851 protein-coding genes, 5 tRNA genes, 18 pseudogenes and 2 riboswitches (1 of these 876 only partly in view) are annotated in these 922,746 nt (G+C 54.4%); of the genes and pseudogenes, 340 read left to right on the forward strand and 534 right to left on the reverse strand.

The window, feature by feature from the left end; genetic code table 11:
- Positions 1–14 precede the first annotated feature (14 nt).
- Complete coding sequence (locus MRBBS_RS11735) at positions 15–1,685, reverse strand: glutamine--tRNA ligase/YqeY domain fusion protein (RefSeq protein WP_014871733.1); 1,671 nt, start codon at positions 1,683–1,685, stop codon at positions 15–17.
- 148 nt (positions 1,686–1,833) lie between these two features.
- Between MRBBS_RS11735 and MRBBS_RS11740 the strand changes: the two genes are divergently transcribed.
- Together MRBBS_RS11740 and lpxH are read left to right on the forward strand one after the other, a co-directional pair.
- The gene (locus MRBBS_RS11740) at positions 1,834–2,343 is read left to right on the forward strand and encodes a peptidylprolyl isomerase (RefSeq protein WP_014871734.1); all 510 of its coding nucleotides are present in this window, start codon (positions 1,834–1,836) and stop codon (positions 2,341–2,343) included.
- Positions 2,340–3,065, forward strand: coding sequence for a UDP-2,3-diacylglucosamine diphosphatase (gene lpxH / locus MRBBS_RS11745; protein ID WP_014871735.1), 726 nt, complete (start codon positions 2,340–2,342; stop codon positions 3,063–3,065). The genes MRBBS_RS11740 and lpxH overlap by 4 nt, the downstream gene beginning before the upstream one ends.
- A 1-nt stretch (position 3,066) precedes the next feature.
- On the opposite strand, the gene MRBBS_RS11750 is transcribed toward lpxH, so the two are convergent.
- On the reverse strand, positions 3,067–3,498 hold the full coding sequence (locus tag MRBBS_RS11750) for a MaoC family dehydratase (RefSeq protein WP_014871736.1): 432 nt from the start codon (positions 3,496–3,498) through the stop codon (positions 3,067–3,069).
- A gap of 252 nt (positions 3,499–3,750) precedes the next feature.
- Here MRBBS_RS11750 and phbB point away from each other — a divergent pair, with 252 nt between their 5' ends.
- Positions 3,751–4,500 (forward strand): acetoacetyl-CoA reductase, encoded by a 750-nt coding sequence (gene phbB / locus MRBBS_RS11755; RefSeq protein ID WP_014871737.1) that lies wholly within the window; start codon positions 3,751–3,753, stop codon positions 4,498–4,500.
- Positions 4,501–4,602: 102 nt separating this feature from the next.
- Here phbB and MRBBS_RS11760 read toward each other — a convergent pair whose 3' ends face one another.
- The 4 genes from MRBBS_RS11760 to MRBBS_RS11775 form a co-directional block, all read right to left on the reverse strand.
- Positions 4,603–5,499: a hypothetical protein gene (locus MRBBS_RS11760; RefSeq protein ID WP_014871738.1), complete on the reverse strand. Its 897-nt coding sequence runs from the start codon at positions 5,497–5,499 to the stop codon at positions 4,603–4,605.
- Between the two features lie 69 nt (positions 5,500–5,568).
- A complete protein-coding gene (yghU, locus tag MRBBS_RS11765; protein ID WP_014871739.1) occupies positions 5,569–6,447 on the reverse strand; it encodes a glutathione-dependent disulfide-bond oxidoreductase in 879 nt (292 codons plus the stop codon).
- A gap of 77 nt (positions 6,448–6,524) precedes the next feature.
- Positions 6,525–7,295: a ferredoxin--NADP reductase gene (locus MRBBS_RS11770; protein WP_014871740.1), complete on the reverse strand. Its 771-nt coding sequence runs from the start codon at positions 7,293–7,295 to the stop codon at positions 6,525–6,527.
- Between the two features lie 57 nt (positions 7,296–7,352).
- Positions 7,353–8,066 carry a tRNA-(ms[2]io[6]A)-hydroxylase gene (locus MRBBS_RS11775; protein ID WP_014871741.1) on the reverse strand — a complete coding sequence of 238 codons (714 nt, stop codon included), beginning with the start codon at positions 8,064–8,066 and terminating at the stop codon, positions 7,353–7,355.
- Positions 8,067–8,262: 196 nt separating this feature from the next.
- Here MRBBS_RS11775 and MRBBS_RS11780 point away from each other — a divergent pair, with 196 nt between their 5' ends.
- Positions 8,263–10,866: a bifunctional aconitate hydratase 2/2-methylisocitrate dehydratase gene (locus MRBBS_RS11780; RefSeq protein ID WP_014871742.1), complete on the forward strand. Its 2,604-nt coding sequence runs from the start codon at positions 8,263–8,265 to the stop codon at positions 10,864–10,866.
- Positions 10,867–11,066: 200 nt separating this feature from the next.
- Here the strand turns inward: MRBBS_RS11780 and putP are convergent, their stop codons facing one another.
- From putP to MRBBS_RS11840, 12 genes are all read right to left on the reverse strand, one after another.
- On the reverse strand, positions 11,067–12,557 hold the full coding sequence (putP, locus tag MRBBS_RS11785; protein WP_014871743.1) for a sodium/proline symporter PutP: 1,491 nt from the start codon (positions 12,555–12,557) through the stop codon (positions 11,067–11,069).
- 238 nt (positions 12,558–12,795) lie between these two features.
- Positions 12,796–15,975 carry a bifunctional proline dehydrogenase/L-glutamate gamma-semialdehyde dehydrogenase PutA gene (gene putA, locus MRBBS_RS11790; RefSeq protein ID WP_014871744.1) on the reverse strand — a complete coding sequence of 1,060 codons (3,180 nt, stop codon included), beginning with the start codon at positions 15,973–15,975 and terminating at the stop codon, positions 12,796–12,798.
- Between the two features lie 245 nt (positions 15,976–16,220).
- Positions 16,221–16,994, reverse strand: coding sequence for an AraC family transcriptional regulator (locus MRBBS_RS11795; RefSeq protein ID WP_014871745.1), 774 nt, complete (start codon positions 16,992–16,994; stop codon positions 16,221–16,223).
- A gap of 99 nt (positions 16,995–17,093) precedes the next feature.
- Positions 17,094–17,723 carry a dTMP kinase gene (gene tmk, locus MRBBS_RS11800; RefSeq protein ID WP_014871746.1) on the reverse strand — a complete coding sequence of 210 codons (630 nt, stop codon included), beginning with the start codon at positions 17,721–17,723 and terminating at the stop codon, positions 17,094–17,096.
- Positions 17,720–18,838, reverse strand: a complete 1,119-nt coding sequence (gene mltG / locus MRBBS_RS11805) for an endolytic transglycosylase MltG (RefSeq protein ID WP_014871747.1) — start codon at positions 18,836–18,838, stop codon at positions 17,720–17,722. Before mltG ends, tmk begins: the two co-directional genes overlap by 4 nt.
- Before the next feature lie 5 nt (positions 18,839–18,843).
- Positions 18,844–19,704, reverse strand: a complete 861-nt coding sequence (locus tag MRBBS_RS11810) for an aminotransferase class IV (protein WP_014871748.1) — start codon at positions 19,702–19,704, stop codon at positions 18,844–18,846.
- Between the two features lie 128 nt (positions 19,705–19,832).
- Entirely contained in the window at positions 19,833–20,066 is a 234-nt protein-coding gene (gene acpP / locus MRBBS_RS11815) for an acyl carrier protein (RefSeq protein WP_014871749.1), read from the reverse strand.
- A 133-nt stretch (positions 20,067–20,199) separates the two neighbouring features.
- The gene (gene fabG / locus MRBBS_RS11820; protein WP_014871750.1) at positions 20,200–20,943 is read right to left on the reverse strand and encodes a 3-oxoacyl-ACP reductase FabG; all 744 of its coding nucleotides are present in this window, start codon (positions 20,941–20,943) and stop codon (positions 20,200–20,202) included.
- Between the two features lie 57 nt (positions 20,944–21,000).
- Positions 21,001–21,942 (reverse strand): ACP S-malonyltransferase, encoded by a 942-nt coding sequence (gene fabD, locus MRBBS_RS11825; RefSeq protein ID WP_014871751.1) that lies wholly within the window; start codon positions 21,940–21,942, stop codon positions 21,001–21,003.
- A 162-nt stretch (positions 21,943–22,104) separates the two neighbouring features.
- Positions 22,105–23,136: a phosphate acyltransferase PlsX gene (plsX, locus tag MRBBS_RS11830; RefSeq protein WP_014871752.1), complete on the reverse strand. Its 1,032-nt coding sequence runs from the start codon at positions 23,134–23,136 to the stop codon at positions 22,105–22,107.
- A 25-nt stretch (positions 23,137–23,161) separates the two neighbouring features.
- Positions 23,162–23,341, reverse strand: coding sequence for a 50S ribosomal protein L32 (gene rpmF / locus MRBBS_RS11835; RefSeq protein ID WP_007351786.1), 180 nt, complete (start codon positions 23,339–23,341; stop codon positions 23,162–23,164).
- 135 nt (positions 23,342–23,476) lie between these two features.
- Positions 23,477–24,031: a YceD family protein gene (locus tag MRBBS_RS11840; RefSeq protein ID WP_014871753.1), complete on the reverse strand. Its 555-nt coding sequence runs from the start codon at positions 24,029–24,031 to the stop codon at positions 23,477–23,479.
- Positions 24,032–24,122: 91 nt separating this feature from the next.
- On the opposite strand from MRBBS_RS11840, the gene MRBBS_RS11845 reads away from it, so the two are divergent.
- Positions 24,123–24,776, forward strand: coding sequence for a Maf family protein (locus MRBBS_RS11845; RefSeq protein WP_014871754.1), 654 nt, complete (start codon positions 24,123–24,125; stop codon positions 24,774–24,776).
- A 60-nt stretch (positions 24,777–24,836) separates the two neighbouring features.
- Here the strand turns inward: MRBBS_RS11845 and MRBBS_RS11850 are convergent, their stop codons facing one another.
- Genes MRBBS_RS11850 through rluC form a run of 3 tightly spaced genes read right to left on the reverse strand, consistent with a single transcriptional unit; the run spans position 24,837 to position 27,532 of the window.
- Positions 24,837–25,862 carry a S49 family peptidase gene (locus MRBBS_RS11850; protein ID WP_014871755.1) on the reverse strand — a complete coding sequence of 342 codons (1,026 nt, stop codon included), beginning with the start codon at positions 25,860–25,862 and terminating at the stop codon, positions 24,837–24,839.
- Positions 25,863–25,892: 30 nt separating this feature from the next.
- Positions 25,893–26,540, reverse strand: coding sequence for an HAD family hydrolase (locus MRBBS_RS11855; protein WP_014871756.1), 648 nt, complete (start codon positions 26,538–26,540; stop codon positions 25,893–25,895).
- On the reverse strand, positions 26,537–27,532 hold the full coding sequence (gene rluC / locus MRBBS_RS11860) for a 23S rRNA pseudouridine(955/2504/2580) synthase RluC (protein WP_014871757.1): 996 nt from the start codon (positions 27,530–27,532) through the stop codon (positions 26,537–26,539). Before rluC ends, MRBBS_RS11855 begins: the two co-directional genes overlap by 4 nt.
- A gap of 613 nt (positions 27,533–28,145) precedes the next feature.
- Here rluC and rne point away from each other — a divergent pair.
- Both rne and MRBBS_RS11870 read left to right on the forward strand, forming a co-directional pair.
- Positions 28,146–31,412, forward strand: a complete 3,267-nt coding sequence (gene rne / locus MRBBS_RS11865; protein WP_014871758.1) for a ribonuclease E — start codon at positions 28,146–28,148, stop codon at positions 31,410–31,412.
- 2 nt (positions 31,413–31,414) lie between these two features.
- Entirely contained in the window at positions 31,415–31,957 is a 543-nt protein-coding gene (locus MRBBS_RS11870) for a YecA family protein (protein ID WP_014871759.1), read from the forward strand.
- A gap of 23 nt (positions 31,958–31,980) precedes the next feature.
- Here MRBBS_RS11870 and MRBBS_RS11875 read toward each other — a convergent pair whose 3' ends face one another.
- A complete protein-coding gene (locus MRBBS_RS11875; RefSeq protein WP_201764319.1) occupies positions 31,981–32,892 on the reverse strand; it encodes a PHP domain-containing protein in 912 nt (303 codons plus the stop codon).
- A gap of 117 nt (positions 32,893–33,009) precedes the next feature.
- On the opposite strand from MRBBS_RS11875, the gene MRBBS_RS11880 reads away from it, so the two are divergent.
- The 3 genes from MRBBS_RS11880 (at position 33,010) to MRBBS_RS11890 (ending at position 34,415) form a co-directional block, all read left to right on the forward strand.
- Positions 33,010–33,309 (forward strand): YciI family protein, encoded by a 300-nt coding sequence (locus tag MRBBS_RS11880; protein ID WP_014871761.1) that lies wholly within the window; start codon positions 33,010–33,012, stop codon positions 33,307–33,309.
- Positions 33,310–33,447: 138 nt separating this feature from the next.
- Entirely contained in the window at positions 33,448–34,119 is a 672-nt protein-coding gene (locus MRBBS_RS11885) for a TIGR04211 family SH3 domain-containing protein (protein WP_014871762.1), read from the forward strand.
- 5 nt (positions 34,120–34,124) lie between these two features.
- Positions 34,125–34,415 carry a PilZ domain-containing protein gene (locus tag MRBBS_RS11890; RefSeq protein ID WP_041635613.1) on the forward strand — a complete coding sequence of 97 codons (291 nt, stop codon included), beginning with the start codon at positions 34,125–34,127 and terminating at the stop codon, positions 34,413–34,415.
- Between the two features lie 48 nt (positions 34,416–34,463).
- On the opposite strand, the gene rraA is transcribed toward MRBBS_RS11890, so the two are convergent.
- Both rraA and ppsA read right to left on the reverse strand, forming a co-directional pair.
- Positions 34,464–34,940 (reverse strand): ribonuclease E activity regulator RraA, encoded by a 477-nt coding sequence (rraA, locus tag MRBBS_RS11895; RefSeq protein ID WP_187290809.1) that lies wholly within the window; start codon positions 34,938–34,940, stop codon positions 34,464–34,466.
- Positions 34,941–35,101: 161 nt separating this feature from the next.
- On the reverse strand, positions 35,102–37,477 hold the full coding sequence (gene ppsA, locus MRBBS_RS11900; RefSeq protein WP_041635275.1) for a phosphoenolpyruvate synthase: 2,376 nt from the start codon (positions 37,475–37,477) through the stop codon (positions 35,102–35,104).
- 134 nt (positions 37,478–37,611) lie between these two features.
- Between ppsA and MRBBS_RS11905 the strand changes: the two genes are divergently transcribed.
- A complete protein-coding gene (locus MRBBS_RS11905) occupies positions 37,612–38,427 on the forward strand; it encodes a pyruvate, water dikinase regulatory protein (protein ID WP_014871767.1) in 816 nt (271 codons plus the stop codon).
- Between the two features lie 30 nt (positions 38,428–38,457).
- Here MRBBS_RS11905 and MRBBS_RS11910 read toward each other — a convergent pair whose 3' ends face one another.
- A complete protein-coding gene (locus MRBBS_RS11910) occupies positions 38,458–41,382 on the reverse strand; it encodes an insulinase family protein (protein WP_014871768.1) in 2,925 nt (974 codons plus the stop codon).
- Positions 41,383–41,597: 215 nt separating this feature from the next.
- On the opposite strand from MRBBS_RS11910, the gene MRBBS_RS11915 reads away from it, so the two are divergent.
- Both MRBBS_RS11915 and MRBBS_RS11920 read left to right on the forward strand, forming a co-directional pair.
- Positions 41,598–42,230, forward strand: a complete 633-nt coding sequence (locus tag MRBBS_RS11915; RefSeq protein ID WP_227497511.1) for a hypothetical protein — start codon at positions 41,598–41,600, stop codon at positions 42,228–42,230.
- Positions 42,227–43,078, forward strand: coding sequence for a 6-carboxytetrahydropterin synthase (locus MRBBS_RS11920; protein ID WP_014871770.1), 852 nt, complete (start codon positions 42,227–42,229; stop codon positions 43,076–43,078). The genes MRBBS_RS11915 and MRBBS_RS11920 overlap by 4 nt, the downstream gene beginning before the upstream one ends.
- Positions 43,079–43,195: 117 nt before the next feature.
- On the opposite strand, the gene MRBBS_RS11925 is transcribed toward MRBBS_RS11920, so the two are convergent.
- The 3 genes from MRBBS_RS11925 to gltX form a co-directional block, all read right to left on the reverse strand.
- Positions 43,196–43,271: transfer RNA gene (locus MRBBS_RS11925), tRNA-Glu, on the reverse strand.
- Positions 43,272–43,282: 11 nt separating this feature from the next.
- Positions 43,283–43,358 (reverse strand) — tRNA-Ala (locus tag MRBBS_RS11930).
- A gap of 143 nt (positions 43,359–43,501) precedes the next feature.
- Entirely contained in the window at positions 43,502–44,989 is a 1,488-nt protein-coding gene (gltX, locus tag MRBBS_RS11935; protein ID WP_014871771.1) for a glutamate--tRNA ligase, read from the reverse strand.
- 266 nt (positions 44,990–45,255) lie between these two features.
- On the opposite strand from gltX, the gene MRBBS_RS11940 reads away from it, so the two are divergent.
- Positions 45,256–46,338, forward strand: a complete 1,083-nt coding sequence (locus tag MRBBS_RS11940; RefSeq protein ID WP_014871772.1) for a zinc ABC transporter substrate-binding protein — start codon at positions 45,256–45,258, stop codon at positions 46,336–46,338.
- A 127-nt stretch (positions 46,339–46,465) separates the two neighbouring features.
- Positions 46,466–47,659: a trans-sulfuration enzyme family protein gene (locus MRBBS_RS11945; RefSeq protein ID WP_014871773.1), complete on the forward strand. Its 1,194-nt coding sequence runs from the start codon at positions 46,466–46,468 to the stop codon at positions 47,657–47,659.
- Positions 47,660–47,848: 189 nt separating this feature from the next.
- Here the strand turns inward: MRBBS_RS11945 and MRBBS_RS11950 are convergent, their stop codons facing one another.
- Positions 47,849–48,124, reverse strand: coding sequence for a helix-turn-helix domain-containing protein (locus tag MRBBS_RS11950; RefSeq protein ID WP_014871774.1), 276 nt, complete (start codon positions 48,122–48,124; stop codon positions 47,849–47,851).
- A 279-nt stretch (positions 48,125–48,403) separates the two neighbouring features.
- On the opposite strand from MRBBS_RS11950, the pseudogene MRBBS_RS19065 reads away from it, so the two are divergent.
- From MRBBS_RS19065 to MRBBS_RS11965, 4 genes and pseudogenes are all read left to right on the forward strand, one after another.
- Positions 48,404–48,526 (forward strand): annotated as a pseudogene (locus MRBBS_RS19065) (PLP-dependent transferase); the annotation flags it as partial.
- Between the two features lie 481 nt (positions 48,527–49,007).
- Positions 49,008–52,277: a hypothetical protein gene (locus MRBBS_RS11955; protein WP_014871777.1), complete on the forward strand. Its 3,270-nt coding sequence runs from the start codon at positions 49,008–49,010 to the stop codon at positions 52,275–52,277.
- A gap of 86 nt (positions 52,278–52,363) precedes the next feature.
- Positions 52,364–54,106, forward strand: coding sequence for a type I secretion system permease/ATPase (locus MRBBS_RS11960; protein WP_014871778.1), 1,743 nt, complete (start codon positions 52,364–52,366; stop codon positions 54,104–54,106).
- Positions 54,106–55,443 carry an HlyD family type I secretion periplasmic adaptor subunit gene (locus MRBBS_RS11965; protein WP_014871779.1) on the forward strand — a complete coding sequence of 446 codons (1,338 nt, stop codon included), beginning with the start codon at positions 54,106–54,108 and terminating at the stop codon, positions 55,441–55,443. The genes MRBBS_RS11960 and MRBBS_RS11965 overlap by 1 nt, the downstream gene beginning before the upstream one ends.
- Before the next feature lie 74 nt (positions 55,444–55,517).
- On the opposite strand, the gene MRBBS_RS11970 is transcribed toward MRBBS_RS11965, so the two are convergent.
- The 24 genes and pseudogenes from MRBBS_RS11970 to MRBBS_RS12095 form a co-directional block, all read right to left on the reverse strand.
- On the reverse strand, positions 55,518–57,023 hold the full coding sequence (locus MRBBS_RS11970; RefSeq protein ID WP_014871780.1) for an MBL fold metallo-hydrolase RNA specificity domain-containing protein: 1,506 nt from the start codon (positions 57,021–57,023) through the stop codon (positions 55,518–55,520).
- A gap of 68 nt (positions 57,024–57,091) precedes the next feature.
- Entirely contained in the window at positions 57,092–59,044 is a 1,953-nt protein-coding gene (locus MRBBS_RS11975) for a polysaccharide biosynthesis protein (RefSeq protein WP_041635616.1), read from the reverse strand.
- Complete coding sequence (locus tag MRBBS_RS11980; protein WP_041635276.1) at positions 59,037–60,221, reverse strand: DegT/DnrJ/EryC1/StrS family aminotransferase; 1,185 nt, start codon at positions 60,219–60,221, stop codon at positions 59,037–59,039. Before MRBBS_RS11980 ends, MRBBS_RS11975 begins: the two co-directional genes overlap by 8 nt.
- Before the next feature lie 41 nt (positions 60,222–60,262).
- A complete protein-coding gene (locus MRBBS_RS11985) occupies positions 60,263–60,916 on the reverse strand; it encodes an acetyltransferase (RefSeq protein ID WP_014871784.1) in 654 nt (217 codons plus the stop codon).
- 1 nt (position 60,917) lies between these two features.
- Positions 60,918–61,526, reverse strand: coding sequence for a sugar transferase (locus tag MRBBS_RS11990; protein ID WP_014871785.1), 609 nt, complete (start codon positions 61,524–61,526; stop codon positions 60,918–60,920).
- Positions 61,527–61,551: 25 nt separating this feature from the next.
- Entirely contained in the window at positions 61,552–62,700 is a 1,149-nt protein-coding gene (locus MRBBS_RS11995) for a glycosyltransferase (protein ID WP_014871786.1), read from the reverse strand.
- A gap of 15 nt (positions 62,701–62,715) precedes the next feature.
- Entirely contained in the window at positions 62,716–63,846 is a 1,131-nt protein-coding gene (gene wecB, locus MRBBS_RS12000; RefSeq protein ID WP_014871787.1) for a non-hydrolyzing UDP-N-acetylglucosamine 2-epimerase, read from the reverse strand.
- Positions 63,847–63,850: 4 nt separating this feature from the next.
- Entirely contained in the window at positions 63,851–64,981 is a 1,131-nt protein-coding gene (gene wbjC / locus MRBBS_RS12005; RefSeq protein ID WP_014871788.1) for a UDP-2-acetamido-2,6-beta-L-arabino-hexul-4-ose reductase, read from the reverse strand.
- Positions 64,982–64,984: 3 nt separating this feature from the next.
- Positions 64,985–66,022 carry a polysaccharide biosynthesis protein gene (locus tag MRBBS_RS12010; RefSeq protein ID WP_014871789.1) on the reverse strand — a complete coding sequence of 346 codons (1,038 nt, stop codon included), beginning with the start codon at positions 66,020–66,022 and terminating at the stop codon, positions 64,985–64,987.
- On the reverse strand, positions 66,019–67,161 hold the full coding sequence (locus tag MRBBS_RS12015) for a hypothetical protein (RefSeq protein WP_014871790.1): 1,143 nt from the start codon (positions 67,159–67,161) through the stop codon (positions 66,019–66,021). Before MRBBS_RS12015 ends, MRBBS_RS12010 begins: the two co-directional genes overlap by 4 nt.
- Positions 67,158–67,928 carry a glycosyltransferase family 2 protein gene (locus MRBBS_RS12020; RefSeq protein ID WP_083847051.1) on the reverse strand — a complete coding sequence of 257 codons (771 nt, stop codon included), beginning with the start codon at positions 67,926–67,928 and terminating at the stop codon, positions 67,158–67,160. Before MRBBS_RS12020 ends, MRBBS_RS12015 begins: the two co-directional genes overlap by 4 nt.
- Positions 67,929–68,048: 120 nt before the next feature.
- Positions 68,049–68,740: pseudogene (locus MRBBS_RS12025) on the reverse strand (IS30 family transposase); the annotation flags it as partial.
- Between the two features lie 223 nt (positions 68,741–68,963).
- Positions 68,964–70,072, reverse strand: a pseudogene (locus MRBBS_RS19070) (IS3 family transposase).
- 210 nt (positions 70,073–70,282) lie between these two features.
- Positions 70,283–71,254, reverse strand: coding sequence for a glycosyltransferase family 2 protein (locus MRBBS_RS12045; RefSeq protein WP_014871797.1), 972 nt, complete (start codon positions 71,252–71,254; stop codon positions 70,283–70,285).
- On the reverse strand, positions 71,251–72,462 hold the full coding sequence (locus tag MRBBS_RS12050) for a polysaccharide pyruvyl transferase family protein (RefSeq protein ID WP_014871798.1): 1,212 nt from the start codon (positions 72,460–72,462) through the stop codon (positions 71,251–71,253). The genes MRBBS_RS12045 and MRBBS_RS12050 overlap by 4 nt, the downstream gene beginning before the upstream one ends.
- Positions 72,459–73,769: a lipopolysaccharide biosynthesis protein gene (locus MRBBS_RS12055; RefSeq protein ID WP_014871799.1), complete on the reverse strand. Its 1,311-nt coding sequence runs from the start codon at positions 73,767–73,769 to the stop codon at positions 72,459–72,461. Before MRBBS_RS12055 ends, MRBBS_RS12050 begins: the two co-directional genes overlap by 4 nt.
- A 6-nt stretch (positions 73,770–73,775) precedes the next feature.
- Positions 73,776–74,321, reverse strand: a complete 546-nt coding sequence (gene rfbC, locus MRBBS_RS12060; protein WP_014871800.1) for a dTDP-4-dehydrorhamnose 3,5-epimerase — start codon at positions 74,319–74,321, stop codon at positions 73,776–73,778.
- A 9-nt stretch (positions 74,322–74,330) separates the two neighbouring features.
- Positions 74,331–75,203, reverse strand: coding sequence for a glucose-1-phosphate thymidylyltransferase RfbA (gene rfbA / locus MRBBS_RS12065; protein ID WP_014871801.1), 873 nt, complete (start codon positions 75,201–75,203; stop codon positions 74,331–74,333).
- Positions 75,204–76,052, reverse strand: a complete 849-nt coding sequence (gene rfbD / locus MRBBS_RS12070) for a dTDP-4-dehydrorhamnose reductase (RefSeq protein WP_014871802.1) — start codon at positions 76,050–76,052, stop codon at positions 75,204–75,206.
- On the reverse strand, positions 76,049–77,113 hold the full coding sequence (gene rfbB / locus MRBBS_RS12075) for a dTDP-glucose 4,6-dehydratase (protein ID WP_014871803.1): 1,065 nt from the start codon (positions 77,111–77,113) through the stop codon (positions 76,049–76,051). Before rfbB ends, rfbD begins: the two co-directional genes overlap by 4 nt.
- Positions 77,114–77,183: 70 nt before the next feature.
- Positions 77,184–77,969, reverse strand: a complete 786-nt coding sequence (locus MRBBS_RS12080) for a Wzz/FepE/Etk N-terminal domain-containing protein (RefSeq protein ID WP_014871804.1) — start codon at positions 77,967–77,969, stop codon at positions 77,184–77,186.
- 132 nt (positions 77,970–78,101) lie between these two features.
- The gene (locus tag MRBBS_RS12085; protein ID WP_014871805.1) at positions 78,102–79,037 is read right to left on the reverse strand and encodes a Wzz/FepE/Etk N-terminal domain-containing protein; all 936 of its coding nucleotides are present in this window, start codon (positions 79,035–79,037) and stop codon (positions 78,102–78,104) included.
- Complete coding sequence (locus tag MRBBS_RS12090) at positions 79,037–81,553, reverse strand: SLBB domain-containing protein (protein WP_014871806.1); 2,517 nt, start codon at positions 81,551–81,553, stop codon at positions 79,037–79,039. Before MRBBS_RS12090 ends, MRBBS_RS12085 begins: the two co-directional genes overlap by 1 nt.
- A 57-nt stretch (positions 81,554–81,610) precedes the next feature.
- Entirely contained in the window at positions 81,611–83,101 is a 1,491-nt protein-coding gene (locus MRBBS_RS12095) for a capsule assembly Wzi family protein (protein WP_041635618.1), read from the reverse strand.
- A 226-nt stretch (positions 83,102–83,327) separates the two neighbouring features.
- On the opposite strand from MRBBS_RS12095, the pseudogene MRBBS_RS20490 reads away from it, so the two are divergent.
- From MRBBS_RS20490 to MRBBS_RS12110, 4 genes and pseudogenes are all read left to right on the forward strand, one after another.
- A pseudogene (locus tag MRBBS_RS20490) lies at positions 83,328–83,571 on the forward strand (hypothetical protein); the annotation flags it as partial.
- A gap of 92 nt (positions 83,572–83,663) precedes the next feature.
- Positions 83,664–83,945 (forward strand): HipA domain-containing protein, encoded by a 282-nt coding sequence (locus MRBBS_RS20050; RefSeq protein WP_014871807.1) that lies wholly within the window; start codon positions 83,664–83,666, stop codon positions 83,943–83,945.
- Between the two features lie 381 nt (positions 83,946–84,326).
- Positions 84,327–84,971, forward strand: a complete 645-nt coding sequence (locus MRBBS_RS12105) for a transposase (protein ID WP_144012714.1) — start codon at positions 84,327–84,329, stop codon at positions 84,969–84,971.
- Between the two features lie 39 nt (positions 84,972–85,010).
- Entirely contained in the window at positions 85,011–85,310 is a 300-nt protein-coding gene (locus MRBBS_RS12110; protein ID WP_187290758.1) for a HigA family addiction module antitoxin, read from the forward strand.
- A 23-nt stretch (positions 85,311–85,333) separates the two neighbouring features.
- Here MRBBS_RS12110 and MRBBS_RS12115 read toward each other — a convergent pair whose 3' ends face one another.
- The 18 genes from MRBBS_RS12115 to MRBBS_RS12200 form a co-directional block, all read right to left on the reverse strand.
- Entirely contained in the window at positions 85,334–85,684 is a 351-nt protein-coding gene (locus MRBBS_RS12115; RefSeq protein ID WP_041635277.1) for a MerR family transcriptional regulator, read from the reverse strand.
- A 105-nt stretch (positions 85,685–85,789) separates the two neighbouring features.
- Complete coding sequence (gene ihfA / locus MRBBS_RS12120) at positions 85,790–86,092, reverse strand: integration host factor subunit alpha (RefSeq protein WP_014871812.1); 303 nt, start codon at positions 86,090–86,092, stop codon at positions 85,790–85,792.
- A gap of 3 nt (positions 86,093–86,095) precedes the next feature.
- On the reverse strand, positions 86,096–88,480 hold the full coding sequence (gene pheT / locus MRBBS_RS12125; RefSeq protein WP_014871813.1) for a phenylalanine--tRNA ligase subunit beta: 2,385 nt from the start codon (positions 88,478–88,480) through the stop codon (positions 86,096–86,098).
- A 90-nt stretch (positions 88,481–88,570) separates the two neighbouring features.
- A complete protein-coding gene (pheS, locus tag MRBBS_RS12130) occupies positions 88,571–89,569 on the reverse strand; it encodes a phenylalanine--tRNA ligase subunit alpha (RefSeq protein WP_014871814.1) in 999 nt (332 codons plus the stop codon).
- 200 nt (positions 89,570–89,769) lie between these two features.
- Positions 89,770–90,123 (reverse strand): 50S ribosomal protein L20, encoded by a 354-nt coding sequence (gene rplT / locus MRBBS_RS12135; protein WP_007351562.1) that lies wholly within the window; start codon positions 90,121–90,123, stop codon positions 89,770–89,772.
- A 43-nt stretch (positions 90,124–90,166) separates the two neighbouring features.
- On the reverse strand, positions 90,167–90,358 hold the full coding sequence (gene rpmI, locus MRBBS_RS12140; RefSeq protein WP_014871815.1) for a 50S ribosomal protein L35: 192 nt from the start codon (positions 90,356–90,358) through the stop codon (positions 90,167–90,169).
- Between the two features lie 97 nt (positions 90,359–90,455).
- Entirely contained in the window at positions 90,456–90,995 is a 540-nt protein-coding gene (gene infC / locus MRBBS_RS12145; RefSeq protein ID WP_083847052.1) for a translation initiation factor IF-3, read from the reverse strand.
- A 2-nt stretch (positions 90,996–90,997) separates the two neighbouring features.
- Positions 90,998–92,923 (reverse strand): threonine--tRNA ligase, encoded by a 1,926-nt coding sequence (gene thrS, locus MRBBS_RS12150; protein WP_014871817.1) that lies wholly within the window; start codon positions 92,921–92,923, stop codon positions 90,998–91,000.
- 195 nt (positions 92,924–93,118) lie between these two features.
- Positions 93,119–94,102 (reverse strand): TAXI family TRAP transporter solute-binding subunit, encoded by a 984-nt coding sequence (locus MRBBS_RS12155; RefSeq protein WP_014871818.1) that lies wholly within the window; start codon positions 94,100–94,102, stop codon positions 93,119–93,121.
- A gap of 192 nt (positions 94,103–94,294) precedes the next feature.
- Positions 94,295–96,694, reverse strand: coding sequence for an efflux RND transporter permease subunit (locus MRBBS_RS12160; protein ID WP_014871819.1), 2,400 nt, complete (start codon positions 96,692–96,694; stop codon positions 94,295–94,297).
- Entirely contained in the window at positions 96,691–97,875 is a 1,185-nt protein-coding gene (locus MRBBS_RS12165; protein WP_014871820.1) for a WD40/YVTN/BNR-like repeat-containing protein, read from the reverse strand. Before MRBBS_RS12165 ends, MRBBS_RS12160 begins: the two co-directional genes overlap by 4 nt.
- Positions 97,876–98,104: 229 nt before the next feature.
- Entirely contained in the window at positions 98,105–100,765 is a 2,661-nt protein-coding gene (gene pepN / locus MRBBS_RS12170) for an aminopeptidase N (RefSeq protein WP_014871821.1), read from the reverse strand.
- The gene (locus tag MRBBS_RS12175) at positions 100,758–101,639 is read right to left on the reverse strand and encodes a DUF2797 domain-containing protein (RefSeq protein ID WP_014871822.1); all 882 of its coding nucleotides are present in this window, start codon (positions 101,637–101,639) and stop codon (positions 100,758–100,760) included. Before MRBBS_RS12175 ends, pepN begins: the two co-directional genes overlap by 8 nt.
- Positions 101,636–101,974 (reverse strand): YeaC family protein, encoded by a 339-nt coding sequence (locus tag MRBBS_RS12180; RefSeq protein ID WP_014871823.1) that lies wholly within the window; start codon positions 101,972–101,974, stop codon positions 101,636–101,638. Before MRBBS_RS12180 ends, MRBBS_RS12175 begins: the two co-directional genes overlap by 4 nt.
- A 178-nt stretch (positions 101,975–102,152) precedes the next feature.
- Positions 102,153–102,833 (reverse strand): rhomboid family intramembrane serine protease, encoded by a 681-nt coding sequence (locus tag MRBBS_RS12185; protein ID WP_014871824.1) that lies wholly within the window; start codon positions 102,831–102,833, stop codon positions 102,153–102,155.
- Complete coding sequence (locus MRBBS_RS12190) at positions 102,833–103,855, reverse strand: metallophosphoesterase (protein WP_014871825.1); 1,023 nt, start codon at positions 103,853–103,855, stop codon at positions 102,833–102,835. Before MRBBS_RS12190 ends, MRBBS_RS12185 begins: the two co-directional genes overlap by 1 nt.
- A 2-nt stretch (positions 103,856–103,857) precedes the next feature.
- Complete coding sequence (locus MRBBS_RS12195) at positions 103,858–104,742, reverse strand: NAD(+) kinase (protein WP_014871826.1); 885 nt, start codon at positions 104,740–104,742, stop codon at positions 103,858–103,860.
- Between the two features lie 188 nt (positions 104,743–104,930).
- A complete protein-coding gene (locus tag MRBBS_RS12200; protein WP_014871827.1) occupies positions 104,931–107,024 on the reverse strand; it encodes an NADPH-dependent 2,4-dienoyl-CoA reductase in 2,094 nt (697 codons plus the stop codon).
- A 204-nt stretch (positions 107,025–107,228) separates the two neighbouring features.
- Here MRBBS_RS12200 and MRBBS_RS12205 point away from each other — a divergent pair, with 204 nt between their 5' ends.
- A complete protein-coding gene (locus MRBBS_RS12205; protein ID WP_041635278.1) occupies positions 107,229–108,314 on the forward strand; it encodes an AraC family transcriptional regulator in 1,086 nt (361 codons plus the stop codon).
- A 44-nt stretch (positions 108,315–108,358) separates the two neighbouring features.
- Here MRBBS_RS12205 and MRBBS_RS12210 read toward each other — a convergent pair whose 3' ends face one another.
- The 13 genes from MRBBS_RS12210 to MRBBS_RS12270 form a co-directional block, all read right to left on the reverse strand.
- Positions 108,359–109,105 (reverse strand): amino acid ABC transporter ATP-binding protein, encoded by a 747-nt coding sequence (locus MRBBS_RS12210; RefSeq protein ID WP_014871829.1) that lies wholly within the window; start codon positions 109,103–109,105, stop codon positions 108,359–108,361.
- The gene (locus tag MRBBS_RS12215; RefSeq protein WP_014871830.1) at positions 109,102–109,776 is read right to left on the reverse strand and encodes an amino acid ABC transporter permease; all 675 of its coding nucleotides are present in this window, start codon (positions 109,774–109,776) and stop codon (positions 109,102–109,104) included. The genes MRBBS_RS12210 and MRBBS_RS12215 overlap by 4 nt, the downstream gene beginning before the upstream one ends.
- Before the next feature lie 25 nt (positions 109,777–109,801).
- The gene (locus MRBBS_RS12220; protein ID WP_014871831.1) at positions 109,802–110,557 is read right to left on the reverse strand and encodes an amino acid ABC transporter substrate-binding protein; all 756 of its coding nucleotides are present in this window, start codon (positions 110,555–110,557) and stop codon (positions 109,802–109,804) included.
- An 810-nt stretch (positions 110,558–111,367) separates the two neighbouring features.
- Positions 111,368–111,823: a DUF2339 domain-containing protein gene (locus tag MRBBS_RS12225; RefSeq protein WP_264640661.1), complete on the reverse strand. Its 456-nt coding sequence runs from the start codon at positions 111,821–111,823 to the stop codon at positions 111,368–111,370.
- A complete protein-coding gene (locus MRBBS_RS20495) occupies positions 111,774–112,046 on the reverse strand; it encodes a hypothetical protein (RefSeq protein WP_413540179.1) in 273 nt (90 codons plus the stop codon). The genes MRBBS_RS12225 and MRBBS_RS20495 overlap by 50 nt, the downstream gene beginning before the upstream one ends.
- Positions 111,991–112,404, reverse strand: a complete 414-nt coding sequence (locus MRBBS_RS12235; RefSeq protein ID WP_014871835.1) for a contractile injection system protein, VgrG/Pvc8 family — start codon at positions 112,402–112,404, stop codon at positions 111,991–111,993. Before MRBBS_RS12235 ends, MRBBS_RS20495 begins: the two co-directional genes overlap by 56 nt.
- A 173-nt stretch (positions 112,405–112,577) precedes the next feature.
- A tRNA-Asp gene (locus MRBBS_RS12240) sits at positions 112,578–112,654 on the reverse strand.
- A 148-nt stretch (positions 112,655–112,802) separates the two neighbouring features.
- On the reverse strand, positions 112,803–114,362 hold the full coding sequence (locus MRBBS_RS12245; protein WP_014871837.1) for a response regulator: 1,560 nt from the start codon (positions 114,360–114,362) through the stop codon (positions 112,803–112,805).
- Positions 114,363–114,407: 45 nt separating this feature from the next.
- Positions 114,408–115,034 carry a response regulator FixJ gene (fixJ, locus tag MRBBS_RS12250; RefSeq protein WP_014871838.1) on the reverse strand — a complete coding sequence of 209 codons (627 nt, stop codon included), beginning with the start codon at positions 115,032–115,034 and terminating at the stop codon, positions 114,408–114,410.
- Positions 115,035–115,069: 35 nt separating this feature from the next.
- Positions 115,070–117,478: a Lon protease family protein gene (locus MRBBS_RS12255; RefSeq protein WP_014871839.1), complete on the reverse strand. Its 2,409-nt coding sequence runs from the start codon at positions 117,476–117,478 to the stop codon at positions 115,070–115,072.
- A gap of 116 nt (positions 117,479–117,594) precedes the next feature.
- A complete protein-coding gene (locus MRBBS_RS12260; protein ID WP_014871840.1) occupies positions 117,595–118,125 on the reverse strand; it encodes a flavodoxin family protein in 531 nt (176 codons plus the stop codon).
- 65 nt (positions 118,126–118,190) lie between these two features.
- Positions 118,191–119,306, reverse strand: a complete 1,116-nt coding sequence (gene recA / locus MRBBS_RS12265; RefSeq protein WP_014871841.1) for a recombinase RecA — start codon at positions 119,304–119,306, stop codon at positions 118,191–118,193.
- Positions 119,307–119,493: 187 nt separating this feature from the next.
- Positions 119,494–119,997: a nicotinamide-nucleotide amidohydrolase family protein gene (locus MRBBS_RS12270; protein ID WP_041635622.1), complete on the reverse strand. Its 504-nt coding sequence runs from the start codon at positions 119,995–119,997 to the stop codon at positions 119,494–119,496.
- Between the two features lie 91 nt (positions 119,998–120,088).
- Between MRBBS_RS12270 and mutS the strand changes: the two genes are divergently transcribed.
- Together mutS and fdxA are read left to right on the forward strand one after the other, a co-directional pair.
- A complete protein-coding gene (gene mutS / locus MRBBS_RS12275) occupies positions 120,089–122,716 on the forward strand; it encodes a DNA mismatch repair protein MutS (protein ID WP_014871843.1) in 2,628 nt (875 codons plus the stop codon).
- Between the two features lie 164 nt (positions 122,717–122,880).
- Positions 122,881–123,204, forward strand: a complete 324-nt coding sequence (fdxA, locus tag MRBBS_RS12280) for a ferredoxin FdxA (protein ID WP_041635279.1) — start codon at positions 122,881–122,883, stop codon at positions 123,202–123,204.
- 179 nt (positions 123,205–123,383) lie between these two features.
- Here fdxA and MRBBS_RS12285 read toward each other — a convergent pair.
- Positions 123,384–124,447, reverse strand: a pseudogene (locus MRBBS_RS12285) (hypothetical protein).
- A 107-nt stretch (positions 124,448–124,554) separates the two neighbouring features.
- Positions 124,555–126,183 (reverse strand): acyl-CoA synthetase, encoded by a 1,629-nt coding sequence (locus MRBBS_RS12290; protein ID WP_014871845.1) that lies wholly within the window; start codon positions 126,181–126,183, stop codon positions 124,555–124,557.
- 182 nt (positions 126,184–126,365) lie between these two features.
- On the opposite strand from MRBBS_RS12290, the gene MRBBS_RS12295 reads away from it, so the two are divergent.
- Positions 126,366–127,895, forward strand: coding sequence for a sensor histidine kinase (locus MRBBS_RS12295; protein ID WP_050996642.1), 1,530 nt, complete (start codon positions 126,366–126,368; stop codon positions 127,893–127,895).
- Positions 127,892–128,545 carry a response regulator transcription factor gene (locus MRBBS_RS12300; protein WP_041635280.1) on the forward strand — a complete coding sequence of 218 codons (654 nt, stop codon included), beginning with the start codon at positions 127,892–127,894 and terminating at the stop codon, positions 128,543–128,545. Before MRBBS_RS12295 ends, MRBBS_RS12300 begins: the two co-directional genes overlap by 4 nt.
- A gap of 15 nt (positions 128,546–128,560) precedes the next feature.
- On the opposite strand, the gene MRBBS_RS12305 is transcribed toward MRBBS_RS12300, so the two are convergent.
- Entirely contained in the window at positions 128,561–129,976 is a 1,416-nt protein-coding gene (locus tag MRBBS_RS12305) for a PLP-dependent aminotransferase family protein (RefSeq protein WP_014871848.1), read from the reverse strand.
- A 91-nt stretch (positions 129,977–130,067) separates the two neighbouring features.
- Between MRBBS_RS12305 and MRBBS_RS12310 the strand changes: the two genes are divergently transcribed.
- From MRBBS_RS12310 to MRBBS_RS12320, 3 genes are read left to right on the forward strand one after another with little or no spacing between them, the layout of a single operon-like run.
- Positions 130,068–130,481, forward strand: a complete 414-nt coding sequence (locus MRBBS_RS12310) for a hypothetical protein (protein WP_041635281.1) — start codon at positions 130,068–130,070, stop codon at positions 130,479–130,481.
- On the forward strand, positions 130,478–131,287 hold the full coding sequence (locus MRBBS_RS12315) for a PhzF family phenazine biosynthesis protein (RefSeq protein ID WP_014871851.1): 810 nt from the start codon (positions 130,478–130,480) through the stop codon (positions 131,285–131,287). Before MRBBS_RS12310 ends, MRBBS_RS12315 begins: the two co-directional genes overlap by 4 nt.
- Before the next feature lie 42 nt (positions 131,288–131,329).
- Positions 131,330–132,565 (forward strand): NAD(P)/FAD-dependent oxidoreductase, encoded by a 1,236-nt coding sequence (locus MRBBS_RS12320; protein WP_014871852.1) that lies wholly within the window; start codon positions 131,330–131,332, stop codon positions 132,563–132,565.
- 89 nt (positions 132,566–132,654) lie between these two features.
- Here the strand turns inward: MRBBS_RS12320 and MRBBS_RS12325 are convergent, their stop codons facing one another.
- A complete protein-coding gene (locus tag MRBBS_RS12325) occupies positions 132,655–133,608 on the reverse strand; it encodes a universal stress protein (protein WP_014871853.1) in 954 nt (317 codons plus the stop codon).
- Between the two features lies 1 nt (position 133,609).
- Positions 133,610–135,097 carry a SulP family inorganic anion transporter gene (locus MRBBS_RS12330; protein ID WP_014871854.1) on the reverse strand — a complete coding sequence of 496 codons (1,488 nt, stop codon included), beginning with the start codon at positions 135,095–135,097 and terminating at the stop codon, positions 133,610–133,612.
- Between the two features lie 427 nt (positions 135,098–135,524).
- Between MRBBS_RS12330 and djlA the strand changes: the two genes are divergently transcribed.
- Positions 135,525–136,304, forward strand: a complete 780-nt coding sequence (djlA, locus tag MRBBS_RS12335; protein ID WP_014871855.1) for a co-chaperone DjlA — start codon at positions 135,525–135,527, stop codon at positions 136,302–136,304.
- Between the two features lie 122 nt (positions 136,305–136,426).
- Here the strand turns inward: djlA and MRBBS_RS12340 are convergent, their stop codons facing one another.
- Together MRBBS_RS12340 and MRBBS_RS12345 are read right to left on the reverse strand one after the other, a co-directional pair.
- Complete coding sequence (locus tag MRBBS_RS12340) at positions 136,427–139,492, reverse strand: efflux RND transporter permease subunit (protein ID WP_014871856.1); 3,066 nt, start codon at positions 139,490–139,492, stop codon at positions 136,427–136,429.
- A 3-nt stretch (positions 139,493–139,495) separates the two neighbouring features.
- A complete protein-coding gene (locus tag MRBBS_RS12345; RefSeq protein WP_014871857.1) occupies positions 139,496–140,578 on the reverse strand; it encodes an efflux RND transporter periplasmic adaptor subunit in 1,083 nt (360 codons plus the stop codon).
- 337 nt (positions 140,579–140,915) lie between these two features.
- On the opposite strand from MRBBS_RS12345, the gene ilvG reads away from it, so the two are divergent.
- Together ilvG and MRBBS_RS12355 are read left to right on the forward strand one after the other, a co-directional pair.
- Positions 140,916–142,661: an acetolactate synthase 2 catalytic subunit gene (ilvG, locus tag MRBBS_RS12350; RefSeq protein ID WP_014871858.1), complete on the forward strand. Its 1,746-nt coding sequence runs from the start codon at positions 140,916–140,918 to the stop codon at positions 142,659–142,661.
- A complete protein-coding gene (locus tag MRBBS_RS12355) occupies positions 142,658–142,939 on the forward strand; it encodes an ACT domain-containing protein (protein WP_014871859.1) in 282 nt (93 codons plus the stop codon). Before ilvG ends, MRBBS_RS12355 begins: the two co-directional genes overlap by 4 nt.
- 96 nt (positions 142,940–143,035) lie before the next feature.
- On the opposite strand, the gene MRBBS_RS12360 is transcribed toward MRBBS_RS12355, so the two are convergent.
- Genes MRBBS_RS12360 through MRBBS_RS12370 form a run of 3 tightly spaced genes read right to left on the reverse strand, consistent with a single transcriptional unit; the run spans position 143,036 to position 146,233 of the window.
- Positions 143,036–144,229, reverse strand: a complete 1,194-nt coding sequence (locus tag MRBBS_RS12360) for an acetyl-CoA C-acyltransferase (protein ID WP_014871860.1) — start codon at positions 144,227–144,229, stop codon at positions 143,036–143,038.
- Positions 144,230–144,282: 53 nt separating this feature from the next.
- Positions 144,283–145,434, reverse strand: a complete 1,152-nt coding sequence (locus MRBBS_RS12365) for an acyl-CoA dehydrogenase family protein (RefSeq protein ID WP_014871861.1) — start codon at positions 145,432–145,434, stop codon at positions 144,283–144,285.
- Between the two features lie 37 nt (positions 145,435–145,471).
- Entirely contained in the window at positions 145,472–146,233 is a 762-nt protein-coding gene (locus tag MRBBS_RS12370; protein WP_014871862.1) for an SDR family NAD(P)-dependent oxidoreductase, read from the reverse strand.
- Between the two features lie 91 nt (positions 146,234–146,324).
- On the opposite strand from MRBBS_RS12370, the gene MRBBS_RS12375 reads away from it, so the two are divergent.
- The 11 genes and pseudogenes from MRBBS_RS12375 to MRBBS_RS12425 all read left to right on the forward strand — a co-directional run.
- Positions 146,325–146,738: a MerR family transcriptional regulator gene (locus MRBBS_RS12375; protein ID WP_014871863.1), complete on the forward strand. Its 414-nt coding sequence runs from the start codon at positions 146,325–146,327 to the stop codon at positions 146,736–146,738.
- 24 nt (positions 146,739–146,762) lie between these two features.
- Positions 146,763–147,929: an isovaleryl-CoA dehydrogenase gene (locus MRBBS_RS12380; protein ID WP_014871864.1), complete on the forward strand. Its 1,167-nt coding sequence runs from the start codon at positions 146,763–146,765 to the stop codon at positions 147,927–147,929.
- 138 nt (positions 147,930–148,067) lie between these two features.
- Complete coding sequence (locus MRBBS_RS12385; RefSeq protein WP_014871865.1) at positions 148,068–149,675, forward strand: carboxyl transferase domain-containing protein; 1,608 nt, start codon at positions 148,068–148,070, stop codon at positions 149,673–149,675.
- A 13-nt stretch (positions 149,676–149,688) separates the two neighbouring features.
- Positions 149,689–150,546, forward strand: a complete 858-nt coding sequence (locus tag MRBBS_RS12390) for an enoyl-CoA hydratase-related protein (protein WP_014871866.1) — start codon at positions 149,689–149,691, stop codon at positions 150,544–150,546.
- Entirely contained in the window at positions 150,546–152,552 is a 2,007-nt protein-coding gene (locus tag MRBBS_RS12395) for an acetyl/propionyl/methylcrotonyl-CoA carboxylase subunit alpha (protein WP_014871867.1), read from the forward strand. The genes MRBBS_RS12390 and MRBBS_RS12395 overlap by 1 nt, the downstream gene beginning before the upstream one ends.
- Positions 152,552–153,463 carry a hydroxymethylglutaryl-CoA lyase gene (locus tag MRBBS_RS12400; RefSeq protein WP_014871868.1) on the forward strand — a complete coding sequence of 304 codons (912 nt, stop codon included), beginning with the start codon at positions 152,552–152,554 and terminating at the stop codon, positions 153,461–153,463. Before MRBBS_RS12395 ends, MRBBS_RS12400 begins: the two co-directional genes overlap by 1 nt.
- A gap of 31 nt (positions 153,464–153,494) precedes the next feature.
- Positions 153,495–154,073, forward strand: a complete 579-nt coding sequence (locus MRBBS_RS12405; RefSeq protein ID WP_014871869.1) for a peroxidase-related enzyme — start codon at positions 153,495–153,497, stop codon at positions 154,071–154,073.
- 50 nt (positions 154,074–154,123) lie between these two features.
- Entirely contained in the window at positions 154,124–155,827 is a 1,704-nt protein-coding gene (locus MRBBS_RS12410; protein WP_083847054.1) for an AMP-binding protein, read from the forward strand.
- 5 nt (positions 155,828–155,832) lie between these two features.
- Positions 155,833–157,476, forward strand: a complete 1,644-nt coding sequence (locus tag MRBBS_RS12415; RefSeq protein WP_014871871.1) for a phytoene desaturase family protein — start codon at positions 155,833–155,835, stop codon at positions 157,474–157,476.
- Between the two features lie 74 nt (positions 157,477–157,550).
- The gene (locus MRBBS_RS12420; RefSeq protein WP_014871872.1) at positions 157,551–158,240 is read left to right on the forward strand and encodes an aspartate/glutamate racemase family protein; all 690 of its coding nucleotides are present in this window, start codon (positions 157,551–157,553) and stop codon (positions 158,238–158,240) included.
- A 163-nt stretch (positions 158,241–158,403) separates the two neighbouring features.
- A pseudogene (locus MRBBS_RS12425) lies at positions 158,404–158,754 on the forward strand (spermidine/putrescine ABC transporter permease); the annotation flags it as partial.
- Between the two features lie 89 nt (positions 158,755–158,843).
- Here MRBBS_RS12425 and MRBBS_RS12430 read toward each other — a convergent pair.
- The 8 genes from MRBBS_RS12430 to MRBBS_RS12465 form a co-directional block, all read right to left on the reverse strand.
- A complete protein-coding gene (locus MRBBS_RS12430) occupies positions 158,844–159,839 on the reverse strand; it encodes a branched-chain amino acid ABC transporter permease (RefSeq protein WP_014871874.1) in 996 nt (331 codons plus the stop codon).
- A gap of 2 nt (positions 159,840–159,841) precedes the next feature.
- Positions 159,842–160,729: a branched-chain amino acid ABC transporter permease gene (locus MRBBS_RS12435; RefSeq protein ID WP_014871875.1), complete on the reverse strand. Its 888-nt coding sequence runs from the start codon at positions 160,727–160,729 to the stop codon at positions 159,842–159,844.
- A gap of 107 nt (positions 160,730–160,836) precedes the next feature.
- Positions 160,837–162,051: an ABC transporter substrate-binding protein gene (locus MRBBS_RS12440; RefSeq protein WP_014871876.1), complete on the reverse strand. Its 1,215-nt coding sequence runs from the start codon at positions 162,049–162,051 to the stop codon at positions 160,837–160,839.
- Positions 162,052–162,155: 104 nt separating this feature from the next.
- Positions 162,156–162,893 (reverse strand): ABC transporter ATP-binding protein, encoded by a 738-nt coding sequence (locus MRBBS_RS12445; protein ID WP_014871877.1) that lies wholly within the window; start codon positions 162,891–162,893, stop codon positions 162,156–162,158.
- Positions 162,890–163,675, reverse strand: a complete 786-nt coding sequence (locus MRBBS_RS12450) for an ABC transporter ATP-binding protein (protein ID WP_014871878.1) — start codon at positions 163,673–163,675, stop codon at positions 162,890–162,892. Before MRBBS_RS12450 ends, MRBBS_RS12445 begins: the two co-directional genes overlap by 4 nt.
- Positions 163,676–163,819: 144 nt before the next feature.
- Positions 163,820–164,236 carry a PaaI family thioesterase gene (locus tag MRBBS_RS12455; RefSeq protein WP_014871879.1) on the reverse strand — a complete coding sequence of 139 codons (417 nt, stop codon included), beginning with the start codon at positions 164,234–164,236 and terminating at the stop codon, positions 163,820–163,822.
- A complete protein-coding gene (locus MRBBS_RS12460; protein WP_014871880.1) occupies positions 164,233–165,882 on the reverse strand; it encodes an AMP-binding protein in 1,650 nt (549 codons plus the stop codon). Before MRBBS_RS12460 ends, MRBBS_RS12455 begins: the two co-directional genes overlap by 4 nt.
- A gap of 356 nt (positions 165,883–166,238) precedes the next feature.
- Entirely contained in the window at positions 166,239–168,188 is a 1,950-nt protein-coding gene (locus MRBBS_RS12465) for a sigma-54-dependent Fis family transcriptional regulator (protein WP_014871881.1), read from the reverse strand.
- 417 nt (positions 168,189–168,605) lie between these two features.
- Here MRBBS_RS12465 and MRBBS_RS12470 point away from each other — a divergent pair, with 417 nt between their 5' ends.
- Positions 168,606–170,408 carry a flavin-containing monooxygenase gene (locus tag MRBBS_RS12470; protein ID WP_014871882.1) on the forward strand — a complete coding sequence of 601 codons (1,803 nt, stop codon included), beginning with the start codon at positions 168,606–168,608 and terminating at the stop codon, positions 170,406–170,408.
- A gap of 92 nt (positions 170,409–170,500) precedes the next feature.
- Here MRBBS_RS12470 and mmsB read toward each other — a convergent pair whose 3' ends face one another.
- The 5 genes from mmsB to MRBBS_RS12495 all read right to left on the reverse strand — a co-directional run bounded on the left by mmsB (position 170,501) and on the right by MRBBS_RS12495 (position 176,139).
- Positions 170,501–171,388, reverse strand: coding sequence for a 3-hydroxyisobutyrate dehydrogenase (gene mmsB, locus MRBBS_RS12475; protein WP_014871883.1), 888 nt, complete (start codon positions 171,386–171,388; stop codon positions 170,501–170,503).
- Between the two features lie 80 nt (positions 171,389–171,468).
- Positions 171,469–172,539 (reverse strand): enoyl-CoA hydratase/isomerase family protein, encoded by a 1,071-nt coding sequence (locus tag MRBBS_RS12480; protein WP_014871884.1) that lies wholly within the window; start codon positions 172,537–172,539, stop codon positions 171,469–171,471.
- A gap of 33 nt (positions 172,540–172,572) precedes the next feature.
- Positions 172,573–173,373, reverse strand: coding sequence for an enoyl-CoA hydratase (locus tag MRBBS_RS12485; protein ID WP_014871885.1), 801 nt, complete (start codon positions 173,371–173,373; stop codon positions 172,573–172,575).
- A gap of 34 nt (positions 173,374–173,407) precedes the next feature.
- A complete protein-coding gene (locus tag MRBBS_RS12490) occupies positions 173,408–174,574 on the reverse strand; it encodes an acyl-CoA dehydrogenase family protein (RefSeq protein WP_014871886.1) in 1,167 nt (388 codons plus the stop codon).
- Positions 174,575–174,645: 71 nt separating this feature from the next.
- Positions 174,646–176,139, reverse strand: coding sequence for a CoA-acylating methylmalonate-semialdehyde dehydrogenase (locus MRBBS_RS12495; RefSeq protein WP_014871887.1), 1,494 nt, complete (start codon positions 176,137–176,139; stop codon positions 174,646–174,648).
- A 185-nt stretch (positions 176,140–176,324) separates the two neighbouring features.
- Here MRBBS_RS12495 and MRBBS_RS12500 point away from each other — a divergent pair, with 185 nt between their 5' ends.
- From MRBBS_RS12500 to MRBBS_RS12510, 3 genes are all read left to right on the forward strand, one after another.
- Positions 176,325–177,200, forward strand: a complete 876-nt coding sequence (locus MRBBS_RS12500) for an AraC family transcriptional regulator (protein ID WP_014871888.1) — start codon at positions 176,325–176,327, stop codon at positions 177,198–177,200.
- A 132-nt stretch (positions 177,201–177,332) separates the two neighbouring features.
- Positions 177,333–178,133 (forward strand): MBL fold metallo-hydrolase, encoded by an 801-nt coding sequence (locus MRBBS_RS12505; RefSeq protein WP_014871889.1) that lies wholly within the window; start codon positions 177,333–177,335, stop codon positions 178,131–178,133.
- A gap of 201 nt (positions 178,134–178,334) precedes the next feature.
- A complete protein-coding gene (locus MRBBS_RS12510; protein ID WP_014871890.1) occupies positions 178,335–179,069 on the forward strand; it encodes a YebC/PmpR family DNA-binding transcriptional regulator in 735 nt (244 codons plus the stop codon).
- 267 nt (positions 179,070–179,336) lie between these two features.
- Here the strand turns inward: MRBBS_RS12510 and MRBBS_RS12515 are convergent, their stop codons facing one another.
- Positions 179,337–179,990: a class I SAM-dependent methyltransferase gene (locus MRBBS_RS12515; RefSeq protein WP_014871891.1), complete on the reverse strand. Its 654-nt coding sequence runs from the start codon at positions 179,988–179,990 to the stop codon at positions 179,337–179,339.
- Positions 179,991–180,172: 182 nt separating this feature from the next.
- Here MRBBS_RS12515 and rluF point away from each other — a divergent pair, with 182 nt between their 5' ends.
- Positions 180,173–181,126, forward strand: coding sequence for a 23S rRNA pseudouridine(2604) synthase RluF (rluF, locus tag MRBBS_RS12520; RefSeq protein ID WP_014871892.1), 954 nt, complete (start codon positions 180,173–180,175; stop codon positions 181,124–181,126).
- Between the two features lie 79 nt (positions 181,127–181,205).
- Here the strand turns inward: rluF and MRBBS_RS12525 are convergent, their stop codons facing one another.
- The gene (locus MRBBS_RS12525; protein ID WP_014871893.1) at positions 181,206–181,904 is read right to left on the reverse strand and encodes an SDR family oxidoreductase; all 699 of its coding nucleotides are present in this window, start codon (positions 181,902–181,904) and stop codon (positions 181,206–181,208) included.
- Positions 181,905–182,063: 159 nt separating this feature from the next.
- On the opposite strand from MRBBS_RS12525, the gene MRBBS_RS12530 reads away from it, so the two are divergent.
- Complete coding sequence (locus tag MRBBS_RS12530; protein ID WP_014871894.1) at positions 182,064–183,149, forward strand: alpha/beta hydrolase; 1,086 nt, start codon at positions 182,064–182,066, stop codon at positions 183,147–183,149.
- On the opposite strand, the gene arfB is transcribed toward MRBBS_RS12530, so the two are convergent.
- Together arfB and MRBBS_RS12540 are read right to left on the reverse strand one after the other, a co-directional pair.
- Positions 183,146–183,559, reverse strand: a complete 414-nt coding sequence (gene arfB, locus MRBBS_RS12535) for an alternative ribosome rescue aminoacyl-tRNA hydrolase ArfB (protein WP_041635283.1) — start codon at positions 183,557–183,559, stop codon at positions 183,146–183,148. The genes MRBBS_RS12530 and arfB overlap by 4 nt on opposite strands.
- A gap of 28 nt (positions 183,560–183,587) precedes the next feature.
- Positions 183,588–184,454 (reverse strand): cation transporter, encoded by an 867-nt coding sequence (locus MRBBS_RS12540; RefSeq protein WP_014871895.1) that lies wholly within the window; start codon positions 184,452–184,454, stop codon positions 183,588–183,590.
- Positions 184,455–184,608: 154 nt separating this feature from the next.
- On the opposite strand from MRBBS_RS12540, the gene MRBBS_RS12545 reads away from it, so the two are divergent.
- A complete protein-coding gene (locus MRBBS_RS12545) occupies positions 184,609–185,493 on the forward strand; it encodes a LysR family transcriptional regulator (RefSeq protein WP_014871896.1) in 885 nt (294 codons plus the stop codon).
- 57 nt (positions 185,494–185,550) lie between these two features.
- Here the strand turns inward: MRBBS_RS12545 and MRBBS_RS12550 are convergent, their stop codons facing one another.
- The 6 genes from MRBBS_RS12550 to MRBBS_RS12575 form a co-directional block, all read right to left on the reverse strand.
- On the reverse strand, positions 185,551–186,024 hold the full coding sequence (locus MRBBS_RS12550; protein WP_014871897.1) for a DUF4442 domain-containing protein: 474 nt from the start codon (positions 186,022–186,024) through the stop codon (positions 185,551–185,553).
- Positions 186,025–186,116: 92 nt separating this feature from the next.
- Complete coding sequence (locus MRBBS_RS12555; RefSeq protein ID WP_014871898.1) at positions 186,117–186,725, reverse strand: LysE/ArgO family amino acid transporter; 609 nt, start codon at positions 186,723–186,725, stop codon at positions 186,117–186,119.
- Between the two features lie 71 nt (positions 186,726–186,796).
- On the reverse strand, positions 186,797–187,381 hold the full coding sequence (locus MRBBS_RS12560) for a copper chaperone PCu(A)C (protein WP_014871899.1): 585 nt from the start codon (positions 187,379–187,381) through the stop codon (positions 186,797–186,799).
- Positions 187,382–187,490: 109 nt separating this feature from the next.
- A complete protein-coding gene (locus tag MRBBS_RS12565; protein WP_014871900.1) occupies positions 187,491–189,743 on the reverse strand; it encodes an EAL domain-containing protein in 2,253 nt (750 codons plus the stop codon).
- 146 nt (positions 189,744–189,889) lie between these two features.
- Positions 189,890–190,228, reverse strand: a complete 339-nt coding sequence (locus MRBBS_RS12570) for a zinc ribbon domain-containing protein YjdM (protein WP_014871901.1) — start codon at positions 190,226–190,228, stop codon at positions 189,890–189,892.
- Positions 190,229–190,633: 405 nt separating this feature from the next.
- A complete protein-coding gene (locus MRBBS_RS12575; protein ID WP_041635284.1) occupies positions 190,634–191,050 on the reverse strand; it encodes a GFA family protein in 417 nt (138 codons plus the stop codon).
- Positions 191,051–191,281: 231 nt separating this feature from the next.
- Here MRBBS_RS12575 and dacB point away from each other — a divergent pair, with 231 nt between their 5' ends.
- The gene (gene dacB, locus MRBBS_RS12580; RefSeq protein WP_014871904.1) at positions 191,282–192,853 is read left to right on the forward strand and encodes a D-alanyl-D-alanine carboxypeptidase/D-alanyl-D-alanine-endopeptidase; all 1,572 of its coding nucleotides are present in this window, start codon (positions 191,282–191,284) and stop codon (positions 192,851–192,853) included.
- Between the two features lie 55 nt (positions 192,854–192,908).
- On the opposite strand, the gene MRBBS_RS12585 is transcribed toward dacB, so the two are convergent.
- Positions 192,909–193,181 (reverse strand): DUF2798 domain-containing protein, encoded by a 273-nt coding sequence (locus MRBBS_RS12585; RefSeq protein WP_041635285.1) that lies wholly within the window; start codon positions 193,179–193,181, stop codon positions 192,909–192,911.
- A gap of 108 nt (positions 193,182–193,289) precedes the next feature.
- Here MRBBS_RS12585 and MRBBS_RS12590 point away from each other — a divergent pair, with 108 nt between their 5' ends.
- The gene (locus MRBBS_RS12590; protein WP_014871906.1) at positions 193,290–194,186 is read left to right on the forward strand and encodes a DUF6279 family lipoprotein; all 897 of its coding nucleotides are present in this window, start codon (positions 193,290–193,292) and stop codon (positions 194,184–194,186) included.
- 21 nt (positions 194,187–194,207) lie between these two features.
- Here MRBBS_RS12590 and MRBBS_RS12595 read toward each other — a convergent pair whose 3' ends face one another.
- The 5 genes from MRBBS_RS12595 to MRBBS_RS12615 all read right to left on the reverse strand — a co-directional run bounded on the left by MRBBS_RS12595 (position 194,208) and on the right by MRBBS_RS12615 (position 199,052).
- Positions 194,208–194,975 carry an SDR family oxidoreductase gene (locus tag MRBBS_RS12595; RefSeq protein ID WP_014871907.1) on the reverse strand — a complete coding sequence of 256 codons (768 nt, stop codon included), beginning with the start codon at positions 194,973–194,975 and terminating at the stop codon, positions 194,208–194,210.
- Positions 194,976–195,013: 38 nt separating this feature from the next.
- Entirely contained in the window at positions 195,014–195,733 is a 720-nt protein-coding gene (locus tag MRBBS_RS12600; protein ID WP_014871908.1) for a histidine phosphatase family protein, read from the reverse strand.
- Positions 195,733–196,797, reverse strand: coding sequence for a phosphotransferase family protein (locus MRBBS_RS12605; protein ID WP_014871909.1), 1,065 nt, complete (start codon positions 196,795–196,797; stop codon positions 195,733–195,735). Before MRBBS_RS12605 ends, MRBBS_RS12600 begins: the two co-directional genes overlap by 1 nt.
- A gap of 42 nt (positions 196,798–196,839) precedes the next feature.
- Positions 196,840–197,661 (reverse strand): SDR family oxidoreductase, encoded by an 822-nt coding sequence (locus MRBBS_RS12610; RefSeq protein WP_014871910.1) that lies wholly within the window; start codon positions 197,659–197,661, stop codon positions 196,840–196,842.
- Between the two features lie 182 nt (positions 197,662–197,843).
- Positions 197,844–199,052, reverse strand: a complete 1,209-nt coding sequence (locus MRBBS_RS12615; protein ID WP_014871911.1) for an acyl-CoA dehydrogenase family protein — start codon at positions 199,050–199,052, stop codon at positions 197,844–197,846.
- 153 nt (positions 199,053–199,205) lie between these two features.
- Here MRBBS_RS12615 and MRBBS_RS12620 point away from each other — a divergent pair, with 153 nt between their 5' ends.
- Entirely contained in the window at positions 199,206–200,138 is a 933-nt protein-coding gene (locus MRBBS_RS12620; protein ID WP_014871912.1) for a LysR family transcriptional regulator, read from the forward strand.
- On the opposite strand, the gene MRBBS_RS12625 is transcribed toward MRBBS_RS12620, so the two are convergent.
- The gene (locus MRBBS_RS12625) at positions 200,132–200,488 is read right to left on the reverse strand and encodes a hypothetical protein (RefSeq protein WP_014871913.1); all 357 of its coding nucleotides are present in this window, start codon (positions 200,486–200,488) and stop codon (positions 200,132–200,134) included. The two genes, MRBBS_RS12620 and MRBBS_RS12625, sit on opposite strands and share 7 nt — an antisense overlap.
- A gap of 48 nt (positions 200,489–200,536) precedes the next feature.
- Positions 200,537–200,761: an EAL domain-containing protein gene (locus tag MRBBS_RS20055; RefSeq protein ID WP_014871914.1), complete on the reverse strand. Its 225-nt coding sequence runs from the start codon at positions 200,759–200,761 to the stop codon at positions 200,537–200,539.
- 322 nt (positions 200,762–201,083) lie between these two features.
- Between MRBBS_RS20055 and MRBBS_RS12635 the strand changes: the two genes are divergently transcribed.
- Entirely contained in the window at positions 201,084–202,238 is a 1,155-nt protein-coding gene (locus MRBBS_RS12635) for an isocitrate/isopropylmalate dehydrogenase family protein (RefSeq protein WP_014871915.1), read from the forward strand.
- 23 nt (positions 202,239–202,261) lie between these two features.
- Here the strand turns inward: MRBBS_RS12635 and MRBBS_RS12640 are convergent, their stop codons facing one another.
- Together MRBBS_RS12640 and MRBBS_RS12645 are read right to left on the reverse strand one after the other, a co-directional pair.
- The gene (locus tag MRBBS_RS12640) at positions 202,262–202,831 is read right to left on the reverse strand and encodes a DUF1439 domain-containing protein (protein ID WP_014871916.1); all 570 of its coding nucleotides are present in this window, start codon (positions 202,829–202,831) and stop codon (positions 202,262–202,264) included.
- 96 nt (positions 202,832–202,927) lie between these two features.
- Entirely contained in the window at positions 202,928–204,154 is a 1,227-nt protein-coding gene (locus MRBBS_RS12645; RefSeq protein WP_014871917.1) for a pyridoxal phosphate-dependent aminotransferase, read from the reverse strand.
- Between the two features lie 183 nt (positions 204,155–204,337).
- On the opposite strand from MRBBS_RS12645, the gene MRBBS_RS12650 reads away from it, so the two are divergent.
- Positions 204,338–205,321 (forward strand): D-2-hydroxyacid dehydrogenase, encoded by a 984-nt coding sequence (locus MRBBS_RS12650; RefSeq protein ID WP_041635286.1) that lies wholly within the window; start codon positions 204,338–204,340, stop codon positions 205,319–205,321.
- An 84-nt stretch (positions 205,322–205,405) separates the two neighbouring features.
- On the opposite strand, the gene MRBBS_RS12655 is transcribed toward MRBBS_RS12650, so the two are convergent.
- The 4 genes from MRBBS_RS12655 to nudC form a co-directional block, all read right to left on the reverse strand.
- Positions 205,406–206,071 carry a LuxR C-terminal-related transcriptional regulator gene (locus tag MRBBS_RS12655; RefSeq protein ID WP_014871918.1) on the reverse strand — a complete coding sequence of 222 codons (666 nt, stop codon included), beginning with the start codon at positions 206,069–206,071 and terminating at the stop codon, positions 205,406–205,408.
- Between the two features lie 55 nt (positions 206,072–206,126).
- On the reverse strand, positions 206,127–208,073 hold the full coding sequence (acs, locus tag MRBBS_RS12660; RefSeq protein WP_014871919.1) for an acetate--CoA ligase: 1,947 nt from the start codon (positions 208,071–208,073) through the stop codon (positions 206,127–206,129).
- Between the two features lie 215 nt (positions 208,074–208,288).
- Positions 208,289–209,128, reverse strand: a complete 840-nt coding sequence (gene murI, locus MRBBS_RS12665) for a glutamate racemase (protein WP_014871920.1) — start codon at positions 209,126–209,128, stop codon at positions 208,289–208,291.
- A complete protein-coding gene (nudC, locus tag MRBBS_RS12670; protein WP_014871921.1) occupies positions 209,125–209,994 on the reverse strand; it encodes an NAD(+) diphosphatase in 870 nt (289 codons plus the stop codon). The genes murI and nudC overlap by 4 nt, the downstream gene beginning before the upstream one ends.
- A 199-nt stretch (positions 209,995–210,193) precedes the next feature.
- Here nudC and plsB point away from each other — a divergent pair, with 199 nt between their 5' ends.
- The gene (gene plsB / locus MRBBS_RS12675; RefSeq protein ID WP_014871923.1) at positions 210,194–212,668 is read left to right on the forward strand and encodes a glycerol-3-phosphate 1-O-acyltransferase PlsB; all 2,475 of its coding nucleotides are present in this window, start codon (positions 210,194–210,196) and stop codon (positions 212,666–212,668) included.
- A gap of 10 nt (positions 212,669–212,678) precedes the next feature.
- Here the strand turns inward: plsB and MRBBS_RS12680 are convergent, their stop codons facing one another.
- The 3 genes from MRBBS_RS12680 to adk are packed head-to-tail and all read right to left on the reverse strand — an operon-like array spanning position 212,679 to position 214,898.
- A complete protein-coding gene (locus MRBBS_RS12680) occupies positions 212,679–213,482 on the reverse strand; it encodes a class I SAM-dependent methyltransferase (protein ID WP_014871924.1) in 804 nt (267 codons plus the stop codon).
- Entirely contained in the window at positions 213,482–214,240 is a 759-nt protein-coding gene (gene tsaB / locus MRBBS_RS12685; RefSeq protein ID WP_014871925.1) for a tRNA (adenosine(37)-N6)-threonylcarbamoyltransferase complex dimerization subunit type 1 TsaB, read from the reverse strand. The genes MRBBS_RS12680 and tsaB overlap by 1 nt, the downstream gene beginning before the upstream one ends.
- A gap of 4 nt (positions 214,241–214,244) precedes the next feature.
- Positions 214,245–214,898 carry an adenylate kinase gene (gene adk, locus MRBBS_RS12690; protein ID WP_014871926.1) on the reverse strand — a complete coding sequence of 218 codons (654 nt, stop codon included), beginning with the start codon at positions 214,896–214,898 and terminating at the stop codon, positions 214,245–214,247.
- A 39-nt stretch (positions 214,899–214,937) separates the two neighbouring features.
- Between adk and MRBBS_RS19425 the strand changes: the two genes are divergently transcribed.
- Positions 214,938–215,156 (forward strand): hypothetical protein, encoded by a 219-nt coding sequence (locus MRBBS_RS19425; protein WP_144012715.1) that lies wholly within the window; start codon positions 214,938–214,940, stop codon positions 215,154–215,156.
- A gap of 36 nt (positions 215,157–215,192) precedes the next feature.
- On the opposite strand, the gene MRBBS_RS12695 is transcribed toward MRBBS_RS19425, so the two are convergent.
- From MRBBS_RS12695 to cysM, 6 genes are all read right to left on the reverse strand, one after another.
- Complete coding sequence (locus MRBBS_RS12695) at positions 215,193–216,557, reverse strand: HDOD domain-containing protein (protein ID WP_014871927.1); 1,365 nt, start codon at positions 216,555–216,557, stop codon at positions 215,193–215,195.
- Between the two features lie 52 nt (positions 216,558–216,609).
- Entirely contained in the window at positions 216,610–219,279 is a 2,670-nt protein-coding gene (gene ppc / locus MRBBS_RS12700) for a phosphoenolpyruvate carboxylase (RefSeq protein WP_014871928.1), read from the reverse strand.
- A gap of 95 nt (positions 219,280–219,374) precedes the next feature.
- Positions 219,375–220,223, reverse strand: a complete 849-nt coding sequence (mazG, locus tag MRBBS_RS12705; RefSeq protein ID WP_014871929.1) for a nucleoside triphosphate pyrophosphohydrolase — start codon at positions 220,221–220,223, stop codon at positions 219,375–219,377.
- On the reverse strand, positions 220,223–222,454 hold the full coding sequence (relA, locus tag MRBBS_RS12710) for a GTP diphosphokinase (RefSeq protein ID WP_014871930.1): 2,232 nt from the start codon (positions 222,452–222,454) through the stop codon (positions 220,223–220,225). The genes mazG and relA overlap by 1 nt, the downstream gene beginning before the upstream one ends.
- Before the next feature lie 33 nt (positions 222,455–222,487).
- Complete coding sequence (rlmD, locus tag MRBBS_RS12715) at positions 222,488–223,834, reverse strand: 23S rRNA (uracil(1939)-C(5))-methyltransferase RlmD (protein WP_083847056.1); 1,347 nt, start codon at positions 223,832–223,834, stop codon at positions 222,488–222,490.
- A gap of 25 nt (positions 223,835–223,859) precedes the next feature.
- Complete coding sequence (gene cysM, locus MRBBS_RS12720; RefSeq protein WP_014871932.1) at positions 223,860–224,753, reverse strand: cysteine synthase CysM; 894 nt, start codon at positions 224,751–224,753, stop codon at positions 223,860–223,862.
- Between the two features lie 210 nt (positions 224,754–224,963).
- Between cysM and MRBBS_RS12725 the strand changes: the two genes are divergently transcribed.
- Positions 224,964–227,873: an ATP-binding protein gene (locus MRBBS_RS12725; RefSeq protein WP_014871933.1), complete on the forward strand. Its 2,910-nt coding sequence runs from the start codon at positions 224,964–224,966 to the stop codon at positions 227,871–227,873.
- A 13-nt stretch (positions 227,874–227,886) separates the two neighbouring features.
- Here the strand turns inward: MRBBS_RS12725 and pdxJ are convergent, their stop codons facing one another.
- The 12 genes from pdxJ to rpoE form a co-directional block, all read right to left on the reverse strand.
- Positions 227,887–228,621 carry a pyridoxine 5'-phosphate synthase gene (pdxJ, locus tag MRBBS_RS12730; protein WP_014871934.1) on the reverse strand — a complete coding sequence of 245 codons (735 nt, stop codon included), beginning with the start codon at positions 228,619–228,621 and terminating at the stop codon, positions 227,887–227,889.
- Positions 228,618–229,337 carry a DNA repair protein RecO gene (gene recO / locus MRBBS_RS12735; protein WP_014871935.1) on the reverse strand — a complete coding sequence of 240 codons (720 nt, stop codon included), beginning with the start codon at positions 229,335–229,337 and terminating at the stop codon, positions 228,618–228,620. The genes pdxJ and recO overlap by 4 nt, the downstream gene beginning before the upstream one ends.
- Positions 229,338–229,367: 30 nt before the next feature.
- Complete coding sequence (gene era, locus MRBBS_RS12740; protein ID WP_014871936.1) at positions 229,368–230,285, reverse strand: GTPase Era; 918 nt, start codon at positions 230,283–230,285, stop codon at positions 229,368–229,370.
- Entirely contained in the window at positions 230,285–230,974 is a 690-nt protein-coding gene (rnc, locus tag MRBBS_RS12745; protein ID WP_014871937.1) for a ribonuclease III, read from the reverse strand. Before rnc ends, era begins: the two co-directional genes overlap by 1 nt.
- Positions 230,971–231,357 carry a DUF4845 domain-containing protein gene (locus tag MRBBS_RS12750; RefSeq protein WP_014871938.1) on the reverse strand — a complete coding sequence of 129 codons (387 nt, stop codon included), beginning with the start codon at positions 231,355–231,357 and terminating at the stop codon, positions 230,971–230,973. Before MRBBS_RS12750 ends, rnc begins: the two co-directional genes overlap by 4 nt.
- A 26-nt stretch (positions 231,358–231,383) precedes the next feature.
- Complete coding sequence (lepB, locus tag MRBBS_RS12755; RefSeq protein WP_014871939.1) at positions 231,384–232,163, reverse strand: signal peptidase I; 780 nt, start codon at positions 232,161–232,163, stop codon at positions 231,384–231,386.
- Positions 232,164–232,233: 70 nt separating this feature from the next.
- The gene (lepA, locus tag MRBBS_RS12760) at positions 232,234–234,036 is read right to left on the reverse strand and encodes a translation elongation factor 4 (protein WP_014871940.1); all 1,803 of its coding nucleotides are present in this window, start codon (positions 234,034–234,036) and stop codon (positions 232,234–232,236) included.
- A 131-nt stretch (positions 234,037–234,167) separates the two neighbouring features.
- Positions 234,168–235,640 carry a DegQ family serine endoprotease gene (locus MRBBS_RS12765; protein WP_014871941.1) on the reverse strand — a complete coding sequence of 491 codons (1,473 nt, stop codon included), beginning with the start codon at positions 235,638–235,640 and terminating at the stop codon, positions 234,168–234,170.
- Between the two features lie 113 nt (positions 235,641–235,753).
- Positions 235,754–236,203, reverse strand: a complete 450-nt coding sequence (locus MRBBS_RS12770; protein ID WP_014871942.1) for a SoxR reducing system RseC family protein — start codon at positions 236,201–236,203, stop codon at positions 235,754–235,756.
- The gene (locus MRBBS_RS12775) at positions 236,200–237,285 is read right to left on the reverse strand and encodes a MucB/RseB C-terminal domain-containing protein (protein WP_014871943.1); all 1,086 of its coding nucleotides are present in this window, start codon (positions 237,283–237,285) and stop codon (positions 236,200–236,202) included. The genes MRBBS_RS12770 and MRBBS_RS12775 overlap by 4 nt, the downstream gene beginning before the upstream one ends.
- Positions 237,286–237,315: 30 nt before the next feature.
- Entirely contained in the window at positions 237,316–237,876 is a 561-nt protein-coding gene (locus tag MRBBS_RS12780; RefSeq protein ID WP_014871944.1) for a sigma-E factor negative regulatory protein, read from the reverse strand.
- Positions 237,877–237,887: 11 nt separating this feature from the next.
- Entirely contained in the window at positions 237,888–238,574 is a 687-nt protein-coding gene (gene rpoE, locus MRBBS_RS12785; RefSeq protein ID WP_014871945.1) for an RNA polymerase sigma factor RpoE, read from the reverse strand.
- 141 nt (positions 238,575–238,715) lie between these two features.
- Between rpoE and nadB the strand changes: the two genes are divergently transcribed.
- From nadB to MRBBS_RS12810, 5 genes are all read left to right on the forward strand, one after another.
- Positions 238,716–240,320 (forward strand): L-aspartate oxidase, encoded by a 1,605-nt coding sequence (gene nadB / locus MRBBS_RS12790; RefSeq protein WP_014871946.1) that lies wholly within the window; start codon positions 238,716–238,718, stop codon positions 240,318–240,320.
- Positions 240,321–240,375: 55 nt separating this feature from the next.
- Complete coding sequence (locus MRBBS_RS12795) at positions 240,376–240,648, forward strand: succinate dehydrogenase assembly factor 2 (protein ID WP_014871947.1); 273 nt, start codon at positions 240,376–240,378, stop codon at positions 240,646–240,648.
- The gene (locus tag MRBBS_RS12800) at positions 240,632–241,090 is read left to right on the forward strand and encodes a hypothetical protein (RefSeq protein ID WP_041635290.1); all 459 of its coding nucleotides are present in this window, start codon (positions 240,632–240,634) and stop codon (positions 241,088–241,090) included. The genes MRBBS_RS12795 and MRBBS_RS12800 overlap by 17 nt, the downstream gene beginning before the upstream one ends.
- 31 nt (positions 241,091–241,121) lie before the next feature.
- Positions 241,122–242,162 carry a YgfZ/GcvT domain-containing protein gene (locus MRBBS_RS12805; RefSeq protein WP_014871949.1) on the forward strand — a complete coding sequence of 347 codons (1,041 nt, stop codon included), beginning with the start codon at positions 241,122–241,124 and terminating at the stop codon, positions 242,160–242,162.
- Positions 242,163–242,267: 105 nt separating this feature from the next.
- Positions 242,268–243,095 (forward strand): HDOD domain-containing protein, encoded by an 828-nt coding sequence (locus MRBBS_RS12810; RefSeq protein ID WP_014871950.1) that lies wholly within the window; start codon positions 242,268–242,270, stop codon positions 243,093–243,095.
- Between the two features lie 15 nt (positions 243,096–243,110).
- Here MRBBS_RS12810 and ung read toward each other — a convergent pair whose 3' ends face one another.
- The 3 genes from ung to prfB form a co-directional block, all read right to left on the reverse strand.
- A complete protein-coding gene (gene ung, locus MRBBS_RS12815) occupies positions 243,111–243,833 on the reverse strand; it encodes a uracil-DNA glycosylase (RefSeq protein ID WP_014871951.1) in 723 nt (240 codons plus the stop codon).
- Positions 243,834–243,836: 3 nt separating this feature from the next.
- Complete coding sequence (gene lysS / locus MRBBS_RS12820) at positions 243,837–245,369, reverse strand: lysine--tRNA ligase (protein ID WP_014871952.1); 1,533 nt, start codon at positions 245,367–245,369, stop codon at positions 243,837–243,839.
- Positions 245,370–245,426: 57 nt separating this feature from the next.
- A protein-coding gene (gene prfB, locus MRBBS_RS12825; protein WP_144012716.1) for a peptide chain release factor 2 occupies positions 245,427–246,522 on the reverse strand; the annotation gives its coding sequence in 2 pieces (ribosomal slippage) (positions 245,427–246,449 and positions 246,451–246,522; 1,095 coding nt in all).
- Between the two features lie 270 nt (positions 246,523–246,792).
- Between prfB and MRBBS_RS12830 the strand changes: the two genes are divergently transcribed.
- Positions 246,793–248,793 (forward strand): tetratricopeptide repeat protein, encoded by a 2,001-nt coding sequence (locus MRBBS_RS12830; RefSeq protein ID WP_014871955.1) that lies wholly within the window; start codon positions 246,793–246,795, stop codon positions 248,791–248,793.
- Positions 248,794–248,862: 69 nt separating this feature from the next.
- Here the strand turns inward: MRBBS_RS12830 and sbcB are convergent, their stop codons facing one another.
- Complete coding sequence (gene sbcB, locus MRBBS_RS12835) at positions 248,863–250,386, reverse strand: exodeoxyribonuclease I (RefSeq protein WP_014871956.1); 1,524 nt, start codon at positions 250,384–250,386, stop codon at positions 248,863–248,865.
- Between the two features lie 120 nt (positions 250,387–250,506).
- Between sbcB and MRBBS_RS12840 the strand changes: the two genes are divergently transcribed.
- Positions 250,507–251,544, forward strand: coding sequence for a response regulator (locus tag MRBBS_RS12840; protein ID WP_014871957.1), 1,038 nt, complete (start codon positions 250,507–250,509; stop codon positions 251,542–251,544).
- 3 nt (positions 251,545–251,547) lie between these two features.
- Entirely contained in the window at positions 251,548–252,507 is a 960-nt protein-coding gene (locus MRBBS_RS12845) for a sensor domain-containing diguanylate cyclase (RefSeq protein WP_014871958.1), read from the forward strand.
- A 146-nt stretch (positions 252,508–252,653) separates the two neighbouring features.
- Here the strand turns inward: MRBBS_RS12845 and MRBBS_RS12850 are convergent, their stop codons facing one another.
- From MRBBS_RS12850 to MRBBS_RS19685, 3 genes are all read right to left on the reverse strand, one after another.
- Positions 252,654–253,022, reverse strand: a complete 369-nt coding sequence (locus tag MRBBS_RS12850) for a histone-like nucleoid-structuring protein, MvaT/MvaU family (protein WP_014871959.1) — start codon at positions 253,020–253,022, stop codon at positions 252,654–252,656.
- 202 nt (positions 253,023–253,224) lie between these two features.
- Complete coding sequence (rfaH, locus tag MRBBS_RS12855; RefSeq protein ID WP_083847109.1) at positions 253,225–253,707, reverse strand: transcription/translation regulatory transformer protein RfaH; 483 nt, start codon at positions 253,705–253,707, stop codon at positions 253,225–253,227.
- Between the two features lie 262 nt (positions 253,708–253,969).
- Positions 253,970–254,344, reverse strand: coding sequence for a hypothetical protein (locus tag MRBBS_RS19685; protein ID WP_014871961.1), 375 nt, complete (start codon positions 254,342–254,344; stop codon positions 253,970–253,972).
- Positions 254,345–255,042: 698 nt separating this feature from the next.
- Here MRBBS_RS19685 and MRBBS_RS12865 point away from each other — a divergent pair.
- Positions 255,043–255,336 carry a ComEA family DNA-binding protein gene (locus tag MRBBS_RS12865; RefSeq protein ID WP_014871962.1) on the forward strand — a complete coding sequence of 98 codons (294 nt, stop codon included), beginning with the start codon at positions 255,043–255,045 and terminating at the stop codon, positions 255,334–255,336.
- Between the two features lie 65 nt (positions 255,337–255,401).
- On the opposite strand, the pseudogene MRBBS_RS12870 reads toward MRBBS_RS12865, so the two are convergent.
- Both MRBBS_RS12870 and zapE (MRBBS_RS12875) read right to left on the reverse strand, forming a co-directional pair.
- Positions 255,402–256,590, reverse strand: a pseudogene (locus MRBBS_RS12870) (thiolase family protein).
- 95 nt (positions 256,591–256,685) lie between these two features.
- Positions 256,686–257,789, reverse strand: coding sequence for a cell division protein ZapE (gene zapE / locus MRBBS_RS12875; RefSeq protein ID WP_227497669.1), 1,104 nt, complete (start codon positions 257,787–257,789; stop codon positions 256,686–256,688).
- Between the two features lie 227 nt (positions 257,790–258,016).
- Here zapE (MRBBS_RS12875) and MRBBS_RS12880 point away from each other — a divergent pair, with 227 nt between their 5' ends.
- Positions 258,017–258,451 (forward strand): YhcB family protein, encoded by a 435-nt coding sequence (locus MRBBS_RS12880; protein WP_014871966.1) that lies wholly within the window; start codon positions 258,017–258,019, stop codon positions 258,449–258,451.
- Between the two features lie 18 nt (positions 258,452–258,469).
- Here the strand turns inward: MRBBS_RS12880 and MRBBS_RS12885 are convergent, their stop codons facing one another.
- The 11 genes from MRBBS_RS12885 to MRBBS_RS12935 all read right to left on the reverse strand — a co-directional run bounded on the left by MRBBS_RS12885 (position 258,470) and on the right by MRBBS_RS12935 (position 267,363).
- Positions 258,470–259,213: a Nif3-like dinuclear metal center hexameric protein gene (locus MRBBS_RS12885; RefSeq protein WP_014871967.1), complete on the reverse strand. Its 744-nt coding sequence runs from the start codon at positions 259,211–259,213 to the stop codon at positions 258,470–258,472.
- A gap of 21 nt (positions 259,214–259,234) precedes the next feature.
- A complete protein-coding gene (hisC, locus tag MRBBS_RS12890; protein WP_014871968.1) occupies positions 259,235–260,299 on the reverse strand; it encodes a histidinol-phosphate transaminase in 1,065 nt (354 codons plus the stop codon).
- Between the two features lie 39 nt (positions 260,300–260,338).
- The gene (hisD, locus tag MRBBS_RS12895; RefSeq protein WP_014871969.1) at positions 260,339–261,646 is read right to left on the reverse strand and encodes a histidinol dehydrogenase; all 1,308 of its coding nucleotides are present in this window, start codon (positions 261,644–261,646) and stop codon (positions 260,339–260,341) included.
- A 279-nt stretch (positions 261,647–261,925) separates the two neighbouring features.
- Positions 261,926–262,564: an ATP phosphoribosyltransferase gene (gene hisG, locus MRBBS_RS12900; protein ID WP_007352404.1), complete on the reverse strand. Its 639-nt coding sequence runs from the start codon at positions 262,562–262,564 to the stop codon at positions 261,926–261,928.
- 41 nt (positions 262,565–262,605) lie between these two features.
- The gene (murA, locus tag MRBBS_RS12905; protein WP_014871970.1) at positions 262,606–263,868 is read right to left on the reverse strand and encodes a UDP-N-acetylglucosamine 1-carboxyvinyltransferase; all 1,263 of its coding nucleotides are present in this window, start codon (positions 263,866–263,868) and stop codon (positions 262,606–262,608) included.
- 29 nt (positions 263,869–263,897) lie between these two features.
- On the reverse strand, positions 263,898–264,140 hold the full coding sequence (locus tag MRBBS_RS12910) for a BolA family protein (RefSeq protein ID WP_007352402.1): 243 nt from the start codon (positions 264,138–264,140) through the stop codon (positions 263,898–263,900).
- 118 nt (positions 264,141–264,258) lie between these two features.
- A complete protein-coding gene (locus tag MRBBS_RS12915; protein WP_014871971.1) occupies positions 264,259–264,600 on the reverse strand; it encodes an STAS domain-containing protein in 342 nt (113 codons plus the stop codon).
- Entirely contained in the window at positions 264,600–265,262 is a 663-nt protein-coding gene (locus tag MRBBS_RS12920) for a phospholipid-binding protein MlaC (RefSeq protein WP_014871972.1), read from the reverse strand. The genes MRBBS_RS12915 and MRBBS_RS12920 overlap by 1 nt, the downstream gene beginning before the upstream one ends.
- Positions 265,263–265,297: 35 nt before the next feature.
- Positions 265,298–265,747, reverse strand: a complete 450-nt coding sequence (mlaD, locus tag MRBBS_RS12925; protein ID WP_014871973.1) for an outer membrane lipid asymmetry maintenance protein MlaD — start codon at positions 265,745–265,747, stop codon at positions 265,298–265,300.
- Between the two features lie 27 nt (positions 265,748–265,774).
- On the reverse strand, positions 265,775–266,557 hold the full coding sequence (mlaE, locus tag MRBBS_RS12930) for a lipid asymmetry maintenance ABC transporter permease subunit MlaE (protein ID WP_014871974.1): 783 nt from the start codon (positions 266,555–266,557) through the stop codon (positions 265,775–265,777).
- Entirely contained in the window at positions 266,554–267,363 is an 810-nt protein-coding gene (locus MRBBS_RS12935; protein WP_014871975.1) for an ABC transporter ATP-binding protein, read from the reverse strand. Before MRBBS_RS12935 ends, mlaE begins: the two co-directional genes overlap by 4 nt.
- Before the next feature lie 235 nt (positions 267,364–267,598).
- Here MRBBS_RS12935 and MRBBS_RS12940 point away from each other — a divergent pair, with 235 nt between their 5' ends.
- From MRBBS_RS12940 to yjgA, 12 genes are all read left to right on the forward strand, one after another.
- The gene (locus MRBBS_RS12940; protein WP_014871976.1) at positions 267,599–268,579 is read left to right on the forward strand and encodes a KpsF/GutQ family sugar-phosphate isomerase; all 981 of its coding nucleotides are present in this window, start codon (positions 267,599–267,601) and stop codon (positions 268,577–268,579) included.
- Complete coding sequence (locus MRBBS_RS12945) at positions 268,579–269,187, forward strand: KdsC family phosphatase (protein ID WP_014871977.1); 609 nt, start codon at positions 268,579–268,581, stop codon at positions 269,185–269,187. Before MRBBS_RS12940 ends, MRBBS_RS12945 begins: the two co-directional genes overlap by 1 nt.
- Positions 269,184–269,801: an LPS export ABC transporter periplasmic protein LptC gene (lptC, locus tag MRBBS_RS12950; protein ID WP_083847058.1), complete on the forward strand. Its 618-nt coding sequence runs from the start codon at positions 269,184–269,186 to the stop codon at positions 269,799–269,801. The genes MRBBS_RS12945 and lptC overlap by 4 nt, the downstream gene beginning before the upstream one ends.
- On the forward strand, positions 269,785–270,372 hold the full coding sequence (gene lptA / locus MRBBS_RS12955) for a lipopolysaccharide transport periplasmic protein LptA (RefSeq protein WP_041635291.1): 588 nt from the start codon (positions 269,785–269,787) through the stop codon (positions 270,370–270,372). The genes lptC and lptA overlap by 17 nt, the downstream gene beginning before the upstream one ends.
- Entirely contained in the window at positions 270,350–271,075 is a 726-nt protein-coding gene (lptB, locus tag MRBBS_RS12960; protein ID WP_014871980.1) for an LPS export ABC transporter ATP-binding protein, read from the forward strand. The genes lptA and lptB overlap by 23 nt, the downstream gene beginning before the upstream one ends.
- A gap of 169 nt (positions 271,076–271,244) precedes the next feature.
- Positions 271,245–272,837 (forward strand): RNA polymerase factor sigma-54, encoded by a 1,593-nt coding sequence (locus MRBBS_RS12965; RefSeq protein ID WP_014871981.1) that lies wholly within the window; start codon positions 271,245–271,247, stop codon positions 272,835–272,837.
- 43 nt (positions 272,838–272,880) lie between these two features.
- Complete coding sequence (hpf, locus tag MRBBS_RS12970; RefSeq protein ID WP_041635292.1) at positions 272,881–273,180, forward strand: ribosome hibernation promoting factor; 300 nt, start codon at positions 272,881–272,883, stop codon at positions 273,178–273,180.
- An 85-nt stretch (positions 273,181–273,265) separates the two neighbouring features.
- On the forward strand, positions 273,266–273,733 hold the full coding sequence (gene ptsN, locus MRBBS_RS12975) for a PTS IIA-like nitrogen regulatory protein PtsN (RefSeq protein WP_014871982.1): 468 nt from the start codon (positions 273,266–273,268) through the stop codon (positions 273,731–273,733).
- Positions 273,734–273,785: 52 nt separating this feature from the next.
- Positions 273,786–274,670, forward strand: coding sequence for an RNase adapter RapZ (gene rapZ, locus MRBBS_RS12980; RefSeq protein ID WP_014871983.1), 885 nt, complete (start codon positions 273,786–273,788; stop codon positions 274,668–274,670).
- Positions 274,671–274,677: 7 nt separating this feature from the next.
- Positions 274,678–274,947, forward strand: a complete 270-nt coding sequence (locus tag MRBBS_RS12985; protein WP_014871984.1) for an HPr family phosphocarrier protein — start codon at positions 274,678–274,680, stop codon at positions 274,945–274,947.
- Between the two features lie 61 nt (positions 274,948–275,008).
- The gene (mgtE, locus tag MRBBS_RS12990; protein WP_014871985.1) at positions 275,009–276,370 is read left to right on the forward strand and encodes a magnesium transporter; all 1,362 of its coding nucleotides are present in this window, start codon (positions 275,009–275,011) and stop codon (positions 276,368–276,370) included.
- Between the two features lie 83 nt (positions 276,371–276,453).
- Complete coding sequence (gene yjgA, locus MRBBS_RS12995; protein ID WP_014871986.1) at positions 276,454–276,978, forward strand: ribosome biogenesis factor YjgA; 525 nt, start codon at positions 276,454–276,456, stop codon at positions 276,976–276,978.
- A gap of 40 nt (positions 276,979–277,018) precedes the next feature.
- Here yjgA and MRBBS_RS13000 read toward each other — a convergent pair whose 3' ends face one another.
- From MRBBS_RS13000 to MRBBS_RS13030, 7 genes are all read right to left on the reverse strand, one after another.
- Positions 277,019–277,861, reverse strand: coding sequence for a carbon-nitrogen hydrolase family protein (locus MRBBS_RS13000; protein WP_014871987.1), 843 nt, complete (start codon positions 277,859–277,861; stop codon positions 277,019–277,021).
- A 107-nt stretch (positions 277,862–277,968) separates the two neighbouring features.
- Positions 277,969–281,628 carry a YhdP family protein gene (locus MRBBS_RS13005; RefSeq protein WP_227497516.1) on the reverse strand — a complete coding sequence of 1,220 codons (3,660 nt, stop codon included), beginning with the start codon at positions 281,626–281,628 and terminating at the stop codon, positions 277,969–277,971.
- Between the two features lie 100 nt (positions 281,629–281,728).
- On the reverse strand, positions 281,729–283,219 hold the full coding sequence (rng, locus tag MRBBS_RS13010; protein WP_014871989.1) for a ribonuclease G: 1,491 nt from the start codon (positions 283,217–283,219) through the stop codon (positions 281,729–281,731).
- On the reverse strand, positions 283,216–283,821 hold the full coding sequence (locus MRBBS_RS13015; protein ID WP_014871990.1) for a Maf family protein: 606 nt from the start codon (positions 283,819–283,821) through the stop codon (positions 283,216–283,218). The genes rng and MRBBS_RS13015 overlap by 4 nt, the downstream gene beginning before the upstream one ends.
- A 20-nt stretch (positions 283,822–283,841) precedes the next feature.
- A complete protein-coding gene (gene mreD, locus MRBBS_RS13020) occupies positions 283,842–284,318 on the reverse strand; it encodes a rod shape-determining protein MreD (protein WP_014871991.1) in 477 nt (158 codons plus the stop codon).
- On the reverse strand, positions 284,318–285,208 hold the full coding sequence (mreC, locus tag MRBBS_RS13025; protein ID WP_083847060.1) for a rod shape-determining protein MreC: 891 nt from the start codon (positions 285,206–285,208) through the stop codon (positions 284,318–284,320). The genes mreD and mreC overlap by 1 nt, the downstream gene beginning before the upstream one ends.
- Positions 285,209–285,243: 35 nt before the next feature.
- A complete protein-coding gene (locus MRBBS_RS13030; protein ID WP_041635632.1) occupies positions 285,244–286,284 on the reverse strand; it encodes a rod shape-determining protein in 1,041 nt (346 codons plus the stop codon).
- Between the two features lie 658 nt (positions 286,285–286,942).
- Here MRBBS_RS13030 and gatC point away from each other — a divergent pair.
- Genes gatC through gatB form a run of 3 tightly spaced genes read left to right on the forward strand, consistent with a single transcriptional unit; the run spans position 286,943 to position 290,232 of the window.
- Positions 286,943–287,230 carry an Asp-tRNA(Asn)/Glu-tRNA(Gln) amidotransferase subunit GatC gene (gatC, locus tag MRBBS_RS13040; protein ID WP_014871994.1) on the forward strand — a complete coding sequence of 96 codons (288 nt, stop codon included), beginning with the start codon at positions 286,943–286,945 and terminating at the stop codon, positions 287,228–287,230.
- A gap of 47 nt (positions 287,231–287,277) precedes the next feature.
- The gene (gene gatA / locus MRBBS_RS13045) at positions 287,278–288,735 is read left to right on the forward strand and encodes an Asp-tRNA(Asn)/Glu-tRNA(Gln) amidotransferase subunit GatA (protein WP_014871995.1); all 1,458 of its coding nucleotides are present in this window, start codon (positions 287,278–287,280) and stop codon (positions 288,733–288,735) included.
- Between the two features lie 21 nt (positions 288,736–288,756).
- Positions 288,757–290,232, forward strand: coding sequence for an Asp-tRNA(Asn)/Glu-tRNA(Gln) amidotransferase subunit GatB (gatB, locus tag MRBBS_RS13050; protein WP_014871996.1), 1,476 nt, complete (start codon positions 288,757–288,759; stop codon positions 290,230–290,232).
- Between the two features lie 19 nt (positions 290,233–290,251).
- On the opposite strand, the gene MRBBS_RS13055 is transcribed toward gatB, so the two are convergent.
- Positions 290,252–291,202 carry a LysR family transcriptional regulator gene (locus MRBBS_RS13055; protein ID WP_014871997.1) on the reverse strand — a complete coding sequence of 317 codons (951 nt, stop codon included), beginning with the start codon at positions 291,200–291,202 and terminating at the stop codon, positions 290,252–290,254.
- Between the two features lie 155 nt (positions 291,203–291,357).
- Here MRBBS_RS13055 and MRBBS_RS13060 point away from each other — a divergent pair, with 155 nt between their 5' ends.
- On the forward strand, positions 291,358–292,773 hold the full coding sequence (locus tag MRBBS_RS13060) for an acetyl-CoA carboxylase biotin carboxylase subunit (protein ID WP_014871998.1): 1,416 nt from the start codon (positions 291,358–291,360) through the stop codon (positions 292,771–292,773).
- A gap of 19 nt (positions 292,774–292,792) precedes the next feature.
- Positions 292,793–294,598: a sodium-extruding oxaloacetate decarboxylase subunit alpha gene (gene oadA, locus MRBBS_RS13065; protein WP_014871999.1), complete on the forward strand. Its 1,806-nt coding sequence runs from the start codon at positions 292,793–292,795 to the stop codon at positions 294,596–294,598.
- A gap of 78 nt (positions 294,599–294,676) precedes the next feature.
- Here the strand turns inward: oadA and rimO are convergent, their stop codons facing one another.
- Complete coding sequence (gene rimO, locus MRBBS_RS13070; protein WP_014872000.1) at positions 294,677–296,020, reverse strand: 30S ribosomal protein S12 methylthiotransferase RimO; 1,344 nt, start codon at positions 296,018–296,020, stop codon at positions 294,677–294,679.
- A 236-nt stretch (positions 296,021–296,256) separates the two neighbouring features.
- On the opposite strand from rimO, the gene MRBBS_RS13075 reads away from it, so the two are divergent.
- From MRBBS_RS13075 to lnt, 9 genes are all read left to right on the forward strand, one after another.
- Positions 296,257–296,664 carry a PilZ domain-containing protein gene (locus MRBBS_RS13075; protein ID WP_083847062.1) on the forward strand — a complete coding sequence of 136 codons (408 nt, stop codon included), beginning with the start codon at positions 296,257–296,259 and terminating at the stop codon, positions 296,662–296,664.
- Positions 296,665–296,763: 99 nt separating this feature from the next.
- Positions 296,764–297,807, forward strand: coding sequence for a nucleoid-associated protein (locus MRBBS_RS13080; protein ID WP_014872002.1), 1,044 nt, complete (start codon positions 296,764–296,766; stop codon positions 297,805–297,807).
- A 274-nt stretch (positions 297,808–298,081) separates the two neighbouring features.
- Complete coding sequence (locus MRBBS_RS13085) at positions 298,082–298,360, forward strand: hypothetical protein (RefSeq protein ID WP_014872004.1); 279 nt, start codon at positions 298,082–298,084, stop codon at positions 298,358–298,360.
- Positions 298,357–299,973 carry an NAD(P)/FAD-dependent oxidoreductase gene (locus tag MRBBS_RS13090; RefSeq protein WP_014872005.1) on the forward strand — a complete coding sequence of 539 codons (1,617 nt, stop codon included), beginning with the start codon at positions 298,357–298,359 and terminating at the stop codon, positions 299,971–299,973. The genes MRBBS_RS13085 and MRBBS_RS13090 overlap by 4 nt, the downstream gene beginning before the upstream one ends.
- A gap of 170 nt (positions 299,974–300,143) precedes the next feature.
- Positions 300,144–301,490, forward strand: a complete 1,347-nt coding sequence (miaB, locus tag MRBBS_RS13095) for a tRNA (N6-isopentenyl adenosine(37)-C2)-methylthiotransferase MiaB (RefSeq protein ID WP_014872006.1) — start codon at positions 300,144–300,146, stop codon at positions 301,488–301,490.
- A 78-nt stretch (positions 301,491–301,568) separates the two neighbouring features.
- Positions 301,569–302,564 (forward strand): PhoH family protein, encoded by a 996-nt coding sequence (locus MRBBS_RS13100; RefSeq protein WP_014872007.1) that lies wholly within the window; start codon positions 301,569–301,571, stop codon positions 302,562–302,564.
- On the forward strand, positions 302,561–303,037 hold the full coding sequence (ybeY, locus tag MRBBS_RS13105; RefSeq protein WP_014872008.1) for an rRNA maturation RNase YbeY: 477 nt from the start codon (positions 302,561–302,563) through the stop codon (positions 303,035–303,037). The genes MRBBS_RS13100 and ybeY overlap by 4 nt, the downstream gene beginning before the upstream one ends.
- Positions 303,034–303,885: an HlyC/CorC family transporter gene (locus MRBBS_RS13110; protein WP_014872009.1), complete on the forward strand. Its 852-nt coding sequence runs from the start codon at positions 303,034–303,036 to the stop codon at positions 303,883–303,885. Before ybeY ends, MRBBS_RS13110 begins: the two co-directional genes overlap by 4 nt.
- Positions 303,886–305,448, forward strand: coding sequence for an apolipoprotein N-acyltransferase (gene lnt / locus MRBBS_RS13115; protein WP_014872010.1), 1,563 nt, complete (start codon positions 303,886–303,888; stop codon positions 305,446–305,448).
- Between the two features lie 11 nt (positions 305,449–305,459).
- Here the strand turns inward: lnt and MRBBS_RS13120 are convergent, their stop codons facing one another.
- Positions 305,460–306,008 carry a zinc ribbon-containing protein gene (locus MRBBS_RS13120; protein WP_014872011.1) on the reverse strand — a complete coding sequence of 183 codons (549 nt, stop codon included), beginning with the start codon at positions 306,006–306,008 and terminating at the stop codon, positions 305,460–305,462.
- Between the two features lie 299 nt (positions 306,009–306,307).
- Between MRBBS_RS13120 and leuS the strand changes: the two genes are divergently transcribed.
- The 4 genes from leuS to MRBBS_RS13140 all read left to right on the forward strand — a co-directional run bounded on the left by leuS (position 306,308) and on the right by MRBBS_RS13140 (position 310,910).
- Positions 306,308–308,896 (forward strand): leucine--tRNA ligase, encoded by a 2,589-nt coding sequence (leuS, locus tag MRBBS_RS13125; protein ID WP_041635634.1) that lies wholly within the window; start codon positions 306,308–306,310, stop codon positions 308,894–308,896.
- A 1-nt stretch (position 308,897) separates the two neighbouring features.
- The gene (gene lptE / locus MRBBS_RS13130; RefSeq protein WP_014872013.1) at positions 308,898–309,536 is read left to right on the forward strand and encodes an LPS assembly lipoprotein LptE; all 639 of its coding nucleotides are present in this window, start codon (positions 308,898–308,900) and stop codon (positions 309,534–309,536) included.
- A complete protein-coding gene (holA, locus tag MRBBS_RS13135; protein ID WP_014872014.1) occupies positions 309,533–310,537 on the forward strand; it encodes a DNA polymerase III subunit delta in 1,005 nt (334 codons plus the stop codon). The genes lptE and holA overlap by 4 nt, the downstream gene beginning before the upstream one ends.
- A gap of 109 nt (positions 310,538–310,646) precedes the next feature.
- A complete protein-coding gene (locus tag MRBBS_RS13140; protein WP_014872015.1) occupies positions 310,647–310,910 on the forward strand; it encodes a hypothetical protein in 264 nt (87 codons plus the stop codon).
- Between the two features lie 84 nt (positions 310,911–310,994).
- Here MRBBS_RS13140 and MRBBS_RS13145 read toward each other — a convergent pair whose 3' ends face one another.
- The 9 genes from MRBBS_RS13145 to bioB form a co-directional block, all read right to left on the reverse strand.
- Positions 310,995–312,791: an acyl-CoA dehydrogenase C-terminal domain-containing protein gene (locus MRBBS_RS13145; protein ID WP_014872016.1), complete on the reverse strand. Its 1,797-nt coding sequence runs from the start codon at positions 312,789–312,791 to the stop codon at positions 310,995–310,997.
- A 210-nt stretch (positions 312,792–313,001) separates the two neighbouring features.
- Positions 313,002–314,801, reverse strand: coding sequence for an acyl-CoA dehydrogenase C-terminal domain-containing protein (locus MRBBS_RS13150; protein ID WP_041635635.1), 1,800 nt, complete (start codon positions 314,799–314,801; stop codon positions 313,002–313,004).
- A 314-nt stretch (positions 314,802–315,115) separates the two neighbouring features.
- A complete protein-coding gene (locus tag MRBBS_RS13155) occupies positions 315,116–315,643 on the reverse strand; it encodes a putative metalloprotease CJM1_0395 family protein (protein ID WP_014872018.1) in 528 nt (175 codons plus the stop codon).
- Between the two features lie 38 nt (positions 315,644–315,681).
- Positions 315,682–315,942, reverse strand: coding sequence for a hypothetical protein (locus MRBBS_RS13160; protein ID WP_014872019.1), 261 nt, complete (start codon positions 315,940–315,942; stop codon positions 315,682–315,684).
- A 50-nt stretch (positions 315,943–315,992) separates the two neighbouring features.
- Positions 315,993–316,685 carry a dethiobiotin synthase gene (gene bioD / locus MRBBS_RS13165; RefSeq protein WP_014872020.1) on the reverse strand — a complete coding sequence of 231 codons (693 nt, stop codon included), beginning with the start codon at positions 316,683–316,685 and terminating at the stop codon, positions 315,993–315,995.
- A gap of 26 nt (positions 316,686–316,711) precedes the next feature.
- Complete coding sequence (bioC, locus tag MRBBS_RS13170; protein ID WP_014872021.1) at positions 316,712–317,548, reverse strand: malonyl-ACP O-methyltransferase BioC; 837 nt, start codon at positions 317,546–317,548, stop codon at positions 316,712–316,714.
- Between the two features lie 86 nt (positions 317,549–317,634).
- On the reverse strand, positions 317,635–318,276 hold the full coding sequence (locus MRBBS_RS13175; RefSeq protein WP_227497517.1) for an alpha/beta fold hydrolase: 642 nt from the start codon (positions 318,274–318,276) through the stop codon (positions 317,635–317,637).
- Positions 318,276–319,472 (reverse strand): 8-amino-7-oxononanoate synthase, encoded by a 1,197-nt coding sequence (gene bioF / locus MRBBS_RS13180; protein WP_014872024.1) that lies wholly within the window; start codon positions 319,470–319,472, stop codon positions 318,276–318,278. The genes MRBBS_RS13175 and bioF overlap by 1 nt, the downstream gene beginning before the upstream one ends.
- 17 nt (positions 319,473–319,489) lie before the next feature.
- The gene (gene bioB, locus MRBBS_RS13185) at positions 319,490–320,554 is read right to left on the reverse strand and encodes a biotin synthase BioB (RefSeq protein WP_014872025.1); all 1,065 of its coding nucleotides are present in this window, start codon (positions 320,552–320,554) and stop codon (positions 319,490–319,492) included.
- Positions 320,555–320,603: 49 nt separating this feature from the next.
- Between bioB and MRBBS_RS13190 the strand changes: the two genes are divergently transcribed.
- Positions 320,604–321,362 carry a ComF family protein gene (locus MRBBS_RS13190; RefSeq protein WP_014872026.1) on the forward strand — a complete coding sequence of 253 codons (759 nt, stop codon included), beginning with the start codon at positions 320,604–320,606 and terminating at the stop codon, positions 321,360–321,362.
- On the opposite strand, the gene MRBBS_RS13195 is transcribed toward MRBBS_RS13190, so the two are convergent.
- Positions 321,359–322,480: an NAD(P)/FAD-dependent oxidoreductase gene (locus MRBBS_RS13195; protein ID WP_014872027.1), complete on the reverse strand. Its 1,122-nt coding sequence runs from the start codon at positions 322,478–322,480 to the stop codon at positions 321,359–321,361. The genes MRBBS_RS13190 and MRBBS_RS13195 overlap by 4 nt on opposite strands.
- A 141-nt stretch (positions 322,481–322,621) precedes the next feature.
- Between MRBBS_RS13195 and MRBBS_RS13200 the strand changes: the two genes are divergently transcribed.
- The 4 genes from MRBBS_RS13200 to cmoB are packed head-to-tail and all read left to right on the forward strand — an operon-like array spanning position 322,622 to position 325,822.
- A complete protein-coding gene (locus MRBBS_RS13200) occupies positions 322,622–323,647 on the forward strand; it encodes a serine/threonine protein kinase (RefSeq protein WP_227497518.1) in 1,026 nt (341 codons plus the stop codon).
- A gap of 54 nt (positions 323,648–323,701) precedes the next feature.
- The gene (locus MRBBS_RS13205) at positions 323,702–324,082 is read left to right on the forward strand and encodes a hypothetical protein (RefSeq protein ID WP_014872029.1); all 381 of its coding nucleotides are present in this window, start codon (positions 323,702–323,704) and stop codon (positions 324,080–324,082) included.
- Positions 324,075–324,830, forward strand: a complete 756-nt coding sequence (gene cmoA, locus MRBBS_RS13210) for a carboxy-S-adenosyl-L-methionine synthase CmoA (protein ID WP_014872030.1) — start codon at positions 324,075–324,077, stop codon at positions 324,828–324,830. Before MRBBS_RS13205 ends, cmoA begins: the two co-directional genes overlap by 8 nt.
- Entirely contained in the window at positions 324,827–325,822 is a 996-nt protein-coding gene (gene cmoB, locus MRBBS_RS13215) for a tRNA 5-methoxyuridine(34)/uridine 5-oxyacetic acid(34) synthase CmoB (RefSeq protein ID WP_014872031.1), read from the forward strand. Before cmoA ends, cmoB begins: the two co-directional genes overlap by 4 nt.
- Before the next feature lie 43 nt (positions 325,823–325,865).
- Here the strand turns inward: cmoB and MRBBS_RS13220 are convergent, their stop codons facing one another.
- The 11 genes from MRBBS_RS13220 to MRBBS_RS13270 all read right to left on the reverse strand — a co-directional run bounded on the left by MRBBS_RS13220 (position 325,866) and on the right by MRBBS_RS13270 (position 338,916).
- Positions 325,866–327,161, reverse strand: a complete 1,296-nt coding sequence (locus tag MRBBS_RS13220) for an adenylosuccinate synthase (protein WP_014872032.1) — start codon at positions 327,159–327,161, stop codon at positions 325,866–325,868.
- Positions 327,162–327,247: 86 nt separating this feature from the next.
- A complete protein-coding gene (locus MRBBS_RS13225; RefSeq protein ID WP_014872033.1) occupies positions 327,248–328,429 on the reverse strand; it encodes an ATP phosphoribosyltransferase regulatory subunit in 1,182 nt (393 codons plus the stop codon).
- A gap of 131 nt (positions 328,430–328,560) precedes the next feature.
- On the reverse strand, positions 328,561–329,436 hold the full coding sequence (gene hflC / locus MRBBS_RS13230) for a protease modulator HflC (protein ID WP_014872034.1): 876 nt from the start codon (positions 329,434–329,436) through the stop codon (positions 328,561–328,563).
- A gap of 2 nt (positions 329,437–329,438) precedes the next feature.
- On the reverse strand, positions 329,439–330,626 hold the full coding sequence (hflK, locus tag MRBBS_RS13235) for an FtsH protease activity modulator HflK (RefSeq protein ID WP_014872035.1): 1,188 nt from the start codon (positions 330,624–330,626) through the stop codon (positions 329,439–329,441).
- A 78-nt stretch (positions 330,627–330,704) separates the two neighbouring features.
- Entirely contained in the window at positions 330,705–332,003 is a 1,299-nt protein-coding gene (hflX, locus tag MRBBS_RS13240) for a ribosome rescue GTPase HflX (protein WP_014872036.1), read from the reverse strand.
- Between the two features lie 131 nt (positions 332,004–332,134).
- Positions 332,135–332,404, reverse strand: coding sequence for an RNA chaperone Hfq (hfq, locus tag MRBBS_RS13245; protein WP_014872037.1), 270 nt, complete (start codon positions 332,402–332,404; stop codon positions 332,135–332,137).
- A 36-nt stretch (positions 332,405–332,440) separates the two neighbouring features.
- Positions 332,441–333,499: a tRNA (adenosine(37)-N6)-dimethylallyltransferase MiaA gene (gene miaA, locus MRBBS_RS13250; RefSeq protein WP_014872038.1), complete on the reverse strand. Its 1,059-nt coding sequence runs from the start codon at positions 333,497–333,499 to the stop codon at positions 332,441–332,443.
- The gene (mutL, locus tag MRBBS_RS13255) at positions 333,499–335,400 is read right to left on the reverse strand and encodes a DNA mismatch repair endonuclease MutL (protein WP_014872039.1); all 1,902 of its coding nucleotides are present in this window, start codon (positions 335,398–335,400) and stop codon (positions 333,499–333,501) included. The genes miaA and mutL overlap by 1 nt, the downstream gene beginning before the upstream one ends.
- Positions 335,401–335,444: 44 nt before the next feature.
- Positions 335,445–336,815: an N-acetylmuramoyl-L-alanine amidase gene (locus tag MRBBS_RS13260; RefSeq protein ID WP_014872040.1), complete on the reverse strand. Its 1,371-nt coding sequence runs from the start codon at positions 336,813–336,815 to the stop codon at positions 335,445–335,447.
- 14 nt (positions 336,816–336,829) lie between these two features.
- A complete protein-coding gene (tsaE, locus tag MRBBS_RS13265) occupies positions 336,830–337,345 on the reverse strand; it encodes a tRNA (adenosine(37)-N6)-threonylcarbamoyltransferase complex ATPase subunit type 1 TsaE (protein ID WP_014872041.1) in 516 nt (171 codons plus the stop codon).
- 59 nt (positions 337,346–337,404) lie between these two features.
- Complete coding sequence (locus tag MRBBS_RS13270; RefSeq protein WP_014872042.1) at positions 337,405–338,916, reverse strand: NAD(P)H-hydrate dehydratase; 1,512 nt, start codon at positions 338,914–338,916, stop codon at positions 337,405–337,407.
- Between the two features lie 249 nt (positions 338,917–339,165).
- On the opposite strand from MRBBS_RS13270, the gene queG reads away from it, so the two are divergent.
- Complete coding sequence (gene queG / locus MRBBS_RS13275; RefSeq protein ID WP_041635295.1) at positions 339,166–340,272, forward strand: tRNA epoxyqueuosine(34) reductase QueG; 1,107 nt, start codon at positions 339,166–339,168, stop codon at positions 340,270–340,272.
- A 60-nt stretch (positions 340,273–340,332) separates the two neighbouring features.
- Here the strand turns inward: queG and orn are convergent, their stop codons facing one another.
- The gene (orn, locus tag MRBBS_RS13280; RefSeq protein ID WP_014872045.1) at positions 340,333–340,875 is read right to left on the reverse strand and encodes an oligoribonuclease; all 543 of its coding nucleotides are present in this window, start codon (positions 340,873–340,875) and stop codon (positions 340,333–340,335) included.
- Between the two features lie 162 nt (positions 340,876–341,037).
- Here orn and rsgA point away from each other — a divergent pair, with 162 nt between their 5' ends.
- Both rsgA and asd read left to right on the forward strand, forming a co-directional pair.
- Positions 341,038–342,108 carry a small ribosomal subunit biogenesis GTPase RsgA gene (gene rsgA / locus MRBBS_RS13285; RefSeq protein ID WP_014872046.1) on the forward strand — a complete coding sequence of 357 codons (1,071 nt, stop codon included), beginning with the start codon at positions 341,038–341,040 and terminating at the stop codon, positions 342,106–342,108.
- Between the two features lie 91 nt (positions 342,109–342,199).
- Positions 342,200–343,069, forward strand: a complete 870-nt coding sequence (gene asd / locus MRBBS_RS13290; protein ID WP_014872047.1) for an archaetidylserine decarboxylase — start codon at positions 342,200–342,202, stop codon at positions 343,067–343,069.
- A 32-nt stretch (positions 343,070–343,101) separates the two neighbouring features.
- Here the strand turns inward: asd and epmA are convergent, their stop codons facing one another.
- Together epmA and efp are read right to left on the reverse strand one after the other, a co-directional pair.
- A complete protein-coding gene (gene epmA / locus MRBBS_RS13295) occupies positions 343,102–344,070 on the reverse strand; it encodes an EF-P lysine aminoacylase EpmA (protein WP_014872048.1) in 969 nt (322 codons plus the stop codon).
- A 7-nt stretch (positions 344,071–344,077) separates the two neighbouring features.
- On the reverse strand, positions 344,078–344,650 hold the full coding sequence (gene efp / locus MRBBS_RS13300) for an elongation factor P (RefSeq protein WP_014872049.1): 573 nt from the start codon (positions 344,648–344,650) through the stop codon (positions 344,078–344,080).
- Between the two features lie 45 nt (positions 344,651–344,695).
- On the opposite strand from efp, the gene epmB reads away from it, so the two are divergent.
- The 3 genes from epmB (at position 344,696) to MRBBS_RS13315 (ending at position 349,927) form a co-directional block, all read left to right on the forward strand.
- A complete protein-coding gene (gene epmB, locus MRBBS_RS13305) occupies positions 344,696–345,748 on the forward strand; it encodes an EF-P beta-lysylation protein EpmB (protein WP_014872050.1) in 1,053 nt (350 codons plus the stop codon).
- A 125-nt stretch (positions 345,749–345,873) separates the two neighbouring features.
- Positions 345,874–347,664 carry a hypothetical protein gene (locus tag MRBBS_RS13310; protein ID WP_014872051.1) on the forward strand — a complete coding sequence of 597 codons (1,791 nt, stop codon included), beginning with the start codon at positions 345,874–345,876 and terminating at the stop codon, positions 347,662–347,664.
- Positions 347,665–347,842: 178 nt separating this feature from the next.
- Complete coding sequence (locus tag MRBBS_RS13315) at positions 347,843–349,927, forward strand: EAL domain-containing protein (protein WP_014872052.1); 2,085 nt, start codon at positions 347,843–347,845, stop codon at positions 349,925–349,927.
- Between the two features lie 38 nt (positions 349,928–349,965).
- Here MRBBS_RS13315 and serB read toward each other — a convergent pair whose 3' ends face one another.
- Positions 349,966–351,213: a phosphoserine phosphatase SerB gene (gene serB, locus MRBBS_RS13320; protein ID WP_014872053.1), complete on the reverse strand. Its 1,248-nt coding sequence runs from the start codon at positions 351,211–351,213 to the stop codon at positions 349,966–349,968.
- Positions 351,206–353,524 (reverse strand): DNA topoisomerase IV subunit A, encoded by a 2,319-nt coding sequence (parC, locus tag MRBBS_RS13325; RefSeq protein WP_014872054.1) that lies wholly within the window; start codon positions 353,522–353,524, stop codon positions 351,206–351,208. The genes serB and parC overlap by 8 nt, the downstream gene beginning before the upstream one ends.
- 351 nt (positions 353,525–353,875) lie before the next feature.
- On the opposite strand from parC, the gene MRBBS_RS20060 reads away from it, so the two are divergent.
- From MRBBS_RS20060 to MRBBS_RS13340, 4 genes are all read left to right on the forward strand, one after another.
- Entirely contained in the window at positions 353,876–354,385 is a 510-nt protein-coding gene (locus MRBBS_RS20060; protein ID WP_264641585.1) for a hypothetical protein, read from the forward strand.
- Entirely contained in the window at positions 354,277–355,125 is an 849-nt protein-coding gene (locus MRBBS_RS20065) for a methyl-accepting chemotaxis protein (protein ID WP_227497520.1), read from the forward strand. The genes MRBBS_RS20060 and MRBBS_RS20065 overlap by 109 nt, the downstream gene beginning before the upstream one ends.
- Before the next feature lie 73 nt (positions 355,126–355,198).
- Positions 355,199–355,390 carry a hypothetical protein gene (locus MRBBS_RS20070; protein WP_014872058.1) on the forward strand — a complete coding sequence of 64 codons (192 nt, stop codon included), beginning with the start codon at positions 355,199–355,201 and terminating at the stop codon, positions 355,388–355,390.
- Between the two features lie 121 nt (positions 355,391–355,511).
- Positions 355,512–355,742, forward strand: a complete 231-nt coding sequence (locus MRBBS_RS13340; RefSeq protein ID WP_014872059.1) for a hypothetical protein — start codon at positions 355,512–355,514, stop codon at positions 355,740–355,742.
- A 91-nt stretch (positions 355,743–355,833) separates the two neighbouring features.
- On the opposite strand, the gene MRBBS_RS13345 is transcribed toward MRBBS_RS13340, so the two are convergent.
- The 4 genes from MRBBS_RS13345 to MRBBS_RS13360 all read right to left on the reverse strand — a co-directional run bounded on the left by MRBBS_RS13345 (position 355,834) and on the right by MRBBS_RS13360 (position 360,291).
- Positions 355,834–356,415: a YceI family protein gene (locus tag MRBBS_RS13345; RefSeq protein ID WP_014872061.1), complete on the reverse strand. Its 582-nt coding sequence runs from the start codon at positions 356,413–356,415 to the stop codon at positions 355,834–355,836.
- 40 nt (positions 356,416–356,455) lie between these two features.
- Positions 356,456–357,001, reverse strand: a complete 546-nt coding sequence (locus tag MRBBS_RS13350; protein ID WP_014872062.1) for a cytochrome b — start codon at positions 356,999–357,001, stop codon at positions 356,456–356,458.
- A gap of 311 nt (positions 357,002–357,312) precedes the next feature.
- A complete protein-coding gene (gene parE, locus MRBBS_RS13355) occupies positions 357,313–359,208 on the reverse strand; it encodes a DNA topoisomerase IV subunit B (protein ID WP_014872063.1) in 1,896 nt (631 codons plus the stop codon).
- A 102-nt stretch (positions 359,209–359,310) separates the two neighbouring features.
- On the reverse strand, positions 359,311–360,291 hold the full coding sequence (locus MRBBS_RS13360; protein WP_014872064.1) for an NADPH:quinone oxidoreductase family protein: 981 nt from the start codon (positions 360,289–360,291) through the stop codon (positions 359,311–359,313).
- A gap of 520 nt (positions 360,292–360,811) precedes the next feature.
- On the opposite strand from MRBBS_RS13360, the gene MRBBS_RS13365 reads away from it, so the two are divergent.
- From MRBBS_RS13365 to MRBBS_RS13380, 4 genes are all read left to right on the forward strand, one after another.
- The gene (locus MRBBS_RS13365) at positions 360,812–362,110 is read left to right on the forward strand and encodes an NCS2 family permease (protein WP_014872065.1); all 1,299 of its coding nucleotides are present in this window, start codon (positions 360,812–360,814) and stop codon (positions 362,108–362,110) included.
- A gap of 29 nt (positions 362,111–362,139) precedes the next feature.
- Positions 362,140–362,682 carry an adenine phosphoribosyltransferase gene (locus MRBBS_RS13370; RefSeq protein WP_014872066.1) on the forward strand — a complete coding sequence of 181 codons (543 nt, stop codon included), beginning with the start codon at positions 362,140–362,142 and terminating at the stop codon, positions 362,680–362,682.
- Between the two features lie 24 nt (positions 362,683–362,706).
- A complete protein-coding gene (locus MRBBS_RS13375) occupies positions 362,707–363,366 on the forward strand; it encodes a fumarylacetoacetate hydrolase family protein (protein WP_014872067.1) in 660 nt (219 codons plus the stop codon).
- 128 nt (positions 363,367–363,494) lie between these two features.
- Positions 363,495–364,805: an ABC1 kinase family protein gene (locus MRBBS_RS13380; RefSeq protein ID WP_014872068.1), complete on the forward strand. Its 1,311-nt coding sequence runs from the start codon at positions 363,495–363,497 to the stop codon at positions 364,803–364,805.
- Between the two features lie 55 nt (positions 364,806–364,860).
- Here the strand turns inward: MRBBS_RS13380 and MRBBS_RS13385 are convergent, their stop codons facing one another.
- Both MRBBS_RS13385 and MRBBS_RS13390 read right to left on the reverse strand, forming a co-directional pair.
- Entirely contained in the window at positions 364,861–365,544 is a 684-nt protein-coding gene (locus MRBBS_RS13385; protein ID WP_014872069.1) for an SIR2 family NAD-dependent protein deacylase, read from the reverse strand.
- 19 nt (positions 365,545–365,563) lie between these two features.
- Positions 365,564–366,967 carry an FAD-binding oxidoreductase gene (locus tag MRBBS_RS13390; protein ID WP_014872070.1) on the reverse strand — a complete coding sequence of 468 codons (1,404 nt, stop codon included), beginning with the start codon at positions 366,965–366,967 and terminating at the stop codon, positions 365,564–365,566.
- Positions 366,968–367,193: 226 nt separating this feature from the next.
- Between MRBBS_RS13390 and serA the strand changes: the two genes are divergently transcribed.
- Positions 367,194–368,423 (forward strand): phosphoglycerate dehydrogenase, encoded by a 1,230-nt coding sequence (serA, locus tag MRBBS_RS13395; RefSeq protein ID WP_041635297.1) that lies wholly within the window; start codon positions 367,194–367,196, stop codon positions 368,421–368,423.
- 160 nt (positions 368,424–368,583) lie between these two features.
- Here the strand turns inward: serA and MRBBS_RS13400 are convergent, their stop codons facing one another.
- The 10 genes from MRBBS_RS13400 to trpB all read right to left on the reverse strand — a co-directional run bounded on the left by MRBBS_RS13400 (position 368,584) and on the right by trpB (position 378,706).
- Positions 368,584–369,549 (reverse strand): Brp/Blh family beta-carotene 15,15'-dioxygenase, encoded by a 966-nt coding sequence (locus MRBBS_RS13400; protein ID WP_014872072.1) that lies wholly within the window; start codon positions 369,547–369,549, stop codon positions 368,584–368,586.
- Positions 369,543–370,760: a lycopene cyclase family protein gene (locus MRBBS_RS13405; RefSeq protein WP_083847063.1), complete on the reverse strand. Its 1,218-nt coding sequence runs from the start codon at positions 370,758–370,760 to the stop codon at positions 369,543–369,545. Before MRBBS_RS13405 ends, MRBBS_RS13400 begins: the two co-directional genes overlap by 7 nt.
- Positions 370,757–371,728 (reverse strand): phytoene/squalene synthase family protein, encoded by a 972-nt coding sequence (locus tag MRBBS_RS13410; protein ID WP_014872074.1) that lies wholly within the window; start codon positions 371,726–371,728, stop codon positions 370,757–370,759. The genes MRBBS_RS13405 and MRBBS_RS13410 overlap by 4 nt, the downstream gene beginning before the upstream one ends.
- Positions 371,725–373,287: a phytoene desaturase family protein gene (gene crtI / locus MRBBS_RS13415; protein WP_050996644.1), complete on the reverse strand. Its 1,563-nt coding sequence runs from the start codon at positions 373,285–373,287 to the stop codon at positions 371,725–371,727. The genes MRBBS_RS13410 and crtI overlap by 4 nt, the downstream gene beginning before the upstream one ends.
- Entirely contained in the window at positions 373,262–374,296 is a 1,035-nt protein-coding gene (locus tag MRBBS_RS13420) for a polyprenyl synthetase family protein (protein ID WP_014872076.1), read from the reverse strand. Before MRBBS_RS13420 ends, crtI begins: the two co-directional genes overlap by 26 nt.
- Positions 374,297–374,455: 159 nt before the next feature.
- On the reverse strand, positions 374,456–375,280 hold the full coding sequence (locus tag MRBBS_RS13425; RefSeq protein WP_041635298.1) for a bacteriorhodopsin-like: 825 nt from the start codon (positions 375,278–375,280) through the stop codon (positions 374,456–374,458).
- Between the two features lie 265 nt (positions 375,281–375,545).
- Complete coding sequence (locus MRBBS_RS20075) at positions 375,546–375,974, reverse strand: MOSC domain-containing protein (protein ID WP_014872077.1); 429 nt, start codon at positions 375,972–375,974, stop codon at positions 375,546–375,548.
- Positions 375,975–376,028: 54 nt separating this feature from the next.
- Complete coding sequence (locus tag MRBBS_RS20080; RefSeq protein WP_014872078.1) at positions 376,029–376,454, reverse strand: MOSC N-terminal beta barrel domain-containing protein; 426 nt, start codon at positions 376,452–376,454, stop codon at positions 376,029–376,031.
- A gap of 166 nt (positions 376,455–376,620) precedes the next feature.
- Positions 376,621–377,451, reverse strand: coding sequence for a tryptophan synthase subunit alpha (trpA, locus tag MRBBS_RS13435; protein ID WP_014872079.1), 831 nt, complete (start codon positions 377,449–377,451; stop codon positions 376,621–376,623).
- A 1-nt stretch (position 377,452) separates the two neighbouring features.
- Positions 377,453–378,706, reverse strand: coding sequence for a tryptophan synthase subunit beta (gene trpB / locus MRBBS_RS13440; protein WP_014872080.1), 1,254 nt, complete (start codon positions 378,704–378,706; stop codon positions 377,453–377,455).
- A gap of 114 nt (positions 378,707–378,820) precedes the next feature.
- On the opposite strand from trpB, the gene MRBBS_RS13445 reads away from it, so the two are divergent.
- A complete protein-coding gene (locus MRBBS_RS13445; protein WP_014872081.1) occupies positions 378,821–379,708 on the forward strand; it encodes a LysR family transcriptional regulator in 888 nt (295 codons plus the stop codon).
- A gap of 10 nt (positions 379,709–379,718) precedes the next feature.
- Here MRBBS_RS13445 and MRBBS_RS13450 read toward each other — a convergent pair whose 3' ends face one another.
- From MRBBS_RS13450 to MRBBS_RS13465, 4 genes are all read right to left on the reverse strand, one after another.
- Positions 379,719–380,375 (reverse strand): OmpA family protein, encoded by a 657-nt coding sequence (locus tag MRBBS_RS13450; protein WP_014872082.1) that lies wholly within the window; start codon positions 380,373–380,375, stop codon positions 379,719–379,721.
- Positions 380,376–380,413: 38 nt separating this feature from the next.
- Positions 380,414–381,409 carry an alpha/beta hydrolase gene (locus tag MRBBS_RS13455; RefSeq protein ID WP_014872083.1) on the reverse strand — a complete coding sequence of 332 codons (996 nt, stop codon included), beginning with the start codon at positions 381,407–381,409 and terminating at the stop codon, positions 380,414–380,416.
- Between the two features lie 76 nt (positions 381,410–381,485).
- On the reverse strand, positions 381,486–381,770 hold the full coding sequence (locus MRBBS_RS13460) for a GIY-YIG nuclease family protein (protein ID WP_041635299.1): 285 nt from the start codon (positions 381,768–381,770) through the stop codon (positions 381,486–381,488).
- Complete coding sequence (locus tag MRBBS_RS13465) at positions 381,760–382,680, reverse strand: DMT family transporter (RefSeq protein ID WP_014872084.1); 921 nt, start codon at positions 382,678–382,680, stop codon at positions 381,760–381,762. Before MRBBS_RS13465 ends, MRBBS_RS13460 begins: the two co-directional genes overlap by 11 nt.
- A gap of 151 nt (positions 382,681–382,831) precedes the next feature.
- On the opposite strand from MRBBS_RS13465, the gene MRBBS_RS13470 reads away from it, so the two are divergent.
- Complete coding sequence (locus MRBBS_RS13470; protein WP_014872085.1) at positions 382,832–383,233, forward strand: DUF4168 domain-containing protein; 402 nt, start codon at positions 382,832–382,834, stop codon at positions 383,231–383,233.
- Positions 383,234–383,479: 246 nt separating this feature from the next.
- On the opposite strand, the gene MRBBS_RS13475 is transcribed toward MRBBS_RS13470, so the two are convergent.
- Positions 383,480–384,316 carry a 23S rRNA (adenine(2030)-N(6))-methyltransferase RlmJ gene (locus tag MRBBS_RS13475; RefSeq protein WP_014872086.1) on the reverse strand — a complete coding sequence of 279 codons (837 nt, stop codon included), beginning with the start codon at positions 384,314–384,316 and terminating at the stop codon, positions 383,480–383,482.
- A gap of 290 nt (positions 384,317–384,606) precedes the next feature.
- On the opposite strand from MRBBS_RS13475, the gene MRBBS_RS13480 reads away from it, so the two are divergent.
- Positions 384,607–385,926: an MFS transporter gene (locus tag MRBBS_RS13480; RefSeq protein ID WP_014872088.1), complete on the forward strand. Its 1,320-nt coding sequence runs from the start codon at positions 384,607–384,609 to the stop codon at positions 385,924–385,926.
- Between the two features lie 40 nt (positions 385,927–385,966).
- On the opposite strand, the gene MRBBS_RS13485 is transcribed toward MRBBS_RS13480, so the two are convergent.
- The 3 genes from MRBBS_RS13485 to MRBBS_RS13495 all read right to left on the reverse strand — a co-directional run bounded on the left by MRBBS_RS13485 (position 385,967) and on the right by MRBBS_RS13495 (position 390,063).
- Complete coding sequence (locus tag MRBBS_RS13485) at positions 385,967–387,616, reverse strand: methyl-accepting chemotaxis protein (protein ID WP_014872089.1); 1,650 nt, start codon at positions 387,614–387,616, stop codon at positions 385,967–385,969.
- Between the two features lie 247 nt (positions 387,617–387,863).
- Complete coding sequence (locus tag MRBBS_RS13490) at positions 387,864–388,157, reverse strand: hypothetical protein (RefSeq protein ID WP_041635637.1); 294 nt, start codon at positions 388,155–388,157, stop codon at positions 387,864–387,866.
- Positions 388,158–388,260: 103 nt separating this feature from the next.
- The gene (locus MRBBS_RS13495) at positions 388,261–390,063 is read right to left on the reverse strand and encodes an acyl-CoA dehydrogenase (RefSeq protein WP_014872091.1); all 1,803 of its coding nucleotides are present in this window, start codon (positions 390,061–390,063) and stop codon (positions 388,261–388,263) included.
- A 411-nt stretch (positions 390,064–390,474) separates the two neighbouring features.
- Between MRBBS_RS13495 and MRBBS_RS13500 the strand changes: the two genes are divergently transcribed.
- The 8 genes from MRBBS_RS13500 to MRBBS_RS13535 all read left to right on the forward strand — a co-directional run bounded on the left by MRBBS_RS13500 (position 390,475) and on the right by MRBBS_RS13535 (position 398,429).
- Entirely contained in the window at positions 390,475–393,321 is a 2,847-nt protein-coding gene (locus MRBBS_RS13500; protein ID WP_014872093.1) for a monovalent cation/H+ antiporter subunit A, read from the forward strand.
- Positions 393,321–393,689: a Na+/H+ antiporter subunit C gene (locus MRBBS_RS13505; RefSeq protein ID WP_014872094.1), complete on the forward strand. Its 369-nt coding sequence runs from the start codon at positions 393,321–393,323 to the stop codon at positions 393,687–393,689. Before MRBBS_RS13500 ends, MRBBS_RS13505 begins: the two co-directional genes overlap by 1 nt.
- Positions 393,686–395,203 (forward strand): monovalent cation/H+ antiporter subunit D, encoded by a 1,518-nt coding sequence (locus tag MRBBS_RS13510; RefSeq protein WP_014872095.1) that lies wholly within the window; start codon positions 393,686–393,688, stop codon positions 395,201–395,203. The genes MRBBS_RS13505 and MRBBS_RS13510 overlap by 4 nt, the downstream gene beginning before the upstream one ends.
- The gene (locus MRBBS_RS13515; RefSeq protein ID WP_014872096.1) at positions 395,203–395,691 is read left to right on the forward strand and encodes a Na+/H+ antiporter subunit E; all 489 of its coding nucleotides are present in this window, start codon (positions 395,203–395,205) and stop codon (positions 395,689–395,691) included. The genes MRBBS_RS13510 and MRBBS_RS13515 overlap by 1 nt, the downstream gene beginning before the upstream one ends.
- On the forward strand, positions 395,688–395,957 hold the full coding sequence (locus MRBBS_RS13520) for a K+/H+ antiporter subunit F (RefSeq protein ID WP_014872097.1): 270 nt from the start codon (positions 395,688–395,690) through the stop codon (positions 395,955–395,957). The genes MRBBS_RS13515 and MRBBS_RS13520 overlap by 4 nt, the downstream gene beginning before the upstream one ends.
- A 51-nt stretch (positions 395,958–396,008) precedes the next feature.
- A complete protein-coding gene (locus MRBBS_RS13525; RefSeq protein WP_014872098.1) occupies positions 396,009–396,341 on the forward strand; it encodes a Na+/H+ antiporter subunit G in 333 nt (110 codons plus the stop codon).
- Positions 396,342–396,466: 125 nt separating this feature from the next.
- Complete coding sequence (locus MRBBS_RS13530; protein WP_014872099.1) at positions 396,467–396,748, forward strand: pyrimidine/purine nucleoside phosphorylase; 282 nt, start codon at positions 396,467–396,469, stop codon at positions 396,746–396,748.
- Between the two features lie 37 nt (positions 396,749–396,785).
- Positions 396,786–398,429, forward strand: a complete 1,644-nt coding sequence (locus MRBBS_RS13535; RefSeq protein WP_014872100.1) for a fatty acid--CoA ligase — start codon at positions 396,786–396,788, stop codon at positions 398,427–398,429.
- A 6-nt stretch (positions 398,430–398,435) separates the two neighbouring features.
- Here MRBBS_RS13535 and MRBBS_RS13540 read toward each other — a convergent pair whose 3' ends face one another.
- The 6 genes from MRBBS_RS13540 to MRBBS_RS13565 form a co-directional block, all read right to left on the reverse strand.
- Positions 398,436–399,698: a D-amino acid dehydrogenase gene (locus MRBBS_RS13540; protein ID WP_014872101.1), complete on the reverse strand. Its 1,263-nt coding sequence runs from the start codon at positions 399,696–399,698 to the stop codon at positions 398,436–398,438.
- 96 nt (positions 399,699–399,794) lie between these two features.
- Positions 399,795–400,151 (reverse strand): translation initiation factor Sui1, encoded by a 357-nt coding sequence (locus tag MRBBS_RS13545; protein WP_041635300.1) that lies wholly within the window; start codon positions 400,149–400,151, stop codon positions 399,795–399,797.
- Positions 400,152–400,679, reverse strand: a complete 528-nt coding sequence (locus MRBBS_RS13550; protein ID WP_014872103.1) for a DUF4136 domain-containing protein — start codon at positions 400,677–400,679, stop codon at positions 400,152–400,154. It abuts the gene before it with no gap.
- A 59-nt stretch (positions 400,680–400,738) separates the two neighbouring features.
- A complete protein-coding gene (locus MRBBS_RS13555; RefSeq protein ID WP_014872104.1) occupies positions 400,739–401,344 on the reverse strand; it encodes a YigZ family protein in 606 nt (201 codons plus the stop codon).
- A 92-nt stretch (positions 401,345–401,436) separates the two neighbouring features.
- Positions 401,437–402,822 (reverse strand): sensor histidine kinase, encoded by a 1,386-nt coding sequence (locus MRBBS_RS13560; protein WP_014872105.1) that lies wholly within the window; start codon positions 402,820–402,822, stop codon positions 401,437–401,439.
- Positions 402,819–403,505 (reverse strand): response regulator transcription factor, encoded by a 687-nt coding sequence (locus MRBBS_RS13565; protein ID WP_014872106.1) that lies wholly within the window; start codon positions 403,503–403,505, stop codon positions 402,819–402,821. Before MRBBS_RS13565 ends, MRBBS_RS13560 begins: the two co-directional genes overlap by 4 nt.
- A 207-nt stretch (positions 403,506–403,712) precedes the next feature.
- Between MRBBS_RS13565 and MRBBS_RS13570 the strand changes: the two genes are divergently transcribed.
- Together MRBBS_RS13570 and MRBBS_RS13575 are read left to right on the forward strand one after the other, a co-directional pair.
- A complete protein-coding gene (locus tag MRBBS_RS13570; protein WP_014872107.1) occupies positions 403,713–404,048 on the forward strand; it encodes a hypothetical protein in 336 nt (111 codons plus the stop codon).
- Between the two features lie 81 nt (positions 404,049–404,129).
- On the forward strand, positions 404,130–405,350 hold the full coding sequence (locus MRBBS_RS13575) for a GNAT family N-acetyltransferase (RefSeq protein ID WP_014872108.1): 1,221 nt from the start codon (positions 404,130–404,132) through the stop codon (positions 405,348–405,350).
- A gap of 52 nt (positions 405,351–405,402) precedes the next feature.
- Here the strand turns inward: MRBBS_RS13575 and MRBBS_RS13580 are convergent, their stop codons facing one another.
- The 4 genes from MRBBS_RS13580 to MRBBS_RS13595 form a co-directional block, all read right to left on the reverse strand.
- Positions 405,403–405,618, reverse strand: a complete 216-nt coding sequence (locus tag MRBBS_RS13580) for a dodecin (RefSeq protein ID WP_014872109.1) — start codon at positions 405,616–405,618, stop codon at positions 405,403–405,405.
- Between the two features lie 104 nt (positions 405,619–405,722).
- Positions 405,723–406,625: an NAD-dependent protein deacetylase gene (locus MRBBS_RS13585; protein ID WP_014872110.1), complete on the reverse strand. Its 903-nt coding sequence runs from the start codon at positions 406,623–406,625 to the stop codon at positions 405,723–405,725.
- Positions 406,626–406,636: 11 nt separating this feature from the next.
- A complete protein-coding gene (locus MRBBS_RS13590; RefSeq protein WP_014872111.1) occupies positions 406,637–407,188 on the reverse strand; it encodes a DUF1415 domain-containing protein in 552 nt (183 codons plus the stop codon).
- 42 nt (positions 407,189–407,230) lie between these two features.
- Positions 407,231–408,817, reverse strand: coding sequence for an ABC-F family ATPase (locus tag MRBBS_RS13595; RefSeq protein ID WP_041635639.1), 1,587 nt, complete (start codon positions 408,815–408,817; stop codon positions 407,231–407,233).
- A gap of 206 nt (positions 408,818–409,023) precedes the next feature.
- On the opposite strand from MRBBS_RS13595, the gene MRBBS_RS13600 reads away from it, so the two are divergent.
- The gene (locus MRBBS_RS13600; RefSeq protein ID WP_014872114.1) at positions 409,024–409,302 is read left to right on the forward strand and encodes a peptidylprolyl isomerase; all 279 of its coding nucleotides are present in this window, start codon (positions 409,024–409,026) and stop codon (positions 409,300–409,302) included.
- Between the two features lie 69 nt (positions 409,303–409,371).
- Here MRBBS_RS13600 and MRBBS_RS13605 read toward each other — a convergent pair whose 3' ends face one another.
- Entirely contained in the window at positions 409,372–410,235 is an 864-nt protein-coding gene (locus MRBBS_RS13605; protein ID WP_014872115.1) for a DUF2059 domain-containing protein, read from the reverse strand.
- A 129-nt stretch (positions 410,236–410,364) separates the two neighbouring features.
- Positions 410,365–411,264 (reverse strand): LysR family transcriptional regulator, encoded by a 900-nt coding sequence (locus MRBBS_RS13610; protein WP_014872116.1) that lies wholly within the window; start codon positions 411,262–411,264, stop codon positions 410,365–410,367.
- 136 nt (positions 411,265–411,400) lie between these two features.
- Here MRBBS_RS13610 and MRBBS_RS13615 point away from each other — a divergent pair, with 136 nt between their 5' ends.
- Positions 411,401–411,595 carry a hypothetical protein gene (locus MRBBS_RS13615; RefSeq protein WP_014872117.1) on the forward strand — a complete coding sequence of 65 codons (195 nt, stop codon included), beginning with the start codon at positions 411,401–411,403 and terminating at the stop codon, positions 411,593–411,595.
- A 467-nt stretch (positions 411,596–412,062) separates the two neighbouring features.
- Here MRBBS_RS13615 and rarD read toward each other — a convergent pair whose 3' ends face one another.
- Together rarD and MRBBS_RS13625 are read right to left on the reverse strand one after the other, a co-directional pair.
- Positions 412,063–412,944: an EamA family transporter RarD gene (gene rarD, locus MRBBS_RS13620; protein ID WP_014872119.1), complete on the reverse strand. Its 882-nt coding sequence runs from the start codon at positions 412,942–412,944 to the stop codon at positions 412,063–412,065.
- 105 nt (positions 412,945–413,049) lie between these two features.
- Positions 413,050–413,289: a TIGR02647 family protein gene (locus MRBBS_RS13625; RefSeq protein WP_014872120.1), complete on the reverse strand. Its 240-nt coding sequence runs from the start codon at positions 413,287–413,289 to the stop codon at positions 413,050–413,052.
- A 68-nt stretch (positions 413,290–413,357) separates the two neighbouring features.
- On the opposite strand from MRBBS_RS13625, the gene MRBBS_RS13630 reads away from it, so the two are divergent.
- Both MRBBS_RS13630 and MRBBS_RS13635 read left to right on the forward strand, forming a co-directional pair.
- Entirely contained in the window at positions 413,358–414,065 is a 708-nt protein-coding gene (locus tag MRBBS_RS13630) for a pseudouridine synthase (protein ID WP_014872121.1), read from the forward strand.
- 36 nt (positions 414,066–414,101) lie between these two features.
- Positions 414,102–414,800 (forward strand): lytic transglycosylase domain-containing protein, encoded by a 699-nt coding sequence (locus MRBBS_RS13635; RefSeq protein ID WP_014872122.1) that lies wholly within the window; start codon positions 414,102–414,104, stop codon positions 414,798–414,800.
- 37 nt (positions 414,801–414,837) lie between these two features.
- On the opposite strand, the gene MRBBS_RS13640 is transcribed toward MRBBS_RS13635, so the two are convergent.
- The 5 genes from MRBBS_RS13640 to MRBBS_RS13660 all read right to left on the reverse strand — a co-directional run bounded on the left by MRBBS_RS13640 (position 414,838) and on the right by MRBBS_RS13660 (position 419,416).
- Positions 414,838–415,467 carry a LysE family translocator gene (locus MRBBS_RS13640; protein WP_014872123.1) on the reverse strand — a complete coding sequence of 210 codons (630 nt, stop codon included), beginning with the start codon at positions 415,465–415,467 and terminating at the stop codon, positions 414,838–414,840.
- Positions 415,468–415,523: 56 nt separating this feature from the next.
- Positions 415,524–416,348 carry a sulfite exporter TauE/SafE family protein gene (locus tag MRBBS_RS13645; protein ID WP_041635640.1) on the reverse strand — a complete coding sequence of 275 codons (825 nt, stop codon included), beginning with the start codon at positions 416,346–416,348 and terminating at the stop codon, positions 415,524–415,526.
- A gap of 118 nt (positions 416,349–416,466) precedes the next feature.
- A complete protein-coding gene (locus tag MRBBS_RS13650) occupies positions 416,467–417,993 on the reverse strand; it encodes a tripartite tricarboxylate transporter permease (protein WP_041635301.1) in 1,527 nt (508 codons plus the stop codon).
- Between the two features lie 2 nt (positions 417,994–417,995).
- Positions 417,996–418,442 carry a tripartite tricarboxylate transporter TctB family protein gene (locus MRBBS_RS13655; RefSeq protein WP_014872125.1) on the reverse strand — a complete coding sequence of 149 codons (447 nt, stop codon included), beginning with the start codon at positions 418,440–418,442 and terminating at the stop codon, positions 417,996–417,998.
- A complete protein-coding gene (locus MRBBS_RS13660; protein WP_014872126.1) occupies positions 418,439–419,416 on the reverse strand; it encodes a Bug family tripartite tricarboxylate transporter substrate binding protein in 978 nt (325 codons plus the stop codon). The genes MRBBS_RS13655 and MRBBS_RS13660 overlap by 4 nt, the downstream gene beginning before the upstream one ends.
- Positions 419,417–419,608: 192 nt before the next feature.
- Here MRBBS_RS13660 and MRBBS_RS13665 point away from each other — a divergent pair, with 192 nt between their 5' ends.
- Both MRBBS_RS13665 and MRBBS_RS13670 read left to right on the forward strand, forming a co-directional pair.
- Positions 419,609–421,255 carry a sensor histidine kinase gene (locus MRBBS_RS13665; protein ID WP_014872127.1) on the forward strand — a complete coding sequence of 549 codons (1,647 nt, stop codon included), beginning with the start codon at positions 419,609–419,611 and terminating at the stop codon, positions 421,253–421,255.
- Positions 421,234–421,929 carry a response regulator gene (locus MRBBS_RS13670; RefSeq protein ID WP_014872128.1) on the forward strand — a complete coding sequence of 232 codons (696 nt, stop codon included), beginning with the start codon at positions 421,234–421,236 and terminating at the stop codon, positions 421,927–421,929. The genes MRBBS_RS13665 and MRBBS_RS13670 overlap by 22 nt, the downstream gene beginning before the upstream one ends.
- Before the next feature lie 65 nt (positions 421,930–421,994).
- Here MRBBS_RS13670 and MRBBS_RS13675 read toward each other — a convergent pair whose 3' ends face one another.
- The 5 genes from MRBBS_RS13675 to yeiP all read right to left on the reverse strand — a co-directional run bounded on the left by MRBBS_RS13675 (position 421,995) and on the right by yeiP (position 426,889).
- Positions 421,995–423,587, reverse strand: coding sequence for a BCCT family transporter (locus MRBBS_RS13675; RefSeq protein ID WP_014872129.1), 1,593 nt, complete (start codon positions 423,585–423,587; stop codon positions 421,995–421,997).
- Between the two features lie 81 nt (positions 423,588–423,668).
- Positions 423,669–424,208 carry a GDYXXLXY domain-containing protein gene (locus MRBBS_RS13680; protein WP_014872130.1) on the reverse strand — a complete coding sequence of 180 codons (540 nt, stop codon included), beginning with the start codon at positions 424,206–424,208 and terminating at the stop codon, positions 423,669–423,671.
- Positions 424,205–425,275: a DUF4401 domain-containing protein gene (locus tag MRBBS_RS13685; RefSeq protein ID WP_014872131.1), complete on the reverse strand. Its 1,071-nt coding sequence runs from the start codon at positions 425,273–425,275 to the stop codon at positions 424,205–424,207. Before MRBBS_RS13685 ends, MRBBS_RS13680 begins: the two co-directional genes overlap by 4 nt.
- The gene (locus tag MRBBS_RS13690) at positions 425,272–426,270 is read right to left on the reverse strand and encodes a DUF2157 domain-containing protein (RefSeq protein WP_014872132.1); all 999 of its coding nucleotides are present in this window, start codon (positions 426,268–426,270) and stop codon (positions 425,272–425,274) included. Before MRBBS_RS13690 ends, MRBBS_RS13685 begins: the two co-directional genes overlap by 4 nt.
- 43 nt (positions 426,271–426,313) lie before the next feature.
- Complete coding sequence (yeiP, locus tag MRBBS_RS13695) at positions 426,314–426,889, reverse strand: elongation factor P-like protein YeiP (RefSeq protein ID WP_014872133.1); 576 nt, start codon at positions 426,887–426,889, stop codon at positions 426,314–426,316.
- Between the two features lie 153 nt (positions 426,890–427,042).
- Here yeiP and MRBBS_RS13700 point away from each other — a divergent pair, with 153 nt between their 5' ends.
- Positions 427,043–427,900, forward strand: a complete 858-nt coding sequence (locus tag MRBBS_RS13700) for a PA4780 family RIO1-like protein kinase (protein WP_014872135.1) — start codon at positions 427,043–427,045, stop codon at positions 427,898–427,900.
- A gap of 144 nt (positions 427,901–428,044) precedes the next feature.
- On the opposite strand, the gene MRBBS_RS13705 is transcribed toward MRBBS_RS13700, so the two are convergent.
- Positions 428,045–428,713, reverse strand: coding sequence for an SDR family oxidoreductase (locus tag MRBBS_RS13705; RefSeq protein ID WP_014872136.1), 669 nt, complete (start codon positions 428,711–428,713; stop codon positions 428,045–428,047).
- A 123-nt stretch (positions 428,714–428,836) separates the two neighbouring features.
- A complete protein-coding gene (locus MRBBS_RS13710; RefSeq protein WP_014872137.1) occupies positions 428,837–430,060 on the reverse strand; it encodes a dicarboxylate/amino acid:cation symporter in 1,224 nt (407 codons plus the stop codon).
- Between the two features lie 356 nt (positions 430,061–430,416).
- Here MRBBS_RS13710 and MRBBS_RS19100 point away from each other — a divergent pair, with 356 nt between their 5' ends.
- On the forward strand, positions 430,417–430,593 hold the full coding sequence (locus MRBBS_RS19100) for a DUF2897 family protein (protein ID WP_014872138.1): 177 nt from the start codon (positions 430,417–430,419) through the stop codon (positions 430,591–430,593).
- Between the two features lie 11 nt (positions 430,594–430,604).
- Here MRBBS_RS19100 and trxC read toward each other — a convergent pair whose 3' ends face one another.
- Entirely contained in the window at positions 430,605–431,045 is a 441-nt protein-coding gene (gene trxC / locus MRBBS_RS13715; RefSeq protein WP_014872139.1) for a thioredoxin TrxC, read from the reverse strand.
- A gap of 235 nt (positions 431,046–431,280) precedes the next feature.
- On the opposite strand from trxC, the gene MRBBS_RS13720 reads away from it, so the two are divergent.
- From MRBBS_RS13720 to MRBBS_RS13755, 8 genes and pseudogenes are all read left to right on the forward strand, one after another.
- Positions 431,281–432,495 carry a thiamine pyrophosphate-dependent dehydrogenase E1 component subunit alpha gene (locus MRBBS_RS13720; RefSeq protein WP_014872140.1) on the forward strand — a complete coding sequence of 405 codons (1,215 nt, stop codon included), beginning with the start codon at positions 431,281–431,283 and terminating at the stop codon, positions 432,493–432,495.
- Position 432,496: 1 nt separating this feature from the next.
- Positions 432,497–433,474 carry an alpha-ketoacid dehydrogenase subunit beta gene (locus MRBBS_RS13725; protein ID WP_014872141.1) on the forward strand — a complete coding sequence of 326 codons (978 nt, stop codon included), beginning with the start codon at positions 432,497–432,499 and terminating at the stop codon, positions 433,472–433,474.
- Between the two features lie 26 nt (positions 433,475–433,500).
- On the forward strand, positions 433,501–434,799 hold the full coding sequence (locus MRBBS_RS13730; protein ID WP_014872142.1) for a 2-oxo acid dehydrogenase subunit E2: 1,299 nt from the start codon (positions 433,501–433,503) through the stop codon (positions 434,797–434,799).
- Between the two features lie 5 nt (positions 434,800–434,804).
- Positions 434,805–436,682 (forward strand): protein kinase domain-containing protein, encoded by a 1,878-nt coding sequence (locus MRBBS_RS13735; RefSeq protein ID WP_014872143.1) that lies wholly within the window; start codon positions 434,805–434,807, stop codon positions 436,680–436,682.
- An 89-nt stretch (positions 436,683–436,771) separates the two neighbouring features.
- Entirely contained in the window at positions 436,772–437,515 is a 744-nt protein-coding gene (locus tag MRBBS_RS13740; RefSeq protein WP_014872144.1) for a class I SAM-dependent DNA methyltransferase, read from the forward strand.
- A gap of 71 nt (positions 437,516–437,586) precedes the next feature.
- Positions 437,587–438,949 (forward strand): annotated as a pseudogene (locus tag MRBBS_RS19105) (type VI secretion system Vgr family protein); the annotation flags it as partial.
- Positions 438,950–439,207: 258 nt separating this feature from the next.
- A complete protein-coding gene (locus MRBBS_RS13750; RefSeq protein WP_014872148.1) occupies positions 439,208–440,053 on the forward strand; it encodes a DUF72 domain-containing protein in 846 nt (281 codons plus the stop codon).
- A complete protein-coding gene (locus MRBBS_RS13755) occupies positions 440,053–440,676 on the forward strand; it encodes a DNA-3-methyladenine glycosylase family protein (protein ID WP_014872149.1) in 624 nt (207 codons plus the stop codon). Before MRBBS_RS13750 ends, MRBBS_RS13755 begins: the two co-directional genes overlap by 1 nt.
- Before the next feature lie 239 nt (positions 440,677–440,915).
- Here MRBBS_RS13755 and nei read toward each other — a convergent pair whose 3' ends face one another.
- Entirely contained in the window at positions 440,916–441,752 is an 837-nt protein-coding gene (nei, locus tag MRBBS_RS13760) for an endonuclease VIII (RefSeq protein WP_014872150.1), read from the reverse strand.
- A 75-nt stretch (positions 441,753–441,827) separates the two neighbouring features.
- Positions 441,828–442,466 (reverse strand): SDR family oxidoreductase, encoded by a 639-nt coding sequence (locus tag MRBBS_RS13765; protein ID WP_014872151.1) that lies wholly within the window; start codon positions 442,464–442,466, stop codon positions 441,828–441,830.
- A 121-nt stretch (positions 442,467–442,587) separates the two neighbouring features.
- Here MRBBS_RS13765 and MRBBS_RS13770 point away from each other — a divergent pair, with 121 nt between their 5' ends.
- The 3 genes from MRBBS_RS13770 (at position 442,588) to MRBBS_RS13780 (ending at position 445,279) form a co-directional block, all read left to right on the forward strand.
- Positions 442,588–443,682, forward strand: coding sequence for a hypothetical protein (locus MRBBS_RS13770; protein ID WP_014872152.1), 1,095 nt, complete (start codon positions 442,588–442,590; stop codon positions 443,680–443,682).
- Positions 443,683–443,792: 110 nt separating this feature from the next.
- Complete coding sequence (locus MRBBS_RS19450) at positions 443,793–444,107, forward strand: hypothetical protein (protein WP_014872153.1); 315 nt, start codon at positions 443,793–443,795, stop codon at positions 444,105–444,107.
- A gap of 221 nt (positions 444,108–444,328) precedes the next feature.
- Positions 444,329–445,279, forward strand: coding sequence for a DMT family transporter (locus tag MRBBS_RS13780; RefSeq protein WP_014872155.1), 951 nt, complete (start codon positions 444,329–444,331; stop codon positions 445,277–445,279).
- A gap of 30 nt (positions 445,280–445,309) precedes the next feature.
- On the opposite strand, the gene gloA is transcribed toward MRBBS_RS13780, so the two are convergent.
- The 3 genes from gloA to MRBBS_RS13795 all read right to left on the reverse strand — a co-directional run bounded on the left by gloA (position 445,310) and on the right by MRBBS_RS13795 (position 447,987).
- Positions 445,310–445,855, reverse strand: coding sequence for a lactoylglutathione lyase (gene gloA / locus MRBBS_RS13785; protein WP_041635643.1), 546 nt, complete (start codon positions 445,853–445,855; stop codon positions 445,310–445,312).
- A 242-nt stretch (positions 445,856–446,097) separates the two neighbouring features.
- Positions 446,098–447,105, reverse strand: a complete 1,008-nt coding sequence (locus tag MRBBS_RS13790; protein ID WP_014872157.1) for a rhodanese-related sulfurtransferase — start codon at positions 447,103–447,105, stop codon at positions 446,098–446,100.
- A gap of 153 nt (positions 447,106–447,258) precedes the next feature.
- Positions 447,259–447,987 carry a DsbA family protein gene (locus MRBBS_RS13795; protein WP_014872158.1) on the reverse strand — a complete coding sequence of 243 codons (729 nt, stop codon included), beginning with the start codon at positions 447,985–447,987 and terminating at the stop codon, positions 447,259–447,261.
- Between the two features lie 124 nt (positions 447,988–448,111).
- On the opposite strand from MRBBS_RS13795, the gene MRBBS_RS19455 reads away from it, so the two are divergent.
- Complete coding sequence (locus tag MRBBS_RS19455; protein WP_014872159.1) at positions 448,112–448,285, forward strand: DUF6435 family protein; 174 nt, start codon at positions 448,112–448,114, stop codon at positions 448,283–448,285.
- 54 nt (positions 448,286–448,339) lie between these two features.
- On the opposite strand, the gene MRBBS_RS13800 is transcribed toward MRBBS_RS19455, so the two are convergent.
- Both MRBBS_RS13800 and MRBBS_RS13805 read right to left on the reverse strand, forming a co-directional pair.
- Positions 448,340–448,684, reverse strand: coding sequence for a chaperone modulator CbpM (locus tag MRBBS_RS13800; protein WP_014872160.1), 345 nt, complete (start codon positions 448,682–448,684; stop codon positions 448,340–448,342).
- 13 nt (positions 448,685–448,697) lie between these two features.
- Positions 448,698–449,651 (reverse strand): DnaJ C-terminal domain-containing protein, encoded by a 954-nt coding sequence (locus MRBBS_RS13805; protein WP_014872161.1) that lies wholly within the window; start codon positions 449,649–449,651, stop codon positions 448,698–448,700.
- A 185-nt stretch (positions 449,652–449,836) separates the two neighbouring features.
- Between MRBBS_RS13805 and MRBBS_RS13810 the strand changes: the two genes are divergently transcribed.
- Positions 449,837–450,280 carry a YtoQ family protein gene (locus MRBBS_RS13810; protein WP_014872162.1) on the forward strand — a complete coding sequence of 148 codons (444 nt, stop codon included), beginning with the start codon at positions 449,837–449,839 and terminating at the stop codon, positions 450,278–450,280.
- Positions 450,281–450,349: 69 nt separating this feature from the next.
- Here MRBBS_RS13810 and MRBBS_RS13815 read toward each other — a convergent pair whose 3' ends face one another.
- The 4 genes from MRBBS_RS13815 to MRBBS_RS13830 are packed head-to-tail and all read right to left on the reverse strand — an operon-like array spanning position 450,350 to position 452,532.
- Positions 450,350–450,733: a DUF2750 domain-containing protein gene (locus MRBBS_RS13815; protein WP_014872163.1), complete on the reverse strand. Its 384-nt coding sequence runs from the start codon at positions 450,731–450,733 to the stop codon at positions 450,350–450,352.
- Between the two features lie 43 nt (positions 450,734–450,776).
- Complete coding sequence (locus MRBBS_RS13820; protein ID WP_014872164.1) at positions 450,777–451,688, reverse strand: homocysteine S-methyltransferase family protein; 912 nt, start codon at positions 451,686–451,688, stop codon at positions 450,777–450,779.
- Between the two features lie 51 nt (positions 451,689–451,739).
- A complete protein-coding gene (locus tag MRBBS_RS13825; RefSeq protein ID WP_014872165.1) occupies positions 451,740–452,171 on the reverse strand; it encodes a DUF3010 family protein in 432 nt (143 codons plus the stop codon).
- A gap of 16 nt (positions 452,172–452,187) precedes the next feature.
- Entirely contained in the window at positions 452,188–452,532 is a 345-nt protein-coding gene (locus MRBBS_RS13830) for a PBPRA1643 family SWIM/SEC-C metal-binding motif protein (RefSeq protein WP_014872166.1), read from the reverse strand.
- 266 nt (positions 452,533–452,798) lie between these two features.
- Between MRBBS_RS13830 and MRBBS_RS13835 the strand changes: the two genes are divergently transcribed.
- Complete coding sequence (locus tag MRBBS_RS13835; protein WP_014872168.1) at positions 452,799–453,806, forward strand: zinc-dependent alcohol dehydrogenase family protein; 1,008 nt, start codon at positions 452,799–452,801, stop codon at positions 453,804–453,806.
- Positions 453,807–453,893: 87 nt separating this feature from the next.
- Positions 453,894–454,514, forward strand: coding sequence for a flavin reductase family protein (locus MRBBS_RS13840; RefSeq protein ID WP_014872169.1), 621 nt, complete (start codon positions 453,894–453,896; stop codon positions 454,512–454,514).
- A gap of 133 nt (positions 454,515–454,647) precedes the next feature.
- Here the strand turns inward: MRBBS_RS13840 and MRBBS_RS19115 are convergent, their stop codons facing one another.
- Positions 454,648–454,824 carry a CCGSCS motif protein gene (locus MRBBS_RS19115; protein ID WP_014872170.1) on the reverse strand — a complete coding sequence of 59 codons (177 nt, stop codon included), beginning with the start codon at positions 454,822–454,824 and terminating at the stop codon, positions 454,648–454,650.
- 257 nt (positions 454,825–455,081) lie between these two features.
- On the opposite strand from MRBBS_RS19115, the gene MRBBS_RS13845 reads away from it, so the two are divergent.
- Together MRBBS_RS13845 and MRBBS_RS13850 are read left to right on the forward strand one after the other, a co-directional pair.
- The gene (locus MRBBS_RS13845; protein WP_014872171.1) at positions 455,082–456,254 is read left to right on the forward strand and encodes an MFS transporter; all 1,173 of its coding nucleotides are present in this window, start codon (positions 455,082–455,084) and stop codon (positions 456,252–456,254) included.
- Between the two features lie 231 nt (positions 456,255–456,485).
- Positions 456,486–457,703: a polyhydroxyalkanoate depolymerase gene (locus tag MRBBS_RS13850; RefSeq protein ID WP_014872172.1), complete on the forward strand. Its 1,218-nt coding sequence runs from the start codon at positions 456,486–456,488 to the stop codon at positions 457,701–457,703.
- Between the two features lie 170 nt (positions 457,704–457,873).
- Here MRBBS_RS13850 and MRBBS_RS13855 read toward each other — a convergent pair whose 3' ends face one another.
- Both MRBBS_RS13855 and MRBBS_RS13860 read right to left on the reverse strand, forming a co-directional pair.
- A complete protein-coding gene (locus MRBBS_RS13855) occupies positions 457,874–458,932 on the reverse strand; it encodes a 2,3-butanediol dehydrogenase (RefSeq protein WP_014872173.1) in 1,059 nt (352 codons plus the stop codon).
- Between the two features lie 33 nt (positions 458,933–458,965).
- Positions 458,966–459,961, reverse strand: coding sequence for an NADP-dependent oxidoreductase (locus MRBBS_RS13860; protein WP_014872174.1), 996 nt, complete (start codon positions 459,959–459,961; stop codon positions 458,966–458,968).
- Between the two features lie 421 nt (positions 459,962–460,382).
- Here MRBBS_RS13860 and MRBBS_RS13865 point away from each other — a divergent pair, with 421 nt between their 5' ends.
- Positions 460,383–462,404, forward strand: a complete 2,022-nt coding sequence (locus MRBBS_RS13865; protein WP_014872176.1) for an oleate hydratase — start codon at positions 460,383–460,385, stop codon at positions 462,402–462,404.
- Positions 462,405–462,456: 52 nt separating this feature from the next.
- On the opposite strand, the gene MRBBS_RS13870 is transcribed toward MRBBS_RS13865, so the two are convergent.
- Both MRBBS_RS13870 and MRBBS_RS13875 read right to left on the reverse strand, forming a co-directional pair.
- The gene (locus MRBBS_RS13870; protein WP_014872177.1) at positions 462,457–464,343 is read right to left on the reverse strand and encodes a monovalent cation:proton antiporter-2 (CPA2) family protein; all 1,887 of its coding nucleotides are present in this window, start codon (positions 464,341–464,343) and stop codon (positions 462,457–462,459) included.
- Positions 464,344–464,512: 169 nt separating this feature from the next.
- Positions 464,513–464,971, reverse strand: coding sequence for a fasciclin domain-containing protein (locus MRBBS_RS13875; RefSeq protein ID WP_413540187.1), 459 nt, complete (start codon positions 464,969–464,971; stop codon positions 464,513–464,515).
- 617 nt (positions 464,972–465,588) lie between these two features.
- Between MRBBS_RS13875 and codB the strand changes: the two genes are divergently transcribed.
- The 3 genes from codB to codA are packed head-to-tail and all read left to right on the forward strand — an operon-like array spanning position 465,589 to position 468,784.
- Positions 465,589–466,872 (forward strand): cytosine permease, encoded by a 1,284-nt coding sequence (codB, locus tag MRBBS_RS13880; RefSeq protein WP_014872180.1) that lies wholly within the window; start codon positions 465,589–465,591, stop codon positions 466,870–466,872.
- On the forward strand, positions 466,873–467,496 hold the full coding sequence (locus MRBBS_RS13885) for a PucR family transcriptional regulator (protein WP_014872181.1): 624 nt from the start codon (positions 466,873–466,875) through the stop codon (positions 467,494–467,496). It abuts the gene before it with no gap.
- Between the two features lie 28 nt (positions 467,497–467,524).
- Positions 467,525–468,784: a cytosine deaminase gene (codA, locus tag MRBBS_RS13890; RefSeq protein ID WP_014872182.1), complete on the forward strand. Its 1,260-nt coding sequence runs from the start codon at positions 467,525–467,527 to the stop codon at positions 468,782–468,784.
- 37 nt (positions 468,785–468,821) lie between these two features.
- Here the strand turns inward: codA and mtgA are convergent, their stop codons facing one another.
- A complete protein-coding gene (mtgA, locus tag MRBBS_RS13895) occupies positions 468,822–469,523 on the reverse strand; it encodes a monofunctional biosynthetic peptidoglycan transglycosylase (protein WP_014872183.1) in 702 nt (233 codons plus the stop codon).
- A 63-nt stretch (positions 469,524–469,586) separates the two neighbouring features.
- On the opposite strand from mtgA, the gene MRBBS_RS13900 reads away from it, so the two are divergent.
- The gene (locus tag MRBBS_RS13900) at positions 469,587–470,234 is read left to right on the forward strand and encodes a DsbA family oxidoreductase (protein ID WP_014872184.1); all 648 of its coding nucleotides are present in this window, start codon (positions 469,587–469,589) and stop codon (positions 470,232–470,234) included.
- Positions 470,235–470,296: 62 nt separating this feature from the next.
- Here the strand turns inward: MRBBS_RS13900 and putA (MRBBS_RS13905) are convergent, their stop codons facing one another.
- On the reverse strand, positions 470,297–473,926 hold the full coding sequence (gene putA, locus MRBBS_RS13905) for a bifunctional proline dehydrogenase/L-glutamate gamma-semialdehyde dehydrogenase PutA (RefSeq protein ID WP_014872185.1): 3,630 nt from the start codon (positions 473,924–473,926) through the stop codon (positions 470,297–470,299).
- Between the two features lie 370 nt (positions 473,927–474,296).
- Between putA (MRBBS_RS13905) and MRBBS_RS13910 the strand changes: the two genes are divergently transcribed.
- From MRBBS_RS13910 to mnhG, 8 genes are all read left to right on the forward strand, one after another.
- Positions 474,297–474,752 (forward strand): Lrp/AsnC family transcriptional regulator, encoded by a 456-nt coding sequence (locus tag MRBBS_RS13910; protein WP_014872187.1) that lies wholly within the window; start codon positions 474,297–474,299, stop codon positions 474,750–474,752.
- Between the two features lie 182 nt (positions 474,753–474,934).
- Positions 474,935–477,241: a putative monovalent cation/H+ antiporter subunit A gene (locus MRBBS_RS13915; RefSeq protein ID WP_014872188.1), complete on the forward strand. Its 2,307-nt coding sequence runs from the start codon at positions 474,935–474,937 to the stop codon at positions 477,239–477,241.
- Positions 477,238–477,663, forward strand: coding sequence for a Na+/H+ antiporter subunit B (locus MRBBS_RS13920; RefSeq protein WP_014872189.1), 426 nt, complete (start codon positions 477,238–477,240; stop codon positions 477,661–477,663). The genes MRBBS_RS13915 and MRBBS_RS13920 overlap by 4 nt, the downstream gene beginning before the upstream one ends.
- Positions 477,664–477,715: 52 nt before the next feature.
- Positions 477,716–478,063 carry a Na+/H+ antiporter subunit C gene (locus tag MRBBS_RS13925; RefSeq protein WP_014872190.1) on the forward strand — a complete coding sequence of 116 codons (348 nt, stop codon included), beginning with the start codon at positions 477,716–477,718 and terminating at the stop codon, positions 478,061–478,063.
- Positions 478,060–479,571, forward strand: coding sequence for a Na+/H+ antiporter subunit D (locus MRBBS_RS13930; protein ID WP_014872191.1), 1,512 nt, complete (start codon positions 478,060–478,062; stop codon positions 479,569–479,571). Before MRBBS_RS13925 ends, MRBBS_RS13930 begins: the two co-directional genes overlap by 4 nt.
- Positions 479,568–480,041 carry a Na+/H+ antiporter subunit E gene (locus MRBBS_RS13935; RefSeq protein ID WP_041635303.1) on the forward strand — a complete coding sequence of 158 codons (474 nt, stop codon included), beginning with the start codon at positions 479,568–479,570 and terminating at the stop codon, positions 480,039–480,041. Before MRBBS_RS13930 ends, MRBBS_RS13935 begins: the two co-directional genes overlap by 4 nt.
- Before the next feature lie 11 nt (positions 480,042–480,052).
- On the forward strand, positions 480,053–480,319 hold the full coding sequence (locus MRBBS_RS13940) for a monovalent cation/H+ antiporter complex subunit F (protein ID WP_007350768.1): 267 nt from the start codon (positions 480,053–480,055) through the stop codon (positions 480,317–480,319).
- The gene (gene mnhG / locus MRBBS_RS13945) at positions 480,316–480,729 is read left to right on the forward strand and encodes a monovalent cation/H(+) antiporter subunit G (protein ID WP_014872193.1); all 414 of its coding nucleotides are present in this window, start codon (positions 480,316–480,318) and stop codon (positions 480,727–480,729) included. The genes MRBBS_RS13940 and mnhG overlap by 4 nt, the downstream gene beginning before the upstream one ends.
- A 176-nt stretch (positions 480,730–480,905) precedes the next feature.
- Here the strand turns inward: mnhG and MRBBS_RS13950 are convergent, their stop codons facing one another.
- From MRBBS_RS13950 to MRBBS_RS13970, 5 genes are all read right to left on the reverse strand, one after another.
- Entirely contained in the window at positions 480,906–481,628 is a 723-nt protein-coding gene (locus MRBBS_RS13950; protein ID WP_014872194.1) for an amino acid ABC transporter ATP-binding protein, read from the reverse strand.
- Positions 481,625–482,278 (reverse strand): amino acid ABC transporter permease, encoded by a 654-nt coding sequence (locus MRBBS_RS13955; protein WP_014872195.1) that lies wholly within the window; start codon positions 482,276–482,278, stop codon positions 481,625–481,627. The genes MRBBS_RS13950 and MRBBS_RS13955 overlap by 4 nt, the downstream gene beginning before the upstream one ends.
- Positions 482,278–482,943, reverse strand: coding sequence for an amino acid ABC transporter permease (locus tag MRBBS_RS13960; RefSeq protein WP_014872196.1), 666 nt, complete (start codon positions 482,941–482,943; stop codon positions 482,278–482,280). Before MRBBS_RS13960 ends, MRBBS_RS13955 begins: the two co-directional genes overlap by 1 nt.
- A 153-nt stretch (positions 482,944–483,096) precedes the next feature.
- Entirely contained in the window at positions 483,097–483,918 is an 822-nt protein-coding gene (locus MRBBS_RS13965; protein WP_014872197.1) for a transporter substrate-binding domain-containing protein, read from the reverse strand.
- A 576-nt stretch (positions 483,919–484,494) separates the two neighbouring features.
- A complete protein-coding gene (locus MRBBS_RS13970) occupies positions 484,495–485,628 on the reverse strand; it encodes a glycerate kinase (RefSeq protein WP_014872198.1) in 1,134 nt (377 codons plus the stop codon).
- A gap of 175 nt (positions 485,629–485,803) precedes the next feature.
- On the opposite strand from MRBBS_RS13970, the gene MRBBS_RS13975 reads away from it, so the two are divergent.
- Positions 485,804–486,163, forward strand: a complete 360-nt coding sequence (locus MRBBS_RS13975; protein ID WP_014872199.1) for a hypothetical protein — start codon at positions 485,804–485,806, stop codon at positions 486,161–486,163.
- A gap of 179 nt (positions 486,164–486,342) precedes the next feature.
- Here the strand turns inward: MRBBS_RS13975 and MRBBS_RS13980 are convergent, their stop codons facing one another.
- The 11 genes from MRBBS_RS13980 to ppk2 all read right to left on the reverse strand — a co-directional run bounded on the left by MRBBS_RS13980 (position 486,343) and on the right by ppk2 (position 499,143).
- A complete protein-coding gene (locus tag MRBBS_RS13980; protein ID WP_014872200.1) occupies positions 486,343–487,266 on the reverse strand; it encodes a LysR family transcriptional regulator in 924 nt (307 codons plus the stop codon).
- A gap of 107 nt (positions 487,267–487,373) precedes the next feature.
- Complete coding sequence (locus MRBBS_RS13985) at positions 487,374–487,802, reverse strand: universal stress protein (protein ID WP_014872201.1); 429 nt, start codon at positions 487,800–487,802, stop codon at positions 487,374–487,376.
- A gap of 11 nt (positions 487,803–487,813) precedes the next feature.
- Positions 487,814–490,408, reverse strand: a complete 2,595-nt coding sequence (locus MRBBS_RS13990) for a TRAP transporter permease (RefSeq protein ID WP_014872202.1) — start codon at positions 490,406–490,408, stop codon at positions 487,814–487,816.
- A 151-nt stretch (positions 490,409–490,559) separates the two neighbouring features.
- On the reverse strand, positions 490,560–491,537 hold the full coding sequence (locus MRBBS_RS13995; protein WP_014872203.1) for a TAXI family TRAP transporter solute-binding subunit: 978 nt from the start codon (positions 491,535–491,537) through the stop codon (positions 490,560–490,562).
- Positions 491,538–491,735: 198 nt separating this feature from the next.
- Positions 491,736–493,724, reverse strand: a complete 1,989-nt coding sequence (locus tag MRBBS_RS14000; RefSeq protein WP_014872204.1) for a hypothetical protein — start codon at positions 493,722–493,724, stop codon at positions 491,736–491,738.
- A gap of 84 nt (positions 493,725–493,808) precedes the next feature.
- Positions 493,809–495,134, reverse strand: a complete 1,326-nt coding sequence (locus MRBBS_RS14005) for a PQQ-dependent sugar dehydrogenase (protein ID WP_041635645.1) — start codon at positions 495,132–495,134, stop codon at positions 493,809–493,811.
- Between the two features lie 207 nt (positions 495,135–495,341).
- Positions 495,342–495,761 (reverse strand): hypothetical protein, encoded by a 420-nt coding sequence (locus MRBBS_RS14010; protein ID WP_014872205.1) that lies wholly within the window; start codon positions 495,759–495,761, stop codon positions 495,342–495,344.
- Positions 495,762–495,955: 194 nt separating this feature from the next.
- A complete protein-coding gene (locus MRBBS_RS14015; protein ID WP_014872206.1) occupies positions 495,956–496,903 on the reverse strand; it encodes a sodium-dependent bicarbonate transport family permease in 948 nt (315 codons plus the stop codon).
- 176 nt (positions 496,904–497,079) lie between these two features.
- Positions 497,080–497,634, reverse strand: coding sequence for a YgjV family protein (locus tag MRBBS_RS14020; RefSeq protein WP_041635646.1), 555 nt, complete (start codon positions 497,632–497,634; stop codon positions 497,080–497,082).
- A gap of 94 nt (positions 497,635–497,728) precedes the next feature.
- Positions 497,729–498,181 carry a GatB/YqeY domain-containing protein gene (locus MRBBS_RS14025; protein ID WP_014872208.1) on the reverse strand — a complete coding sequence of 151 codons (453 nt, stop codon included), beginning with the start codon at positions 498,179–498,181 and terminating at the stop codon, positions 497,729–497,731.
- Positions 498,182–498,312: 131 nt separating this feature from the next.
- The gene (ppk2, locus tag MRBBS_RS14030; RefSeq protein ID WP_041635304.1) at positions 498,313–499,143 is read right to left on the reverse strand and encodes a polyphosphate kinase 2; all 831 of its coding nucleotides are present in this window, start codon (positions 499,141–499,143) and stop codon (positions 498,313–498,315) included.
- Positions 499,144–499,306: 163 nt separating this feature from the next.
- On the opposite strand from ppk2, the gene MRBBS_RS14035 reads away from it, so the two are divergent.
- Both MRBBS_RS14035 and MRBBS_RS14040 read left to right on the forward strand, forming a co-directional pair.
- On the forward strand, positions 499,307–501,115 hold the full coding sequence (locus MRBBS_RS14035; RefSeq protein ID WP_014872209.1) for a Na/Pi cotransporter family protein: 1,809 nt from the start codon (positions 499,307–499,309) through the stop codon (positions 501,113–501,115).
- Positions 501,116–501,177: 62 nt separating this feature from the next.
- Positions 501,178–501,423 carry a hypothetical protein gene (locus MRBBS_RS14040; protein WP_014872210.1) on the forward strand — a complete coding sequence of 82 codons (246 nt, stop codon included), beginning with the start codon at positions 501,178–501,180 and terminating at the stop codon, positions 501,421–501,423.
- A 34-nt stretch (positions 501,424–501,457) separates the two neighbouring features.
- Here MRBBS_RS14040 and MRBBS_RS14045 read toward each other — a convergent pair whose 3' ends face one another.
- Together MRBBS_RS14045 and MRBBS_RS20500 are read right to left on the reverse strand one after the other, a co-directional pair.
- Entirely contained in the window at positions 501,458–502,468 is a 1,011-nt protein-coding gene (locus tag MRBBS_RS14045; protein ID WP_014872211.1) for a GGDEF domain-containing protein, read from the reverse strand.
- 184 nt (positions 502,469–502,652) lie between these two features.
- A complete protein-coding gene (locus MRBBS_RS20500) occupies positions 502,653–502,799 on the reverse strand; it encodes a hypothetical protein (RefSeq protein WP_144012773.1) in 147 nt (48 codons plus the stop codon).
- A gap of 239 nt (positions 502,800–503,038) precedes the next feature.
- Here MRBBS_RS20500 and MRBBS_RS14050 point away from each other — a divergent pair, with 239 nt between their 5' ends.
- Positions 503,039–503,485, forward strand: a complete 447-nt coding sequence (locus MRBBS_RS14050) for a cytochrome b (protein ID WP_014872212.1) — start codon at positions 503,039–503,041, stop codon at positions 503,483–503,485.
- Positions 503,448–503,597, forward strand: a complete 150-nt coding sequence (locus tag MRBBS_RS20280; RefSeq protein WP_014872213.1) for a cytochrome b/b6 domain-containing protein — start codon at positions 503,448–503,450, stop codon at positions 503,595–503,597. Before MRBBS_RS14050 ends, MRBBS_RS20280 begins: the two co-directional genes overlap by 38 nt.
- 134 nt (positions 503,598–503,731) lie before the next feature.
- Here the strand turns inward: MRBBS_RS20280 and MRBBS_RS14055 are convergent, their stop codons facing one another.
- Positions 503,732–504,556: a substrate-binding periplasmic protein gene (locus MRBBS_RS14055; RefSeq protein ID WP_014872214.1), complete on the reverse strand. Its 825-nt coding sequence runs from the start codon at positions 504,554–504,556 to the stop codon at positions 503,732–503,734.
- A gap of 298 nt (positions 504,557–504,854) precedes the next feature.
- Here MRBBS_RS14055 and MRBBS_RS14060 point away from each other — a divergent pair, with 298 nt between their 5' ends.
- Positions 504,855–505,412, forward strand: a complete 558-nt coding sequence (locus tag MRBBS_RS14060; protein WP_014872217.1) for a cytochrome b — start codon at positions 504,855–504,857, stop codon at positions 505,410–505,412.
- A gap of 59 nt (positions 505,413–505,471) precedes the next feature.
- Here the strand turns inward: MRBBS_RS14060 and MRBBS_RS14065 are convergent, their stop codons facing one another.
- Positions 505,472–505,735, reverse strand: a complete 264-nt coding sequence (locus tag MRBBS_RS14065; RefSeq protein ID WP_014872218.1) for a hypothetical protein — start codon at positions 505,733–505,735, stop codon at positions 505,472–505,474.
- 226 nt (positions 505,736–505,961) lie between these two features.
- On the opposite strand from MRBBS_RS14065, the gene MRBBS_RS14070 reads away from it, so the two are divergent.
- From MRBBS_RS14070 to MRBBS_RS14085, 4 genes are all read left to right on the forward strand, one after another.
- Positions 505,962–506,924 carry a DUF6635 family protein gene (locus MRBBS_RS14070; protein WP_014872219.1) on the forward strand — a complete coding sequence of 321 codons (963 nt, stop codon included), beginning with the start codon at positions 505,962–505,964 and terminating at the stop codon, positions 506,922–506,924.
- A 493-nt stretch (positions 506,925–507,417) separates the two neighbouring features.
- A complete protein-coding gene (locus MRBBS_RS14075; RefSeq protein ID WP_014872220.1) occupies positions 507,418–507,720 on the forward strand; it encodes a 2OG-Fe(II) oxygenase in 303 nt (100 codons plus the stop codon).
- A gap of 16 nt (positions 507,721–507,736) precedes the next feature.
- Positions 507,737–508,705, forward strand: coding sequence for a ribonuclease Z (locus tag MRBBS_RS14080; RefSeq protein WP_014872221.1), 969 nt, complete (start codon positions 507,737–507,739; stop codon positions 508,703–508,705).
- Between the two features lie 115 nt (positions 508,706–508,820).
- Positions 508,821–509,687: a crotonase/enoyl-CoA hydratase family protein gene (locus tag MRBBS_RS14085; RefSeq protein WP_014872222.1), complete on the forward strand. Its 867-nt coding sequence runs from the start codon at positions 508,821–508,823 to the stop codon at positions 509,685–509,687.
- Positions 509,688–509,756: 69 nt separating this feature from the next.
- Here the strand turns inward: MRBBS_RS14085 and MRBBS_RS14090 are convergent, their stop codons facing one another.
- Positions 509,757–511,553, reverse strand: a complete 1,797-nt coding sequence (locus tag MRBBS_RS14090) for a DEAD/DEAH box helicase (protein ID WP_014872223.1) — start codon at positions 511,551–511,553, stop codon at positions 509,757–509,759.
- A 495-nt stretch (positions 511,554–512,048) separates the two neighbouring features.
- On the opposite strand from MRBBS_RS14090, the gene MRBBS_RS14095 reads away from it, so the two are divergent.
- From MRBBS_RS14095 to MRBBS_RS14105, 3 genes are all read left to right on the forward strand, one after another.
- Positions 512,049–512,615 carry a TetR/AcrR family transcriptional regulator gene (locus MRBBS_RS14095; protein ID WP_227497674.1) on the forward strand — a complete coding sequence of 189 codons (567 nt, stop codon included), beginning with the start codon at positions 512,049–512,051 and terminating at the stop codon, positions 512,613–512,615.
- Between the two features lie 84 nt (positions 512,616–512,699).
- Entirely contained in the window at positions 512,700–513,833 is a 1,134-nt protein-coding gene (locus tag MRBBS_RS14100) for a zinc-dependent alcohol dehydrogenase family protein (RefSeq protein WP_014872225.1), read from the forward strand.
- Positions 513,826–514,287 (forward strand): acyl-CoA thioesterase, encoded by a 462-nt coding sequence (locus MRBBS_RS14105; protein ID WP_041635306.1) that lies wholly within the window; start codon positions 513,826–513,828, stop codon positions 514,285–514,287. The genes MRBBS_RS14100 and MRBBS_RS14105 overlap by 8 nt, the downstream gene beginning before the upstream one ends.
- Positions 514,288–514,336: 49 nt before the next feature.
- Here the strand turns inward: MRBBS_RS14105 and MRBBS_RS14110 are convergent, their stop codons facing one another.
- Positions 514,337–515,044: an SDR family NAD(P)-dependent oxidoreductase gene (locus MRBBS_RS14110; RefSeq protein WP_014872227.1), complete on the reverse strand. Its 708-nt coding sequence runs from the start codon at positions 515,042–515,044 to the stop codon at positions 514,337–514,339.
- A 122-nt stretch (positions 515,045–515,166) separates the two neighbouring features.
- Here MRBBS_RS14110 and MRBBS_RS14115 point away from each other — a divergent pair, with 122 nt between their 5' ends.
- The 3 genes from MRBBS_RS14115 (at position 515,167) to MRBBS_RS14125 (ending at position 517,420) form a co-directional block, all read left to right on the forward strand.
- Positions 515,167–515,946 (forward strand): cobalamin-binding protein, encoded by a 780-nt coding sequence (locus tag MRBBS_RS14115; protein ID WP_014872228.1) that lies wholly within the window; start codon positions 515,167–515,169, stop codon positions 515,944–515,946.
- Between the two features lie 112 nt (positions 515,947–516,058).
- Positions 516,059–516,355: an ArsR/SmtB family transcription factor gene (locus MRBBS_RS14120; RefSeq protein WP_014872229.1), complete on the forward strand. Its 297-nt coding sequence runs from the start codon at positions 516,059–516,061 to the stop codon at positions 516,353–516,355.
- 54 nt (positions 516,356–516,409) lie between these two features.
- Positions 516,410–517,420 carry a zinc-dependent alcohol dehydrogenase family protein gene (locus MRBBS_RS14125; protein WP_014872230.1) on the forward strand — a complete coding sequence of 337 codons (1,011 nt, stop codon included), beginning with the start codon at positions 516,410–516,412 and terminating at the stop codon, positions 517,418–517,420.
- 64 nt (positions 517,421–517,484) lie between these two features.
- Here the strand turns inward: MRBBS_RS14125 and MRBBS_RS14130 are convergent, their stop codons facing one another.
- From MRBBS_RS14130 to MRBBS_RS14205, 17 genes and pseudogenes are all read right to left on the reverse strand, one after another.
- Positions 517,485–518,045: a type IV pilin protein gene (locus MRBBS_RS14130; protein WP_319795900.1), complete on the reverse strand. Its 561-nt coding sequence runs from the start codon at positions 518,043–518,045 to the stop codon at positions 517,485–517,487.
- Complete coding sequence (locus MRBBS_RS14135) at positions 518,021–519,064, reverse strand: beta strand repeat-containing protein (protein WP_014872232.1); 1,044 nt, start codon at positions 519,062–519,064, stop codon at positions 518,021–518,023. The genes MRBBS_RS14130 and MRBBS_RS14135 overlap by 25 nt, the downstream gene beginning before the upstream one ends.
- A 212-nt stretch (positions 519,065–519,276) precedes the next feature.
- Positions 519,277–520,029, reverse strand: coding sequence for a hypothetical protein (locus MRBBS_RS14140; RefSeq protein ID WP_014872233.1), 753 nt, complete (start codon positions 520,027–520,029; stop codon positions 519,277–519,279).
- Entirely contained in the window at positions 520,026–521,132 is a 1,107-nt protein-coding gene (locus MRBBS_RS14145) for a PilW family protein (protein WP_041635308.1), read from the reverse strand. The genes MRBBS_RS14140 and MRBBS_RS14145 overlap by 4 nt, the downstream gene beginning before the upstream one ends.
- Positions 521,129–521,692 (reverse strand): type IV pilus modification protein PilV, encoded by a 564-nt coding sequence (gene pilV / locus MRBBS_RS14150; RefSeq protein ID WP_014872235.1) that lies wholly within the window; start codon positions 521,690–521,692, stop codon positions 521,129–521,131. Before pilV ends, MRBBS_RS14145 begins: the two co-directional genes overlap by 4 nt.
- Positions 521,693–521,718: 26 nt before the next feature.
- The gene (locus MRBBS_RS14155; protein WP_041635309.1) at positions 521,719–522,294 is read right to left on the reverse strand and encodes a GspH/FimT family pseudopilin; all 576 of its coding nucleotides are present in this window, start codon (positions 522,292–522,294) and stop codon (positions 521,719–521,721) included.
- A gap of 145 nt (positions 522,295–522,439) precedes the next feature.
- Positions 522,440–522,556 (reverse strand): annotated as a pseudogene (locus MRBBS_RS19465) (transposase domain-containing protein); the annotation flags it as partial.
- A 221-nt stretch (positions 522,557–522,777) separates the two neighbouring features.
- A complete protein-coding gene (locus tag MRBBS_RS14160) occupies positions 522,778–523,506 on the reverse strand; it encodes an amino acid ABC transporter ATP-binding protein (protein WP_014872237.1) in 729 nt (242 codons plus the stop codon).
- Positions 523,493–524,143, reverse strand: a complete 651-nt coding sequence (locus MRBBS_RS14165; RefSeq protein WP_014872238.1) for an amino acid ABC transporter permease — start codon at positions 524,141–524,143, stop codon at positions 523,493–523,495. The genes MRBBS_RS14160 and MRBBS_RS14165 overlap by 14 nt, the downstream gene beginning before the upstream one ends.
- Positions 524,140–524,826 carry an amino acid ABC transporter permease gene (locus MRBBS_RS14170; protein WP_014872239.1) on the reverse strand — a complete coding sequence of 229 codons (687 nt, stop codon included), beginning with the start codon at positions 524,824–524,826 and terminating at the stop codon, positions 524,140–524,142. Before MRBBS_RS14170 ends, MRBBS_RS14165 begins: the two co-directional genes overlap by 4 nt.
- Positions 524,827–524,884: 58 nt before the next feature.
- Positions 524,885–525,709 carry a transporter substrate-binding domain-containing protein gene (locus MRBBS_RS14175; RefSeq protein WP_014872240.1) on the reverse strand — a complete coding sequence of 275 codons (825 nt, stop codon included), beginning with the start codon at positions 525,707–525,709 and terminating at the stop codon, positions 524,885–524,887.
- A 40-nt stretch (positions 525,710–525,749) separates the two neighbouring features.
- Positions 525,750–526,421 (reverse strand): FadR/GntR family transcriptional regulator, encoded by a 672-nt coding sequence (locus tag MRBBS_RS14180; protein WP_041635310.1) that lies wholly within the window; start codon positions 526,419–526,421, stop codon positions 525,750–525,752.
- Positions 526,422–526,821: 400 nt separating this feature from the next.
- Positions 526,822–528,393 carry a gamma-glutamyltransferase family protein gene (locus tag MRBBS_RS14185; protein ID WP_014872242.1) on the reverse strand — a complete coding sequence of 524 codons (1,572 nt, stop codon included), beginning with the start codon at positions 528,391–528,393 and terminating at the stop codon, positions 526,822–526,824.
- A gap of 84 nt (positions 528,394–528,477) precedes the next feature.
- Positions 528,478–529,716 (reverse strand): amidohydrolase family protein, encoded by a 1,239-nt coding sequence (locus MRBBS_RS14190; RefSeq protein WP_014872243.1) that lies wholly within the window; start codon positions 529,714–529,716, stop codon positions 528,478–528,480.
- A complete protein-coding gene (locus MRBBS_RS20505; RefSeq protein WP_014872244.1) occupies positions 529,713–532,220 on the reverse strand; it encodes an ATP-binding cassette domain-containing protein in 2,508 nt (835 codons plus the stop codon). The genes MRBBS_RS14190 and MRBBS_RS20505 overlap by 4 nt, the downstream gene beginning before the upstream one ends.
- Complete coding sequence (locus tag MRBBS_RS14200) at positions 532,217–533,086, reverse strand: branched-chain amino acid ABC transporter permease (protein WP_014872245.1); 870 nt, start codon at positions 533,084–533,086, stop codon at positions 532,217–532,219. Before MRBBS_RS14200 ends, MRBBS_RS20505 begins: the two co-directional genes overlap by 4 nt.
- A gap of 84 nt (positions 533,087–533,170) precedes the next feature.
- Positions 533,171–534,349, reverse strand: coding sequence for an ABC transporter substrate-binding protein (locus MRBBS_RS14205; protein ID WP_014872246.1), 1,179 nt, complete (start codon positions 534,347–534,349; stop codon positions 533,171–533,173).
- Between the two features lie 183 nt (positions 534,350–534,532).
- Between MRBBS_RS14205 and MRBBS_RS14210 the strand changes: the two genes are divergently transcribed.
- Positions 534,533–534,934: a nuclear transport factor 2 family protein gene (locus tag MRBBS_RS14210; protein ID WP_014872247.1), complete on the forward strand. Its 402-nt coding sequence runs from the start codon at positions 534,533–534,535 to the stop codon at positions 534,932–534,934.
- A gap of 85 nt (positions 534,935–535,019) precedes the next feature.
- Here the strand turns inward: MRBBS_RS14210 and MRBBS_RS14215 are convergent, their stop codons facing one another.
- The 4 genes from MRBBS_RS14215 to MRBBS_RS19470 all read right to left on the reverse strand — a co-directional run bounded on the left by MRBBS_RS14215 (position 535,020) and on the right by MRBBS_RS19470 (position 538,104).
- Entirely contained in the window at positions 535,020–536,000 is a 981-nt protein-coding gene (locus MRBBS_RS14215; protein ID WP_014872248.1) for an isopenicillin N synthase family dioxygenase, read from the reverse strand.
- Between the two features lie 28 nt (positions 536,001–536,028).
- Positions 536,029–536,739, reverse strand: coding sequence for an SDR family oxidoreductase (locus MRBBS_RS14220; RefSeq protein WP_041635311.1), 711 nt, complete (start codon positions 536,737–536,739; stop codon positions 536,029–536,031).
- 108 nt (positions 536,740–536,847) lie between these two features.
- Positions 536,848–537,543, reverse strand: coding sequence for a GntR family transcriptional regulator (locus MRBBS_RS14225; protein ID WP_014872250.1), 696 nt, complete (start codon positions 537,541–537,543; stop codon positions 536,848–536,850).
- Positions 537,544–537,936: 393 nt separating this feature from the next.
- Complete coding sequence (locus MRBBS_RS19470; RefSeq protein WP_014872251.1) at positions 537,937–538,104, reverse strand: nuclease-related domain-containing protein; 168 nt, start codon at positions 538,102–538,104, stop codon at positions 537,937–537,939.
- Positions 538,105–538,725: 621 nt separating this feature from the next.
- Between MRBBS_RS19470 and MRBBS_RS14235 the strand changes: the two genes are divergently transcribed.
- Entirely contained in the window at positions 538,726–539,256 is a 531-nt protein-coding gene (locus MRBBS_RS14235) for a hypothetical protein (RefSeq protein WP_014872253.1), read from the forward strand.
- Between the two features lie 121 nt (positions 539,257–539,377).
- On the opposite strand, the gene MRBBS_RS14240 is transcribed toward MRBBS_RS14235, so the two are convergent.
- A complete protein-coding gene (locus tag MRBBS_RS14240) occupies positions 539,378–539,701 on the reverse strand; it encodes a methyl-accepting chemotaxis protein (protein WP_227497524.1) in 324 nt (107 codons plus the stop codon).
- 457 nt (positions 539,702–540,158) lie between these two features.
- On the opposite strand from MRBBS_RS14240, the gene MRBBS_RS14245 reads away from it, so the two are divergent.
- Complete coding sequence (locus MRBBS_RS14245; RefSeq protein ID WP_014872255.1) at positions 540,159–541,013, forward strand: ATP-grasp domain-containing protein; 855 nt, start codon at positions 540,159–540,161, stop codon at positions 541,011–541,013.
- 187 nt (positions 541,014–541,200) lie between these two features.
- Here MRBBS_RS14245 and MRBBS_RS14250 read toward each other — a convergent pair whose 3' ends face one another.
- The 6 genes from MRBBS_RS14250 to MRBBS_RS14275 form a co-directional block, all read right to left on the reverse strand.
- A complete protein-coding gene (locus MRBBS_RS14250; RefSeq protein WP_014872256.1) occupies positions 541,201–542,259 on the reverse strand; it encodes a nuclease-related domain-containing protein in 1,059 nt (352 codons plus the stop codon).
- A 43-nt stretch (positions 542,260–542,302) separates the two neighbouring features.
- Positions 542,303–542,848 (reverse strand): PIN domain-containing protein, encoded by a 546-nt coding sequence (locus MRBBS_RS14255; RefSeq protein WP_014872257.1) that lies wholly within the window; start codon positions 542,846–542,848, stop codon positions 542,303–542,305.
- Between the two features lie 214 nt (positions 542,849–543,062).
- On the reverse strand, positions 543,063–543,506 hold the full coding sequence (cynS, locus tag MRBBS_RS14260) for a cyanase (protein ID WP_014872258.1): 444 nt from the start codon (positions 543,504–543,506) through the stop codon (positions 543,063–543,065).
- Between the two features lie 27 nt (positions 543,507–543,533).
- Positions 543,534–544,424: an ABC transporter ATP-binding protein gene (locus tag MRBBS_RS14265; RefSeq protein WP_014872259.1), complete on the reverse strand. Its 891-nt coding sequence runs from the start codon at positions 544,422–544,424 to the stop codon at positions 543,534–543,536.
- Between the two features lie 54 nt (positions 544,425–544,478).
- A complete protein-coding gene (gene ntrB / locus MRBBS_RS14270) occupies positions 544,479–545,306 on the reverse strand; it encodes a nitrate ABC transporter permease (RefSeq protein WP_014872260.1) in 828 nt (275 codons plus the stop codon).
- Positions 545,307–545,308: 2 nt separating this feature from the next.
- Entirely contained in the window at positions 545,309–546,736 is a 1,428-nt protein-coding gene (locus MRBBS_RS14275; protein ID WP_041635314.1) for an ABC transporter substrate-binding protein, read from the reverse strand.
- Between the two features lie 377 nt (positions 546,737–547,113).
- Here MRBBS_RS14275 and MRBBS_RS14285 point away from each other — a divergent pair, with 377 nt between their 5' ends.
- A complete protein-coding gene (locus MRBBS_RS14285) occupies positions 547,114–549,054 on the forward strand; it encodes a sigma 54-interacting transcriptional regulator (RefSeq protein ID WP_014872263.1) in 1,941 nt (646 codons plus the stop codon).
- A 97-nt stretch (positions 549,055–549,151) separates the two neighbouring features.
- Here the strand turns inward: MRBBS_RS14285 and MRBBS_RS20285 are convergent, their stop codons facing one another.
- From MRBBS_RS20285 to MRBBS_RS20295, 9 genes are all read right to left on the reverse strand, one after another.
- Positions 549,152–549,286: a hypothetical protein gene (locus tag MRBBS_RS20285; protein ID WP_014872264.1), complete on the reverse strand. Its 135-nt coding sequence runs from the start codon at positions 549,284–549,286 to the stop codon at positions 549,152–549,154.
- 12 nt (positions 549,287–549,298) lie between these two features.
- On the reverse strand, positions 549,299–549,778 hold the full coding sequence (locus MRBBS_RS14290) for an FKBP-type peptidyl-prolyl cis-trans isomerase (protein ID WP_014872265.1): 480 nt from the start codon (positions 549,776–549,778) through the stop codon (positions 549,299–549,301).
- Positions 549,779–550,019: 241 nt separating this feature from the next.
- Positions 550,020–550,799, reverse strand: a complete 780-nt coding sequence (locus MRBBS_RS18700; protein WP_050996649.1) for a hypothetical protein — start codon at positions 550,797–550,799, stop codon at positions 550,020–550,022.
- A 200-nt stretch (positions 550,800–550,999) separates the two neighbouring features.
- Entirely contained in the window at positions 551,000–551,194 is a 195-nt protein-coding gene (locus MRBBS_RS14300; protein WP_014872268.1) for a hypothetical protein, read from the reverse strand.
- 15 nt (positions 551,195–551,209) lie between these two features.
- A complete protein-coding gene (locus tag MRBBS_RS19130) occupies positions 551,210–551,338 on the reverse strand; it encodes a type II toxin-antitoxin system RelE/ParE family toxin (protein ID WP_144012777.1) in 129 nt (42 codons plus the stop codon).
- 63 nt (positions 551,339–551,401) lie between these two features.
- Positions 551,402–551,581 (reverse strand): hypothetical protein, encoded by a 180-nt coding sequence (locus MRBBS_RS20105; protein WP_014872269.1) that lies wholly within the window; start codon positions 551,579–551,581, stop codon positions 551,402–551,404.
- 67 nt (positions 551,582–551,648) lie between these two features.
- Positions 551,649–551,957 carry a c-type cytochrome gene (locus MRBBS_RS14310; protein ID WP_041635315.1) on the reverse strand — a complete coding sequence of 103 codons (309 nt, stop codon included), beginning with the start codon at positions 551,955–551,957 and terminating at the stop codon, positions 551,649–551,651.
- A gap of 63 nt (positions 551,958–552,020) precedes the next feature.
- On the reverse strand, positions 552,021–552,704 hold the full coding sequence (locus MRBBS_RS20290; protein ID WP_014872270.1) for a PQQ-dependent sugar dehydrogenase: 684 nt from the start codon (positions 552,702–552,704) through the stop codon (positions 552,021–552,023).
- Complete coding sequence (locus MRBBS_RS20295) at positions 552,685–553,146, reverse strand: PQQ-dependent sugar dehydrogenase (RefSeq protein WP_014872271.1); 462 nt, start codon at positions 553,144–553,146, stop codon at positions 552,685–552,687. Before MRBBS_RS20295 ends, MRBBS_RS20290 begins: the two co-directional genes overlap by 20 nt.
- A gap of 593 nt (positions 553,147–553,739) precedes the next feature.
- Between MRBBS_RS20295 and MRBBS_RS19480 the strand changes: the two genes are divergently transcribed.
- On the forward strand, positions 553,740–555,407 hold the full coding sequence (locus MRBBS_RS19480) for a PAS domain S-box protein (protein ID WP_014872273.1): 1,668 nt from the start codon (positions 553,740–553,742) through the stop codon (positions 555,405–555,407).
- On the forward strand, positions 555,370–556,320 hold the full coding sequence (locus tag MRBBS_RS20115; RefSeq protein ID WP_014872274.1) for a putative bifunctional diguanylate cyclase/phosphodiesterase: 951 nt from the start codon (positions 555,370–555,372) through the stop codon (positions 556,318–556,320). The genes MRBBS_RS19480 and MRBBS_RS20115 overlap by 38 nt, the downstream gene beginning before the upstream one ends.
- 222 nt (positions 556,321–556,542) lie before the next feature.
- Here the strand turns inward: MRBBS_RS20115 and MRBBS_RS14325 are convergent, their stop codons facing one another.
- Entirely contained in the window at positions 556,543–557,235 is a 693-nt protein-coding gene (locus tag MRBBS_RS14325) for a VTT domain-containing protein (protein ID WP_014872275.1), read from the reverse strand.
- A 168-nt stretch (positions 557,236–557,403) separates the two neighbouring features.
- Here MRBBS_RS14325 and MRBBS_RS14330 point away from each other — a divergent pair, with 168 nt between their 5' ends.
- The gene (locus MRBBS_RS14330; protein WP_014872276.1) at positions 557,404–558,207 is read left to right on the forward strand and encodes a DUF3750 domain-containing protein; all 804 of its coding nucleotides are present in this window, start codon (positions 557,404–557,406) and stop codon (positions 558,205–558,207) included.
- A 201-nt stretch (positions 558,208–558,408) separates the two neighbouring features.
- Complete coding sequence (locus MRBBS_RS14335) at positions 558,409–558,699, forward strand: helix-turn-helix domain-containing protein (protein WP_014872278.1); 291 nt, start codon at positions 558,409–558,411, stop codon at positions 558,697–558,699.
- A gap of 29 nt (positions 558,700–558,728) precedes the next feature.
- Here the strand turns inward: MRBBS_RS14335 and MRBBS_RS14340 are convergent, their stop codons facing one another.
- Together MRBBS_RS14340 and MRBBS_RS20355 are read right to left on the reverse strand one after the other, a co-directional pair.
- Positions 558,729–558,884, reverse strand: a complete 156-nt coding sequence (locus tag MRBBS_RS14340; RefSeq protein ID WP_014872279.1) for a hypothetical protein — start codon at positions 558,882–558,884, stop codon at positions 558,729–558,731.
- 87 nt (positions 558,885–558,971) lie between these two features.
- Entirely contained in the window at positions 558,972–559,130 is a 159-nt protein-coding gene (locus MRBBS_RS20355) for a hypothetical protein (RefSeq protein ID WP_319795909.1), read from the reverse strand.
- Between MRBBS_RS20355 and MRBBS_RS20360 the strand changes: the two genes are divergently transcribed.
- The 4 genes from MRBBS_RS20360 to MRBBS_RS20120 all read left to right on the forward strand — a co-directional run bounded on the left by MRBBS_RS20360 (position 559,083) and on the right by MRBBS_RS20120 (position 561,328).
- Positions 559,083–559,271 (forward strand): hypothetical protein, encoded by a 189-nt coding sequence (locus tag MRBBS_RS20360; RefSeq protein WP_319795908.1) that lies wholly within the window; start codon positions 559,083–559,085, stop codon positions 559,269–559,271. The two genes, MRBBS_RS20355 and MRBBS_RS20360, sit on opposite strands and share 48 nt — an antisense overlap.
- A 12-nt stretch (positions 559,272–559,283) precedes the next feature.
- A complete protein-coding gene (locus tag MRBBS_RS14350) occupies positions 559,284–560,033 on the forward strand; it encodes an SDR family NAD(P)-dependent oxidoreductase (protein ID WP_014872281.1) in 750 nt (249 codons plus the stop codon).
- A gap of 186 nt (positions 560,034–560,219) precedes the next feature.
- Positions 560,220–561,143: an NAD-dependent epimerase/dehydratase family protein gene (locus MRBBS_RS14355; protein WP_014872282.1), complete on the forward strand. Its 924-nt coding sequence runs from the start codon at positions 560,220–560,222 to the stop codon at positions 561,141–561,143.
- An 8-nt stretch (positions 561,144–561,151) separates the two neighbouring features.
- Positions 561,152–561,328 (forward strand): hypothetical protein, encoded by a 177-nt coding sequence (locus tag MRBBS_RS20120; RefSeq protein WP_014872283.1) that lies wholly within the window; start codon positions 561,152–561,154, stop codon positions 561,326–561,328.
- A 149-nt stretch (positions 561,329–561,477) separates the two neighbouring features.
- On the opposite strand, the gene MRBBS_RS19150 is transcribed toward MRBBS_RS20120, so the two are convergent.
- Positions 561,478–561,732, reverse strand: a complete 255-nt coding sequence (locus MRBBS_RS19150; RefSeq protein WP_014872284.1) for a transcription termination factor Rho — start codon at positions 561,730–561,732, stop codon at positions 561,478–561,480.
- On the opposite strand from MRBBS_RS19150, the gene MRBBS_RS20510 reads away from it, so the two are divergent.
- Entirely contained in the window at positions 561,718–562,161 is a 444-nt protein-coding gene (locus MRBBS_RS20510) for an integrase core domain-containing protein (RefSeq protein WP_014872285.1), read from the forward strand. The genes MRBBS_RS19150 and MRBBS_RS20510 overlap by 15 nt on opposite strands.
- A 225-nt stretch (positions 562,162–562,386) precedes the next feature.
- Here MRBBS_RS20510 and MRBBS_RS14365 read toward each other — a convergent pair whose 3' ends face one another.
- From MRBBS_RS14365 to rho, 7 genes and pseudogenes are all read right to left on the reverse strand, one after another.
- The gene (locus tag MRBBS_RS14365) at positions 562,387–562,785 is read right to left on the reverse strand and encodes a hypothetical protein (protein ID WP_014872286.1); all 399 of its coding nucleotides are present in this window, start codon (positions 562,783–562,785) and stop codon (positions 562,387–562,389) included.
- Positions 562,786–562,938: 153 nt separating this feature from the next.
- The gene (locus MRBBS_RS19495; RefSeq protein ID WP_144012719.1) at positions 562,939–563,334 is read right to left on the reverse strand and encodes a hypothetical protein; all 396 of its coding nucleotides are present in this window, start codon (positions 563,332–563,334) and stop codon (positions 562,939–562,941) included.
- An 86-nt stretch (positions 563,335–563,420) separates the two neighbouring features.
- Positions 563,421–563,843, reverse strand: a complete 423-nt coding sequence (locus MRBBS_RS19160) for a GCN5 family acetyltransferase (protein WP_144012720.1) — start codon at positions 563,841–563,843, stop codon at positions 563,421–563,423.
- Between the two features lie 82 nt (positions 563,844–563,925).
- Positions 563,926–564,246, reverse strand: coding sequence for a hypothetical protein (locus tag MRBBS_RS14370; protein WP_014872287.1), 321 nt, complete (start codon positions 564,244–564,246; stop codon positions 563,926–563,928).
- A 173-nt stretch (positions 564,247–564,419) separates the two neighbouring features.
- Positions 564,420–564,995: pseudogene (locus tag MRBBS_RS14375) on the reverse strand (HupE/UreJ family protein).
- Between the two features lie 59 nt (positions 564,996–565,054).
- Positions 565,055–565,546: pseudogene (locus tag MRBBS_RS14380) on the reverse strand (GTP-binding protein).
- A 168-nt stretch (positions 565,547–565,714) separates the two neighbouring features.
- Positions 565,715–566,686, reverse strand: a complete 972-nt coding sequence (rho, locus tag MRBBS_RS14385; protein WP_050996651.1) for a transcription termination factor Rho — start codon at positions 566,684–566,686, stop codon at positions 565,715–565,717.
- Between the two features lie 303 nt (positions 566,687–566,989).
- Here rho and MRBBS_RS14395 point away from each other — a divergent pair, with 303 nt between their 5' ends.
- On the forward strand, positions 566,990–567,421 hold the full coding sequence (locus tag MRBBS_RS14395) for a tautomerase family protein (RefSeq protein ID WP_014872294.1): 432 nt from the start codon (positions 566,990–566,992) through the stop codon (positions 567,419–567,421).
- Between the two features lie 212 nt (positions 567,422–567,633).
- Here MRBBS_RS14395 and MRBBS_RS14400 read toward each other — a convergent pair whose 3' ends face one another.
- The 34 genes and pseudogenes from MRBBS_RS14400 to MRBBS_RS14570 all read right to left on the reverse strand — a co-directional run bounded on the left by MRBBS_RS14400 (position 567,634) and on the right by MRBBS_RS14570 (position 599,757).
- Positions 567,634–568,227: a hypothetical protein gene (locus tag MRBBS_RS14400; protein ID WP_041635317.1), complete on the reverse strand. Its 594-nt coding sequence runs from the start codon at positions 568,225–568,227 to the stop codon at positions 567,634–567,636.
- Between the two features lie 98 nt (positions 568,228–568,325).
- Positions 568,326–569,066: an SHOCT domain-containing protein gene (locus MRBBS_RS19500; RefSeq protein ID WP_014872296.1), complete on the reverse strand. Its 741-nt coding sequence runs from the start codon at positions 569,064–569,066 to the stop codon at positions 568,326–568,328.
- A 131-nt stretch (positions 569,067–569,197) separates the two neighbouring features.
- Positions 569,198–571,801, reverse strand: a complete 2,604-nt coding sequence (locus tag MRBBS_RS14410) for an AAA family ATPase (RefSeq protein ID WP_014872297.1) — start codon at positions 571,799–571,801, stop codon at positions 569,198–569,200.
- A gap of 124 nt (positions 571,802–571,925) precedes the next feature.
- Positions 571,926–572,429, reverse strand: coding sequence for a hypothetical protein (locus tag MRBBS_RS14415; RefSeq protein WP_041635319.1), 504 nt, complete (start codon positions 572,427–572,429; stop codon positions 571,926–571,928).
- Positions 572,430–572,524: 95 nt separating this feature from the next.
- Positions 572,525–572,839, reverse strand: coding sequence for a hypothetical protein (locus MRBBS_RS14420; protein ID WP_014872299.1), 315 nt, complete (start codon positions 572,837–572,839; stop codon positions 572,525–572,527).
- 170 nt (positions 572,840–573,009) lie between these two features.
- Positions 573,010–573,477: pseudogene (locus MRBBS_RS19505) on the reverse strand (HupE/UreJ family protein).
- A gap of 48 nt (positions 573,478–573,525) precedes the next feature.
- Complete coding sequence (locus MRBBS_RS14435; RefSeq protein ID WP_227497525.1) at positions 573,526–574,143, reverse strand: NAD(P)-dependent oxidoreductase; 618 nt, start codon at positions 574,141–574,143, stop codon at positions 573,526–573,528.
- A gap of 456 nt (positions 574,144–574,599) precedes the next feature.
- Positions 574,600–574,779 (reverse strand): DUF6732 family protein, encoded by a 180-nt coding sequence (locus MRBBS_RS14440; protein WP_014872303.1) that lies wholly within the window; start codon positions 574,777–574,779, stop codon positions 574,600–574,602.
- A 43-nt stretch (positions 574,780–574,822) separates the two neighbouring features.
- On the reverse strand, positions 574,823–575,461 hold the full coding sequence (gene ureG, locus MRBBS_RS14445) for an urease accessory protein UreG (RefSeq protein WP_014872304.1): 639 nt from the start codon (positions 575,459–575,461) through the stop codon (positions 574,823–574,825).
- A gap of 52 nt (positions 575,462–575,513) precedes the next feature.
- Positions 575,514–576,209, reverse strand: a complete 696-nt coding sequence (locus tag MRBBS_RS14450; RefSeq protein ID WP_014872305.1) for an urease accessory protein UreF — start codon at positions 576,207–576,209, stop codon at positions 575,514–575,516.
- Positions 576,210–576,214: 5 nt separating this feature from the next.
- Positions 576,215–576,676: an urease accessory protein UreE gene (gene ureE, locus MRBBS_RS14455; RefSeq protein ID WP_014872306.1), complete on the reverse strand. Its 462-nt coding sequence runs from the start codon at positions 576,674–576,676 to the stop codon at positions 576,215–576,217.
- 19 nt (positions 576,677–576,695) lie between these two features.
- Positions 576,696–578,399 (reverse strand): urease subunit alpha, encoded by a 1,704-nt coding sequence (ureC, locus tag MRBBS_RS14460; RefSeq protein ID WP_014872307.1) that lies wholly within the window; start codon positions 578,397–578,399, stop codon positions 576,696–576,698.
- On the reverse strand, positions 578,396–578,713 hold the full coding sequence (locus MRBBS_RS14465; protein WP_014872308.1) for an urease subunit beta: 318 nt from the start codon (positions 578,711–578,713) through the stop codon (positions 578,396–578,398). The genes ureC and MRBBS_RS14465 overlap by 4 nt, the downstream gene beginning before the upstream one ends.
- A 10-nt stretch (positions 578,714–578,723) precedes the next feature.
- Positions 578,724–579,026 (reverse strand): urease subunit gamma, encoded by a 303-nt coding sequence (ureA, locus tag MRBBS_RS14470; RefSeq protein WP_007352270.1) that lies wholly within the window; start codon positions 579,024–579,026, stop codon positions 578,724–578,726.
- Between the two features lie 18 nt (positions 579,027–579,044).
- A complete protein-coding gene (locus MRBBS_RS14475; protein ID WP_014872309.1) occupies positions 579,045–579,977 on the reverse strand; it encodes an urease accessory protein UreD in 933 nt (310 codons plus the stop codon).
- Complete coding sequence (gene urtE, locus MRBBS_RS14480; protein ID WP_041635655.1) at positions 579,974–580,672, reverse strand: urea ABC transporter ATP-binding subunit UrtE; 699 nt, start codon at positions 580,670–580,672, stop codon at positions 579,974–579,976. Before urtE ends, MRBBS_RS14475 begins: the two co-directional genes overlap by 4 nt.
- 53 nt (positions 580,673–580,725) lie before the next feature.
- A complete protein-coding gene (urtD, locus tag MRBBS_RS14485) occupies positions 580,726–581,550 on the reverse strand; it encodes an urea ABC transporter ATP-binding protein UrtD (protein ID WP_014872311.1) in 825 nt (274 codons plus the stop codon).
- The gene (gene urtC, locus MRBBS_RS14490) at positions 581,547–582,671 is read right to left on the reverse strand and encodes an urea ABC transporter permease subunit UrtC (protein WP_041635320.1); all 1,125 of its coding nucleotides are present in this window, start codon (positions 582,669–582,671) and stop codon (positions 581,547–581,549) included. Before urtC ends, urtD begins: the two co-directional genes overlap by 4 nt.
- Positions 582,672–582,675: 4 nt before the next feature.
- The gene (gene urtB / locus MRBBS_RS14495; protein WP_014872313.1) at positions 582,676–584,280 is read right to left on the reverse strand and encodes an urea ABC transporter permease subunit UrtB; all 1,605 of its coding nucleotides are present in this window, start codon (positions 584,278–584,280) and stop codon (positions 582,676–582,678) included.
- Positions 584,281–584,387: 107 nt separating this feature from the next.
- Positions 584,388–585,686, reverse strand: a complete 1,299-nt coding sequence (urtA, locus tag MRBBS_RS14500) for an urea ABC transporter substrate-binding protein (RefSeq protein ID WP_041635656.1) — start codon at positions 585,684–585,686, stop codon at positions 584,388–584,390.
- Between the two features lie 251 nt (positions 585,687–585,937).
- On the reverse strand, positions 585,938–587,491 hold the full coding sequence (locus MRBBS_RS14505) for a sensor domain-containing diguanylate cyclase (RefSeq protein ID WP_014872315.1): 1,554 nt from the start codon (positions 587,489–587,491) through the stop codon (positions 585,938–585,940).
- A 165-nt stretch (positions 587,492–587,656) separates the two neighbouring features.
- On the reverse strand, positions 587,657–588,514 hold the full coding sequence (locus tag MRBBS_RS14510) for an ABC transporter permease (RefSeq protein ID WP_014872316.1): 858 nt from the start codon (positions 588,512–588,514) through the stop codon (positions 587,657–587,659).
- The gene (locus MRBBS_RS14515) at positions 588,511–589,392 is read right to left on the reverse strand and encodes an ABC transporter permease (RefSeq protein ID WP_014872317.1); all 882 of its coding nucleotides are present in this window, start codon (positions 589,390–589,392) and stop codon (positions 588,511–588,513) included. Before MRBBS_RS14515 ends, MRBBS_RS14510 begins: the two co-directional genes overlap by 4 nt.
- Complete coding sequence (locus MRBBS_RS14520; RefSeq protein WP_014872318.1) at positions 589,389–590,540, reverse strand: ABC transporter ATP-binding protein; 1,152 nt, start codon at positions 590,538–590,540, stop codon at positions 589,389–589,391. Before MRBBS_RS14520 ends, MRBBS_RS14515 begins: the two co-directional genes overlap by 4 nt.
- A gap of 21 nt (positions 590,541–590,561) precedes the next feature.
- Positions 590,562–591,635, reverse strand: coding sequence for an extracellular solute-binding protein (locus tag MRBBS_RS14525; RefSeq protein WP_014872319.1), 1,074 nt, complete (start codon positions 591,633–591,635; stop codon positions 590,562–590,564).
- Between the two features lie 116 nt (positions 591,636–591,751).
- Positions 591,752–592,885, reverse strand: a complete 1,134-nt coding sequence (gene zapE / locus MRBBS_RS14530; RefSeq protein ID WP_014872320.1) for a cell division protein ZapE — start codon at positions 592,883–592,885, stop codon at positions 591,752–591,754.
- Between the two features lie 15 nt (positions 592,886–592,900).
- Positions 592,901–593,566, reverse strand: a complete 666-nt coding sequence (locus MRBBS_RS14535; RefSeq protein WP_014872321.1) for a hypothetical protein — start codon at positions 593,564–593,566, stop codon at positions 592,901–592,903.
- A gap of 197 nt (positions 593,567–593,763) precedes the next feature.
- The gene (locus MRBBS_RS14540; protein ID WP_014872322.1) at positions 593,764–594,075 is read right to left on the reverse strand and encodes an AzlD family protein; all 312 of its coding nucleotides are present in this window, start codon (positions 594,073–594,075) and stop codon (positions 593,764–593,766) included.
- Positions 594,072–594,752 carry an AzlC family ABC transporter permease gene (locus MRBBS_RS14545; protein ID WP_014872323.1) on the reverse strand — a complete coding sequence of 227 codons (681 nt, stop codon included), beginning with the start codon at positions 594,750–594,752 and terminating at the stop codon, positions 594,072–594,074. Before MRBBS_RS14545 ends, MRBBS_RS14540 begins: the two co-directional genes overlap by 4 nt.
- A 161-nt stretch (positions 594,753–594,913) precedes the next feature.
- Positions 594,914–596,221 carry a short-chain fatty acid transporter gene (locus MRBBS_RS14550; protein ID WP_014872324.1) on the reverse strand — a complete coding sequence of 436 codons (1,308 nt, stop codon included), beginning with the start codon at positions 596,219–596,221 and terminating at the stop codon, positions 594,914–594,916.
- 206 nt (positions 596,222–596,427) lie between these two features.
- The gene (locus MRBBS_RS14555; protein WP_227497679.1) at positions 596,428–597,171 is read right to left on the reverse strand and encodes an ABC transporter substrate-binding protein; all 744 of its coding nucleotides are present in this window, start codon (positions 597,169–597,171) and stop codon (positions 596,428–596,430) included.
- A 389-nt stretch (positions 597,172–597,560) separates the two neighbouring features.
- Positions 597,561–597,952, reverse strand: a pseudogene (locus tag MRBBS_RS14560) (hypothetical protein).
- Between the two features lie 280 nt (positions 597,953–598,232).
- The gene (locus tag MRBBS_RS14565; protein WP_014872329.1) at positions 598,233–599,117 is read right to left on the reverse strand and encodes a ZIP family metal transporter; all 885 of its coding nucleotides are present in this window, start codon (positions 599,115–599,117) and stop codon (positions 598,233–598,235) included.
- A 169-nt stretch (positions 599,118–599,286) separates the two neighbouring features.
- Complete coding sequence (locus tag MRBBS_RS14570) at positions 599,287–599,757, reverse strand: winged helix-turn-helix transcriptional regulator (RefSeq protein WP_014872330.1); 471 nt, start codon at positions 599,755–599,757, stop codon at positions 599,287–599,289.
- Positions 599,758–599,896: 139 nt separating this feature from the next.
- On the opposite strand from MRBBS_RS14570, the gene MRBBS_RS14575 reads away from it, so the two are divergent.
- The gene (locus MRBBS_RS14575) at positions 599,897–601,009 is read left to right on the forward strand and encodes an NADH:flavin oxidoreductase (RefSeq protein WP_041635323.1); all 1,113 of its coding nucleotides are present in this window, start codon (positions 599,897–599,899) and stop codon (positions 601,007–601,009) included.
- A 46-nt stretch (positions 601,010–601,055) separates the two neighbouring features.
- Here MRBBS_RS14575 and pntB read toward each other — a convergent pair whose 3' ends face one another.
- Both pntB and MRBBS_RS14585 read right to left on the reverse strand, forming a co-directional pair.
- Entirely contained in the window at positions 601,056–602,450 is a 1,395-nt protein-coding gene (gene pntB / locus MRBBS_RS14580) for a Re/Si-specific NAD(P)(+) transhydrogenase subunit beta (protein WP_041635324.1), read from the reverse strand.
- Between the two features lie 12 nt (positions 602,451–602,462).
- Positions 602,463–604,040, reverse strand: coding sequence for a Re/Si-specific NAD(P)(+) transhydrogenase subunit alpha (locus tag MRBBS_RS14585; RefSeq protein WP_014872332.1), 1,578 nt, complete (start codon positions 604,038–604,040; stop codon positions 602,463–602,465).
- A gap of 266 nt (positions 604,041–604,306) precedes the next feature.
- Between MRBBS_RS14585 and MRBBS_RS19170 the strand changes: the two are divergent.
- Positions 604,307–604,414, forward strand: a pseudogene (locus MRBBS_RS19170) (SDR family oxidoreductase); the annotation flags it as partial.
- Between the two features lie 121 nt (positions 604,415–604,535).
- On the opposite strand, the gene MRBBS_RS14595 reads toward MRBBS_RS19170, so the two are convergent.
- Positions 604,536–606,416: a methyl-accepting chemotaxis protein gene (locus tag MRBBS_RS14595; RefSeq protein WP_014872334.1), complete on the reverse strand. Its 1,881-nt coding sequence runs from the start codon at positions 606,414–606,416 to the stop codon at positions 604,536–604,538.
- A 497-nt stretch (positions 606,417–606,913) separates the two neighbouring features.
- On the opposite strand from MRBBS_RS14595, the gene MRBBS_RS14600 reads away from it, so the two are divergent.
- From MRBBS_RS14600 to MRBBS_RS14610, 3 genes are read left to right on the forward strand one after another with little or no spacing between them, the layout of a single operon-like run.
- Positions 606,914–608,284 (forward strand): NAD(P)-binding domain-containing protein, encoded by a 1,371-nt coding sequence (locus MRBBS_RS14600; protein WP_014872335.1) that lies wholly within the window; start codon positions 606,914–606,916, stop codon positions 608,282–608,284.
- Positions 608,281–609,372, forward strand: a complete 1,092-nt coding sequence (locus tag MRBBS_RS14605; RefSeq protein WP_014872336.1) for a DMT family transporter — start codon at positions 608,281–608,283, stop codon at positions 609,370–609,372. Before MRBBS_RS14600 ends, MRBBS_RS14605 begins: the two co-directional genes overlap by 4 nt.
- Positions 609,373–609,387: 15 nt before the next feature.
- The gene (locus MRBBS_RS14610; protein ID WP_014872337.1) at positions 609,388–609,681 is read left to right on the forward strand and encodes a hypothetical protein; all 294 of its coding nucleotides are present in this window, start codon (positions 609,388–609,390) and stop codon (positions 609,679–609,681) included.
- Between the two features lie 195 nt (positions 609,682–609,876).
- Here the strand turns inward: MRBBS_RS14610 and MRBBS_RS14615 are convergent, their stop codons facing one another.
- The 3 genes from MRBBS_RS14615 to MRBBS_RS14625 all read right to left on the reverse strand — a co-directional run bounded on the left by MRBBS_RS14615 (position 609,877) and on the right by MRBBS_RS14625 (position 611,696).
- Positions 609,877–610,116, reverse strand: coding sequence for a VF530 family DNA-binding protein (locus tag MRBBS_RS14615; RefSeq protein WP_014872338.1), 240 nt, complete (start codon positions 610,114–610,116; stop codon positions 609,877–609,879).
- A 55-nt stretch (positions 610,117–610,171) separates the two neighbouring features.
- On the reverse strand, positions 610,172–610,678 hold the full coding sequence (locus tag MRBBS_RS14620) for a C40 family peptidase (RefSeq protein ID WP_014872339.1): 507 nt from the start codon (positions 610,676–610,678) through the stop codon (positions 610,172–610,174).
- 124 nt (positions 610,679–610,802) lie between these two features.
- The gene (locus MRBBS_RS14625) at positions 610,803–611,696 is read right to left on the reverse strand and encodes a DMT family transporter (RefSeq protein WP_014872340.1); all 894 of its coding nucleotides are present in this window, start codon (positions 611,694–611,696) and stop codon (positions 610,803–610,805) included.
- 419 nt (positions 611,697–612,115) lie between these two features.
- Here MRBBS_RS14625 and MRBBS_RS14635 point away from each other — a divergent pair, with 419 nt between their 5' ends.
- A complete protein-coding gene (locus MRBBS_RS14635; protein ID WP_014872341.1) occupies positions 612,116–613,216 on the forward strand; it encodes a Leu/Phe/Val dehydrogenase in 1,101 nt (366 codons plus the stop codon).
- Between the two features lie 51 nt (positions 613,217–613,267).
- Positions 613,268–614,677 carry a sodium-dependent transporter gene (locus MRBBS_RS14640; RefSeq protein WP_014872342.1) on the forward strand — a complete coding sequence of 470 codons (1,410 nt, stop codon included), beginning with the start codon at positions 613,268–613,270 and terminating at the stop codon, positions 614,675–614,677.
- 64 nt (positions 614,678–614,741) lie between these two features.
- Here MRBBS_RS14640 and MRBBS_RS14645 read toward each other — a convergent pair whose 3' ends face one another.
- From MRBBS_RS14645 to MRBBS_RS14685, 9 genes are all read right to left on the reverse strand, one after another.
- On the reverse strand, positions 614,742–615,164 hold the full coding sequence (locus MRBBS_RS14645; protein ID WP_014872343.1) for a tetratricopeptide repeat protein: 423 nt from the start codon (positions 615,162–615,164) through the stop codon (positions 614,742–614,744).
- Between the two features lie 213 nt (positions 615,165–615,377).
- A complete protein-coding gene (betA, locus tag MRBBS_RS14650) occupies positions 615,378–617,063 on the reverse strand; it encodes a choline dehydrogenase (RefSeq protein ID WP_014872344.1) in 1,686 nt (561 codons plus the stop codon).
- A 26-nt stretch (positions 617,064–617,089) separates the two neighbouring features.
- Entirely contained in the window at positions 617,090–618,559 is a 1,470-nt protein-coding gene (betB, locus tag MRBBS_RS14655) for a betaine-aldehyde dehydrogenase (RefSeq protein ID WP_014872345.1), read from the reverse strand.
- Positions 618,560–618,573: 14 nt separating this feature from the next.
- Positions 618,574–619,227, reverse strand: a complete 654-nt coding sequence (gene betI / locus MRBBS_RS14660) for a transcriptional regulator BetI (protein ID WP_014872346.1) — start codon at positions 619,225–619,227, stop codon at positions 618,574–618,576.
- A 207-nt stretch (positions 619,228–619,434) separates the two neighbouring features.
- On the reverse strand, positions 619,435–619,740 hold the full coding sequence (locus tag MRBBS_RS14665; protein ID WP_014872347.1) for a hypothetical protein: 306 nt from the start codon (positions 619,738–619,740) through the stop codon (positions 619,435–619,437).
- Positions 619,741–619,852: 112 nt separating this feature from the next.
- Positions 619,853–620,890, reverse strand: coding sequence for a proline racemase family protein (locus MRBBS_RS14670; RefSeq protein ID WP_014872348.1), 1,038 nt, complete (start codon positions 620,888–620,890; stop codon positions 619,853–619,855).
- A complete protein-coding gene (locus MRBBS_RS14675; RefSeq protein ID WP_014872349.1) occupies positions 620,890–622,032 on the reverse strand; it encodes a zinc-binding dehydrogenase in 1,143 nt (380 codons plus the stop codon). The genes MRBBS_RS14670 and MRBBS_RS14675 overlap by 1 nt, the downstream gene beginning before the upstream one ends.
- 67 nt (positions 622,033–622,099) lie before the next feature.
- Positions 622,100–622,543, reverse strand: coding sequence for a YHS domain-containing (seleno)protein (locus tag MRBBS_RS14680; protein ID WP_014872350.1), 444 nt, complete (start codon positions 622,541–622,543; stop codon positions 622,100–622,102).
- Between the two features lie 191 nt (positions 622,544–622,734).
- Positions 622,735–623,118, reverse strand: a complete 384-nt coding sequence (locus MRBBS_RS14685; protein WP_014872351.1) for a PAS domain-containing protein — start codon at positions 623,116–623,118, stop codon at positions 622,735–622,737.
- A 598-nt stretch (positions 623,119–623,716) separates the two neighbouring features.
- Between MRBBS_RS14685 and MRBBS_RS14690 the strand changes: the two genes are divergently transcribed.
- The 5 genes from MRBBS_RS14690 to MRBBS_RS14710 all read left to right on the forward strand — a co-directional run bounded on the left by MRBBS_RS14690 (position 623,717) and on the right by MRBBS_RS14710 (position 630,422).
- Positions 623,717–624,646 (forward strand): ABC transporter substrate-binding protein, encoded by a 930-nt coding sequence (locus MRBBS_RS14690; protein ID WP_014872353.1) that lies wholly within the window; start codon positions 623,717–623,719, stop codon positions 624,644–624,646.
- A gap of 203 nt (positions 624,647–624,849) precedes the next feature.
- Entirely contained in the window at positions 624,850–625,902 is a 1,053-nt protein-coding gene (locus tag MRBBS_RS14695; RefSeq protein ID WP_014872354.1) for a quaternary amine ABC transporter ATP-binding protein, read from the forward strand.
- A gap of 17 nt (positions 625,903–625,919) precedes the next feature.
- Positions 625,920–627,980: an ABC transporter permease gene (locus MRBBS_RS14700; RefSeq protein ID WP_014872355.1), complete on the forward strand. Its 2,061-nt coding sequence runs from the start codon at positions 625,920–625,922 to the stop codon at positions 627,978–627,980.
- 314 nt (positions 627,981–628,294) lie between these two features.
- Positions 628,295–629,905: a putative bifunctional diguanylate cyclase/phosphodiesterase gene (locus MRBBS_RS14705; RefSeq protein ID WP_014872356.1), complete on the forward strand. Its 1,611-nt coding sequence runs from the start codon at positions 628,295–628,297 to the stop codon at positions 629,903–629,905.
- 211 nt (positions 629,906–630,116) lie between these two features.
- The gene (locus MRBBS_RS14710) at positions 630,117–630,422 is read left to right on the forward strand and encodes a hypothetical protein (protein ID WP_014872357.1); all 306 of its coding nucleotides are present in this window, start codon (positions 630,117–630,119) and stop codon (positions 630,420–630,422) included.
- A gap of 67 nt (positions 630,423–630,489) precedes the next feature.
- Here the strand turns inward: MRBBS_RS14710 and MRBBS_RS14715 are convergent, their stop codons facing one another.
- Positions 630,490–631,704: a serine hydrolase domain-containing protein gene (locus MRBBS_RS14715; RefSeq protein WP_014872358.1), complete on the reverse strand. Its 1,215-nt coding sequence runs from the start codon at positions 631,702–631,704 to the stop codon at positions 630,490–630,492.
- Positions 631,705–631,817: 113 nt separating this feature from the next.
- The gene (locus MRBBS_RS14720; protein ID WP_014872359.1) at positions 631,818–632,888 is read right to left on the reverse strand and encodes a mechanosensitive ion channel family protein; all 1,071 of its coding nucleotides are present in this window, start codon (positions 632,886–632,888) and stop codon (positions 631,818–631,820) included.
- A gap of 147 nt (positions 632,889–633,035) precedes the next feature.
- On the opposite strand from MRBBS_RS14720, the gene MRBBS_RS14725 reads away from it, so the two are divergent.
- Positions 633,036–634,469: an aldehyde dehydrogenase family protein gene (locus MRBBS_RS14725; protein WP_014872360.1), complete on the forward strand. Its 1,434-nt coding sequence runs from the start codon at positions 633,036–633,038 to the stop codon at positions 634,467–634,469.
- Here MRBBS_RS14725 and MRBBS_RS14730 read toward each other — a convergent pair whose 3' ends face one another.
- On the reverse strand, positions 634,470–634,781 hold the full coding sequence (locus tag MRBBS_RS14730; RefSeq protein WP_014872361.1) for an antibiotic biosynthesis monooxygenase family protein: 312 nt from the start codon (positions 634,779–634,781) through the stop codon (positions 634,470–634,472).
- A 213-nt stretch (positions 634,782–634,994) separates the two neighbouring features.
- On the opposite strand from MRBBS_RS14730, the gene MRBBS_RS14735 reads away from it, so the two are divergent.
- The 3 genes from MRBBS_RS14735 (at position 634,995) to MRBBS_RS14745 (ending at position 638,350) form a co-directional block, all read left to right on the forward strand.
- The gene (locus tag MRBBS_RS14735; protein WP_014872362.1) at positions 634,995–635,195 is read left to right on the forward strand and encodes a PLDc N-terminal domain-containing protein; all 201 of its coding nucleotides are present in this window, start codon (positions 634,995–634,997) and stop codon (positions 635,193–635,195) included.
- A 79-nt stretch (positions 635,196–635,274) separates the two neighbouring features.
- On the forward strand, positions 635,275–637,560 hold the full coding sequence (locus tag MRBBS_RS14740) for an FdhF/YdeP family oxidoreductase (RefSeq protein WP_014872363.1): 2,286 nt from the start codon (positions 635,275–635,277) through the stop codon (positions 637,558–637,560).
- Between the two features lie 121 nt (positions 637,561–637,681).
- On the forward strand, positions 637,682–638,350 hold the full coding sequence (locus MRBBS_RS14745; RefSeq protein WP_014872364.1) for a glutathione S-transferase family protein: 669 nt from the start codon (positions 637,682–637,684) through the stop codon (positions 638,348–638,350).
- Positions 638,351–638,394: 44 nt separating this feature from the next.
- On the opposite strand, the gene MRBBS_RS14750 is transcribed toward MRBBS_RS14745, so the two are convergent.
- Positions 638,395–638,775, reverse strand: coding sequence for a DUF2237 family protein (locus MRBBS_RS14750; protein WP_014872365.1), 381 nt, complete (start codon positions 638,773–638,775; stop codon positions 638,395–638,397).
- Between the two features lie 360 nt (positions 638,776–639,135).
- Between MRBBS_RS14750 and MRBBS_RS14755 the strand changes: the two genes are divergently transcribed.
- The 3 genes from MRBBS_RS14755 to MRBBS_RS14765 all read left to right on the forward strand — a co-directional run bounded on the left by MRBBS_RS14755 (position 639,136) and on the right by MRBBS_RS14765 (position 642,307).
- The gene (locus MRBBS_RS14755) at positions 639,136–640,104 is read left to right on the forward strand and encodes an ABC transporter substrate-binding protein (protein WP_014872366.1); all 969 of its coding nucleotides are present in this window, start codon (positions 639,136–639,138) and stop codon (positions 640,102–640,104) included.
- A gap of 101 nt (positions 640,105–640,205) precedes the next feature.
- Positions 640,206–641,237, forward strand: coding sequence for an ABC transporter permease (locus tag MRBBS_RS14760; protein ID WP_014872367.1), 1,032 nt, complete (start codon positions 640,206–640,208; stop codon positions 641,235–641,237).
- An 11-nt stretch (positions 641,238–641,248) separates the two neighbouring features.
- Complete coding sequence (locus MRBBS_RS14765) at positions 641,249–642,307, forward strand: betaine/proline/choline family ABC transporter ATP-binding protein (protein ID WP_014872368.1); 1,059 nt, start codon at positions 641,249–641,251, stop codon at positions 642,305–642,307.
- Between the two features lie 95 nt (positions 642,308–642,402).
- Here the strand turns inward: MRBBS_RS14765 and MRBBS_RS14770 are convergent, their stop codons facing one another.
- From MRBBS_RS14770 to tkt, 12 genes are all read right to left on the reverse strand, one after another.
- Complete coding sequence (locus MRBBS_RS14770; protein ID WP_227497527.1) at positions 642,403–643,464, reverse strand: alcohol dehydrogenase family protein; 1,062 nt, start codon at positions 643,462–643,464, stop codon at positions 642,403–642,405.
- A gap of 115 nt (positions 643,465–643,579) precedes the next feature.
- Positions 643,580–644,065: an acyl-CoA thioesterase gene (locus MRBBS_RS14775; protein ID WP_014872370.1), complete on the reverse strand. Its 486-nt coding sequence runs from the start codon at positions 644,063–644,065 to the stop codon at positions 643,580–643,582.
- Positions 644,066–644,125: 60 nt separating this feature from the next.
- Positions 644,126–644,374 (reverse strand): DUF3297 family protein, encoded by a 249-nt coding sequence (locus MRBBS_RS14780; RefSeq protein WP_014872371.1) that lies wholly within the window; start codon positions 644,372–644,374, stop codon positions 644,126–644,128.
- Positions 644,375–644,767: 393 nt separating this feature from the next.
- Positions 644,768–645,868, reverse strand: coding sequence for a mandelate racemase/muconate lactonizing enzyme family protein (locus tag MRBBS_RS14790; RefSeq protein ID WP_014872372.1), 1,101 nt, complete (start codon positions 645,866–645,868; stop codon positions 644,768–644,770).
- Positions 645,869–646,290: 422 nt separating this feature from the next.
- Positions 646,291–646,704, reverse strand: a complete 414-nt coding sequence (locus MRBBS_RS20365) for an excalibur calcium-binding domain-containing protein (protein WP_083847066.1) — start codon at positions 646,702–646,704, stop codon at positions 646,291–646,293.
- Positions 646,705–647,094: 390 nt separating this feature from the next.
- The gene (locus MRBBS_RS18705; protein ID WP_050996654.1) at positions 647,095–647,727 is read right to left on the reverse strand and encodes a cysteine hydrolase family protein; all 633 of its coding nucleotides are present in this window, start codon (positions 647,725–647,727) and stop codon (positions 647,095–647,097) included.
- Positions 647,720–648,352: a cysteine hydrolase family protein gene (locus tag MRBBS_RS14800; RefSeq protein WP_014872373.1), complete on the reverse strand. Its 633-nt coding sequence runs from the start codon at positions 648,350–648,352 to the stop codon at positions 647,720–647,722. The genes MRBBS_RS18705 and MRBBS_RS14800 overlap by 8 nt, the downstream gene beginning before the upstream one ends.
- 145 nt (positions 648,353–648,497) lie before the next feature.
- Positions 648,498–649,229 (reverse strand): lysophospholipid acyltransferase family protein, encoded by a 732-nt coding sequence (locus tag MRBBS_RS14805; protein ID WP_014872374.1) that lies wholly within the window; start codon positions 649,227–649,229, stop codon positions 648,498–648,500.
- Positions 649,230–649,725: 496 nt separating this feature from the next.
- Positions 649,726–650,790: a class II fructose-bisphosphate aldolase gene (gene fba, locus MRBBS_RS14810; protein WP_014872375.1), complete on the reverse strand. Its 1,065-nt coding sequence runs from the start codon at positions 650,788–650,790 to the stop codon at positions 649,726–649,728.
- A 42-nt stretch (positions 650,791–650,832) separates the two neighbouring features.
- Positions 650,833–651,999, reverse strand: a complete 1,167-nt coding sequence (locus MRBBS_RS14815; RefSeq protein ID WP_014872376.1) for a phosphoglycerate kinase — start codon at positions 651,997–651,999, stop codon at positions 650,833–650,835.
- A gap of 64 nt (positions 652,000–652,063) precedes the next feature.
- A complete protein-coding gene (locus MRBBS_RS14820) occupies positions 652,064–653,095 on the reverse strand; it encodes a type I glyceraldehyde-3-phosphate dehydrogenase (RefSeq protein WP_014872377.1) in 1,032 nt (343 codons plus the stop codon).
- Entirely contained in the window at positions 653,095–655,095 is a 2,001-nt protein-coding gene (tkt, locus tag MRBBS_RS14825; RefSeq protein ID WP_041635659.1) for a transketolase, read from the reverse strand. Before tkt ends, MRBBS_RS14820 begins: the two co-directional genes overlap by 1 nt.
- A 225-nt stretch (positions 655,096–655,320) precedes the next feature.
- On the opposite strand from tkt, the gene MRBBS_RS14830 reads away from it, so the two are divergent.
- From MRBBS_RS14830 to MRBBS_RS14860, 7 genes are all read left to right on the forward strand, one after another.
- On the forward strand, positions 655,321–656,322 hold the full coding sequence (locus MRBBS_RS14830) for a metalloregulator ArsR/SmtB family transcription factor (protein WP_014872379.1): 1,002 nt from the start codon (positions 655,321–655,323) through the stop codon (positions 656,320–656,322).
- Positions 656,323–656,477: 155 nt separating this feature from the next.
- The gene (gene metK, locus MRBBS_RS14835; RefSeq protein ID WP_014872380.1) at positions 656,478–657,668 is read left to right on the forward strand and encodes a methionine adenosyltransferase; all 1,191 of its coding nucleotides are present in this window, start codon (positions 656,478–656,480) and stop codon (positions 657,666–657,668) included.
- 26 nt (positions 657,669–657,694) lie between these two features.
- The gene (gene ahcY / locus MRBBS_RS14840; RefSeq protein ID WP_014872381.1) at positions 657,695–659,089 is read left to right on the forward strand and encodes an adenosylhomocysteinase; all 1,395 of its coding nucleotides are present in this window, start codon (positions 657,695–657,697) and stop codon (positions 659,087–659,089) included.
- Between the two features lie 110 nt (positions 659,090–659,199).
- A complete protein-coding gene (gene metF / locus MRBBS_RS14845) occupies positions 659,200–660,069 on the forward strand; it encodes a methylenetetrahydrofolate reductase [NAD(P)H] (protein WP_041635660.1) in 870 nt (289 codons plus the stop codon).
- Positions 660,070–660,375: 306 nt separating this feature from the next.
- Positions 660,376–661,134 (forward strand): transporter substrate-binding domain-containing protein, encoded by a 759-nt coding sequence (locus MRBBS_RS14850; protein ID WP_014872383.1) that lies wholly within the window; start codon positions 660,376–660,378, stop codon positions 661,132–661,134.
- 85 nt (positions 661,135–661,219) lie between these two features.
- A complete protein-coding gene (locus MRBBS_RS14855; RefSeq protein ID WP_007349565.1) occupies positions 661,220–661,891 on the forward strand; it encodes an amino acid ABC transporter permease in 672 nt (223 codons plus the stop codon).
- Positions 661,892–661,904: 13 nt separating this feature from the next.
- The gene (locus MRBBS_RS14860; RefSeq protein ID WP_014872384.1) at positions 661,905–662,651 is read left to right on the forward strand and encodes an amino acid ABC transporter ATP-binding protein; all 747 of its coding nucleotides are present in this window, start codon (positions 661,905–661,907) and stop codon (positions 662,649–662,651) included.
- 121 nt (positions 662,652–662,772) lie between these two features.
- Here MRBBS_RS14860 and MRBBS_RS19180 read toward each other — a convergent pair whose 3' ends face one another.
- From MRBBS_RS19180 to MRBBS_RS14880, 4 genes are all read right to left on the reverse strand, one after another.
- Positions 662,773–662,976 carry a PAAR domain-containing protein gene (locus MRBBS_RS19180; RefSeq protein ID WP_014872385.1) on the reverse strand — a complete coding sequence of 68 codons (204 nt, stop codon included), beginning with the start codon at positions 662,974–662,976 and terminating at the stop codon, positions 662,773–662,775.
- A 243-nt stretch (positions 662,977–663,219) separates the two neighbouring features.
- Positions 663,220–663,606 (reverse strand): DUF6632 domain-containing protein, encoded by a 387-nt coding sequence (locus MRBBS_RS14870; RefSeq protein WP_014872386.1) that lies wholly within the window; start codon positions 663,604–663,606, stop codon positions 663,220–663,222.
- Entirely contained in the window at positions 663,599–664,168 is a 570-nt protein-coding gene (locus MRBBS_RS14875) for an OsmC family protein (RefSeq protein WP_014872387.1), read from the reverse strand. Before MRBBS_RS14875 ends, MRBBS_RS14870 begins: the two co-directional genes overlap by 8 nt.
- A 129-nt stretch (positions 664,169–664,297) precedes the next feature.
- Complete coding sequence (locus MRBBS_RS14880; RefSeq protein ID WP_227497528.1) at positions 664,298–665,368, reverse strand: alpha/beta fold hydrolase; 1,071 nt, start codon at positions 665,366–665,368, stop codon at positions 664,298–664,300.
- 215 nt (positions 665,369–665,583) lie between these two features.
- Here MRBBS_RS14880 and MRBBS_RS14885 point away from each other — a divergent pair, with 215 nt between their 5' ends.
- From MRBBS_RS14885 to MRBBS_RS14900, 4 genes are all read left to right on the forward strand, one after another.
- Complete coding sequence (locus tag MRBBS_RS14885; RefSeq protein WP_014872389.1) at positions 665,584–666,933, forward strand: adenosylmethionine--8-amino-7-oxononanoate transaminase; 1,350 nt, start codon at positions 665,584–665,586, stop codon at positions 666,931–666,933.
- A 24-nt stretch (positions 666,934–666,957) separates the two neighbouring features.
- Positions 666,958–667,692, forward strand: coding sequence for a 16S rRNA (uracil(1498)-N(3))-methyltransferase (locus tag MRBBS_RS14890; RefSeq protein ID WP_014872390.1), 735 nt, complete (start codon positions 666,958–666,960; stop codon positions 667,690–667,692).
- 63 nt (positions 667,693–667,755) lie between these two features.
- Positions 667,756–668,985 (forward strand): DUF445 domain-containing protein, encoded by a 1,230-nt coding sequence (locus MRBBS_RS14895; RefSeq protein WP_014872391.1) that lies wholly within the window; start codon positions 667,756–667,758, stop codon positions 668,983–668,985.
- A gap of 125 nt (positions 668,986–669,110) precedes the next feature.
- Entirely contained in the window at positions 669,111–670,163 is a 1,053-nt protein-coding gene (locus tag MRBBS_RS14900; RefSeq protein ID WP_014872392.1) for an HDOD domain-containing protein, read from the forward strand.
- Positions 670,164–670,180: 17 nt separating this feature from the next.
- On the opposite strand, the gene MRBBS_RS14905 is transcribed toward MRBBS_RS14900, so the two are convergent.
- The 4 genes from MRBBS_RS14905 to MRBBS_RS14920 form a co-directional block, all read right to left on the reverse strand.
- Positions 670,181–671,485: a YihY/virulence factor BrkB family protein gene (locus tag MRBBS_RS14905; RefSeq protein ID WP_014872393.1), complete on the reverse strand. Its 1,305-nt coding sequence runs from the start codon at positions 671,483–671,485 to the stop codon at positions 670,181–670,183.
- Positions 671,486–671,621: 136 nt separating this feature from the next.
- The gene (gene lpoB / locus MRBBS_RS14910; RefSeq protein ID WP_014872394.1) at positions 671,622–672,224 is read right to left on the reverse strand and encodes a penicillin-binding protein activator LpoB; all 603 of its coding nucleotides are present in this window, start codon (positions 672,222–672,224) and stop codon (positions 671,622–671,624) included.
- Positions 672,225–672,233: 9 nt separating this feature from the next.
- Positions 672,234–672,638, reverse strand: a complete 405-nt coding sequence (locus MRBBS_RS14915; protein ID WP_227497529.1) for a YcfL family protein — start codon at positions 672,636–672,638, stop codon at positions 672,234–672,236.
- A gap of 49 nt (positions 672,639–672,687) precedes the next feature.
- Positions 672,688–674,187: a COG3014 family protein gene (locus MRBBS_RS14920; protein WP_014872396.1), complete on the reverse strand. Its 1,500-nt coding sequence runs from the start codon at positions 674,185–674,187 to the stop codon at positions 672,688–672,690.
- Positions 674,188–674,318: 131 nt separating this feature from the next.
- Here MRBBS_RS14920 and tmpT point away from each other — a divergent pair, with 131 nt between their 5' ends.
- The 5 genes from tmpT (at position 674,319) to MRBBS_RS14945 (ending at position 681,854) form a co-directional block, all read left to right on the forward strand.
- On the forward strand, positions 674,319–674,978 hold the full coding sequence (gene tmpT, locus MRBBS_RS14925; protein WP_014872397.1) for a thiopurine S-methyltransferase: 660 nt from the start codon (positions 674,319–674,321) through the stop codon (positions 674,976–674,978).
- Between the two features lie 230 nt (positions 674,979–675,208).
- Entirely contained in the window at positions 675,209–677,131 is a 1,923-nt protein-coding gene (locus MRBBS_RS14930; RefSeq protein ID WP_014872398.1) for a PrkA family serine protein kinase, read from the forward strand.
- A gap of 46 nt (positions 677,132–677,177) precedes the next feature.
- Entirely contained in the window at positions 677,178–678,473 is a 1,296-nt protein-coding gene (locus MRBBS_RS14935) for a YeaH/YhbH family protein (protein WP_014872399.1), read from the forward strand.
- Positions 678,470–680,041 carry a SpoVR family protein gene (locus MRBBS_RS14940; RefSeq protein ID WP_014872400.1) on the forward strand — a complete coding sequence of 524 codons (1,572 nt, stop codon included), beginning with the start codon at positions 678,470–678,472 and terminating at the stop codon, positions 680,039–680,041. Before MRBBS_RS14935 ends, MRBBS_RS14940 begins: the two co-directional genes overlap by 4 nt.
- 343 nt (positions 680,042–680,384) lie before the next feature.
- Positions 680,385–681,854: a WS/DGAT/MGAT family O-acyltransferase gene (locus MRBBS_RS14945; protein ID WP_014872402.1), complete on the forward strand. Its 1,470-nt coding sequence runs from the start codon at positions 680,385–680,387 to the stop codon at positions 681,852–681,854.
- On the opposite strand, the gene MRBBS_RS14950 is transcribed toward MRBBS_RS14945, so the two are convergent.
- Both MRBBS_RS14950 and MRBBS_RS14955 read right to left on the reverse strand, forming a co-directional pair.
- Positions 681,847–682,284, reverse strand: coding sequence for an RrF2 family transcriptional regulator (locus MRBBS_RS14950; protein ID WP_014872403.1), 438 nt, complete (start codon positions 682,282–682,284; stop codon positions 681,847–681,849). The two genes, MRBBS_RS14945 and MRBBS_RS14950, sit on opposite strands and share 8 nt — an antisense overlap.
- Before the next feature lie 29 nt (positions 682,285–682,313).
- Positions 682,314–682,682, reverse strand: coding sequence for a YbaN family protein (locus MRBBS_RS14955; RefSeq protein WP_041635328.1), 369 nt, complete (start codon positions 682,680–682,682; stop codon positions 682,314–682,316).
- A gap of 328 nt (positions 682,683–683,010) precedes the next feature.
- Between MRBBS_RS14955 and moaA the strand changes: the two genes are divergently transcribed.
- Together moaA and MRBBS_RS14965 are read left to right on the forward strand one after the other, a co-directional pair.
- A complete protein-coding gene (moaA, locus tag MRBBS_RS14960) occupies positions 683,011–684,003 on the forward strand; it encodes a GTP 3',8-cyclase MoaA (protein WP_014872405.1) in 993 nt (330 codons plus the stop codon).
- 407 nt (positions 684,004–684,410) lie between these two features.
- Positions 684,411–686,144, forward strand: a complete 1,734-nt coding sequence (locus tag MRBBS_RS14965; protein WP_041635661.1) for a thiamine pyrophosphate-binding protein — start codon at positions 684,411–684,413, stop codon at positions 686,142–686,144.
- A gap of 45 nt (positions 686,145–686,189) precedes the next feature.
- Here the strand turns inward: MRBBS_RS14965 and MRBBS_RS14970 are convergent, their stop codons facing one another.
- From MRBBS_RS14970 to MRBBS_RS15035, 14 genes are all read right to left on the reverse strand, one after another.
- Positions 686,190–686,747: a nitrous oxide reductase accessory protein NosL gene (locus MRBBS_RS14970; protein WP_014872407.1), complete on the reverse strand. Its 558-nt coding sequence runs from the start codon at positions 686,745–686,747 to the stop codon at positions 686,190–686,192.
- 65 nt (positions 686,748–686,812) lie between these two features.
- Positions 686,813–687,643: an ABC transporter permease gene (locus MRBBS_RS14975; RefSeq protein WP_041635329.1), complete on the reverse strand. Its 831-nt coding sequence runs from the start codon at positions 687,641–687,643 to the stop codon at positions 686,813–686,815.
- Positions 687,640–688,572, reverse strand: coding sequence for an ABC transporter ATP-binding protein (locus tag MRBBS_RS14980; protein ID WP_014872408.1), 933 nt, complete (start codon positions 688,570–688,572; stop codon positions 687,640–687,642). Before MRBBS_RS14980 ends, MRBBS_RS14975 begins: the two co-directional genes overlap by 4 nt.
- Positions 688,569–689,885, reverse strand: a complete 1,317-nt coding sequence (locus MRBBS_RS14985) for a nitrous oxide reductase family maturation protein NosD (protein ID WP_014872409.1) — start codon at positions 689,883–689,885, stop codon at positions 688,569–688,571. Before MRBBS_RS14985 ends, MRBBS_RS14980 begins: the two co-directional genes overlap by 4 nt.
- 77 nt (positions 689,886–689,962) lie before the next feature.
- On the reverse strand, positions 689,963–691,861 hold the full coding sequence (gene nosZ / locus MRBBS_RS14990; RefSeq protein WP_014872410.1) for a TAT-dependent nitrous-oxide reductase: 1,899 nt from the start codon (positions 691,859–691,861) through the stop codon (positions 689,963–689,965).
- Positions 691,862–691,954: 93 nt separating this feature from the next.
- Complete coding sequence (gene nosR, locus MRBBS_RS14995) at positions 691,955–694,120, reverse strand: transcriptional regulator NosR (protein ID WP_014872411.1); 2,166 nt, start codon at positions 694,118–694,120, stop codon at positions 691,955–691,957.
- A 111-nt stretch (positions 694,121–694,231) separates the two neighbouring features.
- Positions 694,232–694,633 (reverse strand): hypothetical protein, encoded by a 402-nt coding sequence (locus MRBBS_RS15000; protein ID WP_014872412.1) that lies wholly within the window; start codon positions 694,631–694,633, stop codon positions 694,232–694,234.
- A gap of 22 nt (positions 694,634–694,655) precedes the next feature.
- A complete protein-coding gene (locus MRBBS_RS15005) occupies positions 694,656–695,423 on the reverse strand; it encodes a Crp/Fnr family transcriptional regulator (RefSeq protein WP_041635664.1) in 768 nt (255 codons plus the stop codon).
- Positions 695,424–695,587: 164 nt separating this feature from the next.
- Positions 695,588–696,394, reverse strand: coding sequence for a peptidylprolyl isomerase (locus MRBBS_RS15010; RefSeq protein ID WP_014872414.1), 807 nt, complete (start codon positions 696,392–696,394; stop codon positions 695,588–695,590).
- A gap of 24 nt (positions 696,395–696,418) precedes the next feature.
- Positions 696,419–697,096: a respiratory nitrate reductase subunit gamma gene (narI, locus tag MRBBS_RS15015; RefSeq protein WP_014872415.1), complete on the reverse strand. Its 678-nt coding sequence runs from the start codon at positions 697,094–697,096 to the stop codon at positions 696,419–696,421.
- A 20-nt stretch (positions 697,097–697,116) separates the two neighbouring features.
- Positions 697,117–697,869, reverse strand: a complete 753-nt coding sequence (gene narJ, locus MRBBS_RS15020) for a nitrate reductase molybdenum cofactor assembly chaperone (protein ID WP_014872416.1) — start codon at positions 697,867–697,869, stop codon at positions 697,117–697,119.
- A 10-nt stretch (positions 697,870–697,879) separates the two neighbouring features.
- Positions 697,880–699,439 carry a nitrate reductase subunit beta gene (gene narH, locus MRBBS_RS15025; RefSeq protein WP_014872417.1) on the reverse strand — a complete coding sequence of 520 codons (1,560 nt, stop codon included), beginning with the start codon at positions 699,437–699,439 and terminating at the stop codon, positions 697,880–697,882.
- Positions 699,436–703,179, reverse strand: coding sequence for a nitrate reductase subunit alpha (locus tag MRBBS_RS15030; RefSeq protein WP_014872418.1), 3,744 nt, complete (start codon positions 703,177–703,179; stop codon positions 699,436–699,438). Before MRBBS_RS15030 ends, narH begins: the two co-directional genes overlap by 4 nt.
- Before the next feature lie 140 nt (positions 703,180–703,319).
- Entirely contained in the window at positions 703,320–704,615 is a 1,296-nt protein-coding gene (locus MRBBS_RS15035; protein ID WP_014872419.1) for an MFS transporter, read from the reverse strand.
- Between the two features lie 155 nt (positions 704,616–704,770).
- On the opposite strand from MRBBS_RS15035, the gene MRBBS_RS15040 reads away from it, so the two are divergent.
- From MRBBS_RS15040 to ubiT, 3 genes are all read left to right on the forward strand, one after another.
- A complete protein-coding gene (locus tag MRBBS_RS15040) occupies positions 704,771–706,657 on the forward strand; it encodes a histidine kinase (protein WP_041635665.1) in 1,887 nt (628 codons plus the stop codon).
- Between the two features lie 26 nt (positions 706,658–706,683).
- Positions 706,684–707,343 (forward strand): two-component system response regulator NarL, encoded by a 660-nt coding sequence (gene narL / locus MRBBS_RS15045; RefSeq protein ID WP_014872421.1) that lies wholly within the window; start codon positions 706,684–706,686, stop codon positions 707,341–707,343.
- A gap of 92 nt (positions 707,344–707,435) precedes the next feature.
- A complete protein-coding gene (gene ubiT / locus MRBBS_RS15050) occupies positions 707,436–707,984 on the forward strand; it encodes a ubiquinone anaerobic biosynthesis accessory factor UbiT (RefSeq protein ID WP_014872423.1) in 549 nt (182 codons plus the stop codon).
- On the opposite strand, the gene MRBBS_RS15055 is transcribed toward ubiT, so the two are convergent.
- From MRBBS_RS15055 to hemN, 3 genes are all read right to left on the reverse strand, one after another.
- Positions 707,981–708,871, reverse strand: coding sequence for a U32 family peptidase (locus tag MRBBS_RS15055; RefSeq protein ID WP_014872424.1), 891 nt, complete (start codon positions 708,869–708,871; stop codon positions 707,981–707,983). The genes ubiT and MRBBS_RS15055 overlap by 4 nt on opposite strands.
- Positions 708,872–708,884: 13 nt before the next feature.
- Positions 708,885–709,880, reverse strand: a complete 996-nt coding sequence (gene ubiU / locus MRBBS_RS15060; RefSeq protein WP_014872425.1) for a ubiquinone anaerobic biosynthesis protein UbiU — start codon at positions 709,878–709,880, stop codon at positions 708,885–708,887.
- A gap of 187 nt (positions 709,881–710,067) precedes the next feature.
- A complete protein-coding gene (gene hemN, locus MRBBS_RS15065; RefSeq protein ID WP_413540188.1) occupies positions 710,068–711,450 on the reverse strand; it encodes an oxygen-independent coproporphyrinogen III oxidase in 1,383 nt (460 codons plus the stop codon).
- Positions 711,451–711,685: 235 nt separating this feature from the next.
- Between hemN and MRBBS_RS15070 the strand changes: the two genes are divergently transcribed.
- The 8 genes from MRBBS_RS15070 (at position 711,686) to MRBBS_RS15105 (ending at position 719,292) form a co-directional block, all read left to right on the forward strand.
- Positions 711,686–713,218 carry a cryptochrome/photolyase family protein gene (locus tag MRBBS_RS15070; protein ID WP_014872427.1) on the forward strand — a complete coding sequence of 511 codons (1,533 nt, stop codon included), beginning with the start codon at positions 711,686–711,688 and terminating at the stop codon, positions 713,216–713,218.
- A gap of 39 nt (positions 713,219–713,257) precedes the next feature.
- Complete coding sequence (locus tag MRBBS_RS15075) at positions 713,258–713,722, forward strand: Cd(II)/Pb(II)-responsive transcriptional regulator (protein ID WP_014872428.1); 465 nt, start codon at positions 713,258–713,260, stop codon at positions 713,720–713,722.
- Positions 713,723–713,839: 117 nt separating this feature from the next.
- Positions 713,840–714,487, forward strand: a complete 648-nt coding sequence (locus MRBBS_RS15080; RefSeq protein ID WP_014872429.1) for a cation diffusion facilitator family transporter — start codon at positions 713,840–713,842, stop codon at positions 714,485–714,487.
- Positions 714,488–714,646: 159 nt separating this feature from the next.
- Positions 714,647–715,096: a c-type cytochrome gene (locus tag MRBBS_RS15085; RefSeq protein ID WP_014872430.1), complete on the forward strand. Its 450-nt coding sequence runs from the start codon at positions 714,647–714,649 to the stop codon at positions 715,094–715,096.
- A 9-nt stretch (positions 715,097–715,105) separates the two neighbouring features.
- A complete protein-coding gene (locus MRBBS_RS15090; protein WP_014872431.1) occupies positions 715,106–716,521 on the forward strand; it encodes a cbb3-type cytochrome c oxidase subunit I in 1,416 nt (471 codons plus the stop codon).
- 109 nt (positions 716,522–716,630) lie between these two features.
- Positions 716,631–718,454: a nitric oxide reductase activation protein NorD gene (locus MRBBS_RS15095; RefSeq protein WP_014872432.1), complete on the forward strand. Its 1,824-nt coding sequence runs from the start codon at positions 716,631–716,633 to the stop codon at positions 718,452–718,454.
- A 1-nt stretch (position 718,455) separates the two neighbouring features.
- Positions 718,456–719,040: a cytochrome c oxidase subunit 3 gene (locus tag MRBBS_RS15100; protein WP_014872433.1), complete on the forward strand. Its 585-nt coding sequence runs from the start codon at positions 718,456–718,458 to the stop codon at positions 719,038–719,040.
- 12 nt (positions 719,041–719,052) lie between these two features.
- Complete coding sequence (locus tag MRBBS_RS15105) at positions 719,053–719,292, forward strand: cytochrome C oxidase subunit IV family protein (RefSeq protein ID WP_014872434.1); 240 nt, start codon at positions 719,053–719,055, stop codon at positions 719,290–719,292.
- Positions 719,293–719,360: 68 nt separating this feature from the next.
- Here the strand turns inward: MRBBS_RS15105 and MRBBS_RS15110 are convergent, their stop codons facing one another.
- Entirely contained in the window at positions 719,361–719,735 is a 375-nt protein-coding gene (locus tag MRBBS_RS15110; protein WP_014872435.1) for a hypothetical protein, read from the reverse strand.
- The gene (locus MRBBS_RS15115) at positions 719,701–720,489 is read right to left on the reverse strand and encodes a CbbQ/NirQ/NorQ/GpvN family protein (RefSeq protein ID WP_014872436.1); all 789 of its coding nucleotides are present in this window, start codon (positions 720,487–720,489) and stop codon (positions 719,701–719,703) included. Before MRBBS_RS15115 ends, MRBBS_RS15110 begins: the two co-directional genes overlap by 35 nt.
- A 206-nt stretch (positions 720,490–720,695) precedes the next feature.
- On the opposite strand from MRBBS_RS15115, the gene MRBBS_RS15120 reads away from it, so the two are divergent.
- Entirely contained in the window at positions 720,696–721,550 is an 855-nt protein-coding gene (locus MRBBS_RS15120; protein ID WP_014872437.1) for a cytochrome c oxidase assembly protein, read from the forward strand.
- A 15-nt stretch (positions 721,551–721,565) separates the two neighbouring features.
- Positions 721,566–722,183, forward strand: a complete 618-nt coding sequence (locus tag MRBBS_RS15125; RefSeq protein WP_014872438.1) for an SCO family protein — start codon at positions 721,566–721,568, stop codon at positions 722,181–722,183.
- A gap of 33 nt (positions 722,184–722,216) precedes the next feature.
- Here MRBBS_RS15125 and MRBBS_RS15130 read toward each other — a convergent pair whose 3' ends face one another.
- The 3 genes from MRBBS_RS15130 to MRBBS_RS15140 all read right to left on the reverse strand — a co-directional run bounded on the left by MRBBS_RS15130 (position 722,217) and on the right by MRBBS_RS15140 (position 725,352).
- Positions 722,217–722,705: a universal stress protein gene (locus MRBBS_RS15130; protein ID WP_014872439.1), complete on the reverse strand. Its 489-nt coding sequence runs from the start codon at positions 722,703–722,705 to the stop codon at positions 722,217–722,219.
- Complete coding sequence (locus MRBBS_RS15135) at positions 722,695–724,296, reverse strand: BCCT family transporter (RefSeq protein WP_014872440.1); 1,602 nt, start codon at positions 724,294–724,296, stop codon at positions 722,695–722,697. The genes MRBBS_RS15130 and MRBBS_RS15135 overlap by 11 nt, the downstream gene beginning before the upstream one ends.
- A gap of 138 nt (positions 724,297–724,434) precedes the next feature.
- A complete protein-coding gene (locus MRBBS_RS15140; RefSeq protein ID WP_014872441.1) occupies positions 724,435–725,352 on the reverse strand; it encodes an AEC family transporter in 918 nt (305 codons plus the stop codon).
- Between the two features lie 228 nt (positions 725,353–725,580).
- Here MRBBS_RS15140 and MRBBS_RS15145 point away from each other — a divergent pair, with 228 nt between their 5' ends.
- A complete protein-coding gene (locus tag MRBBS_RS15145) occupies positions 725,581–726,294 on the forward strand; it encodes a Crp/Fnr family transcriptional regulator (protein ID WP_014872442.1) in 714 nt (237 codons plus the stop codon).
- 19 nt (positions 726,295–726,313) lie between these two features.
- On the opposite strand, the gene MRBBS_RS15150 is transcribed toward MRBBS_RS15145, so the two are convergent.
- Positions 726,314–727,276, reverse strand: a complete 963-nt coding sequence (locus tag MRBBS_RS15150; RefSeq protein WP_014872443.1) for a 2-hydroxyacid dehydrogenase — start codon at positions 727,274–727,276, stop codon at positions 726,314–726,316.
- Positions 727,277–727,442: 166 nt separating this feature from the next.
- On the opposite strand from MRBBS_RS15150, the gene MRBBS_RS15155 reads away from it, so the two are divergent.
- Positions 727,443–728,597, forward strand: a complete 1,155-nt coding sequence (locus tag MRBBS_RS15155) for an NnrS family protein (protein ID WP_014872444.1) — start codon at positions 727,443–727,445, stop codon at positions 728,595–728,597.
- A gap of 229 nt (positions 728,598–728,826) precedes the next feature.
- Positions 728,827–730,419 carry an antiporter gene (locus tag MRBBS_RS15160; RefSeq protein ID WP_014872445.1) on the forward strand — a complete coding sequence of 531 codons (1,593 nt, stop codon included), beginning with the start codon at positions 728,827–728,829 and terminating at the stop codon, positions 730,417–730,419.
- A 157-nt stretch (positions 730,420–730,576) separates the two neighbouring features.
- Here the strand turns inward: MRBBS_RS15160 and MRBBS_RS15165 are convergent, their stop codons facing one another.
- The 6 genes from MRBBS_RS15165 to MRBBS_RS15190 all read right to left on the reverse strand — a co-directional run bounded on the left by MRBBS_RS15165 (position 730,577) and on the right by MRBBS_RS15190 (position 739,565).
- Complete coding sequence (locus MRBBS_RS15165; RefSeq protein WP_014872446.1) at positions 730,577–731,557, reverse strand: NAD(P)H-dependent flavin oxidoreductase; 981 nt, start codon at positions 731,555–731,557, stop codon at positions 730,577–730,579.
- Positions 731,558–731,689: 132 nt separating this feature from the next.
- Entirely contained in the window at positions 731,690–733,492 is a 1,803-nt protein-coding gene (locus MRBBS_RS15170; RefSeq protein WP_014872447.1) for an acyl-CoA dehydrogenase, read from the reverse strand.
- Between the two features lie 60 nt (positions 733,493–733,552).
- Complete coding sequence (locus tag MRBBS_RS15175; RefSeq protein WP_014872448.1) at positions 733,553–734,737, reverse strand: acetyl-CoA C-acyltransferase; 1,185 nt, start codon at positions 734,735–734,737, stop codon at positions 733,553–733,555.
- Between the two features lie 123 nt (positions 734,738–734,860).
- Positions 734,861–736,954 (reverse strand): 3-hydroxyacyl-CoA dehydrogenase NAD-binding domain-containing protein, encoded by a 2,094-nt coding sequence (locus MRBBS_RS15180; RefSeq protein WP_014872449.1) that lies wholly within the window; start codon positions 736,952–736,954, stop codon positions 734,861–734,863.
- A 181-nt stretch (positions 736,955–737,135) separates the two neighbouring features.
- Entirely contained in the window at positions 737,136–737,963 is an 828-nt protein-coding gene (locus MRBBS_RS15185) for an IclR family transcriptional regulator (protein ID WP_014872450.1), read from the reverse strand.
- Positions 737,964–738,203: 240 nt separating this feature from the next.
- Complete coding sequence (locus MRBBS_RS15190; RefSeq protein ID WP_014872451.1) at positions 738,204–739,565, reverse strand: hypothetical protein; 1,362 nt, start codon at positions 739,563–739,565, stop codon at positions 738,204–738,206.
- 209 nt (positions 739,566–739,774) lie between these two features.
- Between MRBBS_RS15190 and MRBBS_RS15195 the strand changes: the two genes are divergently transcribed.
- Both MRBBS_RS15195 and MRBBS_RS15200 read left to right on the forward strand, forming a co-directional pair.
- Positions 739,775–740,980 carry a 3-oxoadipyl-CoA thiolase gene (locus MRBBS_RS15195; protein ID WP_014872452.1) on the forward strand — a complete coding sequence of 402 codons (1,206 nt, stop codon included), beginning with the start codon at positions 739,775–739,777 and terminating at the stop codon, positions 740,978–740,980.
- A gap of 21 nt (positions 740,981–741,001) precedes the next feature.
- Positions 741,002–742,168: an acyl-CoA dehydrogenase gene (locus MRBBS_RS15200; protein ID WP_014872453.1), complete on the forward strand. Its 1,167-nt coding sequence runs from the start codon at positions 741,002–741,004 to the stop codon at positions 742,166–742,168.
- Between the two features lie 81 nt (positions 742,169–742,249).
- On the opposite strand, the gene MRBBS_RS15205 is transcribed toward MRBBS_RS15200, so the two are convergent.
- Entirely contained in the window at positions 742,250–744,235 is a 1,986-nt protein-coding gene (locus MRBBS_RS15205; protein ID WP_014872454.1) for a TRAP transporter permease, read from the reverse strand.
- A 96-nt stretch (positions 744,236–744,331) separates the two neighbouring features.
- On the reverse strand, positions 744,332–745,501 hold the full coding sequence (locus tag MRBBS_RS15210; RefSeq protein WP_014872455.1) for a TAXI family TRAP transporter solute-binding subunit: 1,170 nt from the start codon (positions 745,499–745,501) through the stop codon (positions 744,332–744,334).
- Positions 745,502–745,783: 282 nt separating this feature from the next.
- On the opposite strand from MRBBS_RS15210, the gene MRBBS_RS15215 reads away from it, so the two are divergent.
- The 4 genes from MRBBS_RS15215 to MRBBS_RS15230 all read left to right on the forward strand — a co-directional run bounded on the left by MRBBS_RS15215 (position 745,784) and on the right by MRBBS_RS15230 (position 749,471).
- Complete coding sequence (locus MRBBS_RS15215; protein WP_014872456.1) at positions 745,784–746,980, forward strand: acyl-CoA dehydrogenase family protein; 1,197 nt, start codon at positions 745,784–745,786, stop codon at positions 746,978–746,980.
- A gap of 10 nt (positions 746,981–746,990) precedes the next feature.
- Positions 746,991–748,133 (forward strand): acyl-CoA dehydrogenase family protein, encoded by a 1,143-nt coding sequence (locus tag MRBBS_RS15220; RefSeq protein ID WP_014872457.1) that lies wholly within the window; start codon positions 746,991–746,993, stop codon positions 748,131–748,133.
- A 109-nt stretch (positions 748,134–748,242) separates the two neighbouring features.
- Positions 748,243–749,004, forward strand: coding sequence for a class II aldolase/adducin family protein (locus tag MRBBS_RS15225; protein ID WP_041635330.1), 762 nt, complete (start codon positions 748,243–748,245; stop codon positions 749,002–749,004).
- 11 nt (positions 749,005–749,015) lie between these two features.
- Entirely contained in the window at positions 749,016–749,471 is a 456-nt protein-coding gene (locus tag MRBBS_RS15230) for a MaoC family dehydratase (RefSeq protein WP_041635331.1), read from the forward strand.
- Between the two features lie 76 nt (positions 749,472–749,547).
- On the opposite strand, the gene MRBBS_RS15235 is transcribed toward MRBBS_RS15230, so the two are convergent.
- From MRBBS_RS15235 to MRBBS_RS15270, 8 genes are all read right to left on the reverse strand, one after another.
- Complete coding sequence (locus MRBBS_RS15235) at positions 749,548–750,483, reverse strand: ketopantoate reductase family protein (RefSeq protein WP_014872461.1); 936 nt, start codon at positions 750,481–750,483, stop codon at positions 749,548–749,550.
- Positions 750,476–752,146 carry a long-chain fatty acid--CoA ligase gene (locus MRBBS_RS15240; protein WP_014872462.1) on the reverse strand — a complete coding sequence of 557 codons (1,671 nt, stop codon included), beginning with the start codon at positions 752,144–752,146 and terminating at the stop codon, positions 750,476–750,478. Before MRBBS_RS15240 ends, MRBBS_RS15235 begins: the two co-directional genes overlap by 8 nt.
- A gap of 25 nt (positions 752,147–752,171) precedes the next feature.
- The gene (surE, locus tag MRBBS_RS15245) at positions 752,172–752,951 is read right to left on the reverse strand and encodes a 5'/3'-nucleotidase SurE (protein ID WP_014872463.1); all 780 of its coding nucleotides are present in this window, start codon (positions 752,949–752,951) and stop codon (positions 752,172–752,174) included.
- Positions 752,948–754,012 (reverse strand): phosphotransferase, encoded by a 1,065-nt coding sequence (locus tag MRBBS_RS15250; RefSeq protein ID WP_014872464.1) that lies wholly within the window; start codon positions 754,010–754,012, stop codon positions 752,948–752,950. Before MRBBS_RS15250 ends, surE begins: the two co-directional genes overlap by 4 nt.
- Before the next feature lie 165 nt (positions 754,013–754,177).
- Entirely contained in the window at positions 754,178–754,945 is a 768-nt protein-coding gene (locus MRBBS_RS15255) for an SDR family NAD(P)-dependent oxidoreductase (protein ID WP_014872465.1), read from the reverse strand.
- Positions 754,946–755,012: 67 nt separating this feature from the next.
- Positions 755,013–756,215, reverse strand: a complete 1,203-nt coding sequence (locus MRBBS_RS15260) for an acyl-CoA dehydrogenase family protein (protein ID WP_014872466.1) — start codon at positions 756,213–756,215, stop codon at positions 755,013–755,015.
- A gap of 75 nt (positions 756,216–756,290) precedes the next feature.
- Positions 756,291–756,761, reverse strand: coding sequence for a PaaI family thioesterase (locus MRBBS_RS15265; protein WP_014872467.1), 471 nt, complete (start codon positions 756,759–756,761; stop codon positions 756,291–756,293).
- A complete protein-coding gene (locus MRBBS_RS15270; protein WP_014872468.1) occupies positions 756,761–757,555 on the reverse strand; it encodes an SDR family NAD(P)-dependent oxidoreductase in 795 nt (264 codons plus the stop codon). The genes MRBBS_RS15265 and MRBBS_RS15270 overlap by 1 nt, the downstream gene beginning before the upstream one ends.
- Positions 757,556–757,699: 144 nt before the next feature.
- Here MRBBS_RS15270 and MRBBS_RS15275 point away from each other — a divergent pair, with 144 nt between their 5' ends.
- A complete protein-coding gene (locus MRBBS_RS15275) occupies positions 757,700–759,301 on the forward strand; it encodes a class I adenylate-forming enzyme family protein (RefSeq protein ID WP_014872469.1) in 1,602 nt (533 codons plus the stop codon).
- A gap of 6 nt (positions 759,302–759,307) precedes the next feature.
- On the opposite strand, the gene MRBBS_RS15280 is transcribed toward MRBBS_RS15275, so the two are convergent.
- On the reverse strand, positions 759,308–760,048 hold the full coding sequence (locus MRBBS_RS15280) for an enoyl-CoA hydratase/isomerase family protein (protein ID WP_014872470.1): 741 nt from the start codon (positions 760,046–760,048) through the stop codon (positions 759,308–759,310).
- Between the two features lie 169 nt (positions 760,049–760,217).
- On the opposite strand from MRBBS_RS15280, the gene dctP reads away from it, so the two are divergent.
- From dctP to cysQ, 6 genes are all read left to right on the forward strand, one after another.
- Positions 760,218–761,264, forward strand: a complete 1,047-nt coding sequence (dctP, locus tag MRBBS_RS15285; protein WP_014872471.1) for a TRAP transporter substrate-binding protein DctP — start codon at positions 760,218–760,220, stop codon at positions 761,262–761,264.
- A gap of 90 nt (positions 761,265–761,354) precedes the next feature.
- A complete protein-coding gene (locus tag MRBBS_RS15290; RefSeq protein ID WP_014872472.1) occupies positions 761,355–761,900 on the forward strand; it encodes a TRAP transporter small permease subunit in 546 nt (181 codons plus the stop codon).
- Complete coding sequence (locus MRBBS_RS15295) at positions 761,897–763,207, forward strand: TRAP transporter large permease (protein ID WP_014872473.1); 1,311 nt, start codon at positions 761,897–761,899, stop codon at positions 763,205–763,207. Before MRBBS_RS15290 ends, MRBBS_RS15295 begins: the two co-directional genes overlap by 4 nt.
- Before the next feature lie 128 nt (positions 763,208–763,335).
- Positions 763,336–764,025 carry a nitroreductase gene (locus tag MRBBS_RS15300; RefSeq protein ID WP_014872474.1) on the forward strand — a complete coding sequence of 230 codons (690 nt, stop codon included), beginning with the start codon at positions 763,336–763,338 and terminating at the stop codon, positions 764,023–764,025.
- Positions 764,026–764,152: 127 nt separating this feature from the next.
- Entirely contained in the window at positions 764,153–765,463 is a 1,311-nt protein-coding gene (locus MRBBS_RS15305; protein ID WP_014872475.1) for a DUF3422 domain-containing protein, read from the forward strand.
- On the forward strand, positions 765,460–766,227 hold the full coding sequence (gene cysQ, locus MRBBS_RS15310) for a 3'(2'),5'-bisphosphate nucleotidase CysQ (protein WP_014872476.1): 768 nt from the start codon (positions 765,460–765,462) through the stop codon (positions 766,225–766,227). The genes MRBBS_RS15305 and cysQ overlap by 4 nt, the downstream gene beginning before the upstream one ends.
- 90 nt (positions 766,228–766,317) lie before the next feature.
- Here the strand turns inward: cysQ and MRBBS_RS15315 are convergent, their stop codons facing one another.
- Together MRBBS_RS15315 and MRBBS_RS15320 are read right to left on the reverse strand one after the other, a co-directional pair.
- Positions 766,318–767,817, reverse strand: coding sequence for an MFS transporter (locus MRBBS_RS15315; RefSeq protein WP_014872477.1), 1,500 nt, complete (start codon positions 767,815–767,817; stop codon positions 766,318–766,320).
- A gap of 52 nt (positions 767,818–767,869) precedes the next feature.
- The gene (locus tag MRBBS_RS15320; protein ID WP_014872478.1) at positions 767,870–768,331 is read right to left on the reverse strand and encodes a universal stress protein; all 462 of its coding nucleotides are present in this window, start codon (positions 768,329–768,331) and stop codon (positions 767,870–767,872) included.
- A 281-nt stretch (positions 768,332–768,612) separates the two neighbouring features.
- Here MRBBS_RS15320 and MRBBS_RS15325 point away from each other — a divergent pair, with 281 nt between their 5' ends.
- Positions 768,613–769,611: an MFS transporter gene (locus tag MRBBS_RS15325; protein WP_014872479.1), complete on the forward strand. Its 999-nt coding sequence runs from the start codon at positions 768,613–768,615 to the stop codon at positions 769,609–769,611.
- 14 nt (positions 769,612–769,625) lie between these two features.
- On the opposite strand, the gene MRBBS_RS15330 is transcribed toward MRBBS_RS15325, so the two are convergent.
- Positions 769,626–769,994: a SirB2 family protein gene (locus tag MRBBS_RS15330; protein ID WP_187290812.1), complete on the reverse strand. Its 369-nt coding sequence runs from the start codon at positions 769,992–769,994 to the stop codon at positions 769,626–769,628.
- A 197-nt stretch (positions 769,995–770,191) separates the two neighbouring features.
- Here MRBBS_RS15330 and MRBBS_RS15335 point away from each other — a divergent pair, with 197 nt between their 5' ends.
- The 3 genes from MRBBS_RS15335 to MRBBS_RS15345 all read left to right on the forward strand — a co-directional run bounded on the left by MRBBS_RS15335 (position 770,192) and on the right by MRBBS_RS15345 (position 773,220).
- Positions 770,192–771,370, forward strand: coding sequence for an NnrS family protein (locus MRBBS_RS15335; protein ID WP_014872482.1), 1,179 nt, complete (start codon positions 770,192–770,194; stop codon positions 771,368–771,370).
- A gap of 102 nt (positions 771,371–771,472) precedes the next feature.
- Positions 771,473–771,997 carry a bifunctional 3-hydroxydecanoyl-ACP dehydratase/trans-2-decenoyl-ACP isomerase gene (fabA, locus tag MRBBS_RS15340; RefSeq protein WP_014872483.1) on the forward strand — a complete coding sequence of 175 codons (525 nt, stop codon included), beginning with the start codon at positions 771,473–771,475 and terminating at the stop codon, positions 771,995–771,997.
- A gap of 11 nt (positions 771,998–772,008) precedes the next feature.
- Entirely contained in the window at positions 772,009–773,220 is a 1,212-nt protein-coding gene (locus MRBBS_RS15345) for a beta-ketoacyl synthase N-terminal-like domain-containing protein (RefSeq protein ID WP_014872484.1), read from the forward strand.
- 7 nt (positions 773,221–773,227) lie between these two features.
- Here the strand turns inward: MRBBS_RS15345 and MRBBS_RS15350 are convergent, their stop codons facing one another.
- Complete coding sequence (locus MRBBS_RS15350; RefSeq protein WP_014872485.1) at positions 773,228–773,581, reverse strand: helix-turn-helix transcriptional regulator; 354 nt, start codon at positions 773,579–773,581, stop codon at positions 773,228–773,230.
- Positions 773,582–773,797: 216 nt separating this feature from the next.
- Here MRBBS_RS15350 and yegQ point away from each other — a divergent pair, with 216 nt between their 5' ends.
- From yegQ to MRBBS_RS15390, 8 genes are all read left to right on the forward strand, one after another.
- Positions 773,798–775,138: a tRNA 5-hydroxyuridine modification protein YegQ gene (gene yegQ, locus MRBBS_RS15355; protein ID WP_014872486.1), complete on the forward strand. Its 1,341-nt coding sequence runs from the start codon at positions 773,798–773,800 to the stop codon at positions 775,136–775,138.
- Positions 775,139–775,362: 224 nt separating this feature from the next.
- Complete coding sequence (gene sufB / locus MRBBS_RS15360; protein ID WP_014872487.1) at positions 775,363–776,811, forward strand: Fe-S cluster assembly protein SufB; 1,449 nt, start codon at positions 775,363–775,365, stop codon at positions 776,809–776,811.
- Between the two features lie 63 nt (positions 776,812–776,874).
- Positions 776,875–777,639 carry a Fe-S cluster assembly ATPase SufC gene (gene sufC / locus MRBBS_RS15365; RefSeq protein WP_014872488.1) on the forward strand — a complete coding sequence of 255 codons (765 nt, stop codon included), beginning with the start codon at positions 776,875–776,877 and terminating at the stop codon, positions 777,637–777,639.
- A gap of 15 nt (positions 777,640–777,654) precedes the next feature.
- Positions 777,655–778,956, forward strand: coding sequence for a Fe-S cluster assembly protein SufD (gene sufD / locus MRBBS_RS15370; protein WP_014872489.1), 1,302 nt, complete (start codon positions 777,655–777,657; stop codon positions 778,954–778,956).
- 6 nt (positions 778,957–778,962) lie between these two features.
- Positions 778,963–780,216: an aminotransferase class V-fold PLP-dependent enzyme gene (locus tag MRBBS_RS15375; protein ID WP_014872490.1), complete on the forward strand. Its 1,254-nt coding sequence runs from the start codon at positions 778,963–778,965 to the stop codon at positions 780,214–780,216.
- A 13-nt stretch (positions 780,217–780,229) separates the two neighbouring features.
- Positions 780,230–780,589: a HesB/IscA family protein gene (locus MRBBS_RS15380; protein ID WP_014872491.1), complete on the forward strand. Its 360-nt coding sequence runs from the start codon at positions 780,230–780,232 to the stop codon at positions 780,587–780,589.
- A gap of 11 nt (positions 780,590–780,600) precedes the next feature.
- Positions 780,601–781,143 carry a putative Fe-S cluster assembly protein SufT gene (sufT, locus tag MRBBS_RS15385; RefSeq protein ID WP_014872492.1) on the forward strand — a complete coding sequence of 181 codons (543 nt, stop codon included), beginning with the start codon at positions 780,601–780,603 and terminating at the stop codon, positions 781,141–781,143.
- Positions 781,143–781,601, forward strand: coding sequence for a SufE family protein (locus tag MRBBS_RS15390; protein ID WP_014872493.1), 459 nt, complete (start codon positions 781,143–781,145; stop codon positions 781,599–781,601). The genes sufT and MRBBS_RS15390 overlap by 1 nt, the downstream gene beginning before the upstream one ends.
- 85 nt (positions 781,602–781,686) lie before the next feature.
- On the opposite strand, the gene MRBBS_RS15395 is transcribed toward MRBBS_RS15390, so the two are convergent.
- On the reverse strand, positions 781,687–782,916 hold the full coding sequence (locus MRBBS_RS15395) for a flagellar assembly protein FlgT (protein WP_014872494.1): 1,230 nt from the start codon (positions 782,914–782,916) through the stop codon (positions 781,687–781,689).
- A 3-nt stretch (positions 782,917–782,919) separates the two neighbouring features.
- Positions 782,920–783,453 carry an LPP20 family lipoprotein gene (locus MRBBS_RS15400; protein ID WP_014872495.1) on the reverse strand — a complete coding sequence of 178 codons (534 nt, stop codon included), beginning with the start codon at positions 783,451–783,453 and terminating at the stop codon, positions 782,920–782,922.
- A 214-nt stretch (positions 783,454–783,667) separates the two neighbouring features.
- Between MRBBS_RS15400 and MRBBS_RS15405 the strand changes: the two genes are divergently transcribed.
- The 3 genes from MRBBS_RS15405 to trmL all read left to right on the forward strand — a co-directional run bounded on the left by MRBBS_RS15405 (position 783,668) and on the right by trmL (position 786,652).
- Entirely contained in the window at positions 783,668–784,816 is a 1,149-nt protein-coding gene (locus MRBBS_RS15405) for a tRNA nucleotidyltransferase (protein WP_041635667.1), read from the forward strand.
- Positions 784,817–784,927: 111 nt separating this feature from the next.
- Entirely contained in the window at positions 784,928–786,106 is a 1,179-nt protein-coding gene (locus tag MRBBS_RS15410) for an acetyl-CoA C-acetyltransferase (RefSeq protein WP_014872497.1), read from the forward strand.
- Positions 786,107–786,187: 81 nt separating this feature from the next.
- A complete protein-coding gene (gene trmL / locus MRBBS_RS15415) occupies positions 786,188–786,652 on the forward strand; it encodes a tRNA (uridine(34)/cytosine(34)/5-carboxymethylaminomethyluridine(34)-2'-O)-methyltransferase TrmL (RefSeq protein ID WP_014872498.1) in 465 nt (154 codons plus the stop codon).
- A gap of 42 nt (positions 786,653–786,694) precedes the next feature.
- On the opposite strand, the gene secB is transcribed toward trmL, so the two are convergent.
- On the reverse strand, positions 786,695–787,201 hold the full coding sequence (gene secB, locus MRBBS_RS15420; RefSeq protein ID WP_014872499.1) for a protein-export chaperone SecB: 507 nt from the start codon (positions 787,199–787,201) through the stop codon (positions 786,695–786,697).
- An 86-nt stretch (positions 787,202–787,287) separates the two neighbouring features.
- Positions 787,288–787,704 carry a rhodanese-like domain-containing protein gene (locus MRBBS_RS15425; protein ID WP_014872500.1) on the reverse strand — a complete coding sequence of 139 codons (417 nt, stop codon included), beginning with the start codon at positions 787,702–787,704 and terminating at the stop codon, positions 787,288–787,290.
- A 151-nt stretch (positions 787,705–787,855) separates the two neighbouring features.
- On the opposite strand from MRBBS_RS15425, the gene gpmI reads away from it, so the two are divergent.
- The 4 genes from gpmI (at position 787,856) to MRBBS_RS15445 (ending at position 792,988) form a co-directional block, all read left to right on the forward strand.
- The gene (gene gpmI / locus MRBBS_RS15430) at positions 787,856–789,403 is read left to right on the forward strand and encodes a 2,3-bisphosphoglycerate-independent phosphoglycerate mutase (protein WP_014872501.1); all 1,548 of its coding nucleotides are present in this window, start codon (positions 787,856–787,858) and stop codon (positions 789,401–789,403) included.
- A gap of 20 nt (positions 789,404–789,423) precedes the next feature.
- Complete coding sequence (locus MRBBS_RS15435; protein WP_014872502.1) at positions 789,424–790,611, forward strand: murein hydrolase activator EnvC family protein; 1,188 nt, start codon at positions 789,424–789,426, stop codon at positions 790,609–790,611.
- Between the two features lie 78 nt (positions 790,612–790,689).
- Positions 790,690–792,078 (forward strand): S41 family peptidase, encoded by a 1,389-nt coding sequence (locus tag MRBBS_RS15440; RefSeq protein WP_014872503.1) that lies wholly within the window; start codon positions 790,690–790,692, stop codon positions 792,076–792,078.
- Positions 792,079–792,142: 64 nt separating this feature from the next.
- Positions 792,143–792,988, forward strand: coding sequence for a divergent polysaccharide deacetylase family protein (locus tag MRBBS_RS15445; RefSeq protein WP_014872504.1), 846 nt, complete (start codon positions 792,143–792,145; stop codon positions 792,986–792,988).
- 12 nt (positions 792,989–793,000) lie between these two features.
- On the opposite strand, the gene hisF is transcribed toward MRBBS_RS15445, so the two are convergent.
- The 5 genes from hisF to MRBBS_RS15470 all read right to left on the reverse strand — a co-directional run bounded on the left by hisF (position 793,001) and on the right by MRBBS_RS15470 (position 796,628).
- Complete coding sequence (hisF, locus tag MRBBS_RS15450) at positions 793,001–793,774, reverse strand: imidazole glycerol phosphate synthase subunit HisF (RefSeq protein ID WP_014872505.1); 774 nt, start codon at positions 793,772–793,774, stop codon at positions 793,001–793,003.
- 87 nt (positions 793,775–793,861) lie between these two features.
- Entirely contained in the window at positions 793,862–794,599 is a 738-nt protein-coding gene (gene hisA / locus MRBBS_RS15455; protein ID WP_014872506.1) for a 1-(5-phosphoribosyl)-5-[(5-phosphoribosylamino)methylideneamino]imidazole-4-carboxamide isomerase, read from the reverse strand.
- Positions 794,600–794,747: 148 nt separating this feature from the next.
- A complete protein-coding gene (gene hisH, locus MRBBS_RS15460; protein ID WP_014872507.1) occupies positions 794,748–795,386 on the reverse strand; it encodes an imidazole glycerol phosphate synthase subunit HisH in 639 nt (212 codons plus the stop codon).
- A gap of 45 nt (positions 795,387–795,431) precedes the next feature.
- On the reverse strand, positions 795,432–796,025 hold the full coding sequence (gene hisB, locus MRBBS_RS15465) for an imidazoleglycerol-phosphate dehydratase HisB (RefSeq protein ID WP_014872508.1): 594 nt from the start codon (positions 796,023–796,025) through the stop codon (positions 795,432–795,434).
- A 138-nt stretch (positions 796,026–796,163) separates the two neighbouring features.
- Positions 796,164–796,628: an SRPBCC family protein gene (locus MRBBS_RS15470; RefSeq protein WP_014872509.1), complete on the reverse strand. Its 465-nt coding sequence runs from the start codon at positions 796,626–796,628 to the stop codon at positions 796,164–796,166.
- A 187-nt stretch (positions 796,629–796,815) separates the two neighbouring features.
- Here MRBBS_RS15470 and MRBBS_RS15475 point away from each other — a divergent pair, with 187 nt between their 5' ends.
- The 5 genes from MRBBS_RS15475 to MRBBS_RS15495 all read left to right on the forward strand — a co-directional run bounded on the left by MRBBS_RS15475 (position 796,816) and on the right by MRBBS_RS15495 (position 801,096).
- Complete coding sequence (locus MRBBS_RS15475) at positions 796,816–798,990, forward strand: AsmA family protein (RefSeq protein ID WP_014872510.1); 2,175 nt, start codon at positions 796,816–796,818, stop codon at positions 798,988–798,990.
- Entirely contained in the window at positions 798,990–800,051 is a 1,062-nt protein-coding gene (gene mutY / locus MRBBS_RS15480) for an A/G-specific adenine glycosylase (RefSeq protein WP_014872511.1), read from the forward strand. The genes MRBBS_RS15475 and mutY overlap by 1 nt, the downstream gene beginning before the upstream one ends.
- Before the next feature lie 81 nt (positions 800,052–800,132).
- A complete protein-coding gene (locus tag MRBBS_RS15485) occupies positions 800,133–800,405 on the forward strand; it encodes an oxidative damage protection protein (protein WP_014872512.1) in 273 nt (90 codons plus the stop codon).
- A 118-nt stretch (positions 800,406–800,523) separates the two neighbouring features.
- Positions 800,524–800,599: transfer RNA gene (locus MRBBS_RS15490), tRNA-Phe, on the forward strand.
- Between the two features lie 230 nt (positions 800,600–800,829).
- Positions 800,830–801,096 carry a hypothetical protein gene (locus tag MRBBS_RS15495; RefSeq protein WP_227497531.1) on the forward strand — a complete coding sequence of 89 codons (267 nt, stop codon included), beginning with the start codon at positions 800,830–800,832 and terminating at the stop codon, positions 801,094–801,096.
- A 302-nt stretch (positions 801,097–801,398) separates the two neighbouring features.
- On the opposite strand, the gene MRBBS_RS15500 is transcribed toward MRBBS_RS15495, so the two are convergent.
- Complete coding sequence (locus tag MRBBS_RS15500; RefSeq protein WP_014872514.1) at positions 801,399–802,262, reverse strand: class I SAM-dependent methyltransferase; 864 nt, start codon at positions 802,260–802,262, stop codon at positions 801,399–801,401.
- 70 nt (positions 802,263–802,332) lie between these two features.
- On the reverse strand, positions 802,333–802,695 hold the full coding sequence (locus MRBBS_RS15505; RefSeq protein ID WP_014872515.1) for a DsrE family protein: 363 nt from the start codon (positions 802,693–802,695) through the stop codon (positions 802,333–802,335).
- Positions 802,696–803,165: 470 nt separating this feature from the next.
- Here MRBBS_RS15505 and MRBBS_RS19185 point away from each other — a divergent pair, with 470 nt between their 5' ends.
- On the forward strand, positions 803,166–803,531 hold the full coding sequence (locus MRBBS_RS19185; protein WP_083847068.1) for a transposase: 366 nt from the start codon (positions 803,166–803,168) through the stop codon (positions 803,529–803,531).
- A 697-nt stretch (positions 803,532–804,228) separates the two neighbouring features.
- Here the strand turns inward: MRBBS_RS19185 and MRBBS_RS15515 are convergent.
- The gene (locus tag MRBBS_RS15515) at positions 804,229–804,675 is read right to left on the reverse strand and encodes a MarR family winged helix-turn-helix transcriptional regulator (RefSeq protein ID WP_083847070.1); all 447 of its coding nucleotides are present in this window, start codon (positions 804,673–804,675) and stop codon (positions 804,229–804,231) included.
- Positions 804,676–804,878: 203 nt separating this feature from the next.
- On the opposite strand from MRBBS_RS15515, the gene MRBBS_RS15520 reads away from it, so the two are divergent.
- The 6 genes and pseudogenes from MRBBS_RS15520 (at position 804,879) to MRBBS_RS15545 (ending at position 812,753) form a co-directional block, all read left to right on the forward strand.
- Positions 804,879–805,286: a cupin domain-containing protein gene (locus MRBBS_RS15520; RefSeq protein ID WP_227497684.1), complete on the forward strand. Its 408-nt coding sequence runs from the start codon at positions 804,879–804,881 to the stop codon at positions 805,284–805,286.
- 434 nt (positions 805,287–805,720) lie between these two features.
- A riboswitch (guanidine-I (ykkC/yxkD leader) is annotated at positions 805,721–805,826 on the forward strand.
- Positions 805,827–805,883: 57 nt separating this feature from the next.
- Positions 805,884–806,612, forward strand: a complete 729-nt coding sequence (locus MRBBS_RS15525; RefSeq protein WP_041635332.1) for an urea amidolyase associated protein UAAP1 — start codon at positions 805,884–805,886, stop codon at positions 806,610–806,612.
- Positions 806,613–806,629: 17 nt separating this feature from the next.
- Positions 806,630–807,268: an urea amidolyase associated protein UAAP2 gene (locus tag MRBBS_RS15530; RefSeq protein WP_014872520.1), complete on the forward strand. Its 639-nt coding sequence runs from the start codon at positions 806,630–806,632 to the stop codon at positions 807,266–807,268.
- On the forward strand, positions 807,259–810,885 hold the full coding sequence (gene uca / locus MRBBS_RS15535) for an urea carboxylase (protein WP_014872521.1): 3,627 nt from the start codon (positions 807,259–807,261) through the stop codon (positions 810,883–810,885). Before MRBBS_RS15530 ends, uca begins: the two co-directional genes overlap by 10 nt.
- Positions 810,886–810,966: 81 nt before the next feature.
- A pseudogene (locus MRBBS_RS15540) lies at positions 810,967–812,033 on the forward strand (putative urea ABC transporter substrate-binding protein).
- Positions 812,034–812,141: 108 nt separating this feature from the next.
- Complete coding sequence (locus tag MRBBS_RS15545) at positions 812,142–812,753, forward strand: TetR family transcriptional regulator (RefSeq protein ID WP_014872524.1); 612 nt, start codon at positions 812,142–812,144, stop codon at positions 812,751–812,753.
- 3 nt (positions 812,754–812,756) lie between these two features.
- Here MRBBS_RS15545 and glnT read toward each other — a convergent pair whose 3' ends face one another.
- Positions 812,757–814,115, reverse strand: coding sequence for a type III glutamate--ammonia ligase (glnT, locus tag MRBBS_RS15550; RefSeq protein ID WP_014872525.1), 1,359 nt, complete (start codon positions 814,113–814,115; stop codon positions 812,757–812,759).
- Between the two features lie 158 nt (positions 814,116–814,273).
- Between glnT and MRBBS_RS15555 the strand changes: the two genes are divergently transcribed.
- The 4 genes from MRBBS_RS15555 (at position 814,274) to atzF (ending at position 819,092) form a co-directional block, all read left to right on the forward strand.
- Positions 814,274–815,305: an alpha/beta fold hydrolase gene (locus tag MRBBS_RS15555; RefSeq protein ID WP_014872526.1), complete on the forward strand. Its 1,032-nt coding sequence runs from the start codon at positions 814,274–814,276 to the stop codon at positions 815,303–815,305.
- A 206-nt stretch (positions 815,306–815,511) separates the two neighbouring features.
- Positions 815,512–815,625, forward strand: a riboswitch (guanidine-I (ykkC/yxkD leader).
- Between the two features lie 65 nt (positions 815,626–815,690).
- On the forward strand, positions 815,691–816,506 hold the full coding sequence (locus MRBBS_RS15560) for an ABC transporter permease (protein WP_014872528.1): 816 nt from the start codon (positions 815,691–815,693) through the stop codon (positions 816,504–816,506).
- Positions 816,506–817,291: an ABC transporter ATP-binding protein gene (locus tag MRBBS_RS15565; protein ID WP_014872529.1), complete on the forward strand. Its 786-nt coding sequence runs from the start codon at positions 816,506–816,508 to the stop codon at positions 817,289–817,291. The genes MRBBS_RS15560 and MRBBS_RS15565 overlap by 1 nt, the downstream gene beginning before the upstream one ends.
- 7 nt (positions 817,292–817,298) lie before the next feature.
- Positions 817,299–819,092: an allophanate hydrolase gene (gene atzF / locus MRBBS_RS15570; protein WP_014872530.1), complete on the forward strand. Its 1,794-nt coding sequence runs from the start codon at positions 817,299–817,301 to the stop codon at positions 819,090–819,092.
- A gap of 1,277 nt (positions 819,093–820,369) precedes the next feature.
- Here the strand turns inward: atzF and MRBBS_RS15575 are convergent.
- The 5 genes from MRBBS_RS15575 to MRBBS_RS15595 all read right to left on the reverse strand — a co-directional run bounded on the left by MRBBS_RS15575 (position 820,370) and on the right by MRBBS_RS15595 (position 825,066).
- A complete protein-coding gene (locus MRBBS_RS15575) occupies positions 820,370–821,179 on the reverse strand; it encodes an ABC transporter ATP-binding protein (RefSeq protein ID WP_014872533.1) in 810 nt (269 codons plus the stop codon).
- Positions 821,176–822,126, reverse strand: coding sequence for an ABC transporter substrate-binding protein (locus tag MRBBS_RS15580; protein WP_014872534.1), 951 nt, complete (start codon positions 822,124–822,126; stop codon positions 821,176–821,178). The genes MRBBS_RS15575 and MRBBS_RS15580 overlap by 4 nt, the downstream gene beginning before the upstream one ends.
- Positions 822,127–822,287: 161 nt before the next feature.
- On the reverse strand, positions 822,288–823,103 hold the full coding sequence (locus MRBBS_RS15585; RefSeq protein WP_201764322.1) for an ABC transporter permease: 816 nt from the start codon (positions 823,101–823,103) through the stop codon (positions 822,288–822,290).
- Between the two features lie 43 nt (positions 823,104–823,146).
- On the reverse strand, positions 823,147–824,160 hold the full coding sequence (locus MRBBS_RS15590; RefSeq protein ID WP_014872536.1) for a fatty acid desaturase: 1,014 nt from the start codon (positions 824,158–824,160) through the stop codon (positions 823,147–823,149).
- Between the two features lie 57 nt (positions 824,161–824,217).
- Entirely contained in the window at positions 824,218–825,066 is an 849-nt protein-coding gene (locus tag MRBBS_RS15595) for a sugar phosphate isomerase/epimerase family protein (RefSeq protein WP_014872537.1), read from the reverse strand.
- Between the two features lie 865 nt (positions 825,067–825,931).
- Between MRBBS_RS15595 and MRBBS_RS19195 the strand changes: the two are divergent.
- Positions 825,932–826,334: pseudogene (locus MRBBS_RS19195) on the forward strand (IS3 family transposase); the annotation flags it as partial.
- A 277-nt stretch (positions 826,335–826,611) separates the two neighbouring features.
- On the opposite strand, the gene MRBBS_RS15600 reads toward MRBBS_RS19195, so the two are convergent.
- From MRBBS_RS15600 to MRBBS_RS15635, 8 genes are read right to left on the reverse strand one after another with little or no spacing between them, the layout of a single operon-like run.
- On the reverse strand, positions 826,612–826,848 hold the full coding sequence (locus MRBBS_RS15600) for a hypothetical protein (protein ID WP_041635333.1): 237 nt from the start codon (positions 826,846–826,848) through the stop codon (positions 826,612–826,614).
- 35 nt (positions 826,849–826,883) lie between these two features.
- Positions 826,884–828,245 (reverse strand): amidase family protein, encoded by a 1,362-nt coding sequence (locus MRBBS_RS15605; protein WP_014872541.1) that lies wholly within the window; start codon positions 828,243–828,245, stop codon positions 826,884–826,886.
- 44 nt (positions 828,246–828,289) lie between these two features.
- Positions 828,290–829,297, reverse strand: coding sequence for an ABC transporter substrate-binding protein (locus MRBBS_RS15610; RefSeq protein WP_014872542.1), 1,008 nt, complete (start codon positions 829,295–829,297; stop codon positions 828,290–828,292).
- 30 nt (positions 829,298–829,327) lie between these two features.
- Positions 829,328–830,194 carry an ABC transporter permease gene (locus tag MRBBS_RS15615; RefSeq protein WP_014872543.1) on the reverse strand — a complete coding sequence of 289 codons (867 nt, stop codon included), beginning with the start codon at positions 830,192–830,194 and terminating at the stop codon, positions 829,328–829,330.
- 9 nt (positions 830,195–830,203) lie between these two features.
- A complete protein-coding gene (locus MRBBS_RS15620; protein WP_014872544.1) occupies positions 830,204–831,493 on the reverse strand; it encodes a M20 family metallopeptidase in 1,290 nt (429 codons plus the stop codon).
- 16 nt (positions 831,494–831,509) lie between these two features.
- The gene (locus MRBBS_RS15625; protein WP_014872545.1) at positions 831,510–832,271 is read right to left on the reverse strand and encodes a TSUP family transporter; all 762 of its coding nucleotides are present in this window, start codon (positions 832,269–832,271) and stop codon (positions 831,510–831,512) included.
- Positions 832,272–832,279: 8 nt separating this feature from the next.
- Positions 832,280–833,095: an ABC transporter ATP-binding protein gene (locus MRBBS_RS15630; RefSeq protein WP_014872546.1), complete on the reverse strand. Its 816-nt coding sequence runs from the start codon at positions 833,093–833,095 to the stop codon at positions 832,280–832,282.
- A gap of 21 nt (positions 833,096–833,116) precedes the next feature.
- The gene (locus tag MRBBS_RS15635) at positions 833,117–833,869 is read right to left on the reverse strand and encodes a GntR family transcriptional regulator (protein ID WP_014872547.1); all 753 of its coding nucleotides are present in this window, start codon (positions 833,867–833,869) and stop codon (positions 833,117–833,119) included.
- Positions 833,870–834,323: 454 nt separating this feature from the next.
- Between MRBBS_RS15635 and sstT the strand changes: the two genes are divergently transcribed.
- The gene (gene sstT, locus MRBBS_RS15640; protein WP_014872549.1) at positions 834,324–835,550 is read left to right on the forward strand and encodes a serine/threonine transporter SstT; all 1,227 of its coding nucleotides are present in this window, start codon (positions 834,324–834,326) and stop codon (positions 835,548–835,550) included.
- 48 nt (positions 835,551–835,598) lie between these two features.
- On the forward strand, positions 835,599–836,135 hold the full coding sequence (locus MRBBS_RS15645; RefSeq protein WP_014872550.1) for a shikimate kinase: 537 nt from the start codon (positions 835,599–835,601) through the stop codon (positions 836,133–836,135).
- Positions 836,136–836,145: 10 nt separating this feature from the next.
- On the opposite strand, the gene MRBBS_RS15650 is transcribed toward MRBBS_RS15645, so the two are convergent.
- The 6 genes from MRBBS_RS15650 to MRBBS_RS19700 form a co-directional block, all read right to left on the reverse strand.
- On the reverse strand, positions 836,146–836,775 hold the full coding sequence (locus MRBBS_RS15650; RefSeq protein WP_041635334.1) for a hypothetical protein: 630 nt from the start codon (positions 836,773–836,775) through the stop codon (positions 836,146–836,148).
- 83 nt (positions 836,776–836,858) lie between these two features.
- Positions 836,859–838,553, reverse strand: a complete 1,695-nt coding sequence (locus MRBBS_RS15655) for a methyl-accepting chemotaxis protein (protein WP_014872552.1) — start codon at positions 838,551–838,553, stop codon at positions 836,859–836,861.
- Positions 838,554–838,721: 168 nt separating this feature from the next.
- A complete protein-coding gene (locus tag MRBBS_RS15660; RefSeq protein ID WP_014872553.1) occupies positions 838,722–839,150 on the reverse strand; it encodes a PAS domain-containing protein in 429 nt (142 codons plus the stop codon).
- Positions 839,151–839,234: 84 nt separating this feature from the next.
- Positions 839,235–840,440, reverse strand: a complete 1,206-nt coding sequence (gene chrA / locus MRBBS_RS15665; protein ID WP_041635335.1) for a chromate efflux transporter — start codon at positions 840,438–840,440, stop codon at positions 839,235–839,237.
- Positions 840,441–840,502: 62 nt separating this feature from the next.
- Complete coding sequence (locus tag MRBBS_RS15670) at positions 840,503–842,050, reverse strand: FAD-binding domain-containing protein (RefSeq protein WP_014872555.1); 1,548 nt, start codon at positions 842,048–842,050, stop codon at positions 840,503–840,505.
- A gap of 113 nt (positions 842,051–842,163) precedes the next feature.
- On the reverse strand, positions 842,164–842,319 hold the full coding sequence (locus MRBBS_RS19700; protein ID WP_007349376.1) for a hypothetical protein: 156 nt from the start codon (positions 842,317–842,319) through the stop codon (positions 842,164–842,166).
- 203 nt (positions 842,320–842,522) lie between these two features.
- On the opposite strand from MRBBS_RS19700, the gene MRBBS_RS15675 reads away from it, so the two are divergent.
- Positions 842,523–843,725 carry a M24 family metallopeptidase gene (locus tag MRBBS_RS15675; RefSeq protein WP_014872556.1) on the forward strand — a complete coding sequence of 401 codons (1,203 nt, stop codon included), beginning with the start codon at positions 842,523–842,525 and terminating at the stop codon, positions 843,723–843,725.
- 153 nt (positions 843,726–843,878) lie between these two features.
- A complete protein-coding gene (locus tag MRBBS_RS15680; RefSeq protein WP_014872557.1) occupies positions 843,879–844,136 on the forward strand; it encodes a YdcH family protein in 258 nt (85 codons plus the stop codon).
- 98 nt (positions 844,137–844,234) lie between these two features.
- Here the strand turns inward: MRBBS_RS15680 and MRBBS_RS15685 are convergent, their stop codons facing one another.
- The gene (locus MRBBS_RS15685; protein WP_014872558.1) at positions 844,235–845,473 is read right to left on the reverse strand and encodes a multidrug effflux MFS transporter; all 1,239 of its coding nucleotides are present in this window, start codon (positions 845,471–845,473) and stop codon (positions 844,235–844,237) included.
- 283 nt (positions 845,474–845,756) lie between these two features.
- Between MRBBS_RS15685 and MRBBS_RS15690 the strand changes: the two genes are divergently transcribed.
- The 5 genes from MRBBS_RS15690 (at position 845,757) to astE (ending at position 849,971) form a co-directional block, all read left to right on the forward strand.
- Positions 845,757–846,530: an ABC transporter ATP-binding protein gene (locus MRBBS_RS15690; protein WP_014872559.1), complete on the forward strand. Its 774-nt coding sequence runs from the start codon at positions 845,757–845,759 to the stop codon at positions 846,528–846,530.
- A gap of 126 nt (positions 846,531–846,656) precedes the next feature.
- Complete coding sequence (locus MRBBS_RS15695; protein ID WP_014872560.1) at positions 846,657–847,406, forward strand: transporter substrate-binding domain-containing protein; 750 nt, start codon at positions 846,657–846,659, stop codon at positions 847,404–847,406.
- Positions 847,407–847,457: 51 nt separating this feature from the next.
- Positions 847,458–848,162, forward strand: coding sequence for an ABC transporter permease (locus tag MRBBS_RS15700; RefSeq protein WP_014872561.1), 705 nt, complete (start codon positions 847,458–847,460; stop codon positions 848,160–848,162).
- A 3-nt stretch (positions 848,163–848,165) separates the two neighbouring features.
- Positions 848,166–848,888: an ABC transporter permease gene (locus MRBBS_RS15705; protein WP_014872562.1), complete on the forward strand. Its 723-nt coding sequence runs from the start codon at positions 848,166–848,168 to the stop codon at positions 848,886–848,888.
- A gap of 27 nt (positions 848,889–848,915) precedes the next feature.
- A complete protein-coding gene (astE, locus tag MRBBS_RS15710) occupies positions 848,916–849,971 on the forward strand; it encodes a succinylglutamate desuccinylase (RefSeq protein ID WP_014872563.1) in 1,056 nt (351 codons plus the stop codon).
- Positions 849,972–850,008: 37 nt separating this feature from the next.
- Here astE and MRBBS_RS15715 read toward each other — a convergent pair whose 3' ends face one another.
- The 9 genes from MRBBS_RS15715 to MRBBS_RS15755 form a co-directional block, all read right to left on the reverse strand.
- Entirely contained in the window at positions 850,009–852,996 is a 2,988-nt protein-coding gene (locus MRBBS_RS15715) for an efflux RND transporter permease subunit (RefSeq protein ID WP_050996745.1), read from the reverse strand.
- Positions 852,997–853,045: 49 nt separating this feature from the next.
- Complete coding sequence (locus MRBBS_RS15720; RefSeq protein ID WP_050996661.1) at positions 853,046–854,242, reverse strand: efflux RND transporter periplasmic adaptor subunit; 1,197 nt, start codon at positions 854,240–854,242, stop codon at positions 853,046–853,048.
- A gap of 8 nt (positions 854,243–854,250) precedes the next feature.
- A complete protein-coding gene (gene astB / locus MRBBS_RS15725; RefSeq protein WP_014872566.1) occupies positions 854,251–855,594 on the reverse strand; it encodes an N-succinylarginine dihydrolase in 1,344 nt (447 codons plus the stop codon).
- Between the two features lie 64 nt (positions 855,595–855,658).
- A complete protein-coding gene (gene astD, locus MRBBS_RS15730) occupies positions 855,659–857,134 on the reverse strand; it encodes a succinylglutamate-semialdehyde dehydrogenase (protein ID WP_014872567.1) in 1,476 nt (491 codons plus the stop codon).
- Positions 857,135–857,167: 33 nt separating this feature from the next.
- Positions 857,168–858,241, reverse strand: a complete 1,074-nt coding sequence (gene astA / locus MRBBS_RS15735; protein WP_014872568.1) for an arginine N-succinyltransferase — start codon at positions 858,239–858,241, stop codon at positions 857,168–857,170.
- 65 nt (positions 858,242–858,306) lie between these two features.
- A complete protein-coding gene (locus MRBBS_RS15740; protein WP_014872569.1) occupies positions 858,307–859,323 on the reverse strand; it encodes an arginine N-succinyltransferase in 1,017 nt (338 codons plus the stop codon).
- A 13-nt stretch (positions 859,324–859,336) separates the two neighbouring features.
- A complete protein-coding gene (locus tag MRBBS_RS15745; protein WP_014872570.1) occupies positions 859,337–860,557 on the reverse strand; it encodes an aspartate aminotransferase family protein in 1,221 nt (406 codons plus the stop codon).
- A 77-nt stretch (positions 860,558–860,634) separates the two neighbouring features.
- Positions 860,635–862,086 (reverse strand): exonuclease domain-containing protein, encoded by a 1,452-nt coding sequence (locus MRBBS_RS15750; RefSeq protein ID WP_014872571.1) that lies wholly within the window; start codon positions 862,084–862,086, stop codon positions 860,635–860,637.
- Positions 862,087–862,109: 23 nt separating this feature from the next.
- Positions 862,110–862,700 carry a phenylacetic acid degradation protein PaaY gene (locus tag MRBBS_RS15755; protein ID WP_014872572.1) on the reverse strand — a complete coding sequence of 197 codons (591 nt, stop codon included), beginning with the start codon at positions 862,698–862,700 and terminating at the stop codon, positions 862,110–862,112.
- Between the two features lie 351 nt (positions 862,701–863,051).
- On the opposite strand from MRBBS_RS15755, the gene paaF reads away from it, so the two are divergent.
- The 15 genes from paaF (at position 863,052) to MRBBS_RS15830 (ending at position 878,289) form a co-directional block, all read left to right on the forward strand.
- Positions 863,052–863,825, forward strand: coding sequence for a 2,3-dehydroadipyl-CoA hydratase PaaF (gene paaF / locus MRBBS_RS15760; protein ID WP_014872573.1), 774 nt, complete (start codon positions 863,052–863,054; stop codon positions 863,823–863,825).
- 78 nt (positions 863,826–863,903) lie between these two features.
- The gene (gene paaG, locus MRBBS_RS15765) at positions 863,904–864,695 is read left to right on the forward strand and encodes a 2-(1,2-epoxy-1,2-dihydrophenyl)acetyl-CoA isomerase PaaG (protein ID WP_014872574.1); all 792 of its coding nucleotides are present in this window, start codon (positions 863,904–863,906) and stop codon (positions 864,693–864,695) included.
- A gap of 3 nt (positions 864,696–864,698) precedes the next feature.
- On the forward strand, positions 864,699–866,219 hold the full coding sequence (gene paaH, locus MRBBS_RS15770) for a 3-hydroxyacyl-CoA dehydrogenase PaaH (protein WP_014872575.1): 1,521 nt from the start codon (positions 864,699–864,701) through the stop codon (positions 866,217–866,219).
- The gene (paaI, locus tag MRBBS_RS15775; RefSeq protein WP_014872576.1) at positions 866,216–866,674 is read left to right on the forward strand and encodes a hydroxyphenylacetyl-CoA thioesterase PaaI; all 459 of its coding nucleotides are present in this window, start codon (positions 866,216–866,218) and stop codon (positions 866,672–866,674) included. Before paaH ends, paaI begins: the two co-directional genes overlap by 4 nt.
- Positions 866,671–867,918, forward strand: coding sequence for a 3-oxoadipyl-CoA thiolase (gene pcaF / locus MRBBS_RS15780; RefSeq protein WP_014872577.1), 1,248 nt, complete (start codon positions 866,671–866,673; stop codon positions 867,916–867,918). Before paaI ends, pcaF begins: the two co-directional genes overlap by 4 nt.
- A gap of 89 nt (positions 867,919–868,007) precedes the next feature.
- Positions 868,008–869,315, forward strand: coding sequence for a phenylacetate--CoA ligase PaaK (paaK, locus tag MRBBS_RS15785; RefSeq protein WP_014872578.1), 1,308 nt, complete (start codon positions 868,008–868,010; stop codon positions 869,313–869,315).
- Between the two features lie 256 nt (positions 869,316–869,571).
- Positions 869,572–870,561, forward strand: a complete 990-nt coding sequence (gene paaA, locus MRBBS_RS15790) for a 1,2-phenylacetyl-CoA epoxidase subunit PaaA (protein ID WP_014872579.1) — start codon at positions 869,572–869,574, stop codon at positions 870,559–870,561.
- 26 nt (positions 870,562–870,587) lie between these two features.
- Positions 870,588–870,869 carry a 1,2-phenylacetyl-CoA epoxidase subunit PaaB gene (gene paaB, locus MRBBS_RS15795; protein WP_014872580.1) on the forward strand — a complete coding sequence of 94 codons (282 nt, stop codon included), beginning with the start codon at positions 870,588–870,590 and terminating at the stop codon, positions 870,867–870,869.
- 10 nt (positions 870,870–870,879) lie between these two features.
- On the forward strand, positions 870,880–871,644 hold the full coding sequence (gene paaC / locus MRBBS_RS15800; protein ID WP_014872581.1) for a 1,2-phenylacetyl-CoA epoxidase subunit PaaC: 765 nt from the start codon (positions 870,880–870,882) through the stop codon (positions 871,642–871,644).
- Positions 871,645–871,671: 27 nt separating this feature from the next.
- Positions 871,672–872,229, forward strand: a complete 558-nt coding sequence (gene paaD, locus MRBBS_RS15805) for a 1,2-phenylacetyl-CoA epoxidase subunit PaaD (protein WP_014872582.1) — start codon at positions 871,672–871,674, stop codon at positions 872,227–872,229.
- Between the two features lie 12 nt (positions 872,230–872,241).
- The gene (paaE, locus tag MRBBS_RS15810; RefSeq protein WP_014872583.1) at positions 872,242–873,321 is read left to right on the forward strand and encodes a 1,2-phenylacetyl-CoA epoxidase subunit PaaE; all 1,080 of its coding nucleotides are present in this window, start codon (positions 872,242–872,244) and stop codon (positions 873,319–873,321) included.
- Positions 873,322–873,338: 17 nt separating this feature from the next.
- Positions 873,339–875,384, forward strand: a complete 2,046-nt coding sequence (gene paaZ, locus MRBBS_RS15815) for a phenylacetic acid degradation bifunctional protein PaaZ (protein WP_014872584.1) — start codon at positions 873,339–873,341, stop codon at positions 875,382–875,384.
- Positions 875,385–875,515: 131 nt separating this feature from the next.
- Positions 875,516–876,511 carry a TRAP transporter substrate-binding protein gene (locus tag MRBBS_RS15820; protein ID WP_014872585.1) on the forward strand — a complete coding sequence of 332 codons (996 nt, stop codon included), beginning with the start codon at positions 875,516–875,518 and terminating at the stop codon, positions 876,509–876,511.
- Positions 876,512–877,030: a TRAP transporter small permease gene (locus MRBBS_RS15825; RefSeq protein WP_014872586.1), complete on the forward strand. Its 519-nt coding sequence runs from the start codon at positions 876,512–876,514 to the stop codon at positions 877,028–877,030.
- On the forward strand, positions 877,027–878,289 hold the full coding sequence (locus MRBBS_RS15830; RefSeq protein ID WP_014872587.1) for a TRAP transporter large permease: 1,263 nt from the start codon (positions 877,027–877,029) through the stop codon (positions 878,287–878,289). The genes MRBBS_RS15825 and MRBBS_RS15830 overlap by 4 nt, the downstream gene beginning before the upstream one ends.
- Positions 878,290–878,404: 115 nt before the next feature.
- Here the strand turns inward: MRBBS_RS15830 and MRBBS_RS20130 are convergent, their stop codons facing one another.
- From MRBBS_RS20130 to MRBBS_RS15855, 6 genes and pseudogenes are all read right to left on the reverse strand, one after another.
- Entirely contained in the window at positions 878,405–879,109 is a 705-nt protein-coding gene (locus MRBBS_RS20130; RefSeq protein WP_041635677.1) for an ABC transporter ATP-binding protein, read from the reverse strand.
- A gap of 210 nt (positions 879,110–879,319) precedes the next feature.
- Positions 879,320–879,775, reverse strand: a pseudogene (locus tag MRBBS_RS20135) (hemerythrin domain-containing protein); the annotation flags it as partial.
- 15 nt (positions 879,776–879,790) lie between these two features.
- Positions 879,791–880,549, reverse strand: coding sequence for an ABC transporter ATP-binding protein (locus tag MRBBS_RS15840; RefSeq protein WP_014872589.1), 759 nt, complete (start codon positions 880,547–880,549; stop codon positions 879,791–879,793).
- Positions 880,546–881,553 carry a branched-chain amino acid ABC transporter permease gene (locus MRBBS_RS15845; protein ID WP_014872590.1) on the reverse strand — a complete coding sequence of 336 codons (1,008 nt, stop codon included), beginning with the start codon at positions 881,551–881,553 and terminating at the stop codon, positions 880,546–880,548. The genes MRBBS_RS15840 and MRBBS_RS15845 overlap by 4 nt, the downstream gene beginning before the upstream one ends.
- The gene (locus MRBBS_RS15850; protein ID WP_014872591.1) at positions 881,553–882,428 is read right to left on the reverse strand and encodes a branched-chain amino acid ABC transporter permease; all 876 of its coding nucleotides are present in this window, start codon (positions 882,426–882,428) and stop codon (positions 881,553–881,555) included. The genes MRBBS_RS15845 and MRBBS_RS15850 overlap by 1 nt, the downstream gene beginning before the upstream one ends.
- A gap of 76 nt (positions 882,429–882,504) precedes the next feature.
- Entirely contained in the window at positions 882,505–883,665 is a 1,161-nt protein-coding gene (locus MRBBS_RS15855) for an ABC transporter substrate-binding protein (protein WP_014872592.1), read from the reverse strand.
- Positions 883,666–884,108: 443 nt separating this feature from the next.
- On the opposite strand from MRBBS_RS15855, the gene paaX reads away from it, so the two are divergent.
- Positions 884,109–885,035, forward strand: a complete 927-nt coding sequence (gene paaX, locus MRBBS_RS15860) for a phenylacetic acid degradation operon negative regulatory protein PaaX (RefSeq protein ID WP_014872593.1) — start codon at positions 884,109–884,111, stop codon at positions 885,033–885,035.
- A gap of 187 nt (positions 885,036–885,222) precedes the next feature.
- Entirely contained in the window at positions 885,223–886,437 is a 1,215-nt protein-coding gene (locus tag MRBBS_RS15865) for a DcaP family trimeric outer membrane transporter (protein WP_014872594.1), read from the forward strand.
- Positions 886,438–886,496: 59 nt separating this feature from the next.
- Here MRBBS_RS15865 and MRBBS_RS15870 read toward each other — a convergent pair whose 3' ends face one another.
- The 4 genes from MRBBS_RS15870 to MRBBS_RS15885 form a co-directional block, all read right to left on the reverse strand.
- A complete protein-coding gene (locus tag MRBBS_RS15870) occupies positions 886,497–887,015 on the reverse strand; it encodes a DUF2478 domain-containing protein (RefSeq protein ID WP_014872595.1) in 519 nt (172 codons plus the stop codon).
- A gap of 171 nt (positions 887,016–887,186) precedes the next feature.
- Entirely contained in the window at positions 887,187–888,872 is a 1,686-nt protein-coding gene (locus tag MRBBS_RS15875) for a dihydrolipoyllysine-residue acetyltransferase (protein ID WP_014872596.1), read from the reverse strand.
- 10 nt (positions 888,873–888,882) lie between these two features.
- Positions 888,883–891,549, reverse strand: a complete 2,667-nt coding sequence (aceE, locus tag MRBBS_RS15880) for a pyruvate dehydrogenase (acetyl-transferring), homodimeric type (protein WP_014872597.1) — start codon at positions 891,547–891,549, stop codon at positions 888,883–888,885.
- Positions 891,550–892,004: 455 nt separating this feature from the next.
- Positions 892,005–892,868, reverse strand: coding sequence for a thioredoxin family protein (locus MRBBS_RS15885; RefSeq protein ID WP_014872599.1), 864 nt, complete (start codon positions 892,866–892,868; stop codon positions 892,005–892,007).
- A gap of 192 nt (positions 892,869–893,060) precedes the next feature.
- Between MRBBS_RS15885 and lon the strand changes: the two genes are divergently transcribed.
- Positions 893,061–895,511 carry an endopeptidase La gene (lon, locus tag MRBBS_RS15890; protein ID WP_014872601.1) on the forward strand — a complete coding sequence of 817 codons (2,451 nt, stop codon included), beginning with the start codon at positions 893,061–893,063 and terminating at the stop codon, positions 895,509–895,511.
- Positions 895,512–895,586: 75 nt separating this feature from the next.
- Here the strand turns inward: lon and MRBBS_RS15895 are convergent.
- Positions 895,587–896,065 (reverse strand): annotated as a pseudogene (locus MRBBS_RS15895) (MarR family winged helix-turn-helix transcriptional regulator).
- A gap of 240 nt (positions 896,066–896,305) precedes the next feature.
- Here MRBBS_RS15895 and MRBBS_RS15900 point away from each other — a divergent pair.
- The 9 genes from MRBBS_RS15900 to MRBBS_RS15940 all read left to right on the forward strand — a co-directional run bounded on the left by MRBBS_RS15900 (position 896,306) and on the right by MRBBS_RS15940 (position 905,604).
- Entirely contained in the window at positions 896,306–897,421 is a 1,116-nt protein-coding gene (locus MRBBS_RS15900) for a branched-chain amino acid ABC transporter substrate-binding protein (protein WP_014872604.1), read from the forward strand.
- 194 nt (positions 897,422–897,615) lie between these two features.
- Positions 897,616–898,539 (forward strand): high-affinity branched-chain amino acid ABC transporter permease LivH, encoded by a 924-nt coding sequence (livH, locus tag MRBBS_RS15905; protein ID WP_014872605.1) that lies wholly within the window; start codon positions 897,616–897,618, stop codon positions 898,537–898,539.
- Entirely contained in the window at positions 898,539–899,810 is a 1,272-nt protein-coding gene (livM, locus tag MRBBS_RS15910; RefSeq protein ID WP_014872606.1) for a high-affinity branched-chain amino acid ABC transporter permease LivM, read from the forward strand. Before livH ends, livM begins: the two co-directional genes overlap by 1 nt.
- Positions 899,811–899,816: 6 nt before the next feature.
- On the forward strand, positions 899,817–900,572 hold the full coding sequence (gene livG / locus MRBBS_RS15915) for a high-affinity branched-chain amino acid ABC transporter ATP-binding protein LivG (protein ID WP_014872607.1): 756 nt from the start codon (positions 899,817–899,819) through the stop codon (positions 900,570–900,572).
- 9 nt (positions 900,573–900,581) lie between these two features.
- Positions 900,582–901,283, forward strand: coding sequence for an ABC transporter ATP-binding protein (locus MRBBS_RS15920; RefSeq protein WP_014872608.1), 702 nt, complete (start codon positions 900,582–900,584; stop codon positions 901,281–901,283).
- A gap of 291 nt (positions 901,284–901,574) precedes the next feature.
- Positions 901,575–902,015, forward strand: a complete 441-nt coding sequence (locus tag MRBBS_RS15925; protein WP_014872609.1) for a hypothetical protein — start codon at positions 901,575–901,577, stop codon at positions 902,013–902,015.
- Positions 902,016–902,307: 292 nt separating this feature from the next.
- Complete coding sequence (locus MRBBS_RS15930) at positions 902,308–902,772, forward strand: DUF3015 domain-containing protein (protein WP_014872610.1); 465 nt, start codon at positions 902,308–902,310, stop codon at positions 902,770–902,772.
- 85 nt (positions 902,773–902,857) lie between these two features.
- Positions 902,858–904,735: a DUF4105 domain-containing protein gene (locus tag MRBBS_RS15935; RefSeq protein ID WP_014872611.1), complete on the forward strand. Its 1,878-nt coding sequence runs from the start codon at positions 902,858–902,860 to the stop codon at positions 904,733–904,735.
- Positions 904,705–905,604, forward strand: coding sequence for an alpha/beta hydrolase (locus MRBBS_RS15940; protein ID WP_014872612.1), 900 nt, complete (start codon positions 904,705–904,707; stop codon positions 905,602–905,604). Before MRBBS_RS15935 ends, MRBBS_RS15940 begins: the two co-directional genes overlap by 31 nt.
- Positions 905,605–905,831: 227 nt before the next feature.
- Here the strand turns inward: MRBBS_RS15940 and pnp are convergent, their stop codons facing one another.
- The 13 genes from pnp to ftsH all read right to left on the reverse strand — a co-directional run bounded on the left by pnp (position 905,832) and on the right by ftsH (position 920,343).
- Positions 905,832–907,952, reverse strand: coding sequence for a polyribonucleotide nucleotidyltransferase (pnp, locus tag MRBBS_RS15945; RefSeq protein WP_014872613.1), 2,121 nt, complete (start codon positions 907,950–907,952; stop codon positions 905,832–905,834).
- A gap of 173 nt (positions 907,953–908,125) precedes the next feature.
- The gene (gene rpsO, locus MRBBS_RS15950; protein WP_014872614.1) at positions 908,126–908,395 is read right to left on the reverse strand and encodes a 30S ribosomal protein S15; all 270 of its coding nucleotides are present in this window, start codon (positions 908,393–908,395) and stop codon (positions 908,126–908,128) included.
- 76 nt (positions 908,396–908,471) lie between these two features.
- Positions 908,472–909,401 (reverse strand): tRNA pseudouridine(55) synthase TruB, encoded by a 930-nt coding sequence (truB, locus tag MRBBS_RS15955; RefSeq protein WP_014872615.1) that lies wholly within the window; start codon positions 909,399–909,401, stop codon positions 908,472–908,474.
- Positions 909,398–909,856: a 30S ribosome-binding factor RbfA gene (rbfA, locus tag MRBBS_RS15960; protein ID WP_014872616.1), complete on the reverse strand. Its 459-nt coding sequence runs from the start codon at positions 909,854–909,856 to the stop codon at positions 909,398–909,400. Before rbfA ends, truB begins: the two co-directional genes overlap by 4 nt.
- Entirely contained in the window at positions 909,856–912,381 is a 2,526-nt protein-coding gene (gene infB, locus MRBBS_RS15965; protein WP_014872617.1) for a translation initiation factor IF-2, read from the reverse strand. Before infB ends, rbfA begins: the two co-directional genes overlap by 1 nt.
- Before the next feature lie 18 nt (positions 912,382–912,399).
- Positions 912,400–913,893, reverse strand: coding sequence for a transcription termination factor NusA (nusA, locus tag MRBBS_RS15970; RefSeq protein WP_014872618.1), 1,494 nt, complete (start codon positions 913,891–913,893; stop codon positions 912,400–912,402).
- 103 nt (positions 913,894–913,996) lie between these two features.
- Complete coding sequence (gene rimP / locus MRBBS_RS15975; RefSeq protein WP_014872619.1) at positions 913,997–914,458, reverse strand: ribosome maturation factor RimP; 462 nt, start codon at positions 914,456–914,458, stop codon at positions 913,997–913,999.
- Between the two features lie 318 nt (positions 914,459–914,776).
- Positions 914,777–914,861, reverse strand: a tRNA-Leu gene (locus MRBBS_RS15980).
- A 7-nt stretch (positions 914,862–914,868) separates the two neighbouring features.
- Positions 914,869–915,222, reverse strand: coding sequence for a preprotein translocase subunit SecG (gene secG, locus MRBBS_RS15985; protein WP_014872620.1), 354 nt, complete (start codon positions 915,220–915,222; stop codon positions 914,869–914,871).
- Between the two features lie 18 nt (positions 915,223–915,240).
- Positions 915,241–915,999: a triose-phosphate isomerase gene (tpiA, locus tag MRBBS_RS15990; RefSeq protein ID WP_014872621.1), complete on the reverse strand. Its 759-nt coding sequence runs from the start codon at positions 915,997–915,999 to the stop codon at positions 915,241–915,243.
- A gap of 105 nt (positions 916,000–916,104) precedes the next feature.
- On the reverse strand, positions 916,105–917,448 hold the full coding sequence (glmM, locus tag MRBBS_RS15995; RefSeq protein ID WP_014872623.1) for a phosphoglucosamine mutase: 1,344 nt from the start codon (positions 917,446–917,448) through the stop codon (positions 916,105–916,107).
- A complete protein-coding gene (gene folP / locus MRBBS_RS16000; protein WP_041635336.1) occupies positions 917,448–918,278 on the reverse strand; it encodes a dihydropteroate synthase in 831 nt (276 codons plus the stop codon). Before folP ends, glmM begins: the two co-directional genes overlap by 1 nt.
- Before the next feature lie 100 nt (positions 918,279–918,378).
- The gene (gene ftsH, locus MRBBS_RS16005) at positions 918,379–920,343 is read right to left on the reverse strand and encodes an ATP-dependent zinc metalloprotease FtsH (RefSeq protein WP_014872625.1); all 1,965 of its coding nucleotides are present in this window, start codon (positions 920,341–920,343) and stop codon (positions 918,379–918,381) included.
- Between the two features lie 374 nt (positions 920,344–920,717).
- Here ftsH and yhbY point away from each other — a divergent pair, with 374 nt between their 5' ends.
- Entirely contained in the window at positions 920,718–921,029 is a 312-nt protein-coding gene (gene yhbY / locus MRBBS_RS16010; protein ID WP_014872626.1) for a ribosome assembly RNA-binding protein YhbY, read from the forward strand.
- 85 nt (positions 921,030–921,114) lie between these two features.
- Here the strand turns inward: yhbY and greA are convergent, their stop codons facing one another.
- Positions 921,115–921,594 (reverse strand): transcription elongation factor GreA, encoded by a 480-nt coding sequence (gene greA / locus MRBBS_RS16015; protein WP_083847074.1) that lies wholly within the window; start codon positions 921,592–921,594, stop codon positions 921,115–921,117.
- 4 nt (positions 921,595–921,598) lie between these two features.
- On the reverse strand, positions 921,599–922,746 hold the 3' portion of the coding sequence (gene carB / locus MRBBS_RS16020; RefSeq protein WP_014872628.1) for a carbamoyl-phosphate synthase large subunit. 2,071 nt of this gene lie beyond the right edge of the window; the window shows 1,148 of its 3,219 coding nt (coding positions 2,072–3,219); its start codon lies beyond the right edge, outside the window; its stop codon occupies positions 921,599–921,601.

Raw genomic sequence — 922,746 nt, forward strand, 5'->3', positions numbered from 1 at the left:
CGGCTCGTGGTCGATTATTTACCCCAGGAATCGCGGAGGGTGACGGTGCGATTGAACACCGGCTTGCCAGCATTTTCCGTCAGCTTCTGGTCGAAGAAAAAATACCCTTCGCGCTCGAACTGATACGGCAGGTCGCTTGCCGGCAACGCCAGATTGCGTTCGGCGCGGGCGCCTTTCAAAACTACCAAAGATTGCGGGTTCAGGTGATCCAGCATATCGCCTTCTTTATCGCTGTCTGGCGTTTCCGCGTTGAACAGGCGGTCGTACACGTTGATGTCGCACTCCACGCTGTCCGTTGCAGATACCCAGTGAATCACACCGTTGGGCTTGTAGCCTTCAGGGTTCACACCCAGAGTGTTTTCGTCGTATTCGCACTTCAGCTCGATAATCTCGCCACTCTGGTCGCGGATAATTTCGCGGCAAGTCATCACATAACCACCGCGCATGCGCACGGCCTGATCCGGGGCCAGTCGCTTCCATTTGCGTGGCGCTTCCAGGGCGAAATCTTCGCGATCAATAAACAGGGTTTGGCTCCAGGTCACTTCGCGACTGCCCATGTCCGGATTTTGCGGATGCACCGGCAGCACCAGGGTTTCGGTTTTGTCAGCTGGGTAGTTGGTCAGAGTTACCTTTAACGGACGCATCACGCACATAGCGCGGGGCGAACGTATGTTCAAATCTTCGCGAATGGCGAACTCCAGCATGCCCACGTCTACGGTACCGCCAGCTTTGTTCACGCCGATCATGTCGCAGAAGGTGCGCAAAGACTCAGGCGTGTAACCGCGGCGGCGCAACCCTGAAATGGTGGGCATGCGCGGGTCGTCCCAACCGTCAACGACGTGCTCGTCCACTAAACGTTTGAGTTTGCGTTTGCTGGTAATAGTGTAGTTCAGGTTCAACCGCGCAAATTCAATCTGGCGCGGGTGACAAGGTACGCTGATGTTGTCCAGCACCCAGTCATACAGTGGACGATGGTCTTCAAATTCCAGCGTACACAGGGAATGGGTAATGCCTTCCAGCGCGTCTGAAATCGGATGGGTGTAGTCGTACATCGGGTAGATGCACCATTTATTGCCGGTCTGGTGGTGCTCAGCGTAGCGGATACGGTACAGAATCGGGTCACGCATGTTGATGTTGGGCGACGCCATATCAATCTTCGCCCGCAGCACCATTTCGCCGTTTTGGAAATCGCCGTCGCGCATCTGGCGGAACAGTTTCAGGTTTTCTTCCACCGCGCGCTCGCGATATGGGCTGTTGCGGCCAGGCTCTTTAAGGCTGCCGCGGAAGTCCGCCATTTCGTCGGCGCTGAGGGCACACACGTAAGCATGGCCGCGCTCAATCAGCTCTTCCGCAAAGTTGTACAGGGCATCAAAGTAGTCAGAGGCAAAGTGCACTTTGCCTTGCCATTGATAACCAAGCCACTCCACATCCGCTTTTATCGCGTTGATGTATTCCTGGCTTTCTTTTTCCGGGTTGGTGTCGTCAAAGCGCAGATTGCATTCGCCGCCAAAGGTATTGGCAATGCCAAAATTCAGGCAAATGGCTTTGGCGTGCCCAACGTGCAGATATCCGTTGGGCTCCGGCGGGAAACGGGTCACTACCGTGCCTGTGTGCGCGCCTTTGACGACAGCGTCTTCAATCAGGCTTTGAATAAAGTTATGGGCTTTCTTGGGCTCGGCGCTCATACAATCTCTGCAAAAAGGAGGTGGATCTGAGCGAGCTATTATACGCATAAAAACACAGCAGACTCATGCGCCACACCAAAGTCTTGCGTACAATGGCAGACAACGCGCGCAGTGCGCGCAAACTTACCCCAAAAAACAGGAAAACCCGATGATTCTACTGACAACCAACCACGGCCCTATCAAGCTGGAGCTGGATTATGACAAAGCACCGGAAACCGCTAAAAACTTCGAAAAGTATGTGCGCGAGGGCTTTTTTGATGGCCTGATATTTCACCGGATAATCAGCAACTTCATGGTTCAGGGCGGCGGCTTCGAGCCGGACATGAGCCCGCGCAAAACCCACGCGCCTATCCAGAACGAAGCGGATAACGGCCTAAACAACATGGCCGGCACCGTTGCAATGGCCCGCACCATGGACCCGCACTCCGCAACCGCGCAGTTTTTCATTAACGTTGAAAACAACGGTTTTCTGGACCATTCCGCCAAAACTGCGGAAGGCTGGGGTTATTGCGTTTTTGCTAAGGTGGCCGAAGGCATGGACGTAGTCGACAAAATTCGCGCAGTGCGGACCACGATGAAAGCCGGCCACCAGGATGTTCCTGCTGACGACGTGATCATCGAAAAAGCCGAAGTGCTTGAGGACGGAGACGCAGCGTGACCACGTTGTTCATTTCCGATCTGCATTTGGAAGAGTCACGCCCGGACATTACCCGGGCGTTTCTTGCCTTCTTACACGATCGCGCGGTGAGTGCTCACACGCTGTACATTCTGGGCGATTTCTTTGAAGCCTGGATTGGCGACGATGAGCACACGCCCTTACAGGAAGAGATTGCTGCCGCATTGAAGCAGGTCAGCGACGGCGGCACCGCTGTGTATGTGATGCATGGCAACCGAGACTTTTTGCTGGGCCAGGATTATTGCCAGCGGCTTGGGGCAACCCTGCTGGACGACCCAACTGTGATTGATCTTTACGGCACCCCCACGCTGCTGATGCACGGCGACAGCCTGTGCACCGCCGATGTGGAATATCAGAAATTCCGCGCCAACATGCGTAACCCGAAAACCCAGCAAATGCTGCTGGCTCGCCCGCTGAAAGACCGCCAGCTGATGGCTCGCCAACTGCGCGAACTGAGTATGGCCAAGAACAAGGGCAAGACCCAAGCCATTATGGATGTGACACCAGAAGAAGCAGTGCGGGTGATGGAACAGCATCATGTGCCGCAGTTGATTCACGGCCACACCCATCGCCCGGCCCGGCATCCGTTGCAGGTGAATGATCACCACGCTGAGCGGATTGTCCTAGGGGATTGGGATAGCCACGTTTGGTGGCTGGAAGCCGCAGCGGACCAGCCGCTGCAGCTGAACAAACAGGCGCTTTAACTCAGACCGGGCGGCTATCGACCATATTGGTGGCGTAACCCTCGGCAACCACTTTGCCATCGACCGTACACACGGTTTTTAGCTTGACCCGGCGCCGTCTCAAATCAATTTCCTGTACTTCCGCACTCGCCACAACGGCGTCACCAATAAACACCGGCGCCTTAAAGCGCAGCTGCTGGTCAATGTAGATCGCACCCGGCCCAGGTAACCTCGTGCCAAGCACCGCCGAGATCAGCGCTGCGCTGAACATACCGTGAACAACGCGGGCTTTGAACGGAGTGGTTTTGGCGTAATCGTCGTTCAGGTGAACCGGGTTGTTATCGCCGCTTAACTCAGCAAACTGCACAACGTCTGCGTCGGTGATAATTTTGGTTACGCTGGCTGTCATGCCTACTTCCAAATCTTCCAGATAATAACCGTGTAACTCGTCCATCGTGATCTCTTTTTTGGTCAGAAAAATCCGGGGAAACCGCACACCGGCGCAAACACACACGTAAAGCGTTCCAACAACAGAACGGGTATGCAACTAAAGCCCAACAGAACTTTTATATTGCCCTGCTACACTGAAAATGTAACCTGATTTTCATCGTTGAAACAGACTACTAAAAAATACCAACCGGCAGACACACAAATTATTGCTGGGCTGAATTAACGGAATATGAAATAAAATCCAAGGGAGAATCATATGCCAAATCGTGTCGCCATTGTAACGGGTGCAATCGGAGCCCTAGGCACTGCAATGTGCAAACAGCTGACCGATCAGGATCGTACCGTTATCGCCACTCACCGCCCAGGCGACGAGCCGCGCAAAAAAGCTGAACAGTGGCAAAAAATCATGGCCGAAGCAGGCTACACCGTTAACATTATGCCGGTGGACGTTGCCGACTATGACAGCTGCAAAGTCTTTATGGAAAGCGTGGAAAAAGAGTTCGGACCCGTCGATGTGCTGGTCAATAATGCCGGCATCACCAACGATGCACCGTTGAAAAGAATGGGGGCAGATCAGTGGACCCAGGTGATCAATGTTAACCTGAACTCCATGTTTAACATGTGCCGCCACGCGTTCGAGGGCATGTGCAACCGTGGCTTTGGCCGCATTGTAAACATATCTTCTATTAACGGTGGCAAAGGCCAGTTCGGGCAGAGCAACTACGCTGCTGCCAAGGCCGGCGTTTACGGCTTCACCAAATCGATCGCACTGGAAGGCGCCCGTAAAGGCGTGACCGTAAACTCGATTTCGCCGGGCTACATCGATTCCCCGATGGTGCGCGCAGTGCCTGACAAAGTACTGGAAAGTATTGTTGCGGACATTCCGGTGGGCCGCCTTGGGCAGCCAGACGACATCGCCCGCGCGGTGGCCTTTTTGACCGCCGACGACGCTGGCTTTGTGACTGGCGCAGACCTCGTGGTCAACGGCGGCCAGTTCATGGGCTAACGCCAAACCCTGAAAAGCCTAAAGTGAAAAAGCCAGAGTGTATGAACTCCGGCTTTTTTAATGACTAGATTTTAAAAGTGCATCCAGCTGGCTGGCTGGCGATTATGATTCCGGCAATGCCATTACGTCCGGCTCGCGATAGGTGTTCAGTCGCTTGCGCCAGCCGGGCAACCACTGCTCGCGTTCGCGCGCCTGAGTCGCTAGCTCAGCGCGGCGGGTTAACACTTTATCGGCCGCTTCGCGGAACTGTTGCAACACCGGATCGGCAGATTGCTCCGGCATGGTTTGAAGAACCTGCAGCAAGCCCCAGCCCTCACCTTGATAACGCTCAGACACTGCTAACCCTTCGCCCTTAAAGTTCACATAATCCACCAACGCATAAACTCCGCCCGGTGTTTGGCTCAGCTGCGCCAGGTTATTGCTTACCGCAAGCTGCCGGGCCAATGGTGCCGCCTCAACAACGGTCTTCATGGATGCTTGCGCGCGACGAAATATGAATTCGGCCTGAACACCCTGAGTGCTCGCCAAAAACTCTCTCAGTTGTGCGACCTGGGGTGAATTCTCCACCGCATCAAAGGCAGCCTGGTCTTCCCAAGGTGCATCAAACGGCTTCAGGTCCCGCAGCCAGTCCGGAATAGACCGCTGGCGCTGGGCCATGTAATTGATCAGTGTAGGAAAGCTCTCGACAAATCCAGCTTCAACGTCTTTTGGGTACCAGATAAAATGGCCGATACCAAGTGACGGAAACGCCTCGCCGTCGTTCCAGTGCACCAGGCAGCGGAACTGTCCTGCACATTCGTTGTGGAAAATCTGCTGCCCAATCCAATCAAGCTGCGCGGGCTTCAACACCAGAGAAATGTCGCTAACGCCCCCGCCGTCTGTCTGCGGCTGATTCGCACTCAGGGTCTCGGGCGCTGGATTTGCGCTCTGCCCGACCAGCCCGATATCAGCGTTTTTTCCGCAACCATAAAGCAATGCCGCCAGAGCACCCACCAGCATCAAGGCTAAAGGTGCAGACGCTCGACTGCGAACCGTGCACCACCTGCGAAGACTATTTTGGCCCAACGTTCAGGCGCCCCCGCCAGGTTTTATTTTGTCTTCTGTGCGCAGTTCGAAATCGCTGGCGTGGTGGCGCTCGCGGAGCTGTTTGTGAGGCTCGCCGGTCACTTTATTCACCATACGGCCACGCTGTACCGCCGGGCGCTTTGCCACTTCTGCGGCCCAGCGCAGCACGTGGGTATAGCTTTGCGCGTCCAGAAATTCTGCTGCTTCGTAAACCAGATTGTTTACCAGTGCTCCGTACCAGGGCCAAATCGCAATGTCTGCGATGGTGTAGGTGTCACCCGCAATGTAGCGATTGTGCGCCAGCTGCTTATCCAGCACATCTAGTTGGCGCTTTACTTCCATCGCGTAGCGGTCAATCGGGTACTCGTATTTTTCGGGTGCGTAGGCGTAGAAGTGGCCGAAACCTCCGCCCAACATCGGCGTGCTGGCCATCTGCCAAAATAGCCAGTTCAGGGTTTCGGTGCGGCCAGCGGCGTCTTCAGGCAACAGTGCGCCAAATTTCTCGGCCAAGTACAACAGCATGGAGCCTGACTCAAACAACCGCTGCGGCGGTTGCGCAGAGTGGTCCAGCAGCGCCGGAATTTTGGAGTTGGGATTTATCTCGACAAAACCACTGCCAAACTGATCCCCCTCGCCAATGTTGATCAGCCAGGCGTCGTATTCGGCATCCACAAAACCCAGTTCCAGCAGTTCCTCCAACATCACGGTTACTTTTACGCCGTTGGGCGTCGCCAGTGAATACAACTGAAACGGATGTTTGCCTATCGGCAGCGTCTTATCGTGGGTAGCACCGGCAACCGGCCTGTTAATGTTGGCGAAAGCACCGCCGTTGGCTTTATCCCAAGTCCATACCTTTGGCGGTGTGTAAATGTTGTCTGACATTATTTACCATCCGAATTGCGAAGTGAATGTGTGGAGCTGGCCGACGCAATCGGCGGGCATAAAACCTTAAGAGAACCTTACTGCTCCACAAACGCCCGTTCGACAACGTAATGCCCCATATCTCCCCCACGAGCTTCTTTGAAGCCCATGCTGTTGAGTATGGTGCAGGTGTCTTTGAGCATACTGGGGCTGCCGCAAATCATGAAGCGATCATTCTCGACATCAAGCTCTGACAAGCCCAAATCCTGGGTGATTTTGCCGCTTTCCATAGCGTGTGTCAGCCGCCCGGTGTGGCGAAAAGGTTCGCGAGTTACCGTCGGGTAATACAGCAGTTTGCCTTCCACCATTTCACCAAAGAACTCGTTTTGTGGCAGGGCCTCGATTTCATGCTGGTATGCCAATTCGGTAACGTAGCGAACACCGTGAGTTATAATCACTTTATCAAAGGCTTCGTAAACGTCCGGATCTTTTATGATGCTCATAAAGGGCGCAAGACCGGTGCCGGTGGCAATCAACCACAGATTTTTTCCTGGCAGCAGGTTGTCTAGAATTAGCGTACCGGTAGGCTTACGACTAATAAGAATTTCATCACCTACTTTTATTTTCTGTAGTCTGGACGTCAGCGGGCCGTCTTGCACTTTGATGGAGAGAAACTCGAGCTCTTCTTCATAATTTGCGCTGGCGATACTGTAGGCGCGCATCAGCGGTTTTCCTTCCGTTTCCAGACCAATCATCACAAAGTGGCCGTTCTTGAAACGAAAGCTGGGATCGCGACTGGTTTTGAAGCTGAACAGAGTATCGTTCCAATGATGCACACTGGTGACGGTTTCTTTAATCAAATTGCTCATTTCACCCTCTTGTGTCAATTCGCGTTAGATAGGAATAGCGTATTTGTTAGCGAGCGGCTACCTCAGCGGACCGCTGTGAAAACGAAACTCGGAATCTGGCTGTTCAATCAACTCTTGTTCGATGGCCAAAAATACCGCAACTCTGTCATCAACCGCGCCTCTATTGGCCTGTACGGCCAAAGCCAGGTAGTCGCGATAGTGGCGGGCTTCAGATTTCAGAAGTCCGTTATAAAAATTTGAGAGTTCAATATCAAGATACGGTGCAAGGGTCGCAAAGCGCTCACAAGAACGTGCCTCAATGATGGCGCCTATCACCAGCAAATCGACCAGACGCCCAGGGTCATTGCTGCGCACTGCGGCTCGCAGCCCTGCGGCATAACGCGCAGGAGTTAAATGACAATAGCTGATTCCGCGCACCGTCATCAGAGCCAGAACCTGCTCAAAGTGCCTTAACTCTTCCCGTGCCAATCGCGACATTTTGTGCAGCAGATCGGCGTTATCCACATAACGGTACATCAGGCTAAGCGCTGTGGAAGCTGCTTTTTTCTCGCAGTGGGCGTGGTCAATCAGCAGCAAGTCCTGATTCGCCAAAGCATTATCAATCCAGGCCTGAGGCGTCCGACACAACAAAAAGTCGTTAATACTATCATGAGCACCCTTGTGAATACGTTCGTTAGTGCTGTCGATATTAGTCTCGATAGTACTATCGATATTGCTGTTGATAGTGCTGTTGATAGCGCCGTAAATAGTGCTCTGCAGGGCGTCGTTCATGGCATCCCGAATATTGGATTAAAATTGATGCGCCAGTATAGCGCAGCCAACAAATCTCTCCGACCTCTGTCCAATTTAACTTTATAAGGGCTTTCCTATACACTGCAACGCCAGTTTAAAGCCTTTTTACCATAACATTTCCGCCAGGCGCCTTGCGCCAACCAAGCGGAACACTTCAACCGATGAGGGTCAAACCGTGTTAGAAGCTTACCGTGAACACGTTGCCGAGCGTGCAGCTCTGGGTATTCCACCCAAGCCTCTGAACGCCGAACAAACCGCCGCACTGGTGGAACTGCTGAAAAAGCCGTCCGCCCCTGAAAACGAAGACGAAAACGTACTGATTGACCTGTTGGAAAACCGTGTTCCGCCCGGGGTGGATGAAGCCGCCTATGTAAAAGCCGCGTTCCTGACCGCCCTTGTGAAAGGCGAAGCCAGTTCCCCAGCGATTAACAACGGCAAAGCAATTCAGTTGCTTGGAATGATGCAGGGCGGCTATAACATTACCACCCTGGTAGACCTGTTAGACGATCCCGCACTGGCCGAACCCGCCGGCATTCAGCTCAAACACACTTTGTTGATGTTCGACGCTTTCAACGACGTGAAAGTAAAAATGGACGCTGGCAACGCCGTCGCCAAAGACGTGATTGAATCGTGGGCTAACGCTGAATGGTTCACCAAGCGTAACAAAGTTGCCGACAGCATCAAAATGGTGGTGTTTAAAGTCACCGGCGAAACCAACACCGACGACCTGTCACCAGCACCCGATGCCTGGTCACGTCCTGACATTCCGTTGCATTCCCGCGCTGCTTATAAAATGACCCGCGATGGCCTGAGCCCCGAAGAACACGGTGTTACCGGCCCCATGAGCCAGATTGCCGACATCAGCGCCAAAGGCCTGCCCGTTGCTTTCGTAGGCGACGTTGTAGGTACCGGCTCTTCCCGTAAATCCGCCACCAACTCGGTGCTGTGGTTCTTCGGTGACGACATCCCTGGCGTGCCGAACAAGCGCGGCGGCGGTGTGTGTATCGGCAACAAAGTTGCCCCTATCTTCTTCAACACCATGGAAGACGCGGGCGCGCTGGTATTCGAAGCGCCGGTTGACGACATGAACATGGGCGACGTAATTGATATCCGCCCGTACGAAGGCAAAATTCTGAACGAAAACGGCGATGTGATCGCTGAATTCGGTTTCAAGTCTGACGTGATTCTGGACGAAGTTCAGGCTGGCGGCCGTATTCCGCTGATCATCGGCCGCGGCCTGACCACCAAGGCCCGTGAAACACTGGGCCTGGGCGCTACCGACATCTTCCGCCTGCCAGACGACCCTGAAGTTGGCACCAAGGGTTTCACCCTGGCGCAAAAAATGGTCGGCAAAGCCTGCGGACTGGAAGAAGGCCAAGGCGTTCGCCCCGGCACCTACTGCGAGCCGAAAATGACCACCGTGGGTTCCCAAGACACCACCGGCCCGATGACCCGTGACGAATTGAAAGATCTGGCGTGCCTGGGCTTCCAGGCCGACCTGGTCATGCAGTCATTCTGCCACACAGCCGCTTACCCCAAGCCGATTGACGTGGAAATGCAGCACACCATGCCAGACTTCATGCGTACCCGCGGCGGTGTTTCTCTGCGCCCGGGCGACGGCATCATCCACTCGTGGCTGAACCGCATGCTGCTGCCCGACACTGTAGGCACCGGTGGTGATTCCCACACCCGTTTTCCTATGGGCATTTCCTTCCCGGCCGGTTCTGGCTTGGTCGCGTTTGCCGCTGCCACCGGCGTTATGCCGCTGGACATGCCGGAATCAATACTGGTGCGTTTCAAAGGCGAACTGCAGCCCGGCATTACCCTGCGTGACCTGGTGCACGCCATTCCCCTTTATGGCATCAAGCAAGGCATGCTGACCGTTGAGAAGAAAGGCAAGATCAACGAATTCTCTGGCCGCGTGCTGGAAATCGAGGGTCTAGAGCACCTGACTGCAGAGCAGGCGTTCGAGCTGTCTGACGCGTCTGCCGAGCGCTCCGCTGCGGGCTGCACCATCAACTTGTCAGAAGAGTCGGTGGCCGAGTATCTGCGCTCCAACATCACCATGCTGCGCTGGATGATTGCCGAAGGTTATGGCGACGCGCGAACTCTGGAGCGTCGTGCCCAGGGTATGGAAGCCTGGCTGGCCAAGCCTGGCCTGATGCGCGCCGATTCCGATGCCGAGTACGCTCACACCATCGAAATTGATCTGGCCGATATCAAAGAGCCGATCGTGTGCTGCCCGAACGATCCGGACGACGCCCGCATTCTGTCCGATGTCGCCGGCGACAAGGTCGACGAAGTGTTCATCGGTTCGTGCATGACCAACATCGGTCACTTCCGCGCCGCCGGTAAACTGCTGGAGCAGAACAAAGAACCCCTGAAAGTGCGCCTCTGGATGTCTCCGCCCACCAAGATGGACGAGTCCCAGCTGATGGAAGAAGGCTACTTCAAAATCTACAGCGAAGCCGGTGTGCGTACCGAGATGCCGGGCTGTTCGCTGTGCATGGGTAACCAGGCGCGGGTAGGCGCTGGCACCACCGTATTGTCTACTTCCACCCGTAACTTTCCCAACCGTTTGGGCGATGGTGCAAACGTGTATCTGACTTCAGCGGAACTGGCGTCAGTAGGTGCGATTCTGGGCAAACTGCCAACACCGGCTGAGTACATGGAGTACGCCAAAAACCTGAACAGCATGTCGAAAGAGATCTACAACTACCTGAGCTTTGACAAGATGGACAACTACACCAGCAAAGCTGCAGAAGCCGATATCGCTTAAGCCTTTGTAAGGATTAAACCGGGGATCAAGCCGGAGACCAAGCCAAACCGGGGACAGATTTGAAATCTGTCCCCTATTTTGAGAACGCCAGCCTGAGAGCTGGCGTTTTTTATGCCCAGACACAAAAAAAGAGACCCCCGAAGGAGCCCCTTTTATCAACAATCGGGGACAGATTTGAAATCTGCCCCTATCCTCTTCGTTTACCGCTCGATGTGCTGATATTCACCGGTATCAGCCGTCATGCTACTAACAGCCATGATCGCAATCCAGGAAGCGACAAAGCCAGGAATGATCGCGTAAACACCCGGACCACCCATGAACTCGCCGCCCCAGCCCAGTGAAATCCAGACCATAACAGTAACCGCACCCACAACCAGACCAGCAATGGCACCGGTACCGTTAGTGCGCGGCCACATCAGCGACAGCAGAATCAGCGGACCGAACGCTGCACCAAAGCCTGCCCAGGCGTTACTGACCAGCCCCAAAACCTGAGAGTCGGGATCAGATGCAATAAACGCAGCAACCAGTCCAACCAGAACCACACAAACACGACCAATGTTCACACACTCGCGATCAGTTGCTTCTTTGCGCAGGAACAGGCGATAGAAGTCTTCAGTCAAAGAAGACGAGGACACCAGAAGCTGGCTGGAAATGGTACTCATAACCGCAGCCAACAGCGCAGCATAAAGGAAACCCGTAATCAGCGGGTGGAACAGCAGGTCAGACAAGATGATAAAGAGCGTTTCCGGATCATCGATCTCTATACCATTGCGCACTGCATAAGCCCGGCCAAAGACACCCAGAGAAATGGCACCGATCAGCGAAATAGCCATCCAGCCCATACCGATGTTACGGGCAATCGGAACATCTTTAAGGGTACGAATAGCCATAAAGCGCACGATGATATGAGGCTGACCAAAATAACCCAAGCCCCAGGTAACCGCAGAAAGCCATCCAACAAAGGTCAGCCCTTCTGTCCAGGACAGAAGCGTGGGGTCGATTTCATTCAAGGTCTGAGCTGCTTGCGTATAACCGCCGCCGCCTTCACCAAAGAGCACAACCGCCGGCATAAGAACCAGCGCCAGCATCATGATGACGCCCTGAACAAAGTCGGTCATGCTCACTGCCAGGAATCCACCGATAACCGTGTACACCAGCACCACGCCCAGTGTAATGATAATACCCACGGCGTAGTCGTTCAGACCACCGAAGTTGAAAATGCCGGAAAACGCACTTTCAAACAGCTTACCGCCAGCAACCAGGCCAGACGCGGTGTAAACGGCGAAGAAGATAACGATGACGATTGCCGACACCGTGCGCAATGACAGCGCCTGAGTCGGGAACCGATTTGCCAGAAAGGATGGAATGGTAATGGCATTACCATAATGAACCGTTTGTTCGCGCAGTCGGGGCGCAACAAGCGTCCAGTTTACGAACGCGCCCACAAACAGGCCAATACCGATCCAAGCTGAGGCCAAACCAGATACGTACAACGCACCCGGAAGACCCAGAAGTAACCATCCGCTCATGTCCGAGGCGCCAGCCGAAAGGGCCGCCACCTTTGGACTGAGCGATCGCCCGCCCAACATGTAATCTTCGGATGAGGACGTAGATGTGCGCATCGCATAAATGCCGATAGCAATCATGAGCGCAAAATAACCAATTAGACTGATCCAAACGCCAATAGCCATGAAACTCCTCCAGTTCAAATAGGACGGAATCAACTCCGACCGTTCGGCGCATTCACCCGGTAAATTCAGATGGTCGCACCGTTTGTTTTTTTACTTTCTTTGTTTTCGCCTGATAAAGCTCGACTACCTACAACGTATGCCTCGACATCACAACACTTACTGCCTCCCTACCGTTTCATTTCATTTTTTTCATTTCGTGCTGTTTCCATTCCCTACTGATTTAAGAGCATCTCACCCCTCAAACCTGTTCAATACCCAGCGACAACAACGATGCGTTACCGCCTACCGCTGTGGTGTTAATCGTGCGAGTACGTTCGGTAGCGAAACGTAACACGTAGTGTGGACCACCCGCTTTCGGGCCAGTGCCAGACAACCCCCGCCCACCAAATGGTTGCACCCCAACCACCGCACCAATTTGGTTACGGTTGACGTAGCAATTGCCCACTTTTACCCGGCGTTCGATGTAGGCGGCGGTGGATTCGCTACGGCTGTGAATGCCCAGGGTAAGGCCGTAACCGGTGGTGTTGATTTCGTCGATGACGTTGTCGAGCTGTTCTGCCTCGTAACGTATTACGTGCAAAATGGGACCGAAATGCTCGCCGTCCAGATCGTTAATGCTGTTAATACCGTAGGCAGACGGAACTACAAAATAGCCTGCAGAACAATCACTTGGCAACTCTTTGCGCCCAATCAACCGAGCGTTGGCTTCAAGATTGACCAAGTGTTTCTCAAGATTCTCTTTGGCTTTCTGGTCGATCACCGGGCCCACGTCAGTGCTGTGGCTTTGTGGGTTACCGACCACCAGCTCATTCATAGCGCCCGCCAAAAGGGTTTCCATGCGATCGGCTACGTCTTGCTGAACGTAGAGGACCCGCAGTGCTGAACAGCGTTGACCTGCACTGGCGAACGCAGACTGCACCACGTCGCGCACAACCTGTTCAGGTAAGGCGCTGCTGTCAACAATCATCGCGTTCTGGCCGCCGGTTTCGGCGATCAGCGGCACAATAGCACCGCTGCGCTGCGCCAGCGTGCGGTTCAAAAAATGTGCAACTAGGGTCGAACCGGTAAAGCAGACGCCGGCAATGCGTGAATCTGGCGTCAGCACCTTACCGAGTTTGGCGCCGTCGCCCGGCAAGAACTGCAGCACATTGGCCGGGAAACCGGCTTCCAGCATCAGCTCCATTCCACGCATGGCCACTAGACTGGTCTGCTCTGCGGGTTTTGCAATCACGGTATTGCCCGCTACCAGAGCCGCCATAATTTGGCCCGTGTAAATAGCCAGCGGGAAGTTCCAGGGACTGATGCACAGGAAAACGCCGCGGCCTTCCATGTACAGCTCGTTGCTTTCCCCGGTGGGCCCTGGCAGTGCGATGGCCTTGGCAAAGCGGGCACGGCCATCGTTGGCGTAGTAGCGGCAGAAATCGACGGCTTCACGCACTTCGTCAATACCGTCCTGCATGGTTTTTCCAGCTTCCTGGCAGCACAGAGCCATCAGCTCTTCCATGTGCTTTTCCATCAGGTTCGCAAACTTTTCAAGACACAGAGCGCGCTCTTCAACCGGGCGTTCATTCCATTTGCGGAAGCCGGCAAAGGCCACTTTTAAGGCGTCTTCCGCGTGTTTTTCATTAGCCCAAACGACGTCGCCTACCCGTTTGCTTCGGTCATAAGGCGCGCGCACTTCGGTTTTATCGCCGTCGCTGCGGCGCTCGCCGTTAATGACCGGGCAAGCGTGCCAACGGGCGCTGTTCCACTTCTGCAGATTGTTTATTAACGGCTCTAGCTGGGATGCCACGTGAATATTAATGCCGCGGGAATTACGGCGCTGCTCGCCAAAAATATCCATAGGCCGAGGAATGCGACTGTTCGCCAGCGAGTCGTATTTCTGCAGTTCCTGCACCGGGTTTTGCACCAGGTGTTCAATCGGGGTACTGGCATCTACCAAGCGATGTACAAATGAGGAGTTGGCGCCATTTTCCAGCAACCGGCGAACCAGATACGGCAGTAGATCTTTATGGGCACCCACCGGGGCATAGATACGAACCGGAATGTCGTGTTCTTGGAGAATGCTGTTGTACAGAGCGTCACCCATACCGTGCAGGCGCTGGAACTCAATTTTGCGATTGCGCTTCTTGGCCATAGCCAGAACCGCCGCAACGGTGTGTGCGTTATGACTCGCAAGCTGCGGGTACAGAGCACCCTGAGTGTAATCACTCAACAAAAACCGCAGGCACGCCAGATAGGACGTATCGGTGGCTTCTTTGCGAGTGAATACCGGATAGCTTTCAATGCCCATTTGCTGGCACATCTTGATTTCAGTGTCCCAGTAGGCGCCTTTCACCAAGCGAATGGGAATTTCGTCACCGGTTTCCTTCGCCAGCTTGGTCAGCCAACACAGCGCCGGCAGAGCGCGCTTTGAGTAGGCCTGAATAACCAAGCCGAAACCGCCCCAGCCGGATGCAGCCGGTGACGTCAGGATTTTCTCAAACAGCTTCAGTGACAACTCCAGCCGGTCCATTTCTTCAGCGTCTATGGTGATAGACACGTCTCTGTCACGGGCGAACTGCACAAGGTCGCACACGGTACGGTATAGTTCGGTGAGCACCCGGTGTTCCTGGGAAACTTCATAACGTGGATGCAGGGCTGACAGCTTGATGGAAATCGACAGCCGCGGAGCGTTATTTTGCGGATCAGGATCGTTGCCCACCGCCTCAATCGCCTGTAAATACTCTTTGAGGTAGAGATCAGCATCGTCTTGCGCCATCGCGGCTTCGCCGAGCATGTCGAAGGAATAGCTGTAACCCATCTTGCGGTCATCACGGGCCTGTTTCAGAGCTTCGGTGATGTCACGGCCCAATACAAACTGCTTGCCCATAATGGCCATGGCTTGGTTCATAGCGCCGCGAATCACTGGCTCGCCGCTGCGTTTAACCAAGCGGTTCCAGACGTTCGACGGTGAACCATCGAGGCGTTTGTCCATCTTCACCACACGACCGGTCAGCATCAAACCCCAAGTGGAGGCGTTAACCAGCGTCGATTCACTGCGCCCAACGTGTTTTTTCCAGTCAGCGCTCAACATTTTGTCTCTGATCAGCGCATCAGCCGTGTGCTTGTCCGGAATACGCATCAACGCTTCTGCCAAACACATCAACAGGATACCTTCCTCGGTATCCAGGCTGTATTCCTGAAGCAGCGCGTCAATCATGTGCACAGCGCCGTCTTGCGCGCGCACTTTCCCAATCAGCGAACTGGCGGTATCGGTTATCGCCTTGTGCTCGGAGGCGTCACTCTGTGCAAGCGGTATCAGCTCTTTCAGATAGGCAGCTTCGTCCACCTGATAGTTTTCCGTTAATCCCTGCCAGAAGAAGGAACGCGGCTGCTCTTGAAACGCCGGCTCCAGAACCTTACTCGCACGAAACATAAAGACACCTCTGCCAAAAACGGATACCCCGGGAGCAAGTTTGTCTCCAATTCAGGCACACCAAAAAAATTGATAGGCTGTTTATCAATACCAATAGTCATACATTAGTATTACTACGGATCTCGATCTTGCAAATTTCTACTGTTTATTTACAAAATCCTGCGGAAATTGACTTCGCTCGCTAAAAACCCGAAAAATCAGACGCCATTGGGGGAAATTGAAGGAAAACGGAAGGAAAACGGAGCTTAACGCCGCGCGCGCAGAGCACTCGCGGTCGTTCCGCGGTACTTTTTCAGCGCGTTAGCCAATGCGCTTTGAGAAGAAAATCCAGTGCGGTGGCTAATTTCAGACACAGACAGTGACGTTCTCTCAAGCAGTTTCGAGGCTTGATCGAGTCGGATTTGCAACAGAAATTGGTGCGGTGTGGTGCCGGTACTCTGACGGAACAGATCGTGAAAGCGGCTGGCACTCAGACAAGAAACAGCAGCCATGTCCCGAACGCCGATGTCACGATGCAGATTTTCAAGCAAAAAACGGCGCACCATGTCCGGGTTCACAGCGTTGCGCAGCGGCGCAGGTTGGCGTGGCGTTTCTGCCAGGCGCTGAGCCAGGCAATGCAGAATCGTTCCCGCGAAGTGCTGGTGCAGTGAGCTGTTTTCCGGAGCCCGGTCAAACTCGTCTGCAGCAAACTGCACCAGGCCCTGAAGGCGGTTGTCCAGGCTCAGGGTGCTGGGTTGCCAGAACAGAGGCTTCAGGCGTTGATAGTGGCTGTGAGCATTACTGCCAACGCTGGGCATATAAGGATCGACATCGATCACCAGTACATGATTACGCTGGTCGCCGCTGTAATCATGACGCGCATCTGTGGGAACCAGGCACGCTCGCCAGGCATCAATGTGGGACGCATTGCCGTCAACGAACAGATCAGCTTCCCCCTGCACACCCACAACCACCTGATGATGTTCGTGGCGATGCTGGTGCGAAGCGGTAGGCAGTTTCAACAGCTTTGCGGTCAGCATAAGTTCCGCTCTTTGACGCGGATTAGCGCCTTTCAGGATTCACTCGTGTGCACGGAGTATCCACGTGCCCCTAAAGTAAAGCAGTCATCGCGCCAATATTCAAAGACTGACTATGTCTTGAAACAAGCGTTTCACATCGGCACTGACCCGCGCCAGCGGTTGGCCTGCGTCAACAATGTGATAACGCTGAGGTTCGCGACGGGCACGCTGCAAATAGGTCGCGCGAATGCGGTCGAAGAATTCAACGGTTTCCTGTTCAAAGCGGTCCAACTCTCCACGCTTGCGGGCGCGAGCCATACCGGTTTCCACTGGCGCATCGAGCAGCACAATATGGTCAGGGCGAAGCTCGCCCTGCACCAGCGTTTCCAGCAATCCGATACGCTCGGCAGGCGTGCCGCGGCCACCGCCCTGGTAAGCGAAGGTTGCATCGGTAAAACGGTCACACAGCACCCACTGCCCGGCGGTTAGCGCCGGCAGTATAAGTGTATGCAGGTGCTGGGCACGAGCGGCGAACATCAGTAGCAACTCGGTCAGCTCATGCACCGGTTCATCCCGCGGCGCCAGAAGCAGCTCACGAATCGCCTCGGCCATCGGTGTACCGCCGGGCTCGCGAGTGACCAGAACATTTATACCCGCAGCGCGCAAGCTGGCCGCAGCAGTGGCCAACTGGGTGGACTTCCCCATCCCTTCGGTGCCTTCAAAAGTTATAAAACGGCCCCGCTGACTCATGGCTGTTTTTCCTGTACTTCCTGTTGTGTGGAGCTGCTCTCGGTGGCGTCCTCCCCGGGAGCAACGGGCGCCGGAGACGACCGGTAATCACTACGCCGGTTCAGCTGGAACTGCCGAACTGCCCGCTGGTGTTGAGCCAGAGTATGGGAAAACGTGTGCGTGCCATCACCGCGAGCCACGAAAAACAGCGCTTTACCATCAGCGGGCTGCAGAGCTGCGTGAATAGCTTCGCGACCGGCCAGGGCAATGGGCGTGGGCGGCAGGCCGTCAATTCGGTAAGTGTTGTAAGGCGTGTGCGTCTGCAGATCTTTACGAGTAATACGGCCTTTATACTGGTCACCCATGCCATAAATCACCGTTGGGTCGGTTTGCAGGCGCATGCCCTTATGCATGCGCCGCACAAACACGCCAGCTACCTGCTTACGCTCGTGCGCTGCGCCGGTTTCACGCTCGACAATAGACGCCATAATCAGAGCTTCATAAGGCGTTTTGTAGGGCAAATCCGCGGCCCGCGCAGCCCACTCCTCCGCCAGCACGCTCTGCATACGGTCGAACGAGCGCTGCAGCACATCAAGGTCAGAGTTGCTGCTGATAAACAAATAGGTATCGGGGAAAAACCAACCTTCGGGATGCTCGCCTTCGGCACCTACAGCCGTCATGATTTCAGCGTTGCTCCAGTCTGCTGTTTTTTGTTGCAGGCGCGGAGCCGCGGCCAGCGCCTTGCGCGCATCGGCAAAGGTCCAACCTTCGATAAATTGCAGCGCCCAGTGCTTGGTGTCGCCGTCAATCATCATTTGCAGCATGTTTTTCGGGCTTTGGCCGTCTATAAATTCATACTCACCGGCCTTAACCAAGGTTTGCTGCGGATGCAGCTTGCCGTATACCCGCAACCACAGGCTATCGGGCACCAGGTTCTGTTGCTCCAATTGCCGCGCCACCTGACTAAAAGCGGTACCTTGGGGTACGGCGAACAATTGCGGCTGTTCCAGTTGGCTTGGCAGATCCAGAGTTTCCAGGCCTTGGGACACCCACAGCGCCGTCCCGGCCGCTGTCAGCATCGCCGCGCCTAGCATCATTAGAATTAATTTATTCAACAAGGACAGTTTTTTAAACAAGGAATCTATTCCAGAGTGGTCAGCAGGTCACAGATTGTCGCAAGTCCGCCGGTGACAGGCAAATGAGCATCAGCCAATTGATAAACTGGCACCACACCCAGCACGCTACTGAGCAAATACAGACCTTCGCAGGCGGGCACCCTAAGGTCAGCCAGCCCGAGCGAACGCTCCAATACCGGTTCACCGCGGCGGCGCAGGCAATCCAGCACCCACTGGCGCATCACACCGTCTACCGCCAGAGCCGTTGCCGGCGGCGTTATCCATCCGGCAGTGGTCTTTACCAGTAGATTGGTTCTTGTGCCCTCTACCAGACAATCGTTGTGATCACGCATGATCAACTCGAAAACCCCATCGGTCAGTTCACGAGCCGCCATCACCTGCTCCAGGCGATTCAGGGTTTTCATACCAGCCAACTGTGGGTTAACCGTTAATCTTTGCCGTGCAATATCCGCGACCACGCCCGTTGCGGGCGGCAGTGGCGGCAACGGCCCGGCGCTGATCAGCAACTGCGGGCGGCTGTTACTGTCTGGGCGATAGCCGCGCCCGCCCGGGCCACGGCTAAGAATCAGCTTCAGCACCCAGCCACCTTGCCCGAGCCAACCGTCTGTCCCGGAATGAGCGTCAGATTTTTCACCAAAACCCGGAGCATAGCGTTCCGCCGCCAATTGGCAGGCGCGGCTCAGGGCATCGTGGGTAACCGTAATACCCAGGCGTTCGGCATCGACTAGCAGTCGGCGCTGGTGGCGGCCCAGCAGTGCACCACGCTGGCCCTGCATGCGAATGGTTTCGAACAGTCCGTCACCGTAGGCCAGCCCGCGGTCATTTGCCGCCAGCCCGCCCTCTTCCGCCCAAACAACATTCACCATCTGCCAGCTCTCACTTTTGATTCTTTCTCTTTTTATGCTTCCGCTTTCGAGCCGATTTTGGCCAATAAAAAAGCCGCACCTTGAATTACCAAGAGCGGCTTTTTTACTGCCTATCGAACGTCAGCGTATCAGGTGTGCGATACGATGTAGTCGATGGCATTCTGAACGCTGGCCAGTTTTTCGGCTTCTTCGTCAGGAATTTCAGTTTCGAATTCCTCTTCCAACGCCATAACCAGCTCAACGGTGTCCAGTGAGTCAGCGCCCAGATCTTCAACAAAAGAAGATGAGTTTTGAACTTCGGACTCTTTAACGCCCAACTGCTCACAAACAATCTTCTTAACGCGCTCTTCAACTGTACTCATAATGTCCTCACTTTGTGTGTCAACCAAGCAACCAATTGCTGCCAGTTTAGTGTAAAGCCTAACTGCAAACAAGCAGCGGCTGTTGGTAACCAATTGTGCGCCAAGGGTTTACCGCACATGCCCGACTGCGGGCTTAACCCATGTACATACCGCCATTTACGTGAATGGTTTCACCCGTCACATAGGCAGCTGCATTTGATGCCAGAAACGCGACAACTGCCGCGACTTCTTCCGGCTCACCCAAACGACCCGCAGGAATAACGTTCAGCATAGCGTCACGCTGACCGTCGTCCAGTTTACGGGTCATATCAGTATCAATAAACCCGGGAGCCACACAGTTGGCCGTAATTCCACGGGCAGACATTTCTTTTGCCAGGCTTCTGGTAAACCCCTCAACACCGGCCTTGGCCGCGCAGTAGTTACCTTGACCCGCATTGCCCATACTGGCAACGACCGAGCTGATATTAATCACCCGGCCCCAGCGCGCTTTTGCCATGCCACGCAGTACCGCTTTACTGGTGCGGTATACGCTGGTCAAGTTGGTTTCCAGCACATCGGCCCAGTCATCATCTTTTAAACGTAATAAAAGATTATCACGGGTAATACCGGCGTTATTGACCAGAATCAGCGGAGCGCCGGATTTTTCGGCGATCGTTTTCAGGCCGTCTTCAATGCTCTTCAAGTCGGCAACGTTCATCACCAAACCGTAGCCTTTGAAGCCACCGGCCTGCAATTCGGCGCTGATCGATTCAGCACCTGCGGTGGTTGTGGCGGTACCGATTACTTCGGCACCCTGCTCTGCCAAAGCCCGGGCCACGGCTTTACCAATTCCCCGGGTAGCACCGGTAACCAGTGCAACTTTGCCTTCCAGAGACATGCAATGCTTCCTTATTCAGAACGAATTTAGAGTTGAATAATCAACAGATTCAGCCTGCTATCCGGCTTTAGGAAACGCCGCCAGTGCTTTTTTCAAGTTGGCTTCGTCTTCAATATGGTATACCGCCAAATCACGATCTATGCGTTTGATCAGCCCTGCCAGTACTTTTCCACTGCCGCATTCAACGGCCACTTCTACACTATTATCAACCAGAGTGCGCACCGAATCGGTCCAGAGTACTGGCGAATAGAGCTGTTGCAAAAGGTTTGACTTAAGCTTGGCGGAATCAGTCTCGGCCGCGGCGTTAACATTTTGTATAACAGGTACACGGGCGTCGCTGAACCTTACCGCGTCTAGGGCTTCTGCCAGTTCTTCAGCCGCGCCTTTCATCAGCGCGCAATGTGATGGCACACTGACCGGAAGCACCATCGCCTTGCGCGCGCCTTTCTCTTTACAGGCTTCAATCGCGCGATCGACAGCGGCGGTATTACCGGCAATAACCACTTGACCCGGAGCGTTAAAATTCACCGCCGATACCACATGCCCTTGAGCCGCACTGGCACACGCCGCAATTACGTCGGCGGGTTCCAGACCAAGAATAGCGGCCATTTTACCTTCACCGGCGGGCACCGCTTCTTGCATAAGTTCGCCGCGCAGCCGCACCAGCTTAACGGCTTCCACAAAATCCAGGCTCTCGGCTGCGACCAAAGCGCTGTATTCACCCAGGCTGTGACCGGCGAAAAAATCCGGCACAACACCACCTTCAACACACCACTGACGCCACAGAGCCACGCTCGCGGTCAGTAATGCAGGCTGGGTAATCATGGTCTGATTCAGCTCTTCAACCGGGCCTTTCTGGCACAACTGCCATAAGTCATAACCCAACACGTTCGACGCATCGTCAAAGGTTTTGTTAATAATGGGCCAAGTCTCGGCGGCTGCAGACAACATGCCGATAGACTGAGAACCCTGGCCGGGGAAAATAAAGGCTGATTTCATAGGGCGAATCTTATCGTCTTTAGAGGTTTGCGGAAGTTAGCCATTAGTGCAAGCCAAGTCGTACACGCCAGAGTGGCTATGCGTGCTTGGCCAGTACCGGGCAAAATCAATTTAGCCGCAGTGTAGCCTATGCGCCAGGCCGACGCAGATTCTGCGCCTTGATTATAACAGGATTTCATCAAGCCGTTCGTTAATGCGCCGGGGTACCTCGCACTCAACCTCACGCACTGCCAGGCGAACCGCTGCCAGCACAGCACGCTCATTGGCATTACCGTGGCTTTTAACCACTACCCCCTGCAAGCCAAGCAAACTGGCTCCGTTGTGACGCGACGGATCAATTAGCCGCAACAGTTTCCGCAGCAGCGGCTTAGCCAGCAAGCCCACGAAACGCCCATACAACGAGCGCGTGAACGCCTGCTCTAACAGCTCAATTAACAGCCCGGCCACACCTTCGCCGGTTTTCAGGGCGATATTACCGACAAAACCGTCGCACACCACGACATCGGCAACATCACGGAACAGATCGCTGCCCTCCACGTAGCCAATGTAGTTAATGGTATCGCTCTGGGCCAGTAAGTGGGATGCAAGACGCACCTGTTCATTGCCTTTGATCTCTTCTTCACCCACGTTCAAAAGCGCCACACGGGGTTCAGACTTGCCGGCGACAGCGGAGGCCAACAAAGACCCCATAAGCGCGTGCTGGTAAAGGTTTTCAGCGCTGGCGTCTACGTTGGCGCCGAGGTCTAGCACGTAGCAGCGACCCCTTAACGACGGTATCAGTTTCGCGATCGCGGGGCGCTCGATACCCGAATACATGCCAATGATACTGCGCCCAAAACCCATCAGAGCTCCGGTGTTGCCGGCACTAACGCAACCGCCGGCTTTACCCTCGGCAACCAGGCGCACAGCCACTGCCATCGAAGAGTTTCGCCTGTGGCGCAGGGCGAACGATGGGCGGTCATTCATTCGCACTACGTCAGCCGCTTCCTCAACACGGATACGACTGTGACCCTGTGGCGCACTCTTTAACAACAAAGCCTCGAGCTCGCTCTGGATTCCCACCAGAATGATGCTCAAGGCTTTATTTTCGTGCACTGCCTGAACCGCCGCCGAAACAGTCACCGCAGGCCCGCGATCACCGCTCATGGCGTCAATCGCAATTGTGACAGGCCTCACCGTGTGTGTTTCAAGCATAGATCAAAGCCATTCCGTAACGGAATTACTCGTCGCGCGCTTCAATTACCTGCTTACCACGGTAGAAGCCATCAGGCGACACGTGGTGGCGGCGATGTACTTCACCAGTAGTAACGTCGGTAGACAGCGCAGTGGCGCTCAACGCGTCGTGTGAACGACGCATGCCACGCCTGGAACGGGTTTTACGACTCTTCTGTACAGCCATGATTCAACTCCTGACCTGTAAACGCAATCCTGAGCTAAAACGCTGCAGGTCATGCGTATGGTTAATAATGAAAATGAAATGCACTGAAAACCGATTTTGAAACAATGGTGCGAAAATATCGTTCAAAAAAAGCTTTCAATGCTTCGTGTTCTTCAGACCCGCCAGCACACTGAACGGATTCTCGGCGGATTTTCTGGCCGGCTTTCCTGCATTGCCGCCAGGCTCCAAGGCTTCAAGATCTTCCCGCGCCGGGCACTCGTCGCGTTCATGGAGCGGGAACGGCGGCAGCACCAACAACAGTTCGTCTTCAACCATGAACCAGAGGTTCGCGTTGAAGTCGTTTGTCAAAAACGGTTCGAGGCTCTGCGGTAGCCGTTGCGCCTGCTCGTCGCTGGTTACTAGTCCCAACTCAAAGTGTGAACGCAACGTTACCTGCATTGGCCCCATGCAACGCTGACACTGCAGCTGTGCCGGAGCCGCCAGCTCTCCACTTACGACACGGCGACGTTCAGGGTCCATCCGAAAGGACAGACGAACGCTGCAAACAGCGTTGTCATCCAGGCCCATAACGGCCTCACGGAAACGCAATAGTGCCCCGGTAGGCACTTCGCCTTCCAGAACCGTATGCTGTTCCGCCAACTTGTATGGATCGACGGATTTGGGTAGCTTGGGATTTATCGCATTTGACATAGGCGCGCAATTCTAGGGGCGACATGGCCCCGTGTCAAAGACTTCGTCGGCTTTTGGCCGGGTTTTACAGATAGCCCAACAAGGATACACCATGGTAAACGAATCTTTACCCCACAGCGACCACGCAAAGCAAACCGACAATGACGCTAAGCCCACCCTGGTGCTGGCGTCGTCTTCGCCTTGGCGGCGGGAGCTGCTTCAGCGCCTGGGCCTGAATTTCGACTGTGCCAGCCCAAATATTGATGAAAGCCCGGCCAACGACGAAGTACCGCAAGAACTGGCTTTACGCCTGGCCCGGCAAAAAGCCGAAGCCCTGGCTGAACGCTACCCGCACCACTGGATTATCGGCTCGGACCAGGTCGCCTGCCTGGCCAATGGCGAACTTCTCGACAAACCCGGAACACACAGCAACGCCGTGAGCCAGCTCATCCGCAGCAGCGGGCAACAGGTGTCCTTTTATACCAGCCTGTATTTATTAGACAGCTCTAACGGTGCCAGTCAGCAGCATTGCGAGCCATTCAGCGTGCAGTTCCGCTCCCTGAGCCTGGCGGAAATAGAAGCCTACTTGCGCCGCGAGCAACCCTACCAGTGCGCTGGCGCCTTTATGATGGAAGGCCTCGGCATCACTTTGTTCGATAGCCTGCAGGGGCAAGACCCGAACGCGCTGATTGGCTTGCCCCTGATTGCTCTCAACCGAATGCTCATTAACTGGCACTGCAACCCGCTGCTGCAAAACACCCGCTAACGCGTGAGTGCCAGCGTATTAACGCAGGCTTTCAAACTCAACACTCATTAACGCAGCTCTTTACCGCAATTCCAGGCGCTGCTCGCTGACGTATTGCGCCACACCATGGCCCACCGAAACGCCAAGCTGATCCACCAGATTCCGAAGCGGCGAGCGCGTACGGCTGTAATCAACCAGATTCTCATGGCCGACAATCTGCCGTGCCACATAGGAGGCACTGCCAAGGCCATCAATCAGACCAAGTTCCAACGCCTGTTCACCACTCCAGATCAGGCCACTGAACACTCTTGGATCGTCTGCGAGGCGATCACCTCGACCTTCCTGCACGGCCGCAATAAACTGCCCGTGCGTGTTTTCCAGAACGCTTTGCCAGAACGCCACCTCTTCTGGCTTCTCGGCAGAAAACGGATCTAGAAAACCCTTACTCTCGCCGGCGGTGTACAGCCTGCGCTCTACCCCCAGTTTCCCCATCACTTCGGTAAAACCAAACCCGCCAGCAACCACGCCAATGGAACCTACCAAACTGGCGCGATTGGCGTAAATTTCATCGGCCGCGGACGCAATGTAGTAAGCACCCGAGGCACCGATGTCGGAAATGACCGCGTACACTTTCTTATCGGGATGCTCAGCCCGCAAGCGCTTAATTTCGTCATACACGTATCCGGATTGCACCGGGCTGCCACCTGGGCTATTGATGCGCAAAATCACCGCAGCGGCGTCAGGCTCTTTAAACGCCGCGCGCAACGAACTGACAATATTATCGGCGCTGGCCAACTCATCGGCAGCAATGGGCCCATCTACGCCTATTACTGCGGTGTGCATGCCACCGGTCGCACTTTCGAGCCCTTGCCCCAGCGGAAACTTGAACAGCAATACGATTCCGAACAAATATGCAAAAGTCAAAAACTTGAAGAAGATGCCCCAACGCCGGCTTCGGCGCTGCTCCACCTGCATCGACATGACCAGTTTATCAATCAGTTTGCGGTCCTGACGGCTCTGCTTTCCTTCGCTTACGTCGGCTACTGCCGCTGGCTGATCATTCCAGCCTGGTTTGCCGTCGTTTTTGCCTGAATCCCATTCGCTCATTACATACCCTCTATGATGACTGCCTTATTTTTACAAACCCAAAACCTGACGCAAATCTGTGACCGTTTCAACAATGGCGTGGGGCGAATACTGGCCCAGCACATCACGCTTGTGCACCCCCCACTCCACGCCGATGGATGGCATACCAATGCGTTGCGCCATGTCCAGATCGTAGCGAGTATCACCGATCATCACCGCCTGTTCAGGCTTGACACCATAAAACTCCAAAATCCGCGCCAACATCGCTGGATCTGGCTTTGAGCGGGTTTCATCGGCGCACTGGGTGATGCCAAAATGCGGGCCCAAACCGCTGGTGCTAAGCGCGGAATCCAGCCCACTCCGATTTTTACCGGTGGCTACGGCACAATGACGCCCAGCACCGCGCAAATCCGTCAGGGTATCGGCAATACCGGCAAACACATTTTGCGGGGTTGTGGTTTTTTTGAAAAAATACTCACGATAGCTCTCACGCATACCCGCGATGCTTGCAGCGCTAATGCCGGGGTATAACTTTTGCAGTGCCTCTTCAATGCCAAGGCCGATAATGTCCCGGTAAGCCTCGCGCTCCAGCGCCGGAAAACCCAAGGCGGTCGAGGCCAGGTGCAAACTCTCGGCAATGTGCTCTACCGAGTCCACTAAGGTCCCGTCCCAATCGAAAATAACCACTTTCACGTTCATGAATTGCGTCCTGTACGGGCTGCAAGTTTCTTTAAGGCCGCCGCGAAGGCGTTGTCATAAGGCGCTTCCAACTTCAGCGCAGGGCTTTCGCCTTCGCTGTCAGGCGGCAAGCTCAACTCCAACGCCCGTGCGTGCAGCATCAGACGCGCCCCCCCCAATGCGCGAAATGCCTTCAAACTGGCATCGTCCATATATTTGTCGTCACCGGCAATAGGGTGGCCGGCAAAGGCGGCGTGCACGCGAATCTGATGAGTACGGCCGGTGACCGGTGACGCCTCCACCAGGCTGTAACCGGGATAGCGCTCGATGCAGCGAAACAACGTCAGCGATTCTTTGCCGGAACTGTCCACTTTTACCCGGCGTTCGCCGTTAGGCATCTCATAACGCAGCAACGGTTGAGCCACTTTGCCCACCCCTGCCGACCAATCGCCAGAGACAAGGGCGTGGTAGTGCTTACGAATGTGCCTGTGCCGCAGTTCATCTTGCAGGTAACGCAGCGCCGAGCGTTTCTTCGCCACCATCACCAATCCCGAGGTATCCCGGTCAAGCCTGTGCACCAATTCCAGAAATCGCGCCTGTGGTCGCCCGGCCCTCAGCACCTCTATCAGTCCGAAGCTCAAGCCGCTGCCGCCATGAACCGCAATACCCGACGGTTTATTGACCACCAGCAGCTGTTCATTCTCAAACACGACAGCCGCCTCTATCAACGCCTGCACCCTATCGCCGGGCGCGACCTGAGGCACTTTTTCTTTGCGTACCACCGGAGGAATGCGCACTTGATCGCCGGTTTTTACCCGAGTATCAGGCTTTACGCGGCCCTTGTTAATTCGAACTTCGCCCTTGCGAACGATGCGGTAGATGATACTTTTAGGAACACCCCGCAGTTGCGCCATCAGGAAATTATCCAGACGCTGGCCGTCATTGTCTTCATCTACGGTTACCCACAACACAGCTGGGCGTGGAGTCTCCAGAGACGGATTTTTCTGCGACATGAAATTCCTTTAAAATGAAGCGGGCAGCGTTGCTTAGCCCGGGAAATACTGCTATATTCCGATGTGCTTCGCCGTTTGTTTACGGCCTGACAGGTTTCAGTCAGAAGCCGGAGCGGTTGTAGTATACCGACACTACTTGCGAGTTTGAATTGCAGTGGCTTGGAAGTTTGAGATGAAGTAGCTCTTTAGATTGAAGTGCAATAGCAATGCCGGGCTCTTAAATTGTTACAGCCTGGGCAACGAAAGACTCCCCACACCCCGGTGCAGATCCAACATTGGCTGCCAACTGGCACGGGAGCCGAAACAAACCTTGCGGAACACCGCCGGGGACGACATAACGAAGATTCATTGCCATGCAAGGCCGGGCCGTCCAGTTTACGAATACGACGTAAGACCAAGCACTTGTGTGAACCTGAAAACGGATAACATGCGCCTACAGACAATCACCTTAACCGATCCTTTCCTGCCTGCGGGCACCGGAACCATCGGTGGTGGTCTAGAACCAACAGAGTTGAGCCCCGTAAGGGCTTGATTCGTCTGGCAGCCTCCACTTCGCTAATGCCTTTCTCGATGGTTTTCTGTTTAAATCAAACGACAGGAATTCATCCTTTCCATGAAAAGAATGCTTATAAATGCAACTCATCCCGAAGAGTTGCGCGTCGCCCTGGTTGACGGCCAGCGTCTGTTTGACCTCGATATCGAATCCAGCTCGCGCGAGCAAAAAAAGGCGAATATCTACAAGGGTAAAATTACCCGCGTAGAGCCCAGCCTTGAAGCCGCATTTGTGGATTTTGGTGCTGATCGTCACGGTTTTCTGCCGTTAAAAGAAATTTCCAAGGAATACTTCAAAAAATCTCCCGGCCAGATCGAAGGCAAGGTCAACATCAAAGAGGTGATCGCCGAAGGCCAGGAAGTTATTGTTCAGGTAGATAAAGAAGAACGCGGCAACAAAGGCGCAGCGCTGACCACTTATATCTCGCTGGCTGGCCGTTACCTGGTGCTGATGCCCAACAATGCCCGTGCTGGTGGCATTTCCCGCCGAATTGAAGGCGAAGAACGGGCCCAGCTTAAAGAAGCCATGAATCAGGTTCAGGTACCCAAGGCCATGGGCATCATTGTTCGCACCGCGGGCATTGGCCGCAACAGCGAAGAGCTGCAATGGGACTTGGATTACCTAGTTCAGTTTTGGGAAGCCATTACCCAGGCCGCAGGCGAGCGTAAAGCACCTTTCCTGATTCATCAGGAAAGCAACGTAATTATCCGCGCCGTGCGGGATTACCTGCGCCAAGACATCGGCGAAGTGCTGATTGACGCTCCCGCCGTGCACGAAGACGTGTTGAATTTTGTGCGCGCTGTTATGCCTACCTTTGAAAACAAAATCAAACTGTACAGCGACGAAATCCCGCTGTTCAGCCGCTACCAGATCGAAGGCCAAATCGAAACCGCCTTCCAGCGTGAAGTAAAACTGCCGTCTGGCGGCTCTATCGTGATTGACCCGACCGAAGCGCTGGTGTCTATCGACATCAACTCCTCGCGGGCCACAAAAGGCCACGACATCGAAGAAACGGCGCTGCAAACCAACCTGGAAGCCGCCGAAGAAATTGGCCGCCAGCTACGTCTGCGGGATATGGGCGGCTTGATTGTTATCGACTTCATCGATATGACCCCGGCCCGTAACCAGCGCGAAGTAGAAAACAAAATGCGCGAAGCCCTGGAAATCGACCGCGCCCGTGTTCAGGTCGGCAAGATTTCCCGCTTTGGCTTGCTGGAAATGTCGCGCCAGCGTCTGCGCCCGTCACTGGGTGAAACCCGCAGCGAGGTTTGCCCGCGCTGTGAAGGCCAGGGCACCATTCGTGGTATCGAATCCTTGGCGCTGAGCATCATGCGCCTGATTTACGAAGAGTCTTCCAAAGACAAAACCGGCGAAGTACGTGCCGTTGTGCCGGTATCCGTGGCTACCTTCCTGCTGAACGAAAAGCGCAAGCAGCTGGCGACAATTGAAGCCAATCAGGAAGTATCGATTGTTATCGTGCCGGTTCCGCAAATGGAAACCCCGCACTTTGAAATCATCCGCATGCGCGACGACGAAGCCGGCTCCGAGCACGTATCCAGCCACCAGGTGGCTCAGGAATACAGCGAGCGCGAAGAGGAAGTCGCTGACGTGACCGTGCAAGAAAAACCCGTGCGCGAACAGGCCGCCGTAAAATCTGTGCGCCCCGCCTCGCCTGCGCCTGCGCCTGCGACAACACCGGCAGCAAAACCCGCTAAAGCCGCCGCAGAGAAAACCCGTGACGAAGGCATGTTCAGCCGTTTAGGGCGTAAAATTGCGATCTTTTTCAACGGTGAAGAAGAAAGCCAGCCTGCTGTTGCTAGCAGCAGTAGCCGCAATGCCAAACAGGCAGGCGGCGACGACCGCTCCAGGCAGCGCCCCGCGTCAAGCCGCAATGATCGCCCGGAACGTCGCAAAACACGCGTCGCCCGTGACGACCAGCAAGACAACCGAAGCCGTGGCGAACGCAGCAGTAGCAACAGTAGCTCCGGGTCCAGCAATCTTGGCGACGATAACCGAAGCAATCGCACCGACGACAGCCGCAGCCGCAACAACCGCGGACGAACTCGCAGTGAAGGTCGCAGCGAAGACAAAACCAACGCTGGCAGCCAGAACAGCAATGTTCAAAGCAGCAGCGGCCAGAACAGCAGCGCCCAGAACAGCAGCGCCCAGAACAATAATGCACAGAACGGCAACACCCAAAGCAGCGGCAACGACACTCGCCGCGATGGTCGCCGCGACAACCAGAATCGTAGCCGCTCCAATCGCGATTCAAGTCGTGACACAAGTCGCGATGGCAATAAGCCAAATGCTGAACAGGCAGATCAGAAGCCGGCTATAGAGCAGAAATCTGCAGAACTCCGCAGTTCAAGCCCGAGCCCGAGCTATAACGACCAGAACGATGCGCAAAGCCCAGCAGTCGCAGGCAAAGCCGGCGGTGACGAAAAACGCCGCAGCAAGCCTCGCCGCAGCCGTGGCCGTGATGGTTCACCGGCGGAGAAACCGGTATCAAACCCGGCTGAGCGTAAGGCAGCTCGCAGTGAGATTCATCAGCAAGACACGCAGCCGGAAACCCGTGACGCAGAAGACCGCGCCAAAGCGAAGGCCAAGACCGCTGATAAGCCCGCAGAGTCGCAGGTACAGCCTTCAGCCATGGCAGTACCTGCCGAGCAAGCAGCGCCGCAGGTTGCACAAGCCCCGGCCGATGCATCGCCTGAAACAACCAGCGAGCAGCCCGTTGCAGTCAAGCCAGTAGAACAATCGCCAGAGCCAGAGGTAAGCAAACCCGCTGCGCCTGCATCCGAAGTGCCTGTTGAGGCAGCCGAGGAAAGCGCAGATGTTTCTGCTGCCGAAGCCGCACCTTCCCGGATAGATGCCTACAATGGCGGCACCCGAAAGGCTGCAGAAAAGGCCGAAAAAGCCGACGCACTTGAAGTAGACAGCTCGGACACAGATAGCGCACCGGTCGAGGCTGAAGCCCCCAACGCCGAGACTCATACCTCTGAGGCTGCACCAGCCGACGCAGAGGACGAAAGCGCGGATAGGCCAACCAAGCCAACCCGCAAACGCACCCCGGCTCGCAAAGCCAAAGCGGCGAAAACAGAACCCGCTGATGAGCAAGAGGTGCAGCTCGCAAACACTGGCGTCAGCGACAACGATGCAACTGCAGCCGACGTTGCCGTAGCGCCGCCAGCAGCAGCACCGGTTGCCGACGCAGCATCCGAAACCCCGGCAGCACCAGTAGCACCAGGCCGCGCTTATAACGACCCACGTGAAGTACGTATGCGCCAGCGTGCAGCGGACGCTGCCAAAAATGGCGGGAGCGAGTAATTATGCTGAACGACGCTGACATTGAAGCCCTGGAAGAAATTCTGTTTGCAGAGCCCTGGGGTGAAGACGCAGTAGACTTCTTCGGCTTCCACGGTTTGGTGTGTGCCAGCGTTGTAGGACCGGTGGACTTCTCGGTAGACGAGTTGTTTCTGCTGGCCACAGGCGTTGACGCCCTTCCTGACGGCAAGGTGCCAGACGTGTTCAGTCGCTGTGTGCAGAAACTGAGCGGTGCCATGGCCAACGCGCTGGATATGGGCCTGGCTCTGGAGCTGCCCGAGCCTGAAGACGATGACCCCATGAACGCACTGGAAAACTGGTGCGCCGGATTCATTGAAACCTTTATGGAACGGGAAGACGCCTGGATGGAAGCCGCCAGCGAAGAAGAAGTGGGCGATTTGATTCTGCCCATGCTGGCGCTGTCGGGCTTATTCGAAGATGAAGACTTCCAGAACGTGCGCGACAGCGAAACCCTGTCGACACAGATGGCAGAAGCGATCCCCGATTCGCTTACCGACCTGTACTTGCTGTTCCACGCGCCGGACTGATTTGGCGCGTTAATCGGCCAGAATTAAAGCGCGATGGGTTGGTTGAAATGATGCCAGACGGGTGAAAGCCCTTCTGGCATTTTTTGTATGCGCCCCAGCTCTGCCCAAGGCGCCTTAGGCGTGTGAAAGTCACTGCCCTGAGATGCCCACAATCCCTCGCTTTGGCAAAGCTGCGCCAGAAAGTTCACATCAGACGCCGTTTGGCCCGGGCTACACACCTCCATACCACGGCCAGCTGCACGGCGAAAATCCGCCACCAAGGCCCGCAGTTTGGTCGCGCTCAAGTCGTACTTACGCGGGTGCGCCAGCACTGCTATACCGCCAGCGTCGTTTACCCAGCGCACCACTTCTTCCAACTCCGGCCAATACGCTTTTACATCTCCCGGCTTGCCTGCGCCCAAGTGACGCTTGAAAGCTTGTGCGATATTATTTACCACACCGGCATCCACTAACGCCTGGGCAAAATGTGGGCGCCCTGGCACATCACCACCGGCGTGTTTGGTCGCGTGTTCGAGCAGATTATCAACCTTCAACCTGGTCAAACGCTCGACAATCAAGCCGGCACGGGCGTGACGATTGGCATTCTGCTGCTGCAATCGCGCAAGAAACTGCGGATTGTCTTCGGTAAAGTCCAAACCTACAATGTGAATGGTATGGCTTCTCCAGACGCAAGACAGTTCAACGCCGGAAATCAGCTCAATGTTGTAATCCTGAGCGGCAAGGCGCGCCGACCCCAAGCCGTTAAGGGTATCGTGATCGGTTAATGCTAGATGGCTAACGCCCTTCTCATGTGCTCGGGCCAGCAAATCAGCGGGGCTTAGAGCGCCGTCTGAGGCAGTACTGTGGCAATGCAGGTCGATGCACAACGGTGATTGTTGCGGTATAGTCGCGTCATGCTGCTGAGTTGGCTGTTGCTGCATAATAGTCACAAGCATTCCTGATTACGGGGAAGGGTAAAAAACGAAAAGCAACCCACTATAACAGCCATCGCCGGTACGACCGAGCTTAAACACCGAACCTAAACGCCGAATCTAAACGAAGAGCGCCCCCTTATGTACTACGCTATTATCAGTGAAGACATCAATGACAGCCTGGCACTTCGCCAAAGCGCCCGCTCGGCTCACCTGGAGCGTTTGCAGGCCTTGGCCAATGAAGGCCGCTTATTGGTCGCTGGCCCGCACCCGGCCATAGACACCAATGACCCGGGCAATGCCGGCTTCAGTGGCAGCTTGGTAATCGCCGAGTTTGAATCACTTGAACACGCGCAAAGCTGGGCGGACGCAGACCCTTACGTCAGCGCCGGGGTTTACCAGCAGGTAAAGGTCAAACCGTTCAAACGGGTATTGCCCTAGTGCTCTGCAACAAATGCCGAGTAATTGTCGCCATGAGCGTTTGGTAATGAATACACGCTTGATCGACAAAGCCAGTGTGCCAAAATTACGTTCTTATCCATTTTTTGTTCAAACAGAAACTTTCAGGAACCCCGCCCAGTGACCCCTTTTCGTTTGCTTGTTGTCCTCTTTTTTGTATTCTCGTCCATTGCCACGGCCCAAGCCAGAACTGTGTGGGTAGACGACAAAATCTACCTGCCGGTGCGCTCTGGCGCAGGCAGCCAGTTCCGGATTATTGAAAACGCCGTTCCCAGTGGCACCGCTATGGAGCTGTTAGAATCCGACCAAAATGGCTACAGCAAAGTACGCACCACCAAAGGCACCGAGGGCTGGGTTTCCAGCCAGTATCTGAGTTCGACACCGATTGCCGCAACACAGCTCAAAAAAGCGCGACAGGATCTGGAAGCCGCACAGGCGGAAGTACGCCAGGTGCAGGACATACTGGCAAGCGTGACCGGTGAACGCGACAGTCTGCAAAATTCTGAAAGCAGCCTGGCTGACCGCTCGTCCGAACTGATGGCTGAACTCAAACGTATCAAGGATATTGCCGCTAATTCGATTAATCTTGAGCGCCGCAATGGCGAGTTGCTGGAAGAAAATCAAAAAATCCACAATGAACTGGAAATACTGACAGCTGAAAACGAACGCATGGAAGCCGGTAAAGAATCAGATTTCATGCTGCTCGGTGCCGGCTTGGTGCTAGGCGGTGTATTGTTGGCACTTCTGGTACCGATGCTAAAACCCACCCGTAAAAGCGACAATTGGGCCTGACTGCTATGAGGGAATATTCAGAAAAGCGTGATTTTCATCGAATGCAGGTGAACACGGATATTGAGATTATAGACAGTAACGGGAATACCTTTGCCGGCGTGTGCCGTGACCTGAGCGCTTCGGGAATGCAGATTCTGGTCGCTCAGCGAATGACTGTAGGCTCTGAGCTGCGCACGACCCTTCATCCCACAAGCGACAAGTTTCCGCCACTGGAAACCCTGTGCGAGGTTCTGCGCTGCGAACCCGAAGGTGATGGTTTTTTGTTAGGTGTGAACATTGCCGAAGTGACTGACTAGCGAATCAGGGACAGATTTGAAACCTGTCCCTGATTCGTAGTTTGCCAATCAGAACAGCGCTTTTTCCGACACAATAATGCCGTTGTTATCGGCGTACAAAAAATGCCCCGGGTGGAAGGTAACGCCACCGAAAGTCACGGCAATGTTCAAATCGCCAACGTCACGCTTTTCAGTTTTGCGCGGGTGGGTGCCCAAAGCCTGTACGCCAAGAGGGGTTTTAGCAATCACATCGGCATCACGGATACAGCCATAAATAATCAGCCCGGCCCAACCGTTACTGGCCGCTTTTTCCGCCAGTATATCCCCCAGCAGCGCATTACGCTTTGACCCACCACCGTCGACGACCATTACCCGGCCATGGCCCGGTAAGCCTACCTGCTGCTTCACCACTGAGTTATCTTCAAAACACTTCACGGTAACAATCTCGCCGCCAAAGTTGTCGATGGCGCCAAAATTACGAAACCCCGGTTCAACCACCTGTACTTCAGGAAATTCGTCGCACAGATCGGGGGTTGTAACGGCTATAACCGTTGCAGTGGCCACGCGGCCAACATCAGACACATTCTCAGACACGATTTGTTCACTCCTTTTATCAGTGTGGGGCCGCTCTAACGTATCGTGATAGAACCAAACACGCCGCCTGCATCGATTGCGGTTGCAATGAATGCGGTGCAGGCGGCGCCTACTCATAAGTCTGGTTTCTGATCTGCCAGAAAGAACCAGGTATCCAGCACCGAATCCGGGTTTAAAGACACACTGTCGATGCCCTGTTCCATCAGCCACTTGGCCAGGTCCGGATGGTCAGACGGGCCCTGCCCACAAATACCAATGTACTTGCCGGCTTTCCGGCAAGCCTGAATGGCGCTCGACAGGAGCACTTTTACCGCGTCGTTACGCTCATCAAAGAGGTGGGCAATAATGCCGGAATCCCGATCCAGGCCCAAAGTAAGCTGGGTAAGATCGTTAGAACCAATAGAAAAGCCGTCGAAGTGCTCGAGGAACTGATCCGCCAGCAGAGCGTTGCTGGGCAGCTCGCACATCATGATCACCCGCAGGCCATTCTCGCCCCGCTTCAGACCGTTCTCCGCCAACAAGTCCATAACCTGGGCCGCTTCGCCTACGGTGCGTACAAACGGAATCATCACTTCTACGTTGGTGAAGCCCATGTCGTTACGCACCCGCTTCATGGCACGGCATTCCAGCTCGAAACAGTCGCGGAAGGTTTCAGAGATGTAGCGCGATGCACCGCGGAACCCCAACATCGGGTTTTCTTCATCCGGCTCGTAAAGCGCGCCGCCGATCAGGTTGGCGTACTCGTTAGACTTAAAGTCTGACATGCGCACAATCACTTTCTTGGGCGCAAACGCCCCTGCCAGGGTCGAAATACCCTCCACCAGCTTGTCAACGTAAAAATCCACCGGCGAGGCGTAACCGGAAATACGTTTGTTGACCGTCTGCTGAATATCCCGCGGCAGAGTGTCGTAGTTCAACAGCGCTTTGGGGTGAACACCAATCATCCGATTGATGATAAATTCCAGACGGGCCAGGCCAACGCCTTCGTTTGGCAGCGCCTGGAAATCGAAGGCGCGATCCGGGTTGCCCACATTCATCATAATCTTGAACGGAATATTTGGCATGGATTCTATGGTGTTTTCGCGCAGCTCAAAGTCCAGCGCACCCTCATAAATAAAACCGGTGTCGCCTTCAGCGCAGGAAACCGTCACTTCCTGGCCATTTTTCAGTAAGTCGGTGGCATCGCCACAGCCAACCACCGCAGGAATACCCAGTTCACGGGCAATAATGGCCGCGTGGCAGGTACGGCCGCCACGGTCAGTAACGATGGCGGAAGCGCGCTTCATCACCGGTTCCCAATCTGGGTCGGTCATGTCGGTAACCAACACATCGCCGTCTTGCACTTTGTCCATTTCATTGATGCTGGTGATGATTTTCACCGGGCCGGCACCAATCTTGTGGCCAATGCTGCGGCCTTCCACCAGCACCTTGCCGGTCTCTTTCAGCAAGTAGCGCTCCATCACGTTGGCAGAAGCACGGCTTTTCACGGTTTCAGGGCGCGCTTGAACAATGTAAATCCGGCCATCGTCGCCGTCTTTGGCCCATTCGATGTCCATCGGACGCTGGTAGTGATTTTCAATAATCATCGCCTGCTTGGCCAATTCTTCCACTTCCGCATCGGTAATGCAGAAGCGGCCACGTTCGGCGGCATCTACCTTCACGGTTTCCACAAACTCACCTTCGGTCGGGTTTGTGTGATAGATCATTTTGATGGCTTTGCTGCCCAGGTTGCGGCGCAGCACCGCAGGGCGGCCAGCGGTCAGCGTGGACTTGTGCACGTAGAATTCGTCAGGGTTCACTGCGCCCTGCACCACGGTTTCGCCCAGCCCATAAGAGCCGGTGATAAACACCACACCGCGGAAACCCGATTCGGTGTCCAGAGTAAACATAACGCCGCTGGAGGCGGTCTCACTGCGCACCATTTTCTGGATGCCTGCCGACAGAGCGACCAGTTTGTGGTCGAAGCCATGGTGAACACGGTAGGAAATCGCGCGGTCGTTAAACAAAGAGGCAAAAACTTCTTTCACCGACGTGCGAATCTTGTCCAAACCCACCACGTTCAGGAAGGTTTCCTGCTGACCCGCAAAAGAGGCGTCTGGCAGGTCTTCCGCGGTGGCGGAGGAACGCACCGCCACGGCCATTTTAGAGTTGCCGTTCTGCAGTTGGGCATAGGCTTCAGCCAGTGCATTATCCAGCACTGCGGGGAAAGGCGTATCAATCACCCATTGGCGGATCTTCGCGCCAACGCGGGCAAGTTCGTTAACGTCGTTAACGTCCAGCGCGTCCAGGGTTTCATCAATTTTGTCTTTCAGGCCATTGGTCGCCAGAAACTCACGGTAGGCATGAGAGGTAGTCGCGAACCCACCCGGCACAGTCACGCCAGCATTGGCGAGATTACTGATCATTTCACCGAGGGAAGCGTTCTTTCCGCCTACCCGGTCCACATCAGACATTCCCAGGTGTTCAAACCAAATGATGTAATCGTGCAAAATGCATCTCCCTTGAGTCGGTTTTGCGGAGTGTCGAATTTGGGGTGTCGAATTTGGAGCGTACAATGTGGTGCGTTTAATTTGGAGTGTATAATACTGGAAATTGTGGCAATTACCTAGGGAACCGCTCCAACATGAAACGCACCGCATTCTTTCTGTCAGACGGAACAGGCCTGACTGCCGAAGGGCTAGGACACGCGCTGCTTGCTCAGTTCGAGAAGATCGACTTTGAACGCATCACCGTTCCTTATATTGATGACGAAACCAAAGCCCACGAAATTGTGGAGCGCATCAACCTTGCCGCTGAAAACGACGATGCCCGCCCCTTGGTATTTGACACCATTGTTAACAGCGATATCCGCAGCATTGTGTCTACCGCAAACGGTTTTATGGTGGATATATTCGGAACGTTTTTAAACCCGCTGGAACAGGAATTGCAGTCTGCATCGTCCTACACCGTGGGCAAATCACACTCCATTGTGAACGGCGACAATTACGAACGCCGTATAAACGCAGTGAACTTTGCACTGGATAACGACGACGGCGCGCGCATTCGCCATTACGACGAAGCCGACCTGATTCTGGTGGGCGCATCCCGCAGCGGCAAAACACCAACGTGTTTGTATCTGGCCCTGCAATACGGCGTGAAAGCGGCCAATTACCCGATTACCGAAGAAGACCTGACAGACCAGCAGCTACCAAAAGCACTGCGGCCCCACAAACAGAAAGTGTTCGGCCTGACCATCGATCCAGAACGGCTAGCCACCATTCGCAACGAACGCAAGCCAAACTCCCGCTACGCGTCCATCAGCCAATGCATGCATGAAATTGAGGAAATAGAGCTTATCTACCGCCGCGAGCGCGTTCCGTATCTGAACACCACGGCTTACTCGGTGGAAGAAATATCGACCCGCATTATGGTATCGACCGGGCTCAAACGAAATCGCTGAGCCCGGGCTACTTGTTTGCCAAAGCCCGCCTTACAGCTCCTGAACAGCCAGGCCTAACTGTTCTACCAGCGCGCGATTGTCGGCGCTGGTGACCACCGCAGTGCTGGCTTTTTCTGGCGCCAACCAAGCTGCAGCCACCCGTTTCAGGTCGTCAATTGTGGTCGCAAGAACGCGCTCGCGGAAACGTCCACGCTGCTCGGCGCTGCGGCCAAACAACGCACTGTGAAACGCATGGCGCGCTGCGCCGGCCGGCGAGTGGGGTTTGTCCAGCTGGCCGATCACGCCCAGAATAGACTCTTCCAAATCCTGATAGCTGTGATCGGTTTCAACCAACCACTCCAGAGCCTTGTCAAAATCCGCCAGGGTATCGGCCAGGCGCGGGTCGCGGTAAGAGAAAAACTTGAACGTACCGTTCACGCTGTCCTGCGCTGCACCGCCGCCGTAAGCACCGCCTTTTTCGCGAATGGCACGGTGTAAATAACCGTTACGCAAGAATCCGCCCAGCACCGTCAGCGCGGCCGCATCCGGGTGATCGATCGCCACCGTGGGATAGGCCTTGGCGCAGAAGTTCACCTGGGTTGACGTCAGCCAGGCTTCATTGGTGATGTAATTCACCGGCTCCATGCGCCACGGGGTATCTGGCGCAAACTCCGCGTTTTGCCACAGGCTTTTCACGTCGTCCAACATCGGCTGCAGTTGCTCGTCTTCACCAATCAACAGGAACTGGCGGCTTTGCTTACCCACCTTCTGATGCAAATCCGCCAGCTTTTGGCAAAACGCCTTCAGTTCGGACGGCTCTTTCAAGGATTTATCTAATGATTTGGTGCGGCGAATGGCTTCCAGCCCGCCCAGACGGAAACTCAACCAAGCGCCCGAGCTCATGCCCTGGGCCGCAGCGCTCATGGCCAAAGCATGACCACTGCCAGTAACGGCTTGCTCACGACGGGAACGAATCTGAGCAATAATTTCCGCAATACGGCCGGTTTCATCAAAACGGGCGTTGCTGTAAACGTCTTTCAGCAAACGCGCCAATGCGTCACTGTTGCGCGCCAGAGCCTTGCCGCTGAACACCAGATAGCCAGACATATCCTGCACGTCGTCAATCTTGCCCTTGCTGACAAAGCTGGCCGAAATGCCACCGGTCTCTGCGGAGATGCGGTCCTGCATCTGCAGGTAATCCAGCTCACCACAGCCCACTTCTGAAATCAGCGTGGTGTAATAAGGCATCAGCGCCAGCTCTTCTTCATTCAAAGACGGCAGTGGCAACACCACCTGTTGATAAACCAATCCGTTGGTACCGCGGGCATAGACCGTGGCCGACAGGTCACCATCAAAACGACCTTCTGGCTCCGGCATCTGCAGGGGCACATCGGTCAAATCCACTTTTGGCAGAATGGAATCGTCGTCTTTGCGGGTTTGGCGGCTTTCGAGGGCTTGGGCACGCTCAACGATCTGAGCTGTTTCTTCGTCGCTCAGCTTGGCCTTGCGCTGCGCCAGGGCCGCACGAATAGACTCGGTACGCAGGCCTTCCAGCTTGTCGTCTGGGCGCAGGGTCAAAGTTACGCGATGCGGGTTGTCCAGCAACTTGCGACGAATCAAGTTCGGCACAAACTGTGGGTCCTGAATTTTCTCCCGCAGACGAGCCAGAACCGGCTCCAGATCAAGCAGATCCACCGGGTCACCGCCGTGCACCATTGGCGAAATGGCGGACATAATCAGCTGCAGACCGTAGGGGAAACCGTCACCGGAAATTTCGCGCTGGTGCAATTCCAACTGGTGCAAAATCGCTTCCAATCGTTCACTGCTAACGCCGTCTTCAACAACCTTCTTCAGGGTGTCTTCAATCAGCTGCTCAAGCGCTTGTTGCTGCTCGGGCTCGCTGCCTTCTATACCGCACACGAACGTCATTTCACGGTTGGAATCTTCCAGCCCGCACAAAGGCGAAGGCGCCTGGCCCAGCTCGGTGGTCTCCAAAGCGCGCATCAGCGGTGACGCGCTGTTGTCCAGTAACACCGAAGACAACAGCTGGCCTTCCAGGTTTTCTTCCAAGTCAAAACTGTGGCCTAACAGCCAGCCCATCACAATGTGGGTCTTAGCCTCTGTTGGTTCGCCCTCGTTCACCGCATAAGCCTGCTCAACCCGCAGCGGCGCGAACATGCGCTTTTCATCGTAAACCGGCAGTTTTACATCCAGCTTGTCAAAACGCTTGAGCACCAGCTCTTCGAAGCGCTCCTGATGCTCAACGGCCGGAATATTGCCGTAGGTCGCAAAAATCGCGTTACTGGGGTGGTAATGATGCTTGTAGAACGCCAACAGGTCGTCATAGGACAAATCGGTAATGTGATCCGGCTCGCCACCGCTGTTGTAATGGTAGGTCGTGGTGGGAAACAGATGACTGGACAGATTCTGCCATAGTTGAGACGTGGCCGAACTCATAGCGCCCTTCATCTCGTTGTAAACCACACCGCGATAGACCAAATCGCTGGTCGGATCCTCCGGCTTGTCGAACTCCAGGCGGTGGCCTTCCTGGGCAAAATCCAGTTTATCCAGCTTGGAAAAAAACACCGAGTCCAGATACACGTCCAGCAGGTTGTCAAAATCCTTGCGGTTCATGCTGGCAAACGGGTACGCGGTCCAGTCGCTGCTGGTGAAGGCGTTCATAAAGGTATTCAGCGATCGGCGAATCATCATAAAGAACGGATCGCGTACCGGATAACGCTCGCTGCCGCACAGTGCGGTATGCTCGAGGATGTGAGCCACGCCGGATGAGTCCATCGGGAACGTGCGCAAAGCCACAAAGAACACGTTTTCGTCGTTATCTGCAGCCATGTGCAGGTGGCGCGCGCCCGTCTTGATATGGCGATATTCTTCAACATCCAGATTCAGGGTGCCGATGTGGTGGGAACGGATTTTTTCAAACGCCGGGTGCATTGCGTTATCAGATGTTGCAGCCATTCAAACTGTCCTGTTGTTGACTCTATAGTTGACTCGAGAGACGAATCGAGAGATGAACCAATTATGGGTTGCGCGGTAAAATCGTTACACGCTGACGCTGTTCCAAGGTGGTACGTTATGAACAGATACGATGTAAGAAGCGCAAAGGTACAGCGTAACACGGGTTATCCGTTATCATGCAGCACACCCGGTGCAACAAGGTTATTGCTATCACTATGAGCCCAATAGAAAATACCCTCGGCAACCCCGCAGACTCACAAACACCAAAACCGTCCCTGGCATTAAGCACCAGCCAGGCGCCTGGCGACCCAGTTCCGGCCCGTGAAGTCGCCGCTTACTGGGATGAGCGCAGACGCTACCTGAAAAGCATCCGCAAGACACCGGCTGTGCGCCATCACTACTGGCGAGCCATGACGGTTTATCTGTTGCGGCGGGTATTGTGGTCATTCGGGTTTTTTCCGGTGTTTTTCGCCTTCTGGATTCCGCTGGTGCTGGCCCAATTTAATCCGGTTGTACTGGCCAATGATATGATTGCGCTACTGCAGGACTTCATCGGCAGCAATCCGGAACTTCAAGCCAACACCCTCAGTACCTTGGTGATTGCCTGGGCGTCTATCGGCTGCTTCTTTTTGATCTTTGATTTTGTTCTGTCGCCGTTCCACTCGCCTTATGAATACGAAGCCGACGTCTACATGCGCGCCTGGGAGCACCAATACAGCACAGCCGACGCGGCACTCAGCACGTCGCCAAACACATCACCAAACACACCACCAAACGCACTTACCAGTAGCACGGCATCGAATAGCCTATTATCTAAAACACCCTCCAACACTGCGGAAGCTCCATGAATCACCTGTTTGTAGACAACCTCACCGTCATCGACTTCGCCTACCTGGACGCAACCCGCGGCTTAGTGGGTGAAAGCTGGATTGCCGATATTGTTCTGGGCGGCGAGCTGGACGAACAGGGCATGGTGTTCGATTTTTCACACGTCAAACGGGTGATCAAGCAGGTGATCGACGCCCAGGTAGACCACCGCCTGGTCGTACCAAAAGGCCACCCGGGATTGCTGCGGAATGACCAAACACCCCAGCACTTTGTATGGCCGCTCACCAACGGTGAACAGATCGCCCACACTGGCCCGGATGAAGCCGTGCTCTGGCTGGCAGGCGATACCGTCACCAAAGCGGCTGTTGCCACGCTGCTGGAACACGAACTGAAAGCCGTACTGCCAAAAAACGTGATCTCCGTAGACGTACACCTGCGCGAAGAAGTGCTTGAAGGGCCTTATTACCATTACGTGCACGGCCTGAAAAAGCACCTGGGCAACTGCCAGCGCATCGCCCACGGCCATCGCTCGCCCATTTGCATCCATCGCAACGAACAGCGAGACACAGCTCTGGAAGCGCTCTGGGCCAAACTCTGGAAAGACATCTACGTGGGCACCGAAGAAGACGTCAGCCGCCGCTTTGTAGACGACCATGGCACCGAATACATCCACTTCGAATACGAAGCCAACCAGGGCGAGTTCGCCTTAACCCTTCCCGCCAGCCGCGTGTACATGATGGACACAGACACCACGGTGGAACTGATCGCCGGGCACATCGCCGATCAGCTGAAGCAGGAGTTTCCTGAAGATTCGATTCGGGTGAGGGCCTATGAGGGTGTTGGGAAAGGGGGCATGGCGTCGCGATGAGCCAGTCAGGGACGGATTTGAAATCCGTCCCTTTGACCTTATATTACAGGCACAAAAAAACCACCCGAAGGTGGTTTTTTTGATGGCTTGCCGGTGGACTAAACCTGCAAGCCGTATTGGCGTCCCCTAGGGGGTTCGAACCCCTGTTGCCGCCGTGAAAGGGCGGAGTCCTAGGCCGCTAGACGAAGGGGACTAGAAAAAAATTGGTGGAGCCAGACGGGATCGAACCGTCGACCTCAACACTGCCAGTGTTGCGCTCTCCCAGCTGAGCTATGGCCCCCAACGGATGCGTATATTAAGGATCGACCCCTGGGCCGTCAACCCTTTTCTGTCACTTTTTTCAGGTCTGTCGAAATCCGCCGGCATCCCTGCCGCTCGCGTTTAATAATTAACCAGATAGCGCTTACCGATTGAACAGATTGATTATTCCGCACTCAACGCAGCGTATTCTTTCTCTACCTTTTTGGTTTCCTTCTTGGAAAAACCACCCAAAACTTCCAACCCATGGCGCAAACGCGCACGGGTCATGTCTGGCCCCAACTGTTCCATAGAGTCCATCACCGACCAGGAATTCGGCGTACCGGCAATCGCCACGAACACAGCGAACATAAAATCGCCCATTTTCAGGTCCATCGCCTTAGCCAGAAACTTCACATCGGCAAATATGTTGTCTTTACTCCAGTGGCGCTGAGCCTCCAGTTGCCACAACGTAAACTGCAGGACCCGCTTCACCTGCCCTTCTTCCAATTTATTGTGGGCGAAGCTCTCTGGCGTCAACGGCAACATGCCGCTGAACATAAACTGGGCCATGGGTGCCACATCCGAGAACACGTCGGCACGGCCCTTCACAAACGGCACCAGCGCCGCCAAATCGTTCTGATTGAACCACCATTGACTCATACGCTGCAGAAACTGCTCATCGCTGAGCTCTTCCCGCAGCCACAGGCCGTTCAGCCAGCGCAGTTTCTCGACATCAAACACCGGGCCACCCAGCGACACTCGCTGAATATCAAAATCACTGATCATCTCGTCCAGAGTGAACTTCTCGCGCTCATCCGGCATCGACCAGCCCATGCGGCCCAGGTAATTGGTCACCGCTTCCGGCAGAAAGCCCATACGCTCATAAAAATTGATGCTGGTAGGATTCTTGCGCTTCGACAGTTTGCTCTTGTCCGGGTTACGCAGCAGCGGCAAGTGACACAGCACCGGCATGTCCCAGCCGAAATACTCATACAGCAGCTTGTGCTTGGGCGCCGAGTTAATCCATTCCTCACCGCGCAGCACGTGGGTGATTTCCATCAGGTGGTCGTCCACCACGTTCGCCAAGTGGTACGTGGGCATGCCGTCAGACTTCAGCAAAATCTGGCAGTCTACTTGGGCCCAGTCGATCTCGATGATACCGCGCAGCATGTCGGCAATTTCGCACACGCCATCATCGGGCACTTTCATGCGAATGACATAGGGGTCGCCCGCTTCCCGGCGACGATGCACCTCTTCCTGTGACAGCTCTAGATTGCCCTTAATGCCCGGGTTCAGCCCCGCGGCCTTGCGCTCTTCACGAATCACATCCAGCTCTTCCGGCGTACGAAAGCAATAGAACGCGTGGCCGGCCGTAACCAGGTCTTCAGCGTACTGGGCGTAAGAATCCTTGCGCTCCGATTGGCGATAAGGGCCGTGGGGGCCGCCCACATCGGGGCCTTCATCCCAGTTCAAACCAAGCCAGCGCAGCGCAGTCAAAATTTCCTGTTCGGATTCCGGTGTACTGCGGGCCTGGTCGGTGTCTTCAATGCGCAAAATAAACTGGCCACCGTGCTGGCGCGCGAAACACAGGTTGAACAAGGCCACGTAAGCGGTGCCAACGTGCGGATCGCCAGTGGGCGACGGGGCAATTCGAGTACGGACTAAAGTCATGAATGGTTCCTGAAATAAATTCCCGAGAATAGCCTGGGAATAAGAGCATTAGAGAATAAAGTGAGAGCCTGAAAGACTGGAAAGTGGCCGTTAATCGTCAATTAGTCCTTCATTATAACGACCAAACCGGCAAACCGCATTGCCACCAACGCTTTCGCTTAAGACTGCATTTGCGCCGCACCTCGTTAATGTAATATTATAACATTCTTAAAGCACTCGGCGGCCACCGCCGCCTACCCTGATAAATCTGAATGGAACACCAAGCCATGAACACCCAACTGCGCCTGCCCCATGCCGTTTTTATGACCGGCCTGATAACACTCGCCGCTGCCCTACCCGCAGCCGCCGACACACAGATAGTCACATCCATCAAACCGCTGGAACTACTGGTACGCGCCGTGGCCACCGATGACGTCACTGTTACCAGCCTCGTCGCCCCGGGCGGCAGCCCGCACAACTACACCCTGCGCCCGTCCCAGCGCCGCGCTCTGGAGCAGGCCGACGCCATCTTCTGGGTAGGGCCAGAGGTGGAAAGCTTCCTTACCCGCCTACTGGCCAATAACGAATTCAGCGGCAGAACCCATCAACTGATGGGCCAAACTGACAACCGTAACGAAGAAGCCCCCCACGCCGACGATGATCAAAGCCGTGAGCACAATGACCATCAACAACACCAGGCTGACGAAGAAAAACACAATGATCACAGTGACGAAGAAAACCACAATGGTCACAGTGACGAAGACGAACACAATAATCACACTGGCAAAAAAGAAGAACACAGCGACCACGGCGACGAGCACACCCAGCCCAATGATGAACACAATCACGACCACGGCACGGGTGACGACCCACACATTTGGGTAGACCCACAACAGGCCCTTGAAATGGCCCACGCCATTGCACAAACACTGTCAAAGCTGGACAGCACCAACGCCCAGGCCATTCAGCAAAATCTGGAAGCGTTTGAACAACGCCTGAATGCCCGCGAAGCCAGCATCCGCGAGCAACTCGAACCGCTGCAAAACCGGACACTGTTCTCCTACCACAGCGCCTTCACCCGCTTCGCCGAACACTACGGCCTGCAACTGCAAGGCGTACTCACACTGAACCCGGCACTCAGCCCCGGCGCCAAGCACATCGCCGAAGTACAAAACCAGCTACAACAGGCCGGCAGCGCCTGCCTGCTCACCGAACCCCAATTCAACACTCAATGGTGGACAAGCATTACAGAGGGCCTAGACATCACCTTCAGCACCTGGGACCCACTGGCCACCGACATACCCGCAACGCCCGAAGGCTATGAGCAGTTCCAACAAAGCATCGCCGATGCCGTGCTGAACTGCCGCTAGTGAGGGGGGCCAGGGGACGGATTTCAAATCCGTCCCCTCTTTGGCTTTCGTCCTTCGGGACAGATTTCAAATCTGTCCCGAAAGTAAGCTTTATGAGAAACTGCTCCCCCAAAAAGGAGCTTCAGCCATGCCCGAGCACAGCCCATCACCCAATCACCACCCCGCCACCCGCATCATTCACAACCGGCGCCATCGGGACCAGCAAGGCAGCCCTTACTCGCCGATTTACAACACCACCACCTACCGCTTCGACACCGCCGCCGAACAGCTGGCCGTGGTAAAAGGTGAAAACGACGGCAACCTGTACACCCGCTGGGGCACCAATCCCACCATTAAAGAGTTGGAACAAGGTCTGGCGCAGCTGGAATCAGCGCAAGCCGGATTAGCGTTTGCCTCCGGCATGGCGGCCATCTCTGCCACCCTGTTTGCCCATGGCCGCAACGGCATAGTGTGCGCAGGCGACCTGTACGGCGGCACCCAAGAACTGCTGGTGAATCATTTTGAACCCCTGGGCATTGCCGTCATATTTCTGCTGAACCAACAGCTGGATGAGCTGGAACAGCATCTGACCAAACCCGGTATGCTGGTGTACTGCGAAACCCCAGCCAACCCAACCATGGCCATACTCGACATCGCCGACCTGGCCCGCCGCGCCCACGCCAAGGGCGCCTTATTGGCCGTTGATAACACCTTCGCCAGCCCCATCAACCAGCGCCCGCTGGAACTTGGCGCGGACCTGGTCATGCACAGCGCCACAAAATACCTGGCCGGCCACAGCGACTTAACCGCCGGCGCCTTTATGTCCAGCGCAGAACTCGCCAAACCCGTCGTCGCCTGGCGTAAAAGCCTGGGCCAGATACTGGCACCGGAAATCGCCGCGCTTCTGTCGCGCAGCCTACGAACCCTGCACGTACGAGTCCGCCAGCACAACGAAAACGCCATGGCCGTCGCCATCGCCATGGAAAAACACCCGAAAGTCAGCCGCGTACTCTACCCCGGCCTGCCAGATTTCCCCGGCCACCAACTCGCCAAACAACAAATGCACGGTTTCGGAGGCATGCTTAGTATTGATATTGTAGGCGGCGGCAAAGCCGCAGAATGTGTGGAAGACCACCTGCAAATCTTCCTGCTGGCCACCAGCCTGGGTGGCGTAGAGAGCTTGGTCAGCCAGCCAATCGCCACCAGCCACTACCGCCTGACACCCGAAGACCGAGCACAAAGGGGAATCAGTGATGGCTTACTGCGATTGTCGGTGGGGCTTGAAGATGCGGGGGATTTGATTGCAGATTTGGAGCAGGCGCTGGATAGCCCGGCGGACTAGCTGGGTTCTAAGCTGTCTTGTTTGGTGCTCACAACCCACCTTTCCGGTCACTATTTTGGTTTTAAGCTAGATAACGGAGCAACAAAGACAAAATAGTGATTTTGAGGGGTGAAAAAAACACAATACTGACCATAAATTGTTAAATGACTTTTAAATCAGTTTGTTGACGGAAACCGAGACTTAAAAACCTTAAGCAGCGATCGTCACTGGGTGCAGGTTTACCCGCGCAGCCATCGATACCAAAGCATCAATAGAGAACACGCTGACATGGCCTCTGGCAACATCACCAATTCTTGAGCGCTGCACACCCATTAAATCCGCTGCTTGCTGTTGAGTTAAGCCATGCGAGGCAATGTAATTACGAATGCAATCCAGCAGCGCCGCCTTAACCTTCAGCACTTCCGCTGCCGCAGCGTCCTCTTCGATAGCATCGAATACCGAGCCCTTAGTGATTTCAATTGTCATGACAACCTCTCTTTCGCTTCGCGATAACGTTCAACAATTACATCTTTATCGCTCAGGTCGGTCTAACTTGACCCGACCCATACAACATCGTTGAGCATAGATTTCCTATTACTTTTGACTTCACAAATTTAAAGTACAATATTTTGTACACAAGGGCAAGCGGCTCGATTTAAGCACCTGATCGGAATGGCAGTAATTAATTACATGTCGAAAATAAAGCCAGCCGCGTTGTAATGCATCACTTAGCAAGTGATCACCCTCGAACTCACCGGCCGCCTGACACCCGAAGACCGGGCACAAAGGGGCATCTCTGACGGCTTATTGCGATTGTCGGTAGGATTGGAACACGCGGAGAATCTGATGGCGGATTTAGAGCAGGCACTGAATGCACTAGTTCAATGATTCCGGACACCAACGTAGGTGGCAATATCGTCATGAAGTACATGGAGTTAGCCCATTTTATCTATCCTAAGAGCCATCGATTAATCAGAAATATGAAGAATACTTGCACAGCCCAACAAAACGCCCACAAAAAAAACTGTCGTTGGCAAAGCGAGCCATTGCTAGCTTATAAAAAGCCTGTAAATAGGGCCCGGCAGATCTGCCACGCATCCCGTTGATATTTATAACTATACCTGACTTTTTTAGGCCATCTGATTTTCGACAACCCGCCAGAGTAAGCGGGCTGAAGTTAGTGAGCTACGTAAAAAATGCAAAAACTCCAGTACTGCTTTATGTAGCCTCTATTAACGTGTATATTTTGTAACGTTAAATTATTTTAGGGTCAAGCAGTCCGTGTCGTGTGTCCGCGTTAAAAACCTTAGTAATGTCGGCAAGTTAGATTGCAGTAGAGATAAAACCAAAAACTATAGGGACTTAGAAAATGAGTGTGATTGAACAGGATGGTAACGCATCATTATTGCTCATCGATGGTGTATATAAGATCTCTACGAATTCAGATTTGCTCACCCTAAAGCGGAGTGATGGTTCGGAATATGGTGAAAGTAACTTTTATAGTTACACCCATGTCGAGCCTTCGGGGGATGGCTACGTGGCCGTTCTGGAATTTGCCGATGGTCGCATCGACCTGCGCTGGTTTGATGGAATGGGCACGCTGCAGACCTACACCGATGCGGATACCGTTGAAAGCTACGTCGAGCGCGAAGCCGAAATCGGCATTGACCTCAATGGCGATGGCGTTCTGTCTGGGTCGGGAGTCAACGAAGGTGTCGTAAAGCAGATTGATGGGGCATCGCTTCAATGGACGGCGTCAGGTTATACGGTAACCATTAATGGTGTGACAACGTCTGTTCTGGATGGCAGTGGAAGCCAGGTCGTGCTTTCTGACACGTTTGAAATGGTTAACCTGGTTCGTCAGGATTCGGGCTCCGATAAAACTGAGTACCTGGCGATTGGCCGCGATGCCGTTTCTGGCGACTATCAGGTGTTCATTTATGACCAGTTTGCCAGCCAGATAGAACTTATTGGCCCGCTACCGGAAAGTGTGCTTCAGGCTTATGAAATCCTGGACGGCATCGATTTCAATGCTGATGGCCTTATTGGCCGAGGCCTTGATGCGCGCGAAGGAGTTACCTCGGATTTATCAGGTCATTGGGGTAACGAAGGCGCAATTTATGGAACCGCTGGCGCAGACGACATTGTGATTCCGGATGTTCTGCCGGAAGGTACCAACAGCTCAAACTCCGGGGTAGATATTTTCGGGGGCGCTGGTGATGACATCATTGTGGGTGGTAACGGTGAGAACTATTTCATCGGTGGTGCGGGTGATGACACCTTGATGGGCCAGGAAGATTCTGACAGTAATCAGGACCAGGAAGCCTATTACGATGCGCGAGGTAATGGCGCAACCCAGGCACCGGATATTCGCACTGAACAGAACGGCGATGTGGTGATCTTTGATGATACAGGCGATCTCTACCGACTGAATCTGACCGGCAGCGACTTCAACTGGGTTGAAGATCTCTCCCTTGCCGATGGTCTCGATGAAGGGCGCGACACCCTGGTAAATGTCGACGTTGTTTTCGTTTTGAACGGCCAGGGTGAGTTTGGTATTACGTATAACCAGGAAACCGGTGAGTACTTCTACAAGTCGCCCCACGAGTTGTTTGTAGAGGTTGAGGACGAAGACTGGGGCAAAGAGGCCGAAGTTGCTGGCACCACGGCCAGTGAAATCATTGACGTCGAAACCATTCCTCAGTTAGCGGACTTCACCGAGAGCAACTGGATTGATGTTGAAGGCGGAAATGGCGACGATACTCTGTTTGGCCATGCTGGTGGTAATTACATGGAAGGGGGCCGCGGCGACGACACTCTGGATGGTCGCGGGGGCTATGATACCGCTGCGTTCAGCCTTTTCGACCTCGAGAATTATACTCCGTTTCTGAATTTCGAAGACCTTGGTGATGGCAAGCTGACCATTACCAAGGATGGAACAGCAGTCATGACCGTTGAGTTGAATGCCGATGGCACGGGAACAGTGACGGATCTTCGCCCCGGCACCGAAAACCTCGGTACTGATACCTTGATAGGGATTCAGGTTGTTAAAATTGAAGGTACTGTGGATTGGCTTAAGATCTCGATCACAGATGAAGGAGGCTATCAGGTATCCGGCACCACGATTGCGGAAATAAGCACAGCGCCCGAAAATGGTTATATGGATGGTACGCAGTCTGCCGACACTTTAATTGTAAGCGAAGAGAATGGCTTCGATCCGCAGGTATTTGACGAAAACTCCGACATCTGGCTCTGGGGCGGTGGCGGAGACGACACGCTGGTGGGGCATGTTGGCAGCAATTGGTTTGAGGGCGGTGCTGGCGATGACTTTATTGACGGTGTGGCGGATTCACAATGGGATTCAGCCTATTACGGTTCAGCCACTCCTTCTGCGTTCGATCAATTTTGGGATGCCGAAGGTAGCACTTATGTCTTTGATTACAGGATTGAAGATAACGGCTCCATCACTGTCTTCGTTAACAATCAGGACCTTTACAACCTGAGCCTTGAAGGCGTGGGTTGGGTAAATGATTTGTGGGCTGCTGACGGTGATAATGGCCGGGATACCGTTGTTAATGTGAACCATGTCAGTATTGATGGTCCCTTTGGGGCGCAAATGCAAGTCGAGTTTGATGCTGAGCGGGGCTACGACGTTTGGGGAAGCAATGTTCCCAGTGATATTTACGCAGAATCAGATGATTTTGGCTTTGACGCAGTGTTTGGCACAAACGATGCTGACTTTATCAATGTTGCTGACTTCGCAGCGGATATCGATGTTTCCGATACGTCAACCGTTTGGGTTGAGGGCAGAGGTGGTGACGATTGGCTCGTGGGTCACGCTGGCGCCAATTATTTATTCGGGGGTGCTGGTAACGACATGATGGATGGCGCCGGTGGTGACGACACTGCCGTGTACCAAACTCGATACTACGATGGCCCGGTTACGGCCCCAGAAGTTAATGTCTTTGTAAACGGTTCGACGGTAACGATCGGAACGACTTTCTATGGGGATCTTTACAACATCATTCTAAACGATGTGATTTCTTTGGATGGTGTTGGCGACAATCCGCAGGAAGCCTCGGATGCACTAACGGCCGGTAATGCTGTGAGCTCTGCATTTGAATCCAATTACGACGTTGATACGTTCGCCGTTGCGGTTGATGCGGGGCAGACCTACGTTATTCGTGGTCAGGGTGACGATTCAACTGGCCAGGGAGCTGATCCTATTGTTAGAGGCATTACGGGCGAGTTTGATGGTTACGTCGGTGACTGGTTCAACAAGGTTGATAATGCAGGTGAGTATATTGAGTTTACTCCGAACGTTACGGGTACGGTCTATGTAAGCGTGGAAAGCTATTTTGCGATGACAGGTGACTATACGCTGGAGGTATTGCCACAGGGTGTGGCAGCGCCCGCGAAAACTGTCGAGGTGCCGCGGGACTACATCTCTGCCGTAACCGTCCAGGACGTTGGTTATGACGATATCTGGGAGGGCACTGACGCGGTGATCAATACCGAGTTCTTTGAGTTCAGTATCGATAACGGCTCTGGTGAAGCGAATGTTTCCATTGATCGGACCGACACTGGCTATGACATCATGGTGAATGGTGCCAAACAAGACGACGTCATGTTCGCGTAACACCCCTTAACAACCTTCGGGTTGTGTCAACAACGACCCCGGCTATCATGCCGGGGTCGTTTTTTCTGCTTTTCTTCTGGATTCCTATGCAAGACAAAAACCAGGTCAACCTGATTCGGGAAGTGTTTGCGCTGTGTAAACGTTCGTTCTGGTTTGTGGTGGTGTTCAGTTTTTGTATTAACCTGCTGATGATTGTGCCCGCCATTTATATGTTGCAGGTGTACGACAGGGTTATTACCAGTGGCAGCTACAACACTTTATTGGTGCTGACACTGATTATGGCCTTTTTGATGATTTCCATGGGTGGCCTGGAGTGGGTTCGCTCCCGGGTGTTGATTCACCTGGGTGAGCGTATTGATGCTTTGTTGGCTACCCGGCTGTTCAACGCCGGTTTTGTGAACAAGCTGCGGGCGGCGCCGAACAGTGGCTCCCAAGGCCTGCAGGATCTGTTCGGTTTGAAGAATTTCATCACCGGCAATGGCCTGTTCGCGTTTCTGGACTTTCCCTGGTTGCCGGTGTACCTCGCCATCATGTTTGTGTTTCACCCCCTTTATGGCTGGATGGGGGTGGGAGCAGCACTGGTGTTGCTGGCACTGGCATTCACTAACGAGTACCTCACCAACCCGCTGTTGCAGGATGCCAGCAAAAAATCGGTTGGCGTGCATCAGCTGCTTACCCGCAATTTCCAGAATGCTGAGGCAGTGCATGCCATGGGCATGCTGGGCAGCGTGCGCGGTAAATGGCAGCCCATGCATCAGGAAGTTCAGGCGTTGCAGGCGCAAGCCAGCAAGCGCTCGGCGGCGTTAACCAGTGCTTCCCGGAATCTTCGTATGCTGGTGCAGTCGCTGATTCTGGGGCTGGGTGGTTACTTGGTGCTGGAGCAGCAGATTTCACCCGGGGTGATGATTGCCGGTTCTATTTTGTTGGGCCGTGCGCTGTCGCCGATTGACCAACTGATTGGTGCTTGGCGGGGATTCAGTGCGGCGCGCAGTCAGTACCAGCGGGTTACCGATTTGCTGAACGAAGTGCCAGAACAGCCGCCCCGCATGAATTTGCCGGAACCGGTTGGCAAACTGGCGTTTGAGCAGGCGTTTGTGGTGCCGCCGGGCTCGGAAGTGCCGGTGTTGAAAAACCTGTCGTTTGCGATTAATGCCGGTGAGGTGGTGGCGGTGATTGGCCCCAGTGCCTCTGGCAAATCCAGCCTGGCCCGTGCGGCGCTGGGAGTATGGCCTGCCGCCAAAGGGTGTGTACGGCTCGACAGCGCCGATATAACCCAGTGGGACCGGGAGCAGCTTGGCCCGTTTGTGGGTTATGTACCGCAGGATGTTGAGCTGTTTGATGGTTTCGTGAAAGACAACATTGCCCGCTTTGGCGATGTAGATGCCGATGCCGTGGTGGAGGCCGCCAAACTGGCGGGTGTGCATGAGCTGATTCTGCGTTTGCCCCAGGGCTACGATACGGTAATCGGCCAGAGCGGCGGCGTGCTGTCTGGTGGCCAACGCCAGCGTATTGCGCTAGCTCGGGCTTTGTACAAATTCCCTAAACTGGTGGTACTGGATGAACCTAATTCCAATCTGGACGATGCCGGTGAACGGGATCTGGCGCGGGCGATTGCTGAACTCAAACGCAGGGGTATTACCGTGCTGGTGATTACTCACCGGATGTCGCTGGTAAGTGCGGTCGATAAAATATTGGTGTTGGTGGACGGCCAGGTTCGTGATTTTGATGAGCGTGCCAAGGTGCTGGAAGCCATGAACCAGGCCGCCAGGCCGGCACCGGTGCCGGTGCGCAAGATTGCCCGTAATCCGGTTCCGGGAGCTTCACAATAATGGCCGGGCCATCGTTGAGTAGTTTTAGTGGTAAGGGCTCGGCTGGCACAGCGGCCGGTGCTTCTGGTGATCGCCGGGTGTTGTTGTTTGGGTCGGCCATTGTGGTGCTAGTGTTTTTGGTGTTTGGTGTGTGGTCGGCTTTGGCCCCTTTAGAGTCTGCGGCGATGGCGCAAGGCATTGTGAAGGTAGAGGGCAATCGCAAGCGGGTTCAGCACTACGAAGGCGGTATTGTTGAAACCATTCTGGTGCAAGAGGGGCAGTCTGTTCAGCAAGCGGATTTGTTGATGCGCCTGGACGACACCCAGGCCCGGGCTGAGCGGCAGATTCTGACCGGTCAGCTGATGGCCGCGAAGGCAGAAGACGCGCGGTTTATGGCGGAGTTGACCGGTGCAGATGAGCCAGAGTTCGCGGATATTCTGCAGCAGGATGGCCGCGGGGCCGAAGCCCGGAAAGCGTCCTATGAGCTTTTTGTGGCTCGGCGTGAGGCTCGTCTGGGGGAGGTGGCGATGCTGGAGCAGCAGATCGAGCAGTTGAAACTGCAGGCTCAGGGGCTGCAGGAGATGATTGGGGCCAAAACCCGCATGGTGACGTCTTACAATGAAGAAATTGCTCAGTACGATGCGCTTTTTGCCAAGGGGCTTTCCAATAACCTTCGGATTCGTGAGCTGCAACGCCAGCGTGATGAGTACATGGGTGAAATTGCCGAACACAAATCCGAAATAGCCAGCACCAATGTGCGGGTAACCGAAGCAGGGCTGAAGATTATTCAGGTTGAGCGCAACGCTAAAACCGAAGCAGCCAATGAGCTTTCAGGCATCAAATCCGAGATTTATGACCTGGAAGAGCGTTTGTATGTGGTGGAGGACCGTATTCGTAAAGCGGACGTTCGGGCGCCGGTGGATGGCATGGTGATGGGGCTTGCGGTGCACACGATAGGTGGGGTAATTCGTCAGGGCGATGTGCTGATGGAAGTGGTGCCTAGTGATGCCAAACTGGTGATGGAAGCCAGGATTGCTCCTTCGGATATTGATTCGGTAGCGCTGGGTATGCTGGCTGACCTGCGTTTCCCCGGCTTCAATACGGCGAACACGCCGATCGTGCAGGGTCAGCTGGTTGATCTTTCAGCCGACAGCTTCGTGAATGAAGAAGATGGCAGCGCCTATTATATTGGCAAGCTGGTGGCAGACCCGAAATCGTTGGAACAGCAGCTGGGTAAGTTCCGGTTGGTGCCGGGCATGCCGGTTGAAGTAGTCATCAAAACCGGTTCCCGAACGTTGTTCCAATACCTGATGAAGCCAGCGCTGAATGTGCTGAACACGTCGTTACTTGAACATTGATAAAGGGCTGCAATGATCCGGTTGAGTGCGGCCCCCCTAAAAATGGGGGAATTACCCTGGCAACTATGGATGCATCACTCAGCAATCATCACCCTCGAACTCACCGCCGCCGCCAGCACCTGCTTAAACGCCACCTTGGCGTCATCATCCCCATGCACAATTCGAATTTCCATGGGTGCCTCAGGAATACCTAACACAAAATTCAGCAAGTCACTCTGCCCAGCATGGGCTGAATAACCACCAACCTGATGAATACGGGCGCAGATGGGGTAACGTTTATCATCAAGCTCCACCCAGCCAGCCTGATCCGGAGTTCGCACACCCGCGTTGCTGCCGTATTTTAAAATATCCCGACCTGGTGTGCCCGCGGCTTGATAGCCCACAAACAACACATCATTACGGGCGTCGCCCAGCATCGCTTTCAGATAGTTCACCACCCGGCCACCAGCGCACATACCTGAACCCGCCAACACCACCGCCGGGCGCTTGAAACTGGCCAAATACTCAACCGCCTCAAGATGACTCGCATGACTGTTAATCAGCGTAAGCTGGTCGAAACCCAGCGGGTGCCGGCCTTGGCTCAGCACTTCCTGAGCTTCCGCATCCCACATGGGTTTTAACTGGCGATAAATACGGGTGAACTCTGCCGCCAAGGGCGAATCCACCACAATTTCCAGATCTTGCCACTGCACACCCGGCGCCACAGGCTCAGCGCCGAATTCATGAATCAAGCTTTCAATTTCGTACAGCAAATCCTGAGTTCGGCCAATACTGAACGCCGGTACAATGACCGTACCGCCGTCGGCCAGCGCGCTCTGCAACACCTGTTTTAACCGCAAACGTCGTGTAGTGCGATCTTCGTGATCTTTATCGCCGTAGGTGCTCTCAATCACCAACCGATCAGCTCGTTCCGGCGACACCGGTGCCGTCAGCAACGGCGCGTAGGAAGCACCTAAATCACCACTGAAGACTATGCGCTCATTAACCAGCTCGCCCTGTTCCCCTACACGCTCGCCTTCGCCTTCTCCACCGTGCGCTCCCTCTTGCCCTACTGCGGTAACATCACATTCCACATAGGCCGAGCCCAAAATGTGACCTGCCGGCTGAAAACGAACATCCAAAGAACCACCGGATTCGTCATCCGCCACAAACACCGAATGCCATTGCCCATAAGGCACCGGAACCAGGCGATCGCGAATTAATCCCAGCACCCTCTCAATGAGCGCCCTATCCCGGGTGAAGCCAATTTTCAGGGCGTCTTCCAGAATCTCAGGCAACATAATGGCTGAAGCCTCAGTGCAGATAATCGGGCCTTCAAACCCCGCCGCCAGCAAATACGGAATACGGCCAACGTGGTCTATGTGCACGTGGGTAACCACCAGCGCACAAATGTGATCAAGGGGGAAATCAATAGAAAGGTCAGCGACCGACGACTTGCCAGCAGCGTCTGCGCCCTGGAACAGGCCGCAGTCAATCAGGATACCCGCCGCAGGATGCGACGAACCAGGCGGAGTAATGCTTAGCTCGTGACAAGAGCCAGTAACGCCAGAAACGGCGCCGTGATGGGATATATTGATCATAACAACCTCCTTGTTGCTAAAAAGTGAACCAACTCCTGAACGTTAGACGTCAACCTACAGGGGACAACTCACTTTTCATTTCCAGCCCTCGACACAGCTTCGAAATCTGTGTCGAGGGTTCTGGGTATGACCGGCTGCGGATTCAGATTCCACACCAAATCCCCAACGCCCTCATTAGGCGCAAAACCCGTCGGCGCCGCTTTAAGAATAGACAGCACTTCCTCACAATCAAACGCATGGCTGGCGTGTTGCAGTTGTTTCACCGTATCCGCTACCTCTGGCCAGGACATACACACTTCACGGGCCATCATGATCCGTGGATGGGCGGTGCCTTGGGGATCGTCACCTATCAACAGCTCTTCAAATAATTTCTCACCGGGGCGCAGGCCACTGAACACCAGCTCTATTTCGCCATCTGGCTGTTCGGCGGTTCTTTCGCGGCGGCCCATCAAATGCATCATTTTACGAGCCAAATCGGCAATTTTGACCGGCTCGCCCATGTCCAGCACAAACACCTCACCACCCTGGCCCATACTACCGGCCTGCAACACCAGCTGACTGGCTTCGGGGATGGTCATGAAATAGCGAATAATGTCCGGATGGGTAACCGTAACCGGGCCACCGCTGCTGATCTGATCCCGGAACAAAGGCACCACAGACCCAGACGAGCCCAGCACGTTACCAAAACGCACCATAGAGAAAACCGTGTCGCTCTGGCGCTGCGCCAGCCCCTGCAACACCAACTCCGCCATGCGCTTACTGGCGCCCATCACGTTGGTGGGCCTTACCGCTTTATCAGTAGAAATCAGCACAAACAACTCAACACCCGCCGCAACTGCCGCCTCGGCTGTGTGCAACGTGCCAAACACGTTGTTCTGCACACCTTCAATCACATTGTGCTCTACCAGCGGCACATGCTTGTAAGCCGCCGCGTGGTAAACCGTTTGCACCCCAAACGAGCGCATCACCGTTTCACAGCGGCGACGATGCACCACACTGCCCAACAGCGGGTGTACACACACATTCAAACCTTCCGCAGCGTTAATCTGCTGAAGCTCGCGCTCGATGGCGTATAACGCAAATTCGGACTGTTCAAACAGCACCAGACATTTTGGCTGGTGGCTGATAATCTGCCGGCACAATTCGGAACCAATCGAACCACCGGCACCGGTCACCATCACCGAACGCCCAAACAGCGACGACGCTACCTGGGCGTTGTCTGACCGCACCGGATCGCGCCCCAGCAAGTCTTCAATTTCAAGATCGCGAATATCGTTAATGCGCGCCTGGCCGGCAATCACTTCACTGAACGACGGAACGGTTTGTACCGGCAAATTCAACTTTTCCAGCTGCGTTAACAATTCACGACGATTGACATCTATATCCGCATCCACCGCCAACAACAGGCGCTGAACGCCGTGGCTTCGCACCGCCTCTTCCAAATGGCTCAACGCAAACGCCGGCAAACCCACAACCAGGGTTTTATGATTGGCCGGTATCAAGCTGATGAACATGACAGGGTGATGCTCATCACCCTGTTGCAGAGCTTTAGCCAGCTGCACAGCGGTTTTACCAGCGCCCACAATGGCTACGCGCTCTTTGTCGCGCCCAGACGAGTATTGAACCAGCATGCGCATGCTCATGCGGCTACCGCCAACAAAAATGAACGCCAGCGCGGCGTAAATCAGCGGAACAGAACGGGGGACAAACACATTCAAACCGTAGCTAAGCACCACCAGCAACAAAGCAGAAGCGGCAACGCCGGTGATGATGGTTATGAAGGCCCGGTCACTCATGTAACGAATAACCGCGCGGTATAAGCCAAGGCGAACAAAAACGCCCAGCGTAAACACCACCGTAAGCAGCGAAATCAGCGCCTGGTCCTTATTTGGCTGCCACAGACCCACATCCAGGCGAAGGGCAAAAGAAGCCCAAAGCGCAAAAGAAAGCGCGACAAAATCCACCGTTAAGGAAATTACGCGCTTTTTAAGACGGGACAATTTAAGGAATGCGTTAAACATGGTCATTCACGGCTTGCTTCATGACTGACGTTAACACGCGACACGTTTTCTCGATTTCATCCGCTGTCAAAGTTGGATGCACCAAAAACATCAGGCTGGTCTCTCCGAGCTCGCGGGCAACAGATAAAGGCACTTCGGGGCGCCAACCGGTATTGTCGAACGCCTTTTCGAGATAAACCTCCGAGCAGGAACCAGAAAAGCAGGGAACGCTTGCTTCTACAATAGCATTGATAATCCGATCTCGGTTCCAGCCTCCAGCCAATCTGCCAGACTCGACAAACACATAGCACTTATAAGCCGCGTGCTCTACATCCTGCGGAACTTGGGGAACCCGCAATCCGGGCAAACGGCTGGCCGTTTGCCAAATTACTTTCGCATTCGCTTGTCGGGTGCTGCGCCAATCGTCCATTCGTTTAAGTTGGATGCGGCCCAGAACACCCTGTATTTCGGTCATTCGCCAATTCGTGCCAAAGCTTTCATGCAGCCAACGAAACCCTGGTGCGTGTTCGCGCTCATAGATGGCGTTCCAGCTTTTACCGTGATCCTTAAACGACCACATCCGCGACCACAGATCCCGATCTTGGCAAGTCACTATGCCCCCCTCACCCCCGGTGGTCATAATCTTGTCCTGGCAAAACGACCAACACCCCACATCACCTATGGAGCCCACAGCACGCCCCTTATACTCAGCTCCATGAGCCTGAGCGCAATCCTCAATCACGAACAAACCGCGCTCTTTAGCCAGGGCCATCATCGGATCCATGTCGCAGGGCCAGCCGGCCAAGTGCACACAAATCACTGCGCGGGTGCGCTCAGTGAGCACCGCGCGCACGGTTTCCGCTGTAATATTCTGGGAATCCGCATCCACCTCTGCAAATACGGGTACCGCACCGGCCGTTACAATACTGGAGACAGAGGCCAAAAAGGTGCGCGGCGTAACCACTACCTCATCACCGGGGCCAATGCCCAATCCCTTCAGGGCCAAATCCAGCGCGAGAGTGCCGTTGGCCAGCGCAATAGCGTATTTGGAGTCGGCAAACTCGGCAAACTCAAGCTCAAACTCACGGCATTGCTGGCCGGTCCAGTAATTGACCTTATTGGACAGCAGAACATCGGAAACAGCGCGGGCCTCTTCTTCGGTGAAGGAGGGCCAGGGGGAGAAAGGTCCGTTTAGCATGGTTACTCTGTTTTGTGTCGGGTTTGAATGGAGTGGGTATTCTAATCTCGGGACTCAAAAACCTTCGCCGGGTTACCAACCACTGTCACACCAGGTGGCACATCCTTGGTCACAACAGCTCCCATACCAACAATTGCACCTCTACCAATCACCAACGGCTTATCAGGCGAGCCTTGCTTAATAACTGCGCCAGTACCGATATAGGCATGATCTTCGATAACAACGTTGCCGTTGCAACGCACAGCGGGAGCGAACGTTACATAATCGCCAATAACACAATCATGGGCAACATAACTGTAGATGTTTGCGTGAAAGTACTTGCCAATTCGAATGTTGGACGTAAGCTGCGTAAAATGGCAGAGAATCGCGCCTTCGCCGATTGAAACCTCATCTAATACCACCGCATTTTCAGCCACCAAAGTAAGCGCCGGAATACTATCGGCCGCACACCTCAGAGCCAGCTTTTCCCTTATCACACTGTTAGCGATTGCGAAAACAACCTGCTTTTCCGAAGCCTCGTCAGCCAAAAACTGCTGATAACCAAGAATTCTGTATCCGTTCATCGAAAGGCCAATATCGCCATCATCAATAAACACAAATTCCGCGTTAACCGCCTTTAATTGCTCTCGCACCAAAGGTAAAACCTCCCGCCCGAAACCACTTGCGCCATATATACCTATAAGAGTTCTAGCCATATCAATCAGCTTCCTTTTGATCACTTCCGGTAAATCTGGACATAGTAACCTCGCCCTCACCACTAATTCCATCTCGAACCAATACCTTCTTAACCGTCAGCAGCAGAATTTTCAAATCTAGCCAAAATGAGCGGTTATCGACATACCAAACATCCAGCTTGAACTTCTCCTCCCAAGAAATCGCATTACGGCCGTTAACCTGTGCCCAGCCGGTCACGCCCGGGCGAACGTCGTGGCGACGATACTGTTCATTTGAATACAGTGGCAGGTATTCCATCAACAATGGGCGCGGGCCCACAAGGCTCAGCTCGCCTGTCAAAACGTTCCAGAGTCCGGGCAGCTCGTCCAGACTACTGGAACGCAGGAACTGACCGAATGGAGTCATCCGTTCTGAATCCGGTAAAGGACTACCTTGGGAGTCCAACACATCCAGCATGGTGCGGAGCTTAATCATCTGGAAGGGTTTGCCATGCAGGCCGGGGCGAGTTTGGCGGAAGAACACTGGAGAGCCAAGCTTGTGCTTTACCTGCCAGGCTACGATCAGAATAACCGGGGCCAGGATTAGCAAACCAAAAGCGGCAGCGAAAGCATCAAACAGCCTTTTTAACATAAGTACTTAACCCTTGGTATACGGCTCAAAAAAACACAATATCCTGCAATCTTTGTGCAAAATAAGAAATCTGAAGCCGCTCTCTAATCTCATCCACAACAGTGAAACTCTCGCCCTCTCTCTGCTCAAGCAAAAAAAAGCAGTTAACCAAGGCATCGTGATCTGCATCACACACCACTCCAACCTTAAGCTTCTGTACCCACCGGGCTACGCTGGTTTGCGCTCCGCAAACAGCTATTACACCAGAACCAGATAGCGCATAGCCGGAGGATTTACTGGGAAAGGCGTATTTGGTTACTTCATCATCAATCGGCAGCAGCGCCCAGCGGTGATTGTTAACAAGTTCGGCGGCCTCTGTTGCGGGGATGAAACCGAGGTAGTCCACTTGTTCGTGTGCATCAGCCAGAGCCTTCACATCCTGAGCGTATACACCACCTCCGGCAAAAGTAAACCAAAGGTTGCCACCCTTCTGCAAATACTCGCGTATTGCCGTCATCAACAGCGGAATCCGCTGAAGGCGGCCAGCATTTCCACAAAACACGATATCTTTGGTGCGTTGCGCCATGGGCACTGGAGTAACTTCGAACGAGGGATTGTCCAATAAATAAATAGGACTACGGGTATCGCTGCGCTGCTGGATATACGCCTTCATATCCTCAGAGAGAGTGATGATGACCTTGGCGTGGCGCAGGGTGTAGTTGTCAATGCCTTTAAGCATTCGCAACACCAAACCGTTCAACGGCACCACAATGTTGGCGGCCTCCGGGTGAATATCCTGCAAGTGGTAAACATAATTGGCGTTGAACAACCGACAATACACCGCCACGATGAAGGGCACCACCACAGGGGGATTGGTGGAGACGTACACATTGGCAGGCTTTGCCCGAACAAGACTGATGAACGTCCACAGCATGAAGAACACCGCTTCTGCCATACGCTTGATCAACCCACTGGCAGATGTGGTGTAGGCTTTGCAGACGCGAACTTGTACCCCCTGCCCTCTGCCTTTGCTGGCCAGAAGCTCCCCCAAATCACCCTCTTCCTGAGTGATCACACATACAGAATGTTGTTTCGCGGCCAACTCGGCAAACTGCAGCAGACCTTCACCAATCACTTGGCTTTTAGGCCAGAAACTGCGATTCACAATTGCGATATCCGTTTTTTTAGGTCCCATGTTAACGCTACTTCCTTAGTACTGCTTCCAAACCGTCTGCATTACATAATCACGATAACTATGAATAATACGCACAACCTTATCCGCTACATTCGGCATACTGTAATCTGCCACCAAGCTAAGGGTGCGCTCATAGCCACGACCCTGGGTTTCCAGAATAGCCAGGCCCTGCAGCACTCGCTCTTTGCTCAGGCCCACCATCATAGCCGCAGTTTCTTCCATGCCTTCGGGTCGTTCGTGTGCTTCACGAATGTTCAGCGCCGGGAAGTTGAGAATCGAGGCTTCTTCGTTGATAGTGCCGCTGTCAGACAACACGGCTTTAGCGCTCAACTGCAGCTTGTTGTAGTCCTTGAAGCCCAGCGGTTTTAGCAGGCGCACGTTCTCATGGAACTGCACACCCATGACATCAACCCGTTTCTGAGTTCTGGGGTGGGTGGAGACAATCACCGGGTAACCGTACTGCTGCGCCACGGCGTTCAGGGTGTCGACCAGGGCCTGAAAGTTCTTGTCAGAGTCCACATTTTCTTCCCGGTGGGCACTAACCACAAAGAACTGCCCTTCCGTTAGGCCCAGGCGTTCCAGAACATCAGAATTGTCAATGCCCTTGCGGAAGTGGTTTAGTACTTCAAACATTGGACTACCGGTTTTGATTACCCGATCTGGTGGCAGGCCTTCGCGTAGCAAGTAATCCCGCGCAATCGAACTGTAGGTGAGGTTGATATCAGCGGTGTGGTCCACAATGCGGCGATTAATTTCTTCCGGCACCCTCATATCAAAACAGCGATTGCCAGCTTCCATGTGGAAGGTCGGAATCTTGCGGCGCTTCGCGGAGATAACCGCCATGCAGCTGTTGGTATCGCCCAGCACCAGCAACGCTTCTGGCTGCACTTCGGCCAGCACCCTATCAACGGCTATAATTACGTTGCCGATGGTTTCAGCACCGCTAGCACCGGCCGCACTCAGAAAATAGTCAGGTTTGCGAATACCCAAGTCCTGAAAGAAGATTTCATTCAGCTCAAAATCGTAGTTCTGGCCGGTGTGTACCAAAATGTGCTCACAGTGCTCATCCAGTCTGGGAATTACTCGCGACAGACGAATAATCTCCGGCCGGGTGCCAACCACGGTCATTACTTTCAGTTTTTTCATAAAGTCACTCTGCAGTTCCTACTGGGCAGGCAAAAGTATCCGGCCGCTCGCGATCAAAAATCTCGTTGGCCCAAAGCATGCACACCAGCTCGCTGTCACCTACATTGGTAATGTCGTGGGTCCAGCCTGGAACGGTTTCCACAATCTCCGATTTGTTGCCGGAGGTGTGCAGTTCGTAGAACTCGCCGGTTAGCATGTGGCGGAAACGGAAACAGGCCTCACCTTTGATCACCAGGAACTTTTCAGTCTTAGAATGATGGTAATGGCCCCCACGGGTAATGCCGGGGTGGGCGGTAAAAAAGGAGAACTGGCCCGCATCCGTGGTTTTCATCATCTCCACAAACACACCGCGTTCATCCCCATGTTGGGGAACGGTGTAGGTAAAGCTTTCCGGTGGTAGGTAGCTCACATACGTAGAATATAAGGCGCGGGTCAATCCGGTGCCAACCGGCTCGGTAATCAGGTTATCCCGGGTCGCTTTGAAGCGTTGTAATTGCGCCGACAGCTCACCCACGGTAATTTGATAAATCGGTTCTACCTCGGCGAAGGGTGTGGGCTGTTCCACGCCGCCCAGCAAGCCGACAAAGCTGGCGACCACATCGTCAATGTAAACCAGCTGGATCACCGCATCCGGATCATTAATCTGTACCGGCAACTCCCGGGCGATGTTGTGGCAGAAGGTAGCCACCGCCGAGTTGTAATTGGGCCGCGCCCATTTACCAAATACATTGGGCAAGCGGTAGATGTAAACTGGACAATCTGTAGATTGGTGTAGTTCCAGCAGTGCGTCTTCCGCAGCACGTTTGCTGGTGCCGTAGTCGTTATCCCAATCTACCTGACTAGAGGAGGTATAAACCACAGGACTCTTGCAGCCGCTTTCCTTTATCGCTTTACACAGCGCCTGGGTAAGCCCGGCATTGCCGGTCACGAACTCTGATGGGTCTTCCGGGCGATTAATGCCAGCCAGGTGAAACACCCAGTCCACACCTTTCAGCAGGCCGAGCAAATCCGATTCCGTGTGCTCACGGGTGAATGGCACAATCTCGACATCACTCTCCGCACCACCCAGCTCGCGCAAATGCATTTGCAAATTTTTGCCGATAAAACCGTTAGCACCGGTTACCAATACACGCATGGTTCACTCCTCCGTGTTGAGGTATTCGCCCCGTTCCAGGGCTCGAATGAAATCCAGCTTACGTAACAAGGTTTGCATACCGGCTACATCCAGGCGCTCGGTGTTGTGGGAGTTGTAATCTACAGTGTGAGAAATTTTCTCCTCGCCCTGCTCTACAAACTTGCCGTAGTTCAAATCCCGCAGGTCGGGTGGCACCTGGTAATAGCCGCCCAAGTCCTGCGCGCAGGCCATTTCCTCACGACTCAAAAGAGCTTCGAACAACTTTTCGCCATGACGGGTGCCAATCACGTTAATAGGATGATTCGGCTTTCCCATCAAATCGGTCAGCGCCCGCGCCAGAGTTTCGATTGTCGCCGCAGGGGCTTTTTGTACAAACAGGTCACCGTTGGAGCCGTGCTCAAAGGCATAAAGCACCAAGTCCACCGCATCCGCCAGGGTCATCATGAAGCGGGTCATATTCGGATCAGTAATGGTCAAGGCTTGATCCGCACGAATCTGATCCACGAACAGGGGAATAACGGAACCACGAGACGCCATCACGTTGCCGTAACGGGTACCGCAGATCATGGTTTTGTCCGGATCCACATTACGGGACTTGGCCACCATCACCTTTTCCATCATAGCCTTGGAAATACCCATGGCATTAATGGGATAAACCGCCTTGTCTGTGCTCAGGCAAACAACACGCTTCACTTCATTTTGAATAGCGGCCTCCAATACATTCTCAGTACCGAGAATGTTGGTTTTCACTGCTTCCATAGGGTGGAATTCACAGGAAGGCACCTGTTTAAGCGCGGCTGCATGGAAGATGAAATCCACGCCACGGGTGGCATTCAGAATGCTTTGGTAATCGCGCACATCGCCAATGTAGAACTTGAGTTTGGGATTGGCGTAGCGCTTACGCATGTCGTCCTGTTTTTTCTCATCCCGGCTGAAGATGCGGATTTCTTCTATGTCGGTGTCCAGAAATCGTTTGAGTACGGCGTTGCCGAAGGAGCCGGTGCCGCCGGTGATTAATAGCGTTCTATTGTCAAAACTCATGTTTCACGAATCCATCTAATTTTTGCCGATTTTACTCGTTGTCCATAATTAACAAATATAAAAATAAATATCACAAAGAAAAAAGCGTTCGGACTGAACAAGAGCCCTTTTGCGTTAAGTATAAGCCCGGCTCCAAACCAAGCCACACTTAGCCAACTTTTTCCAAATGCCGAAAAACATAAAAAAGCCAAAAACAAAACATATAAAACTGTAAAAAAAACACCCCCATAATTATAAATGTGGACCCAACCAACATCGGAATAGTGATCAAGCTCACCTAAAAAAACATAGATCCCTTCGCCAAACAAGTGCCCCCAGACGCTATTGTTCAGATAAAAAAGATGGTCCTCAAAAAGCACCTTAACTGTTCTAGATTGACCAGATCCAAATTCTGCAAAGAGCCTAGGGAAAAATTCTTCACCAAAAAGATAGAGAAAATATGTTGCAAGAAAAAATAAACAACCTACTAACAGTTTTCTTAAGTTAGATATCTTCGAAAATAAAAGACCGATAACAACTGCAAAGACCACCAAGTTTGAGTTAACCAGTTGAGTCAAAGATGTCGATAAACTAATCACATTTCTTCTTAAAAGCAAAAGACAAACCAAAACAGATACAAATGGAGATGTGAAATTTATCTCATTTGAAATACCAAACCCTCGAACCTCCAAGTTATGACTCTTGAGATTAACAGAGTTTTCCCCACCCCCCATAAGCTTAACAAAATAGACTTTCAAAGTGGGATCAAAATAAGTAATAACCCAAAAACATAACTGAATCCAAAAAGAAACTGCAACAGTATCCAGAACAGAATCATAGTCATACTTCAGAAGATAGACCACAACGAAGAATGCTGGAACTGCTGAAATGAAAAAAATTGAAATTGCCCTAACAAAAAAACTATTAAAAAAATTATTCAGCAACGCACCTGTCACCATATCCACAGCTAATGAAAAGACCACTATTGCCAGAAAAACACAAATAACCTTCAGGCCGATAGAACAAAAAAAGGCTTTACTGTACTTTATTACAAAAAACAATCCAAAAAAAGAAACAAAGATAGAAAGGTAAAGCTTAGGACTTATTATAGATATCTTATAAAATGTAACAAAAAACACGAAAATCGCCAGAACTTTCATTTTCGCACCAGATTTTTCAAATATGGGTAAAAAAGAAAAAAAGTCAAAACATATCTTGCCAACCTAAGAGGGTGGAGTCTTTTGTAGTTTTTCAGCACAAATTGAAACTTTGCTTTCATTTGTTTTCTAGGATTCTTTGTAATTCTCTCACCGTCATGTTGAATAACATCAACAAAAACATCGGATAAAACATAGGCATCCGTCAACTCTGACGCTCTCAAGAGAATATCAGTATCTTGGCCAGCAACTAAATCAGCATCCCACCCCCCAATCTTTTCAAAAAGGGAAAAGCTAAACAAAACGCAAGACGTATTCACCTCATTACCATATCGAGAAAACCTTGAAAACAATTTATCACCGACAGGTATACAAACTCTGTTGCTATCTCCTTTGATAAAATTAGCTGACAGGAAAAGCATTTTTTGCTTGTCGCCAACTTCTTTAATTACTCTTAAAACAGCTCTTATATCTTTTGAAGCAACAGAATCATCATCATCTAAAAACCACATCCATTTTGAGAGAGAAACTTCTGCCCCTTTATTTCTCGCGCCTGCCCCTCCAGTATTCTCACTTAAAAATACGAATTTTATGAGCGGGTACTCATAGGACAATTCCTTTAACTTACCCACTTCACTAGCGATGCTACAGTCATCTACAACAATTACCTCAATATCCGACTCACCGGCAACAGAGCCCATATTTCTCAAGAGGGCTTCAACCAAGAAAGGTCTATTAAAAGTTGGAATTACAATACTTAATAATCTCAAAACGAACTCACAATAGTTATATTGTTAAACATGAAATCTCCAAAACCATTAAGATTCTAAAAACACCTAAAATCATTATTCATAAAGTGCGAGCCTCCAACTCCAGGTGCAACACTCAGTTCAATGAACGCCTGATGGCGCTTCTTGGGTCCGGCTGATCCGATCCATAAACACTTCCAGCGGTGGTTTGAAGCCTAACCGCTTTCGAGGCCGAGTGTTGAGCTGGAAGGCAAAAGCGTCCAGCTCATCCTGGCTGAACACAGACCGGTCTGTTCCCTTCGGCATGTACTGCCGCAACAAGCCATTAGTGTTCTCGTTAATAGCACGCGGCCCTGGTCGTAAGTGAAAGTCTGGCGCATCTCCAGCGGTACCCGATTCAACGCAGCACTGAAGCCCTGAACGGCCGCTGTGGCGGTGGCACCGTCCATCTTGGCCAGGAACACCAGACCACTGACACGCTCCACCAGGGTGCCAACGGCTGAGCGATTGAAGGCACCCTTGATCAAGTCGCCTTCCCAGTGCCCAGGCAGCAGCTGTTCTTCGACTTCCGGCGGTCGCAAATGGATGCTGACCAAATCCGGGATTTGTTGGCGACGATCAACCCCGCCGGCACGGGGGCGGCGCTTGGTGTGACCCTGACGCAGGCAGGCAATCAGCTCCTTGCGCAGCTCGCCGTGAGGCTGGGCATAAATGGCTTTGTACACGGTCTCATGTGAGACTTGAAGCTCAGGACGACGAGGAAACATGGCCTTCAGTGTGCCGCTGATTTGCTGAGGAGACCACTTTTTTCGCAGCATGTCGACGACTACCTCGTGAATGTCAAGGGTACTATGTTAAACATTACTAAGCTGAAAACAGGGCGATCTCCAACTCCAAGTGCAACACCCGGTTAATGAACCCCGGCTGGGGCGCTCTGGGTGCGTTTGAGCAGATCCATAAAAACTTCCAGCGGTGCCTTGAAACCGAGCCGCTTTCGAGGCCGGATGTTGAGCTTCGTCGTCTGTCAAGGTAGTTGGCACCTGATTCATTTAGGCTCTAATGAGCCACGTATTGCTCTTTAACATCTTGCTCTTCTGGTAGTGAATTCAGCCACACGGGTCCGATTGGTTCACAGTTACGGACATCGGTTGACCAACGGCCAGGATTCTTTTCTTTGGCCCTGAGTAGCGTCATTTTGCGCCTTGCCAGTATGTCAGCATCCTTACCTTCATGACGGTCTGCCGGCGTCACATAGCGGATCGCGCTGTGACGGTGCTCTTCGTTATACCAGGTGATGAACTTCATCACCCAGTCACGCGCCAGCTCAAGGCTCTCAAAGCCTTCTGGCGTGTATTCCGGGCGCTGTTTGGTGGTGCCGAACAGCGATTCGATGTAGGGGTTGTCGTTAGACACACATGGCCGACTGTAGGACGGTGTCACGCCCAACTGCTCGAACGTGGCCGGTAACGTACGTGCCGCCTTTCATGGCGCTGCCGTTGACAGAATGCACCACCGGGGGCTTGTTCACGCAGCCTTGCCGGAGTAGCGCTTTGCGCAGCACAATTTCGTTGTTGACCGCGTTTTCCGCATCGAACACTTCGGCTCCCACGATTTTGCGACTGTAGATGTCGAACATGAAGTACAGATAAAAAAATCGACCCCGGACGGTCGTTTTGAGATATGTAACGTCCCAACACCAGACCTGATTCGGCCTGGTCGCTTCGTGACGGCGTGGCGGGCCGACTCGACCGGAGTGTCGACTACCCCTGCGATGATTCTCATTGTGCTCTGTCAGAACGCGGTAGAAGGAGAATTCCGAGGCGATGTACCAGCCGCTCATCTCGTTCATTGGCAGTTTCACAGCTCTGTCACCAACGGCGGACCTGTTCCGGGTAGATGCCGCGTTTGCGACAATACTCGCCCAATTCGGATTCATTCAGTGCCGCTGCCTCAGGTACCGCATTGAACTTATCGCGGGAACTCCAGCCTTCTGGATCCGAACCGTGATCTGGCAACAACTGTCCTGATTTTCTGGCCTCGTTACGCCAGTTGTACAAGGTCGCATCGGAGATACCTTCTTCCTGCGCCACTTCGGTAACCGGTCAATTATTGGGTGGCAGCAACTTGCGCAGGATGGCTTCGCGACGTTCCGGTGAATATTTCATAAAGACCTCTGTCTCGCCCCACTTTACTGATAGAGTCTAACATCGGGTGGGGTTCCAACTACCTTGACAGAGGGGGGAAAGCCAGCCCCTGTAGGCAGACTTCGGAGGGTCGGTTCCTCCATCATTTCAACAGCTTCTCATGCTGCACATATGACTCCTGTCTTACTGTGCGCATTGCTGTGGCACACACAACTGGGTTGAAAACCGTCTCTAACCCAATATATCCCGAATAAACCAACGAACCCCTTTTGCGCTGTTATACCCGCCACGCATCAACAAACTGCTGGCAGCCACGATTCTTGCAAAAAACGGTTTCTCGACGACTACCAAGCGTTGTTCGGTAGTGTCTGCATGCTCCCGATAGCGTTTCTCCAGTGCAGCCAGTTCCGTTTTGTAATGCTCTGGTGCCTTTTTCTCGGCATCACGAACACCATCAGCGAATATTTGGAGCTGTTGCAAACCAGCCCTCACCTGCTCTACCGCGTTTTGGTTCAATACAGTCTTGATTGCGTTCAATCGTGCCTGGGTGCGAGTCACTTTAGTGGTTCTGTTCGCTATGAACTGGGAAACATTCGACTCGTGTCGTCGGTAGTACTGCAGTACTGTTTCATCCACTAGCTTGGCGTTTAGGCCATCCGCGAATTGCACTAGCCAGTTGTCGTGGCCCTTTACTCCAGCGCGTATGGGCATGCACAGATCCAGCAGTTCCCGGCGAACAGCGCAACAACAGCCCATCACGAAGCTGTCCATACTAAAGCCGGCAGACCGGATTTGTCCCACCTTGGTCAACCCCAATTCATTTAGCCGACCGTCTGTTAACGCGGCATCGTTCATCACCACCAACGCTTCGGGATTTCGCTCGGCAACGCCCACCATGTGCTCGATCTTATCCGGAAACCAAACGTCGTCCTGGTCGCATAGAAAAACCAGGTCTCCAGAAGTTTTCATCAGCGCTGCGTTGAAGTTACCGCAGTAGCCCATGTTCTTTTCGTTGCGGAAGAACTCGACTTTGAAAGGCGCTTTTCTGGCGAACTCACGGACGATGGCTTCTGTTTCGTCAGTTGAACAGTCGTCGGTGATGATCAGCTCGTCGGGTTGGAGAGTTTGGTCGACGAGGCTTTGTAGTTGGGCTTTGAGGTATTTGGCACCGTTGTATGTGGCCATGGCAATTGAAACTTTCATGCTGGCGCCTTCTGATTGTCCAAACCTAAAGCTTGAACCAATCGGTGGTTATTCTTCAGTCCAAGCTCTATCAGATGCTCAGAGTGAGCACAAAAATGTGCTTTGTTGACGTTCACCACTGACTCAAAAATATCGGGTATTTCTAGAACGGAGTAGCACCTTGCTGAAGGACCGAGACTCCAATCTGCCAGAAACCTGTCCAACTTCGCTACCCTTCGATTAACACCAACATGTGGTATTGAAAACGATAAGGCAGTGATTACACCATGAAGACTCGTTCCGATAAAAGCTTTCGAGTATCGGATTACAGACATAATCTCCCACACATTTAAATCGTCAAGAATTTCAAACTCACCAGCAGAAAGTTTTCCAACTTCCCGCAAAAATTCGATATCATCATGTCCGCTTGCATAACCAATCGGACACAATATAACCTTCAATCCATACTGTTCTGACAGTGATCTCAATACTTCTTTACATTCATAATATGAAGCACCTACTTTCTCAGGAGCAGCCTGAAAACAAATATAATCTTCATTCTTGAGTTCATTTATACGAGCGCCACTTTCTTTTTCTAAAAACTCGTCGTTGACAAAGTGCGCCATTACTATTGCGGAATCGGGAAACACCTCCGGCGAACAGAAAGTTTTAAGTGACCCTTCTGTTCTTTTATCTCTCACAGACAAGTAATCTGCCTCAGAAAGTCGTGCTCGGACAGAATGAATATAGGGCTCTAAAGCATTTCGTGAGACCCCTCCCCCGACCGTATTAAAACCAACCTTAATATGGGGCTCCAGTTTCTGGGGAATATAAGGATATTCCCATGGGAGCTTATAAAACTTTTTGCAAACAATATCCGCCAAGAACGAAAATCTCTTCCACTTCAGAAGCTTAACAAATTTTACGAACCTCTTGGAATGATTCATGTGGAAGAAAAGCCCACTGGAAGAAGCACAGAGCACCTCGCCGCCAATGCTAATGACTGCCTGGATATCATCGAGCCGCCCGTCGAAAACCTTCGACATCGCTACCGTTTTTTTTGCCCGATACTTAGATAAATCCGAATCAGTGAGGGCAGAAAACTCCAAGTGGTAGCTATTAAAAAAACCAGGATAATATTCTCTCAGAAAAAACTCAAAGAGAATTGGCATCAGATTATCGCCATAATTGTAGCGATCAAATGCACCAAGGATCACTACTTTTTTCATGAATTTGACGCCTCTAACTTTGATAGTTTCAACTTATCCGAACTCCTGATCACCTGAACGACTTTAATTATCAAAAAACACTGACAAACCACTCCAAAAAGGGAAAACATAGCAACAGAAGCCACATCAGATTCAAACAAAAGCGCGCCCAGATAAAAGCCAACAAGACTCAAAACCATGTTTAACAGACCATTTCGAAACAAAAAACCATCCAAGCCATAAACTGATACTGCTGCTGCAGCTGCTTTATTCAAGAAATTAAAAGCGAACCAAATTGCCATCCACGCGGCATATATCCCTGAAGTCTTCCACTCCCCACCAAACAAAAATTCAAATATGTACCCACCAGCGAAGAACACAATAATCAATGGAAAGACAGAAAGCGCCGCCAAACCAAGTGTAACTTTAATCACAAACTGAAGATTAGCCTGCCCTTCGTTGTAACGCTGCGCAATCTTTGGGTATGACGCATCGTAGACTGCCTTTCCAATCAACGTGACCGGAGCCCCCAAGACAGTTCTCGTCAACGCAAAAAAACCCGCATATTTAGCGCCATAAAAAGCGGTTAACAAAAAAATAGGAGCCGTCTGACTAACCACAGCCATCATTGCGTGAGGTGTTCTATAGAGAGGAAACCTTATGTACTTTTTAGCAACAGCCAAATGCCTTTTTTTTACAGCCAAAATATCAGTGAGTTTGACGCCCGCTCTTAAATTAACCGAAAAAACAACAACATTAACAATAAGAATAAAAACCGAGATCGAAATCAGGGTTACCGCACTCGGATAGTAGTATCCAAAAATCACCTTCGCAGAACCTGCGCCAAGAGCGGTCAGGATAGTCACTAGTGCAACCAGGCGAAATCGTCCATATTTAATAGCCCACTGCGTATAAGCCATTACGCAGAACGACAGGAACATCCCGATGGGCACAAAAAAATAGCTGCCATTAAAAGGAACAATGCGATCAAAAAAGAGCTCTATCAGAAAGAGACCCACTCCCGTTACAAAACTCATAACAAGAGCAAGTTTTAATGACAGATCAAATATGACTTTTGCTTCACTCCTTCGTTTCGGTAAAACCAACGCCAATGGGTAACAAAATGCGGCCAAGGGAGTGAGAAATCCGAGTAATGAGGAGAAATACCCCAAACCACCAAACGCTTCCGGGCCGTATAGACGAGTAATGAGCGGTAGAAAAAGGAGGCTTGCAGCCTGGGCAATGGCTGTTCCCGACACCAGCGTCACTACATTGCGCAGGAACTTTCCCTTACACCAGTTCGGAAGAAAGCTTTGAATATTACCCATGAATACTCAGTAGTAATCAGCAGATGAAAATGGTGTGCCTGCACTGTCTTTTCCAGAAACGAGCGGTTCTTCCGTTGTTCCCAGAGGCCATGTGATACCCAACGATAAATCGGCCCAATGAATTGATCTCTCATACTCCGGCGCATAGAAATCCGTGCACTTGTATTGAAAATCTGCCATTTCACTGGTCACCAGAAACCCGTGAGCGAACCCCGGCGGCACCCACAGCATGCGGTTGTTTTCTTCCGAGAGATACTCTCCTACCCACTGACCAAAGGTGGGTGAGGCTGTACGCAGGTCTACGGCTACATCAAACACTTCGCCGCGGGTTACCCTTACCAGTTTCCCCTGAGGATGTTTGATCTGGTAGTGCAGCCCGCGCAGGGTGTTTTTTACCGAGCGGCTGTGGTTATCCTGCACAAAGGAGGCGTCAATGCCCGCTTCCCGGAAGGCCTTTTCGTTCCAGGTTTCCATGAAAAAGCCGCGGTCATCTCCGAATACGTTAGGTTCGATGAGTTTAACGTCAGGAATTCTGGTTTCGGTAATTTTCATAGAGTTCGCTTACTTGCCTGTTTTGACCAGTTTTTTCAGGTATTCGCCATAGCTGTTCTTCTTCAGCGCTTCAGCTTCGGCCAATAGTTGTTCCTTGCCGATAAAACCCATGCGGTAAGCAATCTCTTCCAGGCAGGCGATCTTCAGGCCCTGGCGCTTCTCCAGGGTTTCGATAAAGCCTGATGCTTCGTGTAGCGAATCGAAGGTGCCGGTGTCCAGCCAAGCAAAACCTCGACCCAACAGTTCTACGTTGAGATCGCCCCGCTCCAGATATGCCTGGTTAACACTGGTAATTTCCAACTCGCCACGGGCGGAGGGTTTAACCTGTTTGGCGATGTTGACTACATCGTTGTCGTAGAAATAGAGGCCGGTCACTGCGTAGTCGGACTTCGGATTGACTGGCTTTTCTTCGATGGAGATGGCGCGGTGGTTGTCGTCAAACTCGACCACACCGAAGCGCTCCGGATCGGTCACCTGATAACCGAATACGGTCGCGCCTTTGCCTCTGGTTGCAGCGGTTTGCAGCATTTTGCTCAGGCCCTGGCCGTAGTAGATGTTATCGCCGAGCACCAGGCACACACTGTCCTGACCGATGAAATCTTCGCCGATGATAAAAGCTTGGGCGAGGCCGTCCGGACTTGGCTGAGTCGCATAAGTCAGGTTAATACCCCATTGGTTACCGTCGCCGAGCAGGCGCTTGAAGCCATCCTGGTCTTCTCGCGTGGTAATAACGAGGACATCCCGAATACCCGCCAGCATGAGAACCGACAGTGGGTAGTAAATCATGGGTTTGTCGTACACTGGGAGGAGCTGTTTGGAAATGCCCCTTGTGATTGGGTATAGACGGCTGCCGGAGCCTCCGGCGAGGATAATGCCTTTCATTTACTGCTCCAGGTATTCGCTCAGCGTCAGTTCCAGCTGGCTTTGCCATGCTGGGAGCCGGACCTTGAGGGCTTGTTCTAGTTTGGTGACGTCCATCCGTGAATTCAGCGGCCGGGTTGCGGATGTTGGGTAATCGCTGGTGGGGATGGGGTTTGCTTTAGTATTTTTGCCGGCCAAGCGGAAGATCTCTTTGGCGAAGCCTTGCCAGCTGGTTTCGGCGGTTGGGGCCAGGTGGTAGACCCCTGTTTCTAGCTTGCTGTGGATAGCCAGTGCGGTTACCTGGGCGATGAGCCTTGCCGGGGTGGGTGTGCCGATTTGATCTGCCACTATATTGAGTGCGGCTTTGCTTTCGGCCAAGCGCAGCATGGTTTTCATAAAGTTATTGCCGCGCGCGCTGTAAACCCAGCTGGTGCGGAAGATGAAGTGGTCTGCACCGCTTTTTTCGACGGCCTGGTCACCTTTGAGTTTGGTTTTACCGTAGTGGCTTAGGGGGCCGGTGGGGCTGGTTTCCTGCCACGGGGTTGTACCATTGCCCGGGTAAACATAATCGCTGCTGTAGTGAACTAGTCGGCCTTTATTAGTGGCTGCATATTCGGCCAGCTGTTTGGGCAGATCGGTGTTTAGGCGCTCTGCTTCCACCTGATGGGCTTCTGCAGAGTCTACGGCTGTCCAGGCGGCGGCGTTTACAATCAGGTTTGGCCGGTGTTGGTCCAGGTAACTGGCTACCGCCTGTTCTTTCGTCAAGTCAAGGTCTTCTCTGCCCGGGGCGGTGATGGCGCCGAGGGTGGCGAGGGTTCTGTGTAGCTCGAAGCCTACCTGGCCAGTTTTGCCTAGGAGTAAAATGTTCATTCCCCTCCCCCTAAACGCTCGCGCTGATAGCTACCGTCTTGTACTCGCTGGCACCAGTCGAGGTTGTCGAGATACCACTGCACGGTTTTTCTTAAGCCCGTTTCGAAGGTTTCTTCTGGTACCCAACCCAATTCTTTCTGGATTTTGCTGGCATCTATGGCATAGCGAAGATCATGGCCGGGGCGATCTGTTACGTAGGTAATCAAATCAGAGTAATGCAGAACGTTCATTGGTTTTTCGGGGGCTAGCTCTTCGAGCAGCTTACAGATCGCGTGCACCACTTCAATGTTCTGTTTCTCGTTGTGGCCACCGATGTTGTAGGTTTCCCCTACTTTACCTTCAATGACTACTTTACAAAGTGCACGTGCGTGATCTTCAACGTATAACCAGTCCCGAACCTGTTCACCTTTACCGTAAACCGGCAGGGGCTTGCCCTCTAAAGCATTCAGAATCATCAAGGGAATCAGCTTTTCCGGGAAGTGATACGGGCCGTAATTGTTGGAACAGTTGGTGACCACAACAGGCAGGCTGTAGGTTCTGTACCAGGCCCGTACCAGGTGATCTGAACTGGCTTTGCTGGCTGAGTAAGGGCTACTGGGAGCGTAAGATGTGGCTTCTGTGAACAGATCCGTAGTGCCTTCCAGGTCGCCATACACCTCATCGGTGCTGATGTGATGGAAGCGAAAACTGGTTTTCTGCTCAGCCGCCAACGAGTTCCAATAACTGCGTGTTGCTTCAAGCAGCGTGTAAGTACCAACAATATTGGTTTCAATAAAATCGGCTGGGCCGTCAATAGAGCGGTCAACGTGGCTTTCGGCAGCCAAATGCATGATAGCGTCTGGCCGGTGCTGAATCAGGGCTCTGTCAACAGCCACACGGTCACAAATGTCAACTTGTTCAAAACAGTAACGCCCGCTGCTACTCACGTCGGCAAGGCTTTCCAGATTGCCTGCATAGGTGAGCTTGTCCAGGTTAACAACATCGTGATTCGTATTCTGGATAACATGGCGAATAACGGCTGAACCGATAAAACCGGCACCGCCGGTGATCAGAAGTTTCATGATTTCTTGGTACCACTGTTTTTTAAGGCAGCCAAAGCTATTGCCTAGGCTCAAACTATTTAAGCAAACTTCACCGGCCGTCAGTAACCGCCAACTGTTTTTTTACACTCGCACCAAACTCGGCCATAAACGCGACAAAAATTCCCAGCATAAGGCCCAAAACCACGGCCAATGCAACAATCAGGCTTCGCTTCGGTCCGGTTTTTTCAATACTTTGACGGGCGCTAACAATGACTTCTAAGTTACCCAGGCTTTGCAATGCGTTCTCAAGTGCTGATTTTCTCTGAATTGCGGCAGAAAGCGCTGACCCATCACCATCTGTTGCCTTCCCTGCCATAGAATCTATAACAGTGCTTAATGATTTAATTTGCGCATTGATGCTAGCTTCTTCAATTCTTATAAGGTTTTCCTGATGCTGGCTCAGCTTTGCAATCAATGCAGCGTGAACTTCTTCAACTTGCTGTTTCTGTTTGACGGTCGTGCCGGTTGTAAAACGAATCAGCGCGGTGTCTTTCGTATTTTGAAACGACACGCCAAATGGCAGTTTGCTTTCGTTTTCAGCGTAATAAAGCACTTGCTGTTCGGGCAGCCATCGCGCTTCAAGGGTCGCGATAACGGTTTCCGGTGTCTGAATTAACGTCTCACTGTCTTTTTCCGCTAGCTGTACAAGGCTGACGTAATCGAACTTTTCGGGTGTGAGCAAAGCATAAGCCAAGCCCCCTAGCGTGCATAATAGAAACACGGCATAAAACACCCTGCGCCGGCGAATAAACGTCGCGGCCAAATCTACCAGGCTGATTTCGTCTGAATACTCAGGTTGGTACGTGTTATTCGGTTGATTACGTCTCTCTTCCATTCCACTCTTCCCTGTAGCTGCTTTTCGCGCTTGGGCACGCTACCGCCCTGCCGATGGTGATCAGCATAGCGGTTAAAGATGCCTATACTACAGGGTTTGGCCCGCCGTTTATGCTACCAGAAATTAGCGTTTTCAATTTTTCTTTATAAAGGCGCGTACAAACACAACGAACACGCCCAGCATGCCACCTAGCATCACCGCCAAAACAGCGATTAACGCCCGTTTTGGTTCACTTTTCTCTTGTGGGGCAACGGCTGGGTCTACGGTTTTAAACACGTATTCCGGTTGGGCGTTGGCCAGCATAACGGTGCGGGTTTCACTTTCGATCAGTTGATAAAACACTTGCTGCATACCGGCGATGTTGGTTTCGCTGAGTTTGCTTTCCAGGTAGGTTATGCGGGCCTCTGAGGTGCCCACATCTTCCCGGCGCATGTGCTCATTAATGTCGGCGATGAGTTGGGTTGCCCACTCTTTTGCCGCAGTCGGCGACAGGCTTTTGATACTGAGGGTGAGCATTCCTGTGTCTTTACTCTCGCTTACGCTCAAATGGTTTTCTCTGAATGCTTTTACCAGGTCCCAGTCGGTAGGCGCTTTGCTTTCACCATCGTCATTTAGCTGCCATTCGCCAGTGCCTGGGTTATAGAGTTCTCGGTCGTAATGCCACTGCTGGCTATTCATATCCCAACCAATCGTCGCTTTAAGCGGAACTGCTAATTTGTGCTTGCGGATAAAGTTGCTCAGAAAAGCTCGAGATTGCAGCACTTCCTTGGCGATGACGATTTGATTGGAGCCGCCCGAACCCAAGTTTATACCTGCGAGGCTGGCAAGGCCGCCGAGTTGACCGCTCAGGCCTTGCGTTCCGCCCTCTTCGTTGGCGGGTGCCACTAAAACATTAGCCTGGTAAATGTCTGGCTTCGATAACGCAAAAGCCACACCACCAGCTGCAAACACTATGGTAAAAGCGATGATTAGCCATTTTCCGGCCCACAGCGTTGCGAACAACTGGCGCAGGTCTATTTCGTCATCGGCGTACTGATTGGGTTGCTCAATGTGTGCATACTGATTCATTACAGATTCCCCACGGCAGCAGCGCCCAGGGCCATCTGATACACAATTTGGCTGACGTTGGTCCACAGCTCCAGCTGGTTCAGGCGGTCTACATCAATAGGCATGATAACGGTATCACCCGGGTGCAACTGCTGACTGCGACCACCAAACCAGGCGCTTTTTTCAGGCAGCATGACTGAGCCATCGGCTTTGACCACGTAAACGCGGTTTTCGTCCGCTTGACGGGTTGGGCCGCCGGAACGTTCCAGATAGTCGTCTACTGTTAATCCGGCTAGGTGCAGATGACTGGTGGGAAACTGAACTTCGCCGAATACGCTAACGGCTTGCGGAATGGTGGGTACAGTTAGCGTGTCGCCGTCTTGCAGGCGGATAGACTGGTAATCGCTGTTTGACAATACGGCCTGCAAATCGATGACCATGCGGCCAACGGGGCGACTGCTCTGTACATCGTCAAGAAGGCCTTTTACCTCATCCACGCGTTGAGCGTTCTGGCCGCCAAAGCTATCTCCTTCTAGCTTCCCACCCAGCAGGTCGCCCTGCAGGCGCTGTTCTGCCTCGCGCAGGCGCTGTGCTTCTAATTGGCGCAATTTTTCACGGGTGAATACAGAACCACGGGGAAAGGCGTTGTTGGTAAGCCCACCGGCACGCTGAAGCACCGCGCTTAAAGTCTCGCCATCGCTGAAGGTGTATTCGCCCGGGTAGACCACTTCGCCTTCAAGCGAGATGGTGTGCGTAGCGCCAAACAACGGTATGGATTTGACCATCAAGCGGTCACGGCTTTGCAGAGCTACGTTTCCCTGGCCGTTCATGGCGCTAGCCAGGTCAACGGTTTGAAGGCGGGTTTGCTCCACGCCATTGGCATTGAGGGTGCGGCGGGCCAGTTCTGCTCCCAGCATTAGGGCCGAATCTTTTAAACCACCGGCCATTACGATGGCGTCTTTTACTTTCCCGCTGGCAGGTAATGGGTACTCGCCGGGGTATCGTACCGGGCCGCTAATGGTCATTGTTTGCTGCGGCGCTTGCGGTGTGGCTTGTGTTTTTAAGCGTTTTACAACCTTGTTGAACAAAGCCTCACGGCTGAAGCGTTGGGCACCTTCTTCACCGCCTTGCTCGAAGTTGCTTTTGCCGTTATCTGCAAACAGCAGTAGTTGATCTTTTTCCTGAAGAATCAGGTCAGCCGCTCTGCCCGGGTGGGCAATGGCGTTTTTCAGTTCCAGGCTCAGCACTGAAATCTGCTGGGTTTCAGGGTTGGTTCTAACGATGGCGGCGAAGTTAGTGTCGGCTATGGGCAATAAGTCGGCATCACTATTACGTATGATCGAACTTACGCGCATGCCCGGAACCCAGGCAAACTTGCCTGTGCGCGTAGCTGCGCCGGAGATCTCAATGTATTGGCCAGTTACGTTTGCAATGGATGCCACAGACACCCTGTCACCGGCTTTCACTCGCGCCTGTTTACCCGCCGCTTTGGTCAGGTCTGCTTCCGCGATGATTCGCAAGAACTCCAGATTTGTTCGTTCTATGCGCGTAATTTGTGGGTAGGCCTGGGCCGTTAAGCCTCCAGCGAGATTAACCAGATCTTGCAAACTGGTGGCGCCATCAAGTTCATACAGTGCTGGTCGGTATACTTCACCGTCTATACCCACTCGCGGCCCAACGGCGGGGATGAAAATAGCGTCGCCCGCTTGCAGGCGCGCATCGCCGCTGGTGTCGCCTTTCAACAGGAGCTCGTAAAGATCAAGGGTGTGAACAACTTTGCCATTGCGCTTCAGCTGAATATTACGCAGCGAACCGGTATGACGAATGCCGCCCGACACATACAGAGCGGTTGTAATGGTAGACAACGAGCTGACACTGAACGAACCAGGCGTGCGGGTTTCACCTAACACAAACACGCGCACGCTGCGCAACTCGCCCAGCGACACGGCGGCTTTTACGCCGATGTACTGTTCAGACACCAGCCTGCTAATTTCATCACGCGCCTGCTGAAAGCTCAGCCCTGCCACGTTAATAGGCCCACGCTCTGGCATGTCGATGGTGCCATCGCGGGAGACCGTGAGTGACCATTGGCGGTTCTCATTGCCCCAAAGCTGCACTTTTATTTCATCGCCGGGCCCTAGTGTGTAGTTGGCGGGCACGGGCACTTCCGTAACAGGTGCAAAGGTGCTGGGCTTGCCTTCGAACAGCTCGTAGCCAAAGGGCTGTAGGCCGTTGTTCTTTTCGGCGAACGCCTGCTCTTCTTTTGTTGGCTTACGATCGCCTCCGTTTTCCGTGTTATCGCTTTGGAGCGGTTCAACAACCGATATCGCTTGGCGAACTGTCGATCCATTGGAGCCCGAAGGGCCTTGAACCTGATCGAGATCCACACCGTATTGCCGCGCAAGTGCTTCTTGCTGCGCTTTTGGCAATGACTTGAATTGCTGCATTTGCGCAGCTGATATGGATTGCGCGGAAACACACAATGGTGCTAACAGCGACACCAGAGATAACGAGAGTAAAAGGTACTTTAGGTTCACAAAGGGTATCCGGTGAGTGTTAAATAAAAATTTGACGTTTTATGTACTAAAAAGACGTTAGAACCGGTAGCGCCAGCTAGCGCCAACAGACCATTGCCCGCTTTCATTTTCGGCAGGGTTGACCAGCTGGAGCTTTTTATCGGCGAACTGGGCGCTTAGGTCTAGCCAGCCATTGAGCAATTCGGTGCCATAGCCAACTTTTGCGATCACTTGTTTGGCGTTTTCTGCGGGAACCATCAGCTTGATATTTTCATTAATGACCGGCGTTCGACTTATTCCATCTTTGTTAAATTCGACAAAGTTCAAGCTGGCCGATAGGTTGCGGCCGTCGTCGAAGAAGTGGAAGCCACCTAATGTGATCGCTTCGGCATCGCCGCTGAAGCTGGCACCCATGGTGCGGCCATAGTAACGATAGCCACTGCTATAGCGGGAGTGATCGTAGGTGATGTTAGGTCGGGCGTCGCCCAGAAAGTCATCGGCCAGGGTGTTGGCATACTCGATAAACCACTGCTGGTCGCCGTTGAATAATTGTGCGGTCCAGTCGCTACCCAATAGCCAGGATTTGCGCGCCGGGAAGGCGCCGGCTTCGTCTTCGCCCATCATCTGGCCGTACAGACCCATAGCCTGACGGCCCAGGGAAAAGCCATAACGAGCGTCTATGCCGGCAAGTTGATTACCCGGGTCGTTCTCTTCCAGCTGGCCGTTGTCTTTACCGATCAGCGCATTCCAGACGGTAGAGGGGCCTTCGGGCCGGCCTTCGCCACCGAACATGATGGCGCGGGAAAAGCCGACTTCCAGGCCGTCCAGCGGGCGCAGGTTCAAGCGCATACCAATCAGCTTGGCTTCAGGTACGGCGCGTTGTTTTTCGTATTGACCGGCCAGAACCGTGAGCTGCCACGGGCCAATCCAGCTTAACCAAGAGGTTTCAGGCGCGGACGGGTCTTTACGATTGAACCACACTGAGGGCATGGGCCGGGCGTTGTTAGAGAAAATCAGGCTGGACTGCCAGCCCGGCCCCCACCATCGGTCGATGGCGCCTGCACCAAACACCCAGTTACCAGCGGTTGCGGCTAAATAGGACCCATCGAAACGAGCGTTTTCGTCATCGTCTGGATTGAGCGCATACGTAGGGCTTAAGCCCAGTGCGAATCGCTCACCTTGCCATTGCACATTCAGCGTCGCTGAGCCTTGCGCCATAGGGCCGCGTTCAAACCCCTGCACCATGGCCACTTCGTTGGTTGCCGATAGTTCAAACTGTGCGCGAATTCCAGTGGATGCTTGCTGTTCCTGCTCAAACTCAAGATATGCGCGAGCCATGCCCGTTACCTCGGAGCTTTTATCAGCAGATTCGACCAAGGCGCTGTCTACAGATGCCCACATGATGGGCCAGCTGGTCACCGGGCGATTAAATTGCCCTTGATCCGCCAGTTTTTGTATTGCGAATCGGGCCCGGGCATCACCTGGCGCTATCCACGGCGCCGCCGCTGCAGAAATCGTGTTCAGGCACGCTACCGCCCCACATACCAAGACTAAGTGTTTTAAGGTCATGAACTTCATGTTTTTAAATGCAGGGATACAACTGGCTTTATAAGGAGAGAAACCGAGCTATCCCTGACCGATTTTGGCGCAAGCGCCGGAAAGCGAGGATGATACGCGTCAAAGAAATATACACAAGTGGTTAGCAAGCTTGCTAGCGTAAAAAAGCGTTAAGAATTGTAACGTTACGTGAAATACCTTGGGGTCAGACCCCCAATTCAGCTGAGAAATTGCCGGCGCCCTGACGTTTTTAGAACAACTGCGGGTGAATTTCTTGCCCTATGCGATAGCCGTTATGTTTGCGGCGTCGGCGTCTTTTATCACGCCCCTTGGTTACCAGACCAATCTAATGGTCTATGGTCTAGGGCACTATGAGTTTGCTGGTGGGGTCTGTGGCAATCGGGTTAATCCCGTTGGTTTGGTCGTTCCACGGATCGTTCTTCGCACGAAAGCATGGAGGTGATGGTCGAAGAAAAAGTTGAGTGGGGGGTAGGGAAACTGCTAAAACCTCATTATGGATATCCTTGTATCTATTTTGCTATGAATGTCCATGTAATGGATATGGAGGTATCTAATGATTAGTCTTGTATCGGGGCGAGATGTTCAGGCCGCATTGGCGGGCTACGTGCAGCAGCGCCGTGAGGCGGTTTACTTGTCGCTGGCAGAGCGAGCGGGCTTGCAGCCTCCCCGTTGGCAGTTGCTTGCCGCCCCGGGGGAATCCGGTGCCAGGGCCTGGCTTGCGGTTGAGCGGTTTGACCGGGTATGGCGCGCCGATGATGTGTCGGGCTGTGTGCATCTGCACAGCGCCTGTGGCTTGCTGGATGCTGATTCGCGCGCGCCCAGTCTGGATTATTAGGATTTAATCAAAGCCAGCGGCCAGTTGTGTCGTGGCGCTAAGGCTGCACAATTACAGTTCTTGCGGGCGGTGTTTAATCTATTTGCCTTGAATCAGGATGATCACAGCAAAAACTGGCCGCTGAAGCGGGTTGTGCCAATTGGCCGCAGGCTCGCCAGGAAATACAGCACGTGGTGGGTGCACTAGCCGGGTTTTCAGCGGTCGCAACAGAGCTTGGGGTGGGCGCCGAGACCACCCGGTTAATACAGCAGCAGCTCGATCAAACGTATCAGCAGAACAGTGGGATTCTGTAGAATGTCTTGGGGTCTGACCCCTACTTGAGTTTTTTGATCTGCTGAGGCAGATTACCAATACTAAAGATAAGTTCACAAGGAATGTGAAATGCCCCGCCGACTACGGATTTGTCCCACCGGGATGCCCCAGCATGTGATTCAGCGGGGCAATAACCGGCAGATTTGTTTTCAGGATTTGGCCGATCGAGCCACTTACGCCATGTATCTTTCGCGCTACCAGCGCAAGTTCGAGGTAGATGTTCACGCCTGGGTGCTGATGAACAATCACACACACCTACTGGTTACGCCGAACTCTGACACCGCACTCTCTGACTTCATGAAGGCCGTGGGCCAGAACTATGCCCAGTATTACAACCACAAGCATGAGCGCTCCGGGACTCTGTGGGAGGGCCGATTCAAGTCTTGCCTGGTGGATACCGAACAGTATTTTCTTCAGTGCCAGCGCTATATCGAGCTGAATCCGGTGAAGGCAGGGCTGGTGGCTTATGCCGGCGACTATCAATGGTCCAGTTACAACTGCCACGCTTATGGCATGCACTCCAAACTGCACACACCGCACAAGTGTTACCTGAATTTTCAGCCGGATCCCGACAAGCGCTTCATGAGTTACCGGTCGTTTGTCGCCAGTCCCGCGCCTGAGGGCATGGCCGATCAGATTCACCAAGCGGCGATTTCCGGGAAGGCGCTGGGGTCGGAGGAGTTCCAAGCGCGTGTGGCCGCCCGGTTTCGATAAGCTGGGGTCTGACCCCACTTTCACTAAGGAGAATACGCCATGACTTCTAACGGTATGCGCCCAATCCACCCTGGGGAAATACTTCGGGAAGAGTATCTAAAGCCACTGGAAATGAGCGTAAATGCACTTTCCAAGGCACTGCATGTTCCGACAACCCGGATGAATGAAACTGTCCGAGAAAACCGAGGTATCACAGCAGACACAGCGATGCGTCTTGCCCGTTACTTCGGAACCAGTGAGCGCTTCTGGCTAAATTTGCAAACTGAGTATGAGCTTCGCAAGGCACAGATCAACAAGGCGGAGCAAGTGGCGCGAGAGGTTCAGCCTCATGCGGCGTGATCATTTTGGGGTCTGACCCCAATTTAGAAAACGGCCAGTACCTCTTCCAGCTCTTGAATCATTTGCCGTATAAGTTGTTTGTACTGGGAAATATCGTCTTTCGCTTCCACGCTGGACAGTTGCTGCTTCGCGCCGCCGATGGTGTAGCCCTGATCGTACAATAAGCTACGGATCTGGCGGATGGTGATGACGTCGGCGCGTTGATAGTAGCGGCGATTGCCGCGGCGCTTTACCGGGGACAATTGGGGGAATTCCTGTTCCCAGTAGCGCAATACGTGAGCTTTTACAGCGCACAGCTCTGCTACCTCGCCAATGGCAAAATAGCGTTTGCCCGGGATGACCGGCAGTTCGTTGTTATTGCTGGGTTCCAACATACTTATTGCCCGATTCCAATCTGGCTGAACTAGGGACGGGCTTCAAGCAGGGACAGACTTGAATTCTGTCCCTGCTTAAAGCCCGTCCCCATCTGTAAAGTCTGGTTATTGCTTAGGTTCAACGTAGGCTTCGACTTTTGCCTTGAGCTTCTGGCCGGGGCGGAAGGTGACCACACGGCGGGCGCAGATGGGGATTTCTTCACCGGTTTTTGGATTGCGGCCGGGGCGCTCTTTTTTATCGCGCAGGTCAAAATTGCCGAATCCTGACAATTTCACCTGTTCGTTATGGCTGAGTGCGCCGCGAACTTCGTCGAAAAAGGCCTCTACCATTTCCTTGGCTTCACGTTTGTTCAGGCCAAGTTCGTCGTATAGGCGCTCGGCCATTTCCGCTTTTGTCAAAGCCGTCATCCGTTAACTCCTTAGTGTTGCCCCCAATTCAGCTTTCAGGGCTTCTATTACGCCGTTAAACAGCCCGTGCACTTCGTCTTCGGTCAGTGTGCGCTGCGGGTGTTGCCAGAACAAGCTGAGTGCCAAGCTACGATTGCCTTCGCTCTCGCCTTTACCGAGGCTTTCGCCCTGGTATACATCGAATGCACGAAGTGCGTTTAGGTGCTCGCCGGCGTGGGATGTTGCCACACGCTCGACGTCCGCAAATTTCACGTCGCTTCCGATAATAATAGCCAAATCTCGACGAACTTCTGGGAATTTTGAAACATCTTTGAAATTAGGCACATAACCGGTAACGATTGGGTTCAAGAATAGCTCAAACATTATAACTGTGCCATTAAGTTCCATATTTTTCTGCACCTGCGGGTGCAAGGTGCCCAACCACCCTACTGGCTGCCCGTCGCGCAGCAATTCGGCGGTCTGACCGGGGTGCAACGCCGGGTGTTTTCCGGCGCGAAACTCCACTGTAATGCCTAGCAAGCGGAACAGACTTTCCAATTCTCCTTTTACATCAAAGAAGTCGGTGTTTCTGCGACCGTTTACCCAGTTTTCAGGATTTTGGTTGCCGGTGACGACGCCTGCCAGCATGGGCTGTTGAAGAATGCGTTCGCCATCTTTCACAAACCGCAGGCCACTTTCAAACAGGCGAATGCGTGGCTGCTGCCGGTTCTGGTTGTGGACCACGGTTTTTAGCAGGCCGCTCCACAGGGTAGTGCGCATGACGGACAGCTCTACAGAGATCGGATTGGCCAAAGCGATGCCTTCGTTCTGCGGATCTAACTGTTCCTGCACTTTCGGGTCCACGAAGCTATAGGTAATGGCTTCCTGGTAACCATTGGCGACAAAATAGTTGCGGATGGCGCTCAGAGGGCGGGTGTCTTCGGCTTTGGGACGCAGGCCCAGTGAACCTGTGGGTTCGGTGACCGGCAAGTTATTATAGCCGTAGATGCGCCCTACTTCTTCGATCAGGTCTTCTTCGATGGTGATGTCCGGGCGGAAGCTGGGAGCGCTGACTTTCCAGCCGTTGTCTAACCTCTCTTCTACCGCCAGGCCCAGGCGGGTAAGGATATCTTCCACTTTGGCGTTTGCGATGGCCAAGCCCAGTACGTCAGCCAGGCGCTTTTCGCGCAATACGATGGAGATCGGCGTTGGCAGATGTTCGGTGCTGGTGACGTCCACAATCTCACCGGGCTCACCACCGACGATACTAACCAACAGCTCGGTGGCGCGTTCCATGGCGTCGCGGGCCAAGTTGTAGTCTACGCCACGCTCGAAACGGTGACTGGCATCTGTGTGCAAGCCGTAATGACGGGCTTTTCCGGCCAGGGTGATCGGGTCGAAATAGGCCGATTCCAGCACCAGGTCACGAGTTTTTGGGCTCACACCGGAGTGTTCGCCGCCCATTACGCCGGCAATGGCGATGGGCTTGCTGTGGTCTGCTATTACCAGAGTCTGTTCGCTCAGGGTGACTTCCAGGCCGTCCAGCAGTACCAGCTTTTCTTCAGGCTTGGCCATGCGCACCACAATGCCACCGTCAATTTCGGCGCGATCAAAGGCGTGCATGGGCTGGCCTTGCTCCAGCAGAATGTAGTTGGTGACGTCTACTGCAGCGTCTATAGAACGGACGCCGGAGCGACGCAGTTTTTCCTTCAACCACAGTGGGCTTTTCGCGGTTAAGTCCACATTGCGCAGAATGCGGCCCAGGTAGCGCGGGCAGCCGGCGGGGGCTTCTACGCGCACATCGGGCACCTCGCTGTGGGTGGCGGCTACCTTCCGGATAGAAGGCGCGTTCAGCGGCAGGCTGTTAAGTACGCCTACTTCCCGGGCCAGGCCTTTGATGGAGAGGCAATCAGCGCGGTTTGGGGTTAGATCTACATCGATAGCAATGTCGTTCAATTGCAGGTAATCGGCAAAAGACGTGCCCACAGGGGCGTCGGCCGGCAACTCCAAGATGCCATCGTGGTCATCAGACAGACCCAGTTCGGCGCCCGAACACAGCATGCCGACAGAGGGCTGGCCGCGGAGTTTGGCTTTTTTAATTTTGAAATCGCCGGGCAATACAGCGCCCAGTTCGGCGAAGGGTACTTTGATGCCGGCACGCACATTAGGAGCGCCGCAGACCACTTGCACTTGGGTGCTGCCGTTGCTGACCTGGCACACTCGCAGTTTGTCTGCATCTGGGTGAGCGTCTACGCTGAGGACTTCGCCAACGATTATGCCGGAAAATTTGCCCGCCACCGATTCGAAGCCGTCGACTTCCAGGCCGGCCATGGTGATTTGGTCCATCAACTGCTGGGAGTCCAGAGCCGGGTTAACCCATTCGCGCAGCCACTGTTCACTGAATTTCATGGTAATCGCCTTAATCTATTGCGGTGTCGCCTGTTGACTGAAATGCCGTGCCGTTTTTGGCTGGCGTGCCGTCCCGGTTCAAAAGGGTATTTAACGGAACTGGCGCAGAAAGCGCAGATCGTTCTCGAAGAACATGCGCAGGTCGTTGACGCCGTAGCGCAGCATGGCCAGGCGTTCTACGCCCATGCCAAAGGCAAAGCCACGGTATTCTTCGGCGTCTATGCCGCAGTGCTCGAACACTTTCGGGTGCACCATGCCGCAGCCCATGACTTCCAGCCACTTGATGCTGCCATCGGCTTCACGGCCCCACTCGATGTCTACTTCCGCCGAGGGCTCGGTAAACGGGAAGTAAGACGGGCGGAAACGTACTTTCAGGTCGCGCTCGAAGAACACCCGCAAAAACGCTTCCACGGTGCTTTTCAGGTCGGCGAAGCTGACGTTCTTTTCAATCAACAGTCCTTCCACCTGATGGAACATGGGGGTGTGGGTCATGTCGGAATCGCAGCGGTACACGCGGCCTGGGCAGATCATGCGGAACGGCGGTTTACCGGCTTCCATGGTGCGGATCTGTACTGGCGAGGTGTGAGTGCGCAGCAGGGTGCCAGGATCAAAATAAAAGGTGTCGTGCATGGCACGGGCCGGGTGGTGGCCGGGAATATTTAGGGCTTCGAAGTTATGGTAGTCGTCTTCGATTTCCGGGCCTTGTTCCACGCTGTAACCGGCACTGGCAAAAAAGTCTTCAATGCGCTGCAGGGTGCGGGTAACCGGGTGTAAACCACCGAGTTCCTGGCCGCGGCCTGGTAGGGTTACGTCAATGGATTCGCTGGCCAGTTTGGCTTCAATGGCGATGCGTTCAAGGTCGCTGCGGCGGGCGTTGATGGCCTGCTCTACCTGGCTTTTGGCGTCGTTGATTTTCTGACCCGCAGCGGGGCGTTCCTCGCTAGAGAGCTTGCCCAGTGTTTTAGCCTGCTGGGTAATCGCCCCTTTTTTGCCCAGGTATTCCACACGAATGTAATCAAGCGCCTGCAGGTTGTCGGCGTTTGCAACCCCCGCTAATCCGTCCTGAACCAGCTGCTTCAGGTTTTCCATTGACCCTGCTCCAAACCAGAAATGAAGACGTCACCCTTTACGTTCATAAACGGGTGAAATCTATAAAAAGTGAAGTCTATAAACAAACGAAATCCGGAAACAAAAATAGGGGAAGAGCGTGCCCTTCCCCTATTAAACGCTGCCAGGCCGTTAATGCTTGGCAGCGGATCGATTCGTGATCGATGATAGAGCTTACGCGATCACAAGGATGCTTTGGCTTTCTCAACAACCGCAGCAAACGTTTGCTGCTCGTTCATGGCCAGGTCGGCCAGAACTTTACGGTCGATTTCCACGTTGGCCTTTTTCAGGCCAGCGATCAAACGGCTGTAAGACAAGCCATTGGCACGGGCACCGGCGTTAATACGCGCAATCCACAGTGCGCGGAAGGCGCGCTTGCGGTTACGACGGTCACGGTACGCATACTGACCTGCTTTAATAACCGCTTGCTTGGCAACGCGGTACACACGACTACGGGCACCGTAGTAACCTTTAGCCTGCTTTAGAATCTTCTTGTGACGACGGCGTGCAACCACACCACGTTTAACACGAGCCATACTATAATCCTTCTACCTTAAAAACCGTTGAGGTGCGTGTGCTCTAAACTCCGAGCATGCGCTTTACGGAAGCCACATCAGACTTTGCGATAAGCTTGGTTCCACGCAGCTGACGCTTACGCTTCGGGCTTTTCTTGGTCAGGATGTGACTGGTGAAGGACGACTTGTGTTTGAAGCCGGTGGCAGTTTTCTTAAACCGCTTGGCTGCTCCACTTTTCGTTTTCATTTTCGGCATTTTTTAAAACTCCGCATTCTGTTTTTTTGATACATCGAGTGTAAACCTGAAACGCAAACCCCCCACATTTGGCAGGGGATGAGCAACAACGACAGGCTTACTTCTTTTTGCGGGGGGCGATAATCATGGTCATCTGGCGGCCTTCCATTTTCGGACGCATCTCTACAGTTGCCATTTCTTCCATGTCTACTTCAATGCGTTCCATGAGTTTCATACCAATTTCTTGGTGTGCCATCTCACGGCCACGGAAGCGAACAGTGATTTTGCCGCGGTCCCCGGCTTCAAGGAAACGTATCAGGTTGCGTAGTTTTACCTGATAATCCCCTTCTTCAGTTCCTGGACGGAACTTAAGCTCTTTGACTTGCGTCTGTCTTTGTTTCTTCTTGGCAACGGCCTTCGCTTTTTTCTCGTCGAAGATCTTCTTGCCATAATCCATTATTTTACAGACGATCGGATCGGAATCTGTCACTTGCACCAGATCCAGAGTCGCCTCTTCTGCCATCCTGAGGGCTTCTGCGATTGAAACCACACCTACTTGCTCGCCATCGGCGTCAATCAGACGGACTTCAGTTGCATCAATGTTCTCATTGATTGGCGCCTTTGGTGTACGCGCACCCCGATTCGTTCTCTGTTTAATAATTAATTCTCCAACTTGGTTCTGCTCTTGCGCCCAACATCTTCTTGCAGAAGTTGTTCGAACGCTTCGAGCGATAGTGTTCCCAAATCTTCACCTTTGCGGGTTCTCACCGCAACGGTGTTGTTCTCGACTTCTTTATCGCCGACAACCACAAGAAAGGGAACCTTGTTAATTGTGTGCTCGCGGATTTTAAAGCCGATCTTCTCGTTTCTCAAGTCAGCATTCACCCTAAAGCCCAAAGAATCCCACTTTTTCGCAAGATTCTCGCAATATTCCCGCTGATTATCGGTGATATTGAGAATGGCAACCTGTGTTGGGGCTAGCCAACTGGGGAATGCGCCTTCGTATTCTTCAATCAGAATACCGATGAAACGCTCAAACGACCCAAGTACCGCACGGTGCAGCATAACCGGCGTTTTGCGTTCGGAGTTATCCGACACATATTGTGCGCCTAAACGGCCCGGCATGCTGAAGTCTACCTGAATGGTCCCGCATTGCCATACCCGGCCGATGCAGTCTTTCAGGGAAAACTCAATTTTCGGGCCATAAAACGCGCCTTCGCCTGGCAACAGTTCCCATTTCACGCCTTCGCGGTTCAAAGCCTGTTCCAGTGCGGCTTCGGATTTGTCCCAGACTTCGTCAGAACCCACGCGCTTTTCCGGGCGGGTCGACAGTTTATATAGAATCTCGGTGAAGCCGAAGTCTTTGTAAACTTCGTGCAACAGGTCGATGAATTTCGACACTTCGTTCTGGATGTCGCTTTCTTCACAGAAGATGTGGGCATCGTCTTGGGTAAAGCCGCGCACGCGCATCAGACCGTGCAATGCACCGGACGCTTCGTTGCGGTGGCAGGAGCCGAATTCCGCCAGGCGCAGGGGCAAATCTTTGTGGCTTTTCAGGCCTTGGTTGAACACCTGGATGTGGCATGGGCAGTTCATAGGCTTGATAGCAAAGTCGTGTTTTTCCGACTCGGTGGTAAACATGCCCTCTTTAAACTTGTCCCAGTGGCCGGACTTTTCCCACAGCGAGCGGGACACAATCTGGGGTGTTTTGATTTCCTGATAACCGTGGCGGCGCAGGATATCGCGCATGTACTGTTCCATTTTCTGATAAATGGTCCAGCCGTCCGGATGCCAGAACACCATACCCGGGGCTTCTTCTTGCATGTGGAACAGGTTCAGCTTTTTGCCAACTTTGCGGTGGTCGCGCTTTTCGGCTTCTTCGATACGATGCACGTAAGCTTTCAGGTCTTTCTTATTGGCCCAGGCGGTGCCGTAGACACGCTGCAACTGTTCGTTGTTAGTATCACCACGCCAGAACGCACCGGATACCTTTGTCAGCTTGAAGGCTTTCATTTTGCCGGTGCTGGGCACGTGGGGGCCGCGGCACAGGTCGATGAAATCACCCTGGCGGTAAAATGACAGGTCTTCTGCGCCGGGAATGTCTTCAATGATGCGAACTTTGTACTCTTCGCCCATGCTGCTGAACAGCTCTACGGCTTCGCTGCGAGACATAACCGAGCGGGAAACCGGCAGGTCTTGCTTGGCCAGTTCTGCCATGCGTTTTTCAATACGGGCCAGGTCTTCGTTGGTGAAGGGGCGATCGTATTTGAAATCGTAGTAAAAACCGTCGTCAATCACTGGGCCGATGGTGACCTGGGCTTCCGGGAACAGCTCTTTAACCGCCATAGCCAGCAGGTGGGCGGTGGAGTGACGGATAACATCAAGGCCGTCTTCGTCACGCTCGGTGATAATAGCCAGCTGTGCGTCGTGTTTAATCAGGTAGCTGGTGTCGACAAGCGTTCCGTCGACTTTACCGGCCAGTGCGGCCTTGGCTAGGCCGGCGCCAATGTCGGCGGCCACGTCGTGCACGGTGACGGCTTCGGAAAAACTTCGGTGACTGCCGTCAGGCAAGGTTACTACGGGCATGGTGTGCTCCTGAGAGTGCTCAGCGGTGATCTATACCAGAGATCACTTGTTTGGATGGCCGCCACGATACAAACCGCGGTGCCGAGATTGGTGCGGAGTCTAACAGAAAAGAACCCGGCGGGTTAATGGCGGGTTCTGCTTAGGTCGCAGAGCGGGGGCGGATTTTAAATCCGTCCCCTACTTGAAGGATTGTGCTTACTGCATCAGGCCGGCTTCTTTGTAGTATCTGACGGCACCCGGATGCAGGGGGGCACTTAAGGCATCTGACACCATTTCTTCTTTGTTCAGGTTATGAAAGGCAGGATGCAGGCGTTTGAAGCTGTCAAAGTTTTCAAACACGGCGCGTACCACTTGGTAAACCACATCGTCTGGCACGTCTGTAGACGATACAAAAGTGGCTGCAACGCCGAAGGTGGTTACGTCTGCATCGCTACCGCGGTACATGCCACCGGGAATGATGGCTTTGCGGTAGTAGGGATAGTTGTTGATCAGTTTTTTGGTGGCGCTGTTGTCAACGCTGACTATAACGCTGTTGCAGGAAGTGGTGGCATCTTTTATCGCGCCTGATGGATGGCCTACGGTGTAGAAGAACGCGTCGATATTGCCATTGCACAGGGCCTGGGACTGATCGGCCGCTTTCAGCTCGGCCGCCAAAGCGAATTTGTCCATTTTCCAGCCCATTTCTTTCATCAGCGTTTCGGCGGTGGCACGCTGCCCGGACTCCGGGTCGCCAACCGCGACTCGCTTGCCTTTCAGATCTTCAAAGGTGGTGATTCCCGAGCTTTTGCTGGCAACAACGGTGAACGGCTCCGGGTGCATGGAGAAAACCGCGCGCAGTTTTTTGTTGGCACCGTCGCCCTCAAACTGGCTGCTGCCGTTGTAAGCGTGAAACTGCCAGTCAGATTGGACGACGGCCAAGTCCAGCTCACCTTGGGCTATGGCGTTCAAGTTGAAGACAGAACCACCGGTGCTTTTAACTGAGCAGCGAATGCCATGGTCTTTACGGTCCATATTGACCAGGCGGCAAATAGCTCCACCGGCCGGGTAATACACACCGGTAACGCCACCAGTACCGATTGTAATGAACCGCTGCTCTTGAGCAGAAACCGTGGCAAAGGCTCCGCCGAGACTCAGTGCCGCGGTAATCGCCAACACAGAGACTTTCAGTTTCACCGCCATCTTGGTTGTCCTTTTTACTGTCATGACCCTTAGAGCCCCGCGAACGAGAAAATCCAGCTTTTGGCGAGCTATTAAAACATAGACCCACCAGCCGGATAAATGAATCTGGCCATTTAAGCCAGAAGGGACACCAGACGCCTGAGTAAAAAGAAAAAACCGCCCTGTCATGACCTGCCAGGGCGGTTTCCACGGCTAGCTTTTAGCGCTTGCCAGACGGGCTTTCTCGCGCATCTGTTCCGGCTTCAGCAGGAAGTGCGCCAGCGCCGGCAACAGCCAGATAGAGCCAATCATGTTCCAGATGAACATAAAGAACAGCAGCAAGCCCATATCGGCCTGGAATTTGATGGGGGAGAAAATCCAGGTAACCACACCAAGGCCTAGGGTAATGCCGGTGAATATCACCGCCTTACCGGTGGAGCGCAGGGTTTCAAAGTAAGCTTCCTGCAAGGATTTACCTTCCAGCAGAAATTTCTCCAGCTTGCTGTAAATGTAGATACCGTAGTCCACACCTATGCCCACACCTAGTGCTATCACCGGCAAGGTGGCCACTTTGATGCCAATGCCGCTCATGGCCATGATGGCTTCCGCCAGCACAGAGGTAAGCCCCAGCGGAACCACAATGCAAAGCACTGCCCGCCAGGAACGGAAGGTGGCAAAGCACAGCAGGCTGACCACACCATAGACGAACACCAGCATCCAGTCTTTGGCTTTCGCGATGACGTCGTTGGTGGCCGCTTCTACCCCGGCGTTACCCGCCGCCAGCAGGAAAGTATGGTCTTCGTTACTGTTGTTGGCAGCGAAAACTTCCACCGCGTTCACCACAGTTTTCAGGGTTTCGGCTTTGTGATCTTCCAGAAACACCAACGTGGGCGTAAGGCTGCAATCGGTGTTGATCAACCCGGATGGCGCGTCACGAATCGAAGCGTTAATGATGGTTTGGTTGCGGGAAATGGCATACCAGTTCCAGTTACCTTCGTTCAGCGCTTTGGTGACGACCTTCGACACGTCCGCCAGCGAGACGGTGGATTGCACACCCGGGGTGTTTTGTAACTCCCACTGCAAGGTGTCCATGGCTCGCAACACGTTGTACTGGGTGCACTGTTCGACCGGGGTTTTCACCATAACCACCAGCACGTCAGCACTGGTGGAATAGTTATCGATAATGAAAGCGTTGTCTGTGTTGTAGCGAGAATCGGCACGCAATTCCGGGGCGCCTTGGTCTAAATCCCCTACTTTCAGGTCTTGCTTGAGGTAGACACCAACGCCCAGGCCCAACAGTGCAATCAGCACGGATATAGGCGCGGCTTTTGGGCTGGCAAACGCTGACAGGCGACGCCATTTTCGATCGGTTTCTTCACCCTGTTTTTGCACGTGGCGAATACCACCGGCGGTAATGCCAATGTACGACATAAGCAGCGGGTGCAGAACCAGGTTAGTGATGATCACGATAGCCACGCCCAAGCCTGCGGCTACGGCCAGGTCTTTGATGACGTCGATATCGATAAACAGCAGCGTTAAGAAGCCGAAGGCGTCGGAAATCAGCGCCAGCATGCCGGGAATGTAAAGACCCCGAAACGCCAGGCGAGCGGCGTTGAGCGGATCAAAACCGCGGGCGGCTTCTACCGCCATGGCGTTCACCAGCTGCACCCCGTGGCTTATGCCAATGGCAAACACCAGAAACGGCACCAGCACCGAATACGGGTCTAACCCGTAACCCAGTATTTTTAGCGCCCCTAACTGCCAGAATACCGCCACAATGGACGTCAGCACCGGCACCAGAGTGCCGGCGATGCAGCGGGAGTACCAGAACAGCAACAGCGTGGTCAAAGCAATGGTGATGCCGGCAAACCAGGCAATCGCACCAATACCTTCAATCAGGTCGCCGACTTTTTTGGCGAAGCCGACGATGTGAATACTGACGTTCGGATTCTGAGCCTGATACTTGTCCCGAATCTTCTCTTCTAGCTCGCGGGAAAAAGCAGCGTAGTTCAGCGGTTCACCGGTTTGCGGGTCGTTTTCGTAAAGCGGTGCGTACACGATGGTAGAGCGGAAGTTGTCGGATATCAGGCGCCCCACTTCACTTGAACGCAATACGTTCTGGCGCAACTGCTCCAGGCTTTCAGCAGAGCTGCCGTCGTAATTGTCCGGAATTATGGTGCCGCCCTGGAAGCCCTGCTCGGTGACTTCTACCCAGCGCACGTTGGGGGTCCATAGGGATTTCAGACCGCTGCGATCAACACCGCTGAGATAGAACACTTCGTCGGTGATCTGGCGCAGAGTTTCCATATACTCTTCGGTAAAAATATCACTGCCGTCTTTTGTAGCCACGGCAATGCGCACGAAGTTACCCAGGTTCTCTAAATCATCCCGGTGTTCCAGCATGTTCACGATGTACGGATGTTCTAGGGGAATCATCCGCTCGAAGCTGGCATCGGGCTGAATTTTAACCGCGTTGTAGCCCAGAAATGCGGTCAGCACCGCGAACAGAACCAGTATAGTGACGCGATTGTTGAAAATCAGCCGTTCCAGAAAGGGCTCGGCTTTGGGTGTAGTGAGGTAGTGTTCGCCTCTGGCATGCTTTGGATTTGTCATTCAACCGCCCCTTGTTCTTCCATACCTGCGTCGCCTTCCACTAGAACTACGCCGCCCTCACCCACCAGCAGCAGGCTCTGCGTGCCATTCACCACAACACCCATCAAGCCCAGGCGATCGGCTCGCAGGGTTTCCCTGAACTCGTCATTGGCGCTGTCGCGAATCACCAAGGTGCCGTTGTTCCCCACCAACACCAGGCGTTCGCCAGCGCTGGCGCCATCATTCAAGGTGGTGCTGGAGCCAGTTTGTAAGCGTTCCCAACTTAAGCCGTTATCGGTTGTGTGCATCACTGTGCCACGCAAGCCAAAGGCAAGAGCTTCACCGCTATTGCCAGTACCTGTCACGCCAAACAGCGAGCCTTCGTAGCCGCTATCGCGGCGTTCCCAGGTAATGCCGTTGTCTTCAGACACGTGAATTTGCCCGGCTTCGCCAGCAATCACCAGCGCGCCACCACTAATTTTGGTGATGGCATTGAGGTGAAATTTGTCGGCATTGTCCAGTTTTCGCGCCCAGTCCTGCCATTGATTGCCACCATCATCGGTGTGAAAAATCATGCCATAGGCGCCAATCACAAAGCCGTGGTCTGCATCTTCAAACCACACGTCCAGAAACGGGTTCACCGGCCCTACCGACAAATCTGCCTGCATGTTTTCGAGGCCAAACACCAGGTCGTCCAGTGCCCATTCCAGATCGCCGACGTCGTCTTCGGCCGCAGTTTCAAGGCGCTGTTCCGTAGCCTCGATTTCCTGCTGTATACCGGCAATGGCCAGATTGGCGGCCTGAATGCCGGTCATCTGCAGGGTCCAGTTAGACCCGCTGTCGCTGCTGTGCAGCACCGCGCCACTGTGCCCCACGGCCCAGCCGTGACTGGCCGAGCCAAAATCGACCCCGGTAAGGGTGACCGACACCGGCACGCTGGCTTGGGTCCATTTTGCGCCGCCGTCATCGGAGTAAATGATGTGACCGCGTTCGCCGACGGCTACCAAACGCTCGCTGCCGCCTGCACGCGCAACATCGTTGAGCAAACTGACCGTGGCCAGTTCGGTGCTGCGAGCGGGTGTTTCCAGTAAGTCAGCGACGGCGAATGCCGTTGAGGGGGTTAAAACACAAAGCGCAGCCAAGCTGATGGCTGCAGCAAATCCCGGGCAGGCGCAGATGGAACGCCTGTTGCGTATGGCCATTCGATTTCCTATTGCTGATGTTGTTGTAATTGATGTGCGCAAAGCGCCGCAATAGGTTGAGTGTAGTGCATTTCTAGCGAGTTGCTATCGCCCGAAAGTGCGATTTTTATGGTGAAGCGGGGGATTTGAGGGAAACAGTGGAGACGGACTTGTAAAGCGGGGACATAAAAATGGGGACGGATTTGAAATCCGTCCCCTGGGTGAAATCTATTCCCTTGTGCTAGAACAATTAGTCCGCCAGGCTTTTGTACACTACTTCGTACAAATCCCCGGACAGGTTTTCTTTGTCGCGAATCTGCATTAGCGCTGCTTGCATCTGCTGGCTGTACTCGGGGGCAAATTTGCGCCAGCGGGTCAGCGGGCTCACGAGCCGCGCGGCAATTTGCGGGTTGCTATCGTCTAGTTTGCAGACTTGGTCGGCCAGGAACTGGTAGCCAGAACCGTCCGGATTGTGGAAGTTCACCAGGTTCTGGCCAGCGAAGGCGCCGATCACCGCGCGGATTTTGTTGGGGTTTTTCCAATCAAACGCCGGGTGTTCCAGCAACGCGTGAATGTGTGACAGCTGCCCGGTCCGACGGCTAGCCGCCTGCACCGAGAACCACTGTTCCACTACTTGGGGGTCGTGCTGAAAGGTCTGGTAAAAATCGTTCAAGCTAGCCGCACGATCGTCGTCGTAACCGGAGTTCACAAACGCCTTCAGGGCGCCCATGCGGTCGGTCATGTTGTCGGCGTCGCGATACTGACCTAAACCGAGGGAGCGGCCTTCTTCGTCATTAATAAGCAGCAGCCAGGCCAGCGCGGTGTTGCGCAGGCTGCGACGGGCAACGGCTTCGGGGCCAAGTTGGTAAGGGCCGCTGTCGATGTTGCGGCGGTAGCAGGCCACAAGTTCGTCGCGCAAGGCAATCGCCAGATGCTTCAACACCCGGCGGCGGGCCCGGTGAATAGCAGGCACGTCGGCGCCATCCGTCAGTTCGGCCAGATAAGCCACCGTCGGCAGCACCAGCATTTTTGCCACCAACGCCTGATCCAGGTCGGCATCGCTGATCAGGTGGCGGAAAGCGCCTACCAGGCGAGCATCTACGGTGACGTCTTTTGGCGCGCCAATCATCTGCTGGATAACGTCTATGGCCAGGCGCTGGCCCGCGTCCCAGCGGTTGAAGCCGTCTGAGTCGTGGTTCATCAGGAACAGCAGTTGTTCGCGGGTCCACGGATAGCTCACCCGCACCGGTGCTGAAAAATGCCGCAGCAGGGATGGCACCGGGCGTTCGCTGAGGCCGTGAAATTCAAAACTGTGGCTGGCTTCAGTGAGTTCCAGCACGCGCTCTTGCGGGGCGTCGGCTTTGGCCAATTCCTCGGCACTTAACGCCAGCGCCAAAGCTTCACCGCGGCTACCTAACAGGCCCAGAGCAAAAGGAATGTGCTGAGGCTGTTTGTCGGTTTGGCCCGGGGTGTCTGGCAGGGTTTGTTTGATGTGCAGGTGATAAACGCCGGCGCTTTCATCGTATTCGTCACTGATCGCCAACTGCGGCGTACCGGCTTGCTCGTACCACAAGCGGAACTGGCCAAGATCGCGACCTGAAGCGTCTTCCATGGCTTTTACAAAGTCATCTGTGGTGACGGCCTGGCCGTCGTGGCGTTCAAAGTACAGATCACTGCCTTTGCGGAACAGATCCGGCCCTAGCAGGGTGTGAATCATCCGCACCACTTCGGCGCCCTTTACATAAATGGTCAGGGTGTAGAAGTTGGTAATTTCCATATAAGACGCCGGGCGCACCGAGTGAGCCATGGGGCCTGCGTCTTCGGCAAACTGGGCGGTACGCAGCACAGTGGCACTTTCAATACGTTTGACCGTGGCCGAGCCCATGTCCCCAGAGAACTGAGTGTCGCGGAACACGGTAAAGCCTTCTTTCAAGCTGAGCTGGAACCAGTCACGGCAGGTAACCCGGTTGCCGGACCAGTTGTGAAAATATTCATGGGCGACAATGGATTCAATGCGCTCGAAAGCCATATCCGTCGCTGTTTCCTGGCTGGCCAGAACGCACGAGGAGTTGAATATATTCAAGCCCTTATTTTCCATGGCGCCCATGTTGAAATCATCAACTGCAACGATCATGAAAATGTCGAGGTCGTACTCGCGGCCATAGGTTTGTTCGTCCCAAGCCATGGCGCGCTTCAGGGAGTCCAGCGCGTACTCGCATTTTTCAGAGTTGCGCGGCTCTACGTACATGCGCAGGTCTACCTTGCGGCCGCTCATGGTGGTAAAGCTATCCTGCTTTTCCAACAGGTCACCGGCGACCAGAGCAAACAAATAGGCTGGTTTCGGGAACGGATCTTCCCAGGTCACGAAGTGGCGGCCATCGCTCAGGTCGCCCTGCTCGACGGGGTTGCCGTTCGACAACAGCACCGGATAGGCGGTTTTGTCCGCTTCGATGCGGGTACTGAAGCGGGCCATCACGTCTGGACGGTCCGGGAAATAAGTGATGCAGCGGAAACCTTCAGCTTCGCACTGGGTACAGAACATGGCAGCGGATTTGTACAGGCCTTCCAGACGGGTGTTGTTCTGCGGCTCTATCCAGGTGACTACTTGCAGAGTGAAGTGTTGCGGCACCTGGTTAACAGTCAACAGCTCGTCGCTGACGCTGTAGTTGCTCGTGGCCACAGCCTCGCCGTTCAATACCAGACTTTCCAATTTCAGGCTGTCGCCGTGAAGTTGCAGGGGCGCGCCAGTTTCCTGGCTTTCCTGGCAATCGGGGTTACGGCGAAAAGCCAAGGTGCTGTGTACCCGTGCGCCGTCTTCAAACAGTTCAAACCGCAGGTCGGCGGTGTCCACCAGATAGGCGGGCACCTTGTAATCGCTCAGGTAAATGGTTTGCGGCTGATTGCTAGGCATTGCTGTCTCCCGTGTTCGCCGGTGCGCAGAAGCGGACTTGATAACCGGTGTATTTGCGAATGTTGATCACGCCCGTGTCCAGAATCAGGTACTGGCCTTTTACGCCTTGCAGTACGCCCGACACGCGGGGTGTTTTGTCCAGATTGTGCGATGTTACTTTTTGTGGCCAAACGTCTACCGGGTAGCTTAAACCCAGAGACGGTTCCTGCACCGCGCGGATGCTGTCTGCGCCGTGTTCTGCGCGCAGGGCGTCCAGTTCTTCGGCCACCAGGGCCAGCAGTTTGTCGCGTTCTGCAGCCAGGTTTAGCTCGGTGGTTTCGCCTTTCAACATGGTACGCCAATTGGTGCGATCTGCCACGTGGGCTTTGCAGGCTACTTCCACAAAACCGGACAACTGACGGGTGGCAACGCGCAACATGGGAATGGCGTCTACTGCGCCTTGGTCAATCCAGCGAGTAGGCACTTGGGTGCCGCGGGTAATGCCGACTTTTAAACCCGACGAGTTGGCCAGGTAGACCACGTGCTCGACCATGCAGTTGGCTTGACCCCACTCGGGTTCGCGGCACGTGCCCAGGTGAAAATGACACTTTTCCGGGCTCATGATGCAGCTGTCGCAGGATGCCAGCTTGCGCATGCAGGGAAAACAGAAACCTTGGCTGAAGCTTTTTTTGGTGACGCGGTCGCAGTTCATGCAGCGGATAATGCCGTTAAACTCAATACTGATGGGCTGGCCAATCAGTTCGTTCAGTGCGACATGCTCATCACCCAGGCGCAGTTCGTATTGCACTGGATTGCCGATAGAGTGCCCAGCACTGGCGGGCATTTTGCGCAGGCGGCCGCTAACGTCCACCGGATTTACGGGTGCTTGGTTCAAACCTTTACCTCGGTGTATTGCTCGGAGCCGTCGCTGCTCTCATCTAAAGAACCATTTGCAGCGTCATTTTTAACAGCGTTTTTAGCGGCTTTTTTCTGCATGCGCACAGTGGGGTCGCAATCGGTACCGGCTTTGGCACCGCGGTCAATGTAACCCGTGCGCTCTTCTTCCGGCATGTTGTGGGTGTTTTCGTAGTGAATCACCGCTTCCAGGCTGATGGAGCGTTGCTCTCGGCTAACTATGCGGCCATCGGGCCATTTACCCAGTTCAATAGACTGACGCAGGCTGCGGTAGACGTTCGGATCTAACCGTTCAATTAATTCTTCGTATGTCATGACACAGACCTCCTGAAACAAGCTTTAAAAAAGACTATCAATAACCTTTGACATATGCGAACGATAACGATTATTATTTATTCACCAAATGGCATCAAGCAACACGGTCGTTCATTTGGCGTCTCTCTCATCAGAGCTATAACGCTCTCTTAATGCCCCACCTTTTGGTGGGGTTTTTTTATGCTTTTCGCCTGCCCGGCGGTGACAAAACTACAGCGACTATTAAACCTGCCACAAAACCACCCAGGTGGGCTTCGTTGGCCATGTTGCCCATGCCCAGCATATTGGGCAGCGGGGTAAAGCCGAGGACCATCCACGCCAAGGCGAAGGTGATCAGCGCCGGCGGGAACTGGAATCTGGGCAGCCGCCGCTGGCTTAGCCAGCAATAGCCCATAATGGCGTAGACCACCCCCGACAAACCGCCAAACAGCGGGCCGGTAACCAGATATTGCAGGCCATTCGACAGCAAGCTGGCCACCAACGCCAACACCAGCAGCCGGGTGCGGCCGTCTATAAATTCGACCTGACTACCCAGAAACCACAACATCACCGAATTGAAGATGATGTGGGGCCAGCTAAAGTGCAGGAAATCTGGCGTAATCAGGCGCCACACCTGCCCTTTCGACAGGGTATCCAGTAACGCGTTCAGACGGTCAGCCAGACTGAACCATTCGTACTGGCGCGGGTCGATGACCATCAAGCCGGTAGCCAATTCATTGCGGCTCATGGAGGTTAGCCACACCGTAACCACCGCAATCACGATGAGGCTGATTACCACCGGTGCATGACCGGGGGACGGTTGCCAGCGGCCGTTGACGATGGGAGAACGGCGGCCGAGTTTTATCTGTTGATCGTCCATTAGCGTGTCAAACTGTCTTCGCTGGTGGGGTAATTGCGCTGGTCTATGTTGCTAGGCCATTGCACATCTACCCATACGAATTTATCCGGCGACAAGACTCTTTCGCCGTCCATACGATAAGCCGCCAGCTTGCCGTATTTCACCGCGCTGTAGTCAACGCAGGCCACATTGGACTTTAGCTGTGACGGTTTACCGTCCATCCAATAATGGCCCACAAACACCGCGGGCGCATCCAGCGGATAGCTTAATAGCTGGCGGTGTTCATCCGGCGTCAGCACATGCACGGCCACGTCTGCGGGCAAGGGGTCGGGCTGGAACACCACGTCGGCGTAGGTGTGTGGATCGTCTGCCCAGAACTTGGTGCGGAAAAACTTGCGTACAAATCCGTCACTGCCGGTAATTGCGACACCTTCCGGCAAGCGCAAATCGGTGCCGCGCAGCAGGGTGTCCATCACTTCGCCGGGGAAAGAATCATTCACCGACGAGGCGTGCAGAAAATCTTCGGTAATGCAGCCGTCAGGGTGTTCCTGGCGGAATCGGCTAATCAGGCCATCGTCCCAGCAGGCGTGCACGGCGCGGAAATGTTCGTCTTCTATAAACAGCGGGATGGTGTAAAACCACGCCAGGAAGTCTTTCCACTCGCCGGGGTGCGCCTCGAACTGCTCCAGAGTCTCTTTGATCAGGCGGTTGTGGCGGGGTATGTGCTCACGCAGGTAAGTATTGCCGCTGCCTGGGCGGGCACGGGTACAGTAACCCAGGGCGTTGTATTCGTGGTTACCCATCACAATGCGGGCTGAGCCACGCTCAACCATGTCGCGCACCAGGTGCAGCGCTTCGCGGATACGCGGGCCACGGTCGATAATGTCGCCGATAAAGATGGCCTGTCGGCGTTTGTGCTCGTACACGCCTTTCACCTTGGCATAACCCATCCGTTGCAAAAGGCTTTCCAAGGTAAGCGAACAGCCGTGAATATCGCCAATAATGTCGTAGCCGCGGCAGGGATTGCTGGACGGTGTGGCCATGTTCAACTCGCTGTTGTGTTGCTAGCCCAGCCAAGTTTATCTCGGCAGGTGGCGTAAAAGTTGTGATCGGTTGGGTGAATCAGACGAATTTTGAACGGTTTTTTACTGATCCGAATGATGTCACCCGGCGCGCAGGCAATGTTCATCTGGCCGTCAAAACTGACCTGCGGGTAGGCTTCGTTTGTTTCGCCAATCACCAGTTTTATTTCGCTGCGACCGTCCACCACGATGGGGCGGCTGCTGAGCGTGTGCGGAAACATAGGCACCAGCACAATGGCATCCAGCTTGGGATGCATAATGGGGCCACCGGCGGACAAGGAATAAGCTGTGGAGCCGGTAGGCGTGGCGACAATAAGGCCATCGGAGCGCTGGGCGTACACGAAGTGGCCATCAATAAACAGGTCAAAGGCGATCATGCGGGTGGATTTGCCCGGGTGCAGTACCACATCGTTCAGCGCCGTGCCAAAGCCCAGGGGTTTACCGTTGCGCTCTACGTGGCCGTCCAACAGAAAGCGGTGCTCAACAATGTATTCGCCCTTAAGCACTTTGCTCAGGCGCTCTTCCAGATCGCTGGGGGAGATATCGGTCAAAAAACCCAGGCGGCCGCGATTGACGCCCAACAAGGGTATTTTGGACTTGGCCAGTTCACGGGCAGCACCCAGCAAGCTGCCGTCGCCGCCGACAACAATCACCAAATCGCAAATTTCACCCAGCAGCTTTTTACTGGCGACCTGCTGGCCGTGGCCGGGAAGTATGCTGGCCGTGTCTTCTTCCAAAATTACCTGATAATTATTGGCGACCAGATATTGTTTGAGCTGGCGCAGGGTTTCAACCACCTTGACGCTGCCCATGCGGCCAATAACACCAATGTTGCGGAATTGCTCCATGGAATTTCCTGTTGTTCTGCCGGGTTGCCATTCTAAAGCTGGCAACCCGCTAGTACCAGCTTGCAAACTGGCGTTTCGGTATTGGCAGTTTGAGCGTGCCAGTTTGAGAATGCCAGTTTGAAAATACACGACAATAAAAAACGGGCGCCAAGCGCCCGTTAAAAACTTCTGATGCTGAGGCTGGGCCTTTACAGCTCGGCGGCTAAGTAGCAGCCCTGGTTGATGGCGCGTTTGGCGTCTAGCTCCGCTGCCACGTCGGCACCTCCAATCAGATGCGTTGAAACATTGGCAGCTTCCAGTTCTGCCTGAAGCTCGCGCATTGGGTCTTGGCCTGTGCAGATGATGATGGTGTCCACCGGCAACAGCTTGTCTTCGCCCTTCTCCGCATGCTTGGCAGTAACGGTGATGTGCAGACCTTCGTCGTCAATCTTGCGATAGGTGACGCCTGGGATCATCTGTACTTCACGATGTTTGAGTGATGTACGGTGAATCCAGCCCGTTGTCTTACCCAGGTTCTTACCAATTTTCGAGGTTTTGCGCTGTAGCAGATACACCTGGCGCGCCGGCTCTGGCAGCTGGGCTTTTACGCCCTTCACACCACCACGATGCTGGCCACTGAAATCTACACCCCACTCTTTCATGAATTCGTCAGTATCCAGCGCGGCGGAAGCGCCCTGATGGGTAATGAACTCGGACACGTCAAAACCGATTCCGCCAGCGCCGATCACCGCAACCCGCTTGCCTACGGGCTTGCGATTTTTCAACGCATCCAGATAGCTGATAACACTGGGGTGTTCAATGCCCTCGATGTCTGGCATGCGCGGCTGAACGCCGGTGGCCAGTATGACTTCATCATAACCGCCAGCAATCAGGTCCTTGGCGCTAACGCGGGTGTTCAGGCGCACGTCTGCATTGTGTTTTTTCAACATGACGCCGTAATAGCGCAAGGTTTCGTAGAACTCTTCCTTGCCGGGAATCAGTTTGGCAATATTGAACTGACCGCCAATTTCCTCAGCCGAGTCAAACAAGGTGACCCTATGGCCACGCTCGGCAGCCACTGACGCGGCCGCCATACCTGCCGGGCCCGCGCCTACCACCGCGATGTTTTTTGGGTTGGCAGTTTTCACGTAATTCAGTTCAGTTTCGTGACAAGCCCTTGGGTTAACCAGGCAACTGGTCAGCTTGTTGCTGAAGGTATGATCCAGACAGGCCTGATTGCAGCCGATGCAGGTGTTGATTTCCTGAGAGCGATCTTCGGCGGCTTTTTGTACCAGTTCGGCATCGGCCAGGAAGGGCCGCGCCATGGACACCATGTCGGCGTCGCCTTCAGCCAGAATTTTTTCAGCCACTTCCGGCATGTTGATGCGGTTGGTGGTAATCAGCGGAATGCTGACTTCGCTCTTCAGCCGCGCAGTGACTTTGGAAAAGGCGCCACGGGGCACAGATGTCGCAATCGTGGGTATGCGCGCTTCGTGCCAGCCAATGCCAGTGTTGATCAGGGTAGCGCCGGCTTTTTCGATCTCTTTCGCCAACTGCACCACTTCTTCCCAGGTGCTGCCGTCTTCAATCAGGTCCAACATCGACAGGCGATAAATCAAAATGAAGTTCGGCCCTACCCGTTCGCGCACACGGCGCACAATTTCGACAGGCAGGCGAATGCGGTTTTCGTAGCTACCGCCCCATTGATCCGTGCGCTGGTTGGTGTGAGCCACAATAAACTGATTGATGAAGTAGCCTTCAGAACCCATGATTTCGACGCCGTCGTAGCCGGCTTTTTGGGCCAGCTGCGCGCACACAGCGTAGTCTTCGATCTGTTTTTCAATACCGGCTTCGTCCAGCTCTTTGGGAGTAAACGGATTAATAGGCGCCTGAATGGCAGACGGCCCCACCAACGCCGGTGAGTATGCGTAACGACCGGCGTGCAGGATCTGCATGCAGATTTTACCATCGGCCTGGTGCACGGCATCGGTGATAACCTGGTGTTGTTTAACTTCGTCGTCGGTGGTCATTTTTGCAGCGTGCTGGAATACGCCGCCTTCTTCGTTGGGCGCAATACCGCCGGTGACAATCAGAGCCACGCCGCCACGGGCGCGCTCAGAGTAAAACACGGCCAGGCGTTCAAAGCCGTTTTTGGCCTCTTCGAGGCCGGTATGCATAGAGCCCATCAACGCGCGGTTGCGCAGCTTGGTAAAACCCAGGTCCAATGGTTCTAACAAGTGGGGGTATTTGCTCAGCCCCGGCGTAGCCGCTGCGTTAGGATTGGTGGCGGTCGTCATAGTCATGCATCTTCCTCGTCATCAGGCTTATGTTTTTTGTATAAGCTACCCTTGTGTTCGCAGTTCAACAATATCCTAAGGGTACAATTTGCTATCCTTGAATGACTTTAAGAAGACCACTGTGTGGCTCTTTGAAAAGCGCGCTAAGCGACACTCGACAAAATCGGTTAAGTAGATCTCTAAACACTCTCTTTTTAATAGCTTGAACCAATGCTGACAACAAAGACTACCAAGCCCAAACCAGCTTACGCCCTAGGTGACATAAGCGTGCTCTACGCTGCGGTGCTGTTGCGTGCCGCCGCTGCAGAAGGCGCAGACGCCGCGGGGCTGGCGCATCGATTTCGGCTAGACGCACAAACCCTGGAGTCGGCCGAGGCACGTATCAGCATTCCCCACTACATGCGCTTGGGCCATGCCACCATTACCGAAACCGGCAACCGCGCTCTGGGTTTACGTATGGGGGCGCTGTCAAGACCTGTAGATGCAGGTTTGGCGGGGTTGGCTGGCGAGTGCGCAGCCAGCGCCGGTGTCGGTCTGAGCACACTGATTCGCTATGCACTGCTCACCAGCCAAAACAGCCGCGGTTTACCCGAGGTACAAAGTGCAGCTCGCAAGGCGGTGTTCTATTCCATTCGCCCCTATAACGACTACAACTGCTTTGTTGTGGATTCGGTTCTGGCGGCCTGGACCCAGTTTTTACGAACCCTGACCGGCGATTATGGCGTGCTGGAAAAAGTGCAGATTGAGTACCCGTCTCAGGGGATGGACGAGCTGTATGAAAGCTGGTTCCGCTGCCCGGTGCAGTTCGACGCCGCTGAAAACAGCTTGGTGGTAAAAGCCGACACATGGCAACAAGCCCCGCGCCAAGCCCAACCGGCCATGCACGGCGCAATGGTTCGGCAATGTGAGCAGCAATTACAGCAAGTGCAACGGGGCTGGACGCTTCAACAACAAGTGCAATACTGCTTAACACCGCTGTTTCAGGGCGAAACCCCGGCTTTGGGCACCGTCGCCGCAAAACTGGGCCTGACGCCATGGACCCTGCAAAGGCGACTGGCCGCCGAAGGCATAAAGTATAAAGATTTAGTCGACAACACCCGCCAGCAACTTGCCGCGGACTACCTGCGCGAAACCCGCCTGTCGCTGGCTGAGGTGTCGTGGCTGCTGGGCTTTGCGAATCCAGCGGCTTTTCATAAGGCTTACAAGCGCTGGTTTTTGGTGAGTCCCGGAGAACACCGAAAGTGGCTGACTGGCCGGGGGCAAGCAAGTCGGGGGCCAGACCGGGGACAGATTTGAAATCTGTCCCCATTAAATCCGCCCCTGTGCTTCCCCGTTCGTTATCAGTCTGGATTGGTCGCCAGAATCTTTTTCAGAAAGTCCTGTGTGCGGGGGTCTTGCGGGTTCGAGAAGATCTCGCTGGGTGGCCCCTGTTCCACAATTCTGCCGCCATCGATAAAAATCACCCGGTCAGCGACATCTCGGGCAAAGGACATTTCGTGGGTGACCACCATCATGGTCTGGCGCTCCGATGCCAGTTGTTTCATGAGCCCCAGCACTTCTTCCACCCATTCTGGATCAAGAGATGAGGTGGGCTCGTCAAACAGGATGACGTCAGCTCCGGTGGCCATGGCACGGCCAATACCCACCCGTTGCTGCTGGCCACCGGACATCGAGGCAGGGTAGGCATCTGCTTTGTCCGCCAGGCCGATACGTTCGAGAATCTCCCGCGCGCGCTGGTAAGCCTTTTGTTTTGGCCACTTGTCGACCACCACCAACCGTTCAGCAACGTTTTCCAGTGCGGTTTTGTTAGCAAACAAAGCGTAATTTTGAAACACAAAAGCCGTTCGACGGCGTAGTGAGAGGATCTCCGCCCGGCTTGCCCGGTTCACATCCACCGTAAGGTCGCCGACGGTGATTTCCCCCGCCGTGGGGTGTTCCAGAAAATTAACACAGCGCAGAAGCGTGGATTTACCCGTTCCCGATGGACCAATAATGACAATGATCTCGCCCTTCTTGATGGTCAGATCAATACCGTCGAGAACAACATTCTTGCCGAAGTGTTTACTGAGAGATTTAAGTTCAATCATCGGCTGTAGGCCTTATTCAGGCGAATTTCCAGGTACTTTTGCAATTGTGAGAGTATCTCGACCACGATCCAGTACATAACAGCGGCGACGATGAATGCCTCAAAATACAGAAAACTGCCAGAGGCTTCTTTCTGGGTCGCCCCCATCAGTTCGGTGACCCCGAGGGTAAACGCCAACGAAGTAGCCTTGATCATATCGATGAAGTAGTTCATCAGTGTGGGCAGGGCAACCCGGGTGGCCTGAGGCAGGATAATGCGCCGCATCAGCTGACTATTGGTCATGCCAATCGAGAGCGCGGCCTCGGTCTGGCTGCGATCCACCCCGATGATGGCGGCGCGGATCGATTCCGCCATGTACGCTGAAAAGTGCAGAGTCAGGCCCATGATGGTCGCGGTGACGCCGTCTATCACGGTTAACACACTGAACAATTGTGGCAGCCCGTAATAGAACAAAAACAACTGGACCAGCAGCGGCGTGCCCCGGAAAAACGAGATGAACACGATGGTCAATTGATTGAGTACCGGGATGCCCAGCACCCGCACAACTGCGAACACACAGGCAAGAATCAATGCCATTACCATCGCAGCCCCCGCCAGTTGCAGGGTAAGGGGCAGATAGCCAAGCAGAACAGGTACCAGCCCGAGCATGTACTCTACGTTCAGAACGTCCATAGGGTGTCAGGCCTTGTGGTGCCTATCATGGCTGGGTGATGTCAGTGCCAAACCATTTTTTGGAAATGGATGCCAGGGTGCCGTCTTCCCGCAGCTTTTTCAGGGCCTGATTGACCTCGTCTCGCAGAGCTCGCCCTGTTTCTGTGTCTTGGAACGGATAGGCATTGGTGATTTGTGAGAAGGCTTTACCGGCCAGTGCCAGCGGCAGGGGTTTGTCTTTGATGATCTGGCTGGCGCTGACTCGATCCATCACAAAGGCATCCACCCGGCCCAGGGCGGTGTCGCGCTCAATATTGCTCTCGTAGGTTTTGATGTTGATCTGATCGGCGTAAGGCAGTTCACGCAACAGTGATTCGAAATTAGAGCCGAGGTTCACCGCGACCGTTTTGCCTTTGAGGTCCTCGACACCCTGAACCTCGGTGTTGCCTTGCTTGACCACCACTTGGGCACCGTCGTAAACGTAGGGTTCACTGAAAATATACGCCTGTTGCCGTTCTTCGGTGATGGTGATCTGATTGGCGACGGTGTCGATACGTCCGGTCCCCAGCAGACCAAACAGCCCCGAGAAATTCGCAGTCTGGAAGATAATCTCCCGCCCCATCTCTTTGCCCAGGGCGTTCATGATATCTACCTCAAAGCCTTTGAGTTCGTCTTGCTCCACGAAGGTAAACGGAAAGTATTGCCCGGACATGCCCACTTTGATTGGGTTTTCTTGGGCCAGCAACTGGGGGCTGACAGCGAGCGATAAAACCATGAGTGTGTTGATTAGCAAAAATTTCATAGTGTCTCCTGAGCGTTTGTGAGCTTTTAGGAAAATGACCAACCGGGCCTGAGCTTAATTTGAGTGCCTGGGATCATTTGTCTCTATTTCTGATCACTCATTTTAGAATATTGGGTAAATTATGAAGGTCCGCCAAATCCAAGAGCCAGGGAGAGTGAACTCGATACCTGGATTGAAAGACGTTTTGTGGGACAAACTATACGTTGAATGATCGCTCAAAAATAGACGTAGTTAGGTTGCTGAGCAATCCAGACCTCTTCTTGATGGTCTGGTCAAAGCTTTCGGCATGATTACAGGGCCACACGCGGTCACGGCTGAATCCCAGCAGGTGCGTGAAGCTTTTGAAAAAATTACAGGAACTGGTGCTGGCAAACAGTTTCGATAAGGATGAGACTGCGGTGTTGTAGCAAGCGATAGACGTGGAGATGTCAACTCGAGACAGATTTGAAATCTGTCCCCTGGTGCCCCGCTCGATCGGCAGCTAAAGCGTTAGGGAGTCTTTGTAAATACCATCAACAATGCGTTTGAGAGATTCGATGAGGAGATACCTTCCGGGGCCTCAGCTGAGCAGTCAAAACCTGGTGCCACATCGACACCCAAGAGCGCCAACACAGGTTAGTTTTGACAACCGCAATTACAACTCTACCGCATCATTCACGCCTTCATCGTCGTCGTATTCTTCCGCGCGGATTTCAAGCAGTTCTTCTTGGTAGTCGTTCATTTTTATGCTCCATTCTCTGTTTTTTACAGCATGGGGCGTGATTATTACCGGCTGATGACAACAAACGGGAGTCAGATTATTGATATGGCTCAGAGCGCAGCAGACTCATCGCTTTGCGCTTTTCGGTAAATACATGCCAGGCCCAATAACGACAACCCCAATCCCATAAACGCCGCCACCCGCCAGAAACCTTCAAGACCTGACATGTCTATGAGGAAAATTTTCCCGATCACCACACCCAGCAACGCTATACCGGTTTTATAAACCAGCGCCTGATGACTCTGCGCCGAACTGCGTGTGGAATAGATAATAGCGGCGATCGCGTACAGCATGCCGACCACCGAATAAGTGTACAGCTCGCCCTCGCTGATTCCAGACCACAGGACCATATCGCTGCCCTGCCAGAGCTGCCGGATTTCCAAAGCGGTGAACACAAGAAAGCCCGCCGCAGCGGCGCACAACGACCATAACCTGGGCGCAGTACTTGGAAACCGGCTAATAACCAAGGCCAGAAGCACCGGGCCACCGAAGGCTGGGAGCAGCATATTGAAAATAGGCGTAGCGCTGATAATCCTGGCGTTGGTTTGCGAGGGCCGCGTGGTGTTCGTGCAACATGGCGTAAGCTGGTTTTTTGAAGGTGTAGTCTTTCATCACCACGGCCGAGGCTTTTACGCGTTCTTCGGAGCGCAAGCGAAATACGGCAGGTTGCCGGCTACTGCCGCCCGCTTTGGAGCTGTATTCCGCGTTCTTGCAAAAGCGCGCTGGCAATGGACTCTGTGGTCTGGCCCTGAAAAATACGACTGTTGTACATCAATTCAAAGCGCCACAGAGGCGACTGCAGCACGATTTCATAACGGGTTCGGTGATGGCCGTTGTCACCAATGACAAATTCGCTGACTACGCCGGTAACGCGCCGCAAAGGCTCGTTATGCTGCCATATCACCAGGTCAACCGATTGTTCAAGAACACTGCCGGGGTCAATATCAGAATCGGTGCTGGCCAACTGCCGACGACCGAAAAATAGCTGTGACAGGCTTTCTGTTAGCTCAAAGCCAACAACGGAGAATGTTTCTGAGGGAAACTCACCAACTTGTGAGGTGAACTTCAATCCATTTGCCTTAGGCATATCTTCAGTCCTTGAAGGTATGTGTTTGGGAAATGATGCTCTATCTTCGCCATGCTGCGCTGCGTGTCGCAAATTGTGCAGATGGGGACGGATTTGAAATCCGTCCCTGGGAAACGACGTCTGTCCTTTAACGAAAAAATCCCAGATTGTTTCCAATCTGGGATTTTTAAATTTGGCGGAGCGGACGGGACTCGAACCCGCGACCCCCGGCGTGACAGGCCGGTATTCTAACCAACTGAACTACCGCTCCAAGCTGAAACCGTGTGTGCAATCTTTTCGGATTGCTCGGTGACAACGAGGGCGAATTATAGAGACACCCCACTTTATGTCAACGGTTTTTATGAATATTTTTTATTTTTTGGCATCTAAGCTTCTGGCAACGCTGCCACAAAGCCTGCTCAATCAGCTTCGGGCCGGGCAACAACCGCTACCGGCAGCGTGAAGTAAAAACGGGTGCCACCGTCTATCGGACGCTCAAAACCAATCTCACCACCTTGGGCGTGAATCAGCGATTGACAGGTGGTCAAGCCGATGCCCATGCCTTCACTTTTGGTGGTGTAGAACGGCAGGAACAGCTTTTCCTCGGCGTCATCTTGCAGACCAATGCCATGGTCACGCACCTCGATGCGCACGAAGCCCTGTGCGGTGAGTGTTGCGCTCACCTCCACCGGTACCGCGGAATCAACACTGCGGGTAGCCTCCAGGCCGTTACGGATCAGATTAAGGGCTACCTGCTGAACCTGAATCGGATCTGCCAGCACATCGGGCAGGTTTGGGGCCAGAGTCAGCTCTATTCCGCCCTCGTTATTACGCATGTCGACTTCCGCGAACTGGCGGGTATCTTCAAGCAAAGCGGCGATAGCGACAATTTCTTTGCCGGTGGCTGGCTTTTTCATAAACCGGCGGATACGACGAATGATCTCACTGGCTCGGTGCGACTGTGCCTCTACTTTGTCCATGGTCTGCTGCAGCAGCACTAAATCCGGCTCTGCTTTGCCCACCAGGCGTTTGGCCACGCGGGCGTAATTGGTAATAGCGGTCAGCGGCTGGTTCACTTCGTGGGCAAAACCTGCGGCCATTTCGCCCATGGTGGTCATGCGCGAGGTATGAGCAAGCTGGTCGCGCTGGTCCTGCACCGTGGCACGGGCTTCTTCCAGCGCCTGTTCGTTAGCCAATTCTTCGGTAATGTCGCGGAACACTACAACAGCGCCGTGCAACTCGTCAGCATCCTGCTTGGGCGAGGACCGATATTTTGCGCGAAATGCCGACCGGTCTACGCGCAACATCTGAATATCGCGCTGTGCTTCTGCAATGCCGTGGCGACAGGTGGCCTGAACCGGCAGGGGGTCCTCGCTATCGCCCATCGCTGCAAAATGCAGATCAAAAAAACATTGGCCAATCAGCTCTGCCACCGGAGCGTTCATAATCTGGCCGGCGGCGGGATTAGCAAATTCAATGATGCCGTTTTCGTCGAGGCCGTAAATGCCCTCGCTGATGGCGTTAAGAATACGGGACTGATCGCTTTGTAATTCACGGTTGCGCGCTTGAAGTTCGCGCTCGAGGCGAATAACCCGGGCGTGGGTTTTTACCCTCGCAATCACTTCTTGTGACTGAAACGGTTTGGAAATGTAGTCGGCGCCACCCAGCGAAAAACCTCTTACCTTAGCGCTCAGGTCATCAAGGGCTGACAAGAAAACCACCGCACAATCGGCGGTGGCCGGGTCAGTTTTCAAGCGACGGCAAACTTCATAGCCATCCATTTCCGGCATCATGATGTCCAGCAGAATGACTTCTGGCTGATGACAATGGGCCAGTTCCAGCGCTTTCCCGCCTCCGTTGGCGATCAGCAGCCGATAGCCTTTGTCTTTCAAAGTCTCATACAGCACTTTCAGGTTCTGGGGATTGTCATCCACTAGCAGAACCGTTACCTCACGGTTGTCGATGACGGTATCAGTCATATGCAAGAAGCCGGTTACCAAAGTAACCGTATGATGCCGTTCGGATCATCGTGGGTCGATAAGGTTCTTTACTGACAGCACCATGCGGACCAAATGTGCCAGCGAGTGGGTGCCCATCTTGTGCATCACTCGGGAGCGGTGAATTTCTACCGTGCGCTGACTGATTTCCAGCTCTATGGCAATCACCTTGTTGGCCTGACCAGCAATCATGCGGTCCATAATTTCGTGTTCGCGAGGGGTCAAGCTTTTTACACGGCGCACAATTTCCTGCTTTTCACCCAGGCTTTTGCGCTGCTGGCGGTCTTGCACCAGAGCGGCTTCGATCTTTTCCAACAGGGCTTCTTCGCGGTAGGGCTTCTGAATGAAGTCTATAGCGCCCTCTTTCATGGCATCTACCGCCATGGGAACGTCGCCGTGCCCTGTTACAAAGATAATTGGCAGAATCGAGTGTTTGTCGTTAAGTTTTTTCTGTAGCTCCATGCCATCCATACCCGGCATGCGAATATCCAGAACTATGCAGCCCGCCATGGCGTCAGAATAGCTTTTCAGAAACGCGGTAGCGCTGTCGTAGGTTTTTACCGGTTTGTCGTCTGACTGCAGCAGCAGCTCCAGTGAATCGCGCACCGCTTCGTCGTCTTCAACCACGTATACCGTTTGTTGGATGTCCGTCATGGCGCTGTAATCTCCTGTCCGTTTTATAGTGCTGGTCAGTGAATGGACGGATCTTTGTTTTCATCCCGACTATGTTCCTGACGCTCGTGTTCACGCATTTTTTCAAACCGTTGCTGGATAATGCCAAAAACGGTGCCTTTAGGGTACCTGCCTTTGCTATCGGGCGTACCCGCTGGCGTACCCATCAGCATGGCTACAGCTTCCTCCACGTGGCTGACAGCGTAAACATGGAAGTCGCCGGCTTTCACCGCAGCAACCACTTCGCTGTCTAGCATCAGGTTTTGTACGTTGCTGGCCGGCATAATGACGCCTTGGTTGCCACTAAGACCACCCTTGAGCTGGCATGTCGTGAAAAAACCCTCTATTTTCTCGTTTACCCCACCAATCGGCTGCACTTCGCCAAACTGGTTAATGGAACCGGTAATGGCCAAATCCTGCCTGACCGGCAGCTGAGATATAGAAGATACCAAAGCGCACAGCTCTGCTAAAGAGGCACTGTCGCCGTCTACTTCGCCATAATTTTGCTCAAATGTAAGGCTGGCCGACAGGTGCATCGGGTCGTCTACGGCAAACCGTGACGCCAGCCACGATGTCAGAATCATCACACCTTTCGAGTGAATGCTGCCACCCAATTTTACGTCGCGTTCAATATCAATGACGTCGCCATCACCATAATAACTGCTAGCGGTAATGCGGTTTGACAAACCAAATTCGAAACCGCCGGTAGAAAGCACTGAAAGCGCGTTGACCTGGCCAACACAGCTGCCGCTCGTAGTCACCAAGGTGGTGCCATCGCGAATGGCGTCGTAAAAATGATCGCGAATACGGCTGTTGCGGTAACGGGCGCTAACCAAAGCACGCTCTACGTGCACATCCTGAATCTGTTTGGCCTCGGCTTGGCGCGCCCAGTAGTCTGACTCGCGCAGCAGGTTTGCGATGTCTGCGGCGTGCAACGACAGGCGGTTCTGGTGCTCAGCCATGCGGGCACTTTGCTCAATCACTCGCGCCACGGCTTTATGGGTGCAGTGCAGCAGTTTTTTCTCGACCACCAGGCTGGCAATAAACTTGGCGTACGCCAGCTGGCTGTGGTCATTACGATACATTTCGTCTTCGAAATCTGCGGTCACGCGGAACAGTTCTGAAAACTCGGGATCGTATTCCTGCAGCAGCATCCAGGTTTCACGGTCGCCGAACAGTACGATTTTCACGTCCAGTGGCACCGGCTCGGGCTCAATGGAGATGGTGCCAGACAGGGTCAGTTCGCGCTCCAGGGAGTTAATCTGGATACAATGAGACTGCAACGCACGCTTGAGGGCATCCCAAGCGAACGGCTGCTCCAATACTTTTGTGGCGTCCATCAATAGATAACCGCCGTTGGCGCGGTGCAAGCTGCCCGGGCGAATCAGCGAAAAGTCGGTAAACACCGTGCCTTTATAGGTAACGTTTTCGACGTAACCGAACAGGTTGTGATAAGTCGGGTTGTCTTCCACCTCTACCGGAATCTCTTTGGTTTTCTGATGTACCAGCAGATTCACCAAATAGCGCCGCGGCATTTTCTTATCCAGTGACGCGTAGGCAATCGTGGCCTGCTCATCATCGTCATCCAGAAAAATCTCCAGATTCTCGGACAAATCTTTACGCACGGCTTCAATAAAACCGGCCACTTCTGGCAGGTCTTTGTAACGTTCTTTTAACTCATCAATCTGGTGACCGGTAACGCCTTCCAGGGTTTCCTGGTTTAGCGCTTGCTGTTTGTCAGCGTATTCCTGCTCCCAGTCGGCTAGTTTGCGCAAGGCGCGGCGCAGACGTTTTTCCAGATTATTGACAATCTCTTCGAACTTTTCGCGTTGAGCGTCCGTCAGGGCCTTAAAAGACTCGGCGGTATGAGCCTCATCACCACTCATAGCCACTAGCCGATAACCGCCCGGGGTGCTTATGGTCAAGCTGACTTTTTGACGCTTGGCCTGCTTCGCGACTTTTTCCAGCTCGCCATCCTGAAGCGCGGTGTAATCGCTTTTCAACTTTTCAGCACGTTCCAAAAAGCCATCGCTATCGAAGGTTTGCGGAATCACCTTCACTAGCCGGCTCATCAGCTTTTCCATATCGCGCTTTAGCTGCGTGCCCTGACCGGCCGGCAGTTTCAGCAGCTTTGGCACCCGCGGCTCTTCAAAGTCGGCCACGTAGCACCAATCGTGGGACCGCAAATTGGTGTCTTTATGGTGTTCCAGGTACCGCAGCATCATGGTGCGCTTACCCAGGCCATTGATACCGACCGCATACACGTTGTAACCACCGTGCGGCATAGCCAGCGCAAAGCGCACCGCTTCCTGAGCACGATTCTGGCCCACAATTTCAGCCAGGGGCTCTAGCTGGCGGGTGCTTTTAAATGGCAAATCTTTCAGAACACAGGCTTTATAGAGCTGATGCGAAGGCAATGACTTCAAGGTTTAATCCTGTAACAGTCGGAATACAAAGATGACTTACTGCACACGGCGGCAAGTCTGATTAACTAATCGAACTATTGTACATTTTTTAGCGGCGAGGGGCTGTTGCAAGCCGTTTAGATCAGACCGTTATCGAGACTGGCCGCAATGTACAACCCCAACTCTTCGCACTGCTGTTCAAACTCATCGGCGTAATTGCCGCGGCACAGCAGAGGCTCTTGCACCAGCTTCCAGCGCAGGCCGATGGTAATGCTATCGATCGCACGGCGGGTGCCAGTACCGTCATGGCCGGCCCTTATATAAAAGGTAAATGGCAGGCCCTGGGTTTTTTCCAAGCACGGATAATAACAGCGATCGAAAAAATCTTTCAACGCGCCGCTCATGTAACCCAGATTTTCGGTGGTGCCGAGAATAATAGCGTCGCAAGCCAGAACATCTTCGGGGCCTGCATCCAGCGGAGCAAGAACCGTCACATTAACGTTTTCAATATCGTTATGGTTAGCACCAGCGGCGACTGCGTTGCGCAATTTGAGGGTATTTGGCGAGGGAGCGTGGGCAACAATTAATAGCTTTTTGGCGCTGGGCTTTCCGACTTCTGACGTTTCAGAGTCTGAACCTTTAGAGTCTGACCTTTTAGAGCCTGGCATAGCCGGCCTCACATTTAGTGCTTGCCAGCGCACTGCATCAACAGTGCGCTGGCAAGCTAACAGTCTTACAGTAGTTCGTCGCTAGCTTCTGCAGGCGCCACTGCAGCAGCTTTTCCTGCATTTTTCCCTGCATTCTTTCCTGCGTCTTTCCCCGCATCTTTCCCTGCATCTTTTGCCGCGTCTTTTTTCTCTGGTTTGGGCATCAGCTTGTCGCGCACTTTGGTTTCAATTTCTTTCGCCATTTCCAGGTTTTCTTCCAGAAATTTGCAAGCATTGGCTTTGCCTTGGCCAATTTTATCACCGTTGTAGGCGTACCAGGCGCCAGCCTTATCTACAAAGCCTTCCTTTACACCCATGTCCACCACTTCGGCCATGCGGTAAATGCCCTTGCCGTACAAAATCTGGAATTCGGCCTGGCGGAACGGCGGTGCCACTTTGTTTTTAACCACTTTCACCCGGGTTTCGTTACCGGTGACTTCGTCGCCGTCTTTCACTGCGCCAATGCGACGGATATCCAGACGCACAGAGGCATAGAATTTCAACGCGTTGCCGCCGGTAGTGGTTTCGGGGCTGCCGAACATCACACCTATTTTCATGCGGATCTGGTTGATGAAAATCAGCAGGACGTTGGCATTCTTGACGTTGCCATTCAGTTTGCGCAGAGCCTGTGACATCAGGCGGGCCTGAAGACCAACATGAGAGTCACCCATTTCGCCTTCAATTTCAGCTTTTGGCGTCAATGCGGCAACGGAGTCCACAATGATGACATCCACCGCGTTGGAGCGCACCAGCATGTCGCAGATTTCTAACGCCTGCTCACCGGTATCGGGCTGGGAAACCAGCAACTCATCAACGTTCACGCCCAGCTTTTCAGCATATTGAGGATCAAGGGCGTGCTCAGCATCAACAAAAGCACACGTCTTGCCCTGCTTCTGGGCTTCGGCAATAACCTGCAAAGTCAGCGTAGTTTTACCAGAGCTTTCAGGGCCGTAGATTTCACAAACCCGGCCATAAGGCAGGCCACCAATGCCAAGAGCAACGTCCAGACCAAGAGAACCGGTAGAGACGGACGGGATTGCCTCACGGGGGTGGTCGCCCATCTTCATGATGGCGCCTTTACCAAACTGGCGTTCAATCTGGGTCAGAGCGGCGGATAAAGCTTTCTTGCGGTTGTCATCCATAGGTACGAACCTTCTTCAAAATGGTACGTTAGAATAATAGGCTGATAAGGTGCGCCGGTAATATGATGCGCCAAACTAAACTTGGGAACTGGTTGCCCCGGAAAATCACTGTATATTTAACCAGCATTAAACCACATTAGACAAAGCAGACCAACCCTTGTGTGGGGGATTTTTTAACCATTGCGGGTCAGATATCACTCGATAAGAAACGGCGCACACTTTCAATCGCAAAGATCACAGCCTGGCGCCGCACCTGGTCGCGATCGCCGTCAAAATGCTTCAAACCGGTGCTGATATTTTCAGCGCTGCCCCAGGCGAACCACACCGCTCCTACCGGCTTGGCGTCGCTGCCACCGCCCGGTCCGGCAACGCCGCTTATTGAAATGGCGACGCTTGCACCCGACGCTCGCAGCGCTCCGGCGACCATCTGCCGCACCACCGGCTCGCTCACCGCGCCGTGTTCCGCCAGCGTCTGCTCACTGACACCCAGCAACGCGTGTTTAGCGTGGTTGCTGTAGGTAACCAGCCCACCCGTGACATAAGCCGAAGATCCAGCTTGGTCGGTCATGGCCTTTGCCACCCAGCCGCCGGTGCAGCTTTCTGCAGTCACCAGCATGGCGCCGGCGCGGGTTAATACACTGCCCAGTTCTACCGCCTGCTGGCGGATGTCTTCATCAGTGATCTCGGGCATGGTGACCTCATTGATAATCAACGTTTCATCCTGCGGTGTAATTTTCTACAATCCACCGCCCGTTCCTCAAAACAGCCATCGCGGATGTCCCATGCCAGCAGCGCACACCGAAAGTCCAAAAATCACGCCCATGATGCAGCAATACCTGAAAATAAAGGGCCAGCATCCCAACGAGCTGGTGTTCTACCGCATGGGGGATTTTTACGAGCTGTTTTATGACGACGCCAAAAAAGCCTCGGAACTGATGGATATCACCCTGACCGCCCGCGGCCAATCGGGGGGCAATCCAATTCCCATGGCGGGCATTCCGTACCATGCGGCTGAGGGTTACATTGCCCGCCTGGTGCGCGCAGGTCAATCTATTGCAATTTGCGAGCAGATGGGTGACCCGGCCACCAGCAAAGGCCCTGTCGATCGCCAAGTGGTGCGCATTGTCACCCCCGGCACCCTGAGCGACGACGCTTACTTGGAAGACCGCCGTGACAACCTGCTGGTGGCGATTTATCACCATAAACAGCACTTCGGTTTTTCCTCTCTGGATATTTCCAGTGGCCGCTTCGCAGTGTCAGAACTGAACAGCCCTGAAGCCCTGCAAGGCGAACTGCAACGGCTGAGTCCGGCAGAGATTTTGATCAGCGAAGACTTTCCTTTTGCCGATTTACTGGAAGGCTTTACCGGCATTCGTCGCCAGGGGCCCTGGCTGTTCGAACCCGATACCGCGCGACGGGTGATTACCCAGCAATTGCAGGTGCGCGACCTTACCGGTTTTGGCTGTGAAGATATGCACTTAGCCGTGTGCGCCGCCGGCTGCCTGCTGCAATACGCACGGGAGACCCAGCGCACCGCCCTGCCCCACATTCGCAAACTCAGCCGCGAGCGCCGCGAAGACGCGGTCATTATGGACGCTGCCAGCCGTCGCAACCTGGAAATTGACACCAACCTGATGGGAGGCACCCAGTACACTTTGGCCTGGGTGATGGACCGCACTGCCACTGCCATGGGCGGGCGGCAGCTGAGGCGTTGGTTGAACCGTCCGCTACGCGATGTGGCGGTGGTACGTCAGCGCCAGCAAGCGGTCAGTGCACTATTGAAAGATTTCGACTGTGAACCTATCCACGACCAACTGAAATCCATCGGCGATATAGAACGCATTCTGGCGCGCGTGGCGCTGCGTTCGGCACGGCCCCGTGATATTGCACGGCTGCGGGATGCGTTTGCCGTGTTGCCCGATTTGCAAAAAAGCCTGGCTATGGTTGATTCCACCCACGTCGGCCAGCTTGCCACGACGATTGGCGAATATCCGCAGTTAGCGGATTTGCTGGGCCGGGCAATTATTGATAACCCACCGGTAGTGATTCGCGAAGGCGGGGTAATTGCAGACGGGTTTGACGCTGAACTGGACGACTTGCGTAACATCAGCGAGAACGCTGGCCAATATCTGTTGGACGTAGAAACACGCGAAAAACAACGTACTGGCATCAGTACCCTAAAAGTGGGCTACAACCGGGTACATGGCTATTACATTGAAATCAGCCGCTTACAATCGGCCCAGGCGCCTGCGGATTATATTCGCCGGCAAACCCTGAAAAACGCTGAGCGTTTTATTACCCCTGAACTAAAAGAGTTTGAAGACAAGGCCCTAAGCGCCAAAAGTCGTGCCCTTGCTCGGGAAAAAGCCCTGTGGGATGAGGTTCTGGAGACGGTCGCGGCAGAACTTGCACCGCTGCAAGATGCCGCTCAAGCGCTGGCCGAGCTGGACGTGCTAAGCAACTTTGCCGAGCGCGCCTCCAGTTTGCGCCTTTGTGCACCGCAGTTCAGCGATGAACCCGGCCTGCAGATTGAGGAAGGCCGGCACCCGGTGGTCGAGCAGCTATTAGACGATCCGTTCGTGCCTAACAATCTGCTGATAGACGCCAAACGCCGCATGCTGGTGATTACCGGCCCCAACATGGGCGGTAAATCCACCTATATGCGCCAGGTAGCACTGATCGCTTTACTGGCTTACACCGGCAGTTTTGTGCCTGCCGACAGCGCGGTGCTTGGGCCGGTAGACCGAATATTCACCCGCATGGGGTCGTCTGACGACATTGCCGGCGGGCGCTCCACGTTTATGGTGGAGATGACCGAAACCGCCAATATTCTGCACAACGCCACCAAACACAGCTTGGTGCTGATGGATGAAGTAGGCCGCGGCACCAGCACCTTTGATGGTTTGTCATTGGCCTGGGCCACGGCCGAATATTTAGCGCGGGACATTCTTTGCTACACGCTATTTGCCACCCACTATTTTGAGCTGACCCAGCTCGCGGATGAACTGGAGCACGCCGTTAACGTTCACCTGACAGCGACCGAGCACGATGACAGTATTGTGTTTCTGCACAACGTTCACGAAGGCCCCGCCAGCCAGAGCTACGGTTTGCAGGTGGCCAAACTGGCCGGCGTGCCGCTAGAGGTTATCCGCAATGCCAAAGCTCAGCTGGCGAATCTGGAAGGCGCCAGTGCAACGCTCGATGCAAAACGCCCAACCAACGGGTTGCCGCACAAAGTGACGCGACGGGCGACGGCTATTGCGGAGTCAACTGCGTTTCAGGGGGATATGTTCGCCAAGCTAGAGCCCAGCGCGTTAGAGCTGGCGGTGAGCGCGCTCAACCTGGATGACATGACTCCGCGCCAGGCGCTCGAGCATCTGTATCAGCTGAAACAGCAACTTGAAACGTAGTGGCAGAAAAAGTACGAATAAATTGATCTAAGTATAACGTTATAGAATACGGGTGCTTGCGACCGGAGTAGTGGCTCCCTACAATATCGCGCATCAAACTATAATCTCGGGAGCCTGCAATCTAAGCTCCTGATGAGACAGACCTGCTAACCAGGAATATGAACATGACGTTTATCGTTACTGATAACTGCATCAAGTGCAAACACACCGACTGTGTGGAAGTTTGCCCGGTAGATTGCTTCTACGAGGGCCCGAACTTTTTGGTTATTGACCCTGACGAGTGCATTGACTGCGCCCTGTGCGAGCCTGAATGCCCGGTTGAGGCTATTTTCTCGGAAGACGAGCTGCCTGACAACCAGAAAGTGTTTATCGAACTGAACGCAGATCTGGCCGGAAAATGGCCTAACATCACAGAGAAAAAAGAGGCAATGGTTGACGCTGAACAATGGGACGGCGTGCCAGACAAGCTGCAGTATCTGGAAAAGTAACTATTCATAAATAGTAAAACCGTTAACGTGTGCGAGATAGCAAAGAGCCGGCTGACTGCCGGCTTTTTTGTGTCTGGTGATCGTGTTTTTCCAGACACAAAAAAGGGAGGCACTAAGGCCTCCCAAGGACACACATCGTTTTGCCGCCGGGGCCTTGTGACCCCGGTCGGCAGAGTTCTTTAGCTTTTTGGTATGGTTTCCGGCTGAACGATCACGTCATCGGCACCCGGGGAGTCCGGATCCGGCGTGAAGCCCAGCAGCTTTGTGCGCTCAATCAGGAAGTAGAGCACCGCGCCGTGGCCAAGCCCCAGCCCGCGCCATATACCGCAAGAACCACACCCATGGTGCAGGCCATGGTGTTAGTAACAGCGGTCCAGATCGGGCCGGCCAAACCGGGGGAAGGGGCGAAGAAAGCGTGACCACCGTTACGGATAGCGGTGACCAGATGGACGCGGTCGATGCTGTTGTCGATGTCTTCGTCACGACGCAGGTGATCAACACGATTCATAAGTGACTGACCCACAACAATGTCACCAAAGGCAATGACGTAGGCAATCACCGCGGTCGGTATGGCGTACATAAATACGCTGGCATCCGGGAAACCGACGCTGAATGGAAGGTAGTTCCACAGCTCACCAAAATTGGGTGTGGTAATGCCCCACTTTACGTCCGGAACAGCATATTCGCCGGTGGCAAAGCCCACCAGAATCGCCACAATCATGCCCGGCACCATGCCGTAGTTGGCAATTTTGCGCGCAAACGAGTTGGTTTCAACAAAGCCTTTAAACGACACCGAAAACATCAGGTACAGACACACCAGTCCGCCTACAATCAGCGAAATAGGTGTGGTTGCCAAACGGCCACCGGCTTCGATCTCGCCCATCAGAGCAGCAATACCCGCACCGATAATAATGCCGCCTTTCATGGAACGCGGTATGAGGTCGACGAGTTTGCTGCCAAGACGTGTCACGCCCAGAAACAGGAAGATGATAAACACCAGGAACTGCAGGGCGAACAACGCCTGAATGGCTTCAGGGCCGGGCTCATAATCGCTCAAGAACAGCAGCACCACGGGAATACCTGGTGTGATCCAGCCTGGAATCATGGCCAAGCTGACTACGAACATAATCAGCGCTTGCGCCATTTCCACGAATTCCCAGCGGTAATGCACAAACGGCATGCGAATCTTGAAGGGGCCCGCCGGCCAGTAGGGTTGTTCTTCGCCGTTCTTGCGATGGAACATTTACATCTAACGTTTTCTCCGAATACCCGGCGAACCGGGTGTTAATGTTGTTTTTGTGTAAGATCTTCTGTGAGCTCTTGTATAAGTCCCCGCAAGGCGCTTTCCAGCTACTCGATTTCCTTAGCCTGGTCGCGCAGCAGGAATTTCTGGACTTTACCGGTCGAGGTTTTCGGCAGGTCCGAAAACACCACGGTTTTTGGAACCTTAAAGCGAGCCATGTGCTTACGGCAGAAGTCGATTATTTCTGCTTCGGTCACGTTGCCGGCGTCGGGCTTTAGGGTCACAAAGGCGCAGGGCGTTTCGCCCCACTTTTCATCCGGACGGGCGACAACGGCCGCTTCCATAACCGCTGGGTGACGATAAAGAACGTTTTCAATTTCAATGGTGGAAATGTTCTCGCCGCCGGAAATAATGATGTCTTTCAGGCGATCCTTGATTTCCATGTAACCGTCTTCGTGCCAAACAGCCAGGTCGCCGGTATGGAACCAGCCGCCGCGGAAGGCTTCTTCGGTCGCTTTCGGGTTTTTCAGGTAGCCCTTCATCACGGTGTTACCGCGCAGAAAGATTTCACCAATGGTTTTGCCGTCTTTCGGCGTCGGCTTCATGGTGCCCGGATCTGCGATCATGGTGCCGCCCAGAGTGTGGTAGCGAACGCCCTGGCGGGATTTGATGGCAGCGCGCTCTTCCAGCGGCAGATCGTTCCAACGATCTTTCCAGGCACAGACGGTCACCGGGCCGTATACTTCGGTCAGGCCGTAGGTGTGGGTCAACGCGATGCCCATTTCTTCAACTGCACCAATAACCTGGGCCGGAGGCGGAGCACCGGCAACCATAGCCTTCACAACGTGATCAATACCGGCCTTGGATGCAGGTGGCACGTTCAACAACGCGTTCAGCACAATCGGGGCGCCGCACATGTGGGTAACACGATGCTCGCGGATCAGCTGCAGAATTTTTTCCGGATCAACCCGGCGCAGGCACACGTGGGTGCCGGCCATGGCGGTGATGGTCCAGGGGAAACACCAGCCGTTACAATGGAACATCGGCAGGGTCCACAGGTACACCGGATGCATGGCCATAGACCATACCGCGGTATTACCCAATGAATTCAAGTAAGCCCCACGGTGGTGATACACCACACCTTTGGGGTTGCCGGTGGTGCCGGAGGTGTAGTTCAGGGAAATGGCGTCCCATTCATCCGTCGGCATATCCCACTGGTATTCGGGGTCGCCTTCTTGCAAAAAGGCTTCATAATCCAGATCGCTGACCTTAACGCCTTCACCGTATTCAGGGTCGTCTACATCAATTATCAGCGGCTTTTTGTCCAGGCGGCTGACGGCGTCCAGAATGACTTCGCCAAATTCGCGATCCACCAGGATGACTTTGGCTTCTGCGTGTTCAAGCATGAAAGCAATCACTTCGGCATCGAGCCGAACGTTCAAGGCGTTCATTACCGCGCCGGTCATGGGCACACCAAAATGACACTCGACCATGGCAGGAATATTGGGCAGCATGACGGCGACGGTATCGCCTTTTTTGATGCCGCGGCCGACCAGCGCCGACGCCAGGCGCAAACAGCGCTCGTGAGTCTCGGCCCAGGTTCGGCGAATGGCACCGTGAATAATCGCAGGATAATCCGGATAAACACTGGCGGTGCGAGTAATAAAATCGATAGGGGTTTGAACGGCGTAATTGGCGTCAACGGGCGTAAGGCCCTGGTCGTAGATTGAAGTCATACTGTGTGGTCCTATAGGTAGGCATAAACGCTGTCTTTATTGGTATATTCTGACGAATTACCAAATTATTTATAATTTTCGGCTGAACAAATAGTATTAAATAGAAGTTTTACTATAAATTACACCAATGTATTATAGTATAAATACTATAAAATTGACCGAATATTGAAGATCTCCTTGCCATGAACACAAATTGCTTTGACTTATCAATGGGCTTTGCCGCCACCGATCCGCAACCACTGCTGATTGTTGACCACAAAAGTCGCACGCTGAGTATGAATCCGGCCATGAAAAACCTGGCCGAAGCGGATGACGAGTCGCCCAATGCAGCTGACCACTCCGGCCCGATAGCTGATCCTCGACGTTTTTTGCCGGTGAACGTGGAGGAACTGGTGCGAGCCTGCCTGAATCAACAACGCCCTGTGGACAACGCGGAAGCGCGTCACAAGGGCCAAATTTACCTTTGGGCGCTGGTTCCTGACATTGTTCAAAATCAGGTGTTGTTAAAGGGCCGGGATGCAACCCGAGAGCTGGAACTGCAAGAACAGGCGGTACGCTCCAACCGTTTATATCGGCTGATCACCGAGAACACCACCGACCTGATTTCCCGCCACGCGCCGGATGGCCGTTTTATTGACGCTACGCCGGCGTCGTGGCGGCTGCTGGGCTACTGGCCGGAAGACCTGCGCGGACGCCTGCTGGAAGACCTGTTTCCCAGTGGCCAGCCACAAAAGCACCTAGTAGAAGCCCGCAACCGGCTGAGCGAAGATGGCTACGCTATTGTAACCGCGCAAATTATGCACCGTGACGGCACCCCACGCTGGTTTGAAATTGCCAGCCGCGCCATTCGTGAAACCTACACAGGCGCGGTAGTAGAGGTAATCAGTGTATCTCGAGACATAAGCGCGCGGGTGACGTCGGAAGAAAATAACCGCCGCCTGGCGAACGAACTAGCCCATACCGCACGGCTGGCCACGCTTGGTGAACTGGCCAGCAGCATTGCCCACGAAATGAATCAGCCGCTGGCGTCTATTGTAAATTTTGCCAGCGCCAGCCAGCGCTTTCTGAAAACCGCAGACACCCAGCCCGCTAACTTGACCCGGGTAGGCGACGGCCTGACGAAAGTGATTCACCACGCCAATCGCGCCTCGGAAGTCATTCGCCGGCTGCGGGCGTTTTTGCGCAAGGGCCGCAAACGTTCAGAACTGCTGGTGCTGAATCAGTTGGCCAGCAACGTTGCCCTTCTGTGCCAGTGGGAAGCCGACAAGCATCGAGTATCGGTCGTGTGCCGGCTGCCAGAAAGCAGCCCTAACCTGACCGCTGACCCGGTACTGCTAGAACAGGTACTCATCAACCTGGTGCGTAACGCCATCGAAGCCAATGTGGAGGCCCGCGTTGATGCCAGCTCCGCATCGGCCATTACCCTGACCATTCGAGTGAACGATCTGGGCGAGACCCTGGTCGAAGTGATGGATCAAGGTCCGGGTTTGAACGCCGATGGCATCCGCCAGATGTTTCAGCCATTTTACACCAGCAAGCCTGAAGGCCTGGGGCTTGGACTGTCCATGAGCCGTTCTATTGTTGAAGGTTTCGGCGGTTTTCTGGATGCTTACCCGGCGCCAACCGGCGGTTTAACGCTGGTTTGTCGGTTTCCACCACCGGCCTGTCAAAAATCTATTATGAGTCCACGGGAGGCACCCAATTGCCAATGACTGACCAGCCCACAGCCCAAACAACCTTGGTGTATGTCGTGGACGACGACGCCGGCATGCTGGAGTCCACGCAATGGCTGCTGGAATCGGTGGGCCTGGCCGTGGAAGCCTACAGCGACGGCCGTAAATTTCTGGATTCCATGACCGCACAAAGCAACGGCTGCGTTGTGCTTGATATCCGCATGCCCGGGCTCGGAGGCCTGAACGTGCAGGAAGAACTGCAAAAGCGTGGGTTGGCGTTGCCCATTATCTTTGTATCTGGCCACGCCGATGTGCCCATTGTGGTGCGCGCGTTCAAATCCGGCGCCTTTGATTTTATTGAGAAGCCCTTTAACGAACAGCTACTGCTAGACAGCGTGCAACAGGCACTGCAGGAGCGGCAACAGACCAGCCATCAACAGCAGGACAGCAGCCAGACCCCTGCACTACTAGACACCCTCACCCGTCGCGAGCGGGATGTATTTTTGCCTTTAGCAAAAGGCTACACCAGCCGTGAAATTGCCGAACAGTTGGGGGTAGGCGTAAAAACCATCGACCTTTATCGTGCGCGGGTGATGAAACGGCTAGGGGCAGACAGGCTGCCAGACGTCACGGGCATCGCTCTTGCCGCAGGTTTGATTGACGCGCTGGATTTGCGCAACAAACGCTAACTGGCAATATAATCGCTAAATCGACCGCGCCTGTACTTCGTGGGCAAGCGCGCCAAGCCTTACAACAGCGTGGTCGATTCGGTCACTCCATGGGTTGCCACAGTTTATTCGCAGGCAAGATTCAAACTTGTTTGAGATAGAGAACATCAAGCCCGGTGCAACATTGATGTTCTCTGCCCTGGCAAGCTGATAGACCAGTGTGCCGGAAACTCCAGCCGGCAGTTGAACCCAAAGCACAAAGCCGCCTTGGGGCCGGCTTATGGCTGTACCTTCGGGAAATGATCGAGCAACCGCTGTACGCATTCGTTCCGTAGCTTGGCGATAATTCTGTCGCGCAAAACGCAGATAACGATCATAACCGCCCTGTTCAAGAAAATGCGCAACGGCCATTTGTGGGATAGAAGACGTCGCCAGATTCGAGAAATATTTGTGTTGCCTGGCGCTCGCCATATAACGCCCGGGCAACATCCAGCCCACTCTCAGTCCTGGCGAAATGGTTTTTGATACGGAGCTGCAATAAATTACATTACCTGTGTGGTCAAAGGCCTTCGCGGGTTTCGGTCTTTCACCGGAATGGTACAAGTCGCCATAAATGTCATCTTCAATCAACGGTACGCCCGCAACAGCAAGCATTAAAACCAGCTGTTGTTTGCGCTCATCCGACATTCTGGCGCCCATTGGATTGCTGTGATTACACACCACCACACAAGCTTTGACAGGCCACTGCTCCAGGGCCAACTCCAAACCCTCAAGACTGAGGCCTTCCGCGGTATGAGTAGGGATCTCCAGCGCTCTCAAACCAACAACTTCTAGCGCTTGAAGAATTCCGGGAAACGACGGTGACTCAACCGCGACGATGTCTCCGGGTTGGGTCACCGCCCTAAGACCAAGAATGATTGCTTCCTGCGCTCCGTTGGTAACGAGCACGTCCTCAGGAGTGATCGGCACGCCTATCGTCGCCATACGCTGAGCAATTTGTCGGCGTAATGGTTCCTTGCCAGGAAAAGCATATTCCAGTGTTTCAATGCCACGTCGCGCCGCCCAGAGTGCGCTTTGCTGAATCTGGCGAAAGGGCAGAAAATCCGCATGAGGAATGGCTCCAGAAAGGGGCACCATGCGTTTTTGCTCGTCAGCGCACAATTCCACGGTCATTTCCCGTGCATTAACAGGAACGGGACGGCTCCGATCGGTTTGCATGACGGGTTCCGGAGCATCCCACAGCGGCAAGCGTGCAAAGTAGCCGCTGCGCTCGCGAGCCTGAACATAACCGCGGGCCTCAAGCGTCTGGTGCGCGTGCAATATCGTCGAAACGCTGACGCCAAACTGCCGGCTTAGTGCCCTGACACCGGGCAGCCGATCGCCATCCCGAAAGACCCCATCCTGAACCTGAGCCTGAAGCCTGTCTGCTACCTCGTTATAAAGAGCGCCCATCCTGTTTGCCTCGTTAAACCAAAAAGATTATAGCCTTTAAGCAGACGTTGGCTTTATTTCAACAGACCGGCGGCAAAACAGAACATCACAGATGCCACTGAAAATTGCAGTACAGAAAACCGAAAATACAATCTGTACCGGTTCAAAACCAGGTTATCTGATTCTGTTTTGGAATTTGGTATGGGCGGAAAATAGCAATACCGTAACGAGAAGAAGGAATTTGATCATGGGTATAACCAACAATCCTGCGTTCAGCGCAAGTCAAAATAACCTTTTTGGTTTCAGGCCGCCATCTGTGAAACTTGCCGCAAAACATCCTGATCAAACCCGTAAGGATTTGGCAATACTAGGTCTATCTGTTTGCCAGTGCGAGTCAAAACACTGGATGGTAACGCATCGCGCTACCCTGCCCGAGCTGCACTTTTACAGTGAGTGGGAATTAACGCAGTTTGCCAACCACAAGGCACACCAATACGCCAATCAACCATTAACGGAGAACACATGACACGCTATCCCATTTATCAGGTAGACGCGTTTACCAGCGAAATTTTCAAAGGTAACCCGGCCGCGGTCATGCCCTTAAAGGCGTGGCTTCCCGACGGGGTTCTTCAGGCCCTTGCCGCCGAGAACAACTTGTCAGAAACGGCCTTTTTTGTTCCTGAGCCAGAGGCTAGTGAAGCAGACTTCCATATTCGCTGGTTCACGCCAGAAATCGAAGTTCCGCTGTGCGGTCACGCTACGCTGGCAAGCGCCTGGGTTATTTTTAACAAACTGGGTTGGACTTCAGACCAGATTCGCCTGCGCTCTAAAAGCGGTCCGCTTGGTGTGCACAAGCAATCCGACGGTTGGCTGGTTTTGGACTTCCCAAACCTTGCGGTTACCGAACAATCTACACCCAGCATCATACTTGAAGCTTTGGCGGATGCGCCGACTACGATTTTTTACGTCGCCAAAGACACCAACTACATGCTGGTGTTAGAAAATGAAGCTGCGGTAAAAGCAACACAACCCGACATGCAGAAAATTAAACAGCTTAAGAGTTTGGGGTTGATAGTCACCGCGCCCGGAACTGATTCGGACTTTGTTAGTCGTTACTTTGTGCCGTGCGCCGGTATTAACGAAGACCCTGTGACCGGTTCTATACACAGTGCGCTGGTACCGTATTGGGCAGAGAAATTGGGCAAGAAAGTTCTGGAAGCGCGTCAGCTGTCTGCACGTGGTGGTCTGCTGCGCTGCGAATTGAAGGGAGAACGGGTAGCCATTGCCGGCCAAGCGGCGTTTTACATGGAAGGCACCGTATACCTTCAATAGGGCTGGTATACTCTTTGCCCACATTTTTAGCGGCAGACGGTAATGACAACGCTTTCCAGTAACCAGAACGCCAGCAATCAGCACGCTAATGATCATCGCGGCAGCCATTACGATGTCGTCATCGTCGGTGCCGGCGCGGCCGGGCTGATGTGCGCCGCTACCGCTGGTTATCGCGGCCGTAAAGTGCTGGTACTGGACCATGCTAACAAGGCCGGCAAGAAAATTCTGATGAGCGGCGGCGGGCGTTGTAATTTTACTAATCTGAACAGCACCACCGCGAACTTTCTGTCAGACAATCCGCATTACTGCATTTCGGCGCTGAAACGCTACACCCCTCAGCATTTTCTGGAGCTGGTGGAACGGCACGGTGTGGAATACGAGGAAAAGACACCGGGCCAGTTATTCTGCCAACACAGTGCTAAAGACATTCTGAACATGCTGCTAACCGAATGTGAATGGGCCGGCGCTGAAGTGCGCCTGAAAACCGGCGTAACGCAGGTGGCCAGAACGCCCAAAGGTTATTGCCTGACGGCGGGTGGCGAAGCATTAACCTGTGAGTCTTTGGTCGTTGCCTGTGGCGGGCTGTCTATCCCCACCCTGGGGGCTTCCGGCTTCGGCTACGACCTGGCCCGCCAATTCGGGCTGGAAATACTACCCACCCGCGCCGGGTTGGTGCCCTTTACCCTACACCCCGAGCTGAAGATGACACTGGCGCCGTTGGCTGGTATCAGCTGCCCGGTAAGCGCGGAGTGCAATCATGAACAGTTCCAGGAACCGATGCTGGTTACCCATCGCGGTTTAAGTGGCCCCAGCATGCTGCAAATTTCCAGCTTCTGGCAGCCCGGTGACGAACTGTACATCAACCTGCTACCGCAGCAGCAGGTTGAGCAAGATCTGCTAAGCCTGCGCAAGCTCAAACCGCAAAGCACGCTCGAACACTATCTGAATGCGCACCTGCCAAAACGCTTCGCGCAAGCCTTCAATGAGCTGCAGCGCTGGGCCGGTCCGCTTCAAAGCTACCGCAACCCGGATATCGAACACATCAGCCGCACGCTGCAGCAGTGGACCATAAAGCCCGCAGGCACCGAAGGCTACCGCACTGCGGAGGTGACCCTGGGCGGCGTAGATACCCACCAGCTGTCCTCAAAAACCATGGCGGTTCTGGAACAGCCGGATTTGTACTTTATCGGTGAAGTGGTAGACGTAACTGGCCACCTGGGTGGCCATAACTTTCAGTGGGCCTGGGCATCGGGGGTGGCGGCCGGGCAGGCCGCATGAGTATGCAAAAACCGCAAACCGTAAAGCGGGGACAGGTTTCAGTGCAAGCCGGGGACAGATTTCAAATCTGTCCCCTAGTCCGTATTTTCTCAGCGCAGAATAACCAAAGGTTTTTTGGCGGATTTCAGCATGTTGGTGGTGGTACTACCGAGCAGGAACCTGCGGATTTTTGAGTGACCGTAGGCGCCCATCACCAGCAGGTCGATGTTGTGCTCGTCTTGGTACCGGTGCAGCACTGGCTCTACCTCACCACTGCGAATGGCCAGGGTTATTTCGGCGTCCAGCGGCGCCAGCATGGCCTCGGCTTTGCGCAATTGCACCATGGCCTCTGGGCTTTCCTCGCCCACCATCACCAAGTGCAGCGGCATGCCTCTCAAAACCTGGCTGGCGGCTAAGTGCTCTACTCCACGGAACGCGGTAGCACTGCCGTCAAAGGCCAACATCGAGCTTTTCGGCGCAGAAAAGTTGTTAGGCACTAGCAGAATTGGGCGACTCATGCTGCGAATGACCGTCTCCAGCTGACTGCCAATGTTCACATTGCGGTCGGAGCTGCCTTCGCCATAAAGGCCTATCACCAGCAAGCGCGTCTGTTCCTGAAGCGCCAGTAGGGATTCGGTCAGGTCGCCGTGGCGCTGACGCTTTTTGACATCACTAATGCCCGCCTGCTTCACTCGCTGCTCGGCGTTTTCCAGCATGTGATTGCCGTGCTCCAACGCGAGTTTAGAGCGTTTTCGATCCAGTTCGGCCAGTTCGTCCAGCAAATGCTCCCGGCTGCCAAGACCAATGTTGCCGGCTAGGTCCGGCTCTGACGGGTAGCGCTCTTCGTCCAGCACGTGCAGCAGGGTCAGCGGCGAGTCCATGTATTTGCTCGCCCAGGCAGCGTAGTCACACACCGCCGGCGCAGCGCGTGAACCGTCAATGCAGGCCACCACGTGCAAGGTGTCTTGCGGCGCGTTTTGCGGCATCTCTTGTGACGTTTTTTGCGACGTTTGTTGTGACGTTTGTTGTAAAGAGTGCTTGGCGTTCGGTGTGGTATTTTGCATATTAATGGCCTATCAGCTGGTCAACGCCTTCCGGCTTGTCGTGCACACCAAAGCGGTCAACGATGGTGGCACTGGCTTCGTTCATGCCAATAACTTCTACCTCGGCGCCTTCGCGGCGGAACTTGATAACAACCTTGTCTAGCGCTCCCACGGCGGTAATGTCCCAGAAGTGGGCGCGACTCACATCTACGACTACCTTATCGACCACTTCACGGAAGTCAAAGGCGGCTATAAACTTTTCCGACGAACTGAAGAATACTTGCCCGGTAACCTTGTAGGTACGGGTACTGTCGGCCTCGTTCAAAATACTGTCCACGCCCATGTAATGGCCAATTTTGTTGGCAAAGAACAGCGCAGCTAACAGCACACCGGCAAATACGCCCAGTGCCAGGTTGTGAGTGAACACCACCACCACCACCGTCACCAGCATCACGATGTTGGACGACAACGGATGGGTTTTCAGGTTGCGGATAGACTCCCAGGAGAAGGTGCCGATGGACACCATGATCATCACCGCTACCAACGCGGCCATGGGAATGCGCACTAGAAAGTCGTCCAGCACCAGAATCAACACCATCAGGAAAACACCTGCGGTAAGCGTTGACAGACGGCCACGGCCACCGGATTTGATATTAATGATCGACTGGCCAATCATCGCGCAGCCAGCCATACCACCGAGCAAACCAGAGCCAATATTGGCAATACCCTGCCCTTTACATTCACGGTTACGATCGCTTTCGGTATCGGTTAGGTCGTCCACGATGGTGGCGGTCATCATCGATTCCAGCAGGCCCACCGCCGCCAACGGTATGGCGTAAGGCAAAATAATCATCAGGGTTTCAAGATTCAGCGGCACATCTGGCCATAGGAAAATCGGCAGTGTATCCGGCAGGTCGCCCATATCACCGACGGTGCGCACGTCGATATCAAACAGGAACGCAACAACCGTCAGCCCCACAATGCAAACCAACGGCGACGGCAGCACCTTGCCCAGTTTCGGTATATAAGGAAACAAATAGATGATGCCCAGCCCAGCTGCCGTCAGCGCGTATACGTGCCAGGTAACGTTGGTCAGTTCCGGCAGCTGGGCCATGAAGATCAGGATAGCCAGGGCGTTGACAAAGCCGGTCACCACCGAGCGCGACACAAAACGCATTAGGCTGCCAAGCTTTAAGTAGCCGGCTACGAGCTGAATCAGACCGGTCAGCAAGGTAGCTGCCATCAGGTATTCCAGGCCGTGTTCTTTTACCAGGGTAACCATGAGCAGCGCCATGGCGCCAGTGGCCGCGGAGACCATGCCTGGCCGGCCGCCGACAAAGGCAATGATCACGGCGATGCAGAATGACGCGTACAGCCCTACTTTCGGGTCTACGCCGGCAATAATGGAAAAGGCAATGGCTTCGGGAATCAGCGCCAGCGCCACCACCACGCCAGCGAGTAAATCGCCGCGCACATTCGACAGCCATTGATGTTTAAGGGTGTTCACCATATCGGGTTCCGTTTTTACTTAAGAGTTACTTAAGAGTTTTTCAAGGGTTACTCAGGTCGAGTCATTGCGACAGCCGCTACGTCTACAACCGTCTGCGGTTGTGGTAATGGGTTGTAAGCGTAAAAATAGCTGTAAAAAGGCGATAGAGTTTAGCAGATTGTGTTGCCTGGCAAAAACCGCTGTGCAGGACCGTTATTACCATGGGCGACGTAACCGCTGATTTTTAGCCAGTAATCAACCCACTATCTATTTAGCCATTGCTTTGTGGCTGGTGGCCAGTTTACTGACGGCATTATTAAAGGCGCCTTAAACTTGAACGAGAAGCCGAGAATTGTGCGAAAAATACCGTTATAACGCGCTATTCATGTATTAAGTGGCAAAAACCCGTATATTTCCACGGTCTAAATATTTTACAAAGGATACCTTAATGCTGTTTGCAATCATTCTGGGTGGCCTGATTGGCTCAGCCTTTGGCGGCTTCGTCGGCTTCATTATTGGCGGCGCGATTGGTGGATTTTTACTGAACCGAATAAAAAGCCGGTTAATTGGGAAGCTGCAAAATATTCAAAGCGGTTTTGTTGAGTCTGTGTTTGCGGTCATGGGCGCGGTGTGCAAAGCCGACGGCGTGGTTTCACAAAATGAAATCGCCGTGGCGGAAGCTATGTTTACCCGCTTTCGCCTGAACGAAAGCCAAAAAACCAACGCCCGCGCCGCGTTCAACCGCGGCAAAGCAAGGGAGTTTGATCTGGACGCCGAACTGCAACGCTTTATGCGCGTCAGCGGCGGCCAGCCGGCTTTGTTGCAGATGTTTCTGCAAGTACAGGTATCTGCCGTAGCCGCCGATGGTGTGGTGCACCCGGCCGAGCACGACATGCTGGTTAAAATTGCCCGCGGCCTGGGGTTGCCAGAAAGCCAGGTTGACCAGCTGGAAGCCATGCTGCGTGGTGCCCATTATAGCCAGACGGGCGGCGGCCAGCGCTCCAGCGGCCAACAGACTGACGACGCTTACAAAGTGCTGGGCGTGTCGCCGCAAGACAGCGATGACAACATCAAAAAGGTGTACCGCAAGCTGATGAGCGAAAACCATCCGGACAAACTGGCCGGCCGCGGCTTACCGGAAAGCATGCGCGAGATGGCCGAAGAGCGCACCGGCGAAATCACCCATGCTTACGATGTAATCAAAAACGCCCGCAGTGCAAATGGGTAGTGAAATAGGTAGTGCAAACAGAGAGTGCAAACAAAGAGTGCAAACGGATGGCTCTAATGCTTACCTCGACTCCCGGGGACGGATTTCAAATCCGGCCCCTAACTCCGAGCTTGCCCCTTAGCTCAGAGCAACTTTTTCACTTTCTGCCCGGTTTGTTCGCCCAATACCAGCAGCGCCGGTGTTAGCAGCAGCGTAAGCAGGGTTGCGAACGTCAGTCCGCCGGCAATGGCGCTGGACATCTGGGTCCACCATTGGGTAGATGGCGCGTTTAGCCCTAGTGACGGCGTAATCAAATCCACGTTTATGCCCAGTACCATCGGCATCAGGCCCAGTACTGTGGTAATGGCAGTTAGCAACACCGGACGCAAGCGCAAACAGCCGGTTTCCAGTGCCGCTGCCGCCGGTTCCATGCCGTCGGCCCGCATCTGGTTGTAAGTATCAATCAGAATGATGTTGTTGTTCACCACAATACCGGCCAACGCAATGGTGCCCATACCCACCATCACAATGCCAAACGGCTGACTGTTCAGTAACAGGCCCAGCAGCACGCCGGCGGTGGACAACACAATGGCCGACAAAATCAGAAAGCTTTGGTACAGCGAGTTGAACTGGGTCACCAGAATCAGCAGCATCAGCCCTATGGCCACCATAAATGCGTTAATCAGGAAGTTGGCCGCTTGTTGCTGATCTTCACTTTCGCCACCTTCAAGCACGGTTATGCCGTCCGGCAACTCGGGCATAGTGGCGCGCAGCTCTCGCAGCGCCTCCTCCACCTGCCGGCCGGGTTGCAGATCAGCTTTGATGGTGATGGTACGGCGGCCATCCACCCGCACGATGTTGCCGGTTTTATCACCGGGTTCTAAACTGACAAACTGCGACAGCGGTACCTGGCCCCGTGAGGTGTTCAGGGTTTGCCGTTCCAGCTGATCCAGTTCACGCCAGTTGTTAGGCACGCGCACCACAATGTCCACTTCGTCACGCACGTCTTCAGGGCGGTAACTGGCCAGTACCAAGCCGTTGGTAACCAGCCGCACGGCGTTGCCGATGCTGGCCACGTCGGTACCGAAACGGGCAGCCGCTTCGCGATTCACCTCCAGGCGCCATTCAATGCCGTCAAGGCTGCGGTCGTCTTCGGTGTCGGCATACGCACCCTGCTCCAGCATTTGCGCACGAATCGCGCTGACCGCAGTTTCCAGCTTGTCGGGATTACTGCTGCTAACCAGTAACTCAATCGGTTTGCCACCGGCCGGGCCATCTTCCTGCTTACGAAACTCTAACTCCACACCCGGAATGTCTGCGGTGCGCTGGCGAAAATCCTCCAGAATAATATCGGCGGCACGCCGGGTGTACCAATCGTTGAACTGAAACTGCAACACACCAATAACGTCCGGCGCCATCTGCTGGCTGCCGCCGATCATCGAACGGCTGTACAAGGCACGTACTTCGGGCATGCCCTGTAAACGGCCGGCCACGGTCTGCACAATGGCGTCGCGCTCCCAGATGGACAAATCGCCGCGGGCGCGCACCTGAACCTGGGCCGACTCCGGTTCTACGCTGGGGAAAAATTCCACGCCGTGGTTTAAACGGCCATAAATGGCGTAAACCACGCCAATCACCAGAATCACCGCTAGTAGCGTCAGTCCGGGGCGGCGCAATATGGCAGCCAGGGTGTTGCGGTAGACGCCCATCAGGTGATTGTCTGTTTGCACCGCCCGCGCCCGGCGACCGCCGCCAATACCACCAAGCACCGGCAAAAACACCAGTGCCATCGCTAAAGACGCCAGCAGGCAGATAATCACCGTGATAGGCAAAAACTTCATGAATTCGCCGACTAAACCGGGCCAGAACAGCAAAGGCACAAACACTGCCAAGGTGGTCGCAGTGGATGCAATAATGGGCCAGGCCATGCGGCTGGCGGCTTCGCCCCAGGCGCTGTTAACGTTCAGGCCGTCCGACAGATTCCGGTCTGCCAGCTCCGATACCACAATGGCGCCGTCTACCAGCATGCCGGTCACCAGAATCAGGGAGAACAGCACAATAATGTTAAGGGTCATTCCTATAGACCAGATCACCAGAATTGCCGTCAGGAAGGCGCCCGGAATGGTCAGGCCGACTAAGATTGCCGCACGGGGGCCCATGGTCGCGATGATCACGATGGTAACCAGCACAATGGCGGTCAGCACGTTGTTCAGCAGGTCGATCAGCATATCCTGCACCTCGCCCGACTGGTCCATGATGTAACGGATATCCAGCTCGTCAGGCAGGCGTTCTTGCGCCGCCACGATCAATGCGCGCACCTGAGTACTGGTCGCGATGATATTGGCTCCGGAACGCTTGGACACTTCTAGCACCAGCGCCCGTTCACCGTTAATACGGGCAAAGCCCTGGGGGTCTTTGTAACTGCGCTGCAACATGGCCACATCACCAAAGGTGATCACCGTGTCGCCATCTACCTTGACCGGTATCGACATCACATCTTCGACGTTTTCAATCACGCCTGGCACTTTCAACGTCATCCGTCCGTTGCCGGTGTCAATAGAGCCAGCCGCCACCAGCTGATTGTTACGCGACACCAGTGTGCCTAACTGGTTGAAGTCCAAGCCGTAGCTTTCCAGCACCTGGGGATCGACCACAATTTCCAGCAGATCTTCGCGATCGCCGGCAATGTCGACTTCAAGAACTTCCGGAATGGCCTCGATGGCGTCTTTCAAGCCGCGGGCGATAGAGATCAGTTCACGCTCGGCCAGCGGCCCGGAGAGGCCAATGGACATCACCGGAAACAGTGCAATATTTACTTCATTCACCCGCGGCTCGTCGGCTTCCTCTGGCAGATTGCTGCGTGCCGTATCCACCTGTTCGCGTACGTCTTGCAGGGCTTTGTCGGCGTCGAAACCGGCGTCAAATTCCAGCATGACGGAAGCGTGGCCTTCGGAGGCGTTGCCGCGCATTTCCTTAACGCCTTCCAGCGAGCGCAACTCCTGCTCCATCGGCCGCACTAACAAACGCTCGGCGTCTTCCGGACTGACGCCTTCGAGGCTCATGGATACATAAATCATCGGAATGGCGATGTCAGGATTGGCTTCTTTGGGAATGGCCATGTAGGCGGCGTAACCGCCAACCACCAGAAATAGAAGTAACAGCAGCGTGGTGCGGCTGCGGTCTATGGCTGCAAATATAAGAGAGCGCATGGATTAGCCCTCGCCGTTGTTTGCGGCAACAGCGGTGACTTCCTCACCCACGCTGACAAATCCAGCGCCGCGGGTAATCAAGCGCAGGTTGTCCGGCAAACCATCGACCCAGGCACCATCGGTTTTCACGCTGAGCAGGCGAACCCGGGAAAACACCACTTTGTTGTCGTCGCTGACGTGTTTTACGCCAGGCTTACCGTTGTTATCCAACGCCAAAAATGCAGGCGACAGGTGGTGGGCGCTGACCTCTGGCAAGGCAATGGCCAGGTTGGCGCTGCCACCGGCGATGCGCCTTTGCTGCGGGTTGTCCACCTCCACTTCGATCGCAAAGCTGCGGGTACCAGTGTCGGCGGCGCTGGCGACAAACCGGATGCGTCCGTTTAATTCATCTCCATCCAGCAACCGCACACTAACCAACTGACCTTCGGCAACTTGGTGCACCGCCTGTTGGGGTATCTGGGCCGTGGCTTTTAGCCGGTCTACCTGAACCACGCGCATTAATGCCGAGCCTGGCTGTACCAGGTCGCCTGCGTCGATGGACTTCTGATTGACCACGCCATCAAAGGGCGCTTTGGGCGCTAAATCGGCAATTGCCTGATTGGCCATTTCCAGTTCGGCTTTGGCCTCCGCCAGTTCGCTTTCCAGGCCCAGCAACTCCGACTCAGACGCCAGATTGCGACTGCGCAAACTCTGGGCCGCGTTCAAATCCGCGTTCAGTTTGCGCACCCGTGCCAGCCAGCGACTGCGTTCAGCGCTGCGGCCGTCGTCGGTGAGGGTGAGTAATGTTTGCCCCTGGCTGACGGTGTCACCCAGTTCCACTGCCAGTGATTTCACCGTTGAGGACACCCGTGCCGACACCATAACGGATCGCCACGGTAAGACCTGCCCTTGTACCAACAATTCGGGATGATAATTAAGAGCGTTCAGGGTTGTGACCTCTACCCGGCTCCACTCAGTGTTCTGCTTTACCGATAGTTCCGGCGCTTTGGTTTCTGTCTGTTTGATTTCGCCGCTGGCCATCCAGACTAGCAACGCCAAAATTAACAATACAGACAGGCCGACAGAACTCCATTTGAATTTTTTCATACTGCTCTCATTGAAAAAACCGGTTGTTGCGAACACGACTGAAAAAACGGGTTGCCACGCGCATAAAAATCAGGTTAGATTCTACACACGTTGGATAAATGAATTTCAAAGAGACACGTATTAAATGAACTTTAACGTTGTGGTTGTCCTAGTGAAGCTAGTCCTGGTGGTGATGGTATCCCCCGGGGGCTTTTGCGTGGATACACAGTTGAGGCGAGATTTCTAAACCGACACTGCAAACACCAAAGCCCCCGGCACCGAAAGGTCCCGGGGGCTTTTTTTTGGCCTTTTTGGAAACACTTGAAACGGTAAACCAACACTCAAAAGGACTCAGACCATGAACGGCGCGCAACACATACTTCAGGCTTTCCAGCAGCACAGTATTACTACGGTATTTGGCTACCCTGGCGGTTGCATCATGCCGCTATACGATGCTCTGGTGGGTGATGCGAGTGTGGAACATGTGCTGTGTCGCCATGAGCAAGGCTGCGCCCTGGCCGCTGACGGCTACGCCCGCGCAAGCGGCAACTTGGGCGTGTGCATTGCCACGTCCGGCCCGGGCGCTACCAACCTGATTACCGGAGTGGCTAATGCGTTTCAGGATTCGGTGCCGCTGCTGGTCATCACCGGCCAGGTGCCTTCGGAGCTGATTGGCACCGATGCGTTTCAAGAGACCGATGTACTGGGCATGACTTTGGGCATTGTTAAGCACAGCTATCTGGTGGATGACGCCGACAGCCTGCCCGACATTCTTATTGAAGCGATTGCATTGGCGCAAAGCGGTCGGCCAGGACCGGTATGGATCGATATTCCCAAAGATATTCTGCTGACTCAGGTAAACCCGGAAGCAGCTGATCAGAAGGAACGCGAGGGTTGTGACAGCGCAGAGCCACGAACTGATTCGGCCACACATAACGGCGCTATTGATAAAGGCATCAACGAGACTCTGCGGCTGCTGCGCGCGGCCCGTAAGCCATTATTGTACAGCGGCGGGGGCATTACGTTAGCCAGCGCTGAGGACAGCTTTCGCGAGTTTGCTGAACAATCTGCCCTGCCCGGTGTTGTCACTCTAAAAGGCATTGGTAATCCGGGCCGGCACAACCCAAACCACTTGGGCATGCTCGGCATGCACGGCTGTCGTGCCGCCAATCGCGCTGTAGACGAGTGTGATCTGCTTCTGGTGTTCGGCGCCCGCCTGGACGACCGCGCGACCGGCAAGCCGGAAACCTTTGCTCCCAACGCAAAGATTATTCACATCGATGCCGACAGCGCCGAGTTTCATAAGATCAAAGCGGCGGTATTAACCATCAGTGCCGATCTTAATGACGTATTGCACGCTCTTACCTGCGGGGTGAAAGCGCAGCCGCTGAATATCGAAGCCTGGCAGAAGCAATGCCGCACGTGGCTCACTACCGGTGGATTTCAGGCGGCAGATAACGAGGAAGCCCTGGCCCCCATTACCGGCCCGGCGTTTGTACGCCAGCTGTCTCGCATTGCCAGTGACGACACGATTATTTCCTGCGACGTAGGCCAGCACCAGATGTGGGTAGCCCAGTATTACCAGTTCAACCATCCGCGCCAGCACCTGACCAGCGGCGGTCTGGGCACCATGGGCTTCGGCCTGCCCGCTGCCATTGGTGCACAGTTCGCCCAGCGCGACGCCACAATCATAAACGTGACCGGTGACGGTTCGTTCATGATGAACGCCCAGGAGCTGGCGACTATTCGCCGTTATCGCCTGCCGCTGAAAATAATCATTCTGGATAACCAGTGCCTGGGCATGGTGCGCCAGCAGCAGGAGCTGTTTTACGAAAACCGCGAAAGCCACATAAACCTGGACGACAACCCGGACTTTGTCGCTATGGCGCGGGCCTTTGATATTCCAGCGTTGCACATCAACCGCACCGATCAGGTTCGCCGTAGCATTGAGACTATTTTGGCTTATAAGGGCCCGATGCTGTTGCACGTGGCCATTGCTCGCGAGGAGAACGTTTGGCCGACGGTAAAACCCGGCGGTAGCAACCGCGAGATGATTGAAAACACCAAATCAGCGAAGAAGAAAACCGAGGAGAGTGCAGCATGAATCAGGTCATCCCATCCAGCACGACCACGTCCAACCGGCATGTTTTGCATTGTCGTATGCAGTCGGAGCCCGCTGGCCTTGAACGCCTGTGCCGCGTGGTGCGGGTTCGGGGTTTTCGGATTGCCGGTATGTCGGTTGAGAGCAGCGGGGAGCATTTTGATATTGCTCTGACTCTGGAGGGTAGCCGGTCGATTTCTATGCTTCAATCGCAGTTGTTGAAGCTGCATACGGTGGGTGAGGTTGTTCTGGGTGCTCAGCAGGCTCGTTCTGTTGCGTGAGCATTTACACTCGGTAGCCTTTTGATTTGGTGGCGGGTACCCCCCGCCTCGCTGCTCTCCCCCATGTCAAAACACAGAAGGAAGAACCACCAAAAGTCAGATCAACTCAATAGCCACTGCCGTGGCCTCACCACCGCCGATGCACAGTGCCGCAACGCCGCGTTTCAGGCCTTTTTGCTTCAATGCGTTAATCAGAGTGACCAAGATTCTTGAGCCGGAGGAGCCAATGGGGTGGCCGAGGGCGCAGGCGCCGCCGTACACGTTTACTTTATTGGCATCCAGGCCCAGTTCGTTGATGGCCAAAAGGGAGACCACCGCGAAGGCTTCGTTGATTTCGTAAAGGTCTACGTCGTCTTTGCCCCAGCCGGCTTTTTTCAGGACTTTGTCGATGGCGCCGATGGGGGCCAGGGTGAACTCAGCGGGTAACTGGGCGTGGGTGGCGTGGGCAATGATTTTTGCCTGTGGGTGCAGGCCACGAGCTTTGGCTTCTTTTGCAGAAGCCAGCACCAGTGCTGAGGCGCCGTCGCTGATGGAGCTGGCATTGGCAGCGGTTACCGTTCCGTCTTTCTTGAACGCGGGTTTCAGCGTGGGGATCTTGTCCGGGCGGGCATTGCCGGGCTGCTCGTCGGTATCTACCACTGTGTCGCCACCACGACCGGCGATGCTGACCGCGCAGATTTCGGGCGCGAACCAGCCGTTATCGATGGCTGCGTTAGCACGGTTAAGGGACTCGATGGCAAAGTTATCCATTTGCTCACGGGTGATTTTGTAGTCATCGGCGCTTTTTTGTGCAAACACGCCCATCAGGCCTCCTTCGTAGGCGTCTTCCAGGCCGTCGAGGAACATGCTGTCCATCACCTGGCCATGGCCCATGCGCATTCCGCCGCGGGCTTTGGGCAAAATGTAAGGTGCCTGGCTCATGTTTTCCATGCCACCAGCAATCATGATGTTGTTGGTGCCGGCTTTGATCTGATCGTGGGCGATCATGACCGCCTGCATGCCCGATCCACACATTTTGTTAACGGTGGTGCAGCCGGAGCTGTCTGGTATGCCGGCGCCGCGGGAGGCCTGGCGCGCGGGTGCCTGGCCTAAGCCGGCCGGTAATACGCAACCCATGATGACTTCATCAATGTCAGCAGGCTTCAGGCCCGAACGCTCGATAGCGGCTTTTATCGCAACCGCGCCCAACTGTGGCGAAGGTACGCTGCTTAGCGAGCCCATCATGCCGCCCATGGGCGTGCGGGCGGCGCCGGCTATTACTACAAAATGATCATTAGAGGTGTCAGTCATCGTTGCTTGTCCCCGTTTTATTGAAAGGTTTAGTTGTTATTGGCAATCGTTAATCAGGCGCGCCCGAAAATTGAGCGAGCAATAATTTCCTTCATAATTTCCGACGTACCGCCGTAAATGCGCTGCACGCGGGCATCAGCAAAGGCCCGTGAAATCGGGTACTCACTGGTATAGCCGTAACCGCCAAACAATTGCAGGCAGCCATCCGTCACCCGGCACTGCATTTCAGTCGCGCTGTATTTGGCCATAGAGGCCGTCGCAGCATCCAGAGTGCCGGCGACGTATTCGTTGATGCACTGATCTACAAAAGCCTTGTTGATGCGGTATTCGGTTTCCATGCGGGCCATTTCGAAACGGGTGTTCTGCAACTGGGCCAACTTCTGGCCAAAAAGCACCCGCTCCTGACAGTAAGCAACGGTCAGGTCCAGCGCACCGCGGGCAGCCGCAACGCCCAACGCACCAATCACCAGGCGTTCACGCGCCAGTTCCTGCATCAAATAAACAAAGCCTTTGCCGGCCTCGCCCAATAACGCCGACGCCGGCACCCGCATATCCGCAAAGAACAACTCGGAGGTATCACCGGCATGCTGGCCAATCTTGTCCAGATTGCGACCAACGCCATAACCTTCCAGCGTGGTGTCCACCAGAAACAGGCTGACGCCCTTGGCACCGGCGGAAGGATCGGTTTTGGCGGCCACGATCACCATATCCGCGTGCTGGCCATTGGTAATGAACGTTTTGGAGCCGTTCAGAATGTAGTCGTCACCCTCTTTTACGGCACTGGTGCGCATCGCCTGCAAATCACTGCCAGCGCCGGGTTCGGTCATGGCGATGGCGCCCACGGCTTCACCGGAAACCATTTTTGGTAGCCACTGCTGTTTTTGCTCGTCGTTGCCCAAGTGGCTCAGGTAAGGCGCGACAATATCGGAGTGCACCATCACATTGGTGGACAGCGCACCAAAACCCATCCGCGCCAGCTCCTCACCCACCACCACCGAATACTGAAAGGGTGCGCCGCAACCGCCACAGTCCTCGGGCACGTCTACGCACAGCATGCCGGCATCGCCCAGAGTGTTCCAAAGCTTGCGCGGGGCAATGCCGTCTTTTTCCCACTGCTCGTAGTGGGGTTTGATTTCTTTTTCCAGTGCCTTGATTACCGACCCACGGAATAACGTCAATTCTTCTTGATCGACAGTCGCAGTCATACCAACTCCTGCTTGTGATAAATTGCTGAAGGGCCGCTTATCTCGGGGCCATACGCAAAGCGCTATCAAGACGGATGACTTCGCCATTCAGCACCGGGTTACGCACCATCTGGTCTACCATCATGCCAAACTCTTCCGGCTTACCCAGGCGTTTGGGAAACAGCAAAGTTGCCGCCAGGCTGTCTTGTACTTCCTGCGGCATGCCGGCAATCATGGGCGTCATAAACAACCCAGGGGCAATGGTGTTCACCCGAATACCCTCACGCGCCAGCTCACGGGCAGCCTGCAGAGTTAAGGCAACAACGCCGCCCTTGGACGCACTGTAGGCCGCCTGACCAACCTGTCCTTCATAGGCTGCAATAGACGCAGTGTTGATGATAACGCCCCGTTCACCGTCGGCATTGGGTTCACGCTGGGCCATTTCCGCCGCTGCCAGTCGCAGAATGTTAAAAGTTCCGATCAGATTGACTTGCACCACCTTACTGAAATTTTCCAGTGGCAGCACACCCTCGCGCCCTAGAATTTTACCAGCGGTGGCGACGCCTGCGCAGTTTACGGCAACGCCACAAAAACCATGCGCTTCGTTGGCTTTGGCGAAAGCCGCTTCGGCACTTGCGGCGGAACTGACGTCGCACTCAACAAAGATCCCCCCCAACTCTTTTGCAACGGCTTCACCGCGTTCCTTCTGCAAATCGAAGATCGCTACCTTGCAACCAGCTGCCGCCAGCGCCCGCGCTGCGCCTTCGCCAAGGCCAGATGCGCCGCCTGTCACAATGGCTGCTACGTTCTGAAATTCCATCGGATACTCCCGTTGCTGTGGATAACAATACAATCAAATGCTTTACGTTTACGTAAACTTTAACTAACCTGACAAAAAAAGGAAACACTCAATGGCTGCAAAGAAAACATACAGCATCAGCGAACTGGCTCAGGAGTTTGACGTAACGACCCGTAGCGTTCGCTTTTACGAAGATCAGGGCTTGCTAAAGCCCAGCCGTAAGGGCCAAACCCGCATCTTCAGTTCCAAAGACCGGGTGCGGCTGAAATTAATCCTGCGCGGTAAACGCATGGGACTGTCGCTGGCCGAGACCAAAGAGTTGTTTGACCTGTGGGACGAAACCAACAGTGGTAATGAAAAACAGCTGTTGCTGATGCTGCAAACTATAAAACGCCGCCGTGAGGCACTCGCTCAGCAGAAAGAAGACATCGCGATCGTTGAGATGGAAATGGAAAACGCCGAGGCCCGCTGTCTCGAAGCATTGAGCGAACTGCAAATAAAAAAGCAGACGGCAACACAGCACTAACGACCCAACAACAAGGTGACCATCATGAAATCGCAATACTCGGAACTGAACTTCGGCCTTGGCGAAACCCTGGACATGCTGCGTGAGCAAATCAACGGTTTCGCCACCCGCGAAATTGCACCGCGTGCGGCGGACATTGACCGGTCCAACGAGTTCCCCATGGATTTGTGGAAGAAGTTTGGCGACATGGGCCTGCTCGGCATCACCGTCGACGAAGCCTACGGCGGTTCCGGCATGGGCTACCTGGCCCACGTAATTGCGATGGAAGAAATCAGCCGCGCCTCCGCATCGGTAGGTTTGTCTTACGGCGCTCACTCTAATTTGTGTGTGAACCAGATTCACAGCAACGGCACCGAAGAGCAGAAACAGCAATATCTACCCAAGCTGCTCAGCGGCGAACACATAGGCGCTTTGGCCATGTCTGAACCCAACTCTGGTTCCGACGTCATCTCCATGAAACTGAGCGCCAAAGACGCCGGTGACCACTACGTGCTGAACGGCAATAAAATGTGGATCACCAACGGCCCTGACGCCCACGTTTACGTGATCTACGCCAAAACTGACGTGAAAGCCGGCTCGAAAGGCATCACCGCCTTCATCGTAGAACGCGACGCGCCTGGCTTCAGTCGCCACCAGAAACTCGACAAGCTGGGCATGCGCGGCTCCAACACCTGCGAACTGGTGTTTCAAGATTGCCAAGTACCCAAAGAAAACATCCTTGGCCAACTCGGTGGCGGTGCCCGAGTACTGATGAGCGGCCTCGACTACGAACGCCTGGTACTCGCAGGTGGCCCGTTGGGCATTATGCAAGCCGCCATGGACGTGGTTGTGCCCTACATCCGCGAACGCAAACAGTTCGGCCAGGCGATCGGCGAATTCGAACTGGTACAAGGCAAAGTGGCCGACATGTACACCTACATGAACACTGCCAAATCCTATGTCTACATGGTCGCCCAGTCTGCCGACCGCGGTGAAACCACCCGCAAAGACGCCGCCGGTGCAATCCTCTACTCCGCCGAAATGGGGACAAAACTGGCCCTGGACGCGATCCAGCTGCTGGGCGGCAACGGCTACGTCAACGACTACCCCACCGGCCGCCTGCTGCGCGACGCCAAGCTTTACGAAATCGGTGCTGGCACGTCGGAAATACGGCGCATGTTGATTGGACGAGAGCTGTTTCTGAATAAATAGCGGCAATAGGGACAGATTTAAAACCTGTCCCTGCGGTAAGGGCGATGGGGACAGATTTCAAATCTGTCCCCGCGGTAGAAGTTCGCCCGGCAACCAATCTACAACTGCACCGAAACCCGATGCACGGAAACCAAGGCTATGACAATACTCCAAAGCAAAATCAACTCCAGATCTGAAGAATTTCAGGCCAAACACCAATCCATGGCCGACGCCGTAGCCGACCTGCGGGAAAAAGTTGCCACTATCCAGCAAGGCGGCGGCCCCAGCTACCAGGAACGCCACATTGCCCGTGGCAAATTGCTGCCCCGGGAACGTATTAACCGCTTGCTGGACGACGGCTCGCCGTTCCTCGAAATCGGCCAGTTCGCTGCCTATGACGTCTATGAAGACAACATACCCGCCGCCGGTCTGATTGCCGGTATCGGCCGCGTTAACGGCACCGAATGCATGATCATCGCGAACGACGCCACCGTAAAAGGCGGCACCTACTACCCGCTGACCGTTAAGAAACACCTGCGGGCCCAGGAAATCGCCCTAGCCAACCGCCTGCCCTGCATCTACCTGGTAGACTCCGGCGGCGCCTACCTGCCGCGCCAGGATGAAGTATTCCCTGATCGTGATCACTTCGGCCGCATATTTTACAACCAGGCCCGCATGTCCGCCGAAGACATCCCACAGATTGCCGTGGTGATGGGTTTGTGCACCGCCGGCGGCGCTTACGTTCCGGCCATGGCAGACGAATCCATCATCGTGCGCAACCAGGGCACCATCTTTCTGGCCGGCCCGCCACTGGTCAAAGCCGCCACCGGTGAAGTGGTCAGCGCCGAAGATCTGGGCGGTGCCGACGTACACTGCAAAGTGTCCGGTGTGGCCGACCATTACGCCGAAAACGACGCCCACGCCTTAGACATCGCGCGCCGCTGCGTGTCTAACCTCAACCGCCGTAAACCCGCAGACGTGCAAATTCGCAAACCCAAGGCGCCCCTGTTCGACGCCAGCGAAATTTACGGCATTGTCGGCACCGACCTGCGCAAACAGTTTGACGTGCGCGACGTCATCGCCCGCGTTGTCGACGGTTCAGAATTCGACGAATTCAAACGCTATTACGGTCAGACCCTGGTCACCGGCTTTGCCCATGTGCACGGCTATCCGGTAGGCATTATTGCCAACAACGGCATACTGTTCAGCGAATCCGCCCAAAAAGGCGCGCACTTCATAGAGCTTTGCTGCCAGCGCAATATTCCGCTGCTGTTCCTGCAAAATGTGACCGGCTTTATGGTGGGCCAGAAGCACGAGGCCGAAGGCATTGCCAAACACGGCGCCAAAATGGTGATGGCCGTCGCCTGCGCCAACGTGCCAAAAATTACCGTACTGATCGGCGGCAGCTTCGGCGCAGGAAACTACGGCATGTGCGGCCGCGCCTACAGCCCTGATTTCCTGTGGATGTGGCCTAACGCCCGCATTTCCGTAATGGGTGGCGAACAGGCTGCCGGTGTACTCGCACAGGTTCGCCGCGACGGCATGGAACGCAATGGCGAAACCTGGAGCCAGGACGACGAAGCCGCCTTTAAACAACCCATTATTGACACCTACGAACACCAGGGCCACCCCTACTTCGCCAGTGCCCGCCTGTGGGACGACGGCGTGATAGATCCAGCCCAAACCCGCGAAGTATTGGCTCTTAGTCTATCAGCCACACTCAACCGCCCCGCCCAGCCAACACGCTTCGGCGTGTTCCGCATGTAACGGGGAAATGACCATGACCGAACCAAATTCTGTTCCAACTTCTGCTCCAAACCCGGCCCCTGACTCTGCCCAAAATCTGGCCGTTGTGATTAACACCCGCAGCCCCGGCGTAACCGAGGTGGTGTTGAACCGCCCCAAAAAACGCAACGCCTTTGACGACGTGATCATCAGCCAACTGATTGCCGCGTTCGAACAGATCGGGCAAGACAGCAGCACGAACGTGGTGGTACTGCGCTCCGAAGGCAAACATTTTTCCGCCGGAGCCGACCTGGGCTGGATGCGGCGCATGGCCGACAACAGCCAACAGGAAAACCTGAACGATTCGCGGCAGCTCGCGCGCCTTATGTCGGTGCTGAACAGCCTGCCACAGCCCGTGATCGGACTGGTTCAGGGCGCCGCTTTTGGCGGTGCCGTGGGCCTTGCAGCCTGCTGCGATATGGTGATCGCAACCGAACAAAGCACGTTCTGCTTGAGCGAAGTGAAGCTGGGGCTGATTCCAGCCGTGATCAGCCCTTACGTGGTGCGTGCCATCGGCGAACGCCAGGCGCGGCGCTATTTTCTGACGGCGGAGGTATTCGACGCCCATCAGGCCTGCGAGTTTGGGCTGGTCCACATTGTTGCGAGCGACAACGACGACCTGCAAACCCGCTGCGACCACATGCTGCAGCAGCTTGCCGGCAATGGCCCGCAAGCCATGGGCGCAGCCAAAGCGCTCATTTTTGCCGTCAGCCAACAGCCACTAAGTGCAGATGTGATTGAAGACACGGCCCGGCGCATTGCCGATATCCGCGTGGGACAAGAAGGCCAGGAAGGCCTTGCCGCTTTTCTTGAAAAACGTGCCGCCAGCTGGGTTCCGGAGGACCAACACTGATGTTTACAAAAATACTGATCGCCAACCGCGGCGAAATCGCCTGCCGGATCATAGAAACCGCACACGCCATGGGTATCCGCTGTGTGGCTGTCTATTCCGATGCCGACGCCAACGCCCGCCACGTGGCCATGGCCGACGAGGCCTTTCGCATCGGCCCCGCTGCCAGCTCTGAAAGTTATTTACGCGGTGACATCATTATTGAGGTCGCGCTGAAAAGCGGCGCCCAGGCCATTCACCCCGGTTACGGATTTTTGTCCGAAAACACTGGCTTTGCCGAGTCCTGCGAGACTCATAATCTGGTATTTATTGGCCCGCCCTCCTCGGCCATCGCCGCCATGGGTTCCAAATCCGCCGCCAAGGAGATTATGGGCAAAGCCGGCGTGCCGTTGGTGCCTGGCTACCATGGTGCCGACCAGGCACTGAAAACCCTGCGCGCCGAAGCCGAAAAATGCGGTTTCCCACTGCTACTGAAAGCCGTCGCCGGCGGCGGCGGCAAAGGTATGCGAGTAGTGACTCACATAGGCGAGTTTGATGAAGCCCTGGCCGCCGCCCAGCGTGAGTCTAAAAACGCGTTCGGCAACCCGGATATGCTGATCGAGCGCTATCTGACCCAGCCCCGCCACGTGGAAATCCAGGTGTTTTGCGACCAGCACGGAAACGGCGTTTATCTGGCCGAGCGCGACTGCTCGGTACAACGGCGCCATCAGAAAGTGCTGGAAGAAGCCCCCGCACCTGGTCTGAGTGATGAAACCCGCAAGGCCATGGGTGAAGCCGCTGTAACCGCCGCCAAAGCGATACATTACGTTGGCGCCGGCACCGTTGAATTTCTCTACGACGTCGACGGCTCGTTCTTCTTTATGGAAATGAACACCCGGTTGCAAGTAGAGCACCCGGTCACCGAAATGGTCACCGGCCAGGATTTGGTGGAATGGCAATTGAAAGTAGCCTGGGGCGACCTGCTGCCACTGGCTCAAGACGACGTAAAAACCCGTGGTCACGCACTGGAAGCGCGGATTTACGCCGAAGACCCGGATCAGGACTTTCTGCCCGCCACCGGCACCCTGCGCTATTTGACCACGCCCGATGAAAACGCACACGTACGGGTAGACACCGGCGTGACCGAAGGCGACGAGATCAGCATTCATTACGACCCGATGATTGCCAAACTGATTGTCTGGGATGAAACCCGGGAACAAGCCATCAACCGCATGGTGCAGGCGCTGGAGAGCTACCGCATCGCAGGGGTGAAAACCAACATCCGCTTTTTGCACGCTCTGGCCGACGCCCAGCCCTTCCGCGAGGCCAAGCTAACCACCGGTTTCATCGACGACCACCACGATTTGCTGTTCCCGAAATCACGGCTAGACACTCAAAAAGCCCTGGTACTGGCCGCTGGCTTTGTACTAGAGCAGCGTAAAGCCGGCGAAGTAAACGCCCAGGATCCCTGGTCGCCATTCGGCCGCCAGAACAGCTGGCGCATGAACTCGGAATACGCTCAACCATTGCAGTTCAAAGTGGGCGACGACATCCACGAGCTGAAGGTGTTGGAGCAAGACGACGGTTATCAGGTAACGGTAAACGGCAACCTTTACAACTTGAATGCCCGGCTCGACGATGATCACCTACAAGCGGTGGTTAACGGCCACCGCCTGAGCGTGCACGGCAACCTGCATAACGATCAACTGGTTTTGTTCCATCAAGGGCAGACCTTCCCGTGTGTGGTTTATCGTGAAACCTACGGCTTTGAAGAAATGGCCAGCGAAGGCAGCTTGGCCGCACCCATGAACGGCGCAGTAGTGGCGATTCAGGCCAAAGTAGGCGATAAAGTAGTCAGCGGCCAAACTCTGGTGATTATGGAAGCCATGAAAATGGAGCACGCCATTAAGGCGCCATCAGACGGCGTAGTAACCGACATCTTCTACGCCGAGGGTGACCAGGTGGCGGAAGGCGCAGAATTGATTGCAGTGCAAGTAGACACTGAGAGCGAGCAACAGGAGGCAGGCTAATGGCCTTTCCCAAGCGTGTAAGACTGGTAGAAATGAGCCCCCGCGATGGCTTGCAGAACGAGCCCGGCCCGGTGATTCCTACCGCAGTAAAAGCTCGGCTGATCAAGCGTTTGGTAGAGTGCGGGCTTACCCATGTGGAAGCTGCCAGCTTTGTATCACCACGCTGGGTGCCGCAAATGGCTGACGCCAGCGACGTGATGGCACTGATCGAGCGCAAGCCCGGTGTGTGCTATGCAGCGCTAACACCCAACCTGCGTGGTTTTGAAGGCGCTCTGGCCGCGGGTGCTGGAGAAGTGGCCGTGTTTGGCGCGGCCTCAGAATCGTTCAGCCAGAAAAACATCAACTGCTCCATCGCCGAAAGCCTTGAGCGCTTTGCTCCAGTCATGGAAGCCGCAAAGCACAACGGTATTCCCGTGCGTGGTTACGTGTCCACCGTGCTGGGCTGCCCTTACGAAGGCGAGATTGCCCCGGCCAAAGTGGCTGAAGTGGCCAAAGCCCTGTTTGACATGGGCTGCCATGAAATTTCACTCGGCGACACCATTGGCACCGGCACCCCGGCCAAGGCCAAGCGTATGCTCGAAGCCGTTGCCCGTCATGTACCGGTTGAACACCTGGCGGCACACTTTCACGACACCTACGGCCAGGCCCTGGCCAATCTGTACGCGGTGTTAGAAGAAGGCGTGGCGGTGATAGATGCCTCCGTGGCTGGCCTGGGTGGCTGCCCTTACGCCAAGGGTGCATCTGGCAATGTGGCCACCGAAGACGTGCTGTACATGCTGGATGGGCTGGGCATTGAAACCGGCGTTGATCTGCGCCAGCTGGTGGCGACAGGAAACTGGATCAGCTATCGCCTGAAGCGCCGCAACGGCTCCAAGGTCGGCCTGGCACTGGCGGAATCAGACTCTCGCTAACGGCACTTTGAATTTAACAAAAGGACCTGACATGAATCACAAAAACAACGCGGTCGCTCTTGATCTTCCCATTCCTGACCTTGCCGAGTTGCCAGACGACGTTCGCAAGTATTTTGCAATCTGCCAGGAAAAGCTGGGCATGGTTCCAAACGTGCTGACCGCCTTCAGCCAGAACCTGAAACAGCTTTATGGTTTTTCCCGCCTTTACAACGAGCTGATGATGGGTGAAGGCGAACTCAGCAAGCTGGAGCGGGAAATGGTGGCGGTGGTGGTGTCCTCGGAAAACAAATGTTTTTACTGCCTGGTGGCTCACGGCGCCGCGGTAAGGGTTATGAGTGGCGACCCGGCCCTGGGCGAACACCTGGTGATGAACTACCGAACCGCAACGCTGGATAAACGCCAGCGGGCGATGCTGGATTACGCCTCGCACCTGACCGTCTCGCCCGCCACCGTTGGCGAAGAACAGGTGCAAGCTCTACGCGACGCTGGCTTTAGTGACCCTGGTATCTGGGACCTGGGTAACGTGATTGGTTTCTACAACATGTCGAACCGCGTGGCCATCACCAGTGATATGCGACCCAATCCTGAATACCATAGCCAGAGCCGCTGAACACTCTGATAAACCTCTTAGCCCTAGACAAAAATAATCGGAGGCAAACAATGAGCCAGACACTTTCAAGTAATCCGTTACCCAGTTACACAAGCGGGCCATCAACTACCCCACTGCTAGGCATGACCATCGGCGAAATGCTGGACCGCACCGCTGAAAAGTTTCCGCACAACGAAGCCCTGGTGTGCCTGCATCAAAACATTCGCTGGACCTATAAAGAATTCTTGGCCAAGGTCAACGAGGCGGCGCGAGCGTTCCTGGCCATTGACGTCAAGCGTGGCGACCGGGTGGGCATCTGGTCGCCCAACCGTTACGAATGGACCGTTACCCAGTTTGCCACCGCCAAAATAGGCGCCATTCTGGTGAATCTAAACCCGGCCTACGGTGCCCATGAGCTGGAATACGCCATGAACCTGTCGGGCATCAGCGTGCTGGTCACCGCTGACCGATTCAAAGCATCTGATTACCGTAAAACACTCTATGAGCTGGCGCCCGAACTGAAAGCCAGCGCCGCTGGCAAGATCAAAGCCAGGCGCCTGGCAGACTTGCGTGCCGTGGTCAATATGGACACAGAACAACACGCAGGCATGTGGAGCTGGGCCGAATTTATCGGGTTTGCCGATCAGGTCGACCAGAAAAACGTCGACAAGATCCAAAGCCAACTCCAATTCGACGACCCTATCAACATCCAATTCACCTCTGGTACCACCGGAAGCCCGAAAGGCGCCGCCCTTACCCACCACAACATCCTTAACAACGGCTTTTTTGTCGGCGAAAGCCAGCGCCTGAGCGAGAAAGACCGATTGGTCATTCCGGTACCCCTGTACCACTGCTTTGGCATGGTGATGGGCAACCTTGGCTGCGTCACTCACGGTTCTACCATGATCTACCCCGGCGAAGGCTTTGAGCCAAAAGCTGTGTTGCAGGCCGTGCACCAGGAAAAAGCGACTGCGCTTTACGGCGTACCCACCATGTTCATTGCGGAATTGGCAGATCCAGAGTTTGAAATCTATGACTTGTCGACTCTACGCACCGGTATTATGGCCGGCTCTATCTGCCCGGCCGAGGTGATGAGAAAGGTCAACGGCAAGATGAACATGAAGGAAGTTCAAATAGCCTACGGCATGACCGAAACCAGCCCGGTATCTACCCAGACCAGCTCCCAGGATCCGTTCGAGAAGCAGGTGACCACCGTAGGCCGCACTCAGCCCCACCTGGAGAATAAAATTGTTGAGCCGGCCAATGGTAATATAGTGGCCCGCGGCACGATTGGAGAGCTGTGCACCCGCGGTTACAGCGTCATGCTGAAGTATTGGAACAACGACGAAAAAACTCGCGAAACCATAGACGATGCAGGCTGGATGCACACCGGCGACCTGGCCACCATGGATGAGGACGGCTACATTCAAATTGTCGGCCGAATTAAGGACATGGTGATCCGCGGCGGCGAAAACATCTATCCGAAAGAAGTTGAAGAGTTTTTGTACACCCACCCTTCCATTGAAGAAGTTCAGGTAACCGGCATTCCAAACGAAAAATTCGGTGAAGAACTGGTGGCTTGGGTGAAACTTCGCCCCGATGCGGACTCGGTCGATGCCGATGATCTGATCGCATTCTGTAAAGGTAAAATCGCCCACTACAAGATTCCGCGGAACTACAAATTTGTGGAGGCGTTCCCGATGACAGTGACGGGCAAGATCCAGAAGTTTAAAATGCGGGAAATGTCCATCGAAGAAATGGGGTTAAAAAAATAGTACCTATGCCAAGTTCGACATCCCGACCAAAGCCAAAGCCCAGCTCGATTCGCGTCGGCCACCGCTACCGTGCGAACCGACTGAAAGGCCCTTATGACGCTATTGTGATTGGCTCTGGCATTGGCGGGCTGGCCGCGGCAGCTTGCATGAGCAAACTGGGTCAAAAAGTGGCCGTGTTTGAACAGCACTACACCGCCGGCGGCTTTACCCACAGTTACGACCGTAACGGCTACGAGTGGGACGTGGGCGTGCACTACATTGGAGATATGGGCACCAGCCACACCTTGGGCCGGCGCCTGTTTGACCACATCACCGACGGCGAGCTGAAGTGGGCGCCCATGGACGCTCACTTCGACCGAATTTTTGTGGGCGACAAACAGGTAGATCTGGTCGCTGGGCCAGAGCCTTTTAAGGCCGAGCTGGTCGCAGCTTTCCCGGATGAAGCCAGCACCATCGACACCTATCTGGATTACCTGCGCCAGGTGTCCAAGGCCATGCCGGGCATTGTTCTGGGCAAGATTTTGCCCGATCTGGCCGTAGGCCCGCTGGCGAAAATTACAAAACGTCGTGCGCCGGCATTTTTGAACAAACCGACTCGCCAGGTTCTGGAAAGCCTGACCTCCAACCAGGAACTGATTGCCGTGCTTACCGGCCAATGGGGCGATAACGGCCTGCCGCCGGCACAGTCCAGCTTTATCATCCACGCGTTGATAGCCCGGCACTATTTACACGGTGGTTACTACCCGATCGGCGGTGCGTCAGAGATGGCGAAAACCATTATGCCGGTGATTCAAAAAAGCGGCGGCGAAGTCTTCACCTACGCTGACGTCACTCGTATTCTGATTGAAAATGGCAAAGCCGTAGGTGTCACCATGGCCGACGGTGAGGGAGTGAGGGCACCCCTGGTCATCAGCAACGCCGGTGTGTTCAACACTTTCAACACGCTGCTGCCAAAAACAGCACCAAGCTGGGACTACTATCAGGACAAGCTGACCACGGTAGAACGCTCTATGGCCAGCAACTGCCTTTACATAGGCCTGAAAGACACCGCTGAAAATCTGGGCCTGCCAAAAACCAATTACTGGATTTACCCCGGCCCCCATTACGAGCAGCAGGTACAGGATTTCATGGACGATCCTGACGCCAACGACATCCCGCTCACCTACATTTCTTTCCCCTCTGCCAAGGACCCCAGCTTCGCCGAACGTTACCCCGGCCGCGCCACCATCGAAATTGTCGCTCCCGGTCCGTTTGAGTGGTATGCCGAATGGGCGGGCAAAACCTGGGGCAAACGCGGTGACGACTACGAAACCAAGAAAGAAAAATACGCCCAGCGGTTGCTGACTAAGCTTTACCAAAAGTTCCCGCACCTGGAGGGAAAAGTGGATTACTACGAGCTGTCTACACCGCTTTCTACCCATCACTTCTGCCGTTACAGCCAGGGCGAAATTTATGGCGTGGCACACACCCCAGACCGCTTCGAGCAGGACTGGCTAAAACCCAAAACGCGCATCCCCGGCCTGTACCTGACAGGCCAGGACATCATGACGTGCGGCGTCGTAGGCGCGATGATTGGAGGGCTGATAACGGCCGTTGCAGTGAGCGGTTTACGCGGCCTGCCGCTGGCCAAAAAGATGTTTTTAGGCTGACACTTTCTTTACCTGAGACACGCTCTTGGTATTTTACTCCCGGGAAACCGGTGCCTTTCTAACAACGAGGTTGCATGAAAACCATTGGCCTCATCGGTGGTATGAGCTGGGAATCAACTCAGACTTATTACCGCCTGATTAACCAGAAAGTACGAGAACAGCTCGGCGGGCTCCACTCGGCAAAACTCATACTCTACAGCGTGGACTTTTCCGAGATTGAAGCGCTCCAGCACAAGGGCGACTGGGAGGGGGCCGCCAGAATACTGGTCGCCGCAGCGCAATCCGTGCAGTCCGCCGGAGCTGATTTTTTGGTTATTTGCACCAACACCATGCACAAGGTCGCCCCGCAAATTGAACAGGCCACGGCCATACCCCTGCTTCATATTGCTGACGCCACCGCTAAAGCACTGCTCAACAATGGAATAACCTCGGTGGGGCTGCTTGGTACCCAATTCACCATGGAACAAGCGTTCTACCGGGAACGGCTTGAGCAAAAGGGCATTACCGTTATCATTCCAAATGATAACGAGCGGGCTGTAGGCCACCGAATAATCTTCGACGAATTGTGTCAAGGCATTATTAATCCTGAGTCAAAGGCCTGGTATCTTGATGTGGTCGCTGCATTGGCCGCTCGAGGGGCGCAGGCCGTTATTTTAGGGTGCACCGAGATCAGCCTGCTCATCCAGGCCTCCGATACACAGGTTGCGCTTTATGACACAACAGACATTCATGCCGGTCAGGCTGTTACGCTCGCACTGAATTGAACCTGCGGTCACCTTTAGCCTCCGAGGCGTGAAATACACCCATCCGTACAAATCTAAAGCCCACAGCGGGTGGCTGTGGTATTGCCATGTTGGACTCCGCGGTGAGCGGCCCACCTGGGGCGATTTAGTGTTTGTGTGGCTGATGCTGTTTTTCCTGTTTCCTTCGATTGAAGAAACCGCCATGGATCTGGGCTGCACCCCACTAAAAACGTTTTTTGTCGTGACCCTACAGGTGATTACCCCAGCGCTGGCGTCTGACTGGTTACTGGTTACTGGTTACTGGTTACTGGCGTTTACCCTATCATTGGACGATCTGGTGATTGCCAGCTTTGTGTCTGGCCCAGGCGCCACAATCCTGCCAATGGTGGTGTTCTCGTCAGTACGCATGGGTGTATCACCAAAGATTAACGCGTTGGCCACGTTGATTATTCTGGCAGTATCGCTGGTGGCGTTTGTGGTTTGGTACATTATGCGCCGCCACGAAAAAAAGCAGCGCAGTGGCCGCCTTTCTTAACCCCCTGCAAACCGGGGACAGATTTTAAATCTGTCCCCGGTTTGTATTAAGGACAGATTTGAAATCTGTCCTTGCTTTATATCTCCTGATTAACCGATATTTTTCTTCATGAACTTCTGTACCTGGCCAACAATCCCGCTCTGGAACATCATCACAGTCAGTACAAAGATAGCGCCAAGAATGGCATCTACCCAGTCAGACAGCGGGCCTTGCGACAGCTGATATTCCAGGTTAACCACAAAAGCTGCGCCCACCACCGGGCCCAACAGGGTTCCGGTGCCGCCTAGCAACGTCATCAGAATGACTTCACCCGACATGTGCCAATGGGCGTCATTGAGAGAGGCCAACTGGAACACCACGGTTTTCATGGACCCCGCCAAACCTGCCAGGCCTGCAGAAATCACAAAAGCGATGATCTTGTAACGGTTGACGTTATAGCCCAGAGAAATCGCCCGTGGCTCATTCTGCTTGATGGCTTTGAGAACCTGGCCATAGGGGCTGCCCACAATTCGCTGCACCATAAGATACCCGGCTAGAAACACCGCCAAGACAAAATAGTACATGTTGAGATTATCGTTCAAATCAATCAGCCCCAGGAACTGACCACGGGGTATGCCGTGCAAGCCATCTTCGCCGCCGGTGAAACTCGATTGCACAAAGAAGAAAAAAACCAGCTGCGACAGCGCCAAGGTGATCATCGCAAAGTAGATACCCTGGCGACGAATGGCCACCAATGCGAAACCGAGACCCAGCAAGGTTGCTACCAGCGTGCCTGCGATAATGCCAAGCTCGGTGCTCAAACCCGAAAAAGTGGTTAACAGATAACCGGTGGTATAGGCTCCACTGGCCAAGAAAGCTGCATGGCCAAACGACAGCAAACCGGTGAAGCCAAGCAGCAGGTTAAAAGCGACCGCAAACAGGGCAAAACACAGTATTTTCATCAAAAACACCGGGTACATCACCATCGGTGCCACCATAAGCAGCGCCAGCAAAACCAGATTCAATATCAAACGTCTACGATGATCTGATTTTTGCTGGTCGAGCATGGTTTTGTGAATATCCGCCGGATTTACGGAATCGCTCATGGTTACGCCTCCTTTCCAAACAAGCCGGATGGACGCACAAACAGCACAACCACCATCACCAGAAAAATCACCGCCGACGAAGCCGGCGGGTAGAAGGTTTTAGTCAGCCCTTCTACCACCCCCATCAGAACTCCAGTGATGATCGCACCAGCAATAGACCCCATGCCGCCAATGACCACCACCGCAAACACCACAATCAAAATGTGCGAACCCATATCCGGGGTAACCGAATAAATGGGTGCTGCCAATGCGCCGGCAAAAGCTGCCAGCATGACCCCGAAGCCGTAGGTAAGGCTAACCAGCAAGGGCACGTTGATGCCAAAGCCCTGCATCAGCTGCGAATCTTCGGTGCCGGCCCGCAGATAAGCACCGAGCTTGGTTTTTTCGATCATGAACCAGGTACCAAAGCACACCAATAGCGCAATCACGATCACCCAGGCTCGATAATAAGGCAGAAACATGAAGCCCAGATTCATACCGCCTTTGAACACGTCAGGCATGGAATAACGCAAGCCAGATACGCCGTAGATGTTGGTCAGCACGCCCTGAATGATCAGCGCGACGCCAAAGGTCAACAACAGGCTGTAAATATGATCCTGACCCGCGATTTTACGCAGCAGGAAATACTCGATGGCAACACCCACGCAGCCCACCAGAATCGGCGCCACAAACAGCGCCGCCCAATAGCTGATACCCAGGGTATCGAACAGAATAACGGTGGCCATGGCGCCGAGCATATAGAGGGCGCCGTGAGCAAAGTTAATGATTTTCAGAAGACCAAATATAACAGCGAGGCCCAGGCTTAAAAGCGCGTAAAAGGCTCCGTTAATCAGCCCAAGCAGTAACTGGCCGAAGAGCACAGCGACAGGGACTCCCAAAATCATGGACATGTAGCTAACTCCAAAAGCAATGCAGGGGGCACCAGAGGTTGGTGCCCGTTCTGCTTGAGTCCGAGGGCTCCCCGCCGTGATTGCCGGGGAGCCCGTGGTTCAACTGCTTACTTGCTGGTTACCAGCGGGCACTGGCTTTCAGACAGCGGGCGGAAAGCTTCTTCAGCCGGGATGGTGCGCACGATGTTGTACAGATCCCATTCGTTTGTAGACTCGGCCGGGGTTTTCACCTGCGCCAGGTACATATCGTGGACCATGCGGCCGTCTTCACGAATGCGGCCGTTGGTGGCGAACATATCGTTGATGGGCGTGTCCATCATTTGCTTGCGCACTGCTTGAGCTTCGTCTGAACCCGTGGCTTTTATGGCGTTCAGATACTGCATGGTGCTGGAGTAGATACCCGCGTGAACCATGCTCGGGCGCACTCCGGTTTCTTCCATAAAGCGATCAGCCCAGGCACGGGCGTCGGCGTTCATATCCCAGTACCAGCCTGTGGTCAGCTGAATACCCTGAGCCGCTTCAGCGCCGAGGGCGTGTACGTCAGTGAGGAACAACAGCAAAGCAGCTAAGGTCTGGCCAGACTGGGTAAGCCCAAACTCGCCGGCCGTAGTGATAGCGTTGGTTGTGTCTCCACCGGCGTTGGCCAGGGCTACAACATCCGCTCCAGAGCCTTGGGCCTGTAGAATAAATGACGAGAAATCCGGAGTCGGGAAAGGATGGCGAATAGTACCAATGACTTCGCCACCGTTGGCTTCCACTACCTTTGTTACGTCTGCCTCAAGAGCGTGGCCAAAGGCGTAATCGGCGGTGAGGATAAACCAGGTTTTGCCACCTTCTTTAACGATGGCGCTGGCGGTACCGTTAGCCAGTGGGTAGGTGTCATACACATAGTGGATATGGTTAGGCGTGCAATGCTCGTTAGTAATGCTAGAGGCCGCAGACCCGGACACAATGCCCAGTTTGCCACTTTCTTCCAGAATGTCGCTGACCGCGATGCTGACCGACGATGCCACCAGGCCGGCAACCATGTCGACGTTGTCATTTTCAACCCAGCGACGCACCGTGCTGGAGGCAACGTCCGGGCTATTGCGGTCATCTGCGCTGACGATCTCAATTTTTTTGCCGTTCACCTGGCCACCAAAGTCGGCCACGGCCATTTCCAGGGCTATCAAGCCATTTGGGCCAGCAATATCGCGATAGGTGCCTGACATATCGGCCAAATAGCCGATTTTAACCATATCATCGGAAATTTGTGCCTGGGCAGCACCGGCCATCAGAGTGGTCGCTATGGCGGTGGTCAGCAGCTTTTTAATCATTGTCATTGTTATTTCTCCACTACGTTCATGCGTGATTTTTATTGGTTTTCGATTTCGCTTACTGCACTTATACTTCTCTTTATTGAGCCCCGTTCCGCAAGTTTTTGTGATTACACCCCCAGATATCCGTTCAGTAAAGAGCGCTTGGAGTCCAGTTCTGAGGCACTTACTTCCTCCACAATCTGGCCATGCTCGACCACGTAGTGCCGATCCGCCAGAGGTGCAGCGAAGTGGAAATTCTGCTCTACCAGAATAATAGTCAGACCTTTACGTTTGAGCTTCATCAGAACCTCACCCAGCTTTTCCACAATCACCGGGGCCAGGCCCTCGGTAATCTCATCAAGCAGCAGCATATTGGCACCGGTGCGAAGAATGCGTGCCAGAGCCAGCATCTGCTGCTCGCCGCCTGACAGTTTATTGCCAGGGCTGTCGCGGCGCTCATACAGGTTAGGAAACATGGTGTAAATTTCTTCCAGACTCATACCACCACTGCGCACAACAGGCGGCAACGTCAGATTTTCCTCTACGTTCAGCGACGCGAAAATTCCGCGGTGTTCGGGACAGAACCCCACACCCAGACGCGCTATGTGGTGGGGCGCGCAGCTCATGGTTTCTTCGCCGTTGATCATGATCGAACCGGTGCGCCGGCCCACCATGTTCATAATAGCTTTAAGCGTGGTGCTACGCCCGGCGCCATTGCGCCCAAGCAGTGTTACCAGCTCACCCCGGTTCACGACCAGATCAATGCCGTGAAGGATGTGAGATTCGCCGTAGAACGCATGCAAGCCAGAAACACGGAGCTGTTCGTAGTCTTTTTTTCCAACTTGGTTTTGGACAGCCGGGTTCATGCGTTTGCCTCCTTCTCCGACGCCTTAGGATCGCTGGCGCTGCCCATATAAACTTCCCGCACCCGCGGGTCTGCCGACACGGTTTTGTAGTCGCCTTCAGTAAGCACTGCCCCCTGGGCCAGCACAGTGATGCGGTCGCAGAGTTTACTGACAACGCCAAGGTTGTGTTCCACCATCAGCACTGTGCGGCCGACAGCCGCCTTGCGCACCAGTTCAACCACCTGACCAACATCCTCAGCACCCATTCCCTGGGTGGGCTCATCCAGCAACATCAACTGCGGCTCCATCGCAAGAGTGGTCGCCAGTTCCAACGCGCGCTTGCGGCCATAGGCCAGCTCAACGGTGGTAATGTGGGCGAACTCTGCGAGCCCTACCGAATCCAGCAACTCCATGGCGCGATCGTTCAATTTGTTCAGGCAGTTGCCGGATTTCCAAAAACTGAATGAGTTGCCTTCAAAGCTTTGCAGCGCCACCCGGATGTTCTCCAAGGCCGTCATGTGAGGGAACACCGCCGAAATCTGAAACGACCGCACCACGCCTTCGCGGGCAATAGCGGCGGATTTCATCGTGGTGATATCGCGACCATTGAACAAGATCTGGCCCCGAGTAGGAATCAGGAATTTTGTGAGCAGGTTAAACACTGTGGTCTTTCCTGCGCCGTTAGGCCCTATCAGCGCGTGAATATGGCCTTTGCGGATGTTCAGGTTAACGTCGTCAACGGCGACAAAGCCTTTGAATTCCTTAACGAGGTTGCGCGTTTCCAGAACGTACTCTTCGCTCATGAGCCAATATGCCTTTTTTATTGTTGTACATCAGAACCAATCATAGATTGGCTTAACGTATACGTAAACGTCAATCATTAATTCAGCGATTTTCCCGTGTTTTTTTTGCTGACCACTTGTGGCCGCAACGCTGAAGACCATCTGTCAGCGTTGCGGCGGTATGGAGTAAGTCATCGTGGAGTGCGCGACTGGCTCCTCGACTCCCCGAGAATATATAAACACCTCCCCTACCGCCATTGTTTTGCCCACCTTAAGCATGGTCGCACGGGCCCATATGGGCTGATGCGCCTCTGGCTTGCGTAGAAAATTGATATTCAAGTTGGTGGTCACCGCCAGCGGCACCAAGCCGATTTTGGACAGCAGCGCCGCGTAGAGCGTGACATCCGCCAGCCCCATCATCACCGGTCCAGACACGGTGCCGCCGGGGCGCAAATGGGTTTCGTCTACGTCGAGCATCATTTCTGCGCTGCCATCGCCCAGCTCGTACAGAGTCCCAAATGCGGCGCCTTGCGGAAACTGCTCGTCTAGAAAAGCCTGCAACTGCTCCATTGTTACTTTCATTCGCTGGTGTCTTCCCTGGCGCGATCGCGCAGAATAAAGCGCTGTATCTTGCCGCTCGGCGTTTTGGGTAGCTCGTCAACAAACTCGATTTCCCGCGGGAAAGCGTGGGTGGACAGACGCCGGCGCACATGGTTCTGCAGTTCTTCTCTCAGAACCTGGTCATCGGCCGGAATCTGGTCGCTTTTGATCACCACGTAGGCCTTGATGATGGCGCCACGCTTTTCATCGGGCTTGGCTACCACACCAGACTCCGCCACAGCCGGATGCTCCAACAATGAGCTTTCAACATCGGCTGGCCCCACTCGATAACCTGAGGTGGTAATGATGTCGTCGTCGCGCCCACTGAACGAGAAACTGCCGTCGCCGTTGTTAATGGCCATATCGCCGGTCAGGTAGTAACCCTGGGCGAACGGGTCTTTTTCACCCCAGGTGTAGCCATCGAAATGAAACAAAGGCGATGCAGCCACCTCAATGGCAACTTGCCCGACTTCACCGGTACCCACCTCTTCATGCTTTTCATTCAGCGCTACAACACGGTGCCCTAACGATGAGAAACCCATGGCGCCCTCCTTTACCGGGTGCGCCAAGCCGTGGAAGTTGCAGCAGGTCATGCCCGTTTCAGTCTGACCGTAGTGATCTTTTACCTCACAGAAATGACGACGACGGATCCAGTTAACCACCTCCGGATTCAAGGGCTCGCCGGCGCTACTCGCTACCCGTAGCCCGAGATTTTCACCTTCAGGCAGCACGTGATCATTCGCTTTTAACAACCGATAGGCCGTGGGCGCCGCCGCAAGATTTGTAATTTTGTACTTGCGGATCATGTCGTAGGTGCTTTCAGGGGTAAACGCGTTGGGATTGAAGTGGGTAGCGTGGCCCATCAGCAGCGGCCCGATAACCGCATAGTACAAACCGTAAGCCCAACCCGGGTCTGCCACGTTCCAGAATGTGTCGCTGTCACGAAGGCCCACCGCATCGCGCATGTAAACATAGAATGACAACAGTGCCCGGGCTGGAACAGACACCCCTTTGGGCTTGCCCACGGTGCCCGAGGTAAACATTTGCAGGAAAGGGTCAGTGCCTTTAATCAGCACCGGTTCAAATTGGCCGGACTGCTCGCCCAGCGCCTGATAAAAGTCAGCATCACCATGGCCAGCTTCCGCCGAATCGACACACAATACCGACGGGCAGTTTTTAACGTCATCCAGCTTCAAACGATTTTCCGGGTTGGTGACGATCAATTTGGTGCTCGCCCGCTCCAGGCGGTATTCGATAGCGCCAGAGCCAAACGCAGTAAACAACGGTTGATAAACAGCGCCAATGCGCCAAGCGCCCGCCATAACAATGAGCAGTTCCGGAGTGCGCGGTAACAAACCCGCAACACGGTCGCCCTTGCCCACTCCCTGCAACTTCAGGTAGTTGGCAAAACGGGCGGACGCCTGTTTCAACTCGGCAAAAGTAAGAACGCCGTCACCGCCGTCTTCCGTTTCGTAATACAGCACAACTTTTTCGGCATTGGCTGCCCATTTATCGCAAATTTCGTGGCAAACATTCAGCCCACTGTCCAGGCGACCATCCAATACTTCGGCCTCCAGAGCAGCAAGGTCAAAATTGTTGTACGCATCGACGTATTCCGGAAGGCTCATTTTTTGCTCCTGTTATTTTTGTCTGTGGCTCTACATACACCAGATTTATCATAGGTGCTAGTTTACGTAAAGGTAAACTTTAGGCCAAGACAAGTCCAAGCAAGCGTTATAGGCTTCTTTGCGAGCAATAAATTTATGAACTGGACGCCGACGCAGAATCTGCTGGAATACCCCCCCGAACAGCCCTCATCAATGGCGCTGCCAGCAGGCCCCACACTGCCGGATTGGGCAGACCAATAGTCTATGCCGTCAGCCCGGTGGCAATGCCCACTAGCAGGAAATAGGGGGCAGCTTACCTGCACCGCTGAATTGGCGCATGGCGATTAAACAATGGCTCGCCCATTGCCATCAAAACCTTACCGCTTGCCTAAAAACCGTGGTTGCTCAATATCATGGTGCTGCAGCCACCGATATATGGTGGGCCGGGACACATCGAAGCGCCGGGCCACTTCGGTAATGTTCCACCGATAGGTTTCAAGTGCCACCAGCAGACAACGCCGCCCGTCAGGGCTTTCACTCGGTTCTGTGGGCACAGACACACTCTTTTGCTTCAAACAGGCTTCTGGCAGATCTTCAGCGGTGATTTCGTGGTTATCACAGGTGGCTTCCGCAAAGGCCAAAGCGTTGACCAATTCACGAATATTTCCTGGCCAATGGTACGCCAGCATGGCACTCATGGCGTCGGCCCGAATGTGGACATCCTCGACTTGACCTTGCTTTATAAGCTTTCGCAATACACTGTTAATAACATGCTGGCGATCAGCTCTCTGGCACAGCGAGGGCAATTTTAAAGTCGCACCGTTCAAGCGATAGTATAGGTCAGAGCGGAAAGCCCCCGACTGAACCAGCTGCTCAAGGTTCTGATGCGTTGCCGCCATGAAACGGCAGTTCACCCGAATCGGTGCCTCTGCGCCAACCGGAAGAACTTCACCTTCTGCAAGCACCCGCAACAGCCGCGTCTGTAGATGCAGGGGCATGTCTCCGATTTCGTCCAGAAACAATGTTCCACCTTCTGCCTGTTGAATAAGGCCGCGCATGCCTTTGCCACGCGCGCCGGTAAATGCTCCGGCCACATAGCCGAACAACTCACTTTCAATCAGGGATTCTGGAATTGCTGCACAGTTAACAGCAATGAACGCGCCGCTCGCCCGGCTGCCTGACTGATGTATGGCCTTGGCCAAAACTTCTTTGCCAGTGCCCGTTTCGCCAAGAATAAGTAGCCCGACATCGCGGTTCCGCAGGCGTTTGGCCAACGAAAGGGTACGCCGCATAACCGGGTCGTCTGCGGCCAGCTGGTCTAACTCCGGCACGCGCTCGTCGTTACTGGCCTTTACGCTACCGGAGTAATCGGCCGGTTTGGCTTTTGGTTTGATCAGTGTGGCAAACAAGGTGTCTTTATTGGCGTAATGCCTGAATGCCTTAACCTGATCATCGTGATCGTACGGAATACTCCAGATATCTCGAAGATCGCATTCAAACAATTCGGTCACCCCGGAAACCCCATCGATAAGGCCGGCGGCATTTTTGGGCATGAGCGAGCGCCCTGCGGTATTGGCGGCTTCGATGCGGCCACCTTCGTCAATCGCAAACAGATACTGGCCATTAACCTGGACAAATTCGCGGGAAACGCCGCAGCGTAGAACGGTCTGATTACGGTAACGTCGTAAAAAATAAGCGTCTTCAATCAAGCGAGCATAAAGCTGGGTCAAGTGCAGCGCGAACGTCTGGCTTTCACGGGCATTTGGCGAGTCCAGAGCCGATATGTCGAGCACTGCAAGTAAATCGCCGGAAGGGTCACGAATCGGCGCCGACGTGCAGGTAAGGCTGATGTGCGTTGCATCGAAATGATCAACCCGGTGGCAGGTCAACGCTTGTTGTTCCTGAATGCAGGTGCCCACAGCGCAAGTGCCGGCATACTGCTCGTTCCAATCGGCACCTAAATAAAGCCCTGCTTTACGCAAACGGCGGTCGTAGCGTCGGTCGCCAAGGTATTGAACGGTAATCCCCCGGTGGTCGGTCAACAGCACTACGTAACCAAGGCCCGCAATAATCCCGTAAAGCTGGTCTACCCCTGCCCGGGCCACGTTCAGGAACTCGTCCACCGAATCCTGATGCTCGCGCAAGGTCTGCTGCGTAACAATGCGAGCGCTGCGCGGCCGGCTCGGGTCCATGCCGTAGTCTTCAATACAGCGTTTCCAGGATCGCCCGATCAACTCGGCGCTTGGCGTTAACGCAGGGTAAGAGTCTTTCGCCGCAAAGTTCAGGATTGAATGAATATGACGACTCTGCGCCAGCTGATGGGTCATAACAGGCCTCGCGATGCTGTGCTCATTTTGTTGTTGTTGACAACGAATATAAAGGCAACCAATAAAGAGCATAGACCGCACAGCACCATAACGACATGCTTCATTAGTACACTCTACCGGCAATCTCTATTAGCCCCCCTTGCGTTACACCTGTAACACCAATGAGCTCTGCGATGTTTCAGGTGTAACACCAAAACCTTCTCTAATCCGCTTACACCCCCCAACTCCCGCACAGTTAAAACCCATTTATTTTTTGATTTTCAATAATTTATATTTCACAAAGTTTTCTGTAAAAAAACTGGCATGCCTGCTGCATCCTGACAATTGTCATGAAGGAGTAAATTCCTGCAGTGGGTGCCATGCACCCCGGTAACAAAAAAAATCTAACACCGGAAAGCTAGGATGACGGAGACCAAGATGACTGAAAATAAAGTGACAGCGACCCAACAAGCCCAGCAATGGCTTGACAGCTTTGAGGAAACCCTGAATTCGGATAACCCCGCGCAAGCAGCCGATCTGTTCGAAGACGGTGGCTTCTGGCGCGACCTGGTCACCATGACTTGGAACATTAAAACAATGGAAGGGCGCGGAGCAATTCGCGACATGCTCAGCGCCACGGCCAAGCGAACCCAGCCCGCAAACTGGCAGGTTTCCGAAGAGGCGACCGAACAGGATGGCGTGATCGACGCCTGGGTCACCTTCGAAACCGTTGATGCCATTGGCAAGGGCCATCTGCGCCTACGCAACGGCCATGCATGGACACTGCTGACAACCATGCAGGAACTGAAGGGATTTCCTGAGAAGCGCAAATTCAACCGCGCCAAGGGCGCAGAGCACGGCGCCAGCAAATCCCGTAAATCCTGGCTCGAAACCCTGCAAGACGAGCAGCAGGAATTAGGTTATAGCCGCCAGCCTTACTGCGTCATTATCGGCGGCGGCCAGGGTGGTATTGCCCTGGCTGCCCGGTTGAAGCAACTGGACGTGCCCACTATTGTTGTAGAACGCAGCGCCAAAGCCGGTGACTCCTGGCGCAACCGTTATAAGTCGCTGTGTCTGCACGACCCGATATGGTACGACCACCTGCCTTATTTACCGTTTCCCGATCACTGGCCCGTTTTCGCACCAAAAGACAAAATTGGTGATTGGCTGGAAATGTACACAAAAATCATGGAGCTCAACTATTGGAGTTCTACCGAATGCACCGCCGCCAGCTATGACGAAGCCAGCAAAGAGTGGGTAGTAGACGTGGTTCGTGATGGCGAAAAGGTGACCCTGCGCCCGCAGCAGCTGGTGCTGGCCACCGGCATGTCCGGCATCCCGAATGTTCCCGACATTCCCGGTATGGACACGTTTGAAGGCGAGCAACATCACTCCAGCCGGCACCCCGGCGGCGAAGCCTTCAAAGGTAAGAAGTGCGTGATTCTTGGCGCCAACAATTCCGCTCACGACATCTGTGCAGCGCTTTGGGAAAACAGCGCCGACGTGACAATGATCCAGCGCTCATCGACTCACATCATCAAGTCGGACACCTTGATGGATGACGTTCTTGGCGGGCTCTATTCGGAACAGGCGATTGCCGATGGCATGACGACGGAAAAAGCTGACCTTACCTTTGCGTCTGTACCTTTCCGAATCATGCCCGATTTCCATATTCCAGTTTACAAACAGGTGGCCGAAAAGGACGCAGATTTCTACGGACGGCTGAAAAAAGCCGGATTTATGCTGGACTTCGGTGACGACGGTTCCGGCCTGTTCATGAAATATCTTCGCCGGGGATCGGGTTACTACATTGATGTGGGTGCGTCAGAGTTGGTCGCAGACGGCGAGATAAAACTGAAAAGTGGCGTCGGTATCGAACACATCAACCCACGCTCTGTAACCCTGACAGACGGCACGGAGCTGCCTGCTGACCTGATTGTTTACGCCACCGGTTATGGCTCTATGAACGGCTGGGCGGCACGCATTATTTCTGAAGAAGTTGCTGACAAGGTGGGGAAATGTTGGGGAATGGGATCGGACACCACCAAAGACCCAGGCCCGTGGGAAGGTGAACTGAGAAACATGTGGAAACCCACGCAACAGGAAGCCCTGTGGTTCCACGGCGGCAACCTGCACCAGTCCCGGCACTATTCGCTGTATCTGGCGCTGCAGTTAAAAGCGCGCAAAGAAGGCATTGATACGCCGGTGTATGGACAGGAATCGGTACATCATTTGTCTTGATTAGCCACAAGGGCTGGCCGTAACGGTCAGCCCTTGTTATTTCCTGCCGGTCGCTCTCTAGCGGATACCTTTTACCGTTAAACTCTGCTGGCTTACTTTGGACTGTAAAGCCGCTGAATACTGGAAAAATCCAGATCTGCATTTCCCTGCCCCGCGTGAAGCGAGAAAAGGTTACGAGCCAGTGAGCCCATGGGAATCGACGCCTCGTTTTTCACTGCATTGTCGAATGCCAGGCCCAAATCTTTGGTCATCAGTTTTACCAAAAAGCCGCCTTCGTAGTTGCGTGATGCCGGCGCCGCTTCCATCACTCCCGGCCAGGGGTTATACACGTTCAACGCCCAGTTACCGCCAGAGCTTTGCTTCATGATTTCCGACAGTACGGCTGGGTCCAGCCCGTTCTTCACACCCAAAGCCAATGCTTCGCTGGTGCCCGCCATCAAGATGGCCAGCAGCATGTTGTTGCAGATTTTGGCCACCTGCCCCGAACCGTGTTCACCAGCGCGAAAAATGTTCTTGCCCATGTCCTGCAGAATGGGCTGGGCAGCCGCGTAATCGGCCTCGGAGCCACCGCAGATGAACGTTAACGTGCCGGCCTTTGCACCACCCACGCCACCGGACACCGGTGCATCCAGAAATCGGATTTTGTGCTCTGAGGCTTGCGCCGCTACTTTTTTGGCGGTTTCCGGAGCAATGGTCGAGGAATCAATTACCAGGGTGCCTTCCGGCAGAACTGCCAGTAAACCTTCAGCGCCCAGATAAACCGCTTCTACGTGCTGGCCAGCAGGAAGCATAGTAATCACGCACTCAGCGCCTTTAACGGCTTCATGAGCGGTGTCGGCGCTGCCTGCACCTTCGGCTTTCAGCGCGCTGACGGCGTCTGCCGACAAATCAAACACGGTGACCTGGTGGCCGGCTTTCAGCAGATTGCTGGCCATAGGGCCGCCCATATTACCAAGGCCAATAAATGAAATAATTGCCATCGTATTCCCCTCTTTTGTTTTAGTGCGGCTTCTTTTGTTAAATGCTGTTAAGTGCCATGCTCATAGAGGCTCTAACAGGCTCAAACAAAAAAGTCGTTAATCCATTCGTTATCGATGTCCGCCAGGGTGGCGTAACGCCATCTTGGTTGCTGGTCTTTGTCGATCAGCAAAGCCCGCACGCCCTCGGCAAACTCACCTTTGCTCAGGCAGTTGGTGGACAGCAGCAATTCTTTGTCAAACACCTGCTTCAAGCCATCCAGGCGGCAGCGATGCATGTGTTCCCACACCAACGCAAGAGCCACCGGCGACGCTGCCGCGAGCGGCTTCACGGCTTTGGCCAGCCAGCCATCGCCCGACGCCAATTCCTTCAACTGGGCAATGGTCTGCGCCAGGGTGTCGGCATCGGTGGCGCGGTTGATTTCATCAAAGTGATCGCGAACGGGTGAAGCAGGCTGGGCATCGGCGCTCTGTTGCTCAAACTGACGCAATACCGAGCCTACGACCTCATGGCCATGGCGGCTTTGCCAGTCGGCTCGAGTCAGTTCGGCAACCACCTGAGCTTTCAAATCGTGCTTTATAAAACGATCAGCCATGCCGGTGAACAGCGCATCGGCGCCGTTCATACGGGCGCCCGTGAGGCCCAAAAACAGACCGGTTCGGCCGGGGCAGCGATTGAGAAACCAGCCACCGCCCACATCCGGGTAAAGCCCGATGGTGGTTTCAGGCATCGCCAGTTTTGAGCTTTCGGTCACTACCCGATAGGAAGCGCCCTGCATAATGCCCATGCCGCCGCCCATCACAATGCCATGGCCCCAGCACACAACCGGTTTGGGGTAGCTGTGAATCAAGTAGTCCAGTTCGTATTCTTCGGTGAAGAACGCCTTGCCGATATCAGCGCTTCCGGCCTCCGTCATACTGCGATACAGAGCAACGATATCGCCGCCGGCACAAAACGCCTTGTCGCCTTCGGCTTCCAGCCACACAGCGCATATCCGTTCATCTTCAGCCCAGGCTTTCAGCTGTGGAGTCAGCAGGCGAATCATTTCCAGTGACAAAGAGTTCAGCGAGCGCGGCGCGTTCAGGCGTGCGACTCCGATGGCGGCGTCGCCTGCGGTTTGCCACTGCTCAAATACAATCGGTTGATCACTCATGGTGAATCCTTTGGCCCATGTGTCGGATTGGCGTTAGCGGTTTTTCCACTGCGGCTTTCGCTTGCCTAAAAACGCATTGACGCCTTCTTTCTGGTCTTCAGTAGAAAACAGCTCGATGAACAGTTCCCGCTCCAAGCGCCAGCCGTCCTCATGGTTATGACCGTCGCGCACGTTCATGATCAGATTCTTACAGCGAGCAATGGACGACGGGCTTTGCTTGCAAGCGCCTTCTGCCAGCTCCAAAGCTTTCGCCAAACTTTGGCCGGTGGGGACCACTTCTTCCACCAGACCAATGCTCAGAGCCTTGTCGGCTTTCAGGCGCTCACCACACAGAATCATGCGCTTGGCCCAACCTTCGCCCACCAGCCATGGCAAGTTTTGAGTGCCGCCAGCGCAGGGCAACAGGCCAACTGATGCTTCTGGTAGAGCCAATTGCGCGTGCTCTTCAGCAATACGGATATCACAGGCCAACGCGCATTCCAGGCCGCCGCCCATGGCGTAACCGTTAATGGCCGCAATGGACACGCCGCGGAAGTGGGTTAGCGCGTCAAACGCCGAGCCAAAAGCCCGGGACATGTCTGTGGCGCGAGCAATGTCGCCGTCGGCAAAGGCATTCAGATCCGCTCCGGCAGAGAAGAATTTCTCGCCTTGGCCGGTAACCACCAACGCAAAAATGTCTTTGTCAGCGTTCAATTCAGCGATCGTGTGTTGTAATTTGCTTAACGAGTCGCGGGTCCAGGTATTCGCCGGTGGGTTGCTGATCGTCAGCACGGCAATGTGGCCGCGTTTTTCCAGTTGCAGCTTATCGCTCTTAAAATCGAGTGTGTCGCTCATAAGATCTCCGCAATATGATGTTGAATGAATTCCGCTACTGAATCGCTTCCGCGACGCCCTGCTCCAGAATGCGGCGGGCCACAATCAGGCGCATGACTTCGTTGGTGCCTTCCAAGATCTGGTGCACCCGCAAGTCCCGCAGGTATCGCTCAAGGGGGTATTCCCGAATATAGCCGTAGCCACCGTGGAGTTGCAGGGCGTCGTTGACCACGTCGAAACACACGTCGGTGGCAAAGCGTTTGGCCATGGCGCAGTGCAGTGTGGCTTCAGGGTCGCCGTTGTCTAATTTGAACGCGCCCAGGCGCACCATTTGCCGCGCTGCAACCAGATTGGTGGCCATATCCGCCAGTTTAAACTGCAAAGCCTGAAACGCCGCCAGCGGTTTGCCAAACTGGGCGCGGGCGTGCATGTAGTCACGAGCACGCAGCAACGCCGCTTGGGCACCGCCGAGGGAACAGGTGGCAATATTCAAGCGGCCACCGTCGAGGCCCTTCATAGCGATGGCAAAACCTTCGCCTTCGGCGCCTAAGCGGTTGGCCACTGGCACCCGAACATTTTCCAGTGTGACCGAGCGGGTCGGTTGGCTGTGCCAGCCCATTTTCTTTTCATTCTTGCCATAGGACACGCCGTCGGCATCCGCCGGAATCAAAAACGCAGAAATGCCTTTGGCACCGCTGTCCGGGCCACCAGTACGAGCCATTAAAATCAGCACATCGGTTGCCCCAGCACCGGAAATAAAAACCTTGCTGCCGTTGATGACATAATCATCACCATCCCGTTCTGCTTTGGTACGCAGGCTTGCTGCATCGGACCCTGCGCCGGGCTCGGTCAAGCAATAAGACGCCAATTTCTCACCGCTGGCCAAGGTAGGCACGACATTCTGTTTGACCTCATCTGTGCCAAAACTGGCCAGCATCCAGGTTGCCATGTTGTGAATGGTTATAAAGGCTGCAGTAGAGGGGCAGGCAGCCGCCAGCTCCTCTACAATCACCGCGGTGTCTTGGCGCGAAAGCCCCATGCCACCAAAGGCTTCCGGCGTGTAGAGCCCGCAAAAGCCCATTTCGCCGGCTTCTCGAAGCACATCTTTTGGAAAAATGCTTTCTTCGTCCCAGTGCGCAGCAAAAGGCGCCATGGATTTCTGCGCGAATGCCCGCGCTGCCTCGCGAAACGCCTGCTGGTCTTCGGTCAGGTCAAAGTTCATAGCTGGCTCCTGCTCGTATCCCGCCTGCCTGACCAGCAAACTTGTGCGTCAGATAGACGGGACACTGCGAATCAACGCAACTGAATAGAGAAGTTGGCTTCGGTGCTGGTGGCTTCTGAGCTGAACCAGCGTGAGGTGACGGTTTTGGTTTCGGTGTAGAAACGCACGGCCTGCTTGCCGTAAGCATGCTGATCACCGTAGAAAGAACCTTTCCAGCCGGTGAACGAGAAGAACGGCAGGGGCACCGGAATGGGGATGTTCACACCCACCTGACCTACTTCAATTTCGTGCTGGAAGCGACGGGCTGCGCCACCTGAGCCGGTAAAGATAGATGTACCATTGCCATACGGGCTTCGGTTAATGAACTCGATGGCTTCGCCCAGGGAATCTACTTCGGAACAGCACAACACCGGGCCGAAAATTTCTTCGTTGTAAATGTCCATTTCGCTGGTCACACCGGCGAACAGTGTAGGGCCTACCCAGTTGCCATTCGGCAAACCGTCCACGGTGCAATTGCGGCCGTCCAGCAGCAGCTGGGCACCCTGGGCTTCACCCGTTGCGATCAGCGCCTCGACACGCTCTTTGGCTTTCGGGCTTATAACCGGGCCATAGCTGGCGCCGGAATCGTTCCAGGCACCGGGGCGCACTTTGGCCATAGCTTCTTTTAACTGCGGGATCCACTGTCGCGCTTCGCCTACGAATACCGCAACCGAGATGGCCATGCAACGCTGCCCTGCCGCGCCCACAGAGGCGCCTACTAGAGCGTTGAGCACCTGCTGCTTGTCGGCATCCGGCATGATAACCATGTGGTTTTTAGCGCCTGCGAAAGACTGCACACGCTTCATGTTGCGGGTGCCGGTTTCATAGATGTAGCGCCCAACTGGCACAGAACCAACAAAAGAAATCGCTTTAACGGCAGGGTCGTTCAGCAGGGTATCTACCTGCTCTTTACCACCGTGAACAACCTGCAAAACGCCCTTGGGCGCGCCGGCCTGTTCGAACAACTCAGCAAGACGTGTCGGTGTCAGGGGATCCTGTTCCGACGGCTTCAGAATAAAGGTGTTACCGCAGGCAATGGCTAAAGGAAACATCCACAGGGGAATCATTGCGGGGAAGTTGAACGGCGTAATACCCGTGCATACGCCCAAGGGCTGAATCCAGGAATGAGTGTCGACTTCGCGGGCCACGTTTTCAACGGTTTCGCCCATCATCATCGACGCTACGTTGGCGGCGTGCTCAACCACTTCGATACCGCGCCATAGATCACCCTTTGCATCGTCAAACGTTTTACCGGTTTCCTGGGCCAGGATCTCGGCAATTTCATCGTGGTGTTCCTTCAACAACGCCTGATAACGCAGCATCACCCTTGCCCGCTCTGACACTGGCACTTCTTTCCAGGTTTTGAAGGTTTCAGCCGCAAAATCGATGGCCTTGCGCATCTCTGCAGGCGTGGTATTCGGAGCCCTGGCGATGACTTCATTGGTGGCGGGATTTGTCACGTCAATCCAGCTGTCGGTCTGGCTTTGAACAAATTCACCTGCAAGGTACAGAGGAACATTTTTCATGGGCGGATCCTGCGTGTTGTGTATATCGAGAGTTTTGTTGTTGTGCAAATGTTGAGCGATGCCGGATTATCGTGCGGATTAGCTCAAGCTTGTCGTTCAGACTAGCACGGTAATTGGGACCGTGTGATTGACTAAGTTTCGCCAATAATGGACTATCTTTCGATCACGAAAAGCGGGAATTCCATATGGCCCTAACGTCGCAATGGCCGGCGCCGCCCGACAGCGTGCGCTACTTGCTACCCGAACCCAGTGTTCAACTTCTGAGCTCGCACCCGCTTACTCGCGAGCTCTATCCCATCGCTTTCGGCCACTATCGGCGGGCGAGCGGGCACCACATGCACCGGGAGCAACCTGCGCATCATTTGCTGATCTATTGCAGCGATGGCCAGGCTTTTCTTAATGTGAGTGGCGAAGCTTTTACCGTTAGCGCGGGAGACCTGGTGTTGCTGCCTGCCGGCGCTAGCCACCGTTATACCGCTGATCCGGCCAACCCCTGGACGATTCACTGGGTACATTACACCGGCCCGTTAGCCGATGCTTTTACCGGCCACATGGGATTTGACCAGCAAACTCCGGTGCTTTATATCGGCCGCCAGCCAAGGCTATTGGTGGATTTCAACGGGTTGCTGTCGGTGCGGCAAACCGGCTTTCGCACCAGCGGATTAATTCACGTAGCCAATCGCCTGCGTCAACTGCTGGCGGCAATACCCATGATTGCGGAACACAGCGAACACGACGCCGGTCCAGACCTGGAAGTATTGAACAGTTACATGCGGGAAAACCTGGAACAAAGGCTAACACTGGAGCAGCTGGCGGAATTGGCTGGTTTGTCGCCAGCGCATTTCGCTACCCGCTATCGCGAACGCACGGGCATTTCACCCATCCAGCACTTTTTGCGTTTAAAAGTGGAGCGCTCTTGCCAGTTGCTGGATAGCACAACGTTGCCGTTCGCGGCTATAAGCCGCCAGTTGGGCTACGATGACGCCTACTACTTTTCACGACTGTTCAAAAAAATCATGGGGAAGTCACCGCGGGATTACAGACACACCGCACGGCACTGAATCGCGGCTTAAGATACGTTTGCAAAATATTAGCAAACGACTTTTGCGAAATTGATCTGAGGCAACGCTCTGTTTTGATTGATTCCGTAAGCTCCAAGGGAGTATTTAATGAGCATTTTTTAGGAGAATAACATGGCCACAGAACCCATTACGCTGTTCGATAACGGGCACCACAAATGCTTGATGTTTGATTCGCTGGTTATTGGTGAGGGCGTTCAATCAAACCAGTTTCTGCTGGTAGATGGCCAACACGAAGCCCTGATTGACCCAGGTGGTGATCTTACCTATACGCCGCTGGCCTTGGCTGCGTCGCGTTTCATGAATATTCGCGAATTGGATTACGTATTCGCATCACACCAGGACCCGGACATTATTGGCGCTATTGACCGTTGGCTGGTGCACACCCGCGCCAAAGTGGTGACATCCAAACTATGGGCTCGCTTCCTTCCTCATCTGGTGTCTGAGCATGTGGCTAAACTGGTGGGCGGCAACGTTTATGATCGCATTATGGCGATACCGGATGCCGGAGCGAATGTTCGCTTTGGAGACACTTACGTTCAATGTTTACCCGCCCACTTCATGCACTCGGTGGGTAACATTCAGTTTTACGATCCGATCGCGAAAATTTTGTTTTCTGGGGATTTAGGCGCGTCTATGGGCGGCCCCGATGAACACCTCCCGGTAACCGATTTCGACAAGCACATTCCTTACATGATGGACTTTCATCGCCGTTATATTGCCTCGCAGAAGGTATGCCGCCTCTGGGCCAATATGATTCGGGAAATGGATGTACAGGCCATTGTGCCCCAGCATGGCAAGCGTTTTGAAGGCCCGGAAATGGTGGAACGCTTTCTGAACTGGGTCAGCTCGGTAGAGTGCGGTATCGACCTTGTGACTCAGGATAGCTACCGTCCACCGGTAGATTACGTCTAAAAGGAATAAACACTGTTCGATCCCTGCGTTGTCCAGTAAAATCCTGCGCTCTTAAAAAATTTTTCAACGGGGTCCAAAAAGATTTTCAACGGGCCCTAAAAACAGTTTCAACGGGGCTCAAAAGAGTTTTCAACAAAGCTTAAAAAGAGTTTCAACCGAGCTTAAAAAGAGTTCCACCCTGCAATCAAAGAGGCAGCGCACATGGGCAGAGCCTATCAGAACCGCAAACAATCCATGGCCAAGACGGCCGACGCCAAGACCAAGGTTTACAGCAAGTACGGTCGTGAAATCTATATGTCCGCGAAATCCGGCGGCACCGACCCAGACGGTAACCTGTCTCTGCGCGCGCTGATCGATCGCGCCAAAAAAGACCAGGTTCCCAGCCACGTTATTGAAAAAGCCATCGACAAAGCCCACGGCGGTACCGGTGAAGATTACTCACCAGCGCGCTATGAAGGCTACGGCCCGGGTAATTGCATGGTCATTGTGGACTGCTTGACCGACAACCCCAACCGCACCTTTGGTGATGTGCGCCTGGCGTTTACCAAAACCAAAGCCAAAATCGGCACGCCGGGCACCGTTGCCCACATGTTCGACCACTGCGCGATCTTTGCCTTCAAGGGGCAAGATGAAGACGCTGTTCTGGAAGCGTTGATGGATGCGGATGTAGACGTAACCGACATCGAAACGGAAAACGAACTGATCACTGTGTTCGCGCCCCACACCGAATACGCCAAGGCCCGCCAAGCGCTAATAGACGCGTTCGAAGGCATTGATTTCGACGCTGACGACATTCAGTTTCTGGCAAAAACCACCACAGAGGTGAGCGGCGACGACATTCCGATGTTTGAGAAATTTCTGGATATGCTGAATGAGCTGGACGATGTTCAGACCGTGTTCCACAACGCGGAACTGCCGCAGGAACAAACATCCTGAGCAGGGATCTTTTCGGCGATGACGACTCCGCTCGCTAACACTCGCAAGCCGCGCGTTACCATCGTAAAAACCGGCGCAACCTACCCACAGATTCGCGAACGCTGTGGCGATTTCGAATACTGGTTTGTTGGTGGATTATCTTCGGTGCTGGAGCGGGCATACCGCACAATGGCTGGCCGCGGCGGTAACCGCAAAAGTGCCGGTGCCGGGCGAGTGCTATGGACTCCAGTTGTTGGATCACGTCCTGGGTGGCACTCCGGTGCACCCTCACTCTGCTTTGGTAAAAATAGCCACATCCTTTCTCGGTATTTCCAGCGCCCATTTATACCGCTCAGCGATTAACACCAGGGTTTCTTCTTTGTAAAACACCACATGAGTGGGATCGCGCCGGTAATGCCAGCTTGCAAAGCGGGTGTCATCCGTCTGAAAGCAGGTCATCACGGCCAGCAAGCCGCCAGGCTTTAGTAGGCTATCCAGCTGGCGTAAGACCGCCGCAGGCTGGTGCAAATGTTCTAGCACTTCCGTGCAGGTGATGAAGTCGTATTGTTGCTGTAGAACGTCAGGCTGCGGATGGAAAAACGGATCGTAAAGCGCCATGGTCATACCCGCTTCCTCCAGCATACCAGCCAGCACCGGGCCTGGGCCGCAGCCAAAATCCAGGCCGTGAGCTCCGCGGGGAAGTCGGGCCAATAAGGGATCTGCTGCCTTAGACAGGAAACGACGATAACCGGGATCGCCCGGGTTGTTGTCGTGGTATTGGTAGATGGTTTTTTCCTGCTCGGCGCTTAAACGACTGTCAGGAGCCATCACGGTGCATTGGCATTCCGAACAGCGCAAATAGTGCTGGTTTTTGAGGGTCTGGAAGTGCTGTAACTCGGCCTGCTCGCAGACAGGGCAAATTATTGAAAGCGTTGAGGGCATCGGGGGGTTCTAGGTGAGTTAAGCGGGCGTTATCGAGCAACAATGGCAGAGGCGGGTATTCACGTCCAGCGCTCTGGTTAACACTCTGGCGATTAAACCCTTACCGAGTGTCGGCTGCGACCGGAGCGCTCGCCTGTTATGATGCACCGCTTAATTGAACCCACACCCAGCCGGTGCCCTGCATGACCCAGTCTTCTTCCACACGCCTGAACAAATACATCAGCGAGAGCGGCATTTGTTCGCGGCGCGAGGCCGACCGATACATCGAGCAGGGTAGTGTGCGAATCAACGGCAAGCGTGCCAGCGTTGGCGATCAGGTATTGCCGACGGATACGGTGATGGTCAACGGCCAAATCATTGAGCCCCGTGCTGAGGAAGATCAGGTATTCATCGCTCTGAACAAGCCGGTGGGCATTGTCAGCACCACCGACAGCGCCGAACGCGACAATATTCAGCGCTTTGTCGGGCACACGGTGAGAATTTTCCCTATCGGCCGGCTAGACAAGGATTCTCAGGGACTGATTTTTATGACCAGCAACGGCGATCTGGTCAACAAGATCCTGCGGGCGGGTAATAATCACGAGAAAGAGTATTTGGTCACCGTTGATAAGCCCATCACCAAGACCTTTATTGACGGTATGGCCGGCGGGGTGCCAATTCTGGGTACGGTTACAAAAAGATGCCGGGTGTCGCAGGAGTCGCGCTGTGTGTTCCGCATTGTTCTGGTACAAGGCCTGAACCGGCAGATTCGACGCATGGCGGAGCATTTTGGCTTTGACGTAACGCGCCTGGAACGGCAGCGCATTATGAATATTAGCCTGGGCAATCTGCCCGTTGGCCAATGGCGGGATTTAACATCAAAAGAACTGGCGGTGCTGATGGACAGCATTCGGGATTCGTCATCCGATGCCCCAGCTGCGACTCAAAAGCCCGCCGGTAAGACGACGCCGGTCAATGTTCCAGCACACAAGCGCGACAGCCACAAGCCACGCGCCGGCAATAAGCCCCCTCCTAGGCCAGGCGCCAAATCTGCAGAAAAGCCCGGCAGACGGCCCGATAACCGCCCCGGCTCAAAGCCGGCGGCGCGGCCAAAACCCAAGCCGAAGAAGCAGCGCCAGCGCAGCACTAAACGCTAGCGCAGGCTTTTACCTTTTTTCTCTAATCTGCACTCTTTTCGGCACTCTTTTCGACACTAATTTTGGCACTATTTCCGGTTTACACGTCTTTAATCGCAGGCGTAGGCCGCACCAGTATTTCGTTAACGTCTACATGTGCCGGCTGGGCCACGGCGTACATGACTGCGTTGGCAATGTCGTCTGGCTGCAGCGCGTTGTCTGGCTGCTGATCAAAGAAGGGTGTGTCTACCATGCCCGGCTCGATCAGGGTTACTCGAATACCGGAGCCCCGCAGTTCTTCGCGAGCGCCATAGCCAATGGCCGACACTGCCCACTTGGTGGCGCTGTACATAGATCCCGGAATGGTTACCCGTCCGGCGGCAGAGCCCGTCAATAACAGATGCCCACGGCTCTCCCTCAACGCTGGCAGGCAATGCTGCACAGTCAGGCCAACGCCGTAGATGTTGGTCAGAATCATGTCTTTCCAGACTTCCGCATCTGCACCACTGAAGCCGCCGGGCTCACCCCCGCGGCCGGCGTTGGCGAATACGGCATCGATGCGACCAAAACTGGCCAGCGCCTTTTTCACCATTTCACGCTGATCTGTGTCGCTTTGCACGTCGCAGCGCACCGTTAATACCTGCTCTTTACCGCCCAGTTCCTGTTGTAACTTGTGCAGTTTAGCTTCCGAACGAGCCGCCAGTACCAGGCGATAGCCCTGTTTGGCCGCTGCCCGTGCGGTAGCCGCCCCAATACCTGAAGATGCGCCTGTAATCAGCATTACGGGTTGATCGCTCATGATTTGTTCCACTGTGGTCAATGAATGTTGATAACCATTACTTACCTTAGGCCGCCGGCTCACAGTTTCAACCGCGAGCGGTATTGAATCTGGCAACCAACGCGTGCTTATGCAATGCTTAAAACCGAAACTGCAAGTGGCTGGTGAGGCGTTTTTATGATGTGGGTTCTGTATTTACTGATCTTTATCGGGCTGTTTTTGCTGATTTTTTTAACCGTGTCGTTCGTGCTGCTCCGGCCAGAAGACTATTCGACGTTTGATAGTCATGAGTTCAAATCGCGCACCGCACTGCCTAGCGTCGCCAACAAAGAGGTGATCGAGCGCGTACGCAATATGGGGCGACAGCTGCATGGCGTTAGGGGGCGTGCGCGAATTCTTGCCATGCGCCAGTATATGGACGGCATCAGCGATGACCTGCACATGGTGTCTACCGTGACTGCGACCGACCAGCCCCGCGGTGAGTGGGTGGTAGCTCCCGGCGCCGATACCCGTCGGCGTATCCTGTACATTCATGGCGGCGCCTGGATGGCCGGCAGCCCGCGCAGCCATCGCAGCATGACCGACCAGCTGTCGCAAATTGGCAAGGCTGCGGTGTTTGCGGTGGACTATCGGCTGATGCCGGAATATCGCTATATAGCCGGCATGGAGGACTGCCGCAAGGCCTATGAGTGGCTGCTGGACAACGGCCCGGAGGGCAAGGAGGAGGCTCAAATTATGGTGATTGCGGGTGATTCGGCCGGTGGCAGCCATACTTTGGCTCTGATTGCCTGGCTGCGCGACCAGAAGCTGCGCCAAGCCGATGCGGCTATTGCGCTGTCGCCGTCCACTGACATGACCATGACCGCGCCCAGCAATCGAAGAAATATAGCCACAGACCCCATGCTAGGCCCAATGTTTGGTGGCCTGCAAAAAGTGCCGCTGCCGGTTTTGTGGTGGTTCAGTACAGCCACTTTCCGCATGCGACCGGCCAGCCCCGTGGCTTCGCCACTGCGCGGGCCGTTGCACGACCTGCCGCCCACACTGATTCAGGCCAGTGACTGCGAAATGCTGATAGATAACGCAAGGCGCTACGCCGCCAAGGCGCAAGCAGAAGGCTCACCGGTGGAACTGCATATCTGGCAGGGAATGGTGCACGTATGGCAGATTTTTGGCCCGATGCTGCCAGAAGCAGACGAAGCTTTTGACGATATGGCGGAGTTTCTGAGAGTTCACACCGGAGCAGCAGAACAGGATCGGGCGGGCTAAACTTGAACCTTTCCCCGCAACGCTTTGGTACGGCCCTTTTGCACTTTACCGTCGGTGCGCTTGCGCTTGGCGGATTTGCTGGGTTTTGTGGCGCGGCGAGCTTTTTGCGGTTTTACCGCTTGCAGGATCAACGCTTTAAGCCGCTGCATGGCGTCGTTTTTGTTCAGCTCTAGCGTACGATGGCTTTGTGCTTTGAGCACCAGTACACCGTCTTTGCTGATGCGCTGATCGTTCAGCGCCATCAGGCGTTCTTTATAAAACAGGGGCAGCGACGAGTTCCAAATATCAAAGCGCAGGTGCACCGCAGAGGAGACCTTGTTGACATTCTGCCCACCGGCACCCTGAGCGCGGATCTGGGTGATTTCGATCTCCCAGTCCGCAAGTTCAACAGCGTTGGATAATTTAAGCATGACCTACTTTACCACGCCAGATGGGGCACTAGTCCGAAGCATGTACAAATATGCGCGCTTCTACCGGCAGGTTTGCCAGCTTGCGATGCAGCCGGAATCTAAGGCGGTTGATATCGTCCGACCAATTAACAGGCAGAGCCACTTCTACCATCAGTGATGGGCCAACTTTGATGGTACTGGCACAGTCCGGATGCAAGCCAACATCCCACATGGCCTCAGATACACAGCTTTGCAATTCTTCAGACGGAGCAGACAAAAGTAGTTCACGCACAGCTGCCGCGGTCATTTTCACCGGAACGACCAAAAAGTAACCTGAAATAAGCACCATCATCGTCGGATCGGCGTACTTGGCTAGGTGACCCCAGGCACCGGTTTCTAGCAAAGCGGCTGCTAAAAAACCAATCAGCACGGCCCCACTCAGCCCCATATCCATCAGCCACTGCTTCTTTTCCGCCAGCAGCAAACCGGACTGGCTGCGGCCCGTAGCCCAATGCAAATAGACCCACACCAGCGCACAACCCATCACGCTGACGCCTGAGAAAATCAGAGCCATACCGGTGTCAACCACCTGACCACCGCTGAACAAAGCGGCAATGGCAGAGAGCAGCGAGATAACACACACCAAGGCGATCGTCAGGCCTTTTACCGCAATCACCAAGGGCTCCAAAGCACCACGACCCAAGGGGAACGCATCGCAGGCCGGCTTGCGCATCAGGCGCGCCGCATAAAGCGACAACAGCGACAACATCAAACTCACCAACGAGTAGGCGCCATCAAACAGAATAACCAAAGAATCGACCCACAAGCCCCAGGTAATCCCCAGAACCGCAAACAGGGCAGCACCCATCGACGATAAAATCAGCGCCAGGTTTTCCCGCGCCAGAAAAGCAGCCATAAACACCTCCAGTGACTGGCTACTGATATTAATGATAGATACACTGAGACGCGAGTCGGTGGCCGACGGTTTATCCGTCGCTAATACGGGTAAATACGCAATTTAAGGCACTTTCTTAGGCATTCCTAAGGTACTTTTCTAAGGAACTTCTAGCGTGAAAACGTCGCAAATACAGATTTTTCTGGCGATTGTGCGCTTTGGCACCGTTGCCGCGGCTGCTCGCGAGCTCGGCCGCAGCCGCACCACCGTCAGCACAGCATTGGCGGCGTTGGAAGACGAGCTGGGTGCGCTGCTGTTCGAACGCAGTGGTAACCAACTTCAATTGACCGCTGTGGGCCACTCCATCGTGACCGACTGCCGGCGCTTTGATCAGGTAGCAGGCCAAATCATGGCGCGTTGCGAGCACCACCTCAGCGGTGCTGAAACCGCCCTCCGTATCGGCCGTGATGATTCCCTGCCCGAGTCGGCATGGCGCAGAATTTTGCAGCGCCTGAAACAACGATTCCCCCATACCAGTATTGCGGTGTATCTGGCCTCACCCCGGGAATTGCCGGCGCTGGTGGAGAACCAATCGGTGGATGTGTGTTACGGCTTGATGCCCGAACCCACCACCGAAGGCTATGAATGGCGGCGCGAGTTGGCAGATGTGCGCATGTTAACGGTGGCCGCAAGCAACCACCCGTTGTGCCAGCTGGAACGGGTAACTCAAGACAACCTGGTGACGCACACCGAAATCACCTTAGCTTCTATACGCGATATGCGCCTGGAGCCGGAATCCCCGGAAACAGCCAACTATCTGGCGTTTACCCAGTACGAACTGATACGGGACTCAGTGATTGACGGCGCAGGCTGGGCGGATTTACCGCTGCCACTGATTCGCGAGGCGTTGGCCAACGGCGAGCTGACCACCATCCACCACCGTAGTGCAAAATGGTGGAAAGTGTTCAGCGCGCTGGAATCCGAGTATGCCCAGGGTGGCGCCGTGGTGGGCTGGCTGGGCAATGAACTAGAAACCTATTTGGCCGATGTGGCCAGCTAGCCTTGTCTAGGCTACAGGGGTGACCACTGTGCTAGCGCAACGGCCAGGGCAGAGGCGTCAGCCTGCCTTGCGGCGAATGTAAAGCACCTTGCGCACGCGAGCAACCAGCTCGCCTTGTTCATCATGCACTTCGACATCCCAAGTGGGCAGCATTTTCTCGCCATCGGCGGTGGCTGCTCGAATTTCATCGAGGCGTTCGTCCGTCAGCTCAAAGTGCGCCACAACTTTGCCTTTGCCAGGGCGGATGAAATCGATGTGGGCAGATTTGTCCCACACAACGTAGCCATTGCCCAAGCGACGCATTAGCAGCAGCATATACATCGGGTCCAACATACTATAAAGCGAGCCACCAAAATGAGTGCCAACGTAGTTGGTGTTGTACCAGCGCTGACGCATTTCCACCGTGGCAGAGCCAAAGTCGTCGGCGATATGGGTCACCCGGATGCCCGCACCCAAATAGGGCGAGTAGGCAGACATGATTCGGCGCAAGGCGCCTGCGCTGGCAAACAAGCGGCGAATAGTTTTATTCATGAACTGGCTCGAAGTGATGTTTTTAACGCCACTTTGGTCACGGTTGGTTCTCGTGCAGCTTATTGAAGTCTAAGAATACGCGTTAAAGAGCGCTACAGACTGCCATTAAGAGCCAGTTGCAACGCTATCGCCGCCATCATTAAACCAATCAGGCCGTCAATAACGCGCCAGGCCAGTGGCCGCGACAACACGGGAGCCAAAGCTGCACCGCCCCACGCCAGCAGGCTAAACCACACCACCGAAGCGGTGCTGGCGCCGATTACAAAAGCCACGGCACTGTTCTGCTGGGCACCAATCGCCGGCACCAGCAACAACGTGTCGAGGTAAACCTGAGGGTTCAGCAGAGTGACCGCCAGCGCGGTCAATACAACCTTGCGCAAACTGCCTCGAGTGGCCGCTCCAACTTTTAACGCAGCGCGGCCCCTCCAGACACGCACGGCCGCCTGAAGTGCCAGCCAGCCCAAAAAAATCACGCCTAGCCAGCGCAAAAACTCCAACGCCTGGGGCACGGCTATCAGCGCCGCACTCACGCCGAACATGCCCAGGGTGAACAGACTGGCATCGCACACTGCGCAAATAGCCGCCACCGGCCAATGGTGCTCCCGGCGAATGGCTTGGCTCAGCAGGTAGGCATTTTGCGCGCCAATGGCAATAATTAAACCGCCACACACCAGTAAGCCGGTTAAGTAACTTTCAAGCACACGCAGATTCCTTAAAAAAGCTCGGCTTTCTAGACGCTGCGCAGAATATCGGCTTTACACCACAATCTCCATTAATGATCCATATCGGAGTGGCTCATGTTGGAATGATCTATTGTGGAGTGGTTCATCGTCGAATGGTCCACTCCACCATCGTCTTTGCCACTGTTATCCAGGGACCTGACGTCCAGTACGGCTTTCTGCGCCGGAATGCGTTCAAACTTTAGCGTAACAGGAATTTTCTGCCCGACCTTTAACGGCTGTTTTAAACCTTCCAGCATAAGGTGATAGCTGAGGGGCTTAAACTCCACGCTCTGACCAGAGTCTATGCTCAAGCCATCCGGCAACGGTTTCATGCGCATCATACCGTTGTCTGCGATGGTTTTATGAATGGAAACGTCGGTGGCAACCTCGCTGGTGACGCCGGTGAGGCGAACTGCTGCGTCAGTGTGGTTGTGGATGACCATGTAGCCAACCCCAACCGCTGTGCCCGGCGGCGTTGGCCGGCTCCAACCGTACTCCACCATGACACCGCTAGCATGGGGCTCGGGAGCAGTGCCGGCGGCGGCCATCAACGGAATGCAACTGGCGACCGCGGCAACAACAGCGATCGTACTACCATGACGGGCAAAGCGACGAATCAAGGAAGAAGGTTCCATCAAAAACTCCTACAAGGTCAAAGTCAATAATCAGCATAGCCTGCCACAAACAGCTACAGCGACGCTGCGACCAATTGTCGCTGGACCAAATCAGCCAGAAAAAACACGATTAGTGGGGGGACTTCGGCCCAACAGCAAGAGCGGACGGACGGCCAAAATAGTAGCCCTGAAACAATTTACAACCCATTGCTATTAACGCCAGGTATTGACCTTCTGTTTCTACGCCTTCGGCAACAAGCTCAAGCTGATGACTGCGAGCAATGCTGACAATACTGGCAACCATGTTTTGAACTTTGTGATCATCCAATAGGCCGTCAATGAAGCTTTTGTCAATTTTCAGCTCGTCAAGCGGCAGGGTTCTCAGCAAGCTAAGCGACGAGTAACCGGTACCAAAATCGTCCATCGATACCCGCACACCCTGTTTGCGCAATTCGTTGAGTACGGTCAGTACATCGTCAAAATTGGAGATAAACAGACTCTCGGTAATTTCCAACACCAACTGCTTGGGCGACAGCCCATATCGCGATAGTAAAGACAAAACATCATTGGTAAAACCCGGCTGCAAAAATTGCAATACCGATATGTTCACCGCCAGTTGCCACATTTTACCTTGGGCACCCAAAAACTCGGAAAACTCGCGAATGCTGGTTTCCATCACAAACTTGCCCAACGCTGGCATCAGGCCGCTGGACTCAGCAACTCCGACAAATTCATCGGGGCCGACCTGGCCGAGTTCGTCGTCGTACCAGCGCACAAGCGCTTCGTATCCATAAACGGCTTTGACGTGATCAACCTGGGGCTGAAACACCATGGTCAGCTGCCCGAGGCTCAACGCTTGGCGCAAGCGTTGTTCAATCTGCACTCGGCGGATGTAGGCCTGTTCGAGTTCTTCCCGATACAGACACCAGTCATTGAGGCTCTTCTTGGCCTGATACAAGGCCAAATGCGCGCTGCGTAAAAGTGTGTTCACCGAATCACCATCGCGGGGGTACACCGCAACACCGATGCTGGCACCCAGCTGCAAGGGAAACTGCTCCAGTTCCAGCGGTTTGTCCAACTGGTGGCTAAGCTGGCGCGCGTGACTCTCGATCGCCTGAAAATTCACCGCTTTAATCAGTAACACAAACTCATCGGCGCCCAACCGAGCCACTACGTCCTTTTCGTCGACTACGCTGAGCAGCCTGCGTGCAAATGCGCAGAGCACCTGGTCACCGTATTCTTGCCCAAAACGGTCATTAACGCCGCGAAAATGGTCGATATTGATGACAGCCACCATAAAGCTTTGTTTACGCCGCAGCAGGCTGTTGATGCTAGCGCTTAGTCCTGAACGATTGCCTACGCCTGTCAGTTCATCGTGTCGCGACAGGTACATCAGCTCTTTGAGGCGCTTGGCTTCGGCGACCGCAGTAATACGAAAAATGATAAACAAAGCCAGAAAACCGCCTAGAAAAATGCTGACGTATAACAATGCGGTTTTAAAAAACCTCATCCACAACGGGCGCATCAGGGTTTCAGACATAACCCACATTTGGAACTGATTGTTGAATTGGACAGCCCCCAGATAGTTTTGCTGATCACGATGAATGCGATAGGTATGAGGTGTGTCTGATAGCTGTATGTCTGCCGTGGGCAGATTTTTCCAATGCGGATTCTGGTCTGTAAGCGTTTCGGCCTGGTAACGGAGTTTGGAATATTGCTCTGGCCCCATGCCCTGCTCTGAAATAAACTGCACATAGCCGTCTGACGCTCGCGCCAACATAACCCGATCGTAAGCGCCGCTGTGTAAGGAATTGCTCAGGACACCGGCGTTGCCGTCAATACGGAGACCCGCCGTCATTACCGCAACCACCTCACCCTCGGAATTGCGCAGCGCTTTGCGCACCGGAATTGTCCACTTATTGATCGCGCCCATAAAATACGTGCGCCCCAAAACCATGGTGTCGGTTGCCAAGGCTTCTTGAAAACTGTCTCGCGAAGTTTTGGCTCGCAACAGGTTTGGCAACAAACCCAGATCCAGGTTTGAACTCACCAGCATCATCTGCCCGTCTGAACGGGCCATTCCCAAACCAATAGCAACGGGGTTTTCCTGCAGGATACGATCCAGTTCAGCTGAATGCTGGGGCGTCTGTGGCAAATCTCCAGAACGCAGGATTTCGCGACCAACAACCGTGAGCAATAACTCTTGGGTACGCAAAACGCTGTCCATAGACTGCGCCACCAGTGCCACCCGCGAGCTGTGGACTGAATTACGCTCGGCAAGAATCGATTGCCAGAACGACAACAAAAGCAGGACAAGAATCGCACTTCCCGCTGCCAGCGTCAGCAAAAAGAGCGTCCATAAATTGCGTTTTAATAATGCCAAAGAAAAAGTTTCCGCTGGAATTGCAGGTTTTTCCGTCTTTTCACAATAATCATTTGGGATTAGCCATTTGCGAATGTTCCTTCAATTCAATCTGCATATTAACAGCTAAATCCCGGATTTTCACAATCTGGAGCACATACTCAGCATCAGACTTTTTTGACGAACTCCGACTTCAGTTTCATCGGTCCAATACCGTCTATTTTGCAGTCAATATCGTGATCACCACCAACCAACCTTATACTTTTAACCTTTGTGCCCACTTTCACCACCAGCGAAGAACCTTTCACTTTAAGGTCTTTAATGACCGTTACGCTGTCGCCGTCTTGCAGTTCATTGCCGTTGGCATCACGGATTATTTTCTCTGATTCTGCGGCGGCAGCCTCGGTTTCGCTCCACTCGTGGCCGCACTCCGGACACACTAACTGGGTGCCGTCTTCGTAGGTAAATTCAGAGGCGCATTGGGGGCAAGGTGGCAACTGTGACATGGCAGGTTTCCTCGGTGATTGAATAGGGTGCGTATTATAGCAGAATCACCCCCCGACCCAGTCACATCGAGCAGTACTTGACCTGAGTGTTAACGTGATAGACCACTTTTATAAAGGAACTTGACCAGTCAGAGCCAGCGCGGCCAGCAAAAGGCAGATAAACAAACCCGCAATTCCGGCAATTTTCAGCCCACCCATCAATTCCTGTTCCGGTGTCATAGCACTTCCTTAATTCCAGATGTATCCCAATTCAGCATTGGCCAACATTAAACTGCCTTATGGTGACTCCCCCCGCACGTGCGCATTCACAAACAACAGTGAAACGCCACACAAACAATTTAATGCGAATCATTATTATTTGCAATTAATTTATTATGACGCCACTCTCCGAATTGCCTATACAACTCAGTGGGGATCGTTCGTGCGCTCCGTCTTATCGAACTGTGGTAGCGAATCAGTGATCTGAAACCAGTCTGACTGCGCTGCTACATGAACGTGTTGGGCCGCGATTTTGCCCAAAGGTTTTTCCAGCGCGCCTACCCGCAGCCGCAAAATGGCGGGAATGGCGTCTACCCTGCTATACAGCTGAGAGCCGCAGCGGCCACAAAAGCCGCGGTATTTGCCCGGGCTGGAAGCGTATTCTTTTAGCTGGTCTGCGCCGATCAACCACTGCATGTGAATTGCCTGTGCCGGCGCGCTGGCAGAAAACGCACTACCATGCGCCCGCTGACACTGTTTACAATGGCACAAGACCACCGGGCCCAAGGGGCCATCATACCGAAACTGGATGTCACCGCAGAGACACCGACCGCTGTACGCCATCGTTAATTTCCTCCCAACAGTAAAGAGGTCGTAACCGCACCAAGAACGCTGAATGTGAGCGTCAAAGAGTTGTTCATTCAATGTCCTTTTATAAAAAAATAACAAGCTAGAAAGAATATTTAATACTTTGCCGAGCCGTGTGAATGGTAGCTGCAGAGAAAATAAGCTACTGTTTAATGTGTCGAAAGTTTAATCAACACGCAACACCGCCCTGCCACTTCGGATTCTATTATGCCCTGCTCGTTTCCCACTGTGAACGCGTTTACTACCCTGCCGGCTAAAGCTCGCCGCCTAGGCGGGTTGGCGTTAGCTGCACTGCTGGCATGGCCGGGGACTCCGGCACTGGCCGCAGACACGAATGGCCAAAGCGCAATGGCGCAGGCAGGCGCATGGAACGGCACCATGCGGGCTTATGCCAGCAAGTCGCTGAATAGCGACAGCGCCCTGGGCATGGCCGCGCTGCCTATGAACGGGCCGGGCGTAGAGCAGTTTATTAATGCCGACACCCTGATGAGCCCGGGCTCCATCATGAAAGTCCTGACCACTTACGCCGCCTTGGAGATACTTGGACCCAACTACACTTGGGACACGGATTTTCTCACCAACGGTGACATGTCCGACAGCACGCTTAATGGCAATCTTTATGTGCGCTTCGGCGGTGATCCAAAACTGACCTTCGAACGCTTATGGTCAACGCTCAGAGAACTGCGGGACATGGGCATAACAAAAGTCAATGGCGACCTGATTCTAGACGGCAGCTATTTCCAGATTGACGGCGGTTTTCCACCTTTCCACGATAACGGCAGCAACCCCCACGCCCCGTTTCTGGTGGAACCCTCTGCGTACCTGACGAACCTCAACCTGAGCCAGCTGGAGGTTCGTTCAGACGAACGCGGCACCCGCTCATGGAGTACACCGAACCTGGCTGAGGTGGTGATCGACAACCAGGTCATTGCCTCAGCCAAAGGCCCTTGCCCGGGCCGCGGTTCATTCATCTGGACACCGGTTTTTCACAGCGACCAAAGCGTGACCGTGTCCGTTAAAGGCACATTACCCATGGGCTGTCGGACCACACGTTACTTGTCTCTGCAATCCCATGAGCGCTACAGCGCATCAATGATCCGCTCGCTACTGGCAGAAATGGGTGTAGAAATCAGCGGCGTCAACCGCTTAAGCAGTACGCCTGAGAACGCGAAACTGATTATGCGCACCACATCGCCAGATCTGGTAACCATGGTGCGCGACATCAATAAATGGAGCAGTAACGTGATGGCGCGCCAGCTGTTACTGGGTATTGGCGCAGAAAAACGCACAGCTGCAGACAACGATGACCGGGTAACGGGTATTCGTGCCATTTACAGCTGGCTGGAAGATAAAGGTATTAACACCACCGGTATGGTGATCGATAACGGAGCCGGTTTGACCCGACATGGCCGCATCAGCGCACGCCAAGGCGTGGATATTCTGAGAAATGCCTGGAATAGCCGCTATTCAGCGGACTTGATGGCCTCAATGCCATTGATTGCAATGGATGGCACCATGGCCCGCAGACTGCGGGACACAGGTATGAAGGGCGAAGGCAGGATCAAAACCGGTTACCTGGAAAATGTGCGTTCCATTGCCGGATTTACTCGTGATCAGAACAACACCACCTGGGCCGTGGTAGGCATGGTCAATCACAACCCTGCCTGGAACGGCCAAGCGGTGCTCGACCGCATTTTGTATTCACTGCATTACAAACCGCCAGTGCCGACGACCCTGTCACAATCTGCAGGCCAGAGCGAAAACCGCATTCGGCAGTAATGAGCAACCGGTTTGATGTCCCGTCTGACTAATTCCCAAGCCTACTGCCTCGCACTTAGCGGCCAAACGGCTTTTCAGGTTTTTGACCGGTAATCTGGCGCAGGGTGAACTCGGTCAGCTTGCCCGCAATGGGAGCAATAAACGTTACCAGCGGAAAAGCCACAGCCCAAGCCACAAGAAATGCACGCAACCAGCGGAATACGAACTGCGCATCCAGCCCGGTGTTCATAAAGGTAATTACTCCAGACATTAGTAATGACATCATGCAAGACATATAAAAGCCAAAAATGAGCTGGCGCACTCGGGCAGAATTAAGGCAGAAGAACATTTCTGTAACGTCTAAAAGCAGGCAACTGTCGTAGGTTAGTTGGAATCAATGGCGTGTTCTAATGCTCTACGCATAGTAGTGAGTAAGCAATCTTTTAGGTAGCGTTTAATGTTTGCACCCATCCGACCACAACGCATGACACCCGCCACTTTATTACGTTTGGCGATCGCAATAGTGCTGGTGCTGGCAATTGCCGGCTGTAGCTCTGCCAAGCTGGCTTACCGTTACGCGGACTGGGGCACGGTGTGGTGGACGGAAAACTATGTATCACTCACCGGCGCTCAACAGCAGGCCCTTGAACAGGGCGTTCGCGATTTTCGCCAATGGCATTGCAGCCGGGAGCTGCCCCGTTACGAACGCTGGTTAAGCACCGTTATAGCCGATGCCAATTCAGCTCTACTGACGAATTCAGCGCGTATGGAGTTCCATCAGGAGCAACTGTTAGCCTTGCTGCCAGCAATCACTGAGAGAGCTACGCCCATGGTAGTGGCCTTCCTCAAAACATTGAGTGACGAGCAGGTTCAGGAATTGGCGGTCAATATGGCCGACCGCCAGCAAGAGCTAGAGCAAGACTTGCTGAAGCGCTCCCCGGAAGCCACTGCCTCGGCTCGCGCTGAACGTACCGCGGAGCGTCTTGAATCGTGGCTAGGCGACTTCAGTGATGACCAGTATTTTCGCATTCAGCGCTGGTCTGCGGCCCAGGCCGGCCAAACCGATATCTGGCTAGAGGGTCGAGAGCGCTGGCAGCAAGTATTTCTGGAAGCCCTGCAACAGCGACAGCAGGCAGAATTCGCCAGCGTTATCTCCGATTTATTGCAAAACCCCGAACAAGCCCGTGGACTGGCTTACCAACAGACCATGGCACAAAGCAAAAATGCTATGGCCAACCTGTTAAGCGACCTACTGGCAATGGGTGGCGAATCTGCCCTGGAACAAGTCAAAGTCAAAGCCGCCGAACTGAAAAGCGACGTTGACGTACTTACCTGCCCACTGCCTACAGTCTGAGGCCGTGCCATTTGCGCCACTTCAAATGGTCAAATAGCCACCGTCAGCGTTCACACAAGCACCGGTGGTGTAACTGGATGCGGCCGATACCAAATACAGCACTGTGCCCGCCATTTCGTCCGGGCTGGCTACCCGCTTCATAGGTATGTGCGCCATCGCCTGTTTTTTGATCGCTTCGTTGCTGGTCAGCGCACTGGCAAATTTTGTATCCGTCAGCCCCGGTAAAAGTGCGTTCACCCGAATGTTCATGGGCCCCAATTCCATAGCGAAAGATTTGGTCATGGAAATGACTGCGGCCTTGGTAATGGAATAAATACCCTGAAAGTGCCCGGGGTTAACGCCATTTACCGACGCCACATTCACAATGGCTCCGCCACCGTATTTTTTCATTAGCTGTGCACCCTTGGCGCACATAAAAAAGTAACCGCGAATATTCACATCCACGGTTTTATTGAAGGCGGCCATATCGGTATCTTCTACCGGCCCAAAATAAGGGTTGGTAGCAGCGTTGTTCACCAGAATGTCCAGCTTGCCGTGCTTTTGTGCTATGTGTTCCCAAACCGCGTCAATCTGGCCCATCTCGCCAATATGGCAGGCGAAGGCCTCAGCGCTGCCACCAGCGCTGCGAATACTGCTGGCCACGGCCTCGCAGCCGTCCAGTTTGCGACTGCTGACAATCACGTGGGCGCCTTGGGCGGCTAATGTGCGAGCAATACTCTCGCCAATACCGCGGCTGGCACCGGTGATTAACGCGATTTTCCCATTCAAATCAAACAGATTTGTGCTCATGGATTCCCCTATTTTTAGCGAAGTTTTTGGCGAAATTGTTAGCGAAAGGTTACCAGGGCGGGGTCTTCCGCCTCTAGGTGGCTGTAGTTGTTGAAAACCGCCAAACTGCGCCGACTGTCGCCATGGCGCTCGCGGCTGCTATAAAGCACTCGGGTAACGCTGGTGTTGGCGATCATGCTGTTCAAGTCCAGAGTGCGCTCATCGCTCAGATCAAGCAGCGCTTGGACGATCACTGCGATGGGGCCACCTGAGGTCGCAACCAACAGATCTTTACCGGCAGCGCAGCTGACTGCCTCGTCCAACGCCGCCAAAACCCGTGTCTTGAACCCAGGCCAGCTTTCCGCGTATTCGTGATCAAAGCCGCCACTGGCCCAGCGCTGCACCGCCGCGAAAAATTCCATTTGAAACGTTTTGGCTGGCGCGATGGACGCAGCCAGATCCCGCGCCATTACGCTGTGGTCCTGCCACTGGGGCCGATGGCGGTGAATCAGCGCCACATGGTCAAACTCATCAAAACCGGACGCTACCTGCATAGCTCGCAAGCCGTCACCAAAACCGCGATCCATAGCCTCCACGGTTTCTCGATGACGCCGCAGCGTACCGCCAAAAACCGCAAGCGGCTTTGCGGCTGTCGCTTGCGAACACTTCAGCGCACGCCCCAGCACCCGCCCCTGCTGCCAGCCGATTTGCGAAAGGCGATCGTAATCTTCAGCGCCAAAGCTGGCCTGGCCGTGGCGCACCAGATAGATCGTTGCCATTATAGGCTGCTCTTTGAAATCAGCTTTTCACAGCGCATTTGTAAATAATTGGCGGCCTGACCAAACATCGCAAAGCGTTTGTCTACAGTCTGGCCATGGTAATAGCGGGTGTAGATCTGCTGAACAATCACCGCCAGACGAAACAGGCCGTAAACCTCGTAAAAATCAAAGTTATCGATCTGTCGCCCTGATTGTTGAGCGTAGTAAGTGACGACCTCGTCGCGAGTCAGCATGCCCGGCTGATGAGTTGGCTGGCGCCGCAACATCTTAAAGGGTGCCTCGTCGTCCGCCTGTACCCAATAAGCCAGACTGTTGCCCAAATCCATCAACGGATCGCCAATGGTCGCCATTTCCCAATCCAGCACCCCAATCACCTCAAAAGGGTTATCTGGATTCAGCACCACGTTGTCAAAACGGTAATCGTTGTGGATAACCACTTGGGCGACATCGTCTGGCATCTTGTCATTCAGCCATTGCATTACCGTGGCAAAATCGCCTACGTCGTCGGTTCGGGCTTTTACAAAGCGGTCGCTCCAACCGCGAATCTGACGCTGCACATAGCCGTCACCTTTGCCCAAATGATTCAGGCCCGCAGCTTCGGCATCGACCTTGTGCAGCTCAACCAGCTTATCGATCACGTTGGTGCAAAGTGTGCGGACGTCTTCTGCTGGCATGGCCAGATCCGCCGGGAAATCCTGGCGCAGAATGACGCCTTCAAGGCGCTGCATCACGTAAAAATCGCAGCCCAGAACGCTGTGGTCATCACAGGTGGCAACAATCTCTGGCACATAACCGTAAACTGGCTTGAGCGTCGCCATCACGCGGGCTTCGCGCAGCATGTCGTGGGCTGAACGGGCAATTTTTCCAAACGGCGGCCGGCGTAGGACAAACGAATGCGAGCCATAATCCACCTGATAGGTCAGATTTGAAGCGCCACCGGGATACTGGCGAATCACTGGCTCGCCCTTTAGATCAGCCACCGCCTGCTTCATAAAGCGATCGACCGCTGAGGCATCCAGCTCCTCGCCATCGCGCACCGCTACCGCCTGATCAATCTGACTCATTACATCCACTCCCGTTTTACAAAATTCGACCGTGCCGCACCTTCAGGATTTGGGCTTCGCACCCACCTTTTTAATCCAGCTCTTACTGCCCTGATGCATCAGCCAATCAAAAGCCCAGGGGGCGTGGCGTTTGAGCACCCACATACGACGCTCCTTGGTATGGGGCAGAACCCAGAAAGTGTTGCTCTGAACCGCCCGAAAAATGTCATCGGCCACATCTTCCGCCGAAATCGTGGAGCGTTTCATCAACTTGGCGACATTACCCTGAACACCTGGAATCACCGAGCGCATACCTTCGGTCAGATTGGTCTGAAAAAACGCCGGGCATACGCAACTGACCTGAATACCGCTCTCGCGCAGCTCTTGGCTCATAGTTTCCGACAGAGCAATGACACCGGCCTTGGACACATTGTAACTGTTCATCATCGGCGCCAGCATCAGGCCTGCCATAGACGCAATATTCACAAACGTACCCGCGCCCTGCTGTTTGAACATCGGTGTAAACGCCTTACAACCGCGCACCACGCCCAGCACGTTGATATCCAGAATCCACTCCCAATCCGCCATCGGCGTGTCTTCAATAGACCCGGCCGACGCCACACCGGCGTTATTCACCACAATATCCACACCGCCCCAACGCGCGACCAGATCATCCCGAACCCGCTCCAGATCCTTCAGCCGGCGAACATCACAACCCACATAATAGCTCTCGCCACCCGCCTTGCTGATTTCCTGCTCTACCAAAGCGCCCTGCTGCGGATTCACATCGCCAATGCAAACCTTCGCGCCCTCACGGGCATAGCGCAGCGCAATCGCCCGCCCCAAACCACTGGCTCCGCCGGTAATAAATACTCTTGTTGTCATAGTTATGTCCTGATGTTTGAAAAACAGTTGATACTAAAACCGGCTAAAACTGTGATGAGCCATAAGTGGCGGAGCCCAAACCGCGCTGGAAGCCTTGAGGCGTGTTTCATCCGCACCAACGGCCAGTCGCCAACCTCCGTTTCTAGCGCTTGGGGCACAAAACGCCTATGCCAAATAAAAACCTATTTGTACTTACGCAATTCAAGCCGAGCCACCGTAGCTCTATGCACCTCATCTGGCCCATCCGCCAAACGCAACACCCGCGCATAGGCAAACAATGCCGTCAGCGGAGAGTCATCATCACTCACACCAGCCCCACCGTGAATCTGAATAGCGTCATCCACAATTGTCTGCAGCATCTGCGGCACCACCGCCTTGATCATCGACACCTCCTGCAATGCTCCAGCAATGCCCTTGGTATCCAAGGCCCAGGCGCACTTCAACGTCAACAAACGTGCTTGCTCGATGGCCATACGCGCGTTGGCAATCTTGTCCACATTGCCCCCCAATTTAGCCAAAGGGCGACCGAACGCCTCACGCGATAACGCACGCTTAACCAACAGCTCAAGCGCCCGCTCAGCCGCGCCAATGGCGCGCATGCAGTGGTGCACCCGCCCCGGCCCCAAACGGCCCTGGGCAACCTCAAAGCCGCGACCAGGCCCGGCAATAAACGCCGAGACCGGCAGCCGCACGTTATCAAACGCCACCACGCCATGGCCGTAAGGCTCATCGTAGGCACCAAATACCGGCAACATGCGCTCAATGCTAACACCCGGCGCGTCCATCGGTACCAACACCATCGAATGGCGACGGTGCTTGGCCGCATCGGTATCGGTTACGCCCATAAAAATGGCGACCTTGCAGTCCGGATGGCCCACACCTGTGCTCCACCACTTGCGCCCGTTCAGAACCACCTCATCGCCGTCCACCGTGGCGGTAGCCGCCATAGTCGTCGCGTCTGACGAGGCCACGTCGGGTTCGGTCATACAAAAAGCCGAACGAACTTCACCACTAAGCAAACGCGGCAGCCATTCTGCTTTCTGCTGATCTGAACCGTAATGGATCAGCACCTCCATGTTGCCGGTGTCTGGCGCGTTGCAGTTGAAGATTTCCGGCGCAATAAAGCTGCGACCGGTCTCCTCGGCAATCAGCGCGTAGTCGGAATTCAGCAGGCCACAACCGTAGGTGTCATCGGGAAAAAACAGATTCCACAGGCCTTGCTCCTGAGCTTTGGCCTTCAGTTCGCGAATAACGGGCAGCACCACCCAACGGTTATCCAGTGCCGCCAGTTCCCGGTGGTACTGTGCCTCTACCGGATAAATCTCGTCGGCCATGAAGCGTTTTACCCGCTCCAGGTAATCCTGGCCCTTGGCTGAAATTGAAAAATCCATTGTTTTACCTCCTACGCTGACTGAGCGCTACTGACACTCGCGGTTTGCGACTGGTTTCAGTGTAGGCACAGGCAAAGTATTACGCGACTGAATTATTTTTATCCTTTACCATTAGTAAAATTGATATCACTGCGCATCTTGGGGATGAAAAACATGGCGGCAAACCGGCCAGACCTGAATCTGCTTCAGGTTTTTGACACTATTTATCGCGAAGGCAGTCTGACTCGCGCCGCCAAGACCCTGCACTTGACTCAGCCTGCGCTCAGCCACTCGCTGGCGCGGTTGCGGACCTGGTTTAATGATCCACTGTTCAGCCGCCAGGGCAACCGCATGGTACCTACGCCGCTGGCCACCCGATTTATAGACTCCATGCGGCCAGGGCTCAACCAGATACACAGCGCCGTCGCTCAGTTCCATAGCTTTGACCCGACACATCAGCGTAAGACGTTTTCGCTGGCTCTGCGCGACATTTTGGAATCGACATTTTTGCCCCACCTGATGACGCAGCTAGCGCCCTATCCGGATCTGGCCATTGTTAGCCAAAGAGTGGCGCGCCGGGACATGGAAAGCCAACTGGCGGCGGGAAAACTGGATTTTGCAATTGACGTGCTGCTGCCCGTGAGCGAACACACCGGCCACCAATGGCTGCACCAAGACCCACTTGTGGTTCTCGCGCGCAAAGACCATCCGTGGGTGACTATGGCGCCGACCGAGGCCAGTGGCGAGTTTTTGGCTGAGCGCTATTTGGAAGCGTACCTGCAAGCACAGCACGTACTGGTGTCGTCGCGGGCCACAGGTTCGGGAGTAGAGGATTTCGAGTTATCAAGATTGGGACTGCAGCGGGACATACGTTTGCGCTGTCAGCACTATTTTGCAGCCTGCCGGGTGGTCGCCAACACCGAGCTGTTGCTGACCATGCCGGCTTCTTACGCGCGGCTACTGGCCAGCCATCATGACCTTGCCGTTATGCCAACGCCGGCGCCGTTTCCGCCGGTGAATGTTCATTTGTACTGGCACAAAGCCTATGAGCAAGAACCCGCACTGGTGTGGTTTCGCCAAAAACTGATACGTGACCAGCCTCAATAGGCGCCCACCAGTCCCAGAAATCCGAAGAAGCCGGCTGCGGTAATGCCCAATGAGGCAACCACAATCGCAAACCCCCACCAAATTGCCTTACCCGGGTCAACGTTCAGATTATACCCGCGCAGGGCCCGGTAAAATGCCCAGGGTCCCAATACAAAAGCGCCCGCAATGGCAAACACCAGGCCCACACTTATACCCAAAAATGTCCAAGTGGCCAGGTTAGTGGCGCGTTCCTGCAACTGTTCGGTAACTCCCTGACGCTGCAAAAAAATTCGGCAAAATAGCCAAACCAGAGCGAACAAAATGGCGACAAAAACGGCGCCACCTATAGCGGTCAAAATTCGATAAAACACAAGCACCTGCCTTATAAGGGAGAAATAAAAAATACGGGTTCGACCAAATTAATCTTCTGGAAAAAAAGATTCCGGCAATTTTTCAAAGCCTAGTCTGGCGAACAGGTAACCCTGAAACAGGCTGATGCCCCTTTGCCGAACCCAGCGATATTCTTCCATGGTTTCCACACCTTCGGCTATCACCCGGCTACCGAGTTGGTCCGACATGACCAGATTACCGTTAACCACTGCTTGTTGTTTATCATTACGCTCAATACCACGCAACAGAGTCATATCCAGCTTAATCAGGTTGGTAGACTGCGTTGGGCATGCAATTGATGCTTAACCGCGCTTGCAGCTTCAGGCTTGCCGCCAACTTTACTGCTTTGACCTTGCACCTCTGGTCAAACGAGTATCTGTTGAGTTGGTTTACGCGGTTCAAAATAGTGCGAGCGCCCTCGCCTTGGGCACCTCACACCTACGCTCACTATAGTCGTCACCCGCTGAACCGTAAATAACTCATCGATTTAGCCGGTGGCATTGGCTGCCATCACAGCTACACTCATCACAACTACGCTACCGTAGTGCTTTTTTGTTTACCGGCCAAGGAGTTTGAATGTCTGCTACAACTAACATCGCTATCACACCCGGCGACGGTATTGGCCCGGAAGTGGTCAATCAAGCTGTTAATTGCCTCGTATTATTGCGTCAGCGCTTCAAACTGGACCTGGACTGGCACCCATTCCCCTGGCCCTCACACCGTTGGCACCAGCAACACGGCGAATCCATGCCTGCTGACGCTCTAGAACAACTAGGCGCCTTTGATGCCATTTTGCTGGGCGCTCTGGGCGACCCTGGCCCGGTGACCGATCACAATCGTTATCTGTTGTCTGATAGCGTGTCGCTGGCGCCGTTACTGCAGATCCGTAAAGGCTTTGACCAGTGGGTTTGCGAGCGCCCCGCGCGCTTGCTGCCCGGTGCTCGCCAGTATCTAGCGGACGATCGCGCCCGCGACATCGACATGCTGGTCATTCGGGAAAACTCAGAGGGAGAATACGTCAGCCAGGGCGGACGCCTGCGCCAGGGTACGCCCCATGAAGTGGCTACCCAGATTGAAGTATTTACCCATTTTGCCAGCGAGCGCATCATTCGTTACGGCTTCGAACAAGCCCGTGCGCGAGCCATTCAGCGCCAGCAACACCATCAGACACGCCAATTTCAGACATTGGATGGTCGCGTCTGCGACAGCCAGGTTTGCCTGGTGACCAAACGCAACGCCTTGCGTTACTGGGGTGACCTTTATACCGAAGTGTTTGAACGCATGAGCCTGGAGTACCCAGATGTAGCAACCCACCATGAGTTGGTGGATGCCGCCTGCATGAAGTTCGTACAAAGCCCGTGGACGTTCGATGTCGTGGTAGCCAGTAATCTGCAAGGCGACATTTTAACCGATCTGGCCGCGGTGCTGTCCGGCGGCATGGGGGTAGCACCATCCTGCAACCTGAATCCCACGGACCCGACCATGCCGTCAATGTTCGAGCCGACTCACGGCAGCGCGCCGGATATTGCCGGCCAGGGCCTTGCGGACCCCACAGCGATGTTATTTACCACTGCGCGCATGCTGGACTGGTTAGCCCATAAAGATCCCATCATGGCCGCGGCAGGCCTTGCTCTGTTTGAGGCTACCGCTGCAGACCTGGCACAGCATGGCGGCAAACGACGATCAACCGCTGAGATCGGCGCAGCCGTTTGTGCACGGTTAAAGGCCTGACCTCAAAGTAAACACCGCTGCGCCTAGTCGGCCATAACAAATTCAAGCCGGCCTGGCGCTACGCGGATATCCATGGGCACCATGCCAAGCATACGCTGGGCCATGCTGCTATCGTCTAAGCGATATATCGGCATAGTTTCCAGCATTTGCGCCACTACCCGCATAACCGTGTCGGTAACGGGTTTAAGATCACCACGGAAAAGTGGTGATTCAACGCTGCTTTCCAATAGTTGTAAACGACGAAGATACACCGCCTTTTCAGCGCTGTCATAAACCGGAGCGCCCTCCAGCTTCAACGAGATATCCACTGGCAGTTTTGCCATTAAAACGGTAAGAGCTACTTGCCCTTTCAACCCTATTATGGCCACATCACGACCGTCCGGGCCAAGGGTAATGTCGGCGTCATTCAAACTCAGGCTTAATGGCGAGCCACTTTGCAACTGCTTGCGATCGTAATCGCGCACAGCATCCTGCAGGTGGCGTTCAAGCTCACCTTCGGAAACTGCATAAGGAGAAAGGCTGGCGCAACCACTGGCCAGAACGGCCAGCAAGACAATGCTCAAACAGCGCAGGGTATTCAAAAATCCGACCATCAGTGTTGCCTCCGTGGGATCGGACTCTATCCTGACCCACGGCTGCCAAGCGGGCAAGGCCCGCTTGGCCTTATTGGCTGGCTATTATCAGGTTGATCATAAGTTCTGCTTGGCCATCCACGGAATGATCCGGTCAAACGCCGCATCCAGTTTCTCGCAGGTGGTGGAAAAACTGAAACGCAGAGCATTGGTGCAACCCTCACCAAAGGAGTCTCCCGGCACCACGCACACGCCCGTTTCTTTCAGCATCCGCAGCGCCAGATCTGTTCCATCCACATGGGGGGGTAAGTCTGGAAACGCAAAAAACGCACCGCCAGGTTTATAGCCGTTCAGGTGTGGGGTTTGCGCAATCAGGTCCACAATTTTGTCGCGGCGCTCGCGATAAATATTCAACATGTCGGTCACACATTGCTGATCGCCGTTCAGTGCCGCAACACCGGCGAACTGCGCCGGCGTGTTCGCCACTGACGTGGTAAACATGTGGTAGCGCCGCAGCGACTTGATGGCCGCCTGACTGGAAATCACCCAGCCTACCCTCAACCCCGCCATACTGTACGTCTTGGAGAAACTACTGATGCACATGATGTTGTCTAGATCCACCGCACAATTGAGCACGCTGGCAAATTCGTCGTCATCAAAAATAAAGTGGTCATACACCTCATCCGCGTACACCTGAATTCCACGATAAGCACACTCCTCCAGAATCGCTTCTACCGTTGAACGCGGATACACCGCTCCGGTGGGGTTATTCGGATTGTTCAGAATCAGCGCGAAGGTGCGCGGCCCAATCGCTCGGATAACGTCGTTTGGATCCAACTGGTGGTTGTTTTCCACGTAGGTCGGCACATATTTCACCTCGCCACCATTCATCCGGATCAGCGGCGCGTACAGCAGAAAAGACGGATCTGTCACTAGGAACTGACGCCCCGGTGCGGCAGTTGCCGCTATGGCCAGGTACATAGCCTCGGTGGCGCCATTGGTCACCAGGATGTTGTCGCGAGTAAGCTTGCGGTTGTAGCGTTTGCCATAATAGTCGCGCAGTGCTGTCACCAGTTCCGGCAGGCCCGCATCCATTGTATAGCCGGTTTGGCCAGCGTGAAGAGCATCCACGTAAGCGTCAATAATATGTTTGGGCGTGGGCAAATCAGGCTGACCAATAGACAGATGAATCACGTCTTTCATCGTGGCCGCCAGATTCACCATACGACGAATGCCGGGTATGGGAACAGCCTGCATAGCAGGGTTCCAGCTGGCTTTGGTTTTGCGGTATTTGACGGTCCTGCTTTTGGCTTGGCTGCTTTCGTGGTTGGCGGACGCCACCATAAATTAACTCCTACAAGCTGCGACGAGGTGAGACGGAAAAGTTCCGCTGAAATTGCAGGTTAGCCTCGTTACGCAGGCTCTACAAGCACGCATCTGCAGGTTGACCCCGGCGCATGTGCTGTCCAGACTGTAAGCACGCTCGCTAATCCATTCAAGCCCCAGGGCTCAAGGGAAAAAACACTCATGGCCACACAAAAAAAACCAGTGATTACCATTCTGACTGCGCCCGGTGATCCACAACCCGAGGGCTTACATGCCTTGCGGTCACGAGTAGAAATACGTCACGCCTGGGACGAGAGAACCCTAAAAAATACCTTGCCCGGTACCTCGGTAATGTTGGTCACTGATTTTCGTACCGAAGCGCTGGAAGCCGCCTGGCACTGCGCCGATGAGCTGCGCTGGATTCACGCCACCAGCGCAGGCGTGGATGCGCTGATGTTCCCTGCGCTGGTGAGCAGCAAGGTGATGGTTACCAACGCCCGCGGTATTTTCGACCGCACGATTGCCGAGTATGTGTTGTGCACCATTCTCATGTTTGCCAAGGATTTCCCGGCATCATTGCGACTTCAGTCAGCGCATCGCTGGCAGCACCGCGACACCGAAAGAGCGGAAGGCAAACACGTGCTGGTGGTGGGTGCCGGTTCCATCGGTCGACAAATTGCCCGCCTAACGAAGGCCATTGGCATGAACCCCCATGGCATCGCCCGCAGCGCCCGCTCGCAAGATGCAGACTTCATTGCGGTACACTCCAACGACCAGCTCCATGAGCAACTTGGCAAAGCTGACTACGTGGTCATTGCGGCACCACTGACACCACAAACCGAGGGCCTTTTTGACAGCGTCGCCTTTGCCGCGATGCGCAAGGAAGCACGCCTGATCAACATTGGTCGTGGCCCGATTGTTAAGACCGATGACCTGGTCGCCGCTCTGGAACAGGGCCAGATTGCCGGTGCCGCGTTGGACGTGTTTGAGGAAGAACCGCTGCCGGCCGACCATCCGCTATGGGATCGAGAAAACGTGATCATGACGGCCCATATGGCCGGCGATTTTATTGGCTGGCGGCGGGCTCTGGTGGATCAGTTCCTGCAGAACTTCGATCGCTGGCACCAGAATAAAGAGGTGTTCAATCGCGTTGACAAAGGATTGGGCTACGCCGCCAAAGGCTAAAAATACGGCGCCGAACAAAAACAAAAAAAACAAAAAAGCCGACGGCTGTGACAGCACGTCGGCTTTTTTGTTACCCGTTTTAGATTAGCTGCCCGAGAGCGACTGTTCCGACGGGTCAATCTCCATCTGCTGAATGGCAATCACAGCCTGGGTGCGATTACGCACACCCAGTTTGCGGAAAACCGCCGTAATGTGGGCTTTGATCGTGGCTTCAGATACCTCTAGATCGTAAGCGATCTGCTTATTCAACAGGCCTTCGGCCAACATACCTAACACACGAAACTGCTGAGGTGTGAGTGACGCCAGTTTCTCGGAAAAATCGGTGGCATCTGAATGCATACGTTCGATTTTGTCCGCGGCGCCCTCGGGCAACCATACATCGCCCTGCAGCACGTCCTGAATGGCCTTGGTAATGGTGGGCAGCGGCGCCGATTTCGGAATAAATCCAGACGCTCCATAGTCGATTGAACGGCGCACTACCTGCAACTGCTCCGAACCCGACACCACCACCACCGGCAAGCCAGGATACTGCCCGCGCATGAACACCAGCCCAGAGAAGCCGTGAGCACCCGGCATGTTCAGATCCAGTAGCACCAGATCGGAATCCGGGTGAGCCTCTATCGCCGCTTGCAGCGCCTTGATGCTGTCAACCTCTATGGTAAGCGCATCGGGTACTGCCTGGTTCACCGCTTGCTTCAATGCTGCCCGAAACAGCGGGTGATCGTCCGCGACAATAATTGTTTGTGCCATTCCACGGTATCCTTGACGATGCCGGCGCTTGCCGAACGATTGCGTTAACTGACTGCTACTTTGACTGACGGCTGTTGATCAGATCATCGACGACGCTCGGGTCGGCCAGTGTAGACGTGTCTCCCAACTGATCGTACTCGTTGGCCGCAATTTTACGCAAAATGCGGCGCATAATCTTGCCTGAACGGGTTTTTGGCAAGCCCGTTGCCCACTGAATAACGTCCGGAGAGGCGATAGGGCCGATTTCTTTGCGCACCCATTGTACCAGCTCTTTTTTCAACTCGTCAGTCGGCTCTTCGCCCTGCATCAACGTAACATACACGTAGATGCCTTGCCCTTTGATGTCGTGGGGGTAACCTACCACCGCGGCTTCCGCTACTTTTGGATGGGACACCATGGCACTTTCTACCTCAGCGGTCCCAAGGCGGTGGCCAGATACGTTTAGCACGTCGTCAACCCTGCCGGTAATCCAGTAGTCACCATCGGCGTCACGGCGGGCGCCGTCACCGGTAAAGTACATGCCTTTGTAAGCGCTGAAGTAGGTCTGAATGAAACGTTCATGGTCGCCATAAATAGTGCGCATCTGCCCGGGCCAGCTGTCCATAATCACCAGATTGCCTTCGGCTTCGCCTTCCAGCAACGTGCCTTCTGCGTCTACCAAGGCCGGCTGAACACCGAAGAATGGCACGGTCGCAGAGCCCGGTTTCAAATCGGTAGCGCCCGGCAGAGGGGAGATCAGGATACCGCCGGTTTCGGTCTGCCACCAGGTATCGACAATCGGGCATTCGCCATTGCCAATGACCCGGTGGTACCACTTCCAGGCTTCAGGGTTGATGGGCTCACCGACTGAACCCAAAATTCTCAGGCTGCTGCGACTGGTGCCGTCCATGCAACTTTCGCCTTGAGCCATTAATGCTCGAATCGCTGTAGGCGCAGTGTACAGGATGTTCACCTGGTGCTTGTCGACGACCTGGCCCATGCGCGAGCTATCTGGGTAATTGGGCACCCCTTCAAACAGTAGCGTTGTGGCGCCGTTAACCAAGGGGCCATACAAAATATAGCTGTGCCCGGTAACCCAACCGAAATCGGCGGTGCACCAGTACACATCACCATCGTGATAATCAAAAATATATTGGTGGGTCATGGAGGCGTACACCAAGTAACCACCGGTGGTGTGTAACACACCCTTGGGCTCGCCGGTAGAACCAGAGGTGTACAGCATGAACAGCGGGTCTTCGGCGTTCATGGGCTCGGGCTTGCAGTCTGCCGAAGCATTGGCCATCAGGTCTTCGTAGCGCTGGTCGCGGCCTTCTGTCCAAGCAATATCGCCGCCGGTACGAGTAACCACAATGACGGTTTTTACCGTGTGGCGGTCGTCGTTTTTAAGCGCCGCGTCTACGTTCTTCTTAAGCGGGATTTTGCGACCGGCGCGAAGGCCTTCATCGGCGGTAATCACGATATTGGATTTGCCGTTAACCACCCGGGAGCCAAGTGCTTCTGGTGAAAAACCGCCAAAGACCACCGAATGGATAGCGCCAATACGGGTACACGCCAACATAACAACGGCGGTTTCGACGATCATCGGCATGTAAATGGTGACAACATCGCCTTTTTTAACCCCTTGGCTTTTCAACACGTTGGCAAATTTGCACACTTGCTCGTGCAGTTCGCGGTAGCTGACATTGCGGGAGTCTGACGGGTCATCGCCTTCAAAAATGATGGCGGTCTGGTCGCCACGGCTTTCCAGATGGCGGTCCAGGCAGTTGACAGAAGCGTTCAGTTCGCCATCTTCAAACCATTTGATGGACAACGCATTGTAATCGTAAGTGGTGTTTTTGACCTTGGTAAACGGCTTTATCCAGTCTACACGCTTGCCATGCTCGGCCCAGAACTGATCCGGGTTTTCGATGGATTGCTTGTACATCGCCTGGTACTGGTCTTTATTAATCAGCGCGTGTTTTGCCACTTCCGGGGTTACCGGATACACCTGCTTATCAGTCATGTTGCTCCCCATTTTCCTGGTCTATTGTCATTATGGATTCGAAATTCAGAGCGAGCGAACCTGACGGCCCGCTATCGGGATACCCAAAGTTCACAACAGTTCACCACGCCGATGACCTTTTGTTGAATTAGACGAACGTACTAATTAACGTGAACGTGTGGCAAAGTTGCGAAAATGACGCTAACAAGACGACAAATTACGAGCTTACGTCGACTTTAAATATGGCCCCAAAAACTAACTATAGCACCGGGAGCGAGGCCCAGGCCGGTCATGAAACGTTCTATTCCGGGCGGCGCCGACGCGCTGAACAGCGCCTGCTGCAAAGGCTTTGGCGATATGCCGGGCTGCAGCCGCGACGTGAGCGCTTGCGGTTGCGCCGACTTTGATGCGAGCAACTGCTCTACCCTGCGCGCGATGGCATCACCACTGTCGACCCAAAACCGCACGCCGGGCGCTGCCTGCTTCAAGGCAGGCAGCAGCAGTGGATAATGAGTGCAACCCAGCACCACCGTGTCTACCCCTGCAAGCTCAAACGGAGCCAGAATCTCAACCAGCCGAGACTGCGGCACGGGCTCGCCTCGCGCAAGCCCCTCCGCCCAATGCACCAGGCTTCGGTGACCAATACGACACACTTGGCAGTCAGCTGCGTAATCCGCAATCAGCTGATCCAGATACGGCCTTGCCACAGTGGCCGGCGTCGCCAGTATCCCGATACGGCGATTAACACTGATCGCCGCCGCCGGTTTGATGGCTGGCACAACACCCACAACCGCCTCTGATACACATTGGCGCAACGCGGGCAACGCCACGGTACTGGCAGTGTTGCAGGCTAAAACCACAATCTGGCAATCAAACTGCGACAGAGCGCTGGTTACCAGGTTGCAGGTGCGCCTTGTGACCTCCGCCTCGGGTTTGTCGCCATAGGGAAACCCTGCGTTGTCCGCCAGATACACCAGAGGCACTTGCGGACACAGGCGTCGAATGCTGGCAGCCACGCTGAGCCCGCCTACACCCGAATCAAACACCAGCACACTGGGGAGCGACGCTTCGTTCACCGATTCGCCCTGCCCGCGATGTCCAGCAAAATCTCCTCAGCCATATCATGAATAAGCTGCCCGGAAATAGTGGTTAATGGCGGTATTGGCGGCGTGTGATCTGGCACAAACCAGCCTGCGTCTGCCAACTCATCCTGCTGCAAAACCAGTTCTCCACTTTCATAGTCAGCAAAAAACCCAGCCATCAGCTGATGGGGAAACGGCCAGGGCTGTGACAACCGATAGCGTATATTGGACACCTGCAAACCAGTCTCTTCCTTAACCTCGCGGGCCACCGCTTGCTCCAGGCTTTCGCCGGGCTCAACGAAGCCCGCAATCAGGCTGTACATGGGCCTGCGCGTGCGAGACGAACGCGCCAGCAGCATGCGCTCGCCGCGGCGAATAACCACAATCACGCAGGGCGCAACCCGCGGATACCAGGGTATTTCACAAGTTTGGCACCAGCATGCGCGCACGCGGGCGTGAATGACGGTGGCCGCGCCACAGCGTCCGCAGAACCGTTGGTCGCGCCACCAATGCGCTAGCTGCACCGCGATGCTAACCAGCGCTACCGGGGCGTCATCGATGTGCAAAATCACGTCGCGCAGCAACAAGGGCTCCAAACCTGCCAGGGCACCGTCTGTCTGATTGACCACAAACAGCGGCCGGTCCTGAAACTGACCCAACGAAACCGCACTGGCGGACAGCGCAGCCACCTCATCGGCGGCCACCGCCTGCAACCAGCCGTTGGCGGGTTTCAGCACGATATCGCCGCTTACTCGCAACACCCAGTCACCCGCTTGCAACGGCTGTAGTGACCAACCGGTAACCCAATTTGCTTCGAGCTCGCGACCGCTTTGATAGGGTGGAACGTTTCTTTTAGACATGATTACAACCCGACTCTGATATAACACCGGTGCATGCTTTTTGCGCCGGCCCTGAAAACGTTGGCTTTAATGTATCATAGCGCCTGCGGCCAAAGCACAGACAGCGCCCGCACCGTCAGCACAGAATGACGGGCCGCTTTGCCGCTGCGCGCCGCGCCGGTAAACTCGACAGCTGAATTTCAACGGAGCAACACCCCCCATGGCATTTTTCCAGGGCATTCGCCGCCTGATTCTCGCCATTTTTCGGAAAATCCTGTTTCTTTGGGTGCGCACCCAGGTCACCGGTGCCACACCCGAAGCCCTTGGCCTGAGCCCGAAACAGCCAGTGTGTTACGTATTGCAATACAGCTCGCTGTCCAGTCGCCTGGTGTTAGAGCAAGAAGTTCTGCGCGCAGGTTTGCCCCACGATACCCGCAAGAAAACGCCGAAGTCTGCTGCCGTGCCCTGGTTTGTTTTTCTGTACCACCGCGTGGGCAGGCTTCTTCGAGGCGGGCGCCAAACACTGGTAGCTACTGATAACTTCAAGGCGGTGGTTCGGCACGCTATCAGAAACCCCGATCAAGATTGGCATATTGTTCCGGTATCACTGTTCTGGGGGCGCTCGCCGGAAAAAGAAAAGTCGCTATTCAAACTTTTGCTATCAGACACCTGGTCGGTGGTGGGCCGTTTGCAAAAGTTTTTAATCATTCTGGTGAACGGCCGCAACACTTACGTACAGTTCGACAAAGCGCTGCGCCTACAGCCGCTGTTGGAGGAATATCGCGACAGCGAAGAACTGGCCAGCCGCAAGCTAGCGCGGCTGCTGCGCACTCACTTTCGTCGGGTTCGCCAGGCCGTATTAGGACCAGACCTGTCGCACCGCCGCACACTGGTCGAAGATCTTTTGCGCACACAAGCCGTAAAGCAGGCCGTCCGTGACATAGCCGCGCAGCAAAACATGGCCGAAGACAAAGCGCAGCTTAGAGCCTACAAATACGCCGACGAAATCGCCGCCAACATGTCGGTAGCGACCGTGCGCGTGATGGACGTAGTACTAACCTGGCTGTGGAATCGCATTTATAACGGCGTTTCAGTGAATAATATTCAAGCAGTCAGAGACGTGGCCCGTGACAACGCGGTTATTTACGTACCCTGCCACCGCTCCCACATTGATTACCTGCTGCTGTCATATGTGCTTTACCAGAACGGCCTGGTACCACCGCACATAGCGGCGGGTATCAACCTGAACATGCCGCTAGTAGGTTCCATACTGCGCCGCGGCGGCGCCTTTTTTATGCGCCGCAGCTTCCGCGACAACCCGCTGTACGCCACCGTGTTCAACGAATACATGCACGTTATGCTAACCCGCGGCTACTCCGTAGAATACTTCGTTGAGGGTGGACGCAGTCGCACCGGCCGCATGCTGCAGCCACGGCTCGGTATGCTGGCGATGACGGTGCGCAGCTTTTTGCGCAATCACCAGAAGCCTATTGTGTTTGTACCGGTTTACGTGGGCTATGAAAAAGTGATGGAAGGCCGTTCCTATTTGGGCGAGCTACGGGGCAAGAAAAAACAGAAGGAGAGCGTGTTTGGCCTGGCCAAAACCGTACGCAAACTCAATAATTCCTTCGGCCGGGTTGCCCTTAATTTCGGCGATGCCATCCCCTTGGCCGAGGTGCTGGACCACACTCAGAGCGACTGGCGCGAACTATCCTATGGCACCGATTACCGGCCGCCCTGGCTAAACCAGGCCGTCAGCGCGCTGTCTGCGCGTGTCGCGCAGAACATCAATGCGGCGGTCGCGGTCAATCCCATTGGCATGACCGCGACCGTGCTGCTGGGCAACGAACGCCCGGCCATGGGTGAAACCCAGCTGGTTCGCTTGATGGACCAGTGCGCAGACCTTCTGCGAGCTTGCCCCTACGCCGACACGGTTACCCTGCCCGATGGCAGCGGCAGCGACTGGCTGGCGTATTCCGAAGCCATGGGACTGGTAGGCCGTCAGCCGCAAAAGCTGGGGGACATTATCGTTCTGCAAGGCAGTAACGCGATCCTGATGACCTATTATCGCAACAACATTCAGCACCTGTTTGCCCTGCCTTCACTGATTGCCTGCTTATTCGAAAATCGCCACTCACTGGCGCGGAAAAACATCGTGTTTCTGGCCAGCATCGCCTATCCCTATTTGCAGAGCGAGCTGTTCCTGAAGTACCAAGGCGATGAGCAGGTCACCCATATTATTAACCGCTGGCTGGACGTTCTGATCGCCCAAGGGCTGTTGCTAATGCAAGAAGATGGGCGGATTGCACGACCGGTTGACGGCACGGATGCCATGGTGCGGCTCCGCTTACTGTCACGGTTCATCATCCAGACGCTAGAGCGCTATCACATTGTGGTGGGTATATTACGCCGCTACGGCTCAGGTAAAATCACCACAGAGGCACTGGAGGAGCAAAGCACTCTTCTAGCCGAGCGCATGTCCATTCTGTTTGGTCTGAATGCGCCAGAGTTTTTTGACAAAAATCTGTTTCGCCACTTTATTACCGCATTGCAGAGCAACGACGTCATTAGCACTGACGAACACGGGGTGATTTATTACGACGACAGTCTGGACAAAGTCGCCAAAGATGCGCGACTGGTGCTCAGCGTAGAAAAACAGCAGGCCATTGAAAACGTTACCCGCATGGGGATTTAAAAGCAGAGATTCAGGGTAGAGCTCGTAAACTGTAAATATCGTAACGACTGCTCTTGCCTTCTACCCGGGTGGTGGGTGTGACGCCATCTATAGCCGGCGCTTTGCGCGGGCGTTTGACCACCACACGGTAGCGCGCGGCGTTTAGCGCCAGCTTAAGCAACTGTGTCGTGTCTTCATCTTGCCCGACGAGGTGGCGGAACACCTGCATTTCCTTTTTCACCAGAGCAGTTTTGTCTTGATGGGGAAACATTGGGTCCAGATAAATGACATCCGCCAACGCATGTTCCGGCTCGCCGGATTCGGCCTGCCTTAAAAAATCCAGACTACTGCCGGCACGCAGGTCCATGCGCGCAACTACCGGCGCGCACTCAACGTTGAGTGCCGCGCGGGCCAAACCGTCTTGCAGCAAGGCGTTAATAACTGGGTGGCGTTCAAACAGAGTCAACCGGCAGCCTAGGCCAGCCAGAATAAAAGCGTCTTGGCCCAGGCCTGCAGTGGCGTCCAGCACGTGCAAAGGAGTGCGGGTTTTATGCAGACCCACCGCCCGCGCCACCAGTTGCCCGGTGCCACCGCCGTGTTCGCGACGAAAGCCTATTTTGCCGCTAACGAATTCGGCCCGAACGGGGCCCGGCGCGCCCTTCCCCGTTAACTGCAAGGCCAGCCCCTGCTCATCAAGGATCAGCAACAAGGGAACACTCGTCACGCGGCGTGGATCTGTGGCGGCCACCATAGACACACCTAGCTCCGTGGCCAACTCCGTTGCAAGATGCTTGTCGCCTAGAGCAGAACAGGCTACGGCCAGAGAATCCTGCATTATTTGCGGCCTGGCAGTTTTTGCCAGGTTACTTCGTCGCGCAGGTACACAGGCTGGGCCTGCTCTGCCGAAACACCGGCACCCAGGGCAAACTGTTTGGCGGCCAGGCGGGCAACGCACGCAGCTCTTGGCACCAAATCAACACTGGGCAAGGCCGCCAACGCAGAGGTCACAGCCACGGGCATCTGTTCGATCAACGCCCAACCGGAACCCGCGCCAAGCCAATCGGCGTTGTTCGCTCTGACATGAGCACCTCCAACGTCGCGAGCAGCGCTTTCTGCTGCGGGCATTACCAGCGCGACTGGTGCGCAGACCCGCTCTTTTCCAAGCAGCACTGGTGCGCCATCAAGCAACTGATAACAGCCCCAGTAAACTTCGCCCATACGTGCGTCAAAGGCCACCGCCACGCGCTGGCCTTGAGCGGCATTTGCCTGGGTAAGAGCATCCAAAGCGACGGCCGCCAATGATGACACCGGTATTGCCGGTATATTCAAGCCCCATGTCAGGCCTTGCACTACGCCGGTGGCAATACGCAACCCGGCAAACGAACCCGGCCCGCAGGCGAAAGCGACTGCATCAAGGTCAGCAGGCTGCAGCCCGTGCTCCTGCAGCAGGCTTCGAACCATAGGCATCAGCAAGCGAGTATGGCCCCGGGGCGCAATTTCAAAACGCTCATGGGCTAGACCCGCCTCTGCACTGCCCAGCCAGAGAGCCGCCGAACAGCCTGCGCCCGAAGTGTCCAGTGCCAGTAATTTCATTGGCTTACGTCAGCTTGGCGCTGATCTGGGCGCGAATATCGTCCAGACTGCCAACGCCTTCAACTTGAACATAACGTGGCGCGCCGTCCGCATCCTTGGCAACCCAATCCCGGTAGTAACCGATAAGTGGAGCCGTTTGCTGGTGATAGATACCCAGGCGTTTGCGCACGGTTTCTTCACTATCGTCTTCACGCTGAATCAACGCTTCGCCGGTTTCGTTGTCTTTGTCTTCCACTTTTGGTGCATCGTATTTGACGTGATAGATGCGGCCACTGCTTTCGTGCACGCGCCGGCCTGACAGGCGGCTGACAATTTCCTCATCGGCCACGGTGATCTCAACCACGTAATCGATAGCGATGCCCTGGTTTTTCAGCGCTTCAGCCTGAGGAATGGTGCGCGGAAAACCGTCGAGCAAAAAGCCATTTTTGCAATCTGCTTTCTGGATACGCTCGTCAATCAAAGCAATGATGATGTCGTCTGACACCAAACCACCCGAGGCCATTACTTCCTTGACCTTACTTCCCAGATCCGACTCGGCCTTAACCGCGGCGCGCAACATGTCGCCAGTGGAGATCTGAGGAATATCAAACCTCTCTGTCATGAACTGAGCCTGTGTACCCTTCCCAGCGCCCGGGGCGCCCAACATGATGATGCGCATAGTTTGTGCTCCTGAAATGATGAATAATTTGAAAAAGCTATGGCAAAAACAGGTGCTTTTGCCGCAGCCTCTCGACTTTTTTTACCCGAGTTAAGGGTTGAAGGTGGCGCATTATACGAAGTCGAGCCGGCAAGCGAAAGCCGACCTCAGTATCATGCCCGTTTGTATACAGTGGAATACCGAAATAAAGTCTGCCTTGGCCCTGTCATCATGAGAAGAGCATTGATAGATGGGAAGAAAAGCGATAAAGAAAAATAAAGATGAGTCAGGAACAGTCAACCGTGGTCCGCGCTGTTAGCTTAGCGCCGCCGCCACCGCGTCGAGATCATCGGCCACATCGGCAATTTCCCGCCGGGCCTGGTCCAGGTCGCTCTGTTCCAAGCCCAGCTTAGCGGCCAGAGCGACGGTATCGTCGGGGACAAATTCATCACCAATACCGATGTCTTTAAGAAGGGCATTTGCCAGTATCACTGCATTCACATAAAGTTGATGCTCGCCGCTGTATTCGCCGCACTGGTGCATGGCTGCCGCCTTTATGACCGGCCCCGGCAAATTCCACAGCCTATGCAGAACACCACCGATGGTGCCGTGGCCCACAGCCATCATGGCTTGATCAGCTCCGCCGAATATCTCCTGCTCCAATTGTTGCATACTGGCTTCTGGTTCGGCGTCACGCAACTCGCTAAGGCGAACGTACTCTGCCGGAAACAGATGCCCGATAAGAAGCAGCCCAAAATTATGCAAAAGCCCACACATATAGGCCATACCGGATTCGGCACCGCAGCGACGGGCCAGGCTGGCGCTCAGAAAAGCACAATACAAGGAATGGCGCCAAAATTGGTCAACCCCTAGCGGCCCCTCACGGGGCACATCAAAAGATTTTACTGCGGCAATACCCATAGCCACATGGGCGACCCGCTCAAATCCCAACACGCGTGCAACCGCATCTTGCACCGAATTAATCTGGCCGCGATAGCCGAACAGCGCCGAGCGGGCGTAACGCAGCAGTTGCGCAGTCATGCTTGGATCTAGCTCAATCACCTCGGCCAACTGTTTTGCAGTCGCTTCTGGCTTGGCCGTCAGTTCCAGAATCCGGAAAGCCAGTGCCGGCATCGGCGGCAGTCGATACAGCTTTTGCAGCCTGGCAGCAATCTCATCCAGCGTTAGCTGGTTTGTACTGACATCAGGCGCCAACTCTGTCGCCAGCGGCCCTTTGCGGGCGCCAGCCACAGCCAGCCGCAGGCCACGCCCCTCTAGCACCAAAAGCCGGCCACTGGAGCCACTGGTGAAGATCGCCCGGGGCAAGTCGTCCACCTGGCTGTCTACTAGCATAGGCAAATCGTAAGCTGCACCCAGCGGCGGCAGAAAACCCGAATCGCAGTCGTCAAACAAACGGGCAACCTGGCGTTCGGTCAGCACCTGCATCTGACGCCCCGTCAGCCGGTATACCGCGGCTAGATTTACCTCGCCGTGCAGGCGGTGAGTGACCATTAGTGCACCCTTGCTGTCAATCAGCACCGTGCCAGTAATGACCGTCGACAGCGACTGACCGGCGGCGCTGACGGCCGCCTCCAGCGTGGCCGCCGGCAGCAAGCCCAGCGTCTGAAACGCAATTGCCTTGCGGGCCAGAAACAGCTCAATTCGCGTTGCAGATTGCAAAGTTCAACTCCAGCGAATGCGTTACAAAAATGACGAAGGTATTTACGACACCTTAACCGGTGTTGCGCATACCCGCTGAGATCCCTGCCATGGTGACCTTTAGAGCCCTCTCAACCAGTTCCGGCACTTTCCCGTTACGGTCGCCATCATCGCCGCCTTTGCCTTCACTTTGGCGCTCGCGCCGCAGCAGTTCTGCCTGCAGATAATGCAATGGATCGGTGTACGGATTACGCACATTCATGGAATGAGCAAATACTGGCTCGGCTGCCAGCAGGTGGTCTTGTTGTTTCAATTCCAGCACCCGATGAATGCAGCGGCTCAAGCGCTGGCGCAGATTTTCACCCAGGGCCCGCAACGCCGGGTCGTCCACCAAGGTCTGCTCGTAATAGCTGGCGATGCGCAGGTCGGCCTTTGCCAAAACCATCTCCAGCATATCGATGTAGGTGCGGAAGAACGGCCAACCCGCCATCATTTCCCGCAACTGGTCTATACGCTGATCTTCGGCGGCGGCTTCCAGAGCGACGTCGCTGCCCAGCCAAGCCGGCAGCATCAGGCGCATTTGAGTCCAGGCAAATATCCAGGGTATGGCTCTTAGGCTTTCAACGCCACCACCGGCTTTGCGCCGCGCCGGGCGACTGCCCAAGGCCAGCTTGCCCAGCGCCTGCTCCGGGGTAACCTGTCGGAAATAAAGCACAAATTGCGGGTCGTCCCGCACCACGTCGCGGTAAGCCTTTAACGAGCGTTCAGTCAACCAGTTCATGGTTTCTCGCCAACTGTCTTGGGGCTGGGGCGGCGGCGCCAGTGTGGCCTCGATGACCGCAGTGGTGTAAAGCGTCAGACTTTGCACGGCAAGATCCGGCATGCCGAATTTGAAGCGAATCATCTCGCCCTGCTCGGTAATGCGAAAGCTGCCGTTGACCGATCCCGGCGGCTGCGAAAGGATCGCCCGGTTAGCCGGGCCGCCTCCACGACCAACCGTACCGCCACGGCCGTGGAACAAGGTCAAGCGCATATCGTATTCTGCAGCCACTTTTGTCAGCGCTTCCTGGGCTTGGTACTGGGCCCATGCAGCCATCATCTGGCCAGCATCTTTCGACGAATCGGAATAGCCGATCATGACTTCCTGCTTGCCGTCACAGTATTCGCGATACCAGTCAATCTGATAAAGCTCGGTCATGCTTTGCGGCGCGCCGCTCAGGTCATTCAATGTTTCAAATAGCGGTACAACCGCCATTGGATACTGCATGCCCGCCTCGCGCAGCAGCAGAATAACGCTCAGCACATCGGACGGCTTACTGGCCATGGAAATCACATAAGAGCCCAACGCCTGAGGCGTTTGCTCGGCCACCACTTTGCAGGTAGCCAGCACTTCCTGCACTGCTTCACTGGGCTGCCAGTTACGCGGAATCAGCGGGCGACGGCCTTTAAGCTCGCGCACCAGAAACGCCTGACGTTCTACTTCTGACCAGGCCTGATAATCCCCAAGCCCCAGATACCCCACAATTTCGGCCACAGCCTCAGCGTGACGGGCCGCTTCCTGACGAATATCGAGACGGCTCAGTGGCAAGCCAAAGGTATGGGCGCGACGAATAGTGTCCAGCAGCGGTCCATTGGCAATGTACTCAAGACCACATTCAACCAGTGAGCGGTAACACAGCTCCAAGGGTTCAGTGAACTCACTGTTGGCGAACAATATGCCGTTGCTGTCGGCGGCAGCACCACTAATACTGGCTTCCGCCCAGTCACGGGTGCGGCTAAGCTGGTCGCGTAGCTCGCCCAGAATTTGGCGATAAGGCTCACGGGTATCGCCTACCCTTGCTCGCAGCTCATCGCTGGCCTGCCACATAGACAGTTCGGCGCGCAGCGCTGTGATGTCTTTCATATACAGATCTGCAGCCATCCAGCGGCCCAGCAAAAACACCTCTCGCGTAACCTGGTGGGTGACGTTAGGGTTGCCGTCACGGTCACCGCCCATCCAGGACGCTACCCGCACCGGAGTGGCTTGCAGCGGCAGGCCTTTACCGGTGGCTTCCACCAGAGCAGTATCCAGACTTTCGAGGAATCTTGGTAACGCTGTCCACAGGCTGTTTTCGATCACCGCAAAGCCCCATTTGGCTTCGTCTACCGCAGTGGGGCGATCGTAACGAATTTCATCGGTGTGCCAGGCCTCGGCAATCAGCCGGGTCAAACGGCGCACGATTCCGTCGCGCTCGCTGGGCATCAGATCCTGGTGGTCCAGCTGCTCCAGGCAGTCAGACATGTCGTCGTACTTCATAATCAGTGTGCGGCGGGTCACTTCTGTTGGGTGAGCTGTCAGCACAAACTCCACCCGCAAATTGACCACCTGACGGTGCAGTTCGTCAGCGCTTATGCCGCCAGCTAGCAGACGTTGGAACACTTCGGAGAATGATTCCACCATCAGATCAGCGCTGTGACCGCGATTGCGACGGATGCCATGATATTGCTCGGCCAGGTTGGCCAGGTTCAGAAATTGGTTAAAGGCGCGGGTCACCGGCAGGATTTCTTCGTCGCCCAGCTGGCCCAACAAATTCACCAGGCGTTGGCCCGAGCCGCTTTCCTGAAGCCGGTCCGCTTTGGCGGCAGCTCGCACTTGTTCAATTGTGTCAAAGCACTGCTGCCCGAGATGCTGGCGTATACTCTGCCCTAACAGCTCTCCCAACATCCTTACGTTTTCCCGCAAATCCGGATGTAATTCAGTCACATTGGCATCCTTTTGTCCTGTTTAGGGCAACATCAGACTTGTTCCTCGTTAAGATACTAAGGAACCACTGCCGAAGTCTACGCGGCTTGACCATCTCAACGCTGACGCTCCACACCTTTCACCGACTGCCAGATGGCGTCCAGCGCCTCTAGGGTCTCGCTGTCCATATTACGGCCCTGGGCCACAAGCTCGGCTTCGATAGCGCGAAAACGCGCTTCAAATTTATGATTGGTGCGTTTCAAAGCCTGCTCCGGGTTCACCTTCATGAAGCGCGCCAGATTCACGCACACGAACATCACGTCACCCAGCTCATCTTCCAGGGCGTCGCGTTCGCCACTGCCGTCATAGGCGGCTTGCCAGGCTTCTTTCAGCTCATCAATCTCTTCGTACAGTTTGTCAAACACTGGGGCAATGTCGGGCCAGTCAAAGCCGTGGCGGGCAGCCCGATTCTGCAGTTTTTCAGCACGCGCCATGGCCGGCAGAGTACGGGCAATAGCGTCCAGACGGCCCGCAGGTTCGGCGCTATAAGGCGCAGGCTTTAGCGACCGCTCTTCCGCCTTGATGCGTTCCCAGCTCTGTTTGATCCAGTCTTCGCCTGGGCGATTGTGTGGGTTAATCCGGCTCGCCAGCGTGCCTTCGGGGAACACATGGGGGTGGCGACGGATCAGTTTACACACCAGGTTGTCCACCACCGAATCAAAATCGAAATGCTGCGATTCCTGCCCGATCTGGCTGTGAAAAATGACCTGAAACAGCAGGTCGCCCAGCTCGTCTTCCAGATGGGGATAATCCTCGCGTTCGATGGCGTCAGCCACTTCGTAGGCTTCTTCCAAGGTGTGGGGCACGATAGACGCAAACGTCTGGCGGGTATCCCAAGGGCAACCGGTGTCTGGATCGCGCAGGCGCGCCATAAGGGTTCTCAAGTCGTCCAGCGAATAGCTCATCAGCGTTTTCTCTTAGCCTCAATGACGTTGGGCAGGTTGCGAATCTGGGACAGCAGTTTGGCCAGTTGTTCCAGATCGGAGATTTCTACAGTGACCGTCAGGTTGGCCGTGTTGTCGTCACGATTGCTCTGGGTGTTTAACGCCAGCACATCGCAGCGCGATGCCGACAGCACTTGGGTGATATCGCGCAAAAGGCCCGAACGGTCATAAGCATCAACGCTAATATCCACCGGGTATACCGAGGCTTGGCGCACGCCCCAACTGACCTCGATAATGCGGTGTGGCTCTGTTTCCACCAGCCCCATGTAAGTGTTGCAGTCCTGCCGGTGAACGGTCACACCGCGGCCAACGGTAATGTAGCCGCCAATATCATCACCCGGTAGGGGCTTGCAGCATTTAGCCACTTGGGTTTTCAGCTGGCCCACACCCACAATGCGAATGTCAGATTCGGTATCGTAGGCTTTGCTTTGCTTGCGCAGCTTCAGTTCGGGCTGTTCATGTTTTGGCTCCAGCATTTGCTGGGCCACATTGGCCACTTGGGCTGGGCGCAGGTCGCCCGCGCCAATGGCCGCACACATGTCTTCAGCGCTGTGGTAATTCACCTTCTTGGCAAGCAGTTCCAGATTGCAGTCGTGCAATGACAAACGCTTGAATTCGTCGTCCAGAATGGCACGGCCATCGCTGATATTACGACCGCGGTCCTGCTGTTTGAACCAGCTGATGACCTTGGCGCGGGAGCGCGAACTCCGAATGTAGCCCAGGTTGGGGTTGAGCCAATCGCGGCTGGGCGTCGCATTTTTAGACGTCAGTATGAACACTTGATCGCCGGTTTTCAGCGGGTAGATCAAGGGCACGATACGCCCGTTGATGCGCGCGCCTCGGCAAGCGTGACCGACTTCTGTATGTACCCTGTAAGCAAAGTCTACGGCGGTGGAACCCTGGGGCAGATCAACCACATGGCCCTCAGGCGTAAACACGTAAACCCGATCGGATGTCACCTCGGATTTCAGGTGTTCCGCCAAGCCGGACAGATCGCCCAACTCTTCTTGCCATTCCAGCACCTGGCGCAACCAGTTTATTTTGGCATCGTAACCGGTGGATTTGTTTTTAGTGTCGGTCCCCTTATAAAGCCAATGGGCGCAGACACCCAGTTCGGCTTCTTCGTGCATGTCACGGGTGCGAATCTGCACCTCCATCACCTTGCCTTCCGGGCCGATGACCGCGGTGTGCAGAGACTGGTAACCATTTTCTTTGACGTTAGCGATGTAGTCGTCAAATTCGTTAGGAATATGGCGCCACAGACCGTGGACTACGCCCAACACGGCGTAGCAGTCGCGTACCTCCGGCACCAGAATACGCACCGCGCGCACGTCATACACCTGGCTGAAATCAATGCCTTTTCTGCGCATTTTGCGCCAGATGCTATAGATGTGCTTAACGCGGCCAGACACATCGCCTTTAATGCCGGCGCTGCCCAGCTCGGACTCCAGCGCAGCCACCACCCGTTTGATGTAGCTTTCCCGATTCAGGCGCTTTTCATCCAGCAGTTTGGCAATTTTCTTGTAAGCGGTTTCGTGCAGATAGCGGAAAGACAGGTCTTCCAGCTCCCATTTGATATAGCCAATGCCCAGCCGGTGCGCCAACGGGGCATAGATCTCAAATACTTCCCGCGCAACTCGCATGCGTTTTTCCGGCAATGCGTCTTTCACTCCGCGGATGGCGCAGGTGCGCTCAGCGAGTTTGATCAGCGCAACCCGCACGTCGTCAACCATGGTCACAAGCATTTTACGCACGTTGTCGAGCTGACCTTCGCTCTGGCCCAAAACGTTGCCTTTCAGGGGGTGATGGATAGACGAAATCGCCGCCATCTGCAGCACGCCTTTGATCAGGCCAGCCACTTCGTCGCCAAACTCTTTACGCACAGCCTCCAGCGTTACCCGTTCTTCGCGTACAGCGCGATACAGCACAGCAGCCGTCAGACTGGCCTGATCCAGGTGCAGTTCTGCCAGCACTCGAGCCATTTCAATGCCGGTACGGAAACTGCTGGCGCCGGGGGTCCATTGTCGGTCTTCCCGATAGGCCTGAAGGTCTATCGCCGCGGCTCTTTCGCAAGCTTGGCGCAGCAGACTGTCATCCTCAAGTCGGGTTTGCTCAGCCAGCTGGCGCACGCAGTGAGCAATGTCTACTTCACCGCTACCGGTCACGGCGTAATCTTCGCGAACTTTTACCATGTCGACTCTTTTCCAGATTAGCCGGAATCGCGTTTAACCAGAATCACGTTCAAAAAGCGCGATGGATTCCACATGAGTAGTATGCGGGAACATATCCATGACACCCGCTTGCACCAAGCGGTAGCCGTTACGCACCATAACACCCGCATCCCGCGCCAAAGTGGCCGGATTGCAAGACACATACACAATGCGGCTAGCGTTAAAGGCGGTTAAGTACTGGCAAATGTCTTCGGCGCCGGAGCGCGGCGGGTCAATCAGGATTTTGTCGAAACCCTCTTTGGCCCAGCTCTGGTCAGTAAAATCGCCGTGCAAGTCGGCGCCAAAAAAGGTCACATTATCCAGGCCGTTCAGCACGGCGTTCTCGCGGCCGCGCTCAACCATGGCGTCGTCGCCTTCAACACCGACCACCTGGCCACCACTGCGAGCCAGCGGCAGGGTAAAATTACCCAAGCCGCAAAAAAGATCCAAGACTCGCTCACCGGGCTGCACATCCAGCCAGTCGATGGCGCGCTTAACCATTACCTGGTTGATGCTGGCATTCACCTGGGTGAAATCCATTGGGTGAAACGCCAGGGTCAAATCAAATTCCGGCAAGCTGTAACTTAAACGTTCATCCTGGCGACCTGCAGATTTCGGCCAAATACGGTGAACCGTGTCCGGGCCTTTAGGTTGCAAATAGATGTGCAGATCGTGGTTTTGACCAAACACAATCAGCTTGCTGCGGTCACCGTCGCTCAAGTCCTCCATATTACGGAACACCATCACGGCCACATCATCACCGCAGGCAACCTCTACCTGGGGAATGCGGTCAAAAGCATCCATGCCGCGCAGCAATTCGCGCAGCGGCATAATGCGTTCACCAATACGTGGGTCCAGCACCAGGCAGCGGTCAATATCCGTCAGAAAATTACTGCCCTTTTCGCGGAAGCCAACCAGCACTGAGTCACGTGCTGTTACGAAACGCACACCCAGCCGCGCTTTGCGGCGGTAACCCAAGGTGTCAGCGCGCAGTGGTTTAACCCACTGTTCGGGCTCGATACCACCAAAATGGGTAAAGTGCTCTTTCAGAGTGTTTTCCTTGAACGCAATCTGCGCTTCTGCACTCATGTGCTGCAGGCTGCAGCCACCGCACACGGCGGCAAAGTCGCAGGGCGGAACCTGGCGGTCGGGAGCCGCGTTGAGTACTTCAAGGGTACGCAATTCGTCAAATTTGCTGCGACTGCCAACGATCTTGGCCAACACTGTTTCGCCTGGCAGCGCGCCGCTGACAAATTGGACCTTACCCTCGTTACGGGCAATACCACGGCCATCATGACCGAGCTTTTCGACCTCGCAGCGCACAGGCTCCTGGGGCAACACTTTTCTGCGTCTTCTACTCATCAATTCTTCTCTTTTTTAATCAGACTCAAGCGCCAGGAAATACGCCGGTAGACAGGTAGCGGTCACCACGGTCACAGATAATGCCCACGATGACGGCGTTTTCAAGCGTTTGGGAAAGTCGCAGCGCCGCAGCGATTGAACCGCCAGACGATACGCCGCAAAAAATACCTTCTTTTTCAGCCAGCGCGCGCATCGTGGTTTCGGCCTCGACCTGACCAATATCCATTACCTGATCAACCGCCTTGGCATCAAAAATTTTAGGCATGTAGGCTTCTGGCCAGCGCCGAATGCCCGGTATGGCCGCGCCTTCGCTGGGTTGCAGGCCAACAATGCGGACCTCGGGGTTACGCTCTTTTAAATAGCGGGACACGCCCATAACCGTTCCCGTGGTGCCCATCGAGGCCACGAAATGGGTTACCCGGCCATTGGTCTGCTCCCAGATTTCAGGGCCGGTGGTGCGGTAGTGCGCCAGTGGGTTGTCAGCATTGGCAAACTGATCCAAAACCTTGCCTTTGCCTTCGGCCTGCATGCGTTCGGCCAGATCGCGGGCGCCTTCCATACCGTATTCCTTGCTCACCGCAATAATTTCGGCGCCATAAGCGCGCATGGACGCGCGCCTCTCTTCGCTCATATTGGAGGGCATAATCAACACCATGCGGTAACCCTTTATCGCCGCCGCCATAGCCAGGGCAATACCGGTATTACCGCTGGTAGCTTCAATCAGAGTATCACCGGGCTTGATGTCGCCGCGGATTTCGGCTTGTTGGATCATGCTGATCGCGGGCCGATCTTTGACCGAACCGGCCGGATTATTACCTTCCAGTTTGGCAAGGATGACATTACTGGTATCGCCTGGCAGGCGCTGCAGGCGAACCAGGGGGGTTTTACCAACATAATCTTCAATGGTTGGAAAGTACATAATGAGTCTCTGTGGTACACTTTTGGTGTTAAATCATACGCCTTATAGCGACTCCAGCCCAATACAGCTTATGGCTATCGCAAGAGCCTGGCGCTATCGCTACGAATTAGGTCACCTGCTGCCGGCAACAACACCCGTCGGGCGCAAATACCGAACCAACAGACTGATGCCCGTAGTCAGCGGGCAAAATGCCATTTTCAGGGATTGTTTATGGGGCGCTGGGGTTTTGCCAACCGTGGTATTCGTCACTGGGGCATTCGCAACAAGGTACTGATGGCCACACTGGCACCCACACTGGCTACCACTTTATTGCTGGGCCTGTTTTTCAGTTCAAGTTGGGTTGACCAGATTGAAAGCCTGCTGCGGGACCGCGGCGAAGCCTTGTCGCGGCAACTCGCGGCGGGCTCAGAATACGGCCTGTTTACGGCCAACCGGCACTTATTAGGCAGCCTTTCCAACGCGTTACTGCAAGAGCAAGATGTACGCTCTATCAGCTTTTTCGACAGCGCCGGCGAACGTCTTTTGCACACCGGCCCCGACACCCACAAACACGATATCGGCGAGCAGCTGCGGGATCAGGTCGCGCAGCAGCTGCCGCACCCGCAGAGCACTCTTTTCATTACGCCGGTTACCCTGCAGGGCCTGATGATCGAGAACCTGGTCAATGGCAAGGCTGAGGCGCCTAGTGCCCAACAAACGCTAGGCTGGGTAGCGGTGGAAATGTCCCATATCCGCACCGAAAAAGAAACCTACAAAGCGTTGCTGATTTCCCTGCTGTTAGTCCTTTCCGGTGTGGTGTTCAGCATGCTGGTGTCGCTGTGCCTGAGCCGGGCTTTCACCAGTCCTGTTTATAAGCTTAATAAAGCCGTTGCCGAGCTTAAAGAAGGCAAATTGGAAACCCGGGTTTGTACTCAAGCTGGACCCGAGTTTGAACAGCTTGAGTCTGGCCTGAACGCCATGGCGGCTGCCTTGAGCATGGCCCAGGCAGACATGCAGCAAAACGTGAACCAGGCAACCGAAGACCTGAGGGAAACGCTGGAAACTATTGAAGTCCAAAATATTGAACTGGATTTTGCGCGTAAGGAAGCGCTCGAAGCGAGCCGCATAAAATCGGAATTTCTGGCCAATATGTCCCACGAAATCCGGACTCCGCTCAACGGTATTATCGGATTCACCGAACTGCTGTTAAAAGGCTCTCTGGCCCGCCAGCAAAAAGATCACCTGAACACCATTCGCAAGTCATCGGAAATCCTGCTGACCATCATTAACGACATTCTCGACTTTTCTAAAATCGAAGCCGGCAAGCTAACGTTTGACCGAGTACCGTTCCAGCTGCGGGACATTGTGGAAGAAGTCATGGTGATGCTTGCGCCGGCAGCGCACGACAAAAACCTGGACCTGGTAAATCTGGTTTACAACGATGTGCCCAACAACTTGATGGGCGACCCATTAAGATTGAAACAGATTATTACCAATTTGCTCAACAACGCCATCAAGTTTACCCACGCCGGCGAAGTCGTCCTGCGTGCCAGCCTAGAAGAAGAGGACGCCAGTAATGGCTCCGTTACCCTGCGTATCAGCGTAGCGGATACAGGTATGGGACTGTCACGTGCACAACAGCGACCATTGTTCGATGCGTTTAGCCAGGCCGACGCATCAACCGCACGGCAATATGGTGGCACCGGGCTCGGGCTGGCTATATCCAAACGCCTGACAGAGGAAATGGGCGGCAAGATCGGCCTGGAAAGCGCGCTGGGAAAAGGCTCTACATTCTGGTTCACCCTGACCAGCACGCGGGCCAGCCAAAACGATAGCGACAGCCCCCGTAACGGCCTGCGCGGTGAACGCATGATTTACTTGGAGCAACAAAAAACTACTGGCCTGGCGATGGAGCACCTGTTGCGGAACTGGGGCGTTACCGTAGAGCGGGTTAGCTCTCCTGGCGCCATGCAAGAGCGCATCGAACAGGCGCAACAAGAACAGACCGGCTTTGCCGTCGCGCTGATTGGTATTAATCGCCATTTACTCAATTCCAACCGATATCGCAGTCTGGTGCACAGTATTGAGGTTGACCGCGATTGTCGCACCCTGTTGCTCACGCCAACCATGGAGAGCCACGACACACCCCTGGTAGCCAATGTTAGCAGCCACCTAACCAAACCCGTCTTGCGCGCGGAGCTCTACAATGAACTGACGTTACTGGTGCACGGCATCAACGCTAACGACCACACGGCTGATCGCGGTTACGGTCTGGCAACACCACAACCGGAACCCGGCAGAGAAAGCCTCAACCCCTGGGTTCTGGCGGTAGACGACAACGAAGCCAATCTTAAACTGGTACTGACCCTGCTACAGGATGCGGGCGTAAACACGGTAGGCGCCGCAAGTGGCTTTGAAGCGTTGACAAAGGCCCGCTGCCGTCAATTCGATTTGGTATTCATGGATCTGCAGATGCCAGGTATGGACGGCGTGGCCACCACCCAAAAGCTAAGGCAGCTGGAAACCGCCAGCTGCCAACGTGCCGCCATTATTGCACTGACCGCGCACGCCATGAGTGACGAGCGAGGCCGGTTGGCGCGGCAGGGATTCGACGGCTACATGACCAAGCCGGTCAGCAGCCGCCAACTGCTGGACGCCGTCCAGCAACACACAGGATTGATATATTACGACGGCGCCGAAGACGGCGATCGAGCTAACGAAGTGCGCGATAGTCGAAGAGCACTGCGACCGTCGAGTCGACGAATGACCAGGGAATGCATCAGTATTGAGGAAAGCCTGCGCTTGGCAGCCGGCAAAGCAGACCTGGCCGAAGAGTTGCTCAGCATGCTGCTGGAACAGATAACACCCACCGTTGAAACCATTGAACATCATTGGCGCGATGGCAACAGACTGGAACTGCTCGAGTGCGTGCACAAGCTGCACGGTGGCACCCGCTACTGCGGCGTACCGGAAGTTCGAGCCGCTGCCAATCAACTGGAGACCGCGTTAAAAACGGCTGACAGCGATATTAATCCCCTGACCGATCAGCTGTTGAGAGCATTGAAGCGGCTATTAAACTGGGGCGACAACACCCATTGGCAGTTACTCTTCAGACAACACGGCAGCCCTATGCACTTTTAGAGTCGACGCACTCCTAACGCCGGCAAGCGTTATCGATCAGTGTTTTCATGTCCCGCACTGCTTCTTTCAGACCGGTGAAGACCGCTCGGGCGATAATAGCGTGGCCGATATTCAACTCATTAATCCCGGCAATCGCGGCCACCCGCTCGGTGTTGTGATAATTCAGACCATGGCCTGCGTTAACCACCAAACCCTTCTTGCGAGCGTAGGTGACCGCTTCCACCAATACCTTGAAAGCCGCATCCGCAGCCGCGCCGCTGGCCTCGGCGTACTCACCGGTGTGCAATTCAATCACCGGCGCGCCACAGCGCACGGCAGCATCAATCTGAGTTTTGTTAGGGTCGATAAACAGGGATACTTCCGCACCTATGGCCGCCAGGCGTTCGCAGGCTCTGGCGATGCGGGCTTCCTGGCCATCAACGTCCAAACCACCCTCGGTGGTCAGTTCTTCGCGTTTTTCAGGCACCAAGCACACGCAGGCCGGGCGGATTTGTTCGGCAAAATCCAGCATGGCGTCGGTAACCGCCATTTCAAGGTTCATTTTGGTCTGCAAGGTATCGCGTAACAGCAACACGTCACGGTCTTGAATGTGGCGACGATCTTCCCGCGGGTGAATGGTTATGCCGTCGGCGCCGGCTTCTTCCGCCAGCAATGCAGCCTGTACCGGATCGGGATACCGTGTACCGCGGGCCTGACGTAAAGTGGCCACGTGATCGATATTCACACCAAGCAATACTCTGGAGTTCATTTTACTGCCCCTGGCTGGATAAAAAGTTGGCGGCTGTGCAACGGTCGCCCCTGTAATAAATAGTCTACCAGCGAGCGCATCACCCGCTTGGCGCTGCGGCGCGCTTCAATTTCACTGTAATCATTGGCAGCAAGCGCAAGCAGCGCATCGCCACGAAGTTTTTTCACCCGCACATCGGCACCCGGGCGCTCAATAATGCCCTGCTGCGGGTGATATCCGTAAAACCAGCCCGATTGCACCGGTGCACCGCTATCGGTAGCAAGGTCCCAAGCAAAATCGTACCCCAGGGCCAGCGCCAGACTGCGCTCGAAACGCCGCAGCACGGGTTCCAGCTCAGCAGCAGCAGCCAGCTCGGCCATGGCATCAAGATAAGCAGCAAATAACAATGGATAGGGGTCAGCTGCGGGCAAAATGCGCTGAAGCAATTCATTCAGATAAAAACCGCTGAACAGCGCTTGCGATTGCGCCAAAACCGGCGCATATCGAACGTCTGCCTGGGTCAAGGTTTTCAGGTCCCCGCGACCGACCCAGTCCAGCAATAGCGGCTGAAAAGGTTGCAACTGGGCTTTGAGCGGGCTTTTGCTAGTGCTGGCGCCGCGAGCAATCAAGTCAATACGGCCATAATTCAGGGTGAAAACATCTACTTGCAAGCTGGTTTCACGCCAGGGCCGGCGATGAATCACATAGCCCGGCTCCTGAATGACCTTGCCCCTCATACAACAAGCACCTTAGCCCTCATGGCAGACTCAGAAGTCGTTCATGCCAAGGCTTTTCAAAGCCCGTTCACTGTCGGCCCAGCCGCGTTTAACCTTCACCCAAAGCCGCAGCATGACTTTGTTGTCGAACATGCGTTCCATATCGATCCGGGCATCCTGGCCAATGCTGCGCAGGCGGTCGCCCTTGTCCCCAATGATAATTTTCTTCTGACCTTCACGCTCCACCAGTATCACGGCCGACACGTGCAAGGTTTTACCATCATGTTTGAACTCTTCAATTTCCACCGCCACCGAATATGGCAACTCTGCACCTAGCTGGCGGGTGATTTTTTCACGCACCATTTCCGAGGCCATAAAGCGCTCGCTGCGGTCGGTAATCTGGTCGTCTGGGTAAAAGTGCACGCTCTGCGGCAGGAAGCGGCCGACACACTCTTCAAGCGGTAGCAGATTCGTCTGGCGCAGCGCCGAGACGGGAATCATTTCGGCGAAATCGCGCTTGCGCGACAGCATGTCCAAATGCGGCAGCAGGGTTTCCCGCTTTTCAATCTTGTCGACCTTGTTGATCGCCAGAATCACCGGGCATTTCAAGCTAGAAAGTTTCTCCAACACCAGTTCATCGGCGGTGGTCCAGGCCAGCTGGTCAAGCACAAATACCACCACGTCGACACCTTTCAAGGCCGAGGTAGCAGCCTTGTTCATGTATCGGTTTATCGCCCGTGGTTCTTCTTCATGCATACCCGGTGTATCGACATACACAGCCTGCACCGGGCCAATGGTTTTTATACCCAAAACCTGGTGACGGGTGGTTTGCGGCTTGCGCGAGGTAATACTGAGCTTCTGGCCCAGTATGTGATTCATCAGGGTAGACTTGCCCACATTGGGGCGCCCTACGATGGCCACAAAGCCACAACGGCTGTCGGGGTCTTGCGGGCGGGTTGTATCCGTCATCAATCGTTCTCCACACCCAGTTCTTTCAGGGCATTACGGGCGGCTTGCTGTTCGGCTATGCGGCGACTGTTGCCGCTACCTGTGGTTTTGCGCCCTAATGAGGACAGCGCGCAGGATATGTGAAATGTCTGATTGTGGGCCTCACCGTCAACTGCCTGAACGTCATAAATCGGCAGCGGAAACTGGCGCGACTGAAGATATTCCTGCAGGCGGGTTTTCGGATCTTTCTGAGTATCCTGTAAGTCCAGATTCTGCAGGCGCAAATCAAACCAACGCAATATCTGAGCTTGACAGGTAACAAAATCACTGTCCAGATAGATAGCGCCGATGACAGACTCTACCGCATCCGCCAGTATCGATTCACGACGAAAACCGCCGCTTTTGAGCTCACCTGAACCCAAGCGCAGATAGGAGCCTAAATCAAACTCCCGCCCAATTTCCGCCAGAGTTACGCCCTTGACCATGCGCGCCCGCAAGCGGCTTAGCTGCCCTTCACGGGCTTTGGGAAAGCGCCTGAACAAATGCTCGGCAATCACCATGTTCACAATGGAGTCACCCAGAAACTCAAGGCGTTCATTGTTCTGATTGCCAAAACTACGGTGAGTCAGGGCCAGCAGCAGACGTTCCTGGGATTTGAACTGATAACCGATACGACGCTGTAAGGGCTCAAGGTCGGGCTGTACGCTCATTGGCCACTCATATCGTAAGCGTGCTTGAAGTGCATCACGGCATCTATGTTACTAATTACCGGCGAGCGCACTTCATAGTCCACCACAATCAGCACCCGGTCACCGTCTTTGTCAACGGTAATACTCTCGGCGCTAAGGGTGCGAACATTGTTCACACTCAGGCGCTTATTAATCAGTGAACGCACTTGAGCCGGCCCCATTGCTGACAATCCTTTGGTACCGTCCAGGGCTTCGAGTGCCTCCTGAATGGTGTAATCATCCATGTACGCTGGCCCAAGTTTCAGCAACAGGGTCAGCAGGCTGCCAAAAAACAGAACCATGACCAGCATGACCAAACCGGATGCGCCGCGCTGCGTGTTTATATTTGACCCATTGTTGGTCATTCCCTGTATCCTCATTAGGTTGCCCATTATTCTATGCCCCCCACCCGACGAAACGATGGCAAGCTGGCCAGCGATTCCCAGTGCATCCAGATAGCAAAGGCCTTGCCGACAACAAGGTCGTCTGGAACCGTGCCCCAGTAGCGGCTGTCATTACTGTTGTCACGGTTGTCACCCATTACAAAATAGTAGCCTTCGGGTACTTGCCATTCGCCTTCACCGCCAGTGCCCAGGCGGCCCTTGGTCAGAAAAATATCATGCTCCATCCCACCTAGCTGCTCGCGCCTGTATTCATTGGGCGGCAGACGCGCCACAAATCGCGATTCCACTTTTTCACCGTTTATGAACAAAGTTTTATCGCGGTAGCGAATCTGGTCACCGGGCAACCCAACCACTCGTTTTATGTAGTTGGTTTTACGGTCTTCAGGGTAGCGAAATACCATGACATCACCGCGGCCTGGATCGTCGATGCTGACCACTTTTGAGCCCAGAACCGGCAGCCGAAGGCCATAAGCAAACTTGTTCACCAAAATGAAATCGCCCACCTCCAGGGTAGGCAACATAGAGCCGGAGGGAATCTGGAATGGCTCTACCAGAAACGAACGCAGAACCAACACAATGGCCAATACCGGAAAAAACGAACGGCTCAGCTCGACTAAATAAGGCTCTGTTACGGCCGACTCTTTCTCTGGGGCCACGACACTCGCGTTAGCGGCGCGGCGCGGGCGTAAAAACAGTTTGTCGGCAAGCCAGACCAAACCCGTCGCAAAGGTCAGGATGACCAAAATCAGCGGAAAATCGATATCCATTCAGATGCCTACTTATCAGATGCCTGTTTATCAGGTGCCTATTTATAAGACGCCCATTTTTTTCGATTTTCTAGTTGTCGATTTTCAATACCGCTAGAAACGCATCTTGGGGCACTTCCACGTTACCCACTTGCTTCATGCGTTTTTTACCGTCTTTCTGCTTTTGCAGCAGTTTCTTTTTGCGACTGACATCGCCGCCGTAACATTTGGCGGTCACGTTCTTACGCAAGGCTTTCACCGTCACTCGCGACACGACCTGGTTGCCAATAGCCGCCTGAATCGCAATATCAAACATCTGCCGCGGAATCAGCTCTTTCATTTTTTCCACCAGTTGACGGCCCTTGTGATTCGCCAGTTCACGATGAACAATCAAAGCCAGAGCATCAACTCGCTCACCGTTGATCAGCACGTCCAGACGCACGAGATTAGCGGCCTGAAACCGAATGAAGTGGTAATCCAGTGAAGCGAAGCCTCGGCTGACGGATTTTAGCCGGTCGAAAAAGTCGAGAACCACTTCGGCCATGGGCAGTTCGTAGGAGAGCTGCACCTGCCTGGTAGTAAAGTGCATACTTTTTTGTACGCCGCGTTTTTGCTCGCACAGGGCAATTACATTTCCCAAATGCTCTTGCGGCACCAAAATGTTGGCTTGCACAATGGGCTCACGCATTTCCTCAATTGAGCCAATATCCGGCAACTTTGAGGGGCTGTCTACCGATAATGTCTCACCCTGTTTAGTGAGCACTTCATAAATAACCGTGGGCGCGGTGGTAACCAGATCAATATCGTACTCACGCTCTAGCCGCTCCTGAATAATTTCCATGTGCAGCATGCCCAGGAAACCACAGCGAAAACCAAAGCCCAAAGCGTCGGAGCTTTCCGGCTCGAAAAATAAGGACGCGTCATTCAGCGTCAGCTTATCCAGAGCATCACGAAAATCGTTATAATCGTCGGAGCTGACTGGAAATAAACCAGCGTATACCTGCGGCTGAATTTTTTTAAAGCCCGGCAGTCTGGGAGTTTCGTCGGCAAATTTGTGATGCACAATGGTATCGCCCACCGGCGCACCGTGAATGGCTTTGATACCGGCAACCACAAAACCTACATCACCCGCTTCCAGAATGTTGGTATCGTAGGGCTTTGGCTTAAAAATACCCACTTTGTCTGCATTCCAAGCCTTGCCCGTCGACTTGATAACAATTTTTTCGCCCTTTCTCAGCACGCCCTGGGTCACCCGCACCAGCGACACGACGCCCAAATAATTATCAAACCAGGAGTCGATAATCAGTGCCTGTAGCGGCGCCGAACGATCACCCGTTGGCGGTGGAATTTTCTGGATCAGATCTTCCAGCACATCTTCCACACCCATGCCATTCTTTGCCGAGCAGCGCACGGCGCTGCTGGCATCTATGCCGATGATGTCTTCGATCTCGGCGGCTACCCGCTCCGGTTCTGCCTGCGGCAAGTCCATCTTGTTCAGCACTGGCACAACTTCCAGACCCTGTTCAATAGCGGTATAGCAGTTGGCCACCGACTGAGCTTCAACGCCCTGCCCGGCATCCACCACCAGCAGCGCGCCTTCGCAAGCGTAGAGTGAACGTGACACTTCGTAGGAAAAGTCTACGTGTCCCGGCGTATCAATAAAGTTGAGTTTGTAAACCTGGCCGTCACGAGCGGTGTAATTCAGGGTCACGCACTGCGCTTTAATAGTAATACCCCGTTCACGCTCAATGTCCATGGAGTCAAGCACCTGCTCTGCCATTTCTCTGGAGGTCAGGCCACCGCAGGTCTGGATAAACCGGTCTGCGAGTGTGGATTTGCCATGGTCAATGTGGGCAATAATAGAAAAGTTACGAATTCGGCTCAGTTCAGTCACAGACAATTAATACTCGTATAAGACACAGGATTGAGCCCGGGAAGGGCCGCTGCCGTATGCAGCAGCGGAAATATTTTACAGTTTACCGGCCGCCATTGCCATTGCTGTCGGCGACCGGGTTTGAAGAGGTATTAAGGTTTCATGACCAAATAGAGCGCACGACCCTGACGCACTATGCGCACTGGCACGGCGCGATCGTCGGCCAGATTGCCGGCAATGTTGCGGAAGTCCGCCACCGACGTCACCGCTTTGCGATCGATTTCTGTGATCACGTCATTGGGGCGTATGCCTGCGTCGAAAGCAGGGCCACCCTGAACATCAGCCACTAATACGCCGACACTGATGCCCTGAGCGTCGGTCATGCTCGCCGGCAGCGGCTCAACGCTCAGACCAAACAACGGCGAAGAACTGTCGCCGGGGGTTGCGGGGCTCTGCGTCTGGGCGCCACGCTCATCTGGCAGCTGACCAATTTTCACATCAATAGACATTTCGTTTCCCCCACGCAACACCGTCAACCGCGCTAACTCACCAATCGGCGTGCGCCCCACCATCGGCGGCAGCTCAGATGACAGCTGCAATTCTTCACCGTCATAAGCCAGTACAATATCACCGGACTGCAAGCCAGCGGCCTCTGCTGGTGAACCGCCAAGCACTTCGGCAACCAGCGCGCCGCGCGGACGCTTTAAGCCAAAACTCTCGGCCAGATCACGGTTTACTTCTTGAATGAGCACGCCCAACCAACCGCGGGATACACTGCCATTGTCGCGGATCTGACGGAATACGCTCATGGCGTCATCGATGGGAATGGCGAAAGACACCCCCATAAAACCACCGGAACGAGTATAAATCTGGGAATTGATGCCAATCACATCGCCGTCCATGTTGAACAACGGCCCACCGGAATTACCGGGATTAATAGCAACATCGGTCTGAATGAACGGCACGTAATTTTCGCTAGGCAGTGAGCGGCCAAGAGCGCTGACGATGCCGGCGGTGACGGTATAGTCAAAACCGAAGGGTGATCCGATGGCAAAAACCCACTCGCCCACTTTTAAATCTTTCGACTTGCCCACTTGGACCACAGGCAGATCGTCACCGGTTTCAATTTTCAACACGGCCATATCAGAGCGCGGATCCGTGCCAATCAGGCGTGCTGGCAGTTCACGGCGGTCATTCAAGCGCACAATAATTTCGTCAGCGCCCTCCACTACGTGATTGTTCGTCAGCACGTAGCCATCGCGGGACACGATAAAACCAGAGCCCATAGACTGGCGCGGCTGAGCGCGACCACCTTCGGAATTACCCGAGCCAGGACCCCGAAAAAAATCCTGAAAAAATTCTGGCATCTGCTCCAACTGGCGTTCATCAAAAGGCAGATTCTGGAGACGGCTTGTACTTTCCGGCGCTGCCGAGGTAGTGCTGATATTCACTACCGCTCCGGCATTGTCTTCCACCAACTCGGTAAAATCAGGCAGGCCACGGGCTTGGGTGGCTTGGCTCCATACCAGAAGTATCATCAGAACAGTGGCCAGCAGCGCCGCCCACATCGAAGTCACAAGGTTGGTGGACTGTCTGGCAGCCACAACCGGAGGTGTTTTTGGCATCGAGCAACTCCCGTAATAAGTTCTATGCTGACCTAAACAGCCAGCGAACAGTGATAACAAGCTAATGAGTGAGGGCGAAGCCCGCTATTTCAATATACGAGCGCTGGAAGAAATTATAACGCTTGGGCAGGGGCGTGCTTATTAACCTTCATTAAGTGTGGCTGATAATCGCCAGGCATATGGCGCTGCCAGCGCCTTGCTACGAAAAAGCCTGCACCCAGGCCAAGGCCAGCGGCCAGAATAGCAACGCCGTCGCTGCCCGCCACCAGCTGGTTTGCCGCTATGCTCGCAGCGACCATTAATAGCAGCGGTAACGCATACACCAATAGCGACGCCTGCAATAACGCCTGTTCCGCAATGCCCAGAGTTACATCGTCGCCCACACCCGCGTGCAGAGTGTTCAGAACTTGCACCTGATTGGCCCGACCACCGCTGGCAGCTGCCAGCACACGCTGACCACAGCCACTGCGGGCGGAGCAACTCTGGCACGTACTCTGGCGAATGGTTTGCACCCATACGGTGTTGCCAGATACCGCGACCACCCGACCGCTTTCGGTGATCATCGGCTCGCGCCCTGACGCTCGATCAGGCTTGAAGTGGCGTTATCGACATTAGCGTTATCGACATTAGCACTATCGCCGCTAGAACTATCAACCGTAGCGCCGTCAAAACGCACCGACTCTGCCACTTTTCGGGCGGTGATCGGGGGCACTTCGCCGACCACCGAAATCAACACTTGGCGACCGTCAGACTGCACCGGCCGCAAATACACGGTGGTAGCACCAATACGCGATGCACCTGTCGGCATATCGAGGCTGGCAATGTCTTCAACAAACACCGAAAAAGCCGCCAAACCATCACTGAAGGCGATCACCTGGCGTTTATCCGATCGCGGCGTCGCCGCAGGCTCAAAACCCGCGGGCAGCCAATCCAGCGACCAACCTTGCAGACGAGTCACCAGCTCGGTCGCCGGACTGCCAACTTCAAGACTAAAAGTGCTGGTCTGATGCTTGTCAGCCGTCGCTATCTGCAGCTCGCTATCGGCAATATCATCGGTAATATCGAGGCTGGTGAACTGGAAATGCTCCAGGATCTGATCGTCAGCATTACGGGTTTGGCTTTTTACCAGCAGGCCGGTGTCTTTTTCCAGCCACAAGCGATAGCTGTAGCGGTAAGGGTCGTTAGCGTTCAAGGCAATTTTTACCACGGCGTAGCCTGCTACGCGGCCCTCTCCCAGCATTTGCGCCTGGTACCAGAGCGTTGCAGGCAGTAGCTGATCACTAAACGAATCCGCCAGTGGACCGGAGGGAATAATAGAATCTAATGTAACGGTATCTCGGGCTGGCAACACGCAAACAACCTCCATGTCACGACGTACAATTTCGCCGCTGCCGCCGTCCTGAATAACAAGTCTCTCCTCAACTATACTGCCGTTGTAGCGATGGGCCACTTGCATGGAGTGCACCTGCTGACCGCGGCCATACACAAAAACACCCCGGTAGGAGGTCATGTTCATCGCCGGGCCCAAGCGCTGCAACCACTGGACCGCTTCTGCGCTATTCGCCGTTTGAGGCTGCGCCTCGGTCGCCCGTGTCGCCGCCGGCATCCACAAAAACATAACCGCAAGGGCCAGGAAAAAACGCAACCATACTTTGCCTGCCTGCCCGTTCACGGTTTAATAACCCCCTGCATCAACGCTGACCAGACGCGCATAGCCCACTGAGCCCCGACCGGCACCCACACTGTTATGCTGGGCGTGTTCCAGCAGATAACGGTGAATTTGCTGCCGCTGCCTGTCATCGAGGCTCTGCAGCGATACTTCGCTGACCGTTGCAGCCGAGCTTGGTTCCACTAAGGTCTGTGCCGCAATCAGCTCCGGATCAGCGGCGCTTTGCCAGCCCGAACCCGCGCCAAAACCCACCACCAACGCCATCGCAATCATGGCCACCGCGGGCCAGTGCCAACGCTGAAGACTTGTTGACTCTGCTGCATTGTGCTTTGACGCAGGTACCCCGCCGTCAAGGCGCTGCCAAACACCAGCACTTACATCTGCGGCCGGCGAAACTGAGTCGGCTGCAGCGCCTGAGCCATGCATCAGGTCGTGAATCTGCTGCCAGCGTTGCCACTGGCCGCGCACTTCATCCTGATCGGAAAAGCACAGCAAACGCCGCACAGCGAGCTCGTCTGCTTCGTCGTCCATCATGGCCGACAGGGTTTCTCTGAGACGATCATCCATGGGATGCAACCTCAATTGTTTGCAGAATGGTTGAGCAAGGGGCCAAGATGGCGGTCTACCGCATCCCGAGCCCGAAAAATACGGGAACGCACCGTGCCAATCGGGCATTCCAGTATGCGAGCAATGTCTTCGTAACTCAGGCCATCATATTCTCGTAACAAAAACGCCGAACGCAATTCTTCCGGCAGTGCGTCTATGGCTTTGTTCAGGGCCCGCTGCAACTGGTCGCGCTGCAGCAGCTTCTCTGGCGAAGCAATATCACGCAGGCGTTGGCCATCGTCATAGTTTTCCGCGTCCGCCGAATCCGCACTGCTCTGAGGGCGCCGACTGCGCGCTTCCAGATAGTTTTTGGCTGTATTAACCGCTATGCGGTAAAGCCAGGTGTAAAATGCGCTGTCGCCCCGAAAACGGTCTATGGCGCGAAAGGCTTTAACGAAAGTTTCCTGGGTAAGATCCATCACTTCATGACTATCGAATACATAACGACTAATGATAGAGGCTACTCGCGACTGGTATTTCAGCACCAGCAGATCGAATGCAGCGCGGTCGCCATTGCGTACCTTGCGCACTAACTGCAAATCGGTCTGGCTGTCGCCCTGGTCGAGGGCTGTCTGATCGATACTGGACGTCATGGACGGTTTGCCGGCACTCACTGGTTCGGTGGCCTGAGTTCTGGCCTGTTTAAGAATGGAATGCATCATGTTGCTGCCCGGCGTCCATTTTTGGAGTTTTCGGGAAAAATGACCGCTTAAAAGCGACTTCCCGGTTCTGGCAAATGGACAGCGAGCACAAAGTTTAGTTCAATACCCATCCACATTATGGCCTGTGATACTAACCCAATGCCACAATCCTTCGAGTTCGATGTACTGGTGATCGGCAGTGGCGCTGCCGGTTTGACGGTGGCTCTGAATCTGCCACCCCATTTGCGCGTCTGTGTCCTTAGCAAGGCCGCCATCAGCAGCGGCGCCACCCTTTGGGCCCAAGGCGGAATTGCGGCGGTTCTTGACGAGGAAGACTCCGTTGAAAACCACATTCAAGACACCCTGGACGCCGGAGCAGGCCTATGCCATAAAGACGCCGTGCGCTTTACTGTAGAGCACAGCAAGGCCAGCATTGACTGGCTGGTTGATTCCGGCGTGGACTTCACTCGCGATAACAACGCCGCTTTCCACCTGACACGCGAAGGTGGCCACAGCCATCGCCGCATTATCCACGCTGCAGATGCTACCGGGCAGGCGGTGTCTTCTACCTTGGTGGCCCAAACCGAAGCACGAGCTAATATCACGCTGATGTCTGGTCGGGTCGCGGTGGATCTGATCACCAACCGCAAACTATCGCTGCCTGGCAATCGCTGCGTGGGCGCTTACGTGCTGAATCTCGACGACAATCACGTCGAATTGATCCGTGCCCGCTTTACTGTAATTGCCACCGGAGGGGCCTCCAAGGCCTACCGCTACACCACCAACCCAGACGGTGCTTCTGGTGACGGCATTGCTATGGCATGGCGTGCGGGCTGCCGCGTCGCCAATATGGAATTCAACCAGTTTCACCCGACCTGCCTTTATCACCCGCTCGCCAAATCGTTTTTAATCAGCGAAGCTCTGCGCGGCGAAGGTGGGCATTTGAAGTTGCCGGACGGCAGCCGCTTTATGGACCGTTTCGACAGTCGTGCGGAACTGGCACCCAGAGACATTGTTGCCCGCGCGATCGATCACGAGATGAAACGCCTGGGCGCAGACCATTTGTACCTGGACATCAGCCACAAGCCGGCAGATTTTATAAAGCATCACTTTCCGACCATTTACGAAACCTGCCTGACCTATGGCATTGATATCACCTGCGAGCCAATTCCAGTGGTGCCAGCTGCTCATTACACCTGCGGTGGCATCATGAGTGACCAACGCGCCAGAACCGACATCAACCAGCTTTACGTGGTCGGCGAAGCCGCTTTCACCGGCCTGCACGGTGCCAACCGCATGGCCAGCAACTCTCTGCTAGAATGCTTGGTGTATGGCCGCGCTGCAGCGGAAGACATTACCCGCCGAGAAGCCGACATACCGGCCGTGCCAGATGTTCCGGAGTGGGATGAAAGCCAGGTTCGCGATTCTGATGAAGACGTCGTTATTTCCCACAACTGGGACGAACTTCGCCACTTTATGTGGGACTATGTCGGCATAGTTCGCACCACAAAGCGCTTGCAGCGGGCCAAGCACCGGGTCGATTTGCTGTCTCGGGAAATCGGTGATTTTTACAGCAATTATCGGGTATCCAACGATTTACTGGAATTGCGCAATCTGGTTACCGTGGCTGACCTTATTATCTGTTCCGCGCTGCAACGGCATGAAAGCCGTGGCCTTCACTACACCCTGGATTATCCGGGGCTGCAGGCGAAAGCCCGTGACACTCTATTGGTACCAACAACGTACCGCACTTCGGAACCTTGACACTCCATAGGAGTGACACCAAGTAGCACCAAACCCAAAACTGACAGGATACGATATGTCTGAAGCCCCAATCACCTCAAACTCTCCCGAGTTCAAGCGTTTATGGTGGCACAGCCGCCGCGGTATGCTGGAACTGGATAATCTCCTGGTGCCGTTTCTGGAGCAGGCCTACTGCGATTTGAACCCAAACGACCAAGCCTGCTATGAAAAACTGCTGACCTGTGAAGACAGCGACATGTTCGAGTGGTTTATGCAACGCAACAAGTCCGACGACCCAGATCTGCAGCGCATCGTTGAAGTTATTCTGAAACGTGTCCAGCCGGATTGATATCAGACTGTGTCCAGCCGGACTGGTGGGTGCTTTCGCCGCCCTACCTTGGCTGGTGCTAGCGGGTTTTGTGAGTTTGCTGTCCGCTGATGGCCAGGTGTGGTTATTGGCGATGATTCCTCTGGCCGCTGTTGGTGCGTCTCATGCTGTTCGCAGCCACGGCTTGCTGCTGGGGCAACACTGCGTTGTTGGATTGCGCCTTCATGACGGCCAACTGTGGGCCTTACACCACGACAACGCGGCGGTCGCCGTCAATCCGGGCCCTGGCAGCCGCATTGGCGCCCGCTTCAGCGTTCTGCAATTGCGCCAGGTCCACAGCAACCGCTATTACACAACGGTATTGCTGCTCAGCGGCTGCCATGGCAACCTGCCTTCAGACGATGCGCGCCGTTTGCGCCTGTGGCTAAGGCTTGGGCAAAAACCTATGCCCACCACCGTTTGACCCCATTTGCATTTGTTTTGCGGAGCTTGTAATGAGTGACACCACCACCTACCCGTCAGTTGACAGCCCAATTGCACCCTCCATTGCGAATGGGATAGCAGAACAAGCACTGCCAGAAAACAACTGGGCAGAGCTGAGTGACCGGCTCATGCTGACAGTCAGCGGGGCTGGCACCGAGAAATTTTTGCAAGGCCAGTTCAGCCAGAACGTGAGCGAAGTCACCGCGGATAAGTCCCTGCATGCAGCCGCCTGTAATCGCAAAGGCCGAGCCTACGCCTTGGTGCGTATGGTGCGCCACGATAGCGATATTCTGATGGACTTTAGCCGCGAACTGGCGGATGCCACTGAGGCCGAGCTGCGCAAATATTTGATGCTGTTTCGCGGCACCACCATGGTCCGCCTGGATGACAGCAAGATCATCGGCATCTTTGGCAGTGAACTGGCACAGGCGGTGGTTGGTGAACAGGCTGCGCTAGTCACCGACCTGCGGCAACCCGGAGACACCCTGGCCACTGGGCACGGCCACCTGATTTTGCTGGAGCCTTCCATCGAAGGCCCTGCACGCTATGAGCTCTGGTCACCAAACGGCGCCTTACCCGATGTACTGGAAACCAACAATCAATGCAGCCTGGCTGCTTGGCAAGCCGGACAAATTGCCGCCGGGGTACCATGGCTGACCAGCGCAACCGTCGGCGCCTACGTGCCACAGATGCTGAACTGGCAACATTTAGGAGGCGTCCACTTCAAAAAAGGCTGTTACACCGGCCAGGAAATTATTGCGCGCATGCACTTTCTCGGGCAGCTGAAAAAAAGCCTTTACCGGCTGGCCGTTACCGCCGATGCAGAACCGGCCGTTGGCGACGCTATCAGCAATGGCGAACGCAGCGTGGGCGAAGTGGTCAATATCTCGCAGACCGGGCCGCAGCAGTATCATTTACTGGCGGTCATTCGCCATAACGCTTCAAACGGCCCGCTGACACTGGCCGATAGCGGCGGTGCCAACCTGCAACTGTGCCCGCTGACGTACGCCGTGCCGGAACGTGAACAACCGCAAAACGCGGCAGATACATAACGTGACAAGCAAGCATCACCAAATTTGCTGTAAACTCGTCCATGATGCGAATACCCATCGGGCCACAGGCCAGTGCTTCACCGCTTAACCGGACGCGATCACCCTATGTCGAACATCGCTGAAACAATCAAGAACGACCTGATTACCGCCATCAACCGCGACAAGCTGGTGCTGCCCACACTGCCCGAGGCTGCGCTTAAAGTTCGTGATATCGCACAGTCTGAGGACTCGGCAATCACAGACCTGGTCAAGGTGATCAGCAACGATACAGCGTTGTCTGCGCGTCTTATTCGCGTTTGTAATAGCCCGTTGTTCCGCGGTAATCGCCCGATCGAGAACCTGAGTATGGCGGTTAACCGTCTGGGCATGACTTACACCAGCAGCCTGGCCATGGGTCTGGCTATGGAGCAGATGTTTCAGGCAACCTCGGACATGATCGACAAACGCATGCGCGCGACATGGCAGGCCAGCATAGAGGTCGCTGGCATTTGTCACGTTCTGACCAAGAATTACACGCGCCTTAGACCCGAACAGGCCACCCTGGCAGGCATGGTGCACTTGATTGGTATGCTTCCGATACTGCGCTATATCGAAGACAATGACATCAAAATCAGCGGCATTGTGCTGGATGAAATCATTGCGGAACTGCACCCGCAGATCGGCGCCATTATCCTCAAGCGCTGGGATTTTCCCGCCGACCTGCAGGATGTTCCGTTACTTTATAACCAGTTCGACCGCAGCCCTGCTAAGGTCGATTACAGCGATCTGGTGATGATAGCCAATCTGCAGAGAGTTGCCGGAACCGATCACCCCTGGGCTCAGATGGACTGGACCGCCATTAGCGCGTTCGAACGGCTTGGGCTTGATCCTGCAGGAAGTGACGATGAGAACCTGGACGCCCAGATGGCGGCCGCCATGGCAATGTTGCAGTAACGAGACCAGGAAAAGTCAACGCGGGGAACAGCAGGGGCGCTGGGGCAGCGCCCAGTCAATAGCTGTAAGACCCCTCTCACCCAGCCATCGATTGGCCTGGGAAAAATGTTGGCAACCAAAAAAGCCGCGATAGGCGCTCAGAGGTGATGGATGCGGCGCTTCCAGCACCAAATGTTTTTGGTGATCAATACCGCGGCCCTTTTTATGGGCGTAACTGCCCCAAAGCATAAATACCACCCCTTTGTCCTGCTCATTGACCGCTGCGATCACAGAGTTAGTAAATTCTTCCCAGCCCATACCTCGGTGCGCACCAGCACGGCCCTTTTCGACGGTTAAAACGCTGTTCAGCAGCAAGACGCCTTGGTCGGCCCAGGCCTGCAGACACCCGTGAACTGACGGCTCGATGCCAAGGTCACTGCGAATTTCCTTAAACATATTAACCAGCGATGGCGGCGTACGGGTACCAGGCAACACCGAAAAGCTCAAACCGTGGGCCTGGCAAGGCCCGTGGTAGGGGTCCTGCCCCAGAATAACCGCTTTCACCTGTTCCAACGGCGTACTGTTCAGCGCGTTAAATACCTGGCGCGCCGGTGGGTAAATGTTCTTACCCGCCGCTTCCTCTGCTGCTAAAAACTGCGCCAAAAACGCCATATACGGCTGCCGGAACTCGGCTGCCAGCCGTTCTGACCAACCGCGGCCGGGCAGCAGTTGCTGCGCCAACCTCTGTAACGGCGCCACCGCTTAGCCTTCGCTCTTTTTGCTATCCGCTTTATGTTCCGGGCGCATGGCCGGAAACAGGATAACGTCGCGGATAGACGCGGAGTTGGTGAGCAGCATAGCCAGACGGTCGATACCAATGCCTTCGCCCGCGGTGGGCGGCATGCCGTATTCCAGCGCCATCACATAGTCTTCATCGTAGAACATGGCTTCGTCATCGCCGGCGTCTTTTTCCGCCACCTGGGCGCGGAAACGCTCGGCCTGGTCTTCAGCGTCATTCAACTCGGAGAAGCCGTTGGCAATTTCACGGCCGCCGACAAAGAACTCGAAGCGCTCGGTGACAAACGGATTACTGTCTTTGCAGCGGGCCAGCGGTGACACTTCTTTCGGGTATTCGGTAATGAACGTGGGCTGCATCAAGCGGTGCTCGGCGGTTTCCTCGAAAATCTCGATATGCACTTTGCCAAGGCCCCAGCTGTCTTTTATTTTAACGCCTAGGTCTTTCGCCATCTGCCGCGCAAAGGTTTCGTCCGCCAGTTGTTCGGAGCTGACGTTTTCGTTATAACGCACAATAGCGTCAACGACGGTCAGCCGATCAAACGTTTTGCCAAAGTCGTATTCGATACGGGTTTCATTACCGTCGGCGTCAACCGCCGTATTCACTACTAGGCTGGAGCCCAAAACCTGCTCAGCGATGCTGCGCAGCATGTCTTCGGTCATATCCATCAGGTCGTTGTAGTCGGCGTAAGCCTGGTAGAATTCGACCATGGTAAATTCCGGGTTGTGACGGGTAGAGAGACCTTCATTGCGGAAATTACGGTTAATTTCAAACACCCGCTCGAAACCGCCTACGACAAGGCGTTTTAGATACAGTTCCGGCGCGATGCGCAAGTACATGTCAATGCCCAGAGCGTTGTGGTGTGTCATAAACGGCCGCGCTGTGGCGCCGCCGGGGATCACCTGCAACATGGGCGTCTCAACTTCCATGAAGTCACGATCAGCGAAAAACTGGCGCATGGCGGTAATGATTTTCGAGCGCGCCAAAAACACCCGGCGACTGTCTTCGTTGACCATCAAATCTACATAGCGATGGCGATAGCGGGACTCGGTATCGGTCAGGCCTTTGTGCTTTTCCGGCAGCGGGCGCAGAGATTTTGTCAGCAGCCGATAATCGTCCATGATGACGTAAAGGTCACCCTTGCCCGAGCGCGCCAATATGCCGCGAACCCCGATAATGTCTCCTAAATCCCAGTGCTTTGTCGCCTTTTGCACATCTTTGGTGGCGTACACCTGAATTCGGCCAGTCACGTCCTGAACCACCTTGAACGCCTTGCGATCCAGCATCATGCGGCCGGCTATGGCCACCGGAATCGCCATGTCTTCCAACTGCTGCTTGCTATAGTCCGCGTACTTTTCCAGCAGTTCGGCAGCGGTACTGTCGCGACGAAAATCGTTGGGAAACGCATTGCCCTGCTCGCGAATATCCGCCAGTTTAGCGCGGCGCTCGGCAATCAGCTTGTTGTCATCGGGCTGGGCATTGTGCATCTGTTCGGTCATTTTGGCTCACTGGGAATAAGAATCGGGTTAATCCGGATCAAAGGGAAGGGCGCTGGATCACAGCGCCATTTTCAGGCTGGCTTCAATAAACTTGTCGATATCGCCATCAAGTACCGACTGGGTATTGCTGGTTTCTACCTTGGTGCGCAAATCCTTGACACGGCTGTCATCCAGCACGTAAGAGCGGATCTGGCTGCCCCAGCCGATGTCGGACTTGGAGTCTTCCAACTTTTGTTTCTCGGCGTTACGGGCCTGCATTTCGTGTTCGAATAACTTGGCTTTCAGCTGTTTCATGGCCTGATCTTTGTTCTGATGCTGGCTACGACCGGCTTGGCAGGCTACAACAATGCCAGTTGGGTTGTGGGTCAAACGCACGGCCGACTCGGTGCGGTTAACGTGCTGGCCACCAGCACCAGAAGCACGATACACATCCACCCGCAGATCCGCCGGGTTGATTTCAATAACAATGCTGTCGTCTACCTCAGGTGCCACAAACACCGATGAAAACGAGGTGTGGCGGCGGTTACCGGAATCAAACGGCGACTTGCGTACTAAACGATGCACGCCGGTTTCGGTGCGCAGCCAGCCAAAAGCGTAATCGCCTTGAATGTGAAGCGTAGCGCTCTTGATGCCCGCCACTTCGCCTTCCTGCAACTCGACAATCTCGGCCTTAAAGCCGCGACGCTCGGCCCAGCGCAGATACATGCGCAGCAGCATATTGCCCCAGTCTTGGGCTTCGGTTCCGCCAGAGCCTGCCTGAATGTCCAGATAGGCATTGTTGGGGTCCATTTCGCCGGAAAACATGCGACGGAACTCAAGCTTTGCCAGATTTGCATCCAGCTCTGCAAGATCATTTTCGATATCGGCAACCGTGGTTTCGTCGTCTTCTTCAACGGCCATCTCAAGCAGGCCTTCGGCGTCGGTCAGGCCGCTGGTCAGTCGATCAATGGTGGACACGATCAGCTCCAGATCGGAGCGTTCTTTACCAAGAGCTTGCGCCCGCTCGGGATCTTCCCAAACGCTTGGCATTTCCAGTTCGCGCTCTACTTCGGTCAGACGTTCGCTGCGCTGGTCGTAGTCAAAGATACCCCCTGAGCGCTTCAGTGCGCTCACGCAGTTCTTTGATCTTCATAACAATGGGATTAATTTCCATGAAATGCGGACTCGCTCTGGCAAGTGATGGTTAAAACAAGGGCATTATTCTACCGGAAATCCGCCGTTAAATCAGCCGCTACAAAGCCACACACAGCGGGCTTTTTTTGCGGTTGGGACACACCCTTCTGCCTGACCCACTAATTCAACACGAAATTGGCAAAGGTTTCTCAAAACTGGCACAAGTTTCGCTAGCTATCCATCAACACACGATTAAATGCCGGCATAACTGCAGGGTTTTGCCGCTTCTTATGCGAACACGAGGTGCCCCATGCACGCACAGTCCGAAGCCCGTCACAATCACGATCACCAAACTGAAACAGCTCGGCTGCTTCTGCTGGCCAATGAGACTTATGGCCGTTCTAACCAAAGCGACACGGCCTACGCTCAGCGCGTGGCCGCGCGTATCGAATGCCGCGAACAGCTGCAAAGCCTGTTAATGCGAGCACCCGAAAATGCTCAGGCGCAAGGTTTGATGGGCAGAGTGGAGATGGACGATGGCAACCTGCAAAAAGCCCGCAACTTGTTTGACAACAGCCTGAAACTGCAGCCCAACCAAGCACAGCAATACATTAACCTGGGTTACTGGGCGTTGAGAGTTGAGCGCCCCGCTCAGGCCGAGCAGTATTTTTCCCAAGCGTTGCAGCACGAACGGCAATCTGCTTCCGCATTTGGTGGCATAGCCCATGCAAAACGGCTTCAAAATCAATTTGATGTTGCCTATCTACATTACCGCTCGCTGATCCGCAGCGGCCACGCCAATACGAGGGTTTACAGTGCAATGCTGGAGTGTGCCAGCCACCTTAGCGTTCATAGCGCGGATCCGCTGCTGCGTGCAGACGCCATAACCTTGCTCAACCAGAGCCACTTGGCGCACCAGAAAATCGGACGCTTTGTGTGCGAGATTCTACGCCAGCACTATTCACCAGACATATCCGGCACAATGGATGAACTGGCCGTTGCAGCCAGCGACGAGCTCCTGCTTCTAGCGCTGAATCAGATTATCCTGCCGGATCCGGCTGTGGAATCACTGATTACGTCATTGAGACACCAGCTGGCACAGCACATTGCCCGCAACGGCGAGCTAGAGGACGACCTGCAACAGCTCGCGCTCGGGCTAGGTCGCTACGCGGAACGAACCGGTTACGCGCTGGCCACCCAAGATGATGAACAGCAATTGGCAGCGACCATAAACATCAACCTACGAGCACAGTTCAGTCAGGGAGACGGCCCGGAGGCTCTGGCTGGATCGGTCATTATCAGCGCGCTTTACGGCGCTCTGTTCCACCAGGATTTTGCCGCCGCGCTGGGCCACTGGAATCTGGTGGATTGGCCGCTGGCAATGCAGCCACTGATGGCAGCAAGTTATTACGACCGTGCCTGGGAAGAGGCCGTGAAACAGAATTTTGCAGAGAAAGCGGAGGAACTGCACCTGGATCGCGACGACACGCCCCAGGCCTGGCCGGCATGGGCAGAGCTCAACAGCAACACTGAAACCAGCCTCCGAGCGCTGATGGCTAACGAATTAGGCCTGCCGGTCGAGCAGCTGCCACCTACATTGCGGTTGATGGTGTGCGGCTGCCAGAGCGGCCAAAGAGCGTTAGAATTGGCGCGTTATTTAAGCGATGTGGAAGTCATCGCGGTGGACGAATCTCTGGCAAATGTAGCCCGCGGAAGCGCCATGGCCGAGGCGACAAATATTGATAATATTGTGTTCTGGCCATGGTCGTTGGCGCAACGCTTCATTGCCGACGGCCACCAGGTGCACTGGGTTGAAATAGGCCGTTTGCCCTCTCCAGCAATGGCCGACCTATCGCTGGCAAACTTGGTAGACCAAGTTACCGCCTCTGGCGCAGTCATCCATCTGCACACCGATATGGCCGAGCAAACTCGTGGTGACAAGCAGATACGCCGGCTTATCAGCGAGCACAATTTGGAGCCCCGCCGTAATACGTTGCAACAACTGCGGCACATGGTACTGAATAATCGCTCAGGCGACGTATGGCAGAGCCTGCTGCAAGATGAAAATTTCTACAGTCTGGGCGGTTGTCACGACCGCTGGTTCCGGCCACAGAGCGAGCAGCAACTGAAATCTGTGCTGGCCATGGTCAGTAACGAAGTGCAGTGGAAGCTGGTCAAAGCCCGCGACGAAGACGGTCACAGCCTGGCCACCGGCCCGGTGCAGCAGCAAATTCGCGAGGAAGCTCTAGGCAGCCACGTTCAAAGTCTGCTGGGCCAGCAATTGAGTGTGTATTTTCAGCGTCGACGCTGATTGCGACAACTTTGACTATCGCGAATAAAGAAAACACAACGGGCCTCAACGGCCCGTTATTCGTTAGCTCTACAAGTAAGGGGAAATAGCTTCACCATACAGGTGCAATTCTTCGAGAATGTGCAGCTGTTGCCGAGTTACATCTGGCTTAGCCATCAAGCGCTGGAGTTCCGCGCCATATTCGGCAAGCGACAACCAACCTTTCGCTGGCTGGGTCAATCTTTGCTCGCGAAACTGCTCCCAACGCTCCATTTCATCAGCGCTCAAGGTATCCGGATAATTGCGAGCACGATAACGAAATAGCATTTCGGCCAAGCGTGGGTCGGTAAACTGGAATTCGCTTTCCGCAAGCTGTTGCGGCGTTATGGCCAGCGCCCGATCCATTTGCGAACGGTCACTCGGACTGAAAAAGCCACCGGCGTATATCTGCTCGTCTGGATCTGTCAGCTTGTTGTCGTGATCACGCTCGAAGGCAGCAGCCACACGCTGCCCAAAATCTGGCCCTGCCTGGCGCAGAATGGCCAGATGGCGACGCATTTGCTCACCATCCAGGTTCAGCTGCTGCAAACGTTCCGGCGAAAGCGCTGCCAGCATAGTCGCCGGCGCCAATACCGGGCACTTATTCAGCTGAATCGCCTTTAGCGGGAATCGGCGAACACCTTCCGGTAACGCTGATTGAGCGGTAAAAACCCGCTCGCGAATCTTCTCAACGCTGGCGTTAATCAGTTCATCAGGATTTTCACGCAAGTCATAAACAATCACCTGGTTTTTGTTGCTGGCGTGTTCGGCAACTGGTGCTACCAGCGCGCAACTGCCCTGGCTGGCCGGGTACTTTCCGGACACGTGAAAAACCGGCTTTCGTGTGGAGGTATCCAGCATTTTACGGGCCGCCTGCTTGGATTTGTTGGCCAGCGCAAATTCAAACAATCGGGGTTGACGCTCCTTGATCAGTCGCGCCAGCGCAAGCGTCGCAGTTACATCAGACATGGCATCATGGGCTTGGCCATGTTCAAGGCCATTGGCTCGGGCCAAATCCTCTAGGCGAAAGCTCGGGCTACCATCGGGCTTTAGCGGCCATTCTATGCCGTCTGGGCGCAGCGTATGAGCCAAGCGCACCACATCAATCAGGTCCCACCGCGAATTACCATTTTGCCATTCCCGGCCGTAGGGGTCGAGCAGGTTGCGATACAGGGTATTGCGAGTTACTTCATCATCAAAGCGCAAACTGTTATAGCCGACCACGCAGGTGCCTGGCTGACTGAAGGCGCTGTTGATCATGGTAATGAATTCGGCCTCAGGATAGCCTTCCTGCGTGGCTTGCTGCGGCGTTATCCCGGTAATCAGACAGGCTTCAGGGGCCGGCAGATAATCATCAGCGGGCCTGCAGAAGATCACCAAAGGCTCTTCAATAATATTGAGCTCGCTATCAGTCCGCACACCTGCGAACTGACAGGGCCTGTCGTGCAATGGGTCAACACCGAAGGTTTCGTAATCGTGCCAGTAAAATGTGGGAATCAAAACCGCAAGCTCCTGCAAATAATACGGCGCCGATTCTGACAGAAAATACTGCCAACGCCTGGTTGTAGCCGGCAAACACAAAAGCTCCGACTCTTTATTTATATACGGATCTCATATAATTAGCGTAGCACCAATGTACACACGAGGCTTCACTGTTATAATGCCTCAACACTTTAATTTTACCTGGGTTTGCTTATGTTACCTGACATACTGATTTGCGACGACTCCGAGATGGCTCGCAAACAGATGGCTCGAGCTCTGCCAGCCGCACTACGGCACCAAGTCAGCTTCTGCCGCAATGGTAGTGAAGCACTTGCCCGCATACGCCACAGCGTGCCAGACATGCTGTTTCTGGACTTGAATATGCCCGACCTGGACGGCTATGAGGTGCTTGAGCACCTTCGCAGCGAACAGATCGAGTTACTAACCATCGTGGTGTCTGGTGATATTCAGCCCCAGGCAAAGGCCCGGGTTTTTAGTTTGGGGGCCGTGGCTTTTCTTAATAAGCCGACAGCTCCAGAAAAGGTTGCCAAGCTTCTTGCCCAATACGGCATTTACTGTGAGCCAGAGAAATCGTCACTTTCAGGCTCACAGCCGGAAACCAACACCCCGAGCTACCCTGCAAGCATCAACTCTGACCCGCAATTATTGCTGAATGACTACCTGCGGGAGATCGCCAACGTCGCCATGGGGCGCTCATCAGACCTGTTAGCACGTTTACTGGGTATTTTCGTACGCCAGCCGATACCGAAAGTGGCTTTTATTGCCAGTTCCGAACTGCACATGACCATCGCCGCGGCGGATGATGAAGCGCATTATTCGGCAGTATGCCAAGGCTTTACCGGAGCCGGAGTTGCCGGCGAAGCTATGTTGCTGTTCGCAGACAGCAGTTTTCGCGAAATGGCAGAAATGTTGCACTACGACAATTTGGACGGCCCGGCGGTCAATGTTGAAGTCTTAATGGACATGTCCAGCATTTTATTCGGCGCATTTTTGAAAGGCATTGGCGATCAGATGGATTTACGGCTGGGTCTTAGCCACCCAACGGTCCTGGGCCAGCACCGACAGATTAACGAACTGCTGGACCACCATCGTAATCATGAACAGCAACTGTTGTGCATTGAAATCGCTTACGCCATTGAAAACCGTAATATCCAATGTGACATGCTAGTGCTGTTTACCGAAGATTCGCTGCCATTTTTGCAGCAACGTTTACAGTACTTAGCGGAGTAACGAATGCCATCATTAAACTCGGAAAGCCTAAGCTCGTTCCACTGGATGGCCAACATGGTTGAGTCTGTGGAGGTTGGCTTGGTGGTGCTAGACTTGGACTTCCGTGTGCAGATGTGGAATGGCTTCATGGAGCATCACAGCGGCATGACCGCCAGTAAAGTTCACAATCAGGTGTTGTTCGAGCTGTTTCCGGACATCCCCCGCGCTTGGCTAAGCAGCAAAGTTGAAGCCGTGACCCAGTTGAACACTCGTGCGTTTACGTCGTGGGAGCAGCGCCCTTATCTGCTGCGCTTTCGCAATACCCGGCCAATTACCGGCACCGAAGAATTCATGTATCAAAACCTCACCATTAGCCCGCTATGCGGCCCGTCTGGAAAAGTAGAAAAAGTGTGCCTGATGATCTACGACGTTACCGATATTGCCAGCAACAAGCGGGCACTGGAGCGCGCCAACGATCAACTTGCCAAACTCAGTATGATCGACAGACTGACGGGACTGCTTAACCGCGGCACTTGGGAAAACCTGCTGGATGCAGAATTTTCACGCTATAGGCGCTACGGCAGCAATAGCACATTGGTGATGTTTGATATTGATCACTTTAAGGCCATTAACGATCGCTTCGGACACTTGGTAGGAGATGAAGTCATTCGCCACACCGCAGCAACAACCCGCAGCCACTTGCGCCATTCAGACAGCGCCGGGCGTTATGGCGGAGAAGAATTCGGTATTATCCTGCCGGAAACCGATACGGAAGGGGCTCTCACTATTTGCAAGCGCATTTTAAGCGCTATTTCCCGCGAACCAGTGACGGTAGACAGCCACAACATTACCTACACCATCAGTATTGGTGTCGCACCATTAACTGATAGACCAAAAAATTATATGGCTTGGTTAGAACAGGCCGACCAGGCTATGTACTCGGCAAAACAGGCTGGGCGCAATCAGATTGTCACGTTTTCGTGACGGTTTTTGATGGTAGCTGCGGCAATTCAATAGCCACTTGAGCCCCAGTAGTAATGCTTGCCAGTAAAAACACAAACCGGAGCGCTGGTGAATAGGCGCTCCGGTCGGTTAAACATTATGCCTGCAGACAGATTATGGCTGGCAGATTAGTCCTGCCAGCTCTGTACTGCCTCTTTTCCGTGCTTTTCACGCCACTCGTTAAGCGTCTTGTGGTTACCACCACGGGTTTTAACCACTTCGCCGGTGTGCGGGTTGCGATAGGTTTTTTCCGGACGCTTGGCGCGATTTCCACCGCCAGTCGTAGCGGCTGATGTCGAAGCAATGGACGGATCAATCGCTGCCAGAATTTGCAGGACGTCTTTCGGAGATTTGCTGTATTCGCCCATCAGTTCGCGGACTTTGGTTTCAAACGCCAATTCGCTTTTCAGCGCTTGATCTTCTTCCAGCTTCTCCAGCTCTGCCGCCAGCTTTTCCATCAGCTGCTTCTTTTGATAATAGTCGTTAATTTTCGCCATGAAATTTAAACCTTAAGGTCTGAAGTGCCTGATATGAACGATGACAATATACTAATTGTATGTAGCCACCAAAGTGACAGTATCAATAGTAATGAATCAGTAACGCCAAATCAAAGCATTAATGAACTATCTAGCATATTAAAACTTACAATCACTTCAGATTCCAAAAACTCTGACGTTTTTGTTAAAGTATTATCAATTATTACTGATTTTTTAATGACGATATCGGCACAGATATACGCTGACTTTTCTGCATGAACTCAATCAACACAATTGCCCGTTCATCGCCATCGTAACATTGGAATATTGCCCCCATGCCAGCAAACGGGCCTTCTGCAACGTCTACATCGTCCCCACTTTTAATGCCTCCCACGGAAGCAACCCGGTCAAGACTGGCGCGTAAATGATCGACTACTTCATCTTCAACTGGCAAAGGTTTACCACCGAACCCAACAACTCTTATCACACCGCGAGTAGAACGCAGTTTTGACCAGACTGGATTCAATTGTGACAAATTGATAAAAATATAGCCCGAGAAAAGCGCTTCCAGCTTGCAACTACGCTTTCCCGAGTGCAGCTTCTCCACCATTACTTTCGGGTAAAAACAGGGAATATCCTGATTTTGTAAATGCATAAGAGCACGATCTCCTTGACCCGGCTTGCACTGCAGGACATACCACTTCATAAAAGAGCCTATTAACAACACTTCGTGGATTATACGTATGATGAGTTTGAGGGTTAACACACCTATCCGGCAACCATTGAACATCTAGCCACAACGCCCCTTATTGCAACCTCGGCGTCAGCTGTAATTGTAACGCGAATATGGCGGCAAGATCATTGGCAAACATGACACGTGAAAAGTCTGTGGGCTACACTGAAGTAGACACAGACTGATTTAAAGATGACATCATGAAACTGAAATCCTTTGGCTGCACCGGCACCCTTTACAGGTTCACGCTATCTTGTGTCAGACAAAAAGCATCGCCTGCCGCAAGACTGCGGCATGTACCAGATAGAACAAACCTTATGCCTGCGCAACCCGTGCGCGCTTTCCAGTCTGACCAGGCAGGATTGAAGCCGTTGCGCTGACCCACGCCCATATTGATCGTTCTGGTTACTTGACAGCGATCAAAGCCACCGAGATTTTCTGTCACTTTCACAAAAACCACCGGAACAACCCCGCCTAATGCCAAAGCATTAATGAGCAAACTGTGTATGCGTGCAAGGTCGAAGACTCCATCAAACTCGATGCCGCTCGTTATCCCTGCATCATCACCTCCGCTAGCGGCATGGCGAGTGGCAGGAGGGTACTGCACCATTATTAACACCCTGCTGCCTAATCATCGCAACATCGTTATTTTCGCTGGCTTCCAGAGGGCCTCCAGGAGGTTTCCAGGCGCCAGGCACCCGCGGTAATGCTTTGTCCAGCGAAGTAACGTCCACGGTAAATACTGGCCGGTGAAGGCTCAAATACACAACCTGACGTCACTGTGGGCCCACAGTGAACCAGTTGCCAACGACCAAATGCGCCGTCGCCTGCATGAGACACTGGGTTGGAACACCAAGGTGCCGGAGCTGAGAACTGAGCTAGATATAAAATGTGGCACGCGTTCTGGGTTCGTTTTTTGTAAGCCTGAACTTACACAACAAAGGGTAAAAGGCTTACAACAAAGCGCAGCAGAATTGGTTACACTTTAACGGTCAAGGATGACACGCTGGCATGGAACGCCAACACATGGAAGAAACCCCACGGAACCGGGGGCGCTCGAAGGAGTCGGGCATACAAGGATGGAATTCAGGGAAGATGCACCCAGGATGGGTGAAGCCTGACGGATCAGGCCGGGGTCATAGTCACGGGCAACACAGCTGGCAAGGATGCCAGTTGTGCCGTGCGCCCCTGTAGCCATCTACTTTCTTGTCTCTTGAAGTTTCGCCTCCCCTTTCGGCTCTGGTTTAGTCCCGTGGTGCCATGTGGATACTAACCACAACAACCGACGAGAACGTCCGGAGTTAACTCATGAAACACAGCTCATTGCTCGCTACGCTTACTCTTTTGTTAAGCCTAATGTCCGGCTTTGCCTTTGCTCAGGCGGCGAGCGTCAATATCAATACCGCCGACAGCACCAGTCTGACCTCGCTTTCAGGCATTGGCCAAAGCAAAGCCGAAGCAATTGTGGAATACAGAGAGGCTAACGGCCCGTTCACCAGCACCCAAGACCTAGCAAATGTTAAGGGCATTGGCGCACGAACGGTCGAAAAAAATGCAAACCGGCTAACGACTCAAGACACAAATAGCCCCAAGGCACCGTAACAAAACGGGTGGTTGCTATTAAGCAACCACCCGTTTTGTTCGTGCCAGCCAGCCCGACCTCTGCCTTATAACATTTCGATCGCCATCGCGGTTGCTTCACCACCGCCTATACACAGGGCCGCAACACCTTTCTTTTTTCCGTAACGCTGCAGCGCGTACATCAGAGTGACCAAAATTCGCGAACCTGTCGAGCCTACGGGGTGGCCCTGGGCACAGGCACCGCCATGAACGTTCACTTTATCCGGATCAAGCCCTAGCTCTTGAATGGGCATCATCGCCACCATAGCGAAGGCTTCGTTGATTTCGTACAGATCAACGTCGTCCTTACTCCAGCCGGTTTTGGCAAACAAGGTTTCCAGCGCACCCAACGGGGCACAGGTGAATTCTGACGGATGCTGGGATTGCGTGCTGTGAGCAACCACTCGAGCCAAAGGTTTGAGCCCGCGCTTTTCAGCTTCGGATTCACGCATCAGCACCAGCGCAGATGCGCCGTCAGAAATAGAAGAGGCGTTGGCAGCCGTGATGGTGCCATCTTTGCTGAACGCCGGACGCAACGCTGGGATTTTTTCCAGGTTGGCATTAAATGGCTGCTCGTCGTGCTCTACCAGGATGTCACCCTTGCGGGTTTTAACGGTGACCGGGACAATTTCGTCTTTTAACAGGCCCTGTTCAATTGCGCGCTGCGCACGCTTGAGGGAGCTGATGGCGTAGTTATCCATGTCTTCTCGGGTATAGCCTTTTTTATCAGCCATTTCCTGCGCAAAAGCACCCATCAAACGGCCCGTTTCAGCATCTTCCAGGCCGTCAAAAAAACATGTGATCCTGAGCCGCATCGCCTGGCCCCATACGGTAACCACTGCGTGCTTTTAACAGCAAATACGGAGCGCTCGACATGTTTTCCATACCGCCAGCCACCATGATGTCATTGCTGCCTGCTTTGATCAGGTCATGGGCAAGCATCGCCGCCTTCATGCCCGAACCACACAACTTGTTGATCGCGGTTGCACCAGTGCTATCTGGCAAGCCGGCTTTCCGCATGGCCTGTCGCGCGGGGCCTTGGCGCAAACCCGCAGGCAATACGTTGCCCATGATCACTTCTTGCACGTCACTTGGCTGTATACCAGCGCGACGCACGGCTTCAGCAATGCACACAGCACCCAGCTCCGGTGCAGGCACAGAGGACAAACTACCCTGAAACCCGCCCATTGGCGTACGCACTCCGCTGACAATCACTACCTGATCGCTGCTGTTCATATTAACTCCTTGTACCCTTGATATTGGCATCGCTGTTCTCGACGCAAGCCGGCTCGCCCAAGCGTAGTTCAGTGTTCAAGCCACTGCACGAAAGCTTACGGTTTATGAGGCGCGGCAAGATAATCTTGAGATTGCATTTCCAGCAAGCGCGACTCAGTGCGCTCAAATTCGAAATTCAGCCGACCACCGGCGTATAATTCTACAATTGGTACCGCCGCCGAGATAATAACCTTTACATTACGATCGTAGAATTCATCAATCATATTGACAAAGCGTCGAGCCTGGTCGTCCCTGTCCCCGCCCAACAACGGCACGTTGCTGATAATAATAGCGTGGAACTGGCGGGCCAACTCGATATAGTCATTCTGGCTGCGAGGGCCGTCGCACACCGCCTCAAAATCGAACCACACCACGTCATCGGCATGGGCACGGGCTGGAATTTTGCGACCGTTTATTTCCATCGATTTACTGTGCTTACCTGCTTCCACCGCCAAATTCTCAAAGCTCTTGGTCAGACTGGCATCAGCTTCAGCCCCCAGCGGTGAATGATAAAGCCGGGCTTGTTCCAGCGTGCGTAAGCGGTAATCTACGCCGCCATCCACATTCACCACATCGGTATGTTTTTTTACCAGCTCAATGGCCGGCAGAAAGCGCGCCCGCTGCAGACCGTCTTTGTACAAGCCGTCAGGAACAATGTTAGACGTGCACACCAAAGTAACGCCACGCTCAAACAAACCTCGCATTAAGGTTGCCAGTATCATCGCGTCACCAATGTCGGACACAAAAAACTCGTCAAAACAGATAACCCGGGTTTCATCGGCAAATTTTTTGGCCACGAGCTCCAAGGGATTCTTTCGACCCTTCAACAGCTTGAGTTCATTATGAACACGTTGCATAAAGCGGTGAAAATGCACTCTCATTTTGCGATCGAACGGCAGGGCTTCAAAAAAAGTGTCCATCAGATAGGTTTTTCCGCGGCCAACGCCACCCCAAAAATACAGACCTGTGATTGGTTCCTTTTTGCCCGCTCCTTTGCTTAGCTTACGACGCAATTTTGACATCTTGCTGTCGCGGGAGCTTTCAGCTGCCACCAGTTTGTCGTAAAGTAATTGAAGACGCTTTACAGCATCCTCCTGCGCAGCATCACGCAGGAACTCCGGACGCTGAAGGTCCTGCTGGTAGCGTTGCCAGGGTGGCATATTGATCGAACTGGCAGTGGACATAGACGCTGTCATCAGTGGCTTCCAAGGGTTACTGGTTTATTTTGGCGCTACATTCTCGCGCAATTGAGTTTTTCGTCATCGTAGTGCCACAACGCGACAATAAGACGATTGGCTCAAGCTTTTGTCGTGGGCGTATAGAGTCAGTGACGTTATACTCATGACCTGTTCTACGGTTCACTATTTTTAAAAGGACAAAGCAACTTATGACAAACCTGACTATGGCAGCAGTTGCCGCCCTGATAGTTGGCATTCTGATAGGGATATTGCTGGGCCGCTCTACCGGGCAAGGCTCATCTCTTCGGCAGCGTCGCACCGAACAGCAAATTGATGAGCTGCGCAACGAATATACCCGCTATCAAGCGCAGGTTAACGAACACTTTATGGAGTCTGCCCACCTGCTGCGCCGCTTCAATGACAGCTATCGCGATGTGAATCAGCATATGGCCAAAAGCGCAACGCGTCTGTGCAACGACGACGAGCTGATACATGAACTCGAACAGAACTCAGCCCAACGCCTGAAAGATGATCGCAAAGAGGGTTCAGAACCGCCCCGCGACTATGCCCCAAAAGACCCTGACGGTTCTGGCACGCTGGCAGAAGATTACGGTCTGAAAGAAAAAGCAAAAGCTAAAGTGTGAGCCTGAACAAAGGCTGGCCTAAGCAGGGTTATCGCACTCGATAAACCGGTGGGCCAGCCCCAACTCCTTCGCCAACGCTTCCCCTAATGCCTGAACGCCGTAACGCTCTGTAGCGTGATGGCCAGCCGCAAAATAGTGAATCCCCCGCTCTCTGGCGGTGTGAGTCGTAGGTTCTGAAATCTCTCCGCTTATGTAGGCGTCCAGTCCTGCATCCGCCGCAGTATCAATAAAACCCTGCGCACCACCGGTGCACCAAGCCACTGTTTTGATCAGGTCTGGCCCACCTTCAATATGCAAAGGTTGCCGTTGCAAACAGCTCGAAATACGCTCGCTTAGCGCCTGTGGCGTTAACGCCTGGGGAAACTCACCACGCCACACCAGACCATTCAAAGGCTCCGGGCTATCGATACCCAACACCCGGGCCAAATTGCGGTTGTTGCCATACCGCGGATGGTCATCCAATGGCAAGTGATAAGCCACCAGATTTATCTCGTGAATTAGCAACGTTTTCAAACGATTGCGCTTTATACCCACCACGCGCTGGTTTTCGCCTTTCCAGAAATAACCGTGGTGCACCAGAACCATATCGGCTTTCAGCTCCACCGCCGCATCCAGTAGCGCCTGTGAGGCTGTAACGCCCGTAATCAGGGTATTTATCTCGGCCTTGCCTTCCACCTGAAGCCCGTTGGGGCTGTAATCCTGAAATTTTTCGGGCGTCAGCCAGCTTTCCAGCAGCGCCATAATCTCGTTTCGATGCGCCATAGCAGTGCCAGACCTCGATAATCAGCGTGAATTACAGAGTGTTTTTAACGCCTCCAACAGAGCATCATTCTGCGGCGCTTTAGCAATAGTGATACGCAGAAACTCGTTGATCCGCGGCTTGTTGAAGTGCCGAACGATCACACCCTGCTCGCGTAAACCGTTTGCCAAATCAAATCCAGCCCATTGCGGATGGCGGGCAAACACAAAGTTGGCTCTGGACGGAAGCACCTCAAAGCCCAGTTTATGCAGACATTCGCTAACCCGCTCACGCTCACGAATTACCCCGTTTCGGCTGTCCTGAAACCAGTCATCATCTTCATACGCGGCCTGTGCGCCCGCCAAAGCAAGGCGATCAAGAGGGTAGCTGTTGAAGCTGTCTTTCACCCGGTTCAGAGCCTCTATCAGTTCCGCATTACCGGCAGCAAATCCTACCCGCAAACCCGCCAGCGAACGTGATTTCGACAGGGTTTGGGTAACCAGCAGATTTGGATAAAAGTCAATTAAGTTAATGGCGGTTTCGCCGCCGAAGTCGATGTAAGCTTCGTCAATAACGACGACTCGGTCGGGATTGGCCTTCAGCACCACAGCAATTTCGGTAAGGTTCAGATAGCGGCCAGTGGGCGCATTCGGATTGGGGAAAATGACGCCTCCGTTGGGCTGATTGTAATCGTCAGGGTCAATCGCAAACTCGTCATTCAATGGCACTTTGCGAGCCTTGATGCCGTAAAGACCGCAATAAACCGGATAAAAGCTGTAGCTGATGTCCGGGTAAAGTATCGGCTGATCCTGCTGAAACAGTGCGAAAAAAACGTGCGCTAAAACTTCGTCGGAACCGTTGCCCAGAAACACTTGGTCGGCTTTAATACCGTGGTAGGTGGCAATAGTTGCCTTCAGCGCCTGACCCTCGGGATCCGGATACAGGCGCAAATTATCATTAAGCTCGGCCTGAATGGCTTCGATGACCTTGGGCGACGGGCCAAACGGATTCTCGTTGGTGTTAAGTTTTACCAAGTTAGCGTTTTTGGGCTGCTCGCCGGGAATATAAGGCACCAAATCGTGAACCAGTGGGCTCCAGAATTTGCTCATGGGTTTTCTCCGTGGCGGTGGCCATTGGTAATGAAGCGTCTAATCTCGCTGAATCCGGTATTCTGCCGAGCGCGCGTGGGCGGTCAGGCCCTCGCCTCTGGCCAGCACGGAAGCCACTCGCCCCATACGGCTCGCACCTTCGGCGCTGAATCCAATAATAGATGAGCGCTTCTGGAAATCGTAAACACCCAGAGGCGACGAAAAACGCGCGGTACCACTAGTAGGCAGCACGTGATTCGGGCCGGCGCAATAGTCCCCAAGGGCCTCGGCGGTATACCGGCCCATAAAGATAGCACCGGCATGGCGGATGTCCGCCAGCAATGCTTGCGGATCAGCAACGGACAATTCCAGATGCTCCGGCGCAATTCGATTTGATACCTTGGCCGCTTCTGCCAGATCAGCAACCTGAATCAGAGCAGCGCGATCGGCTAATGAGGTGCGGATAATCTCCGCCCGCTCCATGGTGGGCAGTAGTCGTTCAATACTGGCTTCCACCGCATCCAGAAACTCGGCGCTGGGGCTGATCAGAATCGACTGGGCCTGCTCGTCGTGCTCGGCCTGGGAAAACAGATCCATCGCAATCCAGTCCGGATGGGTCTGACCGTCACAAATCACCAAAATTTCCGACGGCCCGGCAATCATGTCGATACCCACGGTGCCAAACACCTCGCGCTTGGCAGCAGCTACAAAAATGTTGCCGGGGCCCACAATCTTATCCACCGCCGGCACCGTGTCAGTGCCGTAAGCCAGCGCAGCCACTGCCTGAGCACCACCGATGGTGAATACCCGATCTACTCCGGCAATCGCCGCCGCTGCCAGCACCAAGTCATTCACCACGCCATCCGGTGCCGGCACCACCATAATCACTTCGGCCACGCCGGCGACTTTTGCCGGTATGGCGTTCATCAGAACCGACGATGGATAAGCCGCTTTGCCGCCGGGCACATACAGACCGGCCCGATCCAGCGGCGTAATTTTCTGCCCCAGCACCGTGCCGTCGGCTTCCTCATATTGCCAGGACTCCTGACTCTGACGCTGATGATAATCCCGCACCCGGCGGGCCGCATGTTCCAAGGCATCACGCTGGTCCTGGGGAATGGTTTTCAAGGCATGCTGCAACCGTTCCTGACTCATTTCCAGCTCGGCTACGCTGCCAACGCTCAGGCGGTCAAACTTGGCCGTGAACTCCAGAACAGCCGCGTCGCCGCGGGTTTTCACCTCGTGCAAAATATGGCGCACCGACTCGTTCACCTGATGATCCACGCTGTCATCCCAGGCCAACAGGGCCGATAGCGCGCTGTCAAAGCCTGCATCGGAGGCGTTCAATCGCTGGATATTAACGGTCATGTGTCAAACCCTGTCGTGAATAAAAACTGAAGTTGAAACTAAAAAGTGATGCCTGTAGGCAACTCGTGGCAAGCGCTCGTAATGGGCTTCCCACCACCCAAAGTTCAGCGAAGGAACTGTGGGGCGGTCTACCCAAACTGTGCGGAGCCATGGATGGCGTAGCCCAAGCGTCACATGGACGTGTTTGAACGTGTCTTGGTAGGCCGCCCCACAAGCGCTAAAGGCACCAACGTAAAGATGCAAGCCGTTTACGGGCGCAACCTCTCATGTATCCGTGAACTAACGGCGTTTTTCCACCGCGGCCGACATCATTTCGATAATGGGATTTATACGTTCGTGTTTCATTTTCATGGAGGCACGATTCACAATTAATCGGGTGCTGATATGTTCGATCAATTCCCGCGCTTCCAGACCGTTGGCTTTCAACGTATTGCCCGTATCAACGATGTCGACAATCTCATCGGCCAGACCCAAAATCGGCGCCAGTTCCATCGCGCCGTAGAGCTTTATGATATCGGCTTGGCGGCCTTGGGCTGCGTAATAGCGCCGTGCAAGATTCACAAACTTGGTAGCGACCTTCAAGCGCCCTGTTGGAACCGGACACCCTTTGGCGCCGGCGGTCATCAGACGGCAGCGAGCGATATTGAGGTCCAGCGGCTCGTAGAGGCCTTCACCACCGTGTTCCATCAGCGTGTCTTTGCCCGTCACGCCCAAGTCAGCGGCACCATATTGCACATAGGTCGGAACGTCTGTGGCTCTAAGGATAAGCACGCGCACATGGCTGTTGGTGGTAGGAAATACCAGCTTGCGGGACTTATTTACATCGTCGATCAACTCAATTCCGGCTTCTGCCAGCAAGGGCAAGGTTTCTTCCAGAATGCGGCCTTTCGACAAGGCAATAGTAATGGAATCTGTCATATCGTATCCGGTTTCCCGTTAGCTCTTTGCTGCCGTGTTACTTAACCCGGCAAACGGCGAATGCTGGCACCCAGCAACTGCAGTTTTTCCTCGATGCATTCGTAACCGCGATCGATGTGGTAAATACGATCAACCACCGTATCGCCTTGGGCTACCAAGCCCGCAATCACAAGACTGGCAGAGGCACGCAAGTCGGTGGCCATGACCGGTGCGCCAGTCAAATGGTCAACGCCCTTTATAATCGCCGCGTTGCCTTCCATGGTGATATCGGCACCCATGCGGATCAGCTCTTGCAAATGCATGAAGCGGTTTTCAAAAACCGTTTCTATAATGGTGCCCGTGCCTTCAGCGATACAGTTCATGGCCGCAAACTGGGCCTGCATGTCGGTAGGAAATGCAGGATAGGGAGCTGTACGAATACTGACGGCTTTGGGACGTTTGCCCTTCATATCCAGCTCTATCCAGTCTTTACCACTGGTAATGTGGGCGCCCGCTTCTTCCAGCTTGGATAACACCACATCCATAAGACCTTCGCGGGTATCTTTCAGTTTTATTCTGCCACCGGTAGCAGCGGCAGCCACAAGATAGGTGCCAATTTCAATTCGGTCGGGCAGTACATGATGGTGGCAGCCATGCAGACGCTCCACACCGTTAATCTCAATGGTAGAAGTGCCATGCCCTTTAATATCGGCGCCCATGGCAATAAGGCACTCAGCCAAATCCACCACTTCTGGCTCGCACGCGGAATTTTCCAGAATGGTTTTGCCATCGGCCAGAGTCGCTGCCATCAGCAGATTTTCAGTACCGGTAACGGTCACCATATCCATAAAAATGTGCGCGCCTTTCAGGCGGCCATTGGTTTTCGCTTTTATGTACCCATTTTCCACGGAAATTTCAGCGCCCATGGCTTCCAGGCCCTGAATGTGTAGGTTTACCGGGCGGCTACCAATGGCACAACCGCCAGGCAAAGAAACCTGTGCTTCGCCAAAATGCGCGACCAACGGGCCTAACACCAGAATGGACGCACGCATGGTTTTCACAAGCTCGTAGGGCGCATGAAAGTGCTTGATGGTGTTGGCGTGAATTTCGACACTCATCTTCTCATCAATCATCAGCTCAACGCCCATTCGGCCAAGCAGCTCAATCATGGTGGTGACATCGTGCAGGTGCGGCAGATTGCTGATGGTGACCGGTTCATCGGCTAAAAGTGTCGCAGCAAGAATCGGCAAAGCAGCGTTTTTGGCGCCGGAAATACGGATTTCACCGTCTAGCGGCCGGCCTCCGTGAATCAGAAGTTTATCCACAACGAATAGTATCCTGTGTTTGCGGGCTATCAGCCCTGGCGCGCAGCCCATTCGGCGGGGGTAAAGGCCTTGGGGTGCAGAGCGTGAATTGTGCCATCCATAACCATCTGAAATAACGCTTTGTTGATCAGCTGTTGGCGTTTGATGGTTGGTAAACCTTCAAAAACGTCGCCCACTGCCACGACCATGCAATGTGAACCGTCAACCTGCACCTGAATCTCACAGCTTGGCAGCGCATTCTGCACCAGCGTGGTTATTTCGGCGACATCCATAAACATTCCTCAGATAGTAAAAAATCAAGGGGCGGGATTGTAACTAATTCTTCAGCTGCGGTCAGCCTTCGCATTGGATAATCCGCATCAACGCTAGCCGCCAACGATGCTTGCCCGGTTAATCCGGATTTACGCCCGGCCTGACAGCGGAAAACCCTGGTAATGCGTCATTCAGATTCGCCAGCGCGGCCAGCGCCAGCAAGCGCTCACCAGGGTTATCATAGCGCAGGTTCAGCGCGCGCTCGCGGGCGAACCGTTGCCAACACAAAAGTACTGACAGCAACGAGCTGCTAGCGCTGGTCAACTTTGCCAAATCGACGGTGATGTCGCCTTTGGCCCCGGCCAGCAAAGCCTCTCCGCGCTGGCGCAGGTCGGCAGCGACCATGGCATCGGCTTCGCCGTCAATTGTCAGGTTATTGTCGCTGAAATTAAGCGTCGGCTGCGGGTTACTGGCGCTCATTATTGTCCTGCTTTTTCGTCAATGACCTGTTCCAGATTGAGGCTATCGGCCGCATCGTTCCAGCCGTCGATCACCACCTGCACTTGGTCCCGATTGGCCTCCATTTCCTGACTGAAACGGTCACGGAACGCGAGTCCGATGTTCACGCCTTCCACGATCACGTTCTCCATCATCCACTGGTCGTTTTTGGCGCGATACATGGAATAGGTAACCGGATAGCGATTGCCTGTTTCGGTGATCACCTGCATATCCACAGACGCACGATTATCATCACGGGGGTTAAACGTAGCGCCTAGCACCTCGATGCGAAAGTTGCGCGATTCTACTAAAGCCTGGGCATAGCTCTCAAACAAGCTGCGTTTGAACTTTTCTACAAACTGATCACGCTGTTCCGGAGACGCCTGGCGGGCATAACGCCCCATCACCCGGGCAGCAATGCGGCGAAAGTCAACAAAGCCGTCCATCGTTTGATTCATGCTGCTGTAAAACGCGTCGGAGTCGTCTTGGTATAAGCCCCGCTCCCGGTTGAGCTGTTCAACCATACGCTGGGTATTGTCGTTCACATAAGCTCGTAACTGTTCTTCAGTATCGGCTTGAACAGACACAGCCAGCAGACTGAGCAAAACGAACAGAAAAATGGATCGATAATGCGCAACGGCCATCTTGGCGTCTCCGATTGAGTGCTTATTAAAAGGCCTTAGCGGCCAGAGGCAAAATTACTGATCAGCCGTTCGATATTCATCGCCGACTGAGTGGTGTAAAAGTTGTCACCCGGCTGCAGGGACTCCAGATCACCACCAATGGATATGTCAATATATTGTTCACCCAGCAGACCAGACGTGCGTATCATCGCGGCGCTGTCAGCAGGGATGTTGTTTACATCGGAGTTAATAGATAATGTTACACGGGCCTTAAACGTGTCTCGATCCAGCTCTATAGACTCGATAGAACCAACCTGCACGCCCGCCATTGACACTCTACCCCGCGACCCAAGGCCTCCAGTATCGGTAAAGTCTGCATACACAGTGTAGGTGCTGCCGGCCGCAGCCAATGACAAACCGCTGACCTGCAGTGCCAAAAACATCATGGCACCCATGCCTGCCAGCACGAACAATCCAACAATTATTTCAATGGTTCTTTGCGCCATCACCGGCTCCTGTTAATTTCCAGATCATCAGAAATTGCCGAACATTACGGCGGTCAATATAAAGTCCAGCCCAAGCACGGCCAGCGACGAATACACCACAGTTTTTGTGGTTGCCGAACTGATGCCGGCGGATGTTGGCACACAGTCATAGCCTTGATACACCGCAATCCAGGCGCACACAAAGCCAAACACCACACTTTTTATGACGCCGTTTAGTACGTCGTCACGAAAATCAACCGAAGCCTGCATGTTGCCCCAGAACGAGCCTTCGAACACACCCAGCCATTCCACTCCCACCAGCATACCACCAAGGATACCCACCATCGAAAACACCAGGGCCAGAATAGGCATGCTCAGAAAGCCCGCCCATAATCGCGGCGCTATCACCCGGCGCAAAGGGTCCACGCCCATCATTTCCATGCTCGAAAGCTGCTCTGTGGCTTTCATCAAGCCAATTTCTGCGGTCAACGCCGACCCAGCGCGGCCAGCAAACAAGAGCGCGGTCACCACCGGCCCCAATTCGCGCACCAGGGTGAGGGCAATCAGCTGGCCAATGGCCGACTCAGAGCCAAAGTCGCTGAGAATCGTGTAGCCCTGTAACCCAAGTACCATCCCAATAAACAGCCCGGAAACCATCACAATCACCAGTGACAGCACCCCAACCGAATATATCTGTTTCAACAGCAGTGGCAGGCCCACCGCCGGTTTTGGCACGCCTGCCAGCGCGCCCAGCAAAAACTGGCTGGCTCGCCCAAAAGACGCCAGGAAATCCAGCGTATTTTTGCCCAGGCGGGCGATCGCATCCATCATTGCTTTGCTCCCAGCCCGAAATCGACGGCGCGTTCTGGCGCCGGATAGTGAAAAGGTACGGGGCCATCGGGCTTGCCCTGCAAGAACTGCTGCACCTTGTCTGATGAGTGCTCGCGCAATTGTTCCGGCGTGCCCGCGCCGATCACCTTGCCGTCAGAAAGAATACAGGCGTAGTGACAAATGCTGAGTGATTCCGGCACGTCGTGAGACACCAGCACGCTGGTCAGACCCATGGCAATGTTCAGTTGTCGGATAAGCTTCACCACCACGCCCATGGCAATGGGGTCTTGGCCGGCAAAGGGTTCGTCATACATAATCAGTTCTGGGTCCAACACAATGCTGCGAGCCAGTGCCACTCGCCGCGTCATGCCGCCGGACAGCTCTGCGGGCATCAGGTCGCGCGCGCCGCGCAGGCCCACGGCTTCCAACTTCATCAGAACGATGTCGCGAATCATGTCTTCCGGCAGTTTGGTGTGTACCCTCAGGGGGAAGGCTACGTTCTCGTACACGCTCACATCGGTAAACAAGGCCCCGCTTTGGAACAGCATGCCCATCTTTTTCCGCAGCTGAAACAGCGCACCGCGCCGCAGCTTGGGTATGTTGTGGCCGTCAACCAAAACCGAGCCAGACTCCGGCTTCAGCTGTCCGCCAATTAGACGCAACAATGTTGTTTTCCCAGTGCCACTAGGGCCCATGATCGCAGTGATCTTGCCACGAGGAATTTGCAAACTGAGGCCATCAAAAACACGCCGCCCAGAGCGCGAGAAAACCACGTTTTCCAAGGAAATATAAGCAGCTTCTGCCATAACCTACCCCTTAAAAGAGCCGCTACATTATGCCAAGACGCACTCAAGCTCAATCCGCTATGGCTAAAATTTCACCTTGCGAACTGGCCGCAGCCGTGTTTTAACCCATTCAGAGACAGCCCACGGCTGTCCAATGTTATACTCTGTTTCACGACAGCCCAAGCGGCGCTTCATGACAGCCCAAGTGGCGAAATCTCGGCCATCAGCCGAATTAGACTTAAAGAGCAGGAACAGGATGACAGACCCAGTGCCAAAGGATTTTCGAGAATCCGCGCTCAACACCATCCGCATCGAGCGCGATGCCATTACCAGCCTTGAGCAGCGTATTGGCGAATCATTCACACGTGCCTGCCAGGCAATTATGGCTTGCCGCGGCCGTGTCGTGGTGACCGGTATGGGCAAATCTGGCCATATCGGCAACAAAATTGCCGCCACTCTGGCCAGCACCGGCACACCGGCTTTTTTTGTTCATCCTGGTGAAGCCAGCCACGGTGATCTAGGCATGATTACCAGCCAGGACGTGGTAATCGCCATCTCCAACAGCGGCAATACCAACGAAGTGGTCACCCTGCTGCCAATGTTGAAACGCATGGGCACGCCGCTGATCAGCATGACTGGTGACCCGCAGTCGATTCTGGCACAGGAAGCATTGGCCAATCTGGACGTTAGCGTACTTAAAGAAGCCTGCCCACTAGGCCTGGCACCCACATCAAGTACCACCGCCACATTGGTAATGGGCGATGCCCTGGCCGTTGCCCTGTTGGAAGCGCGGGGTTTTAGCGCCGAGGACTTTGCGTTTTCGCACCCTGGGGGACGCCTGGGCCGCCGTCTGCTGCTGCGAGTACTAGACATCATGCACAGTGGCGATAGCGTTCCGGTAGTCAGTGAAGGTACGACCCTCAGCGGTGCGCTACTGGAAATTTCCCGCAAGGGCCTGGGTATGACCACTGTGGTGGACAGTAACGGCCTCCTGATAGGCGTATTCACTGACGGTGACCTGCGCCGCAGCCTGGATAAAAATGTAGACGTACACACCACCGCCATAGAACAGCTGATGACCCATAATGGCAAAACCATTCGCGCCGACCAACTGGCAGTAGAAGCTCTGAATATTATGGAAGAAATGAAGATCAGCGCCCTGCCAGTGGTCGGTGAGCACGGTGAGCTGGTGGGGGCCTTGAATATGCATGATCTGCTGCGTGCGGGAGTCATTTAATGGACACACTTGTAAAAGATACCCCTAATTTCCGGCCGCAATGGCCGGCCAGCGTGCTTGCCAAAGCAGCCAACATTCGCCTGATTGCACTAGATGTGGATGGCATCATGAGCGATGGCAAAATTTACTTCAGTGCCAGCGGTGACGAGCTAAAAGCCTTCAACATTCTCGACGGGCTCGGACTCAAGCAGCTGATGGCCGCAGGCATTGCGGTCGCAGTCATTACCGGAAGGCGTTCACCACTGACCGAAAAACGCATGACTGACCTGGGTATCCCGCACCTGTTGCAAGGCCGCAAGGACAAACGCACCGCACTGCTGGAGATTGTCGATCTGCTGGGCATCCCGGCCAGTGATATTGCGTATATGGGCGACGATTTGCCGGATTTGCCAGCGCTTCGCTACGCTGGCCTCGGCATTACCGTGCCCAACGGCTATTGGCTGCTTCAGGAGCACGCCGATTATTGCACCCGAAGCCGCGGCGGTGATGGCGCGGTGCGCGAGGCCTGCGATCTGATTCTCGCGTCCCAGGGCAAGCTCGACACGGCCCTTGCACCCTATCTTGAAGCCTATATTGAGCCCGTCCGCGACGCGGGAAGCGCACCATGACTTTAGGTAAAGGCGGCGGCCTGCTTGCTGCGCTGTTGCCGGAACAACGCCCCAGGTGGCAAACGATGGCCCTTCTGGCCACGTTCATTGCCACCGCTGCCCTGCTGTGGCACAGCGACAACGAAGTGCCAACGCCAACACAAGACAGCGAACTGCGCGGTGACCGCGAGCCCGACAGCTTTGTGGTGGACGCCCTGTACACTTCTTACGACGAACAAGGCACCGTCAAAATCCAGTTTGTCAGCCCTCGCATTGAGCAGTTTGAGGCCAACGGATACGCCATCATGGCCGAACCGCAGGCCACAATCCAAGGCCAGCCCGGTTCAGAACCCTGGCAGCTTACGGCCAAACACGGCAAACTGCGCGACGGCAACAGCCAGCTGGAGCTTGAGGGTGATGTGCGCGTTGTCCGACAGATTGGTGAGCGCAGCGCCACCTTGAGCACGACCAGATTGACGCTGGATAACCGCACGAATATGGCGTACACCGATGCCCCCGTCGAAATCGTTGACGCCACCGGCACCACCCACGCCACGGGCATGAAAGCCTGGCTCAATGAACGTATTCTGGAACTTGATTCCCAGGTGGAAGGACGCTATGAAACTGGCAACTGAACGTAACGCATCCTTTTGGCGCCGAGCACCAGGCTTGGGTATGAGGCTGGGCATTAGCGTCGGGCTGGCGGCCTTACTCGTTAGCACGCCAGGCTTGGCCTTTGATCTTGATTCCAACATCCCCATCAACGTGGCCGCCAATTCAGCAAGGCTTGACGATGCCAAAGGCGTTGCAACCTACACCGGCGATGTTGAACTGGTGCAAGGCGATACCAAGCTGTTTGCTCAAGAGGTGGTGCTCTACCGCGACATAAATGGGCTTAACCGCATTGAAGCCACCGGCACCCCGGCCCATTACGTTCAGCCCACGGCCAACGGAAAAGGGGAAACCGACGCAAAAGCCCTTACCATAACCTGGTCTGCTGCCGAGAAGCAGCTGACCTTTGAACGCGACGCAGTGATCAGGCAAACTGGCAATATTTTTCGCGGTGAACTGATTCTTTACGATACCGTGAACCGCGTCGTCACTGCCCAAGGCAGCATCGAAGCAGGCTCCGGGTCAGGCCGGGTAGAAATGACAATCCAGCCGCGCAGCACGCAGGAGTCCGATGGCCGTTCTCAGAGCCAGTAATCTGGCAAAAAGCTACAAACAGAAAAAAGTGGTGATTGACGTTTCGCTGGAAATTCGCAGCGGCGAAATCGTCGGACTGCTAGGCCCTAATGGTGCCGGCAAAACCACCTGCTTTTACATGATTGTGGGGCTGGTGCAGGCCGACCACGGCCGCATTACGATCGATAACCAGGACATCACCCCGCTGCCGATGCACGGCCGTGCCCGCAAAGGCATTGGCTATCTGCCCCAGGAAGCCTCGGTGTTCCGCAAACTTAGCGTGCGCGACAATATCATGGCCATTCTGGAAACCCGCAAAGGTATGAAACGGGCGGAACGCGACGCGAAGTTAGAGGAATTGCTAGCCGAGTTTCACATCAATCACATCCGCGACAGTATGGGTATGGCACTGTCTGGGGGCGAGCGTCGCCGGGTAGAAATTGCTCGCGCTCTGGCTATGGAGCCCGCTTTTATTCTGTTGGACGAACCCTTCGCCGGGGTCGACCCAATCTCGGTTAGCGACATCAAGCAAATCATTCGCCACCTGCGCGACAAAGGCATAGGCGTATTGATCACCGACCACAACGTGCGCGATACGCTGGACATCTGCGAAAACGCCTACATTGTATCCGGCGGCCATATTATTGCTTCCGGCAGCTCCGCTGAAATTTTTGCCAATCAACAAGTCAAAGAGGTCTACCTAGGCAACGAATTCCGGTTGTAATGAACCTTAGAAGTGGGTTTGCGATGACATCGCCACAGGTGAATCGGTTGATTCCCCGGCGAACTCTAGTAGACTCGGCAGAGAACTTGCTTGTGAACGCAAACCCCGGTTAGCCAACCTTTTTTAGTGGCTGCCACGCGCCAACCGATCGAGTAATGGATTTCCAAGAATGGTAATGAAAGCTTCTTTGCAGCTCAAGCTGGGCCAGAGCCTGACCATGACGCCCCAGCTCCAGCAGGCGATTCGCCTGTTACAGCTTTCTACCCTCGACTTGCAACAAGAAATCCAGCAGGCGCTGGAATCCAACCCCATGTTGGAAGCACCGGAAGACGACGATCACGGCGACGAGGAATCCACGCACGCGGACACGAACAACGATCAAAACACGGACTCCAGTGCAGACGATCGTGGGATAGATAGTGGGATAAATAGCGGGGTGGACGGCACCGCTGAAAGCGCAGCAGAGACATCTTCAGACACCAGCAAAGACTGGGACGAAAACGAAAACGGTCCCGACTGGGCCAGCGAAAATGAAATACCCGATACCTTGCCAGACGACCTGCCGGTAGATACGGCCTGGGACGACGTGTACCAATCTGCGCCGGCGCCGGCCAGCAGTAATGGCGACGATAACGACTACGATTTTGAAACCCGCAACTCGCCCACTGAAACCCTGCGCGATCACCTGGAGTGGCAGCTAAACCTGACCACCATGACGGAACGCGACCGCGCCGTTGCTCACGCCCTGATGGACGCTGTTGACGAACGCGGCTACCTGACCAGCTCGCTGGCCGAGATTTATACCGGCCTGCAGGACGAGCATGACGACGACCCTCTGGAACTGGATGAACTGGAAGCGGTACTACGACGCCTGCAGTTTTTTGACCCACCCGGTGTGTTTGGTCGCGACTTGCAGGAATGCCTTCTAATCCAGCTGAACCAGATGCCACCAGACACCCCTTGGGTTTCTCAGGCGCGCATGGTCATCACCCACTACATCAGCCTGCTGGGCAACCGTGACTACGCCCAACTGCTGCGCCGTAGCCGCCTCAAAGAAGACCAGCTAAAACAGGTACTGGCGCTGATTACCAGCCTGAACCCGCGCCCCGGCAATGTGATTGACCAAACCGAACCGGACTACGTAATTCCAGACGTGATTGTGTACAAGCGCAACGAGCGCTGGCGGGTAGAGTTGAACCCAGAAATTGCACCGCGCATTCGTGTCAATGCCAGCTATGCTTCATTGATAAAGCGTGCCGATAGCAGCGCTGACAACACCTACATGCGGGATCAGTTACAAGAGGCTAAATGGTTCATCAAAAGTCTGCAAAGCCGCAACGAAACGCTGCTAAAAGTGGCTACCCGTATTGTGGAATACCAACAGGGTTTTCTAGACCAGGGGGAAGAAGCTATGAAGCCGCTGATCCTTTCGGAAATCGCCCAAGCCGTAGAAATGCATGAATCTACCATCTCCCGGGTAACCACCCAGAAGTTCATGCACACACCTCGCGGCATTTTTGAGCTCAAATATTTTTTCTCAAGCCATGTCAGTACCGATGCTGGCGGAGAATGTTCTTCAACCGCCATCCGCGCCATGATAAAAAAACTGATAGCCGTCGAAACCTCCAAAAAACCGTTGAGCGACAGCAAGATTGCCGCCATGCTTGGGGAACAGGGAATCCAAGTGGCGCGGCGTACCGTGGCCAAATACCGGGAGGCACTGCAAATACCTCCATCGAACGAAAGAAAGCGACTGGTGTAGCAACACCGACCTAACAACACCCATGCGATAGCAGGAGAAGCCTATGCAACTCAATATTTCTGGCCATCATGTCGAACTGACCGAAGCACTCAAAGAGTACGTGAACGAAAAGTTCCAGCGCCTGGAGCGCCACTTCGACCAGATAAGTAACACCAATGTGACTCTACAGGTGGAAAAATTGCGCCAGATAGCCGAAGCTACCGTAAATATTAGTGGTGGCGAATTGCACGCTAAGGCAGAAAGCGAAGACATGTACGCAGCTATTGACGCTCTGGTGGACAAACTGGACCGCCAGATTCTCAAGCACAAAGAAAAGCAAGTATCCCGGATGCACGGTAACTAACACCGGATACAACGCGTAAACGCTTCACGCGCTGCGGCATGGCACCATGCCGCAGCCTTTTTTTTAATGGAAGTACCGTCGACCCATGAGCGAGACATCCCTGACAATAGAAACCATCCTTGCCCCGGAACTGACACTTTGCAACGTGCCAGCGTCCAGCAAGAAAAGGGTTCTTGAGTTTATTGCAGAGCAGATTCACCTGCATAACGCCACCTTGGGCGACACTCAGATATTCAGCAATCTGATTGCCCGCGAGCGCCTGGGGTCCACCGGGATCGGCCAGGGCATCGCCATTCCTCACTGCCGCCTGGAAGGCCTGGAGCACGTTATTGGCCTGCTCGTCACCCTTAGCGAGAGCGTGGACTTCGATGCAATTGACAACCAGCCGGTAGATTTGGTGTTTGCTCTGGTTGTACCAAAAGAAGCCACCAGCGAGCATCTTGAGCTGCTTAGTCAGCTTGCAGAAAAATTCAACGATCGGGCTTTTTGTGACCGCCTGCGCCAGTCGGAAGATGCCATTACCCTATTTCAGCGCATGACCTCCGGACGCTAGTCTGTCTTGGCCTGATCCACTTCGACCGTTCGCAATCAAAGGGTTATTGACGATGAAACTGATTATTGTTAGCGGCCGTTCCGGATCGGGTAAAAGTACCGCCTTGCACGTTCTTGAAGATCTGGGTTTTTACTGCATCGACAACCTACCCATTGGCCTGCTGTTCCCGCTGACCAGAGAAGCGGCCGCACAAGAGCCCGCCGGCCGCCTGCACAAAATGGCGGTGAGCATAGACGCGCGCAACCTGTCCGGTGAGCTGGCCAATTTCGAAGATATTCACCGACGCCTGAAGGACACAGGCATCAGTGCTGAAATCATATTTTTAGACGCCGACGAGCAATCTCTACTGCAACGCTTTCATGCTACCCGACGCAAGCACCCACTGAGCGACGATCACACGTCATTGCGCGAAGCCATCAGCTCGGAAAAAAAACTGCTGGAACCCTTGTCGAATCTGGCTGACCTTTACATCAACACCACTGGCATGGGCATGTACGATTTGCGGGACATGGTCAAACAGCGGGTGGTCGGCCGCAAAGACCAAGAACTGGCGCTGCTGTTCCAGTCATTCGGTTTCAAGCACGGCGTACCGGTTGATTCAGACTACGTATTTGACGTGCGTTGCCTGCCCAATCCCCACTGGGACACCTCTCTGCGCAAGTTTACCGGCATGGACCAACCGGTGATCAAGTTTTTGGAAAACGAACCCATGAGCGCAAAAATGGTGCAGGAAATCATCGCTTTTCTGACCTCGTGGCTACCGGCATTTGCCGACAGCAACCGCAGCTACATGACTATTTCCATTGGCTGCACCGGCGGCCAGCATCGCTCGGTTTACGTCTGCGAGCAAATGGGCGCCCACTTCCGCCAGCACAGCAATAACGTGCAAGTACGTCACTCCGAACTACTGCACCTGAAAACCGTACAGGACGCCTGATTCAACCATGATCCGCCGCCAGCTGTTTATCATCAACAAACTGGGTCTGCACGCCCGCGCAACGGCCAAACTGGTGGCCACAGCGTCTGCCCACCAAAGCAAGGTCAGAATCGCTGGAAAAGGCCGTGAAGTGGATGCAAAAAACATCATGCAGGTAATGATGCTGGCCGCCAGCCAGGGCACGGAAGTTGAACTGATTGCCGACGGTGAAGACGAGCAACAGGCCATTATCGCGCTGACAGAACTGATCAATGATTACTTTGGCGAGGGCGAGTAGTCGCTCACGCAGCGCCTGCAAGTCCGCTATAATACAGCCGTTTTCTGACCGCGGATAAGCCATGACCGATATTCTGGAAAAAAGCCAGGCACGCCAGCGACTTCGCTCATTAGGCGAAGCGCTGGACAGTGGCGCCCTGAAACAAGTCGCACGCATCCTCAATGGCGGCCTCAGCCCCAGTGATATCGCCCACCTGCTGGAATCATCGCCCCCGCGGCAACGGTCGCTGCTGTGGAATCTGGTCGACAAACAACTTGAAGGCGAAGTCCTTCAGTATCTAAACGAAGACATTCGGGGCGATTTCCTAAGCAAATTCAGCGCTCAGGAGCTGGCTGATCTGATTGAAGACTTTGAGTCGGACGATCTGGCCGACTTGCTTCAACAGCTCCCCGACACGGTGATTCAGGAAGTTCTGAACACCATGGACGAACAAGACCGCCAGCGTGTGGAGGAGGTACTGTCGTACCCCGAAGACACCGCCGGCGGTTTAATGAACACCGACACCATTACGGTGCGCCCGGACATCAGCATTGACGTGGTGCTGCGTTATCTGCGCCGCCACCGCACCCTGCCACCCATGACCGACAGCCTGATTGTGGTCAGCCGTCGCGATGAATTTATCGGCATGCTCCCGGTTACTTCCTTGCTAGTATCGAACCCTGCCGCCACCGTGCGTGAAGTGATGGACACCGATATTGAGCCCATCCCTGTGACTTTGTCAGATACCAAGGTTGCCATCCTGTTTGAGCGCTATGACCTGATCTCGGCGCCGGTGGTCGCCGAAAATGGCAAACTGCTGGGCCGCATCACCATCGATGACGTGGTCGATGTTATCCGCGAGGATGCTGATCACTCGCTGATGCGGATGGCGGGTTTGGATGACGATGAAGATACCTTTGCGCCGGTATGGAAAACCTCGCGCAGGCGCGCGGTTTGGCTGGGCATTAATTTAATGACCGCGTTTATCGCCTCTGGCGTGATCGGTCTGTTTGAAGAGACCATCACCAAGGTTGTGGCACTGGCGGTGCTGATGCCCATTGTGGCCAGTATGGGCGGCATTGCCGGCAGCCAGACCCTGACACTGGTCATCCGCGGTATGGCCGTTGGTCAGATCAGCAGCGCCAATGTAGGCTGGTTGTTAAACCGCGAGTTTCTGGTGAGTGTAATGAACGGCGTGCTCTGGGCGTTGGTGGTGGCCGGCGCGGCGACCCTGTGGTTCGGGGACATTATGCTGGGCGCTATTATTGCCGCAGCTCTGGTGATAAACCTTGTCGCTGCAGCCCTGGTGGGCACCGTGTTACCGTTGTTTCTGAAGTCGCGTAATATTGACCCTGCACTGGCCGGCGGTGTGATCCTAACCACCGTCACCGACGTTGTCGGGTTTGTGTCCTTTCTGGGCCTGGCGACTCTTTTTTATGCCTGAGCTTTTTACATCTCGATGCTCTTTACATCTAACTAAATTTTTACATCTGAATAGCTTTTTACACCTAAGTAACCGGTAATCTAATGATTGATCATAACGAAGAAGAGTTTGAATACGACGGCCCCAGCAAGTCCCAGCTCAAGCGCGAGATGCACGCGCTGCAAAGCATGGGCAAGCAAATGCTGGAGCTAAACCATGAGCAGCTCGATAGCCTGCAAATCAGCGACACGCTGCGCCGCGCCATCGACGAATCGGTCCGCATTCGCCAAAACGAAGCCAAGCGCCGGCACCTGCAATACATTGGCAAGATCATCCGTCAGGAGCCTGACCCCGAAGCACTGCAGGCCGCTATCACCGCGTTCTCCGCGGGCAGTGTAGAGCACACACGCCGCCATCACCTGGCTGAACGCTGGCGCGACCGTATCATCACCGAGGGCGATAGCATTATTGGCGAGTTTTTGAGCCACTGCCCGGATTCGGATATCCAGCATTTGCGCAATTTGGCACGAAATGCCCGCAATGAAGTGCAGAAGCCGCAAAGCGCCAGCCACGGCCGAAAACTGTTCCGCTACCTGCGCGAGTGCATTGACGCCAACGAGCAAATGTAAGCCGTTACGCAAGCGGTTCCAACCGCTTGCGTAACGGCCGTTACAGGCGGCGATGACTCCATACCGGCATTTGCTGGCGCAGCTGATCCAGCCAGTGTTTGTCCAAAGCTGCGGTCACCATCCCGGGGCCGTCCTCGTTGACCTCAGCCAGTACACTGCCCCAGGGGTCGCAAATCAGACTGTGGCCGTAGGTGCGGCGCTGACTGCTGTTGTGCCCGCCTTGCCCGGCCGCCACTACGTATAGCTGATTTTCAATGGCACGCGCCCTAATCAGCGCGTGCCAGTGGGCATTTCCGGTTTTCCAGGTAAAGGCGCTGGGCAGGCATACCCAGTCAGCGCCTTTATCACGCAGCGCGCGGAACAGCTCCGGAAAGCGAAGGTCATAACAAACCGCCAGTCCCAGGCGCCCGGCTGGCGTGTCCACGGTGACCACCTGGTCCCCCGCTTCGAAGGTATCCGACTCGCGGTATTGGCCGTGAGCATCGTCCACCTGGGCATCAAACAGGTGGATTTTGTCATAGCGCGCCACTTCGTCGCCCCGGTCATTGAACACCAGGCAACTGGCTCGCACCCGATCAGCAATGACCGACCCATCCGGGCGCAGAGCCAACGGCAATGAACCGCCTACAATCCAAACCTTCAGGGTTTTCGCCTGTTGTGCTAGAAAAGTTCGAATAATGCTTTCGCTACCAGCCTCCTGCTGCCCGCAGGGAAGCATTTGGTCGCTGGCCAGCACTGCGAAGTTTTCCGGCAGCACCGCCACCTTTACGCCCGCCTCCGCAGCCTTCTGTAAAAGTGCCGCAGCAGCGTTCAGGTTATCCTGAAGTTGGTGCCCACTGACCATTTGCAGAGCCGCCACAAGCGCCGGGGATTGCTGTGTCATCACCACACTCCTTAATTGTTATCGCCAAATAACGTAATTGTTACTGACACGCACCTTACTCCTGTGCACATGACCAACGCGATTATGAACCCGAACCGCAGCAGGGTTCAGTTACCTGCGCCGAACACACCCTGCAAGTTGGTTTTGGGCTCGTCCCAAGTACCAGATACTTTATAACTGGCACTGGTCAGCTTGCTTAACGGATCGCCCAGTATTTTATCCAGTACAAAAAGAGCACCTCCAATTGGCGCTCCTGCCCCCAATAGCAACGCCGCCAAAGGCAAATTCTGAGTTAGCGGCACCACCACGACCAACCGCATGTCCAGGCTCTCAGAAGCCATATCGGTGGTGCCGCTGAGTTTAAAGGCGCCAGAAGGACCCACAATTTGCAGTTCGGGGTTCAGGGTTAGCAGCCCATTAGCAATCTGCGCCTTGCCGGAAAGCGCATCAAACGCTACGCCGCGTTCATACAAATCGGAGAAATCCAACTGCAGCCTACGCCACAGGGTATCGGTGTTCAGCAGGTTGAACACACGAAACAGCTGAGCGCTGTTGTTTTGTTGCAAAATCACACCGTCTTCCAGGGTCATACTGATATCGCCGCTCAGCTGCTTGAGCCCGAACTGGTCCGGGCGACCTGGCCATTCCAGCGCTAGCTCAATATTGGTCGCAAGGTTCTCAAGAGGTACATCCGCACCAAACAACCCACCAAGTTCCGCCAGTTGCCCCCCCGTAACGCTACCTTTAAAACGGCTAACCTGATTTTGCCCTTGCAACAGCCAGTTGAATTCACCCGCCAGCGCCAGGGATTCCAGTTTGCCCTCAATGGACTCGATGCTTACGCCACCAGCCTGGGGGCGCAGCAAGAATGACCATTGCCCCAGTGGCTCGCCGGCCAGGGCGAGCTGAGCTATGCGAACATTCGCGGAAGGCCAGTCTTGGGGCCGCAGTTCGGCCGCAGCGCCTGAGTCAACGCTCGCCGCTGCACTGGGTGCTGGGTCCTGCGAATCGTTACGAGGCAAGTTCAGGTGTTGTAAATCCACCGTCAACTCAGAGCCGTCGTTCGGAACCTCTATGCGCCCGCTGACCAGGTCTGAGTCCAATCGCACTGTCCATTGCTTGTCCAGATCCAGAGCACTGATGTTTATATCACTTAATCGACTGCTACCAAGCTGAAGGTAATCCACACGGGCATCAAACCCGGTGTCCAGTGAACGCACATAGCCATGACCACGATTTTCCCAATTCACTCCAAATGCCACGCCGTCTTTTACTGACGAATCCAGAGTCAGGCGTAAAGGCGCGGTCTCGGTCGTCGCTTTTTCGAGCGACCCTGGCCAGTCTATAGCCAGCCCGCGTAAGTCTGAATACAGTTCCAACTCCGGCGGACTAGCCGCCATAAGAACCAGATCAGCGCTGTAGGTTAACGCTCCACTGATGCCGTAACTGGCGTCAGTGCCTACACCCACTAATTGCCTCAGGGCTTCAGCACCCAACTGGCCACTCTGGGTAACGGTTACCCCGTCCGGTTCGTTACTGGCGAAACCTATGGTGACAGGCTGGCCCTCAAACACGCCCTGCATCGGAGCGCCGCTGAAACCCTGTTTACTGCGATACCGGGCCTGCCCGCGAATCTGCGTCCATTTCAGGCCTGAAGGCAGATGTTGCAAACCAACATCGCTGGCCGCCACCAGGGCATCCACTGAAAATTGCCGGGGCTGATTTAAGGGTAAGCGCAAAGCCAGATTTAAATCTGCACTGCCGGTAAACGAAATCTGACTTAGACCGTCGCCGACAACCTCTCCCAGTGGGCTGTCCTTCATCCACAGGTCAACGGCTTTCGCGGGCACTTGAGCCGCTATGTTAACGCTCACCACGGGGCTTTCGTTATCAGTCACCAGCCGCACGGTGCTCGGCCTAAGTTGCAAGCCACCGCTATTTGCCTGTTCTACACTGACCACCGCCGAGCCGTTATGAACTTCCACCCGGCCGCGGGCGCCGGTCACCGCCGGCCACTTTGAGTCATAGCGCAAAATGGCGTCTTCAAACTGGTACCACATAGCCGACATAAACGACTCCGCTGGCGCCCCAGCGCCAATCTGGCCGTGGCCGTAATAAGCGCCAGAGGAAATCCCGCCGGCCTCAATGGCGGTCGTCAACCATTTATAGAGCTCCGGTGCTACGGCGTACTCTGGCACCAGGTCCGCAATCATTGCAGCGTCACCGTTCTCAATCTGTACCTGCAAACCCAGATTGTCATCGCCGTGCTGATCCAGGCGCAGATCAAAACCACCAATTAACTCGGTCTGCTCACCAAAACCGAGGCGCATGCCTTCAGAAAAAACCCGTATCAGAGCACCGTCAATCTGCCAGGCTACCAGGGCTTTGAAGCGGGGAAACTGCCAGCGTGCCGAAAACAGTTCAGGAAACTCTATTTCTACCGGCTGCTCTGCGGCATAGGTATCCACGTAGCCGCCACGGCGGTCAACGTAAATGTGCCCTTGCACATGGCTGGCAGCCGGCGCGCCGTTGTGTGCGTTAACTTTGACATCGCGCAGCCGGGCGCTGAGCTGAAAATCGGCTGGGTCCGCATGGGGTATGTCCAACCTCACAGCATCCAGAAAGCCTGCGGGTTTGTAGTCGTCCAACGCCGCTCGGGCAAGCTGCGGCAATGCCGCCACAAGCCGGCGCAATGGCCGCAGGGGGAGCGCATCAGCCACGAATCTTAAACCAGCGGATTCAGTACCGGCCTCGGCAGAACTGCTGGGCAGCGTTGTTAGTCGTGCGCTGAATGGCGACACCTGATCGCCGTTCCAACGCCATTGCAACTGCCGCAGGTGCCATTCACCGATGCCGCCGGGCGTTTGCTCGTCGCGGCGCCATCCAAAGCGAGCGCGAATGTCTTCCAGCGGAGCCAGCGACATGGCGCCGACACCCAATTGCAAGTAAGGAGTGCGCAAAGTTCCGTTGACCTGCTCCAACTGGCCGTCACGAAAGCTGAGCCAGGCCTGGCCGCCCACATCAAAGCCTTCTACCCGCATATCACGCCAGCGATAGTCGTCGATCAAACCATCAAAAAGGCGCCCGGAAGCAACGTCTACGTATAGTTGACCGGTGAACTGACCCAACAGAAAGCGCCGGCCTACCAGGCGAAAACTGGCCAATTGCTGATTGGTGCCGGCTTGCATGGCGCGGCCGGAAGCGCGGAAAAGACCGCGCTGATAAAGCAGATCAAGTTGCGGAATGTCCAGTTGACGCAGGTTTCCACTGCTGTCGGTAACGGCTAGCTGAATGCGTGTGATGCGGACAAAAGGTTTTGAAAGCCAGCGTTCGGCCAAAGCGACCAAGCGTTGCAACGAATTGTCGCTAACCTCAATACCGCTGCCGGCAAGGACCACCTGGCCAGCCACTTTCTGGCGCAGGGTCAGATCCAGGCCGTCAGCCTCGAACTTTTCCAGCACCAGGCGCAAACGCAACACCGAGGCCAGAAAATCCACCCGCATTCGCAGATGTCTCAGGTAGGCCAAAGGCTCGTCCAGGCCGGTTTCTGTGACTATCACATCTTTTGCACTGAATTCCGGGTTTAGCCAATACCAGCGCGCTGACAGTTCAGCAATGCTGACTGTGTAGCCCAGCTGTTCCGACAGCTGGGTTTGCAAAGTATCGCGGTACTGGTTCATGTCCGCAGTCAACTGGCGCCCCAAACCGGCATAAAGAGCTAACAGCAGCAACAAAGCCAGCGCCAGCCACCATACCAGCGCAGACAAACTCGCTAACCAGCGCAGCGGCAAGGAATTCGGGGCCGGGGGCGGAGATTCCTGCTTTGACACCGAGCCTTACCCCAAACACCGGTTGCCAGCAGCAAGCTTACAACAGCACAACATCATACTGCTCCTGGCTGTAGAAAGGTTCGACTTGAAAGCGAATGGTTTTGCAGATGAAGGTTTCCAGATCGGCCACATTATCCGACTCTTCATCAACCAACAGGTCAACAACGCTTTGCGACGCCATTACCAGATAGCTTTCGGTGTCATAAGCGCGATTCACCCGCAATATTTCGCGAAAAATTTCATAACACACCGTTTCACCCGTTTTCAAAAAGCCACGGCCGTCGCAGATCGGGCAGGGCTCACATAGCACCTGGCCCAAAGATTCGGTGGTGCGCTTGCGGGTCATTTCCACCAGGCCCAGTTCGGATACCCCGGTAATTTTAGTTTTGGCGTGGTCCCTTTCGAGCATTTTTTCCAGCATGCGGTGCACCTGGCGTTTGTGTTCGGCGTCGTCCATATCGATAAAGTCGATAATAATAATGCCGCCCAGATTACGCAGGCGCAGCTGGCGGCTGATGGCACGAGCCGCTTCCAGGTTGGTTTTAAAAATGGTTTCTTCAAGATTGCGGTGGCCAACAAAGGCCCCGGTATTGATGTCAATCGTGGTCATCGCTTCGGTTTGGTCGATGATCACATAGCCGCCGGATTTTAGCTGCACTTTGCGGCTAAGGGCCTTCTGGATTTCATCTTCTACCGAATACAGATCAAAAATCGGGCGTTCACCCGGGTAATACTCCACTTTGTCAGCAAACTCGCTAACAAACTCGTGCACAAACTCCATCACCCGCTGATGGCTTTCACGGCTGTCGATGCGCACTTTTTCAGTCTGAGGACGAATCAGATCGCGAATGGTGCGAATAAACAGCGGCAGATCCTGATAAATCACCGCTGGCGCCTGAACTTTTTCCATACGCTCGTTGATAGACTGGCCAAGCCGGTGCAAATATTTCATGTCGGCGGTCAGATCATCTGCGCTGGCGGCTTCTGCGGCGGTACGGATGATGTAGCCGCCCTGAATAGCCACGGAGGACGCCTGCTCTGAGGCGGCTCCATCTACAATCGCCTTGAGCCGAGCACGTTCGGTATCGTCTTCGATGCGCTGGGAGATGCCAATGTGATTAACGCCCGGCATAAAAACCAGATAGCGGGAAGGAATTGAAAGCTGGGTGGTCAAGCGTGCGCCTTTGGTGCCAATAGGATCTTTAGTGACCTGCACCACCAGCGACTGACCTTCGCGCAGCAAGGTGCGAATATCTGGCACCACACGGGGGCCGTCGCTGATGTCATCACTACCTGGCTGACTGGTAACCACATCAGACGCGTGAATGAAGGCCGCACGCTCAAGGCCGATATCAACAAACGCGGCTTCCATACCCGGAAGCACCCGCACCACTTTGCCTTTGTAAATGTTGCCGACAATACCTTTGCGGCTGGCGCGTTCGATGTAGGCTTCCTGCAACATCCCGTTTTCAACGAGCGCAACACGGGTTTCTACCGGTGTTACGTTGATCAGAATTTCTTCACTCATGATTGGCGCTCCTTACTGCATGGCCACTGGTTCCACACAGGATAGCCTGCTGTGCTCAGCAATGCCGCGGTTTCCTGAAGCGGTAAACCCACCACCGCACTGTAACTTCCCTGCAATTGTTCAACAAACATGCCGCCAAGGCCCTGAATGCCGTAACTGCCGGCTTTGTCCATGGGCTCACCGGTGGCGACGTAGGCGTTAATTTGTGCCTCCGTTAGAGTGCAAAAACTTACGTTGGTGGTTACCAGACAAGAACGGCAGCCATCCGCGCTTGCCAGCGCTACGGCGGTGAGCACTTGGTGTGTGCGCCCAGACAACGCTGCCAGTGTGGCCCTCGCATCGGCAGCGTCAGCGGGTTTCCCCAAAATAACGCCGTCCACTATCACCGAGGTGTCCGAGCCCAATACCAATGCACCGGCTTGCGCGGCAGCAGCCACGAATAGCGCTTTTTCTCGCGCCATGCGTTCAACATAGTCGGCGGCAGGCTCAGCGGGGCGAGGGGTTTCATCAATAGCGGCAGGACACACATCAAAGAGTGCACCAATTTGCTGCAATAATTCGGCGCGGCGTGGAGAAGCCGAAGCCAGTATCAGTGTCTGCATTGACTGCCTCTTGTGCGGGCCTAGCCCAGTCGGCGATTTATGTTGTCCAACACCAGGCTCAGGAAGGGCCAAACTACCGCGCTGGTCAGCGCCGGCCACAAATACCCGAAACCGGTATTATCTGCCCCCAGAGACTGTTTGATAACGTGCACCACCATCTGATTAATACCCAGCAGCAGAAACACAATGGCGCACTGTTGTGGCAATGGGTACATGCGCAGGCGCTGGTGTACGGTTAGAACCAGAAACGCCACAACCGCCATGGCCATGGCGTTCACACCCAGCGGTGTTGACTCGAGCACATCCAGCAACAGACCCAGAGCGGCAGCGAGGAAAACGCCAAATTGCGCAGGCGCACGCACGGTCCAGTAAAACACCATTAACGCCAGCCATTCGGGGCGAAACTCCAGCCACCCAGAAGGTACCGAAGCAATGCTCAGCGTCAGCGCCAGCAGCACCGACAGAGCAAACACCGGATAGCTAATCACAGACAGCATCAGCGTTTCTCCTGCAAACGATCGTCCGCACTCGTGCCGCTTTTCTCAGGATCAAGCTCATTTTCTAAACGTTTGTTGTCGGAGACTAGAGCTTGAAACACAACCAGCAACATACGGCTCTGATTGAGTTTGGCGGTGGGTGTGGCTTCAATAGTGATAAAAGGTTCGCCAGGTTCCTTGCTGATCCGGCTCACTTTAGCGACTGGATAGCCGCGGGGGAAACGCCCGCCCAAGCCGGAACTCACCAGTAAATCACCTTCACGAATGTTGGCCGTATCCGGAACGTGCACCAGTTCCAGACTGTTAGCTTTACCGGTGCCCAGCAGAATAGCCCGCAGGCCATTGCGCACCACTTCTACCGGCACCGCATGGCTGCTGTCAGATACCAACAAAACGCGAGCGGTTATCTGGCTGACCTGAATCACCTGCCCCATCAGGCCGCCAGCGTCCAGTATCGCCTGACCTTCTTGAACACCGTCGCTGCGGCCTTTATTGATGACCAGTTCATGGGCAAATGGGTCAGGCGAAACGCCCACAACTTCGCTAACTATAACGCGGTCGTCGAGCACTTCAGAGGAATTCATCAGGCGGCGCAGTTCATTATTTTCGGAGGCCAGAGCGGCATATTTCAGAGCACGACGTTCCAGAATTAGCAGCCGCGCCTGCAATTCGTCGTTGTCACGCTTGAGGTCATCTTTGTTGACGAACAGGCTGCTAACCCAATCCGAAAATTGAGTGGGCGCGTTGCCCAGCCAGTAGACCGGTGTCAGCCCCGTGGCCAGCGAACTGCGTACCACTGCCAGCTTGTCAAAGCGGGCATCCGCAACAATCAACCCCAGCGCCAACACCACAATCAACAGCAACCGGAATCCCGGAACCGGCCCCTGCACGAATATGGTTTTAATAACTTGTTCTCCCCACGGGATCAGCTCTCTTGGAAGAACATTCCAATGCCGCCGCGATCAATCACTTCCAGCGCTTTGCCACCACCACGGGCGACACAGGTCAGGGGATCTTCAGCGACGATCACCGGCAGGCCGGTTTCTTCGCTAATCAATTTATCCAGCCCACGCAACAGGGCGCCGCCGCCGGTCAGCACAATGCCGCGTTCGGCAATATCAGATGCCAGTTCCGGTGGCGACTGTTCCAGAGCACTTTTAACGGTCTGGACAATTTGCGCCAAGGACTCTTGCAGAGCATCTAGGATTTCTTCGCTGTTCAGCGTGAACGCCCGCGGCACGCCTTCAGCCAAATTGCGGCCACGCACGTCAATTTCACGAACTTCCAAACCTTCGTAGGCGCAGCCGATTTCATGCTTGATGCGCTCCGCGGTGGATTCACCAATCAGGCTGCCGTAGTTACGACGCACATACGTGACAATAGCTTCATCAAATTTGTCACCGCCTACCCGCACCGAATCGGCATAAACAATACCGTTCAGAGAAATAATGGCAATTTCAGAGGTGCCACCGCCAATATCCACAATCATTGAGCCGCTGGCTTCTTCCACTGGAAGGCCGGCACCGATGGCTGCCGCCATAGGCTCTTCTATCAGGAACACTTCGCGCGCACCCGCACCCATCGCCGACTCGCGAATGGCCTTGCGTTCCACCTGGGTGGATTTGCTCGGCACACACACCAATACCCGAGGGCTGGGAGTAATAAAGCTGTTTTCATGCACTTTGTGAATAAAGTGCTGAAGCATTTTTTCCGTCACCACAAAGTCAGCAATTACGCCATCTTTCATCGGGCGAATGGCGCTTATATTGCCCGGGGTGCGGCCCAGCATTCGCTTGGCTTCGGCGCCAACAGCGGCAACCATTTTCTGCGAATTAGTGGTACGGATAGCTACAACGGAAGGTTCATTTAATACAATGCCGCGACCGCGTACGTAAATAAGAGTGTTTGCGGTGCCCAAATCAATGGACAGATCGCTAGAGAATAATCCTCGGAGTCTTTTAATCAACATTCGTGTAGTTTCAACCTGAGAGTGGCGGCTGCGAAAAGATTCGGCAACTTTAGCAGCGCCCCCACGCACAGGCAAGGCGCAGCCTTCGCAAAAGCAAATGACCTACCCCAGCATGAACGAACCGTCATGCACTTACGGAGCAAAATACCGCTTTGAATGCCTTGTGGTTTGACGAGAGTCAGCAATTAGACATTGATTAGGTTGATAATAGCCGACACCAATGCCGTAATTAGGCGGATCAACCTGCAATAGTAGATGTTTGCTATGAAAGTTCTCTATGCCTCAATTTTATTGATGGTTCTAGCGCTCGCCAGCGGTTTGACCGACTGCAATCCCCTGACTCCAGCCGATGAAGCGCTCAATACGACCCCGGACACTCACCTATCCAGGCAGGTGCGCGAGGAGCGCAGCGACGCCACCTCCGAAGACATGCTGAAGACGCCAGGTCAGTTGAATAGTTTTCAACACAGGTTCTCGAAGACGATCAGACGTCATCTTCAGAAGACCACCGCGCGTCTCCCGCAAAGCCACGAATCTGTTACCATATCGACCTTAATTACTCAGCTCAGACAGAGCGGGTGGAGGTCGATATAAACTCCGCCGTGAAAACGCTGCGGCGCAGTCTGAATATCAAATACGAAAAACCGGAGTCAACGTGACCATTTCCCGCGCAGACATTGAAAAAGTCGCCGTGCTGGCCCGTATCCGTCTTGATGACGAACAGATACCCGCACTGGAAAACGACCTGAGCAACATCCTCAGCCTGGTTGACCAACTCAGCGCCGCCAACACTGACAACGTAGAGCCTCTGGCCCACCCACTGGATGCGGTACAGCGTCTGCGCGCCGACGAAGTTACCGAAAGCAACCAGCGCGATGCCTTCCAGGCCATAGCGCCCGCCACCGAGAGCGGCCTCTATCTTGTACCCCGAGTGATTGAGTGAGCGAAGGAAATCGAGTGATCGGACGAACCACACCATCAGGATTGAACATGCATAAAAAATCCGTAGCAGAGCTTTCCCGCGAACTGGAAAGCGGCAAGATTTCAAGCGTGGAACTGACCCGCGAGTTCCTCGATCGCATCAAAGCAGAAGACGGCCAGTACAACAGCTTTATAACCGTCACCGAAGACCTTGCCATGGCCGATGCCAAAGCCGCTGACGAACAGCGTGCGGCCGGCAACGCCAGCGTCTGGACCGGCGTACCCTTTGCCCATAAAGACATTTTCTGCACCAATGGCGTGGCGACCACCGCCGGGTCGAAAATGCTGGCTAATTTTGTACCGCCCTATGACGCTACGGTCGTGGCCAATTTTCGCGCTGCCGGCGCCGTGTGCCTGGGTAAAACCAATATGGACGAGTTCGCCATGGGCTCGTCTACCGAATCCAGCTTTTTTGGCCCGGTGACCAACCCCTGGGGCTTTAATAAGGGCGAGAAGCGCGTACCCGGTGGCTCTTCAGGTGGCTCTGCAGCGGCTATCGCCGCACGCCTGGTGCCTGCTGCCACAGCCACCGACACCGGCGGCTCCATTCGCCAACCGGCAGCGCTGTGTGGCGTGACCGGTTTGAAACCTACCTATGGCAGGGTGTCTCGCTACGGCATGATCGCTTTCGCCTCTAGCCTGGATCAGGGCGGCACCATGGCGCGCACCGCCGAAGACAACGCGCTGATGCTAAATGTAATGGCCGGGTTTGACCCAAAAGACTCTACATCTGCTAATCGCACCGTGCCGGATTACACCGCAACTCTGAACCAGCCTTTAAAAGGCCTGCGCGTGGGCCTACCGAAAGAGTATTTCTCCGACCAGCTCAATCCCGCCATGGAACAGCAGGTGCGCAACGCGGTAAAGGAATACGAAAAACTGGGCGCCACGGTGAAGGAAGTGTCCCTGCCCCACGCCGAACTGGCCATTGCCGCCTATTACGTCATCGCTCCGGCCGAGGCTTCCGCCAATCTGTCGCGCTTTGACGGCGTGCGTTACGGCTATCGCTGCGACAAGCCGCAGGATCTGAACGACCTATACACCCGCACCCGTGCCGAAGGCTTTGGTAACGAAGTTAAACGCCGCATACTGGTAGGCACTTACGCCCTGTCCGCCGGCTATTTTGACGCCTACTATTTAAAGGCACAGAAAGTACGTCGTCTGATTCAACAGGATTTCATCAACGCGTTTAAAGAAGTGGACGTTCTGATGAGCCCGGTATCACCGTCGCCCGCCTTTGTCCAAGGCGAGAAAACCAGCGACCCGGTGACCATGTACCTGGAAGATATATTCACCATCGCAGTCAATCTTGCGGGCGTTCCGGCGATGTCGGTACCGGCCGGTTTTGTCGACGGTTTACCGGTGGGCCTGCAGATAATCGGCAATTATTTTGAAGAAGCGCGCCTGCTGAACGCAGCCCATCAGTTCCAGCAGGTTACCGGCTGGCACCAGAAATTTCCCCAGTAAGCCTGAATCAGGAGAACCGTAATGCAGTGGGATATTGTGATCGGGCTGGAAATACACGCTCAGCTTGCCACCAAAACCAAGATTTTTTCCGGCTCCAGCACCGCCTTTGGCGCCGAGCCCAACACCCAGGCCAGCGCGGTCGACCTGGCCATGCCCGGTACCTTACCGGTGCCCAACGAACAGGCCTTCCGCTACGCAGTGATGTTTGGCTTGGCGGTGAACGCCGAAATTGGCCGGCGCTCGGTGTTCGACCGCAAAAACTACTTTTACCCGGATTCGCCAAAGGGCTATCAGACCACGCAGCTGGACCACCCTATTGTGGGCTCGGGCTTCGTGGACGTTGATTTAGCCGGCGGCCGCAACAAGCGCGTTCGCATCCACCACGCCCACCTGGAAGAAGATGCCGGCAAATCCCTGCACGAATCTCTTTTTGATGAGCGTGGCCAAGGCATGACAGGTATCGACTTAAACCGTGCCGGCACACCGCTAATCGAAATTGTGACCGAACCGGATATGAACAGCGCCGAAGAAGCCGTCGCTTTCGCCAAAAAGCTGCACAGCCTGGTGTCGTCTCTGGGCATCTGCGATGGCGATATGAGCCAGGGCTCGCTGCGCTTTGACGTGAATATCTCACTCAAGCCCAAAGGCTCTGACACCCTGGGCACCCGCACTGAAACCAAAAACCTGAACTCCTTCCGTTTTATGGAGCAGGCCATCGCCCATGAAGTAGCGCGGCAGATGGACATTCTGGAAGACGGTGGCCGCATCATTCAGGAAACCCGCCTGTACAACGGCGATCGCGACGAATCGCGCTCTATGCGCAGCAAAGAAGAAGCCAACGATTACCGCTACTTCCCCTGCCCTGATCTGCTGCCGGTGGTGATCGATGACGCCTTTATCGAAAGTGCGCGTGTTCTGTTGCCAGAATTGCCCGACGCCCGCAAAGCACGCTTCAAAGAGCAATATAACCTGAACGACTACGACGCCAGTCTGTTGAGCGACGACGCTCGCCTGTCAGCGTTTTTTGAAGACACCGTCAGTCACTGCAAAGACGCCAAGCTGGCCGCAAACTGGGTGTTAGGCGAGTTTTCAGCGCGCCTGAACGCAGATAACGAAACCGTAGCGCGGGCGCCCATCAGCGGCGTCCAACTGGGCCAGCTTGTCGCGCGCATCGCAGACAACACGGTGTCGTCCTCAGGCGCAAAGAAGGTGTTTGAAGCACTGTGGAATGGCGATGGCGGCTCTGAGGGTAATGCGGCTGACGCCATCATAGAAGCTCAAGGCCTAAAACAGGTTTCAGACACCGGCGCTCTGGAAACCATTGTGGATGAAGTACTGGCGGGCATGCCCGAGCAGATTGCCCAGTTTCAGGAAGCCGACGAAAAAAAGCGGAAGAAGCTGATGGGCGGTTTTATGGGGCCGCTAATGAAAGCCTCAAAAGGCCAGGGTAACCCTCGCTTGTTCACCGAAATTCTGCAAAGAAAACTCAACGCCTAAAGTGATGCCTCAGGCCCTTCTATTGCTCGAAGCGCCTGAGGAACAACTGCTCAAACCGGCGGATGTTCTGCTGCACATAATCAATAAACGCCCGCATGGCCGGGGTTGGGTGGCGCGCCTGGGGATACACCACGCACCAGCTGCGCCTTAGTGGAAACCCGGCGATATTCACAATGCTCAGGCTGCCCAGGGCCAACTCGGACAGCACCCCCAGCTTCGGCAAAACAGCCACCCCCAAGCCTGCCAGCACCGCATGCTTCACCGCGTCGTTAGAGCCAAGCTCCATACTTGGAATCGCCCGCAAACGCTGATTCTGGCAGTGCAGCTCCAGCGCCAGGCGGCTGCCAGAGCCGCTCTCACGCACCAACAAACCGCTGTCCAGAAACGCCTGGGCGCTCACGCTCGTCTGATCAAGCAACGGATGCCCCCGCGGTACCACTGGCACCAGCTCGTTGTCCAGAAACGGCAAAGACGTCAATGGCCGCTCCGCCGGCACCATGCCCATAATCACCAGGTCATCAGCGTTGTCATTCAGCCTTTGCAGCGCCGTTGCGCGGTTTACCACCGACACCGACACGGTTACCTGCGGGTTTAGCTGCAAAAACGCCCCCAACATATAAGGCACCACATATTGCGCCGTATTGACGGCCACCAGGCGTAACTCTCCGGCCACCTGCCCTTCCAGCGCCGCCAAATTGTTCTGCACCTGCTCCAGGGCAGCAAACACCAAACGCACACATTTCGCCATTTCCTCACCGGCGGCGGTGCAATAAAGCTTGCGCCCAACATACTCAAACATCGGCAACCCTAATGCCTGTTCCAAATGACGCACCTGACTGCTGATAGCCGGCTGCGTCAACCCCAACAACTCCCCTGCCTTGCTGTAGCTTTTTAAATCGTAAACCGCTTTAAACACCTGAAGCTGACGAAAGGTCAGGCGACTGGCGAGGTTTTGAATGCTTAACGGCATGGCACTGGGCCTTTCTAAATTGACTCATAAGGGATTACTTATACTCAAGCAAAATAATACCAATTTTTACAAAAGAGTCGAGAGCGCTACTCTTTTTGAATTCGCCATTCGGGTTTTATTACCTTCATTAGGGACGCAGAAATGAGGAGTCTCCCATGTTGAAGAAAGTACTCATCGCTAACCGCGGCGAGATCGCCGTCCGCATTGTGCGGGCCTGTGCGGAAATGGGGATACGCTCCGTCGCCATCTACACCGAGCCAGACCGTTATGGCCTGCACGTAAAGCGCGCCGACGAAGCCTATTCTTTGGGCGACGACCCATTGGCAGGGTATCTGGACCCGGCCCGCATCGTTAACCTTGCGGTAGAGACCGGCTGCGACGCCATTCACCCCGGTTACGGCTTTTTATCAGAAAACGCCAACTTTGCGCGTTTGTGCGAACAAAAAGGCGTGGCGTTTATCGGCCCAAAATCCGACGTTGTGCACAAAATGGGCGATAAAACCCAAGCTCGCGACAGTATGCGCGCCGCCGGCATACCCATCACCCCCGGCTCTGACGGCAACCTTGCAGATCTGGAGGAAGCCTTGAAACTGGCCAACGAGATTGGCTACCCGGTCATGGTGAAAGCCACCTCGGGCGGCGGCGGCCGGGGTATTCGCCGCTGCGACACACCTCAGGAACTGACAGCCCAGTACCCGCGCGTCATTTCTGAGGCCACCAAGGCCTTTGGCTCTGCCGAAGTGTTTATGGAAAAGTGCATTGTGAATCCGCGCCACATTGAGGTGCAGATACTGGCGGACAGTCACGGCAACGTTATTCACTTGTTCGAACGCGATTGTTCGATACAACGGCGCAACCAAAAGCTGATTGAAATTGCACCCAGCCCGCAGCTCACGCCGGAGCAACGACAGTACATTGGCGCCTTGGCAGTGAGGGCGGCTGAAGCCGTAGGCTACGAAAACGCCGGCACCGTGGAATTTCTGCTGGCCGGCAACGAAGTGCACTTTATGGAAATGAACACCCGGGTGCAGGTGGAACACACCATCACCGAGGCCATTACCGGAGTGGATATTGTGCGTGAACAACTGCGCATCGCTGCCGGCCTGCCCCTGAGTTATCGCCAGGAAGACATTCAGTTCCGTGGCTATGCGCTGCAATTTCGCATCAACGCGGAAGATCCGAAAAACGACTTTTTGCCCAGTTTTGGCCGTATTACCCATTACTACGCGCCCGGCGGCCCCGGCGTACGTGTGGACACCGCTATCTACACCGGCTACGAAATCCCGCCCTATTACGACTCTATGTGCCTGAAGCTGGTGGTGTGGGCGCTGACCTGGGACGAAGTCATCGCCCGCGGCAAGCGCGCTCTGGACGACATGCGTTTGCACGGCATCAAAACCACGGCCCAGTACTACCAGCAGATTCTGGAGCATCCAGACTTCCGCGCTGGCAACTTTGACACCAGCTTTGTGCCCAGCCACCCGGAACTTTTGAAATATTCCACTAAACGCCACCCCAGTGCCATTGCACTCGCCATTGCCGCCACCATCGCCGCGCACTCCGGCTGGTAATTCGCAGGAGAATAAGATCATGAGCAAAGCAAAACGAATTGAGGTAACCGACCTGATTCTGCGTGACGCGCACCAGTCGCTGATTGCCACCCGCATGCGCACTGAAGACATGTTGCCCATCTGCGGCAAGTTGGATCAGGTAGGCTACTGGTCTCTGGAAGTCTGGGGCGGTGCCACCTTTGACGCCTGCGTGCGGTTTCTGAAAGAAGACCCCTGGGAGCGCCTGCAAAAGCTGCGGGAAGCGCTGCCCAACACACGCCTGCAAATGCTGTTGCGGGGCCAGAATCTTCTGGGCTATCGCCATTACGCAGACGACGTGGTGGAGGCCTTTGTACAAAAAGCCGCAGAAAATGGCGTCGACGTGTTTCGGGTGTTTGATGCGCTAAACGATCTACGCAACATCGAAGTCGCGATGAAAGCGGTGAAAAAAGCCGGCAAGCATGCCCAAGGCACCATCTGCTACACCACCAGCCCGGTGCACACCGCAGAATTGTTTGTTCAGCAAGCCAAAGACATGCAGGCCATGGGCGCCGACTCCATCGCCATCAAGGATATGGCGGGACTGCTGACGCCTTACGGCACCTACGATCTGGTCAAAGCCATCAAGGCGAAGGTGGATCTGCCGCTGGTGATCCACAGCCACTCCACTTCTGGCCTGGCGCCTCTGTGCCAGCTCAAAGCCATTGAAGCCGGCGTAGACCGCATGGATACGGCCATTTCTTCGTTCGCCTCCGGCACCAGTCATCCGGCAACCGAATCCCAGGTGGCCGCGCTGAAGGGCACCGATTACGACACCGGCCTGGATTTGAATCTGCTGAGCGAAATCGCCGATTACTTCCGCGAAGTTCGCAAGAAGTACCGGCAGTTCGAAAGCGAGTTCACCCGCGAAGACGTGTCTGTTCAGATTAATCAGGTGCCCGGCGGCATGATGTCCAACCTGGCCAACCAACTCAAAGAACAGAACGCGCTGGACCGTATCCGCGAAGTGTTCGATGAAATTCCGCGGGTACGGGAAGACCTCGGTTTTCCACCGCTGGTTACGCCCACCTCACAGATTGTCGGTACCCAGGCGGTATACAACGTACTGGCCGGCCAGCGCTATAAAACCATCACCAACGAAGTAAAACGCTACCTGCAGGGTGGCTATGGTCGGCCGCCAGCGCCGGTGAACGCCGACCTGCGCAAAAAAGCCATTGGCAATAAAACCGTTGACGAAGGCCGCCCGGCCGACCATCTCAGCCCCGAAATGGACAAACTGCGCAAAGACATTGGCGAGCTGGCCCTTAACGAGGAAGACGTGCTCACCTTCGCCATGTTCCCTGACCTCGGCCGCGAGTTCCTGCAGCAACGCAAAGACGGCACACTGGTGCCGGAGGCCCTGTTGCAACCGGAAACAAAATCCGGTGGTCGCCTGGTCACCGGTGTTGCCACCGAATTCCGCATTGAAGTGCACGGTGAGAGCTACGAAGTGGCGGTCACCGGCTCCGGTGAATCCGGTGTGGGTAAACGCAAACTCTATCTGTCACTTGACGGCATGCCGGAAGAAGTGGTGTTTGAATCCCTCAACGACTATGTGGCACAAAGCAGCAACGGCCGCAAAAAGGCATCCATGCCCGGCCACGTCAGCACCGCCATGCCCGGCAATGTGGTCGAGGTTCTGGTGAAAGAAGGCGACACGGTGAGTGCCGGTCAAGCCGTACTGATCACCGAAGCGATGAAGATGGAAACCGAAGTACACGCTGACATTGACGGCAAAATCGCGGCCATTTACGTCACCAAAGGCGACCGGGTAACCCCGGGTGAAATGCTGATCGATATCGTCTGATTAGGGTGAAATCTGTTTTGAATAAAAGCAAAAAGCCGCCTCTGAGATCAGAGACGGCTTTTTAAGTTCAATAACCCATCAGGCCAGAGTCGCCCAAAGGTCATGCTCGTCCGCGTGGTCCACCACCGCCCGAACAATCTGCCCGGGCACCAAATCCGTGGCATCGTTCAGATACACCATGCCATCAATTTCTGGCGCATCGGCTTTTGATCGCCCGATGGCGCCTTCTTCGTCTACTTCGTCAATCAGCACGTCAATGGTGGTGCCAATTTTTGCCTGCAAGCGGGCGGCTGAAATCTCGGCCTGCTTGGTCATAAACCGAGCCAGACGTTCTTCTTTAACGTCTTCCGGTACCGCGCCTTCGATCTCGTTAGCCTTGGCTCCTTCAACCGCGCTATAGGTGAATGCACCAACACGATCCAGCTGCGCCTGGTCCAGCCAATCCAGCAGGTATTGGAAATCTTCTTCGGTTTCACCGGGGAAGCCCACAATAAAGGTGGAACGAATGGTGAGCTCCGGGCAGATTTCCCGCCATTTACGAATGCGGTCCAGGGTTTTGCTGTCGTGGGCAGGGCGCTTCATGGCTTTCAGCACTTTCGGGCTGGCGTGCTGGAACGGAATGTCCAGATACGGCAGAATTTTCCCTTCGGCCATTAACGGAATAATGTCGTCCACATGAGGATACGGATACACGTAATGCAAGCGTACCCAAACGCCCATTTCGCCCAGCGCTTCGCACAGCGACTGCATTTTGGTTTTAATCGGGCGCCCCTGCCAGAAACCGGTGCGGTACTTGGTGTCTACGCCGTAGGCCGAGGTGTCCTGGGAAATAACGAGCAGTTCTTTAACACCCGCGTCGACCAAACGTTGAGCTTCATCCATCACATCGCCAATGGGACGGCTGACCAGATCGCCGCGCATCGACGGGATAATGCAGAAGGTGCAGCGATGATTGCAGCCTTCGGAGATTTTCAGGTAGGCATAGTGCCGCGGCGTCAGCTTGATACCTTGGGGCGGCACCAGATCCGTGAACGGGTCGTGCTTGCGGGTGGGCGGCACAAACTGGTGTACCGCACCGACCACTTCTTCATACGCATGGGGCCCCGATACCGCCAGCACGCCGGGATGGGTTTCGCGGATTTTGTCTGCTTCAACGCCCATACAACCGGTGACAATGACTTTACCGTTTTCACTGATAGCTTCACCAATGGCGTCCAGAGACTCCTGTTTCGCCGCATCAATAAAACCGCAGGTGTTCACCACCACAATGTCGGCGTCTTTGTAGGTTGGTACTACGTCATACCCGTCCAACCTCAGCTGGGTCAGAATACGCTCGGAGTCTACCAGGGCCTTGGGGCAACCCAGACTGATAAAACCAACTCTGCCGTTACTGGCTTTTGTGTTTTCGGTCTTTTCTATCATAGAGCGGTTCGTAGTTCCTGATGCCGAGCGTATCAACGCAAATAAATGGAAGTAATATTTTACACCAGACGAGCGCGCCGCTACAGCAAAAGCCGAAACCTGCTCCATCGACAATGGATCATTCCAAGTGAAAATTTGTGAACATCCATCCGTAAAAAAGCGAATAATCTGCCACACTATGAACCATATGAATTTAAACCATATAACCTCAGACTGATTGAGCCCGACCACTGCCTATGAAATTCACATCTGCACAACCAAATCTACGCGATCAGCAACGGGTTGACGTCAAGACCGATATCGTTATTGAAAGGCCAGATGGTTGCCAGTGCAGTTGCACAACGGCAAACTTGTCGCGTTCAGGTGTGATGGTATCTTGCAATCAATCGACTGCGAACCTTCTGGCCCAGGGCAACCGGGCGCTGGCGCCGGGAAACCCCATGCCGGTGAAAGCCCGTTTTTCCGTGCCCATGCAACCGGCACAGCCGGTTATTATCGCCGCAGGTAATATTGTGCATTTTCGACGAATTGCCCAAGACCGGTTTCAGGTTGGCATTCAATTTGAAGAATTTGAGGGCGGTGGATGCGCTTGTGTTGACCAGTATGTACGCAGTCTTCTTAATGAACGCGGCAAATTTACCTGAAAGCCCCGAACTCCCCGCCGAAACCATTACAATACCCGGCCAGCTGAGCTGTAATCAGACTCGGCGTTATTCGATCACCCATCAGGGACCCGCTATTTCATGGCAATCAAATATCTTCGCACGGCTTTCGCCAGCCAATACCAGCCGGGGCAACCTGCACGCTTGCGCAGCGGCGAAGCTCTGGAAGAGCCTGGTGGCGATTACGAGGCCCTGCACAAACAGATGAAGCGTCTGTTCAACGCCAAACCCGGAAAGAAATTCGGCCGTTTCTCTGACGATATCGGCGAAAGCCCTTTCAGCACCTGGCTGAAAGATTATCTGGAAGGCAAACAGGGCTTTGCGGCCATGAGCAGCCGGCTTTTCGATCAATGGCAGGAACTGCTCAGCGGCTGCCAGGAAGAGCATCACGGCCATTTGATGCTGGTGCACGAGGCCCTGGCGGATACAGAGGTTGCGTACTTGCTGGTTGTAGAAGCAGACAGCGCCATGCGATTTGATGGTAACCAGGCGTTAGACGCCACCGACATTCTCAGCCTTTCACGGTTGAACCTGGCGCTGCGAATTGAGCTTACCGACTGGCAGCGTAATGGCGGTGGCGGTGCCAGCAGCGACAGCGACAGCGACAGCAACTATTTGACGCTGGTACACGCCCGCGGCACCGCTGAGCCGGGTGAACTGTTTATTCGTCTGTGCGGTTTTACCAATCAGGTAGATGTAGAAAAAGAGACCCTGACGTTTCTGGACGCGGTGGAAGCTTTCGCAAAAACCGAGCAGCCGGGTAAAGCGGGCGAAGTGCGCAGCCGCGCCTATGAATTCTGTAAGGAACAGCACGCTCTGGGAGAGCCGGTGGCCATCGAGGCGTTGTCGGGTTATCTCGATCAAGACCAACCTGAGCGTTTTCGCGAGTTCGCCAGTAAAACGGCTGAGTTGCCCGCAAGCGGCGTGCTGCATCCGGATCATCGTAAGGTGAAGAAGCTGGTGCGCATTGGGGGATCGGGTGGTGGTATGAGCGTGTCTTTTTCGTCGGACTTGATGAATCAGGCGGTTTATTATGACCGCGACAAAGATTCTTTGACAATTACTCGTTTGCCTAAAGTTTTGCGGGAGCAGTTGCAGCGTTATCTTGATAGTCGCGAGGAGTAAATTGGCTTGGGTTGGGTGGCTAAATCTCGGAACTGAGCTTTGGTGGCTGGCTACGCGGCGGGGAGAGTCTTTTCTTATGAAAAAAGAACTCGCTGCGCTCAGACACCTTTTTCCTGCCAGAAAAGACTCTCCCCACCCCGCAGCCAACATGACTTTGTGGCTGCAGCCCAGTGGTTCTTTTGAATTAGGTCTGTTCAACTTTTATCTTTGTTAGGAAATAGGCCTGTTTCATTTATACTCATTTTTTTGAGCTGTTTATCAGCAGGCTTTTATTATGAATATCGATAAGGCAAAAAAGCGGATCGCAAAGCTGGTAAAGAAGGGCTTTGATGGCTATCCGTTGATTTCGTTGGAATACTTTGGAGAGACGTCGGACTCCGCTATGAAAGTTGTTATTTCATTTGTTGCGGAGGAGAACGCAGAGCCTCAGAAGCAGGCATTTTCGAGCGTTACTGACGCCCGGAAAGACGAAGCGATTCAATCGACCCTGGTGAAGATTATTGAGCGATCTGACGTTAGAACGGTGGTTGAAGTTGAGGGTGTTTCAAAATGATACGGCTGACGAATATTCAACTGGTGCTTGATCACGATGATCAAGCGATGACCAGCGCTGTATTGGATCGTTTATCAATCACGGCCGACGATCTGGTGAGCATTCACGTGCATAAGCGCGGATACGATGCCCGTAAAAAAACCAATATCATGCTTATTTACACGCTCGATGTTGAGACCACCCATAACGAATCCCTGATCAAAAAATTTACTGAACATCAGCTGGTTAAGGCAACTCCGGATATGAGCTACCAGTTCGTGGCGAAGGCCCCGGCAGATTTACAGGAACGCCCGGTTGTCATCGGTTTTGGGCCCTGTGGTCTGTTGGCCGGCTTGGTGCTAGCGCAGATGGGTTATAAACCCATTATTCTGGATCGCGGCAAAGAGGTGCGTGAGCGTACGAAAGACACCTTTGGTTTTTGGCGCAAGAAAATCCTTAATACCGAATCCAATGTGCAGTTTGGGGAAGGCGGTGCCGGAACCTTCTCTGACGGTAAGCTTTACAGCCAGGTGAAAGACCCGAATCACTACGGTCGTAAGGTATTAACCGAATTTGTGGCGTCCGGAGCACCAGACGAGATCATGTTTGTCAGTAAACCGCACATAGGTACTTTTCGACTGGTCACTATGGTTGAGCAGATACGTGCGAAAATCATCGAACTGGGAGGCGAGATACGTTTCAGCGCCCGCGTTGACGGTGTGCAAATCGACAACAGCCAGATTACCGGTGTGGTATTAGCCGATGGCGAAGTGATTCATTCCAGACACATCGCGTTGGCGATTGGTCACAGTGCCCGCGATACTTTTCAGATGCTCTACGATAGCAAGGTATATATCGAGGCCAAGCCGTTTTCTGTTGGTTTCCGCATCGAGCACCCACAATCCGTCATTGATAAAGCGCGTTTTGGCAAAAATGTGGGCAACCCGATTCTGGGTGCTGCCGACTATAAGCTGGTTCATCATTGTAAAAGCGGGCGCTCTGTATACAGCTTTTGTATGTGCCCGGGTGGCACTGTGGTGGCTGCCGCTTCGGAGGAACATGGCGTGGTGACCAATGGTATGAGCCAATATTCCCGTGCCGAACGTAATGCCAACAGTGCGATTGTCGTGGGTATTGATCCGTCAGATTACCCGGGAAATCCACTGGCAGGAATCGATTTCCAGCGAGCACTCGAGCGTAATGCCTACGTGTTAGGTGGTTCCAACTACGATGCGCCAGCACAGAAAGTGGGTAACTTTTTAAAAGGAACGTCCTCCGAAACGGTTGGCAGTGTAGAGCCCTCTTTCCAACCCGGCGTCAAACTGACCGACTTGTCGAAAGCGCTGCCTGATTTTTGTATCGAGGCTATTCGCGAAGCCATTCCGGTTTTCAACAGAAAAATTAAAGGCTTTGCTTTGGAAGATGCGCTATTGACCGGTGTAGAAACCCGAACGTCTGCACCTATCTGCATAAAGCGCGGTAAAGATTTTCAGAGCATCAACACTCAAGGTTTGTACCCCGCCGGTGAAGGCGCGGGCTATGCCGGTGGCATTCTGTCAGCGGCCATAGACGGCATTAAAGTCGCCGAAGCTATGGCGCTCAGCATCAACACCTGGCATCAGAAGTCCGCATAAAAACGTCGGGGCCATAGCATTGCAAATCTGGAAGATTACCGAGACAGCGCTGGTTGCGGAATGATCGCCCCGTTATACTATTCAGTTGCTTCTCTTATTATGTTTGCGAAAGCTTCTTGCCCGAAAATCCTGACTGCGGGCACCCAATACATCCAGTTGCGTTGAGACCCATGGCCAAAAAGTTATTCATCAAAACCCACGGCTGCCAGATGAATGAATACGATTCATCCCGCATGGCTGATCTTTTAAAAGTCGGTGAAGCGGTTGAAATGACCGACAGCCCGGAAGACGCCGATATTCTATTGCTGAATACCTGCTCCATTCGTGAAAAGGCCCAGGAAAAGGTGTTTCACCAATTGGGTCGCTGGAAAAATCTGAAAAAGAACAAACCGGGGCTGATCATCGGCGTTGGCGGTTGCGTGGCCAGCCAGGAAGGCCAAGCGATTATTGACCGTGCGCCCTTTGTAGATATGGTCTTCGGCCCGCAAACGCTGCACCGTTTGCCGGCCATGATTACCGAGGTACGGATGAAGGGTAACGGCGTCGGCGTGGTCGATGTCAGCTTCCCGGAAATTGAAAAATTCGACAATCTCCCAGAGCCCGGCGCCGATGGCCCGTCTGCATTTGTGTCGATTATGGAAGGCTGCAGCAAATACTGCACATTCTGCGTGGTGCCCTACACCCGCGGCGAAGAAGTCAGCCGGCCGGCGGACGATGTGATTGCGGAAGTGGCTCATCTGGCCTCACAGAACGTGCGCGAAATTAACCTTTTGGGCCAAAACGTGAACGCCTACCGTGGCGACACTCACGATGGCGATGTGATGGACTTGGCCGAACTGATCACGCTGATTGCCACCATTGATGGCATTGACCGCATTCGCTACACCACCTCACACCCGGTGGAATTCACCGATGCGTTGATTGATGTTTACGAGCAGGTACCAGAACTGGTCAACCATCTGCACCTGCCGGTGCAAAGCGGCTCTGATCGCATACTCTCAGCCATGAAGCGCGGCCATACGGCTTTGGAGTACAAATCCAAGCTTCGCCGCCTGCGTAAGATTCGACCGGACATCAGTTTTTCATCGGACTTCATCATTGGGTTCCCCGGTGAAACCGAGAAAGATTTTGAAGACACGATGAAGCTGATCAATGACATTGGTTTCGATATGTCGTTCAGCTTTATTTACAGCGCACGCCCCGGCACTCCAGCGTCAGATTTGCCGGATAATACGGAGATGGCGGTGAAGAAGCAGCGTCTGAAGATTCTGCAGGATCGTATAAACCAAACGGTTATGGACATCAGCCGCAAAATGGTGGGTACTACGCAGCGCATTTTGGTGACCGGTCTGTCTAAAAAGGATCCGGGCGAGCTTTCAGGCCGCACGGAGAACAACCGTATCGTCAATTTCCGCCATGACAATTCAGCGGCTATCGGGCATTTTATAGACGTTGAGATCATAGCGGCTTATTCGAATTCCTTGCGTGGTTTGCCGGTGGATTCTGAATTGTATTGAAAAATTTTGCCCATCGCCGATATCAGCAAAATCAAAAAATGCTCCCTACAAGAACCACGGGGGTAAAACGGAGAAAACTTGGACGCCAACGATTCCAGACAATTTGATTTGTACCCGATTGATCAGCGCCGTTTAACGACTCTTTGCGGCCAGTTTGATGAAAATCTGAAACAGGTTGAGCGTCGCTTGCAGGTTTCTATCAGCCGCCGCGGGCATCACTTCCGCGTTCAGGGTGCGACCGAAAATGTGGCAGCCGCCACTGAGGTTGTGCGGCACATGTATCGGGAAACAGAAGCCACCGAGGATCTGACGCCAGACACAGTGCATCTGTATATCCGCGAAACCGGTTTTGAACGGTTGCCGGAAGATATTCCGTTTGACGGTGCCGTAACCATTATCAAAACCCCGAAGCTAACCGCCAAACCTCGTGGTGCCAACCAGCAGCGATATGTGCACAATATTCGCACCCACGACATAAACTTTGGCATTGGGCCAGCGGGTACGGGTAAAACCTGGCTAGCGGTTGCCTGCGCAGTGGAAGCATTAAAAGACGAGCAAGTTAAACGCATACTGCTGGTGCGCCCGGCGGTGGAAGCGGGCGAAAAACTGGGTTTCCTGCCCGGCGATCTGGCGCAGAAGGTCGACCCATACCTTCGCCCGCTGTACGACGCTCTTTACGAGATGCTGGGCTTTGAACATGTAACGCGTCTGATTGAAAAAAGCGTGATCGAGATTGCACCGCTGGCGTTTATGCGCGGGCGCACACTGAACAACTCGTTCATCATTCTGGACGAAAGCCAAAACACCACCCGCGAGCAGATGAAGATGTTCCTGACCCGCATCGGCTTTGGCTCTACCGCGGTAATTACCGGGGACACAACTCAGATTGACCTACCCCGCGGCCAGAATTCAGGGCTGATTCACGCCGCCACGGTACTGAATAATGTCGCCGGGATAAGTTTTATTCGTTTTGAATCCAAAGACGTGGTTCGCCACCCGCTGGTTCAGCGTATCGTTGAAGCTTACGGTGCTATTAACGATGGTAACGATCGCAACGGCAGCAACGAGCGGTGAACACCGTCACACTGGACTTGCAGTTAGCCAGCGACGCGGCGAACATCCCGTCGGAAAACCAATTCCGGCAGTGGTCGCAGTTGGCCTGGCAGGGCGATGAGCCAACCGAAGTCACCATTCGTATCGTTGACGAATCTGAAATGCATGCCTTGAATTTCCAGTACCGCGGAAAAGACAAACCGACGAACGTCCTGTCCTTTCCATTTGAAGCGCCGGCCGGTATACACATTCCATTAGCGGGTGATCTGGTTATTTGCGCTCCAATAGTTGCACAAGAAGCCCGGGAACAGTACAAAGACACTCACGCCCATTGGGCGCATATGATTATTCATGGCATGCTGCATCTGCAGAGCTACGACCACATCGACGATAACGAGGCAGAGGAAATGGAAGGCCTCGAAATACGTCTGCTGGCGCAGATCGGCATTACCAATCCTTACGACCACGCAGAGGTAACCGAAAAAGACTCATGAGCGATGATCACTCGAGTCACAGCCAGGGTAGCAGTAACAAATCTTGGCTGGAGCGTATATCACAGGCCTTTTCCAGCGGGCCAGAATCTGTAGAAGACGTGCTGGAAATTCTGCGCGATGCCGAAGCCCAAGAAATCATCGACACCGATGCCATGAGCATCATCGAAGGTGCGATGCAGGTTCTGGACATGCGCGTAGAAGAAATCATGATTCCTCGCTCGCAAATGATTACGGTGAAAGCGAACCAGGACCCCCGTGAATTCCTTGGTGAAATCATCTCCTCCGCCCACAGTCGTTTTCCGGTGATTGGCGACAACCCGGATGACGTCATTGGCGTGCTGCTGGCCAAAGACCTGTTGCCACTGGCGATGGATGGCGAGCTGGACTGGAATCATATCCGCGAAATTCTGCGACCACCCAATTTTGTGCCCGAGAGCAAGCGCTTGAACCAGTTGCTCAAGGAATTTAAAGAAAATCGGAACCATATGGCGATGGTGGTTGACGAATACGGCGGTACCGCCGGTCTGGTCACCATCGAAGACGTGTTGGAACAGATTGTGGGCGAAATCGAAGACGAGCACGATTTCGACGAAGAAACCCACATCAAAGCCCACGGCGATGACAGCTGGGCGGTGAAAGCCGTGACCCCTATTGATGACTTCAATGAAGCCTTCAGCGCCAGTTTTGACGAAGAAGAATTCGACACCATTGGCGGCCTGGTTCTCAAGGAATTCGGACACCTGCCAAGGCGCGGTGAAACGGTTGAATTCGGTGGCTTGCGTTTTACCATTGCCAACGCCGACAACCGCGTTATTCGCTTATTACAGGTTACCCGCAGTGAGTTGTAGGTGAATAACACGAGCAACCAACACCCCGCCAGCATTCCCTCTGCCGTCACCCGCTCCCTGTCAGCCAACCGCTGGCTAGGAGCCGCGCTGCTGTTGATTGCCGGCGGGCTGCAAACCCTGACCTTTGCGCCCTACTATTTATGGTTGCTGGGTCCTGTTTCCATATTGCTGATTCTGTTGGTGTGCGTGCCTCTGGCTTCCAGCCAGCTGTTCCGTGCCGGTTGGCTTACCGGCCTTGGGCTGTTCGCCAGCGGCGCCAGCTGGGTATACGTCAGCATCAGCCAGTACGGCAATACCAGTCAGTGGATCGCCATTGTGCTGACCGCGCTGTTTGTGGCTGGCCTGGCTCTGTTTCATGGCCTGGCATTCTGGTTCTGGGGCAAGCTCGCGCGCTCCAGCGCAGTGCGCCGGCTGCTGTTATTCCCGGCTATTTGGCTTTTGGGCGACTGGCTACGGGGCTGGGTACTCACGGGCTTTCCCTGGCTGTATCTGGGCACCGCACACACCGACGGGCCGCTGGCCGGGTTAGCGCCCCTAGGCGGAGTGCATCTGGTTACTCTCGCCATAATAACGACCGCCGTTGCCGCCTATGGCGCGCTCTGGCTGATACTACAAACGCGGCACACTTTTGCTGCTACCGTGGTGGTCGCAGGGTTATTCCCCTGGCTGATCGCCCCTGCCCTGAATCGCACAGACTGGACGACTCTGGCGCAAGAGCCCACATCCGTGGCCGCCATGCAGGGCAATATTCCCCAGCAGATCAAGTGGGATCCGGAGTTTTTGAAAGACCAGATTGTGGCGTATCTGGGCATGACCGAAGACCACTGGAACACCGACATTATTCTTTGGCCGGAAACCGCCATTCCTATTCCCCAGGATAAAGCCGGCAAGATCATTGACCATATCAACGAACGTCTGGGCGAGAACAGCACACTGATTACAGGCATACCCTGGTACGGCTTCAGTGAGCGATCGGAAGGCTTTACCTACCACAACAGCATTACCGCACTGGGCGCCGGCGAAGGCATTTATCACAAGCAGAAACTGGTGCCATTTGGTGAGTACGTGCCGCTAGAAAAATATCTGCGGGGACTGATCGGTTTTTTTGATTTGCCCATGTCTAGCTTCACGCCAGGTCCGAAAAACCAATCGGCTCTGAATGCGAATGGGCTGCGGGTAATGCCGTTTATTTGCTACGAAGTAGCCTATCCGGATTTTTTGGCACGTAACGCGTTGAACGCGGATCTACTGCTAACCATCAGCAATGACGGTTGGTTTGGTGATTCCATCGGGCCGTTGCAGCACCTGCAATTGGCCCGAATGCGAGCTTTGGAAACCGGGCGCTACATGCTGCGCGGCACCAATAACGGCGTAACCGCGATCATCAACAATAAAGGCCAGATAACCGAACGCATTCCGCAGTTCGAACGTGCCGTTATGACCGGCCAGATTTATGGCGCCAGCGGCAGCACGCCTTATATGGTGACGTCATCTTGGCCGGTACTGACGTTTGCGCTTATCTTAATTGTGTTTGTCCGCGAGCGGGTTATACCGAAGCTCTAACAGGCCACAAATCAACTTGCCTTAATCGGCCAGCGACTGGTCACCCGCTCGTAATAGTGCGACCCGCAGGCTTCGCAGGGTTGCAGATGGCTAGTGGAGGTAAGGCATAACATGTGCTCGCAGTTCAGGCAGCGGAACATGCCCGCGGTGGCCACTTCACCGGAGATATACTGCCCGGCCTCGTGGCTTTCCAGCTTCTGGCGCAGTGCCAGCGTATCAACCATCGTTTGGTCAGCAATCGACAACAGGCGCTCGGTCAGCCGTTGCTCCAGTAACGACAGATCCAGTTGCAGCCATTCCGCCAGGCCTTCTCCGGTCTCGCCCACAAAGTCCATCAAATGCTCCAGATCCCGCTGCAGGTAAGCCCCCAACAAGCTCAGCTCATCACGGGTCATCTCCTGCAGTTCATGTTCGGCTTCAATCGCTTTGTCGATCTCCTCTTCCAGGGTTTCCATGGAGGTTTCCTGCACCGTACGAAGGCGGCTCTGCACCTGCTCAAGCATGCGATCGTAGGCCTCAAGGGCTTTTCCAGATAGCTGATTACGTTCGGGTTCGGTCATGGGCGTTTCCTTCCGCTTTGCTGATAACTTTGGGGGGGGCAAGGCACTTCAAAATTCACCGAAAATGCAACACTGCCACCAGTTTCGGTGTTAAAACACTGCCGATTAATCCCATCATGGCACACATTATTAAAGTTGGCGCGCCTCCCGCAGTGACGGTAGTTCGCCCAAATGCGACACCACCAAAGCCACAGCGAGCGCGGAACTCAAGCAGACTACTTGTTACCGCCCGTGTGCGTTAGAATAACCGCCCGCTGCGAACATCATATTGATACAGGGTAACTTTGGTAATGGCAGGTATGGACGAGCAATACAATCCCCGTGACGTAGAACAGACCGCCCGCGATTTCTGGGCTGATAACAACACGTTTACGGTGAAGGAAGAACCGGGCAAACCAAAGTACTACTGCCTGTCCATGTTCCCCTACCCCAGCGGCAAGCTGCACATGGGCCACGTTCGCAACTACACCATCGGCGACGTAATCTCCCGCTACCAGCGCATGCTGGGGAAAAACGTCATGCAGCCTATGGGCTGGGACGCCTTTGGCCTGCCTGCGGAAAACGCCGCCATTGCCAACAAGACTGCGCCCGCCAAGTGGACTTATTCCAATATTGAATATATGAAGAACCAGCTCAAACAGCTGGGCTTCGGCTACGACTGGAGCCGCGAGCTGGCCACCTGCAAGCCGGATTACTACCGCTGGGAACAGTGGTTCTTTGCCCGTCTGTATGAAAAAGGCCTAGTGTACAAAAAGATGTCCACCGTGAACTGGGACCCGGTCGACCAGACCGTGCTGGCTAACGAGCAAGTTGTTGATGGTCGCGGCTGGCGCTCCGGCGCGCTGGTGGAAAAGAAAGCCATACCCCAGTGGTTTATCCGCATTACCGATTATGCCGAACAACTGTTGAACGACATGGACGATATGGATGGCTGGCCGGAACAGGTCAAGACCATGCAGCGCAACTGGATTGGCAAATCCGTGGGTACCGAACTCACCTTCCCGCTGAAAAACAGCGAAGACGGCCTGACGGTTTATACCACCCGCCCCGACACCCTGATGGGCGTCACTTACATGGCGATCGCTGCAGAACATCGATTAGCCAAAGCGTCTGCCGAGCGCCATCCAGGCGTTGCCCGTTTTGTAGATGAGTGCCGCAACAGCAAAACCGCGGAAGCCGACATGGCGACCATGGAGAAAAAAGGCATTGATACCGGTTTCAAAGTCGTGCACCCGCTGACCCAGGAAGATATTCCGGTGTGGATCGCCAACTTTGTACTGACCGACTACGGCACCGGCGCTCTGATGGCCGTTCCCGGCCACGATGAGCGCGACCACGAATTCGCCTTGAAGTACCGCCTGCCGATCAAACAGGTGATCTCCGCCAGCGACAAACCTGATATAGACGTGCAAGAAAAAGCCTTCACTGAAAAAGGCGTTTTGGTGTCGTCTGGCAAATACAGTGGCATGACCAGCGATGAAGCCTTCGAGTCCATCGCCGACCATCTGGAACACCAAGGTATTGGCAAACGCACCATAAACTATCGCCTGCGCGACTGGGGCGTATCGCGCCAGCGCTACTGGGGCGCGCCCATTCCGATGATGACTCTGGAAGACGGCAGCCAACGCCCGGTTCCAGACGACCAGCTTCCGGTATTGTTGCCCGAAAACGTCGAAATGACCGGCGTACAGTCCCCGATTAAAGCGGACCCAGAGTGGGCCAAAACCTCTTTTGAGGGCCAACCTGCCACCCGCGAAACCGACACCTTTGACACGTTCATGGAGTCGTCCTGGTACTACGCGCGCTTCTGCAGCCCCAACTACGACAAAGGAATGCTAGACCCGGCCGCCGCCAATTACTGGCTGCCGGTAGACCAATACATCGGCGGCATTGAACACGCCATATTGCACCTGTTGTATGCCCGCTTCTTCCATAAGCTGCTGCGCGACGTAGGCCTGGTCACCAGCTCCGAGCCATTCAAGCAACTGCTGACCCAAGGCATGGTGCTGGCAGAAACCTATTCCCGCGAAAACGCCAAAGGCGGCACCGTTTGGATTCCACCCACCGACGTGATCGCCGAGCGCGATGACAAAGGCCAGATAACCGGCTACGTCCATAAAGACGACGGCCAACCGGTGCATGCCGGTGGCGTTACCAAGATGTCAAAGTCGAAAAACAACGGCATTGACCCGCAATCGATCATCGACGCCCACGGCGCCGATACCGTGCGCCTGTTTATGATGTTTGCGGCACCCCCCGAGCAGTCGCTGGAGTGGTCAGACAGCGGTGTTGAAGGCGCCCACCGCTTCCTTAAGCGCCTGTGGCGCCTGGTGAATGAGCAAGTGACCAGCGCCGGCACAGTGCCTGCTATAGACGTCACAGCGCTGAATGACAGTCAGAAGAACCTGCGCCGCAAAACTCACGAAACCATTGCCAAGGTCAGTGACGACATCAGCCGCCGGCTGACGTTCAATACCGCCATTGCCGCGGTGATGGAGCTGCTGAACGAAGTCAGCAAGCTCAACGACAGCGAGCCCCAGGCCCGCGCCGTACGCCAGGAAGCCCTGGAAACCGCAGTGATGATGCTGTCGCCAATTGTGCCCCACGTGTGCCACAGTCTGTGGCAATCACTGGGCCACAACGAGCCTGTGGTCGATGCACGCTGGCCGGTGGCAGACGAAAGCGCCATGGTGCGCAGTGAAATCCAGATTGTGCTGCAGGTGAACGGTAAAGTGCGCTCCAAGATAGACGTGCCGGCAGACATCAGCAAAGCCGACCTAGAACAGCTGGCCCTGCAAAACGACAACGTGGTGCGCTTCACCGAAGGCAATACCGTGCGCAAGGTGATTGTTGTTCCCGGCAAACTGGTTAACGTGGTGGCGAACTGATATGACCCAACGGCAGCCTGCATCACAACGGACACCAGCCTTGGCGCGAAGCGTTCTTCTAACCATTGGTCTGTTGGCAACCGCCAGCGGCTGCGGTTTTCAGCTTCGTGGTGCGGCGCCGGTTTCTGCTGCGCTACAGCCACTGGCTTTGCAGTGCACCCGTGATGTACCGATAGACCTTTGTCAGTCGGTTCGTCAGCAGTTGACTCTGGGAGACGTGGATGTTCGTGAAGCCAACGCCGCCGATTACATACTCGCAATCGGCCAGTACACCGAAGACCGCCGCGCCAGTGCCATTACGATTAACGCAGGTGCGGCCGAATACACCCTGCGCCAGTCGGTCAGCATCAACCTGATCAGTCGCGACAACGTGCCCTTGATTGCCGACACCCGCCTGAATGCCAGTGAAAGCTATCGCTATGATGAAACCAACGTGCTGGCCAAGCAGCGCGAAGAAAAGACGTTGCAAAAACAGCTGCAGGAGCGACTGGCCCAGCAAATTATTTTCCGTCTGGCACCCCTGACCCAAGCGCGTATTGATGCCCTTCGCGAACAATATCAGGAGGCTACTGGCAACTCTGTGGAAAGCTCCGAAGCGGGAACAGAACCGGCAGCCAAGACACCGGTTCCAGCTCCATGAAAACCACACCGGCGCAACTGCCCCAAAGCCTTAAGAAAGGCCTGGCGCCGGTGTACCTGGTATCCGGTGACGAACCGCTATTGGTGCAAGAATGCTGCGATCAGATCCGTAAAGTCGCCCGCGATCAAGGATTTCTGGACCGGCTCACCTTTCACGCCGACAACCATTTTGACTGGAACATCGTGGCCGATGAAGTCAACGCCATGTCATTGTTCGCCGAAAAACGTCGCATCGAAGTCCACTTACCAACAGGCAAGCTAGGTGACGGCCGCGCCGTAATGGAACGGATACTCGCGCAACCCGCCGACGACATTGTGTTGCTGCTGATCAGCGCCCGTCTGGATGCGGCTGAAACCCGCCGTAAATGGTACAAAGACCTGCAAGGCAAAGGCCTGCACGTGCCGGTATGGCCGGTAGACGCTGACAAGTTTTCCGGCTGGTTACAACAGCGCGCCGCCAGTCGTGGTCTGACTCTAACCCGCGACGCTTTGGCAATACTGGCGGAGCGGCTGGAAGGCAATCTGCTGGCCGCCAGCCAGGAACTGGAACGCCTGGCGCTATTCAGCAAGGGCGCAACTATTGACGAAAGCCTGGTGGAACAGGCTGTGCAGGACAGCTCGCGTTTTAACGGTTTTGAACTGGTCAGCGAACTGCTGACGGGGAATGCGTCGCACGCCTGCAAAATGATCGGTATATTACAACAGGAAGGCGAAAACCCGCTTGGCTTGCTCACCGTGCTGGCGCGGGACATTCATCTGCTGCTGGAACTGAAAGCCGCCGGGCAAAACACCGCACCTGCTGCTTTTTTTAAAAAACGCGGAGTCTTCCAGCCGCAGCGGGCAAAGACCCTGGAGCAGGCGGCAAAACGCCTCAACCGTTCACAACTGAATAACGCCATTCACCTGTGCAGCGAAGTGGACCGCGCAGCCAAAGGCTTCGACCCACTGGGCCCCTGGCACTATTTAAGAGACATGTCCGCGTTACTTGTCAGCAGATCCTGACGCAGATCAAACCGGCTCTATACAGGCTCGATGCAGTGCATCAGACGCTTGAAACTTCCCACCATCCGGCGCATTGTTTAGTTCTTATCCATGTAAGGAGGCGTCAAATATGGGACTTCAGGAAGAACTAAAAACGCTGCCAGAAAAAATCAGACAATACCGCGACGAAGCACGCGTACAGCTCCATCTGGCACGTCAAGATGTCAAAGACGAGTTTGATAATCTGGAACAGGAGTGGGACCGATTCAAAGGCAAGTGTGATCACGCACTGGATGACGCCACCGAGGTTTCCACCGAAGCGTTGTTAACGGTTCAGATTATGGGTGAAGATCTGAAGAAGGGATATCAGAACATTCGCGACAAGATCAAGTAACACTTAGCAGAGTCTAAGCGTTGGATAACCCAAAAAAAGCAGGCTTGATAGCCTGCTTTTTTGTTTAGCATCGACAGAAACTGATCAGAACTCTTCAGCCGTCAACGCCATCATCGATTCACTGCCGCTGCGAATGCCTTCCGCCAGCGACACAGTCTTTGGCAACAAGCGATCGTAGTAGAAGCGCGCCGTTTTCAGCTTGCCGGTATAAAAACCAGAGGTGTCACCCTCGGCTTTCACTGCAGCCGCTTTCACTATCCGGGCCCACATATACGCCAGTGCGGTCAGGCCGAACAGATCCAGATAATCCACCGAAGCCGCACCTACAGCATCAGGGGTTTCTGATGCCTGATTGATCACGTGCTCGGTTACGTCTGACAGGCGCTCAAGAGCCGCAGCCAATAGCTTCAGATACGGGCGCAGGCTTTGTTCGTCGCTGTTTTCCTCAATGAACGTCGCTACGTCTTGGGCAAACAGCTCGTAAAGCTTGCCCTGGCTGCCCACAACCTTGCGGCCCATCAGGTCCAGTGCCTGAATGCCGTTGGTGCCTTCGTAAATCTGGGTAATGCGACAATCACGTACTAACTGCTCTTGGCCCCATTCGCGGATAAAGCCATGGCCACCCAACACCTGTTGACCAATAATGCAGACGTCCAAGCCACGGTCAGTCAGAAAAGCCTTAGCCACCGGCGTCAGCAACGACACCATGCCTTCAGCATGGATGCGACGCTCCTGCTCGCTGTCGTCGGCGTATTTGGCGATATCCAGCCACTGCGCGACGTAGGTAGAGAAAGCACGACCGCCTTCCACATAGCCTTTCATGGTTAGCAGCATGCGGCGAACGTCCGGGTGCACCAGAATTGGGTCAGCGGCTTTTTCTGGCTGCTGAGCGCCAGTGGGCGCGCGGCTTTGAATACGGTCTTTGGCGTATTCACGGGCACTCTGCAGTGACGCTTCAGCTGCGCCCAAACCCTGCACTCCAACACCCAAGCGCTCATAGTTCATCATAGTGAACATGGCGTTCAGGCCTTTATTTTCTTCCCCTACCAGCCAGCCTCTGGCTGCATCGTAGTTCATCACGCAAGTAGCTGAGCCTTTGATACCCATTTTCTTTTCGATAGAGCCGCAGGTTACCGGGTTGCGATCGCCCAGCGAGCCGTCGTCTTTCACTAGAAACTTTGGCACCAAGAACATGGAAATGCCCTTGGGACCTTTAGGTGCACCCGGAAGCTTGGCTAGCACCAGGTGAACAATGTTCTCCGCCATGTCGTGCTCGCCCCAAGTAATGAATATCTTGGTGCCGGTGACGGCGAAGGAGCCGTCATCGTTGGGCTCGGCTTTGGTGCGGATGATACCCAGATCGGTGCCGGCGTGGGGCTCGGTCAAATCCATCGCGCCACTCCAGACACCGGAGTACAGTTTCGGCAAATACGTTTCTTTCAGTTCATCGCTGCCGTGAGCATCGAGCGCCAGGCAGGCACCGGCGGTAAGCATAGGCGCCAGACCGAACGCCATGTTGGCGCCCTGCAGCATTTCCTCAAACTGGGACACCAGAGTTTTTGGCATGCCCATGCCACCCTGTTCCGGGTTGCCACCCAGACCATTCCAGCCGCCGTCCACAATGGTCTGGTAGGCTTCTTTGAAACCTTCAGGGCTAGTGACACCCTCGGCTGTCCATTTGCAGCCTTGCTCATCGCCTTCGCGGTTCAACGGCGCCAGCACGGCACTGGTGATTTTGCCAGCTTCTTCCAAAATGGCATCGGCAGTGTCCGGGTCTACGTTTTCTGCTACTTTTGGCAACGACGCCCACAGTGCGGGGGCATCGAACACTTCATTCAAAACAAAACGCATTTCGCGTAAGGGTGCCTGATAATCGGCCATTAAAGCTCTCCAACATTCAGTAACAGTCTGTCTGGTCAGGACGCGGTCCGGTAGAAAAAAGCCGGTGCCCTGTCTGTACGTGTGTCCGCGATTATTATTTTTTTACTGCGCAGAGTTTACCGCAATCCCGTCACTAACTCATAAAAAAAGGCCCGTCCCAGATCGAGACGGGCCTTTTGCGGCGTTAGCAATGACTCAACCGCCTCAGCGCTAAATAATAAACGCCTCTTCCGGCATATCCAGCAGGGTGTCAGCACCCGCCAGCATGGTTACTGCATGGGCCCGGGTGCGCGGCAGCATACGGGTGAAGTAGAAGCGTGCAGTCTGCAATTTGGCGTTGTAGAACAACTCTTCCGTGCTGCCTTCTGCCAACTTGTCCTGAGCAATTTTTGCCATCTGCGCCCACAGGTATGCAAATACCGCGTAACCGGAGTACATCAGGTAGTCCACAGACGCGGCACCAATCTCTTCGCGGTTTTTCATAGCGCTCACGCCCAGCTTCATGGTCAGCTCACCCCATTCTTTGTTGATCGCCGCTAACGGTTCAACAAACGGCTTCATGTGTTCGTTGTCGGTATTTTCCTTGCAGAAAGTGTGTACTAACTTAGTAAAGCCTTTCAACGATTCGCCTTGAGTCATCAGCACCTTACGACCCAACAAGTCCAGCGCCTGAATGCCGGTGGTGCCTTCATAGATCATGCCGATACGGGCGTCACGCACGTTCTGCTCCATGCCCCACTCGGAGACATAGCCGTGACCACCGAATACCTGCATTCCCAGGCTGGCTGATTCGTATCCAATTTCAGTCAGGAACGCTTTGGCAATGGGTGTCAAAAAACCCAACAATTCGTCAGCGGCCTTGCGCTCTTCTTCGGTTTTACCACTCTGAACAATATCGGCTTTCTGTGCGGTCATGTAAATCAGCGCACGGGCGCCTTCAGCGATGGCTTTCTGGGTCAGCAGCATGCGGCGAACGTCCGGATGCACAATGATCGGGTCTGCATAGCTGTCCGGATTTTTTGCACCACTTAACGCACGCATGGCCAGGCGGTCTTTGGCATAGGCCACTGAGCCTTGAAGACCCAGCTCTGCCGCACCCAGACCCTGAATAGCGGTACCAATACGTGCGACGTTCATAAAGGTGAACATAGCGTTCAGGCCTTTGTTTTCCGCGCCAATCAACCAGCCCTTGGCGCCGTCGAAGTTCATCAAGCAGGTGGCGTTCGCGTGGATGCCCATTTTGTGTTCAATAGAGCCACAAGACAACGCATTACGCTCGCCAGCTGAACCGTCCTGCGCGGGCAGGCACTTGGGCACCACAAACAGGGAAATGCCCCTGGTGCCTACCGGTGCGCCAGGCAAACGGGCCAGCACAATGTGAACGATGTTGTCGGTCAGGTCATGCTCGCCTGCCGAAATAAAGATCTTGGTGCCGGTGATGCTGTACGAGCCATCCATATTGGGTTCGGCTTTCGTGCGCAGAGTTCCCAGATCCGACCCGCAGTGTGCTTCGGTCAGGCACATAGTCCCAGTCCACTCGCCGCTGATCATCTTGGTCAGGTACGTCTGCTTCTGATCTTCCGTACCGTGTTCTTCCAAAGTGTTGATGGCGCCGTGGCTCAAACCCGGGTACATGCCCCAAGACCAGTTGGCTGTGCCATTCATTTCGCTCATCACGATACCCAGGGAGCTAGGCAAGCCCTGCCCACCGTAATTAGGGTCAGCCGCCAATGACGGCCAGCCGCCCTCAACAAACTTGCTGTAGGCTTGCTTAAAACCGGCCGGTGTTTTAACGCCGCTCTCGCTCCAGGTACAACCTTCACGGTCGCCGCTCTGGTTCAATGGCGACAGTACCTGTTCTGCAAATTTTGCGCCTTCCTGAATGATCGCATCGATCATATCCGGCGTTGCGTCTTCGGCGCCTTCCAGGTTGGCGTAGTGGCTGTCGCTGTTCAGCAGCTCACTCATTACAAATTTGATGTCGCGCAGCGGTGCTTTGTAGTCAGGCATGTAATCGACCTCGGTTTTCAATGATGGCTGCCTTGAATTGTGGCAGCTGGAGACCCGATGCAGCCGGACAAATTCCGGTAACGTGCGTCGAGTTTTTAAACGATTGTTTGAAACATACGTTTCGAAGCACAGAATTGTCAATAGTCGTGTCAAATAACTTGTTCTGCGTCAACTCCCTCCCACATGAACCCGGCATCCGTCAGCCATTGAAACTGTGAAATTAGCGTTTACGTTAGCTTACTAAGATTAAGGCGCGATAAGTCGCGAAAAAGGGTTTAATGGGCATCATAAGAAGTCGAAAGATATAGAAATTTTCAGACAGAGACGTTCAGAAAACCAGTTGTACGAGGACTGTTGTCTTCGCCAAAGGCGGACACCCTTGCGTAAGCGTCGCGGGCCAGGCGAACGCCCAGCGGCTCTTTCACGGCCGGGTTTGCCAACTCTACCTGAGCTTGCTGCAAGGTTTGCATGGCTTGGGCAGCCACGGCGAGATCCGCTGATGAAGGCTGGGCCGGGGCCATTGCGGCCGCGCGCACGGTGCGCATTTTTTCAACCGTGGCTTTGGGGTCACCTGAAACCGCCGATACGCTGATAGGCACTTCACCGCCCACCGCGTACTGCACGCCGTCTGGCCCTTGCTCGTAGGTCAACGACATTGCACCAGCATGTTGACCACCCGCGGCCTGGTGGGCAGCCTCATGGGCACGCACCTCTCGGTCACGGGCTTTTAGCTGTGTCAGCAGTTTTAAATCGGATTCAGTCAGGCGGGGCGACTGCCCGCTGGCAGGCGACGGGCGCAGAATTGCAGCTGATGTTTGAGGAGCAGCGGACGAAATATTCATGGTGTCAGAGTATAACCCTAACTATCAGAGCGAGGGCCTTAAGCCATGATATCGAGGAGCGACCCCAGGGTTTCGTCCGCGGTTTTTACCACCTGCGCGGACGCTTCAACGCTGCGCTTGTACAACTGTAAATCCACTATGGGCTCGATCATCCCACTTGCAGTTGGGCCACCACTGCCCTGGGGGCCATCCACACCACCGCGGGCGATACGGCGGGCAGCATCTTCCATGCCGGCAACACCGCTCTGTATGCCTTGCATACCGCTATTGAGCGCACTGGGAAGACTACTGTTGATCATGGTTACCTACCAGAGGAGATAGTTACAGCCTTAGTAAGCCACAATGCTGTTCAATTTTCAATCAACGGCGTCACATTCAGGAATTTAGCCAAAGCCTGTGGCCGGGGCTCACTCAGCCAGGGCATAACACCCAGGCACGGGCAGCCCAAGTGCTGTTGCAGATACGCCAGGGTATCGGTTTCACAGCTCATCACAGCTTCCCGCGGCCGATTAGCCACCCAGCCGGCCAATACCAACCCATCGCGGCGAATGGCTTCGGCGCTCAGCAACGCGTGGTTAATGCACCCAAGCTCCAAACTGACTACCAGAATCACCGGGATATTCAATAGCTGCGCCAGGGCACTGTAGGTTTCACGATCGTTTAAAGGCACCCGCCAGCCGCCAGCTCCCTCGATCAGTAACAGGTCTGCCGGGCGCAGCTGTATGCCGCGACAAAACCCCGCCAACCGATCGGCGCTCAGATTACGCCCTGCCTGCGAAGCCGCCACGTGGGGTGCAATCGCAGGTTCCAAAGCGACTGGATTGACCACGTCATAAGGCAGCTGTTCAGTCATCGCGTTCTGCAGAATAAGCGCGTCACTGTTACGCAAGCCATCTGGCGTTTGCACGCATCCAGAGGCAACCGGTTTCATCGCCAGGGTACGTTTACCCGCCAGCTTCGCGGCCTCCAGCAACGCTGCGGTAACCACGGTCTTGCCCACATCAGTATTGGTGCCGGTCACAAAATAGGTTTTTTTAGCCATTGAAGTTGCCCTGACAGGGTGAGTGTTTAATCGCAGGTTAATGGTGTTAGCAACGGTTTTCGCCATTCTAACCAGCCCGCATGATAGCTGGCGACTATGCTTCCATCGGGCTGCTGCGGATAGTTCTGGCACATCTGTTTTAATCGGCCGGGTGCAGTGGCGGTCTTGCGCCGCTGAATATCTTTGTAGCCCGCCCCCAGTTGCCTGAGCTCGTTCATCAACGCCATCGGCGTTGGATAATCCAGAGTGATCATCTGCGAGCGCCATTGTGCCGCTGGCAAAATCTCAACGGTGGTGGCCGCGAAATCCGCGGCAGAAATAAACCCGTTTACATGCTGCTGATGTGGATCGGCCAGGGTCCACGCCTGTTGCAGCTCCTGCAGTGTCCCCAGCAACAGCGTTGACACCCACAACTGACCACCCGGGCGCAACACCCGCTGGCATTCCCGCAATACGCCTTGTGGATTATGGCACCACTGGATCATCAGATTGCTGTAAATCAGATCCACACTCTGGCCAGCCAATGGCAACCGCTCCGCATCTGCCTCTAACCATTGGATAGTTGCAGGGCGCAGTGCGTTCGAGGGTGCTTTGGACAGCGCTTTTGATTGTGCTTTTGCAAATGCCAGCATACCGGGCGCCAGGTCTACACCGACGGTATGCGCACCAAAGCGCTGCGCCAACTGGCGCGTATACCAGCCAGTACCGCAGCCCAAATCAATAACAGTGGCGTCCTGTGGTACTGGCTGGGCAATCGTTTCCAACATGGCATCACCCATTTTCCGTTGCAGCCGCGCCGCACCTTCATAGCTGGCGCTGGCGCCACCAAAATCGGAGGCGACCGCCTGTTTAGTGGCAAGCATCGTGTGAACTCGTTAGAAAATCGTGAATGGCTTGCCAGCATTCGGGGCCATAGTACTCCCCGGGCCAATGGCCCATGCCGTCAATGCTAAGCGCCCGGCTGTGAGCGGGCATAGCCAGATGCTGGGCCCAAGGCGGAACCACTGGCATCGCAGCTGCCCCGCAGATGTAATGTTGGCACCGGGCACTGCTGCCAGGTATGCAACTGGCAGCAGTGCCGCAACCAGCGCACGCCTTTTGCCAATGGCTCGATCGGCTCGGGCAAGCCCTGCTTCAAACAAGCGTTTATCGCGCGCACCTGTTCTGCCTGGTGTTCGCTGCCATCAATCATCTGAGCGAAAAAAGACGCCCGACAGGCCTTTGGCTCACGCTCAAAATATCGTTCAAAACGCCGGAAAATAGCGGGCGAAACGCCCCAAGGCCAGTTTTGCGACGCCACAAATTGCGGAAAACCACCCAGGGTCACAACTTTGTTAACCGAGTGCGGATTGGCCTGAGCCGCAGCCATGGCGACTTGTGCGCCCAACGACCACCCGAGCCACACCGACGGCTGGGGGTAACGCTGGAGGAGAATCTCGGCCGCGTGTGCGGGGCTGTCGCAGGAACTTAACCCGTCATCGGTTAATGAAACGACTTGCACCACGCCTTGCCAATACCGATACACTGGTTCCAGCATGGCCGCCGGCACACCCCAACCGCCTATCACCACAAGTGAACTGGTGCATGCCATCAAACATTCTCTACAAAGGGTTCACTAAACACGGGGCTTACGACACAATCGGGGCGACATTGCACCAGCGCCCGCAACAGGCGGTTCAAATCGTCAAAGCTATGGGCAGCGCTGAGGGTGATGCGCAAACGGGCCTGGCCGTCGGGCACAGTGGGCGGGCGAATAGCCGTCACCAGCAGGCCGCGGTTCTGTAACTCAGCGCTGAGCGCCAGCGTCGCTTCGTTAGAGCCCACGACAATCGGTTGAATGGGCGTGGCCGAGGGCATCAGGTGATAGCCCATAAGCGTAACCTGATCGCGAAACCGATCAATCAGCGCCGCCAGGTGTGTGCGCTGTGAATCAAAGCTTTCGATCAGGCTCAAGCTATTGCAGCTGGCCTGAGCCAGAGCCGGAGGCATGGCCGTGGTGTAAATGTAGGTCCGCGCTTTTTGCACCAGATATTCGGTTAACCACGCAGGGCCTGCTACAAAGGCGCCGCTGGTGCCTGCGGCTTTGCCCAGAGTGCCCATCAGCACCGGCACCTGTTCTTCATTTAACCCAGCCGCCGCAACGCTGCCACGCCCTTGGGGACCCAGCACGCCAAAACCGTGGGCGTCGTCGATCATCAGCAGGGCATCGTGCTTTGTGCACAACTGCGCTAATGGCACCAACGCGGCCACATCGCCATCCATGCTGAACACGCCGTCGCTTACCACCAGTTTGTGGCCCGCGGTTTCTTCCAACATTCGCGCCAACGCCTCCAGATCGCCGTGGTGATAACGCCTGACCCTTGCCCCACTGAGTCTGCAGCCATCTACAATGGAAGCATGATTAAGGCGATCCGAAAAAATCGTATCGCCGCGACCTGCAAGCGCCGAGATGACACCCAAGTTGGCCATGTATCCGGTTGAGAACAGCAGCGCCGAGCTGCGCCCGGTAAAAGCCGCCAGTTGGTTTTCCAACTGCTGATGAGCCCGGTGATGGCCACAAATCAGGTGGGAAGATGCACCGCCCAGGCCGTTCTCGTCGAGCGCCTCAGACAGCACTCTGCGGTTATCCGGATGATTGGCCAGCCCCAAGTAATCATTGCTACAAAACGACAACAATGGCTGGCCATTCACGGTTAACGCTGGCCGCTGAGGGCCCGAGATTTCCCGGCGCTGGCGATGCAGACCGGCCTCGCGGCGTTGCCGCAACTCAAGCTGGAAGTCACGCATGCTCGGTCACTCGCGGGTCAAGCTGACGCTGGTTCGCGGGCCGCATCGTAAAACAGATGGCGCGTTGCTTCCTGGTTGACAGCCTCTGTAAGCACTTCTTCGTGCTGTTGCTCTGTGCCGCACTGCTCGCGCTGCTCCGGGCGAATCCCCAAGCGGCGGAACAGGGCCATGTCGGCATCGGCTTCCGGGTTGGCGGTGGTGAGCAGTTTTTCACCATAAAATATGGAATTGGCACCGGCCATAAAGCACAAAGCCTGCATTTGCTCGTTCATATCCTCCCGGCCAGCGGAAAGGCGCACGTGGGAGGCAGGCATCATAATCCGCGCAACCGCAATCATCCGCACAAAATCAAACGGGTCCAGATCGGCTACGTTTTCCAATGGAGTACCCTTCACCTTCACCAGCATATTCACCGGAACACTTTCCGGATGCTGGGGCAGGTTCGCCAACTGCATCAGCAGGCCCATGCGGTCGTCATCGTCTTCACCCATGCCCAGAATACCGCCGCAGCAGACTTTCATGCCGGAGTTACGCACGTTGCTCAGGGTATCCAGGCGATCCTGATAGGTGCGCGTGGTAATGATATGGCTGTAGAATTTTTCCGAGGTGTCCAGGTTGTGGTTGTAATAATCCAGCCCGGCCGCTGCCAGCTCGTCGGCCTGCTCGGATTTGAGCATGCCCAGGGTCATGCAGGTTTCCATGCCCATTGATTTCACCTGTTTAACCATATCCAACACGTAAGGCATGTCTTTTTTGGACGGACTGCGCCAGGCAGCGCCCATGCAAAAGCGCGAAGCGCCCTTGGCCTTGGCCGCACGTGCCTCGGCGACGACTTTTTCAACGTCCAGCAGCTTTTCTTTTTTCAGCCCGGTGTTGTAATGGCCACTCTGGGGGCAATACTTGCAGTCTTCCGGGCAAGCGCCGGTTTTTATCGACAGCAGGGTGCTAATTTGCACCTCGTTAGGATCGAAGTACTGGCGGTGTAAAGTCTGGGCACGAAACAGCAGGTCGCTGAATGGCAGCTCGAATAATGCCCGGGCCTGTTGCAGTGTCCAGTCGTGACGGAGTTCATTGGCGCTCATAGAAGTTCCTGTTAACCTTTTAAGGATTCTTGGTTTACGGAGAAGCCAAATGATAAAGCCATCGGCGTGGCTGTCAACCCTAAACAAAATTTTGGTTAACAGCAGAAGCGGTTTTTTGGTTAACAAAGGAGGCCGAGCCGGGCGCTGTGTCGGCTGTTTAAACCCGGTTGCCCGCAACGGTCTGTGTCGGGGCTGTTACAACGACCTGCCGTGGAATCGCTGGCATTGCCGATGTTGCGCACTGCCCTTGCCGTTTCCGGCAGCCGATCATCTTTGCGGCGAGTGCATTCAGCGACCACCGGCGTTCGACTTAACGTTGGCGCCCCTGCGCTACCAGTTTCCGGTGGCGGCAATGATCGGCCGTTACAAATACCAGGGCCAAAGAGCCTATGCCCGCCCGCTGACCGCCGCACTGGCGGAATTGGCCCACGAAAGTCTGCTGCGCCAGCCGCAACTTCGGCCGGATGTACTGATACCCGCTCCCATGCATCCCCAGCGCAGGCGCCAGCGCGGTTTTAATCAGGCCAGAGATATTGCAGAACAGCTAGGCACGCGGCTGGATATTCCGCTGGCAGGCAATTTGGTGCAGCGTCAACGCACCGTTCAAGCGCAACGCACGTTGAGTCGTTCACAACGGTTAGCCAATCTGCAAGGCGTATTTCAAACCACCGGCACGCCTCCGCCAAGAATTGCGATTATCGATGATGTTGTAACCACCGGCGCCACCGCGCGCTTGCTGGCGCATGTGCTGCAGCAGGCCGGGGCTGAACATATCCAGATCTGGGCGCTGGCGCGAACTCCAGGCTAGCGCAGGCGCTCGGCGACCTCATCGGCAATGGCCAGGCAAGCGGTTAACCCCGGCGATTCTATGCCAAACAAATTTACCAGCCCGGCCACGCCATGCTGGAGCGGGCCATCGATGCGGAAATCACGAAAGCCGCTGTCTGGCCCCGCCAGTTTTGGCCGAATACCGGCGTAGGCAGGCTGTAACTTTTCCGGATTCAGCCCAGGCCACCATTGGCGAATGGCGTCGACAAAGGCGGCCTTGCGTTCCGGTTGAACGCTGTAATCTTCACGTTCAATCCATTCCACATCCGGGCCAAAACGAATCTGGCCTGCCAGATCGAGAGTCAAGTGAACACCCAGACCGCCGGGTTCCGGCAGCGGATACACCAACTGACGAAACGAATGCTGGCCGCTGTAGCTAAAATACACGCCGCGGGCGTACCACTGCTGCGGTTTCTGGCTAGCGGGCAACCCCTGCCAGTTGCGGGTTAGCGCGACCGCACCCAACCCTGCCGCGTTGATCAGGTTGTCTACTTCCAACACGCAAGGCATAGCGCCACCCAACGTCAGCCGGTGCTTTCCGCCGGCTGCGGCGTCGCCACTGTCAATAGCGTTGACCGGCGTATGCAAAGCAAGTTGGCCACCAGCGCTTTCCAGATCTCCCTGCAACGACAACATCAGCCCGTGACTGTCAATAATTCCGGTGCGCGGCGACCACAACCCGGCTAAAACAGTCAACTCCGGCAGTGCCTTTTTTATCTCAGCTCGGCCGTGCAAAGCCAGCTCCACCCCGTTGCCAGCAGCTTGGGCCTGAATACCCGCCAAGCGCTCGGTCTGGGTATCGCTGGTGGCCACCAGCCACTTACCGCAATTACTGACATTCACCTTGTGCTGGCGACAGTATTGGTAAAGTTGTTCACGACCTGCCACGCACAGCCGCGCCTTCAGGGAATCCTGAGGGTAATAAATGCCGGCGTGTATCACCTCGCTGTTGCGAGATGAAATACCCTCACCAATGTGCCCGGCAGCCTCCACCACAATCACTTCGTGGCCCAGTTGCGCCAGCCGGCGCGCCACCGCCAAGCCAACAACACCGGCCCCGATCACGGCGGTTTTTGCGATTAACAACGGTAAGGCCATCATTCCCCCTCGGCTGAATAGCCTTATTGTGGACTGTGGGATTGTATCAGCCAAAACCGCGAGGCATAGGTGCGCTGTCAAGATTACGCCAGCGACGATACCGGTTATACTGGCCGGCAAATTCATGATGGCAGCGAATTCATGACTGAACATTCTGACAATGTGATTTCCGGGCACCCATACGATGCCCTGAAGCCAGACGCGCTTTTAGATGCGATGGAAGACGCAGGCTTTGCGGTCAGCGGTCGCCTGTTTGCGCTTAACAGCTATGAAAACCGGGTGTATCAGATCGGGCTAGACGAAGGCCCGCCAGTGATTGCAAAATTTTATCGCCCGGGACGCTGGACCGAAGCCTCGATTCGCGAAGAGCACAGTTTCACCAAAGAACTGGAGGCCGCGGATATTCCTGTGGTTGCACCACTTACTCTACCCAATGGCGATACCTTGGGCCAGAGTGGACCTTTCCGGTTCGCCGTATTTCCCCAGCGCGGTGGCCAGGCGCCGGATGTCAGCGTAGAAGACACCCTGTACCGGCTAGGCCAATGGCTGGGCCAGATTCACAATGTTGGCGCTGCCCGAAAATTCAGCCATCGCCCCGACCTGTCGGTGGCGTCAATACCAACCGGCATTGAGCAAAATAACGAACTGCTTCTGAAAGGTAACTGGGTGCCGCGGGACCTGCGCCCGGCTTGGGACAGCCTGATGGTAGATCTACTGCGTTTATGTCGTACCCGTATTAACGACGCAGGCAACATCAATACGTTGCGCCTGCACGGCGACTGTCACGCCGGCAATATTTTATGCCGTGAGGAAAGGATGCTGTTTGTCGATCTGGACGATTGCCGCAGCGGGCCCGCTATTCAAGATATGTGGCTGTTGTTAAACGGTGAAGACAACGAGCGCGGAGCGCAACTGGGCGAAATATTGGAAGGTTATGAAATGTTCCGGCCTTTTGATCGCCGCGAACGCCACCTGATTGAGCCTCTGCGCTGCTATCGCCAAGTCAGCCACTGCGCCTGGCTGGCGAAGCGCTGGGACGACCCGGCCTTTCCCCGGTTTTTCCCTTGGTTCGGCCAGCCGCGCTTCTGGTCAGATCAGATATTGTCGTTGCGCGAGCAACTTTCAGCCCTCCAGGCACCGTCGATTTCGCTGCCCGGTCAATACTGAGCCTTTTCCGTATTTGTAATTAAATTCTTTCAGACATTTTACAGAGGCCATTATATGAGTCAGGATTCGAAACTCTATACCACCCGCAGTTTGATTCTCACCGCCATCGCCGCCATCGCCGGCTCGGTACTGGTGCTGGAGGTGACCGGAAAAATTGATCATTCTGACAATAAAGAGAACCTCCCCATCGCTGAATTTACGGCCATTCAGGTCGCCCCTGGGGAATCCTTCAACATGTCATCAAAAGCCTCTGAACTGCACGCGAGATGTGAAAACGGCTACCTGGCCATTGCGGCCGATATCGACCCTTCCTATCTCGGCGTTCTGGTGGATTACAAGAATCGTGGCGTGCGCTGTTCGCGTCCCTCACCGACCGGACCGTCGGCCCTGCCGGCGCCGGAAAACCCGGGGCAACGGGACCAGAGCGATGACTGAACGCTCTAAACCGGTGGCGCCGCAGGAACTCACTGACCGGCTGTTTGCCACCGAGCGCAACCCGGAAGATTTCCGCTTTGACGCCGCAGTAGCGCGAGTGTTTCCGGATATGATCCGGCGTTCAGTACCAGGCTACACCACGATTATCCCAATGATTCAGGTAATCACCGAGCAGTACATTCAACCCGGCACCAACGCCTATGATCTGGGTTGTTCGCTGGGAGCGTCTACCCTGGCCATGCGCCATGGCATCCAATACCGCGACTGCGAACTCATTGGTGTCGACAACTCGGTGGCGATGATCGAACGCTGCCAGCACTACGTTGCTCTGGATGACCACCCATTGCCGGTCAGCCTGCGCTGTGAAAATATACTGAACACCGACCTATGCAACGCCTCGGTGACCACCCTCAATTTCACCCTGCAGTTTGTGCCGCTCGCTGATCGCGCAGATCTGCTGACGCGCATTGCCGAGGCCACACGTCCGGGTGGCGCGCTGATTCTGTCGGAAAAACTGCGCTTTGACGACGACACCGATCAGGAAATACAAACTCGCCTACATCACGAGTTCAAACGTGCCAACGGCTATTCGGATCTGGAAATCAGCCAGAAACGTAGCGCCATAGAGCACGTAATGATTCCAGAAACTCTGGAATCCCATCGCCAACGACTTTTAAAAGCCGGTTTTGAAAGGGCGCTGGTGTGGTACCAGTGCTTCAATTTCGTCTCAATTCTGGCCATTAAATGAGCTATTTCAACTGGCAGACCTGTTATGACGACCTGTTCAAACACCTTGATCAGCAGAATCACGGCGCTTGGGCCACGCAGATTCGTCAGCAGCTGACTCAACGCTTTGATGAAACGCCTCACGGCGACGTTCCACGCTGGCAAAGTGCGTTGAATTTACTGCCGCCGCTGCCGAATGTGCAACCCAGACTGGATGCGCCCGCCGTGACCCTGCGCATCGGCCAAACCCTGACCCGGGAACAATCTGCAGATCTGGAAACGGGATTACGGGGCTTGATGCCCTGGCGCAAAGGCCCGTTTGATTTTTTTGGCACCGCGATTGATACCGAGTGGCGCTCAGACTGGAAATGGAACCGAGTGGCGCCGTTTCTGGCTGACCTGCACGGGCGCCAGGTGTTGGACGTTGGTTGCGGCTCTGGCTATCATTGTTGGCGCATGCGCGGCGCCGGCGCCGCGCGGGTGATTGGCATTGATCCGGGACTGTTATTTCTATTCCAGTTTCTAGCGGTAAAAAACTATCTAAGCGATGTGCCGGTGGACCTGCTACCCCTTCGCATTGAGGACTTGCCGCCAAAACTCCAGGCCTTTGATACCACTTTTTCTATGGGCGTTTTGTATCACCGACGCTCGCCACTGGACCATCTATTGGAACTTAAAGGCACCCTGCGCAATGGTGGTGAGTTGGTGCTAGAAACCCTAGTAATAGAAGGCCCGGAAGGCGCCAGCATGATGCCGGAAGATCGCTACGGCCAAATGCGCAACGTCTGGTTTCTGCCCAGTTGCGCTACTCTGCTGCGCTGGCTCGACCGTTGTGGTTTTGTCAATGCACGGGTAGTAGATGTGACGGCCACCAGCACCGAAGAACAACGCAGTACCGACTGGATGCGGTTCAATTCACTACAGGACTTTCTCGATCCCGATGACCCCTCTCGCACCATCGAAGGTTATCCCGGCCCGCTAAGAGCGACCCTGATTGCGAACAAACCCAACTAAAAATCCAGGGACAGATTTGAAATCTGTCCCTGGACCTGATGCATTACTCACCAAACGGATGACGCAGAACAATCGTTTCAACCCGGTCAGGGCCAGTAGAAATGATGTCAATCGGCGCTTCAATCTGTTCTTCCAAGAAGCGAATATAGGCTCTAGCATTTTCGGGAAGCTGGTCGAGACGGGTCAGCCCTACAGTGCTTTCATGCCATCCCGGCAAATCCACATAAATCGGCTCAATGTCTTTGTAAGTGTCGCAGCCAATGGGCGGACGGGTAATTTCACCATTCGGCGTTTTATAGCCGATACAAACCTTAACCACGTCCATGCCGTCCAGAACATCGAGCTTGGTCAGGCAAATACCCGAGACACTGTTAATCTGAATAGCGTGGCGCAAAGCAACCGCGTCAAACCAGCCACAGCGACGTGCACGGCCGGTGGTGGTCCCTACTTCATTACCTTTCACCGACAGGTACTTACCCATTTCATCAAACAGCTCGGTGGGGAACGGACCAGCGCCAACGCGAGTGGTGTAGGCCTTAGTGATTCCCAGCACATAATCAAGAAACAACGGACCGAAACCAGACCCTGTCGCAGTACCGCCAGCCGTAGTATTGGAGGAAGTCACGTACGGATAGGTGCCCAAATCGATGTCCAGCAAAGACCCCTGGGCGCCTTCGAACATAATATGTTCGCCACGTTTGCGGTAATCGTGCAGCAAATCGGTGACGTCCGCAGCCATCGGCAGAATCTCTTCGCCCATCTGACGCAACTCGGCCAAAGCCGCATCTACGTCTTCGGCTTCTTCTTTGAAGTACTCGGTCAATACAAAGTTGTGATAGCTCATGATTTCGCGCAGCTTGACTTCAAAATTAGCCATATTGCACAAATCGCCCACTCGCAGGCCTCGGCGTGACACTTTGTCTTCGTAAGCGGGACCGATGCCACGGCCGGTGGTGCCGATTTTATCGTTTCCACGGGCGTGTTCACGGGCCACATCGATGCGCACGTGGGTGCGCAGGATCAATGGGCAGGCTAGACTGATTTTGAGACGGTCACGAACCGCAACGCCGTTGCTTTCCAGCTCCCGTACTTCTTTCAGCAGCGCTTCCGGCGAGAGCACCACACCGTTACCAATCAGACACTGAACGTCCTGACGCAAAATACCGGACGGGATCAGGTGCAAGGCGGTTTTCTTGCCCTCAATCACCAGCGTATGACCCGCGTTGTGGCCACCCTGGAAGCGCACGACTGCGGCCACTTTTTCGGTTAACAGGTCTACAATCTTACCCTTACCCTCGTCACCCCATTGGGTACCCAGCACAACAACGTTTTTGCCCATGATTCTCTCTCTGTGCGGCCGGCCAACAATGAACGGCCTGCAAGTTTGACTATTAAAAGTGCAATAAATACCGACGCGATGCCGCGTCAGCCGAGTTTTTCAACAATCCACTGGCCTTGATACTTCACCAGCTGGCGGTCGCAGCCGCGAGCGCCAGGGTCGCAGTTGTGGTCTTCCGGCAGTGCGCGGATAACCGTATCGCTGCGTCGTAATTCCGCAATGGCCACGGCCAGTGTGGGATCAGGGTTCATCGGAGCCCAGATTGCGCCTTGTGTAGGCACCGTACTGCTGCCCAGAGCCACCAGCGCGCGAATGTCCAGGCTGAAACCGGTTGCCGGCCGTGAACGGCCAAAGTCACTGCCAATGGCATCGTAACGGCCACCTTTGGCAACTGCGTCGCCGTGGCCGGGCACGTAAGCGGCAAACACCAGGCCGGTGTGGTAGTTGTAACCACGTAATTCACAAAAATCGAAGCCCAGGTGAATGCCCGGAAACTGTTGGCCAAGAGCATCAGCTACCCGGCCCAGTTGATCCAGCGCCGCGTCCAGTTCAGTTGAGGCACCCTGAACAATGTCACGGGCCTGCTCCAGCGCTTCACGGCCACCGCTAACGGCGGCCAGGCGGCGCAGACGCCCACCGGCGCTGTCCGCTGCTTCCTCACCCAACAAAACGTTCAGTTCGGGCAAGGACTTTCGACCCATGGCGTCAAACACTGCGGCTTCGATATCGCGGTCGAAACCGGCATCGGCGATCAGGTGCTGATAGATGGCCACGTGGGCCAGGTCCATGTGAATTGCCGGCAGACCGGCAACACTCAGCGCTTCCAGCGCCAGACTGATAATTTCCATGTCGGCGCTTTCAGAACTGCTGCCAAACAGTTCGCAGCCGGCCTGAATAGGCGTACGGCCTGTCAACATGTGCCTGGGACGGGTATGTAATACGTGCCCGACGTAACACAGCCGGGTAATACCTTCCTCCGCCAGAGTATGGGCGTCAATGCGCGCAGCCTGAGGCGTCATGTCGGCGCGCACACCCATCATTCGGCCCGTCAGCTGGTCCGTCAACTTGAACGTTTGTAACTCTAAATCATGCCCTGTGCCGGTAAACAGTGACTCCAGGTACTCTATCAGCGGAGGAATCACCAGTTGGTAACCCCAATGCTGACATACGTCCATAATGTTGCGGCGCAAGGATTCAATCTGACCCGCCAGGGGCGGCAGAATATCCTCGACACCGTCTGGCAACAACCAGCGATCAGATACTGTCATGAGATTCCGTTATCTGTTTTAACCATGCCGGGAGCATCCCGGAACCCAAACCGGTCAGAGTTTACACTCTCGGCAGACACAAAAAAACCGGAGTACCTGAGTATTCCGGTTTTTTCGTTTTCTACCCGGGCTTAATTAGCGCCCTGGGGGTCCTTAAGGAACTTAAGAAAAGCGCTGTTGGCGTCGATCACCATCAGGTCGTCCTTGTTCGCAAAAGTGTTACGGTAGGCTTCCAGGCTTCGATAGAAACTGTAGAAGTCCGGGTTCGAGCCATAGGCGTCAGCATAAGTTCTTGCCGCCTGGCCGTCGCCTTCACCACGCGTCGTTTCTGAGCGCGCGAACGCCTCTGCCAGAACGACGGTGCGCTGACGGTCGGCGTCAGCACGAATGCCTTCTCCCAATTCGCGACCGCGGGAGCGAAATTCCTGCGCCAGCTTCATCCGTTCTGTCGCCATACGGCGGAAAACGTTCTCACTAACCTGGCCAGGAAATTCTATACCTTTCACCCGTATGTCCCGGACTTCGATGCCAAACTCGCTAACGGAGGTTTGGTTGACCAAGTCAACCAAGTTCGACATCAGCTGGTCGCGCTCACCGGAAACCACCTCCACCATGGTGCGAATACCGAACTCGTCGCGCAGGCCGTTGTCGACCCGTGACAACAACAGCGACTGAGCACGAAACTCGTCGCCACCGGTAGCACGATAGAACTGATCGACGTCCTGAATCTTCCAGGCGATATAGGAATCGACATCCAACGGCTTCTTCTCGACCGTCAGGTACTGCCGCGTTGGCAGATCCATGGTCAAAATACGGATGTCGAACTCACGCACTTGGTCAATCACAGGCACTTTAAAGTGAATGCCAGCCTGTATATCGGTTTGCACCAATTCACCAAAACGCAATTTTACGCCGCGGTGAGTCTCCGGAATAATAAACACACTCGACAATACCAGCAGGACAACAATCAGGGCACCTGCAAGACCAACAATACTTTTAGGTCCCATGATTATCTGCTCCTTCGGGCATTAGTGTCTTGACGGGTGTTCATTTCCTGGATGACCTGATTGGTAACATCCTGAATATCAGCCCGAGAAGCGCTGTCGCCATTACCCCTGAGCGATGCCGCCGCGCCTTGGGTCAATCGATCCAGAGGCAACAACATCATATTGCCGCTACTCTCGGTATCAATCAGCACTTTGCTGCTGTTTGACAACACAGTTTCCATGGTCTGCAAATACATCCGCTCGCGGGTAACAACCGGCGCCAGCTGATAGACCGCAAGCAGCTCCAGGAAGCGAGCCGTTTCACCGTTGGCGCGCTCGGTTACCTGCGCTTTGTAAGCGTTAGCTTCTTCAATCATGCGCTGGGCTTCACCACGAGCTTCAGGAACCACCTTGTTACGGTAGGTTTCCGCTTCTTCTTTTACTCGCTGCTCGTCTTCACGGGCACGCTGTACTTCGCGGAAGGCATCCTGCACCGCGGGTGGCGGCTGGGTGCTCTCTACGTTAACTCGTACAATTTCCAGGCCTGTGCCGTAATCGACCAGAAATTTTTGCAGGCGCTGTTCAACCATCACACCGAGCTGAGCACGGCCTTCGGTCAGAACCTGATCCAGCGTGGCGCTACCCACTTCGTGGCGCAACGCGCTGTCGGTGGCAAAGGCCAGAGCCTGGTTGGAATCACGCACGTTCAGAACGTAGGCTTTTGCATCGCCTACCCGATACTGAACCTGCAATTCAACGGTCACCAGGTTTTCGTCTTGAGTCAACATCTGGCCGCTTGTCTGCGCGGTGCGAACGTTGGTTACGCCCACTTTTGTGACGTCGTCAATAAGCGGCACTTTAAATTGCAAGCCCGGGGTTTCAGTACGATCATACTCACCGAAACGCAGAACTACAGCACGTTCCTGCTCGTCAACCGTGTAGAACGACTGAAAAACAACATAGCCGACCACAAGTATGCCCGCCAGTGCCAGAATGGCACCGACGCCACCGGACTTGCCGCCGATGCCCATATTGCCACCGCCGCCGGAGTTGCTGCCTTTACCTTTACCACCCAGAAGGCTGCTGAGCTTATCAAGGCCCCTTTTCAGCGCTTCGTCGAGATCTGGTGGTCCCTGATCTTTGCCGCCACGACCACCGTTGCCCCAAGGGTCGTTATCGTTGCGGTTTCCACCCGGTTCATTCCAGGCCATAGTACTCTCCGTTCCTAACATGTCGAATGGCTGCAAATACTAGAGATTTACTGGCTTACGGGCAATAGGCGATGATTGTCACTCGCTGCCTGCCCGGAACACCAGTTCATCCTCCCGCACTCCCGCCCGGCTCAGTAGCTGATGCCAGTCGCGGTTTTGCAATCGCACTTCCAGTATGGTTTCACCGGTTTCCCGGCTGGACTCGCTCAATACCGAACCCGCTTCATGAAGCAGCGCACGGAACTTGCCATCGGCCGGTCCCAGCACAACAAAATGATGCACAACGTCTTGCGCCAGGCGCTCTACAACGGCATCAAAAAGCCCCTGTAAACCGTCCCCGGTAACGGCCGATACCCAGGCCCTCACCGGCACGCCTTCTTGATTGCGATCCACTCGCGGAACAAACTCGTCTAGCAGATCCGTTTTGTTAAACACTTGCAGGACCGGCACGTCGTCAGCTCCGATTTCCGCCAGAACATCTTCTACTTGAGCTATATTGTCATCACGACGTTCGTCGTGACAATCAATCACATGCAACAGCAGCGCGGCTTCGTTCGTTTCTTCCAATGTAGCGCGAAACGATTCCACCAGTTTGTGTGGCAAGTGGCGGATGAAGCCCACAGTATCCGCCAGAATGACCGCACCGATATCCGGTAGTTCCAGGCGCCGCATAGTTGGGTCGAGCGTCGCAAATAACTGGTCAGCAGTGTATACGTCGGAACTGGTGATTCGGTTGAATAGTGTAGACTTTCCAGCGTTGGTATAACCAACCAGCGACACCGTGGGCAAATCTGCCCTCACCCGCGCCCGACGCCCTTGGTCGCGCTGTCTGCGCACTTTTTCAAGGCGCTTGTTGATCGACTTGATGCGCTCGCGCAGCAACCGGCGATCTGTTTCAAGCTGGGTCTCGCCGGGGCCACGCAGACCAATACCGCCTTTTTGACGCTCCAGGTGAGTCCAGCCCCGCACCAGACGCGTTGACATGTGCTGAAGCTGTGCAAGCTCTACCTGCAGCTTGCCTTCGTGGGTGCGGGCGCGCTGGGCAAAAATGTCCAGAATAACGCCAGTACGGTCTAAAACCCTGCACTGCAGTTCGCGCTCGATATTACGCTCTTGGCTTGGACTTAAGGAATGATTGAAAAGCACCACGTCGGCTCCTGCGGCGGCTACCGCGGCGCGAATCTCCTCAAGCTTGCCATCACCCACAAAAAAGCGCGGGCTCGGCTGCTTGCGCGACCCGGTGACTGTATCCACCGGTTCTACACCAGCAGAAATGACCAGCTCGCGGAATTCGCCAGGATCTTCGTTACCATCGTGCGCGGTAAAATCAATATTGACCAGAACCGCGCGCTCACCAACGTCAGGACGCTCAAACAATGGGCAGTTTCTCCGGATTACTCAATCAGAAAGTCGGATTCATATAAACAAACACCCGCGTTCCCGCTGAACCCTGGGGTTCGTCAGGAGCGCGGGTGTACCACTGGAACCCGCATAGCAGGACAGAAGAATCAGTCTTCAGACTCGCCTTCGTCCTCGCCCTCGCCCTCGCCTGCGGGGTTCTGCGGCGGAATGCGAACATTTCTTGCCGGCACAACGGTAGATATAGCGTGCTTATAGACCATCTGACTGACGGTATTTTTCAGCAAAATAACAAATTGGTCGAAAGATTCGATCTGGCCCTGCAATTTGATGCCATTGACCAAAAAAATAGAAACGGGAATGCGCTCTTTTCGCAGTGCATTCAGGTAAGGGTCTTGTAAAGAATGCCCTTTTGACATGTGTATTCTCCTGTTTGAGTAAGTCAGATCGTCAATTCAAGTATTCAATGTGGTGTTAAGGCCGGCTTTTTTCAAGGCATCCGCAACGATATCTTTGTTATCACTGCCCAGCCAAAGCGCATCTGGCCATTTTCGCAGCCAGGTTAGCTGTCGCTTGGCCAATTGACGGGTGGCGGCAACGCCTTTGTCCACAAAGGCTGTGTGGTCGCACTGGCCGGACAAGTGCTCCCATGCCTGGCGGTAACCGACACAGCGCATGGATGGCATAGAGGGATCAAGATCACCGCGAGCCATCAAACCTTCAACTTCACTCAAGAGACCTGCATCCAGCATAGCCAGAAAACGCTGGTTAATACGATCATGCAGTATCTGGCGCTGCTGCGGCGCAACAACCAACTGAGTTATAGTATACGGAAGGCTAGAGCCTGCGTCTGCCTGCCAACCGGTGAAATAAGTGTAATTCTCGTTATCAGCAGCGCTAGCATCCGCGATGTTCGCGGTCGCTGCTGGCGGTGCTTGCCAAAATGACGAAATCGGCTGCCCGGTCAAGCGCTGCACTTCCAACGCGCGGATCAGCCGCTGGCGGTTATTAGGGTGAATAAGGCGAGCCGCAACCGGGTCCGCCGCCGCTAACTCCCGGTGCAGCGCCTCCCAACCCTGCACTTGAGCCTGTTGCACCAGCTGCTCACGCACTTGCGGATTCGCCGACGGCAAATCCGACATGCCATGAAGCAACGCTTTGAAATACATCATGGTGCCACCCACTAACAACGGAATACGGCCCGCTGCCGTGATCTCAGCCATTTCGATCAGCGCATCGCGGCGGAAATCAGCCGCAGAATAGCTATCAGCGGCGTCACAGATATCAATCAGGCGGTGAGGCGCCAGCGCCAGCTCGGCGGCGCTGGGCTTGGCCGTACCAATATCCATACCGCGATAAATCATCGCCGAATCCACGCTGATAATATCGCAGGGTAAGTGCTGGCAGAGCTGAAGAGCCAGGTCCGTTTTACCGGAGGCGGTCGGGCCCATAATAAAAATAACAGGCGGCAATGCTGCCGCTGCGGATTGATCGGCAAAACCGACAGCGTTCATCAACGCCCCCGTAGAAACAGTTTATCCAACTCGGCCAGCGTCATCACTGTCCAGGTTGGGCGGCCGTGGTTGCATTGACCGCTACGTTCAGTGGCCTCCATATCCCGCAGCAGCGAGTTCATTTCCGGAACGGTCAACTGGCGGTTGGCCCGCACCGAGCCGTGGCACGCCATGGTGCCCAATAATTCCTGAGTGACCGCTTCAACCCTGTCACTCCGGCCATGCTCAATCAAATCAGACAGCACATCCCGCACCAGCTGCTCACCATCGGCACCGCGCAACAACGCCGGAATTTGTCGCACCGCCAGCGTCTCTGGCCCAATGCGCTCTATTACCAGGCCCAACTGTTGCAGTTCATCGCCGTGGGTCTCAACCAGTCCGGCCTCTTTTTGGCTGACTGCCAGCGATAGCGGCACCAACAAAGGCTGGCTTTTCAGATCCTGCTGAGCCAACGCCTGTTTCATGCGCTCGTACGTAATGCGCTCGTGCGCCGCGTGCATATCCACCATAATCAATCCGGCGCGGCTCTGTGCCAGAATATAAATACCGTGCAACTGAGCAATGGCATAGCCCAAGGGCGGCTCTTGTTCGCTGTCTTCGGGCATTTGCGGAGAGTGAGCGGCAACGATTGCCTGGTGGCCTGCAGACACACCGCCCCCGGCATTCAGAGCCTTATAAAAACCGAGCTGGTCACTGGCCTGCCACTGATGTTGCGGATTTGGATGTGTCACTTGGCCAGGCGTTCGATCGAGGCCGCCCGGGTAGCCCAAAGCCGATTCACTTGCGGCCGATCCTGGCGACGGCAGCCCTTCAGCAGAAGCCGCAACCCCCGTTCCAGTTGCAACCGCGTTTTCGCGACCCAGAGACTGCGCTACCGCACCACGCAAGTGGTCGTCCGGGCGCACGTCTGCCAGCGCTTTGTGCAGAGTACGAAACAGAAAATCGTGGACCAGACGACCATCGCGGAAGCGCACCTCGTCTTTGGTAGGGTGCACATTGACATCCACTGATCCCGGGGCCACTTCCAGATACAGCACAAAAGCGGCGTGGCGATTGTTATACAGCACATCTCTGTAGGCCTGGCGTACCGCATGCGCCACCAGACGGTCACGAATCACACGACCGTTGACGAAAAAGTACTGAAGGTCAGTCTGACTGCGGGAAAAGGTGGGCAGAGCAACCCAACCCCACAGTTTCAACCCGGTGGCTTCGGCGCTAATGGCCACTGCATTGTCGATAAACTGCTGACCACACAGCGACGCAATCCGCCGCTCTTTATCCAGCTCTGACAAGGCCGGTCGCAGGCTTTGCACGGCACGCTGGTTATGGCGCAGATTGAAGCCGGTATCGAAACGACTCAGAGCCTGTCGCCGGACGCACTCTTCTACGTGGCCAAATTCGGTTTTTTCAGTACGCAAAAACTTGCGCCTCGCCGGCGTGTTAAAAAATAGATCGCGAACCTCTACCGTGGAGCCCACCGGGTGCGCCGCCGGCGATACGTGCGCGTCCATCTCGCGGCCTTCTACTTCGACTTTGCTTGCGGCTTCCTGATTTTCGGTGCGCGAGGTCAGGCTCAGGCGGGATACGGAACTGATACTGGCCAGTGCTTCACCGCGGAAACCCAGCGAAGCGACTGCTTCAAGGTCGTCCAGACTGGTAATCTTGCTGGTAGCGTGGCGACTCAGGGCCAGGGACAGGTCTTCAGCGGCGATACCACAGCCGTCGTCGCGCACCCGGATCAGCTTGACGCCGCCCTGCTCAATGTCCACATCCACCCTACTGGCGCCGGCATCCAGAGCATTTTCTATCAATTCTTTAACCACGGATGCCGGCCGTTCCACCACTTCACCGGCGGCAATCTGGTTCGCGAGCCGGGGGGTCAGCAAATGTATATGGGGCATGACTGGCGAGGACCTCTTCTGCAACGAATTGTTTAGCTAATCGCTCAGCTGGCAGGAATAGTTATGGTTTGACCTACCATAACACGGTCGCTCTGCATGCCGTTAAGGTGCATAAGCTCACGCACGGACAGCTGATTTTCCCGCGCCAGATCAGACAGGGTGTCACCTCGCTGGATGCGGTAGCGGCTCACGCGGTTCTGCATCTGGCCGTTCTGCTTCTGCCACGCCAGCAGCGTACCCGGTGGCGGTGTTTTGCGGAAATAGCCGTCAATACCGGTCATAATCGCAGCAGATAAGCGCTTACGATAGAGCTCAGTGGACAAGTTCTTTTCTTCCTGAGGGTTTGAGATAAAGCCGGCCTCCACCAATATAGACGGTATATCCGGCGATTTGAGCACCACAAAAGAGGCCTGCTCCACGCCGGGCTTGTGAAGTTCGGTCACTCCCCCCAGCTGCCCCAGTATTGCGCTACCCACGCCCAGACTGGCGTTAATGCTGGCGGTCATAGACAGGTCCAGAAGAACCCCGGCAAGGGTGTCATCGCGGCCTTCCAGCGAGACGCCTGAGCCGCCAATCAGGTCAGAGCGGTTTTCGCTTTGCGCCAACCAGCGTGCGGTCTCACTGGTCGCTCCCCGTTGCGACAGAGCAAATACCGATGCCCCTTTTGGCTGTGGCGTGCGGAACGCATCCGCATGCACTGACACAAAAAGATCGGCGTTGTATTTACGGGCCAGAAGCGTGCGATTACGCAGGCCAATGTAGTAGTCGCCGGTGCGGGTCAGCTTGGCGCTGTAACCCGGGCGGCTGTTGATAAGGTCGTGCAGGGTTTTAGCCATGCTCAGCACCACGTCTTTTTCACGCGTACCGCGGGGCCCGATAGCGCCCGGATCTTCACCGCCGTGGCCAGCGTCAATCACTATGACAATGTCGCGCTTACCCGCGGAGTCGTGGGTAATGGTCGGCTTTGCCGCCTTGGCCCTATCAACGCGGGTGCCACCCTCGTCAATCAGGTCTATCACTAAACGGTGGCCGTATTGCTGGTTCGGTTTTAATAAAAAACTGCGAGGTTTCACGCTTTTTTGCAGATCCAGCACAACCCTCAGATCTTTACCATTGCGCACCGCGCTGCGAATACGGCGGATAGGGCTGCCAGACAAGTCCAGCTTGTCCAGGCTCGTCTGCAGCCGGGTGTCTTTCAAGTCTATAACCAGGCGGTCTGGGCCCGCCAGCGCGAAAATAGTGTGATTGACTTCGCTGGCTGTATCGATGACCAAGCGAGTGTGATCCGGCGCCGGCCAGATTCGCAGGCCTTCAACACGGGTACCCGCCTGAGCCACCTGCGTGAGAAGTAGCAGGTTCAGGGCCAGACAAGCCAGCACGGTTCTGCTGCAGATCCTGTTATAGAAATAAGCCATTGGTCATCCCTTTGTCACGAGTCGGTATGGTGCGCATCTTCCGGGCCAATTATTTCCAGCTCATTCAGCATATCGGCGCCCATCTGAGAGCCAGCGCGCAAGATGGCCGAGCGACCATTGCCCTGGGATTCCAAATGCACTGTCAGGTCCGCCTTGGGCAGTAGCTCTTCGCCCCTCTCCGGCCACTCCACCAAGCATAAATTATGATCATTAAAATAATCACGAATGCCCATAAACTCCAGTTCTTCCGGGTCTTTCAAACGATACAGGTCAAAGTGATACACCGGCGGCTGCAAGTTCTCGTAAGGCTCCACGATGGTGTAAGTCGGGCTTTTTACCGCACCCTCGTGCCCTAACCCGCGCAGCAGGCCCCGGCTGAGCGTGGTTTTGCCCATACCCAGATCACCATCCAGATAAATCGCCAGCGCGTTTTCTGCGCGCTGGACCAAGCGCGCCAACTCCCGGCCCAAACGTTCAGTTTCACTCTCATCCGCCAGGAACAGCCTGCGCTCATTGCCAAAAATTGTCATAGGTCCTCCGGTGTGCCGCGAACTTGTTTACATAACGCTGCGTTCAGTTACTGTTCCATTCAATGCCCTGAGCAAGCTAACACCCGGGGCAAAGCGTCAATAACATCGGTTGGCTGCAGACCCATATAGCCGAACTGCTGAGTTGCCATATTAGCTGCCGCCAGGTGCAGGGCTGCGGCCGTCACGACTGCCTGGGTCGGACCCGTCAGCTGAGCCAATAAACCACCCGCAATACCCGCCAGTACATCCCCCATCCCCCCGGTAGCCAACCCCGGATTACTGCCGCTGACCACAAATATTTGACCGTGCATGGTCGCAATCACGGTGCCAGCGCCCTTAAGTAGAATGACGCCTCCGTAGCGCGACTGTAACTTGCGCGCTGCACTTAACCGGTCAATCTCAACCTCTGCAACGGTGCAACCCAAAAGACGCGCAGCCTCACCAGGGTGGGGGGTCAAAACACGATTGTCCGCGGCTACCGACGCTTTGTTCGCCATCAGGCCGCCTGCCATCAGATTCAAGGCGTCGGCATCCAACACCTGCGGTTTGTTACATTCCAACACCTGCTGCAACATCTGTTGACCCCAGGCCGACTGGCCAAGGCCTGGCCCACAAACCACCACGGTTGCAGCCGCTAGCAGAGGCGCCAGCTCAGAACCATGCACAACGCCGTGGCTCATTACCGACGGGCACCGGCTCAGTGCTGCAGCCACATGCTCTTGCCGGGTTGCCAAGGAAACCAGCCCTGCACCGCTGCGCGCAGCAGCCTCAGCCACCAGCAGCCCCGCACCACCAAAACCGCGATCGCCCGCAACCACTAACACATGGCCAAAATTGCCTTTGTGAGCGTTGGCAGCGCGCTTCGAAATACCCAAAGTAACGGAGGACCAGTCAGCCCGTGTGGCTAACACCGGCTCGGCACAGCCACCAAGCTGCTGGGCAAAACCCAAATCCTCGAAAACCACCTCACCGCAAACAGCAGGACCGTGGCCGGTGAACAGGCCGGCTTTCAAACCTATAAACGTCACCGTAGCGTCCGCAGCAACAACATCACCCGCGGCTGCGCCGGTAGTAGCATTGAGCCCTGAAGGTATGTCCAGCGCCAAAACGCCCGCAGCTGATTGATTGCAAAGCACAACAACTCGTGCGAATTCACCCCGTGGCGCGCCATTCAGGCCAGTGCCCAACATAGCGTCTACCGTAACATCGGCCTGTTCCAGAAAACTCGTCAAATCCGTGTCAGTCGACTGCGCTGACGTCACCATACTGATTTTCTGATCGTTCGCCCGCTGCCAGGCTTTACCGGCATCACCCTGCAGTTTAGCGGGATCTGTCAGCACCAGGCAGGTTACGCCCAAGCCATGGCGCAGAGCGCACGTCGCCAACAGATAACCATCGCCGCCATTATTACCCGCACCGCAGAGCACCAACACCCGGCGGCACTGGGGCCAGCGTCGCAAAAGCTGGCGAAAAGCACTGCGGGCAGCGGCCTGCATCAACTCAAAGCCATCGACTCCTTGCTCGTCAATCAAGTACCGATCCAGATTGCGCACCGAACTGGCGCTGTACAAAGTCTGTGGCAGGCCAGCTCCGCGCCCTGCGGGCGCTGACAGATCAGGCTTTGATAGACAAGACTCTGATAGACTGTTCCTTGCTGACCACGACATCGGACACTCCAAGCCAAAGAAACCGGTTTAAGACAAATTGCCAGCTATCTGTAAAGCATAGCAAAACCACAAAAAAGGTCACAACTTAATCAAATTAAATCTGTACGCCAACGCCAGCAAAACGCAGATTCGCCCCACACAAACGGCCGGCCAATGACAGCATCACCAGCAACATCAACAACCTGCGCAAAAAACAGTGACCAGACGGCGAATCTGCAGGCATTGGTGCAACAGATTCGCGACTGGGCCCAAGAGCTGGGTTTTGCCGACCTCGGCATCACCAGCGCCGATACGGGCGAACACGCGCAACGCTTGCAACACTGGCTGGAACAGGGCTACCACGGCACCATGGATTACATGGCAAACCACGGTGACAAACGCTATACCCCGGCGTCGCTGGTTCCGGGCACCGCGCGCGTCATTTCCGTGCGCATGGATTACCTGACGCTGCCCGACAACCCAGAACAGGCGCTCCGCAATCGCGAAAATGCGTACATCAGTCGTTATACCTTGGGGCGCGATTACCATAAGCTTATGCGTAAGCGCCTGGCGCAGCTGGCCAAACGTATCGACAGCGCTCTTGAAGGCCACCAGCATCGCGCCTTTGTGGACAGTGCTCCTGTGCTTGAACGCGCTCTGGCCCAGCGTGCCGGGCTTGGCTGGATTGGCAAAAACAACATGGTGATACACCCCAAAGCGGGCTCGTTCTTTTTCCTCGGGGAGATTTACACCAGCGCGCCTTTGCCCATAGACGCGCCCTTTACAACTGACCACTGCGGCAGCTGCTCGGCCTGCCTGCAGCTGTGCCCTACCAATGCATTTGTGGACGCACACATGCTGGATGCGCGGCGCTGCATAAGCTATCTGACCATTGAATTGAAAGAGAGTATTCCGGAAGAGCTGCGTCCACTAATGGGCAACCGGGTGTTTGGTTGCGACGACTGCCAGTTGGTGTGTCCGTGGAACAAGTTCAGCAAACATTCAGAAGAAGACGACTTCAAACCCCGCCACGGTCTGGATAACACGTCTCTGGCAGCGCTGATGATGTGGAGCGAAGAACAGTTTTTGCAGCGTACAGAAGGCTCGGCTATTCGCCGCACCGGTTATCACGGCTGGTTGCGCAATCTGGCGGTCGGGCTGGGCAACGCCCCTACCACCATTCCAGTGTTAGAAGCGCTGCGGGCGCGCCAGGATTACCCGTCTGAGATGGTACGCGAGCATGTGGAGTGGGCGTTGGCCCAACACGGACTGGCACCTTGAAAGCCAGCAGTTGCTCCCCGGGCGTTCGTATCGCTTGAGCGCATCAGAATTTAAACGATCTTACAGTTTGAAAAAATGCTCGCGATAATGGCGCAGCTCGTTAATAGAATCGCGAATATCGTCCAGCGCTAGATGATTGCCCTGTTTCTTGACTCCGTTCAGCACATCCGGACGCCAACGCCGCGCCAGCTCTTTGATGGTAGACACATCCAGATTGCGGTAATGGAAGAACTCTTCTAGCTGCGGCATGTACTTGACCAAAAAGCGCCGGTCTTGGCCGATACTGTTGCCGCACAAAGGAGAATCACCCGATTCCAGGTGTTCGCGCAAAAACGCCAGGGTCTGCTGCTCGGCTTCGGCTTCGCTGATACGACTGTCTTTTACCCGTTGGGTCAGACCACTTTCACCGTGGGTACGGGTACACCATTCGTCCATCGCGCCCATCAGAGTGTCAGACTGATGCACCGCAAGCACCGGGCCTTCGGCAATCAGATTGAGTTCGGAATCGGTAATCAGGGTAGCCATTTCAATAATGCGCTCCTGCTCCGGATCCAGACCTGTCATTTCCAAGTCAATCCAAACCAGGCGATTGCCCTTTTCCATCGATATTTCTCCTGCATGGTGCTAACGGTAAAATCCGGAATTTATCAGCGAAACAGTCGATAGTGCAGTCGCCAAACCGGTTGTATGACAAATAGTATGCCAATATGATGACACAGCAGCTTTAAAACAACCCTGAAACTTTACCCGGTTAATGAAAACTCTATGGCAAAACGGCGACTTAACAAACAGCAACAATGGCGCATCGAAAAAATTCAGGGCGAACGGACAGCGCGCGCCGCACGTAAGGAAGAACAGGTAAAAGAGCAGGTCGATGCGGGTGAGTTAGGACCGGAAGTTCAAGGTTTGATTATTGCGCACTACGGCCAGCAACTGGACGTAGAAGCCCTTGAAGGCGAGTACCAAGGAACCGTTGTACGCTGCTTTGTGCGCGCCAATATCGACAGTTTGGTCACCGGCGACAAAGTCATTTGGCGCTCCGGTAAAAATCTGACCGGCGTAATCGTCGCTCGCTGCGAACGCATCAACCTGCTGCAGCGGCCGGACAACTTCGGCGCGCTGAAACCGGTGGCGGCGAATATTGACTACATTATTCTGGTGATTGCCCCCGAGCCCGAGCCCCACGACAACCTGATTGACCGCTATCTGGTGGCGTCAGAAACCACTGACATTCCGGCCATACTGCTGCTGAATAAAACCGACCTGATCAACGACGACAACCGCAGCGCCATAGACGCACTTCTGGCACGCTATGAAGCATTGGGCTATCAGGTGGTGCGCACGTCCGCTGCCTTGGCTGGCAACCAGCCACCGCCAGAGCTGGAAGCCCTGGTGAAAGATCGTACGACGGTGTTTGTGGGCCAGTCTGGGGTGGGTAAATCGTCCATCATTCAAACCCTGCTGCCCGATGAAGAACTGCGGGTGGGCGCAGTGTCGCAGAGCACCGGCAAAGGCATTCACACCACCACCACCGCCAAGCTGTTTCACCTGCCCATCGGCGGCGACCTAATTGACTCGCCGGGCATTCGCGAGTTTGGCCTTTGGCATATGACACCGCAAGAAATCGAGTATGGCTTTCGCGAAATTCGTGACCTGATGGGCTACTGCAAGTTCCGCAACTGCCGTCACGCCGGCGACCCCGGTTGCGCCATTGATGCCGCTGCGGAAGACGGTCGCCTAAGCCCGGAACGCAAAAGGAGTTTCCACCGCATTTTACAGGCGATGGCAGAGCAACAGGCTCGCGGCCTTAAACTGGCTCAACCCGGAATACGGTAGCGCCGGAAATCTTGTGCGTTGGGGTATACACTTTTTGATGAAATGGGCCGTTTGTTAAACTTCGCGCCATCGTAGCCAAAGGATTTTTCTGATGATGGAAAAGCTGTTTGTTCTGAGCCAGCATATTACGCCCCAGCACTCACTCTCCCGTCTGGCTGGGCGCCTGGCTGACAGCACCGGTACGCCAGCCTTACGCCGCCGCTTGATACGCTGGTTCATTAACCGCTATGGCGTCAACATGAGCGAAGCTGAAAACAGTGACCCCGAAGCCTACGACAGCTTCAATGATTTTTTTACCCGAGCACTCAAGCCTGGCTTGCGACCCATTGAGGGTAACGAAAGCACGCTGGTTAGCCCGGTAGACGGTTGTGTCAGCCAGTTGGGCAATATAAGCGGGGGCCGCATCTTTCAGGCCAAGGGCCAATCGTTCAGCTTGCTGGAACTGTTAGGCGGTGATCAGCAGCGGGCCGATATCTTCGCCGAAGGTGAATTCGCCACCATTTACCTGGCCCCCGGCGACTATCATCGGATTCACATGCCGATGGCCGGAAAGCTGCAGGAGATGGTGCACGTGCCCGGCCGATTGTTCTCTGTAAATCCGACTACCGCGGCCAGCGTGCCCAACCTGTTTGCCCGCAATGAACGCGTCGTCTGCATGTTTGATACCGCGGCTGGCCCAATGGCGCTGGTCTTGGTAGGCGCAATGATTGTTGGCAGTGTGGAAACACCCTGGGCCGGCGTCGTGAAACCGGGAGCGGCGCCGGGCGACGGCGGTGTTAGCCAGCAAAGCTACAGCGACGAGCAGGCCCTGAAGTTTGCACGGGGTGAGGAAATGGGTCGTTTCCGCCTGGGTTCTACCGTCGTGATGGTGATGTCGAAAGGCCGAGCACAGTGGAGTAATGCCCAAAAACCCGGAAAAAAAGTGAAGTTAGGCGAAGTTTTCGGCCAGGTCAAAGCGTGAAGTTTGAGGCTTGTATTTGGAAACGATCGCGCTCAGGCCTTGGCGAATGGAAAGGCTAGCACCTCATCAATCGAGCTGGCACCCAGTTTCAGCATCAACAACCGGTCCAGCCCCAGGGCAACGCCGGCGCAATCGGGCAAACCGCTGTCCATCGCGGCCAGAAAAGCGTCGTCTTGCTCTATGGCTGCCTGGCCGCGGGCCTGACGGAGCCGGTTATCCGCTGCAAAACGCCGGCGCTGCTCATCCGCATCCGCCAGCTCCCAGTAGCCATTACACAACTCCAGCCCATTAATATACAACTCAAAGCGATGAGCGACCGCGAAACCGCCAACCTGGCTGGTGCGCGCCAGCGAGGCCTGTGAAGCAGGGTACTGATGGATAAACACCGGGCAGTCCAACCCTAACCGGGGCTCGACCGCAAAACTCATCAGCAAGTCCAGACAGTCATCGCGACTCATACCCACAAGCTGCTGCGGCTCCATCCATTGCCCGCAGCGGGCGTGCAGCTGCGCATCGGTGCAGGTAAATGGATCAATATGCGCCCAGCGGTGTAGCGCTTCGCGATAACTCAGAGTGTGCGGTCGCAAGCAGTCAAGCCAGGAACAGACCAGGTCCGCTACATCGTTCATCAGGGTTTGGTCATCAAAGCCGCAGCGGTACCATTCCAGCATGGAAAATTCAGGGTTGTGCCGACGCCCGCTTTCACCGTCGCGAAATACTTTTGTAACCTGGTAGATATCGCCACAGCCCGCTGCCAACAAGCGCTTCATGTGATATTCCGGAGAAGTCTGCAACCACCCGCCTTGACGGCCCGCTGCGCTCACCCGGGCAGCAATACCGCTCAGATTCGGGTCGGTGACACCGCAGCGGCCAAGCACCGGGGTTTCAACCTCCAGCACTTGGCGCTGCGCAAAAAAGCTGCGCACAAACGACAGTTGTTGTGCGCGGCTTTTCAGGGCTCGGCTGGCAGCGCTGGGCCGCCAGTTATCAGCATTGCTCATCAACGCCCTAGCTTTTAACCCGATTCATATATTCACCGGTGCGAGTGTCTACTTTTAACACTTCACCAATGGTAATAAACAGCGGCACGCTCACCACGGCGCCAGTGGACAAAGTCGCCGGTTTGGAGCCGCCTTGGGCGGTATCGCCTTTCATGCCGGGATCGGTTTCAACCACTTCCAGCTCGACAAAATTCGGCGGCGTAATCGTCAGTGGAGCACCGTTAAACAAGGTAACCGTATAAACATTCTGTTCTTTTAGCCATTTAAGAGTATCGCCCACGGCTTTTCCATCGGCCGCGTACTGCTCAAACGAACCATCGGTGAGCATGAAGTGCCAGAATTGGCCGTCGGTGTACAGGTATTCCATGTCCTGATCCATCACGTCTGCACCTTCCAGACTTTCGTTAGACTTGAAGGTACGGTCCCACACCCGGTTGGTCATCAGGTTGCGCAGGCGCACCCGACTGAAGCCCTGGCCTTTACCGGGTTTTACAAATTCGTTTTCCAGAATGATGCAGGGGTCGCCTTCAAACAAAACCTTAAGACCGCCGCGAAATTCGTTGGTAGAATATGAAGCCATGAAATGTCCACCTGCCAATAGGCTGTTCAGAATTTTAAGGCCGCTATGATACAGCGAACCCCCGTACGTATAGAAGCCCGCGCTCACCCGGAGTGTGGGGAAAGTTCAGAGTCCGCCAGCTGGCAACAGATTTTAGCCAGCTCCATCAACCGTCCGGCAGAACTGCTGGAACGTCTGGGGCTCTGCCCTGAACAATGGCTGGCCGGAGCAGATGCTGGGCACCTGCTGTTTTCGATACGGGTGCCCGAGCCTTTTTTAGCTCGCATGGAATATGGCAACCCCAACGACCCCTTGCTGCGCCAGGTACTGCCACTGGTCGACGAAACCCGCACCCTGGCCGGATTTGTCGCCGACCCACTGGCCGAAGCCGACGCCATGGCAACAACAGGGCTGATCAGAAAATACAAAAGCCGCGCCTTACTTATGGTGACAGGGCAATGCGCCATTAATTGCCGCTACTGTTTCCGTCGTCACTTTCCCTACGACGAGCAACGGCTCAAACCCCAGGACCGCCAAACCGTGCTGAACACACTGGCAAACAGTCCGGAAATTAACGAAGTGATTTTCAGCGGGGGCGACCCTTTGGCCGCCAACGACAAATTACTGGCGCAATGGGTCCAAGCTCTGGAGCAGATCCCTCACCTACGCCGGCTGAGGGTTCACACCCGGCTGCCGGTCGTGATTCCACAGCGGGTTTGCGATGCGCTTTTACAATGGATTCGCGCCACCCGATTACGGGTTGTTGTGGTGCTGCACATCAACCATCCTGCGGAAATCGACCAAGCTACTGTTCAGGCCCTGCAAAGGTTAACCGACGCCGGTGTGACCCTACTGAACCAGAGTGTTATACTACGCGGCGTGAATGACAGCGTCGATGTACTGGAACAACTCAGCGAGCGGATGTTCGATGCCGGTGTATTACCCTACTACCTGCACGCGTTTGACCCTGTAGCGGGGGCTCATCATTTTGCCGTCCCGGACAGCGAGGCCAAAGCTCTGACACGTGGACTGCTTGAACGCCTGCCAGGTTTTCTGGTACCGCGTTTAGTGCGCGAATTACCCGGTGCTGGCAGCAAAACGCCCCTTAATTTGGAGTAATGCGAAACAGCTTACTTTGTAACAAATTGTCGCGTCGGTGGTTTTTTGCTTTGCGTATTTGCTTTGCTGGCCTACATTACGTAGTGAATTTACACACTTATTCCTCGACGCACTGACTTTTTATTATGGATGGCACCTTTCTGAAACCAGATATCCGGGTACCAGAGCAAAAAACCGCGAGCCTTTCGTTCTGCGACACCACACCCAAAGCCTTCAAAAAATGGGCCGGGTTATTGCCTATGGCCAACATTGGCGAAGTGTCGCGTCAGCTCTATCACGCCATTATTGAACTAAATCAGCTTTTTTTGCCGCCACATCAGCGCTTGCAACTGTTAGACGTTATTCGTGAAAAAATCCACTTTGTGTGCTCAGAGCTGTCCAGCCACTTCATCGGTACCGCGGTATCAATGCCGGAAAAGCAACGCAAGATCGCCAATCTGGCACAGGCCCTGCAATTGCACCTGTCCGGAGGTTACAAACTCTGCGTGATAGAGCTGCTGAATGCAGGCACCCCGGATAAAAATCGCAAAGCTCTGGTCATCGCCATTCACCGCAGCATTGCCGAGCTGTCCGGCACCATACTGCGAGCGTATCAGCTTTACTGCCCTACCCCGCCAAACAGCTGGCTGGATTGCCATAAGCTTTACAAGTTTGCGCTCGCGCATCAGCTAACCGCTATTAAAGTTGACGATGCCACTCCTAGCCAGCGCAATTCAAGCAGCATTGACGATGCCTACAAACGCATTTTATTGTTGGGGTGCGCCCGCCCTAACCAGTTGCGCCAAACGGAACTGAGCCAGCTTTTTACGCTGTTTGAACCCTGGACCGATCTGACAGATTTCGTGCCCGGCGACCAAGGTGACAGTTTGTTCGTGGTAAATATGCGCGCAGACAAGTCGCCGGTATACCGCAGCCTGCTGGGCGAGGCTGAAGAAGGCGACTTTTTCAGTTTTGACAGCAGCCGCCTGTCGGCCCAAATTAGCCAGGCCATTCAAACAGCTGATAGTGACGAAGCAAGCGAGCTGACGCTGCCTCCACATACCAGTGATACCCTGCTGATACACCTCGCCCAGGCGCTGGGCACTCTTGCCAAACGCAATTTCAACCGCGTAACCAACCAGGGCAGCCTCGAACTGTGTGTCGGGCTGACCGCGGTGCACTATTTTATGGCGGGACGCAAAACCCTGAACGACTTCACCCGACAGCCTGAAGCGGAAGACACCGAAGACAACATGTTTATCCGCAGCTCCACTCGAAAAAATGACGCTTGGGCCGGCGTGCGCGATGACGATAACAGAGTCGAAGGCATGCTGGCCGGCAATGCCCCTATAAACTTCACCAGCGCCAGCGCCCGTGCCAGCGCGGTACTCAAAAACGCGCCCGGCGCCTGTCGCACAAAGATGATAAATACCAGCCCAGGCGGCTTTTGCATTGTCTGGGACAGCCAAATACCGAGCAGCCTGCAGACAGGCGAAATTCTCGGCGTACGCGAGCAGAATTCACAACCCTGGAGTGTTGCCGTGGTTCGCTGGATTCGCCAGATTAAAAACGAGGGCACGCAAATTGGCATTGAACTACAAGCACCCACGGCGACACCTTGCGCTGTGCGCTTAATTCAGAAACTGGGTAACAGTAGCGAGTACTTACGCGGGCTGATGCTGCCGGAAATCAGCGTCATCAACCAGCCTGCCACGCTTATTGTACCGCGGATACCGTTTCAATCTGGAAACCGCATTACCCTGCTGATTGATGACCAGGAAGAGCAAGGCCAGCTGTTGAAAAAAAGGACGGCGACGGGCAGCATCAACCAATTTGAAATAAAACTTCAGAGCAGGCCTGACGCTAAAACCAGCACCGATAGACCCGGTCCTGCATCCAGCGAAGATGAATTTGATTCGCTCTGGCCCTTGCTGTGAGGCGCGTAAATTCTTTGTACCTGATTGCCTAATCAGAACTTCGCGTGTCTCAACTCAGTGCCACGCCCGTGCCGGACTTGTTATTAACCGGCAACCTCTTCATTATTCACACTCATCCAAGAACCGGGCTTTGTCAGCGGCCCGGCTCCGTCAGTGTGCAGCACGAGATTGTCGAGTCATGCAGAAGAAAGCCTCCACCGTTCATATGCTTATTCTGGATCCGTCACTGAATGACGCGGAAAACCTGATCAGCCTGTTACGCAATTCCGGTCGCGCTACCCGAGCCCATCGCATTACCTCCGAGGAAGACCTCGAAGAGGCCCTCAAAAATGGCAACTGGGACATAATGCTGGCGCGTGACACTGAACAGGAATGCCCTGTAGACGCGGCGTTAGCCATGTTGCGGCGGCTTGGTAAAGACGTTCCTTTCATATTGCTGACCGATGACTACGACGCTGCCCGCGCCACGGCTGTTCTTAAAGCCGGCGGACAAGACACCGTACCTTACAGCGAACAGGCGCTGCTGGTGCTGGTCGTGAATCGCGAACTGACGGACCTTGACGAGCGCCGACGCCGTCGGCTTTTGGAATCTCACCTGCGCGAAGCCGAACAACGCTGCCAACGCCTGCTGGAAAGCTCAAAAGACGCCATTGCCTATGTCATTGAAGGCATGCACGTTTATGCTAATGAGTCCTATTTAGAGTTTCTGGGTTACGACGACATCGACGAACTGATGTGTGTCCCAGTACTGGACACCCTCGGCAGCCAGAGCCAAGACGACTACCGCCAACTGATTAAAGGCTTTGCCGACCAAAGTAGCGAACGGATGAGCCAAAAAGTAACTGCGCGGCGCAGTGACGGCCGCGAACTGACCGCCAATATGCAGGCCTCGCCTGCCACCTTTGACGGCGAACGCTGCACCCAGATTGTGCTGCGGCCGGAACACAACGGCGAAGAACTGGAAGAAAAGCTGAGGCAATTCAGTAATCAGGACCTACTTACCGGCCTCTATAACCGCTCATTCTTCATGGCCTCGCTAGCGGAAGCTATTACCCAAGCCGGCGCCAGCAGCGAATCTGGCTCGTTGGCTTATATTTCATTGGATAACTTTGCGCCGCTGAAGCGGGACGTTGGCATTACAGGTGTCGATTTTCTGCTGCGCGATCTGGCCACTCTGCTGCGCGAGCAGGTAGGTGCAGACATCACCTTGGCGCGCCTGAGCGACGATTCATTCGCACTGCTATACCTGCCCTTCAGCGAAAAGGACATGGTCAGCCTGGCACAGGAAATCTGTATAGCCATTGAGAGTTCGCTGTTCGATGTCGACGGCCACTCGGTGCAGCTCACGGTGAGTATCGGCGTTGCTGCCGTCACCGAAAATTCGCCCAAAGCCGAAGAGTTAATGGCCCGCGCGCACCGCGCTTCAGCCGAACTAAAAAAACAGAACGAGCAGAGCCATGGCAACGGTGTTCGGGTACACAATGCCGCCGAACATCTAATGCTTAACGATAACACCGCCATAGACTATATACACAGTGCGCTGGACAACGATCAGTTTCGCCTGCTATTCCAGCCCGTTATCAATCTGCGCGGGGAAAATGAAGAACACTACGAAGTATACGTGCGCATGCTGGACGACAAAGGCGAAGAGGTTTCACCCTACGACTTTTTGCCACCCCTAGGGCCCACAGACACGGCTGTGAAGATCGACCGGTGGGTTTTTTTGCAAGCCATAAAAAAACTGGCTGCGCACCGGGTGAAGGGCCAGAACACCCGGCTATTTCTGAACGTGACCGCCGAAACCCTGCACGACAAAACCTTCACTCCCTGGCTCAGTGTGGCTCTGAAAGCTGCTCGTCTGCCTGGTGACACGCTGATATTCCAGCTCCGCGAATGCGACGCCAATAATTTCACAAAACAGGCAAAGGACTTCGCAAAAACTCTGCACCAACTGCATTGCAAGGTGTCCATCACCCAGTTTGGCTGCACTTTGAACCCGTTTCATGCGCTCAACCATATCGACACCGACTACATAAAAATAGACGGCTCGTTTACTGAGGAGCTGCAGAATGATCACGACGCCCGCGAACGCCTCAAGGAGATGGTGCAGTCACTGCAAAGCGCCGGCAAACTGTCTATTGTGCCGTTGGTAGAAAGCGCCGGCATACTGGCAACCCTGTGGCAGGCCGGGGTAAATTACATTCAGGGCTACTACTTACAACCGCCTACGCCTGAAATGACCTACGATTTCAGCGACAACTGATCCCCAGGCACTATTTCAAACGCTATTTCAGGCGCTATTTATAGCCCTGACTCATGGTCTCGGGGCGGTTCCACCTGCTGATTGGTTTCGCTTTCACGAAAGCCAATCAGGTACAGAATAGCGTCTAACCCGAGGGTTGAAATGGCGTGGCGGGCAGATTCCTTCACCACGGGTTTAGCACGAAACGCCACGCCCAAGCCAGCTTCGCTGAGCATGGGCAAATCATTAGCGCCGTCACCCACTGCGATAACCTGTTCGTGGGAAATGCGTTCTTTTTTTGCAATTTCCAGCAGCAGTTCGGCCTTGCGCGCACCGTCTACAATGGTGCCAGACACCCGGCCGGTTACCTTACCGTCCACAATCTCCAATTCGTTGGCGTAAACATAATCAATGCCCAGTTGGCGCTGAAGGTTACGGGCGAAGTAGGTAAAGCCTCCTGACAGAATTGCAGTCCGGTAACCCAACGCCTTCAAGCTTCGAATCAGGTGCTCGGCGCCTTCTGTCATCTTCAGGCGCGCGGCAACCCGCTCCAGAACCGACTCATCCAGCCCCTTCAACAGCGCAAGGCGCTCGGCAAAGCTCTGACTGAAATCCAGCTCACCTCGCATGGTACGCTCAGTGATGGCCGCCACCTGAGGCCCTACACCAGCCTCCAACGCCAGCTCGTCAATCACCTCGGCTTCAATTAGGGTGGAATCCATATCGAATACCACAAGGCGGCGGTTGCGGCGGAAAATAGAATCTTCCTGGAACGCAATATCCACGTTCATTTCGCTGGCCAGATGCAGAAAATCCGCCCTCAACTGTGCCAGATTGTCTGGCGTACCACGCACGGAAAATTCCACACAGGCAGTGCGGTTTTCATCCACGTTCAGTGACGGCCGCGCCGATAGGCGCGTGATGTTGTCAATATTGAGCTGGTGGCGCGCGGTAATCGCCGACACCCGCGCAATCTGTTCGGCGGTTATGTCCCGCGCCAGCAGCGTTACAATGTAGCAGGCGCGATTGCGGCCCTGAGCCCACTGTTGGTATTCCTCGGGTGTAATCGGCGCAAACCGTACCTGCAAATCCAGGGCGTGAAAGCGAAATAACAAATCGCGGATCACCGGTGATGAGTGCGACGCGTCAGGAATCTGGATCAGAATCCCCCACGTTAGGTAATCGTGAATTACCGCCTGGCCGATATCCAGAATACGCACCTCGTACTGGCCCATGATACCGGTAATCTCGGAGGTCAGGCCGGGCTTGTCGCGCCCGGAAACGTTGATCAGAACCAGTTCACTCACTGTCTGTTTGCTCCTGTTGATGGGCCGCACCGGTTGCCGCCACCACCACAACTGTGACCCCGATACGGTCAACCCGCTGCAGGCCCCGTGGTAGCTTGTGGCCGCGACGGCCGCGCTCGCCCAGATAATGCTCAAGATCGCTGAACTGAAGGCTCATTTTGCGTTTACCGGCGTGGATTTCGAGCTGGTCGCTGTGGGCGAATACCGCCACTGCTACCACAAACTCATCACGGGACTGCACCCGCGCCGAAGGAATACTGATCAACTTGTTGCCTTTGCCTTTGACCAGTTCCGGCAGTTCTGTAAGCGGAAACACCAACATTCGGCCTTCGTTGGACACCGCAGCCACGTATAGGGTTTCGCGACTTTCAGGCGCCATCACCGGCACCATCACCGGCGCCATAAGGTGGGCACCCTTCGGCACACTGACCAGAGTCTTACCGTTGCGATTCTTGCTCAGCATGTCACCCAGCGAGGTTGCAAAGCCATAACCTCCATCGGTCACCAGCACCACCTTGCGCTGGCTGTCGCCCATCAGCAAGCCGCAGAATTGAGCGCCCGGCGGCGGGTTGATGTGCCCGCTCAACGGTTCGCCCTGACCTCTCGCTGACGGCAGGCTGTGAGCCATCAGGGCGTAGGCGCGTCCGGTCGAGTCAAGAAAAATAACCTGCTGATTATTGCGCCCGTGTACCTGCAAAGAAAACTTGTCACCGGCTTTGTAACTCAGACCCAGCGGATCGATATCGTGGCCTTTGGCTGCTCGCACCCAGCCTTTTTCAGACAGCACAATGGTGACAGGATCGTTGGACACCAGGTCAATATTACTAAACGCCCGCGATTCACCACGTTCTACGATCGGTGAACGGCGGTCATCGCCGTAAGTTTCGGCATCTTGCTGCAATTCAGTTTTAATCAACTGGCGCAGATTTTTCTCGGAACCCAGAATGGCCTGCAAGTGGTCGCGTTCGATGGCCAGTTCATCCTGTTCGCCACGAATTTTCATCTCTTCCAGCTTCGCCAGGTGGCGCAGCTTCAGCTCAAGAATTGCCTCGGCTTGGTCCGCCGACAACGAGAACCGAGCCATCAATTCGGCTTTAGGCTTATCCTCATAGCGGATAATTTCGATCACTTCGTCCAGATTCAGATAAGCAATCAGCAGCCCTTCCAGCAAGTGAAGTCGGGCCAGCACTTTATCCAGCCGGTATTGCAGGCGCCTTATCACCGTGGCGCGGCGGAACGTAAGCCACTCGGTCAGCAGCTGCACCAGGCCTTTCACACCAGGACGGCCGTCGTTACCAATCACGTTGATATTCACCCGATAAGGCTTTTCCAAGTCGGTACTGGCAAACAGATGTGCCATCAGGCCTTCGGCGTCTACCCTGTTTGAACGGGGTACAATCACCAGCCTGGTCGGGTTCTCGTGGTCTGACTCATCGCGCAAATCTGCCACCATGGGCAGTTTTTTGGCCTGCATCTGTTGGGCAATCTGCTCCAGCACCCGGTTACCGGATACCTGATGGGGCAAGTCAGTGATTACCAAGTCGCCGCCTTCATTCACCCAACGCGCACGCATGCGCAGCGAACCGCGACCGGTTTCGTACATTTGCAGCAGGTCTTTACGCGGGGTAATAATTTCCGCTCGAGTGGGGTAATCCGGCCCTTGAATGTATTCGCACAGCTGTTCTACCGTGGCATCGGGCGCATCCAGCAGATGAACACAGGCCGCCGTCACTTCGCGCACGTTATGGGGCGGTATGTCCGTCGCCATGCCCACGGCAATGCCCGTGGTGCCGTTGAGCAACACATGGGGCAAGCGCGCCGGCAGTATGGAGGGCTCGTCCATGGTGCCGTCAAAGTTGGGCACCCAATCGGCCGTACCCTGGCCCAGTTCGCTGAGCAGCACATCGGCGAAGCGCGCCAAACGCGATTCGGTATAGCGCATGGCAGCGAACGATTTTGGATCGTCTGGCGAACCCCAGTTACCCTGGCCATCCACCAGCGGATAGCGGTAAGAAAATGGCTGCGCCATCAACACCATGGCTTCGTAACAGGCACTGTCGCCGTGGGGGTGGAATTTACCCAGCACGTCGCCCACGGTGCGGGCAGACTTTTTGTATTTGGACGTCGACTTCAGGCCCAGTTCCGACATAGCGTAAATAATGCGCCGCTGAACCGGCTTCAGCCCGTCCCCGACATTGGGAAGAGCACGATCAAGAATGACGTACATGGAGTAGTCAAGATAGGCTTTTTCCGTATAGTCCCTGAGCGCAACCCGCTCAAAGCCTTCGTCCGTTGTCTGAAACTCTGGCATGGATGCCTCTTTTTTGCCTGTACTGCCTGATGTTTAAGGAGGCCGTGATGCTACCCTGTGCGCTCGGAATAATCACGACCCGTTAGCGCGAAACATTATATGGAGCAGCACGCGGATACACCAATAACCTATGGCACCTCGCATCAAAGCCTTCATCCAGAATGCGCCTGGCCAAAAAAGCCAACCAACTATTTTTCCGGCAAATAACTGACAGCGACCACGGCGCTGCTATGATTAGACCAGCATTGGCAGACACCTACCGAGGCAAGCTCGCATGATTCTAGGAAAGCGCTTAGGGCTCCGACTAAAATCGCCCTCCCTTTCGTTATCACGTCTATTGCTCTTATATTCATAGGGCTATTCAACGTAAGCACCACAAAGAACCTGGTTTCAGGAACAGATGACATTGCCGAAACCTACCTCACTTCCATTAGTCGAATTCTGAACGCAGACCGTGACCTTTATCAGGCTTTGGTCGCACAGATGTCTTACGTCGATGCGCGAACAAACTCCGAAGACGGCTCTCGTTTTCTTTCAGCGTTTGAAGAAAACGCCGATCAGGCCAAAGAGCGATTTGAAACAACCGTAAAGCAACTGGAAAACACCGGTGTTTCAGAGATAGCTGCCGGCTTCGATACCGCCTATGCCAGCTGGCACCAATCAGCCCGCGAAGCTCTCAGTCTGGCAAAAAAAACCAACAAAAAGCAGCCAGAGAGCTGGCAGCGACTGAGACTTCCGTCCGCTTCGACTCCTTGCGTAATTATTTTGATGACGTGGGTGCTTACGCGGACGCCAAGGCCGAGGAACGCCTGCTCAGTGTATCTTCTGAAGGCCAAAGCAGCTCTGTCGCAATACTGGTGACCACAGTTTTGGCGCTCGGAGGCAGCATAGCGCTGTTTATCGTGTTTCTGCGAATAATTATTCTATCAATTTCAACGTTCAAGGAGCAGCTAGATAACATTGCCAAAGGCGAAGGCGCCCTTGCGCGAAGCTTTAACCAGGTTCTGGAAAACCTCCAACAAATGATTGCGACAATACAGACGCTATCCGTAGAGTTAGGCAAAGGTGCAGACGAACTGCGCCAGGCCTCAAAGGATAACAGTAAGGGTACTGACCAGCAGACCGGTGCCATCTCCATGGTTGCGACGGCGATTAACGAAATGCAGAGCGCGATCAAGGAAGTTGCTGGCAATGCCTCCCGGGCGGCAGAAGTTACCAAGGAAGCAGATCAAAAAGGTCAAAATAGCTCAGAGATCTTCCGTAAATCCTCAGTCCAAGTTCATCGCCTTGCCGCGCAAATCGAAAAAGCAGTCAAGGTTATCCGCGCGCTCTCTGACAATTCCGACAAGATCACGTCGGTATTGGACGTTATCCGGGGCGTTGCCGAACAGACCAACTTGCTCGCCCTGAATGCCGCAATAGAAGCCGCAAGGGCCGGCGAACCGGGCCGCGGATTCGCGGTGGTTGCGTACGAAGTCAGGACTCTGGCACAGCGCACGCAAAAGTCGACAGCAGACATTCAAACCATGATTGGAATATTACAGAGCGGCGTCGCAGATATAGTGTCGGTTATGGAAACCGGCAGTCAGGAAGCGTCCTAGCAGGGTCATCCTTGCGACAGAAGCCGAACAGGAGCTGAACGCCGTTCTTGAGGCAATAACCCGAATAACCGACATGAACACCAGCGTTGCATCCGCCACCGAGGAGCAAACCCAAGTGGTTGATGAAATAAATCGCAGCATCACAGACATTAACGACCTGGCCTGTGCATCCGCAGCCAGATCAGAAGAGATTAATGCGCCCAGCCACGCGCTGGATGGTTATGCCCGCGAACCGGAGAAGCAGACGGACGAGTTCCGCGTATAGGCTCGGAGCCTGAATCTGCCAATTCCAATAGCGGAATTCCCGAATGGAGCGGTTTCCATAATCATCGTATGCTCCTCGGCGATAATAGAAGACCGTTTTTTCTTTCACTAAGCTGACCACTATGAAGCCAAACCTGAAAGCCTGCGGGCAAGCCATGATGACTGCGTTGGTTAATGCAGTGCTAGCGTTAGTGCTGATGTTGTTGGTGGAGTTTGCCATCAGCGGCAGCTTCCGCGTTCCGGCGGCGTATCTGTGGGCCTGCCTGGTGATTTGGCTGGTTATTTTTGTCGGTCAGTTCTGGCGTATGCGCTACCCGTGCCAAGGCAGTAAACCGCGCCACAAAGAAGCCTGAACCCGCTCATCAAAAGCCCATACAAAAATGGCGGAGCCACACGGCCCCGCCATTTTCTTGCGCCGATTTATTGCACTCGCCATTTGGAGGATTACTGGCGGATACCTTCCACCGAGATCTCCAGAGTAACAACCTCTGACGCCGGGCCCAAATTGGTGGGAATGCCAAAGTCAGCAAGCCGAAACTCGGTTTCTGCCTCAAAACCCATGCGATAACCACCCCAGGGATCGGCGCCGTGGCCAATTATCTCCGCATCCAAGACGACTTCACGGGTCACACCGCGCAGTGTCAGGTCACCCACAATATCAGCTTCTCCTTCTTCGTCCAGACGAATGCCGGTGCTTTTGAACGTAGCTTGCGGGTATTCACCGGTGTAGAGAAAATCTTCATCGCGGAGATGCTTGTCGCGCTCGGCGTGATTGCTGTCAACACTGGTGGTATCAATGGACACCGACACCGAGCTGTTCTGCGGATTTTCGGCGTCGTACACAAACTGGCCGTCAAAATCGTTGAAGCGCCCGTACAGCCAACTGTAACCCAAGTGTGAAATACGGAAGTTGATGAACTGGTGAGCACCCTTTTTATCAAAAGCGTAGGTGCCGGAGTGGTCTGCGGCCTGAGCGCCACCGACCAAAGCCAGAGACACAGCCGATGCCAAAAAAAATCGTTTCATAGCAGATTCCTCACACGGTAAATGTCAGTACCGGACACTTTTAACGCCCAACTATACGGCGCAAAGTATTGTCTCGGTCAATAAAATGGTGTTTAAGCGCGCCAAGCGCATGAATACCCGCTAATAAGACGACACTCCAGGTTACCCAATAATGCACCACACCGGCGGTGTCTTCCATGCCCTTGACGCGACCCATGATGGAGGGCACATCAAACCAGCCAAACACGCTTACCGATGAGCCGTCGGCGGTAGAGATCAGGTAGCCGCTGACCATGGCAACAAACAGCAGCACATACAACAAACCATGGGCTAAGTGCGCCGACGCACGCTCCCAGCGCCGATGACCCGGCACCGGCTCCGGCCGCGGATTCATAAGGCGCCACACAACCTGCAGCAGCATGGCAATAAATACCAAAACGCCTACACTGCGATGAATATCCGGCCCTTGTTTGTACCAGGCGTCGTAATAAGTAAGCCCTACCATCCAATAACCCAAACCAAACATGCCCGCCACGGTTAAGGCCACCAACCAGTGCAGAAACACCGCCACCAAGCCATAAGTAGCCTGACTGTTAAGCAGTTTCATAGCGCTTCACGCTCCTTTTCCGACATAAGTCATTTGCCGTATAGGGCATTTACGGATTGTTCAAAAATAGCTCAACGCTATGATGGCCATACTGAATCCCAATAAACAGAAAAAGACGCTTTATTATGGAACTTGAATTCGACGAACACGTGGTTGTACCCAGCAATAACTAAAGGCAACGCCAACACTGCGACGGCTCACGCCGGGTAAGTTGTTACGACTTCGCTGATTTCCCTGAACCCTTCATAAAAGAAGCTGGCCCGGAAAATCAGCGAAGTCGTTTTGCTTTTGGTGGGCCTATTTTCCCGAGTTTATACCGGAACATCCGCCATATTACCGTAGGCTTCCAGCCAGGCACGCCGATCGGGCGCCCGCTTTTTACCCAATAACATGTCCATGCAGCTGTCCGTGTCGTCGCCATCTTTAATGGTCAGCATCACCAGCCTGCGGGTATCCGGCGCCATGGTGGTTTCGCGCAGCTGCAGTGGGTTCATCTCGCCCAGGCCCTTAAACCGCGTGACCGACACTTTTCCACGGCTGTTCTCTGCTGCCAGGCGGTCGATAATGCCCTGCTTTTCCGATTCATCCAGAGCGTAAAAGGTCTGCTTGCCAAGATCTACCCGATACAGCGGCGGCATGGCCACAAACACGTGGCCGGCAGCAACCACCGGCCGGAAGTGCTTCACAAACAGCGCGCAAAGCAGCGTGGCGATGTGCAGCCCGTCAGAGTCGGCATCGGCCAGAATACAAACCTTGTTGTAGCGCAAACCGGTCAGCTCGTCCGAACCCGGGTCTACTCCGATGGCCACTGCAATGTCGTGAATTTCCTGCGACGCCAGTACTTCGCTGGAATCCACTTCCCAGGTATTCAGAATTTTGCCCTTCAACGGCATAACGGCCTGAAATTCGCGGTCCCGAGCCTGCTTCGCCGAGCCACCGGCGGAGTCGCCCTCCACCAGAAACAACTCCGACCGAGCGGTGTCACTGCCCGAGCAATCCGCCAACTTGCCCGGCAATGCAGGGCCCGAGGTAATTCGTTTACGGGCTACTTTTTTACTCGCTTTGAGGCGGCGCTGGGCGTTACTGATAAAAAGCTCAGCCAGTATTTCGGCAATGTCAGTGTGCTGATTCAGCCACAAACTGAAGGCGTCTTTCACCACACCGGAAATAAACGCGGCAGCCTGGCGCGATGACAGGCGCTCTTTCGTCTGGCCGGAAAACTGCGGCTCCTGCATCTTGAAGGACAACACATAAACCACCCGCTCCCAGATGTCCTCCGGTGACAGCTTGATACCACGGGGCAGCAGGCTGCGAAACTCACAAAAGTCACGCATGGCTTCTAGCAGGCCGGTGCGTAGACCGTTGACGTGGGTGCCGCCCTGGGCGGTTGGAATAAGGTTTACGTAGCTTTCGGCAACGGCGTCACCGCCGTCAGGCAACCACTGGATGGCCCAGTCCACGGTTTCTGTATTGCCAGAAAAGCTGCCCGTAAACGGCTCAAGAGGCACCACTTCACTGCCCGCCAGAGAAATACGCAAATAGTCCCGCAGGCCGTCCTGATAACACCACTCGTCTTTCTCACCGGTTTTTTCCTGGCTAAAGGTCATCGTTAACCCAGGACACAAAACGGCTTTGGCACGCAAATTGTGGCGCAGGCGGCTGACCGAGAAATTGGCCGAGTCGAAATATCGAGTGTCCGGTGTGAATTTTAGCCGGGTACCGGTATTGCGCTTGCCGCAGCTGTCAACGACCTCCAGCTCAGTCACTTTATCGCCGTTGGCGAACGTCATCCGGTGTACCTGACCGTTGCGCCGAATCAGCACTTCCAGATGCGTCGACAACGCGTTGACCACCGACACGCCTACCCCGTGCAAACCACCGGAAAAACTGTAGCTACCCTCGGAAAACTTACCGCCGGCGTGCAACCGCGACAGAATCAGCTCTACCCCCGGCACGCCCTCTTCCTTGTGCATATCCACCGGCATGCCCCGGCCATCGTCTTCCACGCTCAGTGAGCCGTCGCTGTAAAGCACGACATCAATACGCTTTGCGTGGCCGGCCAGAGCCTCATCCACGCTGTTATCAACCACTTCCTGGGCAAGATGATTGGGGCGGCTGGTGTCGGTGTACATTCCCGGCCTTTTTCGCACCGGGTCCAAACCGCTTAAAACTTCAATGGCATCGGCGTTGTAAGTTTGTTCGCTCATGGGCGGGGTAAAGCTCCGAATGGGAAATAGTGGACCGCGGCCTAGCTTAGAGAATCAGCAGCAAAGTTCAACGGCTGTTTAACAACGCCAGGCTACAAGGACTCAGAACCCAACTTTAAGGACCACCTTACCAGTGGCACGGCGCTCAGTCAGGGCACCGAGGGCCTTGGCGTAATCCTCAAACTCGAAAACCTCGCTTATTTTCGGATCAATTTTACCCTCGGCGAAGAGCTTCATCAGCTCTATCATGTTCTGGGCACTCGCTTCCGGCTCTCGCTGGGTAAAGCTGCCCCAGAACACGCCAACGACAGAGCAGCCTTTCAAGAGCGTCAAGTTCGCTGGAATTTTCGGGATATCGCCCGCGGCAAAACCAATAATTAGATGGCGGCCGTTCCAGGCCATGGCTCGCAGTGCCTGCTCTGTGTAATCACCACCCACGGGGTCGTAAATTACATCCACGCCCTTGCTGTTGGTCAGGCGCTTTATGGCGTCCTTAAGGGGCTCTTCCGTGTAATTGATCAACTCATCCGCACCCGCGGCTTCGGCAACTGCCAGCTTCTGTGCCGAGCTTGCGGCAGCAATCACACGGGCACCCATGACCTTGCCCAATTCAACCGTCGCCCGCCCTACACCACCACTGGCGCCCAGAACCAGAAGACTTTCCCCAGTCTGGATGTTCGCGCGCTGCTTCAGAGCGTAATAGGACGTGCCGTAAACCATCATAAATGCAGCGGCTTTTTCGTCGCTCATGTCGTCTGGCAAGAGCAACAAATTATGCTCAGGCACAATCACTTCTTCAGCAAAAGCGCCATAACCGGTCAAGCCCGCAACCCGATCGCCGACTTTAAAACGAGTAACTTTTTCTCCCACTGCAATCACTTCACCGGACATTTCGCCGCCTGGAGAAAACGGCAAGGTCGGCTTTAGCTGGTATTTGCCTTCGATAATAAGCGTATCAGGAAAGTTCAGGCCCGCTGCTTTGACGCGCACTTTTACACCGCGGCCTTTCGCTTTAGGGCTAGGCACATCTTCAATTACGAGCTTGTCAGCAGGGCCGTATTCTTTACAGAGAATGGCTTTCACAGAAACTCCCATACGATGTCGTTGCTTGATTCTGACAGGGCAAAATTCTGCTCCCTTTTTAGTTGCCCTCAAGCTAACCACAGTCAACCCATGAAGCAAATAGATCTTTCTTATTCAACGAAATAAACACGATCTATAGCCTCTACTATTACTCAATAGCTCTATAAATTAAGGCTCTATGCGTTAAAGCGCGATTGATTAAAGACGATTTTTAAAGACTCATTTGTTAAACACAATTTCTAAAGAATGGTACCGACAAAAATCAACGCCCCCAGAAAGCAGGCAGCCGCTAGGAGAACCTCAATGCACTGCCCGGGAGCATCCACCCGTGGCTTTTGTCTGGTTAACCACTCCTAACAGCGAATAATAGGTTCTTGGTTTTGACTGGAACTGCGAGCAAAATCAATCATCCCTTGGCCTGAGCGCCGTCAGGCGTTAACATTGCCGTTTTTTAAGCAGCTCGATTTTTCTAATCAGACCGACTCCTGAAATCCCAGCATCTGTGAGGCAGACCCCCGTCATGCTCGAACGATTTTTTAAACTCAAGGCCCACGGCACCAACGTTCGTAAAGAAGTCGTTGCCGGCATTACCACCTTTTTAACCATGGCCTACATTATCGTGGTTAACCCCAGCATTCTGTCATCCACAGGTATGGATTTTGGCGCGGTGTTCGTAGCCACCTGCCTGGCGGCGGTTGTTGGCACCCTGATTATGGGCCTGTGGGCCAACTACCCGATTGCCCTTGCACCGGGGATGGGCCTGAACGCGTTTTTCTCGTTCACCGTGGTTGGCAGTATGGGATACACCTGGCAGGTGGCTCTTGGCGCTGTGTTTCTGTCGGGTTTGATATTCTTTGCGCTGAGTATTTTTAAAGTGCGGGAGTGGATTATCAACTCCATACCATTGTCTTTGCGCTTTGGCATTTCTGCCGGTATCGGTTTCTTTCTGGCGTTGATTGCCCTGAAAAACGCCGGCATTGTGGTCGACAACCCAGCCACCCTGGTGGGTATGGGCGACGTCAAAGCAGCCGAGAGCCTGCTGTTTTTTGGCGGTTTTATTTTAATTTGCGCGCTGTCGTTCCGCCGCGTTACTGGCGCGGTGATGATCGGCATTATTGCCGTAACCCTGGTAGCGCTGACCACTGGCATGATTGAATACAAAGGCCTGTTTTCAGCACCGCCCAGCCTGGCCCCCACCTTTATGCAGCTAGACCTGGCCGGCGCGTTTAACGTCGGCATGATCAGCGTTATTTTTGCCTTTCTGTTTGTCGACCTGTTTGACACTTCTGGCACCCTGATCGGCGCCGCCCAACGTGGTGGCCTGCTGGACGAAAATGGCAAACTGCCACGCTTGGGCCGCGCGCTCATGTCAGACTCCGTGGCCACCATGTCGGGTGCTGTTCTTGGCACATCTACCACCACCAGCTATGTGGAATCCACCGCCGGTATTGCCGCGGGTGGTCGCACCGGCCTGACGGCGGTGGTTGTCGCCGGCCTGTTCGCCGCGTGCCTGGTGCTGGCGCCCCTTGCCAGCATCGTCCCCGCCTACGCCACCGCTCCGGCGCTGTTGTACGTGGCCGTGCTGATGGCCAGTAGCCTGAAACTGATCGACTGGGACGATGTGACCGATGCCGCACCAGCGGTTGTCACCGCGCTGATGATGCCGCTGACGTTCTCGATTGCTAACGGCATCGCTCTGGGCTTTGTCACCTACGCGGTACTGAAAGCCCTGAGCGGTCGTTGGTCTGATCTCAATCTGAGCGTGGTCGTTATCGCTCTGGTGTTTATTCTTAAATTCATTTTCCTGGATGTCGCGTAAGCGGCGCCCGGGCGTAAGGCAGGGGTTTCATGGATTACTTTTCCCAGAGCATCAAGCAGGCTATCCGCACAGTTCCGGACTGGCCGAAGCCCGGTGTCACTTTCCGCGACATCACGACGGTGCTGCAGAACAAAACCGCGTTTCGCAAACTGATCGATGCCTTTGTACATCGTTACCACGACCAGCGTATAGACGCGATTGCTGCGGTAGATGCCCGTGGATTTATCATTGGCTCTGCTCTGGCGTATGAACTGAACGCCTCGTTGGTGCTGATTCGCAAGAAAGGCAAGCTGCCGTTTGATACCTTAGTGGAAGACTACGAACTGGAATACGGCACCGCCTCGGTGGAGTTGCACAAAGACGCCCTCAAACCCGGCGACAAAGTGGTGCTGGTCGATGATCTGATCGCCACCGGTGGCACCATGTTGGCCGCCTCCCGGCTGATTCGCCGGATTGGCGCCGAAATTGTAGAAGTAGCGGCGATGATTGATCTGCCCGACCTGGGCGGTTCTGACAAGCTGCGAGCCGAAGGCTTAACGGTTTATACTGTATGCTCATTCGAGGGAGAATAAGCCGCCCTCAAAGAGGATACTATCGTGAATTATCAGCACCATTGGCACGATGCCAACCCTATTCATTTGCCCCTGGGCAAAATTGTGTGCATCGGCCGTAACTATGCCGAACACGCCAAAGAACTGAACAACCCGATCCCGACCGAGCCCCTGCTGTTCATAAAGCCCGCCACCGCCGCGGTACACCTGACGAGGCCTCTGGACTTCCCGCGGGATCAAGGCGCCGTGCACTTTGAAACCGAATTAGCCGTGCTGATTGGCAGACCCCTGACGAACGCCTCTGCCAGCGATGCAGAAGCGGCGATACTGGGTTATGGCCTGGCGCTGGATTTAACCCTCCGTGACCTGCAAAGCCGTCTTAAAAAGCAGGGGCACCCATGGGAGCGGGCTAAAGGTTTTGATCGTGCCTGCCCACTCACGCCGTTCGTTCCGGCCAGCGATCTGGACCAGCGCCGCCTGCACTTCAGCCTGGATATCGACGGCGAGCGCCAGCAAAGCGGCGACACCGCCGACATGCTGTTTCCGGTGGTGCCCCTGATTGCCCACATCAGTACACAGTTCTCTCTGTTACCCGGGGATGTAATACTGACTGGCACGCCCAAAGGTGTCGGGCCACTGCAATCCGGACAAATCCTGCAACTGACGCTGGAAGATCGCCTGTCGGTGTCGACCAGAGTGGTTTAAAAAGAGATTTAGAAAAAGAGTTAAAAAGCGATTTAAAGAGTGATATAAAACGAGCGTTAGACAACAGCCTCAGCGTGGTCTGACGTGACGACGCTGAATCGTTTTTTGGTTAGGAGCGTATATCTGGCATGGCAAAAAAACCGGTTACCACTCGCAGCGGTCGATTTTTCAAACTCGCAGGTATGACTGCCTCTGTGGCCGGACAATTCGCTAGTCAAAAGGCGCGCAGTTTCTTCAGCAGTGAAAATGATGAAGGCGCCCGCAGCGAGAGCTACAGCCGCATGGCGGCGCGCATTACCGACACTCTGGGGGAAATGAAAGGCGCCGCCATGAAGGTCGGCCAAATAGCCTCGCAAACCCAAGATTTTCTACCCCGTGAATTTTCTGACGCCCTGCAAAAGCTTCAAAAAGAAGCGCCGCCCATGCCCTTCGAAGTGATTCGCCAGCAAATTGAAACCGCCTTGGGCAAACCGGTACACGAGCTTTATGAGTACCTGCAGGAAGCACCTTACGCGGCAGCTTCTATAGGCCAGGTACACCGGGCGCGGATGCACGACGGCACCGACGTTATCGTAAAGGTGCAGTACCCGGGTGTTGATGAATCCTGTGACTCCGACCTCAAACAGCTTCGACTGGCTCTAAGGTTGGGCGGCCTGCTGAAAATGCCCAAGGAATCGGTAGATCAGCTGTTCGCTGAAATCCGCGAGCGCCTGCACGAAGAGCTGGATTACGACAACGAAGCTCGCAATCTTGATATGTTCCGCGAGTTTCATCGCAACGATCGCTGGGTGGTTATTCCAGCGGTGGTGCCCAGCCATTCAACTCGCCACGTGATGACTCTGGAGCTGGAGGAAGGTGACCACGTAGGTGATATCACCCCAGAGCGTTACGACCAAGACACCATCAATCTGATCGGCCACCGCATTTTTACCGCGATGGCCGATCAGCTATTTCGTTTTCAGTGCATTCACGGTGACCCACACGCCGGTAACTTTGCTTACCGGCCGGACGGCACCATTGTGATGTACGATTTTGGCTGTGTGAAGAAGCTGAAACCAGAGATTGTGCGGGCTTACCGCAATGCGGTGACGGCTGCTTTAGAGCAGGATTATAAGGCGCTGGATCAGTATTTGATTGATTTAGGTGCGCGAGTTGAGAGCCAACCGGCGATTGACGAGGCCTATTACGCCATGTGGCGGGATATTTTGGTTGTGCCGTTTGAGTCTGAGCAGCCCTACGATTTCGGTCAGGCGCGGCTGCATAAGGACGTGGCAGCCAAGACGAGTACAGTGTTTAAATATCTGGATTCTTTCAAACCGCCGGTGGAGAGTATTTTTATTGACCGGATGATTGCGGGGCATTATTGGATGCTGAAGCGGTTGGGTGTTCAGGCCGCTTTTGGTGATGAATTGCGGGCTTATTTGGCGGAGTTTCGTTAATTTCTAGTTCTGAGTAGTCGGCACAGGTCTTTCTGGTTTTTGCCTGTCGAGTCTTTTATCGCTTAAAACTGTTTACCCATTCTGCTACGCCTTCCACAGCATTTTTTTGAATAAACCGGGCGCGGGAGAATCTTCCTGTGGGGGTGACCGGGTTGATGACGGTGATGGGCACATCGCGCTCTACTTCGTGGACTAAGCCCGCGGCCGGGTAGACTTGTAGTGAGGTGCCGACTATGAGCAGGTCGTCAGCGCTGCGGACTATGTCGATAGCGACTTCCAGCATCGGGACCTCTTCGCCGAACCAGACGATGTGGGGACGCAGTTGGCTGCAGTCTTGGCTGCGTTCACCCAAACGGATATCGCGGTAGCCGATGGTGTGAATGGCTCGGGGGTTTTTGCTGCTGCGGGCTTTCGTGAGTTCGCCGTGCAGGTGTAACACTTGGGTAGAGCCGCCGCGTTCGTGTAAGTCATCGACATTCTGGGTGACGATGGTCACCCGATAACTCCGTTCCAACTCTGCCAGCAAGCGGTGAGCGCGGTTGGGTTGAGTGTTGGCCAGTTGGCGACGGCGCTCGTTGTAAAAGCGAAGCACCAAGCCCGGGTCGCGCTGGAAGGCTTCGGGGGTGGCTACATCGTTTACGTTGTGTTTTTCCCACAGCCCGTCGTTGTCACGGAAGGTAGCCAAGCCGCTTTCGGCGCTGATACCAGCACCGCTGAGCACTACAATGTGTCGCTTCATGTTCGCGCTAACCACCTTGTTAGTCGAAGATTTTACCCGGGTTGATGATGCCGTTCGGGTCGAAAACCTGCTTGATGCCTCTCAGATACGCAATTTCAGCTTCGCTTCGGGTGTACTGCAGGTAGGCTTTTTTGGTCATGCCCACGCCGTGTTCAGCGGACACGCTGCCTTGGTATCTTTCAACGATTTCAAAAACCCACTTGTTTACCTTCTGACACTTTTCGAAGAAGTCTTCTTTTGCCATATCCTCGGGTTTAAGGATGTTCAGGTGCAAGTTGCCGTCGCCGATGTGACCAAACCAGATAATTTCGAAATCCGGATAGTGGTCGCTGACCACTTGATTGATTTCTTCCAGAAAGCCCGGCACCCGGGATACCACCACAGAGATGTCGTTTTTGTAGGGGATGCGCGGAGCAATGGATTCAGAAATGCGCTCGCGCAGCAGCCACAGGCTCTGAGCTTGAGTTTCGCTTTGGCTGATCACGCCGTCGAGCACCCAGCCGTTTTCCATGCACCGCTCGAACAGTTCCATGGCTTGTTCCATCACCTGTTCAGACACCGCTTCAAATTCCAGCAGCGCATAGTAAGGCGCCTCGGTGTCAAAGGGCGCCTTTACCTGGCCATGGGCCAACACGTGATTCATCGCCTGGTGAGAGAAAAACTCGTAAGCCGTTAAGTCCAGCTTACTGCGGAAAGTGTTCAGCACGTCCATAGTGCTGCCCAAATCGTTCAGGCCCAGCACGAACACGGTAAGATTGTCGGGCTGGCGTGACAGCTTCATGGTGGCTTCGGTAATAAAACCCAAGGTCCCTTCGGCACCGATAAACAAGTGGCGAAGGTCATAGCCGGTGTTGTTCTTTTCCAGGTCTTTGTTCAGATCCAGAACATCGCCTTTACCGGTGACGACTTTTAGGCCGGCAACCCAGTCGCGGCTCATGCCATAGCGGATAACTTTGATGCCACCGGCGTTGGTGGACAGGTTACCGCCCAGCTGGCTGGAGCCGGCGGACGCAAAGTCTACCGGGTAATAAAGGCCATTTTCCTCAGCAAAATTCTGCAACTGTTCAGTGATAACACCGGCCTGGCAACGAACGGTGCGGTCACTGGCGTTGAAGTCCAGAATCTGGTTCATATTGTCAAACGCCACCACCACTTCACCGTTGGCGGCTACGGCGCCGGCGCTCAAGCCAGTTCGGCCGCCAGAAGGCACCAAAGCAACGTTGTTTTGGTTGGCGAACTGAACCAGCGACCGCACGTGTTCGGTGGTTTTAGGCAGCACAATAGCGACTGGATTTGGGGTATATATCCGGGTCCAGTCGGTGCCGTAAGTGGCAAGGTCAGACGGATCTGTCAGCACTTTGCCTGGGGCGTCGCCTTCGGCCATCAGTTGCTTCAGGGCGGCTATGATCTGTTCAGGTGTCATCAGGCTGGGCTCTCGCTCAAATGTGTCTCGAAATAGGACGGTACGGTCAAAACAAGACCGGCTGGTAACGCCAAGTCCGTATAAAAATGGGGATGTTCGGTACGCTGCCAACGCCAAGGATTATGTTATCATACCGCCCCTGTTCTGTGCGTCAGCCCATGCGATGTAAAGCTGAAATGACTGGCCACGGGTGGTTAAACGCGACAAAAAGTTGGAAAGTAAGCCCATGTCCAATACGTCTCTGCAAAAAAGCAAAATCCGAATTCTGTTGCTGGAAGGCGTGCACCAGTCTGCACTCGATTCTCTGCACGCCGCCGGTTACACCAACATTGAGTCCCTGTCGCACTCGTTGGCTGAAGACGAGCTGATCGAGAAAATTGCCGACGCGCATTTTATCGGCCTTCGGTCGCGCACACAGCTGACAGAGGCCGTATTCGAAGCGGCCAAGAAATTGGTGGCGGTGGGTTGCTTCTGTATTGGCACCAACCAAGTAGATCTGCAGGCTGCTACGCGCCGCGGTGTGGCGGTGTTTAATGCGCCCTTCTCTAACACTCGCTCAGTAGCCGAGCTGGTGTTGGCACAAGCCATTTTGTTGCTGCGCGGCGTGCCGGAAAAAAACGCCAAGGCCCACCGTGGCGAGTGGCTTAAATCAGCCAAAAACAGCTATGAAATCCGCGGCAAGAAGCTGGGCATTATTGGCTATGGCAACATTGGCACTCAGTTCAGTGTGCTGGCCGAAGGCTTGGGCATGGACGTATACTTTTACGATGTGGTATCCAAACTTTCCATCGGTAACGCCACGCAAGTGGGTTCCATGCAGGAACTGCTAAACCTGTGTGATGTGGTGAGCCTGCACGTACCAGAGACCGCAGCCACCAAATATATGTTCAAAGCCGAGCAGCTCGCGCAAATGAAGCCGGGTTCTATTCTGATGAACGCCTCGCGCGGCTCAGTGGTCGACATTGGCGCCCTGGCTGACTCCTTGCGCAGCGGCAAGTTGCTGGGCGCTGCCGTCGACGTTTTCCCGGTTGAACCAAAATCCAACGGCGAGGAATTTGTCTCACCGCTACGCGAATTCGACAACGTTATCCTGACCCCACACGTGGGTGGTTCCACCATCGAAGCCCAGGAAAATATCGGCCGTGAAGTCGCTGAAAAGCTGTCCATGTACAGCGACAACGGTACATCTGTATCGTCAGTAAACTTCCCCGAAGTGGCCCTGCCCTCGCACCCGAACCAGCATCGGTTGTTGCACATTCACGAAAACGTGCCGGGAGTGATGTCAGAGATCAACCAAGTCTTTTCCGCTAACGGTATTAACGTTTGCGGTCAGTACCTGCAAACCAAGGACGACATTGGCTACGTGGTAATCGACGTCGACAAAGCCTACGGTGAGCTGGCGCTGGAAAAGCTGCTGGAAGTGAAAGGCACCATTCGCTGCCGCGTGCTGTTTTAAGCTAGCAAGGCTGCATAAGAAAAACCGGGGCCACGAGCCCCGGTTTTTCTTGCTCTTAGGGAACAAATTTCAAATCTGCCCCCGGCCTACCTAGGCCCCGGCTTTCTTACTCAAAGGGGACGGATTTGAACTTCGTCCCCGATCTTTTTGAGCAGTCCTCTCACTCAACGAGCCTTTGATTCCACCATAATCTGACGATGATAGCGTGCGGAAGTGTTAACGCGGCCAGCGCCCAGAACATGACTCTGACGGCATCAACCAGCAAACTTGTGGAAGGCCCGATCAGTACGATCACCCCCCAGGCGACACACGCCATTGCGATCGCCCCCAGCGTTGCAGGCAAGATTTTACGGACCGGAAACGCTTGAAATAGGCTTTTTCGATTCGACAACAAGCGGTGTTCGGCAATCGAAAGGAAGTGACGCACGCTGTGAATCGCACAAAAATAGAATGCGAATCCCAGAAGCGGTGGCAATGCAGTCAAGGCAGCACCCACCAGGAATAACTCGACCAACACTCTTGGATCGGGTCGATTAAGGCGCCCGAACAACAGGCATCCGAAACCAAAAAGCCAAACCACCGCCAAACAAGGCCCAAACCATACCACGATGTCCAAAACCACCTGTGGTTCAATCTTAATCAGCCAGGCAAACAACTCGCTCGTTTGCTGCGAATGCCCGAGCAGCGGACCCAGAATGGGCGTACTGCCGCTTAGCCAACGCAACAGAGGGTTTTTCGCCGAGCTTAGAAAAGCTTCGTCGGTATAACCAAAATGCCAGATCGACAAACCCAGAAACATCAGCAGCGCCACCACCGGCAGCGCCCAGATTAACGCAACAAAAGCCAACGAAGCCATCAAGTAAGCGCAGAAAACAACGAACAAACCGATTGGCGAGGTCGCAGTCAGTTGTTTGAGAATCATGGGGTCAGCGCCCCCGTGGGACAGACCGAACACACCAATAGGCAGCAACACAATCCAGAACTGTTGTTCAATAGACAGAACCGGCATTGTAACGCCGACAATGAGCGCGAGACCGGCAATCATCAATACAACAAATTGGTGACGGCGTCCGCCTGAACTTTGGTAAAGCACATTTTCAGTGTAAGCGGTGTCGTTTATCACCATGGCAATACGGCTCGCACAAAGGGCCCTGGCGGTAGCGCGCTGGCCACTGCCAGAGCATCACGCCAGCGTGGCTGGTCGTTCATAAACCGGCTCATTTGTGCAGCACTCGTGGCAGCAAACAGCCCCACGAACCACTGCGGTGCTTTGTCCGGGTGTCGCTTCAATGCCCGCAGAAACACGCTGTCCATCCAGTCCAGCCAGCCAGCCCGCACCGTTGGGTCCTGGAGCCTCCAGTCGCCACTGGCATGAGCTGCAAGAATCTGACGGGCAAGCGCCGCGCTACCTCTTTGGCAACTAACAAAATGATAGCCGGTAGCGGCCCTCATCCAGCCTGCACCGACGCCGGCCCTGATCACCCGACCAAAGCTCTGAACCGTCGGCATACGCAACATAGGCAGGCTACCAGACTCCTCTCTTGTGACCTCGTAATACCCCAGGTTCTGTCGCTGTAGCCATAACTCAAGGTCTGAGCGATAGTCCGACGCAGACTCTTTCTCCGGTTGAAAGGCGGTCCACTCAATCAGAAAGTGATCCTCGTCGAGAGGCAACAGGTACAAAAAACAAGGGTGCGGGTAGCCGGGCTGAAAATCCATCAGTGTGGCCGTAGAGGTATCAAAACCGTGCTTGGGACAGATAACCTCAAGGCCTGAGAAAACCTGCCAAAACCCAACGCCGGACATCAGCTGACCTTTGTCGGGCGGACGCGTGTCTATGACTGACTTTGCCTGCCAACGGCGTTGATCGGCTGACACCAGAGCGCCATCATCGGTGTGTTCAACGCCGCTAACGGTCACACCAAGGTGCAAGTCAAAGGCCGGTATCTCTTCTATTTTGGCCAATGCATAACGATACAGAACATCTGCCGGCAGCATTGCGTAAGCAGCGGCCCTGTCAGACTGACAAGCTGTTTGATCACCTTGGCTGACCTCCCAGCGAAACCAGCGATGGGTGATAAGATCGCGAAAAGGATGTGGCTCAAGGTCCCAGAAACACCATGTTCGATCGTTACTGTAGGATGTTCGTGGTTCTAGAAAACAGACTCTGGGTAATGTTGCCTGCCCATCTTCTGCTAATTGCAGGAGCCAGCAGGCCAAGCTGAGCCCGGTTAACCCAGCTCCAATAATGACAAGATCATACTCACCGACTGGCGCAGCGCGCTGGCTTGTGGACGCTGGTCCAGATTCAGGTTCGGATTCAAGACGACGGTTCATCGCTTTTCAGGTTGGCGCAGTTTGAGGCTGGTTGTCAGGCCTTGGTGCAGTGCGTGATCGTGACGAATAGGCTGCCGGCTGATTGCGCCTGCCGCCAGTTGAACAACGGCTCCCACCGACACCCTCAGCTTCTCGGCTGAACCAACCACACATCGGCCCTGCCAATAACGTTGCTCACCCCTTTGCAGAATCTGTCGGCCAATTTGCCGATAGACCTTCGCAGCCACGGCAATGGCCAGACGTGCCCTGAACGGCAGATAACCCAACCCCTGCCACCCACTGCGATAATAAGCCTCGGACAGGTCCAGCAAATCGCGCACGCCCAACCAGGCACTGTGCCGCGCAACTCGATTTCCAGCCACAATATCTTCTGGCGCGATCGTGCCCGCTGCCCCATCGGCCGGCAGGTACAAGCGGTTTAACTGGGCATCCTCCAGAACATCTCGAGAGATGTTGGTCAGCTGCATGGCAATTCCTAAATCAATGGCGTGCGGTAGGGCTTTTTCCCGCTCACGCGCGTTTAATAGGCAAGTCATCATAACCCCTACCGTTCCCGCCACACCGTAGCAGTAACGAAGGAGTTCGGCCTGATCCGCCACTCTAACCAGGTCAAGATCCCTACACACCGTGTCAACAAGATCACCCAATGCACTCAGCGCCATCGGATATTCTCCCAGCAGCAATTCCGCCTGATGGTAAAGATTGGGAGGTTCATCGGCCAGTGTTGGCCGGGATATCAGTGCCTGGTGAAATTCGCCAAGCTGTCGCTCAGCTGCCATTGCTTGGGCGGGTGTTGATGCCTCGTCCACCAAATCGTCTATATTTCGGCATATCTGATATAGGTCTGCGGCGCTCTCAAGCTGTTCTGCGGTTAGTAGCTGGCCAGCCCAGTAAAAGCTTTTCCCTTTGCGCCGCAGAACATCGGCGCCGGTTGCGGATAGATTGGTCTCGGCAACCGACTCAGTCATTTCGCGCCTCTAATGGCGGTGCCTGCTGGCGCTCCCGCCTCGCTATCGGCCTGAGATTCAAAGGCTCTGACCACTAAGCGCTCAACCACACCGGCAGAACACACCACACCCGGCACGCCTGCACCGGGATGAACGCCTGCACCGACAAAAAACAGGTTTCGGTACCGCGGCGACTGGTTATGAAAGCGCAGCCCGGCCGATTGTGTGAGCGTAGGCGCAATGGAGAACCCACTACCAAAGGGACTGTTCAACTCAGTGTGGAAATAGGTCGGAGAAATGCTGTGCTTAGCGCGGATTTGCTGCGGAAGGTCCGGCATGAGCCGCTGAGTCAAAATGCTGATGATTTGATCTTCAACGTCACTAGAAATCTGACCCCAATCCTGATCGCCCTGAAGATTAGGAACCGGGGCCAGCACGTAAAAGGCGTCACCACTTTTTGGCGCCATTGTCGGGTCTGTCGCGCCTGGCCTGTGCAAATACAGACTCAAATCTTCCGGAATCTGGCGCTGTTCAAAGATCTCGGTCAAAATTTCCCGGAACGTTTCACCGAACACAATCGTGTGATGCTCAATATCGGAGTAAACTCGTTCGGTGGTGAAATAAAGCACAAACAGCCCCATAGACTGCTTTAGTCGTGCCCTGTGGCTATCGGCAAGCCGCTGGAGGGTGGTTCTCTCAATCCAGTGATCGTAGACATATAGCGGATCAGCGTTACTCACGACCAAGTCGGCATCAAAACGCCTGCCCTGGTCGGTCACAGCTGCGCGCACATTTAGGCCGTCCATTTCCAGATGCTGCACTGACTGGCCCACATGCAAGCGACCTCCGTGTCGCTCAAACAGCTCCGCCAATGCCTTAATGAGCGCACCGGTTCCGCCTTGCACATACCAAACACCGCTTTTACGCTCCAAAGCATGAATCAGGGCGTAAAGTGCTGATGTCTGAAACGGATTGCCCCCCACCAGCAGGGAAGGCACAGAGAAAGCTCTACGCAGACGCTCATCGCTGAAAAACTGGGAAACAAATTGGTAAATACTGCGGTCAGCCCTGAGCTTAATGAGGTCTGGCAAAACCTCCAGCATGTCTGCAACCCGGGTAAAAGGCCGCTGAGCCAGCTCGGTGAAGCCGCGATCGTACATTGCTTCGGCGGCGCGCAGAAACTCCGGGTAATGTTCGCCTTCGCCCGGCGATAGCCGGTCGATCTCTGCGACCAGCGCCTCTGTTGTGCCGTGATAGTCAAAGTGGCTGCCATCGGCAAAGTCCATGCGGTAAAAAGGCGACACCGGTAATAGTGTCACCTGATTTTCCATAACTTCACCAAAACGTTCGAACAATTCAGCAAAAAGAAAGGGCGCGGTTATAACGGTTGGCCCGCCATCAAAACTATGACCATCCAGCTCAAAGGTTCTGGCTCGCCCCCCCAAATCCGCGTGTTTTTCCAGAAGATCAACCCTGTAACCTCGGGCCAACAAGCGCAGGGCAACAGCAAGTCCGCCAAAACCGGCTCCAACAACCACCGCTGTTTTCGCCGTACTAACCCCACGTATTTGTTGTGTCATGATATCCCTCCCCATTCGATCCAAAGGAGTAGCGATGTGCTTGTGCCCTGCATTCCAATTTCATCAGTAACGGGCCTAACGTGGGCGTAATCGGCGTAGACATCTTTTCTTCAAGACACTTCAGCTGGCATCGGCCACGCTGCAATGCAGCCAGCGCGTGGCGGGTCGCCCTTTGAACTCTAAGCTCCGGACTGTCGCTCAATCTACCACGATGATGGTGCCAGGCATGAAAAGGGTGAAGCGATTTCACCTTGCTTTTCAAATCGGCCTTTGACTCTACCAGATCGTCCAGATCGTCGATGATCTGATAGGCCAGACCAACCGCCTCGGCGAACCGCCTTATAGAGTCCAGAATCGACAACCCGGCTTTCACCGCTATCGCACCTGTCATCAGCGGAAGCTGAATCAGTGGGACAGTTTTTGCTTGCGCAGCTTCTATATAGTCTCTGAACCGGGGCTGAAAGCCGGGTTCTACCGGTGCAATCTCAATGCTTTGTCCGACAATAACTCTACCTGTCATCGCCGCCAGATATTGGGTCAAAAGACGGGACTGTTGGGCATCGTTCAAACCAGCGGACACAGCAAAAGCCGTGCAAAGAAGTAAGTCGCCGGCGCACAAAGCAACCCCTCTTCCGTGTCTTTTCCATACTGTCGCTTGCCCTCTTCGAAGCTGATCGCCGTCGAGAAGGTCATCGTGTACTAAAGACGCGTTGTGGATGAGTTCGCAGCATGCAGCGGCAACAACCGCATATTCTTGGGAACATTCAAAACTTCTGCAACTGGCCAGCGCCAGACGGGCTCTCAACAAGCTCCCCCTGGTACTGATTTGGTATTGGCTCGCGTTGTTTGCCGGCCCTTCCATTACACCTTGCAAGGCGTCGAGCATCAACTCTCTAACCTGCTCTAACGCTCGCGTATGATCGACCTTGTCGGCTGATTGGACCGCTACAACGTTAGCACTGGCGTTTTTTCTCAAAGGTACTTCGGCGCCTAAGACGGAAACAGTCATTGTTATTCTCCCTACGCGGGGATGAGTACTGAAAGCCGTTTATTGAGACCGCTTGATCTTAATAGAAAAAAGCGGAACCGACACGGACCAGATCCGTGCCGGTTTGATCACAATGGCTGACAATCAGCAGTCAAGTTCCGACAGATCTTACGACTGCTTTCAAGCGCCTTTTTTCACCGGAGTTTTCTGCTCTGCTTGTGTGACTGTTTCTGCAGGTACTTCCGCATGTTCGCGTTCATCTGCCTTACTCTTGCGCACTGCAATCGTAAAGATCAACAGCCCGAACACGGCTTTCGCAACAATGTCCGCAATGGTGTAGCCGGTTTCTACAGCTACAATTGCCGCACCGCCCGTCACGCCAAGAAGTGGTAGCAAGTAAACGATCGGATAGAACGCCCAAGACGCTACGACAAGAATGGCCGCCGCATTGATCAAACCTTTCACTTCGTCTGGTTGCTGCGAGATCGATTCTTTGAGACCAACGACAAGCTCACGCACGATGTACAGGAACGGAATCATCGACAGAATCCAGAACAGTGCCCGGGTTCCGACTTCATCCGATACTTCACCAGGATAGCCAAGGATAATCATTAGCGCGGCTGCGCCACCAAGCTTGACAGACCGGCTCACAGTCTCGCTATTGCTGAGCTTCATCACCAAAATCAGCTCAATCAACAGTAGAGGCACTGTTAACAGCCAATCTACATAACGGTATGCACGGTTAAAACCTTCTCCCGTTGCCACTATTTCCCCAGTCGTCACCGTCGCTGCCCCATCCCAAGACAGCATGATTTGAAGATAATGGTAGGCCGCAATAGCCGTTACCAAACCGCTGATCGTGATGGCCATTTGATAGGCCGGGGCAACAGACGACTTCATCAACCACAAAAACAGCGTAGCCGATGCCATAACAGCCAAACCGAAAGAAAAAACATTTCCTATAAAGCCATATTGACCCACTGATAAACTTTCGAGCTCTAGCATGTCCTTAACCCTCAAATCTATTGTACTTAGAAATCAGCCATCGGCATGCTCTCGAAGCTTTTCTAAACCGACTGCCGACCTTGGGGACAAGATAAACGCAACCTTGCGACAGATAGTTACGTTTAATCGATTTTTTGGATCAGGCTAATGCCGCAATTAATAAGAAATTTTCCGTAAAAATTGCAAGCAACCTGGGAAATTGCATTTTCGCTGCAGTCGGCGGCAATTTGTCATAGGTAATCGCATACGTAGACCAGAAACGCTGCTAGACGAGATAAACCTCATCACCAACGTCTATCAACCCTGCACTCTGGATATTGCCGTAAATCCCAAGGTTCTGGCCCGCTTCCCGAACAATGCTGCGCAGCAGGCTGGCGTCTGCGCCAAAGCCGCCTTGCTTCCTTGTAACGGCACCGCAGCGTGGCGCAGGACCACTACATTCAATAACGAGTTCACCCATTTTCAGGACCTTACCAATCCAGTCCTGTTCGGCTAACCCCGTCATCCCTGGCAGTGTGTCGCTGATGAGGTTGGGGCGAAAGCATTCCACACGCCAATCCGACTCTGGATTCTGCTGTTTCATGTGATTCAGGCTAGCCGTTGTCAGAATATGAAAAGGCGATACCAGAAAAAACGTGCCTGGAACGGACACAAAGTCCTGCATGGATGGTGGCAAGTTATCGAGATCGGGCAATGGCTCGCCTTCTTCTCGCGCAAATGTGGCTTTCAGCTCCTCAAGCCAGGTGTACTAATCGGTTTTATAACGACGATAAAAGTTATCATCTGTCTTAGGACGCAAGGGTTGCAACACGCTGTCGTGACCCACCAAGGCTGACACCTCTGCGTTGGCCTGCGGATTATCACACCGAAGCCTTTTGCCATTCGGAAACGTGATCTCGACATAGCCGCTGGCAATGTTTCCCCGAGACCGTGCACAGCACTGAAGGAGTTGTGGCCTAAACTTGCAGCTTTGGATCTCTTGGCGCTGCACATCCTGTAACGCCCAGATACGGTCACCCTTCACACCGCCGGCATCAAAAACGCAGCTCTGAACACGCTCACCCGACATACCTTTCACCGGATAACGCCAAATCGATTTGATCGTACCAATCTTCATCACAGTCACCTTTAAGAACAGCTCTTTAAGGTATTTCAGGCGGTTTCGGGTGTCCATACGTCAGAGAGTGTAGAGTCGCGCTGGTGCGGTGATTTGCTGTCGCAATAATAAGGCATCAAAAAAGTTTAGAAAGGCTCTGGCTCATGAGTGAGCAATAAAAAAACCTGTCCGAGCACAAACTCGGACAGGCGTTTCAGACGCTTGGGCTAGCCAATGACAAAAATCAGGAAACGTTCAATGTCGTCCGCGCCTCTCTAACCGCAGCCGAAAGTTCCCGCGTAAGCGACAACACATCATCGCGACCCTGCGCTTCGGTATCTGCATTGGCTATGCATTCCACCAAAGCCGAACCCACCACTACGGCATCGGCAAAACGCGCAATACGCTCAGCTTGGGGTGCGGTACGAATACCGAAGCCCACGGCCACCGGCAAGTTTGTATGCTGTCGAATCCGCGCCAGTTCTTTTTCCACTTTTTCAGCGGTAGGTGCCACAGAGCCAGTAACACCTGTGCTGGAAACGTAGTACAAAAAGCCGGAAGTATTTACCAGCACACCAGGCAGCCGGGCAGCATCGGTGGTCGGCGTTGCCAGACGAATAAAGTGAATACCAGCTTCGCGGGCCGGCACGCACAGTTCGTCGTCATGCTCTGGCGGCAAATCCACCACGATCATACCGTCTACACCGGACGCTGCGGCATCATTCAGAAAACGCTCTACACCGTAGCAGTAAATTGGGTTGTAATAGCCCATCAGTACAATCGGGGTGTGCTGATTATGCTCGCGGAATTCACGCACCATCTGCAGGGTTTTGATGGTGTTGTGACCACCGGCCAAAGCGCGCTGGCTAGCAAGCTGAATGGGCACACCATCGGCCATAGGGTCGGTGAATGGCATTCCCAGTTCGATGATATCGGCACCGGCTTCAGGCAACCCTTTTAAAATCTCCGCGCTGTGCTGATAGTCCGGATAGCCTGCGGTTACAAACGTAACCAGGGCAGCACGATCTTGCTGGCGCAAGGCTTCAAAACAACGATCAATACGACTTACGCTCATATCAGGCTTCCCCTTTAACGGCTTTACCAGCGTTTTTTTCGGCGTTTTCCGCACTGGCGTCCATCGCGGCAAGGACGGTCGACATGTCTTTATCACCGCGGCCGCTCAGGTTGATAACAATCAAGTGGTCCTGCGGCAATGTCGGAGCCACTTTCATCACGTAAGCAATAGCATGGGCTGTTTCCAGCGCCGGAATAATACCTTCAATGCGGCACAACGTGTGGAAGGCTTCGAGAGCTTCGTCATCAGTAATGGCGGCGTAGCTGACCCGGCCAATCTCGTTTAACCAGGCGTGTTCTGGGCCAATGCCCGGGTAATCCAGACCCGCCGAAATCGAATGGGCATCCTGAATCTGACCGTCAGCGGATTGAAGCAGGAAGGTACGGTTGCCGTGCAATATGCCCGGGGTGCCGCCTTTCAGGCTGGCCGCGTGACGCTTGTCCAAGCCTTCACCGGCGGCCTCAACACCCACCATAGCGACGCTCTTATCATCCAAAAACGGATGGAACAGACCCAAGGCGTTTGAGCCGCCACCGACGCAGGCTACCAACGTGTCGGGCAGGCGCCCCTCACGCTCGATAATCTGCTCGCGGGTTTCTTCACCAATAATCGATTGGAAATCACGCACCATAGCCGGATAGGGGTGCGGGCCTGCTACTGTGCCGATGATATAAAAAGTATCGGCCACGTTGGTAACCCAGTCACGCAGGGCATCATTCATAGCGTCTTTCAGAGTGCCTGCACCGCTGGTGACCGGGATTACTTTGGCGCCCAGCAAACGCATGCGCTGCACGTTGGGCTGCTGACGGTGAATGTCGACGCTGCCCATGTACACCACGCATTCCATACCAAAGCGCGCAGCTACGGTGGCGGTTGCCACACCGTGCATGCCCGCCCCGGTTTCCGCGATGATACGGGTTTTACCCATGCGTTTGGCCAACAAAATCTGGCCTAGGCAATTGTTGATCTTGTGAGCGCCGGTGTGCAAAAGATCTTCCCGCTTGAGGTATACCTTGGCCCCGCCGAGCTGTTCAGTTAACCGTTCAGCCAGATACAGCGGGCTTTTGCGGCCGACAAAGTCACGTCGCAAAGCGTCCATCTCATCAATAAATTCTTTTGAATTGCGCGCCCTTGCATATTCTTCTTGCAGTTCAAGAACGAGCGGCATCAAGGTCTCGGCCACAAAACGGCCACCAAAATGACCGAAAAAACCGTTAATGTCCGGGCCCTGTCGTAGCGTGGTTGCTGTGCTCATGCGATTGACTCCGTTACTCTGATTCGATTTCTAATTGATATCTAGTGTAAAGCAGGACAGCATAGGTGGGAATCGATAAAATCGCACCAACCTGTGAGAAAAAGTAAACGATTTATGGACCATGCCAACCTGCCTTTACCGTCGCTGAATGCGCTACGCGCCTTTAATGCCGCGGCACGCCTACTAAGCATGAGCCGTGCCGCTGAAACCCTCAGCGTGACTCACGGTGCCGTCAGCCGGCAAATTGGCCAGCTTGAACAACAACTCGGCATAGCGTTATTCGAGCGCCAGGGCCGCGGCATTGCTTTAACCACCGCAGGCCATCAGCTGTTCACCACCACGGATTCGGTTTTTTCACAACTGGAACAGGCATGCGAGCGCCTGCGGCGAGAAGCCCGTGATGCCCCCCTGGTGTTGAGCTGTTCAGGTAGCTTTCTGGCGCGTTGGTTTATTCCGCGCCTGGGCCGATTACGCCAGGATTGCCCCGGGCTGGACATTCACCTGACCACCACCGACGAAGAGCTGCACCTGCCCGCGGGGGTAGACGCTGCTCTGGGCTTCACCTCTGCGCCAGCGCCCTCAGGCCAGAACCTGATTGTTCTGGGCCCTGAACGAATCGGGCCGGTGATGGCCCCCGGGCTGGCCCCTGCCAACCAAGGCATGCCGGCGAGTGCCCTGCTGGAATTGCCACTACTGGAAACCCTGTCACGGCCGCAAGCCTGGCCACAGTGGTGTAAGCACCAGCAATTAGATACGCAGAGTCTGCCGATCCGGCAATCATTCGAGCATTTAAATTACATGCTAGAGGCAGCATTGGTAGGGTTGGGCGTGGCAATAGCGCCGCAATATCTGGTGGAGGAAGATCTGCGCAGCGGGCGATTGCTGGCGCCTTGGGGCTTTATAGAAACCAGCGACACCCTGAGCCTGCGGCTTCCCGGTGATACGGTGTCGCCGCGGGCTCAGCGCCTTGCCGACTGGTTGGCCAAGGCACTGGCACGATGATACTCGTGCCTTAGCCCATGGGCACAAGTGTTAGTTCAACGCGCCGATTCTGCTCGCGCCCGCCTGAGGTATCGTTAGAAGCCACCGGATAACGCTCGCCATAACCCACAGCGCGGGTGCGCCTGGACTCAATGCCTTGGTTTAGCAGAAAGTCACGAACAGAAGACGCGCGCCGCTCACTCAACAACTGGTTATAGCTGTCTCCGCCCTGGCTGTCGGTGTGTCCTTCTATCTGGATAATAGTTTGATCAAACTCTTTCAATACTAAGGCAACAGACTCCAGAGTTCCGGCAAACTGCGAGCGGATACTGGTCTGGTTGAGATCAAAAGTAATGTTGCCCGGCATGACCAGCGAGATTTCGTCGCCATTACGCACCACACGTACGCCAGTGCCTTCAAGCTGCTGGCGCAGTCGCGCTTCCTGGCGATCCATGTACACGCCAACACCGCCACCTATAGCCGCACCGCCAGCAGCGCCGATCAGCGCACCTTTACCACGGTCACTTTTACTGGAAGTGGCCGCACCAATTACCGCGCCGCCAAGTGCGCCGATCACGCTACCCTTAGTGGCGTTCGATGTTTTCTGTTCGCCGGTGTATGGGTCGTATGTCATACAGCCGCCAAGCGTCAGGCTGGCCAGCGTAACCGCAAGTATCGTTTTTTTCACAGCGTGTTCCTTATTTATGTGAGTCTACGACAACGTGTTCACACGTCTGCCGTAAAAGTGTCGATGATGGTATTAAACACCGTTGCCTGCAAGTCATGGGCCTCGTTAACCAGATGGTGCCGGCCCAGTGGCAACTTAACTTCATGAACTCGGGCAAACTTGTTACGAATAATCCGCAAATTATGAGGCCAATCTACGGTTAGGTCTTTTTCGCCCTGTACCACGGTTATATCGAACTCAACCGGGCGCGCAGACTCAATATGGGGTACCCATTGGCGCAATGCCGAAACCCAGTCAACGTGAATAGCGCGGGCCTGCAGCGGGTCGACCTTACGAAGAAATTTCAAAAACTCCGAGTTGCCACTGTTAGCACTGAATGCCCGCCGCCAGCGGCTGACAAAGGGCCTTAGCACCGTGTGCAACACACGGGCCTTAACCCAACCCGCAGGGCGTATCAGTGGCGCCAGTAAAACCACTTTGCGAAACTCTGATGAGGCCCGGGTATGATGATTCGACAGCAGGTAGTCAATCAGTATGGCGCCGCCCGTGCTCTGCCCCACCGCATACCAGGGCCCGCGAATTTTCTGTCGCACCTTTGCCGTTACATCGCTGAGCACCTGCTGGTACTCCAAAAAACTGCCTATCGCCGCCGGCGTGCCACTGGAAAGCCCGTGGCCCGGCTGGTCATACGCCAGCACATCAAAGCCTTCCGCCAAGCAGCGGTCTATCAGCTGGGTGTAGAGCCCAACGTGATCGAAATAACCGTGCATTACAAAAACTGTTCCGCGGCAATGTGTTGCAGCTGTGCTTCGGTAATAGTGCACCATGACCTGATGCTTGCCGGAGTTCACATAGCCTTGGTGGTATTCCACCTGCGAATGCTCTACCCAAAGGTCCAGCCCATAAAAATGACAGTAAGCCATCATTTCATGGCTCAGCTCTCGCTCATTGTCTGGTTCGAACGCTTCCAGCCTGTCCAGCAACGAGTTGCGGTCCCAATCCGGTATTTTTATAGTATCTGTTTTCCAGTACACGAGAGGCTAAACACCTGTGGTGAGTAAGAAAAAGTCGCTAAAAGATCATAATCTACGCCTTCAAGCTCACGAAACCCTACTGGTCGGGAAGCCAGTCGTCCAGCGTAAGCTGGCCATTGCACAACGCTTCTTTACGGTTTTTGGGCCAGCGTTTGATTTTCCACTCTAACTGCATGGCTTGAGCGCGGCCACCAACACAGCTCTGGAACGCCAGAACCAGCGGGCCCTTGCCGCGGAGGCTGCGAGCACCTTTGACGCTGCCCTGATGTTCTGAAAAACGCCGTTCCACATCCGTAGACACCCCGGTGTATAAGGCGCCGGCGGCGGTTCGCACCAGGTAAACCGACCACTCAGCCGCCACCGCTCACGACTCCTGCGGCGGCATCCTGTTTCTGCGCGGCTTTTTTCTGCTGCAACCACAAGCCGGCCATAATCAGTACCAGCCCTACGTAAGTAGACGGCAAAATTCGCTCACCCAAAATAAACCAGATAAACACCAACGACAAAAACGGCGATATAAATATAAGATTGCTAACTTTCGCTGTGTTTTCGGCTTTTTTCATGGCGTAGGACCAAAGCACGAACGCAATACCCATTTCAAACACGCCGACATAACCGGCCGCCAATAGTGAACCCGTCAGCGAAAAATGCAGGCTATCGGTGGCTACAGCCGCTGCAACAATGACCGGCAAGCCAAATAGAAAGTTCAGGAACAAACCCACCACCGGATCGCGGGTATCGCGGGTGGCAATAATCCAATAGCTGGCCCATACCAACGTACTGCCAACGGCAAAGGCCACTCCCACCGGATCTGAAAAACTCAGGTCAGTTACCGCGCCACGAGTGGCAATCACGAATACGCCGGCGTAACACACCAGCCCGGCCGCGATGTCGCGCCCGCGCAGACGTTGACCGAGAAAGGGAACAGACAGGTAAGCCAACACCAGCGCCCAGGTGTAATTGATGGGTTGAGCCTCCTGAGCCGGCAGGCGGTCAAAGGCACCAAACAGGAGAAAATAGTAGAGGCACGGGTTAATAAGACCCATCATAAATGACTGCGCATACTGCCCGCGGCGCAGCTGGAAAACCAGGAGCCAGCGGCCCTGAAGCACCAGAATCGTGCCCATCACCAAAACAGAGGCCACACAGGCAATTAAGAGCAGCTGCAGCGGGGATAGATCCGCCAGTGCCAACTTGAACGCGGTGGCCACGGTGGACCACAGCAATACCGTGGCGAGGCCAAACATCATGGCCTGTTTTTGATTGGTCATAGTTTACACTCTCACCACGGCTTTGATGCCGAATTCTAGGCCACGCAGTATACCTATCCTTACCGGCCTTATACAGGTCGTTAATTTGCTAACAATATCACCTTGTGACAGCCTAAAGCCTGACTTTGTATCATTATTGGAAGCTCTCGCCATGAACAAAAGGATTCAAAGCGTTCTCACCACCACAGTGCTCGTCAGCCTGCTCAGCGCTGCCAGCGCGATGGCTCAACAGGCTCCGGCGATTGAGCAGATTACTGAAGGTTTCAGCGCTCCGGCAGAGGCCGGAACGCACACGGCGTTTTACAGCGATGCGCAGTTACACAAGTTCGTCGATGCACAGCAACAGATGAACACGCTACGGGAAGAATACAAAGACCGCACTGACAGCGCAGAGTCTGAAGCCGATACAACAGGCCTGCGCGATGAGATGAATGCTCGCATGGCAGAGATTATTGAAAACCAGAATCTGGATATTGACACCTATAACGCCATAGCCATTGCCTACAACAGCGAACCGCGCGTTCGCAACCGAATTGATGCCCTGATGCCCTGATGCCCTGATGCCCTGATGCCCTGATGCAGTATTGGCACCTCTGGGACAGTCGGGGAAACAACACAGCCCTCGCCACTCTCCGGAAAAAGACGGCGCGACCGCTAACACCGATTGTCATGACCGCTGACGTGTTTACTGCTGTCGCCATTTACCTGCTCCGGCTTGTGTTTGACCACTTGCCCGCCAATACCTTAATAATTGTCGAAGACTTGATAACCCACACCATAGTACGAAAGCACAGCGGTGCTACTCGGGAGCCAACCATTCCATCTGTTGCCCCAAGCCCAGACGCGCTGCCGGCTCCAAATCGCTCATCATCGCCGACAGCCGTTCATCCATACCCCAGGGTGGATTGATAACCAGCATCCCGGAACCGACCATACCGCGCTCCGGTGGCGTATGCAGCCGCACTTCACTACGCAGGATTTTGCGAATCGGGCCGGCCCTGAGGCCGTCCAGCAAAGCCTGCTCAAGGCCAGAGGTCAACATGGGATACCACACCAGAAACACTCCGTGGCGGCATTTTTGCCATGCACGACTGAGTGTTTCGGCTACGGCGGTATAGTCGGTTTTTACTTCATAAGACGGGTCAATAAGCACGAGCAAGCGCGGCTGACGGGGTGGAAGCACTTTTAGCAGCCCCGCCAGACCGTCCTTCTGGGTTACTCGCAACCGTTTGCCGCGAGCCCACTGGATCAAACTGCTGGTTTCTGACGGATGCAGTTCGAACGCACCCAGGCTGTCCTGCGCGCGTAGATAATGCCCAAACCACGCAGGCGACCCAGGATATTGGCGCAGGTTCGCGCCGGAGTTTAGTTGCTGCAAATACTGCCGCAACAGCTGCCAATCGGCTGCCGCCAGGCTGTCCAATTGGGGCCAGAGTTTGCGGATACCCGCATCAGCTTCGGCGGTTTTGCGGGCGCGTTCATCATCAAGATCGTAAAGTGCACTGCCGGCGTGGGTGTCAATAAAGGCAATGCCCGACCCTTTTGTCTGCATCATATTCAGCGCCAGCACCAGCGCCGCGTGCTTGTGCACATCGGCGAAATTGCCAGCGTGAAAGGCATGTAGATAACTCAACATAAACGGGTTCCCTGTTAATGGGAGCCATTAAGCCCGAACACGGCTGGTGTACGCAAGGGCATCACAGGTGAACAACGCCCACCACAATCACCCTGGTGTATCAGGACGTATCAGCAACCACTTTGCCAGTTTACCGGCGCTCGCTACTGAGCTGTGGTTTAGTAAGGTCGGCCATTCCTGACGATGCAGAACAACTGGCCACTTTCTCCCTACACTGGGATAACCATCTGGTTTAGCCCATCCATAGCGACTAGTATGCTTGGCACTCACGTTTCACAGGGAGTGCTGGTGTGCCACCATCCAAAACACCTTTAGACCGACTCTATGGGCTGATAGCCAACGAAGAAGACGTAAGGGTCTGCAAAGACATTCCCGATTCAGCCTGCCGCGAAGTACCGCGTAACTTTTTCCTGATTCTGGCGGCAAACGTTCTCACCAAACTCGGTGACCTGCTGATCAGTCCAAAAACGGTGCTGGCCTGGCTAATGAGTGCGGTTGGCGCCCCGGCCCTGGTGGCCTGGTTGGTACCCATTCGTGAATCCGGCTCTATGGTTCCGCAAATGGTGATAGCCGCCTGGGTGCGGCGTAAGCCTGTGCGTAAATGGTTCTGGACTCTGGGCAGCCTGGGCCAAGCCCTGAGCGTGGCCGCCATGGCCGCCAGCGTCTGGTTTCTGAACGGTTACAGCGCCGGCTATGGTCTGATTATCGCGCTCATCCTGTTCTCCCTCTCCCGCGGTTTCTGCTCGGTATCGATGAAAGATGTTCAGGGCAAGTGCATTCCAAAAACCCGTCGTGGCCGATTGTCTGGCCTGGCCTCCACCCTCGGCGGCACTGCCACCGTTGCCCTCACCGCCCTGTTGTTCTGGGATCGGGGCGACCCAAGCATGGCTTTTTACAGCCTGCTTCTGTTGCTGGCTGCTGCTTTGTGGCTGATTGCCGGCGCGCTGTTTGCCGGCGTTGAAGAATACCCCGGTGAAACCGGCGGTGGCGGCAACGCCATCCACGATGCCATTTCCAGCCTGTCGCTGCTGAAAACCGACAAACCGTTCCGCCACTTTGTGATTACCCGCGCTCTGCTGCTGTGCTCTGCCCTGGCCGCACCGTATTTCGTGGTGTTGGCTCAACAGCAAACCGAATCCGGCTGGGCATTGGGGGTTTTCTTGCTGGCCAGTAGCCTGGCCAGTTCATTGAGCGCCAGTTTTTGGGGCTGGGCCGCCGATACGTCTAGCCGTAAAGTCATGATTCGCGGCGCGCTCATGGCCAGCATGGTGTGCTTGGGTGTTGCAGGTACCGCTCTGGTAATGGGAGAGTCCATGGGCGGCGTGTGGTTCTATCCAGGCGCCTTTTTTGTGCTCAGCATTGCCCACGCCGGCGTAAGACTTGGCCGGAAAACCTATCTGGTGGATATGGCGGGGGGCAACAAACGCACAGATTACACCGCGGTCAGCAACACCGTTATCGGTGTTTTACTGCTGGCAACCGGAGCTCTGACCGCACTGATCTCAACTTTTTCGAATATTGCGGTTATTTTGGTGCTGGGGCTCATGGGCCTGGCCGGTGCGGTCAGCGCCATGGGCTTGAGTGAAGTGACCAGCGACGATAACCCCTAAGCGCCTAGCGCCAGTCGCGCTAGCCATTTTAACGGCATTGCTAGCGCTTTGAACTGCTTTGAGGGTGGTAACCAATGCGGAACCCGCCCCAATGTTTGCCGTCGATGTAAATGGGCACTGACAGGTCGTGCATAATTTCACCGGTGTCGCGGCGATACGTTTGCAGCAGCATTTCTTGGGTATGGCTGCCGCAGCGAATGCCCGTGCGATCATTGAACAACCGCTTACTGCGGCTCCGCGCCAAATCGGTGGCGGCATTGCCGGTAGAAGCGTGGGCGAACTCACGGTTATGGGTAGGCACGTAGCCATCCGGCGCCGTGGTAATAGCGTACACGATCTGCGCGTTGGAGCCCTTTATCGCCTCCTGAATAACAGGCAGGGCCTGATCAGTGAAGCGGTCAAACCCAGAGGTGTATTTTGGCGGATTGGTATTGGCCACAGGCTGACGATTTCGATCGAACAGGGCCGCGGCGCTGAGTTTATTGTCCCTGAGAGCTTTGGCCAGAACATCAGCAACTTGCGCTGCGCCAACGCTGGCGTGTTGGAAAAACGGACGGTGGTAACTGGTCTCGCTGTTTAATGCAAACACCGCGTTTGTGGTTTCAGCGATTTCCATAAGGCGAGTGGCCTGCTTTGCCAGCGACGCGACACTGACATCGCTCTCGGTAATGTCATCGCGCACCGTTTCGATCACCGTGAATATTTGCTGCAAATTGTGTTCGTTATCGCGATCAATGCTCGCAATCTGCGAGACCTGTTGCTGGAGCTGGTCAGACTGCTCACGAATACCGTCCAGCTGTGTTCCCACCGATTCCACCGACGCCACGCCCTGCTCAATGCTGACCGTCAAGGCTTCTATTCCGGTCACAATCTGGGCAGTGTCTTCGCGAATTTCCCCCAAGGTGGCTGCAACATCGGCCGTGGCCTCTGCGGTGCGACGTGCCAGCTGCCTTACCTCGTCGGCAACCACGGCAAACCCACGCCCTTGATCGCCAGCCCGAGCTGCTTCAATAGCCGCGTTCAGAGCCAACAGATTGGTTTGCTCCGCAATGCCCTGAATCGTGTTAGTAACCCCCTGAATCCGATTAGACTTTTCATTAAGGTGTTGAATGCGTATCAAGTTCTCATCAGACTGACGATGCACATTACGAATACGCTCAATCACCTGCACCAGTGCCTGACGGCCGTCTTGGCTCGCCGAACTGGCCTGCTGCGCAAGGGCCGCCGCATCATTGGCCTGCAAGGTCGATGCCTGAGTGGCGCCAGTAATCTCGCCGGCGAATTCGGCAAGCCTGGCGGTCTCCTTTACCTGGCGGTCCAACCGCAGTTTCAACTGATCGGCAGCATAAGACACTTCAGCGGCAGAAATGGCGTTGGTATTGGCGCTATGGCGAAGATTTTCCAGCAGCGCGCGGCCTGCTTTCGCATCGCTGAGTAGCTGCGCGCACAAACTTGCAAGCGGGTGACCCGGTGCTAACTGGCCCTGGCTGAGATGAATGAGACTGCGTTGTGCCGGCGCGAGAATTCGCCAGGCAATAAAAAAACTGGCCACCCCCAGACCAACCGCCGAACCGGTCAATACGGAAACCAGATCAAGCGCGGTAACGGCCGCGACCAAAGCGCCACCAGCCAGCGTAGCCAGCACCATTACCAAGCCCCAGCCTTTCGTTGCCTTGTCTACAAACACCATCTGATTACCCCGTTTTTATCATTGTTCGTTGTCGGGCGCAGCGCGCAGCGCGCAATCCGCAATCTGTCACCAACGTTGCTTATAGCTTACCGAAAAAGACACCGCCAGGCCTTGCGACTTTGGTAAAGAACGCTTGCGGTTACTTATGTTACGACTGCAGTGGGTGTTTCTGAAGTGCGTGATCTGGCCAAATACGCAAAACAAAAAAACCGGAGCAATGGCCCGGTTTTTTGATCTGTGCCGATGCTTACTGGGTAGCGTCATCCATAGCATCTTCCGCTGCGTCGCTGGCCTCTTCTGCGGCCTCACCAAGTTCTTCCCCCATATCTTCGGCGGCATCTTTGATTTCTTCCCCGGCGCTATCGTTCTGTCCGGTAATGTCTTCATAGCTTTCTTCAATGGCATCGCCGGCATCATCCGCCATATTGCTGATATTGTCGCCAGCCTTTTCCAAATCTACCATCTCGTCATCATCGGAACTGCAGCCCGCCAAGCCCATAGTCAGAACCAATGCCAATGCGCCTATTGTAAATTTTCTCATAAAAACCCCATTGATCGTCATTGAAAACAGCGCCAAGATTACGCTGCGATCCGGCGAAAACACAATTAAACAAGGGTTACCCTTTGGTTAATCGGGCAAGGTGCTAAAACCACTCCGCTTTCATTACCAAGCAGGTGTCGTCCATGTTGCGCAGCAAAACCAGATCCTGAGCAACGGAGGGTAACTCCCAATGGAAAAAGTACTGCGCGGCCTGCAATTTACCCTCATAAAAATAGCGTTCACGATCGTTGCTGGCATCGCTCAATCCTATCGCGGCGGCGTTGGCTTGGCGCAGCCACATCCAGGCAACACAGATGTGACCAAACAAGTGCAAATAGCAAGAGGCGTTGGCCAGGGCCTGCTCGGTTTCACCAGCCATCAGCGTTTTACCCAGGCTTTGGGTCACTTTAACCGCCTGCTGCAAAGTTTCGCTGAGCGACAGGGCCCAGGGTTCGCAGCGGGCGCTGGTCGCAGCTTGCAGATCAGCCTGCATGGCATCGAGCAACAACTGCAAGCCATGGCTTTGGTTCTGCCACACTTTGCGACCCAGCAGATCCAGTGCCTGAATACCATTGGTGCCTTCATGGATCGGGTTCAACCGGTTATCACGCCAGCATTGCTCCACCGGATATTCGCGGGTGTAACCTGCACCGCCGTAAACCTGAATCGCCAGATCGTTGGCCTTGGGGCCATATTCCGAAGGCCAGGCTTTAATAACCGGGGTCAGCAGATCCAGCAGTTGCCGGGCGTCCTGGCGTTTTTGCGGTTCCGGATGAGTGTTCTGGTCGTCCATCAGCCGGGCGCCATAAAGGCACAGCGCCAATCCACCTTCGCTGTAGGCTTTCTGAGCCAGCAGCATGCGCCGTACATCGGCGTGTTCGATAATTGGAACCTGTTCACTTTGCGGATTGTTATCCGCTGCCCGACGCCCCTGAAGACGATCTTTGGCATAGGCCAGGCTGTGCATATAACCACGGTAGCCAATCACCGCCGCGCCACAGCCCACGCCAACCCGGGCCTCGTTCATCATCTGGAACATGTACTTCAATCCCTGATGGGGCTCGCCCACCAGGTAACCGTGGCATTCGGCGTCGTCACCAAAACTCAAGGCCGTCGAGGTGGTTCCACGATAGCCCAGCTTGTGAATCAAGCCGGCCAAAGCCACCCCGTTGCGTTCACCCGAGCCGCCGGTTTCGCTCAAACGGAGTTTGGGCACAATAAACAGTGAAATACCCTTCACACCGGCCGGCGCACCTTTTATTTTGGCCAGCACCATATGAACGATATTTTCGGTGATATTTTGCTCGCCACCGGAGATGTATATCTTCGCGCCCTTGATCAAATAATGACCAGCGTTGTCAGGCGTAGCCGACGTGCGAATGTCTGCCAGCGACGAACCCGCATGGGGTTCGGTAAGTGCCATGGTGCCGGCGTATTGGCCACTAAGCATAGGTGGCAGAAACAGACTCTTCTGCGACTCGCTGCCAAACACGCGAATCAGATTCGCTGCAGCCGTGGTCAGGAACGGATAGCCCGCGGTGCCGGGATTCGCCGCGGTAAAAAAACCGTTACAGGCGGCCATGACCGTTTCCGGCAACTGCATGCCGCCAAGTTCGTAATCGTAACGACCGGCAATGAACCCGGCGCGGGCGTAGGCGTCGAAGGCCTGCTTTACCTGTGGCAGCATGGCCACCTTGCCATCCACAAACCGCGGCTCGTCCTGATCAGCGGCCCGATTGTGATTCGCGAAGGTCTCCCGCGCCATTTTGTCAGCGGTCTCGATGACGGCATCGAAGGTGTCGCGGCTGTGGTCAGCAAAACGCTCGCGCTCAGCCAACACCTCAACATCCAGCACTTCGTAGAGTTGGAACGACAGGTCGCGACGGTCAATCAGGGTATCGGTCATTACACGGTCTCCGGCTTCGGGCCATTTTCATACGGTCGTTTTAAAATTGCTGCGCTCTTTATGCCACAGATAACCGCTGGATAGCCACTTTTTAACATGGCGCCAACATAAGCGCGGTTATGGCGCCGGGCCACAAGTTACTTGACCTTCAGACTGCGGCACGTATCATCCTTTTGATATTTTCTATACGGAGTAACCATGACGGAGAGATCGCACATCTGCTGGTTTGCATCAGATCTACTTCGCCTGGCTGACATCGCCCGCTATCGCGGCAAGCTTCCCTATTTGTCCAGACCCTCCACGGCATTAGGAAGCTCATCGTTAGCGGGTACTAGCTCGCTGGTGATAGCCCGTTAGTAATAGATCGCTGGTACCATCTTTTTCTGTCCTACACCTACAATTGAGATTGCGATGTCGCTCCCCCTGGTTGTTTTACTGCCCTTTTTAGGCGCCATGGCCGCACCACTGTTCGCCCAGGGCGGGCGCACAGCCATCGCTATTGCGTCAACCGTTCCCGCGCTGATTGCCCTCGCCGCGTTGTTCCCCCACTGGCAAACACTGGCAGACGGCGGTGTTGTCCTGTACACCTACGAATGGCTACCTGCGATCGGGCTGTCGCTGAGTTTCCGCCTGGATGGCTTGTCACTGCTGTTTGCGCTGCTGATTCTGGTGATTGGTATCCTGATCATTCTTTACGCCCGCTACTACCTGAAACCTGAAGAAAACATTGGCAAGTTTTACGGCCTTCTGCTGTGCTTCATGGGTTCAATGCTTGGCATTGTGCTGTCCAGCAATTTGTTGCTGATGATGATTTTCTGGGAAATCACCAGCTTGGTGTCGTTTTTACTGATCAGTTTCTGGACCCACAAAAAAGGCGCGCGGCGCGGTGCCCGGATGGCGCTGACGGTTACCGGCGGCGGTGGCCTGGCCCTGTTGGCAGGTGTTCTCATAATTGGTCAGATTGTCGGCAGCTACGAGCTGGACGATGTACTGGCCGCAGGGCCCATCATCAAAGCACACGCTCTGTATCCGGTTGCGCTCACCCTGGTGCTGCTGGGTGCATTCACAAAATCGGCCCAATTTCCATTCCATTTTTGGTTGCCCCACGCCATGCAGGCGCCTACGCCGGTATCGGCCTACTTACATTCGGCCACCATGGTAAAGGCCGGTATATTCCTGCTGGCGCGGCTGTATCCGGCGCTGGCAGGTACCGAACAATGGTTTTACATGGTCAGCTTTACCGGCATGGCAACGCTGCTGCTGGGCGCTTATATCGCCATGTTCAAGCACGACCTCAAAGGCTTGCTGGCGAACTCCACGATTAGCCATCTGGGGTTGATTGTTCTGTTGCTCGGCATGGGCACGGAACTCGCCACGGTTGCTGCCCTGTTTCACGTCATCAACCACGCTACGTTCAAGGCCTCGCTGTTCATGGCGGCCGGCATTATTGACCATGAAACCGGTACCCGCGACATGCGCCGCATTAACGGGCTTTGGCGATTCATGCCCCACACCGCCACTCTGGCCATGGTGGCAGCAGCTTCTATGGCTGGTGTTCCACTGCTGAACGGTTTTCTCAGTAAGGAAATGTTTTTTGCCGAATCTCTGGCCCTGAATCTGCCCGGTTACTGGGCCTGGCTACCGCCCATTGTGGCGACCCTGGCCGGCATTTTCGCGGTTGCTTACTCCGCCCGGTTTATTCACGACGTATTTTTTAACGGCAAGCCGATAAATTTGCCTATTTACCCGCCCCATGAACCGCCGCGCTATATGAAAATCCCTGTGGAAATATTGGTGTTCGCCTGTCTGATGGTGGGTATGTTCCCGACCATATCAGTGGGCCCACTGCTTTACGCGGCATCTTCTGCAACATTGGGCGTGCCGGCACCGGAATATCAGCTGGCGGTACTGCACGGCTTCAATCTGCCGCTATTTATGAGCTTTTTAGCGTTCTTTGGCGGCTTGCTGATGTACAGCCAGCGCAAGCGTTTCTTTGCCTTTCACGACCGCTTCCGCGAGATTGACGAAAAAGCGATCTTTGAAAAAGTGGTGTTCAGCCTTGGTCTGAGGGCCAACCGGTTCACTGCCGCTACCGAAAACGGCTCGCTGCAGCGCTACCTTATGCTGCTGATTGTCAGCGCTTTGGCCGTGGCGTTTTTACCGATCAGCGAAATGGGCTTGTTTATTGGCAGCAACGGGCTAACCCCGGTGGATTGGCCCACGGCAACTTTGGGTGCGGTTCTGATTGCCAGCGCTCTGGCCACTGCAGCCATGCACCGCGAACGCTTCTTTGCGCTGGTACTGATCAGCGTCGTCGGGTTGTTAACTGCGCTCACCTTTGTGCGTTTCTCGGCGCCAGATCTGACGATGACCCAACTGTCGGTGGAAGTCGTCACCGTTGTGCTGTTAATGCTGGCACTTTACTACATGCCCTCATGGACACCCGTTGAGAGCAGCCGTGGTCGCCGCTTTCGTGACATCGGGATAGCCCTGTTAGCCGGCAGCGGCATGACCATAATTACCCTGGCCATTCTGACCCAGCCGTTCAGTTCGATTTCCGAGTTCTTTCTGGCAAACAGCAAAACAGGTGGTGGTGGTACCAACGTGGTCAATGTGATCTTGGTGGACTTCCGCGGCTTCGACACCTTGGGTGAAATTTCAGTGCTGGCGATTGCAGCCTTGGGCATTTTTGCCATGCTCAAAAACACGACACTTACGCCGCCTCCGGGCGACGGCCTGGGCCATGCATGGGCCCGCCAAAGCCACCCCACCATGCTCAAACAGATTGCCCGTCCGATGCTACCAATGGCGCTGATGGTATCCGCGTTTATATTCTTGCGCGGTCATAACCTGCCTGGAGGGGGCTTTATTGCCGGGCTGATAACCGCCGTGGCGCTGATCCTTCAGTACATCGCCAGTGGCTTTTCCTGGACCGAGGACCGCATCGCCATGCGCTACCACAATGTGATTGCGCTGGGCCTGCTGTTTGCTGTTATGACTGGCGCCGGCAGCCTGGCGTTTGGTTATCCGTTCCTGACCTCCACATTCGGCTACATCACCTGGCCGGTGGTGGGCAAGTTCGAGCTGGCCTCGGCGCTGGTGTTTGATTTGGGCGTGTACCTGGCCGTAGTGGGTGCCACACTGATGATGCTGGTCAGTGTAGGCCGCATCAGCCCCCATTCCGCTATCCGCGCTATCAACAGCGAGTTGAGTCACGACGCTGACACTACTACCCTGACTCAAAGAGAGACCAAATAATGGAACTTGTATTCGCACTGACCATTGGTGCGCTCACAGCCGGCGGGGTGTACCTGTTGCTGCGCGCCCGCACGTTTCCGGTGGTACTGGGCCTGACCATGCTGTCGTACGGGGTAAATCTGTTCCTGTTCGCCAGCGGGCGCCTGGCCACCGGCAGCCAGCCGGTTCTGGGCACCGCTGCCCAGTACGCAGACCCCTTGCCCCAGGCGCTGGTGTTAACGGCGATTGTGATTGGCTTCGCCATGACCGCATTCGTGGTGGTGTTGTCACTGCGCAACCTGGCCGACCACGGTGATGATCACGTAGACGGCGACCCGAAGAAGCGTACGCCGACGTCCAAGCATGCGCGGGAGCGTCGGCCACTATGACCCACTGGCTGCTTGCTCCGATTCTGATCCCGCTACTGGGCGCTATTCTGCAAATATTTGTGGGCTACGCGCCCATGCCGCTGCGCCGGGTGCTGGCTATTATTACCTCGGCTCTGACCCTGGCCGCCGCCATTGTTCTGCTGAACCTGGCCGGCGACGACACCTATCGTGTCTACGCCATGGGAAACTGGCAGCCACCCTTCGGCATTGTGATGGTGCTGGACCGTTTGGCCGCCATGATGTTGGTTCTGACGGCGTCGCTGGCACTGCTGTGCCATCTATTCGCCATAGGAGGTACCGACGAAGGCACGCGCCAGTTCCACAGTCTGTTCCTGTTCCAGCTGATGGGTCTGAACATCGCCTTCCTGACCGGCGACCTGTTCAACCTTTTTGTTGCGTTTGAGATTCTGCTGATTGCCTCTTACGGACTGCTGATGCACGGCAGTGGCAGCACGCGCTCAACGCCAGGGCTGCATTATGTGGTATTGAACCTGGTAGGCTCGTCGCTGTTTCTGATCAGCGTGGGCATGATTTACAGCGTTACCGGCACCTTGAATATGGCCGACCTGGCAGTGAAAGTGCCGCTAGTCAGCGGCGACCAACGTTTTCTGGTCGAAGCCGGTGGCATGCTGTTGTTGGTGGTATTTGCCCTTAAAGCAGCGGTGTTGCCACTAACCTTTTGGCTGCCGCGGGCCTATGCCAGCGCTACCGCGCCGGTCGCTGCATTTTTTGCCATTATGACCAAAGTCGGTATCTACGGGATTATCCGGGTTTACCCACTGGTTTTTGGCGCCAACGCCGGCGAGATGGCTAATCTGGGCATGAACTGGCTTTTCCCGCTAGCGCTTGCCACCCTTATTATGGGCGTTATTGGCGTTATGGGTGCACAAACCTTGCGCACTCTGGTGACCTGGCAGCTGGTCATTTCGGTTGGCACTCTTCTAGCACCCATCGCACTGGGCTCCCAAAAAGGCCTGGCTGCGGCCCTGTTCTACTTGCTGAGCACTACCTGGACAGTGGGCGGTTTGTTTTTGCTGATTGAGCTGGTGCGCAGCCAGCGCGGGTCCGCTTCTGACAAAATCGTTATGGCACCGCAGATTCGTCATCGAACCCTGCTTAGCTCGCTGTTTTTCTTTGGCGCGGTGTCCGCTGCGGGTTTACCGCCCCTAAGCGGTTTCTTTGGCAAATTGATGATTCTGCAATCCACCACCAGCGGCGTGGAAATGGCGTGGCTTTGGGGTACGATTCTCACGGGGAGCTTTTTCACTCTGATTGCCTATAGCCGCGCCGGCAGCGTGGTCTTTTGGCGCAATATTGAAGGCGAAATTAAAAACAGCACCCCGGTAACGCCGTTGTTGGCCATTTCTACCGGCGCGCTGATTGGTATGAGCGTATTAATGGTGGCACTGGCCGGGCCTATCAGTGCCTATACCAGCGCCACGGCAGCACAATTGCTGGACACTCGTGGTTATATCCAAACGTTGCAGGCACCAATGGTTGAGGAGGGTTCGTAATGCTGGGTCGCCTGAGTTTCCCGCAACCCTGGCTCAGCCTTCTGCTGTTCAGCATTTGGCAGTTGCTTGCCGATGACGTTGGCGGCGGAAGCGTGGTTGTGGGTGTAATACTGGCCTGGGGTATTCCGCAGCTCACCCAAAACTTCTGGCCTGAGCGTCCGGCGGTGTTCAAGGCTTGGCGTTTACCGGGCTATTTGCTGCTGGTGTTATGGGACATCGTGATTGCCAGCTTTGAAGTGGCCTGGCTGATTATAAGCCCGCGCCGGCCGGAACCGATGTTTATCAGCTACCCGCTGCAGCTTGACTGCCCACAGGCGATCGCTATTTTGGCCAGTACCATTTCCCTGACACCGGGCACGGTGACCGCCGATATCAGCGATGATCACAAGATTCTGCTGATTCACGCGCTAGACACCCGAACCGCAGAAGAAGTAATTGAGGCCATTCACAATCGTTATGAAAAGCCTTTGATGGAGATGTTCCAATGATTGCCATTGTGTTGAAAATATCCATCGTCCTGGTGGTGATTGCGGCTTTGCTTAATGTGTATCGTCTGATTGTTGGCCCACATGCCCCAGACCGGGTTCTGGCCATAGATACTCTGGCCATTAACGCCATCGCACTAATCATTCTTCTGGGTATTACGTTGAACACCCGTATGTATCTGGAGGCCGCGTTGCTGATTGCCGTCATGGGTTTTGTCAGCACAGTGGCTATGGCCAAATACCTGAAACGCGGCAGCGTTATTGAATAACAAGAGTACATAGCGAGGCGCCAGGCGCGTTGCAAAGGAGACGACACAAGAATGAACCTGTTTATCGAGTACATTATCGCAGCACTGTTGTTGCTGGGTGCCGTATTTACATTGGTGGGCGCCATCGGGCTTGCGGTCTTGCCTGATTTTTTCACCCGCCTGCACGGACCCACCAAGGCCACCACCGTGGGTGTGGGAGCTATGGCGTTAGCGTCGATGATGTGGTTCGCCAACCAGCCCATGGGCACAGGCTTCGTGGAGATTTTGATTATGGTCTTTTTGCTGCTGACCGCACCGCCAAGCGCCAATATGATGGCAAAAGCCGCAATGCACATGGAAGTACCTAAAGTTGGCAATACCCGCGGCGACCCCTGGGGGCAATGAAACCACCCTCGAATGTGAGTGCCTGCAAAGCGGTAGTGGTGCGCTAGGTTAGATAGTGCGCTAGATTAGGCGCGTAGCTAATACACAGAATGGTTTCTGAAACAGTCCGACACGGAGTTCTGTTTATGCTCAAGGTAAATGAATATTTTGATGGCAAAGCAAAGTCGATCGCCTTTCAGTCAGACGCTTTACCCGCCACCATTGGCGTAATAAGCCCTGGCGAATACCAGTTCAGCACCCAGCAAAAAGAAACCATGACCATTGTCAGCGGTGTGATGTCGGTGTGCTTGCCGGGCTTGGAAACATGGATGACCTACGGTGCCGGTGAATGCTTCGGGGTTGCGCCCGATTCCACCTTTCGGGTTACCGTCGAATACGATACCGCCTATTTGTGCACCTACGGCTGAGGTAGCCCACCTTCCCCAACAACAAAAGGACATTGTCATGGCCTCGACCCGCTTGCTAACTCCAGCAGAAAACGCCTATCAGTACCCACTGCTGATCAAACAATTACTGACTTCTGGGCCGCGATTCGCCGCCTCCCAGGAAATTATTTACGCAAATAGAAGTCGCTACACCTACTCCGAATTGCAAGCCCGTATCGGCCGCCTGGCCAACGCCCTGACCAAAGCCGGAGTTAAAGCCGGCGACACCGTTGCGGTGATGGACTGGGATACGCCCCGCTATCTTGAATGCTTTTTTGCGGTACCGATGATTGGCGCCGTTCTGCACACCGTTAACGTGCGGCTGTCACCGGATCAGATCGTATACACCATGAATCACGCCGAAGACGATGTGGTGCTGATACACGACGATTTCCTACCCATACTCGATGCTGTTAAAGACCAGATCGAGACGGTAAAGCACTACATACAGCTGACCGATAACAACCAGCCTGCAGCCGCCAGCGTGCCGGTGTTGGGTGAATACGAGCAGCTTCTGGCACAGGAAGACAGCCACTTCGACTTCCCGGATTTTGACGAAAACAGCGTAGCCACCTGCTTTTACACTACTGGCACGACCGGCAAGCCGAAAGGTGTGATGTTCAGCCATCGCCAGTTGGTGATGCACACTATGGCCATGGTAGGTTCCCTTTCGATGTTCGATGAGGCGCCGCTGCTACGCTCCCGTTCTGTCTACATGCCGATGACGCCCATGTTCCACGTGCACGCATGGGGTGTTCCCTACGCTGCCACCTTAATGGGCATTAAACAGGTATACCCCGGGCGCTATGAACCCGAACTGCTGATGGACCTGATCAAAACCCACAATGTGACCTTCTCCCACTGCGTGCCCACCATTATGCAGATGCTGCTGGCCACCGAGTCCATCAAAGACGCAGATCTGAGCAACTGGCAGGTACTGATAGGCGGTAGTGCCCTCACTAAAGGGCTGTGTGAAGCCGGAGCCGAGCGGGGCATTCGCATGTACACCGGCTACGGCATGTCGGAAACCTGCCCGATTCTGACCATCACCCACCTGACACCGGAAGATCTGGAATTGCCGCTGGCGCAGCAAGCCGAAGTGCGGGTGAAAACCGGTGTCGCCATTCCGTTGGTGCAAGTTGAAATTGTGGACACCAATGGCAAACCGGTCGCCCACGACGGCCAGGCCAAAGGCGAAGTTGTTGCGCGTACGCCCTGGTTAACCCAAAGCTATCTGAAAGAACCGGAAAAAGGCGAAGAACTTTGGCTACACGGCTGGCTGCACACTGGCGACGTGGCCAGTATGGAGCCAAATCAGACCCTGATGATTAAAGACCGCATCAAGGATGTGATCAAAACCGGGGGTGAATGGTTGTCGTCACTGGATCTGGAAAACCTGATTAGCCAGCATCCGGCGGTCGCAGCCGCTGCGGTTGTCGGCGTTGCCGATGAGAAATGGGGCGAGCGCCCACACGCACTGATCACGCTAAAACCCGGCCAGGATGCCACACAAGAAGACATTCAAGCGCACTTACAGCGCTATGTGGATAAAGGCGAAATCAATAAGTGGGCGATCCCCCGGCAAATGGACTTTGTGGACGACATTCCAAAAACCAGCGTGGGCAAGATCAACAAGAAGCAGATTCGCGATCAGCTAGGCTAGCTTGCCTTATGTCACTGAGACGCCACTGAAACGAAAATCCAGCTGCGGCGGCCGACCGGCGATAATATCCGCCAGCGCGGCCGCTGACCCGCATGCATGGGTCCATCCCAAAGTACCGTGGCCAGTATTCAGAAACAGATTGCTAATAACGCTCTTACCCACATAGGGCACGCTGGACGGCGTCGATGGCCGCAACCCGCTCCAGTATTCAGCCTGCTCCCAGTGACCCGCCTCGGGCATAACAGCCGCCACTCGGCGCAACACGGCCCGGCAGCGGGTGACATTCAGTCGTCTGGAATAGCCGCTGAACTCTGCAGTACCCGCGATCCGCATACGATCACCCAAACGTGAGTAAACCAGTTTGTACTCATCGTCGGTCAGGCTGACATTGAACGCGGCCTCAGGATTTTTCACCGGCACGGTGATGGAATAGCCCTTGGCTGGATAAATATTCAAAGCCAGTCCCAATTGCCTCGCCAGTGGCGCGCTAAAGCTCCCCAAACTGAGAACCCAAGCGTCTGCGCGCAAATTATGGTGATATCCTTGGGACAGGGTTTCCACCGCATCTATACGCCCGATACCGCGCTCAAACCCAACTACTTCGGTGTTGTATTTGAACACCACACCCGCTTGTTTACAGCGCTCTGCCAGGGCCTGGGTAAATTTACGAGCATCACCGGATTCGTCTTCCTCGGTGTAGGTACCCCCTGCGAGGCGATGCTTCAAGGGCGCTAAAGCGGGCTCCAGTTCGATTGCCCGCGCAGCACTCACCACTTGCCTGTCACACCCCAGCTCGCGCATCTGCCGCGCCGGTTCCAGGGCACTGTCGAATTCTTTCTGGCTGGTGTAGAAGTGCAGAATTCCACGGGTTAGATGGTCGTACTCTAAACCCAGTTCGACCCGCAGTTCCTGTAATTTGCTGCGACTGTAAAGGCCCAGGTTGACCATCTGACGCAGATTGTCAGCCGCCCGTGCAGAGGTGCACTGGCCCAGAAACGCCAGCGCCCAGCGCCACTGGGCAGCATCCAAGCGTGGCCGGAACAGCAGCGGCGCGTCATTACGGTGCAGCCATTTCAGAACCTTCAGCGGCGTCGATGGGTTGGCCCAAGGCTCGGCATGGCACACTGAAACCTGGCCGCCATTGGCGTAACTGGTTTCAAGCCCGGCTGCTGGCTGACGATCTATCACTGTGACCTGGTAACCCTGACGCTGCAAAAACCAGGCACTGGTAACGCCAACCACACCCGCGCCTAAAACCACTACGTGCATACCCGTTCCTGTCGGTTCTTCGTGTTGTTCATTGTTCATTGTTCATTGTCGATTATTGCTTACTGCTTAGTAATGACTGTTTGTTGATGAGCAGGGTCAGCCACCGGAACGTTTTACCTCCCAGCCTTTTTGCATCAGCAATAGCAATAAAATATCTCGTTGGTCACCCTGAATTTCAACAATGCCGTCTTTTAAAGTGCCACCGGTGCCGCATTTGACTTTCAGCTCTTTGGTGTAGGCTTTCAACTCTTTTTCTGCCAAGGGTATGCCGCTAATCAGAGTAACGCCCTTACCTTTGCGGCCTTTGGTTTCGCGACTGACCCGCACGACACCATCACCCAGCGGGCGTTGTTCCCGGCTGCAGCTGCACCGTTCCTGCGGATGACGACACCGGGGGCACATGCGACCCTGATCGGTGGAATAAACCAGTCCACCGTCGTGCTTTTTACTCATTCAGTCCAGCCCGGGCGGATATTTGGTGAACATTTCCTGAACCACTTCGTCGATCAGCTTGCGCCGTGTTTCTGGTGACTGGTTTTCGTTCAGGTAACGCCTGCTGGCTGCACGCCAAATCACCTGGCGGCTTTGCGCATCAGCCAGTTCAATCACCAGTTTACCTTCGTTGACTTCACGCACCGGAGGTGGTGCCGACAGCCCCCAGCCAAAATTACCGGTACCAAACCCGAACCCCAGGCCCAAACCGCTTTGCTCAAGACGCTCTTCCTTTGCAATCTGCCAATTTACCAGCACGTCGGCCTCAGCAGCGCTTACCGGCTTCATAGCCTTGCTTGCCAGCTCACGTTCCAGCGCGCTTTTTACGCGGCTACCGTCGAGCGACATGAAAGAATCGGAGCCGGCATTGTCAGCGTAGGCCCAAGTGTTGTAATCACCAAAAGCCGTGGCTGGATTATAATCCGTCACCACGTTGCTTGCGCAACCGGCCAGAGCCAGCGCGACAACTACACAGGTTACAAAGCGCATTAGTGGGTTCTCCTCAAATTGGCGGCTCATTAGAGTATACGCGCTGCCCGGCGAGCGGGTCAGGTATCGAAATGAAAATTCAGTCCGCGGGAGTTGCAAAAACCAGAAAAATCCTCTGTCGCAGGTTCTGGCACGTCAACAGATACCGCCACTTGCTGGCCATAATTGATCTCGGTAATGGTCGCGTTGTGCCGTTCGCACCAATGCCGCAGAGGTTGTTCATCGGCAAAACCAATCACCGCCAAGGCTAGCTGGCTGGGCTGATGCACCACCCGTTCTACCGCCGACAGTACACTTTCTGCAGCGCCTGCGTAGGCCCGCACCAGGCCGCCTGCGCCCAGTTTTATGCCGCCAAAATAGCGAATGACCAATACCAGTACATCCCCCATGTCTTTGTGCTGAATAACACTGAGTATCGGTTTTCCAGCGGTGCCAGAGGGCTCGCCGTCGTCGTTCATGGCGGCTTCGGCTGCCGAGCCAGGGCGGCCAATCTGATACGCCCAGCAGATATGGCGGGCATCATTATGATCTGCCTGCGCCTTTGCCAGCCATTGATGAACCTCATCACGACTGTTTACCGGAGCCACGCGGGCTATAAACCGGCTCTTTTTAATTTCCGTGACACGCTCCAGATAACCGGCGGGGACGGGGTAGTCTTTTTTCATTCGATTTTGCCTATTTTGCTCTTGACGGTGCTCTGGAGGTTGGTGGTTCCAAATCGAGACATTGCAACGACGCAATTCGGGTTCTCAGAAGCTCAGCTGACCACAAACACTGGTAACTGGACCCTTACCACCAGACCTCCAGCAACCGCGTTGGCGGCGGAGACCTCGCCATCGTGGGCGAAAATTACCTTTTGTGCGATCGCCAGCCCCAGGCCCCATCCCTGGCCACCACGGGATTGGTCGCTGCGGTAGAACGGCTCAAACAGGTGCGCCAGTGCTTCGTCTGGCGCACCTGGGCCGCTGTCGGTGAATTCAATCCATAACCGGTTGTCTGCAACCGTGGCCGCAACCGTCAAGGCTTGCCTTGGTGGCGTATGGTCCAGAGCATTCTGCAGAATATTATCAAAGGCTCGTCGCAACAGCCCGGTATCACCCAGAACCAGCACGTGAGTTGCCTGCTCGCTCGCATTCATTCGGCATTTCACATCCCGTCCACGGGCATACCCTGCTGCGTCTTGCAGCACAGCGCTTAATAGCTCCATAACAGCCACTGGCTGGCACGCAAACTGCTCGCCCTGGGCGGCCAACCGGTAAAGAGTCAACACCTCTTCGGTCATGGCTTCCAGGCGTTCGTTCTGGCGCAGTATGCTGTTTAGCAATGCACCATCGCCACCGCCGTCCAGAGCCAGTTCAATGGCTACCCGCTGCCTTGCCAGTGGCGTGCGCAAATCATGGGAAATATCCCGTAATAATTGCTGCTGGCGATCAAGAAGACCCCACAGCTGTGCCGTCATGGCGTTAAATGCGTTGGCAAGAGCGCCAATCTCATCACTGCGTGAGGCAACCTTGGGGTCAACCCGCAGGCTTTTGTCGCCGGCGGCAATAGCGCGAGCGGTGGCCTCCATGGTTTTTAACGGCTGAGACAGGCGCCGGGCAATCAGCCAGCAGGCCAGGGAAATCAGCACTACCGCAAAGCCGGCGTTAATGAATCTTAAAGACCCAGGGGACAACCAGCCGGCGGTTTTGCCGCGCGGCCAGGCAATCAACTTATAATCCCCTGCCAGTTCAATCACTGCGGGTTTCAAGGCAAACCAATGCGAATCCATGCGTTTATGAACGGAGGCCGGCAGGTTTCGACTATGGCCGGGCTCGCCGGAAGCCTCAGGCGCGGCCAGTATCAGGTGCAGGCCCAGGGTTCGGCCTTGCTGGCGCAAAAACTGGCGGACCGCATCAGCGCCGCCGTTCTGGCTGAGCGCAAGCACTTCCTGGCCTAGTTCATACAGCCCAAGCTGGCGCGTCATCGCCTGCTGTTCTTGTGCCACCAGCAACCGTGACACCAGCTGTCCAGCTCCCAGCGTTAACGCCATGGCCAGCCAAACCATCAAAAAAATGCGCCAAAACAGTGACACCGTAAAACGTCGCTGCGGCTCGGCAGTTTCATCGGCGCCGCTATTGTTTTTGCTATGGACTGGTTTCATGGCACTACCCGGTAGCTATAACCAAGCCCGCGCACGGTTTCGATGCGCGGCGGTTCTTCGTTGCCGAGCTTCTTGCGCAGATTGCTAATGTGCATATCCAGAGTGCGATCGTAAGTTTCAAGACGCCGGCCCAGCGCCCACTGCATTAGATCGGTTTTGCGTACCACACGGCCGGCGTGAGCCAGAAGCACCTGCAGAACTTCGTATTCGGTAGCGGTCAAGTCCAGCGGAGTGCCATTCTGGCGCACCCGCCTGTGGTCGGGCTCAAGGCGCAAATCACCGTAGCTTCGACTGTCGTTCGGTTCCGCTTTCTGGTCCCACGCAATACGGCGCAACAATGCGTGCAAACGTGCCACCAGCTCACGGGGGTTGCAGGGTTTGGCGATATAATCATCGGCACCCACTTCAAAGCCCACAATGCGATCGGTTTCATCACCGTGGGCGGTCAGCAGAATCACTGGCAGATGAGCACTGACACGCAGCTGTCGCAGTACGTCGAGCCCGTTGATATCAGGCAACATAATATCCAGAACTACAATGTCACAGGATTCGCTTCGAGCCAGTGCCAGTCCGTTTTGACCGTTGGCCGCTTCGCGCACAGTGAAGCCTTGGGTAACAAGGTAACGGGCCAGCAACATGCGCAGCTCTTCGTCATCTTCTATTAATAGCACCCGATTTTGCATGCCGTCTTCACTCCGTCTGGAACTGCTCTGGCTTAGCGCAAGTCTACCATGCCCGCACTCACCCAATTTGGCTGGCCGCTAAGGCTTTACAGAACCTTTACCCAACGCTGACAGCGCTTGACACTGCAGTGATTAATATGGAGTCACCTAAACGAAGCCACTAACCCTTAATGGCTTTATCGCAAACCCGTTACCGGAGAAATCACCATGAAAACACCCCAATCTGTTCGCATCGCAGCTGCCTTGATAACCTGCGCATTGCTGTCCGCCGCTCCGCTTGCCATGGCCCAGGGTTTCGAGAAAGTCGCGAACAAATATCAACGGATGCAAGAACAGTGTGAACAAATGACCAGCACCGACATACAGGCCCGGCAGGCGCAACAACAGCAAAAAATGATGGAACGCCGCAACGAAACGGCCGACCGTCTTAAGCTAACAGATGAACAGCGCGGAACCTGGAACGATATGCAAAAAGAGCGTCAGCAACAGATGCAAAAGAAAATGGAGAAACAGCAAAAGCGTTGCGACAAGATGGCTAAATAAATCGCAACGGGTGATCGCCTGGGTGGTTCTGGCGTAAGGTATGTGCAGTGAGTACATCGTCTTACAGGAAATCGAACGTCCATGAACCAGCCAGATAGCCAACCACTAAGCCTGACCTTTGACGGCCCGGCACAAAGCAAGGTCCACATTTGCCGGTCTATCGACGATATTAACGCTGCAGACTGGCAGAGCTTGGCCGGTAGTGATTACCCCTTTGCGCGATACGATTTTCTTCAGGCACTGGAGCACAGTGGTTGCACCAATGCGGCTACGGGCTGGCAGCCCAGCCATCTGGTGATCCACCAGCAGGGTCAGGTTACCGGCATTATTCCAGCATTCTTAAAAAACAATTCCCGTGGCGAATACGTGTTCGATTTTGCCTGGGCCGAAGCCTACCAGCGTCACGGCCAACCTTATTATCCAAAGTTGCTGATGGCCATTCCCTTTACTCCGTCACAGGGGCCGCGGCTGCTGTTAACACCGCAGTTGCGCGAAATTCTGGACAGCGCATCGCTTCATAAGCTGCTTGATACAGCCACCACTGCACTCGGCGCCCATTCCTGGCATTTGCTGTTTCCCAACAGCGCGGATCAAGCGCTGCTTTGCCAGCCGCAAACACCAGACAGCTCGCAATTGCATCGGCTAGGCTGCCAGTTTCACTGGCACAATGCCGGGTACGAAGCCTTTGACAACTTTCTGGCGCTGTTAACATCGCGCAAGCGCAAGTCCATCCGCAAAGAACGCAAACAAGTCAGCGATCAGGGTATTGAGTTTCAGCGTGTCAGCGGCTCAGACATATCTGACCGAGTGCTTGATGGTTTCTACGTGTTCTACCAGGCAACTTATCTTAAGCGCGGCCAGCAGCCCTATCTGAACCGTGACTTTTTCGAGCGTTTGTTCCGCCAGATGCCAGAGCATGTACACATCGTGATCGCTCTCAAACAAGGTGAAATGATCGCCAGCGCGCTGTTCCTAAGCGGCACTGACACCCTTTACGGGCGCTACTGGGGTTGCCTGGACGAGTACAATCATTTGCACTTTGAAACCTGCTATTACCAGGGAATAGAACTGGCCATAGACCTTGGCCTGCAGCATTTTGACGCCGGTGCTCAGGGTGAGCACAAACTGGTGCGGGGTTTTGAACCGTTACTGACCCACTCGTGGCACAGTATAGAGCACCCGGGCTTTCGCGATGCCATTGCAAATTTCGTCGCTGAAGAGCGCGAGGGAGTTCGCCGCTATTTTGAAGAGAGTAAAACATTACTGCCATTTCGCCAGACTGAAAACGACAAAGGCGGCTGATTGCGCAGCCGCCTTTTTGATTTTGCCATTCAACATGAACCAGCGTGCAAAATCAGTCTTTACCAATGCGAAAACCAATTTTCAAACTGACTTGGTAATGGCCCACCTTGCCATCAACAATGTGGCCGCGGGTTTCAACCACTTCAAACCACTCCATATTACGCACGCTTTTACCACATTCGTCCAGTGCGCTCTGAATAGCCTCCTCAATGCTGTTGGGAGATGACCCTACAATTTCAACTTTCTTGTAAACATGCGAGCTGCTCAAAATTGAACCCCTCTTATCCTCATGAATTGACAAGTGCTTTGAGCCTAGAACAGGCTTTCATACAATGCAATTTCACGAGAGCGGATTTTTTACCCGGCTTGCGGCTAAAGCTGGTTAACACACACCTCAAGGGTGTCCGAAATACTGGCGTTAAGTCTGAGCATTGCCAGAGATTCCGCACGGGTTCGGCCCAGGTTCAATGTTGCAATGGGCTTACCCCATTCATGAGCGTAACGGCAAAAGCGGAATCCGGAGTAAACCATCAGTGACGAGCCAATCACCAGTAGGCCATCGCTGGCTTTAAGCGCATCCAGTGCGGCATACACCCGCTGTTTAGGCACGTAATCGCCAAAGAACACCACATCCGGCTTTAAAATACCGCCGCACAGCGGGCAGTCTGCCAACTGGAAGTCTGCAAAATCGATGTCTAAATCGGCATCACCATCCGGCGCTACGTCTGCCGTAAACGCACTGAATTGCGGATTAAGAATCGCACAGCGCTGGTGCACCTCGTCCCTCATACATCGATAATCGCAGCTCATGCATAGCACCTCATCAGCGCGGCCGTGCAAATCGGTTACCGCCTGAGTTCCTGCTTTTTGGTGCAACCTGTCCACATTCTGGGTAACCACCAGCGCACTGTGATTGAGCATTTCAAGTTGGGAAATATGATGGTGAGAGGCATTCGGTGAGGCGTTGCGCATCAGCGGCCAGCCTATCAGGCTGCGGCCCCAGTAACGTTGGCGGGTTTGAACGCTGCCCATAAAGGCCTGATGCTGTACCGGCTGCTTACGTTTCCAGGCGCCGTCGCCATCGCGGTAATCCGGAATACCGGAATCGGTGCTGACACCAGCGCCAGTCAGAATCAACAATCTGGGATGGCGGTGAATATAGTCGGCGAGCATGGCACCAGCCTGTTCGGGCTGATGCGCATTGGGCGTTATATCAGTATCTGGCAGCCGCTGATCAGAGCTAAAGGGGCGGGAACGGTGACGGGTTTCAGACATGCACACTCCGATCAGGAACGATTTTCCAGGCAACTCGCCAGAAGGGCGCGCATTTTCTGGACACCCAGTTTTCGCGTGAGTTCAATATTACGGTCTGGAATGTCATCTACGTTCGGATAGTGCTCAATGGCCACTTCCAGGCTGGCTTCGCGCAGCAGATGCAGCATCGGGTAGGGCGATCGATTGGTGTAGTTCTCGGCATCATCCGGCCCGGTGCCAGCGAACTGATAGTGCGGGTGAAAACTGGCAACCTGGTAAACACCTTCCAGTTCCATAACCGCCAACAGACCGTTGACTTCCTCCAGAAACTCGTTGTACCGGATGAAGTCGCCCAGTGCGTAGGGATGAATCAGCAGCGTGGCTTCCAGATCTGGCTCGTTATCCAGGCGCTGGAGTTCCTGCTGCAGATACTGCAGCAGGAACTCTTCGTTTGTCGCTTCACACACCGTAAAACGCACGCTGCCTTTAGCGAGTTCGCGCTTGGCGAACGGACAAAAGTTTAACCCAACGACGACTGTGTCCACCCAGTTACGGGTAGCGCTAATAATGTCTGACTGGTTCACACCCTATCCTCTTGCATAACCAAGTGCATTAGTTGCCCTTACTCATACGTAACCGCGGCTTCGCAGGTATTCGTCGTAGCTGCCGCTGAAATCGATGACTCCGCTAGCGTCGAGCTCAATAATACGGGTCGCCAGGGACGATACAAACTCCCGGTCGTGGCTCACAAAAATAAGCGTGCCTTCGTAGTTTTCAAGAGCCAGGTTTAGCGCTTCAATCGACTCCATGTCCATGTGGTTGGTAGGTTCGTCCAGCAGCATCACGTTGGGCTGTTGCAAAATCAGTTTGCCAAACAGCATTCGGCCCTGCTCCCCTCCTGACAACACGTGAACAGATTTTTCGATGTCGTCGCTGGAAAACAGCATGCGACCCAATGTGCCGCGAATCACTTGCTCACCGCCGGTGGTCCAGCGTGCCATCCAGTCGTTCAGGTTCATGTCCTGCGCGAAATCTGACGTATGGTCCTGGGCAAAATAGCCAACCTGAGCGCTGTCAGTCCACTTCACCTCACCGCTATCCGGCTGGTAAGCCCCTGTCAGACACTGTAAAAACGTGGTTTTTCCAACGCCATTGGGTCCAATGATCGCAACCCGTTCACCGGCTTCAATTTGCAGATTGAGTTTTTTGAACAGCGGGATGTCGGTAAAACCCTTGGTCAGTTCCTTCAGCGTTAACGCTTGGCGGTGAATCTTCTTACCCGATTCAAAACGGATAAACGGGCTGACACGGCTGGACGGTTTCACATCATCCAGTTGAATCTTGTCGATCTGGCGCGCCCGCGAAGTGGCTTGTTTGGCTTTAGAGGCGTTGGCTGAAAAACGACTAACAAATTGCTGAAGCTCGGCAATTTGGGTCTTTTTCTTGGCGTTTTCTGACAGCATGCGCTCGCGGGCCTGGGTGGCAGCGGTCATGTACTCATCGTAGTTACCCGGGAACAAGCGCAACTCACCGTAATCCAGATCCGCCATGTGGGTGCACACGCTGTTCAGGAAGTGGCGATCGTGCGAAATAATAATCATGGTGCTGTTGCGCGCCACCAGAATGCTTTCCAGCCAACGGATGGTGTTAATGTCCAAGTGGTTAGTGGGCTCATCCAGCAACAACACATCCGGATTTGAAAACAGTGCTTGGGCCAGCAAAACCCGAAGCTTCCAGCCGGGCGCCAGCGCACTCATCGGGCCATCGTGCTGGTTCAGAGGAATGTCCAGGCCCAGCAATAACTCACCCGCGCGGGATTCCGAGGTATAACCATCCATCTCGGCAAATTGCACTTCCAGATCCGCCACGGCCATGCCATCGTCTTCGGTCATCTCTGGCAGCGAATAAATACGGTCGCGCTCTTTCTTCACCGTCCACAATTCTTCGTGACCCATGATCACGGTGTCAATCACCGTGGAGTTCTCGTAGGCGAACTGGTCCTGGTGTAACTTACCCAGGCGAATATTAGGATCGAGCATAATATGCCCGGAGGACGGCTCCAGATCGCCACCCATGATTTTCATCAGCGTCGACTTTCCACAACCGTTGGCACCAATCAGACCATAGCGATTGCCGTTACCAAATTTGGCTGAGACGTTTTCGAACAGGGGCTTGGCCCCGAATTGCATCGTAATGTTAGCAGTAGCGATCAAGGCAGCAACCTGTAGACGTAAGGCCGGTTCCGGCAATTCACCAGTGAATCCGGAGTGGCTGAAAATAGACGACGTATTGTACAGGATTGCGCACAAAATGGTCAGCCAGCATTAACACTGACAAAAAGCTCTTGCCAGAGGCCGCCATGGCGGGCAGCATTCGCCCGTCATCTTTAAACACACAAAATCATTTGAGGAAGCAAAACATGGCACAAGCAACAGCGCGTCACATTCTGGTGGACACCGAAACAAAGTGTGAAGAACTGAAAAAAGACATCGAAGGCGGGCAGGATTTTGCCGAAGTCGCCAAGAAGCACTCATCTTGTCCGTCTGGCCGCAACGGCGGCGACCTGGGCTCCTTCGGCCCCGGCCAGATGGTTCCAGAATTCGACACCGTGGTTTTTAGCGCTGACCTGAACACCGTGCAGGGCCCGGTAAAAACCCAGTTCGGCTATCACCTGCTAGAAGTGACCAGCCGCGGCTGATTTTCTCGCCCGGCGAATCGCTCATGGCTCGCCGGGCGTTTAGTACAAAACGACGCTCCAACATAACGACTATTTCGTAGTGGCCTGGGGTACTAAAAACTGGCCCAGCTGCTCGCCAATGCTCTCTACCGGCTCAATAACCGCTTGCTTCACGCCACTGGATACCACGCGGGTAAAAGCCGCGCCAGCATCGCTTTCCAGAAAGCGTAGATACTGCTCCATTTCCGCACCACTGATATCCTGGTAGGCATACAGGTAACTGTTAAACACCTGTTGCTCCACAACCCCTTTCAAAACCGGACGCTGGCTTTCTATACGCTTTTGAAGAGTTTCGAAGTTCACCGAATCACTGCTGAACGCTGCCATGGTAGACGCTAATCCAAGCTGCACCGCAATGGTGGTATCGACAGCGCTTTGAGTTGCGCGCGAAGCGCGGTTAAAACGCACAAAACTCTTGGCACGATCGGTATTACCGAATCTTTGGGCCAGCTGGTCAGCCTGCGCGCTAATTTGCGGCCACACCGCCGGTGCTGACGCGGCTACTTCGGCTCTTGAGATTTTCTGCGCGACGGGCGTGTTGTACCAGTCAGCCACGGCTTGCAACTGCCCATTACTCAACTCAGCCTGCAGGCGGCCTGCCACCTGCTGCTCTATTTTCTGCGGATTAAAACTGTTGCTAACCACATACCCAACCGCATCGGCGACCATCGGCGGAACCTGCCCCGTCTGCTTAAGGCCATCGCGTATGCCCTGGCTCATCATGGCGGGGTACTGAGCAATAATGTCGTCCATTGGCGAGGCTCTGAGCACCTGCCTGGCGTCCACCGTCTGCTGCTGTTTTGCAGCGGGTGACGTTGCCGCAACAGTAAAGACAGGGCTACCCAGCAGTGCCGCAGACATCAGAAAAACACAAATTTTGTTACCGCCCTTCATACATGCCGCCATCCAAAGATAATGTGGGCTGTTTATGACACGACCAGCGCCCACGCGGCAAGTAAATCCCTGCGCGAGCGGATGACAGTTTGGTAGGGTTAATCGCCGTGCGGCACACCGCAACGAGCATTAATACGTGGTGCTGAACTCCAGGCTAGCCTCAAGAGCTCGTAAGCGGGATACCAGAAAAGCCATTACCAGCCGCACCCGAGCCATTTGCTGGGTGTCCTGATTCACGTGTAGCCATAAATCCACACTTTCACCTTCCAGCGGCTCCGACAGGCGCCGCAATTCACGGGCGTCTTCACCCAGATAGCAGGGCAATACAGCCACCCCCGCGCCACTGCGGGCCAGCGCCACCATTGCCTGCAAGCTATTACAACGAATTACCGAGGTTGCATGTTTCAGGTGGCGACGATACCAGCGCCCGGTAGCCAGCAGGCTGAAAGTTTCATCGGGGATAATCCAGCGCAGCTGTTCCGGCCGCTGGTCAAGATCGAAACCGCGGTTACGGCGACAGTATCCCGGGGTGGCATACACAGCGTATTCCATCGCCGCAATGCGCTCACCCTCCCATGTCGCCTGGGGTTTGTTTTCCGAGCGCAGGGTCAAATCGGCTTCGCGATGGCTTAAATTGCTGACGTCGTTGTCGGTCAGAACTTCCAGTTCGATGTCTGGGTACTTTATAAGCAAGCTCGCCAGAATCGGCGCTAACAGCTCAGTCATCAGCGTGTCCGGGGTGGCGATGCGTATCTTGCCCTCAAGCGCAGTTGTTTCCTGGCGCAGTTTGCGCTCCAGGTTTTCTATTTCCGCCGCCAGTTTTTCAGCCTCGTGAAAAGCCATTTCACCGGCAGCCGTCAGCTTCAAACCTTCGCGGCTGCGCTCGAAAAACCGAACTGCCAGGGCCTCCTCCATATGGTCAAGCCGACGCAACACCGTGGTTTGGTGCACACCCAGTATTTCTCCGGCTTTGGCGAGCGTTCCACCTATTGCCAAAGCGCGTACGTATCGTAGATAATCCCAATCCATAAATCACTGCATATTTGCAACGTGGATAGGGATTATAACGTATTTATACTGCGAATATGGATCTATATAGTTAACTATATATTCGGCAAACACCCGAAACCCACTGTTGAGAAATTTCTTTAAGGAGGAAAGCATTATGGTCACCAAACCAGCCGCAACCGTTCACCAGCTGCCGTCATCTATCCTCCACAACAGTGGCGCTGTCCGGAGCCAGTACACGCGTGAAGCCAGCCGTCTCATGGTTCAGTTGATCGTACGCAAATTTCGCTCCTGGAACAAAAGAGCGGTGGCTGTGGCTAACGACATCGGCCAGGTGCAGGGCGGCCACTAAGCCAACCTGAAAATCAAAAAAACGCCGGCAAGCGCTAAGCTCCCGGCGTTTTTTGTGGATGGAATTTATTAATCGAAAACCCAATTGAAAAAAAGCACCCATGAGACCCAGTCGCGTGCCATAGTCTATAGTGACTGACGAAGCGCATAACTCGAACCAACTATAATAAAAGGAAGAAATTGCCATGAGACTTTCACGCAGAGCGTCTTACACCACGGCCGCCTGGGCCTTCATAATGATTGGCTCAACCGCGTTTTTCCTGTCCAGCTATTTTGGATTTATGGGCTTTTAAGCCCACATTGAACCAGTGTTGCCGCTCCGCCCTAATCAAGTCAGTGCCAAACTGAATACGCAACTGAAGCTCGTTCAGCATTTGCCTTACGAAGCGGGGATGGCAAATAACGCACAGGCAGCGCTGGGTGAGCCAAGAGCCGCCCTATGGGCGTCACGATTTTGTAAGTGCAGGCTCATACCGCCTTTCGCACCCTGCCCTGCCACGAGGAAATACTGTACACAATCAGCGCCAGCCAGATCACCATAAAACTTGTTAACTGAATAGGGCTTAAAGGCTCGTTGAAAACCAACAGGGCGATTACGAACTGCAACGTCGGGTTTATGTACATCAGAAAGCCAACAGTCGCTAACCTCAGGCGTCGCGCGGCGCCGGCGAATAGCAGCAGGGGAATGGCCGTCAACACGCCGCTGGCCATCAACAAGCTGCCCGTGGGCAAATCCCGGGTAAAGTTCGAAGCGCCCGATGTCGCCAGCCAGCCAAAGGTCATTAAGCCCAAGGGCAGTAGCAGAAGGGTTTCCACAAATAAACCGGACAAACCGTCTAGTTGAATCTGCTTGCGCAGAAGCCCATACACGCCAAAACTGAATGCCAACACCAAGCTAATCCAGGGTAGCTCGCCCAGCATCAGTAACTGGAGCACGATGCCAAAGCCCGCAATAGCGACCGCTGCCATCTGCCAACGCCCCATCTGTTCGCGCAACACCACCATGCCTAAGGCTACATTCACCAGCGGCGTCAGAAAATAGCCCAGGCTAGCCTGCAACACGTGGCGGGTTTCAACGGCGTATATGTACACGCCCCAGTTAAGCGCGATAAGCAGCGCGCAGCCCAACACCCGCCAAAGTTGTCGCGGACTGGCAAAAGCGTCTTTTACAGGTTGCCAGCGCCTTAACCCGGAAATCAGGATGGCCAGAAACACACAGGACCAGATAATTCGATGCACCAGAATCTCAAGCGCCGGCACGCCCTGAAACAGCGCAAAAAATAGCGGGAATGAACCCCAAATAGTGTAGGCGCACACGCCATACCAAACGCCTTTGGTCTGTTCGGGCACTGAGCTCTCCGCTGTGAAACAGGCGATAAAGAAACGTCGGGCCCTGCGCCCGTGGCGCAGCCCGAAGTGCAGGATCTATGATCAGTAAAATCAGAGATTAACGGATTATTTGCTGCTCAGTATCGCGAGCAACATTTGCGCCTGCTCGATCGCTTCGCTACCCAATGCGGTCAGGTAGCCGCCGTCGTCGCGGGTAATCAGACCTTTACTGAACAAGCGCTCTGCCGCCGAAACCAGCTCTGGGTCGGCCTCATTGCGATGTACTTTGATACCTTCCTGGGCGGACGAAGAATCGAACTGGGTTAAAAGATTCAGCTCAGCCAGGTGATCTGCAGAGAATGCCATGTAATTTCCTCGTATAATGTCAGATGTCCGGCTTCGCGCCGGTTGTTACAGTCTATACCATGAGCGCCATGAAACTTTCCCGTATTGTTAGCAACCAACCCGATATAAGCCGCAAACAAGCGAATTGGTTGATTGCTACCGGCCAAGTGCACGTTAACGACCTGAGTTGCCGTAGGGCAGACGCCGATGTGGACGAATTTGCGGCTGTCAGCGTCAACGGACAAACCATACAGCAGGGCCATCGCGCCCACTATATTATGCTGCACAAACCCGCAGGTTATCTTAGCGCTACCGAAGATGATACGCACCCTACGGTTCTGCAATTGTTGCCTCCTGCTTTAAGCCAGTGCCTGCACATTGCCGGCCGGCTGGATCGCGCCACTACCGGCCTGATGATACTGACCAACAACGGCACCTGGTCACGGCAATTAACGCTGCCCGGCATGGGCATTGCCAAGGTTTATCGGGTAACAACCGCCTACCCGATTGGGCCAGACACGCCGCTGCGCTTTGCTGAGGGTATCTGGTTCGAATACGAGCAGCTCACCACAGCCCCCGCAATTCTTGAATTGCTGGAACCAACACTGGCAAGGCTGACTATTTATGAAGGCCGTTATCACCAGGTAAAGCGCATGTTCCACGCCGTAGGCAATCGGGTCAATGCGCTACACCGGGAACAAATTGGCCACTTGCAATTAAACAGCGATTTAGCCGAAGGTCACTTCAGAATGCTGACGGGTTCAGAGATTGAAGGGCTGAATCGGTATTACACTTGAGGAATAACCCTTGTTGAAGCGATATACTCCATAGCCATGAAATACGCTCACACGTTTTGCTCTCCGCTTCTCGCACTTTTTCTGGCATTTGCCAGCAGCGCGACCTGTGGCGACACCATCAAACGTATTGTACACAGCGACGGCAGCGTGGAGTTTTCCAATGTAAAAAACGACAGCCCGCTGGCTTCGGATGGCGCAGCCACGGTGTACCGTTATCAAGACAAATACGGCGTGGTGTCCTACAGCGGCGAACGCCCGGCGAACGCCAAGTTTTCAGTGATTCGCTTTCACTGCTTTGCCTGTGATCCCTCGTCTACGGTGAATTGGGACACCACGCCGCTGTTTGCATCCCGCTACAATGAACAGATCGAGACGGCGGCCAAAGAGTTCAATGTAGATCCCGCCCTCGTTCGCGCCGTTATTCACGCCGAGTCGGCATTTAATCCCAAGGCTCTGTCACCCAAAGGGGCACAGGGGCTTATGCAGCTAATGCCCGCCACTGCAAACGAGCTGGGGGTGGTCAACGCCATGGTTGCCGAAGACAACATTCGCGGTGGTGCAAATTATCTGGCGCAAATGCTGGCTCGCTTTCGGGGCGACACCAAGCTGGCCACCGCAGCCTACAACGCCGGCCCCGGAGCCGTTAGCCGCCACAATGGCATTCCGCCCTACGCAGAAACTCGGGCTTACGTAAAACGAGTGGGTATTCTGTACCGCCGTTACGCCGCGCTTTAACGCGCTTTGTCCAAAACCCGCCAAGCCCATAGCCCCTTCACCCAAAAGCCAGCCAAACACCCACCAGCATCATCAGGCTGCCTGAAATTCGATTGGCCAGCCGTACTTTATCACCACTGCGCAGAGCCCGGCGCAAGGTACGGCCGCCATTGGCATACAGCAACAAGCACAAAAATTCCATGCTCAGAATAATCAGTATCAGGGCCGTAAGCTGCGGTGCCATTGGCAGTGAGCTGTCTATAAACGGCGGCAGCAAAACCACCAGAAACGCCCAGCCTTTAGGGTTGGCAATAGCGGTTATAAAACCCTGCATAGCCAACTGCCAGCGGGTGCTGCTCGGCAATATCGCGCCTTCTTCCGGCATCGCCATTTTGCCGCGGGAACGCCACAGTTGTACGCCCAACCATATCAAATAGGCACCGCCCGCGACTTTGGCAACTTCAAACACCGTGGGATAACCCAGCATAAATGTAGCCACGCCTACAGCAGACGCAATGGCCACAATACCAACGCCCAGCAGTTCGCCGATCATCATCCACAACGCCCGGCGCACACCCACAGTAATGCCCAGCGACAACGCCAGGGTCATGCACATGCCGGGGGTGATAGACACCACAAAAAAGGTGGGCAGAAACACCGACAACAACGCCAAATTCAAAACCGACATAACCATCCTCAAACGTTTGCAGCGACGCTGCACATAAATTTCCCGGCATAACGCCGCTACAGCAACACGCTGACAATGCCCACACTGCTAACGATGAACAGCACAATGCCCAGCAGACGGAAAAACACAGGCGTTTCGGCTTTCAAAATACGGTCGTGAAAGCGCAGCCCTATCACATGTCCGATGGCAGCGCAGGGCAACAGCCACAGATGGTGAATCAGCTGCAGATCCAGCCCAACCCAGATAAACGCAGCCAGTTTGATCAGCACTAGAATGAACCAGAGACCAAACAAGGTGTCACGCAGCTTTTCCCGGGGCAGATGCTGCGCCGCTACCGCAATAATCAACGGTGCGCCGATCAGCGAGGTACCGCTGATGTAACCACCGGCCATCAGCAAACCCACGTCCACCGCTTTGCTGTTGCTGCGAAAAGGCCGGTTGAGGATATAAGACACCGAATAAATCGCAACAATCACAAATATGATGGAGCTAAGCACATTCGCTGGCAGCGTAAACAGCCCAAACACGCCAATCAGTTTGGGCACCAGCATAATGCGAAGCATACGCCACAGGTACGGCCAATCCACCGTGCTTTCCCGCGCTGTTACAACTGCACCCGGCCCAAAGCCGGTTAATGTCTGGTCGCTTTTATCTCCCTTATAGCTTTGACTGCGGCGGTTGTTCATCCAAATGGTGAGTGATGAAAACACCAGCAGTTGAACGGCTATGATCGGCAAAAAAACCAGTGGGGCGTCTTTTACCAGCAGCAAAAACGGCAACGACAATACAGCCCCACCGAAGCCCAATCCGGAGCGTACAAAACCGCTCCAAATGAAGATTAGCGCAATCAAACCGTACTGAATTAGAGAAAGATCTGACATAACGTCCTGAGCGGTAGGAACAAATTCGTTCGAGTGTAACGGTTTTTCAATAAAAAACACCGGGCAAGGCCCGGTGCAACCTACGTAATTTATCCGCCGTGGCGGCTTACCAGAGCGTTTAATCGCTCACTGGGCCCTCCTTGATGGAAGAACGCATGCGCCGGCGTAATATTGGCCCGACCAGCGTTGGCAGCACCAGGCCCAAACCAGCAACCAGCCACAAACCAATGGCCAAAGGGCTAGACCAGAGTGTCATCCAGTCTCCGTCAGACAATATCAACGCGTGACCCAAGTTCTTTTCCATTTCTGGCCCCAACAGCAGGCCTAGAATAATGGGAACCATGGGAATTTCCAGTTTGCGCAGAATAAACCCGCCAACTCCAAACACAATCATGAAGTACAAATCAAAGGTGCTGTGGCTAATGGAGTAAATACCCACAAACGCTACCATGGTAACGATCGGCAGCAGATACATAGGCGGTACCGACAGCAACCGAACAAACACGCCAATCATCGGAATGTTCAGTATCAGCAGCAATACGTTGCCAATCAACAGCGCTGCGATCACTCCCCACACAATGTCGGCGTTCTGCGTAAACATTAACGGCCCCGGCGTGATATTCAGGGAAATCAGCATGGCCAGCAACACCGCCGTGGTGCCACTACCCGGTACCCCTAAGGTCAACATGGGTACCAAAGCGCCCGATGCCGCACCGTTGTTGCCCGCTTCTGGCGCCACAACACCGCGAATGTCACCTTCGCCAAAGCGACCTTTTTTGCCGATCACCGACTTTTCAAGGGTGTAGCTGATAAAGCTACCCAAAGACGCACCCGCCCCCGGCAACACACCAGCAATAAAACCCAGCACACCACCGCGCAGTTGGGTGGGAATAGTCGACACAATTTCTTTGAAGCTCAGCGTCAGTTTCCCCACCTTCACTTTGCTGCGGCCTTTGCCCATTCGTGCTTCAACAAAAAACAACAGCTCAGATATGGCGAACAGCCCAACAATCGCCAATATGAAGTCGATACCTTCAAACAGCTCCAACACACCGGCGGTATAACGCTGGGTGCCAGTGGATATGTCGATACCCACGGTGGAAATCATGATGCCAAGCGCTGCAGCAATCACCGTTTTCATCGGATTTTTGCCGGTTATGCCGCCAAGAGTGGCGAACGCCAGCAAAAAAAGAGCGAAGTATTCCACCGGCCCGAAGGTCAGTGCGAATCGCGCCAGCACCGGTGCCAATATGATCAGCCCTATCGTGCCGATCAGACTCCCCGCGAAGGACGCAATCGCTGAAATGGCCAAAGCGTCTGCCGCACGGCCTTGTTGCGCCATGGGATAACCGTCCAGACAGGTCATCATGGCTGGCTCGTCGCCCGGTATGTTTAGCAGGATGGACGAAATTCGCCCGCCGTACATAGCACCGGCATAAACCGAGGTCAGCAGAATCATCGCCGTTTCCGGTGGCAGCCCCAGGGTGAAGGCCAGCGGAATAAGAATGGCAACGCCGTTAGCCGGGCCCAGGCCTGGCAAGCAACCAATCAGGGTGCCGACAAAGGCGCCAAACAATGCAAACATCAGGTTGTACGGCGTTAGCGCCACCGCAAACCCGTCCATCAGAAAGCCAATAGTTTCCATGGTCAGAAGCCTCCCAGCAGGCCGTTAGGCAGGCTTAGCGACAAGCCATAGTTGAACAATCCAAACACCACAACGGCACTGATTAAGCCGGTCACAAATGCCCGCCGTGGCGGCGCACCCATGCGCCAGCTTAAGACGCCGACAGCCAACGTGGTGGATATAATAAAGCCCAATGGCTCAAGCAGCAGTGCATAAACCACCAGCACAATGATGGAAATCACCAGTTCCAAAGCGGACTTTCCCACCGGCCATTTAGCATCGGCGTCTGGTTTGATCATCAGGTACAGGCTGCCCACCACCAGCACAATCGCCAGAATGGTGGGAAAAGTTTCTGGCCCTACGCCCTCGGCACCGCCGAAGGGTTCAGGCCATTGCTGTGCTACCCAGCCATAGGCAACCGCCACTACCAGCAGGCACAAGCCCAGAATACGGTCGCCCATGCCGGTCATTTTAGTAGACCGATTTCCCGGGACAGGTTTTCAATGTCCTGCACCTGGTTGGTTACAAAGCTTTCAAACTCGCCGGCCTTGGGATGAAACGGAATCAGACCGTTGCTTTTCATCACGGCTTTCCATTCTTCGCTGGCGTAAATAGTGTCCATCGCTTCTACCCAGTATTGCTGAGCTTCTTCCGAGGTGTCTTTGGGCATATAAAACCCGCGCCAGTTGGGGCCAAGTGCATCAATACCCTGTTCGCGGGCCGTAGGGATGTTGCCAAATTTGCCCGGCAGACGTTCTTCGGAAAGCACCGCCAGTACGCGCAAATCGCCCGATTCCATAAAGCCGGTCGCTTCAGATACGTCACCGGTAAAGGCATCCACCTGGCCACCCACTACCTGAGTCATGGCTTCGCCGCCGTTGTTATAAGACAGATAAGGAATAGAAGGCAGCTTGTCGGCACCCGCCGCTTTTGCTGCAATCAGCACTTTCAAGTGGTCCCAACCGCCGCGAGCACTGCCGCCAGCAAACTTCACCGCGCGCGGGTCTTTTTTCAGCGCGTCCATCAACTGGTTGAGGTTTTGGTACTCGGAATCTTTGCTCACGGCGATAATGCCGTAGTCGGCTCCCAAAGCGCCGATCCACTTCACCATAGACGCGTCCATACTCGGAAACTGCTTCTGTGCCAAGCGTGTGGTGGTCGCGGTAGACGCTGCAACAATCAGCTTGTCGTCGTTTTTACGCTTGCTGACCGTGTGGGCATAAGCCACGCCGCCGCCGGCGCCAGCCATGTTGACGGTTTGTACAGAGCCTTCTACCAGCTTAAGCTGCTGCATGACGTTGCCAACACTGCGGCAGGTGAAATCCCAGCCGCCGCCCGGGTCAGCCGGAGCCAGGCACTCTACTTTTCCGCTGGGCTGCCAGGCCATGGCAGACATACTAAAAGCGGCCGCCGCCGCGAGTGTTATTGCTCTTTTAATAAACATACACATCACCTTTTTGTTGTTTCACCAAACACCTTAGAAGGCAATGCGTAATTGCTGAAGCTTGCGGGCGTAACGGATATAAAAAAACTAACGTTCATTTTGTGCATTAAGTTCACGAGCAAAACCGGTTACGGTGTTTTAACCTGAAGAATTCGGGCGCGCAGCGCCGATGGACTAAGCTGACGGACGTCTATGCCTGTAAAGCGACGCACTAAACTTAAAACCCGCATGATTCTCACCCTGGGTCTGGTAAGTGTTCTACAGACCGTTTTTATTGGCGTGTTTGCCGGTTATTACCTCAGCGAATCCCTTTACAACGAGATTGGCCAACGGGCCTTGATGGTCGCCAAAACCATTGCCGCCAGCCCTGCGGTTATCCGCGGTATACAGCAGCGGAATCTTGACGATCTCAACACCCTCACCCACACCCTGGCCCAAACAAACGAAGCCCTGTTTATTGTAATTGGCGATCACGACGCCATTCGCCTGGCGCACCCTTTACCCGAGCGCATCGGGCGCTCCATGGCCGACGACGAAGGCGATTATGGCCGCCGCGCACTGGTGGAGGGCAAGGGCTATGTCGCCCGTGCGCTCGGCAACCTGGGCGAATCCATGCGAGGCAAAGCGCCGGTGTTTGAACCCGACAGTGGCGCGATTATCGGAATCGTGTCGGTGGGCTACAGCGTAAGCCAAGTAGAGGCCACCGTGCAGCGATACAATTTTGTCCTGTACGGGGTTCTGGGGGTGGTTTTACTGATTAGCATTCTGGCAGCGGTGGTGATTGCCAGTCGTTTCAAGAGCGCTATTTTTGGCCTCGAGCCAGAGGAAATCGCCGGTCTGTTCCAAGAGCGCAACGCTACGCTGCAATCGGTGCGTGAAGGCATTATTGCCATTAACCGCGACGGCATTATTACCACGGTGAATCGTGCGGCCCTGCTCACTCTTGGGCTTGATACCGAGATGCCGGTGTTAGGGCGCCCAATTCACGAGATACTTCCGGAGAGCGGTTTAATGTCCGTTCTGGCCACCGGCACGCCAGAATTCGACCGCGAAGTGTGGCTGCGCAACCGCCAGATGGTGGTCAACCGGCTGCCAATGCGCCAAGGCACCGACATAATCGGCGTGGTGTCCAGCTTCCGTTTGCGTAACGAGCTGGATCAAGTCAGCCAGCAGCTCACCCGCATCCAGCAATACGCCGATACTCTGCGCAGCCAAACCCACGAGTACTCCAATAAGTTGCACACCATCGCAGGGCTGATACAGCTGGGTGCCTACAACGACGCTCTGGGGCTTATTGGCAGCGAAGTCAGCAGCCATCAGGCACTGATTCATTTGCTGCTGGAAGCCGTGCCTGACCCCATCATTGCCGGTTGCCTATTGGGCAAACACAACCGTGCCCGGGAAATGGGCCTGCATCTGGACATAGACCCGGATAGCCAGATGACGGACCTGCCGCACAATTTGCCGCGAGAACAACTGGTAAGCGTACTCGGCAACCTGATTGATAACGCGCTGGAAGCCACCCGTCGACATACCGGTGCTAATGGCCGGGTACAGCTGTCGATGACCGATCTTGGCCAAGATCTGATTTTCGAGGTGGAAGACCAAGGCCCGGGCATTCCTCTGGAAGTTCAAAACCGAATGTTTGAAAAGGGTGTTACCAGCAAAACAGGCACCCATCACGGCTTTGGCTTGCATCTGGTGCGCCAGTTTCTGGACAGCTGGGGTGGCTCGGTGACGGTGGAAAACCTGAAAGCCACTGGCGGCAGCCGCTTCACCTTATATTTACCAAAAAAACCCACCGGAAGGAGCCAACCTTGCCCCCCATCCGACTGCTGATTGCTGAAGACGACCGTCAGATTGCGGAAATCCAGCGCCGCTTTATCCAGCGGTTAAAGCAGGTAGAACTTTGCGGCATTGCCCATACCCTGGCCGATGCCCGCGAACAGGCCGACGTATTAAAGCCTGACCTGATACTGCTCGACGTGTATTTCCCCGACGGCAACGGATTAGATTTGCTGCGTGAGCTACGCGCCAGTAATAGCAGCAGCGACGTGATCCTGATCACCGCCGCCAAAGAAGTAGAAACATTGCGGACCGCCCTGCGCGGTGGCGTGTTTGATTACATCCTGAAACCCTTGGTGTTCGAACGCCTGGAAGAAGCCATTAAACGCTTCTGTGACCATGCTGAACGACTGTCGGCACTGAAGCATTTAGGTCAGGACGAAGTAGACGCCCTGCTCCCACGCAACAGCGGCGAAAATGGCAACGACAACCATCACCGACTGCCCAAAGGCATTGATGTGATTACGCTAGACCGGATTCGTGAGGTCGTTGCCGACGGCAAGCCCTGGAGTGCAGAGGAAGTAGGCGGCGTCATGGGTGCATCGCGCACCACAGCCAGACGCTACCTCGAATATATGACCGGCACCAGAACCCTGGTGGCCGAAGTGACCTATGGCAGTATTGGCCGGCCGGAAAGACGCTACCGAATGCAGCGCCTACCGGCCTGAAAACGCCCCGCCCGGCCTTAGTTCTTTGTAGATAACTCTACAACGCCAGACAGAACACCCGCCTGCTATATCAGCTTCTGCGCCCGCGCCATGGCAAACGCAGCCTGCGGGCCTGTCCACAGCGATGGCAGAATAATCAGCGACACCGGAATGGCGGTTAGCACAATAAACTGCTGCAACACACCAATCTGGCCGGCACCCATGTACAACAGAATCGCCGCCATAACAGCCATGGCTCCGCCCCAAAAGGCGCGAATGGCGTAGTGCGGTTCATCGTGGCCTGCGCCTACGGTGGCAATGGCATAGCTCATGGAGTCGCCGGTGGTGGCCACGAAAATGGTGGTCAACAGTAGCACGGCTGCGGCCATCATTACGCCGCCGGGTAAGTTCTTGGCAACCGTTAGTGTGGCTTGATCAAAACGGAACGCGTTCAGCGCTTCGGTTAGGTCAAACACACCCGTGAGCTGGTAATAAACACCCGAACCACCCAGCAGGGTGAACCAGATGGTGGTGGCGATCGGTGCCAGAATGGATACCGCCAAAATAGTCTGGCGAATGGTGCGACCGCGAGAAATACGCGCCACGAAAATCGACATCAGTGGGGTGTAGCCAATAAACCAGGCAAAGAAGAATACCGTCCACCATTTCATCCACCATTCGGGCGCCGTTTCACTGGTCATGGTGGCCATAGCGAAGAACGACGTTAGATACTCGCCCATAGACGCCATGTAGGTATTGACTAAAAACAAGGTGGGGCCAAACGCGAAGATCACCGCGCCGATGACCAGTGCTAAAATGACATTGAACCGGCTCAGCAACTGAATACCACGGTGAATACCACTGACCGCCGAGGCCACGTAAACAGCGGCCAGCAGGCCAAGAATGACCAATTGGGTGCTGAATTCGTCTGCCACGCCGAACAATTCATGCAGGCCAAAACTCATCTGTGTGGCCAAAAAGCCAATGGGGCCGACGGTACCGGCAACCACCGCGATGACGCACATGGCGTCAACAACGCCGCCTAGCCAGCTGCTCATAATGCGCTCACCAAACACCGGGTAAAGCAAGGTACGCGGCTGTAATGGTTTGCCCTGAACGTAGTGGGCGTGAGCCAGAACCATCGCGGTTAACGACCCGAGTACGCTCCAAGCTAAAAAACCCCAGTGCATAAACGCTTGAGCCATGGCCGGCGCAACGGCTTGTGCCGTGCCGGCTTCGGTGTCAAACGCCGGTGGCGTTACCACAAAGTGATACACCGGCTCGCCAGCAGCAAAAAAAACACCACCACCCGCCAGCAGAGTACATAGAATCATCGACAGCCAGCGGAAGGTGCTGAATTCAGGCTTTTCCATACCGCCCAGGCGGGCGGCACCAGCGCGGCTAACGGCCACACCCATCGCAATGAAGAAGGTCAGCAACAGCAACAACTGAAAAAAGGTGCCCATATACTTGGCCGTCCAGGCGAAGCCCACGTCAATCACGGCAGCAAGACTGTCGGCATCCATCAGCGACCAGCCTACGAACAGCAATATAAAGCCAATGGTGAGAACCAGTACAACAGGATCACCAAAGCGGTGGGCATCTGCGGAGCCAGCGGGGGAAGAATCAGAGGAGGTGGAACGGAGGTTATCGGTAGTGCTAGCCGTGCTTGAAGACATTTATCAACCAGTTTCGAAAATTAGCCGACCACCGTACACACCTGGTTTTGTATTATCCACCACGTTTGAACATTTTCGCGTTCAAAGATCTGTTTTTTCGGGTGGGCCCAGCTGCTTCAACTCGTCGCTATACAGGGCCACCAGCAAGGGTTCGCCTTGTTCGTTCACCCGAAACTGACCGTACCTGGCGGCCTCGTAATATTCAGCATCGCCCTCCTGGAAAAAGAATGCGTTGGTGGCGAAGTGCACGATGTCATGGCGTATCCGGTAGCGCAGCAACAACTCTTCCGGAGCCAAATCTTGTCCGTTGAACAGCGTTTTGAAGCTCGCCCTGTTCTGGCTGTCGAGGGTAACAATGACGTAGTGGGTTGACGTCTTCGCCATTAAAAACGCCTGCGCACTGTGTCCAAAGGCACGGCGAATTTCCTGGCCGATAGCGAAGCTCAGGGTCATGTAGTCGCCTTGCATCAGCGAGCGCGGATCTACCGGCGCTAAATCAAGATAAACCACCTTGCCATGAGCCAACTGCTGCTCTTTTTGGAACACCGACAGGTTCACCATCACCAACGCGACCAACAAGGCTAGCAAACCAATAAGTCGGCGACTGAACCATTGCTTCATGGGTTCTCTCCCGCCTGGCCATTCACCAGTCTTAACATCAACCAGCGCACGGCCAGCAGCAGTAAACCGGTGGCTAACAAAACCTGGGATTTAACCATCAAGGTTGCATGCAGCTGGTAATAAAAAGCACTGGCGTAAAACAATAGGCCCGCAATGCCGATGCCTTTCAGCAAGGTGTTGCTGCCGGTTTGGCCCAGCACGATGACCATCATGCACACCAGCAAGCCCGGCGCGACGGCACTGGCTAACACCAGGGCTGTCAGGGCACAAAGCGCCAATATTTGAACCCGAGCAGCTGTCTTCAGGCGCTGGCACACGCTGTACACAATATAAACAGCAGCCAGACCTTCCAACAGCGTTGCCAACCAGCCATAAATCGTAGGCAGCGTATTAAGCATTCCGTTCGTCACCGACCAATTCAGACCCAGCACAACCTCACTTCTGCTGGTAACCAGCGCCAGCCCGCCGCCATAGCCCCAGGCTCGCAGCGCTGGCGACATCCGCGGAAACTGGAATTCATGCAGCCACACCCAGCCCGTAAAAACCAGCACAACGCCGCCCGCCACCACGTTCAGTAAGGGCAACTCGACAAACACAAGCAAGCCAAGTGCGGCCACACAAGTTGAAAAAACGCGGTGGATAAAGTCTGGCATAAACACCGCTAAAAGCATTTGAAAGCCAGTAATCAACAGCGTGGCACCTATAGCATCAGCGCCTCCAAACGAGCCCCAGGCCACAAAACCCTGCCCTGCGAGGCTAAACGCCAACGCCATGTGCCTTACAAACTCGCTAGCCGCACTTCGCAGCAGCCAGAATGCAACGCCAATCAACAATAGCCCTATTGTCCACAGCAATAGCGGGCTTTCAAAAAACCGATCAAGCTCCAGGTCAAAGAAAAACAGCAGCGCAATGGCCAAAAACAAAAACAGCGCCGCCAGCCAGCCAAAAAAGCCCATAAACACCAAGATGTACCAGGGCGAACCTGCCTCTCCCGGTGCTGGCGGTGCCCCCTCTACCAGGCCTTGCTGTTGCAAGCTAATCCATAGCCGTTGATGTTCAGCGTTCATACCTGCCATCCCCGGTGAACAGACCGCAACCAGTTAACGGCTGACGTAGTCATAACCATCAACGTTACGGCCATCAGTAATACACCCCCGCTGTTGTCGAAGTTCCACACCACATGTTTAACCAGCAGGCTGACAACAATCGCAATCACCGAAACCGCCGCGAGCGTCAGCATAAACAAATCCTGACGTTGGTAGCGGTAAACCCCATACACAATCGCCAGTGCCAATAGAAACACCGCCGCGGGAAGCCATAAATTGCTGCTAAAAAACACACTTTCAACGACTCGCAGCGTCAGTGGCATTAAGGTAGCCATTGCCAACAACCGCACCGCCCAACGCTGATTAAGCCAGGGCGCACGGCCGGCCAGCCACTCCCATGCACACAACATAAACCCGTTCGCGGCAAACTGGACCCACAACAGTTGCCCATAAGCCTCCGCTGAAAAGCGGCCACTAGGCTGAAAGTACAACGTCAGCGCGAGGTTGACCAAAACGGCCCAAAGTACCCACAGCGGTGCAAATCGGCCAATCAGGGCAAAGGGTGTCAGTAGTAACATCCACACAAAAAACAGCTGCCAGGGATCGGCACCGGTCTGGTAGGTTTGCCCGAACAGCGCCAGCAATCCGCCCAACAGAAGACCGGTCGAAAGCAGCGCAACCTTGCCAGCCAAGGTTTCGCGTCCGGCCAGCCAGTAACCCACAAACGCCAGCAGTAAAGCTCCTTCGACCAACGCGAAACGAGCCAGTCGGCCCAGCTCACCCCAGTTGAAGGCTACAAAAAGCAGTACGGAAAAGGCCAGCGCCAAGCCACCCAGGCACAACAGCAACACGTCTAAAAAGCGCAGCCACTGCCGGCCCGCCGGAAACACACCGGCTATCGCCGCGGCGCGGTTTGAATCTATGGGCGCAATCTGGCCGCCGTCAACCAAAGCAACAAACGCTTTACGTGTTTCAGACTGTATTTCAGGCTTTGCTTCAGATTGCGTTTCAAACATAGCGGCTGCGCCCTCCTGGCACGACTTACTAGGCAGATGCCCGTTACTCCGCGGTCGCCCGCCCCATAAACCTGCGTTCTTCCACATTCACTTTGATGCGGTCGCCGGTGGAAATGTATTCAGGCACCTGAATCACCAAGCCTGTGACCATAGTCGCTGGTTTGGTTCTGGCTGTGGCAGAGCCACCTTTCACCGAAGGCGCTGTGTCCACGATTTCAAAATCGACCGTGGGGGGCAGAGCCAGCGCTACGGGTGCATCTTTGATCAACACAACCATAATGCCTTGGGTTTCTTCGGTCACAAACAGCAGCTCCTCGGCAATGGCTTCTTTGCTGAGCATATACTGTGTGTAATCTTCGGTATCCATAAACACGTATTCTTCGCCGTCGGCGTAAGAAAAAGACGCAGTACGGCGGGTCAAGTCCGCCAGATTCAGCATATCGCCGTCTTTGAAGGTCTCGTCTTTCTTGATGTTGGTAACCACATCGTACAACCGCATGCGGTAAAGGCTGCCGCCAGCTCGGCCTTGGGGTACAGACCGCTCGATATCCTTGACAAAATACACCCGACCTTCAAACTCGATAGCAGAGTTTTTCTTGATTTCACTTGCTCTAGGCATTTTCAAAGCTCCAAAACAGCAGGATAAACGAACCGGTGCCGAGCAAATGCCGGCGCGGGTTCAGGCCGGGTGATTCTACCGTCAGAAGCGCTTTGCTGGTAGCTCTCACAGATCAACACAACCAAAACCGATTTGATGTAACATTGCGGCCCTATGAAAACACCAAAACGATTACAATCCCTGTTAGATGACGGGCTGATAGACAGCGTGCTGTATCAGCTTATGAGCGGCAAAGAAGCTCAGGTATACGTGGTGCAGTGTGGCGACCATGTTCGCTGTGCCAAAGTGTTTAAAGAAGCGTCAAAACGCAGCTTCAAGCAGGCCGTGGAATACCAGGAAGGCCGCAAGGTACGCAACAGTCGCCGTGCCCGCGCCATGGGTAAAAAAACCCGCTACGGCCAAAAAGAGCATGAAGACGCCTGGCTGAACGCCGAGGTAGACGCCCTTTACCGCCTGGCGGATGCCGGTGTGCGAGTGCCACGGCCATCAGGCTTTGTTGATGGGGTACTGCTGATGGAACTGATCAGCGATGCCGATGGCAAAGCCGCGCCCAGGCTGGACGACGTTGAACTGACCCGCGAACAGGCGCTGGACTACCACCAGCAGGTGATTGCCGAAGTCGTGCGAATGCTCAGCGCCGGACTTATTCACGGCGACTTGTCAGAGTTCAACGTACTGCTGGATGATCAGGGGCCCGTAATTATCGACCTGCCCCAGGCGGTAAACGCCTCTGGCAACAACAACGCCGAGCGCATGCTGGAGCGCGACGTAGACAACATGCGCCGTTACTTTGGCAAGTACGCGCCAGAGCTGATGAACACCGATTACGGCAAAGAAATCTGGGAGCTGTACGAAAGTGGCCGCCTGCACCCCGCCAGCAAACTGACCGGGTGCTTTATTCACGACACCCACAGCGCGGACCTGGGCGAAATAATGGAAGTGATTGACGCGGCGAAGGAAGAAGAACGGGATCGCCTGGATCGCCAACAGGCCAACGAGGAAGATGATTAACAAATATTGCAGCAAAGCTGGCGCCAAAACGTCAGCTTTGTTTCACCTGCTATTTTAGAATCTTCGTAAAAATCAGTAACCCGCTAAAACAACAATCTGACCGGCAGCACAAGTGCCCGCCGGTGATAACGGCGGGCACTTTTTTCACCATGGAAGTAACTCACCGGTCTGATGCCAGAACGAACCAGTGTTCTCCAGGTTCAGCTCTTCAATCCGCGCCGTCAGCCCACTGACGGATTCGGCGGTCGTAATCTCCCCCCGGCCTTTGGTCATGCCGGTTTGCACAAAACCCGGATGCAACTGAGCCACCGCAATGCCTTTAGGTTTAAGGTCTACCGCAAGAGATTTGCCAAGCGCATTCAATGCCGCCTTTGAAGCCCGGTAGCCATACCTGGCTCCCGAATTGTTCAGGGTTATTGAGCCCAACTTGCTGGTAATGTTGGCCACTTTTCCGCCAGACGGAATGAGTGACATAAGCGCCTCGGTCACTCGCAGCGGCGCATAAGCGTTTACTTCCATTTGTGCCCGCAGGGAATCGAAGTCAATGCAGCCCAGTTCGTTTTCCTGCAGCAAGCCTGCGTTGTTGATCAAAAGATCAATGCGTTCCCCTGCCAACGCCCCTGCCAGCCTTTCCACACTCTCACCTGACGTTACATCCACGTGTGCAATTACCCGCGCAGCTGCCGCCTCCAGCTCGTCAGAGGTTTGTCGACATACGCCAATGACGTAATGCCCAACATGGCTATAGTGCTGCGCCAGTTCCAAGCCAATACCGCGGTTGGCACCCGTAATGACAACAACCCGTTTTTTCATCGTTCATTCCCCTGTCAATGGCGATTGTACGTCGATTAAAACCAGTAATACGTTTTCCTCAGTCAAAAAAAACGGTGAAAAGGCATCATCCTCTTCACCGTTTTTTATCAGCCGTCGATTCCGTCAGGTATCGTGGCGGCTTTCAGAGCGGGCAATAATAGAGGTGCCCACCAGATCGCCGGTTACGTTCAGGCCGGTTGCGCCCATACCCACCAAGGCATCGATAGACACCAGCAACGCCACGGTTTCAATCGGCAGGCCAACCTGTGCAAACACCGTGGCAATCATCACAATACCGGCGCCTGGCACGCCAGCGGTGCCAATCGATGCAAGCGTGCCAATCAGCACAATCTCGGCCATGGCCAACAAGTCCAGCGGAACGCCCATCACATTAGCAGCAAACACGGCGGAAATGGCGATGCGAATGGCGGCACCGTCCATATTAATGGTGGCGCCTAACGGCAAGCTGAAACCGTATATTCGCTGGGGTATGTTCAACTTGCGGGCTGCGGTAATGGTCAGCGGCAAGGTGCCAGAACTGCTCTGGGTAGCGAACGCCGTCGCCATAGGCGTTCTGGCTTCCCGGAAAAACCCTCGCACATTCACACCAAAGCCACGCATGATCACGCAATACACCACCAGTTGAACCGCCAGCGCGATGTACAGCACCACTACCATATCGCCCAGGGCCATAATAGTTTCTATGCCCTGCTCACCGGCGGTTTTCGCCACAATCGCAAATACCCCGATGGGTACGTATTGCAACACCCCTGCCATCACTTTCAGGGTCATTTCACTGAGCCCCTCAATCACCTTATAAAGGTGCTCGCCCAGCTCTGCGTGCTGTTCTGACTCACGCAGCTTCAACAGCGCAATACCGAATACAATGGCGGTGAAAATAATCCCCAGCAAATTCAATTCGGTGAAAGCCGTAAAAATATTATCTGGAATAATGTTCAGCAACACCGCCGCAAAGCCCGGGTTGTCCGGAACTTTTATGGTCGCATTTTCATTCAGCGTCATACCACTGCCGGGCTCAAGCCAGGTTGCAACGGCCAACCCAACAATAATCGCCAGCGCTGAAGAGGCAATGTAGTACAGCATCAGTTTGCGACCGACCCGCCCCATACTGCCGATATTGGCCTGGTTGATACCCACCATTAAAGTGAACAGCACGATGGGTACAATCAGGAATTTCAGCAAACGCAGTAACAACTCGCCAAACGGTGCCAGCCAGTCAGCCACAGGCTGGCCACCAATAAGCCCAACGGCGATGCCCAACACCAACGCAATGCTAACGCGCAGAATCAATGACGAATTGAGGTAGCCCTGAAGCAAAGCTTTCATCGGCCGACTCCCGACAAAACTGAACAATCGTGTGCCATAAAACCGGTTCCTGATTTTGAATGGCGCCGATTGTGGTGGAAATTAACCGATAGGTAAACTGATGCAACTAATCATAAGCTAATAGCTTCAGTGAGTCTCTATCTTTGGCTGAGCCGGGAATTTTTACCCACAAAAGCTGTGGATAACCTTGTGAGAAGCCTTGGGACAGCCTCGCATAACCCTGTAGCCATGGGCACAGACGGAAGTTGGCGGGAAATTGACCGGCTGATAAGTGATGTCCGCCAAACACTGCACTGGCCTGTTTCATATTACAGGCTCATTATCAGAGTTAGGCTTTCTATATAAGGACAATTGCTATGCCAACGATCGGATGGATTATCTTACTCGCCTCGCTGGCGCTGATTCTAGGCAGCCTGTTTATGCTGCGTGACACGTCTAGCACCATGAGCCTGTCTGGCGACAAACTGGAAAAGGTGCGCAAACGCAAGGCCGAGCAGGAAGCCCTCGACAAACAGGATAAACAGGAAGACTGAACGCACTCAGGCTAATTCAACTGAGCGCCCAGCCACTGATCAATCTGAGCCTGATTCATGCCGCCACTCTGACGAGCATGCTCGCGGCCGTTGCGAAACAGAATCAGCGTGGGAATACTGCGAATCCCAAACTGCCCCGACGGGCCTGGTTGCTGTTCCGTATTCAGCTTGGCAAATCGCACCTTACCCTTCCAGCCTTTTGCCGCCAGCGCAAACTGCGGCGCCATCGCCTTGCACGGGCCGCACCAGCTGGCCCAAAAATCCACCAGCACCGGCAAGTCGCTACGGGCGATGTGAGTGGCGAACACCTGTTCAGTAAATTCGGGCACATTATCTGGCCACAACGGCTGTTTGCACGCACCGCAGGTGCCACCCGCTGACAAGCGACTGGCAGGAACCCGATTTACTTTGCTGCAATGTGGGCAAACAATCTGCCGGTTTTCATCCACCATGGAATTACCTCACTCAAGATACTATTTAAGACACTTCTCAGTTTACGATACTGCTCAAGATACTATTCAAGATACTACTCAAAAGTCGCACTTTACGTTAAGGTCAACTTCTCTATGGGTGAGTTCGCACAATGCGTTCTATACTCTGGAAAAGATTAGCACCCTTAACCTGATAAAACCAAAGCCCTCACAAGGGGCTCTGTGTTCCTCCAGCCACCACCCAAGGACGAGGATAATGACAACAACAAAGCCAAAAACCGTGCACTCCCCCATTTTCACTAATGGCGCGGAGTTTCGAATTGCCACCTTCAAACTGCTAAAACAGGACGGCTCGCTTTACAAAGGCGGTAAGGCGCCTGATATAGGCAAAGAAAAAGCCCTGCGCATTTATCGCGCCATGGTCACTACCCGCATTCTGGACGAACGCATGTTAGCCGCCCAACGCCAGGGCCGCCTCAGCTTTTACATGCAATGCACCGGTGAAGAAGCCGCCGTTATTGGCAGCGCAGCAGCGCTGGGTGATAGCGACATGATTATGGCCCAATACCGAGAACAAGGTGCGCTGGCCTACCGTGGATTCACCATCGACGAGTTCATGAACCAACTGTTCGGTAACGACAAAGACTACGGCAAAGGCCGGCAGATGCCGGTGCATTACGGTTCGAAAAAACTCTATTACATGACCATTTCATCACCGTTGGCCACCCAGATTCCCCAAGCCACCGGTTATGCCTATGGCCAGAAACTGGCCGGTGAAGGCCACTGCACCCTGGTCTACTTTGGTGAAGGCGCCGCCTCCGAAGGCGACTTCCATGCGGCCCTGAATATGGCCGCGGTTCACCAGGTACCGGTGATCTTTTTCTGCCGCAATAACGGCTACGCAATTTCCACACCGGCCTCCGAGCAGTTCGCTGCTGACGGTGTAGCACCGCGGGCTTACGGCTATAAAATGGATGTGATCCGGGTAGACGGCAACGACGTTCTGGCGGTTTACCAGGCTACCGAAAAAGCCCGCCAACTAGCCGTTGAAGAGAACCGCCCTGTACTGATTGAAGCCATGACGTACCGCTTGGCCGCCCACTCTTCTTCCGATGACCCCTCCGGTTACCGCAGCAAAGACGAAGAAGCCATCTGGCGTGAAAAAGATCCGATTCTGCGGACCCAACACTGGCTGAAGTCACACGGTTGGTGGAGCGACAACGAAGAAAAAGAATTGCAGGAACGCCTGCGCCGCGAGGTTCTCGAAACCATGAAGCAAGCGCAGAAACGACCACCACCGGCGCTGGAAACCTTGATTACCGATGTTTATAAAGAAGTGCCTCCAGCCCTGAATGCGCAATTCGAGAAATTGAAAGCGCACATTCGACGGCACCCGGACGCCTACCCAAAGAGCGCAAACGATCCGGCCATCACTGGAAAACCCGCCAGCACCAAAGAAGGAGGGGCTTAAAATGGCGAAGATGAACATGCTGCAAGCCATCAACAACGCCCTGGATACTGCTATGGCGGCTAATGAGCGGGTGCTGTGCTTTGGCGAAGATGTGGGCATTTTTGGCGGCGTATTCCGCGCCACCAGCAATCTGCAACAAAAGTACGGTAAGTCGCGTTGTTTTAACACGCCCTTAGTAGAACAAGGCATCATCGGCTTCGCCAACGGCCTGGCGGCCCAGGGCTCGGTGCCAGTAGCTGAAATACAATTCGCCGATTACATTTTTCCGGCTTTTGACCAGATCGTAAACGAAACCGCGAAATTCCGTTACCGCTCCGGCAACCTGTTTGACGTCGGCGGACTGACCATTCGCGCACCCTACGGTGGTGGCATTGCCGGCGGTCTTTATCACTCCCAGTCGCCAGAAGCCTATTTTGCTCACACACCGGGCCTGAAAGTGGTAGTGCCACGCAATCCACATCAGGCCAAAGGCCTCTTGTTGGCCGCCATTCACGACCCCGACCCAGTGCTGTTCTTTGAACCCAAGCGCCTGTACCGGGCATCCGTAGGCGAAGTGCCAGAAGAAGAATACCAACTTCCATTAGGCAAGGCCGAATTACTCAAAGAAGGCACAGATGTAACTGTTCTGGGCTGGGGTGCACAAATGGAAGTAATCGAACACGCCGTGGACATGGCGGAAAAAGACGGCATTTCCTGCGAAGTGATCGATCTACGCAGCATTTTACCCTGGGACATCGATACCGTGGCTGAATCAGTTCTGAAAACCGGGCGCCTGGTGATTACCCACGAAGCTCCGTTGACCGGCGGCTTTGCCGGCGAAATCGCGGCTACTATTCAAGAACGATGCTTTCTGTATTTGGAATCGCCTATTGCCCGGGTAGCCGGATTAGACACGCCCTTCCCGCTGGTGCTGGAAAAAGAACACTTTCCCAATCTGTTGAAGGTGTATGAAGCGATTTGCGACAGCGTCGAATTCTAACCCGGTATCAGGACAGGAGAACCAACATGAGTGATTTTATACTGCCCGATATCGGCGAAGGTATTGTGGAGTGCGAAGTGGTGAAGTGGCTGATCAGCGAAGGCGACATGATCGAAGAAGATCAACCGGTGGTCGAGGTCATGACCGACAAAGCGCTGGTGGAAATACCGGCACCTCACAAAGGACAGATTAAGCGTCTTTATTACAAAGAAGGCGACATTGCCAAAGTGCACGCACCGCTGTTTGAGTTGTCAGAAGAGGGTGGCGAGCAAGAACACGGCACCCTCAACGATACCGACGACTCCGCCTCAGAAAAAGCCACCGCAAGCTCAACGCCGGCCAGTCAAAAGGCCGACACAAAAAAACAGGCGAGCGATAGCGCCAACTCTGATGAAACAACCCGCGCAGCGGAAATCAAAACACCGGCCAGCCCGTCAGTGAGACGCCTGGTGCGCGAATACGACTTGTCATTGGGTCACATCAGCGGCTCTGGTAGAGACGGCCGGGTATTGAAAGAAGATGTGCTGGCTCACCTGAAGCAATCAGAAGGCCAAACAGACGAGTCTGCGGGCGCTCAATCAGGCAATCTATTAGCAAAGCGCTCCGGCACCACTGACCAGCAGGTTTGGGTAGAGCCCATCAAGGGCATAAAGGCGGTGATGGCCAAGCGTATGGTTGCCGCAGCCTCCAGCATCCCGCACTTTATCTTCAGCGAAGATATTGATGTGACCGAACTGTTGGCTCTCCGCGCGCAGCTCAAACCCCTGGCCGAAGCCAGCGGATCACGGCTCACCTTGATGCCGTTCATCATGAAAGCCATGGCACTGGCCATTCGCGACTACCCGATTCTGAACAGCCAGGTAAACGACGAGGTCACCGAAATCCATTACCAGCCCCAATGCAACATTGGTATGGCGGTGGACAGCAAAGCCGGGCTGATGGTGCCCAACATCAAAGGCGTGGAACACCTCAGCCTGCTGGAAATTGCCAATGAAGTGGCGCGCCTGACCGAAGCTGCCCGCGAAGGCCGCGTAGCTCAAGACGACCTGAAAGGCGGTACCATCACCATTTCCAACATTGGGGCATTAGGCGGCACTTACGCGTCACCCATCATCAACGCACCGGAAGTGGCGATTGTAGCCCTGGGCCGAACCCAAACGCTGCCGCGCTTTGACCAGGCAGGCAATGTAACTGCGCGCTCCATTATGCCCGTCAGCTGGGCGGGGGATCACCGCATTATCGACGGCGGCACCATTGCCCGTTTCAGCAATTGCTGGAAAGGCTATCTGGAATCGCCACAGTCCATGCTCTTGCACCTGGGCTGAGCCCGATGACCCGGCAGAAAAAAATGCGAGGGCAGCAAGCGCCGCCTTCGCAGATTCAACAGTTTTACATACCCGAAGAGCAGTCCATTTACCTGCTCAGTCACAACGACGCGCGCAAACTGAAAAACTGGGTTGCGCTCTGTACGACTCAATTGCAAGCGCTGGGCTACCGCGACATCGAGATGATCGGTAAAGGCGCTTACGGTTTTGTGTTTTCAGGCAAGCTTGCGCTGGAAGGCGCTAGCGATCTGGAACACGTGTTCAAATTTATCCGCATCAATCTGCCACGCCAGCTGCACGACCGCCTGGAAGACGAGGCCTATATTCTGGAACAAGTGGAGCACCCGCGGGTGCCGCGCCTGATTTCCTTCCAGCGGGCGCGCAGCCAGCCCATCCTAGTGATGGAACGGGCGCCAGGGCTGAATCTGGAAGTGGTATCGCTGCGCGAAGGGCGCCTGACGCCGCGGCTGATCATCTGCATTGCCGACCAGCTGGCAGACATTCTGCGCAATCTGCGCCGGGAATCCACCGATGGCAAACGGCCCATTGTGCACGGCGACATCAAACCCTCGAATCTGGTCTTCGACGCCAAGCACGAAAACATCGCCCTGATCGACTGGGGCTCGTCGGTGTTCGCCCAGCTGGATGCCAGTCAGCAGTTCCTCAACAACAGCGTGATGGAGCTGATGTCGGACAATCTGCAACACACCAACGCACGGCTGGGCGATGTGTACTTTATTGGCGAAGAACAGCTTTACGGCGGACTGTCATCGCCGCGCTTTGACGAGCAAGGCGCCGCAGCGACTCTTTACGCCCTGGCCTCTGGCCAATCCTGCCGCTTTGGCCACCAGGCAATACCCGCCGACTCCTTGGGATTGCCCATGGAATTCGCCCGCATGCTGGACGGCATGCTCAGCCCTGATCCCCAGCAGCGCCAGCAAGCCGGTGACTACTACATTCGGGAAATGCCCAGAATGGCGCGCACGGTGATGATTGATCTGCCCGAACCTGCGCCCGTTCCACTGGTGCCAGTATGGATACGCCAGCCCGGGCGCGAAATCGACACGGTGGTGTACAGCTCGCGTAAATCCTTCCTGCGCCAGGAAGGCGCGGTAAACACCCTGAACGACGTCAACGACGTGCAGTTAGACCGCTACTACAAAAACTTCATGCAGGGCATGGGCGACACCGAAAAAGCGTTCTTGGCAGCAGTCAGCCGCCTTGGCCGCTACCCGGTAGAGGGCGGCCTGGCAGTGCGTTGGGAGCCTGACGGTATTTATGTAGACACTTCCTTGCACCTGCACGACCCACAACTGAAAAGCGCCTTCACCACCGCCGTCAACAACATGGTCAACCTGGCCCAGGCCATCTACCGCCAAGGCATCTTTAAGAGCTGCCTGTTCAACGCCCGCGACACACTGCACATTGAACGCGATCAAGCCGAGCAGCCGTTTGTCACGCCGCCAGCCATGCATTTGCCGTATCAGATCAGTTCGGCGCCAGAGGTAGAAGACCGTTCACGAGTGCACTCCTATTTTGAAGACGGCCCTGACCCAGAAGAGTTTCTGGTGTTGCCGCCCACCATTATTACCGCGCTTGAAGCCTTGAACGGCATCCGCCACACCGGCATGATCATCTTTGAGGCCCTGCCCCTGCACCTGAAAATTCACAGCCAATACCGCCTGCTGGACCCGGCCAAAGAGGACGAATTCCGCCAGCACCTAGACGAAATTCTGGCCGCCGTCGATGAGGTCACCGGCCTTGGCGTATCCGGTTTTATGAAAATGCCTTACAAAGACACTCGCTTCTTTCCCCACATCGAACGCCTGCCTGAACGCTATTACCCCCGTAACCCGCGGCAGGAAGTGACTCAAGCAAGCTAGTATTTCGCCTGGCTAATTCCCTTCGCAAACACAGTGCTTTGGGATACGATGCCGCGCCCACCCGATTTACCGCTCACACTCAGGCTGCCATGTCCTCCAACGCGCTCTACACCGACCTGTCGGACTATTATGATTTGCTGTGCACCGACATCGACTACGAGACGCAGAGCCACAGCGCACAGCGCCTGCATCAGTTATTCGGCAATGGCGGCAACAGCCATCTGGATCTGGCCTGCGGCACCGGCCCCCACGTGCGTTACTTTATCGATGCCGGCTACGAAAGCCGCGGGCTGGACATCAGTCAGCCCATGCTGGAAATGGCAAAAATCCGCTGCCCCGAAGCGCCGTTTTCACTGGGCGACATGTGCGATTTTCAAGTGAGCGAAAAGCTGGACCTGATCACCTGTTTTCTGTATTCCATTCATTACAGCGGCGAACTTGAAGCGCTACAAAAATGCTTCGCCCGCGTGCACCAAGCGTTAAAGCCAGGCGGCGTGTTCTGTTTTAACGCGGTCGACAAACACAAAATCGACAACAACTTGTGCGTCAACCACAGTACCAACCATGAAGGCAGTCACTTCACCTTCAGTTCGGCCTGGTATTACAGTGGTTTGGGCGACCGGCAATCGCTCAAACTGGGCATCTGCAAAACCACAAGCGGTATTACACAAACGTGGCAAGACGAGCACCCGATGGTAGCGGTGAGTTATGACCAACTAAAAGAGCTTCTGCTGCCGTATTTCGACGTTCACATCTTCGAGCACGATTACGACAAAATTATCCCTTGGGACCAGGACTCTGGAAACGCGCTTTTTGTGTGCGTTAAATTGTAGGCAAGTGTTCAAAACCGAGAGCTGGTCTCAAGATTTTTCAACAGATACACATATTTTCAAGGACTGAAGATGTGCACCAAGCAAATGGATTGCAGTTTACTGCCCGTGTCGGCGAACTGCCCGAAGATATTTTCTCGTTAGTCGGTTTTGAACTCACCGAAGGCCTGTCGGAGCTAGTTCATGGCCGTCTTAAAATGGCCAGCAACCTGCCAAAGCTGGCAGCCGCTGACATATTAGAGCAGCACTTAGAGCTGACCATCTGGCAGAACGGCGCAGCAATTCGCCGCTTTACCGGTGTTGTCAGCGAGTTTGTTCGCGGCGACAGCGGACACCGCCGCACTCACTACGAAGTAGTTATCCAGCCGCCCCTATGGCGCCTGGGGCTAATGCACTACAGCCGCATATTCCAAAGCCAGAGCACCGACAACATACTGAGGTCGCTTATACGCGGAAGGGATATTGCCGATGCGGTGTTTGACCTGCGGCGCCAAAGTGCAGCTCACCCGCCACAACAATGAAAAATTAAATCAGGACTGGCTGATAACCCACGTTGCTCACAGCGGCAGCCAACCACAGGCTCTGAAAAAAGAAGCCGGTGCTAAGCCAACCACCTACCACAACCGCTTCAGCGCGGTTCCCGAAAACATCAATTGGCGCCCCCGATGCACTCACCGGCCGCTGATGGACGGCCCACAAATCGCCGTCGTAACCGGGCCTGAAGGTGAGGAAATCCACTGCGACCAACACGGCCGCGTTCAAGTACGCTTCTCTTGGGATCAGCGTTTACGGACGGGCCAGGCAGAGAGTTCTGAATCAAGCGCGGCGCAAAGCAGTGCCTGGTTGAGAGTCAGCCAGGGTTGGGCAGGCGGTCAGTTCGGCTTTGTGGCTTTGCCCAGAGTGGGCCAAGAAGTGATCGTGTCATTTCTGGACGGCGATCCAGACCAGCCCATCATCACCGGCCGCACTTACCACGCCACCAACACATCGCCCTACGCCCTGCCCCGGCACAAAACACGCACCACCCTGAAAACCCAGACCCATAAGGGCGAAGGCAGCAACGAACTGCGCTTCGAAGACGAAGCGGACAAAGAACACATCTACATCCACGCACAGAAAAACCTGGACTTGCTGACCCAGAACAACCGCACCGAAGTCATCAAAATTGACAGCCATCTGACCTTTGGGGAAAACCGCTTCAGCTACATTAAAGGCGACGAGCACAGCACCATTAACGGCGAACAGCGGCAGCATACCGGCGGTAACAGCAGCCTCACCACAGACGGCAGCCACCACAGCCACGTCGGCAAAGCCCAACTGGTCGAAGCCGGAAACGAGATTCATCACAAAGCCGGCCTGAAAGTAATCATTGAAGCAGGCGCAGAAATCACACTGTCAGCCGGCGGCGGTTTTCTGAAGCTCGACCTGTATGGCGTTAGAAAACTCTTAGAGGAAGCTGAGAAACGTCATTCCGCTGACAATATCGCCATCTCGATAAAAGCGACACTGCATCTTTTTTGAAAGAGGCCGCCAGCACGGAGGGTACGGTTGTAAAGCTGGCGCCATCACGCTTCAATAACTCCGCAAACTATGCTCCGGTACTTCCGTTCACTCAAATGAACGGGCGCCTGATTGAATTCACGTCGAGCGCCATCCGTATGAAATAAGCAATCTACATCAGGACATTACCAATCAATGGCGCTCCCCTATTTTCTCGGCTGCCCGCAATGGCAAGACCCTGCCTGGAACACGTTGCTACCACCGGGCCAAGCACCACTGGCGCGTTACAGCCAGGTGCTGAATTGTGTAGAAGGCAACACGACGTTTTACGCCACGCCCAGCCAGGAGCAGTGCCGTCAGTGGCGCTCGCAGGTGCCAGGCGATTTTCGCTTTGTGTTCAAATTTCCCCGTCGAATTACTCACGATCAATTACTGTCGGGAGTAACGGCTGACACAAACGCCTTTTTGGATATACTTTCGCCGTTGAATGATGTGCTCGGACCAATGTTCATTCAGCTGCCGGCGGCTTTTAAGCCGGAACATCTGGATCGGCTTTGGCGGTTTATGGATAAATTGCCAGAGTCTCTCACCTGCGCTGTGGAAGTTCGTAACAGCGCCTTTTTCAGCAAGGGCGAGGCCGAAAAAACACTCAACCGCGGGCTGCGTGAGCGCAACAAGGCCCGTGTCTGTCTGGACAGTCGGGCGCTGTTCTCGGCACAACCCGGCACCGACATCATTCGCGATGCCCAGCGCAAAAAGCCGAGGGTTCCGGTTCATCTCCTGCCGGTGGACGCTCCACCGATGATCCGCTACATCGGCCATCCCCGGCTTGAGCAGAACCCTCCTTTTCTGGCGCCTTGGGTAGAACGTGTCGGCCAATGGATTGAACAGGGCCAACAGCCTTATGTGTTCATGCATATGCCGGATAACGGCGATGCACTGGCTCTGGCGCAACTTTGGAGTAAGCTGTTACAAGAACGCTTACCACAGGTAGCCGCTTTGGATCTGGCCGCGCAACGGCCCCAGCTTGGATTGTTTTAATGAAAAGAACCTCGCTCACCCTCGAAAATCTTGACTACGGCGCACAACAACTCGCCGCTGTTGATGCGGATCTTGGCCGCATTTATACCCGCTTGGGCACCCCACCGCTGTGGGCGCGGGAACCTGGTTTTGCTTCACTGGTGCACATTATTCTGGAGCAACAGATTTCTATAAAGGCCGCGCAAACCGTGTTCGAACGGCTATGTACACATTTGGGTGAGATGTCGCCGCAGCGGATGGTTTCAGCAGGTGAGGAAGGACTAAAAGCGTTCGGGCTAACCCGCCAAAAAGCCCGTTATTGCTTTGGATTGGCAGACCTCATTCATAACGGCAAACTCAATCTGGAACAGCTGGACGATCTGAGTGACACCGAAGGACGCGACGCGCTCCTCGCCGTCCCCGGGCTAGGCCCATGGAGTGTTGACGTGTACTACCTGATGGCGTTGCGCCGGCCGGATGTGTGGCCACTGGGTGATCTTGCACTGGCGGCCGCCATGCAGGAAGTAAAACAGCTGGACGCACCCGCAACCCGCCAGCAACAGGTAGACATTGCCAGTGCTTGGTCACCCTGGCGCGCCGTCGCCGCGCGGCTGCTATGGATGCACTACTTAGACAGCCGCTGACGCCCACGACCAAAACCCAGCACAAAGGTGACAACGCCTCATTATTTATATTACTTACCCACCGACAGTTACCCACAGAAGCTGTGGATAACATTGTGAGCAGGGCAAGGATAGGTCCAGTGAACCCCTAAAACACAGGGCTTGCGGGAATGTGGTGCGAAAATGATCAGCTCGAGCAAGCTGATTACTTTATGATCAACCCGTAGCATTAAGCGAGCAAGCGCCAGCGCCCTAAAATTTCAATCCGCTTGACACAGGGGGCAATAATACAACCGCCGGCTGGCAACACTGATTTTTACGATGGGCGTCTCGCATTCGTAGCAAGGCGCGGAGTCGCGATTGAACACCATAAATCGGCGTTGAGAAAAGGTGCGCCCTTCCCGCTTTAATTTTTTCACTCGTTCAGGGTCGTTGGTAATGCCTTTCAGGCGGTAAGTTCGTTCGATCAAAACCAGAATGGCCTTGGCCAGCCGCTCACGGGCTTCTGATGACAAGTCCTTTGGCTTTACGGACGGCATCAAGCCCGCTTCAAACAGAATTTCCGAACGCAGATAATTGCCCACGCCAGCAACAAACCCTTGGTCCAAAAGTAAACCGCCCAAGCCGCGGCCGCGAAAGCGCTTATCATCAAATTGCGCGAGCACGTTTTCAACTGAAATGGTCTGGTTGACCGGGTCGGGCCCTAGCCGCGCCAGATACACCACCTGCTCCAAATCGTCAGGCCGCACCAGTCGAATGTCAGATGCGCTATAAAGCCAAGCGGCTTTGTCTGACCCGACAACCGCAAAGCGCAGTTGGCGCCCGGTTTTTGGTTGAGCATCCGCCTTGCTAATTCGCCACTGGCCGTAAAGCTGGTTATGGCTGTATACGCACCACGGTCCGTCGTCGCCGAGGGCCGAAAAAAACACCAGTACGGCTTTACCGCGGGCCTCTACCGCCGTTACCCGGCGGCCGGCCAAGGTTGGTTCAAAGCTCTTGAAACGGTCGAAGGCGAAAAACACCTTGTCCGCCTTGCATTGGCCAACGGCGTTTTGAATATCGTCGACCATGCGACGTATCTCGGGTCCTTCAGGCACTGTTGTTCTCCATCACTGTTCGCCGTGGATTAAATTGTCATTCAACCTACGGGGCTAAGAACAGAACCGATGACATCACAGCGCCGCCAACGCCTCATCCACCTGGGTAGTGCCAGAGAGCACTTCGAATGTGCGGTTATCGCAGTTGTCTGAATTCAACACCGCCAGCAGTACATTGGCTACGTCTTCCCGGGGAATGTCGCCCGGGCGGTCCAGGTTTTCACGAATATCAACCTTACCGCTACCGGAATCTTCAGTAAGTGGGCCGGGACGTACAATCGTGTAGGTCAGGCCGCTGGCCATCAGATGCTCGTCGGCTTTGTGTTTTGCTTCCAGATAATGGCGAATCTTTTCAGGGGCGTCGCCAGGCTTGTCTGCGCGCATACTGCTGACAATTATAAAGCGCTTGATACCCATTTTTTTTGCGGTGTCCATCAGATTGATGGCGCCGTTCTGGTCTACGTCGACGGTTTTTTCAGGGCCGGTTTTGGGGCCTGAACCTGCGGTAAAAATAACCGCATCACAACTACGTAACGCTTCGCGGCAATCACCTTCCAGGTTGCCCACCACGGTTTCGGTAGCGCCTAGTTTTTGCAGATCAGGCCCCTGCTCCGGGTCACGAATCAAGGCTCGTGCCTCGTGCTCGGTGTCTGCCATCTTTTCCAGTAAATGACGGCCTATCTGGCCATTGGCTCCAGCAATTAATACCCGCATGATGTGATCTCCTGTTGCAATGACCTAATAGTGAACCTAATGATCTCTGTGCGCCAACGCGCTCTTTCAAGGCCTGACGAAGCTGCGTCGTAACTAAGTGGAAACCAGGGAGGAACAAAGGATGAAAAGACTCTTCGCTGTTTTTGTATTGGCCGCCTTACTGGCCACTTTTTTCAGCCTTGCTGCCGAACCCGTTCCGGTTGAGCAAAAACTCATCCGCATTAACGCCAACGATGTGCTGGGCGAGTTTCCCGGCATTGAGCATGAATCCGTTGATTTGCAAGCTGTTCTAGCCGATATGGCTCAGGATCCGCTGCTGGTACTAAAGGCAAGAGCCGCTCTGTTGAAATACCCGGTTATGGCGCGCCAGCTGCTACAAATTTACGGCGGCGAGCCGGAATTTCAGGACATTCTGCGGCAACATGGCGATTCGGTGTTGCCGCCCATCCACTATTTTGTGTCCAATCCTGTTGGATCCATTGAATGGATGAACAGGGCTGGCACGCAATATCAGCTCTTCAAAAAATGGTTTACCGATCACGAAAAGAGCTCAACGGCCGTTGATTCTGTAGAGCCACTAACAGCCACCGAGCGCGGCTGGTATGCGGTTCAGTACATTCATACTGAAGGTCATGATTTTCTAGGCCAGTTTCTGGTTAATCCTGAGGGCAAGGTTGAATGGCTTGCTAGCGAGCGTGTTCTGGAAGGCCTGAATCAGTTTTTCGCCGGTGGCCTGCGCCAACTGGAAAAACGCCATCGCATGGATGAACCTATTGGCGCCGGTGACATTGGCTGGGCAGCGTTGGATGTGGTGGTATTCGCCAGCGCGGTGAAAGTTCTGCGTATCGGCCGATTCGCTGCCGCAACCACCCAGAATGCCAGCCGCGGCACGCGCTCTGCGGCACTGGCAGTGCGTTTCAGCCGCGGTAGCCGCTTAGTGCTCAGCAGTGCCCGCTATGCCAAATGGCCGCTGATTGTAGGCGCAGGCTATCTGGTTATTACCCACCCCAGCCTGATTAACGACCTCCTTGTCGAGCTGGCTGACGTGATTGGCGCACCGGCCTTACTGATTCAATGGGTTGGTTGGTTATTGCTACTAATGCCAGCTCTTTATCTTTTACGCGGCCTTCTTTGGCTGACAACGCCTCTGTTGCAAGCTGTACTTTGGAGTATCGGGCGTCTGCTAGCGCAGCTTAGCGGTCGCAGCGCGGTGTAAAGAGGTTCGCAACCCCGCGGTGCGTGACATTGTCACTGAACCCTCGACCACAGTGCCCTATGGTGGATGCATGCCGAATTCATCCAATCATTCAGGAGTTCCAAACTTTGATGAAATCACTCAAAGCACTGGCGGTAGCAGCTGTAATGTCGGTGACGGCTATGGCCCCAATGGCTGCACAAGCGGGAGATCAGCACATGATTGACGAAGTACTGGTGATTCTGTCCAGCGAATCCCTGCAAACCCAGGGCATGGCGATGGTACTGTCTAACACCATGGCCCAGAAGGGTGCCAAGGTGAACGTATTGCTGTGTGACAAAGCTGGCGACCTGGCCTTGAAAACTTACGACGCACCGGCTCTGAAGCCGAAAGACGTGACTCCGGGCCAGATGCTGAATTCAGAAATGCGCACCTTTACCTTTTAAATCCATAGCGGAACAGTACAACCAGCGTTTGAGGAGGGATTTGGTTCGTCTAGTAAATCCCCAATAGATGCTCGGGAATTGATAAAAAGGTAACCGGAAAGTGACAACGGCCGCGCAGGAAACTGAGCGGCCGTTGTTTTATTTTGAACACACACAAACGGGCTAGTAGCAACATGCCCCAACGCCTATCATAGCTTCCTTTCTTTTTGCCGGATGTTCTTATGCTCAGGGGCGTATTACTAATCGCATTTGCGGCCGTGCTTTGGTCGACTACCAGCATCGTCGCTAAATTTCTGTTTGCCAGTTCTGATCTGGGAGGCCTTACCCTGGCCTTACTCAGATTAATGGTGGCTCTGCCATTTTTCTGGCTGCTAATGCGCCGCGAGCAGCACCGGTTGGCCCTCCAGCACCGGCAAAACCCGACAGACGGCCCTGCGCCACTGACGCGCCTGCGCCAGATTCCGTTAAAGGCCCTGATACCACTGGCCGGGCTGGGCATTTTTCAGGCTGTATACCAGAGCAGCTACCTGGTAGCAGTAGACTTAACCGGTGCCGCCATCGCCACGTTGATTTCACTGTGCCTGCCACCGGTTTTTGTAGCCCTGCTGGCGGCCCCCATACTGGGTGAAAAACCGGGTGCGATTACCCTGGCGGCGCTTTTCGTGGCTATAGCCGGTACCGTTATGCTGGTGTTGAGCGATGTGGAAACCGCCGGAACATTGCGCCTGGCAGGTATTCTAATGTCGCTGCTGGCCGCGGCTGTTTACACTGGATTCAACCTGACCAGCCGTTACAACTCTGCGCGAACGCCGGTGTTTACTACCGCTTTTCTGTGTTTCTTCACCGCGACGTTGGTCTTGCTGCCAGCGGTCTATTTCAGCGGTGGCTTTGCCGATGTGCAAAATTTGCAATGGCAACACTGGCTGATGGTGATTTACATCGGGGTAGTGCCAACCTGTATTGCTTACCTGTGCTTTTTTGACGGTATGCAGACAACGCCGGCCACCCTGGCCAGTATCATCGTCATTTTGGAACCCTTATTTGTCGCGCTATTGGCATGGCTGATTCTGGGCGAGGAATTGGGCACGATAGGTATTGCGGGCGCATTTATACTCACCGTAGCGGTAGTGGTCGCGTCACGCTACGGTAACCCACCACGGCCAGCTACCTAACGAGTGAGCGTTGAAGGCTGACGGCACGCGTCAGTCTTTGCGCTGGTACTCAAGCATATCGGGCTGCAGAATTTCAATCCAGTAGCCGTCTGGGTCCTTGATAAACGCCAGGCCCTTCATCTTGCCGTCATCCGGCTTTTTCACAAAATCGACGTGCAAAGCCTCAAACCGATCACAAGCCGAGTAAACATCCGGTACTGCGATACCAATATGGCCAAAGCCTTGGGGCTGGTCGTTGCCGTTGTGGTAGGCAAAATCGTCGTCGTTCTCGGTGCCCCAGTTGTGGGTCAACTCCAACATGGCTTCGCGGCCAAAGGTGTAAGTGGTGCGATAGGCATCGTCGGTCGGGACGGTGCTGGCCTGACGCTCATCCAGATACCCCAGAAAATACAGAGTGAACTTCATCTCCGGAAAGTCCAGTTTGCGGACCAAACGCATACCCAGAACCCGACTGTAAAAATCCAGGGATTTTTGAGGATCTTTTACTCGTAACATGGTCTGGTTAAATACGAAGCCTTCGGTTTCTGGCACCGGCTCATGATGAAGTCCGGGCGCCTGTTCAAAGTGTTTTGGCATGATAAAAACCTGTTGGTAAGCCGCGCAACGCCTATAAGCACGCAGCCAATGAATGGCAGGTGTATAAGGTTGGTTGTGATCTATTGAAGGCTTTTCAAGGTTAACCCTTAAATCGGCCATGTCACTTTTACGCGCCTAACGTGAGTTCTTACGCTGTGAACCAGCCTTGTGAAAAACATCAAACGCGCCCAAAAGCGTCGAAGCCGACACCCAAAGCGCGGGCTAAAAGCTCTAGCAGACGATCAGGAACGGGCTTTTTCACCTTCCAGACTGAGTTTGGCCTGACGTGCGCGCTCAACCTGCTTGCGTTTTTTGCGTTCAGCAACAACGCGGGCCGCATCGCCTCCCACGTGAACTTCTCCACGCTCTTCGGCCAGACGCATTTGCCGTTCACGCTCGGCAAAGCGCGCCTTTTGAGACTCGGTTGATACACCAGCGCACTGATGACAACTCACGCCTTTGTTATATTCCGGCCGCAGCTTGTCATTTTCAGTGATCGGGCGACGGCAGGCGTGGCACTGGTCGTACTCGCCACGCTCAAGACGATGATTGACGGTAACCCGATCATCAAATACGAAACATTCACCTTCCCACAAGCTTTTCTCTTCCGGCATCTCTTCCAGGTACTTTAAAATGCCGCCTTTTAAGTGATAAACCTCGTCAAAGCCCTGCTCTTTCATATAGGCAGTCGATTTTTCACAGCGGATACCACCGGTGCAGAACATGGCGACTTTCTTGTGCTTGGCCGGATCAAGGTTCTGTCTTACGTATTCGGGAAATTCGCGAAACGTATCTGTAGCGGGATTGAGGGCGTTTTTGAAGGTGCCAATTTCCACTTCATACTGGTTGCGGGTATCAACCAGCACCACCTCAGGATCGGAAATCAATTCGTTCCACTGCTCGGGGTTCAGGTAGGTGCCCACGATGCGCTTTGGATCAATGCCTTCAACGCCCATGGTGACAATTTCTTTCTTCAGCTTGACCTTGGTGCGCTTGAACGGCTGCTCGCCGACAAACGATTCCTTGTATTCAATGCCGGCAAAACGGTCATCGTTGTTAATCCAGGTCTTTACCGCATCAACGCCCTCACGGCTGCCGGCTACGGTGCCATTAATGCCCTCGCCGGCCAACAATAATGTGCCATGCACACCCCTTGCCAGCATCAGGTTCAGCAGCGGCTGGCGAAGGGCCTGGTAGTCGTTCAAAACCGCGAATTTATACAGCGCACACACAACAACGGAATCAGTCATAGCAATCTCCTGCGGGCCGGATCGTAAATCCGGAGCATGGTTGGGGTAGTCGGGTATTCAAACAAGGGGGGTGATTTTAGTCAATTAAGGCGATGGATCAAGTCAGGAGTGGCCGCAGCAGTGCAATGCTGCGGCCAGGTATCACCAAAAAAGTCAGCGGATGATAGTCAGTTCGCGTTCCACCACAGCCGACAGCTGCCCCCAGCCCGGGCGGGTCAGGACGATGTTATCGACCATCACAGTGGGCGTGCTGACCACTCGCAGCTGGGTTGCCACTTTGGCGCTTTGTTCGATGGCCTCGCGGTGCAGTTCGGTAGCCATGCAGCGGCTGAAGCGATTTTCACTCAGGCCAAGGTCGCTGGCATAGCGGGTAAACGTTGCCTGCGGATCTGATACGCCTGCCCAGGCCGATTGATTGCTGTACAGTGCCTCGTGCATGGACCAAAAGGCGTTCTGGTCGCCCGCGCAGCGAGCGGCCTCGGCAGCCGGCATGGCGTTAGCGTGCTGTGATAACGGCAGCTCAAAGTACACAAAACGCACCTTACCGCTTTCCACGTACTCTTTTTTCAAGCGTTGGCTAGCGTCGGCGAAGCGGGCGCAGGCCGGACACTGATAATCCGCAAATTCCCGCACCACAACCGGCGCATCAGCGGCACCCACTGAAACACCAAATTTGTCCAACTCGGCTGGAAAATCCGGCGTACCTTGTTTTGCAACTGGCAGCTCATCGGAATCCGGCGACGGGCCAGACATTATAAAAAACAGGCCTATCAACATGGCGACGACCATCAAAGTCATAACACCCAAGGCCAGCGAGCGCTTGCTAGCCGGTTTACGAACCGCAGCGGAACCGCTGTAATGGCGACGTTTTGCTTCACCCATGAAAACCAACTCCGTTGTGTATTAAACGCTTAGCAGTAGAGCATAACCGGTAGTGCCGGCCTAGTCATCGGATTCGATGTATTTGCCGTATACACCTAAAATTCTATCAACCAAGGAGGAATCAATGTTGGGATTCTTTAAAAGCGATCCAAAGAAAAAATTGCAAAAAGCTTATGAGGCCAAGTTAGAGAAAGCATTGCACTCTCAGCGCAATGGTGATTTACGCACCCACAGCACGTTAATGGAGGAAGCAGAAAAGCTGTATGCGGAAATTCAGGCGCTCGAAAAGAGCACCTGAACTCGAGAGAATGGCGCCACTGTTATGAACACGCGCCCTCTATTGTTGTGTCGCCTATTCCCCTGATAACTGCCGCAGACGCTGGTTCAGGCGGCTCACTTCCCTACGCATTTGCTGAACTTCATCCAGCAAATCGAGCGATACGGCCAGACCCGGCAAATTCAGTTTCAGATCCTGCTGCAATCTCAGGGCCCGCTGCAGGCGTGTTAAGGCCATCACATCGAATTGCCAGTCCAGTGGAAAGTGGTGCTCTTCGATGGGCGATAGAATGCCGTAATTCACCAGCTTAATCACGAATTCTGCGTGGCATTCACCACGTTCGCAAACCTCGTGCAATGTAAACAAGCCACCGTCGGCATCGGTAATTTCGACAGTCAAAGTACGGTCTTGTCTGCTCATCCCAAACCTCCGGTTACACGTGCAGTTTGGCGCGTGGGTTGAAGTCTTTTTCAGCGTCTGCCAGCTGTTGGTAAATGGCCAGCGCTTGTTCCGAATGCTCCTCAGCTAGCGTCACCTGCAAAGTCACAATCTGATCTCCCACGTGCTTGCCAGGCAAGCCTTTGCCTTTTAGGCGCAGTTTGCGACCGCTGGAAGAACCTTTCGGTACCTTCACACTCACTTTACCACCGACCACCGGCACAGCAATGCTTGCACCTAACGCACCCTCCCACGGGCTGATAGGCACAGTGATCAGTACATCGTTTCCTTCTACTGTGAACTGCGGATGGGGCGCCAGCTCCACTTCGATAAATAGGTCCCCGGCGCTGGCACCACCCACACCGGGCGAGCCCTGGCCTTTCAGGCGTATGTGCTGACCCTCGCGCATACCGGCGGGAATTTTGACCTTGAGGGTTTTCTGCCGCGCCACTAAGCGGCCACGCTCGTCTGCATCGTGAACAGCGAACGACACCTGTTTATCGCAACCGTTGTAGGCTTCTTCCAGAAACAGCGCCAGGCGGGCATGAATGTCTTCACCGCGCACGCGTATGTTCTGACGAAAACCGCCGCCACCGGTTTGCTTGCCACGGCCAAACATCTGCTCGAAAAAATCGCTGAACTGGCTGGAATCGGCCTCGGTGTAGCCACCGCGACCAAAACCGGACTCACTCTGCCAGCCAGGGGGTGGCTGAAATGAACCGTCAGGTTGGGCGCCGTATTTGCGTAACTGGTCGTATTCGGTGCGTTTTTCCGGGTCCTTCAGAACTTCGTAGGCTTCACCAACATTTTTGAACATGTCATCGGCGTTGTCTTCCTTGCTCACGTCCGGATGATATTTCCGCGCCAGTTTGCGATAGGACTTTTTAATGTCTTCGGGAGAGGCAGACTCGCTCACACCGAGCACGGCGTAATAATCTTTGAAATCCATAGATTTCCTCGCAGCGGCTCGAAGATGATTGTCCTACTATCTATCATCGGCCCAAACGGGAAAATTGCAAGTGAGTCCTAGGTGTTAAAGGCGTGAAATGAATCCCGCCGCCCACTCACGTATGATGAGGTCTCGTTTATTGGCACCGCAGTTAATCTGCTCAATTATTACCTCAGGAGAATCCCATGATCTGGACTGTCTATCTTTCTGGCGAAATTCATACAGACTGGCGTGAACAAATTGAGGCGGGCGCAGAAGCGGCCGGTCTGCCCGTCGAATTCACCGCTCCGGTCACAAACCACGCAGCCAGCGATGCGGCAGGCGATATGCTGGGCAAGCCCGATGTGGCGTTTTGGCGCGATCACCAATCCTCTAAAGTAAACGGCATTCGCACGAAAACGATGTTGGAACAGTGCGACCTTGCCGTGATTCGCTTCGGTGACAAGTACAAACAGTGGAACGCCGCTTTTGACGCCGGGTTCTGCGCCGCCATGGGCACGCCTTACATTACCCTGCACAACGACGACATTGTTCACCCGCTGAAAGAAGTGGACTCCGCCGCCATGGCGTGGGCACAGACGCCAGAACAGGTGGTTGAGGTTTTGAAATACGTGACTGCGGCTGGGTAAAAATAGGATCGGGGACAGATTTGAAATCTGTCCCCTAGCTTTGGGATTTAAATCTGCCCCCCACCTTACCTAAAAGCTCGACATCTCTTCTTGCAGGTCACGCTTTAATTCTTCTGGCGAGGTTATCCACAAAGTACCGTCTGCGCCGGGGAACACACCTACTTCCAACTTGTCTTTGGTCAGGCCCGGTACCCATTTTTTGAAAAAGTCTGGCAGGGAAATGCTCTTCGGGGTCAGATCGTCTGATCCCTTGGCGTACTCCGCGGCGAATTCGGCGCTGGGCCACACCGGCACGTGCGCCACGCCTTCCTCTTCTGAAACAAGTTTCAGAAAACGGTTGTCGGTATTGATCAGTATCCAGATATCCCGCTCTTCAAGCACAGCGCTCAAAAAGTAGTCGTAGCGCTCTTCGCCGTTCATTTCGAGCACGTCGGTTAATTCGTTACTGCTCATAAAAATTCCATCAATTTAAAAATTTAAACTCGAGTTTTCTTGCTCAGGAGTTTGGCTCCGGCCACTGGGAGAACCGAATAAACTCATAGTCGTCCGCAAGCGTCTCTACAATGTGCCGCACATGCTCCGGTGTAATCTCGCAGCAGCCGCCAATAACTGTTGCCCCATCAGCTAGCCACTGGCGCACATGGGCCACATAGGCCTGTGGAGAAATATCTTCCCGCGCCTCCAGGGCATCCACTAAACCACCCCTCGCCATAGCCTCCACCGACTTAAAGGCGTTGGCATAACCACCCACGCAGGGGTGCAATTTAACCAGCTCGGGCATGGCAGCAGAAATCAATTCGGGGTCACAGCAATTGAGCATTACCGCCGTAGGTGAGTACGGGGAAACGGCGGAAACCGCCTCAGCCAGGGTTTCACCAGACCTTAGTTTGCCGTCTGCCTCAAGGCGAAACGCGACGGAAAAAGGCTTGCCCAACTCGCTCGCAGCGGCACAGGCCGCACACGCTTCCAGGGTATTGGTCATGGTTTCAATCAGCAGAACGTCAGCCACGGCCTGCTGCTTTACCAGCACCGAGTATTCATCCCGCAAATCCTCAAACGAACGCGCGGGCTGGCCCTGATAACTTCCGGCCAGGGGCGGCAGGCAACCTGCAATATCCACGCATGCGCCTGTGGCTTTTACAGCCTGCCCCAGCAATTCGAACGCATGTTGATGTATGGTCGCCAACTGCTCCAACTGGCCGTGCTGAAGCAAACGGGACGGCGTGGCGGCATAAGTGTTGAGGGATAACGTTTTGGCGCCAGCGCGGATAAAGTCGGAGTGCACCGCGGTAACCACGTCTGGCTGCTCGTGCATAACCGCAACCGACCATAGCGCTGAACTAACGTTGGCAGCACGCCGATAAATCTCTTGGCCGAGGCCACCATCAAGAAGCACTACAGGGCGCATAAAACGGTTTAACTCCTCAAAATAAAAATATGAACTTGAGCATTGCTGGCGTTACTTTGCCATATGCCCCACATAAGCCGCTGTAAATGCGGTTTCCTGAAAAATCTTCAAACCGGTGTCTGCAAACGGAACAGGCAAAGGATTCGATGAGAGCGTCGATTTAATCAGTGCAGACGGAAGCAGAACAACCCCAACGTCAGCACCGGTCATTAATTGAATAGCGGCTTCTAACTTGAAGCTGACGGCACCGCCAGCGAACTTGCCTTTTGGCATACGCTCTTTAATAGCCACTCTATTAACGTTGTGCTCCGTCAAAAACGCCACGAACGATACCTGAAACTCCTGCAAATCAGCACGGGTATGGTTTTTCTTCAAACTTAACTTACGAACCTTACTGTCTGGCAGACTGAAATGCCCCTGATCCAGGTTCAGCAAACACACCACAGCATCGCTGCCGGTTAATTCAACACCACAAACGCGCATACAATATCCCCGCGGCTTAACCGCAGCACTTTTTGAATTTAACACCGCTGCCGCAACTGCAAGGATCGTTTCGGGCCGGTACCTGAGCCTGCGTTACGGTTACGCCCTTGTCCAGAATGGTCGTTAGCTCGGCAATGGATTCAACCGCATCCGCGCTTTCATCTACCGTAATGTTGGCGAACAGATCTGCTTCAGCCACCAGAGCTTCAACTTCCTGCTTTCGTGCTTCACTGGTAACAACCAGCGTTAACGGGAACTTCTTACTACCCGGCTTCTTGCTGGCATTGGTCTGAAAACCGCCGCGCGCCGTGTGGTGCTGACGGGCATCCTGCCGGCCTTTAAAAAAGAACTTGTCGGACATGCTGCTATCTCTGATGGGTAAAAACGATGTGCCCGAGCCTATAAACGCAGGTTGCTGTCGGGGGAAAATGGTTTTAACACGGTTATCGAGCGGGATATATAGTAGATGGTGGAAAATACGATGTTGTTTGGCGCATTTAAGGTGCGTAAACAGGAAAACTCTCTGCTGGCTCCCGCGGTACACGTGTTCATTATCATTAGCCAAAAGACTTCAGTAAGCTTCAGGCTCAAAGACGACACCCGCAGCAGCAATCAAAGGCCATTAATATGAAAAGCATTACCCTTTCAAGCCCCGGCGGCCTGGAACGCCTTAGCCTTAACAATAGCGCGGAACCCGGTGCGCCAGGGCCTGGCCAAATGCGGGTCCGCATTCATGCCTGCTCTCTTAACTATCACGATTATGCAGTGGTTGTTGGGGCCATCCCAACCGAAGACCAACGCATCCCCATGGCGGATGGCGCGGGCGTTGTGCAGGCCATCGGTGAAGGTGTCAGCGAATTCAAGATTGGCGACCATGTGGTGTCAACCTTTTTCCCTGAGTGGTTGAATGGATCTGCCCCCATTGATAATTTCAGCACCACGCCCGGTGACGGCCAGGATGGTTACGCTCGCGAACAGGTCGTGCGCTCAACCAACTGGTTTACCCACGCACCCAAGGGCTATACCCATGCTGAAGCAGCCACCCTGACCACTGCTGGTTTAACAGCATGGCGAGCACTGGTCGTTAATGGTGGTTTAAAAGCAGGCGATACCGTGCTCACGCTGGGCACCGGTGGGGTGTCTGTGTTTGCACTGCAGTTCGCCAAGTTGATGGGCGCGCGAGTTATTTCCACGTCGTCTTCAGACGAAAAACTGGAACGGCTAACAGCGCTGGGTGCAGATCACACCATCAATTACAAAACAACGCCGGCTTGGGGCGCGCGAGTCCAAGAGCTGACAAACGGCGTGGGTGTTGATCACGTTATCGAAGTAGGTGGCCCTGGCACTCTTCCGGAATCCATCGATGCCGTTCGCATTGGCGGCCATATCGCGCTTATAGGCGTACTGACCGGCCGGGCTGGCGATATTCCCACCGCAAAACTGATGGCGAAGCAGGCTCGACTGCAAGGCTTGATTGTGGGCAGCCGAACCCATCAGCAAGAAATGATTCGCGCGATTGAAGTGAACGGCATGCACCCGATTCTTGACCGGTCTTTTGCGCTGGAGGAAATCGCTGAGGCTTTTCGCCATGAAGAATCCGGCAAGCACTTCGGAAAGATCTGCCTGGAATTCTAATACGGACGCCTGGTTTAACCGGCCACTCCTAACGGTGGTCTGGTTACACCCATGCGTAAAGCACGAGTTTGTTGTCAGGAGTTTGTTATGCCCGAAGATATACACTTCTACGAACCCGCCAAAGGTCACCGACTTGCACACGACCCATTCAATGCCCTGGTGGCCCCGAGGCCGATTGGATGGATTTCTACGAAAAGCCGTGACGGCGCGCTTAATCTTGCGCCTTATAGCTTCTTCAACGCCTTCAACTATGTTCCCCCAATCGTCGGATTCTCCAGCGTCGGCTACAAAGACTCCGTGCGTAATGCGGAAGAAACCGGTGAGTTTTGCTGGAATCTGGCGACTCGTCCTCTGGCCGAAGCCATGAACCAAACCTGCGTCGCTGTAGGACCTGACGTCGATGAGTTCGCTCTTTCAGGGCTGACACCGAAGCCTTCGCGGATTATCTCTGTGCCGCACGTGGCGGAAAGCCCGGTAACATTTGAATGTCGGGTCACGCAGATTATTCAGTTGGCAGGCGTCGACGGCCAGAAAGTCGATACCTGGATGGTGTTCGGCGAGGTGGTGGGCGTGCACATAGCGCAACATCTGCTGCGGGAAGGCGTTTACGATACGGCAGCGGGCGAACCCATTCTTCGCGGCGGCGGACCGGCGGACTACTTTGCAGTGAACGCGTCGCAAAAATTTCAGATGCATCGGCCGAAATAAATCAGCCCCGACTTAACCGGAGTGCGTTAAATTTCGCTGCGTTAAAGATAGCGGCCCTAACATCAAGAAGGTGCAAACAGTTCGCGCGCGCTTTTGCACCCTTAGTCATTCAAAAAGCGATACCGCTATCGGCTTACGAGCAAGAACCACAGCAAACGCCCGGGTCGCCGTGCTTACCTTTCTTTTTGGGCGCCATCTCGGCGTCAACAGCGGCTTCTTCTTGTGCTTTTGGGTCAAAGTGCTGAGCTGAATCAGCTTGCACTGACTCGGCTTTTTTTCCTTTGAATACGTCTTTAAATGATTGAACCATTGGATTGCACCTTGACTGCGATCTTTAACATTTATTTATAATGAATCTTATTGGTTGGACCAAAAGTAGTCAAGAGGTTCTTTGCCCGCGGGGCGTGCTGCGTTAAAAAAACGCTAAAACCCGGCTTCCATTCATAGAGGGGCTTCTGCGACCTATGTACAATGCTCCTCACGCTAATTCTTTGTTGCGAATCAACCTTTCGAAACCTTCACTAGACCATTATGCAATCATCAACGACGAACACAGACCCTCATAGCTTGTCAGCATTTCTGGTATTTCTCGGCGCCGCCTTCGCATTCAGCGTGGTGATGATCGGTACCACCATGCCAACTCCGCTTTACCCCATCTATCAGGATGCTTTCGGGTTTTCCCAGTTGATGATTACCATTATTTTTGCCGCGTACGCCTTCGGCGTCATTGCAGCGCTGGTCATCACCGGGCGCTGGTCTGATCAGCTAGGGCGCCGGCCGTTGCTGTTTGCCGGCATCGCGTGTTCGATTATCAGCGATTTGGTATTCTGGCAGGCCGACGGGCTAGTAATGATTCTTGTGGGCCGTGTCCTATCCGGGCTCTCGGCAGGTATTTTTACCGGCACCGCGACCGTGGCCGTGCTGGAACTGGCACCACCGCACTGGCGTGAGCGGGCCACATTTTTTGCCACCGCCGCGAATATGGGCGGATTGGGCCTTGGCCCTATGCTTGCGGGCGCACTTTCACAATACCTGCCCTCTCCACTGCAATTAACCTACTTGATACACATCGCGCTTGCCCTTCTGGCATTCATCTGCATCTGGCGAGCCCCCGAAACCGTAACAAGACCAACTCAGCCAAAGCTGTCACTTCAGCGCCTGAATGTGCCCCCGGAAGTACGCGGTGTGTTTGTGCCCGCCGCCATCGCGGGCTTTGCTGGTTTTGCGGTTTGTGGCTTCTTCACCTCGATAGCGCCAGCGATGATGGGCAATGTGCTGGGCTATGATAACCGTCTATTGGTCGGCGTTGTAGCGGGCAGTATCTTTATTGCCTCAACACTCGGCCAGTTCCTGCAGGATAAACTGCCGCTGCGCCAGCGTTTACCCATCGGGTGCGCCACGCTCGTTGCTGGCGTGACGCCCGTAGCGCTCGGTATCTATTCTCAGTCGCTCACCCTGTTCATGGCCGGTGCAGTCATCGCTGGCATGGGCCAGGGAATCGCTTTTCGCGCCGGCCTGGGCGCTATAAACGCTGCTTGTCCGCCGGCGGAACGCGCCGCGGTAACCTCAACCTTCTTTATTGTTGCCTACATCGCCATCTCAGTACCGGTGATTGGCATCGGCTTGATGGCCAGCCTGCTCAGCCTTAAGGCAACCGGTATTATCTTCTCCGTCTTCGTTGGCGCAATGGCAGCCGTGGCATTGCTGATTCTTCTATGGCGTGATTACCGTACAAACTGATGGGTAGAAAAGGCGTGCCCGTAAAACCCGTAGTGGGCACAAAATTTGCTTACTACCCAACAAAATATGCTAGGTTATTAGTGACTACTCCCCCAAGAATCACCGGGGCACAGACGCTGTCCAAACCGTACTTTTACCGGGGCAACGCCCAGAAAATGACCATCGGGTGGTGTATGAGCCAAGAAATCTGCTCGATAATACCGCAACCCAGAACTCAAGCAGGACAAACACATGATGTACTTTGTTCACGAGATAGGCCGCGCTGCGATGAAGCCTATGCGCATGGTCACCAGCGCCCATAGCACCTTGCTCCAACACCGCCTGAGCCCCTTATCCCGCATTCCCGGTTCACGCAGCATTGCCTCGGCTTACGATGTGTTCGGAGATCTCACCCGTCGTTACTCGAAACCGGCTTTCAATCTGCCTACAACCCTCTGTGACGGCCAGCAAGTCGACGTTCATGAAGCCATCTTATGCCGCAAACCGTTTGCGCAGCTCAAACACTTCCAACGTGACGTAGCGCGGCCCGATGACCCAAAACTGCTGATCGTCGCGCCGCTGTCCGGCCACTTTGCCTCGCTCTTGCGCGGCACCGTGGAGGCCATGTTGCCGGATCATGACGTGTACATTACCGACTGGCGCGATGCCTGCAAGGTTCCGCTGTCAAAAGGCGATTTTGGCCTTGATGATTACATCGACTACGTCATTGACTTCATTGCCCACCTGGGGCCAGACACCCACGTACTGGCCGTCTGCCAACCAGTGGTGCCAGTGCTTGCAGCCACCGCCATCATGGCCGAGGATGGCCACCCCGCCGCACCTCGCTCGCTGACGTTGATGAGCGGCCCCGTCGACGGTCGGGTTGACCCCACCGCGCCGTGTAAAGTGGCCACCCAACACAATCTGGCGTGGTTCAAGCGCAATCTGGTTCACTCGGTACCCGCACCCTACCCCGGAGCCATGCGCAAGGTTTACCCCGGATTTCTTCAGCTGACCGGGTTTGTAAACATGAATTTCGACCGCCACGTTGATGCGTATCGCGGGCTGTTCAGATCCATTCGCGACAACGAGACCGAGAAGGTCAGCCGTCACCGTGAGTTCTATAACGAGTACCTGGCGGTAATGGATTTACCAGCCACCTATTATCTCGACACCATAGAACGCGTTTTTAAGGAATTTCATCTAGCCCGGGGCTGTTTCAAACACCGCGGGCGCCTGGTGAACCCGGCTGCTATTCGTAACACAGCTCTGATGACTGTCGAAGGTGAGAAAGACGACATTTCGAGCCCCGGACAAACCCGGGCCGCGCAAGATCTGTGCGTCAATGTACCAGACTCCCGCCGACTGCATCACCTGCAACCAGACGTTGGCCATTACGGCGTCTTCAACGGCAGTAAATGGCGCGAATCCATTGCGCCGCGGTTACGGGACTTCATCCGCGCCGCCTGAGCGGTTGATGTATGCCGAGTCTTTATAATGCAGAAAGACAGCGTGTGAGCGCTTAAAAAAAGCTAGGTTATAGCCCCTATACTTATTAGCTATAACTTAGCTTTAACCAAAGCTTTCAGCAATTTTCATACGATCTAAATAACTGTGAATTTCTTATATAACGACGTCTGTTATGTCTGAACAATGATCTTCACGGCTGACTCATTGTTGTGAATCAGCCTCTCGAAACCTTCAGCCACCAAATCATCAAGTTTAATTCGTTGGGTAATGAAAGGTTCCAAATTAACTTTGCCTTCCTCTACCAGCTTAATGGTTTCTGCATGGTTGTTTGCGTAAGCAATGGTTCCACGCACGTCCAGTTCTTTCATCACAACGCTGTGTACATTCACCGTCGCTGGGTGGCTCCAAATCGATACAATAACAACGGTCCCGCCCGGTTTTGTCGTCTCTACCAGCGTATCCAGCACTTCATTGATGCTGCTGCACTCAAAAGAAACATCCACACCCCGATCTTTGGTAATTTTCATAACCTCTTCGGTTACGTTGACTTCGGAGGGATCCAAAACATAATCCGCAACGCCGGTTTCTTTCGCTTTTTCCTTACGCTTTGCGCTCAACTCCGTGAGGATAACGGTTATACCCTTAGCCTTTAACACAGCCCCCAATAACAGGCCAATAGGCCCGCCACCGCCAACCAGAGCAATATCACCGGCCTTAGCGCCACTGCGAACAAACGCATGATAGCCAACCGTAAGAGGTTCAATCAAAGCGGCTTGATCGAGGGGAATGGCGGCAGAAATCGGATGCACCCAGCGACGCTTGACTGCGATTTTTTCGGATAAGCCGCCACCGTTGCCACCAAGGCCAATAAAGTTCATGTTTTTGGACAACTGGTAACTCTGACCCGGGCCCGTGTCTACATCATCCGCAATAATATAAGGTTCAACCACAACGTGCTGACCGATTTCAATATCGTCTACACCGTCACCAACAGCATAAACCACACCTGAAAACTCATGCCCCATTGTTATTGGCGCAGATTCCCCTGAGACCGGATGGGGGTGGCCGCACGGCGGAATAAAGATGGGCCCCTCCATAAATTCATGCAAATCGGTACCACAGATACCGCACCAGGCTACATCTATGCCCACAGTGCCGGGTTCTATCGTCGGTTCGGGGATATCTTCAATCCGGATATCCCCTTTGTCATAAAAACGAGCAGCTTTCATTTCAATCTCCTTGCTTTTAATTGAAAAGAAACACTAGATCTTCACCATCAACTTGCCCTTGTTACCACCGCTCAGGAACAGGTTCAGGCCGTCCATAGCCGACTCCAGTCCCTCCAGAACGTGGGTTCGATATTTGATATCGCCGTTCTGAACGTAAGGGGCCAGTTTAGCTTGCAGCTCCTGCGCCTTGTGCATGTGGTCAGGCATAGTGAAGCCTTGAATGGTCAGGCGCTTTTTGATGATACGCATCCAGCTTGGGCCAGGGCGTGGGGTTTCGGCGGTGTAATCGGCAATCATCCCGCACACCACAATACGGCCGTGCGCATTCATGCGGTCGAACACGCAGTGCTGAATCGGGCCACCGGTGTTTTCGAAATACACATCAATGCCACTCGGCACCAGTTCATCCAGTTTCGCGTTCAGGTCGTCGGTCTTATAATTCACGGCACCGTCGAAACCAAGCTCGTTAACAATCCAGTCCGCTTTCTCCTGGCTGCCAACGACACCAATAACCCGCAGGCCTTCAGCTTTGGCCAGCTGGCCAACAATCGAGCCGACCGAGCCAGCCGCTCCGGACACTACCAGCGTTTCACCCGACTTGGGATGGCCACAGCCGAACAGCCCCTGAGTGGCGGTCAGCCCCGGCAGTGCAAACACCGCCAGCGCCATTTCCGGTGGTATTTTTTTATCCACCTTGTTGATGCCTTTGCCGTCGGTCAGAGCCATTTCCTGCCAGCCGAACATTCCTATCACCTGATCGCCCACGGCAAAATCAGCGTGCCTGGATGCAACCACCTCACCAACGCCGGATGAACGCATCACCGTCCCAAGTTCCACCGGCGGGATGTAGCTGTCGGTGTCGCCTGTCATCCAACCCATCATGGCCGGGTCCATAGACATGAAAGCTTGCTTGACCAGAAACTCGCCGTCGCCAGGTTCCGGCACGGTTTTTTCCACCACCTCGAACAGCTCCGGTCCCGGTTTTCCCTTGAGGTGTCTCACCAAATTGATCACTTTGTAGGTACTCATAAACAAGTCTCTCCTATGATAATTAGCGGGATTCTTATCAGCGCTTGATGAGTAAACTCTAACGCAGCCAGCGTCGAAATCGCATTGCCATAAAGACACAAACAAACGATTCAAGAACGATGACGGGAAAACCTGATGCAAGTCAAAAATCTGTACTGGTTTTCCCTGTTGCTTTGGTCAATCGCCGGACTCAGAACAATACGGGCTCGTTGTCACAGTGAATGCCGACGAATTCCGAGCACTGGATCACGTTGGGCGGCGGGGTGTACGCTACAAGCGCGTATAATGAACCCCGGAAGATGGCAAATCGGCTTGGGTGTACCGGCTGACGGAGCCGTATCGGCTGGAGTTTTCAGAAGAAATTTCCGATTGACCCATAAGACCGCTGGCCGCACGCAGCCGTTCAAGGAAGGAGAACAACATGCCCCGCCGTAACCCACCCCGTTTCGATACCTCACGCCTGAAAACCCACATTGACGCCATGGCAGAGCAAACGGTGGAGGTATCTCCGGACGCCTCGTCCCGGCACTTGCACAATGGCGTGGATACCCCATTGCCACCTGCGGATCTGCATGGGAGCTATGTCAATCATCGCCCGCTGCCAACCGAAGGCGTCGACAAACGCCATGCCTACATTATTGGCAGTGGGATCGGCGGTCTGTGCGCAGCTTTTTTTCTGGTTCGTGACGGTCACATGCCGGCAGAGAATATCACCATTCTCGAGTCCCAAAAGGTCGAGGGAGGCGCACTGGACGGCGCGGGCAATGCCGAGGAAGGCTACATCGTCCGCGGTGGCCGCGAAATGGAAGCGACTTACCAGAACTTCTGGGACGTTTTCTCGGAAATACCGGCACTCGAGCTGCCAGCACCCTTCACCGTACTCGACGAATACCGGATCGTTAACGACGCCGACAAGAACTGGTCAAAAGCCCGGCTTCTGGAAAAACAGGGCCAGATCCGTGACTCCGCAACCATGGGCCTCAGCCGCCTGCAACAGGTTGAACTGGCTAGGCTTTTTCTAGCTCGCAAGGAAGATCTGGACGACATTACGGTTGAAGAATGGTTTAGTGAAGGCTTCCTGAACAGCAACTTCTACACATTGTGGCGCACCATGTTCGCCTTCCAGAACTGGCATTCCGTGCTTGAAATGAAGCTATATATGCACCGTTTCCTGCACCTTCTGGACGGCCTGAATGATATGACCGCCCTCGTTTTTCCCAAGTACAACCAATATGACAGCTTTGTGCGCCCGTTGATGGGCTGGCTGATAGCGCAAGGTGTTAACGTTCAGTACGACACCGTTGTGCGTGACCTGGAGATGGATATCCGAGGCGAATCCAAAACCACCACTGCGATTCTCTGCCGCACCACTGATGGCGAAAAGACCATCAAGGTACGACCGCGTGACCTGGTATTCGTAACCATCGGCTCAATCGTCGAAGACACCGCCTACGGAACGGATGACACAGAGCCCAAACTGCAGGTGAACCAGCCAGATCCGCGGATCGGCTCAAGCTGGCAGCTTTGGAAAAAGCTCGCCGAAAAATCCCCCGACTTCGGGCGACCCGAGAAATTCTGTGCCGACGTACCGAGCTCAACCTGGGAATCGGCAACACTGACGTGCAAACCCTCCCCCCTGACCGAGAAGATCAAGGAACTGGCGGTCAACGACCCCTATTCCGGAAAAACCGTAACCGGCGGCGTCGTGACCTTCACTGACTCCGCCTGGCTGATGAGCCTGACCGTCAACCGCCAGCCACACTTTCTGGACCAGCCCTCTGACGTAATCGTGCCTTGGGTTTATGGGCTGTTCATGGACAAGCCCGGCGATTATGTGAAAAAACCTATGCCGGAATGCACCGGCGAGGAAATCCTGACCGAACTGTGCTATCACCTCGGGCTGATCGATCAGGTCGGCGACGTCATGGCCGCGACCATAGTACGTTCCGCGCTGATGCCCTATATCACCGCTCAATTCATGCCCCGTGCTCAGGGAGACCGCCCTTGGGCGGTGCCGGCAGGCTCTACCAACCTCGCCTGCCTCGGCCAATTCGTTGAAACCCATAACGACGTGGTGTTTACCCTCGAAAGTTCCGTGCGTACGGCACGCATCGGTGTTTACAGCCTGCTGGGCATCAAGAAGCAGGTACCGGACATTTACCCGGGCCAATACGATATCCGCCGCCTGCTACGGGCAACACGCACACTGAACAATGACGAGGCCGTTCTCGGCGAGGGCCTGCTGCGCCTGTTTCTGGAGGGGACCTATCTCGAAAACATCCTGCCCCTTGGTCCCAACGAAACACCCGATGATCTGAAAGGTACCGGTATGTTCGAGCAACAACTGAACCATTTGCGTGGGTTGCTTGAGGGCAAACATTCACTGGCGACCGCGAAGGGATGGCTCCAGGGAGCGATCAATAATTTCCGCAAACGGCACTGAGCGAGCACGCTAACGTTTTTCTGTCAGGTTCATGTGGAGATGTTTCGGGCTTTTAATCCTCACCTGGGGGCGTCCATACAGGAACATCCCCAGGCTTTGGTGCTTCCCAGTCCCCCTGCATGGAAGTGCTCAACGCTTCTTCGAGCTTCATGAAAAGCTCGCCATAGCGGGGGCTGAAGTTAATGCCTTCCTCGATTTCTTTCCAGGCTTCAAATAACTCTGCGTCGTGGGCCCGCTCATTTTCAACGAATGCCCAGGTCATCTGTTTTGCCCGCATGGGGTGCACGCCCATCGCCGTAAGCGCATAGCCACCCAATTCCAGAGCAGAGTGATAGGTTTCGCTCATCACATCATCAGCACCCGCCTCCAGAAGCTGATATCCATGGCCACGGTCGAAGGCACGCGCCAGTACCCACACACCCGGGAAGAACTTCTTCACATGCTTCACCATTGCCACAGCGCGGTCTCGATCATCAATCGCCACAATCAACAGACGTGCCTGTTCAATACCCGCTTTTTCCAGCAAATCGGGACGACTGGCATCCCCAAAAAAACTCTTGATGTTGATTCGTCGAACATTTTCAATCTGCTCGAACTCATGGTCGAGCACGACGATGGGAACGCTGTTAGCCCGCAGTAAACGGCAGACGATCTGCCCAAACCGCCCCACGCCAGCCACGATAACAGGGGCTTGCTCGTCAATGGTGTCAGCATCCCTGTCATCGTTTTGTGAGCGTCGGTAACGCGGCAGCACAATACGGTCGTAAACGATAAACAACAGAGGTGTAAGGAACATAGACAGCGCGACAACCAGAGAAAGAATCTGGGAAATTTCTAGTGGAATTACATCGCTTTGCACACTGTAGGTGAGCAACACAAAACCGAACTCACCTGCCTGCGCCAACCCCAGAGTAAATAGCCAGCCGTTGCTGCTGTGAATCCCGAACATCTTCGCAAGCGCAAATAGAATAAGCGCCTTGACCGCAATAACCGCCGCGCCCAAAGAAACGATGGCGCCCCACTCGGCCAGCAACACCTCGAAGTTAATTCCAGCACCCACAGTAATAAAAAACAGACCCAGCAACAGACCTTTGAACGGCTCGATGTTGGCTTCCAGCTCGTGGCGAAACTCGCTGTTGGCCAAAACTACACCTGCCAGAAAAGCCCCCAAGGCGGGCGAGAGGTTAACAACACTCATGAGTGCCGCAATACCAATAACCAACATCAGCGCCGTGGCGGTGAAAACCTCTCGTAACCCGGACTTCACCACATAACGAAACAACGGGCGGCTCAGATAATAGCCGCCAACAATGACGGCAGCCACCGCGCCGACAACAACAAGGGCATGAGCCCAGCCCGGAAGGCCAGCCACCAGGCTCAGGCCCGCGTCTTGGATGGACCCAGAGGTGGAATTACCTTTCAATCCTGGCAATGCCAACAGCGGAATCAGGGCTAGCATGGGAATAACGGCGATGTCCTGGAACAGCAACACAGAAAATGTATTGCGGCCGCCTTCCGTCTTCGACAGCCCTTTCTCGTCCAGGGTTTGCAGCACAATGGCCGTAGACGACAGCGCGAAAATAAGGCCAACGGCCAGGGCCGTCTGCCACTGAAGCCCAAACCACCAGGCCCCAGCCATACCTGCGGCCGCCGTCAACGTAACCTGAAGACCGCCGAGCCCCAATAAGCGAACCCTCATGGCCCAAAGCGTTTTCGGATCGATTTCCATACCGATCAGAAATAGCATCATGACAACACCGAATTCCGCAAAATGCTGAATAGTGCTGGTTTCCTGTCCCACCAGACCCGTAACCGGCCCGATCACCACGCCAGCAACCAGGTAACCAAGTACCGAGCCCAGGCCGCAGCGCTTTGCCAAAGGCACTGCAATCACCGCAGCCAAAAGGTAAATAAACGCCTGAATGAAATAGGCCGTCATGGTTGGGTCACAATCCTGCTGACAGACATCTGATGCAATCGCCCTTCTGCAAAGTGGTCCGTCACGATGCCTGACTGTCGGTTAAGAAAAAACCAATATTATTCTTAACCAAAAAAAAGACGGCCGCAAAGGCCGTCTTTTTTCTATTCAGTCTCTTTCAGTTCTGGAACTACGGCATCAGCACCGTATCAATCACGTGCACTACGCCATTAGACTGCATCAAATCTGCCGCCACCACTGTGGCCATATTTCCTGCTGAGTCCTCGATCATCAACGAGTCACCCTGCAGGCTGAACGTAAGCTCGCCGCCCTGAACCGTGACTATTGATGCCGATCCACCACCATCCTGAACCATCTTAATGGCTGCCGCAGCAGGCGCTTCGATCGCCAACACGTGATAGGTCAGAATCGATTGGAGTTGTTCTTTATTCTCTGGTTTCAACAATGTTTCGACGGTGCCTGCGGGCAGTTTCGCAAACGCTTCGTTGGTGGGTGCAAATACTGTGAAAGGACCTTCTCCGGAAAGCGTTTCTACCAAGCCGGCTGCTTTGACCGCAGCAACCAACGTACTCAGGCTGTCTGTCTCTACCGCTTTTTCTACAATATTCATTTTATCCATTTTGCCCATCGCATGATTTTCAGCGAAAGCTGGCAAGGCAACGACTGCAGCGCCCAACATCAGCGAAGAAATTACAAACGACTGTACGATTCCTGTTTTTTTCACGTCATCATCCTCTGTTCTGCTTCAGTTAATTACTGCTATGTTTACGGACACTTGACGGTGGCGGATTCTGACGATCAGCTTAAATTGATTAACTTTTATACAGACAAAGATATTAGAGCTCAATTTTGAAAGATCCAGATCTGTTACCAAGCAGGGCATTTTTTATGAAAAATAGATCTATCCCGATACCTCAGGATTTTAATCCATGGCTAGGGGCTACCAAACCTGAAAACCCTCAGGCTTCATAAACAACTCGCCACATTAGGGGGTGAAGTTAATGCCTTTCACGATTTCAATCCAAGCCTTAAACAGCTGTACACCCTCGCACCATTGCCGTCATTTACCACAAAAACTGCACCGATGAGGCGCACATCAATCCTGAAAAACACGTACAGCGACACCCGATTGTGCATTTTGCACAACGCCTCCGCAGATTTCCGGTGCCTATCCCTGCCTAAACCGGCTCTGGCACGAAGGTTGCCAACAATCAACGTGTTTACTCACGATACGGAGAGATCGCCATGACCACGCAGGCAACCCCAAAAGAGCAGGACTATCCTTTAAGCCCGGTGCCTATGGATCAACGCAAAAGCGTCTGGTCCATGGGGCTGGTTCTTCTTGGTTTCACCTTTTTCACCGCGACCATGTGGGCCGGTGGCAGTGTGGGCGTCGCGTTTGACTTCTCAACCATGCTGCTAATTCTGGCCGCAGGTAATCTGCTGCTCGGAACCTACGCCGCCGTGCTGGGCTACATTGCCGCGGAAACCGGTTTGAATACTGCACTGATGAGCCGTTTCACCTTTGGTGAAATAGGCAGTAAGCTTTCGGACATTATCCTCGGCTTCACTCAAATTGGCTGGTACGCCTGGGGCACTGCGACCATGGCCATCCTTCTGGTAAAATTGACAGGCCTGCCAGAAAGCCTGACGACACCGTTGATGGTCGTGTTCGGTTTCGGCTTCTGCATAACCGCTTTTATTGGCTACCGTGGCCTGGAGTGGCTGTCACGCATTGCCGTGCCCGCGATGATCATTCTGGTCGCCGTCAGTATGACCATCGCCACCTCTGATGCCGGTGGCCTTTCAGGCTTGCTGACCATTACCCCAACCGACAACATGACCGTCGCCGCCGCCATCACTCTGGTGTTCGGAACTTTTGTCAGCGGCGGCACCCAGGCAACTAACTGGACCCGCTTCGCTAAATCCGGAAAGACCGCCGTATTTGCTACGTTGCTGGCCTTCTTCCTTGGCAACGGTCTGATGACCCTGATCGGTGCCTTTGGAGCCCTGGTGTATCAGCAAGCTGATATTGTCGACATCATGGTGACCCAAGGTCTGGCAACGCTCGGTATCCTGATGCTGTTCCTGAACCTCTGGACCACGCAAGACAACACCGTTTATAACTTTGCCATTGCAGGCTGCAACCTGGTGCGTACCCGTCGGCGCAAACTGGTAACGATTGCCGGTGCTTCCATTGGCACCGTGCTGGCCGTCATGGGCATGTATGAATGGCTGATTCCCTTCCTGATATTGCTAGGTACGTTTATTCCACCCATTGGCGGGGTGATCATGGCCAGCTATTTTGTTGGCTATAAGCGCCAGTACCCGGCTCTGGGTGAGGTGACGCTGCCCGCTTTTAACGTAACCGGCCTTGCTGCCTATGCCATTGGTTCGGCTGCGGCATACACGTCGCCCTGGATCGCGCCCATTGTGGGTGTTCTTGTGGCCGCCCTGAGTTACAGCGTGATTCTGGTGGTCAGCCAGGGCGTGCGCGAGCGCCGGGCCCAACTTATGGGTGCCGCGTAAGTGCCACTGCGATGCGACGAAATCCCCAAACTTCCCGGCCTGGGCGCCATTCGGCTCCGGGGCGGGAGCGCGGCGGCAAAAAACCCGGTGCGCTGGCCTTACGTGGCGGAAAACCGCTCGTTCAAAAGCTGGGTAAAAGGCGGCGAGCTGGTGTTTGTCACCGGTATCAGCCGGCATCGCAGTCCCGAGAACCTGGCGGAATGCCTGTACGAGGGCAAAGAGTGCGCTATATCAGGCTTGGTGGTACTCACCGGCGATGCGTATATCGGCCACCTACCGAACACTCTGTGCAAACTGGCCGATGACCTGGCCATCCCGCTGTTCGAGCAGCCCTATTCCTTGCCTATGGTGGCGGTTAGCGAAACGGTTGGCAGGGCCATCGTCTGGTCCGAACAGGCCGCTGGGCATACGTTCGATGCCGATACCCTGGCCGGTTCCGCAGACCTACTAAACGCCTGGATTGCGTGCCGGGGTAACCAGCTCGCCATGGCGCAAACACTTGGCTGCCATAGAAACACCGTGCGCAATCGAATGAACCAACTGAGCCACAATCTGCCTGGGGAAACTGACTCCACAGACCACTTCAAAATACGGTTAATGGCTCATTTGCTGTTACAGCCATAACCGCACCGAGCGATCACCCGGAGACACCATGACGAAAACATTAAGTGCCATCGTAAACGCCCGCTTACAAGGCCAGGAGGGCCTGCACCGGCTCACCATCGCCAATGGCCGTTTCGCCGAAATCATCGTCCAACCCGAGCTGGTAGCGGGTACAGACAGCGAACTGGATGCTGCCGGCAATCTGGTCACCCCGGCCTTCGTGGAACCTCACATTCATCTGGACGCTTCGATGACCGCAGGCGAACCCCGCTGGAATCAGAGCGGCACTCTATTCGAAGGCATCGAGTGCTGGGCGGAACGCAAGGCTACCCTGAGCCGTCAGGATGTTATTAACCGGGCCACCCGAACGTTAAAAATGTTCGCGGCCCACGGCATCCAGTATGTCCGTACCCATGTCGACGTAACCGACCCGAGCCTGACCGCGCTCAAGGCCATGCTGGAAGTGCGCGAGCTGGTAGCCGGTTTTGTCAACTTACAAATTGTGGCCTTTCCCCAGGAAGGTATCTGGTCTTTCCCGAACGGCCGCGAACTGATGGAAGAAGCCATACGCCTTGGTGCCGATGTGGTTGGGGGCATTCCTCACTTTGAGTTCACGCGGGATTACGGCACCGAATCCGTTCGCTGGCTGATGGAGCTCGCCCACAAACACGACCTGCTGGTCGACGTTCACTGTGACGAAATCGATGATCCCGAATCTCGGTTTCTGGAAGTGCTCGCCGCTGAAGCCCTGCGGCTGGATTACGGCTCCCGGGTTGCCGCCAGCCACACCTGTGCCATGGGCTCCTACAACGACGCCTACTGCAGCCGGCTGTTTCGGTTGCTGAAAAAATCCGGCCTGCGATTCCTCTGCATGCCGACAGAGAACCTGCACCTGCAGGGCCGGTTCGACAGCTATCCAAAGCGCCGCGGCATCACCCGCGTCCCCGAACTGCTGGACGCCGGCCTGAAAGTCGCCTTCGGCCAGGACTCCATCCGCGACCCCTGGTACCCCATGGGCAATGGCAACCTTCTGCGCACTCTTGATGTGGGATTGCACGCCTGTCACATGCTGGGCATGAGCCGGATCGATCGCTGCCTGGAACTGATCACCGACAACGGTGCAGCCGCCATGAACTTGAAAGAGTATGGCATTGCCACAGGGCTACCGGCACGGTGCGTTGTACTTCAGGGGCAGACGCCTTATGAGGTTTTGCTGGGACAGCATCCGGTTTTAGCGTCTGTTCGGGATGGTAGAGTGTTGCTTCACAGAGAAGCGATAAATCAGGAGGCTGGTTTGGTGCTCCCGTAAAAACCTGAGGCCCTCTTTAGGGAAGCCCTGGTACTGATTAGTCGTCTAGCCCGCGCAGGTATTGCAGCCCGGACAACTGTTCCATTTGGCCCCGGATCCACGCAATCCGACCCCATACATAGGCTGAAGGTTGTGCGGCACTGAGCACTTTCGGGTTCGGAAGAACCGCCGCAAGCTTGGCAGCCTGCGTTTGCGACAACTGGCTGGCTGGAATACCGAAATACCGCCTGCTGGCCGCTTCCACGCCGTAAACCCCGCGGCCAAATTCCGCAATATTCAGGTAAACCTCAAGGATTCTGCGCTTCGGCCAAAGTGCATCAATGGCAATCGCCAAGCCGGCCTCCAGAGCCTTGCGAACAAAGCTGCGACCATTCCAGAGGAACAGGTTTTTAGCGGTTTGCTGAGTGATCGTGCTGGCGCCACGCAGGCCCTGCCCCCTCTTGTGCTCTGAAACGGCTTGGCGGATAGCGGCAAAATCGACGCCATGATGTTCAGGGAATCGCTGATCTTCGCTGGCAACCACCGCCAGCGGCATCCACGGGGAAATATCCGATAGCGCCACCCACTTTTGCTGAAGCTCAGGGTTTGTATCTGTCACCAGATAAGCCAACACAAACGCAGAAGTCGGCGGATTCACGAATCGGAACAACAGTATCACCAACAACACAAACAGCACACAGCCGGCAAGGAACCCGGTAAGGCGGCGGAGCAATTTTCGAATCAATGATTGTCGGGCCACGATTTTATCTTCACGCTGTTTTGGGTCAGAATCAAATCTGAACAGAAACTGGAGGAACTTTCCATGAAACACGTAACGATTGATATTGTGTCAGACATCGCCTGCCCGTGGTGTGCAATTGGCTATGCACGGCTGGAAAATGCCATGGACCAACTGAAAAACGAAATGGATTTTGCCATCGAATGGCACGCTTTCGAGCTCAACCCGGACCCATCAGGCGACGGCGAACCGATACTCCCGGCGCTGAGCCGAAAATATGGGCGCAATGAAGACGAAATGAGGGCAAATCAGGCCCAGATGATAGACGTCGCCCACAGCCTCGGCCTGAATTTCGAAAAACTGCAGGAACGCTATACCCGCAATACTTTTGATGCTCATCGATTGGTGAAGTGGGCTGGGCAGCACAACAAGCAGACGGCGATGAAACAAGCATTTTTCGAAGCCTATTTCGGCCGCGCCGAAAACATCGCCCAGGCGGACGTTCTTGTTCAATGCGTGGAGCAGATTGGCTTGAACGGTTCTGAAGCCCGAGAGGTTCTTACATCAAACCGGTATTCCGATGAGGTAAGACAAGACGAGGCTAAATACCAGCAAGCTGGGGTCTCAGCCGTGCCTGCCTATATCGTTAATGGCAAATATATGATTTCTGGTGCCCAGGAACCGGAAACGCTGGTCACAGCCTTGCGGGAGATCGCAGCGGAGCCGGTCTAGGTCTTTGCATTGCCGGGCGCGGGGCCCTTCCAAGGGTCACCCGAGCCTTATGACGAGATTGCTTACTCAGACGCAGCGATCAGGCTGGCATTGCCGCCAGCAGCCGTTGTGTCAATACACAGGTGGCGCTCAATCACGTACCGCTGATCAAGTTTATGCTCGGTTATCAGTGGCAGCAGCGCACCATCGCGCTTTCTCAGCGCCTGGCGGTAAGGTTTCAGCACTGAGTGCTCGCCACAGCTGGTCACGGCCTCGAAGCCCTTAACGGTTTCAAGAGCATCTGGCTCCAGCTGGCCTTCCACACCAACCACCGGCAAACCCGCTTTGGCAGCGCGATCTACGGTATCACTGACACCCGGCGCAACCACCACGGCTTTGTTGCCTTGTGCCAAAGCCATAACCATCTGTTCGATCGCTGTTTCTTTATCCGGGCCAAGACACAGCACCGTGCCACGGGCGTGATTGGTCAGGATATTGCTTTCACCGGTTGGCCCAGGCATTACCTCTTCGTGGGCGTCAAGTGGCTCCGGAACACTGTCAAAAACCGACTGCATGGCCTCAACCCGCGCTTTTGGCGCTTGGGTGTTCATTCTGCCAAGCTTGCCGATCAGACTCTCCAGCGCTCTTGCATCCACTTTCTTGCCGCCCGATTCTGCCGGCCGCTGAACCGTTTCACCTTTCATAAATCGACGCACATACTGCGGGCCACCGGCTTTCGGACCAGTCCCCGACAAACCTTCGCCACCGAACGGCTGAGAACCCACGACCGCACCGATCTGATTCCGGTTGACGTAGATGTTACCGACCTTGATGCGACGGGAGATACGATCAATTCGGCTGTCTACCCGGCTGTGAACACCAAAGGTCAGGCCGTAGCCCTTTGCATTAATGTCATCCACTACCTTGTCGATATCTTTCGCGTCAAAAGTAGCCACATGGAGAACCGGGCCGAAGATTTCTTCTTCCAGATCCGCAATACCGTTCACTTTGATCACCGCAGGAGACACAAAGTTGCCTTTGTGCGGCACTGACAGTTTCTTCAGCAGCTGGTTCTTGTTCTCGAACTTCTTGCAGTGATCGATGATTTTCTTCGCAGACGGTTCATCAATGACCGGGCCTACATCTGTAGACAATATCCACGGATCACCAATACCCAGCTCTTCCATAGCGCCGAACAACATTTTCAACAGACTATCTGCAATGTCTTTCTGCACATACAACATCCGCAGCGCAGAGCAACGCTGGCCAGCACTCTGGAAGGAAGAAGCCAGCACATCACGAACGACCTGTTCCGGCAATGCGGTGGAATCGACAATCATGGCGTTCAAGCCGCCGGTCTCTGCCACCAAGACTGCATCCGGTGCCATGTTTTCGGCCATGGCCTTGTCGATGATCTTGGCGGTATTGGTAGAACCGGTAAAACAGACGCCGGCTATACGAGAATCCGAAGTCAGGCCTGCACCCACCGTAGCGCCGGTGCCCGGCACCAGTTGAATCGCATCTTTGGGAATGCCTGCCTCGTGCATCAGCTCTACTGCTCGAGCGGCCAGCAGCGACGTTTGCTCGGCTGGCTTGGCCAGAACGACGTTACCCACCACCAGGTTAGCCAGAATCTGACCGGTGAAAATAGCCAGCGGGAAATTCCAGGGTGAGATACACACCACCGGGCCTATGGCTTCACCGCTGTTTTCATAGCGAACGCCTTCGTTGGCATAATAGTGGGCAAAATCTACCGCTTCGCGAATTTCAGCGACTGCATCCGACAGCGATTTACCCGCCTCGCGGGTGGCCAGTGCAAACAGCTCGAGGGTGTTCTCTTCATAAAGATCCGCGACTCTACGCAGGCAGGCGGCCCGTTCTTCTGCGGGCGTGGCAGACCAGGACTTAAAACCTTTCTGCGCGGCAGAAATTGCGGTTTCGATATCGGCTTCGTTAGCCTGAGTAACATGACCCACCAAATCTTCCGGATTGGCCGGGTTGCGAACTACCTGTACTTCGGTGCCCGATACCTCACCCGCAATCAGCGGCCCGCCGTTCCAATGGTGCTCTCTGTAAGCATCGCGGCCCTTGTCGATGGCTTCGATAGTGACTGAATCAGTCAAGTCCCAGCCTTTGGAGTTGCGACGATTCTCACCAAAAAGCCTGGCAGGACGCACAATCGCCTTGCTGGAAATGTCGTCACCCATTTCCTTGACCAGATCGATCGGATCTTTTGCGATCATTTCAGGCGAAATGTCTTCATCCACAATTTGATTTACAAAGGAGCTGTTGGCACCGTTCTCCAGCAGACGACGAACCAGATACGCCAGCAGTTCGTGATGAGGGCCTACTGGCGCATAGATCCGACAGGGTACGCCGCTATCTCCCATGACCTGGCTGTGCAGCGATTCACCCATGCCATGCAGGCGCTGAAACTCGAAGTTAGCTTCACCACGAACTCTGGCCAGCTCAAGAATCGCCGACACGGAGTGCGCGTTGTGGGTCGCGAACTGAGGGTAAATGCGATCCGTCATGTTCATCAATTTGGTAGAACAAGACAGGAACGACACATCAGTACAGGCCTTGCGGGTAAACACAGGAAATCCGTCCAGACCCATGACTTGGGCACGCTTTATTTCAGCGTCCCAGTAGGCACCTTTAACCAGTCGCACCATGATCCGGCGATCGTATTTTTTGGCAATTCCGTACAACCAGTCCAGCATGAAAGGCGCGCGCTTACCGTAAGCCTGCACAACGACGCCGAAGCCATTCCAGCCTGCAAGTTCAGGGTCACTCAGCAGAGCCTCAATGACGTCCATTGAGAGTTCCAGCCGGTCCTGCTCTTCCGCGTCAATATTGAAGCCCATATTAGCGGCGGCCGCTTTTTTGACCAGTCGCATAGCCCTGGGCACAAGCTCCTTCATGACCCGTTCTTTATTGCCGTACTCATACCGTGCAAGCAGTGCAGAGAGCTTTACAGAAATGCCCGGATTCTTGCGAACGTCACCACTGCAATGCTTGGCGATGCTGTCAATCCCGTCAGAGTAGGCATTGTAGTAACGCTGGGCATCGTGATCCGTGCGGGCAGCTTCTCCCAGCATGTCATAAGAATAGGTGTAGCCCTTTTTCATGTAGCCTTCACCGGCGCTCTGGGCTTCTTTGATATCGCGCCCCAGAACGAATTGCCGCCCCATTTCCTTCATGGCTTGGCCTGCCACCGTGCGAATCACCGGTTCACCCAAGCGCTTCAGAAGCTTGCGGAGGGTTTCGCCCACGTTTTTGCGCTCGGAATCCTTGAGCAGATTGCTGGTCATCAGCAGGGCGATGGTCGCCGTGTTTATCAAAGAGGAAGAGGCCCTGCCCACATGGTCACCCCAGCACCCGGACGTGATCTTGTCTTCGATCAGATCATTAATAGTCGTAGCGTCCGGCACACGCAGCATGGCCTCAGCCAGGCACATGAGAGCAATACCCTCTTTCGTGGTCAGCCCGTACTCGGCCAGGAATTTTTCCATGATGGTGGGCTTGGCGTTCTTCCGAACGCCGCGAACCAGATCGGCCGCTCTAGCAGAGATGGCCTTGCTCTCGGACGGGGATAACTGAGCGCCAACAATCATCTCGTGGACCACGACATGCTCGAACGCAAGATTGTAATCACGAATCGCCTGTCGGCTGTCGACAACTGCGGGAGTCTCTGATTGCTGCGGTCTCATGGTTGTACCCTCGTCTTCATTGTTTGTATTGCTCACCGTTCCCGCATTCTACCGAGAACAGCAAAAAAATTTTCACTGTAAAAAAGGAATTCACAGGCCAATTTGTCTTTTTTTGGAGGTAAAAAATGGCAAAAACTCTGAAGCAGCGCTGCTCGATAGGCTAAACTGCCTGATCTGAACACGTGAACACCACTATTTACCCTGATTACAGCACGCTTTCAGAACTTAAGCGTGGCCGTAATATCGGTGCTTTGCAGGCGTTGATGGATGCAGAACCAAAACCTAGATAACTAAATTTCGGAATTACTTTAATTTTACGTATGAAAAACGGAAAAGTTCAAACAGACCGGTGCGTACCCAGCAGGAGATAATGATCGTGGAACTGGACCGGATTGATCACTCAATCATTCGCGAATTGCAGAAGAACGCTCGAGTCACCGTCACCGAGTTGGCGTCCCGGGTTGGACTGTCCAAGACACCCTGTCAGGTGCGTATGCGGCGGCTCGAAGAACAAGGGTACATTACCGGTTATACAGCGCTGGTTAATCACACCAAATTGCAACAAAGCCACATCGCGTTTACTGAGGTAAAACTGAGCGATACCAACAGCCACGCTCTCATCGCGTTCAACGAGGCTGTCATCCAGATCTCCGCCGTTGAGCAGTGCCACATGATTGCCGGTAACTTTGATTATCTGCTCAAAGTCCGCACCCGCAACATGGCTGAATACCGGCAAGTTCTCGGTGAACAAATTTCAGCCTTGCCCCACGTTTTACAAACCAGCACCTTTGTGGTGATGGAGAACGTCAAAGACGTAGGGGTCTGACACGTAAACCTAAACAAAATCGATGATAGAAGCGCTCGCTCACGCGCTTTCTTGCCTTTAATCAAGTTGTCGGATAGTCTCCCAAGTTGTTGAGAAAGAAGCGATAGTTAACATTTTAGGTTGGTTCCTCACCGGCAGTAACCTAATTATTTTAAAGGACCTGACTGGAGCGCGATCAACCTATGCTACTGGCTGTATTATCAGGGTTTTTACTCGCAATAGCCGTTCCGGCGCTACACCGGATGACCGGGAAATACATTGGTTGGGCGCTCGCCCTGCTGCCCGCTAGCCTTACGGTCTACTTCGCCAGCCTGATCCCAGCCGTCCAAGCCGATGGTTCACTGCTTATCGAATATGCCTGGCTGCCCGGCCTGGATATCACGCTGAATTTCCTGGTAGATGGGCTCTCCCTAGTTTTTGCATTGCTGATCAGCAGCATCGGCACGTTTATCCTTATTTATTCTGGCTCTTACCTCGCCGGACACAAATATCTGGCCCGGTTCTTTGTGTTGATGCTGTCTTTTATGGCGTCGATGTTCGGTCTGGTGCTTTCAGACAATCTTGTAACGCTCTTCGTATTCTGGGAATTGACCAGCATTACGTCCTACCTGTTGATTGGTTTTAATCACGAAGACATTGAAACCCGAAAGTCTGCCTTACAAGGTCTTTTCGTAACGGTTGCCGGTGGCCTGGCACTGATGGCGGGCCTGATTCTGCTAGCCATCATGAGCGGCAGCTATTCGTTGTCTGAAATCTTGTCGTCAAACATGGCGCTGCACGAGCACGCGTTTTACACCGCAGCGGTTATTTGCATCCTGGCAGGCACGTTTACCAAATCAGCCCAAGTGCCCTTTCATTTCTGGCTTCCCAACGCCATGGCCGCACCCACGCCGGTTTCCGCGTTTCTACATTCCGCTACCATGGTTAAGGCCGGTATCTACCTGATGGCCCGACTGAACCCCTCTCTTGGAGAAGGTGAACTCTGGAGCCAGACGCTCATGCTTTTCGGCGCCGCAACTATGCTGACCGGAGCCTATCTGGCTTTCAGTAACACCGGTATTAAGAAGGTATTGGCCTATTCCACCATAATGGCTCTGGGCACCCTGACCATGCTAATCGGCGTGGGCACGGAACTGGCCCTGACCGCTTTTATCTGTTTTTTAGTAGCGCACTCCCTGTACAAGGGCGCCCTGTTCATGATCGCCGGGGCACTGGATCACCAGACCGGCACCAAGGACATCACCGTTATGGGTGGACTGCGAAAGGCCATGCCGGTTACGGCGGTAATTGCCTGCCTCGCCGCTCTTTCCCAGGCAGGATTGCCGCCGCTGTTCGGCTTTATCGCCAAGGAATTGCTGTTTGAGTCTCTTCTTGAATCGCCAATCTGGTCAGCCGGGCTAACCATCGCAACGGTCTTGGCGGCGATGCTGCTTGTAGGCGTGGCCGGATTGGTTGCGGTCAAACCGTTCTTTGGACAAAGCGGCAACACACCAAAAAAACCCCATGAAGCGCCCTTTGGCATGCTGATTGGCCCGGCGGTGCTATCAGTGACTGCCCTAACGTTTGGTCTGGTACCTTTCCTTCCCGAAGCTGCATTACTGCAGGCAGCGGTCGCAAGCGTTAATGGAGCCGCCGTTGAAACCAATCTGGCGCTCTGGCATGGCGTCAACAAGCCGCTGATGCTGTCGGTCATTAGTCTGCTTCTAGGGTGGGGCCTGCTGGCCAGCTGGAATCGGCTTCAGTCCCGTCTTCATGCGATCAATACGTCAGCCGCACGATTTGGCCCAGAGGCCGGGTATTTCAAATTTATGGAAGGCATCACCATCATCGCCGCCTGGCAAACCCGGGTACTCCAGAACGGTGTGCTTGGGCTGTATCTGCTGATTCTGGTTGCCGTGACCTTCGGTTTAACCGGTTATACGCTGCTGACTCAGCACGGAATCAATCTGACACTGAACCTTGCCGACAGTCATTTTTATGAGTGGGGGATTGCTCTGTTGTTGGTAGCGGCCGCGACTTTCTCCAGCACGACCCATTCACGCCTGGGTTCTGTTGCATCCATGGGCGTGCTTGGCTTTGGTGTTGCACTCACGTTCATTCTGTTCAGCGCACCGGATCTGGGTATCACCCAGCTGCTGGTAGAGACGTTGACAGTGATTCTACTGGTGCTGGTGCTTTTCAAACTGCCTGAATTTGGCAACCTGTCGTCCCCGTTTGAGCGTTACCGCGATCTTGCCGTTGCGATTTTCGCTGGCATGGTTATGACCCTGGTTATTCTTGCGGCGCTGGACGTGCAGTACTTCGAAAGCATCTCAAGCTATTACATTGAGAACAGCGCAACGCTTGCCTACGGGCGCAACATCGTCAACGTCATTCTGGTGGACTTCCGGGCGCTAGACACTCTGGGCGAAATCTTTGTTCTGTCTCTTGCGGCATTGGGTGTGCTCTCAATGATTAAATTGAAGGCGGAGGATCAGCACAAACCATGAAAACCAATACGCTGATTCTGCACACGGCGGCACTCTTCATTATGCCGTTGCAATTAATGTTCTCGTTGTTTCTGCTGCTCCGCGGCCATGACGAACCCGGCGGCGGCTTTATTGGCGGGCTTGTCGCCGCAAGCGCGTTCGTGCTTTATGCCTTCGCATTCGGTTCGACAGCCACGCGGCGTATTCTTCGGGTCGACCCCCGGGATTTGCTGTCAGCGGGCCTACTCTTCGCCCTTGCATCAACGATTCCCGCATTTTTGGCCGGTCAACCCATGTTAACGGCCCATTGGTGGGAACTGCCTTTGCCTGGCGATACCTATCTCAAGCTGTCGACCGTATTGATCTTCGATATCGGCGTTTACGCAGCCGTGCTCGGAACCATCATGACGTTTGTAATTAGCCTGATGGAGTCGGAGGAATGATTCAGGATTACCATAACCACTCGCCCCCGTTAAACACACAAGGAGAGCCAGTATGGAAAGCTTGATGGCTTATGTCGTCGGCATCCTGTTCGCTGCAGCGATTTACATGATGCTGCGTCGCTCCATCGTCAAACTGGTTATCGGTCTGATCTTGTTAAGCAACGCTGCCAACCTCCTTATTTTTGTGGTCTCAGGCATGACCCGCGGAGCGCCGCCGCTGATTCCGGAAGGGACCAGTGCACCACTGGGTGCCATAGCCGACCCGCTACCCCAAGCGTTGATCCTCACAGCGATTGTTATTGCCTTTGGTGTTCTGGCATTTGCAGTGGTTCTGATACGCCGCGCCTATGAAGTCGTGGGAACCGATGACCTCGACCAGATGAAGGATACGGACACTTGAACCTGGAACTTGCCCTACCGATTCTGATACCGCTGACTGCCGGAGCAGTGTCGATAGCACTCTGGCGGTCGGTTCGCTATCAGCGCATTGTTGCCGTGCTGGCGACCGCTTTGCTTCTTGCAGCCAGCGTATGGTTGCTGCGCTCCACCATAGACCAGGGATTTCTGGTTATGGAAATGGGAAGCTGGCCAGCGCCGTTCAGCATTGTGTTTGTCTCTGATATGCTCAGTGCCATCATGATCGTGCTGACCGGCATCATAGGGCTGTCCATCGCCATCTATTCGCTGGCCTCCACGCCCAAAGGTCACGAAAAGTTTGGCTACTACCCACTGATGCATCTGCTGCTGGCAGGGGTTGCCGGCTCTTTTCTAACCGGCGATATTTTTAACCTTTTTGTTTGGTTCGAGGTGATGCTGCTCGCCTCCTTCGCCCTACTAACCTTGGGTGGTGAACGGGCACAAATGGAGGGCGCGATAAAATACGTCACCCTGAACTTGTTCTCCTCGGCCATTTTCCTGTCTGCGGTGGGTTTGCTTTACGGCACGGTCGGCACACTCAATATGGCCGACATTGCACAAAAAGTGGCCACCATTGAAGACCCCGGTATGATCACCGTCATATCGATGATGTTCATGGTGTCTTTCGGTATAAAGGCGGCGGCCTTTCCGCTATTTTTCTGGCTACCGGCTTCTTATCACACCCCCCAAGTGGCTGTTTCTGCGCTGTTCGCCGGCCTGCTAACCAAGGTAGGTGTCTACGCCCTTTACCGAGTTTTTACGCTCATTTTTACCCAAGACGTTGACTACACCCATACAATTCTTTTGTGGGCTGCCGCACTGACTATGCTGACCGGCGTACTTGGGGCTGCCGCGCAATTCGAGTTCCGCAGAATCCTATCGTTCCATATTGTCAGCCAGATTGGCTACATGCTTCTGGGCTTGGCGCTATTCACGCCGTTGGCCATTATTGGCGGGGTGTTTTACATCATGCACCACATCATTGTTAAGACGAATCTGTTCCTTATCAGCGGTATCACCTACCGTTTGCTTGGCAGTTACGACCTGAAAGACCTCGGAGGTATTTACAAAGAACGTCCTCTTTTGGCGCTGCTTTTCCTTATCCCCGCCCTATCACTTGCGGGCATTCCGCCGCTGTCCGGTTTCTTTGCAAAATTCGTGGTTATCCGCGCTGGCCTCGAAGCAGAGGCCTATGTTGTCACCGGTATTGCCTTGCTGGTCGGTTTGCTGACGCTCTATTCCATGATCAAAATCTGGGCGGAAGTGTTCTGGAAGAAAACACCGGAACACGTGACCGATTTGCGCCGTTTGCGGGGCGAGGTGAAAGAAAAACACAACTGGGCCTACTTCGTGCCAGTCATCGGCCTTGCCGCGTGCACCGTGTTTATTGGCCTTAACGGTCAGCCGATCTATGAGCTGGCAGAAATGGCCGCGCATCAGCTGTTGAATCCACAGCTTTATATCGAAGCGGTTCTGGGGGCACAGCAATGATCGGTTTTTTCTGGAACATAATGTTGGCGCTGGCATGGGCAGCACTGAGCGGCGACTTCAGCGGCATGAATTTCGTGGCAGGCTTCTTCTTCGGCTATCTGGCGCTCATGGTCTTGCAAAGACAGGTGCCGGTACTTAAAGGCTATTCCAGGCGCATTCCGAGGGTCGTCGCGTTTTTGGTGTTCTTTACAAAGGAACTGGTAAAAGCGAATTACCGCGTCGCCTACGACGTTGCCACACCGGTCTGGTATATGAAGCCCGGCGTTATTGCGTTTCGCCTCGAGGCCCGAACGGATGTCGAGATTATGTTCCTGAGCAGTGTAATTTCACTGACGCCAGGCACTCTGAGCCTGGACGTATCCGACGACAGAAAGGTGCTTTTTATACACGCCATGTTTCTGCAGGATGAAACACAGTTGCGGCAAGACCTCAGGGAACTTGAGCACAAAATCCTGAAGATCTTGCGCTGAGGAGCCAAAACGTGATCCCGTTTGTCATCAATATTGTTTATTTTCTGCTTTCCTTGGCGCTCTTGCTTGCGTTCATTCGCCTGACGCGAGGCCCGTCTCTTCCAGACAGAGTGGTGGCTTTGGAACTGATTGCATCGATCGTGGTCGGCTTTGTCGGGGTTCATGCGATTGACACCGGCATTTCAAGCCTGCTGGACGTCGCGATTGTTATCGCCCTGACCGCGTTTCTTGCAGCCATCGGCTTTGCGCGGTTTCTGGAACGGGGGACGCAAGAATGACAGATATCATCGTATCCATAATGCTACTGGCGGGCGCCAGCTTCATGTTGCTGGCTGCCGTTGGCATCGTTCGCCTTCCGGACTTGCCCACACGTATGCATGCATCCACTAAAGCGGGCGCCATGGGGGCCATGTTTACAATGGCTGGAGTGGCGTTTTTCTTTGCCGACGGCGTCGTATTAGCAAGGGCTCTCGCCATCGTCGTGTTCATCCTGATTACCTCGCCAATCGCCGCCCATGTTATCGGGCGTGCCGGTTACTTTATTGGAACACCACTCTGGAGCGGCACGGTAAAAGACGAACTTCGGGACAACTATGACTCGCAAACCCACACTCTCAAGAGCGGTTATGAGGACAGCCCTGAAAGCGTTACGCCACCTCATAAGCCGAAGCCAGACAAGACCCCCTAAACGCACCACCATCCCGTTAGTCGGGAGAATCAACACCCTGCATTTGTGCTGAACCGCCTCACGTCATTACAGCCCGCCCTATCGAAAAGTGCTTGATGCAATGCGGTAACAAGAACATTAAAAAAGGGGTCGAGTTTTCACTCGACCCCTTACAAATGCATATCAGCAATGTCTTATCAGCGTACTTTTGACAGAAACTTCTGAGTTAGCGGGTTTTGCGGATCGGTAATAACCTGTTTAGCTTCACCAAGCTCGGCAATAACACCTTCGTGAAAGTAAGCCACGCGATCAGACACATCACGCGCGAAACCCATTTCATGTGTCACACAGATCATAGTCATTCCCTCATCCGCCAACAGGCGCAGTGTATCCAGAACCTCACCCACCAATTCCGGATCAAGAGCGGATGTAACCTCATCAAAAAGCATATAATCAGGTTTCATGGCAAGGGCGCGGGCAATCGCAAGCCGCTGCTGTTGGCCACCAGACATTTTGGTAGGGTAAACGTCAAACTTGTCACCCAGGCCAACGTGCACTAGCTCTTTTTTAGCGACTTCAATCGCTTCTGCCTTGCTCATTTTTTTGACGATTCTGGGCGCCAGAGCGGCATTTTCCAGCACGGTCATGTGCGGAAAGGAATTCCATTGCTGAAATACCATGCCCAGTTTCTGGCGCAGCTTATCTTTATTGGTCTCTTTGCTATGAACATCAACGTCATCGACAAAGATTTTACCTTTGTGAATGCCCTCAATGGCATTGATGCAATACAGCAGAGTCGACTTACCGCTTCCGGAACCGCCGATAATGCTGAGCACTTCGCCTTTTTGAACATCTAGGCTAACGCCTTTCAGAACCTCTAGATCGCCAAAGGATTTATGGACATTCTGGATACTAATCATATTGCCATTTTCCTTTCAACATACCGACCATATGACGATAAGGGGTATGAAATAATAAAGTAAAAGATACCAACACCAATCAAAATCTCTAGTGGCTGCTGGCTACGGGAGATGAGCTGGTCAGACGTACGCAGCAACTCCATATAACCAATAACAGAGACCAGAGCCGAGTCTTTGATGACACTTAAGGCAACACCCAACCAAGAGGGAAAGACAGCGCGCAAACCGATGGGTAAACGAATATAGAAAATGGTTTGCGCGTATGACATACCCAATGAGCGGGCTGAAGTCCGCATGGATTGATGCACGCTTTCGAAGCCACTACGGAAAACTTCGCTCATGAACGCCATGGTGTAAAGCGAAAGAATAATGGAACCAGCCACAAACGGATCGAGTGGATATCCCATTACGCCAACAAAGGTCGAAAAAAGAATCAGCTGAATGATCAGCGGCACACTTCTGAGTATATCCAGCACACCACCAAGCAGTATGTTGACCACCTTGCTGCTTTCAGCGCGGAAAAAACCGACGACCAAACCCAGCAGGGTTCCCAGCACTATCGCTACTATCGATATGGTCACCGTATTCATGACGCCGGTAAGAATAAAACCGGTATCGCTCCAAGACACAGGCGTAAACAAAGAATTCATCAGATTTCTCCTTTGAACAGTTTGCGGGAAAGAAGCGACGAACTGAACAGCACCAGCTTAGTGATGATGAAGTACATAACTGCTGCCACCATAAAGAACTCAAGCGTCCGGAATGACAACGACTGGAGCCTTTGGGTTGTCCCTGAAAGCTCGCCCATTCCCACCAAAATACCCAAGGAACTCATTAAGATAGACCAGACGAACTGGTTAGTCATCGGGTGATAGATTCGTCGGAGCATTTGCGGCAGGATGATGTATCGATACACTTGAATACTGGTCATGCCTAAAGATTTAGAAGCGCTGTACTGTGTGCTGGGTATAGACTGAAATCCTCCGCGGAAAGTCTCGGTCAAATAACCTGCATTGATAAAAATCAGTGCGCTCAACACAGCAACATAAGGGCTTAAATGAATACCTAAAGCTCCCAGCCCAAAATAAGCCATATAGATTTGGAAAAGTGCGGGAGTGTTTCGGGCTATCTCGACCCACGTGGTCGCAATATAACAATAGGGTTTGCTGTTGTTCATCTTTGCAATCGCCAACAATATCGCTATCACAATGCCCAGAAGCATTGCGAGCACAGATACGTGCAGGGTTACAAAGGCCCCATTCAGCAACTCAGGCATATTCTGGAACACGACGTTCCAGTGAAATTCATAATCCATACCTTGGCCACTTTCTGTGGTTAAGAAGGGACCTGATGAGTGCTTTATCAAAACACCCGTCAGAACTCGAAGCCGTTATGCATAAAAATATGCGCTTGGCCTGTCAACAAGTAATATTGGCAGCCGCCTGACTGGCGGCCACCGATATTGTTATTACTTGTTATCCCTCAAGGACTGAATCAAATCAGCGGGCGCATCTGAACCGAAGTACGTGTTGTAGTGCGTATTCATGTTGCCATCGCGAATTTGATGCACCAGGAACAGGTTCAGGTAGCTAATCCAGGCGCCTTCGCTTCTTTTTGCAATAAGACCTACGACGTCGTCATAGTTGGGTACGAAAGGCCCTGCAGCAAAATCTTTAAACTCTGCACTTTGCAGCTTGGTGGCAATGTTGGTGTTGGTTGAAATAACCGCATCCACTTTGCCTTGGTACAAGCCCAAATAGGCATCGTTTTCAGACTTGAACGCTGTGTAATTGTCTGTTCCCCAGCCTTTTTTCTCAGCATAGGCAAGGTATTCAGTTTCGTAAGTAGTGCCCAGTGCAGCACCAACCTTCAGATTCTCAAGATCGTCAAACGACTGGATATTCTTGTCTTTCGAGGCAATTACCTGGAACTTGAAAACAAAGTACGGGTAGGTGAATCCAACGGATTTTGCACGTTCCAGAGTGTCGGAAGTAGAGCCGATAACCACATCGGTTTTTCCGGAGATCAAGGATGGAATTCGATCACCCCAGGTAAGATTGAGTATGTTTGACTCCACGCCGAGGGCGGCAGCCAGATCGTTACAATAACCTACGTCAAAGCCTGCGGGCTGATTGTTTGCGTCAAAATAGCCCATTGGTGGAAAATCGAGGACCACACCACAGTTCAACGTGCCTCGCTGAATCACGGTGTCAAGCTGATCGGCTGTAGCATTCACGGAGGTGAACGCAATGCAGGAAAGTACGAGTGACGTTGCTAATTTACGCATCATAGTTTGTTTCTCTGGTTCTTTTTTGTTACGTCATAAGTTACGAAACTTACATAGACTTGAACTAATCAATTGCAGCTTACCTTAGATTTGTGAGTGAAAATCACTAAAAAGCATGATTAAAGAGGCTATTTAACTTTTATACATATCTTTGATAGGAAATTACGAAAAAAACCAATGAAAATTCAGTCGAAACCGCCCAAAAATAAGATCAAGATGCCGGTCCAGTCTTTTGAATTATGACTTTGTTACCCTTAACCCACAGAATATGAACAGAATTATTTTGAGGCCCGCCTGAGTGAAAGGAAAATCCTCCGCGGGGTTTTGTGAACGACAAGAAAATCAGAATAACGGTAATCGTTCGTTATAAGGCTTCCTGCTATCGCGTCCCGCGACCCCGAAAAACGCATTATTGCTCTCAAGCAGTCCACATCGGCGCAGTCGCAACAACTCCCTGTCAGAGGATGGGGATGGGGATGGGGATGGGGATGGGGATCGGGATGGGGATGGGGATGGGGATACGACTCATTGAGCCACTACATGACAAGTATTACCGCAATCTGCGCATGTTTCGGTTTTTTATTTCAGCCTTGAAACAAGCCGAGCCAGTTGCTCGCTGGTGCTTTCAAGATACTGCGCTGCATGTGCGATAGCGTCACTTTTACTGATCGGCCCCGGGGCAATCGAAAAAACCGACGTAATGCCCGCCTCATGAATGGCCGTCATATTTTCGCCCCCCAACATGCCAGCGAGGCCAATAACAGGTACCTGATAGCGCTGTGCCAGTTTGGCAACGCCTGTCGGCGTTTTACCAGAAGCACTTTGGCCGTCAATCGCCCCTTCAGCCGTAATCACCAAGTCGGCTGCCTTCATCTGTGCGTCCATACCCACGGCGGCCATCACCAATTCGATACCGGGTTTTAAAAGCCCACCGAGAATCCCGGCGACCGTTCCCCCGATGCCGCCTGCTGCGCCACTTCCTGTAAAGCTGCTTATGTCGTAACCATTTAGCTTCACACACTGGGCGAAGTGACTGAGGTTGGCGTCGAGCACTTTGACGTCGTCTGGCGAAGCGCCTTTTTGTGGCCCAAACACGGCTGCGGCACCCAAGTTGCCGAGTAAGGGATTCGTCACATCGCATGCGACCACAACATCTATACCTGCCAGGTTTGCTTTCGCGTCGGCAATGTCAAAGTGGCTGATGTATTTTAAACCGTCACCACCGGGAGGTATGGATCGGCCTTTACTATCCAGTAATTGTGCGCCCATAGCTTGCAGCAAACCCGCGCCACCATCGGTGGTGGCACTGCCACCCAAACAAACGATAAGGGTCCTCGGCCGGTGTTTCAACGCAGCCATGATGAGCTGGCCGGTGCCATAACTGGACGCTGTCATCGCATTACGGTCAGGCTCGGCCACACAGTGCAGGCCGCTTGCCTCAGCAACTTCAACAATGGCGGTTTTGCCATTATCGATCAGCCCGTAACTGGCATTGATAGGGTCGCCGGAAGGGCCGCTTACCCGCGTCTGGTGCAGTTTGCCGTGCATAGCCCCCACAAGAGTGGCCGTTGTGCCTTCGCCGCCATCTGCCAGGGGGATTTTAATCACCTGGTCAGCCGGAGCACCACGCAACCAACCTACGGCGATCGCGTCAGCAACGGCTTTCGCCGTCAGACACTCTTTGAACGAGTCAGGGGCAATGAGCACACGCATACTGCGGTCCTTACCAATATATCGGTTAATTCATCACTCACAGTGATACCAGAAATACCAAGCCACAATTATTCGGCCTTGCTCTTCATCCTGATAATGCCTTCATCGGATTAGAAAGCACCCACGTGATTTCCAGTCCCTGACAAACTAATCAAAGATCCTAAGGAAACCAACCATGCGAAACATTACCGCAACCACAACCGCACTCGTAGCCGTCTTGGCCGCTTTCGCCCTTCCGGCTTCTGCCAGCCTGGCAGACCGAAAGTCAGATGAGCAGAAGATCGTGCAGCCAGCGGCTCCCGCTCCATACAGCGGTCGGGACGTAATTCGCGGCGAGATTATTGCCAGCCTGGCAGACCGAAAGTCCGATGAGCAGAAGATCGAACAGCCAGCGGCACCCGCTCCATACAGCGGTCACGACGTAATTCGCGGCGAGATTATTGCCAGCCTGGCAGATCGAAAATCCGATGAGCAGAAGATCGAACAGCCAGCGGCACCCGCTCCATACAGCGATAACGACGTAATTCGCGGCTAGATTATTGCCGCTGACCACACATCCAGCTAACTCACACCCCAAAACCTGAACAGCATAGCCACTGTGTTCAAGCACTCGAAGGTCGGAATGTATTTTTTACCCGCTGCTCAGCGGTAAACCATATTTTTCCGACCTGCGGGGCTTAATTCTGCACTTGCAATATCATCATAAATGCCGGCTTAGCCTGTCGTGTCCATGATGCTTGAGTAACGTTCTTTCAGCGAGCTCTCGATCAACTCCCGCAACCAGACAACGCCGGGATCGCGGTCGTGCCTGGTATGCCAAAACAAATAGAGGCTGCTGGGATCCAAGTCAAACGGCAAGCACGTGACCCATAGATTCTCTGTGAAGTCGCTACTTTGAAGAATAACCTCCGGGACTGCACAAATAAGGTCGGTGTGACGCAACAACTTGGGCACTCCCACAAACTCATTCACCGTCACCGCAATGCGCCGGTTCAGCCCTTCCAGGTCTAGATAGCTGTCGACAATCCCGTGAGCTTCGCCGGACATAGTCACCAATAAGTGCCGCGCATCAATGAAGTCTTCCATAGATAGCAATTTATTTGCGAGTGGATGATCGGCCCGCATGGCAACCTGATAACCCCCCTGAAACAAAAAGATACTTCTAAGGCTGTTGTCATGATGGCTGATCGGCCCAATCGCGAGATCCACGCTGGCTTCGCGTAAATCATTGTAGGTCCCTTCCGGTGTGAAGGGTACAGCGTGAAGGTCGATGCCTGGAGCCACTCGCTCAAGTTTTTGAGCCAGTTGGCGCCAGATCATCTCTACGGTGAGATCCGTAACCGCAATCCGGAAAGTCCGGCTCGCCTGCGCGGGGTCGAATTTAGTGGATCTGACGGCGGTTGACAGGTCATAGATTGGGCCCCGAATACGGTCCCAAAGGCTGAACGCATAGGATGTCGGTTCAATTTTGCGCCCCTTTCGCACGAACAGCGGGTCTTTCCAAACCTGCCGCATTCGCGAAATCGCGTTGGATACCGCTGGTTGCGTCATTGCCAGGCTTTCAGCCGCGCGAGTGACCGAACGCTCGGTCATGATCGCATCGAACACATAAAGTAGCTGCAACTCGTGGCTTTTCATCGAGCGGTTTTACTCCGGTCTGGAAAGACCCGCTGTTCGTGCGAAAGGGGTGCAGGAAAACGGTCGTCACATGCCGTAAACGCCTAAGCCTGAGCTTAGGCTTAGGCTTAGCGCACGATCATTACCGACATCTTGGCATGATGCACCACATGCTCGGCATTGGGACCCAGCACATAATCGGCAAATTTGCGCTTGTTATGGGATGCCATAACGATCAAATCGATCTCGAGTTTCTTGGCCACCTTGATGATCGCCTCCCAGGGTGAGCCATCAACGATGACACTTTGCGCTCTTACATCCGCGGGCACGTTCGCCTTAATAAACGCGCGTTGAGCCTCGGCTATCGCTTCATGTGCTTTCGAAGCGAAGTCCTTGGGAAAGTAAGACCCCACTATGGGCATGTTGTAGTCCGGCAGAACCGTGACCAAATGTAGCGAGGCGTTGAAACTTCTGCATAGCGTCAAAGCCGTTGGAAGCGCTTTCGACCAGGATTCCTCTTCATTAAGATCCACTGGCAACATGATTTTGCTGTACATGGCAATCTCCTTCAAGCAGTGGCGGTAGCCGCCGTATTATCACGACGCCGGCGCTGCAACATGACGACCAGCCCAAATACAAGGAAGGCGGGAATCCACATCAGTTCCTTAGTCCAGCGGTCAACAGGCGCCAGTACCTCGATAATTTCCTGGTCAAAGTCGAAGCCAAGATCAGACGCCTGGCTGCCATAGGCCACCATATCGACAATTGCCTTGTCGCCTTCGATCAACAGCTCCAGGCCCAGATTATCGAGCCGCTCCTGCCCACTATCGCCGTCTGGCACCGGCACGGTCATGTAGGTGGTCATGGGATCGCCGAACGCATCAAGACCTGCAATCTGTATGCGCAAGGCAGAGTCTTCATCGGCACTGCCCATGGCCTCCACGAATTGTGCAGGTGGCATGGACTCATAGGGATCGTGAATCATGTCCATCCAGAACCCGGGCCGGAACAGCGTGAACGCAATCAGCAACAACACGGCGGATTCGTACCAGCGGCTGCGGGTGATCATGTAACCCTGAGTCGCCGCCGCGAAGATCAGCATGGCGATTGTCGACACCACAAAAATCAAAATCCCCTGCAAGAAAGTTACATCGATCAGCAACAGGTCCGTATTAAAGATGAACAGGAACGGAAGCGCCGCCGTGCGAAGACTGTAGTAAAATGCCTGAAAACCGGTCCGGATAGGATCGCCGCCGGAAACCGCCGCCGCCGCGAAGGACGCCAGCCCCACCGGCGGCGTAACGTCAGCCATGATGCCAAAGTAAAACACGAACAGATGCACCGCAATCAACGGCACCAGCAGCCCGTTCTCTGCGCCCAACTGAACAATAACCGGCGCCAGCAGCGCCGAGACCACAATGTAGTTGGCCGTAGTAGGCAAACCCATGCCAAGAATCAGACTAAGCACCGCCGTAAGCAGCAAGATTAGCAGCAGGTTCCCCATCGCGAGAATTTCCACTACTTCCGCCAGCACCAACCCCACTCCGGTCTGCGACACAGCCCCAACGATGATACCCGCCGTGGCCGTGGCAATACCGATGCCAATCATGTTGCGGGCACCTGTAACCAATCCAACCCACAAATCCAGGGCGCCTTCGCGCAAGTCAGCGCCCATTTTGCTGCGACCGCGGAAAATGGAGGTAATAGGACGCTGGGTCAAAATGATAAAGACCATGAACACCGTAGCCCAGAAAGCCGACAAACCCGGCGACAGGCGTTCCACCATCAAACACCAGACCAGCACAACTACCGGTAAGATGTACTGCAAACCAACCAACACGGTGGGCCTGGTTTGCGGCAGCGAATAGATTGGCTGGTTGGGGTCATCCAACTCGAGTTCAGGGTAACCGGCTGCCAGTTTAAGCAGAGCGACATAAATCGCCGCCAGCCCAACCGAGACCACCCAGGGAGTGGCATCGCCAAGAACCGGTTTGAGCCAGCCAAGGCCGTAATAGACGACCATAGCCGTCACCATCATCAACAGAAGCCCACCGAGAAAACCCATCACCTTGCGCACCAGGGGCTTAGGCGGATTGCTGCTTGCAAGGCCCTCCATGTTCGCTTTCAAGGCCTCCAGGTGAACGATATAGACCAGTGCAATATAAGAAATCAATGCAGGCAAGAAGGCATGCTTGATGACATCAACATAGGAAATGCCCACATACTCAACCATCAGGAACGCGGCTGCGCCCATGACAGGCGGCATGATCTGACCATTGACCGAAGACGCCACTTCAACAGCTCCGGCCTTTTCGGCGGAAAAACCGACGCGCTTCATCATCGGAATAGTGAAGGTGCCCGTGGTAACCACGTTGGCAATCGATGAGCCGGAGATCAGCCCGGTCATGGCAGACGCCACGACGGCAGCCTTGGCCGGCCCGCCCTTGTAATGGCCAAGCAACGAGAACGCCACCTTAATGAAATAGTTGCCCGCTCCGGCCTTGTCGAGCAAAGCGCCGAACAACACGAACAGGAACACAAAACTAGTAGAGACCCCCAGCGCGATGCCGAAAACCCCTTGGGTCGTCAACCACTGGTGATTAATAAGCCCAAAAATGCTGACCCCGCCATGGGACAGAATACCGGGCATCCATGGGCCAGCAAGGCTATAAATAAGAAAAACCGACGCCACAATCATCAGCGGCGGGCCCAGCGCTCGGCGGGTCGCCTCGAGCAGCAGCAGTACCCCTGCCACCCCGACAATCACGTCCTGCAATATCGGCGCACCAGGGCGCTGAGACAGTCCTTCGTAGAAGATAAACATGTAAGCGCCGCAGAAGGCCGCCAACGTAGCAAGCACCCAATCCTGGATGGGAATTCGGTCGCGGGGCGAACGCTTAAATGCGGGATAGGCCATATAGGCCAGAAAAAGCGCAAATGCCAAGTGAATGGAGCGGGACTCCGTGGCACTAAATACACCGAAACCCAAAATGAAAGGCACCGGAGAGGCAATCCACAATTGAAACAGCGACCATGCCGCCGCAATGCTCACCAACAACTTACCGGGCATACCAGCTGGTTTGCGGGCTCCCGAGTCACTGGAGGCGACCATGTCCTCCAAATCGGCACTCGAGTCTCGAGGTTTTGTATTTTCGTCAGCCATACTCAGCCCTATCCGACGTCAATCAGGTTGCCATTAACATTATTATTGCGCTTGAAAACGGCACTACAAACGCAATGCGCGGATACCTACAAGCATCCGCGCATCGGTCACTCGGTTTTAAAAGCCGTCAGAAACAGCCATCAAAACAAAATCACTCAATCCAGCCTTGCTCACGATAATAGCGGGCAGCGCCATCATGCAGCGGTGCTGAAAGCCCCTGTGTCGCCATTTCCTCGGCAACCAAGTTCTCGAAGGCCGGGTGCAGACGCTTGAAGCGATCGAAATTATCAAAGACGGCCTTGACCGTCTGATAGATAACTTCGTCGTCAGCCTTAACGGTGGTCACGAAAGTTGCCGCCACGCCGAAGGTTTCGACGTCTTCGTCATTGCCTTTGTAAAGGCCACCAGGGATCACTGATGCGGAGTAGTACGGATACTCGGCGACGATGCCTTTAACTTCTTCGTCGTTCAACGGGATAAGACGAGCATCGACGGTCGTAGTCGCTTCCTGAATGGAGCCGTTGGGGTGCCCTACTACATAAACCATCGCATCGATATTGTTATCGGCGAGCGCTGAGGCTTGCTCAGCGGCATCCAACTGCGACGCCAGGGAGAAGGTATCCATGGTCCAGCCTTTGGCGTCCATTACCACTTGCATCGTATTGCGCTGGCCAGAGCCGGGGTTACCGATGTTCACTCGCTTGCCTTCCAGATCGTCCAGGGTCGTGATGCCGGAATCAGCACGTGCCAGCAAAGTCAAAGGCTCGCCATGAACCCGAAAAACGGCACGCAGGTCCGTATAGGCATCGCCTTCGAAGCTTTTGGTGCCGTTGTAGGCCTGGTACTGAACATCGGACTGAGCGACACCCATGTCCAACTCGCCGGACTTGATGCCATTGATGTTGGCAACAGAACCACCGGTAGATGGCGCATTGCACTTAATATTGGCGTCTTCCAGACGATTGACCAGACGACAGATCGACTGACCAACCACGTAGTAAACGCCCGTCTGGCCGCCGGTGCCGATGGTGATGAACTGCTCTTGGTCTTGGGCCATCGCAGGTGATGCAAACATGGCAGCACTCAGCAGGGTGCCGGCAAATGCGGCGGAGAAAGTATGGCGTTTCATAAACACACCTCAATAATTGTCGTTATGGTCGGTAAAAGTTTGCGAGATCTGCATTCGGCGGATTTACCGACGGCTCAACATCTCGCGTTACTTTAGCGAAAAAATACGCGTACGGAAAAAGCCTGCTTAGTGAGGTCTGTTTCCCTTATCTCTCAGTTTAGCCGCGACTTACGTGAAGTAAAGCCTAATTTACAGACCCTAACGCCCCAAAGCCCAACTGTTTTGGGCCAAGTGCATAGCCTGTTTTACGTCATCGATTGGAATATCACCCGGCTCACCCTTTTCGAGCGGGTCATAGTGAAACACGTACAACCGCGAGGCAAACTCGGCCACCGGCAACGAGGCTTCACCGTAGAGCTCGCCGTGGCCTTGGGTCGAGGTGACAATTCCCTGACCCCAGTTTTGCCCGCTGTCGTTATTAGGATTAAAGAAATAAACGCGCATAACCTCAGCTGGATCCAGCGCAAGCCGCTGGATAGTGATGGCGTGCCAGCCAAGAAAGCGTGTGGCGCTGTCGGTCACTGCGATACCGGCTGGCTGAGGATTAATAACCGGAATGTTGCCGTTGTAAAAAGGATGATAGGCAGCATAAAAATCTCGAATAAACCCTTCAAAGTCCTTCAGGCCACCGGTGAATATGTCAACGGCTATGCGAAATCCGTGACCCACACGATCACCGTGAAATGCGGAGTTAACCCATTTGTGCGGGTCTTCTCCGCGCCCGGCGCTGCGACGACCCATTTCAAAGTAGATGCGGTCCAAGTGCGGCACAGTCAGCAGTGAAACGGCATCTACATCCACCGGAGGCTCGCTGGCCAGCCCGGCGCCCAGATCCCGCGAAGAAATGCTATTGCCCTCAAAGCGCATCACCACTTCGTCGTCGCGTGCTGCCCAGGCAAGAATCCGAAGCAGTTCCGCCGGCATGTTGTAAGCCCACATAGACAAGGCACGTGTCGACTGACAAGTAGGATAGTTCCCCTGCCCCACCCCTAGAGGGCACCCGAGCACATTAAGCACATCCGCAAGCAGAAAGCATTCCGGCGAACGGCTGCGCCCAAAGACCGCCACAATTTTCTCAGATGCGGCCTCACACAGCGACAGTCGTATTTGTCGCCACAGAGACGGCGCCACCGGAGGCGCGTAGAGGATGCCCCGTTCGAGCATCATCGCCAGTCCGTAGGCACATTGGCTAGTCTCGGGAAACAAGGCCTCGTCAATCAGGGTGTGAATCAACGCCGGATAGCAGTGAAAGGCGTCGGCGCCCGTGTGGCTCAGGCCCAAAGCGGTGGGAATCAGGTCGTTCCAACGGCTACGCAGGTAACGTATAAACCCAGGCATATACGGCGAAACCAGGCCGGTACTGTGCATGGCCTTGGCAAAGGCGATAGCCTCTCGCAGCAAGGTGGCATCGTCCATCTGTGCCAGCCGTTCAGCGTAAACATCGAAGCCGGGATCTTCGCGGCAACCCTCGGTAGGGCTGAACACGGCATGGATCAGTTGCAGCGCGTCGTCGCCGACGTCGCCACCGAGCGCATCCGGCTTTTGCAGGCAGACGGCGATCTGCGTCACCATTTGTTTAACACCACCCACCTGAACCGGCCGTTGCGCCAGAATTCGCCAGACTTCGGCCACTAAATGTTCCAAAAGATTCTCGTAGCCCAAATGCCGGAGCAGAAAGTGATACAGACCCTGAACGGCGAAGCCGAGCCCATCTGGCCGCAGCCGGTCGCTCTCCTGAAGATCACTGACCACCAGATCCAGATTCATCGCCAGTACCTGGGCGAGAAAGTGATGGGCGTGTTCTGCCGAGATAGAAGGATGACGGTAATGGCCTTTAGCCACCGCTAAAAGGCGAATCTGGCTAAGAATTTCAACCAGGGTTACTACCGGTTCGCCATGGCGAATCGTGCGCACGGCCAGCGAGGGCACCAACGTCTGAGGATAATCCCAATCACTGCCACCAAAGCACCCCGCCGCTTCAATCGCCGGCACGCGCTGGTAGAGAGTTTCGAGGCCTTCGTCAGTAAACATTAAGGCCCGTGCCGCTTCGATGACCTCTAAAACGGGCGACACGACCTCAGTCGCATTGATTTCGGCAAGGCGTTTGATGGCCGCGTCGAGTGACTTTGCTAGCTCATCTGACGCACTGTTGTGCTGATTCACGGGGGTATATGTGGTTTTAATCATACGTCGTGATCCTCCGGTCAATCCCGGGACATGTCAACCTGACCCGGTTTCCAAGCGCACATACCTTGGGCGGAAAACCGCCATTCACTGTGCCGCCGGCTCGGCGCGACTGACCCGCCAGATGATATTGCCCACATCATCCGCCACTAAAAGCCCACCCTGCTTGTCGATAATAACGCCAACAGGACGCCCCTGGGCTTTGTCGTCGGCATTAATGAACCCGGTGAGTATATCGACCGGCTGACCATCGGGCTCACCACCGTTGAAAGGAACAAAAATGACTTTATAACCACTGCGGGGTTTGCGGTTCCAGGAGCCATGCTGGCCCACAAACATGCCGTTTTTGAATTGCTCGGGTAACGTGTTGCCCTCGGCGGCCGTTAGCCCCAGTGAAGCGGTGTGCGGCCCGAGGGCGTAATCGGGCTTGATGGCCCGGGCCACTTTCCCCGGGTGTTGCGGCTTTACCCTCTCATCCACATTCTGGCCAAAATAGCTAAAGGGCCAACCGTAGAAACCACCATCCGCCACCGATGTCATGTAATCCGGCACCAGATCACTGCCAAGCAGGTCACGCTCATTGACGGCAACCCAGAGCTCGCCGCTTTCCGGCTGCCAGGCCATACCCACCGGATTGCGAAGGCCAGTGGCAAATTCGCGGTGCTGACCGATTTCGGGGTCGATTTCCCAAATAGATGCGCGACCTTCTTCATTCTCAAGACCGTTTTCGCCGATATTACTGTTCGATCCCACACCGACGTAAAGCTTGCTGCCATCCGGGCTGGCAATCATGCTCTTGGTCCAGTGATGATTGATCTTGCCGGCTGGCAGATCGGTAACTTTGGTGCCTTCGGCGGTGATGCGTGTCTGGCCCGTCTTGTAGGGAAAACGCATGACGGCGTTCGTGTTGGCAACGTAGAAGTCGTTCCCGATCAGAGCCATACCAAAAGGAGAGTGCAGGTCTTTAAGTAGCGTCGAACGTTTGTCGGCTACGCCGTCACCATCACTGTCCCGCAGCAGAGTAATCCTGTCGGCGCTGGGAACAGTGGCACCGGCATCGTCCATGATCATTCTCGTGATCCAGCCACGAATACCTTGATGACTGTCCAGGTTCGGCTGGGCATTGGTTTCGGCAACCAGCACATCACCATTGGGTAGCACATAGAGCCAGCGGGGATGTTCCAGATTGTCTGCGAAGGCGACCACCCGGGTTCCCGCAACGGCATCGGGTTTTCCGCTGGAAGGCCAGCCGGTGGCTTTGGCAATATTGACGGTGGGAATCAGGGATTCGCTCGGACTGGGCAATACCGGATCAGGGCCGGTTCCCTCGGCAACGGAGAACTGAGCTGTATTCCCGCAGGCAGTAAGCGTGAGTATCAGGCCGATAGGTAATAACAGGTGACGCTGTTTCATACTCATAAACTCCAAAATCAGAACAACCAGAGCGTAGGCCGATTTCGCTGTCACTGCGAGAGACTTCCGACGTTTATTGACTGATTTGGTACTGAACTTTTCGTGCTCACCCAGGTTCTGGGTGTCATCCTGCGCTTTGGATTTTTGCCATTGAGCCATAAAAAAAGGGAGGCGCGAAGGCCTCCCAAGGACACACAATTATCTCTATCAGACAGAAGCAGTGGTGGTTGTCTTCTTGGCCGGGCTTTTCGTAGCAGTCGGCTTTCCGGTGTTGACTTTTTGCTTGGCAGACTGCGCTAAGCTGGTCACATCATCGGCGACGTCAGATACAACTTCAGCAACCGCATCGGTGCCGTCAGCTGCTTCTTTCTCAAGCTTTGTCAGGATGTCGGCAGCGAAACTACCCATCCGCAAGTTCAGACTGCGAAGCTGGCTAAACAGCGTTTCACTGTAGCCAAAGTAGTGTTCGCGCAATGATTTAACGCTGTATTCGCGAGCGCCAGATTCCAGTTTCTCAGCGTACTCGAAAGGCTTGGCAGACAGCTTTTTCTGTTGCGTTTCTGCAGCATTGATACCTTTCTCGACAATTTCCTGAATCTGTTGCTGATATGTTTTGAGTTTACCCATTTTAAATCTCCTGATTGCTAATGATCGCTTTGATTAAATAAGGGTTCACCAAGCGAATTTGTCGACTAAAGTTCGTCGAACTTCGAACTCAGTACCTACGTTACGGTAGAAAAATTAGAGTGTTCATACTAGATCGACAAAAAAATTGGAAAAGAAAAACAGTTTTATAATTCTGGATCGCGTTGAATCGGACGCTACGCCGTCAATAACTCCAGAAAGTGGCTGTACAGCCCGATACCAATCAATACGTTAAACGGGAAAGTCACACCAAGAGAAGCCAGCATCGCCAGCCCGATATCCGCTTCTGGAATGGCGTGCCTTATCGCTACCGGTGCGGCAATGTAAGAAGCGCTGGCGGTAAGGGCACCCAAAATCACAACCGTTCCGGTCTCCAGACCCAGCCACAGCCCGACTAAAAGCCCTGGCACGGAAAGGATCGGGGGCATGCACAGTGCGAAAGCAATCAAACGCCAATGTCGAAGCTGAACCTTGCGCAGTGTTTCCGCCGCAACCAGACCCATTTCCAGCAAGAACAGCGAAAGCACCAGGGAAAAAGCACCCGTTAGCGGCGCCGTAACACCATCACCGTTGTCAGGCCCGTAAAGAATACCGATAACCACGCCACCCACCAGCAAAACCACGCTTCTGTTAGTGAGGGTTTCCTGCCACATGGGTGTGCCTGTGCTGCTTGTTTGAGCCGCATCCTGGGTGTAGCGCCGATACAGCCACAGGCCGGTAAGAATCGCTGGCAACTCCAACAGCACCAAGTACAAGGTAACCTGCCCGTTAGTCGCCAACCCCCGGGACTCAACCCAAGCCAACGCCACTGCGAAAGTACCCGCGCTGACAGATCCATAATGGGCGCAGAAACTGGCGGCATCCGCCACATTCAAGCGCACAAGGTAGCGGAGCATCGGGAACAGCGCCAAAGGAATGGCAAAGCCCAACGCCATAATCGCCAGCACTTGCGTAACCAGACCCCAATGAAGATTACCGTGCAGAGCCATGCCGCCCTTGAGGCCTATAGTCAGCATTAACAGAAGACTGAGAATATCGTAAACGGCTTTTGGGATCGTCAGGTCAGAGCGAAGGGCTCCCGCGATTACTCCAAGCAAAAAGAACATCACGATGATGTCGGGCATGAATCAAACGCTCCGGTAAATCGGCACAGGGGCGATAGAATAACTGATCAACCTGCATGTCGATAACTTTTACACTATGATGCGGCCCTCATAAACAATACCTGTCCTACCGGCCTTCATACATCGAATTTTTTAACACCCAGATTTAGTCCCGGAACCGGGTTGTTGCAGGTTTTCTACGTGCCCGGCTTTTTTACTTTCGCGAAAGCCTCGGGGTAACGCCGTTTCATTTTCGCCAGCCGGTATATGGTGATGAAGTTAACGATCAACACCATGGCTTCCGCCAGCGTGCCGCCCACCGAACCAATGGCAATATTGTTCAGCATCCAGGCAACCGCGGCGGCGGCCAGCATCAGCCGCATTGGAATGCCCCTGAGCATGAACATGCCGAAGGTGCCAAAAATAGCCGCGGCAATAGCGAAAAAATCTACCGGACTGCGCCAGGTCAGTAACGCTGCCACCAGATTCACCCCCAATACAGCCAGCATCACCTGCCAGCTGCCCATATAACGCCGCGCCAGCATAATGCGGCCGATCACCAGCAAGCTCAGCGTCGCCGCCGTCCAGCTACCAAACAGCGCAAACTGCAACGCAAAGGCCACATTCGCCGCAATTAACAGCACCATCAGCCTGTCATCGTGCTTGCTGGTAAAGCCGACAATGCAGAAGCCCAGCGCAATAAGGCTGACAATCTGGCCCGCCAGGGCTGTGTAACTCATTTCCTCGAACATCATCAGAGTTTACGGCACAGGCACGATCGAAAGAAGCCAGCCAAAAAACCCGGACCTGCATTTCTTCTGAGCTCCACAAGCCCACGTAAAGGTGTCAAGCCAGCGCGGCCCGCACCTTCTTGCCCAGATGACCCATGTCAACCCGACCAAGTACCTGAGGGCGCAGCTCGTTCATCACCTGCCCCATGCTCTGCATTCCCTGAGCATCAGTTGAGCTAATGGCCGCACGGATAAGGCCATCCAGGTCGTCCTCAGTCAGGGCGGCGGGCATGAACTCCTCAATAACCAGCATTTCTGCCCGCTCGATGTCGCCCAACTCCTTGCGACCGGCATCGTCGTATTGACTGGCGGAATCGCGGCGCTGTTTAAGCATTTTGTCCAGCACCTTCAGAACGTCGTCGTCATTCACCTCGCGGCGTTCATCAATCTCGATCTGCTTGACCGCGGCCTGAACCAACCGCAAGGTGCCAAGCCGAAATTTTTCCCTATTCCGCATCGCGTCTTTTACCGCGTTGCTCAATTGTTCCTTGAGTGATAATTCCGCCATTGCCGGGCTCCTGCTTCATAAGTTAGGGGGGCTAGTTTCGCATTAAACGAAGACTTAGATGTACTTGTCATCACCAAATTAGAGTCTGTAAAGACTTCGACAAATCAAAACCCAACGGCCGTCGAAAGCCCTCAATACAAACGATCGATATAAGACTCGTGGGGCTTCGCCGTGCGGTTGTCGTCATGCGACCATTCGCGCGGAGGCAGGTCGGGGACCGGCGGCAGGGCGCGGCTATAATCGAATTGCTCCAGCAGATTGCTGATACAGTTCAACCGGGCATGGCGCTTAACGTCGGCGTCTACCATCCGCCACGGTGCGTATGGCAGGTCCGTGTAACGCAGCATGTCGTCCTTGGCCCTTGAGTACTCGGCCCACAGCTCGCGCGACTTGAGATCCATCGGGGAGATTTTCCAGCGCTTGGTAGGATCGGCGGCACGCGCCTGAAAGCGCTGCTCCTGAACTTCCTCGCTGACCGAGAACCAGTACTTCAGCAGGATAATGCCTTCCTCGACAAGCATGTGCTCGAATTCGGGGCAGGTGTGCATGAACAGCTCGACCTCCTCGGCCGAAGCGAACCCCATCACCCGTTCAACGCCCGCACGGTTGTACCAGGAGCGGTCAAACAGCACCATCTCCCCGGCCGCCGGCAAGTGGGCCACGTATCGCTGAAAGTACCACTGGCTACGCTCGCGATCAGACGGTTTGCCAAGTGCGACCGTGCGCACAACGCGGGGATTCGTCTTCTCGGTAATGCGTTTGATGGTTCCGCCTTTGCCAGCGGCGTCGCGTCCCTCGAATAAGACCACGATGCGCAGGCCTTCGTCGGTAATGGTGCGCTGGAGCTTGGCCAGCTCCTCCTCCAATCGCGCCAGTTCCTTCTCGTAGATTTCCTTCTTCAATATACCGTGCTTATCGTAAGCATCGTCGCTGAAGCGGCGACTCGGCGACAATAGCTGCATGCGGCCTCTCCAGATTGACTGCCCGGCTTTGTAAGCCGTGAGCTTACTTACATTACAGAAATGTGACAAAATAAAATACGTCATAGAATTCTTGCCGTACCAATGGTTTTGCGCCCTGACTGCACGGAATCAAACCCGCACCAACCGCGGGAAAGGTAAGCCAATGAACTACCGCCAACTCGTCTTCGCCGGAATACTCAGTTTTCTGGCTTTTGCGCTCTGGGCGAGCCCCGAGTTCAAACACATTGCCGCCGGGGTTGCGATCTTCCTGTTTGGCATGCTCTCGCTCGAAAACGGGTTCCGCCAATTCACCGGCGGATTTCTGGAGAATGTGCTGCGCCGAACAACAGATACGATTCCGAAGAGTCTCGGTTTTGGCATCGTCAGTACCGCTATTATGCAATCCAGCTCCCTGGTATCGGTCATCACGATATCGTTCGTGAGTGCCGGCTTGCTCCCCCTGATCACCGGCATCGGCATCATTTTCGGAGCCAACCTGGGCTCCACAACCGGCGCGTGGCTGTTCGCCACCATCGGCATGAAAATGAGCCTCTCGGCCTTCGCGCTGCCCATGCTCGTCTTCGGCGTGGTGCTGAATTTCCAGCAACCCCGCGCACTGAAAGCCATCGGCGCAATTCTGGCCGGTCTGGGATTTCTGTTTCTCGGCATCGATTTCATGAAGGAGGGGTTCGTAAGCTACCAGTCGGCGGTCGATCTGCGTGAATATGCGATGACGGGCATCACAGGACTGCTCATTTATACGGGGCTCGGAGTTCTGGCGACGGTCATCATGCAGTCGAGCCACGCAACGCTGGCTCTAACCCTGGCCGGCCTGGCCACCGGCCAGATAACCTACGAGAACTCGCTCGCCCTGGCTATCGGTGCCAATATCGGCACAACGGTGACCGCACTGACCGGCGGTCTTGGCGCGAATATCGTCGGCAAGCGACTGGCCGGCGCCCACCTCTTATTCAATATGGCAACGGCGGTGATCGCCTTGATACTGATCGAGCCCCTGCGCTGGTCCGTTGACCTTCTGTCGGCACTCATGTCGATCGCCGAAGACGATTATACGGTCAAACTCGCCGTGTTCCACACCCTGTTCAACTGCCTGGGTGTCGCCGTGATGTTGCCACTGATATCGCGGATGGCGAGCGCACTGGAGCGCTGGTTACCAGAAAAAGCGGAAGAGGCCGCGGCGAAGCCGAAGTACCTGAACCCCGCTGCGATGGACTCCCCCGATAGCGCAAACGCAGCGGTCCGCAGGGAAGTCTGGCACCTGTTCGACCAGGCCTTCGTCATCCTCGCCCATGGCCTTCACCTGCACCGTGAACAGATCCGCAACTGCGACGACCTGGAAGCAACGATCAATAACAGCCGGGAGCGCATCGACATCGACATCGACTTGGTCTATCGGCAGCGCGTCAAGCGTCTCTATAATGCCATCCTTGATTTCATTTCCGGGCGAATGACGCGAATATCGTCAGCCAGTTCCACCGAGTCACTCTACCGCCTACAGCACGCCGCCGGCGAGATGGTGGAAGCCATCAAGCACGTTAAACACCTGCGCAAGAATCTCACTATCTACATGGTTGCGGATAACACCGCTATCCGCAGGGAGTACAACGATCTGCGGCTGCGGGTCGCGATGGTGTTGCGGGAAACCCATCGGTTTTACACGGGCAAATTTGACCACGCAAGCACGGCCATACTAGAGCTCGACGAAATCGCTGTTCGTGCCCGAGTAGACCGCGAATCCATGGTCGCGCGCGTTACGAAACTCCTCGGCGCGAAGCGGATAGACTCAGCAATGGCCACTTCCCTGCTCAACGATTCTGCTTATGCCAGCGAGACAGTGGATGCTATTCTAACCGGAACGCGCGCGCTCCTGACGGCCACGGATGTGGAAGCCGCCCGGACCGCAGAAGCACTGTCTGTGAGCGATGCAGGCCAGGCAGACATCATCATCTGACGCGTAATGGGCTCGTGACGGCGCCCCAACCGACCAATCTTCGAACACGGAGGATTCAGGCAATGGGTTTCAAAGACTTGGTCTCAACGTTCGACGATGCACTGCGCAGACACGACAAGGGCAATTCCCTCAAGCGCAAAGAACTGAAGCATCTCGAACAGGCACTGAAAAAAAAGCGAGCAAAATACCGCGACCGGCTGTATTCCGGCTCGTCAGAAGAAACATCTGCTCAGACCGAGGTTCGCCTACGCGTGGTCGAGGCTCAACTCGCTAAGCTGCGCGAGCTCATGGAAGAAGCATCCCTCTGATGGTAAAGAGCAGCGGGGCGTCGTCAGCCGGGCATTAGCTTGGCGGGGCCACCACGTAGCGGTCCCGACCATCATTCTTCGCAGCATAGAGCGCATCATCGGCTCGCTGCAGAAATCGGGTACGGTCCTCTGTCTTATCTCCCAGCACGGCAATACCGATACTGGTGCGAAAGCTGACTTCCTCACCCGTTGGTACCTTGAGTGTTTGATTGTGGCATCCGTCGCGCACGGCATTAGCTACCTTAACTGCCCCTGACTGATCCGTACCCGGTAGAATCACCAGAAACTCCTCACCCCCAAAGCGCCCGGCGAGGTCCATCTTGCGTTTGGCGCCATCCTTGAGAATTTTGGCAAACTGTTTGAGCACCAAATCCCCGGCAGCATGGCCGTGGTTGTCGTTGAAACTTTTGAACTTGTCGAGGTCAAACAGCAACACCGACAGCGGCTTGTTCTGCTCGTGAGCATCCTTGATATCGCCATCCAGCTGCGCCATTACCTGGCGACGATTGGCCAGCCCGGTAAGCGGGTCACGGGTCGCTTGACGGTAAAGCACCAGCAGCATGCTGAGCTGATTCACCGAAGCCCAGCCTGCAATGCAGCCCAACACTGCCAGCAGCCAAAGGTCGTTCAACCCATTCACCAACCCAAACTCGCCGCGCCATAGCTGGTTAACCAGCTCGACCAGAATGACAAACACCGCAAAACCAACCACTTCTACTATGGTCAAAGCGAAGATGGCCAGCATAGTAATGATCATGAAAGGAAAGAAGGCATAGCCGGCCAATATCTCTGACCCTAGACCCTGTTCAATTAACACCCAGTTGCTCCAGGACTGGAACACCGTCAGCACCAACACCAGCAGCAACAAACGAATCAGTGAAATCTCAAGCCGATAGGGATGACTGAACCAGAGCCCCAGCGCCAAACAAGACACACTGGCGACGATTCGTCCGTAAGCGATGGTACTGCTGACGTCCTCTGGAAGTAACAGCCAGTCCACCAGAATCCACGCTGTCTGCAACACCGCCAAAATCCAGGCAATCATGCGGACGCGAGAGAACAAGCTGTAGCTTCGTGTGTGATTAAAATAGCGCGAGTGTCGGCCCGCTCTAAAGAGGTCATTCGTCATTTCAGGCATGCCTTGTCATTCCTTGTTGTCGACACGGGTTGAGTAAATTATACAACGTCAAATCAGCTATGCATTCCCCACGGGCATCTTCATCGTGACGTCAAACGGTAGGGGTGCGCCAAAGCAACCCGAGTTTCGCCAATGAAAGAGGCTTCGACAAATCAAAGCCCAACTGCGGCCTAGCAGGGCAAACTGCAGCGCAAAGGCCACATTTGCCACAATTATTGCGTTTATGAGCAGGGTGCAGTCGACCTTCTTAGCGCAGGGTATAAACAGCGCCATGATTCAGTAAGTTGTGCCAATTTTAATGCGCTTCTCGGTCGAGCATGGGGTTAGCTCATCCCTGCCTGACTAACTACAAAGTCTTTGGGCGCCTACCGGCTGAGAAGATAATATTAATTCCGATTTATTCGCGATTTTTTAAGCAGCGCAAGACTTTTTTAATGACTATTATGCGCTGACATAAATGATTATCAGGAGCTTCGCATGCAATTACTGGATCGATACGTCTACCCGCACAGGCTCCTCCACTGGTCAGTCTCTGGTGTGGTGTTACTCTCTTTAGCCAGTGGCTTAACGATAGGCTTTCTGGATTTTGACGGAGCCGTTGCTCTGTTAGGCAACACACTGACAGACGTGCTTTACGGCGGCCACAAAACGCTGGGCGTGTTGATATTACTACTGATGATACTGCGTGTTATCACCCGCCTGGCTTTTGCAGTACCAGACCATGTACCGCCCTTGGATACCTTCGAGAGAGTGGTCAGTAAAAGTGTCCAACATTTGCTCTATTTAGCGCTGATCGCCATGCCGTTACTCGGCTGGGCAGGAACAGCCGCCGGCGGCTACCCGGTTGAATTTTTCCTCTGGCAATTGCCCGGGTTTATTGGCAAGGATGAACAGCTCTCTGAACAGCTCTTTTTTGCTACATGAGTGGCTTAGCTGGATTATTTTAGCATTGGTGGCGCTGCATGTGACGGGTGCGATGTTCCATTGGAAAATCAAGCGCGATAATGTCATGAAGCGTATGAGCCTATTTGATTAGGAAATAAGATGGCGCCTCAAACCTTGCTCAAGGAACTCCGAATCCTTTCTGCGCGTTCGATGACGACATCAGTCGAATGGTCGAGTGTTGTGTAACGGCAACATTGCTCCGGCCAAATTCGACCCGAAAACCACTCAGAAAAGATTTGATGGGCAATATTCTCTGCTCAGGTCGAGCACTACTTCAACGCCTAACCTGTACTTTTTCAGAATCTCGCAAATCTGTCCGTCCTCCCGGATAGTCCTAATGCCGCGATCGAAAGCCTCGGCGATGGCGTTTGACCGGTCCGGGTCTTCTGGGGAAAGGGCCAGGTAACCGGCATGGCGTCCGTCGAGACAACCGGCATTCACCAAGCCAACGCTGTTCTGGCTGGATTCGAACAGAAGCCGATCATCGAGAAGCGCATCAACGCGTCCCCTTCTTACAATCTCTCGGAGGCGATTGGATACGTCGGCTCCCCCGATCAGAATTACGCGCCCACCCTGATTGTTAGAAATATAAGCGTCCATATCTTCGCCATAGCTGTAGCCTGAAGTGGCCACAAATCGCATGTTCTCGATTGAATCCAGGCCGCTATAGCGGCGGGGTTCGTCCTCCGGAACGTAAAAACAATATTCAGTCAGCGACACTGCATATGAGGGAAACACAAAGCTGGGGGCCTCGCCCTTGAACGTCGGCATTATGGCGTCAATACGACCGCTTTTTGCCTCAACCAGTGCCCGGTCGTAGGGCAGGTTTTTATAAACGACTTTGTGCCCCTCAGACTCCAGCGCGGCACGGGCGATATCAACTGTGAACCCCGAGCGTAATCCATGCGCACCACAGGCGTACGGGCACCAATAGGCCGGTGCGGCAATTGAGACGGTAAGCGATCCCTCCGCCTGGATTTCAGACCAGGCAGGCGAAACCGTCAATGCCAAAAACGCTCCTATCAAAGATTTAGCGGCAACTATTATCACTCTGCTTCCTTTTCTGAAAAACACGCAATTGAAAGCCAAGCCCCTTTTCAGTCTTCTAGGGTGCCCCTTAAAAAACAAGTTTCAATCACAAAATAGTAGTGCTTGCCCATCAGGCAGTAGGCGGGGTGGACAAAACCCGATGCCGGGCAGGCAAACCACAAGCTCTTGGCTGAGCGTTTTCATTGCAGCACTCCTGCTTTTCGAGCACACCGGCCAGAAATCGAAAAATATGAAAATAACTCTGTCCCGGTTTCAGTGACTAAACTAAAGTGTTACGAATAGCTACTAGGAGCGCCGCATGCAAGCACTGGATCGCTATGCCTACCCACACCGGCTACTTCACTGGTCAGTGTCTGGTGTGGTGTTACTCTCGTTAGCCAGCGGCTTAACGATAGGATTTCTGGATTTTGACGGCGCCGTCGATCTGCTAGGAAACACACTAACGAACGTGCTCTACGGCGGCCATAAAACGCTGGGTGTGTTGATATTAATGTTGATGATACTGCGTGTTATCACCCGCCTGGCTTTTGCAGTACCAGACCATGTACCGCCCTTGGATACCTTCGAGAGAGTGCTCAGTAAAAGCGTCCAACGTTTGCTCTATTTAGCGCTGATCGCCATGCCGTTACTCGGCTGGGCAGGCACAGCCGCCGGCGGCTACCCGGTTGAATTTTTCCTCTGGCAGTTGCCCGGATTTATTGGCAAGGATGAACAGCTCTCTGAACAGCTCTTTCTTCTACATGAGTGGCTTAGCTGGATTATTTTAGCGTTAGTGGCGCTGCATGTGACGGGTGCGATGTTCCATTGGAAAATCAAGCGCGATAACGTTATGAAGCGTATGAGCCTATTCGATTAACGATGATGAACTGCCTTTATCAGCTTAGCCACGTTCATCACAGCAGAGGACTATGATTGTCAAGCAGCATTTCTTGAACGAACGGTCTCATAGTCATAGTTGTTTACTCCGAAATCTTGCTCAGACCGAACTTGATCCATTGTTTCTTTTTGATTAACAGACGGGACTAACGCAGGCACACATAAGGTAAGTGGCTCGGCGAGTTCCTGACGTTTTTGATGACGCGCTTTAAGCTTTTGCACCCAAATACTAAAACGTTTGCGCAGGTACTGGTTACGGAAATCACGGCTGTTGTTGACGGCGGTGAAGGGTGTGTAAGCCATTGTCTTTCTCTTCGGAAAAGGTTGGTTAATTTGTATACGACATTTTAAATTTAGTTAGTTTACTCAACAATAAGTCACAGTACTTATCAGCGGAGTTTTTGGGCCTGTAATTATTAATTTTCGTAAATCATTTCGAAACAGAAAAGGCGCACTCTCTCGTATCCGAAGCCTCCCAGATCTCGCCGATGCGGATCGTTACGAAAGCTCACGCAGAGTCGCTGTTACTATGCCCGTTGCCACATCACCCGAGCAAAACGTCTCCGAAGTTGAAATAGAGCAGGCAATCCGCTCAGGCATCAAGCGCTACTTTGACGACTGCCGGGCGCGGATACCGACGTTTATTGACCGGCATTTTCATTATCCCGGTGCCATAGCGACCAACCAAATGGCGCTGGGATGGGACATGTTACGGGCACCCATCAACCTACTGTGGGCGCCCGTGTACGCCTTGGTATGCCTGTTAAAAATTCTGGTTCCCAAACGAACAGGCCTGATGTGGCTGCACAGTTTGGCAAATCATGTACCCGCCGGTTTGACCACCCGGGTACAACAGCACATCTCGCACCTGATTTTGGTGGACCTTTTGAACAATGGTCAGCAGAGCTCAATTCTGGAGGGATATCTTATTGCGGCACTGGAGCAGGTCTACGAGCGCCATACCTGCAAGCCAGTCGATCACCAGCGGTTTAGCACCCTGATTGAACCGCTGGTCGCGGACGCTCTCAGTCAGTACCGGATGACCCGGACGGCGTCTGCCGATATCACCAACAGTATTTTATGCACGGTGTTGGGCGCGTTCGCGTTCCAGAAGTTTACCCCAGGCGGCATTGGGCTCGGGGTGGTGCTCGCAACCATGCTCGCAACGACCCTCGCCGCCCATGACTTTATCCTTGGTGAAACCCTCGGCAGTTGGTACTACAGCTGGTTTCCACCAGAGCCCTCACTAGCGACAATGGCCAGTGTTATGGTTGCTGTCATGGGCTCGTTGGCGGCGTTTGCAGCTTTTTCCGGCGTTATATTCGATCCAGCTCAGGCGGCAGTCGGTTTGCATCGTCGGAGACTGAACAAGCTACTGGATCACCTGCAGCGAGACGTTACAATCAGCACTCAAAGCAGCTTTCGCCCGAAAGACTTATTTGTGGCGCGGATTCTGGACATGTTCGACATGATCAAAACGGGTTTACTGTAGTTACTTTAGTTACTTGAGTTACTGTAGTTACTGTAGTTACTGTAGTTACTGTAGTTACTGTAGTTACCGGAGCTTCTGCATCATGACCATAAAGGTTTGGACCCATTGGACACCGAGTTAACGTTTTCGAATGATGACGCCAAATCCGATCGCGGAGGCATCTTTATAGCAAAATTTTACGCAGCAACTCCCCCCTCAACGTCGTCTCAGTAACTCTCGCCGTCACCAAAAGGGGACCCGAAACACTGGTCCATACCAGAAGGCCGCCTGTACCTGAACTACAACCAGTTCGTGCAAGACCAGTGGCTAGAAAATCTTGACGGGTCTATTCATCAGGCGGATGTGAATTGGCCGAAGGTTCTGGAGTAGTAACTATTTCTAACTCAATGAACTTCTCCCTGTAGAGTTTAATACCGGAAGCAGGCCTCTTTAAATTCTCGCGCTCCGCGCGCACAATTGAAAGGCAACTCACTTTCAAGCGAATACGCTCACGATGGCATTAAACGTAAAAACCCGGATTCTCTTCTACTCCAAACGCCTGAGCATTTACCTGGTGCGTTACCCGGAGGGCCACAAGGTGGTTCCCCACGTGGACATGGTATCCGAAGGCCGGCTGTACAAGCTCAATTGCGTACTGGTTAAGCCCAAAACCGGCGGTGAGTTCACCTGCGAAAAAAACGTATTCAATCTGTTTGGGAGAGTCATACTGTTCCGACCAGACCTTTACCAACACCGGGTTTCGAAGATTGAGCGCGGCAACCGCTGGCTACTCAGTTTCGCGCTGACCCAAAACTGAGCGACAACCAAGAACAATGGAATTCACCTTCCTGGGCACGTCTGCCGGAACACCGACACGTTCACGCAACGTAACCGCCCTGGCCCTGTCGCACTCTGGCCACAAACCCTGGTATCTGGTGGACTGTGGCGAAGGCACTCAGCACCAGCTGCTACGCGCTCACTACTCGGTGATGCAATTGCGGGCAATATTCATCACTCATATCCACGGTGACCACACCTTCGGCCTGCCAGGGCTGCTCACCAGTGCATCAATGCTGGGCCGCACAGAATCTTTGGACATCGTCGCCCCCGTCCAAACTCAACGATTCATCAACGCAACGCTTGAAAACAGCGACTCCAGTCTCGGCTATACCCTGAACTTCATAGATTCTGAAGCACCGGACTTCTGCTGGAAGGATCAAGACTTCGGGGTGACGAACGTGGCGTTGTCCCATCGAGTGCCTTGCCGTGCCTACGTGTTCACTGAGCGAAACATTGAGCGACAACTGTTGCAGGACAAGCTGAACGAAGACGGCGTCGAACCCGGGCCCAGCTGGGGGGAGTTGCAGAAAGGCAATGACGTGACGCAGGAGGATGGACGCCTGCTAAGGAGTGACGATTACACACAAACTCCCCGCGTTGCCCGCCGCCTGATCGTCGCCGGCGACAATGACGACCCTACCCTGTTGACCGGCGCCTGCGAAGGCAGCCATGTGCTGATTCACGAAGCCACCTACACTCAGGACGTGGCCGATCGGGTTGGGCCCTGGCCCCAGCACAGCTCCGCAGAACAGGTCGCCCGGTTTGCTCAACAGGCCCAGTTGCCTAATCTGGTACTTACCCACTTCAGCTCGCGCTACCAGTCCGCGCCGGATGTCAAACCCAACATCAACCAATTGGCAGCCGAAGCCATGCGACACTATCGGGGGCCGCTGTTTATGGCTCGGGATTTCGACGCTTACCGGCTGGAGAAGGACTTATCGCTGATATATCTTAGCGCATAAGAGGGCAGGCAACCCCCCCATAGCCCGCTCCGCTTTGACTTGCTCAAGCGTCGCATCAGACTGATATAGTGGCTTCAACTTATGCATGACGCTACTGATAAATGGAACCAACAATATGAGCGCACGCCTCTCTCCAGAAATAGAGCAGCCAAAAGTAGAGCAACCAAAAGCACAGCCGCAAAAACAGGAACGGGTACTGATTGATATCGAGGACGGGATTGCCACGGTTACCTTGAACAGACCCGACAAATACAACGGTCTGGACATGCCCATGTTCGATGCCGTTGCTAAAGCCGCCAAAACGCTGAAAAAAGACCGCAGCGTGCGCGTTATTATTCTGTGTGGCGCCGGCGAGGCTTTCTGCTCCGGCCTGGACATAAAAACCGTTTCCCGAAACCCGATAAACTTCCTCAAGCTACTTTTCAAGCCAGGGCGCAAGATCAGCAATCTCGCCCAGGATATTGGATACCTCTGGCGTGACGTGCCGGCACCGGTGATTGCCGTTACCCACGGTTACTGCTTTGGCGGCGGTTTGCAGATTGCATTGGGGGCTGATTTCCGATTCTCTAGCGCCGACTGCGAGTTCTCGGTTATGGAGAGTAAGTGGGGACTCATTCCAGACATGAGCCTAGCGGTGACCCTGCGCGAACTGATTCCTATCGATCTTGCCAAAGAGCTGACCATGACCGCGCGTCGCTTCAATGGCACCGAAGCAAAGGCGATGGGGCTGGTTACCCGAATCAGCGATGACCCGATGGCTGACGCTCTTACCTTTGCACGAGAACTGGCGGAGCGATCTCCGGATGCTGTTGCAGCCAGCAAACTGTTGTTTAACCGCAGTTGGAACGCAACCGACAAGGTGGCACTGGACTGGGAAACGAAACTGCAGAAAAAGATTCTCGGCCGGGCCAACCAGCGTATTGCGGTAGCTCGGAATACGAGTTCTCCCGAGAAGCCTTGGCAGGATCGCCGGGAGTTATAATCGGGTATCAAGCGGCCAGCGCCCTCTGATCTGAACTTAGTCAGGCTTTACGCTTAACAGGCTTTACGCTTAATACGCCTTACGATAGTTACCCTGATAATCAAAGATCCGTTCCTGCACCTGCCAGTAGTGCTTTTGTTTGCGGGCAATGACAAAATCCGGCGCAGGCAGCAAGGCTTGTATCTCAAGCACCTGTTCAATCCTGCTGAACTCTTGCGGGGCCTGGCTATTCGCTAAACGCCGGCCAAACAGTTTGTTAAAGACCTTGCGCTGTGCCGGTTTGCTGAAATCAAAAGACTCGCTGAGTTCTTCCCCATCTTCACCGTGATAAGTGATTCTCAGTTTGCTCTCGTTTTTGCTGTCGGTTTTGCCATTATGGGCGCTTAATGTAACCCCGGCGCAACGGATCACCATGGCATCTTTGAGTTTCAGCGCGTCTCTTAGCTGATCATCCGGGTCAATAATGGCTTTTTTACACTGCTGGCAGTTACGGGCCGCGATATCATTTTCAGCACCGCAGTGTGGGCACTCCTTGAAACGAAAACGGTAATCGCACTGTTCAGGGCGTCTGTTCTGCGCTGCAGGTTCATCCGCTTCAGCAGGCCCTAGCAGCCCCTGACAACGGCGACCGAAGTGCTCGATAACATGGCCCTCACTGTCTGTTTTACCCCAGAAGATATTGGCAAAACCGCAGCCCGGGCAGAATACCTGCACCGGCTCACAGTCCGGGTTCGGTTTCTTCTCCCCCACTTCCGGGTGATACAGATTGACACTGTTACCCGCATAATCAATCACCAGACAGTCCTGTTTACCTTCGTCCAGACGAAGACCACGACCCACAATCTGCTGATACAGGCTGACCGACTGGGTAGGACGAAGAATGGCGATGAAGTCCACATGGGGCGCATCAAAGCCCGTGGTGAGTACGGATACATTCACCAGATACTTTAACTGCCGCTGTTTAAAGCGCTGAATCAGAAAATCACGTTCATTCAGATCGGTAGCGCCGGTAATCAAGGCTGTTTGTTGTTCCGGTAGATAGCCGGTGATTTCCCGCGCATGATCCACCGTTGCAGCAAAAAGCATCACCGCCTGCCGCTTAACGGCCAGCTCCATCACCTGTTCAATAATGGCACGGGTTACGCGCCGATGCTTGCCAAGCAGCTGGTTAACGTCTTTTTCGGCGTATTCGCCAAAACGGTTCTGAAACAGCGCAGAGAAGTCGTATTGCGCCACTGCCGCATTAACCCACTCAGGCCTGGTGAGATACCCCCGATGAATCATATAGCTCAGCGACAGCTCATAAATGCAATGCTCAAAGGGCTTGTCCTGCTCATCACTACCGCTACGGACAAAGCCCCGGTAGTGATAACGATAGATCCAGCCCATGCCCAGGCGATAGGGTGTGGCAGTTAACCCGAGCACTTTAAGGGAGTCATTTTGATGCCGTAACAGCCCAATGATTGTTTGATACTGGCTGCTGTCATCGTCACTGACCCGATGGCACTCATCGATGATAATCAATGAGTATTCGTCTCTGAACTGATCCAGATTCGCCGATACAGACTGCACACTGGCGAAGGTCACCTGATGCAAGTTTTCCTTACGTTTTAACCCGGCGGAGAAGACGCCACCCGTTAACCCATAACTTTGGTATTTGGCGTGATTCTGCTCAACTAACTCTTTTACGTGGGTCAACACCAGAATTTTACGCCGGGCAAGGCGGGCCAACTCGGCAATCACCAAGCTTTTACCCGCACCGGTCGGCAGCACAATAACGGCGGAATCATCCGATTTGCGAAAATGTTTCAACGTGGCGTCAACAGCTTCCTGCTGGTAAGGCCGCAGCTTAAAAGGAGCATTCATTTTGCAGTACTTGATTGTTATCAGGATGAGAAGAGGAATTCATATTATCAAGGATCGATGCCGTTACCTGCATCCGTTTGAAACGACACGCCCCACCAGTGAAAACGGGCGGGCTTTATGGTTCTAGAACAATTCAGACTTCCTCGATTTGAGCAAATTTCCTTGGGCTAAGGTTGTAGTCGGCCTCGGTTACCGCCAGATGGTTGGGAAGCCGCCTCGCAACCTTAAGTTATGTTACGGCAAGGCTCATCGTTTAACACTCTTCAGTAAGTTGTTATACGTGTTAGTACGAACTTATCACTGGAGAGTATCGAATGGCGAGGAAAGCTCACACAGACATTTCACGATTAAGCAGAGTGGCCCAGAGGACTGTAGACATGAATATAAAACAGAAAACAGAGCGACAACTCGCTCAAAAGAAAGTGGGCCGATCTCCCTTCGACCGGGAGCTCGTGTGGGAGAGCAAGCGTGATACCGTTCTGAGCGTCGCGGCGTCTGCGTTTAACCGGGGGGGGTTACGCGAACACGTCAATGGAAAACGTGGCGGAGGCGCTGCAGATCACCAAACCCACTCTCTACCGGTATTTCAAGAACAAACAACAGATCCTTTTCGAGCTCCACATGCACGCCATGAACCACGGCGAAGAAGCATTGCGGCTCGCGCACGCGACCGGTTCTACCGGTCTTGAAAAATTTTTGATTTACTGCCGACGGTATATGCAGGGTATTTTCGGCGAATTTGGCACCTTTCCGGTGCTGGTGGACGTCGGCTCGCTGAAAAACCCCGAAAAGGATCTCGTGATCGAGCGGCGCGCAAAAATTTCAAAAGCAACGGTGGAAATTATTCAGGAAGGAATCGCCGATGGCACCATCGGCGCGTACGACGCTAAACTTGCTACACTTTACACACTGGGTGCTCTCAACTGGATGCCACTCTGGTATCGCGACGACAGTCGCAAAACAGCCGACGAAGTAGCTGACGAATTCCTGGAACTCTTCGAACGAACGCTGACCGGACAAGCGAGCCATCAACGCCCTCTTGCTCAGAGGCAAAAGACATAGGTTCGAATCCTATCGTCCTAACCCATCAGGTTTTTAGTAACGTGCGTCTATTTCGAACGCACATCAAACAAAGGGAGAAGCTCAATGAAAATCCGCGCAGCCGTCCTCCAAGCTATCGGCGCTCAGCGTCCTTATAGCGACACCCAGCCTCTGATTATTGAAGAACTGGTTCTCGACCCACCCGGCGATCACGAGGTACTGGTGCAGATCAAAGCTGCAGGCCTTTGCCATTCGGACCTCTCTGTGATTGACGGAAACAGGCCCCGCCCGGTACCTATGGCACTGGGCCACGAAGCGGCGGGAGTGGTGAAAGCTTTAGGTAACGGTGTCCATGATCTGAAGCTAGGGGATCATGTAATTACCGTATTCGTGCCAAGTTGCGGCCATTGCGCGCCCTGCGCCGAAGGCCGGCCAGCGTTATGTGAGCCGGCAGCCAAAGCCAATAACGCCGGCACCTTGATCAGCGGTTCTCATCGCATGCACCGAGCAGACGGCACATCCATTAACCATCATCTCGGCGTTTCTGCCTTTGCCGACCATGTGGTGGTATCAAGAACTTCGCTGATAAAAGTCGATGCGTCGTTGCCCTTTCACCATGCCGCCCTGTTCGGTTGTGCGGTACTGACCGGTGTCGGCGCAGTCATCAACTCTGCCGACATCAAAGCCGGACAAACAGTGGCCGTGATCGGACTGGGTGGCGTAGGGTTGAACAGTGTCCTTGGCGCTCTGGTGGCTGGTGCTGGCGAAGTCATCGCCATCGATCTGGACAACAGCAAACTCGCTCTGGCAAAAGAACTCGGTGCCAGCCACACATTCAACTCAGCCGAAGACGGCTGCGTGGATACTATCAAAGCACTCACTAATGGCGGCGTCGACTGTGCCATCGAAATGGCTGGCTCGGAAAAAGCCCTGGAATTTGCCTATCAGGTCACACGCCGGGGTGGAACCACAGTTACCGGTGGCCTAGCTCATCCGGACAAAAAAGTCGCCATCCAGCAGGTTAGCTTAGTGGCAGAGGAGCGCACTCTGAAAGGCAGTTACGTGGGCAGCTGCGTGCCAGTCCGGGACGTTGCTCGCTACGTCAGCCTGTTCCGCCAAGGAAAACTCCCGGTGGACAAACTGCTAAGCTCTACGCTCCGGCTGGAGCAGATCAACGAAGGCTTCGAAGCACTGGCCGCTGGCAAGGCCATTCGGCAAGTAATTCTGTTCGATGATTAACACAGGGAGTGATGCCTTGAACCGCACAAATTTTTCGGTTTTTTATCCGATCACCACTCGATGGATGGACAACGACATCTACGGTCATGTGAACAATGTAACCTACTATTCCTACTTTGATTCCGCCATCAACCGTTACCTCATTGAAGAGGGCGGGCTCGATATTCACAACGCGCCGGTGGTTGGCTTTATCGTCAGTTCAAACTGTCAGTTCAAAAAACCCATCGCCTACCCTGATGCGATTGAAGTGGGACTTCGTGTGAGCAAGCTGGGCAGCAAGTCAGTGACCTATGAGGTGGCCATTTTCTGTGAAGGGGAACCTGACGCCGCTGCCATTGGGCAATTGGTACACGTATTTGTGAACCGCAACGACAATACCTCAACACCCATTCCAGTTGCCATTCGGGCTGCCCTTGAGAAGATTGCCCACTCCCCTGCACCAAGTGGCAGCTGAAGCCCAGAAAGCCCGCTTCCTTTCCCGGCTCCTTTTCATAAGAAATGAATCATAGGTTTTGAATGGTCGACATTCCGCCATCGACACCCAATATTTGCCCGGTAATCCAGGATGCCTTTTCACTAAGCAAAAATGAGGCTGCCTCAGAGATGTCTTCGGGCTTTCCATACCTTTTGAGGGGGTGGCGTTTGTTTCCGGCTTCTTTTTTTGAGTCACTGCCGAGCAAGCGATCCGCCATTGGCGTATCGGTCAATGAGAGTGCAATTCCATTTACGCGAATTGTTGGTGCAAGCTCAGCACTCAGTGCCCTTATCAGACCCTCTATCCCACCTTTGGCTGCAGCCACCGAAGCATGGAAGGTTAGTCCTCTTTGTACCGCGACAGTACTAAAAAGAACAATAGCGGCACTTCCAGCTTTTTTCATTCCCGGAAGCGACGCCTGAATGGTATTGACGGCGCCAATGACGTTTACATTAAAGTCTTCTATGAAATCTTTGTTGCTCAGTCGCTGGAAAGGCTTCAGATTAATGCTTCCACCCAAATACACCACTCCGTGTATCTCCTCCGGCAAAAATGACCAATTTGCAGAATCGTCTGTCGCATCAATATCAGCGACCGTAATATTACCGCCGCTTTCGAGCCGCGACGTCGCACTCCTTGACGCGATGTAAAGATGTACATCGGTTTTTTCCAAGCTCTCTTTCAAGGCCTTACCAATCCCAGTTGTGCCGCCAATCAAAACAATATTTCTTGACATTATTCCTCCAGCCTCTCAATTTCTTTGAATGTTATACGTATCTACGCCCTTGAAAAGACCCTGGCCCACCTCACGATTTTCCGCCCTGCCAGGGAATCCGGTGTAAAAAGGAATATGAAGCCATGAATTATCCCCAACGCATTATCTGCCTCACTGAGGAAACCACGGAAACACTCTACGCCATCGGCGCGGAGGATCGGATCGTTGGCATCTCTGGATTCACAGTCAGGCCCGAAAGGGCCAGGAAGGAAAAGCCCAAGGTTTCCGCCTTCACCTCCGCCAAGATCGGGCGAATCCTCGAGCTGAAGCCGGATCTGGTCCTAGGCTTCTCGGACATGCAGGCGGACATTGCTGCCGAACTGGTGCGAAATGGCGTGGCCGTACACGTCTTTAATCAACGTACCGTGGCTGGAATTTTGTCCATGATCCGAACCCTCGGCGGCATGCTGGGCCTCTCCGCCAAGACAGACGCCTACGCCCACGAGCTGGCCGCCAGGGTTGAACAAATCCGGCTCGAAAGGATGAGAACACATCGCCCGCGTGTCTACTTCGAAGAATGGGGCGACCCCATGATCACCGGCATAGGCTGGGTATCGGAGCTGATTAGCATCGCGGGTGGCGAAGATATCTTTCCTGAAAAAGCAGCCGAACCTGGTGCGAAAGAACGCATCATCGAGAATCCCGAAGAGGTCGTGAACCGCAAGCCGGATATCATCATCGGTTCCTGGTGCGGGCGTAAGTTTCGCCCGGATCAAGTGGCTGGGCGATCCGGCTGGGAAGCTATCCCTGCCGTGGCAAACAACCACCTCTACGAAATTAAGTCACCTCTGATTCTTCAACCCGGGCCAGCTGCTCTGACGGACGGGTTGGACGCGTTGTGCCAGATCATTGACCGGGTGTGACGATTACAACGAAATGGCAAGGCAGGCGCGAAACGTAAGACCTGACCCCAGCGCCTCACGCCTCATAAATTACGTGTTGATCATTTCGTAAAAAAGCGTAATATTACCCACTATGATACTCGAACAGATCAAAGCTCTGGGTAATGACACTCGCATGCAAATGATGGAGTGGCTCAAAGACCCGCTCAATAATTTCCCACCTCAGGATCATGGCGATCCTGCTATTGGGGTATGCGTGACCCACTTGCAGCACAAGGCCGGGCTTTCACCTTCTACCGCTTCTGCGCACTTGGCCATCCTGCAACGTGCAGGCTTCGTGCAAAGCACTCGCGTTGGCAAGTGGACCTACTACCGGCGCAATGAGCAGGTGATTACTGGCTTTGTAGCAAAGCTGATCATCGAGTTGTAATTTTTAATCATTCATTTCGTTATTTTGCGTAATTTAAAAATATAAAGGAGCCCTATGAGCATCAAGACTATCTTCGTACAACCTGGCGGCGGCTATGAAAAAGTCGTTGTTGGCAGCCGCGAAGCCAGCACCACAGAACGTGATGAAATCACCGTGCGCCTTCACGCCAACTCGCTCAACTACCACGACTTCGCGGTGGTCAGCGGCATGTGGGGCCCTAGCGAAAAACGCATTCCCATGGCCGATGGCGCAGGTGAAGTCATCGCCGTCGGCCCGGATGTCACTGAATTCAAAGTTGGTGACTCGGTCGTAAGCACATTCTTTCCCGAGTGGATCGACGGCACTCCGCTGGTTGAAGGCTTTGCCGGCGTGCCAGGTGATGGCATTGACGGCTACGCCCGTGAACAAGTGACGGCCAAAGCCACCTCGTTCACCCTTGCCCCTGCGGGCTACAGCCACGCTGAAGCGTCAACGCTAACCACCGCCGGACTGACCGCATGGCGCGCTTTGATGGCCGATGACTCGCTCAAGCCGGGCGACACGGTGCTTGTCCAAGGCACTGGCGGCGTTTCTATTTTTGCCCTACAGTTCGCCAAAATGGCCGGTGCTACCGTCATCGCTACCTCTTCAAGCGATGAAAAACTTGAACGTTTGAAAGCTCTGGGCGCTGATCATGTGATCAATTATCGCAAAAACCTTAACTGGGGCGAAACGGCACGCGCTCTTACGGGTGGTCGTGGTGTCGATCACATTATCGAAGTCGGCGGTCCGGCAACGCTTGAGCAATCGATGATTGCAATCCGGGTTGCTGGTCACATCTCGATTATCGGGATATTGAGTGGCGTAAGCGGTGCAATGAACTTTGTACCGGCACTGATCAAGCAAATACGCCTGCAAGGCGTGCTGGTGGGCAGTCGCAGCCAGCAGCAAGAGATGATCCGTGCCATCAATACCAATGGCATGCGCCCGATTATTGATCGTCATTTCCCGTTGAGCGAGATTGTCGAAGCGTTCAAGTATCAAGAAACCAGCCAGCATTTCGGCAAAATCTGCCTGGATATCTAGCCGGCCCATCACCCGTTGAAGGCCTCACACACGTCGTCGAAAACTGACTCCAGCACTTTGGGGCTTATTTCCAGCAAGTGTTGCGCAGGGCTGCGTCGCCGGCTGAACCGCCGACTAAAACACCGCGCACGCCTGTTGAGGTCAGGGTAAAGGTTCCACACGAATCGGCACCCATCGACCCGCCGGTAACCGGAGCCATTCTGAGTTCATAACCGAAGGCAGTCAGCGTTGCCGTTGGAATCGAAAGCTGATAAATCGCGCTTCCGTCTGCAGGCGACTGCTTTAGGCTATCTGGAATTTGATCGATCACATCGTTGCCGGCGCGATCTTTTTTAAAACTGTCATTGGCCGCATAAAAACGCTGCATGAACTGGGCAACCTGCAGCAACTGAGTTCGGGCGTCCGCCCTCTTTGCGCGCGCTATATACTGGGTATAAGACGGCAGCGCTATGCTGGCTAAAATTCCGACAATTACCACCGTGATCATGAGCTCGATCAAAGTAAACCCGGCACTAAACCGACGCGGTGAGCGTTTAACCGAGTGGAAATTAAAGCGCATAAAACGTACTCCTGATTCAATGTGGGAGGATGTATTTCCTGCTACCGCATCAAAATTTGACGCCACTGGCGCGATATTATTCGTGGCGGTGATAATACTGTTTCTGGCGGTAGTATGTGGGGGTCAATACTTTCGCAGTTTGCGTCCATTCTCTCGCCGACGGTTGCACCAGCCCCGATTGTTCGAGCGCCCGCTTTGTGGACAGTGACCCCGCCTGTGACGTTAGCCAAAGCGCCGATAGTAATAGCACCTGCTGTGGCGGTTTCAACATTGCCGCCAACGTTTGCACCAGTCCCGATAGTGATAGCGCCGGAGTTGCCGGTGCAGGTACTAAAGGCAATATCTGCGCCAGCCTCAACTGTAATAGCTCCATCGTTGGCGCTAACGTTGCCGGCAACTTTTGCGTCAACCCCAACGGTAATTGCACCGGTGTTCGTGGTTACCGAGCCAGCGACCTCGCTACCGCTATTGATGGTGATAGCGCCAGCACCAATCTCGCTGCCTTCGTAGGTGGTAGCGACATCGCCCATAGCTATTACGTGAACCCCTATGGTGACAGCACCCGCCAGACTAGAGAGGATCGAACCATTGACCGTGCTTCTATCGCCGACGTTGATAGCACCCGATAAGGTGGTAAGGTCACCGCCTACAACGCTGTCAGCACCGATTGTTATAACGCCTGCCAAACTGGATTTGATCGAACCTGTGACCGTGCTTCTATCGCCGACGTTGATGGCACCCGACAGGGTGTTGAGATCACCGACGACAACGCTGTCAGCGCCGATGTTGATGACGCCTGCGGTGGTTGTGGTCAGGTCACCTTCAACTTGGCTGTTAGCGCCAATGGTGATAGTCCCAGTTGTGGCGTTGTTGCCAATAATGTTTCCTTTAAGAATTGTGCTGGCGCCCAACTCGGTAATCCCGGTAACCGTAATAGTCAGGTCGGTGGAGTCTCCTGCGGCATTGATTTGGGTGAAGTTGCCGGTTGTGAAATCACCGCTGACAGTGATGGCGGTTGGCCCTGTGATGGTGATGGTGTCTCCGGCGGCAAGCGTTAGTGGACTGCAGGTGTAAACATCACTCACAGGTCCTGTACAGACGGCTGGAATATTGTCTGTTGGTATATTGTTAGTGAAAGAGTAATTTGCCGCTTGAGCCGGTAGCCAAACCAATAACAACAGTAGTGCCAACGACTGCCGTGACCACGGTCTCCAGTTATTGGACCTTTTAACGGTCGATAAGGAAGTGCACAAGAGCTTAATCATGGGGATTTCATCCTGTGTTTTAATATGTGAATTTACTCATCATCTTTGTAATAGCGTATTTTAATCTGAGATTGCAGCCAGACTTCACTGCCAACGGGACGGCCGGCACCATTTTCCACTTCAGGACCAAACCCGCGGGCAGTGATCCGAAACAAGGAATCCGGATCTATCTTGTACTTTGCTGGTACAGTTGGCACCGCCGGCACAGCTGGCACAGCCGATGAGGTACCCCCAGGGCCAGCCGGTATAGCCGGTACCGCCGGTATAGCGGGTACCGCCTCCACTACAATCCTCGCTATAATCATGCGCTCGACCATGCATTCGGGTGCTCGCTTGTAGGTGGCAGCCATGCCAGCTTGGTTGACCATGCTCAGGGGAAGCAAATAAGCCTTAGATGAGGTGCCATCCCACATTGTCGTATTTTGCCAATCCGGCGGTTTAGCCTCGAATAAAATATTATCGTCAGTGAATGTGGTTGCGTAGTCGTCGGTGCCGCCAGCGTCAACTTTCAATATCTGCAAAACAGAGCGCTCGCAATGCTGTAAAGCAATCTCCGCGGCTTGGGTGGCCAGTTCAGTGGTGCGTACATTGCCAGATACACTGATTGTGGTGGTGGCGTTGCGGATACTAATGGCGGCAAGCATCGAGATGACGACCAGCATAATCAGTGCAATGATCAGTACGACGCCATGCTGGGACTTTGCCAACCGGGAGTGCGCCAACCGGGAGTGCCGCGAGATTTTTCCCGGCGTTGGGCTGGGTACAGATTGGATGGACACTTTCATAGCGAGGTGTGGGCAGTAATTTCTAGCCAATTTCGCAACATAACGGTGGTGGAGTAAGCGCGCCTTAGCCGAAGGTCGCCTGGGGGCGAAGTTTCCAGGGTGCCAGCACAGTTGAAGTAACGCGCTGAGGCCGAGTCTGATACCACGGCATTCTCGCTGCGCAGCAGTAGACAAATACGAACTGTGACGACTTTTCTCCAGCGTTCCTGTGCGGAAAAAGCCGTCAAGTCGGGATGAACGAGGAGTTCATCGGCGCGCATATAGCCGGCCACAGTTCGCGTTTGATTGTCGGGAATCTCTACCCCGTAGGTGATCTGCATGTCCTCAATGTTCTCGACTAAAGGTTGAGCTGTACTGTCGATCCCATTACCTTGGCAATACAGGCTGGGTACGGACGGCGGTGTGGCAGTGGCAGAGGATGTATCAATATAAAACCGATTGTCTGCCATGAAATAGAACACATCTTTAGACACGGCAGAGAAAACACCTAAACCTGGGCCAACTGGAATTCCGGGAATTTCGGCCTTAATCTTATTCAACGCATACCCAAGGCAATCGGTCGGAGGCGGTGCGCTGGCGATGGCAGGCACAGTATTGAATTCATCGGCTTGGTAACTAAGGGCAATGGAGTCTGGTTCAGCGATGACGGCAGCCGTTGCGACGCAGTCGAGCTCATCGAGACTGGTTGCCGCAGTAACGTTGCTGAACGCTCCGTCGCAGCCACGAATGCTGTAATTGGAGAGTTCGAGCGCTGGAGTAACTAATGCGTCGACAAACTCAGGCGATATATCACCAGAATAGGTCAAACCAGAAGATGTCGGCTTCGTGTAGATAGGGTCTTTTACACTGGTGTCGAGCCGATCAGTCTGATCGGGGTTGTTGCCCGCCATCCGTAACTGCTGGGTCAGAATGGTCAGTGCGGCCTGGGCATCTTCGTACATGCGCCCCTGAGCTTCGGCCATTCTTGCGGCTCCCGCTGTGCCCACGTACGCGGACAAAGCCGCAGCTATAATGATCAACCCAAGGGCCAGAGAAATCATCAGTTCGATCAACGAGAAACCCTGAAGGCAGCGCGATTCCGGTAAGCGGCGATGGGGTGTCAAAGTTTAAATCTCACATACAAGCAACGCGGGTTGGGGTCGGTACTCGCAACGCCGGTGGGGCAATTGTCAGAGGATGATGGACTGAGTGCATCAAACGAGTCAGGTTCCTGCCACATAACCCACAGGTTGCCGATGCCGTTGCTGCAATCGCCGACGTCGCACGATACGACAATACCGCCGGCAGGCAGTTCGCGACGAGCTGCGACTTGCATCTCATAGACGTCCCGAGTGACCAAGGTGGCGGTTTCGCAATCGGGGTAGTTGCAGAGACTCCCCGGGACACCTATGGCATCTTGTGTACCGTCGTAACTACTGTCTTTCGCGCCGTAAGGGAAGAGCTGGGCCAGACCGGCCGGGTTGGCCGGATTGGCCGGATTGGCCCGCATGCGTTCGACATAGTTGGATGCCAGGTTAACGGCTGTTGCACGGTAGCCCGCTAATTTTGGCATCTGTACGGCGAAAGTCATCATCGCAACAAGAGGCAGTACTCCAAGCGATAGCATCAGCGTCGCGACCAAGACTTCGATCAAAAAGGCGCCGCTTTGAGAACGATTTTCCATAGGCGGCATTTTCCTAGTCATGGAGGCTAGTCGCATGAGGCAATATTCCCGTCGCCAGCAATTTGGGCGCGACCGCTAAGGCTGACACACACCACGCGCTGCATTGTTTTGGCAAACATGCTATCGCCGCCAAATGGCATTGTTGCCACCCCGGTTAAGTTGCGCAGGCGTCCGGTCGCCGTAAAGCTAAATGTGGTGGAGGATGAGCTGTCGGGTAAGATGCCCAGAATGGAATTTATCGCGATGATGGGTGCCTGCACGCGCAGCAGTGGATCGTTTGTGTTTTTGTTCCCGTCATTGCTCAAGTCCTGAAAAATAATCCAGCCACTGACCCAGCCATTTCCACCAGGGCCGAAGCCGCTACCACAAGCAGGAGCGGCCGCTTCAGGGGCGTCACTACGACACAGCACAACACCTCCGCCGCGCCGAATGCCTTCACTGCGCGCATAGCGCATGTCGGACAGAAATGTATTTACATTGCTGGATATCGTGACTTTCTGGATCATCCACTGGAACGATGGCACTGCAAACGTGATGAGGATGGCGACAATAACGATCACCAACATTAATTCGAGTAGGGTAAATCCACGAGATCTGCACATGACGCAGGAGGTTACATACAGGAAACATTCTCCGTCAAGACAGCCCTCCTTGTTTAAGCGCACTTAGACAGACTTAATCGTCCGCAATTGACCTGCGACACTTTTTTAACGCCCACTTCAGCTCCAAGTTCAGTGGCAACAGTGCCTACAGCTTTTTCAGCGTGTCTGCTTCGGCGATTCGCGCCAGCACATATTGGATATAAACCGAGGATTCCAGGCTGACGGTTTTCGCGGTTTCGATCAGGGAATAGCACGTTGCTGATCTAGTAGGTCGCCTCGTTCGCAGTAACCTACCGGGATGGGCGAATCATCGTTGGTTTCAGCATGCATCTCACGCTGATTTCCGCGAGGCGGACTAAAACGATTGCAACGAAAGGGCAAGGCAGAGGCAAAACGCACGACCTGACCCCGGCGCTTCTCTGTTTTGCTAAATCAACATCAGCCGCCTACGAGCAAAGGGGCCCCAGTCTATTGGCTTGCTCATCAGGCGATGGACTGAATAAAGGCCGACAGTTCAGGTGTTTGTGGATTATTAAAGAGATCTTTGGGATCGCCAGACTCATGCACCCTGCCGTGATGCATGAAGATGACCTTGTCACTGACATCCCGAGCAAATCGCATTTCATGGGTCACAATAATCAGTGTTATACCCTCATCTGCCAGTTGGCGAACCACCGTCAAGACCTCGTTCACAAGCTCAGGATCCAACGCAGACGTAATCTCGTCACACAACAATACCTTTGGCGACATTGCCAGTGCCCGGGCTATTGCTACGCGCTGCTGCTGCCCCCCGGACAGCTGATCCGGATAGACGTCAAACTTTTCAAGCAGCCCTACTTTCTCCATAGCCTTCAGCGCCATCTCCCGAGCTTCAGCTTCATCAATACCCTTGACTACCTTGAGTGCCAACATTACGTTCTGGCCGGCTTTAAGATGAGGAAAGAGATTGAACTGCTGAAAGACCATTCCTACCTTCAGGCGCAATTCACGAAGACTCTTCGTGCTTGACACGAGCTCATGGCCATCGACGTGAATAGTTCCGCCATCGATCCATTCCAAGCCGTTAATTGTACGCAGCAATGTACTTTTGCCAGAACCACTGCGACCAATAATAGTAACAACTTCACCCTCCTGAACCTCCAGGGTAACCCCCTTCAGAACATGAAGATCGTCAAAGTATTTATGAATTTCATTGATATTAACGAGTGACACGAGCGCCTCCTTCCAAACGACGAGCAAACAGAGACAGTGGCCAGCATAGGGCGAAGTACCCCAGCGCCACCAAGCCGAAGACAGTGAATGGATCGAAAGTCGCGTTTGCGATCATAGTCCCGGTCTTGGTGAGCTCTGCGAAACCAATGATTGACGCCACTGACGTGCCTTTCACCACCTGTACGGAGAAACCTACCGTGGGCGGAATTGCGATACGAAAGGCTTGGGGCAAAATAACGTAGCGCATCTGCTCCCAGTAACTGAATGCCAGACTGTCCGTAGCTTCCCATTGGCCCTCCGGAATCGATTGAACACAGCCGCGCCAGATCTCCGCTAAAAACGCGCTGGTAAAAAGTGTCAGTCCGAGAGCAGCGGCAACCAATGGCGAGATATCCAGACCCATCAGCGAGATTCCAAAGAACAGCATGAACAACTGCATGAGCAGCGGTGTTCCCTGAAACAGCTCAATATAGACTTTCGCAAAGGTTCGCAGAGTTACGCTGCTTGACATCCGGGCGAACAGGATAAGAAGCCCCATAGTGCCACCGAGCACGAACGCCAGCAGCGACAAGCCGAGCGTCCACTGCAGCCCCCCCCAAAGTCCTCGCAACATATCGAATAGGGTAAAGTCCGTCATGCAGCACCTCTCCCGGTCTGTGGACGACCAACAATAATGTACCGACCCACTAAGTTAAATATCTGACGAATTCCCAGCGCCATCAAAAAATAAATAGCGGTTGTCACTGCGTAAGTTTCAAAGGCTCGAAAATTGCGCGACTGAATAAAGTTTGCCGCAGAGGTCAACTCCTCTGTTGCAATCTGCGAGCAAACAGCCGAGCCAAGCATAACGATAATCACTTGACTGCTCAGCGCTGGCCAAACCCTCTGTAGTGCAGGACGTAACACGATATGGCGAAAGATTTGGAAACGATTGAACGCCAGCGACTCGCCGGCCTCAATCTGACCTTGCATCGTAGACTGAATACCTGCGCGAATGATTTCCGTGGAGTACGCTCCCAGGTTGATCACCATCGCCAATACCGCCGCTTCCCAACTGCTTATGCGAATACCCAGAGAAGGCAGGCCAAAAAAGATGAAGAAAAGCTGAACCAGAAATGGCGTATTCCTGATCAGCTCCACATAGACCGCGGCAATCCAGTTAAAGGGTTTTATCGCCCATGCCCGGCAAACGGCACAAACAATACCAAGAGAAATGCCGAATACACTGCCAACTGCCGTCAGAGCAAGAGTGAATCCCGCCCCTTTCAACAATAAGTCTGCATATTGAAAGATGGCGGCAAAATCAAAATCGTAAGCCATACTTTTTCGCACCACGCTTTAGGCTGAAGCCCGGCGCGGAGCCGGGCCGCAGGTTTTACTAGAAGTCCGCCGGCAGCGGTGCGTTCAACCAGCGTTTGGAGATCTCGTTAAGGCGACCGTCCTGCTTGGCCTTCTTGATAATCTCGTTTACTGTTGCGATCAGAGCCGTATCGCCCTTCGCCACACCGACAAAGCAAGGCGAGTTTTTGATCAAGAATTTTACTTCCAGTCCACGGCCAGAAGTTTGCTCGGCAACGGCAGCGGCAACCACGTTGCCGGTCGCAATCAGGTCAGTTTGTCCAGAGAGGAAGGCTGAGATGGTGCCATTGTTGTCTTCGAAACGCTTTAGCGTAGCGCCTTCCGGAGCAATTTTTGTAAGCTCCAGATCCTCGATGGAACCGCGGGTAACGGCGATCATTTTACCATCCAGGTCATCGGCATTTTTTACATCCGAAGACTCAGGACCGAATACCCCGTTAAAAAACGGAGCGTATGGATCAGTGAAATCAATCACTTTGGCACGATCAGGGTTCTTTCCAAGGCTCGAAATAACCAGATCAACCTTACCGGTCGTTAGAAACGGGATCCGGTTCGCACTGGTAACCGGTACAAGTTCTACATTGACTCCCAGCTCCTCGCCGATAAGGTTAGCCATGTCAATGTCATAGCCTCTGGGCGCCATATCCGAACCGATACTGCCAAATGGCGGGAAATCTTGAGGCACAGCAACTTTCAGCACACCATCTTTTTTGATGTCAGATAACGTTGTCGCCTGCACTGAGGCGACGCTAGCGAACACTGCGAATACAGCAAACACGGCTGCAAAAAGAGGCTTGAAGAATGACTGACTTCGTTTTTCCGAAAGAACTTTCATCATTTGCATGATCGATTTCTCCTTATTTACGTTTTAGGTTGCTCGTTAATCAGGGTTGTTCAAAGCGAATGCCGATTCGATCTGCGGCTAAAAGAAGATGCTTCTGGATGGCTGCACGGGCGAGATCAGAATCCCCGTCAGCGATTGCCTTGATAATGGCGCCGTGCTCGTCAAAGGTTTCCCAAATTCGCCGAGTATTGGCGAATGGCAGGCGCAGACTGTAACCGACCTTAATTTGGCTCTGCTGTACCACCTCCAAAAGCGACGGATTTCCAGAAAGCATCGCCAGGCGCTGGTGAAACTCAAGGTCCCATTCCGCTGCACGGACAAGATCCAGCTTTTGAAGCGCGTTGCCTAAACCATCCTGGGTTTCCTGCAGCTGATCGACACTGTCAGCCCGTTTTGCCGCCAGCGAAGCTGCCGCAGGCTCAAAGATGTATCGCAGTTGAAAGATAGATTCCGGGCTCACTCCCTCAGGTCCTTTTGGAACATTGCTGCCGTCGTTCATTGATCTTTGGGTTACATACACTCCCCGGCCGGGATGAGCATGCACCAGCCCAAGTGCCTCCAGCATTGAGATGGCTTCTCTGAGAGAGGTTCGACTGATACCCAGATCCATCGCCAGACTACGCTGTGGTGGTAACCTCGCGCCTTGCAAGTATTCACCACTAACAATTCTTCGCTGTAAGGCCTGCGCGGCCGCGTTTGCAAGGGTTGACATGATGCTCACAGTGTTAAGGAGTCTGGAACTGCCCTGAGTAACTGGTATGACCGGTATGAACAGTTGCTAACAAGAGCAATTGGGATGCCAACCCGGAAAAAAACATCCTATCTCATTGATTTTAAGCAATAGCCGCGATCTGGCGCAGTTAGCTTTATTGGTTAACCACTGAGCAACACGCACAGAACGGACGCAGCAGCACCAATTTAAAGCATAGGTTTACAGCGCTTGACCATCACGGGGAGCGCTGGCGTCAAGGTGACATCGCTAGAGAGGTCTGATTGTTGCTGAACGGATACCCAGCAGGCCTGCGAGTATGGCGGCGATAATGCCTGAGGCGGAGCAGACTGTGATCGTTTCCGCGGTGCTTCCTTGTAACGGTTGATTGAACAAGGATCTGTTACTGACCCAGCGCGGTTCCCTCGCCCCGCGGGTCATGCATGGCTTCTCGGCGGCCGTCGGGGTGCACCGCGATGGCGCCGGCCAGGCCGGTGAACGGGCTCAGCTCCGGGATCCACTCGATGCGGTGGCCCCGGAGTGCTAACGCCTCGCCCACCGCCGGGGCGATGTTCTGCTCCAGCTTCAGATTCTCGCTGCTGCCAAAGAAACTTCGCCCCTGCAGGAAACGGGGTGCGCGCAACGCTTGCTCGATCGGCTGCTGGTAATCCACCAGCTGCGTGGCCAGCACCATTTGGGTCTGGGGCTGGCCATCACCACCTTGGGTGCCGAAGTAGAATTGCCGGCCATCGTCCGCGAGATAAGCCGATGGATTGAGAGTATGGGCAGGTCGTTTGCCCGGAGCCCAGGCGTTGGCATGAGCGGGGTCCGAGTTAAAGCCGGCAGCCCGGTTAAGCCAGAGGATACCGGTGTCACCAATCACGCAGCCAGAGCCGAAGTCGTGAAACAGACTCTGCATCAGGCAAGCGGTTCGGCCCTGGCTATCCGTGGCGCCGAGCCAGACGGTATCCGCCGGTTTGCCTTGCTCGGACCACGGAGAAGCGTTTTCCGGGTCGATGGTTTCATAGTTTGAAGTTGCTCGTTCCGGGCTGAGCAATCGTCGAATATCCAGACTGCCGCCAGCCGGGTCACACAGTTGGCGATTACGTTGCCGCAACTGGGCCTTGATAGCTTCCACTAGGTAATGGAGGTAATCGGCGCCGCCGTTGGTCAGTGCCGATAGGTCCACAGAATTGAGAGCGTTCAAAGCGCTGAGGGTATACAAGCCTTGGGTCGGCGGTGGGAAATTGTACAGGGTACCCTCTCGATAGCGGATGCTTAGGGGCTTGCTGTGCCAGGCTTGTGTTCTGACCAGATCGTCCCGTGTCAAGCCGTTGCCAAGGCGTTCAAAGCCTTCGGCCAGCGCAGTCGCCAATTCGCCTTCGTAAAAATCCGTCATCCCGACCCGAGACAAATGCTCCAGGGTATTGGCCAGCTCGGAACGGGTCACCCGGGTGCCGGGTGCCAAAAGGTTGCCTTGCTTATCACAACAAAAGGCGCCGAGATCTGGCAGTTCCTGAATCAGCTCATGGCGCTGTTGTTGCCAGAACGCCTGGTTGGCCGAAACTTCATAGCCATCCCGGGCCAGGGCGATGGCAGGCTTTAGCAGGTCCGGCCAAGTAAAGGCAGACCCCCAACGCTCGCGACTCCAGTCACGGGCCAGGGACCATCCGCGCATTGCGCCGGCGGTGGTGGCACCCGATGCAGGCCCCCGCATACTAATCGCGCCAGCATCGGGCAGTCGTCGACCGGCCTGGCCCAGGCCCATCAGGGTATCCACCCGCTTGCCGTTACTGAGCAGCCACAGGGCATCGCCACCGATACCGCACATATGGGGACAAACCACAGACAGCACCGCGCCCGCAGCCGTGGCCGCATCGATCGCCGTGCCCCCGGCTTGTAGCACCGTCTGTCCCGCGGCCGTGGCCCTGGGGTCGGGGGTGCAGATCACGCCCTTCTTCGACTCGGCTTTCATGCGGTGGGCTACCTGTAGTTGCTAGAATGCGATTGATGGATAGCGTTTATGCACGGCATCGTGGCCCGCTCCCGGGCCGGAAGGTCAGCCGTGACGTGTCGGTACGAGGAGCAGCGCTGGCTTGCGCTCAAAACTCTGACGACCACCCTTGAACGCCATCAGTGGCTGCGCCAGACTGGCGATTACCGCCGCCGGTGATTCGGCACCCAGTACAATAAAATCGGCGTTACAACCTGGCGTCAAACCATAGTTCTGCAGCCGAATCAGCTTCGCCGATTCCTCCGAAATCCATGATAGGCAGCGCATCAGCTCCGCCGACGTACCCAAATGACATACATTAGCCAACAGGTTGGCCTGGCGAATCAGCGAGACATCGCCAAACGGCGTGAAGGGATTGCCGACGTTATTGGTAGACAATGAACAGGTCACACCATAGTCATGGAGTCTTGCCAGCGGCGCTACGCCTCGAGGCACATTGTGGGTAGCCTCCCGGCCGTTAAGGAACAGGTCGGTGGACGGTAACGCGGTCACCTGAACTCCAGCGTCTGCCAGAGCCAGAGCGATTTCCCGAAACGGGTCTGGCGCTAATGCCGACAGCTTGGTGGCATGGCCGATCGTAACGCGGTGCTGCCAGCCATAGGCGCGGGTGCACCGGATCACCTCCGGTATGGTCATGCCTTCGGGGTTGAGGTCGAAATCCAGGTGCAGATCTAGATCACAGTTGTAACGCTCCGCCAATTCGAACAATCGCCGAATCTGACCGGCAGGATCGTCGTCCATGTAAGGGCAGCCGCCAAGGACTGTGGCGCCATTTTCCAGCGCTTCGCACAATAGCTCTTCGGTACCAGGATTATTGAGCAGGCCTTCCTGAGGAAATACACAGATTTCCAGGCTGACACCCCAGGCATAGTCCTGCTGCAGTCGGCGGATGGCGCGAAAGCCGGTCAGGCCGATGCCGGGATCCAGTTCCACATGGGTGCGCATATGTGTGGTGCCCTGAGTGATGGCTTGTTCCAGGATGCGAGCGCCCCGCTGGTAGACATCCGCCTCAGTGAACTCCGCCTTGGCGGCGCTGGTACTGGCCACCGCTTCCTTCAAGGTACCTTCCTTCAGCTTGCAGCGGTCCATGATGCAGGCCTTGTCGAGGTGAATATGGGTTTCAATGAGTCCTGGCAGAACCAGATTGCCCCCCAAATCGATCTCGGTTAAAGGTGACGCATCGTCGGCAAAAGTCTCAATGAATCTGCCATTTTCCACCCGTAATTCAGTAATCCGATTCGGTTGATTCGGAAGTCTCAGGTTCTTAAATAGTATTGAATTCATGTAATATTCCCTCCCAGATAAGCGGCTTCCAGTTCCGGATCGTTGAGGAGAGCTTCGGCATCGCCGGAATGAACCACACGCCCTGTTTCCAATACATAAGCCCGGTCCGCCACCTGCAGGGCAAGATTGGCCATCTGATCCACCAACAGCAGGGTGACGCCCTCATCCCGCAGGGCGGCCAGAGCGTCATAAAGCTCGGCCACCATGGCTGGTGCCAACCCCAGAGACGGTTCGTCCAACAGCAGGATCGAAGGTTTCGCCATTAGCCCACGACCGATAGCGACCATTTGCTGTTCGCCCCCTGAAAGCAGCCCAGCGGGGCTGTTAATGCGGTCCTGCAATCGAGGAAAGCGTGCCAGGACGTCATCCACGTCTTGGTCCAGATGAGCACGATCGGTGCGGGTGTAGGCACCCATCAGCAGGTTATCCCGAACACTCAGCTCCGGGAACACTTGGCGGCCCTCAGGCACCAGCGCTAGACCTTTGCCGGCAATCTGGCTGGCGTCAAGGATTTCAATATTTTCGTTGTTGAGCACCACTGAGCCATAAGAGGCGGAGTGCAGTCCCGCAATGGCCCGGAGAATGCTGGATTTACCGGCGCCATTAGCCCCAAGAATAGCAATCAGCTCGCCTGGATTTACCACTAGGTTCACCCCCTCGACCACCGGGGCGGCACCGTAGTCAATGACCAAATCTTTGACGAACAAAGTGGCGTCCCGACTGCCATCCCAAAGTTTGGAGCGAGGCGGTGCCTGGTAATCGGTGCTCCCGAGGTAAGCCCTTACCACCTCAGGGTTGGAACGAACCTCTTCGGGCTCCCCCCAGGCGATTGGGCGTCCGGCATCCAGCACCAGGATGCGGTCCGAAACCGACATCACCATGGTCATGTCATGCTCCACCAGAATCACCGCAATACCATAGTTGGCGATGGTCCGAAGCAGTCCGGCGACCTGATCAGTATCAACTCGGCTCAGGCCGGCGGCTGGTTCGTCCAGCAACAACACCCTTGGCCGCAGTGCAAGAGCTCGGGCGATTTCCACCAGGCGGCGATCGACATGAGGCAGGGCCTCGGCCAGGGTATGCACCGAGCCGCGGTAGCCAACCAAGGCCAGCAGATCCATGGCAACGTCCACTTGTTGGGGGTTTGGCTTGCGCCAACAATCCCCCAGGCGGCCACGTTGCATACCTGCCAGCAGGTTCTCAAGCACAGTGAGTCCGACAAACAACTGGGTGGTCTGGTAAGTTCGGGCAATGCCAGCCCGGGCGATTTTCCAAGCAGGCAGACCTGCCAGGTCACCGTCGAGGTCGATGCGGCCGCTGTCCGGTGCGTAAAAACCGCTGACCAGATTCAGTACCGTAGTCTTGCCGGCACCGTTGGGCCCGATGATGCTGGTGACGGTGCCCGGTGCGGCATTGAAACTGACCCGCTCGGCCGCTTGTACGCCGCCGAACCGGATGCCGATGTCCTTCACTCGCAAGCCGTCAGGGGCGCCCGCATCGCAGGTCAGAAAACTCGCCAGCCGGGTAGCGTCCGGCTGATGCCGGGGCACCAGTCGCTCCGGTTTCGAAAACCGGGCCTGAAGCACGCCGAGCACGCCGGTTGGTGCAATCCATAGCACCCCGAGCAGAACGCCGGCGAACAGCAGCAGTCGCATTTCCGCCATGCTTGACAGCAATTCCGGCACCAGCACGATGAGAACGGCACCCAGCAAAGGCCCGAACACGGTTCCGGCACCGCCAACAATGACCGCCAGTACAAAGAGAATGGACTGGGTAAATGGAAAGGAATCCGGGTTAATAAACATCATCAACGGCGACAGCAGCGACCCCGCCAGCCCTGCGAAAAGCGCCGACAGGGCAAAGGCCAGAGTCTTGGTCTGCACTGGATTAAAGCCCAGCGAACGGGCCGCGATCTCGGTGGCCTTGACGGCGCGGATCGCCCGCCCACAGCTGCTGCCGGCCAGGCGGTGAAAAAACATCAGCGAGGCGACCATCAGTGCCACCGCAATCAAGGCCAGCCCGGTGCTGGCCGGCAGGCTACCAGTATCCGGCATCGGCACCCCGGCCAAACCGTTGGCGCCACCGGTAAGGGATCGCCACTCAATCAGGCCATGATGCACGATAAAGCCGAAGGCGATGGTCACCATGGCAAGGTAGGGGCCGCTGACACGCACCGCCGGTATTGCCAGCAAGGCGCCGACACCTGCGGTGACGATGGCAGCACTGGCCATACCCAATACCAGTGGGACCCCTGCCATGGTCATCAGTGCCGAGATATAGGCGCCAATGGCGTAGAACGCAACATGGCCGAATGATATCTGGCCACTGAGACCAATCAGAATATTGAGACCGCTACACACCACCGTTGTCAGAGCGATCAGGGTCATGACCAGCAGGCCATAACCACCCAGGGTAAAGGACAGCACCGCACCCGTCAGTGCCAGCAGACCCAGCAGGCTCGGTACCAGCCATCGATGCGAGGCCAAGGCATTCCGGGACATCATACTTTCACCAGCGCTTTGGAACCGAACAGACCGTTGGGGCGTATCGCCAAGGCAACGATTACAAGGCTGAAAGTCAGGAGCTGAGAGAGCGTGGAGCCTAGGTAGACAATAATCAACGCTTCCGCAAGACCGAACAGAAGGCCAGCGAACACCACGCCCTTGAGACTGTTTATGCCGCCGAGGATCGCTACGGCGAAGGCCTTGAGACCGAACAGCATGCCCATTTCCGAATGCACGCTCACAAGGGGCGCGATCAGAAGTCCGGCGATGCCGGCAAACACGGTTGAGACAGCAAAGGAAATTGCCACCACACGGGTTACGTGGATGCCCATCATCCGCGCCGCCGTGGGGTTCTGGACCGTGGCACCCAGAACCTTGCCCAAGCGGGTGTATCGCCGAACCAGCACCAGCACCAGCACGATTGCCGCCACCACGGCGGGAATGATCAGCTGCATCAGGCCGATACCCGTGCCAAACAGTTCCAGACGATGGTCGACACCTTCCAGTATGAACCGGCGGGGCTCATTGCCAAAAGTGAACATCACCAGATTGTCTACCAACAGGCCCCCGGCCACCGTGGCCAGCAGCCAGGCTTCCGAGCCCCGGCTGTGGAACGGGCGCACCAGGAAGCGCTCGATCGCCAGGCCATAGAGCGCGCAAACGACCAGGGTCAGAAACGCGGCCACCAACCAGGGCAAACCCAGAGTGATACAAAAAGTGTAGCCCAGCACGGCACCTACCATCATCGCGCTACCCTGAGCGAAATTGACCGTCTGGGAAACGATGAAGGTTATGTGAAACCCCAGTGCCAGCAGAGCATACATGCTGCCCATGCCCAGCCCACTGATGATACTGGCGGTGATCATGATGTGGTGTCCTCCTGCCGGCCGAACCCTAGATCCGACCGGCTGTTACCGAATGCCTGCATGCGAGGTTCGAAGAGCCGTGGCTTAGCGATCAAGGGGAATGATGCGGCCATCAACAAAATGCGTGAAAACATAGTCCTCTGGACCCACAGCGTCGTGCTGCTCTGGTGAGAAGGGCTTGAGGTAGTTCTTGATCAGGCCGTCGTACTCGGTAATGGCGTAGTAACCCTTGCGGATAGCCGCGCCATCGGTGCTGCCAGCATTCTCGATGGCCAGCGCCGTCAGGTGCATGGCGTCGTAGGCGTTTGCGATGCCGACTGCCGGTGTGACATCGGCAAGATCCTGAATTTCCGGGTAACGTTTTTTCAGTGCAGCCATGACATCAGCACCCTTGCCTTGCTGATCTTCAACAAAAGTAAAGGTCTGGATAAAGTGGACCTTGGCGGCATTTTCACCGGCAAGTTCGCTGAAGCGACCACCTGCAGGGCCCCAATGGGAAATAATCGGCACATCCCAGCCCATCCGGTCGAGGGATTTCACTATCTGCGCAGACGGTGCGACATTGGCAACCATCAACAGGGAATCGGCCCCAGCACCCTTAAGGCGGCTCAGCTGTGGCACCATGTCAATATCATTGCCCTCAACCCGTTCAATGCCGGCCCATTCCATATCCCGAGATTCCAGCGCTTTACGGAAACCCTTTTCGTTGGACTCACCCCAAGGGTTGTTAATCAGGATCATGCCCGGCTTTTCCATGCCAAACTCGTCGATACCGTATTGCACCAAGGCTTCGTCCACCAATTCGTCCACAGCGGACACCCGGAAAACATAGTTTTCATCGGCGCCGTTCTGGGTGATCGGCGTACCGGCAGCCCACACACCCATGAACGGAAATTTCATGCTATTGGCCAGCGGCACAATGGCCAAGGAGACAGGCGTGTCCAGGCCACCGAAGAGCACCGCTACCTCTTCTCGTTGAATCAGTTCACGGGCGGCCAAAAGCCCTTTATTGGGGTTGCTCTCGTCATCCCGACGCAGCAGTTCCACTTTACGACCAAGAATGCCGCCTTTGGCGTTAATTTCGTCGATTGCGATGGTCAGTCCGCGGGTAATAGCCTCACCGGACTTGGCGGATTGGCCCGACAGGGCCGCCACCAAACCGATCTTCAGGGGATCTTCCGCCTGAACCAGACCGGTCAGGGAGAACAGCCCGGTCGCGGCCAGGGGCAGGAACCAATGTTTGATCCGTGTTGTTAAGCGCATTGCATTTCTCCACATTTACTTGCGTGTGTACACATATTGCTAGCAATATAGGTGCCAGTATAATGCGGCTGCTATTCAGTAAAGTTTCGTTTTATTGCACTAAAAAAGCGTTTTATCGATATTTTTGCACCAAAATAGCGCGCTTATCGGTGTGACCATCATCATCAATCAGGAGCATTGACCGTGTCAGATAAAGATGAAGCAATAAATATTGTTAGCAATTTTTTGGAAGCATCTATGGCGCCGGACCCGGAGCGCGCTGCCACCTATATGGCACCGGATGTGCGCATCACCTTTACCGGGGGGCGCGTTATGGCAAGCACCCACGCCATTACTGAGTTCAACGGTGGCCGCTATGCCTGGGTAAAGAAGGAGCTCGGATCGTTCGACTGGACCGAACACAGCGATCACACAGTGGTCTATTCCAACGGCACACTCTATGGACAATGGCCTGACGGTCGCCCGTTTGCTGGCAACCGTTATGTGGACCGATTCGAAGTTCGTAACGGCAAGATTACCCGCATGGACGTCTGGAATGACAGCGCTGAGTGGCTGCTGACGCCGGATTTAAACCGGCAGTCATAGAGCGCTCAGGCCGCACTTCTCCAAGACCGGAGCCCTTCAATGACCGGCTTCCGGTCTCCGGTCTCCGGTCTCCCAGTCGGGAACTTCATGTGTTTTGGGTTGCTGTGTAAAGAGAGCGAAGGTGCTCCCCAGACGTGGTAGGTGGGTATTTTGCCGTTGTGTCCGGTACCAGATTACTGATCGCTGCGTCGTAATTCGGATTATGGAAAAACACCAGAGACTGACGCCGGGTTTCGGGGCCGGAGTTGGCAGGCGGGTTTACCACGCGATGCAAAGTTGACACCCAGGTATCATTGGTCCAACGCGCTAACAGGTCGCCAATATTAATGATGAAACAATCGGGGACAATTGGCACGTCAACCCACTCGCCTTCGGCGTTGCAGACCTGCAAACCTCCAGGCCGGTCCTCAGTGGCGAGAATAGTAAGGCTGCCATAGTCAGAGTGGGCACCCGCTCGGATCTGGCCCGGGGCCGGCTTCTTCAGCTGCGGTGGGTAGTTGCGCACTCGCAGACGGCTGATGTGCCGGTCTATTCGATCATCAAAGTAATCTTCTGGAAGCTTCAGCGCCATCGCAAAAACACGCATGAGCAGGGCGGCAAGCTGGCCCATTTCCCGGTAATAATGAGTCCAGACCTGTCTCAGCTCGGCTGGCCTCTCAGGCCAGATGTTGGGGGCAAAATGTTTACCGGCAGCTGGGGCGCTGGAGTAGTCCTGGTGCGGTGCGTCTACCGGCCCGACCATGAAACTTTCATTCAGATCACTGCCGGTGGCTTGCGGCTCTCGGGAGCGCGCAAGTGATTCCTCATCCACACCAATATAGCCCCGGGCGACGTCTATCGATGGCCTTGCAACCTTTTTTTTATCTGCAAGCGGAAGGTCAAAAAAATCACGAGATACCTCGCGGGTCCGGGCAATGAGTTCGGGGCTGATGCCATGTCCCTTGATGATAAGAAAGCCGATGTCACAACAGGCCCGGTCGACGGCCTCTGCAACCTGTTTTTTGTCGGCTTCGCTGCCGCGACGGAAGGGTTTCAGATCAATGACGGGCACATTTAACAATTTCATGGGGTGGCTCCTACGGGTAAACGGGGCACTAGACCAGTGCATCGCCACCATCCACCAGCACGATTGAGCCAGTGGCGGAGGGATTGGTCGCAACATACAAAATGGCGTGGGCGATATCGTCGGCAGCGGCCACCTGCGCAGTAAGCAGCCGCCGCCGCATGGAAGCGAACTTCGCTTCGCGGCCCTCTGGCCCCAGGCGGTCCCATAGCGGAGTTTCAGTGGTACTGGGTGATACGGCGTTGACCCGGATTCCTACGGGCGCAAGCTCCAGCGCAAGTCCTCGCATAAGGCCTTCAACCGCGGAATTGAGGGCGCCCTGAAGCACCGCATTGACGTTCGGCCGCTGGGCATAAATGCCGGAGACGAACGTCAGTGAGCCGCCTACGCAAATGTGGGCACTGCGACCAACATGGTAGGCGCCCCAGAATTTGCTTTGCATGCTGTCATGAGCCTGATCCAGAGGCAGCGACTGAATCGTGCCGACCCGAGTAGAAGATCCTGCCAGAATGACGTGATTCCACGGCGCCTGAGTGGCAAAGAAGTTTTCGACTGCGGACGCCGACCGAACGTCAAGCTCCCGCTCCAGCACACCCTTTGGTAATCGCTGCAAAGCGGCGTTAAGACGTTCCGGTGTGCGCGAGGCAATCGTTACCGTTGCACCTGCGTTGGCGGCACGCAGGGCGGTGGCCTCGCCAATACCCGAGCTGCCTCCGATGACCAGTACACGTTGGTTTTTGATGACGTAGCCCTCACTGTATCGTTAGCAAAGAGTTATATTGCTAGCAAATAAAGTGCCATGGCTGCGTCGTGATGACCGGGGAGGTCATGCCGGTATTTCTGCGTTTCTTTAAACCAGAGCCTTGATGAGGTCTACGGCGGGCTTGCTCTCGTCATTGAATTGAAGCTCGCTTTCCAGGTGGTTCAGGTGATCAAGCATCAGCGCGGCTGCCCCTTCGCGATCGCCCAACTCCAGAGCCGAAAGGATTGCTTTGTGCTCGCTGTGTTGACAGTTAGGAATATCATTACGCTGATACAGAGCAACAATTAACGAACTTCGCAGCATCAGGTTATCCAGAATGGTGGATAGCACCTTGTTTTCGGAAACGCTCCCAAGTAACCGATGAAAATTACAAAGTTCACGAATGATCGCGCGCCGATCGTCGCCCGCCGTCGCCCCGAACTCCGCTTGCATGTGCTCCTCGAGAGCTTTGATATGACGCTTCATCTTGTCTTGAGAGATATTTTCCACAACGCCCTGTTCCACCGCCCTTCTGGCCGCGAAAACGTCCCGCGCCTCCTGTGCCGAGGGTTCTGAAACATGAGCGCCACAATTCGGCTCAATGGTAACGATGTTCTGAAGTACCAGTCGCTGAATGGCAGATTGAACGTGGTTTCGGTTGGCACTGAGTGCCTCAACAATCTGTGCTTCAACAAGGCGAGTGCCCGGGGGGAGCGAATGTCGGGCAATGGCGCTTGAAAGCGCATCAAAAATCCGCTGAACTTCCTGTTGCTTGCCGCTATTTTTTTTTGAAGACGTTCCCATTAACGTGTGATCACCATTGCTAGCTAATACCGAGGATACATTGCCAGCTTAATCCAAAAGTCACCTGAAAAAGGGGTTTAAAGACCGTGTGAATTGCTAGCGCTACATGACTTCGATCGCAATTCTAGCACTTGAATCGAGCAGCCTGTCTAATATAGGTGCGTTCTTCAGTGATCTAATCCCCCTCCCCCTCCAAATTCCCTTTTCCAACGTTTTTTGGAATAACGCAGAAAGAGACGCCTAGCATGCGAATTAGCAAACACTTTTCGTGCAAAATTAATTGGGCAGGGTAAGCGTTCATTCCCTAGATTCGTTGACGTCTCCTCGGGGCCAGGTCTTGCGTTTTCCTCTCGAATAATCCGGCTTACGCGAGAATAATGCAGTCCAAAAAGGCTACTTGGCGCTGCCGAAAATCCAGCCTTTGATATTCTTGGCTTCCACCACGAACACGCCAAACTTGCTTTTAAACCAGAAGGTTTTGACGATCCCAGCAATGATGAGGAAGGGTACTAAGTACCAGAGCACCGCAACCAACGGCTGGAATATTAGGTTAAAGTCCATTTAACGGGCGTCCTTGTGGCATTTCTTTAACGGGGCCAAAAAATCAGGCCCAGTATTGCACGCCTGAATCAGACAACTTCAGAAATTTAGCACTCACAAGCGGGTTAAGCTCTTTCTGAATCGCTATCAGCCTGCAGCGTCCAAGACATCCCCCAAAGCCAGCCCAGCTTTAATCAGAGTGGTCATTGTCACGCCAGTATCTTTGTCATCAAGTAGCCGGTTAACCACTGTGCGGCTGGGTGACGACGATCCGCACGCGGGCTGTGAAACCCCGGACACCTGATGTGGCAACCATTGAGTCGGCTTCCTCCTCCCCGCCCCCACATTGTGCATAGGTATTTTTGATAAACTCGCTGCCTTTGCTTCGAGCCTATACTGAAAGAACAGAGTCAACTCGAGGTACTGAATAATGAAACTGAAAACATCGTGGTGGATGGCGGCATGGCGCGTAAGATGGTCTACGAAGAGTCGGGGGCACCTCCCTCGCTGGCGGCCCACCCTTCATAAAGCTTAGAGCCTTCTTCGCTTGCATAAGAACGAATTGATCCTATGGCCCCAGAAGAATCGTTCATACTTGTTTTGAGCAGTATCTGATCGCAATGAAGATCGAGGGCCATACACATGAACACAGCTACAGGTATTTTAACCGCTTTGATTCTGATGATCCCTGCCAGCCAGGTTGTGGCAGACGATAGCAGTGAGCTTCTCAAGGATGCTCTGAGTGCAGCGCCTGTTTCGCTTCGCAATCAGGTAACTGTTATGGACTGGGATAACAACGTGCTGCAGGAAGGAAGCAGCAATTACGTCTGTTTCCCCACACCACCCACCCTTCAAGGCACGGCCCCCATGTGCTTGGATGGCCCCTGGCAGAAGTGGGCGGCGGCATGGATGAGCAAACAGCCCTTCACATCACCCGGACTCGGCATTTCTTATATGCTGGGCGGTGACGAGGGAGCAAGTAACATCGATCCATACGCCAAGGGCAAAACCGACGACAACGACTGGATCAAGGAGGGCCCGCACCTGATGCTTATTGTCTCTGACCCGAAAGACCTCGACGCCCTACCAACCGATCCGCATAACGGCGGGCCCTATGTCATGTGGAAAGGAACAGACTATGCGCACATCATGGTCCCGGTGCGCCTGAACTAACCGGGACAGATTTATTTTTTGATTAGCTTTCCGGCTAACCTGTCCTGAAGCGTGCCTATGGCTCGTCAATAGTCAGCATCTTCAGTTGCCCACCGATTCAGGGCAGGGAATAACCCATAGGTTAACCCTCAATTCTATCCAGCGATTTCGCCAGGGCTGCCACCCGTTGATTAGTTTCGTCCATAAGGACGTCTATTTCACCTGCCGAGCCACTGGATTTGCGAGCCAATGAACGGACCTCATCGGCGAATACAGAGAATTCTCGCCCGGCATCGCCAGCACGCGCGGCCTCTGTTGCAGCATTCAGGGCCAACAGTTTGGTCTGGTCAGCGATATCATTAATCGTGGAAACAATGCCACTGATCTTCTTGCTTGCCTTTAGCACGGAGTTCATCGTTTCCTGAGTTTCACGTACTGCAAGTACCAGACTTGTGCTCTCCTCCAAGATATTGTTTTTTTATTGTGAGCAGTTTGTGAAGTGTTTAGAAAATCAGACGATTTACTCAAGGAGTAAACACCCAAAGTTTGCATTCCGAGGGCGCACTTTGATAACCCTCGTAGAGATAGACCGTCGGCGGATCATCTGCAGAACGGCCGCCAGCTACACTTTTTTCTGCTTTTCTTTGTTCTTTTCTGAGTAACACTTTATCCAGAATAGTGCCCAGTCTTGAATGCGTGAGCCGACGTTGCGCAGCCTCCATTCTTAATCGTTCGATTTAAGCAGGACGCCGGCGGCCAGATCGGCCGGTGAGCTAGAACATCCGCGCTTAATGTGGTAAAAAAATGCCTGCACCTCAGTCCCATGAAACGTCGACCACCATTTGTTGTCCGAGCCGCAACCCGCGCAACCCTTTGCTAGGCGAGCACGGGGATCGTTGCCTCAGCCAGCCGGATACTAGTCAATGTCTATTTTAATTCTCACAGATATCCCAGAATGGGTTCGCCCCCTCGTTGACCTTTTAGAATCGAGGGGCATCAAAGTACAAGTCGCTGATGATCCGGAGGAGATCGTAGCGAATGGGTTGATCGTCAACCGCGTATCTTCCCTTCTTGCTGAGCGGGATAAGGCTCAGGCCGATCGGATCACCCATTCTTTGCGAACCTGGGAGGCTGAGGGTAGATCTGTGATCAACGGATCACTCTGCTTCCAGACCGGCTACAGTAAGCTGGATCAAGCCAAGCTTTTTACCGAGTGCGGAGTGCTGACGCCGCTAACGTACCCCGCCGTTCCCGGCGGACGCGCCATACATGGACAAGCTGTCCTTCTCAAGCCACCTGCAGGTGGTTTTGGGAGAGGGATTCGGATGCTTGAAGACGGCGAACCCGCCCCGGATGGACTTTTCAGTCGAGACGAAGGCTGGATTGAGCAAGAGCTGCTAACCGCCGCAGACGGCTGCGTCCACCGGATCGAAGTCCTCGGCTCCGACATCCTTTACGAAGCCCGCTCACCGATTCAAGCTGACCAATTCAACTACTGCCTGGCTCACCCGGAATCGTATGTTACCCTCCGGGCTCCTGGCGAAATTGCCCCGAAGGTAACCGAGTCAGTCAAAAAAATTCTACGGGCCGCAAGGATGGAGCTCGGCGCAGTCGAGTACCTTCTGGATGAAAAGGACAATCCCGTTTTCATCGACCTGAACCCAGTTTCCAGCTTTCACCCCGGAGCGACAGCCATCCTTGGTCACGACCCCCTCGACGCCACGGCCTCCTATTTGATTCATAGATCTGAGGGACTTAAAAAAAAGGGTCAAAGGTAGGCCTGGAAACAAGTTCCTCGGGGTCAGGTCTTGCGTTTTGCCTCTCGAACAACGGGGCTTACGCGAGAATAATGCAGACTGAGACGATTACAGCGAAAGGACAAGACAGGGGCAAATTAACACAGCTTCGATGGCGGAAAATGAATCTGTCCCGGTTTTCCCCACGCAGTGTGTAGCTCTTTCTGATTCAATGGACCTCTTCCTTCAACATATGATATTGGGCACACGCCTTGTCCCGCTCCCGCAAAAGACGCGCATCCTGATTACCCATAACGGCAGCAATCAGTGAGTTGCATTCCTGCCTTGCCAAGAACAGCTCTGATGGAGGTTGGTAAACACGCTGAATGACGGTGTCCAACTTCGTTTTTATATCCGCTGTTTCAGCGGCAGCTTTTGGTTGAGTTTCAATTTCAGGTTGGCGAAGTACTGGCTGCTGGGGCCTTTTGATCAGTTGGTCAGACGAGTGTCGCATACCTATCGCCACGGCCTCCGTAGCAAAATGCGAAACAGCGTTTATCATGATCGCAGCGACCCCTAACAACACAACCGGATAAATCACGATCTTGAGAAGCCGTCCTCTCGAACGCTGGGGTAAAGTGCCATAACGCTCAGCAACCAGCCCCCTCACATGATGAGCGTGCGCCTGATCAGTAGCTAATGAGGCCTTTAGGCGACCCGATGCCACCTTTGCCCGTGCCTCTGCCACCTGCTCCGGGCTCAGTACACAATCCTTTTTTGATTTGATATAACGGACAAATCCCAAGCCCTGGGTAACGTTATCCGGCAGAGGTGTTTTGAACGTACTGCCGCCGACGAAAACCACCACCGAATGCACCTGCTGATCACCTAGCCCGAGCAGCGCTTGTAGTGTTTTCACATGCTTGTAGTTCTGGTGCAGAGGATTTTGGAATTTGTAATTGGATCTGAAGATTTTCTGTGTCCAAAAAGGCTGCGTGGCGCTGCCGAAAATCCAGCCTTTCATATTCTTGGTTTCCACCACAAACACGCCAAACTCGGAAACCAGAATGTGATCAACCTGCGTAGTACCGTCCTCGGTGGGAAGCGTTACGTTTTTGATCAAGTGGTAGCGAGACTTGTCGAGAAAAAAGCGAGCCGAGAGGTTAACCAGAAACTCCCCAAACTTGCCTTTGAACCAGGGAGTTTTGACGACGCCGACAATGATGAGAAAGGGTATCAAGTACCAAAGCACCGTAACCAACGGATCGAACATGAAGTTAAAGTCCATTTAACGGGCGTCCTTGTGATACTTTTTTAGCGGAGCTAAAAAATCAGACCAAGTATTCCACACCAGAGTCAGAAAGCTTCAAAAATTTCGCACTCACAAGCTGGTTAAGCTCTTTCTGAATCGCCATGTCATTGCCCTGAATCTTGAGCTGCGCGGCAATGTGGTTTCGCAGGCTGGCCACCTTCTGCGGACGCTTTTCTTTCTGCATTGATGACAGATTTTTGATGAGCTTCTCCGGCTCGCCTGGTGCGCCGGTGATTTTGACCTGTTTACATGGCCGTCCGTTAGTTTTGATGTGAGCAATCAGAGACGAAAAACCAGTGTCATTGCTGATCACCTCGAACGCTACTGAGCTCTCTGCCTGCGCATCAAACTTGCCAAGGTAATAGGCGAGATGGAAATCCAGATTATTGGCTTGTGAGTCCTTCACTTGAACTACCACAAGGTTGATCGGCTTGTCGTATTTCGTGTCGGTGAAGTCTAGCCGGGGCTGCCTGGCGCCAAGGAAAACGATGACGCACTCATAGCCGGCGAGATCGACCTTTCCCAGACTTCCAACGTTTTCGTAGTCAATGAAGGCCCATTTCATATTCTAACGTCCTTTGTTTTAGGGTCCTTTGTGTTAACGCATTGTGCCACAGCAACGTCCTCAACTGCCTAATGGCATTAGAGCCGGCGGCGCTAAAACGACGTTGTTAGGTGGTTCGTATTCGCGGGTTTCGGGTGGCAAGAACGGTGGCATAGGTTACCCTCTCTCTGGAACCCGCAGGTTTCGGAAAGAGGGTAGCTTTGACGTCTGGAAATTACCAGGACTTATAAGGAAGGAACTTCCCGTTCATGGTGACCACAACGCGGTCGCCCTTCGGGTTCTCTTCCTTATCCACATGCATGGAAAAGTCGATCGCACTCATGATGCCATCACCGAACTTTTCATGAATCAATTCTTTCAATGTATCGCCGTAGACGCCTACCATTTCGTACAGCCGATAGATAAGCGGATCCTGAGGTACTGCGTCGCCCCAGGCCTTCTTTGGACACTGCTGAAGTGTGATAGCAACTGCCTTGTCCAGGCCCAGCATTTCGCAGATCGCAAAGGCTTTGTCTTCGATCATGCTGTTCATGCCCAGACAGGCCGAGGTCGTAAAAACCGGCGACATGCCGATTGTTTCCGACAGCGCTTCCCAGGTAATACCCTTGATGGCTTTTGCTTCCAGAATTCTTGCGGTCATCAGTTCTTTGGTCATCATAATCATGTCCTCGTTTGACAGTTGCTATCAGGCATTCGCCGCTCGGGCGGCAGATTCAGTTTTTCTTTCAGCCTGCGCGCCACTGCTTTTTGCAGGCTCCACAAACTTCGGCTTACCATCCGCATCAGGCAGCGCCGAACCGCTACGGTTCACCAGATAATCCACCAGATAATCACGGGTTTTGTGGTAGGCCGGATTCTGGAAAATCGTCGAACGGGCCCGCGGATGCGGCATATCCACTTTCACACTTTCGGCGATTCGTGCGTTGGGTCCGTTGGACATCAAGAAGATGCGATCGGACAGTAGAATGGCCTCGTCCACATCGTGAGTGATCATAAATACGGTCTGGCGAGTGTTTTCCCAAATCTTCACCAGCTCATCCTGAATCACACCACGGGTCAGCGCGTCCAGCGCACCAAACGGCTCGTCCAGCAGCAGCAGGTCCGGTTGCGTCGCAAACGCGCGGGCAATACTCACCCGCTGACGCATACCACCGGACAGCTGCGAGGGCTTGCGCTCCAGAGCGTGGTCCAGACCGACCATTTTAAGATATCGCTCACTGTGTTCACGAACCTGCTCTTTAGACCAGGAAGGCCAGCGCGCCCGGACCGCAAACACAATGTTTTTGAGCGTGGTTTTCCAAGGCAGCAGACTGTAATTCTGAAACACCACGCCGCGATCCAGACTTGGTCCCTTTACTTCCTTTCCGTTCATGACAATGTTGCCGGAGGTCGCCTCATCCAGACCGGCCAGAACGTTTAGAATCGTCGATTTGCCGCATCCCGAGTGACCGATGATGCAGACGAACTCGCCTTTTTCGAGAGCGAAACTAATATCCTCAAAAACAGTCAGTCCGCCGCCCTGGCCGTCCGGATAAACTTTGGACAGACCGTCGACTTCTAGAAATGACTTATTCATAACAGGTCTCCATCCGGAGGATTAATCCGGCGCCGGGAAGCGGCGCCGGACTCCTCACTCTGTGTATTCCGCTAGCTTCTGGGCCTTGCCGAGCACCATATCCAGAATCATGCCGACGATACCGATCATCACAATCGAGAAGATAACGGCGGTCAGATCCAGATTGTTCCACTCGTTCCAGACGTAGTAACCGATGCCTGTACCACCCACCAACATTTCGGCTGCCACGATAACCAGCCACGCAATACCAATAGAGATGCGCATGCCCGTCAGGATCGTAGGCGCCGCGGCCGGCAGAATAACTGTCAGTGCGGTTCGTATGTTGCCCAGTTCATGGGTCCGCGCCACGTTGATCCAGTCCTGCCGGACATTGGCGACGCCAAAGGCCGTGTTCAGAAGCATGGGCCAGATGGAACAGATAAAGATCACAAAGATGGCCGAGGCATTCGAATCCTGAATGATGAAAAGGGCCAACGGCATCCATGCCAGCGGTGAGATCGGCCTGAGCAACTGAATATAAGGATTCAATGCCTTATACATCAGCGGCGACATGCCGATCAGAAAGCCGACAGGCAAGGCAATCGCCATGGCTGCCACAAACCCTGCCAGTACCCGGGAGACCGAGTAGGCCAACTGGATACCGATGCCCTTGTCATTCGGACCCGCATCGTAGAAAGGGTCAGATAACTCCTCCCATGCGAGTTTAATAACCGCTGAAGGTGGCGGAACACGAGATTCCTGTTCCACACCACCCATCAACATTTCATACTCGGTCATGTTTCCCTGGGCTTTCGGCGGCTGGGTCGACATCTCCCACAAGCCCAGCACCAGAATGAGAAACGAGATCGACAGCAATGCCGCTCTGACGTTCAGCGAAGCCACGGTTAAACTCTCCCGATGGCAAAGCTTCGGGTGTACTCTTCAGCTTTGTCAGGATCAAAGGTCTTACCCATGATGACGTGCTTTTTATAGGTATTGTCCGGGACGGGCATGCCCATTTCGGCCATTATCTTGCCAGTCTCACCCGCTAGGTAAACCTGCTCGGCAATGCCCTTATAGTCCAGGTCGCCTTCCACATAACCCCAACGCTTCATCTGGGTCAGAATCCATACGCCCATGGAGTGCCAGGGGAACGGATCGAAGTCGATGCGATCCGGCACGTTCTTGATCTCGCCAAGGCCATCGGCGTAATAGCCTGTCAACACCTGTTCAATGACCTGAACCGGCTGATTCAAGTAATTCTTGGGTGCGATAGCCGCTGCAATTTCCTTGCGGTTATCGTGATTGTTCGAATACTGAGTGGCGTCCAGGATGGCGCGCAGCAGAGCGCCGTAGGTGTTCGGGTTCTGAGTCGCAAACTTCTGGCTGCAGGCAAAGGCACAGCAAGGGTGACCGTCCCAGATGTCTTTGGTCAGCATGTGAATGAAGCCGACTTTTTCCCACACCGCACGCTGGTTGAAAGGATCTGGTGAGAGGTAGCCATCGAGGTTACCCGCACGGAGGTTGGCAACCATCTCGGGTGGCGGAACCACTCGAATCTGAACATCTTTGTCGGGATCGATGCCGTTCTCTGCCAGGTAGTAACGCAGCAGGAAGTTGTGCATCGAGTATTCAAATGGAACACCAAATTTGAAGCCTTTCCACTGTTTGGGATCGCGTTTGTCCTTGTGATCGTTATGCAGCACGATGGCCTGGCCGTTGATGTTTTCCACGGCCGGCATGATGTAGGGCTCCGGGGTCGATCCGACACCCATGCTCATCGCGAGGGGCATGGGTGTAAGCATGTGCGACGCGTCGTATTCTCCAGCCAGGGACTTGTCCCTTGCCACTGCCCAGCCAGCCGTCTTGGTGATGGTGACGTCGAGGCCATATTTTTCATAAAAACCGAGCGGGGAAGCCATGATGATCGGAGTGGCGCAGGTAATCGGAACAAAGCCGACATTCAGCTTGGACTTCTCAAGCTTGCCCATGGACTCCTTCACGGCTGCCTTAGCCTTTTCCATCGGGAACACGCTAGCAATTAATGCAGCGGCGCTGCCGGCGCCCATCATCTTCATAAAGCTGCGACGGCTGTGGTCGTTATGGCCGAACACAGACCGCACCACAGCGCTTTCAATAGCGCGATCCAGCATCGCTTCAGAATCATTACCGTCAGCCACGAGATCTTGTTGAGCGCGGCCGGTCAGAATCGGTGATTTAACGTCAACATTGGCTCTCGTATCAGTGCTCTTACACTTAGGGCAACCGCATTGCTTCGAGTGAGTCAGGGATTTATCCCCGTCGAATGGATTTCCAAGGCTCTTGATCGTCATCGAATTCTCTCCCAAAACTGGTGTAGGCACTTTTTCAGCGCCTGCTGTGCGTTCGTCTGCACCTTCAAGGTGCGCTGTAGCTACAGGGCAATCAGATCAGATGTTTTCGATCTCCTGTCCACGATCGGCTGGATGTCAGGAATGCATGGTTCGCGCCAAGTTCATAAATTAGATTAAAACACTGTTTTTATTATACTTTTCAAAAAATCATCGCAAACATAAATTCACGAAATTTCGTTTCTAACGACTTTTCGTGACCATATTCACGAGTTTTCGTGAAGTGGCACGAGTCTTGAATCAGTTTTGGCATTGCAAATTCACATTGGACATTGCTGTGCAAGTCGCCATCGCCTTTACTCTGAGATTCAGGAGCCAGCATGTCATCGTCCCACCCCCTCGCCCTGTCATACCCCCCCCCGGATGTTCATTGGGTTGATCACCTGCCAGAACCTGCGTTGCTGGTTGATGCTGCTAGAGATGTCATCATTACGGTGAACAGTTCCTTTGCCCGTATGCTCGGCACCAAACGGGGCAACCTGACAGGCACATCCTGCACACGCCTGTTTGACGGTCAGCGCCCGCTGCTGATTGCCTTCACCCAAGAAACCCTGTTCAGAGGTACCGCCTGGAGCCGCGACTTCCATTTGAAACATCGAAACGGCCGCACAGTAGAGCTTGAGATCTCCGCAGCCAGAGCCGGAGAGGCTGAAGAGCAGCAGGTACTGTTGCTGCTGCGCGACTGGCAGCTGCTGCGCACGCTCCGGGAGCGCCACGAAACCAATCACTACCACCGGGGTGGCCTGCTGGAGTGGCGACGCGTCGCAGAGTTGTTCAAGGATATGGAGCGGGCAAACCAGCTCATTTTACATGCGGTGGGTGAAGGCATTTATGGCGTCGACGCGGAAGGCAGGACAACCTTTTTGAACCCTGCAGGCGAACGCATGCTGGGGTGGCGGGGCGACGAGCTAATGGGGCGAGTCATTCATCGCGTCGTTCACCACTCCCACGAGGACGGCTCGCTATTTCCGCTCAAGGACTGTCCGATTTACGCTGCGTTCCGGGATGGTAGTGTTCACAGCATCGACGAGGACTGGTTCTGGCGCAAAGACGGCTCAGGCTTTCCAGTCGAATACACCAGCACGCCGATTATGGACGGAGGTCATCCGGTAGGCGCTGTGGTGGTTTTCCGTGACGTGTCCCAGCGCAAAGAAGCGCAGCAGGAACTTCATCAAGCCCTCGAGGAAGTCGAAAGCCTGAAACACAAACTGGAAATCGAGAACGCGTATCTACAAGAGGAGCTGAGTGGGGAGTATCATTTCCACGAGATTGTCGGGCAAAGCGATGCCCTTAAAAGCATTATGCGCAGGATCGGGCTGGTGGCGCCCACCGATGCCAACGTGCTGATCACCGGCGAATCCGGCACTGGAAAAGAGTTGATTGCGCGAGCCATTCATCAGGCCAGCGACCGCCGGGACCGACCGCTGATTCGAGTCAACTGTGCGGCGATTCCAAAAGACCTGTTTGAAAGTGAGTTTTTCGGCCACACCAGAGGTGCGTTTACCGGTGCCGTCAGCGATCGCGTCGGACGCTTTGAACTGGCGGACGGCGGCACCCTGTTCCTAGATGAAGTGGGTGAGATTCCCCTCGAGCTGCAGGGCAAGCTCTTGCGGGTGCTTCAGGACCAGCAATTTGAGCGGGTGGGCGAGAACCACACCCGGTCCGTCAGCGTTCGAGTCATAGCCGCGACCAACAGGGATCTGAAAACCGAGGTTAGAGAAAAACAGTTTCGGGAAGACCTCTACTTCCGGCTCAACGTGTTCCCCATCGAATCGGTTCCTCTCCGGCAGCGCATCGAAGACATTCCGCTTCTTGCTCAGGAGTTTCTTGAGCGGGCCTGCGTGCGGTTCAATCGCCCTCACCTGACCCTTCGGATCTCGGACGTTGAGACCCTTAAAGCCTATCACTGGCCCGGTAACGTCAGAGAGCTCGAGAACGTCATCGAGCGCCAGGTGATCACCGCTGACCGATATCTGGATTTTGATCTGACGGGCCGGGATCAGGGTGGATTATCAGCGCCTGAAGACGAGCAACCGCCAGCACGCCATTCAGGCACTGAAGTCATGACGGACAAAGACATCCAGACCCTGGAGAGGAATAATCTGGTTCGGGCGCTCACGGCCACCGCCGGGCGAGTTTCTGGTGCTGACGGCGCAGCTGCAATGGTTGGTATGAAGCCAACGACTTTGTCGTCGAGACTCAAAAAGCTCAACATCAACCCGGCACGCTTCAAAACAACGCCGCCGGAATCCAACGCCTGAAACTGGTCGGATGATCCGGCTTACGCACGCACAATGCAGTCCAAAAAAATAGTTTCAATCAAAGGACAGTGGAAGGCTTGAGTGGTCTGGCAGAGATCTATCCGGATATTTGCCAAGGCAAGCTCGCCGCAAACGAAGGCGTTATCGTGGCACTCACATCGTCACGCTGAGCCAGAGCGGCGAGGTTCAAAGCCACACCAAACCAGATGGCGTAAATCACAAAAGTGACCAAGCTTGTCTCCCTTCAATGATGCCCACCCGGCCCATGCGCGTGACCGTGGGCTATCTCTTCCGGACTGGCGGCACGTACCTCGATGATGTCGACATCAAAGGTCAGGGTTTTACCGGCCATCGGATGGTTGTTGTCGATATCAGCAAACTTGAGGCCAACCTTAACAACGATCACGTGGCGCTGGCCCTGCTCGGTTTTTACCTGCGCGACCATGCCCCGCTTCCAGCGTTTGGCACCGATCAAGTGCTTGATCGGCACACGTTGTATGGAATCGGCTTTGCGCGGGCCGTAGGCTTTTTCCGACGTGATGGTGACACTGAAACTTTCGCCAGCGTCGCGACCTTGCAGGGCTTCTTCCAGGCCCCGGATAATGCCACCGTGGCCATGCAAGTAGACGTTCGGCTCGCCGCCACGGGAGTTTTCAACAACCTTGCTTTGGTCATCGCTGACACTGTAGTGAAACAAGACCACCTGATTCTTTTCGATTGGCATAGAGTTCTCTGTGAAGATTCAAAGTACGTCATTATAACCAGCGGCGGCGCTGATTCCTTCCGTGATGGCTCGAATTGCGATGAAATAAACCAAGGCGATTACAACGAAAGGACAAGACAGAAGCAAAATGCAAAACCTGACCACGGCACCCCTCCGCGCCAGCACACCTAAAAACTGTTTACTCTTCCTACTCAGCATAGCATTCAGCAGCCGAGCCACTCTATCTTGACAATTTAGTGGGCTAACGGATTTCTGATGTAGCTCTGCTCAATCGAAGATCTCTCAAAAACACACTTCGTGGCGCTGCCAAACCGGACGCAAAAAAGCCCAACCGTTTGAGATCCGCCATATTCATCTGACGGGCTGCAGGAGCTGATTCAACTTTGGACAAATCGATACGGTAGTTATTCCAGCCTGGCTCAACTACTAACCTAGTATTGAAGCGGTCGTTGAAGGCATTGCCACTGCGCTCATGGACAGCATCGTTTATTCGAAGTGTCATCGCAATCGGCACGGCATCAGGGTTATAAAGCTCGAACACCACTGGCAGTTGTCGAGCCATCCGGTACTGCTGAAAGCCGACCTCGGCCACTGGAACAATCTGAAATACCAAAATGGTAGTCAGCAACGCCCGCAGCGGCCAGAGCCCAGCTGCTGGGAGCCACTGCGCAACCGACCGGGATGGCTGGCGCCAAATCATTACCAGCCAGGCCCCCAGCATATTACGGAACACATCCTGCCAGTCGGCCTCCCGCCCCAGACCATCTTGCAACAGCTCGATGATCCCTCCCACCAGGAACACTCCGGCACTTAACAGCAGCCACTGTCGCCGTCCGCCGACACCAAAAACCGCCTGCCAAGTGAAGACTACCAGGCCGAAAAATAGGAGATGGCCAAGATTCCACGCCGACCGATGGAATGGCCCCGACGTCCATTCTGGTCCTCCGATAAAAAATAACGGGAACAACACACACAATGCCAACCCGAGCACGACCGGGGTTGCTGAGAATCTGGCTTTCATCAATGCAGTTTCCTAAATAAACTGATCATGGACAGGCACAACGAATACTCTCCAGAGCACCGCAACCAACGGCTGGAATATTAGGTTAAAGTCCATTTAACGGGCGTCCTTGTGGCATTTCTTTAACGGGGCCAAAAAATCAGGCCCAGTATTCCACACCTGAATCAGACAACTTCAGAAATTTAGCACTCCCAAGCGGGTTAAGCTCTTTCTGAATCGTTATCAGCCTGCAGCGTCCAAGACATTCCCAAAGCCAGCCCGGCTTTAATCAGAGTGGTCATTGTCACGCCAGTATCTTTGTCATCAAGTAGCCGGCCAGCGTCCACTTGCTCAAGCGCACCATCAGACTCGAGCAGGTTATCGAGAGAGCTGCCAACGTGTTTATGCTGTGTCATTTTCTCCGCCCACTATCAGACAAGATTCTTCTTCCGGTCTCTCGCTTTTTCTAACTCTTGAGCCGGTGTTTTCTGAGTCTTTTTGATAAATCCATTCAGCAAAACCATATCGCCTTTAAACATTGTGAAGATGACTCGTGCAATCCGGCCGCTTGAGAGATCACTGCGGTTTTCCTAGAACTAAACCGAAGCGGCTAACCGAATTGGTCAAACCGGCAATTCGATGATGTCGGCATCGACAGTCAGGGTTTTACCGGCCATCGGATGGTTGTTGTCGATATCGGCAAACTTGAGGCCGACCTTAACAACGGCTAGCGTCAAAAAACAGGTTACGGAGCGACTGATCCGTGACAGCCGGGCAATGAGTTTCCATCCAGGAATTAACAAGCCTTCCCTGCGCGTCCCCGGTGAACCGGAACACAGGAAAGGCTCGACTATAACAAAGCAGAAATGACTAGGATTTACTAGAGAGGAAAGCCGTTAGGTTAGCGATGTCTTCGTCACTCAGGTTCTTGGCATTGGGAATCATCAAGCCAGAGTTCGCCCCGACTTTCTCGCCCGCGCGGTAGGTTTCAAGCCGCGACTGAGTGTAGTCGGCATCTCGTCCGATCAGGGAGGGAAAGCTGGCCATGCCCTTAGCGGTCGGTCCGTGGCACTGGGCACAGTTGCTGGCGTAGAGGTTCTTGCCCGCTTCGGTATCTCCCGCCTGGACCTGAGACAGGCCTAGGGCAATAGTCATCGTAAACAGCACCGCTTGTCTCATAAGGTATCCTTCAGCTTCCGATGGGGACTGCACTGCCTAACGGCGGTGCAGTCCGGCAGGTAATTACTCAGCGGTAAAGTGCTGAATTTGGCCTTCGTCATTGGCGACGTAAAGCGCGCCATCAGGCCCCATCTCCAAGCCACGAAAACGGGCAGAACCCATCGATAGCGGCATTTCAGTCATATCCCGAATGGTTGGCCCATCGGCGGCCAAGTCAATCACATTGATGCGCTGCCCTAGCGGTGTACCACCGAAACCGATCCCCAGGAAGCTGACCACCAGGCGGCCGTTCCAGTCACCCCATTGCTCACCTTTCAGGAAGGCGGCACTGCTGATGCCTTGGGAGTAACCGTCGTTGGTCCACAGTGGCGTCATGGCATCCGGGTAAGTTTCAAAGTCGGTCATGGGCATGTAGGCTGCTCGCGCCTTGCGGTCCATGCCCTCGTTCTGGTTGGGCTGGTAACCGCAGTAATCATCCGGGCAATCTACCCTGCCTGCCATGTTCGGGCGTGGGTCCCAACCGCTGTTGCCACCCGGCACCAAGGCGTTTACTTCATCGGAATGCCAGGGACCGTGTTCGGTGATGATCGGCTGATGGCTTTCCGGGTGGAATGCGATGCCTTGAACGTTGCGGTGACCGTAAGTAAAGATGCGTGGGTCGAAACCGTCCGGTGTGGTATCGGAATTGCCGGGGGCAGCGTTGCCATCGCCGTCAATACGCAAGACCTTAGCGGATCCGACCCCCATTGTGCGCGCCGGGGCCACCGAACGGATGTTCAGTGGCGACTTGCTTATAAGGAATGTCTATCACGATGTCGGCACGATCAGATACGCCGGCCAAATCACCATTCACATTCAGTCGCAACACCCGATTGACGGCGGGATTGTCGCCCGTGCGGGACGCGGAATAAACGTAGATGGTGCCGTTATCCGCGAACTTCGGGTCCAGCGTGACGCCGTTCATGCCGGCTTGGCCCTCGCAGACCAGGTCATCAGAGGTCATGGCATAACCGTCGGTGCCGCTCATACCCAGCAGGTTATTCACCGTGCCATCCGGCAGTTTAACCGAGAGGCCTTTGCATTTTTCAGTGAAGAACATAGTGCCATCGGGAAGGAAGGCCAGATCCCAAGGGCTTTCCAGTCCATCCAGAACGACGTTCTGAGTAACCTCAGGCGTATTGGCCTGCAAGCATATGTTTCCTGAGTGTATACGTACTTTGCGAGTCGTCAATTTTTTAGCCAATTATCAGCGCCGTTCAGGAACCCTACGAACGAGTTAATCAAAAAAACAGAAAAGTTCCTGGCAAGCTCCGCGGGGTCAGGTCTTGCGTTTTGTCTCTCGAACAATCCGGCTTACGCGAGAATAGTGCAGGCTGAAATAATTACAACGAAAGGACAAAACAGCGGCAAAACGCAAGACCTGACACCGGCACCCTTTGCAATTGGTGAGTTGGAATTCTCCGGGTGCGCTCGGCGAAACACCTCCAAACTGACCTTCCGTCGTCTGCAATGGCAGCCTTAGATACATACTTTACAAAAAATCACACAATTTACCTTTGTTTAAGAGTGGTACTTCTAGATGGTGTGCCTGAATGAGGACCGATCTCCCCTTTAACCCTTTATACGCGCAGTGTGTTAACCGGGCAGACAATTGGTTTTAACGCCGAATTTCAGGCGGGATACATAAACATACATTGTGCAGATCGGTTTGCAATAGCTCTGGTGAGTGTGTGAGTCACGCGCGTTCGCGGAAACCCTTACCTTTGAACGGAGTGCCGCATCATGAGCGACATTGAACTGTCTGTGCTGGAAGTGCAGCAGAAAATTCATGAAAAGATCGCACGGCATGACCCACTAGAACAGACCCTAGACACGATAGTCGACTGGGTAAGCATAATGATGCCAAGAACGCTGGTTGCCATCATGCGTTTTCACCCGGACACCAACAGTTTAAGACTGCTTCCCAACAACCGGTTTTCAGATGATTATTTTTGGGCCATGCAGAATGTTCCGGTCTCTGAGGATGCGGGAACCTGCGGCCAAGCGGCCTTCACCAACAAACTGGTTATTACCAAAAGTATTCAGAAAGACCCCAGCTGGAGCCGTTACCACAACATTGCTAAAGCGGAAGAGGTCCATGCCTGCTGGTCCACGCCTATTCTGACCTCGAAGAGAGAGCTCATGGGCACCTTCGCCATCTACCACCACGTCCCAGTCACCCCGACCGCGGAAACTCAGCGCTATTTAACTCTGGGCGCGGCCCTGGTAGCACTGGCCATGCTTCGCCACCGGGACACGCAAGGCCTTCAGGCCTTCTCCGAGCATCATCAAGCTCTGTTTGACAACCATCCGTATGGTTTATATACATTTGGTCTGGATGGTTGCTTCCAAAGCTGTAACGCAGCGATGGAACGCATTACGGGCTACACGGCAAGTCACATGCACAGCCTGCACTTTAATCTCTGTGTTGAACCCGATTACCACGCGCAAACCCAAGCAGCGTTCGACAGAGCCCGAAACGGTGAGGCTATTACCTATGAAACCAGGGGCATCCACGCATCCGGCCAACTCTACTTTATAGATGTCACCAACTTCCCGGTCACCATTCGAGGTAAGATTATTGGCGTCTACGGTATTTGTCGGGACATTACCGATCGCAAAAATCAGGACGCCGAACTGCGCTTACTCAAACGCGGCATCGAGGCAAGTCCCAACGGTATTGTTATGGCAGACGCACGCCACCCAGAGATGCCAATGGTCTATGCCAACCCGGCGTTTTCAGAAATAACCGGCTATACCCACAGCGAAATCGTTGGGCATAGCTGGCACGTTCTTCATGGCGAAAACACGTCGCCGGAAGCCGTCGAAGCCATAGAGCGCGGCTTGCGCCATCAAACCGAGATTAACGTTGAGCTGATTAACTATCGGAAGGACGGCACGCCTTTTTGGAACCATCTGCGGGTCAGCCCCGTGTTTGGTGATGACAGTCGCTGCACTCACTTCATTGGAACCCAGCAGGATGTTACCCGCCAAAAGGCGCAGGAAGCTCAGATTACCTTCCAGGCAAGCCATGATCTGCTCACAGGCTTACCTAACGAGGCCTCGTTTAAAAAGACACTGCATGATGCTCTTGCGGCCCATGATGAGCGTGGTTCGTTGGTCGCCATGTGTTTGGGCCTGGACGGGTTCAAGCCCATTATAAAGAACTGGGACACCCTCGTAGGCGACCAAATACTCATGACCATTGGTCAGCGCCTGACCGCTCTGATTATGCCCAAGGTGACCGTTGCCCGGCTGGACGGGGATGAGTTTGGCCTGTTGGTACCCGGCTACACCTACCGGAACGACGTCATTCAGCTGGCCGAGCCGCACTCCTGGACACCTTGCACAGCCGATCGACGTGAATGGCCAGATGGTCCACATCAGCGTCAGTATCGGAATTGCCTGTAACGGCGCACATCCGGGCGCACCCCAAGAACTGATTGAGTTCTCCCGCCTCGCCCTGGAACGAGCTAAGCGGCAAGGACGAAACATCTGGCAGTGGTACTGCAGTCATAAAATAGAGCACAGTCGTAACAGCGTGAACCTGAGGCATGATCTTCACGCCGCACTGAATGAAAACCAGTTAGAAATCTATTACCAGCCCCTGGTGGACGCCGTTACCGGGCGCATGCGCAGCGTAGAAGCGTTGGTGCGCTGGCATCACCCGGCCCGCGGGATGATGATCTCCCCCGGTGAGTTCATTCCACTGGCCGAACAAACTGGCCAGATCGTGCCTCTGGGCCTTTGGATTCTCAGGCAGGCCTGCGCAGAAATGGCGGATTTCAATGCCCATCGGGAGCGGGCACTGCCGGTTGCCGTCAACATATCATCACTACAATTTATTCGTGACGGCTTTCTTGATGACGTCCGCCGGGTGCTCAACGAAACCGGCATTCCACCCCAACTGCTGGAACTGGAAGTGACCGAAAGCGTCTTATTGGACGGCACAGCACCCGTTATCGAACTGATGGAAACCCTAAAAACCTTGGGCGTGCGTGTCGCTCTGGATGATTTCGGAACAGGCTACTCCAGCCTGAGCTATCTGCGGGACCTGCCCGTTCACAAAGTGAAACTTGACCGCAGTTTTGTCGAGAAAACCGCAACCGATCACCGGTTTGCGGCCATCGTCCAGGGCGTGATCACGATGGCCCACCACATGGATATGATCGTGGTTGCAGAAGGCATAGAAACACGGGAGCAGCAGCAAGATTTGGCCCGCAGGCACTGCGATATCTTGCAAGGGTACCTTTTTGCCCGACCCATGCCTTTGGCCGAATTGAAGAAACTGCCGAACCTCTTGCCGGTAAATACGGCGAAATGAAGTAACTCAGCACATGATGGATATAAACCGGGGGTTCCAAGCTGTTGGCTTTCGCGGTCTCGATCAGGGAGTAACGGAAAGCTCCTTGGGGTCAGGTTTTGCGTTTTGTCTCTCGAACAATCCGGCTTACGCGAGAATAATGCAGACTGAGAGGGAAAGGTTTACTTCGCACCGGCTAACCAGTCATGCGCAGGCTACGTTCAGATCGTCTATTTTTGGAGGTTAGCCGGGCGGGAGGCTGTCGACTTTTGATTGACCCAAAAACCAGCGTTTTGCCAAACCGCCGAGCACCAACATCAGAGCCAGGATGACAAGAGGCAGTAGAGTAAAAAAGTCCATGGCTTGCTCTGCTTGCCGAGCCGATACCATGCCGTGCACCGCGTTTGCATAGACTGTCCATTTGACTCCCAGCCCGACTATTGCGGCACAACAGAAAACCAGCAACGGCAGACCTAATACGCCGCCTGCCAAATTCACGAATGCATGGGGAAAGCCCGGTAATATGCGTACTGCACATTGCGTAAGAAAGTCGCTGCGTTTGCCAAGCAGGTTGAGTACCTGCCTGGCCAAATAGCCGGGTTTCCAGGTATCACCCAGGCCCTTGCCAAGGCGATAGGCACCCATTGAGCCAGCGACGCTGCCAACCAGCAGTACGCTGACGCTTAACAAAGGCGAATGAAAAGGTGCGATAAGCCAAAAGCACAGGCTACCTGGCAGCCCAACGCTCATCAGCACAGCCATGACCAGGACGATGCCAACCAAAGCCATGGGATGACCTGCCAATTCGACACCCCAGCGCCATAAGTAGCGGATCTCGATAGGCAAAAGGATAGCCGTTACTGTCAACACCACTACCAGGCTCAATAGCAGTATTAACAACCATGATCGGGGTGCGAATCGCGATTTTTCAGGCACAGATGCTATGGTTCCCGGGATAAGCGGTTGAGGCGAAATCAGAAGCCGTTTAGGCGACCATAATCGTAGCTGCCGGTAATACTCCGTATTGATACCTGAAAATGTACGAGGCGTATACTGATTGGTTTTAGTCACCAACCAATGCATGCAGTCCGAGGTACCCCTGGAATGATGAAACCCCTTCGATGGCTCATCAGAACCACCGTATTTTTGGTGGTTCTGCTAGCCGGCCCCGCACTGATTTCGGCCTGCAGTACTCAGTCTGGCCAGAGCTGGCGTGACGCCGATCGCTCCAGCGCAGGCATTGCGCCGCTACCCAGCCAGACGGAAGAAGCCATTGTGCAGGTTTATGGTGCCCGAGCTTATAACTGGCGCGGCAATTTTGCGGTGCATACCTGGATTGCAACCAAGGCGCGCGGGGCATCCACCTACGTGGTTCACGATGTCACTGGCTGGGGTCATAAGGCGGTTCGGTCCCGCCCCGGTGAGCCGGATACCGCTTGGTATGGCAACCCGCCGATGTTGCTGGCAGATCTGCGTGGTGAGAAAGCAGACGCCGCCATCATCAATATCCGGACCGCTATCGCCGCCTACCCCTTCGCGAATGAATACAAAGCCTGGCCCGGGCCCAACAGCAATACCTTTATAGCTTGGGTAATCCGGCAGGTGCCCGAACTGGATGTTGCGCTGCCCAACCTTGCCATCGGAAAAGACTATCTTGCTGACGGAGTATTTGCGAAAGCGCCCAGCGGTTCTGGCTATCAGTTCTCCCTCAATGGTTATTTCGGCCTTATGGCAAGTATCCGTGAAGGTGTTGAACTGAACATCCTCGGCCTCAACATCGGTATTGACCCACTGGCTTTGGCAGTCAAGTTACCCGGCATCGGGCACATTGGCCTGCGCGACCCCTGGATGGATCGCTCGACGTGGCACAAAGTCCCGGTTATGGAGCAGGTATCAGACGCCAATTAACGGGGACAACATCAACCAGGCACCAAGCGCCCGGTCACCACCACCCCACCCCCGTTTTTCCAGATATCCCCCATAGCCGGAGTTGTCATATATGATAACCAAAAAGCACGAAGCGAACCGTGGGGAACCACACACCAAGTCACTTGGGAATGAGCTATTTAAGACCCGTACAAAAGAGCGCTTAAGGGAGGTAAAAAAGTTATGAACTTCAAACAGTTTAAGCAGAAGGCACTCGAAAATCCTGAAGTGCGTACAGAGTACGATGCCCTTCAGGAAGAATTCAACCTGATCGACCAACTGATCACCATGAGAACGAAAGCGGGCCTTACCCAAGAGGATCTTGCCAAGAAGCTGGGGACGAGCAAAAGCAACATCTCCAGACTTGAGCGTGGCCGGGGAAACCCTAGCTGGGGAACGCTCAGCAAGTACGCCGCAGCCTGTGGTTTTCGAGTGAAACTGGAAACCACAGAAAACGACCGAGTTTCCGCATAACCCTCGGAAAACCGGGACAGATCTATTTTTCAGTTGTCCAGCTCATAGACCTGCTTCCATTCCTGAAGATTCGCCAGGTAGTACTCAAAATCACGGCGCTCGACGAACACCGGTTGACGATTATGACCGCGTTGAACAATATGGTGGGGAAAACCGGGCACAATCACCCTTGCCTGTCTTGGCATCAGCGTCTCCTTGCTTCTGATACACAGAGTCCATTCTGTGCGCAGGCAACCGATATTAACCGAAGTGCGGAGAGGGTTGGTAGTGATTCAAATCAGCTCCAAGCCATCAGAGAAGCCGCGAAAATAAATCTGTCCCGGTTTTCTCGCCGCATCACAGACGTTATCGGTGCAGCTACCGATCAGGAGGAAGCCGATTGCCTGCGGTATCTGATACAGTGTCAGCAGGCGTTGATCGGCTGCTGGCATACGTCCCATCCGCCGGAGCCGGCACGAAAAGCCATGCAGGTAGAACCGTTGACCGTGTTCCAGTTGAATTTTTCGGACACCCTGAGGCTCCACCTGGGCATTTTAACCGAGGCGTTTATTCGCTACCAGATAAGCGACTGAAAGGAGCATTCAATGACGTTTGATTTCCACGGCCGGCGCGTCATCGTCGCTGGCGGCAGCAAGGGTATTGGCCGGGCCATTGCCTTGGGATTTGCCCGAGCCGGTGCCAGCGTTTCCGTGTGCGCGCGCGGGCAGGCGTCCCTGGACGCACTGGCGGAAGAAGTGGCAGGCGAGGGTCTGGCGCTGCATGTGGCCTCCTGCGACATCGGCGATAAGGCCGCGCTGGAGACCTATCTGCAGAGCGCCATGGGCGAGTTGGGCGGCCTGGACGTGCTGGTCAATTGCGCCTCGGCGTTCGGGCGGGAGGACAACGAAGAAGGCTGGCTGAGCAGCGTTGAGGTGGATCTGATGGGCACGGTTCGCGCCGGCCATACCTGCCTGCCAGCGCTTAAGGAAACCAAGGGCACGATCATCAACATTGCCTCCATCGCTGCCCTGCACGCCTCGACACGCACCGCCCCCTACGCGGCCATCAAGGCCGCCGTCGCTCACTACACCGGCAGCCTGGCGTTGGCCATGGCCCCGCATAAAGTGCGTGTTAATGGCATTGCCCCGGGCTCGATCGAGTTCCCGGGCGGCGTCTGGGATCAGACCCGTCAGCACAATCCGGAGCTCTACGAGCGTATTCGCGGGGGGATTCCCTTCGGGCGCCTGGGCACGCCGGAGGAAGTCGCCGACGTGGCGCTGTTCCTGGCCTCCGATCTGGCCCGGTGGATGACCGGCCAGACGCTGGTGGTGGACGGCGGCCAGGTTCTGTCCTGAGCCGCCAGGCAACACAGGGCAATCCGTCGCGCCAGAACCCCGTGAGCCAACCCGCCCCCACAGCAGGTCTGTCGGAAAAACACCATCGGACAGACCTATTATTCGTGTTAGCAACTCGTTCCAGTGTTGTGTCTACTGAGCGGTCTCAAAAATAAATCTGTCCCGGTTTTCCAAGGAACCAAACCTATGCAAACCATCCTCGGTGCCAGCGGGCAGATCGGACAGGAACTGGCGCTCAGCCTGAAACGCGACTTTACCAGTGACATACGGCTGGTCAGTCGAAAGCCGCAGAAACTGAACGACACCGACCAACTGATCAGCGCAGACCTGCTGAATGCCGATGACGCCTTGCGGGCGGTTGAGGGCTCGAGCATTGTCTACGTGACCGTGGGTTTGCCAATGGACACCCAGCTCTGGGTCGAGCAATGGCCGATCCTGATGCGCAACATCCTTCATGCCTGTGAGCGCCACAACGCCAAGCTCGTGTTTTTCGATAACACCTACATGTATCCGCAAACAGCTACGCCGCAGACCGAAGAGACTCCGTTTCAGCCCAATGGGGATAAAGGCAAAGTTCGCGCAGCCATCATCAGGGAACTGATGGAAGCGATGGACGAAGGGCGAGTTAACGCCTTGATCTGCCGCGCCCCGGAGTTCTATGGCCCCGGAAAAACTCAAAGCATCACCCACGCGACGATCATCGACAAGCTGAAAACAGGCAAGAAACCGACCGTCTTTCTTCGCGACGATACGCTACGAAGCCTGATCTACACGCCAGACGCCAGTCGGGCCATGGCCCTGTTGGGCAACACGCCCGACGCCTACGGACAAGCCTGGCACCTGCCCTGCGATGACCACCGCCTGACCTACCGGCAGTTCATTCAGTTAGCGAGTGAGATCTTCCATACCGACAGCCAATACAAGGTACTCAAGCGCTGGCAGCTGAAGATGGCCGGGTTAGTGAATCAGCAAGTCCGGGATGCGACGGAACTGTTGCCACGCTACGAGGTGGACAACATTTTCGTGTCTGACAAGTTCAAAAAACGCTTTCCGGAGTTTCGCGTAACAACCTTTCGTGAGGGTTTGACGGCGGTGGTTACTGGTGGTTAAGCCACTATGTGATTCCTGAGAACTTCGAACCCGTAACCCTGAATGCCAGTGAACAGGATTCACTCAACAACAAACTGAATACTCTGTGCATTGATACCCAAGGCGGCAGAACCCTGCGAGTAAATACTGGTGTGGATTATATCCAGGTTGAGGATGGCCGGTTGCTTGTCCGGCTCAAGGAATAGCGCCTGGCAGACGCGAACTGGCAAAAAGTTCTGGAATAGTGGTCAGGGTTGTCCCGGTTTTCTGGTCTTAGTCGGCACAGGGGGCTTCGCGCTGAAAGATAAAGACTATGTAACGACCTAACGAATGAGGTGATCACTCACACGCATCATCATCCTGGCCCGGGAATGTTTTTCAGAAGCTCGGCATTTGTGGGGTACTTCTCAAGCAGCTCAACCAGCTTTTTTGTGCCCTCTAGCGGTTTGAGACCGCCAAGCGCCCGGCGCAATGCTATTATTTTGTCTAAGTCTTTTGGATCCAACAGCAACTCTTCACGGCGTGTACTGCTTTTCGAAATATCCAGCGCGGGAAAGATTCGCTGATTCGCCACGTCTCTCGATAAAACCAGCTCGTGACCGGCAGCCATAGCCGCCCCCGGGTCAGTAACGATAATCCATTCAGCGAAAGTCAGTTCAAAACGACCAAGTATCAGCCGGACTATCCGGGCCGCTTTAAAAGTGTCAGTCATGCCCGTCAATGGTTCGAGAGCTATGTCGACTGGTACAACTTCGAGCACCATCACAGCGGTCTGGCCGGGTTCACGCCGGAACAGGTGTTTACCGGTCGATATCAGGAACTGGCGGTTACACGTCAGCAAGCGCTGGACAGCTGGTATCAGGCAAACCCTGAACGTTTTGTGTGCGGCCGGCCAATTGCCCACATGCCGCCGACATCCGTGGCCACCAATCCGATTTCACCGGAAGAGGCCAAACTGGGAGTGCCATCTGCCGTGAACTTTCCGACACTCGCAAGAGCAAAACACACAGCACGAGAAACTACATTAATTCTGGAGTAGCTGTCCGAAACAGGTTGACAGGTTGACAGGTTGACAGGTTGACAGGTTGACAGGTTCCGATGAGCTTGGAACGCCATGATCAAAAGGGATAGTACGGCAAAAATTTTTGGCTTCTTAAGTAACAAAAAAATTTACTCCAATACTGCATTCAATTTGTTGTTTAACGTCGCAAACAGAGGCGCGGTACTTTTCCGCGTCCTTTCTGCTTTGCCTTGTTAGAAATCATTAGTCTTGATAAAGAGCAACAACATTGGGTTTTGATAAATAATAGATGATAAACGCGGCTAAACCAACACCAATTAATTGCAAAACAGTATTTCCAGTTGTCATTTCTGAATCAGGATATATTGGAAATATTGATATAATTCCTAGCGGAATCGAAATGACATACAGCCATTTAGCAATTCTTAGGCCCCATGTTTGCACTGACCAGAGACCGTACATAGCTGCCAATAAAAACACTCCTAGCGCCATGGATATAACACCTAATAAACTGATCCAGATTGGCATATCTGGCACCGCACTGGCCAGCATCATTAGCGCACCAACGCCAAACATAAGAAGCCCACTAAGTGCGCTATAAATAACGATCAAAACAATACCAGCTGTTTTATTTTTTTCCATAAAATTCTCCTTTAAGTTTAAATGTACGTCGGTAGTCATAATTTTTAACGATTAAAGTAAGGGGATTTTTAAAAGAGAAGCGAGAACGCCGCTTTTAAATTTCCCGATAAGCGATAAGCGATAAGCGATAAGCGAATGATTTTTATGCACTTGTTATGAATTTTTAATTTTTACTCTAATGTTTATAGCTGCATCTATAAGTATTGCAATACACCAGATTACTATACCTGCTGCCAAATAATATAAGGGGCCGTATATTATTAACCAGCCTCCGTGCTCTGTTAGAAACCATGTTGCTATTGCTGATAATACTAACAAAGCTGAAGAAAGTTTCCATAGTATGGGGTTATGCGAGTCATTTATTCTTTTTCCATATAGCAAATGTGGAATTACATAAGGTATCCATGCAAATAACATTATGCTAATAGCACTTTTTCCCATTGATACTGCAAAGTAAAAATGCAGTAACACCCAACCTAATACAGGAAGTATGGTAAAAATATTGTGGTTGATTTTATTTTTATGCATTACGATTAAGATAAGTGGCAATCAAGAACGTGTGAAACACGGTTTTTGATTGTCCAAGTGAGCGGCAAGCGAACGAGCTTGACTTGCTTGTTAGGCGTTTTTGGTTTTTAAGCAAGGCCACGAATAATATCCAGTTTGTTACTTGGTGCATTTGGTGACATAAATTCCGGTATAATTTTTTCTGTTCTTTGAGGGCGGCTTAAAAACTCAGGCGGCCATTCCGTTATACGTTGCTCTATAACATACTTGTATTGTTCTGGTTCGGGCCCCTCTATATATTCTTCCTGTAGAACTAGAGCGAGAGGTTCTTGTGCTCCTTTTGTTTCATTTGAAAAGGCTAAGGCTTCCTCATAAGTTTCAAAAACGTAATTATAGTCATTACCATTTTCTGAGTCTTCAGCTCCATCGTGCGGATAGCACCATACTCTATATTCAAGCACAGCATCCCAAACATAACCGCCGCCAGCTTTAGCAACAGCAGGATAGCTACCGACTAATTTTGGATCTTTAACTTTAGGATACAGACTCATATTGTTTTATACGCCTAACAGTGACTAGGTAGCACACTTCATTATTACAAAAACCTGAGCGCTATATAAAATTCAGATCACACTAAAAATAGTACTTTTTTCTCATTATAAACAACGAATTTTCAATACCGCGCTGCACCCGCTCGCAATCATCTGACGTCTTCGTTATTGCAATAATGAAGACGTCAGATGATTTCAATAACGAAGCATTAACTGTTCTCATACCTTCAAAAACCAGCCTCGACGCAAGAGCATCATTTCCTGAATTTCTGAAGTCTGCCTGCCCTAGCGCGTCGATTTTTGTGGCGAAAAGCCAAACAGAGCGCAGCACAGACAGCCGCAAAATAAACGGTAGGAAAAACCAGGGACTGAAAAGAGGCTGTGGTGGTACTGAAAGGTCCATCGGCTGTCATCCTTAACAAGCGGCGCGTCCATAGCGGTTACCACGTAGACTAAAGCATCGCAGTACTGCTTGTCTGCCCCCTTTGCAAAAATCCATAATTTTAAGCAATAAAAAAAGCTGCGCAGTAGGCCCACGCAGCTTTGTGTCTTAACTCTATTTTCTATCTGTTTCTTTTACGCCGCCGCCAGCAACGCTCCGGCTGCAGCAACCACACCCAGCGCTCGGCCGATCCGGTTATCCGTTTTCTGCATCAGGGTCCCAAGGGCACGGCCTGCAAACGTAAGCGCCAGTGTGGCAACCGAGAAACCTGCCAAATAGGCCACCAACGCCGCTCCAGCCGGCATTTCAGGCCCATGGGCAAAGCCGTGGAATACCATAAACGCCGCGACCAGTGAACCACCCACAGCGGTTGGCGGCTTCGCAAGTGTGGCAATCAGGATACCGGCCAACATTACCGACAAGCTGATACCGGTTTCCACGCCCGGCAGGCTCAAGCCGCCCTAGGCAATGCCAGCGCCGACGACCATGCCGCCGATGACGAACAGCAGTGTGCTGTTTTTTAGGGTGGCGGACTGGCGCACGCACCAGAAACCGATGGCGGCCATGGTCAACAAGTGTTCCAGGCCTAGCATGGGGTGCAACAGGCCGCTGGTGAACCCGGTGCCTGCGTCGTGACCGGCATGGGCGGAAGCTGTGGTGGCGGTAACCATCAGGCCGGTGGCCATTAGTAATTGGGCAAATGCTTTCATTATGTGTTCCTTTGTCTTGTCCTTAATCTTAAGGGTTCAAAGCTGTTGTCCGTTTTCGCTCAGGCTGTCGCAGCCAACTTTTCCGGCCGCCTTTCTGGCAACATTCCCCGTTCCAAAATAAAGCTGATAATCGTCGCCAGCCCTACCCAGTCGTAAATGTTTGAAACACAAACGGCCGTTCGCCGCTCATCATTTTGGAATCACGCGCCATAATGTCCAGCGAGGCGTGCACGTATGCAGCGATGTCGATTTTGTTGATGATCAGCAGGTCGGATTTGGTGATGCCGGGGCCGGTTTTGCAGGTCGTCGATGGCCGCCAGGTTCATGGAGGCGTCTTCGCGAATGGCGGTGTGCGGGCAGCCGCCGGTTTCAACGCCAAGAATGCGGTCGGCTGGCAGGGCGTCGTGCTTCAGCAGGAAGTCGGCGTCTTCTCTTGTGTAAATGTCGTTGGTCACCACGGCGATGTCGTAGTGGTCTTTCAGAGCACTACACAGCCGGCGCAGCAATGCGGTTTTACCGGAGCCTACCGGACCGTCAACGCCTATTCTCAAGCGAAAACCGGGACAGATCTATTTACCAAATCAGCTCCAAGCCATCAGAGAAGCCGCGAAAATAAATCTGTCCCGGTTTTCTGGTCTTAGTCGGCATAGGGGGCTTCGCGCTGAAAGGTAAAGACTATGTAACCACCTAACGAATGAGGTGATCACTCACACGCATCATCATCCTGGCCCGGGAATGTTTTTCAGAAGCTCGGCATTTGTGGGGTACTTCTCAAGCAGCTCAACCAGCTTTTTTGTGCCCTCTAGCTGTTTGAGACCGCCAAGCGCCCGGCGCAATGCTATTACTTTGTCTAAAGCTTTTGGATCCAACAGTAGCTCTTCACGGCGTGTACTGCTTTTCGAAATATCCAGTGCGGGAAAGATTCGCTGATTCGCCACGTCTCTCGATAAAACCAGCTCCATGTTCCCCGTGCCCTTAAACTCCTCAAAGATAACCTGGTCCATACGGCTGCCGGTATCCACCAAAACGGTTGCCAAAATGGTCAGCGAGCCGCCATTCTCAATTTTTCGTGCAGCGCCAAACAACCTCCGCGGAATCTCCATCGCTCGAGCATCCACCCCGCCAGACATAGTACGACCGCTGCTCTTTCGCTCCGCATTATGCACACGCGAAAGCCTCGTGAGAGAATCAATCACAATCATGACGTTGTGACCCTCGCCCGCTTGTTGGCGGGCGGTATCAAGAAGTTCATCGGCAACGCGAACGTGATGAGCATAGCTTTCATCCGAAGAAGAAGCGTGTACCTCAGCCGGGACGCTACGCCTGAAATCAGTGACCTCTTCGGGTCGCTCATCTATCAATAACGCGTAAAGTTTAATCTCGGGATACGCCTTCCCCACCGCCTGGCAAATATGTTTCAAAATTGTCGATTTTCCAGACCCCGGCGGTGCAACTATTAAACCTCGCTGCCCCATTCCAATCGGCGTGATCAAATCCATCGCGCGCACCGTGAGTTCCTCTGAACCTGACTCCAAGCGAATCCCCGGCGTTGGATGGATAACCACAGCATTTAAAAAACGTTTTTGTGGATCAGCCTCACCTTCAACCTCGACCATAGCTTCGGCTTCCTCAGCCACTGGTTTAGCGTCTTTATTTCGTTTTCGGGTTAAACCTAATGTCTTTCTCGTCATGATTGTTTAATAGCTCTTGTTTGATAGATATTTTTCGAAATGGGCTGATAACGTTAAAAAAACAGAAACCCTAACGGATTGCTGAACACCGTTTTCGACAAAAACAGCCCAAGGCAAAAACCCAGTGTGCACAAAATAAGTCTGTCCCGGTTCTCCAGAACCTCGTCCCGCCCCACGTCACCGGCATGAAAGATTAAATCTGTAGTGGTCATGCTGATAAGCGTTGCTATAGTGAAACAAGCCACCCCACTTCCCATCTTGGCCAGACCCATGCATACATGCAACGCTCGTTAGGACTTCCCAATGCCCACTTACACTGTAACGGTCGCGAATCTTTCCCTGTCGCTGCAGCAGAAAACACAGATAGCGGAGGCCATCACAACGGCCCATCACACGCAAACCGGCGCGCCCCGTTTCTTCGCCCAGGTTCTGTTTTTTGCGACCAACGAGGGCGAGCACTTTGTCGGTGGCCGCGTAAACTCGGCGCCCCAGGTGTATGTGCACGGCCTGGTACGCGAGGGCCGCAATACCGAGGTCAAGCAGGCCCTGATGAGCCAGATGCTTGAAAAGGTAGTGAAAATCACGGGCATAACGGCTGAGAACGTCTGGATTTATCTGCAGGACATTCCAGCCACTCAGATGATCGAGTTTGGCCGGTTTCTGCCAGCGCCGGGCGACGAAACCGAGTGGAAAAAGGAAATGACACCAGAGAAGCGCTCCGGGTTGCCCGATTAAAGGAGCACTAACACTCGACGACCTGACTAGGAACCCCGGAAGGGGTTTGTTCCGGTTTTAACTTCGGGACCTAATATCATTGGCCTTTCAGCTCCCGATAAACTTCACAGGCCTTATCCTTGTCGCTAAGAAGGCGCGGATCCTGATTTCCAATAGCGGCAGCGATCAAAGCAAAAAATAAATCTGTCCCGGTTTTAGTTTCTTAAAATCTGCTATTCAATGAAACCAGCAGCGGACATCTCATTAATGATTTTGTTTGCCAAACTCTCGGCGAAAACAGAATTGGTTATGTTAGCCAAGCCAAATGCAGAGGTGCTGGCATCCATGATGAAAGATTTATGATTCGTTTCCATATCAAACATGGTTATCGAGTAACCTTGCTGGCGACTGAAGGAATTCATCGCCATGGAATTTGCACTGCCCGAAACCGTATTACCGTAAACTGTGGCGGATTCAAACGTTTGAGACCCCATATACTGGCTGTTGGTCGCACCTAATCCTATGCCAACAATTAGCCAACCATCGATTCCATTCTGATCAATGATTTCAAAAATTCGAGGCTCCGAGTATTCTCTAGTAGGAGGGAACAACTCTTCCTTGGTTATGCATTCGACTGACTTTTCCCTCAGACTACTACACAGCTCGGTGATTATTAAGTCTTTGAATTCAAAATTCGCATTCGGTGCATCAACAATTATTTTCGAGTAGGTACGATCTCTATGTTCGGGATCGATGTGCATTCTCATTTTCGTCGTCGCGCATCCCGTCATTAAGAGCATGAGAAGTACCAAAGATAGACTCTTCATCGATATCTCCGAAAGAATTTTAACGTTCTAAACATCGGCGCAGCTCTGCTGCGTTGGTGTCCTTTGGCTTTTTTGGCAGCATAAAGCGCCAGTTCACGTCATAGAGAATTTAATATTTCTTTGCGTTTAACTTCATACTCAGCTTTCGTAATCAGGTCCTTGTCCTTTAGTTCTTTAAGATTACCCAGGCGAAAGGCTGCGTTTGAACTCATAGGTGATTTGGTTTTTTTGGGTGATTCGTTGTTTGGTGGGGCTCCCAATTTAAGTTCAAGTAGTGCAGCTTGCATCTTCGACAGAGCGTCATTCATCGCACGTTTTCCGGCAACACCATGCTCACTTAAACGCTCAGCTGTTTCAGCGGTACCAATTCCAACAACACGAGGAGCCGCTATTACTGTCCCGTTTTCATCACGGATGCTATTTGTAAGGTCGACAGTGAAATTGGTTGGTGGCCAAGTGAAAAATCCTGTGCTACCCGAGCTAGTCACTATTTGTGGTTGAATAACATAATCAAGCCCTAGCTGCTTAGTTCGCGAATAATCAGGTGTAGAACGTAACTGCACCACACCGGAGAAAACATTGGATAGCACTCGCTCGTACCCAGTTTCAATGTCTCGATATGGGAAGTATCTGACGTTGTCGCCGCCGCCACCTGGAGTTGTCACTTCAAGCGATAGAAGCTCAGAGGGTATGTAATAGCCAACACTCACAGACCTGTTATCAAAACCATGAGATAGCCTCTCAATTTTGGCGAGCTCTGGTGCAACAGTAATTCGGTGTGCACACCCGGATAGTGCACCAACGACAGCAATCGACAATAATATTTTTAGCAACTTCATTTAAATTTCCCAGTGTTTTTCTGTAATAGCCTAACGCCAATCTCACCGGTAAATTAGGAGCGCAGCAAGTAATTTATCCGCGTGCAACTTTTTGTTAGCTTTCCGGCGACGGAGCTAAGTCGGAAGCATTTTCACACCTTACGTTTCTGAGCCGTCGTCTTGCTTCTCTTCTCGATCCCCTCTCGCCAAGCATCCAATTTCATAATATCAGCAAGTAGCTCGTCGGGATCTGGAACAGCAATGCCGCCTTGCAGGGCTTTATCATGTGCGTAGTTCGAACACTTGGTCATGCCAGCGTAGACTTGCGCATAATCGTCATCTTCAACAACGACACCAGCAAGTCGCTGTGTTTCAACGCCTTTCCGGAACCGCAGGATCACCTCGCGCAAAAGGACTTCCTCGACAGCTCGCTCCCACGTCATACGGAGCCGGAAATAAGCATCAACTGTTTGTCTTCGATATTGTTGCTCTTCGCCGTCCCTGTGCAGTTTGGCGATAGTTTGATGCTGAGCTTTAAGGGCTTTAATTCGCTTACTAGTGCTTTTCCCCTCGAAAGGGAGTTCTGGATCAGCCACCCCGAATCCCTCAGCACGGCGTGTCAGGCTCTGTGTAGTAATAGGTACGGTAGCAAGCTTTGCTTCCTCGGCCAGTAGACAGAGAAAATAAATGTCATGGGTAAATACGATGACCTGACGGTGCGCGGCCTCTTGCGCTAGTCGCTTTGCTACACGTTCGCGGCGGCGATGGTCAAGAGAAGACACCGGATCGTCAAACACAATACCGCCCTTGCCATCACTTAGCCCGACTTCGGCCAGAAAAGAACCTATCGCGATTGCCCGCTGCTCTCCTTCACTGAGAATTTCGCCAGGGTTACGACTTTGTGGTAATTCAAGCTTTAATTTGTGCAAGGCCTTACCCCTATCGGAGCGGCTTTGTAGCGAAACGCGAAGCATGCCTACGCCTAACACCTTGAATTCGCGGTTGAGTGCTTCAGCAAGTTCTTTGGACACGACCTGTTCGGCCAGCTCTGATGCTTTTCGCGAAATGGAATTTGTCTTGACGCCCGACAGGCACTGTTTAAGTTTGGCCTGGTGGCCCAGCCGGGTAACCGCCATGACCACGGAATCCTTGACCTGACTTAGGCGCACTCGTGCATCGAATTCCATGAACTGCTTTTGAAGTGCGGCACGCGCCTTTTCGTCGGATACCTTTTCAAGAGTTTCAGCCTCGGCATTCAGCTTGTCAGCTAGCGTTTGAAATCGTGCTGAGGGGTTGACCAACCCTTGTTCGGTGCCCTCCCATTGGTAAGAGATTACCGCCGCCTTGACGGCTTCCTGGCGAGCGATCAGCGATTGTTCAAAGACTTTCGCATCATTCGCAAGTTGCGGGTCCAATCCTTCGATCTCACCGAAGGTCACATCGTCAATATTTAAAGTCAGAATGTTCGCAATGAACGGTTTGTACTCTGCGTACAGAGCTATTTGGCGCTCTTGGACGGTTTTCTCGGCCTCAGCTTGAATGAAGGACTCGAAACGCTGTAAACGGGCAGCGCCTTCGGCAAGAGGTTGCTGACATAGCGGACAAGGTGAATCGATTCCCAATTCTGGGAAGGCCTTGTCCGGATGGGATTCTGTCGCAAACTTTCGGGCGGCATCGAACAGCTCATGCCACGCCTCGCCCCCGGTGCCAGGTAGCAGATTTTCACCTTCCTTAAACTGCTTGGCTGCGAGTGCGGCGGCTGACTGCGCAGTGCGATAACTGTCTGCCAGATTGCGCAACCTGGCTACCACCGCATGATCTACCAGCGCTCCCTTGTTTATTGCATTTGTTGCGATGGCGGCGACTCGGCGAGCACGCAAACGCAATTGAATCGCCTTTTCCTTTGGATTGTTTTCCTTCAGACTCTTATCTAGAGTTGCATGCTGGGCTAATTCTTCCTGCGAAAGCGTCGCCAACGCTTCGATTTGAGCTTGTGTTGTTCTTGCCGACAGTCCAGAAATCAGCTTGCCAACGGCGGTTTCGCCGTGGAGCGGTACAAAAGCCGTAAGGTCTGCTGCAGACTGCGTATGCTCGATTTCGATGGCGGTCTTCAACTGTTTGCAGACCTTTGCCAGTCCCTCGAACACATCTAGCCCGTAGGGCACGTAAGAAAAGTCATCTTCGCTATCTAGGTAGGCTCGCGCACAATGCGAATCAAAGATCGCGAAAGACGACAGCGCTGCTGGCGCCGCTTTATCGTCGGTCCAGTGCGCATCTTGTGCCAAACCATCAACTTTAATCTCGAATACGGCTTCGGCTTTCCCTGTTTTACTTGCAGGTAGAGCGACGTTCGGATGAATTGCTTCCATCTGATCGCGGGCACGGCATGCGCGTTTGAACACGCGTGAATATCCTGATTTTCCAGAACCGTTGTCACCATATATGACTGTCATCCCAGCGGGACTAAAGGACAAGCGCTGATTTTCGGCAATCGCGTTAACATGCCGCATATTCTTCATCGCAAGCAGTTCAACATGAGTTGTCGCTTTCACCGGTGCAGGGATCTGATCGGCCGTTAGGGGGTTGGGCTTCCGTCCGTTTGGATCGGGTATACCGTTAGCAGCTTTCAGTAGCGCAAATAGATCATCTTGGTCTTCTGCTGTTAGGGTCTGTTTAGCCAGCAAGCGTGCCACTGCATCACTTTGCCATGTCGAAAGACTCTGCGACCAATTCAGTATTTCTTGCAGTAGCGACAAGATCTTCCCCTTTTTATTTGCCGACCGATTGAGAGTCGCTCGCAAAAGCTAACGCTTGCAGCATGCGCGCCTATGGAATGGAGCCGAAGGCGCAATGTAATAGGCGTCGCCGTGCCTGCACTTGTTAGCGAATTTTTCTCGTCGCAACGATGCCAAGATGTAAATTGACCTGCTCGTGCCACGAGTCTGGCTCTTCCAACCCGTCGATACGGACACTAAGATCTTCACCACAAAGTTGGGTTAAAACTTCAGAAAATCCTTTTTCAATTTCTGAGAGCCGAATGCCTTTCAGCAACTCAAAAGGCTTAATAGTCTCAAATGTTGGTCCGAAAATATCGTCTAGTGGCTGCCGCTCGTCTTGAGCGCTCTCACTAGACTCATTTTGAGCCTGTTTATGTGAAAATTGTGCCCTGGTTTCGGCAACCAACTCACTATTATTTCCAATGAAAGAAGTAACTAGATCTTCATTTTCATAACGATGGAGTGTTTCCAGGATTGCCTGCACCGATGGATAGTGTCCGTTCTGAATTGACAGCATCGCGGGCGTGACGGCCAAGTGCCTATCTTTATACAGTGCATCTATTAGATGCACTGTATATTCTTGTAAAGGATGAACATTTTCAGACATAATAATTTTCTCTTAATTCGCTAACAGTGACTAGGTAGCACACTTAATTATTACAAAAACCTGAGCGCTACATAAAATGCAGATCACACCAAAAATTAATACCTTTCCCTCAACCTAAACAACGAATCATAAAAAACACGCTGCACCCGCTCGCAATCACCTGACGCCTTCGTTTTTGCCATAATGAAGACGTCAGATGATTGCAATAACAAAGCATTAACTGTTTTCACACCTTCAAAAGCCACCTTCGACGCAAGAACATCATTTCCTGAATTTCTGAAGTCTGTCTGCTCTGGCGCAGCGATTTTTGTAGCGAAAAGCCAAACAGGACGCAGCACAGACAGCCGCAAAATAAACGGTATGAAAAACCAGGGGCTGAAAAGAGGCTGTGGTGGTACTGAAAGGTCCATCGGCTGTCATCCTTAACAAGCTGTGCGTCTATAACGGTTACAATATAGACTAAAACATCTCAGTACTGCTTGTCTGCCCCTTTGCAAAAATCCATAATTTTAAGCAATAAAAAAAGCTGCGCGGTAGGCCCGCGCAGCTTTTTTTTAACTCTATGTTCTAACCGTGTCCCTTACGCCGCCAGCAACGCTCCAGTTGCAGCAACCACACAGCCCAGCGATCGGCCGAACCGGTTAACCGTTTTCTGCATCAGGGTGCCAAGGGCAAGCCCTGCAAACGTAAGCGCAAGTGTGGCAATAAGAATACCGGCCAGTATTACCGACAAGCTGATACAGGTTTCCACGCCCGGCAGGCTCAAGCCGCTCCAGGCAATGCCAGCGCCGAAAACAAGGTTAGCAAACACAAACGGCCGTTCGCCGCGCATCATTTTGGAATCACGCGCCATGATATCCAGCTAGGCATGCACGTATTCGGCGATGTCGATTTTGTTGATGATCAACAGGTCGGATTTTGTGATGCCAGGGCCGCCTTTGCGGGGAATTTTGTCGCCGCCAGATTCCACCAGCACCAGTTCCAATTTCGGGAAAAACACCAGAAACAGGCACTCTTCACACCACTTAACCTCGCAGGGATACACTATACCTGTCTGTTCTGCCTGTCCTTTCTGGATATGATTAAATCCAAAGGTTTAATAACCTCGAAAAGCGTCTACTTGATTCATTAGGGCCTGACCACTTTTCATCAGTCGATAGTTTTTCAAAATTTGAGGCGCGACTGAGTTAGGATCTGTAATGCTTGAGCAGTGAGGGGTCAGGAGTATTTTGTTTTTCTGCCAAAATGGATGCATCTGAGATAATGGCTCCTCTCTAAAAACATCAAGGCATGCTCCTCTCAGCTGACCTTCATTTAGTGCTGTAATCAGATCTTCATCTATCAGGTGTTCGCCCCTCGCTACATTGACCAAGCAGGCCCCAAAAGGCAGTTTATTAATGTTTTCAAGGTTAAGAATACCCCGCGTCTCGTTTGTCAGGGGCAATAAGCAAATCAATATATCTACTTGTGAAAGAAACTCTCCTAGTTGCCTGTCACTTGCATAAGACTTTACTCCGGTGATGGTCTTTTGAGTGCGCGACCAACCAATGACATTAAATCCAATCTTGGAAAACTTGCTAGCCGAATATTCTCCAAGCTTACCTAGCCCCATTACACCGATGGTCGTATGGGCTATTGCTTTGGGTGACTGCTGTTTCCAGTTCGATTGGTATTGCTGAGCCTTGTATATGTCAAAATCCCGGAAGTAATACATAACGGCTGTATGAAGATATTAATACATAGACTGTGCTAATAGAGGATCTATGATTCTTATCACCCGTAGATCTTTTGGAAAAAACTCATCATTAAGTAAATGATCTATACCTGCGCCCATAGAGCAAATGCATCGCAGATTTGGGTAGTCTCGTAGAACGCCTTCAGGATGATTCCAACATAAGGCAAACTCAACGTCAGCTTTTCGGCTTTCGTTTGGCCATATTTGAACGTCGAGAGTAGGGTCTAATGCCCTTAGGGCGGCTACCCAGGGTTTAGGGTCTTTATTGGTACAAATAATTGATATTGTCATGTTATTTTTTTTTCCCGTAACTATACCGAACGCTTCATCGCCGCCAAAACGCGACTTCAAAACCGATCTGGGGAAAGAGCTGGCGTTTGCCGCCAGCCATTCTTGCGGGGACGTTGAAAGGCTGCGCTATCGTCGTCTCAACTCTCAGCGACGTTGCTTAATCTTCTTCCAGGCCGTGAACGCTATCGCGCTAACGATCACTGCGGCAGCCAAGTATTCAATATGCAGCACGTCGCCAATGGCTTCGTGGCCAGAGTGCGCCAGCGCGTTCGTGGAGACCAGCAGGAGCACTGCACTGATACTCATTTTTTTGATGTTTTTCATGACTGTTTTTCCATTTTGATTCGAAAGAAAAAAAGGTGTTCGCTCAGGCTGTCGCAGCCAGCTTTTCTGGCCTGCGCTCTGGCAGCATTCCCCGCTCCAGAATGAAGCTGATGATGGTCTCCAGCCCTACTCCGTCATAAAGATTGGCAAACACAAACGGCCGTTCGCCGCGCATCATTTTGGAATCACGCGCCATGATGTCCAGCGAGGCGTGCACGTATTCGGCGATGTCGATTTTGTTGATGATCAACAGGTCGGATTTGGTGATGCCGGGGCCGCCTTTGCGGGGAATTTTGTCGCCAGCGGATACGTCGATCACGTACAGGGTAAGATCAGACAGTTCCGGGCTGAAGGTGGCAGACAGGTTGTCGCCGCCGGATTCCACCAGCACCAGTTCCAGGTTCGGGTGTCGGTTTTGCAGGTCGTCGATAGCCGCCAGGTTCATGGAGGCATCTTCGCGAATGGCGGTGTGCGGGCAGCCGCCGGTTTCAACGCCAAGAATGCGGTCGGCCGGCAGGGCGTCGTGCTTCAGCAGGAAGTCGGCGTCTTCTCTTGTGTAGATGTCGTTGGTCACCACGGCGATGTCGTAGTGGTCTTTCAGGGCACTACACAGCTGGCGCAGCAATGCCGTTTTGCCGGAGCCTACCGGGCCGCCAACGCCTATTCTCAAGCAATGTGTCATGGTTATTTCCTCGTTCGCTATTCGTTTCTGAAGACGTCAGTTTCTGAAAAAGTTAACTTCTAAAAAGTCTCGAATATTGTGTTTCGTGCAACGCACTGCCCAGCGCCAGCCCCGGCAGGATGGGGCCGAGTTCGTGATCTTCCCTTTGCAGAGCAACCTCCACGGCTGTCACCAGCAGTGGGCGCATGTGTTCGGTGATGCGCTGGGCGGCGGTGTGGCCAAGGGGCAGCGCTTTGCAGGCGACGGACAGCTGGTTTTCCAGCCAGGCCCAGGCGAAGCCAATGAGTGTTTGCCGTTGCGGTACCCGTCGGTAATGGGCTACCCAAGCGAACATGGTGATGTAACCCGGTTGGCTTGGAATCAGGTTCGCATCCGGCAGCAAGCCAAGGTTGCGCAGCAAGGTGACCAGGGCTGCGCCCAGGCGGGTGTCTTCGTCGCTCAGTTCGGCGGTTTCACGTGTGGCTTGTAGCCAGGTGTTCCACTGGGCAATGGCCTGCGCATCTTCCGTTGCCCAGGCCGTTTGCAGCCGCGCCAGCAGGGGCAGCTCGCAGCGGCTTAAACCATCTTCTAGAACGCCTTCCAGCCATTCCTGCAAGTCGGCTTCGGTTTTCACCCAGCCCAGTTCAAACGCACTTTCCAGGCCCTGTGACCAGGCAAAGGCCCCTATGGGCAGCGCGGGGCTGACCAATTGCATCAGGCCCAGTAGTGCCAGGTCGCTCGAAGCGCCTGGTTGGCTGTCAGTGGTCATGACTGTTAATGCTCATGGCTGTGACTGGCCGGGGCATAGGCGCCCGGCTCGGGGTCGAATTTGGCGTTGTGGTGGGCAAGAGTGGCGCCCAGGTGCTCGGCCAGTTCTTCCAACACGTGGTCGGGCGGGAAGCGAACCCAGCCACCCTGCTCGTCTTCGCCAATGGCCAGTGACACGTGGCGGTTGCCCAGGTGGAAGCACAGTCGTGCCAGCGGCAGGCCGGCGCCAATGCGTGCGGTGACCACGGGCTCGTCGGCGGCGCGAATGCGGATAACTTCGCCGGTTCGGGCTTGCAGCAGGTCGCCATCGCGCAGTACCGGGCCACGGTCCAGAAACAGGCCTACATCAAGGCTGGTTTCGGTGGTGGCGCGCAGGCGGCCGCGCATACGCAGTTCGTAGGGCAGAACCAGGTTGTCGTGAATTTCTGCGCTGTCGATGTTATGGGTGCGTTCTATTAGTTCCAGCATAGGGTTCTCCGGGTGCGCCTTAAAACAGGTGGTAGCGCTGGGCCAGTGGCAGTTCAGAAGCCGGCTCGCAGGTAAGCAGTTCGCCGTCTGCGTACACTTCGTAGGTTTGCGGGTCTACGGTGATGTGTGGGCAGGCGTCGTTCAGTTTCATGTCGGCCTTGCGCACCTGCCGTACGTTCTTGCAGGCCGCCAGCGGGCTGTCCAGGCCCAGTGCTTTGCCAACGCCCGCATCCAACGCAGCCTGGCTGACAAACGTCAGGCGCGTGGCGCTGGCGGCTTTGCCAAAGGCGCCAAACATCAGGCGGTAATGCACCGGCTGGGGCGTGGGGATAGAGGCATTAGGGTCACCCATGGGCGCGGCTGCAATCATGCCTCCTTTCACAATAAGGGCGGGCTTTACGCCGAAAAACGCCGGGTTCCACAACACCAGGTCTGCCATCTTTCCCACTTCTACCGAGCCTACTTCATGGCTGATGCCGTGGGTGATGGCGGGGTTGATGGTGTACTTGGCGATGTAGCGTTTGGCGCGAAAGTTGTCGGCACCCAAGTCTTCATCTTGCGGCAGCAAGCCCCGTTGCTGTTTCATTTTGTGAGCCGTTTGCCAGGTGCGGCACACCACTTCGCCCACCCGGCCCATGGCCTGGGAATCAGAGGCAATCATCGAGATAACGCCCAGGTCGTGAAGGATGTCTTCTGCGGCGATGGTCTCGCGACGAATGCGTGAATCGGCGAAGGCGACGTCTTCCGGGATGTTCGGGTCCAGGTGGTGGCACACCATCAGCATGTCTAGGTGTTCGTCGATGGTGTTCACGGTGTAGGGCCGCGTGGGGTTGGTGGATGACGGCAGTACGTAGGGTTTAGAGCAGGCGGTGATGATGTCTGGCGCGTGGCCGCCACCGGCACCTTCGGTGTGGTAGGTGTGAATGCAGCGTTCTTTGAACGCGGCCAGGGTGTCTTCCACAAAGCCGGATTCGTTCAGGGTGTCGGTGTGGATGGCCACCTGTACGTCGTATTTGTCTGCCACGGTCAGGCAGTTGTCGATGCTGGCCGGGGTGGTGCCCCAGTCTTCGTGCAGTTTCAGGCCAATGGCGCCGGCTTTTATTTGCAGTTCCAGGGCTTCGGGCAGGCTGGCGTTGCCTTTGCCAAGGAAGCCGATGTTCATCGGCATGCTGTCGACGGCCTGAAGCATTTTGCCCATGTGCCAGGCACCGGGTGTACACGTGGTGGCGTTGGTGCCGGTGGCCGGGCCGGTGCCGCCGCCGAGCATGGTGGTAATGCCGCTCATCAGGGCTTCTTCAATCTGCTGGGGGCAGATGAAGTGGATGTGGGCGTCGATGCCACCGGCGGTGAGGATTTTGCCTTCGCCGGCGATGATTTCGGTGCCAGGGCCGATAACGATGGTGACATCTGGCTGGGTGTCGGGGTTGCCGGCTTTGCCGATGGCGGCGATGCGGCCGTTTTGCAGGCCAACGTCGGCTTTAACGATGCCCCACCAATCCAGAATCAGGGCGTTGGTGATGACGGTGTCCATCACGGTGTCGTCGGCGCGCTGGCTTTGGCCCATGCCGTCACGGATGACTTTGCCGCCGCCGAATTTTACTTCGTCACCGTAGTGGGTGGCGTCGCTCTCCACTTCTATCCACAGCTCGGTGTCGCCCAGCCGGACTCGGTCACCGGTGGTGGGGCCGTACATGTCGGCGTAGGCTTGTCTTGTGATTTTCATTTCTGCACCTCCAGACTTCCCATCACTTCGCCGCGAAAACCGTAGATGTTTCGGCTGCCGGCAAACGGGATCAGGGTGACCTTTCGTGACTGTCCAGGCTCGAAGCGAATGGCGGTGCCCGCGGCGACATCAAGCCGGTAACCTGTTGCTTTGGGACGATCAAACTTCAGCGCCGGATTGGCCTCGGCGAAGTGGTAGTGGGAGCCGATCTGTATCGGGCGGTCGCCGGTGTTGGCGACGTCGACGGTGATGCGTTTGCGGCCGGCGCAGAGTTCTATGTCGCCGTCTTTCAGTTGGTACTCTCCGGGGATCATGGCGCGGCCCTCATACAATGGGGTTGTGAACAGTCACCAGTTTGGTGCCGTCCGGGAAGGTGGCTTCTACCTGCACTTCGGGAATCATCTCGGCGATGCCATCCATCACGTCGTCGCGGGTCAGAATTTCCGCGCCGCTGCTCATCAGCTCGGCAACGGTTCGGCCCTCACGCGCGCCTTCCATAATTTCGGTGCTGATCAGGGCGATGGCTTCGGGGTAATTCAGTTTCAGGCCTTTGGCTTTGCGGCGTTCGGCCAGCAGGCCAGCCGTGAACAGCAGCAGCTTGTCTTTGTCTCTTGGTGTCAGTTCCATTTTGTTATTCCTCTAATCTCAGGTCAGCCATATCCGCGGCACTGTCGCCGCTTTGCCGGTCAGCAAGGGCCGCAATAACTCCCAGGCTTGCTGGCATATAGCCCAGGCTTCGTTTCTTTCTTGCCCCAAGTAACGCAACAACACCACGCCCCGGCGGCGGGTGACGGCCCAGCGCGGGTTTGCCGGCAGTGCAGCACGCAGTGCTTCTATCGCGGCGGTTTCGTGTTCCAGGCCAACCACCCACAAGGTGGCCTGTACGGTTGCGCCGCCCTGGCCCCAGGGGCCTTTGAAGCGGCGGTGTTGCGGGCTCATGATTTGGCGTTCCAGCCATAACGGCTGGCCGTCCATCCGCAGTTGGAAACGCTGTTCCATATGGCCGGATGTGAACGGCAACTGGCTGGCCGGGCGGCCAAGGGCGAGAATTTCCCAGCCCAGGCATTTGGCGCCGGTTTGCAGTTCGATGGTGGTGGTTTGTTCGCCCCGGGAACCGTCAAACGCCAGGGTTTCCTGCGGCAGGTATTCGAGTGTGGCGTTGCTGGCGACGTGCAAGCAGGTGTGTTGGCCCCAGGCCACACCATGGCTGTCAGCTTTGTAGAGTTTGGCGGCGGCGGGTGTGGTTAGCAGCACGTGCGCGCCTTCTTCCACAGTGGCATCAATACGCAGTTCGTCGCCGCTGACCAGCCCACCCGGCGGGTGAAGCAGGTACACATGACAACAGCCGTTGCGGCCTTCCGGGTAAAACGGCCGCTGCACTCTTAACGGGCCGTGGTGCTTGCGCCGCGCTAATCGGGTAATGGCGTTGCCTGACCCATCGCTGCGTAGGTCAAAACCCAGAGACAGGGCCGCGGCCCAACGCCTTTGTGGGTCGAAGCGGTGTCCGGAATCCTGTTCTGGCGAGTGAACGGGCTCGGTACGCTGATCAACGGGCGCAACGCGCTGAAACACGGTCATACCGTCAGGTGCTTTTTAATGAGTTCGTTGGTCAGACCGGCGATTTCGCCTTCGGCTACGCGGCGGCCGCGGTCGAGGATGGCAAAGCGGTCGGCGTACTTGCGGGCGAAAGGCAGTTTTTGTTCCACCAACAGCACCGTCAGGCCGTCTTCTTTGATCAACGTGCGAATAACCTCGCCAATCTGAGCGACGATGTTGGGCTGAATGCCCTCCCCCGGCTCGTCCAGAATCAACAGGCGCGGTTCAATCACCAAGGCCCGGCCTATGGCCAGTTGCTGTTGCTGGCCGCCAGAGAGATCGCCGCCGCGGCGGTGGCGCATTTCTTCCAGCACCGGAAACAGTTCGTACACGCGCTCGGGGATTTTTTTGCTGCCGTCTTTACGCACCGCCAGGCCGGTACGCAGGTTTTCTTCCACTGTCAGCAGCGGGAAAATCTGCCGGCCCTGAGGCACGTAGCCTATGCCCAGGCGAGAACGGTCTTCAATTTTTTTCTGGGTAAGCTCGACCTCTTGGGCGAACGTGATGGAACCGCTCTTGACGGTTTCTTCGCCCATGATGCATTTCATCAGCGTGGTTTTACCCACGCCATTGCGGCCCATAACGCAGGTACACTGGCCCTCGGGCACATCCAGTTCCAGATCCCAAAGGGTGTGGCTTTCGCCGTAATACTGATCGATTTTCTGGATTTTCAGCATTAGGTTTTTCATTGGCAACTGGCGTTCAATCAGCATCAAGCTCTCAACTGGCATCAGGTTTCCTCCCCCAAGTACACCTTGATAACGTCCGGGTGGTTAGACACCTGATCCATGGTGCCTTCCGCCAGCACGCTGCCCTGGTGCAACACGGTAACTTTGCGGGCGATGGAGCGCACAAAGCCCATGTCGTGTTCCACCACCACAACGGACTGTTTGCCGGCAAGCGTGGTGAGCAATTCGGCGGTGCGTTCCATTTCCTGTTCGGTCATACCGGCCACGGGTTCGTCTACCAGTAACAAGCGCGGTTTTTGCATCAGCAACATGCCAATTTCCAGCCATTGTTTCTGGCCGTGGGACAAAATGCCGGCCAAGGCAGCACGAAGGTTGCGCAGACCAATCGTCTCCAGCACTTCGTCGATGCGGTCGCGGCATTCGCCGTTCAGCACCGCGGTCAGCGTAGGCAGTACGCGCTTGTCCGCCGCCATCGCCAATTCCAGGTTTTCGAACACTGTGAGTGCTTCAAACACCGTGGGCTTCTGAAATTTGCGGCCAATGCCCAACGAGGCGATTTCGGGTTCGCTTTTGGTCAGCAGGTTATGGCGGCTGCCAAACCAGACCGAGCCGGTATCCGGTCGGGTTTTGCCGGTAATGATGTCCATCATGGTGGTTTTGCCCGCCCCGTTAGGCCCAATGATGCAGCGCAGCTCGCCGTCGTCGATGGTCAGGTTCAGGTTGTTGATGGCCTTGAAGCCGTCAAAGCTCACGCTGACGTCTTCCAGGTACAGAATAGGCCCGTGGCGAACGTCAACCGGTGATACCTCTGGAATCAGAAAGTTGAACACCTTGTCGCGGTTGGCGAGTTCCTTTAAAAAACTCATACGGTGGCCTCCTGCGAGTCGGGATTGTTAGCGGGCGCAGCGGCCTTTTTAGGCTTGAACACCAACCCGGCAATGCCTTTGGGCAGAAACACCGTAACCAGAACAAACAAACCGCCCAAGGCGAACAGCCAGGCGTCTGGCATCACGCCGGTAAGGACGGTTTTGGCGTAGTTAACCAGCACCGCACCAATCACCGCGCCGTAAAGCGTGGCGCGACCACCCAAGGCCACCCACACCACAATTTCGATGGAGAACAACGGCGAAAATTCGCTGGGATTGATGATGCCCACCTGGGGCACATACAAGGCGCCCGCTACGCCGGCCAGCATAGCCGATATCACGAATACGAATAACTGCACCCGTTCCACCCGATAGCCCAGAAAGCGGGTTCGCGCTTCGGCGTCGCGGCAGGCCACGCTCACCCGGCCCAGCTTGCTGGTCACAATGCCACGGCAAATCACAAAACCAATCGCCAGCGCCACACCGGTGGCCAGGAACAGCCCCAGGCGGGTGGCATCGGTGCGCAAATTGAAGCCCAGAAGGTCTCGGAAATCGGTCAGGCCGTTATTGCCGCCAAAACCCATTTCGTTGCGGAAGAATGCCAACATCAGGGCAAAGGTCAGCGCCTGAGTGATGATAGACAGGTAAACCCCGGTCACCCGCGACCGAAACGCCAGAAAGCCGAACACCAGTGCCAGAAGGCCGGGCGCCAGCAGCACCATCGCAAAGGCAAACCAGGCCATGTCGAAACCCAGCCAGTACCAGGGCAACTCCTGCCAATTCAGAAACACCATGAAATCCGGCAGAACCGGGTCGCCGTAGGTGCCGCGATCGCCAATCTGGCGCATCAGGTACATGCCCATGGCGTAGCCTCCGAGGGCAAAAAATGCGCCGTGGCCCAAGCTCAGAATGCCCAGGTAACCCCACACCAAATCGACGGCCACAGCCAGCAAGGCGTAACACAGATACTTGCCCAGCAAGGTAACGGTGTAAGCGCTGACATGCAGCGCGTTGTCTTCCGGCAGGGCCAGGTGCAGCACCGTAACCACCGCCAGCGCTGCAAACAGAACGCCCAAAAATGTTTGAGTGGAGCGTTCAGCCAAAGGTCTTGTTAGCCACATGTCCTTACCCCTCCGCTGCACGGCCTTTCTGGGGGAACAATCCCCGAGGCCGTTTTTGAATGAACAGGATGATCAGCACCAGCACCAGAATTTTGGCCAACACCGCGCCCACCCAGGGTTCCAGCAGCTGGTTGATGGTGCCAAGCGTCAATCCCGCCAGCAGCGTGCCCCACAGATTGCCCACGCCGCCGAACACCACCACCATGAACGAATCGATAATGTAACTCTGGCCCAGATTGGGGCCAACGTTGGTAATCTGTGACAAAGCCACCCCCGCCAGGCCGGCAACGCCAGAACCCAGGGCAAAGGTCAGAATGTCGACGCGGGTGGCTTTTATGCCCATGGAGCGGGCCATGGTCCGGTTTTGGGTAACCGCCCGAACTTCCAGCCCGAGGCGGGTTTTGCGCATAATCAGCATCAGCCCGGCAAACACCACCAGTGCAAAACCAATCACATAAAGCCGGTTGAGCGTCAGTGACAAAGCTTCGTTGATCATCACCGAACCACTCATCCACTCCGGTGTAATTACCGTGCGGTTCAGCGGGGAAACCACTGTGCGCACCAACTGTTGCAGAATCAGGCTGACACCAAAGGTGGCCAGCAGGGTTTCTAGCGGGCGACCTTTCAGGTATTGAATAACGGTGCGTTCAATCACCACGCCGGCCAGTGCCGCCACCATAAAACCAGCAGGAATAGATAAAATCAGCGCCAGGCCCGGCTGGCCCGGCAGCAGCTGCTGCATGCCCCAGGTGGTGTAGGCACCCAGCATAATCAGTTCGCCGTGGGCCATGTTGATCACGCCCATTACGCCAAAGGTAATGGCCAGGCCGATGGCAGCCAGTACCAACACCGAGCCCAGCGACAGGCCGAAATACAGGGTTTCGGCGGCGCGGTTCAGCGTCAGTTTTTGTTCGATGCTGTCCATCGCTTTGGTGGCGGCGGCGACCAGCTCCGGGTTATCGCTGCGCATGGCTTGTTGCAGGGCAGCGCGGGCTTGCGAGTTCAGGCTACCAGACAAGGTTTCAACCGCAGCCAGATCGCCCTGCTCGGCCACGCGGTAGATGGCCAGTGCTTCCGTGAGTGCGGCGCGAACCGGCGCACTTTGTTCGGTTTCAATAAGGCCCGGCACGCGTTTTGCCAATGCGCTGTCTACACTGCCTTTCAGGGTGCGGGCGGCGGATAAACGGCTGCTTTGGTTAGGGCTTTTGAGGTCAATCACAGAAAGGATGTCTTCCAGTTCGCCACGCAACGCGTTATTGACGCGAATGGTGTCGATGTCCCGGCGGGAGAACTCGCCCAAATTTTCGCCGGTCAGTGCGCTTTGCACTGTCCAGTCTCGGCCGCGATTGTCGGTCACGATGATGAATTGCCCGCTGGATTCAATGCGGGCCAGTTTGTTGCTGGCAAACGATTCCAGCCAGCCTCGGGCGCGTTCGTCGCCGCTGCCTGCAATGCGATTAACCACGGCTTCTTTGTCTGCAAATGACGATTCCGCCAGTGCCGTGAGCAGTTGTTGCGCTTCGGTGTCTTCCACCTGAGCCTGGGTGAAGCCCGGCCAGAGCAGAGAACAGACAAGCAGAAGCTGACTGAGCAATCGGGTGCTGCCCATGGTTGTGTCCTGTTTTTATTTAAAAAAAAGAGTTCAACAAAACATGCTGTTGTAAAAAAGCGGACGAGGATCAACCCCGCCCGCGAAAAGGTATGACCGTTTTGACCTTACTGAGCAACCACTGCCGCTTTGCCGCCACAGGTTCCGCTAACCACGTTGAAGTTTCCGCAGGACATCGGCTTGCGCCAGTCGCTGATCAGATCTTTTGAGCCTGGCAGGAAATCAGACCAGGCATCGCCCACAACCGTTGACGGCGTTTGCCACACCACGGAGAACTGCCCGTTGTCTTGAATCTCGCCAATCAGCACCGGCTTGGTGATGTGGTGGTTGGGCATCATGGTGGCGATGCCACCGGTGAGGTTGGGCACAGCAACGCCGATAATGGCGTCTTTCACTGCGTTTACATCGGTGGTGCCGGCTTTTTTCACCGCTTCCACGTACATGTTGAAGCCAATGTAATGGGCTTCCATCGGGTCGTTGGTAACGGCGTCTTCCTTACCGGTGTAAGCAACCCAGGCGTCGATGAATTCATAGTTGGCGTCGGCATCTACGCTCATGAAGTAATTCCAAGCCGCCAGGTGGCCGACCAGTGGGCCTGTGTCGATACCCGACAGCTCCTGCTCACCCACAGAGAAGGCGACTACCGGAATATCAGCGGCATTGATGCCCTGGTTGCCCAGCTCGCGGTAGAAAGGAACGTTGGCGTCACCGTTAATGGTGGAAACAACCGCCGTTTTCTTGCCGGCACTGCCGAACGCTTTGATATCCGACACAATCGCCTGCCAATCAGAATGACCGAAAGGCGTGTAGTTAATCATGATGTCTTCGGGGGCCACGCCCTGGGCTTTCAGGTAGGTTTCCAAAATCTTGTTGGTGGTGCGCGGGTACACATAATCGGTACCGGCCAACACCCAGCGCTCAACGCCGATGTCGTTCATCAGATAGTTAACCGCAGGTATTGCCTGCTGGTTGGGCGCTGCGCCAGTGTAGAACACGTTTTCAGACGACTCTTCGCCTTCATACTGAACCGGGTAAAACAGCAAACCATTAAGCTCTTCGATAACGGGCAGTACCGACTTGCGTGATACCGAGGTCCAGTTGCCAAAAATAACGTCGACCTTGTCTTTTGCCAACAGCTCGCGAGCTTTTTCAGCAAACAGCGGCCAGTTAGACGCGGGGTCAACCACCACAGGCTCAAGCTGGCGGCCCAGGATACCACCCGCTGCGTTCTGTTTTTCGATCAGCATCAGCATGGTGTCTTTCAAGGCGGATTCGCTGATGGCCATGGTTCCGGAGAGGGAATGCAAAATACCAACCTTGATGGGGTCCTCCGCAGCGAGGGCACTAAAAGAAATGGATAGCGCCAGTGCAGAGACGGCCAGTTTCACATGTTTTCTGATGCTCATTTCGTCTTCCTTTGCGTCTTGATGGATTGCGCTGTTGGTCAGCAACACATCCCTTCCTCTGCATGGAACGTTCCAACCATGACCATTCACTCATAAATTCAATACGTTAAGGCGCAAAAGACGAGTAAGGCAGAATACAATTGAAACAATTTGTAAGCACAACGCACCAAAACACACGCAGTCGAAAGCCCCATGCTCACTATTGGTGCGTGCGAAGGCCTGCAAGGTTAGATTGAAAAGGTATGGGGGGGTTATTTCAGCACAATAGGTTTCGGGAGGGGCGAGTGCTCAGCCGAAAAGAACCGGATATTATTGTTGCCGAAACTTTTGGCGGCATACATTGCACTGTCGGCATTTATGATCAAATCCGAGGCACTGTCCCCATCAGCAGGGAAAGTGGCAATACCCAGCGATACGCCTATCTGGACCACCTCACCCAGAATCTCTATGGGCTCATTAATCGAGGCAACAATACGATTCGCGACATCGGTAATTTCGTCTCTTCCCCGCGGGTTGTTAAGGAGAAAGATAAACTCATCGCCACCCACACGGGCTATGGTATCGGAGCTTCGCACCAGCGCCAGCAACCGTTTCGCCACATCTTTTAACAGGTCGTCTCCAAACTTGTGACCCAGTTGGTCGTTTACCAGCTTAAATCCATCAAGGTCGAGAAACATCAGTGCAAAATGGCTCTCTTCGCGATTGGAATGGAGCACTTTTTGGCTAATCCTGTCCATCAGTAAGGTTCTGTTGGGCAAGTCGGTCAAGGCATCGTGAAACGCCAAATGCCGGATGTGCTCGTCTTTTTTCCAAAGTGCCGTAATATCACTGAATACAGAGACATAGCGCATGGGCTCGCCGACCCCATCAAGCACCACACTGATGGTCATGCGTTGCAGGTAAAGCTCGCCGTCTTTACGGCGGTTCCATATTTCGCCATGCCAGCACCCCTCGGCGTTTATTTCCTCCCACATGGACGTATAAAACGTCTGGTCATGCCGGTCGGAGTGCAAAATATGAGGAGTTTGCCCGACAGATTCCTCAACGGTGTAGCCCGTAATTTCGACGAACCCTGGATTAACCGATAAGATCACGCCGTCAACATTTGTAATCAAAACACCATCGAGCGTATTGTCGAAAACACACGCCGCCAGCTTGAGCTTTGCCTCAATCTCCTTAAGAACCGTTATTTCGTTGGCCTGAATAGAGAACCCCCGAACCGTACCACCGGCTTCAAAGTCTGGAATATAGTGCCCTATGATATGCCCGACACTGCCATCGGCTTTGGTCAGAGTGCGCTCAAAGCGTTGCGGTTTGCCAGCCAGCACCGCACGAATATGGGGCTCATTCAGGGCATACAGTTGCTCGCTGACCAAGTCCTGAAACCGAATCCCGATAACGTCTTCGGGTGGCATGCCAAACCATTCACTGAACGCATTGTTGGCAAAGCGGCAACGTAAATTCTTGTCCCAATAGCCCATCATATTTGGCGCGCTATCAACAATGGTTCTGATGAGCTGCTCGCTCTTGACGCTCGCCTCTGATACGGATTCAGCCTGTTTGAGTGCTTTTTGGATACGATGAGTAACATGGATACGGTGAGCAATGAATGGGCAGGTAATGGCAAACGTAGCCATCACCAGAAAATAAAAGCCATGCTCAAAAACAGAATGGGTTACGGATAGGGGCCATATTTCAATGCTTGCGATCAAGCTGACAACGGCGAGTACAACGAAAAAATATTTACTGCAGGGTGAAACTATTACCGCGTTTAGCCAAGGCCGGTGTGTTTTTTCAACGCTCATGTCTTATCTCTGATTGCAGGCATACTATTTCCCAACGGCGTCTATGGCGATGCAACCCTCGGATATGACCACAAAGTTAACACACCTTGCGGGCTTTGCATGTGAATAATAGGTAGGGGAAAAATCAAAAAATGCAGCCTTTCACAGCATCTTGTAATGCGTAGATTAAGGCTTGGCCGGGCGCTGCACGAATAGTGAAACCAGCGCCAAACACGCGGACCCCACCATCAGCAACACCGACACCGCGTTTAATACCGGTGTTGAGCCTTCCCGCAGCCGGTCAAACATCGCAATGGTCAGCGGGGCATCGGAGCCCACCAGCATTAACGTCGTGTTGAAGTTTTCAAACGACATTAGAAACGCCACCACGCCGGCACCAAAAAGCGCGGGTTTCAGGAACGGTAGGGTAACGGTGGCAATGGCGGTCAAGCGGCTGGCGCCCAGGTTCATGGCGGCTTCTTCCTGGGTAATGTCGAATTTGCGCAGGCGCGCAGAGATCACCAAGGTGGCAATGGTGGTAAGGAACGCAAATTGCCCAAGCGTGACCAATACCAGGCCCGGGCGCAGGGCTTCTATTTCATAACCAAACTGCACCTCAAACCAGTTAGCCACGGTACTGCTGAACACCAGAATGGATACCCCGAGTATCACCCCCGGTATCACCAGTGGCATCAGCATCAGCACGTAAAGAAAGTTCTTACCCGGAAACTGTTCGCGCTCGAACAAAAAAGCGTTGCAGGTGGCCAGTGCCAGACTGGCCATAGTGGTGACAATGGCCACCTGAACACTCACACCGATACTGTCGAGCAGGGCGTCATCGTGCAACAGGCCGAGCCTGGGATCGCCCTTACCCAGATACCAGTCCCAGGTGAAACCATTCCACGGCAGCGACGGAAATAAGGCGTCGTTAAACGAGAACGCCGCCACAACCACCAGGGGAGTGATTAAAAAAATGAAAAACAGCGTTACATAACTCAGGTAGGAAACCCGAAAGAAACGGCTGCTGGGAATAGAGGGAATCATGACATCACCCGTGTAAACGACTGCCTGGTGATTTTCAGGCCCAACCAAACGATGAGTGACGAGAGTATCAGCAGCAAAATGCCGAAAGCGGCGCCCTGCTCCCAGTTAAAGCGGGTAATAAACTGAGTGTAGATCTGCTCGGTAAACCACAGGCTGGATTTGCCGCCCAGCAGTGTTGGGGTCAGGTAATTTCCGAGCGTTAGCATAAACACCACAATGCAGCCGCTCATGATGCCAGGCATAGCGTGGGGAATCACAATACTGCGCATCACGTTCCAACTGCTGCCACCCAGGTCGTATCCGGCTTCAATCAGGCTGTTGTCCAGGCTGTCGAGGGTGGTCACCAGTGGCACGACCATAAACAGCATGGAGGTGTAGATCAGCCCCACCATAATGGCGACGTCGTTATAGAGCATTTCAACGGGCTGGTCCGCAAGCCCGAACCATTGCAGCGCGCCGCTGATCAGACCGGTTTCCCGCAGTAATATCATCCAGCCGTAAGTACGCACCAGTTCGCTGACCCAGAACGGCAGCAAGCACAAAATAAACAACGCAATCCGCGGCCTTCCGGTGAGTACCTTGGCAATATAAAACGACACCGGGAAGGCAATGATCAGCGTCAGCACCGTGGCAACAATAGACATCACCGCGGTGCGAACAAAGGTATTCCAATACAGAGGTTCGGTAAAAAACGCGGTGTAGTTACTAAAGCTGAAACCGTATTGCCGGGAGGCAATGCGCTCCCGCAGCGACACCAGCACCATATCGATGTGCGGCAGAATAATCAGCAAGCTGAGCCAGAGTACGATAGGCGCCAGCAACAGCCAAAAGCCCAGGCGGAATTGGGTACGGTTGAAGTTGCCGTTTGCTTTGCTCATGGCGTACCCAGCGGCTTCGTATCCGCGGGGGCGGCGAAACAGAGGCACTGACTGGCTTGCCAACTGACATGCACCGATCGGCCCGGCTCTAATGCCTGAAAGTCTGCGGTCTGCGGCAGCGCTACTGTAAGCTCGGCGCCTTCGGCGGTTTCCACCTGAACCCGGCTTTGTGCGCCATCAAACAGTACGCGCGAAACGGTGACGGCCAGGCAATTGTCTTGTTCCGTTGCCGGCCTGGATGTGCTGATCTGCATCACTTCCGGCCGAACAAACAAGGTAATGGGTGAGCCCGCCAGCAACGGTTGGTTGGCGTGGCTCAACAAACGCACACCCTGCTCGGTCACAAGGGTGACAAGGTCGCCAGACTGCGACTGTACCTTGCCTGCGTACTGGTTGCTATCGCCAACAAAGCCTGCCACAAAGGCGGTTTTTGGCTGGTAGTAAAGCTCTTGCGGCGTGCCGACCTGCTCAAACCGGCCCTTGTTCATTACCGCTACTTGGTCAGACATAACCAGTGCTTCAGACTGGTCGTGGGTGATGTAAACAAACGTGGTGTTGAACTCGCGCTGCAACCGTTTAAGCTCAATTTTCATTTGCTCGCGCAGTTTTAAATCCAGAGCGCCTAACGGCTCATCGAGTAACAACACGGCGGGGTTCAGCACCAGGCAGCGGGCTATGGCTACGCGCTGTTTTTGCCCGCCAGAGAGCTGATCAATGCGTTTGTCGCCGTACCCAGGCAAGTGAACCTTGGCCAGTACTTCGTCAATCAGGGTGGCGTGTTCACGCTTCGGAATGCCTTTGCGCTTCAACCCATAAGCAATGTTTTCGGCCACCGACATGGTCGGAAACAGTGCCAGGTGCTGAAATACCATATTAACCGGCCGCTTGTTCGGCGGCGTATCCAGCACTGACTTTCCTTTAATCAGAATGTCACCGGAATCCGGTTGCTGAAACCCAGCCAACATCCGCAGCAGCGTTGTTTTGCCGCAGCCAGACGGGCCAAGGATGGAAAAGAACGCCCCGCGGGGGATGCTGAACGACACCCCGTCGACCGCAGTAAACTCACCAAAATGTTTGCTCAGCAGGGTGCAGGCAAGATCTTCCTGCACCCCCGCATCGGCACCCGATGCGCATGCTTGATCTGACATAGACAACAACCTTAATCGAGCTTAATTAGCGGCTTTCACCCGATCGAGTACCTTGCCTTCCATTTCTTCCAAACCGGCGGGAACGGGCGGGTACCAGTTGATATTATCCAGATCCACTTCTGGAAAGCTCTGTTTGAACTGGGCTTTCAGTGTGTCATTCACAAATTCATCACTGCCTTTGGACGCCGTAAAGTTGCCGGCAGACTCGGTAATACGGGCCGCAACTTCGGGCTGCATCACAAAGTTGATCCACTTGTAAGCGGCGTCTTCGGCTTGGGTTTTGCGCGGCAACACAAAGGTATCAATCCAGCCCAGCGCACCGGATCCGGGCGCCACAAACGTGATGTCCGGGTTTTCTGAGTTAAGCTTCCAGCCACCCGCATCCCAGGCCATAGCCGCAGACACTTCGCCCGAACGCATCAGGTTCAGCAAGGCGTCGCCGCCGGACCAATAGGCTTTTACATTGCTCTTACAGGAGACCAGTTTTTCTTCCACTTTATCCAGAATGGCCTGGTATTTTTCCGTATCGCCGTAAGCGGCGAATGGGTCTTCACCGAGTGCGAACGCAAAACCAATCAATGTGGGACGCTTCAAGCGATAAGACACAGAGCCACTTAACGAGTCATCACACAGATCGGTGTAATCTTTCACCGTGCCTGCGGCCTCGCGGTTAACGATCAGGCCACTGGTGCCCCAAACGTGCGGAACACCGTAAACCTCGCCTTCAAATTCGGTGTTCTTTTTAGTGGCTGCCAACATGGAGGGGATGATCTTTGCCGTGTCGATTTTGCTCAGATCCATCGGCTTATAAATATCGAAATCCGCCTGGGCGCTTACAATGCGGTCCTGGCTTGGCTGGGCCAGGTCAAAGCCCGCGCCGCGTGTGGCACGCAGCTTTGAAATCATGTCTTCATTGTTGGAGAGGGTTATTTTAACTTCAATGCCAGTTTCTTTCTCGAATTGCTCAACCACATCCTGTGGCGCGTAACCGCCCCATGTCAGCAGCCGAAGTGTTTCAGCCTGGGCCGACATCGAAAACGTCGCTGTTACCGCAGTAACCAGTGTCAAAACCTTGAATTGATGCAGAAATTTCATGATTTGGCCTGTCCTTGTGAACAATGAAAAACAATGAAGAGCAACTTATAAGCCTAACTGTAGTGGGTTACAGATTTTTGACAAGTCATTGATTCGCCTCAGTTGCATTTAGCGTTTCAAGAGTTACTTTCGGAGCTTACCGCAGACTGCCCAAATCGCCGAAACTGCATTTCTTGCAGGCGGCTAAGGGCGCGGCGAAACGGGAACCCCAACGCGCCCCGGCTGTATAGCTGGTTTAACGGCACGGCCGCGCTCAGGTACAGCGGAATACTGCGGTCGTAGCACTCATCTAACAGCGCAATGAATCGGCGCACGCCGTCATCCTGGCGCGACAGCGCAGGCAACTGACGGTCTCCGGCGGCAACCTGCGTTACGCCATCTTCGGTGCCACGGGCAATCGCCGTTTGTTGCCCAGCGCCTGTGAGTTGGGGCACGTCGCTCAAAAAAATATGGGAGAAACAATCACACATCTCGATAAAATCTTGTGCGGCCAGTGGCTGCTCACATAGATCGTTATAGCGGCACCACAGCAGGCGCTCGCTGCGCCGGACCACCTTGATGTACCGATGGCCCAACAGCACCGGTTGGCTATGGGTTTGCTCGCCGCTAATGAGTAACTCTGTGAACGCCGCCTCCAAAGCCTGGGGCTGGTTAACCCAATAGCGTTGTTGGCTTTGGCCAGGATGTAACCGATGGTCTTGGCCGCCATCCACGCTCACAACCTGCATCTGCTGGTTGAGTGCGGTAATAGCCGGCAGCAGTCGTTCACGATTAAAGCCATCTGCGTACAACTCATCCGGTGGCTGGTTTGACGTTGTCACCAATACCAACCTTTGCGCAAGTAATTCACGCAATAAACCACCGACAAGAATGGCATCGCCAATGTCACTGATGAAAAGCTCATCAAGGCACAACACCCGTGCCTCGGCCGCCAACTCCTGCACCAAAAGGCGCAGCGGATTTTCCTGTCCGGTTAACTGAAACAAGCGCCGGTGAACCCAGCGAATAAAATGATGGAAGTGTTGTCGCCGGGCAGGCACGGCTAAAGCCTGATGAAAACGATCCATTAACCAGGTTTTTCCACGCCCCACCGGCCCCCAGAGATACACGCCTTGAACATCCGGGTCGGCTGATTGCAACTGTTCATAGCAGCGCTGCAAACTCAAAGCAGCCCGTTGCTGAGCGGGGTCCTCTTTAAAACCTGCGGCCAGTGCCTGCTGGTAGGTCGCATAGGGGGAAAGCACAGTCATTCAGGTTGTTTTTCCTCAGCTCGCGCGCCCGAACATTCTGTCGAGGAAACCGGCGGTTTTTATCTCTGGCATTGGCAAGCTGTCTGCTTCGGCCGTTGCCTTGCGCCAGAACTTATGCGGGTCGTCTAGCTCTGCCACTAACGCCCGCTGCTCCGCAGTGTAATGGTTATGTTCGCCGGTCAAACCCTGTGCAATCAGCGCTTGTGCCCACAGGTAAAGGGTACCGCGAACGATTTTGAGAATCTTGCAGTATTCCTCGCGACTTACATTAATCGCAAGCTCTGCACTCAGGTTGATTTGTTTCTGAAGAACGGCGGTTATCTCTTTACTCAACTGCATCCGTTTACCGTTACCTTTTTTGCTGCTCACGCAGAACTGTTCCAGATCTTTGACGCCTTCGGTCAGATCCAGCCGGCCAAAGTCCGTTGTTTGCTGAGGTTTCACTGGCGCTGGAATCCAGCCATATTGGGGAGATTTTGCAACAATATGGCCGGGCAAACCGCGGCGATATGGCGGTGCAGCATCCGCATTCTGATAGCCGTCAAATTCAGTCCTTAACCAAGCCGACATATTCTTGTGTCGCAGCATCATGGCAAAGGTGATCGCTGAAGGCATAATGCCTTCAAGCAATTCCGATGAATCCTGAGTTCGCTCTTCAAGCTGGGTAGCAGATACTGACATAATCCCCCCCTAAAGCAACTGGAGTTATCGTATTCCTGTCGCTAGAAATTGTTGTTTTTTATTCAGTTCGCTTAATCGAATATCAGAACTAAAAAATAGCCAATACACCGGTTGGCCACTGTTGTTAAAAGGTTGTTAATTTGTAACATTGCGTATTAGTAGCGGCCACGAATTCGGCAATACTCGGCGCCGGGATTTTAAAACAGATAACGCAAAGCCGCCGCGGCGAAGACACCGGCCGCAATCGCTGGCAAGGGTTTTTGAAGGACCAGCATAGTTACAGCGGTTACTGACAAAGCAGCAAGCGCCCCTGCATCGCCCTCAAAGGCCATGGGCACTATGATAGCGATAAGCACAGAGCTGGCCATGGTGTTAATAAAGCTCTCTATGCGAGGGCTTATCCGCACGAAGGACATGATAAACACGCCGCCAAAACGGGTCGCCAAGGTTACCAGCGTCATGATCAGTATCAGTACCAAAACGCCTGTTGTGGTGGTGTCAATGGTCACGTGGGTGTTTCCCCGGCCGTCTCTTTGCCCGGTTTTTCCTCAAGCCAGAAAAACCCGACCACACCGCCAGCAAGGGCGCCTGCGACAACGTGTGTGTTGGCGGGCAGCCATTTCCATGCGGCTAACGACGCCAGCGCAGCCAGCGCCCAGGCAACAAGAATTCGCGGGCTCTTCTTCCCGCCTAAAGCCATGGACAGAAGAAAGCAGCCCAAAACCATGTCTAACCCCAGGTTCTTCGGATTCTGCAGCAGCCCGCCAAAGTAGACGCCTAACCAGGTGCCTAAAATCCACGCCAGCCAAAGCACCAGACCACCGCCCAGAATAACCTCCAGGTTACGATTACCTCTTTGGTAATCCTGAGCGGCTATTGCCCAGTTGGCGTCGGTAAGAACCAGAAGCAGGCTATAACGTTTGGCGGGCGCTACGTCTTTCAACATAGGGTAAAGCGACGCGCCCATCAGCAGATGCCGGGAGTTGATCGCGAACACCACGACCATAACAGGGATCACCGAGACCTCGGCGCCCCACATATCAAGCGTGGCAAACTGCGAGGCCCCGGCGAACACCAGGGTACTCATCAGAATAGTGTCTAAAGGGGCCAGCCCTTTCTGCACCGCCGCCAAACCAAACGCAGCACCAAACGCCACCACAAATAGGGAAATGGGGAGCATCCGCATGAGCTCGGAGCGAATCCGGGTGGGCTGAAAACGGTATGGATACAACGTGCTTTTCATAGGCGCAGGCTAAGTAGGTTTTGAGGGGGCGTGTGTCAGTCGTTTTTCTACAAGCTGAACCACAACCTGGAGCCAATATGCCCCAGATTGTAATCAGCACGGTTTTAGAGCCAGGTAAGACCAACGCTGATAATCACGCCGGTGATGATAAGCAGCATCAGGCAGTATCCCATAATGTCCTTGGCTTTAAGCCCTGCAATGGCAAGAACCGGTAATGCCCAGAAGGGTTGCAGCAGGTTGGTCCATGCATCGCCCCAGGCAACGGCCATAGCCACGCGCGGAATGCTTGCACCAAGCTCTTGAGCCGCAGGCAACATAACAGGCGCTTGCACGGCCCACTGGCCACCGCCGGAGGGAACGAATATGTTGACCAGCCCGGCGCTGATGAAGCTCCAGAACGGCAAGCTCTCGGCTGTCGCGATGGACACAAAGCCTGATGAAATGCTTGCGGCAAGGCCCGAGGCCGTCATTACGCCCATAATACCGGCGTAGAACGGAAACTGAATAACAATGCCTGAGCCGCCTTTAACCGCTTCGTGCAGGCTATCAAGTAGGCGTTTAGGCGTCTGATGCAGAATAACGGCCAAGAACAGAAACATGAAATTGACGATGTTCAAGTTCAAACCACCGCCGTCCATAAAATACTGAAAAATAAACGCCAACCCGCTAAAACCAATCAGCCAGGCCAATACCCGGCTGTTTTCAAGATGATCTGCCGGGCGTTTTATAGAAACGCTGGTGTCTGGTTCATCATTTAACACCGCTGGGTCTACGTACACGCTGTCTTCTTCGCTCGGCAACATCAGGCGATTTATCAGCGGAACAACAATAAACAGCGCCCCGATGATGGCAAGGTTGAAGAATGCAAAGATGGTTTCGCCCGAACCAATAACGCCAATAATATCCTGACTAAAGTGGCCTTCGGTCGCTATAACCAGCGGAATGGAGCCGGCTAGGCCCCCGTGCCAAACAATAAAACCAGAATAGGCGCTTGCGATCAAAAGCGGATAGTGAACCCTGACTTGCCGGGCTAGCGCCTTGGCAAAAAGAGCGCCCACAACCAGGCCGAATCCCCAGTTAATCCAGCTTGCAATAAGCGCTACAAAGGTCACCAGAATAATAGCTTGGCCCGGCGTACTGGCCAGTGCGGCAACGCGGTTCAGTATTCCCCGAACAAACGGCGTGCTCGCCAACATGAACCCTGTAACCAGAACAAGCAGCATCTGCATCGAGAACGTGAGCAGGCTCCAGAAAGCGTCGCCCCACATTTCAATCACAGCCATTGGGCCGTGACCTTCAAACGCCATAGCGGCACCGAAAGAGACCAGGGTCAGGATGATTACAAAGATGTACGGATCTGGCAGATACTTATCGACCAGACTGACCATTGGCCGGGCGGCTCTATCGAGCATTGATATTTTCCTTGTTTTTTTATTTATTTATTTACAAAAGCTTAGGTTTTTCTGAGCCTGAATTCAAGAAATAAGTGCAGTACTAATGATTCGGGAGCTTTTACCAAGTGCAGAGGCGATTCAACGGTCATTCGCCTTAAGGTAGATCCACGTAACGGCAACACTCCGATGGCGACGGCGAGTGGCGCTTGCAAAAAATGACATGGTTATAACTCGCTAAGCTCTGACAAAGCACCACAGCACTGCTCAATCGCCAGATGAATAAAATCACGAATCCCCGGCAGGTTTCGGCGATTTTTCATCCACACAACATGCTCGATGACATCATCCGTGGCCTCGGTAACCGGCAGCACTTTCAGCCGCGAGTCAGCACATAAATCCTGCTCCAGCGCGGACCCATTGTCGAAACCCAGAGACTGGGCCAACTTGTCGGCGTCTTTATTAAACGTCGGGTAAAATTTTTCTAACAGGTGCTTGGGCAAAAATGGCTGAGCATGATCTTGGGCAAAGTTATCCGGATAGCCCGGCGCAGGTTCATTCATCACGAACTGAACGGTGGTGTCATTCAGCGCTTCGACTTTCACCGGCTTACCTGCAGAAAGGAAGCGATCTTTCGACGTCTCGATAACATTGCGATCCATCTGAATGTTGTTGTACCAGAGGGCAATATCATGGGCGGTGAAAGGTGCTCCGTCAGACCACTTATGGCCCTGACGCAGTGTTACTTTCAGCACTGTGAAATCTGCATTCCAGTCCCAGGATTTCGCAACGTTACGCACCACAGTCGCTAAATCATCGCTGAACCGGACGAGATTGACGCGACGAACAGACAGCAAATCAGAGGTGCCGGACTCAGTCGCTTTGGAGGTTCCATGCAGCACACCCCCGTACTGACCGATGCTTTGATAAGGCACAATAATCAAGGGTTCCAGCGGCAGGCGCCGGACCACAGGCAACAACTTAGCATTACCGGCAATACGGCTGTTCAGTTGCTTGATCGCCGGGTTTTCACTGAAGCTCAGGGTGCAGCCCTGCAGGGTTTAAAATTCGATTTTCTCAAATATGTTTGGGTAGACACCACCTGCATCAGGTCCGGTAACGGGAAGGCATGATGCAACCACTACATTGCTCGCAATCGGTGCTATTGCGCCTGCGATGAAAAATCTAGACATGGGTTTGCTTCTGTCGTATTGAAGTTTGGTCTTCAGTTGAGGCTTGTATTTCAGTTGAGTAAGCGTTACCAAGATCGGGCACAGTCCATTGCCGCGTTCGCAAAACAGCGTGCTGCTGTCCCTGGCTGACAGGGTTTCATCCAGATCGAAGATTGCCAGAGTCGCTGCTACAACCCTGAGATTATAAGAGAAGTTGCAACCGGTTTGTTGTGGCCTTTGATACCCAAAAGTTCACAGACAGTGCCGCACAACTCAAGCTGGCGAGGTGCAGCAGCGGCATCGTCAACATTCATCGAATGCACTAAAAGAAAATCAGGATCGTGGTGATGGCGCAACCATTCGGCATCCAGATAAAGATGGCTGTCTGGATAGGTGTCTTGGTGATAGAAAATGCCGTGCTGGATCAACTGCTCCGGATCGTTGGTAAAGCGATCTCGCACTGCATTTTGTACAGTGGTGCCTTGCCCTGCTCCGTTAGCCCCTGCAAAAATCCCATACACTGTTGCGCGGTCTCATAAGCAAGACCATCCAGCACCACCAGTATCACTTTCTTCGACATAGCTTTCACCAGACCAGAGTTGTAAGCCATGGACCGAAGCGTACAGACAAATTGTGAATTCTAGAGGACAGATAAAAGATGTTTTGATGACAACGCACTATAAACGGTTGCAAGGCAAAGATTTGGTTATGGGTTTTCTATAGACAGAAAAATCGGTCAGCGACAACAAGAGGAGACTGACCCAGCCCCCCCTTGTTGTGGCCTATAGCGCCGGACCGAACGTTGCGATCACGTTATTCTTGATTCGTCGGTCATAGGGCCAGAACCAGAAGCTTGGTGTTCAAAGTGCTGTATCGAGAAGCATCATTAAAACAAACCCGATTATAAGCCCACCCGTTGCCCAGCTTTCGTGCCCGGCGCGATGGGATTCGGGAATGATTTCATGACTGATCACAAACAGCATTGCGCCGGCCGCAATCGCCAACCCCCAGGGCAGAAGATGAACCGAAAGGCCGATCAAGGCGACGCCCAACAGGGCCGCGACAGGCTCCACCAAACCAGAGAGGGCACCAACGCCAATCGCTAACCCTTTGCTGTAACCAACGCTCATCAAGGCCAACGCAACCACAAAACCTTCGGGAATATCCTGTATCGCAATACCCACCGCCAGGGCCTTTGCACCCACCAGATCCGGCCCGGCAAATGAAACACCAATCGCCATGCCTTCAGGAAAGTTATGCAACACGATTGCCGTAACAAAAAGCCAGACCCGTTTAAGCCTTGTTGCCTGCTCAATATTGGTTTCGGATCGGGCGCCGCCCTCAAGACCTTTAACAAAATGTTCATGGGGCACAACCCGCTCAATCATCAGCAAACCCAGAGCGCCCAGTATGATGCCACCACCAACAATACCCCCGGCCAGCCAAGAACCTGCGCCCTGATCAGCGGCAGTATCCAGTGCCGGTATAATCAATGAAAACGACGTTGCTGCCAGCATAACCCCGGCGCCAAAGCCCATCAGCGTATCGGTAAAACGCTGCGAAAGCTGGCGCGTTAAAATGGCAGGAATTGTACCCAGCGCCGTCGCCCCAGCGGCAAACAAACCGCCCAGCAGCGCGCCTGTCATATGCGGATCACCCGCAGCCAAACGCATGTATATGCCGGGCAACAACGCAACGAAACCGCCAATCAGAATCGTCAAGACTACCCAGTATCGCAATGCCATAAACTCACCTTGTGTTCATTATGTCGCCAGCGTGGCGCCCAACGCCTGTAGCTGGAATCCGCAGGCGTTCATCATGCTTGAGTTTCGCCATTTGCACAAAACCTGGAACGCTCGCAGAGAGTGCTAAAAAGGTAACGGACCAAGCAAAAGGCCTAAGACTTGCAGGTTATCAGGCAGAGTCTTTTTTGGTGCCGGGCACCGGCGACCCCGATACGAAAACGTCCCGCACAGTAATAGGCTCACCTTCGGCGTTCTGTACCTGAACCATTTGGATCGGCTGCCCTGTTGTCCGGTCGTGCAAATCCAGCGAGGCGTCGTCGGACCCAGGGTTCCATTTATTTCCCCACTGGCGCAGGGCAATAACCACCGGAAACAGATCCCGGCCTTTTTCGGTAAGTCGGTACTCAAAGCGGGAGCCGTGCTCGCCAACATCTACTTTTTTCAGCACGCCGTTGTCCACCAGGCGGGCTAAGCGGTCGCACAGGATATTTTTGGCGATACCCAGCTCTTGCTGAAAGTCCACGAAACGCCGAGTGCCATACATGGCGTGCAGCACAACAAGCAAAGACCACCAGTCTCCTACTTGATTCAGGGCACGGGCGACGGAGCAGTTAGAATCATCAAAACGTTTTTTAGCCATGGATCAAAGTTTACAGAATTCGGTTGCATATTGAAACCAGATTAAATACAGTTGCGTTAAGAGACCAAATTAGTGAGGTAGCTACTGGCTTTCCCCACCATCCGATTCAACATCGAAATGCTTCAAGGAGTCGTAACGAATGACCATGAACCTGGGCCCCATGTTTGAACCTTTCAACGTTCATAACCTGATACTCCGCAACCGCGTTGCCATGGCACCCATGACCCGGAGTTTCTCGCCTAACGGCGTTCCCGGCGAGAACGTGGTTGCCTATTATCGGCGCCGTGCCGAAGCCGGTATAGGCCTTATCATTACGGAGGGCACCACAGTGAATCATCCCGCGGCCAGTGGTTATCCCGATGTACCCACTTTTCACGGTGTTGATGCGTTGGCGGGCTGGAAGAAGGTAGTCGATGCCGTGCACGAAGGCGGTGGCGCTATCTTCCCGCAGCTCTGGCACGTGGGTTCGGTGCGCAAAGAAGGCGCAGCGCCAGATCCCTCGGTTCCCGGCTACAGCCCGTCAGGTCTGTTTGCGCCCGGCAAACCGAGTGGCAGGGCAATGAGCAAAGAAGACATCGATAATGTTGTGACCGCGTTTGCCGACGCCGCACAAGACGCCAAAGCGTTGGGGTTTGACGGCGTGGAGATTCACGGCGCCCACGGTTATCTGCTTGACCAGTTTCTGTGGGAAGGCACCAACCAGCGCGATGACGAGTACGGCGGCAGCATGGAAAACCGCCTGCGTTTCGTGGTCGAGATTGTGGCAGCGATTCGCCACCGTGTGGGCCCCGAATTTCCCATCATGCTGCGTTTTTCCCAGTGGAAGCAGCAAGACTATGGCGCAAAACTGGTGCACAGCCCGGAACAGCTCGAGCAGTTCCTCAAGCCGTTAGTTGAAGCCGGTGTGGATATTTTCCATGCCTCAACTCGCCGTTTCTGGGAACCGGAATTCGAAGGCTCTGACCTTAATCTTGCAGGCTGGACTCAGAAGCTGTCGGGCAAGCCCGCCATGTCTGTTGGCAGCGTTGGCCTGACAGAAGATTTCATTAGCGGCACTATGGCCAGCAAGCAAGAGTCGGTTGAACAGTCGGGTATCGACGAGCTGGTAAAGCGCATGAACAACCACGAATTCGAGCTTATTGCTGTCGGCAGAGCACTGCTTCAAGACCCGGAATGGCTCACCAAAGTGAAGGAAGGGCGGCTTGGCGAGGTGGACGATTTCGCCCGCAAATCCCTCACCAAGCTTTACTGAGTCTAACCAAAGCATACCCTCTCTATGGCAGAGAGGGTCAAATCACTCAGCCCCGCAACGCACCCACCAGTTTGTCGATGCTGTCTTTGGCATCGCCAAAGAGCATGCGGGAGTTGTCTTTGAAGAACAGCGGGTTTTCCACCCCGGCATAACCCGTGGCCATCCCGCGTTTAAGAATCACCACCTGCCGTGCCTTCCAAACCTCAAGCACCGGCATGCCAGCGATCGGGCTGCCAGGATCTTCTGCTGCCGCCGGGTTCACTGTGTCGTTAGCACCGATAACCAGCACCACGTCGGTCTGCGGGAAATCGCCGTTGATTTCGTCCATCTCCAGCACGATGTCGTAAGACACATTCGCTTCCGCCAGCAGTACGTTCATGTGCCCGGGCAGTCGGCCTGCAACCGGATGAATGCCAAAACGCACCGTTGTTCCGCGCGCCTTCAGCAGTTTGGTCATCTCACTAACCCCATTCTGGGCCTGGGCTACGGCCATGCCGTAACCCGGTACGATAATCACCGAATCGGCGTTACGCAGTTCCTCACACACCTCGTCAATGTTGGTTTCCAAAGCGGTTTGATCAGATCCGGCAGCGGCAGAACTGCTGCTGGTTTGACCGAAGCCACCCAAAATAACGCTGACAAACGACCGGTTCATGGCCTTGCACATAATATAACTGAGGATCGCGCCGCTGCTGCCAACCAGCGCACCGGTTACGATCAGCAAGTCATTGCCCAGCATGAAACCAATAGACGCGGCGGCCCAGCCGGAATAGCTGTTGAGCATAGAAACCACTACTGGCATGTCGGCACCGCCAATAGCCATGATCAAATGCGCACCCAAAGCGGCGGCAATCAGCGTCATCAGTACCAGTGCAATCACGCCCACGGACATGCTATCGGAGCTCAGAAACCAGGCGCCCAACAGTACCGTTGCCAATAGCGCTGCCAGGTTTATCAGGTGCCTACCTGGCAATGTAAGAGCTTTGCTGTCGATACGGCCATTCAGTTTGCCGCAGGCAATCAGTGAGCCGGTGAAGGTGACGGCACCAATGAATACTCCTAGAAGCACTTCCACCAGCTTAATGGTTTGCTCGGCACCGGTTGTTTGTTTCAGCGGTTCGATGTAACCAGAAAAGCCCACCAGTACCGCAGCCAAGCCGACAAAGCTGTGCAGCAGCGCCACCAACTGTGGCATTTGGGTCATTTCGACCTTATTGGCGATAACAATGCCAATGCTGGCCCCCGCCAGCACCGCAATCACAATAACAACAAGCCCGCTGTCGCTAACGCTGGCCACCGTAGCCACTAGCGCAATGAGAATGCCGGCAACCCCGTAAAGATTGCCGCGGCGCGATGATTCCTGGTGGCTTAAGCCTCCAAGGCTGAGGATAAACAATACGCTAGCGACCACATAGGCCACACTCACAAGTCCTGAACTCATAGCGGGTGCCTCCTAGCGGCGGAACATTTTAAGCATGCGATGGGTAACCCGAAAGCCACCCCCTACGTTGATGCTGGCAATCAGCACCGCCACAAACGCCATAATTCCAACCGCAAGACTCTCCGCCTGCGCCAGGTGCAATATGGCGCCAATCACGATAATGCCGCTTATGGCATTGGTCACACTCATCAACGGTGTGTGCAAAGAAGGCGTTACATTCCAGACAACCTGATAGCCAATAAAGCAGGCCAGCACGAACACAGTAAAGTGCCTCAGAAAGCTATCCGGTGCGTGAGCGCCGATGCCATAAAGCGCGGCAACGGTGACAATCAACAGAACGCCCTTACCGATTAAACTGCGGCGGTCAGACTTCTTGCGCGCGGCGGCCTTCTGTTCCGCTGAGGGCTCTTCGGTGCCGGGCGCAGCCTTGGGACTGACCGGCGTTTGCGGTTGCGGTGGTGGCCAGGTTATTTCTGATTCCAGCACCACGGTCAGGCCACGGATAACATCGTCTTCCATGTTTACCTTTGGCTGGCCGTTTTTCTCTGGTGTCAGTTCGGTGACAAGGTGAAACAGGTTGGTGGAGTAAAGGTCACTGGCCACTTTGGCCATGCGGCTTGGCAGATCGGTGTAACCGATCAGCGTAACGTCATGCTTCTCGACAATTTTGCCAGGCTCGGTGAGCTCGCAGTTGCCGCCGCGTTCGGACGCCAAGTCGACAATCACGCTGCCGGGCTTCATGGATTTCACCATGTCTGCGGTAATTAACTTAGGTGCGGGTCTGCCGGGAATAAGAGCGGTGGTGATGATGATATCCACCTCTTTGGCCTGTTCCGCAAAAAGCGCCATCTCCGCCTTGATGAACTCATCGCTCATCTGCTTGGCGTAACCGCCAGTGCCACTGCCTTCTTCATCACCAAAATCCAGTTGCAAGAATTCAGCGCCCATACTTTCAATCTGTTCTTTCACTTCCAGCCGGGTGTCGAACGCTCGCACAATCGCGCCCAAGCTGTTGGCAGCGCCTACAGCCGCAAGCCCGGCTACGCCGGCACCTATGACCATCACTTTGGCTGGCGGTACCTTTCCCGCGGCTGTCATCTGGCCGGTAAAGAAGCGTCCAAAATGACTGGCCGCCTCCACCACCGCGCGGTATCCGGCAATATTCGCCATGGCGCTTAGCGCATCCATTTTCTGGGCCCGGCTGATTCGCGGCAGGCTGTCGATAGCGAAAGTAGTCACCTTACGGGCGGAAAGCTTTTCCAGGAGTTCAGAGTTCTGGCCCGGCCAGATATAACTGACCAGAAATCCGCCTTCCTTTATTAAATCGGCTTCGTGCTGACCCAGCGCCGGATTTTCCATCGGTGCACGAACCTTCAGAATAAAGTCCGAGTCATTCCACAAAGCGCCAGCGTCCGCTGCAATGTTCGCGCCCACAGCCTCATAGGCCAAATCGTGATAGTGCGCTGCCTCACCTGCACCCGTCTCTACCGTAACCTCATAACCAAGCGCGATCAGTTTATGCACCGAGGGTGGCGTTGCCGCAACCCGTCGCTCGTCTAGGTAAATTTCCTTTGGAATACCGATCTTCATATGTAGATATCCTTCAGCTGAACCGATGAATCCTATCTATATCCTAGTGCAACTTTAGGACAATGTCCGTCTTACGTTTTATTGCGAACAACAGATTATTGCGCACACCAGAAATCTCGATGAGCCGAAAACAGATCGGCGCCAAATCACGCCCAGCTTTTCCCGTGCGGTGGCACGCAGCGTCTTTGCCAGCTAGGTTGAAATAGTGCTGCCGTTTTATGCGTTGATTCTTCGCGTCATATCTATGGCCGCGCATGTTCATCAACGGGCAAAACCAAACGCCGGAAGACATGGGACAACTTGCGGTGTATTTGGCCAGCGCCGCCCACGTGACCGGGCAAGCTATTGCGGTGGATGGCGGATTTTCGCTTTGACGAAAAAACGCTTTCAGACTTACTCTCTCTGAACACTCGCAAAAAACTGGCTTTTTACCGAATTACAAAACATCAAAAATCAAACCAGTTGGGCCTCGCTGCACCGGAGGACCCCAACTGGCTAGACACTGAAGCGCCGTGTGCTTTCGGAAATCACGTTAGCCTGCTTGGACAAACGCTGATTCTGCCTACCAAGCTCAGCGCCAATGGCTTGCGTTTCGACAGTCTGCCCACGGATTTCTTCCATTTTTTGCGCAATGTCCTCAGTGGTGACGGAAATTTCCTCCACGGCAACCACCACCTGATCCATTTCTGAGTTCAGGGTAACAATCGATTGAGCCACCCCACCCATAGCGCCTGCAATCTGCGACGCATGGTGTTCACCTTCTTTCGCAATTTTGAGCCCGTTGTTAGCCAGGGTGTCCATGCTGGTGGTCTGCAAGTTGAGCTCGTCAATAATGCCAACAATGTTGGTGGTGGCGGCAACGGTTTTTTGTGCCAGGGTGCGAACTTCGTCAGCCACCACTGAAAAGCCGCGCCCTGCGTCACCCGCCCGAGCAGCTTCAATTGCAGCGTTGAGCGCCAGTAGATTGGTTTGGTCCGCCAAACTGTTGATAACGCCAATAATGCCGGTGACTTTGGCGCTGGCCTGAATGAGCAGTTTGACATGGCCATGGGTATCTTGAATCACGCCTGACAACAGGCGCACTGAGGTCGCGCTGTCTTCAACCACGCGAGCCCCTGACTGCGCCGACTCATTGGCGGCCTGAGTTGCAATACCCACCTGCGATGTGCGTTCGGCAACATCGTTCAGGGTGACGGATATTTGTTGACTGGCAGTGGCTGCCAGGATGGTTTGGGATTCAACTATTTCATTGTTCTGCGTCAGTCGAACCATGGTTTTTTCAAGCTCATGATGAACCTCGATCAAATCCCGGGTGCCTGCAATGGACTCTCGCATCAGCGCGCCGATTTTGTCGATCATCTGATTGGTAGCACTGCCCAGAATGTTGAATTCATCGTTGGCATTGTCGCCAAGTGACAGTTTCTTGGTGAGGTCGCCCTCTGACACCCGCGACAAGAGCTCAACCACCCGGTTGAGCTGGCTAACCAGAGCCCGCGAGGTAAGGAACAGCACCAGAACCAACAAAGGTGCAAACAGTAAAATAGAGCCAATGCTGACCATTTTGGCCGACACTTTGGCGTTTTCGGCGCTCAAAAGAGTGCTCGCTATAAGACCGGATTGCAGAGACTCAGCTTGCGCTATAACTTGTTGCTGAAGGGTGCCGCCGGCTTGTTCCGCATTGTTGGAAGTGGTGGCAATTTGCTGCAGAACGGCATCAGCTCGGTCAAACGCGTCACGGTACTCGCGGGTTTTTTCGCCAATCACGATGTCTTCCCACTCGTATTCTTTAACAAAGTCTTCCAGCACCTTAATGGCTTGGCTTGAAGCTTCCGCCAGCGCGGGATCGCGAGTGTTCATGTAATTATAGGATGTTCTCTCGATTTCAAGAATAGCCTCATCAATCAGGCCGAATGACTCCTCTTGGAGTTGTGCCATAACGTCAGCGATTTCCTGGCGAATCCCAGCCGAGTCAGACAAACCGAGCACATTTACCTGCTGCAGCCATTCCCGCCGCAGTGTCACATAACGTTCCGCTTCCGTATGAATGGATTCTGCAAAGCGGATACTGCCTGGATCGTTCAGCTGATTAGCTTGGCGTTGCAGTGCCTTGGCGTCTGATGTGAGCTCATCAAGATCTGCCAGCAACTCACTCTGGTCATCCCCGGAGAGCGTGTTGAGCTGTTTTTCAACAGCGTTCCATTTACTGGCAAGATTACTCGCACTGGTTTGGTAGCGTGATATCTGATAGACGGACTCATAGGAAGATGAAACAGTCTCTAATCCCCAGAGAATGGCCCCGGCAATAATAGTCATACCAGTCAGTGTTGCGATGATGAGCATCTGGAACTTCTGACGCCAGGACAAATTGAACTTCACGATGTAGTCTCCATTGGAGTTGTCGAGCACTTACGTATAAAAGTAAAACATATAATCGAGTTGCTTGATTTGAGTCAATACAAAATTTCTATTTCTGTCAGTGATGTATCGGCATTGTAAGGAGTAACTTTAGCTTCTCGAGCGTGAACCGGCACCCAGCAAAAACGTCGCAGCCCCAGATGTGCTAAGGTGCGGCCCTGACGTGCGAGCTACAAAGCATTTTCAATATGCTTTAGCCATTCAAGCGCTTTCCTCCAGCGTTTTCTCGACATTTTGCATGCAGATCTGTGGTCTTCCCACGCCTGACGCCCTGTCTCTTTCGACAGTTGCCGTCTATGTCCTATTCCGCCATCGGTCAATCCGAATTTGGTGTGTCTCACTGCGAAACCTCATGGCTTGATCGCTACCGTTCAAAGCTGAGCCCTTTTTCGCTGCCAAGTTGTCGCCCTGGCCGCTCTCGCCCGGTGCTCGATACAACGCCCTAAACAGGAAACATTATGAGTTTTAAAATTGCCATTTTAGGTGCAGGCCCAAGCGGCTTGGCCCAATTACGTGCTTTTGAAGCAGCCCGCGACGCCGGTGCAGATATCCCCGAAATCGTATGCTACGAAAAACAGAATGACTGGGGCGGTCTTTGGAACTACACCTGGCGCACGGGCCTGGACGCCTATGGCGAGCCCGTTCACAGCAGCATGTACCGCTATTTATGGTCAAACGGCCCCAAGGAATGTCTGGAGTTCGCGGATTACAGCTTCGAGGAACATTTTGGGCGCCCCATCCCGTCTTACCCGCCCCGCGCCGTCCTGCGCGACTACATTATGGGCCGTGTGGCCAAGAGCAATGTGCGACAGTACATTCGCTTTAATACCGCGGTGCACTGGGTTGACTACAACGAAACCAGCGGCAAGTTCGCAGTGACCGTGCGAGACCTAAAACAGGACAAACTGAACACCGAAGAGTTCGACCATGTCATCGTTGCTACCGGGCACTTTTCGACCCCCAACGTGCCATATTTTGAAGGTCTGGAGCAGTTTCCCGGCCGTGTGCTGCACGCCCACGATTTCCGCGACGCTTGCGAGTTCAAAGGTAAGGATCTTTTGCTGATCGGCAGCAGCTATTCCGCAGAAGACATAGGCACACAGTGCCACAAGTACGGCGCCAAATCGGTCACCTTCAGCTATCGCTCACAGCCCATGGGCTTCGATTGGCCGGAATCCTTCACCGAACTGCCGTTGTTAACGGAAGTGATCGGCAAGACGGCCCATTTTAAGGATGGCACCAGCAAAAAAGTTGACGCGATCATTCTGTGTACCGGGTACCAGCATCACTTCCCGTTTCTGCCCAACGAACTGACGCTGACCACGCACAACCGGATGTACCCGGAAGGCCTGTACAAGGGCATCGTTTCCCTGGCCAATCCCAAGCTGATATTCCTTGGCATGCAGGATCAATACTACACTTTCAACATGTTCGACGCCCAGGCCTGGTATGCCCGTGATGTCATGCTCGGCCGCATCACACTGCCGGCAGACGACGCCATGGCGGCCGATAGCCGTGAATGGGTCGCCCGTGAACTGAAGCTCGTCGATCCCGTCGACGAGATAGATTTTCAGGCCGCGTACATACAGGATCTGCTTGAATCTACCGACTACCCAGCGTTCGATGTAACCGCCGTTGCCGGTATTTTCAAGCAATGGGAACACGATAAAGAAGCGGACATTCTTGGCTACCGCAACAGGAGCTACCGCTCCACGCTGACGGGCACCCTGGCGCCGGTGCACCATACGCCCTGGATGGATGCGATGGACGATTCGCTGGAAGCCTTCCTCAAGGTGAAGCAAGAGCAGCCAGCAAAGGAGACTGTATGAATCAACCAAACCTGAGCCAGGCTCGGTCGCGGTTCACCTCCAGCAGCATACGCTGGGGCTTTATGTGGGCTATGTGGGCCGCCGTACTCTGGGGTGCCTGGTATGTGCCAGGCTCCGCGGTGTGGTTTGAAGCGCCCTATATTAACTTGAGTTTCGATACCAACGCCCAGTTTCTGCTGGCTGCGGCGGTGCTGACCACCTTCAACGCCATTGCCGTGTTGTTTTTTCTGTTTGTCTGGAACGGGGTATTGGGCAAACTGGGGGAATATGTTCGCACCATCAGACAGATGCGTTTTATATCCAAGTGGTTCTTTATTGGCGCCATATTCGGCGGCCCGATGGCCATCTTTGGCTCGTATCTGGCGATAGGTTACATCGGCGGGGCCTTCGCGGCCATTTCAGCGCTGATGTATCCCATCATCGGCGCCACCCTGGCCAGGCTCTGGTATCAGGAGAAGATCACCAAACGCGCAGCGGTCGGTATTTTTATCATCCTGGCAGGTGGCGTGACAGTTTATGCACCCGGCATTATTGCTGAAATCACGGGCACCGGCGACGCCGGCTGGCTTGGCTATCTGGGCGGCGCAATGGCTGCCATTGGCTGGGGTGTAGAGGGCGCAATCGCAGGCCGCGGTCTTGATGTGGCCGATCCGGATGTGGGTATTACGGTGAGGTTCACAGCCGAAGTCCTGTATTGGGTTGTGCTGATTTTACCAGCGATCTACCTCTTCACCGACCAACCGGTTGTTGAACTGGTCATCGCCACATTTAACTGGGCGGTCATCGGCTGGCTGATGCTGGCGGGCGTGAGCTTCGCGTTCTGCTATGTCTCCTGGTACAAATCTTTCCCACTGATAGGCGTTGGGCGAGGGCAAGCGATTGCGGCGTTGTACGGGCTTTTTGCCGTCATCTTCCTCGCCGCATTCACCCTCGAATTTCCGGATTGGAACTTCCTTGCAGGCTTGGCTCTGTTCGTAATAGGCGGGTTTGTCATGTTCACGGAAAGCGACGAAGTGCTTGAGGTAGTCCGTGCCGTGTCGAGCGACACCAAAACGTCCACCGCCACCGCGAGTGCGGCCAGCTCATGATCATTGGAGCAAACCATGAATAAATTACACATGAAAGGCCGCATTCTACAGCTGATACATGACCGGCAGCATGACGGCATCTGGGACTGGCAAATCACCGATGCGGTGATGAGTGAATACGGCCTCAGTGGTCCCTACTGGCGTGGCAATACCCGCGTCACACTGACTGACTTGTTCTCCAGCGGCATTATCGAAAGCGTTGAAGAAGAGCTCGATCATCAAGCCTATTTTGGCGCTGGCCGCGTGTTGTTCAAATTCAGGCTCAACGACTTCGGTCGTCAACGGATGCGCGACACCGCACTGGCCTGATAGCCAGTGCCACCTAAAATTTTGACCAAGGAGACACTATGTCTGATTTCTGGGGTTATCCGGGGGCTGACATGCTCGCCGTTGCCGTTATTATTGTGCTCAGTGGCCTGGCCCTGTACCAGGCACGCACCTTTGTAACCAAGCTTTAAACGCAAACGCTGGCCGCCCTTTCGGGCGCGCCAGCACCCATTGTAGTCACACCTTCCCGCTATGATTTCCTTCAAATGTTGATAGATACAGGTCTTCAACCTTATCTCTGGCCCACTGGGTTCTGCGTAAAAACTTCAACGACGATTTGATGGACGGATCGCTCTTAAAACAATTTATGTTGATTCTTTGAGCCAACCCCTCCCAGCCGTAATGCTGTTCCAGCCTGGTCACAATCTTCTCAAGCGTCACTCCGTGCAACGGGCTATTCGGTTGTTCTTCACTCATGCTTTAAATACACCGTTATTTATTGAAGGGGAGCCGGTGGCATCCAGACCGAAGACTAATAAAATCTTCGAGCCTGACTGATCCGGCCGCGCCAGTAGTAGCCATTAAGGGATGAACGCATAACGCCAGACGATGTCGATGCGTGAATAAAACTGTCATCGCCCATGTAGATGCCTGCGTGCTGATCCTTTCCCTTTATAATAAAAAACACCAGATCGCCGGTGCGCAGGTCGTCCAGGGGAACTCTTTCTCCGGCAGCCAGCATCTGATGAGTGGTGCGGGGTAAACGGCGCCCTATGGCTTCGTGATATGCAGTGGTGATGAAACCAGAGCAATCAAAACCACTGGCAGACGTACCTCCGTAGCGATAAGGCGTGCCTTCATAACGGTCGAACACCCGCCAAAGTTGCTGGGCTGTCGCCATTTCACTAACGGTAGCGGGCAATTCTGACGGCTGCCAGCGATTGTTGTCTGATGTACCAAGATTTTGAGTGCTGGCACAGCCGCCAAGGCCAAACAGTATCGCGATAGTCAACAGCGGTAGCAGCGATCGCCATGTCATTGGAATTGCCCTCGAAACGTTCAGTATGAAACTACTGTAAAAGCCCGTGTGCTCCGTGTCAGGTTAAACATTGCATTTAAGTGTGTCTTGTCCGCCGACTGGAAGAAGCTGGCGCAAGATAGGGTCACTGTGCCGGTTGTTTGCGCCCCGTAACCGCAAGTGCCACACCGGTGATAGACACCACACCACCGGCTATGGCCAAGACACCCAGGCGCTCATCGAACAACCAAAAGGCTTGCAGCGCGGTGACCGGCGGCACCAAATAAAACAGGCTGGCCACCTGAGACGCCGCACCCCGACGAATCAGCAGCATGAGCAATAGAATGGCACCGATCGATACCCCGAACACCAGCCACGCCATAGACAACTGTAATTGGATATTCCAGACCACCTCGCGGGTTTCAAGCGCGAACGCACCGATCGCGAAAAACACCGCGGCGGCGCTGTACTGAATAAAGGTTCCCGCCACCAGGTTAACGCTCTCACCATGGCGCTTCTGGTAAACCGTGCCTACCGAAATACCGAACAATGACAGCATCGCCCACCCTAGAGTCCACAGGGGAAAGCCCTCTATCCCGGGCCCGCCACCCAGCTTTTCCGTCAGCACCAGGCTTACGCCCAGCAATCCCAGCGACAAACCCACCCACTGCCGCAGCGTAACCGACTCACGCAATATCACCACCGCCGCCAACGCCGTGACCAGAGGCTGCAGCCCAACAATCAGTGAAATAATCCCGGACGGCATGCCACCCTGAATAGCGTAATAGACACCGCCCAGGTAACAGCCATGCACCAGCAAACCGGTAACCGCAGTGTGTCCCGCCCCGCGCCAAGACGGCCAGGTAACCTTTAGCACTAGAGCCAGCACGCCCAACAGCACCAGCGTGAACAGCATCCGGTAAAGCAACAACGTGAAAGGTTCGGCGTAGGGTAAGCCGTACTTGGCACCAATAAACCCGGTGCTCCAGAGCCATACAAACACGGCGGGCACAACATAAATCTGGAACGCAGAACGCATGCAAATAGCCTTATAAACGTGGAGTAGTGACTGACATCCGGAACGAGCCTATTTTCCAGCCATAGAGCGGGTAAAGCAAAAGGTTCCAAAATGAACTTGAGTTTGGAGGAGATTTTCCGGTTAACGATTGACCCCTGAGCTTTCAAAGATTAGCTTAAAGACTACCCGACCCCAAAAGGGCAATCCCCTTCGGGAGATCCGGGTGCATGAAATCAAACGCCGGCCACAAGCCGGACGACAAAAACAACACCGCCACTGCCGCCGAGATCCGGCCAGGTGGAGAGGATTTCAAAATGTCTATATCAACACGTCTCCAAGGCATATTGTGCCGTGTACAATCGCGTCTATCTGTTCAGATAATCACTTTATATTTCCGCGAGTTAGCGTCCACTTGGGCCAAGGAAGAAAGGTGATCCTCCATGACCGTATTCAGCCATCCCGAATTTGATAACCACGAAAACCTGTCGTTCGTCTGTGACCCGGAAACCGGACTCAAAGCTATTGTAGCTGTGCACAACACTTCCCGTGGCCCCGCTCTGGGCGGTTGCAGAATGTTCCCCTATGCCAGCGATGAAGAAGCCCTGCGCGATGTACTGCGACTTTCGAAAGGCATGACTTACAAATCTGCACTGGCCAATCTTGACCTCGGCGGCGGCAAATCGGTGATCATTGGCGACCCGCGCAAGCAAAAAAGCGAAGCCTTACTGGAATCCATGGGCAAACACCTCGAGGGGCTTGGCGGCCAATACATTGCCGCAGAAGATTCCGGCACCAGCGTGGCGGACCTGAAAGTCATGGGGAGGCATACGAAGCACGTCGCCGGCATTGTCGAGCGTATCGGTTTTGACGGCCAGCCCAGTAATGGAGACCCATCTCCTGCCACAGCCTACGGCACCTTTGTGGGTTTAAAAGCAGCGGTAAAGTACAAGCTTGGCCGCGAAGATCTGACCGGGTTGAAGGTGTCTATTCAGGGTGTGGGCAACGTGGGTTACCGCCTGGCCCGTCATCTCAAAGAAGCCGGCGCAGAACTCTGGGTATACGACATTCATTACGCCAACATGCAACGTGCGGTGGATGAACTGGGTGCCCACGCGGCTTCAGCCGAGAACATTCTGTTCCTGCCGGTGGACGTGGTTGCCCCCTGCGCCATGGGCGCCGTGCTTAACGACGACAGCATTCCCCGGCTGAAAGCTACGATCATTGCGGGCGCCGCCAACAATCTGTTGCTACGCCCGGATCACGATCAGGCCTTAAAGGACCACGGCATTCTTTATGCACCGGACTTCGCCATTAACGCCGGCGGCATCATCGACGTGTTCTACGAACGCACCGGCGCTCCACCAGAGAAAGTACGCGCCCATGTGGAAGGCATAGGCCGCACGCTTACCGAGATCTTTACACGCTCGGATCGCAGCGGTGTGCCAACCGGTGCGGTGGCCAACACGCTCGCTGAAGAACGCTTCCGAAAACACTCCGGCGTAGCTGCGGCATCGCCCGAGCGGCTTGTTGCCGCCAGATGATGAACGCCATTTGCTCTGCCAAACAAAAACAACGATCTAACAGGAAAAGATATGTCTGAATCACGTACGCCCACTGCAAAAGCGATAGAAGGCTCAAACGCCATACGCGGACTGTGGTCCTCACGCTTTGCTTTTATTCTTGCGGCCACGGGCTCTGCCATGGGCTTGGGTAATATCTGGAAATTCCCCTACATCACCGGTGAAAATGGCGGTGGCGCCTTTGTACTGGTTTATCTTCTGTGCATCGCCGCGATTGGCCTACCGATCATGATGGCCGAAGTGTTGATTGGTCGCCGCGGCGGTCGCAGCCCGGTTAACAGCCTCAAAGCGATTGCCGGCCACGACAGGTTGAACCCGGCCTGGCGCATGGTCGGTGTCATCGGAGTGATCGCCGGCTTCCTGATTTTGTCGTTCTACTCGGTGATTGGTGGCTGGGCGGTATCCTATGTGGGCACAGCGGCCAGCGGGCAACTCACAGGCCAATCTGCGGATGCCATTGGCGCCATCTTCTCTGACCTTCTGGCTGATCCTCTAACACTGCTGATGTGGCACACCCTGTTTATGGCCCTGGTTATGTTTGTGGTCGCAAAGGGCGTTCGTGCGGGACTTGAGCGTGCGGTCACTTTTCTGATGCCGGCCTTGTTTCTGCTGCTGCTCACGGTTGTAGGCTACGCCATGACAACCGGTGAGTTCGGCCGAGCTGTAACATTTCTGTTCCAACCGGACTTCTCCAAGCTCACTACCTCGGGCATTCTGGTGGCGCTGGGCCACGCCTTCTTCACTCTGAGCCTGGGCATGGCAGTGATGATGGCTTATGGCTCTTATCTGCCGAAAGGCATCTCCATCGCCAAAACCTCCATTGCCGTCTGCGTCATCGATACCGGGGTGGCGCTGCTTGCCGGCCTGGCCATCTTCCCGATTGTGTTTGCGAACGGCCTTGAGCCCGGTGCCGGCCCTGGGCTGATCTTTCAGACCCTGCCGCTGGCATTCGGCCAGATGCCCATGGGCAGCTTGTTCGGAACTCTGTTCTTTGTATTGCTGATATTCGCCGCTTGGACGTCGGGCATTTCCCTGCTGGAGCCCATCGTTGAATGGCTGGAAGAACAAAAAGGCATGAACCGCACCCGCAGCACGCTGGCCGCAGGCTTCGTGTGCTGGCTACTGGGCATTGCGTCGATTCTTTCCCTAAACCTGTGGTCCGATTTTGCGCCACTGGGCTGGATCGGCATGCTTGAGGGCAAAACGATCTTTGATCTTCTCGACTTCTTCACCGCCAACATTCTACTGCCCCTGGGCGGACTGCTGGTTGCCGTGTTCGCCGGCTGGGTGATGTCGCGGGAGGCGATGGAAAAGGAGCTGGCGCTGTCAAAGCCTATGTTCCGCCTGTGGTACATCACCGTGCGCTACATTACGCCAGTGGCTGTGGGCGCGGTATTTATCTACAACCTGTTCGGATCGTAAGCAGCGCCAGGTAATTAGATTTTCTATAACGGATTGGGGAGGCCTGCAAGGCCTTCCCATTAGTTTAGCTCCCCACCTCGGCGCGTTGTTCCCAATACCGGGCCCGCTCCGTATCCTCTTGCACGCCCGTGCCTGTCCGGTAAGCCTTTGCTGTTTCCTCAATACCGAAACGGTCGCCTGATTCTGCCAGTCTGAGGAACCATTGAAAGGCATTTGCGTCACTTTGCTCAACCCCTTTGCCTTCGGCGTACATGTTGGCGACGTTCAGCATGCCCTGGCGGTTGCCATCTTTAGCTAGGGTCATATAGCGTTCAAACGCCAGATCATACTGGCCCATTTTGTACACTGCATAGGCTTCCAGCACCCGGATCATATCCCGGGCAACACGAGTCTGGTCGTCTGCCGGCTGTGCCTGTGTTGTGGTCGGCACCAGGGCGATCAGGACCACAAGCGCCATCGCCTTGAGTGCGTGCCTGATGGGTTGCATAAGAGCGTCCTTTGCAGGTGGCGTGAAGTTTGTTTGATCGATTCACGTTAGCAGCACAGGCGGGGAAGGTGAACGGTACTTAAGTACCTTATCGCTCGATTAAACACGCCTAAACGCTGGCTGGCAGCTTCAGTCCTGCGGAAAGATAGGGAAGTCCTGATGGTTTGCGAAGCCCGCGAGCATTGCGCCGCGGGCCGGGATGCTGAAGCGGCGCTAGCTCTGTTGCCGCTTTGCCTCTCCTGAACGCTGACGTACCTGCCATTGTTCATCCATGACAACAGGTGCCTCTAAAGATTGGAGGGGCTCCTTGCCCCGGATCAGATCAGCGGCGCGCTCCGCAACCATGATGGTAGGCGCGTTCAGGTTGCCATTGGGTATGGTTGGAAAAATCGATGAATCCACAACACGCAGATTTTTGATGCCATGAACCCGAGTTTGTGGATCTACCACTGCACGCTCATCGATACCCATCTTGCAGGTGCAGGATGGGTGATAAGCGCTCTCTACCGTCTGCCGAACAAAAGCGTCAATTTGCTCGTCGCTGTCAACCGCGGTACCTGGCTGAATTTCCTCCCCGCGGTACTCATCCATTGCTGGCTGATTAATAATCTCCCGGGTCAGGCGAACGCACGCCCGAAAACCTTCCCGGTCGGCTTCGTGCTGTAAATAGTTGAACTGTATCCGTGGTGCTTCTTTTGGGTCAGCAGAATGTACGTGCACGGTGCCGCGGCTTTTGGGTTTATTGTGGCCAACGTGCAGCTGAAATCCGTCGCCGTCAAACGCTTCTTTGCCGTCATAACGCATTGCCGCAGGCAGGAAATGGTATTGCATATCGGGCCATTCCACGCCCGCTTTGGAACGGATAAAACCGCACGATTCGAAGTGGTTGGTGGCACCAAGGCCATCTTTTTTCAGAATCCAGCGCACGCCTATTTTCAGTTTGTTCCACCAGTCGAGCTTGCCGTTTAACGACACCGGCTGTTCACAGCGGAACTGAAAATAAAACTCCAGATGATCCTGCAGGTTTTCACCCACCCCCGGCAGCTCGTGCTTGACCTCAATGCCGGCCTTTTCCAGAACCTCGCGGTTACCAATGCCAGAAAGCTGCAACAGATGCGGAGAACCGATGGACCCTGCCGATAAAATCACCTCTTCAGTGGCTTTCACCTCGTGAATCTTACCGCTCTGTTCGTAACGCACACCCGTAGCGGTATGACCGTCGAGAAGCACTTTGTGTACCAGAGCATGGGTAACCACGGTCAGATTGGGGCGACCCATAGCCGGCCGCAGATACGCATTCGCAGTAGACCAGCGACGACCATTTTTGACCGTCATGTGCATGCTGCCAAACCCTTCCTGCTGGGCGCCGTTATAGTCTTTTGTAGGCAAATAACCGGCGTCCTGACCTGCGTTAATAAAGGCCTTATACAGGGGGTTTTGCATATTGTTGCCGTTGTTTACGCCCAACGGACCGTCACCACCACGGTAGCGATCACCGCCGAATGCCCAAGTCTCCGCTTTTTTAAAATATGGCAGTACCTGTTGGTAATTCCAGCCTTCTGCGCCTTCCGATTCCCATTCGTCAAAGTCGCGGGCGTGGCCACGCACGTACACCATGCCATTAATGGACGACGATCCGCCCAGCACTTTGCCACGTGGGCAATGCATACGACGGCTGTCCAGATAGGGCTCCGGTTCGGTTTCGAACTGCCAGGCGAACTTTTTGGTGTTCATCGGAATAGATAAGGCGGTCGGCATTTGAATAAAGATGCTTTTGTCGCTACCACCGGTCTCCAGCAGCAAAACCTTACGCTGGGTATCTTCGGTCAGGCGGTTAGCCAGCACACAGCCAGCAGAGCCCGCGCCCACAATGATGAAGTCGTATTGGTTTTCTTTCACACACGTTCTCCTTTATATCTCCGAAATTAAAATGGTGCGTCGATGTCTTCCATACCTACATACACAGCTTTGAGCTGGGTGTAGTGAGAGATCGTCTCGCGGCCATTTTCGCGGCCAATACCAGAGAGTTTGTAGCCGCCCACGGGCATTTCAGCCGGCGAAGCTCCGTAGCTGTTAATCCAGCAAATACCTGCCTGCAGCCGATGAACAACCCGATGAGCGCGGCGAATATCATTGGTAAACACGCCTGCCGCCAGTCCGGTTTCAGTCGAATTCGCGCGATCAATCACTTCATTTTCGGTGCTGAACGTAAGCACCGACATCACCGGTCCGAAAATTTCTTCCCGCACGATGGCCATATCGTCAGTGCAGTCAGTGAAGATGGTCGGTTCAACAAAGTAGCCGCCCTTGGAATCTTCCGGCTCAAACGCGTGACCTCCATGACGGAGCGTTGCGCCTTCTGCCACACCTTTAGCGATATAGCTCAATACCAGCTCGCGATGCTTTTCAGAAATAAGCGCGCCAAAGTTGGTTTGCGGATTCATCGGATCGCCCGGCAGGATGTTGTTACGAGTGCGCTCCAGCAAACGCTCCATGAATTTCGGGTAGATATCCTCATGCACGAACACTCGGGTGCCGTTGGTGCAGACTTCGCCTTGGGTATAAAAATTGCCCACCATGGCGGCCGAGATGGAATTCTCAAGATCAGCGTCGTCAAAAATGATGAGCGGGGATTTGCCACCCAGCTCCATGGTGACACTTTTCAACGTAGTCGCCGCAGCGGCCATGACCTTTTTGCCGGTGCCTACTTCGCCAGTAAACGACACTTTGGCGATTTCAGGATGGTGGGTGAGCCAGGAGCCGACTTCCGCCGCGCCCTGTACGACGTTAAACACACCGGCGGGAACACCTGCTTCAATATAAATCTCTGCCAGTTTGGTGGCGCCCATTGGGGTTTCTTCAGACGGTTTGAAGATCATCGCGTTGCCACACGCCAGTGCCGGAGCAGACTTCCAACAAGCGATCTGTAGCGGGTAGTTCCAAGCGCCGATACCGGCGCATATACCCAGCGGCTCTCGGCGGGTGTAATAGAAGTCACCACCAAGATCCTGTTGGTTACCCTCGATCGACGGCGCCAAGCCAGCAAAAAACTCAAGAGAATCGGCACCGGTTGCGATGTCGACCGCTTGCGCTTCCTGCAAGGGTTTGCCGGTATCCCAAACCTCAATGGCGGCCAGCTCATCGTTACGTTCACGCAGTAATGCGACGGCTTTTAGAAGAATGCGGCTGCGCTGCACGGCGGGCATGGCAGCCCACTCTGTAAATCCAACCCGGGCGCTCTCAATGGCGGCCTGCTGCACAGATTCGTCCGCTATTTCTACTTCGTAGATCACTTTGCCCGTGGCCGGATTGACCACTGGAAACACCTCACCGGTATTGTTGGCAAAGAAGCGACCGTGAATGAAGTTCTGTAAACGAGGTATTGGATGGGACATAAAAACTTACAACCTTAACGTGAATAATGGATTGTTCTCTCTGGCGGTTGTTCTCTCTGAGTGACGCTAACGGATGTTGTCTGGGGCTGGACCAGCGTGTCCTGTACAAAGCGCTTACAGAGCCGCTTGCCCGCTTCGAAACTTTCCTGTGGGTCCAGACTCAACGCGCTGCGCAGCCAGAAGCCGTCTATCATCGCAGCCGTTTGCCTCGCCGCCTCAGTCGCTGCCGTAGGCTCCATCACTTGAGCGAAGGCGTAACGCAGGTTGGTATACAGACGCGCATTGTTGATCTGCTGCAAACGCTGCAGCCCGGGCTCATGCATGGACCGCGCCCAGAAACTCAACCAGGTTTTTGCCGCCAGTTCTGAGCGCTGGAAATTGGAAAAGTTGGCATCAACGATGCTGTTAAGACGCTGTTCCGGCGACCCGTCGGTCTTCTCCATACTTTCAAGAAGCTCTTTTCCGAGCTGATCCAGTAAATATCGAAGCGCCGCTTCAATCAGACCCTGCTTACCACCGAAATAGTGGCTGATGATGCCCGACGACATTCCCGCGCGTTTGCTGATGCTGATAATGGTGGTCTTCTGCATCCCCAGCTCGGCAATCGACTCCATCGTTGCTTGAATAAGCTGCTGTTTTCGGGTGTCTTTTACTCCAACTTTTGCCATGATTATCCGATGTTTTGTCGTTCTTAAATCATTAATTGAACGTTCAATTAGTTTTAAGGCTACAGAAACTAAGTGGTAGCTGCAACCTGCAGGAGTACAAGAAATAACCGATCTAAGTCTGGTAAGGCGGTGGACGAGGATCAAAAAGATACCCCCTACCACCAGGGCGAGCATGTCACTTACGAAGAAGAAATGCAGCCTCCCCAGCTAATAGTCTCGCCGGATGAATGATCGGTCTTGCCATTGAATCTGATCCCGAGGGCAGTTCAGGCTCTCTACCTTTTTTTCTTTAAGCCAAACTGTCTGCCCTTGATAATCATGTGCTTTCCAGTTTTCTGTCACTTTAATACAAAAGCCGGGGCGGTCAGGAAGAGACTTGATAACCGTTTTTGGATACCCCTCCGGCTTTTCGCCAATGACAGCGGAGTCCACGTCATTTACGTTAATGACACCTCGTTGCGATGAACAACCACCGAGAAAAGCAGCAAGAGCAATAGTGATGATTTTTTTCAATGTTCTTCCTCTTCATCGCCAGCACATCGACTACTGCTCCGCGTAGTCTGCGGAACAATGCCCCAACGTTAATTGGCCATGTCAATCTTGGTCACAGTGGGCCTTTAGCGCCTTATTGTTGACCGGATAAAATGTGGTGCAAGCTGCCACACTCCACCATGGGATCGTCACAGTTGACGACAATATCGGAACGGGCAATCACATAACTCTTGCCGGTAATCTGGTTCTTAACCATCTGGACTTCGCCGCTCTGCTCCACTGCACTGAACTCGCCGATGAAGCTGGTTTCCCGCAAAGAAACCGTTTCCAGCCGGTCACCGGGTTTGATGCTGCCTTCGTAATTCATCAAGGCCAGCCGCGCCGACGTCCCGGTACCGGTGGTGCTGCGGCAGATAACGCCGGGATGCACATAAGTAGCTGAACGGGAACGGTAATAGCCTTCACCCACAGGTTCCACTGGCCCCATGAAGTGGAGGAACGGCAAGGGCCCCACATCGCCTAACGTGTGATGGGAGAAACGTCGTTCCGCCTGCACCGCCTCAACAATGGCATGAGCCGCTTCGGCAAGCCTGCGCTCTTCGTCCAGCGTCAGGTCAAACCCCAGCTCTTTCGCATCTACCAGCGCATAGAAACCGCCACTGTAAGCAACGCTGTAGGTCACCCTCCCCAAACTCGGCACCTCAACGGTAGCCCTGTAGGTGTGAATGTAGCTGGGCAGACCTTCACAGGTGATGGATTCCACCACCCCGTCGCGCACCGTTGCGTCTATTTGCACCAGCCCGGCTGGCGATTCCAGTAGAAACTGTTGCCTGCCTTCCTGCTTGGGCACAATGCCCGCTTCCAGAACAGCGGTGGCGGTGCAGATGGTGTTGGAACCGGAGTAAATCGGATAACCCATTACCTCCATGATGATGTACCCGGCCGCTGCGCGTGGATCTGTCGGCGGCACCAGCAGGTCTACCGACATCTCGGGAATACCGTAGGGCTCTTCCAGTAACAACCGGCGCAAGCCATCGGCATGGTCCCGCAGGTATTCCATCTGGGCGCGCACGGTGTCCCCCGGCAGCGGATCAATACCGCCGGTGACAATCCGGCTGACATCGCCACCGGCATGGGTATCCATCAACTGAATGGTCAGTTCCGGTTTCATCACACATTCCCCAGGGTGAAAGGCTTGCCATGCTCGTTCCACTGCGCGTCGGGAACAATCACGATCTTGCCGAGGTAATTGCTGCCCCGATTCTCAAAATAAACCTCGGCGTGATGCAGATCCGACAGTTTGAACGCGCCGTGAAGCACCGGCTTCAATTGCCCGCCTCGAATCCAGGCCATAAGCTGATCGGCTTCCTCACGGGTACCGTGAGACACCCCAAAAATCTGTACCTGATAAAGGTAAATACGAGTCCAGAGAATCTCGCTGATGTTGCCACCACTGGCACCGGCAATGCTCAACCTCGGATAGGTACTGCGAGCATTCATATCAAAGATCATGGTGTCGATGAACGTGTCAGTCATCTCTCCACCCACCAGATCCATCACCGCGTCAAACGGTTTGCCGCCCGTTACCGCCTTTACCCGGTCAACAAAGCTGCTCATATCAGAGCGGTCCAATACGGCCTCAGCCCCAAGCTTAAGTAACGCATCGGCCTTGTCGTCTTTACTCAGAGCATAGGGGATAGCGCCCACAATGCGGCACAACTGGATCAGCGCGGTACCCACGCCGCCACTGGCACCGGTAACCAGTACCCGCTCGCCTGCCTGAATATTGGCGGAGGTAACCATGTGGTAGGCGGTCTGATACGAGCACATACCCATGGCGGCCAGTTCGGCATCAGCCAGTTCCGGGTTGGGAATGTGATGAAATTGGTCCGAGGGCAGTGCGACATACTCTGCATAGCCACCGTCTGCACCGTGGCCGAAGTAATCAGGGGTCAGGTTGATGTCCCTGCGGGCATCGGCGTAGATGTTAAAATCCAGTAACCCACGCTCGCCCAGGCAGCTTTCACTAACGCCCTCACCCACCGCCACCACGCGACCCGCTATGTCGGCGCCCTGAATGCGGGGAAAAATCAACGTCGGCTTGCCACCCATCTGGAAAGACGTCATCTCTCCCTTTTTGGTGGGATAAAGCCCTTCGCGAGCTTTACGGTCGGTGTTGTTCTTGGCGGTTGCCGTCACCTGCACCAGCACCTGCCCAGGCGCCGGATGCGGTGTCGGTACGCTCTGGTATTTGAGCTTGTCGATCCCACCGTGACCGGTAAGAACCATCGCTTTCATAGTATTAGGAATCATAGGCGAACCCTCCGTGTCAGATTACAAATTGTACCTGAAATAGACTTGGTCCGGTTTGTAGTGACTCTTATTCCAGCACCCTGGGCCAATTTGCGTTGGCCTTGAGAATAAAACCTTCCGGGTCTGCAAGCCATTGGTCGTGCACTGATTTGTTGACGTTCAGATACAACCGCTCGTTTCTGATAGCCCAATGCTGCGGGTCGCCCTTGGCCAGATAGCCTTGGCTTACAGCCCAGGCACAATAACCTCCGTAGGAAGGCGCGTAGCGTTGTGGATCGTTTTTGAATCTGGCAAGATTTTCAGGGTTCGCGAAGCGCCAGGTGGCGCCGTTGTACTCGGTTGCGTGCCCGGCAGAGCCCTTGGCTGGCTGCCCTGACTCAAAGTAGCTTACGCTATCGTAGCCACCTAAAGCGGTGTTGCTCCGCAAGCCGGTGTAAACGAGTGGTTCAGTCGCCAGCGCGCTGCTGGTGAAAAGCAGAATTATGGTCATCAGAGAGAAGTGCCCGGTCATGTCATTTTTCCTTCAAATGGAGGGGATAATGACTAGACACTATTGAACAAATTTTGTTACCAAAGGCTTTGAATATTTTGCTTCAAGCTGCATGCCAAACACAAGAACCATGCGCAGCTAGCCGTTGCGGCAGTCACGTCAAGCCAGCGTACTGGCCTGACACGTTCTGCTCAGAGATGCGTTTCTAAATCTTAACCAACCGCTCTCTGTACCGCCACATAATGCGTGACCTTAGCCCCATCCATCACCGGAGATACCTTCCATTCAATATTGAAAGGAGTACCGTCTTTGCGATAATTAACAGTGCTACCGTGGAAGGTCCGATTGTTCTTCAAATCATCAGACAAACGATCTGTCTCGGCTTTATCGGTTTTCGGCCCCTGCAGCAGACCAGGCGTTTTGCCCAGCACTTCTTCAGCCGAATAGCCCGTCAGGTCGGTGAAGGCCTGGTTGACATAAATGATCACTGAATTCTTATGATCATCAGTCACGTCCGTTACCATCACCGACTCGAAAGCCAGACCTGCAACAGACTGAAAAAGTGGGGATTGCAGTAATTCTTTGGAATGATTCATACATTTCCTTTCGTATTACAAAACTGATCCGAGTTTCAAGGACCTTGGATTAGTATACGCACAACAGCCAGTGCTGTATCAACTCCAGCAGCACGATAGGCGGGGGCACATTTATTTTTCAGAACTGGCTTTAACCGGTTTTCCTCAAGCGAAAAAACGCTCGCAGCCAGGATGTGTTAGCCTAAGGGTTCTGGTATACGAGTTATCAAGTAGTTTTCTGCTTGACCAGTTCGAGCGCTCTCTTCCGGCGTATTCTCGAGATCTCGCGTTTCATCGGCGGCCTGCCCGCCCTCGGCCCTCTGTTTCACCGACAGATAAAGCCTGCTCAAAGACAGATACAGCCTTCATAGAATTGCGCCATTAATACATTCGACCTTGGCGCGCACTACCTAAAAACCGAAGTCGTTATGGCTTTTAGAAGTACCTTTTTGGGCGCTGGATTAATGACGTGCTTTTAAAGAAAGCTCGCGATGCAGTCATTGTCGTCTATTTTTTTGCCCAGTATAATTTTGCGCCAAAAACAAGACAGGACTTTGCCTATAATCAAAGAAAGTACGAAATAATCCATTATGGATAACAATACTTTTCGGAGATGTGTATGAAATTTTTAAATAAACTTGCGACTGCCGCTGCAGTTAGCTCACTGGTGCTTGGCGCGACTGTAGTCCAAGCAGATTCAAAAGAGCCTATTGTAATTGCCACCCATAACTGGACCAGCCAAATTACGATGGCTTACGTTATTGGCGGTATTTTTGAAAGCATTGGCGATAACGTTTCTTACGTACCTGCTGATAGCCAAGCGGTTTATGAATCTGTTCGTAACGGCGACGTTACTATTGCCCATGAAGTCTGGCAGTCTACTTTTGGAAAATCTTTTAACAATGCTTTAGACGCCGGCGGTATTATTGATGTAGGCACGCACGCCTCTGCGACTCAAGAAGAGTGGTGGTACCCTGCGTATGTAGGCGATTTATGCCCGGGCCTACCCTCTTGGGAAGCACTGAACGATTGCGCCGAACTGTTTGCAACGCCAGGCAGCGGTGGCAAAGGCCGTTATCTTGACGGCCCTATGGATTGGCATGGCCAAGAAACCCTAGACCGCATTGAAGCACTTGATATGAACTTTACCGCCAAGTTTGCCGGATCATCCGGTGCACTTTGGGCTGAGCTAGAGTCTGCAGCAAAAGACAACCGCGCCGTAGTGGTTTTTAACTGGTCACCTAACTTCACCGATGCCGGTGACGGTGGCAGCTTCGTTGAATTTCCCGCGTATACGGCAGGCTGCAAAAAGTCAGACGGCGGTGATGGCAAGTGTGGTTCGCCCCCGGCCGGTTGGTTAAAGAAAGCCGCTTATTATCAAATGCCCGCAAAATGGCCAACTGCTTATAAGATCTTTAACAACGTATCCTTTACCAAAAGCGATATTGGCAACATGGCAGCATTGGTAGACATCGATGGCATGTCCCACGAAGCAGCCGCCGCTAAATGGCTGGCTGATAACGAAGCAACTTGGAAAGCCTGGTTGTAAGCTTAATACGCTAACCTGAGTGCGCTGCATTCAGGTTAGCTATTATATTCAGAATCTCTATTTTTTATTCTGTTTTTTCAGTAACAGCAGAGCCATTGACGCGGTGCAACAATAATCTATTGCGCTTGTTCGTCCGATATATCCACTGAACTATCGCCAGCAACCTTATCTCTTAGCACCACTTTTTATACGGGAATTTGATTATGTCAACGTCAGCTCAGCCGGTCATCAAGTGCGAGTCTGTCTATAAAATTTTTGGCGATAACGCTGTAAAAATTCTGGAAAAATCCGGCGGAAAAGTAGATACAGCAGCATTACTTAAAGCAGGATGTGTTATTGGTGTTAACAACGCTTCTTTTGAAGTACACAAAGGTGAGATGCTCGTTATTATGGGCCTGTCAGGTTCTGGCAAATCCACACTTTTACGCTGCATTTCACGCCTGATAGCCACAACTGCGGGCGGTATTTTTATTGATGGTGAAGACCTGCTTGCGATGAATGCAAAGGAACTCATCAACATCCGGCGTAATAAAATGGGCATGGTATTCCAAAGTTTTGCCCTTCTGCCTCACAAAACCGTTCTCGAAAACATTGCCCTACCATTACAGGCAAAAGGCATAAGCACTCGCGACAGCATGGCCCGTGCGATGGACATGGTGAACCTGGTAGAGCTCACAGGTTGCGAAAACGACTTTCCACGCCAACTCTCTGGTGGTCAACAACAACGGGTTGGCATTGCCCGTTCATTGGCCGTAGAACCTGAAATCTGGTTCCTCGATGAGCCCTTCTCAGCTCTGGACCCACTGATCCGCAGGGAAATGCAGGACGAATTCCTGCGTTTACAAAGTGTGTTGCACAAAACCATCTTATTCGTTACCCACGATTTTGATGAGGCGCTTCGCCTTGCCGACCGCATTGCCATTATGAAAGACGGCGTTATCGAACAAATTGACACCCCGGCCAACATCGTGCTGAAACCAGCCACGGAATACGTCGCCAAGTTCACCCGTGGCGTGCCGCGCGAGCGCGTACTTTCATGCAAAACCATCATGGAAGAATACGACGCCACCGCCAAGATGAGCGACGTCACTGTCTCTGCCAACGCCATTATCGAAACCGTAGCCGGATCCGTGCTGACCGAGCAACACCCAGTGGCTGTAACTGATGCCGAGGGCAATATTGTTGGCGCGTTAAACCGCAACATTATGATAGACGTCTTGTTTGGTGAAACTAACAGCATGCCAGTTAATAACTAAGTTATGAGCAAAGCCTAATGCAATATTTTACCGAACATAAATGGATGCAGTTTGTCGCCTTATTGGTGGTGTTCTTTGCCCTTGTTATGGCTATCGACCCAGCCACAGGCGGTAACCTGTGGCGCCTGCAGGAAACCCAATTCTGGTTGCTGCCGGACGCTGTTAACGACGGCCTTAAATTCCTCATCAATGATTTTTGGGTGGTCGAGACTTACGATGCCGAGCTGGGCATCACCGAACAGTCAACCATGATGAAAGAGTTTACCCGCGACTTGTCTGGCGTGGTTCTGTTCAGCATCAACCTGATTCGTGAGCTTCTGTTAGGGGGCGTTAAAACGGTTGTGGCTTTTACCAGCTGGGATTTTATCAGCGCCAACGAGTGGGCTCGAATTCCGGCACTGCCATGGCCCGCTGTTGCTGCGGGTGCCTTTTTAACAGGGCAGTATCTTGGTGGCCGCAATCTGTCACTTCTAGCCGGCATCAGCACCATTTACATTGCTGTGTTTGGTCAGTGGACACCCGCCATGCAAACCTTATCGTTTGTGTTGGTGGCCGTGCCCTTATCGGTTTTCCTGGGATTAACCTTGGGCATCATCGCCTTCAGGAACAAAATCTTCGAATCCATCCTGGCGCCACTGTTGAACGTGGCGCAAACCATGCCCCACTTCTCGTACCTGATCCCGGTGGTGGTGTTCTTCGGCATTGGTGACCACGCCGGTGCTATTTCAACGGTTATCTTTGCCACCCCTCCAATGATTCGCCTCACCATTCTGGGCCTTAAAAAGGTCTCTCCAGAAGTGGTGGAAGCCGGCATGATGAGTGGCTGCAATGCACGCCAGCTTATGTTTAAAGTGTTGATCCCTACCGCACGCCATGACATTTTGATCGGTGTAAATCAGGTCATCATGCAGTGTTTGGCCATGGCCGTTATCGCATCGTTTATCGGGGCAAAGGGTCTAGGCTACGACTTACTCGTGTCTTTGAATATGCTCAAGATAGGCCAGGCCCTCGAACTTGGTATATCCATTGTCTTGATTGCAGTGGTTCTGGACAGGTTATCTCTGGCTTGGGCAAAAAAGCAGGTGGATTACTTTGCTGACGTACCGTTTCACTTGCGTCACAAGTATTCACTCGCCTTCGTGGGAATTCTGATTCTCACCTCTGTTATTGCCTATGTCGCATCCATGGTTTTCCCAGACAAAGCCAATTACTTCTACTTTATTCACGAGTCACAAGGACTTACTACCGAAAAGTTCTGGGATTCCATTGTTGACTGGATTATCACCAATACCTACGACAGCGTGCAAAGCTTCAACTTCTTCATGATTACCTGGATTTTGATGCCCATGAAAGAGGCTTATCTAGCGATGCCCGTCGCGGCAACTCTGTTCCTGGTTGCAGGCACGGGTTACATCGTTGGCGGCCTTCGCTCTGCTATCACTGCAACGGCTTTTATTGCCTTTATTGCACTAACCCCTTGGTGGGACCGCGCTCTAATTACGGCCTACATGGCCACTTTTGCCGTCATCATTTCCGTTATTATTGGTTGTAGTGTTGGCATTTTGTGCTCGCGAAGCCCCAGGGCAACGAAGTTCATATTGCTGGTGTGTGACACCTTTCAGACGTTTCCGTCGTTCGTTTACTTAATCCCGGTCATTATGTTGTTTGGTGTGAGTGATTTATCGGTGCTTATTGCGGTGATTGTGTACGCCACCATTCCTGCCACACGTTACACCGTGGAAGGGTTGAGTAACGTGCCGAAAAGCTTGCAAGAGGCCGGGTCTATGTCAGGGGTTAACCGCACGCAGCGCTTACTGAAAATTGAACTGCCCCTGGCGTTCCCGCACATCATGCTAGGCATCAACCAAACCGTCATATTCTCATTGTTTATGATTATCATCGGCGCCTTTATCGGTACCGACGACTTAGGCCAGCTCATCATGCAGTCTTTGTCTGAAGCCAACGGCATGGGCCAAGGCATAGTGCTCGGCTTATGCGTTGCCTTTATTGGCCTGGCCGTAGATCACTTGATTCATACCTGGGCAGAACAGCGTAAGAAAGTGCTGGGGCTTAGTTAACCGATAAACCGGGGAGTCGGAAAGAAGCAAAACGAAACCTGAAATTGTCGATAAAACTTGCCCAATGACCGCAAGTCCTGGTGAATAAGTCCTAACGGCCGAAGCCTGATGTAAGAATCGGGCCTAATCAGTTTCGGCGACTGAGCCAGCGCTCATCATCGCGGCAGAATACGTAATTAGTGCGGGTTTCAAAAAAATTGTTACAGTTAAACCGAGAGTAAATATGTCGATTTAGCGACGTTTACACAATCGCGGGGATGAGTGTCATACTGCTCGCAAGTACGCGCTGGTGCCGCAGATAAGGAATCGGATACATGGTGAATGGCACATGGAATTGGGATCCGCACAGCTTCCTCGATGATTTTCCAGTCGAAGATACCCCTGGTATAAAGCTTTTGCTTAACGGTGCTGGCGTTCTTGTGGCCGGCGGTGGCGAAAGTATCGACAAGATTCTTAATACAGATCAACATTCGCTCGGGGAATACATCGACACTTTATTCCCCGAAACGGCGGGAAACCGGGGACTACGAGAGGCCCACTCCAAGGCTATGGGAGGCGACCTACAGAACTGTCGCCAGCGAGTTGGTGGTATGGATGTAGCCTGGGAACTCATTCCTGTGGATACAAAAAGAGGCCAGGAAGTGCTCGCGTTGGCCATTGTACTGACCGACAACCAACCTCTGGAGGATAATCCTCACGAACTCCAGAAGATGGACCCTACCACGGGCATTCCAACCCGGCGGGTGCTCATGGCACAAGCTGAAGAAGCATTCAACCGCCATCCCGACACTCAATGGGCCGTCTTTCGGCTTAAAATCGAAGGCTTCAGGCGCATTAATCAGGCCTTGGGCCAGGATCTGGGTGATCACGCGCTCCATCAGGCTGTCGGGCGTATCGTGCGATCACTAGCCGAGGATGAGTACGTTGGCCGGGTAGCCGGCAACGAGTTTATTCTGCTCATTCAGCATAAAAGTGACGACCATACCATTGAGCGTATTCAGGCCATAAACCTGTTGTTTGATGAACCACTGAAAGTTGGTCTGCTTCAGTTCATGCTTCGCGTAAATGTGGGCATTGCCCGCTCTCCTCAGGACGGCTCAACTGCAAAGGATCTGGAACGGCGGGCCACCATCGCCCTTGAACGGACCCGGCGTTCCGGCCTCAACCACTTTTTTTTCAGCTTGGCTCTCGAGGACCGCGTATTAGCCCACAGCTGGGTACCGGCTGAAGCCCAACGCGCTCTTCGTGAATCTGAATTTCAACTCTATTACCAGCCTGTGGTTGACACACGTACCGGGGAAACGGTTTCTATGGAGGCCCTGATCCGCTGGCAACACCCGTGGCGGGGACTGATCCTGCCCGGGCACTTTATTCCAGTGATTGAAGAAATGCAGCTTATCGTTAATCTCGATCTTTGGGTCCTTGAGCGTGCGTGTTATGAAGCGATGTCCATGGGCAAGCCGGTAGCGGTCAACATTACAGCCAATACCATTACGGCCCCGGACTTTTTGAAACGACTGGATCGAGCCCTGACCCAGAGCAAGCTGCCACCAAACTGGTTGACCCTGGAGATCACAGAGAGGGTATTCAGTTCACCGAAGCTGGTGCTGGAGCCTTTAAAGGCAGTACACGAACGCGGGGTTCAGATTGCTGCCGACGACTTCGGTGTGGGCTATTCGTCGTTGTCTTACCTTTGGCAGTATCCGCTGGATAAGCTTAAGCTCGATGGTTCTTTTGTCCGCGCGGCGGTGCTGGATCAGCGTGCCCAGGATCTGGTAACCGGTCTTGTACCACTCATAGATACCCTTGGGATGACGCTGATTGCGGAATGCGTTGAGACGGAAGAGGACCGGGCCTGGCTGCACGAAGCAGGCGTGTTTTTCCAGCAGGGATACTACTTCGCACGTCCCGCTCCTTTCTCATAACTTGCAGAAAAGCTGGCGCGGCCAAGCTCTATGGTGAGTGCCAAGTCTGTTCTGGGAACCACCGACATGACGGCTGCGGCACTGGGCTCAAGATGGGATTAACGGGCGGTTTTTGAGGGCCTGATTTTGTCAGGCATGAACCAGTGTTAACGTCACCCCGTTCGGTCCCGTGTTAGCTTAGTGGTGTCGCAATTCTGGGAGTTAATAGATTATGAAGTCTATTCTGATGGTTGCCCTGTTGGGCGTAATGATTGGCGCCGCACCGGCAATGGCCAAGTCATCTCATAGCGATCAGCTACCACCAGGCCTGCAAAAGAAAGTCGAGCGTGGCCAGCCACTGCCGCCGGGCTGGCAGAAAAAGCTGAATTACCGGAAGGGTGATTATTTCGACCGGGAGCTGTTGCGCTTCGGCAATATCCGCGACGTCGATGGCAACCGTCAGCGGATAGAGATCGAGGATCGAGTCTATACAATTATCAAGGATACCCGAGAAATCATTGATATTCTCAACCAGTAACATCAAATAAGCCGGGAGAGATTTATTTTTCAATCCCGGACTCCCTGACGTTATAGAGCCCGGTGGGTCACACCAAAGCCCCATTCACAATGGCCCGCAACTCCTGCCGGATCGGATAAGACGACGAGGGGATCAGTTGCGTCATGAAAATCATGACCAGTTCCTCCACCGGATCGATAAAGAAGTTGGTGCTCGCCAGGCCCCCCCACCCGTACTCGCCAGCCGATCCGTTGGCCTGGGATTTGGTAACGTCTGTCTTAACCGAGAAACCTAAGCCAAAGCCGGTTCCGGCATAAGGCGTTTCGCTGAAGGCTCCAACCGCAAGGCCTGGCAGATCCTGATTATCCGGCAAGTGGTTGCGGCGCATGAATTCCAGAGTTTTTCGACCGATAATCCGCCGCCCCCTAAACTCTCCGCCCTGGCAAAGTGTCTGGGCAAAATGGAAATAATCGTCAATTGTGGAAACCAGCCCGCCGCCGCCAGACACAAACTTATTTTTGTGTCGGAAATGTGATGTTTCCGGATCGTCCTGCAGCTTGAGCTGGTCACCGGGCTCGTACTGATAGCAGGCGGCGAAGCGGTCGAGCTGATCATCACGAACCTGGAAACCGGTGTCTGGCATGTCCAGTGGGCCAAAGATATTGTCGCGCAGATACTCGTCTAAAGGCTGATCCGCCAGCAACTGCACCAAATACCCCAGCACATCCGTGCTGACGGAATAGTTCCAGGCCGTACCCGGTGAAAACTCAAGCGGTAGTTCCCCAAGTTGGTTCACCAGTGCTTCCAGCGTTAGGTTCCGGCTGCCATCAAGCCCTAACTCACGGTAGGCCGCGTCAACGTTGGTGCGGTTCATAAATCCGTAAGTCAGGCCCGACATGTGGGTGAACAGGTCGCGAATGGTCATGGTGCTGGTGGCCGGCGTAGTCAGAAAATTGGGATAAACACCGCTTTTATAAACCTGCAGGTTTTTCCACCCCGGAATGTACTTTTGCACCGGATCATCCAGCAAAAACCGCCCCTGTTCGTAAAGCTGCATCATGGCAATCGATGTGATCGGTTTGGTCATCGAGTAAATGCGGAAAACCGTATCCCGGCAGACAGGTTTGTTACGTTCCACATCCATCAGCCCCTGGGCTTTCACGTAGGCAATTTCCCCCCTCCGGGCTACCAGTGTCAACGCGCCAGGCAACTTTCCAGGCTGGATATAGCGACGATCAAGATGACGTTCAATGTTGCGAAGCTGGTCTGCTGAAAGGCCAGCAACCTGTTTGAATTCCGTCATAGTGAGAGCACCTTTTCGTGTGGTTTTTTAAATCGTTATGTGGCTTTGAAATCATTGCGTCACAATGAACCAAAGCCCCCCCTAAAACTCGCGAACAGCCGCAATGATACAATTTACTGATCAAGGGCAGCATCTGGATCATCCACCAGCCGCGCTCGAACCCTTGGCAAATATTCCGGATAGCTAGCCTGAACAAAGGTCACCAACCCCTCGCGCACCGCGCAACGTAAATCCCAAGCCTTGCTGGAATTCGAGGCACTCATCAGGAAGCGTATCTGTAACGCCCGCTCGTTCGATTCGGTCACCTGCACTGTCTCCGTTTTTCCGTCCCACAGGGAAGATTGCCTGAGCAGCCGCGCGAACTCTTCGCGCAAGGGCTGCACCGGCATGGCGTAATCGACTGAGAGAACAACCGTACCCATCAGGTCGGCACTATTGCGCGACCAGTTTTCAAACGGATTTTCGATAAACCACTGCAACGGCACGATCATCCGGCGCAAGTCCCAAACCCGCAACACCACGTAAGTCGCTGTCACTTCCTCGACCCAGCACCACTCATCCTGAACATGGAGCACATCGTCTATACGAAACGGCTGGGTCAGCGCAATCTGCACGCCCGCCAGCAGATTGCCCAGCACCGGGCGGGCCGCAAAACCCAAAACAATACCGCCAATGCCGGCGGAAGCCAGTAGGCTGCCACCAACATGGCGCACGCCGTCAAAGGTCATCAGGGCGCCCCCCAACCCTATAATCACAATCAGGACATTGAGGCCGCGAACCAAAAAACGGGTCTGTGTTTCAACTTTTCGGGCACGTTTCCATTGGTGCTCAAGTGCCGGGTTGAGTATAACAACCACATCCCCGATGGCCGAAGTGCAGCGCACCGCCGCCCAGGTCATCGACAAGATCAGCAACAGCGTGGCGAAATGCTGCAGCTCCGCCAGCATGGGAAGACCTTCAGGTGCGGTTTCCAGAACCCCATTCAGCACCAGCAAACATGAAAAGACACCCAGGGCGCGGGCGGCAGCGTCTAAAAAGATACGGGGAACGGCCTTGGAGCGGGTAACCCGACGTGTCACTCCCAACGCAACGCGGAAGGTGGCGTAGGTTGCTACCAGAGCCAGTAACGCAGATGCGCCCGGCAATAGCCACGCGGTTAGAGCGGCCTCGATTGACTCCAACATCCTGTACTCCCGCGACAATAATTCTGAAGTCGTCAAACTAGCGCATGCCGCGGGTGCTAGCAAAAAAAAAGTGCGAAAAGAGGTAATAGGAAAGTCAAAGTTCACGAGTCTGCTACCATGAGCCAACTTCCACACAAGAGCAGACGCATGATGGATACGACCAAGTTCTACATTAACGGAAAATGGGTAACGCCTGAGGGCACCCAAACCATAGACGTTATCAACCCTTCTGATGAAACCGGATTTGCCAAGATTACTCTGGGTTCTGAGGCTGATACGAATATGGCCGTCAGCGCCGCAAAAAGTGCGTTCCCGGCCTGGTCGATGTCGACCAGAGAACAACGTATTGACCTGCTAGAGCGCTTGCTGGAAACCTACAGCGCGCGTGCTGAAGAGATGGCACAAACCATCAGCAAAGAAATGGGAGCGCCCATCAATTTGGCAAGAACGGCCCAAGTGGGCGCCGGCGCTACGCATTTGAAAAACACCATTCGTGCGCTAAAAACCTTCAACTTTGAGCACGCCCTGGGTGACCACGCGCCAGAAAACAGAATCATGCACGAACCTGTAGGCGTTTGCGCTCTGATAACCCCCTGGAACTGGCCGATGAACCAAATAATGCTGAAAGTGCCGGCTGCGATTGCGGCTGGCTGCACAGTGGTTCTCAAGCCGTCAGAGATTTCACCCTTGTCGGCAATGCTGCTGGCAGAAATGATCGACAGTACGGGCTTTCCAGACGGCGTGTTCAACCTGGTTAACGGCGATGGCGAAGGCGTTGGCTCGCAACTTTCAAAGCACCCGGATATTGATCTGGTCAGCTTTACCGGTTCAACCCGTGCCGGCAAAGCCATCACCATTGCCGCAGCAGACACCGTGAAGCGAGTTGGCCTGGAACTGGGCGGCAAAGGCGCTAACATCATCTTTGCAGACGCCGATGAAAAAGCCATAACGCGTGGCGTGCGCCATTGCTTTGCGAACTCAGGCCAATCCTGCAACGCGCCCACACGGATGCTTGTCGAGAAGTCACTTTACAAGCAGGCTGTTGAAACCGCCGCATTGATTGCCAGTCAGACAGATGTTGGCCCCGCCGACGTAGACGGCCGCCAAATTGGGCCCGTGGTTTCTGAACAACAGTTCCAGAAAATTCAGGCACTGATCAAAAAAGGTATTGCAGAAGGCGCGACGCTGGTATCCGGTGGCGAAGGCCGGCCAGAAGGGCTGAACAAGGGCTATTTTGTAAGGCCAACCGTTTTCGCAGACGTCACGCGCGAAATGACCATCTGGAGCGAAGAAATTTTCGGCCCGGTTCTGGCCATCACAGCGTTTGAAACAGAAGAAGAAGCGGTGAAGATGGCAAACGATACCCACTATGGGCTGACCAACTACATCCAGACCTCCGATAAAGAAAAAGCCCACCGATTGGCGCGGCAATTGCGGTCGGGCATGATCGAAATTAACGGCAAATCCGGATCGTCAGGTTTCCCGTTCGGCGGCATGAAACAGTCGGGCAACGGCAGCCGGGAAGGCGGCGTGTGGGGGCTGGAAGAGTTTCTGGAAGTGAAATCCGTCACCGACTGGTAACTAGCCGGTCAGGTTAACCACCCACTCCGGATCTTCAAACTCACCAAGGGGCTGGATTTCACAGAAAGGCGCCGCACTGCGGATAATGTCAGCCACGTCGGGATTGTGCTGTGACTCCATCGCATCCCGGCTGGCTTTGCTGTCCCAGTGGGCAATGGCTATAAGCGTATCCGGCTCACCGATCTTGCGGTGCAATTCCGTTCCCAGCGCGCCCGGTGCGCGCTGAATCAACTCGCTTGCACGCATCCATGCATCCGCGTAATCCTCGGCGGTATAGCCCGCCCTGATATGCACTTCGAAGATGTATTTCATGCAAGCCCGTCCTTTCTGAAAACAGATCCGACATTCGCGTAGGTCGGTCAATCGTCACTTTCCTGCAAAAGAAAGTAGATTCTTCTGTCGGCCTTTGAGTCTAGCCCAAAACTCTCACAGAAAATCAATCTGTCCTGTTTTACACTCGGCTATGCGCCATTATTCGAGCTATGCTGCTTGTGGACATGCCCATCAATAGCCAAGGAGAATGACGTGGATAGCCTATTTAGTAGTGTAGGTAGTGCCTTCGGTGGTTTGCTGAGCCTGGTTTGGCTGGTCATCGTTATCTTGGTCATCGTTAAGATAGCAAAGAGCAGGGCAAGCACTGTCGCCAAAGTGATCTGGATTATCGTGCTGCTCGCGTTCCCCTTGATCGGCTTAATCATCTGGTTACTGTTCGGCCCCCGAGGGTAGTGATTGGGGCTAGGATTGGGAGCAAGATGCTACGAACCTGTTTGCGACTGAAAACGAACAAGCTTGAGCGGGGAAGCACATGAGCAATAAGGATGACATCGTCGCCGGTAAGGGACCGGCTGGTGGCTGGGGGTCGCTAAAAGGAATCGCTAGTATCTCTATTGAATCGTCGGCCTCACTTTCCGCGGCGGACACACTGCGCCGAATGAACAAGCCTGGTGGCCTTATGTGTCCTTCCTGCGCCTGGCCCAAACCCAAGAACTACAGCGCGTTTGAATTCTGCGAAAGCGGCGCAAAAGCGGTTATGTGGGAGTTAACAAAAGACCGCTGCACCCCCGAATTCTGGGAAACACATACGGTGCAACAGCTCCGTACCTGGACCGATCATGAGCTGGAGAAAACCGGCAGGCTAACCCACCCGATGCGTTATAACCCACAAAGCGACCGCTACGAAGAAGTGGACTGGGAATCGGCGTTCAAAGACATCGCGGATAACCTCAACGTACTCGATCCCGAAAGCGCCGTGTTCTATGCATCCGGTCATGCCGGGCTTGAGGCCGCCTATCTTTACGCACTGATGGCGCGACTGCACGGCAATAACAATCTGCCGCAAAGCTCGAACATGTGCCACGAGACTACCTCTGTTGGCCTTAGCAAGGTGATTGGTTCTCCCGTCGGCACCATCGTCTGGGAAGACCTGGAACAGGCAGATGCGTTTTTCTTCTTCGGCCAGAACCCCGGCACCAATAGCCCGCGCTTTCTTCACCCCCTGAAAGAGGCCAAAAAGCGCGGCGCTAAAATTGTCACCTTCAATCCGATTATCGAGCAGGGTTTGGTGGCGTTTGTGGACCCCCAGAGTGCGGTTGATATGACCACGGGGCGGCAGACCAAAATATCCGACCAGTATCACCAGTTAAACTCTGGCGGCGATGTGGCAGCCATCATGGGCATCTGCAAGCACGTCATCGAGGCAGACAAGGCCGCTCATCGCAATGGCGACAAACGTATCATCGATGTGACTTTCATTAAGGAACACACCCAGGGGTTCGACAGCTTCCTAGGCTCGGTTGAGGCCGCCGACTGGAACGATATCGAAGCCGGTAGCGGGCTGACCAAACAAGCACTGCAAAAAGCCGCCGACGTTTATATAAAGGCGGAACGTGTCATCGGCGTTTATGGCATGGGCCTCACCCAGCACACTCACGGTTCAGTCAATGTGGGCATGCTGGTTAATCTGCTAATGCTAAGAGGCAATATTGGCAGGCTTGGCGCGGGTGTTTGCCCGGTGCGCGGGCACTCCAACGTTCAGGGCCAGCGAACCGTTGGCATTGCGGAGAAGGCCGGCCTTATTCCCATGGACAAGCTGCGCGAGCTTTTTGACTTCAACCCGCCCCTCAAGGACGGTGTGAACATTGTCGAGATGGTCGAGGGTTTGATCGCCGGATCGGTCAAAGCGAGCATTTGCCTTGGTGGCAATCTGCTGCGCGCGGTGCCGGACCAGCAACGGATGGAACAGAGCTGGGCGCAGCAGAACCTGACGGTGATGATTTCCACCAAGCTTAATCGCAGTCATATTTTCCCAGGCAAATCAGCCTATATATTGCCCTGCCTGGGCCGTGCCGAAGTGGATGAACAGGCCAGCGGGCCGCAGGCCGTTTCCACGGAAGACAGCTTTTCGATGATCAGTGGTTCCACCGGCCACCGGTCACCCATATCAAAACACCTGAAAAGCGAGCTGGCGATCATCACCGGTATCGCCAAAGTTCTGCTGCCAGAGAACCCGAAGGTAAAATGGGAAGAGTGGACCGCAGACTATTCCCTGGTGCGGGAGCTGATCGAGCAAACATACCCCAACGACTTTGGCGATTTCAATGCAAGGATGTTCGAGCCCGGTGGTTTCTATCGCGGCATTGCTGCCCACGAACGAATCTGGAAGACGCCAGAGAAGAAAGCACTGTTCACCACGCCAGAGCGGCTGACATCGTTGGGATTCGACAAAAAACCTGGCCGTTACAGCTTGCTGACCATGCGTTCCAACGATCAGTTCAACACCACCATTTATGGCTATTCGGATCGTTTTCATGGCATTGAAGGAACGCGGGATGTGCTGCTGATGAACCCGGATGATATTAAACGTGCCGGGCTATCGGGTGGAGACCATGTCCAGATGATCACAGACTTGGACGATGGTGTGGATCGCCGCCTTGGCGGCCTGGTGCTAACGCCCTACCAGATTCCGGCAGGCACCGTGGCCTCTTACTACCCGGAGTGCAATGTTCTGGTGCCGGTCAGCCATCATGATCAGCTATCGAAAACGCCGGGGTCGAAATCTGTTCCGGTGCGGATTGAGCGGGAACGGGCGTAAATCAGCCCGCCCTGCGGCTTTCGCTAAAGCGACTCAAAGTCGCGATGGTGGTGAACCAAAAAGTCATTTCCAGCCTACCTTAATGATGTACTCTTTTTTTTGACGCGAACAGGATTTCAGCATGATTACAGTCCACCACCTCAATAACTCCCGCTCACAACGTATTCTCTGGATGTTGGAAGAGCTGGGAGTGCCCTACGAGATCCAGCACTACAAGCGTGATCCCAAATCCATGCTAGCGCCTGACAGCCTCAAAAAAATACACCCGCTGGGTAAATCACCGGTGATCACCGACGGCGACTTGGTTATCGCGGAGTCTGGCGCCATTATCGAATACCTTGCCCGCACCTATGGCAAAGGCACCATGCTGCCGAAGAGCGGCGGCCAGGCTTGGCTTGATTACACATACTGGCTGCATTACGCCGAAGGCTCTTTAATGCCGCCGCTGCTGATGCGCCTGGTGTTTGAAAAGGTAAAAACCAGCCCGATGCCGTTTTTTGTCAAGCCGGTGGCAAAAGGCATTGCGAATAAAACCAATGAGGTTTTCATCGGCCCGATGATCAAAATGCACCTGGACTTTGTTGAATCTCACCTAGCCAAGAACACCTGGTTTCTTGGGGATAACCTGAGCGCTGCGGATATTCAAATGAGCTTTCCGCTGGAAGCCTCAGTGGCCAGGAGCATTACCGGCAAGAACCGGCCTAGTATCATAGCCTGGGTGAAACGCGTGCACGCCAGACCGGCTTACCAAATCGCCCTTGAAAAAGGCGGGGAATACGATTTTGCCTGAGTAGACGGTGGAGGGCGATCTAAAGCCCTCCCCGCTATGTGTCACTAACTCAGATCCACAGAATGCTTCTTCAAGTCCGCCAGGTCACAAACCTCCAGCGCGGCTCGATGCGTCGCCTTGAGCCGAACCCGGGGTGCACAGCCCGCATCCAACGCTTCACGCCAACGGCCAGCGCACAGGCACCAGCCGTCTCCAGCTTTTAAACCCGGGAAGCCGAACTCCGGGCGGGCTTCGGTTAGATCGTTACCCCGGCTGCGGGAAAACGCCAGGAAATCATCAGTCACTACCGCACATACCGTATGGTTGCCCATGTCCTCGGGCCCCGTATTGCAGCAACCGTCACGGAAAAAACCGGTCACCGGATCTTTGCCGCAGACTTCCAATGGTTCACCAATTACGTTGGTGGGTTTTTTCTTTGCCAGCATGCTGGGTTGCTCCTTATATAGAGAATAAACGTGGCGACTAATATACCCCATTGACGGTTTTTCAGAGGCACGAAAAGGAACGGGTCTGTCATTGCTTATTAAACTATCACAGAAAATAAATCTCTTCTGGTTTCTGAAAAATACGACCGCAATGTGGAGTTTTTAGCGAGCTTCAAAATTAATCACTTGTAACTCCTACCCAAACCATTACCCTAGTAGCTACGTATTAACCGAGGTCTCAACGTTTGCACTGCCTTTCAAATACGCTTTCAAAGCGCCAAATCATCTCTCGAGAAGTCTTCAGGACTCCCTCAGCGGGTCCTGTGCCCTGCGCGCTCAAACCCAAATGGAGTATTAATCATGCGTAAACTAACGCCAGTGGCGCTTTTGTGCGCCCTATCTGCACCCTCGCTCGCTGCCGCTGAATGCGGTGAAGTATCCATCACTCAGATGAGCTGGGCCTCGAACGCCGTCGTAACCGGCGTCGCCACTTTTATTATGGAACAAGGCTACGGCTGTGACGTAACCGTGATTCCTTCGGACACCGTTCCTGCCGTCACATCGGTCGCTGAAAATGGCGAACCGGACATCGTGACCGAGCTGTGGCTAAACTCTGCCGGCGAAGCGTACCTGCGACTGGAAGAGCAAGGCAAAATCAAGCGCGTGGCCGAAGTACTGGACCCAGGTGGTATTGAGGGCTGGTGGATTCCCACGTATCTGGCCGAGAAACACCCGGAACTGAAAACCATCGAAGGCATCATGGCAAATCCGGAACTGGTAGACAGCCGCTTTAACAACTGCCCGAGTGGTTGGGGCTGCCGTGTTGTCAGTGACAACCTGGTCCGCGCTCTTGATCTCAAAGCGTCAGGTATCACGGTATTCGATCACGGTTCCGGTGAAACCCTGGCGACGTCTATGGCTTCTGCGGTTCAGAGCGAAGAGCCCTGGTTCGGTTACTACTGGGGCCCGACTGTACCACTCGGCAAGTACGACATGACTCGGGTTAAAATTGGCGATTACAAGCCAGACGTTCATACCCGTAACCAGACCCAAATGGCCGAAAATCCCGGTGTTTCTGAGTTCCCCGCTGCCACCATTCTGACCGCAGTCACCACCAGTTTCGGTGAGCGCGAGCCAGAAGTGGTTGAGATGCTGGGCAACATGACCTTCAAAACCAGCACCATGAGTGCCCTGCTGGCTTGGATGGATGAAAACAACGCCTCCGCCGAAGAGGCTGCCGTTTACTTCCTGAGTAACAATACCGATGAGTGGTCTAGCTGGCTGAATGCTTCAGCCACCGAGCAACTCGCCAACGTGCTTGGCCAGTAGACGTTATCAAGAAGAGCCGGTTCGCCGGCTCTTCTTTTATAGATCTAATAAAAATCACACCGAATACCCCATTCTGAATGCGCAAGGAATATTGAACGCTCATGGCAACCTATGACTTCCTATTTTCATCGCTTGGACTCACGGAGTGGTGCGCTGAAGGCAAGAGCGACGCGCCCATGTCGATGGCCGCACTACTCAACAAATCCAAAGGTACGGAAGCCGAGCAATCCCTTTGGGACGTGCCGTTTCCATCCATGGATGCACTCAATGACTCCTGCGCAGCCTTCCCTCAGTCCCGGGAATTAACCCAAGGGCTGGAGCAAGGTTTTCTTGCCGTCAAAGACAATCTCAGTATTGTGCTGGACCCCATTACGCAGCCCTTGAGTTGGGCCCTTGATGGCACTCTTTACGGCATGATCACGACGCCCTGGTGGATCGTTATTCCGATTCTGCTGGCGGTTGTTCTGCTTGTCACCAAATCCTGGAAGCTGGTCGGCTTCGTGGCTGGCAGCCTGTGCCTGCTTGCCTTCATCGACTACTACATATACGCCATGCAAACACTGGCGATTATATTTGTCTGCGCGTTCATCTGTGTGCTGCTGGGCGTGCCCATTGGTATCGCCATGTCCCGAAATAACATGATGCAGAGGCTGACGATCCCGGTACTCGACATGCTGCAGACCCTGCCGCCTTTTGTGTATCTGATCCCGCTGATTTTTCTATTCAGCGTGACCGAGTCCAAACTGTACGGCATCGCAATCATTCTTTACGCCATTGTGCCCGTTATACGCATGACCAACCTGGGTATCCGGCTGGTAGACCCAGACGTGATTGAAGCGGCGAATGCCTTCGGCATGACCAGCCGGCAAAAGCTGTACAAGGTACAGATTCCGCTGGCGCTGCCTAACATCATGGCAGGGGTAAACCAGACCATCATGATGAGCCTGGCCATGGTTGTTATTGCCTCCTTGGTGTCGGCGCCCGGCCTTGGCGTGCTGGTACTCCAGGGCATACGCAATCTGGAACTCGGTGTTGGCCTGGTAGCGGGTCTTGGCATTGTTATTCTGGCGGTCATTCTGGACCGGGTAACCAAAGCATCGCTAGCGCGTATTAACGCCTCGCAAAAACAGTAAGGAAGCGCATTGTGGATCGGGACATCAAAATTTCAATCCGGAACCTGTACAAGATTTTCGGCCCTACTCCCGACGTTGCCCTTGAGTACGTAAAACAAGGCATGGGAAAGGCCGAACTTCTCGAAAAGCATCAGCACGTGCTGGGCCTTCAGGATATCAACGTGGATATGCGCGAGGGCCATGTAACCGTCATCATGGGGCTGTCGGGATCTGGCAAGTCCACGCTCATTCGGCATCTCAACCGGTTGATTGAACCCACCGGCGGTGAAATCGCAGTCGATGGCGAGAACGTGCTGGCGTTTGACGAAGACCAGTTGCGCAACCTGCGCAGGGAACGCATGTCGATGGTGTTCCAGAAATTCGCGCTGCTGCCGCACAAAACCGTTCTTGAAAACGCCGGGATGGCGCTTTCCGTGCGCGGCCATAAAATTGAGGACTTCGAAGCAGAAGCCAAAAAATGGATCGCCCGCGTGGGTCTGGAAGGCAACGAATACCAGTACCCGCACCAACTGTCTGGTGGTATGCAACAGCGCGTTGGTATCGCCCGGGCACTGACCTCTAACTCACCGATCATGCTGATGGACGAGGCCTTCTCGGCGCTGGATCCGCTGATACGGTCAGACATGCAAGACCTGCTGCTGGAGCTTCAGGACGAGTTGCATAAGACCATCGTTTTCATCACCCACGATCTGGATGAGTCACTGAAACTGGCAGACCACCTGGTCATACTTAAGGAAGGTTATATTGTTCAACAGGGTGAGCCGCAAGAAATACTGATGCACCCGAACGATCCTTACATCGTCAACTTTATCAGCGACATCAATCGTGCCCGAGTGCTGCGGGTTCGGTCCATCATGAAGAAAACCACGGAAGCGCCTGACAACGTGGCCGGCGATATCGGTGAAAGAGACAACCTGGAATCGGTGATTGCGCTGTCTGGAGGCGACACCAGCCTCACCTATCGGGTGGTTCGAAAAGGTAAGCAGGTCGGGGTTCTGGAAGTCCAGGATCTGTTCAAGGCTCTGGTGCCTACCGAAAGCCCGGAAGGTGACACCCGCTCGCATTATTGAAAGAACGAAAACCGGGGCAGGTCTGATCTTCAGAATCAGGCCTACCCGGCTTTTAATCATGTGACCGGATTTACTGTGCCATGACCGTTTCCAGCCTAAGGTATCAGAACAAATTTACCCACATGCTTTTTCATAAGAAACTCCGCTTGAGCTTCCGCAATGGCAGACAAGGGGAAGGTCTTCGCTAGAATCGGCTGAATCTCACCTTGCTCGATGTAGCTCACAATATTGGGAAAAACCACTTCGTCCCAAGCCGTTGTTCCCATTAGAGTGATGTCTTTTAAATACATATCACGCATATCAAGGTCAACAACAGGCCCGGCAATAGCACCTGATGAAACAAGCCGCCCGCCTCGTTTCAATAGTTTGAGCATGGTAGGAAATCCACTCCCGGCCACGTTATCCACAACAACATCTACAGATTGCTCCCCGAGCTCTGCGAGCAGATCAGCGGATCTTCCTAACAGGATGTCGGCACCGATCTGAGCCACTTTTTCGTGCTTGTTTTCACCCGCAATGGCGATAACTTTTGCGCCCCTGCGCTTTGCAAGCTGCACGGCCGCAGAGCCCACGCCGCCTGACGCCCCCACCACCAAAATCGTTTCACCTGGCCTCAAATTGGCCCTATGAAGCATGTTCTCAGCCGTTCCGTAGGCACAGGGAATGGTTCCAAGTTCGGCATCCGTCCACTCACACGTCACTGGAAACACTTCACTTGCCCAGATTTTTACATATTGGGCAAATGCACCATCAAAATCAGACCCCATCCAGATATTATCGAGGGAGCTAAAACCGTGTTCGCGAATACACGGGCGGATAAGGACACGCTTGTTGATGAGGCTTTTGTCGCCATCAGCGCCCACATTGACCACAAGGCCACAGCAATCTGTGCCCTGAATAAGCGGAAAAGGCGTCTGATTATTCCAGCCACCGTCACTCTTTGGCGCAGCCGGCGCGGCCTTTGCTTCCGATGCGTCATTCGTAGAATCGTTAACCGAAGAGGAATACCAACCCAGTCGCGTATTGATCTCTGTGTTGTTAACGCCTGCGGCCAAAACTTTCACCAGCACTTCGCCTGGCCCGATTTCAGGGACCGGCACGTCTTTGCATACCAGCTTTTCATAGCCACCATTACCGGTGGTGACGATGGCTTTCATTAACGTTTGGGTCATGGCTGTTAGCTTCCATTTACTGAATGCAATGGCATAGTGAATTTAGCCAAGTGATGGAAGCTGCACCCTTGTTGGCCAAAAATCTATCCAGCGAGTTCCGCTACGTGCCTGGACGATGAAGTGCCTTATAACGCTCCTCTAACTCAGCACGAATCGCACGGCGCTCCTGGCCGTTCGCAAATCGCCTGATTTGATCATCAGTGAGGGGTTCCAGTTTGGGCACTTCGACGGATTTTCCATTTTCATCCACCGCCACCATCGTGAAAAAGCAGCTGTTGGTATGTCTGACCAGCTTTTCACGGATGTTCTCCGTGATCACCTTAATACCCACCTCCATGGACGTGCGCCCGGTGTAATTAACGCTGGCCAGAAAGGTCACCAACTCGCCCACATGAACGGGTTGAAGAAACATAACCTGGTCTACGGACAGAGTAACGACATAAGCACCTGCATACCGGCTGGCGCAGGCATAAGCCACTTCATCAAGATGCTTAAGCAAGGTACCACCGTGCACATTGCCGGAAAAGTTGGCCACATCCGGCGTCATCAAAACGGTCATGGTCAGTGTTGCAGATCCGGGTTCCATAGCGCGCTCTTTGTTATCGGGCCTTTCAGTGTATGCGTAGAACGCAGGTCTTGGAACTGACTAGAGGTAGAAGGCTTCAACAGTGCCTTTTAACGTGATCATCAAAGGCTGGCCACGACGATCCAATGCTTTCGGCGACTGGATTTTTATCCAACCTTCGCTGACGCAATATTCATCGACATCTTTACGCTCTTTGCCATTCAGCCGAATGCCGATGGGGTGTTCGAAAACCTCTTCCGAATGGTGTGGGCTACGAGGATTGCCCGCAAGACGGTCTGGCAAGGTTGGTTTTGAGTTTTCGTCGCTCATATTTATGACCTGAAGTATTTGAAAGGTGTGCCATTGTAGATAATGCGCGGCTCCTGCTCAAGAAGCGCACTAACAACCGCCCTGCCAGCTTAGTTGTCCAGTGCCGGTGCCGCCAGGCCAATGACTTAATGCTGTCATACACCCATGATGAGATATCCCCCTAAATTAGAAAATGACGCAAGGGATAGCCAAAAGATGGGGATCAACATGTCACTCAAAACCCAATTCCTTAAGCGAGAAAAGCTTAGCTCGGCCGAGATTAGTCGACCCGCAATGATCGAGCGAAGTAAATGCAAAGCGAATAGTAAGCAGGTGGCTGCACCAGCCTTAAAACAAGGCGACCGGCTTGTTGTGAACGGATATTCAGGTAACTTTGTCTTAGAGGTCGCCTGATTACTTATACACGTCAAGCAGCGTCAGCTTCTCAAAATCTGGAACCACACCCAACCCCGGGCGATCACTGAGGATCATCCGGCCGGAACACACTTCAGGCGCTCCCGTTGCCAATTGGGAGGTATTGTAATTGTGAAGATCGGTTGTCGTCAGCAACGCTTTTGCCGGGGTGCTGGCCGCCAGATGCGCATAAGCGGCTGTGGCTATACCACTGCCCCAGGCATCTTCAATGGTCATTGCTATGCCAGCATCTACGCACACGTCCCGAATGACCCGTGATGGTGTCAAACCGCCAACCCGACTGATTTTCAGGGCCATGGCGTCCATCGCATCGTCACGCAAGGCCCGCTGCACATCGGCCAGGCAGTTCAGGCTTTCGTCCAGTTTAACCGGGTGGCGGATTCGACGGCGAACCGACAGGCACTCCTCATAGCTGTAACAGGGCTGTTCAAGATAGATCTCCAAATCTTCAAGCGCCCGCGAGAATCGCACGGCTTCATCCTGGCGCCAGGCCCGGTTGATGTCGCACATCCAAAGCTCGTCTGCAGGTTTTGCCTTGCTCAGAGTGCGAACCAGATCGATATCTTCCTCAACACTATGCCCCAGCTTGATCTGAAACCGGCGAAAGCCTTCTGATCGAAACTGACGCAAAGATTCTTCCATCTGATCCGATTCCGCCAACGGGACATTTCGGTGCAGCGGCATAGACGGCGAGAGCAGCCCGCCGAGCAAAGCGTAGACTGGCAGCCCAGCATGCTTGCCCAACAAATCCCAGCAGGCAATATCAATGGCCGCCTTTGCAACCGCATGCCCGGTCAGCGCCTGGTTCATGCACTCGTGAATACGCGTGGTGTGCGTGGGATCCTCACCTATCACACTGGGCGCCAGCAGCGACAGGCAAGAGGGAATCCCCTCCGAAAAGGCCGCCATATAGTTAGGGCCGCAGGGGCAGGCTTCACCGTAGCCATGCAGCCCCGTATCCGTGGTCACCACCACCACTGTACTGGTAAACACCTGATGCGATCTTCCTCCCGCAAAGGCATAAGCCTTACCCGTGTAGGTTAAATCGGCCGTATACACAGCAATACTCTCAATACGCATTTCGCGCCTCCTCGTCCTGTAGCATTCATTTTGTCTTCAGCATAGTCGACACAGGCTTATAGCCCCGAGATTTCCTTACCTGAATCCGTGGTTTCGCATGGCCCTGGTGGGTCATTGCCTGAACAGGCAAAAGCGTAAGTTTAAAGTAGAGAAATCGAGGTAAACTGTAAAGACCAGACTCACTGTGGAATTACCGGACGCTTACCGAAAACTGACAAAAAGGCGCAGCGGCCTGGCCATTCCCTGGCACCTTCCGTGGTTTTAGTTGAGGCTGGATAGATTGAAACGATTACAACGAAATGGCAAGGCAGAGGCAAAACGCAAGACCTGACCCCGGGACCCTCATTCGCCAACTCAGCCTCAACGTAGGAGGCAATACGCTGTGAATAAGTACGTTTCATCAAGACCTCCATTCACTCACACTAAAATCGGAAATCATTTTCACACGGGATTCCGTCGTGATCCCCATCCATTTTAATGTTTGGACAATTTTTGACAAAATACTCAGCTTCAGCTCTTGAGTTCATTTGACTGCAGTGTTGCCTGCCATCACATTTAAAACTTGAATTTTTTTGGTTACTGCTCTGGTTAGCGCTTACGGCTCCACTAGAAACGATTGTTAATGAGCCTTTAACGGACTCTCGCCTTTCACATACAGTTCCTTGAGGCACGCTGCCGTATAAAACTCTACCGTCTTTCGTGATGCACTTTAGTTGTTCACCAGATCCAGAGTAAGTCTCCGAGTTTTGCATGAACGGCAAATCATTTTGTTGGTATAAAGAGTTTCCATACCACCCAGCAACCACAACTATGGCAAGTATGAAGATTTTGTTCATTGCGGTGATGTTTTTCCCTTTTCAGTTGATCCTAACGAGGCTGTAGAATAACTATAGAGCCTTGTTACAATGATGCTCCTATGTAAAATCTAGACGTTTTTTCGATGATAAGTGCTCCAGATTTTTAAAATAGGCGCGATTTTTAGATTACTTATTGACCAATTCCAGATCCAAAAAAGCCTCCGACCTTTTTCTACTGCATTAAATAAATTTGTCCCGGTTTTCGTTATGAATCAAAGGGTGCCTCTTTTGGCGAAGCCGATATTCCACAACCACCTAGGAGCAGTCTGACGTATTCAGTATCCGACCAAAGGGATGTGTCTGCGGCATCGCTTTGCTCCTCTTGCGGAGTTACTGATGCGTGTCCACTAAACCGGGGGAAGTGCACCGTCAGATTGATGGCTTTGTTATAAGCGCTAACCTTTTAAAGTCAGATAAGTTAACCACTGTTTGAACAAAGCGAGGAAAGGTTACTTGAGTTGAAAATTGCTTCTCCTGTATTGTAGCGGCAGATGTACAGTCGCTAATAATAGTCACGTGGTAGCCTAGTTCAACCCCATCTCTGGCGCTGGAATCTAAAGTGATATTGGCGAGTGGCCCAGCGAAAATAAGATGTTCGATACCTGTGCTTTTTAAGTGTGAATTTAGGTTGGTTTCGACAAAGGCGCTCAGTTTATTCCTTGATTGAATTACAACATCACTGTCTTGTAGGGCCAGTTTTTCTGGCACATCGAATCCGTTTTTTGTGGCCGTAAGCTGATGTTGCATTTGTAATTGCGCGGGTGTGGGAAATGGGTTCTCAGCATTTGATCCGTATGGGGCGTAGATAACTTGAAAGCCGTGCTGGCGAGCAAAGGTAATTAGGTTTTCCAGCTTCGTTATCAATTCTAGGGGGGATGTTAGAAATGCGTTTTGTACGTTGACCAAAACCACCGCCGTGCTAATGACCGGATATTGCTCATATTTTCTCATTTGATATTTAGCAATCATTAGTACAATGCTATTTAGGATTCGATTAAGCATATTGAGACTCCTGCGCTAAAGTGCGAATGAGTTTTTCGGTGGTAGTTACAATATGACCAATATGAGGGTAGCTAAACTCTACAGCGGCCTGATGATCCTTTGGGGTCCAAGAGGCTACAGCATCGGTTACAAGTGTGACGTGATAATTAAGATCCACAGCACTTCGAGCGGTCGATTCGATACAAGTATTAGATAACAGACCCACTATAATCAGGTGGCTAATACCTTTTTCCTGTAGCTTTTCGTGTAAATCAGTATCGCCAAAACCGCTGGTACATGCATGTTCACTGGCAATGACATCTTCAGATTCCGGAACAAAATCAGGGTGAAATTCACTGCCAAATGAATCAGCTTTGAATGTTTTCGCAAACTTTATCCCTGCTTGCGAAGGAGACAGGTATTTAAGGTCATCATAATTACCCGGGCGGTATTTAAGATGCATTGCATAAAAAATCGGTAGCCCCTGATCACGGCCAGTCTTTATGATATTTTTTAGATTCTCGATAAGGTTCACTTGTTTAGCAACAGTGCGCAACAAGGGCCAAGCTTGGCCGCGTGAAGAGAGAAAATCCTTATAAGGATCAACTAGCAAAATAGCCGTTTGACTTTCGGGATAAATGCTCATGACTTCTTTTGCTCTTGATTAAATTAAGTTCTAGATATCTAAATTCTATTCAGAATCTGGAGCATGTAGGTTTACTTATAACGCCTAGGTTAAGCGGCCGGACTGGCGCGCGAAGCGCGGCGGGACGGTCGGCTTGAACCGTTTTTTAGGTGACAGACTCACGATCGTTGACCCATCGTGAATGCTCCTTCTCACCCACTATCCGTAGGTGCTCAAGCAGTGAATGTCGATCCTCGTATGTCATGCCAGTGGTTGGTATCGGGGCCAAATACCTCATAATGATTTTCCCCGGGCGGATTTTCCAGGCTCCGGGCGGCATACATTGTCGGCTACCCGCTATATAAACTGGGCATAACGGGACCTGGGCACTGATTGCCATGACAACGGGCCCTTTCTTGTAGGGGCTCAGGCTGCCGTCGACACTGCGTTTTCCTTCAGCAGACAAGTAGACCAGGCCGCCATTTGCAGCGTACTTCGCCGCCTTCTCAATCTGGCGTTTTGATTGAGAAGGATTCTGGCGAACAATGACCCAGCCGAGAATAAACGAGACCCAGCCGAAAAATGGAATTAGCGCATACTCGATGTTCCAGATTGCGTTGACCGGCTTGTCCCAGACCGCGAACCCTACCGTGGGGTCAATAATGCTCTGTTGTGTCAGCCCGACGATTATCCCGCCCTGCTGCAGTTCCTCGGGCCCGATGTCGTACTGCACTTCGAACGATATGCCAAATATGGACAGAAACGCCTGGTTCCAAGCCCGCACCATGCGCCTACCTAGCCGGTCGGAAAAAGGGGCAATAACCAATGCGCCTCCCAAAAGAGGCGCCATCAGCGCAAGTACCAGTGCGTACCGAGCAATTTGTGAGGCCGTATCCATGATTGTCACCTAACAGTGATTAAATAGAACGCTTCGTTATTGTGAAAAACTGACCTCTGTAAAACACCCATAACACCAAATAGAGAGCTTCATTTTTCCTATAAAAAACATAACACTACAGCGATAAGACTGAAAGGCGCCCTGTAACAGCGTGACCGCTTCATTATTGCAATAACGAAGCATGCTCTATCCTTCTCATCTCAAGCCCCCACCTTTGGGCAGAATTTCAGGCAAGCTCACCACGAATCACAAAAAAAAATCAACGGCCAAAGACGTAGTTGCTACAGGATGCGCAAAGCCAAGAGAAAACAGGATCAATATAGAAGAACTCATCGGCCATCATCCTTAACAAGTGGATGCGTACGTCGTACTAATACGTACACACTAGACCCTTTTTGGCCTTATAACTTCCCCCAAATGATCAAAAAGCGCAAAAAAAAGCCCCCGGCACTCACCGAAGGCTTTTCATCAAAACACTGCCTACCTCAACACCAAATTACCGCACCTTAGGATCCAGCTCCCCACGATCGTAAGCCTCATACATCCGTTCAAGATTAATAGGCTTAATCTTGCTGGCATTACCCGCGCTGCCGAAGGCTTCATAACGCGCTATACAAATATCTGACATGGCCACCATGGTGGCTTTCAGGAATTTGCGTGGGTCGAATTCGGCTGGGTTTTCGGCCAGGAAGCGGCGCACGGCGCCGGTGCTTGCCAGGCGCAGGTCGGTGTCTATGTTGACTTTACGCACGCCGTGTTTGATGCCTTCCACAATTTCTTCGACCGGTACGCCATAGGTTTCGGGGATTTGGCCGCCGTATTGGTTGATGATTTTCAGCCATTCCTGGGGTACAGAGCTAGAGCCGTGCATCACCAGGTGGGTGTCTGGAATGCGTTTGTGAATGGCTTTGATTCGCCCAATATCCAGGGTGTCGCCGGTGGGTGGGCGGCTGAATTTGTAAGCGCCGTGGCTGGTGCCGATGGCAATGGCCAGTGCGTCTACGTGGGTCTTTTTCACGAAGTCGGCGGCTTCTTCAGGGTCGGTCAGCATCTGGCTCATGTCCAGAGTGCCTTCGGCGCCTATTCCGTCTTCTTCGCCGGCTTGGCCGGTTTCCAGGGAGCCCAGGCAACCCAGTTCGCCTTCTACCGATACACCACAGGCGTGGGCCATTTCTACTACGCGGCGGGTAACGTCTACGTTGTATTCGTAGTCCGTCGGTGTTTTACCGTCTTCACCCAGGGAGCCGTCCATCATCACCGAGCTGAAGCCCAGTTGAATGGAGCGCTGGCACACGGCGGGGCTGGTGCCGTGGTCTTGGTGCATAACCACGGGGATGTGCGGGAACTCTTCAATGGCCGCCAGAATCATACGGCGCAGGAAGGGGGCTCCAGCGTACTTGCGGGCGCCGGCCGAAGCCTGAACAATCACCGGTGAGTCGGTTTTGTCTGCCGCTTCCATGATGGCCCGCATTTGTTCCAGGTTGTTCACGTTAAAGGCTGGCACACCGTAACCATGCTCGGCGGCGTGGTCCAGCATTTGCCGCATCGAAATCAGGGCCATTAGGTTGTCTCCTTAAAAATTGTACGATTGGTTAAATGCGTTTTACGCGCCACGCTCTTCCAGCATGGCGACTGCGGGCAGGGTTTTGCCTTCTACGAATTCAAGAAAAGCACCCCCACCGGTTGAGATATAGGAAATTTTCTCATTTACACCGTACTTGTCAATGGCTGCCACGGTATCGCCGCCGCCGGCGAGTGAAAATGCGGCGCTGTCAGCAATGGCGTGAGCCAGCACTTTGGTGCCGTTTTCAAACGGGTCGAATTCAAATACACCCACCGGGCCGTTCCATAAGATGGTTTTGGCGTTTTTCAGCAGATCGGCAAACTGGCCTGCTGTTTCAGGGCCTACGTCCAGAATCATGTCGTTTTCAGTGACGTCTGAAATATTGCGAATGGTGGCGGTCGCGGTTTCAGAGAATTCGCTGGCAACCACTACGTCAACCGGTAGCGGAATTTCAACGCGTGAGGCGATGTCTTTGGCGGCGTCTATCAGGTCGTGCTCGCACAGTGACTTGCCTACGGGGTAGCCTGCGGCTGCCAGGAAGGTGTTGGCAATACCACCGCCCACAATAATCTGGTCGCAGACTTTTTCCAGTGCGTTAAGTACGTCCAGTTTGGTAGAGACTTTAGAGCCACCAACAATGGCAACCACGGGCCGGGCCGGGTTATTCAGGGCTTTACCCAAGGCTTCCAGCTCACCCGCCAGCAGCGGGCCGGCACAGGCTTCGGGGGCAAACTTGCCGACGCCGTGGGTAGAAGCCTGGGCGCGGTGTGCGGTACCGAAGGCGTCCATCACGTAAATATCGCAAAGCGCAGCGTATTGTTTGGCCAGGGCTTCGTCGTCTTTCTTTTCGCCTTTATTGAAGCGCACGTTCTCGAACAGCACTACGTCGCCGTCGGCCAGGTGTAGGTCTTCGCCGTTCAGGTAGTCTTTGATCAGGCGTACGTTCTGGCCCAAGGCTTCACTCAGGTGCTCGGCCACGGGCTCAAGGGAAGCGGCTTGGTCATACACGCCTTCTTCCGGACGGCCCAGGTGCGACATCAGCATGACTTTGGCGCCGGCGCTTGCGGCCGCTTTAATGGTCGGCAGCGCGGCGCGGATGCGGGCGTCGCTGGTAATGCTGCCGTTTTTCAGCGGTACGTTCAGGTCTTCGCGAATCAGTACGCGCTTTCCTGCCAGATTCAGGTTGGTCATTTTTTTGATGGCCATACTCTTTTTCCCTTGAACGCTTCGTCAGCGTCAAATGTAATCAGATTTTAAATCGGAAGATACGTCAGCTCACCGCCAGCCAGTGCCGGCTGACGTCCAGCATGCGGTTGGCAAAGCCCCATTCGTTATCAAACCAGCACAGCACTTTCACCATTGTTTCCCCGGTAACCCGGGTTTGGCCACCATCGACCACGCCGGAACGGGAGTCGTGATTAAAGTCGGAGCTTGCCAGCAGTTCGTTGGTGTAACCCAGTATGCCCATCAACGGTAAGGTGGTCGCCGCCCGTTGCAGTATGCCGTTAACGTCGGCGACGGTCACTGGCGTGCGCACGTTCAGCACCATATCAATGGCAGACACGTTTAGCGTGGGTACGCGCATGGCAACGGAACTGAAGCGGCCTTGCATGTGGGGCAGCAGGCGTTCAATGCCAAGGGCCAGCGCGGTGTCTACCGGCACGATGTTATGCAGCGCGCTGCGGGTGCGTCGCAAATCCTGATGGTGGTAAGCGTCAATCACTGGCTGGTCGTTCATTGCCGCGTGAATGGTGGTGGTGGTGCCTTGCTCTATGCCCAGCGCATCGTCCAGCACTTTGATCATCGGCACCAGGCAGTTGGTGGTGCAGGAACCGGCAGCCACAATGCGATCACTGTCTACCATTTCAAGATGATTGATGCCGTACACCACGGTGCGGTCAACATCGGCTTCGGCCGGCTGCGAAAACAGCAAACGCTTGGCGCCAGCGGCCAGGTGCTGTTCCGCCGTCGCGCGGTCAGAAAATGCACCGGAGCATTCCAATACCAGGTCGATGCCCATTTCTTTCCAGGGCAGTTCGGCCGGGTCGGTGCTGTTTAAAACGCGGATGACGTCGCCATTCACCCACAGGCTGTCACCTTCTACCGCCACCGTGCCTTGAAAGCGGCCGTGGGTGGAGTCATAGCGGGTTAAATGCGCGATGGTGTCGATGTCTGACAACTCGTTAATCGCGACCACCTGAAAGTGGTCGCGATAACCGTTTTCATACAGCGCCCGCAGCACGCACTGGCCGATGCGGCCGTAACCATTGATGGCGACGCGATAAAATGCGGGCTGGGGCATCAGGCTTCCAGTAGCTCGGCGGCCACATCCAGGACGTTATCGACGGTAAAGCCGAATTCCTTGAACAGCTCGCCAGCGGGAGCCGATTCACCAAAGGTGGTCATGCCCACAATGCGACCGTCCAAGCCAACGTACTTGAACCAGTAATCGGCAATGGAGGCTTCCACCGCGATGCGGTTGGTGACGTCCAGCGGCAATACCTGTTGCTTGTAGTCGGCGCTTTGCGCATCAAAGATGTCGGTCGATGGCATAGACACCACGCGAACGGCTTTGCCCTGCTCGCGCAGCTTGGCGGCTACTTCTTGCGCCAAGCCAACTTCGGAACCTGTTGCAATCAGAATAAGCTCTGGCGTGCCTTCACTGTCTGACAACACATAGGCACCGCGGGCAACGTCGGCCAGTTGTTGCGCAGAACGGTTTTGGTGGGGCAGGTTCTGGCGGCTGAATACCAACGCAGTGGGGCCATCGGTACGCTCAAGCGCGGCTTTCCAGGCAACGGCGGATTCTACTGCGTCGGCCGGGCGCCAGGTGCTCATGTTGGGCGTGGTGCGCAGGCTGGCCAGCTGTTCAACGGGCTGGTGCGTGGGGCCGTCTTCACCCAGGCCGATGGAGTCGTGGGTGAACACATAGATGGCGCGCTGTTTCATCAGTGCGGCCATACGCAGGGCGTTGCGGCAGTATTCCATGAAGATCAGGAAGGTAGCGCCGTAGGGTACGAATCCGCCGTGCAGGGTCAGGCCGTTCATGATGGCCGCCATGCCGAACTCGCGCACGCCGTAATTAATGTAGTTGCCGCTGGCATCTTCTTTGGTGACGGTGTTGCAGCCACTCCAGAGGGTCAGGTTGGAACCGGCCAGGTCGGCAGAGCCGCCCAACAGTTCCGGCAGCATTGGGCCATAGGCGTTCAAGCTGTTCTGGGACGCCTTACGGCTGGCGATGGTTTCGCCTTTGTCCTGAACGCTCTGGATGTAAGCCTGGGCTTTTGCAGAGAAGTCGGCGGGCAAATCACCAGCCATGCGGCGCTTGAACTCGGCGGCCAGTTCCGGCTCGGCTTTCTGATACGCGGCGAAGGTGTCGTTCCAGGCGCTTTCGGCGTTATGGCCTTTTTCTTTTCCGTTCCACTGGGCGTAAATGTCGTCCGGCACTTCAAAGGCGCCGTGTTTCCAGCCCAGTGCTTCGCGGGTCAGAGCGATTTCGTCTTCGCCCAGCGGTGCGCCGTGGGCCGATTCGCTGCCCTGCTTGTTGGGCGAGCCAAAACCAATCACGGTTTTACAGCAAATCAGCGTGGGCTGCTCGGTGTTGGCGCGGGCCACCTCAATGGCCGCACTCAGGGCGTCGGCGTTGTGGCCGTCTACGTCGGCAATGACCTGCCAGCCGTAAGCTTCAAAGCGCTGCGGGGTATTGTCGGTAAACCAGCCGTCTACTTTGCCGTCAATGGAAATGCCGTTGTCGTCGTAAAAGCAGATCAGCTTGCCCAGCCCCAGCGTGCCAGCCAAAGACGACACTTCGTGGGAGATGCCTTCCATCAGGCAGCCATCGCCGACAAAGGTATAGGTGTAGTGGTCAACAATGTCGTGGCCCGGGCGGTTGAACTGCGCCGCCAGGGTTTTCTCAGCCAGGGCAAAACCCACGGCGTTTGCCAAACCCTGCCCCAAAGGCCCGGTGGTGGTTTCAACACCCGGGGTGTAGCCGTATTCCGGGTGGCCCGGGGTTTTGGAGTGCAGTTGGCGGAAGTTTTTGATGTCATCAATGGAAACGTCGTAACCGCTCAGGTGCAGTAAGGAGTACTGCAACATGGAACCGTGGCCGTTAGACAGTATAAAACGGTCGCGGTTGGCCCACTGCGGGTTGGCAGGATTGTGGCTTAGGTAATCATTCCACAGCACCTCGGCGATATCAGCCATGCCCATGGGCGCACCCGGATGGCCAGATTTGGCTTTCTGAACCGCATCCATGCTCAGCGCGCGAATGGCGTTGGCGAGATCTTTACGAGAGGACATCAAAATTTCTCCAATGTTTTTCAAGGAAGTAGGGACAAATCCCGTTCTACTGGCCGCACTTTGGTACTGCTTCGACAGCACGGCCACAGAGCGCTTAAAAATAAGGCGCATATTTTCGCCGATTACAGTGGGTGGGGGCAAATCGACTTTGCATTATAAAGCTATATCAAAAAACTTTGATATAGCGCTTGCCTGGTTTGGAAAAGCTCCTTACACTGCTGCCCTATGACAAACACCAGCACTGCTATTCCCGATACCGCTCCAGCGGACGCCCTGGCCACGATCTACAAAGCCAGCGGTGATCCTTTGCGCCTGGAAATTATGCGGGTATTACGGCGGGACACGTTTGGCGTGCTGGAGTTGAGCCAACTATTTGATATGCGCCAGTCGGGCATGAGCCATCACCTGAAGGTGATGCACAAGGCCGGCCTGGTAGAGCCACAGCGCGAAGGCAATTCTATTTTTTACCGCCGACCGTTAAACCTCACCGTGAACACACTGGCCGGACAGACCATTCGCCAGGTTTTCTCAACCGTTGATCAGGTGCCGCTGCACTTACATTTGCAGGAGAAAATCGACGTGATTCGCGGCCAGCGAGCCGATCAATCACAAATGTTTTTCTCCCGCCACGCGGGGCAATTCCGCGAGCAGCAGGAGTTAATTGCACCGTTCGAGCTTTACGCCAAGCCTGCGGCAAGACTGATTCGCCAACGTGCGCCTAAAAAAAACTGGCCAACCGCGCTGGAAATCGGCCCCGGGGATGGCAGCTTCTTGCCGGTGTTATCGCCACTGTGCCATCACTTGGTGGCGCTGGATAATAGCCGCGACATGCTGGCTAAAGCCCAGCAGACCTGTACCGATGAAAATCTGCATAACGTGGATTTGATTGAGGGCGTGACCGACACCCTACTGGCACGCGGCGATGGTTTTGACCTGATAGTGGCCAACATGGTGTTGCACCACGTACCTAGCCCTGCGGATATTTTTCTGGACGCCGCAGCCCTTATGAACAACGGCGCCTGCCTGATTATCAGCGAGCTGTGCCGCCACGACCAGATCTGGGCGCGGGAAAATTGCGGCGACTTGTGGCTGGGTTTTGAGCCTGAAGAATTAACCGCCTGGGCCGCTGCTGCGGGCCTGCAATCCCGCGAATGCATATTCATTGGCCTGCGCAACGGTTTTCAAGTGCAGGTTCGGGAGTTTTGGAAAACCACTGCAAAGCGGTAAACATTGGCCTTGCAGGAGACTGAACATGAATATCAAAAAAGTTTGATATAGGTGTAAGTGGTATTACGTATACCTAGTCAATCGTACCCTTTCGGACTGTTTACATATGTTTAGTCCGCTCATATTTTAGACCGCTCAAAAAGGAGCTACCGCTAATGTCTGACTACAATGTTTTCACCTCCGAATCCGTTTCGGAAGGCCATCCGGACAAACTGGCAGACCAGATTTCGGATGCTGTGCTAGACGCCATCCTCATTAAAGATCGGCACGCCCGTGTTGCCTGTGAAACCATGGTGAAAACCGGTGTAGCCATTATCGGTGGTGAAGTAACCACCAGCGCCTGGGTAGACCTGGAAGACCTGGTACGCGGCGTAATCAGAGACATCGGCTATACCTCGTCTGAGGTCGGTTTTGACGGCGGCACCTGCGGAATTATCAACATCATCGGCAAACAGTCGGTGGACATTGCCCAAGGTGTAGACCGCCAGAAACCAGAAGACCAGGGCGCCGGCGATCAGGGCCTGATGTTCGGCTACGCCAGCAATGAAACCGAAGTGCTGATGCCTGCCCCTATCACCTTCGCTCACCGTTTGGTAGAGCGCCAGGCCGAGGCCCGCAAAAACGGCATATTGCCGTGGTTGCGCCCAGACGCCAAGAGCCAGGTAACCTGCCGCTATGAAAATGGCAAGGTTGTGGGCATCGATGCGGTGGTGCTGTCTACCCAGCACGACCCAGACGTCAGCCAGGCCGATCTGAAAGAAGCGGCAATGGAAATGATTGTGAAGCACGCGTTGCCGGCAGAATTGCTGCACAAAGGCACCCAGTTCCACATCAATCCCACTGGCAAATTCGTGATCGGTGGCCCGGTCGGCGACTGTGGCCTGACCGGCCGTAAAATCATCGTAGACACCTACGGCGGCATGGCTCGCCACGGTGGCGGTGCCTTTTCCGGCAAAGATCCGTCAAAAGTGGACCGTTCCGCCGCTTACGCTGGCCGCTATGTGGCGAAGAATCTGGTGGCTGCCGGTTTAGCCGATAAATGCGAAATTCAAGTTTCTTACGCGATTGGTGTGGCACAACCCACGTCTATCTCCGTAAACACTTTCGGTACCGGCAAAATCAGCGATGACAAGATCGTTGAACTGATACGCCAGAACTTCGACCTGCGTCCTTACGCCATTACCAACATGCTGGACCTGCTGCACCCAATGTACCGGGCCACAGCAGCCTACGGTCATTTCGGCCGCAAGCCGCAACAAGTCACTGTAAATGGTGAAACATTCACCACATTTCCATGGGAAAAAACCGATCGCGCGGCAATCCTGAAAGACGCAGCTGGCATTTAATCGACAATGAACTGGAGAACACCTGAATGAGCACTCCCGCAGAAAAAATGAACGTCGTTGAAGACTTTAAAGTACGTGATATCTCGCTGGCCGCATGGGGCCGTAAGGAAATCAACATCGCCGAAGGCGAAATGCCGGCGCTGATGGCGCTGCGCAAACGGTACAAAGCTGAACAGCCTTTGGCTGGCGCTAACGTGGCTGGTTGCATCCACATGACCATTCAAACAGCCGTGCTGATTGAAACCCTGATTGAACTGGGTGCCAACGTACGCTGGTCGTCGTGCAACATTTTCTCTACCCAGGATCAGGCTGCTGCAGCCGTTGCCGCCGTAGGCGTTCCGGTGTTTGCCTGGAAAGGCGAGACCGACGACGAATTTGAGTGGTGCCTGCATCAAACCGTAGGCGCAGACGTGGAAGGCTGGTCGCCCAACATGATTCTGGATGACGGCGGTGATTTGACCGCATTGCTGCACAAAGAATACCCGGCAATTCTGGCCAACTGCCACGGCGTGACCGAAGAAACCACCACCGGTGTATACCGCCTTCAGGAAATGCTGCGCGACGGCACCCTGAAGATTCCGGCCATCAACGTGAATGATTCCGTCACCAAGGCCAAGAACGACAACAAATACGGTTGCCGTCACAGCCTGAACGACGCCATCAAACGCGCCACCGACCACCTGCTGTCTGGTAAGAAAGCACTGGTTATCGGTTACGGCGATGTGGGTAAGGGTTCTGCTGCTTCCTTGAACCAGGAAGGCATGATTGTGAAAGTCACCGAAGCCGACCCCATTTGTGCCATGCAGGCGTGCATGGACGGTTTTGAAGTGGTTTCACCGTACATCAACGGCGAGAACGACGGCACCGAAGCCTGCATAGACAAAGCCCTGCTGTCTAAAATCGACATTCTGGTGACCAGTACCGGTAACTTCAACGTGTGCGACTCCAACATGCTGAAGGCTCTGAGGTCTGGTGCGGTTGTGTGCAACATCGGTCACTTCGATAACGAAATTGACACCGCGTACATGCGTAAGAACTGGGAATGGGACGAAGTTAAGCCGCAGGTTCACATTGTGTACCGCAACAAAGCGGCCAACGACCACTTGCTTCTGCTGTCTGAAGGCCGCCTGGTGAATCTGGGTAACGCAACCGGTCACCCGTCGCGCATTATGGACGGTTCTTTCGCCAACCAGGTGCTGGCTCAGATGTACCTGTTTGAGCGCAAGTTTGCTGAGCTGCCGGAAGAAGCCCGCGCTAAGGGTGTGTATGTGCAGGTTCTACCCAAGCACCTGGATGAAGAAGTGGCTCGTGCCATGGTCGAAGGCTTTGGTGGCGTGATCACCAAGATGACCCAAAAGCAGGCCGACTACCTTGGTGTTCCGGTGGAAGGCCCGTACAAGCCGGAAAGCTACAAGTACTAGGCATAAAGGCTATCTACAAGTACTTGTATAAGCACTAAGCCGCCACGGCGGATGTGATCACGGGCCAGCTTCGGCTGGCCCGGTTCCAACCCTACATTCTGGACATCAACATGGAATCCCAAAAACAATTTAAGCGGCGGTTCAGTTTTGAGTTCTTCCCGCCCAAGACCGAACAGGGCAAAATAAAGCTTCAAGGCGTTCGCGACGAACTGGCAGCCGTAAATCCGGATTTCTTTTCAGTGACGTTTGGTGCCGGTGGTTCAACCCGTGACCGCACACTGGAAACCGTTTTTAGCCTGCACCAACAGGGCATCTCAGCCGCCCCGCATTTGTCTTGCGTCGGTGGCACCCGGGCAGAAATCAAAGAACTGCTCGACACCTACAAAGAAAACGGCATTAACCGAATTGTGGCGCTTCGCGGCGACCTGCCCTCAGGAATGGGCGCAGCCGGTGAATTGCGCTACGCCAGCGAGTTGGTGAGCTTTATTCGCGAGCACAGCGGCGATTATTTCAATCTGGAAGTGGCCGCTTACCCAGAGTTTCATCCTCAGGCCCGCAGCGCCGAGGAAGACCTGAAGAACTTCGCCCGCAAGGTAGAAGCCGGCGCCAACAGCGCTATTACCCAATATTTCTTCAACGCCGACAGCTATTTTTATTTTATTGACCGGCTTGAAAAATCAGGCATTACCATCCCGGTCGTTCCCGGCATTATGCCCATCGTTAATTTCTCCAGCCTGGTGCGTTTTTCCGACATGTGCGGCGCAGAAATTCCACGCTGGGTTCGCAAGCAGTTAGAAGCTTACGGCGACGACAGCGAGAGCATTCGCCAGTTCGGCGAGGAAGTGGTTACCCGTATGTGTGAAAAACTGTTGCAAGCTGGCGCGCCCGGTTTGCACTTTTACACGTTGAACCAGGTTGAACCTAGCCTCGGAATTTGGAAAAATCTTGGCTTGGGTGAGCGCAAAAAAATACCGTTTTAACCGACAAAAACACCCGTAAGAGCTTATAACCATTTGCTAACACGGGTGTTTTTTTTGCTTCGAAAAAGCCTTTGCGAGTGTCACGCATTTGATTTTGCACCACAGTCTGCGTAATAGTCTAAAATGTACTTACTGCAGTTCGGAGCAACACTTTCAACACAACTTTCAACACAACTCTCAACGTAGCTCTAAACGCAATCCATAACACAGCCCCGACAATTCGCTCCGGTTATTCCCTGCCGTTATCGGCGAGGAAAGCCGTTCATATTGCGACAGTCGGGGTTCTATAAAAACCAAGGAGAAAACATGAGCACAAAATGGCTAAAAACACTGACTGCTGGTCTGGTTCTGACCGCAGCAGCTGGTACCGTGAGCGCAGAAAAACTGAAAATTGCGACCGACCCCAGCTTTGTACCCTTCGAAATGCTGGACATAGAAACCGGTGAAATGATCGGTTTCGACATGGAAATCATCGCCGAAGTTGCCAAACGGGCTGGCTTTGAATACGACATGAACACCATGGATTTCAACGGCATTATTCCGGCCCTGCAGACTGGTAGTATCGATATTGCTATTGCGGGCATTACCATCACGGAAGCTCGCGAGAAAATCGTCGACTTCTCTGACCCGTACTACGATTCAGGCCTACGCCTGCTGGTGCGCGTTGATAACAACGACATTCTGGAATTCAAAGATCTTGAAGGCAAAAAGATCGGCTCTAAAATCGGCAGCACCAGCTACGACTACCTGACCGGCAATCTGGAAGATAACGCTGGCGTAACGCCCTACCCGGGCAGCGCAGATATGTACCTGGCGCTGATGTCTCGCTCTGTTGATGCTGTGTTCTACGACGCCCCCAACGTGGCCTATTTCGCCCGTACCAAAGGCGAAGGCAAAGTGAAAACCGTTGGTGCCCTGTATGAAGGTCAGCAGTATGGTATTGCCCTGAAGGCCGGCAGCGAATGGGTAGACGAAGTGAACGCTGCTCTGGCAGAAATCCACGAAGACGGCACCTACAAAACCATTTATGAAACATGGTTTGGCTCTCTGCCCGACGCTGAGTAAGCTCGGAATTTAACGATCTGATCTATTGCACCGGGGCCACGAGCCCCGGTGTTTTATCTCGCTAACTCCTGCGGAGACATTCACTGTGGAATCACAGTTCCAATTTGACTGGCAAGCCGCCATAGATTCCATACCCTTCCTGGCGAAGGGTATTCCTTACACCTTGATGATTTCGTTCGGCGGCCTCGTTATCGGTTTTCTGCTGGGCATTTTGTTTGGCCTGTTGAGCATTAACAAACACTGGTATTTCCGCTGGCCCGCAACGACTTATATTGAAATATTCCGCGGCACGCCCATTCTGGTGCAGGTGCTGTTCATATTTTACGGTTTACCCGATCTTGTTGGCGGCCCGATTGATCCGCTTGTCGCCGGTATTGCGGCCATCGCCCTGAACTCGGGTGCCTATATTTCTGAAGTGGTTCGTGGTGGTGTGCAGTCTATTGACCGCGGCCAAACCGAAGCTGGCCTGTCGTTAGGCCTGTCCCGTACCCAGAGTTTCTGGTCGATTGTGTGGCCCCAGGCGTTTCGCCGGATGATTCCACCCCTCGGTAACCAGGCCATCGTCAGCATTAAAGACACCTCGCTATTTTCTGTTATCGGCGTGGGTGAACTGGTTCGTCAGGGCCAGGTGTACATTGCCAATACCTTCACCGCCTTTGAGGTGTATTTTGTAGTGGCCCTTATGTACCTTGCTATAACCCTGTCACTGTCTATGGTTCTGCGCTATATGGAAAAGCGCGGCCGGGCCTCTGTGTGAAGGAAACTGACTGATGACTCATATTGTGCAGCTCAAACGCATGAACAAGTACTTCGGCAAGCTTCACGTGCTGAAAGATATTGATCTGGCCGTAGAGGCCGGCGAAGTGGTGGTGATTATCGGCGCTAGCGGCTCCGGTAAATCCACCTTGATCCGCTGCGTGAACGGTCTGGAAGAATACGAATCTGGCCACCTGGAAGTCGACGGCCATAAACTGGCGCCCAAAGGTGGCAACCAGGAATCCCTGGCTGAAATCCGCAAAGAAGTGGGCATGGTGTTCCAGCAGTTCAACCTGTTCCCTCACTTGTCGGTAAAGAAGAACATCATGCTGGCGCCCATGAAGGTTAAAAGTGCCGATAAAATCGTTGCGAATGCCACTGCAGATCGTTTGCTTGAGCGCGTTGGCATCAGCGATCAGGCCGACAAATTCCCCAGCCAGCTGTCTGGCGGCCAGCAGCAACGGGTAGCCATCGCCCGTGCCCTGGCGATGGAACCGCGGGTAATGCTGTTTGACGAGCCCACCTCGGCGCTAGACCCGGAAATGGTTGGCGAAGTGCTGGACGTTATGCGTGAACTGGCCAAAGAAGGCATGACTATGATGGTGGTGACCCACGAAATGGGCTTCGCCCGCGAAGTAGCCGACCGGGTGATTTACATCCACGAGGGCCAGATTGTGGAAGAAGGCAAACCCGACGACGTGTTCGACAACCCCCAGAACGAACGTACCCAAGCGTTTCTGTCACGGGTGCTGGCGCATTGATGGGTTGTTGACGTTGAGTTGAAAGGTTGAAGAATTGAAAAGCCAAAGAGTAACGACAAAGCCCCCGTATTCGGGGGCTTTGTCGTTTTAAGCCCTGGCCTCCCTGATTAAAGCCAGCGGGCTATTCCCCGATCACCACCGAACCAGACCCAATAGCCACGCCTCCACAGGAAATCGCGCTGCCCGTTACGGCCGCGGGACTTCCATTGATAACAACCGTGGACGAACCGCCAGCAATGGTACGGGGATGGGGAGAGTGCTTGGGTTTTGAGTGGGGCGCTAACGGGTCACCCAGGCGGGCAACGGGTTTGCCGTCAATAAACACATCGGGGGGAGCCGGCAATGACCGGTGTTGGCGGGAAACCTTCGTGGTCGGAGCCCAGGTCTCCGAGAAGTACCACTGCTTTGCTCATGTCGCATCCTTTGCGTTGAGTTCGTCCTTGTTGAATCATCGCCTGTGATCGGGCAATTCTCGCCCCGGCGATGAAGGGCTTATCTTATACCGCCGGCTCTCGCTGGCCAAATCACCTGAGTTCACAATGTGATGCGGTCGAGTGGCCAGTAGTTCTCAGCTAGCAGGGGCTCCTTTTGGCATGAGATACCAGAGGATAATCGCGACGAGAAACAGAGCAGGAATATCTCCTAACAGGTTCGCCCGTTCCGTCTCATCGACGATCGCTTGCACCAGCATAATTCCAGCGTGAACAATGCTCGACCAGATCGTAAACCATATTAGGCTTGCGTTGGCTAAGGGATTTTTCGCAGCCCGCACCAAGAAAATGCCCAGGACGGCATACATACCCATAATCATTTGCTCGTATTCGGATTGCTTTGGCGTCCAGCTCCAACCAGACGGCCATACCCACACCATCATTAAATAGATGCCTGCGATGAAGAAAATACCGATCACCACAAGGGCGACTTTTAGATACTTAAGCTTCAATTGGTCATGCATGAGATGTCTCCTGCTCAATGTGCCAGAGCGTCTTGACGTCGACTCCTCCCCGAAGGGTCTGCATGACGACACAGCAGGCCTCCGAACGCACCATCAAGGCTTTTAGTCTTTTTTCATCGGTACGCGTAGCAATCTGAAGCCACACATTGCAATCCATGCGCTGGAAACCTACCGGCACGGATGAGTCCACCATTAGGGTGCCCCGCGCGTCGCACTCTGCCCCAACCATAACCTCGAGGTCAGCGAGTTCGATCTCTAGCCACTGTGCGATCATGCGAGTGGTTGAATGCAGACATGCGGCGAGTGAGGCCGCGAGCAGATCACCCGGGTTCGGGGCATCGTGATAACCCCCAACCGCTTGATGGATACCTAAAGACCAGCGCTTTCCGGCGTTGTTTGCCGGTTCGATCTCACTGTGGAAGGGGTCAGCACTGCTTCCCATGACCGCCCGGGCTTCATCGCGAATCCAGGCGGCTTCGGGTTCTTTAAGATAGCGTTGCCGCAATGGGGTCTGGCGAGCTGCAACCAGCTTCGATTCGGTGTTCGTAGCATTGGTGTTCATGATTTAGCGCCTTCTGTTCGAAGAATGAGACTCCAAACTACGTCACAACGGGAGGCCGGGGCATGAGGCATCTGTCCCGGTTCGACGGAAAGTATTGCGGTTATAGGGGACAAACGTCCCGGATGGAGATCAATCTGTGCCGAACCCCTTTTCTCGTGCCTGCACGATCAATTGTGCGCGGCTCGAAATATCGAGCTTGCTGCAAATGGCACTGACATGATTGCGGACGGTCTTGCTAGCAATCGACAGGGCCTGGGCGATTTCGGTATTCGACTGCCCCCGTGCTACCCGGTCGAGAACCATTCGCTGGCGGAGCGTCAGCTCGCCAACCTCGGCAGCCGAACTCCAGGGTGTCGCAGGCCCATCGGAGAGAAAGCGGCGCAATTCACCAACGAACACCGGCCAGGAACTGTCTTCGAGCTGCAGTATGTGGTTTGCGCCCTTAAGCGGTAAAAATCGTGAATCGGGTAGTTGCGATGCAAGGCTGCGCCCCAGCTCGAAGGGCACCATGGCATCACCCTCAACATGAGCGACCAGTGTCGGGACGTGGATATCCTGAAGCACGTCGCGGACGTCAATCTGGTGGAAGCCGCGCCACAACCGGACGGCATTCTCCGGTGAGGCCGTGATCTTTTGCAGTTCGTCCCACCAGTCAATCTGCTCCGCACTGTGACCAGGAGACAAACGGCGGGCAAACAGCTCGCGGAAAGCACCGGATTTGCGTCCCCAACCGATTTTTATCATGGTCGCCAACGCCTCGGCCTCTTCGCTACTGCGTTCACTGGCTCCGCTAGTAAACGCCCCGTTGGTATAGGCGTTGTAGAGCACCACCCGGTCTACCCGTTCAGGATGACGAAAGGCATACAGCAAAGCGATGGGGCCGCCCTGGCATAGCCCGATCAGCGAGAAGCGTTTCCAACCCAGGCTGTCGGCAACTGCCTCAAGGTCTCGAACCCACGCTTCCATGCCCTGTTCGCAGACCTCTTGATCAGACAATCCGCTACCACGGATGTCGAAGCGAGCGAGAGTGTGCTCATGGGTAAGCTCGCGCATCCAATGTTGCCAAACAGGGCTATCCCAATCGCGTTCCACATGAGTTAGCCAACCCCCGACGCGAATGAGCGGCGGGCCACTACCCGCAACAGCGTACGCAATGCGTACACCATCCGATGTTGTGCAGAAACTAATTCGTTGCCTCATATGCCACCGCCGCACTTCGGATCAGTTTACGTCATGTTGAAAGCACCGGTTTCGGGTCTGGCTTCTAATAGCTTAGCAGACCTGAATGCTGTGACTGATAAATCCCCGGGGGGCTCAGGCACTGTGGTCAGTCAGCGCTGTTAACTGTATTATCGCTCTAGGTTAACAGCCGCCAATTTATCACGTCAGAACCATCGTCTTATCGGAGAGCTAATATGCGCAATGCCGACCTCGTCGCCCGTGACCTTAAGTCCGTGTGGCACCCCTGTACGCAGATGAAAGACCACGAAACCTTGCCGCTGATCCCGATTAAAAAAGGCAAAGGGGTGTGGCTGGAAGACTTCGAAAATAATCGCTATATCGACGCGGTCAGCTCTTGGTGGGTGAATCTGTTTGGCCACTCCAACGACCGCATCAACAACGCGATCATTGAACAGATCGGCCAGCTGGAACACGTGATTCTGGCTGGTTTCAGCCACGAGCCGGTGGTGAACCTGTCAGAGCGATTGATTGAGGTAACGCCGGAAGGACTGAACAAGTGCTTTTACGCCGACAACGGTTCGTCGGCTATCGAAGCGGCACTGAAGATGAGTTTTCACTACTGGAAGAACCAGGGCCAGCCGAACAAAAAGTACTTTGTGAATCTTGCCAACAGCTACCACGGTGAAACCTTGGGCGCGCTGGCGCTGGGTGATGTGGCGATTTACAAAAACACCTACCAGCCATTGTTGATGGAAGTGATTACTGCACCCTCACCGGACGCCTACCTGAAAGAGCCCGGTGAAACCGACGAAGCCTTCGCCCTGCGCCAGTTTGAAGCGATGGAAGCGCTGCTGGCAGAAAGGCACCACGAAATCTCCGCGGTGGTGGTGGAGCCGCTCATTCAATGCGCCGGCGGCATGCGCATGCACCACCCGATTTACCACACCAAACTGCGCGAAGCCTGTGACCGGTACGGCGTACATCTGATTGCCGACGAAATTGCCGTGGGCTTTGGCCGCACCGGTACCCTATTCGCCTGCGAGCAGGCGGGCATTACGCCGGATTTCATGTGCTTGTCAAAAGGCCTGACCGCAGGCTACCTGCCATTGTCTGTGGTGCTGACCACTGATACCGTCTACAACGGGTTTTACGACGATTACGAAACCATGCGGGCGTTTTTGCACAGCCACAGTTACACCGGCAACCCCATTGGCTGCGCCGTAGCACTGGCAACTCTCGACATTTTCCGTGATGATCGAGTCATTGAGAATAACCGGCGCTTGTCGGCCTGTATGGCTGAGTCGGTCGCTCATCTGGCGGATCACCCCAACGTGGGTGATATTCGCCAACACGGCATGACACTGGCCATTGAAATGGTTAAAAACAAAGCCGACAAAACGCCCTTCCACTGGAAAGAAAGGCGCGGCTTGAAAGTGTACCAGCACTCGCTCACCCGCCAGGCCTTGTTACGCCCGCTGGGCAATGTGGTGTATTTTATGCCGCCCTATGTGATCACCGAAGACCAGATTCAGCATCTGGCCCGGGTAGCCACGGAGGGCATTAATATCGCTGTGCGCGACTGATTCGCGCCTTTAAGGAAAACTGCGTTGCGAATACCACGAATCTTCACCGACACTCCGTTACAGGCCGGCGCAGAAGCGCAGCTGGACGACAACGCCGCACAACATGTAGGCCGGGTATTGCGCATGCAACCTGGCCAGGCACTCAGCCTGTTCAACGGCGATGGCCACGATTACCGGGCGCTGATTGCCAGCGCCAGCAAGAAAAACGTGACGGTTCAGGTGGGACATTCCACTGCAAACAGCAGTGAATCGGCGCTGGAGATCGTGCTGGGGCAAACCCTGTCAAAGGGTGACCGCATGGATTACGCAGTGCAGAAAGCGACGGAAATGGGCGTTACCCGAATTGTGCCTCTTTCCACCGAACGCTGCGATGTACGTCTGAAAGGCGACCGCGAAGACAAGCGCCTGAACCACTGGCGCTCGGTAGCCATCAGCGCCGCCGAACAATGCGGCCGCGCACGAGTGCCGGATATTCTACCGGTGATGAACATCACCGAATGGCTGGAATACAGCCAGCGCTGCGACGTGCGCCTAGTGCTCCACCACCGCACCGAACAGTCATTGAATTCTCTGGCCAAGCCCAACAGCGTTGCCCTTATGATCGGTCCTGAAGGCGGTCTCAGCGCCGACGAAATTGCCCAAGCTGAAAAATCCGGCTTCCTCCCGGTTACTCTTGGCCCGAGAGTGCTCCGCACGGAAACCGCACCGGTTGCCGCCATGGCACTCTGCCAGTGGCTATGGGGTGATTTTGGTGCCTGATCCCCGTATGTGCTTTCCCAAGCGGGCAAAATCACCCACACACCCAATCGTTAAGACTTACGGGTGACAAGCCTGGCCACTTCCATCGAACTCTTGCAGTACTCCAGCATCCCGGTCATCGCGGCTTGTATCGGCTGGGCCACCAACTGGCTGGCCATCAAGATGACTTTTTACCCCATCGAATTTTTTGGCTGGCCACCGTACCTGGGCTGGCAAGGCATTATTCCCTCAAAAGCCCGAAAAATGGCGTTCATCAGCGTAGACGCCACCATCGCCAAGATTGGCACCGTGCCGGAAATCTTCCAGCAGCTAGACCCCAACGTACTCGCAACTCAGCTCATCCACACCATAAACCCGCGGCTTGAAGGTTACGTAAACGAGCTGATGATGCGCGAGTCGCCGGCGTTTTGGCAGAGCTTGCCAGGCCCAGCCAAATGGCTGGTGTACGAGCGAGCGCGCAAAGCCCTGCCCGCGTTAGTGATGCAGGTAATGGACGACATAGCGCAAAACGCAGAACAGCTGTTAGACATAAAAACCATGGTGGTAGACCGACTCACCACCGACAAAACCCTGTTGAACCGCATATTTCTGACCTGCGGCTACCGTGAATTCCATTTTATTGTGAAATCAGGCCTGTATCTGGGTTTTGGCTTTGGCCTGTTACAGATGCTGCTGTGGTTCGTATTCCCCGTGTGGTGGGTGCTGCCGCTGGGCGGTTTACTGGTGGGCTTTGCCACCAACTGGATTGCCCTAAACGTTATTTTCCGCCCGCTGTACCCAGTACGTCTTGGCCGTTGGCGCATTCAGGGGCTATTTCTGAAGCGTCAACCAGAAGTGGCCGAGTCCTTCTGCCACATTGTGGCCCACGACATACTCACGGTGGGTAATATTATAGAGGCCATACTGGATGGTCCCCGGGGCGGCCAGGCGCTGGATATCATCAAAGCCCATTTACGGCCGCTGCTTAACGCAGACGCAGGCGTCAATCAAACGCTGGCACACATGGCGCTGGGCCCCGCTGCCGCTGCCAGCTTACGCCACCAGCTGGAAAGCAAAGCCGTTGAGCTGTCTCGCAGGTCCTTAAGCCAACCGGCTTTTCAGAAAGATCGGGCGCGAGCCATCGAATCTATTATGGTTGAGCGCATGCTGGCGCTGTCTTCCGGCGAGTTTCAGGACTTGCTGCGGCCGTGCTTTAAGGAAGATGAAATCAAACTGATTCTGGTGGGTGCAGTGCTGGGTATGTTGGCCGGTATTGGCCAGCTGATTCTGGTGTTTGAGCAGGCCTTGGCGTAGGTCATTCAACATGCTGTAAACATGGAAAAATGCCATTTTAGATCTATACTATAAAGCGTCGGATTCGTGGCATGGATCTGTCTGCACACTTAACCACTCGCCTGCATTCTGCTCCGGAGGTTTTAATGCCAGGACTGCTTTCCTGGATTAGCGGTTTCTTCAAACGCGCCAACACAACCGCGCCGACGTCAGCCCTCGGCAATGGTTCCCGCAGCAAAGGTGGTTCCAGTAGCAAGGCCGAAGCCTATAGTCCGCTCGCTGAGGCACTGCGCCAGCACCTTTTTTGCTGGTTGCTGGATACGCGGCCGCAAACGTTGGGGGCCAACCTGGAAAACGCGGAGGCGACGATCGAAGCAATGGCAAAGCGCTTGCGCTCCGGTGAGTTCAGCGAACTGCCGCGCCAACCCATGAGCCTGCCCATGCTAATGAGTGCGCTGTCTGATGACACCACCACGCGCCAGAATCTGGGTAATATTATCCTGCGTGATCCAGCGCTGACGGATCAGCTGCTAAAAATCGCCAACAGTCCGTTTTTTCGTCCGGACAAAAATGACATTGAAACCGTAGATCAAGCGATTTTAATGCTAGGTATGGACGGAATCCGCAGTGTTGTATCCGCCGCATTGATGCGACCAATGATGTCATCACGTGACAGTGAAGAAATTACCTTCACCGATCGTGCCTGGCGCTGGGGCATGGCTAGCGCCCGCGCAGCAGAAACCGTTGCCCGCCTTCAGGGTAAAGACGCCAGCGTTTATTTTATGGCTGGCTTGCTGCCTGCTCTGGCCTATATAACGCTTTACCGCGAGGCTCATCGCCTAGTGCCCGCCCGCGCAGATGGCACATTAGTCAAACTCAATCCGGCCACTTTGCACCAGATTCTAGTGCGCTATCAATGGCCGGTGGCCCGGCTTATCGCCCGCACCTGGGGGCTTTCTGACAACTATCAGGGCCTCCTGCACCGGCCCGAGAGCCCACGCAGCCATGAAAACTCTGCGTTAATCGACGGCATTGTTATTGCCACTCGCGAAGTGCTACGCCAAGCGCGCCAGCGCAATTTGGCCGAAGAAGACCTTCCAGCATTGGTGCAATTGAGCAAGAACGACGTCACGCGGGTTCAAGCTGCCCTGAAGCCCATGCTCGAAGATCCCAAAAATACGCCGACAGCTCAGGACTAAGGCACTAACGGGCTCTGTCAGTCTTCACCGGCCAGCAGTTCAGCGAAGGTGAGCTCGTCGCCCTTCGTGGATCGGCCAAACAGGCTTTTTGGTAGCAACGCTGGCAAACGTGCCACCACGTTATCTTCATCATTACGCACGGCTTTCAGTACGTCACCCACCGAAATTCTCTCCAACGACCGGGCCGGGTGCAAGCAGTCGCCCTGGCTGCCTGCCAGCGTCAGCAGTTTGGCGCGGATGAGTTTGTCACTGACATTACGAGTGACCTCCCCCGGAACTCTGAGCTCGTGCTCAACCGCTTCCTGCCGCGGCGCGGGCCGGCCCTCGTGAAACGGCTTGGCCACCATCCACATCAACGCCAAGGCGACCTGCTCCTGCAACTCCGGCGCCAGCTGCACCTGATGGCGCTTGGCCACAGAGCCCGGATTCTGCAAGTAAAAACTCAAACTGGCGCCCAGCAGCAGTATCATCCAGTTCAGATAGATCCAGATCAGCATGATAATGCCAATGGCAAAGCTGGAGTAAATGGCGGCGTATTTGGCAGACCCGGCCACGAACGACGCAAACAGCATCCCAGCCCCCTGCCAGGACACGCCAGCAATCAGGCCTGCCAGAAACGCGTAACGTAACTTCACTCGCGTGTTGGGAATGAACACATACACAAACGTGAAGGCGCCCACGACCAGGAAGAACGGTGTAAAGCGGCTGATCAATAAAATCACCGAGCCGAAAGGTTCTATTTCAATCAGGGTTTGCACAAACGATGAGGAAAAAATGGTGGCGCTGATACCAATAGCGGACACCATCAGCAGCGGCCCAACCATGATAACGCTTAAATAGTTACTGAAGCGCTGCGCCAGAGATCGCATCTCTGGCACCCGCCAGATCATATTAAACGAGCGTTCTATTTTCTGCACCAGCGACACCACCGTGTACACCAACACCGCCAGGCCTACCGAGCCCAACACACCCACTTTCATATTGTCCACAAAACCCAAAATGCGCTCTGCCATGTCAATACCCTGGGGCCCCAGGGGCTGGAAGAACTGGTACAAGAACGGCTCCATTTTCTGATGCACGCCCAGAGCCTTCAACACCGAAAAGCTGAGCGCCAGCAACGGCACAATGCTCAATAACGTGGTGTAAACCAGGCTCATGGCGTGAAGAGTCAGCTGCCCGCCGATAAAGTCCCGAATCAGCGCATACAGCGAGCGCCCGGTTTTATAAAGCCAGGTCCAGGGCCAGTGTTGCGGCGGATTAGGATTTGCCAGGATCCATTTTTCAGCAGCGGCAAGACGTTCTTGTATCTGAAGAGAAGCCACTTTTTGTCCCGTTGCCAGAATATGAAAGTGCCCCTATTTCAAGCAGGGGCAGACAGATTCAAGTATGGCTCAAATGAGCGCCGGGTGGAAAACCGGCCGCTGGTGCGCAAGAAACGGCACCCTCAGCCGCAGCCGTTTACCAGGAAACGGATTCATTGGGCCCGCGCTTGATAATGGGCGTTTCTGCCTCCCAGGTTGCCAGGCCTGTTACCAGGTCGGTCAGTGATAGCTGAATGTAGTATTCAACTTGCTGCTCTTTACCTGCTGTGTGATTGCGCTGCAGAATCTTACCGGACAGGCTCAGGTCTGGCGCCTTCAAGGTGCCTTTGCGTTGCACTCCTGATTGGTCAAACTCTTCAGAATCACGTAACTCGCGCGCACGCGCGCTCATTTCATCTTCAGCACCATCAAGGCCTACCGCCGTGGTGGTCACGACTTTGCCGGAGCGCAGCAACCCCACACGAATCTTCTTGGTGAGCTGATCTGTGTCGATACGCTGCATCGTGTCATTGGTAACGCGACTGACCACCATTATATAGCGCTCGCCATTGGGTTTACTAACGGCGCCGCTGGCAAGCATGTCATCCACGGCCTCGGTGGCCGCTTTTTCAAAATCCCGGTAATCCATGGTCATGGTCACAGCGCCATCGTCAGCAGCCGGGTCGATATATCGGGTAGGCGTTGCACAGCCGGCAAGCATGACCATGCTGACACAAAGCATAATTGGAAATTTGAACATACAGAATCCTTATTGCTGAGGCTCACGAAGATGGAGCTGATAATCGGTAACGCGGGCGTGGGGCGCCGTTGCGGTGAAATAGCGGGTTTGACCGGTTAGTAGCGAGACTTTTCTATAGCCCTCGCCAACGCCTTTTACGACCATACCGTTGGGGTCAAACCAGGTCACTTTCCAAGCCAAATCGCCGTTAGAGCGCGCCTCAACGGCGTACTGGATTTGCAACAGGGCCTCTCCGCCAGGCTGAGCAATGCGCTGGCTTAGCAGCTCTGTTACGGCCACAAAGTAGTTTACTTCCGGGTCGACCTGAAGTTGCTCGCGGTCAATTGCAGCCGCTGTTTCGGCGGGTGGCTGAATGGCGCAACCGACCAATACCAATGCACAACTAAAAGCGATGATCTGTTTTTGAAATTTCATGGCTTGGGTTCTCATAGCTTGAACTCTCATGGCTTGGCCCTGACTGAGTTCATTGAGTGGCTGTCAGCAAATTCTTTCCCGACAATTGCACCGTTGATGCCGGGTTACGCCCTTGCAAATCAAGCGCGACGACACTGGCCGGGCCAGCCAAAGTGGGCCGTTTAACGTAGAGCAGAGTAAACGGCTGGTCAGGTATCACAATAGTACCCAAGGAATGGCCATTTGTGCTTGTTAGCGTTAGTTTACCACTCTCGGGGCGATCGATCCGAGCGGCCTGCCAGTGGTTGGGCAAGGCCTGCCAGCTGCGTAAATCAGCCTGGGTTGTGGCAATGGTCAGCGCGGCAGCGCCTAGCTGACCCCACACGCCAAAATTTTCTGCAGCTTCGTTCTGGATGACCGCTTTTATCACCGCAGACGACACGGCTCGCGCCAGAACACTGGGGAACCGCTCTTTCATCTCAGTACGAATGACCGACCCCATGTCTGATATACGCTCTGTTTGCACAGTAATGTCAGCATCTGAAATTACACCGAGGCTGCCCGGAACGGCCGCACGATCTCTGTATCTAGGCAGTGCAATGCCAAAGTAAGCGGGTGCCTGCTGGTTACCATGAAATATAACCAAAGGCACATCAATCCGGGTCTCTTCCAGTACCGGACCCAGGCCGTTTTCATAAACAACCCACACCTGTGGTGCCAGTCCAGCCATCGACTGCGTGCCAGCGGCCAACGCCTCGGCGAGTTTGGCGTCACGCTGCAGAACACCGCTTGCCCTGTTCATCGCGGCAACACGTGTGAGCGACGTGGCGGCTTTCTCGTAATCGGCACGGCTACTGGCGTTGGCCAGGAAGTAAATGCCATGCAAATAGGTGCTGGCCGGCACAATAAACTCGGGTAGCACCGACCACTCCGACTCTACACCATAGCGCTGCGACACAGCATTGCGCAGACTTTGGTTATTCAGGCTGTTGCGAACCATGGCGGCCGTGTTTTGCCCGCTCTGCGCCTGCTGGTTCAACGCCTCCCGCTGTTCGGCGATTTCCTGACTGAAGTATTCCACTGCACGCCGTGTGCGGTCATCCGCCCGGTTAAGCTCGACACGTGCAAATTCGTTATTGCCCGCAGCCAGAAACGCCAGACTCTTATAAGTGTTGACAAGAATCGCCTCCGACATCAACGCTTGATAATTGCGTTCAGAGTCGTTCACCATCAACGCCACGAAAGCCGTTGATGATTTTTCCACGATATTGGCCAGGTCCAGGTTCTTCATACCCTCTTCAGCCAAATCATAGTTTTTGGTGGCCTCTTGATAGCGGCCTAACAAGCGGTGCAGCTCTGCCTGATGCAACAAGTCCAGCAAATGCTCATCGGTATCTACAGCCCTACCCTTGGCGGTTTTAAAACTCACCACTTGCAACGCCAGGTCATAATCACCTACCGCATAAGCATCATTAAAAGCGCTCATCTGATTTTTTTGCTGGAACGAAGAACATCCCACCATCAGCGTTGCTAGAAAAGTTGCCACCAAAAAACGAAACACAACTTCCACTCAAACACTCCCTGAGTTTAAAAGGTACGGCCGAGGCCGCCAGATTTTGCCTATACTGATACTATCCCTACTATCATCATACGGAGAAATTCTGCTCCACACGTCAAATACCAAGTGCGAAAGGCGACATTATGGATCATGAATTCTGGCACGCCCGCTGGGAACGCAAAGAGACCGGATTCCACCAAAAGTCGGTCAATCACTATTTACATGAGTACTGGCCAGACCTGACAGGGCCAGAAAAAAGCCAGGTTCTGGTGCCGTTGTGCGGTAAATCCCATGATCTCTGGTGGCTTCATGATCGCGGCCATCCCATTCTGGGCGTGGAACTTAGCAGCATTGCCTGCAAAGATTTTTTTGAAGAAGCCAGCGAAAAAGCAATGGTGACACCCGGTTCGCCGTTTACCCGCTTCCGCCATGACGACACCCTGGAATTGTGGTGCGGTGACTTTTTCCAGCTATCCCCGGCGGACGTAGACAACGTGCGTTGGGTGTACGACCGTGCCGCACTCATCGCCCTGCCACCGGCCATGCGCCAGCGCTATGCCAGCCACCTGAGCGCCATCTTGCCTGAGAGCTGTGGCATGCTACTGATTACGCTGGATTACGATGGCAGTGAAATGACCGGGCCGCCGTTCAACGTTACTGACAACGAGGTGTACGAACTGTTCAGCGATGACTTTACCGTTGAGCGCCTACGCCAGGAAAACATGGCAAAAGACGACCCCTTCGCCAAACGCAAAGGCTTGGGTGGCGCCACGGAAAGTGTGTTCCAGCTACACAAACGCTGATTGGGCGAATTTATCGTTTTGGCCGCGGAACTGCTACTGCTAAGCCACTGTCCAAATCGACGTAGTTAAACTAAGCTTCCGATAAGTAGGCCAAAAACAAAAAAGAACCCTATAACTAGTCGTATTACGCGCGCCGAGCTGCGGCCAGTCCCGCCCGGACGTGCGACGACAACGTACTGATGAGGAATACGCGTTACGAACGGCTAAACCATTGCAAGCGAGGGGCATCCATGAGCATTCTGCAACAGTACAAAAACCGTTATGAAAGGACTCAAGAAGAAGAATTTTCTCTAGAGGAATACTTGGAGATCTGCAAAAACGACCCCGGAGCTTATGCTAGTGCTTCCGAGCGCCTCTTACTGGCTATTGGTGAACCCGAACTGATAGACACCTCACGCGATACCAGATTGTCACGTATCTTTTCCAACAAGGTCATCAAACGCTACCCGGAATTTTCCGAATTTTACGGTATGGAAGAAGCGGTGGAAAACATCGTGTCTTTCTTCCGCCATGCGGCCCAAGGACTAGAGGAAAAGAAGCAGATTTTATACCTGCTGGGCCCGGTAGGCGGTGGTAAGTCGTCACTGGCGGAAAAGCTCAAATCCCTGGTGCAAAAGGTGCCATTTTACGCCATCAAGGGCTCCCCGGTTAACGAGTCACCACTGGGATTATTTGATCCGGCCGAAGACACCGAAATTCTGCACGAAGAATACGGCATCCCGCCGCGCTATATAAAAAGCATCATGTCGCCTTGGGCGGTGAAGCGCCTGCACGAATTTGGCGGCGACGTCAGTCAGTTCCGAGTGGTGAAACGTTACCCGTCTATTCTGGACCAGATAGGCGTATCCAAAACCGAACCTGGCGACGACAACAACCAGGATATCTCTGCCCTGGTGGGCAAAGTGAATATCCGCATGTTGGAAGACTATTCCCAGGATGACCCAGACGCATACAGTTTTAGCGGTGGCCTGTGCAAAGCCAATCAAGGCTTGCTTGAATTTGTAGAAATGTTCAAGGCGCCGATAAAAGTTCTGCACCCCCTGCTGACCGCCACCCAAGAAGGCAACTACAACACAACCGAAGGCATGGGTTCCGTGCCCTTTGATGGCGTTATCCTGGCTCACTCTAACGAATCGGAGTGGCAAACCTTTCGCAACAACAAACACAACGAAGCCTTCCTGGACCGTGTGTACATTGTGAAAGTGCCCTACTGCGTGCGGGTAACTGAAGAGGTTGATATCTATCGCAAGCTGCTGGAACACAGTTCCCTGGCGGGTGCGCCCTGCGCGCCGGACACCTTGGACATGCTGGCCCAGTTCTCTGTGCTGTCGCGGGTAAAAGACCCGGATAATTCCAGTATTTTCTCGAAAATGCGGGTCTACGACGGCCAGAACATTAAAGACACCGACCCCAAGGCCAAATCGATTCAGGAATACCGCGATGCGGCCGGTGTGAATGAAGGCATGGATGGCCTGTCGACCCGTTTCGCCTTCAAGATCCTGTCGAAAGTGTTCAACTTCGACACCAACGAAGTTGCCGCCAACCCGGTGCATCTGCTGTACGTGATTGAAAAACAGATTGAGCAGGAACAGTTCCAACCCGAAGTTCAGGAGCGCTACCTGCGCTACATCAAGGAATTCCTGGCGCCCCACTACGTGCAGTTTATTGGTAAAGAAATTCAGACTGCGTATCTGGAAAGCTACAGCGAATACGGCCAGAACCTGTTCGACCGCTACGTCACCTATGCCGACTTGTGGATTCAAGATCAGGAATTCCGCGACCCGGACACTGGGGAGATTTTGGACAGAGTCTCTATTAATGAAGAGCTGGAGAAAATCGAGAAGCCGGCGGGCATCAGCAACCCCAAAGATTTCCGCAACGAGGTGGTCAACTTTGTGCTGCGTGCCCGTGCCAATAACCAGGGCGACAACCCTTCCTGGCTGAGCTATGAAAAACTGCGCAGTGTGATTGAGAAGAAAATGTTCTCGAACACCGAAGACTTGCTGCCGGTGATTTCATTCAATCCCAAAGCCAGTAACGAAGACCAGAAAAAGCACAAGCAGTTCGTCGACCGTATGGTAGACCGCGGTTACACCGAAAAACAGGTGCGGTTGCTCGCCGAGTGGTACCTGCGGGTTCGCAAATCCCATTAACCGGTAATGGGCGCACTGTATAGCGCACTGCATAGAGGGAAGCGTTATGGGAAGCACCCACATTATTGACCGACGTCTGAACGGTAAAAACAAAAGCGCAGTGAATCGGGAACGATTCCTGCGCCGTTATCGCCATCACATAAAGAAGGCCGTGGCTGAAGCGGTGAAAAAGCGCTCCATTACCAATGTGGAACACGGGGAAAGTGTGACTATTCCCAACCGCGACATTCAAGAACCGATTTTTCACCACGGCCAGGGCGGGCGCCAGGAGGTGGTGCACCCCGGCAATCAGGAGTTTCTGGCAGGCGACACCCTTCCCAAACCGCCCGACGATGGCGGACAGGGGCAAGGCAATGGCCAGGCCAGCCAAGATGGCGAGGGAATGGATGACTTCGCCTTTCAGATTACTCAGGAAGAATTCCTGAACTTTTTATTTGACGACCTGGCGCTGCCCAATCTGGTGCGCAAACGTCTGAAAGACACCGAGTCGTTCAAATACGTGCGTTCAGGTTTCAGTACCCAAGGGGTGCCCGCCAAGCTGGATGTTATTCGTTCTCTACGCGGGGCCCACGCTCGCCGCCTCGGCTTGGGTGGAGCCCGCCGACATAAAATCCGCGAACTGGAAGAGCAGCTTGCAGCACTGAAAATCGCGCCGGATGATCTCGACGCTGCGTTTAGCCACGCCGACCAGATTCAGGTTCTGGAAGAAGAAATCGCACGGCTAAAAACCAACGTGAAGCGCATTCCGTTTATTGACGAAATCGACTTGCGCTTCCGCCAGCACCTGAAGCAACCACAACCAGCCACCAGCGCGGTGATGTTCTGCGTGATGGACGTGTCAGGCTCTATGACGCAAACCCACAAAGACATTGCTAAACGCTTCTTTATTTTGCTGTACCTGTTCCTGCAGAAGAACTACAAAAAAATCGACGTGGTATTTATTCGCCACCACACCAGCGCCAAAGAGGTGAACGAAGAAGAGTTTTTCTATTCACGGGAAACCGGCGGAACCATTGTGTCCAGCGCCCTGAAGCTGATGCAGAAAATCATCGACAGCCGCTATTCACCGGCCGAGTGGAACATTTACGCCGCTCAGGCATCCGACGGCGACAACTGGAATGACGACTCCCCGGTGTGCAGCAAACTGTTAACAGACCAGCTGCTTCCGCTGGTGCAGTATTACGCCTACATAGAGATTACGCCCCAGAACCACCAGATGCTGTGGTACGAATACGAGAAGATTCTGGCGCGCTTTCCGCACGCATTCGCGATGCAGCAAATTGCCGATGCCAGCGATATTTACCCGGTCTTCCGCCGGCTATTCGAGAGGAAAGCCGCATGAGTGAACAAAACGACTGCGCATCGCGCGTTGACAGCCCGCCCGAGCCGCCTAAAGCGGTGAAAACGCGGGAGCCGATTTCGACCGGGTCAGAATGGACCTTTGACCTGATCCAGCGCTACGACGAAGAAATCGCAAAGTGTGCAGCTGAATTCGGCCTGGACACCTACCCCAATCAGGTAGAGGTGATCAGCGCCGAACAGATGATGGACGCATACAGTTCTGTGGGCATGCCGGTAGGCTACAACCACTGGTCATTCGGCAAGCAGTTCCTCAACACATCGAAAGGTTACCAGCGCGGGCAAATGGGGCTGGCCTATGAAATCGTCATCAACTCAGACCCGTGTATCGCCTACCTGATGGAAGAGAACACCCTGCCCATGCAAGCGCTGGTGATTGCCCACGCCTGCTATGGCCACAATTCTTTCTTCAAAGGCAACTACCTGTTTCGCACCTGGACCGACGCCAGCGCGATTATTGATTACCTGGTCTTTGCCCGCCATTACATCGCTGAATGTGAGGAGCGCCACGGTGTAGACGCGGTGGAGGAAGTGTTGGACTCCTGCCACGCGCTGATGAACTACGGGGTGGATCGCTACAAGCGGCCATCGCCTATCTCCGCCGGCGAAGAAAAGCTACGTCAGACCGAACGCGAAGAATACCAGCAACGCCGCATCAACGATTTGTGGCGCACCATTCCTTTGCCCACCGATGACAGCGACTCCGAAAGTAAGAAAAAACGTTTCCCGGAGGAGGCCCAGGAAAACATTCTGTATTTCATTGAAAAAAACGCGCCTTTACTGGAAACCTGGCAGCGGGAAATTATTCGCATCGTGCGCAAACTGGGGCAGTATTTTTATCCACAGCGGCAAACCCAGGTAATGAACGAAGGCTGGGCAACTTTCTGGCACTACACCCTGATTCATGCTCTGTACGACAAAGGGCTGGTAACCGACGGGTTTATGCTGGAACTGCTGGCTAGCCATACCGCGGTGGTTTACCAACCACCGTTCAACAGCCGTTATTATTCCGGCATAAACCCTTACACCCTGGGATTTGCGATCTTCACCGACTTACGCCGACTTTGTGAGCAGCCGACAGACGAAGATCGCGAATGGTTCCCAGACATTGCCGGCTCCGATTGGCTGCAAACCCTGAATTTCGCCATGAAAAACTTCAAAGACGAAAGTTTCATCCAGCAGTTTCTGTCGCCCAAAGTGATGCGCGATTTAAAACTGTTTGCCATTGAAAACGACGATGAAGAAGACGCCTACCTGGTGACCGCCATTCACGATGAAACCGGGTACCGCACACTGCGTGAAAAGTTGGCGAGGCAATACAACCTGAGCAGTCGCGAGCCGGATATTCAGGTGTGGAATGTAGACTTGCGTGGCGACCGCTCGCTGACCCTGCGCCACAGTGTGAATGAACGTCGGCCGTTAGCGGACGATAGCGGAGAGGTGCTGCGCCACATACACCGACTGTGGGGCTTTGACGTGCACCTGCAAAGCGTTAGTGATGGCAAGGTAGTGACGAAATATCAGTGCCCTTCAGCAACGCCAAGTACTTAATGGCGGCGCGGCCGGGCTTGGATTCGTCTAGCCGGCCGCTCCGACTTAAGGCTTGCTCGCGGAATTCCGGTAACAGGTGTTTTCAACGCGTGGCTCAGATTATCGGCAGTGGTTCGTTACACCGATGCCTGCGTAAACGAAGGCATGCCGCAAATTGAAGCTGGATGACCGCAGCTACGCGAAAAACCACGGCAATCTGGGCTTCAGTTCTGTTGACAGTCTTGCCATTTCTGCAGAATTTTCTTGTGTCAGCATTCGTTTATCGTGACAGTACCTCATATACTGAAAGATTAGGGCTCTCTGCCTTTTTTCATGTTCCAGATACAGTAGGGGTGCGCACGGAATGAAACGCCTGGCAACATTGGATGCGTCTTGGCTAGCGGTCGAGTCTGACGATACACCCATGCACGTGGGCAACTTGCAGATTTTCAGCCTGCCCGACAACGCCCCTTCTACATTCACTGGCGACTTGGTCGAAAGCATGAAGCAAGCCGGTAATGTTGAGTTTCCCTGGGGCTGCAAGCTGGTATGGCCAAGCTTTTTGGGCCGCATTCTGGCGCCCGCCTGGAAGCACGACAAACAGATTGATCTGGATTATCACGTGCGCCACTCGGCCCTACCAAAACCCGGAGGTGAACGCGAACTGGGGGTACTGGTATCGCGCCTGCACTCCAACCCGCTGGATCTGTCGCGGCCGCTATGGGAATGCCACATGATCGAAGGGCTGGAACACAACCGTTTTGCCCTGTACACGAAGATGCATCACTGCATGATTGACGGCATCAGTGGTGTACGCCTGTTGCAAAGGGTGCTGAGCAAATCCCCCGACGAGCGTGACATGCTGCCACCCTGGTCAGTTCGCCCGGAAAGCCGGCGCGGCAAAAAGACCGACAGCGAAGCCAGCGTGCCGGGTGCTATATCCCAAGCGATGGAAGCTCTCAAACTGCAGTTGGGCTTAGCACCACGGCTGTGGCAGGCCAGCAATCGCCTGATTCGCTCGGTGCGCCATCCGGAAGACGGCCTGACCGCGCCCTTCACCGGCCCTGTTTCCAAGATCAATCATCGGGTTACCGGCCAGCGCCGCTTCGCCACTCAGCAATATCAGTTAGAAGATATGAAAGCCATGGCTCGCGCCTCGGGCAGCTCGATGAACGACATTGTGCTGTATTTGTGCGGCACTGCTTTGCGGCGTTTTCTGCTCGAACAGGACGATTTGCCTGACATATCATTAACAGCAGGCATACCCGTCAACATTCGCCCGGCGGATGATGAAGGCACCGGAACCCAGATCAGCTTCATGATTGCCTCCCTGGCGACCAACGAACCTGATCCGCTAACGCGCCTGAAACACATCAAAGAATCGTCGTGCAAAGCCAAAGAGCACTTGCAAAAATTGCCCAAGAAAGCGCTGACCCAATACACCATGATGCTGATGTCGCCCTACATACTGCAGCTGATGTCTGGCTTGGGCGGGCGCATGCGACCGGTATTTAACGTAACCATCTCCAACGTTCCGGGGCCCACCGAAGTTCTTTATTACGAAGGCGCCAAACTCGAAGCCATGTACCCGGTGTCGCTGATCACCCACGGCGGAGCACTGAACATTACATGCCTGAGCTATGCCGGATCATTGAACTTTGGTTTCACTGGTTGCCGCGACACCTTACCCAGCATGCAGAAGCTGGCCGTGTACACCGGGGAAGCATTGGAAGAACTCAGAATCCTGCTGTTACCGCCAAAGAAAAAACCCAGCCCACGCAAACCTAGAACGGCCGCGAAAAAGAAGTCCGCGGTGAAAAGCGACGCTAGCTGATCTGCAGCAGCCGCAGCAACTGCGATTGCTCTGGCTGGCGCGCCACATCGGCGAGGGTGTAAGTATCCAGGGTCGCTAAAAAAGCGTTCAGGGCTTCTTTTAATATCGATTGCAAACCGCAAACCGGGGTAATACAACACTGATTGTTCTCGGAAAAGCACTCAACCAGGTTGAAATCCGGCTCGGTATCGCGAACTAGCGCACCAATATTGATGGAGCTGGGCTGACGCCGCAGCCGCATGCCGCCGTTTTTGCCTCTCACTGTTTCTATGTAGCCCTTAATGTTGAGCTGATGCACCACCTTCATCAGGTGGTTTTTGGAAATATCATAGGCATCGGCTACGTCCTGAATGGTAACCAGACGGTCACCAGAAACAGCCAGGTAAACCAGCACTCGTAGCGAATAATCGGTGTAACGGGTGATGTGCATAAACAACTCCAGCTAGCGTGCATCTGACACTAATAAGTCGGACGGGTCAGCAAATAGCATGCAACAGCCACCAGCGTAATCCCCACTATCATCAAAACCAGCGGCGTCGTGCCGCCCCAGAACAAAAAACCCCAGCTTAGCGTCATCATCGAGCAGGCCAGCACTTTGGCGCTGGCCGGAATGGCTTGACGAGTGCGCCACTGAAAAATAATGGGGCCAAATTTAGAGTGGTTGTCTAACCAAAACGCAAAAGCCGGTGACCCCTTGCTGGCAAAAAAAGCAGCCAACAAGACAAAAGGGGTGGTCGGTAACACCGGAAGAACCACGCCGACAAACGCAAAGGCCATCGAAATATACGCAAGTATACGGTATCCGGTTTTTCGATAGTGACTGCTCATAGTACTGATCTCACAACGATTAAACCATGACTTAAGTATAGCGTTGATCCGTGAACCGGTCTGCCCAGACGGCTCAGACAATTGCGCTATTGACCCGAAACAGCATCTTTCCCATCGCTTTACCCTCGACTGTTTTCAAACATCTATATTATAGATATCTTTAAGACAAGCACGACTTTTTTCTGCCCTGCGAGTGATCTAAATGATGTGCACTCGAAAGTCAGGCAAAGCTACCCCACTGGGGGTATCGGATTTTACGCTCCGGTCTGCGATAATATGTGCTATACCTTTTAGATGACTTAAACTGGCTGACACGGGAACTGTGCCAATGTCCAACAATAAGCTGACGGATCGCTTCGGCCGTACTATCAATTATGTACGTTTATCAGTGACCGACCGCTGCGACTTTCGCTGTGTTTATTGCATGGCGGAAGACATGACCTTCCTGCCCCGCCAACAAGTGCTCACCCTGGAAGAAATCGCCAGGTTGGCCCATAACTTTGTGGAACTGGGCACAGAAAAAATACGCCTGACCGGCGGTGAGCCGCTGGTTCGAAAGGGCATCGTTGACCTAGTGGAAGAAATCGGCGGCTATGGCCTTCGTGATTTCGCCATGACCACCAACGGCAACCAGCTGTCCTCTATGGCAGAACCGCTGCGCAAAGCAGGGCTTCATCGCTTGAACATCAGTCTGGATTCGCTAGACGCTGAAAAATTTCGAAGCATTACCCGTACAGGCAAGCTGTCGCAGGTGCTTGATGGCATAGACGCCGCCTGCGAGGCCGGTTTCCGTGGCATTAAACTGAACACGGTGGTGATGAAAGGTCGTAACGATCAGGATGTGCCCGAACTGGTCGAATACGCCCGCCGCAAGCAGGTAGACATCACCTTTATTGAAGAAATGCCCCTGGGCGAGATTTCAGAACACGATCGCGGCGAAGCGCTTTGCACCAGCGACGAAGTGCGCGAGATCATTACCCGCCATCACGACCTGATTCCTGCCACCGCAGACTCCGGTGGCCCTGCGCGCTATTACCGCATGGCAGATAGCCCGACTCAGGTCGGCTTTATTTCACCCCATTCCCACAACTTCTGCTCCACGTGCAACCGGGTGCGGGTCACTGTGGAAGGCCGCCTTCTGCTGTGTTTGGGCAACGAACACTCCGTGGACCTGAAACGAGTGCTGCGCGCCAGCCCCGATTCTGACCAACACCTGCAAGATGCCATCATCCAGGCGATGGATCTGAAACCGGAAAAACACCACTTTTCCATCGACGGTGAGGTGCAGTTGCTGCGCTTTATGAACATGACCGGCGGCTAAGGCGGCCTAGGCCGCACGTCAAACACGCTTCAGGCACGCTGCCTGTAAATCAAAGCACCGTCAGAACCGAGGAACCCCGCAATAGCGGGGTTTTTTATTGCCTGGCGCCCGCCAACGTCGCTTATTTTTCACACAAATATTTGCAAGGCAGCCATGCTATTTTGATGTGATCTTCAATAAAACCGATCACAATACGCCATGAAACACGATCAAACCGATGTTGCCGTAATCGGTGCCGGCCTAGCCAATACTCCTAGCAAGTAATGAACGACCGAATTGCCGTGCGCGAACTGAAAGCATACAAACCAGAGCTGCGCAAAGCATTGCAGGAAAAATATGAGGGCAGCGGCCGCCCCAAGTGTTTTCAGTAATAAATGGCGACAGAACAAAAGCAGAAAGGCCAAAAAATGAAAAAAACAGGCGCCACCTTAGTAAGACACGCATTGGAACAATTGGGCATCCGCCACACTTTTGGCATACCGGGCGTTCATACCACTGAAATCTACGACGAACTGAACCGCTCCGAAACCGTGACACCCGTGCTCGTTACCCATGAATGCGGCGCCGCATTCATGGCCGACGCCGTCAGCCGCAGCGGCGCCGATATTGGCACCCTGCTGATTGTACCGGCTGCAGGCGTAACCCACGCCGCCAGCGGCATCGGCGAAGCTGGTATAGACGGCATACCCATGCTGATCATCTCCGGTGGCATACACTCCGCCAGCGGCCACCGCTACCAACTGCACGAAATGGACCAACATGCGTTACTGAAACCCATCACCAAACAAACCTGGCGCGTAACCAGCCACCGCGACATCATCCCCACGCTCTACCAGGCTTATAACACCGCTATCAGCGGCGAACCCGGCCCGGTATTTGTGGAAATACCCTACAACCTGAGCAACTTCCTGGGCGATGTGGACGACATGCCCGCCTATCAGAAGCCAGACGCCCACCCCCTGCCCGACCAGACCCAAATAGACGCTGCAGCGAAAGCCCTGGCCGCTGCGCGCCAGCCCGGAATTTTTGCCGGCTGGGGCGCGGTAGATGCACAATCGGCGCTGATCGAACTGGCCGAGCACCTTGGCGCACCGGTTGCCACTACATTGCAAGGCCTGAGCGCCTTCCCCGGTGACCACGCTCTGCATACCGGTATGGGCATGGGCAATTACGCAGTGCCAGCCGCCACCAATGCCTTTGCTCACATCGACTGCCTACTGGCTATCGGCACCCGTTTCGCAGAAATACCCACCGGCAGCTACGGTATAAAACCACCGAAAAACCTGATTCACTTGGACATAAACCCGCGAGTATTCAGCGCTAACTACCCTGCCAGCATAACCCTGGAAGGCGACGCCAAAAGCCTTCTTCCGGCGTTGCTCGCAGCCGTAAAGGCCCAAAAATCAGGAGCGGCAGACAGCACTGAATTGGCGAAACAAATTGCCGCAGACAAAGCCGCCTACCGCAAAGCATGGACGGATCACGACAGCGGTGACCGGGTAAACCCGGAACTGTTTTTCAGCCAGCTGAACCAACGCTTGGACGACAACGCCATTGTGGTAGCAGACGACGGCAACCATACGTTTCTGGTGGCCGAACTGATGCCCATACTGGGGCCAAGAAACTACATGTCCCCTAGCGACTTCAACGCCATGGGCTACTGCGTGCCCGGCGCTATCGGCGCCAAACTGGCCAATCCAAAGCGGCAGGTAGTTGGAATAGTCGGGGACGGCGCGTTATTGATGACAGGCATGGAACTGGTGACCGCAGTGCGCCAGCAAATCGGAGTGATGATCTTCGTATTCAACGATGGCGAACTGTCACAAATTGCACAGGCCCAACAAATCCCCTACAACCAGAAAACCTGCACCGTACTGGGCCTGGTGAATTACCAGGCGTTTGCCCAGGCCTGCGGGGCAGAATACGTTTCCATGGCGGGTAACGAGGACGTTGGTGATGCGCTGGACAACGCCCTGGCGCGCGCAGCAGCTGGGCATCCGGTGCTGGTGGATGTGCGCATCGACTACAGCAAACCCACCCGCTTTACCCAAGGCGTGGTAAAAACCAATCTAGCCAGAATGGCGACTCGTGACAAAGTACGAATTGTGGGAAGAGCGCTGTGGAGAAGAGTGCGGTCGTGAGCCGGCCAGCGCACTAACGTCGATGGCCGCTTGGTTGCGGTGCGATCAGTGCTCCATAGCTGCCGGGCTGGCAGCATTCAAATCAGACATTATGATGTCAGCGAACGCTTTTACCTGGCCACCAAATTGAGTGGCAAAGCCGTCGGCAGCCTTGCTGTCTGCAAACGACGCCAACGTCGGGCCCATGGCGCCCATCCGTTCGGAGCCAATCACGTAAAATGCCTTGCGGGCATCAATGAGCGCCGTATCCAGCGGGCTGTCCCATTCCGACTGCGCCATATCGTGAACGTATAGGGTGTGATCGCGTTTGATATTTTCCGGCTGTAACACCCACGAAAACATATCCCTTGTTGAACAGAACTTATGTACCTGCTGGTTTTTCTCGGTAATAACTTCGCCCTTCGGGCCGGGGAAGCCGGTGATGACCATGCCGCAAACGTGGCACTCTTCACCATCGTCGATGTGCACGGCTGCCGGCTTTTCCGTCGCAGCACTTTTCTGAGGATCGGAACAGCCTGCCAACGCCAGCAGGCTTATCAACAGAAGGCCCAGCCCCAGAATCGACTTCCTGATACACCAACGATTTCCGCTATCAATGCTCATTAACGACCACTCCGTTGTAGAAAAAAGCTCGGGCCACACCGAGACTCCGGCAAAGACGCTCGCGGCTAAATGCGGCGATTGCGAAATAGCGCCCAAGCCGCCGTTAGCGGTAGCACACACCAAAGCAGCAACGCCAACCAAAGCCCGCCCTGGCCGATGGGTAAATCACTACCCAGACTCAGCACACCACTGAGCTGACGACCCTCACCAAAGGCCAAAATATTCAACAAACGGTAGATGTCTGTCGGGTTCAGCATCAGCAACCAGGGCAGCAGTTCGGGGTTGAGTTTGCCTTCGCTGGCGACCAGTGAGCCCAGTAGCAGCAAGTCGAACACCAGCACAAAGAAGAACCAGATCGCCAAGGCCAGGCCCGCGGCCACTGGCTTCTCGCTCGCGCGCGCGCTCACCACATAAGCCAGGGCAATAAAGCTCCATCCCAACAAAATGGTAGAGCCAATAAATCGCAGCATCGCCAGTGCAAGGTCTGTGATGCCTACGTCTTCTACCAGCACCGCAATGGCGATACCCGCTACGCCAAAACCCAGAATCGTCGCAAACGCCAATGTCAGGCCGTGGCCCAGAAATTTGCCGAACAACAACTGACCGCGGCTAAGGGGATAGGTCATCAGGAGCAATAAAGTACCGCCCTCATCTTCGCCAACGATTGCATCGTAGGCCAGCAGCAAGGCAATCAGCGGAATCAGGAATATGCCCAGGCTGGCCAAACTGGCGATGGTCGCTGGGGTGGAGGCGTAGCCAATCTGACCAGAGGCAGCCGCACCAAACCAGGCGATGCCCACAGCCAGCACAGAAAACACAATAGCAATGGCCAGCAGCCAGCGGTTACGCAAGCTGTCGCTGAGCTCTTTACGAGCGATGGTCCACACGCTGTTCATTGCACACCTCCGCGGTGAGCCAGGCCACCGGAGCCAATAAAGTGCACGTAAATGTCTTCCAGGGTGGGCTGATGGATACCCACATCCGCCACCTCGCCGGAGGCCATCAGTGCTGTCAGCAGTGGCATTTTATCAGCCGGGCGTACGTCTACCTGCAAGCGGTTGCTGATATTTTTCATCACCGGTCTGGTGACGCCGTTGCACTTGCGAACGGCGTTTTCCAAGGAACCCAAAGAGCCCGTTGGCTCCAACATCAGCGTGACCGGCATATTAGCCTGGCGCCGCAGCGCTTCCAGATTGCCGCTGGCCCTTAAAGCGCCGTCGGTCAGAATCGCCGCGCGGTCGATGTAAGGCTCCACACCCGGCAACACGTGGGAACAAAGCACAATGCCGGTTCCGCTATCGCGCAAGATGCGCAGCAGCCGGTACAGATCGGCAGTCGCGACGGGGTCAAGCCCCACCGTGGGCTCGTCTAACATCAACAGCTTGGGCTTTCCCAATAACGCCTGAGCCAGGCCCAAACGTTGGCGCATGCCTTTCGAGTAGGTTTTCACCCGCGCGTCCATGGCATCGTCTAACCCAACCTGAGTCAGCAACTCTGGCACCTGGCGTAAGTCCGCGCTTTTCAGGCGGGCGAAGTGCGCCAGAATTTCACGGCCGGTCAGCTGTGGGTAGAACATGACATTTTCAGGCAAATAGCCAACGTGCCGGGTGACCTGTGAGTCGCCCGCGCTGCCATCCAGCACCGACAAAGAGCCCCCTACCGGCTGCATAAGACCAAGAATCAGCTTGATAGTGGTGGTTTTACCGGCGCCGTTATGGCCGAACAGACCTAGGATTTCCCCCGGCTCCAGGCGCAAATCCACACCCTGCAGCACGGTGGCTTTATCGTAACGGTAACTGACATTTTCAAGACGAAAACAGCTCATTGCGGCCCCGCAGAATTCGGGTTAGAAACAGCCGATGGAACACGTTCAGGCTCAGGTGGGTACATCAACGGATGAGAATCCTGAACCCCCGCGGCCTTGATCACCGGAAACGCACCCTGCACCCAGCGCAAGGTATCCACCGCCGGACTGAACATCAGCACCTTAACTTCCGGATAGGTCCATAGCAGACGATCGACGTTGTCATTAGGCTCGTAAGGAACGTCACCGGTGCCGTCCTGGTTACGGTCCCAACCCAGGTAGTCACTCCAGTAATTACCCACGCCGTCTTTCGACCACTCCTGGGTGCGGGTGGCCACATACTTCACTTGGCGCTGGTTATTCACGAAGGCATTGTTGAACATTGTGTTGTCCTCCGAGCCGGCGGTTAAGTGAATACCAATATTGCTGTTGGCAAACACGTTATCGGTAAAGGTGTTGTACAGAGAATTGTAAATAAACACGGCCTTGCCCTCGGCACCCAACATAGCCGCCCCGGCAAATTGCCCCTTCGACACACCGGTAACCACATTGCCCCGCAGCTCGGACTGGGTAATAAAATTCATCAAAATGCCGTAATTCTCATCGTTCTCGGACCGGTTATTCAGCACCGTCAGGCGCTTGCTCTGCATCAAGGCATAACCCGTGCGCGTGCCACGGGTAATGTTGTTTTCCAGCAGGTTGTCCATCGAATACATGTAGTGAATGCCATAACGCAAATCGGCCATGACATTATTGCGAATGCGGTTGTTGTTAGAGGTTTCAATATAAATCCCATCGCGGGTCTGACGAATGTCATTGCTTTCAATCAACGCGCCCTGAGTGTTGAACAAATGAATCCCGTTGCCCCGGTCATTGGAACGCATACTGGCATCGCCACGAATCACATTGCCAAGAACCGTCGCATCCGGTGCAGCATCCAGCCATACCCCAAACGCCGGACCCCGCAAGTTGTTGTCCGCAACCGTGACGCCGCGCGCCTCACGGGCCACAAAAATCCCCGCATCCAGCTCATTTAAATCCGAGCCCCAGTTACGCACCTTGCAGCCACTGAACGTAACGCCAGCAGCCAAAATATGCACCGCATTGCCCTCGCCGCCGCCATTAATCACCGTATCGGCATGGCAGCGAACCGTCACATCCGCCACCCGGATAACGATCGGTGAAACCTGTTCAGGTGGCAGCTCAAAAACCGCCCCCGGTCCCAAGACATCCAGCTGCTGCTGAATACCCGCCTGTGCGGTCATCGGTAGCAAAGCGACGGTCAGAGCCGCTGCTAAACCCAAAACATGCTGCATCAAATCAGTTCTCAACATGGCTAACACTCGCCAAAGTTGGGTATGACACTGGAAGAACCGGAGCCTTAGAAAAGGACTCCGGCCAAACCACTTAATCAGGCCTTTTCGACCAACATCCGCCCCGTCATCTCCATATGCAGAGCGTGACAGAACCAGTTGCAGTAGTACCAATGCACACCTGGCTTATCAGCCACGAAGGTCACTGACGACGTCTGCTGCGGGCTGATTTCCATGCTCACACCGTGGTTCACCACCGAAAAGCCGTGAGTAACGTCTTCAATAGTGTCCAGGTTGGTCACATACACCGTCACCTCGTCACCCTGCTTTACGGTGAACTCGGTTGTACCGTAAATAGGCGCCACCGACGTCATATAAACGCGCACTTTTTTGCCGTCGCGGATGATCTTGTTATCGCCTTCCAGCGTGATACCGTCTTTCTCGGCCTGGGCGCGGGCACTGGCGAAGTACGGATCGTCACGGGTATAGATTTTCTTGGTTTTGATCTGATCACGACGCACCATAATGCAATCGTGTGGTTCGGCGAAGGCCGGGCCATCGTGCACCAGCTTCATTTCATCGCCAGAAATATCGATCAGCTGATCGTTCTCCGGGTGCAAAGGCCCAACCGGCAGGAAACGGTCTTTCGAGAATTTGGATAACACCACCAGCCACTTACCATCGGCATCGCGGGATTCCGTCAACGACGCGTGGTTGTGGCCCGGCTGGTAGTGCACATCCAGCTTCTGGCGCAGGTAGTTTACGTCTTCACCGTTGTAATGCTTTATGGCGTCTGCAATGTTCCACTTCACAATCTGGCTGTCGATGAACAGCGTGGTGTAGGCGTTACCGCGGCCATCATACGTGGTATGAAGGGGCCCAAGGCCCAGCTCCGGTTCAGCGACAATCACGTCACGCAGCTCGATTTTGTCGTCAAACACATCGTCCAGTTTGTCGATAGCAATTACCGAACAGGTTGGCGACAGCTTGCCAGCAGCAATGAAGTACTTGCCATCCGGTGACGTGTTCACGCCGTGCGGATTCTTCGGCACTGGAATGTAGCGGGTCAACGGGGATTTGCTGCGGCCATCCACCACGGGCACTTTGGAATCGCCCAGGGTTTTGAAGTCGCCGTTTTTAACCGCTTGCTCGATGCGCTCAACGTTAAACACCACCACCCAGTCGCGGTCGTTGCGCATGGTGCCGGCAAGATCTTTCGCTTTCTCGGAGTTGTAGCAGGTAGAAGCCGCGTATTTACCGGTGTAATCGGCGTCGGTGTTGTCGAGGTTGCCGTCGACAATCACCTGCCAGGCCACTTCCATGGTTTCCGCATCCAGGGCGTTAAACATGGTGTAGCTGTTCTCCATCGAGAAATCGTTGCCATCGTTCGGGTGTGGAATCACATATTCTGCGTTGCAGAACACGTATTTTGTGTAAGGCACTTTCTGCAAGCGCAAACCGTGAATGGCCTGCACGTTCGGAATGTGGGTAATCTTGTCGCACTTCATGATGTCCAGACGGATACGGGCCACACGGGTGTTGGCTTTGTCGTTGATGAACAGATACTTGCCATCGTAACGGCCGTCGGTCATGGAGATGTGCGGGTGGTGACAGTCGCCGTTCAAAAACGTGTTGTCGTGGCCGAGTACGTCTTTGCTTTCGTTGGTCAGGCCCCAACCGGTTGCTGAATCCACGTTGAACACCGGAATACGCATCAACTCGCGCATAGACGGTATACCCATTACCCGTACTTCGCCCTGGTGACCACCGCTCCAGAAACCGTAGTACTCGTCCAGCTCGCCCGGGCCCACGTGAATGTTGTTACGTGCTTCTTTGGCGGCGGCTGCAAACGCTTCGCGGCTCATGACTGCGCCGCCAAGGCCGGCAACACCGGCCACACCGGCCGCCGCGGTGGCACCCAGAAAACGCCGGCGACTCAGGCCGAGGTGTTCCGTTTGCGCCAGTTCTTTATGATCTTGCTCATGATCTTTGCTCATAATGCTCAGCTCCGTTTCAGTTTTGGGGGTTGTGCTTTTTTCGTTATGGCACTGCTTTTTTGGCCGTTAAGGCTCTGATTTATTCAATGTCCGTCACTTCACTTCGACAACTGGAATCTGTTCCGGGCGCCCCGGCGAATTTTGGCCACGGCGCTTGCCGCGATGCTTCACAATCAACGGCGGGCACTTGTTGTCGTCGAAATAGGTCACCTGGCAGTCAAGGCAGTAGTGGCATTCCATGAAATTGATGGTGCCGTCCGGGTGAATGGCCTGTACCTCGCACTCTTTTTCGCACAGGCGGCAGGGTGTGCCACATTCCTTGCGGCGCTTGAGCCAGTCGAATACCCGCAGCTTGGTGGGCAGCGCCAGCGCGGCGCCCAGCGGGCACAGGTAGCGGCAATACACTTTGCGGGTAAACAGGTTGATCACCAGCAACACCACCGCGTAGAGCACAAACGGCCAGGAGCGAGCGAAATGCAGAGTGATAGACGTTTTGAAAGGTTCAATTTCCGCCAGCCTTTCTGCCATCGCCATGGATTCCAGCGACACTCCGAACAGCACCAACAGAATGATGTACTTGATGGCCCATAGGCGTTCGTGCACGGCAAACGGCACGTTGTACTGGGGTATTTTTAGCTTGCGGGCGATTTCATTCAGCAACTCTTGCAACGCACCAAACGGGCATAGCCAACCGCAGTAGACCGCGCGGCCCCAAAGCAACACAATGCCCGCCACTACTGCCCACAATATGAACATGATCGGGTCGATCAGAAACGTCTGCCAGCTAAAGCCAGACATGAAACTGTGCACAAACGTCAGCACGTTCACGATGGATAACTGACCCAGGGCGTACCAACCAATAAAGAAAAGGGTGTAGGTAAGAAAGCCGTGGCGAATCCAGCGGGTCAAATTGGGTCGCTTTACCAGCCAGTCCTGGAAGAACAGAACAAACAGCAGCACCAATATGCCCGCGCCCAGTACCACAATCTGGAATTGCTTCTGGTACCACACCTGAACCCACATAGGCTGGGTTTCCAGCCATTCGTCCTGGCTGACCACAACGTTCGCACGGGTGTAATACTGATCGGGTAATTGGTATTCCAGCGGAAACACCTGGAACTTGCTGTCCAGCGGGCCGGTCTGGCGCTTTACGGTCAGCTCGAGGGTCCAGGGCGTGCCCGGATCAAAGTTGTACTGTTGGCGGATAATGAAGATCGCCATTTCGGAAAAGTCCGGCATACCTTCGCTGTACACGTCGCTTAACCGATAGAAGTCGAGGTCGCGGAAGTTGAAGGTATCACCAAACTGGCGAATCTGAATGCGGTCGAAAATGCCGCCGCGCACATAGCCGGAGCCCTTGAACGAATAGGAGCCGCTGGCTACCACCGCAATGGCGTGCTCGCCTTCTTTTAGGATTGAATTCAGCCATTGGTACTGGTTTTCACCCAGCAGATTGCGACCAATGGTGGGGGCGTCCAGGTAGGCTGCGTACAGGTCTATCAATGCGTCTTCACGCTGATCGGGAGCGGCAGCTTCTACCCCTTCCGCGTCGCTGCCTTTAAATGAGTCATCCACTTGGCCACGGGTCAGCAGCAGGCGGCGAATGGAGCCATCATCCGTCAGTTGCTGCCAGCTGGCTTGCTGAAACGGCTCGTTATTAACCTCCGCAATGGGTGGTCGCTTTACGCCCGAATCTTCCACCAAGCCAAGTTCTACGCCGACTCTGTGGGCCGTACGCATGATGACTTCGTTCACCACCATCACCGTAACGGTCGCGCCGGACAGGCCGTCTACTGCCACTTTGCGCTCGTTCGTATTGCCGCCCACAGTAACCCGCTGATCAGCTTTCAGACCGGTGTACTGATCGGTAAAGTCGTGCAGTTTGTACTCGGGGATACCGACCAGCAAAATCGGCTCGGAGTGATGAATCACGCGGGTTTTAAGGATTTCGCCGTCGGTATTCATCAATACCTGAATGTTCAGGGGTTTGCCTGAATAGGCGGGCGTTTGCACAAAATCGAGGCTTTGGTAGGTGTAGCCCACCAGTTCTTCACCGGCGAAGAGCTCGCCAATGGCGCGATTGCTTTCGCGGAAGCGCACTTCGGTTACCTGGGGCAGTGTTTGCGTTATCACTTGGCGACCGGCAACCGGCTGGTATTGGTCAACGGGGTCGGCTTTTACATGGGTGACGCTTGCGAGCAGTGTCAGTACCAACGCCATTACAATCAGATTTACGGTATTGCTGAAACGGATACTCACAACATGTCCCCGCTGACAATAGGTACTGCATAGATTAGATTATTTAAAAGTAATTAAAATACCTCTTATGGCATACGCACAGGAGGCTATTGATACCTCCTCTAGCTCTGATTAGCCGAGGCTGACCGCTTCGCCGTTAACGTCTACAGGCAGATAATTGCCAACGTGGCCCATGCGAATGCTTTCGACCATCATGGTCATGGGCTGCTGTGCTTCGTCGCTGGATGGGGGCACGCCACCACGGCCAGACATAGCCGCCACGAATACAACGTCCCAGTTCTGACCCGTGTTGCGCGACTCGGCCACCAGTTGACTGAAATCTGCGACTTCGGCAGGGGTTTTATCCACGCAGATCACCGGCGTAAGTGCGCCGCCCTCGCCCCGTTCAAAAGCGGCGAGCTCCTCTGCAGAAGCCGAGTCCGGTAATTCGGCGCGGCAAAACACAAACAAAAGGCGCTGGGGTTCGTCCTCCTGTCCGGTAGCAGCAATTAATTCACGGTAACAGCTGATCATTTCATAACTCCTAAAATGGCCATTATTGACTTATCCGAATCAGCTTGCTCGGGTCGGAAATAAACACCCGGCTGCGATTTACCCGCACCAGGCCATTGGATTTCAGGTCGGCCAGAATGCGCGAGAAAGTTTCCGGCTGCATGGCAAGGCGCGATGCCACCAGGCATTTGGGCAGTGGCAATTCCACTTCACCACCCTGCTCGCTGCCTTCTGGCAACAAATCTACTAAATAGCGAATCAGCCGATCGCGAGCGCTCTGCACGGTCATGATTTCCAGATCGTGAAAACGAGTCACTGCGCGCATGGCGTAATGGCGCAAAGCGGCCTGGGTATAGCGGTGATTGGTGTCCAGCAAGTCTTGATACGCTTTCACCGGAATCATCAGCACTTCGCTGGTTTTCAGGGCTTCGGCGAAACAGGCGTAGCGGGCGGGATCGGCATATATCATCACTTCGGCAATGCAGTCGCCGGGCGCGATGCTGTCCAGAGTGCGGTCGATGCCTGATGCATCCAGCCGGTACAAGCGCAAACGGCCAGACAACACGAAGAAGAAGTGGTGGGCCAGCATGTCCTGCCGATACAGCAACTGGTGATGACCCAGCCGCAAGCGGCGGGCATGTTGCAGTAACTCGTGCAGGTCGTCTTCTTCCAGAGCGCTGAACATGGCGTGGCGACGCAACAGCGCCAGACTGTCTTCGTGGTCACCAGGCTTAACCGCCACCAGAACCGGCTTGGAGTAGTCTGTTGGGGTGTTCTGCGTGCGAGTATCGGCAGCTCGTATCAGCGCCATGACGGCATCCTCTTTGGCGTTTTCATGCATTCATAATCTATGAATTAATACTAGAAGGATCAGCTTTAAAAATCGCTCCCTCTTAGGAGGTAACCCATTAGCAGTGCGGCCTGCACTGTTGCCAGCCAGGCCGCACCTATTGTTTGTAAAATCCGCAACCGGATTTACTGCATCAGCGGCGAATCCGGCAGTTCCAGATCAACCCCTTCAACACCGGCTTCGGCCGCTAATATTTGCAAGTACTGGCGACAGGCACGGCGAGTCACACTTTCGCTCAGGTACTGGCGGATTTGCGGTTTTACATGCTCGAAAGGCAATGGCTGGCCATCAATGCGCTGGTCTACACGCACAATGTGGTAGCCGTAACGGGTTTCGATCAGCTCCGAATGCAGGCCTTCCTTCAGATTCAGCACCGGGCGCTCAAACTCGTCTACAGTCTGGCCTCTACTGATCTGCCCCAGGCTGCCGCCCTGATGGCGTGATTCGCAGGCTGAATACTGCTTGGCCAGGTCGTCAAACCGTGAACGACCTTCAAACAGCGCTTTCAGCAATTGGTCCCCCACTTCTTCCTGGCGCATAAGCTCGGCAACGTCATCCGGTGCCGCCGCCAGCAATATATGGCTCACGGCCATCACCACCGGGCTGCAAAACCGCCTGGGGTTGGCGTTGAAGAAACGCTCGCAGTCCTGCTCTGTCGGGTCTGGAACACCCAGCTCTGATTCAAGCACTTTGGCGACACGGTCTTCTTCATCCAGCTCTTCAGGCAGTCTCAAACGCTTGGCCTGATCTAGCAACAATTGACGTATCACTAGGCTTTTAGCGGCATCGTGCCAGGCGGTAGCGGCTTCATCGGCGGGGTGATACTGCATTTCCCGCGCTATGTCGTCTTCGTTGATCAGCGTGTCGCCAACGGTCACCGGTGGGAACCGGTTTCTGGGTTTTTCGGCTTCGCCGGTGGGTATCAATTGCATGGTGTCTCCCTCTTCACGATGAAACTAAACCCGCTTGCGCACCACCTGGTACTTGCGGCCAAAATACTCTACCGGCACGCTGAGCATGTGCACCAGACGGGTGAACGGGAAGAGCACAAAGATGGTCAGGCCCAGGAAAATATGGGTTTTATAGATCCAGTGCACACCGGCAATATGCGACGCGGCATCGCCCTGAAAGGTCAGAATGCCCTGCGCCCAAGATGCCAGCAACAACATGGTGCTGCCATCCAAATGGCCCAATGTGGGGTAAATGGTCAGCATGCCCAACGCAACCTGAACCATCAGTATCACAATGATCATATTGTCAGAGAAGGTGCTGCTGGCTTGAACGCGCGGATTGGTCAGGCGGCGAACCGCCAACGCAATGCCGCCAGTCAGCGCCATGACTCCGGCGATGCCGCCCACGACAATCGCCATTAACTGTTTGGTTCCAGCGCTAATGAACGGTTCGTAGACAAAGTGCGGCGTCAGCAGGCCCGCCAGGTGACCAAAGAAGATCACCAATACGCCGACGTGGAACATCGCGCTGGCCCACACCATATTTTTCTTGCTCAGAATCTGGGTGGACTGGGCGCGCCAGGTAAACTGGCTGTTATCGTAGCGAGCCCGGGTGCCAACCAGCATAATCAGAATGGCAATGTAAGGATAAATCCCGAACACCAGTGTATTTAAATAGGACATTGTTCTCTCCTCCTACGCGCTCAGGCGTTACTCACCGGTTGTTGGGCCGGGCGAGGTGCGACATCCGCCATCAGCTGATCGCTCAAGTGAATGGTCTGGGTTTGCTCCAGCTCACGGCGACGTTGACCTACCACACCGCCGGTGCTGCAGGAGCTGCCCTGATCATCCACAAACTTCACCATTTCCTCTTCCCACACTTTGTCCAGCGCTTCGGGGGTGTCGTCACGCTCTTCCGAGGCCACAATCTTCGCCAGTTCCTTGCGGTCGGTTTTGCGGCCGGATAGCTCCAGCAGCGAATCCATAATTCCGTGATACAGGCTTTCACGCTGGTACAAACGCTCACCCAGCAAACCCAGAATGTGGTGAATATCTTCCAGCCAATTTTTGATCTCTTTCCATGGCCGGGTAGACAAATACTCCATGAACAGTGGCAAGTAGTCCGGCAGTTCGCGGGCATCAATCTCCAGACCGTTGGTTTTGTATTGCTCCATCAGGTCGACCATGGCCTGCCCGCGATCGCGGGATTCGCCGTGCACGTGTTCGAACAACAACAAAGAAGTGGCGCGGCCCCTGTCAAAGGTGGCAACGTAGTTTTCCTGCAGGTCCAACAGATTGCCGTTGCAGAGCATGTCAATGCAGCGCAGCAACTGCTCTTTGTTTTTGCGCGGCAAGCGGCTGTCTTCCAGCACCGCAGCCGTCAGCTCATCGCGGCCACGCTGCAAATCGGCGTTCGGGTATTCCAGCAACAGCGCCATCACTTTTAGAATTTTCATAATCTGCTCCTCAATCCTGCAGCTGTTTCGGGTCAACCTGCTTCACCGTGGTCAGTTTTTGCACCATGGTTGAAGTCTGGTTTTTGCCGCCGAACATGTTGAATTCACTGGTGCTGCCACCACAGCCGTCACCAAAGCTGAAACCACAGCCGCCACGTTCGGGAAAGGCTTCTTTCGCCATTTCGCGATGGCCGCTGGGAATCACAAAACGGTCTTCGTAATTGGCAATGGCCAAGTAGCGGTACATTTCATCGGCTTGGGCTTTGGTCAACCCGACTTTTTCCAGTGCCCGCAGGTCTTCCACGCCGTCTACGGTTTCAGCACGCTTGTACAAGCGCATGGCCATGATGCGTTTTAGCGCACGTACGATGGGCTTTTCGTCACCGGCGGTGAGCAGGTTGGCCAGGTACTTCACTGGAATGCGCAGGCTTTCGATTTTCGGCAGTACGCCGTCAAACTCGACCTGGCCGGCTTCGGCGGCTGACTGAATCGGGCTCAGGGGCGGCACATACCACACCATGGGCAGAGTGCGGTATTCCGGGTGCAGCGGCAGGGCCAGCTTCCATTCAACCGCCATTTTGTAGACCGGGCTGCGCTGGGCCGCGTCGATCACGTTCATCGGCACACCGTCTTTCGTTGCCTGGGCAATCACTTCCGGGTCAAACGGGTCGAGGAAGATGTCCAGCTGCTTCTCGTACAGCTCGTGCTCGCCGGGCGTGCTGGCCACTTCTTCGATGCGATCAGCGTCGTACAACAGCACGCCCAGATAGCGAATGCGGCCTACGCAGGTTTCCGAGCACACGGTGGGCATACCGGCTTCAATTCGTGGATAGCAGAAGATGCACTTCTCGGATTTACCGGTTTTCCAGTTGAAGTAGATTTTCTTGTACGGGCAGCCGGATACACACATGCGCCAGCCGCGGCACTTGTCCTGGTCGATCAGCACGATGCCGTCTTCTTCCCGCTTATAGATGGCACCGCTTGGGCAGCTGGCCACACACGTGGGATTCAGACAGTGCTCGCACAGGCGCGGCAGGTACATCATGAACGTGCTTTCGAACTGGCCGTAAATGTCGGCTTGAATCTGGTCGAAGTTTTTGTCCTTGCGGCGTTTGGCAAATTCGGTGCCCAGGATTTCTTCCCAGTTCGGACCCCATTCAATTTTTTGCATGCGTTTTCCGGTGATCAGCGAGCGTGGCCGTGCAACCGGCTGGTGTTTGCTGTCGCCAGCGGTGTGCAAATGCTGGTAGTCGAAATCGAACGGCTCGTAGTAGTCGTCAATTTCCGGCAGGTCCGGGTTGGCGAAAATGTTTGCCAACACCCGAAACTTCCCACCGATGCGCGGGCGGATTTTGCCGCTTGGGTCGCGCAGCCAGCCGCCTTTCCACTTGTCCTGGTTTTCCCACTCTTTTGGGTAGCCAATACCGGGTTTGGTTTCGACGTTGTTAAACCAGGCGTACTCCATGCCTTCACGGCTGGTCCAGACGTTTTTACAGGTCACTGAACAGGTGTGGCAACCAATGCACTTGTCCAGGTTCAGCACCATGCCTACTTGGGAACGGATCTTCATTTCACACTCTCCTGAACAGTGTCGTTGCCCTCGCCATCAAGCCAATCGACGTTCTTCATTTTGCGCACCACCACAAACTCGTCGCGGTTGGACCCCACGGTGCCGTAGTAGTTGAAGCCGTAAGAGTACTGGGCATAGCCACCAATCATGTGAGTGGGCTTGGGGCAGGCCCGGGTAACCGAGTTGTGAATGCCACCGCGGCTGCCGGTAATTTCCGAACCGGGAATATTCACAATCCGCTCCTGAGCGTGGTACATCATCACCATGCCCGGCATCACCCGCTGGCTGACCACCGCCCGCGCTGACAAAGAACCGTTAGCGTTGAACACTTCTATCCAGTCGTTGTCTTCCACTCCTATGTCGACGGCGTCGTCTTCACTCAGCCACACAATGGGGCCGCCACGAGACAGGGTCAGCATCAGCAGGTTGTCGCTGTAGGTGCTGTGTATACCCCACTTCTGGTGCGGCGTCAGGAAGTTCAACGCCTTCTCCGGGTTGCCGTTGGGCTTGGCGTTCAGCAGCGGTGCGGCCGCTTTGGTGTTGATCGGCGGGCGATACACCAGCAGGCTTTCGCCAAAGGCGCGCATCCACTCGTGGTCTTGATAGAACTGCTGGCGGCCAGTCAGCGTGCGCCAGGGAATCAGCTCGTGCACGTTGGTGTAGCCGGCGCTGTAGGACACATGCTCGTCTTCCAGGCCAGACCAGGTTGGGCTAGAGATGATTTTGCGCGGCTGCGCCACTATGTCGCGGAAGCGGATTTTTTCGTCTTCTTTGTTCAGCGCCAGGTGTCTGTGATCCAGCCCGGTGAATTCAGACAGCGCCGCCCAGGCTTTCACGGCGACCTGGCCATTGGTTTCCGGAGCCAGGCTTAGAATCACTTCACACGCATCGATGGCCGTGTCAATTTTCGGCCGGCCCGCATTGGCGCCGTCGAGGTGTTTGTGGTTCAGCTCACCCAGGAACGTCACTTCTTTTTCGGTGTTCCAGCTGATGCCTTTACCACCGTTACCCAGTTTGTCCAACAGCGGACCAAGCGACGTAAAGCGCGCGTAAGTGTTCGGGTAATCGCGTTCAACCGTCATAAAATTAGGCGCGGTTTTACCCGGAATCAGATCGCACTCGCCGCGTTTCCAGTCTTTTACATCAAACGGCTGGCCAAGTTCCGCGGGTGCATCGTGCATCAGCGGCACAGTAACCACGTCTTTCTGGACACCCAGATGACCTTCAGACGCCTTGGAGAACGCCTTCGCAATGCCTTTGTAGATGTCCCAGTCACTGCGGGATTCCCACGCCGGATCCGTAGCTGCGGTCAGCGGGTGAATGAACGGGTGCATATCCGAGGTATTCAGGTCGTCTTTTTCATACCAGGTGGCGGTCGGTAGAACGATGTCAGAATACAGGCAGGTGGTGGACATGCGGAAATCCAGAGTCACCAACAGGTCAAGCTTGCCTTCGGGCGCTTCGTCGTGCCATTTCACTTCCTGCGGCTTGAGGCCGCCATCGTGCCCCAGATCTTTGCCCTGCAAACCACTCGTCGTACCCAGCAGGTACTTCAGCATGTATTCGTGGCCCTTGCCGGAAGAACCCAGCAAGTTAGAGCGCCAGATGAACATATTGCGCGGGTGGTTTTCCGGGGCTTCAGGGTCTTCCGAGGCAAACGCCAGTGAGCCGTCTTTCAAGGACTGAGTCACGTACCCTGGCACGTCCATACCAGCGTTTTCAGCTTCGGCTGCAATGCCCAGCGGGTTACGGTTGAACTGCGGTGCAGACGGCAACCAGCCCATCCGTTCGGCGCGTACGTTGTAGTCGATCAGGCTGCCACCGAATTTGGTCTTGTCCGCCAGCGGCGACAAGATCTCGCTCACATCCAATTTCTCGTAACGCCACTGGCCAGAGTGGGCGTAGAAGAAGGATGTACCGTTCATCTGGCGTGGCGGGCGCTGCCAATCCAGGCCAAACGCCAATGGCTGCCAGCCGGTCTGTGGGCGCAGTTTTTCCTGGCCTACATAGTGGGCCCAACCGCCGCCGCTTTGACCGACACAGCCACACATGATCAGCATGTTGATCAACGCGCGGTAGTTCATATCCATGTGGTACCAGTGGTTCATACCGGCACCGACGATAATCATGGAACGGCCGTTGGTTTTGTGCGCAGTCTCGGCGAATTCACGGGCAATGCGGGTCACTTTGTGCGCGGGTACGCCGGTGATCTTTTCCTGCCAGGCGGGTGTGTACGGCTTGATCTGGTCGTAGTCGGTAGCGCCGTCGTCTTCACCCAGGCCACGGCTGATGCCGTAGTTGGCGATCATCAGGTCATATACGGTGACGACTAAAGCTTCTTCGCCGTCTGCCAGTTCAATTTTTCGGCTGCCCAGCTTGTGGGTCAGGGTGTCGCTGATCTCAACGGATTTGAAATGCTCGTGCTTGATGCCACCGAAATACGGGAAGGCAACGTCCACAACTTCGTCGTGCTTTTCCACCATCGACAGCTGCAGATTCACGTCTTCTTTTTTCGCAGTTTGCTTTAGGTTCCACTTGCCCTTTTCACCCCAGCGGTAACCGATAGAGCCGTTTGGCGCCGTCAGCTGTTTGGTGGTTTCATCTATGGCAATGGTCTTCCATTCGGGGTTATTTTCTTCGCCCAAACCATCCACCAGGTCGCTGGCGCGCAGAAACCTGCCCGGCACATAACGGCCGTCTTCCATTTTGTCGAGCTTCACCAGGTACGGCATGTCGGTGTAACGGCGCACGTAATCCGTGAAGTAAGCGCTGGGATTATCAACGTGAAACTCTTTCAGAATCACGTGGCCCATGGCCATACCCAGCGCAGCGTCAGTGCCTTGTTTGGGGTTCAGCCACTCATCGGACAGCTTGGCAACTTCGGCGTAATCCGGCGTAATGGCAACGGTTTTGGTGCCTTTGTAGCGCACTTCGGTAAAGAAATGGGCGTCCGGAGTACGGGTTTGTGGAACGTTGGAGCCCCAGGCGATGATGTAGCTGGAGTTGTACCAGTCTGCGGATTCAGGAACGTCGGTTTGCTCGCCCCAGGTTTGCGGGGAAGCCGGCGGCAAGTCGCAATACCAGTCGTAGAAGCTCAGGCACACGCCGCCGATCAATGACAGGTAACGGCTGCCCGCAGCGTAAGACACCATAGACATGGCAGGAATCGGCGAGAAGCCAATGATGCGGTCTGGGCCATGCTTTTTCGCGGTGTAAACGTTAGACGCAGCAATCAGTTCGTTAACTTCGCTCCAGTCGGAACGGACAAAACCGCCCATACCGCGGCGTGGCTTGTATTCAGCGGTTTTCTTTGGGTCTTCCACAATCGAGGCCCAGGCATCGACCGGGTCGTCAAACTGGATACGGGCGGCGCGCCACAGCTTCATCAGATGCTTGCGCATCAGTGGGTACTTCAGGCGGTTGGCGCTGTACATGTACCAGGAATAACTGGCACCACGAGGGCAACCACGAGGCTCGTGGTTCGGCAGATCCGGGCGGGTACGGGGGTAATCTGTTTGCTGGGTTTCCCAGGTCACCAGACCGTTTTTAACGTAGATTTTCCAGCTGCAAGAGCCGGTGCAGTTTACGCCGTGGGTGGAGCGCACAACTTTGTCGTGCTGCCAGCGCTGACGATAACTGTCTTCCCAGTCACGGTTTTCGGTATGGGTTTCACCGTGGTCGCCAGAAAAGGATTCACGCTTTTTGCTGAAGTAGCTCAGCTTGTCGATCAAATGACTCATGGTCTCTCTCCGTTTGCCGGATCGCGTTAACGATTTGAGACCATTGTGTGGCAACTAAACAGCGAAAGCAGCGTGGTTACTACCTCTAAACCAGCCCCTACCACCAGGAGGGTAGACGGCACTTAGACCATCCGGGACTGTTAGAAAGAATGCTCACGACGCTCACGACGCCGGGTGTTTCGAGCGAACAATAAAGTACAGGCCACCAGCATCACAAACAGCAGCATGAATACCGCAGAACGCACATTCAGCCAGGCATTGATGGCGGCGAATACAATGGGCAACACGAATGCCACAGCGAACGCACCCAGCAGCAAAAAGCCCGCCATTACCGCCGCCGCATCGCGGCTTTCCAGAATAATCATCCGCTGCAGCGCACCAATAGCCGCGCCCAGGGCCACGCCAAGCATAATCATCACACCGCCTTCCCACACCCGCGGCAGCAAAATCTCTAGATGGTAAAAGCGCCCCACACCTTCTATCGACAGAGTCATCGGTGGGTATGACAGAACGAATAGCGCCGCCAGCGCCAACAGCAAGGCCCATATAACCACACGGCTGCTACCCAAACGATCGGCCAGCGCACCGCCCGCAATTTGGGCCAGAGCACCCGGCAATATAAACCACAAGGCCTGATGCGCACCTAGGCCTACCGGCAGGCCCGAGCGTGCCGACAGGTAATCTGGCAACCACAAGGCCAATGCGAAAAAACTACCGGCAATAACAGAAAAATAACCACACAAAGGCCAAACCCCTGGCGCACAGCATTTGCGCCAGGCCCCGGCATTACTCACTAAGAATGCGTTTTGGTCGTCGGGCTCGGTGAGCATCAGAAACAGGGCCAATATCAACAGCAGCACAATGACATACGCCAGAGGAACGCCTTGCCAGGAGTAGGCCTGGTGCAGCAGCGGCACCAGGTAATAATTGAAACCGGCGCCGGTAATACCCGCACCAAAAACACCCAACACCAGCCCCAGCCGTTGCGGTCGGCAATGAATGGCTACAAATTGCAGCCCCGCACTGTAGAAACCACCGGCCAGGCCCAACCCCCCCGCGGCGAGAATATAGCCACCAAAACTGTCGGCAAAGAAAACCAGCGCCATACTGAACGCCAGACCCGCAAGACAGCACAGCATGACTTTTCTGGCACCCCACATGCTTGCACATAATCCTGCCGGCACTGCTAGCAATGCGCTCACTGCCATGGGCATTGCCAGCAACAAACCAAACTGAAGTTCGCTCAGCTGAAAATTGCTGCGCAGAGTCACGCCAACCACTGCAAATAGAGTCCAGCAAGCGGCGGCAATAATGAATCCAGCCAGCGCAAGTGGTAACACGATCAACAGCGATGCATAACGCTCTTCATCTGACTCGGTGCTGTCGACCGATAGCTGTAAGGCTCGGATTTCGGACGGCCTTGGCTCCATGCTCATGGTATTCTCCTTTTGACAGACGTGCCTCTGAGTGTCTTACTTTGCCTGTGCGGCGGTCAAAGACTATGATTGTTTAATGACTTCGTGGGTAGATGATTATCCGTAAAGAGGTAGTTGGCATTCAGTCAACACCCACTCGCCACCTAAAAAAAGCTATGACCTCCAGAAATTCACTCGTTAACCGGATTGCCACCGCCGTTAGTGCGGTCGTACTCACCGCCATTGTCAGTATGGGAGTGACCTTGGGGGTGTCACAAAGCATTGCCGGCAACGCCACCGCCATCAACCTGGCGGGCACTCTGCGTATGGGCGCGTATCAGTTGTTGGCGCAGGTAGCTCGACTGCAAGACCAGAACACCGCCGATGCGCGCCAAGTCCTGAACCAGATGATAAGCCGCTACGATCAGCGCCTGGTCCATGCTGACATTATCCAGTCGTTACCACTTACAACCGATCACCCGCTGGCGCAACGCTACCGTGACGTAGTCAACCAGTGGAACTCCAGCGTTGGCCCCATGCTGGCGCAACACCGGCCCGGAGACTCGCTAACCGGCTCTATGATTAACACCACCCAAAGTTACGTAGACAATGTTGATGTGCTGGTGTCTATGCTTGAAAACCGGACCGAAGCCCGTATCAGTCTGCTTCACCTGATGCAGGTGATCAGCTTGGTGTTCGCTATTCTGATTGTGTTGGCGCTGTTTCTAGATTTGAAGAATCGCGTTCTGCGACCGCTACGAAAACTGGTGAGCATTGCCGAATCCGTGAGCAAGCAAGATTTTTCCCGCAAAGCCGAGCTGGGCGGCTCTGATGAGCTGGCGCAGCTCGGGTCGGCGTTTGACCAGATGACCAGCGAGTTGGCGCTTACCTACTACGAACTGGAAAGCAAGGTCCAAGCCAAAACTGAAGAGCTGGAGAAAAGCCACGCTGCGCTCGAATTACTGCATTCGTCCAGCCGCACTCTGTTTGCGAATCACAACTTGTGCGATGGCGCAGTACCCATGCTACAGCAGCTGGAGCAGATGCTCGGCATCGGCCCTATCAACCTGTACCTGCACGACAAAGCCTCTGCAGAGCCGGTTCAAGCCGTCACCACTGCCACCACAGTGCGCCCATTTTACTGTCACGATCACAGTTGCAACGCTTGCCTGGTTACCGAAGAGGAACATGAAGAGCTACCACTACCCGGCAATGACGGCCGCCGTTTGCTGCTGCCCATTCGCACCCCTGGTCAACTGTTGGGCACGTTGGAAGTCTGGTACCCGGCCTCACAGGATTTGTCTAGAACCGCACGGAGGCTGCTGGAAACGTTAAGCGATCAGCTGGCCACGGCCATATTTCTGGAGCGCCAAATTACTGAAGAACAACAGCGGACCCTGATCGAAGAACGCACCGTTATTGCCCGCGAACTCCACGATTCTCTCGCCCAGTCTTTGTCATACCTTAAAATCCAGGTTACTCGATTGCGCAGAATGAACATGGACGGCCCACAAAAAACCGGGTACGACGCTGTGCTGGACGAACTAAGCACAGGTTTAAGCAGCGCCTATCGTCAGTTGCGGGAACTGTTAGCGACCTTCCGCTTGAAGCTCGACACACCAGACCTTGGCGCCGCACTGCGCCAGACCGTGCACGAATTTTCCGGACGCATGGCCAAGCCCGTCAATCTGGCTTACAAACTGCCCGCACAAACGCTTTCGCCCAATGAAGAAATCCACACCCTTCAAGTTGTGCGCGAAGCACTGGCCAACGCGGTCAAACACAGCAAGGCCGAAGCAGTGTGGGTAAACGTCAGTTTCGAGTCTCCGCAAGTCAAGGCTAAAATCCGTGACAACGGTTGCGGGCTACCCGATTCAGGTCAGCCAGAGAGCCATTACGGTATGATCATTATGCAAGAACGCGCCCGCTCACTGGGTGGCCAGTTAACGGTCACTAATCATCCGCTAGGAGGAGTGGAAGTGAGTTTGCGTTTTATTCCCCACGCCCGGAACCAGATCCCGGTTAAACCGGCCAATATCCCGAGAATCGCGGATTCCAATTGACGGTTTACCCACATAAAGAGAGAGCCATGGCCGATACACCTGCAAGCATATTATTGATCGATGATCACCCACTATTACGCAAGGGCATCAAGCAACTGATCGAAATGGAACCGGATCTTGAAGTGGCGGGCGAGGCCAGTAATGCGACGGACGGCGTGCGCATTGCCCTTGAACTGGAACCAGACCTGATCCTGATGGATCTGAATATGCCGGACGTGAGTGGTGTTGAAGCCTTGCGGCAGTTACGAGCCCACAACATCAGCTCACGCATTATTATGTTCACGGTGTCAGATCAGCAAGACGATGTGGTTGAAGCATTACGCGCTGGTGCCGACGGCTATCTGCTGAAGGACATGGAACCGGAGGATATGATTAAACAGCTGCACCAGGCAGCCGTCGGAAAGCTGGTCATCAGCGAACGCCTTACCTCCCTGTTGGCAGACGCTCTGCGCAGTAACAAATCGCAACAGCCTGCGCGACCAGACTTCGACAGCCTGACACCCAGGGAAAAAGACATCCTGAAGCTCATCGCCGAAGGTCTGTCTAACAAGATGATCGGCCGCAAACTGGACATCAGCGACGGCACTGTGAAAGTCCACGTAAAGCACCTGCTGAAAAAGCTCAACCTGCGCTCGCGGGTAGAGGTCGCGGTGTGGGCTGTGGGAGAGGGTCTGCACAAAATCTGAGCTATATCAACGCGGCGTGGGCCAGCCTTGGTTAATATAAGTGTTTCCAGACATACCCTCAGCGGCGTGTTTGATCAACAACGGAGACGCCCATGGCCCTGCACATGCCAACCTTTTTACCGCGGCCCACTCTACCCGCATTTCGTTCGCTGCCAGGCGTTTCACGCGCACAAGCTTTGAGCCAAAAACTGGCTACTAACCCGCTACTGACCGATTCGCTGGCGTTGCTGAACGAGTATCTTCCCGCGCCGTCACCACTGCTGGCTGCTATTGACCAGCGCATACCGTTGGCATTAAAGCAGCTGGTCGTCGAAGCGCCGCTGAACCGATTGTTTGCCGAGGCCATTGCTGACGGTGAGTTTGATGATTTTGAAGGGCGCAGAATTCGCCTGGAACTGAATGGCGGACAGCCGAGTGTCACCTTTGGATTCTGGACCGGCAGACTGCGCATTGTGGACGGCCCGGGTGAAACGACCATTCGGGGCTCTCTGAGCGCTTTCAAAACCCTGGCCGAACGGAACCACGACCCAGACCAGCTATTTTTCCAGCGCCGCCTGGTGATTGAGGGCGACACCGAACTGGGTTTGGCACTGAAAAACCTATTGGATAGCCTGGAGTGGCACATCCGCATCAGCGGCTAAGCCCGCTGATCCATCCCCGGTTGACCATACCAGTAGCCGTTGCACGGCGGCGCTTCCCTCACGGTTAACGGATCGCTGTAGGGTATTTCACCTCTACGTACCTGATCAAAACGCTGCACGACCTCGGCCATACCTTGGTGCTCCGGACTCAAACGCACGGTATCAACACCCATAGCGACCATGTCCGGAAGCTCCCGCAATAAATCATAACGGGCGCCAGACAATGTCGATGTGCCATTCAGGCGAAACAACTCCTGGGCTTCACGGGACCGCAGCTCCAAACCATCCGGATGCTGCAGGCAGCGGAATTCACAGTTGTCTTTTGGCAGGTTGTAATGGCGTGCGGTAAAGCAGCGCGACGACCAGGCCAGCGGCAAAAAACCCCAGGCGAAGACTTCCGCAGGCAAATCCAGGCCTTCGGCTCTTAGCTCTGCAATCAGCTCGATCAGGGTTTCACGGCCCAGCTCCACGGGCAGGCTCCATCCCTTCAAACCCAACTTTGCGAGCACCTTTAGGGTCGCAACGTTGTAAATGTTCAGGCCCGGCCCCGTTACGAAGGGCAGACTGTTGGTGCTGGCCAGCTGCAGCGCGCTCTGGTCATTGGCTTCAATCAGGTAATCCTGTTGGCTGCAAATGCGACGCAGCAGGCGCAGGTCAGCTTCGGATTCAATCAATGTTTGGGTAGACAGCACCACCTGCTTGCCGGCGTCTTTCAGTACGCCCGCGATTTCTAGCCAGTCGGCGAGTTTCAGTTCACGGCGGCGAGCGCACACGGTTTCACCCAGGTACACCGTATCTACCGGCCAGTCCGCGGCGTTGGCGTAAAAATCCAACACGGTCTGCCGTGACCAAAACCAAAGCACAGGGCCTAATGAGAGTTTGAGCATAGGATATTTCACCTTATTTCCATTTGCGGTGATAGGCGCCGAGGGTGGTCAAGCCGCCTTCTGACAAACCTGCCAGAGTGGTATTCCAGGCTGGGTCTACAGCAAATTCGTCGGCGCTATTTTCAAGCAGGTCAAGGGCCTGACGCCAGGTGCGGGCCACGTCGGCAATATAAGCAGGACTGCGCTGGCGGCCTTCTATTTTTACCGCGCTGATGCCCAGTTCCTGCAACTGCGGAAGCAGGCCTATGGTATTCAGACTGACCGGTTCTTCAATCGCATGGTAAACGCTGCCTTCCACTTCAAAGCGGCCTTTGCACAAAGTTGGATAACCGGCGGATTCGCCCTTGCCGTAGCGGTCAATCAAGATGCCATTAAGCCGCGACTCCAAACCTTGGGGAGTTTCCTGCCAGCGCACGGCTTTGGCCGGCGAGCAGGCACCACGAGTGTTAGGAGATTCATCGGTGATATAGGAAGACAAGTAACAGCGCCCTTCGGCCATAATACACAGGCTACCAAAGGCGAACACTTCAAGCTCAACCGGGCTGTGCTTTGCCAGGCCACGAATCTGGTCTAGCGATAGCACCCGTGGCAAAACTGCACGACGAATGCCAAAGTTATCTTTATAAAAGCGTAACGCTTCGTAGCTGGTGGCGGATCCCTGTACAGATAAATGCCTGTCTATTTGGGGGTAGTGACTGGTGGCATAATCCAACAACCCCATGTCGGCCAGTATCATCGCGTCTATGCCCAGAGTTGCGGCTCGGTCTACCGCGGAGGTCCAGGTTTTCCAGCCCTGGGGCTGAGGAAATGTATTGATTGCACAGAACACCCGCGCGCCGTTTTTATGGGCGTACTCAATGCCCTCTGCCGCACGTTTGTCGTTAAAATTCAGACCTTTAAACTGACGAGCATTGGTGCTGTCTTTAAAGCCAAGGTAAACCGCGTTAGCGCCGTTATCCACCGCTGCTTTCAGCGCCGGCAAACTGCCAGCCGGACATACAAGTTCCATAAACGTCTTCCATACAGAGAGTTACGAAACCATACGCCGTGCAATCTGCAGTGCATTGACCTTCATCAGGGGTTCAGCCAATACTTCTAAATAGATACTCTGCATACTATTATGAAACTAGAGTGTTCCAGAAAGCTTTAACAGGAATCAGAACGGGCCTACCAGAGCAGCGTTGCCCTAATAGACATCAGATAATTCGCGAAAACCGCTGAGTAGCGCCTTCTTTCCGATAGACATCAAAAATCTGGCAAATAGCACGAATCAGCAGCCTTCCAGCGGGCTGCACCTGCAGCACGCGGCCGTTATCTGCAATCAACTGGTCTGCCATCATCGGCTTCAGGCGTGACAGTTCATCGGCAAAATACTGGTCAAAATCTTCGTTCCATTCGGCCGTAAATTGCTGACGGTCCAGACGGAACTGGCAAATCAGCTGGCCAATTACCCAACGCCGCAGGCGATCATCACGGGTCAGGTTCACGCCTTTTGTGATCGCCAGTTGTCCTGAATCTATCGCAGCCTCCCAGGATGGCAGGTCGTGGTTGTTCTGGAAGTATGCGTCATCGGTCTGGCCAATGGCCGACACCCCCAGCGACACCAGATCGCAATCCGAGTGGGTGGTGTAACCCTGGAAGTTGCGATGCAGGCGACCCGCCCGCTGGGCCACCGCCAGGCTGTCATCCGGTTTGGCAAAGTGGTCCATACCGATGTATTCGTAACCGGCATCCAGCAATCGATTAATGGTGTTATGCAAAATGGTCAGCTTTTGCTGCGGCGAGGGCATGGTATCGCCTTTAAGCCGTGTTTGCGGATAGAAACGCTCTGGCAAATGGGCGTAACTGAACACCGACAGCCGATCTGGTGACATGTCGATGACTTCTTCCAATGTTTCAGCAAAGCTGTCCGGGGTCTGGTACGGCAGGCCGTAAATTAGATCCAGATTAATGGAACCGAAGCCCAAACGGCGTGCTTCATTCAGCACGCCGCGGGTCATTTCTTTGGATTGCACCCGGTTGACCGCTTTTTGAACCTGAGGATTCACATCCTGCACGCCCAGGCTGATGCGGTTAAAGCCCAGCTCCCACAGGGTAGACAATGTGTCTTGATCTACTTCACGCGGGTCGATTTCAATGCTGTAGTCTTGACTGCCATCGGTCTGCAGATTGAACAGTTCGCCGTAGCCGTGCATCAATTCACGCATGACATCGCGGGGCAAAAACGTTGGCGTTCCGCCGCCCAGGTGCAATTGCTTCACCGGCCGGTCAGCACCGAATAATTCAGCTTGCATGGCCGCTTCTTTCAGCAGGCGCTGCACATAAGGCTGAGCATTATTACGTTTTTTGGTGATTACTTTGTTACACGCGCAGTAGTAGCACAGGTGCGCGCAAAACGGGATGTGGGTGTACAGCGACAGCGGTCGGCCGATGGCTTTGCTGCGTGCAGCCGCCTGTACCATATCGCCAATCGGATACGTCTGATTGAATTCCACCGCCGTAGGATATGAGGTATAGCGCGGGCCGCTCAGATCGTAGCGGCGAATCAGCGCATCGTCCCAGTTAAACTCGGGCAGAATAATAGTATCAGAAGACTGAACTGCGATTTTGGAAGCCATAAATAGAAACTCTGGGCGCCTTGAATATGAAGCAGGCTGTAAACTGGCATCGTAACCGTGTTTCAGCACCGCCATCTTGATTCGAATCATCTGTGAACACGGCGACAGCATATCAAGTCAGAAATGACACAGATGTTGCGCTTGTTGAGTATGTTGCCTACCTCTTTTGGAACACACACTGTCTGGATAAAGCACTATGGCTAATCTGATTTTGATTCTCGCCGACCAGCTAACACAAAGCCTGAGCGCTCTGGAAGGCGCCGATCGCGATACCGACCGCATCGTTATGGCGGAAGTTCACAGCGAAGCCAGCTACACCAATCACCACAAGAAAAAACTGATACTGCTGTACAGCGCCATGCGTCATTTTGCCAGTCAGTTGAAAGCCGACGGCTACAGCGTGCATTACCAGCGTTATCATCCCGACAACGCTGCGCAAAGCCTGGAACAGGTGATGGCCGAGCAAATAGCTGCCCACCAACCCGAGCGCATTATTACCACCGAGTGCGGCGAATGGCGCCTGCACAACATTATCAGCCAGTGGCAGAAAGCCCTGGGGGTGACCACAGAAATTCGCGTGGACACCCGTTTTATTGCCACTAAACAAGAATTTGCCGACTGGGCCGAAGGCCGTAAACAGCTGCGCATGGAGTATTTCTACCGGGAAATGCGGCGTAAAACGGGGCTACTGATGACCCCAGAGCAAAAGCCCGAAGGTGGCGAGTGGAACTACGACGCTGAAAACCGCCGCAAATGGACGGGCAAACCGCCGGCGCCCGCGCCGTTTCGGATCGAGCCGGATGCCGTCACCCAAGACGTCATCAACATGGTTGAAGAACACTTCAGCGACCATTTTGGCGCCAGCGAAGACTTCCATTTTGCGGTAACGGCCGCCGATGCCGAGCGCGCTCTGGAACACTTCATAGACTACGCCTTGCCGTGCTTTGGTGACTACCAGGACGCGATATCTGACCACGAAGACTGGCTGTTTCACTCGATTCTGTCGCCTTACATAAACTGCGGTTTGCTGGACCCCCTTGCCGTGTGCGAACGCGCCGCGCAAGCCTGGTACGCCGGGCGGGCGCCCATCAACGCGGTGGAAGGGTTTATTCGTCAAATCGTCGGCTGGCGCGAATTTGTGCGCGGTATTTACTGGCTGCACATGCCCGAGTACGCCCGCAACAACCAGCTTGGCAATGACCGCGCCCTGCCCGGGTTCTACTGGAGCGGCGACACCCGCATGCGCTGTATGCACAAAGCCATTGATGCCACTCGCCGTAATGGCTACGCCCACCATATTCAGCGCTTAATGGTGACCGGCAACTTCGCCTTGCTGGCCGGCATTACGCCGGATGAAATTTGCGACTGGTATCTGGCGGTGTATGTCGATGCCTACGATTGGGTGGAACTGCCCAACGTGCTGGGCATGGTGATGCACGCCGACGGCGGTTATTTAGGATCAAAACCCTACGCCGCCAGCGGCAAATACATTCAGCGCCAGTCTGACCATTGCAGCAACTGCCACTACAAAGTGGCCAAAGCCACCGAAGACGACGCCTGCCCCTTCAACTCGCTGTATTGGCACTTTATCGACCGCCACCGCGACCAGTTCGCTAAAAATCCGCGCATGACGATGATGTATCGCAACTGGGAAAAACAAAAACCGGAGCGCCGCGAAGCTCTGCTGAAACGCGCCAATTATTTGCTGGACAACCTGGACAGCCTGTAAAATTCCCGGGCAAAGCCAACCATCAGGAAACCCGATGCGATGAAAATTGGTGAGGTATCCGGGCACGCATCCGTTCCCGTCGAAACGATTCGCTACTATGAAAAAATCGGTTTACTACTCAAACCAGATCGGGACGCCAGCGATTACCGTGTTTATGGCAATGCACACTTGAACCGTCTTTTGTTCATCAAGCGCTGCCGTAACCTTGATATGACCCAGGACGAAATCCGCGAGTTGATTCGGCTGTCCGAAAACCCCGAAGCAGACTGCCATGAAGTGGATGCACTTCTGGCCCGTCACCTGATCCACGTGCGCGACCGGTTGAGTGAACTCGCAAATCTTGAAACGGCCCTGCAGCAATTGCAACAGGCCTGTTCAAAGACAGGCACCGTTGAGCAGTGCGGCATCATGGGGGGCCTGAGTTCAGAGCTGGGCGGCCTGTCCGACAAAGACACAGACCAGCGCAATCACGTGCCCGGAACTCATAAACCAGGTAGCCACTAAACCATGTGACTACTAAACCGAGTAACCACTAAAAATTTTCCCAAACAGCTTGCCGGATATTGACCCTGTAGTAACTACAGGGTTTTTAATACACCTACCAAATAAAAGGAGGTGTTTATGGCGTGCGGTTGCTCTGGTCCAGCACTAAAGTCCCCGGCTCCGGGTTTTCGCCGCGCACTTTGGATCGCCCTTTGGGTTAATCTGGCCATGTTTTTCGTGGAAGGTGCTGCCAGTTTGCAATCTGGTTCGGTTTCCCTGATGGCAGACGCCATCGACTTCTTTGGCGATAGCGCCAACTACATTCTGTCACTTTCCGTTCTGTCTCTCGGCATGCTCTGGCGCGGGCGCGCGGCCATGGTTAAAGGCATTACCATGACGCTGTTCGGCATTGTGGTTTGGGCCCGTGCGCTTTGGGTGATAGAACAGGGCGTTACTCCCGAACCCTTTACCATGGGCACGATTGGTCTGCTGGCTCTGATTGCCAACGTGAGTGTTGCCTTTGTGCTATTTCGTTTTCGGGATGGCGACTCTGATATGCGCTCGGTCTGGCTGTGCACCCGGAATGACGCCATCGGCAACCTGGCCGTGATGGCAGCCGCTCTGGGCGTGTTCGGAACGGGAAGCGCCTGGCCGGACCTAAGCGTTGCCGCCATTATGGGCACCCTCGCAATATCGGCCGGCATCAGCGTTGTGCGCCATGCTCGAATGGATATTTCTGAAGCCAAAAGCCTGATTAGCAACGAAGTAAAGACGGTGTTCCGCTAACCGAAAAACCCGCCAATCCTGCCGCATACCTCTTTAGAGGTAACCCCCTTGCCTTCTGGCATGTACTGCCCCAGCGGCCGATAATATTCATTACTGATACATCTTTTGGGCTCGATCGCGGGTTCGTCAGGTATTACACATCAACCAAGGGGCAGTCTAATGGCCGAACGCTTTACCAAAAGCATGGCCAGAAACATCTATCTGGGAGGAAGCACGTTCTTCATCCTGCTGTTTCTGGCTCTAACTTTTGACACTCAATCGCGGGCGATGCCCGAGCGGGATAACCGGGACCAGCTCACCGAGCAGGTTGTCAATGGCAAACACCTCTGGGAAAACAACAATTGTATTGGCTGTCATTCGCTTATGGGTGAAGGCGCCTACTTTGCGCCGGAGCTGGGCAACGTATTCGACCGCCGCGGCGCCGGCAACAGCGACGTGTTCAAGGCGTACATGAATGCCTGGATGAACGCCATGCCGACCAAAGCACCCGGCCGCCGGCAAATGCCGCAATTCAACTTGACAGACCAGGAAATCGAAGATCTGGCATCGTTCCTCGAGTGGACGTCCAAGATTGACGATAACGGCTGGCCACCCAACATCGAAGGCTAAGGAAAAAATATGAAATACGAGTCTCAACGGGTCGCCATGCCCTACTTCATCTTTGCCTTGATTCTGTTTGCCGGCCAAATCCTGTTTGGTCTGATTTTAGGCCTGCAGTACGTGGTGGGTGATTTTCTGTTCCCGGAAATACCCTTCAACGTTGCCCGGATGGTTCATACCAATCTGCTGATCGTTTGGCTGTTGTTCGGCTTTATGGGTGCAACCTACTACCTGGTTCCGGAAGAAGCGCAAACCGAGCTTTACAGCCCGTTGCTTGCGTGGATCCTGTTCTGGGTGTTTGCCGTTGCCGGCACGCTGACCATTCTGGGTTACCTTTTTGTGGATTACGCCACTCTGGCGGACGTCACCATGAACAAACTGTTGCCCACCATGGGCCGGGAGTTTCTGGAACAACCTACTATTACCAAAATAGGCTTGGCCCTGGTGTTCGTCGGGTTTCTGTTCAACATCTTGATGACCGCCCTCAAAGGCCGAAAAACCGTGGTCAATATTATATTGATCACCGGCCTGATTGGCCTGACCGTGCTCTGGATGTTCTCCTTTTACAACCCCGAAAACCTAACCACAGACAAGTACTATTGGTGGTTCGTAATACACATGTGGGTTGAAGGTGTATGGGAACTGATCATGGGCGCCATCTTGGCCTTCGTGCTGATCAAAATTACTGGCGTAGATCGGGAAGTCATCGAGAAGTGGCTGTACATCATCATTGCCATGGCGCTGATTACCGGCATCATCGGCACCGGTCACCACTTCTTCTGGATCGGGCCATCCGAGTACTGGCTGTGGCTGGGCTCTGTGTTCGGGGCACTGGAACCCCTGCCATTTTTCATGATGGTGTTATTTGCCTTCACTATGATCAACCGGCGCAAGCGCAACCACCCCAATAAGGCCGCGACTCTGTGGGCTATGGGCACCGCTGTGATGGCGTTTCTGGGCGCAGGCGTGTGGGGCTTTCTGCATACGCTGGCACCGGTAAACTACTACACCCACGGCAGTCAGATTACTGCGGCCCATGCCCATATGGCGTTTTACGGCGCCTATGTGATGATCGTGCTCACCATCATTTCCTACGCCATGCCGATCATGCGTGGCCGGCCTTACGGCAACAGCAACAAGGCCCAAGTGGTTGAAATGTGGGGATTCTGGTTGATGACCATCTCCATGGTGTTTATCACCCTGTTCCTGACGGGTGCAGGCATCCTGCAAATCTGGCTGCAACGTATGCCAGAAAGCGGAGAAGCACTGTCGTTTATGGTCACCCAGGACAAGATTGCGATGTTTTACTGGGCGCGTCTGACCGCTGGCTGCTTCTTTTCAGTCGGGTTGGTGGTGTACCTCTGCAGCTTCTTCATTAAAGGACAAGCGTCCTTTGACGACGAAGTTCGTGGCCCGGCACTTCAGGACGCGTAAGCCCGCCACCCTCACAATCACAGGACCGGAATCTGCTTCTGGCCCTGTGATTCGCATTCACCAGCTTGCCGGAAAACCCGACAAACAACGGGCGTAACAGGAGTTCAAGATGGAAGAGTGGGTCGGCTACAAGTGGCACGAATACATTACTCGCCAGGCTCTGGGGGAATTCCCCGAGCACGCCGTTTATCTAAAAGACGAAGCCCGCAGCCTCGGCATTGTGTTTCGCGCCTTCGGGGGTGATCCGGCACTCAGCCTGGTGACGGCAGAACCCAGGCACTTTCGACTGCGCCGACGGTTTTTGCACAAAATCGCGGGAACACACCGCAAGTTTGAGTTGGCCTGGCGGGATGAACAAAATCTGCGCCTGCCAGAAAAAGTGGCTAAATTCCCGTCCAAACGCCTGAACCGGGAACTCTATATATGGCTTGCCGCACTCGCGGCTAACCCGGCTCCGGCTGATAGTGACTGGTTTACTGGCAATCAGGCGCTGGTTCAGGATGTGATCGCCCGTTGGCCGGGGCTGGAGCGTGTTTACCAGCGCCTGGTGAAACAGGTTCTGCGCAGGCGTCCCGACCCAGAGGGCCTATCGGCCGAGGAAGCCATCCGTGAGCAGGCGATCCGCCAGGCGCTTATCCATCCGGGCAGTGTTGCTGCCCTGCCCGCGGCTGGAACCGATCCCTGGCCGGTCATTCTTTGGTTGTACCCGGCTCTGGAACAAGGAAAAGCTAACGGACCAGTAACCGGCGATGAGGACACTCAATCCAGCCCCGGGGGACTGACCAAGAAAAACAAGCGCCGCCAGGCAGAGCGCGTAGAGGCCTTCGACCGCGATCAGGGGCTGATGATCTTTCGCCTGGAAAGTCTGTTTTCCTGGACCGAATTCATTCCGGTTGACCGTGCAGGCGACGACACCAAAGAAGAAGATGCCGAGGCGGTTGCGGACGATATGGACATGATCTCTGTTTCCAATGACCGCAAGGAGACGTCGTCGTCGATCAAGTTTGACCTGGATCTGCCCTCGGAAGAACACGACGACCTGCGCCTTGGCCCGGGTATTCATTTGCCGGAGTGGGACTGGCGCAGCCAGAGCTACCGGGAAGCCTTCTGCTGCGTGCAACCTATGCTGGCAAAAAACGCTGAGCCTGCGGAGCTTCCGGAAGCACTGCGCCGACCCGCCAAACGTCTGCAGCGCCAATTCAGCGCGCTCAAGCCCCTCAAACAGTGGCACAAACGACAGCTGGACGGCGGCGAGCTGGACCTGGACGCCTGCCTGGAAAGGGAAGTTCAGAACCGGCGCGGTCAGGGCGCGATTGATCAGAAGCTGTTTCGCCGCTGCCAGCAGAGCCAGCGCGACCTCGCCTGTCTGGTGCTGGCGGATGTGTCGCTCTCAACCGAGACCTATATAAACAACCAGCAGCGAGTCATCGACATTGCCCGAGACGGCCTGCAACTGCTCAGCGAAGCCTTACAGGCCAGCCGCGACCCCTTCGCCCTTTTTGCGTTTTCATCACGACGGCGTGACCACGTGCGATTCCATCATCTAAAGGGTTTTGATGAAACTTATACCAGCACCATTCGGGGCCGAATTCAGGCGCTGGAACCGGGCTTCTATACCCGCATGGGCGCCGCGATCCGTCAGGCTACCAAGCTTTTAGGGGCGCGCCACGAACAACAGAAGGTCCTGTTGCTGCTGACCGATGGCAAGCCCAACGACTTGGATCTCTATGAAGGCCGCTACGGTATAGAAGACACACGCATGGCGGTGCAGGAAGCCATCAAAGCTGGCCTGACCCCGTTTTGTGTCACCATTGATGACGAGGCTAGCGAGTACCTGCCCTATGTCTTCGGCAGTCATAATTATGTGGTGATTCGCGACCCGGCGCAGCTGCCGTTGCAGCTCCCCAAACTCTACCTGAACCTGACTCAGTGATATGACAGGTCTGATTCTTGAGCCGGAGTTAGACCGCCATCAGCTTCCCGGAGACGTCGCCGTGTGGATGTTCATTTTCGCCGAGCTGGCGGTATTCGGAATCATGCTCATCGGTTTTGCCGTGGCCCGCAGCCTCGACCCAGCCACCTTCCACGCCGGCCGTGATCTTCTGCACACCTGGATAGGGCTGCTGAACACCGCTGCGCTAATCACCTCCAGCTATCTGGTCGCGACTGCTGTCCACCAGTTCCGTGACAAGCTCTCCGGCGCGCAGTGGCGCCTTTGGCTTGCGGTTGCGGTCTCCTGCATTTACACCGTTGGCAAACTTTATGAATACGTGAATCTGTACAGCCAGGGCTATAACCTCGGCACAGATACTTTCTTCATGTTCTATTTCTTCCTGACCTTCTTCCACCTTATGCACGTGACACTGGGGCAGATTGTTTTAATGGTGCTTGCCGTAAGAATAGGCAACAGAGACTGCGATGGCTCCGACATGAACGGCATGGAATCTGGTGCCCCCTATTGGCACATGGTGGATCTGGTATGGCTGGCACTGTTTCCGGTGCTCTACGTATTCGCTTAGAAAGGGCTGACAATGTTGACTGTTTATTTTGCCCTGATGATTTGCACGGCTTTACCGGTCATTGCGCTTAAGGCCGGTATAAACCCTGATTTTCTGGCCTGGCTGGTTTTCGGAATGGTGATCGTGAAATCCTTGCTGCTGGTGGATCACTTCATGGAGATGAAGAATGCACCCCGTGGGTGGCGGTTAGCGGCCCAACTATGGGCGCCGGTAGTGATTGTTGCGGTTGCGGGGTTTCATGCAATTACGTGAAGGTATCGTTTTCTGGTCACACTAAAATTCTGCGCTTGGAGTCAGGGAAGGTGTCTTCAACTCCTGATTTAGAGCCACTTCGCGGGAAATAAAGGCCTCTTATCAGACATGGCTTGCGCCAAAGAAACCATTCCCCAAAGCACAAAGCCCGTGTGCAACGCGATGGCCCACACCAAGGCAAAAGTTCCGAAATGCCTTACATCGGCGAAGAACATCCAGCTGATGGCAACGCCCGAACTGATCAAAGTGAAGCCGATGAGCGACATATAAAGGGCAGCTCGCGTGTGGGCACGGCGTAGTTCGTTGACCCCGGAACTTCCGACATACATCCAGAGCAAAATCACAAAGCCGATAACCGGCATTGCCAATAGATTCAGCAGGTACCAGATAACCGGTAAAACCGCTCCGCTAACGGGTTTCGTCTGGGCGCCCGAATACTGCATATGCCACCTCCATCAATGAACTAACGGTCGCTTCGTCGTCTGACAGCGGCTCGATCATACCCGCGCGGCAAGCGACCGCTGCGGGCAAACCTGCGCGTATCAGCAGAGCTGTGTGAATCAGCAACCGCGTGGATGCGGCTTCTTCCAGATCGTGATCTTTCAGGTTGCGCAGCGCTGTCGCCAGGCTAACCAGTTGCTTTGCAAGGTCACGGTCGCAACCAGATTCTTCCATCACGATGGTTTGCTCTATTTCCTCCGAGGGGTAATCAAACCGCAGCGATACAAATCTTTGGCGGGTGCTTGGCTTCATGCCTTTCAACAGACTCTGATAACCCGGGTTGTAGGAAACCACCAGCATAAAACCGGGTGCTGCCGTCAGCAGCTCACCGGTGCGCTCAATCGGCAGTTCGCGGCGATCGTCCGCCAGCGGATGCAGGACAACCGTGGTGTCTTTGCGCGCTTCTACCACTTCATCCAGGTAACAAATGCCGCCTTCACGAACCGCGCGGGTCAAGGGCCCATCTTGCCAGTAGGTGCCTTGCGGGCCGATCAGGTGCCGCCCTACCAGGTCTGCTGCCGTCAGGTCGTCGTGGCAGGCGACGGTATAAACCGGCCGGTTCAGTTGTTCGGCCATGTAACGAACAAAGCGGGTTTTGCCGCAGCCTGTCGGGCCTTTGATCAGAACCGGCAGGCCGTTGTTCGCGGCGGCATGGAAGAGTTCAATTTCATTACCTACAGGCTGGTAAAACGTCATCTGCAGAAATCCTTTGCGACTAGCGCAATCTATAAAATTCATATTGGATATTGGTTTAAAAACCCGTTCTTCACAACTTTTTTTGGTAATACCTCAGGTTAGGTAGGCCCTGTACTTGAAATAAAGGCAACGGCGGTCAACACTCTACGAAAGAAAACAACTAATCTGCGCCAGCGCTTGCAACAGAGCAATTTCGAGTAGCAACTATGAACGGCGTCAATGCCCTGCTGCCCTACGATTTTTCACCTTGGACCATCACCAGCTATATGCTGGTCATGGTGTTTTATGGCGTGGCGCTTCTACGCATGCCCGCTAGCGAGCGCCCCGGCCCCGGGCGCATTGTCACCTTCGTGGTGGGCGTGGTGATGTGTTACGCAGTGATGCAAACCGCCTTCGATTACTATTCCCAATACATGTTTTTTGTTCACCGAGGCCAGCACCTGGTCCTGCATCACGTGGGCCCGGTTTTGATCGCGTTGTCCAACCCTTTACCGATAATGCGTTTCTGGGGCCGTAAAATTCCCCAGGGTGCACGACCCTGGCTAGCGCCCGTGCAGCTGAGTTACCGCGTTTTGCAAAATCCGGTAGTAGCGCCGGTGCTGTTCGTGGGCCTGGTTTATTTCTGGCTGTCGCCCGGCATCCACTTCGACGCCATGCTCAGCCGCCAGCTTTACTGGATAATGAACTGGAGCATGCTGTTAGACGGTCTGCTGTTCTGGTGGCTGATATTCGATCCCCGTTCCCCTTATATAACCAACGCTCTGGGCTACGGCAAACGGATGCTGCTGCTGGCGTTGGTGGCGGTTCCGCAAATGCTGCTAGGCGCCTGGATCGTGTTTTCACGGGGCATGGTGTACGACGTTTACGAGGTGTGCGGCCGCGCCTGGCCGCTGGCGCCAGAGACTGATCAGTTGCTTGGCGGCTTGCTGACCTGGATTCCGCCGGCGATGATGAGCGTGCTGGGTATTCTGATTATTTTGCGCCGGGCCATGCACGAAGATGGCCGTTATCCAAAACAGCCCGCAGCGCTGATCAAATCATCTGGACACATGAACACCTGAGAGGAGTACACCGTTATGCCGACTTTCGTTTCAGGCAAAAGAATCGCCGGTCTAATGGCGCTATTGCTGGCTGCCTTTGCGCTGGTGGGCTGTGATCAGAGCAACCGTGAATGGCACGGCAAAGACATCAGCGGGCTGATGCCGCCTTTGGAATTCGAACTTATAGACACCCAAGGCGAGGCGGTAAACGCCAGCGACTCTGAGGGCCAGGTGCGATTGGTATTTTTTGGTTTCACCCACTGCCCGGACATTTGCCCCACCACGCTGGCACGGCTATCCCAAGCCGTAGGTAAACTACCCGACAACGAGCGTGAACGGGTGACCATTATGTTTGTCAGCGTGGACCCGAACCGGGACACACCTGAACAGATTGCTGCCTACACCCGTTTTTACGGTGACCGGATTGCCGGCGTGACCGGCAGCGAGCCCCAGCTACGACAGCTGGCAAAGCGCTACCGCACCACCTTCGGTTACGACCAGCCGGATGAGAACAACAACTATAATGTGTCTCACAGCGCCGGTGTGTATGTGTTTGATACTCTAGGCAAAGCGCGGCTGTTGCTAAGGCCCGACCTGACCGTGGCGCAAATTCGTGACGACATCAGCGCACTGGCACAGGAGCGCCGGTCCTGAAGCGGCTTTTAACACCGGCCCTGAAACAGATGCTCAGCGATTTTCTTCAGCCTCTTCATTGCCAGACGGGGCAATGGCCCCTGCGCTTTCCGCCACAGCAACAACCGGCATAACCAGCACAGCGCAGGGCGCATTCACGGTAACGTACTCTACCGTCGCCCGACGCAACGGCCAGAGCCCCCCCGGACCGCGAGACACCAGTAGCAACAAATCGACCTCAGCCTGTGCCGCCAGAGCCACCAGCTTTTCCGAGGGTGTACCGCACATTACGTGTAAATGCGCGGCCTGGTTCATCGGCAGGTATTTGCGCGCCAGCAGGTTCAGTTTGTACCGCACCACCTTCTCGCGGTCTTGCGGAGTATCGTCACTCACGTGAGGAAAAAATCCTGCCCCGCCCGGGCTGAACACGCTCGCCAGGTGCAGCTCGCCGCCCTCAGCCAGTAAGCGAACGCCTTCGGCCAGGGTGTGTTTGGCTTCGTCGTCGTCTTCGGTGTCAATCGCCAACAGTATTTTATGAAACATCGTGATGCTCCTGTTTAACGTCTTTGGTAAATGACACTGTGTCATAGGCACGGCCTTGAACTAATTCATCAACCGAATAACCTCGGCTGTCTGCGCGCAACGCCCTGAACAGCGACACCGCCATAAAAATCAGCAAAATACAGAACGGCAACCCCAGCGCCGTAATCACATTCTGCAACGCATCTAACCCGCCTGCCAGCAGTAGGCTTGCCGCCACCACGCCTTGGGCTGCAGCCCAGAATATGCGCTGGCGCACCAGCGATGGCTGATCGTCACGGCGGGTCAGCATGTCAATCACCAGCGACGCGGAATCTGACGAGGTGGTGAAAAAGATCACGATAATGATGAGGCTCAGCGATGATGAAAACTGCGCAAAGGGCAAGGCCTGCAAAAAAGCAAAAATGGCGACGGCAGGGTTTTGCTCAACCTGCGCGGCCAGCGCGACCTGACCGTTCATCTCTACGTGTATGGCCGACAGACCAAACACTCCAAACCACACCAGAGTGAACACCGTGGGCGCAAACAGCACACCCGCGATAAATTCGCGGATGGTACGACCGCGGGAAATACGCGCAATAAAGATGCCCACATAGGGCGCCCAAGAAATGGTCCAGGCCCAGTAAAACAAAGTCCACTTGCGTTGCCAGTCGGTTTCGCTGAAGGTTTGGGTCCAGAACGCCAACCATGGCAAAGCGTCTAAATAGTCGCCTATGCCTTGTACCATACCTTCGGCGATAAACACCGTTGGGCCGACTAACGCTACAAACGCTACCAGAATACCCGCCAATATGATGTTCAGCTGGGACAGGCGACGAACGCCCTTATCCAGCCCTAAAGCCACCGACACCGCGGCAATACTGGCAATCACCGCAATCAACATCACCTGCACAGAACCGGATACCGGCACACCCAGCAAATAATTCAAACCGCTATTGAGCTGCAGCGTGCCCAAGCCTAACGACGTCGCCACCCCAAACAAAGTGCCCAGCACCGCAATCACGTCCACCGCCCAGCCCAAAGGCCCGTTTATTCGATCACCTAAGACCGGATAGAACAGACTGCTGATGCGCATGGGTAAATGATGGCGGTAAGAAAAATAGGCGATGGCAAGGCCGGGCATGGCGAAAATTGTCCAGGTGTGAAGCCCGAAATGGTACAAAGATATGGTCATCGCATCACGGGCGGCACGGGCACTGCCCGGGAGTACGTCCGAAAATGGCGGGTTGGCAAAATGCGACACCGGCTCGGCCACGCCCCAGAACATTAAAATGGTGCCAATGCCGGCGGCAAACAACATGGTGAACCAGGTGAGGTTGGAGTAATCTGGCCGCGAATCGTCTGCACCCAGGCGAATCGAGCCGAAGCGGCTAAACGCCAAACCCAGCAGAAACACCAGCAAAAAACTGACGGTGACGATGTAAAACCAACCAAGATTGCGCGCAACCCAGGCCGTCAAGCCGCCAAAGAAACCGGCCACCGCCTCATCAAAGGGAATAGCCAAAGCCACAAACAACACGGCAATACCTGCCGAGGTAAAGAACACCCCCGGAATGGTCTGCAATCCCAGCAGGCGCTGCAGCCGGTTTAACACGACATTTCTCCTTATGGCATGTGCGACGCTTTGATAGCTACCTTACCATAGGCTTGTCGATGAAAAACTCAGGCGCTGTCCCAACGGGATTGACGTAACGGGTGGCGGCGTCAGTAGCGTAAACGTTGACGCCAGCGCCTAAAACGCCAGCGCCACCATTAAGGGAATGGTCACCAGCGCTAGTACCGTAGATAACAACACTGTGCCAGCGGCCTGTTTTACCGATGTGTCCAGCATGGTGGCAATCACCACCGTATTGGCCGCAATCGGGGTAATGGAAATCAGGAAAATAGCCTTGTGCACGGCGTCTGAATAGACCCCCATATAGGTCGCATCCAGCCACCAGAATGCACTGGCCAGCAACGGCCAAGATACAAACTTGCCGAAAAAGGCCAAGGCCGTAAAACGCAGATTGCCCGCCAGCCCGCGAAAGCTGGATATGCTCATGCCAATAATCATCATGCCCAAAATACTGTAGGTGCCGCGTAAATTATCAAACAGCGGTTCGAACACCTGCGGGATGCCAACGTCCGACAGGTTCAGCGTTACTGCCAGCGCAAAAGCATACATAGACGGCAACCGCGCCACCCGTTTGAGCGCGTCGGGCACACTGTAATTGCCGCGGGCCGCCAGATAAAAGCCAACTGAGCTTTCGTACAGCGATGTACCCAGCATGCACACAATATAGATTGCCAGCCCTTCTTCGCCAAATAACAGCAGCGCTACCGGCACGCCAAAATAGCCGGCGTTAGGGCTGCCCACACACAACGGTATAAGCGCGGCGCTGCTATCGCCAATCCAGCGCCGGGCCAATGCCTGGTGGGTAATGCCCAGAAAACTGCAAAAACCGAACACCAGAAACGGCAACAAAATGATTTCAGTGGTCAAGGGTGCCGCCATCACGCCGGAAAACACGATAGATGGCGTTACGATATACAACATGATGCCGGCAATGTGACGGCCACTGGCTTGTAAATAGCGCCCAGCCAGCCAGCCCAGCACCACTGTGACGTAGAGCGGTGTCAATTTGAAGAAAAGCGCCAACGCCGCTGCCATGGAAGTTCTATCCCGATTCGTAAAGCGCGCAAGTCTAGCACCGCTAGCACCCCAACACAGCTCGGAAAAGCAATGCATAGCTGAACTATTAGCGGATTTTTACGTATTTAAGACATCGACATTATTAGCAGAAGGAGACCACGGAACGTTAATGATCAGAGTCATTTTGAGTACTCGTTATCTGTTAAACTGGGTTACTAATGTTATCAATGAGGAGTAGGCAACGCCATGAACAGTATTTTTCGGCCTGATCTGTCCTCATCGTCTCTTCTGTTGTCGGAGCAACATCCGGATATGGTTAAGTTGCCGCACGCACCCCCTGAAACGCTTTTGCTTAACAGCTTGAGCCGAGTTTTTGGTATACGTCTGAGTGACGACAAGACGGCGCCAGAAAACCTGCTTCTGAGTGATTTGGCCCAATTATTCAGCGTGCGAAAAATAGACGCTGAAACGGTTATGGAAAAACACGACCGCCCCTGGGCCAATGTGTACCTGATTCAGCATGGCGTGATGCGTATGTTCCGTGAAACCGCGAGCGGTAAGGTAGCCATCCATCACTTTTTTTCGGAAGGCGATATTATTTGGCCGGTGTTCGGTCGCAGCCGTACCGTGCGGAATACTTTATGCCTGAACAGCAGTATGCCAGTCACCGCGTGGGTGGCAGATTTCACTGCATTTCGCTCGGAAGTGCAAAGCCACGGTGAGGGCCAGTGGCCCAAATTTGCGCTGGCACTGACAGAGGAACTGGCCGAATTAGCAAGTATGCGCGAGTTTCGAAAACACACCATGCCCGCAATTGAGCGCTATGCGCTGATGCAGGAAGAGTACCCAGAGCTCACAAAACGGGTGCCAGACAATCAGTTGGCTGCCTGGCTCGGGGTTGTACCCGCTACCTTCTCACGCCTGAAAAGTGCGGCATCAGGTCACTCTAGAAATAGCTAGAGTCGGCGCCAGCGAACCCTTAAACCACCTGCCGCACAGGCTTCCCGGAACGAAACGCTGCCGCATTTTCTGCCACCTGACCCACGATTCGCTGCCGCGCCTCCTGGCTACCCCAGGCGGTGTGTGGTGTCACAATCAGCCGTGGAATATCCTGCGCCAGTAACACGTTGCCATCCACCGGAGGCTCTTGGATCAGCACATCCGTTGCCGCTCCACCCAAGTGGCCCCGGCGCAGCGCGGCAGCCAAGGCCTGCTCGTCAATCAAACCGCCGCGAGCGGTGTTCACAATGAATGCGCGGGGCTTCATCCTCGCCAATTCTGCCTCGCCGATCAGGTGCCGGGTATTTTCATTCAACGGGCAATGCAGCGTAATGGCGTCGGCCTGCTGCAGTACCTCGTCCAAGCTTAGCCGTCCTGCTTTTGGCAAACGGCCCGGTAGATTGGCGGCAATCACCCGCATACCCAAAGCTTCGCCCAGGCGCGCTACCGCGCTGCCAATCTCACCATTGCCGAGAACACCCAAGGTTTTTCCATCCAGCTCCACAATCGGAAAGTCCAAAAAGCAGAAGTGGGTAGACGCTTCCCAACGCCCCTCTCGAACCGCACTTTGATAGTCCGGCAGGCGTGTCGCCATCGCCAGTAGCAACATCAGGGTGTGCTGAGCAACAGTGGCGGTGCCATAACCCTGGCAATTACACACCGAAACGCCGGCTTCTTCTGCGGCTTGCAAGTCCACATTATTCAAACCCGTAGCCGACACCAGAATCAACTTCAAATCCGGGCAAGCCTTTAGCACATCGGCACTGAGCATCACTTTATTCACAATCGCTACTTGCGCGCCTTGCAGACGCGGAACAATCTCGGCGGAAGATGTGTGCTCGTAACAGTCTAGTTTTGAGAACACATTGCGCAACGGTTCCAAGTCAAGATCGTTCTGGTTCAAAGATGTGACATCCAGAAAAACAGCGTTAAATGCAGACATAGTTGAACACCTGAAAAGTTAGAGCGTGAATTATCGGCCGCGGAGCTTGGGGCTGCAACATTGCGCCTATCCTACTCACTGGTAGCAACCTGGCGGATATGTCGACTACAACGGCTCAATTTTAGTAACCTTAGCACTTGCGACCAAACACTTTGTGGATGTTCTAATGCCGACCTTTCGCCCCCAGGCTTTCTGGCTGTTTTTCCCCGCCGCAGCACTTCTGGCGGCCGCCGCGGTGCCGCTGTCGGTATGGGCGGTGCTAGGCGGCGGTGGCTGGCCTTCAGGGCTTCTGAATACCGGTCATGGCCACGAAATGATTTTCGGCTTTGCCCTGGCATTGATTGCCGGCTATACCCTGGGACGGCAATCGCCAGAGCGCCTGTACCTGTTATTTGCTTTGTGGCTGGCGGCAAGAATCAGCTGGTGGTTTATGCCCGACACGCTGTTGGCCAATACACTCAGCCCGGCGTTTGCCCTGGCTTTGGCAGCAGTGGTGTTGCCGCGATTTCATGCCGCCAAAAAATGGCGCAACAAAATGGTAGGGCCACTTATCGGCACGTTGGCAATCATGGCGGTTGCATTCGGCCTGAGCCGCACCGCTATTTGGCAAAGTGACCTCGCGGAGGTAAGCCCATTCCGCATCATGCACGCCGCGATTATTGGCCTGTTGTTGCTGATGACGTTTATGGGCGGGCGCATATTGGCGCCTTCGGTGGCCAACACGCTGGATAAAAAGGGCGTTGCCCTGAATGCTCGCCTGCAACCTCGGATGGAGGGTACGCTGATTATTCTGTTGGCCGCAGCCTTGCCTTTTTCCCTGATACCTCCGCTGCGACACGCGTCCGGCGCCTTATTGGTTGCAGCGGCCCTGGTCACCGCCGTCAGGCTTGCACGCTGGAAGCTCTGGCGCTGCCTGGAACGGCCCGATCTGATGGTGTTCGCAGTCGGTTACAGCTGGCTGGTGGTCGGCGGCCTGCTCTCCGGTATTGCACTATTGAGCGGGCGTTCGATGAGTGCCAGCCTGCACATGATTACCATTGGCGCACTGGGTACACTGGCCGGCAGCGTAATGCTGAAGCTGGCCTGGCAGCGTGCCTGCCGCCAAAGGCCGCCAGCGAAACGCACAGTGCCATTGGCTATTGCCATCGGCGCAGCCACCTTACTTCGTTTTGTGGCGGGTACCGAACCCTTCAGTCATCCACAGATACTGTGGTGTTCGGCTGCGTTGTGGGCCGGAGCGTGGCTACTGATGGCATTAGAGCTGCTGCGACTGAGCAAAATGGCCCGGCAACGAGTGGCTACCTCTACTGCGTCAGCCTGACCCAGAAACTACCTAACGCTAGGTATTACTTTTTTAAGACTATGATTTATATGTATAAAAATTCCATCTTACAAGCTGGAACTGTCTTTTCAAAACACTCTTCAGAATACCGCTCCTCGTCCTTGATTTTGCTCAAATCTGATTGCCCACCGCTCTCTGCACAATGATGCCAAGTAGCCTGCTAGCGCTTTCGTGCGCCGTCAGGTCGGGTATCATAAGGAGCACAATTATGGGCAAACTCAACGGCGACATTGAACACTGGGATGTCGAAAACGAAACCTTCTGGGAACAGACTGGCAAGAGCGTTGCTTCGCGCAACCTGTGGATCTCTATCCCCAGCTTGATAATGGGTTTTGCGGTATGGCTGATGTGGGGCATGATCACCACCCAGATGAAAAATCTGGGTTTCCCCTTTACCATCGACCAGCTCTTTACCCTGTCGGCCATTGCTGGCCTGGCCGGCGCGACGCTGCGCATTCCCGCCTCGTTCATGATCAAGATTGCCGGTGGCCGAAACACAGTGTTTCTGACCACCGCGCTGCTGATGATTCCGGCGGCCGGCACCGGGCTTGCACTGATGAACCCGGACACGCCGTTCATTGTGTTTCAGGCATTGGCGCTGCTATCCGGTATTGGCGGCGGTAACTTCGCCTGCTCGATGAGCAACATCAGTACCTTCTACCCCAAAAGCAAGCAGGGCTTCGGCCTGGGCATGAACGCCGGGCTGGGTAACTTTGGTGTAACCACCATGCAGGTGGTGATTCCGCTGGTCATGACCGTGGGCATTTTTGGCGCCTTGGCCGGCGACCCTTTGGCGCTGCAGAACCCCAGCGGCACGCTGATTGGCCGCATTGAAGCCGGCACCGATACCTGGATTCAGAACGCCGGCTTTATCTGGCTGGTGTTTCTGGTTCCGCTGGCGTTTTTGGGCTGGTTCGGCATGAACAACCTGAAGGTGGTTACCCCAAACCCGGGCTCGCCACTGTCTGCCTTTGGCAAAATTCTGGGCCTTTATGGCGTAGGTTTGGCCACCTCCGTGGCGGGCGTATGGGCGTTGAGCGTAATGAATATGTGGCTGGCACTGCCGCTGACTATTGTGCTGACCGTTGCGCTGCTGCGCTTGATTCCAGGCGATATCAAACCCAACATCAAAAATCAGTTCGCGATTTTTAGTAACAAGCACACCTGGTCAATGACCGTTCTGTACATTCTGACTTTCGGCACTTTTATCGGCTTTTCCGCTGCGCTGCCGCTGTCTATCAGCGTGATATTCGGCAATATGATGGATGTGGCCGCAGACGGCACCATTACCCGTATTGTGAATCCTGATGCACCAAGTGCACTTACCTGGGCGTGGATTGGCCCACTGGTAGGCGCGTTAATTCGCCCACTGGGCGGCTGGATTTCCGATAAGGTTGGAGGTTCCATTGTTACCCAGGTCATCTCGGTGATTATGGTGATTGCATCCGTGGCCACCGGTTACGTGATGATGCTGGCCTACAACTCCACCGATCCCAACAGCCTGTTCGCAATTTTTATGATTCTGTTTGTGGTGATATTCGCCTCCAGCGGCATCGGCAACGGCTCTACCTTCCGCAGCATCGGCTACATTTTCGACCAGCAGCAGAAGGGCCCGGTACTGGGTTGGACCAGCGCGATCGCCGCCTACGGTGCCTTCATTGCGCCTAAACTATTGGGTCAGCAGATTCAGGCTGGCACCCCAGAGTACGCCATGTACGGCTTCGCGGTGTTCTATACCCTTTGCCTGGTGGTGAACTGGTGGTTCTACTTGCGCAAGGGTGCTTATATCAAGAACCCTTAAATGTGATTTTTAGCGAAGACGGATGCTGCCCCCACGGGTCGAAGCGCTTGTTTAACAATAAGGCGAACTTCCTGGACTGGGGGCAAACCTCTTTACTCTTCAGAGTTAAAACTCCGTCTTCGGGGGTATCAGGCCGTTTTCACCAAGTCACTCACATTCAATTGTCCAGGAACCGGGCTAGCCGCTGACGCACGATCGACTCTGTTTCTGCCATGATGCGTTGAATCAGCTCATCACAGCTCGGAACATCGTGAATAAGCCCCGCAACCATACCGCAGCTCCATGCCGCCTCATCCATCTTGCCCTCCTGAAGAACCAAGCGACCTTTAACTCCGGTCACCAAATGACGGATATCATCAATGGTTTCAGACTCGCCCTTTTCTTTTTCAATCCGCTCAATTTCCTGCACAGCGGCATTGTTCATGACCCTTTCCGTATTGCGCAGATTACGCATAATCAGGCGGGTTTGAAGCTCATCAGCTTCAACAATCGCTCGCTTGACGTTATCGTGGATTGGGGCTTCTTTGGTCGCCAAAAAGCGAGTACCCATATTCATGCCTTCCGCCCCCAAAGCCATCGCAGCTACCAGGCTGCGCCCGTCGGCCATGCCGCCCGAAGCGACAAACGGAATGGTCAGTTCGTCGGCTGCCCGGGGTAACAGGATAAAGTTCGGTATATCGTCCTCTCCAGGATGACCGCCGCATTCAAAACCATCGACACTGACAGCATCACAGCCTATTTTTTCTGCTTTCAGTGAATGCCGCACAGAGGTACATTTGTGAATAACCTTAATCCCGGCAGCCTTTAGCTGAGGCATATACTGTTCTGGGCTACGCCCCGCTGTTTCAACGGCTGTTACACCACCTTGAATAATAGCGTCGATATACTCCAGATAAGGAGGAGCGTTAAATGAGGGTAGAAAAGTCAGGTTTACGCCAAAAGGCATATCCGTCATCTGATGGCAGCGCGCAATCTCCCGCGCTAAATCTTCCGGCGTAGGCTGCGTCAATCCGGTAATGATACCCAGGCCACCAGCATTCGAGACAGCCGAGGCCAGCTCGGCATAGCCTACATGGTGCATACCACCCTGGATGATGGGGTAGCGAATACCAAACAATTCAGTGATTCGGGTCTTCATAGCGAGTTTCCTCTTTTGTCGTTAGAGTGGATGTAAACTCCGGCCCGATGCTCTCTCTAGCGGCCATTTTTTCGACCTATCTCGACCGGCAGACCACAGTTTCTGCTTTTTCCCATTATCCCGTTCAGGTGTCTAGAACTGATCTTCAAGAATCTCCAGCGCAGTGGTATCAACAGCTTTCAGCAGTTCTGCGGTGCTCAGTACACCGGATAGTTCGTAGCGGGCGAAGTACTCGCAGGTTTTGATTTTACCTTCATAAAACGCAGCGGTTTGCTCACCTTGGCCAGCCAACCCGGCAATGGCTGAGAGCCCTTGTCGAAGCCAGAGCCAGCCAACCACAACTTGGCCAAAGGCATCGAGATACAGCGTGGCATTCGCCAGAGCCTTCTCTTTGTCACCCTTGATTTTCTCGCCGTTAATCGCCTCTGTAGCGTCCGTTATTGCCTTCATCGCCTGTTCAAGACGATCAGCAGATTCTGCAAGCCGTGATTCCTGGCGGGCTGCCGCAATGGTTGCGTCGAGGCGCAGCATCAGTTCCTTATAAAACCGGCCGCCAGCCATGGAAACCTTTCTGCCCAACAGATCAATACCCTGAATACCGTGAGTCCCTTCGTGGATTTGGTTCAGGCGGTTATCCCGGTAAAATTGTTCCACAGGGTATTCCCGGGTGTAGCCATAACCACCGTGTACCTGAATCGCCAGGCTGTTGGCCTCCAGGCAATAGCGCGAAGGCCAGGACTTGATCACCGGAGTCAGTAAGTCGAGCAGGCCTGCAGCCAAGTTACGCTGATCATCAGTGGCGGCTAATTTTTTCTCATCCACCAGCATCGCACCCTGCAGGCATAAGGCCAACCCGCCTTCCACGTAAGCTTTCTGGGCCAGCAGCATGCGGCGAATATCCGGGTGACGAATCAATGGCACCTGCTGTGCGCTCGGGTCTTTTTCGCCAAGGGGCCTGCCCTGACGACGCTCCCGAGCATATTCCAACGCGTGCAGATAACCGGTGTAGCCGAGCATAACAGAGCCTAAGCCAACACCAATGCGGGCCTCATTCATCATATGGAACATAGCCGCCAGGCCGTTGTTGGCCTCACCCACCAGGTAGCCGACTGCACCGTCCTTTTCACCAAAGTTGAGCATGGTGGAGGTGGTGCCCCGGTACCCCATCTTGTGAATCAGACCAGCCAGCGCAACATCATTCCGCTCACCGAGGCTGCCGTTTTCATTAACCAGAATCTTCGGCACCAAAAACAGGGAAATGCCCTTAACACCCAAGGGCGCGCCCGGCAAACGAGCGAGCACCATGTGAATGATGTTCTCGCTTAATTCGTGGTCACCACCGGAGATGTAGATCTTGTTGCCGAACAGGCGATAGGTTCCGTCCGGCTGAGGCTCCGCGCGGGTGCACAGGTCTCCGAGAGAAGAGCCCGCTTGAGGTTCTGTCAGGCACATAGTGCCAAAGAACCGACCGGCCATCATCGGCTCAGCGAAACGGGCCTGCTGTTCCGGCGAGCCTTGCACCATAATCAGATTAGCCGCAGCAATTGTCAGGCCGGCATAGCCTTGAGTACCAACGTTAGCGCCTTTCAGCATACCCACACACATCTGAGCCACGGCCGCCGGCAGCTGCATGCCACCACGGTGATAATCCTGGCCAGCCGCCATCAACCCGGTGTCTTTTAACACGCCCAACGCTTTTTTCACTTCCGGGCGCATCTTCACCCGGCCGTTTTCAAAGCGCGGTTCTTCCTCGTCAACCAGCCGCGCATGGGGAGCAAACTCCTCTGCGGCAACCTTTAATGCCAGCTCAAGCGCGGCCTGAAGGGTTTCACGGCTGTGATCAGAATAGCGAGTAAAGACGAGAAACTGCTCTACGTTATGAAGCTCATAGAGCTGGAACGCCAAGTCCTGTGGGTTGATGATCTTTTGCTGCACGTTTTGACACCCTCGTAATGCTTATTGTTTTGACGGTTGGCTAACGGGCGCTGTTTGCCGTCAAACCACTTCAAACAAACCTGCAGCACCCTGGCCACCACCAATGCACATGGTCACCACAACGTATTTGGCGCCGCGACGTTTGCCTTCAATCAAGGCGTGACCGGCAAGGCGAGAACCAGTGACACCGTAAGGGTGACCGATAGAAATAGAGCCACCGTTAACATTCAGTTTTTCCATCGGAATACCTAAACGATCACGGCAGTACACCACCTGAGACGCGAATGCTTCGTTCAGCTCCCAAAGGTCGATGTCATCCATGGTCAGGCCGTTACGCTCCAACAGACGCGGAATGGCAAACACCGGGCCAATACCCATCTCGTCCGGCTCACACCCTGCGACTGCAAAACCACGGAAAATCCCCATAGGCTCGATATTGTTTTTCTCGGCATAGGTGCTGTTCATCACCGTGCACACAGACGCACCGTCAGACAACTGGCTGGCATTACCTGCCGTGATAAAATTGCCCTCACCACGCACCGCCTTCAAGCCCTGCAGCGCGTCAAGCGTCGTACTCGGGCGGTTGCACTCGTCGCGAGTGAGAGTGACGTCTTTTTTACTCACTTCGCCAGTTTCCTTATCTTTCACCAGCATCGTGGCGTCAAACGGCACAATCTCATCGTCAAACCTGCCGGCTTCCTGCGCCGCAGCCGTACGCTGCTGGGAGATCAGGGCGTATTCGTCCTGAGATTCACGACTGACGTTATAGCGCTGAGCAACAATGTCCGCTGTTTCAATCATCGCCATGTACAGCTCGGGCTTATGCTTCATCAGCCATTCGTTGGTCGCATGAAAGCTGTTGAACTTGTCGTTCTGAACCAAAGAAATAGACTCCACACCACCAGCCACCATTGCCGGCACCTTCTCCGAAACCACACGTTGCGCCGCAATAGCAATAGCCTGAAGGCCAGAGCTGCAGAAACGGTTGATCGACAACCCTGCAGTTGTCACCGGTAAGCCACCACGAATAGCCGCCAGGCGAGCCATATTTCTGCCCTGTGCGCCTTCTTGAAAACTTGCGCCGAGAATCACATCTTCAACGATAGCGGGGTCAATACCTGCACGCGCAACGGCGTGTTTGATCACATGCCCGGCAAGATCCACACTGTGGGTGTTGTTCAAAGCGCCCCGATAAGACTTCCCAAGACCGGTCCGTGCGGTAGATACAATAACGGCGTCTGACATAAAAATTGCCTCGAAATAAAGATGAAGTACTTACCCCTCACCGCAATAGGGCAAGAAGAAAATTCGGTCGCTATCGGGCCAGCCCCCTATGCTTCAGACAAAAGAGGCCAGCCAATAACGGCCTTACAAGTCGCCGAACTTCTTCCCATCAGCAACCAACTGTTTCAGCAAATCAGCAGGTTTCCACTGCTCTCCACCCACGTCAGCGTGATACTTCTCTACAGCGGCCAGAATCACGTCCAGACCCACCTGATCCGCCCAAAACATAGGGCCACCACGATAAGCCGGGAAGCCGTAGCCATAAATCCAGACCACGTCGATATCCAGAGCCCGGTCAGCAATGCCCTCTTCCAGAATCTTGGCTGCCTCATTAACCATCACATACATGCAGCGTTCAAGAATTTCCTGGTCCGTGATCTCACGGGAGCTGATGTCCTGCTCCTTGCGGAAATCCTCAATGATCCGCTCCACCTCAGGATCCGGAACAGGATTGCGGCTGCCCTCCTCATACTTGTAAACACCTGCCATGGTTTTCTGACCAAGGCGATTCTGCTCGGCAAGCTTATCCATCCAGCTCGGCGCTACCTGTTCACCAGCGTTGCGACGTTCTTCGCGGATCCGATAACCCACATCGATACCCGCCAGATCAGACATCGCAAACTGCCCCATGGGATAGCCCAAATCCGTCAGCACCTTGTCTACCTGTTGCGGTGTAGCGCCTTCATTGACCAGCGTCATGGCTTCAGCACCACGCCGGTGCAGCATGCGATTGCCAACAAAGCCGTGGCAATTGCCAACCAGCACACCCACCTTCTTTATCTTCTTGGCGACCGCCATCACCGTGGCTTTCACCTCATCAGAGGTTTTACTGCCGCGAACGTTCTCCAGCAGTTTCATCACGTTGGCCGGACTGAAGAAATGCATACCCACAACGTCTTCCGGGCGACGGGTGGCCGAGGCAATTTCGTCGACATCCAGAGTAGAGGTGTTAGACGCCAGAATAGTGCCGGGCTTACAAATAGCGTCTAGCTTTGCGAAGATCTCTTTCTTGACCGCCATGTTTTCAAACACAGCCTCAATCACCAGATCCACGCTTTTGAAATCGTCGTAACTCAGGCTACCGGTGATCAGCGCTATCCGGTCTTCGACTTGCTGCTGGGTGAGGCGTCCCTTTTTCGCTGAGTTTTCGTAGTTCTTGCGGATAATGCCCAGCCCTTTATCCAGAGCTTCCTGCTTCATTTCCACAATGATGACGGGAATACCAACGTTGGCAAAGTTCATGGCAATACCACCGCCCATGGTACCCGCGCCAATAATACCGACGCTGTTCACATCGCGAACCGGCGTATCTTTTGACAGCCCTTTAACCTTAGAGACTTCGCGCTCGGCGAAGAACGAATGAATCTGGCCAGCACGCTGGGGTGAGTCCATGCATTCCGTAAACAGCTCGCGCTCACGCTTCATGCCCTCAGCAAACGGCAGGTCAAACGCCGCTTCAATCGCGTCTACACACTTGAATGGCGAAAACTGACCGCGAGCCTTCTTTTGCAGTACGGCGCGGAACTGATCAAATACATCGCTGCCCTTATCGGCCGCAATCTTATCCTTTAGATCACAGACCCGACGCACAGGTTTGCCCTCATCCGCAATCTGCTGCGCATAAGCAAGGCCTGCGGCTTTAACATCCTCACCGTCATCAACGACATCCAAAATGCCCAGTGCCAGGGCGTCTTTAGCTCCGACAAACTCACCAGACGTAATTATTTCAAGCGCTTTCTGTGCGCCGGTCAGGCGTGGTAAACGCTGAGTGCCGCCGGCTCCCGGCAACAAGCCGAGCTTGACCTCCGGTAGACCAATTTTTGCACTATTCAGTGCAACCCGATAATGGCAACCAAGAGCCATTTCTAGCCCGCCACCGAGCGCGGTGCCGTGAATAGCCGCAACCAGAGGCTTTTCACTGTTTTCATAGGTCTCGACGAGCTCGGCAAGGCCCGGCTTCTGCATAGGTTTGCCAAACTCACGGATATCCGCACCCGCGATAAAGGTTCGGCCTTCACACACCAGCAAAAGCACCTTGGCTTCGGAGTCTTCCTGGCCTTGCTCCAGCGCGGCGATCAAGCCTGAGCGCACTGCATGGCTGAGGGCATTAACTGGCGGATAGTTCACTGTAATAACGCCAATATTGCCTTCACGACTGTAAGTTACGACCTCAGACATACACCCTCCATCAATTTATATGGAATTTAGTTTTAACAAGCGAAACACGACTCCGATTTAATACGCATTTTCTCCGGGTTTCAACCACCATTTAAAATTGGACAAAAAAAACCGCAGAACAAATCCTGCGGTTTTAATAAAATGCCAATGAAGCTGGCTATTGCAGTTCCTCGGGACGAGCCTAAACGCCCAGAGACTCAATATCGCTTGCCAGCATTGCCAGTTGGTGAGCAATGGATTCTCGAAGTCTTTCGGCGGGCACCAAATAAGAAGGCGCTGCACAGGTCAATGCCATGATCGTGCCATCCTGCAAGTGAACAGGCACACCCGCAGAGTTAATATTGCGATCCCATTCGCCGATGGAAAGGCAAAAGCCATACTTTTTATAATCCTCCATGGCACGGTCTAACCCTTCCTTTTTCTGGGGCCAGGAATCGTCGCCGTACTTTACTTCCATGGCATCTTCAACGACCTTGCGCCCTTTATCCGATATGGCGCAATAGTAAGCGCGACCAGCAGACGTTGTTGCCATCGGTAGCTTGAGGCCAATATCCATACGCAGTAAAGACGCTTCAGGAGGTAACCGGTTTTCGACATAAATCATGTGCAAACGATCACGGCAAGTAAGTCCGACCGACATATTAGTCTGACGCGCAAACTCGTCCAGGTAAGGTCTGGCTAACTGACGGACCTTTAAATTGGATACATAAGCATAACCCAGCGCCAGTACACCGGAACTGAGCTGATATTTTTCCAGCTGAGTATTGTAGCTAAGGTATCCTAGTTGGGTCAGAGTGTAGGTCATGCGGGATATCGTTGGCTTAGGCAGACCTGTAAGACGTGCAATATCCTGATTGCCAAGAATCACAGAGCCTTGGCTAAAAGCACGCAACACGTCCAGACCCCGAGACAACGCCTCGACGAACTTACGATCTTTCTCCGGCTTCACCGGTCCATCGCCACCGGAAGCAGCTATGTGCTCCGGTAACGCAGCTTTTTCTTTTGACATAATCTGGCGTCCTCCAAAACGTCGCTCGCTGCAGTGTTCCGAGCTTTAAATTCTATATACAAAGTGTAAGGCATTTTAAACGTTGATGAATACGAGTACCACAAACTCAGATCAAAACTTGCATCAAAAATGAAACACTTGCCTTTCACGCAGCATCATAAACTCGGGAAATTGCCAACTATGAAGAATAATGGGTATGGCGCTCTACCTGACAGAATAAGTAACGCTTGAACGCTTCGCTCACAGAATGGCTGGCAAAACGATAATCTCTAACGCCAGAAGCGCCAGCAATAGGGGCACGACTATCAAGACAAAAACGCCATTCCAGCGAAATGCCACTACCCGGCGCGGCACCTGACCAAAGCGCGACAGCAGCATGACAGCTGGCCCAAACGGCGAAAGCATCATCGCCAGGGAAAAGCCGATAACCAAAGCGACAGATATCAGCAGCGGATCCATGCCTTCCGCAATGAGCTGCGGCAGAAGACCCGCTTGAACGCTAAGCACTGTAATCGGGATAACCCCAATGGCTGATAGCAGCGGCAAGCTCAGCATACCGACAACAGCGAGTACCCACATTCCACCAGCGGAGGTTGCAAGACCACTTAAGGCATCCGCTGGAATAACGCTGGAAATGGACACACCCAGAATCGCCGATGCGGCAAAAATTGCCATTTCATTATTCATGGATGAAACCTGAGTCATGCTCTCCTTGAGCACCACCCCGACCGATCGTTCCCGCCACATCATATAAAGAACAGTAACAGAGGGCACAGCCATCATGGCGGCGACCGACACTTTGAAGTCGGTCAAGGCGACGATAACAGCCATGACGACAAATACGATTAAGACCAGGCCAAGCAACTGCAAAGAGCCCGACGGCCATTGTTCAAGAGCCACACGTTCGCTGCTGACCTGCCGAAATCGATGCTGTTCCAGTATCCAGCCAACCACAACCAGAACCACTGACGCCGCAAGGCCGTATGGCAGAAGCATAGACCAGCTTAACTGGGGCAATTCCCGGGTCAGTATGGCCACGGCGACACTGGTGGGTGCCACCAGAGGAACAAGAGCGAAACCGCGAAGCGTACTGATCAGAACACTGCGCAGCCACTGCAAGCGGGACTCGCCGGAAATTCCACGCTCGCGCAGAGTTTCTGAAAGACTGCCACAGAGCAGGCTCATCATTCCGAAACTCAGTACAGAGGCTATGCTACAGCTAACCAGGGCATACTTCGGATACAGCCAGATGGCACGACCGCCCAACAGGACATCGTGAATCCGACGCAGCACTTCAAAACGCCTGACCAGACACTGCATCATTCCAAGGCTTGCCAGGAATGCGGCGTAAAATGCAGCATCAGCAGAAGCTTTGATCAACCGGTCCGTGCCCAGTTCGCCGCGGATAGAAAACCACGCAACAACCGCCAGAGAAACCAGCAGCAAAGTGCGGGCGTACGTCTGAAGAGGATGGCCCACACACAGAAAGCAAAAAATAAATAACACGCCCGAGATTGCACTGAGCTGAGTGCTGGACATACAAATAGCAATCAGCTCAAGCAAAACCGCCAAAGGCAATAGCCAGCGACCTGCAGCACTCATACCTGCTTTGTCCTTGTTAGAGCCACGCTGGCAGAGACGGTCTCTGCTTGCATTTCACACACACCCCGATTAGTCTTTTCGAACCCAATACAAAACACAGTTTCGCATGATGAAACTATATTAGCACAAATGACAAGACAGACCGGGATCTTTTACCCTCGAGGCCGCAAGCTGACCCGAGAACCTCGGCATGTCCCAGAGGAAGAACAATGAGTGCATTTATCTACGATGGTCTCAGGACTGCTTTTGGCCGCCATGCGGGCTCTCTTTCCCAGGTTCGGCCCGATGACTTGCTGGCAAGCGTGATCAGGGCACTGGTTGAGCGCAATGCGTTCGCCCCGGAAGCCTATGAAGACGTTATTGCAGGCTGTACCAACCAAGCGGGCGAAGATGCGCGCAACGTGGCACGTCACGCCGGATTGCTGGCAGGCCTTCCAGTCGAGACAGGCGGGCTGACCGTTAACCGACTTTGTGGCTCCGGACTGGCGGCCATCATTGACGCTGCCAGGGCGGTTCGCTGCGGCGAAGGTGAATTGTTTGTCGCCGGCGGTACCGAGAGCATGAGCCGCGCCCCTTTTGTGATCGCCAAAGGAGAGACTCCTTTCAGCAGGGATTTTCGTGCCTTCGACAGCACCATTGGCGCACGTTTCCCGAACCCGCTTATTGAGAGCGTTTTCGGCGCGGACACCATGCCTGAAACCGCCAATAACATTGCCCGCGATCTCGGCCTGAGCCGCGAACTGACAGATCAGTTTGCGGCCCAGAGCCAAGCCCGTTATGAAGAGGCCCGCCGCAAAGGTTTCTTCAAAGACGAGATCTTGAGTATTGATGTGCCTAATGGCCGCAAAAACCCCCCGATTACAATCCGCGAAGACGAACACCCACGCCCCCAGTCAAACGCCGAGTTGCTCGCAGGGCTCCGCCCCTTAGTTGAAGGCGGCGTAGTGACGGCGGGCAATGCTTCCGGCATTAACGACGGTGCAGCTGCCCTGATCATCGGCTCCCGAGAAGCCGGCGAACGCGCTGGAATAAAGCCCCGCGCGCGCATTGTGTCAGCCGCCATTGCAGGTGTTTCGCCACGAGTAATGGGCCTGGGCCCGGTTCTGGCCTGCGAAAAAGCCTTGGCTCGCGCTGGCCTTGGGCTTAACGATATGGATGTCATCGAGATTAATGAGGCGTTTGCAGCCCAGGTTCTCGGTTGTACTACTAAACTGGGTTTAGACCCCACTGACTCCCGGCTGAACCCGAACGGAGGGGCCATTGCAATTGGCCACCCGCTTGGCGCATCCGGCGCAAGGATTGCACTTACCGCTACCCGTCAGCTGGAATGCAGCGGCGGGCGCTACGCCCTTATCAGCCTGTGCATTGGCGTTGGCCAAGGCATTGCCGCTGTGATTGAACGAGTTCACAACTGATTTTCACTGAGGAGAAACAACATGGCTTCCGCACCGTGGGATGACCTGCTGCAATTTGACAAGCAACTGGATGAAACCGAACGGCAGGTTCGGGACAGCATCCGTAGTTTCTGTGACCAACGCTTGATGCCCGGAATTATTGAGGCCAACCGACACGAAAAATTCGATCGTTCCATATTCACCGATATGGGAGAGCTGGGCATGCTCGGTGCCACCTTGCCGGAAGAATACGGCGGTCCTGGCTTGAATCATGTTTGCTATGGTTTGATTGCCCGCGAAGTCGAGCGTGTAGACTCTGCCTACCGATCGGCTTTGAGTGTTCAGTCTTCGCTGGTTATGTACCCGATTTACTCGTTTGGCCAGGAAGCACTAAAAAAACGCGTGCTACCAAAACTCGCCTCCGGTGAACTGGTTGGCTGTTTCGGTCTGACCGAGCCCAACCATGGTTCTGACCCTAGCGGTATGGAGACCCGCGCCAAGAAAGTCGATGGCGGCTATCTGGTCAGCGGCTCCAAGACCTGGATTACCAACTCCCCCATTGCGGATGTCTTCGTGATTTGGGCCAAACTTGACGGTAGGGTCACCGGTTTTGTACTGGAACGTGGCGCCAAGGGTCTGCACACCCCTAAGATTGAAGGTAAATTCTCTCTGCGCGCCTCCGAAACGGGTTCCATTTTTATGGACGAGGTGTTCTGCCCTGACGAGAATAAACTGGATGTAGACGGTCTGAAAGGGCCGTTCAGCTGCCTCAACAAAGCCCGCTATGGCATAAGTTGGGGCTCTCTCGGCGCGGCGGAATTCTGCTGGCATGCGGCCCGCAATTACACCCTGGAGCGCAAGCAGTTTGGTAAGCCACTAGCCGCGAACCAGCTTATCCAGAAAAAGCTGGTAGACATGCAGACCGACATTGCCCTTGGCCTGCAAGGTGCGCTGCAACTTGGCCGCCTGATGGACGCCGGTGAAGCGTCTCCGGATGCAATTTCCATGATGAAGCGTAACAACTGCGGCAAGTCCCTGGACATAGCCCGAGTTGCCCGTGACATGCACGGCGGCAACGGTATTTCAGACGAATACCATGTCATTCGCCACGTAATGAACCTGGAAGCCGTTAATACCTATGAGGGCACTCACGATATCCACGCCCTGATCCTCGGCCGTGGACAGACCGGCATTCCCGCCTTCGGTTAACACCGACGTTTACGCTAAAACAGAAAAGGCAGGGCTGTATGGCCCTGCCTTTTTTATATCCGCTGTCTATAGAAGCTTCCTTTACACCAACACTGTCTCGACCCGGTTAGACCACCACACCAGCGCAAGAGCTGGCAAAATCAGCACCGCGCTGATCATCGTCAACTCCAGATTGGTGAAGGGTACCGGGCCGCCTCCGGGAATCGCCAACAGCATCCCGCCGGCAATCAACGCCAGACGAATGGGCCACTGGAGCACCGGATAAAGCGAAAGATTGCCAATGCCCAGCAGGTAACCCTGCATACCGCCCGCAATCAACGCCACACCCACAATGGCCTGAGGCAGCACAATCAGGATTTCATCCCAGGAGCCCTGGAGTATCAACGCCGGGTTCAACACGAACAGGAACGGAATAAAGTAAATCACGCTACCCAGCTTCATGGCCTGAAAGCCGGTCTCCATTGGTCGGGCACCCGCCACCGTGGCAGCAGCAAAGGCACCCAGTGCCACCGGTGGTGTGATGAAGCTCAGCATGCCCCAATACAGGATGAACAGGTGAACCGCCAACGGGTCCATACCACCACCGTTAATCAACGCCGGAGCCAGGGCCACTGCCAGGAAAATATAGGCCGCCGTGACGGTCATTCCAATGCCTAGGATAAAACTGGTCGCTGCCCCCATAAATAGCAGTACAAGGGTATTGCCACCGGCCAGAAAAATCAGATCATTGGCGATGGTGCCAGACATGCCAGTTACCGACAGCGCCCCCACCAGCAGACCCACGCCCGCCAGAATGGCAATCAGTTCCGCAAATAACTTACCGGCGCTGGAGAAAAAGCCTTTCACATCCTCCCAGCCCCAACGTTGGTATGGCAACACTTGATTGATCACCAACAACAAGGCCGTAGCGTAGAAAGGCGCAATCGCCTCCCGCCGCAGGAAAAACAACAGCCAGATCAGCAGCGCAAAGACAAAAATGAAGTACCAGCCTTCTTTTAAAGTCTGGCGTAGGGAAGGCAGCTCATTCGCTGGCAATCCTTTGAGTTCGTGGCGCGCAGCGTAAGCGTCAATTTGAATAAACAGACCCATGAAATACAGGAATGACGGAACCGCTGCCGCCAGCGCAATCGTACCGTAAGAAATATTCAGAAAGCTGGCCATAATAAACGCCGTTGCGCCCATCACAGGCGGCATCAGTACGCCACCCGTAGACGCACAGGCTTCGACACCGGCGGCGTAAGACCGCCCAAAACCCACCTTCCGCATAGCTGGGATAGACAGCACACCGGTGGTGAGCACGTTGGTAATCACGCTGCCGCTCATAGACCCCATCAGGCCACTGGAGAATACCGCAACCTTGGCCGGGCCACCCCGGACATGACCGAGCAGGGCAAACGCCAGATTGATAAAGAACTTACCACCGCCGGTTTGTTGTAGCGCAACGCCGAACAACAAAAAGCCGATTACCAGGTTAGCGAACGCCTGTAGCGGAATACCCATGACGCTCTCGCGGCTCATGGCATGGTAAATAGCAGTCTGGGAAGGTGATGAAGGAAAGCCCTGAATCGGCCCCGGTACAACATCAGCGAAAATCGGATACAGACCTGCAACCGCGACAATGAGACCGATCGGCCAACCGCCGGCCCGTCGCGCCGCCTCGATCACCACGCCCCAAAAAAGGAAGCTCATCACAATGGCGTAGTCCGGCGCGTCGTACTCCCAGCCACTGTCGAGAATCTGTTCCGCGTTTAGCACGAAAAAGCCGCATACCGAGACCGCAAACAAGAACAGCACCACGTCGTACCAAGGTACTTTTGTGCGCGAAGCCTTACCAAAAGCGGGCCAAAGCACGAAAACCAGCGGCAGCATCAATGCTACCACTGTATAGAAGAACTGGCTTTCCACCGACGTCACCGCAGTGAATAACCGAAGGTTAAACAGATAATCAATTGCCAGCAGGGTCAGCGCCAGAGTCGCCACTCGGGGTACCCAAAGCCAGAACCCGGATAACTGGCGGATACCGGATATTTCGCCCGCATTAACAGGTTGTTTCTGAGGCAAGCTCATAAGATCAGAGGCTCCGATGCGATGATGATAAAAACGGAAACCCCCGGCGTATCGTCGCCAAGACAGCAGCGATACGCCGGAGCAATGGGGCAGGTCCTAACGGAAAACCGCCTCCATGCCTTCTGCTTCAAGTGCTTTAGCTCGTGCTTCCATCCAGCCGATACGGAACGCGTCTCCGTCTTCCGGCGGGCTGGATTCCATGAAGCTGCCCCAGGTGGTTTTCAGGAGTCCCTGACGTTTAACCAACCCATCCTGATGCGCCTGCATGGCATCGGTCCAATGTCCAATTTCCTTGTAATACTCAACAACCGCATCGTGATAAGGAATCACCCACTGCATGTTCTGATTTTCTAGCGAGTAACCCGCATTGCCAGGAGCAGCGTCTTTGTACTTGTCATGGTCCTCGATCAGCACACGGACCAGATTTCTGGCGGTTTTATCGTCTAGGCTCTCATTGCCGACCAATATGGGATACGGGTAGGTGGCGCCGATCCACGGGCTGTCCTTGCCATAGTTCTCACCGGCAGCAGACGTCACTTTGTGGGGCTGAAAATACGGCGCCACGGTCTGAAGCCGCTGCCAGCCTTCTTTATTCTCTGGGTCCAGTTCCGGCCACACGATACCCCTTGGGCTGGCGGACAGTTGCTGAGCGGGCGGCGCCACGCTCATGGTAAACGCGGCGTCAACCTGGTTGGCCACAATGCCTTCAAAAGAACGGCCGTAGCCCGGGAATTCGACCCGTTCAACGTCATCCCAAGTCAGGCCCCCAAATGCCAAAAAGGCTTCAGTGCCAATATTCAGGGCGTCATCACCACGGATGTAAGCCACCCGCTTGCCTTTCAAATCCGCCGGCGTTTTCACATTAATGTCACCTGCAACCGCGACACCCAGACCGAAACTGGCGGTAGAGGTGCTAATCAGGCGAATGGACTGCGGCCCCCACTGCGGATCGGCAAACAGCAATACGCCTTCGGAGCCGTAGTAACTGGCAATGCCACAGGCACAGAGTGGCACCCGCCCCATACGTAGGGGTGTCATTCGGGACACGTCATTTTCACCGGGCAAAATGCGCACCGAGGTGCCGTATTCATTTTTTAGCAGGTTACCGATGGATACCATCTGGGTATAACCTGCTGACCCGGTACCGTAGGCCGTCATGGCCAATGTGGAGGGCAATTCAATATTCTCAGCGCTGTGGGCGAAAAATGAGACTGTACTCAAAACACCAATGAGCAAACGCTTTGTGAAAATTGTTGTTTTTATCATTGAAAACCTCGCGTTATGATTGTTAATTAACGGCAACTTCTGTTTCGCACTGCGGTATTGATACTTTTTACATTTCGCAACGCAATATTAGTTTCCGTAGAACGAATATAGGCAATGTCACTCAATACAACAACCTTATAAAACTAAATTCTGCCAAACGTCGTAAAAACGAGTGATTTAACCGAATTACAAGGAATTGACAGAAAAGGACAGATCATTCACTCTTACCCTATTCTGCTATGCGGTATGCGCTTTCGCTAGAACGAACAGAGAGGTTGTCCCATGAACATAAACTACACGCCGGAGGAGCTCGCCTTCCGGGATGACGTCCGGGCTTTTCTGGACCAGGCGCTACCGGCAGACATTGCCGCCAAAGTGAAGGGTTTCCGCCACCTGACTAAAGAGGATCACCAGCGCTGGCAGCAGATTCTCTGCAAACAAGGCTGGTACGCCACGCACTGGCCAGAAGAGTACGGCGGTGTGAAATGGACACCGGTTCAAAAGCATATCTGGGATGAAGAATCCTGCCAGTACGGTGTGCCCCGCTCTGTTCCGTTCGGCGTGAACATGGTGGCGCCCGTTATCATCAAGTTTGGCAACGAAGAGCAGAAGCAGACTTACCTGCCACGCATCCTAAGCGGAGAAGACTGGTGGTGCCAAGGCTATTCCGAGCCCGGCGCAGGTTCCGATCTCGCATCGCTGAAAGCCCGCGCTGTGCGCGAAGGCGACCACTACATTGTGAACGGCCAGAAAACCTGGACCACGCTTGGCCAGTACGCCAACATGATTTTTTGCCTGGTGCGCACCAATACCGAGGTGAAAGCACAGGAAGGCATTTCCTTCCTGCTGATCGACATGAACACGCCAGGTATCACCGTGCGCCCGATCATCACCCTTGACGGCGAGCACGAAGTGAACGAAGTCTTCTTTCAAGACGTCAAAGTGCCGGTTGAAAATCGGGTAGGAGAGGAAGACAAAGGCTGGACTTACGCCAAGTTCCTGCTGACTTATGAGCGCACCGGCCTGGCCGGCATCGGCTTGTCCAAAGCCGCGCTGTCTCACCTGAAGCACCTGGCATCTCGTTGCATCAAGAATGGCCGCCCGCTGATTGAAGACACGTCGTTCAGCCAGCGTATTGCCCGGGTTGAAATTGACCTGACTGCGGCGACCATCAGCAACTTGCGCATTATTGCTGCGGTTGAGGGCGGCGGCATGCCCGGGGCGGAAAGCTCCATGCTAAAGGTAAAGGGCACAGAAATTCGCCAAGCTATTAATGACCTTGCACGCAGAGCCATTGGGCCCTATGCCATTCCGTTTGCGGAAGAAGAACTGAACCTTGATTACGAAGGCGAGTTCCTATCAGACGAAAATGCTGCACCGCTTTCAGCTCAGTACTTCAACAATCGTAAGCTCTCGATTTTCGGCGGATCCAACGAGATTCAGAAAAATATCGTGTCGAAAATGATTCTCGGGCTTTAAGGAGGCAACCATGGATTTCCGACTCAATGAAGAGCAGCAGATGCTGCAGGACACCGTGGCCCGTCTGGTGCGCGGTGAGTACAGTTTTGAAAAGCGCCTGGCATACAGTGAAACCGAAGCTGGTTTCAGCGTGGATTTCTGGAAGCAGCTGAGCGAACTGGGGCTGACCGCGGTTCCATTTTCGGAGGAGATGGGCGGCTTCGGCGGTGGCGGTGTAGAAGTACAGTCGCTTATGACTGAGCTGGGCCGTGGCCTGTGCCTTGAGCCATACCTGCAATCGGTCGTTTTTGGCGGCGGCCTTATCAGCCAGGCCGGAAACGATAGCCAGAAGGACGTCTGGTTAAGCGGTATTGCCAGCGGCGAACTGCGGGCAGCCGTCGCACTTCAGGAGCCTCAGAGCTTTTACGACCTGAACGATGTGCAAACCCACGCTGAGAAAAAAGACGGTGGTTTTGTACTTAATGGACGCAAGGCCGTTGTGATTGGTGGGCACTGTGCTGACCTCATTGTGGTATCCGCTCGCACCTCGGGCGGCACCCGCGACACTAACGGCATCAGCCTGTTTGTATTGAAGCCGGATACGGCAGGCATTGAGCGCCGCGTTTACCCGACCATTGACGGTTCCAAAGGCTGTGATATTACGCTGAACAATGTTCACGTGGGTGCTGACGCCCTGCTCGGCGAAGAGGGCAGCGCCAGCGAAGTAATCGAGTACCAGGCCGGTCGTGCCATTGCGGCGCTATGCGCGGAAGCCGTCGGTGTTATGGAGGTCGCCAACGAGCTTACTCTCGACTACCTCAAACAGCGTAAACAGTTTGGCGTACCCATTGGTAAGTTTCAGGTGCTGCAGCACCGCATGGTCGACATGATGTCTGAACTTGAGCAAGCTCGCTCGATGGCTATTCTGGCCGCCAGCGTGGCAGACGAAGAACAAAGCGATGAGCGCCGTCGCGCGCTTTCCGCCGCAAAAAATGTCATCGGCCGCAGCGGGCAGTTTATTTCAGAACAAGGCATACAATCCCACGGTGGTATTGGTATGACATGGGAATACAATTTTGCCCACTACGCCAAGCGATTGATCATGATCAACCACCAACTGGGTGATGATGACTTCCACTTGGAACGCTATGCGTTTCTTTTACAGGCAAGCTAAACTCGGTAATGAGTGTGCCTGAGAGCTTATTTTGATCAGCCAAGGGACTTTTTCGGGGGGTGGATCGCCACCCCCTTGGTTATACAAAGTCAGGAAAAAGGTGAACAATATGACAACAAACACCTCGGATACCGATGCGAATACGCTGAAAGCGGAAGAATGGCAGGTTCGCAAAGAGTTAGCTGCGGCCTACCGCCTTGTCGCCCTGTTCGGATGGGATGACCTGGTTTTCACCCACCTTTCCGCCCGAGTACCTGGCCCCGAACATCACTTTCTTATTAATCCTTACGGCCTGCTGTTTCACGAGATCACAGCTTCCTCTCTGGTGAAAGTGGACAAAGACGGACAGGTTGTGGCATCCGGAGGTCTTAGCAGGGTGAATCCCGCCGGCTTTACCATACACAGTGCTGTGCACATGGGACGCGACGATGCCGGTGCCGTCATGCACCTTCATGCCGCAGATGGTGTAGCGATTTCCGCCCACAGAGACGGCCTGCTGCCCTTGAGCCAGACAGCCATGCTCTGTTTAGCGCACCTAAGTTACCACGAGTATGAAGGTGTCGCTCTGAACCTGGATGAGCGTGAGCGCCTGATTCGAGACCTCGGGGATAAATCCATGATGATGCTGCGCAATCACGGTGTTCTGACCGCTGGCAAAGACGTACCGGAAACTTTTACGTACCTGTACTTCCTGATGAAAGCCTGCGAAATACAGGTTAAAGCACAGAGTTGCGGCCCAGTGCATATGCCCTCCGAACAGGCTGTCCGAACGACTGCAGAGCAGTCACAAGCCCTCGGTAGCGCAGCGGCGCTCACTTGGCCGGCGCTGCTGCGGCTTCTCGACAGCAAAAATCCCGGTTACGCGGTATAGAAGGGCTCAATATGGTGGAAATACAACTCGATGAGCTGGCCAGCCATAAAGGAAGCCTGTGCTGCTTCAGCCCCTGGCTTACCATCACCCAGAGCATGATCGGCGCGTTTGCCGATGCCACGGGTGACCACCAATGGATTCACGTGGATGTGGAGCGGGCGAAACGGGAGTCGCCTTGGAAGTGCCCGGTCGCCCATGGGTATTTGACCGTGTCCCTGATCTCCCGGCTCAACCCTCAAGCTCTGCGGGTTGCGGGCACCAAGGCCACTATCAATTACGGGCTGAACAAACTTCGATTTCCAGCGGCAGTGCCGGTGGGTTCGGATATCCGCACAAAAGTCGAACTGGTAGATGTCACATCGGTGGACGACAAAAGGATTTTGGCGACTTACAAAACCACCGTAGAAATAAATGGTCAGGACAAACCGGCCTGCGTAGTAGAAAACCTCGCTATGTACGTGGCCTGAGCAGGACTGATGCATTCAGAGCCCGGCAAGCGGGCTCTGAATGCTCTCTACAAACCTTCTAAACACTCTCTAAACACTATTCCCGCCCTTCCAGCGCTGCGCGCATTTTCAGAGTAACCAGCACCGTATTCAGGTGAGGCACTGCAATACCGTGGCGCTTGGCTAACGCCACCACGTTACCCAACACAGCCTCCCGTTCAATCGGACGGTCGTTCAGATAGTCCAGCGCCATACTGTTTTTGTAGGCAGGCATTTTACGGGTGTTGTCGATGTTCTGATCGATCAACGCCTCATCCATTGGATAGCCCTCTGCCACAGCGACCTCTATCACCTCGCGCATCATGGCCCGGACGAGCTCTTCGCCGCCCGTAGTATCCAGCATAGTTAGGGTATCCGCACCGTTGGCAACAACCGACAATGGGTTGAACGGGGTATTCCAGAGGCATTTGCGCCAGCGCTCACTCACAACACGCTCAGTCAGATCGCTCTTAATGCCACCTTCTAAAAACAGTTGGGACAAAGCCCGGCAGCCCTCATCAATACCTTCCGGATAACGCCCCATCACTAACTTGCCGTAGGCTTTGTGCTCAACGACGCCGGATTCTGTGCGGCTTGCGGCAATGAAGGCCAGACAGCTTATAAGAGGGTTCTGCGGATAGGCATCGGCCAGCTCTTTTTCGATATCCAGGCCGTTTTCGATCAGAACCAGACGGGTCTTCTCACCCATCCAGGGCGCAACCAGTGCAACCCGATCCACACCGGGCAGAACTTTCACGCACAGAATCAGAAAGTCTGGCGTTTCTTCCGGCAAGTCACCATCACGGTATACATGATCGGGCTCGTAGGACAGGTCTCCAAGCGGGCTTGTGATTCGAATACCTTGGGCTCTGACCGCATTATAGTCTGAGCGCAATACAGCACTCACGGAACAGCCGGCCTTCTTTAGAATGGCACCGTAGAAGCTACCAATAGCGCCGGCACCCACAATTAAAATACTGGGTTTTTTATTCATGATCTGTACCTGCCCATTCTTCCTCCTGAAGCGCCCGCCACATCAGCTTGCCCGTGGGGGATTTTGGCAATGCACTCACAAATTCAACAATGGTGGGCACTTTATAGACCGCCATCTGTTCCTTGCACCAATCCGTAATGTCCTCAACGCTGGTACTGCCTTCTGCTTCAGGTATGAGCACGATGCAGGCCTTCACCGTTTCCCCACGTTTGGGATCCGGGGCCGAGATAATACACAGCTCATGAATGGCAGGGTGTCTGTACATCATGGCCTCAACTTCCGAAGGCCACACCTTGAATCCGGATGCGTTAATCATTCGCTTAAGGCGATCGACCATGAAGAAGTAACCCTCTTCGTCGTAATACGCGAGATCGCCGGTGCGGAAGAAACGCTTGCCATCAATTTCGACGAACGCCGCATCGGTTTCGGCCGGCCGGTTCCAGTAGCCGATGGTCACCTGCGGACCAAAGGAAACGATCTCACCGGTTTCACCCGGCCCTTTCTCTTCCAGGGTATCCACATCAATAATCCGGCTGTCCACATCAAACACCGGGATACCCAAACACTGTGCTTTGGGTTTCGCGTTGGGGTTGATGTGGGTTGCGGCCATGGTTTCTGACAAGCCATAGCCCTCAATGTAGTTGAGCCCCGTCAGCCTTTTCAGTTTTTCCGCAACGGCGCCGGGCATGGCGGCACCTCCGCCACCAATCATTTGGAGACTGGAGAGGTCGTATTTTCCAATATCCGGACTGGAAAGAAAGTCCACCGCCATGGTAACGATGTTGGCCCAGGCGGTGACCTTGTAGCGTTCAATAAGCCTTAATGCAGTGGTGCGATCCCAGCGCGTCATAATCACCGCCGTCGAGCCGGCGAAAATCGGCCCGTTCATGGAGCCGGTCATGCCGGTTACATGGAAAAATGGCAGGGTGGCCAGCTGCATGCTGTCAGAAGTGCTCAGATTCCAGAACACACGGTGTACCGCCGTTGCCATTACCGAGCGATGGGTGTGCATACAGCCTTTTGGTGCACCCGTTGTACCAGAGCTATAGGGGATGACGGCCAGATCTTCCGGGCCTGCCGTATGTTGTTGAGGGCTAAGGCTCGCCGCCATAGCGCTTTCCCAGCTCACTACGCCCGGAGCATCGCCCGACCAGGCCGGGCTTGCGACTTCCGCCGGCAGATCCAGGTCGGTATCAGGCTTAATGTATGTGTTGTAGGAAGCCACCACAATCTGTTCCAAATCGGTTTTTCCCAACAGCGGCGTAATGTATTCAGCCAGTTCCTGGCCTGCCAGGCATACCCGTGAGCCTGTATCCGCAATATAATGTTCTAGCTCTGCGGCCCGGTTCATCGGGTTTATCGGAATCACCACGGCATCTGCCCGCAGAATCGCGTAGTAGGAGATCACATACTGCGGCGAATTCTGCATATACAGCAGCACCCGATCACCCTTTTTCACACCCTGCGCCTGCAGGTAACCTGCCATAGACTCCACTTCCGCAAGCAGCCGGCGGTATGTGATGAACGCATCGTAGAAAATGATGGCTGTTTGGTCAGGATAGCGCAGGGCCGATATTTCCAGATTGGTAAAAACACTGGTTTTCGGCAGGGTCATGGTCTTGGGCAGATCTGTAGGCCAAACCGCATAGTGACGTGTGAACATAATTATTGTTGTCTCCAGGTGTACATCAGCCTGCCAGCATCGCGGACAGATCAAATTCTTTGGTATCCCCGGGCAAGGGGCCTTCATGTCGCAGGGGTGTAATGGCGACTGCCTTGTCTCTCAGCACGGCCACATCGGAGTCTGGTGCTATGATGTGCCGGGAGTTGCGATCAAACCCCAACCACCAATAAGGTAGGCTGCGGGAATCATGGCCCTCCTTTAGGCGAGCTTGCTGGATGGAACCACTGGACTGCTTACACCAGCGTGCAGAAACGATATCTCCGGCCTCGCAGGCAGGAAAGTTCACGTTCCAGGCCCGCTTTTCGCCCGGCTGCCATAGTTTGCGGATGACCGCCTCGCCAAATTGTTCGACGGGCGCCCAGTCGATACCCTCACGGGACAGAAAGGCCTGGCTTAAGGCAATAGCGGGAATGTTCATATGATGAGCGCTGAGCGCCGCGCCAACCGTACCCGAGTACTGCACCGAGTCACTGATGTTGGCTCCGCAATTGACACCTGATAACACAAGATCCGGAGGTATTTCACTGAACCACTGGGCAAGGGAATAGAGCACACAATCTGCCGGAGTACCGGAAACCGCGTAGCGTTTATTCCCGGTTTCGTAGACCCGCAACGGGTGGTGTATCGAGATGCTCTGGCCCGCACCGCTACGGTCGTGCTCCGGAGCAACAACCCAGACTTCTTCTGCCAGGTTACGGGCAATCTTTTCCAGCCGCGCCAGCCCTGGCGCGTTAATGCCATCGTCGTTGGTAATGAGGATGCGCCGAACGATGGGGAATGTCATGTCAGCGCTCCCGCACTGGCGATTTTCCAGCCGGTTTCGGCCAGCAAGCTGGCGCGTTTGCCTACGTCAAGAGCATCGGCATTGGCAGCATTACCGTCCAGCGCGCGTCTGTAGACGCCTTGGACGATAGAGGCTAATCGGAACAGCGAAAAGGCGAGGTAGACGTGCCAGTCTGCAATACTTTCGCGGCCGGTCTTGGCGCAGTAACGAGCGATAATTTCCTGCTCACCCGGTATGCCCAGTGCTTCTAAGTCTTCGCCCTTCAGCCCGCGCATACCCGGTATATCCGATGGCAGGTGATATGGCAGGCAGTAGTAGGCCAGATCCGCCAACGGGTGCCCAAGCGTAGAAAGCTCCCAATCCAGAACGGCGATCACCTCGGGTTTGTCCGGAGCAAGCATCAGGTTGCCGAAGCGATAGTCACCATGGGCAATAGCACACTCATCGGTTGAAGGCAGGTTTTTGGGCAGCCATGCCATAAGTCTGTCCATGGCAGGCATTTCGTCGGTTTTGGCCGCCAGGTACTGTTTACTCCAGCGCGAAACCTGGCGTGCCACATAGCCTTCCGGACGACCGTAGTCTCCCAGGCCTACTGCGTTCACATCCACAGAATGCAATTCTGCCAAGGTGTCGATAGCGGAATGGTGGGCCAGCAATCTTTCTTTGCGACCCAGCACTCGCAAGGCTGAATGGCTAACGATGCGGCCTTCCAGAAAGTCCATCACGTAAAAAGGCGTGCCTATAATCTCGCTGTCCTCACACAACACCCGAGCTTTGGGTACCGGCAGCGATGTGTTATCCGATAGCGCACGGATAACTTTGTACTCCCGCTCGACCATGTGAGCAGACGGCAGCGTTTTACCGGGTGGTTTTTTACGCAGGACGTAGCGACCACTGTCGGTATCCAGCAGGAATGTCGGGTTGGACTGGCCGCCCTGGAACTGCTTTACCTCAAGGCGGCTGCCAAAACCCGGCATAGCTTGCTGAAGCCAGGACAAGAGCTGGGCTTCATCGAATGTGTGGGCTGGGAGGACGTCCACCAGCTCTGGAGTTATGCTCATTTTTTATGTTGCCTTCAATTTTGGGCAGCCGCTTCTATTGGTGGTAGCGGTCTGCGGATAGGGGCGCTTTTCTTTCGGGAAAACAAATCGTTGCGCTCAAACATCTTTTCCCTGCAGAAAAACACCCCCATCCGCAGCCCTTGGCACGTTTCAGTAATAGCTGCTTTAACAGATGGTTTCGCCGCCGTCGGCGACAATGGTCTGGCCGGTTATGTAGGCGCTGGCTTTGGTTGATAAAAATACGGCCAGGCCTGCGATATCTACCGGGTCGCCGATTCTTCTCAGTGGGGTTTTGTCTTCGGCTCGTTTAACGCGCACCGGATCTTCCCAGAGTGTACGGGCGAAGTCGGTTTTGATCAGGCCGGGGGCGATGCTGTTGATGCGGATGCCTTTCGGGCCCCATTCAACCGCCAGGTTCCGGGCCAGTGCGGCTTCTGCTGCTTTGGATACACCGTAGGTTCCGATGGTTGTGTTACCGCGGATTCCGGCGATGCTGGACAGCAACACAACGGCGCCCTCACCTTTTTCCGCCATCTGCGGCAGCACCATGTTGGTGAGCCAGAAGGTGCCTTTGACGTTGGTGTCCATGATTTTATCCCAGGCCTCGTCGGTCATTTCGGAGGTGGGACCATAGACCGGGTTGGTGGCGGCGTTGCATACGAGCACGTCGATACTGCCCCAGGCTTCGTTGGTTTTGTTTACCAGATTTTGAAGGTCGTCTTTTTTGCCGACATGGCAGGGTATCGCTATGGCGTCATAGCCTTTGCCTTTCAGTTCATTCGCCACCTGTTCGCAGGCGTCGGCCTTACGACTGGAGATAACAACTTTCGCGCCCAGACGGGCCATTTCTTCGGCGATTGACAGACCAATGCCTTTAGTGGAACCGGTGATCAAGGCCACCTTACCGGTCATATCAAAAAGTGGGTTGTTCATAACTCGGTCCTTATACTCAAAGATTGGGTGCTGGCCGGAAGTGCGCCCACCCGTGGCTTAGCCCTGATTAGCGATACTGACGCAGTTCAATCTTGGCAACAGAATCTAAGTGAACCTCATCCGGCCCATCCGCTAGCCGCAATGTCCGTACCTTAGCCCAGGCTGATGCAAGGAAGGTGTCTTGGCTCACGCCGGCCCCACCGTGCACCTGAATCGCACGATCGAGCACTTTCAGCGCCATGCTCGGAGCAATCACCTTGATCATGGCGATTTCCTGACGAGCTACCTTGTTACCCACGGTGTCCATCATGTGCGCCGCCTTCAGAGTCAACAGTCGCGCCTGCTCAATCTCGATTCGGCTGCGGGCTATGTCCTTGCGGATAGAGTCAAAGCTGGAGAGCGGCTTGCCGAATGCCTCGCGTTCGTTGGCACGCTTACACATCAACTCCAGCGCACGTTCCGCAACGCCAATGATCCGCATACAGTGGTGAATGCGACCTGGCCCGAGACGGCCCTGGGCGATTTCAAAGCCACGCCCCTCACCTAGCAAAAGGTTGCCAACAGGAACCCGCACGTTTTCGTAATGAATCTCCGCGTGGCCGTGGGGTGCGTGGTCATAACCAAACACCATTAGGGAGCGTACTAGTTTCACACCGGGCGCATCTAATGGCACCAGAATCATCGACTGCTGCTGGTGCTTGGGCGCGGCAGGATCGGTTTTACCCATCACAATCGCAATTTTACAGGTGGTGGTCATGGCACCCGAAGACCACCATTTTTTGCCGTTAATCACATACTCATCGCCCTCACGACGGATCTCACAGGCGATATTAGTTGCATCGGAGGACGCTACATCCGGTTCTGTCATGGAAAAGCAGGAACGAATCTCACCCGCCAGCAAAGGCTTCAGCCACTGCTCTTGCTGTTTGTCATTACCGTACCGGGCGATTGTTTCCATATTGCCGGTATCCGGTGCAGAACAGTTGAACACCTCCGGGGCCATTTCAGAACGGCCCATGATTTCGCAAAGGTGGGCGTATTCAAAGTTGGTCAGGCCAGCGCCCAGATCGCTTTCCGGCAGGAACAGGTTCCAGAGGCCTTCCGCTTTTGCCTTCGCTTTAAGCTCCTCTATGATCGGAACCGGTGCCCAACGATTTTCTGCCTTTTCAATCTGTTCGTGGTGCGTGGACTCGTTGGGATAAATGTTCACGTCCATGAACTCGCTCAACTGCACCTGTAGATTTTTAGCTTTGTCAGACAACTCGAACATGTCGGCTTCCTCTTTATTATTGATTCGATGACCGGCCTTCGCAGCCAACCAGGTTTCTGTTCTATGCACTGAAAATCAGATAGGAACGCCTTCCGGCTTGTCGCTGCCAGACCGCATCCGGAACGTGCCTTCGGCGATAGCAAGCAGATTGCCCTTATCGTCATGCACTTCGCCGGTGCTGTTAAAAATCCGGGTGCCACCGGCTCGCTTGCGCCCGGTTACACGAATAGTGCCGCTGGAGCACTGGCCGGTAAACGTTGTGGTCAAAGACAAGGTAATGGCTTTACGCATTCGCCCCGGGAAGGGGCAGTGTGTGCCAGCTTGGGCCATCGCGATATCAACCAGCGACGTCAGTACGCCGCCGTGAATGACACCACCAAGGTTTAGATGCTTTGGCTCCAGTTCCAGCTCAATAACCGCTTCGTTTTCCTCCCAGGAAGCCTGGCGGTAACCGAGCAGGTTATGAAAGCCCGGCAGCTCTGTACCATCGACATAGGTGCTATCGACATAGGCGCTATCGACATAAGGGGGTTCTTGCTTACTCATTACACTTTCATTCCTGGCAGGTTCAGAGAGGCGGTGTTGCCGCCATCCACAGGCAGCGCCTGTCCGGTGATATAGCTGGCATCGTCACTGGCAAAAAACAGAATGGCCGCTGCGATTTCTTCCGGGTCGCCGTAGCGGCGCAGTTCACAGCGAGCGCCCAACTTGTGAGCTTTTTCATTGGTGCGGGCGTAATCAAACACCGCTTTTGTCATACCGGTTTCAACCAGGCCCGGGCAGACAGCGTTCACCCGGATATTGTGAAGGCCAAGGTCACACGCAGCGGTCATCGTGAGGTTGATCACTCCAGCCTTTGAGGCGCTATAAGCATTGCCCCCTGCGCCCGAGCGAATACCGGCAACCGACGCTGTATTGACAATGGAACCGAGTTTGCGGGCCTGCATGTGCGGCGCGACATGCTTTATGAGGAGCATGGTGCCAATCAGATTCACCGCCAACACCGTGTCCCACTCGTCTCGCTCGTTTTCGATTACCGGTGGATGGCCTTTCCCTGTGCTGGCAATGCCAGCGATGTTGCACAGGATGTCAATTTTTCCGAACGCGTCCATAGCGTCGCTGACAAGTTTTTTCACCTGAGCCTCATCGGCAACGTCGACACGGCGACGGAGGTACTCAGCCCCTTCCGGCATTAGATTCCCGGTGTCAACCAAGCCCAATTCGGAAGTATCCGCCATGATCACTTGGGCACCCTCACAGGCCAATCGCAAGGCGGTTGCCCGACCTATGCCACTGCCTGCTCCGGTAACAATAGCCGCCCGACCATCAAAACGCCCCATGCCGCTGTTCCTTGTATCTTTGGTTTTATTATTACACTAGTGATTTTGCTATCGCATTAATTTGTCATGTCTTCTACTTTTGAGTCAATATAATCGGAAGTAAATTTCACTAGTCAAAACACAATAGCAGCATAAGGCACAAAAATGAAAAATAACCTGAGCGAAATGCCTGTGTACGCACCCATGACCCCGAACGAACCCATGGAGGCCATTGGCCACCGGATACAGAGGTTTACAATCAGCCGTGCAGACCACCCGGCATTGATCAGTGAACAGGGCACGGTGAGCTGGAGAGACCTGTTGGATCAGATTAACCGGATCGCCAACCGCCTGCGAGATGCGGGGCTTGAGCCGGGCGACTCAGTTGCAGCTCTGTCGGAGAACAGCGCTGACTATGTCGCTCTGTATCTCGGTGTGCTTACCGCCGGCGGCTGCATGGTGCCACTTTCAGGTATGGCCAGCGCCGAAACACTGTGTCTTATGCTGTCCGATTGCCGTGCAACGTTCCTGTTTGTGTCGCAGAAAAATGGGGACCTCCTTCACAGCTTCCAGCCTGGGCTGCAGGGATTACCGGACGACCGTATTGTTGCCCTGGATGAAAACGGCGAAGGAATTGGCCAGACCCTGAAAGTCTGGCTTGGCGATGCCTCAGCTGGGGCCCGCCCGGCGGACGTATCGCTGGATGACGCCTTTAATATCATCTACAGCTCCGGCACCACCGGCACTCCGAAGGGCATTCTCCATGATTACCGATTCCGCCAGCGGCAGATGGAACGCATGAGCCTCTATGGACTGGATTGCGATGCCATTAACCTGGTCTCAACGCCGCTGTACTCCAACACCACACTGGTCTCGGTGTTACCCACGCTGTTCCACGGCGGCACGCTGGTCATTATGGCAAAGTTCGACGCTCGGCGATTTCTGGAGCTGGCCGAAACACACCGTGTGACCCACGCCATGCTGGTACCAGTGCAGTACCAGAGGATTCTGGCTGACGCGGAATTTGACCGCTTTGACCTCTCTAGCTTCAAGTTGAAACTCTGCACCAGCGCGCCCCTAAGACCGGACGTGATAGCTGATGCGATGGCTCGCTGGCCCGGCAACATACGAGAGGTTTACGGCCTCACAGAGGGCGGCATCTCTACCAGCCTCGACTGTGCCGCGCACCCAGACAAATGGAGCTCAGTAGGCATACCAACGCAAGGTGCGGAAGTACGCGTGATCGACGAAGAGGATCATGAACTTTCGAGAGGCGAAACCGGCGAGTTGGTGGGCCGCGCCATTTCGATGATGCGAGGCTACGTGAACCGGCCTGAACAGACCGAGGAAATGCTTTGGGAAAGCCCTGAGGGCAACGTGTTTTATCGCAGTGGAGATATGGGACGAATCGACGAAGACGGATTCATCCATATTCTTGATCGTCGCAAGGACATGATCATTTCTGGTGGCTTCAACATCTACCCGGTCGATCTAGAGAAGGCGCTGCTGGCACACCCTGCCGTGGACGATGCAGCGGTTATCGGCATTCCCAGCGAACATTGGGGTGAAACACCGCTGGCTCTGGTGGTTCTCAAGCCCGGGCACCAAGATTCAACGCTTACGATACTCGAATGGGCTAACGGCCAGCTCGGCAAAAGCCAGCGTATCTCCGCTATCGAGCTCCGCGAGGAGCTCCCCCGCTCCACCATAGGGAAAGTTCTGAAGCGGGAGCTGCGTGAACCTTATTGGAAAAAAATCGCGCGTTGATCCCGATCAGCGTGGGGCCAGCTTGCCCAGAGCGGCCCGGCAATCCTCCGACCGAAGCCGCTCGGTAAACACCTCCCGCTCCCGCTCCAGTGCCTGTTCAATCTGCTCACGCCAGGGAGCGCGGATCAGCCGCTTGCTGGCCCGCAGGGCTTCACGGGATTTGTTTGCCAAGCTCTTTGCAAGCGCCAACGCCTCGGACAGCGCCTGCCCATCATCCACAATCCGGCTTACCAGCCCACATTCCCTGGCATCACTGCCACTGATCACCTCACCCAGGAGCAGCAGATCCGTGGCTTTACGAGTACCCAAATGCAGAGGCATGGTGACCGTAGAAGCAGCCTCCGGCACCAGCCCGAGATCCACAAACGCCGTTTTGAATTTCGCACTTTTTGCAGCCACCACGACATCCACGTGTAACAACAGCGTTGTGCCGATGCCGATTGCCATACCTTCTACTGCGGCTATAACCGGCGTATCGCAGTTCATCAGCGCTTCAATAAACGCCAGCCCGGCGGAAGGCTTCGGGTTTGCATCCGTGGCACGAGCCCGGAAATCATCCAGGTCATTGCCCGCCGTGAACACACCACCCGCGCCAGAGATGACGATGGCGCTCACAGCCTCATCTTCATTCGCACGGATTATGGCGTCACTCAGTTGCTGATACATTTCCCGGGTCAGGGCATTTTTCTTCTCGGGGCGGTTGATAACGAGCTGGAGCACGCCATGAGACTGCTGATTTTCAATCATCGGATTGTCCTTATTGAGAATAATTCTGGTGCCTCTACATAAAACATCCTATTGCAAAAGCCCGATCTTGTGATAGATTCAGAAAATAATAATTCACCCTGCAGTCGTTAGTTCTGCACAGTGAAACAACAAGAAGCATCCCAACAACAACGAATAATGAGGCACAGTTATGAATCTCCTCGCCAAAACACGCAAATCCCTGACCGTTTACGCGTCTGCCCTTACCCTCGGAATTTCAGCTGCCCTGAGCGCTGCGCCCGCCGCCGCCCAGGAAACGTTCACATGGAAAGTGCAGTCCCACTGGCCAGGCGCCAGCAGCTCCTACACAGACAGCCTGGTAAGGCTGCAACGAGTTCTGGACGAGCGCACAGACGGGCGTTTGAAACTCAAGCTTTATGAAGCCGGCGCGCTCTTCAAGGCCCAAGACACGTTCAATGCTGTGAGCCGTGGCATTCTGGAAATGGGCACAATCTCTCCCTCTTATGCCCAGGACAAAGTCTCTCTTGCGGGCATTGCCTCCGGCTTGCCCTTTGCGTTCCGTAACGTGTGGGAAGCTGAATACTTCCATCAGGGTATGGGTTTTGAGCAGATGCTTCGTGATGAAGCGGCAGAACACGACGTTTACTGGGCAACCGATAAGGTATATCCCACTGAAATGGTGATCAAAGAGCCGATCAATAGCTGGGACGATTTTACCGGTCTGAAGATCCGCTCCTCAGGTGTTCTGCAAAAGTTCCTGACCGAAGCGGGTGCTGCAGCATCTTATATTCCAGGCAGCGAACTTTACTCCGCGCTTGACTCAGGCATTGTTGACGGTGCCCATTGGGGTGCCGCTCAGGGTGCCTCCAGCATGGCTCTGTATGAAGTGGCCAAGTACCACGTTCAACCGGCCCTGAACATCGCGGGCACTGATGTCATCATTGTCAGCATGAAGGCACTGAACAAATTGCCGGAGGACATGCAAAAAATCGTCAAAGATACACTCGATGAGCAATTCTGGGTTCGTACCAACGAATACCTTTATAAGGAGCGCATCACCCTGGCCAAGGTCATCGCCGAACAGGGCGTGCAGGTTAACGTTCTGCCGGATGACGTTCAGGACAAGCTGACAAAAGCCGCACAGGCAATGTGGGACGAGGAAGGCGAGCGTAGCGACAACGCCAAGAAGGCGTTGGATATGCTGAAGGGCTACCTAGCCGAACTCGGCTACCTCTAAGCCGCACGATTAACGAAGTGACACAGGCCGGAGTCTTTGACGTCCGGCCTTTTTATCCCTGAAACACCCAACATCCTCCTGGAGAATGCAATGAGTGTGCTGACCGCATTCATAAGCGGGGTTACCCGTCTTAATGATTTTGTCGGACGCTGGATAGCCCTGCTCGTTTTCGCCATGTTCGCGTTCCTGCTGCTGGAAGTGGGCTTCCGTTATCTGCTTGACGCACCCACAGTCTGGACCAACGAGCTTACTCAAATGTTGTTCGGCGTTTATGCGGTAATGTCCGGAGGCTACATCATGGCTCATCGGGGCCACGTCAATGTCGATCTTCTGCACTCGCAGCTATCGCCTCGCAAGCGGGCGTTTATGGACATCGGCACCTCATTGATATTTTTCATTTTTACTCTTGCTCTGCTGTGGTTTGGCATTGACATGGCCAGCGAATCCATCGCCAGTTGGGAGACCTCTTACTCTGCCTGGAACCCGCCGATCTGGCCGGCCAAACTTGCCATTCCTGTCGGAACAGGACTGCTGGTACTGCAGGGCTTGGCAAAACTCCTCGAAGACATTGCCATTGCGTTCAACCTGAATTACTACCGCCCGGATCACAGCGCTTCTAAAGGAGAGCAGTCGTGAGTATTGAAGTTCTGACCCTGCTGTTTTTTGGTTCGCTGTTATTCTTCCTGCTGCTGGGTTTGCCGCTGGCTTTTGTTCTCGGTGGCGTTTCGGTGATCTTCCTCTATTTTACCTGGGGATTTGACTCCTTTTATATGGTGGCCTCGCAGATCTGGGGCACCATGGGCAGCTTTACCCTAGTTGCGATTCCCCTGTTTGTTTTCATGGCCATGGTGCTGGAGCGGACCGGTGTGGCAAAGGACCTGTACCGGATGATGCACCTGTGGTTTGGCGGCCTTCGCGGCGGCCTGGCTATAGGAACCCTGGTTATCTGCGCCATATTTGCGGCTATGGTGGGTATCAGTGGCGCAGCGGTGGTTGCCATGGGCACCATTGCACTGCCCTCCATGCTGGAACGTGGCTATGACCGCAAAATGGCGCTGGGTGTCATCAATACAGGTGGTGGCTGGGGCATTCTGATACCGCCCAGCATTCTGATGATTCTCTACGCACTGATTACCGGGGTATCCGTAGGCCAGATGTTTGCTGCCGGCATCATGCCTGGTGTTCTGTTGATGGTAATGACCGTCACTTACATTCTTATACGCTCTACCCTCCAGCCGCATCTGGCACCGGCCCTGCCTCCAGAGGAACGTGGCACCTGGCCTGAGAAGCTCCGTGCTCTAAGAGCCGTACTGCTGCCCATGGGCGTTGTTTTCATGGTGTTAGGCTCCATCATCGGTGGCATTACCACGCCAACGGAAGCCGCCGCCATGGGCGTTCTGGGTTCGCTGATTTCGGCGGCCGTCTATCGCCAGTTTAAGTGGAGCATCCTGCAGGAAGCAGCTATCCGTACCTTCAAGCTTACGGGCATGATCATGTGGATCCTATTTGCCGCTCACGCGTTTAGCGCGGCATATCAGAGCATGGGAGCTCAAGATCTGATAGAAGGGATGATGCAGCACATTCCCGGCGGGCCATGGGGCATCATCATTGCAATGATGGTGATTATATTCTTCCTGGCCATGGTGCTCGACCCGGTTGGCATCATGCTGATTACTCTGCCGGTGTTCATGCCTATCGTAAAATCCCTTGGCTTCGATCCAATCTGGTTCGGCATTTTGTTCGTGATCAACATGGAAATCGGCTATAAGACTCCGCCCTTCGGATTTAACCTGTTTTATCTAAAAGGTGTCGTACCGCCAGGCATTACCATGAAGGACATCTACACCTCAGTCGTTCCGTTCGTCATCATCGAAATCATAGCCATTGGCATCATCATGGTCTTTCCAAAAATCGCTACCTGGCTTCCAGGCGTGTTTTTCTGATCCGCTCAATCATGAGCTCAACATCACGTTCTGACGGTGTCGAGACGTGATGTTCATAAACACCGACGTTATAAAAAATTAAAACGACTGAAAAACACCACCGCGTACTCATTATTTTGGAACCTCCTATGAATGCAGTCAGCAAGCCTACGATGTCTCTGGTAGATGCCATTTTTCAGCGACGCTCCGTCCGTGGTTTTTTGCCAAAAACGGTTCCTGAAGAAACCATGCGCAACGTGTTCGAACAGGCACAGCAAGCACCGTCAAACTGCAACACTCAACCTTGGTATACCGTGGTTGCTTCTGGCGATCTAAGAGACTCATTGCGAGATCAGTTTATCGGTCGGGCAATGGCGGGAGCACCCTCTGAACCTGATTTTAGCTACGTCAGCAAATTTGAGGGCGTTTATCGCGGCCGGCAAGTTGACTGCGCCGCAGCACTGTACGGAGAAATGGAAATTGCCCGCGACGACAAAGCTGGACGTAGCCGAGCGGCGCTGCGCAACTTCGAGTTCTTTGATGCGCCACATGTAGCCTTTCTTTGCATGGATCGCTCTTTTGGCGCCACCATCGCAGTCGATGTGGGCATCTATGCCCAAACTCTGATGCTGGCAATGACGGCTCAAGGCATCAGTTCCTGTGCTATGGGTAGTTTGCGATCCCATCCTGACCTGGTTCGTGCTGCCTTTGGACTGGAGGAAAACATCGGCGTGGTGTTTGGTATCTGTTTTGGTTACGACGACTCAGAGGTGAAGGCAAACAACACGCGCACTACCCGCGTCTCTCTTGATGAGACCGTGGTATTCAAGGACCGCTAATGTTGATCACCGAGCAGAGAGACGCTTGCCAGGCCCTCTCTGTTCGCTATTGTCAAACACCTCTTTCGGGTTACTATTCGGGGCATCCTTTACCACTTCTCTATCCAACAAAAGGATCAGCCCCAGTGTGAGCGAGTTACTGGCCAACCTCGATATCCACCCTCTACGGGGTGATTTCTATGACGAGCTGCATTCTCGCCCGTTCCAGATTCTTCCCTCGCCTGCACGAGTCAGCCACATTGCGGTGCTGACCAATCCAGAGCAACGCCAGAGCCAGTTCCAACATTTGCAAACCCTTTATACATTGCTTGGCCATGTTCCACCCCAGCAAGAAGTAGGCTGTTTTGAGCACACCTTTGGTGACCTGCGGGTTAGGCGGGAAATGCATATGGAATTTGCCTCATACACGTTTGTGAATCTGGCCCCCAACCGGTCTGTAGCTTTTTCCGAAAACGCCATTAACCTACTGCCAGAGGGCTGGCTTGCGGAATTAAGCGGCACCGTCATAGCCGCATTTCATCTGGATATCCAAAAAGGCAGTGCTGATAGGGCCCGCGAAAACCCTGACTACGTGCGTACACATTTCGAGGGTTTACGCCTTATAGGCAGCAGTCCGCAGGAGGGAGCCGCAAAGGTTTGGAGTACGTTTCAGCTGCACAGTGACGGCTTCGGGCGATTTATGGTGATAAATCACAAAATGTCGAACAGCCAGCTAGGGCGACTGACCCAGCGTCTGATGGAAATAGAAATTTATCGCTTGATGTCATTGCTGGCGCTGCCTGTCGCCCGCGAGATCACACCATCGTTAAATGACATGGATCAGCAGCTCGTACTGGTTACCCAAACGTTGGCAGAAAATCAAGACGTAGACGAGCAGGCGCTGCTAACCCGGTTGACCTACATTGCCGCGCGCATTGAAGCCTTTCGCGCCCGCGCTACCTTTCGATTTTCAGCCACACGGGCCTATCACCAGCTGGTAATGACACGTCTGGACGAACTCAAAGAAGATGAACTGACTGGGCACCTTACCCTGACCGAGTTTTTGACACGGCGCCTGACACCGGCGGTAAAAACTTGCGAAGCCGTTGGCGAACGCCTCGAAGATCTATCGAGGCGGGTAGACCGTGCCTCAGACATGATGCGAACGCGGGTAGAGCTGGCGATTCAAAGCCAGAATCAGCAGTTGCTGAGCTCTATGGATCGGCGTTCCAAAATCCAGCTAATGATGCAACACACCGTTGAAGGTTTTTCAGTGGTTGCGATTACCTACTATTTGATAGGGCTGCTTAAACTGGTGCTCAATTCCGTTTATGAAGCCGGTATTGTTTTCAACAAGTCTCTTGTTCTGGGCATCGCCATACCGGTCACTCTGGCTTTGGTGTACCTCAGCGTGCGTCTTGTTCACCACCACTTTATTCGAATGGCGAAAAATCAATGAAAATGGACGCTTACGCATCCTTGCTTGAAAAGCTTTTACCCATTGCGCACCACGCCGGCAATGCCATCATGAACATTTACGGCGGCAATATTGACGTGCGTACGAAGAGCGACGCATCGCCAGTAACAGAAGCCGACGAGCTGGCCGAAGCGCTCATTTTGCCGGCGCTGCAGGCACTGGACAGAGGAATTCCTATTGTTGCGGAGGAGCAGGCTGCCGCCGGCAATACACCAAAAACCGGCGACCGCTTCTGGCTGGTAGACCCCCTGGACGGCACAAAAGAATTCATCAACCGCAACGGCGAGTTCACCGTTAACATTGCGCTGATTGAGAACGGCGTGCCGGTACTGGGCGTGGTTCTGGCGCCGGCTCTGAAGCGACTGTTCGCCGGTGGCCTCGGGCTAGGTGCTTTTGTAGAGGAAAACGGCGAACGCAAGGCCATTCAGTGCCGCCCGGTGCCAGCGGCCGGGTTAACCGTTGTCGCCAGCCGCTCCCACGGCGACGAGGCCGCTCTGGCGCGATTTTTAGCCGGTGCCAAGGTGGCCAGCCAGACCAGTGCAGGCTCTTCACTAAAGCTGTGCCTGCTGGCCGCCGGTGAAGCGGATGTGTATCCGCGACTGGGGCCCACTATGGAATGGGACATTGCTGCCGGTGACGCTGTGCTGCGTGCAGCCGGTGGCCGACTGATTACCCTGGACAACAAGCCCATGGTGTACGGCAAGCCAAACTTTGCCAACCCGCACTTTTCAGCCTGGGGCTTATGAGCTAGGGACAGATTTTAAATCTGTCCCTTATCCTCAAAAAAACCCCGCTGAAATCACTCCCGGCGGGTTTTTTCTGTGCGCCAGACTGTCTTAGCCAAGGGACGCCGTGCGGATACGGCCCTCTTCCTCTATCTGCAAGTCTACTGACGACACTGCGTATTCATCGGCGAAACCCGATTCCGGCTCTTTCAGCCACATAAAGCACAGTACCCAGCTTACAAACGCACCAACGGCAATAATGTAGAAGAACTGGGAGGGCGTCACAAAAGTGAAGATTGTCAAATAAACCACCGCACCTACGTTACCGTAAGCTCCGGCCATACCGGAAATCTGCCCGGTCAAACGGCGTTTTATGGACGGGATAATACCAAAGGTAGCGCCTTCAGCACCCTGCACAAAAAACGAGGTAAACACGGTCACGCCCACGGCCACAATCAGCGGCCAGCTGGAATTCAGCATACCCATGAGTGCAAAGCCCACCGCAATACCAAACATATAGCTGAGCATCACAAAGCGGCGGTTGCCCATGCGGTCCGACACCAGGCCACCCATAGGCCGGGCAACCAGGTTCACGAAGGCGAAAGAGGCAGCCACCATTCCGGCGGCGGCAGCGCCCAAGCTCCAGGTTTCCTCAAAGAACATCGGCAACATGGACACAACCGCCAGTTCCGCACCAAAGTTGGCAAAGTAGGTGCTGTTCAATGCGGCAACGCTGTTAAACGGGTACTTGTCGTCTTCCGGTACACCCTTTTTCAGGATAGGAACGTTAACCCGCAGAATCTGCACAATCTGGTAGCAAACAATGGAACAGATCACCACGTAGGCCACGACTGCACCCGTCACGCTTAGATAACCCATGTTCTGAATACGCCACACCAGAATGGCCAGTACGCCAATCAACGGAATGGTCCATAGAATCAGCTTGACCATGTCGCCCCAGGTACTGACTTCCAACGCACTCGCTTTACGGGGCTTGCGATGCACGGTTCCAACGGGGCCATCGGTAACCGCAAACCAGTAGTACACGCCATACAGCGCCATCACGATGGCACTCTGGGCAATGGCCCAGCGCCAGCCATCATCACCGCCGTACATTTGCAGGGCAATGGTCGGCAACGTTAGCGCAGCAGCAGCCGAGCCGAAGTTGCCCCAACCGGCGTAAAAGCCCTCGGCAAAGCCGATATCGCGGGGCTTGAACCACATGGCGGTCATGTGAATACCCACCACGAAGCTGGCGCCAATGGAGCTAAGCACAAGGCGACTAACCAGCAGTTGGGTCATGGTATTACCGAAGGCAAAGGTCAGGGCCGGTATCGACATCAGCACCATCAAAATCGAAAACACCCGGCGCGGGCCGAAACGGTCCAGTGCCATACCCACAATAATTCGTGCGGGTATGGTCAGCGCCACGTTACAAATGGCAAACAGGCGCAAATCATCAGCGGTCAGCCAGTTCACGCTTTTCAGCATGCTCGACGCCAGCGGCGCCATGTTAAACCACACGTAAAATGTGATGAAGAACGCAATCCAGGTCAGGTGCAGTGCTTTGATCTCTGGATTTTTAAAACCGAATATAGCTGCGACTTTCATTTAAGCCTCCGGGGGCTTTCAGTTCTGTCGGTTACTGCTGCGCCAGCGGCGATCAGCAGCTAGGCAGAATAAGCAGTGGGCATTGCACACGGCGCGCCAGAAACGAGCTGACCTTACCGAATGTCATGTAGTCCAGCTCATCGACGAAATAAGTCAGTGAACGGGCAATAAAACCGCCGTCCGGCTCTTCACTGTGGCGGGCAATCACCAACATGTTTGGCTGCACTTTATTTTCAGCGGCGTAGAGCAACATCTTGCGTGCGTCTCCCTCCAGTAACAGGGAGTTGGCGCTGATGCCTTCCCGGACGCACATGTCCAGAGCTTCTTGCAGGGCCTTTTTTAAACTGACCAGTTCTTCCTGAAACAAGTCCTCGTTGCTTGCGGTTATGTCACGCGGGTTCTCGGCTACGGCAACCAGGCTGAGAGTAGGTTTGAGCGAGTGAAACATGGTGATGGTTTGTGCCAACGCCAGTTTGGCGTTGCGCGAGCCATCGTAGGCGATCATTATTTTCATAGAGGGTTTCCCGGCGAATTTATCGGCACCGTTACAGGCGTTGCGGTGGTCTATGCGTGCATTAGCCCACACTTAACAGCCACTTATTATTGATGCATATCAACGTTCATAGCGCATACCCCACCAGAGAAATCAACACTCTATCCCCTTGCACCTGTTGCCACGCAAAAGCCTACCCCATAGCTCCCCAGCAGGAGGTACCCCTGATGCCCCGGCCCGAATATTCATGGTTTTGATAACATCTGCAGGTGCCAAAAAAACTCTGTAAATGAGGCCGTAGTGTGCAAAACAATCGTTTTCAATCGGATCATCAAGCGCAGGAAGTACCGCTTGAGCCGGAGCTTGCACCAAAAACTTCGGCGTACCTTTTGGGTGCTTTGGCGCTGCTGCTTTGCGGGATCGGCGGATTAGTATTGGAAAACCGATTACACCTGCAGGCAAACACCCTCAGCCTGGTGCTAGCGCTGACTGTTTTGGCAGGCTCTGGGTTACGTTTGGCGTTCGGAATAAACGCTGACCGGCGGGCAATGCCCGCGAATGTCATAGGCGCAACAGCGATCAGGCACGGGGCCGGAACACCTTGCATTAAGAAAAACCGTCTGATGTGGCGTTTTGCAGTGTTTTACAGCGGTGTGTCTGCCAGCTTTATTATTCTTGCCCTGTGGCTACCTCATTATCTGGCGGGGCTGTATCAGCTTGACGTTGGTCACGCAGCGCTTACCGGTTTACTTTGGGTAATACCTGCAGCGCTATTTCATGCCCCGGCCATAAAGCTAACACGGCGATTCGGCGCGCGGCGGATGATGTACCACAGTCTGACCGGCATATTAATCGTGACGTTTATGCTCAGCTACCCCCCAACCCATTATCAAATTCATGGCATCAACCGCGAGATTCCCTTTACCTTAAGCCTCGGCCTCCCACTTTTTTCAACGCTGATGATTGCATTGGGCTTATTTCTTGCTCTTGGCCAAGCGGCATTATCTAGCCAAATAACACGGTACTATTCCCAGCACTATTCCCAGCACTATCCCAATAAAGTAAACACGGCGACCGCCATACTCACGATGGCCGGAGCCATTCTTGCCGCCCCGATGCTACTGGCATTCGCCGCCATCAGTGATATAACCGGCATCTGGCAAACTAACTTCATGCTGATATTTGCGCTGGCCTTGTTTACGTTGCTGCGCATGCACCTGGCCATTTGCAGTGCCGAACGCAAAGAGTGGGCCAACGCGGCAGAGTCCGCCGACCTTCCGGAGTTATTCAGCGGCCGTTAAAAACCCGAACAGCGTTAGGAGAAGAGTATCGGTTTGGCCGTCGCCAAGTGGAATATCGCGGCTATCTGCAACAGGGCAAGCACCGCTGCCACGATGCGTGCGCGCTTATCAACACTGACTTTAAGGGCAAACAGACCGGCTACGATATAACCCACCAGCAGAATTATCTTGGCTGTTAACCAGCCGTGTACTAACGGCATCCACGGCGTTACAAACACAAGACTGACAGCACTGACCAGCAGCACCGTGTCGTTAGCGTGGGGAATCCAGCGCAAAGGCGTTTGCCGCCAACCAGGGCGGCCCACGGCATCCATCAGCAGACGCAGTGCGAAAAGCGTCACCGTCAAATACGCGGTAAGCATGTGTATGCTTTTTAAAGTCATGTACACGGGCAAGGTTCCTTAATTTCGATGAAGTTGATTATAAACCGCGCAAAACAGCCTATCTCGGCCCAAATCAAAGGGCAAAAGCGCGGCGACGAAAACGCCATTGTACGCACACTACTCCTATGCGGGTATGTCATTTGAACTGGCCCTCCTTTAACATATACTTAAAATACCACTATTAACGGAGATCCTTCATGGCGATTCCGACACCCTCCGCCGACCGCGCCAGTATCGGTCAGTTGTTCGGTTACCCTTTTCGCATTTTCTTTCTATCTATGGCCCTGCTGGTTGTTGTTGTGTTGCCAGTATGGGTACTCCAGGCAACAGGTATCTTACAACTGCCATTAGCTTTGCCAGGGGTGCTCTGGCACCAGCACGAAATGCTGTTCGGTTTCCTGACCGCCGCCATTGCGGGCTTTCTGCTAACGGCAGTCTGCACCTGGACCCAAACCGATCGCATTCATGGGCTGCGTTTGGTTCTACTGTGGGGTGTATGGATTGCTGGCCGGCTCTTGCTGGCATTTGGCGGTGATCTTCCCGTTTGGCTGGTGCAGGGTGTGAACCTGGCCTTTCTGCCGTTGGTTATGATCGATGCCGGCTGGCGTGTCTGGCACGCGCGGCAGAAACGCCAACTGATGGTATTGGTGGTACTGGGCCTTTTATGGCTGATGCAAATCGGCCTCGTTATCCGTCTTGATCCAGTTTATGGTTACGGTGCACTGCTGATGGGCCTGGCCCTGATCAGCATTGTTGGCGGGCGCATCACACCGGCCTTCACCAGCGGTTATCTGGGACGCCAGGGGCTGAGCCCTTCACTGGTGAAAAATTCGGCCAAACTGGATATGGCCAGCGTATTTGCGATGATTGTGCTGCTAGCAACGCTGGTGAGCGGCTGGCGCGCCCTTGCTGGAGTGATAGCCATCGTTGCTGCTGGCATTATGCTGGTGCGGCTTTACCACTGGAAAGGCTGGCTGACCCGTAAAGAACCGCTGTTGTGGATTTTACACCTGTCGATTCTATGGGTGCCGGTGGCGCTAACTCTTCTAGCCGGGCACTTGCTGGCCGGCTGGCCTTCAATCGCCTGGGCCCACGCTGCGGGCGCTGGCGCCATTGGCTGCCTGATATTTGGTGTTATAGCACGGGTAACCCTGGGCCACACCGGCCGATCGCTGGTGCTGCCACGGGGCATGGCAACCGCCTTTGTATTGATCCAGCTGGCAGCGGTGGCACGGGTGCTGACTGCCTTCAATATTTTAGGCTGGCACGCCGGTATTGGCGTCAGCACAATATTATGGTTGATCGCTTTTGGTGTCTTTTTATGGCGCTACACCCACATACTCGCTAGCCCGAGGCCAGACGGTAAAATCGGGTAAACATTGCGCAAATTTTGTAATTATCCACTAATGGTCAATAGCATCCGGCGAATTTCGAGCTAGAGTTGTGGAAAATCATCTTGTGAAAGAGACACCGGCACTATGGATTCCAACCCGTACCCCAACACGTTTAGCAAACAAGACCTGATCGACTGCGGTCACGGTGAATTGTTCAAGGGCGCTGGCATGCGCCTGCCCATTGATGAAATGCTGATGTTCGACCGCATCACCCACATTGGGAACGAAGGTGGGCTTTACGGCAAAGGTGGCCTGACCGCAGAGCTGGATATCAACCCGGACCTGTGGTTCTTCAAGGTGCACTTTGACAGCGATCCCGTTATGCCGGGTTGCCTGGGCCTTGACGCCATGTGGCAGCTGCTCGGTTTCTACCTGGCATGGACCGGTGGCAAGGGCAAAGGCCGCGCGCTGGGTTCCGGTCAAGTGAAATTCTTTGGCCAGGTTCTTCCTAATGCCAAAAAAGTCACTTACCATCTTGACTTCAAACGTCTTATAAAGCGTAAGTTAACCATGGCTATCGCTGATGGCCGCATGGAAGTGGACGGCAAGGAAATTTATACGGCCAAAGACCTACGGGTAGGCCTGTTCACTTCCACCGACAATTTTTAGGAGTGACTGACATGCGTCGCGTTGTAATCACTGGGATGGGCATTGTGTCCAGCCTTGGAACCGACATAAAGGCTGTAACCAAATCACTGCGGGAAGTAAAGTCCGGTATCGGCTTCAGCGAAGAAGCCCGTGATAATGGCCTACGGAGCCAGATTTGCGGTCAGATCAACCTGAACCTTCCAGAATTGATTGACCGCAAGCTGTGGCGCTTTATGTGCCCGGCCTCCGGCTACGCCCACCTGTCGACGGTAGAAGCTCTGGCCCAGTCCGGCCTGACCGACGAGCAGATCCGCGCCAACACCACCGGAGCTATTTTTGGCACCGGTGGCGCATCTACCGTGGAGCTGATGGACGCCATCGACACCCATCGTGCAAAAGGCATTCGCCGGGTGGGCCCTTACCGGGTGCCACGCACCATGGGCAGCTCTATCAATGCCAGCATTGCTACGGCGTTCGGCATCACCGGTGTTAACTACGGCGTTACGTCGGCCTGTGCTACCAGTACCCACGCGATTGGCCACGCTGCAGACTTGATTGCTATGGGCCGCCAGGACGTCATGCTGGCGGGCGGTGGCGACGACATCCACTGGAGCCTGAGCATGTTGTTCGACGCCATGGGCGCGCTGTCCACCAAGTACAACGACACCCCGGAGAAAGCGTCGCGCACCTACGATGCTAACCGTGACGGTTTCGTGATTTCTGGCGGCGGCGGCACCCTGGTGCTGGAATCTCTGGAACACGCACAAGCCCGCGGCGCCAACATCCTGGCGGAAATCGTCGGCTTTGGCGCAACCTCTGATGGCGCCGATATGGTCGCCCCCAGCGGCGAGGGTGCAGTACGCTGCATGCAGCAGGCGATGAAAAACATCGACGGCGAAATCAGCTACATCAACACCCACGGCACCAGCACAACAGCCGGCGACATCACCGAGCTGAAAGCTATCAAGCAGGCCTTTGGAGACCGCATTCCGCCGCTGAGCTCTACCAAAGCACTGAGCGGCCACGCTCTGGGCGCGGCAGGCGTGCACGAAGCCATTTACAGCCTGATCATGCAGCGTGAAAACTTTATTTGCCCATCAGCCAACATCGAAAACCTGGATGAAGGCGCAGAAGGTTACCCGGTCGTGCGCGAAGTGCGCGAAAACCAGAACCTGGAATATGTGATGAGCAATAGTTTCGGCTTTGGCGGCACCAACGGCAGCCTGGTGTTCAAAAAGTTCTAATCTCGATTCAGGAAAACCTGACCGAGCGGTATTCAGCCGGCGACGAGCCCATCCAACGTTTGAACGCCCGGCTGAATGCACTCAGTTCTGAAAACCCAAGCTGTTCGGCAATCTCTACCAGCGGCTTGGTTTTGTCCTGCATGTAAGCCAGCGCCTGCTGGCGGCGAACGTCCTCCAATATACGTGCGAAGGTCAGCCCTTCCGCTTTCAATTTTTTGTGCAAGGTATAGCGGCTCATGTGTAGCTGCGATGCCACCACCTCTACACCTACCTTTCCTCTGGCCAGTTGGCCGTCAATTAAAACACGCACGCGGATACTCAAAGATGCCCGCGCAGCCTGCTGCTGCCCGTTTACAGCCATGAAGCCCCTCCTGACTCAGAATTTATTGTCATCTTTAAAAAAATTCGGTGGTGAAAGATAAACCATCAGGGCATTCAGCGTACAGATGTTAGCTGAAATTAATCCATAATACCCTTGAGCGAGGTCAACTGAAATTACGATTGGCTCGGGCACAATGGCGCGCTCGCTACTCTTGATAAGCGCCCTATCCTCAACATACTCATCCCGGAGCCCGTTATGAACACCCCAGAATTGCTTGCGCCTGCCGGCACCCCTGAGCACCTTGAAACCGCCTTTGCCTATGGCGCCGATGCGGTTTATGCCGGCCAGCCACGCTATTCTTTGCGGGTTCGCAACAACAGTTTCAAGAACGCAGCCGCCCTGGGCGACGGTATCGAGCGCGCTCACAGTTTGGGCAAGCAATTCTATGTGGTATCTAACATTGCACCCCACAACGACAAGGTTCGCTCCTATCTGAAAGATCTGGCGCCGGTACTGGAGCAACAACCCGATGCGCTTATCATGTCCGACCCGGGTTTAATCATGCTGGTAAAGGAGCAGTGGCCAGACCAGCCCATACACCTGTCTGTTCAGGCCAACGCGGTAAACTGGGCAACGGTGGAGTTCTGGCGCCGCCAAGGCATCAACCGGGTCATTCTGTCACGGGAACTGGCACTGAACGAAATTCGCGAAATCCGCGAGCGGGTGCCGCAGATGGAACTGGAAGTGTTTGTACATGGCGCTCTGTGCATGGCCTACTCCGGCCGCTGCCTGTTGTCGGGCTACATGAACCACCGCGATGCCAACCAAGGCGCCTGCACTAACGCCTGTCGTTGGAACTACAAACCGGTGGCACACGGCCACGATCAAACCGGCGACCTGATCGCCCGCACTTCTGATGGCCCTGTGCAGGAGGTTGAACCCAGGGAGATAGAACCGAGGGAAATTTTGCTGGAAGAACCCAACCGTCCTGGCAGCTTAATTCCCGCTTATGAAGACGAACACGGCACCTACATCATGAATTCCCGTGACCTGCGCGCGGTGCAGCACGTGGCCGCCCTGTCTGAAATGGGCGTGCACTCACTGAAAGTTGAAGGCCGCACCAAAAGCACCTACTACGTCGCACGCACTACCCAGGCCTACCGCCGGGCCATCGACGAAGCGGTGCAAGGCAAGCCTTTTGACATGAGCCTGATGGACGAGCTCGAAGCTCTATCGAACCGCGGTTACACCGAAGGGTTCCTGCGCCGCCACCTGCCCCAGGAATATCAGAGTTACGAGCAGGGTTCATCCTATCTCGGCAGCCAGCAGGTGGTGGGTGCCATCGCCGACGCCAACGACCAGTGGGTTACCATCACTGTGAAAAACAAATTCTCCATCGGTGACCTGCTGGAACTGGTCACTCCCAGCGGCAACCTGCGATTCAGCCTGCCTGCTATGGAAAATCTCAATGGGGGCGCCATGGATTGCGCCCCCGGCAGCGGCTACATTGTACGTATTCCCGTGCCTCAAAACGCTCCCGCGCAGCTTGTTAACAGCTACCTGACACGCATCCTACCGAATGGCACACAAAGCTAAACTGCACGTATAATAGCGCGCACTGACCGTAACCCAGACGCGCAAACCGCTTTAAAAATGGTTTGCGGCCTAAAAGAGGTTTTCCTCGATTTAATACCTGACTAAATTACTCTGGTATTGTACAATCAGAGTCAACAAGCAACAGATCAGCCCTGCAACCCTCGCGGTTGCTAGCAAATTAAAGGGCGTCACAGCCCACGATAAAAGAACACGGAGCGACGATTATGGCGACCACAGACAAAGAGGTAAGAGAACTCATCAAACGGGATTACGAGCACGGGTTCGTAACCGAGATTGAGTCAGACACCTTTGAGCCGGGCCTTAATGAAGACGTAATTCGCCGTCTTTCTGCACTCAAGCAAGAACCCGAATTCATGCTGGAGTGGCGCCTTAAAGCCTATCGTCGCTGGCTCGATATGGAAGAGCCTGACTGGGCACACGTTAATTACCCAAAGGTAAAATACAACGATATTTCCTATTATTCCGCGCCCAAGCGCCCGGAAGATATGCCTCAGAGCCTCGACGAAGTCGATCCCGAGCTGCTGCGCACCTATGAAAAACTGGGTATTCCGCTGCACGAAAGGGCTAAATTAGCGGGCGTTGCTGTAGATGCAGTATTTGACTCTGTCTCTGTCGTCACCACTTTTAAAGAGCCCCTGGAAAAAGCCGGCGTTATCTTCTGCCCGATTTCAGAAGCGGTTCAGAAATACCCGGAACTGGTGAAAAAGTATCTGGGCAGCGTGGTTCCTGCCGCTGACAACTACTTTGCTGCGCTGAATTCGGCGGTATTCTCCGACGGCTCCTTTGTGTACATCCCCAAGGGTGTGCGTTGTCCGATGGAATTGTCGACCTATTTCCGCATCAATGCTGCCAACACCGGTCAGTTCGAGCGCACCTTGATCATTGCCGACGAAGGCAGTTACGTCAGCTATCTGGAAGGTTGCACTGCACCTATGCGCGACGAAAACCAGCTGCACGCTGCAGTCGTCGAACTGGTGCTGCTTAAAGACGCCCAGATCAAATACTCCACGGTACAGAACTGGTACCCAGGCGACGAAAACGGCAAAGGCGGCATCTTCAACTTCGTCACAAAACGCGCCGCCTGCATCGGTGACAACTCCAAAGTATCCTGGACCCAGGTCGAAACCGGTTCAGCGGTCACCTGGAAGTACCCCAGCTGCGTACTGCGCGGCGACAACAGCGTAGGTGAATTTTACTCAGTCGCGCTGACCCACAATTACCAGCAGGCCGACACCGGCACAAAAATGATTCATCTGGGTAAAAATACCCGCAGCACGGTGATTTCCAAGGGTATTTCTGCCGGTCGCAGCTCAAACACCTACCGCGGCCTGATCAAGTTCAATCCGGGAGCCGAAGGTGCACGAAACTTCACCCAGTGCGACTCCCTGCTGATTGGTGACCGCTGCGGCGCCCACACTTTCCCGTACATAGAAAGCAAGAATAAATCGGCCATCGTGGAACACGAGGCGACCACGTCAAAAGTCAGCGACGAACAAATGTTCCTCTGCCGCCAGCGCGGTATCAACGCGGAACAGGCCGTATCCATGATCGTTAACGGTTTCTGTAAAGAAGTCTTTAAAGAGCTGCCCATGGAGTTTGCAGTAGAAGCCGGCAAGCTGCTGGAAGTCAGCCTGGAAGGCTCGGTCGGCTAAGCTTTATAAAAGCCCAAAATTTGATTGAAACGAATTCAAAAGCTTAAAAGAGAGAAATTACAAATGCTGAGCATCAAAAACCTGCACGCCTCCGTTGAAGGCAAACAGATTCTCAAAGGCATCAATCTGGAAATAAAAGCCGGCGAAGTCCACGCCATCATGGGCCCCAACGGCTCCGGCAAAAGTACCCTGTCGCAGGTGTTGGCAGGCAATGACGCATTTGAAGTCACCGAAGGCGAAGTTACCCTCAACGGCGACAACCTGCTTGAACTACCCACCGAAGAGCGTGCCCGCGAAGGCGTTTTTCTGGCGTTCCAATATCCGGTTGAAATTCCCGGCGTCAGCAACCTGCAATTCCTGCGCACCGCCGTTAACGCGATGCGCAAGCACCAGGGTAAAGACGACATGAACGCCGCTGAATTCATGAAGCTGGCTAAAGAGGTCTCCAAACAGGTCGACCTGGACCCAGCGTTTCTCAAACGCGGCGTGAACGAAGGCTTCTCTGGCGGCGAAAAGAAGCGTAACGAAATCATGCAGGCGTTGCTGCTGCAGCCAAAACTCGCCATTCTTGACGAAACTGATTCCGGCCTCGATATAGACGCCCTGAAAGTGGTTTCCGACGGCGTGAACGCCTTACGTGCACCCGATCGCGCCATTCTGATGATTACCCATTATCAGCGCCTGCTGGACCACATAATTCCAGATTACGTACACGTACTGGCTGATGGTAAAATCATCAAATCAGGCGGCCGCGAACTGGCCCTGGAACTGGAAGCGAAAGGCTATGGTTGGCTCGGTGTCAAAGATAACACAGCTGCCAGCCACTGATCGGGAGGTCGCGACATGAAATCTGCATCTACGCTTTCCAGCGCCTTTCTACAATCAGCGGGTCAGGCTCTGCCCAAGCCATTGCTGGCGCTGCGCGCTAACAGAGCCAGCGCTCTGACGGGTTTGCTGCTGCCCACGCGCAAGACTGAAAACTGGAAGTACTCAGCCAAGCATCTGAAACTGACCGATGACATGGCCAGCTCTTTGCCACTGAACGCCAGTGCCGGCGCCGAAGCCGACATTCAGGGTTATACTGTGGTGCTGGTAAATGGCGTTGTGCGCCCCGAAGCCAGCAATTACCCAGCACTGAAAGGCCTTAGCATACAGCGTTTCAGTGATTTGGACGGCGATGACGCCGAGCTTGCCGTCGACCTGCTTGGCAAATCCATCAGCGATCAGCCAGCAAAACACGGTTCGATAAACCTGACGTCGCTGAACGCTGCGCGCTTTGAAGACGGCCTGCTGATTCAGTTGCAGCCAGGCACCGTACTCGACCAGCCGCTGTTTGTAATTCACCACACCAGCGCCAGCCACAGCGGGTCTGCCTTCCCTTGTATTTTGGTAGCCGCAGGCAGCAACAGCCAGCTCACCTTGGTGGAAGACTATGTTTCCAGCGGCGAAAGCCCGGTGATGGTCAACACCGCCACCGAGTTCAGCCTGGGCGATGGCGCCAACATCACCAGTGTGCGCCTGAATACCGAAGGTCAGAATGTGCAGCACATGGGCACCACCGGCGTGCGCCAGCAGCGCAACTCGCGTTTTGAAAGCCACAGTGTTGGCTTTGGTGGCACCTTGCGCCGTCACGACTTGCATGTGCGCCTTGAAGGCGAAGGTGGCGAGTGCAAACTCAATGGCGTGGTGGTTACCCAGGGTACCCAGCATTACGACAATCACACCACCATCGAACACGTTGCGGCCCACTGCAACAGCGAAGAAAGTTATCGCAACATTGCGGCAGACAAATCCCACGCTATTTTTAACGGCCGTATACACATCCATCAGGATGCGCAAAAATCCAACGCCAACATGAGCAACAAAAACCTGCTGCTCACCAACGGTGCGGAAATTAACACCAAGCCAGAACTGGAAATTTACGCTGACGACGTAAAGTGCGCCCACGGCGCGACCATTGGCCAGCTTGATAACGAATCCATATTTTATCTGGTGTCCCGTGGCCTTAGCCGCCGTGATGCAAAAGTTCTGCTGACCATGGCGTTTATCAATGAGCTGGTGGCGCAGATTCCGGTGGAACTGGTGCGTAACACCGCCAACACCGGACTGAACCAGTTTTTCGACCAGGCATTCCAAGAGGTATAATCGGTTATGAGCACTTTGTCTGTGGCCAAAACCACCCAACCGCTGTTTGACGTATACGCGGTACGCCGGGATTTTCCTATATTGTCGCAACAGGTAAACGGCAAACCGCTGGTGTATCTGGACAACGGCGCTTCGTCACAACGCCCGGAAGCGGTGTTGCAGGCCATGGACAGCTATTACCGGGAAATGCACTCCAACGTTCACCGGGGTGCTCACACCTTGGCGGATCGCGCTACTACCGCCTTTGAAGGCGCGCGCAAGAAGGTCCAGCAGTTTTTAAATGCGCCCAGCGCACGGGAAATTATCTGGACTCGCGGCACCACCGAAGCTATTAACCTGGTGGCCAACGGCCTGGCTCCGCTGCTCAAGCCCGGTGACGAAATTCTGCTGAGTCAGATGGAGCACCACGCCAACATCGTGCCCTGGCAGATGCTGGCAGAGCGCACCGGCGCCAAGGTATTGGCAATTGATGTAACGCCGGAAGGGGAGCTGGACATGGATTCGTTTCACTCACTGTTGGGTGAGCGCACCCGCGTTCTGGCCATCACCCACGTATCCAACGCGTTAGGCACGGTGAATCCGGTGGCTGACATGGTGGCCAAAGCCAAAGCACAGGGCGTGATCACCTTGGTCGATGGTGCCCAGGCCGTGGGCCACTTCCAGCCCGATGTGCAGGCGCTGGATTGCGATTTTTACGTGTTCTCGGCGCACAAGCTGTTTGGCCCCACCGGCATTGGTGTGCTCTATGGCAGAGCCGCGTTGCTGGAAGCTATGCCCCCCTGGCAAGGCGGCGGCGAAATGATTGAACGGGTAAGCTTTGCTGGCACCACCTACAACACCTTGCCTTACAAATTTGAAGCCGGCACTCCGGCCATTGCTGAAGCCGTGGGCCTGGGAGCCGCTATTGATTATTTGGCCACCCTCGATCGCGATGCAATGGAAGCGGCCGAAAGCGGCCTACTCCAGCGCGCCAACGAGCTGGTCACTAGCGTGCCGGGTATGACCATAATTGGCACTTCGCCCAACAAAGTGCCGCTGATATCCTTTAAGATTGATGGCCTGCACCCCAGTGACATTGGTACCCTGCTCGATCAGCAGGGTATTGCCATTCGCGCCGGTCACCACTGTGCCATGCCGCTGATGGAATATTACGGGCTTCCCGGTGGTACAGCGCGGGCGTCGTTCGCGTTCTACAATACCTTGGAAGAAGTAGAACAGCTGTTCGCTGCTCTGCAAAAAATACAACGTTTATTTGCCTGATGGAGGTGACATCATGACAGTCCAAGCCCAAGTATTCACCCCAACCATTGCGGTCACCATGACTCCCAGTGCGATTAAGCACGTGCGCAAGCAGTTGGACAAAAGGCCTGAAGCGCTAGGCATTCGTCTTGCCATTAAAAAGAGCGGATGTTCCGGCTTTAAATACGAAACCCAGTGGGTGGAAGAGTCCGGCAGCGATGACCAAATATTTCATATCGACGGCGTAGACCTGTTTGTAAAAGACGAACACATGTCACTGGTGAACGGTATTGAAATTGATTTTGTTACCGAAGGCGTAAACTCCACCTTCGAGTTTCGCAACCCCAACGCCACCGCAGAATGTGGCTGCGGCGAAAGCTTTACAGTGGTATGACGGAGTAACAGATGCAAGAACGGGAAGTTGTACTGACCAAACGCAAAGTGGAAGCCCGCCTGGTTCCCTCCGGAACGGAAATCATGATTCCTTCGGATACCTTCGTCACCATTACCCAGTCACTGGGCGGCACATTTACAGTGGCGGTTAATGGCAATCTGGCGCGCATTGAAGGCCACGACGCCGACGCTTTGGGCAAACAGCCACTGGTCAGTAATTTTGACACTCCGGAAGACGGCACGGTAAACGAAAATCAGATGTGGGAAGCTCTTCGTAACTGTTATGACCCGGAGATTCCGGTCAACGTTGTAGAGTTGGGGCTGATTTATAACTGCTCCATCGAGCAAGAGCCAGAGCACGGCAATCACATTCACATCATCATGACTCTTACCGCCGCGGGTTGTGGCATGGGCCCGGTGATTGCCGAGGATGTGAAAACCAAATTGGAACACGTGCCCAACGTTGATAAGGTCACGGTAGACCTGACCTTTGACCCGCCCTGGAACAGCGATATGCTGACCGACGAAGCCAAACTGGAACTGGGGATGTTGTAATGACCAACAGCGCAACCGACTTCACGAAAAATCCGCTGGGTACCAGCACCACAATGGAAGACGTGTTTGAAGCCTTCGAGCTGCTGGACGACTGGGAAGATCGTTACGCGTTCATTATCGACCTGGGTAAACAGCTACCGCCGTTTCCAGATTCCGAACGCAACGAAAAGAATTACGTGCATGGCTGCCAGAGCCAGGTGTGGCTGACTCACCACTACGAAGAAGCCAGCGGCAAGCTGTTCCTGCTGATCGATTCTGATGCCATTATTGTGCGTGGGCTGGCGGCGATCATTCTGGTGGCGCTGAACAATCACGAACCCCGTGAACTGCTGGCCATCGACATCGACGAGCTGTTTGAACGCCTGGATTTATTCCGCCACATTTCGCCAACCCGCGGTAACGGTCTGCGTTCGATGATCAGCAAAATCCGCGATGTCGCCTCTAAGGAGGCCGCATAACCGATAACTGTTTTGGCCCAGACACATCAGAAAAGGCCCGCATATGCGGGCCTTTTCTTTGGCAAACGATAATTCACGCGACGCACTACCACACCACGGCGATATCGTCCTGCTGGATATTGGTTTGGCCACCATGGGCCGACAGATTGCCGGAAGCGAACTCGGGATGAACATTGTTGAGTGTGATGTTAACCCCGGTTTCCGTCAGCTCAGGTGTTGCGTCCAGAGCCTCAAAATGCTGTGCACTGCGGTACACCTGCAGCGTTGCTGACGGCCTTAATCCGGAGGTGGCACCCGATTCAATAGTGGCAAGTTCACCGTCAACGCGATTGATTCGGGTCATAAACGGCTGGCAATTCAGCGCATCCGTCACTGACTTGGCCATGTCATCCATTACCTGCGCTACCGCTTTACCATAGTCGGTTTGTTCAAAACCGGCCGAGGCAAAACCGCTGGCACTGCCGGGGTTAGCATTCCATTGCTCGCGGGTACTAAAGCGCTGCTGATAAACCGGCGCCCCACTAAAACCATCGTAAATCACCATATCCGCAATAAAGCGCCGGCTCTGGTCTACCGCCCCCACGCTACGCTTCAATTTGCCGAGTACCGACGTATTCCAGGCTGCAGGGTCAGCCACATCCAGGTCTCGTATAACACCGCTAACCACAAACTGGGCGCCCAGTTCCCGAGCCAACTGACGTACATTGGTCAGCCGATTGTCATCCTGCTGGGCAGTAGGTGCGTTCAGTAAATCGCCATACATCCGCAAATTGGTCGCCGCAAGAATCTGCACACTGCCGGCTTCACGCAAACGCATTTGTAACTGCTGCGGCAGCATTTCGCCGGCATCATCTAGCCGCCCAACGCGGGCGTGATCAGGGTACAACAATGGAAATCCGGTAATCGCCACGCTTTTTTTCAACGTCGACGCCGCACCGTGACCACAACTGCGTTGCTGGGAGGTCATGTCTGCGCGCAGAGTCAAGCGCAGCAACTGGCCGCTGCGAAACTCATCCACCACCTGCACATTGCGGGCGCTGACATTGCTGGTAACGCGCAAGCGCGAACTCGTCAGCACGCCATTTTCAACCGTGTCGCTGTTGCTGATACGGGCGTCGTATTGCAATGCCATATCCCGCATAGCCGCCTGCCGTGCCTGGGCTCTGGCGCTATCAATATCACCATTGTGAATACTGGCATGACCCACGCCCTCAACAACAGAGGCCAACAGCGGCTCGCTGGCAAGAACCAGTGCTAAAGCACAGGCAGCGACGATTGAAATACGCTGTTTTAGCCTTCGGTAGAAAGCAGTCATCGCTTAATCCAGGTAGTAAAGAGAATCGGTGTTACTGCTGCGAACATCGCCAGCGCTGTCATTTTCACCGGGCAAGGATAACGAGCAATAACGGGCAACCTGAGTGTCGGGCACACTGGCAACGCACTGGCGAAAGCGTGGTTCCAGTTTCAATTCGACAACCGTTTCCACGACGCCGTCACTGTGCTCATTTACAGATACGGTTTTCATACCGCGCAAATAGCTGTCGACGTAGGCTCGAAAATCGTCGTTCTGCAGTACAAAGTCGTTCACCGTCGCACCGCCGTAAACCACCGTACCGTAAACCCGTTCCGCCAGGTTACGATAAGCATCGAGCTGTGAGGCCCTGCGCGCCATCAGGCGCTTGCGTGTGTCCAACCGATCTTTGGTGGCGTCTACATAGGTGCCATAGCCGCTAACCCGCAGGGTAATCGGCGCGAAGCGGTTAGCATCTGCATTGCGGCCCTGCTGCCCCGTGGGAGCGCAAGCTGTCGTCATCAACAGCGCCAGTAACGCGGTTATAACGCGAAGTGTCATTACTAATCTCCGAAAATGCGGTTTGACCATTACATGAAAGAATCGGGCCAGGTTATACAAGTCGCTGACCGTGCTAGTATTTTTACGCAGGCGCCTAAATATACCCAGCGTAGACGGCAAAAAATCGCCGCGCCAGCATAACCGGCAACAGCTTGTGTAGCAGCGGCTTCTGACCTAATCTGCGCCACAACTTCTCGTTATTATGGGCACCTTTATGAACATCTACCTGGTTGGCGGCGCAGTGCGCGATCAACTGCTGGGCCTGCCAGTGAAAGACCGCGACTGGGTGGTGGTGGGCGCCACACCCGAAGCCATGCTGGCACAAGGTTTTCGCCAGGTGGGCGCTGATTTCCCGGTGTTCCTGCATCCGCATACCCACGAAGAGTATGCGCTGGCCCGCACCGAGCGAAAGCAAGGCCGTGGCTACCACGGGTTCACGGTGCATAGCGCACCCGACGTAACCCTTGAAGAAGACCTGAAGCGCCGCGATCTGACAGTTAATGCCATGGCGCAGGCCAAAGGCGGTGAGATTATCGATCCTTTCGGCGGCCAGCAGGATCTTCGAGACCGCCTATTGCGTCACGTTTCCGAAGCCTTCGCTGAAGATCCTCTGCGCGTTCTGCGCACCGCACGTTTTGCCGCCCGCTTCGCGCCTCAGGGTTTTACTATTCACCCCCACACCTTGCAATTGATGCAGACCATGACTGACGCCGGCGAAGTGGGCCACCTGGTACCTGAACGGGTATGGCAAGAGCTTCAGCGCGCCTTACACGAGGCTTCTCCAGTGACGTTTTTTGAGGTGCTACACCGTTGTGGCGCCCTGATTGAACTCTTGCCAGAATTTGCAGCGCAGCCAGAACGCCAGCAGGCCCTTAACGCCCTGCAGCAATTGCATCAGAATTTACCCGGCGCCAACACAGCGCAGCGAATTTCAGCGTTGTTACTGCCGCTTTCCAGCGCACAAGCCAACAATCGGGCGACTTTATTAAAGGCGCCAAAAGTCTGCCAGGAGCTTGCCACCCTGGCCTGCACCCTGCGCTGTTCATCCTGCATGAACTCCACCCATAGCCAAAACGAACTGGCCGAGCAGCTGCTGGAAACCCTTAACGCGGCAGACGCCTGGCGCCGGCCAGAACGCCTGCAAGAAGCGCTGCAATTGTTGCGCGTCACCTTGCCCCTTCAAAACGACCTCGACCTGCCTTTACAACAGATCAGGCTGCAACAGCTGGCAGAATCGTTGCAGGCGGCTGCGGGGGTACAAGCCAAAACTTTACTGGCCCAGGGTTATCGGGGGCCAGAACTAGGCCAGGCTATGAACCAGGGCCGGCTGGAGGCCGTCCACGGCGTAATAAACAAGCGCTGAACCCGTCACGCAGTCAGCAGTTGGTGCTCGCCAGTCAAACGGCTACACTACGGATAGTTTGACTCAGGCGCGGCAAACCTGTCGCCCGCATGCTAAAAATGGAGAATGCTCATGCGTGATGTTGTCATTGTGGCCGCCAAGCGGACGGCGGTTGGCGGTTTTGGTGGGGGGTTATCAACCCTGCGCGCTGACCAGCTTGGAACGGCTGTCATTAAAGCGCTGATGGAAGAAACCGGCATTGCCGGTGATCAGGTCAGCGAAGTTGTTATGGGCCAGGTACTCACCGCGGGCTGCGGCCAGAATCCGGCGCGCCAGGCCTCTATTAACGCCGGGCTGCCGGTGACTGTGCCGGCTATGACCATCAATAAGGTTTGCGGTTCCGGCCTGAAAGCCGTGCACATGGCGGTGCAGTCTATCCGCAACGGCGACGCAGAAATCGTCATTGCCGGTGGCCAAGAAAGCATGAGCCAGGCGCCCCACGTTCTCCCCAACAGCCGTAATGGTCAGCGTATGGGCAATTGGGCACTGGTAGACACCATGGTTAATGACGGTCTGTGGGACGCTTTCAACGACTATCACATGGGCATAACCACCGAAAATATCGTTGAAAAATACGGCATCAGCCGTGAAGAGCAAGATCAATTCGCAGCTGCGTCGCAGCAAAAAGCCGTAGCAGCGCAAAAAGCCGGTCGCTTTGACAACGAAATCGTGCCGGTTTCGATTCCCCAGCGTAAAGGCGACCCTATTGTTGTCGCCAAAGACGAAGGCCCACGCGATGGCACTACAGCCGAAGGCCTGTCTAAGTTGCGCCCTGCGTTTAAAAAGGACGGTACAGTTACGGCCGCTAACTCCTCGACTCTCAACGATGGCGCAGCCGCCGTTATGGTATGCAGCGCTGAAAAAGCCAAAGAACTGGGCTTGACCGTACTCGCCACCATCAAAGCCCAGTCCAGTGCTGGCGTAGACCCCAGTGTTATGGGCACAGGCCCGATTCCTGCCAGCAAACGCTGCCTGAAACTGGCGGGTTGGGACGTTAGCGATCTCGACCTGGTTGAAGCCAACGAAGCCTTCGCGGCCCAGGCTATTTCGGTCAACCGCGATATGGGTTGGGACCTAGCCAAAGTTAACGTAAACGGTGGCGCTATTGCGATGGGCCACCCGATCGGCGCTTCCGGCTGTCGTATTCTGGTCAGCCTGCTGCACGAAATGGTGCGTCAAGATGCCAAAAAAGGCTTGGCGACACTGTGCATCGGCGGCGGCATGGGTGTGGCGTTGGCGGTTGAGCGCTAGCTCAACATGCTAAATGGAACGCTAGCTCAACATGTTAGACGGAGCGCTAGCTCAAGATGTTAAACGGAACGCTAATTTAATATGCTGAATATCGTGCTGTACGAGCCGGAAATTCCACCAAACACCGGGAACATTATCCGGCTCTGCGCCAACACCGGTTGTAAGCTGCACCTGATTGAACCACTGGGGTTTACTCTGGAAGACAAACAGATGCGGCGGGCCGGGCTGGATTACAGCGAATACGCCAGTGTAAAAGTACACAAAAGCTACCCGGCGTTTTTACAATCCGAGCAGCCGCAACGGCTGTTTGGGCTGACTACGAAAGGCAGTCACTACTATCATGAGGTCAGTTACCATGAAGGTGACTATCTGATGTTCGGCCCGGAAACCCGCGGCTTGCCCGCACCGGTTCGCGATGCCCTAGCCGATGGCCACTGCCTTAGAGTGCCCATGTGCGCTCACAGCCGCAGCCTGAATCTGTCGAATACTGCGGCTCTGGTGGTTTACGAAGCTTGGCGGCAATTGGCATTTTGCGGCTCTGAATAAAAAACCCGGCTCTCAAGCTGGGTTTTTTGCTCGTTCAGAAAGTCAGTGAGTTTTGGCTTCACTGGTGGTTTCTGCAGCCGTCACTTCTTCTTGCTTGCGCTGAAGTGCCTGGGCATAAATCGCGTCGAAGTTAACCGGCGCCAGCATCAGTGCCGGAAAGCTACCACGGCCTACCAAATTATCAATGGCTTCGCGGGCGTAAGGGAACAGGATAGTCGGGCAGTAGGCACCCAACATGTGGTCCAATTGCTGAGGTTCCACGCCGTTTACCAGAAAAACGCCGGCCTGTTGGATTTCAACAATGTAGGCCACTTTCTCTTCAATTTTTGCCGTTACCGTGAGTGACAGCACAACTTCGTACTGATTATCGCTGACTTTGCTATGCCCTGTGTTCAGATCAAGATTGACCTGCGGCTTCCACTGATCCTGAAACACCGTCGGGGCATTGGGGGATTCGAAAGAAAGATCTTTTACATAAATGCGCTGCATGGCGAACTGTGGTTGATTCTTGTTTTCATTGCCTGCTGCAGCTTGCGAATTCTCAGCCATGTTCAGTCCTCTATTATCAATCTGGGCTTGATTGCCCCGTGGATTAAGCGACGTTATGCGGCGCTAGGCGGCAACACGACCCTTCGTTATTTCTTTACCAGCGGCAAATTGCTGGCTCTCCAGTCAGCAATTCCGCCGCTCAGGCGGACCACATTGGCAAAACCGTCAGTATTAAGCTGTTTGACCGCCGTAGCAGAATGCTGCCCCATCTTGTCGACTACAATCAGCTGCTTTTCTTTGTGCTTGGACAGCTCACTGCTGCGGCTTTTCAAAGCGCTCAATGGAATATTCATCGAGCCCGTGATGCGCCCTTCGTTAAATTCTTTGCGATCACGGATATCCACCACCACCGCTTCGTCCCGGTTAATGAGGCTTACAGCGCCCTGGGCGGAAATTTTGGCACCACCGCGGCGGGTTTCCAGGGCCAGCAGCGCCAGAAGTAAGGCAACGAATACCGACACCAGAATGTAATGGTTAACAACAAATTCAAACAAGCGATCCATGAAAACACCCTGCAAAATAATTTGGCAAGATTATACACACCCGCAGCCCTGCGCAGAAGGTAACCGGCGTGGCATGGGCAAATGAAAGCGGTTAGAATCTTGAATCCCACTCATATCGACAACAACATACTGCCATTAACCGGAGCACGTCATGACAGCGATTCGCACGCCAACAGCACTCATTATTCTTGACGGCTGGGGCCACCGCGACCCGGCCGAAGACAACGCTATCAGCAACGCCAATACACCGTTCTGGGATAGTTTGTGGCAAAACAACCCGAAAACGCTGATTAACACCTCCGGAATGTTTGTAGGCTTGCCCAGCGGACAAATGGGCAATTCCGAAGTAGGTCACATGAATCTTGGCGCCGGTCGCGTTGTGTACCAGAATCTGACCCGCATCGACAAAGACCTGAAAGACGGTGGTTTCCAGAAAAACCCGGCCCTGTGCAAAGCTATAGATGCCGCTGTAAGCCAGGGTAAAGCCGTTCACCTGATTGGCCTGCTGTCGCCAGGCGGCGTTCACAGCCATGAAAGCCACATTCTTGCCGCCGCAGAATTGGCTGCAGCACGCGGCGCTAAAGCCGTTTACCTGCACGCCATCCTAGATGGCCGCGACATGCCCCCGCGCAGCGCCAAAGCGTCGCTGGAAAAGGCCGCGGTCAGCCTTGCCGCACTTGGCGTTGCCCGCATTGCAAGCGTTACCGGGCGCTACTTTGCCATGGACCGCGACAACCGCTGGGACCGCGTAGAATCTGCTTACAACGTCATGACACTGGGTCAAGCTGAATACGCTTGCGAAAGCGCGGCAACCGCTCTGGAGCAGGCTTACGAACGCGATGAAAATGATGAATTTGTAAAACCAACCCGCATTCAGGCCGAAGGTGATACCTCCGCCACTATTAACGATGGCGACGCCGTGTTGTTTATGAACTTCCGCGCAGACCGCGCCCGCGAACTGACGCGCACCTTTGTTGACGCCAATTTTGACAGTTTCAAACGCAAAAAAGTGCCCCAGTTGGCCGACTTTGTAATGCTGACGGAATACGCCGCCGATATTAAAGCGAGCTGCGCCTATCCGTCGGCGCAGCTGGTGAATGGCCTGGGCGAATATCTGGCCAACGCGGGCAAAACCCAGCTGAGGATTTCAGAAACCGAAAAATACGCCCACGTTACCTTCTTTTTCAACGGCGGCCGCGAAGAGCCATTTACCGGAGAAGACCGTATTCTGGTGCCGTCCCCAGACGTTGCGACCTATGACATGAAGCCGGAGATGAGCGCCCCGGAGGTGACAGACAAACTGGTTGAAGCCATTAAAAGCGGCAAATACGACTTGATCATCTGCAACTATGCCAACGGCGACATGGTGGGCCACACGGGCAAGCTGGACGCTGCCATCAAAGCGGCCGAATGCCTGGACGCCTGCGTAAAGCGTGTTGTAGAAGCGCTTGCAGAAGTGGATGGCGAAGGCCTGATAACCGCTGACCACGGCAACTGCGAGCAGATGCAAGACCCGGTATCCGGCCAGGTACACACCGCCCACACCATTGGCCCTGTGCCTCTGGTATACACCGGCCCAAAACAGATAACGTTGAACGACGGTGGCGCCCTGAGCGATGTGGCGCCTACGCTGCTAACGCTGATGGGCGTGGCTCAACCCACCGAAATGACAGGCCACAGCCTGGCTGAGATCGGTTGACTGTTAACGGACAGGTTGCCATGTTACGCGCGCTACTGGTGCTACCCTTGTTACTGGTGCTTGCCTTTGCCGGCGCAGCCCCGGTAGCCGCGCAAACAGCGGCTGCAAAGCAGGCAACTTCTCAACAGGTAACTCCGGCTCAGATTGAAAAGCTGAAAAAGCAGATTGGCGCCATTAATCAGTGGCTAACCAAAGCGGAAAAAGACCGTTCGCAACTGCAACAACAGCTGACCGGTCTGGAGCGCAGCATCAGCGACCTGACCCGAGAAGCCCGCAACCTAAAGCAGCAAGCCGCCAGCCAGAAAACACAGCTGACAGAATTGGAAACCCGGCAACGGCAGTTGACCGTCGTCCTCAACGACCAGCGCGAACAGCTCAAGAAGCTGCTGCGCCAGGCCTGGATGGAAGGCGACGCCAGCGCCCTGAAAGTGCTGTTCAACGAAACCGACCCCAACAATATTGCCCGCACCCTCACCTATTACGAATACCTGGGCAATCACACAGTCGGCCAAGTACAGGCTTTTCAGGACAGCCTGGCAGAGCTGAACCAAACCCGCACGCAAATGCAGAATACTCGCGCCAGACTGGCCACCACCGAGGCCGATGTAGAGCAACGCCAGCAAGAACTAACGCAAACCCGCAAGCAGCGCGAACAGACTCTGGCAAGCCTGAACGCAGACATCGACCAGCGTCGCAGTGAGCGCGACGGACTGGCTGCCGATCAAAAGCGCCTGGAGGCCTTGCTGAAGGAAGTGCAACAGGCCATCACCAGCATACCTGCGCCAAATCCTAACCAGCCATTTGCGACACTGCGCGAAAGAATGCCCTGGCCCGCTGCTGGAACGGTCGTCAGCAGCTTTGGCGAAACCTATGCCGACGGCAAACTACGCCGCAACGGCTTGCTAATGCACACCGACACAAACGCCGAAGTGCGGGCTATTCATTACGGCCGTGTTGTATTCGCCAATTGGCTGCGTGGCTTTGGACTGCTAACCATTATTGACCACGGCGATGGTTATATGACCCTATACGGCCATGCCAGCAGTCTTTACACCACAACCGGAGACTGGGTGGATGCCGGCGAGGCCATTGCTCAGGCAGGCCAGACCGGCGGCACCGACAAAACCGCGCTGTATTTTGAAATACGCCACAACGGCAAACCCGATAATCCGTCACGCTGGCTGGCCGGGCAACCCGGCAAGAGCTGACAAACGCCAGCGCTCCCGCCATACTGTGGCGGATTAGCGAAAACCTGCCAACCAGCGGAATAAATACAGGATAAGTGAATGAAACTTGCCCAACGCACCCGTCATGCTTTACCGATTCAGGCCCTCGTCATGGCCTCCTGTTTTGCCGCTTCCGGTTGGGCTTTCGCGCAGCAGACGCCGATCAGCACAATAGCCGATGCTCACGGGAGCATCGACATGCCTGCCGAGCGCGAGCTGCTGCCGCTGGACGACCTGCGTAAATTTACCGCTGTGTTCAGTCGCATCAAAGACGCTTACGTGGAGGAAGTGACAGACAGCCAGCTGCTTGAAAGCGCCATAAAAGGCATGCTGTCAGAGCTCGACCCGCATTCCACTTACCTGGCTCCAAAAGATTACGAAGATCTGGAAGAAAGCACCAGCGGTGCCTTCGGTGGTTTGGGCATCGAAGTGGGCATGGAAAACGGCTTTGTTAAGGTTATTACCCCCATAGATGATACCCCTGCGCAAAAGGCCGGCGTGCGGTCTGGCGACGTCATCATAAAACTGGGTGAGCAACCGGTAAAAGGCATGTCGTTGCAAGACGCGGTAGAGCTGATGCGCGGCGAACCCGGCAGCATTCTGCAACTGACGATTATCCGCGACGGCGAAACAGGGCCGCTGGTCATTCCGGTAGAGCGTGCCATCATCAAGGTCACCAGCGTGAAATCCCGTATGCTGGATGACGGTTACGGCTATGTCCGCATCACCCAATTCCAGGCCGAAACCGGCAGCCAGTTCCGCGACGCCCTGACGGCCCTGAAAAAAGACGCCGGTGGTGCGCTTAAAGGTGTCGTTCTGGACGTACGCAACAACCCGGGCGGCGTACTACAGGCCGCAGTAGACACTGTTGACGCTGTGCTCAACGAAGGCTTGGTGGTCTATACCGAAGGCCGCATTCAGAGCTCACGTATGCGCTTCAGCGCCACAGAAGGCGACATATTGGCAGACACGCCCATGGTAGTTCTGATTAACGGCGGTTCCGCGTCTGCATCCGAAATCGTCGCTGGCGCCTTGCAGGACCATCACCGCGCCGTGGTAATGGGCACCCAGTCATTTGGCAAAGGCAGCGTGCAAACCGTAATTCCGCTGGATGAAACCCACGCCATAAAAATGACCACAGCCCGCTACTACACCCCAGACGGCCGCTCCATTCAGGCCACCGGCATAAAACCGGATATCGAAGTAAAACCGGCAGAGCTGAAAGAACTGGAGAGCCCGCCGATGTTTACTGAAGCTGATTTGAGCGGTCATCTGGAAGGCAAGAACGAAGTCGAAAACCGTAAAAACGAAGCCCAGAATGTACGCGATAGCGCCAAGGAATCCGCTGAAGCGGTTCTGGATCGTGACTACCAGCTGCGCTCAGCACTGAACCTGCTGAAGGGGCTGAACATCATCAGCCGCGCCGGCACGTCCAGCACTCAGCAATAAGTTGCTTTGCGTGAGGCACTTGCCAAGGGGCGCTTTCCATGGGGCACGCCCCAAGAAACACTTTGTGACACCGCGGCGATCGGATACTCCGATTCGCATATTGCTGACCATGCTTCTGGGCATGGTCAGCAATATAGCGCTGGCCGGGCCACCACCCACTATCGCCATCATCATTGATGACATGGGCCACGATCGGCTGGAAGGGAAGCGCTTGGCGCGTCTGGAACAGCCCATCACCCTGTCGTTTCTGCCTTACCGCCGCCATACCGTAGAGCTGGCCAAACTGTCACACAGCCTGAATAAGGAAATTATGCTGCACGCGCCCATGGCCAATACCCAGCATTTCGGCTTGGGGCCAGGCGGCTTGTCTGAAAACATGAATCAAGCCCAACTTACCCGCACATTGCGGCGGTCTTTGCAGTCGGTGCCTCACGTTCAGGGTGTCAATAACCACATGGGCAGCTTGCTAACGCAGCGACTGCAACCCATGGACTGGGTGATGACAGAACTGGACCAGTACCCGCTGTACTTCGTTGATAGCCGCACCATCGCAAGCTCGATAGCCGGTGATGTAGCCCGTGCCCACGGCATCCCCAGCTTGACCCGCGATGTGTTTCTGGACCACGAACAAACCGAAGAATTTGTTGACCGGCAATTCAAACTGTTGATTCAACGTGCGCGGCAACAGGGCACGGCCATCGCCATCGGCCACCCCCACAAGATCACCGTAGATTATCTGGAAAAGCACCTACCCCTGCTGGATGAGCAAGGCATTGCAATAGCAACTGTCAGCGGCATTTGGGCCATTCGCAATGACAACAGAACCATGTTTGCAAACGAAAAAAAGCAGGCCATAGTGCCTGCTTACGCGAGAAAACCGGAATCGAACAACAGCGCTGCCCAATTGTAATTGCTTGGCAGGCTAATCCCGCACTTCAATCCCCTGAGCTTTCATAAATGCTTTTGCCTCTGGAATGGTGTGCTCTCCGAAGTGGAATATCGACGCCGCCAGAACCGCATCTGCGCCACCAATGGTTACGCCATCGGCCAGATGCTGTAACTCGCCGACCCCACCAGACGCAATCACCGGTACCGTTACCGCATCACTGATGGCGCGGGTAAGGCCCAGATCAAAGCCGATTTTGGTGCCGTCGCGGTCCATACTGGTTAGGAGCAATTCGCCCGCACCCAGCGCTACCATTCTCTGCGCCCATTCCACCGCATCCAAACCTGTTGGCTTGCGGCCACCGTGGGTGAAAATCTCCCACTTGGGCTCTTCGCCCTCGGCACTCACCCGCTTAGCATCAATCGCCACCACAATGCACTGACTGCCAAAACGCTCGGCCGCGGTTCTTACAAATTCAGGATCAAACACCGCCGCGGTATTGATGGCCACCTTATCGGCACCGGCATTCAGCAGTTTGCGAATGTCTTCCACCGTGCGCACACCACCGCCGACGGTCAAGGGAATAAACACTTCTGAGGCCATTCGCTCTACCGTTTCATAGGTGGTGTCACGGCTTTCGTGGCTGGCGGTAATATCCAGAAAGGTAATTTCATCGGCACCCTGCTCGTTGTAACGGCGGGCCACTTCCACCGGGTCGCCAGCGTCGCGGATATCGACAAAATTCACGCCTTTCACTACCCGGCCCTTGTCTACATCCAGACAGGGAATAATGCGCTTGGCCAGTGCCATGGGAATGCTCCGTACAGTCAAAGTCTTGAAGGTGATGAATCAGAAGGTCAGGCGTTCAGGCGTTCAGGCGTTCAGGCGTTCAGGCGTTCAGGCGTTCAGGCTGTCACAATAAGCCTGCGCTTCGGCTACATCCAGAGTGCCTTCATAAATCGCACGGCCGGTGATAGCGCCCAGGATACCCTGATTCGCAACAGCGCCCAGGCGTTTTAAGTCGTCCATATTGGTCACGCCGCCAGAAGCGATCACCGGTATACCGCAAGCCTTGGCCAGCGCTGCGGTGGTTTCTACGTTCACGCCCTGCATCATGCCGTCGCGGGCAATGTCGGTGTACACAATAGAGTCTACGCCGTCGTTCGCAAAACGCTGGGCCAGATCGGTTGCCATAACCTCAGATACTTCGGCCCAGCCATCGGTGGCCACGCGGCCGTCTTTGGCGTCCAGGCCCACAATAATATGGCCGCGGAAACGTTTGCACATTTCGGTCACAAATTCGGGTTCTTTCACCGCTTTGGTGCCAATAATCACCCACTGCACACCGGCCTGCAGGTAGCTTTCAATAATCTCTGCGGAGCGTATACCACCCCCAATCTGAATCGGTAAATCAGGATACTTGCGCGCGATAGCCTTCACAATTTCACCGTTAACCGGCTCACCGGCAAACGCACCGTTCAAATCCACTAGGTGAAGGCGCCGCGCGCCAGCCTCTACCCAGCGGGTTGCCATATCAACCGGATCGCCGCCGAACACAGTGGAATCGTCCATCCGGCCCTGGCGCAAGCGTACACATTTACCGTCTTTCAGATCGATAGCGGGGATAATCAGCATAGCGTTTTTTTGTCCTGATTTTCAGTAATGACGTCGTTGTTGTGCCGTAGTTCGGTGTTGCGGTCTTTGCCCCGAACTCTCGTTCATGAACACGCCGTGAAGGAGGCTACGGGGCAAAGCCAAACTGAATTGGGCGTTTCCAGCCTAACTAACTTCCGTTCCAGCTCACAAAGTTCTTCAACAGCTGCAGGCCTGCATCAGCACTCTTTTCTGGGTGGAACTGCACCGCAAAAATATTGCCTTTGGCGACCGCCGCCGCAAGGTCAACACCGTAACGGGTGCGGCCGGCGATGTCGGCGTTACCTTCGGCTTCGGCGTAATAACTGTGCACAAAATAAAAGCGCTCATCATCAGCGATTTTATGCCACATGGGGTGATCTTGTACCTGTTGCACCTGGTTCCAGCCCATGTGCGGCACTTTTAGTCGTTTGCCGTTTTCGGTCAGCTTATGGCCGAAAAAGCGAACGTGGGCGGGGAATACGTCAATGCAGTCAACTCCGCCGTTCTCTTCGCTGTCGGACATCAGCGCCTGCATGCCTACGCACACACCCAGCAGTGGGCGATCACGGGATACTTCTTTCACCAGTTCATCCACGCCCAGCCGACGAATTTCCGCCATGCAATCGCGAATTGCGCCAACCCCTGGAAATATCACCCGGTCGGCGCTGCGAATAAGGTCGGCGTTGTCGGTCACCAGCACCCGGGTATCCGGGGCTACGTGTTCTACGGCTTTGCTCACGGAATGCAGGTTGCCCATGCCGTAATCAATGATGGCAACGGTTTTCATAAATTCATCAGTCCAACAGTTGGAAACAGTTGCGGGCGCCTCGGATCAGAGCGTGCCTTTGGTGGAAGGCATAATACCAGCCATGCGGTCGTCCAGTTCAATGGCCATGCGCAAAGCGCGGCCAAATGCTTTAAACACCGTTTCAATTTGGTGGTGGGTATTTTTGCCCTTCAGGTTGTCAATATGCAGGGTAATCAGCGCATGGTTCACAAAGCCCTGGAAAAACTCGGCGAACAGGTCAACGTCAAAGCCACCAACGGTTGCCCGGATGAAAGGAACATCCATATGCAGGCCGGGGCGACCGGACAGGTCCAGCACTACCCGAGACAAAGCTTCGTCCAGCGGTACGTAGGCGTGGCCGTAGCGGCGGATGCCTTTTTTGTCGCCCACAGCTTTAGCGAACGCCTGGCCCATGGTGATGCCCACATCTTCTACGGTGTGGTGATCGTCAATATGCAAGTCGCCATCACACACGACATCTAGGTCCACCATGCCGTGACGGGCAATCTGATCCATCATGTGGTCCAGAAACGGCACGCCGGTCTGGAAGTTGGTTTTACCGGTGCCATCAAGATTTACTTCAACACTGATCTGGGTTTCAAGGGTATTGCGTTCTACCCGAGCCTTGCGTTCGGCCATGTGAACTCCGTAACTGACTGTTTAAAATAGATTTTAAAAGTTTCCGGCATCATCAACGCCAATTAATAATTAGTTTGAGTATACCGCTTATTCGTACCGGAGTCCTGCCGGTGGATTCATCGCAACCATTGCCCTGCGCTATGCAAACACTTTCTTCAGATTGCGCATGTACTGGTCTACCAGCGAGTTGAACTCGTGCTTGATGACCGGACTAATGGCCAGCTTAAGCAGGCTGGGCAGTGGCAGCGTCAATTTTGCATTGGTCTTGAACTTCAGAGTGGACATCGTATCGCCCTTGGCGGTTATAACCCAAGACCCGCTCACTACGCCATTGCCTTGGCCCGCAACAGGCTCCCAGCGAATGGTGCCGGCATCGCGGTCAGACACATAATGGCAGGCGTATGCCGTTTGGATCGAGTACTTGTCGACACCTACCTTCTCCATTTCCCAGAGGTAGCTATTATCGCCCAAGTCAGTCAACTTATGCACTTTCGGAAAGTGACCGACCGACCGGGGCACATCCGCCAGCAGGTCAAACACCTCATCGTAACTGCCGTCAATTTCCAGTTCGCGGCTGAGCTCTATTGATACGTTTATCGCCATTGCCAACTCCTTGTTGTGATTATTAGAGACTCTTTTTGTCGTTATTAAAGATTACAATCGTCAAAGAAATACGACGGTATTTTGGCCTAACACCACGGCATTGTCATACACTCACGCTGTAAATTTGCCAATCCTGCGTTATCCTTCGAATCATCGCACATTGATCTAAACGAACAGGACGCATCCAATGAAAGCACTACGTTACCTGCTCATTACTATTGTGGCACTGATTTTACTGGCCATGGCGGCAATAGCCATCGCCATGCTGGTGATCGATCCCAATACTTACAAGCCGCAAATTGAGCAGGCCGTAGAAAAGCAAACCAATCTCGACATAATTCTAGACGGCGACATCAGCTGGTCGTTCATTCCCATCGGCCTGGAGCTGAATAACGTTGAAGCCAAACTTGACGGCGAACGCTTTATTGCGCTCGAACGCTTGGTCGCAGAAATCGATTTCTGGTCATTGTTAGCCATGTCGCCCCAAGTGAACAACTTTGTGCTGGACGGGCTGGATGCACGTCTGAGCGTTAACAAAAAAGGCGAGGCTAACTGGGCCCGCATAGTACCGGAGAAAGACGCGCAGCAAGCTGCCTCCAGCGAGCCGGCTCCGGACGCGACTGCTTCAGAAACAGCGAGTGAGAGCTCGTCAGAACCACTGATTTTCAACGTCAGCAACGTCGAAATCGCCAATGCCCGGGTGCACTACACCGACGCCACCACCGGTCAGGAAATTACTCTGGAAGATTTCACTCTAGGTGCCAGCGACATCACTCTGGGTTCCGAGTTTCCATTAGACATCAGCTTCCGGGTAGAAACCACCGAGCCGCAAATGAGCGTAGAAGGCAGCATTGCAGCCCGCCTGTTGGCCAACCAAGCCTTAGATGCATTTAGCGCATCGGGCCTGGACGCAAGCTTCGACATAAAAGGCGATGCATTCGCCGGTAAAACCGTCACCGCTAAAATCAGCGGATCACTGGCCGCCAACCTGGCTAACGAAACCGCGAATCTCAAAGATATCAGCTTCAGCTTTGCCAACCTAAGCGCCAACACCAATCTGACTGTAGAAGGCTTTGGCGACAAGCCAAAATTGGCCGGTAACATCGCCATCAACGAATTTTCTCTGAAAAAACTGCTGGAGCATCTGGGCCAACCCGCTATTGAAACCAGTGACGGCAACGTGCTCACCGCCCTGGCCTTCAGTACTAACATTGGCGGAGCAGCTGGCAAGCCAGAGCTAACCAATTTAGCCCTGAAACTGGATGACACCACGTTCGATGGTTCAGGCAGTTATAACTTGGCCAGCTCCGCTCTTGTTTTTCGCTTGACCGGTGACGCACTGAACGCCGATCGCTACCTGCCGCCACCATCGGACACCCCGGCGACTGAAAGCAGCACTGGCTCTAATTCTGGCACTGGTACTGCGTCAGCCCAGGCAGGCCCGGACTCGCAATTGCTGCCTCTGGACAATCTGCGCACGCTGTTATTAGACATAGATTTGGGGTTGAACAAGCTAACCGTCAGTAATCTCCAGATCAATGAGATAAAAGCCAGCGCCCTGGCCAAAAACGGCGTGCTGGAAATCGACGAATTCAGCGGCAAACTCTACTACGGCAGCTTTAATACCACTGCCAACATCGATGCCCGCTCTAACACTCCGAAATGGAGCATAAACACCAACGTGGCAGACGTACAAACACTGCCGCTACTGAATGACCTGGCGGAAGTAGACATGCTCTCTGGCGGAGCAAACCTCAAAATAAACGCCAAATCCACCGGCAACACCATGGCCGCTTTGCGCGGTAACGCCGATGGCAAAATTACCTTTAACCTGGCAGAAGGCGAGTTCCGCCGCATGAACTTGACCCGCCTGGCATGTCAGGGCATTGCGTTGGTCAATCAGGAAACCCTGGGTACGACCGACTGGGGCACCGCCACACCGTTTAATGACATGCGCGGTACCCTAGATATTAACGGTAACACGCTGAACAACACCGAACTGCTGGCATCGCTTGCCGGCATGCAGCTGGAAGGCCAGGGCAACGTGGACATGCAGCAAACCCTTGTGGACTACGAACTCGGCCTGCGTATTGTGGGTGAAATCCACCGTGACCCAGCCTGCAGGGTAACCGACATTGTACGGAACGTGGTTATACCCCTGGAGTGCCGCGGCGACCTGAGCGATGACCCAGCAGGGCTTTGCTCCTTCGACGGTTCGCGCTTCCGCGACAGCCTGCAAGACATCGCCAAAAATGCAGCCAAGGCCAAAGCAGAAGACAAAATAAAAGAGAAACTGCAGGAAAAACTGGGTGAAGCCGCCGGTGACAAAGTAAAAGACGCGCTCAAAGGGTTCTTTAACTGATGACTGATAGCTTTGCCCCAGCCCTGTTGAACTGGTTTGATGAACACGGCAGGCACAATCTGCCGTGGCACCACAACCGCACCGCATACCGGGTGTGGGTGTCGGAAATTATGCTGCAACAAACCCAGGTAGCCACGGTTATACCTTACTACCACGCGTTTATGCATCGCTTTCCAGACGTTCACTCACTGGCGTTAGCACCAACAGACGACGTGCTCAGCCACTGGTCCGGCCTGGGTTATTACGCCCGCGCCCGCAACCTGCAAAAAGCCGCGCGAGCCGTGGTGGAGGAACACAACGGCGAATTCCCCCGCGACCAGCAGCAATTGGAAGCCCTGAGCGGCATCGGCCGTTCAACCGCCGCCGCCATTCTGGCGCAATCCTACGATATAAAAGCCGCCATACTAGACGGCAACGTCAAGCGGGTACTGGCGCGCTATCACGCTATAACAGGCTGGCCAGGACAAACTGCTGTATTACAGAAACTTTGGCAATTCGCCGAACAGCATACGCCTAACGACCATATTCGCGATTATACCCAAGCCATTATGGACCTGGGCGCCCTGGTATGTACCCGTAGCCGCCCAAGCTGCGAACGCTGCCCGGTGCAGCAAGGCTGCCTGGCCTACGCCAACAATGAAACCGCACTTTACCCCGGCTCGAAACCGAAAAAAACCAAGCCCGAAAAAACCACCTGGATGCTGATACTGGAAGACAGCGAAGGCCGCATACTGCTTCAGCGCCGGCCACCCAGTGGCATCTGGGGCGGCCTATGGAGCCTGCCAGAGCTTGACCCAGCATTGGGCGAAGACGAACTACAGCAGGCCTGCGAACAACAGCTAGGCCTAAGCTGTGGTGATCCACAACGCATCAGCGGTTTTCGTCACACCTTTAGCCATTACCACCTGCATATACAGCCAGCGCGAATGAGCGCCGAACCCAAGAACCGCGTTGCCGACGACAATCACCGCTGGCTGCACCGTGATCAAGCATTAAGCCTGGGCTTGCCAGCACCCATACGCACACTGCTGACAGACCCCGAACAGACCACGCTGCTGTAGCAACCCGGCAACCTTATTGCTGATACAATGCGTGAAATCTGAGTTGCCTCTTCACATCCCAAAATACCCACAGGAGCCCCCATGAGCCGTAACATTTTCTGCCGCAAGCACCAGAAAGAAATGGAAGGTCTGAACAACCCGCCCATGCCCGGCGCTCGCGGCCAAGACATCTACGACAACATCTCCAAAGCCGCCTGGGACGAATGGCAAAGCCAGCAAACCATGCTGATTAATGAAAAACACTTGAGCCTGATGGACCCGAGCACCCGCAAATACTTACAGGCGCAGATGGCACACTTCTTTAACAACCAACCCTTCGACAAAGCCGAAGGCTACGTACCACCTGAGAAGTAACCCCTAAACACGGTCTAACGGGCAGCACTGAAAACTTTAACAAATTTTGAAAGCCCTCTTGACTCAGTGCAGCCAAACCGGTTTAATAGCGCCCCGTTGCAGAGCAGTATTGCAGCATGCCCGGATAGCTCAGTCGGTAGAGCAGAGGATTGAAAATCCTCGTGTCGGTGGTTCGATTCCGCCTCCGGGCACCATTAGATTCAACGAATTAGCCCGCTTAATTGCGGGCTTTTTCGTTTCTAAAGCACCCCATGGGGGACTAGCGGGGGAGCAAGCCACAAAAAGCCACAGCACCCGCGCCCCAAATCGCACTCCAAAACCTGCCCCACATAACCTGTCCGTGGCTCAACTAGTCCGGGAGGAAGGCACTTCCGATGTGACGTTTTATGCTTGGCTTAAACAAGCCAAGGCCGCAGGTGCTGCTATGCCCGGAGATCAGAAGCTGACCGATAATTGGTCGGCAGAAGCCAGGCTGGCGGTTGTTATCGAAACGGCTGCCTTGTCAGAGATTGAGCTCAGTGAGTACTGCCGCCGCAAGGGGCTCTACCCCCAACAAGTGAAGACGTGGAAGTCTGCCTTTCTGACCTGCCAGCAAAGCGCCAAGGTCCAAAGCCAGGCAGATCGCGCACAGACCAAGGCCGGCAGGAATCGCGCTCAATGTAAGCCAAAACGAACACACCTGTTAGCCTGAGCCTACACGCTTGTAAGCCACGGCTGACACACGAAAGGGAGGGGGGTATAAAAACGTACCAGAAATTCGGCTCCCGAACGTCGGGGGGAACCATATTTTTACGCCCACAAAATTCAGGTTTTGACGCGCCAGCCGCCAGCCCTGAATGAGCCAACCAGGAGGGGGTAGGTAAATCGTCATTGGCTAAGCTGACAAAGACCGGTTGGGTAGCCTTCTTTAATTCATCCATGGATCGGAGCTACCAGAAAACAAACTCACTCATGGTGATATGTCTGTTTTCTGGTGTGACTTAAAAGGCAAGCCTACCTTGGATTGTAAGCCGTTATGAACCAAGCGCTGGAGGGTGCCCAGATGGTGCCATCTTCGCGAGCAAATTGGCCGATTACATCCTGCAGTGCTTCTACAACTCTACTCTTTAGCCGTTCGCCATCGGCTTCTGCAAGACGTATGATTTCTCCTGTAGGTCCTATTTCGAGGGCAAATTGTATTGCCTCCTCAATATTTCGACCAATACATATATCTGAATCAAATCGTTCAAACTGAATACACTCAAACCCAACGGACTGAAGCATGTCACTCACCATATCTGGTCCCGCCATCGAAAAGGGGCCAGGTCCACAATGGACCGCTTCGGTATCATCGTGAGAAATAACTGGAACGATTTCTCGCACACAAAGTTCAGCCGCGTGAAGCCAAGGGTTATCTTCTCTTTTGCGCCATACAACCTGGGTGAACTTACCGCCTGGCACCAAGGATTGACGTATATTCTTCATGGCAAGCCCGGGTAGGTTAAAAAACATTGTTCCAAAGCGAGCAAAAGCTTCATCATAAGGCCCGCCGAGGTCATCAGCTTCGACGTCGGCGATCATAAAATCCGCGTTTTTTACGCCTTCTTCAACCGACGATTTGTTGCATTCACGAATAAAGTTGCTGGCACAGTCAACTCCTGTCGCTCTACCCCCCGCACCGAGTGCTTTAGCAATGTTGATAGTGCAGTCACCAAAACCGCAGCCCACATCAAGGACTCTGGCCCCTTCTGGATATGACGTACGTTTCAGGGCTTCTTCGCTAATGGAGGCATAGCCCTCAACAAACAGGTATTTAAAACGGGTGAATTTGTCAAATAACACAGTGTTCCAAGCCTCTATAACAATTTCATTACTCATGAGGTCTCCCTGATGTGTCGATACTAGTTATATGATGTGTTCAGCTGGACATGGTCCAGCAAGACAATGGCTACGCCAACAATTGCGCTCCGCTGGCTAGAAAAGCCATGGTTCTAGGTGCCCCCGCGATCTCTACTCCAGGTATAAGGTCTTCAACAGTGATGCCTTTTGCCTTAGCGCAAGCGGGACAGAGCCATATATTCCCTCCATTGCTAAGAAAATTTGAAATAAGGTGCTTTAAGGGCTCATAACCTTCCGCAACAAGATCATCGCAAAATCCTAGCTTGCACAAGTTACTGGCATCAGAAGAGATAAAAACGGCAGTTTCACTGGTTTTTGATGCGGTCACGGCCAGTATGAAAGAGATGGTGGCGCGCTCAATGTTGTTATTGCCATCTTGGCAATTGATTAAGATTTTTTGTTTAATACTCATATGTATTATCCATATTTTAATGCTGAAGATTCTTATAATAAAACGTCATTTTTAATAAAATCATTAATACCTTACCCTCTACTAACTGAATTTACAAAAAATAGAGATTGAATAGAGTCTAGGTGAAATAAAACGTTATTTTTCATAAAATTAAAATAAATCTTGCTGCATATTTATATCTATTTTAAATCCTTGAGGGAGTCAAAATCGGCGAGTTCTCGTCTATTACTCAACTGTTTTCACAAAATTCAAAACAAGCGCCTCTCGCTGTTGTGCAAACCATCTTTTATCTGGCTCAGGAGAGCTCCCTGTCACCAGCCAGTTGCCGCCTCTACCTCCATGGCATTCGGTTACTGTATTTGCAGGTGCTGCACTGGGTGCACTTCGATGTGTTTCCCTCATATCAGCCTAGTTGTCCAGTTGTCGATTTTGCCTAAATTCATATCAGATTGGGCGGTGTGAGAGCAGTCATGCCACGTTATTCCGAGGAACGTAAAGCGGCCGTGTTGAAGAAGTTGTTGCCTCCGCAGAACCGCAGTGTGGTGCAGGTGGCGGCAGAGGAAGGCATATCGGATGTGACTCTGTATAGTTGGTTAAAACAGTGTCGACAACAAGGATTGCCTGTGCCGGGTTATCGTAATGCAGGAGACGATGGGTCTCCTGATGCCAAGTTGGCCGTCGTGATCGAAACGGCGTCTATGTCTGAAGCGGAACTGAGCGCGTATTGCCGCCAGAAAGGTCTTTATTCCGAGCAGGTGCAGCGCCTGCCTTCACGGTACTGGTCTTCAAGAAGAGCAAGAGAAAGCCGCTCAGAAACAGCAGCGCGATGCCCGTAAAACCATCAAAAAGCTGAATGCGGAAGCTCGCCGTAAGAACCGGATCCTGGCGGAAACGACTTCTTTTTTGGTGCTGTCAAAAAAGCTCGAAGCCTTGTACGGCGAGGACCTAGACAGCGAGGAAAACTGACACCGCTGACCGAACGTACAAGGCTTTTAAGTGACTATGACGAAGCTGTCGCCAGTAGCGCAGCCCGGTACAAGGAAACCGATTTGATGGAGCTGAGCCAGCGCACGTTGAAGCGCTAATGGCTCTGTGAAGAAGGATCAACGTCCGCAAGCGGAGCGCGTTGTGCAGCCACACCAGCTCACTCACGCTGAAGAAGCGGCCATCCTGGACACCTGCAATGAACGGGAGTATCAGAGCTTGCCACCGTCCCAGATCGTGCCTCGACTGGCTGACAAAGGACTTTACCTGGCGTCTGAGGCCTCGTTCTACCAGTCGCCGGCGCCGTATCCCTCAACCCTGGAAAATTGCAGGAAATTGAGCGCAATAAACAGGCTGCTTAAGTGCAGCTATTTGGACAACTGGGTTGCAAATAACCGTAATCCTCAACCCGGAAACGCTGGAAAGCCCGCAAGAAGAACGGGAAAGAAAGGCTGCTTAGACGTATAGCGTACGCGACAACTCCCTTTACAAACACCGACTTTGTAAAGCGATAAAATTCAACCCTAAGGTTCATGTCGGAAATGATCTTTATCGTGGGGGAAGTTGAGTGACTAGCACTTCAAGTTCACTACGCAACCTCATGAAACGCTTGTTCCCAAGCATTTCAGCAATCTGATTTTCGGCTTCCTTCGCCTGATCGTTAATAATTTTTTCTAGCCGCTGCCCTCGTGCGGTTAGTCGAACAATACGAGCGCGCCGGTCAGCGGGGTCGATCTTACGGACCAAGTACCCGCTTTGTTCAAGGTGGCGAAGCAAATCGTTAATGGACTGCTTTTTGATTTGTAGTTGGTCGGCGAGTTCAGTAGGGCGCTGTCCATCAAGTGTGGGATACCGGAAAAGCCCAACATGGGCCGGATTCAGATCGTCGTATCCGGCTGCAACTACGCCGGCAAAGATTTGCTCGCGTACCCATTGCCAGATTACGCGGAGCATCGCGCCTATGTATGGGCTGTTGTGTGATGAGATATTTGACATGATAGTAAGGGTACCATACTATTATAGTAAGTTAAACTTACTATAATTGATGATCTAATCAGGTCCTCCGCAATAGGGGTAGTATCATGAGTGTAGCAGTCGTAAATTCTCTCTCGAGTGACCTGGCAACTGCATGGTGGTTTCTGGATACTCTCGTCATTGAACACCCGTGCGCACCTGGCATGGAGACCGTGGTCCTCGAAATGACATTGCCGGTCGGCTCATCCCCGCCGTTGCACGTGCATGCCGACCTCGACGACAGTTGGTACATACTCGAAGGAGAGATGGTATTGCGCTGCGGAGTCGACGAACGAATCGTCGGCGCAGGACAGTGGGTATCAATGCCACGCGGTGTACCGCACACTTTTCGGGTTATCGGAGATCACGAAGCACGAATTCTGATGGTGCACGACAATGCTAGTTTCCGGGACCTCATCCGCGACTTAGGAACACCGGCTATAACGCCAACTCTACCCGAAGAGCCGGTCTTCCCACCGAAGCCCGAACTCGCCCGTATTGCAGGAGCCCACGATCTTACTCCGACCGGACCGCCGATGAGCCAGGAAGACGCTGACTCGATTGTAGTATCGGTATATAAATCGACCCGGTAAACGCTGTTGGCTGAAGTTCGGTACCGGGAAAAAAGGGGACGCATTTATTGAATTGGCACCGGGTTCTGCTTGTGGCCGAAGATTGCCTTAACCCCTGGCGTTGAGAGTGATTGCTTTTGAATACTTGCCACATAACGCCCAGCTTAATTGGGTTGTTGCAAAGTGCTTGACCACTCCACTTTTAATTTCCTGTGCCCGATATCGGTGAAGTGTCGATCAGAAGCGTTATTTCTGAGACATTTTTGCACCAGCTTCAGCCAAGCGCACCACATTGGCGCATAATAGCCGCATGCCTTCACCCTTCTTTTTACCGAACTCGGATAAATTTCATTTATTTCAGTACTATAGAATCATCGGCATGGAGATTGCTGTAGTTTAAGCATGCTGCGAGAAGCGGGTTACAAACACCAATTATCAATGCGAAAAAATCTGACAAAGAGGTCAACTAGGGTTCCGATCTGTTGTTAACAGCACAGGTGACTGGTCCGAGAGTTGACGGCCTTTTCCAAGGCTACACGGCGGGACAAAAGCCCGGGAGAATCGTTCAGTGACTGACGCCTCTCGTTTTTTTTCCAACCAAGCTAAGAGAAAATGGCCATGCTCGAAACAGCAACCCCTCTCTACGACGATCTAATTCCCGGCGGATCCCACTGGTCCTTCATTGTGCGCCGCGGCCATGTACTGCGCCTGATTGACGAAACCGGCGGTGCCAGCGTTGGCATGTTGATGTACAACCCCGAGAACCCTCTCGAACGGTACAACATGCCGGACACCCTGAAGAACCAGCACACCTTCCTGCTTACCCAGGGCCATGTCCTGTTCTCTGATATGGGCCGCGTCTTTGCTTCCATTATCCGCGACGATCTGGGCTGGCACGATACGGTCAGCGGCACCTGCAATGCCGATATGGTTGAGCAGCGCTGGGGCAAAAAGACCTATCAGGAAGCCCATAACCATTATCATCGCAACGGTTTTAGCAGCTTTCTGAACGAACTGGCCAAGTACGGTCTCGGCAAAAAAGACCTGACCGCCAATCTGAACTGGTTCAGTAAAGTGAAGACCGATGATGACGGCAATATGGCCTATGTCAGCGATCACTCCTACGCTGGCGCCACCGTGGACCTGAGGTTTGAGATGGACACCATCGTGGTATTGCACACCTGCCCGCATCCGCTCGATACCGCCGTCGACTACCCGAGCCATCCCCTGCGCTATCAGCTTTTCAAGGCGGCACCCGTCACCGATGCCGATCCTTGCAAGATCTCGTCGCCGGAGGCCACCCGCGCCTTCGCCAATACCGCGCTGTATCACATGATGCAGTCCTGATCGCGAGGAGGCCTACCATGATTAAAGAGAGCGCACTGAACCCAGAGAACGCCATTTTTCGCGAGACAGTACCCGCGGGCGAGTATTTCCTGAAAGTTGTGAAGGCAGGTGAAACCGTTCGCATTCTGGACCTAGAAGGCAACCAGGCTGCAGATACACTGTTCTACAACGCCCTCAACCCGACCGAGCGCTACAGCGCGGTGGACACCATTCGCGATCAGGGCAATGTGTATCTGACCGCCGGTTCCAAATTGATGTCCTCCGAAAACAACGTGATGCTGGAAATTACCGCTGATACCTGTGGACGCCACGACACCCTAGGCGGTGCCTGCGCAGCGGAAAGCAACACCACCCGCTACGCCCTGGAAAAGAAATGTATGCACGCCTGCCGCGACAGTTGGCTGGTGGCGGTCACCGAGCACGAAGAGCTGGGCATGACCAAGCGGGATATTACCCACAACATCAACTTTTTTATGAACGTGCCGGTCACCGCTGAAGGCGGCCTCACGTTTGAAGACGGCATTTCTGACGCCGGCAAGTACGTTGAATTAAAGGCCGAGATGGATGTGCTGGTGATGATTTCCAACTGCCCTCAGCTGAACAATCCCTGTAACGCCTACAACCCGACACCCATTGAGGTGCTGGTATGGGGCTGAACGGGGCATTAGACAAGGTTCTGATCGCTAACCGGGGCGCCATTGCCTGCCGAATCATCCGCACCCTGCGGGCCATGGGTATCACCTCGGTGGCGGTGTATGCCGAGGCTGACGCTGACTCGCTGCACGTACGCCAAGCGGACGAGGCGTATTCGTTGGGTGAAGGCTCGGCTGCGGCCACCTATCTGGATCAGAACAAACTGTTCGAGGTGATTGGCAAGAGTGGCGCCGGGGCCATCCATCCGGGCTACGGCTTTCTCAGTGAGAACGCCGACTTTGCCCGCCGCTGCGAAGCGGAAGGCGTGGTGTTCCTCGGGCCTACGCCGGGGCAGATGGAGGAATTCGGCCTCAAGCACACCGCTCGCGCCCTGGCCGAGGCCGCCGGCGTGCCGCTGTTACCCGGCACAGGGCTGCTCGCCAGCCTGGACGCTGCCTTAGCGGCAGCCGACACCATCGGTTACCCGGTGATGCTCAAAAGCACGGCCGGCGGCGGCGGCATCGGTATGTCACGCTGCTACAGCGCGGAAGACCTGAGCAAAAGCTTCGAGTCGGTTCAGCGTCTAAGCCAGAACAACTTCAGTAACAGCAGCGTGTTTCTGGAAAAATTCGTAGAATACGCCCGCCACATTGAGGTGCAGTTGTTCGGTGACGGACGAGGGAAGGTAATCGCTCTTGGCGAACGGGACTGCTCGGCCCAGCGCCGTAACCAGAAAGTAATTGAAGAGGCGCCAGCACCGGGCCTGACCGAAGACGTGCGTACCCGCATGCACGCCACTGCCCGCCAGCTTGGCGAAAGCATCGGCTATCGAAGCGCCGGCACGGTGGAGTTTATCTACGACCCGGACACCACCGAGTTCTACTTTCTGGAGGTGAATACCCGCTTACAGGTAGAACACGGCGTCACCGAGCAGGTTTACGGCGTGGACCTGGTGCGCTGGATGGTGGAACTGGGCGCTGGTTCCCTGCCGGATCTTGCAGAACTGGGCGCTAATCTCCAGGCTTCCGGCCATGCCATTCAGGCCCGGATCTATGCGGAGGATCCCAACAAGGACTTTCAGCCCGGTGCCGGCCTGCTGACCAACGTGGCCTGGCCCGAAGAGGATGGCCTGCGAATCGACACCTGGATCCAGCCGGGCACCGAGGTGTCTCCGCTGTTCGACCCCATGCTGGCCAAGGTCATCGTGCACGAAAGGGATCGTGAATCGGCCCGCAAACGGCTGATACAGGCTCTTGATCAGAGTCAGTTGTATGGCATTGAAACCAACCTGAAGTATGTTGGACAGGTGCTGGACGACCCGCGATTTGTGGAGGGCCGTCTGTTTACCCGCACCCTGAGCGAATTCGATTACCGGCCATCCACTGTGGATGTTCTCAGCGGCGGCACCATGACCACAATTCAGGATTACCCGGGCCGTATCGGCTACTGGGAAATCGGCGTTCCACCGTCCGGTCCGTTCGACAGCTATTCCTTCCGTCTGGGGAATCGACTGCTGGGCAACCCGGAGGGAGCACCGGGACTGGAAGTCACCCTCAAGGGGCCTGTACTCACCTTCAACCGCGCCACCCAGATTGCCCTGACCGGTGCAGCGCTCGAGGCCAGGCTCAATGACGAGCCGGTCAATTTCTGGCAAATCATTGATGTACCCGCCGGCGCCACCCTGAAACTCGGCGCCACCACCGCCGATGGCGCCCGGGCCTACGTGCTGTTCCGGGGAGGCCTGGACTGCCCCGAATACCTCACTTCCTGCAGCACCTTTACTCTGGGACAATTTGGAGGCCACTGCGGCCGCGCCCTTCGAGCCGGCGACGTACTTGCCTTAGGCGAAGCGGAGCCTTTAGGTCCCGCTAGCCTGCCAACGGACCTGAAACCGTCTATTGGCAAGACCTGGAAACTCCACGTCACCTATGGCCCCCACGGCGCACCGGACTACTTCACTGACCAGGACATCGACACGTTCTTTGCCAGCGAATGGGAGATTCACTACAACTCCAGCCGCACAGGCGTGAGGCTGATCGGCCCGAAACCGGAGTGGGCACGCAGCGATGGCGGCGAGGCCGGCATGCACCCCTCCAACATCCACGATAACGCCTATGCGGTGGGTACCGTGGACTTCACCGGTGACATGCCGGTTATTCTAGGCCCTGACGGCCCCAGCCTGGGTGGCTTCGTGTGCCCGGCAACCGTGATCAGCGCCGATCTCTGGAAACTGGGGCAACTCAAGGCGGGTGACAAGGTGCAGTTTGTACCCGTCAGCCAGGATCAGGCGGTGGCCCTGCGTGAAGCGCTGGACGAGTCCGTGGCCACACTGACGGCGGTAACCACCCATATCACGCCCATCAAGCCAGACACTCCGATCCTCGATTCACTGAGCACCAGCGACCATGAAGCCGGTGTGGTTTACCGGGCCGCCGGCGACAACTATGTGCTGGTGGAATACGGGCCCATGGAGCTGGATATCCGGCTACGGTTCCGGGCCCACGCGCTTATGCTCTGGCTGCGGGAGCAGAATCACCCGGCCATTCTGGAGTTGACCCCCGGCATCCGCTCCCTGCAGGTGCACTACGACAGCCAGAAACTGAACCAGCGAACGCTGTTGGACCTGCTGATCAGTGCGGAGCAGGAACTGGAAAAACAACCGGAATGGGATGTGCCCGCCCGCATCGTTCACCTGCCCCTGTCCTGGGATGACAAGGCCTGCCAAACCGCCATCGCAAAATACATGCAGTCGGTACGCAAGGACGCACCCTGGTGCCCGAGCAACCTGGAATTCATTCGCCGCATCAACGGGCTGGAGAGCATCGACGAGGTTAAAAAGACCCTCTTTGAGGCCACTTACCTGGTGATGGGACTGGGAGATGTCTACCTGGGCGCCCCGGTAGCCACACCGCTGGACCCGCGCCATAGGCTGGTGACGACCAAATACAATCCGGCCCGCACCTGGACGGCAGAAAACTCCGTGGGCATCGGCGGTGCCTACCTATGCATTTACGGCATGGAAGGCCCGGGCGGCTACCAGTTTGTGGGTCGCACCCTACAGATGTGGAACCGCTATCGCACCACCGAGTTCTTCGAGGAGGGTAAGCCCTGGTTGCTGCGGTTCTTCGACCAGGTGCGTTTCTACGAGGTCAGTGCGGAAGAGTTGCAACAGATCCGGAGGGACTTCCCAAATGGTGACTACCCGATCCGGGTCGAGGAAACCCGCTTCAATCTGGGGGATTACGAGAGCTTCCTGGCGGATAACGACGACGAAATCCGTGAGTTCACTGGCAAGCGTCAGCAAGCCTTTGATGAGGAGCTACAACGCTGGATCGAATCTGGCCAGATTAACTTCAGCTCCGAGGCACCGATAGAAGACACCGGCGAAGACAACATCGCAAACCTGCCCCACGGCCAGCACGCCGTGGAAAGCCACATAGCAGGCAACCTCTGGGAGTGCCTGGTTAAGCCCGGCGACATCATCGAGGCACAACGCCCGGTGGCGATTATCGAATCCATGAAAATGGAAATCGAATTGCTAAGCCCGGTCAGCGGTCGCGTGGTCGATGTGCGCCGGGAAGCGGGTCAGGCGGTTTCACCGGGCACACCGGTGGTGATCGTGGAAGAAACAACTGAGTGATGCCAACAACTCAAGCACTGCGTGACAACAGACTTAGAACACAAACCCTGAAAACACGGGCAAGGCCCGAGGAGATACACCATGAAAAAACGTAATTTTAGCAAGCGTGTTGCGGCCGGTCTGTTAACAGCCGGTCTGTCTATGGGCGCCCTCGCCCAAGAGAAAGACTCCTTCAGTATCGCCTGGACCATTTACGCCGGCTGGTGCCTTGGCAGTATGCCGAAGACAGCGGCATCATGAAAAAGTGGGCAGACAAGTACAACATCGACGTCGATATCGTACAGATCAACGACTACATCGAATCCCTCAACCAGTTCACCGCCGGGCAGTTTGACGGCGTGGTCGCCACCAGTATGGACGGCCTGTCCATTCCGGCCGCCTCCGGTGTCGATACCACCGCACTGATTGTGGGTGACTACTCCAATGGCAACGACGGCCTGGTGTCCAAGGACGCCAAGACCATCGCCGAGCTGGAAGGCGAAACCGTGCACCTGGTGGAACTGTCTGTATCCCATTACCTGCTGGCTCGCGCCCTGAACACTGTCGGGCTGGAAGAGCGTGACATCAGCGTAGTCAACATTTCCGACGCGGACCTGCTCTCTGCGTTCCAGACCGACGACGTTCGCCACGTGGCGACCTGGAACCCGCTTTTGGCGGAAGTGGAAGCCTTTCCGGGGACCACCAAACTGTTCGACTCCAGTGCGATTCCGGGCCATATCAAGGACCTGACTCTGGTGAACACCGAGACTTTGGCCGACAATCCGAAGCTGGGCAAGGCACTGGTTGGCGCCTGGTATGAAACCATGAGCATTCTGGCGTCCGACAGCGAGGAAGGTCAGGAAGCCCGCGCGATGTTGGGCGAGCTGTCCGGTACCGATCAGGTAGGCTATGAAGCCCAGCTGGCCGGTATGAAGATGTTCTGGGTGCCGCAGATGTCGGTGGACTTCATTAACAGCAAGGAAGCCCACGAGGCGATGGACAGTGTTCGTCAGTTCTCTTTTGATAAGGGGCTGCTGGGCCAGGGTGCCATGAGCCCGGACTTTGTGGGTATCGAGTTCCCGGACGGTTCGGTGATGGGCGATGAAGGCAATGTGAAGCTACGCTTTGACGATAGCTACATGCAGATGGCGGCAGACGGCGAGCTTTAAGCGAGTCGGGGCTTGCCTGATTGAAAACCGAAGGGCACGATGTTCGTGCCCTTTTTTGTTGGCTTGGAAGTAAGTTTGTGTACAGTTAACCGGAGAGAATTAATACCCATGCGCCGTACCAAGGAAGATGCCGAAAAAACCCGCCAGACGGTTCTAGAAGCCGCGTTAACGCTCTTTAGCCGTGATGGTTACTCGCTTACTACGCTCAGCCGTATCGCCAAAGAAGCCGGCTGCAGTCGCGGGCCGATTTACTGGCATTTTCAAACCAAAGATGACCTATACGAGGCGGTGCTGACTTATTCCCAAGAGCCGCTTGAGGGACTGGTTGCTGAGTGCTCTGGCATGCGGGAAACACCGGTAGAGGCCATGGATCATTTTGTTGAGCGGTGGCTAGGATTGCTGGCAAATAACAGGAAATACCGCCAGTCGTTCGAGATTCTGTTAAACAAAACGGAGCTGACGGATGCGATGAGTCGCACACTGAAGCGGGAGCGAGCGCTGACGGACTCTATTATTTCACTGTTTCAGGATCTCGTTGCGCAAGCTGTGGAACACGGTTCAATTGCAGCAGACGAAGACCCGAAAGGCCTCGGACTGCTGAGTTATACCTACCTGATGGGCATTACCCAGACCTGGCTGTTTTCACCGAAGCTGTTTTCTTTAAAGGAAGAAACGCCGTTTTTTCAACGGCGATTCTGGGCATTGCTGGGCAGGAAATAACGATCAGAACATCTTCAGGTAGCGGTCTACTTCCCAGGACGACACATGGTTCTGGTAACTCTCCCACTCCCCTTTCTTGTACTCGATAAAGCTGTTGAACATGGCTTCGCCGAAGACTTCTTTCGCCAGCGGATCTGCTGCGAATGCCTCCACGGCCTCTCCCAGATTCCTTGGCAGATACTCGATGCCCTGCGCTGCAATTTCTGCGTCGCTGTAGTTGTACATGTTCTCGTGGTGAGGATCGCCGGCATCGAGGCCCTCGCGGATACCTTCCAGGCCCGCCGCCAGGATGAGGGCACTGCCGAGGTAGGGGTTGCAGGCGATATCCGCTGCACGGCACTCAATGCGGCCACCCATGCTGGGAATACGGATCATGTTGGTACGGTTGTTGGAGCCGTAGCACATGAACACCGGTGCCCAGGTCGAGCCCGACATGCTTCCCTGGCGCACCAGGCGCTTGTAGCTGTTAACCGTGGGGGCGATGACGGCGGTGATAGCGGCGCCGTGCTTCAGCACGCCGGCGATAAAGTGGTAGGCGATTTTGCTGATACCACAGTTATGCAGGTCGTCATTCTTGGGTTCGAACAGGTTCTCGCCGGTTTTGATGTCGGCCAGCGACATATTGTAGTGAGCACCACTGCCAGTCCGGTCGGCGAAGGGTTTGGGCATGAAGCTCGCGAAGGCGCCGTGTTTGCGGGCGATTTCGTTGGCCATCATGCGGAAGAACACCAGGCGATCGGCCATGGTCAGGCCATCAGCGTACTTGAAGTCGGTTTCGAACTGGCCGTTGGCGTCTTCATGGTCGAACGAATACACATCCCAACCCAACTCGTTCATGGCGTCCACCAGCTCGTCCAGAATGGGCAGGTTATCCATCAGAGTGCGTGGGTCGTAGCAGGGCTTGTCAAGGTTGTCGCGATCACTCAGCGGAGCAAAGCCGCCGCCCTCGGTGTCCCGGAACAGGAAAAACTCGGTTTCGATACCCAGATTGAAGCGGTAGCCCATATCTTCGGCGACACTTAACTGGCGCCGGAAAATATTGCGCGAGCAGGCTTCAAACGGCGCACCATTGAGGTAAAGGTCTCCGGGAAACCAGGCCAGCTTACGGTTCCAGGGGCAAATGGCGAGGCCCTCTGCATCCGGCATGGCGGCCACTTCGTCGTCAGAGATGTCCTGGGGAACGCCATCCAGAGCGGCACCGGTATAAAGCTCGGAGCCTTGCATCATTTGGCCAAGATGGGCCACGGGCACAAACTTGCCCTTGGTAACGCCGTGGATATCCACGTAACTGGCAATGGCGTATTTGACGCCCGCATCCGCCAGCTTCTTCTTAAGGGCCTGGGTATTGATCAGGTCATTCATGGTATTTCCTCTCTTCAGCCCGACAAGGCGAGCCGTCGGTTTATGTTCTGGCATGTTTCTTTCTTGTATTTAGCCATTCAATATACATGCCATAGTGTATGTAAAAAATAAAATCCAGGCTGAACATGCCGCAAAACGCCCCGAGAGAGAGAACTAAAATGAGGGTAAAGCAATGGCTTACAAAGGATTTTGAGGCGGGCGACTTACCCCTTTACTGTGGTGAAACGCTGCGTTCGGCACGCCTCCACTATCACCAGATTGGGGAGCTGAATGCACCAAAAGACAACATGATACTGCTGCCCACGTACTACGGTGGTGCAGCCGCCGGCAACCATCCCTGGGTTGGCCGCAACAGCCCCCTTGATCCGGATGAATACTGCATAGTGATTCCTTCACTGCTTGGCGCCGGTGAGTCTTCGTCTCCGTCAAACACACCCGGAGAACAGGCAGGCCCGGGCTTTCCGACAGTCAGCCTCTACGACAATGTGATGTTGCAGAAACGGCTGGTGGACGAGGTATTTGGCGGCGCCAGTATTGCCTTGGTGATGGGCTGGTCTATGGGCGGAATGCAGGCGCTTCAGTGGGGTTGCCTGTTTCCGCAGCAGGTACGCTCCGTGCTCGCCACCTGTTGTACCGCACGCTGTTACCCCCACAATCGGGTCTTTCTGGAGGGCGTCAAAGCCGCCCTGACCTGTGACCAAAACTTTCAGGGTGGCCACTACCAGAATCCGCCTGAGCACGGGCTCAGGGCCTTTGGCCGAGTGTACGCTGGCTGGGCCTATTCCCAGGCCTTCTTCCGCCATGAACTCTGGCGAAGCCTCGGGTTCAATTCCATTGAAGCTCTGCTGCAATTCTGGGAACAGGACCACCTGACTCAGGACGCCAACAATCTGCTGACTGTTCTGGACACCTGGCAACGGGGCGATATCAGTGACAATCCGGTGTTTAAGGGCAATTACAACTCAGCCCTTAACGCGATCACCATGCCCACGCGGGTGATGCCGAGTGCCACAGATCTCTATTTCACGGCCGAGGATGCCAGGCAGGATGCCCGTCAAATGCCGGGAGCCGCGTTTGACGCACTAACTTCTGACTGGGGACATATTGCCGGTGGTGCCAGGCGAGAACCACAGAGCCACCAGAAAATTCTGGCGGCGGCCCAATCTCTGCTGCCGGAAATAGAGCCATGACAGTGCAGCTGAACGCACAATGCACAAAAATAGAGCAAACCTCTATCCATCATTTGCACCAAGCCGCGCCGAATATACCGTTTTCACGAAGCTGGCACGCCATCTGCAAAGATCCGGGTAGATGGTTTTGATAAACCTGATCCGTTGACAGCATCGTTCACAGCGCCCTTCACAAAAGGGCAAACCACGCGGCGAAACAGACGGATACAATGGGTGACTAGGGTTCCGGTCCGGGCGAATCTGCAACAGCAGCCCGGATGGCTGGTCCGAGAGTTACCGACCTCTGGGAGGTTACACGGCGGGACAAAAGCCCGGGAGACTGAATCGCAAGTGATGTGTTACCCGCGATGATTGTGCCGTGTTGTTTAACCAGAGGAGAAAACGTATGCGACTGATCAACCGCCACCCAGGGCGGGTTTCGGCCACCCTGTTAGGCCTGCTGCCCTTCCTGTTGATCATGCTGATCTACAGCCTGGCCTCCCAGGAGCGCCTGGCGGACAACCCCAACGACAAACTGCTGCCCGGCTCTGAACAAATGATGGCCGCGGTTGATCGCATGGCGTTTCAGGAAGACCGTCGCAGCGGTGATTACCTGATGTGGCAAGACACCGCTGCAAGCCTCCAGCGTTTGGGCTTAGGTGTCGGTATTGCCGCGTCGCTGGCGCTAGTGGTGGGATTGCTCAACGGGGTTCTGCCCCTGATAAGAGCCAGCCTTGCGCCTCTGGTGTCAACACTCTCGATGGTGCCACCGCTCGCGATATTGCCCATTCTGTTTATCGTATTTGGTCTTGGCGAACTCTCCAAAGTCATGCTTATCGTCATTGGCACCGCGCCCATCATGATGCGGGATGTGGCTCAGCGAGTCCGGGAACTCCCCGGTGAGCAACTGATCAAAATTCAGACCCTGGGCGCCAACTCTTGGCAAGTCATTACCCGCATGGTGTTGCCTCAGGTTCTGCCTCGCCTGATCGATGCGATTCGACTCAGCTTGGGCCCTGCCTGGCTGTTTCTGATTGCGGCGGAAGCCATAGCGTCCACCGAAGGACTGGGCTACCGCATCTTCCTGGTACGACGCTACCTGGCGATGGACGTTATACTGCCCTACGTCATCTGGATCACCATCCTCGCCATCGTTATCGACCAGTGTCTGCGCTTAGCCAACCGCAAACTGTTCCCTTGGTACAATGCGGGAGGCCACTGATGAGTTTCATTACCGTCAAAAATCTTTGGAAACAGTACGGCGATCAAATCGTGCTGGAAAACCTCAACTTGAGTGTAAGTCAGGGCGAGTTCTGCACTTTGGTAGGTGCATCCGGCTGCGGCAAGTCCACCTTCTTGAAAATGCTTCTGGGCCAGGAAACATCAAGCCAGGGCAAGCTGTTGCTTGAGGGCAACACCTTTCCCAGAGAACCGGACCGTAACCGCGGCGTCGTGTTTCAACGCTATTCGGTGTTTCCGCACCTGACTGTGCGCCAGAACGTGCTGTTGGGGCTGGAGCTGGAGCAGCGACCCTTCCTGGGCAAACTGTTCGGGTCAGCACGCCGGGAAGCACTGAAGGAAGTCGACGCCATGCTGGAGTCTGTGGGGCTGGCCCATGCCGCCAACAAATGGCCCCACGAACTATCCGGTGGCATGCAGCAACGCCTGGCTATTGCCCAATCCTTTGTCATGAAACCCCGGATTCTGCTGCTGGATGAGCCCTTCGGTGCGCTGGATCCAGGCATCCGTGGCGACATGCATGAACTGATCCTCAAACTCTGGCGCGATACCGGCACCACCATCTTCATGGTAACCCACGACCTTTACGAAGGTTTTCATCTGGGCACTCGCCTGCTGGTGTTCGATAAGGTCCGTAACGATCCGCAACAACCGGAAGCCTTCGGCGCAACCATCACTTACGACCTGCCGATCGATCAGAACGACCGGAAGATCTATAAATCCATTGAAACCTCCGTGTCGAAAACGGCCCGGAGCCTGTCAGCATGAGAACCCCATGAAGACCACAATCAATCTCGACATTCCGTCATTGTTACAGGCCTACCGCAGCGGCGATCTCACACCCGCCACGGTGGTGTCCCACTTGCTGCAACGGGCAGCGGAGTTCAGCGACCATAACGCCTGGATATTCCTCGCCAGCGAAGAGGACTTGATCCCCTACCTGGAACGCCTGCAGCAGACCAGTCCGGATGAGCTGCCTCTGTATGGCATACCGTTTGCCGTGAAAGACAACATTGACGTGGCTGGCATGCCCACCACCGCAGCCTGTGAGGCCTATCGCTATCGGCCGGAACGGCACGCTGCCGTAGTCGAGGCCCTGGTTAGCGCCGGTGCTATTCCATTAGGCAAGACCAACCTCGACCAGTTCGCCACCGGATTGGTGGGCACCCGTTCACCGGAACCTTGGGGCGCTTGTCTCAACAGCTTTAATACCGACTACATTTCCGGCGGATCGTCCTCTGGATCAGCCGTTGCAACAGCCCTCGGATTGGTCAGCTTTGCATTAGGCACAGATACCGCCGGTTCCGGTCGGGTGCCCGCAGCATTCAACAATCTGATCGGGCTAAAACCCACACTGGGACGACTAAGCGTGCGCGGCGTGGTGCCCGCCTGCCAAAGCTTGGATTGCATCGCCATTTTCGCCCGCGCCGCTGACCAGGCCCAAAGCGTGCTGACAGTGGCATCCAAAACCGACCCTGACGACCCTTGGCAGCGCAAACCCCCCATCGGCAACCGCCCACTGCCAGAACAGTTTCGCTTTGGCATACCCGCAGATGATCATCTGGACTTTGACGACAATGAGGGCGCCCGGGCACTGTTTGCCGAGTCCATTCGCCAACTGGAATCCCTAGGTGGCGAAAGGGTCACGGTGGATTTCCAACCCTTCCTGGATGCCGCCAGACTGCTGTACGAAGGCCCTTGGGTGGCGGAACGCTACCTCGCCACCAGCCCGCTGATCCAAGAACAACCAAACGCTCTGCTTGCGGTAACCCGTGGCGTTATCAGTCAAGGCGCCAATGGCTCCGCTACCGATGCATTTCAAGCTCAGTACCGACTGAAGGCATTGAAACATAAGGCGGACAGGGTATGGGAGCAGGTCGACGTTATGCTAACCCCGACTACCCCAACCATCTACACCATCGATCAGTTGAAACAAGAGCCGGTGGCCCACAACAGTCGCTTGGGCACTTACACCAACTTCATGAACCTGCTGGACTACAGTGCCATCTCGGTGCCGTCCGGGTTCCTCGATACCGGGCTGCCGCTGGGCTGCACATTGTTCATGCCAGCTTTCCAGGACGAGGCCCTGTTGGCTCTGGCCAGCCGCCTACACCCCCTGGCAAGCAACACCGTTGGCGCGCTCGAAGATACCCTGGACAGTCCGGCACTGACGGCCACAGCCGGCACAATAGAAGTACTGGTATGCGGCGCCCACCTCACCGGGCTGCCCCTGAACCATCAGCTCACCAGCCGCAACGCGGTGTTGTCGGAAACCACCAAAACAGCCAGTTGCTACCGCATGTACCTGCTGGCAGGGGCGCCGCCATTGCGCCCTGGCATGTTCCGTGATGAAGCTAGCGGCATCAGTCTGCCAGTAGAAATCTGGAGGGTACCGGAGGACCAGTTCGGCAGTTTTGTGGCGGGCATTCCGGCGCCCCTTGGTATCGGCAAAGTAGAACTGGCGAATGGTCGATGGGTGTCAGGCTTTATCTGCGAACCCATAGGGCTGGAAGGCGCCAACGAAATCACACACTTGGGTGGTTGGCGAGGTTTTCTTGAATCCTGCTAGTCAATGGCATCGCCGAAAAATGACGTGCCAATAGACTTTTTCCAAAGGCCGATGCCAGCAGGAGAGTGCCCCGGAAGGTGAAGCACCTCAAACGCTGAGTTGCCGAGCAAGTTTGGTCATCACGCCTGTCAGGCTGGCTGCGGCAAGCGGAGGTCGATGGTGAAGTTCCGGCTCTGGAACCAGTAAACAATGGTCTGGTTGTCCGACTCGCCGTTAGCGAAACTGAGAAACATTAACGACAGGTAGTGACTGTAACGCACTGTGCCCAGTAGATGCCGGAGTTGTTGCTGGCATTTCGACAACCTCACATTGCCAAAAGGTCATCTGGTCGTCCAAACAGAAAGACAGCTGAAAAGCCGTCCGGGTCGTCCCGGAAGTACAAGTAAGAGTGTAAGCCCAACAGTTGGAGCTCCACTGATTTCTCAAGTTAGGGTGAAATCTGTGCCAAAACTCAGATTAATTTGAATAACAGTTTTATACACAACTAGTTGCGAAGTTAAGCTTGGCTGTTGCCCGGCGAAAATCAACCGGATTCATGAGTGGTGATCGTTAAAATAGAGCGTGCGCGTCCTATTGATGTTTCATTCTGGTGTAAGCGAGTTGCAGGGCATTCAGTGTAAAACGAAGCAGCCACCAGTTTCCTCGCTCAATCTTTTCCACTCGGTGTGCGTCGTGATAGTGACTTCGGTCAGGAACTTTTTCGGCTCACTGCCCCATCGCGCCGAGTGCTAGGATGAACGCGCCTGCAGAGCACACCAGCATACTGACTACGATGGGCAGCAAGGCGTCGCCGCCGTAGATCGAGGACGGAACATTATAGATAAAAGATGAGTGGGTAATGAACCGCAGCACTTTGAGATGACGAGACGAAAACGGGGGACCGTTGCCGGTATCCTCATTCGCTTTGCCGACCGAAGTGAAGGAAGTCACGGGATATCGACAGCTAATTCAGGCACAAAAATGCCAATTTCAGCGCTATTGACTGTAAGCCGAAGCCGGCGGCAGATTGCAGATACGGTGGATTGTCACAACACGACGATTAACGAGTGCCGGTCTTGGAAAAATTCTGAACTACACCAGGATTGAGCAGCGCCCAGCAAAGATTGAGACCCAGCTTACGATCGACTACTAAGAAAGAAAACAATATGATTCAAGACCATAAACAACGACGACACTGCAACCTTGGTTGAGAGCTGCAGTAGCCATCTCCTAGCGGGTCAGCTATCGGAGGTGAATGCCACATCAATGCGATAGCCCTCTCAGTCAACGAACGAACATCAATGTCCGCCTTCCTCCCGCATCATGCCTAGAATCTGCTTCTCCATCGCTGCATATTCAGGGTGACCGCGCATATCCTCACGGGTGTTGATCTCCTTGCAGGCCTTAAAGGGTGGGTACAGAATGGTTTTCACGCGTCCCGGATGACGTGACAGGAAGACGATTTGGTCGCCCAGCAGCAACGCTTCCTCGACATCGTGGGTAACCATCACCACCGTCATACGTTCTTTGCGGATCACGTCGAGCAGCAGCTCCTGCATTTGCCAACGCGTCTCCGCGTCCAGTGCGCCGAAAGGCTCGTCCATCAGCAATACTTTGGGGCTATTGGCCAGGGCGCGTGCCAGGGCGACGCGTTGGCGCATGCCACCGGATAATTGGTGAGGATAGGCACCGGCAAAAGCACTCAGGCCGACACGCTCGAGAAAATAATCGACCGTGCCCTCCTTTGACGCAATGACATCCCCGTTTATTCGCAGACCGTACGCCACGTTCTCACGGACCTTGAGCCAGGGAAATGAGGTATAGCCTTGAAACACCATGCCCCTATCCCTGTTCGGCCCGCGCACCAATTCACCATTGAGGCTGACGTTGCCGCTGGACGGACGTTCAAGCCCGGCCATCATGCGTAACACGGTGGACTTGCCGCAGCCCGAAGGGCCAAGCAGGACGCACACCTGCCGTGGGTCGACGTCAAAACTGACGCCTTCCACGGCAACGACTTGTTTGCCGTTGTCGGCAAACACCTTGCCAACCTGATTAATCTGCAAACCTTGAAAGCCGGCATCCAGATTGACTGCTTGCGCACTCATTTTGCTTTCAGCGCCGCCTTGAGCGGGCTCAGTTCAACACCGGTAGTCCAATCGTGCATGGCGTCGGCCATACCGAACTTTTGCCACCAGGTATTGGTGGTGTTCCAGTGCTGAACAATCTGACCATTGGTCATACCTAACGGCAGCTCGCCCTCGGCCACACCCATAAAGCGCCCGGCTTCCTCCAAATCGAACACCATGATGCCGCCCTTGTAGATCTCACCATCAGTACCGATGACCATCTCCACATCGCTGACATTGAACTGAATCGCTTCAGCAATAATACGATTGCCTTCTTCCGGATTGGCCTTCCAGTAATCGACTGCCTTGAAATAGGCTTCCACCGCCAGATTGGCTGCTTCCGGGCGCTCAGTCAGAAAGGCTTCGCTCATATACATGCCGTCGCCCAGCAACGCGGTACTGATCCAGTCATCTTCGCTCGAATCCGCAACCACCCGGGCGCCAGGCATATTTTTCAGCAGCTGGCTGCCAAAGGGCTCCCAAAGCTCGACCGCACTGACACTGCCGCCCAGCATGGCGCCCACGGCCTCATCCATGATCACGTTGACGAACTCAACTTGGTCGATGGAAACACCATTTTGTTCCAGCCAGATACCCATGAAGATCTGCGTCAGGCCTCCTTCCATCACTGCGATTTTCTTGCCAATCAGGTCCTTTGCAGATTCGATGCCCGGTGCCAAGATGATTTTGTCGGTACCGAACGAAGGGTTAGTATAGGTCACCAACTTGACTGGCACACCCTTATCAACCGCAATCGGGCCGTACTCAACTGTGCTAGAGGTAATATCCAACTGACCGGCTGTCATCAGGCCAAAGCTTTCATACGGATCTTCAATAATAATAATATTCAGGTCCAGTTTGGGCACCAGATTTTTTTCCTTAGCGATGAACCAGAAGCCATAACCAGGCCACGAGAACAACGACACATTAACCTTCTCCGTCGCCTGAGCGATCCCTGTAGCGCACGTGAATGCTGCGCCCAGTAAACACCCTTTGGCTGCCTTGCTCCAGTTACTCGATCGCATAGTAAATCTCCTAAATGAATGGATCTTTGAACCCTTTCCGCGACGGCCGCGGCGCGAAAGGCTTACCTCTCCCGCTGCCGTAAATACGGAAACGCCAACCAGTGCACCCCTCGAAAAGCCAAATCACACAACAATCCCAGCGCGCCGATCACCACAATCCCGGCCATGATGTCATCCACGTAAACAAAACGTCTGGCTCGCATCATCATTGCTCCGATGCCGTCTGTGGCAGCGACGATCTCCGCAATCACCAGGTAAGTCCAACTCACTGCGAGCATCTGACGGCAAGTATCAACAATTCCAGGCAATGCCGCGGGTACCACTACCGTCCAAAGAATCACTCGGCGTGAGCCGCCCAGAGTCTTTGATGTCTCAATAAAATCTGCAGGCACTTGCCGCACCACATCACTGACCAATGTGATCAGAAACCACACCACGCCGAGGACCAGCAGCGCAATCTTCTGTTCATTCCCCGTACCTAGCCACATCAACAAGAGTGGAATAAAAGCGGGCGCAGGCAAGTAGCGAAAGGCCGAAACCAGGGGATTGAAGAACGCCGACACCAGCGGGAACGCTCCCATCAGCACTCCCAGCGGAACAGCAACCGCCACCGCCAGCGCAAAACTAACACCAATGCGCTTGAGACTACTCAGCACGTCAACGCTGAACTCGCGCTCCAGAAACAGTTCGCGCAGCGCCTCAAACACCTGTAGCGGCCCCGGAAAAAGCGGGCTTAGTGTTCCCTTAGCTGTTGCAGCTAAATGCCACGTTAATACAAAAACCAACCACGCTGTCACGCCTAACATCAGTTTGACACCCGGTGCTACGGGCTGCTTGAAGTCAAGGCTATCCCAGACTGCTGCCATGAATCCCGGCATCAGTGCTCTCCACCCAAAGCCTGCTCAACAAGAAAAAAAAGCATCAGAATGCAGTGAGGAACGACAATGCATTAACCCCCACTGCCTTACCGTCACGTACCGTTTCGCGCACATCCGCCGTGCCGTATTCCTCAGCCAGCACCCGACTAACCCGGTGTTGATGAAAGCTCTTCACCTGCCCCCACATACTCAGCTGCTGCGGGCAGTTATCACCATATAGACTGTCGTGAAACGTGGGCAATCGATACCAGGCAGTGTTGGGTTTAGTGTGGTGAGCGTTGTGATAGGGAAAATTTAACGCCAGCAGGTTCAACCAAGGCCACCGCGCCGAAATCAAATTGCTATAGGTATTGTGCTCTTCGTATTCACGGTTCCCTTTGTAAGGCGGTTTGATATCGGCTGTGTCCAACGTGTAGAAAATTTCGTAATTGTGTTGAAAGGAATCCATGAACCGCAAAACCGTCAAAAACAGGCAGTAAGCAACGGAATACCCCAGCGCCACCGGGGGCGCAAGCCACACAAGTAGTGCAAAGAAACTGAAGCGCAGCAAAGTCACCCGCACCACACGGCCACGCTGGGCTTTTTTGCTTTCATAGACAAAGGGCGCTGCGATCAACATGCCGTGCATGACCAGCTCCACCGCCGGGATGTAACACCATTCCAGACCGCAGACGATCTTGTACAGCACCGGCCGCTCTTGCAACCAGACCCGGTAGTCGAAGGCTAACGGCTCGCAGTTGTCGACGTGATGGCGCATATGTTTGTAACGCATGTCTTCATAGGTGCCGTAATGGGAACCGGTGATCACGTTCATCCAGCGCCCGACTCGGGTGTTGTGTTCAACTTTCTTGCACAACGCGTTGTGCCCGCAGTCATGCAACAGATACGCCGCAATTGTCATACCGTGGGCCACCGCGATTACCCCCAGCGCTAGGCTCCACCAGGTGCCCACAAATAACAGGGCCCAGCCACCAAAATAGGTCAACAGCACATATCCGATAGCTAGGGTGTTGGGCAGCATGCCCTCGTCACGCCAGATGTTCTTGTAAACCTGCATTGCATGCGACTCCTGTAATGACCTGCAAAACGTCAGATTCTGTTGACCGGCAGACTGTTATTGTTGCGCAGCCTGCCAAAGTACAAACTGATCACGCTCACGCTCTCCAATCCAGCGATTCATCTGCCAGAGATCTGCAACAGGCATGCCAGTGAAAGGTTGTGTATGCAGATAACCGTCGGGGCCGAATTCCGGGGTCATGCTGCTGGCGGCATAACCGCGACGTACCTGGCTAGCCCAGATGGCTTGCCAACAACGCTCGTGCGAAGCCAGCGCCTCAGCATATTCCGGTGCTGCAGGGTGAGGAACCTGTGGGCCTTGGTCGTAGCCGACACGGCTGTGCACATGATGGGCCCTCTCCGCCACTTCCAAAATGGTGTCCCACTCGGTATCCATCTGCCTCTCACATACCACCACCCAGTGACTGAAATCACAGGTTATGAGCAGATCAGGCAAAGCGCGCAAAACATCGCGCGTTATCCAGGGATTAAAGAACGAGCGACTGCGGTGGGTTTCGAAGCTACAAAGCACGCCATAACGCTCAGCCATGTCCTGGGCGCGGCGGAAGAAATCGATTTGCACGTCCAGAGGCCATGCATCGCAGCCACCCATCACATTGCAAAAACGCGGATTCAACATCAGGCTGCGTTTGATCTTTGTTTCAAGCGAGGCCAAGTGCTCATCTGGCGTGGCATGACGATCAGGCACGTAGCTGCCCGTCGTGCATATCTCGGCAATGTAACTCAAACCATGGTCGGCGAATGTTTGCGCCATACGCTCCCGATCACCTTCATCAGCCGGGGCCGGGGCTTCAATTCCGGTAAAACCAGCATCAACAGCCAGCATCGCGCCCTGCTCAACCGTATCCTCATGGCCCCACAAGGTCTTGTAGATATCCAGTTGCATGCGACGTGCTCCAGCTCGATAGATTGACTAACAAAGCATTAGCAAACGGCATGCCATATAGATGCGACTTTGCATAGGCTTCTGTTTTACATGCTAATAGGCATGTAAGTAGGCTCGGCAGCCTATTAATACACTGCACAGCATTAGAGCAACAGGCGGATCCACGCACCAGATTACCGCGCTAACCAGCGCCTTCGACAACAAAACCAGCCAGACACCTATGATGAGTTATCGTGCACCGAACGCCTGGAACTGTTGCTCGACCGAGAGTTCCAGGCACGGGAGCACCAAAAACAGGCTCGCTTCAAGCTCTGCGCCTCGGTTCAGGACATCGATTACCAACACCGGCGCAATCTCAAAAAAGCACAGGTGCGCAAATGGCCCAAATCGATTGGCTGGAGCGGGGAAAAAAACTACTGACCACCGGTCTCTGTGGCAGCGACTTCAGGAAATTGACTGAACGTGAACACCGAGGAACAAACCTCGGTAGGTGATGCGTTAGGAAAAAGGGTGTTCACGTTCAGCCAGAATGAGTGTTCACGTTCGCCGGAATACGCAAGAGATTCAAACTAGACAATAAAGGGGTATGTCGCTGCCTAAGTAGGTGAACTACGGTTGGTTTGATAACCCACAACGCTTTCAAAAAGCCCCCTAATTTACTAAAACCTTCCAGAAACGCTTGACGTTGATGTTTGAGATTCGGCCGGCTGAAAAAGAACGAGGCTGATGTACACCAAATCGTTACTTTTGCACTTTCGTAGTGCGCAATATGGAGAGTTTTCAGAATTTTTAAACTGATATTTGGCAGCTGTGGACTGTTTTAATGGGCTTTTACTCAAAGGTGCTTTCTGGAGCAATTTTGCGCCGCTCTCTTGATGTCGGGCGAGATGAATCGTACGCACTGATAGACCAGTTAAGTGAGCAGGAGCCGGTTGAGATGGTCTGTAAAACACTTGATGTATCTCGGTCCAGCTATTACGAATATCGTCGCAGGCGGTCCGTAATAGATGCCGAACGAGTGGTTCTGCGAGCTGATGTAAACCGGATATTTCGCAAGAGTCGAAGCTCAGCAGGAGGCCGGATGATCACCACCATGCTCAACGACGAAGGCGTTTTGATTGGACGCTTCAAGCGTTCGTCGACTGATGAGTGAACTGGGGCTGATCTGCAAACAGCCAGGGCCGCATGCATACAAACAGGCAACAGTAGAGAGGCCAGACATTCCCAATAGACTGAATCGTGAGTTCGGCGTCAGTCGCCCAGACCGGGCCTGATGCTGAATTGGTGGTAAGGGGTACACCGAGCGAACTTGCGAGAACACCGAACCACCGAACCGAACAAAAAACACCAACGGTGCCAGAACCTTTGGGGAACAAGGGTTCCCGATTGTTCGCTTCCCCGAACTATCGAACCGAATTTAACCGAACATTGTGTAAAGGAAAAAAGAAGTTCGGCAGGGTTTCCGAACTGCAGGAGGTTGTTTTTAATCTAAAATCGAGTCTTTCAAGCGGATCAGAAGGGGTCTATTTTTTCTGTCCACGATGATCAAATTCTGAACCTCCAAATGCTTAACTGTGTCCGAAACCGCTCGCCCAGTTGAAGTTTTGGTGTTCCCAACCCCTTGGCTTTCACACAGTTCCTAGCCAAAGTATCAACCACGATCAAAGCAGGTGCGCCATGCTCTTCAGTCAGCCTCCGAATCATCCTCACCAAGGCTTCAACATTCTCTCTTTCCGTGAGTGCTACAGCGGTATTGCTGACCATGATGTTTTCAAGGTTCATCCCTCGGTACTTGCACCAGGCGTGAAGCCTTCGACCTATACCGGCGCACCAGGCTGGATGCCGCTGATCTGTTCCCACTGCTTCGCCAAGGCGAGCATTTGATAATCGCTGTACCTTGGTCCGGCAAAACTGACCCCAAATGGCAAACCATCATCGCGCATGCCACCCGGCACGGAAACCACGGACAGTTCGAGCAGATTACCGAAATTCGTGTAGTAAGCCATGTTCCGGTTCAGTTCCAGCGGGTCGGCTTTTACTTCGTCACACCGGTAGAGCGTGCCAGCGGTGGGCATTAGCAAGCAGTCGAAAGAGGCCAGAAGCTGGTGGGCGGCGGTTTTCAAATGGTTCAGCCGGGCGACATCAGTCCAGATGTCATGGCTGGTGACTGTTTCACCTTTCAGAATGCAACCTGCAACCACTTCATTCACACTGTCGGGGTGCTGTTTAATGAAGCTACCCACGGAGTCGTATCGTTCGCTGACAAAAGCACCGTCAAACAGCATAGCGCCCGCTTCTACAAACACACTGAAATCGACCGGTTCAATCTGGGCGCCCTGCGCTTCAAGCGTCTTCAACACGTCTTTGAAGCAGGTTTCGGCCCGAGCGTCACCAAAGAAGTTAAGCCCCTCAGCGTCGGGAATTGCGATCCGGATTCGCTTTAGATCCGGTATTGAGTTCGCCAGTAAACCGGCCGCTCTGTTGTTTTCCATGAGCTGGCGGAACACACACTCCGCCTCAACTGCAGTGCGGGCGAACACGGGTATACAGTCAATGCTTTTATTAGCGTAAACCATACCCTCATTGGAGAGCAGGTGCGGCGTCGGCTTGAAGCCGACAATATTGCACATAGCCGCGGGCAATCGTCCAGAACCGCCGGTATCGCTGCCCAGAGAAAAAGTCACGCAGCCGGTGGAAACCACTACGCCAGACCCAGAGCTGGAACCACCCGGAATAAAATCCGGATTGAACGGGCTGACCGGGTGCGGATCGCTGCGAACGCCTACCACTCCGGTGGCGAATTCATCCATGGTGTTTTTGCCAATCAGCATGGCGCCCAGATCCAGTAGGCGCTGAACAACTGGTGATGTGGTTGTGGAAAGTGTCCGGTAATCCGGGCAGCCTGCCGTCAGCAGCAGCCCTTCAACATGAATGTTGTCCTTTATCGCAAAGGGAATTCCGTAAAGCGGCAAATTAGCATCCAGGGTTGCCAAATGATCGGCGCGGGCCAGTAACTCTGCCTCCGGCACCAGACAAATCCATTCGGCACGCGAGCTTCTCTCGCTGATTCGGCGCAACACCTCCTCAGCAACCTGCCTGGGCACAAACCGCCCTGCTGAATAACCTTCCCTGAGATGGAACAAATCCAGCCCCTGATAAGACGTCAGAGAAACTCGCATGTCCGAATGTATCCTGTCGTTATGGGTGAATGAAATTTAGCCTATTATTTTACAACGCTTTCCAGGTACCCAGGCACGAGGAAGTTTTCGAAAGTTTCTCTTGAAGGCACGTTCGGCAAGCGCTTCTGCTCAAACAGGAAAGTCGAGGTAGAAAGTAGGGTATCTACGAACTGGCCGCGTTTGTTGCTGTCTCCGATGTATTCCGCCGTCAGTTGGTCATCACATGAAACCATCTTGGTACCCTTCATCATGCGCGCAGCGTCCGGCAAGTCCAGTTGGAGTTCCTTGGCGATGATTTCCGCCGTCTCAGCCGGATTGTTCAGCCAGAAGTCGATGCCTTTGCATTCCGCGCGGACAAACTTCTCAACGTAATCCGGGTACTTTTCGGCAAAATCATTCATCACAACGCCCACATCCCAAGTGGGATATCCGCGGGAGGTCATCATACCGGACGTCATGAACAGGTTGGCATCGCCTTCCAGAACACGGCCCAGTGCAGGTTCCCAGAACCAAGCCGCATCGATATCGCCACGGAACCACGCCAGTGCGATGTCGTTGGGCCGCAAATCGATGATATTCATCGATGCGGGGTCGATACCCTCATCATTCAGGGCGTTCATCAACAGGTAATGGGTGGTGGAGCCAAACGGCGCAGCGATGGTCTTGCCCTTAAGGTCTTCCAGACGCTTTATATTCGCCGAGGTGCGAACCGCCATCGCCTCAACATAGTCGAGCATGTTCAGAACCATGATGCCCTGAATCGGCAGGCCCCGGGTAACACCGATCGCCGTGGGCGGGTTGCCCAGACCACCAAAATCTACCTGATCCCCTGCGATGGCCCTCAGCATGTCGCCACCGCCACCAACATTGATATAGTTGATCTTCACACCGGGCATTTCCTTTTGCACAAGCCCTAGTGACTTGGTCACTAACTGGGCGTTAACCAAATTCAAGTAACCGATGGTCACTTCTTCTGGCGCGGCGGCTTGGGCTTGTGCGGCTCCAATACTGAGGCCCAATGCGGTTACAGCTGAAAGTATTAACGTTTTCATGGTGTTCTCCGTAGGGTTTTTGATATTCACTCAAAGAGTCTTGAGTTTGGTCCAGGGCATGATGATTCGGCCTGCGAGCTTGAGAACCTGATCCAGTGCCATTCCGGTGATTCCCAAGACAATCAGGCCCATGATGACGATGTCGCCCATCAGGAACTTGGCGGCATCCCAGATCATCCAGCCAATACCCGCCGTGGCCGCGACTATCTCCGCTGCGACCAAAACGGTGTAAACGAATCCGAGCGAAATCCGCATCCCGGTGAGGATGGTGGGGCCGGAACCGGGCAGATAGACTTCCCGGACAAGGTCCCAGCGACTGGCGCCCAGAGAACGCGCTGCACGGATGTAATTCGGGTTGATGTCCGACACTGCCTGAATGGTGGCGATGATGATGCCGGGCAAGCCGGCCAAGAAAAGCAACGCCAGCTTTGACGATTCACCAATACCCAGCCACATCACCAGTAGGGTATAGAGCCCCAGTGGCGGCAGCGGCCGGTAGAATTCGATGATCGGGTTACAGATCCGGTGAGCAGACCGGGAAGTACCCATCATCACACCCAGCGGAATGCCCACCAGACAAGCTGCTGCAAAAGCAGTAAGAATTCGGTACAGGCTGGTCGCGATGTGTTCAACCAGCGTGGAGCCCTGATAGCCGGTCGTTGCCACCTCGACAAACGATTGCCAGACACTGACCGGCGACGGCAGAAACAGCGGATTGGCCCAGCCCATGCCTGTCACCAGGAACCAGGTACCAAGCACCACTGCAACCGTCAGAAAGGACAGGTATTTGCCGTTCTCAATGTTTTTACGAATTATCGGAGGCATTCGCATCTGTCGCTGGGGTATTCCGTCGTCGAAGGAAATCGCCCGCGGGGTGTCTTCGTTATGAATACCCATTTCGTTCACCTACTTTGCAACGCCGAGAATGTTGGGAATGGCCAGCGCCAGTATCTTCATGGCAGCCACCGATTTAGTTATCGAAATACTTTCATTCACCGGCGACCAACCGTCCTCACCAGGCCCGAAAGTCACCGCATTCATTCCCGCCTCGCGAAAACGGATGGTGTCGTTAAACGCATTCTTGCGGTTCGGAATCGGAGCTTCGCCCAGCACTTTGTGATAGGCCGCAGCCAGCGATACATTCGGTTCTTCCTGCATCGGAACTGGCTCTGTGCCGTTGACAAACAGGGAGCCGAATAGCTGCGCCACTTCGAATTCCGTATCCTTATGACCGATGAGCGTTTCGGAGACGGTGGTTGAGATATCCTCTACCACCGATTCAATGGTCATCCCGGGAAGAATGCCGACCACTGCCAGCGTCAGTTCGCAGGAATCCGGAGTGAACTGCATTTCACCGGGCAGGCCGCCTGCCATCCTGACCACGCAAGCGCAGGGTGGCGTATGGCCCGGAAACTCGGAGGGGTTGTGGCGAAAAGCCATGGCGTTGATCACCGGCACCAGTTCCGATGCTTCGGAAATAGCATTAACGCCGGTATCCGGACGCCAGATGTGGGATTTGATTCCCCGCACCACCAGCCGCACCAGACAGTGTCCAGAGTTGGCCACCGATAGGTTCATACCCCAGTCTTCGGCGCTTTTGCCCCAAGCTGTTGGTTCTATGGTGATGGAGTGGTCGGCCCTGATGCCGATGGTTTTGGTAAGGTAGATCGAGCCATGAACCCCGTCTTTTTCCTCATCCACCGTATAGCAGCAGATCAGATCGCCTTTGAGCCTGACGCCGCTGTCTAGCACCGCCTTGACCGCCAGCAACGAGGCTGCCAAATTGGCTCTGGTGTCCGACGTGCCGCGGCCGTAGATCCAGTCGCCATGGCGGGTCGCCTTGAACGGGTCACCGCCGCACTTGTCCCAGCGCTCGGGCTCAACCGCCGGATAGGTATCCAGGTGATCGTTAATCATTAACGACGGGCCGCCGCCCTCGCCTTTCAGCACCCCAACTATGTTCGGGCGCTTGCTCTGGGAGGCGTATTTTTTCACTTCGAAACCCATGGCTTCCAGCTTACCCGCAACAAACAGTGCGTAGGCTTCTTCTTCACCAGCGGGGATGTCAGGGTCCAGCGGATTGGTTGAATTGGGCTGACCGATGGCCACCATTTCGATGGTCAGATCGATCCATTCCTGCTCATCAATGCTCCCGATCAGGGAAGCTTGCAGGGATTCTGCGAAATTAATTGTCATAGTCTGTCCTTGAATGTCAGAAATCAGCGTTTACAATTTTTAGACCCAGCACCGCCAGCGTTGACAGCATCAGCAGGGTCGTTATCAGGTCAAAGAGCAGAGTCGGCAGCCGGTTAACCAGAAACTGCCCGACAACCAGGCCGCCGAGCGTGGGGGCCAGGTAGAACACCACGTTGTCCAACACGTTCTGCGAAAGCCCACTCAGTAACACCGAAATAATCAGCATGCCGCTGTAAGAACCAACCATCAGAGCGAACACGGTTGCTCGCACCCGGTCTGGAGCATGCCCCCTGCTCCTCAGAAAAATCAGCGCCAAGGGTCCTGGCATGGCCAGGGTTGCACTCATTGCACCGGATCCCATGCCGTACATCAGGCCGGCCAGACTGCGTGAAGGTTGCATTTCTTCCGGCGCAGTCGGCGCGGCGGATCGCATCAGCGCATTGACATACCGGACCAGGGAGTAGCCCAAGGCAACAAGCGCCGCCAGCCGGATACCAGTGATCGGCAAAACCAGCAATAACCCGCTCCCCAGCAGCAAACCAATCCCACTGCCTGTGGCAAGCCCGGCCAGTTCTTTCGGCACAATATGACCGCGCACAAAGGGCGTAATGACACCCGCCAAAATCAGGGTCAGAGTGCCGGTGATCTGTATGGCATCCACCGGTTCGTGAAACGCCAGCAACATTGGCGCGACAATCAGACCAAAACCCAGCCCTGTAGTGGTCTGCACCAGTGCACCTAGAAAACACACCATCAGAATCAACATTTCCATCGACATAGGCGGTCCTAAAACGTGCTCAGGGCTTCAGCACGGATGATTTCCATACAGTCACGTTTAATTTCCAAAAACTTGGCTTCAGATGAAATCATCTGCGTTCTCGGCCGGGGCAGCGGATTGGCGATGTCTTTCACGATTCGCCCCGGCGACGCGCTCATCAACAGAATGCGATCAGAAAGGAAGATCGCCTCGTCCACATCGTGGGTTACGAACACAACCGTGGTGCCAAACTCTTCCCACAGGCTCAGCAGGTTCTCCTGCATCATCAGGCGGGTCTGGTAGTCCAGCGCAGCAAAAGGCTCGTCCATTAATAAAACTCTGGGAAAGGTTGCCAGCGCGCGGGCAATGCCTACCCGTTGTTGCATCCCGCCAGATAGCTGATCCGGATAGTGGTTCTCGTATTTTTGCAGCCCTACCATCTTCAGGAAGTGGTTAACTGTGCTGGAAGCCTCTATGTCTCCTGTGAACTTTGGGCCCAGCTCAATGTTCGCCCGAACTGTTTTCCAAGGCAGCAAGGAGTGCTGCTGGAACACCATGCTGCGGTCCGCGCCTGGTTGCTCGATGGCGTTGCCGTCCAGCAGGGCCCGACCTTCTGTCGCTTTCACAAACCCGGCAATCACGTTTAACAGCGTGGATTTTCCGCATCCAGACGGCCCGAGTACGCAGACAAATTCGCCGGGGTGAATGGTCAGGCTGGTTTTGGAAAGGGCCACGGTCTGACCGACATCCGAGTTGTAGGTAACTTCCAGACCGTCTGTCCGGATCTCACCCTTGTCAGTCACTTTTCGGACCCTGGTTTTCACGTTTTGCTGCGCTGTGTTCATGATCAATGGCCTGTCGCTGAATTAACCCAGATGGGCCCGGACGATTTCCATGCCGAAACGAAACCGGTCACCGCGGTAAAAAAGGTTTTCGTAAAGCAGAGGTTCACCTGAACGATCCAGAATCGTTCTCTCGATGTGCAGCGCTGCGCTGCCCGGCTCCATGTTGAGAAACCCGGCAAGCTCGCTGTCACAGATCATGGATTCCAGATTGACTCGGGCCGAACCGATGGCAATTCCGCATTCATTTTCAAGCACATCGAAAAGGTCCCGCTGCTCAAGATCGGCATTGCCAAATCCATCGCTGACATGGGTGGGTGCGTAGGTGATATCGAAGGCCAGAGGTTCACAGTTCAGGTATCGCAGCCGCTGAATCCGTGTGGCGCGCACACCGTTAGCAAGCTTTAGGCAGCTGGCCACGGTGTCTTTTGGAACCTCTGTGGTGATTGAAATAAGCTTGGAAAAAGCAGCCTGTCCAATGCTGGCTGCGCTCTCACCAAAGCCTTTCAGTGTTGACACGTCAAACTGGGCTTTCGCTAACGATACAAAGGTGCCTTTACCGTTGATCTTGAAAATCAGGCCATCCCGCTGAAGCTGGCTTAGTGCCTGCCGGACGGTGATGCGGCTGACCGAAAAAGCCTCGATCATTTGCCGCTCACTGGGCAGCTTCTGGTGCGGAACGTAAGTACCGTCCAGAATTTTCCGCCGGATACTTTCCTTCACTTGCTGGAAAAGCGGCATCGGTACAACGTTTACATCGCTTAGTTGATTTTCCATACCTGTTTCGTTGCAACCTATTATGACCAGTTACATTAGGTTGTGCATGGGTTATGCCAGGCTGTAAAAACTCATATTTTTCAGTTTTATATGGATTTTCGCAATGTAGGCTTTGCTTAAAAAATGCACTCATCCGAACCAGAAATCAGGGGGAAGCACCTTTTGCGTGCGTCTTTCACCGTCAGACGCCGTTGAGCCGGAGAACCTGTACTATTAGCGGACCAGAAGAGATGAGCATGTCAGTATTTCAGCCTTGGGGAACCGCAATCTGATAGGCCAAATCAAAAACCGTCCTCAGGCGTAGGACCAGACTCTCAACATGTATCTTAACTTTGCGTTGCCATAGCCCTGCCAGATGTCTACTGTGGCGGCGACCCGTTGGCCGGCTTGATCACTTTCCCCAATCGCCAATCAAATCAATGTCCGTTTTTCAAAATCACACCCTGAGGTTTTCATGTTTTCTGGATTGAGCTCTGTTTTCCGATCAGTGATGCGGCTGAGTCTTGTTTCTCAGATTGCCATCGGCATTGCAGCCGGTGTACTGCTGGTCATTATATCGCCAGAGGTTGCGGGCTCTTTTGCGCTTCTCGGTCAGCTGTTTGTCTCGGCCTTAAAAGCCGTGGCGCCTGTATTAGTTTTTGTGCTGGTGGCTGCCGCCATCTCAGGGCATAAACAAGGGCAGCCCACCCATATCCGCGGGGTATTGGTTCTTTACATCACAGGAACGCTTGCGGCAGCCGTGGTTGCAGTGACGGCCAGTTTTCTGATGCCCACAGAGCTAACCCTGGACCTGACGGGGGTGACTGGCAATCCGCCTTCGGGTGTTGGCGAAATTCTGACAAATTTGTTACTCAGCGCTGTCGCCAATCCTGTAACAGCACTGATGGAAGCCAACTTCATCGCCATACTGGCTTGGGCGATTGGTCTTGGTTTTATGTTGCGTAACGCCAGCGAGGCCACGCGCCAAGGTCTTAACGACCTTTCTGACGCTGTCTCCGGAATTGTTCGTGGCGTTATCCGCCTTGCGCCTCTGGGCATTTTTGGGCTTGTTGCTAATACGCTGGCAGAGGCGGGCGTGGGTGCTTTGCTGGAGTATGGCCAGCTGCTTGGGGTTATTGTCGGCTGCATGGTGTTTGTGGCGCTGGTAACGAATCCGTTACTGGTGTTCTGGCAGATTCGCAGCAACCCTTACCCGCTGGTGTTCGAATGTTTGCGCGGCAGCGCTATCACCGCTTTTTTCACCCGCAGCTCGGCTGCTAACATACCCGTTAATCTTGCGCTGTGTGAGCGCATGAAGCTGGATCCAGACACCTACGCAATTTCTATCCCACTGGGCGCAACCATCAACATGGCCGGCGCCGCTATCACTATTTCGGTGATTACTCTGGCTACGGCGAATACCCTTGGCATTCCCGTTGATTTTCCCACCGCACTGATTCTTTGCGTGGTCTCGGCCCTGGCGGCTTGCGGTGTTTCCGGCGTCGCCGGCGGCTCGTTGCTTTTAATTCCTCTGGCAACCAGTCTTTTTGGCGTGCCCATTGAAGTTGCCATGCAGGTGGTCGCTATTGGCTTCGTGATCAGCGTGGTGCAAGATTCCACTGAAACAGCCCTTAACTCTTCCACCGACGTGCTGTTCACGGCGGCAGCCTGTCGACGGGCAGAAGCCCGGCAAAAAGGATGAGTTTTGAAGATTGAAGGTTGAGCGGTATCGCAAATCAGGGTGTACGACATGCTAGAAAAGTCCCAGAACCTCGTTTTTGTTGGTATGCCCGGCAGCGGTAAAAGCACGGTGGGTGTGCTGGTTGCCAAGAGACTCGGACTGGGCTTTATCGACACCGATTTATTGATACAGCAAGAAACCGGCCGTACGCTTCAGCACATTGTTGACCAGGATGGATACGTTGCTTTGCGGAAGGCAGAGGAACAGGTGCTGTTGAACTTGAATGCGCAACAGCACGTCATCAGCACCGGTGGCAGCGCCGTCTATAGTGACGCAGCCATGAGGCATCTCAAGACCGGAGGCACCGTTGTCTTCCTCGACATCTCTCTGGATACGGTGTTTGCGCGGATTGGTGATTTCAGCCTCAGGGGTATTTCAAAGAAGCCTAACCAATCGCTTTTAGAGCTTTATGAGGAGCGGTCCGCCCTGTATTCCCGCTATGCTGATCTGACGATTCGGGGCGATGCCCTGAACCACGAGCAGGTTTGCGACGCTTTGATAGACGGCCTGGGCAGCATTAAAAACCCGGCGGCACCAAACAGTTAAGTCGCTGGCGTCACGGCACCATGTCATCTGGATCAACTAACCCAAGTTCGAGCCCGACAGTGTAAAAACCAGTGACCGAAAATTCGCTGATTTCGCTGGACGTGTGGGCAACCGTAATACCTCGACACAGGTGCGAGCACGCGGCCTTGGTCACTTCCTGCAACAACGCAAAATCACGGAAGTAGTCTTTTAGTGGGTTTTCGCCCAGAGCTTTACGTTTTTGATTCTTCCTGTCGATGCGATCCTCGATTGCCCTTTCCAAACGTTCCATTATTCCTGGCCGGCTATCGTTTAACACATCGACTAGCTGGGAATATTTAACCTCCAGGATCACATTGTCTCGGTCAGCATTGGGCGAGTGGTACTCAGCGATCTCCTCGTCTAGACAGACGAGGCCGCGGGACAAACCAAATCTGGCCGCAACCAAAGGTGTAATTGCAGAGATACCCCGCTCTTCCAGCGGGTCACCTTGTGTGATGAGGAGCTTTGGCTTTTGTACCTGATTTTGGCCCCAGTACGACATAAGTCGTTCTGCAACCTCAGCTGCCACAAGCGCAGGGTCCCGTGGGTCGTAGCCACCCATTCCCTCGATCACAACAGGATGATACTGGCCGAGTAATAACAGTAAGTTTTGTGTCAACGTTATTCATCCCCACTACACAGCGCTACCAATGTTATTTGCCAGGCACTTAATTTTTAACTCACGCTCACCATCATCCCCACTCACACACGGTAACGGCTGACCTGGTCTGACATATCTGCCGCCAGCGCCTTGAGTCGTTGTGTGGCCGCCCCAGCCCTACGAGTTCCTTGGGCGGTTTGCTCTGTTATAGCAACGATCTCGTGAACATTCTGATTGATGGTCTCGGAGACGCTGGTTTGCTCCTCGGCAGCACTGGCAATCTGGATGTTCATCTCGTTGATAGTACCAACAGCCTGATTAATTCTCTTCAGCGCTTCATTTACTTGACGGGTTTCCACGACGGTCGCTTCACTCCGTTCACTGATTGCACCAATCAGCTTCACAGCGTTGCTTGCGCCGGTTTGCAGACGTTCGATCGTCTCTTGAATTTCCTGGGTACTCTTTTGAGTCCGGCTGGCCAGTGTGCGAACCTCATCTGCAACGACTGCAAAGCCTCGACCAGCTTCGCCGGCGCGCGCAGCCTCTATGGCCGCATTCAGGGCCAGCAGGTTTGTCTGATCGGCAATCGCACGAATCACTTCTAAAACACTGTCGACTTTCCGGGAGTCCACACCCAGTCTTTCAATCACCTTAACGCCTTCCGCAACCTGCTCTGATAAACCGCCGATTACCTCGATGGTCTGATGTACCAAGCCCTGGGCATCCACTACCTGAACGTTGGCACGGTCCGCAGCATCAGAAGCTTCGCTGGCGTTATTAGCCACTTCCTGTGCTGCCGCTGTCATCTCGTTCATGGCGGTTGCCACCTGATCACTCTCGGATTTTTGACGCTCCACGCCCTGCGTTGACTCCTCCATTACCTGACTCAGTTCTGCAGAGGCTTCGTTCAAAGTACCCGTGGATGAGAGAACCTGCTCAACCAGTCCGTGCACCTGATCCGCAAAGCTGTTAAATGCGATTGCCAACTGACTCAACTCATCTTTGCCGTCTATGTCCAGTCGACGGGTCAAGTCACCGTCGCCGCTGGCGATATCGTTCATTGCAGATACCGCGGATTTCAATGGGCGGATAATGCTACGGACAACAACCAGGGCAAAAAGCCCAATAATAACCAGCGCAATCAGTGAGGTCGTCACTGAACCAATGACAGCGTTATCCAATGCATCCCCGACTTTGCTGTCCATGGCAGCGACCTGTTCTTCCAGACCGTCTACCCAAAACCCTGTACCAATCATGATATTCCACTGCGGTAGCATCTCTGCGTAACCCAGTTTCGGGGCCACTTTGCCTGTGGCTTCGTTCTGCCACCCATAAGAAACGTAGCCACCGCCGTCAGAAGCCACTTTTACCAGTTCGCGGATCAGGTAGGTCCCATTAGGATCCTGAAAGTTCCAGAGATTCTTGCCTTCGAGCGCCGGTTTCACGCCATGCATGACACTTACGCCACTGGTGTCGTAGGCGAAAATGTAACCCGGACTTCCGGAGTCATTGAATCTCAGCTGACGCAGTATTTCCCAAGCTTTCTGACGCACATCAGGATCTTCAGCAGAACCAGGCTGGTTATAAAGATGGGCAATTGAAGTACGCGCAAGCTCAATATAGTTTTTCAGCTCCTGGCGCTTGCTTAGCTCCATGTCGGAGGAAAAACCCGCCACTGCGCTGTCGCCAATACCCTTGGCCTGGTTCAAGTTATACGTGGTCAGAAACGCCGTAAGTACGATTACAGGCAAGAGTGCGAGCAACAGCACACGCGTCTGAATGGTCAGATTTTTCATCGCTGGTAGGTCTTTTTTTTGTGTGTGTCAGGGAATAGGCGGAAATTTTCGCCCGCGGCATTGAGGGGCAATAGTACCGGTTATCCCCTAGATTATCAGTGAGGACACTTCGCGTTTTGTCTATAAAGTGTAAAGAGGCAAAATGGAACACGTCAAACCAAGGCATGACTAGCTTTCAGCCGGCTCTACCACCACAATAATGCGCCTGACCATGCCCTTATTGATTCTTACCGGTAGATAACGTGCATTCAGCCAAACACCCTGCCCACTTGCATCAAGATTCAGAAAACGCCCGTTCTGTGCAACGCCAATAACCAGACTTCGCCAGAATACGATGTATTCTTCGCTACGGGTATAGGCTTTCTCGCACAGCACACGGTGATGCTTCCCGGTTAACTCTTCAGCCTTGTATCCCAGCAGCGCAAGAAATGCGTCGCTTACCCGGTCAATCAGGCCATCCGGGGTAAGCACCAGAACGGCCGAGGATTCTTTAATGGCCTCGAAATCCGCCTCCAGCTCGATAATCCGCTTTTCGGCAACCTCAAGCTTGTCGAGAGCGGCCTGCAGTGCTTGTTTTTTCTTACCAAAAAATGCCATCAAATAGCCTCTTCATGCAAAAGGAGAGCTTTGGAAAACCGGCGCAGCTGGCATGTTAAACCATGCGTGTTAAACGATGTGCCATCAAATGGTGATGAGAATGCCGCCGCTTGCCAACACAATCACCACTACCCACGCCGGTAATTTCCATACGCTTAAAAGGAGAAAGCCGGTCAGTGCCAACGCAAATTCGTAGGCGCCCAGAATGGCGCTGGTCCACACCGGCTGATAAAGCGCTGCCGCCAAAATGCCTACCACGGCTGCATTGGCACCACTCATCAATGCCCGCGCGCGGCCCCAACGCCGAAACCGATTCCAGTGAGGCAACACCGCCAGCAGCAACAGCATTCCGGGCAAAAAGATCATAAACAGCGCCAGGGCAGCTCCGAACAGGCTACCTCCGAGCGGTGTCATCACTGCGCCAAGATAGGAGGCAAAGGTGAACAAAGGCCCGGGCACGGCCTGAGCGGCACCATAACCCGCCAGAAATTCGTTCGCCCCAACCCAACCGGATTGCACCACCTCGGCTTCCAGTAACGGCAACACCACGTGACCACCGCCAAACACCAGGGCGCCAGCGCGATAAAAGGCATCCATAACCGCCACAGTGGCTGAAGGGGTAACCCAGGCCAGTAACGGCAGGCCGACCAGCAAAACAGCGAAGATGAGCCCCGCCAAGTAGCCGACACGGGCAGAAACCGGTAACAGCAACTCGGGTGCGTCGTTGTCAGCCTGAACCCGGCACAGAACCATGCCCGCCAAGGCGCCAATTACGATGGCCGTGACTTGGCCCAACGAGCCGTTGAACAACACCACAGTGAACACCGCTGCCAGAGCGATGCCCGCGCGCTGGCGGTCAGGGCATAAATTGCGCGCCATTCCCCATACCGCATGAGCGACTATCGCCACCGCTGTCACTTTCAAGCCGTGAATGATGCCTTGGCTTACGGGGCCATCAAGCATCCCGGCACCCAAAGCTAACAGCACCAATACAATGGCTGAAGGCAGCGTGAAAGCTGCCCAGGCTGCAGCTGCACCCCAAGGGCCGGCTCGCATCAGGCCCAGGGCGAAACCTACCTGACTGCTGGCCGGTCCGGGTAAAAATTGACACAGGGCGACAAGGTCGGCGTAAGCCTGCTCGGAAAGCCAGCGACGGCGTTCTACAAACTCCGTACGAAAGTAGCCAAGATGGGCAATGGGACCGCCAAAGGACGTCAGGCCCAATAGTAGAAAGGCGCTAAAAACCTCTCTGATGCGCTCTCTACTATATCGGGGCAGGTTTGTTTTCATAAATCCCTCTCAGTTACGGCCAGCCGACCACTTTCTCCCTATTCAAAACAGTCACTGCTGATTCAAAACAGTGACTGCTGAAAATCCTGCTTGTGTTCGCTCGACGTCTCCACGGACACACTGTGGCGGTCTGAATCGCTTCGTCGCAAATCGCTCACCCTGTCTTTGGCTTTTTTTGCCGTTGTCCGATGATCCACAATGGCTTCCGGGTAAGGCATATAACCGAGAATTTCGGCGTGTTTTGACAGCCTGAACGCCGTCTTAGACAAGTCATGAAGTTCACTGCCGGGCACATCCGCAAGTTCCGGAACCCACTTGTGGATAAAATGCCCGTCAAGATCATGGTCCCTGCCCTGTTTTACCGGGTCATAAACCATAAGCTCGTTGAATTCTGTGGTGCCCGCTATAATCTGATGAATAACATGATGAATGCCTGGCTCGTAATCCAGAAACTCGGTGGCCAGATATTCCGCCACTTTGGTGGTGGGTATCCACAGATTCATAGTAGCGAATGAGACTAGGGTTGCCCGCAGACGCATGTTAATCCAACCGGTTTGGTTGAGGAACCTCATCGCCGCATCAATATAGGGGAACCCAGTCAGCCCCTGTTTCCAGGCAGTGAAGTGTTGTTCAGATTGTCCTGAAGAATGCGTTAAAGAACGCCCTTCCCAGTAATCTGCCTCGCGGACACCGTTAAACTGCGCAAGCATGCACTCAAATTCCAGCTCGGGGCGGGTTTCAAATGTTTGCATATACTGCCGGCGCCAGCTCAACCTATCTAGATAGAAACGCGCGTTTTCCTGAAACTTACCGAACTGGTCAGCGTTCATCCGGCTGTGTGCGTCGGTTACTACTCGATCCACAGCCTGGAATATCTCTCTGTCTGAGACAATACCGTAAGCCAGATACGTTGATATCCGCGAACAGCCCTGCCAAGCCGTATTCGGGCTGGATATCTGAAACGGGTATTGCTTTAAATACGGAACGGTGAAGAATCGATTTAAATTTTTGATGGCTTGTGACCGCCCGCCCTTCTGCCTCAGCGGTTTGTCTGTTCCAGCCGCTTTTGGTATTCCCTTCGGATCACAAGACGGAAACGGCAGGGGCGCGAATCGCTCGGCTAGGTCGGTGCCAATAGGGTCACGAAGTTTGGATGACACAGAACCGGCAAAATAAGGAGGGAATAACTCGGGCTTTTGCGACCCTCTGGCAATCCCGTTTTGCGCGAGCTCCAGCAGTTCAACGCCATGGTCGGCACACCAGGCAGCAACCGCTTTATCTCGCTGGAACTGGCTGTTTTGAGTGGTTTCCTGATGGGTCCATATCTTGGTTAGAGGCTGCACGCGGTGGATGCGATCAAGAACATCCACCGTTTCGCCAACAGCCTGAAGGAGCTTGCCTCCAATCGACTGAAAATCACGATCAAGCTCTTCAAGAGTTTCCTGAATGAATAACTGGTGCTGCCTTGAAACGTCTGGCTGCTGAATCAGCTCAGGCTCATGACAGTAGAGGGGAAGCACTTTCCCCTTCTTGCGAAAGGCTCGCATGCTTTCAAAAAAAGGCTCTGAGTCCTGAAGCCTCAGGTTGCGTTTAAGCCAGAATATCTGCACCCATCAATTCCCGTAAGGCGTTATTCTGCTGATCAAAGGCAGGTCAGAAAATGAATCTGTCTCGCCTCTGAAACGAAGGACGTTGAAACGGAGGACTTTCGTAAAACAGCCAGTCAGGCAGCCTTACGAAAATCCTCCATCCTTGTGGTTTTGTCACGGCTGCGGCGGTATTTACTTTTGTTCTCCACTACCCGCATCTGGTACTTCGGGGTTCTGAGTTCGCGCTGAACCGCGCTGTGTTTTGTCGGCTGTGCTTTCTTTTTCGCCATCGTTATTTCTCCATTGGCGGTTTCAGGTTTAACGACCTAATCATAACACCCTCCGGTTGTTGCGAGGCATATGGGTTATTACGATGAGTCTGTTACGGAGTCAGATTAATTGCCATAGCAATCCAAATCCCTTTTTTCTTGCAAACTGAACATGAATGCACGACTAATGAGGGCCTGCTTCCGCAACGGCGAGAGATCATTTTATGGATTACCTTACCTACCGCGAAAAACTGCAAAGCCACTTCCCCGAGCCCGTACTGGCGTTCAAGCCGGACGAATACGAGGCAAGGCTCGCCTCTGTTCGTCAGAGAATGGCCGAAGCCCAACTTGACCTGTTACTACTGACCGAAGCCAGCGAACTGTGTTATCTGACCGGATACACGACCTTCGAGGTCTCGGTCCAGTGCGTGCTGCTAGTCGCGTTTGATAGAACCGTGCTGTTCGTGCCGGCCATTGAGATGGGCCCTGCCGTGTATCTGAGCCGGGTGGACGACGTTATTGGCTATCCATGGCAGGCGCCCGAAACAGTGGCAAGCGATCTGGCTGTTCAGGTGCGCCGCACGGCGGGAAGCACAACACCGCGAATCGGCTTTAACCCCTGGGCGGGCTCTTTTCGGCCGGGACTGCTTTCGGCACTCAAGAACACGTTAGACGCCGCCACATTTATCGATTTCGGCGCACTGATCGATCGGGTTCGACTGGTTAAATCGTCCGCCGAACTGGCGTATCTTGCCGAAAGCGCCGCCATTACCAACGCCGGTCTAAACGCAGCAACAGCGGTGATAAAGGCGGGTGTGGTCGACCATGAAATTGCCCGGGCTGGAGCCAGCTCCATGCTGGGAGCCGGCAGCGAATTCATGAGCATGCAACCGATTGTAACGACTGGTGCGCGCAGCGGCATCATTCATACCAATCATGCGGGTTACGAGGTTGCACGCGGAGATGTGGTGTTCACTGAATTCGGTGCGGTTCGCAAACGCTACACCGCGCCTATGATGCGTACCGCCGTCGTTGGCGAAGCTTCCGCCGAAATTCGTGAATTTCATGCGGTCTGTCTTGAAGTTCTGGCAGCAGTGATGTCGGCCGCGCGCGCCGGGTCAAGCTTCGCCTCGGCAGCCCGCGCTGGCGAGCTCGCGCTAGCGCCAATCGTCGACCGTGCGTTTTTCTCTGGCGTATTTGGCTACCCGGTCGGCGCGTCGTTTCCGCCATCGTGGGTCGCCGGCTCCATGTTTATAACCACAGACAACCCGGCAATTCTGGAGCAAGACATGGTGTTTCATCTGCCAATCTGCCTGCGCAAACCGGGCGAGTTTGGCGTTGGTTTCAGCGAAACGGTCCGCATTACAGCCACCGGGGCCGAACGCATCACTAAAAATACGCTGTCTCTCAGGGAAGTCTTCCTGTAAAGGCAACACCGACTTCCGACTTCTGCCTTCGTGCCGGTTTCTGCCTTCGTAACAGTACCTTGGAGTGTTCTTGACCGGCATCAATCAGCGCATCCTCAGAGCGCCTACACTAAACTTAAGTAAACAACTCAACACATCACAGGATGTCTCTCAATGCCCATTGAAAAGCATGACCTTATCCATGAATGTCCGGAATCTAAAGATACGATCCACAAGCTAAAAATGTCTGACCAGCACTTCGCTAAACTGTTTGAGGAGTACCACAATTTACAGCACGAAGTGCATCGCATTGAAACCGAAGTAGAAACAACATCAGATGAATATCTGGAAACTCAAAAGAAAAAGAGGTTGAGCCTTAAGGATCAACTCTCCGCAATCATCAAGGATTATGAAGCCTCTATCACAAGCTAATCCTCACGCGGCTTGATATGGAACTGAGCCTGCCCACCAGCATTATCGACCTTTTGATCAGGCCCCCCAGTTCTGCGGTAATCGTGGTCGAGCTGCCATTAGTTTGGGGCTGTGGGCTTGGGTAACACAGCGGCATCGGCAGCAGCTTCGTTTTTTGCAACCTCGCGGCGAACAGCTCGCGGCGCACCGAACGCCAGTATGGCCGCAAGCATTGAGCACACCGCCATCACAATCACTACGTTCAACAAAGACTCCTTCACCACCGTGGTGGAAAAAGCACTGATGGCGCCGGCCAGGGTGAATTGAGTAGCGCCCAGCATCGCCGCAGCCGTGCCTCCCAGGTGCGGAAAAAACTCCAGAGCATTCGCCATATTGTTGGGAATGATAGAACCCATAAAGCCTACGGCCGTCACAATGCAGCCAGCAGTGACCCACCAGGGAGCCCCAACCCAAGCCAGCGCCACTAACACCAGCAACGCGATGAACTGCAACAATACCGATACTCGCAGAATCGACACCGCCTCGAAGTGCCTTAACAAATAACGGTTAACTATGTTGAGGCTGGCCATTAACACAATATTGGCGGCAAACAGCGCAGAAAACAGGGTGTTGGAGAGGCCAAACCATTCCTGATAAATAAACGATGCGTGGGTTATAAACACCAGCATAGCGCTGAAACACAGCGCTTGTATGGCAACAAAACGCATGGTCACCCAGTGTCTCAGCACCAGACTGTAGTTTGTGACCAGAGTAGATACCGGGGTTTTTACCCGCTCTCTGGCCGGCAAATGGCGAAATAGACGCAGCTTCAGCACAACGGCTAAAAACACCGCGTAGCCCGTCAGCATCAAGAATATCGCCGGCCAGTCGGCCAATGCCAACAAAATCACCCCGAGAGTAGGCGCAGCTGCCGGCGCTATAAACATAACCAGACCAATCAGACCAAACAGCCGGGCTGCGTCTTTGCCGTGAACCTGGTCGCGCACGATAGCCGGCACAGACACCGCGCAAAAGGCCCCGCCCATGCCCTGCACCAACCGCCAGCCCAGCATTTCGTTCAGGCTGCTCGCTTGTGCAACCATGGCTGCGGCAACGGCGAACACAAACAGGCCGCCGAGCAAAATAATCTGGCGACCGTAGCGGTCAGACAGCGGCCCGCCCACCAGTTGCGAAAGGCCCAGAGCCCCGACATAAACGCTCAGGGTCAACCCTACATCGGTATGGTCAACGTTCAAATCCGCGGCAATCTGCGGGAACGCGGGCAGGTAAGCATCCAAAGCCAGGGGCCCGAGTGCCACCGTCATTCCCAGTAAAATTGCCAATTGCAGTTGCGACACGCACATTTGCCTTTTTAGTAGCGCCAGCCCTTAAGCAGACCGGTCAGTATTTTCGGTAAAAAACGGGCCCTGAATACAGAGCACGGTTTGGCAAACTATCAAGCATTCAAGGGGCGCACAGCCAAAAATTGTAGCATGCTCGCAAAAGCACGTTATTTCGAAACCAGAACGTGTCTTTCAAAGTGTTTGCATTAAGGCAAACCAGACCGTATAAAAAGTGTTGATTTACACTGGCGCAGTCCGTAAAACAGACGCCTTTGATGTGTAGCCTCAGGAGCCAACAATGGCGGACCAAGCGCCCTTGATCTGTAAGGATATTTGCAAAACCTTCGACAAGCTTGATGTGCTAAAAGGCATTTCGCTGGAAACTCAAAAAGGCGATGTTGTATCGCTGATTGGCAGTTCAGGTTCCGGAAAAAGCACCTTTTTGCGCTGTATTAACCTGCTGGAAACGCCCACTTCCGGCGAAATTATTGTACAAGGCGACCCCATCCGCTTTGCGCAGAATCGCAAAGGCGAGCGCATTCCTGCCAACAACCACCAGGTAGAACTAATACGCGCGAAACTGTCGATGGTTTTCCAGGGTTTCAATCTTTGGTCGCACATGACCGTCCTGGAAAACATTATTGAAGCGCCCATCCACGTGCTGAAGGTACCCAAGAAGGAGGCCATCGAGCGCGCCGAAAGCTATTTGCACAAGGTCGGCATTTACGAGCGCAAGGACTATTATCCGGCGCAGATGTCAGGTGGCCAGCAACAAAGAGCCGCGATTGCACGAGCTCTGGCGATGGAACCGGACGTCATGCTGTTTGACGAGCCTACCTCAGCGCTAGACCCTGAACTGGTGGGCGAAGTGTTGCGGGTTATGCAAAGCTTGGCTGAAGAAGGCCGCACTATGATTGTGGTGACCCACGAAATGGCCTTCGCCAAAGACGTTTCAACCAAGGTGCTTTTCCTGCATCAGGGCGTCATTGAAGAACAGGGCTCACCGACGAAGATATTTGACAACCCGGAATCTGAGCGGATGCAGCAATTTCTGGCTCCCAAGTTCGGATAACCGATGTTATCGTGTTTTTCGTATTTCATTTTGTGTATCGTGTTTTTGTACAATTTTTTGACATTCGCGTTCTATGCGGCGTAGTGATAAAAAAGCCATTAAAGGCAAACAACTGGAGAGAGATTTATGAAAAAAATTCTAATTGCCGCTGGCTGCGCACTGGTCATGCTGACAGGTTCGGCACAGGCCGAAGACAGCATTCGCATTGCTTTTGATGTGCCCTACGAACCGTTCGAATACAAAGATGAAAACGGCGAACTCACCGGCTTTGAAGTCGAACTGGCTGAAGCCATGTGCGCAGAAATGGACGCCAAGTGCGAGTTTGTCATCCAAGCCTGGGACGGCATGATTCCTGGCCTGCTGGCGCGCAAGTTTGACGCCATAATGTCCTCCATGTCGGTCACCCCGGAACGCGCCGAGCGCGTACTGTTCTCCAAACCTTACTACAACACACCGGGCGGCTGGTTTGCCGCGGAAGGGTTTGATATCGACGTAACCGACATGGTCGCCATGAAAGACAAGTCTGTAGGCGTGCAACGTGGCACCACCATGGATACATTTGTCACTGAAAACATGACCGGCGTTGTAAACATCAAGCGTTACAACACCGCCGACGACATGGTTCTCGATCTGGAAGGCCAGCGCCTGGACGTGGTATTTGTAGACTATCCGGTGGGCGAACAGACCATCAAAAACAAGGAAGGTTTTATTGAAACCGGAGAGTCAGTAAAGCTGGGTGAAGGCGTAGGCGTCGCAATGCGCAAGCGCGATACAGACCTGGCCGAGCGTGTCAACAAAGCGCTGGACACCCTCAAAGAGAATGGCACTTACGACGCCATCATGAAGAAGTACTTCGCTTACGACATCAAGGTTTAATCATGCCTTCGGGGTGGCCGTTCTGGTCACTCCGGATTACCGGAATATTTCATGCTTGATCTGAAAGGTTACGGCCCGGAATTGCTGAGCGGGGCTTTTGTGACAATGGAACTGGCGTTCCTGTCGCTGGCCGTATCGCTAATCTTAGGCCTGGTTGGAGCCTCTGCCAAGCTGTCGAACAACCGACCATTGCGCGCCATAGCGACGACCTACACCACCTGCATTCGCGGCGTCCCAGACATAGTAATGATGATGTTGTTCTATTACGGCGGCCAGCTGGCGGTGAACAGCCTGTCTGATGTGTTGTGGGAAGCTTACGAAATCGACTTCTTTTTTCAATTCGACCCTTTTATTTCCGGCGTAGTCACCATCGGTCTTATTTTTGGCGCCTATATGACCGAAACCTTCCGCGGTGCCTTTTTAGCGGTAGACACCGGCCAGATAGAAGCTGCCCGGGCTTATGGGTTTTCACGCTGGCATACCTTTCGACGTATTATATTTCCGCAAATGCTGCGCCATGCCCTACCTGGCATTGGCAACAACTGGCAGGTATTGCTGAAAACCACCGCGTTGGTATCCATTATCGGCCTGACCGATATGGTGAGAGTGGCTGAAGAAGCTGCCAAAGCCGAGCGCATGCCGTTCCACTTTTTCATCCCCGTGGCCTTTGTTTATCTGTCGCTGACAGCGGTTTCCGAGCTGTTCATCAAGTGGCTGGACATTCGCGCCAATGTTGGCGTGGTGCAGAGGAGCTGATTTATGCCAGACGTCATCAGCCAGTGGCTGAACCAGAATGATATCTTCACCGTCATGACTCTGCTGGAATACTGGAATGGCTTGGTAACCACCGTGCACCTGGTATTTTTATCGCTGTTGATCGGCCTTGTCACTGCATTACCCCTGGCCATTCTGCGCACCGTGCGAAACCCGTTTGTGTCTGGCCCGATCTGGGTGTTCACCTATCTGTTTCGCGGCACGCCGCTGCTGATTCAGCTGTACATCATTTACTACGGCATTGCCCAGATTCCCGGTATTCAGGAAACCTTCTGGTGGAATATTTTCCGTGAGCCTTTTTACCCCGCCCTGCTGGCGTTTACCCTCAACACAGCCGCCTACACCACCGAAATTATCCGCGGTGCCATTATCGCCACGCCGATGGGCGAAATTGAAGCTGCCAAAGCCTACGGTATGAGTTGGATGCTGCGTATGCGCCGCATTATTCTGCCCAACGCGGCGCGCCGTGCGGTTCAGGCCTACTCGAACGAAGTGATTTTTATGCTGCACGCCAGCGCTATTGCCAGCGTGGTTACGATGGTGGATTTGACCGGCGCCGCGCGCAATATATACGCACGCACCTACGCACCCTTTGACGCATTCATATTCGTCGCGCTGATTTACCTGATGCTAACCTTTATACTGGTGTTTGTGTTCCGCAAACTGGAAAACCACCTGCTACGCCATCAGCGCCCGGTGAACTCCTGACGAGGAATTCCTGCTAAAGAGCAACCAATGACCGCCAGCAGCGCATTTTTTAACAGCAAACAAGACTGGCTAAGCCACACCTTGGAAAACGCGAGCAAAGCCCTTCCCCAATGCCGCCATAGATTGCCGGGAGGGGGAGAACTGGTTCAACTGGGCACCGGCATTTTACAGGTTAGCCCGCCAGTAAACCGCCAAAACACCCATCAAGACGCGATGATGATTTCTGCCGGTGTTCACGGCAATGAAACCGCGCCCATCGAAGTGCTGAACCAGCTAGTGAACGAACTGCTTAGTGGCACCTTACAACCTGCCTGCCCCGCCTTGCTAATACTGGGCAACCCGCAGGCCATGGTAACGGGGCAGCGCTTTATTGACGCCAACCTGAACCGACTGTTCAGCGGCGCGCACCGGCGTGACGAAGTCCGTCAAACACCGGAAGCCGAGCGCGCGCAGCAGCTGGAACAGCTGTGCCAAACCTTCGCCGAGCAAACGCAGGCACTGGGCCTGGCGTTGAGCCACTACGATCTGCACACCGCCATACGGTCTTCTCAAAGGGAGAAGTTCGCACTCTATGCGTTTGTGGCCGGCCGCCAGGTACCTGCTGAGCAGTGCGCTTTTTTACTGGAAGCGGATGTGCATACCCTGCTACTGCAACACAAAGCGGGCACCACCTTTGCTTCATTTTCGTCGTCCGCTCTGAAAGCCCAAAGCTTTACGGTAGAGCTGGGCCAGGTAAAACCCTTCGGCCAGAACGATCTGAGCCGTTTTCAAGGTATTCATAACGCACTGGAACGGCGCCTGGCCGGATTACCAGCACCAGCTTCTGCTGCCACACCAGGCGAGCCAGCAGAGATGGCGATATTTCAGGTGGTTCACGAAATTCTGAACAGCGGTGAGGGTTTTCAGTTTCACGTGCCGGATGACGTGGCAAACTTCACCCAATACGCCCCGGGCACTGTCATTTGGGAAGACAGCCATCAACGCTACTGCGTAGGTGAGAAGCCAGAAGCCATTGTGTTTCCAAACCGCGATGTGCCCATTGGCCAGCGTGTGGGATTGCTAGTGTCCCGACTGGCCGTTTGAACGTTCCATGAGTTCAAACAGCCAGCCGGAAAACGGATCAGGCCGGTAAGTTGTCCGGTTCGGCTACCGGCACTTTGATGAGCAACGAGCAAACCGCAGGGATCATCAGCAGGGTCAGCACGGTAGACGCCAGCAGGCCGGAGATAATGGCCCAGGCCATGGGTGGCCATAGCGTAGAGCTGCTGAACGCTAGCGGCAGTAAACCCGCCACGGTAGTAGCGGTGGTCAGCAGAATGGGCCGGGTGCGTTGTTCTACGGCCTTGCGCACGGCGTTAAAAATGTCGTGGCCGTTATCCAATTCCCTATCCATCACATCCAGCAGCACAATGGCGTTATTCACCACAATACCCACCAGCGCAATCACCCCCAACAATGACTGAAAACCGAAAGGCGAACCGCTCAGCACCAGCCCCGGGAATATACCCACGGTAGCCAACGGCACGGTCAGCAGAATAATCCCCACCCGGCGGAAGGAATTAAACTGCAACAGCAGAAAGAATAATAACAGCAGAATACCGATGGGCGCAGCCTTTAGCAGCGCGCCGTTAGCGTCGCCCGAACCTTCGGCATCACCGCCCAGCTCCAGCCGCGTACCCGGCGGCAAAGGGTCGGATTCCAGCGCACGGTTCATGCCATCCAAAGCCTGGCTAAAGCTGAACCCGGTGACCAGGTTCGCCGTTACCGTATTGATTGGCGCGCCATTGCGGGAATACATCACCGCCGCTTCCCAACGGGTGTCTACCGAGGCCAGCGCCGCCAGCGGTATGGCGTCACCATGGCTGTTGTAGATGTTCACCGACAGCAACCGTTCGAGCGAAATAGCCGTACCCTCGCGGGAACGCAACACCAACGGAATAGGGTCTTCTTCCTGGCGATAGGTTTCCGCCGCTATACCAAAACTCTGACCGTAAAGACTGTTCGCTACGTCGGCACGGGTCAGGCCAAAGCGCGCAGCGGTGGCGTCATCCACGTTAATTTCAATGCCGGGCACGCCAATATCCAGGTCATGACGCAAGTCTACCGTGCCAACGTTCGCCCGTAAGGCGCGGAAGACCTGCTCGGTGGCAAGGGCACGAGCTTCCGCGTTTGCGTTGTATATCCGCACCTCTACCGGTGCTGCCCGCGGCGGCCCCTGCGCCAGGGTGCCTACCACCACCTCCAGCTCAGGCAGATGTTCGGCCACATAGGTACGCACCCAGCGGATCATGTCGGTAGTATCGGCCAGGGTGGGCGTGCGTATCACCAGTCGGCCGCGGTTGGGCGCCTGGGGTGATCGCTGCAGGTTGTAATAAAAACTGGGGCCGGCAAAACCAACAAAACGCTGTATATCCAGCGCCGCCGGCTGGCTGCGAATCGCCTGTTCCAGCTGGGCAGCCACCGCCGATGTCTGCGCCTGATCAGTACCCTCGGGCAGGTACATTTCCACAATCACCCGCGGCCGGTCGGCGTTCGGGAAAAACTGTTGGGCCATAAACGGCGTCATGCCTAGGCTGGCAAACACTAATAATGAGCCCGCCAGCACCAAGCGCTTAGGATGGTAGAACACCAGACCGCCAAGAAAGCGCGCAAGCCCGATTAAGCGGTCTTCCTTCTCGCGACGGCGGGCCTTCAGAAACCGCGCCGCTAGCAATGGCACCACAGATATAGCCAGCAAATAGCTAACAGACAACGTCAGCATGATCATGATCGGCACGCCACGGGTGAAGTCGGCGGCACCGCCTTTTGACAACAACATGGGTGTAAACGCGGCGAGCGTAGTGCCGGTTGATGCACCCAAAGGCCCTGCCAGCTCACCCACTGCTTTACGCAGGGCATCCAGCCGGCGCATGCCTTCATCGAGATGGCCCTGTATGTTCTCCACAATCACAATGGCGTTATCAATCAGAATGCCGAGGGAAATCACCATGCCAATAATGGCTACCTGATGTAGCACGCCGCCGCCCATGTCATAAAGGCCAATGCTAATCAGCGCTACCATCGGCAGAATGGACGCCACCAAAAGCCCCATGCGTATGCCCATCCCAGTGAACACCACCGCTACAATAATCAGCACTGACAGCACCAGGCTCCACGCCAAGCCTATCAAGCGCTCCTGTACCTTGTCCGGCTGGAAAAACATCTCGTGAATCTGATAAGGCGCAAAATCACCCTGAATCTGTTGCAATCGCTCCCGCACCTGCTGGCCAAAGCGGATGGCATCGGTGGTGTCTTCTTCCATTATCAGCGACAGCGTTACCACCCGTTCGCCGTCATACCAGGTTTCCGGCTGGCGCGGTTCCACTGGCCCACGCCACACCTCCACCGCCGCCGCCAGCGGCACTTGGGAGCCGTCTGGAAGTTCAATGGGCGTGGCGCGTATGGCTTCAATGTCGGTAAATTGGCTGTTCGGCAGTATCGATAGGCGGCGGCCGTTTACTACTACAAAGCCGCCCGGCGTGGTCTGGTTGCGCTGTGCCAGGGTGTCCAACACTTGGGCCGGGGAGATGCCCAGGCGGAAGAGCGCAGAGTCGTCTAGCGCCAGGGTTATCTGTTCATCGCTGTCGCCGTCTAACTCAACGCGAGACAATCCGCTGATATCACCCAGATTCGTCTTTAACCTCTCGGCCACTGCGGTCAGCTCGGCAACAGAGGGCGACCCCGCCACTGCTAGCACAATCGCCGGAATATCAATCAAGCGGTCGTCTAGCGCCATCAATCCCACATTCTCAGGAAAATCCCGGCGAGCCCGGTCCATCGCCCGGCGCACACGGTCCCAAGCCGGATTGGTTTCATATATCGTGTCTTTCAGGCGCAAGCTCAGCAGCGCTACGCCGGTGCGAGCAATGCCCTGGCTGTAATCCAGTTCCTCCACTTGCCGCAATTCGTCGGTCAGCGGTTGCAGCACCAGGCGCTCTATATCCGCGGCGCTGGCACCGGGATAAACCACCGACACAAGGCCCGCTCGATAGGGAAACGATGGGTCCTCCTGGCGCGGCATGGTGCTGAAAGCGGCAATGCCCAAAAGGCACAGCATCGTAACAACCATGCCCAGCAGGCGTTGAAAATTTAGCAGGCGGCGTGTGGTCAAGGCGTTGCTATCCTTCTACAGGCTGAGCGCGCACAGCTTGCGCCGCTTCAATCACAGTGTCGCCGTCAGCCAGTTTGGTCATGCCGGCGTACACCACCTGATCACCCGCCACCAGGCTTTCGGCTTCAATGGCCGCGCGCTCACCCAATATCCGCAAGACCGTGACCGGCGTGCGTCGGGCAACACCATCACGCACAAGGAACACACTGGTGCTCGAGCTCGAGCTGGGGCCGGGTATGGAATTAGAGCTGGAGCTAGACAGAGGGCTGAAAGCGGAACTGGCTGCGGCGTTTACGTCACGTATCACCGCCAGCAGCGGCACGGTTAAGGCCGCAGTGGTTTGCGGGGTTATGCCCACTTCTACCGGCATACCCGCATTAAGGGTGTTAGCTGGAAGATTCACCAGCAGCGGTTGCAGCTCGCCACGAATGGCACCGGCTTGGGCGATTTCAATCACGCTGCCCTGCACCGGAGCCTGGCTGCGATCTTGCACCGACCACACCGGCAGGCTTGCGCCCAGACTTACGTAGTCCAACAGGTACACTGGCACTCTTACTTCCACTTCCCGCCCTTTGGGTGAAGATATGCGCATCACCGGCTGACCGGCAGCAACAAATTCATTCTGCTCGACCAACAAGGCTTCAACCCGGCCGGAAAACGGCGCTTTCAAAGTATTTTCTTCCAGCATTTTGCTGGCTTCGGCCAAAGATGCCCGGGCGGTGGCAACGCTGGCCTTGAGCCCGTCGCGGCGGGCGGCGATCTGTTCCAGCGCCTGTTCCGACACCACGCCGCGTTCACGCAGGCTGCTGGCGCGCTGCCATTCACGTTGTGACTGTTGATAGTTGGTGGTCAATTCGTCCAGGCGAGCGCTGGCAGAATCCCGTGCCGGTTCAAGGGCGGGGCTGTAAATACGCGCCAGCACGTCGCCAACCTCTACCGTTTGGCCCAACTCCACCCTACGTTCGGTAAGGGTTCCGCTGAGCTGAAAAGTCAGCGTTGCGCGCTGGCTGGCACGCACTATACCGGCAAAGCGCAGAGAGACCGCGCGAGCATCGCCGCCTTCAACCGCCGCGGTGCGCACATGTACAACTGCCGGACTTGAAGCTGTTGTTGAAGTGACCGTCTCACCCGTTGATTTTGAACACGCCACAGCCGTTAAAGCCGCAACCACTAGCAACGCCGTACCCAAATAAGGTCGCACCATGGGTGGTTTTATCCCCGTTGAAAATCGTAAATCGACCCCAGGCTCAAAATGCCGGTGAGTTCGTCCAGCGCTTTTTGTACTTCCTGCAGCAACATCGGATCGGCCAGATCCTGTTGACTCAGTCTGTCACGATAATGGGCTTCTACCCAGTGAGTCAAACGCTCGTATAAAACATCTGTTAGAACTACCCCCTGGTGCATGGCAGCCCGTTCTTCATCATTCAACACGACTCGCAAACGCAGGCAAGCCGGCCCACCGCCGTTTCGCATCGACTGCTTTACATCAAACACTTCCACCGCGGTAATCGGCCCTCCGCTAGCCACCAGTTTATCTAGATAATGGCTCACGCTGGCCACTTCCCTGCACTCACCCGGCACCGCCAGCAACATGCCGCTGTCGGTGTTAAGGAGTTGGCTGTTGAACAGGTAAGACGAAACCGCATCGGCCAGGGGCACTTCACTTCCGCTCACCCGCACCGCTTGCAGCTCACATCCAGTCAGGCGCTCACGAATGTCATTGAGCGTCGAGTTTTCATTCAGAAACGCCATCTCGTGATAAAACAGGGTGTTGCCATTACCGACCGCAATCACGTCGTTGTGGAACACACCGGCGTCAATCGCCGCCGGATTCTGCTGGGCAAATACCACGCCTTCATCACGCAAATTGTGCAGCCGGGCAATGGCGTGTGACGCCTCAAAGGTCTGCCGCGCAGGGAAGCGCTTGGGCGCCTTCGCCTTATCATTCAACGCACGCTGGCCATACACGAATAGCTCCACCCCGGGAGCGCCGTAATCGCTGCAAAGGCGGGTATGGTTGGCCGCGCCTTCGTCACCAAAATGGCTCACCGCTGGCAGCGCCGGGTGGTGGGAAAAATGGCTTTCGTCGCTGAATATGGCCTTTAAAGCACGGCCGGTGACCACGTGCTCGATGGAGCGATGAAACTTGGCACCCAGGTTGGCCGGGGTAAAATGCACCCGCCGGTCGCGGGTGTCAGCGCTGGGCGAAACCGTGGCCGCATTCGCGGTCCACATGGCCGCAGCGGAAGACACCGCCGCCAACAATTCCGGAGACTTTTTTAGCACCTGCGCCAGAACGTCTGCGTCGTTGCCGCTAAAACCCAAAGCACGCAAAGTCGGCAAGTGCGGACGTTCGTGGGGCGGCAACACACCTTGCACATAGCCCCTGTCAGCAAGCTGCTTCATTTTCGCCAGCCCCTGCAGGGCAGCTTCTTTGGGATTAGACACCGCACTGACGTTGGATTTCGATGCCACGTTGCCCCAGGACAACCCGGCATAGTTGTGGGTAAGCCCCACCAGCCCGTCAAAGTTGGCTTCTCGGGCATGATTTATCATTTTCAAGATTCCATAGCAGATGGCCCTGAGCGGGCCTTGAATAAACGTGGATATGCTACCCGGATCAGTCGAAGTGGAGCCCCGGTGCCAGAATGCCTGGCAGCTCAATCGCGTTGGCTTCTAGCGACGCCATCGGCCAGGCGCAATAGTCCGCGGCGTAATAAGCGCTGGCGCGGTGGTTGCCACTGGCTCCAATGCCACCGAAGGGCGCTGCACTGCTGGCGCCGGTTAACGGCTTATTCCAATTCACAATGCCGGCTCGAGTTTCTTCCAGCAGGCGCTGGTACAGTTTTTTGTTGTCCGTCAAAATACCCGCCGCCAAGCCAAAGCGAGTGTTATTGGCCAATTCCAGGGCATCGTCAAAGCTGTTGTAACGATATACGGTCAGTAATGGCCCAAAGTGCTCGCCATCCTCTAATTCCAGACCAGTAGCGTCTATTATGCCCGGCGATAGCAAACCAGTACCGGCTTTAAGCTGCTTCATTTCCAACAGCATTTTTGCGCCCTGCTTCACCATCTGTGCCTGCGCTGCCAGCAATTTCTCTGCCGCCGCGGGCGAGATTACAGCGCCCATAAAAGGCTGGGGTTCGGCGTCAAATTCAGCCACCGACAGCCGTTCGCTTACGTCCACCAAACGTTCAAGGAACAGATCGCCTTTGCTGCCTTTTGGAACCAGCAGGCGGCGGGCGCAAGTGCAACGCTGGCCGGCGGATATAAACGCCGAGTGAATGGTGTGGTGCACGGCGGCGTCTACGTCGCTTACATTCTGCACAATCAGTGGATTGTTACCGCCCATTTCCAACGCCAGAATTTTCTCCGGCTGGCCGCCATGCTGTTCGTGCAAACGATGGCCCACGGCGGAACTGCCGGTAAAGAACAGGCCATCCAGCCTAGGGTGCGCGGACAGTATTTTTCCAGTCGCGGCAGCGCCTTGCATAAGGTTGATCACGCCGTCTGGCAGGCCGGCGTTTTGCCACAGGCGTACCGTGAGTTCAGCCACCGCCGGGGTCAGTTCGCTGGGTTTGAAAATCACCGTATTGCCCGCCAGCAAAGCGGGCACAATGTGGCCGTTAGGCAGATGCCCGGGGAAGTTATAAGGGCCAAATACCGCGACCACACCGTGGGGGCGGTGGCGCAGCACCGCATGGCCAGCGGCCACCTCAGATTCACGGGTGCCGGTGCGCTCGTTGTAGGCTTGTTCTGAAATACCGATTTTACCGATCATTGCCGCAACTTCGGTGCGCGACTCCCACAGCGGCTTGCCGGTTTCCCTGCCTATTAATGTGGCTAAAACCTCTTTGTTGGCTTCAAGCAATTGCCCAAATGCCTTCACAATGGCAAGGCGCTCATCAAAGCGGGTGTTGCGCCATACACCAAAGCTTTTGCGGGCGGCGCGCACGGCTGCGTCTACGTCTTCTATACCAGCGGCGCTGCCGTCCCAAATCGTTTCGTCCGTTACCGGGTGCAGGGATTCAAATTTATCGCCGTGGCCGACGAGCCAAAGGCCATCAATTAGTAGTTCACCTGTCAGGTTGATCATGGTGGTGCGCCTCACTTAAACAATGTGTATTAGCTATTGGGGGGCTTTGAATGACTGTCTGGGCAGCGGACCGCTGTCTTTCAAAGGCGCCAGGCGCACTGTGTCGCCGGCCTGAACCTGAAGTTCCGCAGCAACGTCTTGCGGCAACGCAATCGTGTCGGCGTTTACGCAGGTAAGCGGCAGTGTGGTTGCACGGAAATGTCGCATCGAACGATTGGCCACAATAACGCGCTCGGTAACGGGCACATCGGTGGCCACCGGTGTGCCCGTAATGGTGACCGTGCGCTCAACTGCTTCGCGTACCGTGCGGATATTGTCGATAAACGTTTCCACCACCGGGCCGCCGTCAAAAATATCCACCAGCCCGTTGAAATTAAAACCCTCCGCCTGAAGCATATTCAACGCCGGCGCCGTATTGGCGTGCACGCAGCCAATCACCGAGCGGGCGGAGATTGGCAGCATCGACAGGTAAATCGGGTATTTCGGCATCAGCTCGGCAATAAAGGATTTATTGCCCATGCCCGACAGGCGGTCGGCTTCGCTGAACGCCATATCAAAAAACTTGCTGCCCAGAGCATCCCACAGCGGGTTATTGCCCTCGGCATCACTCACACCCCGCATTTCCGCGAAGATTTTCTCAGAAAACTGTTTACGAAAATCGTCCAGAAACAAAAATCGGCAGCGAGACAGGAGCAGGCCGTTACCGCCGCCTTTGTAGGTGTCCGCCAGCAACAGCGAGCAAATTTCGCTTACGTCGGTCATGTCATTGGACAGTTGCAACGTAGGCGTTCGCACGTGAACACCCAGCTCCCGCGAGGCATTCACGGTAACGCTCAGGCGATAGTTGTAAAACACCTCATCACGACCAACCCTGGCCTGTATTCCGCTTATTCCGACCGCTTGGCCTGTTGCGGTGTCTTCAAGAGCAAACAGATACAGCGCCGCTTCGGGGGCGCAACGCTGACTAAAACTGTTGCCCGCCAGATCGATTTTCTGCTGCAACAGGCCACGGTCTGCCGGCAGCGAGGTCAGACCCTTGCCCGCCTTTTCCGCCATGGCGTACAGGGCATCAAGGTCACGGTCAGCCAATGGGCGTATCAGCAGCATGGTCGCAGCTCTCCATCAATAAAAGGTACTCATGGCAGCGTTTTTGATGATACTCACACGGGTGGTCATAATGGCAATCCGCGCACGCTGTCACCGGTGTCGCCACCCAGGCGGCGCCAGGTGTCTATCGGAACTTTCAAGGCGGCGTCCAGCATTTCCCCAACCGGGGTCAGCGTGCAACAAAAGTGCGGGCCTTCGCCCGCCGCCAATAACCATAAAGGGCCGTCGGCATCGGCGCTGCCGCGGAGAATTTTTCGGCGGCTGGCCGCAATACTGTGCAGGCTGTCAGTGCGCGCTTCAAGCACAGGACCACCGTCAAAAATATCCACGTAGTGGCCGGCACCAAAGCCTTCTCTTTGTAACAGCTGCAGATTGCCGCTCGTTGCCGGATGGGCTTCGCCCAGAGCCTGCTGCGCGGCTTCGCTGAGCAAGGTTACATAAATCGGGTTGGGCGGCATCAGCTCGGCAATAAACGTTTTGCTCAGCTGCGCGGAGTGCCGGTCGGCGGTGGCAAAATCCATATTGAAAAAGTGCCGACCCAGGCTGTCCCAGAATGGCACACTGCCGTCGCTGTGCTGGATGCCTTGTAGCTCTACCACGGTGCGCGCCGCAAACCACTCTCTATGGCCTGCTATAAACAGTAAACGCGCACGGGAAAGCAATTCGAATGCCTGGGTGCCGCGAAGTTCCTCGGCGATTACCAGAGCACACAGCAGGGTGCAATCGGTCAGGGAGTGGGATGGGTAAAGCGCTTCCACCCGACGGGAGATACCCAATTCGTGGGACGCGTGAATAAGCTCGTCGCGGCGATAATTGTAGAAAGGCTGACCATTGCCGGCACGGGCATCAATACCGGCAACGCCTTTTATTTCATGGCTGTCGACGTGTTCCAGCACAAACAGAAAACGCGCCAGGTGCTTTGCACCATGTTCGCCCGCAAACGCTGCGCACGATTCTTTTATCCGGCCCGCCAGCGCCTCGCGCTCATGCGGCAGCGTAGACGGCAGCGCCCGCGTGTGCGCCTCGGCGAAAGTCAGTATGGGCTCGATATCTTCCGCTGTTACCGGGCGCACCAACCACATAGGACCTCCGCATTTATTGATTAGCGGTGAGTTTCTGCACGGCCGCTTCAAAGCGTTTCAGGGCTTCGTCTACATCGGCTTCCGGAATAATCAGCGACGGCGCTAGGCGCAACACGTTGGCGCCAGCTATTAATATCATGACACCTTCGTCCAGACCGGCGTTAAGAAAGTCTTTCGCCCTGCCCTGCCATTTTTCGGTTAAAACGCAACCCAACAATAAGCCGGCGCCACGCACTTCACTGAACACGCCATATCGCTCGCCGATGTCCATCATGCCTTTGCGCAGGTGATCGGACCGTAATTTTACACCTTTCAGAATTTCAGGCTGGGTGATGGTGTCCATGACTTTTTGCGCCACAGCACAAGCCAGCGCGTTGCCACCATAAGTGCTGCCGTGTGTGCCAACTGGCAAGCTGGCCGCGACCTTTGCGGTGGTCAGCATAGCGGCTATCGGGAAGCCACCACCCAAACCTTTGGCGCTGGTCAGAATGTCTGGCACCACGTCGTACATTTCGTAAGCGAAGACATAACCGGTGCGCCCTGCTCCGCTTTGCACTTCGTCAAACACCAGCAGCGCGTCGTTCTCGTCGCACAACTGCCGCAGACCTTGCAAAAACTCTTTTGTGGCCGGCATCACACCGCCCTCACCCTGAATGGGTTCAACCACAATGGCACAAGTTTTTTCTTTGGAGATCAGTTTTTTTACCGATTCCAGGTCGTTAAACTCGGCGTGCTGAATGCCACCCGGTGCAGGTTCGAACCCTTCCAGATACTTGGGCTGGCCACCTACGCTGACGGTAAACAGGGTGCGGCCATGAAACGCATTTTTGAACGCGATGATTTCATGTTTTTCAGCACCGGTGTGTTCCCAGGCGTAACGCCGCACCAGCTTAAAGGCGGCTTCGTTGGCTTCGGCGCCGGAATTGGCAAAAAACACACGCTCGGCGAAGGTGTGGTCACACAAGGTTTTGGCCAACCGCAACGCGGGCTCGTTGGTCATCACGTTAGACAGGTGCCAGATTTTCTGGCTCTGCTCCTGCAGCGCGCTCAGCAGGCCAGGGTGCGAATGGCCCAGGCAGTTAACTGCAATGCCGCCTTGCAGGTCGATAAATTCGCGACCGTCCTGATCCCATATTCGCGACCCTTTCCCGCGTACCGGTACAATCGTTCCGGGGGCGTAATTAGGTACCATAACGTCGTCAAACAACTCGCGGGATACACGGTCTTTGTTCATTGGTTCTCTCGATTATGTTCTCAGTTAATCAACGCATAAGTTAGCACGAATAAACATCTGACCTAATACTACGTCGGTTACGGCATTAGCACATCAGGCTGCGCTAAAGCCGGCAGTAGTTGTATACGGAATTGTCCTCTGTCTTTGCCCAGCAGGGCCTTAGCCAGAAGTTTGTACGAATCCAGGTCAAAATTGACCGCCTGGCCGCCCAGCGACAGCGAGTCCAGTTCGTGGTCATCGTGAACGGTGGCAACGTGCACCCAGTTGTACACCACCAGTACGTCGGTTTTATGGCTAGTTTCGTTACACTCGATAATCGCCACCGGCCCTTTCCATGGCCAGGTTTGCAGGCGCAGGCTGTAAAATGCAATTTGCATACGCAAATTATAACGCAGAGGATCTTCGCGGCCTTCACAGGCACCCTGGCAGCGGCCAAGCGCACGCTGAAAACAGGGGCCGCTGTGCTCGGATTCCAGGCCTAACAGGCGATTGCACAGCTCATTTTTTGCAGCAATACCCGCTAGCGCCCGCTCGGCGTCGCGTTTGCTGCGAAACAAACCGTAATAGTCGCCCAGCCTGCCGGGGTCTATTTCCCGTATCAGCCGCGCCTGCAGATAGCCTTGGGCGTTTGTGGTCAACTCTATGCTCACCAGATTCTTAGCCGCCCGCGAGCGTCGGTTGAACAACGGCTTCAGACCTTTGATCTGCTTCAACTCCAGCAACAACGCCCCCAACTCGCCGGCGGTTTCGGTCCAGTCAACACGGCGCAGACTTTCGGAAATTCGCACGCCGCGAGTCGAATTGTGATCGCCGGAAAAGTGCGAGGCCACCCGCTGCGCGATGTTGGTGCTTTTGCCCACGTACAAGAGCGCATCGTTCTCACCGTAAAACCTATAAACACCGGGCCCGCGAGGCAATTCCTGCAATGTGTCTAAAGGCAGGTGGGAGGGAATGCTCGGCCGCTGTAGCAACTCGCCTATGGCGGTTTCCAACGTGTCTTCGCCTTGCTGAGCCAACACATGCTCAAAAAACCCGAGCATGGCAGCAACGTCTCCCATCGCTCGGTGGCGCTGCACCTGCTGCAGACCATGGCGCTCAATCAGCGCGTCCATATTATGGCGCCGAAACTCCGGGTATAGCCGGCGCGACAGCTTCACCGTACACAACACTTTGGCCACAAACATTCGCCCCAGCCGGCGAAATTCTCCTTTCACAAAACCGTAATCGAAGCGCGCGTTATGGGCCACAAAAACCACCCCGTCCAGGCGTTGCTCCAGCTCGTCAGCAATATCCTCAAACAGAGGGGCATCCGCCACCATGGCATTGGAAATGCCAGTCAACTGTTCAATAAAGGGTGAAATGCGGGTTTTCGGATTAACCAGGGTTTGCCACTGGTCCACACATTCACCTGCTCGCCAGAACTGGATGCCGATTTCAGTGATGCGATCGGTTGCCGCGCTGCCGCCGGTGGTTTCAAGGTCCAGAAAGGCGAAGGTGGTGGTTTTCAGGTGCCGTGATGGTTGGGGCATAGGCTCTCGAGTTATTTACGAATTCACCGGTCTTTCAAGCTGTGCGAACCCACTCTCAGCTGAGGCCGGCTTTCATCAATTTCAGTCAGCGGTGCACATTCTTTGATGGTTTCAAGGCAGCGCTCGGTTAACACCTGATATTCGCGGGTGCCACTTTGCTTCCAGCCCACTTCTTTATCATTCAGTTGCCGCAGCACTTTGGCCGGTGACCCCACAATTAATGAGGCTGGCTCACACTCGAAACCGGCTTTTACAAAAGCGCAGGCTCCTACAATAGAGCGTGCTGCAATAACAGCTTCGTCCATTATAACGCTATTCATACCTACCATTGCGTCCTCTTCAATGGAACAGCCGTGCAGTATTGCACCGTGTCCCACGTGACCATTACGGCGAACGATCGCGTCTCGGCCCGGAAACGCGTGAACAACGCAACTGTCCTGCAGGTTCGAGCCTGCTTCCATAACAATGCGACCAAAGTCGCCCCGTAAAGACGCACAGGGGCCAACGTAACAATTCGCACCCACGTGCACGTCGCCTATAAGCACCGCCGTTGGATGAACGTATGCGGATGGGTGCACCACCGGCGTAACCCCGTCAATTTGGTAACACGGCATAAAACTCTCCTCACAAAGTCGTTCTTTTTAACTTAAAGACTATTTTATGTATCAAAACCTGGCGAAGACATAAAACACCCATATCGAGACGCTCGCGTTTATTTTACGAGTCTTGAGAGCTAAAATTTAAACACAAGATACACATAAAAATCAGAAATCTGCGAGCACTGCTAAACTGAAAAACCAAACGTGATACAAAAATTCATCATTATTGCCCTTGACCGGTATCAATTAAAACCTATACTCTTTCGTTAAAACAAACAACACAAAACACCGCTGTAAAGAACCGCCCGATAACTGCGGGCCCACGTTCTGGCAAATCAAAAATAATGAAATACCGAGACCACAATAATGCCGCAGATACTGCTATCAGAAGGGCCAAACAATGGCGTTCGCCTTCTAACGCTTAATCGTCCCGAAGCCCTCAACGCTCTCAACACCGCGCTGCTTGAGGCGCTGAGCGAGCAACTCGATATTGCAGAAACCGATCCTGAAACCAGAGCACTTGTTATTACCGGCAGTGAGCGCGCGTTTGCCGCCGGTGCCGATATCAACGAGATGGCCTCCCGCGATGTCGTTGGCATGCTGGAAGATCCTCGTGTCCAACACTGGGCACGCATAGACCGCTTTGTTAAACCGCTGATTATCGCCGTGAACGGGTTCTGCCTGGGCGGCGGCTGTGAACTCGCAATGCGCGGTGACATTCTCATTGCCGGCACCAACGCCCAGTTTGGCCAACCTGAAATCAACCTCGGCATTATGCCCGGCGCCGGCGGGACCCAGCGCCTGGTGCGAGCGGTGGGGCAATCACTGGCGATGCAGATGGTTCTCACCGGGGAAGCTATCAGCGCCCAAAGAGCCCTCGCAGCCGGTTTAATCACCGAAATCTGCCAACCGGAACTTACGATTGAACGCGCCATGGCGATCGCCACCACGATTGCCTCCAAAGGCCCTCTTGCGGTGCAGCTGGCGCGTGAGTCGGTGCGCCGGGGTGCGGATATGGACCTTGCTGCCGGCCTGCGATTTGAGCGTCACGCGTTTACCATTCTGGCCGCAACAGAAGATCGCCGCGAAGGTCTGAATGCGTTTCGCAACAAGCGCAAACCCCAGTTTATCGGACGCTGATCTCGCTCCAATAACCACCAAACAACGATCAACTGCCCGATGACAAACGGGTGCCAAAGCTACGAAAAGGACTATTCCATGACCGAGCAGAGCGTGCTTCTCGATATTGACCAGGGGATTGCCAAGGTTACCCTGAACCGCCCAGACAGCCTTAATAGCTTTAACGTTGAGATGCACAAACAGATGCGCGCCGCGCTCAAGAGCATTCGCAACGATGCCTCTGTGCGGGTAATGCTGTTGACCGGTAACGGCCGAGGTTTCTGTGCTGGCCAAGACCTGTCTGACCGCACCGTCAAGCCGGGCGCGCAAGTACCAGACTTGGGCATATCCATCGAACAGTACTACAACCCGTTACTGCAGGCCCTGCGGGACCTACCGATGCCGGTCATCTGCGCGGTTAATGGCGTAGCCGCCGGCGCAGGCGCAAATATCGCACTGGCCTGCGACATCACACTTGCGGCTCGTTCCGCCAGCTTTGTTCAGGCCTTTTGCAAAATAGGACTTATTCCCGACTGCGGCGGTACCTGGACCCTGCCGCGCGCGGTCGGAATGGCTCGGGCAAAAGGCCTCGCATTATTAGGTGGCAAACTGAGCGCCGAAAAAGCGGAACAGTGGGGCATGATCTGGCAGTGCGTAGAAGACGACGCCCTGCAAGATGAAGCCATGAACCTAGCTCGCCATTTTGCCACTCAACCCACCAAAGGCCTGGCAATGATCAAGCGTGCCCTGCACGCAAGCGCCAATAATACATTTGAAGAACAGGCATTGGTCGAGCGTGATCTGCAGCGCCTGGCCGGCCGCAGCGATGATTTCCGTGAAGGCGTTTCCGCCTTCACGGAAAAACGCGCCCCCAAATTCACAGGGAAATAAACCATGCAGGCACTCTCTATAGACACCCCTGTTGCCGTTATCGGCGCCGGCGCCATGGGCTCCGGCATTGCTCAGGTAGCCGCGCAGGCGGGCCACCAAGTGTTTTTACTTGACCAACGGGAAGGTGCTGCCGAAGCCGGCCGTCAAAGCATCTTTAAACAACTGCAGCGCCGGGTAGATAAAGGGAAGATGGAGCAGTCCGCGTTGGATGCCCTCATTAACCGCATTACGCCGGTTAACCAACTCAACGATCTTGCCAGCGCCGGCCTGGTCATCGAAGCCATCATTGAAGACCGGGATATCAAGCGCAGCTTACTGACCAGCCTTGAGCAAGTCTGTGGCGACGACACCATTCTGGCCACCAATACATCGTCCATCTCGGTAACGGCACTGGGCGCAAAAATGAAGAACCCCTCACGCTTGGTCGGTATGCACTTTTTTAATCCGGCGCCTTTGATGGCACTGGTGGAAGTGGTTAAAGGCCTGGCCACCAGCGATGCCGTTGCCCAATGCGTTTACGCCACAGCGGCCCAGTGGGGCAAGAAACCTGTAACCGCAGCTTCTACCCCTGGCTTTATCGTGAATAGAGTCGCACGGCCGTTTTACGCAGAGAGCCTGCGCCTGCTGCAAGAACAGACAACAGACAACGCCACCCTAGACGCCATCATGCGCGAGGCCGGCGGTTTCCGGATGGGCGCGTTCGAACTGACAGACCTGATCGGGCACGACGTCAATTACGCAGTGACCTCCTCTGTGTTCAATTCCTATTACCAGGACACCCGCTTTTTACCTTCTCTGGTGCAGAAAGATCTGGTTGACGCTGGCCGTTTAGGGCGCAAGACCGGCCAGGGCTTTTACAACTACGCCGAGGGCGCGCAAAAGCCCTTGCCTGCCACCGCCGAAAAAGCCAACTCCGCTGCTGATACCTTGATTGTAGAAGGCGACCCCGGCCCGCTAGCGCCGTTGGTAAAACGACTGGCTGCCAGCGGCTTGAACATCATCGAACGCGATGGTTCCGGCCACCTGCGATTTGGCGATGCCGTGCTGGCACTAACCGATGGCCGCATGGCCACCGAACGCGCGGCGAATGAAGCTTGCAACAACTTGGTATTGCTCGACCTGGCGTTTGATTACACCAACACCACCCGCCTTGCCATCGCGGTTGCGGGGCAGGCGTCTGAACGAGCCAGAACCGATGCCTGCGCCATGCTGCAAAAAACCGGCCTGGCGGTCAGCCAGATTGCCGACCGACCAGGCTTGGTTGTTATGCGCACAGTGGCCACCCTAACCAATGAAGCCGCAGATGCGGCTCTGCACGGAGTGGCGTCTATTGGCGATATTGACCTTGCAATGAAAGCCGGCCTGAACTACCCGGAAGGCCCTCTACGCTGGAGTGACAACCTTGGGTTCAGCTTGGTGCATACCGTACTGACACACCTCCAGCAAAGCTACGGCGAAGAGCGCTACCGGCCGGCCTTGCTGCTGCGGCAAAATCGTTTCGCCGGAAAAGGGTTCTATTCATGAGCAACCAACCAAACACGCAAACCCCGCAACAGCTGGCTCAAAGCTGCGCCGACGCTATGTACCAGCGGGACGAAGCCAGCCGCAATCTGGGTATGAAAATCACCCAGGTTTCTCCCGGCAAAGCCACCGTTACCATGCTCGTGAGCAGCATCATGATTCAGGGCCACGGTTCCTGCCACGGTGGCTACCTGTTTACCCTGGCGGATTCCGCTTTTGCGTTTGCCTGTAACAGCTACAACAAGGCCACCGTAGCATCCGGCTGCTCCATCGATTACATGCTGGCCGCCCGTGAGGGTGACCTTTTGACCGCCAGCGCGGTTGAGCAGTCCCGCGGCAATCGTACCGGCGTGTACGACACAACCATAACCAATCAGAACGGCCATGTGGTGGCCCTGTTTCGCGGCAAGTCCTACCAGGTGCGCGGCGACGTCATCCAATCGGAGAATAATCAATGAGCCATAATAAACCCCTACAAGACGCCTACATTGTTGACGCCGTTCGCACCCCCATTGGCCGCTACGGTGGCGCTCTGGCCGTCGTGCGCGCCGACGATCTGGGAGCCATACCCATCAAAGCCCTGAAAGACCGTTATCCAGACCTGAATTGGGCCGCCATAGACGACGTACTTTATGGCTGCGCCAACCAGGCCGGTGAAGACAACCGTGACGTAGCACGCATGTCACTGCTGCTGGCCGGTTTACCAGTCGACGTACCGGGCGCCACCATCAACCGCCTGTGCGGATCCGGCATGGATGCCATCGGCAGCGCCGCGCGCGCCCTTCGCACCGGCGAAGCCGAGCTGATGCTGGCTGGCGGGGTGGAATCCATGTCGCGCGCACCTTTTGTGATGGGCAAAGCCGACTCCGCGTTCAGCCGTGCCGCCCAAATCTTCGACACCACCATTGGCTGGCGCTTTGTAAATCCTCTGTTGAAAAAACAGTACGGCATTGACTCGATGCCGGAAACTGCCGAGAACGTGGCCACCGATTTCAATATTTCACGGGCAGACCAAGATGCCTTCGCCCTGCGTAGCCAACAGCGCACCGCAGCGGCTCAAAAGGCGGGGCGTTTTGATTGTGAAATCGTGCCCGTCAGCATTCCCCGCCGCAAGCAGGACCCGCTGGTGGTGGATACCGATGAGCACCCGCGCGCCACCAGCCTGGAAAAACTAGCCAGCCTGGCCACACCGTTCCGCGAAGGCGGCAGCGTAACCGCCGGCAACGCCTCTGGCGTAAACGACGGCGCCTGCGCACTGTTGCTGGCCAGCGGCGACGCCCTGAAAAAACACAAGCTGAAACCCCGTGCCCGCGTTATCGCCATGGCAACCGCCGGCGTTGAACCGCGAATTATGGGCATGGGGCCCGCCCCCGCCACTCGCAAAGTGCTGAAAACAGCAGGCCTGGAACTGGCTGACATAGACGTCATCGAGCTGAACGAGGCTTTCGCCGCCCAGGCTCTCGCGGTACTGCGCGACTTGGGCCTGCCGGACGACGCCGAACACATTAATCCCAACGGCGGTGCCATCGCCCTGGGCCACCCGCTGGGTATGAGCGGCGCGCGCCTTGTTACCACCGCGATGAATGAGCTGGAACTGCGCCACCGGCAGGGCCAGAAAGCTCGCTATGCTCTGTGCACTATGTGCATTGGTGTAGGTCAGGGCATCGCAATCATTATCGAACGCGTAGACAGCGCCGACTGATGTATCTGGCGCGCAAACCTGCGCGCCACACAGGAACTAAAGCCAACCGGTAGCAAACCGGGGCAACAAGAATAAGACAGGACAAAACAATGGATGTACCAATGCAAAAAGTCGGAAAACTGGACCGGATGGAAACTGCCAGCGTGGACGAACTTCGCCACGAACAACTGCAGCGCCTGCGATGGAGCGTCTGGCACGCCTACACTAACGTGCCTCATTACCGCAATGCGTTTGATGCTATTGGCCTGAAGCCGATGGACATCAAAAGCTTGGACGACATCGCCAGAATTCCGTTCACGGGAAAAGAGGATCTGCGGAATAACTATCCGTTCAAGATGTTCGCAGTACCTATGAAAAAAGTCGTCCGGGTACACGCCTCTAGCGGTACCACCGGCAAACCCACAGTTGTGGGCTATACCCAAAGCGACATTGAAACCTGGGCCGACATAGTGGCCCGTTCCATTCGCGCCGGTGGCGGCCGCGCCGGCGACAAGATTCACATTGCCTACGGCTACGGCCTGTTCACAGGCGGCTTGGGTGCTCACTACGGCGCCGAGCGCCTGGGCTGCACCGTTATTCCCATGTCGAGTGGACAAACCGAGAAACAAGTTCAGCTGATCAAAGACTTTGAGCCTGACATCATTATGGTCACGCCTTCTTATATGCTGAACATCGCCGACGAAATTGACCGCCAGGGCATTGACCCCAAAAAGCTGCCACTGCGACTGGGCATTTTCGGTGCCGAGCCCTGGACCAACGAAATGCGCACAGAATTGGAAGACCGCCTAGGTATTCAAGCGCTGGATATCTACGGCCTGTCTGAAGTGATGGGCCCCGGTGTGGGTATGGAATGCCTGGAAACCAAAGACGGCCCCACCATCTGGGAAGACCATTTCTACCCGGAAATTGTTAACCCGGAAACCGGCGAAGTGTTGCCCGAAGGCGAATACGGCGAACTGGTGTTCACTTCACTCACCAAAGTGGCCATGCCGGTACTTCGCTACCGCACCCGCGACCTTACTCGCCTGCTCCCCGGCACTGCGCGTCCCATGCGCCGCATTGACAAAATAACTGGCCGCAGCGACGACATGCTGATTATCCGCGGGGTTAACGTATTCCCCAGCCAGATTGAAGAGCAGGTGTTGAAATGCCGCGCTCTATCGCCGCATTACGAAATCGAGGTGTACAAAAAAGGCAACCTGGACTGTGTGGATATTCGGGTAGAACTGAGAGTTGGCGCAGAAGGCGAGAACGTCAAAGAACATACGGCCAAAGAACTGGCGCATCACATCAAATCGTATGTTGGTATCAACACCAAAATAGACGTGCAGGATGCAGGAAGTATCAACCGCTCGGAAGGCAAAGCAAAGCGCGTATTCGACCGACGTAAAGACTGACACGGATGATTAAGCGACGTACCGCGCTCATCATTTAAATGTTGTTGTTTATGTAGCGATCCAAAAGCCAAAACTTATCAACAATAATTTAGTCAACAAATTCAGCAAATTAAATATTTTAAGCGTCAATATGATACAGGATAATCTAGCTTGAAATTTTTCCAGTATCATATAGTATGAAGACATAGCCCGTGATTCGTCGCGAAGCATTGCGGTTCAACTACAACAGACCAACAAGACAGATTCGGAGAGAGTTATGTACGCACAGCTCGTTGACACCGGCACCAAGCGCCTCAAGACCCGTGAAGAGATGTCCCCCGAAGAGCGGACCTTTCAGGACAAAATAGACGCCGAAACCAAAATCGAAGCCAAAAACTGGATGCCAGACGGCTACCGGAAAACCCTGATCCGCCAGATTTCCCAGCACGCCCACTCGGAAATTGTTGGCATGCTACCAGAAGGCAACTGGGTTACCCGCGCACCTACTTTGAAGCGCAAGCTGCAGCTGATGGCCAAAATTCAAGACGAAGCGGGCCATGGCCTTTATCTGTACAGCGCCATGGAAACCCTGGGTGCTGATCGCGATGAAGAAATTCAGAAGCTACACGACGGCAAAGCCAAGTACTCTAGCATCTTCAATTACCCGACCCTGAACTGGGCTGATATGGGCGCCGTGGGCTGGCTTGTGGATGGCGCGGCTATCGTGAACCAGGTGGTTCTGCAGCGCACATCCTATGGCCCCTACTCCCGTGCCATGGTGCGAGTCTGTAAAGAAGAAAGCTTCCACCAGCGTCAGGGCTTCCAGATTCTGTTGGACATGATGCGTGAAGGCACACAGGCCCAGAAAGACATGGTGCAGGATGCTATTAATCGCCTCTGGTGGCCGGCGTTGATGATGTTTGGCCCGCACGACGACGAATCCCCCAACTCGCAGCAGTCCATGGTGTGGAAGATCAAGCGCAAGAGTAACGACGAACTGCGCCAGATGTTCATTGACCAAACCATTCCACAGCTGGAGTTCCTCGGCTGCACCGCACCCGACCCAGACCTGAAGTGGAACGAAGAAACCGGTCACTACGACTTCGGCGCCATTGACTGGAAAGAGTTCTACGACGTACTCAAAGGCGATGGCCCTTGTAACCGTGAACGCATTTCCACACGCCGCAAAGCGATAGACGAAGGCACCTGGGTGCGTGAAGCCGCCGTTGCCTACGCCGCAAAACAAAAACAACGCGCAGCCGCTTAAACAGGCGCGTGGATAGGAGAATAATTATGTCTGAATGGCGCCTTTACGAAGTTTTCGTGCGCAGCAAGCATGGCCTTAACCACAAACATGTGGGCAGCGTGCACGCTGCTGACAATGAAATGGCCATGGAAAACGCCCGTGATCTTTACACCCGCCGCAGCGAAGGGGTGAGCATATGGGTGGTTCCTTCTGACACCATTACGGCCTCTGCCTCAGACGAGAAAGAAGTCCTGTTCGATCCGGCAGAAGACAAAGTGTATCGGCACGCGTCTTTCTACAAACTGCCAGACGAAGTCGGACACATGTGAGGAGCGACCCATGACTGAACAAAAAGCTCTGCAGGACTTCCTGCTCCGCCTGGCGGATTCCGACATGATTCTAAGCCAGCGCCTTTGCGAACTGTGTGGCAAAGCCCCGGCGATAGAAGAAGAAATGGCCATAATGAACGTCGGGCTAGACTTGGTTGGCCAAGCGCGCAACTGGTACGAGTACGCCGCCGAACTGATTGACGACGGCCGTGACGCCGACAAACTGTGCTTCCTGCGGGACGCTCTCGACTATCGCAACCTGCTGTTGGTCGAGCAGCCGAACGAAGACTACGCCGTCACCATGGCGCGCCAATTTTTCTTCGACGTGTGGCACTACTTCACTCTGAAAAGCCTGGTAAATGCCAGCGATGAGCGCATTGCTAACATCGCCGCGAAAGCCGTTAAAGAAGCCACCTATCACTTGCGCCGCTCGTCAGAGTGGGTCAAACGCATGGGCGACGGTACCGAAGAAAGCCACCGCCGCATTCAGGAGGCGTTTGATCTGCTGTGGCGCTTCACCGGCGAACTGGTGACGCCAGACGAAACCGATCACGCCATGTTCAAGGCCGGCATTGGCCCGGATCCAGAGAAACTGAAGCAAGACTGGTTTGGCATGGTGCGCGAAGTCGCAGCCCAAGCCACCCTAAAAACTGGCGCGGAAGACGCCTGGATGTATATGGGCGGCAAAAGCGGCGTTCACACCGAACACCTGGGGTTTATCTTGGCCGAGATGCAGTTTTTGCCTCGCGCCTACCCGGACGCGACCACCTGGTAAATCTTTTTATAAAGGGGAGCACATCCGGTGAATGAACGTGAGCCATCGTCTGTAGACCTGCTGATTGCCAGCGACCGGGTACCGGCCAGCGCCCACCCCGAACTGCTGACAGAAGACGCAATTTGGGCACTGCTGGATAACGTCAAAGATCCGGAAGTACCCGCCGTCAGCGTGATAGAGCTGGGGATTATTCGCGCCCTGAGTTGGGACGGCGAACATCTGAGCATTGATGTCACGCCCACCTACTCCGGTTGCCCTGCCACCGAGCTGATCGAAGAACTGATTGCCGAAGCCTTGCGCGCCGTTGGCATCCGCGACCCACACATTAATCGCGTGTTGACCCCAGCCTGGAGCACAGACTGGATAACGGACGAGGGCCGGGAAAAACTCCGGGTATATGGCATAGCACCGCCCCAGGGCAGTGCCAGCAAAATGAGCCTGCTGGGCAACGATGAAGTCATCACCTGCCCGTTTTGTGACAGTAAGCACACCGAGCAAGTCAGCGAATTCGGTTCTACTGCCTGCAAGGCGCTTTACCGTTGCCGCGACTGCCTGGAACCCTTTGACTATTTCAAATGCATATAGAGTCGATACGCCATGAATAAATTCTACTCACTGGCCCTCAAAGAGGTCAGGCCGGAAACAAGAAACGCCGTATCCCTGTGCTTTGACCTGCCCACCGACGTGGCAGAAAAATTCAAGTACAAACAAGGCCAACACTTAGTGGTGCGCACGAAAGTAGACGGCGAAGAAGTGCGCCGCACCTACTCCATTTGTTCCAGTGTGAATGATCAAGAACTGCGTATTGCCATCAAACGTGTACCCGGTGGAGTATTTTCCAGTTTTGCCAACGACCTTTTGAAAACTGGATCCGTTCTGGACGTTATGCCGCCGCAGGGCCATTTCTCCGTCGAGCTGGACCCTGAGCGGAAAGGCAACTATCTGGCGGTCGCCGCTGGCAGTGGCATCACGCCTATTCTGTCCATTATTAAAACCACTCTGGAAACCGAGCCCAAAAGCGAGTTCACTTTGTTCTACGGCAACAAGGGCACCAGCAGCACCATGTTCCGTGACCAGCTGCAGGATCTAAAAAACGAATACATGACCCGTTTCAATCTGGTGTACATCTTCACCCGCGAAGAACAGGACATCGATCTTTACAACGGCCGCATTGACTCAGACAAATGCGACCGGTTGTTCGACCATTGGATCGACGCCAAGAACCTGACCGCTGCGTTTCTTTGCGGCCCCCAGATGATGACCGAAACCGTGCGCGACTCACTGGAGCGCCACGGCATGGACAAATCGAACGTTCACTACGAACTCTTTACGCCTGTAGGAGGTGTGCCTAAGGCACGCAAAGACCGCGCTGAAAACAAAGTCGACCCGCAAGCAGTCAGCGTTGTCACGGTAAAAGCCGATGGCCGCTCTCTGACCTTCGACCTGGTGCGCGATACCAAGAGCATTCTTCAGGCAGGTAACGACGAAGGCGCCGACCTGCCCTACTCGTGCCAGGCTGGCGTGTGTTCAACCTGCCGCGCCAAGGTCATTGAGGGCGAAGTGGAAATGGACCAAAACTTTGCGCTGGAGGATTACGAAGTAGCCGCAGGCTATGTGCTGTCATGCCAGTGCTACCCCGTCAGCGACAAGGTCGTTCTTGACTACGACGAAATGTAATTCTGGAGTTTTTTTACATGTCAGTTCTTAAAAGCTTTATTGCCGGAGAATGGACTGGTGAGCGGCAGGCCAAAGCCCTGCCCAGCGCCATCAACGGCGAGATTGTGGCGCACACGCACGACGACACTCTGGACTTCAAAAAAGCCGCAGAATACGGCCGCCAAATCGGTGGCAAAAACCTGCTGGCCATGGATTTCCAGGAACGTGCTCTGGCGCTCAAAGCCATGGCGATGTACCTGCAGGAGCACAAGAAAGAGCTGTACGCGTTGTCTATGCACACCGGTTCCAGCAAAGCGGATAACGGCTTCGACATCGACGGCGGCTTTGGCACTATGTTTTCCTACGCCAGTATGGGCCGGCGCGAGCTGCCGTCCGGCAACGTAGTGCACGAAGGCCCGGTAACGCAGTTGGGCAAGAACAACCACTTCGCCGGCACTCACATTCTGGTGCCCCGTGGTGGTGTTGCCGTCCACATCGACGCCTACAACTTCCCGGTGTGGGGCATGCTGGAAAAGTTTGCGCCCACCTTTTTGGCGGGTATGCCATCCATTGTTAAGCCGGCCACCTCCACTTGCTACGTCACCGAACTGGCCGTGCGCCTGATGTACGAATCCGGTGCGTTGCCAGAGGGCAGCCTGCAGCTGATCATAGGCAGTACCGGCGACCTGTTCGAGCACCTGCAAGAGCAGGATGTGGTGACTTTTACCGGTTCGGCAAAAACCGCACGCATGTTGCGTAACCACCCGAACATCGTCCAGCGCTCGATTCCGTTCAACGCCGAAGCCGACTCGCTGAACAGCGCGGTTCTGGCCCCGGATGTTACCCCGGAGCACGAAGAATTCGACCTGTTTGTTCGTGAAATCGGCCGCGAAATGACCGCTAAAGCCGGCCAGAAGTGCACCGCGATTCGCCGGATTATGGTTCCACAAAACCAAGTACAAGCCGTGTGCAACACGCTGAAAGAACGGCTGTCGAAGATTACCGTCGGCGACCCCTCCGTTGAAGGCGTGCGCATGGGTGCTCTGGCGTCCATGGATCAACTGGAAGACGTGAAAGCCAACATCCAGGAACTGCTGAAAACCAGCGAACTGGTGATGGGCGGAGACGGCAGTTTCAAACCCACCGGCCCAGGCACCAACAAAGGCGCGTTTATCGAACCGCATCTGTTGTTGTGCCGTAACCCGGAAAACGGTTGTGGTGCCCACGACATCGAGGCCTTCGGCCCGGTTGCCACCATTATTCCCTACGACACCCTGGACAACATGGTGGAACTGGTTGCCAAGGGCCGCGGCTCACTGGTGACCACAGTCACCACCCGTGATCCTGCGATCATTGCCAAACTGGCACCGGCACTGGCCGTCTATCACGGCCGCCTGCACCTGCTGGACGCGGAAGCAGCAAAAGAATCCACCGGCCACGGTTCTCCCCTGCCCATGCTGAAACACGGTGGCCCAGGCCGCGCTGGTGGCGGTGAGGAACTCGGTGGCATTCGCGCGGTGCATCACTACCTGCAGCGCACGGCTATTCAGGGCTCGCCTACCATGCTGGCAGCGGTCACCGGCGAATACGTTCGCGGTGCCAAACTGATTGAAAACGACGTGCATCCGTTCCGCCGTCATTTCGAAGACCTGCAGATTTGTGAATCGCTGCTAACACACCGCCGTACCGTCACCGAAGCAGATCTGGTGAACTTTGGCTGTTTGTCCGGCGACCACTTCTACATGCACTTTGATGAGATCGCGGCCCGCGAAAGCCAGTTCGGCAAGCGCATTGCACACGGCTATTTTGTGCTGTCCGCTGCCGCAGGTCTGTTTGTGTACCCAGGCGAAGGCCCGGTATTGGCGAACTACGGTCTGGACACCCTGCGCTTCATTGAGCCGGTCGCGCCGGGCGATACCATTCGAGCCCGCCTGACTTGCAAGCGCAAGATTGATCAGGGCCGGATGTCACCAGATGGCCATCCACAAGGCGTGGTGGTGTGGGATGTTCAGGTCACCAATCAAGACAACGTTCTGGTTGCCAGCTACGACATTTTGACCCTGGTTGCGAAAAAGCCAGAGTAGCTAGTCTGGCCATAAAAAACCGCCAGCAGCGTTCAGCTCTGGCGGTTTTTTTGTATCGTTGGACGCTGAGCTTTAAACTGCACCGCTTTGATACATCCTTCCGGGTGCTTCATCACTTGAGGAAAACTACAATGAAAAAACTCACGTTGAATACACTGGTGTTTGGTCTTTCCCTGTCGTTGACCGGTACGGCTTTTGCGTCTGAATTTACCAACATGGATCCGATTACTCTGCGCTTGGCTCACGTGGTCAATGAACAGGATGGCTTTCATATTGCAGCCGTCAAATTTCAGGATTTAGTAGCAGAGCGAACCGAAGGTGCGGTGAACATCGAACTTTATCCGAACGCTTCGCTAGGTGACGAGCGCACTCTGCTGGAAGGTATGCAAATTGGCACCGTTGATATGGGCGTGATCACCAACGGCCCGGTCGCTAACTTTGTCGAAGAAATGGCGGTTTTTGAGCTGCCGTTTTTGTTTCCTTCACCGCAAGCCGCTTACGATGTGCTCGACGGCCCCATTGGTCAGGAACTGCTCGACAAGCTTTCCGAGGTTAACCTCAAAGGCTTGGCCTACGCCGAACGCGGCTTTCGTAATTTGACCAACAGCGAGCGCCCGGTCAACACACCAGAGGACATGAAAGGCCTGCGTATTCGGGTAATGGAAAATCCGGTGTATGTGGACACCTTCCGCGCATTGGGTGCCAACGCCATTCCGATGGCGTGGACGGAAGCCTTGACCGCCATGCAGCAAAACACCATTGATGGACAAGAAAACCCTGCCAATGTCATTCATTCCTTTAAGCTCTACGAAACCCAGGATTACATGACCCTCTCGCGGCATACTTACGCCCCGGCCATCTTCGTGATGGGTATGCCAGTCTGGAATAAGCTTCCAGAAGCGGCACAGGCTGTGGTCCTCCAGGCCGCCCAGGAAGCTGCCGAACATGAGCGCCAGGTAAACGCCGAGATGGAATTCCAGCAACTGGCCGAACTGCGCGAAGCCGGTATGCAGATTAACGACACCCCAGATATCAAGGCTTTTCAAGCCGCCGTAGTGCCAGTGTATGAGAAGTACGGTGAGAAGTTCGGTGATTACCTGCCACGTATTCTGGAAGCGCTCAAATAAGTGACTACTAAAACCCAATCGCTTTTAAAGCCACTAAAGCGAATTGAGCAAGGGCTGGATGCGATCATCCAGCCCTTGGTCTTTGCGGGCATGGCAGCACTGATTGGCGTGATTACCCTGCAGATTATCTCCCGAGTGATGTTCAGCGCGGTCGGCTGGACTGAAGAAGTCGCTCGTTTTCTGCTGGTGTGGATCACTTTTTTTGCAGGCACCCTGGCTTTTCAGCGTGGCCGGCACATCGCCGTAACATTTGCCGTAGACGCCCTGCCCGTGCGCCTGCGACAAGCCGCGCGCATTGCCGGCACCCTGGCGGTATTGGCCTTTATGGTGGCACTGGTAGTGATCGGCTATCGTTATATGCAAGTTCAGAGCTTTCAGAAATCTGCGTCCTTAAGACTCTCTATGACCTATGTCTACTCCGTGATTCCGCTCTGCGCGGCCGTGATGAGCTGGTACGCTTTCGTCGATCTATTGGAGCTTTTAATAGATGGCGAGCGTCGTGAGGAATCCGTTCCATGACGCTGCTACTGTTCGGGCTTTTTTTCGGGCTCATGCTACTGGGTATACCTATTGCTTTGGCAATAGGTGCCAGCACCCTGGTCGCACTCAGCCAGGCTGGTGTACCTTTGATGGTGGTTACCCAGCAGATGTTTCAGGGCATCAATTCCTTTGCCTTGGTGGCCATTCCCATGTTCATTCTGGCCGGCGACCTGATGGCTCAAGGCAAAGTGAGCGAGAGACTCGTTAATTTTGCCAACTCTCTGTTCGGCTTTCTACGGGGCGGCTTATCGATCGTATCGGTGATGGCAGGGATGTTCTTCGCAGCAATTTCAGGCTCCGGAGCGGCGACCACAGCGGCGGTGGGAGCAAGTCTGGTGCCGGAGTTACGCAAAAAAGGTTATGACCCCGCGTCTGCTGCCAGCCTTATTGCTGCAAGCGGAACAATCGGGGTGGTCATCCCGCCGTCCGTGCCCATGATTATTTATGCAGTGATTGCCCAGCAATCGGTATCTGAGCTGTTCCTGAACGGCTTTTTGCCGGGGCTGGCGATGGGGTTGGGGCTGATGGCCATTGCCATTACCCAAGCCTACAAGCGCCAATATCCCAAAGGCACGCCTTTCTCCCTGGCCACCATCTGGCGCACATTAAAAAGTGCGAGTTGGGGACTGATGACGCCAGTCATCATTCTGGGAGGCATATTCTCCGGAATCTTCACGCCCAGCGAAGCCGCGGTGGTGGCTGTCAACTACGCGTTGCTGGTCTCGCTGTTCATTTACCGTGACCTAAAGCTAAGCGATGTGTATCGCATCTTGATTCGCTCGGCGATTACCACCTCTGTGATCATGCTTGTGATCGCCACCTCGGCGGTGCTGAGCTGGACGCTATCCAGCTGGCAGGTGCCCGGCGCTATTGCTGAAGCGGTGCTGTCTCTCTCCACCAATCCTTACGTGATCATGCTGTTAGTGGTGGGCATAATCCTGCTGACCGGCGTATTTCTTGAGACCGCCAGCGCGTTGATTATTTTAACGCCGGTTTTGCTGCCACTGGTGCTTAAACTGGGAATTGACCCGATTCATTTTGGCCTGATCATCGTAGTCGGGTTGGCGATCGGAATGATCACCCCACCGGTAGCGATCAACCTTTATGTGGCTTCCTCAATCACTCAGCTGCCTTTGGAACGCATCACGCGGGCAATTATCCCTTACTTGCTGGGGTTGATCAGCGTGCTGCTAATGGTCGTGTATATTCCTATTCTGGCCGGCTGGTCAGGGCCTTGACTATTGGCTCGACAGAGCCAAAGTTACCCGCCAAAGCTTTCCTCCAAAACGAATAAAAGCAGATCAGTTAATGACTGATCTGCTTTTATTCTTAGGGTGCGGAACTCTTTTCCCATCACATACCCAGATAAGCCTCGCGCACTTTCTCGTTGCTCAACAACTCACGGCCAGAGCCTACCACCACTACGCGGCCAGTTTCCAGTACGTAGCCACGGTCGGCCAGCGCCAGCGCCTGGGAAGCGTTCTGCTCCACCAAAAAGATGGTCATGCCTTCTTTTTTGAGCGCTTTGATGATATTGAAAATTTCTTCAATAATCAGCGGAGCAAGCCCCATGCTGGGTTCGTCTAGCAGCAGCAATCTGGGCTTTGCCATCAGCGCCCGGCCCATGGCCAGCATCTGCTGCTGGCCGCCAGACAGTTCGCCCGCCAGGTTGCGGCGTTTTTGGCGCAGTATGGGGAACTTCTCGTACATGCGCTCGATATCGTCTTCCACTTCGGGGCTACGGCCACGGGTGTAAGCGCCCAACAGCAAGTTATCCTCAACGCTCAGGTCTTTGAATACCTGGCGGCCTTCGGGCACCTGCACGATGCCACTGGCAACCCGTTGATCGGTCGTTATCTTTAGCAGGTCTTTGCCTTCAAAGGTGATACTGCCGGCGTCTACCGGTTGCAGCCCGGAAATGGTCATCAGCAATGTGGACTTGCCAGCACCGTTGGCGCCCACCAGTGACACAATCTCACCACTGTTGATGCAGATATCAACACCATGAAGTGCTTCAATCTGGCCGTAAGAGGTCTTCAGGCCCTTGATCGTAAGCATTTCCTCGGCAGCGTGCTGCGCAGTTCGACGTGGTACGTGACGCAACCCCAGGCCACCCAGGCGCTCCGGTGTGTAACTCACGATACGATGCCGCAGCTCACGGAACTCATCCCGCACCCGCTCGCCAAACAGCGGATCATTAGCCTGGTCACGGGATTCGGTAATCAGGCGCCAGTCGGCCTCACTGAGGAGCTTGCGCGCCCGCGGGATAACCACGCCTTCCTCTTTTTTGATGTGCTTACGCAAGGCTTCAGTAAAACGTGCCAGCGCATGGCTAAATTCCTCACGGCCGTTGGGCCAGCGCTCCATGCACACCGTCAACAGATCACGAAGCTCGTTGATTTTCTGGTCACCAATCACGTAACCATGAGCAAGCTTGTCTAGCAGCGGCTTGGTTTCCGGCGACTTGTCTCCCAGCAAACGGTACAAAACGATCTCGGCGGGGGAGCTGTGTACACGCCGAGCAAAGTGCTGAATGTAGTCAAAAATATTGTTATACAGCGTTTCATCAGGCTGTTGTTCGTTAATGTTCATATCGTGCTGAAGCTGATCCAGCAAATCGAGTATGCGCCAAAGGGCCTGGTGTTCCTGCACGATGGTGCTGATGGCCTGCACACCCAAAGTGTCTTCAGGCGCTGTGGTGGTCGGTGTTTGCGTCATTGTCATTATTCCTCGCTCCGTTTAACCGCCCAAGTAAGCTGCGATTACGTCCGGATTAGCACGAATCTGTTCCGGTGTACCTTCCGCTAGCACACGCCCGTAATTCAGCACCAGTAACCGATCGGAAATATTCATGACCAGTTTCATGTCGTGCTCTACCAACATCACGGTGATGCCCTGCTCGGCAATCTTGCGGATTAACGCCTCCAAAGCGGTGGTTTCCACCGCGTTCAAGCCGGCTGCAGGCTCATCCAAAAGAATGATTTTCGGCTCTGCCGCTAACGCACGGGCAATCTCCAGGCGCTTTAAAGCACCATAAGACATCGCCGAAGCTTCGGCATTGATGTACTCACCACAACCCACAAACGCCATCAATTCGGCAGATTTAGCGTGGGCGGCTTTTTCACCCCGGGTTAGCGCCGGCAAGCGGAAAAGCGTGGTCAGCAGATTGCTCTTCAGGGTCAGGTGGCGGCCCAGCATGACGTTTTCAATCGCCGACATATTCATGCAAATCTGCATCTGCTGAAAGGTGCGACACATACCCCGCTCTGCGAGCTGGCTGGGCTCCAGTTTTGCGATGCTTTCGCTGTTCAGCTTTACGTCACCCCCCGTGGGCGTGTATAAACCGGTAATCAGGTTGAACAGCGTGGTTTTACCCGCGCCATTCGGCCCAATCACCGAATACACTTGCCCCGCGTTTACCGCGAAGCTCACGCCTTCTACAGCATTCACACCGCCAAACGCCTTGGACAGGTTATTTACTTCCACCAGGGCCGTCATGCGTCACCTCCGGCCGACTTTGCGCGTCGTTTTGCCAGGAAGTCAGCCGCCGTTGGAAGCAGCCCTTTGGGCATGAAAATCATCGTCAGCATCAGAATCAAGCCAAACAGCACCATCTCAAACTCTTGAAAATCGGCCAGCACTTGCGGCAGTAACTCCAGCACCACAGCGCCAATGATTACCCCTAAGGTCGAACCCATGCCACCCAGCACCACCATCGTGATCAACAAAATGGAAAACTCAAAGCCTGCCACTGCGGGCGTTATAAAGCCCTGAAAATGCGCGTAAAGCGCACCCATTACGCTGGCGTAAACCGCCGAGATAACAAACACCAGGCTCTTGTACTTCGTGGTGTTAACACCCACCACGCTGGCCGCCACCTCTGAGCCGTGTACCGAGCGCAAGGCGCGACCGATAGGCGAGTCAATCAAGTTCTGTGCCAGCCAGACGGCTACCAACAACACCACGCCTGCAAAAAGGTACCAGGCCAGATCACCGCCGATATCCATGCCAAACAGGGAGTATTGGTTAAACGGGCTGAGCTCCCAGCCAAATACATCAAAGGCAGGCACCGGCATACCATCCGGCCCACCGGTCATCTCCCGCTCGTTGTTCAGAATGATGGCAATAATGAAGCCTACGGCGAGGGTCGCCATCGAAAGATAATGGCCTTTCAGGCGGAGAATCGGGCGGCCCACCACCCAGGCAATAATGCCCACGCCAACAGCGCCAATAATCAGCGCAGGTATGGCAGACCAGCCATAATGACTGGTCATGATCGCGCTGAAGTAGGCGCCCAGGCCGAAAAAACCAGCGTGCCCCAGGCTGATTTGGCCGGCAAAGCCTACCAGCAGGTTAAGCCCCACCACGGCACCGGCAATCAACGCGATTTGCGTGGCCAGGCTGTAATGAAACGGGTTGGAAATAAACAAAGGCAAAGCAAAAACCACAATGGCCAGAAACACCAAGCCCTTCAAACGGAATTCAGAGAGTCTCGCGATCATCACACCCTCTCCACAACTTTGGCGCCAAACAGGCCCCGGGGCATGAAGAACAACACCAGCAGAATCATCGAGAAGGCCACCGCGTCTTTGTAATCAGACGACAGGTAGCCCGCGGCCATGGCTTCAACCACGCCCAACGCCAAACCACCCACAACGGCGCCCACACCACTGCCCAGGCCGCCAATGGCCGCTGCCACAAAGCCTTTCAAACCAAGGATGATGCCAATATCGTAAGAAGTGAACGTAATAGGAGCGACCACAATGCCGGCGATTGAACCCAACAGTGCAGACACCATGAACGCCAGCATCAGCACCATCTGGGTGCGAATACCCACCAGGCGGGCGGCGTCTTTGTTCATGGAAGTGGCAAGAATCGCTTTACCGGTCATGGTACGGGTGAAAAAATACACCAATACCGCTACCAGCACCGCACCCACGCCCAGCACCCACAAGCTCTGACTGTTCAGTACAGCGCCAAATACTTCAATCGGTTCGTCGCCGCTGAAGTTAGGCATCACGTGGTACTTTTTGCCCCAGACCAATTGCGCCAGACCACGGATAAAAATAGACGCGCCGATGGTAATAATGATCAGCGTGACAACGTTCGCATCTTTTGCCGGTGCAATCGCCAGGCGCTGCAGGGCAATACCCATCAAACCCGCAAGAACAACCGCCAACACGATGGCAAGCAACATTGGCACACCCATGGCCGTTAAAGACACGGTTGCCATACCGCCAATCATCAAAAATTCGCCCTGGGCGAAGTTGATAACATGACTGGCGTTATAAATAAGGGTAAAGCCCAAAGCAATCAGTGCGTAAGTCGCACCGATGGTGATACCGGTAAACAGATATTGCAGAAATTCAGAGAACATAATCGGGTCCGCTCGCGCAGCGGCCAGCGGCCACCCCCAAGGGCGGCAACTGGCCTGTGGTACGGATAAGAAAGATTTAGTTAACGAGCTTCCAACTGCCATTCTGGACTTCCAGAATGCGGAATGAATCAGCAGTAAGCCCGTTATGGTCATCGGCAGACATATTGTAGGTGCCGGTTACGCCTACGTGGCCCTGAATATTTTCAAGGGCGTCACGCACGGCGGCCTTATCTGTCGTACCGGCTTTTTCGATGGCTTCTACCGCCAACATCAGGCCGTCATAGGCATAAGCGCCAAAGGTGGATACCTTAGCGTTCCAGCGAGCTTCGTATTCACTTTTGTACGCTTCTACAATCGGCTTCTGGGGGCTGGAATCCGGCAGGGATGCTGGCACCAGCAAGGGTGACGCTGGCAGCCTCAGACCCTCAGCGCTGTCACCCGCCAGTTCAAGGAAACCGTCAGAAGCGACACCGTGAGACTGGTAAAATGGCAGATCAATACTCAGCTGGGCATAGTTGCGAGTAACAATAGCGGGGCCTTGGCCAAAACCGAAGTTCAGAATGGCCTGCACACCGTCAGCGCCACGAATATTGGTCAACTGTGCAGTCATGTCGGTGTCGGAACCGCCGTAGGTTTCATCCGCAACCACGTCAATCGTGCCCATCTCTTTAGCCACCGCAAGGGTTTGCTCGCGACCGGAACTGCCAAATCCACCGGTACCGGAAATCAGACCAATTTTGGTCAAACCACGGGACTTCATATCATCCAAAATACGCTCTGCTGCCATGCGGTCAGACTGCGGCGTTTTGAATACCCACTTTTTCACCGGCGTTGTAATAACCGTCGCGCCTGCCAGCGAGATGAAAGGAATCTGGGCCTGCTCAATCATCGGCACAGCCGCCATGGTGGCACCGGTTGTACTTCCGCCGACAATAATATCCACACTGTCTGAACGAATCAGCCGGCTTGCGAAGTTTCGGGCTTTAGAGGCATTGCCAGCGTCATCGTAGTGGATCAATTCAAGTTGGCGGCCAAGTACCCCGCCTTCTTCATTAATTTTCTCGACGTACATTTCCAGGGTTTTAAGCTCTGGGTCACCCAGAAAGGATGCAGGGCCGGTCACTGACAAAAAAGATCCAATGCGGATGGGATCGGCAGCCTGGGCACTCATCGCCAACAGTCCAGCCGCTGTGATGGCTAAAAATTTCTTCGTATAATAAGCCAGTGTTCCATTCATTGTTTTTTTTCTCCACAGAATAAGGTCGGAATCATTTTGTTTTTATGCGTTTGATTTACCGACTATTACAACGAGTTCTCAAGACAGAGCTGGGTATTTTCGTATCACTTACTCCCCACCTGGAAGCCTTCCTCATTAATGATATCTAGCAGCCATCTTGCTCCAAAAACAGCGCTCACAACACAGTGCCAGCTAAATACGATACCAACAATATGTGTAATTAGAAAATATTGTATCATTACGTTGATGTCAACTGCGGCGGCCATACTAGCCGCTGCCTTTTGACCGCCAACGTTAGTTTAGATGATTGCTCACACAGTGCTCGATGGTGAACTGACCCGCCGCCTTTACCTGATGACGCCAGAGAGATAAGGTTCATTCCTCGCAATATTAAGCACTTTGATGGCGCCGAACGCTGCCAGAAAATCCTTTAAGAGAAAAACATGTCAGCAAAAAGTCAGCTTGCCAGTCTGATACAGGAATTTCAGCAACAACGCCCGGTACGTGCAGGTTCTCTGATCATCACCATTTACGGCGATGTCATTCACCCGCGCGGCGGTAATGTCTGGTTAGGCAGCGTGATGAAGCTGGTCGCGCCTATGGGCATTAGCGAGCGTCTGGTCAGGACGTCGGTTTACCGGTTGGTGCAAGAAAGCTGGTTGCAGGCTGAAAAAGTGGGTCGCTGTAGCTATTACAGCATAACCGGGGACGGCCTCAGGCGTTTCCGGCAGGCGTTTGAGCAGGTTTACAGTATTGGTGACGGCGACTGGAACGGCAGTTGGTGCCTGACATTACTGAATCAGCTTGAACCTGAACTGCGGCAAAAAGTGCGCGAAGAGCTCAAATGGCTGGGCTTTGGCAATCTATCACCCACCATCATGCAACACCCGCGCTTCAAACCCGAACAATTAACCCCGTTATTACAAGAATGGGGCGCCTTCGATGACGCTATTGTGATGCAAACCCACCCAGTTGAACCACGCAATTCAAAAGCGCTGCGCAGACAGATTAAAGAAAGCTGGAATCTGGATGAACTGGGTTTGCGCTACAAACGCTTCTTGGGAAAATTCCGCCCGCTATGGCGAGAGCTTAACAATAAAGACAACCTAAGCCCCGAAGACTGTCTAGCCGCACGGCTTCTGCTGATTCACGAATACCGAAAAATACTGTTGCGCGACCCTTTTCTGCCTGACGAGCTATTGCCAAGTGACTGGGAAGGGCACGGCGCCAAGCAGCTGTGCCAAAATCTTTACCTCGCAATTTACGCGCGCTCTGACGAATTCCTGGCCTGCAATCTGGAAAACGCATCCGGCCCGCTGCCTGTTCCGGGGGCTGGATTCTATCGCCGCTTTGGGGGGTTAGAGCCGTAAAACTTAAGCCTTCTACTCGTATCTAGGGCAACAATGTTCGCTCAAAATGCCACTTTCGGATTAGCCCAAACAGCCCAAGAACGTAGACAATAGTCTAACAAACGAAAAATAGTCATTGAATTATGTGCGCTTGGTAACTAGGTTAGTGCACGGATCCGACAACAATAAATATGTGGAGTTAATAACAATGCAAAGTAATAAATTGAGAATGGCCATTCGTGCGACGGCTGCTATAGCAGTTCTTGGTATGGCCGGTCCGGCAAGCGCCGTGAGTTTTGACGCTGGCGGCTGGGACACCAGCGTATACGGTTATGCCCGGCTGAACGCCAGTTACGATATCGATGAGGACGTTTCATCGTCTACCCGTTCGTTTGACTACAACGCAATCAATGTCGGCGCTGCTGAAGATAACGAAGCAACCGGCAGCTTCGGCGCGGACGCTTTTCAAAGCAGAATTGGTGTAAAAACAACCAGCCCCGAAGGCCTAACAGTCAACATTGAGGGCGATTTCCGCGGCAGCGGCGGTGGCTCAGTACGCCTACGTCATGCCTACGGTTCATATAAAGGCGTTCTGGCGGGTCAAACCTGGTCCAACTTTACCAGTTTCGTAGGCAACACCGGAACTCTGGACTTTGACTCCCTCCCAGGCGCTGCAGGTTACCAAAGCCGCACCGCGCAGCTACGTTACACAACTGGCCCGCTGTCCATTTCTCTAGAAGATCCAAAAGCATCGATTTCAGGAAAAGACGTTGTGACGTTTGCAGGCACACAAATTGCGACCGATGTGGATGGCAAACCAATTTATGTCGGGCGCATCACGACAAACCTCAAAACCTCCCAAGAGATAAGCTTGCCGGCAATCACAGCACGGATACAAGACTCAGCCGGAGGCCTAAATTACTCGGCTGCCGTTTTAGCACAACAACTGGGCTATGACACTGGAACAGCTGATGACACCGCCTTTGGCTATGCAACGTTTGTTGCGGCTAACATGGCTCTGTCAGACATGATCACAATTCAGGGCTCACTGAGCTACACCGATGGCGCCAGCAGCTATCTGTATCGCGCAGGAGCGATGAGTGGTTATGTTGATGCCAACGACGATATGGACACCATTTCCGGCTACGGCGGAACTATTGGTGCATCATTGAACCTCGGCGGCGGCAGCAGCGTCAACATTGGCTACGGCATGACCCAAGTGGATCTGGACGATGCTTTTGATGCCGGAGCAGTTAAAGCGACGGATGCTGAGTCTATCTCTGCAGTTATGGCAAACTACAAGTGGACCCCTGTTAAGAACGTGATGATGGGCGTTGAATACCAGTATGGTATGAAAGAAGCTCAGAATGGCGATGACGGCGACGCAAGCCGCCTGCTGTTTGCAGCTCAGTACAACTTTTAAACAGTACTGTTAAGCAAACAACGATGCCCCGGACTTCCGGGGCATCGTTGTTTCTGGCCTCACCTTTTCAAAAGCCCATCACACCACTGCTGTACCGGCGCCTCAGAAAACACCAGATCAACCGCTTCCTCTCCGCCGAACTCATGCCATTGTTTCAGGAATTTACGTTTCACTACCGTCAACACCGGTATGCCCGCATCAAGTAACTGAACGAACTCTGCACGGCAACCCCTGCCGTCGATTTCCTGCTGTCCGAAGCGGTTCACAATGGCCAGTTTTGGTGGATTGTGAACGGCCGCGCGCAAAACGCCGGTCGCATCCGCCAAGCCAGACGGATCCAGGCAGCAGGATTGCGATTCTTTGCCCAGAGTCTGGGCTATGGAGTACTCGGTGCCGGTTTCCACGTCCTGCACTGCCATAGGCTCACGGCGCAGGCCCTGCTCGTTCAGCGCCATGGCCAGGCCCGCCACGCGAATGCCCTTGCGGTTGTAATGATTGGCCAGACTGTGCAGCAGGGCGTCTACGGGCTGGCTGTCGTTGTCGTAGATAATCGCTGCCAGCTGTAATGGGTGTGCCATGAAGACCGTCCTGAAGCGTGTGTCGGCGTTTTCTGTTGAAACCACCCGCGCTATAAAACACAAAAAGGGCGCAGATTGCTCTACGCCCCTAGTGTACTGACTTGCACCGCCAAAGCGGTTGCTTTAGGTCAGGGATCGGTGCGGTTAAGCAACCGGCCCCCTCACTCTTGCTTACAGCAACAGGGTACGAATATCACCCATTAGCCGAGCCAGCGCCGAAGTAAAGCGCGCGGCGTCTGCCCCGTTCACCGCACGGTGATCGTAAGACAGTGACAACGGCAGCATCAGCCGCGGCTGGAAGACTTTACCGTCCCAAACTGGCTTCATCGCCGCTTTGGACACACCCAGTATTGCCACCTCCGGCGTATTCACGATTGGCGTAAAGGCCGTGCCTCCAATACCGCCAAGGCTGGTAATGGTAAAACAGGCGCCCTGCATTTCTGCCGGCTTCAGCTTCTTATCGCGGGCTTTCTGAGCCAGCTCTGCGCTTTCAGCCGCCAACTCCCACAGGCCTTTCTGGTCCACATTACGAATCACCGGAACCATCAAACCGTGGGGCGTATCCACTGCAATACCGATGTGGATGTACTTCTTGTGTACAACTTCTTTGCGATCCATATCCAGGGCGACGTTGAACTGGGGCAATTCAGCCAGGGCCGCGGCACAGGCCTTGAGCATGAACGGCAGCGGCGTCATTTTCACGCCTTTCTTCTCACCCAATGGCTTCAACGATTTACGGAAATCTTCCATATCGCTGATGTCGGCGTCTTCGAACTGAGTGACGTGCGGCACATTCAGCCAGCTGCGGTGCATGTTCAGCGCCGTAACAGACATCATGCGCGACATGCCTTCCCGTTCAACTTCACCAAACTGGCTGAAATCTGGCAATTTCACGCCAGGAATGCCGCTGCTGCCAGCGCCGGGCACTACGGCGCCCTGCTGTGCCTGCTGCAGCTGAGCCTTCACATAGCCGTGCACGTCGTCTTTAACAATACGGCTTTTCGGGCCGGAGCCTTTCACCCGGGCCAGGTCTGCACCCAGTTCACGGGCCAGCTTGCGAACCGCAGGGCCGGCGTGCACTTTGCTGCCAGCGGCGGGCGCCTCATAGGTCACCGAACCGGTATCCGCAGGTTTGGCTTCGGTATCGCTAGCCGCAGCCGGCTGCTTAGGCTCGGCTGGCGGCTTTTTGCCAACATCGCTGCTATCAGCTGGGGCTGAGTCGTCGGCGTCGTCGCCGTCGTCTGAGCCATCGTCAGTGATGATCATTTCCAGCAGGTCGTCGCCTTCGGAAATCTTGTCGCCTTCTTTAACCAGAATCTTGCCAATTTTGCCGGCTAAGGGCGATGGAATTTCCATGGTCGCCTTGTCGGACTCCACGGTAACCAGCGCACTTTCGACGTCAACGTCGTCGCCTTCAGACACGTTAAGCTCGATGATCGGAATGTTATCAAAACCATCGAGGCCAGACACTTTCACGGTTTCTGTGCGCGTGCCGCCGGATTTTTTCCGCGGCGCTGGCTTGCTGGCGCTGTCGTCAGACTTAGCCGGTGCGTCATCTTTGGCTCTGAGTTCAGGCTCTGGTGCGCTGTTGTCACCTGAAGCGCCATCAGAACTTGCACCATCAGAACTAAGAATACCGACAACGTCGCCCTCTTTGACCTTGTCACCCACTTTAACAGTGATCTTTACGATCTTACCCGCGCCCGGTGACGGCAACTCTACCGATGCCTTGTCGGTTTCAACCGTCAGAATCGGATCTTCTTCGACCACCGAATCACCGGCGCTGACCAGTATTTCAATCACTTCAACTTCATCTGCCCCACCTAGATCGGGGACCCTGATTTCTTGCTCGCTCATAGCGGTCTCCTTAGCGGTGCGCCGGGTTCGGTTTGTTGCGATCGATTCCGTACTTGCGCATGGCTTCAAGAACCTGCTCGTGCTTGATCTCGCCGTCTTTCGCCAGAGCAGACAGAGCCGCTACGGCAACGTGGTAACGATCAACCTCAAAGAAATCACGCAGTTTTTCACGAGTGTCGCTGCGGCCAAAGCCATCCGTACCCAGGGTCAGGAAGGTTTTGGGGATAAACGCCCGTAACTGTTCAGAGTGCAGCTTGATGTAGTCGGTAGACGACACAACCGGACCCGTCTGGTTTTCCAGGCACTGGGTGACATAGGCTTTGCGGCCCTTGTCATCCGGGTGCATCAGGTTCCAGCGCTCTACGTGCTGGCCGTCGCGGGCCAGTTCGTTAAAGCTGGTGACACTCCACACGTCAGAGCTGACGCCCCAATCGTCTTTCAGCAGCTCGGCCCCGGCATTCACTTCGTTCAGGATAGCGCCGGAGCCCAGCAACTGAACCCGCAACTTGGTCTTGCCTTTACCTTTTGCTTCCACCGAACTGAACTTGTACATCCCCTTGATGATGCCATCTGCACAACCTTCAGGCATCGCTGGCTGAACGTAGTTCTCGTTCTCCATGGTGATGTAGTAATAAACGTTGGTGTTCTCTTCGTACATTTCCTTCATGCCGTGATGAATCACCACAGCCATTTCATAGGCGTAAGCCGGATCGTAAGCTTTGCAGTTAGGAATGGTGTTGGCCAGGATATGGCTGTGACCGTCCTGGTGCTGCAAGCCCTCGCCATTCAGCGTGGTACGCCCTGCGGTGCCGCCAATCAGGAAGCCGCGAGCCTGAATGTCGCCAGCGGCCCAGGCCAGGTCGCCAACGCGCTGGAAACCGAACATGGAATAAAACGCGTAAAACGGAATCAGCGGAAAGTTGTTGTTGCTGTAGGACGTAGCAGCCGCAATCCAGGCCGCCATGGCACCGCCTTCGTTGATGCCTTCCTGCAGAATCTGACCCTTTTTGTCTTCACGGTAATACATGATCTGGTCGCGATCCTGCGGCACGTACTTCTGCCCTTCTGAGGTATAAATACCCAGCTGGCGGAACATGCCTTCCATACCAAAGGTACGGGCTTCATCGGGAACAATCGGTACAACCCGCTTGCCCACACGCTTGTCTTTTACCAACGCGCTCAGAATACGCACGAAGGACATAGTGGTGGAGATTTCACGGCCGTTGGAACCGTCCAACACTTGCTTGAAGATGTCCAGATCAGGAATTTGCAGCGGCTGGCTGTCTTTACGACGCTTGGGATAGAAACCACCCAGGTCTTGCCGGCGCTTCTTCATGTAAACCAGCTCCGGGCTGTCTGGCGCCGGGCGGTAGTAAGGTACGTCTTCCAGCTCGTCGTCTTTCAGCGGAATCGCGAAACGGTCACGGAATGACTTAAGCGTTTCTATATCAAGTTTTTTCAGCGAGTGAGCCGTGTTGGTGGCTTCGCCAGCGGCACCAAAGCCATAACCTTTGATAGTATGGGCCAGAATAACAGTCGGCTTACCATTGGCTTGTGTCGCCGCTTTCTTATAAGCCGCATACACCTTGTACGGGTCGTGGCCGCCGCGATTAAGCTTTTGAATGTCGTCGTCGGTCCAGTTTTCAATCATTTTAGCCAGCTTCGGATACTTGCCGAAAAACTGCTTGCGGGTTGCCGCCGGGCCACCGTTGGTGAAATTCTGCAGTTCGCCGTCAACCACTTCGTCCATGGCGCGCTGCATGGTGCCGTCTTCATCTTGCTCAAACAGCGGGTCCCACATGCGGCCCCAAACCACTTTGATCACGTTCCAGCCAGCACCGCGGAACGAGCCTTCCAGTTCCTGAATAATCTTGCCGTTGCCGCGTACCGGGCCATCCAGGCGCTGCAGGTTGCAGTTTATCACAAACACCAGATTGTCCAGGTTTTCACGGCTGGCTTTGGAAATACAGCCCAGAGTCTCGGGTTCGTCACATTCACCATCACCAATGAAACACCACACTTTACGATCTTCCATTTCGACCAGCTCGCGGCTGTCGAGGTACTTCATGATGTGAGCCTGGTAAATGGCCTGAATCGGGCCCAGGCCCATAGAAACCGTGGGGAACTGCCAGTAATCAGGCATCAGCCACGGGTGCGGATAGGATGACAAACCGCCGCCGTCGACTTCTTCGCGATACTTGTCTAGCTGCGCTTCTTCAAACCGGCCTTCCAAAAAGGAACGGGCGTAAATGCCCGGCGAGGCGTGGCCTTGGAAATACACAAGGTCTGACTCGCGTTTTTCGTCGCCACCGTGGAAGAAATAGTTAAAGCCTACATCATAGAGCGTGGCCGCAGACGAAAAGGTGGAAATATGACCACCCAGATCACCCGGACGTTTGCCGGCACGCACAACCATCGCCATGGCGTTCCAACGGATCAGGGAACGAATACGGCGTTCCATGAACAGGTCACCCGGCATACGTGCTTCTTGTGCAAGCGGGATCGTATTGCGGAATGGTGTGGTGATGGCATACGGCAGCTGGGTGCCGTCACGGCTTGCACGTTCAGCAAGGCGCTCCAGAATGTACTTGGCTCGGTCTACACCTTCCTGCTCGATCAGTGATTCGAGTGCGTCAAGCCACTCCGTGGTTTCAATCGGATCGTCGTCCTGGTACATCAAACCCTCCATTAGGCATCTATATAAGTGCTGCCCAGTCGCCGTACATCACGGGCTGCGCTGCTGAGTCAGTCAGTGGGGCTTGCGGCGTTGGGGCCGTAGCGCCGATTAATTGTTCATAAACAAGCATAGGTCAGGTTTCACAATTTGCGTTTGGCAGATCGCAAACTGCTTTTGGAATTGACCGGCATTGTAGTTTTTTTACTACAATTTATCGAAATTTTTTGGTTAACCCTGAAAAAATCTGGAAAAATAGGAATTAATTTCGATTCCTTACGGAATAATGACGTTTTTACACCTTCCAGACAAGTCACACCCGACCAAGGTCGAACACTGTTGACTCTATGCGACTTCGTTTGCAACCCTGAACCTTCTACGTTTCACTTTGAATAATATGAAAAAAACGGGCTTACCGTGAGGTGAGCCCGTTTTTTGCTTAAAGACTAAATTGCTACTTAATGCATCAAGGTATACAACTTGCGCCGGTAGGTGCGCACGTCGGCATTGTTGTTTCCCAGCTTTTCAAACAGCTCCACCAACGTTGTCTTGGCCACTTCATTTTTATACTTGCTGTCTACCTGAATCAGGCGAATCAACAGCTCCATGGCCTCGGCGTTGTTTTCTTTTAATACATTATGCAGCGCCAACATGTGCAGCGCGTTAGGGTCTTGTGGGTCCTGCTCCAGAGCCATTTCCAGGTCGGTCTGGGGCGGCAGTTCTGCGGACTGTTTCAAAAACTTGGTGCGGGCCGCCAGCTGTTTGGCCTGGTGCTGCAATTTTTCTTCCGGAGGCAGACTGTTGTAAATTTGTTCGGCGGTGTCCAGATCACCCATTTCGGCTTTGATCTGAGCCAGGTCAATCAGCACTTTCAGGTTTTCCGGATCTTTCTGGTTCATATCGCCCAAAATGGCCAGGGCGCCATCAAGATTGCCCTCCTCCCAGAGCGCGTGAGCTTTTTCGAAAGGGTCCTCGGCGGGCGCCTCTACATACTTGTCCAGCACTTTGCGGATCTCGCTCTCCGCTAACGCACCGTTAAAATCGTCTACCGCCTGGCCATCTTTCACCAAAATAACGGTTGGCAGACTTCGCACACCCAAGCTGGAGGCAAGTTGTTCTTGCTGGTCGGCATTCACTTTGGCCAGTAAAAAGGCGCCCTTATACTCTTCGGCCAACTTTTCCAGCAGTGGCATCAGCTGTTTACAAGGCGCGCTCCATTCCGCCCATACGTCTACCAGAACGGGTGTTGTCGCAGAGGCTTCCATCACCTGCTGCTGGAAGTTTTCCATTGTGGCTTCGAATATATAAGAAGGGTTGCTCATTGGGACACCTGAATCTGTCGCTGTTTATAGATACAGCTAAGATGGGGAGCGCGGCGGCGAAATTCAAGAGGAACAGGCCAAAGGGGTTAATAAGCGGCCTTGAAAATCAGAGTTTTGGCAGCAAATAAACAGCAAACGTTCGACACTGAATACACGACGCCGAACACACCCAGTACCGGGAAGCCAAGTAGCATGACAGACGACAACAGCAATGACTCTCTGGAACAGCTCGAAGAAGATATAACCGAGTACATAGGCAAAGACGAACACAGCAAAGACCTGGCACTGTCTGAGCAGACGCTGCCCAAGCGTCTGTACCTGCTGCCGGTGTCTAACCGGCCGTTTTTCCCCGCCCAGGTACAGCCTGTCGTGGTCAATCAAAACCCCTGGCACGAAACCCTGAAAAAAGTGAGGGAGACCGATCACGGCATGTTGGGCATTTGCTACGTTGACAACGAAGCCAGTGAAAAAGGCGTGCCTGACAGCAAAGATCTGGCCACCATGGGCTGCGCTGTGCGCGTGCACCACGCTCAGCAAAAAGACGGCAAGGTTCAGTTTATTGCACAGGGCTTACAGCGCTTTCGCATTGTGCGATGGCTGCGTCGCCGCCCACCCTACCTGGTGGAAGTGGAATACCCGCAAGAACCGGCCGAAGACCTGGATGAAACCAAGGCCTATACAATGGCCGTTATCAGCGCCATTAAAGAGCTGCTGCGCACCAACCCGCTGTATGGCGAGGAAGTGAAGCAGTACCTGACGCGCTTCGGCCCGGAGGACAGTTCACCGTTGACCGACTTCGGCGCATCGATGACCAGCGAACCTGGCGCGAAATTGCAGGAAGTACTGGATACCGTACCGCTGTTGCAACGCATGGATAAAGTGCTGCTGCTCATGCGTAAAGAGCTGGAAGTGGCCAAGCTGCAGTCTGAAATTAGCGCGGAAGTGAACCAAAAGGTACAAAAGCACCAACGCGAGTTCTTTCTGAAAGAACAGCTGAAAGTAATTCAACGCGAACTGGGCATGTCAAAAGATGACAAAACTGCTGACGCCGAGCGCTTCGAAGGGCGCATGGCGGAACTAGACCCGCCCGAAGCGGTGCGCGAACGTTTTGATGAAGAACTGCAAAAACTGCGAATTCTTGAACAGGGCTCGCCGGAGTATGGTGTTACCCGCAATTATCTGGACTGGATAACCCAAGTGCCTTGGGGCCAGCACTCACAGGATCATTTCGACCTCGCCGAGGCGCGACACATTCTGGACAAAGACCATGACGGCCTGGGCGATGTAAAAGACCGCATTATCGAGTTTCTGGCAGAGGGCAGCTTCAAAAAAGAAGTCAGCGGCACCATCCTGCTGTTGGTGGGCCCGCCGGGCGTGGGCAAAACGTCCATCGGCCATTCGGTGGCAGACGCGCTGGGGCGCAAGTTCTATCGCTTTAGCGTAGGCGGCATGCGTGACGAAGCCGAAATTAAAGGCCATCGACGCACCTATATTGGCGCCATGCCGGGCAAATTCGTGCAAGCACTGAAAGACACAAAAGTGGCCAACCCGGTCATTATGCTGGATGAAATCGACAAGATTGGCGCGTCTTACCAGGGCGACCCGGCCTCTGCCCTGCTGGAAACTCTCGACCCGGAGCAGAACCGCGAGTTTCTGGACCACTATCTGGATGTGCGCATGGATTTGTCGAAAGTGCTGTTCATCTGCACCGCCAATCAACTGGATACCATACCGCGACCGCTGCTCGACCGCATGGACGTGATTCGCCTGTCTGGCTATATAGCGGAAGAAAAGCTGGCGATCGCCAAGCACCACCTGTTACCCAAACTGCTGAAACGCGCTGGACTGCTTAAAAAGCAGATGAACATTTCTGACGCCGCCATAAAACAGGTGATTGAGGGCTATGCCCGTGAAGCCGGGGTGCGTGGTCTGGAAAAGATGCTGCACAAAATCATCCGCAAGGGTATCGTCAAGTTGCTCGAAAATCCTGACTTACCCATTCGCGTTGGCATTGCCGACGTACAGGAATACCTGGGGCAACCTGTCTTCCGCAAAGAAAAATCCATGAAGGGCATCGGCGTAGTCACGGGTTTAGCCTGGACCTCCATGGGCGGCGCTACGCTCAGCATTGAGGCCTCGCGCATTCACAGCAGCCAGCGCGGTTTCAAACTGACCGGACAGCTGGGGGATGTGATGCGTGAATCCGCCGAGATTGCCTACAGCTTTGTCGCGTCTAATTTGAAACGCTATAAAGGCGACCCGGTGTTTTTTGACAAATCGCTAGTGCACCTGCACGTGCCGGAAGGCGCCACGCCGAAAGACGGCCCAAGCGCAGGCGTCACTATGGCCACAGCGCTGCTGTCGATTGCTCGCCGTGAAGCGCCGCAGCAAAACATCGCCATGACCGGTGAACTAACACTGACCGGGCAGGTACTGCCAGTAGGGGGAATACGGGAAAAAGTGATCGCCGCCCGACGGCAGAAAATCAACCAGTTGATTCTACCAGAGGCCAATCGAGGCGATTACGACGAACTGCCAGGATATTTGAAAGAAGGCATTGCGGTCAGTTTTGCGAAACACTACAGCGATGTGTTCCAGGTTTGCTTTGGCCAACAACCGAAGAAGGGTGCAGTTATGCACTGATGCACTGATGCACTGGCCGCCACTTTTCATCCCGGTTTGCCGTTTTACCATGGAGCCTTGCTTAGAGGCTCACTTTCAGCCATCTTCGCGCAGCACCGGGCTTACATCCGGAGCCGGCGATGCGTCTATATGGTCTGCGTCCATCATCTTAGCCACTCGCTGCAGCGAGGTCAGAATCATGGTTTGCTCCCACTCCGCCAAGGCCTGATATTTTTAATGAAGTCTTCTTGCAGCGGATTGGGCGCACGGGCCAGAATCTCGTCGCCGGCTTCGGTCAGGTGGGCGTGTACTTTGCGCTTGTCCTCAGTGCTGCGAACCCGGTACACCAAGTTGCGCAATTTCAAGCGATCTAAAATAGTGGTGACTGTGGCCTGGCTAAGGCTGACTTTATTAGCGATGGTGCTAATAGTGACCTGGCCCAAATCCCGTATGGTCCGCATAATCAGCAACTGAGGCGCGGTCAGCCCGGAACTTTTGCTCAACCGTTTCGAGTGCAAATCTGTTGCACGGATTACCCGACGTAATGCTAATAATATTTCGTCGTAACTGGTCAACGCGCCGCTCCTGCCATGCTGATACTATCCGTACTGAGAATTATTGATATCACGATCTGTTGCAAAACCACTAATTGCCAACACTTTTTTAAAGCCCAGACAGCAATCGAATTGAAGACAAGCGGCGATTTGCAGGGCAAGATAACACTCGTGCAAAGCCTCCGCTTGACAACAACCAAGAGGTGGTGTTTTGTTAATGTCTGTGCACTACAATAAAACCCTGATTACAGGAAACTGATAATGAAAAACAACGTTAAAAAGCTCGTAACAGCCATCGCCACATCCGCGGCTCTTATGGGCGCAGGTGCCGCCGTAGCAGACATTAAAATAGGCATTGCCGGCCCCATGACAGGGCCGGTTGCGCAGTACGGCGATATGCAGTTTTCTGGCGCGCGTATGGCCATCGAGCGCATTAATGCCGCTGGCGGTGTTATGGGTGAAAACCTGGTAGCGGTTGAATACGACGACGTGTGTGACCCAAAGCAGGCCGTGACCGTTGCCAACGCTTTGGTCAACGACGGCGTGAAATACGTGATAGGTCACCTGTGTTCCAGCTCTACCCAGCCGGCGTCTGATATCTACGAAGACGAAGGCATTCTAATGATCACCCCGGCCTCCACCAGCCCGGACATCACCGCTCGCGGTTATGAACTGTTATTCCGCACCATCGGCCTGGACAGCATGCAGGGCCCAGTCGCCGGAGAGTATTTGGCCAGTCTGAACCCCAAGAAAGTCGCGGTTATCCACGACAAACAGCAGTACGGTGAAGGCATTGCCACCGCCGTGCGCGACACCTTAAAAGACGCTGGCGTCGAAATAGCCATGTTTGAAGGCATTACCGCAGGCGATAAAGACTTTTCATCGCTGGTGACGAAACTCAAACAGGCTCAAGTTGATTATGTGTACTATGGCGGCTATCACCCCGAATTGGGTCTGATTCTGCGTCAAGCTCGCCAGGCGAGCCTGGACGCTGTATTTATGGGTCCTGAAGGCGTTGGCAACAAAGACATCAACACCATTGCCGGCGAAGCCGCTGAAGGCCTGCTGGTTACCCTGCCGCCCGCTTTCGACGAAAAAGACGAGAACAAAGATCTGGTTGCCGCGTTTGCGGACAAAAACGAAGATCCCTCCGGTCCATTTGTACTAACTTCCTACGCAGCTGTTCAGCTAGTAGCTGAAGGCATCGAAAAAGCAGGTTCCCAAGACCCGTTTGAAGTGGCTGCCGCACTGCGCGCCAACAGCTTCGAAACGCCTATTGGCACCGTTCAGTACGACGAAGCCGGCGACATGAAGTCGTTCGAATTTGTGGTTTATGAATGGCACTCAGACGGTAGCAAGACTCCGGTCAGTAACTAACGCGGGCCCCCAAACCCGCAGTTGTCGCGCGGGCGCAAACCCGGCGGCAGCGCTGAAAGAGACGACACCCCGAAGCCTGCCGAAGGCTGCGGGGTGTCTTTCCAAGCTTCTGATCTCAACGTTAATTGCGCAGCGCCCTTGCCTGTTGCGCGCTTAGATGGCCGTCAGAAGTCGATTTCCGGAGATGGCACCCCATGCAAGACCTTCTATACTTCTCTCAGCAGCTTATTAATGGACTGACAATAGGCAGCGCCTACGCCCTGATTGCCATCGGCTACACCATGGTTTACGGCATTATCGGAATGATCAACTTCGCCCACGGCGAAATTTATATGATTGGCGCCTACACCGCGCTCATCGCCATCACCGGTTTGACGACCCTTGGCATTGCCTGGTTACCGCTGGTGCTGGTTGTGGCTCTGGTTTGCGCCATTCTTGTATCCAGTTCTATGGGCTGGGCAGTAGAACGAGTGGCCTATCGGCCTGTGCGCGGTCGGCACCGCTTGATCCCGCTGATTTCCGCCATTGGAATGTCCATTTTTTTGCAAAATTACATGCACCTGGCTCAAGGTTCCCGCAACGTCGGTTTTCCCTTACTGATCGAAGGCGGTTTCAATTTTGGTTCGGAAGGCGCCTTCCAGATGTCGCTGTCGTACATGCAAATCACCATCTTCGTAACCACCTTGGTCTGTATGACCGTGCTATCGACGTTTATCTCGCGCTCACGCACCGGTCGCGCTTGCCGCGCCGTATCCCAAGATCTGGGCATGGCTAACCTGCTGGGCATAGACACCAACCGCATCATATCCGCCACCTTTATTATTGGCGCCGCATTGGCAGCGGTTGCCGGTCTGTTGCTGGGCATGTACTACGGCTCGGTCGATCCGTTGTTTGGGTTTATCGCTGGTTTAAAGGCGTTTACCGCAGCGGTACTGGGCGGTATTGGCAGCATTCCGGGTGCGATGCTGGGCGGGCTTATTCTAGGCATTGCTGAAAGCATGACGTCAGGCTATTTGAGTGGTGAATACAAAGACGTCATCTCGTTCAGCTTGCTGATCCTGATTTTGCTGTTCAAACCGACCGGCCTACTGGGCAAGCCAGAGGTTGAAAAAATCTGATGGCGACTTCTAATGTTCGGCACGCACTTTTTTGTGCCATCGTAACCATTGTTATTTCTTACCCCATTTTGGGGCTGAATCTGGAAGCCGAAGGGATCAATATTGTCCTGACTGGCACCGACGCCACTACCATTGTGGCCATTGCGTGTGCAGCCCTGATGGTGTTTTTGTTTCAGCTTTTCCGCGACAGCGTGATGGGCAAACTGGGCGCCGTGAGTGACCTGAACCCGCTGACCGGCCGCAAGCCCATGGAGCAAGACAAACGGGCAAAGCTTGAAAGCTGGGTACTGACCGGGTTGGTCGTTGTGGCGCTGTTCTGGCCATTTTTCTCGTCCCGCGGCGCGGTTGACCTGGCCACTCTGGTGCTGATTTACGTGATACTGGCGCTGGGCCTGAACGTTGTGGTGGGTCTGGCTGGCCTGTTGGACCTGGGCTACGTGGCTTTTTACGCTGTAGGTGCCTACACCTTTGCCTTGCTGTCGCAGTATTACGGCATTTCGTTCTGGATGGCGCTGCCCTTGGGCGCTTTGCTGGCAGGACTATTCGGCCTGCTTCTGGGTTTTCCGGTGCTAAGGCTAAGGGGCGACTACCTAGCCATTGTGACCCTGGGTTTTGGCGAAATCATCCGCATACTTCTGAACAACTGGACCAACGTGACCGGCGGGCCTAACGGCATTGGCGGCATTCCCGACCCTACCCTGTTCGGAATGGAATTTGGCCGACGTGTTAAAGAAGAGGGTAATACCTCGTTTCACGAAACCTTCGGCATCGCCTACAGCGGCGAACACAAAGTCATATTCCTGTACCTGATTGCCCTGGTACTAGCCATTATCACCGCGCTGATTATTCGCCGGTTGATGAAAATGCCGGTAGGCCGCGCCTGGGAGGCTCTACGTGAAGATGAAATTGCCGCACGTTCCCTGGGCCTCAGCCGCACTGCGGTAAAGCTGTCGGCGTTTACCATTGGCGCTTTCTTTGCGGGTTTTGCCGGCACCATATTTGCCTCGAAACAGGGCTTTATAAGCCCGGAATCTTTCGTGTTCCTGGAATCAGCTATTATTCTAGCCATTGTGGTGCTGGGCGGCATGGGCTCGCAAATTGGCGTAATACTCGCGGCCATTGCCGTCACCATACTGCCCGAGCTGGCACGGGAGTTTTCTGAATACCGCATGTTGATCTTTGGTGCCGCCATGGTGCTGATGATGATCTGGCGACCACAGGGATTGGTGCCCATGCGCCGTCTTCACATCACCCTAAAAACGCAGGAATAACAGGCAATGCTTAAAATACAAAACCTGGCCATGCGTTTTGGCGGTCTACTGGCGGTAGACGGCGTAAGTCTGGATGTCCAGGAACAGGAAATTCACTCTATTATTGGTCCCAACGGCGCCGGTAAAACCACCGTCTTTAACTGCATGAGCGGGTTTTACAAGCCCAGCGGCGGCAAGATCATTTTTCAAGGCAAGGAAATTCAGGGCAAACCGGATTACAAAATCTCGCGCATGGGAATGGTGCGCACGTTTCAACACGTGCGGCTGTTTACTCAAATGTCGGTGGTGGAAAATCTGTTGGTGGCACAGCACCGGCACTTGAACACTAACCTGCTGGCCGGTCTGGTAAAAACGCCGAACTATCGTGAACGTGAGCGCAAATCTCTGGATCGCGCCGCCTACTGGCTAGAGCGGATAGGCATGCTAGACCAAGCCAACGTCGATGCCGGAAACCTGTCTTATGGCCAGCAGCGGCGCCTGGAAATAGCCCGGTGCATGGTCACCCAACCGCAGCTGTTGATGCTGGACGAGCCCGCCGCAGGCCTGAACCCGGCGGAGACCCAGGAGCTGAACCAACTGATTGTCAGCTTGAAGGAAGACTACGGCGTGTCGGTGGTGCTGATTGAGCACGACATGAACTTGGTAATGGATATTTCCGACCGGATTACGGTCATTAACCAGGGCCGCCCACTTGCCAGCGGAACGCCGCAGGAAGTGCGTGCAAACGAAGACGTTATCAAAGCCTACCTGGGCGAGGCCTGAGGACCAGCCATGTTAATACTGGAAGATATACACACCCACTATGGCAAAATCGAAGCCCTGCACGGCGTATCAGTTGAAATAAATGAGGGCGAAATTGTCTCGCTGATCGGCGCTAACGGTGCCGGCAAAACCACACTGCTGATGACTGTATGCGGTGCCCCCCAAGCCAGTGCTGGTCGGGTTGTGCTCGACGGCCGTGACATCACCAAAGAGCCGACTTCGCAAATTATGCGTTCCGGCATTGCCATAGTGCCCGAAGGCCGACGCATTTTTTCCGGGCTGACGGTGAAAGAAAACCTGCACATGGGTGGTTTTTTCAACACCAAGTCGGAAATCCGCAAAAGCCAAGAGCATGTTTACGAACTGTTCCCGCGTCTGAAAGAACGCGAAAGCCAGCGCGCCGGCACCATGTCTGGCGGCGAGCAGCAAATGCTGGCCATTGGCCGCGCGCTCATGAGCAAACCGCGACTGATCATTCTGGACGAGCCATCCCTGGGCCTGGCACCGCTCATTATCAAACAGATTTTCGAGATTATCGGCAAACTGCGCGATGAAGGCATGACGGTATTTCTGGTAGAACAGAATGCTCATCAGGCACTGAACTTGGCTGACCGGGGTTACGTGTTGGAAACAGGGCGCATTCGCCTGCACGACACAGGCGCAAACCTGCTGGTGAATCCGCAAGTGCGGGAAGCGTATCTGGGCGGGTAAGTCAGCCATCTATGAACCAAACTATTAGGACGTTTAGCTGATAGCCATGCTAAACGTTCTTTTTTTGGCTACCGTTTATTCAACCACAACTCTCGACACTTGGATTAAAGCTGAAGCGCTCTAGCCATGCTTGAAGATGACTTCTGTTTATGTAACAAATAGTTACTAAAAACGCATCTTCGTTACGCCCTCAATAGCGACACAAAACGTCTTGCCCTGTATGATCCGCAGCACGTCAAAGCATTAATGTTTTGTCATCGCTATGTAATGTACTTTTATCAAGGAAGAACAATGCTGACAGGTCGCTCAAAAAGTCTAATTCTCGGAATCACTCTTAGCACACTGCTTGTTTCCGGCTGCGCCACACCTTTGTCGTCGGGTCAGAAGCAGGAATATCGCGTTTATCAGGCCAAGGGGCTCGTAGTTGAAGAAAAAAATGAGGGTGCTGCCGCAGCTTTAGGCATTTTGCCGGGGGTGGGTTCTTTTTACGTACGTGAATACGGAGCGGGCGTGGTCAACCTTTTACTTTGGCCCGCGTCAATATTGTGGGACCCCGTAAGTGGCTACCAAGGAGCGCAGGCTCTGAATTACCATGCTACAAAGCAGAAAGTAACTACCCTTAAATTAAGGGAAATCGCCCAATTAGACGAGAAGTTGATACTGGAAACCATCGATAATAAAAAATACATCTCTGAAAAACGAAAAGTTGAAAGCAAATACTCAGCTTACTAAAAGTGTCACTTTTCGGGTGCGCCATCTCTAAGGTGGCAGTAACTCGTTACCCGTGCATAGCGGTCCAAAAATAAACCAGTTCCGCTATCCACAGGTAAGATCAAAATCCCACCTGTACATTCAAGTCTAAACGCTTTGAAATCTTGCGATTAACCTATATACATTTATACTTAGTAGCAGTGCCAGCGGCGCCCAAAAATTAACAGCTGCCTGCACCGACTGGGCCTCTCGTCTGTCTATAACGATCGGCATGAAATTCGAGTCGATCATAACGATACTAAGGATGGATAATATGAAAAAACTGATCGCAGGTGCAATTCTTCTGGGTGTTTCTTCTATGGCCTTTGCCCAACCGGGCTGTGGCGTTGGCGCCATGATCTGGAAAGGACAGTCTGGTATCGCCCCGCACGTGCTGGCGGCAACCACTAACGGATCTTTCGGTAACCAAACTTTGGGTATGACTACGGGCACCTTGGGTTGCTCAACCAATGCTTCTGTTCAATCCATGGCTATGTACATGGACAGCAACATCGACAAAGTAGCCCGCGACATGTCTCGCGGCAACGGCGAAAACCTGGACACTCTTGCCGTCCTGCTCGGCGTAGAACAGGCTGACCGTGACAGTTTCCGCAGTGTGCTGCAGGATAACTTCGCCGCTATCTTCCCGAATGCAGACACCACCTCTGACCAGGCTGTTAGCGCTATTGTTGCCCTGCTGCAGCAAGATGCCGGCCTGAGCAAATACGTCGCTGCCTGATATTTCCAGGTTCCTCGGAAACACTGTGATATCGGTGCGCCAGCGATGGCGCACTTTTTTTAGACCACGGACTCTGACACCTGCCATGGGCCAAACTTTTTGTTCCGGAACAGCCGCAGCCTTATTCGCGTTGCTACCAATGCCTGCCCTGGCTGAAACAGTCAGCGTACCCGCCGGTCTTCATCTGTCGCCAGGCTGGCTAACACTGGGCCATTACCACCAGCCAAACCTGAGCAGCGGTTTCAAAAGCCAGGCCGACGATGATGCATTTTTCCTAAGTGCCGACGGCAAGCTCTCCCCAAAGGCTGAATTAGCGGCCACACTAACGGCCATTCAACAGCCGGGCGGCGGAGACCGGCACGCCCGCTGCCGATTTCCAGCTCGATCAACGTGGCTGCAACACGAGCTGAACCTGAGTTTACCTGCGGTCGATTGCCCCGCGTATCAGCAATGGCAAAACGAGCTCAATACGGAAACCGTGACCCTCGTGTTTGCCGCCTCTTATCTAAACAGCCCGTCGTCTATGTTCGGCCATACGTTTCTGCGCCTGGACCCACCCCAAGATGACAACGACACTAACTTGTTGCTCGCCAACACCATTTCCTACGCCGCCGATGCCGCCGCCCACGACGGTGAGCTGATGTTTGCCTATCGTGGTATTTTTGGCGGCTATCCGGGCATCACCGCGGTTCAGCCCTACTACGAAAAAATCCGCCTGTACTCGGATATTGAACATCGGGATTTGTGGGAGTATCGGCTAAACCTGAAGCAAAGCGAGGTCGACAGAATGACCGCTCACGCTTGGGAAATTCAGGACAAGAATTTTGATTATTACTTTTTTGACGAGAACTGCGCTTACCGCCTGCTAGCGCTAATTGATGTGGCGCGACCGGGCACCAACCTGTTGGACGAAGTAAACACCCACGCTATTCCCTCAGACACCGTGCGCTGGGTTATCGACAAAAATCTGGTCGACAATGTGGAATATCGCGCCTCTGCCGCCACGGCGGTCAGCCACTCGCTGGATTCTCTAAGTGCACAACAACAGCTTATAGCTTCTGCCCTCGCCAATGGTTATCTAAAACCCAACAGCCTGGAACTGATGGCGCTGAACGAGACCGATCGCGCTGCCGTGCTCGACGCCACCTACGATTACGTGCGCTACCAGAGTGAGGCCGACGGCTGGCCAAGGGGCTTTACGGCGCCCCTATCCCACTCTTTATTGCGCGAGCGCAGCTCCCTAAACGCCGGCTATCCGCCATCGCCACCAGAACCCGCTGTGCGCGACGACCAGGGCCACGACACCTTTCGCCTCAGCCTGGGCGGCGGGCGCACAGAGGTTGGCGATTCGAGTCGCAATTTTAGCCAGCTGACATTCCGCCCGGCTTATCACGACCTTCTGGACCCACCCGAAGGTTACCGCCCTGGTGCGCAGTTGCAGTTTTTAAGGCTGGACGCCCGCTATTACACAGATAACGACGAGCTACAGCTGGAAAAACTGACTGGTGTGGAGATACGCTCTATCAGCCCTCGCAACCGCTTTTTCTCGCCGCAGTCTTGGCAGATCAGCTTTGGCGGCCGACGCACGGATACGAGGCGTGAAAGGGTTCTGGCGCCCTATCTGGACGGCGGGGCCGGCGGCAGCTGGCGTATCGCTAGCAACACGCAGGCGTTTGCCCTGGCAACGGCGGATCTTGAAATCGATGATGACCTGGGTCGCGGTTACGATGCGGCTCCCGGCGCTGACCTCGGACTCCTTCACCAGAACCCTCGCTTCAGCCTGTTGGCCGGAGTGAAAACCAAAGCCTGGATTGTCAGCAACCAACATCGCCAGGACCAGCTTTATGGCAAAGCCAGCTGGCATCTTGGCCGTGAATTCAGCGTGTTCGCCGAGTTTAACCGTGAAGACCACTTCGACAGGATGCAAAACACATGGCAAGCCGGCCTACACGCCTACTTCTAATTGGCTTAATGGCTGCTAGTTTCTCGCTGAGCGGTTGCAGTGGCCTGTTTTTTTTCCCCGACCAGACCACTTACATAACACCGGATCGGCTGAATCTGGAATACAGCGATGTCTTCATCAATACCGCAGACGGCGAAGTGTTACACGGCTGGTGGTTGCCAGCCGTAACCAAACCGCCGAGCAAAGGCGACATAGCATCTGGAAAAAACGCGAAAGGCACGGTTTACTACCTGCACGGCAACGCCCAGAACATCAGCAGCCACATTATGAACGTAGCCTGGCTGCCGATCGAAGGTTACAACGTATTTGCGCTGGATTACCGCGGCTATGGCCGCTCAACCGGTTCGCCGGATATTGAAGGTGCCCTGCACGATGTAGAAAGCGGAATGCGCTGGCTAATCCAGCAACCACAAACCCAAGCCAAACCAATCTTCCTGCTAGGCCAAAGCCTGGGCGGCGCCCTCGCCATCCCCCTGGCGGCCGAGTGGCAGCAACGTAACGAACAACCACCTTTGGATGGCGTCATCCTCGACGGCACCTTCGCCGGCTTTCGCGCCATTGCCCGCGACAAACTCGCCAGCTTCTGGCTCACCTGGCCGCTACAGGCCCCTCTAAGTTGGACCATCCCCAACGACTACGAAGGGACTGACTATATTGGCCGTATCAGCCCCACGCCACTGTTAATGATTCACAGCGTGCGCGACGGCATAATCCCCTTTGCCAACGGCGAAACCCTATATCAGGCTGCGAAAGAGCCAAAGAAGTTTCTGCAGACCGACACGCCCCACGTGGCGACGTTTGCCCTGCCGGAATATCAAAAAAGCCTGATCAATTTCTTAAGGAAAGCCGGCGAGAAGAAAGAACTCTAAGCAGCAAGTGGGCGAGGGTCGGTCAAAGCTGTGCGGAGGGAGCCCAAGCGTACAGGGACGTATTCACAGCGTGCTTTGAACGGCCCTCGCCCACTTGCTGACACTCCCAATAACGGCCCCAGTCTTAAAAGGCAGAAAACAAAAAACCCGCCAATCCAACGGAAAGGCGGGTTTTTTATATCAGGCTTGGGGGACAGACTTAAGTCCGTCACCACGCCATCAAACTATCAGGCAGAAAGGTCAGTCGGCTTTTCGCCTTCTTTCACTTCCTTCATAGACAGCTTAACGCGGCCACGGTTGTCTACATCCAGCACTTTAACCAGAACTTCCTGGCCTTCCTTCAGCTCGTCGGTCACGTTTTCAATGCGACGGTCAGAAATCTGAGAGATGTGAACCAGGCCATCTTTGCCCGGCAGAATGTTTACAAACGCGCCGAAGTCGACAATGCGCTCAACGCGACCCTGGTAGATAGCGCCCACTTCGATTTCAGCGGTAATTTCCATAACCCGCTTAACCGCAGCCTGCGCCGCTTCCATGTTGTCGGCGTAGATTTTAACGTTGCCGTCGTCGTCCAGATCAATAGACGCACCGGTTTCTTCACAGATAGAACGGATGGTAGAACCGCCCTTACCGATCACGTCACGGATTTTCTCAGGATTGATCTTGATGGTGGTGATGCTAGGCGCACGTGATGACAGCTCGGTACGCGAAGCCGCAATCACCTTGTTCATCTCGCCAAGGATATGCTGGCGAGCGCCGTAGGCTTGCTCCAGGGCCAGTTCCATGATCTCGTCGGTAATACCGTTGATCTTGATGTCCATCTGCAGCGCGGTGATACCTTCTTTGGTACCGGCTACTTTAAAGTCCATGTCGCCAAGGTGATCTTCATCGCCCAGGATGTCGGTCAGGATGGCGAACTTATCGCCTTCTTTAACCAGACCCATGGCAATACCGGCTACGGCAGACTTGATAGGCACGCCTGCGTCCATCAGTGCCAGACTGGAACCACACACCGATGCCATAGAGCTGGAACCGTTGGATTCAGTGATTTCAGACACCGCACGAATGGTGTACGGGAACTCTTCAACCGTTGGCATTACCGCCAGAAGGCCGCGCTTGGCCAGACGTCCGTGACCAATTTCACGACGGCCGGGGCCCATCATACGGCCAGCTTCGCCAACGGAGTACGGAGGGAAGTTGTAATGGAACAGGAACGGGTCTTTGCTTTCGCCTTCCAGCGCGTCAATAATCTGCATGTCGCGCGACGTGCCCAGCGTGGTGGTCACGATGGCCTGGGTTTCGCCACGGGTGAACAGCGCAGAGCCGTGAGCACCCGGCAGAATGCCCACTTCAATTTTGATCGGGCGCACGGTTTTGGTGTCCCGTCCGTCAATACGCGGCTTGCCGTCAATAACTTGCTGGCGAACAACGTGCTTTTCGGTCTTACCGAAGCACTTTTTAACGTCTTCAGCAGAGTGTTTGCCGTCTTCGTCACCGGCCAGTTTCGCGATAGCGGCGGCTTTGATCTCGCCCAGCCGCGCGTAACGGTCCATTTTATCGCGGATGCTATAGGCTTCTGCGATAGCGTCAGCGAAGTCAGCCTTGATCGCGCCCATCAGTTCGGCGTTTACGGCTTCAGCCTGCCATTCCCAGCGGGGCTTGCCAATTTCAGCGGCAAATTCTTTAATGGCGCTAACGGCAGTCTGCATTTCCTGGTGGGCAAACAGCACGGCGCCCAGCATTTGGTCTTCAGTCAGGCTTTTGGCTTGCGATTCCACCATCAATACGGCGTCTTCGGTGCCGGCAACAATCATGTCCAGCAGCGAGGTTGAACGCTCTTCATGAGTCGGGTTCAGGAAGTAGCCACGCTCGTTGGTAAAGCCAACGCGGGAAGCACCAATGGGGCCTTCAAATGGAATGCCAGAAATAGCCAGGGCCGCAGAAGCCGCCAGCATGGCAGCAATGTCCGGATCCTGAGTTTTGTTGGCTGACATAACGGTCAGCACAACCTGGACTTCGTTCATGAAGCCATTAGGAAACAGCGGACGAATCGGACGGTCGATCAGGCGTGACGTCAGCGTCTCTTTTTCGGTAGGACGCGCTTCACGCTTAAAGAAACCACCGGGAATCTTACCCACAGAGTAGGTTTTTTCGGTGTAGTTGACGGTCAGCGGAAAGAAGCCCTGACCAGGCTTGGCTTCTTTGGCACCTACAACGGCGCCCAGCACAGAAATATCGTCGATGGTTACGAGTACGGCACCGGTGGCCTGGCGAGCAATACGGCCAGTTTCCAAAGTAACGGTTTTGCCACCAAGTTCGAACGTTTTAGTTACGGGTTTAGGTTCCACAAAAAACTCCTGAATATCTTTCCGATTGATTCAATTACTCACCCATGTGGGTAACTGCTGTTCTGCGCTACACAAAAAAAACACAACCGGCGGCAGCGCTCTTGCAAGCACCACCGCCGGTTGGTCAGCCAGGGAAAATAACCATGCCCCGGCTCTCAGGCCGTCGAAACAGACTAGCGACGCAGACCCAAACGCTTGATCAGCTCAAGATAACGATCAGCACTTTTGCCTTTCAGGTAATCCAGCAGCTTACGACGCTGGTTTACCATACGGATCAGACCGCGGCGTGAATGGTGGTCTTGCTTGTTGATCTTGAAGTGACCCTGCAGCTTGTTGATGTTAGCGCTAAGCAGTGCAACCTGAACTTCAGGAGAACCGGTATCGCTTTCAGCCTGCTGGTAATCTTTAACAATCTGAGCTTTCTCGTTGGCAGAAAGTGCCATAAACCACCTCAATATATTGCGATGCTTAAAAATACAGCCGAACCGCGCATCTCTACAGCTTGGCTAAACGGCTCGCCTACAGGCGGCCGCCGGTTTTAACCAGACGCTTAGGCACCAGTTGGGTACCCTCACTGTCCGGGAATGCTTCTGCCAGCCCAACAAAGTCTTGATTGCCATAAACGCGCACGTAACCCTGATCAAGCTGAGCTTCTATTCTAACTGCTTGGCCATTCAATATCGACACCAGCACCGGTCCGCTCAGGCGGTGTTCGGGAAACATGCTGAGTGCCGCGTCTGGCGCTACCAGCAAGCCGTCCAGGCTTTCATCACGCTCGCGCATGGCTTCCATACCCGGTACGTCGTGGGCGTCGGCCAATGTAAAGCCTGCGGCCAGGGTACGGCGCAGTGCAACCACATGGGCACCACAACCAATGGCTTCACCGATGTCTTCCACCAGCGAACGGATATAGGTGCCTTTTGTGCACTTAACCGCAATGTCCATTTCGTTATCGCGAATAGCCAACAATTCCAAACTGTAAATAGTGACCGGGCGCGCCGGGCGCTCAATTTCGATACCTTGACGAGCGTACTCGTACAACGGGCGGCCCTTGTGCTTGAGAGCCGAGTACATAGAAGGCACCTGCTGGATCTCGCCACGAAAGCGGTCCAACAGAGGCTCTAAAACGTCGGCGGTCAGGCCTTCCGGCACGGGTCGATTTTCTACCACAGAGCCTTCGCTATCACCGGTTTCGGTGCGTTCGCCCAAACGGGCGGTAGCAATGTAAGCTTTGTCGCTGTCAAGCATGGTCTGCGAAAACTTGGTGGCCTCGCCAAAGCACAGCGGTAGCACACCGGTGGCCAGCGGATCTAAAGCTCCGGTGTGGCCGGCTTTGGCCGCCCCATACAACCGCTTAACCTGCTGCAAAATGCCATTGGAGGTTAAACCCTGAGGCTTGTCGATCACCAAAATGCCATTGACATCGCGGCCTTTGTGTCGGCGGCTCAAACGCTGGACTCCGGATTGTTTTGACCATCAACAGGGCCATCGGCGGCACTGTTGTCAGCACTGTCGCCGTCATCAACTACCGCGGGCTGATCACCCACGGCTTTGCGAATCAGGCCATCCAGGCGGCGGCTGTAACCCTGCAACTCATCAAAGTGAAAGCGCAGGAGAGGCACCACACGCAGCTTCATCGCACGGCCAACCTGGCCGCGCAGAAACCCGGATGCCTTATTTAGTACCGCCAGAGATTCTTTCACCTCTGGCGACTCTGCGCCAAGCTCTTCAGTAGTCAGCAAGGACACGTAAATGTCGGCATAACCCAGATCACGGCTTACCTTAACGGCATTGACCGTAATCATGCCCACCCGCGGGTCTTTGATTTCCCGCTGGATGAGCTGGGCCAGTTCTCGCTGCATCTGATCGCCAATGCGATCAATACGACTGAACTCTCTAGCCATTACGCCCCCGTGGATTCAAGCTTGCGCTCAACCCGAATTCGATCGAATACTTCGATTTGGTCGCCCATCTTCACGTCGTAGCCTTTCACGCCAATACCGCATTCCATGCCGTTACGTACTTCTGGCACGTCGTCCTTGAAGCGGCGCAGGGATTCCAGCTCGCCTTCAAAGATCACCACGTTGTCACGCAGTACGCGAATCGGTTTGTTACGGTACACGTTGCCTTCAGTCACCATACAACCGGCCACCTGGCCAAACTTCGGCGAACGGAACACGTCGCGTACGTCGGCAATGCCGATGATGTCTTCGCGGAATTCCGGTGCCAACATGCCAGTCAGAGCCGCTTTAACGTCGTCCAACAGGTTGTAAATAATGCTGTAGTAACGCAGATCCAGGCCTTCCTGTTCAACCAGGCGCTTGGCGGCATTATCGGCGCGCACGTTAAAGCCAAAGATCACGGCACTGGTGGCCAAGGCCAGGCTGATGTCGGTTTCGGCTATGCCGCCAACACCAGAAGATACAATCTTCACCTGTACTTCTTCATTGCCCAGATCCTGCAGTGAACGGGTAATGGCTTCCAGCGAACCACGAACGTCGGTTTTCAATACCACGTTCAGGGTTTTCACCTGGTCTTTGCCCATGTTCTCAAACAGGTTTTCCAGTTTGGCTGCCTGCTGACGCTGTAAACGCTGTTCGCGCTCACGAACGTGGCGGAACTCAGCCAGCTCTTTGGCCTTGCGCTCATCGGCTACAACGAAGAATTCGTCGCCAGCGTTGGGCGTGCCATTCAAGCCCAGAACTTCTACCGGAATAGAAGGACCTGCATCTTTAACCTGCTTGCCAGCTTCGTCGGTCATTGCGCGTACTTTCCCGAAGAAAGAACCTGCAACAACCATATCGCCCTGGCGCAGAGTACCGTTCTGAACCAGTACGGTAGCCACTGAACCGCGGCCACGCTCTAGGCTAGATTCAACCACAACGCCTTGGGCGGGTGCAGACGGAGACGCCTGCAGCTCTAGAATTTCAGCTTGCAGCAATACCGCTTCCAGCAGATTGTCGACGCCGTCACCTGTCTTGGAAGAAATAGGCACGAACTGTACGTCGCCGCCCCATTCTTCCGGAATCACGTTAATGGCAGACAACTCGTTTTTGACGCGATCCAGATCGGCATCTTCTTTGTCCATCTTGGTAATCGCTACCACGATGGGCACACCGGCCGCACGAGCGTGTTCAACCGCTTCTTTGGTCTGCGGCATAACGCCGTCGTCAGACGCCACCACCAAAATCACGATGTCGGTACACTGGGCACCGCGAGCACGCATGGCGGTAAACGCCGCGTGGCCCGGGGTATCCAGGAAGGAGACCATGCCTTGGTCGGTTTTTACGTGGTAAGCACCAATGTGCTGGGTAATACCGCCAGTCTCGCCAGACGCAACCTTGGTGCGGCGGATGTAATCCAGCAGCGAGGTTTTACCATGGTCAACGTGACCCATTACGCTGACAACCGGTGCGCGTTTAACCTGTTCTTGGCCTTCCTGACTGCTGAATTCGCTCAGCACAGCCTCTTCAAAGGCGTCGTCGCTGATGGCTCTAGCGGTATGGCCCAGCTCGTTCACCACAAGGACTGCAGTTTCCTGCTCCAGGGGCTGATTAATAGTGGCCATTACGCCCATACCCATAAGGGTTTTGATCACGTCAACGGATTTCACAGACATAAGGTGGGCAAGATCGCCCACTGTGATCAATTCGGGAACTTCTACTTCTTTGACCATAGGTTTGGTCGGCCTCTCGAAGGCGTGTTGCTTCTCTTTAGGTTTCTTTTTCGAACGCAGCGGCTTGCGCAGCTTGGTGTCTTCGTCGTCCGAGGTAGCCCGTGGCGAATCCTGAGTGCGGCTGCGAGGGCCACGGTGGCCTGCCGATTTCTTCTTCGGCTTGCCGTCGTCGTTATCTGTTTCGTCGCTACGTTCGCGAACTTTTTCTTTCTTTTTCTTCGGCTTGCGGTCTTTACCATCGCCTTCAGGCGGCGGTATCGGCATGTCTTCCGGCGCTATTACGGCCGGCTTTTCTGCCTTCGCGTCCACTGGCTCAGCCGCAACTTGCTCTGTCTTGGCTTCCGCAGCTTTGGTTTCAGTCACAGCTTCAGTTGCTGCAACCGGTGTTTCAACCGTTGTGGTTGCTTCAAGTGAAGTTACCGGCGCTTCCACGACGGGCTCTTCCGCTGATTCCAGCTGCGTTTCGGCGCGCTTGATATAAGTGCGGTGCTTGCGAACCTCCACATTCACGGATTTGGCTTTGCCAGCCTTCAGCGTCGTGGTTGTTTTGCGCTTCAACGTGATTTTCTGAGGCTCAGCCTCACTGTCACCGTGGTTCTTACGCAGATACGTCAGCAGCTGCTGTTTCTCGTCGCTGGAAACCGCATCGTTCTCAGAACGCGCTTTCAAGCCTGATTCCACAATCTGCTTCAGTAAACGATCCACGGGAGCGCCTACATCTTCGGCCAGTTGTTTTACCGTTACTTCCGCCATACTGGTCCTCCTCCCGAATTAGGCCTGGTCTTCAAACCAGGGGGCACGTGCTGTCATGATTAACTGACCTGCACGCTCTTCATTCATACCTTCAATTTCAAGCAAATCACCAACCGACTGTTCCGCCAGATCTTCCATGGTGCGTATACCCATGCCTGCTAGCTTAAACGCCAAGCCGCGGTCTATGCCTTCCATTGCCAGCAAATCTTCAGCCGGCTCGGCACCATCCAACGCTTCTTCGTTGGCCAGAGCCTGATTCAATAATGCGTCTTTGGCACGCTTGCGCAGTTCGGTGACGGTTTCTTCGTCGAATCCCTCAATTGCCAGCATTTCCTCCATCGGAATGTAAGCCACTTCTTCAATTGAGCTAAAGCCTTCATCAATCAGCACGCCGGCGAATTCTTCGTCGATATCCAGATGCTTGGTAAAGTACTCCAACAGGCGGCTCTGCTCTTGCTCCTGGCGCTCGCCAGCTTCCTCTTCGGTCATTACGTTTAGAGTCCAGCCGGTTAGCTCGGTGGCTAAACGCACGTTCTGACCGTTACGACCAATGGCCTGAGCCAAATTGTCCGCTGCAACCGCTACGTCCATCGTGTGACGGTCTTCGTCCATCACAATAGAGGCTACTTCGGCCGGCGCCATGGCGTTAATGACCAGTTGCGCGGGGTTGTCGTCCCACAGCACTATGTCAACACGCTCGCCATTCAACTCGTTAGATACGGCCTGAACCCGAGAACCGCGCATACCTACGCAAGCGCCCACCGGATCAATACGGCGATCGTTGGTTTTTACTGCAATTTTTGCGCGCGAGCCGGGATCACGGGCAGCGCCACGTATCTCGATCAGCTCTTCAGCAATTTCAGGCACTTCAATACGGAACAGTTCAATCAACATCTTCGAGTCAGAACGGCTCAAAATCAGCTGCGGGCCGCGGTGGTCGGTGCGGATTTCCAGCAGCAAAGAACGAACTCTGTCGCCCATGCGGAAAGTTTCCCGTGCAATCAGATGTTCGCGGGGCAGCAACGCTTCAGCGTTATTTCCCAGGTCAACTATTACGTTGTCGCGGGTCACTTTCTTTACGGTGCCGGAAACCAGCTCACCAACGCGACCGCGATAGCTGTCGACAATCTTGGCACGCTCTGCTTCCCGCACTTTTTGGAAGATGATCTGTTTAGCCGCCTGGGCGCCAATGCGGCCGAAAGCGACCGAGTCAATCCGTTCTTCGTGCATATCGCCAGGCTGCAAGTCAGGGCTAATATCTTCAGCTTCCTGAAAGGTCAGTTCGGTGCCTAGCGCCGGAACGGCGTCATTATCGACCACTAGCCAGCGGCGAAAGGTATCGTATTCGCCGGTACGGCGATCAATCGAAACCCGGATATCGGCGTCTTCGTCTTCGAAGCGTTTTTTGGCGGCGGTGGCCAGCGCCAATTCGATGGCTTCAAAAATCACGTCTTTCTCGACACCTTTTTCGTTCGAGACGGATTCGACCACCAGCAAGATCTCTTTACTCATTGAATCACCCTGCCTTTAAAATATTCTGTGCGTCCATTTAATGCATTCGTGTGCATCGCTCAGATGAAATGTCACTCAAATCGAGTGCTACCTAAAGAACGCGTCACTCGAACACCGGAACGATGTTCGCCTTGTCGATACTGTCGAATGGCAACAGATATTCGTGGTCATCTACCACCACAAGCACATCCTCGCCTTCAATTCCGTTCAGCAAACCCTGAAACTTGCGCCGACCTTCAAACGCCATACGCAAACGAATTTGCACTTTGTGCCCGACGAACGCCTGATACTGAGCCAATTCGAACAGCGGACGATCCATTCCAGGCGATGACACTTCCAGCGTGTATTCGCTCTGTATCGGGTCTTCCACATCCATGACACTACTAGCCTGGCGACTGACTTTTTCACAATCTTCAATGCCGATGCCTTTTTCGACATCATCAATAAAAAGTCGCAACAATGATTCGTGGCCGCGAGCGCGGAATTCAATACCCCAGTATTCATAGCCGAGGCCTTCAACCACCGGCCGCAGAATGTCTTCCAACTGTTTGATCTTGGCTGACAAGTTACGCCATCTCCGTATACAGAATTTGCTGACTACAAAAACAAAAAAAGGGCTGTGTATCAGCCCTTTTCATGCACCAGGACCTGATGCGCCAGGCCCCTTAGTCAAACAGCTCACAATATTAAAGGCTGTTTGTTGCAAGAACTCGCAAAAAGCACGATTAAACAGCACTTGATGCTAGCAGACACTTTGCCTGCCGGACGCCAGTCAACCTTCGACTGCACCCAATCTGCGGCGGAGTATAGAGCCGCAGATCTCACTGGTCAAGGACTGACCAAAAAAATGGCTTGGAAAACCAAGCCATTTTTTCACTGCAAATGGTGCCCAAGGCCGGACTCGAACCGGCACAGCTTTCGCCACCACCCCCTCAAGATGGCGTGTCTACCAATTTCACCACTTGGGCAATTCGGTTACTCCAGGCCAGGCAGATCACTCTGCCTGCCGTCGGTTTCACTGGCGGGATCTGTAGCGGCAGGAGTGGATTCCTGAACCATTGGAATACCCACTTCACCCGCCACTTCAGCACGCTGCTTGGCAAAAATCGCCAAAGAAAAACTTGTTACAAAAAACGCAATGGCCAAAAAGGCCGTGAAGCGGGTCAAAAAGCTCCCGCTACCTTGGCTGCCAAATACGGTCTGCGACGCTCCGCCACCAAAAGCTGCTCCGGCGTCAGCGCCCTTGCCTTGCTGGATCAGAACCAGGCCCACCAGGGCCACGGCAATAACCACGTGCAAGACAACGATCAAAGTTTCCATTAAATCCATAAAGACGCTCGCAAACCTTTAACAATGGGTATCTGCCGGCAGTGCCTGGCAGATACTGACAAAATCTGTTGCATTCAAAGACGCACCGCCAATCAATCCGCCGTCTATATCCGGCTCAGCGAAAAGTGCGGCTGCATTATCCGCTTTTACGCTGCCGCCGTAAAGCAGAGAAATGGATTCGGCCGGAGCACCCATATCTGCCAGTACGCCACGAATGGCCTTATGCATGGCTTGGGCGTCTTTGCCGGTGGCCGTCTTGCCAGTGCCTATGGCCCAAACCGGCTCATAAGCAACGACAATCTGTCCCCATTGCTCTGGCGCTACTTTGCTCAAACCGTCACGCACTTGGGCAGCAACAACTGCTTCGGCCTGCCCGGCTTCGCGCTGCGCCAGAGTTTCCCCCACGCACACGATGGCGCTCAAGCCTGCGCAGAGAAGCTGCTCGGTTTTCACCGCCACTTGGGCATCGGCTTCGCCAAACAGCTGACGTCGCTCGGAGTGGCCTACCAGACCATAACGGCAACCAACATCGGCCGCCATAAGCGCAGAAAGCTCGCCGGTGTAGGCGCCCTGCGCTTTTTCACTGACATTTTGCACGCCCACTGCCATCGCGTTATCGGCAGCCTGAATCACCGCGGAAACATAGAGCGCGGGCGGGAAAACGACCGCTTCAATACCCAATGCGCGCACCTGCTGCGCAACCGGGCCAACCAACTCGTTGACCAGGCTTTGAGATCCGTTCATTTTCCAATTTCCGGCTACAATGCGACGACGCATACCACACCTTTATTCATTCGCAAGCGGCGGCGTAAGTCCGCCGAAAAGAGAGGCGAACTATACCCCACACCCCAAGGCCAAACAACTGCTTGCCGCCGACTCTACTCAGGCAATCGAGCTTTCAACAACCTTCGCTAATTGCTGGGCAATGCGTTCAATCACCTCGGCATCCTGGCCTTCTGTCATGACTCGAATCAGCGGCTCGGTGCCAGATGCCCGCAACAACACCCGGCCATCACTGCCGAGTTCAGCCTCGGCGCGACTTACAGCGGCCACAATATCTTCGCGCTCAAATGGGTCAAAGCGCTTGGTCACTCGCACATTGATCATGGTCTGCGGCAGTTTGCTCATGCCCCGGCGAATTTCAGCTAGAGTTTTACCTGATTTCCAGATAGCGAGCATCACCTGAAGCGCCGACACAATACCGTCGCCGGTGCTGGTACAGTCACGGATGACCATGTGACCGGAACCTTCGCCACCCAGCACCCAACCCTTCGCCAACAGGCGCTCCATCACGTAGCGATCACCCACGTTGACGCGCTCAAACTCAATGCCCAGCTCCTTCAAGGCCAACTCAACGCCAAGATTGGTCATCAGGGTACCCACCACACCGCCTTTTAGGCGGCCTTCGGCATGGCGCTGTGAGGCAATCACATACAACAGCTCATCGCCGTCTACCTCGGACCCGTCACGGTCGACCATCAGCACGCGGTCACCATCACCATCGAAGGCTATCCCCAGATCGGCTTTTCTGTCTAGAACCGCTTGGCTAAGACCTGCAAGGTGGGTCGAGCCCACATTGAGGTTAATATTAAGACCATCGGGCGCTGCGCCAATCACCGATACGTTTGCACCCAACTCACGAAACACTTTTGGCGCAACGTGATAGGTAGCTCCGTGAGCGCAGTCCAAAACGATGTTCATGCCTTCCAGAGTAAATTCATTCGGCACCGTACTTTTACAGAATTCTATATAGCGGCCAGGGGCATCATCAATGCGCGACGCTTTGCCTAGTTCTGCCGAATCACACACCGTCAGCGGTTGTTTCAGCCAGTGCTCAATTTCGGCTTCCAAGGCGTCATCCAGCTTGGTGCCGTCTGCCGAGAAGAATTTGATACCGTTGTCGTAATGAGGATTGTGCGAAGCACTGATCACAATACCGGCCGAAGCGCGGAATGTGCGCGTAAGGTAGGCTATAGCCGGTGTTGGCATTGGGCCCAGCAGCTTTACGTCTACCCCGGCAGCAGCCAGGCCGGCCTCCAGCGCAGATTCAAACATGTAGCCTGACAGCCGGGTGTCTTTGCCGATCATTACGCTGTTGCGCTGGCCTTCGCGTTTAAACGCCTGGCCTGCAGCCCAACCCAAACGCAGCATGAACTCAGGAGTAATAGGGCCCTCACCGACGTGGCCGCGAATTCCATCGGTACCAAAATACTGCCTTCCTGACATCACACTGCTCCTTTGATCGCCGTCGCCATTTTAACGACATCTACCGTTTCCCGAACGTCATGAGCGCGCACAACACTCGCGCCTTTCAAAACACATATTGTCGCGGCAGCGAGGCTTGCCGGCAACCTTTCTTCCACATTGCGACCGGTAATAGCACCCAACATAGATTTGCGTGACAGCCCCAACAGCAGAGGATACCCCAAAACAGTAAATTGCTCTGCCCGCGCAAGCAGTTGCAAATTATGTTCCAGGCTTTTGCCAAAACCGAAGCCCAGATCCAGCATGATTCTTGAAGAATCAATGCCGGCGCCCTGTGCCGCGAGTATTCGCTGTGCCAGAAACAAACTGACCTGCGCGCGCACATCCTGATACTGTGGGTTGTTCTGCATGATATCCGGCTCGCCCTGACTGTGCATCAGGCACACCGGCAAGCCAGTGTTTGCGGCTGCCTTCAAGGCGCCCTCACGGGTCAACGCTCGCACGTCATTAATCAGCCCGGCACCCAGAGCCGCAGCTTGAGTCATCACCTGCGGCGAGCTGGTGTCTATGGAAATCACCACATCCAGTTCGCCGGCGATGGCCTCTATTACCGGGCATACCCGGTCCAGCTCTTGTTGCAAGCTGACAAGCTTGGCGCCCGGGCGAGTCGATTCGCCACCCACATCAATAAAACTGGCGCCGTCTTCAACCATTTGGCGGGCATGGGCCAGAGCCTGCTGCGGACGATCAAACCGACCGCCGTCGGAAAACGAATCAGGCGTTACATTCAGCACGCCCATTACGTGGCACTGAGTCATGTCCAGCGTGCGTCCGGCAAAATTCATCTTCATTCCAACCTCGGCAAATAATTTGGGGTTCTTACAATGAAAAACGCCGCCCTAAAGCGGGCGGCGTTTTTTACTTCTCTCTAACTAGCGCATTACAGATTGCTCAGTGCTCTCCCGCCGGGCGGCCAACGCCACCCTGAGAATCATCACTGGCTCTTCCCTTAGCTTTGCCTTCGGTGGAAGTATCTTCTTTATCAACTGAAGTAGCCGCGCCGCCCGAAGAACCACCCCGATCGTCCCAGCCTTTAGGCGCGCGGGCATCACGGCCTTCCATAATATCGTCGATCTGAAGCCGATCAATCGTCTCGTACTTCATCAAAGCTTCAGCCATCAAGTCCAGCTTATCGCGATGCTCGACCAATACGTTGCGAGCTGTCTCGTAGCAGGTATCAATGATGTTACGCACTTCTTCATCAATACGCTGCGCTGTTTCCGGCGAGTACACAGTTTGATGCTGCCCAGCGGTACGGCCCAGGAACGGTTCATCGTTCTCACTACCGTACTGCAGCGGACCCAACTTTTCCGACAGACCCCAGCGGGTCACCATGTTGCGAGCCAGACTGGTCGCACGCTCAATGTCATTGGAGGCACCGGTGGTGACACCGTCAGCGCCCAATGTCAGCTCTTCGGCAATACGGCCACCAAATAAACTGCTGATCTGGCCATGGAGGAAACGCTTGGAATGGCTGTACCTGTCTTCTTCCGGCAAGAACATGGTCACACCAAGAGCACGTCCGCGAGGGATGATACTCACTTTATACACCGGATCGTGTTCTGGCATCAGGCGCCCGACAATGGCATGGCCAGATTCGTGATACGCGGTGTTCAGCTTCTCTTTTTCGTTCATCACCATGGACTTGCGTTCCGCACCCATCATGATTTTGTCTTTCGCCAGTTCCAGCTCTTCCATAGACACCAAACGCTTGTTGCGGCGGGCTGCGAAGAGCGCTGCCTCGTTCACCAGGTTAGCCAGGTCGGCACCGGAGAAACCAGGCGTACCACGAGCAATAACGGCAGGATTGATGTCATCATCCAGCGGCACTTTCTTCATGTGTACTTTCAAGATCTGCTCGCGGCCCAGAATGTCTGGCAGGCTCACCATCACCTGACGGTCAAAACGGCCAGGGCGCAGCAAGGCAGGGTCTAGAACGTCCGGGCGGTTGGTGGCGGCAATCACGATAACGCCTTCGTTACCCTCAAACCCGTCCATTTCCACCAGTAACTGGTTCAGCGTTTGCTCACGCTCATCGTGCCCGCCGCCCATGCCGGCGCCACGGTGGCGACCGACCGCATCAATCTCGTCAATGAAAATAATACACGGGCTTTGCTTCTTCGCCTGTTCGAACATGTCGCGTACACGGGATGCACCCACGCCGACAAACATTTCGACAAAATCTGAGCCAGAAATCGAGAAGAATGGCACCTTGGCCTCACCGGCGATGGCTTTTGCCAACAAGGTTTTACCCGTGCCCGGAGGACCGATCATCAGAACGCCACGAGGAATCCGGCCGCCTAAGCGCTGGAATCGGCTGGGATCACGTAAGAAATCCACCAGTTCTTTTACGTCTTCTTTGGCTTCGTCTACGCCTGCAACATCCGCAAAGGTGTTTTTAATCTGGTCTTCGCTCATCAGGCGAGCTTTGCTCTTACCAAATGACATCGGGCCGCCCTTACCGCCGGCACCACCCTGCATCTGCCGCATAAAGAATACGAAAAGCGCAATAATAATCAGAATCGGGAATGCCGCGACCAGCAATTGGGTCCACAGGCTCTGGCGTTCGGGTTCTTTACCGATCACCTCAACGCTGTTGGCCAGAAGGTCGTCCATCAGCTTGTTGTCAGCCACTTGCGGGCGGACCGTCTGGAACTGTGAACCGTCGGGACGTGTACCCTCGATTTGCAGACCGTCAATCGTGACCTGGTTTACACGGCCTTGTTGAACCATCTCCACAAACTGGGAGTAGTTGACTTGTTGGCCACTGGTGGTAGGAGTGAAGTTCTGAAACACCATCAGTAGCACTGCGGCTATTACCAGCCATAAAACCAGATTTTTTGCCATATTGTTCAAGGATCACCACCTATGAATTGCCGGGCTGCGCCATGGCACGCCCTTTTTCGCCACTTTACACCATTTCTACGGCCGTTCACCAGAAATGGCCTTGCTGCCACCAAACTTGCCGGTCGTTTCTGGCTGCGAGTGCCAGCAACCGAAATACCTGAATTCTTTAAGTGGGGGACTTGATAACGAATTGCAATACCACCACCAAAGGAATTGACTGATTAAAGCAGGTATCGTTCCACTGATGGGCAATAGGCCCGCGCGATAAGTGTTAACGGCGATTTTTCCCGCTGCACTTTCTGCTACAATCCCGACATTATACGTTGACGGCAGCACAACGAGTGCTGACCTTTTGTTAATTGCCGCCATAAAGAGATTGCATCATGAGCCTTTCACCAGAACAGCGCCGGGAATACCGGGCGATCGCCCACAATCTGAAACCGGTCATTATTGTAGGTGACAAGGGCCTGACCGAAAACCTTCAGGAAGAACTGGAGCGGGCATTGAACGACCACGAACTGATCAAGATAAAAATCGCCAGCCAGGATCGCGAAACACGCCAACAGGCAGTGATGGAACTGTGCGCCGGCGCCAAGGCTGAAGTTGTTCAGACCATTGGTAAAATTGCAGTGATTTTGCGCCGCGCCGAGAAACCCAATCCGAAACTGTCTAACTTATTGCGCCTTAAGCACTAACCAAGGTGCAGGGTGCGCAAACAGCAGACACAAAAAAGCCGGTCGGGGATTCCAGACCGGCTTTTTGTGTGAGCCACATCGCTGATCAGATGTACTCAACCTTCTCAATTTCATATTCCACGGTGCCCGACGGCACGCGAATAGCTACTACTTCACCCGCTCTACGACCAACCAAAGCACGAGCAATCGGTGATGACACCGAAATTTTGCTGTCTTTGATATCCGCTTCGTCTTCACCCACAATCTGGTATACGACCTGTTTATCGGTATCCGTATTCAGCAGATGAACAGTGGTGCCGAAAATCACTTTACCGGTGTTTTCGATGGTGGTGACATCAATCACCTGAGCGCCACCGAGCTTACCTTCAATTTCCTGAATCCGGCCTTCAATAAAACTTTGCTGATCACGGGCGGCGTGGTATTCCGCGTTTTCCTTCAAATCGCCGTGCTCACGTGCGGTAGCGATGGATGCGATGACGCGCGGACGATCTTCCGATTTCAGCTTCTGCAGCTCGGCACGCAGGCGTGCTTCGCCCAACGTGGTCATTGGTACTCTTGCCGACATAATCTTATTTTCCTGAGTGCAAATCCTGAAGGCGGCGAACCGTACGCTCCGGACCAAACTTAATGGCCCGACAGAAGGCTTCGCCACCTGCCAGGGTGGTGGTGTAACTGATTTTAGCCTGCAACGCAGACTGGCGGATCTGGGACGAATCCGACACCGCTTTACGGCCCTCGGTGGTATTGATCACCAGCTGGACCTTGCCATTTTTGATGGCATCCACAATGTGCGGGCGACCTTCGTGAACCTTGTTCACCAACGCTACCTCTACGCCCGCTTTGCGCAGCGCTGCGGCGGTGCCGGTGGTTGCAATTATGGTGAAACCACAGTCAACCAGCGAACGCGCTACGTGCTCGGCGCCGTGCTTGTCGACATCACGCAGTGACATGAAGGCAACGCCCGCGGATGGCAGGCGCTCGCCAGCAGCCAGCACGGCTTTGCCAAAGGCTTCGTCAAAGCTGTCGCCAATCCCCATCACCTCGCCGGTGGACTTCATTTCCGGCCCAAGAATAGGGTCAACCGCGGGAAACTTGTTGAACGGGAACACCGACTCTTTCACCGAGTAATGCGCCGGTATAATTTCCTGGGTAAAGCCCTGGTCCGCCAACGATGTGCCCGCCATAACACGTGCGGCCACTTTGGCCAAAGACACGCCAATGGCCTTAGACACAAACGGCACGGTACGCGATGCACGGGGATTCACTTCGATCACGTAAATGTCGCCGTCTTGCCATGCCAGCTGCACGTTCATAAGACCGACCACATTCAACGCCAGGGCCATCTGTTTGACGGCGTCGCGCATGGCGTTCTGAACATCTGCGGGCAAGCTGTAGGGCGGCAATGAACACGCCGAGTCACCGGAGTGAATGCCCGCCTGCTCGATGTGCTGCATGATACCGCCAATGACCACGTCTTTGCCGTCGCAGATGGCGTCTATATCCACCTCAATCGCGGCGTTCAGGAAGTGGTCCAGTAATACCGGGCTGTCGTTGGATACCAGCACAGCACTGCGCATATAACGCTCAAGCTCGTCCTCGCCATAGACAATTTCCATGGCGCGGCCACCCAGCACGTAAGACGGGCGGACCACCAGCGGATACCCAATCTTGCGGGCGGCAATAACGCCTTCTTCGTGGCTGCGCACGGTTGCGTTTT

Origin of the sequence: Marinobacter sp. BSs20148 (assembly GCF_000283275.1) — a bacterium.
GTDB lineage: Bacteria > Pseudomonadota > Gammaproteobacteria > Pseudomonadales > Oleiphilaceae > Marinobacter > Marinobacter psychrophilus.

Coding starts and splice junctions, on each gene's coding strand:
- MRBBS_RS14225 (WP_014872250.1), bottom strand. CDS start 537,543: ATGGGAACGTCTTCAAAAAAAAATAGCGGCAAGCAACAGGAAGTTCAG.
- MRBBS_RS14725 (WP_014872360.1), top strand. CDS start 633,036: ATGATGGATACGACCAAGTTCTACATTAACGGAAAATGGGTAACGCCT.
- MRBBS_RS15850 (WP_014872591.1), bottom strand. CDS start 882,428: ATGTTCTCTGAATTTCTGCAATATCTGTTTACCGGTATCACCATCGGT.
- MRBBS_RS12795 (WP_014871947.1), top strand. CDS start 240,376: ATGTCTGAAGCCCCAATCACCTCAAACTCTCCCGAGTTCAAGCGTTTA.
- MRBBS_RS14335 (WP_014872278.1), top strand. CDS start 558,409: ATGAACTTCAAACAGTTTAAGCAGAAGGCACTCGAAAATCCTGAAGTG.
- MRBBS_RS13615 (WP_014872117.1), top strand. CDS start 411,401: ATGGTCACCAAACCAGCCGCAACCGTTCACCAGCTGCCGTCATCTATC.
- MRBBS_RS15380 (WP_014872491.1), top strand. CDS start 780,230: ATGACAGTCCAAGCCCAAGTATTCACCCCAACCATTGCGGTCACCATG.
- MRBBS_RS14040 (WP_014872210.1), top strand. CDS start 501,178: ATGGGTTTCAAAGACTTGGTCTCAACGTTCGACGATGCACTGCGCAGA.
- MRBBS_RS14850 (WP_014872383.1), top strand. CDS start 660,376: ATGAGCACAAAATGGCTAAAAACACTGACTGCTGGTCTGGTTCTGACC.
- MRBBS_RS11850 (WP_014871755.1), bottom strand. CDS start 25,862: ATGAGCGAATGGGATTCAGGCAAAAACGACGGCAAACCAGGCTGGAAT.
- MRBBS_RS12750 (WP_014871938.1), bottom strand. CDS start 231,357: ATGACCAACAATGGGTCAAATATAAACACGCAGCGCGGCGCATCCGGT.
- MRBBS_RS14820 (WP_014872377.1), bottom strand. CDS start 653,095: ATGCCCCAGCCCGCATTTTATCGCGTCGCCATCAATGGTTACGGCCGC.
- MRBBS_RS13000 (WP_014871987.1), bottom strand. CDS start 277,861: ATGACACAGCAATCCCCGGCGCTTGTGGCGGCTCTGCAAATGGTCAGT.
- MRBBS_RS14415 (WP_041635319.1), bottom strand. CDS start 572,429: ATGTCTGAAAATGTTCATCCTTTACAAGAATATACAGTGCATCTAATA.
- MRBBS_RS14105 (WP_041635306.1), top strand. CDS start 513,826: ATGATTAACACAGGGAGTGATGCCTTGAACCGCACAAATTTTTCGGTT.
- trmL (WP_014872498.1), top strand. CDS start 786,188: ATGCTGAATATCGTGCTGTACGAGCCGGAAATTCCACCAAACACCGGG.
- MRBBS_RS13960 (WP_014872196.1), bottom strand. CDS start 482,943: ATGGATTATGAATTTCACTGGAACGTCGTGTTCCAGAATATGCCTGAG.
- MRBBS_RS14775 (WP_014872370.1), bottom strand. CDS start 644,065: ATGGAACCCGGATCTGCAACACTGACCATGACCGTTTTGATGACGCCG.
- uca (WP_014872521.1), top strand. CDS start 807,259: ATGGGGCTGAACGGGGCATTAGACAAGGTTCTGATCGCTAACCGGGGC.
- MRBBS_RS14395 (WP_014872294.1), top strand. CDS start 566,990: ATGCCCACTTACACTGTAACGGTCGCGAATCTTTCCCTGTCGCTGCAG.
- fabD (WP_014871751.1), bottom strand. CDS start 21,942: ATGAAATCAGCCTTTATTTTCCCCGGCCAGGGTTCTCAGTCTATCGGC.
- lptE (WP_014872013.1), top strand. CDS start 308,898: ATGACCCAACGGCAGCCTGCATCACAACGGACACCAGCCTTGGCGCGA.
- MRBBS_RS12590 (WP_014871906.1), top strand. CDS start 193,290: ATGTTTGCACCCATCCGACCACAACGCATGACACCCGCCACTTTATTA.
- MRBBS_RS13665 (WP_014872127.1), top strand. CDS start 419,609: ATGCCTGTAAAGCGACGCACTAAACTTAAAACCCGCATGATTCTCACC.
- MRBBS_RS15520 (WP_227497684.1), top strand. CDS start 804,879: ATGACATTGCCGGTCGGCTCATCCCCGCCGTTGCACGTGCATGCCGAC.
- MRBBS_RS12190 (WP_014871825.1), bottom strand. CDS start 103,855: ATGGCCACACCGTCCAGCAATCCCTGCCGCGGCTACGACATTATTGGC.
- MRBBS_RS14755 (WP_014872366.1), top strand. CDS start 639,136: ATGCGTAAACTAACGCCAGTGGCGCTTTTGTGCGCCCTATCTGCACCC.
- MRBBS_RS13200 (WP_227497518.1), top strand. CDS start 322,622: ATGACTGAACATTCTGACAATGTGATTTCCGGGCACCCATACGATGCC.
- MRBBS_RS15555 (WP_014872526.1), top strand. CDS start 814,274: ATGAGGGTAAAGCAATGGCTTACAAAGGATTTTGAGGCGGGCGACTTA.
- MRBBS_RS12655 (WP_014871918.1), bottom strand. CDS start 206,071: ATGGCACAAACAATTATTGTCGCGGACGATCACCCGCTGTTTCGGGCA.
- MRBBS_RS12105 (WP_144012714.1), top strand. CDS start 84,327: ATGCCCCGCCGACTACGGATTTGTCCCACCGGGATGCCCCAGCATGTG.
- MRBBS_RS15900 (WP_014872604.1), top strand. CDS start 896,306: ATGAAAAACAACGTTAAAAAGCTCGTAACAGCCATCGCCACATCCGCG.
- MRBBS_RS12010 (WP_014871789.1), bottom strand. CDS start 66,022: ATGAGTTTTGACAATAGAACGCTATTAATCACCGGCGGCACCGGCTCC.
- MRBBS_RS12245 (WP_014871837.1), bottom strand. CDS start 114,362: ATGACTGATACCGTCATCGACAACCGTGAGGTAACGGTTCTGCTAGTG.
- MRBBS_RS12420 (WP_014871872.1), top strand. CDS start 157,551: ATGAAAACCATTGGCCTCATCGGTGGTATGAGCTGGGAATCAACTCAG.
- MRBBS_RS13425 (WP_041635298.1), bottom strand. CDS start 375,280: ATGCTAGAGCTCGAAAGTTTATCAGTGGGTCAATATGGCTTTATAGGA.
- MRBBS_RS15330 (WP_187290812.1), bottom strand. CDS start 769,994: ATGACTTTAAAAAGCATACACATGCTTACCGCGTATTTGACGGTGACG.
- MRBBS_RS12615 (WP_014871911.1), bottom strand. CDS start 199,052: ATGGATTTTTCAATTTCAGCCAAGGGCCAGGATTACCTGGAGCGGGTA.
- MRBBS_RS13970 (WP_014872198.1), bottom strand. CDS start 485,628: ATGCGTGTGCTCATTGCCCCTGACTCGTTCAAAGAGTGTCTGACGGCG.
- MRBBS_RS11770 (WP_014871740.1), bottom strand. CDS start 7,295: ATGAGCAATTTGATTAAAGAAACCGTCACCAGTGTGCATCATTGGAAC.
- MRBBS_RS13410 (WP_014872074.1), bottom strand. CDS start 371,728: ATGACTGAGTCGGTTGCCGAGACCAATCTATCCGCAACCGGCGCCGAT.
- MRBBS_RS12725 (WP_014871933.1), top strand. CDS start 224,964: ATGGGGCGCTGGGGTTTTGCCAACCGTGGTATTCGTCACTGGGGCATT.
- MRBBS_RS14975 (WP_041635329.1), bottom strand. CDS start 687,643: ATGAACAGCGTGTGGACCATCGCTCGTAAAGAGCTCAGCGACAGCTTG.
- MRBBS_RS11955 (WP_014871777.1), top strand. CDS start 49,008: ATGAGTGTGATTGAACAGGATGGTAACGCATCATTATTGCTCATCGAT.
- parE (WP_014872063.1), bottom strand. CDS start 359,208: ATGAGCGAACAAACTTACAACGCCGATGCCATTGAAGTTTTAAGCGGT.
- urtC (WP_041635320.1), bottom strand. CDS start 582,671: ATGTGGCTAACAAGACCTTTGGCTGAACGCTCCACTCAAACATTTTTG.
- MRBBS_RS13640 (WP_014872123.1), bottom strand. CDS start 415,467: ATGTCGGTTTTGAATTTGGCGTTGTTGTCGGTGTTTCTGCCCACCTTT.
- MRBBS_RS13875 (WP_413540187.1), bottom strand. CDS start 464,971: ATGGGCAAAATGGATAAAATGAATATTGTAGAAAAAGCGGTAGAGACA.
- MRBBS_RS12560 (WP_014871899.1), bottom strand. CDS start 187,381: ATGGAACCTTCTTCCTTGATTCGTCGCTTTGCCCGTCATGGTAGTACG.
- MRBBS_RS14015 (WP_014872206.1), bottom strand. CDS start 496,903: ATGCCCGACATCATCGTGATGTTCTTTTTGCTTGGAGTAATCGCGGGA.
- MRBBS_RS14780 (WP_014872371.1), bottom strand. CDS start 644,374: ATGAGCGACGAAAACTCAAAACCAACCTTGCCAGACCGTCTTGCGGGC.
- MRBBS_RS15705 (WP_014872562.1), top strand. CDS start 848,166: ATGCCAGACGTCATCAGCCAGTGGCTGAACCAGAATGATATCTTCACC.
- MRBBS_RS15070 (WP_014872427.1), top strand. CDS start 711,686: ATGGCTAATCTGATTTTGATTCTCGCCGACCAGCTAACACAAAGCCTG.
- MRBBS_RS12380 (WP_014871864.1), top strand. CDS start 146,763: ATGAAATCGCAATACTCGGAACTGAACTTCGGCCTTGGCGAAACCCTG.
- MRBBS_RS13730 (WP_014872142.1), top strand. CDS start 433,501: ATGAGTGATTTTATACTGCCCGATATCGGCGAAGGTATTGTGGAGTGC.
- astA (WP_014872568.1), bottom strand. CDS start 858,241: ATGCTGCTGATACGCCCATTGGCTGACCGTGACCTTGATGCCCTGTAC.
- MRBBS_RS14070 (WP_014872219.1), top strand. CDS start 505,962: ATGCCCGTTGCCACATCACCCGAGCAAAACGTCTCCGAAGTTGAAATA.
- MRBBS_RS12845 (WP_014871958.1), top strand. CDS start 251,548: ATGCCATCATTAAACTCGGAAAGCCTAAGCTCGTTCCACTGGATGGCC.
- MRBBS_RS12525 (WP_014871893.1), bottom strand. CDS start 181,904: ATGAGCGATCAACCCGTAATGCTGATTACAGGCGCATCTTCAGGTATT.
- MRBBS_RS15820 (WP_014872585.1), top strand. CDS start 875,516: ATGAAAAAACTCACGTTGAATACACTGGTGTTTGGTCTTTCCCTGTCG.
- lepB (WP_014871939.1), bottom strand. CDS start 232,163: ATGGATATCGATTTTCCGCTGATTTTGGTCATCCTGACCTTTGCGACG.
- MRBBS_RS14985 (WP_014872409.1), bottom strand. CDS start 689,885: ATGTTGAGAACTGATTTGATGCAGCATGTTTTGGGTTTAGCAGCGGCT.
- MRBBS_RS12865 (WP_014871962.1), top strand. CDS start 255,043: ATGAAACACAGCTCATTGCTCGCTACGCTTACTCTTTTGTTAAGCCTA.
- MRBBS_RS13015 (WP_014871990.1), bottom strand. CDS start 283,821: ATGCAGACACTGATACTGGCTTCGGCTTCTCCACGCCGCGCCGAATTA.
- MRBBS_RS15620 (WP_014872544.1), bottom strand. CDS start 831,493: ATGACAATTAATTTCGCAGAATCCCTGCAAGCTTCCCTGATCGGGAGC.
- MRBBS_RS15150 (WP_014872443.1), bottom strand. CDS start 727,276: ATGTCTGCATTTAACGCTGTTTTTCTGGATGTCACATCTTTGAACCAG.
- MRBBS_RS14800 (WP_014872373.1), bottom strand. CDS start 648,352: ATGAGCATTTATCCCGAAAGTCAAACGGCTATTTTGCTAGTTGATCCT.
- MRBBS_RS15220 (WP_014872457.1), top strand. CDS start 746,991: ATGGATTTCCGACTCAATGAAGAGCAGCAGATGCTGCAGGACACCGTG.
- MRBBS_RS11990 (WP_014871785.1), bottom strand. CDS start 61,526: ATGTTAAAAAGGCTGTTTGATGCTTTCGCTGCCGCTTTTGGTTTGCTA.
- MRBBS_RS14370 (WP_014872287.1), bottom strand. CDS start 564,246: ATGGACCTTTCAGTACCACCACAGCCTCTTTTCAGTCCCTGGTTTTTC.
- MRBBS_RS13975 (WP_014872199.1), top strand. CDS start 485,804: ATGCGAAACATTACCGCAACCACAACCGCACTCGTAGCCGTCTTGGCC.
- MRBBS_RS19115 (WP_014872170.1), bottom strand. CDS start 454,824: ATGGTTCAATCATTTAAAGACGTATTCAAAGGAAAAAAAGCCGAGTCA.
- MRBBS_RS15610 (WP_014872542.1), bottom strand. CDS start 829,297: ATGAAAACGTTAATACTTTCAGCTGTAACCGCATTGGGCCTCAGTATT.
- MRBBS_RS13625 (WP_014872120.1), bottom strand. CDS start 413,289: ATGGCATTCTCTGCAGATCACCTGGCTGAGCTGAATCTTTTAACCCAG.
- fabA (WP_014872483.1), top strand. CDS start 771,473: ATGGATTCCAACCCGTACCCCAACACGTTTAGCAAACAAGACCTGATC.
- MRBBS_RS15930 (WP_014872610.1), top strand. CDS start 902,308: ATGAAAAAACTGATCGCAGGTGCAATTCTTCTGGGTGTTTCTTCTATG.
- gatA (WP_014871995.1), top strand. CDS start 287,278: ATGCATAAAAAATCCGTAGCAGAGCTTTCCCGCGAACTGGAAAGCGGC.
- MRBBS_RS20290 (WP_014872270.1), bottom strand. CDS start 552,704: ATGGGGGTCGGATCCGCTAAGGTCTTGCGTATTGACGGCGATGGCAAC.
- MRBBS_RS13550 (WP_014872103.1), bottom strand. CDS start 400,679: ATGCGCTTTGTAACCTGTGTAGTTGTCGCGCTGGCTCTGGCCGGTTGC.
- MRBBS_RS15655 (WP_014872552.1), bottom strand. CDS start 838,553: ATGAAAAATCTGACCATTCAGACGCGTGTGCTGTTGCTCGCACTCTTG.
- ihfA (WP_014871812.1), bottom strand. CDS start 86,092: ATGACGGCTTTGACAAAAGCGGAAATGGCCGAGCGCCTATACGACGAA.
- MRBBS_RS12585 (WP_041635285.1), bottom strand. CDS start 193,181: ATGTTCTTCTGCCTTAATTCTGCCCGAGTGCGCCAGCTCATTTTTGGC.
- MRBBS_RS13705 (WP_014872136.1), bottom strand. CDS start 428,713: ATGAAAAAACGGGTTGTTGTCATTACGGGTGCCAACCGCGGTATTGGC.
- metK (WP_014872380.1), top strand. CDS start 656,478: ATGTCTGACTACAATGTTTTCACCTCCGAATCCGTTTCGGAAGGCCAT.
- MRBBS_RS14585 (WP_014872332.1), bottom strand. CDS start 604,040: ATGAAGATCGGTATTCCAAAGGAAATTTACCTAGACGAGCGACGGGTT.
- MRBBS_RS12500 (WP_014871888.1), top strand. CDS start 176,325: ATGGCCCTAACGTCGCAATGGCCGGCGCCGCCCGACAGCGTGCGCTAC.
- MRBBS_RS15410 (WP_014872497.1), top strand. CDS start 784,928: ATGCGTGATGTTGTCATTGTGGCCGCCAAGCGGACGGCGGTTGGCGGT.
- MRBBS_RS14805 (WP_014872374.1), bottom strand. CDS start 649,229: ATGGATACGGCCTCACAAATTGCTCGGTACGCACTGGTACTTGCGCTG.
- MRBBS_RS15275 (WP_014872469.1), top strand. CDS start 757,700: ATGAAAAATAACCTGAGCGAAATGCCTGTGTACGCACCCATGACCCCG.
- lptC (WP_083847058.1), top strand. CDS start 269,184: ATGACTTTAGGTAAAGGCGGCGGCCTGCTTGCTGCGCTGTTGCCGGAA.
- MRBBS_RS14275 (WP_041635314.1), bottom strand. CDS start 546,736: ATGACGATCAAGAGCCTTGGAAATCCATTCGACGGGGATAAATCCCTG.
- MRBBS_RS13935 (WP_041635303.1), top strand. CDS start 479,568: ATGATCGGTTTTTTCTGGAACATAATGTTGGCGCTGGCATGGGCAGCA.
- MRBBS_RS14575 (WP_041635323.1), top strand. CDS start 599,897: ATGACCATGAACCTGGGCCCCATGTTTGAACCTTTCAACGTTCATAAC.
- MRBBS_RS13445 (WP_014872081.1), top strand. CDS start 378,821: ATGGACCATGCCAACCTGCCTTTACCGTCGCTGAATGCGCTACGCGCC.
- tpiA (WP_014872621.1), bottom strand. CDS start 915,999: ATGCGTCGTCGCATTGTAGCCGGAAATTGGAAAATGAACGGATCTCAA.
- MRBBS_RS11890 (WP_041635613.1), top strand. CDS start 34,125: ATGAGGGAATATTCAGAAAAGCGTGATTTTCATCGAATGCAGGTGAAC.
- MRBBS_RS13560 (WP_014872105.1), bottom strand. CDS start 402,822: ATGAAACCAGTCCATAGCAAAAACAATAGCGGCGCCGATGAAACTGCC.
- MRBBS_RS13555 (WP_014872104.1), bottom strand. CDS start 401,344: ATGAAAAAAGACTACCCCGTCCCCGCCGGTTATCTGGAGCGTGTCACG.
- MRBBS_RS13145 (WP_014872016.1), bottom strand. CDS start 312,791: ATGGCCGATTATCAGGCACCCTTACGCGAAATGCGTTTTGTTTTGAAT.
- MRBBS_RS12400 (WP_014871868.1), top strand. CDS start 152,552: ATGGCCTTTCCCAAGCGTGTAAGACTGGTAGAAATGAGCCCCCGCGAT.
- MRBBS_RS13755 (WP_014872149.1), top strand. CDS start 440,053: ATGAAAAGAACCTCGCTCACCCTCGAAAATCTTGACTACGGCGCACAA.
- MRBBS_RS12050 (WP_014871798.1), bottom strand. CDS start 72,462: ATGAAAAAAGTAGTGATCCTTGGTGCATTTGATCGCTACAATTATGGC.
- MRBBS_RS12355 (WP_014871859.1), top strand. CDS start 142,658: ATGAATCAGGTCATCCCATCCAGCACGACCACGTCCAACCGGCATGTT.
- paaZ (WP_014872584.1), top strand. CDS start 873,339: ATGTCAGTTCTTAAAAGCTTTATTGCCGGAGAATGGACTGGTGAGCGG.
- MRBBS_RS20115 (WP_014872274.1), top strand. CDS start 555,370: ATGGTCCACATCAGCGTCAGTATCGGAATTGCCTGTAACGGCGCACAT.
- MRBBS_RS13405 (WP_083847063.1), bottom strand. CDS start 370,760: ATGAACCGTCGTCTTGAATCCGAACCTGAATCTGGACCAGCGTCCACA.
- MRBBS_RS15155 (WP_014872444.1), top strand. CDS start 727,443: ATGCCGACCTTTCGCCCCCAGGCTTTCTGGCTGTTTTTCCCCGCCGCA.
- glmM (WP_014872623.1), bottom strand. CDS start 917,448: ATGTCAGGAAGGCAGTATTTTGGTACCGATGGAATTCGCGGCCACGTC.
- zapE (WP_014872320.1), bottom strand. CDS start 592,885: ATGACTGTGCTTTCCCCCTATGCGACCTACCAGCAGGCACTGGCCGCA.
- MRBBS_RS14615 (WP_014872338.1), bottom strand. CDS start 610,116: ATGAGTGAAGAACAACCGAATAGCCCGTTGCACGGAGTGACGCTTGAG.
- MRBBS_RS14435 (WP_227497525.1), bottom strand. CDS start 574,143: ATGTATTACTTCCGGGATTTTGACATATACAAGGCTCAGCAATACCAA.
- MRBBS_RS13750 (WP_014872148.1), top strand. CDS start 439,208: ATGGCGCTCCCCTATTTTCTCGGCTGCCCGCAATGGCAAGACCCTGCC.
- MRBBS_RS14290 (WP_014872265.1), bottom strand. CDS start 549,778: ATGCCAATCGAAAAGAATCAGGTGGTCTTGTTTCACTACAGTGTCAGC.
- narH (WP_014872417.1), bottom strand. CDS start 699,439: ATGAAGATCCGTTCCCAAGTAGGCATGGTGCTGAACCTGGACAAGTGC.
- glnT (WP_014872525.1), bottom strand. CDS start 814,115: ATGAATGACCTGATCAATACCCAGGCCCTTAAGAAGAAGCTGGCGGAT.
- MRBBS_RS15585 (WP_201764322.1), bottom strand. CDS start 823,103: ATGCCGGGATTCATGGCAGCAGTCTGGGATAGCCTTGACTTCAAGCAG.
- MRBBS_RS12205 (WP_041635278.1), top strand. CDS start 107,229: ATGCTGACAACAAAGACTACCAAGCCCAAACCAGCTTACGCCCTAGGT.
- mlaD (WP_014871973.1), bottom strand. CDS start 265,747: ATGGCGCAAAGAACCATTGAAATAATTGTTGGATTGTTCGTGCTGGCA.
- MRBBS_RS12575 (WP_041635284.1), bottom strand. CDS start 191,050: ATGGCGTACAGCGGTCGGTGTCTCTGCGGTGACATCCAGTTTCGGTAT.
- MRBBS_RS14340 (WP_014872279.1), bottom strand. CDS start 558,884: ATGCCAAGACAGGCAAGGGTGATTGTGCCCGGTTTTCCCCACCATATT.
- MRBBS_RS14510 (WP_014872316.1), bottom strand. CDS start 588,514: ATGATTCCCTCTATTCCCAGCAGCCGTTTCTTTCGGGTTTCCTACCTG.
- MRBBS_RS15680 (WP_014872557.1), top strand. CDS start 843,879: ATGCCCATTGAAAAGCATGACCTTATCCATGAATGTCCGGAATCTAAA.
- MRBBS_RS13225 (WP_014872033.1), bottom strand. CDS start 328,429: ATGACAGTATCTGATCGCTGGTTGTTGCCAGACGGTGTCGAGGATATT.
- MRBBS_RS15715 (WP_050996745.1), bottom strand. CDS start 852,996: ATGGTTGTTACGATGCTGTGCCTTTTGGGCATTGCCGCTTTCAGCACC.
- MRBBS_RS14645 (WP_014872343.1), bottom strand. CDS start 615,164: ATGCAACCCATCAGGCACGCACTCAAGGCGATGGCGCTTGTGGTCCTG.
- MRBBS_RS13810 (WP_014872162.1), top strand. CDS start 449,837: ATGATCTGGACTGTCTATCTTTCTGGCGAAATTCATACAGACTGGCGT.
- MRBBS_RS11795 (WP_014871745.1), bottom strand. CDS start 16,994: ATGCTGACCGCAAAGCTGTTGAAACTGCCTACCGCTTCGCACCAGCAT.
- MRBBS_RS11950 (WP_014871774.1), bottom strand. CDS start 48,124: ATGACAATTGAAATCACTAAGGGCTCGGTATTCGATGCTATCGAAGAG.
- MRBBS_RS12830 (WP_014871955.1), top strand. CDS start 246,793: ATGCACGCACAGTCCGAAGCCCGTCACAATCACGATCACCAAACTGAA.
- MRBBS_RS15185 (WP_014872450.1), bottom strand. CDS start 737,963: ATGTCAAAAGAAAAAGCTGCGTTACCGGAGCACATAGCTGCTTCCGGT.
- MRBBS_RS14245 (WP_014872255.1), top strand. CDS start 540,159: ATGTCTATTTTAATTCTCACAGATATCCCAGAATGGGTTCGCCCCCTC.
- MRBBS_RS14545 (WP_014872323.1), bottom strand. CDS start 594,752: ATGCGGATGCTCCCCATTTCCCTATTTGTGGTGGCGTTTGGTGCTGCG.
- MRBBS_RS15750 (WP_014872571.1), bottom strand. CDS start 862,086: ATGCCCCAACCATCACGGCACCTGAAAACCACCACCTTCGCCTTTCTG.
- MRBBS_RS15250 (WP_014872464.1), bottom strand. CDS start 754,012: ATGAGCATAACTCCAGAGCTGGTGGACGTCCTCCCAGCCCACACATTC.
- cynS (WP_014872258.1), bottom strand. CDS start 543,506: ATGATGACCAAAGAACTGATGACCGCAAGAATTCTGGAAGCAAAAGCC.
- MRBBS_RS12405 (WP_014871869.1), top strand. CDS start 153,495: ATGAATCACAAAAACAACGCGGTCGCTCTTGATCTTCCCATTCCTGAC.
- MRBBS_RS12300 (WP_041635280.1), top strand. CDS start 127,892: ATGACTGACCAGCCCACAGCCCAAACAACCTTGGTGTATGTCGTGGAC.
- relA (WP_014871930.1), bottom strand. CDS start 222,454: ATGGTAAAAGTTCGCGAAGATTACGCCGTGACCGGTAGCGGTGAAGTA.
- MRBBS_RS12985 (WP_014871984.1), top strand. CDS start 274,678: ATGATCCGCCGCCAGCTGTTTATCATCAACAAACTGGGTCTGCACGCC.
- MRBBS_RS12965 (WP_014871981.1), top strand. CDS start 271,245: ATGGTAATGAAAGCTTCTTTGCAGCTCAAGCTGGGCCAGAGCCTGACC.
- MRBBS_RS14255 (WP_014872257.1), bottom strand. CDS start 542,848: ATGAAATGGGCCTTCATTGACTACGAAAACGTTGGAAGTCTGGGAAAG.
- livH (WP_014872605.1), top strand. CDS start 897,616: ATGCAAGACCTTCTATACTTCTCTCAGCAGCTTATTAATGGACTGACA.
- MRBBS_RS14155 (WP_041635309.1), bottom strand. CDS start 522,294: ATGTGCAGATCTCGTGGATTTACCCTACTCGAATTAATGTTGGTGATC.
- MRBBS_RS14760 (WP_014872367.1), top strand. CDS start 640,206: ATGGCAACCTATGACTTCCTATTTTCATCGCTTGGACTCACGGAGTGG.
- MRBBS_RS15260 (WP_014872466.1), bottom strand. CDS start 756,215: ATGTTCGAGTTGTCTGACAAAGCTAAAAATCTACAGGTGCAGTTGAGC.
- MRBBS_RS14625 (WP_014872340.1), bottom strand. CDS start 611,696: ATGCGTTCTGCGTTCCAGATTTATGTTGTGCCCGCCGTGTTTGTATGG.
- MRBBS_RS12430 (WP_014871874.1), bottom strand. CDS start 159,839: ATGAGCGATTCCGTAAATCCGGCGGATATTCACAAAACCATGCTCGAC.
- MRBBS_RS13465 (WP_014872084.1), bottom strand. CDS start 382,680: ATGACCAATCAAAAACAGGCCATGATGTTTGGCCTCGCCACGGTATTG.
- MRBBS_RS14110 (WP_014872227.1), bottom strand. CDS start 515,044: ATGTCAAGAAATATTGTTTTGATTGGCGGCACAACTGGGATTGGTAAG.
- MRBBS_RS12200 (WP_014871827.1), bottom strand. CDS start 107,024: ATGACTATGACGACCGCCACCAATCCTAACGCAGCGGCTACGCCGGGG.
- MRBBS_RS12385 (WP_014871865.1), top strand. CDS start 148,068: ATGACAATACTCCAAAGCAAAATCAACTCCAGATCTGAAGAATTTCAG.
- MRBBS_RS12410 (WP_083847054.1), top strand. CDS start 154,124: ATGAGCCAGACACTTTCAAGTAATCCGTTACCCAGTTACACAAGCGGG.
- MRBBS_RS20280 (WP_014872213.1), top strand. CDS start 503,448: ATGAACAGCTCTCTGAACAGCTCTTTTTTGCTACATGAGTGGCTTAGC.
- mutS (WP_014871843.1), top strand. CDS start 120,089: ATGCCAGCAGCGCACACCGAAAGTCCAAAAATCACGCCCATGATGCAG.
- MRBBS_RS14695 (WP_014872354.1), top strand. CDS start 624,850: ATGTCAACGTCAGCTCAGCCGGTCATCAAGTGCGAGTCTGTCTATAAA.
- MRBBS_RS13055 (WP_014871997.1), bottom strand. CDS start 291,202: ATGCCGTTAAGCATTCAAAACCTCGCCAGTCGCCTGACCTTTCGTCAG.
- MRBBS_RS13505 (WP_014872094.1), top strand. CDS start 393,321: ATGGAACTTGTATTCGCACTGACCATTGGTGCGCTCACAGCCGGCGGG.
- MRBBS_RS13865 (WP_014872176.1), top strand. CDS start 460,383: ATGCCCCGCCGTAACCCACCCCGTTTCGATACCTCACGCCTGAAAACC.
- MRBBS_RS14870 (WP_014872386.1), bottom strand. CDS start 663,606: ATGCATGACCAATTGAAGCTTAAGTATCTAAAAGTCGCCCTTGTGGTG.
- MRBBS_RS14515 (WP_014872317.1), bottom strand. CDS start 589,392: ATGAGCAAAGCAAACGGCAACTTCAACCGTACCCAATTCCGCCTGGGC.
- MRBBS_RS13955 (WP_014872195.1), bottom strand. CDS start 482,278: ATGAATTCTTTGTTTACGCCTGTGTCTTGGAGCGATACCGGTTTTATT.
- MRBBS_RS14180 (WP_041635310.1), bottom strand. CDS start 526,421: ATGTCAACCCTTGCAAACGCGGCCGCGCAGGCCTTACAGCGAAGAATT.
- sufD (WP_014872489.1), top strand. CDS start 777,655: ATGAAATCTGCATCTACGCTTTCCAGCGCCTTTCTACAATCAGCGGGT.
- plsX (WP_014871752.1), bottom strand. CDS start 23,136: ATGCTTGAAACACACACGGTGAGGCCTGTCACAATTGCGATTGACGCC.
- MRBBS_RS13220 (WP_014872032.1), bottom strand. CDS start 327,161: ATGGGCAAAAACGTTGTTGTGCTGGGTACCCAATGGGGTGACGAGGGT.
- bioF (WP_014872024.1), bottom strand. CDS start 319,472: ATGCGTGACTTCCAGCTTGAGTTGCGGCAACGCCGCGAGGCCGGTCTG.
- MRBBS_RS15300 (WP_014872474.1), top strand. CDS start 763,336: ATGAATGCAGTCAGCAAGCCTACGATGTCTCTGGTAGATGCCATTTTT.
- trxC (WP_014872139.1), bottom strand. CDS start 431,045: ATGGTGGATGAAAACCGGCAGATTGTTTGCCCACATTGCAGCAAAGTA.
- MRBBS_RS12635 (WP_014871915.1), top strand. CDS start 201,084: ATGTCTGCTACAACTAACATCGCTATCACACCCGGCGACGGTATTGGC.
- MRBBS_RS12770 (WP_014871942.1), bottom strand. CDS start 236,203: ATGATCACCGAAAGCGGTCGGGTGGTCGCGGTATCTGGCAACACCGTA.
- MRBBS_RS13910 (WP_014872187.1), top strand. CDS start 474,297: ATGATCGTGGAACTGGACCGGATTGATCACTCAATCATTCGCGAATTG.
- MRBBS_RS13385 (WP_014872069.1), bottom strand. CDS start 365,544: ATGAAGCGACACATTGTAGTGCTCAGCGGTGCTGGTATCAGCGCCGAA.
- aceE (WP_014872597.1), bottom strand. CDS start 891,549: ATGTACCAGGACGACGATCCGATTGAAACCACGGAGTGGCTTGACGCA.
- gpmI (WP_014872501.1), top strand. CDS start 787,856: ATGACAGCGATTCGCACGCCAACAGCACTCATTATTCTTGACGGCTGG.
- MRBBS_RS12340 (WP_014871856.1), bottom strand. CDS start 139,492: ATGCGCTCTCTTATATTTGCAGCCATAGACCGCAGCCGCACCACGCTG.
- rplT (WP_007351562.1), bottom strand. CDS start 90,123: ATGGCTCGTGTTAAACGTGGTGTGGTTGCACGCCGTCGTCACAAGAAG.
- MRBBS_RS13155 (WP_014872018.1), bottom strand. CDS start 315,643: ATGAATATTTCGTCCGCTGCTCCTCAAACATCAGCTGCAATTCTGCGC.
- MRBBS_RS13475 (WP_014872086.1), bottom strand. CDS start 384,316: ATGTTGAGTTATCTACATGCCTTTCACGCTGGCAATTTCGCCGATGTG.
- MRBBS_RS15230 (WP_041635331.1), top strand. CDS start 749,016: ATGGTGGAAATACAACTCGATGAGCTGGCCAGCCATAAAGGAAGCCTG.
- MRBBS_RS13725 (WP_014872141.1), top strand. CDS start 432,497: ATGGCGAAGATGAACATGCTGCAAGCCATCAACAACGCCCTGGATACT.
- epmA (WP_014872048.1), bottom strand. CDS start 344,070: ATGAGCAATGCTGATAACTGGCGGCCCAGCGCTGCCAGCCGAGCCCTG.
- MRBBS_RS11940 (WP_014871772.1), top strand. CDS start 45,256: ATGAACACCCAACTGCGCCTGCCCCATGCCGTTTTTATGACCGGCCTG.
- MRBBS_RS15530 (WP_014872520.1), top strand. CDS start 806,630: ATGATTAAAGAGAGCGCACTGAACCCAGAGAACGCCATTTTTCGCGAG.
- fba (WP_014872375.1), bottom strand. CDS start 650,790: ATGGCCCTGATTTCGATGCGGCAAATGCTGGACCACGCCGCCGAGCAT.
- MRBBS_RS15400 (WP_014872495.1), bottom strand. CDS start 783,453: ATGACACTTCGCGTTATAACCGCGTTACTGGCGCTGTTGATGACGACA.
- MRBBS_RS14010 (WP_014872205.1), bottom strand. CDS start 495,761: ATGGGTAAACTCAAAACATATCAGCAACAGATTCAGGAAATTGTCGAG.
- MRBBS_RS12235 (WP_014871835.1), bottom strand. CDS start 112,404: ATGCCTAAGGCAAATGGATTGAAGTTCACCTCACAAGTTGGTGAGTTT.
- MRBBS_RS15625 (WP_014872545.1), bottom strand. CDS start 832,271: ATGTCGATGGAAATGTTGATTCTGATGGTGTGTTTTCTAGGTGCACTG.
- MRBBS_RS19700 (WP_007349376.1), bottom strand. CDS start 842,319: ATGGCGAAAAAGAAAGCACAGCCGACAAAACACAGCGCGGTTCAGCGC.
- rsgA (WP_014872046.1), top strand. CDS start 341,038: ATGGCAAAACGGCGACTTAACAAACAGCAACAATGGCGCATCGAAAAA.
- cysM (WP_014871932.1), bottom strand. CDS start 224,753: ATGTACTTTCCAACCATTGAAGATTATGTTGGTAAAACCCCCCTGGTT.
- MRBBS_RS13315 (WP_014872052.1), top strand. CDS start 347,843: ATGCAGAAGAAAGCCTCCACCGTTCATATGCTTATTCTGGATCCGTCA.
- MRBBS_RS13190 (WP_014872026.1), top strand. CDS start 320,604: ATGATAAAGCCATCGGCGTGGCTGTCAACCCTAAACAAAATTTTGGTT.
- MRBBS_RS15475 (WP_014872510.1), top strand. CDS start 796,816: ATGAAAGCACTACGTTACCTGCTCATTACTATTGTGGCACTGATTTTA.
- MRBBS_RS14465 (WP_014872308.1), bottom strand. CDS start 578,713: ATGATCCCCGGAGAGTACCAACTGAAAGACGGCGACATAGAACTCTGC.
- MRBBS_RS14205 (WP_014872246.1), bottom strand. CDS start 534,349: ATGCGCTTAACAACACGGATCAAACATTGGTTCCTGCCCCTGGCCGCG.
- MRBBS_RS15675 (WP_014872556.1), top strand. CDS start 842,523: ATGGATTACCTTACCTACCGCGAAAAACTGCAAAGCCACTTCCCCGAG.
- yhbY (WP_014872626.1), top strand. CDS start 920,718: ATGAGCCTTTCACCAGAACAGCGCCGGGAATACCGGGCGATCGCCCAC.
- MRBBS_RS13495 (WP_014872091.1), bottom strand. CDS start 390,063: ATGACCGATACCCTGATTGACCGTCGCGACCTGTCGTTCCAACTCTAC.
- MRBBS_RS14790 (WP_014872372.1), bottom strand. CDS start 645,868: ATGCGTATTGAGAGTATTGCTGTGTATACGGCCGATTTAACCTACACG.
- MRBBS_RS14035 (WP_014872209.1), top strand. CDS start 499,307: ATGAACTACCGCCAACTCGTCTTCGCCGGAATACTCAGTTTTCTGGCT.
- MRBBS_RS12945 (WP_014871977.1), top strand. CDS start 268,579: ATGGACACACTTGTAAAAGATACCCCTAATTTCCGGCCGCAATGGCCG.
- yjgA (WP_014871986.1), top strand. CDS start 276,454: ATGATTGATCATAACGAAGAAGAGTTTGAATACGACGGCCCCAGCAAG.
- MRBBS_RS14610 (WP_014872337.1), top strand. CDS start 609,388: ATGAATAAATTACACATGAAAGGCCGCATTCTACAGCTGATACATGAC.
- MRBBS_RS11750 (WP_014871736.1), bottom strand. CDS start 3,498: ATGGACGAGTTACACGGTTATTATCTGGAAGATTTGGAAGTAGGCATG.
- MRBBS_RS19480 (WP_014872273.1), top strand. CDS start 553,740: ATGAGCGACATTGAACTGTCTGTGCTGGAAGTGCAGCAGAAAATTCAT.
- mlaE (WP_014871974.1), bottom strand. CDS start 266,557: ATGATGGATGCGATCGCCCGCCTGGGCAAAAATACGCTGGATTTCCTG.
- MRBBS_RS14440 (WP_014872303.1), bottom strand. CDS start 574,779: ATGAAAAACATCAAAAAAATGAGTATCAGTGCAGTGCTCCTGCTGGTC.
- MRBBS_RS14915 (WP_227497529.1), bottom strand. CDS start 672,638: ATGAAATTTCAAAAACAGATCATCGCTTTTAGTTGTGCATTGGTATTG.
- MRBBS_RS13980 (WP_014872200.1), bottom strand. CDS start 487,266: ATGAAAAGCCACGAGTTGCAGCTACTTTATGTGTTCGATGCGATCATG.
- MRBBS_RS20505 (WP_014872244.1), bottom strand. CDS start 532,220: ATGATGTCCCGGAATGCCTTGGCCTCGCATCGATGGCTGGTACCGAGC.
- MRBBS_RS13675 (WP_014872129.1), bottom strand. CDS start 423,587: ATGTCTTCAAGCACGGCTAGCACTACCGATAACCTCCGTTCCACCTCC.
- MRBBS_RS13075 (WP_083847062.1), top strand. CDS start 296,257: ATGAAATTCACATCTGCACAACCAAATCTACGCGATCAGCAACGGGTT.
- MRBBS_RS14065 (WP_014872218.1), bottom strand. CDS start 505,735: ATGGCTTACACACCCTTCACCGCCGTCAACAACAGCCGTGATTTCCGT.
- MRBBS_RS12345 (WP_014871857.1), bottom strand. CDS start 140,578: ATGAAAAAATTCAAATGGAGTTCTGTCGGCCTGTCTGTATTGTTAATT.
- secG (WP_014872620.1), bottom strand. CDS start 915,222: ATGGATTTAATGGAAACTTTGATCGTTGTCTTGCACGTGGTTATTGCC.
- MRBBS_RS15320 (WP_014872478.1), bottom strand. CDS start 768,331: ATGAAAATAATGATCGCCTACGATGGCTCGCGCAACGCCAAACTGGCG.
- MRBBS_RS15885 (WP_014872599.1), bottom strand. CDS start 892,868: ATGAGCAACCCTTCTTATATATTCGAAGCCACAATGGAAAACTTCCAG.
- yeiP (WP_014872133.1), bottom strand. CDS start 426,889: ATGCCTAGAGCAAGTGAAATCAAGAAAAACTCTGCTATCGAGTTTGAA.
- MRBBS_RS14140 (WP_014872233.1), bottom strand. CDS start 520,029: ATGAAAGTGTCCATCCAATCTGTACCCAGCCCAACGCCGGGAAAAATC.
- MRBBS_RS14945 (WP_014872402.1), top strand. CDS start 680,385: ATGAAACGCCTGGCAACATTGGATGCGTCTTGGCTAGCGGTCGAGTCT.
- MRBBS_RS12880 (WP_014871966.1), top strand. CDS start 258,017: ATGACAAACCTGACTATGGCAGCAGTTGCCGCCCTGATAGTTGGCATT.
- recA (WP_014871841.1), bottom strand. CDS start 119,306: ATGGATGACAACCGCAAGAAAGCTTTATCCGCCGCTCTGACCCAGATT.
- MRBBS_RS15375 (WP_014872490.1), top strand. CDS start 778,963: ATGAGCACTTTGTCTGTGGCCAAAACCACCCAACCGCTGTTTGACGTA.
- MRBBS_RS12455 (WP_014871879.1), bottom strand. CDS start 164,236: ATGAAAGTAACAATGGAGCAGTTGCAGGCTTTTCTAGACGAGCAGTTT.
- MRBBS_RS14420 (WP_014872299.1), bottom strand. CDS start 572,839: ATGGACCTTTCAGTACCACCACAGCCTCTTTTCAGCCCCTGGTTTTTC.
- MRBBS_RS13260 (WP_014872040.1), bottom strand. CDS start 336,815: ATGGCTTATTTCTATAACAGGATCTGCAGCAGAACCGTGCTGGCTTGT.
- MRBBS_RS15485 (WP_014872512.1), top strand. CDS start 800,133: ATGAGCCGTAACATTTTCTGCCGCAAGCACCAGAAAGAAATGGAAGGT.
- MRBBS_RS11740 (WP_014871734.1), top strand. CDS start 1,834: ATGATTCTACTGACAACCAACCACGGCCCTATCAAGCTGGAGCTGGAT.
- plsB (WP_014871923.1), top strand. CDS start 210,194: ATGGCATTTTTCCAGGGCATTCGCCGCCTGATTCTCGCCATTTTTCGG.
- MRBBS_RS15700 (WP_014872561.1), top strand. CDS start 847,458: ATGCTTGATCTGAAAGGTTACGGCCCGGAATTGCTGAGCGGGGCTTTT.
- atzF (WP_014872530.1), top strand. CDS start 817,299: ATGAAGACCACAATCAATCTCGACATTCCGTCATTGTTACAGGCCTAC.
- MRBBS_RS19185 (WP_083847068.1), top strand. CDS start 803,166: ATGCCACGTTATTCCGAGGAACGTAAAGCGGCCGTGTTGAAGAAGTTG.
- MRBBS_RS15660 (WP_014872553.1), bottom strand. CDS start 839,150: ATGGCATTTTTTGGTAAGAAAAAACAAGCACTGCAGGCCGCTCTCGAC.
- MRBBS_RS14120 (WP_014872229.1), top strand. CDS start 516,059: ATGATACTCGAACAGATCAAAGCTCTGGGTAATGACACTCGCATGCAA.
- MRBBS_RS15920 (WP_014872608.1), top strand. CDS start 900,582: ATGTTAATACTGGAAGATATACACACCCACTATGGCAAAATCGAAGCC.
- MRBBS_RS12220 (WP_014871831.1), bottom strand. CDS start 110,557: ATGAAATTTTTGCTAATCAACACACTCATGGTTTTATCGCTCGCTGTC.
- MRBBS_RS14125 (WP_014872230.1), top strand. CDS start 516,410: ATGAGCATCAAGACTATCTTCGTACAACCTGGCGGCGGCTATGAAAAA.
- gloA (WP_041635643.1), bottom strand. CDS start 445,855: ATGCCAAAACACTTTGAACAGGCGCCCGGACTTCATCATGAGCCGGTG.
- MRBBS_RS12435 (WP_014871875.1), bottom strand. CDS start 160,729: ATGTCCATGATTTTGGGAGTCCCTGTCGCTGTGCTCTTCGGCCAGTTA.
- MRBBS_RS13650 (WP_041635301.1), bottom strand. CDS start 417,993: ATGGAAACTATTGGCTTTCTGATGGACGGGTTTGCGGTGGCGCTAACG.
- MRBBS_RS15525 (WP_041635332.1), top strand. CDS start 805,884: ATGCTCGAAACAGCAACCCCTCTCTACGACGATCTAATTCCCGGCGGA.
- MRBBS_RS15845 (WP_014872590.1), bottom strand. CDS start 881,553: ATGATCGCGAGACTCTCTGAATTCCGTTTGAAGGGCTTGGTGTTTCTG.
- MRBBS_RS14505 (WP_014872315.1), bottom strand. CDS start 587,491: ATGAGCGTTGAAAAAACACACCGGCCTTGGCTAAACGCGGTAATAGTT.
- MRBBS_RS15080 (WP_014872429.1), top strand. CDS start 713,840: ATGGCGTGCGGTTGCTCTGGTCCAGCACTAAAGTCCCCGGCTCCGGGT.
- MRBBS_RS19150 (WP_014872284.1), bottom strand. CDS start 561,732: ATGGCTGCCGGTCACGAGCTGGTTTTATCGAGAGACGTGGCGAATCAG.
- era (WP_014871936.1), bottom strand. CDS start 230,285: ATGACGGATACAACCCGCCCGCAAGACCCCGACAGCCGTTGTGGCTTT.
- pntB (WP_041635324.1), bottom strand. CDS start 602,450: ATGAGTTCAGGACTTGTGAGTGTGGCCTATGTGGTCGCTAGCGTATTG.
- betI (WP_014872346.1), bottom strand. CDS start 619,227: ATGGCAAAAGTTGGAGTAAAAGACACCCGAAAACAGCAGCTTATTCAA.
- MRBBS_RS14955 (WP_041635328.1), bottom strand. CDS start 682,682: ATGAGCAGTCACTATCGAAAAACCGGATACCGTATACTTGCGTATATT.
- tsaE (WP_014872041.1), bottom strand. CDS start 337,345: ATGACAATTTTTGGCAATGAGCGCAGGCTGTTCCTGGCGGATGAGAGT.
- MRBBS_RS13950 (WP_014872194.1), bottom strand. CDS start 481,628: ATGATTAGTATCCAGAATGTCCATAAATCCTTTGGCGATCTAGAGGTT.
- MRBBS_RS13120 (WP_014872011.1), bottom strand. CDS start 306,008: ATGACCGAACCCGAACGTAATCAGCTATCTGGAAAAGCCCTTGAGGCC.
- MRBBS_RS20355 (WP_319795909.1), bottom strand. CDS start 559,130: ATGCCAGCAGCCGATCAACGCCTGCTGACACTGTATCAGATACCGCAG.
- MRBBS_RS15175 (WP_014872448.1), bottom strand. CDS start 734,737: ATGTCAGACGCCGTTATTGTATCTACCGCACGGACCGGTCTTGGGAAG.
- MRBBS_RS13965 (WP_014872197.1), bottom strand. CDS start 483,918: ATGATGCGTAAATTAGCAACGTCACTCGTACTTTCCTGCATTGCGTTC.
- MRBBS_RS11760 (WP_014871738.1), bottom strand. CDS start 5,499: ATGCTGGTGGGTGCTCTGGCGGCATTGCTTTATGGTTGCGGAAAAAAC.
- MRBBS_RS13090 (WP_014872005.1), top strand. CDS start 298,357: ATGATACGGCTGACGAATATTCAACTGGTGCTTGATCACGATGATCAA.
- MRBBS_RS13500 (WP_014872093.1), top strand. CDS start 390,475: ATGTCGCTCCCCCTGGTTGTTTTACTGCCCTTTTTAGGCGCCATGGCC.
- MRBBS_RS15090 (WP_014872431.1), top strand. CDS start 715,106: ATGAAATACGAGTCTCAACGGGTCGCCATGCCCTACTTCATCTTTGCC.
- MRBBS_RS11880 (WP_014871761.1), top strand. CDS start 33,010: ATGTACTACGCTATTATCAGTGAAGACATCAATGACAGCCTGGCACTT.
- MRBBS_RS11845 (WP_014871754.1), top strand. CDS start 24,123: ATGGTAAACGAATCTTTACCCCACAGCGACCACGCAAAGCAAACCGAC.
- paaF (WP_014872573.1), top strand. CDS start 863,052: ATGCCGCAGATACTGCTATCAGAAGGGCCAAACAATGGCGTTCGCCTT.
- livG (WP_014872607.1), top strand. CDS start 899,817: ATGCTTAAAATACAAAACCTGGCCATGCGTTTTGGCGGTCTACTGGCG.
- MRBBS_RS11870 (WP_014871759.1), top strand. CDS start 31,415: ATGCTGAACGACGCTGACATTGAAGCCCTGGAAGAAATTCTGTTTGCA.
- MRBBS_RS12160 (WP_014871819.1), bottom strand. CDS start 96,694: ATGACAAATCCAAAGCATGCCAGAGGCGAACACTACCTCACTACACCC.
- MRBBS_RS15615 (WP_014872543.1), bottom strand. CDS start 830,194: ATGGGTATTCATAACGAAGACACCCCGCGGGCGATTTCCTTCGACGAC.
- gltX (WP_014871771.1), bottom strand. CDS start 44,989: ATGACTTTAGTCCGTACTCGAATTGCCCCGTCGCCCACTGGCGATCCG.
- rpsO (WP_014872614.1), bottom strand. CDS start 908,395: ATGGCACTTTCTGCCAACGAGAAAGCTCAGATTGTTAAAGATTACCAG.
- MRBBS_RS11975 (WP_041635616.1), bottom strand. CDS start 59,044: ATGTTTAACGCATTCCTTAAATTGTCCCGTCTTAAAAAGCGCGTAATT.
- MRBBS_RS14355 (WP_014872282.1), top strand. CDS start 560,220: ATGCAAACCATCCTCGGTGCCAGCGGGCAGATCGGACAGGAACTGGCG.
- MRBBS_RS13860 (WP_014872174.1), bottom strand. CDS start 459,961: ATGAGTACCTACAAAGTGATCAATTTGGTGAGACACCTCAAGGGAAAA.
- MRBBS_RS12080 (WP_014871804.1), bottom strand. CDS start 77,969: ATGGAAGAGAGACGTAATCAACCGAATAACACGTACCAACCTGAGTAT.
- MRBBS_RS14075 (WP_014872220.1), top strand. CDS start 507,418: ATGGCATTAAACGTAAAAACCCGGATTCTCTTCTACTCCAAACGCCTG.
- narJ (WP_014872416.1), bottom strand. CDS start 697,869: ATGAAAATTCTAAAAGTGATGGCGCTGTTGCTGGAATACCCGAACGCC.
- rng (WP_014871989.1), bottom strand. CDS start 283,219: ATGAGTGAAGAAATTCTGATCAACGTAACACCGGTAGAAACCCGTGTT.
- MRBBS_RS15425 (WP_014872500.1), bottom strand. CDS start 787,704: ATGGATCGCTTGTTTGAATTTGTTGTTAACCATTACATTCTGGTGTCG.
- ptsN (WP_014871982.1), top strand. CDS start 273,266: ATGAGCGAGACATCCCTGACAATAGAAACCATCCTTGCCCCGGAACTG.
- MRBBS_RS12310 (WP_041635281.1), top strand. CDS start 130,068: ATGCCACTGAAAATTGCAGTACAGAAAACCGAAAATACAATCTGTACC.
- urtA (WP_041635656.1), bottom strand. CDS start 585,686: ATGAGCATCAGAAAACATGTGAAACTGGCCGTCTCTGCACTGGCGCTA.
- MRBBS_RS15115 (WP_014872436.1), bottom strand. CDS start 720,489: ATGACGTTTTACCAGCCTGTAGGTAATGAAATTGAACTCTTCCATGCC.
- MRBBS_RS15055 (WP_014872424.1), bottom strand. CDS start 708,871: ATGCTCAAACTCTCATTAGGCCCTGTGCTTTGGTTTTGGTCACGGCAG.
- chrA (WP_041635335.1), bottom strand. CDS start 840,440: ATGAAAACAAACCTGCCCCGATATAGTAGAGAGCGCATCAGAGAGGTT.
- hpf (WP_041635292.1), top strand. CDS start 272,881: ATGCAACTCAATATTTCTGGCCATCATGTCGAACTGACCGAAGCACTC.
- MRBBS_RS14085 (WP_014872222.1), top strand. CDS start 508,821: ATGAGCGCACGCCTCTCTCCAGAAATAGAGCAGCCAAAAGTAGAGCAA.
- MRBBS_RS14190 (WP_014872243.1), bottom strand. CDS start 529,716: ATGAATTCAATACTATTTAAGAACCTGAGACTTCCGAATCAACCGAAT.
- MRBBS_RS12445 (WP_014871877.1), bottom strand. CDS start 162,893: ATGAACCCGGCTGTCCAAAACCAAGTTGGAAAAAAAGACTACGAACAG.
- hisG (WP_007352404.1), bottom strand. CDS start 262,564: ATGACAGATTCCATTACTATTGCCTTGTCGAAAGGCCGCATTCTGGAA.
- MRBBS_RS14690 (WP_014872353.1), top strand. CDS start 623,717: ATGAAATTTTTAAATAAACTTGCGACTGCCGCTGCAGTTAGCTCACTG.
- MRBBS_RS15335 (WP_014872482.1), top strand. CDS start 770,192: ATGGCGATTCCGACACCCTCCGCCGACCGCGCCAGTATCGGTCAGTTG.
- crtI (WP_050996644.1), bottom strand. CDS start 373,287: ATGACACAACAAATACGTGGGGTTAGTACGGCGAAAACAGCGGTGGTT.
- MRBBS_RS13110 (WP_014872009.1), top strand. CDS start 303,034: ATGAGCGATGATCACTCGAGTCACAGCCAGGGTAGCAGTAACAAATCT.
- MRBBS_RS13520 (WP_014872097.1), top strand. CDS start 395,688: ATGATTGCCATTGTGTTGAAAATATCCATCGTCCTGGTGGTGATTGCG.
- MRBBS_RS13600 (WP_014872114.1), top strand. CDS start 409,024: ATGGCACAAGCAACAGCGCGTCACATTCTGGTGGACACCGAAACAAAG.
- MRBBS_RS19455 (WP_014872159.1), top strand. CDS start 448,112: ATGTTGGGATTCTTTAAAAGCGATCCAAAGAAAAAATTGCAAAAAGCT.
- codA (WP_014872182.1), top strand. CDS start 467,525: ATGACGAAAACATTAAGTGCCATCGTAAACGCCCGCTTACAAGGCCAG.
- hisF (WP_014872505.1), bottom strand. CDS start 793,774: ATGGCACTGGCCAAGCGCATTATTCCCTGTCTGGATGTAGACAAGGGC.
- MRBBS_RS12375 (WP_014871863.1), top strand. CDS start 146,325: ATGGCTGCAAAGAAAACATACAGCATCAGCGAACTGGCTCAGGAGTTT.
- MRBBS_RS12765 (WP_014871941.1), bottom strand. CDS start 235,640: ATGCCAAAAACACCTCCGGTTGTGGCTGCCAGACAGTCCACCAACCTT.
- thrS (WP_014871817.1), bottom strand. CDS start 92,923: ATGCCCGTAGTAACCTTGCCTGACGGCAGTCACCGAAGTTTTTCCGAA.
- MRBBS_RS15405 (WP_041635667.1), top strand. CDS start 783,668: ATGAACATCTACCTGGTTGGCGGCGCAGTGCGCGATCAACTGCTGGGC.
- MRBBS_RS14475 (WP_014872309.1), bottom strand. CDS start 579,977: ATGACCGTGTTTCAGCGCGTTGCGCCCGTTGATCAGCGTACCGAGCCC.
- MRBBS_RS12360 (WP_014871860.1), bottom strand. CDS start 144,229: ATGACTGACACCTCTAATGATCATTTTGTAGTAATAGCCGGCGCCGCC.
- MRBBS_RS12195 (WP_014871826.1), bottom strand. CDS start 104,742: ATGGAGCAATTCCGCAACATTGGTGTTATTGGCCGCATGGGCAGCGTC.
- MRBBS_RS13585 (WP_014872110.1), bottom strand. CDS start 406,625: ATGTCTGAAACCCGTCACCGTTCCCGCCCCTTTAGCTCTGATCAGCGG.
- fabG (WP_014871750.1), bottom strand. CDS start 20,943: ATGTCTCTGGAAGGCAAAGTTGCACTGGTTACCGGTGCTACCCGGGGA.
- MRBBS_RS15755 (WP_014872572.1), bottom strand. CDS start 862,700: ATGCCGTGTTACCAAATTGACGGGGTTACGCCGGTGGTGCACCCATCC.
- MRBBS_RS14300 (WP_014872268.1), bottom strand. CDS start 551,194: ATGACACAGCATAAACACGTTGGCAGCTCTCTCGATAACCTGCTCGAG.
- MRBBS_RS11915 (WP_227497511.1), top strand. CDS start 41,598: ATGAGCCCAATAGAAAATACCCTCGGCAACCCCGCAGACTCACAAACA.
- cmoB (WP_014872031.1), top strand. CDS start 324,827: ATGAGCTATTTCAACTGGCAGACCTGTTATGACGACCTGTTCAAACAC.
- paaG (WP_014872574.1), top strand. CDS start 863,904: ATGACCGAGCAGAGCGTGCTTCTCGATATTGACCAGGGGATTGCCAAG.
- MRBBS_RS15875 (WP_014872596.1), bottom strand. CDS start 888,872: ATGAGCGAGCAAGAAATCAGGGTCCCCGATCTAGGTGGGGCAGATGAA.
- paaB (WP_014872580.1), top strand. CDS start 870,588: ATGTCTGAATGGCGCCTTTACGAAGTTTTCGTGCGCAGCAAGCATGGC.
- MRBBS_RS13175 (WP_227497517.1), bottom strand. CDS start 318,276: ATGGCATGCACCAGTTCACTTGTGGTGATAGGCGGTTGGGGTGTGCCG.
- MRBBS_RS12225 (WP_264640661.1), bottom strand. CDS start 111,823: ATGCTGCTCCCAGCCTTCGGTGGCCCGGTGCTTCTGGCCTTGGTTATT.
- MRBBS_RS15105 (WP_014872434.1), top strand. CDS start 719,053: ATGTTGACTGTTTATTTTGCCCTGATGATTTGCACGGCTTTACCGGTC.
- rimO (WP_014872000.1), bottom strand. CDS start 296,020: ATGATAGAAAAGACCGAAAACACAAAAGCCAGTAACGGCAGAGTTGGT.
- MRBBS_RS13815 (WP_014872163.1), bottom strand. CDS start 450,733: ATGAGCAGTAACGAATTAACCGACGTGCTCGAAATGAACGGCGAAGAG.
- MRBBS_RS13310 (WP_014872051.1), top strand. CDS start 345,874: ATGGATGGCACCTTTCTGAAACCAGATATCCGGGTACCAGAGCAAAAA.
- MRBBS_RS15255 (WP_014872465.1), bottom strand. CDS start 754,945: ATGAACAACCCACTTTTTGATATGACCGGTAAGGTGGCCTTGATCACC.
- MRBBS_RS15165 (WP_014872446.1), bottom strand. CDS start 731,557: ATGAAGACCCGAATCACTGAATTGTTTGGTATTCGCTACCCCATCATC.
- MRBBS_RS14020 (WP_041635646.1), bottom strand. CDS start 497,634: ATGTTCGAGGAAATGAGTTACACAGCCCTGGCGGGCCAGATTGTCAGC.
- MRBBS_RS14620 (WP_014872339.1), bottom strand. CDS start 610,678: ATGACATGGCGATCGCTGCTACCGCTGTTGACTATCGCGATACTGTTT.
- rne (WP_014871758.1), top strand. CDS start 28,146: ATGAAAAGAATGCTTATAAATGCAACTCATCCCGAAGAGTTGCGCGTC.
- MRBBS_RS15000 (WP_014872412.1), bottom strand. CDS start 694,633: ATGATCAGCTGTTACCGTGAATTAATTGCTGCTACCGGACAGGAGGAC.
- MRBBS_RS14450 (WP_014872305.1), bottom strand. CDS start 576,209: ATGACCACTGACAGCCAACCAGGCGCTTCGAGCGACCTGGCACTACTG.
- acpP (WP_014871749.1), bottom strand. CDS start 20,066: ATGAGTACAGTTGAAGAGCGCGTTAAGAAGATTGTTTGTGAGCAGTTG.
- mreD (WP_014871991.1), bottom strand. CDS start 284,318: ATGCTGTCTGTGATTAGCTATCCGGTGTTTGCTCTGTCGGTGCTGCTG.
- MRBBS_RS14170 (WP_014872239.1), bottom strand. CDS start 524,826: ATGGCTTACGATTTTGATTTTGCCGCCATCTTTCAATATGCAGACTTA.
- cmoA (WP_014872030.1), top strand. CDS start 324,075: ATGACTGAACGCTCTAAACCGGTGGCGCCGCAGGAACTCACTGACCGG.
- MRBBS_RS11970 (WP_014871780.1), bottom strand. CDS start 57,023: ATGATCAATATATCCCATCACGGCGCCGTTTCTGGCGTTACTGGCTCT.
- adk (WP_014871926.1), bottom strand. CDS start 214,898: ATGCGCATCATCATGTTGGGCGCCCCGGGCGCTGGGAAGGGTACACAG.
- MRBBS_RS14050 (WP_014872212.1), top strand. CDS start 503,039: ATGCAATTACTGGATCGATACGTCTACCCGCACAGGCTCCTCCACTGG.
- MRBBS_RS12330 (WP_014871854.1), bottom strand. CDS start 135,097: ATGGTGAACACCCTTAAACATCAATGGCTGTCGAATGTGCGCGGCGAT.
- MRBBS_RS15830 (WP_014872587.1), top strand. CDS start 877,027: ATGACGCTGCTACTGTTCGGGCTTTTTTTCGGGCTCATGCTACTGGGT.
- MRBBS_RS14715 (WP_014872358.1), bottom strand. CDS start 631,704: ATGACGGAATTCAAACAGGTTGCTGGCCTTTCAGCAGACCAGCTTCGC.
- MRBBS_RS12605 (WP_014871909.1), bottom strand. CDS start 196,797: ATGAGTCAGATTGATCAGGCGGTAGCGGTGCGCGATGGCGAGGAGCTG.
- MRBBS_RS13365 (WP_014872065.1), top strand. CDS start 360,812: ATGCTCGAACGATTTTTTAAACTCAAGGCCCACGGCACCAACGTTCGT.
- arfB (WP_041635283.1), bottom strand. CDS start 183,559: ATGCTTAAATTATCCAACGCTGTTGAACTTGCGGACTGGGAGATCGAA.
- MRBBS_RS15180 (WP_014872449.1), bottom strand. CDS start 736,954: ATGTCTGAGGTCGTAACTTACAGTCGTGAAGGCAATATTGGCGTTATT.
- hisC (WP_014871968.1), bottom strand. CDS start 260,299: ATGAGCAAATTCTGGAGCCCACTGGTTCACGATTTGGTGCCTTATATT.
- trpB (WP_014872080.1), bottom strand. CDS start 378,706: ATGAGCACAGCAACCACGCTACGACAGGGCCCGGACATTAACGGTTTT.
- pheS (WP_014871814.1), bottom strand. CDS start 89,569: ATGGAAAACCTGAAGCAGCTGGTTCAGGACGGATTAGCGGGGGTTGCA.
- livM (WP_014872606.1), top strand. CDS start 898,539: ATGGCGACTTCTAATGTTCGGCACGCACTTTTTTGTGCCATCGTAACC.
- MRBBS_RS15010 (WP_014872414.1), bottom strand. CDS start 696,394: ATGCAATTGATACCCACCGGCGAAGCCGAAAAACCCAGAAACCGGTTC.
- MRBBS_RS15870 (WP_014872595.1), bottom strand. CDS start 887,015: ATGGCACACCCATTACAGCTGGCAGCGATTATCTACGACAACGACAGC.
- MRBBS_RS15280 (WP_014872470.1), bottom strand. CDS start 760,048: ATGATTGAAAATCAGCAGTCTCATGGCGTGCTCCAGCTCGTTATCAAC.
- MRBBS_RS15605 (WP_014872541.1), bottom strand. CDS start 828,245: ATGCGAGTTTCTCTGACGTCTTATCAGGGGCTGGATTTGTTCCATCTC.
- rfbA (WP_014871801.1), bottom strand. CDS start 75,203: ATGAAAGGCATTATCCTCGCCGGAGGCTCCGGCAGCCGTCTATACCCA.
- MRBBS_RS12550 (WP_014871897.1), bottom strand. CDS start 186,024: ATGAATAAAACTATTCGCCGCTTGTTTGCCAGCGCAGGCGCCTTGCGC.
- tmk (WP_014871746.1), bottom strand. CDS start 17,723: ATGAGTCAGCGGGGCCGTTTTATAACTTTTGAAGGCACCGAAGGGATG.
- MRBBS_RS15500 (WP_014872514.1), bottom strand. CDS start 802,262: ATGAGTAATGAAATTGTTATAGAGGCTTGGAACACTGTGTTATTTGAC.
- rpmF (WP_007351786.1), bottom strand. CDS start 23,341: ATGGCTGTACAGAAGAGTCGTAAAACCCGTTCCAGGCGTGGCATGCGT.
- MRBBS_RS14090 (WP_014872223.1), bottom strand. CDS start 511,553: ATGAATGCTCCTTTTAAGCTGCGGCCTTACCAGCAGGAAGCTGTTGAC.
- paaK (WP_014872578.1), top strand. CDS start 868,008: ATGGATGTACCAATGCAAAAAGTCGGAAAACTGGACCGGATGGAAACT.
- metF (WP_041635660.1), top strand. CDS start 659,200: ATGGAATCCCAAAAACAATTTAAGCGGCGGTTCAGTTTTGAGTTCTTC.
- MRBBS_RS12290 (WP_014871845.1), bottom strand. CDS start 126,183: ATGACTTCAATCTACGACCAGGGCCTTACGCCCGTTGACGCCAATTAC.
- ureG (WP_014872304.1), bottom strand. CDS start 575,461: ATGACACATTGCTTGAGAATAGGCGTTGGCGGCCCGGTAGGCTCCGGC.
- MRBBS_RS14605 (WP_014872336.1), top strand. CDS start 608,281: ATGAATCAACCAAACCTGAGCCAGGCTCGGTCGCGGTTCACCTCCAGC.
- MRBBS_RS13525 (WP_014872098.1), top strand. CDS start 396,009: ATGAACCTGTTTATCGAGTACATTATCGCAGCACTGTTGTTGCTGGGT.
- urtB (WP_014872313.1), bottom strand. CDS start 584,280: ATGGGCAGCACCCGATTGCTCAGTCAGCTTCTGCTTGTCTGTTCTCTG.
- MRBBS_RS15390 (WP_014872493.1), top strand. CDS start 781,143: ATGACCAACAGCGCAACCGACTTCACGAAAAATCCGCTGGGTACCAGC.
- MRBBS_RS15865 (WP_014872594.1), top strand. CDS start 885,223: ATGCAAAGTAATAAATTGAGAATGGCCATTCGTGCGACGGCTGCTATA.
- putA (WP_014871744.1), bottom strand. CDS start 15,975: ATGTTTCGTGCGAGTAAGGTTCTGGAGCCGGCGTTTCAAGAGCAGCCG.
- MRBBS_RS12210 (WP_014871829.1), bottom strand. CDS start 109,105: ATGATTGAACTTAAATCTCTCAGTAAACACTTCGGCAAGAATGTTGTT.
- MRBBS_RS13205 (WP_014872029.1), top strand. CDS start 323,702: ATGAGTCAGGATTCGAAACTCTATACCACCCGCAGTTTGATTCTCACC.
- MRBBS_RS14265 (WP_014872259.1), bottom strand. CDS start 544,424: ATGAATAAGTCATTTCTAGAAGTCGACGGTCTGTCCAAAGTTTATCCG.
- MRBBS_RS15200 (WP_014872453.1), top strand. CDS start 741,002: ATGGCTTCCGCACCGTGGGATGACCTGCTGCAATTTGACAAGCAACTG.
- MRBBS_RS14770 (WP_227497527.1), bottom strand. CDS start 643,464: ATGAAAGCCATCGTCACCACCGGTAATGGTGGCTATGAAAAGCTGGTA.
- rfbB (WP_014871803.1), bottom strand. CDS start 77,113: ATGAAACTTCTGATCACCGGCGGTGCCGGTTTTATCGGTTCAGCCGTT.
- MRBBS_RS12935 (WP_014871975.1), bottom strand. CDS start 267,363: ATGGCAGAAGCTGCTTATATTTCCTTGGAAAACGTGGTTTTCTCGCGC.
- MRBBS_RS14600 (WP_014872335.1), top strand. CDS start 606,914: ATGAGTTTTAAAATTGCCATTTTAGGTGCAGGCCCAAGCGGCTTGGCC.
- MRBBS_RS12325 (WP_014871853.1), bottom strand. CDS start 133,608: ATGCAAAATACCACACCGAACGCCAAGCACTCTTTACAACAAACGTCA.
- MRBBS_RS14745 (WP_014872364.1), top strand. CDS start 637,682: ATGATTACAGTCCACCACCTCAATAACTCCCGCTCACAACGTATTCTC.
- sstT (WP_014872549.1), top strand. CDS start 834,324: ATGTTTTCTGGATTGAGCTCTGTTTTCCGATCAGTGATGCGGCTGAGT.
- MRBBS_RS14935 (WP_014872399.1), top strand. CDS start 677,178: ATGGGAAGCACCCACATTATTGACCGACGTCTGAACGGTAAAAACAAA.
- MRBBS_RS14675 (WP_014872349.1), bottom strand. CDS start 622,032: ATGATTCCTAATACTATGAAAGCGATGGTTCTTACCGGTCACGGTGGG.
- MRBBS_RS13160 (WP_014872019.1), bottom strand. CDS start 315,942: ATGATCAACAGTAGTCTTCCCAGTGCGCTCAATAGCGGTATGCAAGGC.
- MRBBS_RS13830 (WP_014872166.1), bottom strand. CDS start 452,532: ATGTCCGACAAGTTCTTTTTTAAAGGCCGGCAGGATGCCCGTCAGCAC.
- MRBBS_RS13570 (WP_014872107.1), top strand. CDS start 403,713: ATGAAAACACCCCAATCTGTTCGCATCGCAGCTGCCTTGATAACCTGC.
- MRBBS_RS12540 (WP_014871895.1), bottom strand. CDS start 184,454: ATGGCTGCTTTTCTGGCGCGGGAAAACCTGGCGCTGATTTTATCGTCG.
- MRBBS_RS15240 (WP_014872462.1), bottom strand. CDS start 752,146: ATGTTCACACGTCACTATGCGGTTTGGCCTACAGATCTGCCCAAGACC.
- bioC (WP_014872021.1), bottom strand. CDS start 317,548: ATGCTTGCCACTAAACAGGCGGTCGCCTCCGATTTTGGTGGCGCCAGC.
- MRBBS_RS15160 (WP_014872445.1), top strand. CDS start 728,827: ATGGGCAAACTCAACGGCGACATTGAACACTGGGATGTCGAAAACGAA.
- MRBBS_RS12465 (WP_014871881.1), bottom strand. CDS start 168,188: ATGACCCATCAGCTGGCGCAGAGTCGTCATATTCATTCAATCCTGAAC.
- MRBBS_RS13485 (WP_014872089.1), bottom strand. CDS start 387,616: ATGGTGTTTGTAGACAAGGCAACGAAAGGCTGGGGCTTGGTAATGGTG.
- MRBBS_RS13825 (WP_014872165.1), bottom strand. CDS start 452,171: ATGCGCGTTTGTGGTGTTGAATTAACCGGCAGCGATGCTGTGGTGTGT.
- MRBBS_RS13720 (WP_014872140.1), top strand. CDS start 431,281: ATGACAACAACAAAGCCAAAAACCGTGCACTCCCCCATTTTCACTAAT.
- MRBBS_RS12495 (WP_014871887.1), bottom strand. CDS start 176,139: ATGAAAAATGTTCCTCTGTACCTTGCAGGTGAATTTGTTCAAAGCCAG.
- MRBBS_RS13735 (WP_014872143.1), top strand. CDS start 434,805: ATGACCCGGCAGAAAAAAATGCGAGGGCAGCAAGCGCCGCCTTCGCAG.
- astE (WP_014872563.1), top strand. CDS start 848,916: ATGACCGCCAGCAGCGCATTTTTTAACAGCAAACAAGACTGGCTAAGC.
- MRBBS_RS14730 (WP_014872361.1), bottom strand. CDS start 634,781: ATGAAATACATCTTCGAAGTGCATATCAGGGCGGGCTATACCGCCGAG.
- MRBBS_RS12450 (WP_014871878.1), bottom strand. CDS start 163,675: ATGAGCGAAGAGTACGTTCTGGAAACGCGCAACCTCGTTAAGGAATTC.
- MRBBS_RS12840 (WP_014871957.1), top strand. CDS start 250,507: ATGTTACCTGACATACTGATTTGCGACGACTCCGAGATGGCTCGCAAA.
- MRBBS_RS13635 (WP_014872122.1), top strand. CDS start 414,102: ATGAAATACGCTCACACGTTTTGCTCTCCGCTTCTCGCACTTTTTCTG.
- MRBBS_RS12390 (WP_014871866.1), top strand. CDS start 149,689: ATGACCGAACCAAATTCTGTTCCAACTTCTGCTCCAAACCCGGCCCCT.
- MRBBS_RS13545 (WP_041635300.1), bottom strand. CDS start 400,151: ATGAGTAAAAAGCACGACGGTGGACTGGTTTATTCCACCGATCAGGGT.
- MRBBS_RS15125 (WP_014872438.1), top strand. CDS start 721,566: ATGCCGACTTTCGTTTCAGGCAAAAGAATCGCCGGTCTAATGGCGCTA.
- putP (WP_014871743.1), bottom strand. CDS start 12,557: ATGGCTATTGGCGTTTGGATCAGTCTAATTGGTTATTTTGCGCTCATG.
- ahcY (WP_014872381.1), top strand. CDS start 657,695: ATGAGCACTCCCGCAGAAAAAATGAACGTCGTTGAAGACTTTAAAGTA.
- MRBBS_RS12085 (WP_014871805.1), bottom strand. CDS start 79,037: ATGAATCAGTATGCACACATTGAGCAACCCAATCAGTACGCCGATGAC.
- MRBBS_RS20080 (WP_014872078.1), bottom strand. CDS start 376,454: ATGGACACCCGAAACCGCCTGAAATACCTTAAAGAGCTGTTCTTAAAG.
- MRBBS_RS11855 (WP_014871756.1), bottom strand. CDS start 26,540: ATGAACGTGAAAGTGGTTATTTTCGATTGGGACGGGACCTTAGTGGAC.
- MRBBS_RS15100 (WP_014872433.1), top strand. CDS start 718,456: ATGACAGGTCTGATTCTTGAGCCGGAGTTAGACCGCCATCAGCTTCCC.
- MRBBS_RS11920 (WP_014871770.1), top strand. CDS start 42,227: ATGAATCACCTGTTTGTAGACAACCTCACCGTCATCGACTTCGCCTAC.
- MRBBS_RS14310 (WP_041635315.1), bottom strand. CDS start 551,957: ATGAGACAAGCGGTGCTGTTTACGATGACTATTGCCCTAGGCCTGTCT.
- MRBBS_RS15505 (WP_014872515.1), bottom strand. CDS start 802,695: ATGAGTATTAAACAAAAAATCTTAATCAATTGCCAAGATGGCAATAAC.
- MRBBS_RS13350 (WP_014872062.1), bottom strand. CDS start 357,001: ATGAAACTGCTTAACAGTCAGGCTACTTATGGCTTGGTGGCGGTGTTT.
- MRBBS_RS13630 (WP_014872121.1), top strand. CDS start 413,358: ATGAAACTTTCCCGTATTGTTAGCAACCAACCCGATATAAGCCGCAAA.
- MRBBS_RS14400 (WP_041635317.1), bottom strand. CDS start 568,227: ATGAAGAGTCTATCTTTGGTACTTCTCATGCTCTTAATGACGGGATGC.
- MRBBS_RS14115 (WP_014872228.1), top strand. CDS start 515,167: ATGAATTATCCCCAACGCATTATCTGCCTCACTGAGGAAACCACGGAA.
- MRBBS_RS12505 (WP_014871889.1), top strand. CDS start 177,333: ATGGCCACAGAACCCATTACGCTGTTCGATAACGGGCACCACAAATGC.
- moaA (WP_014872405.1), top strand. CDS start 683,011: ATGTCCAACAATAAGCTGACGGATCGCTTCGGCCGTACTATCAATTAT.
- MRBBS_RS12885 (WP_014871967.1), bottom strand. CDS start 259,213: ATGGCGCATCGAAACGAGATTATGGCGCTGCTGGAAAGCTGGCTGACG.
- MRBBS_RS15225 (WP_041635330.1), top strand. CDS start 748,243: ATGACAACAAACACCTCGGATACCGATGCGAATACGCTGAAAGCGGAA.
- MRBBS_RS12650 (WP_041635286.1), top strand. CDS start 204,338: ATGGCCACACAAAAAAAACCAGTGATTACCATTCTGACTGCGCCCGGT.
- MRBBS_RS12600 (WP_014871908.1), bottom strand. CDS start 195,733: ATGGCAACGATCTATCTGGTGCGCCACGGCCAGGCCAGCTTTGGCGCT.
- MRBBS_RS14670 (WP_014872348.1), bottom strand. CDS start 620,890: ATGAAACCGGAACTGACCATTCAGTTGATGGATACCCATGCCGGTGGC.
- MRBBS_RS15560 (WP_014872528.1), top strand. CDS start 815,691: ATGCGACTGATCAACCGCCACCCAGGGCGGGTTTCGGCCACCCTGTTA.
- MRBBS_RS12110 (WP_187290758.1), top strand. CDS start 85,011: ATGACTTCTAACGGTATGCGCCCAATCCACCCTGGGGAAATACTTCGG.
- MRBBS_RS15935 (WP_014872611.1), top strand. CDS start 902,858: ATGGGCCAAACTTTTTGTTCCGGAACAGCCGCAGCCTTATTCGCGTTG.
- MRBBS_RS19500 (WP_014872296.1), bottom strand. CDS start 569,066: ATGAAGTTGCTAAAAATATTATTGTCGATTGCTGTCGTTGGTGCACTA.
- mnhG (WP_014872193.1), top strand. CDS start 480,316: ATGACAGATATCATCGTATCCATAATGCTACTGGCGGGCGCCAGCTTC.
- MRBBS_RS13680 (WP_014872130.1), bottom strand. CDS start 424,208: ATGAAGCAATGGTTCAGTCGCCGACTTATTGGTTTGCTAGCCTTGTTG.
- hflC (WP_014872034.1), bottom strand. CDS start 329,436: ATGGGACCTAAAAGTATTGTTGGTCTTGCAGGTGCCCTGATTGTTGTC.
- dctP (WP_014872471.1), top strand. CDS start 760,218: ATGAATCTCCTCGCCAAAACACGCAAATCCCTGACCGTTTACGCGTCT.
- MRBBS_RS15695 (WP_014872560.1), top strand. CDS start 846,657: ATGAAAAAAATTCTAATTGCCGCTGGCTGCGCACTGGTCATGCTGACA.
- MRBBS_RS14100 (WP_014872225.1), top strand. CDS start 512,700: ATGAAAATCCGCGCAGCCGTCCTCCAAGCTATCGGCGCTCAGCGTCCT.
- MRBBS_RS12305 (WP_014871848.1), bottom strand. CDS start 129,976: ATGGGCGCTCTTTATAACGAGGTAGCAGACAGGCTTCAGGCTCAGGTT.
- MRBBS_RS15940 (WP_014872612.1), top strand. CDS start 904,705: ATGGCAAGCCGGCCTACACGCCTACTTCTAATTGGCTTAATGGCTGCT.
- MRBBS_RS12515 (WP_014871891.1), bottom strand. CDS start 179,990: ATGCCCTCAACGCTTTCAATAATTTGCCCTGTCTGCGAGCAGGCCGAG.
- epmB (WP_014872050.1), top strand. CDS start 344,696: ATGATACAGCGAACCCCCGTACGTATAGAAGCCCGCGCTCACCCGGAG.
- MRBBS_RS12485 (WP_014871885.1), bottom strand. CDS start 173,373: ATGAGCGACACACTCGATTTTAAGAGCGATAAGCTGCAACTGGAAAAA.
- paaE (WP_014872583.1), top strand. CDS start 872,242: ATGAATAAATTCTACTCACTGGCCCTCAAAGAGGTCAGGCCGGAAACA.
- MRBBS_RS13080 (WP_014872002.1), top strand. CDS start 296,764: ATGGCAATCAAATATCTTCGCACGGCTTTCGCCAGCCAATACCAGCCG.
- MRBBS_RS13835 (WP_014872168.1), top strand. CDS start 452,799: ATGAAAAGCATTACCCTTTCAAGCCCCGGCGGCCTGGAACGCCTTAGC.
- MRBBS_RS14080 (WP_014872221.1), top strand. CDS start 507,737: ATGGAATTCACCTTCCTGGGCACGTCTGCCGGAACACCGACACGTTCA.
- putA (WP_014872185.1), bottom strand. CDS start 473,926: ATGAGACCGCAGCAATCAGAGACTCCCGCAGTTGTCGACAGCCGACAG.
- MRBBS_RS12270 (WP_041635622.1), bottom strand. CDS start 119,997: ATGCCCGAGATCACTGATGAAGACATCCGCCAGCAGGCGGTAGAACTG.
- MRBBS_RS13985 (WP_014872201.1), bottom strand. CDS start 487,802: ATGTACAGCAAAATCATGTTGCCAGTGGATCTTAATGAAGAGGAATCC.
- hfq (WP_014872037.1), bottom strand. CDS start 332,404: ATGTCAAAAGGGCATTCTTTACAAGACCCTTACCTGAATGCACTGCGA.
- MRBBS_RS20130 (WP_041635677.1), bottom strand. CDS start 879,109: ATGCTTACGATCAAGGGCCTGAAGACCTCTTACGGCCAGATTGAAGCA.
- MRBBS_RS14680 (WP_014872350.1), bottom strand. CDS start 622,543: ATGACCGGGCACTTCTCTCTGATGACCATAATTCTGCTTTTCACCAGC.
- fixJ (WP_014871838.1), bottom strand. CDS start 115,034: ATGACGGACATCCAACAAACGGTATACGTGGTTGAAGACGACGAAGCG.
- MRBBS_RS12810 (WP_014871950.1), top strand. CDS start 242,268: ATGTCGAACATCGCTGAAACAATCAAGAACGACCTGATTACCGCCATC.
- rluC (WP_014871757.1), bottom strand. CDS start 27,532: ATGTCGCAGAAAAATCCGTCTCTGGAGACTCCACGCCCAGCTGTGTTG.
- MRBBS_RS15215 (WP_014872456.1), top strand. CDS start 745,784: ATGAACATAAACTACACGCCGGAGGAGCTCGCCTTCCGGGATGACGTC.
- pcaF (WP_014872577.1), top strand. CDS start 866,671: ATGAGCCATAATAAACCCCTACAAGACGCCTACATTGTTGACGCCGTT.
- MRBBS_RS12530 (WP_014871894.1), top strand. CDS start 182,064: ATGTGGGTTCTGTATTTACTGATCTTTATCGGGCTGTTTTTGCTGATT.
- MRBBS_RS13780 (WP_014872155.1), top strand. CDS start 444,329: ATGCTCAGGGGCGTATTACTAATCGCATTTGCGGCCGTGCTTTGGTCG.
- MRBBS_RS11875 (WP_201764319.1), bottom strand. CDS start 32,892: ATGCTTGTGACTATTATGCAGCAACAGCCAACTCAGCAGCATGACGCG.
- MRBBS_RS12295 (WP_050996642.1), top strand. CDS start 126,366: ATGAACACAAATTGCTTTGACTTATCAATGGGCTTTGCCGCCACCGAT.
- ureC (WP_014872307.1), bottom strand. CDS start 578,399: ATGAAAATCACAAGACAAGCCTACGCCGACATGTACGGCCCCACCACC.
- MRBBS_RS14250 (WP_014872256.1), bottom strand. CDS start 542,259: ATGGACTTTAACTTCATGTTCGATCCGTTGGTTACGGTGCTTTGGTAC.
- MRBBS_RS11840 (WP_014871753.1), bottom strand. CDS start 24,031: ATGTCAAATGCGATAAATCCCAAGCTACCCAAATCCGTCGATCCATAC.
- MRBBS_RS19450 (WP_014872153.1), top strand. CDS start 443,793: ATGAAATCACTCAAAGCACTGGCGGTAGCAGCTGTAATGTCGGTGACG.
- astD (WP_014872567.1), bottom strand. CDS start 857,134: ATGATCAACCTGACAGGTGAACTACTAATTGATGGCCTTTGGCTCGTC.
- MRBBS_RS15925 (WP_014872609.1), top strand. CDS start 901,575: ATGCTGACAGGTCGCTCAAAAAGTCTAATTCTCGGAATCACTCTTAGC.
- MRBBS_RS15595 (WP_014872537.1), bottom strand. CDS start 825,066: ATGCAACTGGATATCTACAAGACCTTGTGGGGCCATGAGGATACGGTT.
- surE (WP_014872463.1), bottom strand. CDS start 752,951: ATGACATTCCCCATCGTTCGGCGCATCCTCATTACCAACGACGATGGC.
- pheT (WP_014871813.1), bottom strand. CDS start 88,480: ATGAAATTCAGTGAACAGTGGCTGCGCGAATGGGTTAACCCGGCTCTG.
- MRBBS_RS14550 (WP_014872324.1), bottom strand. CDS start 596,221: ATGCTCGATAGAGCCGCCCGGCCAATGGTCAGTCTGGTCGATAAGTAT.
- MRBBS_RS12595 (WP_014871907.1), bottom strand. CDS start 194,975: ATGAGCACAAATCTGTTTGATTTGAATGGGAAAATCGCGTTAATCACC.
- MRBBS_RS15440 (WP_014872503.1), top strand. CDS start 790,690: ATGAAACTTGCCCAACGCACCCGTCATGCTTTACCGATTCAGGCCCTC.
- MRBBS_RS14200 (WP_014872245.1), bottom strand. CDS start 533,086: ATGATCACCGCCAGTATCATCAGTGGGCTGGGCATGGGCAGCATGTAT.
- MRBBS_RS13085 (WP_014872004.1), top strand. CDS start 298,082: ATGAATATCGATAAGGCAAAAAAGCGGATCGCAAAGCTGGTAAAGAAG.
- MRBBS_RS12180 (WP_014871823.1), bottom strand. CDS start 101,974: ATGACATACGAAGAATTAATTGAACGGTTAGATCCGAACGTCTACCGC.
- MRBBS_RS15395 (WP_014872494.1), bottom strand. CDS start 782,916: ATGACTGCTTTCTACCGAAGGCTAAAACAGCGTATTTCAATCGTCGCT.
- MRBBS_RS18700 (WP_050996649.1), bottom strand. CDS start 550,799: ATGAAAGCCAGATTCTCAGCAACCCCGGTCGTGCTCGGGTTGGCATTG.
- MRBBS_RS13690 (WP_014872132.1), bottom strand. CDS start 426,270: ATGTTTGAAACGCAATCTGAAGCAAAGCCTGAAATACAGTCTGAAACA.
- mutL (WP_014872039.1), bottom strand. CDS start 335,400: ATGCCCCATATACATTTGCTGACCCCCCGGCTCGCGAACCAGATTGCC.
- MRBBS_RS13370 (WP_014872066.1), top strand. CDS start 362,140: ATGGATTACTTTTCCCAGAGCATCAAGCAGGCTATCCGCACAGTTCCG.
- MRBBS_RS14940 (WP_014872400.1), top strand. CDS start 678,470: ATGAGTGAACAAAACGACTGCGCATCGCGCGTTGACAGCCCGCCCGAG.
- MRBBS_RS14635 (WP_014872341.1), top strand. CDS start 612,116: ATGACCGTATTCAGCCATCCCGAATTTGATAACCACGAAAACCTGTCG.
- sufT (WP_014872492.1), top strand. CDS start 780,601: ATGCAAGAACGGGAAGTTGTACTGACCAAACGCAAAGTGGAAGCCCGC.
- rbfA (WP_014872616.1), bottom strand. CDS start 909,856: ATGGCTAGAGAGTTCAGTCGTATTGATCGCATTGGCGATCAGATGCAG.
- MRBBS_RS13470 (WP_014872085.1), top strand. CDS start 382,832: ATGAACAAAAGGATTCAAAGCGTTCTCACCACCACAGTGCTCGTCAGC.
- MRBBS_RS14535 (WP_014872321.1), bottom strand. CDS start 593,566: ATGTCAGTATCTGCTACCCAGCTTGAAGAGCGAACTCAGGATTCATCG.
- gatB (WP_014871996.1), top strand. CDS start 288,757: ATGCAGTGGGATATTGTGATCGGGCTGGAAATACACGCTCAGCTTGCC.
- MRBBS_RS19100 (WP_014872138.1), top strand. CDS start 430,417: ATGCCAACGATCGGATGGATTATCTTACTCGCCTCGCTGGCGCTGATT.
- MRBBS_RS13060 (WP_014871998.1), top strand. CDS start 291,358: ATGTTGAAGAAAGTACTCATCGCTAACCGCGGCGAGATCGCCGTCCGC.
- lysS (WP_014871952.1), bottom strand. CDS start 245,369: ATGACCGAACAGATGCACAATGCCCAGCCCGATGACAACAAGCTGATT.
- MRBBS_RS12460 (WP_014871880.1), bottom strand. CDS start 165,882: ATGAGCCTTCCGGAATACGTCGATGCGTACAACAATTTTGACCTTGCT.
- mazG (WP_014871929.1), bottom strand. CDS start 220,223: ATGAGCTATTCGCTGGACGACTTGAGAACCCTTATGGCGCGCCTGCGC.
- MRBBS_RS11735 (WP_014871733.1), bottom strand. CDS start 1,685: ATGAGCGCCGAGCCCAAGAAAGCCCATAACTTTATTCAAAGCCTGATT.
- MRBBS_RS13605 (WP_014872115.1), bottom strand. CDS start 410,235: ATGAAGGGCGGTAACAAAATTTGTGTTTTTCTGATGTCTGCGGCACTG.
- MRBBS_RS13765 (WP_014872151.1), bottom strand. CDS start 442,466: ATGCGGGTATTAATTGCTGGAGCCAATGGCCAGATAGGCCGTCATTTA.
- folP (WP_041635336.1), bottom strand. CDS start 918,278: ATGAAGATGAATTTTGCCGGACGCACGCTGGACATGACTCAGTGCCAC.
- MRBBS_RS13850 (WP_014872172.1), top strand. CDS start 456,486: ATGATGTACTTTGTTCACGAGATAGGCCGCGCTGCGATGAAGCCTATG.
- MRBBS_RS14880 (WP_227497528.1), bottom strand. CDS start 665,368: ATGAGGCAACGAATTAGTTTCTGCACAACATCGGATGGTGTACGCATT.
- paaA (WP_014872579.1), top strand. CDS start 869,572: ATGTACGCACAGCTCGTTGACACCGGCACCAAGCGCCTCAAGACCCGT.
- MRBBS_RS14830 (WP_014872379.1), top strand. CDS start 655,321: ATGACAAACACCAGCACTGCTATTCCCGATACCGCTCCAGCGGACGCC.
- MRBBS_RS14710 (WP_014872357.1), top strand. CDS start 630,117: ATGAAGTCTATTCTGATGGTTGCCCTGTTGGGCGTAATGATTGGCGCC.
- MRBBS_RS12570 (WP_014871901.1), bottom strand. CDS start 190,228: ATGTCACAGTTGCCACCTTGCCCCCAATGCGCCTCTGAATTTACCTAC.
- MRBBS_RS15190 (WP_014872451.1), bottom strand. CDS start 739,565: ATGAGTGCTGCAGGTCGCTGGCTATTGCCTTTGGCGGTTTTGCTTGAG.
- MRBBS_RS11910 (WP_014871768.1), bottom strand. CDS start 41,382: ATGGCTGCAACATCTGATAACGCAATGCACCCGGCGTTTGAAAAAATC.
- MRBBS_RS15545 (WP_014872524.1), top strand. CDS start 812,142: ATGCGCCGTACCAAGGAAGATGCCGAAAAAACCCGCCAGACGGTTCTA.
- infB (WP_014872617.1), bottom strand. CDS start 912,381: ATGGCGGAAGTAACGGTAAAACAACTGGCCGAAGATGTAGGCGCTCCC.
- narL (WP_014872421.1), top strand. CDS start 706,684: ATGGCCGATACACCTGCAAGCATATTATTGATCGATGATCACCCACTA.
- ilvG (WP_014871858.1), top strand. CDS start 140,916: ATGAACGGCGCGCAACACATACTTCAGGCTTTCCAGCAGCACAGTATT.
- fdxA (WP_041635279.1), top strand. CDS start 122,881: ATGACGTTTATCGTTACTGATAACTGCATCAAGTGCAAACACACCGAC.
- MRBBS_RS13380 (WP_014872068.1), top strand. CDS start 363,495: ATGGCAAAAAAACCGGTTACCACTCGCAGCGGTCGATTTTTCAAACTC.
- hisD (WP_014871969.1), bottom strand. CDS start 261,646: ATGACCGTTAATATCCAGCGATTGAACGCCTCCGATGCAGGCTTTGAC.
- MRBBS_RS13790 (WP_014872157.1), bottom strand. CDS start 447,105: ATGACTGATTCCGTTGTTGTGTGTGCGCTGTATAAATTCGCGGTTTTG.
- MRBBS_RS20365 (WP_083847066.1), bottom strand. CDS start 646,704: ATGAACAAAATCTTCATACTTGCCATAGTTGTGGTTGCTGGGTGGTAT.
- rnc (WP_014871937.1), bottom strand. CDS start 230,974: ATGAGCGTACAGCCCGACCTTGAGCCCTTACAGCGTCGTATCGGTTAT.
- lptA (WP_041635291.1), top strand. CDS start 269,785: ATGAAACTGGCAACTGAACGTAACGCATCCTTTTGGCGCCGAGCACCA.
- MRBBS_RS15590 (WP_014872536.1), bottom strand. CDS start 824,160: ATGCAGGTTTACAAGAACATCTGGCGTGACGAGGGCATGCTGCCCAAC.
- MRBBS_RS12510 (WP_014871890.1), top strand. CDS start 178,335: ATGGGCAGAGCCTATCAGAACCGCAAACAATCCATGGCCAAGACGGCC.
- MRBBS_RS12045 (WP_014871797.1), bottom strand. CDS start 71,254: ATGAAAGTTTCAATTGCCATGGCCACATACAACGGTGCCAAATACCTC.
- MRBBS_RS13655 (WP_014872125.1), bottom strand. CDS start 418,442: ATGACCGGCATGGGCGACCGTATTCTGGGCTTGTGCCTGCTGGTAGTG.
- MRBBS_RS12315 (WP_014871851.1), top strand. CDS start 130,478: ATGACACGCTATCCCATTTATCAGGTAGACGCGTTTACCAGCGAAATT.
- MRBBS_RS12395 (WP_014871867.1), top strand. CDS start 150,546: ATGTTTACAAAAATACTGATCGCCAACCGCGGCGAAATCGCCTGCCGG.
- MRBBS_RS12115 (WP_041635277.1), bottom strand. CDS start 85,684: ATGTTGGAACCCAGCAATAACAACGAACTGCCGGTCATCCCGGGCAAA.
- parC (WP_014872054.1), bottom strand. CDS start 353,524: ATGCCAGAGTTTCAGACAACGGACGAAGGCTTTGAGCGGGTTGCGCTC.
- MRBBS_RS15690 (WP_014872559.1), top strand. CDS start 845,757: ATGGCGGACCAAGCGCCCTTGATCTGTAAGGATATTTGCAAAACCTTC.
- acs (WP_014871919.1), bottom strand. CDS start 208,073: ATGACTGATAAGCAGGTGTATCCGGTAACCCCGGAAGTGGCAAAACAC.
- MRBBS_RS14060 (WP_014872217.1), top strand. CDS start 504,855: ATGCAAGCACTGGATCGCTATGCCTACCCACACCGGCTACTTCACTGG.
- djlA (WP_014871855.1), top strand. CDS start 135,525: ATGCTGTTTGCAATCATTCTGGGTGGCCTGATTGGCTCAGCCTTTGGC.
- MRBBS_RS13685 (WP_014872131.1), bottom strand. CDS start 425,275: ATGAACGCTGAACATCAACGGCTATGGATTAGCTTGCAACAGCAAGGC.
- MRBBS_RS15565 (WP_014872529.1), top strand. CDS start 816,506: ATGAGTTTCATTACCGTCAAAAATCTTTGGAAACAGTACGGCGATCAA.
- MRBBS_RS12805 (WP_014871949.1), top strand. CDS start 241,122: ATGAGTGACACCACCACCTACCCGTCAGTTGACAGCCCAATTGCACCC.
- MRBBS_RS12610 (WP_014871910.1), bottom strand. CDS start 197,661: ATGACAACAAGAGTATTTATTACCGGCGGAGCCAGTGGTTTGGGGCGG.
- MRBBS_RS13710 (WP_014872137.1), bottom strand. CDS start 430,060: ATGAAAGCTTTGCTTCAGGGCTACCTCAATTCGTCATTGATTCTGCGC.
- MRBBS_RS15195 (WP_014872452.1), top strand. CDS start 739,775: ATGAGTGCATTTATCTACGATGGTCTCAGGACTGCTTTTGGCCGCCAT.
- MRBBS_RS15270 (WP_014872468.1), bottom strand. CDS start 757,555: ATGGGGCGTTTTGATGGTCGGGCGGCTATTGTTACCGGAGCAGGCAGT.
- MRBBS_RS14930 (WP_014872398.1), top strand. CDS start 675,209: ATGAGCATTCTGCAACAGTACAAAAACCGTTATGAAAGGACTCAAGAA.
- MRBBS_RS14950 (WP_014872403.1), bottom strand. CDS start 682,284: ATGCACATCACCCGTTACACCGATTATTCGCTACGAGTGCTGGTTTAC.
- MRBBS_RS13995 (WP_014872203.1), bottom strand. CDS start 491,537: ATGAAACGCCATACTTTCTCCGCCGCATTTGCCGGCACCCTGCTGAGT.
- hisA (WP_014872506.1), bottom strand. CDS start 794,599: ATGCTGATTATCCCCGCTATCGATCTGAAAGACGGTAAATGTGTACGC.
- MRBBS_RS14970 (WP_014872407.1), bottom strand. CDS start 686,747: ATGAGCATTGATAGCGGAAATCGTTGGTGTATCAGGAAGTCGATTCTG.
- MRBBS_RS13390 (WP_014872070.1), bottom strand. CDS start 366,967: ATGACACCTGAACAGATCATAGCCGCCCTGAAGCAACTGATGGCCGAA.
- codB (WP_014872180.1), top strand. CDS start 465,589: ATGACCACGCAGGCAACCCCAAAAGAGCAGGACTATCCTTTAAGCCCG.
- rho (WP_050996651.1), bottom strand. CDS start 566,686: ATGACGAGAAAGACATTAGGTTTAACCCGAAAACGAAATAAAGACGCT.
- bioB (WP_014872025.1), bottom strand. CDS start 320,554: ATGAGCGCCAATGAACTCCGTCACGACTGGACACTGCAACAGGCCCGG.
- MRBBS_RS11945 (WP_014871773.1), top strand. CDS start 46,466: ATGCCCGAGCACAGCCCATCACCCAATCACCACCCCGCCACCCGCATC.
- greA (WP_083847074.1), bottom strand. CDS start 921,594: ATGTCGGCAAGAGTACCAATGACCACGTTGGGCGAAGCACGCCTGCGT.
- MRBBS_RS13990 (WP_014872202.1), bottom strand. CDS start 490,408: ATGGCTGACGAAAATACAAAACCTCGAGACTCGAGTGCCGATTTGGAG.
- MRBBS_RS14365 (WP_014872286.1), bottom strand. CDS start 562,785: ATGGAAAAAAATAAAACAGCTGGTATTGTTTTGATCGTTATTTATAGC.
- efp (WP_014872049.1), bottom strand. CDS start 344,650: ATGGCTTCATATTCTACCAACGAATTTCGCGGCGGTCTTAAGGTTTTG.
- MRBBS_RS13700 (WP_014872135.1), top strand. CDS start 427,043: ATGAAAACACCAAAACGATTACAATCCCTGTTAGATGACGGGCTGATA.
- MRBBS_RS15235 (WP_014872461.1), bottom strand. CDS start 750,483: ATGAATAAAAAACCCAGTATTTTAATTGTGGGTGCCGGCGCTATTGGT.
- mmsB (WP_014871883.1), bottom strand. CDS start 171,388: ATGGCAATTATTTCATTTATTGGCCTTGGTAATATGGGCGGCCCTATG.
- MRBBS_RS15130 (WP_014872439.1), bottom strand. CDS start 722,705: ATGTTTCATAAAATACTGTTGGCGATTGACACCGAAGACGACGACGAA.
- tkt (WP_041635659.1), bottom strand. CDS start 655,095: ATGTCCTCTCGTAAAGATCTCGCCAACGCCATTCGCGCGCTGAGCATG.
- MRBBS_RS11960 (WP_014871778.1), top strand. CDS start 52,364: ATGCAAGACAAAAACCAGGTCAACCTGATTCGGGAAGTGTTTGCGCTG.
- MRBBS_RS13565 (WP_014872106.1), bottom strand. CDS start 403,505: ATGCAAAATCGGGTGCTATTAATAGAAGATGACGAAGAGCTGCGCATG.
- pdxJ (WP_014871934.1), bottom strand. CDS start 228,621: ATGAACTCCAGAGTATTGCTTGGTGTGAATATCGATCACGTGGCCACT.
- MRBBS_RS13855 (WP_014872173.1), bottom strand. CDS start 458,932: ATGAAAGCTGCTCGTTTTTATGACAAAGGGGATATCCGGATTGAAGAT.
- MRBBS_RS13515 (WP_014872096.1), top strand. CDS start 395,203: ATGCTGGGTCGCCTGAGTTTCCCGCAACCCTGGCTCAGCCTTCTGCTG.
- MRBBS_RS12645 (WP_014871917.1), bottom strand. CDS start 204,154: ATGGTGGCGTCCGCCAACCACGAAAGCAGCCAAGCCAAAAGCAGGACC.
- MRBBS_RS13575 (WP_014872108.1), top strand. CDS start 404,130: ATGAACCAGCCAGATAGCCAACCACTAAGCCTGACCTTTGACGGCCCG.
- MRBBS_RS13740 (WP_014872144.1), top strand. CDS start 436,772: ATGTCCTCCAACGCGCTCTACACCGACCTGTCGGACTATTATGATTTG.
- MRBBS_RS13535 (WP_014872100.1), top strand. CDS start 396,786: ATGGCCTCGACCCGCTTGCTAACTCCAGCAGAAAACGCCTATCAGTAC.
- MRBBS_RS12440 (WP_014871876.1), bottom strand. CDS start 162,051: ATGACAATGATTAAAAAGCTGCTGACCACCGCCATAGCGACCACTCTG.
- MRBBS_RS20070 (WP_014872058.1), top strand. CDS start 355,199: ATGAACACCAGCGTTGCATCCGCCACCGAGGAGCAAACCCAAGTGGTT.
- MRBBS_RS14175 (WP_014872240.1), bottom strand. CDS start 525,709: ATGCAAATGATGAAAGTTCTTTCGGAAAAACGAAGTCAGTCATTCTTC.
- pilV (WP_014872235.1), bottom strand. CDS start 521,692: ATGGAAAATCGTTCTCAAAGCGGCGCCTTTTTGATCGAAGTCTTGGTC.
- MRBBS_RS14025 (WP_014872208.1), bottom strand. CDS start 498,181: ATGGCGGAATTATCACTCAAGGAACAATTGAGCAACGCGGTAAAAGAC.
- rfbD (WP_014871802.1), bottom strand. CDS start 76,052: ATGAACATTTTACTCCTAGGCAAAACTGGCCAGGTAGGCTTCGAGCTA.
- MRBBS_RS14740 (WP_014872363.1), top strand. CDS start 635,275: ATGAGCAATAAGGATGACATCGTCGCCGGTAAGGGACCGGCTGGTGGC.
- MRBBS_RS12415 (WP_014871871.1), top strand. CDS start 155,833: ATGCCAAGTTCGACATCCCGACCAAAGCCAAAGCCCAGCTCGATTCGC.
- MRBBS_RS15075 (WP_014872428.1), top strand. CDS start 713,258: ATGAAAATTGGTGAGGTATCCGGGCACGCATCCGTTCCCGTCGAAACG.
- MRBBS_RS13345 (WP_014872061.1), bottom strand. CDS start 356,415: ATGAAACGATTTTTTTTGGCATCGGCTGTGTCTCTGGCTTTGGTCGGT.
- MRBBS_RS14640 (WP_014872342.1), top strand. CDS start 613,268: ATGTCTGAATCACGTACGCCCACTGCAAAAGCGATAGAAGGCTCAAAC.
- tsaB (WP_014871925.1), bottom strand. CDS start 214,240: ATGAAATTACTGGCACTGGACACTTCGGGCGCAGGCTGTTCGGCGGCT.
- MRBBS_RS13195 (WP_014872027.1), bottom strand. CDS start 322,480: ATGGCCTTACCGTTGTTAATCGCAAAAACCGCCGTGATCGGGGCCGGT.
- MRBBS_RS14565 (WP_014872329.1), bottom strand. CDS start 599,117: ATGGCATTGCGATACTGGGTAGTCTTGACGATTCTGATTGGCGGTTTC.
- MRBBS_RS15345 (WP_014872484.1), top strand. CDS start 772,009: ATGCGTCGCGTTGTAATCACTGGGATGGGCATTGTGTCCAGCCTTGGA.
- MRBBS_RS15210 (WP_014872455.1), bottom strand. CDS start 745,501: ATGATAAAAACAACAATTTTCACAAAGCGTTTGCTCATTGGTGTTTTG.
- phbB (WP_014871737.1), top strand. CDS start 3,751: ATGCCAAATCGTGTCGCCATTGTAACGGGTGCAATCGGAGCCCTAGGC.
- miaA (WP_014872038.1), bottom strand. CDS start 333,499: ATGAACGCTGTCGGTTTTGCCGATCAATCCGCAGCGGCAGCATTGCCG.
- MRBBS_RS13770 (WP_014872152.1), top strand. CDS start 442,588: ATGAAAAGACTCTTCGCTGTTTTTGTATTGGCCGCCTTACTGGCCACT.
- MRBBS_RS11980 (WP_041635276.1), bottom strand. CDS start 60,221: ATGCTAAACGGACCTTTCTCCCCCTGGCCCTCCTTCACCGAAGAAGAG.
- zapE (WP_227497669.1), bottom strand. CDS start 257,789: ATGCCACCCTGGCAACGCTACCAGCAGGACCTTCAGCGTCCGGAGTTC.
- MRBBS_RS13540 (WP_014872101.1), bottom strand. CDS start 399,698: ATGCACGTAGTGGTTTTAGGCGCGGGTGTGGTTGGCGTTACCAGTGCC.
- MRBBS_RS13800 (WP_014872160.1), bottom strand. CDS start 448,684: ATGAGCAGACAAGACCGTACTTTGACTGTCGAAATTACCGATGCCGAC.
- bioD (WP_014872020.1), bottom strand. CDS start 316,685: ATGGCTAAAAAAACCTATTTTGTGACCGGCACCAATACTGATGTGGGC.
- holA (WP_014872014.1), top strand. CDS start 309,533: ATGAAAACCACACCGGCGCAACTGCCCCAAAGCCTTAAGAAAGGCCTG.
- yegQ (WP_014872486.1), top strand. CDS start 773,798: ATGAACACCCCAGAATTGCTTGCGCCTGCCGGCACCCCTGAGCACCTT.
- MRBBS_RS15140 (WP_014872441.1), bottom strand. CDS start 725,352: ATGGCAGCGGCGTTGGCGCTTTTCTTCAAATTGACACCGCTCTACGTC.
- MRBBS_RS12260 (WP_014871840.1), bottom strand. CDS start 118,125: ATGCCAGGCTCTAAAAGGTCAGACTCTAAAGGTTCAGACTCTGAAACG.
- MRBBS_RS12640 (WP_014871916.1), bottom strand. CDS start 202,831: ATGGTCGGATTTTTGAATACCCTGCGCTGTTTGAGCATTGTCTTGCTG.
- MRBBS_RS15630 (WP_014872546.1), bottom strand. CDS start 833,095: ATGAACACAGCGCAGCAAAACGTGAAAACCAGGGTCCGAAAAGTGACT.
- orn (WP_014872045.1), bottom strand. CDS start 340,875: ATGGAAAAGGGCAATCGCCTGGTTTGGATTGACTTGGAAATGACAGGT.
- oadA (WP_014871999.1), top strand. CDS start 292,793: ATGAGCAAAGCAAAACGAATTGAGGTAACCGACCTGATTCTGCGTGAC.
- MRBBS_RS13420 (WP_014872076.1), bottom strand. CDS start 374,296: ATGACTGTTTCCGTCTTAGGCGCCGAAGTACCTTTGAGAAAAAACGCC.
- MRBBS_RS15600 (WP_041635333.1), bottom strand. CDS start 826,848: ATGAACCTTGAAAACATCATGGTCAGCAATACCGCTGTAGCACTCACG.
- secB (WP_014872499.1), bottom strand. CDS start 787,201: ATGGCTGAGAATTCGCAAGCTGCAGCAGGCAATGAAAACAAGAATCAA.
- MRBBS_RS15470 (WP_014872509.1), bottom strand. CDS start 796,628: ATGGCGATAAACGTATCAATAGAGCTCAGCCGCGAACTGGAAATTGAC.
- MRBBS_RS13820 (WP_014872164.1), bottom strand. CDS start 451,688: ATGCGCCCTGTAGTGCTTCTTGATGGTGGCCTCGGCCAAGAGATTTAT.
- asd (WP_014872047.1), top strand. CDS start 342,200: ATGATGGAAAAGCTGTTTGTTCTGAGCCAGCATATTACGCCCCAGCAC.
- MRBBS_RS15120 (WP_014872437.1), top strand. CDS start 720,696: ATGAACGGCGTCAATGCCCTGCTGCCCTACGATTTTTCACCTTGGACC.
- MRBBS_RS12850 (WP_014871959.1), bottom strand. CDS start 253,022: ATGGCGAAAATTAACGACTATTATCAAAAGAAGCAGCTGATGGAAAAG.
- MRBBS_RS14520 (WP_014872318.1), bottom strand. CDS start 590,540: ATGTCAGATCAAGCATGCGCATCGGGTGCCGATGCGGGGGTGCAGGAA.
- MRBBS_RS14685 (WP_014872351.1), bottom strand. CDS start 623,118: ATGAATCATTCCAAAGAATTACTGCAATCCCCACTTTTTCAGTCTGTT.
- MRBBS_RS15030 (WP_014872418.1), bottom strand. CDS start 703,179: ATGAGTCATTTGATCGACAAGCTGAGCTACTTCAGCAAAAAGCGTGAA.
- MRBBS_RS13340 (WP_014872059.1), top strand. CDS start 355,512: ATGAAGCCAAACCTGAAAGCCTGCGGGCAAGCCATGATGACTGCGTTG.
- MRBBS_RS13400 (WP_014872072.1), bottom strand. CDS start 369,549: ATGGTGATAAACGACACCGCTTACACTGAAAATGTGCTTTACCAAAGT.
- MRBBS_RS11810 (WP_014871748.1), bottom strand. CDS start 19,704: ATGGTGAATGTTGTTTGGGCGGAAGAGGGCGGGCTGGCGGCAAATGAC.
- MRBBS_RS14720 (WP_014872359.1), bottom strand. CDS start 632,888: ATGTTGGAGTCAATCGAGGCCGCTCTAACCGCGTGGCTATTGCCGGGC.
- MRBBS_RS14815 (WP_014872376.1), bottom strand. CDS start 651,999: ATGGCCATCAAAAAAATGACCAACCTGAATCTGGCAGGAAAGCGCGTA.
- MRBBS_RS15515 (WP_083847070.1), bottom strand. CDS start 804,675: ATGTCAAATATCTCATCACACAACAGCCCATACATAGGCGCGATGCTC.
- MRBBS_RS14285 (WP_014872263.1), top strand. CDS start 547,114: ATGTCATCGTCCCACCCCCTCGCCCTGTCATACCCCCCCCCGGATGTT.
- MRBBS_RS14965 (WP_041635661.1), top strand. CDS start 684,411: ATGAAAAAAACAGGCGCCACCTTAGTAAGACACGCATTGGAACAATTG.
- paaX (WP_014872593.1), top strand. CDS start 884,109: ATGTCAGCAAAAAGTCAGCTTGCCAGTCTGATACAGGAATTTCAGCAA.
- MRBBS_RS15085 (WP_014872430.1), top strand. CDS start 714,647: ATGGCCGAACGCTTTACCAAAAGCATGGCCAGAAACATCTATCTGGGA.
- MRBBS_RS19160 (WP_144012720.1), bottom strand. CDS start 563,843: ATGAGTCTGTATCCTAAAGTTAAAGATCCAAAATTAGTCGGTAGCTAT.
- MRBBS_RS19685 (WP_014871961.1), bottom strand. CDS start 254,344: ATGGTGCAGTACCCTCCTGCCACTCGCCATGCCGCTAGCGGAGGTGAT.
- MRBBS_RS13660 (WP_014872126.1), bottom strand. CDS start 419,416: ATGTTTATTAAAAGAGCAATAACACTCGCGGCGGCGGCCGCTTTTAGT.
- rpmI (WP_014871815.1), bottom strand. CDS start 90,358: ATGCCGAAAATGAAAACGAAAAGTGGAGCAGCCAAGCGGTTTAAGAAA.
- ureA (WP_007352270.1), bottom strand. CDS start 579,026: ATGGAACTGACACCAAGAGACAAAGACAAGCTGCTGCTGTTCACGGCT.
- MRBBS_RS12680 (WP_014871924.1), bottom strand. CDS start 213,482: ATGCAGGATTCTCTGGCCGTAGCCTGTTCTGCTCTAGGCGACAAGCAT.
- MRBBS_RS12095 (WP_041635618.1), bottom strand. CDS start 83,101: ATGACCTTAAAACACTTAGTCTTGGTATGTGGGGCGGTAGCGTGCCTG.
- MRBBS_RS13140 (WP_014872015.1), top strand. CDS start 310,647: ATGGGACTTCAGGAAGAACTAAAAACGCTGCCAGAAAAAATCAGACAA.
- MRBBS_RS20050 (WP_014871807.1), top strand. CDS start 83,664: ATGATTAGTCTTGTATCGGGGCGAGATGTTCAGGCCGCATTGGCGGGC.
- rfbC (WP_014871800.1), bottom strand. CDS start 74,321: ATGAAAATTACCGAAACCAGAATTCCTGACGTTAAACTCATCGAACCT.
- MRBBS_RS14750 (WP_014872365.1), bottom strand. CDS start 638,775: ATGCTGGCAAAGAAAAAACCCACCAACGTAATTGGTGAACCATTGGAA.
- MRBBS_RS14000 (WP_014872204.1), bottom strand. CDS start 493,724: ATGATTAAAACCACATATACCCCCGTGAATCAGCACAACAGTGCGTCA.
- urtD (WP_014872311.1), bottom strand. CDS start 581,550: ATGAGTTTTTTAAAGGAACTCGCCAACCGCGACAAGGTGTTCAACTTT.
- MRBBS_RS13795 (WP_014872158.1), bottom strand. CDS start 447,987: ATGGGTGAAGCAAAACGTCGCCATTACAGCGGTTCCGCTGCGGTTCGT.
- MRBBS_RS19425 (WP_144012715.1), top strand. CDS start 214,938: ATGGCAAAAACAGGTGCTTTTGCCGCAGCCTCTCGACTTTTTTTACCC.
- MRBBS_RS14350 (WP_014872281.1), top strand. CDS start 559,284: ATGACGTTTGATTTCCACGGCCGGCGCGTCATCGTCGCTGGCGGCAGC.
- MRBBS_RS12780 (WP_014871944.1), bottom strand. CDS start 237,876: ATGGATGATCGTCTCAGAGAAACCCTGTCGGCCATGATGGACGACGAA.
- lpoB (WP_014872394.1), bottom strand. CDS start 672,224: ATGTTCAAATTTCCAATTATGCTTTGTGTCAGCATGGTCATGCTTGCC.
- MRBBS_RS14045 (WP_014872211.1), bottom strand. CDS start 502,468: ATGATTGCCTGGATTTTGGCGGTGTTGCAGACAGCGTGGATTCTGGTG.
- MRBBS_RS11775 (WP_014871741.1), bottom strand. CDS start 8,066: ATGAACGACGCCCTGCAGAGCACTATTTACGGCGCTATCAACAGCACT.
- ubiU (WP_014872425.1), bottom strand. CDS start 709,880: ATGGAACTTGTATGTCCGGCTGGCAGTTTGCCGGCGCTGAAAGCAGCG.
- MRBBS_RS13840 (WP_014872169.1), top strand. CDS start 453,894: ATGCCCGAAGATATACACTTCTACGAACCCGCCAAAGGTCACCGACTT.
- MRBBS_RS14330 (WP_014872276.1), top strand. CDS start 557,404: ATGATGAAACCCCTTCGATGGCTCATCAGAACCACCGTATTTTTGGTG.
- MRBBS_RS15575 (WP_014872533.1), bottom strand. CDS start 821,179: ATGAGTGCGCAAGCAGTCAATCTGGATGCCGGCTTTCAAGGTTTGCAG.
- queG (WP_041635295.1), top strand. CDS start 339,166: ATGACAGCATCACCAGCAACATCAACAACCTGCGCAAAAAACAGTGAC.
- sufC (WP_014872488.1), top strand. CDS start 776,875: ATGCTGAGCATCAAAAACCTGCACGCCTCCGTTGAAGGCAAACAGATT.
- MRBBS_RS15435 (WP_014872502.1), top strand. CDS start 789,424: ATGTTACGCGCGCTACTGGTGCTACCCTTGTTACTGGTGCTTGCCTTT.
- MRBBS_RS19470 (WP_014872251.1), bottom strand. CDS start 538,104: ATGGACTTTAACCTAATATTCCAGCCGTTGGTTGCGGTGCTCTGGTAC.
- rfaH (WP_083847109.1), bottom strand. CDS start 253,707: ATGAAGTGGTATGTCCTGCAGTGCAAGCCGGGTCAAGGAGATCGTGCT.
- ppk2 (WP_041635304.1), bottom strand. CDS start 499,143: ATGCAGCTATTGTCGCCGAGTCGCCGCTTCAGCGACGATGCTTACGAT.
- MRBBS_RS14860 (WP_014872384.1), top strand. CDS start 661,905: ATGACTCATATTGTGCAGCTCAAACGCATGAACAAGTACTTCGGCAAG.
- MRBBS_RS14235 (WP_014872253.1), top strand. CDS start 538,726: ATGAACACAGCTACAGGTATTTTAACCGCTTTGATTCTGATGATCCCT.
- MRBBS_RS12910 (WP_007352402.1), bottom strand. CDS start 264,140: ATGGATGTCGCCGAAATAACCACGCTGGTGCAGAATGCGCTGCCAAGC.
- MRBBS_RS13490 (WP_041635637.1), bottom strand. CDS start 388,157: ATGAGAAAATTTACAATAGGCGCATTGGCATTGGTTCTGACTATGGGC.
- paaH (WP_014872575.1), top strand. CDS start 864,699: ATGCAGGCACTCTCTATAGACACCCCTGTTGCCGTTATCGGCGCCGGC.
- MRBBS_RS15840 (WP_014872589.1), bottom strand. CDS start 880,549: ATGACGGCCCTGGTGGAAGTAAATAACCTGTCCAAGGCGTTTGGCGGT.
- nusA (WP_014872618.1), bottom strand. CDS start 913,893: ATGAGTAAAGAGATCTTGCTGGTGGTCGAATCCGTCTCGAACGAAAAA.
- MRBBS_RS12470 (WP_014871882.1), top strand. CDS start 168,606: ATGACTGAAAATAAAGTGACAGCGACCCAACAAGCCCAGCAATGGCTT.
- miaB (WP_014872006.1), top strand. CDS start 300,144: ATGGCCAAAAAGTTATTCATCAAAACCCACGGCTGCCAGATGAATGAA.
- MRBBS_RS15095 (WP_014872432.1), top strand. CDS start 716,631: ATGGAAGAGTGGGTCGGCTACAAGTGGCACGAATACATTACTCGCCAG.
- MRBBS_RS14215 (WP_014872248.1), bottom strand. CDS start 536,000: ATGAAATTGTTAAATGTGCCCGTCATTGATCTGAAACCCTTCCGTCGC.
- MRBBS_RS11905 (WP_014871767.1), top strand. CDS start 37,612: ATGAAACGCACCGCATTCTTTCTGTCAGACGGAACAGGCCTGACTGCC.
- MRBBS_RS15645 (WP_014872550.1), top strand. CDS start 835,599: ATGCTAGAAAAGTCCCAGAACCTCGTTTTTGTTGGTATGCCCGGCAGC.
- dacB (WP_014871904.1), top strand. CDS start 191,282: ATGCCCTGCTCGTTTCCCACTGTGAACGCGTTTACTACCCTGCCGGCT.
- MRBBS_RS14980 (WP_014872408.1), bottom strand. CDS start 688,572: ATGAGCTGTTTTCGTCTTGAAAATGTCAGTTACCGTTACGATAAAGCC.
- wecB (WP_014871787.1), bottom strand. CDS start 63,846: ATGAAAAAACTGAAAGTAATGACCGTGGTTGGCACCCGGCCGGAGATT.
- MRBBS_RS15745 (WP_014872570.1), bottom strand. CDS start 860,557: ATGAACAAAGACCGTGTATCCCGCGAGTTGTTTGACGACGTTATGGTA.
- hisH (WP_014872507.1), bottom strand. CDS start 795,386: ATGAAAACCGTTGCCATCATTGATTACGGCATGGGCAACCTGCATTCC.
- MRBBS_RS13645 (WP_041635640.1), bottom strand. CDS start 416,348: ATGTCAGATCTTTCTCTAATTCAGTACGGTTTGATTGCGCTAATCTTC.
- MRBBS_RS15315 (WP_014872477.1), bottom strand. CDS start 767,817: ATGAAAGTCGCAGCTATATTCGGTTTTAAAAATCCAGAGATCAAAGCA.
- MRBBS_RS12015 (WP_014871790.1), bottom strand. CDS start 67,161: ATGAAAGTTCTGGCGATTTTCGTGTTTTTTGTTACATTTTATAAGATA.
- MRBBS_RS12915 (WP_014871971.1), bottom strand. CDS start 264,600: ATGAGCGCCAGTAACCCGCAGCCGACGCTTAATTTCAGCGACAATAAC.
- MRBBS_RS12940 (WP_014871976.1), top strand. CDS start 267,599: ATGACAGACCCAGTGCCAAAGGATTTTCGAGAATCCGCGCTCAACACC.
- MRBBS_RS11965 (WP_014871779.1), top strand. CDS start 54,106: ATGGCCGGGCCATCGTTGAGTAGTTTTAGTGGTAAGGGCTCGGCTGGC.
- narI (WP_014872415.1), bottom strand. CDS start 697,096: ATGTCCTATTTAAATACACTGGTGTTCGGGATTTATCCTTACATTGCC.
- rluF (WP_014871892.1), top strand. CDS start 180,173: ATGACCCAGTCTTCTTCCACACGCCTGAACAAATACATCAGCGAGAGC.
- MRBBS_RS13805 (WP_014872161.1), bottom strand. CDS start 449,651: ATGGATTTCAAAGATTATTACGCCGTGCTCGGTGTGAGCGAGTCTGCC.
- MRBBS_RS15205 (WP_014872454.1), bottom strand. CDS start 744,235: ATGAGCTTGCCTCAGAAACAACCTGTTAATGCGGGCGAAATATCCGGT.
- MRBBS_RS14875 (WP_014872387.1), bottom strand. CDS start 664,168: ATGAACACCAATGCTACGAACACCGAATCGAAGCTGGTTGCAGCTCGC.
- nadB (WP_014871946.1), top strand. CDS start 238,716: ATGCCACAATCCTTCGAGTTCGATGTACTGGTGATCGGCAGTGGCGCT.
- MRBBS_RS12620 (WP_014871912.1), top strand. CDS start 199,206: ATGGCGGCAAACCGGCCAGACCTGAATCTGCTTCAGGTTTTTGACACT.
- MRBBS_RS20055 (WP_014871914.1), bottom strand. CDS start 200,761: ATGACTCTGTTGCGTGGTATTGAGCGTAATGATAAACAACAAGCAGTG.
- MRBBS_RS15855 (WP_014872592.1), bottom strand. CDS start 883,665: ATGAATGGAACACTGGCTTATTATACGAAGAAATTTTTAGCCATCACA.
- MRBBS_RS12370 (WP_014871862.1), bottom strand. CDS start 146,233: ATGGAATTTCAGAACGTAGCAGCCATTGTGACAGGCGGCGCATCTGGC.
- MRBBS_RS13925 (WP_014872190.1), top strand. CDS start 477,716: ATGGAAAGCTTGATGGCTTATGTCGTCGGCATCCTGTTCGCTGCAGCG.
- recO (WP_014871935.1), bottom strand. CDS start 229,337: ATGAGGGGCAAGGTCATTCAGGAGCCGGGCTATGTGATTCATCGCCGG.
- betB (WP_014872345.1), bottom strand. CDS start 618,559: ATGTCCCATCCAATACCTCGTTTACAGAACTTCATTCACGGTCGCTTC.
- ureE (WP_014872306.1), bottom strand. CDS start 576,676: ATGCTGGAACTAATAGAACGCACCCATAACATCGACAGCGCAGAAATT.
- lptB (WP_014871980.1), top strand. CDS start 270,350: ATGGCCGTTCTCAGAGCCAGTAATCTGGCAAAAAGCTACAAACAGAAA.
- MRBBS_RS12155 (WP_014871818.1), bottom strand. CDS start 94,102: ATGGCGGTGAAACTGAAAGTCTCTGTGTTGGCGATTACCGCGGCACTG.
- pepN (WP_014871821.1), bottom strand. CDS start 100,765: ATGCCTAGCAATCAGCCGCAAACCATTTACCTGAGCGATTACAAGGTG.
- MRBBS_RS15495 (WP_227497531.1), top strand. CDS start 800,830: ATGCCCGGAGATCAGAAGCTGACCGATAATTGGTCGGCAGAAGCCAGG.
- MRBBS_RS12365 (WP_014871861.1), bottom strand. CDS start 145,434: ATGACTGCGACTGTCGATCAAGAAGAATTGACGTTATTCCGTGGGTCG.
- MRBBS_RS11995 (WP_014871786.1), bottom strand. CDS start 62,700: ATGGGACCTAAAAAAACGGATATCGCAATTGTGAATCGCAGTTTCTGG.
- MRBBS_RS12215 (WP_014871830.1), bottom strand. CDS start 109,776: ATGGACGTTCTGAACGTAGAGTACATGCTCGGGCTGGTACCTGTTCTG.
- MRBBS_RS13870 (WP_014872177.1), bottom strand. CDS start 464,343: ATGACGGCCTATTTCATTCAGGCGTTTATTTACCTTTTGGCTGCGGTG.
- MRBBS_RS14525 (WP_014872319.1), bottom strand. CDS start 591,635: ATGAAATTTCTGCATCAATTCAAGGTTTTGACACTGGTTACTGCGGTA.
- trpA (WP_014872079.1), bottom strand. CDS start 377,451: ATGAGCGTAAGTCGTATTGATCGTTGTTTTGAAGCCTTGCGCCAGCAA.
- MRBBS_RS12320 (WP_014871852.1), top strand. CDS start 131,330: ATGACAACGCTTTCCAGTAACCAGAACGCCAGCAATCAGCACGCTAAT.
- MRBBS_RS13915 (WP_014872188.1), top strand. CDS start 474,935: ATGCTACTGGCTGTATTATCAGGGTTTTTACTCGCAATAGCCGTTCCG.
- MRBBS_RS14570 (WP_014872330.1), bottom strand. CDS start 599,757: ATGGCTAAAAAACGTTTTGATGATTCTAACTGCTCCGTCGCCCGTGCC.
- mgtE (WP_014871985.1), top strand. CDS start 275,009: ATGACCGATATTCTGGAAAAAAGCCAGGCACGCCAGCGACTTCGCTCA.
- MRBBS_RS15265 (WP_014872467.1), bottom strand. CDS start 756,761: ATGAGTAAGCAAGAACCCCCTTATGTCGATAGCGCCTATGTCGATAGC.
- MRBBS_RS14185 (WP_014872242.1), bottom strand. CDS start 528,393: ATGAAAGCCGAGTCGAAGAAGGGCGTGATCTGCACCCCCGACCCCAGG.
- MRBBS_RS12920 (WP_014871972.1), bottom strand. CDS start 265,262: ATGGCCGTTGCGCATTATCGATCCATTTTTCTGTTCGTTTTGCTCAGT.
- MRBBS_RS14005 (WP_041635645.1), bottom strand. CDS start 495,134: ATGAAACAGCGTCACCTGTTATTACCTATCGGCCTGATACTCACGCTT.
- cysQ (WP_014872476.1), top strand. CDS start 765,460: ATGAAAATGGACGCTTACGCATCCTTGCTTGAAAAGCTTTTACCCATT.
- MRBBS_RS15040 (WP_041635665.1), top strand. CDS start 704,771: ATGACCTCCAGAAATTCACTCGTTAACCGGATTGCCACCGCCGTTAGT.
- MRBBS_RS15740 (WP_014872569.1), bottom strand. CDS start 859,323: ATGTGGTTGGTGCGCCCGGTAACAGCGGAAGATATCGAGCCCATACTG.
- MRBBS_RS15350 (WP_014872485.1), bottom strand. CDS start 773,581: ATGGCTGTAAACGGGCAGCAGCAGGCTGCGCGGGCATCTTTGAGTATC.
- lon (WP_014872601.1), top strand. CDS start 893,061: ATGACAGACGACAACAGCAATGACTCTCTGGAACAGCTCGAAGAAGAT.
- MRBBS_RS13920 (WP_014872189.1), top strand. CDS start 477,238: ATGAAAACCAATACGCTGATTCTGCACACGGCGGCACTCTTCATTATG.
- MRBBS_RS15005 (WP_041635664.1), bottom strand. CDS start 695,423: ATGGCGCTGATACGAGCTGCCGATACTCGCACGCAGAACACCCCAACA.
- MRBBS_RS12165 (WP_014871820.1), bottom strand. CDS start 97,875: ATGGCCATACGCAACAGGCGTTCCATCTGCGCCTGCCCGGGATTTGCT.
- MRBBS_RS13510 (WP_014872095.1), top strand. CDS start 393,686: ATGACCCACTGGCTGCTTGCTCCGATTCTGATCCCGCTACTGGGCGCT.
- paaC (WP_014872581.1), top strand. CDS start 870,880: ATGACTGAACAAAAAGCTCTGCAGGACTTCCTGCTCCGCCTGGCGGAT.
- MRBBS_RS12185 (WP_014871824.1), bottom strand. CDS start 102,833: ATGGACGATCAACAGATAAAACTCGGCCGCCGTTCTCCCATCGTCAAC.
- MRBBS_RS18705 (WP_050996654.1), bottom strand. CDS start 647,727: ATGCTTAATCGAATCCTAAATAGCATTGTACTAATGATTGCTAAATAT.
- MRBBS_RS12490 (WP_014871886.1), bottom strand. CDS start 174,574: ATGAACTTTGACCTGACCGAAGACCAGCAGGCGTTTCGCGAGGCAGCG.
- MRBBS_RS13530 (WP_014872099.1), top strand. CDS start 396,467: ATGCTCAAGGTAAATGAATATTTTGATGGCAAAGCAAAGTCGATCGCC.
- ubiT (WP_014872423.1), top strand. CDS start 707,436: ATGGCCCTGCACATGCCAACCTTTTTACCGCGGCCCACTCTACCCGCA.
- MRBBS_RS14885 (WP_014872389.1), top strand. CDS start 665,584: ATGCGCAATGCCGACCTCGTCGCCCGTGACCTTAAGTCCGTGTGGCAC.
- serA (WP_041635297.1), top strand. CDS start 367,194: ATGTCCAATACGTCTCTGCAAAAAAGCAAAATCCGAATTCTGTTGCTG.
- mutY (WP_014872511.1), top strand. CDS start 798,990: ATGACTGATAGCTTTGCCCCAGCCCTGTTGAACTGGTTTGATGAACAC.
- MRBBS_RS15110 (WP_014872435.1), bottom strand. CDS start 719,735: ATGCAGTATTCGGGCGCCCAGACGAAACCCGTTAGCGGAGCGGTTTTA.
- paaI (WP_014872576.1), top strand. CDS start 866,216: ATGAGCAACCAACCAAACACGCAAACCCCGCAACAGCTGGCTCAAAGC.
- nudC (WP_014871921.1), bottom strand. CDS start 209,994: ATGTCTAAAAGAAACGTTCCACCCTATCAAAGCGGTCGCGAGCTCGAA.
- MRBBS_RS13610 (WP_014872116.1), bottom strand. CDS start 411,264: ATGGATTGGGATTATCTACGATACGTACGCGCTTTGGCAATAGGTGGA.
- nosZ (WP_014872410.1), bottom strand. CDS start 691,861: ATGAGCAAAGATCATGAGCAAGATCATAAAGAACTGGCGCAAACGGAA.
- MRBBS_RS14165 (WP_014872238.1), bottom strand. CDS start 524,143: ATGACGGACTTTACCCTATTCGATATGTTGCGAGGACTTTGGGGGGGG.
- MRBBS_RS15290 (WP_014872472.1), top strand. CDS start 761,355: ATGAGTGTGCTGACCGCATTCATAAGCGGGGTTACCCGTCTTAATGAT.
- MRBBS_RS14900 (WP_014872392.1), top strand. CDS start 669,111: ATGCCAGGACTGCTTTCCTGGATTAGCGGTTTCTTCAAACGCGCCAAC.
- tmpT (WP_014872397.1), top strand. CDS start 674,319: ATGGATCATGAATTCTGGCACGCCCGCTGGGAACGCAAAGAGACCGGA.
- rpoE (WP_014871945.1), bottom strand. CDS start 238,574: ATGCATTCCATTCTTAAACAGGCCAGAACTCAGGCCACCGAACCAGTG.
- MRBBS_RS11985 (WP_014871784.1), bottom strand. CDS start 60,916: ATGGCTAGAACTCTTATAGGTATATATGGCGCAAGTGGTTTCGGGCGG.
- MRBBS_RS15035 (WP_014872419.1), bottom strand. CDS start 704,615: ATGAGCATGGAGCCAAGGCCGTCCGAAATCCGAGCCTTACAGCTATCG.
- MRBBS_RS12055 (WP_014871799.1), bottom strand. CDS start 73,769: ATGGGTAATATTCAAAGCTTTCTTCCGAACTGGTGTAAGGGAAAGTTC.
- rlmD (WP_083847056.1), bottom strand. CDS start 223,834: ATGAGTAGAAGACGCAGAAAAGTGTTGCCCCAGGAGCCTGTGCGCTGC.
- MRBBS_RS14700 (WP_014872355.1), top strand. CDS start 625,920: ATGCAATATTTTACCGAACATAAATGGATGCAGTTTGTCGCCTTATTG.
- hflK (WP_014872035.1), bottom strand. CDS start 330,626: ATGGCCTGGAATGAACCGGGTGGAAACCGCAACGATAACGACCCTTGG.
- yghU (WP_014871739.1), bottom strand. CDS start 6,447: ATGTCAGACAACATTTACACACCGCCAAAGGTATGGACTTGGGATAAA.
- MRBBS_RS15720 (WP_050996661.1), bottom strand. CDS start 854,242: ATGGTGCGACCTTATTTGGGTACGGCGTTGCTAGTGGTTGCGGCTTTA.
- sufB (WP_014872487.1), top strand. CDS start 775,363: ATGGCGACCACAGACAAAGAGGTAAGAGAACTCATCAAACGGGATTAC.
- MRBBS_RS15635 (WP_014872547.1), bottom strand. CDS start 833,869: ATGGAAAATCAACTAAGCGATGTAAACGTTGTACCGATGCCGCTTTTC.
- MRBBS_RS15145 (WP_014872442.1), top strand. CDS start 725,581: ATGAACAGTATTTTTCGGCCTGATCTGTCCTCATCGTCTCTTCTGTTG.
- leuS (WP_041635634.1), top strand. CDS start 306,308: ATGGACGAGCAATACAATCCCCGTGACGTAGAACAGACCGCCCGCGAT.
- astB (WP_014872566.1), bottom strand. CDS start 855,594: ATGATAAATCATGCCCGAGAAGCCAACTTTGACGGGCTGGTGGGGCTT.
- MRBBS_RS12480 (WP_014871884.1), bottom strand. CDS start 172,539: ATGAGTGATCAACCGATTGTATTTGAGCAGTGGCAAACCGCAGGCGAC.
- MRBBS_RS14705 (WP_014872356.1), top strand. CDS start 628,295: ATGGTGAATGGCACATGGAATTGGGATCCGCACAGCTTCCTCGATGAT.
- urtE (WP_041635655.1), bottom strand. CDS start 580,672: ATGCTGAAAATCCAGAAAATCGATCAGTATTACGGCGAAAGCCACACC.
- hisB (WP_014872508.1), bottom strand. CDS start 796,025: ATGGCCGAACGCAAGGCTCGGGTAGAACGCAATACCCTTGAAACCCAG.
- MRBBS_RS13150 (WP_041635635.1), bottom strand. CDS start 314,801: ATGCCTGACTACAAAGCACCGCTGCGCGACATCAAATTTGTAATGAGT.
- rapZ (WP_014871983.1), top strand. CDS start 273,786: ATGAAACTGATTATTGTTAGCGGCCGTTCCGGATCGGGTAAAAGTACC.
- MRBBS_RS13900 (WP_014872184.1), top strand. CDS start 469,587: ATGAAACACGTAACGATTGATATTGTGTCAGACATCGCCTGCCCGTGG.
- wbjC (WP_014871788.1), bottom strand. CDS start 64,981: ATGCGTGTATTGGTAACCGGTGCTAACGGTTTTATCGGCAAAAATTTG.